Source organism: Streptomyces hawaiiensis (assembly GCF_004803895.1).
Lineage (GTDB): Bacteria > Actinomycetota > Actinomycetes > Streptomycetales > Streptomycetaceae > Streptomyces > Streptomyces hawaiiensis.
Genome location: NZ_CP021978.1, coordinates 3,767,251 through 4,662,429, shown reverse-complemented (window position 1 = coordinate 4,662,429; position 895,179 = coordinate 3,767,251). Strand labels below are relative to the sequence as shown.

The 895,179-nt window shown below is 71.1% G+C and carries 832 protein-coding genes, 21 tRNA genes, 3 rRNA genes, 1 other RNA gene, 26 pseudogenes and 2 riboswitches (2 of these 885 cut by a window edge); of the genes and pseudogenes, 435 read left to right on the top strand and 448 right to left on the bottom strand.

Annotated elements, in window-relative coordinates; all coding sequences use genetic code 11:
* The 6 genes from CEB94_RS21530 to CEB94_RS21505 form a co-directional block, all read left to right on the top strand.
* Positions 1 to 1,301 carry the 3' portion of an FG-GAP-like repeat-containing protein gene (locus CEB94_RS21530; protein ID WP_175433772.1) on the top strand. The gene continues 106 nt to the left of window position 1, outside the view, so the window shows 1,301 of its 1,407 coding nt (coding positions 107-1,407); its start codon lies beyond the left edge, outside the window; it ends in the stop codon at positions 1,299 to 1,301.
* Between the two features lie 35 nt (positions 1,302 to 1,336).
* The gene (locus CEB94_RS21525; RefSeq protein WP_175433771.1) at positions 1,337 to 2,761 is read left to right on the top strand and encodes an FG-GAP-like repeat-containing protein; all 1,425 of its coding nucleotides are present in this window, start codon (positions 1,337 to 1,339) and stop codon (positions 2,759 to 2,761) included.
* A gap of 26 nt (positions 2,762 to 2,787) precedes the next feature.
* Positions 2,788 to 4,230, top strand: coding sequence for an FG-GAP-like repeat-containing protein (locus CEB94_RS21520; RefSeq protein WP_175433770.1), 1,443 nt, complete (start codon positions 2,788 to 2,790; stop codon positions 4,228 to 4,230).
* Between the two features lie 17 nt (positions 4,231 to 4,247).
* Positions 4,248 to 5,600 (top strand): FG-GAP and VCBS repeat-containing protein, encoded by a 1,353-nt coding sequence (locus CEB94_RS21515; protein ID WP_175433769.1) that lies wholly within the window; start codon positions 4,248 to 4,250, stop codon positions 5,598 to 5,600.
* A gap of 80 nt (positions 5,601 to 5,680) precedes the next feature.
* Complete coding sequence (locus tag CEB94_RS21510) at positions 5,681 to 7,117, top strand: VCBS repeat-containing protein (protein WP_175433768.1); 1,437 nt, start codon at positions 5,681 to 5,683, stop codon at positions 7,115 to 7,117.
* An 83-nt stretch (positions 7,118 to 7,200) separates the two neighbouring features.
* Positions 7,201 to 8,211: a Yip1 family protein gene (locus tag CEB94_RS21505; RefSeq protein ID WP_175433767.1), complete on the top strand. Its 1,011-nt coding sequence runs from the start codon at positions 7,201 to 7,203 to the stop codon at positions 8,209 to 8,211.
* 85 nt (positions 8,212 to 8,296) lie between these two features.
* Here CEB94_RS21505 and CEB94_RS21500 read toward each other — a convergent pair whose 3' ends face one another.
* On the bottom strand, positions 8,297 to 8,794 hold the full coding sequence (locus CEB94_RS21500; RefSeq protein WP_175437102.1) for a phosphoribosyltransferase: 498 nt from the start codon (positions 8,792 to 8,794) through the stop codon (positions 8,297 to 8,299).
* Between the two features lie 11 nt (positions 8,795 to 8,805).
* Positions 8,806 to 9,381, bottom strand: a complete 576-nt coding sequence (gene dcd / locus CEB94_RS21495) for a dCTP deaminase (RefSeq protein ID WP_175433766.1) — start codon at positions 9,379 to 9,381, stop codon at positions 8,806 to 8,808.
* 561 nt (positions 9,382 to 9,942) lie between these two features.
* On the opposite strand from dcd, the gene CEB94_RS21490 reads away from it, so the two are divergent.
* A tRNA-Gly gene (locus tag CEB94_RS21490) sits at positions 9,943 to 10,016 on the top strand.
* Between the two features lie 49 nt (positions 10,017 to 10,065).
* On the opposite strand, the pseudogene CEB94_RS21485 reads toward CEB94_RS21490, so the two are convergent.
* A pseudogene (locus CEB94_RS21485) lies at positions 10,066 to 11,046 on the bottom strand (tyrosine-type recombinase/integrase); the annotation flags it as partial.
* Positions 11,047 to 11,082: 36 nt separating this feature from the next.
* Here CEB94_RS21485 and CEB94_RS42240 point away from each other — a divergent pair.
* Both CEB94_RS42240 and CEB94_RS21480 read left to right on the top strand, forming a co-directional pair.
* Positions 11,083 to 11,130: pseudogene (locus CEB94_RS42240) on the top strand (hypothetical protein); the annotation flags it as partial.
* A 22-nt stretch (positions 11,131 to 11,152) separates the two neighbouring features.
* Positions 11,153 to 11,725, top strand: a pseudogene (locus CEB94_RS21480) (DUF1152 domain-containing protein); the annotation flags it as partial.
* 334 nt (positions 11,726 to 12,059) lie between these two features.
* Here the strand turns inward: CEB94_RS21480 and CEB94_RS21475 are convergent.
* The 3 genes and pseudogenes from CEB94_RS21475 to CEB94_RS21465 form a co-directional block, all read right to left on the bottom strand.
* Positions 12,060 to 12,662: a dihydrofolate reductase family protein gene (locus CEB94_RS21475; RefSeq protein WP_175433765.1), complete on the bottom strand. Its 603-nt coding sequence runs from the start codon at positions 12,660 to 12,662 to the stop codon at positions 12,060 to 12,062.
* 857 nt (positions 12,663 to 13,519) lie between these two features.
* Positions 13,520 to 13,792 (bottom strand): annotated as a pseudogene (locus tag CEB94_RS21470) (tyrosine-type recombinase/integrase); the annotation flags it as partial.
* Positions 13,793 to 13,950: 158 nt separating this feature from the next.
* Positions 13,951 to 14,189 (bottom strand): annotated as a pseudogene (locus CEB94_RS21465) (integrase core domain-containing protein); the annotation flags it as partial.
* A 273-nt stretch (positions 14,190 to 14,462) separates the two neighbouring features.
* Between CEB94_RS21465 and CEB94_RS21460 the strand changes: the two are divergent.
* A complete protein-coding gene (locus CEB94_RS21460; protein ID WP_175433763.1) occupies positions 14,463 to 14,747 on the top strand; it encodes a hypothetical protein in 285 nt (94 codons plus the stop codon).
* A 514-nt stretch (positions 14,748 to 15,261) separates the two neighbouring features.
* The gene (locus tag CEB94_RS21455; RefSeq protein WP_381105163.1) at positions 15,262 to 15,429 is read left to right on the top strand and encodes a substrate-binding domain-containing protein; all 168 of its coding nucleotides are present in this window, start codon (positions 15,262 to 15,264) and stop codon (positions 15,427 to 15,429) included.
* A gap of 5 nt (positions 15,430 to 15,434) precedes the next feature.
* On the opposite strand, the gene CEB94_RS21450 is transcribed toward CEB94_RS21455, so the two are convergent.
* Complete coding sequence (locus CEB94_RS21450) at positions 15,435 to 16,322, bottom strand: helix-turn-helix domain-containing protein (RefSeq protein ID WP_175433762.1); 888 nt, start codon at positions 16,320 to 16,322, stop codon at positions 15,435 to 15,437.
* 105 nt (positions 16,323 to 16,427) lie between these two features.
* On the opposite strand from CEB94_RS21450, the gene CEB94_RS21445 reads away from it, so the two are divergent.
* Genes CEB94_RS21445 through CEB94_RS21435 form a run of 3 tightly spaced genes read left to right on the top strand, consistent with a single transcriptional unit; the run spans position 16,428 to position 18,780 of the window.
* Positions 16,428 to 17,024 (top strand): non-oxidative hydroxyarylic acid decarboxylases subunit B, encoded by a 597-nt coding sequence (locus CEB94_RS21445; protein WP_218945918.1) that lies wholly within the window; start codon positions 16,428 to 16,430, stop codon positions 17,022 to 17,024.
* 45 nt (positions 17,025 to 17,069) lie between these two features.
* On the top strand, positions 17,070 to 18,503 hold the full coding sequence (locus CEB94_RS21440) for a non-oxidative hydroxyarylic acid decarboxylases subunit C (protein ID WP_175433761.1): 1,434 nt from the start codon (positions 17,070 to 17,072) through the stop codon (positions 18,501 to 18,503).
* A gap of 37 nt (positions 18,504 to 18,540) precedes the next feature.
* Positions 18,541 to 18,780: a non-oxidative hydroxyarylic acid decarboxylases subunit D gene (locus CEB94_RS21435; protein WP_031142597.1), complete on the top strand. Its 240-nt coding sequence runs from the start codon at positions 18,541 to 18,543 to the stop codon at positions 18,778 to 18,780.
* Positions 18,781 to 18,982: 202 nt separating this feature from the next.
* Here the strand turns inward: CEB94_RS21435 and CEB94_RS21430 are convergent, their stop codons facing one another.
* The 3 genes and pseudogenes from CEB94_RS21430 to CEB94_RS42235 form a co-directional block, all read right to left on the bottom strand.
* Positions 18,983 to 20,218 (bottom strand): ABC transporter substrate-binding protein, encoded by a 1,236-nt coding sequence (locus CEB94_RS21430; protein ID WP_175433760.1) that lies wholly within the window; start codon positions 20,216 to 20,218, stop codon positions 18,983 to 18,985.
* 139 nt (positions 20,219 to 20,357) lie between these two features.
* Positions 20,358 to 20,573, bottom strand: a complete 216-nt coding sequence (locus CEB94_RS41005; protein ID WP_246111869.1) for an ImmA/IrrE family metallo-endopeptidase — start codon at positions 20,571 to 20,573, stop codon at positions 20,358 to 20,360.
* A 332-nt stretch (positions 20,574 to 20,905) separates the two neighbouring features.
* A pseudogene (locus tag CEB94_RS42235) lies at positions 20,906 to 21,025 on the bottom strand (hypothetical protein); the annotation flags it as partial.
* 189 nt (positions 21,026 to 21,214) lie between these two features.
* Between CEB94_RS42235 and CEB94_RS21415 the strand changes: the two are divergent.
* Positions 21,215 to 21,655, top strand: coding sequence for a hypothetical protein (locus CEB94_RS21415; protein WP_246111868.1), 441 nt, complete (start codon positions 21,215 to 21,217; stop codon positions 21,653 to 21,655).
* A 128-nt stretch (positions 21,656 to 21,783) separates the two neighbouring features.
* Here CEB94_RS21415 and CEB94_RS21410 read toward each other — a convergent pair whose 3' ends face one another.
* The 3 genes from CEB94_RS21410 to CEB94_RS40410 all read right to left on the bottom strand — a co-directional run bounded on the left by CEB94_RS21410 (position 21,784) and on the right by CEB94_RS40410 (position 22,839).
* Entirely contained in the window at positions 21,784 to 22,194 is a 411-nt protein-coding gene (locus CEB94_RS21410) for a PIN domain-containing protein (RefSeq protein ID WP_175433759.1), read from the bottom strand.
* Entirely contained in the window at positions 22,191 to 22,412 is a 222-nt protein-coding gene (locus CEB94_RS21405) for a type II toxin-antitoxin system VapB family antitoxin (RefSeq protein ID WP_175433758.1), read from the bottom strand. The genes CEB94_RS21410 and CEB94_RS21405 overlap by 4 nt, the downstream gene beginning before the upstream one ends.
* A gap of 235 nt (positions 22,413 to 22,647) precedes the next feature.
* Entirely contained in the window at positions 22,648 to 22,839 is a 192-nt protein-coding gene (locus tag CEB94_RS40410; RefSeq protein WP_218945916.1) for a hypothetical protein, read from the bottom strand.
* Positions 22,840 to 23,107: 268 nt separating this feature from the next.
* On the opposite strand from CEB94_RS40410, the gene CEB94_RS21395 reads away from it, so the two are divergent.
* Positions 23,108 to 24,286, top strand: coding sequence for a N(5)-(carboxyethyl)ornithine synthase (locus CEB94_RS21395; RefSeq protein WP_175433757.1), 1,179 nt, complete (start codon positions 23,108 to 23,110; stop codon positions 24,284 to 24,286).
* A gap of 131 nt (positions 24,287 to 24,417) precedes the next feature.
* On the opposite strand, the pseudogene CEB94_RS21390 reads toward CEB94_RS21395, so the two are convergent.
* Positions 24,418 to 25,111: pseudogene (locus CEB94_RS21390) on the bottom strand (PP2C family protein-serine/threonine phosphatase); the annotation flags it as partial.
* A 13-nt stretch (positions 25,112 to 25,124) separates the two neighbouring features.
* Positions 25,125 to 25,610 carry a DUF5994 family protein gene (locus tag CEB94_RS21385; RefSeq protein ID WP_175433756.1) on the bottom strand — a complete coding sequence of 162 codons (486 nt, stop codon included), beginning with the start codon at positions 25,608 to 25,610 and terminating at the stop codon, positions 25,125 to 25,127.
* A 156-nt stretch (positions 25,611 to 25,766) separates the two neighbouring features.
* Here CEB94_RS21385 and CEB94_RS21380 point away from each other — a divergent pair, with 156 nt between their 5' ends.
* From CEB94_RS21380 to CEB94_RS21355, 6 genes are all read left to right on the top strand, one after another.
* Positions 25,767 to 26,018, top strand: coding sequence for a hypothetical protein (locus CEB94_RS21380; protein ID WP_175433755.1), 252 nt, complete (start codon positions 25,767 to 25,769; stop codon positions 26,016 to 26,018).
* 236 nt (positions 26,019 to 26,254) lie between these two features.
* Positions 26,255 to 26,728 (top strand): DUF5994 family protein, encoded by a 474-nt coding sequence (locus CEB94_RS21375; protein WP_175433754.1) that lies wholly within the window; start codon positions 26,255 to 26,257, stop codon positions 26,726 to 26,728.
* Positions 26,729 to 27,085: 357 nt separating this feature from the next.
* A complete protein-coding gene (locus CEB94_RS21370; RefSeq protein ID WP_175433753.1) occupies positions 27,086 to 27,433 on the top strand; it encodes a hypothetical protein in 348 nt (115 codons plus the stop codon).
* 147 nt (positions 27,434 to 27,580) lie between these two features.
* Positions 27,581 to 28,177 carry a DUF5994 family protein gene (locus tag CEB94_RS21365; RefSeq protein WP_246111867.1) on the top strand — a complete coding sequence of 199 codons (597 nt, stop codon included), beginning with the start codon at positions 27,581 to 27,583 and terminating at the stop codon, positions 28,175 to 28,177.
* Between the two features lie 10 nt (positions 28,178 to 28,187).
* Positions 28,188 to 28,463 (top strand): hypothetical protein, encoded by a 276-nt coding sequence (locus tag CEB94_RS21360; RefSeq protein ID WP_175433752.1) that lies wholly within the window; start codon positions 28,188 to 28,190, stop codon positions 28,461 to 28,463.
* Positions 28,464 to 28,531: 68 nt separating this feature from the next.
* The gene (locus CEB94_RS21355; RefSeq protein ID WP_175433751.1) at positions 28,532 to 28,843 is read left to right on the top strand and encodes an STAS domain-containing protein; all 312 of its coding nucleotides are present in this window, start codon (positions 28,532 to 28,534) and stop codon (positions 28,841 to 28,843) included.
* Between the two features lie 84 nt (positions 28,844 to 28,927).
* Here the strand turns inward: CEB94_RS21355 and CEB94_RS40995 are convergent.
* The 3 genes and pseudogenes from CEB94_RS40995 to CEB94_RS21345 form a co-directional block, all read right to left on the bottom strand.
* Positions 28,928 to 29,020 (bottom strand): annotated as a pseudogene (locus CEB94_RS40995) (universal stress protein); the annotation flags it as partial.
* A 519-nt stretch (positions 29,021 to 29,539) separates the two neighbouring features.
* On the bottom strand, positions 29,540 to 29,983 hold the full coding sequence (locus tag CEB94_RS21350; RefSeq protein ID WP_175433750.1) for a PIN domain-containing protein: 444 nt from the start codon (positions 29,981 to 29,983) through the stop codon (positions 29,540 to 29,542).
* Positions 29,980 to 30,246 carry a ribbon-helix-helix domain-containing protein gene (locus tag CEB94_RS21345; protein ID WP_175433749.1) on the bottom strand — a complete coding sequence of 89 codons (267 nt, stop codon included), beginning with the start codon at positions 30,244 to 30,246 and terminating at the stop codon, positions 29,980 to 29,982. Before CEB94_RS21345 ends, CEB94_RS21350 begins: the two co-directional genes overlap by 4 nt.
* A gap of 465 nt (positions 30,247 to 30,711) precedes the next feature.
* Between CEB94_RS21345 and CEB94_RS21340 the strand changes: the two genes are divergently transcribed.
* Positions 30,712 to 31,062, top strand: a complete 351-nt coding sequence (locus tag CEB94_RS21340) for a hypothetical protein (protein WP_175433748.1) — start codon at positions 30,712 to 30,714, stop codon at positions 31,060 to 31,062.
* Positions 31,020 to 31,289, top strand: a complete 270-nt coding sequence (locus CEB94_RS21335; protein WP_246111866.1) for a hypothetical protein — start codon at positions 31,020 to 31,022, stop codon at positions 31,287 to 31,289. The genes CEB94_RS21340 and CEB94_RS21335 overlap by 43 nt, the downstream gene beginning before the upstream one ends.
* Positions 31,290 to 31,453: 164 nt before the next feature.
* On the opposite strand, the gene CEB94_RS21330 is transcribed toward CEB94_RS21335, so the two are convergent.
* Together CEB94_RS21330 and CEB94_RS21325 are read right to left on the bottom strand one after the other, a co-directional pair.
* Entirely contained in the window at positions 31,454 to 31,840 is a 387-nt protein-coding gene (locus tag CEB94_RS21330) for a hypothetical protein (protein WP_175433747.1), read from the bottom strand.
* 834 nt (positions 31,841 to 32,674) lie between these two features.
* Complete coding sequence (locus tag CEB94_RS21325) at positions 32,675 to 33,553, bottom strand: alpha/beta fold hydrolase (RefSeq protein ID WP_175433746.1); 879 nt, start codon at positions 33,551 to 33,553, stop codon at positions 32,675 to 32,677.
* Between the two features lie 618 nt (positions 33,554 to 34,171).
* On the opposite strand from CEB94_RS21325, the gene CEB94_RS21315 reads away from it, so the two are divergent.
* Positions 34,172 to 35,671, top strand: coding sequence for an MFS transporter (locus tag CEB94_RS21315; RefSeq protein WP_175433745.1), 1,500 nt, complete (start codon positions 34,172 to 34,174; stop codon positions 35,669 to 35,671).
* 131 nt (positions 35,672 to 35,802) lie between these two features.
* Here the strand turns inward: CEB94_RS21315 and CEB94_RS21310 are convergent, their stop codons facing one another.
* Positions 35,803 to 35,955, bottom strand: coding sequence for a hypothetical protein (locus CEB94_RS21310; RefSeq protein WP_175433744.1), 153 nt, complete (start codon positions 35,953 to 35,955; stop codon positions 35,803 to 35,805).
* A 49-nt stretch (positions 35,956 to 36,004) separates the two neighbouring features.
* Here CEB94_RS21310 and CEB94_RS21305 point away from each other — a divergent pair, with 49 nt between their 5' ends.
* The 3 genes and pseudogenes from CEB94_RS21305 to CEB94_RS21300 all read left to right on the top strand — a co-directional run bounded on the left by CEB94_RS21305 (position 36,005) and on the right by CEB94_RS21300 (position 38,056).
* Positions 36,005 to 36,574 (top strand): TetR/AcrR family transcriptional regulator, encoded by a 570-nt coding sequence (locus tag CEB94_RS21305; RefSeq protein WP_175433743.1) that lies wholly within the window; start codon positions 36,005 to 36,007, stop codon positions 36,572 to 36,574.
* A gap of 83 nt (positions 36,575 to 36,657) precedes the next feature.
* Positions 36,658 to 36,815: pseudogene (locus CEB94_RS40990) on the top strand (TetR/AcrR family transcriptional regulator); the annotation flags it as partial.
* A 347-nt stretch (positions 36,816 to 37,162) separates the two neighbouring features.
* Complete coding sequence (locus CEB94_RS21300) at positions 37,163 to 38,056, top strand: phosphorothioated DNA-binding restriction endonuclease (RefSeq protein ID WP_175433742.1); 894 nt, start codon at positions 37,163 to 37,165, stop codon at positions 38,054 to 38,056.
* A 74-nt stretch (positions 38,057 to 38,130) separates the two neighbouring features.
* On the opposite strand, the gene CEB94_RS21295 is transcribed toward CEB94_RS21300, so the two are convergent.
* From CEB94_RS21295 to CEB94_RS21280, 4 genes are all read right to left on the bottom strand, one after another.
* Entirely contained in the window at positions 38,131 to 39,240 is a 1,110-nt protein-coding gene (locus CEB94_RS21295; protein WP_175433741.1) for an SPFH domain-containing protein, read from the bottom strand.
* Positions 39,241 to 39,269: 29 nt separating this feature from the next.
* Positions 39,270 to 39,707 (bottom strand): NfeD family protein, encoded by a 438-nt coding sequence (locus tag CEB94_RS21290; protein ID WP_175433740.1) that lies wholly within the window; start codon positions 39,705 to 39,707, stop codon positions 39,270 to 39,272.
* A gap of 373 nt (positions 39,708 to 40,080) precedes the next feature.
* Complete coding sequence (locus tag CEB94_RS21285; protein ID WP_175433739.1) at positions 40,081 to 41,475, bottom strand: phosphatase PAP2 family protein; 1,395 nt, start codon at positions 41,473 to 41,475, stop codon at positions 40,081 to 40,083.
* A gap of 114 nt (positions 41,476 to 41,589) precedes the next feature.
* Entirely contained in the window at positions 41,590 to 42,486 is an 897-nt protein-coding gene (locus tag CEB94_RS21280; RefSeq protein ID WP_175433738.1) for a LysR family transcriptional regulator, read from the bottom strand.
* A gap of 103 nt (positions 42,487 to 42,589) precedes the next feature.
* Here CEB94_RS21280 and CEB94_RS21275 point away from each other — a divergent pair, with 103 nt between their 5' ends.
* The gene (locus CEB94_RS21275; protein WP_175433737.1) at positions 42,590 to 43,315 is read left to right on the top strand and encodes an SDR family oxidoreductase; all 726 of its coding nucleotides are present in this window, start codon (positions 42,590 to 42,592) and stop codon (positions 43,313 to 43,315) included.
* A 24-nt stretch (positions 43,316 to 43,339) separates the two neighbouring features.
* Here CEB94_RS21275 and CEB94_RS21270 read toward each other — a convergent pair whose 3' ends face one another.
* Positions 43,340 to 43,543 (bottom strand): hypothetical protein, encoded by a 204-nt coding sequence (locus CEB94_RS21270; RefSeq protein ID WP_175433736.1) that lies wholly within the window; start codon positions 43,541 to 43,543, stop codon positions 43,340 to 43,342.
* Positions 43,544 to 43,883: 340 nt separating this feature from the next.
* Between CEB94_RS21270 and CEB94_RS21265 the strand changes: the two genes are divergently transcribed.
* From CEB94_RS21265 to CEB94_RS21245, 5 genes are all read left to right on the top strand, one after another.
* Complete coding sequence (locus tag CEB94_RS21265) at positions 43,884 to 44,087, top strand: cold-shock protein (protein ID WP_028799214.1); 204 nt, start codon at positions 43,884 to 43,886, stop codon at positions 44,085 to 44,087.
* Positions 44,088 to 44,267: 180 nt separating this feature from the next.
* On the top strand, positions 44,268 to 45,752 hold the full coding sequence (locus tag CEB94_RS21260) for a DEAD/DEAH box helicase (RefSeq protein WP_175433735.1): 1,485 nt from the start codon (positions 44,268 to 44,270) through the stop codon (positions 45,750 to 45,752).
* Between the two features lie 449 nt (positions 45,753 to 46,201).
* Positions 46,202 to 46,552 (top strand): helix-turn-helix domain-containing protein, encoded by a 351-nt coding sequence (locus tag CEB94_RS21255; RefSeq protein WP_175433734.1) that lies wholly within the window; start codon positions 46,202 to 46,204, stop codon positions 46,550 to 46,552.
* Between the two features lie 232 nt (positions 46,553 to 46,784).
* Entirely contained in the window at positions 46,785 to 48,848 is a 2,064-nt protein-coding gene (locus CEB94_RS21250; protein WP_175433733.1) for a discoidin domain-containing protein, read from the top strand.
* A gap of 134 nt (positions 48,849 to 48,982) precedes the next feature.
* Entirely contained in the window at positions 48,983 to 49,270 is a 288-nt protein-coding gene (locus tag CEB94_RS21245; RefSeq protein ID WP_030846526.1) for a DUF4190 domain-containing protein, read from the top strand.
* A 55-nt stretch (positions 49,271 to 49,325) separates the two neighbouring features.
* Here CEB94_RS21245 and CEB94_RS21240 read toward each other — a convergent pair whose 3' ends face one another.
* The 4 genes from CEB94_RS21240 to CEB94_RS21225 all read right to left on the bottom strand — a co-directional run bounded on the left by CEB94_RS21240 (position 49,326) and on the right by CEB94_RS21225 (position 53,191).
* The gene (locus CEB94_RS21240) at positions 49,326 to 49,880 is read right to left on the bottom strand and encodes a CGNR zinc finger domain-containing protein (RefSeq protein WP_175433732.1); all 555 of its coding nucleotides are present in this window, start codon (positions 49,878 to 49,880) and stop codon (positions 49,326 to 49,328) included.
* 145 nt (positions 49,881 to 50,025) lie between these two features.
* Positions 50,026 to 50,469 (bottom strand): hypothetical protein, encoded by a 444-nt coding sequence (locus tag CEB94_RS21235; protein WP_175433731.1) that lies wholly within the window; start codon positions 50,467 to 50,469, stop codon positions 50,026 to 50,028.
* Positions 50,470 to 50,620: 151 nt separating this feature from the next.
* Positions 50,621 to 51,841 (bottom strand): cation:proton antiporter, encoded by a 1,221-nt coding sequence (locus tag CEB94_RS21230; RefSeq protein ID WP_175433730.1) that lies wholly within the window; start codon positions 51,839 to 51,841, stop codon positions 50,621 to 50,623.
* Positions 51,842 to 52,405: 564 nt separating this feature from the next.
* On the bottom strand, positions 52,406 to 53,191 hold the full coding sequence (locus CEB94_RS21225; RefSeq protein WP_175433729.1) for an AraC family transcriptional regulator: 786 nt from the start codon (positions 53,189 to 53,191) through the stop codon (positions 52,406 to 52,408).
* A 70-nt stretch (positions 53,192 to 53,261) separates the two neighbouring features.
* Here CEB94_RS21225 and CEB94_RS21220 point away from each other — a divergent pair, with 70 nt between their 5' ends.
* Together CEB94_RS21220 and CEB94_RS21215 are read left to right on the top strand one after the other, a co-directional pair.
* On the top strand, positions 53,262 to 54,095 hold the full coding sequence (locus CEB94_RS21220; protein ID WP_175433728.1) for a phytanoyl-CoA dioxygenase family protein: 834 nt from the start codon (positions 53,262 to 53,264) through the stop codon (positions 54,093 to 54,095).
* Complete coding sequence (locus tag CEB94_RS21215; protein WP_175433727.1) at positions 54,092 to 54,367, top strand: hypothetical protein; 276 nt, start codon at positions 54,092 to 54,094, stop codon at positions 54,365 to 54,367. The genes CEB94_RS21220 and CEB94_RS21215 overlap by 4 nt, the downstream gene beginning before the upstream one ends.
* A 54-nt stretch (positions 54,368 to 54,421) precedes the next feature.
* Here CEB94_RS21215 and CEB94_RS21210 read toward each other — a convergent pair whose 3' ends face one another.
* The 10 genes from CEB94_RS21210 to CEB94_RS21165 all read right to left on the bottom strand — a co-directional run bounded on the left by CEB94_RS21210 (position 54,422) and on the right by CEB94_RS21165 (position 65,129).
* Positions 54,422 to 54,610: a hypothetical protein gene (locus tag CEB94_RS21210; RefSeq protein WP_175433726.1), complete on the bottom strand. Its 189-nt coding sequence runs from the start codon at positions 54,608 to 54,610 to the stop codon at positions 54,422 to 54,424.
* Between the two features lie 111 nt (positions 54,611 to 54,721).
* Positions 54,722 to 55,924 carry an acyl-CoA dehydrogenase family protein gene (locus CEB94_RS21205; protein WP_175433725.1) on the bottom strand — a complete coding sequence of 401 codons (1,203 nt, stop codon included), beginning with the start codon at positions 55,922 to 55,924 and terminating at the stop codon, positions 54,722 to 54,724.
* Between the two features lies 1 nt (position 55,925).
* Positions 55,926 to 56,876 (bottom strand): 3-hydroxyacyl-CoA dehydrogenase NAD-binding domain-containing protein, encoded by a 951-nt coding sequence (locus CEB94_RS21200; protein ID WP_175433724.1) that lies wholly within the window; start codon positions 56,874 to 56,876, stop codon positions 55,926 to 55,928.
* A complete protein-coding gene (locus tag CEB94_RS21195; protein ID WP_175433723.1) occupies positions 56,873 to 57,619 on the bottom strand; it encodes an acetoacetate decarboxylase in 747 nt (248 codons plus the stop codon). The genes CEB94_RS21200 and CEB94_RS21195 overlap by 4 nt, the downstream gene beginning before the upstream one ends.
* A gap of 7 nt (positions 57,620 to 57,626) precedes the next feature.
* The gene (locus CEB94_RS21190) at positions 57,627 to 58,403 is read right to left on the bottom strand and encodes a crotonase/enoyl-CoA hydratase family protein (RefSeq protein WP_175433722.1); all 777 of its coding nucleotides are present in this window, start codon (positions 58,401 to 58,403) and stop codon (positions 57,627 to 57,629) included.
* Positions 58,404 to 58,422: 19 nt separating this feature from the next.
* Positions 58,423 to 59,592, bottom strand: a complete 1,170-nt coding sequence (locus CEB94_RS21185; protein ID WP_175433721.1) for a CaiB/BaiF CoA transferase family protein — start codon at positions 59,590 to 59,592, stop codon at positions 58,423 to 58,425.
* Positions 59,593 to 59,746: 154 nt separating this feature from the next.
* Positions 59,747 to 60,658, bottom strand: coding sequence for a LysR family transcriptional regulator (locus tag CEB94_RS21180; RefSeq protein ID WP_175433720.1), 912 nt, complete (start codon positions 60,656 to 60,658; stop codon positions 59,747 to 59,749).
* Positions 60,659 to 60,731: 73 nt separating this feature from the next.
* On the bottom strand, positions 60,732 to 61,241 hold the full coding sequence (locus CEB94_RS21175) for an inclusion body family protein (protein WP_175433719.1): 510 nt from the start codon (positions 61,239 to 61,241) through the stop codon (positions 60,732 to 60,734).
* Positions 61,234 to 63,075 (bottom strand): thiamine pyrophosphate-binding protein, encoded by a 1,842-nt coding sequence (locus CEB94_RS21170; RefSeq protein ID WP_175433718.1) that lies wholly within the window; start codon positions 63,073 to 63,075, stop codon positions 61,234 to 61,236. The genes CEB94_RS21175 and CEB94_RS21170 overlap by 8 nt, the downstream gene beginning before the upstream one ends.
* Positions 63,072 to 65,129, bottom strand: coding sequence for a flavin monoamine oxidase family protein (locus CEB94_RS21165; RefSeq protein ID WP_175433717.1), 2,058 nt, complete (start codon positions 65,127 to 65,129; stop codon positions 63,072 to 63,074). Before CEB94_RS21165 ends, CEB94_RS21170 begins: the two co-directional genes overlap by 4 nt.
* A 354-nt stretch (positions 65,130 to 65,483) precedes the next feature.
* On the opposite strand from CEB94_RS21165, the gene CEB94_RS21160 reads away from it, so the two are divergent.
* Positions 65,484 to 66,386 (top strand): hypothetical protein, encoded by a 903-nt coding sequence (locus CEB94_RS21160; RefSeq protein WP_175433716.1) that lies wholly within the window; start codon positions 65,484 to 65,486, stop codon positions 66,384 to 66,386.
* On the opposite strand, the gene CEB94_RS21155 is transcribed toward CEB94_RS21160, so the two are convergent.
* Positions 66,383 to 70,168 carry an nSTAND1 domain-containing NTPase gene (locus CEB94_RS21155; RefSeq protein WP_175433715.1) on the bottom strand — a complete coding sequence of 1,262 codons (3,786 nt, stop codon included), beginning with the start codon at positions 70,166 to 70,168 and terminating at the stop codon, positions 66,383 to 66,385. The genes CEB94_RS21160 and CEB94_RS21155 overlap by 4 nt on opposite strands.
* Before the next feature lie 310 nt (positions 70,169 to 70,478).
* Here CEB94_RS21155 and CEB94_RS21150 point away from each other — a divergent pair, with 310 nt between their 5' ends.
* From CEB94_RS21150 to CEB94_RS21140, 3 genes are all read left to right on the top strand, one after another.
* Positions 70,479 to 70,931 carry a hypothetical protein gene (locus tag CEB94_RS21150; RefSeq protein WP_175433714.1) on the top strand — a complete coding sequence of 151 codons (453 nt, stop codon included), beginning with the start codon at positions 70,479 to 70,481 and terminating at the stop codon, positions 70,929 to 70,931.
* Positions 70,928 to 72,364, top strand: coding sequence for a hypothetical protein (locus tag CEB94_RS21145; RefSeq protein ID WP_175433713.1), 1,437 nt, complete (start codon positions 70,928 to 70,930; stop codon positions 72,362 to 72,364). The genes CEB94_RS21150 and CEB94_RS21145 overlap by 4 nt, the downstream gene beginning before the upstream one ends.
* A gap of 385 nt (positions 72,365 to 72,749) precedes the next feature.
* On the top strand, positions 72,750 to 73,409 hold the full coding sequence (locus tag CEB94_RS21140; RefSeq protein ID WP_175433712.1) for a response regulator transcription factor: 660 nt from the start codon (positions 72,750 to 72,752) through the stop codon (positions 73,407 to 73,409).
* Positions 73,410 to 73,447: 38 nt separating this feature from the next.
* Here CEB94_RS21140 and CEB94_RS21135 read toward each other — a convergent pair.
* Both CEB94_RS21135 and CEB94_RS21130 read right to left on the bottom strand, forming a co-directional pair.
* Positions 73,448 to 73,864: pseudogene (locus tag CEB94_RS21135) on the bottom strand (ABA4-like family protein); the annotation flags it as partial.
* Positions 73,861 to 74,781 (bottom strand): hypothetical protein, encoded by a 921-nt coding sequence (locus tag CEB94_RS21130; RefSeq protein WP_175437099.1) that lies wholly within the window; start codon positions 74,779 to 74,781, stop codon positions 73,861 to 73,863. The pseudogene CEB94_RS21135 and the gene CEB94_RS21130, both read right to left, overlap by 4 nt.
* Before the next feature lie 181 nt (positions 74,782 to 74,962).
* On the opposite strand from CEB94_RS21130, the gene CEB94_RS21125 reads away from it, so the two are divergent.
* From CEB94_RS21125 to CEB94_RS21110, 4 genes are all read left to right on the top strand, one after another.
* Positions 74,963 to 75,595 carry a MerR family transcriptional regulator gene (locus tag CEB94_RS21125; RefSeq protein ID WP_175433711.1) on the top strand — a complete coding sequence of 211 codons (633 nt, stop codon included), beginning with the start codon at positions 74,963 to 74,965 and terminating at the stop codon, positions 75,593 to 75,595.
* A gap of 136 nt (positions 75,596 to 75,731) precedes the next feature.
* Entirely contained in the window at positions 75,732 to 76,904 is a 1,173-nt protein-coding gene (locus tag CEB94_RS21120) for a sensor histidine kinase (protein ID WP_175433710.1), read from the top strand.
* Positions 76,901 to 77,614, top strand: a complete 714-nt coding sequence (locus tag CEB94_RS21115) for a response regulator (RefSeq protein WP_175433709.1) — start codon at positions 76,901 to 76,903, stop codon at positions 77,612 to 77,614. The genes CEB94_RS21120 and CEB94_RS21115 overlap by 4 nt, the downstream gene beginning before the upstream one ends.
* 96 nt (positions 77,615 to 77,710) lie before the next feature.
* A complete protein-coding gene (locus CEB94_RS21110) occupies positions 77,711 to 78,889 on the top strand; it encodes a serine hydrolase domain-containing protein (RefSeq protein ID WP_175433708.1) in 1,179 nt (392 codons plus the stop codon).
* 9 nt (positions 78,890 to 78,898) lie between these two features.
* Here the strand turns inward: CEB94_RS21110 and CEB94_RS21105 are convergent, their stop codons facing one another.
* The 3 genes from CEB94_RS21105 to CEB94_RS21095 all read right to left on the bottom strand — a co-directional run bounded on the left by CEB94_RS21105 (position 78,899) and on the right by CEB94_RS21095 (position 83,127).
* Positions 78,899 to 79,579 carry a response regulator transcription factor gene (locus CEB94_RS21105; RefSeq protein ID WP_175433707.1) on the bottom strand — a complete coding sequence of 227 codons (681 nt, stop codon included), beginning with the start codon at positions 79,577 to 79,579 and terminating at the stop codon, positions 78,899 to 78,901.
* Entirely contained in the window at positions 79,576 to 80,811 is a 1,236-nt protein-coding gene (locus tag CEB94_RS21100) for a sensor histidine kinase (RefSeq protein WP_175433706.1), read from the bottom strand. The genes CEB94_RS21105 and CEB94_RS21100 overlap by 4 nt, the downstream gene beginning before the upstream one ends.
* Positions 80,812 to 80,919: 108 nt before the next feature.
* Positions 80,920 to 83,127: an MMPL family transporter gene (locus CEB94_RS21095; protein ID WP_175433705.1), complete on the bottom strand. Its 2,208-nt coding sequence runs from the start codon at positions 83,125 to 83,127 to the stop codon at positions 80,920 to 80,922.
* A gap of 348 nt (positions 83,128 to 83,475) precedes the next feature.
* Here CEB94_RS21095 and CEB94_RS21090 point away from each other — a divergent pair, with 348 nt between their 5' ends.
* Together CEB94_RS21090 and CEB94_RS21085 are read left to right on the top strand one after the other, a co-directional pair.
* Entirely contained in the window at positions 83,476 to 83,679 is a 204-nt protein-coding gene (locus CEB94_RS21090) for a cold-shock protein (RefSeq protein WP_030846597.1), read from the top strand.
* Between the two features lie 152 nt (positions 83,680 to 83,831).
* Positions 83,832 to 85,283 (top strand): DEAD/DEAH box helicase, encoded by a 1,452-nt coding sequence (locus CEB94_RS21085; RefSeq protein WP_175433704.1) that lies wholly within the window; start codon positions 83,832 to 83,834, stop codon positions 85,281 to 85,283.
* A 16-nt stretch (positions 85,284 to 85,299) separates the two neighbouring features.
* On the opposite strand, the gene CEB94_RS21080 is transcribed toward CEB94_RS21085, so the two are convergent.
* From CEB94_RS21080 to CEB94_RS21070, 3 genes are read right to left on the bottom strand one after another with little or no spacing between them, the layout of a single operon-like run.
* Positions 85,300 to 86,868 carry an NHL repeat-containing protein gene (locus CEB94_RS21080; protein WP_246111865.1) on the bottom strand — a complete coding sequence of 523 codons (1,569 nt, stop codon included), beginning with the start codon at positions 86,866 to 86,868 and terminating at the stop codon, positions 85,300 to 85,302.
* Positions 86,865 to 88,673, bottom strand: a complete 1,809-nt coding sequence (locus CEB94_RS21075; RefSeq protein WP_175433703.1) for a flavin-containing monooxygenase — start codon at positions 88,671 to 88,673, stop codon at positions 86,865 to 86,867. The genes CEB94_RS21080 and CEB94_RS21075 overlap by 4 nt, the downstream gene beginning before the upstream one ends.
* Before the next feature lie 44 nt (positions 88,674 to 88,717).
* Entirely contained in the window at positions 88,718 to 89,488 is a 771-nt protein-coding gene (locus CEB94_RS21070) for an SDR family NAD(P)-dependent oxidoreductase (RefSeq protein WP_175433702.1), read from the bottom strand.
* A 157-nt stretch (positions 89,489 to 89,645) separates the two neighbouring features.
* Between CEB94_RS21070 and CEB94_RS21065 the strand changes: the two genes are divergently transcribed.
* Together CEB94_RS21065 and CEB94_RS21060 are read left to right on the top strand one after the other, a co-directional pair.
* Positions 89,646 to 90,293 carry a TetR/AcrR family transcriptional regulator gene (locus tag CEB94_RS21065; RefSeq protein WP_175433701.1) on the top strand — a complete coding sequence of 216 codons (648 nt, stop codon included), beginning with the start codon at positions 89,646 to 89,648 and terminating at the stop codon, positions 90,291 to 90,293.
* A gap of 21 nt (positions 90,294 to 90,314) precedes the next feature.
* Positions 90,315 to 90,695, top strand: coding sequence for a DUF6338 family protein (locus CEB94_RS21060; protein WP_175433700.1), 381 nt, complete (start codon positions 90,315 to 90,317; stop codon positions 90,693 to 90,695).
* 70 nt (positions 90,696 to 90,765) lie between these two features.
* Here CEB94_RS21060 and CEB94_RS21055 read toward each other — a convergent pair whose 3' ends face one another.
* Complete coding sequence (locus CEB94_RS21055) at positions 90,766 to 91,758, bottom strand: LacI family DNA-binding transcriptional regulator (protein WP_175433699.1); 993 nt, start codon at positions 91,756 to 91,758, stop codon at positions 90,766 to 90,768.
* A gap of 312 nt (positions 91,759 to 92,070) precedes the next feature.
* Between CEB94_RS21055 and CEB94_RS21050 the strand changes: the two genes are divergently transcribed.
* Positions 92,071 to 94,128 (top strand): RICIN domain-containing protein, encoded by a 2,058-nt coding sequence (locus CEB94_RS21050; protein ID WP_175433698.1) that lies wholly within the window; start codon positions 92,071 to 92,073, stop codon positions 94,126 to 94,128.
* Between the two features lie 97 nt (positions 94,129 to 94,225).
* Here the strand turns inward: CEB94_RS21050 and CEB94_RS21045 are convergent, their stop codons facing one another.
* A complete protein-coding gene (locus CEB94_RS21045; RefSeq protein WP_175433697.1) occupies positions 94,226 to 94,591 on the bottom strand; it encodes a YybH family protein in 366 nt (121 codons plus the stop codon).
* Between the two features lie 101 nt (positions 94,592 to 94,692).
* Between CEB94_RS21045 and CEB94_RS21040 the strand changes: the two genes are divergently transcribed.
* A complete protein-coding gene (locus tag CEB94_RS21040; protein ID WP_175433696.1) occupies positions 94,693 to 95,583 on the top strand; it encodes a LysR family transcriptional regulator in 891 nt (296 codons plus the stop codon).
* A gap of 3 nt (positions 95,584 to 95,586) precedes the next feature.
* Here CEB94_RS21040 and CEB94_RS21035 read toward each other — a convergent pair whose 3' ends face one another.
* Positions 95,587 to 96,519 (bottom strand): NAD(P)-dependent oxidoreductase, encoded by a 933-nt coding sequence (locus CEB94_RS21035; protein WP_281292513.1) that lies wholly within the window; start codon positions 96,517 to 96,519, stop codon positions 95,587 to 95,589.
* 48 nt (positions 96,520 to 96,567) lie between these two features.
* On the opposite strand from CEB94_RS21035, the gene CEB94_RS21030 reads away from it, so the two are divergent.
* The 3 genes from CEB94_RS21030 (at position 96,568) to pip (ending at position 98,785) form a co-directional block, all read left to right on the top strand.
* Positions 96,568 to 96,918: a winged helix-turn-helix transcriptional regulator gene (locus CEB94_RS21030; protein WP_175433695.1), complete on the top strand. Its 351-nt coding sequence runs from the start codon at positions 96,568 to 96,570 to the stop codon at positions 96,916 to 96,918.
* Positions 96,919 to 97,091: 173 nt separating this feature from the next.
* A complete protein-coding gene (locus CEB94_RS21025) occupies positions 97,092 to 97,730 on the top strand; it encodes an ankyrin repeat domain-containing protein (RefSeq protein WP_246111864.1) in 639 nt (212 codons plus the stop codon).
* A gap of 83 nt (positions 97,731 to 97,813) precedes the next feature.
* Entirely contained in the window at positions 97,814 to 98,785 is a 972-nt protein-coding gene (gene pip / locus CEB94_RS21020; RefSeq protein ID WP_175433694.1) for a prolyl aminopeptidase, read from the top strand.
* Between the two features lie 63 nt (positions 98,786 to 98,848).
* On the opposite strand, the gene CEB94_RS21015 is transcribed toward pip, so the two are convergent.
* Positions 98,849 to 100,222: a BTAD domain-containing putative transcriptional regulator gene (locus tag CEB94_RS21015; RefSeq protein ID WP_455568355.1), complete on the bottom strand. Its 1,374-nt coding sequence runs from the start codon at positions 100,220 to 100,222 to the stop codon at positions 98,849 to 98,851.
* 74 nt (positions 100,223 to 100,296) lie between these two features.
* Between CEB94_RS21015 and CEB94_RS21010 the strand changes: the two genes are divergently transcribed.
* From CEB94_RS21010 to CEB94_RS21000, 3 genes and pseudogenes are all read left to right on the top strand, one after another.
* Positions 100,297 to 100,821, top strand: coding sequence for a hypothetical protein (locus CEB94_RS21010; RefSeq protein ID WP_175433693.1), 525 nt, complete (start codon positions 100,297 to 100,299; stop codon positions 100,819 to 100,821).
* A 51-nt stretch (positions 100,822 to 100,872) separates the two neighbouring features.
* Positions 100,873 to 101,139, top strand: a pseudogene (locus CEB94_RS21005) (alpha/beta hydrolase); the annotation flags it as partial.
* Positions 101,140 to 101,324: 185 nt separating this feature from the next.
* Positions 101,325 to 103,307: a glycoside hydrolase family 97 protein gene (locus CEB94_RS21000; RefSeq protein ID WP_175433692.1), complete on the top strand. Its 1,983-nt coding sequence runs from the start codon at positions 101,325 to 101,327 to the stop codon at positions 103,305 to 103,307.
* Positions 103,308 to 103,875: 568 nt separating this feature from the next.
* On the opposite strand, the gene CEB94_RS20995 is transcribed toward CEB94_RS21000, so the two are convergent.
* The 3 genes from CEB94_RS20995 to CEB94_RS20985 all read right to left on the bottom strand — a co-directional run bounded on the left by CEB94_RS20995 (position 103,876) and on the right by CEB94_RS20985 (position 107,836).
* A complete protein-coding gene (locus tag CEB94_RS20995) occupies positions 103,876 to 105,177 on the bottom strand; it encodes a vWA domain-containing protein (protein WP_175433691.1) in 1,302 nt (433 codons plus the stop codon).
* Entirely contained in the window at positions 105,174 to 106,403 is a 1,230-nt protein-coding gene (locus CEB94_RS20990; protein ID WP_175433690.1) for an AAA family ATPase, read from the bottom strand. Before CEB94_RS20990 ends, CEB94_RS20995 begins: the two co-directional genes overlap by 4 nt.
* Positions 106,404 to 106,495: 92 nt before the next feature.
* The gene (locus CEB94_RS20985; RefSeq protein WP_175433689.1) at positions 106,496 to 107,836 is read right to left on the bottom strand and encodes a hypothetical protein; all 1,341 of its coding nucleotides are present in this window, start codon (positions 107,834 to 107,836) and stop codon (positions 106,496 to 106,498) included.
* Positions 107,837 to 108,059: 223 nt separating this feature from the next.
* Between CEB94_RS20985 and CEB94_RS20980 the strand changes: the two genes are divergently transcribed.
* The 4 genes from CEB94_RS20980 to CEB94_RS20965 are packed head-to-tail and all read left to right on the top strand — an operon-like array spanning position 108,060 to position 110,074.
* Complete coding sequence (locus CEB94_RS20980) at positions 108,060 to 108,455, top strand: Tat pathway signal sequence domain protein (protein WP_175433688.1); 396 nt, start codon at positions 108,060 to 108,062, stop codon at positions 108,453 to 108,455.
* Entirely contained in the window at positions 108,452 to 109,066 is a 615-nt protein-coding gene (locus CEB94_RS20975; protein WP_175433687.1) for a class F sortase, read from the top strand. Before CEB94_RS20980 ends, CEB94_RS20975 begins: the two co-directional genes overlap by 4 nt.
* Positions 109,063 to 109,554, top strand: coding sequence for an RNA polymerase sigma factor (locus CEB94_RS20970; protein WP_031113208.1), 492 nt, complete (start codon positions 109,063 to 109,065; stop codon positions 109,552 to 109,554). The genes CEB94_RS20975 and CEB94_RS20970 overlap by 4 nt, the downstream gene beginning before the upstream one ends.
* On the top strand, positions 109,538 to 110,074 hold the full coding sequence (locus CEB94_RS20965; protein ID WP_175433686.1) for a hypothetical protein: 537 nt from the start codon (positions 109,538 to 109,540) through the stop codon (positions 110,072 to 110,074). The genes CEB94_RS20970 and CEB94_RS20965 overlap by 17 nt, the downstream gene beginning before the upstream one ends.
* Before the next feature lie 19 nt (positions 110,075 to 110,093).
* On the opposite strand, the gene CEB94_RS20960 is transcribed toward CEB94_RS20965, so the two are convergent.
* Positions 110,094 to 111,080, bottom strand: coding sequence for a cytochrome c oxidase assembly protein (locus CEB94_RS20960; protein WP_425472468.1), 987 nt, complete (start codon positions 111,078 to 111,080; stop codon positions 110,094 to 110,096).
* A 205-nt stretch (positions 111,081 to 111,285) separates the two neighbouring features.
* Between CEB94_RS20960 and CEB94_RS20955 the strand changes: the two genes are divergently transcribed.
* Together CEB94_RS20955 and CEB94_RS20950 are read left to right on the top strand one after the other, a co-directional pair.
* On the top strand, positions 111,286 to 112,848 hold the full coding sequence (locus tag CEB94_RS20955; RefSeq protein ID WP_175433684.1) for a carbohydrate-binding protein: 1,563 nt from the start codon (positions 111,286 to 111,288) through the stop codon (positions 112,846 to 112,848).
* Positions 112,849 to 113,066: 218 nt separating this feature from the next.
* Positions 113,067 to 113,972, top strand: a complete 906-nt coding sequence (locus tag CEB94_RS20950; protein ID WP_246111863.1) for a putative RNA methyltransferase — start codon at positions 113,067 to 113,069, stop codon at positions 113,970 to 113,972.
* Here the strand turns inward: CEB94_RS20950 and CEB94_RS20945 are convergent.
* From CEB94_RS20945 to CEB94_RS20935, 3 genes are all read right to left on the bottom strand, one after another.
* Positions 113,908 to 114,582 carry a DUF4328 domain-containing protein gene (locus CEB94_RS20945; protein ID WP_175433683.1) on the bottom strand — a complete coding sequence of 225 codons (675 nt, stop codon included), beginning with the start codon at positions 114,580 to 114,582 and terminating at the stop codon, positions 113,908 to 113,910. The two genes, CEB94_RS20950 and CEB94_RS20945, sit on opposite strands and share 65 nt — an antisense overlap.
* A 4-nt stretch (positions 114,583 to 114,586) precedes the next feature.
* Complete coding sequence (locus tag CEB94_RS20940) at positions 114,587 to 114,949, bottom strand: DUF952 domain-containing protein (protein ID WP_175433682.1); 363 nt, start codon at positions 114,947 to 114,949, stop codon at positions 114,587 to 114,589.
* A 182-nt stretch (positions 114,950 to 115,131) separates the two neighbouring features.
* Complete coding sequence (locus CEB94_RS20935) at positions 115,132 to 116,775, bottom strand: penicillin-binding transpeptidase domain-containing protein (RefSeq protein WP_175433681.1); 1,644 nt, start codon at positions 116,773 to 116,775, stop codon at positions 115,132 to 115,134.
* 85 nt (positions 116,776 to 116,860) lie between these two features.
* Between CEB94_RS20935 and CEB94_RS20930 the strand changes: the two genes are divergently transcribed.
* A complete protein-coding gene (locus tag CEB94_RS20930) occupies positions 116,861 to 117,844 on the top strand; it encodes a LysR family transcriptional regulator (protein ID WP_175433680.1) in 984 nt (327 codons plus the stop codon).
* Positions 117,841 to 118,713, top strand: coding sequence for a serine hydrolase (locus CEB94_RS20925; protein ID WP_175433679.1), 873 nt, complete (start codon positions 117,841 to 117,843; stop codon positions 118,711 to 118,713). Before CEB94_RS20930 ends, CEB94_RS20925 begins: the two co-directional genes overlap by 4 nt.
* A 22-nt stretch (positions 118,714 to 118,735) precedes the next feature.
* Here the strand turns inward: CEB94_RS20925 and CEB94_RS20920 are convergent, their stop codons facing one another.
* Both CEB94_RS20920 and CEB94_RS20915 read right to left on the bottom strand, forming a co-directional pair.
* Positions 118,736 to 119,311: a tellurite resistance TerB family protein gene (locus CEB94_RS20920; RefSeq protein WP_175433678.1), complete on the bottom strand. Its 576-nt coding sequence runs from the start codon at positions 119,309 to 119,311 to the stop codon at positions 118,736 to 118,738.
* Between the two features lie 154 nt (positions 119,312 to 119,465).
* Entirely contained in the window at positions 119,466 to 121,376 is a 1,911-nt protein-coding gene (locus tag CEB94_RS20915; RefSeq protein WP_175433677.1) for a glycine-rich domain-containing protein, read from the bottom strand.
* Between the two features lie 391 nt (positions 121,377 to 121,767).
* On the opposite strand from CEB94_RS20915, the gene CEB94_RS20910 reads away from it, so the two are divergent.
* Complete coding sequence (locus CEB94_RS20910) at positions 121,768 to 122,130, top strand: DUF1304 domain-containing protein (protein WP_175433676.1); 363 nt, start codon at positions 121,768 to 121,770, stop codon at positions 122,128 to 122,130.
* A 2-nt stretch (positions 122,131 to 122,132) separates the two neighbouring features.
* Here the strand turns inward: CEB94_RS20910 and CEB94_RS20905 are convergent, their stop codons facing one another.
* A complete protein-coding gene (locus CEB94_RS20905; RefSeq protein WP_175433675.1) occupies positions 122,133 to 122,546 on the bottom strand; it encodes a DUF5994 family protein in 414 nt (137 codons plus the stop codon).
* Between the two features lie 198 nt (positions 122,547 to 122,744).
* Positions 122,745 to 123,596, bottom strand: a complete 852-nt coding sequence (locus tag CEB94_RS20900) for a hypothetical protein (protein WP_175433674.1) — start codon at positions 123,594 to 123,596, stop codon at positions 122,745 to 122,747.
* 126 nt (positions 123,597 to 123,722) lie between these two features.
* Here CEB94_RS20900 and CEB94_RS20895 point away from each other — a divergent pair, with 126 nt between their 5' ends.
* Both CEB94_RS20895 and CEB94_RS20890 read left to right on the top strand, forming a co-directional pair.
* Positions 123,723 to 124,097, top strand: a complete 375-nt coding sequence (locus CEB94_RS20895) for a DUF6479 family protein (protein ID WP_175433673.1) — start codon at positions 123,723 to 123,725, stop codon at positions 124,095 to 124,097.
* Between the two features lie 40 nt (positions 124,098 to 124,137).
* On the top strand, positions 124,138 to 124,626 hold the full coding sequence (locus tag CEB94_RS20890) for a hypothetical protein (protein WP_175433672.1): 489 nt from the start codon (positions 124,138 to 124,140) through the stop codon (positions 124,624 to 124,626).
* On the opposite strand, the gene CEB94_RS20885 is transcribed toward CEB94_RS20890, so the two are convergent.
* On the bottom strand, positions 124,620 to 125,348 hold the full coding sequence (locus CEB94_RS20885; protein ID WP_175433671.1) for a carboxypeptidase regulatory-like domain-containing protein: 729 nt from the start codon (positions 125,346 to 125,348) through the stop codon (positions 124,620 to 124,622). The genes CEB94_RS20890 and CEB94_RS20885 overlap by 7 nt on opposite strands.
* A gap of 299 nt (positions 125,349 to 125,647) precedes the next feature.
* On the bottom strand, positions 125,648 to 127,330 hold the full coding sequence (locus CEB94_RS20880; protein ID WP_175433670.1) for a glycoside hydrolase family 13 protein: 1,683 nt from the start codon (positions 127,328 to 127,330) through the stop codon (positions 125,648 to 125,650).
* 295 nt (positions 127,331 to 127,625) lie between these two features.
* On the opposite strand from CEB94_RS20880, the gene CEB94_RS20875 reads away from it, so the two are divergent.
* A complete protein-coding gene (locus CEB94_RS20875) occupies positions 127,626 to 128,561 on the top strand; it encodes an LAETG motif-containing sortase-dependent surface protein (protein WP_175433669.1) in 936 nt (311 codons plus the stop codon).
* Between the two features lie 80 nt (positions 128,562 to 128,641).
* On the opposite strand, the gene CEB94_RS20870 is transcribed toward CEB94_RS20875, so the two are convergent.
* The gene (locus CEB94_RS20870; protein WP_175433668.1) at positions 128,642 to 129,616 is read right to left on the bottom strand and encodes a nucleoside hydrolase; all 975 of its coding nucleotides are present in this window, start codon (positions 129,614 to 129,616) and stop codon (positions 128,642 to 128,644) included.
* Positions 129,617 to 129,665: 49 nt separating this feature from the next.
* Positions 129,666 to 130,145: a YceI family protein gene (locus CEB94_RS42230; RefSeq protein ID WP_175433667.1), complete on the bottom strand. Its 480-nt coding sequence runs from the start codon at positions 130,143 to 130,145 to the stop codon at positions 129,666 to 129,668.
* A gap of 72 nt (positions 130,146 to 130,217) precedes the next feature.
* Between CEB94_RS42230 and CEB94_RS20860 the strand changes: the two genes are divergently transcribed.
* Positions 130,218 to 130,763, top strand: a complete 546-nt coding sequence (locus CEB94_RS20860) for a pyridoxamine 5'-phosphate oxidase family protein (protein ID WP_175433666.1) — start codon at positions 130,218 to 130,220, stop codon at positions 130,761 to 130,763.
* Between the two features lie 437 nt (positions 130,764 to 131,200).
* Positions 131,201 to 131,992 (top strand): hypothetical protein, encoded by a 792-nt coding sequence (locus CEB94_RS20855; protein WP_175433665.1) that lies wholly within the window; start codon positions 131,201 to 131,203, stop codon positions 131,990 to 131,992.
* A gap of 30 nt (positions 131,993 to 132,022) precedes the next feature.
* Here the strand turns inward: CEB94_RS20855 and CEB94_RS20850 are convergent, their stop codons facing one another.
* From CEB94_RS20850 to CEB94_RS20835, 4 genes are all read right to left on the bottom strand, one after another.
* Entirely contained in the window at positions 132,023 to 132,814 is a 792-nt protein-coding gene (locus CEB94_RS20850; RefSeq protein WP_175433664.1) for a GAF and ANTAR domain-containing protein, read from the bottom strand.
* 309 nt (positions 132,815 to 133,123) lie between these two features.
* Positions 133,124 to 133,855 carry a TIGR03943 family putative permease subunit gene (locus tag CEB94_RS20845; RefSeq protein ID WP_175437094.1) on the bottom strand — a complete coding sequence of 244 codons (732 nt, stop codon included), beginning with the start codon at positions 133,853 to 133,855 and terminating at the stop codon, positions 133,124 to 133,126.
* Positions 133,852 to 134,859: a permease gene (locus CEB94_RS20840; protein WP_175433663.1), complete on the bottom strand. Its 1,008-nt coding sequence runs from the start codon at positions 134,857 to 134,859 to the stop codon at positions 133,852 to 133,854. The genes CEB94_RS20845 and CEB94_RS20840 overlap by 4 nt, the downstream gene beginning before the upstream one ends.
* Before the next feature lie 70 nt (positions 134,860 to 134,929).
* Positions 134,930 to 136,273, bottom strand: a complete 1,344-nt coding sequence (locus CEB94_RS20835) for a helix-turn-helix domain-containing protein (RefSeq protein ID WP_175433662.1) — start codon at positions 136,271 to 136,273, stop codon at positions 134,930 to 134,932.
* Positions 136,274 to 136,401: 128 nt separating this feature from the next.
* On the opposite strand from CEB94_RS20835, the gene CEB94_RS20830 reads away from it, so the two are divergent.
* A complete protein-coding gene (locus CEB94_RS20830; RefSeq protein ID WP_175433661.1) occupies positions 136,402 to 136,554 on the top strand; it encodes a hypothetical protein in 153 nt (50 codons plus the stop codon).
* 309 nt (positions 136,555 to 136,863) lie between these two features.
* Here CEB94_RS20830 and CEB94_RS20825 read toward each other — a convergent pair whose 3' ends face one another.
* Complete coding sequence (locus CEB94_RS20825) at positions 136,864 to 137,925, bottom strand: serine/threonine-protein kinase (RefSeq protein WP_175433660.1); 1,062 nt, start codon at positions 137,923 to 137,925, stop codon at positions 136,864 to 136,866.
* Positions 137,926 to 137,990: 65 nt separating this feature from the next.
* Positions 137,991 to 139,145 (bottom strand): PP2C family protein-serine/threonine phosphatase, encoded by a 1,155-nt coding sequence (locus CEB94_RS20820; protein WP_246112176.1) that lies wholly within the window; start codon positions 139,143 to 139,145, stop codon positions 137,991 to 137,993.
* 187 nt (positions 139,146 to 139,332) lie between these two features.
* Between CEB94_RS20820 and CEB94_RS20815 the strand changes: the two genes are divergently transcribed.
* Positions 139,333 to 139,773: a hypothetical protein gene (locus tag CEB94_RS20815; RefSeq protein ID WP_175433658.1), complete on the top strand. Its 441-nt coding sequence runs from the start codon at positions 139,333 to 139,335 to the stop codon at positions 139,771 to 139,773.
* An 81-nt stretch (positions 139,774 to 139,854) separates the two neighbouring features.
* Positions 139,855 to 140,823 (top strand): hypothetical protein, encoded by a 969-nt coding sequence (locus CEB94_RS20810; protein WP_246111862.1) that lies wholly within the window; start codon positions 139,855 to 139,857, stop codon positions 140,821 to 140,823.
* Here CEB94_RS20810 and CEB94_RS20805 read toward each other — a convergent pair.
* Complete coding sequence (locus CEB94_RS20805) at positions 140,720 to 142,066, bottom strand: aminotransferase-like domain-containing protein (RefSeq protein WP_175433657.1); 1,347 nt, start codon at positions 142,064 to 142,066, stop codon at positions 140,720 to 140,722. The genes CEB94_RS20810 and CEB94_RS20805 overlap by 104 nt on opposite strands.
* Before the next feature lie 77 nt (positions 142,067 to 142,143).
* Between CEB94_RS20805 and CEB94_RS20800 the strand changes: the two genes are divergently transcribed.
* A complete protein-coding gene (locus CEB94_RS20800) occupies positions 142,144 to 142,953 on the top strand; it encodes an alpha/beta fold hydrolase (protein ID WP_175433656.1) in 810 nt (269 codons plus the stop codon).
* Positions 142,954 to 143,014: 61 nt separating this feature from the next.
* Complete coding sequence (locus CEB94_RS20795; RefSeq protein ID WP_246111861.1) at positions 143,015 to 144,016, top strand: endonuclease/exonuclease/phosphatase family protein; 1,002 nt, start codon at positions 143,015 to 143,017, stop codon at positions 144,014 to 144,016.
* 60 nt (positions 144,017 to 144,076) lie between these two features.
* Here the strand turns inward: CEB94_RS20795 and CEB94_RS20790 are convergent, their stop codons facing one another.
* Positions 144,077 to 146,167 carry a PhoX family protein gene (locus CEB94_RS20790; protein ID WP_175433654.1) on the bottom strand — a complete coding sequence of 697 codons (2,091 nt, stop codon included), beginning with the start codon at positions 146,165 to 146,167 and terminating at the stop codon, positions 144,077 to 144,079.
* 279 nt (positions 146,168 to 146,446) lie between these two features.
* Here CEB94_RS20790 and CEB94_RS20785 point away from each other — a divergent pair, with 279 nt between their 5' ends.
* From CEB94_RS20785 to CEB94_RS20775, 3 genes are all read left to right on the top strand, one after another.
* Positions 146,447 to 148,378, top strand: coding sequence for a VWA domain-containing protein (locus CEB94_RS20785; protein WP_175433653.1), 1,932 nt, complete (start codon positions 146,447 to 146,449; stop codon positions 148,376 to 148,378).
* Positions 148,379 to 148,525: 147 nt separating this feature from the next.
* The gene (gene metG / locus CEB94_RS20780) at positions 148,526 to 150,241 is read left to right on the top strand and encodes a methionine--tRNA ligase (RefSeq protein ID WP_175433652.1); all 1,716 of its coding nucleotides are present in this window, start codon (positions 148,526 to 148,528) and stop codon (positions 150,239 to 150,241) included.
* Between the two features lie 146 nt (positions 150,242 to 150,387).
* On the top strand, positions 150,388 to 150,753 hold the full coding sequence (locus CEB94_RS20775; protein ID WP_030846758.1) for a PH domain-containing protein: 366 nt from the start codon (positions 150,388 to 150,390) through the stop codon (positions 150,751 to 150,753).
* Here CEB94_RS20775 and CEB94_RS20770 read toward each other — a convergent pair.
* The gene (locus tag CEB94_RS20770) at positions 150,735 to 150,944 is read right to left on the bottom strand and encodes a DUF397 domain-containing protein (RefSeq protein WP_175433651.1); all 210 of its coding nucleotides are present in this window, start codon (positions 150,942 to 150,944) and stop codon (positions 150,735 to 150,737) included. The two genes, CEB94_RS20775 and CEB94_RS20770, sit on opposite strands and share 19 nt — an antisense overlap.
* The gene (locus CEB94_RS20765; RefSeq protein WP_175433650.1) at positions 150,941 to 151,816 is read right to left on the bottom strand and encodes a helix-turn-helix domain-containing protein; all 876 of its coding nucleotides are present in this window, start codon (positions 151,814 to 151,816) and stop codon (positions 150,941 to 150,943) included. Before CEB94_RS20765 ends, CEB94_RS20770 begins: the two co-directional genes overlap by 4 nt.
* A gap of 119 nt (positions 151,817 to 151,935) precedes the next feature.
* Here CEB94_RS20765 and CEB94_RS20760 point away from each other — a divergent pair, with 119 nt between their 5' ends.
* Positions 151,936 to 152,370 (top strand): ATP-binding protein, encoded by a 435-nt coding sequence (locus CEB94_RS20760; protein WP_175433649.1) that lies wholly within the window; start codon positions 151,936 to 151,938, stop codon positions 152,368 to 152,370.
* A gap of 234 nt (positions 152,371 to 152,604) precedes the next feature.
* Here CEB94_RS20760 and CEB94_RS20755 read toward each other — a convergent pair whose 3' ends face one another.
* From CEB94_RS20755 to aspS, 3 genes are all read right to left on the bottom strand, one after another.
* Positions 152,605 to 153,957 carry an MFS transporter gene (locus CEB94_RS20755; RefSeq protein WP_175433648.1) on the bottom strand — a complete coding sequence of 451 codons (1,353 nt, stop codon included), beginning with the start codon at positions 153,955 to 153,957 and terminating at the stop codon, positions 152,605 to 152,607.
* A 171-nt stretch (positions 153,958 to 154,128) separates the two neighbouring features.
* On the bottom strand, positions 154,129 to 155,061 hold the full coding sequence (locus CEB94_RS20750; protein WP_175433647.1) for an intradiol ring-cleavage dioxygenase: 933 nt from the start codon (positions 155,059 to 155,061) through the stop codon (positions 154,129 to 154,131).
* Positions 155,062 to 155,179: 118 nt separating this feature from the next.
* A complete protein-coding gene (gene aspS, locus CEB94_RS20745; RefSeq protein WP_175433646.1) occupies positions 155,180 to 156,943 on the bottom strand; it encodes an aspartate--tRNA ligase in 1,764 nt (587 codons plus the stop codon).
* 223 nt (positions 156,944 to 157,166) lie between these two features.
* On the opposite strand from aspS, the gene CEB94_RS20740 reads away from it, so the two are divergent.
* Positions 157,167 to 159,305: a SpoIIE family protein phosphatase gene (locus tag CEB94_RS20740; protein ID WP_175433645.1), complete on the top strand. Its 2,139-nt coding sequence runs from the start codon at positions 157,167 to 157,169 to the stop codon at positions 159,303 to 159,305.
* A 48-nt stretch (positions 159,306 to 159,353) separates the two neighbouring features.
* On the opposite strand, the gene CEB94_RS20735 is transcribed toward CEB94_RS20740, so the two are convergent.
* The 3 genes from CEB94_RS20735 to CEB94_RS20725 all read right to left on the bottom strand — a co-directional run bounded on the left by CEB94_RS20735 (position 159,354) and on the right by CEB94_RS20725 (position 163,164).
* Positions 159,354 to 160,427 (bottom strand): AI-2E family transporter, encoded by a 1,074-nt coding sequence (locus CEB94_RS20735; RefSeq protein ID WP_175433644.1) that lies wholly within the window; start codon positions 160,425 to 160,427, stop codon positions 159,354 to 159,356.
* 85 nt (positions 160,428 to 160,512) lie between these two features.
* Positions 160,513 to 161,490, bottom strand: a complete 978-nt coding sequence (locus tag CEB94_RS20730; RefSeq protein WP_175433643.1) for a pirin family protein — start codon at positions 161,488 to 161,490, stop codon at positions 160,513 to 160,515.
* Positions 161,491 to 161,664: 174 nt separating this feature from the next.
* On the bottom strand, positions 161,665 to 163,164 hold the full coding sequence (locus tag CEB94_RS20725) for an MFS transporter (RefSeq protein ID WP_175433642.1): 1,500 nt from the start codon (positions 163,162 to 163,164) through the stop codon (positions 161,665 to 161,667).
* A gap of 158 nt (positions 163,165 to 163,322) precedes the next feature.
* Between CEB94_RS20725 and CEB94_RS20720 the strand changes: the two genes are divergently transcribed.
* Entirely contained in the window at positions 163,323 to 164,060 is a 738-nt protein-coding gene (locus CEB94_RS20720; RefSeq protein ID WP_175433641.1) for a TetR/AcrR family transcriptional regulator C-terminal domain-containing protein, read from the top strand.
* Positions 164,061 to 164,091: 31 nt separating this feature from the next.
* Here the strand turns inward: CEB94_RS20720 and CEB94_RS20715 are convergent, their stop codons facing one another.
* Entirely contained in the window at positions 164,092 to 164,556 is a 465-nt protein-coding gene (locus tag CEB94_RS20715; protein ID WP_175433640.1) for an SseB family protein, read from the bottom strand.
* 122 nt (positions 164,557 to 164,678) lie between these two features.
* Between CEB94_RS20715 and CEB94_RS20710 the strand changes: the two genes are divergently transcribed.
* From CEB94_RS20710 to CEB94_RS20695, 4 genes are all read left to right on the top strand, one after another.
* A complete protein-coding gene (locus tag CEB94_RS20710) occupies positions 164,679 to 165,491 on the top strand; it encodes an intradiol ring-cleavage dioxygenase (protein ID WP_175433639.1) in 813 nt (270 codons plus the stop codon).
* A 134-nt stretch (positions 165,492 to 165,625) separates the two neighbouring features.
* On the top strand, positions 165,626 to 167,467 hold the full coding sequence (locus tag CEB94_RS20705) for an acyl-CoA dehydrogenase (protein ID WP_175433638.1): 1,842 nt from the start codon (positions 165,626 to 165,628) through the stop codon (positions 167,465 to 167,467).
* A 75-nt stretch (positions 167,468 to 167,542) separates the two neighbouring features.
* The gene (locus CEB94_RS20700; protein ID WP_175433637.1) at positions 167,543 to 168,841 is read left to right on the top strand and encodes a M18 family aminopeptidase; all 1,299 of its coding nucleotides are present in this window, start codon (positions 167,543 to 167,545) and stop codon (positions 168,839 to 168,841) included.
* An 88-nt stretch (positions 168,842 to 168,929) separates the two neighbouring features.
* The gene (locus CEB94_RS20695) at positions 168,930 to 169,184 is read left to right on the top strand and encodes a DUF6458 family protein (RefSeq protein ID WP_031137490.1); all 255 of its coding nucleotides are present in this window, start codon (positions 168,930 to 168,932) and stop codon (positions 169,182 to 169,184) included.
* Between the two features lie 265 nt (positions 169,185 to 169,449).
* Here the strand turns inward: CEB94_RS20695 and CEB94_RS20690 are convergent, their stop codons facing one another.
* Complete coding sequence (locus CEB94_RS20690; protein WP_175433636.1) at positions 169,450 to 169,842, bottom strand: cupin domain-containing protein; 393 nt, start codon at positions 169,840 to 169,842, stop codon at positions 169,450 to 169,452.
* 52 nt (positions 169,843 to 169,894) lie between these two features.
* Between CEB94_RS20690 and CEB94_RS20685 the strand changes: the two genes are divergently transcribed.
* Positions 169,895 to 170,893 carry a GlxA family transcriptional regulator gene (locus CEB94_RS20685; protein WP_175433635.1) on the top strand — a complete coding sequence of 333 codons (999 nt, stop codon included), beginning with the start codon at positions 169,895 to 169,897 and terminating at the stop codon, positions 170,891 to 170,893.
* Positions 170,890 to 171,381 (top strand): LURP-one-related/scramblase family protein, encoded by a 492-nt coding sequence (locus tag CEB94_RS20680; RefSeq protein WP_175433634.1) that lies wholly within the window; start codon positions 170,890 to 170,892, stop codon positions 171,379 to 171,381. The genes CEB94_RS20685 and CEB94_RS20680 overlap by 4 nt, the downstream gene beginning before the upstream one ends.
* A 23-nt stretch (positions 171,382 to 171,404) precedes the next feature.
* Here the strand turns inward: CEB94_RS20680 and CEB94_RS20675 are convergent, their stop codons facing one another.
* Positions 171,405 to 172,202, bottom strand: a complete 798-nt coding sequence (locus tag CEB94_RS20675; RefSeq protein WP_175433633.1) for a carbon-nitrogen family hydrolase — start codon at positions 172,200 to 172,202, stop codon at positions 171,405 to 171,407.
* A gap of 181 nt (positions 172,203 to 172,383) precedes the next feature.
* Between CEB94_RS20675 and CEB94_RS20670 the strand changes: the two genes are divergently transcribed.
* Together CEB94_RS20670 and CEB94_RS20665 are read left to right on the top strand one after the other, a co-directional pair.
* The gene (locus tag CEB94_RS20670; protein WP_175433632.1) at positions 172,384 to 173,208 is read left to right on the top strand and encodes a maleylpyruvate isomerase family mycothiol-dependent enzyme; all 825 of its coding nucleotides are present in this window, start codon (positions 172,384 to 172,386) and stop codon (positions 173,206 to 173,208) included.
* A 211-nt stretch (positions 173,209 to 173,419) separates the two neighbouring features.
* Positions 173,420 to 174,160, top strand: coding sequence for an SAM-dependent methyltransferase (locus tag CEB94_RS20665; RefSeq protein WP_175433631.1), 741 nt, complete (start codon positions 173,420 to 173,422; stop codon positions 174,158 to 174,160).
* Between the two features lies 1 nt (position 174,161).
* Here CEB94_RS20665 and CEB94_RS20660 read toward each other — a convergent pair whose 3' ends face one another.
* Together CEB94_RS20660 and CEB94_RS20655 are read right to left on the bottom strand one after the other, a co-directional pair.
* Positions 174,162 to 175,457 carry an MFS transporter gene (locus CEB94_RS20660; RefSeq protein ID WP_175433630.1) on the bottom strand — a complete coding sequence of 432 codons (1,296 nt, stop codon included), beginning with the start codon at positions 175,455 to 175,457 and terminating at the stop codon, positions 174,162 to 174,164.
* Positions 175,454 to 176,104 (bottom strand): GntR family transcriptional regulator, encoded by a 651-nt coding sequence (locus CEB94_RS20655; RefSeq protein WP_175433629.1) that lies wholly within the window; start codon positions 176,102 to 176,104, stop codon positions 175,454 to 175,456. Before CEB94_RS20655 ends, CEB94_RS20660 begins: the two co-directional genes overlap by 4 nt.
* Positions 176,105 to 176,313: 209 nt before the next feature.
* Between CEB94_RS20655 and CEB94_RS20650 the strand changes: the two genes are divergently transcribed.
* Complete coding sequence (locus CEB94_RS20650) at positions 176,314 to 177,213, top strand: D-alanyl-D-alanine carboxypeptidase family protein (protein ID WP_175433628.1); 900 nt, start codon at positions 176,314 to 176,316, stop codon at positions 177,211 to 177,213.
* A gap of 67 nt (positions 177,214 to 177,280) precedes the next feature.
* Here CEB94_RS20650 and CEB94_RS20645 read toward each other — a convergent pair whose 3' ends face one another.
* The 6 genes and pseudogenes from CEB94_RS20645 to CEB94_RS20620 all read right to left on the bottom strand — a co-directional run bounded on the left by CEB94_RS20645 (position 177,281) and on the right by CEB94_RS20620 (position 186,150).
* Positions 177,281 to 178,096, bottom strand: coding sequence for a twin-arginine translocation signal domain-containing protein (locus CEB94_RS20645; protein WP_381104711.1), 816 nt, complete (start codon positions 178,094 to 178,096; stop codon positions 177,281 to 177,283).
* Positions 178,097 to 178,132: 36 nt separating this feature from the next.
* A pseudogene (locus CEB94_RS20640) lies at positions 178,133 to 180,366 on the bottom strand (glycoside hydrolase domain-containing protein).
* 179 nt (positions 180,367 to 180,545) lie between these two features.
* Complete coding sequence (locus CEB94_RS20635) at positions 180,546 to 181,982, bottom strand: dihydrolipoamide acetyltransferase family protein (protein WP_175433627.1); 1,437 nt, start codon at positions 181,980 to 181,982, stop codon at positions 180,546 to 180,548.
* A gap of 10 nt (positions 181,983 to 181,992) precedes the next feature.
* The gene (locus tag CEB94_RS20630) at positions 181,993 to 182,970 is read right to left on the bottom strand and encodes an alpha-ketoacid dehydrogenase subunit beta (RefSeq protein WP_175433626.1); all 978 of its coding nucleotides are present in this window, start codon (positions 182,968 to 182,970) and stop codon (positions 181,993 to 181,995) included.
* Between the two features lies 1 nt (position 182,971).
* Positions 182,972 to 184,162: a pyruvate dehydrogenase (acetyl-transferring) E1 component subunit alpha gene (pdhA, locus tag CEB94_RS20625; RefSeq protein WP_175433625.1), complete on the bottom strand. Its 1,191-nt coding sequence runs from the start codon at positions 184,160 to 184,162 to the stop codon at positions 182,972 to 182,974.
* 392 nt (positions 184,163 to 184,554) lie between these two features.
* Complete coding sequence (locus CEB94_RS20620) at positions 184,555 to 186,150, bottom strand: protein kinase domain-containing protein (protein ID WP_175433624.1); 1,596 nt, start codon at positions 186,148 to 186,150, stop codon at positions 184,555 to 184,557.
* Between the two features lie 346 nt (positions 186,151 to 186,496).
* Here CEB94_RS20620 and CEB94_RS20615 point away from each other — a divergent pair, with 346 nt between their 5' ends.
* Positions 186,497 to 188,146: a protein kinase domain-containing protein gene (locus tag CEB94_RS20615; RefSeq protein WP_175433623.1), complete on the top strand. Its 1,650-nt coding sequence runs from the start codon at positions 186,497 to 186,499 to the stop codon at positions 188,144 to 188,146.
* 89 nt (positions 188,147 to 188,235) lie between these two features.
* On the opposite strand, the gene CEB94_RS20610 is transcribed toward CEB94_RS20615, so the two are convergent.
* The gene (locus CEB94_RS20610; protein WP_175433622.1) at positions 188,236 to 188,775 is read right to left on the bottom strand and encodes a bacterial proteasome activator family protein; all 540 of its coding nucleotides are present in this window, start codon (positions 188,773 to 188,775) and stop codon (positions 188,236 to 188,238) included.
* Positions 188,776 to 188,860: 85 nt separating this feature from the next.
* Entirely contained in the window at positions 188,861 to 189,430 is a 570-nt protein-coding gene (locus tag CEB94_RS20605; RefSeq protein ID WP_175433621.1) for a PadR family transcriptional regulator, read from the bottom strand.
* A gap of 544 nt (positions 189,431 to 189,974) precedes the next feature.
* On the opposite strand from CEB94_RS20605, the gene CEB94_RS40985 reads away from it, so the two are divergent.
* Positions 189,975 to 190,223, top strand: coding sequence for a hypothetical protein (locus CEB94_RS40985; RefSeq protein ID WP_246111860.1), 249 nt, complete (start codon positions 189,975 to 189,977; stop codon positions 190,221 to 190,223).
* A 330-nt stretch (positions 190,224 to 190,553) separates the two neighbouring features.
* Here the strand turns inward: CEB94_RS40985 and CEB94_RS20595 are convergent, their stop codons facing one another.
* Complete coding sequence (locus CEB94_RS20595) at positions 190,554 to 191,543, bottom strand: NAD(P)H-quinone oxidoreductase (protein WP_175433619.1); 990 nt, start codon at positions 191,541 to 191,543, stop codon at positions 190,554 to 190,556.
* Positions 191,544 to 191,824: 281 nt separating this feature from the next.
* Between CEB94_RS20595 and CEB94_RS20590 the strand changes: the two genes are divergently transcribed.
* Positions 191,825 to 192,844 carry an ATP-binding cassette domain-containing protein gene (locus CEB94_RS20590; RefSeq protein WP_175433618.1) on the top strand — a complete coding sequence of 340 codons (1,020 nt, stop codon included), beginning with the start codon at positions 191,825 to 191,827 and terminating at the stop codon, positions 192,842 to 192,844.
* Entirely contained in the window at positions 192,841 to 193,689 is an 849-nt protein-coding gene (locus CEB94_RS20585) for an ABC transporter permease (RefSeq protein ID WP_175433617.1), read from the top strand. Before CEB94_RS20590 ends, CEB94_RS20585 begins: the two co-directional genes overlap by 4 nt.
* A gap of 75 nt (positions 193,690 to 193,764) precedes the next feature.
* On the opposite strand, the gene CEB94_RS20580 is transcribed toward CEB94_RS20585, so the two are convergent.
* The 6 genes from CEB94_RS20580 to pdhA (CEB94_RS20555) form a co-directional block, all read right to left on the bottom strand.
* The gene (locus tag CEB94_RS20580) at positions 193,765 to 194,874 is read right to left on the bottom strand and encodes a potassium channel family protein (RefSeq protein WP_175433616.1); all 1,110 of its coding nucleotides are present in this window, start codon (positions 194,872 to 194,874) and stop codon (positions 193,765 to 193,767) included.
* Positions 194,871 to 196,259 carry a molybdopterin molybdotransferase MoeA gene (locus CEB94_RS20575; RefSeq protein ID WP_175433615.1) on the bottom strand — a complete coding sequence of 463 codons (1,389 nt, stop codon included), beginning with the start codon at positions 196,257 to 196,259 and terminating at the stop codon, positions 194,871 to 194,873. The genes CEB94_RS20580 and CEB94_RS20575 overlap by 4 nt, the downstream gene beginning before the upstream one ends.
* Positions 196,256 to 197,350: an NTP transferase domain-containing protein gene (locus tag CEB94_RS20570; RefSeq protein ID WP_425472467.1), complete on the bottom strand. Its 1,095-nt coding sequence runs from the start codon at positions 197,348 to 197,350 to the stop codon at positions 196,256 to 196,258. Before CEB94_RS20570 ends, CEB94_RS20575 begins: the two co-directional genes overlap by 4 nt.
* 145 nt (positions 197,351 to 197,495) lie before the next feature.
* The gene (locus CEB94_RS20565) at positions 197,496 to 198,977 is read right to left on the bottom strand and encodes a dihydrolipoamide acetyltransferase family protein (RefSeq protein ID WP_175433614.1); all 1,482 of its coding nucleotides are present in this window, start codon (positions 198,975 to 198,977) and stop codon (positions 197,496 to 197,498) included.
* Positions 198,977 to 199,981, bottom strand: a complete 1,005-nt coding sequence (locus tag CEB94_RS20560; protein ID WP_175433613.1) for an alpha-ketoacid dehydrogenase subunit beta — start codon at positions 199,979 to 199,981, stop codon at positions 198,977 to 198,979. Before CEB94_RS20560 ends, CEB94_RS20565 begins: the two co-directional genes overlap by 1 nt.
* Positions 199,978 to 201,129, bottom strand: a complete 1,152-nt coding sequence (gene pdhA, locus CEB94_RS20555) for a pyruvate dehydrogenase (acetyl-transferring) E1 component subunit alpha (RefSeq protein WP_175433612.1) — start codon at positions 201,127 to 201,129, stop codon at positions 199,978 to 199,980. Before pdhA (CEB94_RS20555) ends, CEB94_RS20560 begins: the two co-directional genes overlap by 4 nt.
* A gap of 152 nt (positions 201,130 to 201,281) precedes the next feature.
* On the opposite strand from pdhA (CEB94_RS20555), the gene CEB94_RS20550 reads away from it, so the two are divergent.
* Positions 201,282 to 201,803: an Lrp/AsnC family transcriptional regulator gene (locus CEB94_RS20550; RefSeq protein ID WP_425472466.1), complete on the top strand. Its 522-nt coding sequence runs from the start codon at positions 201,282 to 201,284 to the stop codon at positions 201,801 to 201,803.
* An 18-nt stretch (positions 201,804 to 201,821) separates the two neighbouring features.
* Here the strand turns inward: CEB94_RS20550 and CEB94_RS20545 are convergent, their stop codons facing one another.
* Genes CEB94_RS20545 through CEB94_RS20535 form a run of 3 tightly spaced genes read right to left on the bottom strand, consistent with a single transcriptional unit; the run spans position 201,822 to position 204,140 of the window.
* Positions 201,822 to 201,983 carry a hypothetical protein gene (locus CEB94_RS20545; RefSeq protein ID WP_175433611.1) on the bottom strand — a complete coding sequence of 54 codons (162 nt, stop codon included), beginning with the start codon at positions 201,981 to 201,983 and terminating at the stop codon, positions 201,822 to 201,824.
* A 46-nt stretch (positions 201,984 to 202,029) separates the two neighbouring features.
* Positions 202,030 to 202,620 (bottom strand): TetR/AcrR family transcriptional regulator, encoded by a 591-nt coding sequence (locus CEB94_RS20540; protein WP_175433610.1) that lies wholly within the window; start codon positions 202,618 to 202,620, stop codon positions 202,030 to 202,032.
* Positions 202,617 to 204,140 carry a 3-hydroxyacyl-CoA dehydrogenase gene (locus tag CEB94_RS20535; protein ID WP_175433609.1) on the bottom strand — a complete coding sequence of 508 codons (1,524 nt, stop codon included), beginning with the start codon at positions 204,138 to 204,140 and terminating at the stop codon, positions 202,617 to 202,619. Before CEB94_RS20535 ends, CEB94_RS20540 begins: the two co-directional genes overlap by 4 nt.
* A 160-nt stretch (positions 204,141 to 204,300) precedes the next feature.
* On the opposite strand from CEB94_RS20535, the gene paaN reads away from it, so the two are divergent.
* Positions 204,301 to 205,992, top strand: a complete 1,692-nt coding sequence (gene paaN / locus CEB94_RS20530) for a phenylacetic acid degradation protein PaaN (RefSeq protein ID WP_175433608.1) — start codon at positions 204,301 to 204,303, stop codon at positions 205,990 to 205,992.
* Between the two features lie 69 nt (positions 205,993 to 206,061).
* On the opposite strand, the gene CEB94_RS20525 is transcribed toward paaN, so the two are convergent.
* Genes CEB94_RS20525 through CEB94_RS20515 form a run of 3 tightly spaced genes read right to left on the bottom strand, consistent with a single transcriptional unit; the run spans position 206,062 to position 208,798 of the window.
* Positions 206,062 to 206,811: a TrmH family RNA methyltransferase gene (locus CEB94_RS20525; protein WP_175433607.1), complete on the bottom strand. Its 750-nt coding sequence runs from the start codon at positions 206,809 to 206,811 to the stop codon at positions 206,062 to 206,064.
* The gene (locus CEB94_RS20520; RefSeq protein ID WP_175433606.1) at positions 206,808 to 208,019 is read right to left on the bottom strand and encodes an HTTM domain-containing protein; all 1,212 of its coding nucleotides are present in this window, start codon (positions 208,017 to 208,019) and stop codon (positions 206,808 to 206,810) included. The genes CEB94_RS20525 and CEB94_RS20520 overlap by 4 nt, the downstream gene beginning before the upstream one ends.
* Positions 208,016 to 208,798: a DUF5819 family protein gene (locus CEB94_RS20515; RefSeq protein ID WP_175437090.1), complete on the bottom strand. Its 783-nt coding sequence runs from the start codon at positions 208,796 to 208,798 to the stop codon at positions 208,016 to 208,018. Before CEB94_RS20515 ends, CEB94_RS20520 begins: the two co-directional genes overlap by 4 nt.
* A 377-nt stretch (positions 208,799 to 209,175) precedes the next feature.
* On the opposite strand from CEB94_RS20515, the gene CEB94_RS20510 reads away from it, so the two are divergent.
* Positions 209,176 to 210,309, top strand: a complete 1,134-nt coding sequence (locus CEB94_RS20510; protein WP_175433605.1) for an acyl-CoA dehydrogenase family protein — start codon at positions 209,176 to 209,178, stop codon at positions 210,307 to 210,309.
* Between the two features lie 101 nt (positions 210,310 to 210,410).
* Here CEB94_RS20510 and CEB94_RS20505 read toward each other — a convergent pair whose 3' ends face one another.
* From CEB94_RS20505 to CEB94_RS20490, 4 genes are all read right to left on the bottom strand, one after another.
* On the bottom strand, positions 210,411 to 210,740 hold the full coding sequence (locus tag CEB94_RS20505) for a rhodanese-like domain-containing protein (protein ID WP_175437089.1): 330 nt from the start codon (positions 210,738 to 210,740) through the stop codon (positions 210,411 to 210,413).
* 65 nt (positions 210,741 to 210,805) lie between these two features.
* Positions 210,806 to 211,633 carry a hypothetical protein gene (locus CEB94_RS20500; protein WP_175433604.1) on the bottom strand — a complete coding sequence of 276 codons (828 nt, stop codon included), beginning with the start codon at positions 211,631 to 211,633 and terminating at the stop codon, positions 210,806 to 210,808.
* A 411-nt stretch (positions 211,634 to 212,044) separates the two neighbouring features.
* The gene (locus CEB94_RS20495) at positions 212,045 to 213,484 is read right to left on the bottom strand and encodes a DUF2252 domain-containing protein (protein ID WP_175433603.1); all 1,440 of its coding nucleotides are present in this window, start codon (positions 213,482 to 213,484) and stop codon (positions 212,045 to 212,047) included.
* Positions 213,485 to 213,621: 137 nt separating this feature from the next.
* Positions 213,622 to 214,302, bottom strand: a complete 681-nt coding sequence (locus CEB94_RS20490) for a ScbR family autoregulator-binding transcription factor (protein WP_175433602.1) — start codon at positions 214,300 to 214,302, stop codon at positions 213,622 to 213,624.
* Between the two features lie 267 nt (positions 214,303 to 214,569).
* Here CEB94_RS20490 and CEB94_RS20485 point away from each other — a divergent pair, with 267 nt between their 5' ends.
* Positions 214,570 to 215,682 (top strand): ScbA/BarX family gamma-butyrolactone biosynthesis protein, encoded by a 1,113-nt coding sequence (locus CEB94_RS20485; RefSeq protein ID WP_281292512.1) that lies wholly within the window; start codon positions 214,570 to 214,572, stop codon positions 215,680 to 215,682.
* The gene (locus CEB94_RS20480) at positions 215,679 to 216,602 is read left to right on the top strand and encodes an NAD-dependent epimerase/dehydratase family protein (protein ID WP_175433601.1); all 924 of its coding nucleotides are present in this window, start codon (positions 215,679 to 215,681) and stop codon (positions 216,600 to 216,602) included. The genes CEB94_RS20485 and CEB94_RS20480 overlap by 4 nt, the downstream gene beginning before the upstream one ends.
* Here the strand turns inward: CEB94_RS20480 and CEB94_RS20475 are convergent.
* Together CEB94_RS20475 and CEB94_RS20470 are read right to left on the bottom strand one after the other, a co-directional pair.
* Positions 216,547 to 217,875: a cytochrome P450 family protein gene (locus tag CEB94_RS20475; protein WP_175433600.1), complete on the bottom strand. Its 1,329-nt coding sequence runs from the start codon at positions 217,873 to 217,875 to the stop codon at positions 216,547 to 216,549. The genes CEB94_RS20480 and CEB94_RS20475 overlap by 56 nt on opposite strands.
* A gap of 119 nt (positions 217,876 to 217,994) precedes the next feature.
* Positions 217,995 to 218,708, bottom strand: coding sequence for a ScbR family autoregulator-binding transcription factor (locus CEB94_RS20470; RefSeq protein ID WP_175433599.1), 714 nt, complete (start codon positions 218,706 to 218,708; stop codon positions 217,995 to 217,997).
* 254 nt (positions 218,709 to 218,962) lie between these two features.
* Here CEB94_RS20470 and CEB94_RS42225 point away from each other — a divergent pair.
* Positions 218,963 to 219,743 (top strand): annotated as a pseudogene (locus tag CEB94_RS42225) (ABC transporter permease); the annotation flags it as partial.
* Positions 219,744 to 220,031: 288 nt separating this feature from the next.
* On the opposite strand, the gene CEB94_RS20460 reads toward CEB94_RS42225, so the two are convergent.
* Positions 220,032 to 220,115, bottom strand: a tRNA-Leu gene (locus tag CEB94_RS20460).
* A 472-nt stretch (positions 220,116 to 220,587) separates the two neighbouring features.
* Here CEB94_RS20460 and CEB94_RS20455 point away from each other — a divergent pair.
* From CEB94_RS20455 to CEB94_RS20425, 7 genes are all read left to right on the top strand, one after another.
* On the top strand, positions 220,588 to 221,457 hold the full coding sequence (locus CEB94_RS20455) for an FHA domain-containing protein (protein ID WP_175433598.1): 870 nt from the start codon (positions 220,588 to 220,590) through the stop codon (positions 221,455 to 221,457).
* Positions 221,458 to 221,467: 10 nt separating this feature from the next.
* A complete protein-coding gene (locus CEB94_RS20450) occupies positions 221,468 to 221,980 on the top strand; it encodes an FHA domain-containing protein FhaB/FipA (RefSeq protein WP_175433597.1) in 513 nt (170 codons plus the stop codon).
* Between the two features lie 140 nt (positions 221,981 to 222,120).
* Positions 222,121 to 223,677, top strand: coding sequence for a Stp1/IreP family PP2C-type Ser/Thr phosphatase (locus CEB94_RS20445; RefSeq protein WP_175433596.1), 1,557 nt, complete (start codon positions 222,121 to 222,123; stop codon positions 223,675 to 223,677).
* A gap of 22 nt (positions 223,678 to 223,699) precedes the next feature.
* Positions 223,700 to 225,148, top strand: a complete 1,449-nt coding sequence (locus CEB94_RS20440; RefSeq protein ID WP_175433595.1) for an FtsW/RodA/SpoVE family cell cycle protein — start codon at positions 223,700 to 223,702, stop codon at positions 225,146 to 225,148.
* Positions 225,145 to 226,623, top strand: coding sequence for a peptidoglycan D,D-transpeptidase FtsI family protein (locus tag CEB94_RS20435; RefSeq protein WP_175433594.1), 1,479 nt, complete (start codon positions 225,145 to 225,147; stop codon positions 226,621 to 226,623). Before CEB94_RS20440 ends, CEB94_RS20435 begins: the two co-directional genes overlap by 4 nt.
* Positions 226,624 to 226,792: 169 nt before the next feature.
* Positions 226,793 to 228,823 (top strand): Stk1 family PASTA domain-containing Ser/Thr kinase, encoded by a 2,031-nt coding sequence (pknB, locus tag CEB94_RS20430; RefSeq protein ID WP_175433593.1) that lies wholly within the window; start codon positions 226,793 to 226,795, stop codon positions 228,821 to 228,823.
* 197 nt (positions 228,824 to 229,020) lie between these two features.
* Positions 229,021 to 230,052: a restriction endonuclease gene (locus CEB94_RS20425; protein ID WP_246111858.1), complete on the top strand. Its 1,032-nt coding sequence runs from the start codon at positions 229,021 to 229,023 to the stop codon at positions 230,050 to 230,052.
* A 94-nt stretch (positions 230,053 to 230,146) separates the two neighbouring features.
* Here the strand turns inward: CEB94_RS20425 and CEB94_RS20420 are convergent, their stop codons facing one another.
* The 6 genes from CEB94_RS20420 to CEB94_RS20395 are packed head-to-tail and all read right to left on the bottom strand — an operon-like array spanning position 230,147 to position 234,352.
* Positions 230,147 to 230,896, bottom strand: a complete 750-nt coding sequence (locus CEB94_RS20420; protein ID WP_175433591.1) for a class E sortase — start codon at positions 230,894 to 230,896, stop codon at positions 230,147 to 230,149.
* 13 nt (positions 230,897 to 230,909) lie between these two features.
* Positions 230,910 to 232,025, bottom strand: coding sequence for a class E sortase (locus CEB94_RS20415; protein WP_175433590.1), 1,116 nt, complete (start codon positions 232,023 to 232,025; stop codon positions 230,910 to 230,912).
* Positions 232,022 to 232,660 carry an aminodeoxychorismate/anthranilate synthase component II gene (locus tag CEB94_RS20410; RefSeq protein ID WP_175433589.1) on the bottom strand — a complete coding sequence of 213 codons (639 nt, stop codon included), beginning with the start codon at positions 232,658 to 232,660 and terminating at the stop codon, positions 232,022 to 232,024. The genes CEB94_RS20415 and CEB94_RS20410 overlap by 4 nt, the downstream gene beginning before the upstream one ends.
* Positions 232,657 to 232,854, bottom strand: coding sequence for a hypothetical protein (locus CEB94_RS20405; protein ID WP_175430195.1), 198 nt, complete (start codon positions 232,852 to 232,854; stop codon positions 232,657 to 232,659). Before CEB94_RS20405 ends, CEB94_RS20410 begins: the two co-directional genes overlap by 4 nt.
* 17 nt (positions 232,855 to 232,871) lie before the next feature.
* Positions 232,872 to 233,549 (bottom strand): class E sortase, encoded by a 678-nt coding sequence (locus tag CEB94_RS20400; RefSeq protein ID WP_175433588.1) that lies wholly within the window; start codon positions 233,547 to 233,549, stop codon positions 232,872 to 232,874.
* A 20-nt stretch (positions 233,550 to 233,569) separates the two neighbouring features.
* Positions 233,570 to 234,352, bottom strand: coding sequence for a DUF881 domain-containing protein (locus tag CEB94_RS20395; protein ID WP_175433587.1), 783 nt, complete (start codon positions 234,350 to 234,352; stop codon positions 233,570 to 233,572).
* A gap of 139 nt (positions 234,353 to 234,491) precedes the next feature.
* Here CEB94_RS20395 and crgA point away from each other — a divergent pair, with 139 nt between their 5' ends.
* Positions 234,492 to 234,746, top strand: coding sequence for a cell division protein CrgA (gene crgA, locus CEB94_RS20390; RefSeq protein ID WP_030846986.1), 255 nt, complete (start codon positions 234,492 to 234,494; stop codon positions 234,744 to 234,746).
* Positions 234,747 to 235,000: 254 nt separating this feature from the next.
* Here crgA and CEB94_RS20385 read toward each other — a convergent pair whose 3' ends face one another.
* A complete protein-coding gene (locus CEB94_RS20385; RefSeq protein WP_175433586.1) occupies positions 235,001 to 235,891 on the bottom strand; it encodes a rhomboid family intramembrane serine protease in 891 nt (296 codons plus the stop codon).
* A gap of 88 nt (positions 235,892 to 235,979) precedes the next feature.
* Complete coding sequence (locus CEB94_RS20380; RefSeq protein ID WP_175433585.1) at positions 235,980 to 236,507, bottom strand: peptidylprolyl isomerase; 528 nt, start codon at positions 236,505 to 236,507, stop codon at positions 235,980 to 235,982.
* A gap of 338 nt (positions 236,508 to 236,845) precedes the next feature.
* On the opposite strand from CEB94_RS20380, the gene CEB94_RS20375 reads away from it, so the two are divergent.
* From CEB94_RS20375 to CEB94_RS20365, 3 genes are all read left to right on the top strand, one after another.
* Positions 236,846 to 237,547: a DUF5324 family protein gene (locus CEB94_RS20375; RefSeq protein ID WP_175433584.1), complete on the top strand. Its 702-nt coding sequence runs from the start codon at positions 236,846 to 236,848 to the stop codon at positions 237,545 to 237,547.
* Positions 237,548 to 237,765: 218 nt separating this feature from the next.
* Positions 237,766 to 237,999 (top strand): DUF397 domain-containing protein, encoded by a 234-nt coding sequence (locus CEB94_RS20370; RefSeq protein WP_218945911.1) that lies wholly within the window; start codon positions 237,766 to 237,768, stop codon positions 237,997 to 237,999.
* Between the two features lie 87 nt (positions 238,000 to 238,086).
* Entirely contained in the window at positions 238,087 to 238,977 is an 891-nt protein-coding gene (locus CEB94_RS20365) for a DUF5753 domain-containing protein (RefSeq protein WP_175433582.1), read from the top strand.
* Positions 238,978 to 239,011: 34 nt separating this feature from the next.
* Here the strand turns inward: CEB94_RS20365 and CEB94_RS20360 are convergent, their stop codons facing one another.
* From CEB94_RS20360 to CEB94_RS20350, 3 genes are all read right to left on the bottom strand, one after another.
* The gene (locus CEB94_RS20360; RefSeq protein WP_175433581.1) at positions 239,012 to 239,821 is read right to left on the bottom strand and encodes an SAM-dependent methyltransferase; all 810 of its coding nucleotides are present in this window, start codon (positions 239,819 to 239,821) and stop codon (positions 239,012 to 239,014) included.
* Positions 239,822 to 240,064: 243 nt separating this feature from the next.
* Positions 240,065 to 240,238, bottom strand: a complete 174-nt coding sequence (locus CEB94_RS20355) for a hypothetical protein (RefSeq protein ID WP_175433580.1) — start codon at positions 240,236 to 240,238, stop codon at positions 240,065 to 240,067.
* Positions 240,239 to 241,081: 843 nt separating this feature from the next.
* Positions 241,082 to 241,154: transfer RNA gene (locus tag CEB94_RS20350), tRNA-Ala, on the bottom strand.
* A 181-nt stretch (positions 241,155 to 241,335) separates the two neighbouring features.
* On the opposite strand from CEB94_RS20350, the gene CEB94_RS20345 reads away from it, so the two are divergent.
* On the top strand, positions 241,336 to 241,884 hold the full coding sequence (locus tag CEB94_RS20345; RefSeq protein ID WP_175433579.1) for a helix-turn-helix domain-containing protein: 549 nt from the start codon (positions 241,336 to 241,338) through the stop codon (positions 241,882 to 241,884).
* 238 nt (positions 241,885 to 242,122) lie between these two features.
* Positions 242,123 to 243,583: a serine/threonine-protein kinase gene (locus tag CEB94_RS20340; RefSeq protein ID WP_175433578.1), complete on the top strand. Its 1,461-nt coding sequence runs from the start codon at positions 242,123 to 242,125 to the stop codon at positions 243,581 to 243,583.
* Positions 243,584 to 243,611: 28 nt separating this feature from the next.
* On the opposite strand, the gene CEB94_RS20335 is transcribed toward CEB94_RS20340, so the two are convergent.
* Together CEB94_RS20335 and CEB94_RS20330 are read right to left on the bottom strand one after the other, a co-directional pair.
* A complete protein-coding gene (locus CEB94_RS20335) occupies positions 243,612 to 244,859 on the bottom strand; it encodes a hypothetical protein (RefSeq protein ID WP_425472550.1) in 1,248 nt (415 codons plus the stop codon).
* A gap of 237 nt (positions 244,860 to 245,096) precedes the next feature.
* Positions 245,097 to 245,225 carry a DLW-39 family protein gene (locus CEB94_RS20330; RefSeq protein WP_003999697.1) on the bottom strand — a complete coding sequence of 43 codons (129 nt, stop codon included), beginning with the start codon at positions 245,223 to 245,225 and terminating at the stop codon, positions 245,097 to 245,099.
* 338 nt (positions 245,226 to 245,563) lie between these two features.
* On the opposite strand from CEB94_RS20330, the gene CEB94_RS20325 reads away from it, so the two are divergent.
* Positions 245,564 to 245,938: a DUF6344 domain-containing protein gene (locus tag CEB94_RS20325; RefSeq protein WP_175433576.1), complete on the top strand. Its 375-nt coding sequence runs from the start codon at positions 245,564 to 245,566 to the stop codon at positions 245,936 to 245,938.
* A gap of 267 nt (positions 245,939 to 246,205) precedes the next feature.
* Here the strand turns inward: CEB94_RS20325 and CEB94_RS20320 are convergent.
* The 9 genes from CEB94_RS20320 to dnaA all read right to left on the bottom strand — a co-directional run bounded on the left by CEB94_RS20320 (position 246,206) and on the right by dnaA (position 259,238).
* A tRNA-Ile gene (locus tag CEB94_RS20320) sits at positions 246,206 to 246,282 on the bottom strand.
* Positions 246,283 to 246,379: 97 nt separating this feature from the next.
* Entirely contained in the window at positions 246,380 to 247,186 is an 807-nt protein-coding gene (locus CEB94_RS20315; protein ID WP_175433575.1) for a DUF3566 domain-containing protein, read from the bottom strand.
* A 19-nt stretch (positions 247,187 to 247,205) separates the two neighbouring features.
* Positions 247,206 to 249,800, bottom strand: a complete 2,595-nt coding sequence (gene gyrA / locus CEB94_RS20310; RefSeq protein ID WP_175433574.1) for a DNA gyrase subunit A — start codon at positions 249,798 to 249,800, stop codon at positions 247,206 to 247,208.
* A 42-nt stretch (positions 249,801 to 249,842) separates the two neighbouring features.
* Positions 249,843 to 251,903 (bottom strand): DNA topoisomerase (ATP-hydrolyzing) subunit B, encoded by a 2,061-nt coding sequence (gene gyrB / locus CEB94_RS20305; RefSeq protein ID WP_175433573.1) that lies wholly within the window; start codon positions 251,901 to 251,903, stop codon positions 249,843 to 249,845.
* A 465-nt stretch (positions 251,904 to 252,368) separates the two neighbouring features.
* Entirely contained in the window at positions 252,369 to 252,917 is a 549-nt protein-coding gene (locus tag CEB94_RS20300) for a DciA family protein (RefSeq protein ID WP_175433572.1), read from the bottom strand.
* Positions 252,914 to 254,035 carry a DNA replication/repair protein RecF gene (gene recF / locus CEB94_RS20295; protein WP_175433571.1) on the bottom strand — a complete coding sequence of 374 codons (1,122 nt, stop codon included), beginning with the start codon at positions 254,033 to 254,035 and terminating at the stop codon, positions 252,914 to 252,916. The genes CEB94_RS20300 and recF overlap by 4 nt, the downstream gene beginning before the upstream one ends.
* Positions 254,036 to 254,089: 54 nt before the next feature.
* A complete protein-coding gene (gene gnd, locus CEB94_RS20290; protein WP_175433570.1) occupies positions 254,090 to 254,965 on the bottom strand; it encodes a phosphogluconate dehydrogenase (NAD(+)-dependent, decarboxylating) in 876 nt (291 codons plus the stop codon).
* A 199-nt stretch (positions 254,966 to 255,164) separates the two neighbouring features.
* Complete coding sequence (dnaN, locus tag CEB94_RS20285; RefSeq protein WP_031137662.1) at positions 255,165 to 256,295, bottom strand: DNA polymerase III subunit beta; 1,131 nt, start codon at positions 256,293 to 256,295, stop codon at positions 255,165 to 255,167.
* An 882-nt stretch (positions 256,296 to 257,177) separates the two neighbouring features.
* Positions 257,178 to 259,238: a chromosomal replication initiator protein DnaA gene (gene dnaA / locus CEB94_RS20280; RefSeq protein WP_175433569.1), complete on the bottom strand. Its 2,061-nt coding sequence runs from the start codon at positions 259,236 to 259,238 to the stop codon at positions 257,178 to 257,180.
* Between the two features lie 374 nt (positions 259,239 to 259,612).
* Between dnaA and rpmH the strand changes: the two genes are divergently transcribed.
* The 9 genes from rpmH (at position 259,613) to CEB94_RS20235 (ending at position 266,641) form a co-directional block, all read left to right on the top strand.
* Entirely contained in the window at positions 259,613 to 259,750 is a 138-nt protein-coding gene (gene rpmH, locus CEB94_RS20275; protein WP_005482975.1) for a 50S ribosomal protein L34, read from the top strand.
* A 21-nt stretch (positions 259,751 to 259,771) separates the two neighbouring features.
* Positions 259,772 to 260,143 carry a ribonuclease P protein component gene (rnpA, locus tag CEB94_RS20270; RefSeq protein ID WP_078615240.1) on the top strand — a complete coding sequence of 124 codons (372 nt, stop codon included), beginning with the start codon at positions 259,772 to 259,774 and terminating at the stop codon, positions 260,141 to 260,143.
* Complete coding sequence (yidD, locus tag CEB94_RS20265) at positions 260,140 to 260,514, top strand: membrane protein insertion efficiency factor YidD (protein WP_078625382.1); 375 nt, start codon at positions 260,140 to 260,142, stop codon at positions 260,512 to 260,514. The genes rnpA and yidD overlap by 4 nt, the downstream gene beginning before the upstream one ends.
* Before the next feature lie 3 nt (positions 260,515 to 260,517).
* Entirely contained in the window at positions 260,518 to 261,807 is a 1,290-nt protein-coding gene (gene yidC / locus CEB94_RS20260) for a membrane protein insertase YidC (protein ID WP_175433568.1), read from the top strand.
* A gap of 15 nt (positions 261,808 to 261,822) precedes the next feature.
* Positions 261,823 to 262,335, top strand: a complete 513-nt coding sequence (locus tag CEB94_RS20255) for a Jag family protein (protein WP_031137666.1) — start codon at positions 261,823 to 261,825, stop codon at positions 262,333 to 262,335.
* Between the two features lie 125 nt (positions 262,336 to 262,460).
* Complete coding sequence (gene rsmG, locus CEB94_RS20250) at positions 262,461 to 263,177, top strand: 16S rRNA (guanine(527)-N(7))-methyltransferase RsmG (RefSeq protein WP_175433567.1); 717 nt, start codon at positions 262,461 to 262,463, stop codon at positions 263,175 to 263,177.
* Positions 263,178 to 263,522: 345 nt separating this feature from the next.
* The gene (locus CEB94_RS20245; RefSeq protein ID WP_078899128.1) at positions 263,523 to 264,599 is read left to right on the top strand and encodes a ParA family protein; all 1,077 of its coding nucleotides are present in this window, start codon (positions 263,523 to 263,525) and stop codon (positions 264,597 to 264,599) included.
* The gene (locus tag CEB94_RS20240) at positions 264,596 to 265,696 is read left to right on the top strand and encodes a ParB/RepB/Spo0J family partition protein (protein ID WP_175433566.1); all 1,101 of its coding nucleotides are present in this window, start codon (positions 264,596 to 264,598) and stop codon (positions 265,694 to 265,696) included. Before CEB94_RS20245 ends, CEB94_RS20240 begins: the two co-directional genes overlap by 4 nt.
* Positions 265,697 to 266,023: 327 nt before the next feature.
* Positions 266,024 to 266,641 (top strand): GNAT family N-acetyltransferase, encoded by a 618-nt coding sequence (locus tag CEB94_RS20235; protein WP_175433565.1) that lies wholly within the window; start codon positions 266,024 to 266,026, stop codon positions 266,639 to 266,641.
* Between the two features lie 83 nt (positions 266,642 to 266,724).
* Here CEB94_RS20235 and trxA read toward each other — a convergent pair whose 3' ends face one another.
* The 9 genes from trxA to CEB94_RS20190 form a co-directional block, all read right to left on the bottom strand.
* Positions 266,725 to 267,057 (bottom strand): thioredoxin, encoded by a 333-nt coding sequence (trxA, locus tag CEB94_RS20230; protein WP_030847066.1) that lies wholly within the window; start codon positions 267,055 to 267,057, stop codon positions 266,725 to 266,727.
* A 48-nt stretch (positions 267,058 to 267,105) separates the two neighbouring features.
* Positions 267,106 to 268,074: a thioredoxin-disulfide reductase gene (gene trxB, locus CEB94_RS20225; protein WP_175433564.1), complete on the bottom strand. Its 969-nt coding sequence runs from the start codon at positions 268,072 to 268,074 to the stop codon at positions 267,106 to 267,108.
* Positions 268,075 to 268,240: 166 nt separating this feature from the next.
* Positions 268,241 to 269,164 (bottom strand): anti-sigma factor family protein, encoded by a 924-nt coding sequence (locus CEB94_RS20220; RefSeq protein WP_175433563.1) that lies wholly within the window; start codon positions 269,162 to 269,164, stop codon positions 268,241 to 268,243.
* Complete coding sequence (gene sigM, locus CEB94_RS20215; protein ID WP_175433562.1) at positions 269,161 to 269,886, bottom strand: RNA polymerase sigma factor SigM; 726 nt, start codon at positions 269,884 to 269,886, stop codon at positions 269,161 to 269,163. The genes CEB94_RS20220 and sigM overlap by 4 nt, the downstream gene beginning before the upstream one ends.
* Positions 269,887 to 270,011: 125 nt before the next feature.
* Positions 270,012 to 270,695, bottom strand: a complete 684-nt coding sequence (locus CEB94_RS20210) for a hypothetical protein (RefSeq protein WP_175433561.1) — start codon at positions 270,693 to 270,695, stop codon at positions 270,012 to 270,014.
* Between the two features lie 364 nt (positions 270,696 to 271,059).
* Positions 271,060 to 271,290: a hypothetical protein gene (locus tag CEB94_RS40975; protein WP_246111856.1), complete on the bottom strand. Its 231-nt coding sequence runs from the start codon at positions 271,288 to 271,290 to the stop codon at positions 271,060 to 271,062.
* Between the two features lie 383 nt (positions 271,291 to 271,673).
* Positions 271,674 to 273,386 (bottom strand): protein kinase family protein, encoded by a 1,713-nt coding sequence (locus CEB94_RS20200; RefSeq protein ID WP_175433559.1) that lies wholly within the window; start codon positions 273,384 to 273,386, stop codon positions 271,674 to 271,676.
* Positions 273,387 to 273,526: 140 nt separating this feature from the next.
* On the bottom strand, positions 273,527 to 275,821 hold the full coding sequence (gene murJ / locus CEB94_RS20195; protein WP_175433558.1) for a murein biosynthesis integral membrane protein MurJ: 2,295 nt from the start codon (positions 275,819 to 275,821) through the stop codon (positions 273,527 to 273,529).
* 43 nt (positions 275,822 to 275,864) lie between these two features.
* Positions 275,865 to 278,270 (bottom strand): DUF6049 family protein, encoded by a 2,406-nt coding sequence (locus CEB94_RS20190; protein ID WP_175433557.1) that lies wholly within the window; start codon positions 278,268 to 278,270, stop codon positions 275,865 to 275,867.
* 265 nt (positions 278,271 to 278,535) lie between these two features.
* Between CEB94_RS20190 and CEB94_RS20185 the strand changes: the two genes are divergently transcribed.
* On the top strand, positions 278,536 to 279,981 hold the full coding sequence (locus CEB94_RS20185; protein ID WP_175433556.1) for a CCA tRNA nucleotidyltransferase: 1,446 nt from the start codon (positions 278,536 to 278,538) through the stop codon (positions 279,979 to 279,981).
* Positions 279,982 to 280,099: 118 nt separating this feature from the next.
* Here CEB94_RS20185 and CEB94_RS20180 read toward each other — a convergent pair whose 3' ends face one another.
* From CEB94_RS20180 to CEB94_RS20165, 4 genes are all read right to left on the bottom strand, one after another.
* On the bottom strand, positions 280,100 to 280,612 hold the full coding sequence (locus CEB94_RS20180; protein ID WP_175433555.1) for a DUF1720 domain-containing protein: 513 nt from the start codon (positions 280,610 to 280,612) through the stop codon (positions 280,100 to 280,102).
* Positions 280,613 to 280,735: 123 nt separating this feature from the next.
* A complete protein-coding gene (locus CEB94_RS20175; protein WP_175433554.1) occupies positions 280,736 to 281,998 on the bottom strand; it encodes an MFS transporter in 1,263 nt (420 codons plus the stop codon).
* An 89-nt stretch (positions 281,999 to 282,087) separates the two neighbouring features.
* Complete coding sequence (locus tag CEB94_RS20170; RefSeq protein ID WP_175433553.1) at positions 282,088 to 283,170, bottom strand: inositol-3-phosphate synthase; 1,083 nt, start codon at positions 283,168 to 283,170, stop codon at positions 282,088 to 282,090.
* Between the two features lie 44 nt (positions 283,171 to 283,214).
* Positions 283,215 to 283,898 (bottom strand): PadR family transcriptional regulator, encoded by a 684-nt coding sequence (locus tag CEB94_RS20165; protein WP_175433552.1) that lies wholly within the window; start codon positions 283,896 to 283,898, stop codon positions 283,215 to 283,217.
* Positions 283,899 to 284,300: 402 nt separating this feature from the next.
* Here CEB94_RS20165 and CEB94_RS20160 point away from each other — a divergent pair, with 402 nt between their 5' ends.
* Both CEB94_RS20160 and CEB94_RS20155 read left to right on the top strand, forming a co-directional pair.
* Positions 284,301 to 286,952, top strand: a complete 2,652-nt coding sequence (locus CEB94_RS20160) for a transglycosylase domain-containing protein (RefSeq protein ID WP_246111855.1) — start codon at positions 284,301 to 284,303, stop codon at positions 286,950 to 286,952.
* Positions 286,953 to 287,077: 125 nt separating this feature from the next.
* The gene (locus tag CEB94_RS20155) at positions 287,078 to 288,589 is read left to right on the top strand and encodes a glycosyltransferase family 87 protein (RefSeq protein WP_175437086.1); all 1,512 of its coding nucleotides are present in this window, start codon (positions 287,078 to 287,080) and stop codon (positions 288,587 to 288,589) included.
* A 103-nt stretch (positions 288,590 to 288,692) separates the two neighbouring features.
* On the opposite strand, the gene CEB94_RS20150 is transcribed toward CEB94_RS20155, so the two are convergent.
* The 3 genes from CEB94_RS20150 to CEB94_RS20140 form a co-directional block, all read right to left on the bottom strand.
* The gene (locus CEB94_RS20150; RefSeq protein WP_175433551.1) at positions 288,693 to 289,724 is read right to left on the bottom strand and encodes an alanine racemase; all 1,032 of its coding nucleotides are present in this window, start codon (positions 289,722 to 289,724) and stop codon (positions 288,693 to 288,695) included.
* An 82-nt stretch (positions 289,725 to 289,806) separates the two neighbouring features.
* The gene (gene femX / locus CEB94_RS20145) at positions 289,807 to 290,928 is read right to left on the bottom strand and encodes a peptidoglycan bridge formation glycyltransferase FemX (protein ID WP_142161973.1); all 1,122 of its coding nucleotides are present in this window, start codon (positions 290,926 to 290,928) and stop codon (positions 289,807 to 289,809) included.
* A gap of 167 nt (positions 290,929 to 291,095) precedes the next feature.
* On the bottom strand, positions 291,096 to 291,401 hold the full coding sequence (locus CEB94_RS20140) for a hypothetical protein (protein ID WP_175433550.1): 306 nt from the start codon (positions 291,399 to 291,401) through the stop codon (positions 291,096 to 291,098).
* 263 nt (positions 291,402 to 291,664) lie between these two features.
* Here CEB94_RS20140 and rpsF point away from each other — a divergent pair, with 263 nt between their 5' ends.
* The 4 genes from rpsF to rplI all read left to right on the top strand — a co-directional run bounded on the left by rpsF (position 291,665) and on the right by rplI (position 293,366).
* Complete coding sequence (gene rpsF / locus CEB94_RS20135) at positions 291,665 to 291,955, top strand: 30S ribosomal protein S6 (protein WP_030847098.1); 291 nt, start codon at positions 291,665 to 291,667, stop codon at positions 291,953 to 291,955.
* 70 nt (positions 291,956 to 292,025) lie between these two features.
* Positions 292,026 to 292,619: a single-stranded DNA-binding protein gene (locus CEB94_RS20130; RefSeq protein ID WP_175433549.1), complete on the top strand. Its 594-nt coding sequence runs from the start codon at positions 292,026 to 292,028 to the stop codon at positions 292,617 to 292,619.
* A gap of 45 nt (positions 292,620 to 292,664) precedes the next feature.
* Positions 292,665 to 292,901, top strand: coding sequence for a 30S ribosomal protein S18 (gene rpsR / locus CEB94_RS20125; RefSeq protein ID WP_003949403.1), 237 nt, complete (start codon positions 292,665 to 292,667; stop codon positions 292,899 to 292,901).
* An 18-nt stretch (positions 292,902 to 292,919) separates the two neighbouring features.
* The gene (gene rplI, locus CEB94_RS20120; protein ID WP_175433548.1) at positions 292,920 to 293,366 is read left to right on the top strand and encodes a 50S ribosomal protein L9; all 447 of its coding nucleotides are present in this window, start codon (positions 292,920 to 292,922) and stop codon (positions 293,364 to 293,366) included.
* Positions 293,367 to 293,538: 172 nt separating this feature from the next.
* Here rplI and CEB94_RS20115 read toward each other — a convergent pair whose 3' ends face one another.
* Positions 293,539 to 294,876 carry an MATE family efflux transporter gene (locus tag CEB94_RS20115; protein ID WP_175433547.1) on the bottom strand — a complete coding sequence of 446 codons (1,338 nt, stop codon included), beginning with the start codon at positions 294,874 to 294,876 and terminating at the stop codon, positions 293,539 to 293,541.
* A gap of 460 nt (positions 294,877 to 295,336) precedes the next feature.
* On the opposite strand from CEB94_RS20115, the gene dnaB reads away from it, so the two are divergent.
* Complete coding sequence (gene dnaB / locus CEB94_RS20110; RefSeq protein ID WP_175433546.1) at positions 295,337 to 296,818, top strand: replicative DNA helicase; 1,482 nt, start codon at positions 295,337 to 295,339, stop codon at positions 296,816 to 296,818.
* Between the two features lie 73 nt (positions 296,819 to 296,891).
* Positions 296,892 to 298,277: a serine hydrolase domain-containing protein gene (locus CEB94_RS20105; protein ID WP_175433545.1), complete on the top strand. Its 1,386-nt coding sequence runs from the start codon at positions 296,892 to 296,894 to the stop codon at positions 298,275 to 298,277.
* Between the two features lie 59 nt (positions 298,278 to 298,336).
* Here CEB94_RS20105 and CEB94_RS20100 read toward each other — a convergent pair whose 3' ends face one another.
* Positions 298,337 to 298,789 carry a GNAT family N-acetyltransferase gene (locus tag CEB94_RS20100; RefSeq protein ID WP_175433544.1) on the bottom strand — a complete coding sequence of 151 codons (453 nt, stop codon included), beginning with the start codon at positions 298,787 to 298,789 and terminating at the stop codon, positions 298,337 to 298,339.
* Between the two features lie 68 nt (positions 298,790 to 298,857).
* The gene (locus CEB94_RS20095; protein WP_175433543.1) at positions 298,858 to 299,322 is read right to left on the bottom strand and encodes a MarR family winged helix-turn-helix transcriptional regulator; all 465 of its coding nucleotides are present in this window, start codon (positions 299,320 to 299,322) and stop codon (positions 298,858 to 298,860) included.
* Between the two features lie 142 nt (positions 299,323 to 299,464).
* On the opposite strand from CEB94_RS20095, the gene CEB94_RS20090 reads away from it, so the two are divergent.
* Together CEB94_RS20090 and CEB94_RS20085 are read left to right on the top strand one after the other, a co-directional pair.
* Entirely contained in the window at positions 299,465 to 300,673 is a 1,209-nt protein-coding gene (locus tag CEB94_RS20090) for an MFS transporter (RefSeq protein ID WP_175433542.1), read from the top strand.
* Positions 300,674 to 300,732: 59 nt separating this feature from the next.
* Entirely contained in the window at positions 300,733 to 301,143 is a 411-nt protein-coding gene (locus CEB94_RS20085; RefSeq protein WP_175433541.1) for a GlcG/HbpS family heme-binding protein, read from the top strand.
* A 71-nt stretch (positions 301,144 to 301,214) separates the two neighbouring features.
* Here CEB94_RS20085 and CEB94_RS20080 read toward each other — a convergent pair whose 3' ends face one another.
* On the bottom strand, positions 301,215 to 302,078 hold the full coding sequence (locus CEB94_RS20080; RefSeq protein WP_175433540.1) for a GNAT family N-acetyltransferase: 864 nt from the start codon (positions 302,076 to 302,078) through the stop codon (positions 301,215 to 301,217).
* Between the two features lie 516 nt (positions 302,079 to 302,594).
* Between CEB94_RS20080 and CEB94_RS20075 the strand changes: the two genes are divergently transcribed.
* A complete protein-coding gene (locus tag CEB94_RS20075; protein WP_175433539.1) occupies positions 302,595 to 304,199 on the top strand; it encodes a globin domain-containing protein in 1,605 nt (534 codons plus the stop codon).
* A 9-nt stretch (positions 304,200 to 304,208) separates the two neighbouring features.
* Here CEB94_RS20075 and CEB94_RS20070 read toward each other — a convergent pair whose 3' ends face one another.
* From CEB94_RS20070 to CEB94_RS20050, 5 genes are all read right to left on the bottom strand, one after another.
* Positions 304,209 to 304,691, bottom strand: a complete 483-nt coding sequence (locus CEB94_RS20070; RefSeq protein WP_175433538.1) for an NUDIX domain-containing protein — start codon at positions 304,689 to 304,691, stop codon at positions 304,209 to 304,211.
* Positions 304,692 to 304,893: 202 nt separating this feature from the next.
* Positions 304,894 to 305,799: a LysR family transcriptional regulator gene (locus CEB94_RS20065; RefSeq protein WP_175433537.1), complete on the bottom strand. Its 906-nt coding sequence runs from the start codon at positions 305,797 to 305,799 to the stop codon at positions 304,894 to 304,896.
* Positions 305,800 to 305,994: 195 nt separating this feature from the next.
* Positions 305,995 to 307,347, bottom strand: coding sequence for a cystathionine gamma-lyase (locus CEB94_RS20060; RefSeq protein ID WP_246111854.1), 1,353 nt, complete (start codon positions 307,345 to 307,347; stop codon positions 305,995 to 305,997).
* Positions 307,344 to 307,835 (bottom strand): low molecular weight protein-tyrosine-phosphatase, encoded by a 492-nt coding sequence (locus CEB94_RS20055; protein WP_175433536.1) that lies wholly within the window; start codon positions 307,833 to 307,835, stop codon positions 307,344 to 307,346. The genes CEB94_RS20060 and CEB94_RS20055 overlap by 4 nt, the downstream gene beginning before the upstream one ends.
* Positions 307,836 to 307,841: 6 nt before the next feature.
* Complete coding sequence (locus tag CEB94_RS20050; RefSeq protein WP_175433535.1) at positions 307,842 to 308,219, bottom strand: phage holin family protein; 378 nt, start codon at positions 308,217 to 308,219, stop codon at positions 307,842 to 307,844.
* 60 nt (positions 308,220 to 308,279) lie between these two features.
* On the opposite strand from CEB94_RS20050, the gene CEB94_RS20045 reads away from it, so the two are divergent.
* The 4 genes from CEB94_RS20045 (at position 308,280) to CEB94_RS20030 (ending at position 310,562) form a co-directional block, all read left to right on the top strand.
* Entirely contained in the window at positions 308,280 to 308,597 is a 318-nt protein-coding gene (locus CEB94_RS20045) for a cupin domain-containing protein (protein WP_097217849.1), read from the top strand.
* 164 nt (positions 308,598 to 308,761) lie between these two features.
* Positions 308,762 to 308,974 carry a DUF5326 family protein gene (locus tag CEB94_RS20040; protein ID WP_175433534.1) on the top strand — a complete coding sequence of 71 codons (213 nt, stop codon included), beginning with the start codon at positions 308,762 to 308,764 and terminating at the stop codon, positions 308,972 to 308,974.
* Between the two features lie 329 nt (positions 308,975 to 309,303).
* On the top strand, positions 309,304 to 310,029 hold the full coding sequence (locus tag CEB94_RS20035) for an IclR family transcriptional regulator (protein WP_425472464.1): 726 nt from the start codon (positions 309,304 to 309,306) through the stop codon (positions 310,027 to 310,029).
* Positions 310,030 to 310,127: 98 nt separating this feature from the next.
* Positions 310,128 to 310,562, top strand: a complete 435-nt coding sequence (locus CEB94_RS20030) for an SsgA family sporulation/cell division regulator (protein ID WP_033309865.1) — start codon at positions 310,128 to 310,130, stop codon at positions 310,560 to 310,562.
* 207 nt (positions 310,563 to 310,769) lie between these two features.
* Here the strand turns inward: CEB94_RS20030 and CEB94_RS20025 are convergent, their stop codons facing one another.
* Entirely contained in the window at positions 310,770 to 312,527 is a 1,758-nt protein-coding gene (locus tag CEB94_RS20025) for a YibE/F family protein (RefSeq protein ID WP_175433533.1), read from the bottom strand.
* A 254-nt stretch (positions 312,528 to 312,781) separates the two neighbouring features.
* Here CEB94_RS20025 and thiC point away from each other — a divergent pair, with 254 nt between their 5' ends.
* Complete coding sequence (gene thiC / locus CEB94_RS20020) at positions 312,782 to 314,566, top strand: phosphomethylpyrimidine synthase ThiC (protein WP_246111853.1); 1,785 nt, start codon at positions 312,782 to 312,784, stop codon at positions 314,564 to 314,566.
* A gap of 76 nt (positions 314,567 to 314,642) precedes the next feature.
* Here thiC and CEB94_RS20015 read toward each other — a convergent pair whose 3' ends face one another.
* From CEB94_RS20015 to CEB94_RS20005, 3 genes are all read right to left on the bottom strand, one after another.
* On the bottom strand, positions 314,643 to 315,509 hold the full coding sequence (locus tag CEB94_RS20015) for a hypothetical protein (protein WP_175433532.1): 867 nt from the start codon (positions 315,507 to 315,509) through the stop codon (positions 314,643 to 314,645).
* A 183-nt stretch (positions 315,510 to 315,692) separates the two neighbouring features.
* The gene (locus CEB94_RS20010) at positions 315,693 to 316,784 is read right to left on the bottom strand and encodes a metallophosphoesterase (protein ID WP_246112171.1); all 1,092 of its coding nucleotides are present in this window, start codon (positions 316,782 to 316,784) and stop codon (positions 315,693 to 315,695) included.
* Between the two features lie 277 nt (positions 316,785 to 317,061).
* Positions 317,062 to 318,174: a LacI family DNA-binding transcriptional regulator gene (locus CEB94_RS20005; RefSeq protein ID WP_175433530.1), complete on the bottom strand. Its 1,113-nt coding sequence runs from the start codon at positions 318,172 to 318,174 to the stop codon at positions 317,062 to 317,064.
* 431 nt (positions 318,175 to 318,605) lie between these two features.
* Between CEB94_RS20005 and hisC the strand changes: the two genes are divergently transcribed.
* Positions 318,606 to 319,685 (top strand): histidinol-phosphate transaminase, encoded by a 1,080-nt coding sequence (gene hisC, locus CEB94_RS20000; protein WP_175433529.1) that lies wholly within the window; start codon positions 318,606 to 318,608, stop codon positions 319,683 to 319,685.
* 16 nt (positions 319,686 to 319,701) lie between these two features.
* On the opposite strand, the gene CEB94_RS19995 is transcribed toward hisC, so the two are convergent.
* Entirely contained in the window at positions 319,702 to 320,094 is a 393-nt protein-coding gene (locus CEB94_RS19995) for a cyclophilin-like fold protein (protein WP_175433528.1), read from the bottom strand.
* A 149-nt stretch (positions 320,095 to 320,243) separates the two neighbouring features.
* On the opposite strand from CEB94_RS19995, the gene CEB94_RS19990 reads away from it, so the two are divergent.
* The 4 genes from CEB94_RS19990 (at position 320,244) to CEB94_RS19975 (ending at position 327,444) form a co-directional block, all read left to right on the top strand.
* Complete coding sequence (locus tag CEB94_RS19990) at positions 320,244 to 321,752, top strand: cytochrome ubiquinol oxidase subunit I (RefSeq protein WP_175433527.1); 1,509 nt, start codon at positions 320,244 to 320,246, stop codon at positions 321,750 to 321,752.
* A 20-nt stretch (positions 321,753 to 321,772) separates the two neighbouring features.
* Positions 321,773 to 322,777 carry a cytochrome d ubiquinol oxidase subunit II gene (gene cydB, locus CEB94_RS19985; RefSeq protein ID WP_175433526.1) on the top strand — a complete coding sequence of 335 codons (1,005 nt, stop codon included), beginning with the start codon at positions 321,773 to 321,775 and terminating at the stop codon, positions 322,775 to 322,777.
* Between the two features lie 12 nt (positions 322,778 to 322,789).
* Entirely contained in the window at positions 322,790 to 326,275 is a 3,486-nt protein-coding gene (gene cydD, locus CEB94_RS19980; RefSeq protein ID WP_175433525.1) for a thiol reductant ABC exporter subunit CydD, read from the top strand.
* Positions 326,276 to 326,376: 101 nt separating this feature from the next.
* Positions 326,377 to 327,444 (top strand): M23 family metallopeptidase, encoded by a 1,068-nt coding sequence (locus tag CEB94_RS19975; protein ID WP_175433524.1) that lies wholly within the window; start codon positions 326,377 to 326,379, stop codon positions 327,442 to 327,444.
* Between the two features lie 19 nt (positions 327,445 to 327,463).
* Here CEB94_RS19975 and CEB94_RS19970 read toward each other — a convergent pair whose 3' ends face one another.
* The 4 genes from CEB94_RS19970 to CEB94_RS19955 form a co-directional block, all read right to left on the bottom strand.
* A complete protein-coding gene (locus CEB94_RS19970; RefSeq protein WP_246111852.1) occupies positions 327,464 to 328,333 on the bottom strand; it encodes a Cof-type HAD-IIB family hydrolase in 870 nt (289 codons plus the stop codon).
* A 169-nt stretch (positions 328,334 to 328,502) separates the two neighbouring features.
* Positions 328,503 to 329,405, bottom strand: a complete 903-nt coding sequence (locus tag CEB94_RS19965) for an LLM class flavin-dependent oxidoreductase (RefSeq protein WP_175433523.1) — start codon at positions 329,403 to 329,405, stop codon at positions 328,503 to 328,505.
* Positions 329,406 to 329,487: 82 nt separating this feature from the next.
* Positions 329,488 to 330,036 (bottom strand): RNA 2'-phosphotransferase, encoded by a 549-nt coding sequence (locus CEB94_RS19960; protein ID WP_175433522.1) that lies wholly within the window; start codon positions 330,034 to 330,036, stop codon positions 329,488 to 329,490.
* Positions 330,037 to 330,179: 143 nt separating this feature from the next.
* Complete coding sequence (locus tag CEB94_RS19955; RefSeq protein ID WP_175433521.1) at positions 330,180 to 331,937, bottom strand: SDR family oxidoreductase; 1,758 nt, start codon at positions 331,935 to 331,937, stop codon at positions 330,180 to 330,182.
* Positions 331,938 to 332,105: 168 nt separating this feature from the next.
* Between CEB94_RS19955 and CEB94_RS19950 the strand changes: the two genes are divergently transcribed.
* The 6 genes from CEB94_RS19950 (at position 332,106) to CEB94_RS19925 (ending at position 336,300) form a co-directional block, all read left to right on the top strand.
* Complete coding sequence (locus CEB94_RS19950; protein WP_175437081.1) at positions 332,106 to 333,074, top strand: ABC transporter ATP-binding protein; 969 nt, start codon at positions 332,106 to 332,108, stop codon at positions 333,072 to 333,074.
* On the top strand, positions 333,064 to 333,981 hold the full coding sequence (locus tag CEB94_RS19945) for an ABC transporter permease (RefSeq protein WP_175433520.1): 918 nt from the start codon (positions 333,064 to 333,066) through the stop codon (positions 333,979 to 333,981). Before CEB94_RS19950 ends, CEB94_RS19945 begins: the two co-directional genes overlap by 11 nt.
* A complete protein-coding gene (locus CEB94_RS19940) occupies positions 333,978 to 334,889 on the top strand; it encodes an ABC transporter ATP-binding protein (RefSeq protein WP_175433519.1) in 912 nt (303 codons plus the stop codon). Before CEB94_RS19945 ends, CEB94_RS19940 begins: the two co-directional genes overlap by 4 nt.
* Before the next feature lie 9 nt (positions 334,890 to 334,898).
* The gene (locus tag CEB94_RS19935) at positions 334,899 to 335,618 is read left to right on the top strand and encodes an ABC transporter permease subunit (RefSeq protein WP_031137724.1); all 720 of its coding nucleotides are present in this window, start codon (positions 334,899 to 334,901) and stop codon (positions 335,616 to 335,618) included.
* 101 nt (positions 335,619 to 335,719) lie between these two features.
* Positions 335,720 to 335,929 (top strand): SGM_3592 family protein, encoded by a 210-nt coding sequence (locus tag CEB94_RS19930; RefSeq protein ID WP_175433518.1) that lies wholly within the window; start codon positions 335,720 to 335,722, stop codon positions 335,927 to 335,929.
* Between the two features lie 283 nt (positions 335,930 to 336,212).
* Positions 336,213 to 336,300, top strand: a tRNA-Ser gene (locus tag CEB94_RS19925).
* 36 nt (positions 336,301 to 336,336) lie between these two features.
* Here the strand turns inward: CEB94_RS19925 and CEB94_RS19920 are convergent.
* The 9 genes from CEB94_RS19920 to CEB94_RS19880 form a co-directional block, all read right to left on the bottom strand.
* Positions 336,337 to 337,155 carry an HAD family hydrolase gene (locus tag CEB94_RS19920; RefSeq protein WP_175433517.1) on the bottom strand — a complete coding sequence of 273 codons (819 nt, stop codon included), beginning with the start codon at positions 337,153 to 337,155 and terminating at the stop codon, positions 336,337 to 336,339.
* A complete protein-coding gene (gene serS, locus CEB94_RS19915; RefSeq protein WP_175433516.1) occupies positions 337,152 to 338,429 on the bottom strand; it encodes a serine--tRNA ligase in 1,278 nt (425 codons plus the stop codon). Before serS ends, CEB94_RS19920 begins: the two co-directional genes overlap by 4 nt.
* A gap of 519 nt (positions 338,430 to 338,948) precedes the next feature.
* Complete coding sequence (gene pheA / locus CEB94_RS19910; protein WP_175433515.1) at positions 338,949 to 339,881, bottom strand: prephenate dehydratase; 933 nt, start codon at positions 339,879 to 339,881, stop codon at positions 338,949 to 338,951.
* 62 nt (positions 339,882 to 339,943) lie between these two features.
* Positions 339,944 to 341,233, bottom strand: a complete 1,290-nt coding sequence (gene efeB / locus CEB94_RS19905; protein ID WP_175433514.1) for an iron uptake transporter deferrochelatase/peroxidase subunit — start codon at positions 341,231 to 341,233, stop codon at positions 339,944 to 339,946.
* Positions 341,234 to 341,239: 6 nt separating this feature from the next.
* The gene (locus CEB94_RS19900; RefSeq protein WP_175433513.1) at positions 341,240 to 343,255 is read right to left on the bottom strand and encodes a copper resistance CopC/CopD family protein; all 2,016 of its coding nucleotides are present in this window, start codon (positions 343,253 to 343,255) and stop codon (positions 341,240 to 341,242) included.
* 13 nt (positions 343,256 to 343,268) lie between these two features.
* Positions 343,269 to 343,742 (bottom strand): copper chaperone PCu(A)C, encoded by a 474-nt coding sequence (locus CEB94_RS19895; protein WP_175433512.1) that lies wholly within the window; start codon positions 343,740 to 343,742, stop codon positions 343,269 to 343,271.
* Complete coding sequence (locus CEB94_RS19890) at positions 343,739 to 344,392, bottom strand: SCO family protein (RefSeq protein WP_175433511.1); 654 nt, start codon at positions 344,390 to 344,392, stop codon at positions 343,739 to 343,741. Before CEB94_RS19890 ends, CEB94_RS19895 begins: the two co-directional genes overlap by 4 nt.
* A 92-nt stretch (positions 344,393 to 344,484) precedes the next feature.
* Positions 344,485 to 345,228 (bottom strand): YcnI family copper-binding membrane protein, encoded by a 744-nt coding sequence (locus tag CEB94_RS19885; protein WP_175433510.1) that lies wholly within the window; start codon positions 345,226 to 345,228, stop codon positions 344,485 to 344,487.
* A gap of 115 nt (positions 345,229 to 345,343) precedes the next feature.
* Positions 345,344 to 346,165, bottom strand: a complete 822-nt coding sequence (locus CEB94_RS19880; RefSeq protein ID WP_175433509.1) for a hypothetical protein — start codon at positions 346,163 to 346,165, stop codon at positions 345,344 to 345,346.
* A gap of 244 nt (positions 346,166 to 346,409) precedes the next feature.
* Here CEB94_RS19880 and CEB94_RS19875 point away from each other — a divergent pair, with 244 nt between their 5' ends.
* Complete coding sequence (locus tag CEB94_RS19875) at positions 346,410 to 346,874, top strand: ATP-binding protein (protein WP_175433508.1); 465 nt, start codon at positions 346,410 to 346,412, stop codon at positions 346,872 to 346,874.
* A gap of 79 nt (positions 346,875 to 346,953) precedes the next feature.
* On the opposite strand, the gene CEB94_RS19870 is transcribed toward CEB94_RS19875, so the two are convergent.
* Entirely contained in the window at positions 346,954 to 349,947 is a 2,994-nt protein-coding gene (locus CEB94_RS19870) for a glycine--tRNA ligase (RefSeq protein ID WP_175433507.1), read from the bottom strand.
* A 174-nt stretch (positions 349,948 to 350,121) separates the two neighbouring features.
* Here CEB94_RS19870 and CEB94_RS19865 point away from each other — a divergent pair, with 174 nt between their 5' ends.
* Positions 350,122 to 351,012: a triphosphoribosyl-dephospho-CoA synthase gene (locus tag CEB94_RS19865; protein WP_175433506.1), complete on the top strand. Its 891-nt coding sequence runs from the start codon at positions 350,122 to 350,124 to the stop codon at positions 351,010 to 351,012.
* A gap of 49 nt (positions 351,013 to 351,061) precedes the next feature.
* Here the strand turns inward: CEB94_RS19865 and CEB94_RS19860 are convergent, their stop codons facing one another.
* Together CEB94_RS19860 and CEB94_RS19855 are read right to left on the bottom strand one after the other, a co-directional pair.
* On the bottom strand, positions 351,062 to 352,519 hold the full coding sequence (locus CEB94_RS19860) for an aminopeptidase P family protein (RefSeq protein WP_175433505.1): 1,458 nt from the start codon (positions 352,517 to 352,519) through the stop codon (positions 351,062 to 351,064).
* Between the two features lie 82 nt (positions 352,520 to 352,601).
* The gene (locus CEB94_RS19855) at positions 352,602 to 354,116 is read right to left on the bottom strand and encodes a PP2C family protein-serine/threonine phosphatase (RefSeq protein ID WP_175437080.1); all 1,515 of its coding nucleotides are present in this window, start codon (positions 354,114 to 354,116) and stop codon (positions 352,602 to 352,604) included.
* A gap of 502 nt (positions 354,117 to 354,618) precedes the next feature.
* Here CEB94_RS19855 and CEB94_RS19850 point away from each other — a divergent pair.
* On the top strand, positions 354,619 to 355,284 hold the full coding sequence (locus tag CEB94_RS19850) for a bifunctional DNA primase/polymerase (protein ID WP_175433504.1): 666 nt from the start codon (positions 354,619 to 354,621) through the stop codon (positions 355,282 to 355,284).
* A gap of 55 nt (positions 355,285 to 355,339) precedes the next feature.
* Positions 355,340 to 355,963 carry a hypothetical protein gene (locus tag CEB94_RS19845; protein WP_175433503.1) on the top strand — a complete coding sequence of 208 codons (624 nt, stop codon included), beginning with the start codon at positions 355,340 to 355,342 and terminating at the stop codon, positions 355,961 to 355,963.
* A 232-nt stretch (positions 355,964 to 356,195) separates the two neighbouring features.
* Here the strand turns inward: CEB94_RS19845 and CEB94_RS19840 are convergent, their stop codons facing one another.
* The 3 genes from CEB94_RS19840 to CEB94_RS19830 form a co-directional block, all read right to left on the bottom strand.
* Entirely contained in the window at positions 356,196 to 357,185 is a 990-nt protein-coding gene (locus CEB94_RS19840) for a DUF5926 family protein (protein WP_175433502.1), read from the bottom strand.
* 108 nt (positions 357,186 to 357,293) lie between these two features.
* Positions 357,294 to 357,932 carry an ATP-binding protein gene (locus tag CEB94_RS19835; RefSeq protein ID WP_175433501.1) on the bottom strand — a complete coding sequence of 213 codons (639 nt, stop codon included), beginning with the start codon at positions 357,930 to 357,932 and terminating at the stop codon, positions 357,294 to 357,296.
* Positions 357,933 to 358,101: 169 nt separating this feature from the next.
* Positions 358,102 to 358,929, bottom strand: a complete 828-nt coding sequence (locus CEB94_RS19830) for a glycerophosphodiester phosphodiesterase (protein ID WP_175433500.1) — start codon at positions 358,927 to 358,929, stop codon at positions 358,102 to 358,104.
* A gap of 287 nt (positions 358,930 to 359,216) precedes the next feature.
* Here CEB94_RS19830 and CEB94_RS19825 point away from each other — a divergent pair, with 287 nt between their 5' ends.
* From CEB94_RS19825 to CEB94_RS19810, 4 genes are all read left to right on the top strand, one after another.
* The gene (locus CEB94_RS19825) at positions 359,217 to 360,647 is read left to right on the top strand and encodes a S1C family serine protease (protein ID WP_175433499.1); all 1,431 of its coding nucleotides are present in this window, start codon (positions 359,217 to 359,219) and stop codon (positions 360,645 to 360,647) included.
* Between the two features lie 63 nt (positions 360,648 to 360,710).
* A tRNA-Ser gene (locus CEB94_RS19820) sits at positions 360,711 to 360,797 on the top strand.
* A 124-nt stretch (positions 360,798 to 360,921) separates the two neighbouring features.
* Positions 360,922 to 361,308, top strand: a complete 387-nt coding sequence (locus tag CEB94_RS19815; protein WP_175433498.1) for a hypothetical protein — start codon at positions 360,922 to 360,924, stop codon at positions 361,306 to 361,308.
* 40 nt (positions 361,309 to 361,348) lie between these two features.
* A complete protein-coding gene (locus CEB94_RS19810) occupies positions 361,349 to 362,119 on the top strand; it encodes a glycosyltransferase family 2 protein (protein ID WP_246111851.1) in 771 nt (256 codons plus the stop codon).
* Here CEB94_RS19810 and CEB94_RS19805 read toward each other — a convergent pair.
* The 3 genes from CEB94_RS19805 to CEB94_RS19795 all read right to left on the bottom strand — a co-directional run bounded on the left by CEB94_RS19805 (position 362,114) and on the right by CEB94_RS19795 (position 363,664).
* Positions 362,114 to 362,875 (bottom strand): PIG-L deacetylase family protein, encoded by a 762-nt coding sequence (locus CEB94_RS19805; protein WP_175433497.1) that lies wholly within the window; start codon positions 362,873 to 362,875, stop codon positions 362,114 to 362,116. The genes CEB94_RS19810 and CEB94_RS19805 overlap by 6 nt on opposite strands.
* A 9-nt stretch (positions 362,876 to 362,884) precedes the next feature.
* Positions 362,885 to 363,100: a ferredoxin gene (locus tag CEB94_RS19800; protein ID WP_175433496.1), complete on the bottom strand. Its 216-nt coding sequence runs from the start codon at positions 363,098 to 363,100 to the stop codon at positions 362,885 to 362,887.
* Between the two features lie 87 nt (positions 363,101 to 363,187).
* Complete coding sequence (locus tag CEB94_RS19795) at positions 363,188 to 363,664, bottom strand: hypothetical protein (protein WP_175433495.1); 477 nt, start codon at positions 363,662 to 363,664, stop codon at positions 363,188 to 363,190.
* A 405-nt stretch (positions 363,665 to 364,069) separates the two neighbouring features.
* Here CEB94_RS19795 and CEB94_RS19790 point away from each other — a divergent pair, with 405 nt between their 5' ends.
* The gene (locus CEB94_RS19790) at positions 364,070 to 368,392 is read left to right on the top strand and encodes an nSTAND1 domain-containing NTPase (RefSeq protein WP_175433494.1); all 4,323 of its coding nucleotides are present in this window, start codon (positions 364,070 to 364,072) and stop codon (positions 368,390 to 368,392) included.
* A gap of 166 nt (positions 368,393 to 368,558) precedes the next feature.
* Here the strand turns inward: CEB94_RS19790 and CEB94_RS19785 are convergent, their stop codons facing one another.
* From CEB94_RS19785 to CEB94_RS19765, 5 genes are all read right to left on the bottom strand, one after another.
* On the bottom strand, positions 368,559 to 369,131 hold the full coding sequence (locus CEB94_RS19785) for a GNAT family N-acetyltransferase (protein ID WP_175433493.1): 573 nt from the start codon (positions 369,129 to 369,131) through the stop codon (positions 368,559 to 368,561).
* Positions 369,132 to 369,143: 12 nt separating this feature from the next.
* Positions 369,144 to 369,392 carry a hypothetical protein gene (locus CEB94_RS19780; protein WP_175433492.1) on the bottom strand — a complete coding sequence of 83 codons (249 nt, stop codon included), beginning with the start codon at positions 369,390 to 369,392 and terminating at the stop codon, positions 369,144 to 369,146.
* Between the two features lie 118 nt (positions 369,393 to 369,510).
* Entirely contained in the window at positions 369,511 to 370,038 is a 528-nt protein-coding gene (locus CEB94_RS19775; RefSeq protein WP_175433491.1) for a DinB family protein, read from the bottom strand.
* 9 nt (positions 370,039 to 370,047) lie between these two features.
* Complete coding sequence (locus tag CEB94_RS19770) at positions 370,048 to 370,512, bottom strand: hypothetical protein (RefSeq protein ID WP_175433490.1); 465 nt, start codon at positions 370,510 to 370,512, stop codon at positions 370,048 to 370,050.
* A gap of 37 nt (positions 370,513 to 370,549) precedes the next feature.
* Positions 370,550 to 371,416: a bifunctional DNA primase/polymerase gene (locus CEB94_RS19765; RefSeq protein WP_175433489.1), complete on the bottom strand. Its 867-nt coding sequence runs from the start codon at positions 371,414 to 371,416 to the stop codon at positions 370,550 to 370,552.
* 368 nt (positions 371,417 to 371,784) lie between these two features.
* On the opposite strand from CEB94_RS19765, the gene CEB94_RS19760 reads away from it, so the two are divergent.
* The 6 genes from CEB94_RS19760 to CEB94_RS19735 all read left to right on the top strand — a co-directional run bounded on the left by CEB94_RS19760 (position 371,785) and on the right by CEB94_RS19735 (position 377,254).
* Positions 371,785 to 372,111: a hypothetical protein gene (locus CEB94_RS19760; protein WP_175433488.1), complete on the top strand. Its 327-nt coding sequence runs from the start codon at positions 371,785 to 371,787 to the stop codon at positions 372,109 to 372,111.
* A gap of 170 nt (positions 372,112 to 372,281) precedes the next feature.
* Complete coding sequence (locus CEB94_RS19755; protein WP_175433487.1) at positions 372,282 to 373,196, top strand: bifunctional MaoC family dehydratase N-terminal/OB-fold nucleic acid binding domain-containing protein; 915 nt, start codon at positions 372,282 to 372,284, stop codon at positions 373,194 to 373,196.
* Complete coding sequence (locus CEB94_RS19750) at positions 373,193 to 373,585, top strand: MaoC family dehydratase (RefSeq protein WP_175433486.1); 393 nt, start codon at positions 373,193 to 373,195, stop codon at positions 373,583 to 373,585. The genes CEB94_RS19755 and CEB94_RS19750 overlap by 4 nt, the downstream gene beginning before the upstream one ends.
* Positions 373,582 to 374,754 (top strand): lipid-transfer protein, encoded by a 1,173-nt coding sequence (locus CEB94_RS19745; protein ID WP_175433485.1) that lies wholly within the window; start codon positions 373,582 to 373,584, stop codon positions 374,752 to 374,754. Before CEB94_RS19750 ends, CEB94_RS19745 begins: the two co-directional genes overlap by 4 nt.
* A gap of 133 nt (positions 374,755 to 374,887) precedes the next feature.
* Complete coding sequence (locus CEB94_RS19740) at positions 374,888 to 375,448, top strand: SigE family RNA polymerase sigma factor (RefSeq protein ID WP_175433484.1); 561 nt, start codon at positions 374,888 to 374,890, stop codon at positions 375,446 to 375,448.
* Between the two features lie 126 nt (positions 375,449 to 375,574).
* Positions 375,575 to 377,254 carry a long-chain fatty acid--CoA ligase gene (locus tag CEB94_RS19735; protein ID WP_175433483.1) on the top strand — a complete coding sequence of 560 codons (1,680 nt, stop codon included), beginning with the start codon at positions 375,575 to 375,577 and terminating at the stop codon, positions 377,252 to 377,254.
* Positions 377,255 to 377,315: 61 nt separating this feature from the next.
* Here the strand turns inward: CEB94_RS19735 and CEB94_RS19730 are convergent, their stop codons facing one another.
* Positions 377,316 to 382,106 (bottom strand): PAS domain-containing protein, encoded by a 4,791-nt coding sequence (locus CEB94_RS19730; protein WP_425472549.1) that lies wholly within the window; start codon positions 382,104 to 382,106, stop codon positions 377,316 to 377,318.
* Between the two features lie 404 nt (positions 382,107 to 382,510).
* Positions 382,511 to 383,029, bottom strand: coding sequence for an SSI family serine proteinase inhibitor (locus CEB94_RS19725; RefSeq protein ID WP_175433482.1), 519 nt, complete (start codon positions 383,027 to 383,029; stop codon positions 382,511 to 382,513).
* Positions 383,030 to 383,212: 183 nt separating this feature from the next.
* Between CEB94_RS19725 and CEB94_RS19720 the strand changes: the two genes are divergently transcribed.
* Together CEB94_RS19720 and CEB94_RS19715 are read left to right on the top strand one after the other, a co-directional pair.
* A tRNA-Ser gene (locus CEB94_RS19720) sits at positions 383,213 to 383,303 on the top strand.
* Positions 383,304 to 383,500: 197 nt separating this feature from the next.
* Positions 383,501 to 383,573, top strand: a tRNA-Arg gene (locus CEB94_RS19715).
* A gap of 77 nt (positions 383,574 to 383,650) precedes the next feature.
* On the opposite strand, the pseudogene CEB94_RS19710 reads toward CEB94_RS19715, so the two are convergent.
* Both CEB94_RS19710 and CEB94_RS19705 read right to left on the bottom strand, forming a co-directional pair.
* Positions 383,651 to 383,950 (bottom strand): annotated as a pseudogene (locus tag CEB94_RS19710) (site-specific integrase); the annotation flags it as partial.
* 78 nt (positions 383,951 to 384,028) lie between these two features.
* The gene (locus CEB94_RS19705; RefSeq protein WP_175433481.1) at positions 384,029 to 384,505 is read right to left on the bottom strand and encodes a MarR family winged helix-turn-helix transcriptional regulator; all 477 of its coding nucleotides are present in this window, start codon (positions 384,503 to 384,505) and stop codon (positions 384,029 to 384,031) included.
* Between the two features lie 97 nt (positions 384,506 to 384,602).
* Here CEB94_RS19705 and CEB94_RS19700 point away from each other — a divergent pair, with 97 nt between their 5' ends.
* From CEB94_RS19700 to CEB94_RS19665, 8 genes are all read left to right on the top strand, one after another.
* A complete protein-coding gene (locus CEB94_RS19700) occupies positions 384,603 to 384,998 on the top strand; it encodes an HGxxPAAW family protein (RefSeq protein WP_175433480.1) in 396 nt (131 codons plus the stop codon).
* A gap of 85 nt (positions 384,999 to 385,083) precedes the next feature.
* Positions 385,084 to 385,956, top strand: a complete 873-nt coding sequence (locus tag CEB94_RS19695) for a DUF2797 domain-containing protein (RefSeq protein ID WP_175433479.1) — start codon at positions 385,084 to 385,086, stop codon at positions 385,954 to 385,956.
* Positions 385,957 to 386,062: 106 nt separating this feature from the next.
* Entirely contained in the window at positions 386,063 to 386,803 is a 741-nt protein-coding gene (locus CEB94_RS19690) for a response regulator transcription factor (RefSeq protein ID WP_246111849.1), read from the top strand.
* Entirely contained in the window at positions 386,800 to 388,410 is a 1,611-nt protein-coding gene (locus tag CEB94_RS19685; RefSeq protein ID WP_175433478.1) for a sensor histidine kinase, read from the top strand. The genes CEB94_RS19690 and CEB94_RS19685 overlap by 4 nt, the downstream gene beginning before the upstream one ends.
* A gap of 14 nt (positions 388,411 to 388,424) precedes the next feature.
* A complete protein-coding gene (locus CEB94_RS19680) occupies positions 388,425 to 389,954 on the top strand; it encodes a bifunctional glycosyltransferase family 2/GtrA family protein (protein WP_175433477.1) in 1,530 nt (509 codons plus the stop codon).
* Entirely contained in the window at positions 389,951 to 392,185 is a 2,235-nt protein-coding gene (locus CEB94_RS19675) for a glycosyltransferase family 39 protein (protein WP_175433476.1), read from the top strand. Before CEB94_RS19680 ends, CEB94_RS19675 begins: the two co-directional genes overlap by 4 nt.
* Positions 392,186 to 392,327: 142 nt before the next feature.
* Entirely contained in the window at positions 392,328 to 393,824 is a 1,497-nt protein-coding gene (locus CEB94_RS19670; protein WP_175433475.1) for an MFS transporter, read from the top strand.
* A 119-nt stretch (positions 393,825 to 393,943) separates the two neighbouring features.
* Positions 393,944 to 394,735, top strand: coding sequence for a TetR/AcrR family transcriptional regulator (locus CEB94_RS19665; RefSeq protein WP_175433474.1), 792 nt, complete (start codon positions 393,944 to 393,946; stop codon positions 394,733 to 394,735).
* Between the two features lie 61 nt (positions 394,736 to 394,796).
* Here CEB94_RS19665 and CEB94_RS19660 read toward each other — a convergent pair whose 3' ends face one another.
* Together CEB94_RS19660 and CEB94_RS19655 are read right to left on the bottom strand one after the other, a co-directional pair.
* On the bottom strand, positions 394,797 to 395,267 hold the full coding sequence (locus tag CEB94_RS19660) for a PPOX class F420-dependent oxidoreductase (RefSeq protein ID WP_175433473.1): 471 nt from the start codon (positions 395,265 to 395,267) through the stop codon (positions 394,797 to 394,799).
* Between the two features lie 10 nt (positions 395,268 to 395,277).
* Positions 395,278 to 395,571 carry an STAS domain-containing protein gene (locus CEB94_RS19655; RefSeq protein WP_246112170.1) on the bottom strand — a complete coding sequence of 98 codons (294 nt, stop codon included), beginning with the start codon at positions 395,569 to 395,571 and terminating at the stop codon, positions 395,278 to 395,280.
* 277 nt (positions 395,572 to 395,848) lie between these two features.
* On the opposite strand from CEB94_RS19655, the gene CEB94_RS19650 reads away from it, so the two are divergent.
* Complete coding sequence (locus tag CEB94_RS19650) at positions 395,849 to 396,571, top strand: GAF and ANTAR domain-containing protein (protein ID WP_175433471.1); 723 nt, start codon at positions 395,849 to 395,851, stop codon at positions 396,569 to 396,571.
* 56 nt (positions 396,572 to 396,627) lie between these two features.
* A complete protein-coding gene (locus CEB94_RS19645) occupies positions 396,628 to 397,329 on the top strand; it encodes a GAF and ANTAR domain-containing protein (RefSeq protein WP_175433470.1) in 702 nt (233 codons plus the stop codon).
* Here the strand turns inward: CEB94_RS19645 and CEB94_RS19640 are convergent.
* The 3 genes from CEB94_RS19640 to CEB94_RS19630 all read right to left on the bottom strand — a co-directional run bounded on the left by CEB94_RS19640 (position 397,312) and on the right by CEB94_RS19630 (position 401,268).
* Positions 397,312 to 398,133 (bottom strand): YceI family protein, encoded by an 822-nt coding sequence (locus tag CEB94_RS19640; protein ID WP_175433469.1) that lies wholly within the window; start codon positions 398,131 to 398,133, stop codon positions 397,312 to 397,314. The genes CEB94_RS19645 and CEB94_RS19640 overlap by 18 nt on opposite strands.
* An 89-nt stretch (positions 398,134 to 398,222) precedes the next feature.
* The gene (locus CEB94_RS19635; RefSeq protein WP_484422087.1) at positions 398,223 to 400,682 is read right to left on the bottom strand and encodes an MFS transporter; all 2,460 of its coding nucleotides are present in this window, start codon (positions 400,680 to 400,682) and stop codon (positions 398,223 to 398,225) included.
* A 97-nt stretch (positions 400,683 to 400,779) separates the two neighbouring features.
* Positions 400,780 to 401,268, bottom strand: a complete 489-nt coding sequence (locus CEB94_RS19630; RefSeq protein WP_175433467.1) for a MarR family winged helix-turn-helix transcriptional regulator — start codon at positions 401,266 to 401,268, stop codon at positions 400,780 to 400,782.
* 216 nt (positions 401,269 to 401,484) lie between these two features.
* Between CEB94_RS19630 and CEB94_RS19625 the strand changes: the two genes are divergently transcribed.
* Complete coding sequence (locus tag CEB94_RS19625) at positions 401,485 to 401,682, top strand: hypothetical protein (RefSeq protein ID WP_175433466.1); 198 nt, start codon at positions 401,485 to 401,487, stop codon at positions 401,680 to 401,682.
* A 409-nt stretch (positions 401,683 to 402,091) separates the two neighbouring features.
* Here the strand turns inward: CEB94_RS19625 and CEB94_RS19620 are convergent, their stop codons facing one another.
* The 8 genes from CEB94_RS19620 to CEB94_RS19585 all read right to left on the bottom strand — a co-directional run bounded on the left by CEB94_RS19620 (position 402,092) and on the right by CEB94_RS19585 (position 406,657).
* Complete coding sequence (locus CEB94_RS19620; protein ID WP_175433465.1) at positions 402,092 to 402,994, bottom strand: RNA polymerase sigma factor SigF; 903 nt, start codon at positions 402,992 to 402,994, stop codon at positions 402,092 to 402,094.
* A gap of 267 nt (positions 402,995 to 403,261) precedes the next feature.
* Positions 403,262 to 404,194 carry an RNA polymerase sigma factor SigF gene (locus CEB94_RS19615; protein WP_381109628.1) on the bottom strand — a complete coding sequence of 311 codons (933 nt, stop codon included), beginning with the start codon at positions 404,192 to 404,194 and terminating at the stop codon, positions 403,262 to 403,264.
* A gap of 190 nt (positions 404,195 to 404,384) precedes the next feature.
* On the bottom strand, positions 404,385 to 404,678 hold the full coding sequence (locus CEB94_RS19610; RefSeq protein WP_175433464.1) for a Dabb family protein: 294 nt from the start codon (positions 404,676 to 404,678) through the stop codon (positions 404,385 to 404,387).
* Positions 404,678 to 404,854 carry a hypothetical protein gene (locus CEB94_RS19605; RefSeq protein WP_175433463.1) on the bottom strand — a complete coding sequence of 59 codons (177 nt, stop codon included), beginning with the start codon at positions 404,852 to 404,854 and terminating at the stop codon, positions 404,678 to 404,680. The genes CEB94_RS19610 and CEB94_RS19605 overlap by 1 nt, the downstream gene beginning before the upstream one ends.
* 116 nt (positions 404,855 to 404,970) lie before the next feature.
* Positions 404,971 to 405,055 (bottom strand) — tRNA-Ser (locus CEB94_RS19600).
* Between the two features lie 55 nt (positions 405,056 to 405,110).
* The gene (tadA, locus tag CEB94_RS19595; RefSeq protein ID WP_175433462.1) at positions 405,111 to 405,542 is read right to left on the bottom strand and encodes a tRNA adenosine(34) deaminase TadA; all 432 of its coding nucleotides are present in this window, start codon (positions 405,540 to 405,542) and stop codon (positions 405,111 to 405,113) included.
* A gap of 56 nt (positions 405,543 to 405,598) precedes the next feature.
* On the bottom strand, positions 405,599 to 406,147 hold the full coding sequence (locus tag CEB94_RS19590) for a tRNA adenosine deaminase-associated protein (protein ID WP_175437075.1): 549 nt from the start codon (positions 406,145 to 406,147) through the stop codon (positions 405,599 to 405,601).
* 276 nt (positions 406,148 to 406,423) lie between these two features.
* On the bottom strand, positions 406,424 to 406,657 hold the full coding sequence (locus CEB94_RS19585) for a hypothetical protein (protein ID WP_175437074.1): 234 nt from the start codon (positions 406,655 to 406,657) through the stop codon (positions 406,424 to 406,426).
* A 132-nt stretch (positions 406,658 to 406,789) separates the two neighbouring features.
* Here CEB94_RS19585 and upp point away from each other — a divergent pair, with 132 nt between their 5' ends.
* Positions 406,790 to 407,425: a uracil phosphoribosyltransferase gene (upp, locus tag CEB94_RS19580; protein WP_175433461.1), complete on the top strand. Its 636-nt coding sequence runs from the start codon at positions 406,790 to 406,792 to the stop codon at positions 407,423 to 407,425.
* Between the two features lie 81 nt (positions 407,426 to 407,506).
* Here the strand turns inward: upp and CEB94_RS19575 are convergent, their stop codons facing one another.
* Positions 407,507 to 408,124: a LytR C-terminal domain-containing protein gene (locus CEB94_RS19575; protein WP_175437073.1), complete on the bottom strand. Its 618-nt coding sequence runs from the start codon at positions 408,122 to 408,124 to the stop codon at positions 407,507 to 407,509.
* 121 nt (positions 408,125 to 408,245) lie between these two features.
* Positions 408,246 to 408,542 (bottom strand): type II toxin-antitoxin system VapB family antitoxin, encoded by a 297-nt coding sequence (locus CEB94_RS19570; protein WP_003999914.1) that lies wholly within the window; start codon positions 408,540 to 408,542, stop codon positions 408,246 to 408,248.
* 106 nt (positions 408,543 to 408,648) lie between these two features.
* Here CEB94_RS19570 and CEB94_RS19565 point away from each other — a divergent pair, with 106 nt between their 5' ends.
* The gene (locus CEB94_RS19565) at positions 408,649 to 410,250 is read left to right on the top strand and encodes a helicase HerA-like domain-containing protein (RefSeq protein WP_175433460.1); all 1,602 of its coding nucleotides are present in this window, start codon (positions 408,649 to 408,651) and stop codon (positions 410,248 to 410,250) included.
* A 315-nt stretch (positions 410,251 to 410,565) separates the two neighbouring features.
* On the opposite strand, the gene CEB94_RS19560 is transcribed toward CEB94_RS19565, so the two are convergent.
* The 4 genes and pseudogenes from CEB94_RS19560 to CEB94_RS19545 form a co-directional block, all read right to left on the bottom strand.
* On the bottom strand, positions 410,566 to 410,904 hold the full coding sequence (locus CEB94_RS19560; protein ID WP_246111848.1) for a hypothetical protein: 339 nt from the start codon (positions 410,902 to 410,904) through the stop codon (positions 410,566 to 410,568).
* 31 nt (positions 410,905 to 410,935) lie between these two features.
* Positions 410,936 to 411,148: pseudogene (locus CEB94_RS40970) on the bottom strand (DUF308 domain-containing protein); the annotation flags it as partial.
* Between the two features lie 752 nt (positions 411,149 to 411,900).
* Positions 411,901 to 412,494 carry an HhH-GPD-type base excision DNA repair protein gene (locus tag CEB94_RS19550; protein WP_175433459.1) on the bottom strand — a complete coding sequence of 198 codons (594 nt, stop codon included), beginning with the start codon at positions 412,492 to 412,494 and terminating at the stop codon, positions 411,901 to 411,903.
* A gap of 58 nt (positions 412,495 to 412,552) precedes the next feature.
* A complete protein-coding gene (locus CEB94_RS19545; protein ID WP_175437070.1) occupies positions 412,553 to 413,275 on the bottom strand; it encodes a siderophore-interacting protein in 723 nt (240 codons plus the stop codon).
* A gap of 77 nt (positions 413,276 to 413,352) precedes the next feature.
* Between CEB94_RS19545 and CEB94_RS19540 the strand changes: the two genes are divergently transcribed.
* From CEB94_RS19540 to CEB94_RS19525, 4 genes are all read left to right on the top strand, one after another.
* Positions 413,353 to 415,449, top strand: a complete 2,097-nt coding sequence (locus CEB94_RS19540; RefSeq protein ID WP_175433458.1) for a penicillin acylase family protein — start codon at positions 413,353 to 413,355, stop codon at positions 415,447 to 415,449.
* A complete protein-coding gene (locus CEB94_RS19535) occupies positions 415,442 to 416,053 on the top strand; it encodes a GNAT family N-acetyltransferase (protein WP_175433457.1) in 612 nt (203 codons plus the stop codon). The genes CEB94_RS19540 and CEB94_RS19535 overlap by 8 nt, the downstream gene beginning before the upstream one ends.
* Positions 416,050 to 416,529, top strand: a complete 480-nt coding sequence (locus tag CEB94_RS19530) for a cupin domain-containing protein (protein WP_175433456.1) — start codon at positions 416,050 to 416,052, stop codon at positions 416,527 to 416,529. The genes CEB94_RS19535 and CEB94_RS19530 overlap by 4 nt, the downstream gene beginning before the upstream one ends.
* Positions 416,530 to 416,671: 142 nt before the next feature.
* Positions 416,672 to 418,477 carry a copper resistance CopC/CopD family protein gene (locus CEB94_RS19525; RefSeq protein ID WP_175437069.1) on the top strand — a complete coding sequence of 602 codons (1,806 nt, stop codon included), beginning with the start codon at positions 416,672 to 416,674 and terminating at the stop codon, positions 418,475 to 418,477.
* On the opposite strand, the gene CEB94_RS19520 is transcribed toward CEB94_RS19525, so the two are convergent.
* Positions 418,377 to 419,348 (bottom strand): DUF72 domain-containing protein, encoded by a 972-nt coding sequence (locus tag CEB94_RS19520; RefSeq protein ID WP_175433455.1) that lies wholly within the window; start codon positions 419,346 to 419,348, stop codon positions 418,377 to 418,379. The two genes, CEB94_RS19525 and CEB94_RS19520, sit on opposite strands and share 101 nt — an antisense overlap.
* A 148-nt stretch (positions 419,349 to 419,496) precedes the next feature.
* Between CEB94_RS19520 and CEB94_RS19515 the strand changes: the two genes are divergently transcribed.
* From CEB94_RS19515 to CEB94_RS19505, 3 genes are read left to right on the top strand one after another with little or no spacing between them, the layout of a single operon-like run.
* Entirely contained in the window at positions 419,497 to 421,977 is a 2,481-nt protein-coding gene (locus CEB94_RS19515; RefSeq protein WP_175433454.1) for a SpoIIE family protein phosphatase, read from the top strand.
* 13 nt (positions 421,978 to 421,990) lie between these two features.
* Positions 421,991 to 422,443 carry a DUF4383 domain-containing protein gene (locus CEB94_RS19510; protein ID WP_175433453.1) on the top strand — a complete coding sequence of 151 codons (453 nt, stop codon included), beginning with the start codon at positions 421,991 to 421,993 and terminating at the stop codon, positions 422,441 to 422,443.
* Between the two features lie 17 nt (positions 422,444 to 422,460).
* Positions 422,461 to 422,946: an MSMEG_6728 family protein gene (locus CEB94_RS19505; protein WP_175437068.1), complete on the top strand. Its 486-nt coding sequence runs from the start codon at positions 422,461 to 422,463 to the stop codon at positions 422,944 to 422,946.
* Positions 422,947 to 423,216: 270 nt separating this feature from the next.
* On the opposite strand, the gene CEB94_RS19500 is transcribed toward CEB94_RS19505, so the two are convergent.
* Positions 423,217 to 423,438, bottom strand: coding sequence for a hypothetical protein (locus CEB94_RS19500; RefSeq protein ID WP_102910292.1), 222 nt, complete (start codon positions 423,436 to 423,438; stop codon positions 423,217 to 423,219).
* 401 nt (positions 423,439 to 423,839) lie between these two features.
* On the opposite strand from CEB94_RS19500, the gene CEB94_RS19495 reads away from it, so the two are divergent.
* Positions 423,840 to 424,064: a hypothetical protein gene (locus CEB94_RS19495; protein ID WP_175433452.1), complete on the top strand. Its 225-nt coding sequence runs from the start codon at positions 423,840 to 423,842 to the stop codon at positions 424,062 to 424,064.
* Between the two features lie 66 nt (positions 424,065 to 424,130).
* Positions 424,131 to 424,466: an amphi-Trp domain-containing protein gene (locus CEB94_RS19490; protein WP_175433451.1), complete on the top strand. Its 336-nt coding sequence runs from the start codon at positions 424,131 to 424,133 to the stop codon at positions 424,464 to 424,466.
* 65 nt (positions 424,467 to 424,531) lie between these two features.
* Here the strand turns inward: CEB94_RS19490 and CEB94_RS19485 are convergent.
* Positions 424,532 to 424,619: transfer RNA gene (locus CEB94_RS19485), tRNA-Ser, on the bottom strand.
* Between the two features lie 73 nt (positions 424,620 to 424,692).
* On the opposite strand from CEB94_RS19485, the gene ffs reads away from it, so the two are divergent.
* The 6 genes from ffs (at position 424,693) to CEB94_RS19455 (ending at position 433,506) form a co-directional block, all read left to right on the top strand.
* Positions 424,693 to 424,787, top strand: an RNA gene (ffs, locus tag CEB94_RS19480) — signal recognition particle sRNA small type.
* Positions 424,788 to 424,850: 63 nt separating this feature from the next.
* Positions 424,851 to 427,319 carry a DNA polymerase III subunit gamma and tau gene (locus CEB94_RS19475; protein WP_175433450.1) on the top strand — a complete coding sequence of 823 codons (2,469 nt, stop codon included), beginning with the start codon at positions 424,851 to 424,853 and terminating at the stop codon, positions 427,317 to 427,319.
* 130 nt (positions 427,320 to 427,449) lie between these two features.
* Positions 427,450 to 428,700 carry a phosphoribosylamine--glycine ligase gene (gene purD / locus CEB94_RS19470; RefSeq protein ID WP_175433449.1) on the top strand — a complete coding sequence of 417 codons (1,251 nt, stop codon included), beginning with the start codon at positions 427,450 to 427,452 and terminating at the stop codon, positions 428,698 to 428,700.
* 325 nt (positions 428,701 to 429,025) lie between these two features.
* Positions 429,026 to 430,846, top strand: coding sequence for a hypothetical protein (locus CEB94_RS19465; protein ID WP_175433448.1), 1,821 nt, complete (start codon positions 429,026 to 429,028; stop codon positions 430,844 to 430,846).
* A gap of 215 nt (positions 430,847 to 431,061) precedes the next feature.
* Complete coding sequence (locus CEB94_RS19460) at positions 431,062 to 432,537, top strand: N,N-dimethylformamidase beta subunit family domain-containing protein (protein ID WP_175433447.1); 1,476 nt, start codon at positions 431,062 to 431,064, stop codon at positions 432,535 to 432,537.
* 69 nt (positions 432,538 to 432,606) lie between these two features.
* On the top strand, positions 432,607 to 433,506 hold the full coding sequence (locus tag CEB94_RS19455; protein ID WP_175433446.1) for a phosphoribosylaminoimidazolesuccinocarboxamide synthase: 900 nt from the start codon (positions 432,607 to 432,609) through the stop codon (positions 433,504 to 433,506).
* A 42-nt stretch (positions 433,507 to 433,548) separates the two neighbouring features.
* On the opposite strand, the gene CEB94_RS19450 is transcribed toward CEB94_RS19455, so the two are convergent.
* The 8 genes from CEB94_RS19450 to CEB94_RS19415 all read right to left on the bottom strand — a co-directional run bounded on the left by CEB94_RS19450 (position 433,549) and on the right by CEB94_RS19415 (position 438,150).
* A tRNA-Gly gene (locus CEB94_RS19450) sits at positions 433,549 to 433,624 on the bottom strand.
* A gap of 22 nt (positions 433,625 to 433,646) precedes the next feature.
* The gene (locus CEB94_RS19445; protein WP_175433445.1) at positions 433,647 to 434,267 is read right to left on the bottom strand and encodes a response regulator transcription factor; all 621 of its coding nucleotides are present in this window, start codon (positions 434,265 to 434,267) and stop codon (positions 433,647 to 433,649) included.
* Positions 434,264 to 435,547: a sensor histidine kinase gene (locus CEB94_RS19440; RefSeq protein WP_175433444.1), complete on the bottom strand. Its 1,284-nt coding sequence runs from the start codon at positions 435,545 to 435,547 to the stop codon at positions 434,264 to 434,266. The genes CEB94_RS19445 and CEB94_RS19440 overlap by 4 nt, the downstream gene beginning before the upstream one ends.
* A 22-nt stretch (positions 435,548 to 435,569) precedes the next feature.
* The gene (locus tag CEB94_RS19435) at positions 435,570 to 436,373 is read right to left on the bottom strand and encodes an ABC transporter permease (protein ID WP_175433443.1); all 804 of its coding nucleotides are present in this window, start codon (positions 436,371 to 436,373) and stop codon (positions 435,570 to 435,572) included.
* Positions 436,370 to 437,341 carry an ABC transporter ATP-binding protein gene (locus tag CEB94_RS19430; protein ID WP_175433442.1) on the bottom strand — a complete coding sequence of 324 codons (972 nt, stop codon included), beginning with the start codon at positions 437,339 to 437,341 and terminating at the stop codon, positions 436,370 to 436,372. The genes CEB94_RS19435 and CEB94_RS19430 overlap by 4 nt, the downstream gene beginning before the upstream one ends.
* A gap of 132 nt (positions 437,342 to 437,473) precedes the next feature.
* Positions 437,474 to 437,546 (bottom strand) — tRNA-Gly (locus CEB94_RS19425).
* A gap of 80 nt (positions 437,547 to 437,626) precedes the next feature.
* Positions 437,627 to 437,698, bottom strand: a tRNA-Gly gene (locus tag CEB94_RS19420).
* A 134-nt stretch (positions 437,699 to 437,832) separates the two neighbouring features.
* Complete coding sequence (locus CEB94_RS19415) at positions 437,833 to 438,150, bottom strand: histone-like nucleoid-structuring protein Lsr2 (protein WP_175437067.1); 318 nt, start codon at positions 438,148 to 438,150, stop codon at positions 437,833 to 437,835.
* Between the two features lie 322 nt (positions 438,151 to 438,472).
* Between CEB94_RS19415 and purS the strand changes: the two genes are divergently transcribed.
* From purS to purM, 9 genes are all read left to right on the top strand, one after another.
* Positions 438,473 to 438,736, top strand: a complete 264-nt coding sequence (gene purS, locus CEB94_RS19410; protein WP_031137820.1) for a phosphoribosylformylglycinamidine synthase subunit PurS — start codon at positions 438,473 to 438,475, stop codon at positions 438,734 to 438,736.
* Positions 438,733 to 439,437, top strand: coding sequence for a phosphoribosylformylglycinamidine synthase subunit PurQ (gene purQ, locus CEB94_RS19405; RefSeq protein WP_175433441.1), 705 nt, complete (start codon positions 438,733 to 438,735; stop codon positions 439,435 to 439,437). The genes purS and purQ overlap by 4 nt, the downstream gene beginning before the upstream one ends.
* Positions 439,434 to 441,692, top strand: coding sequence for a phosphoribosylformylglycinamidine synthase subunit PurL (purL, locus tag CEB94_RS19400; protein WP_175433440.1), 2,259 nt, complete (start codon positions 439,434 to 439,436; stop codon positions 441,690 to 441,692). The genes purQ and purL overlap by 4 nt, the downstream gene beginning before the upstream one ends.
* Before the next feature lie 113 nt (positions 441,693 to 441,805).
* Positions 441,806 to 442,306 (top strand): ArsR/SmtB family transcription factor, encoded by a 501-nt coding sequence (locus tag CEB94_RS19395; RefSeq protein ID WP_175433439.1) that lies wholly within the window; start codon positions 441,806 to 441,808, stop codon positions 442,304 to 442,306.
* Positions 442,307 to 442,323: 17 nt separating this feature from the next.
* Entirely contained in the window at positions 442,324 to 443,157 is an 834-nt protein-coding gene (locus CEB94_RS19390; protein ID WP_175433438.1) for a M23 family metallopeptidase, read from the top strand.
* Between the two features lie 10 nt (positions 443,158 to 443,167).
* Positions 443,168 to 443,965, top strand: coding sequence for a maleylpyruvate isomerase family mycothiol-dependent enzyme (locus CEB94_RS19385; RefSeq protein ID WP_175433437.1), 798 nt, complete (start codon positions 443,168 to 443,170; stop codon positions 443,963 to 443,965).
* A gap of 37 nt (positions 443,966 to 444,002) precedes the next feature.
* Positions 444,003 to 444,776, top strand: a complete 774-nt coding sequence (locus CEB94_RS19380; RefSeq protein ID WP_175433436.1) for an META domain-containing protein — start codon at positions 444,003 to 444,005, stop codon at positions 444,774 to 444,776.
* 63 nt (positions 444,777 to 444,839) lie between these two features.
* On the top strand, positions 444,840 to 446,369 hold the full coding sequence (purF, locus tag CEB94_RS19375) for an amidophosphoribosyltransferase (protein WP_175433435.1): 1,530 nt from the start codon (positions 444,840 to 444,842) through the stop codon (positions 446,367 to 446,369).
* A gap of 45 nt (positions 446,370 to 446,414) precedes the next feature.
* Entirely contained in the window at positions 446,415 to 447,494 is a 1,080-nt protein-coding gene (gene purM / locus CEB94_RS19370; RefSeq protein ID WP_175433434.1) for a phosphoribosylformylglycinamidine cyclo-ligase, read from the top strand.
* Between the two features lie 90 nt (positions 447,495 to 447,584).
* Here purM and CEB94_RS19365 read toward each other — a convergent pair whose 3' ends face one another.
* Positions 447,585 to 447,830, bottom strand: coding sequence for a DUF3073 domain-containing protein (locus tag CEB94_RS19365; protein ID WP_053669978.1), 246 nt, complete (start codon positions 447,828 to 447,830; stop codon positions 447,585 to 447,587).
* A 308-nt stretch (positions 447,831 to 448,138) separates the two neighbouring features.
* Positions 448,139 to 449,242, bottom strand: coding sequence for a Leu/Phe/Val dehydrogenase (locus CEB94_RS19360; protein ID WP_175433433.1), 1,104 nt, complete (start codon positions 449,240 to 449,242; stop codon positions 448,139 to 448,141).
* A gap of 223 nt (positions 449,243 to 449,465) precedes the next feature.
* Between CEB94_RS19360 and CEB94_RS19355 the strand changes: the two genes are divergently transcribed.
* Together CEB94_RS19355 and bldC are read left to right on the top strand one after the other, a co-directional pair.
* A complete protein-coding gene (locus CEB94_RS19355) occupies positions 449,466 to 450,311 on the top strand; it encodes a DUF8083 family protein (protein ID WP_175433432.1) in 846 nt (281 codons plus the stop codon).
* A gap of 599 nt (positions 450,312 to 450,910) precedes the next feature.
* Positions 450,911 to 451,117: a developmental transcriptional regulator BldC gene (gene bldC / locus CEB94_RS19350; protein WP_003949541.1), complete on the top strand. Its 207-nt coding sequence runs from the start codon at positions 450,911 to 450,913 to the stop codon at positions 451,115 to 451,117.
* A 463-nt stretch (positions 451,118 to 451,580) separates the two neighbouring features.
* On the opposite strand, the gene CEB94_RS19345 is transcribed toward bldC, so the two are convergent.
* From CEB94_RS19345 to CEB94_RS19315, 7 genes are all read right to left on the bottom strand, one after another.
* Positions 451,581 to 451,784 (bottom strand): DUF6274 family protein, encoded by a 204-nt coding sequence (locus CEB94_RS19345; protein ID WP_175433431.1) that lies wholly within the window; start codon positions 451,782 to 451,784, stop codon positions 451,581 to 451,583.
* Positions 451,785 to 451,996: 212 nt separating this feature from the next.
* Positions 451,997 to 452,071: transfer RNA gene (locus tag CEB94_RS19340), tRNA-Asp, on the bottom strand.
* A gap of 93 nt (positions 452,072 to 452,164) precedes the next feature.
* Positions 452,165 to 456,109: an ATP-dependent RNA helicase HrpA gene (hrpA, locus tag CEB94_RS19335; protein WP_175433430.1), complete on the bottom strand. Its 3,945-nt coding sequence runs from the start codon at positions 456,107 to 456,109 to the stop codon at positions 452,165 to 452,167.
* A 119-nt stretch (positions 456,110 to 456,228) separates the two neighbouring features.
* Positions 456,229 to 456,302, bottom strand: a tRNA-Phe gene (locus tag CEB94_RS19330).
* 24 nt (positions 456,303 to 456,326) lie between these two features.
* Positions 456,327 to 456,401 (bottom strand) — tRNA-Asp (locus CEB94_RS19325).
* A 35-nt stretch (positions 456,402 to 456,436) separates the two neighbouring features.
* Positions 456,437 to 456,509 (bottom strand) — tRNA-Glu (locus CEB94_RS19320).
* 80 nt (positions 456,510 to 456,589) lie between these two features.
* Positions 456,590 to 458,164, bottom strand: coding sequence for a metallophosphoesterase family protein (locus tag CEB94_RS19315; protein WP_175433429.1), 1,575 nt, complete (start codon positions 458,162 to 458,164; stop codon positions 456,590 to 456,592).
* 83 nt (positions 458,165 to 458,247) lie between these two features.
* Here CEB94_RS19315 and CEB94_RS19310 point away from each other — a divergent pair, with 83 nt between their 5' ends.
* From CEB94_RS19310 to CEB94_RS19295, 4 genes are all read left to right on the top strand, one after another.
* On the top strand, positions 458,248 to 458,598 hold the full coding sequence (locus CEB94_RS19310; protein ID WP_179956573.1) for a metallopeptidase family protein: 351 nt from the start codon (positions 458,248 to 458,250) through the stop codon (positions 458,596 to 458,598).
* An 87-nt stretch (positions 458,599 to 458,685) separates the two neighbouring features.
* Positions 458,686 to 459,219 (top strand): hypothetical protein, encoded by a 534-nt coding sequence (locus CEB94_RS19305; RefSeq protein ID WP_175433427.1) that lies wholly within the window; start codon positions 458,686 to 458,688, stop codon positions 459,217 to 459,219.
* Between the two features lie 331 nt (positions 459,220 to 459,550).
* A complete protein-coding gene (locus tag CEB94_RS19300) occupies positions 459,551 to 461,659 on the top strand; it encodes a DEAD/DEAH box helicase (protein ID WP_175433426.1) in 2,109 nt (702 codons plus the stop codon).
* Positions 461,660 to 461,874: 215 nt separating this feature from the next.
* Positions 461,875 to 461,947 (top strand) — tRNA-Lys (locus tag CEB94_RS19295).
* A 59-nt stretch (positions 461,948 to 462,006) separates the two neighbouring features.
* Here the strand turns inward: CEB94_RS19295 and CEB94_RS19290 are convergent.
* A complete protein-coding gene (locus tag CEB94_RS19290) occupies positions 462,007 to 462,867 on the bottom strand; it encodes an RNA polymerase sigma factor SigF (protein ID WP_381109568.1) in 861 nt (286 codons plus the stop codon).
* A gap of 275 nt (positions 462,868 to 463,142) precedes the next feature.
* Positions 463,143 to 463,586, bottom strand: a complete 444-nt coding sequence (locus CEB94_RS19285) for a MarR family transcriptional regulator (protein ID WP_175433425.1) — start codon at positions 463,584 to 463,586, stop codon at positions 463,143 to 463,145.
* A gap of 189 nt (positions 463,587 to 463,775) precedes the next feature.
* Here CEB94_RS19285 and CEB94_RS19280 point away from each other — a divergent pair, with 189 nt between their 5' ends.
* From CEB94_RS19280 to CEB94_RS19260, 5 genes are all read left to right on the top strand, one after another.
* A complete protein-coding gene (locus CEB94_RS19280; RefSeq protein WP_246111846.1) occupies positions 463,776 to 464,948 on the top strand; it encodes a PP2C family protein-serine/threonine phosphatase in 1,173 nt (390 codons plus the stop codon).
* 142 nt (positions 464,949 to 465,090) lie between these two features.
* Positions 465,091 to 466,002, top strand: coding sequence for an STAS domain-containing protein (locus tag CEB94_RS19275; protein WP_425472463.1), 912 nt, complete (start codon positions 465,091 to 465,093; stop codon positions 466,000 to 466,002).
* Positions 466,003 to 466,025: 23 nt separating this feature from the next.
* Positions 466,026 to 466,412 (top strand): STAS domain-containing protein, encoded by a 387-nt coding sequence (locus CEB94_RS19270; RefSeq protein WP_175433423.1) that lies wholly within the window; start codon positions 466,026 to 466,028, stop codon positions 466,410 to 466,412.
* Complete coding sequence (locus CEB94_RS19265) at positions 466,412 to 466,855, top strand: anti-sigma regulatory factor (protein ID WP_175437064.1); 444 nt, start codon at positions 466,412 to 466,414, stop codon at positions 466,853 to 466,855. Before CEB94_RS19270 ends, CEB94_RS19265 begins: the two co-directional genes overlap by 1 nt.
* Positions 466,855 to 467,925, top strand: a complete 1,071-nt coding sequence (locus CEB94_RS19260) for an ATP-binding SpoIIE family protein phosphatase (RefSeq protein WP_175433422.1) — start codon at positions 466,855 to 466,857, stop codon at positions 467,923 to 467,925. Before CEB94_RS19265 ends, CEB94_RS19260 begins: the two co-directional genes overlap by 1 nt.
* A 529-nt stretch (positions 467,926 to 468,454) precedes the next feature.
* Here CEB94_RS19260 and CEB94_RS19255 read toward each other — a convergent pair.
* The 3 genes from CEB94_RS19255 to CEB94_RS19245 all read right to left on the bottom strand — a co-directional run bounded on the left by CEB94_RS19255 (position 468,455) and on the right by CEB94_RS19245 (position 470,367).
* Entirely contained in the window at positions 468,455 to 468,958 is a 504-nt protein-coding gene (locus CEB94_RS19255; protein WP_175433421.1) for a MarR family winged helix-turn-helix transcriptional regulator, read from the bottom strand.
* Positions 468,959 to 469,076: 118 nt separating this feature from the next.
* Positions 469,077 to 469,718, bottom strand: a complete 642-nt coding sequence (locus CEB94_RS19250) for a GTP cyclohydrolase II (protein ID WP_175433420.1) — start codon at positions 469,716 to 469,718, stop codon at positions 469,077 to 469,079.
* Between the two features lie 133 nt (positions 469,719 to 469,851).
* The gene (locus CEB94_RS19245) at positions 469,852 to 470,367 is read right to left on the bottom strand and encodes a MarR family winged helix-turn-helix transcriptional regulator (RefSeq protein ID WP_175433419.1); all 516 of its coding nucleotides are present in this window, start codon (positions 470,365 to 470,367) and stop codon (positions 469,852 to 469,854) included.
* Positions 470,368 to 470,444: 77 nt separating this feature from the next.
* Between CEB94_RS19245 and CEB94_RS19240 the strand changes: the two genes are divergently transcribed.
* The 5 genes from CEB94_RS19240 to CEB94_RS19220 all read left to right on the top strand — a co-directional run bounded on the left by CEB94_RS19240 (position 470,445) and on the right by CEB94_RS19220 (position 475,271).
* Complete coding sequence (locus tag CEB94_RS19240; protein ID WP_175433418.1) at positions 470,445 to 471,584, top strand: dihydrofolate reductase family protein; 1,140 nt, start codon at positions 470,445 to 470,447, stop codon at positions 471,582 to 471,584.
* A 258-nt stretch (positions 471,585 to 471,842) separates the two neighbouring features.
* A complete protein-coding gene (locus CEB94_RS19235) occupies positions 471,843 to 472,514 on the top strand; it encodes a hypothetical protein (protein WP_175433417.1) in 672 nt (223 codons plus the stop codon).
* Positions 472,515 to 472,568: 54 nt separating this feature from the next.
* Positions 472,569 to 472,642: transfer RNA gene (locus CEB94_RS19230), tRNA-Met, on the top strand.
* A 298-nt stretch (positions 472,643 to 472,940) separates the two neighbouring features.
* A riboswitch (cyclic di-AMP (ydaO/yuaA leader) is annotated at positions 472,941 to 473,097 on the top strand.
* 11 nt (positions 473,098 to 473,108) lie between these two features.
* Positions 473,109 to 474,143 (top strand): M23 family metallopeptidase, encoded by a 1,035-nt coding sequence (locus tag CEB94_RS19225; RefSeq protein WP_175433416.1) that lies wholly within the window; start codon positions 473,109 to 473,111, stop codon positions 474,141 to 474,143.
* 183 nt (positions 474,144 to 474,326) lie between these two features.
* Entirely contained in the window at positions 474,327 to 475,271 is a 945-nt protein-coding gene (locus CEB94_RS19220) for an aldo/keto reductase (RefSeq protein ID WP_175433415.1), read from the top strand.
* Between the two features lie 15 nt (positions 475,272 to 475,286).
* Here CEB94_RS19220 and CEB94_RS19215 read toward each other — a convergent pair whose 3' ends face one another.
* The 4 genes from CEB94_RS19215 to CEB94_RS19200 all read right to left on the bottom strand — a co-directional run bounded on the left by CEB94_RS19215 (position 475,287) and on the right by CEB94_RS19200 (position 480,632).
* Positions 475,287 to 476,633 (bottom strand): PrsW family intramembrane metalloprotease, encoded by a 1,347-nt coding sequence (locus CEB94_RS19215; RefSeq protein WP_175433414.1) that lies wholly within the window; start codon positions 476,631 to 476,633, stop codon positions 475,287 to 475,289.
* 59 nt (positions 476,634 to 476,692) lie between these two features.
* Complete coding sequence (trmB, locus tag CEB94_RS19210; protein ID WP_425472462.1) at positions 476,693 to 477,532, bottom strand: tRNA (guanosine(46)-N7)-methyltransferase TrmB; 840 nt, start codon at positions 477,530 to 477,532, stop codon at positions 476,693 to 476,695.
* 397 nt (positions 477,533 to 477,929) lie between these two features.
* On the bottom strand, positions 477,930 to 479,132 hold the full coding sequence (gene lhgO, locus CEB94_RS19205; RefSeq protein WP_381109537.1) for an L-2-hydroxyglutarate oxidase: 1,203 nt from the start codon (positions 479,130 to 479,132) through the stop codon (positions 477,930 to 477,932).
* Between the two features lie 75 nt (positions 479,133 to 479,207).
* Positions 479,208 to 480,632, bottom strand: a complete 1,425-nt coding sequence (locus tag CEB94_RS19200; protein WP_175433411.1) for an NsdA family TPR-like regulatory protein — start codon at positions 480,630 to 480,632, stop codon at positions 479,208 to 479,210.
* Positions 480,633 to 481,423: 791 nt separating this feature from the next.
* On the opposite strand from CEB94_RS19200, the gene CEB94_RS19195 reads away from it, so the two are divergent.
* Positions 481,424 to 483,541 (top strand): asparagine synthase-related protein, encoded by a 2,118-nt coding sequence (locus CEB94_RS19195; RefSeq protein ID WP_175433410.1) that lies wholly within the window; start codon positions 481,424 to 481,426, stop codon positions 483,539 to 483,541.
* Positions 483,542 to 483,880: 339 nt separating this feature from the next.
* On the opposite strand, the gene CEB94_RS19190 is transcribed toward CEB94_RS19195, so the two are convergent.
* On the bottom strand, positions 483,881 to 485,809 hold the full coding sequence (locus tag CEB94_RS19190; protein ID WP_175433409.1) for a sigma-70 family RNA polymerase sigma factor: 1,929 nt from the start codon (positions 485,807 to 485,809) through the stop codon (positions 483,881 to 483,883).
* Between the two features lie 266 nt (positions 485,810 to 486,075).
* On the bottom strand, positions 486,076 to 486,840 hold the full coding sequence (locus CEB94_RS19185; RefSeq protein ID WP_175433408.1) for a TetR/AcrR family transcriptional regulator: 765 nt from the start codon (positions 486,838 to 486,840) through the stop codon (positions 486,076 to 486,078).
* A 374-nt stretch (positions 486,841 to 487,214) separates the two neighbouring features.
* Between CEB94_RS19185 and CEB94_RS19180 the strand changes: the two genes are divergently transcribed.
* Together CEB94_RS19180 and CEB94_RS19175 are read left to right on the top strand one after the other, a co-directional pair.
* Positions 487,215 to 488,594: an NAD(P)/FAD-dependent oxidoreductase gene (locus tag CEB94_RS19180; RefSeq protein WP_175433407.1), complete on the top strand. Its 1,380-nt coding sequence runs from the start codon at positions 487,215 to 487,217 to the stop codon at positions 488,592 to 488,594.
* A gap of 174 nt (positions 488,595 to 488,768) precedes the next feature.
* Positions 488,769 to 490,436, top strand: a complete 1,668-nt coding sequence (locus tag CEB94_RS19175) for an ATP-binding SpoIIE family protein phosphatase (RefSeq protein WP_175433406.1) — start codon at positions 488,769 to 488,771, stop codon at positions 490,434 to 490,436.
* 12 nt (positions 490,437 to 490,448) lie between these two features.
* Here the strand turns inward: CEB94_RS19175 and CEB94_RS19170 are convergent, their stop codons facing one another.
* Positions 490,449 to 491,714, bottom strand: a complete 1,266-nt coding sequence (locus CEB94_RS19170; protein ID WP_175437063.1) for an MFS transporter — start codon at positions 491,712 to 491,714, stop codon at positions 490,449 to 490,451.
* Between the two features lie 122 nt (positions 491,715 to 491,836).
* Between CEB94_RS19170 and CEB94_RS19165 the strand changes: the two genes are divergently transcribed.
* From CEB94_RS19165 to rrf, 4 genes are all read left to right on the top strand, one after another.
* Positions 491,837 to 492,385, top strand: coding sequence for a MarR family winged helix-turn-helix transcriptional regulator (locus CEB94_RS19165; RefSeq protein ID WP_175433405.1), 549 nt, complete (start codon positions 491,837 to 491,839; stop codon positions 492,383 to 492,385).
* Positions 492,386 to 493,051: 666 nt separating this feature from the next.
* A 16S ribosomal RNA gene (locus CEB94_RS19160) occupies positions 493,052 to 494,577 on the top strand.
* A gap of 305 nt (positions 494,578 to 494,882) precedes the next feature.
* Positions 494,883 to 498,003, top strand: a 23S ribosomal RNA gene (locus tag CEB94_RS19155).
* Positions 498,004 to 498,098: 95 nt separating this feature from the next.
* Positions 498,099 to 498,215 (top strand): 5S ribosomal RNA (gene rrf, locus CEB94_RS19150).
* The 16S, 23S and 5S rRNA genes sit together here, the layout of an rRNA operon.
* 75 nt (positions 498,216 to 498,290) lie before the next feature.
* On the opposite strand, the gene CEB94_RS19145 is transcribed toward rrf, so the two are convergent.
* Genes CEB94_RS19145 through CEB94_RS19130 form a run of 4 tightly spaced genes read right to left on the bottom strand, consistent with a single transcriptional unit; the run spans position 498,291 to position 501,929 of the window.
* Positions 498,291 to 498,962, bottom strand: a complete 672-nt coding sequence (locus CEB94_RS19145; RefSeq protein ID WP_175433404.1) for a response regulator — start codon at positions 498,960 to 498,962, stop codon at positions 498,291 to 498,293.
* Complete coding sequence (locus CEB94_RS19140) at positions 498,959 to 500,209, bottom strand: sensor histidine kinase (RefSeq protein WP_175437062.1); 1,251 nt, start codon at positions 500,207 to 500,209, stop codon at positions 498,959 to 498,961. The genes CEB94_RS19145 and CEB94_RS19140 overlap by 4 nt, the downstream gene beginning before the upstream one ends.
* Before the next feature lie 23 nt (positions 500,210 to 500,232).
* Positions 500,233 to 501,012 carry an ABC-2 transporter permease gene (locus CEB94_RS19135; protein WP_175433403.1) on the bottom strand — a complete coding sequence of 260 codons (780 nt, stop codon included), beginning with the start codon at positions 501,010 to 501,012 and terminating at the stop codon, positions 500,233 to 500,235.
* Positions 501,009 to 501,929: an ABC transporter ATP-binding protein gene (locus CEB94_RS19130; RefSeq protein WP_175433402.1), complete on the bottom strand. Its 921-nt coding sequence runs from the start codon at positions 501,927 to 501,929 to the stop codon at positions 501,009 to 501,011. The genes CEB94_RS19135 and CEB94_RS19130 overlap by 4 nt, the downstream gene beginning before the upstream one ends.
* A 92-nt stretch (positions 501,930 to 502,021) precedes the next feature.
* On the opposite strand from CEB94_RS19130, the gene CEB94_RS19125 reads away from it, so the two are divergent.
* Positions 502,022 to 502,564 (top strand): GNAT family N-acetyltransferase, encoded by a 543-nt coding sequence (locus CEB94_RS19125; RefSeq protein ID WP_175433401.1) that lies wholly within the window; start codon positions 502,022 to 502,024, stop codon positions 502,562 to 502,564.
* A gap of 20 nt (positions 502,565 to 502,584) precedes the next feature.
* Here the strand turns inward: CEB94_RS19125 and CEB94_RS19120 are convergent, their stop codons facing one another.
* The 8 genes from CEB94_RS19120 to CEB94_RS19090 all read right to left on the bottom strand — a co-directional run bounded on the left by CEB94_RS19120 (position 502,585) and on the right by CEB94_RS19090 (position 511,500).
* A complete protein-coding gene (locus CEB94_RS19120) occupies positions 502,585 to 504,096 on the bottom strand; it encodes a type IV secretory system conjugative DNA transfer family protein (protein WP_175433400.1) in 1,512 nt (503 codons plus the stop codon).
* 14 nt (positions 504,097 to 504,110) lie between these two features.
* Positions 504,111 to 505,520, bottom strand: a complete 1,410-nt coding sequence (locus CEB94_RS19115) for an ATP-binding protein (RefSeq protein WP_175433399.1) — start codon at positions 505,518 to 505,520, stop codon at positions 504,111 to 504,113.
* 6 nt (positions 505,521 to 505,526) lie between these two features.
* Positions 505,527 to 507,083 (bottom strand): SCO6880 family protein, encoded by a 1,557-nt coding sequence (locus CEB94_RS19110; protein ID WP_175433398.1) that lies wholly within the window; start codon positions 507,081 to 507,083, stop codon positions 505,527 to 505,529.
* A complete protein-coding gene (locus tag CEB94_RS19105; protein ID WP_175433397.1) occupies positions 507,080 to 508,402 on the bottom strand; it encodes a hypothetical protein in 1,323 nt (440 codons plus the stop codon). Before CEB94_RS19105 ends, CEB94_RS19110 begins: the two co-directional genes overlap by 4 nt.
* Positions 508,392 to 509,216 (bottom strand): DUF8175 domain-containg protein, encoded by an 825-nt coding sequence (locus CEB94_RS19100; protein WP_175433396.1) that lies wholly within the window; start codon positions 509,214 to 509,216, stop codon positions 508,392 to 508,394. Before CEB94_RS19100 ends, CEB94_RS19105 begins: the two co-directional genes overlap by 11 nt.
* Complete coding sequence (locus CEB94_RS41730) at positions 509,213 to 509,335, bottom strand: hypothetical protein (protein ID WP_281292510.1); 123 nt, start codon at positions 509,333 to 509,335, stop codon at positions 509,213 to 509,215. The genes CEB94_RS19100 and CEB94_RS41730 overlap by 4 nt, the downstream gene beginning before the upstream one ends.
* Before the next feature lie 90 nt (positions 509,336 to 509,425).
* Entirely contained in the window at positions 509,426 to 509,734 is a 309-nt protein-coding gene (locus tag CEB94_RS19095) for a hypothetical protein (protein WP_031143448.1), read from the bottom strand.
* A gap of 476 nt (positions 509,735 to 510,210) precedes the next feature.
* Positions 510,211 to 511,500, bottom strand: coding sequence for a S53 family peptidase (locus CEB94_RS19090; protein ID WP_175433395.1), 1,290 nt, complete (start codon positions 511,498 to 511,500; stop codon positions 510,211 to 510,213).
* A gap of 325 nt (positions 511,501 to 511,825) precedes the next feature.
* On the opposite strand from CEB94_RS19090, the gene CEB94_RS19085 reads away from it, so the two are divergent.
* From CEB94_RS19085 to CEB94_RS19070, 4 genes are all read left to right on the top strand, one after another.
* Entirely contained in the window at positions 511,826 to 512,002 is a 177-nt protein-coding gene (locus CEB94_RS19085; RefSeq protein ID WP_342789622.1) for a hypothetical protein, read from the top strand.
* A gap of 35 nt (positions 512,003 to 512,037) precedes the next feature.
* The gene (locus tag CEB94_RS19080) at positions 512,038 to 512,772 is read left to right on the top strand and encodes a trypsin-like serine peptidase (protein ID WP_175433394.1); all 735 of its coding nucleotides are present in this window, start codon (positions 512,038 to 512,040) and stop codon (positions 512,770 to 512,772) included.
* Positions 512,773 to 512,932: 160 nt separating this feature from the next.
* Positions 512,933 to 513,934 (top strand): C40 family peptidase, encoded by a 1,002-nt coding sequence (locus CEB94_RS19075; RefSeq protein ID WP_175433393.1) that lies wholly within the window; start codon positions 512,933 to 512,935, stop codon positions 513,932 to 513,934.
* A 248-nt stretch (positions 513,935 to 514,182) separates the two neighbouring features.
* Positions 514,183 to 514,881: a phosphatase PAP2 family protein gene (locus CEB94_RS19070; RefSeq protein ID WP_175433392.1), complete on the top strand. Its 699-nt coding sequence runs from the start codon at positions 514,183 to 514,185 to the stop codon at positions 514,879 to 514,881.
* A 5-nt stretch (positions 514,882 to 514,886) separates the two neighbouring features.
* Here CEB94_RS19070 and CEB94_RS19065 read toward each other — a convergent pair.
* Positions 514,887 to 516,439: pseudogene (locus CEB94_RS19065) on the bottom strand (FAD-binding oxidoreductase).
* 401 nt (positions 516,440 to 516,840) lie between these two features.
* On the opposite strand from CEB94_RS19065, the gene CEB94_RS19060 reads away from it, so the two are divergent.
* Positions 516,841 to 517,692: an SCO4651 family lipoprotein gene (locus CEB94_RS19060; RefSeq protein WP_175433391.1), complete on the top strand. Its 852-nt coding sequence runs from the start codon at positions 516,841 to 516,843 to the stop codon at positions 517,690 to 517,692.
* A 91-nt stretch (positions 517,693 to 517,783) separates the two neighbouring features.
* Positions 517,784 to 517,951 (top strand): hypothetical protein, encoded by a 168-nt coding sequence (locus CEB94_RS19055; protein ID WP_175430194.1) that lies wholly within the window; start codon positions 517,784 to 517,786, stop codon positions 517,949 to 517,951.
* 31 nt (positions 517,952 to 517,982) lie between these two features.
* On the opposite strand, the gene CEB94_RS19050 is transcribed toward CEB94_RS19055, so the two are convergent.
* Positions 517,983 to 518,348: a metal-sensitive transcriptional regulator gene (locus CEB94_RS19050; protein WP_246111845.1), complete on the bottom strand. Its 366-nt coding sequence runs from the start codon at positions 518,346 to 518,348 to the stop codon at positions 517,983 to 517,985.
* Between the two features lie 203 nt (positions 518,349 to 518,551).
* Here CEB94_RS19050 and CEB94_RS19045 point away from each other — a divergent pair, with 203 nt between their 5' ends.
* Together CEB94_RS19045 and CEB94_RS19040 are read left to right on the top strand one after the other, a co-directional pair.
* Positions 518,552 to 519,172: a DUF47 domain-containing protein gene (locus CEB94_RS19045; protein ID WP_175433390.1), complete on the top strand. Its 621-nt coding sequence runs from the start codon at positions 518,552 to 518,554 to the stop codon at positions 519,170 to 519,172.
* A gap of 7 nt (positions 519,173 to 519,179) precedes the next feature.
* Positions 519,180 to 520,178 (top strand): inorganic phosphate transporter, encoded by a 999-nt coding sequence (locus CEB94_RS19040; protein WP_175433389.1) that lies wholly within the window; start codon positions 519,180 to 519,182, stop codon positions 520,176 to 520,178.
* Between the two features lie 109 nt (positions 520,179 to 520,287).
* Here CEB94_RS19040 and pstB read toward each other — a convergent pair whose 3' ends face one another.
* The 11 genes from pstB to CEB94_RS18985 all read right to left on the bottom strand — a co-directional run bounded on the left by pstB (position 520,288) and on the right by CEB94_RS18985 (position 531,952).
* Positions 520,288 to 521,064: a phosphate ABC transporter ATP-binding protein PstB gene (pstB, locus tag CEB94_RS19035; RefSeq protein WP_175433388.1), complete on the bottom strand. Its 777-nt coding sequence runs from the start codon at positions 521,062 to 521,064 to the stop codon at positions 520,288 to 520,290.
* Positions 521,065 to 521,135: 71 nt separating this feature from the next.
* Positions 521,136 to 522,197 (bottom strand): phosphate ABC transporter permease PstA, encoded by a 1,062-nt coding sequence (gene pstA, locus CEB94_RS19030; RefSeq protein ID WP_175433387.1) that lies wholly within the window; start codon positions 522,195 to 522,197, stop codon positions 521,136 to 521,138.
* Positions 522,194 to 523,195 (bottom strand): phosphate ABC transporter permease subunit PstC, encoded by a 1,002-nt coding sequence (pstC, locus tag CEB94_RS19025; RefSeq protein ID WP_175433386.1) that lies wholly within the window; start codon positions 523,193 to 523,195, stop codon positions 522,194 to 522,196. Before pstC ends, pstA begins: the two co-directional genes overlap by 4 nt.
* A 103-nt stretch (positions 523,196 to 523,298) precedes the next feature.
* The gene (pstS, locus tag CEB94_RS19020) at positions 523,299 to 524,426 is read right to left on the bottom strand and encodes a phosphate ABC transporter substrate-binding protein PstS (protein WP_175433385.1); all 1,128 of its coding nucleotides are present in this window, start codon (positions 524,424 to 524,426) and stop codon (positions 523,299 to 523,301) included.
* Positions 524,427 to 524,672: 246 nt separating this feature from the next.
* Complete coding sequence (locus tag CEB94_RS19015; protein WP_175433384.1) at positions 524,673 to 525,107, bottom strand: NUDIX hydrolase; 435 nt, start codon at positions 525,105 to 525,107, stop codon at positions 524,673 to 524,675.
* A 31-nt stretch (positions 525,108 to 525,138) separates the two neighbouring features.
* Positions 525,139 to 526,218, bottom strand: coding sequence for a CHAD domain-containing protein (locus CEB94_RS19010; protein ID WP_175433383.1), 1,080 nt, complete (start codon positions 526,216 to 526,218; stop codon positions 525,139 to 525,141).
* Positions 526,199 to 528,430: an RNA degradosome polyphosphate kinase gene (locus CEB94_RS19005; RefSeq protein WP_175433382.1), complete on the bottom strand. Its 2,232-nt coding sequence runs from the start codon at positions 528,428 to 528,430 to the stop codon at positions 526,199 to 526,201. Before CEB94_RS19005 ends, CEB94_RS19010 begins: the two co-directional genes overlap by 20 nt.
* Before the next feature lie 323 nt (positions 528,431 to 528,753).
* Positions 528,754 to 529,140, bottom strand: a complete 387-nt coding sequence (locus CEB94_RS40955; RefSeq protein ID WP_246111844.1) for a hypothetical protein — start codon at positions 529,138 to 529,140, stop codon at positions 528,754 to 528,756.
* Between the two features lie 537 nt (positions 529,141 to 529,677).
* Complete coding sequence (locus CEB94_RS18995; protein ID WP_175433381.1) at positions 529,678 to 530,682, bottom strand: ABC transporter permease; 1,005 nt, start codon at positions 530,680 to 530,682, stop codon at positions 529,678 to 529,680.
* A complete protein-coding gene (locus CEB94_RS18990; protein WP_175433380.1) occupies positions 530,679 to 531,563 on the bottom strand; it encodes an ABC transporter ATP-binding protein in 885 nt (294 codons plus the stop codon). Before CEB94_RS18990 ends, CEB94_RS18995 begins: the two co-directional genes overlap by 4 nt.
* On the bottom strand, positions 531,560 to 531,952 hold the full coding sequence (locus CEB94_RS18985) for a GntR family transcriptional regulator (protein ID WP_175433379.1): 393 nt from the start codon (positions 531,950 to 531,952) through the stop codon (positions 531,560 to 531,562). Before CEB94_RS18985 ends, CEB94_RS18990 begins: the two co-directional genes overlap by 4 nt.
* A gap of 110 nt (positions 531,953 to 532,062) precedes the next feature.
* Here CEB94_RS18985 and CEB94_RS18980 point away from each other — a divergent pair, with 110 nt between their 5' ends.
* The 6 genes from CEB94_RS18980 (at position 532,063) to CEB94_RS18955 (ending at position 537,509) form a co-directional block, all read left to right on the top strand.
* Positions 532,063 to 532,614 (top strand): RNA polymerase sigma factor, encoded by a 552-nt coding sequence (locus tag CEB94_RS18980; RefSeq protein WP_175433378.1) that lies wholly within the window; start codon positions 532,063 to 532,065, stop codon positions 532,612 to 532,614.
* Positions 532,611 to 533,447 carry a zf-HC2 domain-containing protein gene (locus tag CEB94_RS18975; protein ID WP_175433377.1) on the top strand — a complete coding sequence of 279 codons (837 nt, stop codon included), beginning with the start codon at positions 532,611 to 532,613 and terminating at the stop codon, positions 533,445 to 533,447. The genes CEB94_RS18980 and CEB94_RS18975 overlap by 4 nt, the downstream gene beginning before the upstream one ends.
* Positions 533,444 to 534,304 (top strand): ABC transporter ATP-binding protein, encoded by an 861-nt coding sequence (locus tag CEB94_RS18970; protein ID WP_175433376.1) that lies wholly within the window; start codon positions 533,444 to 533,446, stop codon positions 534,302 to 534,304. Before CEB94_RS18975 ends, CEB94_RS18970 begins: the two co-directional genes overlap by 4 nt.
* Positions 534,301 to 535,818 (top strand): ABC transporter permease, encoded by a 1,518-nt coding sequence (locus CEB94_RS18965; RefSeq protein ID WP_175433375.1) that lies wholly within the window; start codon positions 534,301 to 534,303, stop codon positions 535,816 to 535,818. The genes CEB94_RS18970 and CEB94_RS18965 overlap by 4 nt, the downstream gene beginning before the upstream one ends.
* On the top strand, positions 535,806 to 536,438 hold the full coding sequence (locus CEB94_RS18960; protein ID WP_246111843.1) for an ABC transporter: 633 nt from the start codon (positions 535,806 to 535,808) through the stop codon (positions 536,436 to 536,438). Before CEB94_RS18965 ends, CEB94_RS18960 begins: the two co-directional genes overlap by 13 nt.
* Before the next feature lie 108 nt (positions 536,439 to 536,546).
* The gene (locus CEB94_RS18955) at positions 536,547 to 537,509 is read left to right on the top strand and encodes a LysR family transcriptional regulator (protein ID WP_175433374.1); all 963 of its coding nucleotides are present in this window, start codon (positions 536,547 to 536,549) and stop codon (positions 537,507 to 537,509) included.
* Here the strand turns inward: CEB94_RS18955 and CEB94_RS18950 are convergent.
* Both CEB94_RS18950 and mshD read right to left on the bottom strand, forming a co-directional pair.
* A complete protein-coding gene (locus CEB94_RS18950) occupies positions 537,481 to 537,993 on the bottom strand; it encodes a GNAT family N-acetyltransferase (protein WP_175433373.1) in 513 nt (170 codons plus the stop codon). The two genes, CEB94_RS18955 and CEB94_RS18950, sit on opposite strands and share 29 nt — an antisense overlap.
* Positions 537,994 to 538,005: 12 nt before the next feature.
* The gene (gene mshD / locus CEB94_RS18945) at positions 538,006 to 538,986 is read right to left on the bottom strand and encodes a mycothiol synthase (RefSeq protein WP_175433372.1); all 981 of its coding nucleotides are present in this window, start codon (positions 538,984 to 538,986) and stop codon (positions 538,006 to 538,008) included.
* Between the two features lie 145 nt (positions 538,987 to 539,131).
* Here mshD and CEB94_RS18940 point away from each other — a divergent pair, with 145 nt between their 5' ends.
* The 3 genes from CEB94_RS18940 to CEB94_RS18930 all read left to right on the top strand — a co-directional run bounded on the left by CEB94_RS18940 (position 539,132) and on the right by CEB94_RS18930 (position 543,374).
* Positions 539,132 to 540,949 carry a bifunctional metallophosphatase/5'-nucleotidase gene (locus CEB94_RS18940; RefSeq protein WP_175433371.1) on the top strand — a complete coding sequence of 606 codons (1,818 nt, stop codon included), beginning with the start codon at positions 539,132 to 539,134 and terminating at the stop codon, positions 540,947 to 540,949.
* 58 nt (positions 540,950 to 541,007) lie between these two features.
* Complete coding sequence (locus tag CEB94_RS18935; RefSeq protein WP_175433370.1) at positions 541,008 to 542,219, top strand: DUF2993 domain-containing protein; 1,212 nt, start codon at positions 541,008 to 541,010, stop codon at positions 542,217 to 542,219.
* Positions 542,220 to 542,351: 132 nt separating this feature from the next.
* Positions 542,352 to 543,374 carry a glycoside hydrolase family 5 protein gene (locus CEB94_RS18930; RefSeq protein WP_175433369.1) on the top strand — a complete coding sequence of 341 codons (1,023 nt, stop codon included), beginning with the start codon at positions 542,352 to 542,354 and terminating at the stop codon, positions 543,372 to 543,374.
* A gap of 58 nt (positions 543,375 to 543,432) precedes the next feature.
* Here CEB94_RS18930 and CEB94_RS18925 read toward each other — a convergent pair whose 3' ends face one another.
* Entirely contained in the window at positions 543,433 to 545,499 is a 2,067-nt protein-coding gene (locus CEB94_RS18925; protein ID WP_175433368.1) for a pectinesterase family protein, read from the bottom strand.
* Between the two features lie 140 nt (positions 545,500 to 545,639).
* Between CEB94_RS18925 and CEB94_RS18920 the strand changes: the two genes are divergently transcribed.
* A complete protein-coding gene (locus tag CEB94_RS18920; RefSeq protein WP_175433367.1) occupies positions 545,640 to 545,927 on the top strand; it encodes a hypothetical protein in 288 nt (95 codons plus the stop codon).
* Positions 545,924 to 546,322: a PIN domain-containing protein gene (locus CEB94_RS18915; protein WP_175433366.1), complete on the top strand. Its 399-nt coding sequence runs from the start codon at positions 545,924 to 545,926 to the stop codon at positions 546,320 to 546,322. The genes CEB94_RS18920 and CEB94_RS18915 overlap by 4 nt, the downstream gene beginning before the upstream one ends.
* A 4-nt stretch (positions 546,323 to 546,326) precedes the next feature.
* On the opposite strand, the gene CEB94_RS18910 is transcribed toward CEB94_RS18915, so the two are convergent.
* On the bottom strand, positions 546,327 to 546,602 hold the full coding sequence (locus CEB94_RS18910) for a hypothetical protein (RefSeq protein WP_175433365.1): 276 nt from the start codon (positions 546,600 to 546,602) through the stop codon (positions 546,327 to 546,329).
* Entirely contained in the window at positions 546,599 to 546,814 is a 216-nt protein-coding gene (locus CEB94_RS18905) for a hypothetical protein (protein WP_175433364.1), read from the bottom strand. The genes CEB94_RS18910 and CEB94_RS18905 overlap by 4 nt, the downstream gene beginning before the upstream one ends.
* A gap of 113 nt (positions 546,815 to 546,927) precedes the next feature.
* Between CEB94_RS18905 and CEB94_RS40950 the strand changes: the two are divergent.
* From CEB94_RS40950 to CEB94_RS18890, 4 genes and pseudogenes are all read left to right on the top strand, one after another.
* Positions 546,928 to 547,077, top strand: a pseudogene (locus CEB94_RS40950) (helix-turn-helix domain-containing protein); the annotation flags it as partial.
* A gap of 168 nt (positions 547,078 to 547,245) precedes the next feature.
* Positions 547,246 to 548,476, top strand: a pseudogene (locus CEB94_RS18900) (RNA-guided endonuclease InsQ/TnpB family protein).
* 61 nt (positions 548,477 to 548,537) lie between these two features.
* Complete coding sequence (locus tag CEB94_RS18895; protein WP_246111842.1) at positions 548,538 to 549,119, top strand: Scr1 family TA system antitoxin-like transcriptional regulator; 582 nt, start codon at positions 548,538 to 548,540, stop codon at positions 549,117 to 549,119.
* Positions 549,116 to 549,313: a DUF397 domain-containing protein gene (locus CEB94_RS18890; protein ID WP_175433363.1), complete on the top strand. Its 198-nt coding sequence runs from the start codon at positions 549,116 to 549,118 to the stop codon at positions 549,311 to 549,313. The genes CEB94_RS18895 and CEB94_RS18890 overlap by 4 nt, the downstream gene beginning before the upstream one ends.
* Here the strand turns inward: CEB94_RS18890 and CEB94_RS18885 are convergent.
* The 6 genes from CEB94_RS18885 to CEB94_RS18860 all read right to left on the bottom strand — a co-directional run bounded on the left by CEB94_RS18885 (position 549,303) and on the right by CEB94_RS18860 (position 554,903).
* Complete coding sequence (locus tag CEB94_RS18885) at positions 549,303 to 550,769, bottom strand: sensor histidine kinase (RefSeq protein WP_175433362.1); 1,467 nt, start codon at positions 550,767 to 550,769, stop codon at positions 549,303 to 549,305. The genes CEB94_RS18890 and CEB94_RS18885 overlap by 11 nt on opposite strands.
* Entirely contained in the window at positions 550,766 to 551,503 is a 738-nt protein-coding gene (locus CEB94_RS18880; RefSeq protein ID WP_175433361.1) for a response regulator transcription factor, read from the bottom strand. Before CEB94_RS18880 ends, CEB94_RS18885 begins: the two co-directional genes overlap by 4 nt.
* Before the next feature lie 89 nt (positions 551,504 to 551,592).
* Complete coding sequence (locus CEB94_RS18875) at positions 551,593 to 551,778, bottom strand: hypothetical protein (RefSeq protein WP_175433360.1); 186 nt, start codon at positions 551,776 to 551,778, stop codon at positions 551,593 to 551,595.
* 39 nt (positions 551,779 to 551,817) lie between these two features.
* Entirely contained in the window at positions 551,818 to 552,849 is a 1,032-nt protein-coding gene (locus CEB94_RS18870) for a S1C family serine protease (RefSeq protein ID WP_175433359.1), read from the bottom strand.
* A gap of 120 nt (positions 552,850 to 552,969) precedes the next feature.
* Positions 552,970 to 553,995, bottom strand: a complete 1,026-nt coding sequence (locus CEB94_RS18865; protein ID WP_175433358.1) for a LacI family DNA-binding transcriptional regulator — start codon at positions 553,993 to 553,995, stop codon at positions 552,970 to 552,972.
* Between the two features lie 128 nt (positions 553,996 to 554,123).
* Positions 554,124 to 554,903: a winged helix-turn-helix transcriptional regulator gene (locus CEB94_RS18860; RefSeq protein ID WP_175433357.1), complete on the bottom strand. Its 780-nt coding sequence runs from the start codon at positions 554,901 to 554,903 to the stop codon at positions 554,124 to 554,126.
* 173 nt (positions 554,904 to 555,076) lie between these two features.
* Between CEB94_RS18860 and CEB94_RS18855 the strand changes: the two genes are divergently transcribed.
* The 9 genes from CEB94_RS18855 (at position 555,077) to CEB94_RS18820 (ending at position 560,639) form a co-directional block, all read left to right on the top strand.
* Positions 555,077 to 555,928: an alpha/beta hydrolase gene (locus tag CEB94_RS18855; RefSeq protein WP_175433356.1), complete on the top strand. Its 852-nt coding sequence runs from the start codon at positions 555,077 to 555,079 to the stop codon at positions 555,926 to 555,928.
* Positions 555,929 to 556,006: 78 nt separating this feature from the next.
* Positions 556,007 to 556,261: a MoaD/ThiS family protein gene (locus tag CEB94_RS18850; protein ID WP_010036212.1), complete on the top strand. Its 255-nt coding sequence runs from the start codon at positions 556,007 to 556,009 to the stop codon at positions 556,259 to 556,261.
* 3 nt (positions 556,262 to 556,264) lie between these two features.
* Entirely contained in the window at positions 556,265 to 557,389 is a 1,125-nt protein-coding gene (locus tag CEB94_RS18845) for a hypothetical protein (RefSeq protein ID WP_175433355.1), read from the top strand.
* A gap of 147 nt (positions 557,390 to 557,536) precedes the next feature.
* Entirely contained in the window at positions 557,537 to 558,274 is a 738-nt protein-coding gene (locus CEB94_RS18840; protein ID WP_175433354.1) for an LmeA family phospholipid-binding protein, read from the top strand.
* Between the two features lie 203 nt (positions 558,275 to 558,477).
* The gene (locus CEB94_RS42220; RefSeq protein ID WP_350310325.1) at positions 558,478 to 558,558 is read left to right on the top strand and encodes a putative leader peptide; all 81 of its coding nucleotides are present in this window, start codon (positions 558,478 to 558,480) and stop codon (positions 558,556 to 558,558) included.
* 137 nt (positions 558,559 to 558,695) lie between these two features.
* Complete coding sequence (locus CEB94_RS18835) at positions 558,696 to 559,541, top strand: sulfurtransferase (protein ID WP_175433353.1); 846 nt, start codon at positions 558,696 to 558,698, stop codon at positions 559,539 to 559,541.
* Between the two features lie 39 nt (positions 559,542 to 559,580).
* Complete coding sequence (locus CEB94_RS18830) at positions 559,581 to 559,868, top strand: DUF1416 domain-containing protein (RefSeq protein WP_003991226.1); 288 nt, start codon at positions 559,581 to 559,583, stop codon at positions 559,866 to 559,868.
* Positions 559,869 to 559,954: 86 nt separating this feature from the next.
* A complete protein-coding gene (locus tag CEB94_RS18825; RefSeq protein WP_175433352.1) occupies positions 559,955 to 560,215 on the top strand; it encodes a DUF3099 domain-containing protein in 261 nt (86 codons plus the stop codon).
* A 37-nt stretch (positions 560,216 to 560,252) separates the two neighbouring features.
* Positions 560,253 to 560,639 (top strand): VOC family protein, encoded by a 387-nt coding sequence (locus CEB94_RS18820; RefSeq protein ID WP_175433351.1) that lies wholly within the window; start codon positions 560,253 to 560,255, stop codon positions 560,637 to 560,639.
* Here the strand turns inward: CEB94_RS18820 and CEB94_RS18815 are convergent.
* On the bottom strand, positions 560,633 to 560,995 hold the full coding sequence (locus CEB94_RS18815) for a DsrE family protein (protein WP_175433350.1): 363 nt from the start codon (positions 560,993 to 560,995) through the stop codon (positions 560,633 to 560,635). The genes CEB94_RS18820 and CEB94_RS18815 overlap by 7 nt on opposite strands.
* A gap of 101 nt (positions 560,996 to 561,096) precedes the next feature.
* Between CEB94_RS18815 and CEB94_RS18810 the strand changes: the two genes are divergently transcribed.
* The 7 genes from CEB94_RS18810 to ygfZ all read left to right on the top strand — a co-directional run bounded on the left by CEB94_RS18810 (position 561,097) and on the right by ygfZ (position 567,227).
* Positions 561,097 to 561,612, top strand: a complete 516-nt coding sequence (locus CEB94_RS18810) for a hypothetical protein (RefSeq protein WP_175433349.1) — start codon at positions 561,097 to 561,099, stop codon at positions 561,610 to 561,612.
* Positions 561,613 to 561,831: 219 nt separating this feature from the next.
* The gene (locus tag CEB94_RS18805) at positions 561,832 to 562,407 is read left to right on the top strand and encodes a heme-binding beta-barrel domain-containing protein (RefSeq protein WP_175433348.1); all 576 of its coding nucleotides are present in this window, start codon (positions 561,832 to 561,834) and stop codon (positions 562,405 to 562,407) included.
* A gap of 377 nt (positions 562,408 to 562,784) precedes the next feature.
* Positions 562,785 to 563,453, top strand: coding sequence for a hypothetical protein (locus CEB94_RS18800; protein WP_175433347.1), 669 nt, complete (start codon positions 562,785 to 562,787; stop codon positions 563,451 to 563,453).
* A 17-nt stretch (positions 563,454 to 563,470) separates the two neighbouring features.
* Entirely contained in the window at positions 563,471 to 565,156 is a 1,686-nt protein-coding gene (locus CEB94_RS18795) for an N-6 DNA methylase (RefSeq protein WP_175433346.1), read from the top strand.
* On the top strand, positions 565,153 to 565,785 hold the full coding sequence (locus CEB94_RS18790; RefSeq protein ID WP_175433345.1) for a restriction endonuclease subunit S: 633 nt from the start codon (positions 565,153 to 565,155) through the stop codon (positions 565,783 to 565,785). Before CEB94_RS18795 ends, CEB94_RS18790 begins: the two co-directional genes overlap by 4 nt.
* Positions 565,786 to 565,813: 28 nt before the next feature.
* Entirely contained in the window at positions 565,814 to 566,251 is a 438-nt protein-coding gene (locus CEB94_RS18785; protein WP_175433344.1) for a Fur family transcriptional regulator, read from the top strand.
* A gap of 10 nt (positions 566,252 to 566,261) precedes the next feature.
* Complete coding sequence (gene ygfZ, locus CEB94_RS18780; RefSeq protein ID WP_175433343.1) at positions 566,262 to 567,227, top strand: CAF17-like 4Fe-4S cluster assembly/insertion protein YgfZ; 966 nt, start codon at positions 566,262 to 566,264, stop codon at positions 567,225 to 567,227.
* 46 nt (positions 567,228 to 567,273) lie between these two features.
* Here the strand turns inward: ygfZ and dtd are convergent, their stop codons facing one another.
* Complete coding sequence (gene dtd / locus CEB94_RS18775) at positions 567,274 to 567,699, bottom strand: D-aminoacyl-tRNA deacylase (RefSeq protein WP_030242984.1); 426 nt, start codon at positions 567,697 to 567,699, stop codon at positions 567,274 to 567,276.
* 212 nt (positions 567,700 to 567,911) lie between these two features.
* On the opposite strand from dtd, the gene CEB94_RS18770 reads away from it, so the two are divergent.
* The 3 genes from CEB94_RS18770 (at position 567,912) to CEB94_RS18760 (ending at position 571,054) form a co-directional block, all read left to right on the top strand.
* The gene (locus CEB94_RS18770) at positions 567,912 to 568,544 is read left to right on the top strand and encodes an RsiG family protein (RefSeq protein ID WP_175433342.1); all 633 of its coding nucleotides are present in this window, start codon (positions 567,912 to 567,914) and stop codon (positions 568,542 to 568,544) included.
* A 77-nt stretch (positions 568,545 to 568,621) separates the two neighbouring features.
* Positions 568,622 to 569,884, top strand: coding sequence for a GNAT family N-acetyltransferase (locus CEB94_RS18765; RefSeq protein WP_175433341.1), 1,263 nt, complete (start codon positions 568,622 to 568,624; stop codon positions 569,882 to 569,884).
* A 252-nt stretch (positions 569,885 to 570,136) separates the two neighbouring features.
* Positions 570,137 to 571,054: a FadR/GntR family transcriptional regulator gene (locus CEB94_RS18760; RefSeq protein WP_175433340.1), complete on the top strand. Its 918-nt coding sequence runs from the start codon at positions 570,137 to 570,139 to the stop codon at positions 571,052 to 571,054.
* 36 nt (positions 571,055 to 571,090) lie between these two features.
* On the opposite strand, the gene CEB94_RS18755 is transcribed toward CEB94_RS18760, so the two are convergent.
* Positions 571,091 to 571,279 (bottom strand): hypothetical protein, encoded by a 189-nt coding sequence (locus CEB94_RS18755; protein WP_175433339.1) that lies wholly within the window; start codon positions 571,277 to 571,279, stop codon positions 571,091 to 571,093.
* Positions 571,280 to 571,465: 186 nt separating this feature from the next.
* On the opposite strand from CEB94_RS18755, the gene CEB94_RS18750 reads away from it, so the two are divergent.
* The 6 genes and pseudogenes from CEB94_RS18750 to CEB94_RS18725 all read left to right on the top strand — a co-directional run.
* Entirely contained in the window at positions 571,466 to 572,317 is an 852-nt protein-coding gene (locus CEB94_RS18750; protein WP_175437059.1) for a winged helix-turn-helix domain-containing protein, read from the top strand.
* A complete protein-coding gene (locus CEB94_RS18745; RefSeq protein WP_246111841.1) occupies positions 572,317 to 573,060 on the top strand; it encodes an HAD family hydrolase in 744 nt (247 codons plus the stop codon). The genes CEB94_RS18750 and CEB94_RS18745 overlap by 1 nt, the downstream gene beginning before the upstream one ends.
* Positions 573,061 to 573,309: 249 nt before the next feature.
* Entirely contained in the window at positions 573,310 to 575,499 is a 2,190-nt protein-coding gene (locus CEB94_RS18740; RefSeq protein WP_246111840.1) for a phosphotransferase family protein, read from the top strand.
* Between the two features lie 25 nt (positions 575,500 to 575,524).
* Complete coding sequence (locus tag CEB94_RS18735; RefSeq protein WP_175433336.1) at positions 575,525 to 576,148, top strand: TetR family transcriptional regulator; 624 nt, start codon at positions 575,525 to 575,527, stop codon at positions 576,146 to 576,148.
* A 40-nt stretch (positions 576,149 to 576,188) separates the two neighbouring features.
* Complete coding sequence (locus CEB94_RS18730) at positions 576,189 to 578,204, top strand: HelD family protein (RefSeq protein ID WP_175433335.1); 2,016 nt, start codon at positions 576,189 to 576,191, stop codon at positions 578,202 to 578,204.
* Positions 578,205 to 578,232: 28 nt separating this feature from the next.
* A pseudogene (locus CEB94_RS18725) lies at positions 578,233 to 578,676 on the top strand (RraA family protein); the annotation flags it as partial.
* On the opposite strand, the gene CEB94_RS18720 reads toward CEB94_RS18725, so the two are convergent.
* The 3 genes from CEB94_RS18720 to CEB94_RS18710 are packed head-to-tail and all read right to left on the bottom strand — an operon-like array spanning position 578,605 to position 580,895.
* A complete protein-coding gene (locus tag CEB94_RS18720; protein WP_175433334.1) occupies positions 578,605 to 579,786 on the bottom strand; it encodes a GDSL-type esterase/lipase family protein in 1,182 nt (393 codons plus the stop codon). The pseudogene CEB94_RS18725 and the gene CEB94_RS18720 overlap by 72 nt on opposite strands.
* A gap of 5 nt (positions 579,787 to 579,791) precedes the next feature.
* Entirely contained in the window at positions 579,792 to 580,379 is a 588-nt protein-coding gene (locus CEB94_RS18715; RefSeq protein WP_175433333.1) for a TetR/AcrR family transcriptional regulator, read from the bottom strand.
* A 57-nt stretch (positions 580,380 to 580,436) separates the two neighbouring features.
* Positions 580,437 to 580,895, bottom strand: coding sequence for a DUF2269 domain-containing protein (locus CEB94_RS18710; protein WP_175437058.1), 459 nt, complete (start codon positions 580,893 to 580,895; stop codon positions 580,437 to 580,439).
* A gap of 209 nt (positions 580,896 to 581,104) precedes the next feature.
* Here CEB94_RS18710 and CEB94_RS18705 point away from each other — a divergent pair, with 209 nt between their 5' ends.
* Positions 581,105 to 581,758, top strand: a complete 654-nt coding sequence (locus CEB94_RS18705) for a class I SAM-dependent methyltransferase (protein ID WP_175433332.1) — start codon at positions 581,105 to 581,107, stop codon at positions 581,756 to 581,758.
* 6 nt (positions 581,759 to 581,764) lie between these two features.
* On the opposite strand, the gene CEB94_RS18700 is transcribed toward CEB94_RS18705, so the two are convergent.
* Positions 581,765 to 582,484 carry a hypothetical protein gene (locus tag CEB94_RS18700; protein WP_425472461.1) on the bottom strand — a complete coding sequence of 240 codons (720 nt, stop codon included), beginning with the start codon at positions 582,482 to 582,484 and terminating at the stop codon, positions 581,765 to 581,767.
* Positions 582,485 to 582,642: 158 nt separating this feature from the next.
* Between CEB94_RS18700 and CEB94_RS18695 the strand changes: the two genes are divergently transcribed.
* Positions 582,643 to 582,999 (top strand): VOC family protein, encoded by a 357-nt coding sequence (locus CEB94_RS18695; protein WP_175433331.1) that lies wholly within the window; start codon positions 582,643 to 582,645, stop codon positions 582,997 to 582,999.
* Between the two features lie 187 nt (positions 583,000 to 583,186).
* Here the strand turns inward: CEB94_RS18695 and CEB94_RS18690 are convergent, their stop codons facing one another.
* Positions 583,187 to 584,161 carry a helix-turn-helix transcriptional regulator gene (locus tag CEB94_RS18690; protein WP_175433330.1) on the bottom strand — a complete coding sequence of 325 codons (975 nt, stop codon included), beginning with the start codon at positions 584,159 to 584,161 and terminating at the stop codon, positions 583,187 to 583,189.
* Between the two features lie 139 nt (positions 584,162 to 584,300).
* Between CEB94_RS18690 and CEB94_RS18685 the strand changes: the two genes are divergently transcribed.
* Entirely contained in the window at positions 584,301 to 584,696 is a 396-nt protein-coding gene (locus CEB94_RS18685) for a RidA family protein (protein WP_175433329.1), read from the top strand.
* Positions 584,697 to 584,782: 86 nt separating this feature from the next.
* Here CEB94_RS18685 and CEB94_RS18680 read toward each other — a convergent pair whose 3' ends face one another.
* The 15 genes and pseudogenes from CEB94_RS18680 to CEB94_RS18610 form a co-directional block, all read right to left on the bottom strand.
* Positions 584,783 to 586,141, bottom strand: a complete 1,359-nt coding sequence (locus CEB94_RS18680; RefSeq protein WP_175433328.1) for a replication-associated recombination protein A — start codon at positions 586,139 to 586,141, stop codon at positions 584,783 to 584,785.
* A 197-nt stretch (positions 586,142 to 586,338) separates the two neighbouring features.
* A complete protein-coding gene (locus tag CEB94_RS18675) occupies positions 586,339 to 587,190 on the bottom strand; it encodes a PhzF family phenazine biosynthesis protein (protein WP_175433327.1) in 852 nt (283 codons plus the stop codon).
* A gap of 53 nt (positions 587,191 to 587,243) precedes the next feature.
* Positions 587,244 to 588,872 (bottom strand): asparaginase domain-containing protein, encoded by a 1,629-nt coding sequence (locus tag CEB94_RS18670; RefSeq protein ID WP_175433326.1) that lies wholly within the window; start codon positions 588,870 to 588,872, stop codon positions 587,244 to 587,246.
* A gap of 44 nt (positions 588,873 to 588,916) precedes the next feature.
* Complete coding sequence (locus CEB94_RS18665) at positions 588,917 to 589,402, bottom strand: DUF488 domain-containing protein (RefSeq protein ID WP_175433325.1); 486 nt, start codon at positions 589,400 to 589,402, stop codon at positions 588,917 to 588,919.
* 105 nt (positions 589,403 to 589,507) lie between these two features.
* Positions 589,508 to 590,506, bottom strand: a complete 999-nt coding sequence (locus CEB94_RS18660) for an acetylserotonin O-methyltransferase (protein WP_246111839.1) — start codon at positions 590,504 to 590,506, stop codon at positions 589,508 to 589,510.
* A gap of 116 nt (positions 590,507 to 590,622) precedes the next feature.
* Entirely contained in the window at positions 590,623 to 590,997 is a 375-nt protein-coding gene (locus CEB94_RS18655) for a DUF4186 domain-containing protein (RefSeq protein WP_175433323.1), read from the bottom strand.
* A 40-nt stretch (positions 590,998 to 591,037) separates the two neighbouring features.
* Positions 591,038 to 591,448, bottom strand: coding sequence for a VOC family protein (locus tag CEB94_RS18650; protein WP_175433322.1), 411 nt, complete (start codon positions 591,446 to 591,448; stop codon positions 591,038 to 591,040).
* A gap of 53 nt (positions 591,449 to 591,501) precedes the next feature.
* Positions 591,502 to 591,993 (bottom strand): PhzA/PhzB family protein, encoded by a 492-nt coding sequence (locus tag CEB94_RS18645; protein WP_175433321.1) that lies wholly within the window; start codon positions 591,991 to 591,993, stop codon positions 591,502 to 591,504.
* Between the two features lie 92 nt (positions 591,994 to 592,085).
* Positions 592,086 to 593,942 (bottom strand): asparagine synthase (glutamine-hydrolyzing), encoded by a 1,857-nt coding sequence (asnB, locus tag CEB94_RS18640; RefSeq protein WP_175433320.1) that lies wholly within the window; start codon positions 593,940 to 593,942, stop codon positions 592,086 to 592,088.
* A gap of 48 nt (positions 593,943 to 593,990) precedes the next feature.
* Positions 593,991 to 594,611 (bottom strand): phenazine biosynthesis FMN-dependent oxidase PhzG, encoded by a 621-nt coding sequence (gene phzG / locus CEB94_RS18635; RefSeq protein WP_175433319.1) that lies wholly within the window; start codon positions 594,609 to 594,611, stop codon positions 593,991 to 593,993.
* A complete protein-coding gene (locus tag CEB94_RS18630; RefSeq protein ID WP_175433318.1) occupies positions 594,608 to 594,955 on the bottom strand; it encodes a hypothetical protein in 348 nt (115 codons plus the stop codon). Before CEB94_RS18630 ends, phzG begins: the two co-directional genes overlap by 4 nt.
* Positions 594,952 to 596,856: an anthranilate synthase family protein gene (locus CEB94_RS18625; protein WP_175433317.1), complete on the bottom strand. Its 1,905-nt coding sequence runs from the start codon at positions 596,854 to 596,856 to the stop codon at positions 594,952 to 594,954. The genes CEB94_RS18630 and CEB94_RS18625 overlap by 4 nt, the downstream gene beginning before the upstream one ends.
* A pseudogene (locus CEB94_RS18620) lies at positions 596,853 to 597,475 on the bottom strand (isochorismatase family protein). The gene CEB94_RS18625 and the pseudogene CEB94_RS18620 overlap by 4 nt, the downstream one beginning before the upstream one ends.
* Entirely contained in the window at positions 597,463 to 598,671 is a 1,209-nt protein-coding gene (locus tag CEB94_RS18615) for a 3-deoxy-7-phosphoheptulonate synthase (RefSeq protein WP_175433316.1), read from the bottom strand. Before CEB94_RS18615 ends, CEB94_RS18620 begins: the two are co-directional and overlap by 13 nt.
* Before the next feature lie 238 nt (positions 598,672 to 598,909).
* On the bottom strand, positions 598,910 to 599,494 hold the full coding sequence (locus tag CEB94_RS18610) for a YybH family protein (protein WP_175433315.1): 585 nt from the start codon (positions 599,492 to 599,494) through the stop codon (positions 598,910 to 598,912).
* A 550-nt stretch (positions 599,495 to 600,044) separates the two neighbouring features.
* Between CEB94_RS18610 and CEB94_RS18605 the strand changes: the two genes are divergently transcribed.
* The 3 genes from CEB94_RS18605 to CEB94_RS18595 all read left to right on the top strand — a co-directional run bounded on the left by CEB94_RS18605 (position 600,045) and on the right by CEB94_RS18595 (position 601,889).
* Complete coding sequence (locus CEB94_RS18605; RefSeq protein ID WP_175433314.1) at positions 600,045 to 600,689, top strand: helix-turn-helix domain-containing protein; 645 nt, start codon at positions 600,045 to 600,047, stop codon at positions 600,687 to 600,689.
* A 91-nt stretch (positions 600,690 to 600,780) separates the two neighbouring features.
* Complete coding sequence (locus CEB94_RS18600; RefSeq protein ID WP_175433313.1) at positions 600,781 to 601,443, top strand: hypothetical protein; 663 nt, start codon at positions 600,781 to 600,783, stop codon at positions 601,441 to 601,443.
* Between the two features lie 113 nt (positions 601,444 to 601,556).
* A complete protein-coding gene (locus CEB94_RS18595) occupies positions 601,557 to 601,889 on the top strand; it encodes a DUF2516 family protein (RefSeq protein ID WP_175437056.1) in 333 nt (110 codons plus the stop codon).
* 93 nt (positions 601,890 to 601,982) lie between these two features.
* Here the strand turns inward: CEB94_RS18595 and CEB94_RS18590 are convergent, their stop codons facing one another.
* The 4 genes from CEB94_RS18590 to CEB94_RS40945 form a co-directional block, all read right to left on the bottom strand.
* Positions 601,983 to 603,329 (bottom strand): PP2C family protein-serine/threonine phosphatase, encoded by a 1,347-nt coding sequence (locus tag CEB94_RS18590; RefSeq protein WP_175433312.1) that lies wholly within the window; start codon positions 603,327 to 603,329, stop codon positions 601,983 to 601,985.
* A 301-nt stretch (positions 603,330 to 603,630) separates the two neighbouring features.
* Positions 603,631 to 604,719, bottom strand: a complete 1,089-nt coding sequence (locus CEB94_RS18585; protein WP_175433311.1) for a C40 family peptidase — start codon at positions 604,717 to 604,719, stop codon at positions 603,631 to 603,633.
* A 196-nt stretch (positions 604,720 to 604,915) separates the two neighbouring features.
* Positions 604,916 to 605,734 (bottom strand): class I SAM-dependent methyltransferase, encoded by an 819-nt coding sequence (locus CEB94_RS18580; protein WP_175433310.1) that lies wholly within the window; start codon positions 605,732 to 605,734, stop codon positions 604,916 to 604,918.
* Positions 605,735 to 605,764: 30 nt separating this feature from the next.
* A complete protein-coding gene (locus tag CEB94_RS40945) occupies positions 605,765 to 606,478 on the bottom strand; it encodes a CPCC family cysteine-rich protein (RefSeq protein ID WP_246111838.1) in 714 nt (237 codons plus the stop codon).
* 251 nt (positions 606,479 to 606,729) lie between these two features.
* On the opposite strand from CEB94_RS40945, the gene mshA reads away from it, so the two are divergent.
* Both mshA and CEB94_RS18565 read left to right on the top strand, forming a co-directional pair.
* Complete coding sequence (gene mshA / locus CEB94_RS18570; protein WP_175433309.1) at positions 606,730 to 608,067, top strand: D-inositol-3-phosphate glycosyltransferase; 1,338 nt, start codon at positions 606,730 to 606,732, stop codon at positions 608,065 to 608,067.
* Positions 608,060 to 608,569, top strand: a complete 510-nt coding sequence (locus CEB94_RS18565; protein WP_175433308.1) for a type III secretion system chaperone family protein — start codon at positions 608,060 to 608,062, stop codon at positions 608,567 to 608,569. Before mshA ends, CEB94_RS18565 begins: the two co-directional genes overlap by 8 nt.
* On the opposite strand, the gene CEB94_RS18560 is transcribed toward CEB94_RS18565, so the two are convergent.
* Positions 608,566 to 609,381 (bottom strand): helix-turn-helix transcriptional regulator, encoded by an 816-nt coding sequence (locus tag CEB94_RS18560; RefSeq protein WP_175433307.1) that lies wholly within the window; start codon positions 609,379 to 609,381, stop codon positions 608,566 to 608,568. The two genes, CEB94_RS18565 and CEB94_RS18560, sit on opposite strands and share 4 nt — an antisense overlap.
* A gap of 49 nt (positions 609,382 to 609,430) precedes the next feature.
* Between CEB94_RS18560 and CEB94_RS18555 the strand changes: the two genes are divergently transcribed.
* Together CEB94_RS18555 and CEB94_RS18550 are read left to right on the top strand one after the other, a co-directional pair.
* Positions 609,431 to 609,868, top strand: a complete 438-nt coding sequence (locus CEB94_RS18555; RefSeq protein WP_175433306.1) for a DUF2000 domain-containing protein — start codon at positions 609,431 to 609,433, stop codon at positions 609,866 to 609,868.
* A 91-nt stretch (positions 609,869 to 609,959) separates the two neighbouring features.
* Positions 609,960 to 610,691, top strand: a complete 732-nt coding sequence (locus tag CEB94_RS18550; protein ID WP_175433305.1) for a YqeB family protein — start codon at positions 609,960 to 609,962, stop codon at positions 610,689 to 610,691.
* Between the two features lie 21 nt (positions 610,692 to 610,712).
* Here the strand turns inward: CEB94_RS18550 and CEB94_RS18545 are convergent, their stop codons facing one another.
* Positions 610,713 to 611,132, bottom strand: coding sequence for a nuclear transport factor 2 family protein (locus CEB94_RS18545; protein ID WP_175433304.1), 420 nt, complete (start codon positions 611,130 to 611,132; stop codon positions 610,713 to 610,715).
* 68 nt (positions 611,133 to 611,200) lie between these two features.
* Here CEB94_RS18545 and CEB94_RS18540 point away from each other — a divergent pair, with 68 nt between their 5' ends.
* Positions 611,201 to 611,536, top strand: coding sequence for a DUF6233 domain-containing protein (locus CEB94_RS18540; RefSeq protein WP_175433303.1), 336 nt, complete (start codon positions 611,201 to 611,203; stop codon positions 611,534 to 611,536).
* Between the two features lie 264 nt (positions 611,537 to 611,800).
* Here CEB94_RS18540 and CEB94_RS18535 read toward each other — a convergent pair whose 3' ends face one another.
* A complete protein-coding gene (locus CEB94_RS18535) occupies positions 611,801 to 612,376 on the bottom strand; it encodes a GNAT family N-acetyltransferase (RefSeq protein ID WP_175433302.1) in 576 nt (191 codons plus the stop codon).
* Positions 612,373 to 613,668 carry an MDR family MFS transporter gene (locus tag CEB94_RS18530; protein ID WP_246111837.1) on the bottom strand — a complete coding sequence of 432 codons (1,296 nt, stop codon included), beginning with the start codon at positions 613,666 to 613,668 and terminating at the stop codon, positions 612,373 to 612,375. Before CEB94_RS18530 ends, CEB94_RS18535 begins: the two co-directional genes overlap by 4 nt.
* 146 nt (positions 613,669 to 613,814) lie before the next feature.
* Here CEB94_RS18530 and CEB94_RS18525 point away from each other — a divergent pair, with 146 nt between their 5' ends.
* Positions 613,815 to 614,576, top strand: coding sequence for a phosphoglyceromutase (locus tag CEB94_RS18525; protein WP_175433301.1), 762 nt, complete (start codon positions 613,815 to 613,817; stop codon positions 614,574 to 614,576).
* Between the two features lie 78 nt (positions 614,577 to 614,654).
* Here the strand turns inward: CEB94_RS18525 and CEB94_RS18520 are convergent, their stop codons facing one another.
* The 12 genes from CEB94_RS18520 to CEB94_RS18465 form a co-directional block, all read right to left on the bottom strand.
* On the bottom strand, positions 614,655 to 615,890 hold the full coding sequence (locus tag CEB94_RS18520; protein WP_175433300.1) for a tyrosine-type recombinase/integrase: 1,236 nt from the start codon (positions 615,888 to 615,890) through the stop codon (positions 614,655 to 614,657).
* Between the two features lie 88 nt (positions 615,891 to 615,978).
* Positions 615,979 to 616,134, bottom strand: a complete 156-nt coding sequence (locus CEB94_RS18515; RefSeq protein ID WP_246111836.1) for a hypothetical protein — start codon at positions 616,132 to 616,134, stop codon at positions 615,979 to 615,981.
* Positions 616,135 to 616,618: 484 nt separating this feature from the next.
* A complete protein-coding gene (locus CEB94_RS18510; protein ID WP_175433299.1) occupies positions 616,619 to 618,094 on the bottom strand; it encodes an ATP-binding protein in 1,476 nt (491 codons plus the stop codon).
* Between the two features lie 2 nt (positions 618,095 to 618,096).
* Complete coding sequence (locus tag CEB94_RS18505; RefSeq protein ID WP_175433298.1) at positions 618,097 to 618,975, bottom strand: bifunctional DNA primase/polymerase; 879 nt, start codon at positions 618,973 to 618,975, stop codon at positions 618,097 to 618,099.
* Positions 618,976 to 619,062: 87 nt separating this feature from the next.
* The gene (locus CEB94_RS18500; protein WP_175433297.1) at positions 619,063 to 619,527 is read right to left on the bottom strand and encodes a hypothetical protein; all 465 of its coding nucleotides are present in this window, start codon (positions 619,525 to 619,527) and stop codon (positions 619,063 to 619,065) included.
* An 11-nt stretch (positions 619,528 to 619,538) separates the two neighbouring features.
* On the bottom strand, positions 619,539 to 620,003 hold the full coding sequence (locus CEB94_RS18495; RefSeq protein ID WP_175433296.1) for a hypothetical protein: 465 nt from the start codon (positions 620,001 to 620,003) through the stop codon (positions 619,539 to 619,541).
* A 203-nt stretch (positions 620,004 to 620,206) separates the two neighbouring features.
* Entirely contained in the window at positions 620,207 to 622,333 is a 2,127-nt protein-coding gene (locus CEB94_RS18490; RefSeq protein WP_175433295.1) for an ATP-binding protein, read from the bottom strand.
* A gap of 146 nt (positions 622,334 to 622,479) precedes the next feature.
* A complete protein-coding gene (locus CEB94_RS18485) occupies positions 622,480 to 622,797 on the bottom strand; it encodes a hypothetical protein (RefSeq protein WP_175433294.1) in 318 nt (105 codons plus the stop codon).
* A 1-nt stretch (position 622,798) separates the two neighbouring features.
* Positions 622,799 to 623,188 (bottom strand): RRQRL motif-containing zinc-binding protein, encoded by a 390-nt coding sequence (locus CEB94_RS18480; protein ID WP_175433293.1) that lies wholly within the window; start codon positions 623,186 to 623,188, stop codon positions 622,799 to 622,801.
* Complete coding sequence (locus tag CEB94_RS18475; protein WP_175433292.1) at positions 623,188 to 624,090, bottom strand: DUF2637 domain-containing protein; 903 nt, start codon at positions 624,088 to 624,090, stop codon at positions 623,188 to 623,190. Before CEB94_RS18475 ends, CEB94_RS18480 begins: the two co-directional genes overlap by 1 nt.
* On the bottom strand, positions 624,087 to 624,281 hold the full coding sequence (locus CEB94_RS18470) for a hypothetical protein (RefSeq protein ID WP_175433291.1): 195 nt from the start codon (positions 624,279 to 624,281) through the stop codon (positions 624,087 to 624,089). Before CEB94_RS18470 ends, CEB94_RS18475 begins: the two co-directional genes overlap by 4 nt.
* Positions 624,278 to 624,547, bottom strand: a complete 270-nt coding sequence (locus tag CEB94_RS18465) for a DUF6284 family protein (RefSeq protein ID WP_175433290.1) — start codon at positions 624,545 to 624,547, stop codon at positions 624,278 to 624,280. The genes CEB94_RS18470 and CEB94_RS18465 overlap by 4 nt, the downstream gene beginning before the upstream one ends.
* Positions 624,548 to 625,016: 469 nt before the next feature.
* Between CEB94_RS18465 and CEB94_RS18460 the strand changes: the two genes are divergently transcribed.
* Both CEB94_RS18460 and CEB94_RS18455 read left to right on the top strand, forming a co-directional pair.
* Positions 625,017 to 625,775 (top strand): GntR family transcriptional regulator, encoded by a 759-nt coding sequence (locus CEB94_RS18460; RefSeq protein ID WP_175433289.1) that lies wholly within the window; start codon positions 625,017 to 625,019, stop codon positions 625,773 to 625,775.
* Entirely contained in the window at positions 625,756 to 626,391 is a 636-nt protein-coding gene (locus CEB94_RS18455; RefSeq protein ID WP_281292508.1) for a GNAT family N-acetyltransferase, read from the top strand. The genes CEB94_RS18460 and CEB94_RS18455 overlap by 20 nt, the downstream gene beginning before the upstream one ends.
* Before the next feature lie 327 nt (positions 626,392 to 626,718).
* On the opposite strand, the gene CEB94_RS41895 is transcribed toward CEB94_RS18455, so the two are convergent.
* A complete protein-coding gene (locus tag CEB94_RS41895) occupies positions 626,719 to 627,057 on the bottom strand; it encodes an ArsR/SmtB family transcription factor (RefSeq protein ID WP_342789613.1) in 339 nt (112 codons plus the stop codon).
* A 136-nt stretch (positions 627,058 to 627,193) separates the two neighbouring features.
* Between CEB94_RS41895 and CEB94_RS18445 the strand changes: the two genes are divergently transcribed.
* From CEB94_RS18445 to CEB94_RS18435, 3 genes are all read left to right on the top strand, one after another.
* A complete protein-coding gene (locus CEB94_RS18445; RefSeq protein WP_175433288.1) occupies positions 627,194 to 627,823 on the top strand; it encodes a DinB family protein in 630 nt (209 codons plus the stop codon).
* A gap of 162 nt (positions 627,824 to 627,985) precedes the next feature.
* Entirely contained in the window at positions 627,986 to 628,405 is a 420-nt protein-coding gene (locus CEB94_RS18440; RefSeq protein ID WP_175433287.1) for a YciI family protein, read from the top strand.
* Positions 628,402 to 629,547, top strand: coding sequence for an RNA polymerase sigma factor (locus tag CEB94_RS18435; RefSeq protein WP_175433286.1), 1,146 nt, complete (start codon positions 628,402 to 628,404; stop codon positions 629,545 to 629,547). Before CEB94_RS18440 ends, CEB94_RS18435 begins: the two co-directional genes overlap by 4 nt.
* A 30-nt stretch (positions 629,548 to 629,577) precedes the next feature.
* On the opposite strand, the gene CEB94_RS18430 is transcribed toward CEB94_RS18435, so the two are convergent.
* From CEB94_RS18430 to phoU, 3 genes are all read right to left on the bottom strand, one after another.
* Positions 629,578 to 629,829: an SCO4226 family nickel-binding protein gene (locus CEB94_RS18430; protein WP_053670838.1), complete on the bottom strand. Its 252-nt coding sequence runs from the start codon at positions 629,827 to 629,829 to the stop codon at positions 629,578 to 629,580.
* Between the two features lie 190 nt (positions 629,830 to 630,019).
* A complete protein-coding gene (locus tag CEB94_RS18425; RefSeq protein WP_175433285.1) occupies positions 630,020 to 630,175 on the bottom strand; it encodes a hypothetical protein in 156 nt (51 codons plus the stop codon).
* A 208-nt stretch (positions 630,176 to 630,383) separates the two neighbouring features.
* Positions 630,384 to 631,106, bottom strand: a complete 723-nt coding sequence (gene phoU, locus CEB94_RS18420) for a phosphate signaling complex protein PhoU (protein ID WP_175433284.1) — start codon at positions 631,104 to 631,106, stop codon at positions 630,384 to 630,386.
* Between the two features lie 245 nt (positions 631,107 to 631,351).
* On the opposite strand from phoU, the gene phoR reads away from it, so the two are divergent.
* A complete protein-coding gene (phoR, locus tag CEB94_RS18415) occupies positions 631,352 to 632,644 on the top strand; it encodes a two-component system sensor histidine kinase PhoR (protein ID WP_175433283.1) in 1,293 nt (430 codons plus the stop codon).
* Between the two features lie 5 nt (positions 632,645 to 632,649).
* Positions 632,650 to 633,321, top strand: a complete 672-nt coding sequence (phoP, locus tag CEB94_RS18410; RefSeq protein WP_020271862.1) for a two-component system response regulator PhoP — start codon at positions 632,650 to 632,652, stop codon at positions 633,319 to 633,321.
* A gap of 122 nt (positions 633,322 to 633,443) precedes the next feature.
* Here phoP and CEB94_RS18405 read toward each other — a convergent pair whose 3' ends face one another.
* Positions 633,444 to 634,133: a copper chaperone PCu(A)C domain-containing protein gene (locus tag CEB94_RS18405; RefSeq protein ID WP_175433282.1), complete on the bottom strand. Its 690-nt coding sequence runs from the start codon at positions 634,131 to 634,133 to the stop codon at positions 633,444 to 633,446.
* Positions 634,134 to 634,715: 582 nt separating this feature from the next.
* On the opposite strand from CEB94_RS18405, the gene CEB94_RS18400 reads away from it, so the two are divergent.
* From CEB94_RS18400 to CEB94_RS18375, 6 genes are all read left to right on the top strand, one after another.
* Positions 634,716 to 635,198 carry a CarD family transcriptional regulator gene (locus CEB94_RS18400; protein ID WP_003953493.1) on the top strand — a complete coding sequence of 161 codons (483 nt, stop codon included), beginning with the start codon at positions 634,716 to 634,718 and terminating at the stop codon, positions 635,196 to 635,198.
* Between the two features lie 286 nt (positions 635,199 to 635,484).
* A complete protein-coding gene (gene ispD, locus CEB94_RS18395) occupies positions 635,485 to 636,249 on the top strand; it encodes a 2-C-methyl-D-erythritol 4-phosphate cytidylyltransferase (protein WP_175433281.1) in 765 nt (254 codons plus the stop codon).
* Complete coding sequence (gene ispF, locus CEB94_RS18390; RefSeq protein ID WP_175433280.1) at positions 636,239 to 636,760, top strand: 2-C-methyl-D-erythritol 2,4-cyclodiphosphate synthase; 522 nt, start codon at positions 636,239 to 636,241, stop codon at positions 636,758 to 636,760. Before ispD ends, ispF begins: the two co-directional genes overlap by 11 nt.
* 99 nt (positions 636,761 to 636,859) lie before the next feature.
* On the top strand, positions 636,860 to 638,254 hold the full coding sequence (gene cysS / locus CEB94_RS18385) for a cysteine--tRNA ligase (RefSeq protein ID WP_175433279.1): 1,395 nt from the start codon (positions 636,860 to 636,862) through the stop codon (positions 638,252 to 638,254).
* A 107-nt stretch (positions 638,255 to 638,361) separates the two neighbouring features.
* The gene (rlmB, locus tag CEB94_RS18380) at positions 638,362 to 639,303 is read left to right on the top strand and encodes a 23S rRNA (guanosine(2251)-2'-O)-methyltransferase RlmB (RefSeq protein ID WP_175433278.1); all 942 of its coding nucleotides are present in this window, start codon (positions 638,362 to 638,364) and stop codon (positions 639,301 to 639,303) included.
* Positions 639,304 to 639,431: 128 nt separating this feature from the next.
* Positions 639,432 to 641,129 carry a DoxX family protein gene (locus CEB94_RS18375; protein ID WP_175433277.1) on the top strand — a complete coding sequence of 566 codons (1,698 nt, stop codon included), beginning with the start codon at positions 639,432 to 639,434 and terminating at the stop codon, positions 641,127 to 641,129.
* A 317-nt stretch (positions 641,130 to 641,446) separates the two neighbouring features.
* Here CEB94_RS18375 and CEB94_RS18370 read toward each other — a convergent pair whose 3' ends face one another.
* The 3 genes from CEB94_RS18370 to CEB94_RS18360 form a co-directional block, all read right to left on the bottom strand.
* The gene (locus CEB94_RS18370; protein WP_175433276.1) at positions 641,447 to 642,178 is read right to left on the bottom strand and encodes a nucleotidyltransferase family protein; all 732 of its coding nucleotides are present in this window, start codon (positions 642,176 to 642,178) and stop codon (positions 641,447 to 641,449) included.
* Between the two features lie 99 nt (positions 642,179 to 642,277).
* Positions 642,278 to 642,727: a hypothetical protein gene (locus CEB94_RS18365; RefSeq protein WP_175433275.1), complete on the bottom strand. Its 450-nt coding sequence runs from the start codon at positions 642,725 to 642,727 to the stop codon at positions 642,278 to 642,280.
* 218 nt (positions 642,728 to 642,945) lie between these two features.
* Positions 642,946 to 644,028 carry an ABC transporter ATP-binding protein gene (locus tag CEB94_RS18360; protein WP_175433274.1) on the bottom strand — a complete coding sequence of 361 codons (1,083 nt, stop codon included), beginning with the start codon at positions 644,026 to 644,028 and terminating at the stop codon, positions 642,946 to 642,948.
* Between the two features lie 312 nt (positions 644,029 to 644,340).
* Between CEB94_RS18360 and CEB94_RS18355 the strand changes: the two genes are divergently transcribed.
* Positions 644,341 to 644,414: transfer RNA gene (locus tag CEB94_RS18355), tRNA-Thr, on the top strand.
* A gap of 152 nt (positions 644,415 to 644,566) precedes the next feature.
* On the opposite strand, the gene CEB94_RS18350 is transcribed toward CEB94_RS18355, so the two are convergent.
* The 3 genes from CEB94_RS18350 to CEB94_RS18340 are packed head-to-tail and all read right to left on the bottom strand — an operon-like array spanning position 644,567 to position 647,701.
* Entirely contained in the window at positions 644,567 to 645,481 is a 915-nt protein-coding gene (locus tag CEB94_RS18350) for an aminoglycoside phosphotransferase family protein (protein WP_425472460.1), read from the bottom strand.
* 31 nt (positions 645,482 to 645,512) lie between these two features.
* A complete protein-coding gene (locus CEB94_RS18345) occupies positions 645,513 to 646,496 on the bottom strand; it encodes a zinc-binding dehydrogenase (protein ID WP_175433272.1) in 984 nt (327 codons plus the stop codon).
* Positions 646,497 to 646,540: 44 nt separating this feature from the next.
* Positions 646,541 to 647,701: an FAD-dependent oxidoreductase gene (locus CEB94_RS18340; protein WP_175433271.1), complete on the bottom strand. Its 1,161-nt coding sequence runs from the start codon at positions 647,699 to 647,701 to the stop codon at positions 646,541 to 646,543.
* Between the two features lie 129 nt (positions 647,702 to 647,830).
* Here CEB94_RS18340 and CEB94_RS18335 point away from each other — a divergent pair, with 129 nt between their 5' ends.
* Positions 647,831 to 648,508: a pentapeptide repeat-containing protein gene (locus tag CEB94_RS18335; protein WP_175433270.1), complete on the top strand. Its 678-nt coding sequence runs from the start codon at positions 647,831 to 647,833 to the stop codon at positions 648,506 to 648,508.
* A 131-nt stretch (positions 648,509 to 648,639) separates the two neighbouring features.
* Here CEB94_RS18335 and CEB94_RS18330 read toward each other — a convergent pair whose 3' ends face one another.
* Positions 648,640 to 649,293, bottom strand: coding sequence for a hypothetical protein (locus CEB94_RS18330; RefSeq protein ID WP_175433269.1), 654 nt, complete (start codon positions 649,291 to 649,293; stop codon positions 648,640 to 648,642).
* A gap of 61 nt (positions 649,294 to 649,354) precedes the next feature.
* A complete protein-coding gene (locus CEB94_RS18325; RefSeq protein WP_175433268.1) occupies positions 649,355 to 649,855 on the bottom strand; it encodes a hypothetical protein in 501 nt (166 codons plus the stop codon).
* Positions 649,856 to 649,862: 7 nt separating this feature from the next.
* Between CEB94_RS18325 and CEB94_RS18320 the strand changes: the two genes are divergently transcribed.
* The gene (locus CEB94_RS18320; RefSeq protein WP_175437054.1) at positions 649,863 to 651,311 is read left to right on the top strand and encodes a M1 family metallopeptidase; all 1,449 of its coding nucleotides are present in this window, start codon (positions 649,863 to 649,865) and stop codon (positions 651,309 to 651,311) included.
* A gap of 202 nt (positions 651,312 to 651,513) precedes the next feature.
* Here CEB94_RS18320 and CEB94_RS18315 read toward each other — a convergent pair whose 3' ends face one another.
* A complete protein-coding gene (locus CEB94_RS18315; RefSeq protein WP_031135830.1) occupies positions 651,514 to 652,089 on the bottom strand; it encodes a TerD family protein in 576 nt (191 codons plus the stop codon).
* Positions 652,090 to 652,248: 159 nt separating this feature from the next.
* Here CEB94_RS18315 and arfB point away from each other — a divergent pair, with 159 nt between their 5' ends.
* Entirely contained in the window at positions 652,249 to 652,686 is a 438-nt protein-coding gene (gene arfB, locus CEB94_RS18310; RefSeq protein WP_175433267.1) for an alternative ribosome rescue aminoacyl-tRNA hydrolase ArfB, read from the top strand.
* On the opposite strand, the pseudogene CEB94_RS18305 reads toward arfB, so the two are convergent.
* Together CEB94_RS18305 and CEB94_RS18300 are read right to left on the bottom strand one after the other, a co-directional pair.
* A pseudogene (locus tag CEB94_RS18305) lies at positions 652,683 to 653,151 on the bottom strand (GNAT family N-acetyltransferase). The gene arfB and the pseudogene CEB94_RS18305 sit on opposite strands and share 4 nt — an antisense overlap.
* 45 nt (positions 653,152 to 653,196) lie before the next feature.
* Entirely contained in the window at positions 653,197 to 653,781 is a 585-nt protein-coding gene (locus CEB94_RS18300) for a flavin reductase family protein (protein ID WP_175433266.1), read from the bottom strand.
* Positions 653,782 to 654,118: 337 nt separating this feature from the next.
* On the opposite strand from CEB94_RS18300, the gene cdgB reads away from it, so the two are divergent.
* Positions 654,119 to 655,777 carry a diguanylate cyclase CdgB gene (cdgB, locus tag CEB94_RS18295; RefSeq protein WP_175433265.1) on the top strand — a complete coding sequence of 553 codons (1,659 nt, stop codon included), beginning with the start codon at positions 654,119 to 654,121 and terminating at the stop codon, positions 655,775 to 655,777.
* A gap of 117 nt (positions 655,778 to 655,894) precedes the next feature.
* Complete coding sequence (locus CEB94_RS18290) at positions 655,895 to 656,842, top strand: carbohydrate-binding protein (RefSeq protein WP_175433264.1); 948 nt, start codon at positions 655,895 to 655,897, stop codon at positions 656,840 to 656,842.
* Between the two features lie 6 nt (positions 656,843 to 656,848).
* Here CEB94_RS18290 and CEB94_RS18285 read toward each other — a convergent pair whose 3' ends face one another.
* The 3 genes from CEB94_RS18285 to CEB94_RS18275 all read right to left on the bottom strand — a co-directional run bounded on the left by CEB94_RS18285 (position 656,849) and on the right by CEB94_RS18275 (position 660,075).
* The gene (locus CEB94_RS18285) at positions 656,849 to 657,778 is read right to left on the bottom strand and encodes a 1-phosphofructokinase family hexose kinase (RefSeq protein WP_175433263.1); all 930 of its coding nucleotides are present in this window, start codon (positions 657,776 to 657,778) and stop codon (positions 656,849 to 656,851) included.
* 120 nt (positions 657,779 to 657,898) lie between these two features.
* A complete protein-coding gene (nagA, locus tag CEB94_RS18280) occupies positions 657,899 to 659,098 on the bottom strand; it encodes an N-acetylglucosamine-6-phosphate deacetylase (RefSeq protein WP_425472548.1) in 1,200 nt (399 codons plus the stop codon).
* Positions 659,099 to 659,133: 35 nt separating this feature from the next.
* Positions 659,134 to 660,075 (bottom strand): ROK family protein, encoded by a 942-nt coding sequence (locus CEB94_RS18275; protein ID WP_175433261.1) that lies wholly within the window; start codon positions 660,073 to 660,075, stop codon positions 659,134 to 659,136.
* Between the two features lie 132 nt (positions 660,076 to 660,207).
* Here CEB94_RS18275 and CEB94_RS18270 point away from each other — a divergent pair, with 132 nt between their 5' ends.
* The 3 genes from CEB94_RS18270 to CEB94_RS42215 are packed head-to-tail and all read left to right on the top strand — an operon-like array spanning position 660,208 to position 661,973.
* Positions 660,208 to 661,461 (top strand): ABC transporter substrate-binding protein, encoded by a 1,254-nt coding sequence (locus CEB94_RS18270; protein ID WP_175433260.1) that lies wholly within the window; start codon positions 660,208 to 660,210, stop codon positions 661,459 to 661,461.
* 33 nt (positions 661,462 to 661,494) lie between these two features.
* A complete protein-coding gene (locus CEB94_RS18265; protein WP_175433259.1) occupies positions 661,495 to 661,740 on the top strand; it encodes a DUF3263 domain-containing protein in 246 nt (81 codons plus the stop codon).
* Positions 661,741 to 661,781: 41 nt separating this feature from the next.
* On the top strand, positions 661,782 to 661,973 hold the full coding sequence (locus CEB94_RS42215) for a hypothetical protein (protein ID WP_175433258.1): 192 nt from the start codon (positions 661,782 to 661,784) through the stop codon (positions 661,971 to 661,973).
* Between the two features lie 18 nt (positions 661,974 to 661,991).
* Here the strand turns inward: CEB94_RS42215 and otsB are convergent, their stop codons facing one another.
* The 3 genes from otsB to CEB94_RS18245 all read right to left on the bottom strand — a co-directional run bounded on the left by otsB (position 661,992) and on the right by CEB94_RS18245 (position 665,333).
* The gene (gene otsB, locus CEB94_RS18255) at positions 661,992 to 662,822 is read right to left on the bottom strand and encodes a trehalose-phosphatase (protein WP_175433257.1); all 831 of its coding nucleotides are present in this window, start codon (positions 662,820 to 662,822) and stop codon (positions 661,992 to 661,994) included.
* 8 nt (positions 662,823 to 662,830) lie between these two features.
* Positions 662,831 to 664,288, bottom strand: coding sequence for an alpha,alpha-trehalose-phosphate synthase (UDP-forming) (locus CEB94_RS18250; protein ID WP_175433256.1), 1,458 nt, complete (start codon positions 664,286 to 664,288; stop codon positions 662,831 to 662,833).
* 73 nt (positions 664,289 to 664,361) lie between these two features.
* Positions 664,362 to 665,333 (bottom strand): glucosyl-3-phosphoglycerate synthase, encoded by a 972-nt coding sequence (locus CEB94_RS18245; protein WP_175437053.1) that lies wholly within the window; start codon positions 665,331 to 665,333, stop codon positions 664,362 to 664,364.
* 180 nt (positions 665,334 to 665,513) lie between these two features.
* Positions 665,514 to 665,669, top strand: a riboswitch (SAM riboswitch).
* A gap of 15 nt (positions 665,670 to 665,684) precedes the next feature.
* On the opposite strand from CEB94_RS18245, the gene thrC reads away from it, so the two are divergent.
* The 6 genes from thrC (at position 665,685) to CEB94_RS18215 (ending at position 673,015) form a co-directional block, all read left to right on the top strand.
* The gene (gene thrC, locus CEB94_RS18240; protein WP_175433255.1) at positions 665,685 to 666,971 is read left to right on the top strand and encodes a threonine synthase; all 1,287 of its coding nucleotides are present in this window, start codon (positions 665,685 to 665,687) and stop codon (positions 666,969 to 666,971) included.
* A gap of 117 nt (positions 666,972 to 667,088) precedes the next feature.
* Entirely contained in the window at positions 667,089 to 667,364 is a 276-nt protein-coding gene (locus CEB94_RS18235; RefSeq protein WP_175433254.1) for a MoaD/ThiS family protein, read from the top strand.
* 446 nt (positions 667,365 to 667,810) lie between these two features.
* Positions 667,811 to 668,014, top strand: coding sequence for a cold-shock protein (locus CEB94_RS18230; protein ID WP_003949956.1), 204 nt, complete (start codon positions 667,811 to 667,813; stop codon positions 668,012 to 668,014).
* A gap of 392 nt (positions 668,015 to 668,406) precedes the next feature.
* Positions 668,407 to 670,029: a chaperonin GroEL gene (groL, locus tag CEB94_RS18225; protein WP_175433253.1), complete on the top strand. Its 1,623-nt coding sequence runs from the start codon at positions 668,407 to 668,409 to the stop codon at positions 670,027 to 670,029.
* Positions 670,030 to 670,241: 212 nt separating this feature from the next.
* Complete coding sequence (locus CEB94_RS18220) at positions 670,242 to 671,369, top strand: NADH:flavin oxidoreductase (protein ID WP_175433252.1); 1,128 nt, start codon at positions 670,242 to 670,244, stop codon at positions 671,367 to 671,369.
* 89 nt (positions 671,370 to 671,458) lie between these two features.
* Positions 671,459 to 673,015 carry a carboxylesterase/lipase family protein gene (locus CEB94_RS18215; RefSeq protein ID WP_175433251.1) on the top strand — a complete coding sequence of 519 codons (1,557 nt, stop codon included), beginning with the start codon at positions 671,459 to 671,461 and terminating at the stop codon, positions 673,013 to 673,015.
* A 10-nt stretch (positions 673,016 to 673,025) separates the two neighbouring features.
* On the opposite strand, the gene CEB94_RS18210 is transcribed toward CEB94_RS18215, so the two are convergent.
* The 4 genes from CEB94_RS18210 to CEB94_RS18195 form a co-directional block, all read right to left on the bottom strand.
* Positions 673,026 to 673,595: a hypothetical protein gene (locus CEB94_RS18210; RefSeq protein ID WP_175433250.1), complete on the bottom strand. Its 570-nt coding sequence runs from the start codon at positions 673,593 to 673,595 to the stop codon at positions 673,026 to 673,028.
* Positions 673,596 to 673,608: 13 nt separating this feature from the next.
* On the bottom strand, positions 673,609 to 674,412 hold the full coding sequence (locus CEB94_RS18205; RefSeq protein WP_175433249.1) for a hypothetical protein: 804 nt from the start codon (positions 674,410 to 674,412) through the stop codon (positions 673,609 to 673,611).
* Between the two features lie 251 nt (positions 674,413 to 674,663).
* Positions 674,664 to 674,876: a DUF397 domain-containing protein gene (locus CEB94_RS18200; protein ID WP_175433248.1), complete on the bottom strand. Its 213-nt coding sequence runs from the start codon at positions 674,874 to 674,876 to the stop codon at positions 674,664 to 674,666.
* Positions 674,860 to 675,699, bottom strand: a complete 840-nt coding sequence (locus CEB94_RS18195; protein WP_175433247.1) for a helix-turn-helix domain-containing protein — start codon at positions 675,697 to 675,699, stop codon at positions 674,860 to 674,862. Before CEB94_RS18195 ends, CEB94_RS18200 begins: the two co-directional genes overlap by 17 nt.
* A 113-nt stretch (positions 675,700 to 675,812) precedes the next feature.
* Between CEB94_RS18195 and CEB94_RS18190 the strand changes: the two genes are divergently transcribed.
* The 3 genes from CEB94_RS18190 to CEB94_RS18180 all read left to right on the top strand — a co-directional run bounded on the left by CEB94_RS18190 (position 675,813) and on the right by CEB94_RS18180 (position 678,941).
* A complete protein-coding gene (locus CEB94_RS18190) occupies positions 675,813 to 676,058 on the top strand; it encodes a hypothetical protein (protein WP_175433246.1) in 246 nt (81 codons plus the stop codon).
* 135 nt (positions 676,059 to 676,193) lie between these two features.
* The gene (locus CEB94_RS18185; protein ID WP_175433245.1) at positions 676,194 to 678,224 is read left to right on the top strand and encodes a hypothetical protein; all 2,031 of its coding nucleotides are present in this window, start codon (positions 676,194 to 676,196) and stop codon (positions 678,222 to 678,224) included.
* Between the two features lie 72 nt (positions 678,225 to 678,296).
* Positions 678,297 to 678,941 carry a hypothetical protein gene (locus CEB94_RS18180; RefSeq protein ID WP_175433244.1) on the top strand — a complete coding sequence of 215 codons (645 nt, stop codon included), beginning with the start codon at positions 678,297 to 678,299 and terminating at the stop codon, positions 678,939 to 678,941.
* 1 nt (position 678,942) lies between these two features.
* Here CEB94_RS18180 and murQ read toward each other — a convergent pair whose 3' ends face one another.
* Together murQ and CEB94_RS18170 are read right to left on the bottom strand one after the other, a co-directional pair.
* A complete protein-coding gene (gene murQ, locus CEB94_RS18175) occupies positions 678,943 to 679,875 on the bottom strand; it encodes an N-acetylmuramic acid 6-phosphate etherase (protein WP_175433243.1) in 933 nt (310 codons plus the stop codon).
* Between the two features lie 46 nt (positions 679,876 to 679,921).
* On the bottom strand, positions 679,922 to 680,857 hold the full coding sequence (locus CEB94_RS18170) for a MurR/RpiR family transcriptional regulator (protein ID WP_175433242.1): 936 nt from the start codon (positions 680,855 to 680,857) through the stop codon (positions 679,922 to 679,924).
* 55 nt (positions 680,858 to 680,912) lie between these two features.
* On the opposite strand from CEB94_RS18170, the gene CEB94_RS18165 reads away from it, so the two are divergent.
* Both CEB94_RS18165 and CEB94_RS18160 read left to right on the top strand, forming a co-directional pair.
* Entirely contained in the window at positions 680,913 to 681,293 is a 381-nt protein-coding gene (locus tag CEB94_RS18165) for a hypothetical protein (RefSeq protein ID WP_175433241.1), read from the top strand.
* Between the two features lie 7 nt (positions 681,294 to 681,300).
* Positions 681,301 to 681,588, top strand: coding sequence for a DUF4031 domain-containing protein (locus CEB94_RS18160; RefSeq protein ID WP_175433240.1), 288 nt, complete (start codon positions 681,301 to 681,303; stop codon positions 681,586 to 681,588).
* Here the strand turns inward: CEB94_RS18160 and CEB94_RS18155 are convergent.
* Both CEB94_RS18155 and CEB94_RS18150 read right to left on the bottom strand, forming a co-directional pair.
* The gene (locus CEB94_RS18155) at positions 681,558 to 682,613 is read right to left on the bottom strand and encodes a GNAT family N-acetyltransferase (RefSeq protein ID WP_175437052.1); all 1,056 of its coding nucleotides are present in this window, start codon (positions 682,611 to 682,613) and stop codon (positions 681,558 to 681,560) included. The two genes, CEB94_RS18160 and CEB94_RS18155, sit on opposite strands and share 31 nt — an antisense overlap.
* Before the next feature lie 34 nt (positions 682,614 to 682,647).
* Positions 682,648 to 683,310 carry an HD domain-containing protein gene (locus CEB94_RS18150; protein WP_175433239.1) on the bottom strand — a complete coding sequence of 221 codons (663 nt, stop codon included), beginning with the start codon at positions 683,308 to 683,310 and terminating at the stop codon, positions 682,648 to 682,650.
* A 47-nt stretch (positions 683,311 to 683,357) separates the two neighbouring features.
* On the opposite strand from CEB94_RS18150, the gene CEB94_RS18145 reads away from it, so the two are divergent.
* From CEB94_RS18145 to CEB94_RS18130, 4 genes are all read left to right on the top strand, one after another.
* Entirely contained in the window at positions 683,358 to 684,038 is a 681-nt protein-coding gene (locus tag CEB94_RS18145; protein WP_175433238.1) for a maleylpyruvate isomerase family mycothiol-dependent enzyme, read from the top strand.
* A 104-nt stretch (positions 684,039 to 684,142) separates the two neighbouring features.
* Positions 684,143 to 684,835, top strand: coding sequence for a copper homeostasis protein CutC (locus CEB94_RS18140; protein WP_175433237.1), 693 nt, complete (start codon positions 684,143 to 684,145; stop codon positions 684,833 to 684,835).
* A 130-nt stretch (positions 684,836 to 684,965) separates the two neighbouring features.
* Entirely contained in the window at positions 684,966 to 686,483 is a 1,518-nt protein-coding gene (locus tag CEB94_RS18135) for an AfsR/SARP family transcriptional regulator (protein WP_175433236.1), read from the top strand.
* 84 nt (positions 686,484 to 686,567) lie between these two features.
* Entirely contained in the window at positions 686,568 to 687,308 is a 741-nt protein-coding gene (locus CEB94_RS18130; RefSeq protein WP_175433235.1) for an SDR family NAD(P)-dependent oxidoreductase, read from the top strand.
* Between the two features lie 82 nt (positions 687,309 to 687,390).
* On the opposite strand, the gene CEB94_RS18125 is transcribed toward CEB94_RS18130, so the two are convergent.
* Positions 687,391 to 689,445 (bottom strand): HelD family protein, encoded by a 2,055-nt coding sequence (locus CEB94_RS18125; protein ID WP_175433234.1) that lies wholly within the window; start codon positions 689,443 to 689,445, stop codon positions 687,391 to 687,393.
* A gap of 308 nt (positions 689,446 to 689,753) precedes the next feature.
* Here CEB94_RS18125 and CEB94_RS18120 point away from each other — a divergent pair, with 308 nt between their 5' ends.
* Positions 689,754 to 689,942: a hypothetical protein gene (locus tag CEB94_RS18120; RefSeq protein WP_175433233.1), complete on the top strand. Its 189-nt coding sequence runs from the start codon at positions 689,754 to 689,756 to the stop codon at positions 689,940 to 689,942.
* A 19-nt stretch (positions 689,943 to 689,961) separates the two neighbouring features.
* Here the strand turns inward: CEB94_RS18120 and CEB94_RS18115 are convergent, their stop codons facing one another.
* Positions 689,962 to 691,605 carry a DNA repair helicase XPB gene (locus tag CEB94_RS18115; RefSeq protein WP_175433232.1) on the bottom strand — a complete coding sequence of 548 codons (1,644 nt, stop codon included), beginning with the start codon at positions 691,603 to 691,605 and terminating at the stop codon, positions 689,962 to 689,964.
* Positions 691,606 to 691,785: 180 nt separating this feature from the next.
* Here CEB94_RS18115 and istB point away from each other — a divergent pair, with 180 nt between their 5' ends.
* Entirely contained in the window at positions 691,786 to 693,045 is a 1,260-nt protein-coding gene (gene istB, locus CEB94_RS18110) for an IS21-like element helper ATPase IstB (RefSeq protein ID WP_175433231.1), read from the top strand.
* On the opposite strand, the gene CEB94_RS18105 is transcribed toward istB, so the two are convergent.
* The 3 genes from CEB94_RS18105 to CEB94_RS18100 form a co-directional block, all read right to left on the bottom strand.
* Positions 693,023 to 693,211 carry a hypothetical protein gene (locus CEB94_RS18105; protein WP_175433230.1) on the bottom strand — a complete coding sequence of 63 codons (189 nt, stop codon included), beginning with the start codon at positions 693,209 to 693,211 and terminating at the stop codon, positions 693,023 to 693,025. The genes istB and CEB94_RS18105 overlap by 23 nt on opposite strands.
* A gap of 99 nt (positions 693,212 to 693,310) precedes the next feature.
* Complete coding sequence (locus CEB94_RS41725; protein ID WP_281292507.1) at positions 693,311 to 693,442, bottom strand: hypothetical protein; 132 nt, start codon at positions 693,440 to 693,442, stop codon at positions 693,311 to 693,313.
* 168 nt (positions 693,443 to 693,610) lie between these two features.
* Positions 693,611 to 696,154: a helicase C-terminal domain-containing protein gene (locus CEB94_RS18100; protein ID WP_175433229.1), complete on the bottom strand. Its 2,544-nt coding sequence runs from the start codon at positions 696,152 to 696,154 to the stop codon at positions 693,611 to 693,613.
* A gap of 153 nt (positions 696,155 to 696,307) precedes the next feature.
* Here CEB94_RS18100 and CEB94_RS18095 point away from each other — a divergent pair, with 153 nt between their 5' ends.
* Positions 696,308 to 697,318 (top strand): hypothetical protein, encoded by a 1,011-nt coding sequence (locus tag CEB94_RS18095; RefSeq protein ID WP_175433228.1) that lies wholly within the window; start codon positions 696,308 to 696,310, stop codon positions 697,316 to 697,318.
* 92 nt (positions 697,319 to 697,410) lie between these two features.
* The gene (locus CEB94_RS18090; RefSeq protein ID WP_175433227.1) at positions 697,411 to 698,034 is read left to right on the top strand and encodes an HAD family hydrolase; all 624 of its coding nucleotides are present in this window, start codon (positions 697,411 to 697,413) and stop codon (positions 698,032 to 698,034) included.
* Here CEB94_RS18090 and CEB94_RS18085 read toward each other — a convergent pair.
* Positions 698,013 to 698,261 carry a hypothetical protein gene (locus CEB94_RS18085; RefSeq protein WP_175433226.1) on the bottom strand — a complete coding sequence of 83 codons (249 nt, stop codon included), beginning with the start codon at positions 698,259 to 698,261 and terminating at the stop codon, positions 698,013 to 698,015. The two genes, CEB94_RS18090 and CEB94_RS18085, sit on opposite strands and share 22 nt — an antisense overlap.
* Before the next feature lie 164 nt (positions 698,262 to 698,425).
* On the opposite strand from CEB94_RS18085, the gene CEB94_RS18080 reads away from it, so the two are divergent.
* Entirely contained in the window at positions 698,426 to 698,809 is a 384-nt protein-coding gene (locus CEB94_RS18080; protein WP_010035896.1) for a cold-shock protein, read from the top strand.
* Between the two features lie 3 nt (positions 698,810 to 698,812).
* Here the strand turns inward: CEB94_RS18080 and CEB94_RS18075 are convergent, their stop codons facing one another.
* The 4 genes from CEB94_RS18075 to CEB94_RS18060 all read right to left on the bottom strand — a co-directional run bounded on the left by CEB94_RS18075 (position 698,813) and on the right by CEB94_RS18060 (position 702,395).
* Entirely contained in the window at positions 698,813 to 699,661 is an 849-nt protein-coding gene (locus CEB94_RS18075) for a 1,4-dihydroxy-6-naphtoate synthase (protein WP_175433225.1), read from the bottom strand.
* Complete coding sequence (locus CEB94_RS18070) at positions 699,651 to 700,442, bottom strand: futalosine hydrolase (RefSeq protein ID WP_425472459.1); 792 nt, start codon at positions 700,440 to 700,442, stop codon at positions 699,651 to 699,653. Before CEB94_RS18070 ends, CEB94_RS18075 begins: the two co-directional genes overlap by 11 nt.
* Entirely contained in the window at positions 700,412 to 700,885 is a 474-nt protein-coding gene (locus CEB94_RS18065) for a DUF2771 domain-containing protein (RefSeq protein ID WP_175433224.1), read from the bottom strand. The genes CEB94_RS18070 and CEB94_RS18065 overlap by 31 nt, the downstream gene beginning before the upstream one ends.
* A 76-nt stretch (positions 700,886 to 700,961) precedes the next feature.
* Positions 700,962 to 702,395 carry an MFS transporter gene (locus CEB94_RS18060; RefSeq protein WP_175433223.1) on the bottom strand — a complete coding sequence of 478 codons (1,434 nt, stop codon included), beginning with the start codon at positions 702,393 to 702,395 and terminating at the stop codon, positions 700,962 to 700,964.
* Between the two features lie 272 nt (positions 702,396 to 702,667).
* On the opposite strand from CEB94_RS18060, the gene CEB94_RS18055 reads away from it, so the two are divergent.
* The 4 genes from CEB94_RS18055 to CEB94_RS18040 all read left to right on the top strand — a co-directional run bounded on the left by CEB94_RS18055 (position 702,668) and on the right by CEB94_RS18040 (position 708,957).
* Positions 702,668 to 703,594: a DUF3027 domain-containing protein gene (locus CEB94_RS18055; RefSeq protein WP_175433222.1), complete on the top strand. Its 927-nt coding sequence runs from the start codon at positions 702,668 to 702,670 to the stop codon at positions 703,592 to 703,594.
* Positions 703,595 to 703,682: 88 nt separating this feature from the next.
* Positions 703,683 to 706,811: a sacsin N-terminal ATP-binding-like domain-containing protein gene (locus CEB94_RS18050; protein ID WP_175433221.1), complete on the top strand. Its 3,129-nt coding sequence runs from the start codon at positions 703,683 to 703,685 to the stop codon at positions 706,809 to 706,811.
* Positions 706,812 to 706,996: 185 nt separating this feature from the next.
* Complete coding sequence (locus tag CEB94_RS18045; RefSeq protein WP_175433220.1) at positions 706,997 to 707,905, top strand: hypothetical protein; 909 nt, start codon at positions 706,997 to 706,999, stop codon at positions 707,903 to 707,905.
* 197 nt (positions 707,906 to 708,102) lie between these two features.
* Positions 708,103 to 708,957 carry a hypothetical protein gene (locus tag CEB94_RS18040; RefSeq protein ID WP_175433219.1) on the top strand — a complete coding sequence of 285 codons (855 nt, stop codon included), beginning with the start codon at positions 708,103 to 708,105 and terminating at the stop codon, positions 708,955 to 708,957.
* 80 nt (positions 708,958 to 709,037) lie between these two features.
* On the opposite strand, the gene CEB94_RS18035 is transcribed toward CEB94_RS18040, so the two are convergent.
* The 3 genes from CEB94_RS18035 to CEB94_RS18025 all read right to left on the bottom strand — a co-directional run bounded on the left by CEB94_RS18035 (position 709,038) and on the right by CEB94_RS18025 (position 713,019).
* Positions 709,038 to 711,431 (bottom strand): HAD-IC family P-type ATPase, encoded by a 2,394-nt coding sequence (locus CEB94_RS18035; RefSeq protein WP_175433218.1) that lies wholly within the window; start codon positions 711,429 to 711,431, stop codon positions 709,038 to 709,040.
* A gap of 133 nt (positions 711,432 to 711,564) precedes the next feature.
* Positions 711,565 to 712,404 (bottom strand): class I SAM-dependent methyltransferase, encoded by an 840-nt coding sequence (locus CEB94_RS18030; RefSeq protein WP_175433217.1) that lies wholly within the window; start codon positions 712,402 to 712,404, stop codon positions 711,565 to 711,567.
* 339 nt (positions 712,405 to 712,743) lie between these two features.
* Positions 712,744 to 713,019, bottom strand: coding sequence for a DUF2530 domain-containing protein (locus CEB94_RS18025; protein WP_175433216.1), 276 nt, complete (start codon positions 713,017 to 713,019; stop codon positions 712,744 to 712,746).
* 117 nt (positions 713,020 to 713,136) lie between these two features.
* On the opposite strand from CEB94_RS18025, the gene CEB94_RS18020 reads away from it, so the two are divergent.
* The gene (locus CEB94_RS18020) at positions 713,137 to 714,588 is read left to right on the top strand and encodes an NCS2 family permease (RefSeq protein ID WP_175433215.1); all 1,452 of its coding nucleotides are present in this window, start codon (positions 713,137 to 713,139) and stop codon (positions 714,586 to 714,588) included.
* Here the strand turns inward: CEB94_RS18020 and CEB94_RS18015 are convergent.
* Positions 714,558 to 714,791, bottom strand: coding sequence for a CopG family antitoxin (locus tag CEB94_RS18015; RefSeq protein ID WP_086844407.1), 234 nt, complete (start codon positions 714,789 to 714,791; stop codon positions 714,558 to 714,560). The genes CEB94_RS18020 and CEB94_RS18015 overlap by 31 nt on opposite strands.
* Before the next feature lie 149 nt (positions 714,792 to 714,940).
* On the opposite strand from CEB94_RS18015, the gene CEB94_RS18010 reads away from it, so the two are divergent.
* Complete coding sequence (locus CEB94_RS18010) at positions 714,941 to 715,378, top strand: MarR family winged helix-turn-helix transcriptional regulator (protein WP_031135926.1); 438 nt, start codon at positions 714,941 to 714,943, stop codon at positions 715,376 to 715,378.
* A 29-nt stretch (positions 715,379 to 715,407) separates the two neighbouring features.
* Complete coding sequence (locus tag CEB94_RS18005; protein ID WP_175433214.1) at positions 715,408 to 716,772, top strand: MFS transporter; 1,365 nt, start codon at positions 715,408 to 715,410, stop codon at positions 716,770 to 716,772.
* A gap of 8 nt (positions 716,773 to 716,780) precedes the next feature.
* Here CEB94_RS18005 and CEB94_RS18000 read toward each other — a convergent pair whose 3' ends face one another.
* Together CEB94_RS18000 and CEB94_RS17995 are read right to left on the bottom strand one after the other, a co-directional pair.
* Positions 716,781 to 717,368: a Uma2 family endonuclease gene (locus CEB94_RS18000; protein ID WP_175433213.1), complete on the bottom strand. Its 588-nt coding sequence runs from the start codon at positions 717,366 to 717,368 to the stop codon at positions 716,781 to 716,783.
* A gap of 96 nt (positions 717,369 to 717,464) precedes the next feature.
* The gene (locus CEB94_RS17995; RefSeq protein WP_175433212.1) at positions 717,465 to 717,986 is read right to left on the bottom strand and encodes a GNAT family N-acetyltransferase; all 522 of its coding nucleotides are present in this window, start codon (positions 717,984 to 717,986) and stop codon (positions 717,465 to 717,467) included.
* A 25-nt stretch (positions 717,987 to 718,011) separates the two neighbouring features.
* On the opposite strand from CEB94_RS17995, the gene thpR reads away from it, so the two are divergent.
* Positions 718,012 to 718,584: an RNA 2',3'-cyclic phosphodiesterase gene (thpR, locus tag CEB94_RS17990; RefSeq protein WP_175433211.1), complete on the top strand. Its 573-nt coding sequence runs from the start codon at positions 718,012 to 718,014 to the stop codon at positions 718,582 to 718,584.
* 186 nt (positions 718,585 to 718,770) lie between these two features.
* On the opposite strand, the gene CEB94_RS17985 is transcribed toward thpR, so the two are convergent.
* Positions 718,771 to 719,763: an aldo/keto reductase gene (locus tag CEB94_RS17985; protein WP_175433210.1), complete on the bottom strand. Its 993-nt coding sequence runs from the start codon at positions 719,761 to 719,763 to the stop codon at positions 718,771 to 718,773.
* Positions 719,764 to 719,822: 59 nt separating this feature from the next.
* Entirely contained in the window at positions 719,823 to 720,497 is a 675-nt protein-coding gene (locus CEB94_RS17980; RefSeq protein ID WP_175437050.1) for an SGNH/GDSL hydrolase family protein, read from the bottom strand.
* A gap of 132 nt (positions 720,498 to 720,629) precedes the next feature.
* On the opposite strand from CEB94_RS17980, the gene CEB94_RS17975 reads away from it, so the two are divergent.
* Entirely contained in the window at positions 720,630 to 721,604 is a 975-nt protein-coding gene (locus CEB94_RS17975) for a WD40 repeat domain-containing protein (protein WP_175433209.1), read from the top strand.
* A gap of 38 nt (positions 721,605 to 721,642) precedes the next feature.
* Here the strand turns inward: CEB94_RS17975 and CEB94_RS17970 are convergent, their stop codons facing one another.
* On the bottom strand, positions 721,643 to 722,110 hold the full coding sequence (locus CEB94_RS17970; protein WP_175433208.1) for a MarR family winged helix-turn-helix transcriptional regulator: 468 nt from the start codon (positions 722,108 to 722,110) through the stop codon (positions 721,643 to 721,645).
* Positions 722,111 to 722,190: 80 nt separating this feature from the next.
* Here CEB94_RS17970 and CEB94_RS17965 point away from each other — a divergent pair, with 80 nt between their 5' ends.
* Positions 722,191 to 722,667 carry an ester cyclase gene (locus CEB94_RS17965; RefSeq protein WP_175433207.1) on the top strand — a complete coding sequence of 159 codons (477 nt, stop codon included), beginning with the start codon at positions 722,191 to 722,193 and terminating at the stop codon, positions 722,665 to 722,667.
* On the opposite strand, the gene CEB94_RS17960 is transcribed toward CEB94_RS17965, so the two are convergent.
* Positions 722,664 to 723,437, bottom strand: coding sequence for a TetR/AcrR family transcriptional regulator (locus CEB94_RS17960; protein WP_175433206.1), 774 nt, complete (start codon positions 723,435 to 723,437; stop codon positions 722,664 to 722,666). The genes CEB94_RS17965 and CEB94_RS17960 overlap by 4 nt on opposite strands.
* A 109-nt stretch (positions 723,438 to 723,546) precedes the next feature.
* On the opposite strand from CEB94_RS17960, the gene CEB94_RS17955 reads away from it, so the two are divergent.
* The 4 genes from CEB94_RS17955 (at position 723,547) to CEB94_RS17940 (ending at position 727,733) form a co-directional block, all read left to right on the top strand.
* The gene (locus tag CEB94_RS17955; protein ID WP_175433205.1) at positions 723,547 to 724,506 is read left to right on the top strand and encodes an ATP-binding cassette domain-containing protein; all 960 of its coding nucleotides are present in this window, start codon (positions 723,547 to 723,549) and stop codon (positions 724,504 to 724,506) included.
* On the top strand, positions 724,503 to 725,324 hold the full coding sequence (locus tag CEB94_RS17950) for an ABC transporter permease (RefSeq protein WP_175433204.1): 822 nt from the start codon (positions 724,503 to 724,505) through the stop codon (positions 725,322 to 725,324). The genes CEB94_RS17955 and CEB94_RS17950 overlap by 4 nt, the downstream gene beginning before the upstream one ends.
* A gap of 135 nt (positions 725,325 to 725,459) precedes the next feature.
* Positions 725,460 to 726,977: a cellulase family glycosylhydrolase gene (locus CEB94_RS17945; protein WP_175433203.1), complete on the top strand. Its 1,518-nt coding sequence runs from the start codon at positions 725,460 to 725,462 to the stop codon at positions 726,975 to 726,977.
* A gap of 84 nt (positions 726,978 to 727,061) precedes the next feature.
* Positions 727,062 to 727,733, top strand: a complete 672-nt coding sequence (locus tag CEB94_RS17940) for a formylglycine-generating enzyme family protein (RefSeq protein WP_175433202.1) — start codon at positions 727,062 to 727,064, stop codon at positions 727,731 to 727,733.
* 60 nt (positions 727,734 to 727,793) lie between these two features.
* Here CEB94_RS17940 and serC read toward each other — a convergent pair whose 3' ends face one another.
* Positions 727,794 to 728,912, bottom strand: a complete 1,119-nt coding sequence (serC, locus tag CEB94_RS17935; protein ID WP_175433201.1) for a phosphoserine transaminase — start codon at positions 728,910 to 728,912, stop codon at positions 727,794 to 727,796.
* A gap of 75 nt (positions 728,913 to 728,987) precedes the next feature.
* On the opposite strand from serC, the gene CEB94_RS17930 reads away from it, so the two are divergent.
* The 4 genes from CEB94_RS17930 (at position 728,988) to CEB94_RS17915 (ending at position 734,984) form a co-directional block, all read left to right on the top strand.
* A complete protein-coding gene (locus tag CEB94_RS17930) occupies positions 728,988 to 731,885 on the top strand; it encodes an FAD-binding and (Fe-S)-binding domain-containing protein (protein WP_175433200.1) in 2,898 nt (965 codons plus the stop codon).
* Positions 731,886 to 731,996: 111 nt separating this feature from the next.
* Positions 731,997 to 733,133, top strand: a complete 1,137-nt coding sequence (locus CEB94_RS17925; protein ID WP_175433199.1) for a lipid II:glycine glycyltransferase FemX — start codon at positions 731,997 to 731,999, stop codon at positions 733,131 to 733,133.
* Between the two features lie 206 nt (positions 733,134 to 733,339).
* Entirely contained in the window at positions 733,340 to 734,275 is a 936-nt protein-coding gene (locus CEB94_RS17920; protein ID WP_425472547.1) for an EamA family transporter, read from the top strand.
* A gap of 106 nt (positions 734,276 to 734,381) precedes the next feature.
* The gene (locus tag CEB94_RS17915) at positions 734,382 to 734,984 is read left to right on the top strand and encodes a DinB family protein (protein ID WP_175433197.1); all 603 of its coding nucleotides are present in this window, start codon (positions 734,382 to 734,384) and stop codon (positions 734,982 to 734,984) included.
* A gap of 156 nt (positions 734,985 to 735,140) precedes the next feature.
* Here the strand turns inward: CEB94_RS17915 and CEB94_RS17910 are convergent, their stop codons facing one another.
* The gene (locus CEB94_RS17910; RefSeq protein WP_246111832.1) at positions 735,141 to 735,971 is read right to left on the bottom strand and encodes a hypothetical protein; all 831 of its coding nucleotides are present in this window, start codon (positions 735,969 to 735,971) and stop codon (positions 735,141 to 735,143) included.
* Between the two features lie 347 nt (positions 735,972 to 736,318).
* On the opposite strand from CEB94_RS17910, the gene CEB94_RS17905 reads away from it, so the two are divergent.
* The 9 genes from CEB94_RS17905 to CEB94_RS41720 are packed head-to-tail and all read left to right on the top strand — an operon-like array spanning position 736,319 to position 746,548.
* A complete protein-coding gene (locus CEB94_RS17905) occupies positions 736,319 to 737,113 on the top strand; it encodes a TIGR03084 family metal-binding protein (RefSeq protein WP_175433196.1) in 795 nt (264 codons plus the stop codon).
* A gap of 31 nt (positions 737,114 to 737,144) precedes the next feature.
* A complete protein-coding gene (locus tag CEB94_RS17900; protein WP_175433195.1) occupies positions 737,145 to 738,815 on the top strand; it encodes an acyclic terpene utilization AtuA family protein in 1,671 nt (556 codons plus the stop codon).
* Positions 738,812 to 740,410, top strand: coding sequence for an acyl-CoA carboxylase subunit beta (locus tag CEB94_RS17895; protein ID WP_175433194.1), 1,599 nt, complete (start codon positions 738,812 to 738,814; stop codon positions 740,408 to 740,410). The genes CEB94_RS17900 and CEB94_RS17895 overlap by 4 nt, the downstream gene beginning before the upstream one ends.
* Before the next feature lie 8 nt (positions 740,411 to 740,418).
* Entirely contained in the window at positions 740,419 to 742,272 is a 1,854-nt protein-coding gene (locus tag CEB94_RS17890) for an acetyl/propionyl/methylcrotonyl-CoA carboxylase subunit alpha (RefSeq protein ID WP_175433193.1), read from the top strand.
* Positions 742,273 to 742,315: 43 nt separating this feature from the next.
* Positions 742,316 to 743,452 carry an acyl-CoA dehydrogenase family protein gene (locus tag CEB94_RS17885; RefSeq protein ID WP_175433192.1) on the top strand — a complete coding sequence of 379 codons (1,137 nt, stop codon included), beginning with the start codon at positions 742,316 to 742,318 and terminating at the stop codon, positions 743,450 to 743,452.
* Positions 743,453 to 743,492: 40 nt separating this feature from the next.
* Positions 743,493 to 745,061 carry a 4-coumarate--CoA ligase family protein gene (locus tag CEB94_RS17880; protein WP_175433191.1) on the top strand — a complete coding sequence of 523 codons (1,569 nt, stop codon included), beginning with the start codon at positions 743,493 to 743,495 and terminating at the stop codon, positions 745,059 to 745,061.
* A complete protein-coding gene (locus CEB94_RS17875) occupies positions 745,058 to 745,792 on the top strand; it encodes an enoyl-CoA hydratase family protein (protein WP_175433190.1) in 735 nt (244 codons plus the stop codon). The genes CEB94_RS17880 and CEB94_RS17875 overlap by 4 nt, the downstream gene beginning before the upstream one ends.
* A complete protein-coding gene (locus CEB94_RS17870; protein ID WP_175433189.1) occupies positions 745,780 to 746,391 on the top strand; it encodes a TetR/AcrR family transcriptional regulator in 612 nt (203 codons plus the stop codon). Before CEB94_RS17875 ends, CEB94_RS17870 begins: the two co-directional genes overlap by 13 nt.
* Positions 746,392 to 746,425: 34 nt before the next feature.
* On the top strand, positions 746,426 to 746,548 hold the full coding sequence (locus CEB94_RS41720; protein ID WP_281292596.1) for a hypothetical protein: 123 nt from the start codon (positions 746,426 to 746,428) through the stop codon (positions 746,546 to 746,548).
* A gap of 13 nt (positions 746,549 to 746,561) precedes the next feature.
* Here the strand turns inward: CEB94_RS41720 and pdxH are convergent, their stop codons facing one another.
* Positions 746,562 to 747,230, bottom strand: coding sequence for a pyridoxamine 5'-phosphate oxidase (pdxH, locus tag CEB94_RS17865; RefSeq protein WP_175433188.1), 669 nt, complete (start codon positions 747,228 to 747,230; stop codon positions 746,562 to 746,564).
* Positions 747,231 to 747,515: 285 nt separating this feature from the next.
* On the opposite strand from pdxH, the gene CEB94_RS17860 reads away from it, so the two are divergent.
* Positions 747,516 to 748,616, top strand: a complete 1,101-nt coding sequence (locus CEB94_RS17860; protein WP_175433187.1) for a citrate synthase 2 — start codon at positions 747,516 to 747,518, stop codon at positions 748,614 to 748,616.
* Positions 748,617 to 748,634: 18 nt separating this feature from the next.
* Here the strand turns inward: CEB94_RS17860 and CEB94_RS17855 are convergent, their stop codons facing one another.
* Positions 748,635 to 749,141 carry an HIT family protein gene (locus tag CEB94_RS17855; protein WP_175433186.1) on the bottom strand — a complete coding sequence of 169 codons (507 nt, stop codon included), beginning with the start codon at positions 749,139 to 749,141 and terminating at the stop codon, positions 748,635 to 748,637.
* A gap of 300 nt (positions 749,142 to 749,441) precedes the next feature.
* Between CEB94_RS17855 and CEB94_RS17850 the strand changes: the two genes are divergently transcribed.
* Both CEB94_RS17850 and CEB94_RS17845 read left to right on the top strand, forming a co-directional pair.
* Entirely contained in the window at positions 749,442 to 749,855 is a 414-nt protein-coding gene (locus tag CEB94_RS17850; RefSeq protein ID WP_175433185.1) for a RidA family protein, read from the top strand.
* A 105-nt stretch (positions 749,856 to 749,960) separates the two neighbouring features.
* Complete coding sequence (locus tag CEB94_RS17845) at positions 749,961 to 751,418, top strand: PAS domain-containing protein (protein WP_175433184.1); 1,458 nt, start codon at positions 749,961 to 749,963, stop codon at positions 751,416 to 751,418.
* A 21-nt stretch (positions 751,419 to 751,439) separates the two neighbouring features.
* Here CEB94_RS17845 and CEB94_RS17840 read toward each other — a convergent pair whose 3' ends face one another.
* Positions 751,440 to 752,195 carry an SIS domain-containing protein gene (locus tag CEB94_RS17840; protein ID WP_175433183.1) on the bottom strand — a complete coding sequence of 252 codons (756 nt, stop codon included), beginning with the start codon at positions 752,193 to 752,195 and terminating at the stop codon, positions 751,440 to 751,442.
* Between the two features lie 270 nt (positions 752,196 to 752,465).
* On the opposite strand from CEB94_RS17840, the gene CEB94_RS17835 reads away from it, so the two are divergent.
* Complete coding sequence (locus CEB94_RS17835) at positions 752,466 to 753,158, top strand: iron-dependent transcriptional repressor DtxR (RefSeq protein ID WP_175433182.1); 693 nt, start codon at positions 752,466 to 752,468, stop codon at positions 753,156 to 753,158.
* A gap of 649 nt (positions 753,159 to 753,807) precedes the next feature.
* Complete coding sequence (locus CEB94_RS17830) at positions 753,808 to 754,707, top strand: alpha/beta fold hydrolase (RefSeq protein WP_175433181.1); 900 nt, start codon at positions 753,808 to 753,810, stop codon at positions 754,705 to 754,707.
* Here CEB94_RS17830 and CEB94_RS42210 read toward each other — a convergent pair.
* From CEB94_RS42210 to CEB94_RS17810, 4 genes and pseudogenes are all read right to left on the bottom strand, one after another.
* Positions 754,641 to 754,853 (bottom strand): annotated as a pseudogene (locus CEB94_RS42210) (hypothetical protein); the annotation flags it as partial. The gene CEB94_RS17830 and the pseudogene CEB94_RS42210 overlap by 67 nt on opposite strands.
* A 6-nt stretch (positions 754,854 to 754,859) precedes the next feature.
* Complete coding sequence (locus CEB94_RS17820) at positions 754,860 to 756,452, bottom strand: transporter (protein ID WP_175433180.1); 1,593 nt, start codon at positions 756,450 to 756,452, stop codon at positions 754,860 to 754,862.
* Positions 756,449 to 757,240 carry an ABC transporter ATP-binding protein gene (locus CEB94_RS17815; RefSeq protein ID WP_175433179.1) on the bottom strand — a complete coding sequence of 264 codons (792 nt, stop codon included), beginning with the start codon at positions 757,238 to 757,240 and terminating at the stop codon, positions 756,449 to 756,451. The genes CEB94_RS17820 and CEB94_RS17815 overlap by 4 nt, the downstream gene beginning before the upstream one ends.
* A gap of 102 nt (positions 757,241 to 757,342) precedes the next feature.
* Complete coding sequence (locus tag CEB94_RS17810; RefSeq protein ID WP_175437048.1) at positions 757,343 to 758,005, bottom strand: bifunctional DNA primase/polymerase; 663 nt, start codon at positions 758,003 to 758,005, stop codon at positions 757,343 to 757,345.
* A gap of 306 nt (positions 758,006 to 758,311) precedes the next feature.
* On the opposite strand from CEB94_RS17810, the gene CEB94_RS17805 reads away from it, so the two are divergent.
* Together CEB94_RS17805 and CEB94_RS17800 are read left to right on the top strand one after the other, a co-directional pair.
* Positions 758,312 to 759,697 carry an NsdA family TPR-like regulatory protein gene (locus tag CEB94_RS17805; protein ID WP_175433178.1) on the top strand — a complete coding sequence of 462 codons (1,386 nt, stop codon included), beginning with the start codon at positions 758,312 to 758,314 and terminating at the stop codon, positions 759,695 to 759,697.
* A 201-nt stretch (positions 759,698 to 759,898) separates the two neighbouring features.
* Positions 759,899 to 761,809, top strand: coding sequence for a hypothetical protein (locus tag CEB94_RS17800; protein WP_175433177.1), 1,911 nt, complete (start codon positions 759,899 to 759,901; stop codon positions 761,807 to 761,809).
* A gap of 41 nt (positions 761,810 to 761,850) precedes the next feature.
* On the opposite strand, the gene CEB94_RS17795 is transcribed toward CEB94_RS17800, so the two are convergent.
* Positions 761,851 to 763,164 carry an ABC transporter substrate-binding protein gene (locus CEB94_RS17795; protein ID WP_175433176.1) on the bottom strand — a complete coding sequence of 438 codons (1,314 nt, stop codon included), beginning with the start codon at positions 763,162 to 763,164 and terminating at the stop codon, positions 761,851 to 761,853.
* A gap of 117 nt (positions 763,165 to 763,281) precedes the next feature.
* On the opposite strand from CEB94_RS17795, the gene CEB94_RS17790 reads away from it, so the two are divergent.
* Together CEB94_RS17790 and purU are read left to right on the top strand one after the other, a co-directional pair.
* On the top strand, positions 763,282 to 763,782 hold the full coding sequence (locus CEB94_RS17790; RefSeq protein WP_175433175.1) for an SCO4402 family protein: 501 nt from the start codon (positions 763,282 to 763,284) through the stop codon (positions 763,780 to 763,782).
* Positions 763,783 to 763,874: 92 nt separating this feature from the next.
* Complete coding sequence (gene purU, locus CEB94_RS17785; RefSeq protein ID WP_175433174.1) at positions 763,875 to 764,756, top strand: formyltetrahydrofolate deformylase; 882 nt, start codon at positions 763,875 to 763,877, stop codon at positions 764,754 to 764,756.
* Positions 764,757 to 764,771: 15 nt separating this feature from the next.
* Here the strand turns inward: purU and CEB94_RS17780 are convergent, their stop codons facing one another.
* Both CEB94_RS17780 and CEB94_RS17775 read right to left on the bottom strand, forming a co-directional pair.
* Positions 764,772 to 766,205 carry a zf-HC2 domain-containing protein gene (locus CEB94_RS17780; protein ID WP_246111831.1) on the bottom strand — a complete coding sequence of 478 codons (1,434 nt, stop codon included), beginning with the start codon at positions 766,203 to 766,205 and terminating at the stop codon, positions 764,772 to 764,774.
* Positions 766,202 to 766,783, bottom strand: a complete 582-nt coding sequence (locus CEB94_RS17775; protein ID WP_175433173.1) for a sigma-70 family RNA polymerase sigma factor — start codon at positions 766,781 to 766,783, stop codon at positions 766,202 to 766,204. The genes CEB94_RS17780 and CEB94_RS17775 overlap by 4 nt, the downstream gene beginning before the upstream one ends.
* 362 nt (positions 766,784 to 767,145) lie before the next feature.
* On the opposite strand from CEB94_RS17775, the gene CEB94_RS17770 reads away from it, so the two are divergent.
* Together CEB94_RS17770 and CEB94_RS17765 are read left to right on the top strand one after the other, a co-directional pair.
* Positions 767,146 to 767,526: an STAS domain-containing protein gene (locus CEB94_RS17770; protein WP_031136021.1), complete on the top strand. Its 381-nt coding sequence runs from the start codon at positions 767,146 to 767,148 to the stop codon at positions 767,524 to 767,526.
* Between the two features lie 167 nt (positions 767,527 to 767,693).
* Positions 767,694 to 768,206: an EF-hand domain-containing protein gene (locus CEB94_RS17765; protein WP_175433172.1), complete on the top strand. Its 513-nt coding sequence runs from the start codon at positions 767,694 to 767,696 to the stop codon at positions 768,204 to 768,206.
* A 28-nt stretch (positions 768,207 to 768,234) separates the two neighbouring features.
* On the opposite strand, the gene CEB94_RS17760 is transcribed toward CEB94_RS17765, so the two are convergent.
* Positions 768,235 to 769,737: a class I adenylate-forming enzyme family protein gene (locus CEB94_RS17760; protein ID WP_175433171.1), complete on the bottom strand. Its 1,503-nt coding sequence runs from the start codon at positions 769,735 to 769,737 to the stop codon at positions 768,235 to 768,237.
* Between the two features lie 102 nt (positions 769,738 to 769,839).
* Here CEB94_RS17760 and CEB94_RS17755 point away from each other — a divergent pair, with 102 nt between their 5' ends.
* The 4 genes from CEB94_RS17755 to CEB94_RS17735 all read left to right on the top strand — a co-directional run bounded on the left by CEB94_RS17755 (position 769,840) and on the right by CEB94_RS17735 (position 774,220).
* Positions 769,840 to 771,036, top strand: coding sequence for an amidohydrolase family protein (locus CEB94_RS17755; RefSeq protein ID WP_175433170.1), 1,197 nt, complete (start codon positions 769,840 to 769,842; stop codon positions 771,034 to 771,036).
* Positions 771,036 to 772,169, top strand: a complete 1,134-nt coding sequence (locus tag CEB94_RS17750) for an acyl-CoA dehydrogenase (protein WP_175433169.1) — start codon at positions 771,036 to 771,038, stop codon at positions 772,167 to 772,169. Before CEB94_RS17755 ends, CEB94_RS17750 begins: the two co-directional genes overlap by 1 nt.
* A gap of 291 nt (positions 772,170 to 772,460) precedes the next feature.
* Complete coding sequence (locus CEB94_RS17740) at positions 772,461 to 773,297, top strand: acyl-CoA dehydrogenase family protein (protein WP_246112166.1); 837 nt, start codon at positions 772,461 to 772,463, stop codon at positions 773,295 to 773,297.
* 443 nt (positions 773,298 to 773,740) lie between these two features.
* A complete protein-coding gene (locus tag CEB94_RS17735; RefSeq protein ID WP_175437045.1) occupies positions 773,741 to 774,220 on the top strand; it encodes an ATP-binding protein in 480 nt (159 codons plus the stop codon).
* 470 nt (positions 774,221 to 774,690) lie between these two features.
* On the opposite strand, the gene CEB94_RS17730 is transcribed toward CEB94_RS17735, so the two are convergent.
* On the bottom strand, positions 774,691 to 775,617 hold the full coding sequence (locus CEB94_RS17730; RefSeq protein ID WP_175433168.1) for a cyclase family protein: 927 nt from the start codon (positions 775,615 to 775,617) through the stop codon (positions 774,691 to 774,693).
* A 104-nt stretch (positions 775,618 to 775,721) separates the two neighbouring features.
* Between CEB94_RS17730 and CEB94_RS17725 the strand changes: the two genes are divergently transcribed.
* The 3 genes from CEB94_RS17725 (at position 775,722) to CEB94_RS17715 (ending at position 778,978) form a co-directional block, all read left to right on the top strand.
* The gene (locus CEB94_RS17725; protein ID WP_175433167.1) at positions 775,722 to 776,636 is read left to right on the top strand and encodes an SDR family NAD(P)-dependent oxidoreductase; all 915 of its coding nucleotides are present in this window, start codon (positions 775,722 to 775,724) and stop codon (positions 776,634 to 776,636) included.
* 150 nt (positions 776,637 to 776,786) lie between these two features.
* Entirely contained in the window at positions 776,787 to 777,929 is a 1,143-nt protein-coding gene (locus CEB94_RS17720) for an acyl-CoA dehydrogenase family protein (protein ID WP_175433166.1), read from the top strand.
* Positions 777,929 to 778,978 (top strand): Zn-dependent alcohol dehydrogenase, encoded by a 1,050-nt coding sequence (locus CEB94_RS17715; protein ID WP_175433165.1) that lies wholly within the window; start codon positions 777,929 to 777,931, stop codon positions 778,976 to 778,978. The genes CEB94_RS17720 and CEB94_RS17715 overlap by 1 nt, the downstream gene beginning before the upstream one ends.
* Here the strand turns inward: CEB94_RS17715 and CEB94_RS17710 are convergent.
* Positions 778,968 to 779,981 (bottom strand): GlxA family transcriptional regulator, encoded by a 1,014-nt coding sequence (locus tag CEB94_RS17710; RefSeq protein ID WP_175433164.1) that lies wholly within the window; start codon positions 779,979 to 779,981, stop codon positions 778,968 to 778,970. The two genes, CEB94_RS17715 and CEB94_RS17710, sit on opposite strands and share 11 nt — an antisense overlap.
* Positions 779,982 to 780,052: 71 nt before the next feature.
* Here CEB94_RS17710 and CEB94_RS17705 point away from each other — a divergent pair, with 71 nt between their 5' ends.
* The gene (locus CEB94_RS17705; protein WP_175433163.1) at positions 780,053 to 781,354 is read left to right on the top strand and encodes an MFS transporter; all 1,302 of its coding nucleotides are present in this window, start codon (positions 780,053 to 780,055) and stop codon (positions 781,352 to 781,354) included.
* A gap of 309 nt (positions 781,355 to 781,663) precedes the next feature.
* The gene (locus tag CEB94_RS17700; RefSeq protein WP_175433162.1) at positions 781,664 to 782,785 is read left to right on the top strand and encodes a methyltransferase; all 1,122 of its coding nucleotides are present in this window, start codon (positions 781,664 to 781,666) and stop codon (positions 782,783 to 782,785) included.
* A 3-nt stretch (positions 782,786 to 782,788) separates the two neighbouring features.
* Here the strand turns inward: CEB94_RS17700 and CEB94_RS17695 are convergent, their stop codons facing one another.
* The 4 genes from CEB94_RS17695 to CEB94_RS17680 form a co-directional block, all read right to left on the bottom strand.
* On the bottom strand, positions 782,789 to 783,406 hold the full coding sequence (locus CEB94_RS17695; protein WP_246111830.1) for a flavin reductase family protein: 618 nt from the start codon (positions 783,404 to 783,406) through the stop codon (positions 782,789 to 782,791).
* A 42-nt stretch (positions 783,407 to 783,448) separates the two neighbouring features.
* Positions 783,449 to 784,240 carry an enoyl-CoA hydratase/isomerase family protein gene (locus CEB94_RS17690; protein ID WP_175433161.1) on the bottom strand — a complete coding sequence of 264 codons (792 nt, stop codon included), beginning with the start codon at positions 784,238 to 784,240 and terminating at the stop codon, positions 783,449 to 783,451.
* A complete protein-coding gene (locus tag CEB94_RS17685; RefSeq protein WP_175433160.1) occupies positions 784,240 to 786,465 on the bottom strand; it encodes an acetate--CoA ligase family protein in 2,226 nt (741 codons plus the stop codon). The genes CEB94_RS17690 and CEB94_RS17685 overlap by 1 nt, the downstream gene beginning before the upstream one ends.
* A gap of 140 nt (positions 786,466 to 786,605) precedes the next feature.
* Positions 786,606 to 787,811 (bottom strand): flavin-containing monooxygenase, encoded by a 1,206-nt coding sequence (locus CEB94_RS17680; RefSeq protein ID WP_175433159.1) that lies wholly within the window; start codon positions 787,809 to 787,811, stop codon positions 786,606 to 786,608.
* A 246-nt stretch (positions 787,812 to 788,057) separates the two neighbouring features.
* On the opposite strand from CEB94_RS17680, the gene CEB94_RS17675 reads away from it, so the two are divergent.
* The 6 genes from CEB94_RS17675 to CEB94_RS17650 all read left to right on the top strand — a co-directional run bounded on the left by CEB94_RS17675 (position 788,058) and on the right by CEB94_RS17650 (position 791,922).
* Positions 788,058 to 788,507, top strand: a complete 450-nt coding sequence (locus tag CEB94_RS17675) for a DoxX family protein (RefSeq protein WP_175433158.1) — start codon at positions 788,058 to 788,060, stop codon at positions 788,505 to 788,507.
* Complete coding sequence (locus CEB94_RS17670) at positions 788,507 to 788,926, top strand: Zn-ribbon domain-containing OB-fold protein (RefSeq protein ID WP_175433157.1); 420 nt, start codon at positions 788,507 to 788,509, stop codon at positions 788,924 to 788,926. Before CEB94_RS17675 ends, CEB94_RS17670 begins: the two co-directional genes overlap by 1 nt.
* A 165-nt stretch (positions 788,927 to 789,091) precedes the next feature.
* On the top strand, positions 789,092 to 789,922 hold the full coding sequence (locus tag CEB94_RS17665) for a nucleotidyltransferase domain-containing protein (protein WP_175433156.1): 831 nt from the start codon (positions 789,092 to 789,094) through the stop codon (positions 789,920 to 789,922).
* Between the two features lie 112 nt (positions 789,923 to 790,034).
* Positions 790,035 to 790,661, top strand: coding sequence for a GNAT family N-acetyltransferase (locus tag CEB94_RS17660; RefSeq protein ID WP_175433155.1), 627 nt, complete (start codon positions 790,035 to 790,037; stop codon positions 790,659 to 790,661).
* Between the two features lie 96 nt (positions 790,662 to 790,757).
* Positions 790,758 to 790,970 (top strand): DUF4287 domain-containing protein, encoded by a 213-nt coding sequence (locus CEB94_RS17655; protein WP_175433154.1) that lies wholly within the window; start codon positions 790,758 to 790,760, stop codon positions 790,968 to 790,970.
* 61 nt (positions 790,971 to 791,031) lie between these two features.
* A complete protein-coding gene (locus CEB94_RS17650) occupies positions 791,032 to 791,922 on the top strand; it encodes a GNAT family N-acetyltransferase (protein ID WP_175433153.1) in 891 nt (296 codons plus the stop codon).
* A 103-nt stretch (positions 791,923 to 792,025) separates the two neighbouring features.
* Here the strand turns inward: CEB94_RS17650 and CEB94_RS17645 are convergent, their stop codons facing one another.
* The 3 genes from CEB94_RS17645 to CEB94_RS17635 all read right to left on the bottom strand — a co-directional run bounded on the left by CEB94_RS17645 (position 792,026) and on the right by CEB94_RS17635 (position 794,438).
* The gene (locus CEB94_RS17645) at positions 792,026 to 792,703 is read right to left on the bottom strand and encodes a pyridoxine/pyridoxamine 5'-phosphate oxidase (protein WP_175433152.1); all 678 of its coding nucleotides are present in this window, start codon (positions 792,701 to 792,703) and stop codon (positions 792,026 to 792,028) included.
* A gap of 43 nt (positions 792,704 to 792,746) precedes the next feature.
* Positions 792,747 to 793,172, bottom strand: a complete 426-nt coding sequence (locus CEB94_RS17640; protein WP_175433151.1) for a pyridoxamine 5'-phosphate oxidase family protein — start codon at positions 793,170 to 793,172, stop codon at positions 792,747 to 792,749.
* A 96-nt stretch (positions 793,173 to 793,268) separates the two neighbouring features.
* On the bottom strand, positions 793,269 to 794,438 hold the full coding sequence (locus CEB94_RS17635) for a thiolase C-terminal domain-containing protein (RefSeq protein ID WP_175433150.1): 1,170 nt from the start codon (positions 794,436 to 794,438) through the stop codon (positions 793,269 to 793,271).
* 104 nt (positions 794,439 to 794,542) lie between these two features.
* Between CEB94_RS17635 and CEB94_RS17630 the strand changes: the two genes are divergently transcribed.
* Together CEB94_RS17630 and CEB94_RS17625 are read left to right on the top strand one after the other, a co-directional pair.
* Positions 794,543 to 795,733, top strand: a complete 1,191-nt coding sequence (locus CEB94_RS17630; protein ID WP_175433149.1) for an acyl-CoA dehydrogenase family protein — start codon at positions 794,543 to 794,545, stop codon at positions 795,731 to 795,733.
* Positions 795,730 to 796,200, top strand: coding sequence for a nitroreductase family deazaflavin-dependent oxidoreductase (locus CEB94_RS17625; protein WP_175433148.1), 471 nt, complete (start codon positions 795,730 to 795,732; stop codon positions 796,198 to 796,200). Before CEB94_RS17630 ends, CEB94_RS17625 begins: the two co-directional genes overlap by 4 nt.
* An 84-nt stretch (positions 796,201 to 796,284) precedes the next feature.
* On the opposite strand, the gene CEB94_RS17620 is transcribed toward CEB94_RS17625, so the two are convergent.
* Positions 796,285 to 796,920, bottom strand: a complete 636-nt coding sequence (locus CEB94_RS17620; protein ID WP_175437043.1) for a TetR family transcriptional regulator — start codon at positions 796,918 to 796,920, stop codon at positions 796,285 to 796,287.
* A 134-nt stretch (positions 796,921 to 797,054) separates the two neighbouring features.
* Between CEB94_RS17620 and kbpA the strand changes: the two genes are divergently transcribed.
* From kbpA to CEB94_RS17605, 3 genes are all read left to right on the top strand, one after another.
* Entirely contained in the window at positions 797,055 to 797,777 is a 723-nt protein-coding gene (gene kbpA / locus CEB94_RS17615) for an AfsK-binding protein KbpA (protein WP_175433147.1), read from the top strand.
* 192 nt (positions 797,778 to 797,969) lie between these two features.
* Positions 797,970 to 800,348, top strand: a complete 2,379-nt coding sequence (gene afsK / locus CEB94_RS17610) for a protein serine/threonine kinase AfsK (protein ID WP_175433146.1) — start codon at positions 797,970 to 797,972, stop codon at positions 800,346 to 800,348.
* 170 nt (positions 800,349 to 800,518) lie between these two features.
* A complete protein-coding gene (locus CEB94_RS17605; protein WP_175433145.1) occupies positions 800,519 to 801,121 on the top strand; it encodes a hypothetical protein in 603 nt (200 codons plus the stop codon).
* 21 nt (positions 801,122 to 801,142) lie between these two features.
* On the opposite strand, the gene CEB94_RS17600 is transcribed toward CEB94_RS17605, so the two are convergent.
* The 4 genes from CEB94_RS17600 to CEB94_RS17585 are packed head-to-tail and all read right to left on the bottom strand — an operon-like array spanning position 801,143 to position 804,497.
* Entirely contained in the window at positions 801,143 to 802,090 is a 948-nt protein-coding gene (locus CEB94_RS17600) for an alpha/beta fold hydrolase (RefSeq protein ID WP_175437042.1), read from the bottom strand.
* 49 nt (positions 802,091 to 802,139) lie between these two features.
* Positions 802,140 to 802,916, bottom strand: a complete 777-nt coding sequence (locus tag CEB94_RS17595) for an enoyl-CoA hydratase/isomerase family protein (RefSeq protein ID WP_175433144.1) — start codon at positions 802,914 to 802,916, stop codon at positions 802,140 to 802,142.
* Positions 802,913 to 803,326 carry a Zn-ribbon domain-containing OB-fold protein gene (locus tag CEB94_RS17590; RefSeq protein WP_175433143.1) on the bottom strand — a complete coding sequence of 138 codons (414 nt, stop codon included), beginning with the start codon at positions 803,324 to 803,326 and terminating at the stop codon, positions 802,913 to 802,915. Before CEB94_RS17590 ends, CEB94_RS17595 begins: the two co-directional genes overlap by 4 nt.
* 10 nt (positions 803,327 to 803,336) lie before the next feature.
* The gene (locus CEB94_RS17585) at positions 803,337 to 804,497 is read right to left on the bottom strand and encodes a lipid-transfer protein (RefSeq protein WP_175433142.1); all 1,161 of its coding nucleotides are present in this window, start codon (positions 804,495 to 804,497) and stop codon (positions 803,337 to 803,339) included.
* Positions 804,498 to 804,594: 97 nt separating this feature from the next.
* Here CEB94_RS17585 and CEB94_RS17580 point away from each other — a divergent pair, with 97 nt between their 5' ends.
* The gene (locus CEB94_RS17580; RefSeq protein WP_175433141.1) at positions 804,595 to 806,202 is read left to right on the top strand and encodes a FadD3 family acyl-CoA ligase; all 1,608 of its coding nucleotides are present in this window, start codon (positions 804,595 to 804,597) and stop codon (positions 806,200 to 806,202) included.
* Here the strand turns inward: CEB94_RS17580 and CEB94_RS17575 are convergent.
* A complete protein-coding gene (locus tag CEB94_RS17575) occupies positions 806,192 to 807,118 on the bottom strand; it encodes an SMP-30/gluconolactonase/LRE family protein (protein ID WP_175433140.1) in 927 nt (308 codons plus the stop codon). The genes CEB94_RS17580 and CEB94_RS17575 overlap by 11 nt on opposite strands.
* Positions 807,119 to 807,449: 331 nt before the next feature.
* On the opposite strand from CEB94_RS17575, the gene afsR reads away from it, so the two are divergent.
* The 8 genes from afsR to CEB94_RS17535 all read left to right on the top strand — a co-directional run bounded on the left by afsR (position 807,450) and on the right by CEB94_RS17535 (position 818,508).
* Entirely contained in the window at positions 807,450 to 810,506 is a 3,057-nt protein-coding gene (afsR, locus tag CEB94_RS17570; protein ID WP_175433139.1) for an SARP-family global regulator AfsR, read from the top strand.
* Between the two features lie 226 nt (positions 810,507 to 810,732).
* Positions 810,733 to 810,909 (top strand): hypothetical protein, encoded by a 177-nt coding sequence (locus CEB94_RS17565; protein ID WP_175433138.1) that lies wholly within the window; start codon positions 810,733 to 810,735, stop codon positions 810,907 to 810,909.
* A 174-nt stretch (positions 810,910 to 811,083) separates the two neighbouring features.
* Positions 811,084 to 812,328, top strand: coding sequence for an amidohydrolase family protein (locus CEB94_RS17560; RefSeq protein ID WP_175433137.1), 1,245 nt, complete (start codon positions 811,084 to 811,086; stop codon positions 812,326 to 812,328).
* Positions 812,329 to 812,342: 14 nt separating this feature from the next.
* Positions 812,343 to 813,245, top strand: coding sequence for a TIGR03619 family F420-dependent LLM class oxidoreductase (locus tag CEB94_RS17555; protein WP_175433136.1), 903 nt, complete (start codon positions 812,343 to 812,345; stop codon positions 813,243 to 813,245).
* A 9-nt stretch (positions 813,246 to 813,254) separates the two neighbouring features.
* The gene (locus CEB94_RS17550) at positions 813,255 to 814,025 is read left to right on the top strand and encodes an SDR family NAD(P)-dependent oxidoreductase (protein WP_175433135.1); all 771 of its coding nucleotides are present in this window, start codon (positions 813,255 to 813,257) and stop codon (positions 814,023 to 814,025) included.
* A gap of 97 nt (positions 814,026 to 814,122) precedes the next feature.
* Positions 814,123 to 815,241 carry an LLM class flavin-dependent oxidoreductase gene (locus tag CEB94_RS17545; RefSeq protein ID WP_175433134.1) on the top strand — a complete coding sequence of 373 codons (1,119 nt, stop codon included), beginning with the start codon at positions 814,123 to 814,125 and terminating at the stop codon, positions 815,239 to 815,241.
* Positions 815,242 to 815,329: 88 nt separating this feature from the next.
* Complete coding sequence (locus CEB94_RS17540) at positions 815,330 to 817,060, top strand: N-acyl-D-amino-acid deacylase family protein (protein WP_175433133.1); 1,731 nt, start codon at positions 815,330 to 815,332, stop codon at positions 817,058 to 817,060.
* Positions 817,057 to 818,508, top strand: coding sequence for an aldehyde dehydrogenase family protein (locus tag CEB94_RS17535; protein WP_175433132.1), 1,452 nt, complete (start codon positions 817,057 to 817,059; stop codon positions 818,506 to 818,508). The genes CEB94_RS17540 and CEB94_RS17535 overlap by 4 nt, the downstream gene beginning before the upstream one ends.
* A 6-nt stretch (positions 818,509 to 818,514) precedes the next feature.
* Here CEB94_RS17535 and CEB94_RS17530 read toward each other — a convergent pair whose 3' ends face one another.
* Complete coding sequence (locus CEB94_RS17530) at positions 818,515 to 818,907, bottom strand: nitroreductase/quinone reductase family protein (protein ID WP_175433131.1); 393 nt, start codon at positions 818,905 to 818,907, stop codon at positions 818,515 to 818,517.
* 99 nt (positions 818,908 to 819,006) lie between these two features.
* On the opposite strand from CEB94_RS17530, the gene CEB94_RS17525 reads away from it, so the two are divergent.
* Positions 819,007 to 819,828, top strand: coding sequence for an endonuclease/exonuclease/phosphatase family protein (locus CEB94_RS17525; RefSeq protein ID WP_175433130.1), 822 nt, complete (start codon positions 819,007 to 819,009; stop codon positions 819,826 to 819,828).
* Here CEB94_RS17525 and CEB94_RS17520 read toward each other — a convergent pair.
* Positions 819,825 to 821,333, bottom strand: a complete 1,509-nt coding sequence (locus CEB94_RS17520; protein ID WP_175433129.1) for a CehA/McbA family metallohydrolase — start codon at positions 821,331 to 821,333, stop codon at positions 819,825 to 819,827. The two genes, CEB94_RS17525 and CEB94_RS17520, sit on opposite strands and share 4 nt — an antisense overlap.
* 228 nt (positions 821,334 to 821,561) lie before the next feature.
* Between CEB94_RS17520 and CEB94_RS17515 the strand changes: the two genes are divergently transcribed.
* The 3 genes from CEB94_RS17515 to CEB94_RS17505 all read left to right on the top strand — a co-directional run bounded on the left by CEB94_RS17515 (position 821,562) and on the right by CEB94_RS17505 (position 825,320).
* Complete coding sequence (locus CEB94_RS17515; RefSeq protein WP_175433128.1) at positions 821,562 to 822,407, top strand: LLM class F420-dependent oxidoreductase; 846 nt, start codon at positions 821,562 to 821,564, stop codon at positions 822,405 to 822,407.
* A 77-nt stretch (positions 822,408 to 822,484) separates the two neighbouring features.
* Positions 822,485 to 822,691: a hypothetical protein gene (locus CEB94_RS17510; RefSeq protein WP_175433127.1), complete on the top strand. Its 207-nt coding sequence runs from the start codon at positions 822,485 to 822,487 to the stop codon at positions 822,689 to 822,691.
* A 43-nt stretch (positions 822,692 to 822,734) separates the two neighbouring features.
* Entirely contained in the window at positions 822,735 to 825,320 is a 2,586-nt protein-coding gene (locus CEB94_RS17505) for a bifunctional FO biosynthesis protein CofGH (RefSeq protein WP_175433126.1), read from the top strand.
* A 12-nt stretch (positions 825,321 to 825,332) separates the two neighbouring features.
* On the opposite strand, the gene CEB94_RS17500 is transcribed toward CEB94_RS17505, so the two are convergent.
* Positions 825,333 to 826,766, bottom strand: a complete 1,434-nt coding sequence (locus CEB94_RS17500; RefSeq protein WP_246111829.1) for a hypothetical protein — start codon at positions 826,764 to 826,766, stop codon at positions 825,333 to 825,335.
* A gap of 18 nt (positions 826,767 to 826,784) precedes the next feature.
* Entirely contained in the window at positions 826,785 to 827,255 is a 471-nt protein-coding gene (locus tag CEB94_RS17495; protein WP_175433125.1) for a GtrA family protein, read from the bottom strand.
* 123 nt (positions 827,256 to 827,378) lie between these two features.
* Between CEB94_RS17495 and CEB94_RS17490 the strand changes: the two genes are divergently transcribed.
* On the top strand, positions 827,379 to 828,377 hold the full coding sequence (locus tag CEB94_RS17490) for a glycosyltransferase family 2 protein (protein ID WP_175433124.1): 999 nt from the start codon (positions 827,379 to 827,381) through the stop codon (positions 828,375 to 828,377).
* 130 nt (positions 828,378 to 828,507) lie between these two features.
* Positions 828,508 to 829,062, top strand: a complete 555-nt coding sequence (locus tag CEB94_RS17485) for a hypothetical protein (protein WP_175433123.1) — start codon at positions 828,508 to 828,510, stop codon at positions 829,060 to 829,062.
* Here CEB94_RS17485 and CEB94_RS17480 read toward each other — a convergent pair.
* Complete coding sequence (locus tag CEB94_RS17480) at positions 829,055 to 829,564, bottom strand: DUF2165 domain-containing protein (RefSeq protein ID WP_175433122.1); 510 nt, start codon at positions 829,562 to 829,564, stop codon at positions 829,055 to 829,057. The genes CEB94_RS17485 and CEB94_RS17480 overlap by 8 nt on opposite strands.
* Before the next feature lie 122 nt (positions 829,565 to 829,686).
* Here CEB94_RS17480 and CEB94_RS17475 point away from each other — a divergent pair, with 122 nt between their 5' ends.
* From CEB94_RS17475 to CEB94_RS17470, 3 genes are all read left to right on the top strand, one after another.
* Positions 829,687 to 832,173 carry a tetratricopeptide repeat protein gene (locus CEB94_RS17475; RefSeq protein WP_246111827.1) on the top strand — a complete coding sequence of 829 codons (2,487 nt, stop codon included), beginning with the start codon at positions 829,687 to 829,689 and terminating at the stop codon, positions 832,171 to 832,173.
* A 279-nt stretch (positions 832,174 to 832,452) separates the two neighbouring features.
* Positions 832,453 to 832,587 (top strand): hypothetical protein, encoded by a 135-nt coding sequence (locus CEB94_RS41715; protein WP_281292506.1) that lies wholly within the window; start codon positions 832,453 to 832,455, stop codon positions 832,585 to 832,587.
* Positions 832,588 to 832,805: 218 nt separating this feature from the next.
* The gene (locus tag CEB94_RS17470; RefSeq protein WP_175433120.1) at positions 832,806 to 833,702 is read left to right on the top strand and encodes an amidohydrolase family protein; all 897 of its coding nucleotides are present in this window, start codon (positions 832,806 to 832,808) and stop codon (positions 833,700 to 833,702) included.
* On the opposite strand, the gene CEB94_RS17465 is transcribed toward CEB94_RS17470, so the two are convergent.
* Complete coding sequence (locus tag CEB94_RS17465; RefSeq protein WP_175433119.1) at positions 833,692 to 834,123, bottom strand: glutaredoxin domain-containing protein; 432 nt, start codon at positions 834,121 to 834,123, stop codon at positions 833,692 to 833,694. The genes CEB94_RS17470 and CEB94_RS17465 overlap by 11 nt on opposite strands.
* Positions 834,124 to 834,147: 24 nt before the next feature.
* The gene (locus CEB94_RS17460) at positions 834,148 to 834,987 is read right to left on the bottom strand and encodes a hypothetical protein (protein WP_175433118.1); all 840 of its coding nucleotides are present in this window, start codon (positions 834,985 to 834,987) and stop codon (positions 834,148 to 834,150) included.
* Positions 834,988 to 835,071: 84 nt separating this feature from the next.
* Here CEB94_RS17460 and CEB94_RS17455 point away from each other — a divergent pair, with 84 nt between their 5' ends.
* The gene (locus tag CEB94_RS17455; RefSeq protein WP_175433117.1) at positions 835,072 to 835,857 is read left to right on the top strand and encodes an SDR family oxidoreductase; all 786 of its coding nucleotides are present in this window, start codon (positions 835,072 to 835,074) and stop codon (positions 835,855 to 835,857) included.
* Between the two features lie 173 nt (positions 835,858 to 836,030).
* Complete coding sequence (locus tag CEB94_RS17450) at positions 836,031 to 837,599, top strand: sodium:solute symporter family protein (RefSeq protein WP_175433116.1); 1,569 nt, start codon at positions 836,031 to 836,033, stop codon at positions 837,597 to 837,599.
* A gap of 249 nt (positions 837,600 to 837,848) precedes the next feature.
* Here the strand turns inward: CEB94_RS17450 and CEB94_RS17445 are convergent, their stop codons facing one another.
* From CEB94_RS17445 to CEB94_RS17435, 3 genes are all read right to left on the bottom strand, one after another.
* Positions 837,849 to 838,964 carry an ADP-ribosylglycohydrolase family protein gene (locus CEB94_RS17445; protein ID WP_175433115.1) on the bottom strand — a complete coding sequence of 372 codons (1,116 nt, stop codon included), beginning with the start codon at positions 838,962 to 838,964 and terminating at the stop codon, positions 837,849 to 837,851.
* Between the two features lie 101 nt (positions 838,965 to 839,065).
* Positions 839,066 to 840,982, bottom strand: coding sequence for a TgpA N-terminal domain-containing protein (locus CEB94_RS17440; protein ID WP_175433114.1), 1,917 nt, complete (start codon positions 840,980 to 840,982; stop codon positions 839,066 to 839,068).
* 161 nt (positions 840,983 to 841,143) lie between these two features.
* The gene (locus CEB94_RS17435; RefSeq protein WP_425472458.1) at positions 841,144 to 843,903 is read right to left on the bottom strand and encodes a D-alanyl-D-alanine carboxypeptidase; all 2,760 of its coding nucleotides are present in this window, start codon (positions 843,901 to 843,903) and stop codon (positions 841,144 to 841,146) included.
* A gap of 457 nt (positions 843,904 to 844,360) precedes the next feature.
* Here CEB94_RS17435 and CEB94_RS17430 point away from each other — a divergent pair, with 457 nt between their 5' ends.
* The 3 genes from CEB94_RS17430 to CEB94_RS17420 all read left to right on the top strand — a co-directional run bounded on the left by CEB94_RS17430 (position 844,361) and on the right by CEB94_RS17420 (position 846,627).
* Positions 844,361 to 845,116 carry a GOLPH3/VPS74 family protein gene (locus tag CEB94_RS17430; RefSeq protein ID WP_175433112.1) on the top strand — a complete coding sequence of 252 codons (756 nt, stop codon included), beginning with the start codon at positions 844,361 to 844,363 and terminating at the stop codon, positions 845,114 to 845,116.
* Positions 845,117 to 845,381: 265 nt separating this feature from the next.
* Positions 845,382 to 846,239, top strand: coding sequence for a helix-turn-helix domain-containing protein (locus tag CEB94_RS17425; protein WP_175433111.1), 858 nt, complete (start codon positions 845,382 to 845,384; stop codon positions 846,237 to 846,239).
* 196 nt (positions 846,240 to 846,435) lie between these two features.
* The gene (locus CEB94_RS17420; protein ID WP_102912542.1) at positions 846,436 to 846,627 is read left to right on the top strand and encodes a DUF397 domain-containing protein; all 192 of its coding nucleotides are present in this window, start codon (positions 846,436 to 846,438) and stop codon (positions 846,625 to 846,627) included.
* A gap of 107 nt (positions 846,628 to 846,734) precedes the next feature.
* Here CEB94_RS17420 and CEB94_RS17415 read toward each other — a convergent pair whose 3' ends face one another.
* From CEB94_RS17415 to CEB94_RS17405, 3 genes are all read right to left on the bottom strand, one after another.
* The gene (locus tag CEB94_RS17415; protein ID WP_175433110.1) at positions 846,735 to 847,613 is read right to left on the bottom strand and encodes a MerR family transcriptional regulator; all 879 of its coding nucleotides are present in this window, start codon (positions 847,611 to 847,613) and stop codon (positions 846,735 to 846,737) included.
* Between the two features lie 70 nt (positions 847,614 to 847,683).
* Entirely contained in the window at positions 847,684 to 848,187 is a 504-nt protein-coding gene (locus tag CEB94_RS17410) for a glutathione peroxidase (RefSeq protein ID WP_246111825.1), read from the bottom strand.
* Positions 848,188 to 848,196: 9 nt separating this feature from the next.
* Positions 848,197 to 849,189: an ArsR/SmtB family transcription factor gene (locus CEB94_RS17405; protein WP_175433109.1), complete on the bottom strand. Its 993-nt coding sequence runs from the start codon at positions 849,187 to 849,189 to the stop codon at positions 848,197 to 848,199.
* Positions 849,190 to 849,264: 75 nt separating this feature from the next.
* Here CEB94_RS17405 and CEB94_RS17400 point away from each other — a divergent pair, with 75 nt between their 5' ends.
* The gene (locus tag CEB94_RS17400; RefSeq protein ID WP_175433108.1) at positions 849,265 to 850,443 is read left to right on the top strand and encodes an MFS transporter; all 1,179 of its coding nucleotides are present in this window, start codon (positions 849,265 to 849,267) and stop codon (positions 850,441 to 850,443) included.
* A gap of 7 nt (positions 850,444 to 850,450) precedes the next feature.
* On the opposite strand, the gene CEB94_RS17395 is transcribed toward CEB94_RS17400, so the two are convergent.
* The 6 genes from CEB94_RS17395 to CEB94_RS17370 form a co-directional block, all read right to left on the bottom strand.
* A complete protein-coding gene (locus CEB94_RS17395) occupies positions 850,451 to 850,927 on the bottom strand; it encodes a MarR family winged helix-turn-helix transcriptional regulator (RefSeq protein WP_175433107.1) in 477 nt (158 codons plus the stop codon).
* Positions 850,928 to 850,973: 46 nt separating this feature from the next.
* The gene (locus tag CEB94_RS17390) at positions 850,974 to 851,657 is read right to left on the bottom strand and encodes a nucleotidyl transferase AbiEii/AbiGii toxin family protein (RefSeq protein WP_175433106.1); all 684 of its coding nucleotides are present in this window, start codon (positions 851,655 to 851,657) and stop codon (positions 850,974 to 850,976) included.
* A 135-nt stretch (positions 851,658 to 851,792) separates the two neighbouring features.
* On the bottom strand, positions 851,793 to 852,593 hold the full coding sequence (locus CEB94_RS17385; RefSeq protein ID WP_175433105.1) for an SAM-dependent methyltransferase: 801 nt from the start codon (positions 852,591 to 852,593) through the stop codon (positions 851,793 to 851,795).
* A 130-nt stretch (positions 852,594 to 852,723) separates the two neighbouring features.
* Positions 852,724 to 853,218 (bottom strand): hypothetical protein, encoded by a 495-nt coding sequence (locus CEB94_RS17380; RefSeq protein ID WP_175433104.1) that lies wholly within the window; start codon positions 853,216 to 853,218, stop codon positions 852,724 to 852,726.
* 103 nt (positions 853,219 to 853,321) lie between these two features.
* A complete protein-coding gene (locus CEB94_RS17375; RefSeq protein ID WP_246111824.1) occupies positions 853,322 to 853,999 on the bottom strand; it encodes a polysaccharide deacetylase family protein in 678 nt (225 codons plus the stop codon).
* Positions 853,996 to 854,673 carry a glycoside hydrolase family 11 protein gene (locus CEB94_RS17370; protein ID WP_175433103.1) on the bottom strand — a complete coding sequence of 226 codons (678 nt, stop codon included), beginning with the start codon at positions 854,671 to 854,673 and terminating at the stop codon, positions 853,996 to 853,998. The genes CEB94_RS17375 and CEB94_RS17370 overlap by 4 nt, the downstream gene beginning before the upstream one ends.
* A 429-nt stretch (positions 854,674 to 855,102) precedes the next feature.
* On the opposite strand from CEB94_RS17370, the gene CEB94_RS17365 reads away from it, so the two are divergent.
* Together CEB94_RS17365 and CEB94_RS17360 are read left to right on the top strand one after the other, a co-directional pair.
* Positions 855,103 to 855,954 (top strand): hypothetical protein, encoded by an 852-nt coding sequence (locus CEB94_RS17365; RefSeq protein WP_175433102.1) that lies wholly within the window; start codon positions 855,103 to 855,105, stop codon positions 855,952 to 855,954.
* Positions 855,951 to 856,322: a hypothetical protein gene (locus CEB94_RS17360; protein WP_175433101.1), complete on the top strand. Its 372-nt coding sequence runs from the start codon at positions 855,951 to 855,953 to the stop codon at positions 856,320 to 856,322. The genes CEB94_RS17365 and CEB94_RS17360 overlap by 4 nt, the downstream gene beginning before the upstream one ends.
* A 319-nt stretch (positions 856,323 to 856,641) precedes the next feature.
* On the opposite strand, the gene CEB94_RS17355 is transcribed toward CEB94_RS17360, so the two are convergent.
* Complete coding sequence (locus CEB94_RS17355) at positions 856,642 to 857,106, bottom strand: hypothetical protein (RefSeq protein WP_175433100.1); 465 nt, start codon at positions 857,104 to 857,106, stop codon at positions 856,642 to 856,644.
* 908 nt (positions 857,107 to 858,014) lie between these two features.
* Here CEB94_RS17355 and CEB94_RS17350 point away from each other — a divergent pair.
* Together CEB94_RS17350 and CEB94_RS40930 are read left to right on the top strand one after the other, a co-directional pair.
* Positions 858,015 to 858,383: an SH3 domain-containing protein gene (locus tag CEB94_RS17350; RefSeq protein WP_175433099.1), complete on the top strand. Its 369-nt coding sequence runs from the start codon at positions 858,015 to 858,017 to the stop codon at positions 858,381 to 858,383.
* A gap of 683 nt (positions 858,384 to 859,066) precedes the next feature.
* A pseudogene (locus CEB94_RS40930) lies at positions 859,067 to 859,210 on the top strand (transposase); the annotation flags it as partial.
* A 96-nt stretch (positions 859,211 to 859,306) separates the two neighbouring features.
* Here CEB94_RS40930 and CEB94_RS17345 read toward each other — a convergent pair.
* Positions 859,307 to 860,035 (bottom strand): SDR family oxidoreductase, encoded by a 729-nt coding sequence (locus CEB94_RS17345; RefSeq protein WP_175433098.1) that lies wholly within the window; start codon positions 860,033 to 860,035, stop codon positions 859,307 to 859,309.
* A gap of 76 nt (positions 860,036 to 860,111) precedes the next feature.
* On the opposite strand from CEB94_RS17345, the gene CEB94_RS17340 reads away from it, so the two are divergent.
* Together CEB94_RS17340 and CEB94_RS17335 are read left to right on the top strand one after the other, a co-directional pair.
* The gene (locus CEB94_RS17340) at positions 860,112 to 860,489 is read left to right on the top strand and encodes a MerR family DNA-binding transcriptional regulator (protein ID WP_175433097.1); all 378 of its coding nucleotides are present in this window, start codon (positions 860,112 to 860,114) and stop codon (positions 860,487 to 860,489) included.
* A 134-nt stretch (positions 860,490 to 860,623) separates the two neighbouring features.
* Positions 860,624 to 861,205 (top strand): annotated as a pseudogene (locus CEB94_RS17335) (site-specific integrase); the annotation flags it as partial.
* 507 nt (positions 861,206 to 861,712) lie between these two features.
* Here CEB94_RS17335 and CEB94_RS17330 read toward each other — a convergent pair.
* Positions 861,713 to 863,038: a nuclear transport factor 2 family protein gene (locus CEB94_RS17330; RefSeq protein WP_175433096.1), complete on the bottom strand. Its 1,326-nt coding sequence runs from the start codon at positions 863,036 to 863,038 to the stop codon at positions 861,713 to 861,715.
* 95 nt (positions 863,039 to 863,133) lie between these two features.
* Here CEB94_RS17330 and CEB94_RS17325 point away from each other — a divergent pair, with 95 nt between their 5' ends.
* Positions 863,134 to 864,111 (top strand): LysR family transcriptional regulator, encoded by a 978-nt coding sequence (locus CEB94_RS17325; RefSeq protein WP_175437038.1) that lies wholly within the window; start codon positions 863,134 to 863,136, stop codon positions 864,109 to 864,111.
* 279 nt (positions 864,112 to 864,390) lie between these two features.
* Here CEB94_RS17325 and CEB94_RS17320 read toward each other — a convergent pair whose 3' ends face one another.
* Together CEB94_RS17320 and CEB94_RS17315 are read right to left on the bottom strand one after the other, a co-directional pair.
* Positions 864,391 to 865,638 (bottom strand): MFS transporter, encoded by a 1,248-nt coding sequence (locus CEB94_RS17320; RefSeq protein ID WP_342790426.1) that lies wholly within the window; start codon positions 865,636 to 865,638, stop codon positions 864,391 to 864,393.
* A gap of 153 nt (positions 865,639 to 865,791) precedes the next feature.
* Entirely contained in the window at positions 865,792 to 866,745 is a 954-nt protein-coding gene (locus CEB94_RS17315; RefSeq protein ID WP_175437037.1) for an aldo/keto reductase, read from the bottom strand.
* Positions 866,746 to 866,823: 78 nt separating this feature from the next.
* Here CEB94_RS17315 and pdxR point away from each other — a divergent pair, with 78 nt between their 5' ends.
* Positions 866,824 to 868,269 (top strand): MocR-like pyridoxine biosynthesis transcription factor PdxR, encoded by a 1,446-nt coding sequence (gene pdxR / locus CEB94_RS17310; RefSeq protein WP_175433094.1) that lies wholly within the window; start codon positions 866,824 to 866,826, stop codon positions 868,267 to 868,269.
* A 60-nt stretch (positions 868,270 to 868,329) separates the two neighbouring features.
* On the opposite strand, the gene CEB94_RS17305 is transcribed toward pdxR, so the two are convergent.
* Both CEB94_RS17305 and CEB94_RS17300 read right to left on the bottom strand, forming a co-directional pair.
* Entirely contained in the window at positions 868,330 to 868,671 is a 342-nt protein-coding gene (locus CEB94_RS17305) for an MDR/zinc-dependent alcohol dehydrogenase-like family protein (protein WP_175433093.1), read from the bottom strand.
* A 173-nt stretch (positions 868,672 to 868,844) separates the two neighbouring features.
* Positions 868,845 to 869,291 (bottom strand): hypothetical protein, encoded by a 447-nt coding sequence (locus CEB94_RS17300; protein ID WP_175433092.1) that lies wholly within the window; start codon positions 869,289 to 869,291, stop codon positions 868,845 to 868,847.
* A gap of 490 nt (positions 869,292 to 869,781) precedes the next feature.
* Here CEB94_RS17300 and CEB94_RS40925 point away from each other — a divergent pair.
* Positions 869,782 to 869,944 (top strand): annotated as a pseudogene (locus tag CEB94_RS40925) (oxidoreductase); the annotation flags it as partial.
* Positions 869,945 to 870,287: 343 nt separating this feature from the next.
* On the opposite strand, the gene CEB94_RS17295 reads toward CEB94_RS40925, so the two are convergent.
* From CEB94_RS17295 to CEB94_RS40920, 4 genes are all read right to left on the bottom strand, one after another.
* Entirely contained in the window at positions 870,288 to 870,536 is a 249-nt protein-coding gene (locus CEB94_RS17295) for a hypothetical protein (RefSeq protein WP_246111822.1), read from the bottom strand.
* Between the two features lie 60 nt (positions 870,537 to 870,596).
* Entirely contained in the window at positions 870,597 to 870,863 is a 267-nt protein-coding gene (locus CEB94_RS17290) for a hypothetical protein (protein ID WP_175433091.1), read from the bottom strand.
* Between the two features lie 94 nt (positions 870,864 to 870,957).
* Positions 870,958 to 871,311, bottom strand: coding sequence for a hypothetical protein (locus CEB94_RS17285; RefSeq protein WP_175433090.1), 354 nt, complete (start codon positions 871,309 to 871,311; stop codon positions 870,958 to 870,960).
* Between the two features lie 89 nt (positions 871,312 to 871,400).
* Positions 871,401 to 871,856 carry a hypothetical protein gene (locus CEB94_RS40920; RefSeq protein ID WP_246111821.1) on the bottom strand — a complete coding sequence of 152 codons (456 nt, stop codon included), beginning with the start codon at positions 871,854 to 871,856 and terminating at the stop codon, positions 871,401 to 871,403.
* A 486-nt stretch (positions 871,857 to 872,342) separates the two neighbouring features.
* Between CEB94_RS40920 and CEB94_RS17275 the strand changes: the two genes are divergently transcribed.
* Positions 872,343 to 873,095: an IS110 family RNA-guided transposase gene (locus CEB94_RS17275; protein WP_281292505.1), complete on the top strand. Its 753-nt coding sequence runs from the start codon at positions 872,343 to 872,345 to the stop codon at positions 873,093 to 873,095.
* A gap of 261 nt (positions 873,096 to 873,356) precedes the next feature.
* Here the strand turns inward: CEB94_RS17275 and CEB94_RS17270 are convergent, their stop codons facing one another.
* The gene (locus tag CEB94_RS17270; protein ID WP_175433089.1) at positions 873,357 to 873,653 is read right to left on the bottom strand and encodes a DUF1330 domain-containing protein; all 297 of its coding nucleotides are present in this window, start codon (positions 873,651 to 873,653) and stop codon (positions 873,357 to 873,359) included.
* A 188-nt stretch (positions 873,654 to 873,841) separates the two neighbouring features.
* Here CEB94_RS17270 and CEB94_RS17265 point away from each other — a divergent pair, with 188 nt between their 5' ends.
* Entirely contained in the window at positions 873,842 to 874,744 is a 903-nt protein-coding gene (locus CEB94_RS17265) for a LysR family transcriptional regulator (protein ID WP_175433088.1), read from the top strand.
* A 104-nt stretch (positions 874,745 to 874,848) separates the two neighbouring features.
* Positions 874,849 to 875,182, top strand: a pseudogene (locus tag CEB94_RS17260) (tyrosine-type recombinase/integrase); the annotation flags it as partial.
* A gap of 77 nt (positions 875,183 to 875,259) precedes the next feature.
* On the opposite strand, the gene CEB94_RS17255 reads toward CEB94_RS17260, so the two are convergent.
* The 3 genes from CEB94_RS17255 to CEB94_RS17245 all read right to left on the bottom strand — a co-directional run bounded on the left by CEB94_RS17255 (position 875,260) and on the right by CEB94_RS17245 (position 878,824).
* A tRNA-Arg gene (locus CEB94_RS17255) sits at positions 875,260 to 875,335 on the bottom strand.
* 90 nt (positions 875,336 to 875,425) lie between these two features.
* Entirely contained in the window at positions 875,426 to 877,318 is a 1,893-nt protein-coding gene (locus CEB94_RS17250) for an IclR family transcriptional regulator domain-containing protein (protein ID WP_246111820.1), read from the bottom strand.
* A 234-nt stretch (positions 877,319 to 877,552) separates the two neighbouring features.
* A complete protein-coding gene (locus CEB94_RS17245) occupies positions 877,553 to 878,824 on the bottom strand; it encodes a M6 family metalloprotease domain-containing protein (protein WP_246112163.1) in 1,272 nt (423 codons plus the stop codon).
* A gap of 345 nt (positions 878,825 to 879,169) precedes the next feature.
* On the opposite strand from CEB94_RS17245, the gene CEB94_RS17240 reads away from it, so the two are divergent.
* Positions 879,170 to 879,814 (top strand): TetR/AcrR family transcriptional regulator, encoded by a 645-nt coding sequence (locus CEB94_RS17240; RefSeq protein ID WP_175433087.1) that lies wholly within the window; start codon positions 879,170 to 879,172, stop codon positions 879,812 to 879,814.
* 182 nt (positions 879,815 to 879,996) lie between these two features.
* The gene (locus tag CEB94_RS17235; RefSeq protein WP_175433086.1) at positions 879,997 to 881,538 is read left to right on the top strand and encodes an MFS transporter; all 1,542 of its coding nucleotides are present in this window, start codon (positions 879,997 to 879,999) and stop codon (positions 881,536 to 881,538) included.
* A gap of 93 nt (positions 881,539 to 881,631) precedes the next feature.
* Here CEB94_RS17235 and CEB94_RS17230 read toward each other — a convergent pair whose 3' ends face one another.
* Complete coding sequence (locus tag CEB94_RS17230) at positions 881,632 to 882,165, bottom strand: MarR family winged helix-turn-helix transcriptional regulator (RefSeq protein ID WP_175433085.1); 534 nt, start codon at positions 882,163 to 882,165, stop codon at positions 881,632 to 881,634.
* Between the two features lie 89 nt (positions 882,166 to 882,254).
* Between CEB94_RS17230 and CEB94_RS17225 the strand changes: the two genes are divergently transcribed.
* A complete protein-coding gene (locus tag CEB94_RS17225; RefSeq protein ID WP_175433084.1) occupies positions 882,255 to 883,040 on the top strand; it encodes a dioxygenase family protein in 786 nt (261 codons plus the stop codon).
* Between the two features lie 10 nt (positions 883,041 to 883,050).
* Here CEB94_RS17225 and CEB94_RS17220 read toward each other — a convergent pair whose 3' ends face one another.
* A complete protein-coding gene (locus CEB94_RS17220; protein ID WP_175433083.1) occupies positions 883,051 to 883,572 on the bottom strand; it encodes a GNAT family N-acetyltransferase in 522 nt (173 codons plus the stop codon).
* Between the two features lie 194 nt (positions 883,573 to 883,766).
* On the opposite strand from CEB94_RS17220, the gene CEB94_RS17215 reads away from it, so the two are divergent.
* Both CEB94_RS17215 and CEB94_RS17210 read left to right on the top strand, forming a co-directional pair.
* Positions 883,767 to 884,765 (top strand): sigma-70 family RNA polymerase sigma factor, encoded by a 999-nt coding sequence (locus CEB94_RS17215; protein WP_175433082.1) that lies wholly within the window; start codon positions 883,767 to 883,769, stop codon positions 884,763 to 884,765.
* 491 nt (positions 884,766 to 885,256) lie between these two features.
* Positions 885,257 to 885,874 carry a TetR/AcrR family transcriptional regulator gene (locus CEB94_RS17210; RefSeq protein WP_175437034.1) on the top strand — a complete coding sequence of 206 codons (618 nt, stop codon included), beginning with the start codon at positions 885,257 to 885,259 and terminating at the stop codon, positions 885,872 to 885,874.
* Between the two features lie 9 nt (positions 885,875 to 885,883).
* Here CEB94_RS17210 and CEB94_RS17205 read toward each other — a convergent pair whose 3' ends face one another.
* The gene (locus CEB94_RS17205; protein ID WP_175433081.1) at positions 885,884 to 886,867 is read right to left on the bottom strand and encodes a helix-turn-helix transcriptional regulator; all 984 of its coding nucleotides are present in this window, start codon (positions 886,865 to 886,867) and stop codon (positions 885,884 to 885,886) included.
* A 62-nt stretch (positions 886,868 to 886,929) separates the two neighbouring features.
* Between CEB94_RS17205 and CEB94_RS17200 the strand changes: the two genes are divergently transcribed.
* The 5 genes from CEB94_RS17200 (at position 886,930) to CEB94_RS17180 (ending at position 892,781) form a co-directional block, all read left to right on the top strand.
* Positions 886,930 to 888,438: an MFS transporter gene (locus CEB94_RS17200; RefSeq protein WP_175433080.1), complete on the top strand. Its 1,509-nt coding sequence runs from the start codon at positions 886,930 to 886,932 to the stop codon at positions 888,436 to 888,438.
* Positions 888,439 to 888,600: 162 nt separating this feature from the next.
* The gene (locus CEB94_RS17195) at positions 888,601 to 889,362 is read left to right on the top strand and encodes a DeoR/GlpR family DNA-binding transcription regulator (protein ID WP_175433079.1); all 762 of its coding nucleotides are present in this window, start codon (positions 888,601 to 888,603) and stop codon (positions 889,360 to 889,362) included.
* Positions 889,359 to 890,306: a 1-phosphofructokinase gene (gene pfkB / locus CEB94_RS17190; RefSeq protein WP_175433078.1), complete on the top strand. Its 948-nt coding sequence runs from the start codon at positions 889,359 to 889,361 to the stop codon at positions 890,304 to 890,306. The genes CEB94_RS17195 and pfkB overlap by 4 nt, the downstream gene beginning before the upstream one ends.
* Before the next feature lie 154 nt (positions 890,307 to 890,460).
* A complete protein-coding gene (locus CEB94_RS17185) occupies positions 890,461 to 892,506 on the top strand; it encodes a PTS fructose transporter subunit IIABC (RefSeq protein ID WP_175433077.1) in 2,046 nt (681 codons plus the stop codon).
* A gap of 116 nt (positions 892,507 to 892,622) precedes the next feature.
* Entirely contained in the window at positions 892,623 to 892,781 is a 159-nt protein-coding gene (locus CEB94_RS17180; RefSeq protein ID WP_175433076.1) for a hypothetical protein, read from the top strand.
* Positions 892,782 to 892,799: 18 nt separating this feature from the next.
* Here CEB94_RS17180 and CEB94_RS17175 read toward each other — a convergent pair whose 3' ends face one another.
* The 3 genes from CEB94_RS17175 to CEB94_RS17165 form a co-directional block, all read right to left on the bottom strand.
* Positions 892,800 to 893,546, bottom strand: coding sequence for a DUF6227 family protein (locus tag CEB94_RS17175; RefSeq protein WP_175433075.1), 747 nt, complete (start codon positions 893,544 to 893,546; stop codon positions 892,800 to 892,802).
* A 191-nt stretch (positions 893,547 to 893,737) separates the two neighbouring features.
* Positions 893,738 to 894,955, bottom strand: a complete 1,218-nt coding sequence (locus CEB94_RS17170; RefSeq protein WP_175433074.1) for a L,D-transpeptidase — start codon at positions 894,953 to 894,955, stop codon at positions 893,738 to 893,740.
* 180 nt (positions 894,956 to 895,135) lie between these two features.
* Positions 895,136 to 895,179: the 3' portion of a P1 family peptidase gene (locus CEB94_RS17165; protein WP_175433073.1), read on the bottom strand. The gene runs 997 nt beyond the window's last position; the window shows 44 of its 1,041 coding nt (coding positions 998-1,041); its start codon lies beyond the right edge, outside the window; the stop codon is at positions 895,136 to 895,138.

Here is an 895,179-nt window from a genome sequence, read left to right as displayed (position 1 = left end):
ACGGATACCGCGATGTGGCGGCCGGCGCCCCGTGCGCCGACGTCGGCTCGGCCTCCTGCGCCGGCGCGGTCGTCGTGCTGTACGGCTCGGCGTCCGGTGTCTCGGCCGCCCGCAGGGCCGTCATCACCCAGAACTCCGCGGGCGTCCCCGGCACCGCCGAGTCCGGCGACCTGTTCGGCTCCGCCCTGGCCACCGGCGACCTGGACCGGGACGGCTACTCCGACCTCGTCGTCGGCACCAGCAGCGAGAGCATCGGCGACCGGGACGGCGTCGGCTCCGGCACGGTCCTGTGGGGCGGCAAGTCGGGCCTGGCCGGCGGCAAGGGCCTGCCGCAGCCGTCGACGCTCTCCGAGTACGGCAACTTCTCCCGGGGCATCGCGACCGGCGACTTCGACGGGGACGGAGACACGGACGTCACGCTCACCGGCCAGAGCCACACCCGCGTCTACCACGGCCCCTTCACGCGCACCGGCGGCCCGCTGAACCACCTCCGCGTCGGCGAGGTCGGCACCACGTTCGAGGTGATCGCCGGTGACATGACCGGCGACGGGGCGGCCGAGCGCGTCTACCCGTTCAACGTGGACGGCGACACCGGCGGCCAGATCGACTACTTCCGCTGGACCGGCACGACGTACAAGATGGCCGATCTACCGGACGCCGACGGCTACCCCGGTTCCATCGGCGACATCAACCGCGACGGCTACGGCGACCTCGTCCTCGGCGACTCCGCGGACCCGTACGACCTCAAGCCCGGCGGTCACAAGGGCGGGCAGGTCACCGTCTGGTACGGCGGCCCGAACGGCCCCGACCCGGCGCAGCAGCCGACCGTCGTCCACCAGGACACCGCGGGCGTGCCCGGCGCGGGTGAGGCCGAGGACGGCTTCGGCAGCGCAGTGAGCACCGGCGACATCAACGGCGACGGGTACGCCGACGTCGTGATCTCCGCCCCGGGCGAGGACGTCGGCTCGGCGACGGACGCGGGCTCGGTGACCGTGCTGTTCGGCTCCGCCTCCGGCCTGAGGACCGGCAGCGGCGTGAAGTCGTACACGCAGAACACCGCCGGGGTGCCCGGCTCCGCCGAGTCCTCGGACCGCTTCGGGTCCGCGGTCGACCTGACCGACGTGACCAAGGACGGCAAGGCGGACCTCGTCGTCGGCGTCCACGGCGAGAACTCCACGGGCGGCCTGTGGACCCTGCGCGGCTCCGCCTCCGGCCTGACCACGAGCGGCGCGCAGGGCATCACCACCACCGCCGTCTCCCTCAAGGGCAGCGTCAACCTCGGCTCGGTCGTGGCCCGGTGAGACCCCGCCGACTCCCCTGCGAGGCACGTACACCCATGCGCATCCGTATCACCGCCGCAGTCCTCGCGGCGGCCCTGACCCCGCTCGCCCTCACCCTCTGCGCCCCCGCCGCGCACGCCGCGACGGCCGCCGCCCCCTACGACTTCAACGGCGACGGCCGCACCGACCTCGCGATCGGCGCGCCGGGCGCCACCGTCTCCGGGCAGGCGAGGGCGGGTGCCGTGTCGGTGGTCTACGGCAGCACCGGCGGGCCGAAGAGCTCCACGCGCACGCTCCTGACGCAGAACACCGCCGCAATGCCCGGTGCCGCCGAGGCCGACGACGCCTTCGGCTCCGCGCTCGCCTCCGCCGACCTGAACACCGACGGCTACGCCGACCTGCTGATCGGCACGCCCGGCGAGGACGGCAGCGACAGCAACGACGGCACGGTCACGATCGTCTGGGGCTCCGCGTCCGGTTTGTCCGGCGCCCGTTCGCTGTTCAGCTTCTTCAGCACCGACTACGACCGGTACGGCCGGGCGCTGGCCGCGGGCGACTTCGACGGCGACGGGGACATCGACGTCGCGGTGGGTTCCACCGGCCCGGTCACCCTCTCCCTCGTGGACGGGCCGATCACCAGGACCAGTGCGTCCAACGGCGGTTCGGGCTCGCGCAACGACTGGTGGTCGTCCTCGAACGGCGTCACCCACCTCTCCTCCGGCGACGTCACCGGCGACGGCCGCCCCCGCCTGGTCCTGCACGGCCGTGCCGCGCACAACGGCGCCGCCGCCACCTCCCTGGCCGACCTGCGGATCGGCAACTACGTCGACTGGCTGCAGAACCTGCCCGCCGGGTTCGTCTCCGCCGTGGGCGACATCGACGGCGACGGCCACGACGACATCGCCGTGGGAAACGACCGGGAGGCGTCGGCCGACCCCGAGGGCGCCCTCGGCGGCAAGGTCACCGTCGTCTACGGCGGACCCGACGGCCGCGACGGCGGCCGCGCCCCGCTCGTCCTCACCCAGGACACCGCCGGTGTGCCCGGCGCCTCCGAGAGGGGCGACCGCTTCGGCAGCGGCGTCTCCCTCGGCGACGTCAACGGCGACGGATACGCCGACCTGGCGATCGGCACCGCGGGCGAGAACAGCTCCGCCGGTGCCGTCACCGTGCTGTACGGCTCGGCGTCCGGCCTGACCACCAAGGGCGCCACGTCGTACACGCAGAACACGGCGGGTGTGCCCGGCGGTTCGGAGGCGGGCGACCGGTTCGGTGAGCGCGTCACGCTCACCGACCACACCGGCGACCGCCGCGCCGACCTGTCCGTCTCCGCGCCGGGCGAGAACGCCGGCGACGGCGCCGTCTGGTCCCTGCGCGCCACGGCGAGCGGCCTGACGACCACCGGTTCCGTCAGCTTCGGCCCGGGCACGACAGGCGTCTCGACATCCGGCACACCGGGCTACGGCACCGCCCTCAACTCCTGATCACCGACAACGGGGACGACTCACAGATGCGCAAGCGCACCCTCCTCCTGGCCACGGCCCTCACCACCGGCCTGCTCACGGCCCTGCCCGGGGCGGCCACCGCCGCCCCCGCCACCGGCCCGACCGCCGACTTCAACGGCGACGGCTACGGCGACATCGCCTTCGCCGCCCCGTACGCCAGGGTCGACGGCCAGGGCATGGCCGGCTACGTCGCCGTGGTCTACGGCGGCGCCACCGGCCTCGATCCGGCCAAGCGCACCGTGGTCAGCCAGAACACCGCCGGTGTGCCCGGCGCCGCCGAGGCCGAGGACGCCTTCGGCGAGGCGCTCGCCCTGGCCGACCTCAACGGCGACGGCTACACCGACCTCGCGGCCGGCTCCCCCGGCGAGGACGTCGGCGACGATGTCGACGGCGGCTCCGTCACCGTCCTGTGGGGCTCGGCGAGCGGCCTGAAGAACGGCACCACGGTCAAGGACCCGGCGGCCTCCGCGCACGACAACTGGGGCAACCTGCTGACCGCCGGCGACTTCGACGGCGACGGCAAGGCGGACCTGGCCGCGAGCGCCTACGCGGACCCGTACGTCATCCGCGGCGGCTTCACGACCACCGGCACCACCGGCGTCGTCCAGCGGGTCGCCCTGCCCGAGACGTCGTACAGCGTCGACGCCCTGGCGGCGGGCGACACCGACAACGACGGCAGGTCCGACCTGGCCCTCACCTACCGCGTGCGCCTGAACGAGGACGACACGGGCAGCTGGTCCAAGGGCGCCGCCTACCTCGGCACCGCCACCGGCCTGGACACCTCGCTCCCCCGGCCGCTGAACGGCGGCACCTCCCTCGCTCTCGGTGACATCGACGGCGACGGCTACGACGAGATCGCCATCGGCAACGTCCTCTCGAAGGAGAACGACCACAGCGGTTCGCTCGGCGGCAAGGTCGTCGTGATCCGCGGCTCGGAGGGCGGCCCGGTCAACGGCGACGCGCCCATGGCCGAACTCACCCAGGACTCCGAGGGCGTCCCCGGCGCCGACGAGGCGGACGACGGCTTCGGCAGCGCCGTAGACATCGGTGACATCGACGGCGACGGCTACGGCGACCTCGCCATCGGCGTCGTCTTCGAGGACGTCGGCACCACCGAGGACACCGGCGCCACCGTCCTGATGAACGGCTCGGCCTCCGGCGTCTCGCGCACCGGCGCCCGCACCTTCACCCAGGCCACCGCCGGCGTCCCGGGCTCGGCCGAGGCCATGGACTACTTCGGCTCCGACGTCCTGCTGGCCGACGTCACCGAGGACGGCCACCCCGAGTTCACGATCACCGCCGGCTTCGAGGACGAGGGCATCGGCGCGCTCACGACCCTGCGCGGCTCGGCCACCGGCCCCGTCACCGACGGCGCCCGCTCGTTCGGCCCGGGCAGTTTCGGCCAGGCCCGCTCCTACGGCGCGTTCGGCGCCGGCCTCATCGGCTGACGAACCAGGAGACCCACATGCGTAGATCCACCACGACCGCCCTGGTCGCCGCCCTGCTGGCGACCGGCGTCACCCCCGTGTTCCTGACCGGCCCCGCCTCCGCGGCGGTGGCCAAGCACTACGACGACTTCAACGGCGACGGCCGCCGCGACCTCGCCTACGGCGGCTACAACGACGTCGACCGCGAAGGCGGCACGATCACCGTCGTGTACGGCACCGCCACCGGCCTCGACACCGCCCACCCGAAGTACCTCCACCAGGACAGCGCCGGCGTCCCCGGGTCCGGGGAGGAGGACGACCAGTTCGGCGCGTCCCTCGCGAGCGCCGACCTCAACAAGGACGGCTACGCGGACCTCGTCGTCGGCAACCCCATGGAACACGTGGGCAGCGACGACTACCGCGGCACGGTCACCGTCCTGTGGGGTTCGAAGTCCGGCCTGTCCGGCGGCACCAACATCACCCCCCTGGGCGGCGCGGCCGGCCACTTCGGCCGCGACCTGGCCACCGGCGACTTCACCGGCGACGGCTCCCCCGACCTGGCGGTGATCGGCGGCGAGGAGGCGTGGCTGTACCGCGGCCCCTTCACCAAGTCGGGCACGACCGGCAAGGTCAGCAAGATCGACAAGGGGTCGGGCGGCTGGTACTCCACCGCTCTCGCGGCCGGAAAGGTCGACGGGGACGGCAAGACCGACCTGGTGGTCATCGGCACGGAGATCACCGGCAGCGACATCCGCGAGCGCGCCTGGTTCCTCAAGGGCACGTCCTCCGGCCTCGCCTCGGGTGCCTCCAAGACCCTCAGCGACCGGCAGCAGGGCCTCTACCCGAGCCCCGTCATCGGCGACTTCGACAAGAACGGCTACGGCGACATCGCCCTCGGCGTGCCCGACAAGGACAACGGCAAGGGCGCGGTCACGATCTGGCGCGGCACGGCGTCGGGCCCGGGCACGTCGGTCACCTTCACCCAGGCCACCTCCGGCGTGTCCGGCAGCCCCGAGGCCGACGACAACCTCGGCTACGCGATCTCGGCCGCCGACACCAACGGCGACGGCTACGCGGACCTCGCGGTCGGCGTCCCGCACGAGGACGTCGACGGCAAGGAGGATCAGGGCGGTGTCCACGTGTTCCGCGGCGGCTCCGGCGGCCTCAGCGGCGCGCGCTCCTCGTGGATCGCCCAGACGGTGCTCGGCCCGGCCGACTCCCACGCCTCCTTCGGCTACACCCTTCGCCTGCGCGACCTGACCGGCGACGGCCGGGCGGACCTGGCCGTCGGCGCGTCGGGCGGCGCGCTGCTCATGCCCGGCACGGGCACGGTGCCGACGAAGACCGGCGCGATCACCCTGCCGGAGCTCGGCGGCACGCTGCCCGACTGACCTGCCCTGAGCCGGCCCGAGAGCGAGCCCTGCCCGGGCCGGCCCTGCCCACCCCGCCCCTCCGACCGCAAGGATCACGCATGCCTCACCGCGCTCCCCACGCCCTCGCGGCCCTGACCACCACGGCCGTGCTGGGCGCAGCCCTGCTCGCCGCCGTACCGGCGGCCTCCGCCGCCCCCGCCAAGTACGCCGACGACTTCAACGGCGACGGCTACCGCGACCTCGCCACCGCCGCGCCCTACGCCCCCGTCGGCGGCAAGACCGACGCGGGCGCCGTCGTCGTCACCTACGGCTCCGCGAACGGCATCAGCGCCTCCCGCCGTACCGTCCTCACCCAGGACACCGCCGGCATCCCCGGCACCGCCGAGCAGGGCGACCGCTTCGGCAAGGCCCTCGCCTCCGGCGACCTGAACGCCGACGGGTACGCCGACCTCGTGATCGGCAGTGTCGGCGAGGACGTCGAGTCGGACGTGGACGGCGGCTCCGTCACCGTCGTCTGGGGCGGCAAGAGCGGCCTGTCCGGCGGCAAGGGCGTCTCCGACCCGGCCGTGTCCGCCCACGACGAGTACGGCATGTCCCTGGCCGTCGCCGACTTCAGCGGGGACGGCCGCCCCGACCTCGCCGTCGGCAGCACCGGCAGCGACATCTGGATCCACCAGGGCTTCACCAAGGCCTCCGGCGCGGCGTCCCGCGACGAACTCGCCACCGGCCTGCAGACCGGCAGCAGCATCTACGGCGCCCAGAACCTCTCCACCGGCGACATCAACGGCGACGGCACCGACGACCTGGTGGTCACCGGCAGCGAGGCCTCGACGTACGACGACGGCAACATGATCTACCTCGGTTCCGCCTCCGGCCTGACGTACCAGACGTTCCTGAAGAGCGGCGGCTGGGAGCTGGCCACCGTCGGCGACCTCAACGGCGACGGCTACGAGGACGTCGTCTCGGCGGCGTACGGCGGCGACGGCAAGAGCCTCGGCGGCTCCGTCAGCGCCTACCTCGGCAGCGCGAACGGCGTCCGTACCCAGCCCCAGACCACGATCAACCAGGACACCGCAGGCGTCCCCGGCGCGGACGAGGAGGGCGACTGGTTCGGCAACGACCTCTCCATCGCCGACGTCAACGGCGACGGCTACGGCGACCTGGCCGTCGGCACCCTCCACGAGACCGTCGGCACCGCCAAGATCGCCGGCAGCGTCACCGTGCTGCGCGGCTCCGCCACCGGCCTGACCGCCACCGGCGCGCAGTCGTTCACCCAGAACACCGCGGGCGTCCCCGGCACCGCCGAGTCCGCCGACCGCTTCGGCGCCTCCGTACGCCTGTCCGACCTCACCGGCGACGGCAAGGCGGACCTGTCCGTCGGCGCGGACGGCGAGAACCACCCCTCCGGCTCGGTCTACAGCCTGCGCGGCTCGGCCTCCGGCGTGAGCACCACGAACGCGATCAGCTTCGGGCCGGGCTCCCTCGGCATGTCGACCACCGGCTACCTGAGGCTGGGCCAGGACATGCTGAGCTGACCCCGCCGCGAACGGTCGGGGCGATGCCCGTACGGCCGAACCCTGAGGGCCCACGGACGCTCAAGGCCCCTTCCCCTTAAGGGATGTCACAGCTCGGCCGCAAAGCCGGGCCCGGAAGCCCGGGCCCGGCACGCCACCGCCGGGGACCAGGTACGTTCGAAGACGTGGCTGGATTCAGGATCGGACGCGGCCGGAACAACGGCGCTCCTCAGACGCGACCGCACAACCCTCCGTACGGGCAGCAGACGCCGCAGGGACCGTCGTACGGCGCCCCGCCGGCGCCGCAGCCGTACCCGCAGCAGCAGCCGTACGGCAACGGCGGCGGCCCCGCATGGCCGCAGCCGAACGCCGGGCACGGCGGCGGCTACGGCGGCCAGGGCGAGCCGGAGTACTTCGGCGACGGCGCGTACCCGCCCGGCCCGCAGGGACCGCCCGACCCGTACGCGGCGAACAACCCGGGCCACACCCAGGCCTTCTCGGTCGGTGAGGACCCGTACACGCAGGGCGACACCTACCGCGCCGGCTCGGCTGCCCCGGCGCCCGGACCGGTCGGCCCGCGGCTGCACTGGAAGGCCCTGCTCCGGGGGATCGTCCTCGCCCCCAACCAGACGTTCCTCCAGATGCGGGACTACTCGATGTGGGGCCCGGCCCTCATCGTCACGTTCCTCTACGGCCTGCTCGCCGTCTTCGGCTTCGACGGCGCCCGCAAGGATGCGATAAACGCCACACTGTCGAACGCGGTCCCGATCGTCCTGACGACGGCCGTCGCGATGGTGCTCAGCGCCTTCGTCCTGGGCGTGGTCACCCACACCCTGGCCCGCCAGCTGGGCGGTGACGGCGCCTGGCAGCCCACGGTCGGCCTGTCCATGCTGATCATGTCCCTCACGGACGCGCCCCGCCTGGTCTTCGCGATGTTCGCGGGCGGCGACGCGATGTTCGTCCAGCTGCTGGGCTGGGCCACCTGGATCGCGGGCGGCGCCCTGCTGACCCTCATGGTCGGCCGCTCCCACGACCTGCCGTGGCCGAAGGCCCTGGGCGCGTCGGCGATCCAGCTGATCGCGCTGCTGTCGATCGTGAAGCTGGGCACGGTCTGAGGCTCCGCACGCACGAGAGAGGGGCTCCCCACCGGGGAGCCCCTCTTTTTTTTCACCCTCTTACTCACCCTCTTTTTCACGACTGTCAGGCGTCGAGCACCTGCCCCGCCCGCCGCACCACGGGCGGTTCCACACTCCACGGGAAGTTGATCCAGTCGTCGGTCCGCTTCCACACGTACTCGCACTTCACCAGCGACTGCGACTTCTCGTAGACGACGGCGCTGCGCACCTCGGCGACGGTGTCGAGGCAGAAGTCGCGCACCAGCTTGAGCGTCTTGCCGGTGTCGGCGACGTCGTCGGTGATCAGCACCTTCTTCCGCGAGAAGTCGATCACGTTGGGGACGGGGGCGAGCATGACGGGCATCTCGAGGGTCGTCCCCACGCCGGTGTAGAACTCCACGTTCACCAGGTGGATGTTCTTGCAGTCCAGGGCATAGGCGAGCCCGCCGGCCACGAACACGCCGCCGCGGGCGATGCTCAGGACTATGTCGGGCTCGTACCCGTCGTCGGCGATGGCCTGCGCGAGCTCGCGCACGGCGACGCCGAACTTCTCGTAGGTCAGGTTCTCCCGCACGTCACTCACGCTCGTGTCGCTCACACCTGGGTCCGGTGGAAGTTGAGGAAGGACCGGGAGGCGGTCGGCCCGCGCTGCCCCTGGTAGCGGGACCCGTACCGCTCGCTGCCGTACGGGAATTCGGCGGGCGAGCTCAGCTTGAACATGCACAGCTGCCCGATCTTCATGCCCGGCCAGAGCTTGATGGGCAGGGTGGCGAGGTTGGACAGCTCCAGGGTCACGTGCCCGCTGAAGCCGGGGTCGATGAAGCCGGCGGTGGAGTGCGTCACCAGCCCCAGACGCCCCAGCGAACTCTTGCCCTCCAGCCGGGAGGCCAGATCGTCGGGCAGGGAGATGACCTCGTACGTGCTGGCGAGGACGAACTCCCCGGGGTGCAGGATGAACGGCTCGTCCCCCTCCGGCTCCACGAGCCGGGTGAGATCGGCCTGCTCGATGGCGGGGTCGATGTGGGGGTAACGGTGATTCTCGAACACCCGGAAGTAGCGGTCCAGCCGCACATCGATGCTCGACGGCTGCACCATCGCGTCGTCATACGGATCGATCCGCACCCGCCCGGCGTCGATCTCGGCCCGGATGTCCTTGTCTGAGAGAAGCACGCCCCGAGGATACGCAAGACGCGCGGAGCGACCACAACCGGACGTCTCCGCGCGCCTTATGCCTGTTGCCTTTAGCTTTGTCCGTCACCGCTGCCACGGCTGCTGCCGCCGCTACGGCTACTGCCGCCGCTACCGCTTCTGATAGCTGACGGGCACCACGCTCCGGAGCCGCGCACATCGCGGGCACCGAAGCAGCCGCCCGGGGCCGAGCCGCTCGGCCTGCTGCATCGGGAACGAAGCGGTACTGAACACGTGCCCATCGGCACAACGGACGACGGTGCGCTCCATCAAGTCCAAGAGTCCCTTCCCCAAGAGCCGCGTCTGGCTGCTGCTTGCCTGACGACAAAAGCCACAGTACGGGATCAAAGGGACGGCCTTCCAGGCGGCACTCCGGTCCCGCCCGGGCCCTCACAAGCCCCTCCACCGTACGCCCCAACTCCGTTGCCCCGCAGCCGCGTCCCACCCCTGAAACGCCCTCAGGCCCCGCGGCACGAACGCCGGAGGCCTGACATGAGGTAGAGTGAGCGGGCATTCGGACACCGATTCCGATCGGCGTCTTACGCGGGTGTAGTTTAATGGTAGAACATCAGCTTCCCAAGCTGAGAGCGCGAGTTCGATTCTCGTCACCCGCTCCATGATGAAGGCCCAGGTCAGAGACCTGGGCCGTTTTGCTGTCCGCTGTGATCACTGGCCGCGTGCCAGATTCGTGCCAGAACGCTTCTCGGCGGCCTTCCGGGCAGCCTCTTCCCGAGCCTTCCGGACCGTGCCGTCGAGGCCGGCGGCGACCTCCTCCTGTCGTTCCTCGTCCGAGTGCTGATAGATCAGCGCGGCCTTCTCGGACGACTGTCCGGCGCGCACCATCGTGTCCTTCAGGGTGGCACCGGAACGGGTGGAGAGGGTGTGCCCGGTGTGCCGCAGGTCGTAGAACCGGAAGCCCTCCGGCATGCCGACGATCTCCCGGGCCTTCCGCCACTTCCGCCCGAAGGTGCTGCGCCGGAAGGGAGCCCCCTTCTCCCCGACGAAGAGCAGCCCGTCCGGGCCCGGCTCGGCGTAGGACTCCAGATGCCACCGAAGCTCCCGTCGGAGGAAGGCGGGAAGAATCACAGTCCGGGTGCCAGCCTCGGACTTGGTGTCGCCCTGGACGCGCCGCCCGTTCATCCGCTCCGGCTCGGCGAGGCGGACCCGAAGCCGTAGGTGGTCGAGGTCGGCGTCCCGGCGCCGGAGACCGGCCAGCTCCTCCGGTCGGAGCGGACCGTAGGCGCCGAGGTAGACCATCAGCCGCCACCGCATGCCGACCGCGTTGGCGAGGGCGTCCACCTGGCCGACGGTGGCGATACGCCGCTCAGCTGCCTTCTCCTTACCGGCACCCTTGATCCGGCACGGATTGCGCGTGATCAGCTCATCGTCCACGGCCGTCTCCATGATGGCCTTGAGGAGCCGGTACGCCTTAGCGGTGATGGTCTTGGCACCCGTGAGCCGCAGCCGTTCGGCCCGCCACTCCCGGACTCGGGGCGCAGTGATCTCGTCCAAGTCCAGGTCGGCTAACGCGAACAAGTGCTTGTCGAGGAGGTACCGGTAGAGGTCCTGCGTCAGCGGCGCGAGCTCCCGTTCCTCCACCCACTTCTCGGCGTAGGCCCGGAAGTCCACCGCGCCTGCATCGTCGTCGCAGCAGGAGGAGGGGGCGACGCAGTCGCCGCCACAATGCTTCACGCCGCCCTCTACGGCGACGAGGACCAGGCGGTGATCCTCACGTACGCGTGGGACCGCCTCCGAACTGCACAACATGCTTGGCCCGCTCCTCCACACCTTCACCGCGAAGGACGTCGAGCCGATCAGCTCGGTCCTGGAGTGGCACCCCTCCGAGGCAACCGGAATGCTGGTAGCGACAGCCCGAGGCGTACGCGGCACATGCGAGATGCGAGACGCCGGACTCCCCGTCCACCTCACCGACGAAGGCCCAACCGTCCACGAGGTCGACCTGGACGAGGCACTGAGCCACAACCAGTTGGCCCGCGCGATCCTGACGACTTCAACCCTGGACGAGGCAGAAGCGCACAGCCGCGAGATCTGCGGCTACTCGGAAATCGACTACGAGCGCAATGAGGCCGCATGGCTCAAGGACCAACCACCGTTGCAGCTCGAACCCGAGGCCGTACTGTCCCAACTCGACCAGTTCGAAGCTGAGGCACAAAGCCGCGGAGTCACCCACACAACGTTCCGCCGTATCACCGAGGCCCTGAACCTCAACGGCTCCCTACGCGAAGACCTACGCCAACTGCTCATCAACAGCCGTCCAGAGCAGTACGACGCGCCCTTGTGGCGCATCACATCCACTCCTGAGTAACAACCTTCTCTACGGGTTCAAGGCCCGCGCACGGCGCGGGCGCGCGCCACCTCTGCGGCGCGGCCTGCCTCCTGTCTGCGCCCCGGCTGGCCGCGCCCGGCGGCGCGCTCGGCGTCTGCGGGCATGAAGCGGGAGACACCCTCTGTGGCTGGGGCGGTCGGCTCCACGGCTTTAGGCAGCCCCTTGGGGCGAGCCTCTAAGATCATGGCCCCAACGTCGTGCTGGAACAGGCAGGTCCACAGACTGCCCGACGCGCCGGAAGCTTACGGGGCCATGATCACTCGCCCCAAAGCAGTTCCAGCCCAAAGCCGCTCCACCGACCTCGTGGGCAGGCTCACGTCTGGTCGGTGTAGCGCGTGTAGGTGAGGAACAGCGCTCCGCTCTTCAAGACGGTGTGGTCGGTGAGTTCCCAGCGACACGGTTCGAAGGTGGCCTTCCGGGAAAAGAGGGGTATCCCGGCACTGATGGTCAGGGATCCCACCTTGAGGATCAGCTGATCGATCTCGGCGTACAGGGCATTGGCCAGCTCGGCACCACCGATGAGCCAGATGTCCTTGCCGTCCTCTTGCTTCAGCTCGCGTACCTTGGCCACCGGATCGTCGGCTACCAGTTCGACGGCAGGGTCCGGGCTTTCAGACAGGGTTCGTGAGAAGACGAGATGACGCAGGTGAGGGTAGGCGTCGGTAATCCCGGCCGCGAGGCCGATCTCGTAGGTGCGCCGTCCTTCGAGGACGGTGTCAAAGCGTGTTCCTTCGGCCGTGACGGACAGTGCCGCCCGGGCTGGAGCGGGGAGAGTCTCCGGGTACTCCGTGACGATGTGCTGGAGGTAGTCATCGGGGATCGGCCAGAAGCCGTTCGGGCCGGTGGGATCGGCGCCGTCCGGCCCGGCGATAAAACCGTCGAGCGTGGTGGCGATGTAGTAGACGAGCCTGCGCACGGATGGCCTTTCGTCGATTGGCTGCGATGGTGCGGCTCGAAGCGACCGTTTCGTGCAGAGTTGACGGCCCCCCGATCGCATGGCGATCATCGCACGGCCTGTGGCACCGCAGGAGGATCTTGGGAAGCCTCGGGTTCGGAGGCCCGTGCCGTCGCAGAGCTTGGCTGCCGCAACAGCCGGAGTGACCTGAGCGTCCCCGCTACCGATCACATCCGCCCCTGTAAGGCGGCCGTCGTCTCTGATTGGCCCGGGCCTCGGATGAGTGTCTAACTGCGTGACAACGCCGACGTACAACGGCGGATAATCACGCACATCCGCGGACCATCACCCGCAGGTGAGAGGTGTACCAGCCCAAGGTCGAGCCCTCACCCAAGTTGCTTCGGGGCCAAGAGGTCATCGCTGAAAGCCACACTGCCACGCGTCTGCCGTCGCGACTTTGCTCTGGTCGACGACATCGGCAGCATGGCTAAGGCCGGTGGGGGTGCAGCGAGACACACGCGCGCCTGGTCGGTCGGCGCACCCGCCATCGTGGCTGACTGTCCTCGGCTGAGGCCCGGACCCCAAGACCGAGTTTCCGCCCCAGGGTTCTCCGAGGCGAACGGGTCGTGCCATTCGCGTGCCAGATCCTGCGGGGGAATCAAGGGGAACAGCGGGGATTGGCCACGGATTGGACCAAGACCCCGCCACCGCCCCGCCGCAGGTCAGTTCAGCAGCCGCCGTCAGAAAACCCGAGCTCCCAAAGCTGAGAGCGCGAGTTCGATTCTCGTCACCCGCTCCATGCGAAACCCCCAGGTCAGCGACCCGGAGGTTCTTTGTTGTCTAGACCGGTGGACGGGTCTCGCACCACAACCGCACCATTAGCTCTCGGCAACCTCCTCGCTGTGGTGCGCGGGGTCGTCCTTGTGGCACTTCGCACGCTCGGCGCGCACCAGGTCGTCGAGCCCGGCGGCCACCTCCCGCTGCCGCTCCTCGTCGGAGTGCTGGTAGATCAGCGCGGCCTTCTCGGAGGACTGTCCGGCACGGACCATCGTGTCCTTGAGGGTGGCGCCGGAGGGGGTCGAAAGGGTGTGCCCGGTGTGACGGAGGTCGTAGAAGCGGAAGCCGTCCGGGAGACCGACGGCCGCGCGAGCGGCCGTGCGCGGTCGACCGGGCTGGGCCCGCATTTGGCCCACGCCGGGCTGCCCGGACGTGGGAGGAGTCGATGACCGCCCGCGACCAGTCCAGCTTCTTCGCGGCCCGCGGCTTCACCCTGCGCGGGCTCTTCCACCCGTAAGGCACCTTCAGCGCATCAAGATGTGTATGGAGCCGCAGGGTTGTTGCCGCGGTGATGGGTGGTTGGCCTCCGAGCGCGGTGTGGCAGCGGTGGTGGTTGTAGGTGTGCCGGAAGTCTGCCAGGGCTGGGGTGCGTTCGGTGTTGCTGGTGTAGGGGCGCTGGTAGGCCCATTCGTCGAGCAGGGTGCGGTCGAAGCGTTCGACTCTGCCGTTGGTCTGCGGCCGGCAGGCGCGGGTGAGTTTGCCGACCGCGCCGAGTTCGGCCAGGGCCTGTTGCCAGGCGAAGCTCTCGCGGTAGGGCCAGCGGACCGACGTCCTCCAGCACCTGCTTGGTCGCCGCGTACGAACTGCTCCAGAGGTGTGGTTCGAGCCTGCCCCGGCTCGCGGCGACGTGCTCGCGGTCACTCAGCGGTGTCGGTCGTCGGCAGGCGGCGTGGCGTACCGGATGGAGCATTGCCGGTCGCCGCCCTGAGGCCCGGGACCTAGCGTCGTGCCCAAAGCCCCATGAGCGCGAAGGAGCACTGCCACATGCCCATCCTTGGATATCACCACAGCCCTGACTGGAACCAGGAGCTCTACCAGGCCACCATCGACCGGGTCATCCCGGACCGCAACGACCTGCCGAGCGGGATGATCGCTCACTATGCGGCACCCCTGGAGGGAGGCGGCTGGCAGGTCATCGACGTCTGGGAGTCTGCGGAACATCACGACCGCTTTCTTCGGGAGCGGGTGGTGCCTGCCGCCAAGGAACTCGGTGCACCTCCCTTCGAGACCAAGTTGACCGAGCTCTACAACTCGATGGTCGCTCAGTAGCCCTCGGCGTCTTCGTATCGTGCGCGGCGGACCTGTCCCCAGCGCTGTTCCAGGCCCGACTCGAGCCTTGGGCCGGAGCATCGAAAGGGCCTGCGCGGGTGCCCTGGTCGTCGCCCACCGTCGTCAGCGCGTCGACGAGGACGGTGCCCTGCACGAAACCACCCGCGTGCACACCGAACGCTTCACCACCGCCGTCTCCCAGCTCTGCAACGAATCCACGGCTGTACACCTCGGCGGCGTCCACGCCCTGGCCGACCTCGCTGACGATGCCCCACCCGAGAGTTGCGCCAGACCTGTATCGCCGTCCTGTGCGCCTACCTCGGCCTGCCCTGTACCGCCGAGCCGACCTCCCGGCGAACGACGCGGAAGTCCGTCACACCTACCTGTCCCGGCGAGAAGTCCGGATCCCGTCCTGCTCAAGGTCGCGTCTCCTGGGCGCCGGGCTCAGGAGGTCGTACAGGCCCCGGGTCTCAGCTGAGCCACGCCCTCGCGGGACCACACGGCCTTCGCCGCACTGGGTCCGATCTCCCTGACGAGCGTCGACCAGGCGGGCCGGGAGATCGGCCGGAACGCCGCGCGTCTACTGCTCGAGCGGAACGCAGACCGCGGCAAACCGTCGGTACAGGCCAAACTCTCCCCCACGCTGGTGGAGTGGCGCACCACGGTTCGGCCGTCGGCGTAGGACCGTCAGGCACTGTCGGGTGCCTGCATCCGGAACTCTCCGGGCGTCGTCCCCGTGCGCAGCCGGAAGAACTTGGTGAAGTCGCTCGGATCGGCGAAGCCGAGCTCCGCCGCCACGTTCTTCGCTGCGAGATCGCTGTGCAGCAGGAGGCGCTTGGCTTCCAGCAGGACGCGTTCGTCGATGTACTTCTTCGCACTCATCCCGGTGGCCGCCAGGGTGGCGCGGGACAGGGTGCGCGGACTGTAACCCAGCGCGGCCGCGTAGTCCTCGACCCGACGCGTCACCATGTGGTCGCGTTCCACCGCTTCGAACAGGCGCCGGAACACCTCGGCCGCCGGGCCTTGTGCGGTCGAGCCGCCCGTCACCTTGGCCAGGCGCAGGATCAGTACGGACACCAGATGCCGGAGCACCTCGACGTGGGGGGCCAGCGGCATCGAGGACATCGCGGCGAACTCGAAAGCCAAGTGGTCCAGCCCCAGGCGCAGCGCCCGCGCGTCCTGGCCCGAGGGCTGCACCGGCGCCTGCCGGTAAGGGGGGCCCAGGTCGGCTGCCGCGAGGGTCGAGGGCGGCAGGAACCCCGGCTGGAAGACCACGATCGTGCCGTCCGCGGCCGACAGGTCCCTCCCGAACCGCTGCACCTGTCCGGGGCGGATCCACAGCCAGGCGCCGGGCGGCAGTTCGTGCTCGACGAAGTCCACCGTCAGATGCAGGGACCGTTCGCGTACGGCGATCAGCTGGTGGAAGGCCGGGCGCAGGAAGGCGTGGGGATCGTTGCCATGGCGCCGGGCGCGCGCGAAGAGCCCGCCGAGCTCCCCCACCTCGACGCCCGCTGGTGCTCCGACCGCCGCCGTGTACGGGAGATCCCTGACAGCAAGGTGTCCGTTTTTCCCCATCGTGAGTCCAGAGCGTACCCAGGCTCGCCCTGATGGACCACCTAGGTTCGAAAGAGCGGCGCCGGTCCCGAAAGGCGCAGCTCACATGGCTTGAGGAGGGGAACGGTGCGGCTGATCGTCGGCATGACCGGAGCGACCGGGGCGATTTTCGGGGTGCGGCTCCTGGAGCACCTGCGCGGGCTCGAGGACGTGGAGACCCATCTGGTTCTCTCCCGGTGGGCGCGCAGCACCCTCGAACTGGAGACGGGTCTGTCGGTCGCGGACGTGAGCGCGCTGGCCGACGTCACGCACAAGCCCGACGACCAGGGCGCCACCATCTCCTCGGGTTCGTTCCGGACGGACGGCATGGTGATCGCGCCCTGCTCGATGAAGACGCTGGCCGGGATCCGCGCCGGGTACGCGGAGGGCTTGGTGGCCCGTGCGGCCGACGTGGTCCTCAAGGAGCGTCGCGGGCTGGTCCTCGTTCCTCGTGAGACGCCGCTGAGCGAAATCCACCTGGAGAACATGCTCGCCCTGAGCCGTATGGGGGTGCGGATGGTGCCGCCCATGCCGGCCTTCTACAACCATCCGGCCTCCGTCGACGACATCGTCGACCACATCACCGCCCGCGTCCTCGACCAGTTCGACCTGCCCGCGCCGGCGGCCAGGCGCTGGGAGGGCATGCGCACGGCCCGTGCCGATGCCGGGCGGCCCGCAGCCTGACCGCCACCAGCATGCGGCCCACACCCCGTACAAAGGACATCCCTCATGGCATACGACGATCTGCGCAGCTTCCTCGCCGCTCTCGACGCGGAGGGTCAACTGCTGCGTGTCTCCGACGAGGTGCTCCCCGAGCCCGATCTGGCCGCCGCCGCGAACGCCGCCGGCCGGATCGGCGAGGGTGCGCCCGCCCTGTACTTCGACAACGTCAAGGGCTTCACGGACGCCCGTATCGCGCTGAACGTGCACGGCTCCTGGACCAACCACGCCCTGGCCCTGGGGCTGCCCAAGCACACCCCGGTCAAGGAGCAGGTGGAGATCTTCGCCTCGCGCTGGGACGACTTTCCCATCGCGCCCGAGCGCCGCGAGGACGCCCCCTGGCGCGAGAACACCCAGGCGGGCGGGGACGTCGACCTGTTCTCCGTGCTGCCCCTGTTCCGTCTCAACGACGGCGACGGCGGCTTCTACCTCGACAAGGCCGCGGTCGTCTCCCGGGATCCGGAGGCGCCCGACGACTTCGGGAAGCAGAACGTGGGCACGTACCGCATCCAGGTCATCGGCCCCGACCGGCTCGCGTTCCAGCCGGTCCCCGTGCACGACGTCGCTCTGCACCTGCACAAGGCCGAGGAGAAGGGCGAGGACCTGCCCGTCGCCATCACCCTGGGCAACGACCCCGTGATGGCGATCGTGTCCGGCATGCCCATGGCGTACGACCAGAGCGAGTACGAGATGGCCGGGGCCCTGCGCGGAGCACCCGCGCCCATCGCCACGTCCCCTCTGACCGGCTTCGACGTGCCGTGGGGCAGCGAGGTCGTCATCGAAGGGGTGATCGAGTCGCGGAAGCGGCAGATCGAGGGGCCCTTCGGTGAGTTCACCGGCCACTACTCCGGGGGCCGACGGATGCCCGTCATCCGCGTCGACCGCCTCTCGTACCGCACGAACCCGGTGTTCGAGTCCCTGTACCTGGGCAAGCCGTGGACCGAGGTCGACTACCTGGTGGGACCCAACACCTGTGTCCCGCTGCTCAAGCAGTTGCGTGCGGAGTTTCCCGAGGTGCAGGCAGTGAACGCGATGTACACGCACGGCATGCTGGTGATCATCTCCACGGCGAAGCGATTCGGCGGCTTCGCCAAGGCCGTCGGCATGCGCGCCATGACCACGCGGCACGGTCTGGGCTACGTCAGTCAGGTGATCGTCGTCGACGAGGACGTGGATCCCTTCGATCTCCCGCAGGTGATGTGGGCGATGTCCGCGAAGGTCGACCCCCGGGAGGACGTCGTCGTCGTGCCCAACCTCTCCGTCGTCGAGCTCGCGCCCGCGGCCCAGCCCGCCGGTATCACCAGCAAGATGATCATCGATGCGACGACGCCGGTCGCTCCCGACGTGCGCGGCAACTTCTCGACTCCCGCCAAGGACCTGCCGGAAACCCGGGAGTGGGCGGCCAGGCTCCAGCAGCTGCGCACTGCCGCCTCCGCCCGGTGACCCGACTCTCCCCTGGCCCCCTCAAGGAGTTCTCCTCATGACCACCCATGCCGCGTGCCCTCGCTGCGCCTTCGATGCCGTCCGGACACTCGCCGCCTCCCCGGTGGCGGGGGTGTGGCTGGTCCGCCAGTGCGAGCGGTGCCTGTACACCTGGCGCACCACCGAGCCTGTCCGCCGCACCACGCGTGAGGCCTATCCGGAGGAGTTCCGGATGACCCCGGCGGACATCGAGAACGCGATCGAGGTACCCACCGTTCCGCCCCTGCGGCAGCCCTGACACACCCGGCGGAGCCACGTTCGACTCCCGCCGGCCTGACGCCCGTCTGTCCGTTCACGGCCGGGTGGAGAGTTCCTCATGGGGCCTCATCGCCGCCGTCATTGCCGTCGTAACCCTCCCGGATCCGGGCTCCGGACCATCCTGCGGCCGAGCCCCCTTCCGCCATTCCGTCTGCTCGCCCCTCAGCTCACTCACGCACCGATCAATCCTGCCCGGCCTGTCTTTGCACCTGCTCCAAAACCTCTTTCGCGGAGCTCGCCCCGTTGAAGATGCTGACCCCATGCTGGTTGAGCAGTTGGTTGACCCGCTCCCAGTGCTTCGTCGTACGCAGCGGAATCGCCGTGGCGTTGGCGGCTTCGAGGACCTCTCGGGCACCGGCGAGGCGGGCGTTCTCGTACCACGCGTGCTGTGCCGACTCACGTGACGGATAGGCACGTCCCACCCCGCCGAGCCACTCCAGTTGCTTCTTGGCGGTCATCAGCGTGATCGCCTTGAAAGCCCGTTCCGGGTCCGGGCAGGACTTGGAGATACCGAACCCGGAACCGGCGGAGTACGTCCTGCTGCCGTCCGGGCCGGCGGGAATCGTGGTCAGGCCCACCTGGAAGCCGGCCTGGTTCTTCAGGTTCAGCAACGCCCACGGACCGCTGGCGCCCATGGCCACGTTGCCGCTGAGGAACTCCCTCTCGGCGAACAGGGGATCGGCCTCGGGCACGCGGGGGGCGACCTTCTTCCTGGCCGCCAGGTCGGCGTACCACTGCACGCCGTTGGTCATGGCGGGGGTGGTCAGTCGCAGTTTGCCCGCCACGTCGGCCGGCTGCGCCCCGGTCTTGGTCAGCACCATGGGAAACATCCACACATCCTGAGGCGACGCGACGAACCCGTACCTCCGCTCCCCGGTCAGCTTACGGGCGACCGACTCGAACTCGGCCAGAGTCCATCCCGGCTCGGGCTCCGGCACCCCCGCGTTCCGGAACGTGTCCCTGTTGTACGTGAGGATCACCGGGCCGACGTCGTACGGCAGCGCGTACTGCTTCCCGTCGGCACTCAGCCCCTCCATGACGGACTTGTCGAAGTCCGTCACATCGAACTTGCTCTTGGCGATCAGATCGTCGAGCGGCAGCATGCCCTGGGTGTAGCCCGTGGTGCGGAGCGACTGCATCGAGACGATGCAGGGCGCATCGCCGCTGCTGAAACGGGTGCCCAGCTTGGCGAAGTAGTCATCGAAGGACGAGGTCTCAAGCTTGATCGTGAGCTGCGGATCTTCGCGGGACACACGGTCCGCGAGTTCATGCCAGACCTGCTGTTCCTCACCGCCGCTGGCCCACATCGACCAGGTCAACGTCTTCGAGCCGCCACCGTCGCCGCCGCACGCCATGACCAGCGCCCCGGCCAGCGCCAGGGCGACGGCTGCTCTCACTGCGATGCGCGACCTCGTCATGACATGTCCATATGTTCCTTTTAATTAGAAATATGAACGCATTATGACATGGCGCACATTTGCACACCTGTCACTGCTGCACCGCCCGGGTTGTGCACTGCCAGCGGCACCGGAATGTCGGGACCGTAGGCGGACCGGGTCATTCAGCGAGGGCGCCTGCGGCAGCGAACCTGTGCGCTTCCGCCTCGGCCTGTGGGCCGTGTGGCATCTGCTCCTCACCGTGCAGGACGAGGTGTCCGAGTTCGTGGGCGGCGTCGAAGCGTCCCCGCTCCGCGGTCTTCTCGGTGCTCAGCAGGACGAACGGAATCTCCCCGTCCCAGAAGGAGAACGCGTCGACTTCAGGACAGTCCCGCATTGCCCGTCGGCGGTGAGCCGGTGCGTGCCTGCCCGATGGCTCGTCCACTGGAACGGCGACACCTCCCCCCGGGATCCAGCCCATCCTCGTTGCCCCGGCGCTGGGCTTCTGTTGTGGATCGGCTCCCTGACAGTCCGTCTGAGCACCATCCTCCGTGGCCTTGCGGCTGACCTCGTCACACCACGGCCAGGAGCTGGTCTGCATCCGGGCTTCGCCATCGACCGGCTGCGAGCCCTGCTCGCCTCCACGGCGTCGTACCCGGTCAGGCTGCGGCGCGGCCACGCCTGTCGCGCTGCGATACGGCCAGGTAGGCGACGAAGACCAGGATGGCGGACCGCCGGCATCGGGCCCATTACACGGGCCAGGAGGTCGGACGCCGTCTCTCCCATGCCGGTGGTCAGCACCTTGATGACCCAGAAGAAGGCCCTCACTTCGGGCACCTTGTTCGCCATCGGGCGCAGGGGAAGGCGGGGCCGGTGGTCGCGGCGGAGGCGAAGCCCGGGCGGGTGGAGTGTGAGGCGTGGGTGGCGAGGGCGGCGCGGGCGATCGCACGCGCGGTCAGGTGACGGTCGCCGACGGCGATGGGGTGCACTGGTTCACCGACGTCCTCGGCGGCTGGCCGTCTTCTGGACCTCGAGGACGTGATCCTGGATCGCGAGGCGGCCTGGCCGGGCTGCGACGGGACGTTGACGGACTTCGGTCGGGGGTTCCTGGGGGAGATCAAGAAGCATGTCAAGAGACGCGTCGACACCCTGATGCACTTTGAGGAACAGCTGTCCCGTGACGACTTCCTCGTCTTCGTGGCGGCTTCTCAACTCGGTACCCGTGACGACCACTTCGGCATGCCGAGATGGCCTGTCTGCGTGAAGGCGGCGATGGGTCGCCTGCGAGGCGAGGACGAGGAGTTCTTCCGTAAGCGCGGCGATCTGATGGAGCGCATCGGCCCGGCGCCGGACGCGGCCGCCTCAGACCTGGAGACGACAGAAAAGGCGCTGCTGAACGCCCCCTGGGAACTGGGCGCCGAGGTTCTCGACTGGTTCGCCTGGAACCCAATCCTGAGAGTGGCTCGTCCATCGCCTTGAGCATGCTGAAAGGCCCCAGGGCAACAAGCGATCAGCGCCCCTCTCAGCTCACATGTCCCCAAACCGAACAAGGGCCGCGTGTTCGCAGAACGCCCTCCGCCCACAACCTGTCGGGCGACAAGAGCGCTTCAGGCGACGTCGTGGATGTTGTGCTCGGTCAGGTCGGATGCATGCCGGGCAACAGCGCGGTAGTCGGCATCGTCGTGGAGGACGGCCAAGCCGTGGTGGGCCGCTGTCGCGGCGATGATGAGGTCCACCGCCGAAGCGCTGCGGTGCTCCCCAGCCTGGGCCATACGGTGTTGCACCGCGCTGATCCACCGCCCTGCATTCTTTGGCACCGCTGCGTCGGGGTAGAGGTCGGTGAACATCTCCGCGATCTCGTCGTACTCGCGACCGTTTCGGGCGCTGTACAGGAACTCGGCGCGCTGTGCGTAGCAGGATGCGACGGCCCCTGCGTCGATCGCGTCGTACCAGGCCGATTGCAGTTTCGGATCGCGCAGCAGCCGCACCAGGCCGGACGTGTCGAGCAAGTAGATCATCGGCTGCGCTTCTCCGACTCGTGCAGGCGCTCGGCGTCCTCGACGGCACCCCACTCACGCGCACGCTCGAAGTGACGACTGATGCGCGCCGCACGCTCCTGCTGCTCGGCGTAGAAGTGCAGAGCGAGATTCACTGCCTCTTTCTTGGTCCTGACCTTGGACAGAGCCATGGCGCGTTCCAGGGCGTCGTCGTCGATGTCGATCTGGGTCACAGACATGAGGCTCCTCCATGCAATGTTGGTGATGTACATAGAAGAATACGTCACCAACATTGACGGATCCATTCCTCCGGGCCGGATCCCAGTACGGCCGGCACAACGGACACTCCAGATCAGCCGGGAGACGCTGCAACAGCGGCGCGATCCGGCCCTCGCGACAACCGCATAGGGAGGACATCAACGCAGGTCAGATCCATCGAGCCCGTCCAAGCTTGATCCACTTCTGAAACAGACCCTAGGTCGCAGCCAGGTCGCCGAGCTTGCCCACGGCCTCGACGTTCTTCTCGAAGTTGTCGGGCTGCCGGCGGGGGTCGAGGTTGCGCATGTCGGTGACGTCGTATTCGCCGGCGGGTTTGGCGGGATGGGAGAACAGCGGGACAGCCCAATCGGCCTTCTCATCTGCATGGTGTCGGACGTCCTCCGGCACGCGTTCTTACGGGAATTGCTGTTTGTCGTCGGTCCGTAGCGCCTTCTGGCCCGCGCGAGCGTCGACCGAGGCCGGAACCGACAGAGCTGACCGGCACCGTGCGACCCGATCGCCGCAGAGACGGATGCTGCCGTCCGGAAGCGAACAGGGCCACGCGTATGTCGCCCGGACCCGGCTCCCGCCCGTGCGCCTGCCCCTGGCCCTGCCTGTCGCGACCGGCTGCCGGCTTGCCCCGGTGTGCTAGACAGGGAGTAACCAAAGGGGTGTTTTGCAGCAACTCACGCTCGGAATCATGTCGCAGACCCGCAAGGAAAACGAGCATCGTCTGCCCGTTCACCCCGCTCATTTCGACCGCATCGACGCCGGTCTCCGCAAGCGCATCTACCTCCAGGAAAACTACGGAGAGTACTTCGGCGTCCCAGACAGCCAGCTCGCCCCGCTCGTCGCGGGCTTCCGCACGCGCGAGGAACTCATCGCCGACTGCGATGTCATCCTGCTGGCCAAACCACTCCACGAAGACCTGGCGGAACTGCGCGAGGGTCAGATCCTGTGGGGCTGGCCGCACTGCGTCCAGGACGAGAGGCTCACCCAGACCGCCATCGACCGGCGGCTGACTTTGATCGCCTTCGAAGCGATGAACCACTGGACCCGCAGCGGCGCCTTCAACCTGCACGTCTTCCACAAGAACAACGAGCTGGCCGGCTACTCCTCGGTCCTGCACGCCATGCAGCTGACCGGCGTGACCGGCGACTACGGGCGGCGGCAGCGCGCCGTCGTCATCGGCTTCGGCGCGACCGCCCGCGGCGCAGTGACCGCGCTCAGCGGCCTGGGCGTGCACGACGTCGACGTGCTCACCGCGCGTGGCGTCACCGCCGTCAGCTCCCCCATCCACTCCGCGCGGATGGTCCACTTCGACCACGACAAAGCCGACGACACCCCCGACCCGCGACGCAGTGTCGCCCTCACCGAGGACGGCCCGCTGCCGCTGGCCGAGTTCATCGCCGGGCACGACATCATCGTCAACTGCGTGCTGCAGGACACCGACGCGCCGCTGATGTTCCTGATAGACGAGGACCTGCCCAAACTGGCCCCCGGCACCCTGGTCATCGATGTCTCCTGCGACGAGGGCATGGGCTTCGACTGGGCCCGACCCACCACCTTCACCGACCCGATGTTCACCGTTGGCGACCAGGTCAGGTACTACGGGGTGGACCACAGCCCCTCCTACCTGTGGAACTCCGCGACCTGGGAGAACAGCGAGGCCCTACTGCCGTACCTGGCCGTCGTGCTCCAGGGCCCCGGCGGCTGGGACACCGACGACACGATCCGGCACGCCATCGAGATCCGCCGCGGCGTCGTCCAAAACCCCAAGGTGCTCGCCTTCCAGCACCGCGCCGCAAAGTACCCGCACGCCCACGAGGAGACCCGGGCGGCGTCGCGGCCATAGGGCGGGGCAGCCGGTGTTCAGCCATCCTCCGAGCGCCGTCCCGAACCGCCGCGCGGCCGATCCCGGCGCGATGAGTGCCGTGGCGGTGTTGAACGCCACTTCACCCGTCGAGGACAGGGGCGTGCCTTCGCTCATTCCAAAACGGCGAGGTGATCGGCGGTGCCTCCCCGCCACTCGATGAGGAACTGGGTCGCATCATCGCTGGTGCGGCCCCCGCGTTCCCGCTTCAAGGCGCGGGAGAGCCAGAGCCCGCCTGCACGTACGCCGCCCTCGGTGCGTTCGATGCGGTTGATGCAGGCGATGAGCCGTTCTTCGCCGAACGACTCTCCGTCGGCGTCGCGCTCCTCGATCAGGCCGTCGGTGCAGCACAGAAACCGGTCGCCGGGCTGGAGTGTGTATTCACTGATCTGAGGAGGGGCGCCGCCGAAGCCGACGGGCAGGGTGGTCGGGCCTTCCAGCGGCCGGGCGACTCGACGGTTGCGGATCAGCAGTGGGGCGGGATGGCCGGCGTTGACCCATTTCAGGTGGCCGGTGACGATGTCGAGATCCATCATCTGGGCGGTGACGAAGTGGTCCGGCCCGAACTGCTCGGCGATGGCCTGGTCCATGAACGCGTACTTGTCGGCGAGGCTGATGCCGCTGCGTCTGGCGTGCCGGTAGGCGCCGACGGCGATGGTCGCCATCGCCGTCGGCGTCCAGACCGTGGCCCATTGCATCGATCACGGCCGCGTGCAGGATGTCGTCGTTGAGGGCGTAGTCGAAGCTGTCGCCGGCGATGTTGTAGGCGGGCTCCAGGATTCCGCTCACCGTGACCTGCGGCACGGTCGGCTGACCGGCGTCAAGTCTTCGGCGCTGCCCGGTCGGTACCGGTGTCGATGAGGATCTGTTCGGCTTGCGTGATGTTGTCGGCGCGGACGGCTTCGGCCATCGCGGTGCGTGCCGCCTCGGGCGTCGCGTGCGGCGGGATGACGAGGAGGGAGAAGTGGTCCTGATCGCCCCTGGTGACGAGGACGGTGTCGTCACCGACCGGGAAAGAGTCGACATGGACGACGCGGTCGTCGACGAGCAGTCGCGTTGGCAGCGCCTCCCAGGCTCCGGCGTCCAGGCCGACGCGCGTGAGCGGCCCGAGGTACTCGGTCAGTGCGGAGATCAGGGCGGGAAGCTCGGCTGCGATATCACGGGAGCTCGGCCACCACGCCCCGTCGAGAACGCCCCGCCGGTCATGCGTGGTCTGTAGCCGTACGACAGCCGTCCCCGGCTTCACCGCCTGGTGGACGGCGTCCGGCAGGAGCCTGGTCACACGCGGGGAACCGGAGTCGGACATGACACTCGCCTGTCTGCGAGGAATACGGAGTGACTTACTCGTTTCACGGTACTCCGCGGCCCGCAGCAGTCGGAAAGCTCGCTGGTCACACGGGCCGGAGTAGGGTGAAAGATCCAGTCCACGGATCCATGCCCATGCGGGAACAACGAGGTCGTCATGCAGCCCAAGGAAAATCCCCCCGACGGACACGCCGACGTACGTATCGTTGCCGCCTCCCCCGAGGTCGCCCGCCGGGTCGCGGAGGTTCTCCGTCACTGCTTCGCCACCACAGAACAGCGCAGCTACCCCGCGGACGCCCAGGGAGGGACCCGCCTCGAGCTCACCGTGGACACCACCAGCGCGGCAGAACCGGCGCGGTCCTGGCTGGAGACCAGCCGCTCCTCGGGCAAGGACGGCCGCCGGAAGTGAGGGGATATCTCCGGGAGCGGTCCGTTCGGCCTCTTCGGCGAGTAGCGTGAACCCATCGGGAGCACTTCGCGCACCGGCCCCGATACCGGTGTCGTTCCTGGTGAGCAACGGCACCGGGCAACTGCTCACACGCAGGGGTTCGGAGACGGGTTCACACGATGTCCGCGATCACCGACCATTCCTCGCCGCGCGCCGTGCCCTTCAGGGCCCCGACCGCACGCCTCGCCCTCAAACCCATGAGCCCTTCCCCGGGGCAGGTCGAGCTGGACGGCGCATGGTGGCCCCGCTCCCGTGACCTGAGCCACGAACTCCCCGCGCTGGCCGACGTACTGGACCCGCTGTGGGGACGGATCACCCGTATCGCCGTCAACCCCCGCTACTGGCCGATCATCCCGCAACGGATTTTCGTCAACAGCCGTGTGGTGAAGGTCGGTTGGTTCACCAGGGAGCTGGACCCGCACAAGATCCTTCTGCTGTCCGGAACGTCGGGCCGCTGGGACCTCCTGGTGGTACCTCCGGAGGTCAGCGCCCCGTCGGCCGCCCGGCTGATGGCCGCCGCGAGCGCGAGCACCGCCTCGCGGTCAACCGCGACCGCTCTCATGACGGCGGAACTGGTCGACGCCCCCTCCACATCGGCCGACGCCGACACCGGACGGCCCGACCGGCTGGCGGCGGAGATGCGGCCATATGCGCCGCCGCCCCGGCCGTAACGAGGCGGCCCGGATCGCGTGGCCACCGTTGACACGGACCGTCGCCGGAGGCGAAAGGCCGCGCAGGGTGCCGAGTCATGCAACTCCGGAACACACGGGCGAAGCGTCCGCCGTTCCACCTCGCCCGGTCCCCGCGAGAACCCACCCACCGGACAACAGCGAGGCCGACCATGACCGTTGCACGAGCATCAGGAACCAGGCGCAGACGATGAAGGGCAGGATCACGGAAGAGCTCGGCCGGGTCGCCCGCAACACGCGACTGCAACACCGAGGCAGGAAAGACCGCGTCTCCGGAAGCCTGAAACAGGCCGTCGAGAAGACCAAGGACGCCTTCATGCGGAACGGAAGTGGCCCCCGATGATGTACGACCAGACACGCGCCCGGCAGCCCGCCGGCCAGACTCCGGGCCCGGCCGGACGCCGCAGCCCGAGCCCGGAGCCGCTGCTCCCGTCGGACGAACAGGACAAGATCGTCCAGCGCCTCCGGCACGCCCTCAACACCTTCGCCGACACCCCGATCGAGGCGCTGGAAGAGGCCGAGAGCGCCTACGACGAAGCCACCGCCCAACTCGTGAACGCCCTCGCGGAACGACGCCGACTCCTGCGCGCCGGCTGGCAGGACCAGAACCCCGACGCACAGTCCGAAGAACTTCGGCACGCGCTGAGGCAGTACCGGGAGATCACCCAGACACTGCTCCACATCTAGGCGGCCACTACTCCGCGTCGCGGCCGAGCGCGGAGTAGTGTCGACAGTACCGAGGGCATTTCGCACACCGGCTTTCACGCCGGGTCGTTCTCGGCGAGAGATGAAACCCGGGCCGCCGCAGAGGCGGCCCGGAGACGGGTCCGCATCATGTCGGCGACCTTGCACCCAACCCTGCCGCACCTCGAGCCCGTCGCACCCCCGGCCGCGCGTCTCGCCCTGAGGACCGACGGCGCCTCCCGTGGCCTCCTGGATGGTGCCTGGTGGCCCCGCTCCCGGGATCTGCTGAGTGAACTGCCGGCGCTGACCGGCGTGTTGGACCCTTTCTGGGGCCGCATCACGCGCATCGCCGTCAACCCGAAGTACTGGCCGGTCATCCCGCGCCAGGTTCCCGTGGACGGCCACATCGTCAAGGTCGGCTGGTTCACCCCGGAAATCGACCCGCACAAGCTGCTGCTGCTCTCCTACGGCACCGGCCGCTGGGACCTGCTGATCATCCCGCCCGAAACCGGAGCGGAGTCGGCGGCCCGGCTGATGGCTGCCGCGTCCGACTACGACGGCCCGCCCCTGACCGCGAGCGCGCTCATCGCCGCGGACGAGGCCCGGCACGGCGTCGCCACGACCGGCGAGCCACTGGACCCGGACGAGGCATGGGAATACGAGGGCGGCGCCTCCGCGGTGTCCACAGCCGTCCCGCACCAGCCCGGTCCGCCCAGTCGGCCCAGTCGCCTGACCGTCGGTATGTGAGGAGGCCGCCATGAACGCCTTCCTGACGGCCGCCGCCTTCATCGTCCTCATCGCAGCGGCCGCATACGTGATCCACCGGCTCAACATCGAGCACGCCGACAGAATCGCCGTGCACCGCTACAGCGCCGCCCGGCCCGGCCGTCGCGGACGCGGTGTGCCACTACCCCCGGTGGAACCCGGCCGGTCCGAGTCGCCGACCTCCGGCGAGCGCCGGGACCACCGCGACGGGGGCCGTGGCCGCTTCCCGCCGCGCCGCCGACGCAGCCCTACCACTCACCGCACGTGATCAACCGGTTTCCGTCACCAGGCCATCGAATCTGCCAGTGGCGGCCCGGGCCCGTGAACCGAGGCATCATGACTCTTCCGCAGCTGAACATCTACCGGCATGACCGGGGCACGCGAGCACTGATCACCCTGGCCGGCGAGATCGGCCCGGTCACCGCGCCCCAGGTGCGGACCGCCATGGAGCGGTGCCTGTATGACGGCATCACCACCATCGACGTCGACCTGACCACCGTCGGCCTCTGCGACACCAGCGGCCTGCGCGTCTTCCTCGACGCGTCACGGCACGCCGCCGAGACCCACACGTCCCTGCGACTGCACTACCCGTCCCCGCAGACCGCACGACTCCTCGCGGACACCGGCTCCGATCGAGTGCTCCTCTGATGAACCGGGCCGGCCGGAACAGCGGTGCCCAGATGCCGCTTTGACGCCGCGGACAGTCCGGCACCCGGTGCCTGCTGTTATCCGGTGGTGCGGTGGGTGTGGCGGTGGGAGCGGAATGGTGGCGATGCCGGGGGCGTGCCCGGGCCAGACCAGCAGGACGGGGCAGGGCGCCCGCTCCGGCTCGCCCTGCGGGCGTTCTGCGCGGCGGTGGACTGGTTCTTCGGCATGACGTACTCCTTGGCCAGGCCGGGCCACGCCCCCGACACCTGCTCGTACGACTGCCGTGGACACGACGGAACGCAGAACGGGAAGGAGCGGGCCCCGCAGGACCTTGACCCCCGCGTCCGGTCGTCGTCGCTTCCCAAACTGAGAGCGCGAGTTCGCTTCTCGTCCCCCGCTCCAGAATGAAACCCCAGGTCAGTGGCCTGGGGTTTGTTTCATTGGGGAGCCGTTGCTGCGTCTTACGAGTACTCCTGCACTCCGAGATTGGGCACGCAGAGGGCACGCGCGTCTTGAGAGGGCGCTCCTATCACGTCGCAGCGTGGCGCTGACCTGAACTTCACATGGGTGAGCCGGAGGCGAGCCCTCAGCTCACCGTTCCTGGGCGATGGCGGACACCCGTCCTGCACGTGCTTCGTCGTGGGCGGCGCACAAGGCCCTTGCAGGAGCAGGCACTTGACCCCCGAGGTGCCTGCGTCAGAGCGGGAGGTCGTCGGGGAGTACCCGGAACGCCTTGTAGCGGCCCAGCGGGCGTACGGCCCGGAAGTTTCGTCGGTCGAGGGTGAGAATCGCGTCCGTGTCGTAGTCGGCGGCGAGCGCCACGTTCACCGCGTCGGCGAGGTCGAGGTCCAGCGCGCGGTAGCGGAGACGGACAGACTGGGCGGCGCCCAGATGGTCCTCCGTGATCTCCGGCATGACGACACGACCCAGGCTCATCCAGCGCCGCAGGTCGTCGACCGCGCTGAGGGCAGCCTCCCTGCCGAGCTCGCGCGTCGCCACGTGATCCAGTTCGGCCAGCAGGAGCGGTGACATGACCAGGAGGCCCGCCGCCATGATGGCCTCGTTCGCCGCCTCGTGTTCTGGATGAGCCGAGTCCAGGGCTGCCAGGAGGCCGGACGTATCGGCGATGACAATGATCACGCGGCGGATCCGGAATCCGAGCCGGTCTCGCGCCGGACGGCCTCGGCGACCGTGTCGCGGACCTCCGACTTGGACGGGGTGCGTCCCGGCCCCTCGAAGGTGCGTGAGAACAGCGGCTCGTCCCAGACCCGGTTCGCCATGGCTGCAAGGTGGATGCCCTGGCGGATGATCTCGGCTTCGCTTATACCCCGGCGCTTGGCGGCCTCCTTGATGATGGCCAGGTCCTCGGGGTCGGCATAGACGTTGGTGCGTTTCATGGACATGTACCAAGAGTAGTCCATGTACTGGATTGGTGTATCCCGCGCACGGCTTCCTCACCCCCTTACCCACGTGGACAGCACCTGCAGCGCAGGAGCCGTGGACCTCGTGGTGGACGCCACGGCCGAGTTGCAGGGACTGGCCCCTCCTGCACCGCGACCGCGACTTCGAGTGCATCGCCGCAGTCACCGGCCAGGCGCTCCGGGGAGGTGCTCTGCCCACCGGTTATCGCCCCCCGTGCCCACAGCGTGCCCGTAGGAGCGGACAACCAGAGTCAGCAGCGGTGCGATCGGGCCCGCACGAGCACGTCGCTTCCCAAGCTGAGAGCGCGAGTTCGATTCTCGTCACCCGCTCCAGAGGGAAACCCCGGGCCAGTGGCCTGGGGTTCTTGCATGGGTCCCTCTCGTCCTCCCCGTGCTGGGGCAGTTGGTGCTCGCCGCCCACTACGACGTGGGAAGCCCGCGCACGACATGCGCACCACCGGCCTGCTGCTGCTCGTCGTCTTCCTCCTGGGCCGCCGTCTCGCCGTCGCGCGCTGGGCCGTCTTCGCCCTCGGGCTGCTGCCACACCTGGTCCACCCCACGCGGGTCAGGGGACCACTGCTCGGCCTGATCCCGCGGGCCGGCTTCCAGGCGAACCGCGCATACGTGGGTGACGGCCTCGCCCAGCAGGAACAGCGGTCTGCTGCCGCCGTCGCCGGACTGGCCGGCCGGACCACCGTCGGCACGGCCCGAGTGATGGTCCAGGAAGCGATGCCCGGCAGGCGATGGGCGAGTCCATGGCCACGACCGCGTTCGTCGTCCGGGACAGCGCGGGGCTGATGGGGTCGGTCGCTCTGGGCGCGGCGCTCTCGGGCGGCCAGTACGCATGGACGCTGCCGTTCGCCTGGCTCTCGTTCTCGTTCTTCGCCCCGGCCCCGACCAGTACGCCGATGCAGGTGGCGACCTGGATGCTGCTGCCACCCGGCGCGGCAGCGGGCACCTGGACGGCGCTGGCCCTCACGGTCGTCGGCACCGCGGCCTACGCCGTCGCGGGACCGAGACGGTGACCGGACCCGGCCACCGGTCGGGACACGGCCGTGTTCGCGCGCGGCCCGCGCGGCGGGCCACCAGCCGATGAGCTGCCGGCTGCCGATCACTTCGGCCGCCGGCCACCGCTTCGGCCGATCCGGCGACTGTGGACGTGTGCGTCCGAAGTCCCGCGGTGCGCCCCTCAGCCGCCGTCCTCGATCCTGCCGGTGAAGATCGGCCCGACCGGCGGCTCTTCGAAACCGAACAGCTGCATCCGCACCGCCTCTTCCGGTTCGGCCGCCCTGTCCGCGATCGTGGGTATGGCCACCTCGGCGCTCAGCTGACCGGCGGGGACGACGGACAGCAGGGACATTCCCGCCACCTCGGACAAGGGGCGCTCGGGGAGCGGCGATTCGCCGTGCTTCTCCATCAGCCACCGCGGGTCCACGTCCGTGCTGGACAGCTCCGCGTTGCCGCCCGCCGCCAAGAAGCTGAACACGACGGGCAGTTCGGTGTCGGCGTCCGTGGACAGGGAGGCCCGCCAGGTGAGGCTCTGTCCCTCGGTGACCCGGTCCGCGAGAGGTGTCACGGTGACCTCCGGCCTCGGGTCGTCGTTCCGCGCGGTCAGGCCGCCGAAGTGCGAGGGACCACCGCGCCGCGAGCCGCTTTCACGAATACGTGCTGCGACATGTCGTCTCCATAGCGGGTGTTGCCCTCGACTTTCACCGGCACGTCCAGGGAAAGCCGCGTCCACCGTGTCTTCGCGGTGGTCCAGGTCATAACCGTGGTGGGACGCGTCAGGGCCTCCACCCCGCCTGACGCCGGACCCTCACCACGACGCCAATGCCCGGCGGGCAGATGGCGACGGCAGCCGACGGAGAGTCCGCGCGGTACCGGAAGCGCTGGCACGGCTCCCCCGCGTGGCGTCCAACGGCACGAGCGCAGGCAGCGAGTACGCCGACTGAGACGGTGAACACCGCGCTGCGCGCGGTCAGCCACCGGCCATCGGGTCGGGTCAGCCCCACCCTCAACTGGGCGAAGACGACTTCGAGAGCCCCGCATTCCTGGGTCCGTGCGCCGTCAACCACGCTTCCCCGCTCAGGTTCGCCGCCCCAAGTCCCTGGCAAGTTCCTCACCGGCGGCGGAGTCGCAGGCAAGCTGCGGCACAGAGATCGTTGCTGGCATCCGAGGCGGACATCATGCCCCTGCGTAGGCTCGGCAAGAACCCGGAGAGTCCCAGTGGCGGCTCACTCACCATCTACCTCGACGAGGAGAAGGACACCTACGCCGGCCACGGCGCCGGACCACCGGGCCGGTGGGCATCCGCGCGCAACACCGTGCCATCACGTATCCGCGCCGGAACGTCGGCCTCGAGCTGGATCTCCGCCATGCACTGCTCCTCGGGTCAGCGGTTCCCCGGGGGTCAGGCCACCGCGTTCAGCAGGTCGGCCAGCATGTCGGGGCGCTCAAGGGCGATGAAGTGGCCTGCTTTGGGGACCTGTGTGAAGTCGGCGGCCGGAAGCAGTTGCTTGTTGGCCTCCCGGTCGGAGGGCCGGGACCAGTCCTTTTCGCCGTAGACGAGGTGGATGGGCGCCTTGATCTCGGGGTAGCGCGGGCGCGCTGCGATGAGGCTGGGCAGGGCCTGGTACACGGCCCGGGCGACGGTCGGGTAGCCGGGGCGGCTGCCCACCTGGAGGAGCTCGTCCACGTAGTCCTCGCGCAGCGCGCTCTTGTCGCCGAGGCCGCCCTGAAGGATCTTGCGCAGGGCGGGCTTGGGTTCGACCCCGGCGATCACGGGACCCACGCCGGGCGCGAGGACACCGCTGACCACCACACGGGCGAGAAGGCTCGACCGGGCGATGCCGCCACGGAAGTCGTAGGTGTTCACCGCGACGACGCGTCGTACCCGCTCCGGGAGATCGGCCGCGGCAGTCAGGGCGAGCACCGCACCCATGGACTCACCGACCAACGTCACGTCATTCAGGTCGAGTTCGTTCAGCAACCGCTCGACGCCCGCACGCATCGCGGGCTCGTCGTACAACGCTCCGGGCACGATCTCGGAGTAGCCCATCCCCGGCAGGTCGAGGGCGTACACGGTGTACCGGTCCGCGATCAGCGGGACGAGGTGACGGAAGTGCTCGGCCTGGGTGCGCACCGTGTGCAGGAGAACCAGGGGGGCGCCGGTCCCCGCCTTGAGGTAGCGCAGCCTTCCCTCGCGGCCGCCCGATCCCGCGCGCGGGGCGATGGTGTGGCTGGTGGTCCCCGGAATGTGAATCGTGGGACGTGACTCTTGGCTGGGCATTTCGCCGACTCCTTGTGTGTGAGGGGGGTTACTTCGCCGGCGGGGAGTACAGCACTGCCAGGTCGCCGACGAGGCCGGCCTTGACCTGCCGCGAGACGTCGCCGGCGAGCACGAAAACGGTCACGACTCTCTCCGGAGAATGGGAAACCGATCGGTTTCGACTAAGGTAAACCGATCGGTTTCCAGATGCAAGCCCGACATGCCCCCCGTTTCACCAGGCGTTCCATACCCGTGGATGCCTGGGGTGACGGTCGAAGCCGGGGCTTGCCCCCTCTCCTCGCCGGCCACGGACTCCAGAGCCTTCCCGAGCGGCAGGCGCAGGCGAGTCAGCGCGGACGTACGGGGAACGGCGTGACGGCCTCTCGCCGGCCGGACGCAGTGAGGTCCTACGGCCTCGCCGCGGAGGTCGGGCGACCGGTCGGTCACTCCCCGGCCCTCCCCGACGGCCCCTCTGCCGAGGCACCGCCGTCGGCCTACGCGGACTCCGACCCTGCCGGGGCAGTCCCGAGCCAGAAGCGACCCCTCCACTTGCGCCTAGGAAACCGATCTGTTTTCCTGAGTGGAAACAGATCGGTTTCCGGCCGACGGTCGGCCCATGACCAGCGACTAAGGGGAAAAGTGAGTACCACCTTCGACCGCGGGGCGCCCGCCTCCGGAAAAACAGACTCGGGCCGCCGCGGCTCACATGCCGTGCGCTGGTGGGTGCTCGTCGTGCTGGGCGTGGCACAGCTCATGGTCACGCTCGATGCGACCGTCGTGAACATCGCGCTACCCGCAGCGCAACACGACCTCGGCTTCAGTGACGGCAGCCGGCAGTGGGTCATCACGGGGTACGCCTTGGCGTTCGGCAGCCTGCTGCTGCTCGGAGGCCGACTCGGTGACCTGTTCGGCCGGCGTACGACGTTCGTGACCGGCCTGATCGGCTTCGCGGCCGCATCCGTCGTCGGCGGCGCGGCCGGTAGCTTCGAAATACTCGTCGCGGCACGCGTGGCTCAGGGCCTCTTCGCCGCGCTGCTCGCGCCCGCGGCCCTCTCACTGCTCAGCGTGACCTTCACCCAGCCGGCCGAAAGGCCGAAAGCCTTCGGCATCTTCAGCGCGTTGTCCGGTGCGGGTGCCGCTGTCGGACTGCTGCTCGGCGGCATGCTCACCGAATGGGCGTCGTGGCGCTGGGTGATGTACGTGAACGTCATTTTCGCGGGCGTCGCGCTGGCCGGTGCGCTGCTGTTGCTGGCCAAGCCCGCAGTCACCGAGCGACCCAAAATCGATATTCCTGGCACCGTCGTGGTGAGCGCCGCGCTGTTCGGCATCGTCTACGGATTCGCGCACGTCGAATCCACCAGTTGGACCGACCCGGTCGCCCTCGGCTCCATGATCAGCGGCGTGGTGCTGCTCGCGGTATTCGCCTGGCTGGAGCTCAAGGTCGCGCATCCGCTGCTGCCGCTACGAGTCGTGCTGGATCGGGCCCGGGGTGGTTCGTTCCTGGCCGTGTTCGTCCTGGGCATGGGGATGTTCTCGATCTTCCTGTTCCTGACCTATTACCTGGAGGCCAGCATCGGCTACTCGCCGATCGAGGCCGGTCTGTCCTTCCTGCCGATGGTCGGCGGCATCGTTGCCTCGTCGACCACGGTGCCTTCGCTGCTGCTGCCCAAGGTCGGTCCGAAGGTCGTGGTCAGTGTCAGCTTCCTGGTCTCCGCATCCGGCATGGCCCTGCTGACCCGGCTCACGCTGGACAGCGCCTACGTCGCCGACATCATGCCGGGCATGATCCTTTTGGGTCTCGGTATCGGTGGGGTGATGACCACCGCGTTCCAGGGTGCGACCGCAGGCGTGCACCACGAGGACGCGGGCGTCGCCTCGGCGCTGATCAACACCAGCCAGCAGGTGGGCGGCTCGATCAGTACGGCGCTGCTGACCACCGTTGCCTCATCGGCCGCGACCGACTACCTGTCCTCGCACAAGCCGGGCGCACTGACCATGGCCCAGGCGGGGGTCGAGAGCTACACGGCCACCCTGGCGTGGGGCGCCGGGATCTTCGTGGTCGGCGCGGTGGTCACGGCGTTCCTGATGCCGAATTCAGCTCTGGCGCCGTCGGAGGGCGAGCCTGTGATCGCCCACTGAGCCTGAGTCCATCTGGCGAGAAATGCCCTGCGCTCCGATCATCGCCGGTAGGGCACACACGATGTGGGCTGAATCTCCGAGACCAGGACACACCGGCCATCGGGGGTGCCACCGGGGTAAGTCACAGCAGCTCACAGCAGCGGCAGGCGAGGGATGCCGGGCGCACCGAGCGTGGCAAGGAGGGTGAGCGCACCGATTCCGAAGGCCACGATGGGGGTGCCGACGTCCGGACGCCACCCCATCAAGGCGCCGCCCGGCTTCTCCAGCTTCCTCGCGACGTTCACCGTAAACCGATCGGTTTCCAATGGGCCGAAATCGAGTTAACCTCGCAATATGACCACCGAAGCAATGCCAAGCTCCCGAGAGCGACTGCTGGAGGCAGCGGCCACGCTCACCTACCAGGACGGCGTCAACATCGGCGTCGACGCGCTGTGCAAGGCGGCGGGGGTGTCCAAGCGCTCCATGTACAAGCTGTTCGAGAGCAAAGGCGAACTGCTGGCGGCAAGCCTGGAGGAACGCGCCTCCGCCTATGTGACGGCACTCCTTCCCGCGGCGGACGACAACCGTCCACCCCGCGAGCGGATCCTGCACGTCTTCGAACAGGCGGAGGCACAGGCGGGTGCACCCGACTTCCAGGGCTGCCGGTACCTCGTCGTGCAGATCGAGCTCAAGGACCCGAGCCACCCCGCGAGCCGGGTGGCCCGTCGGGTCAAGGAGAACCTGACAGCCTTCTTCCGGGCCGAGGCCGAACAGGGCGGGGCGAGCGACCCGGACCTGCTGGCCCGTCAGCTGATCCTGGTCTTCGACGGCGCCAGCGCCCGTGCGGGAATCAAAGCCGACACGCAGGCCGGGCTCATCGCCCCCACCGTGGCCGCCCTGCTCGATGCGGCGGACATGCGCTGACGCATCGCGTGCTGAGCAGCTGCGACGAGCGATGCGCTCGGCGAGTCGCAGCCGTCCCCCCCCTGGCGACCGGACAACTCCATGCGACTCTCCTGCCCGCGGCGGACGACGACCGGTCACCACGCGAGCGGATCCTGCACGTTTCGAGCAGGTGGAATCGCAGGCAGGGGCGCCCGAGTTCCGCGGCTGCCGGTATCTGGCCGTGCAGGTCGAACGGTTTCCCGGATACCCATCCAGCCGGCCCGGACGACCTCGCCGATCAGGTCGTCGCCCTGCACCTCGGCGGCCGCCCGACCGGCACCGCACCGAATTCGCCCGGCTGGTCGACGCGTTGACCGCACCGGCGACCCCGTGACCCCCGTGACCGGACGTCGAGGACACCGGTTGGAGCCCCGGAGCCCGGCCGAGCGCAATGCCCGTACACGCAGACGTTCCGCCCGCCGGCCTTCACACGCCAGGACCGCTCGCGCGCCGCAAGCGCCGTCGTTTCCCAAGCGGGGAGGGCGAGTTCGCTTCTCGGCCACTCGCTCCGGCTTGAACTCGTCTCCACTCCCTGAACCTGGCAGAACGTCACTACGATCACGGGCCATGGACTGGCTGGAGCGCACCGCGAAGCTGCGGCAGTGGACCAGGAGCGGGACCCGCGCTCCCCACAAGCCGCTGCTGCTCCTCTACGCCCTCGGCCGGTTCCAGGAGGATGCCGACGGCAGGCTGCGCTACAGCGCGGTGGAAGAAGACCTCCAGCGGCTGTTGACCGAGTACGGGCCGCCGAACAGGACGACGCCCGCCTACCCGTTCCACCACCTGGTCAGCGACGGCGTGTGGGAAGTACGCACTGATCGCGGCCCCGGCAGCCCCGGGACCGGAGTGCGGGATCTCCGGGAGACAGGTGCCACCGGGCAGCTCGCGCCGGATCTGAGGGCAGCGTTGCGACGTGAGCCGTCACTGCTCGGCAGGATCGCGCGGCTGCTGCTCGATCTGCACTTCCCGCCCTCCCTCCACGGGGAACTGTGCGAAGCCGCCGGCCTGGAGCTGGAGCCGGGGGAGGCCGAGCAACTCGCGCGGGTGAGACGCCAGCGGGACCGGCGGATGCGGGAGATGGTGTTGACCGCTTACGAGTACCGGTGCGCCTTCTGCGGTTACGACGGCAGGATCGGCACTGTGCCGGTCGGGCTGGAGGCGGCGCACGTGCGCTGGTGGGCGTTCGACGGCCCCGACGACGTCGAGAACGGGCTGTGCCTGTGTTCGCTGCACCACAAGCTCTTCGACAAGGGTGTCCTCGGTGTCGCCGACGGTCACCGCATCCTGGTCTCGCAGCGTTTCGTCGGCCACAGCGCCGCTGCCCGCGAGCACGTCAAAGCGCTCGCGGGCCGCCCGCTCATCGGCCCACAGCCGGGCGCACGCCCTGTCGCGGCCGACCACCTCGACTGGCACACCAGCCAGGTCTTCCACGGCAGTCCACGGCCGGCCGCTGCTGTCTAAGCCCCCAGGTCAGCGACCTGTGGGTTCGTAGTTGTCCGGGCCGGCGGGGGCGCCGGCCGGGGCCGAGGCCGGGCTCAATCTCCGGACGTGCGGCCCCGGCGTGGCACCTGGGGCGACTTGGCGGCCTCGGCCTCCGCCTTGGCGTCGCTCACCGCGGCGGCGGCCTGTCTCTCGGCCTCGTCAGCGGCCGCGGCGGCGTCGAGGGACACCGTCGAGCCCGCGTCGAGCTGCGGGATCCGCGTCCCGTGCGACGCGTCGTCATCGTCGGCGGTGGCTGCTTCCCCAGGCTGCGCAGGGTGGGGAGGGCCGGCCGCCGACTGGTCACCGAACGCCCGGGTGACAGTCCGGACCGCCTCGGTCAGCTCCCCCGGGATCACCCAGAACGTGTTGTTGTCGCTGCTCGCCAGGTGCGGGAGCGTCTCGAGGTACTTGTAGGCCAGGACCTTCGCGTCGGCGTTGTTGCGATGGACGGCCTGGAAGACGAGCTCCACCGCCTTGGCCTCGCCGTCCGCCCGCAGGATCATGGCCTGTTGCGTGCCCTGGGCCTCCAGGATGTCCTTCTGCTTCGTGCCTTCCGCGGTAAGGATCTTGGCTTGCCGCTCCCCCTCGGCGTGCAGGATGGCCGCGCGCTTGTCACGCTCGGCCCGCATCTGCTTCTCCATCGCTTCCTTGATGGTGTGCGGTGGATCGATGGCCTTGATCTCGACGCGGTTGACCCGGATGCCCCACTTGCCGGTGGCGTCGTCGAGGACGGCCCGGAGCCGGGAGTTGATCTCCTCACGCGAGGTGAGCGTCTCCTCCAGGTCCATGCTGCCGATGACGTTGCGCAGCGTGGTCACGGTGAGCTGATCGATCGCGTGGAGGTAGTCGGCGACCTCGTAGGCCGCCGCCCGCGGGTCCGTGATCTGGTAGTAGAGAACGGTGTCGATGTTCACCACGAGGTTGTCCTCGGTGATCACCGGCCTGGGGTCGGACGAATAGACCTGCTCGCGCACGTCGAGTTTCGTGTTGATGCGGTCCGCCACCGGCACGACCAGGTTCAGGCCGGGTTGCAGCGTCCGGCGGTACCGGCCGAACCGCTCGATGTTGTAGCGGCGCGCCTGCGGGACGATCCGCACGGTGGAGGCCACGAGGAAGACGACGACGAGGGCCGCCACAAGAATGGGGATGACAACTGGATCCACAGTGCCTCCACTGCTGTGTGTTCAGCCGTTCAGGGAAGGAGTTCGCGGGGGTAGACGATGGCCGTGGCCCCTTCGATCTCCATGACGTCCACCAACGCCCCCACCGGGATCACATGGCTCTCGTCGAGGGCGCGGGCGGACCATTCCTCACCCGAGAGTTTGATCAGGCCGCGGGTCGCGGTGACCTCCTGCATCACCTCGGCGCGCCTGCCGATCAGCGCGTCGCTGCCCTCGCGGGTGAGGGGCTGCTGTGCCATGTGCCGCAGCGCGACAGGACGGACGATGACCAGGCCCGCCGCCGCCGCTACTCCGAGTGCCACCAGCTGGCCGAGCAGACCGATGCCCACACCGGCGACCACGGCGGCGACCAACGCGGCGCCCGCCAGCAACCCGAAGACCAGCGTCAGGGTGAAGAACTCCACGGCGCCCAGCGCCGCGGCGGCGAGCAGCCACAGGAACCACGGCATCGCATCGCCCTCCTTCTGGGGCCTTCTCCACCAAGCTACCGCCCGGAACGCCGGGCAGACAGACACCGCAGCCGTGGTTCTCGGGCGTCGGGGTGTCCTGGTCGGCGGGGCCCGGTGAACGGATGCCCGGCACCACCCCCGGCTTCCTGCGTGGTCGACGGTCGTGAGCAATACCCCCAGCCAGTCATGGACATGCCGTTAGGCTCCCGCCACGCGCGTGGGGGACAGCGGCCGGGGGCCGGGAAATGCCGGGGCGTTGCCCTGTGTCCCGACATGCCTTCTTCTTGCCTTCCAGCAGGAACGGTGGCCCGAGTCGGTCCGGCACGGGGCTGGCAGGGGTACAAGGCCGTCGTGTGATGCGGCGGGTGGGACGTCAGCGAGGTTCCGGTGAACGAGCGGGCGGGGGAGCGGTTCCTTCGTGCTCCACGGTCAAGGCGTCCTCCCGCGCGGCGTCCTCTACCGGGGTGCGGGGACTCGGCAACCGCGGGGCGGGCCTGCGGGTCGTGCGTACGTAGCCGTAGATCACCGAGGTCATCGCCAGGATGAGAAGCGGCCCGGACACCTCCGGGTGTCCGGCCATCTCCGTCGGCAGATAGCGGTACGACAGCAAGAGCGCGATGAAGACCGTGGTGCCGTACACGACCAGCTGGATTCCCGGCCGGTCCCAGCCGCGGTCGAGCGAGCGCAGGGCGGCCTCGATGGTGAGGGCGAACACCACGCCGGCGACGAGATCCACGCCGTAGTGGTAGCCGAATCCCAGGGTCGCGGCGAGTGTGGTGATCAGCCAGAACGTGCCGGCGAACCGCAGGATCCGCGGCGCCCGGCGGGTATGGACGAAGATCGCGACGGCCCACGCCGTGTGCAGGCTGGGCATGCAGTTGCGGGGGGTGATCCCGTCGTACGTCATCGTGTGCGGGGTGCTGACCGGCAGCGGCGTGTGCGGCCACAGGTCGGCCGCCGCCCACTGCACGCCGCCGGTGCCGGAGGCGCCCGGGCCGTAGGCGAAGACCGGGCCGACCACCGGGAAGAGCATGTAGATGCCCGGCCCGAGCAGGCCGATCACCAGGAAGGTGCGCACCAGGTGATGGCTCGGGAAGCGGCGCTCGGCCGTCACGTTGCGCAGCTGGTAGAAGGCGACGACCACCGCGGCCACCGCGAGCTGGCCGTAGACCAGTTGGAGGAGATGGCTGCTGAAGGGGTCGGTGGCCTTGACGATCCGGCCTGCCAGCCATGAGGGGTTGCCCAGCGCGTGGTCGGCGGTCGCCACGTACTGGTCGAGCACCGTCGGGCGGGTCTTCGCCGTGATGAAGAGCCAGGTGTCGCCGGTCTTGCGGGCGGCCACCAGCAACAGGCCCAGCCCGACGCCCTTCAGCAGCAGGACGCGTTCAGGGCCGGTGCGGCGCGTGACGGCGATGACCGCGAAGGCCAGCATCACCCAGAGCGCACCGGTGCCGAAGACATGGCCGTCGGACATGTCGGCGCCGACAGCCCGTCGCACCGGCAGGAGGACGGCGTCGATACCGATCGCGGCGCCGGCCGCGATGAACCGCTGCCGCCAGCCGAGCACCACCATCATCAAGGCCAGACCGCCGTACAACGGCCCCGGCTTGGGAGCAAAGACCAGGGCCTTCACCTGGTTGGTGATCGGCCCCGGTTCACCGTAGTGGCGTGCGGCGATCTCCAGCGCGACCAGGAATCCGCAGGCCACCAGGACCGCCGCGCCCCACAGCACCGCGCGCCGATGGCGCCACGCGCCCCACGAAGTCATGCCGCTTGTTCGCGAAAACACCCGCGATGCTCTGGCTATCAATCTTTTGGCCGATTCATCCGAATGGCTGGGCAGATGGAGAGCGATGGAGGGACCATCGCGAGTTCGAACATGCTATCGGAGGGCGGTGGCGCGGCGGCCGGGTCGGTCGGCGACGTGCGGACCGACCCGCGCCGCCGTGCGGACCAGCGCCGCGACCGCCCGGGACCGGCTGTGGGGTGGCCAGGCGATCACTGTGGTGACCGTCGGTGCGTCCAGCACCGGCACGGCGGCGAGACCGTCGCGCAGTTGGGTGCGGCAGGACTCCGGTGCGATCCAGCAGGCGCGGCCGAGTGCGATCAGCTGGAGCAGCTGGGCGTGGTCGCGGGCTCGGGGGCCGGGCCCGGCCGGGTAGGTGCCGTCGGGGCCGGGCCAGCGGGGCATCGGCAGGTCGGGGAGGCCGGTGACGTCGGCCGTACGGACATGGGGCCGCGCGGTGAGGGGATGCCCGGCCGGGAGCACCGCGACCTGGCCCTCCGTGCAGAGCTCCTCGGTGTCGAGGCCGGCCGTGGTGTCGAACGGCAGGTGCAGCAGCGCCACATCGGCCCGGCCGTCGCGCAGCATCGGCCCCTGCTCGCCCATTCCGCACAGGAGCAGATCGACGGCGACCGCGTCGGGCTCGGCGGCATAGGCGTCGAGCAGTCGCGCCAGCAGCTCGCTGGACGCTCCGGCCTTCGTGACGAGGACCACGCCGGCCTGGCCCGCCGTGGCGAGCGCCGCGCGGCGGGTGCGGCGTTCGGCGGCCTCGACCGCTGCGAGCGCCGCCCGGGCCTCCCTCAGGAGCACCGCCCCGGCCTCCGTCAGGGTCACCGCGCGGCTGCTGCGTTCCAGCAGCACCGCTTGGAGGCGCCGTTCGAGCCGGCCGATCGCCCTCGACAGCGGGGGCTGCGCGATCCCGATCCGCTGGGCGGCCCTCCCGAAGTGCAGCTCCTCGGCGACCGCGACGAAGTACCGCAACTCCCTTGTCTCCACGCCGTCATGGTACTTCCGCGACCTGGATCGATACCGGTGCGGTATCGCCGCCCACCCGATCGGTGTTGGCCCGCCGCCGCCCGGCCCGGACAGGATCGACGGCATGAGCGAACAGACGATCGCGCTGGTCACCGGCGCGAACAAGGGCATCGGATACGAGATCGCGGCGGGCCTGGGCGCCCTCGGCTGGAGGGTCGGGGTCGGCTCCCGCGACCGGGAGCGGCGCGAGAGCGCGGTGGCGAAACTGCGGGCGGGCGGCGTCGACGCGTTCGGCATACCGCTCGACGTGACCGACGACGCGAGCGTGGCCGAAGCCGCCGCACTGATAGAAGACAGCGCCGGCCGTCTCGACGTACTGATCAACAACGCCGGGATCACCGGCAGTGCGCCGCAGGCGCCCACCACGGTCGATCCGGCGACGGTGCGGACGGTCGTGGAGACCAACGTGATCGGCGTCATCCGCGTCACCAACGCCATGCTGCCGTTGCTGCGCCGCTCGTCGTCGCCGCGGATCGTGAACATGTCCAGCGGGGTCGGCTCACTCACCCGGCAGACCACCCCCGGCAGCGACACGGGCCCGATTTCCGTCGCCTACACGCCGTCCAAGTCGTTCCTCAACGCCGTCACCGTCCAGTACGCCAAGGAGCTCCACGACACGGACATCCTCGTCAACGCCGCCTGCCCCGGTTACTGCGCGACCGACCTCAACGGCTTCCGCGGCGTCCGCACCCCGGAGCAGGGCGCGGTGGTCGCGATCCGGCTCGCGACGCTGCCCGACGACGGCCCGACCGGCTGCTTCTTCGACGACGAGGGAGAGGTGCCGTGGTAGCTCCGAAGGGAGTCCCGGCTCCGTTCAGCTGAAGAGGACGGCGTCCGTCGCGCAGGTGTGCCAGTCGGCGGCGATGATGCTGTCCAGTTCCTTGCCCCCGTCCGCTTGGTGCTCTTGGGGGCCCCGCACCACGCTGTCACCGATCGGTGACATGCCCACGTAGTTGCGGTCCGGCGTGGCCCGCTCGGGGGATGTGACCTTCGTCGCGGGAGTGACGCTCCGGCGCATTCTCCGCCGCACCGGCCGCCGGCGGCGGTGGCAGCGGCCCATCCCCCGTCGCCGGAGGTCACAGGGCCGGCACGCCAGGGTGCGGCAGGAAGAGCCGCGCCCCCGGAGGGCAATATCTGTGCCCGCGACATGAGAAATAGAAGCGGGGCCCGCCGAATATTCCTCGAACGCCTGCCGGAGTGCAATTGCCGGACGCCGACGGGCCGAACACACCGTGCTACTGTCGATCTCAGTTGCAGGTGTGGTTGCCAGAAGGTTCATTTCCTACGGGGTAATCATCACGGCGACACGGAATTCACACACGGTGAATTCCTGAAACCGCCTCCGAAGGAGAAATAAAATGGCTACTGGCACCGTGAAGTGGTTCAACGCGGAAAAGGGATTCGGCTTCATCGAGCAGGACGGCGGCGGCGCCGACGTCTTCGCCCACTACTCGAACATCGCCACCCAGGGCTTCCGCGAGCTGCTCGAAGGCCAGAAGGTGTCGTTCGACATCGCGCAGGGCCAGAAGGGCCCGACGGCCGAGAACATCGTGCCCGCCTGACATCGGCGCTCGCGCATATTTCGCAGCTGGGGCCCGCACCTCTGGGGTGCGGGCCCCAGCTCGCTGTTTTTTCCGGCCGGTCCGACCCGGCCGCCTCGACTTCGGCTCGTCTCGAGATTCTCTGCGCCGCTCCTCTGCTGCGGGATTTCCTTGCTACGCGCCCATCAAGGAAGGTCCCGCATGAAGCGTGCCCACACCTCGCGTACCCATGACCGTTTCTCAGGAGGCGACGGCTCCGGCCGCCGTTCCGGTGGTCCGCGCCGCTCCGCGAGCTACGGAAGCCGCCGGGCGCCCCAGGGCGAGTTCGCCCTGCCGAAGACGGTCACACCCTCGCTGCCCGCCGTCGAGGCGTTCGCCGACCTCGACCTGCCCGCGCAGCTGTTGACCACGCTGGGCCGCTCGGGCGTGACCGCGCCGTTCCCGATCCAGGCGGCGACCCTGCCGAACTCCCTGGCCGGCCGGGACGTCCTGGGCCGCGGCCGCACCGGCTCGGGCAAGACCCTGGCCTTCGGCCTCGCCGTGCTCGCCCGTACGGCGGGCAAGCGCGCCGAGCCGCGGCAACCGCTCGCCCTCGTCCTCGTGCCCACCCGCGAGCTCGCCCAGCAGGTCACCGACGCGCTCACTCCGTACGCCCGCTCCGTGAGCCTGCGGCTCGCCACCGTCGTCGGCGGGATGTCGATCGGCAAGCAGGCCGGTGCGCTGCGCGCCGGGGCCGAGGTGGTCGTCGCCACGCCCGGGCGGCTCAAGGACCTCATCGACCGGGGCGACTGCCGCCTGGACGGCGTCGGCATCACGGTTCTCGACGAGGCCGACCAGATGGCCGACATGGGCTTCATGCCGCAGGTCACCGCCCTGCTCGACCAGGTGCGCCCCGGCGGGCAGCGGATGCTGTTCTCGGCCACCCTGGACCGCAACGTCGACCGGCTGGTCCGCACCTACCTGCACGACCCGGTGGTGCACTCCGTCGACCCGTCCGCGGGCGCGGTCACCACGATGGAGCACCACGTCCTCCACGTGCACGACGCGGACAAGCACCGGACGACCACCGAGATCGCGGCCCGGGACGGCCGGGTGATCATGTTCCTGGACACCAAGCACGCGGTGGACCGGCTGACCGAGCACCTGCTGAGCAGCGGTGTGCGCGCCGCGGCCCTGCACGGCGGCAAGTCCCAGCCCCAGCGGACACGGACCCTGGCACAGTTCAAGAGCGGCCATGTGACGGTCCTGGTCGCGACCAACGTCGCCGCCCGCGGCATCCACGTCGACAACCTCGACCTCGTCGTCAACGTGGACCCGCCCAGCGACCACAAGGACTACCTGCACCGCGGCGGCCGTACCGCCCGCGCCGGCGAGTCCGGCAGCGTGGTCACCCTGGTGACCCCGGGGCAGCGTCGCGGGATGAGCCGGCTGATGACGTCGGCGGGCATCACCCCCCAGGTCGCCCAGGTGCGGTCCGGCGAGGCGGAGCTGAGCCGCATCACCGGTGCCCAGGCCCCCTCCGGTGTCCCGGTCGTCGTCACCGCGCCACGCGCGGAGCGTCCCCGCGGCGCGTCTGCCCCGTCCCGGGGCCGGCGGGGCCGCCGTCCCACCGGCCAGGGCCGCCCCGCCGGCGAGGCGGCGCGCCCCAGGGCGCAACGGCGGACGGGCTTCGGCTCGGCCGCGTAGAGCAACGGGCGGTCAACCGCCACCGGGTACCGAAGAGGGCCCTGCCGACGCGCGTCGGCAGGGCCCTCTTCGTCGTGTCGTGTGCCACAGGATGCCTGCGCCCACCGGGCTCCAAAATCTGTCTTTGCCAGAGTAGACATTGGCGCTCGTCGCAGTTAGTCTTCTTCTCGTAGACATGGTCAGGCGAGACCCGAGGAAGGACGGAGGAGCAGACGCCATCAGGATCGCCCGGTCCGGGAAGCTCTCGGTCCGGGTACCGCAAGACCCCGGATTGGATGGTGGTCCCCGGTCACGCAGCCGCGATCCCCGCACCCCTCCCGTAACCGGGCCGGGTAGCGGAAACAGAAGGTCGGCGCAGCATGAGGGCCGACAGATGGTGTTGAATTTCCTTCGGGGCCCTGGTGCCGTACGGCACCAGGGCCCCTCGACGCGTTGTACTACGAGGTGACATGGAAGCAGATACCCCGCTCAGCGATCGTCTGGACGACGACGACTACCCGGCCTACACCATGGGCCGGGCCGCCGAGATGCTCGGCACCACCCCCGGCTTCCTGCGAGCCATCGGGGAAGCCCGGCTGATCACTCCGCTGCGCTCGGAGGGCGGACACCGCCGGTACTCCCGCTACCAGCTGCGGGTCGCCGCGCGCGCTCGTGAGCTCGTCGACAGGGGAACCCCGATCGAGGCCGCGTGCCGCATCGTCATCCTCGAGGACCAGCTCGAGGAAGCTCAGCGCATCAACGCCGAGTACCGCCGCGCCGCGAGCGACGCGTCCGGCGTCGCCGATCCCGGCCGGAGCTGATCAGGTGGACGGCGGCAGGACCCGCCGCCCGCTCCATGAAACCCCAGGCCGACGACCTGGGGTTTGTTGTTGCCCCGGCCGATTCGGGACCCCCCGGGGTGAATCGCCCCCCGTCACCAGGTCGGCCGTCCCGGGCCCTTGACTCATGGAGCGGTAGTGGCGATTCTCGTCGCACGCTTTGCGAGGTCATGACAAGACGACCGAGCGACCTGTCAACCGAGGGACGTGGGCTGTGACCGGTTCCGGACGCCCGTACCGCCGACGCAGGAACGTCACCGTTGTGTCGCTCCTCCTGCTCGTACTGTCGATCGCGCTCGGACCCACACCGAGTGCGGCGGCCGGGAACGACTGGTGGGACCCGACCGCACGGCCCGCGCCGGACTCCCGGATCGACGTCACGGGCGAGCCCTTCACCGGCACGAACGCCCGGGGCGAGGTGCGCGGGTTCGTCGACGCGCACGACCACATCTTCTCCAACGAGGCCTTCGGCGGCCGTCTGATCTGCGGAAAGCCGTTCTCCGAGCAGGGCGTGGCCGACGCGCTCAGGGACTGCCCCGAGCACTACCCCGACGGCTCGCTCGCGATCTTCGACTTCATCACCAACGGCGGCGACGGCAAGCACGACCCGAACGGCTGGCCCACCTTCAAGGACTGGCCCGCGCACGACTCGCTGACCCATCAGCAGAACTACTACGCCTGGATCGAGCGGGCATGGCGCGGCGGGCAGCGGGTGCTGGTCAACGACCTCGTCACCAACGGCGTGATCTGCTCCGTCTACTTCTTCAAGGACCGCTCCTGCGACGAGATGACGTCCATCCGGCTGCAGGCCAAGCTGACCTACGACATGCAGGCCTTCGTCGACAGGATGTACGGCGGGCCCGGCAAAGGCTGGTTCCGGGTCGTCACCGACAGCGCGCAGGCCCGCGAGGTCATCGAGCAGGGCAAGCTGGCGGTGATCATGGGGGTGGAGACCTCCGAGCCCTTCGGCTGCAAGCAGGTCCTGGACATCGCGCAGTGCAGCAGGGCGGACATCGACAAGGGCCTGGACGAACTGCACGCGCTGGGCGTGCGCAGCATGTTCCTGTGCCACAAGTTCGACAACGCCCTGTGCGGGGTGCGCTTCGACTCGGGCACGCTCGGGACGGCCATCAACGTCGGGCAATTCCTGTCGACCGGCACGTACTGGAAGACGGAGAAGTGCACGGGCCCGCAGGCCGACAACCCGATCGGCAACGCGGCGGCGCCCGCGGCCGAGGAGAAGCTCCCGGCGGGCGAGGAGGTCCCCTCGTACAGCGCCGACGCCCAGTGCAACGTGCGGGGGCTCACCGACCTCGGCGAGTACGCCGTGCGCGGCATGATGAAGCGCGGCATGATGCTCGAGATCGACCACATGAGCGTCAAGGCCACCGGCCGGGTGCTCGACATCTTCGAGGCGGAGTCCTACCCCGGCGTGCTCTCCTCGCACAGCTGGATGGACCTGGACTGGACCGAGCGGGTCTACGGGCTCGGCGGCTTCATCGCCCAGTACATGCACGGCTCCGAGGGCTTCATCGCGGAGGCGAAGCGCACGGAGGCCCTGCGCGACAAGTACGGCGTGGGCTACGGCTACGGCACCGACATGAACGGCGTCGGCGGCTGGCCGGGACCGCGCGGGGCGGACGCGCCGAACAAGGTCACGTACCCGTTCAAGAGCACCGACGGCGGCTCGGTCATCGACCGGCAGACCACCGGCGAGCGCACCTGGGACCTGAACACCGACGGCGCCGCCCACTACGGACTCGTCCCGGACTGGATCGAGGACATCCGCCGCGTCGGCGGCCGGGACGTGGTCGACGACCTGTTCCGGGGCGCCGAGTCCTACCTCGACACCTGGGCGGCCTCCGAGGGCCACGAGTCCGGCGTCAACCTCGCGGCCGGCTCGTCCGTGTCGGCCAGTTCCTCGGAGTGGAGCCTGTTCACGAGCTACCAGCCGCACCGGGCCGTCGACGGCGACCGCCACACCCGCTGGGCCAGCGACTGGAGCGACGACCAGTGGTACCGGATCGACCTCGGCTCCCCACAGACCGTGGGGCGGGTCACCCTCGACTGGGAGCGGGCGTACGCGAAGTCGTACCGGGTCGAGCTCTCCGCCGACGGCGAGAACTGGCGGACCGTGTACTCCACGACGGCCGGTGACGGCGGCCTGGACACCGCGCGATTCGCCGGCACCCAGGCCAGGTACGTCCGCGTCCACGGGCAGGAACGCGGCACCGGCTGGGGCTACTCCCTGCACGAGGTCGGCGTCCACAGCCGCTGACGCGAGAACTCACGGGGCACTCCCCCGAATTGGTTGTCATGGGAACGCCACAGAGGGGCATTCGAACAAAACAAGTCGAAAGTGAGGAGAGTGCGGCCCGTTCGGTCCGTGCCATCGACAACTGGGAGTTTTCCATGGCGAGTTACGGCGGTTCCTCTGCCGCGTCCTCCGGTTCGCGCACCAACGGCCTGGCGATCGCGAGCCTGTGCTGCGGCATCATCGGCCTGTTCTTCCTGAACATCATTCTGGGCCCGCTGGCCATCGTCTTCGGTGCCGTCGCGCGTCGGCAGGCCTCGGTCAAGAACGGCGCCGGGATGGCGAAGGCCGGCATCATCCTCGGCATCGTCGACGTGGTCCTGTGGCTGGTGCTCCTGGCCGTGGCCAGCAGCAACGGCGGATTCAGCTGGTACGTCGGCGGCTAGCGGCGGTCCGGACCGGCGCGGGGCATGCGGGTGGATCGGTCAGTGGGTCAGTGGGTCAGAGGGCCGTCGCGGTCTTCTTGCGGGCACGGTACGCGGCTGCCTTGATCTTGTTGCCGCAGGAATCCATCCCGCACCACTGCCGCCGCATGCCCCGCGAGCGGTCGATGTAGGTGCGGGTGCACTCCGGATTTCCGCACTCCTTGAGCAGAGGCACGTCCGGGCCGCTCAGGAGCTCGACGGCGTGCCGCGCCACCATGGAGAGGGCCTCGTCGGGCGTCGCCTGCGTCCATCGCCCCGCCGGGGTGAGCTGCGGCACGGCGGGCGGCGTGCGGGCCGCGTTGTTCACGACGGTCAGCGCCGCCCCGTCGTACTCCTCCCCCAGCCGACGGGCGGTGACCAGCCGGTAGACCGCTTCCCGCACGGCCCTCGCCCGCTCGACGTCACCTTCCTGCCCGGCGGAGACCGCGTCGACCAGGCCCGACTCCACGTACCATGCGGTCAGCCGGTCCGGCGTCACGAACATCTCGGAACACGCCGAGCGGCGGGCCCGGAGCGTGGCGGCGAAGTCGAGCGCCGGGTTCCCGCAGACGAAGACATGGTCGAGGGTCACGTCACCATCCTGGCCGGTGACCATACCCTCGGCAAGCCTCACCCCGGTCGTGGGACGGGCGGCGAGCCGCTTCCCGAGACGGGTGACCGCCGCCCGGCCGGCGGTTTTCGCGGCTCCGCGACAGCGCCGACAGGACCGGCTACCGTCAGGAATCGTACGGTCCCTCGCCGGTGGCGGTCTCGGGTCGGGGACGGCCGGGGGCCAGGCGGCGGTAGGCGGCGCGGGCGTGGACGAGGCGGGCCAGGGCCGTGCCGATGAGGGCGGCGGTGAGCAGGCAGGCCAGCCAGGTGGTGTCGCGGTCACCTGCCCAGGTGAGGGTGCCCGCGGGCGGTATGGCGAAGCCGTTGAGGAACAGCCAGCACAGCAGCGCCGTACCGGGGGCGGCCTTGAAGCGCGCGCACAGACCCAGCAGGGCGGCCAGCACGGACAGTGCGGGCAGGGCCAGTTCCGGCCGGTCCGGCCCCACCACGGTGTTGACGAGCGCCACCAGCACCAGCGCCCCGACGCCGGCCCCCGCCCAGACCAGCGGCGTGGCCACGGGCCGGGGCACGGGCCTGGCTCCGGTGCCCAGGGGCTTCCACTCGATCATGCCGACGCTTCCTTCCGGTCCTCCTGGACGGAATTCTCCCCTGGCCGCCTACCGGTTCCCGGGGTGCTCGTCAGGTTGCCGGAAAGCTCCCTTCCGGGAAACAGCCAATCCGGACAGCACCGCCGACGGCCCGGGGCCCCCGCACGAGGGGTCAACTGTGCGCGGCTGTCGCCTCCTTGGGCGACTCGGCGAGTGGAGCGGTAGGCGGTGCCGGGTGGGCCGGGTGACGGGTGGCGCGGCGGGCCAGGGGCTCGGTCCAGCGGGCGGCGAGTGGGCCGAGGATGACCAGGATCAGGACGTAGGCGGTGGCCAGAGGGCCGATGCGGGGTTCGGTGCCGACGGCGAGACCGGCGATGACGATGGAGAACTCGCCGCGTGCGACCAGCGTGCCGCCCGCGCGCCAGCGGCCCCGGGGCGAGATGCCGGCCCGGCGGGCGGCCCAGTAGCCGGTGGCGATCTTCGTCAGGGTGGTGACGGCGGCCAGGGCGAGCGCGGGCAGCAGCACGGGCGGGATGGCGGCGGGGTCGGTGTGCAGTCCGAAGAAGACGAAGAACACCGCGGCGAACAGATCCCGCAGCGGGGTGAGGAGGCTGCTGGCGCCCTCGGCGACCTCGCCGGACAGGGCGATGCCGACCAGGAACGCGCCGACCGCCGCGGAGACGTGCAGCTGCTGGGCGAGCCCGGCGACGAGGAGGGTCAGACCGAGGACGGCCAGCAGCAGCAGCTCGGCGTTGTCCGAGGACACGGCACGGCTGACCAGGCGACCGTGCCGCAGCGCCACGTAGAGGACGGCGCCCACGGTGCCCAGCGAGATCAGCAGGGTGACCGCGCCGCCCGCGAGGCTCACCCCGGCCAGCAGGGCGGTGAGGATCGGCAGATAGACCGCCATGGCCAGGTCCTCCAGGACCAGCACACCGAGGACGACCGGTGTCTCACGGTTGCCGAGCCGGCGCAGATCGCCGAGCACCTTGGCGATGACCCCGGACGAGGAGATCCAGGTGACCCCGGCCAGGGCGACGGCGGCGACCGGTCCCCAGCCCAGCAGGAACGCCATGGCCGCTCCCGGGGCGGCGTTGAGGACGAAGTCGACGGCTCCGGAGGGGTACTGGGTCCTGAGTGTGGTGACCAGCTCGGAGGCGCTGTACTCCAGGCCGAGCAGGAGTAGCAGGAGTATGACGCCTATCTCGGCGCCGGTGGCGACGAACTCCTCGCTGGCCCGCAGCGGCAGGATGCCGCCCTGGCCGAAGGCGAGCCCGGCCAGCAGGTACAGGGGTATGGGTGAGAAGCCCACGCGTCCGGCGAGGCGTCCCAGGAGTCCCAGGGCGAGAATGATCGCCCCGAGTTCGATGAGCATGGCGGTGGTGTCGTGCACGGGCGTCTGACCTCCGTTGATCGGGTCTGCGGCGTCTGTGCCAGTGGGCGTGAAATGCCCGTGGGTACGGCTCGGTGAGCGGCGGAAGGGGGCGTGGCCTCGCGTCGGGACGACGGGGCCGGTCACTCGGTGTCGCGGCGTCGGCGGTGTGCTCCGCTCCCGGCCGTCACCGGCCGGGATACGCGCGATGCGCCACGTTTCGGACGTCAGACGGCAGACATCGGGCATCAGGCGTCGGGCGTCAAACGGCAGGCGTCACGCGTCAGGCGTCACGCGTCAGACGGAGAGGAGACCGCTCACACCGCGGCCGGTATCAGGGACGCCGTCACGGGCGGCGTTGTGGACGCGGACGGGCACCACTCGCCCCATGTCACGCCCCCCTCACGCCGGCCCGGTAAGCCGGGCGGCCACTGTCGACGAACCGAGCGGCCGGACGACTGTGCGCGGCCACGCTCAACCGAGCGTAAGAGCTCGGTAAAGAATCCTAGCGCACGCCAACAACCCGTGTTCGCACGGGAGTTCTCAGGCTGTCATCCGAAGAGCCGCTCACCGGGCCGCTGACGGCTACGCGCCCGCGGCCTTGCGCACGGCACGCGGCGACGCGCCGAGTTCCTTGCGGCAGGTCTTGTTGAACGCCTGGAGGTCGGGGATCCCGACCGTCGCCGCGACGGCCGGGATCGCCAGCGTCGAGGCGATGAGCAGGTGACGGGCCCGCTCCATGCGGCGTCGCCGGACGTAGCCGACGACCGTGTGCCCGGTGTCCTCGCGGAACAGCCGGGTCAGGTGCGTGTGCGACACCCCGGCGGCCCGGGCGATCCCGGGAACACTGAGCGGGTCGGCCAGGCGCTCCTCGATATGGGCCATGGCCGCCCGCAGCGCCGGGTGCCGGGCCCCGGAGGGCGTCTCGGTGGCCTCGGTCAGGCCGGTCGTGCGCCACAGCACCGTCCACAGTTCCGCGGAGGCCCGGGCCGGGGACTGCGCGCCCGCCGCGATCGTCCGGCGCAGCAGCCCGCTCAGCACCGCCGCCTCCGCGCCGGCGTCCTGCATCGCCGGGAGCCGCCGCCGCTCCCCGTCGCCCGGCAGGCGGAAGTGGGCGTACAGGTGCTCGCAGCGCGGGGCGTCGTAGTGGAAGTGCACCTCCGTGCCGGGCGGTACGAGGCTGAGGTGTCCGGGGCGGATCGGGTGCCGGGCGCCGCCGGTCTCCAGGGTGCCGGAGTAGCCGTAGAGGTGGAGCTGCCACAGGTGCGGGAGGCGGAAGACCTCGTGCGGGCCGGCGGAGCCGTGCACGCCCACGCCCGCGTGCACCAGGTCCGGCGGCAGGTCGAGGGGCAGTTCCACGAAGGTCGGCATGGTGGAAAATTACCAGTGGTCGCCGATTACACCCCACGACTGCCCGCCCTGGCGCTTCTACGGTTGCGTCATGCCAACCACAAAGCAGCTGCTGAGCTCCGTCGAGGTGGCGCGGTTCACGGCCCAGGGTTTCCTGCGCCTGGACGGCGTCGTGCCCCGGGAGATGAACGAGGAGGCGCTCGGCCTCTTCGCCGCCGGGGCGCCGCCCGCCGTGCCGTACGGCACTCCCGTACCGGTGGCCTTCCCCGAGGGTTCCTTCGCCCGCCGGCTTCTCGGACTTCCGTCCGTGGCAGGCGCGCTGGAGAGCCTGGTGGGACCGGATCCTGCCGTGGACCACCACTTCGTCCACACCCGCCCGCCCCACGAGGGCAGTGCGCAGCCGTTGCACGCCGACGCCCTCATCGATGTGCGGGCCGACGCGTTCGACGTGCAGCTCATGTACTACCCGCAGGAGGTCACCGCCGGCATGGGCGGCACGCTCGTCGTCCCGGGCAGCCATCTGCGCCGCACCAACGAGTCCGACACCGGCCGCTACCAGAACCTGCGCGGCCAGACCCGGCTGACCTGCCCGGCGGGCACCGTGCTCCTGCTGCACCACGGCATCTGGCACGGCGGGCGGCGCAACGACAGCGACACCGTCCGCCACATGTACAAGATCCGCTTCAACCCGACCGTGCCGCAGGTGCGGCTGTGGGACACGCGGGACGTGGACTCCCCGGCCGTCCGCGAGGAGTTGCGGCGCACGTTCCCCTGGTACGAGCAGGCCACCGCCCGGCTGGAGATCCACAACCGGATCCTGTTGTGGCGCTCCCTGTCCGCCGACCCCGGCTTCGACATCGACCACTGGGCCACCCGCATCACCAACCGGCCCGCCGCGCCCGCCGCGCAGAGGAGCACCGCGTGACCACCACCCGCCAGCAGGTCCTCGTCCTCTACCTCGACACCTCCGCCCTCGACTCCAAGGTCGTCGGCTGGGCCCGCTACGACGGCACGGGCACGACCCGCCCGACGACCGGTGACAGCGACGAACCGCCGTACGAGACGGGGACCGCCGCCCTGGAGGACGGCTGGCGGCTCTTTCAGGCGTCCCCGCTCGTGCCGCCGTATCCGGGGGCGGAGCACGCGACGTCGTTCCTCAAGCACGAGTTCTTCTTCGAGAAGCTGGTGCGTCAGTAAGGACGGCCGGCCCTGGCGGCCCGGCGCCTGCCCAGGGCTGGCGCATGCGGGTGCTTATCGCTTCTGCGCCCGGTAGCGCTTCATCAGCGCGGTGATCCGCGTCTGGTCCGCCTGACCGTTGAGCTCGGTCAGGAGGTCGTCCGGGCACAGCTCATAGAGGTCGCCCCACCAGCGGCGCCCCCGGTTGTCCCAGATGCGGTAGCCGCCGGGTACTCCCCTGGCCACGTAGCGTCTCCTGCTCACCGCGCCGACCGTACGCGTCCCGGGGCCGGGCGGCCACGCGATATGCCGGCCCGGCAGAACGAAACCCCGGGTGGGAACCCGGGGTTGATTCGTCCTGGCGTGCGCCTGTGGTCAGACGAAGGCACTCTGGCCGGTGATCGACTTGCCGACGATCAGGGTGTTCATCTCGCGGGTGCCCTCGAAGGAGTAGATGGCCTCCGCGTCGGCGAAGAAGCGGGCGATGTCGTGGTCCAGCAGGATGCCGTTGCCGCCGAAGATCTCACGGCTCCAGGCCACGACCTCCCGCATCCGGGACGTGACGAACGCCTTGGCCAGGGCGGAGTGTTCGTCACGGAAGACGCCGGCGTCCTGGAGCCGGGCCAGCTGCACCAGCATCCCCCAGGACGCGGTGATGTTGCCCAGGCTCTTCACCAGCAGGTCCTGGACGAGCTGGAAGCCGCCGATCGGGCGGCCGAACTGACGGCGCTCCCGGGCGTAGTCCAGGGCGAGTTCGTAGGCGCCGACCATGACGCCGAGAGCCTGCCAGGCCACTCCGCCGCGCGTGGCGCGCAGGATTTCCGCGACGTCGCGGAAGGAGTTGATGTTCTGCAGCCGGTTGCCCTCCGGCACGCGGACGCCGGTCAGGGTGATCTCGGCGTTCTCGACGATGCGGAAGGCCAGCTTGTTCTCGATCTTCGCCGGGCTGAAGCCGGGCGTGCCCTTCTCGACGACGAAGCCCTTGACGTGGTTGTCGTCGACGTCCCGCGCCCACACCACGACGTAGTCGGCGAAGGTGGCGTTGCCGATCCACTTCTTGGCGCCGTCGAGGATCCAGGTGTCGCCCTCGCGCCGGGCGGTGGTGCGCATACCGCCCGCGACATCGGAACCGCCGAGCGGCTCGGTCATCGCGAACGCGCCGATCTTGTCCATGGCCGCCATCTCCGGGAGCCAGCGGTCGCGCTGCTCCTGGTCGCCGCCGGAGTGGACGGAGTACATCGCGAGGCCGTTGTGGACGCCGAAGAACGTCGACACCGAGGCGTCGGTGCGGGTCATCTCCAGGGCGAGCATGCCGCTGAGGAGGTTGCTGACGGCGGCGGGGTGTTCGCCGTAGCCCTCGTAGGGCAGGCCGGCGAGGCCGCTCTCGCGGAACAGACCGATGAGCTCCTTCGGGAACTCGCCCTTGGCCCAGTTGTCGTTGACCAGCGGCTTGACCTGGTCCCGCATGAGGGCGCGGGCCTTGAGCAGGATCTTGCGCTCGTCGTCCGGCAGCAGCGACTCGTAGCCGTAGAAGTCGGCGACCAGCTGGTCCTCGAGCGGTTCGATGGTGGTGGTCATCTCAGTTCTCCTCCTTGTCGGCGCTGTCCAGGGCGGACAGGACGGCGAGCTGCCTGCGGTCGCGCGTCTCGGTGAGTTGCGAGTACGTGGAGGAGCCGTAGGCCTTTTCCACGGCTCGGATGAGCCGTTCCTGTTGTTCCTCGTTCTGCGACGGGGTGCCGAGGCCCGCTCCCGTCTGCTTCATCGACGCGCCGATGTGCTCGACCAGGTGCCGGTAGCCGCCCGGTCCGCCGCCCAGGTGCGAGCCGAGGAACGGCCCGACGGTGGCCCAGCGCAGGCCCAGCGAGTTCGTCATGACCTTGTCGAGGTCCTCGGGGGTGACCACGCCCTGCTCGACGAGGTACACCGCCTCGCGGCTGAGCGCGTTCTGCAGGCGGTTGCCGACGAAGCCGGCGATCTCCTTGCGCTCGACGACCGGGGTGCGGCCGACCGAGGTGTAGAAGTCCGACGCGGCCTGTACGGCGTCCTCGCCGGTGCGCTCGCCCGGCACGACCTCGACCAGCGGGACGAGGTGCGGCGGGTTGAACGGGTGGCCGATCAGCACGCGGGCTGCGTCAACGTCCGCCAGCTCCCCGGTGAACGCGGTCGACGGGATCGCCGAGGACGAGCTGAGCAGCAGCGCGTGGGCGGGAGCCTCACGGGCGAGGGTGGCGAACAGGTCCTTCTTGAACTCGACCCGCTCGGGGCCGTTCTCCTGCACGACGTCCGCGTCCCGGACCGCGTCGGTGACACCGGCCGCGATCTCCACCCGGTCGGCGAGGCCCGTGACGTCCAGGCCGCGGGCGGCCAGGTGCGGGGCGTACTCCTCCAGTGCCTCGTTCACGGCCTCGGCGAGGTCCTCGCGCGGGTCGCTCACCCGGACGGTCAGGCCGTGCGCGGCGAACAGCGCCGTCCAGGACAGTCCGATGGTCCCGGCGCCGATCACCGCGGCCCTACGGAAGGTGCGGGTCATGACGCGGCTCCCTTCAGGTAGTCGTGGACCGGCTCGGCGCCCGCGAGCGTCAGGTCGGTGAGGATGTGGCTGGCGGAGACGACCTCCAGCACCGGCAGGTCGGCCAGCGGGGCCAGCACGTGCTGGAACAGCTGGAGCCGGGCGGGTCCGGTCCACGCCTGCTTGACGGTGAGGTCGGTGATGCGGGTGCGGACGAGTTCCTGCACACGCGGCATGCCGTCGTAGCCGGGGACGGTCTTGAGCATGAAGGTCGGCACGCCGATCTGCTCCTCGGCCTCGCGCCGGTCCAGCTCGTGGTGCTTGTAGCCCATGGTCGCGGTGGCGACCCGGAGGGTGCCGTGGTCAAGGGTGCCGACCAGCGCGCCGGAGTCGACGTACAGCGCCGGGGAGCCGATGACCTTCGGGTAGGCGGAGACCTCACGCCCGGAGGCGGTCGCCGGGAAGTTGTCGAGGTACATCGCGTGCAGGTACTCGCCCCGCTCGCCCCCGAAGCTGACGGGGATCGCCTGGCCGGCCTCGGTGTAGGGGCCGTAGCCGCTGACGTCGCCCATCTTCATGACCTCGAAGCGGACCAGCGGCTCGGCGATGCGGAGCGGTTCGGGGACGACGGCCCGCAGCGCTTCGGGGTCGGTGCGGTAGACGACGTTGAGGTACTCGCGGTCGGTGAACCGCGGGACCACCGGCGCGTACGCCGGGCTGGTGAGCGGGGTGGTGAGGTGCTGTCGTACGTCCTCGGTCCTCATGCCGGCCTCACCGCCCCGTCCAGCGCGGCGGGCGGCGCTCGGCGAAGGCGGTCATGCCCTCGCGGACGTCGTCCGAGGCCATCAGGGACTTCATCTCCCCGCGCTGGAAGGCGAAGGCCTCTTCGTCGGACGCTCCGTCGGCGGCCCGGACGACGTGCTTGACCGCCGCCAGCGCGAGCGGGGCGTTCTCCGCGACCCCGTCGGCCAGCCGGAGCGCCTCGGCGACGGCCTGCCCCTTGGCGGCGACCCGGTTGGCCAGGCCCAGTTCGCCGGCGCGGCGGCCGTCGACGGGCTCGCCGGTCAGCAGCAGTTCCATCGCGAGGTGGTGCGGGATGCGCTGGGGCAGGCGGATCACGCCGCCGCCCGCGGCGATCAGGCCGCGCTTGACCTCGGGGAGGCCGAACCGGGCGTCCTCGGCGGCGACGATCAGGTCGCAGGCCAGGGCCAGTTCGAAGCCGCCGCCCATGGCCGCGCCCTCCACGGCTGCGATGAGGGGCTTGTCCGGCCGGGCCTCGGTCAGGCCGCCGAATCCGCGGCCCTCGACCTCGGGCGACTCGCCGCGCAGGGCGGCCTTGAGGTCCATGCCGGCGCTGAACGTGCCGCCCTCGCCGGTCAGGACGCCGGCCCGCAGCGTGGGGTCGGCCTCCAGTGCGTCGAGTGCGGCGGCCAGGGCGGTGGCGGTCGCCGCGTTCACGGCGTTGCGGGCCTCGGGGCGGTCGAGGGTGATCAGCAGGGTGGAGCCGATGCGTTCGGTGCGCACGACGGGAGGTGTGGGGGTGCTCATGACTGTCCTCCTGTGGCGATCAGCGGGCGGTGGCGTCGAGTTCGGCGAGGACGTCCTCGGTGTCCTGGCCCGCGACCGGCGCCAGGCGGCGGATCGAGCCGGGGGTGGCGGAGAAGCGCAGCGGGATGCCGATGGTGCGGACCGTGCCCTCGGTCGGGTGCTCGGCGGTGTCGAGCAGGTGGCCTTCGCGGACGTAGGGGTCGTCGTGGGCGCGGTCGAGTTCCAGCACGGGGGCCATCGGGATGCTGTGCTTGGCGCACACCTCCGCCCACTCCTCGGTGGTCAGTGCCGGGGCGCAGACCTCCAGGAGCGCGGCCAGGTCCTCGTGGTCGGCGCTGTCGATGGCGTCCCCGTTGACCCGCGGGTCCTCGGCGAGGTCCGGACGTCCGGCGGCGGTGAGGAAGTCCCGGTAGTTCTGCGGGTTGTACGGCATGACGCAGGCCAGGCCGTCCTTGGTGCGCACCGCCTTGTGGCCCTTCAGCATCGACAGGGCGAAGCCGGTGGGGCCCGTCTCCGGTACGTGGGTGTGGCCCGCGAGGTGCTCGACCAGGTTGAACGCGATCAGGGTGTCCGTCATCGGGATTTCGACGAGCTGGCCCTGGCCGGTGTTGTTCCGGTGCAGGAGGGCGGCCAGGACGCTGTAGGCGATGGTCAGGGAGGAGACCTTGTCGCCGATGATGGTCGGCAGGTAGACGGGCTCGCCCAGCGCGCGGTCGGCGATGTCGACCAGGCCGGAGGCGGCCTGCACGGTCTCGTCGTACGCGGCGTTGCCGGCCCGGTCCGAGTCGCTGCGGAAGCCCTGGGCGTGCGCGTAGACGAGGCCGGGGTTGCGGGCGGCGATGTCGTCGTAGGACAGGCCGAGGCGGTGCAGGGCACCGGGGCGCATGTTGGTGATCAGCACGTCGGCGGTGTCGATCAGCCGCAGTGCGCGCTCGCGGTCGGTGTCGTCCTTGAGGTTGAGGGACACGCTGCGCTTGTTGCGGTTGACGTTGAGGTTCAGCGGGGTCATGCCCGGGGTGGTGCGGTAGTGGCCGGTCCGCACGGTGTCGGACGGGGACTCGATCTTGATCACGTCGGCGCCCAGATCGCCGAGGATCTGGGCGGCGTAGGGGCCCATCACCACGGTCGACAGGTCGATCACGCGGACGCCCTCCAGCGGGCCGGCGACGGTGTCGGTAAGGTCCGTCATCGCTTTTCCCTCACTCCTTGCTTCGCCATGTATGTGTATCTAGCAACTAAGTTACAGCGAACAGCACCGGAGACAAAGGAAATGGAATGACCGAATAACGAAAAGCGGTATGACCACAGTGGTCATACCGCCTTTTGTGAAGGTTTTTTGACGATTACGAGTGAAGCGGCTCGGCGAACACCTCGCGGGCCGCCGCCACGACTTCCTCGAGGTCACCACCGTGGGCCCGGTCCTTGCGCCAGATCAGCCCGGTCTCCAGACGAGGATGGAAATCGGAGAAGGGGAGGACGACGACATTGTCGAGACGGTAGTTCTGCACGGGGCTTCTGGGATCCAGCATGGAAATGGAGAACGCCAGACCGCTGGAGACTATTTCGGAAACTCCGTCGAAGGTGGCGCTGCCCAGTTCGACGCGCTTCTTGATGCCGAGTTCGGACAGCTGCTGGTCGAGTCCGCGGAAGTACGCGTTGGTCACCGCCGTCGGGGAGCCCGCGTAGGCGAGTTCGGCCAGTTCCGCGAGGGCGACGGACTCGCGTCCCGCGAACCGGTCCCGGGGCACGACCGCGCCGAGCCGCTCCGACATCACCGGCACCTGCTCCAGCGCCGGGTCGCCCCCGGCCGGGAGCCGGGCCAGGGTCAGCGCCAGTCTGCCGTCGCACACCGCGTCGACGAGCCGGTCGGTGCCGCCGGGCCAGCGTTTGATCTCGAACCGGTCGCTGACCCGCTCGGCGAGGGCGTCCATCCGTTCCCGCAGGTCGGGGTGGACGCCACTGGGGACACCGAGCAGCAGGGTGGTCCGCCGCGGCCGGGACGTCTCGTCCAGCCGCCACTTGATGGAGTCGACCTGCTCCAGCACCCCGCGCGCGATCGGCAGCAGCGCGTTGCCGACCGGGGTGAGCCGCACGTGATGGGTGTCCCGGTCGAACAGCCGGTGCCCGACCTCGTTCTCGAGATCCTTGATCCGCCGGCTCAACGGGGACGCGGCCATGTGCAGTTTGCGGGCCGCGGTGGAGAAGTTCAGTTCTTGGGCGACGGCGAGGAAGTAGCGCAGGTGCAGGAGCTCCACGGCGTTCAGCCTAGTCGCTGTGGCCGTACTCCCCCGCCGGGGCCGGTGGACGTCAGGCGTCAGGCGTCAGGCGTCAGGCGTCTTCGATCGTGATGAAGGGGTCCCACTGGAAGTAGCCCTTCAACTGGCGGTGGCGGTCGAGTATCTGGAAGAAGAAGTGGTACACGACCTTGCCGGGCCTTTTGACGGTCGTGCGCCAGTAGTGGTCCGCATAGCGCTGGGTCTCGAATTCCGGCCTGCCTTCCGAGCCCTCCTTCGGCAGGGGGTAGACACCGTCGATGACCTCGATCTCCGGGGTGCGGATGAGCTGGTGCTGGGGGTCGCTGCTCACGTACCGGTAGAGCAGGGCCTTGTAGTCGCTGCCCAGAGACAGGGTCGTCTCGCGCCAGCGGATGCTGTCGCCGGGTTCGGCGCGGAGGTTCAGCTCGGCGCCGGACGTGCCGACGATGTGGTCATGTCGCGTCGTCATGTAGATCAGGCTCTGGTCGACCTGGGTCGGCGCGTCGGGGTTGCGGGACGCGCCCGGGTTCCGCTCGACGATCGTCGCCGCGTCGAACGCGATCAGGACGTTGAGATCAGCCATGCGACTGCTCCTTCTCGTGGGGGACCTTGTAGGCCATGGCCCTCGGGTAGTCGTGCCGGTGCAGGCGGACGCGGACCAGGAGGGGCCCGGCGTTGAGCGGGTCGGCCGGGTCGCGAAGGCGTTCCAGGAGGTCGTCCAGGTCCGCGGGGTGCGCGATGACCGTGCCGTTCGCCGGGGTGTCCCGGCCGGTGAAGACGTCCGCGAGACGGTCGTGGTGCCAGGGGTGCAGGACGTTGTAGTGGTCCGGTTCGTGGTCCCGGTCCGCGTAGAACGACGGGTGCACCAGCATCTGCTCGATGCCGTAGAAGTGGCCGTTGTCCATGACGAACACCACGGAACGGAGTCCGAGCCGGGTGTGGGTGGAGAGCTCCTGGCAGGTCTGCTGGAAGGCGCCGTCGCCGACGAACACCATCGGGCGGGCGTCCTCGCGTTCGGGGGCCAGGGCAGCGCCGGTGGCCGCGCCGACCGACCAGCCGATGGACAGCCAGCTGACCTGGGAGAGGAACCCGCCCGCGGGCAGGGACAGGTTCATCGAGCCGATGAGGGAGAACGCGGCGTCGGAGACGACCGTCCAGTCGTCCCCGCTCTCCTGGTTCAGGAAGTGGTTGATCCGGTCGAACACGCCGTCGTACGTGAGGTGCTCGGAGCGCCGGCGGGACGAGCGGGCGGCGCGGAGCGTGGCGCGGTGGTGGTCCAGGGCCGCCGGGCGGTGGCCGCGCGGGCCGTGGTGGGCGTAGGACTCGGCGTAGTAGTCGGCGGCCAGGCCCCCGGAGCCGTACGCCTTGACCAGCGCGTCCTGGAGGGCGGGCAGCAGCTGTTCGAACTGGACGTCGGGGAAGTAGGAGGTGCCGGCGCTGACGCCGCCGTGCGCGGCCATCACCCAGTCGCCGCCGACGCACTGCTCGCCGCCGAGGTTCTTCGACGTGGACCAGGCGCCGAGGCCGATCCGGCAGGTGGCCCAGTCCTTGAAGACGCCGTGCACGTCCGGGTGGCTGGCGTGGCCGTTGTAGACACCGTGGAACTGCGGCAGGTCCTCGTCGACGACGGCCTTGGCCCCGACGGTGGTGCAGAAGGGGACGCCCGTGGCCTCCACCAGGTCGGTGAGCTGCCCGGCGAGGCGGAACCGGTCGATCTCCTCACCGGCCCAGACGATCGGGCGGGGCCTGCCGTCCGGGCCCGGATGCTTCTCGATCAGGGTGAGGACCGCCTGCACGGCCTTGTCCAGCATGGGCCGGTTGCGCGCGCTGAACGGCCGGTCGCGGCGCACGAGCGGTGCCTCGGGTTCGGGGCAGGGCTCGTCCCAGAGGTCCTCCATGACCTCCAGGTAGACCGGCCTGCGCTCGGAGAGGCAGGCGGTGAGCGCGGCGTCGATCTGCCCGGGCGCGAGCCCCGGATTGGAGATGACCTGCGCGTCGACGGTGACCTGCCGGTAGGCCTCCAGGTTGCTCTCGGCGCGGGGGCTCATGTGCGAGGTGAGCAGGCCGAGGGCGCGGTAGTTCTGCCACTGCTCGTACGGCGGTGCGGCGTTGATCGCGACGAGCGGGACCTGCTCCACGTAGGCGCCGCCGCAGGCGTTGAGCAGGTTGAAGGCCCCGACGCTGTAGGTGACGGCCGCCGCGCCCACACCGTGGATACGGGCGTAGGCGTCGGCGGCCTGGCCCGCGCCGCCCTCCGTCGGGGTGCCCACCCACTCGATGTCGCCCTCGGCCCGCAGGGTGGTCAGGAACGGGCCGAGGTGGTTGCCGGGGACGCCGAAGAGGTGGGTGATGCCCAACTCGGCCAGCCGCAGGGCGAGATGGCGGGCGACCGTGCAGTGCGGGCTGATCGCGGTCACGAGCGCGTCCCCTCCCGGTCCGGGCCCGGGGTGGTGACGGGCGGGGCCTGGTGGACGGCGAGGGCGGCGCGGACGGCGCTCTCCAGGGCGCCCTCGATCCAGGCGTGCTTGAGGGAGGTGTGCTCGCCGGCGAAGTGCACCGGGCCCTCGGGCCGGGAGACGTCCAGGTGGAAGCTGGTCATCTGGTGCGCGGTGTAGATGGCGGCCTCACCGAAGGCGTACGGGTCGCGGGCCCAGCTCTTGGTGGCGCCGCGCCCGGTGAAGAACACCTCGATACGGCGGCCGTGCAGGGCCTGGAGGTTGCGCAGGGCGTAGACGTAGCGCTCGGAGCCGCGCATGGAGTCCCAGCGGGCGGCGTCGTCGGACCAGCAGTACGAGGCGAGGACGACACCGCCGGTGCTGCCCTCGACCCGGTGCGAGGGGTAGTACATGAAGCGGTTGGGGTTGTCGGCGGCGGAGCCGCCCCCGAAGCAGTGCGTCGCCGGGCGGACGGCCGGGCCGCGCAGCGGCAGGCTGCTGTTCAGCTCCCGCATCTCCTCGGTGACGCTGCTGTCCTTGACGGCGGCACCGAGCAGCCCGGCGTCCGCGCCGGAGAACGTGAGGGCGGGAGCGCTGTCCGTCTCGGCGAGGGTCAGAGCGGGCCCGGCCTGCCGGTAGTACTCGTACAGTCCCGGACCGATACGGTCGAGCTCCTCACGCCAGTCGTCCTCGGTGAACTCCCACCACCGGTGGCTGAACTCCAGCAGCACCTTGGTGGCCTGGTCGTAGTGGGTCTCGATGACCGCGCGGCGCTTCTTGTACGACATCGACGGGACGATCTCCACGAAGCGCAGGGCGGAGAACGGCACGGTGACGATCGCCAGGTCCGCCGTCCACAGCCGGGGTGGCGCCTGTGGATCGTCCTCGGCGACGGTCTGCACGGCCACGCCCCAGCCATCGGGTCCGACGGCGCCGGTCCCCTCGGGGTCGGTGTCGCGGCTGGGGTCGTGGTATTCCAGCCGGATCATGCGGTGACCGAGCCGCACCTCCTCGCGCAGGCCCTGGTGCAGGGCGTGCGGCAGGCGCCAGCTGCCGCCGGGTATCTCCCAGTAGCGGACGCCGGGGTTGATGTCGCTGCGGCTCAGGAAGCTGTGGAAGAACGACAGGTGCAGCCGCGAGGACATGTTCTCCAGGGTTCCGACGGCCTCGATCGCCTCGTCGCTGAGCCCGGCGTGTTCGCGCAGGAAGCCGCCCATGGAGTAGCCGTCGAAGTCGCGGACGACCCGGGCCCAGCCCTCGACCCACTCGTCGTACGGCTTGTTGACGCGCTTGCCGTCGACGACGTCCGAGTAGTAGTCGCGCACGACCTCCAGCGCGTCGTCGACCATCTTCACCACGGGGGCGCGGACTTCGTCGCCGGTGAGGTGGAAGCCCTCGTTGATCCGCTCGGGCGTGGAGGCGTAGTCGGATCGCCGGACCTGGACGCGGTTGGTGCGGATCCAGGAGTTGCCGAGCTTGCCGGGCTCGCGGAAGCCGGGGCTGTCGTCGCCGTAGGTCCACGTCCGGCCGGTGTACGAGGTGTACGTCACCGGGGGCGGGGGGACGTCGGGGCCGCTGCCGGTGCCCGGATCGACGTCCACGTTGTAGAACTGGCGGCGGCCGAGCCCGAGTTTGTCGACCAGGGCGAGGACGAGCGGATGAAAGTCGGGCAGCCGCATGGCACCGGCCTCGGCGTACTGGGCCGGGTCGTCGAAGGGCTGGTGGTGTTTGGTGGCGCGAAAGGTCTTGATGCGCCCGCCGACGCGGCTGGCGTTGGCCTCCAGAATCGTGACGTCGTGGCCGGCGTCCTTGAGTAATCGCCCGGCGACGAGTCCGGTGATTCCGGCGCCGACGACGATGATCTTCTTGCGCGGGTGAGGGGTGGCGCCGAGGCGTCCCGTGTCGATCAGGGTGTGCAGATAGCCGAGCTTGAGGTCCTCGCCGTCCGGCCCGACGAGGAGGAGTTCACGGGCGAGCTTGAGACAGGTCTGCCAGCGGGCACGGGTGGCGGAGTCGTCCCGGGGAGAGTCGGTCATAGTGGGGAATCGTAGATATGCCGAAACGATTCGTGGTTTTACCGGCGAGTAAAGTCCGGAAAACGCCGATGCCGATTTCTTGACGAATTTGCACCCTTGCTCGAATTTCCTTGCGGATGGCTGGAGTTTCGCCTGGGACGGAGGGGAAAAGGGGGCTTGAGTCCCATGCGAAATTCACTTACGGAATACGGAAATCCTGGCTCCCGAAGGACGCCCCGGGTCGAGGCGCGACCACCCCCGGCGGCCGCCCGTACCGGTTGTTCGGGTTGCCGGCCGGGGTGGCCGAACAAACCCGGACCGGGCTGAACTGGGCCTGCCGTACCGGTTGTTCGCAGCACGGAGAGGGGTCGTCGGATGGGCAGGAGCGCGGGCGTGGGGGTCGTGGTCGCCGGGCTGGTGCTGGCCGTCGGGGGGTGCGGGGGCGGGGCGGACGAGAGGACCGGCGCGTCGGACGACACCAGGTCCGCGGCGCCGACGCCCGCCCGGCCGGCGTCCGGGGAACTCGTGCGATGGGTGGGCGGAATGTGCGCGTCGGCGAACGCGGTCAAGGAGCTCCGGGCAGAGAGTGCCGAAGAGCTGAGAGGAATCCGGGATCCGGACGAGGACGAGCTGTCCGCGCGGGCCCGGGCCGTCGGCTACCTCGCCGGGACACCGACGGACGTGCGGAGCGTGGAGAGCGACCTGGCGGAGCTCGGCGCGTCGGGCGTTCCCGCCGCCGACCGGCTGCGCGACGCCTGGCAGAAGAAGGTGGGGCGGGTCGTGGCCCGACTCGACGGGGTGTCGCCGGCGGTGGGCCTCGAACAAGCCGAGGGCAGCGCCGCGGACGTCGACAGGCTCGTCCAGTCCCTGACCCCGCCGAAGCCGGACCTGCCGGCGCTGACGAAGGCGGACCCGCGCCTCGCGGCCGCGTACCAGCGGGCCGAGCGGTGCACCCCGGGTGGGAAGCCCGCCACCGGGGAGACCTCCACGGCCACGTCCGAACCCACCGGTCCGCTTCCCGAGGCGGCGGACGGCAGGAACTACCGGGCCTGTTCGGACGGCGCCTGCGAGGTCCTCGTGACCTCCGAGGCCGACATCACCGCGAACGGCGTGAGCGTGCGGGTCTCCGTGGCGGACGACCACGTCACGTTCCGGACGGCGGGCACCCTAATGCAGCTCGGCGGCGCGGGCGGTGAGGCCGGGTTCGGCAACGAGCTGAAGGCGACCGTCGTGGCGCACGACGAGGACGGCGCCGTGCTGAAGTTCGCCAACCCCTAGGGCCGCTCGCACACCTCCCGGTAAGGCAGTCGCGGCAGATCCTTCGCCCATTCCGCGCGGGTGAGGACACCGCGGGTGTGGTCGCAGACGTAGTGCGCGGCGCGGTCCGCGTCCAGCGTCCACAGCCGGGTCGTCAGGTCGTAGCCCGCGGAGGCGAGGGCGTCGCCGCGGGGGCTGAACGCGACAGTGGTGACGGTGTCGAGATGGCCGGTGAGTTCCTGGCCGGACGGCTCGGCACGCGCCGGATGCCGCACATCCCAGAGACGGACCGTGTGGTCGCCACCGCTGGTCGCCAGGGTCTTCCCGTCCGGGGCGAAGGCCACGGCCCGGACGTCGGCGCGGTGTCCGGTCAGCCGCCCCAGCGGGCGGCTGCCGTTCGCCACGTCCCACAGCCGCACCGTCCGGTCGTCGCTGCCCGTCGCCAGGGTCTTCCCGCCCGGGGCGAAGGCCACGGCGTTGACGGCCTGTTCATGACCGGTGAGGGCCGCGCCCGCGGCCCTGGGCCGTGCGCCCACCCGCCACAGGCGCGCCGTCGCGTCCTCGGCGCCGCTGGCCAGGAGGCGGCCGTCCGGGGCGAAGGCCAGGGAGGTCACGACGTCCGTGTGGCCGCGCAGGGCCGGGCCGAGCGGCCGTACGTCGTCCGGGCGGCGGACGTCCCACAACCGCACCGTGTCGTCCGCGCCTCCGGTGGCGATGGTGCGCCCGTCCGGGGCGAAGGCGACGGTGTGCACTCCCCCGCCGTGTGCGCGCACCGGCTCCGAGAGCGCGGCGGGGCGCTCCGGCGTGGAGACGTCCCACAGACGCAGCGTCCCGTCCGCGCAGCCGCTGACCACCGTACGGCCGTCCGGGGCGAACGCGACGGCCAGCACCTCGTCCTCGTGGCCGAGCGGCCGCGGCAGCCGGCGCGGGCGGTCCGGGCGGCGGACGTCCCACAGGCGGACCAGCCCGTCGTCGGTGCTCGCGGCGGCGAGCAGCCGGCCGTCGGGGCTGAAGGCGACCGCGGTCACCGGGTTGGTGAAGTCGGTGAGGACGGTCGGGGGCCGGTGCCACAGCAGGACCCGGCCGTCGGCGCCGGTGCTGGCGAGGGTACGGCCGTCGCGGCTGAAGGCCACTTCCCACACGGCCTCGGTGTGGCCGGTCAGCGGCTCCCCGAGCTGCTGCGGATAGGCGGGGTTGGCCACGTTCCACAGGAGGGGCGAGTCGTCCTCACCCGCGCTCGCCAGGGTCTCGCCGTCGGGACTGAACGCGACCGACATGACGGGTGCGGTGTGCGCGGTGAGAGGCTCGCCCAGCGGCTGGACATGCCCGGCGTCCGTGACGTCCCACAGCCGTACGGTCTCGTCGAAGCCGGCGGTGGCCAGCGTCCGGCCGTCGGGTGAGAAGGCCAGCGTCCAGACCGGGGCGGCGTGGGCGCGCAGGGGCTTGCCCAGCGGTGCGATGCCGTCGCCCCGGCTGTACTGCCACATCCTCACGGTGCCGTCGTAGCCCGCCGAGGCCAGCACGCGGCCGTCCGGCGCGAACGCGACCGCGCGAACGCGGGCGTCGTCCGACTCGTCGGCCTCGGCGGGCTTGCCCAGGGGGGCGGGGTGGGCCGGGTCGGTCAGGTTCCACAGCCGTACGGTTCCGTCGTCGCCGGCCGTGGCCAGCGTCCGGCCGTCGGGGGCGAACGCGGCGGACACGACGTTCTCCTCGTCGTGGCTCACCAGCGGCCGGCCGACGGCGCGGGGCCGCTCCCGGTCGCGTACGTCCCACAGGCGGACGGTGCCGCCTTCCCCGGTGGCCGCCAGCAGGTCGCGGCCCGCCGGTGCGAAGGCGACCGCGCCGACCCCGCCCGTGCCGAGTCGCAGGGGCCCGCCCAGCGCCTTCCCGGTGGCGGTGTCCCACAGCCGGACCGTGCCGTCGTGACCGCCGCTGGCGAGTGTGCGGCCGTCGGGGGCGTACACCACGGAGCTGCCGACCCCGTCGTGGCCGGGCAGCCGGGCGGCCAGCACCCGGCTCGCGTCCGATGCCAGCCGGGTCCTCAGGTCCGGGGTGGAGCGCATGCGGTACGCGGCGACATCGAGCCGGGCGGCCAGCCCGGCGTGCGTCTCCCGGGCCCGGTCGGCCTCGGCGGTGAGCCGGCCGAAGACGGCGTCGTCCCGTTCCGCCTGCGCGGTGGCGCGGGCCTGGAGGGCGACGACGGCGGTGCCGGTGGCGAGGAGGGCGAGCGCGGCGAGGACGGCCACGACGGTTCGGCGCAGGAGCAGGGCCCGTTGCCGGCGCCGGAGCGAGGTGGTGAGGAACCGGCGCTCCGGCGGGGTCAGTTCGTCACTGCCCGATGCGGTGTCGTCTGCCGGGAAGGCGTCGCGGGCTGCGCTCAGCCGGGAGCCGGCGTAGAGCGCGGCGTTCTCCTGCCCGAGGGCCTGCCAGGTGCGGGCGGCCTCGGAGAGCGCGCGGTGGACCCGCAGCCGGTCGCGTTCGGCGTCGATCCAGGCGCGCAGGCGGGGCCAGGCGGTGATCAGGGCCTCGTGGGCGAGATCGACGGTGCCGTCGTCGAAGGTGACGAGACGGGCCCGGGCCAGGCGTTCCAGGACCACCCGGGTGTCGGCGGGGCTGCCGAAGTCGAGCTCCGCGCGGTCGGTGGGGCGCCGCGTGTCGGGTGTGCCGTCGCCGGGCGCGACCAGGCGGAGCAGAATGCGGCGGGCCGACTCCGCCTGGGACGGGGTGAGTTCGCCGTACACCTGCTCGGCCGTCCGTACGACCGCGCCGTGCAGCTTGCCGGCGGCCTCGTACGCGGTCTCCGTCAGGGCGCGGCCGCTGCGGTGGCGCCAGGTCTCCAGCAGGGCGTGCGACATCAGCGGCAGACCGCCCGGGGCGTCCTCGACCTCGTCCAGGAGGCGGTCGGTCAGAGCCCGTTCGACGATCAGGCCGGCCGCGGCGGCCGGCCGGACGACGGCCTCCCGCAGTTCCGCACGGCTCATCGGCCCGGCGAGCAGCGTGGCGTCCTGCAACGCGGCCGTGAGCCCCGGGTGTTCGGCGCACCGGCCGAGGAAGTCGGCCCGCACCGCGATGACGACGCGCAGCCGGCTGTCCGCGTCGGTGGCGGCGACGAGGCGGTCGATGAAGGCGTCCCGGTCCGCCGGGTCGGTGCCGAGGGTGTACAGCTCCTCGAACTGGTCGACGATCAGCCAGGTGTCGGCGTCCGTCCCGGGGACGGGCTGCAGCCGGTCGGCGTGCGTGTGCAGCGGGTCCGCGCCGGGGGTGAGGATCCGTACGGCCGCGGGCGGCACATCGTCGTCGGAGGCCGCCCGCAGCCGGGGGATCAGGCCCGCCCGCAGCAGTGAGGACTTGCCGCTGCCGGAGGGGCCGAAGACGGCGGTGAAGCGGTGCTTGCGGTTCAGCTCGGTGAGCCGCTCCACGAGCTGGTCGCGGCCGAAGAACAGCTCCGCGTCGCCCGGTTCGAACCGGGTCAGGCCCCGGTAGGGCGGCCGGGAGGTCTCGTCGGCGGCGGCCTCGGCCGCCAGCTCGTCCGAGGCCTCACGCCAGCGCCGCTCCCACTCGGCGATGTCGCCGCCGCAGGCCTTCACATAGGCGAGCGTCACCGCGCGGGTGGGCAGCTGCTTGCCCGCCGCCGCCTGCGACAGGGTGGTCACTCCGTACCGCGCCCGCCGGGCCATCTCCCGGTAGGTGGGTCTGCCCGCGGACTCGCGCAGCGCGCGCAGCCCGGCGGCGAACCGCGGTACCGGTCCGGCCGCCGGATCCAGCTCGCCCTCGGCGCGACCCGGCCCTGATCGTCCCGGCACCTGCCCGCTCCCTCCCCTCGTACGCCCTGCATCGACCTTCGGCCGAATCGGCGGGCGAGGAAGGGGCGTTCACTCTTTCCTCACGCATTCGTTGTTCGGCGCTGGAAGACGGCCTGCCGAACAACTCGGTACGCCGGTCGACTGGTCGAGGGACGGCGCGCGGTCCGAGCCCCGCGAGGGGAGGGCTCGGACCTCGCATCCACCTGGACTGGAGGAGACAGATGTACAGACGGCATCGGCACCTCGCCGTGACGAAGCTGACCGGGCGCTGGTCCACGACCGGCCCGACGACGAGGACGAGGTGATCGCCGTGCAGGACTCTGCGAAGGCGCGCATGCCCGGGGCCGTCGTCCTGGCCCTGGTGATGGTCACCGGGCATGCCCTGGGCTACGTCCTCGGCGGCTGGGCGGTCATCGACGAGAACCAGAGCAAACAGGACCACGGACAGGACCTGCTCATGCCGTGGGCGCTGGCCTGGTTCGTGGCGCTGTTCTGCTGGGGTCTCGCCGTGCTCCAGGTCGCCTGCCTCGTACTGGCCCGCAAACGGCGTCACTGGGTCCGCGTGGTGCTCATCGTGTGCCTGTCGTTCGTGGGCCTGTCGATGGTCGTCGCCTTCCTCGGTTCGCTGGTCGCCGGGGTGCCGAGTCTCCCTGCGTTCGTGATCGCGGGCCTGGACGTGGCGGCCCTGTGGATGGTGAGCGGCGAGAAGGGCCGTGGCTACTTCTCCGCACGCGGCCCGGCCTCGGGGGTGAGCACCGCATGACGCTGTACGAACCCGGTCCGCCCCTGCCGCCGGAGCCCCCCGGGCCGCCGCGGCCCCCGGCCCCGTCCGACCCCCTGGCGGTGGCCCTCGGCAACGCCTCGTTGCTCGGCATCGGTCATCTGCTGCTGCGCCGGTGGCGGTGGGCGGCGATCGCCGCGCTCGGCACGTTCGTGCTCCTCGGCCTCACCGCGCGGACCGCCGAGACCTGGTGCGAGATCCTGCTGCTCCTGTGGTGGGCGGCCGGCATCGCCCACGGCTGGTTCCTGGCCCGCCGCCACCCGGAGCGGGCCGTACGGCGCGGGCAGCGCGCGGGGACGCTCGCCGTCGCGCTCGCGGTGGTGCTGACCGCCGTACTGCTCCGTGCCGACGCGTACGGCATCGAGGACCGTGTGACCGAGGCCCGTGAGCGCGGCGACTGCGAGGCGGCCGTGGCCGCGCAGAGCGAGGTGGGACGGGGCCACCGCCTGGCGGGCGCGTCGGTGGTGGAACCCGGCGACGCGGTGGTGGACGCCTGCCACCGGCTCGACGGGGCGGCGGCCACCCTGGCCCGCGCCGCGCACAGGGGCAGCACCGAGGACCTGGAGCGAGGCTTCGGCACGCTCGCCGGTGTCCTCGGGGAACCCGGCAACGAGCAGACGGTCGGAACGGTCCTGGACACCTTCCTCGACGGCCTGCCCACCGACGACTCCTGCGACACCGCCGCCCTCACCGCCTGGCTCCGCGACCGCGGCCCCTCCCACGACGTCCTGGACCGCTCCGCCGGCGCCGCGGCCCGCGCGGAACCCGCCGCCCTGGTGGGATGCGGCGACCACCTGATGACCGAGGACGCCTGGCACCAGGCGCGCACGCACTACCGGCGGCTCCTCGGCACCTACCCGGACGACGCCCGCACGGGCGAGGCCCGCGACGGCGTGCGCAAGGCCACCCTCGCCCTCGAACTGGACCAGGTGCGCGGCCTGGTCGAGGACGCGTCCGACGCGGGGTCCGGCTACTGCGACAAGCCCGCGAAGTACGGCGGAGCCCCGCCGTTCCGCAAGGGCTCCGGCCGCGCCCTGTTCCTCGGCGACACCGAGTACACCGGCAGGCTCCCCGGCTCCTGGCGCACCGGCGACCCGGCCAAGGCCTCCCTGGTGGTCTGCGCGGACGAGGCGGAGAACGGAGCGTCCGTCGAGACCTGCGCCTACGAGAACGACAGGTCCGAGTACCTCCCCCACCAAGTGACCTTCTACAAGGTCAAGATCCCCCTGAAGGTCTACGAACTCCGCACCGGCAAGCGCCTCGACCCGCGCTCGGTCCAGATCGGCGGCACAAGCTGCCCGAGCATCCTGCACTACGAGTCCTACGGCACGTACGACCTCGGGCCGGGCGACCAGTTCGTCTCCACGTCCAAGTCCGGCGTACGGGACGCCTTCCGCCCCGTCGTCGGACGCTGACCACACCCTCCGTTCTCCCGACCCGGCCCCGTCACGCCCGCCGCATCCTCCGCAGCGCGGCCCGGGCCGGGAGGACGGTGGCCGCCGTGGCGAGCAGCAGGCAGCCGGCCACCACGCCCGCGACGCAGGGCCAGGCCACCGACAGCTCGACGGGCAGGCCCAGTTCCTCACGCAGGCCGCGGGCCGTGCCGAACAGGGCGGGAGCGCAACCGCCAGGCCCAGGGCGGCAGCCAGGGCGACGACCAGCACGTCTCGGCCACGAGGGTCAGCAGCACCTGGCGCGGTGTCGCACCGGACAGGCGCAGCACGCGGAGGTCCCGTGTCCGGCCGGCAATGTTCCTGTCCAGCCCGCCCGGCGGGCCCACACTCTCAGGGCGGAGATCCCATGCGGCAGTCCCTCCGCATAGTCATCGCGGAGGACGCCGTCCTCCTGCGCGAAGGTCTCGTCCACCTGCTGGAACGCTTCGGCCACCGGACCCTCGCCGCCGTGGGCGACGGCCCCGCGCTGCTCGCCGCCGCCCGGGAACACCGGCCGGACCTGGTGATCACCGACGTCCGCATGCCACCGGGCCAGACGGACGAAGGGTTGCGCACGGCCCGTCTGCTCCAGGGCGAGCAGCCCCGCCTCGCGGTCCTCGTCCTCAGCCAGTACGTCGAGCAGACCTTCGCCGACGAGCTCCTGGACGACCGTCGCGGCACCGTCGGAACGGGCTACCTCCTCAAGGAACGCATCGGCGACGTCGAGGAGTTCGCCGACGCCGTCGTCCGCGTGGCCGCCGGCACGACGGTCGTCGACCCCGACGTCGTACGCCAGCTCCTCGCCCGCCGCCGCGACCCGCTGGACCGGCTCACGCCCCGCGAACGCGAGGTCCTCGCCCTCATGGCCGAGGCCCGCTCCAACGCGGCGATCGCCCGCCGACTCGTCGTCACGGACGCCGCCGTCGCGAAGCACATCGCGAGCATCCTCCAGAAGCTGGATCTCCCTCCGACGGCCCCCGACGACCACCGCCGGGTGCTGGCGGTGCTGGCCTGTCTCCGGGTCTGACCCGGCAAAGGCCCGCCGGTCACGGGCCTTTGCCCGGCCCGCCGCGACCTCGCCGCGCGCAGCCCCAGGAAGGCCAGAAACCCGAACGGCGACAGCAGAATCGTGAGCACCAGCAGCGGCCCCATCAGCAGGGCGGAGATCTTCAGTCGCCTGCCCTCCCGGTACATCCACTGCCCGATCAGCAGATCCCAGGCGATGACCTGCGCCCAGACGGCTCCGGCACCGCCCGGGAGAGCCGTCAGCTCACGGAAGGTGTCGAGGTCCGGACTGCTGACCGCGCTCCACAGCTCGGGGAACACCGGGACCGCGAGCGCGAGATACACGAGCAGTACCGGCACCACGGTCCACGGTGACCCGGCGATACGGGCGGTCGGCCCCCACCCCGGCGCGAAGATCATGAGCAGCCAGACGGGCGCGGCCAGCAGGAAGGAGAGCTCGAAGAGGAAGCCGGTCATGGCACGAGGTCCTTCGGGGCGGGAGCACCTTCGGCGTCGGTCGCCCTGAGCGAAAGGGGCGTCCGGGCCGCCCGCAGGGATCCGTACGTCCCGAGGGCGACGGCCGCCAGGATGAGGCCGGCCACTGCCGACGTCGCTCCGTCCGGGCCGGTCAGCGGCTGTCCGCGCAACGCCTGCCACAGAACCAGAGCGAAGACGCCGGCGTAGGCCCCCGAGGCGACCAGCACCAGGCGCAGCCGCACCCGGTCGTCGGCCAGACGGACGAAACGCGGGGCCAGGAGGCTGAGCACCATGACCAGCAGCGGCAGGAGTTGCAGCGCGTGCATGCCGAGGAAGTGCGGGATCCGCAGATCGCCGCCGGTCGTGGACCAGCCGGTCAGCGGCATCGAGGGTCCCCCGTCCGGCACGCCCACGCTGTGCGCGCCGACCACCTTGGAGACGCCACGCCGCTGCCCCGGCGCGGGCTGGGTCATCAGGAAACCGACGGCGGCCCCGGCCAGCGCCAGGAGGATTCCGCAGCGCACGGCCCAGGCGGATGCGCGGTCGGCGATCCGGGCCCGGAGCAGCAGGACGGCCACGACCAGCGTGCCGGCCCACAGGATGACGACCGTGACGGCCATCGCGTTGAACAGTGCCTCGTCGAACGGTGTCGCGCGGTTGAAGTGGCTGCGCTTACCGCGCACGACCTGCCCGGTGATGATCACCATCTCGACGAGACTGGCCAGCGCGACGACGGTCCCCGCCCACCAGCCCACGCGTCGGCCGCCGGGGAGGAGCGACAGCATCCAGGCGAGGGAGAGGCAGTACGCCACGAACGAGACCGCGAACTTGAACGGCTTGGCCCAGATCGGCGCCCCCACCAGGACGCGGTCGTCGACCAGGAGCCCCACCGCGGATACGACCGCCAGCACCGCCATCGCGGCCGAGAACAGCACCAGCGGTCGATGCCAGGACGTGCGTAAGGACAACACCATGCCCACCTCAAGGAATAGATACCGACACTATCCACTATCCGATAGCTGAACTATCTATCATTGGCGGGCGGGTCGGCAAGGGCCGACGCGGCGGGCAGGCCGAGAATCAAGGAGAGAACCGGCGTTGCGTATCGGAGAGTTGAGCCGGAAGACCGGGGTGCCGGTGCCGACGATCAAGTACTACGTCCGCGAAGGCCTGCTGCCTGCGGGCGAGCTGACCAGCCGGAACCAGGCCAGCTACGGAGAACCGCACGAGCGCCGGCTCCAGCTGATCCGCGCCCTGCTCGATGTGGGCGGCATGAAGGTGGCCGAGGTCGCCGAGGTGCTGGCGGCCGTCGACGACCCGGAGCGCCCGCTGCACAAGGTGCTCGGCTCCGCCGCCGGCCGTATGAGCGGACCGGGCACCGAACGCGACGACGCCGAGTCGGATGCCGCCCGTGCCGCTGTCGCCGGCCTCATCTCCCGACGAGGCTGGCGCACCCACGAGTCGAACCCCGCCGCCGCCGACCTGTCCAAGGCCCTCGCCGCGATGGCCCGGCTGGGCCACGAAGCCTTCGCCGACCTGCTCGACACCTACGCCGACGCCGCCGAACAGGTGGCCCGCGCCGACCTCGAGTACGTGGACCGGCACCTGGCGATCGAGGAAAAGGTGGAGGGCGTGGTGATCGGCACGGTCCTGGGCGAGGCGGTCTTCAGCTCACTGCGCCGCCTGGCCCATGTCGACGCGTCGGCCAGGCTGTACGGCACCGACAGGTGAACGGGGCGGCTCCGCCGGCAGCGGCCGAGGCTCTTCGGGAAGGCAGGCCCCATGCCGAAGTTCCTCATCCAGGCCAGGTACACACCCGAAGGCCGGCACGTGAAGCACGCCTCGGGGCGCACTACCTTGTGGAGGCATGGGGGACTTACGCAGGGACCTGCGAGGGTGGTGGGAGCACGGCCGGGCGCTGACGGCGGCCAATCCGCTCGTCGTGGACGTCGGCATCGCGCTGCTCGTGCTCTGCGCGATGACCATGCCGTTCGTCGTGCCGCGTGCGGCCGGGGCACCGCCCGCGACCTGGGGCGCGTACGGGTTGAGCATGCTCACCGTGGTGCCCCTGGTCTGGCGGCGGCGCGCTCCCCTCGCCGTGCTGTTCGCGGTGATTGCCGCCAACGCGCTGTACGGGCTGACCATGGACGGGCCCGGGCAGCCGCTGCCGTACACCGGACTGGTGGTCGTGTACACGATTGCCGCGCTGTCGCCCGCGCGGAAGCGGCTCGTCACCGGAGGTGTGCTGCTGGTCGCCGTGCCGGTGGGAGTCGGGCTCAACACCCGGTCGGCTCGTGAACTGACCTTCTCCGTCTTCGTGTTCGCGGCCGCCTATGTCTTCGGGCGGCTCACCGACGCCCGTCAGCGGGCACACCGCGTCGAGGCCGAGCAGGCCGCCGCGCGCGAACGGGCGCGGATCGCACGGGAGATGCACGACATCCTCTCCCACGCGGTGAGCCTGATGATCGTGCAGGCGGAGGCCGGCCCGGTGGCGGTGCGTGCCGCCCCCGAGCGTGCGGAGGCCGCCTTCGACGCGATCTCCGCGGCCGGGCGGGACGCCATGGCTCAGTTGCGTCACATGCTGGGGGTGCTGCGGGAAGGCGGCGACGACACCGTCGGCGCCCCGCGCGAGCCACAGCCCGGACTCGCCGCGCTGCCGGGGCTTCTCGACCGGGTGCGCGGGAGCGGACTCGCGGTGGTGTACCGGACGGTGGGGGACGCCGGGCCGGTGGCCGACGAGGTCGGGGTCACCGTGTTCCGGGTCGTGCAGGAGGCCCTGACCAATGTCGTCAAGCATGCGGGTGCGCATACCGCTACAGTCCAACTCCGTTGCGAAAAGGACGAGTTGGAGGTTCTCGTGGCCGATGACGGGCGTGGGGCGAACGCCGTGCCCCGCCGCGGAGGGCACGGGCTCGTCGGGATCTGTGAGCGGGCCGCGGCCCACGGGGGCAGCGCGGCCGCCGGGCCGGGAGCGGACGGCCGCGGCTTCGAGGTCCGGGTGCGGATCCCCCTCTCCGCCGCAGCGGAGGTGGGGTCGTGACGATCCGTGTCGTGATCGCCGACGACCAGGAGCTCGTGCGCAGCGGCTTCGCGATGATCCTGGACGTGCAGCCGGACATCGAGGTCGTCGCGGAGGCGGGTGACGGGGCCGAGGCGGTCGAGGCCGTGCGGCGGCACACGCCCGACGTGGCGCTCCTCGACATCCGGATGCCCCGTATGGACGGCATCGAGGCCTGCCGTGCGATCAGCGCCGCGGGCGACTGCCGGACCGTGATGCTCACGACCTTCGACTCCGACGAGTACGTGTACGAGGCACTGCACGCGGGCGCGAGCGGCTTCCTGCTCAAGGACGTGCGCCGGGACGATCTCGTGCACGCCGTACGGGTCGTCGCCCGGGGTGACTCGCTGCTCGCGCCGTCCGTGGCCAGGCGTCTGGTGGAGCAGTACACCCGGCCCGCCGCCGCCCGGGCCCGCCGGCCCGATCCCCGGCTGGACGTCCTGACCGCGCGGGAGCGCGAGACGCTGCTACTGCTCGCGCGGGGGCTGTCGAACGCCGAGATCGCCGCCGAGCTGGTGGTCAGCGACCACACCGTCAAGACGCATGTCGGCAACGTGCTGGCCAAGCTGGGCCTCAGGGACCGGATCCAGGCCGTGATCTGCGCCTACGAGACCGGGCTCGTCGCTGCCGGGAATCCCCCGCCCGGGGGAGCGTCCCGCTCCGGGTCCTCCCCCGCGTCGGCGAGGAAGTGACCTCGCAGGACCGCCTGTGCGGGCGATCCGCGCGGCGGCCCCGCTCCGGAGGATGAAGCCGTCACCCAACGTCGGTCCATCTCACCGGAGTTCACCATGAAGTCCCGTACCAGCCTGCTGACCGCCGCCGTGCTCGTCGTGGGGCTCACCGCGGGGCCGTCCGTGCTCCCGGCCGCCGCCTTGGCCCCGGCAGCGTCGACGCCGGCGCGTTCAACCGCGGGGCAGTCCCCGGACGCCGCCCTCGAAGCCGCCATCGCCGGCCTTCCCAGCGCCGACGCCACCGCCGCCCTCGTGCGGGTCGGCGGCAAGGAGGGCACCTGGCGCGGCAGTTCGGGCGTACACGATCTGCGGACCGGCCGGCCCGCGGATCCGGCCGCCCGCTTCCGCGCCGGCTCCGTGACCAAGGTCTTCACCGCCGCGGTCGCCCTGCAACTGGCCGAAGAGGGCCGCCTGGACCTCGACCGCACCGCCCGCTCCTACCTGCCGGAGCTGATCCCGGCGGCGTACGAGGACGTCACCGTCCGCCGGCTCCTCAACCACACGCACGGCATCCCGGCCCCGGACTTCCCCGGCACCACCGTCGAGGAGGCGTACGCCAACCGCTTCCGCGTCCACGACCCCCGCGACATGGTCCGCTCGGCGACGTCGAAGAAGCCCGAGTTCGCGCCGGGCGAGCGGCAGCACTACCTCAACATCGGGTACACCGTCACCGGCCTGATCGTCGAGCGCGTCACCCGCGACTCCTACGAGCGCCAGGTCGCCCGGCGGGTGCTCGGGCCGCTGGGGCTGCGGAACACCTACTTCCCGGGGACGAACCCGCGCATCACCGGGCCGCACAACCACGGCTACCAGACCATGCGCCTCGACGACGGCACGACCGGGCTCCGGGACGTCTCCGTGTGGGGGACGACGGACGGCTGGGCGGCCGGGGACATCGTCTCCACCACCGCGGACCTGGAGCGGTTCACCGACGCCCTGTTCCGGGGGCGGATCGTGCGCGGGCCGCTACTGGAGGAGATGTTCACGCTGCCGGAGGTGACCGACTTCCGGACCGGGAAGCCGGCCGCCTACTCCGCCGGTCTGTCCATGAAGGTGCTGGGCGGGCGCGAGGTGTGGGGCAAGACGGGCGGGCGCTGGGGGTACAACGCCGCCATCGCCTCCACCCGGAACGGCTCCCGCACCCTCGTCTACAGCGTCAACTCCACCGACGCCAAGGGCCAGGACATGAACCGGACCGCCGAGGCCCTCATGGTGGCGGCCTACGGCAGGCCGTAGGCCACCTCCTCACGTCGCCGGTGGCGTCGCCCGTACGAGCCCCGTCTGGTACGCGATGACGACCAGCTGCGCGCGGTCCCGGGCGTGCAGCTTGGTCATGGCCCGGTGGATGTGCGTGCGGACGGTCAGCGGGCTGAGCGTGAGGTCCTCGGCGATCTCCGTGTTGGACCTGCCCTCGGCGGCCAGCGCCATCACCTCGCGTTCACGGACCGTGAGGTCGGCGAGGCGTTCCGGGGGCGCGAGGCCGGTGCCGGAGGCCGGCGCCATGAGGAAGCGGGTGATGAGGGAGCGGGTGGCGACGGGCGAGAGGAGGGCCTCTCCGGAGGCCACCGTGCGCAGGCCCGTCAGGAGCGTGTCGGCGGTGACGTCCTTGCCGAGGAAGCCGCTGGCGCCGGCGCGCAGGGCCTGGGCGACGTAGTCCTCGGTCTCGAACGTGGTCAGGATCAGCACGCGGGTGGCGGACAGCTCCGGGTCTGCGCACAGCTCGGAGGTGGCGGTGAGGCCGTCGGTGCCGGGCATGCGGATGTCCATGAGGACGATGTCGGGGTGCAGTTCGCGGGTCAGGCCGACCGCCTCGGCGCCGTCGGAGGCCTCGGCGATCACCTCCATGTCCGGGCAGGAGTCGATGAGGATGCGGAAGGTGGCCCGCAGCAGGGCCTGGTCGTCGGCGAGCAGCACCCGGATGCTCATGCGGGGGTTCCTTCCGCGAGGTGGACGGAGGGTTGCAGGGGCAGCGCGGTGGTGACCTCGAAGCCGCCCTGGGGGCGGGGGCCCGCGCACAGTTCGCCGCCGATGGAGAGGGCGCGTTCGCGCATGCCCATGACGCCGAAGCCGCGGCCCCGGGCGCCCTCCGCCTTGCTGGGGCCGTCGTTGGTGACGGTGATCAGCAGCCGGGAGCCGGTGTAGGCGAGGAGCACGTGCGCGGCTTCGGCCGTGGCGTGCTTGGTGACGTTGGTGAGGGCTTCCTGCACGATCCGGTACGCGGTCAGGTCGACGCCCGGCGACAGCGGCTGCGGCTCCCCTTCCGTGGCGACGGTGACCTCCAGGCCCGCCGACTCGCACGCCGAGACCAGCTCGGGCAGCCGGGACAGGCCCGGGGACGGCTCCAGCGACACCGAGCCGGGCATCTCGCCGTCCTGGCGGAGCAGGCCCAGCGCGGCCTTCAGCTCCCGCAGCGCGGAGGACGTGGTGCCGGTCAGGTCGTTGAGGATCTTCTGACTCTGCTCGGGGCGGGTGAGGGCGAGGTGCGCGGCGGTGCCGGCCTGGGCGTTGGCCAGGGCCATGTGGTGGGCGACGACGTCGTGCAGCTCCCGGGCGATGCGCATCCGTTCCTCGGTGACGCGCAGCCGGGCCTCCTCCTCCCGGGTGCGCTCGGCATGTTCGGCCCGGGCCTGCACGGCCTGGAGGTAGGCGCGCCGCAGCCGCGTCATGTTGCCGGCGGCGAGGGGCAGCATCAGCCAGAAGAACGGGCCGATCGTCCTCAGCAGCAGCGAGAGGTGGTCCATGGAGTCGGTGAGCACGGCCGCGACGATCACCGCCACCATGGTGCCGATGCCGTAGACGCGGGTGGTTCGGCGGTCGGTGAGGGTGGCGAGCCAGTACAGCGCCGCCATGATCGGGGCCAGCAGCAGGGGCGTGAGCAGATAGCCCATCACGACCGCCGCCACGGTGCAGCCCGTGGTGATCACAACGACGGTGCGCGGGTTCGCGCGGTGCCTGAGCAGGGCGAGGCAGGCCACGCCCATGAGGACGACGCCCGCCTTGTCCTGGGCGGGCGGGTCGGCGCCGGGCAGGACGAGGGAGGTGCCGAAGGTCGCGCAGCCCATCAGCCCGAGGACCATCGCCAGGTCGACGAGGAAGGGGTGCTGCTCGGCGAATTCCTCCAGGCGGTCCGCGTAGCGACGCTCCAGGGGGATGCTCATCGGGCTCTCCGGTCGGTGGGGCTGGGACCATCGTGGTCGACTTCGGGCCGGAACGCCCGAGGTGCCGCCCGTGTCCTTCGCCACGGGCGGCACCTGGGCGCGGGTTCCTCAGGTGCCCGCCGGCTCCAGGTCGGGCGCGGTGTCCGGGAGCGGCTCCCGCTCGGGCCGGCTGAGGGCCTCGCCCTCCACGTCGACGCGGGGCAGCGTTCGGTCCAGCCACTTCGGCAGCCACCAGGCCTTGTCGCCGAGCAGGGCGAGGACGGCCGGCACGATCGCCATGCGGACCACGAAGGCGTCGAACAGGACGGCGGAGGCCAGCCCGAAGCCGATCATCTTGATCATGGAGTCGCTCTCGCCGATGAACCCGGCGAACACCGCGATCATGATCAGGGCGGCGGCCACGACCACCCGGGCACTGTGCCGGAAGCCGGAGGTGACCGCCTGGGCGGGCGACTCTCCGTGGACGTACGCCTCCCGCATCCGGGAGACGAGGAACACCTCGTAGTCCATCGCGAGGCCGAAGACGATGCCCACCAGGAAGATCGGCATCAGGCTCATGATCGGGCCGGTCTGCTCCACGCCGAGGAGCTCCGCGCCGTGGCCCTGCTGGAAGACCACGACGACCGCGCCGAGGGAGGCCAGCACCGACAGCAGGAAGCCGAGGGCCGCCTTGAGGGGGACGAGCAGGGACCGGAAGACCACCAGCAGCAGCACGATCGCCAGGCCGACCACGACGATCAGGTACGGGACGAGCGCGGCCTGGACCTTCTCGGCGATGTCGATGTTCATCGCGGTGGTGCCGGTGACCTCGTAGCTCGCGCCGGTGCCGGACTCGATGCCGGGGCGCTCGTCGCGGATGGTGGTCACCAGGTTCTTGGTCTTCTCGTCGGTCGGCGCGGTGGCGGGCACGGCCGAGAAGACGGCGGTGTCGCCGGCGTCGTTGAAGCGGGCCGGGGAGACGGACACGACGCCCTCGGTGCCGCCGATCTCCTTCGCGATCGTGCCGGCGGCGGCCCGGGGATCGGGGGCGCCCTTGGCGTCCACGACGATGGTCAGCGGCCCGTTGAAGCCCGGCCCGAAGCCCTCGGCGAGCGCGTCGTAGGCCCGGCGCTCGGTGGTGGAGGTCGGCTTGGCCTCGTCCCCGGGCATGCCCAACTGGAGGTCGGCCGCGGGCAGGGCCAGGGCGCCCAGGCCGACGACGCCGAGAAGCAGGACGGGTATGGGGCGGCGCAGCACGAACCGTGCCCAGCGGGTGCCGGCGTTGGTCTCGGTGCTCTCCTCGATCCGGCCGCTCCTGCGGGCCCGCCGGCTGAGCACGGCGTTCGGCCAGAAGCCGAGGAGCGCCGGGACGACGGTGAGGGCGATCAGTACGGCGACGACGACCGCGCCCGCCGCGGCCAGCCCCATCTTGGTGAGCATCGGGATGCCGACCACGGCGAGCCCGGCCAGCGCGATCACGACGGTGAGCCCGGCGAACACGACCGCGGAACCGGCCGTGCCTACGGCCAGCCCGGTCGCCTCCTGCGGCGTACGGCCCCTGGCGCGCTCCTCCCGGTAGCGGGAGACGACGAACAGGGCGTAGTCGATGCCGACGGCGAGGCCCAGCATCATGGCGAGGGTGCCGGTGGTCGTGGACAGGCCCAGGGCGCCGGCCAGGGTGAGGATCGTGGCCATGCTGACGCCGACACCGATGACGGCGGTCAGCAGGGGCAGCCCGGCGGCGGCCAGTGAACCGAAGGTGATCAGGAGCACGACGGCGGCGATCGCGACGCCGATGACCTCGGCCGTGCCGCCCGGCCCGCCCTCGGCGGCCAGCGCGGTGCCGCCCGCCTCGACGGTCAGACCGGAGTCCCGGGCCTGGTCGATGGCCCGCTCCAGGTGGCCGCGGCTGGCGTCGGTGAGGTCGTTCGCACCGACCTTGTAGGTGACGGTCGCGAAGGCGGTCGTGCCGTCCTCGCTGATCGTCTTCGCCGTGAACGGGTCGACGGCGCTCGCGACCTGCGTGCCGTCACCGAGTCCGGCCACGGCCTTCTCGATGGACGTCTTGTTCCCGGCGGCCGTGACCTTCTCGCCGCCCGGCGCGATGAAGACGACCCTGGCCGTAGCGCTGTCGGCCGTGGCCCCGGGGAAGCGCTGCTCCATCAGGTCGAACGCCTGCTGGGACTCGATGCCGGGCATCGAGAACTCCTCGTCGACGGCCCCCGGCGCCTTGAGGGAGCCCAGCCCCACGGCGGCCAGGACGGCCGCCCAGACCAGGGCGACGTACCAGCGCCGCCGGAAGGCCAGACGGCCCAGTCGATACAGGAAAGTAGCCACGGCAGGAGGTCTCCACATCTCGTGTCGAACGTCTGCCAAGCCTGTCCGGGAGCGTGCTGTCCCGTCGTCATGCGCCTGCCGACAATCTCCGGTACTCAGAACGCAGTACCGGCGGGCGGGCGGCTCCACCTCGGGTACGAGATTCCCATGCCATCCGCTCCGGCCTGTGCTACCTTGGCTGGTGTTGCAGTTTTGGTTCCCAGAGACTTCGAGTGCTCTATCGACCTTTGTCGACGAGCACTCTTTTTGTTTCCGAGGATTTTCGGATCTCTCCGGAGGGTGATCATCACAGCGACCCCGAATCCGCAAGGTGCGGATCTCGGGTACTGCCCCCCAAGGGAGATGCACATGGCAACTGGCACCGTGAAGTGGTTCAACGCGGAAAAGGGCTTCGGCTTCATCGAGCAGGAGGGTGGCGGCCCGGACGTCTTCGCCCACTACTCGAACATCGCCACCTCCGGCTTCCGCGAGCTTCAGGAAGGCCAGAAGGTTACCTTCGACGTCACGCAGGGCCAGAAGGGCCCCCAGGCCGAGAACATCGTTCCCGCCTGACGCGTACGCGAATGCCCTGAACCGGGGCCCGCACCCTCGCGGTGCGGGCCCCGGCTCGTTTTGCTCTTCTCCGGCTCAACTCTTGCGAATCCCGCGGCTCTTCGGTGCCGACGCGCATTCCTCGACGCGTGCCGCATCGAGGAAGGTTCCCCATGGACCGCACGGCTCGCAAGAACAACGGCTCGTCCCACTCCCGTGGCAACGGCTTCCGGCCCCGTAAGTCGGGCGGCGGGGGCACCGCTTCCCGTCCGGCGGGCGGCGGCCGCGGTGGGCGACGCCCCGCCCCCAGCCAGGAGTTCGCACCGCCCACCACCCTCACCCCGGCGCTGCCGGCCGTCGAGGCGTTCGCCGACCTCGACCTGCCCGAGCGGCTACTGGCCGCGCTCACGGCCGAGGGCCTGACCGCACCGTTCCCGATCCAGGCGGCGACCCTGCCCAACTCGCTGGCCGGCCGGGACGTCCTGGGCCGCGGTCGCACCGGTTCGGGCAAGACACTCGCCTTCGGGCTCGCCCTGCTGGCCCGCGTCGACGGGCGGCAGGCCGAGGCCCGCCAGCCCCTGGCCCTCGTCCTCGTGCCCACCCGCGAACTGGCCCAGCAGGTCACCGACGCCCTCGCCCCCTTCGCCCGCGCGCTGCGTCTGCGACTCGCCACGGTGGTCGGCGGCATGCCGATCGGCCGGCAGGCGAACGCGCTGCGCGCCGGTGCCGAAGTCGTCGTCGCCACTCCCGGCCGGCTCAAGGACCTCATAGACCGAGGCGACTGCCGCCTGGACCAGGTCGGCATCACGGTTCTCGACGAGGCCGACCAGATGACCGACATGGGCTTCATGCCGCAGGTCACCGCCCTGCTCGACAAGGTGCGCCCCGGCGGGCAGCGGATGCTGTTCTCGGCCACCCTGGACCGCAACGTCGACCGGCTGGTCCGCACCTACCTGCACGACCCGGTGGTGCACTCCGTCGACCCGTCCGCGGGCGCGGTCACCACGATGGAGCACCACCTGCTGCACGTCGAGGACGACGACAAGCACGCCACCACGACCCGGATCGCCGCCCGCGACGGACGCGTGATCATGTTCCTGGACACCAAGCACGCCGCCGACCGGCTGGCCAAGAAGCTGCTGGCCGTGGGCGTGCGCGCGATGGCCCTGCACGGCGGCAAGTCGCAGTCACAGCGAAACCGGACCCTGGCCCGGTTCAAGGACGGCCACGTCACGGTCCTGGTCGCCACCAACGTCGCCGCCCGCGGCATCCACGTCGACAACCTCGACCTCGTCGTCAACGTGGACCCGCCCGGTGACCACAAGGACTACCTGCACCGCGGCGGCCGTACCGCCCGCGCCGGCGAGTCCGGCACCGTCGTCACACTGGTCCTGCCCCACCAGCGTCGCGAGATGACCCGGCTGATGGCCGACGCCGGCATCACCCCGCAGATCACCCGGGTCCGCTCGGGCGAGGCCGACCTGAACCGCATCACCGGGGCGCAGGAGCCCTCGGGCGTGCCCGTCGTCCTCACCCCGCCGGCCACCGAGCAGCCGCCCCCCGCGCGCACGGGCTCCGCCCCGAACGGCCGGCGGGGCAGGCCGCCCCGGGGCCGCCGCCGCTGAACCGGCCGGTGAGGCCCTACGTGTCCGGCGACAGCCGCAGCACCGTGCCCTCCCCGTTCGACGACAGGAGCAGGGAGCCGTCCGGGGCCGCGGCGAGGCCGGCGAAACGAGGGGCCAGGCCCGGGCCGCCGTGGGCGAAGAGGGCCGGGTCGGGGCGGCGCTCGACGCCCGGGGGGAGACCGACCGCCAGGTCCTCGGCTTCGACGCGGCGCTCGCCCGTGGTCAGGGACACCGACCACAGTCTGCGGTGCTCGACGTCCATGGTGAACAGGGCCTCGCCGTGCACGGCGAGGCCCTGCGGGGCTCCCAGGTCGTCTGCCAGGACCACCGGGCCCTCGGCGTCGATCCGGAGCACCGCGCCGAGCCGGTCGTCGCTGACGTAGCAGCGCCGGCCGGCGTCGAAGACCACGTCCACGGGGTGGTTCAGGCCCTCGGCGAGGACGGTGACCGTGTCGGTCGCGTCGATGCCGATGACGCGGCCCGCCCCCGTCTCGGCGACCACGAGCATGCCGTCGGACCGGACCGCGATGCCCAGCGGCTGCTTCAGCCCGGTCGCCCTGGTCCGGGTGGCCTTGGTGGCGGGGTCGTAGGTCTGGACGCCGCCGTACTGGGATGTGGTGTGCAGGAGTTCGCCGTCGGCGGTGATGCCGTGGAAGAAGGGCCGCAGGATCTCCGTGGCCACGTCGCCCGACCCGCTCTCGTCGGCGGGCTGTTCGGGGCGGGTCAGACGGTAGTGGTCGGCCGCGTACACCGTGCCGCCCAGGTCGATCGTCACGCCGTAGGGGCCGTCCAGGCCGCGGGGCACGACGGGGCGGGTGCGGCCGTCGGGATGCAGCTCCGTGATGCCGCCGCTGGCGAAGCTGGAGACGAACATGCGGTTCTCCGCGTCGAACGCGGCGTTGTCCAGGCCCGTGACCCCACTGGTGACGAGTTCGCGGGAGCCGCCGCCGTACAGGTCGACACGGGTGACGATGCCCTCGGGACCGCGGGAGAGGACGTGCAGGACACCGCCTCGGTCGAAGCGGACCGCCACCGGATCGTGCACGTCCTCGGCGACGACCTCGGGCACTCCGCCGTCGGGCGGGATGCGCCAGACCTGCCGGCTGATCATGTGCGGGTAGTAGAGGCAGCCGTCCGGGCCGAGCTGCATCGCGTTGCCGAAGGCCAGTCCGTCGGTGAGGACGACCGGGTCACCGCCCTGCGGGAAGAGCTCCAGCAGACGGCCGTTCATCCGCATCTCATTGACGAAGAGCCGGTCGCCGACGCAGGTGATCCCGTTGGGCACCTTCACCTCGTCGGAGACCAGCGTGTAGGTGCCCTCGGGGCTGCGGCGCCACACCCGGCCGGGGACCAGGTCGGCGATGTACATCGAGCCGTCCGCGCCGAAGGCCAGGTCGTCCGGCGCCTGGACCGGGCTGTCCATCGGGACGACGGTCTCGACGTCCCCGCCGGCCGGGTCGACGGCGCTGATCCGCCCGGCGAGGAACTGGGCGACGTACAGCCGGCCGTCCGGCCCGAACGCCACGCCGTTGGAACCCCACAGCGGGTTGGGCGGGTTGAGACGGCGAGCCTGCCAGGAGGTCACGATCCCAGCACCTCGTCCATACCGCCCTGCGCGCGCCAGCGCCGGATCAGCTCGTAGAAGGCGATCGGGCCGTCGCCGTAGGACTCGCTGCGGGGCCGCGGCATGCCCTCGGCGTTGTAGTAGCCGGGGGTGCACTCGGACTGGAACGTGTACAGGTCGGCCGACTTCTCGCGGATCGTGGCCACCCAGGCGTCCTGCGCCGCGGCCGTCGGTTCCACGCACCGGGCCCCGCGCCGGTGTGCCTCCGCGATCACCTCGGCGACATGGCCGGCCTGTTCGTCCAGGACGTGCACGTAGTTCACGGAGCTCGCGCTCTGCACCGAGCCCAGCATGAACAGATTGGGGAAGCCGCGGCTGTAGAAGCCGTGCAGGGTCCGCGGGCCGGTCGACCGCCAGGCGTCGAGCAGGGCGGCGCCGTCCCTGCCGTACGCGGGCAGGCGCCCGGACAGCAGCCCGGAGACTCCGACCTCGAAACCGGTGCCGAAGACGACGCAGTCGACCTCGTACTCCACCCCGCCGACCACGACTGCGTTTTCGGTGATGCGCTCCACTCCCCCGTGGTCGGCGGTGTCCACGAGGGTGACGTTCGGCCGGTTGAAGGTCTGGAGGTACTGGTCGCTGAAGGTGGGCCGCTTGCACATGTAGCGGTACCAGGGCTTGAGCTTCTCGGCCGTGGCCGGGTCCTCGACGATGCGGTCGACCCGGGCGCGCAGCTCGTTCATCTTCTGGAAGTCGGCGATCTCCTCCAGGCGTTCGCGCTCCTCGGGCGGGAGGCCGGAGAAGTTGTCGGTCGGGATGAGCTTCTGCTGGAGGCGGGCGCTGCTGGTCCAGCCGTCGGCCACCAGGTCCTCGTCGGTTTGGCCGCCGGTGACGACCGCGAGGAAGTTGTCCCTGCGCCGGCGCGCCCAGCCGGGCTCCAGCGAGCCGGCCCACTCGGGGTCCGTGGGGCGCTGGCCGCGCACGTCCACGGAGGAGGGGGTGCGCTGGAAGACGTACAGGTGCCCGGCGTCCCGGCCGAGATGGGGGACGACCTGGACGGCCGTGGCGCCGGTGCCGATGAGGGCCACGCGCCGGCCGGCGAGCTTCGTCAGGCCGCCGTTCGCGTCGCCGCCGGTGTAGTCGTAGTCCCAGCGGCTGGTGTGGAACATGTGCCCCTTGAAGGTCTCGATGCCTTCGATGCCGGGCAGTTTGGGCTGGCTGAGCAGCCCGGTCGCCACGACGACGTGCCGTGCGGTCATCCGGTCGCCGCGGTCGGTCGCGACGGTCCAGGCGGACTCGCCCTCGTTCCAGCGCAGTTCGCTCACCTGCGTGCGGAAGCAGGCGTCACGGTAGAGGTCGAAGTGCCGGGCGATCGCCCGGGCGTGCTCCCTGATCTCCTCGCCCGGGGCGTACTTCCACTTCGGGACGTAGCCGAGCTCTTCGAGCAGCGGCAGGTAGACGTACGACTCGATGTCGCAGTGGATGCCCGGGTAGCGGTTCCAGTACCAGGTGCCGCCGAAGTCGGCGCCCTTCTCGACGACCCGGATGTCGCGCAGGCCGGCCTCGCGCAGCCGGGCGGCGGCGAGGAGACCGCCGAAGCCGCCGCCGACGACCAGGACGTCGACGTGGTCGTTCAGGAGCTCGCGGGTGAAACCGGGTGCGGCGTGCGGGTCGTCGTCGAAGTGGCCGAACTCGCCGGTGGCGCGGCGGTACTGGCGGTTTCCGTCGGGGCGGACGCGCCGGTCGCGCTCGGCCCGGTAGCGCTCGCGCAGGGCGTCCGGGTCGAAGTCCAGGGCGGGGGACAAGGGGGTGTGGGGGGTGGACATGCGGGTCCTCTTCCTCTCATGCCGCGGGTGGGGGAGTTCGGCGGTCAGACGGCCGCCCAGGCGTTGTCCACCGGCAGGACGACGCCGTTGATCCCGCTCGCCGCGTCGGAGGCGAGGTAGACGATGGCGGCGGCCTGCTCCTCCGGTGCGCAGATGCGGCCCATGTTGACGAAGTGCCGGCCGATGACGGCCGGTCCGTGGGCCTCGGGGTCGATGCGGACGTCGGCGGTGATGTCGGTGGCGGTGCCGCCCGGGGCTATGGCGTTGGCGCGGATGCCCTGGTCGCGGTACATCACCGCGAGGGAGCGGGTCAGCCCGAGGACGCCGTGCTTGGAGACCGTGTACGCCGTGCCCGCCGCACTGCCGCGCAGCGACGCCTCGGAGGCGGTGTTGACGATGGCGCCGCCGCCCGCCGCGATCATGTGCGGCAGGACGGCCCGGGTCAGCAGGAACGGAGCCGTGAGGTTGATGCGCAGGACCCGTTCCCACTCGGCGTCGGTGACGTCCGCGGCGGCGGACATGGTGTCCATGACGCCCGCGTTGTTGACCAGGACGTCGATGCCGCCGAAGGTGCCGACGGCGGCGGCCACGACCGCGTCGGCCACGGCGGCCTCGCTCAGGTCGCCGGTGACGGCGAGGGCCGTCCCCCCGGCGGACTCGATGGCCCTCACCACACTCTTGACGCCCTCCGCGTTCAGGTCGGCGGCCACGACCCTCGCGCCCTCCCCGGCGAACCGCAGGGCTGTCGCGCGGCCGATGCCGGAGGCGGCTCCCGTGACGATGACGCTCTTGCCTGACAGACCCGTGGCACCCATGGCGCTCCTCTGTTCGTCGCTCTGGCGGGGCGTCAGGCACAGTACTGGTTTTTGTCTCAGTGCGACATAAAGACGTGCTGCGCCAAACAGTCGCTGTACGCCTTCAGGACATGGCAGGACATAAAATAGAGTGAGCACGGCAAGTCGAGGAGGGCGCATGGCCGGACGAGCGGGTGGTGCCACGGGGCGGCCGCCGCTGACGGAGCGGCGGCGTGCCGAGACGCGCAGGGAGATCGCCGAGGAGGCGGTCCGGCTCTTCGCCGCCAAGGGCGTGGCGGCGGTCACCGCGGAGGACATCGCCTCCGCGTCCGGGGTGTCGACGCGCACGCTGTGGCGGTACTTCCGCTCCAAGGAGGAATGCGTACGCCCCCTGCTCACCACGGGCCTCGATCTGCTGACGGACCGGCTGCGGGACTCCTCCGGCGACCACCGCTCCCTCGCCGAGGCGATCCTGAGCCTCCAGCAGGACGACGACGCCACCCCCCGCCTGCGGGCCCTCGGGGACCTGCTGCGGCTGTGCCGGGACGAGCCGGGGCTGCGAGCGGTGTGGCTGGAGGCGCACTACGACGCGGAGGCCGCGTTCGCCGCGATGATCGCCGCCCGCACGGGCAGGCCCGCCGGCGACCTCGCGGTCCGGGTGGAGGCGGGCGTGCTGAACACGGCGTTGCGCATCGGGGTGGAGGACTGGGCGCTGCGCTCCGACCGGTCGGCGGGGCCGTCGTTCGCGGAGACGGTGACGCGGGCGTTGCGGATGGTCGAGGGCCTGGGGAGCGGCGGGCGCCGAGGCGGTGGTGCGGGGCGGTGACGGGGATCGCCTCTCAGGACCGTGGACGGAACGGATGCCGACGAGCTGTCGTCGGCGCCGACGGGCGCCTTCTTCGGCATCCCCGAAGGCGGTCACGGCCACTCGACTCGGGGGCCGGGGTGGGCATTTCCGTCCCTCGCGGTCGAACTGTCCGACGGCCCACTGGTCAAGGGCTACGTACGTTACGTGTCTGCGGACACCGACCCGGCACGCAGGGATCTGGTGCTCCAGGGCCCCATGACATGGGCCGGCCCGGGAGAAATCCCCCGCACCGCTTCGTCCGCGACGTTCGTCTTCGTCCCCGGCGCCCTCGTCAGGGTCGTCCACATCAGCTACCCGTCGGAACCCGCCACCGGACCTGATGTGCCCCGCCGTTCCCGTCCCTGCGCCGGTACGGCGTGAAGCGACCCGCAACGCTCACCTGCCGGGGCGGCGCCCTCGGCCGCGGCCGCCGAGGCGCCCGCCCGCCGCGTCATCGCCCCCGCCCCGGCGCGGCCGTACTGGCCCGCCGCACCAACCGCGTGGGCACCAGTGTCGTCCCGTGCTCGGTCCCGTCCTCCCGCATCTTGCTGAGCACCCCCTCCACGCACAGCCGCCCCACCTCGGCGAAATCCTGGTGGATCGTGGTGAGGGGCGGGAGGAAGGACGCGGACTCGGGGATGTCGTCGAAGCCGACGACGCTGACGTCGCCGGGGACGCGACGGCCGCGTTCGTGCAGGGCGCGGAGCAGGCCCAGGGCCATCTGGTCGTTGGCCGCGAACACCGCCGTGCAGTCCGGGTCGTCGGCCAGCCGGAGGCCCGCCCGGTAGCCGGATTCGGCCGACCAGTCGCCGCGGACCGGGGGCGGCGGGGTGCGGCCCGCCTCGGTGAGTGTGGTGCGCCAGGCGTTGGCGCGGCGCTGGGCGGCGAAGGAGCCCTCCGGGCCGGCCAGGTGCCACACCGTGTCGTGCCCGAGGTCCAGGAGGTGCCGTACGGCGTCCCGGGCGCCGCCCGTCTGGTCGGTGTCGACGACGGTGTAGCGGTCGCCGGCGTCGGAATCGGCCACCACGACCTGCACGCCGGGCGGGAGGGAGACCGTCGCCGCGTCGAGCAGGTGGATCTCCATGATGACGATGACGGCGTCCACGGCGAGCTCACCCAGCCGGGAGAAGGCGCCGTTCACCTCGTCCTGGGTCGGGACGGCCACCGGCAGCAGGGTCACGGCGTAACCGTGCTCGGCGGCGGAGGTGGCGATGGCCTCCAGGGTGCGGATGTTACCCATGGTGGAGAGGGAGAAGGTGATCACGCCGAGGGTGCGGAACTCGCCCCGGCGCAGCGCCCGGGCGGCACTGTTGGGGCGGTAGCCCAGCTCCCGCATGGCGGCCAGGACCTGCGCGCGGGTGTCCTCGGTGACGCCCGGGAAGCCGTTCGAGACCCGGGAGACCGTCTGGGACGAGACCCCGGCGAGCTGCGCGACGTCCGCCATGGACGCGCCCTGGCGGGGCCGGGCCGCACGCCTTCTCGTACGGCTCGTGCCCCCCGACGCGCTCTCGCCGTCCACTGTGCCCACCTGCCCTCGTTTCCCTCACCGCGCGGCCGGCGCGGGTTTTGGTCCGGAACGACTCCTTGACCCCTGAGATTCGGACAGTGTAGACATCCCGCCAGTGGATGTTTACGTAAACATTGCCTAGTCGAAATCGTACGAGAAGGCGTCAGATCCGCACCAGTCGCACCACGTAGGCCCCGATCTCTGCGTCCGCCGGGACGCGCGGCACGCAGAAGAGCTGGAGTACTCGAGATGGCACACCGCACCCGCAAGAGAAGGCTCCTCGGGGCCATCGGCGTCACCTTGGCGACCGGAACCGTCCTGGCCACCGCCGCCCTGCCCGCCGCGCACGCCGAGACGACGGCCGCCGTGGCCGCGGCGGCCGGGGTCACCGTCCAGCCCGACCCCTCCTACTCGGGGGAGAAGTTCGAGGGCTGGGGCACCAGCCTGGTCTGGTTCGCGAACGCCACCGGCGACTACCCGCCCGCGGTCCGTGAGAAGCTCTACAAGCTCCTCTTCGGCGACGAGGGCCTCGCCCTGAACATCGCCCGCTACAACATCGGCGGCGGCAACGCCCCCGACGTCAAGGACTACCTGCGGGCCGGCGGCGCGGTCGAGGGCTGGTGGAAGGCCCCGGCGGGCACCACCCGCGAGGACGTCGACTGGTGGGACGCGGACGACCCGGCCGACTGGAACAAGAACGCGGACAAGACGCAGCGCTGGTGGGTCGACCGCATCAAGAAGGACATCACCCACTGGGAGACCTTCAGCAACTCCCCGCCCTGGTTCATGACCGAGAGCGGCTACGTCTCCGGCAACTTCGACGCGGGCAAGGACCAGCTGAAGACCGACTCCGTCGACGACTTCGCCAAGTACCTGGTGGGCGCGACCGAGCGGCTGGAGAAGGCGCACGGCATCAAGGTCGACACGCTGGACCCGTTCAACGAGCCGAACACCGATTACTGGGGCACCAAGCTCGGCCCGGACGGCGAGCCGGTCGGCGGCCGCCAGGAGGGCGCCCACATCGGACCCGAGCTCCAGCAGAAGGTGCTCCGCGCGCTGGCCCCGGTCCTGAAGAAGTCCCGGTCGGACGCGGAGATATCCGCGATGGACGAGACGAACCCCGGCACCTTCGCGACGAACTGGAACTCCTACCCCCAGGAGGTCCGCGACCTCGTCGACCAGATGAACGTCCACACCTACGGCACCGGCCAGCGCACCACCGTCCGCGACCTGGCCAAGGCCGCCGACAAGCCGCTGTGGATGAGCGAGGTCGAGGGCGACTGGGGCGACGGCCAGAGCTTCACGGACATGCGGCCCGGCCTGGGCCTGGCCCAGCGCATGGTCGACGACCTGCGTGAACTGGAGCCCAAGGCCTGGGTGTTCTGGCAGCCCGTCGAGGACTACGACAACATGAAGCCGGGCGGCGAGTCCGCCAAGGGCGGCAACTGGGGCGAGATCCAGCTCCCGTTCAGCTGCACCTCGAAGGACACCCTGAAGTCCTGCCCGATCTACACCAACACCAAGTTCGACACGGCCCGTAACTTCACGCACTTCATCAAGCCCGGCGACCGCCTGATCAAGACGAACGACACGTCCAGCACGGCGGCACTCTCCCGCAAGGGCGACGCGGCGACGGTCGTCCACGTCAACAGCGCCACCGAGGCGCGCGAGGTCACGCTCGACCTGTCGAAGTTCGGCCGGGTCTCCTCCCGCGCCACGGTCACCCCGGTGGTGACCAGCGCCGACGGCAAGCTGGAGAAGCAGAAGCCCGTCCGCGTGACCGGCAAGCAGGCCACGCTCACGGTGCCCGCCCAGTCGGTGACGTCCTTCCTCGTCAAGGGCGTCTCGGGGGTCGCCAAGACCGCGGCCGAACTGCGCAAGGGTCACACCTACCGCCTGACCGGCGTCCAGAGCGGCAAGGACCTCACCATCGCCGGCAACGGCACGGGCCTGGTCATCAAGACCCCGAACGCCACCGACCCGGCCGGTCAGCAGTGGCGGGTGGAGCAGATCCGCGGCGAGGACAACCGCAAGCGCTACGTCCTCACCGAGACCGGCGCGGACAAGCGCCTGGCCATCCGCGACGGCGCCCTGGTCGCCGAACCCGACGAGGGCCGCCGCGACGCCGCCGCGCAGTGGATCGCGTCCACGACCGGCGACGGCACGTGGACGCTCGTGAACGCGGCGACCGGCCAGCTCCCGGACGTCGGAGGCCAGTCCACGAACGACGGCGCCTCCGTGGGCGTCTGGCAGCCGAACTCCGGGGCCAACCAGCGCTGGAAGGTCACGGAGGTGGCGGGCGACTAGCGCTTTCGCGCCTCGCTCGGTTTCTCCCCGGCGCCCCCGCCGGCCATCGGATGTCGATGGCCGGCGGGGGCGCCGTCTTGGCCTTCTGTCGTCCCTCTCAGCGGGCCGGCGGGGCGAACTCCGGCTGGTCCAGCACCCGCAGCCAGCTCCCGTCCGCCTGCCTGCGGACCACCTGTGCCCGGGCCCCCGTGCCGTCCTTCGGCGGGGTGGAGGTGAGGGCGATGTCGCCGTGGACCAGGGTCGGCAGAGGGGGTTCCGGCTCGAAGTGGGGGCGGCCGGCCAGGACCTTTTCCCAGAGGGTGCGGATCGCCTCGCGGCCCACCGTGCGTTCGCCGGGCGGGTAGGCCAGGACCGCGTCCTCGGCGTAGAGCGCGGCGACTCCGGCCGCGTCACCGGCGTTGGAGCGTTCGACGAACAGGCGGGTGATGTCCTCGGGGCGCATGGCCTTCTCGTACTCCGGCACGGGGCTCTCCTGACCTCTGGGTTCCTCGGTGCCTCCCAGCCTCGTCGGGCGGCTACCAGAAGTCCAACAGATGGATCTGATGGAAGCTAGAACCACCAGTCATGGAACTGAGGCAGCTGGAGTACTTCGTCGCGGTCGCCGAGGAGCGGAACTTCACCCGGGCCGCCGAGCGGGTGCACATCAGCCAGTCCGGAGTCAGCGCCCAGATCCGCCAGTTGGAGCGGGAGCTCGGGGCCGAGCTCTTCGACCGGTCGGCGCGCACCGCGACCCTCACCCCCGCGGGAAGGGCGGCGCTCGACCACGCCCGTGCGACGCTCGCCGCGGCCGGGGCGGTCGGGCAGGCGGTGGGCGAGGTGACCGGCCTGATCCGGGGCAGGCTCGTGATCGGGATGGTCATCGGCTGCACCCTCACGCCCCTGTTCGACGCCCTCGCCGCGTTCCACCGGGCCCATCCGGGGGTGGAGATCTCCCTGCTGGAGGACAACTCCGACCGGCTCGTCGAGGCGGTGCGCCTCGGCACGGTCGACGTGGCCCTCGTCGGGACGGCCGCCGCCCCCGAGGGACTTCAGTCACTGACGATCATCAGTGAGCGGCTCGTCGTCGTGGTTCCGGAGGACCACCCCCTCGCGTCACGGCGGCGGGTCGCGCTGCGGCACGTCGCCGCCCACCCGGTCGTGTGCATGCCCCCGGGCACCGGCCTGCGTACCGTCTTCGACGGTGCCTGCGCCGCGCGGGATCTGCGGCCCAGGATCGCGCTGCAGGCCAGTGCCGCGGACGCCGTCGCGGCACTGGCGGCCCGCGGGCTCGGTGTCGCCGTCCTCAGCGAGTCGATGGCCGCGGGCCTGGGCGACCGGGTCGTCGTCCGCGCCATCGACGACGTCGACACGCCGGCGCTGCTCGCCCTGGTCTCGCGGACCGGGCAGAGTCCTGCGGTGCGCGAACTGCTCGCGCACTGCGGGCGGGCGTTCGGCGGACCGGGCAGCCCCGCGTAGCGGTCACCGCCGTCCGATGACCTCCGCGACGCGGATGAAGCCGTCCTGCCCGTGACCCAGTCCGACGGCGCGGCGGGCCATGCCCTCGGCCGCGCGCATGACCCCGGCGTCGATGCCGTGCGACTCGGAGAGGTGGACGATGTGGGACATGGACGACACGGCCGAGGTGAGTGGGTTGCCCTCGCCCGAGTAGGTGCCGGCGTCGGCGTCCGCGGCGGTCTCCGCGAACACCGGCGGGAGGATCGCGCCGATGCCCTGGGCGAAGGGCGCCAGTTCGGTCGCGGTGACGCCCTCGGCCCGGGCCACCGCGAGGGCGTGCGCGTAGCCCGCCATCGCCGTCCAGAAGATGTCGAGCAGGGCGATGTCGTAGGCCGCGGCCCGGCCCGCGTCCTCGCCGAGGTGGGTGTGGGTTCCGCCCAACGCCTCACGCACAGACGTGAGTTCGTCGTAAAGGTCCTCGGGTCCGCTGTACAGGAAGACCGCGCCGGGGGTGCCGATGGTGGTCGTCGGGGTCATGATCGCGCCGTCCAGGTAGCGGACGTCGTGCGCGGTGGCCCAGTCGGCGGTGTCGCGGGCCCGGGCCGGGGTGTCGGCGGTCAGGTTCACGACCGTACGGCCCTTGAGGGCGGTCGTGACCTCGTCCCCGCGCAGCACGGCGTCGGCGGCGTCGTAGTTCACCACGCAGACGACCGTCACCTCGCTCGCCGCCACCGCTTCGGCCGCCGATGCCGCGCCCGCCGCACCGCGGTCGAGGAGCTCCCGGTCCCGGCCCGGGGTGCGGTTCCAGACGGTGGTGCGCAGGCCCGCGTCGACGAACGCACCGGCCAGGGCGCGCCCCATCGGCCCGAGACCGAGGACGGTGACCGTGACGGCAGGGAGATCGGCGGACGGCCGGCCGGAATGCGCCGGGGCCGGGGAAGCGCTGTACGAAGACACAGTGAACTCCTCTGATGTACAAGGTGATTGATAATGAAAGGGGCGGACATGACGCGTCGGCGCCAGGATCCGGACGTCTGCGGAGTGACTGCCGCGATCGCCGTGGTCGACGGCAAGTGGAAGACGGCCCTGCTCTGGCTGCTGGAGTCGGGCCCGCACCGCCCGGCGGAGCTGCGGCGGCGGCTGCCGGGCCTCTCCGAGAAGGTGCTGACCGAGGCTTTGCGGGAGATGGCCGCGGACGGGCTGGTGCACCGGGAGGTGTACGACGTGCTGCCGCCGAAGACGGTCTACTCCCTGACCGCGTTCGGCCGTGAACTCGCCGAGGCACTGGCGCCGTTGTCCGACTGGGGCCACCGTCACCTGGAGAGGCTGTCCGAGGCCGCCCGGCCGGCCTCCTGACGCGGGTGCCACCTCCGTCCCTTCCCGGTCCTGCGCCTCACCGGCCGCCCACCACCAGGTTCGCCCGGCGCCGGCGCACTGCCAAGTCCCCACAAAAAGGTGGGTACTCCGGCGGGCCCTGGAGACGGCCTCCCCGCCCGTGCGCCCCGGACCGGGTCGGTTAGCGTGACCGGGTGATCACGCTGCTGGAATGGGACGGCCTCACCGACCGCGAACGCTTCAACGACTGGTACCGGGACCAGCGGGACCAGTTCTCGGACCTGGCCCGGGACGCCGACTGGAATCCTCTCTTCGAGGTGCTGGGCGAGAAGCCGGGGTGGGTCAACCTCCCCCGGCCCGGGAACCGCAGCGGCTTCTCCCCGCTGCATCAGGCGGCCTGGCACGGCGCGGACTTCGCCGTCGTGTCCCGGCTGATCGCGCACGGCGCCTGGCGCACCCAGCGCGCCCGGGACGGTCGCCGCCCCGTCGACATCGCCCGGGAGCAGGGGCACACGCACCTGCTCGACCTCCTGGAACCGGTCACGGTACGGCCCCTGCCCGCCCCGCCGGACGCCCTGGAGCAGCGCGTCCACACCCTGATGCGGGAGAGGACCGGCCGGTGCTTCGAGGAGATCGAACACCTCCTGCCGCCGCTGGCTCCCCTCACGGAGGGGCTCGCCGTGAAGGTCGTCTTCACGGTGGTCGGCATGATGGGCGGCTTCCGGTACCACCTCGAGCGGGACCACGTCCATGTGCACGCCAGCTCACGGATGGACGCCGACGACGGGGACCACTACAGGGTGACGCCCGAGGGCTGGACCGAGATCCTGTAGTCGCGCGTGCCGCCCCCACGTCGCATACAGGGAGCGGTCCTTGGCCATGAAAGGCCGTTGACCGGAGAGAGAGGACCCCTCGCATGGCCGAGCTGTATCCCGCCGGCATCGAGCCGTACGCCCACGGCATGCTCGACGTCGGTGACGGCAACCGCGTGTACTGGGAGACCTGCGGGAATCCCGCGGGTAAGCCCGCCGTCGTGCTGCACGGCGGGCCGGGGTCGGGCGCGGGGCCGTTCTGGCGGCGGCTGTTCGACCCGGCGGCGTACCGCGTCGTGCTCCTCGACCAGCGCGGGTGCGGGCGGAGCACACCCGACGCCGCCGACCCGGAGACCTCCCTCGCCGCCAACACCACACCCCACCTGATCGCCGACATCGAGCAGGTGCGGCAGCACCTCGGCATCGAGGAGTGGCTGGTCCTCGGCGGCTCATGGGGCGTGACCCTCGCCCTGGCCTACGCCGAGCAGCACCCCGCGTCCGTGTCCGAGCTGGTCCTCTTCAGCGTCACCAGCACCACTCGCCGCGAAGTGGAGTGGGTCACCCGGGACATGGGGCGGATCTTCCCCGAGGAGTGGACCCGGTTCCGGGACACCGTGCCGCAGGCGGAGCGCGACGGGAGTCTCGTGGACGCCTACGCCCGGATGCTCGCCGACCCCGATCCGGCCGTACGGGAGCGGGCCGCGCGGGAGTGGTGCCGGTGGGAGGACGTGCACGTCTCCACCCACCCGGGGCACAAGCCCGACCCCCGCTACGAGGACCCGCGTTTCCGGATGCGCTTCGCCCGCCTCGTCACCCACTACTGGCGGCACGCCGCCTTCCTGGAGGACGGGGCACTGCTGCGCGACGCCGGGAAGCTGGCCGGCGTCCCGGGCGTGATGATCCACGGCCGGATGGACATCAGCGGACCTCCTGACATCGCGTGGCTGCTGGCCCGGGTGTGGCCGGACGCGGAACTCGTGCTGATCGGCGACGAGGGACACGGGCTGTCGGGGGATGCCACGACGGAGGCGGTGCTGGCGGCGACGGACCGGTTCCGGCCGGCCCGCAGCTCATGAGCCGGCCCGCACCCCGTAAGACGTGCCGAGCCTGGTGCGGACGCCGGTGCCGGAACGAGCCGCTCACCGGCCCCCGGCCGCCCGCTTCGCACCACACGTCGCCAGACTGCACCACCGCCGCCGCCCGCTGTCGTCGAGGAACAGCCAGCCGCAGTCCCGGCTGGGACAGCCGCGGACCGTGAAACGCCGTGGATCGGCGAGCAGTTCGCCCGCGCTGCGGGCCACCGCGCAGACGGGCACGCGCAGACCGGCGGAGGGCGACGGCTGCCAGCGTCCGAGACCGTCCTCGCCACGCGTGAACACCGACAGCCGTGCGGCGTCCTCCACCGCCGCGGCCACCGCCTTGAACGCCCGTCCGTCCTGCGGATCGGTCAGACAGGAGTACAGGTCCGTACGCAGCCGCCGGGCCTCGTCGAGGACGGCGGCGGCCTCGGCCGGCTGCCGCAGGGCCTGTTCGCGCAGCCGGGTGACCTGCCGCTCCTCGACCAGGTCGAGGTGACCGGCCCAGACGGCGAGCGTGGCGTAACCGCGCAGCCAGTCCGACCCGGGCAGCCGCTCCCCGCCCCACCCGGCGTAGGTGTTGCAGAACTCCAGCGCGGGGTGTCCGCTCGTACTCCACGGCAGCCACTGGTCGCCGACCCGGACCGCGTAGACGGGCCCGGGCGGCCGGTCCAGCCGGGGATCGCCGAGCAGGATGCGTTCGTGGAGCGTGCGCAGCTCGCGCCCGGGCTCGGTGCCGAGTTCCTCCGCCAGCAGGTCGCGGGTGCGGCCGTACAACCGGAGCGCATCGGCCTGGCGGTCCGCCCGGTACAGGGCGGTCATCTGGGCGCCGACCAGCCGTTCCCGGCTCGGGTGCTCCACCAGCCAAGGCGTCAGGTCCGCCACGACACCGTCGTGCAGACCCAGGGCGAGCTGGGCCTGCGCTCGCAGCTCCACGGCGGACAGGCGCAGTTCGCCCAGCCTGCCGCCGAGGCGTGAGCGCAACCGGTCGTCGGCGACGTCGGCGAGCAGCGAGCCGTGCCACAGCCCGAGGGCCTGGTCGTACAGGCGGATCCGCTCCGCCGGGTCACCGGCATCGGCCGCCTGCCCGACGAGCCCGACGAACTCCTCGACGTCGATCCCATGAGGGCCCTGCTCCACGGCGTAACCGTCGTGCCGGGTCTCGACGGACACCCCGTGCGGTCTGAGCGCGGCGCGCAGGCGGCCGACGTAGGTGTGGACGGTGGCGCGGGCGGAGGCGGGCGGTTCGTCGTCCCACAGCAGGTCGATGAGGCGGTCCGTCGGCACGGCGCGGCCCGCGTGCAGCAGCAGGACCGCCAGCAGGCACCGCTCCTGGCGGCGGCTGCCCACCAGCACCCGCCGTCCCTCGTGGCGGGCGGCGAACGGACCGAGCAGTTGGAACTCCATGGCTGTCGAGCAGCCTAACGGGACGTCCATGGTCAGTCTTTGGTCAGAGGCCGGGGAGAGACTGGCGCACGCCGCTTCCTTCACACCTCGGCCCGGGGAGAACCATGCGCCGAACCACCCTCGCGACGCTGACACTTGCCGCCGTGCTCCTCGGGACGCAGCCCGCGTCCGCGGAGACGGCAACGGAGACGGAGACGGCGAAGGGCTGGGAACCGGCGCCGTCCGCGCCGTGGGACGTCGGCGCCGGCGTGCGGTGCGACTTCCCCGTCCATGGCGAGCCCGTCGTCGACGAGGTGGTACGACGCGTGCTGAGCACCCACCCCGACGGCTCCGTGCGGCGGGTCGCCTACAAGGGCGACCTGGTCGTGCGCGTCACCAACACCGAGACCGGCGCCTCCTACGACGCCGACGCGAGCGGCTCGGCGGTCGTCGAGTACCGGCCCGACGGCTCCCAGCACTGGGCCGTGCACGGGCCGGTGCTCGTCGGGGTCGGCCAGGACCAGGGCAGTCTGCCGCGCGGCCTGTACCTCGTCGACGGCGTCTACACGATGGAGATCAGCCCCGCCGGATACAAGTCCGTACGGCTCCTGCACGGGGCGACGGACGCCCTGTGCGACCGCATCGACTGAAACGGGCCAGCCCTCCCGGACAACCGACAGGGCTCAGTGCGCCTCGTTGCTGCTGTGAAAGTGTCCCGGCAGCTCGACAACGGCCGGCTGCTCACCTTCGAGGCCGAGGGTCACACCGCCTTCGGGCGCAGCGCCTGCGCGACGGACGCCGTCACCGGCTACCTGGTGGACCTGAAGGTCCCGGCGCGTGGCACGACCTGCGCGGACGAGACCCAGCCGCCGTCCGCCAGGCCGAAGGTGGCCCCGCCGGGCACGACCCTCGGCGAGCTCCGCAACGGTGTGAACGACCGCCTGGACCGCCTCGGCTCGCTGCGCTGACCGACCGCACCACGGCACCCCGGGTGCCGGGCCGCACCAGGCCCGGCACCCGGGTGTTCGCGTACTCCCAGAGCGATTTCCGCGGTTCCGACCCCTTGACCCTGCCTTGCGCGGACACGTAGAACTGCACTCGCGGAAAACGGTTACTACCACTTACTACCCATCACTGGGGAAGGTCCCTCACCATGAGAGCTTGGGGAGAACGGGAAGAGCCCGCCGCGGGCGGAACGGCCGGCCACCCGGCGCCCGCGTCCCGCCGGGTCGTGCTCAAGAGCGCGGCCGTCACCGCCGGGCTGGCCGCGGCCGGGATCGCCACGACCGGCCCGGCCCGCGCCGCGGACGACCGGACGGGCCGCCCGGAGAGCGTCACCGCCCGCATGGGCGGCACCTCCATCACCCTGTCCCTGGTGGACGGCGCGCTCCGCTGGTCCGCCCGCCGCGACGCCCGGACGGTGATCGGCACCTCGGCCCTGGGCCTCAGGCTCGGCGACGGCACCGTCCTCGGCCGTGACGTCAGGGTGATCAGGGAGCGGTACGGCACCCACCGCACCACCTGGACCCCGGTCTACGGCCGCAACGCGACCGTTACCGACCACTACCGGGAACAGCGCTGGGACCTGGAGGACCGGGCCTCGGGCATCCGCTTCGGGGTCCAGGCCCGCGCCTACAAGACCGGCGTCGCGCTGCGCTACCTCCTCCTCGACAAGGGCACCGCCACTGTCGCCGACGAGCTCACGACGTTCGTCTTCCCGGACGGCACCACCGTCTACAGCGCCCGCGACGAGAACGCCTACGAGCCGGTCGCGCCGGGCTCCATACCGGTCACCGGCACGGCCGGCACCGACAACGGACCGCTCACCGACCTCCCCCTCACCGCCACCCTCTCGGGCGGGCTCATCGCCTGCGTCTGCGAGTCCTCGCGGGTGGACTACCCCCGGCTCATGCTCGGTTCGGTCGCCGGCGAGCCCCACACCCTCTCCGCGTTCCTCATGGAGCACACCGCCCGCGGCACCGGCCCGGTGGAGACGACCACGACCGTCACCACGCCCTGTGTCACCCCGTGGCGGGCGGTGGTCATCGGAGCCACCCACGCCGAACTCGTCGACAACGCCGAGCTGGTCCTCAACCTGGCCCCGCCGAACGCCCTGGCCGACACCTCCTGGATCAGGCCCGGCAAGGTCTTCCGCTGCGAACTCACCACCGCCGCCGGCCTCCAGGGCATCGACTTCGCCGTGGCACGCGGCCTTCAGTACATCGAGTACGACGCCGGCTGGTACGGCCCGGAGTTCACCACCACCGACGCGACGCGGCCGATCGCCGCCATCGACATGCCGTCCGTCATCTCGTACGCCACGAGCAAGGGCATCGGCGTCTTCCTCTACGTCAACCGGCTCGCGCTGACCGACGCCGACTCCCTGTTCGGCCTGTACAAGAGCTGGGGCGTGCAGGGCATCAAGCTGGGGTTCATCAACGACGGCACGCAGACGATGACCAACCAGATCATCGACTGGGCGCGGACGGCGGCGAAGTACCGGCTGCTGATCGACATGCACGACGACGTCCGGCCCTTCGGGTACGAGCGGACCTTCCCGAACTGGATCAGCCTGGAGGGCGTGCGCGGCAACGAGCAGTTCCCGACCGCCACGCACAACGTGACGCTGCCGTTCGCCCGCAACATCGGCGGCCCGATGGACTACACGATCTGCTACGGCCAGTCCCGCGACAAGACGACCAACGCCCACCAGATGGCGATGGCCGCGGTGTACTACCAGCCCCTCAACTTCCTCTTCTGGTACGACAAGCCGTCCAAGTACAACAACCCGGCCAACTGGCCCGGCCTGCCCTGGTTCAACGCCGTCCCGGTCACGTGGGACGAGAGCCGCACCCTGGCCGGCTCGATCGGCGAGTACGTCGCGGTAGCCCGGCGCAACGGCTCCATCTGGTACCTGGGCGCCATGACGAACGAGACGTCCAGGACCCTGTCGCTGCCGCTGTCCTTCCTCGGCGGCGGCACGTACACGGCGACGGTCTACGCCGACGGCACCCCGGGCGCGAACCCGTACCAGACCCCCGTGGTCGTCGGCACCCGGACCGTCACCCGCGATGACACCCTCGACGTGGCGATGGCCCCGGCGGGCGGTCAGGCGGTCGTCCTGAAGCCGAGCTGAGCCCGAAGGGCGGGGGTTTTCCCAGGGCCCGGGTCCACCGACCGGTGGACGGCAGGTTCAACCGAGTGCCCCTGTCCGGCAACTGCCCAGCGCAACCACGCTTTTGGACATGAGTTCATTGTCTGTGCGCGTGGCGCGCTGGAGTGCGCGGCACCCCTGCGGGCGATCGTCGGCTGGCTGGTGTTCGGGGCGCTGTGTCCGGGGGCCGGCGGTGCCGTCGGCATGAACAGTGCGAAGACGGCGGACTACCGGGTCGGGGAGGCCGGCCGTGCCGAGGCCCTCGCGGCCGAGGCGCATCTGGAGCGCAGGACCACAGAACAGGTGCTGATCTCCTCCCGCTCGGGCGGTGCTCTCGACCGGGGCGCCGCCCGGGAAGCGGCCGAGGAGCTCAGCGACCGGATGCGGCGAGTGCCCGAGGTCGCGGGCGTGGCCGCGCCGTCGCTCTCCGGGCGCCGGCGGATCCTGGTCGAGGTGACGCTGAAGGGATTCGCCAAGCTCGACGTCAACGACCGCACGAGGGCGGTGGTGGTGGCGATGGAGCGGGGGTTGTTGCGCAGGCCGTGGCCCGTCACGGTCCGATGTCCACCACACGCGCCCAGGTGGGTGGCGAGTCCGGGACGTAGTCCGGGTTGTTCTCGTCGTGGGCGGGCCCCTGGTGTCGGCGCGGGAACAGGCCGACCACCGTGCGGCACGGGGGCCGGGCGCCGGGCCAGGGGGTCTGACCGTCGGTGAGGGCGACGATGACGTCGGGGGACGGGCGGGAGCGCAGGGCGCGGGTGAAGCCGGCGCGCAGGTCCGTGCCGCCGCCGCCCGTGAGCGCGATGCCCTCGGCGCGGCACAGGCGGCGGGCGAACCCGGCCGACGCGTCGCAGGGCACGACCGTGACCAGGTCGCGGCGGCCGCCCACGGCCCGGGCGATCGCGGCCACTTCCAGGAGGGCGCTGCCCAGTTCGGCGTCGCTGACCGAGCCGGAGGTGTCGATGATGACGGACACGCGGGGCGGGCGGCGGCGCAGGCTCGGCAGGACCGTGCTGGGCAGGGCGGTGGAGCGCCGGGCGGGGCGGCCGTAGGTGTAGTCCTCGCCCGCGCCGGGGCCGGACGCCGCCGAGCGGACCGCCGCGCCCAGCAGTTCCCGCCACGGCTGGGGCGGGTGGAAGGCCTCCTCGGCCCAGCGCCGCCAGCCCTGCGGGGCGCTGCCGGGGCGGCCGGTGATGCCCTGCGCCACCCGGAAGCGGACCGCGTCCCGCTCCTGCTCGCTCAGGCCGTGCGCGCCGTCCGGGCCCAGTTCCCACTCCCGGTCCAGGCCGTCCGCGCCGCTGCCGCAGTCCAGCCAGGCCAGGTCCTGCGACCGCGGGCCCAGGGTGAACTGCCGCAGGTACTCCTCCATCAACTCGCCCTCGGACAAGCCGAGATCACCTGGTTCGACCACTCCCTCCGGGCGGGCCAGTCCGTCGCCGTAGACGTCGTCGTTGATCTCGAAGTCCGCCGCGATGTTCATCCGCAGCCGCTCCCCCGGGCCGTTCAGGCCCCGCTCCCTCGCGACCCGGTCGCTGCGCGCGTGGTGGTCGCGCAGCAGGTGCGACACCTCGTGCACCCACACACCGGCCAGTTCCTCGACGGGCGTGCGCTCCACGAACGCCGGCGACACGTAGCACCTCCAGTACCGGTCGACACCCATCGTCGGCACACGCCGCGACTCGACGACGTGCAGGGCGAAGAGGGCCGTCGCGAGGTAGGGGCGAACGCGCGCGGCGTGCAGACGGGCCGTGAAGAGCTTGTCCCGGTCGAGGGCCCCGGGGGCGGCCCCTGGGGCGGTCGTCGTCGTCGGCCCGTCTTCGCCGTGGCCGGGGACGGGGCTGTTCCTCGTCATCGGCCCGCCTTCGCCGCGGCCGTCGTTCGGTCCGCCCGGCGGGACAGGGACACCACCCCGGCCAGACGCTCGATCGACGCCGGGACGTCCCAGTCGTCGCGGCGCAGGGAGGCGAGTGTGGTGGCGGGGACGACCACCACGTCCGGGGGGCCGGTCTCCAGGGCCTTGACCAGGAGCGCCCAGGCCGCGTCCCAGCGGTGCCGCTCCGGGCGGTTGCGCACCGCGGCCACGACGCCGTCCAGCGCGGCCTGGCGCAGATCGCCCCGCTGGGGGAGGACCGCCGCGGCCGGGTCGGCCAGCAGCGTCTCGGGATCCGGGAGGTCCATCCGGTCCAGGCTCGCCAGCAGTTCGAGCCCCGGCCCGTCCCCGACGGTGCCCCGGACCAGCAGGGAGAGGACGTCACGGGAGGAGCCGGCCGCGGTCGCGAAGGCGACCAGGTGCAGGGTCATCTCCCAGCTGCGCGGGGACGGCCAGGGTCCGCCCCGGCGCGTCTCGCCGCTGGGCAGCCGGTGCGCGAGCCCGGGGCGGGCGGCGAGCAGCCCGCACACGGCCCGGCGGGCGAAGTCCACGGCCTCCGGAAGCCTTTCGGGGTCGAGCCGGGGCAGGGTCGCCCGGGGCCAGACCCCGCCGAGGCCGCGGACGACGACGTCGGTGTCGTGCGTCCACTGCAGGTGGACGAAGCGGTTGGCGAGGGGCGGGCTCAGTTCCCAGCCGTCGGCGGCCGAGGAGCGCGGGTTGGCGGCGGCCACGATCCGCACGCCCGGCGGCAGCCGCAGCGCGCCGATCCGCCGTTCCAGCACGAGCCGGAGCAGGGCGGCCTGCACGGCGGGCGGCGCGGTGGACAGTTCGTCGAGGAACAGCAGTCCGCGGCCGGCCCGCACCAGGCGTACGGCCCAGTCGGGTGGGGCCATCGGCACGCCCTGCTCGGCGGGGTCGTCGCCGACGATCGGCAGCCCCGAGAAGTCGGACGGCTCGTGCACGCTCGCGATCACCGTGGTCAGCGGCAGGTCAAGGGCCGTGGCGAGCTGAGTCAGGGCGGCGGTCTTGCCGATGCCCGGCTCTCCCCACAGCAGCACGGGCAGGTCGGCGGCCACGGCCAGGGTGAGGGCCTCCAGTTGGGTGTCGGGGCGCGGTTCGGTGGTGGTGTCCCGCAGCAGGGCCAGCAGGTCGCCGGCCACGTCGAGCTGGGAAGCGGTGTCGGACGGGGACGGGATGTGAGTGCGCATGTGTGATCACCTGTGTGCCGGTGGTGAGCCGTCTCGGTGGGATGAAGGGCAGTACGGGGGCGGGGGCGGTCGCCCGTTCGGGTCGGACCGGGTCACATGTGGCGTGGGTGCGGGCCGTCGCCGCGGGAGCGGCGGCGGTCCCAGGGGCGCAGGCTGCCGGGCGAGGGGCCCTCCAGGCCCGCACGGAACAGCCCGTGGGCGATGCGCCGCCGCGCGGCCGTCTCCAGCGCGTCCCGCAGCGGGCCGTCGCGCAGCACCGCCTCGGGCCCCAGCAGGGTCTCGACCGCGGCGAGCGCACCGGCCGTGTCGCCGTGGTGGAGGCGTTCGCGGACGCCGGGAAGGCAGTCGGGCCGGCGGTGTGCCTCGTCGACCGCCCGCAGACAGGGCAGCGGCGGTCCGCCGAAAGCGGCGAGGAGTTCCTCCCGGCGGACCTCGGCCGGGTCGTGGTCGAGGGCGGCCAGTACACCGTCGACCAGGCCGATCCGGTGCAGGACGCCCCGGCACTCCACCACCCGTGGATCACCCGCTCGTTCCGGCGCCCCGGGGGCACCGGTCAGCTGGGCCCCCAACGCCGTGGCCACCAGCGGATGCAGGCGCCCGGCGTCGATCGCCCCGGCCCGCAGCAGCTCCAGGTCGGGCAGCACCCAGGTCGCCGCGTCGGGCAGCACCGGCAGCGAGGAGTCGGGGGCGCGCGCGTACGACATCGCGGTCTTCGCACCGCCGTCGGACACGTCCAGGACGATCCGGAGCCGTGTCCCGAGCCGCACAACGACCTTGCCGCCGGACCGTCCCTCGGCCCGCAGCAGGATCCCCGCCTCGGCCGCCCAACGGTCGACGGCGCACCGCTGTCCGTGCGGCAGCGGCCCGGGCGGGTCCGAGTCGCCCGAACCGCCCTCACCGGACCGCACCCGCAGCTCATCGGCCCGGCGCGCGTCCCACAGGTGGCGGTGCAGGTCGAGCCGGAAGCGCCGGCTGGGGCGGGGGTGCGGGTGACGCCGGTCGGCCTCCCGTGTGCGGGACGCGTCCCACAGGGCGAGGCTGATCCGCTGACCGGCGTCCGCCCAGGCCGGCGGCGTCCGCACCACGAGGTGCAGCGCTCCCGGGCTTCCGGTGCCGTACCGGGCCAGGGTGAGGGTCAGGCCCGGCCGCAGCAGCCCGTCGGGGGCGATCCTCGGCATGTGCCAGCGCAGCAGGTCGGGGGCGAGGTGCCGCAGGTCGGCGCGGAGCCGGGCGGCGAACTCCCGGCCGTGGCGCCGCGCCACGAGACGCGGCTGGAGGTCGACGTCGATGTTCGCGGCGGCGCAGGCGCCGGCCCAGTCCCCGGCACGGCGGCGCGCGGTCGCGGTCTCGATCATGGAGGGCGGCACGGCGAACTCGCGCACGCGCGGCCAGAAGGAAAGCGGGAAGTCCCCGTTCGCGAGGTCGGTGAGCATCAGCACTCACCTTGCGCGGACGGGTCCCCCAATCTGTTCACAGAGTGAGTCGTCATCGCGACGGATGCTAGCGGCCCCGGCTCCCGCGCGCAGCCGAATATGTCGGAGCCACCGCGTACGGCTTTGCCATCTCTTTACAACCCGCCGGGCCGCCGGCTCGTCTCTCCGCACGATCTGTCACCCCGCCCGACCGTCGGGCGGACCGACGAAGGAGTGCGAATCCATGCGCCGAACTGTCCTCAGCGCCCTGGCCCTCGCGGGCACCGCCGTACTGATGGGCACGGGGCCCGCGTTCGCGGACGGGGCGGCGACCCCGAGTCCGGTCCCGGCGTCCGCCGCGCCCAGCGCCCAGCCGGCGGAGAGCGCCGAGCCGACCCGGGTGCCCGAGCCGACCCGGGCACCTGAGCAGGCCCAGCCCGCGCCCAGTGCGGAACCGACCCGGGCACCCGCCGATGGCCAGGTCTCCGTCGTGCCGGATGGCGCGCCCGATACGGGTGTGACGGCGTCGCCGGCGTCCGGGACCGACGGCACGGCGATCGGCGCGGGCGCCGCCGCGGTGCTCGCCCTGGGCGGCGGCACGGTCTTCGTCGTACGCCGCCGCCGGGCGACCGGGGCATGAGCCCGTTCTCCAGGCGCGCGTTCACGGCCGGGGCGCTGGCGTCCCTGCTGACGGCGTGCGGGGGTCGCGAAGCCACCGCACCACCGTCGAAGGCTCCGTCCCGGCCGGTTCCGGTCAAGGGGGCGCGTCCCCTCGACCGTTCGGTCCCGGTCCGGCTGCTGATCCCGGCGATCGGCGTCGACACCCCGGTCATCCGGCTGGGCCTGGCGGCCGACGGCACGGTGCAGGTGCCGCCGGTCACGGCCCACGACCGGGCGGGCTGGTACCGGCACTCGCCGACGCCCGGCCAGACCGGCCCGGCGGTGCTCCTCGGCCACGTCACGGTCGGCCCGTACGGCGACGGCGTCTTCCGTCACCTCGCCCGGCTGCGCCGGGGCGAGGGGATCGTGGCGCGCCTGGAGAACGGCACGGCGGCGGAGTTCGCCGTCACGTCCGTACGCACGATCCCGAAAACCGACTTCCCGGCCGACGACGTCTACGGGAACGTGGACCGCCCGGAGCTGCGGCTGATCACGTGCGGCGGAGCGCGGACCGGCGACGGTTACGCGGACAACGTGATCGTGTTCGCGGCGCTGAGCGGTGCCGGGTCCCCCACCCCTGGAGAGCGTTGAAACGGTCCCGCGAGAAGGCAGCGTCCGAGCTGTTCGCCGCCCTCTACCCGCGCCTCGCCGGCTGGTGCCGCCGGCTCGTCGACGACGACGGGACGGCCCACGAGATCGCCTCGGAGGCGTTCACCCGGCTCTGGGCCCGCTGGACGTCCGTGGAGGAACCGCGCGGGTTCCTCTACGTCACAGCCGCCAACCTGGTCCGGGACCACTGGCGCAAGCTGGAGCGCGAGCGCCGGGCCATGCACCGCGTCACCTCGGAAGCCGCCGTACGGCCCCACCCCGAACAGGCCGACCCGTCCGTGCGGCTGCTCGTGCAGTCGCTGCCGGAGCGGCTGCGCGTCCCGATCCTGCTCCACTACTACGCTGACATGCCGATCCGGGAGGTGTCCGCACTGACCGGGCGCAAGGAAGGAACCGTCAAGGCCGACCTGCACGCGGCCCGGGAACTGCTCCGCGTCCACCTGAGGAGAAGCCTTGACCACACGCCTTGACGGCGACCCGGGCGACCCGGGGCCCGCCCCCGACGACCCGCTCGCCGTGATCCTGCGCCCCTCCTCCCCCGACTACCTGGGCGTGCCCCCCGGCCAGTACGAGACGATCCGCCGCCGGGCCACCCGCCGCCGCCTGCTGCGCACCGCGGCCGGGGCGGGCCTGTGCTGCGTCGCGGCCGTCCTCATCACGCTCCCGCTGCGCCACACGGCACCCGAGCGCCCCACGACTCCGACGATCCCGATGGCCCCGCCCACCGCGCGGACGACGCCGCCCGCCCCCTCCGCGCCCCCCACCCTCGCGCCGTCCCCGTCCCCGTCCGAGTCCCGCCCGGGCACCGGCAACTCCCGTCCGTCCAGCCCCCGTACGCGCGTCCCCGACGAGACGGCCGGCCCAGCGGCCGTGTCCCGCACCCCGTCGGCCGTGTCCCGCACCCCATCGGCCGCACCCACCTCGATACGGCCCGAACCGTCGGCGGCCCGCCCGAGCGCGGATCGCGGGGCGGCGGCCGACAGCCGCTGACCGGCACCGACGGGCCGGGTCAGTCACCCGGCCCCTGCCGCCGCATCCGCTCCGCCACCTCGCCCCCCTCGGTCTCCCACCAGGGCCGGACCAGTTCGGCGGACCCCTGCGAAGCGGGGGCCAGGGGAGCGAGTTCGCCGTCGAGGCGCCGGTCCAGTACGGCCGTCTGGGCCCGCTCGGCACGCACCCACTGCGCGAGGACCGTCAGCAGGAAGGGAATCGCGACCAGCTCGGCGATGCCCAGCATGGCGCCGCCGCCCACCTGCTGGTCGTGGTGGACGTCGAGGGACCAGGGCGGCGCGTGGTGCAGGTACCAGGCGCCCGCGATCAGCGTGCCGTGCGTCATGACCACCAGCCCCGGGAGCGCGTCGACGACCCCGTCCAGGAAGACCAGGGCCGCCCGGACCGGGTGGGTGCACCAGGCGGGCAGGGCCTGCTCGCGGGTGAGCACCGGCAGGACGAACAGGCAGCCGGCCGCCAGCAGATGGAGATACATCAGCTCGTGCAGCCAGCCCACGCGCAGGGCGGTGGCGAAGTACGGCGTGAAGTAGACGGTCAGTTCGGTGGCCAGCACCAGGACCGTGCTGACGAGGGGGAACGTCAGCAACCTGACCAGCCGGCCGGTCAGCACCCGGCGCACCCGGGCCGCGCCGCCCTCCGGCAGCGCCTCCACCGCGAGCCGCAGCGGGTCGCCCAGGGCGAGCCCCAGCGGCGCGAGCAGGTCGAGCCCGACGTTCTGCACCGCGGCGGGCCAGAACAGTTCACGGCCGTAGACGGCCAGGCCGGACATCGTGGCCACGACGATCGCCCCGAGCCCGAGCAGCACGAAGGCGACGAGCCGGGCCGCAGGCCAGGACCCGCCCCGCCCGCGCACGCGGACGACACCCCAGCCGTAGAGGCCGCCCAGCACGGCGACGAGCAGCAGCGCGGGGAGGTCCAGCCGCCACGATTCCAGCAGCCGTCCGGCGGTCGCCTCCGGCAGGTACACAGCCGACAGTTCGCTCACCAGCGGACGATAACCGCCGAGGTTCCGGAGGCCGGCGGCAGGGTGGGCAAGCACCGCACCGCACGACACCTCCAGTTGTTCAAGTCTATGAATGGCAATCATGTAGGGAGCTATTGACGCGTCCATAGCAAGCTTCTACGTTCCCCTCCAGAAAGCGCTTACCCGGCCGGGTTCCGCATACGTCACCACCCCTTGGAGACGAACGATGCACCTGAGACCAGTGATCGCGTCCGTCGGCCTGCTGGCCGGCAGCCTCGTCGCCCTGTCCGGCAATCCGGCGCAGGCGGCGACCACCCGCTACGAGGCCGAGGCCTCGCCCGCGGTCTGCACCGGCACCATCGACTCGAACTGGGCCGGGTTCTCCGGCAGCGGATTCTGCAACGGCGACAACGGCACCAGCGCCTACGCGCAGTTCACGGTGAACGCGTCCGCCGCCGGCACGGCGACGCTGAAGGTCCGCTTCGCCAACGGCACGACCTCGGCACGCGCCGCGAACATCGTGGTCAACGGCTCGACGACCGGCACGGCGTCCTTCGAGGGCACCGGCGCCTGGGACACCTGGGCGACCAAGACGCTCACCGTGCCACTGCGGTCGGGCAGCAACACCGTCCGGCTGAGCCCGACCACCTCCGGCGGCCTGCCCAACATCGACTACGTCGACGTCGAGACGGGCGACGGCAACCCGCAGCCCACCGGCCCGGCCCTGTACGTGTCGCCGAACGGCAGCGACAGCGCGGCCGGCACCGAGTCGAGCCCGACGACCCTCACCTCCGCGATCAGCCGCATCTCCGCCGGCGGCACCATCCACATGCGCGGCGGGACCTACCGCTACTCCCAGACGGTCACCATCCCGACGGGCAGGAACGGCACCTCGGGCGACCGCACGGAACTGTTCGCCTACCCGGGCGAGACGCCCGTGCTGGACTTCTCCGCCCAGAGCGAGGACCCGGCCAACCGCGGCCTCGCCGTCAACGCGTCGTACTGGCACGTCAAGGGACTCGTCGTCGAACGCGCCGGTGACAACGGCATCTTCATCGGCGGCAGCAACAACGTCGTCGAACGCACGGTGACCCGCCACAACCGTGACTCCGGGCTGCAGCTCTCGCGGACGCTCTCCAGCACGCCCAAGGACCAGTGGCCCTCCAACAACCTCATCCTGAGCGCGCAGTCGCACGACAACGTCGACTCCGACGGTGAGGACGCCGACGGCTTCGCCCCGAAGCTCACCGTCGGCCCCGGGAACGTCTTCCGCTACACCGTGGCCCACAACAACATCGACGACGGCTACGACCTCTACTCCAAGACGGAAACCGGCCCCATCGGCGCGGTGACCATCGAGGACTCCCTCGCCTACGACAACGGCACCCTCAGCAACGGCGGGCAGGCCGGCAACGGTGACCGCAACGGCTACAAGCTCGGCGGCGACGACATCGAGGTCAACCACATCGTCCGGCGCAGCATCGCCTACGAGAACGGCAAGCACGGCTTCACCTACAACAGCAACACCGGCGCGATGCAGATCTCGGACAACGTCAGCGTCGGCAACGAGCAGCGCAACTTCAACTTCGACTCGGGCAGCAAGTCGGTGTTCCGCGGCAACACCTCCTGCGACAGCGGGTCGAACGACCGGATCATCGGCAACTCCGACAGCTCGAACCAGTTCTGGTCCGGTTCGAACGGCTCCCGCTGTTCCTCCTACGCCGGCGCCCTGCGCTGGTCGTTCGCCTCGGACGGGCGGCTCGTCGTGACGTTCGGCGGCGCCAGGTAGCCTGGCCGTATGGCACTGGCATGCAACGCCCTGCCTCACTGCTTCCTCTGACGCCGCGGTGAGGACGGCGACGTGAGTTGGTCACGTCGCCGTCCTCGGCGTACCCGCCCCCGCTGCCGGTTTCCCGGCAGCCGGCCGGCGGGCGCCGACGCCCCACCGTCCGCCGTCCGCACGCGGCGCCCCCACTCCCGGCGGTGCGCCGCGCTCCGAGGAGCACCATGCCGTCCGACCGACTCCTGTCGTCCGTCCTGACCTGCCCCCTGTGTCCAGCCGGCCTCGAACGCACCCGTGGCGCCCTGCGCTGCGCCGGCCGGCACACCTTCGACATCGCCCGCCACGGCTATGTCAGCCTGCTGACGGGCCACCGGCGCGCCCCGAGCGCCGACTCCTCCGACATGGTCCGCTGCCGTGCCACGTTCCTCGGCGCCGGGCACTACGACCCGCTCGCGCGCACCCTCGCGGACCTCGCCGGGGAACTGGCTCCGCCCGACGCCACCGTCCTGGACGCCGGTGCCGGCACCGGCCACTACCTCGCGGCTGTCCTGGACGCCCTCCCCCGGGCCCTGGGACTCGGGCTGGACAGCTCCGTGCCCGCCCTGCGCGCTGCGGCCCGCGCGCATGCCCGTGCGGAGGCCGCCGCCTGGGACGTGTGGCAGCCGTGGCCCGTGCGCACCGGCTGCGCCGACCTCGTACTCAACGTCTTCGCGCCCCGCAACGGGCCCGAGTTCCACCGCGTCCTCGGCCCGGACGGCGCGCTGCTCGTCGTCACCCCCACCGGTCGGCATCTGCGCGAACTGGGCGCGTCCGTGGGGCTGCTGGCCGTGGACCCGGGGAAGGAGGAACGCCTGCACCGGACCCTGGCGGCGCACTTCCGGCACGAGCGCGCCGAGTCGCTGGAGTACACCATGTGCCTCACGGCCGAGGAGGTCGCCGCCCTGGTGACCATGAGTCCGGCCGCGCATCACATCGATGCGGCGGAACTGCGCGGCCGGGTCGCGGAGTTGGCGGCACCGGTGCGGGTGACCGCCTCGTTCGTCGTGTCGGTGTACCGGCCGCGTCCTAGCCGGCCTGGGCCGGTTCGTCCGAGTGCCGCAGCTGTGCCGCCGTCAGCGTGTGGACCATGACGGCGGCGGCCCCGGCGGCGGCCACGATCACCAGGTCGGCGGCGAGCAGGGGGGAAACGCCGCTGTAGGCACGGGAGATGACCTCGTCCGTGTCGTCGGCGTAGATGATCCCCACGCCGCCGGCCAGACCGGCCAGCCACAGGCCCCACCACCAGTTCACGACGGCGGGCAGCCGCCGTTCGCGGAAGACCGAGCGGTGGACGTCCGCGACGATGCCCCGGGGTATCCACAGGTTCACGACGGGCACGATCCAGCCCAGCCAGAGCCAGAGGTGGCTGTAGCGGGGCTCCGCGCCCGAGAGGGCCTTGGCGTTGTCCCTCATCCGGTCCAGCCAGAACAGGAACACGATGGCGCAGAGAGCCGTGACGCCGCCGCCCACGGAGGAGACCAAGTGGTAGGAGTTCTCCAGGGCGTTCAGGGGGCGGTGCACGCCGCCGCCCTGGTCGGGCGGGCCGGACGCCGGCTCTCCGGCCGCGGCGAGCCGGAGGTGCCAGACCGCCCGGGCCACCCAGGCGGCTCCGGCGAGGGCGAGGGCCGCGATGGCACAGCGGGCCGTTCCCCGGACGGGGCGTACGGCGGGGGCGGGGAGGGGGGTTTGCTGATCGTTCACCCGGTCATCCTGTCGTACGCAGTTCCGAGGCCCGGCCCCCCTCGTCGAACCGCACCTCCAGGACGTGGTCGACGGCGTCCCGGTCGAGGGGGCCGAACACGTGCGGGAACAGGGTGTCCCCGGCGACCCCGGGCGGCGGGGCGGGGGCCGCCGCCTCCCACTCCACCCTGGCGGAGAGCCGCGCCTCGTCGAGGGCGAGCACCAGGAGGGGTCCGGGGGCGTCCCGGTAGAAGGCGTTGACGACGGCCAGCGTGGTCGCCTCGTCCGGGGAGCAGTGCACGAAGCCCTCCTCGGCGAGGGAGGCGGGCGCGTACGCCTGGCCGGTGGCGGTGGTCCAGACGGCGCGCGGTACGACGTGATAGATCATCACCCCGTTATAGAGCCGCCGGGAGCCCCGGGAGCCGCAGGGCGGCGATGGTCCGCCGGGTCGCCTCGGCGATCAGGGCGTGGAGCCCGCCCTATGACCGCCGACCGGGCTGCTGAAGCCCGCCCCTTGACCGCACCGAACAACTCCGCGTGCTCCCCGCGCGGGCATGCGGAGTGCCGCCGTCAGGCGGAGTCGTCCGGGACGGCGGACAGCAGGCTGTGGACGATCGGTCCGGCGGAGCCGCCGCCGGTGACGCCCTCCTCGACCACACAGGCCACGGCGACGTTGCCGCGGTGGGCGACGAGCCAGCCGTTGTTGTCCTGGTCGTCGGAGACCTCGGCGGTACCGGTCTTCGCGCCGATCTCTCCGGGCAGATCCGCGAGGATCTTCGCGGTGCCGTCGGTGACGGTGGCGCGCAGCATCGAGCGCAGCTGGGTCACGACATTCCGCGGCAGCGGGGTCGAGCGGGTTGTGTCCTCGTTGCCGGCGGTGAGCGAGGGCTGGTGGAAGGTGCCGGACACGGCCGTCGCGGTCACGGACGCCATGATCAGCGGATTGGCCTGCACCCGGCCCTGCCCGATCATCGAGGCGGCCTTCTCGGTCTCGTCCTTGGGCACCGGCACCGACCCGTCGTACGTGGGCGCCCCGACGTGCCACTCCTGGCCCACGCCGAAGTACGTGCGGGCGACCTCCCCCAGCTTCCCGTCGTCGAGCCGGTCGCGCAGGCTGATGAACGCCGTATTGCAGGACTCGGTGAAGTCCTTGCGGAAGGTGGCCCCCGGGTGCTCGGAGAGCTCCACGTTCTGGAACTTCTTCCCCACCGTGAGGTATTTGGGGCAGTCCACCACGTCGTCCGGAGCGACGGCGTCCTCGATCAGCAGGGCACTGCTGGTGACGATCTTCCACGTGGAGCCGGGGGCGTAGGTGCCGGAGAGCGCCCGGTTGAAGCCGGTGGCTGGGGAGTTCGCCACAGCCAGGACCTCACCGTCGTCGATGCGCAGGGCGACCAGCGCGGCGTTCCTGCCGTCGGCGTGGGAGGCGAGGGCCTTCTCGGCGGCTGCCTGCCACTCGGCGTCGAGGGTCGTGGGGACGGGGCCCTTGTCCGCCCGGGTCGTCTTCGCGCCGAAGGCCGCCTCCGTACGCTCCACCTCGCCGGTGACCCGGTCGACCAGGCGGATCGCGCCGCGTGCTCCGGAGTCCGCGCCGCCGCCTCCGCCGAGCCGGCTCATCAGAGGTGCGAGAGAGGGGAACGCGTCACCGGAGAGTCTCTCGCCGTCCCGGTCGGCGACCTCGGGCGGCTTCGTCTCCTCCCGTTCGAGACGGAACTTCTCGGTGTCGCTCAGGCGCGGGTGGACGAGGGACAGCGTCCAGTCCACCTTCCAGCTGCCGTCGCCCTGCTCGCGCAGCGGCAGCTTCGACGCGTAGGTCCAGGTCCCCAGACCGGTGACGGGCATCCGCGCGGTGAACGGGACGGCGACCGTGCCGTCCTCGCTCTCGGCCGCGGGCTTCGCCGTGAGCTCGGGCTCGTCGATGTCGAGTCCGGCGGTGAAACTGGCCAGCACCCGCTGTGCCGTACCGGGGCTGGTCGTACGGGCCGCCGCGCTCTCCATACGGCCGGCGGCCCAGTCGGCGAGGAACGCGCGGGCCTGCTTCCCGGCCGCGGGGTCGGGCCCGGAGTCCCGCTCGAAGGGACCAAGACCGGCCGCGTACGCCCCGCCCGCGACGGCGGCCAGCACCACCGCCCCGGCGATGACGGCCCGCGTGGTCTTCCGGCGCGGTCCGGGACCGCCGGTGGTGAGGCCGGAGTAGTCGGCATGAGAGTCCATACGCCGAGGACAGCAGCGGCCCGGGCACTCTGTCCAAGACCCGTATCGATGTCGGATCAATATGCAGCCGATATGATTGCTGCTCGTGGACCTGGTACGGCACCTGGAGTGCTTTGTGGCTGTTGCAGAAGAGTCACACTTCGGCCGCGCCGCGACCCGCCTGGGCATGGCCCAGCCTCCGCTCTCGCAGCGCATCCAGCGCCTGGAGAAACATCTGGGCGTCCGGCTCTTCGAACGGACGAGCCGGCAGGTGACCATCACCGAGGCCGGGGCGCTGCTGCTGGCCGAGGCGCGGGAGGTGCTCGCCCGCTCCGAGGCGCTCATGGCCACCGCGCGCCGCATCCGCGACGGCGAGACCGGCCTGCTGCGGGCCGCACTGCCGCCGGACGTCTCCGGCGAGACCGTCGCCGCACTGCTCGCGCACTTCTCCGGCGCCGCTGCCACGGGCCTGGAACTGGAGCTGCACGAGCTGCCCACCGCCCAGCAACTGGAGCGGTTCGCCACGCACGACCTGGACGTCGGGCTCATCCACCACCCCTGCGACGTCTCCGGTCTCGAGCTGGGCCCGGTGCTGCGGCGGGAGCTGGGCGTCCTGCTGCCCCGCGACGCGACGGCGGCCGGGCTCGACGAGGTGCCGCTCGCCTCCCTCACCGGCTACGACCTGATCCTCTTCCCCCGCGCCGGCGCCCCGGCCGTCTACGACGACCTCCTGACCACCTGCGCCCGCAACGGCTACACCCCACCGGCCGTGCGCCACGCCCAGGGCATCAGCTTCGTACGCGGGCTGGTGCTGTCGGCGGAGGCGGTGGCGTTCAGCCCGCGTGACACGCATGCCCATGGGGAGGGGGACCAGCGGCAGAGTCCCGCCTCCGGCGTCGTCTGGCGTCCCCTCACCGGCGCCCCGCTCGCCCTGCGGCACTCCGTCGCCTGGCCCGGTGGGCGGGGAGACGCCGCCGTCGCAGCGTTCGCCGAGGCCGCCACGCGGGCCCTGCGCGACGCCGCCGGGGCGAGCCCCGACCTGCCCGCTCGTCCGCTGCACCTGCGCCCGGCCTCGGAGTACTGGCTGTGACCGACGCTCTCGCCCGTATTCACGCGGCCTTCGCCGACGCCGGGGTCACCGGCCGGCTGCACGCCCTCGACATCGACTCCGGTGCGCAGCTCGACGCCGGTGCGGACCAGCCGGTCTGCACCGCCAGCGTCCACAAGCTGTGTCTGCTCGTCACGCTCCACGAGCAGGCCGCCGCCGGGATCCTGGACCTCACCGAGCAGGTCGAGTGCCCTCCGCAGAGCCGCACCACCGGCCCGACGGGCCTCGCGGCGATGCTCGACGGCGCCCGGCTGTCCCTGCGCGACCTCGCCTACCTGATGATGTCGGTCAGCGACAACGCGGCCGCCGATCTGCTGCTGGAGCGCGTGGGCCTCGACGCCGTCAACCGCACCACGGCCCGGCTCGGCCTCGGGCACACCCTGGCCGTGCATACCTTCGGCGAACTTCTCGCCACCATCAAGGAGGACGCCGGGCCGGGCGGCGCCCGGTCCCTGGCCGACCCGCTCGTCGTCACCCGGCTGCGCGCCCTCGACCCGGCCCGCAGCAACCGCAGCACCCCGCGCGACATGACCCGGCTGCTCGCCGCCGTCTGGCGCGACGAGGCGTGCACGCCCGGGCACGGGGCGGCCATCCGCCGCATCCTCGGCCTGCAGGTGTGGCCGCACCGGCTGGCCTCCGGCTTCCCCTTCGACGACGTCCATGTCGCGGGGAAGACGGGCAGCCTGCCGACCGTGCGCAACGAGGTCGGCGTCGTCGAATACCCCGACGGGGGCCGCTACGCCGTCGCCGTCTTCACCCGCACGGCCCGCACCTCGGCGCTCCTGCCCGCCGCCGACGCCGTCATCGGCACGGCGGCCCGGCTGGCTGTGGACGCCCTGCGCGCTCCCTGAGCGGCGGGGTCCGGCTCGCTGATCAGAGCTGGAACTCGGCGGGAGACACCCCCAAAGACGCGCAGGCCTCGCGCAGGACCGTCGCCTCGGCCTGGGAGAAGTGGCCGTCGGCACCCGCGATGACCATGCCCGTCTGGATCACGGCCCTGGCCTCGGTGGGCTTCTTGGCGGCCTTGGCGATCTCCTGCATCGCCTCCGCCTTGCCGAGCTGGAAGTTGGCGATCAGCTGGTCCACATGCTTGTTGAAACGCGTGCGCAGTTGCTCCGGCGGGAAGTTCTGCAGCACGTCGTTGCTGAGGATCATCGACTCGACCTGCTGGCGCTCGGCCGGGTCCACCTGCCCGTCGGCCGCCGCGACCAGGGCGCACATCGCCATGCTCGCGTCCCGGTACGCACCGCTCTTCAACTCGTTCTTCAGCGACCCGAGCTGCGTCTTCAGCAGACCGACCAGCTGGGCCTTGCCGCCACCGCCGGACCTCGTCCCGCCGCTGTGCCCACCGGCCGCGGCGCCGCTGTGCCCGCCGGTCGCCGCACCCCGCCCGCCCTGACCCTGCTGGAGAGCCTTGGCCTGGTCCTTGAGCCGGTCCCACACTGCCATTGAGGTCACCTCGGTACTAGTCGGCATCACCTGGCGCACCCGCTCACGCGCGCACACCCACCCAACGCCCGACCCCCGGGCAAAGGTTCCGCAAAACGAAACGGAGACTGCCCGCCCCCGGAAGCCGGGTGCGGGCAGTCTCCGTGACGCGGTGTCAGGCGTTGTCGCGTGAGCGGAGCTTCATGCGCGGGGCGAAGCGGAACGCGGCGAAGCCCACTGCGGCCAGGGCAGCGGCCGCCGCGAGGACGAGGCCCATGCCGCCCGCGCCGGTGGAGGCGAGACTGCCGCCGCCGAGCTCGGTCGACGTGCCGCCCGTGGTCGACGTGCCGCCCGTGGTCGAGGTGCCGGCGGTGCCGGTGGCCGACGGGCTGGGCTCCGCGGCGGGGCTCGGGTCGGTCGTGGGGCTCGGGGACGGCGAGCCGGACTCGTCGCCGGGGCCGGGCTCCTCCGAGCCGTCACCGGGGACGACCTCGACCGCGAACTGGGTCATGGCGTCACCGACCGACGCGGCCACGGTGTACGTGCCCGTGCCCTCACCGGCGGTCAGGGCCGGGGCCGTCGCCTCGCCGGAGTCGTCGGTCTTCACGCGGACGACCCGGTCCTCGCCCTCGAAGCGGGGAGCGCCCTTTGCCGTGTCCTCTACGCGGAACTCCACCTCGGTGCCGGCCGGCGCGGTCTTGCCCGACTTGACCACCCGGGCGAGCAGCGCGTCGGCGAAGTCCTGCCCCTGCTCGGCCTTCTGCTTGTCGCCGCCGGCGGCGCTCACGACGTACGGGGACTCCTTGACCCGCACGGTGAAGGCCGTCGACGCGCCCAGCGTCTGGGCCCGGACGGTGAACGAGCCCTCCTTGCTGCCGCTCAGGTTGATCCACGGGGTCTGCGCACGGCCCTGCGCGTCGGTCGCCACCACGGTCTCGTCGTCGTCCGGCCCGCCGGTGAGGTAGAAGAGCGGCTTCAGACCGTCCGGGTCCTCGATCGTGTACGTCACCGAGGCGTCCGCGACCGGCTTGCCGTCCTTGCCCCGGGCCACCACGGCCAGCGGCTTGACGTCGTGGCCCGGCTGGGTCGTCACGTCGGTGCCGGAGACCTGGGCCAGCCGGTCCACCGGGAGGCCCCGCCACTGCAGGACGATCCGGCCGGGGCCGCCGGGCGCGTTGACGCCGCCCTCGGCCACACCGGAGTCGATCGGGTTGTCGGAGCCGGCCCAGAACGGGTCGGTCTTCTCCGGTGCCTTGTAGCCGCTGCCGACGACGAACCGGGCGTCGTCCACCCGGGCCGGCTCGGCGTAGCTGGAGCCGCCGCCACCGCTGCCGGTGGTGGGGTCGTTGCCGGTGGACGAGCCGGTCTCGGCGCCCGTGCCGCCGCCACCGCCCGCGTAACCCGCACCGCCGCCGCCACCGGCGTAGCGGCCCGCGCCGCCGGCGCCACCGGCACCGCCCTTGGCGTGGTCGGCACCCGCGGCGCCGTTGCCGGTGCCCGCGCCGCCCTTCGCACCGGTGGCGCCCTTGCCGCCCCGGCCCGCCTCGGAGGCGTCCTGGCCCGACTCACCGCCGGCGGCGCCCGCCTGGCCGTGGGCCATGTCGCCGCCACCGCCGCCACCGCCGCCGGCGATGACCAGCGCCGAGCCGGTACTCGTGCGGATGCCGCTGCTGTTGCCGCCGCGCTCGGCGCCCTTGCCGCCGAGGGCGTCACCGGCGTTCAGTCCCGCGACGGCGAGTCTCAGCGCCTCGCCCGGGCTGACCTTCAGGGTGCCGGCGACGAAGCCGCCCGCACCGCCGCTCGTCATGGAGTTGCCGGCGCCGCCCTCCCCCCAGGCCCGTACGTCCAGGCTCGTCACCCCGGCCGGCACGTCGAACCCCTGCTTCGCCTCCGAGGGGACGAACAGACGGCAGCCGGAGAAGCCCTCCGTCGGTGTGCACGCCTTCCCGGCGAGCGCCGCACTGCCGGCGGCCGTCGCGGCCGGGGCACCCGTGAGGGCGGTGCCGGCGGTCAGCGCCACGAAGGTCAGGGCCGCGGCGCCGCGCCGGAATCTGGCGCGGCGCGGCACGGCGGAATCGTCATGCATCAAGGAAACTCCCCAACTTGTCACAAGCTCCCCCCCAGGGAGCCATGAACTGCTCGATCAGAATCGAACACGACTAGTGGGACAGCTGATCAAACCTGAGGCACTTGGTCAACCGAGAACGGTTGATTCCGGACCCGGGGGCATCGGGGCCCTTCCCACTCCCGGGACAGCACACCCAGGGGGTCTCCGGCTCGTGGCGGAGGCGGGAAGGCCGGGCCCGGCTCCCGAGCGGCACACGCGGGGACGCGACGGCCGGACCCGGCCTTCCTCTGGCCGCAATCTGCCACCCCCCGGACCCGGCCGCCTCCCGGGCGGGCCCGAACGGGGACGGGCGGGGACGGGCAAAGGAGGCCGACCAGGACGGGCCGGGCGGGCCTGTGATCATGAGCGCATGTCGACCCTCGCCACCATCGCGATACTGGCCCTCGCCGCGCTCCACGCCTACATCCTGGTGCTGGAGATGTTCCTGTGGACCACGCCGCGGGCCCGGGCCGCCTTCGGCACCAGCGCCGAGTTCGCCGAAGGGACCAAGGCCCTCGCGGCCAACCAGGGTCTCTACAACGGCTTCCTCGCGGCCGGCCTGGTGTGGGGCGCAGTGGCGTCCGAGCCGGTGGGCTTCCAGGTCTCGGTGTTCTTCCTGGTGTGCGTGGCCGTCGCGGGGCTCTACGGAGCCGCCACCGCCAGCCGGAAGATCCTCTTCGTCCAGACGGTCCCGGCGCTGGCCGCCCTGGCCCTGGTGCTGCTCGCGCGCTGAGTTCAGACGCCCTGCGTCACGGCCCGTTCCATGATCCGGCCGGCCTCCGCCTCGTCGGTGGCGGGCGGCACCACCAGCAGGTCCCAGCGGCCCCGGCCGGGGGCGAGCAGGCAGACGGTGTGCGGGGCGGTCGGCGAGTCCGTGCGCCCCACGTGCACCTCCTGGCCCGCGACGACCAGCCGCTCCGGGAAGGCCGGCCAGGTGTCCCCGTTGACCAGGACGCTGCTGATCCGGCCCCAGCCGGCCGGCAGCCCGCCGAGCAGCCCGGGCAGTTCGGTGGCCAGGTCGTACGAGCGGGGCCACCACGCCCCGTCGATCCGGCGGGCCGTGCGGCCCTGGCGCGGCTGGTCCGCGATGCGTAGCCGGACCTCGGAGGGCGCGGGGACGGACGGCGGGGGCGAAGAGGCGGAGGTCATCGAGGGACTCCTGCTGCGGTGGGGGTGCGTGGCCAGGAGGTGGCGAAGCCGCGAGCCCGGTCGGGAAGGTCCTGGGAGTTGCGTGGAGCACCGAGGGCGAGACCGGTTCGGCCACCGGTTGCGGCATACCCCCGGTCCATCCACCGTACCCCGCGGGGCGGCACGGGGGGCCGGGTCGCCCGTACCGCCCGTGGTCGGTCACAAGCCGTAGCGGCTCTTCACATGGCGCCAGAAGTCGCGCAGCATCCACGTGTCGAACTCGGTGATCCGCGTGGCGCTGCCCGCCTTCATCAGGAAGCAGCACTGGCCGGTCGGCGACCAGTCGTAGAAGTCGTCGAGGCCGAAGGTGTGGCCGACCTCGTGCAGGTAGATGTGGATGTTCTCCTGGTTCAGGGCGCCGGTGAAGTACTCCTGGCCCATGCGCTGGCCCCAGTCACCGCCCGCGCCACCCTGGAAGCCCTTGGTCAGCCACAGCGACTGGTCGTAGTGGCGGGCGGCGCCGCCCGGGCACTTGGAGTAGTTGCCGTCCTGGTGGAAGAAGCGCCCGCAGTCCGGGGCACACTGCGGGGCGCCGCCGCTGTCCAGGACGCCGCTGTAGATGTCGACGGAGTTGTCGGTCCACTGGAGGGTGGAGCGGTTCTTCACGGCCCAGCCGACGATGTTGACGGGGACGGTGGTGTACGGCCAGGCGTTGTGGCCCTTGCCGTTGACCACCATCGCGGACATCCACGTGCCGAACTGCTTCTTCAGTGCCGCGTGGATCCGGTCGCGCAGTGCGGCGCTGACCGGGGCGTCGGACTCCCAGCGTACGCAGTAGTTGACGCTGCCCCGGTTGGCCATGACCTGGTCCCAGCCGTAGTTCCGGAAGCCGTACAGGTTCCCGTAGGTCGACTCGACGTGGTTCCACACCTCGTTCAGGGGCTGGGCGAGGTGGGCGGGCGGGTTCCAGTCGTCGGCGGCCTGCGCCCTGCCGGACGCCAAGCCGGGCGTGGCGAACGCGGCCGCCAGCACGGCCAGCACGGTGAGCAGCCGCGCCAGGTGTCTGCGCATGGTGATCTCCTCGTGTGGGGGGAGGGATGTCACCGTGAGGTCGTCACCGGCGCGGCGGAGGTTGCCCGGCACTTGCCATGGGGCATTCCGGGCGCTTTATCGCATTCCGTCGGCGATACTTGGGGCATGAATACGGCAACGTATGCAGAACTGGCGGCGTCGTCAGATCACGCGGTCGCCGTGACGATCGCCTTCGTCGGCGGGCTGATCGTGGCCATCGCGCTGATCTGGGCCGTGCGGGTCGGGATGCGGGTCATGGACCAGGACACCCATCACCCGGCCCCGGAGGAGCAGCCGCACATGCCGGACACCGGTCCGGTCCGCGAGATGCGGGAGATGCGGGAGCCCGACGACGTGCCGGTCGTGGCGCGCGACGGACAGCGGCTCATGCCCCATGAGCTCCACCGTGCGAGCACCAGGACCGGGAAGGACCAGAAACCGCGCCGCTGGTCGCCCGGATCCAGCGGATCCTTCGGCGGCGGCGGACTCGGACGCACGTGAGGCCGTAGGCCCGACAGCCGGGGAACCCCAGGGAGGCGACATGGCTGCCCGCCACCGGACGCGCTGGGCGACGGGAGGGGCGGCCCTGGCGCTGGCCCTGTCCGCCGCGCTCGCGGGCTGCGGCGGTGACGACAGCCCCGCGGACGCCGCGAGCAAGGCGCAGTCCGCGGTGGGGTCGATCGCCTCGGAGGCCGGCGAGGCGGTGGAGTCCGCCTCGGCCGAGGCCCGGCAGCGGCTCGACGACATCCAGGACGGCGCCGATGTCAAGGACGACGTGACGGCCGGCCCGCCCGTCACCGGGTCCGACGGCCGGGTCCGCACGGAGCTCACCGCCCACAACACCGACGACTCGTCCCGGTCCTTCGCCATCCAGGTCGACTTCCGGGACGCCGGGGGACAGCTGGTCGACACGGTCATCGTCACGGTGGACCACGTACAGGCCGGCCACTCCGCCACGGCCACCGCCCGCAGCACCCACGACCTGTCCGGTGAGGTCCGGGCCGAGGTGGCCCGGGCGGTCCGCTACTGACCCTCGTCGTCCTGAGCCACCGAGATGTCGATCTGCTCGCTCGTGGCGCTCACCCCGTTCAGGGTGGCGACGGCCTGGAGCCGGTTCGCGCCCGCCGGGAAACCCGGGCCCGGGGTACAGGTCCAGGTGCCGTCGGGGGTGGTGGTGGTCGCGCAGGCCTCCTGGTCGTCCTTGTCCCGGACGGTGACCTGGGCGCCCGGGTGGGCGGTGCCGGAGATCTCCGGCCGGGCTGCCAGAGGTACGCCGGACAGCGGGCGGGTGAGGGTCGGCCCGGCCAGACCCACGGTCACGGCACACCGGCCGACGGCCCGCGGCACGCCCCGGGCGTCGGTGACCCGCAGGGAGCAGTCCCGCAGCCGGGTGCCCGGCACGGCGTGCGCGGGTACGGCCACGACGAAGGGGAACACACGGTCCCGCCCGGCCGGACCGCCGGTGACGGTGTACGTCGCGCTGCGACCGTCGGCGGCGACCGAGCCGCGGTAGCCGGACGCGTCGAGCGGCGTGCCGGTCACCCGCGTGCCCCGGGGCGCGGTCAGCGTCAGCGTCGCGCCCTCGGCGACCTCCTGGACGCCCGCGACCTCGACGATGCCCTCCCGCCCGGGTGCGATGGTCGCGGCTCCCCACAGCCCGCCGTCCCGGGCCGCAGCGGGCGCGCCGGGCAGGGCTAGCACCCCCACCGCGACGGCCCCCGCCACGGCTGCTGTCCTGCTGTACCTGTTCATCGCGGGCGGCGCTCCCTGTCCGGACACGGCCTCTAGAAAACACTCCGCCGACGATCCTCCCGGTCACCCCTTCCCAGGGCACACGCAACTGGGCCACGCGAGTGGACCCGCGCCCCAAAGGGGCGCGGGGAACTGCGCGACCAGCCACAACGACGCCGCACACACACGACACCCCAGCACAGCCGGGCCACCCCCCAAAGGGGCGCGGGGAACTGCGCGACCAGCCACAACGGCGCCGCAGACGCACAGACGCCCCGGCACGGCACGGACGCCCCGGCACGGCACTCCCCGCGGAGCGCTCAGCGTCCGAGCCACACCGTCGTGTCCGGCCCGAGCCTGCCGTCCTCCAGAGGCGCGCTGCTCAGCAGAACCTCACCGGCCGGCAGCTCGACCGCCACGTCGGACAGGTTCGCGACGCAGCGCCAGCCCTCGCAGCGGTCGAACCGGAGCACCCCGTCCGGGGCGTCCGCCGCCCACGTCAGCTCCTCGCCGTCGAGGAGTTTGCGGCGCAGCCGCAGGGCCGTGCGGTACAGCTCCAGGGTTGAGCCCTCGACCCCGTCCTGGGCCTCGACGGCGTAGGCAGCGAAGCCGGGCGGCTGCGGCAGCCAGGCACCGCCGGGCCCGAAGCCGTACGACGGTCCGGCCGTCGTCCACGGCAGCGGCACCCGGCAGCCGTCGCGACCCTTGCGGACGTGGCCCGTCTGCTCCCAGATCGGGTCCTGGAGCACCTCGGTGGGCAGGTCGGCGACCTCGGGCAGGCCGAGTTCCTCACCCTGGTAGACGTACGCCGAGCCGGGCAGCGCCAGCATCAGCAGGGTGGCCGCCCTGGCCCGGCGCAGCCCGGCCGCCTCGTCGACGGCCGGGGCGTGGCCGCCGGAGAGCAGCCAGGCGTTGAGGTCGGTGTCCGGCGGCAGCATCAGGCGGGAGGCGTGGCGGATCACGTCGTGGTTGGACAGCACCCAGGTGGCCGAGGCGCCCGCCGCCCGGGCGGTGGCGAGCGAGTCGGTGATGACCTGCCGCAGCTCCCGCGCGTCCCAGCCGGCCTCCAGGTACTCGAAGTTGAAGGCCTGGCCGAGCTCGTCCGGGCGGGCGTACAGCGCACGCCGGGCGCCGGGCACCCAGGCCTCGGCGACGGCCATGCGGGGCGGGCGGTAGGCGTCGAGGATCTTGCGCCAGTCGCGGTAGATCTCGTGCACGTCGTCACGGTCGTAGAAGGGGTGCGTGCCGGGCGGCATCGCGGTGAGTGCCTCCTCGCGGCTCAGCTCGGGCCGGCCGAGGTCGCGCAGGGGTTCGCTCAGGTCCTTGACGAGGGCGTGGGCGACGTCGATGCGGAAGCCGTCGACCCCGCGGTCGGACCAGAAGCGCAGGGTGGTGCGGTAGTCGGCGCGGACCTCCTGGTTCTCCCAGTTGAGGTCGGGCTGCTCGGGGGCGAACAGGTGCAGGTACCACTGGCCGTCGGGCACCCGCTTCCAGGCGCTGCCGCCGAAGACGGACTGCCAGTCGGTGGGCGGGAGTTCGCCGTGCTCGCCGCGACCGTCGCGGAAGACGTAGCGGTCGCGGGCCGCCGAGCCGGGCCCCGCGTACAGGGCCTCCTGGAACCACGCGTGCCGGTGTGAGGAGTGGTTGGGCACGATGTCGACGATGACCTTGAGACCCAGGCGGTGGGCCTCGGCGACCAGGGCGTCGAAGTCGTCGAGGGTGCCCAGGCGCGGGTCGACGCCCCGGGGGTCGGCGACGTCGTAGCCGCCGTCGGCGAGCTCGGACGGGTAGAAGGGGCTCAGCCACAGGGCGTCCACGCCCAGGGCGGCGAGGTGGGTGAGGCGGCGGGTGATGCCTCGCAGATCGCCGAGTCCGTCGCCGTCGGCGTCGGCGAAGCTGCGGGGGTAGATCTGGTAGACGACGGCCTGGCGCCACCAGTCGGGGTCCCGGGACGACAGGTCCAGGGTCGAGCGATCGGTCACGCGGTCTCCTTCGCAGGGCATACGGGCGACAGCATTGAATCTGTCCAGAATGCCGGGAAAAGGAACCATCGCGCTGATCGGAGTGATCCATTCCTGCTGTGATGAAAGTGTGATGACAGCGCAACTTCCTTTGCATTACCGCAGGTTGACAGCGTGCTGCGGCGCCGCCACGATGGGGCTCACTGAGGCGCATGTGACCAATGGGCCCAGTGTTTCTCAGACCACTCACCCCCCGGTGCGGCCCCGGCAGCCGTGCGCCGCGCGCTGCCCGCATGCCGTCACCCGGGTTCTGCACACGCCAAGAAATGGGATACGCATGTCCATAGCGAGACGTGTCACCGCGCGCCGCCTGCTGGGGACGGGCGCCGCGGCCCTCGCCCTCTGCGCCGCCTCCGCCACCACCGCGTTCGCCACCGGTACGCCCGGCGGCGACGGCTGGTCGTCCGGCGGCAGCTACAAGCCCGGCACGGGTGCGGGCACGGAGACCGGGACCGATCGCTGCCAGTTCTCGCTCGACGGCACGAACTTCTACGACTCGGTCAAGGTCGACGACCAGAACCTGAAGCCGACCGAGGACGGCAAGGTCCACGTCAAGGTCCGCACCGCCGGTGACGCGGCCACCTGCACCGCCTCCCTCGCCTCCTACCTCGCCCACGGCGCGACGTTCGCGACCTCCGGCGAGCAGGTGTTCGTCGACTTCGACACCGTGACGGTCAAGCCGGGCGCCACCGACTCGCTCGACATCGCCATCCCGGACAAGGACTGCTTCGGGCAGATCGACCTGTACCGGGGCGCGGTCAAGTTCGACGGCGAGCTCGACGCGAAGGACGGCTTCGAGCACGGCGAGCTGCCCAAGGGCCCGGACCGCCCGGTCATCAAGGACAAGCTGATCGCGGCCTGGAACGGCGGCACGAAGAACTGCACGACCCCGCCGCCGGCGGAGGAGGAACCGCCCGTCTCCACGCCGCCCGCGACCCCGTCCGAGCCGGCCGAGGAGACCACGCCCCCGGCGTCCCCGTCCGAGCCGGCCGAGCCCTCGACGCCGCCGTCCTCCGACACGGACACGCCCACCCCGAGCGCCTCCGAGTCGACGCCCGTCGCCCCCAAGCCGAACGGCGGTGGCGGCGACCTCGCCGAGACGGGCGCCAACAGCAGCACCGGCCCGATCGCCTTCGGCGCCGCCGCCCTGCTGGCGGGCGGCGCGGCCCTCGTCGTCGCGACCCGCCGTCGCGCGGCCAAGCGCAACGCGTAGTCCGCGAGAACCCGCAGACGCCCGAGGTGCTGCCGTCCGGCGGCGACGGCACCTCGGGCGTTCTCATGCCTCGGCGACGATCACCCCTCGACCGTCGCCAGGTACAGCTTCACGTAGCGCTCCACGTCCACGTCCAGAGCCACATCGACCAGCGGCTGTTCGCGCGTGCCCTCGTGGAGTTCCGACTCGCCGGGCCGGGGGCGGCGGTCCACGATCGTCATGCCGCGCGTGGGTCCCGGCGCGAGGGAGACGTCCACCGGGAGACGGTGGGTCGTCAGGCCCTGCGGGTCGACGACCGCGCACACCGCACCCGCGTCGCCGAGACCGCCGGCCGTCTCGGAGGGGTCGTCGGGGCGGCTGTCCGGATGGGCCGGACGGTGGGCGAGCAGTTCCCCGGCCAGCCGCGCCCCCGGCTCGTCGCTCGCGCGCAGCCTGCGCACCTCCGCCGCGGGGACCACGACCCGCGTGAACACGTCCAGCCCGTACATCGTGATCGGCACCCCGGCGGTGAGCAGGATCGCGGCCGCCTCCGGGTCGTGCCAGACGTTGAACTCCGCGACGGGCGTGGCGTTCCCGACGGCCGCCGCGCCGCCCATGAAGACGATCCGCTCGATGTTGCGGACCACCTCCGGATGCGTGCGCAAAAGCAGCGCGATGTTGGTGAGGGGGGCCGTGGGGATGAGGGTGACCGGGCGCGGGGAGGCGAGGATCTCGCGCCGCAGCAGCGTCACCGCGTCGACGTCGGCAGGCTCGCGCGCCGGTTCCGGCAGGCCCAGGTCCGCCATGCCGTCGTGTCCGTGCACGTGCCGCGCCGAGCGGGGCGCCTCGATCAGCGGCCGCTCGGCGCCCCGGGCGACGGGGATGTGCGGGGCGCCCGCCTGCTCCAGCACGGTCAGGGTGTTGCGGACGACACCGTCCACGTCCGTGTTCCCGGCCACGCAGGTGATCGCCCGCACGTCGAGCGCCGGGTGCCGTACGGCGAACAGCAGGGCGAGGGCGTCGTCGACGCCGGTGTCACAGTCGATGATCACCGGGGTGCGCTGACCGTCCGTCACGGCGAGGACTCCTTCCAGAGGCACAGCGGGAAGCTCCGCAGCAGCGACCCTACGGCCTGGGCGGCGGCCCGCTGCGGGCTCCTGCCCGCGTCAGGACCGGCGTATCGCCGTGACGTCGAACTCCAGCGTCACCTTCCGGCCGACCACGCCGCGGACCCCACTGGACATCCCAGTCCTCGCGGTCGAGGGCCGTCCAGCCCCTGAAGGCGGCCCGGAAGGTGCTCTGAGGGCCGTGGCCGGCGTCGGTCAGTTCGACGTCCACGGTGACCTGCCTCGTCACGCCGCGCACGGTCAGATCGCCGGTGACCTCGAAGCCGTCCGCGCCGGTCTGCCGCACACGGGTCGAAGTGAAGATGAGGAGCGGGTGGGCGTCCGCGGCCAGGAAGACGCCGCTGCGCAGCTGGGCGTCGCGTCTGGCGTTGCGGGTCTGGCGACATCGCGGGCGACCGGATCCAGCACGTCCGGGCCGTGCTCGACCCCGACAAGCTCCGGCCCTGGACGGCCCGCTGACCGGCGCCGCCCACCACACGAACGGACGCGGCGATGATTCCGGCCCCGGCGGCCGGTCGTTACGGGGAGGAGACGACGAAGGAGTCCCGCCATGCCCGCACAGCGACCGACGACCGAGCTCGACGCCCGCTACAGCTCCGCGCTCACCCCCCGCCCGGGCGCCCCGGAGGTGACGGCCACCGAATGGGCCGACGCCGAGCGGCGGTTGGAGGCCGCCGAGATCTTCTGGGTGTCCACGGTGCGGCCCGACGGCCGGTTGCACGTCACGCCCTGCATCGCCGCCTGGCACGACGGGGTGCTGTACTTCTCCACCGGCCGCGGGGAACAGAAGGCGAAGAACCTCGCGCACGACGCGCACTGCGCGCTGACCACCGGGGCGAACTCCCTCACCGACGGGTTCGACGTCGTGGTCGAGGGCACCGCCGAGCCGGTCGGCGACCGTGCGCTGCTGGAGGAGGTGATCACGGCGTTCGAGACGAAGTACGGGCCGCACATCACCTCCCCCGAGGGCACCTTCCACGGCCTCGGGGACGAGTTCCGCAGCGGCGACGCGGTGGTGCTCGCGGTGGCCCCGGACACGGCGTACGGCTTCGGCCGGGACAACGGGGTCTACAGCCACACCCGGTGGACGTTCTGACCCCGTCCCGACCTCGCGGTGATCCCGTCGGCGGTCCGTCGGTGATCCCGTCAGTGATCCCGTCGGCGGTCCGTCGGCGGTCCGTCATGACTCCTCGCGGTCGGGAGGCGAGCACCACGCGACGAAGCCCCGGGGCACTCGCCCCGGGGCTTCGGACATCTGGGTCAGCTGTCAGCGCGCCGGGACACTCTCCGGCGTCGTCGTGGCGGACGGGTACGACTGGGCGCGCTGCATGGGCGGGACCGTAACAGGGGGGCCGGGGGCGGGGCGACGGATTTTCCGGCAGGTGGCGGCGGGTGTCCCGGTCCGCTCACCCGGACGGCCCGTATCGCTGGTGGGCGGACGGTCGCGGTGGTGCCGTAAGAGCACTTACCCGATCTTGGAGAGCCGCCCCGCCCCGCAGGCGCCTCCATGAGCCCCCCGCAGGAGGCACCCCGATGACCCGCCCCCCGGCCACCCGTGCCCTCCTCGCCTCCGCCCTGTCCGTGACCGCCCTGCTGGCCACGGCCGGCTGTTCCGTCCAGGACGAGCCGCGGCCGCGGTGGTTCTCCGCCTCCGCGTCCGCCTCCGCCTCCGGCGCGTCACCCGCCGTCGAGCAGCCCGCCGGTTCCGGCGCCGCCCTCACCGAGGCGCAGGCCCGGGCGGCGCTGGTCACCGAGGCCGACCTGGGGGAGCCGTGGGGTCCGACCCGGGGCGCGCGGACCTGGCGGGACGGCCTGCTCAAGGCGAGCACGGAGGACCGGGAGTGCCAGCGGCTGCTGGACGCCCTCTACACGGAGGAGCCCTTCGGCGCCCCGAAGGGCCCGCAGGCGACGTCCGCGCTCGACGACGGCGACACCGACGCCCAGTTGCGCTACCGGGTCGCCGCCCATCCCCCGGCGGACGTGGACCGCACGCTGGACTGGATGAGGTCGCTGCCCGGCAGGTGCGGCCAGTTCACGGCCGCGACCACCCGCGGCGGCATCCAGGGCGTGGAGGTCCGCGACCTGCCGCTGCCGCCGGTGGGGGACGCCCGGCAGGCCCTGCGGGTCACGCTGGCCGGCGAGACGGAGGAGGGGGAGCTGACGTACCTCACCATGGACCTCGCCGCCGTCCGCGCCGGCGAGGAGACGATCACCCTCACCAACGCCGGCCTCGACGAGGTGTACGCGGAGGTCACCCAGCAGGCCGTGGAACTCGGGGCGCGGCGCCTGTCCGAGATCAGGAAGCAGGGCAGGGCACAGATCTGACGCCCGCCCCGGCCCGGGAGTCGGGACCGGTCAGTACCGGTCGAAACGTGTGCGGTGGGCGGTCACGTCCCGTGCCACGTCCAGGGCCGTGCGCCCGCGGGCGAAGGCGTCCGCCCGCAGCCGCGCCAGCGCGTCGTCCGCGCCCACGCCGAGCTGCGCCATGATCATGCCGACGGCCTGGTAGACCTCGTCGTGGTCGGTGGCGAGCCCGCTCAGCCAGTCCTCCCCGTCCTGCGTCTCCGGCTCGTCCCCGTGCGGCAGTGCCATCAGGGCCACGGTCATCACACCGGCCACGATCCGGGCCACGTGCAGCTGGCGGTCGGTGAGCTCGCCCGGGCGGTCGCGGTACAGGTCGAGCGTGCCCACGCACACGGTGCCGCTGCCCAGCGGCACCGCGTACACCGCCCGTACCCCGGCCTCCGTCGCCTGCTGGGCGAAGACCGGCCAGCGTCCCGCGTCCCGGCCCCTGGTCAGGTCGCAGGCGAGCACCGGCGCGCCGTCCTCCAGCGCGCTCTGGCAGGGGCCGTCGCCCAGCGTCGCCTGGATGTGCGCCAGGCGCGCGGCCTGCGCGCTGCTCGCACTCAGTTGTACGGGCATGCCCTCGCTGCGCAGCGACACGCTCGCGCCGATCACCGGCAGCAGTTCCACCGCCACCTCGCACAGCCGCCCCGGCACCTCTCCGGGCTCGGCGCCCCGCACCCCCCTGGCGATCACGTCTGCGGCCCGGGCTCCGTCCGGGTCCGGGCCACCGCCCCCGGTGCGGCCGGGGCCCCGGTCGCCACCGGGGGCGCCTCGGGGATCGTCCCTGGGCCGCACGACCACCGCCTCCTTCGATCACCGCGGCTTGCGCCCTTGCCGTGTCCGGGGCGGGCCGTGGGTGGGGGCAGAACGTCCAGCCGTCTGCGGCCGCCACCACGGGGAGGGCGTCGGCGGACCGGCCGTGCGGTGACCGGCGCACCGGTTGCCACCACCCGCCGGGCCGCCGGGGCGCGTCCATCCGCGGACCACCGGTACGGCCACCCGCCGGGCCTGCCCGCCCGGATCCTCCGGACCCTCCCGGAATGGTGCCCCGACTACCCGTTGCCGGGGCGGCAAAACCCCTGGCGGGACCGTCGCCGTGGGGTTTCGGCCTCAGCGCTTCTCGTACGGGTTGTCCGGCTGCGGCACCCGCCGTACGGAGGTGGCGTCGATGACGGGTGGCCAGGCGGCGTCCGAGCCCGGCTCCCCCTCGGGCTGCCAGGTGCCGGTGACCGTCACCCATGTGTCGACGGGCGGAGCCTGCGCACCGCGTACCTCGGCCTTGGCGGCCGATGCGTCGGCGGCGCAGCAGGAGACGAGGAGCCGGGTGACGTACCAGGTGCCGTCGCCGCCACGGGTGACGAAGCCGGTGAGCCGGAGCGTTCGGCCCTTCAGGGAGCGGCCGCTGTCGTAGACCGCCCGGGAGCCGAACTCTCCGAGGGTGAGGTCGAGCGGGTTCCCGGACGGCAGGGCCGGGAAGGTGCCGACGCCCTGGGTGGCACGCCGGGCCGCCTCGCGCTCCGCGCTGTAGGAGCCGAGGGCGGGCGGCGGGAACAGGAGGAGGGCGAGGGCGGGGAGCGTGAGGAACCAGGCGACCCGGGGGCCGGCGGGGCCGTGGCTGTGCCCTCCGTGGTCGCCGTCGTCCCCGTGTTCGTGCTCGTCCCGCACCCCTGCCGTCACCCCCGCCACCGCCACAGCCAGCAGCACCAGCGTCACGCCGGACACCACCAGGTACGGCCGCAGTCCCGCCTGTACGTAGCGCAGATACAGCTCGCTGAAGAGCGACACCCGCAGGATCGCCGCGCCCACGAGCGCGAGCAGCACGGCCGGTCCGTAGCGCCTCACAGCAGCCACCACCCCACCAGGACGCTGCTCGTCACGGCCACCACCCACGTCGCCGCCGAGAACCGCACCGCGAAGGCCCTGCCGAACGTGCCCGTCTGCAACGCGATCAGCTTCAGGTCGACCATCGGCCCGACCACCATGAACGCCAGTCGCGCGGTCGGGGAGAAGCCGCTCAGCGACGCCGCCACGAACGCGTCGGCCTCACTGCACACGCACAGCACGACCGCCAGCACGGCGAGCAGCAGCACCGACAGCCAGGGCGACCCGGTGAACACCTCCAGCAGCGACCGCGGCACGACGATGGCGAACGTCGCCGCGGCCGCCGCCCCGAGGACGAGGAACCCGCCCGCGTGCAGGAAGTCGTGCTGAAGCCCGAGGACGAAGGCGCGCGGACCGCGACCCGTCGTCCGCCCGTCGCTCCGTTTCGGCAGCCGCAGCCACTCCTCCCGCCCGAACCGCGCCCACAGCCAGCCCATCACCACGGCCGTGCCGAGCGAGGCGAGCAGCCGGCCGAGGACCATCTCCGGCTGCCCCGGGAAGGCGATCGAGGTCGCCACCAGGACGACCGGGTTGATCGCGGGCGCCGACAGCAGGAAGGCGAGCGCGGCCGCCGGCGCGACACCCCGCCGCATCAGACTCCCGGCCACCGGCACGGACGCGCACTCGCAGCCGGGCAGCACGACCCCCGCCGCCCCCGCGACCGGCACGGCGAGCACCGTACGGCGGGGCAGCACCCGCTGGAACACCCGCTCGGGCACGAACGCCCCGATCGCCGCCGACACGACCGTCCCCAGCAGCAGGAACGGCACGCCCTGGACGGTGATCGCGGTGAACACCGTCCACCAGGCCGCGACCGGCGGGGTGTAGAGGTCGAGCGCCAGCATCGGCCCGAGCACCGACGCCACCGTCGCGATCGCGAGCAGCGCGGCGCCGCCCAGGACGACGTACACCAGGGCCCGCAGGCCCAGTCGTATGCCGTCGGCCACTGTCCGTTGGTTCTCCACGCGCCCGCCCCGGTCGTTCACTTCCCGGGAGGGAGGCTAACCCGCACGGCTGTGCGAGGGCCCTGTCATCTCACAGAGGAGGCTGCGCGGGCGCGGGCCCGAGGGTGGTGGTGCCGGGGGCCGTACGGTGCCCGAGGCCCGTCCGGTAGGCGTCCAGGGCCGCCTCCACCCGCCCCGTCCGCCGCAGCAGGTCCCCGAGCAGCCGGCACAGGTCGGCCAGGTCACCGGCGGCACCGGCCCGCTCCAGCAGGCTCAGGGCGCGGACGTAGTGCTCCTCGGCGTTCTCAGTGCGGCGGGCGTCCTCGGCGATGATGCCGAGCAGCCGGTGCGCGGCGGCGGCGTGGACGGCGCCGCGCTCGGGGGACAGCTGCCCGAGGACGTCGTGCAGCAGGGCCGCCGCCTCGTCGGACCTGCCGCGCCGGTGCAGCACGTCGGCCAGCTCGACGGCGACCTGGCTGCTGTAGAGGGCGGCGCGCTTGGCCGACAGCATGCCGAGGGCCTCGCGCAGCTCCTCCTCGGCGCGTTCCAGCTGTCCGTCCTGGGCGTAGACGTAGCCGCGCATCCAGTGGCAGTTGGCGAGTTCGGTGCGGATCTGCAGGCCCCGGTACAGCTCGGCGGCCTTGGCCAGGGAGGCGTCGGCCTCGGCGAGACGGCCCTCGGCGACCAGGGTGCGGGCGACGGACCGGTGCATGCGGGCGACCAGGGCGGGGTCGCCGGACTGCGGGGCGAGGGCCAGGGCGAACTCGGCGGCCTGGGCGGCGCGGGCGTGCGCGCCCATGTCCATGTACGGGCCGATGGCGCTGGCGTAGAGCAGCAGCAGGGCGTCGGGGTCGTGCAGGCCGCCGCGGTTGAGTTCGTCGAGGGCGGTCTCCAGCAGGTAGACGGCGTACCGGAGCTCACCGGCGAGGTAGTGCGCCACGGCCCGGCCGCGCAGGGCCGGGACCCGGGCGGGCAGCGGCGCGCCGGCCAGACACTCCTCGGCCCGCTCGAAGTACTGCCGGCCCGCCACGAGCTCGCCCGTCTCCAGGGCGCACTCGCCGAGCCCGAGCAGGGCGGCGGACCGCTCGGGGGCCAGGCCGTGCGTCTCGGCCTCGGCGAGCAGCTCGGCGTACTGCCCGGCCGCCGCCTCCGTCTCGCCGACGGCGAGGGTCCGCTGCGCCTCGGTCAGCCGCAGCCGCAGCTCGGTCACGAGCCGGGCGGAGTGCCCGCTGGCCAGCTCGTCGAAGGCGACACCGAGCCGGTCCGCGAGATGCCGCAGGGCGTCGTCGGAGGGCCGCACCCGGCCCGACTCCAGCGTGGAGATGTAGGCGGGGGTGTACACGGGCTCCGCCAACTGCCGCTGCGTCAGTCCCCGTTCGACACGCAACCGCTGCACCCGGCGGCCGATGACCCCCGGATCGTCACGCTCCCCCACGCCAACTCCCCCTGTGCCTCTTGCCGTTCGCTGCGAGCAGCCCCTAGGTTAAACGGAGTGTTAAGCCGAATTGTCGAACACGCTTAATACATTGCCGCCGTAGTCGCCGCCCCAGTTGCGAGGTCGCCGTGCTCGAACGCACACGCACCGCCGAGCGGTACGCCCGAGGCTTCACCGCCGCCCTCGTCGCCGTGGCGACCCTGCTGCTCGCGGCGAACGCGGGCCCGGCGAAAGCCGAGACACCGCAGCCGGGCCGGCAGGCCGTCGCCGACTCCCGCTGAGGCGCCGGGGCATGGCCGGTTCTGTCTCCCTGTTCGCCGCCGTGTGAGTACGACGCGATCATGGCCGCTCGCCTTTCCGCAGGCGTGGCCTCCTTCGCCTTCGTATAGGCGTAGCACCATGGCGAAGGCGATGACGGAAGAAATCGCCGTCCCAGAACGACGTGCTGTCGACGGACGGGATGATGTCGCCGGGCGACTTCACCGCCGCGCCGGTCAGCGGGCGGATCAGGCCGGCGGCGGCGAACTCCGGGATCGCGATTGCACGCCCCCTTCAGGCCACGCGTACACGGCGCACGCGGCTCAGGGTCCTCAGCCCTGGGTCTGCAACTGCCGCAGCTGCCGCTGCACGTGGTCCAGTGCCCCTTCGCGCCGCCCGGGCACCCGGCCGCGCAACGCGGCGAGCGCGGCGCCCAGTTCGCGGGCGGGGGCGGTATCGCGGACCTGGCCCCACTGGTGGTGCGCCCGGTCCGCGGCGGCTTCGACGGCGGGGGCGTCCGGTGCCTGCCCGGCGTTCAGGCGGGCGGTGGCGATCATCAGCCAGATGCGGCAGCTGCGGGCGGCGTCCCCGGCGAACATCGCCAGGTCGGCCCGTACTTCGGCCCAGTGCAGGGCCTCTTCGGACGCGGGCCCGTGCGCGGTGACGGCGATCCGCTCGTGCCGGGCGGCGAGCGCGTCGGCCTCGGCGTGCCGGCCGGACTGGACGGCGGCGGTGATGGCGGCGTGCGGGTCCCCGGCCGCCGGGCCGGGCGTGCTCAGCACCAGGTCCGTGCCCGCGCTCTCCGGCGCGATCCGGGACAGCGCCTGCTGGTGCAACTGCTCGACCGGCGGCCGGAACCCGCTGCGCAGGATCGTCGCGACGGCCTTCATGTACGCCGGTTGCGCGACCGTGCGTCTGGACGGCGGTGGCGCGATGCGACCGTGAACGGCGTTGCCGCGGCCCGAGTCCAGCGGGGTGCCGCGCAGCAGTTCCCAGGTCTCGGCGTCGGCGTGCAGGTCGAGCAGGAGGGTCGTGGCGCCGGCGGGCCTGAGCCGCAGTTCCTCCCGGAACCAGTGCCAGGGGAAGGCGGTGTAGCGGGCGGTGGAGGCGGTGGTGCGGGCCAGCGCGAGGTGGGGCAGGCGCTGGCGGCGGTCGAGTTGGAGCTGGCCGGTGACGTACACGGTGAGCGGGCCGGGGGCCGCGGCGGCGGCGCGGAGCCGGGTGAGGACGGCCTGCGGCTCCAGCGGGTCGGCGAGTTCGACGACGTTCGCGGTGTCGGTGCCGGACAGCACGGCGGGCGCCACGGCGGCGAGGACGGGGAGTACGGAGGCGGCGTCCACGAGGCGCCCCTTGCCCACCGGCGAGGCCGCCAGCAGCAGCACGGTTCCGGGCATGGCCCCACCCCCTGTGTCGATCACGTACGTCAGCACCGTAACCGCTGCGGCTGCGAAGGTGGGTCTCAGGACCGCAAACGTCCGCCTTCGGGGGCTTCGCCCCCCGGTCTTCGGTGGGCCGGTCTCCTGCGGACGGCGAACACGGTCGTGTCATCGGCGAGGTGCCCGCCGCCGTGCCGCAGTGTGCCGTCCCGTACGAAGGCCGCCAGACGGGCCGGTTCGGCGGTGCCCGGGTCCTCGGCGACGGCCCGGGCCACCTCGTCGGCGAGCGGGTAGAACACCCCGGTGCCGTCCCGGGCCTCCGTCACCCCGTCCGTCACCAGCAGCAGCGTCTCGTCGGCGGCGACCCGCCACCGCCGGATCTCCGGCGGCCCGGGCGCGAGATCCCGGCAGCCGAGCGGCAGCCCGGCCCCGGCCGACAGGGTGCGCACCCCGCCCGGGCCGACCGCGAGCGGCGGCTCGTGCCCGAACAGCAGGACGTCCACCGCCTCCCGGTCGTCGTCGGGGCAGGCGAGCAGGACGGCCGTGGCGAACCGGTCGCCGTCCGAGCGGCCCAGGGCGACGGTGTGCCCGCGGTGCCGGATCATCCGGATCTCCAGCCGCTCGGCGACCGTCGCCAGGTCCGCCTCGTGGTAGGCGGCCTCGCGGAACGTGCCGAGCAGCGCGGCCGCCGCCTCCACCGCGCCCAGGCCCTTGCCCTGCACGTCGCCGACCAGGACGCGGGTGCCGTGCGGGCCGGGCTGGATGTCGTAGAAGTCGCCGCCGACGCGGGCGTGGGTGTCGGCGGTGAGGTAGACACCGGCGTGGTCGAGTCCGCCCCAGCCCGGCGGCAGCGGGCGCAGCACGGTACGGCGGATGGTGTCGGTGACGTCGCCCATGTGCAGCGCGCGGTGCTCGTCGCGCACCCGGATCACACAGGCCAGGGTGGCGAGGATGCCGCCCAGGGCGACGAGGACGAAGTCGGCGCGGCCGGCCTGGTCTTCGTGCGGCCAGGCACTGTCGGCGACGACGTACGTCACCAGGGAGAGGACCGCGAACAGGGCCGTGCCCCACACCCCGCAGATCGCGGCGGCGATACCCGGCACCAGCACGATCCAGGAGATCATGCGGAACTCGCCGATGGTGTGGTAGTCGGCCACCGCGATGGCGACGAGCAGCAGCAGCGGCGGCACCCAGGCCACGCGGCGGCCCCGCACCCGCAGCAGTTCCTGCCGTCGCACAACGTCCCGGCCCCCGGCCCGGGCGTGCCGGACGAGCGGGCCGTGCCCCCTGCGGTGGCGGCTCACGGCCCCAGCGAAACACGGGGCGGCACCGGCCGCATCCCGTTCCGGTCGCTCCGCCGACTTGCCAGGGGCCACCCGCCGGTGTGCCCTGGATCCAGGGGCAGGGACAGAGAGGAGAGCTGTCATGGCTCATGCGGCACCCGCCTCACGCAAGATGATCACGTCACGTCGTAGGCCCGATGTCTTCAGCGCCCGGACCCACGCCGCCACGCAGGTGGCGCTGCCCGTCGTCCTCGGGCTCATCTACGGTTTCTGGGCCGCGGCCAACCAGCGTCACGGCGGACCCATCACGGGCTGGAACCTGCTGTTCGGCTTCGTCACGGCGCTCGTGTTCGCCGTGCTGTTCGCCGCCGTGTGGCGGCTGGCCCCGCGGCTGCCGCGCGAACTGCACGCGCTGAGCTGGTTCGCCTTCACGGGCTGTGCGGTCGGCTTCCTCTACAGCCAGACCGGTGCGTCCGTGTTCAGCTCCAGCGGTCTGGGGCTGCTGGTGGGGGCGAGTGTCTTCGCGATGGTGTTCTACCGCTACTACTCGCGCGAGGACGCCGCCGGTCAGCGCATCGACTGACGGGGACGGGGACGGGGGCGGGGACACCCGTTCGGGGGAGCCGCGCTCGCGGAACGGGCCCGGGGCGCCTTGCCTGGAAGGGTGTCCGAGCACGGCCGGGCGCCCGTACCAGCAAAGGCGCCCCGACGATCACGGAACGTCCTGTCGGCCGTTCTGCTCCTTCTGGCGTGCCTGCTCGTGCCGTTCGGGGCGCTCGCGTCCTGGGCGGCCCACGGGCTCACCGACACCGGCCGCTACGTCCGGACGATGGCGCCGCTCGCCGCCGACCCGGACGTGCGGCGCGCGGTCGCGGACGCCGTCGCGGACGGTGTCATGCGGGAGGCCGGGCACGAGGCCGACACCGGCCCGCTGCGCGGGGCGGTCGGGCCCTTCGTGCACGACGCGGCGCGTTCCTTCACCCGCACCGAGGCGTACCGCACGGCCTGGGACGCGGCGAACCGGGCCGTGCACGACGCGGTCCTGCGCGCCCTGCGCGACGACGGCACCCGCGGGGCCCCGGTCACCGTCGACCCCGCCCCCGTCATCGCCCGCGTCAAACAGCAACTCTCCGACGACCACGTGCCGTTCGCCCACCGCATCCCGGTCACGCACACGCGGATCCCGGTGCTCCCGGCCGAGGACGTGGACCGACTGCGCAAGGGGTACCACGTGCTGGACACCGCCGCCTTCTGGCTGCCGCTCGCCGCCGCCGTCCTCGCGGTCGCCGGGATCTTCGTCGCCGTGTGCCGCCGCCGCGCGGTCACCGTCCTCGGCCTGGGCACGGCCCTGGGCGGCGCGCTGCTGGTCCTCGCCGTCGCGATCGGCCGCCGCCTCACCCTCGCCGACCTGCCCGACGCCCTCCACCGCCCCGCTGCCGGAGCGGTCTACGACGCGCTCACTGCCACCCTGCGCACGGTGTCCTGGCTGCTGTGCCTGCTGGGACTGGCGGTGGCGGCCGGCGCCTGGGTCACGGGCCGGTACCGTCCCCGGCTCGCCGCGCGGCGATCTGCGCGAGCCTCCGCAGGGCCCATCGCAGATCCGCTTCCGAAGCCGACCCGAGCCCGAGCCTGACGGCGTCGGGCGTGTGCCCGGGGGCGACGGCGAAGGCGGGGCCGGGCGTGACGGCGATGCCGTGCGCGGCGGCGGCGGCCGTGAAGGTGTCCGCACGCCACGGGGCGGGCAGCTCCCACCAGGCGAAGCAGGAACCCGGGTCGGACCGTACGGCGAAGCCCGCGAGTTCCTCGGCGAGGATCCGCTGCCGCCGTACCGCGTCCGCCCGCTTGGCCTCCACCAGCCGCGCCACCGTCCCCTCAGCGGTCCACCGCACGGCCGCCTCCAGCGCGAACCGCCCCGCGCTCCAGCCGCCCGACCGCACGGCGTCGGCCACGACGGCGACCCGGTGCGGCGGCACGACGAGGAACCCGGCGGTGAGCCCCGGGGCGACCCGCTTGGACAGTCCGTCCACGACGTGGGTGAGGGCCGGGGCGTGCACGGCGAGCGGATCACCCGGTTCCCGCAGGAAGGACCAGGTGCGGTCCTCCACCACCGGCAGGTTCAGGTCGTGGACCAGCCTGGCGAGTTGCAGCAGCCGCGGCCGGCTCGTCGTCAGGGACGTCGGGTTGTGCAGCGTCGGCTGCGCGTAGAGGGCGGACAGCGGCGCCGTGCGGTGCGCGGCCGCCACCGCCTCCGGGAGCAGCCCGGCCGCGTCCCCGGCCAGCGGCACCAGCGTGATGCCGAGCCGCGCCGCGATCTCCTTGACCAGCGGATACGTCAGCTGCTCCACACCCACCCGGCCACCCGGCCGGACCAGTGAGGCCAGGACGGCGGCGATGGCCTGCCGGGCGTTGCCGGTGAACAGCAGCCGCTCGGGGGCGGGGCGCCAGCCCGGGGTGGTGAGCAGGGTGGCCGCGGCCTCCCGCGCGGCCTCGGTGCCGGTGGCGGCCGCCGGTAACAGCGCCTCGGCCAGTACGTCGGGGCGCAGCAGCGGCGCGAGAACGGGGGCGAGCAGCTCCGGCTGGCCGGGCACGGCAGGGTAGTTGAGCTCCAGGTTGACGGGGGTGGCGCCCGGACCGGGTTCGATGAGCGCCTGCCCCACCGGTCCGGCCGGCGCCGCCCGTACGAAGGTGCCGCGCCCGACCTCCCCGACGACCAGCCCGCGCCGCACGAGTTCGCCGTACACCCGCCCCGCCGTCGACGGGGCGAGGCCCCGGCGCCGCGCGAACGCCCGCTGCGGCGGCAGCCGTTGTCCGGGCCGCAGCCGCCCGGTGGCGATGTCGTCGGCGATGCGGTCGGCGATACGCCGGTAGTCACTCATCGGCCGGGCCCCCTTGGATTGCACCGAGAGCAAAGATCTTATTGCACCGAGTAGTTGAGCCGCCTAGGGTCGACGCCATGGCACCCTTCCTCGCATACGAGGACAAAGGCCCCGATACCGATCGGGTACCCCTGGTCCTCGTCCACGGCCACCCCTTCGACCGCACGATGTGGGCACCGCAGCTCGACAGGTTCCCGGGTACCCGCCGCGTCATCGCCCCCGACCTGCGCGGCTACGGCGCCTCCCCGACGGCCCCGGCCGTCACGGACTTCTCGGGATTCGCCCGGGACGTCGAGGCCCTGCTGGACGAGCTGAAGCTGGAGTCGTTCGTCCTGGCGGGCCTGTCGATGGGCGGCCAGATCGTCATGGACTGCTACCGCCTGTTCCCCGAGCGGGTCCGCGGCCTGGTCCTCGCTGACACCTTCCCGTCGGCGGAGACCCCCGAGGGCGTGCGCACCCGTGACGCCATGGCGGACCGTCTCCTCACGGAGGGCATGCGCGGCTACGCCGACGAGGTCCTGGAGCGGATGGTCGCCCCGTACGCGTCCGCCGAGGTCAAGGCGCACGTGCACGGCATGATGACGGCCACCGCCCCCGAGGGCGCCGCCGCGGCCCTGCGCGCCCGCGCCCGGCGCCCCGACTACGGCGCCCTGCTGCGCCGCGTCTCCGTACCGGCCCTGGTCGTCGTGGGAGCCGACGACACCTTCACGCCGGTCTCCGACGCCCTGGCCATGCACGCGGCCCTCCCGGACGCGGAGTTGCACATCATCGAAGGCGCGGCCCACATGCCGAACCTGGAACGCCCGGAGGTGTTCGACCGGGCGCTGGAGGAATTGCTGGCCCGGGTCGATGCCCGGCAACCTTCCCCCGCCCCACCCCGTCTTTGAGGGAGGATTCGCCCTTGAGGGAGGATTCGGGCATCCCACCCTGCGAACGGAAGGCCGGGCCTTGGACACCGCCGCTGCCGAGTGGACCGCCAGGGACGACGGGCGCGAGCACCGTCCGCCCGGACGGCGGCCCGGCGCCTGGTGCGCCGGTCTGCTGTTCGCCGGGGTGAGCGTGGTCGTCGGCTTCCGGGCCGCCGACAGCGACGGCATCACCCCCGTCCCGCAGCTCCTCGCCTTCCTCCCCTGGCTGCTCGTCCCCACCGCCGTGGCCCTGCTGCTCACGCTGCTGTCCCGCTGGTGGCTCGGGACGGTGTGGGGCGTGGTCCTGCTCGGCCTGCTGGCCTGGTACATCGAGCCGTACGGCAAGGCCGACGACCCCTCGGGCCCGCCGGTCGCCGAACTGCGCGTGCTGACCTCCAACGTCGAGTTCGGCCAGGGCACCGCCTCCCTCGTCACCGCCGTGCGCCGCGAGAAACCGGACATCGTCTTCGTGGAGGAATGCGACTACGCGTGCGACGCGCTGCTGAAGCGGGACCTCTCCCAGGACTACCCGCACCGCCGGGCCGCGGAGGGCGGCGGCTCCGAGGGCTCCGTCATCCTCAGCCGCTTCCCCCTCCGGCCCACTGAGGGCGTGCGCGGCACGATGGGCATGCCGGGGGCGGTCGCCGACGTGGACGGGCACGCCGTACGGCTGCAACTCGCCCACCCCATGCCCCCGCTGCCCGGCCAGGTGGACCTCTGGCGCCGGGAGCTCGACGCCCTGCGCGACGCGGCCACCACCGACCCGGACACCCCTCTGGTCCTGGCCGGCGACTTCAACGCCTCCCAGGATCACGCGGCCTTCCGCCGCATCCTCGACACCGGCCTGCGCGACGCCTCCCGCCTGGACGGCGCCGACCGCACGGCCACCTGGCCGGCACAGACCGCCCCCACGCTCGGCGTGCAGATCGACCACGTCCTGGTGTCGGAGGACTTCGGCGCGAGCCGCACCCGCATCCTGGACCTGTCCGACACGGACCACCGCGCGGTCGTCACGGACCTCACGCTCCACACGCCCCGGTGACAGAGATAGGGGGGCGCCCGACGGACGCCCTCTATCTCCTGCTCTCCTGCGGTGGCTGGATCAGACGCCGATGTCGCACCCGTCGGCACGCCACACGGCCACGACCGCCGGCCGGACGTACTTGCCCGGACCGTCGGGCCAGGCGCTGGCCGGCTTCTCCACCGAGGCACCGTCGATCTCGCCCGGGTGCTGCACGGCGACGAGGACGCGCCGGTCCTGGATGATCGGGCCGCAGGTCTCGGCGCCCTTCGGCACGGTCAGGAACTGCTTGAGTTCACCGCGCCGCTCACCCCGGGTCGCCACGCCGAACAGGCCGTCGTGCGAGCCGAGCTGGGCACCGTCGGTGGAGATCCACAGGTTGCCGTAGGGGTCGAAGGCCACGTTGTCCGGGCAGGAGATCGGGCTGACGGCGTCCTTCGGGAACCCGGCGAAGTACGTCGCCGGGTCCTCCGGATCCCCGGCGACCAGGAACAGCGACCAGGCGAAGCGGGTGCTCTCGGGCCGGTTCCACCGCTCGGTGAGCTCCAGCACGTGCCCGTGCTTGTTGGCGTGACGCGGGTTGGCCTCGTCCGCCTTGGCGTTGGAGCCGACGCCCCGGTTGGTGTTGTTGGTCAGCGCGACATAGACCTTGCCGGTCACCGGGTTGGGCTCGATGTCCTCGGGCCGGTCCATCTTGGTGGCGCCCACCTTGTCACCGGCGAGCCGCGTGAAGACGAACACCTCCTCGGCGCTCATCCCCTCCACGTGCGAGACGGCGCCCTTCGCGGTGGCGGTGGCCAGCGGAATCCACTCACCGCTCCCGTCGAACTCGCCGTCCTGCGGCAGCTTGCCCGTGCCGTCGATCTCGACGGCGGGGGAGTCACCGGTGAGCTTGGCGACGTACAGCGTGCCCTCGTCGAGGAGGGAGAGGTTGTGCTCGCGCACGGAACGCGACGACCCGTGCCGCATCCGCTTGCTGCCGACGAACTTGTAGAAGTAGTCGAACCGCTCGTCGTCACCGGAGTACACGACCGGCCGCCCGTCGTGCGTGAGCCGCACGGTGGCCGCCTCGTGCTTGAACCGCCCGAGAGCGGTGTGCTTGCGGGGCGTGGAGGCGGGGTCGTACGGATCGAACTCGACGACGTACCCGAACCGGTGCACCTCGTTCGGCTCCCGGGCGACGTCGAACCGCTCGTCGAACCTCTCCCACTTGCGCTCGGTGGCCCCGGCCCCGACCCCGTACCGCTTGTCGGTGCTCCGCGTGGCGTTGGCGAAGTACTGGTTGAAGTTCTCCTCGCCGTGCAGGGTCGTGCCCCACGGGGTGACACCGCCGGAGCAGTTGTTGAGGGTGCCGAGCACCTTGGTGCCGGTCGGGTCGGCGGAGGTCTTCACGAGCGCGGACCCTGCGACGGGCCCGGTGAGCCGGAACTCGGTGGTGGCGGTGACGCGCCGGTTCAGCTCGTGCCGGGAGACGGCGGTGAGCTTGCCGCTCCTGCGGTCCCCCTCCACCACGACGGCGGACAGCCCGTGCGCGGCCCAGGCGACCTCGACCTGCTCACGGGTCGGGTTGGCGGCGTCGTAACCGCGGAACATCAGGATCTCGTCGGTGTACTCGTGATTGGCGACGAGCAGCTGCCGGCCGCGCTCCCCGGGCAGCGGAAGCAGCGCGAGGAAGTCGCAGTTGTACCCGAACTGCGCGGCCTGGGCCTTCGCGGTCTGCCTCTCCGGGTCGAAGGCGGGCGCACCGCGCAGGATGGGCTCGCCCCAGCGGATGACGACGTTCTGCCGGTAGCCCTCCGGCACGGTCACGGCGTCGGCGGTGTTGGGCGCGACGGGCGCGAAGCGCAGCCCGCGCGCGCCCTTGTGTTTGCGCCGGGCGGCTTCGGAGGCGGCGGACGCGGCGCCGGTGGCCGGGGCGGCGGCGGCCTGCGGAGCCTGCGCGACCCCGGCAGCACCCGCCCCCGCGGCGGCCACGGTCACCACGGCCGCGGCACGCATCATCGACCGGCGGCTGAGCGCACCGGCGATCACGTCACCGACGTACTCGTTGGAGCTGGTGTTGGGCACCTCGTGGAAGCAGGCGTCACCACACCGGAAACGACAGGTCATGGCGGACCGGCCGCCAGGGTGCGAACCGGACGGCGTTCCGATCAACGGCAGCAGCTTGCGCACTTTACTCTCCCCATGGATGCCCTTGGTGTCAGCGTGACCGTAGGGGCACGTACGTGCGGTAGCCGGGCGCCCTGGTGAACAACGAATGAACCTGCGGCTGCCGTACGGGGGTTGCGGCGATTCAGCCCTGCGTCACCTGCACCGGCCGGATGTCCCCTTGACAGGGTGGACCTGGCACAACAGACCCTGCCAAAGATCACACAGGAGGGCCGCTAACCTTACGTGTCCGTCCTGGCCAGGGATTGACGGGCTTCAACTCACGCGAAGGGTTGCGCGCACATGGGCATTCTCACTCGGTTGCGGAACGCGTTCGGACGATCCCGCAAGACACAAACCGCCGAGGCGGAGGGTGCGGCGCAGACCACGCCGACGGAACCGACGACCTCCGAGGACACTCCGACAGCACCCGCGGCGACCCCCAAGGTCCCGTCCCCCTCCCCGGAACCCACTCCTGGGCCGACGGCGAACGTCCCCGAACCTCGCGACGACGAACACGACCTCGTGTCGGCGGCCTTCGACAAGATCGCGGTCCCGCGCCCCGCCGGCTCGCCGGAGGGCCCCCCGACAGGGGAGAAGGCGCCGGCTGCCGAGGGACGGAAGGTCGCCGACCAGCCGACGGTCGAGGAGAAGCCGGACGCCGTCGCGGAGTCGACGACCGTCGAGAAGACGACTGCCGCCGAGGACCCGGAGACCGTCGAGAAGACGACTGCCGCCGAGGACCCGGAGACTACGGAGTCGGCTGCCGCGCAGAAGGCGACGGAGACGGCTTCGGCGGAGGCGCCGGTCGCCGAGGAGCCGCCGGTGACGGACGAGGTCACGGCGGAGACGCCGGCGCCGGGCGAGGAGACGGTCGAGCAGGAGAAGTCGACCGCGGCCGCCGAGACGACCGAGAAGCCGGAGGTCAGCCCGACGAACGAGGAGCGGCCCGAGCCCGCGCCACCGACGGACCCGAAGGCTGAGGCAGAGCCCGAGACCGCACAGAAGCCGGCCGAGCCGAAGGCCGAGGCCAAGGCCACGAAGAAGACAGCCGAACCGAAGGCCGCCGCCGAGACCAAGGCCACGAAGGCAGCCGAGCCAAAGGCCGAAGCCAAGGCCGCACAGAAGACGGCCGAGCCGAAGGCCGCAGCCGAGGCGGCCGCCCCCGAACCCGCGGCCGCCGACGGCGACGCGGCCCCACAGGGGCCACCCGCACCCGACGACGAAAGCAGCACGGGTGGTGCGGGTGGGAACAAGACGGCCGAAGGCGAAGCCGAGGCCAAGCCCACAGCCGACGCGAAGCCGAAGCCCGAGCCCAAGCCGAAGCGGAAGGCCGCACCGAAGGCTGAGCCCAAGGCCGAGCCGAAGGCCGAGCCGAAGGCCGAGGCCGAGCCGAAGGCCGAGCCGAAGGCCGAGGCCGAGCCGAAGCCGAAGCCGAAGGCCGAGGCCGAGCCGAAGCCGAAGGCCGAGGCCGAGCCGAAGCCGAAGCCGAAGGCCGAGGCCGAGCCGAAGCCGAAGGCCGAGGCCGAGCCGAAGCCGAAGGCCGAGGCCGAGCCGAAGACCGACGCCGGCCCCGCCCTCCCCCTCACCCGCGTAAAGACCCACGCCCCCAGCCTGGCCACCGCCTACCAGGCAGCCGCCACCACCCTCGAGTCCCACAACCTCACCGGCACCCGGGCCAAGGTGTACCTCGTCCTCGACCGCTCCGCCTCCATGCGCCCGTACTACAAGGACGGCTCCGCCCAGGCCCTCGCCGAGCAGACCCTCGCCCTCGCGGCCCATCTCGACCCCGAGGCGACCGTCCCGGTCGTCTTCTTCTCCACCGAACTCGACGGCACCGGCGAGATCACCCTCACCGACCACGAGAACAAGATCGACGACCTGCACGCGGGCCTCGGCCGCATGGGCCGCACCAGCTACCACGCGGCGGTGGAGGCGATCCTCGCCCAGCACGACAAGGCCGAAGCCTCCGGCACTCCCGCCCTGGTGATCTTCCAGACCGACGGCGCCCCGGACGCGAAGACCCCCGCCACCCAGGCCCTCACCGACGCGGCCAAGACTCACCCCGCCGTCTTCTTCTCCTTCGTCGCCTTCGGAGACCCGGAGAACAAGGCGTTCGACTACCTCCGCAAGCTCAAGACGCCGAACACGTCCCACTTCCTCGCCGGCGATACCCCCCGCGAGCTCACGGACAAGGAGCTCTACGAGGGCGTACTGGCGAACTGGCGCCCGTAGCCATCCACGGCTCACGACGCCGCCCGCTTCCCACCTCGCAAAAGGGGAGGCGGGCGGCGTACCCGTGTCAGCTACGATTTCAAGGTTCCGTAGACGACCGAGACCACGAGATCGTCACTCCGCGTAGCGACTTGGGAGCAGCCCGCGATGGCTCGACACCTCATCACCAGCGCCCTTCCGTACATCAACGGGATCAAGCACCTGGGCAACATGGTGGGGTCCATGCTCCCGGCGGATGTCTACTCCCGCTACCTGCGCCAGCGGGGCCATGAGGTCCTGTACATCTGCGCGACGGACGAGCACGGCACCCCCGCGGAGCTCGCGGCCAAGGAGCAGGGCGTCCCCGTGGACGCGTTCTGCACCGAGGCGCACCACCAGCAGAAGGCGATCTACGACGGCTTCAGCCTGGCCTTCGACTACTTCGGCCGCAGCTCCTCCCCGCAGAACCACGAGATCACGCAGGAGATCGCGCGCGAGCTGAAGGCGAACGGCTTCATCGAGGAACGCGCGATCCGCCAGGTGTACTCGAACGCCGACGGCCGCTTCCTGCCCGACCGCTACATCATCGGCACCTGCCCGCACTGCGGCTACGACAAGGCCCGCGGCGACCAGTGCGAGAACTGCACGCGCGTCCTGGACCCGACCGACCTGATCGACGCCCGCTCCGCGATCAGCGGCAGCAGCGACCTGGAGGTTCGCGAGACCAAGCACCTCTTCCTGCTCCAGTCGGTGCTCGCCGGCGAGGTCGAGGCGTGGGTCGACGAGCGCGCCGACGACTGGCCGGTGCTGGCCTCCTCCATCGCCCGCAAGTGGCTCACGGAGGGCCTGCACGACCGCGCGATCACCCGTGACCTGGACTGGGGCGTGCCCGTTCCCGCCGACACCTGGCCGGACCTCGCCGCCGAGGGCAAGGTCTTCTACGTCTGGTTCGACGCCCCGATCGAGTACATCGGCGCGACGAAGGAGTGGGCGGACCAGGACCCGGAGAACCGCGACTGGCGCTCCTGGTGGTGGGAGTCGGATGCGAACGTCCGCTACACGCAGTTCATGGGCAAGGACAACGTTCCCTTCCACAGCGTGATGTTCCCGGCGACCCTGCTGGGCACCCGCGCCCCGTGGAAGAAGGTCGACGTCATCAAGGCCTTCAACTGGCTGAACTACTACGGCGGCAAGTTCTCCACGTCCCAGCGCCGAGGCGTCTTCACGCACGACGCCCTCGACATCCTGCCCGCCGACTACTGGCGTTACTTCATGATGGCGAACGCCCCGGAGTCGGACGACTCGTCCTTCACCTGGGAGCACTTCACCGCCACGGTGAACAAGGACCTGGCCGACACCCTCGGCAACTTCGTCAACCGAGTCCTGTCCTTCTCCAGGAAGCGCTTCGGCGAAGAGGTCCCGGCAGGCGCCGAGCCCGGTGAGGCGGAGACGAAGCTGGGCGAGGAGATCGCCCGCCTGCTCTCGGAGTACGAGTCCCAGATGGAGGCCATCCAGTTCCGCAAGGCGGCGGCCGCGCTGCGCGCCCTGTGGTCGGCGGGCAACTCCTACCTGGAGGAGAAGGCCCCCTGGCTGGAGATCAAGACCAACCCCGAGGGCGCCGCGCTCACCCTGCGTACGGCGATGAACCTGATCCACCTCTACGCGGTGGTCTCCGAGCCGTTCATCCCGACGTCGGCGAAGAAGATGCGCGAGGCGTTCTCCCTGGAGGACGACACGGCGGTCTGGGTCACCCAGGAAGAGGCGAAGTCCCTCACCACCGTCCCTCCCGGCACCCCCTTCACCATCCCGCCGGTGCTGTTCGCCAAGCTCACGGACGAAGACCTGGAGTCGTACAAGGAGCGCTTCGGCGGCGAGTCCGCGTAACGCCCGTCGCGCACCCGCCCCTAGGGGGATCTCCTCCTGGGGGCGGACGCGTTTCCCGATCGGCTCGTCCCCGGGCTCGTCGCCTACGGAAGCCTCTGTTCGTAGGATGAGTGAGGCATCCGGCCAACCAAACGGGGGGACAACCGATGGCACTCTTCGGCAACGCACACACCGTGAATCCGCAGTCGGCCCAGCAGGACTACGCCCGCCTCCTCGGCCACGGCGAGCAGGTCCACGCCGCGTTCCTGCTGATCCGCGACACCATCCTCTTCACCGACCGCCGCCTGATCCTGATCGACAAGCAGGGCATCACCGGCAAGAAGGTCGAGTACCACTCGGTCCCCTACCGCAGCATCACCCACTTCGCGGTGGAAACGGCCGGCACCTTCGACCTGGACGCCGAACTCAAAATCTGGATCTCCGGCACCCCGACGCCCATCGAGAAGACCTTCACGAAGGGTGTCGACATCTACGAGGTCCAGGCGATCCTGACTCAGTTCGTGGCGAGGTAGGGCAAGAAGTCCGCCCAGGCACCGGGCGTGATCGCCAGACGGGGACCTTCGACGTTCTTGGAGTCGCGAACATGCACAGTGCCGGGGGTGACAGCAAGCTCGACGCAGGAGTTGCCGTCATTGCCGCTGCTGTAGCTGCTCTTGAACCACACCAGCCCGGAGGCGTCCCCAGCGGTGGTCTTGCGGATCATGTCTCTCCCAGCAGTTGCTCGACGAAGGCCAGCGACTCCCGTGGTGAGAGCGCCTGGGCCCGGATGGTGCCATACCGCAGCTCAAGGATGCGCAGGTGTTTGGGATCGGAGGTCGGCCGACCGTTGAACGCACCATCGGAGCGTCCCACGGCGGAACCGTCCGCGAACTTCAGTAGTTCGATCTTGCCGTCCATACCGGAGTGGGTCTCGCAGTTCAACGGCATCACCTGAAACACGACGTTGTGCAACCCACCCACCTCCAACAGACGTTCGAGCTGTCGACGCGACACCATTGTGCCCCCGATGGGACGGCGCAGAGCCGCCTCTTCCAGGACGAAGCTGAGCGCAGGTGCGGGCGTACGTTCGTAGATCGACGCACGAGCCACCCGCGCGGCCACCATGCGCTCCACCTCGTCCGGGGAGTACGGGGGTTGCATTGCCTCGAACAGCGCCCTCGCATGGTCGGGAACCTGCAAGAGGCCGTTGATGCCGTTGCTCTCGTAGACGCCGACCTCCACCGCCTGCGACTCCAACTTGGCGAGCTCCCGAACCTTCTTCGGATACCGGACCCTCTTCACGTCCTCCCAAGCCGCCGCAACGAGCCCGCCCGCTCCCAGCACCTCGTCGGCCTTGTCCAAATACTCCTGCCGAGGAATCCGCTTGCCGCCCTCGACCTTGTAGACGAGGTCCTCCCCGTACCCGACCGCCACCGCGAACTCGGCGGCCCGCATCCCCACCGCCTCACGCCGCAGCCTCAACTGTCGCCCCACCGTGGTGATGACGGCCACTCCCCACTCGTCGTCCGGATCCACCTCCCAGCCCGGCTCGTCCGCTTCCCCACTGAGCCGACGCACCTCGCCGTCCACCGTCATGCCGCACCCTCCTTCGTACTGCCGACAGCCCGGACAACGGCCGACAAGCCCCGGACAGTCACCCTACGTATCAGCGCTGTCACTGTTCACGGTAGGCGGGCACCGCCACGCTCAGTGATGTGAATCAGGAAAAGTCCACCCAACTTCTCTCGCCGACCGAGCAGTTCAGCGTCCTGCTGTCGTCCACGCCGCGCGGCGCCCGCCTCGCCCGGCTCCTCGCCACGGAGTGGATGCGCACCCGGGAGATGCCTCACCGCGTCACGGAGGCCGCCGAACACCTCGTCGCGGAACTCGCCGCGAACGCCGCCACTCACGGGCGGCTCCCCGGCCGCGACTTCCGCCTCGTACTCCAGGCCCGCCGCAAAACCCTCCGCATCGAGGCCACGGACACTCGGGGTGACGACCTCCCCCGCAGCCTCCCACCCGCCCTCGACGCCGAGTCAGGACGCGGCCTCCTCCTCGTCGAGGCCCTCGCCGACCGCTGGGGCGTCGAACTCGACCCCGTCCCCCGCAAGACGGTATGGGCAGAACTCGACCTACTACTACACCCCTGACCAGCGGAAACGACACACGCACCGGAACCCGGGCGCGTGCGCTCCGGTGCCGTCGGCGGTCTTCCCCAAGGAACACGAGAGGGAAAGAAACCCAACCAAGCCCCGCCCCTCCCGCCCACGGCGCGCACGCTCACTCCCGCGAGTGAACATCACCAAATGAGCTGGATTTCCTGAAGGCATGAGGCCCGCCCAACTAAGGAGCGGGCCCCATGCCTTGGCCGTGGTCGGCTCGGCTCAGCGCGCCTGCCCCGCGACCGGTTTCCCCGTCACTGCCACCTTCCCGCCGGACCCAGCCCGCTCGCCCCTCTTGGTGTGCCGCACGAACGCCACTCCCACCACCCCCAGGATCGACGCCGCCGACAGGGTGTACAGGCCTCCGTTCGTGCTGCCCGTCGTGTCCTTCAGGTAGCCGAAGAGGGTGGGGGAGACGAATCCGCCCAGGTTCCCGAGGGAGTTGACCAGGGCCAGCCCCGGTGCCGCGATCTTCAGGTCGAGGCCCGACTGGGCCATCGGCCAGAACAGGGTGGCCGCGCACTTGCCTCCGACCGCCGCCAGGGTCAGGGCGGCGAGGCCGAACCAGGGGGAGCCGAGCGTGGCAAGGAACGTGCCCGTGGCGGACAGGACGAGGGCGATCGCCAGGTAGGGGCGGCGGTCCGGGGCCCGGTCCGTGAAGTGGCTCATCGTGTACATCGCGACCACCGCGCAGATCCACGGGATCGCCGACAGCAGCCCGATCTGGAAGGGCGACAGACCGCCGATCTCCTCCACCAGACTCGGCAGCCAGAACGTGATCGCGTAGCCGGTGAGCGCCATCGCGAAGAAGACCGCCGTCAGCACGGCCACCTGAGGGTGGAAGATCAGCTTCATGCGCGACACCGACGGCGCGCGGTCCCGCGTCTCCTTGTCCCGTGCCACCGCCTCGCTCAGCGCGTCCTTCTCCTCCTGCGTGAGCCACTTCGCGTCCTGGATCCGCGAGACCAGGAAGAACCCGGCGATGAACCCGACCACGATGGAGAAGGCGCCCTCCAGGGCGAACATCCAGCGCCAGCCGGCGATACCGCCCGCGCCGTGCAGTTCCAGCAGCGCGCCCGTGATCGGGCCCGTCACGATGTACGCCGTCGCCGAGCCGCCCAGGAAGATCGCGCTCGCCCGGCCCCGGCTGGAGTCCGGCAGCCACTGGGTGAAGTAGAGCAGCACCCCGGGGAAGAAGCCGGCCTCCGCGACACCGAGGAGGAAGCGCAGGCCGTAGAACATCCACACGTTGTGGATGAAGCACATCGCGACGATCACCAGACCCCAGGTGATCATGATGCGGGTCAGCCAAACCCGGGCGCCGAACCGCTCCAGCCACATGTTGCTCGGGACTTCGAACAGCGCGTATCCGATGAAGAACAGGCCCGCGCCGAGCCCGTAGGCCGTGGCGCTGACTCCGACGTCGGCTCGCAGTTCGTCCTGGACGAAGCCCACGTTCGTCCGGTCCATCTGGTTGACCAGCAGCATCAGGACCAGGATCGGCAGCATGCGGCGCAGGAACTTGCCCACCGCCCGCTGCTCGGCCTCGGGTATGGCTGTCGCGGCGTCTGACATCGTTGTCTCCCTTGCTGTACACGTACGTGAACAGCAATCACGTACGCGTTCTCGAAGGGACCTTAGGGAGGCTCAGGTTCCGGGGTCAACGGGTTGAGCAATAGTCCATGTATGTGAATGTGAGGCGAACGGTCAGGACCTGCCCGCGCACGTCCGCCTCACATGTCCGCGTCAGCCCGCGGTCGTGCCGTCCTGTGTCACCTCAGGATCGACGCCCATGGTGAGCGTGGCGACGACGCCCTTCGCGATGGCGCCCTTCTTGTACTTCAGCTTCAGCAGCCCGCCCTCGGTGCCGTTGCCCGGGTAGATGGTGTCCTCGTCGAGGGTGGTGCGGGTCGTGGTGTTGGTGGAGTACGGCTCGACCTCGGCCGTGGCCAGCACGGACGCCTCGTCGAAGAAGAGCTGCCCGGTGTGGCAGGTCGTGCCGCCCTCGTAGCCCGCGTCGGTCCAGGTGCCGTTCACATGCACCTTGGTGTGGATGTGCACGCAGCGGCCCTGGTACCAGCCGGGGAAGACCGTGCGGAACACGACCTCGCCCTTCTTGTCCGTCCGCCACGTGCCGCGCAGGTAGCGCTCGTCGTCGGTGGGCTCCTCGTGCCCCCCGCCCCCGCCGCCTCCCGGAGGCGTGCCCGTGGGGGACCCGGTCGGTGTTCCGGTCGGCGTGCCGGAGGGTGGCGTACCACCGCCGCCTCCTCCGCCCCCGCTGCCCATCGCCTCGTACCCGGAGTACACGCCCAGCGCGTTGCAGTGCCAGATGTCGACGGCGGCATTCGCCAGGGGCTTGCAGGTGTCGGAGTCGATCACCTTCAGGCGCAGGGTGAGCGCAATGCCCTCCTGGTCCTCGGTGATGTCCCGGCGGAGCTTGTCCGCGTCGATGTAGTAGGGGCCCTCGGTCGTCTCGGAGGTCAGCTTGTAGCAGGCCTCGCCGGAGGTCCCGGCCGTCTTCTCCTCGGCGGCCGTCGCCCCTTCGCCGGCGAACGCGCCGGCCGCGAACGAACCGCCGACGCCCGCCGCCACCACCGCACCGGCGCCCGCGGCGACGACCTTACGGCGTGTCAGATCCCGTTTGTGTTTCGGCCCTTGGGCCGTCTCGTGTCCCGTCATGAGAAGGGAAGCTAGGCAGCGCGCCTGTCAGGAGCCTGGGTAAGAGCTGAGTGAGAGCCCTGGGTACGAAAGTGGCTCGGAACCGGCGCCGGTTCCGAGCCACTCACGGGAGAAGCGCCTACTTCGGCTGCGGCTTGCGCACCGACAGGTGCAGCTCCTTCAGCCGCGCCTCCTCCAGCTCCGTCGGCGCGCCCATCATCAGGTCCTGGGCGTTGCCGTTGAGCGGGAAGGCGATGGTCTCGCGGATGTTGGGCTCGTCGGCGAGCAGCATCACGATGCGGTCGACGCCCGGGGCGATGCCGCCGTGTGGCGGGGCGCCGAAGCGGAAGGCGCGCAGCATGCCGGCGAACTTCTCCTCGACGGTCTCGCGGTCGTACCCGGCGATCTCGAAGGCCTTGAGCATGATCTCCGGCTCGTGGTTCCGGATCGCGCCGGAGGACAGCTCGACACCGTTGCAGACGATGTCGTACTGCCAGCCGAGGATGTCCAGCGGGTCCTGGGTCTCCAGGGCCTCCAGACCGCCCTGGGGCATGGAGAACGGGTTGTGCGAGAAGTCGATCGCGCCGGTCTCCTCGTCCTTCTCGTACATCGGGAAGTCGACGATCCAGCAGAACCGGAAGACGCCCTCCTCGAAGTGCCCGGCACGCTTGGCGGCTTCCACCCGCACCGCGCCCATGATCTTGGAGACCTCGTCGAACTCGCCCGCGCCGAAGAAGACCGCGTGGCCGGCCGCGAGCGACAGGCGCTTGGTCAGCTCGGCGACGTTCTCCTCGGTGAGGAACTTCGCGATCGGGCCGGACAGCGAGCCGTCCTCACCGACGCGGACCCAGGCCAGGCCCTTGGCGCCCTGCGAGACGGCGTAGTCGCCGAGCTGGTCGAAGAACTTGCGGGGCTGGCCGGAGACGTCCGGCACGGGCAGGGCCCGCACGTGCTTGCCGGCGAACGCCTTGAACTCCGAGCCCTCGAAGATGTCGGTGATGTCGACGAGTTCGAGCTGGGCGCGCAGGTCGGGCTTGTCGGAGCCGTACTTCAGCATCGCCTCGCGGAACGGGATCCGCGGGAACGGCGAGGTGACGTGGCGGCCACCGCCGAACTCCTCGAACAGCTCGGTCATGAGCTTCTCGACGGGCTGGAAGACGTCCTCCTGCTCGACGAAGCTCATCTCGACATCAAGCTGGTAGAACTCGCCCGGCGAGCGGTCGGCGCGCGCGTCCTCGTCGCGGAAGCAGGGCGCGATCTGGAAGTAGCGGTCGAAGCCGGAGATCATCAGCAGCTGCTTGAACTGCTGGGGCGCCTGGGGAAGGGCGTAGAACTTGCCCGGGTTCAGGCGGGAGGGGACGACGAAGTCACGGGCGCCCTCGGGGGAGGTCGCGGACAGGATCGGCGTCGCCATCTCGTTGAAGCCCAGCGCCGTCATCTTGTGGCGGATCGCCGAGATGACCGACGTGCGCAGCAGGATGTTGCGGTGCATGCGCTCGCGGCGCAGGTCCAGGAAGCGGTACTCCAGGCGCCGCTCCTCGTTGACCCCGTCCTCGGCGTTGATCGTGAACGGCAGCGGGGCGGCCGCGCCGAGCAGTTCGACCTCGCCGACCTCGACCTCGACCTCGCCGGTCGGCAACTCGGGGTTGATGTTCTCGGCGCCCCGGGAGACGACCTTGCCGTCCACACGGACGGTCGACTCCTTGGAGAGCTTGTCGAGGGCCTCGTAGGAGGGGGTGCCGGGACGGGCCACGAGCTGCGTGATGCCGTAGTGATCGCGCAGATCGATGAAGAGGATGCCGCCCAGGTCGCGCCGATTGTGCAGCCAGCCACTCAGCCGGACGTCGCTGCCGACGTCAGAGGAGCGGAGCTCGCCGCAGGTGTGGGACCTGTACCGATGCATCGTCGTTCATCCAGTCTTCGCTGATCGGGGTCTGTGTTTCACGTGAAACTGGTCCCCAGCGTACCGGGCAGGCGTAGATCGGCTCTCCACAGTTATCAATCGAGCACGCGGTAGTTGTTGATCGAGCACGCACGCGCCGTCGATCGGGCACGCACGCGCCGTCGTTCGGACACAAGTCCGCTATCGGTGGCAGTGTTCGACCGCCTCTTCTTAAGGTAGGGCAATGCGCACTGGCGAGCCTCTGCCCGCCGTGGGGGAGGCTCTCGCCGCCCTCGCGACCGGCCTGTGGCACTGGGACACCGCCACCGGGCTGGTCACGGTCGACGCCGAGGCAGCCCGGTTGCTCGGGCTGCCCGCCGAACCGGTCAGTCTCACGGAGGCCCAGGCCCGGGCCCGGCTGCACCCGGTCGACTGGAACGAGATCACCGGCGTGATCCAGCTGGCCGTGGCCGAGGGCACCCTCGCCGAGGTCCGGATCCGGATCATGGACGAGCAGGGCCGGGTCGTCCGGATCGTCCGCAGCCGCTCCAAACCGTCCTTCGACCGGGTCCGAAAGGCGTACCGGCTGATCGGCACCCTCCAGGAGGTCACCGAGCCGACGCCGGGCACCCCGGCCGGGCGCAGCGCGGTCACCGGGGACTGGCGGCGCTCGCGGGAGGCGTTCCTGCTGGACGCGGGCCGGGCGCTGGCCGAGGCGCGCTCCACCCAGGAGGTCCTGCGGGTCACGGCGAATCTGTCGATGCCCGGGTTCTCCCCGGACGGGCTGGCGGTGTTCGGCGTCTCGGGCGATCGCCTGACGATCATCGGCCACCACGGGCAGCAGCGGGGCACCGAGAACCCTTTCTCGGACATGCCGCTGGACACGGACTACCCGGCCGCCGAGGTGGTGCGGACCGGCCGGGCCGTGTACCTGTCCTCCGCCGAGCAGTACAAGGCCCGCTATCCGCTGACCTGGCCGCTCGCCGAGCGCTTCGGCCGCCGCTCCTGGGCGTTCCTGCCGCTGACGGTGGCCGGGCGCACGATGGGCGCGTGGATGGCGGCGTTCACCTACCCGGTGGCGTTCACCCCGGACGAGCGGTCCGTGCTGGCGACGGTGGCACGGATGCTGGCGCAGGCCCTGACCCGGGCGGGCGTGGCCGAGAGCGAGCGGGCCCTGACCGACGGGCTCCAGCGCACGATGCTGCCGAGGCTCGGGCCGCAGCGCATCCCGGGCATGAGCGTCGCCGCCCGTTACGTCCCCACCGGCGGCGGACTCCAGGTCGGCGGCGACTGGTACGACGTGATCCCGCTGCCCAGCGGGCGGTTCGCGCTGGTCATCGGTGACGTCCAGGGCCATGACGTACGGGCGGCGGGGCTCATGGGCCAGCTGCGGATCGCCCTGCGCGCCTACGCCTCGGAGGGCCACCGCCCGGACGCGGTGCTGTCGCGTGCCTCCCGCTTCCTGCACGGCATCGGCGACGAGGACCCGGCCGATGCGCGCTTCGCGACCTGCGTCTACGTCGAGGTCGACCCGGCGACCGGGGTGCTGGACATCGCCCGTGCCGGGCATCCGGACCCGGCGATCCGGATGGCCGACGGCACGGTGCTGACCCGGCCGACGTCGGGTGGTCTGCCGCTGGGCATCGACCCGGACGCCGACTACCCCACGACCCGGCTCGCCCTGGAACCCGGCGAGACCATGCTGATCTGCACGGACGGCCTGCTCGAGACCGGCGGCCACGACCTGGACACCGGCTGGCAGCGACTGCGCGTGATCCTGGAGGACCACAAGGGCGATCTGGAGGAACTCGCCGACACCCTGGTGCAGGCCGTGCACGGGCCGTCCTCGCACCACACCACCGGCCCGCTGGCGGACCGCCGCGAGGACGACATCGCGATGCTGCTGCTGAGCCGGGACGGCGGCGGCTGCGGCTGCGGTGACGCGATGACCGTACGGCCTGCGGTACGGCGCTCGGTGCTGACCGTCGCGCAGGCCGAACCCGAGCGGGTCGCGATCTCCCGGCAGCAGCTGCGCGAGCTGCTGCACGACTGGGCCTCGCCCGACCAGGTCGACTCGGCGGTGCTGCTGCTGTCCGAGCTGCTGACGAACGTCCTCGTGCACACCGACTCCGACGCGCTGCTGGTCGCCGAGATCACGGGCGAGGTGGGCGGGCGGCGGCTGCGGATCGAGGTCACGGACGGCGGCGACGACCTGCCGCACAAGCGCAGACCCGGGGAGCTGGCGTCCTCCGGCCGCGGCCTGGTGCTGATCGAACTGCTCGCGCACGCCTGGGGGGTGGACCCGCGCGGCGAGGGCAAGAGCATCTGGTTCGAGCTCTACGAGTCCGTGAACGGCTCGGGAGACGGCTCCTGGTCGCCGTAGCGGGTCACGACTTCCCGGTAGGCGAGGTGCAGGGGACACCGCAGCGGATCACGGCCCTCCGGCCTGCGACGCCCCCTGATCGCCGTAGCGGGTGCGCAGTTCCTGGACGATGCCGAAGGCCGCGGCGGTGAGCGGCACGGCGAGGAGCATGCCGAGCACTCCGGCGACGGACGCCCCGGCCGTGATCGTCACCATCACCACCGCCGGATGCATCTGCACGGTCCGGCTCTGGATCATCGGCTGGAGCACGTGTCCTTCCAGCACCTGCACCGCGAGGACCACGCCGAGCGCCCACAGCGCGATGACGAATCCCCGGTCGGCCAGCGCGACCAGCACGGCCACGGCGCCCGAGAGGAAGGCGCCGAGGTAGGGGATGTAGGCGCCGACGAAGACCAGCGCACCCAGTCCGGCCGCGCCGGGCACGTCGAGGACGAGCAGCCCCACGGTGATGCAGAGCGCGTCGATCAGGGCGATGAGGGTGGTGCCGCGCATGAAGCCCTCGACGGCCCTCAGCGCCCGCCGCGCCATGGCCTCCAGGGTGTCGGCCGATCCGCGGGGCGACAGGGATCGCAGCGTCCCGGCGGCCTTGTCGGAGTCGCGCAGGAAGAAGAAGACGAGCAGCAGCGCGAGGACGGCCATGGCGATGGACTCGCCGACCACGCTGACGCCGCTGATCACGCCGGAGGCGGCCGTACCGCCGAACTTGCCCAGCAGTTCCCGGGCGTTGGAGGCGAGGTCGTCGAGCGAGGTCCCGGCCGCCCCGAAGTGCGCGGAGACGCCCCGGGCGGCCTGCTTGAGCGAGGCGACGATCTCGTCACCGGTGTCGATGAGCGCGGCGACCACGATGTACACGGCCCCGCCGACCACGGCGACCACCGCGACACAGGTGAGCCCGGCCGCGACCGACCGCTGCACCCCGGCCTTCACGAGCCGCCGGTGCAGCGGCCCGAGCAGGGCCGTCCCGAGCAGAGCGAGCAGCACGGGCACGACGGCGGTCCGGAACTCCACGACCAGCCGGATCCCGACGTAGACGACCCCGGCGACGAGCAGGAGCAGCGCGCACCAGGCGGCGAGGCGCCGGGCGGGGCCGGGGAGGAGAGGGGCCTGCTGGGTGTCCTGCACCCCTCCACCCGATCACGCACCAGGCGGGCCGTCCCGTCAGGGAGGCCCGCCAGGGTGACGGGGCGTCAGCCGCCCCGGTGCCGCGTCAGTTCTGCGGACCGCTCGCGGTCATGCCGTGCACCGCCGGCACCGTGCCCAGGCGGCCCTTCTGGAAGTCCTCGAAGGCCTGCATGAGTTCTTCCTTGGTGTTCATGACGAACGGGCCGTAGTGGGCCATGGGTTCGCGGATGGGCTGTCCGCCGAGCAGGACGACCTCGAGGTCCGGCGTGGAGGAGTCCTGCTTCTCGTCCGCGCGGACGGTCAGCGAGGAGCCCGCGCCGAAGACGGCCGTCTGACCCATGTGGACCGGGCGGCGGTCGGGGCCGACACTGCCGCGGCCGGCCAGCACGTACGCCAGCCCGTTGAAGTCCTCGCGCCACGGCAGCGTGAGCTCCGCCCCCGGCGCGAGGGTCGCGTGGACCATCGTGATCGGAGTGTGGGTGATGCCGGGGCCCGCGTGCCCGTCCAGCTCACCGGCGATGACCCGCAGCAGGGCGCCGCCGTCGGGGGTGCTGAGCAGCTGGACCGAGCCGCCGCGGATGTCCTGGTAGCGCGGGGCCATCATCTTGTCCTTGGCCGGGAGGTTCACCCACAGCTGCAGGCCGTGGAAGAGCCCGCCGGACACGACGAGATGCTCCGGTGGGGCCTCGATGTGCAGCAGACCCGAGCCCGCGGTCATCCACTGGGTGTCCCCGTTGGTGATGGTGCCGCCACCGCCGTTGGAGTCCTGGTGGTCGAAGATGCCGTCGATGATGTACGTGACGGTCTCGAAGCCGCGGTGCGGGTGCCACGGCGTGCCCTTGGGCTCGCCCGGCGCGTACTCCACCTCGCCCATCTGGTCCATCATGATGAACGGGTCGAGATGGCGGTAGTTGATCCCCGCGAACGCCCGGCGCACCGGGAAGCCCTCGCCCTCGAAACCGCTAGGAGCGGTCGTGACGGTGAGCACGGGACGTGCCACGGCGTCGGCCGGCGCGGTCACGCGGGGCAGCGTCAACGGGTTCTCGACGGTCACTGCAGGCATGTCGGTTCCTCCTCGTGTACACCCAGTTTAGTTGAGCGTTGAACTTTCTGCCACCCCAAACAGAGAAAACCGGGAGGGCATTCCCGCCCGGGGGACGGCGCAGCGAACCACGGGAGAGCGGCATGGCGAAAGGCCGTCACCCCGCAGCGGGGTGACGGCCCTCGTACGTCCCTGTCAGGCGACCAGCTCGCGCTCCTCGCTCGCGGCCCCGGCCGGTGTGGGCTTGCGGTCCCGCATCACCAGCGTGGCCACGACCGCCGCGGCCAGCACGCCGATCGCGCTGATCGTGAAGGTCGTGGACATCGAGGCGGTGAAGGCCTCCCGGGCCGCCCGCACCAGCTCCGCGTCGCCGCCGGCGACGGCCAGCGCCCCGCCGATGGACTCCCGGGCCTGCTCCGGGGCACCGGCCGGCATCTCGTCCGTGTAGCCGCCGGAGAGCAGGGAGCCGAGGATCGCGATGCCGAGGGCGGTACCGGACTGCTGGACGGTGTCGTTGAGGGCCGAGCCGACGCCCGCCTTGTCCTCCGGGATGGTGCTCATCAGCGCGGCCACAGCGGCCGGCATGGCCAGACCGGCACCCAGACCCAGGATCCCCAGCGCCACGGCAGGGACCGTGAACCCGCTGTCGGCGCTGAGCGTGGTCAGCAGCCCGAAGGAGACGGCCATCAGCAGCATCCCGCCGAGGATGACGAACCGGTTGCCCGCCTTCACGGCGAGCTGCGCCCCGGCCGCGTTGCCGGCCAGCGCGGCCACGGCCAGCGGAAGGAAGGCCAGGCCCGCCTTGACCGCGGACCAGCCGAGCACGAACTGGAGGTACTGCGTCAGCACCAGCAGCAGACCGGCGTTGCCGATCTGGACGAGCGCCAGGGAGAGCGAGCCGCCGCTGAAGTCGCGATGCTTGAACAGGACCAGCGGGACCATCGGCGTGGGCGTGATGTTCTGCCAGGTCACGAAGCCGGCCAGGGCGACCACCGCGACGGCCAGGACGAGCAGGGAGCGGCCGCCGAACGCGCCGTGCTGCGGGATCTCGATGATCCACCACACCAGGAAGGTCATGCCCACCGCCGACAGCACCGCGCCCAGCGGGTCCGGCTTCTGCCAGGGCGCCTTCGACTCCGGCATCAGCAGCACCCCGGCCAGCAGCGCGAGAGCGACGATCGGCACGTTGATCAGGAAGATCGCCTGCCAGGCGAAGTGGTCGATCAGCACCCCGCCGAGCACCGGGCTGCCGACCAGCCCCAGCATCGACACCGAACCCCACGCGGCCATCGCCTTGGGCCGCTCGTCCTCGTCGAAGACGGTGATCAGGATCGACAGCGTCGAGGGCATGATCAGCGCCCCGCCGACGCCCATCGCGATCCGCACCGCGATCAGCTCACCGGGAGTGGAGCAGAACACCGCCCCCAGTGACGCCGCCCCGAACAGCAGCAGCCCGATCAGCATCACCTTCCGGCGCCCGAAGCGGTCCCCCAGGCTTCCCGAGGTGAGCAGCAGCCCGGCGAAGACCAGGACGTAGGAGTCGAGGATCCACTGCATGTCCTGGGCGCTCGCCCCGAGGTCCTCGGTCAGCGCGGGCACCGCGACCGTCAGCGCCATGTTGTCGACGACCAGGACCAGCGTGCTGAGGCACAGCACGATCAGGATCCACCAGCGGCGTGGATTGCGGGCTTCCATCACGGTTCCCCTCCGACTCACTCGGCTCGCTCGCTGCGAACACCGTTCCTTCGATGCGCACACTGTACGCACAGCGGAACGGCGTGCGCAATGCTTGGGTTCTGTACGCTGATTGCGCACGCTGTTCGCCCGCAGAGGGTCCACCCGGAGGAGCGCCCATGAGCAGGAGCAGGACGACGGACAAGAGCCCGATCCCGTCCGTCTGGACCCGTGAGCAGCGCCGGACCGACCAGCCCGCGCTGAGCCGGGACGCGATCGTGCGCGAGGCGATCGCGATGCTGGACGCCGAGGGCATCGAGGCACTCAGCATGCGCAAGCTCGGCGCCCGCCTGAACGCCGGCGCGACGTCGCTGTACCGGCATGTCGCCACGAAGGACGAGCTGATGGAGCTCGCGGTGGACGAGGTCGCCGCCGAGATCCACGTCCCGCCGGCGGACAGTCCCGACTGGCGCGCGGCCGTCACCGAGGCGGCCGGGTCCTTCCGTACGACGGCGCTACGGCACCCCTGGCTGACCCTGGTGCTGGGGCAGGCGGGGCTCGCCTATCTGGGGCCGAACTACATGAGTTTCTCGGAGCGACTGGCGGCCCTCTTCACGGCCGCGGGATTCCCCGAGCCGAGCCGCGCGATCGACGCCGTCTTCTCGTACGTCATCGGCATGTCCACCACGGAGGCCGCCTGGCTCACCACCGTCGCCCGTTCCGGCGAGAGCGAGTCGCAGTTCGTGGCCCGGCTGCTGCCCACGGCCCGGCAGGTCTCCGCCGGCTACGACCACCTGGCGGCCGCCGATGCCGGGGCCGCCGACCAGGCCGTCGACCCGGCCCGGATCCGTGACGACAAGTTCGCCTACGGCCTGGAGGTCGTCCTGGACGGCCTGGCGCTGCGCCTGCCCGAGTAAGGGTCAGCCGCCGTCTGCGCAGCAATGGCGTCTAGCCATACATCCGGCGCATGGCGAACTCGACCATCTGCTCCACGGCCTTCGCGTCGAACACCATGCGGTGCTCGCCCTCCATGTCGAGGACGAAGCCGTAGCCGGTCGGCAGCAGATCCAGCACCTCGGCACCGGTGATCACGAAGTACTTGGACTCCTTGCCCGCGTACCGACGCAGTTCCTTGAGCGTGCTGAACATCGGGATCACCGGCTGCTGGGTGTTGTGCAGGGCGAGGAAACCGGGGTTGTCGCCGCGCGGGCAGTAGACCTTCGACGTCGCGAAGACCTGCTGGAAGTCCTCGGCGGCCATCTGTCCGGTGGTGAAGGCGCGCACCGCGTCCGTGAGGGAGGGCGGGGACGGCTCGGGGTACAGCGGCGACTGCTGCCCGTACCCGCCGGACATCGGCTGCTGCGGAGGGGCGTACTGCCCTTGCGGGCCCGCTGTCTGGTCGTAGCCGTACATGAGCGCAAGCGTACCGAGAGCGGAGGGGCCGGCGGGCCGGTACGGCCCTCCCGGCAAACCGACAGCGAGTTGACAGCGCCCGCTCTGTGGATCGCCGCGGCCGCCGCTCGTAGCGTCGTGTCATGACCGGACGCCATGACGAGAGCCCGCCCGAGCACGGCGGAGGCCTCTCCCACGACCTCCCCGTCCTCGCCCGCCGCCGGATGATCCGGCTGATGGCGGGCGCGAGCCTGCTCCCGCTGGTGGGCTGTACGTCGCAGGAGACGACCTCGGCTCCCCCCTCCTCGTCCGCCTCGTCCGCGGGTTGCGCGGAGATCCCCGAGGAGACGGCCGGCCCGTTTCCCGGCGACGGCTCCAACGGCGTGAACGTGCTGAAGGAGAGCGGGGTCGTCCGCAGCGACATCACCCAGAGCTTCGGCGACTCTGCGGGCGGCACCGCCGAGGGGGTGCCCCTGACGATCACGCTGACGGTGGTGGACGCGGCCTCCGGCTGCGGGACGCCGAAGCAGGGCGCCGCCGTCTACGTGTGGCACTGCGACCGGGACGGCGCCTACTCCCTGTACTCCGAGGGCGTCACCGAGGAGAACTACCTGCGGGGCGTCCAGGAGACGGACGAGAAGGGCCGGGTCACGTTCACGAGCATCTTCCCCGGCTGCTACCCGGGCCGCTGGCCGCACGTCCACTTCGAGGTCTACGGCAGCCTCGCCGACGCCACCGCGGCCACGTCGATCACGAACACCTCGCAGCTCGCCTTCCCGGAGGACGTCTGCGACACGGTGTACGCCACGGACGGCTACGGCGACAGCGTGCGGAACCTGAGCAGCCTCTCCCTGGAGGACGACGGCATCTTCAGCGACGGTCACGACCGGCAGCTGGCGGCGATGACGGGCAGCACGGCGGACGGCTACACCGCGGCCTTGACCGTTCCGGTGTGACCTGTCACAGATGACCGGATGGGGTTGCATCTTATTACTGGCGGGTAGCATCATCGTAGCTACTTGTTGGTACGTGAACTAGCGCGAGGATCCAGTGCCTCGCCGATCTCTCTACGGAGCCGGGAGCCGTCGCCATGGGGCACTACAAGTCGAATCTCCGCGACATCGAGTTCAACCTCTTCGAGGTACTCGGGCGGGACAAGGTGTACGGCACCGGCCTGTTCGAGGAGATGGACGTCGAGACCGCGAAGAGCATCCTGGAGGAGCTGACCCGCCTCTCGGAGAACGAGCTGGCGGAGTCCTTCATCGACGCCGACCGCAACCCGCCGGTCTTCGACCCGGAGACCAACACCGCGCCCGTCCCGGCGTCCTTCAAGAAGAGCTACCAGGCCTTCATGGACTCCGAGTACTGGCGCCTCGGCGTGCCCGAGGAGATCGGCGGCACCACCTCGCCCCGCTCCCTGATCTGGGCCTACGCCGAGCTCATCCTGGGCGCCAACCCGGCCGTATGGATGTACTCCTCGGGCCCGGCGTTCGCCGGCATCCTCTTCGAGGAGGGCAACGAGGTCCAGAAGCACATAGCCAAGGTCGCCGTGGAGAAGCAGTGGGGCTCCACGATGGTGCTCACCGAGCCCGACGCGGGCTCCGACGTGGGCGCCGGCCGCACCAAGGCCGTGCAGCAGGAGGACGGCTCCTGGCACATCGAGGGCGTGAAGCGCTTCATCACGTCCGGTGAGCACGACATGTCGGAGAACATCCTCCACTACGTGCTGGCCCGCCCCGAGGGCGCCGGCCCCGGTACCAAGGGCCTGTCCCTCTTCCTCGTCCCGAAGTACCTCTTCGACTTCGAGACCGGCGAGCTGGGCGAGCGCAACGGCGTCTACGCCACGAACGTCGAGCACAAGATGGGCCTGAAGGCCTCCAACACCTGCGAGATGACCTTCGGCGACCAGCACCCCGCCAAGGGCTGGCTGATCGGCGACAAGCACGACGGCATCCGCCAGATGTTCCGCATCATCGAGTTCGCCCGCATGATGGTCGGCACGAAGGCGATCTCCACGCTCTCCACGGGCTACCTGAACGCGCTGGAGTACGCCAAGGAGCGCGTCCAGGGACCGGACCTCGCGAACTTCATGGACAAGACCGCGCCCAAGGTCACCGTCACCCACCACCCCGACGTGCGCCGCTCGCTGATGACGCAGAAGGCGTACGCGGAGGGCATGCGCGCCCTGGTGATGTACACCGCCTCGATCCAGGACGCGATCCAGATCAAGGAGGCCGCCGGCGAGGACCCCGCCACCGAGCACGCGCTGAACGACCTGCTCCTGCCCATCGTCAAGGGCTACGGCTCCGAGAAGGGCTACGAGCAGCTCGCCCAGTCGCTGCAGACCTTCGGCGGCTCCGGCTTCCTGCAGGAGTACCCGATCGAGCAGTACATCCGGGACTCCAAGATCGACACCCTCTACGAGGGCACCACGGCGATCCAGGGCCAGGACTTCTTCTTCCGGAAGATCGTCCGCAACCAGGGCGCCGCGCTGAACTCCCTCGCCGAGGACATCAAGAAGTTCCTGGCGCTCGGCACGGGTGGCGAGGAGCTGGCCGGTGCCCGCGAGCACCTCGCCAAGGCCGCGGTCGAGCTGGAGGCCATCGTCGGCCTGATGCTCACCGACCTCGCCGCCACCGAGCAGGACGTCAAGAACATCTACAAGGTCGGGCTCAACACCACCCGCCTGCTGATGGCCTCCGGTGACGTGGTCGTCGGCTACCTGCTGCTCAAGGGCGCCGCCATCGCCGCCGAGAAGCTGGAGACCGCCTCCGCCAAGGCTGTGTCTTCCAAGGATGTGGCCTTCTACACCGGCAAGATCGCCGCCGCGAAGTTCTTCGCCGCCAACGTCCTGCCGGGCGTCACCCTGGCCCGCAAGGTCGCCGAGGGCGTCGAGCTGGACCTGATGGAGCTGGACGAGGCCGCGTTCTGATCCTTCACCTCCTCTGTTCGAGGGCCTGTTCCCCTACGCCGGGAACGGGCCCTCGTCCGTCGTTAAGGTGAACCCATGACCGAACCAGCCCGCTTCGACCGCGGCCACACCGACGACCTCATGACCTTCCTGGCGGCGAGCCCCACGCCGTACCACGCCGTGGCCACAGCCGCCGAGCGGCTGGAGAAGGCCGGCTTCAGGCAGGTCGCCGAGACGGACGCCTGGGACGGGACGAGCGGCGGCAAGTACGTGCTGCGCGGCGGCGCGATCGTCGCCTGGTACGTGCCGGAGGGCGCCGCACCCCACACGCCCTTCCGGATCGTCGGCGCCCACACCGACTCCCCCAACCTGCGCGTCAAGCCGCTCCCCGACACCGGGGCGCACGGCTGGCGCCAGGTGGCGGTGGAGATCTACGGCGGGCCGCTGCTCAACTCCTGGCTGGACCGCGACCTCGGCATCGCCGGCCGCCTGACCCTGCGCGACGGCTCGACGCGCCTGGTGGACGTCGACCGGCCGCTGCTGCGCGTCCCGCAGCTCGCCATCCACCTGGACCGCTCGGTGACGGCCGACGGCCTCAAGCTCGACAAGCAGCGGCACATGCAGCCGGTCTGGGGCCTCGGCCACGACGTCCGCGACGGCGACCTGATCGCCTTCCTGGAGGAGACGGCCGGCATCCCGGCGGGCGAGGTCACCGGCTGGGACCTGATGACGCACTCCGTGGAACCGCCCGCCTACCTGGGCCGCGACCGCGAGCTGCTGGCCGGGCCGCGCATGGACAACCTGCTGTCGGTGCACGCCGGCACCGCGGCCCTCGCGGCCGTCGCCTCGTCGTCGTCGCAGCCGGCCTCCATCCCGGTCCTGGCCGCCTTCGACCACGAGGAGAACGGCTCCCAGTCGGACACCGGCGCGGACGGGCCGCTCCTCGGCAACGTGCTGGAACGCTCGGTCTTCGCCCGCGGCGGCTCCTACGAGGACCGGGCCCGCGCCTTCGCCGGCACGGTCTGCCTGTCCTCCGACACGGGCCACGCCGTACACCCCAACTACGCGGAGCGGCACGACCCGACGCACCACCCGCGCGTCAACGGCGGCCCGATCCTCAAGGTCAACGTCAACAACCGCTACGCCACGGACGGTTCGGGCCGCGCGGAGTTCACGGCGGCCTGCGAGGCGGCCGACGTGCCCTTCCAGTCGTTCGTCTCCAACAACTCCATGCCCTGCGGCACCACGATCGGCCCGATCACCGCCGCGCGGCACGGCATCAGGACCGTCGACATCGGCGTGGCCATCCTGTCGATGCACAGCGTGCGCGAACTGTGCGGCGCCGACGACCCGTTCCTCCTCGCCAACGCGCTGACGGCGTTCCTCGAGAGGTAGAACGGGCCGTCACCGCATGGGTGTTCCCCTCGGGGGTACCCGGTGTTCCGGGACCGGAACGACCGGACCGTACAGGGAGGCGACACACATGGGCCTCGGCGGATGCATCATCCTCATCGCCGTGGGAGCCATCCTCACGTTCGCGACCGACTGGGACATGCAGGGGGTCAACCTCGACCTGGTCGGCATCATCCTGATGATCGTCGGACTGATCGGCGTCACCACGTTCAGCAGCATCGCCAGGCGCCGGCGTGTGGTGGTACCCCCCACGACACAGGTCGTCGAAGACCCGGCGGCACACCACCACCGCCGGGACGGCTACAGCGACGGTTACGGGGTGTGACGTCCAGCATCCTCAGGCGTCCATCCCGGCCGAAACCAGGCCCCGACGGGCCAGAAGCCCAACCCGCGACCCGACCCCTCCACGCGCTTGCTCGTCTCGTCCACCCCGCCGGAGCCGCTGCGCAGCGACGAGGGCGCGGGGCCTGATCCGTCCCGCGCCCTCGAACGCGACCTCTCCGAGCTTGCCCTCCTGGTATGAACGCCGGACCTACCTCCGTCGCCGCGTCGAACTCCAGATCGGTGACTGACGGGGCCGGTAGCGGCGTTCACCCCAGCGCGTGTCCCGTAGTGGCGTCCACATGGTCCGGGACCTCGTCGTGGCGGTCGCCGACCGTGAGGGTGCCGGTCGGTTCGAACATGAGGATCGCGGTCGGGACGGGGGCGTACGGCTTGTGCTCGGTGCCGCGCGGGACCGTGAAGACACTGCCCCGGGGCAGGACGACCGTGCGCTCGCCGGCCGGCTCGCGCAGGGCGAGGTGCAGTTCGCCGTCGAGGACGAGGAAGAACTCGTCGGTGCGATCGTGGACGTGCCAGACGTGTTCGCCCTCCACCTTCGCGATGCGGACGTCGTAGTCGTTCACGGCGGTGACGATGCGGGGGCTCCAGCGCTCGGAGAAGGTGGTCAGGGCGTGGGCGAGGGAGACGGGTTCCTGGGTCACAAGGCGATCCTGCGGGATGCCGTGGACGTCGTGCGAGTGCTAGGAATCGCACATGTCGCAAGGATCCTCGCAACGCCCGCACAGGGTCGCCGTGATCGTCGACGAGGGCACCAACCCCTTCGAGGTCGGTGTGGCCACCGAACTGTTCGGGCTGCCGCGGCCCGAGCTGGGGCTGCCGGGGCCGTTGTACGAGGTGACGCTGTGCGCGCCCGCGCCGGAGATCCGGATGAACCACGGCTTCTTCACTCTCACCGGCGTCCGCGGCCTGGACGCCGTGGCGGAGGCGGACACGCTGGTCGTGCCGGGCCGGCCGGACAACGTCGTACCGCGCGGCCCCGACGTCCTCGACGTCATCCGTCGGGCACACGCGCGTGGCGCCCGGGTCGTGAGCTTCTGCACCGGCACCTTCGCCCTCGCCGAGGCCGGACTGCTGGACGGGCGGCGGGCGGCGACCCACTGGCGCTGGACGGACTGCTTCCGCCGGCTGCACCCGCGGGTGCTGTTGGAGCCGGACGTGCTGTTCGTCGACGAGGGCGGTCTCCTCACCGCCGCCGGCAGCGCGGCCGCGCTCGATCTCGGGCTGTACATCTGGCGGCGTGATCACGGCGCGGAGATCGCCAACCACGTCTCCCGCCGGCTGGTGTTCGCCGCGCACCGCGACGGCGGTCAGCGGCAGTTCGTGGAGCGGCCGGTCCCGGAGGTGCGGGACGAGTCCCTGGCCCCGCTGCTGGCGTGGGCGCAGGAGCGGCTGGATGAGCCGCTGACCGTGGCGGACCTGGCCGCACGCGCGCGTGTCAGCCCCGCCACGCTGCACCGCCGCTTCCGCGCCCAGCTCGGGACGACCCCGCTGGCGTGGCTGACCGGGGAGCGCGTGGGGGTGGCCTGCCGGCTGATCGAGCGGGGTGAGGAGCGGCTGGACGTCGTGGCGGCCCGCAGCGGACTCGGGACGGCCGGCAACCTGCGGACCCGGCTGCGGCGGGTGACCGGGCTCAGCCCGTCGGCCTATCGGCGGCGTTTCGGAGGCGGCGGCGGGGAAGCCCTGGGGTCATGAGATTCCTCGTGTACGACCGGCTTCTCGGCTTCGGTGACGACTACTGGATCGAGGACGACCACGGCAGCAAGGTCTTCCTCGTCGACGGCAAGGCCCTGCGGCTGCGGGACACCTGGGAGCTGAAGGACACCCAGGGGCGCGTCCTCGTCGACATCCACCAGAAGATGCTCGCCCTGCGCGACACCATGGTGCTCCAGCGGAGCGGGGAGCCGCTGGCGACGATCCGACGGAAGCGGCTGTCCCTGCTGCGCAACCACTACCGGGTGTCCCTGGCCGACGGCAGCGAGCTGGACGTAAGCGGCAAGATCCTGGACCGGGAGTTCGCCGTCGAGTACGACGGGGAGCTGCTGGCGGTGATCTCCCGGCGGTGGCTGACCGTACGGGACACCTACGGCGTGGACGTCGTCCGCGAGGACGCGGATCCCGCGCTGCTGATCGCGGTGGCCGTGTGTGTGATCCACCTGGCGGAGAAGGAGCGGGAGGACTGAGCCGTCCGAGCCGCCGCCCGTTCTCAGGGCCGGTGAGGAGGCCGCAGTCCCAGCATCCGGTCCTTCAGCGCCGGGAACTGCTCCCGGGTCGTCGCGACCTTCCCCGGGTCGAACTCCACCGTGAGGACCTCCTCGCCGGCACCGGCCTGAGCCAGCACCTCGCCCCACGGGTCGACCACGATCGAGTGACCGGCCTGGGGAACTCCGGCGTGCGTCCCGGCCGTTGCGCAGGCGAGGAGGAACGACTGGTTCTCCACGGCCCGTGCCTGGGCCAGCAGCGTCCAGTGGGACCGGCGGCGCTCCGGCCAGCCCGCCGACACCACGAGCGTCTCGGCACCGGCGTCGACGAGACCGCGGAAGAGCTCAGGGAAGCGGAGGTCGTAGCAGGTGGACAGGCCCAGGGTCGTCGCGGGCAGACGCACCGTCACCAGCTCCGTGCCCGCGCCCATCAGCACGGCCTCGCCCTTGTCGAAGCCGAAGCGGTGGATCTTGCGGTAGGCGGCGGCCAGATCGCCGGAGGGGGAGAAGACGAGGGAGGTGTTGTAGAGCGGTCCGTCCGGGTCACGCTCGGGGATCGAACCGGCGTGCAGCCACACCCCCGCGTCACTCGCGGCCTTCGCCATCGCCTCGTACGTCGGCCCTTCGAGCGGCTCGGCCTCGCGCCCGAACTCCTCGTAGGCGAAGGCACCCGTGGTCCACAGCTCCGGCAGGACGACGAGATCGGCCCCGGCCTGTTCCCGGACCATCCCCGCCACGCGTCGGCGGCGCGCTTCGACCGATTCGTCCTCGTTCACGGCGATCTGGATCACAGAAGCGTGCACACTACCACCGTCCTGGCATTCGAGCCGTCCACACGGGCCTACGATCGTCACACGAAAGCACTGCCGGGGTGCCTCACAGCAGCGTAACTTAGCTCGCAAGACACCCGCCGACAGCCGCCACCTCCCACTGGCAACGCCGCCACCACCTGCCCGTGCACCGACCGCCGAGGGGTCCCGTTCCGTGAGTCTGCATCCCACCCTCCAGCCCTACGCCGACGCCTGGACCCACTCCGTCGAAGCGATATCCGAGCTGCTCCAGCCGCTCGCGGAGGCCGAATGGAACCGGCGGACGCCGTGCCCGGGGTGGTCGGTGCGGGACGTGGTCTCCCATGTCATCGGTCTGGACTGCGAGATGCTCGGCGACCCGCGGCCCATCCACAGCCTCCCGCGCGACCTGTTCCACGTCACCAACGAGCACCAGCGCTACATGGAGATGCAGGTCGACGTCCGCCGCCACCACACGGCGCCGGAGATGACCTCCGAGCTGGAGTACGTGATCATCCGCCGCAACCGGCAGCTGCGGAACGAATCGCGTGACCCGGGCACGAAGGTGCGGGGGCCGCTCGGCAGCGAGCTCACCCTCGAGGAGTCGATGCGGCGCCACGCGTTCGACGTGTGGGTGCACGAGCAGGACCTGCGCACGGCCCTCGGCCGGCCCGGCAGCCTCGACTCCCCCGGCGCGCTGGTCGCCCGTGACGTGCTGCTCGGCGAACTGCCTCGCGTGGTGGCCGAGGACGCACAGGCGCCGCGCAGCTCGGCGGTCGTCTTCGACGTGCACGGGCCCGTCGAGTTCCTGCGCACGATCCGCGTCGACATCCAGGGCCGCGGCACCCTCGAAACGGCCCCGGCCCTCGGCCCGGCCGCGACCCTCACGCTCGACTGGGAGACGTACGTCCGTCTGGCCTGCGGCCGCGTGACCCCGGAGTCGGTGTCCGACCGGCTGAAGACGGAGGGCGACCCGGAGCTGACGGCGGCGATCCTGAGGAACTTCACGGTGACGCAGTAGGGATGACCCGGCTGCGGTCATGCGTGCGGCCCCAACCGCGGGCATGCGCGCCGCCCCCCCAGCTGCGGTCATGCGTGCCGCAAGGGGCGGCACGGGTGGGCGCGGCGGCACCCCGCTACGCCGGGCTGCGGATCCACCCGGCCCCGGGCGTCGACGCCGAGCACCGAAAACCTCGTGCCGCCGCCCCCAACCCCCCGTAACGTCCCTCGGCATGACGCCACCCCACCGCACCCGCCTGACCTTCCACGGCCCGCTGTCCGAAGCCCGGGCAGACGCCCTCGTACAGCGCCTCACCCGCCACCGCCCCACCACGGTCCTGGACATCGGCTGCGGCTCGGGTGAGCTGATGCTCCGCGTCCTGGCCACCGCGCCGGAGGCGACCGGCACGGGCATCGACCTGGACTCCGACGACCTGGCGCGAGGGCGCAAGGCCGCCGCGGACCGCGGACTGGCATCCCGGGCCCGGTTCCTTCAGGAGTCCGCCAGCGGAACCACCCGGGGCCCCGCCGACCTCGTCCTGTGCGTGGGATCGAGCCAGGCCCTCGGCGACCGGCTCCCCGAGGCGCTCGGGGAACTCCGCCGCCTGGTCACCGGCCACGGCCGCGTCCTGCTCGGCGAGGGCTTCTGGCAGCGCGCCCCCACCCCCGACGAACTGTCCCGCATGTGGCCGGACGCCGCCGCGACGGACCACCCCGACCTCGCGACCCTCATCGGCCTGGCCATCGACGCGGGGTTCAGGCCGGAGTGGACGGAGACCGCGAGCCTCGACGAATGGGAGCAGTTCGAGTCGGGATACCTCGCGGACACCGAGGTGTGGCTCGCCGAGTACCCCGATGACCCCCTGGCGGCCCAGACCCGTGAGCGCGCCGACCGGCACCGCGCCAGGTGGCTCACCTACCGCGGCGTCCTCGGCCTCGCGTACCTCACCCTCGTACCGGTGGCGGCCCGCTGACCTACGCCGGCACGTGCACCGTCTCCACCCGGCTGGCCACCAGCCGCTCCCGCTCCCGCCGAGCCGCCTGCCGGCGCAGCCGCAGGATCTGGGAGACCCCGGCCGCCTGGAGCACGAACACCACCGAGAAGGCCAGGGAGTAGTCGCCGCCGGTGGCGTCCAGGAGCACACCGATCGCGAACAGCGTGGTTATGGAGGCCACGAAGCCGCCCATGTTGGTGATGCCGGAGGCGGTGCCCTGCCGTTCGGGCGGGTTGGCCGGGCGGGCGAAGTCGAAGCCGATCATCGAAGCCGGTCCGCACGCCCCGAGCACCGTGCACAGCACGATCAGCAGCCACATCGGGGCGTGCGCGCCCGGGTAGGCGAGGGTCGCCGCCCACAGGGCCGCCGTCGTGCCGACCGTCCCGAGCGCGAGCGGCAGCCGCGCCCCGTGGTGCCGGGCGACGATCTGGCCGTAGACCAGGCCCACCACCATGTTCGACAGCACGACCAGCGTGAGGAGTTCACCGGCCACCGCCCGGGACAGCCCCTGCGCCTCGACGAGGAACGGCAGGCCCCACAGCAGCAGGAACACCATCGCCGGGAACTGGGTGGTGAAGTGCACCCAGAGGCCGAGTCGCGTCCCGGGCTCCCGCCAGGAGGCGGCGATCTGCCGCCGTACGTAGGCCGCGCCCTGGTGCGGGAGCGGCTCCGGCTCGTGGCCCTCCGGGTGGTCCTTGAGGAACAGCAGCACCAGGACGAGCACCACGGCCCCGGCGGCCGCGCTGCCCGCGAACGCCGCCGTCCAGCCGATGCCGTGCAGCAGCCGGGCCAGGACGAGCGTGGAGACCAGGTTGCCCGCCATGCCGACCAGTCCCGCGAACTGGGCGACCAGCGGTCCGCGGCGGGCCGGGAACCAGCGGCTGCCCAGGCGCAGCACGCTGATGAACGTCAGCGCGTCACCGCAGCCGAGCAGCGCCCGGGAGGCGAGCGCCGTTCCGTACGAAGGGGAGAAGGCGAAGCCCAGCTGCCCGGCCGTGAACAGCACCGCGCCGAGCGCCAGCACCTTCTTGGTGCCGAGCCGGTCGACCAGCAGGCCGACGGGGATCTGCATGCCCGCGTAGACCAGCAGCTGGAGGATGGAGAAGGTGGACAGGGCGGAGGCGTTCACATGGAAGCGGTCGGCGGCGTCGAGGCCGGCCACGCCCAGGGACGTGCGGAAGATGACCGCGACGAAGTAGACCGATACGCCCGTGCCCCAGACGGCCAGCGCCCTGCGACCGCCCGGCGGGTCGCCCGGTATCGCGGTGGCGCTCATCGGGCCTCCCCGCGGGCCAGGTGCGAGAACCAGCCGACGTGCCGGCGGACGAGGCCGACGGCCGCTTCCGCGTCACCTGAGCGCAGCGCGTCGAGGATCTCCTCGTGCTCGGCGAGGGTCTTGGCGATGCGGTCGGGGTGGGAGTGCATGACGGCCACGCCCATGCGCAACTGGCGGTCGCGCAGCTGGTCGTAGAGGCGGGAGAGGATCTCGTTGCCGCCGCTGCGGACGATCTCGGCGTGGAAGCAGCGGTCGGTGACGGCGGCCCCGGCGAGGTCCCCGGCGGCGGCCTGCCTCTTCTGCCGGGCCAGCAGCTCCTCCAGGCGCTCGATGAGCCCGGCCGGCGCGGGCACGGCCTTGCGCGCCGCGTGCTCCTCGACGAGCAGCCGGGTCTCGACGACGTCGGCGATCTCCTGCGCGGAGACGGGCAGGACGAGGGCGCCCTTCTTCGGGTAGAGCCGGATCAGCCCCTCGGCCTCCAGCCGGAGCAGCGCCTCGCGGACCGGCGTGCGGGAGACGCCCACGGCTTCGGCGAGCTCGCCCTCGGTGAGGAGGGTGCCGCCCTCGTAGCGGCGCTCCAGGACGCCCTGTTTGACATGGGCGTAGACGCGGTCGGCGGCGGGCGGTTGCTTCACGGCCAGGGTCATGCCGACAGCATAGATACAACAGGTACGCATGAATGGATACGTCCAGTATGCGGACTCGAATGTCACACATCCGTGGCAAAGGGGGGTCCCCCTCGGCAACAGCACAACCACGTGTGCTAGTTACAAGTCAGACACGTGCGGCCCCCTTTCCCCTCGTCCTCAACTCGGCCGCACCCGTTGGGGCATTCGACGCAATCGGGGTACTTCACTTGATAACCGGCATTCAGGGCACCCGCCTCCGCAGAGCAGCGGCCGTCGCCGTCACCACCGGCGCCATGCTCGCCACCGGTGCCCTCACCGTCGCGCCGGCGCAGGCCGCCTCGGCGCCCTCCATCGCCGCCAAGGGCGGCTACGTGATGAACAACGCGACCGGCAAGTCGCTCTACACCAAGGCGGCCGACACGCGCCGCTCGACCGGCTCGACCACCAAGATCATGACCGCTCTGGTGGTGCTGAAGCAGTCGAACCTCAACATGGACAGCAAGGTCACGGTCCAGAAGGCGTACAGCGACTACATCGTCGACAACAACTACGCGTCCAACGCGAAGCTGATCGTCGGCGACAAGGTCACCGTCCGCCAGCTGCTGTACGGGTTGATGCTGCCGTCCGGCTGCGACGCGGCGTACGCCCTCGCCGACAAGTTCGGCTCGGGCTCGACGCGCTCGGCGCGCGTGAAGTCGTTCATCGGCAAGATGAACACCACCGCCAAGAACCTGGGTCTGAAGAACACCCACTTCGACTCGTTCGACGGCATCGGCAAGGGCGCCAACTACTCCACGCCGCGCGACCTGACGAAGCTCGCCGGCGCCGCGATGAAGAACTCCACGTTCCGCACGGTCGTCAAGACGAAGAAGTACACGGCGAAGACGACCACCAAGACCGGCGGCACGCGGACGATGGCGCCGTGGGAGAACACCAACCCGCTGCTCGGCAGCTACTCCGGCGCGATCGGCGTGAAGACCGGTTCCGGCCCGGAGGCGAAGTACTGCCTGGTCTTCGCCGCCACCCGCAGCGGCAAGACGGTCATCGGCACGGTCCTCGCCTCGACCGGCCTGACCGCCCGCAAGACCGACGCGACGAAGCTGCTCAACTACGGCTTCACCAAGTAGGACTCGAGCAAGATGACCGAGGGGCCCTGCCGCACACCGCGGCAGGGCCCCCTTCGTCATACGGCTGTCATGCCGCGGCGCGCTGACGGCGCTCCAGCGCCCGGGCCGCCTTGCGCCGGCCGCCCGACAGCACGTTCACCGCCGCACCGGCACCGGCTCCCGGCTCCAGCTGCCAGCCGCGGATCCGCGCCGCGACCTGTACCAGCCGCTGGTCGCCCGGCCGTACGTCGACGCAGAACAGCGACTCGTCGGGCGTACGGTCGTCGCCGCCCCAGCGGAGCACGCCGTCGAGCTCGGCGAGGATGTCGCGGATCACGACCTCCTGCTGCGGGAAGAAACCGCCCCGGGCGCCGCGCGGGTAGGAGCCGGCCCGGATCCGCACGGCCGTGCCGGACGCCAGATTCGACTCGGGCCTGCTCCTGGCGAGTGCGGCGGGGTCGTGCCATCCGAGGACGTCGCCCCGGCGCAGCGGGTCGACCTCGTAGTGGAACCGGCGCACCAGGTGGACGAGGACGGTCTCCACGTCGCCCATGCGCACGGCGACACCCCCCAGCGGGGTGCCGGGGACGGGGCGGGTGTAGACGGTGCCGCCGTCGTCGGCGACGTTCTCCATCTCCCAGCCGTTGTGGGAGCGCGAGCCCGCCAGCACGCGCCGGCTCCGGTCCTGCGCGCTACGCAGGGCGTCCCGCACGCGGGCCGGGATGGGGTTGTTCGCGTCGGCGTACGCCTGGGACAGGAAATGGGACAGGGGCAGGGCGGCTACGCCTACGGCACCGCCGACCGCGGCGACACGGCCGAGCAGGGCGCGGCGGGACAGGCCACGGCGGTGGGCGGCGCCGGCCGCCGGTGATCTGCGGAGGATGTGGGGGAGGCTGAGCTTCAACGGAGTCTCTTCCTGAAGTTCTCCGCGCACACGCGCTCAGGCGTTGCGGAGGATGCTGTTGTACTTCTCGAAGATCTGGTAGACGGCCAGGCTCTGGTGCGTCTGGGACTCCACGTCGGGGTCCCAGGCCCGGTAGCGGCGCAGGAGTTCGGTGATCTCGAACTCGGCGAGGTCGAGACGCATGGACCGCGGGGTGGTGACGCGGTCGCCGGGGGCAGTTGGCCACCGGGCCTGCCCCGGGTGTCCCACAGGTGGATCAGCGCCGCGGTGCGCACACTGAACGCGTTGTCCTTGTTCAGCTGCTGCCACACGGTCCACAGGTCGGCGTCCTTGGCCGGGTCGCGGCGCTCGCCGGTGGTGAAGCCCCAGCCGATGCAGTGGTTCCAGGCCTGGATGGCGTCGCTCGCGCTGATCTCGCCGATGCCGGTGTGCGAGTCCCTGACGGAGCCGGAGCCCGTGCCGTGGTGGTCGGCGACCTGCTGGTCGGTGGACTGGGCGGCGAGACCGTAGTCGCGCATGGCCCAGTAGACGACCGTCTGGATCAGCGCCTTGCGCATCGTGTACGTCGTCGACAGCTCGGTGATCAGCCCGTCCTGGTCCTGTATCGCCGCGATCGCCTGCGCGTTGGTGTAGAGCCGCGCGTCGCTGCCGATGCCGCCCGTGTCCGGGCGGCCGATCGACTGCATGTAGCGCGAGAGGTCGGCCCGCAGCGCCGGCACCTGGCGCTCGTCGAAGGCGACATCCGGGACGGCGGGCCGCGGCCGGTCGAACGAGCCCTGCCCGGTGTCCCGCCCCGAGGCGATGTCGGCGTCGATCTCCAGCTGCCCGTCACCGGAGCCGAGGGTGCGGATGACGAACTGGTCGTAGGCCCAGTCCTGCGGCAGCGGGTGGCCGGCGTTGCCGTCGAAGCCCGAGGACATGCCGGCGACGAAGCTCGCCGTCGAGTAGCCGGCCGCACCGACCCGCGCGCACACGTTGCGGGAGCCGTAGACGCCGATCTCGTACGGGTGGCCGGAGTCCGCCATCGCCTCCTTGATGCCCTTGAAGTGGGGCAGGACCTTCGCGGTGATCTCGGCGTCGATCGCGTCGAAGTCCACAGCGAAGAAGATCCGGCTCCCCCGGCGGAAGCCGTGGTCACGGGCGGCGTTGACCGCGGCGTACCCGGCGGTCCGCCCGGCGACGTAGTCGAAGTCCGAGGCGTCGTTGTTGACGGTCTGGTAGATCGGGAAGCAGCGCAGGCCCTGCTGGGCGATGGTGACGAGCTCACCCGGCTGGATGGCCTTCTCCGGCAGGGAGGTGGCACTCGGGTTGGTGAGGTAGCGGCCGATGTACGTGATCCCGGCCGCCTTGAGCGATGCCGCCCGGGCGGGGGTGACCTTCGCGATGGTGTCGCAGGCCTTGGCCGGGCGGGACTGGTCGCCGAAGGACGCCAGCAGGGAGGCGAAGGTGGCGAAGTCGCCCTGGCCGGTGGCCGGGAGAGCCGCGAAGGTCTGGAAGGCCCGGACCGCCGCGGCGAGGGAGGAGTCGAAGGTGTCGGTGAGGGCCGCAGGCCGCCGGTTGACGACCATCCCGGCGGAGAACAGCTGGACGAAGACGCCCTTGTCGCCCTGGGCCACGGGGTGCGACTTCAGGCCCGACTGGGTACCGGGCCCGAAGTTGCCGTTGGCGGTGCCGTCCGCCATGCCCAGCTCGTACTGCACGCCGAAGAGCAGCGCCTTGAGGGTGTCCCGGGTCACGAGCCCGTCGCAGGCGATGACGTAGAAGTCCTGCCGGTTCAGGTAGCGGCCGTTGAGCCACTGCTGGACGGCCCTGACCTGTCCGGTGCCCGGGGCGCCGGGGACGTAGGAGTCCATCGTCAGCAGCGCCTTGACCACCTTCGGCGTCAAGCCGGCTCCCGGGAGGGCCTGTTCGACGCCCATGTCGGTCTTGAGCCGGGTGACGGCGGCCTGCACCCGCGTGCTGTAGGTGCCGTCCAGGTCGCCGCCGTCGTAGCCCTTGCAGTACAGCCCGGCCTGGAGGATGCGGCAGAAGTCGGGCGACGGGACCGTGTCCGCGTCGAGCTTGGGGTACTTGGCGGTCAGTGTGCTGAGCGTGGTGGGGCCGAAACTGTCGGAGAGCGCTGTGATGCCCAGCTCGTACTGCAGGGCACGGGTCAGGGCGTACAGGGTCGCCCAGTCGGCCTCGCCGCTCTCCTCCACGGTCGTGCCGATACGGCTGCCGTAGACGGAGTTGACGAATCTCTGGGCCTTGAGCACCATCGCGTCGCGCATGAAGAGTGATCGTATGTCCGGCTAAACCGCTTACTGTGGGGTACTTGGGCGGGTCCCGGGAGCTTCTTGTGCTCTTCGGACCACCGCCGGTTCACCTCGCCGAGCGCGCGGACAAGGCCACCGGCGGCAGACGCCGGCGGCCCCCCGCCCGGGTGGGTCGGGGGGCCGCCGCGGCCGGTTCACGCCCAGGTGATCAGGCGCTTGGGCTGCTCCAGGATCGCCGCCACGTCGGCCAGGACCTTCGAGCCCAACTGGCCGTCGACCAGACGGTGGTCGAACGACAGCGCCAGGGTGGTGACCTGACGGGGCTTCACCTTGCCCTTGTGGACCCACGGCTGGGGCTTGATCGCGCCGACCGCCAGGATCGCGGACTCGCCCGGGTTGAGGATCGGCGTGCCCGTGTCGACGCCGAAGACGCCGACGTTGGTGATCGTCACCGTGCCGCCCTGCATGGCCGCCGGGGACGTCTTGCCGTCCCTGGCCGTCGCCACCAGGTCGCCCAGCGACTCGGCCAGCTGCGGCAGCGTCTTGGCGTGGGCGTCCTTGATGTTCGGCACGATCAGGCCGCGCGGGGTCGCGGCCGCGATGCCCAGGTTCACGTAGTGCTTGACCACGATCTCCTGTGCGGCCTCGTCCCAGGACGCGTTGACGTCCGGGTTGCGCCGGATCGCGACGAGCAGCGCCTTGGCGATCAGCAGCAGGGGGTTCACGCGCAGGCCCGCGAACTCCTTGTCCGCCTTCAGCTCCTCGACCAGCTTCATCGTGCGCGTCACGTCGACCGTCACGAACTCCGTGACATGCGGCGCCGTGAACGCCGAGCCGACCATCGCCGCCGCCGTCGCCTTGCGGACCCCCTTGACCGGGATGCGGGTCTCACGCGCGGTGTCGTACGACACCGGCGCCTGGGCCGCCGCCGGGGCGGACGCGGCCGACGGCTCGGGTACCGCCGGGACGGCCGATGCGACCGCCGCGTGCACGTCCTCGCGGGTGATGACGCCGTCCGGGCCCGTCGGGACGACCGTCGTCAGGTCGACGCCCAGGTCCTTGGCCAGCTTGCGGACGGGAGGCTTGGCCAGCGGGCGTTGGGTGCCGGCCGGGGCGGCCGGGGTGGCCGGGATGGCGGGGGCGGCCGCGGCGGGGGCCGCCGGCGCGTGGCCGTTCAGCTCCGTCTGGATCGCCGGTGAGGCCTGCCGGACCGGGACCTCCGGGCCCTTGCGGGGACGGCGGCGGGTGGACGAGGTCGCCACCCCGTAGCCCACCAGGACCGGCTGGCGTCCCGAGCCCGCCGCCTTGGGCTCCTCGGCGGGCTCGGCCGCCGCGGGCCGCTCGGCGGCGGGCGCGGGTGCGGCACTGCCACCGCCCACGTCCACCGAGATGATCGCCGTGCCCACGTCGACCGTGGTGCCCTCGGGGAAGTGCAGGTCCCGGACCACGCCGTCGTACGGGATGGGCAGCTCGACGGCCGCCTTCGCCGTTTCGACCTCGCAGACCACCTGGCCGTCGGTGACCATGTCGCCGGGCTGGACGTACCACTTGAGGATCTCGGCCTCGGTGAGTCCCTCGCCCACGTCGGGCATCTTGAACTCGCGCACGGACGCTTCCGTCATCGTCGTCACGACCCTCTCCTCAGTACGCCAGCGAGCGGTCGACGGCGTCCAGCACCCGGTCCAGGTTCGGCAGGTACTCCTCCTCCAGGCGGGCCGGCGGGTACGGCGCGTGGTAGCCGCCGACCCGGAGCACCGGGGCCTCCAGGTGGTAGAAGCAGCGCTCCGTGATCCGCGCGGCGATCTCCGCACCCGACCCGAAGAACACCGGTGCCTCGTGGACGACGACCAGGCGGCGCGTCTTCTCCACCGACGCCTGGATCGAGTCGAAGTCGAGCGGGGAGACCGAGCGCAGGTCCAGGATCTCCAGGTTTTTGCCCTCCTCGGCGGCCGCGTCCGCGACCTCCTGGCAGAGCTTCACCATCGGGCCGTAGGCGGCCAGGGTGAGGTCGGTACCCTCGCGGACCACCTGGGCCTTGTGCAGCGGGCCCGGGATCGCCTCCGTGTTGACCTCGCCCTTGTCCCAGTAGCGGCGCTTGGGCTCGAAGAAGATCACCGGGTCGTCGCTCTGGATGGCCTGCTGCATCATCCAGAACGCGTCCGCCGCGTTCGACGGGCTGACGACCTTCAGGCCCGCCACGTGCGCGAAGAGCGACTCGGGCGACTCGGAGTGGTGCTCCACCGCGCCGATGCCGCCGCCGTAGGGGATGCGCACGACGACCGGGAGCTTGACCTTGCCCAGCGAGCGGGCGTGCATCTTCGCGAGCTGCGTGACGATCTGGTCGTACGCCGGGAAGACGAAGCCGTCGAACTGGATCTCCACCACCGGGCGGTAGCCGCGCAGGGCCAGGCCGATCGCCGTGCCGACGATGCCCGACTCGGCGAGGGGGGTGTCGATGACGCGGCTCTCGCCGAAGTCCTTCTGCAGGCCGTCCGTCACCCGGAAGACGCCGCCGAGCTTGCCGACGTCCTCGCCCATGATCAGGACCTTGGGGTCGGACTCCAGGGCGCGGCGCAGCGACTCGTTGATCGCCTTGGCCAGGGCCATCTTGTCGGCCATCTCAGTTACCCCCCTCATCGGCGAACGACGCCTGGTAGGCGGCGAACTGGGCGCGCTCCTCGTCGACGAGGGCGTGTCCGTCCGCGTAGGCGTTCTCGAAGATCGCGAAGTGGTCCGGGTCCGGCATGGCACGGACCGCCTCGCGCACTCGTTTGCCCAACGCCTCGGACTCGGCCTCCAGTTCCTCAAAGAATCCCTCGTCCGCGTGGTTTGAGGCCTCCAGGTACCGGCGAAGGCGCAGGATCGGGTCCTTGGCCTCCCAGGCCTGGCGCTCCTCGTCGCCCCGGTAGCGGGTCGGGTCGTCGGAGGTGGTGTGGGCGCCCATGCGGTAGGTGAACGCCTCGACGAGGGTCGGGCCCTCGCCGGCGCGGGCCCGCTCCAGGGCCCAGCGGGTCACCGCGAGGACACCGAGCACGTCGTTGCCGTCGACCCGGACGCCCGGGAAGCCGAAGCCCTGGGCGCGCTGGTAGATCGGCACGCGGGACTGCTTCTCGGTGGGCTCGGAGATGGCCCACTGGTTGTTCTGGCAGAAGAACACGACAGGGGCGTTGTAGACCGCGGAGAAGGTGAACGATTCGGCCACGTCGCCCTGGCTGGAGGCACCGTCGCCGAAGTAGGCGATCACCGCGCTGTCCGCGCCGTCCTTGGCGACGCCCATCGCGTAACCGGTGGCGTGCAGCGTCTGGGAGCCGATGACGATCGTGTACAGCTGGAAGTTGTTGCTGTTGGGGTCCCAGCCGCCGTTGTTCACGCCGCGGAACATCCCGAGCAGGTTGGCCGGGTCGACGCCGCGGCACCAGGCCACGCCGTGCTCGCGGTAGGTCGGGAAGACGTAGTCGTCCTCCCGGGTGGCCCGGCCGGACCCGATCTGGGCGGCCTCCTGGCCGAGCAGCGACGCCCACAGGCCCAGCTCGCCCTGGCGCTGCAGGGAGGTGGCCTCGGCGTCGAAGCGGCGGGTGAGCACCATGTCGCGGTAGAGGCCGCGGAGCTCGTCCGGGGTGATGCCGGCGACGTACTTGTCGTACTCGGCGTTCTTGACGCGCTTGCCCTCGGGCGTCAGCAGCTGCACGAGCTGGGGCTCGGCGCCGGCGTCCTTCTTGGCGGTCGTGCGGGTGCGCTTGGTGCCGGTGGTGCCGGCCTTGCTTCCGGCGCTGCGTCGCGGTGTGCGCGCGGCAGTGCTCTCCACGGTCACGTGTGCTCCTCCGTCGGTCCGACCCCCGGGGTTGCCGGTAGGCCAGTGCGGCTCACCTGAACTCGACCACGGGGGCACGGGGTGGGTGCCACTCGGCCGGGAACAGGCGTGACAGGTGCCCCGGCGAGCGCCCTGCAGAAAGCACGTTACCCAGTGCGCCACATTTCTGTGAAACCCCCTCTGACCTGCGATTTTGCTTGGATATCCAAGTAAATCGGGAAGGCGGTGAAGGGTCCCAGGTCACAGCCTTGCAGGAGGCCGGAGCAACCGCACGTTAACCCGGTGACCCAGGTCACGGGAAGAGTCCTCTTGTCGGCGCGCCAAAACGGCACGCGCGCGTGGGCCCCGTTTCCGGGCCCCACGCGCGCGTGGATCATGCGTTTCTTTACCTGTCAGTTGCCGCCTTCGCCGCCGCCCGCGCCGCCCACGACGCCGGCCGTGGTGCCGCCGTCGGCACCGCCCGTGTCGTCCGGCGGTGTCTGCGGGTCCGAGGGCTCCGGGTCCGTGGGCTCGTCGGTCGGCTGCTCCGTCGTCGGCTGGTCGCTCGGTTCACCGGTGGGCGACTCGGGAGCGCTCTGCGACGGCGTGTAGGAGGGCGAGTACGACGGCGTGAAGTTGCCGTTGCCCGAGCCGGTACCGGTGCTGTCGTCCGTGCTCGTGTCGGTCGGCTCGTCGGTCACGTCGTCGCTCGGCGTCTCGCTGGGCGTCTTCTTCTCGGTCGTCTGCGAGGTGGTCGGCTTCTGCTCCTTGCTCGGGCTGTCCTCGCCGTTGCCTGTGGTTTTCAGCGCCAGCGCGACGCCCACCGCGACGGCGATCACCGCGAGCACGGCGAGGATCCACAGCTTGCCGCGGCCGCTGCCCTTGTTGCCGTGGCCCTCGAAGCCGCCGTCGTCCCCGCCGCCGTAGCCGCCCGGCAGGATCGGCGAGGGGATCTGCGCGGTGCCGGAGGGGTCCCCGGGGTGGCCCATCACGGCCGTGCCGGCGAAGCCGCCCGACGGGGTGTGCCGGCCCTCGTGCATGTCGACCGGGCCGGTGTTCCAGGTGCCGGTGTGGCCGCCCTGGTCGTAGAGCATCTGGAGCGCGTACTGGACCAGCCCGCGCATCTCCTCGGCCGTCTGGAAACGGTCGTCGGGCTCCTTGGCGAGGGAGCGCATGACCATGCCGTCCAGCTCCGGCGGGCAGGCGTCGGAGGCCTCGGACGGCGGCGTCGGGATGTCCTGGACGTGCTGGTAGACCACCGACAGCGGGGTCTCGCCGGTGAACGGCGGGCGCAGCGCGAGGAGCTCGTAGAGCAGGCAGCCCGTCGCGTACAGGTCGGAGCGGTGGTCGACGGCCTTGCCGAGCGCCTGCTCGGGGGAGAGGTACTGCGGGGTGCCCATGACCATGCCGGTCTGCGTCATCGTCGTGGACGCGCCGTGCAGGGCGCGGGCGATGCCGAAGTCCATCACCTTCACGGCGCCGTTGTGCGTGATGATGACGTTGGCGGGCTTGATGTCGCGGTGCACGATGCCGTGCTGGTGCGAGTAGGCGAGCGCCTCCAGGACGCCCGAGACGATGATCAGCGCCTGCTCGGGGCCGGGTGCCTCCGCGTTCAGCAGCAGATCGCGGATGGTGCGGCCCTCGACGATCTCCATGACGATGTACGGCACGGACTGGCCGCCGACGAAGTCCTCGCCGGAGTCGTAGACGGCTACGATCGCATGGTGGTTGAGGCCGGCCACGGACTGGGCCTCGCGCGTGAAACGCGCCTTGGACACCGGGTCCTCGGCGAGGTCGGAGCGGAGCAGCTTGACAGCGACGGTGCGTCCGAGGCGGACGTCCTCGGCTGCGAACACCTCGGCCATGCCGCCCCGGCCGAGTCTGCGGGTCAGCCGGTACCGGCCGTCCCCGACCAGCCCGCCGTTCCCCCAGGACTCCGGCGCGTCCGACATGCCGCCGCCAGTCGCCTCGGGGTCGGACGGGCCCTGAGCGCGCTGCTGCTGTGCCATCAGTCCTCGCCGTCGTTTCTGCCCGCGGTGCGCGCGGTGTTGTTACGGTCTCCGTCGGCCACGCTACAGCCTCCGCGCAAGCCTCCGGCCCGAGAAGGGGTGCCGGGGCCGGCACGAGACGGACCGGTCATGAAACCTTCACTCCGTACTCTCGTGCAAATTCCGTGCCCCGGCCGTGCGCCCCCTGTAACGCTTGCGCGACGCTTCTTTCGCGTACGGTCACGGAACGGGCACCGAGCTTGACGTGTCGGTGCCCTGGGGCAGACTTGGCCGGGAATGGCGGTTGGATCAACGACGGATCAGCGGCAGTCGGCGGCGCCTGCAGGGGCTACGGGGGACGGGGAACATGAGCCAGGACGGCGCACAGGGCCAGTACACGGGGCGGGCGCTCGCCAGTGGCCGCTATCAGCTGCGTGACCTCCTCGGCCAGGGTGGCATGGCCTCGGTGCACCTCGCGTACGACAGCGTGCTCGACCGGCAGGTCGCCATCAAGACACTTCACACGGATCTCGGACGTGAACAAGCCTTCCGCGAGCGGTTCCGCCGCGAGGCCCAGGCCGTGGCCAAGCTCACGCACACCAACATCGTCTCCGTCTTCGACACCGGCGAGGACACCCTCGACGGCATGACGACGCCGTACATCGTCATGGAGTACGTCGAGGGCCACCCGCTCGGCTCGGTCCTCGACGAGGACGTGCGGCAGCAGGGCGCGATGCCCGCCGACAAGGCACTGAAGATCACCGCGGACGTGCTGGCCGCGCTGGAGATCAGCCACGAGATGGGCCTGGTCCACCGTGACATCAAGCCGGGCAACGTGATGATGACCAAGCGCGCCGTGGTCAAGGTCATGGACTTCGGCATCGCCCGCGCCATGCAGTCCGGCGTGACGTCGATGACGCAGACCGGCATGGTCGTCGGAACCCCGCAGTACCTCTCGCCCGAGCAGGCCCTCGGCCGCGGTGTGGACGCCCGCTCCGACCTGTACTCGGTCGGCATCATGCTGTTCCAGCTCGTGACCGGGCGGCTGCCGTTCGAAGCGGACTCGCCGCTGGCCATCGCATACGCGCACGTGCAGGAGGAGCCGCCGGTTCCGTCCTCGATCAACCGCGCGCTGCCCCCGGCCGTGGACGCGCTGATCGCCCGCGCGCTGAAGAAGAACCCGAACGAGCGCTTCCCCAGCGCCGAGGCCATGCGCGACGAGTGCCTGCGCGTGGCGGCCTCCTTCCACGCCGCACCGCCGAGCATCGTCCCGGGCACCCAGGCCCCGAGCGGCGCGGGCGTCGGCTCGGCCGTGTTCCCTCCGGTCGACCAGGCAACGACCCCGGCGCCCTCGGGCCAGGTCCAGACGCCGTACCAGCCGACCCCGCCCCCGAACCCGTACGGCACGCCCGCCCCGGCGGGGCCGTCCCCGGCGTACGGCTATCCGCAGCAGGGCGGCTACCAGACGCCGTCCCCGGCGGCCTACTCCCCGCAGCAGGGCCCGTCGACGCCGCCGCCGTACAACCTGACACCCCAGACCGCGCCGGCCTCCTCCGGCGGCGGCCGGAACAACAAGCCGGTGATCATCGGCTCGGTCATCGTGTCCGTCGTCGCGGTCGGCGGCCTCGTCACGGCGCTGCTGCTGAACGGCGGCAGCGAGGACGACAAGGGCGGCGGCGGCAGCAGCGCGAGTGCGTCGGCCTCGGCGGAGAAGAAGGCCGGCTACCGCGGGCCGGACACCACGAAGACGATCGAAACCGAGGAGTGCACCGAGCCGCGGGAGTCGTACAACGACCCTGACAAGATCCAGATCCCGGACTTCAAGTTCAAGAACATCAAGTCGGTCAAGGCCTGTCTACAGGCGGCCGGCTGGGAACTGAACGAGAAGAAGGTCGACGAGAACACCTACGGCGACGGCACGGTGATGAACCAGTTCCCGTCCGCCGACACGGACGTCGACCCGAAGGACATGCCCGAGATCGAGCTCAGCGTCTCGACGGGCAACCCGCCCTCCTGACCGGTCCTGACGCGGAAGGGCCCGGCAGCTTCGGCTGCCGGGCCCTTCGGTCTGTGTGGACTGTGGTCGTCTGTATGGCCTGTGGCCGTCTACAGGTAAGGGCCGCCGGAGCGGCCTCCCGGGGGCTGCTCGTCGAGGCCGTCCCCGACACCCGGCGGGAGGGCGCGGCGCATCTGCTCCAGCTGGGCGCGGGCCGCCATCTGCTGGGCGAACAGCGTCGTCTGGATCCCGTGGAAGAGCCCCTCCAGCCAGCCGACCAGCTGGGCCTGCGCGATACGCAGCTCCGAGTCGCTGGGGGTCGCCTCGTCCGTGAAGGGCAGCGACAGCCGCTCCAGCTCCTCCACCAGCTCGGGCGCCAAACCGTCCTCCAGCTCCTTCACCGAGCTGGCGTGGATGTCCTTCAACCGGACCCGGCTGGCCTCGTCCAGGGGAGCCGCGCGCACTTCCTCCAGCAGCTGCTTGATCATGCTGCCGATCCGCATGACCTTCGCGGGCTGCTCCACCTGCTCCGTGACCGGGGTCTCGCGGGAGTCCTCGTCTGCGCTGCCGCCACCGAGCGCCATGCCGTCCTGGCCCACGACCAGGATCTGAGGGTTCTCCGGCGACCTTTCGTTCCTCGGCATCTCCATGTCGCCATTCTCTCGCACGCCTGCACCTCACCTCCGTGGTGCCCCCGCAGGAGGCTGATCCACCGTGCTGGAGGAGACGAACCGGTCAGGCTTCGGGTTGCTCCTGCGGGGGCGGTTCCTCCTCGCGGGTGAAACGGAGCAGGCGGGCTTCGCAGTGGTTCAGCCAGCGGACCTCGGCCTCGGCCTGGAAGACGAGCTGCTCCAGGACGAGCAGCCGGGCCATCTCCTCGGGGTGCTCGGGCGCGCGGGCCAGGGCCTCGGCACGCTGCCGCACGTGGTCGTGCAGCGCCCGCGCCACGTGCCGGCGCTGGGCCTCGACGACCTCCCGTACGTCGACGCCGTCCGCGCCGAGAGCCATCACCAGCTTGATCGCCAGCTCGTCGCGCGGCGGGCCGGCCCGTTCCACGGGGCGGTCGTACCAGGCGCGCAGTTCGGCCCGGCCGGCCTCGGTGAGCGCGTACAGCGTCCGTCCGGCCGCGTCGACGTCGTCCTGGGCGACCATTCCGTCCCGTTCCAGCCGACCCAGCGTCGTGTAGACCTGCCCGATGTTCAGCGGCCAGGTCCCGCCGGTGCGGGCCTCGAAGTCGGTGCGCAGGCGGGAGCCGTAGCGGGGGCCCGCCGCCAGGAGCGCCAGCAGCCCGTGACGTATCGACATAACCGGATTGTGCAGCGATTCCGCCCCGTCGGCCGAACCCGGAGTGCCGGGAGTCCGGTGCGATGTGAGGCTGATGGCCTCGATATGACCGAACTTGCCGTTTCTGCCCTACCGGGCGCGGCGGGAGGGGGTCACCCACGTGACTCCATGGCTACGCGCACTGCGGGCGACGGGACTGGTGCTCGCCCTGGGGGCGGGCGCGGTCGTCTCACCCTACGGATCCGTCCCGTCCTACGGGGCTGTCCCCACGTACGAGGAGGAGGCCGAGGCAGCGGCTGCGGAGGAGGCGGGGTCCGGGCCCGTTTCCGCCCCGTCGCCCAGGCCCGCTTCATCGGCCCCACCGGCCCGGTCCGCGCCCTCGCCCCTGGCTGCTCCATCGGCCCGGTCCGCCACGGCGTCCCTGGCGGCGTCGTCGGCCCGGTCCGCGCCCTCGCCCCTGGCGGCCCCGTCTGCCCGGGCGGCTTCGTCGGGCCCGTCGGCTTGGGCGGCTCCTTCCGCCCCCGGCGAGCCCTCGCGGGCCGGGAGCCGGGCGGGAGAGGGCCGGGTGCGGCCGGGGCGGCCGGAGGACGCGGGGGAGAGGCCGGGCGTCGCGGACGCCACGGCCGTCCCCGAGGAGCCGCGGGAGACCGCCCCGGCGCCCTCCGTCCCGGCGGAGCAGCCCCTGCGAGAGGCCGCGACCGCCGAACGCCCCGTCGGCTCGGTCCTGCGCATCCTGCCCCTGGGCAGCGGCCTGGTCCTGATCGGACTGGGACTGGGCCTGGCGTTCGTCGCACTGCGGCTGCGGAGGGTCTAGCCGCGAGCCCGGCGACGGGGTCATGCCGCCGCCGGGCCCGTCAACTCCCTGCCGCTGCCAGGCCGCGGGGATCAGGTGCCTGCGCCCGGCGACGCAGCGATGCCACTGCCGCGGACCGGTGCCGGGCCCGCCGAACCCCTGCCACGGACCCGGACGCAGGGCCGGGTGCCTGCGCCCGGCGACGCAGCCATGCCACTGCCGCGGACCGGTGCCGGGCCCGCCGAACCCCTGCCACGGACCCGGACGCAGGGCCAGGTGCCTGCGCCCGGCGACGCAGCCATGCCACTGCCGCGGACCAGTGCCGGGCCCGCCGAACCCCTGCCACGGGGGTCAGGTGCCCTGCGGGGCGATCAGCAGGACCTTGCCGACGTGGCCGCTCTCCTCCACCACCCGGTGCGCGGCGGCAGCGTCCGGCATCGGGAGTTCGCGGTCGACGACCGGACGCAGGTGGTCGCCGGTGAACAGGGGCCAGACGTGTTCGCGTACGGCCGCGACGATGGCGGCCTTCTCCTCCAGCGGCCGGGCGCGCAGGGACGTCGCGCTGATGGCGGCGCGCTTGGCCAGCAGGGCGCCGATGTTCAGCTCGCCCCTGACGCCGCCCTGCATGCCGATGATCGCGAGCCGGCCGTTGACGGCGAGGGCCTTGACGTTGCGCTCCAGGTACTTGGCGCCCATGTTGTCGAGGATGACATCGGCACCGGCACCGTCCGTCGCCTTCCTGACCTCCTCGACGAAGTCCTGCTCGCGGTAGTTGACCAGGATGTCGGCGCCCAGCTCGGCGCACCGCTGAAGCTTCTCCTTCGTACCGGCCGTCACGGCCACCCGCGCACCGACGGCCTTGGCCAGCTGGATGGCCATCGTGCCGATGCCGCTGGACCCGCCGTGCACGAGCAGCGTCTCGCCCGGGCGCAGGTGGGCGACCATGAAGACGTTCGACCAGACGGTGCAGACCACCTCGGGCAGCGCCGCGGCCTGCGTCAGGCCGACCCCCGCGGGCACGGGCAGCAGCTGCCCGGCCGGGACGGCCACCTTCTCGGCGTAACCGCCGCCGGAGAGCAGCGCGCACACCTCGTCGCCGATGTTCCAGCCGGAGACGCCGGGGCCGATCCCGGCGACCCGCCCGGAGCACTCCAGGCCGGGGTAGGGGGACGCGCCGGGCGGCGGTTCGTAGAAGCCCTGCCGCTGCAGGATGTCGGCCCGGTTGACGGCACCGGCCGCCACCTCGACCAGGACCTCGCCCTCGCCGGGCACGGGGTCCGGGACCTCGTCCCAGACCAGCGCCTCGGGCCCACCAGGTTCGGGAATCGTGATCGCATGCATGCAAGGGACCGTACCCGCCGGTACCCGGTCCGAGTCCGCCTCCGTCCCGGTCCGAGTCCGCCTCCGTCCCCGGACTGAGTCCGCCTCCGTCCCCGGACTGAGTCCGCCTCCGTCCCCGGACCGGGTCCGCTCCGTCCCCGGACCGGGTCCGCTCCGCCCCCGGGCCTCCGCGTCTACGCCCTTGGTCCGGTCCCGGCGAAAAACCGTGTGCGGGACCGATGAGTTTGCGCGACGGTAAAGGTCTCCCCATGCGTAGCCCAAGCACGCGGAAGGACCCCAGCATGAGCACGCAGACGTCCGGCCTGGCAATCGAGACCGCGGGCCTGGTGAAGAAGTTCGGCGAGACGAGGGCCGTCGACGGAGTCGACCTGTCCGTGCCCGCGGGCACGGTCTACGGCGTCCTCGGCCCGAACGGCGCCGGCAAGACCACCACCGTGAAGATGCTCGCCACACTCCTGCGGCCGGACGGCGGCGAGGCGCATGTCTTCGGCCACGACATCGTCCGCGAAGCGGACGAGGTGCGCGGCCGGGTGAGCCTCACCGGCCAGTACGCGTCGGTGGACGAGGACCTCACCGGCACCGAGAACCTGGTTCTGCTGGGCCGGCTCCTCGGGCACCACAAGAAGGCGGCCCGCGAGCGCGCCGGCCAACTCCTGGAGGCCTTCGGGCTCACGGAGGCGGCCGCGAAGCAGGTCAAGCACTACTCGGGCGGCATGCGGCGCCGCATCGACATCGCCGCGTCCATCCTCAACACCCCCGACCTGCTGTTCCTCGACGAGCCGACGACCGGCCTGGACCCACGCAGCCGCAACCAGGTGTGGGACATCGTGCGGGCCGTGGTCGCACAGGGCACCACCGTGCTGCTGACCACGCAGTATCTGGACGAGGCCGACCAGCTGGCGTCCCGGATCGCCGTCATCGACCGCGGCAAGGTGATCGCCGAGGGCACCAAGGGCGAGCTGAAGTCGTCCGTCGGCGCCGGGTCCGTCCATCTGCGCCTACGAGATCCCGACCAGCGCGCTCTCGCGGCCGACCTGCTGCGCCGCACCCTCGACGCGCGGGTGCAGCCGGAGCCCGACCCGGTGGCCCTCACCGCCCGCCTCGGTACGGCGGCCGGCGACGACTCCGCGGCCGAGCAGGCCTCCCGCGCCCTGGGTGAGCTCGCCCGCGCCGGAATCACCGTCGACAACTTCTCGCTGGGCCAGCCCAGCCTCGACGAGGTGTTCCTCGCCCTCACCGGGCACGACACGCACGACTCCTCCGACCGCTCCGACAACCCGAAGGACGAGGTGGCGGCATGAGCACCGCGACGACCACCGAGAGCAAGGACCTCGCCCCGGTCAGCACCGAGTCTCTCGCCGCGCTGCTCGTCTCCAAGGAGCGGCCGCCGCGGCCGAGCGCCTGGTCGGCCTCGATGACCTTCGGCTGGCGGGCGATCCTCAAGATCAAGCACGTGCCGGAGCAGCTCTTCGACGTCACGGCGTTCCCGATCATGATGGTGCTGATGTATACGTACCTGTTCGGCGGGGCGCTGGCCGGCTCGCCGAAGGAGTACATCCAGTTCCTGCTGCCGGGCATCCTCGTGATGTCGGTCGTGATGATCACGATGTACACGGGTGTCTCTGTGAACACCGACATCGAGAAGGGCGTGTTCGACCGGTTCCGCAGCCTGCCGATCTGGCGGCCGTCGACGATGGTCGGCTATCTGCTCGGTGACGCCCTGCGGTACACGATCGCGTCGATCGTGATGCTCACCGTCGGCATGATCCTCGGCTACCGGCCGGACGGCGGGGTCGCCGGTGTGCTCGCCGGGATCGCCCTGCTGGTGGCCTTCTCGTTCGCCTTCTCGTGGATCTGGACGATGTTCGGGCTGATGCTGCGCACCGAGAAGTCGGTGATGGGCGTCAGCATGATGGTGATCTTCCCGCTCACGTTCCTGTCCAACGTGTTCGTGGACCCGAAGACCATGCCGGGCTGGCTGCAGGCGTTCGTGAACAACAGCCCCATCACGCATCTGGCGTCGGCGGTGCGCGGCCTGATGGGCGGCGACTGGCCGGCCGGTGAGGTCGCCTGGTCGCTGGGCTGGGCGGCGCTGTTCGTGCTGGTCTTCGGGCCGGTCACGATGCGGCTGTACAACCGGAAGTAGCCCTCGGAGCCTGGGCTCTCGGCCGGCCGTCGCGCACCGGAAGGGTGCGGGGCGGCCGGCCGTTCGCTCCGCGCGTCAGTTGTTGCGGGGCATCGGTGGCATCGGGCGGATGTCCGGCGCGACCTGGGTGCCCGGGGTCTTCCGCACGATCGTGATGAGCCGGTCGGTCAGCTCCAGCCTCCCGACGGCCGGATCGTCGTAGCCGAGGACCCGATGACCGCGTATGACGCTCACCACCAGGTCGGCGACCTCCCGCGGCGACTTGCCCACCTCGGCCTTGACGACCGGCCGTTCGACGATGTCGAGGCCGCTGCCCTGCTGGATGAGGTCCTCCATCACCATGCCGGCGGAGGGGCTGAGCACGGACAGGCCGAGCAGCCGGCCGGCGGCACTGGCGCTGGTGACGACCGCGTCGGCGCCCGACTGCTTGAGCAGTGGCGCGTTCTCCTCTTCCCGCACCGTGGCCACGATCTTGGCCCCGCGGTTGAGCTGGCGGGCCGTCAGCGCCACCAGGACCGCGGTGTCGTCGCGCTGGGTCGCGATGATGATCTGGCGTGCCTTGTGCACCTCGGCCCGCTTCAGCACCTCGCTGCGGGTGGCGTCCCCGACGATGCCCGCGTAGCCCTCGGCGGTCGCCGCGTCCACCACCTTGGAGCTGGGGTCGACCACGACGACCTGCTCCTTCTTCAGGCCCGTCGCACAGACGGTCCGGATCGCCGACCTGCCCTTCGTGCCAAAGCCGATGACGACGGTGTGATCGCGCAACGTGGACCTCCAGCGGGTCAGTCGCCACTCCTCCCGGGTGCGTTCGGTGAGGGCTTCGAGGGTGGTACCGACCAGGATGATCAGGAACAGCACGCGCAGGGGCGTGACGACGAGAATGTTCGTGAGCCGGGCGGCTTCGCCGGCCGGGGTGATGTCACCGTAGCCGGTGGTGGAGAGGGTGACGGTCGCGTAGTAGAACGCGTCGAGGAGGCTGAGGCCGCCGCCCGCGTTGTCGTTGTAGCCGTCGCGGTCGGCGTAGACGATCAGCGCGGTCGCGACGAGAACCAACAGCGCCATGGAGAGCCGCTTGGCGACCTGGCGGATCGGGTGCTCCACCACTTTCCTCGGGAGTTTCACCCGATGGGTCACCAGATGCTCGTCGGCCTGGCGGGCGATCGCGTCCTGGCCCGGAAGTTTCACGTGAAACACACCCCGATTCCTCCGGACGCCCAGGGCAGGTCGAGCAGTTCCGTGTCCTGCCCCGGACGGGCGCCGCCCGGCGGTACGACGGCCAGCGCGTCGGCCGCCGCGATGCCGCGCAGCATGGCGGGGCCGTTGTAATGCAGCGGCACGGCCTCGTCGCCGCGCAGGACGACGGGGACGAGCCGGGTGTCGTGCGGGTGCCCGTGCACGGCGTCGCGGAGCGGCATCGTGTACGGCTCCGGGGCCGGGCGGGCCGCGAGGATCCGCAGCAGCGGCTCGGCGAGCGTCAGCAGGCCGGAGACGGCGGCGAGCGGGTTGCCCGGGAGACCGACGAGGTGCTGGGTCTCCGTGATGCGGGCCAGCAGCATGGGGTGGCCCGGGCGCACCTTGACGCCGTCCACGAGGAGTTCGGCGCCGATCCGGCTCAGGGTGGGGTGGACGTGGTCGACGGGACCCGCCGCGGTGCCGCCGGTGGTGAGGATGACGTCGGCGTCGGAGGTGGTGATGGCCTCGTGCAGGGCCTCGGCGTCGTCGCGGACGCGCCGGACGGCGGTGACCTCGGCGCCGAGCGCCCGCAGCCACGGCGGCAGCATGGGGCCGAGCGCGTCCCGGATCAGGCCGTCGTGCGGCAGGCCCTGGGTGAGCAACTCGTCTCCGAGTACGAGGACTTCGGCGCGGGCCCGGGGCACGGCGGTGACGGTGTCGTATCCGGCCGCCGCCGCGAGCCCGAGGACGGCCGGGGTGACGAGGGTGCCGACGGCCAGGAGCTGGTCGCCGGTGCGGCACTCCTGGCCGCGCGGGCGGATGTCCTGGCCGGGGACTACGTCCCTGGTCGCGTACAGGCGACCCTTGTCGTCGGTGCGGCCGTGCTCGCTGCGCAGGACGGCGGAGGTGTCCGGGGGGATGCGGGCGCCGGTGGCGATCCGGACCGCCTCGCCGTCGGTGAGGGGCGCGGGCGCGGCGTGCCCGGCGAGGACGCCCTCGTCCCGTACGTGCCAGGGAGCGGGGCCGCAGACCGCCCAGCCGTCCATCGCCGAGGTGTCGAAGGAGGGGAGGTCGGTGAGGGCGTCGAGCGGGGCGGCGAGGGTCAGGCCGAGGGCGGTGTCGAGGGGCGCGGAGACGGGGTCCCGGCGGGCGGCCCGGGTGGCGTTGCGGCCGGCGCGTTCGGCGAGGGCCCGGGCCTCGGGCCAGGGGGTGGCGCGGTGGCGGGTGCCGGGCCGGGCGGCGGGGTCGGGCTGGTGGGGGGTGCGGGCGCTGTCCGTCTCCCCTCGCGCTGCGGGGTCGGGCAGGTGGTTGCCGTTGCTGTTCCTCACGAGGGCGAGCACCTCCTCGACGTCGAGGTCCTCGGCGTCCTCACCGGCACGGGCGCCGTGCGGGGTCATCCGGCGTCCGGGCGGGTGTCCGGGGTGGCGTCGGGGGCGACATCGCCCTGAACGCCGGGGGGCTGGGGTCCGGCCTCGGACGGCTGAGGCCCGGGGCCGGTGGGCTGAGGCCCGGTCCCGGACGGCTGGGGCCCGGGACCGGACAGCTGGGGCCCGGTGCCCGACAGCTGGGGCCCGGTTCCGGACTCCTGGGCCTCGGCGGTGCTCTCCTGCGCCCAGCGGGCGGCGAGGGCCACGGCCTTGCGGGCGGCCTCGGCGACCGCCTCGGGGCCTCCGCCGGCCTGCGCGGCCGCGTAGCCGACGAGGAAGGTGGTCAGCGGCGCCGCGGGCCGGGCCACACCGTGGGCGGCGTCGCGGGCGAGGTCGAGCAGGCCGCGGGTGTCGACGTCGAGGTCGATCCCGAGTTCGTCCTTGACGGCGGAAATCCATTCATCCAACACGTGCCCATGCTCCCTGATACGTGCCCTGGCGGTGGCGATGTCGTCCCAGGTGTCGCAGTCGAAGGACGCGACGGGGTCGGAGATGCGGGTGAGGTTCAACTCGGCGGTGAGACGCCGCAGGGGAAGACCGGTGAGGGCGCCGTGCCGGCCGGCGAGGAGCGCGAGTTCCTCGCGCAGGCGCGGCGTGCGGTAGGCGGCCACGAGCGGCTGGTCACGGCCGTCGGGGTCGGTCAGCAGCACACCGTCGCAGCCGCTCGTCCGCAGCGCGTGCAGCAGGCGGCCGACGGTCGGCTCCTGAAGAAACGGCAGGTCGGCGGAGAGCACCACGACGTGCTCGGCCGTGGTGTGACGGAGCCCGGCGTCGAGCGCGGCGAGCGGGCCGCCGCCGGGCGGGTCCTCGCGGGCCCAGGTCACGGGCCGTGCGGTCGGCCGGGGCGCGGCGACGACGACGGTCCTCAGGGCACCGCCGCAGGCGGCGAGCACACGGTCGAGCAGGGCCCGCCCACCCACGCGCACACCGGGTTTGTCCGTGCCGCCCAGGCGCCGGGCGGCACCGCCGGCGAGCACGACGGCGTCGTACCCGGCGGGGTCCGCTCCCTGGGCGGGGCGGGTGCCGGCGCCGGGTTCACCGGGGGGCTCGTAGGCGGTCACCCCCCGAGTATGCGTGCCCCCGCGATCACAAGGAACGCGGGGGAACCGACACGATCACGGGACGCGGATCGCGGGCGGAACAGGAATCATGGCGTCCGCGCGTCGAGCACGGCGTCCGCACGGGAGTCGCTGCGGCCGGACGGGATCAGAGCGTCCGCAACAGCACCGCCGGTTGTTCCACGCAGTCCGCCACGTACCGCAGGAAGCCGCCGGCCACGCCCCCGTCGCACACGCGGTGGTCGAAGGTGAGCGAGAGCTGGACGACCTGCCGCACCGCCAGCTCGCCCTCGTGCACCCACGGCTTGGGGACGATGCGGCCCACGCCGAGCATGGCGGCCTCGGGGTGGTTGATGATCGGGGTGGAGCCGTCGACGCCGAAGACGCCGTAGTTGTTCAGCGTGAAGGTCCCGCCGGTGAGTTCGCCCGGCGTCAGCGCCCCCGTCCGGCCCGCCTCGGTCAGCCGGGCGAACTCGGCGGTCAGCGACTCGGCGTCCCGCGCGTGCGCGTCCCGTACGACCGGGACGACGAGGCCCCGGTCGGTCTGCGCCGCGAAGCCCAGGTGCACATGGCCGAACCGGACGATCTCCCTGGCCTCCGCGTCCACCGTGGAGTTGAGCTCGGGGAAGCGGGCGAGGGCCGCGGTGCAGATCCGGGCCAGCAGGGCCAGGAGGGAGATCTTCGGTCCGCCGGCGGCGTTCATGGCCGTGCGCGCCCGCATCAGCTCCGTGGCGTCGGCGTCCACCCAGCAGGTGGCGTCCGGGATCTCGCGGCGACTGCGCGCCAGCTTGTCGGCGACGGCGCCCCGGATGCCCTTGAGCGGGGTGCGGACCTCGCCGGGGGCCGCGGTGGAGGCCACCGATGGCTGGGGCGCGGATGCCTGCGGCATGCGCGGGTGCGGCTCGGCCGCCGGTGCCGCGGTGGCGCCCTGGCCCGCGGCGCGCAGGGCGTACTCCACGTCCGCCCGCAGGATCAGCCCGTCGGGGCCGGAGCCGGTCAGCTCCCGCAGGTCCAGGCCGTTCTGCCGGGCCAGTCGGCGCACCAGGGGCGAGATCACGGGGACGGGTCCGTCCTCCGTCGCGAGGCCGTCGCCCTGCCCGTTCACCATCGGCGCGGGACCATCGGGCTGCCGGTCCACCGTCGTGGGGCCTCCGGCCTGTGCGTTCACCGGGGCAGGGCCTGCGGCCCGCGCGTTCACCGGGGTCGCGGCGGCGTCGGCCCGCCCGTTCACCGCCCGGGCGGTTCCCGCCTGCCCGGCTGTCGCGGACGCGCCGGACACCGGCCGCTCCTGCCGTACCCGGCGGCGCCGCGCGGGCGCCTCGGAGGTGCCGTATCCGACCAGGACGTTGCCCGAGCCCTCGGAGCCGGCGCCGGTGGCCGGACGCTCCCCGACCGCCACGGTGATCAGCGGGGCCCCGACGGGCAGTTCCGTGCCCTCCTCGCCGAAGCGGGCCGTGACCACACCGCCGTAGGGGCACGGCACCTCGACCATCGCCTTGGCCGTCTCGACCTCGACGACCGGCTGGTCGATGGCGACCACGTCACCGACCTCGACCAGCCAGCGCACGATCTCCGCCTCGGTGAGCCCCTCCCCGAGGTCGGGCAGCTTGAACTCAAGCACCTGTGCCATCAGCTCTCGGCCTCCCACTGCAGACGCCCCACGGCGTCCAGGATCCGGTCCACACCGGGCAGGTGGTGGCGCTCCAGCATCGGCGGCGGGTACGGGACGTCGAACCCGGCCACGCGCAGCACCGGCGCCTCCAGATGGTGGAAGCAGCGCTCCGTGACCCGGGCCGCGATCTCCCCGCCCGGGCCCCCGAAGGAACCCGACTCGTGGACGACGACCGCGCGTCCCGTCCGCCGCACCGAGGCGCACACCGTTTCGTCGTCGAAGGGCACCAGGGAGCGCAGATCGACGACTTCGAGGTCCCAGCCCTCGGCCCGGGCCGCCTCGGCCGCCTCCATGCAGACGGGTACGGACGGCCCGTACGTGATGAGTGTGGCGCTCCGGCCCGGGCGCCGCACCACCGCGCGGCCTATCGGTTCAACGGGCGCCGGCTCCTCGGGGTTCCAGGAGTCCTTCGACCAGTACAGCCGCTTCGGCTCCAGGACGACGACCGGGTCGTCGGAGGCGATGGCGGCGCGCAGCAGCCCGTAGGCGTCGGCGACGGTGGCGGGCGTGACGACATGGAGCCCCGGAGTCGCCATGTAGTACGCCTCGGAGGAGTCGCTGTGGTGCTCGACGCCGCCGATGCCGCCGCCGTAGGGGACGCGGATGGTGATCGGGAGCGGCATCTTCCCGCGGGTGCGGTTGCGCATGCGCGCGACGTGCGAGATGAGCTGCTCGAAGGCCGGGTAGGCGAACGCGTCGAACTGCATCTCCACGACCGGGCGCAGGCCGTACATCGCCATGCCGACGGCCGTGCCGAGGATGCCCGCCTCGGCGAGCGGGGTGTCCGTGCAGCGGTCCTCGCCGAACTCCTTGGCGAGTCCGTCGGTGACGCGGAAGACGCCGCCGAGGGTGCCGACGTCCTCGCCCATGACGTGCACGGCGGGGTCGGCGGCCATGGCGTCGCGCAGCGCGCGGGTCAGGGCCTGCGCCATGGTGGCCGGCTTGACGGCGACGGTGGTCATCGGTGCGTGTCCCCTTCCGGCCCGGTGCAGGCCTCGGCCTCCAGCTCGGCCCGCAGCTGGTCTCGCTGCTCGCGCAGTTGCCCGGTGGGCTCGGCGTAGACGTGGGTGAACAGGTCCATGGGGTCCAGGGCCGGGTCCTGGTTCATGTGCTCGCGCAGGGCCGCGGCCATGGTCTCGGCGTCCTGGCGGGCGGCCTCGATGCCGGCCTCGTCGAGCAGGCCGCGCCCGGTCAGCTCGCGCTCCAGCAGCCGGATCGGGTCGTGCTCCCGCCAGGTCTCGACCTCGGCGTCGCCGCGGTAGCGGGTCGCGTCGTCGGCGTTGGTGTGGGCGTCGACGCGGTAGGTGATCGCCTCGACGAGGGTGGGGCCGCCGCCCGCGCGGGCGTGGCGTACGGCGTCGGAGAGCACCTCGTGGACCGCGGCGGCGTCGTTGCCGTCGACCAGGCGGCCGCGTATGCCGTAGCCGACGGCCTTGTGGGCCAGCGACGGGGCCGCGGTCTGCTTGGCGAGCGGGACGGAGATCGCGAAGCCGTTGTTCTGCACGAAGAAGACGACCGGGGCCTGCCACACGGCGGCGAAGTTCAGCGCCTCGTGGAAGTCGCCCTCGCTGGTGCCGCCGTCGCCGACCATGGCCAGCGCGACCACGTCGTCGCCCTTGAGGCGGGCGGCGTGCGCGAGGCCCACGGCGTGCGGCAGCTGGGTGGCGAGGGGGGTGCACAGGGGCGCGACCCGGTGCTCGTACGGGTCGTAGCCGGTGTGCCAGTCGCCGCGCAGCAGGGTGAGCGCCTCGACGGGGTCCACCCCGCGGGCCACCACGGCGAGGGTGTCGCGGTAGCTCGGGAAGAGCCAGTCACGCTCCTGGAGCACCATCGCGGCGGCGACCTCGCAGGCCTCCTGGCCGGTGGTGGAGGGGTAGACCGCGAGACGGCCCTGCTTGGTGAGGGCGGTGGCCTGCGCGTTGTAGCGGCGGCCCTTCACCAGCTGCGCGTACAGCGTCCGCAGCAGCTCAGGGTCGGCCTTCGCGGCCGCCTCGGTGCCGAGGACGCGGTACGGCTCCGCGTCGGGCAGCAGCGGCGCGGGATCCATGCGCGGCTGCCAGGCGGGCGGCGGGGTCGGCCGGTACGCGCCCCGCTGCTCCATGACCGTCATGACGGCACCTCCTCGTGGGAGTGGCTTGGAGACACGTCGGCTGTGACGCGCCTCACCTACCGATTGTTCGGTCGTCGGCACATTTTGGCTACGGGTGGCCTCAGGCTGTGGACAAACGGTTCTCCACAGCCTGAGATGGACGCAGTACGTCCATGGCAGGGAGGTCGGCGCGGGTGGCATCTGAACAAATGGCCGAACGGCAGGACGACAGCGGCTCGCTGCCGCCGCCGCGCCCCCTGGACGTCATAGATCAGGACATCCTGCGCATGCTGCAGGCGGACGGCCGCGCCTCGATACGGTCGGTCGCCGAGCGGGTCCACGTCTCGCGCGCCAACGCCTACGCCCGTATCAACCGGCTCGTCGAGGACGGCGTCATCCGCGGCTTCGGTGCCCGCGTCAACCACGAGCGGGCAGGCCAGGGCACGTCCGCGTACATCACGCTGAAGATCGTGCAGAACTCCTGGCGCACGGTGCGCGAGGAGCTCAGACAGCTGCCCGGCGCCTCCCACATCGCCCTGGTGGGCGGCGATTTCGACGTGCTGCTGCTGGTGCACGTCTCCGACAACCGGGCGCTGCGCGAGCTGGTGCTGACCCGGCTCCAGGCGATCCCGCAGGTGCTCAGCACGCGCACGCTGCTGGTGTTCGAGGAGGAGGACCTGGAACCGCAGGGGTGAACGGCCGGACCGCGCCCGTCAGCTCGAAGCCATCGCAACGCCGAGCAGCACCGCGAACATCACCGGGAGCAGCGCGCATCCGAGTCCGGTGCCGGCCGCCGCGATCCGCAGTCCGCGCAGGGACCGGCGGTGCGGCAGCACCCAGGCGAGCACGAGCAGGCCGGTCGCCCAGAACAGCACGCCCGAGAACCCGCCCCTGCGCGGGTACTCACACAGAGGGCCGCCGTCAGGCGGCTTTGCGCAGGCCTCCGAACGCCAGCTGCACCACCGCGTCGGCCACCTCGCGCTCGCTCATGCCGCGGCCGTCCGGCCGGTACCACTCGACGATCGAGTTGATCATGCCGAAGACCAGCCTGGTCACCAGCCGGACCTCTATGTCTGCGCGCACGTCCCCGTCCGCGGCGGCCGCCTTGAGCAGGTCGGCGACCCGGTGGTCGAAGTCGCGGCGGCGCTCCAGGGCCCACCGCTCGGCGTGGGTGTTGCCGCGCACGCGCAGCAGGAGGGTCACATAGGGCAGTTCGGTGATGAGCACCTCGACCATGCGCCGGACGACGTACTCCAGGCGGTCGGCAGCGCGTCCCACGCACGCGTGCTCCTCGTCGAGGATCCCGAAGAGGCCGTCCAGGGCCCGGCTCACGGCCCGGCGCAGCAGCTCCTCCTTGCCGGCGACGTGGTGGTAGATCGACGACTTGGAGATGCCGGCCGCCTTGGAGAGGTGCTCCATGGAGGTGCCGTCGTAGCCACGCTCGATGAACACCTGGACGGCGACGGACAGCAGCGTGTCCGGGGTGTAGGTGTCGCGCTTGGCGGTGCTCATGAGGCTGTGCCCTCCCGCGGGTCGGAGGCGTGGGCGTGGCGGTACAGCGCCAGGGACGGCGCGTAGCGGCCCGAGGGGTCGCACCGGTGCATGTCGTCCAGGAGCGTGTAGGCCCAGGTACGGCCGAGTCTGCGGCTCCACTCGAAGGGGCCCAGCGGGTAGTTGACACCGAGCCGCATGGCGGTGTCGATGTCTTCCTCGGTGGCGACGCCCTTGGCGACCGCGTCGTGCGCCAGGTCGATGATCCGCGCGACCGTACGGGCGACGATCATGCCGGGCAGGTCGCCGATGAAGCTGACCTGCTTGCCGAGCGCCTGGAAGAGGCCGGCGGCCTCGGCGAGGGTCTGCGGGGAGGTGTCCTGGGAGGCGGACAGGGCGATCCGGGTGGCCTTGCGGTAGTCCAGGGCGAGGTCGAAGTAGACGAAGTCCCGGAACTCCACGGCGGTCTGCCCGTCGGCGAGGACGAGCCGGCCGCCGCTCGGGAGCAGCAGACAGGCCCCCTGGTCCTCGTCGTCGTCCTCGTCGCGGACCGGGATGCCCGCCTCGCGGATCAGCGCGAGCAGCTCGGCGGCCGGGCCCAGGTCGCCCTCGGCGACGACGTACGCGGGCGGCTGCCGCTTCTCGGCGGTGTCCGGCTCGGGGCGCTCGGCGCCGTCCCGGTGGTCGTACCAGCCCTGGCCGGTCTTGCGTCCGAGGCGGCCGGACTCGACCAGGCGCCGCTGGGCGAGGGACGGCGTGAAGCGCACGTCCTGGAAGAAGGACTGCCAGACCGACTGCGTGACGGACTCGTTGACGTCCTGGCCGATCAGGTCGGTCAGCTCGAACGCGCCCATCTTGAAGCCGCCCGACTCGCGCAGCACGGCGTCGATGGTGGCCGGGTCGGCGCCCTGTGCCTCGTAGACCGCGAAGGCCTCGGCGTAGAAGGGCCGGGCGATGCGGTTGACGATGAAGCCGGGGGTGTCCGCGCAGGCGACCGGCGTCTTGCCCCAGGCGCGGGCGGTCTCGTACGCGCGCGTGGCGGACGAGACGTCGGTGGCGAACCCGGAGACGACCTCGACCAGTGGCAGCAGCGGCGCGGGGTTGAAGAAGTGCAGGCCGACGAAGCGACCGGGGGCGCGCAGGGCGCCGCCGATGGCGGTGACGGACAGCGACGAGGTGTTGGTGGCGAGCAGGCAGTCGCCGTCGACGACGCCCTCCAGCTCGCGGAACAGCTCCTGCTTGACGTCCAGCCGCTCCAGGACCGCCTCGACGACCAGGGCGCAGTCGGCGAGTTCGGCGAGGTCCTCGGCGGGCAGCAGCCGGGCGCGGGCGGCGTCCCGGTCGGGGCCGGTGAGCCGCTCCTTCTCGACGAGCCGGTCCAGCCGGGCACCGATCGCGTCGGCCGCCTCCCGGGCCCGCCCGGGGACGGTGTCGTACAGCCGTACGGGGTGGCCCGCGACGAGCGCGACCTGGGCGATTCCCTGGCCCATCGTGCCGGTGCCGACGACGGCCACGGGGCTGCTGAGGTCGAGTGCTGTCATGTGCGCGATCCTCCCGCACGGGGTTTTCCACAGATGCGGCGGACCCCCTTGAACCGACCGATCGTTCGGTTACTCTAGCTCTGTCCGAGTGTTCCTGCCCAGGTTTCTGCCCAGGTCATGAACTCGACGAGGAGTTCTTGAGACGAGGAGTTGGTCACCCATGACCGCCGCACTCTCGGCGCACGAGCTGATCGCCCGGCACCGGCCCACCCTCGACCAGGCGCTGGAAGCGATCCGCACGCGCGCGTACTGGTCCCCGCACCCCGAGCACCCCAAGGCCTACGGCGAGAACGGCAGCCTGGACGCGGCGACGGGCAAAGCCGCCTTCGACGCCCTGCTCGGCTCCCGCCTCGACCTCGGCCAGCCCGGGACGGACGACTGGGTGGGCGGCGAGACGTCCCCGTACGGCATCGACCTGGGCGTGACGTACCCGCACGCGGACCTCGACGTGCTGCTGCCCGCCATGAAGGCCGGTCAGCGGGCCTGGCGGGACGCGGGCGCGGAGCAGCGCGCGGTGGTCTGCCTGGAGATCCTCAAGCGGATCAGTGACCGGACGCACGAGTTCGCGCACGCGGTCATGCACACCTCCGGCCAGGCCTTCATGATGGCGTTCCAGGCGGGCGGGCCGCACGCGCAGGACCGCGGCCTGGAGGCGGTGGCGTACGCCTATGTGGAGCAGGTGCGCACGCCCGACAACGCCGAGTGGACCAAGCCGCAGGGCAAGCGCGACCCGCTGGCGATGAACAAGCAGTTCACGCCGGTCCCGCGCGGCATCGCCCTGATGATCGGCTGCAACACCTTCCCGACGTGGAACGGCTACCCCGGCCTGTTCGCCTCCCTCGCCACCGGCAACGCGGTCCTGGTCAAGCCCCACCCGCGCGCGGTGCTGCCGCTCGCGCTCACCGTGCGGGTCGCGCGCGAGGTGCTCGCGGAGGCCGGCTTCGACCCGAACCTCGTCGCACTGGCCGCCGAGCGCCCCGGCGAGGGCATCGCCAAGACGCTCGCACTGCGCCCCGAGATCCGGATCATCGACTACACCGGCTCGACCGAGTTCGGCGACTGGCTGGAGGCCAACGCCCGCCAGGCGCAGGTCTACACGGAGAAGGCGGGCGTCAACACCGTCGTCCTCCACTCCACGTCCGACTACAAGGGCATGCTCTCCAACCTGGCGTTCTCGCTGTCCCTGTACAGCGGCCAGATGTGCACCACCCCGCAGAATTTGCTCGTCCCCCGGGAGGGCATCTCCACGGACCAGGGCCCCAAGTCCTACGACGAGGTGGTCGCGGACCTGGCCAAGTCGGTCGACGGGCTGCTCGGTGACGACGCCCGGGCGAACGCGCTGCTCGGGGCGATCGTCAACCCGGATGTGAAGGCCCGCCTGGAGGCCGCTTCGGGGCTGGGCGAGGTCGCCCTGGCCTCCCGGGAGATCACCAACCCGGACTTCCCGGGGGCGGTCGTCCGTACGCCGGTGATCGTGAAGCTGGACGGGGCCAAGCCGGACGACGAGGCCGCGTACATGAGCGAGTGCTTCGGGCCGGTGTCCTTCGCCGTGGCGGTCGACTCGGCCGCGGACGCGGCGGAGCTGCTGCGGCGGACCGTCCGCGAGAAGGGCGCGATGGCCGTCGGGGCGTACACGACCGACCCGGAGGTCGAGCGGGCCGTGCAGGAGGTCTGCCTGGAGGAGGCGGCGCAGCTGTCGCTGAACCTCACGGGCGGGGTGTACGTGAACCAGACGGCCGCGTTCTCCGACTTCCACGGGTCCGGCGGCAACCCGGCGGCCAGTGCGGCGCTGTGCGACGGGGCGTTCGTGGCCAACCGGTTCCGGGTGGTCGAGGTGCGGCGGGATGCCTAGGAGCTCGGGGGTTCTCGTCGTCGCGCGAGTGCCGGCCATGGTGGGTTGCTCGCGCAGTTCCCCGCGCCCCTAAAGGGACGCCCCAAAGCCCGCGCTCCAGTGGTAGAGCGTCATCGCCACACTCGTCGCCAGGTTGTAGCTGCTGACCTGGGGGCGCATCGGCAGGGACAGCAAGTGGTCGGCCCGGGCGCGCAGTTCGCCCGACAGGCCGGTGCGCTCGGAGCCGAAAGCGAGGACGGCGTCGTCCGGGAGTTTGACGCCCCGGATGTCGTCGCCCTCCGGGTCCAGCGCGAACAGCGGGCCCGGCGGCAGCTCGTCGGCGGCCAGCCGCTCCACCGTCGTCGCGAAGTGCAGACCCGCCCCGCCCCGCACGACCGTCGGGTGCCAGGGGTCGACCGTCCCGGTCGTCACCACACCGGTCGCCCCGAAGCCGGCGGCCAGGCGGATCACCGCCCCCGCGTTGCCCAGGTTGCGCGGGTTGTCGAGGACCACGACCGGGGCCGTACGGGGCACGCGCGCCAGCTTCTCCAGGTTCGAGACGCGTGACGGCCGTACGCCCAGGGCGGCCACGGCGGTGGGGTGCGGGCGCGGCACGAACGACGCGTACGTCTCGTGCGGCACTTCCGTCAGCAGCCCGGCCAGCGCGTCCCGTACGTCCGGGGCCAGCTCGTCGGCGAGGGCGAGTGCGGCCGCCCGGTCGGCGGTGACCGCCACCGGCACCTCGGCGTCGAAACGCAGCGCGTGCTTGAGGGCGTGGAACCCGTCGAGCAGGACGGTGTCGCCGGCGAGCCGGTGCCAGACGGTCACGGGGTCGGTCATGCCCCGAAGCCTACGTGCGTGGCCTCGGGGCTCTCATGGGCACGCTGCCCGGGCAGGGGCGTACGCCCGCCCCGGCGCGGGAGCCGGTCACGCGCGCGTGCCGCCCGGCCGCCCAGGCGGCGCAGGAAGCCCGTCGGCAGGAACACCGCGTCCGCCGCGATCATCGCCAGCGAGAAGAACGGCAGACCCAGGACCACGGCGATCACCGCGTGCTCGGTCATCATCACCGCCAGCAGGACGTTCTTCACCCGCCGGTTGAACAGGGTGAACGGGAAGGCGACCTGCACGAGGACCGTCCCGTAGGTCACCAGCAGCACCATCGTGCCGCTGGCGGACAGCAGATCGGCGAGCGCCGGCCAGGGCGAGAAGTACTCCAGGTGGAGTGGGTAGTAGACCGCGGTGCCGTCCTGCCAGCGGGAGCCCTGGATCTTGTACCAGCCGGCCGTCGCATAGATCAGGCACGCCTCGGCCATGATCACGAGCAGGGCGCCGTTGTGCACGATGTTGGCGATCACGTCCAGCAGGACCCGCGGCTCATCGGTCCTGGCCCGGCGCCCGACCAGCCACCACAGGGCCTGCACCACCCACACCGTCCACAGCAGCGCCGGTATCAGCCAGCCGCCCTGCATCCGTCCGGCCAGGGTGGCCGCGACCAGCACGAACCCGAGCACGCCCCACAGGGCCGGTCCCGTCCGGTCCGTGACCCGCTCGCCCCGCGCGCGGGCCGCCCGGTCCCGCGCGGCCCGCCGGGCGTCCAGCGACCACACCCGGGCGCACCGCGTGAACACCAGGTAGATCGACATCAGGTGCAGCACGTTGTCGCCGCCGTCGCCCATGAAGACGCTGCGGTTCTGCAGCGACAGCACGCCGGCCATGAACAGCACCGACATGGTGCGGGTGCGCCAGCCCAGCATCAGCAGGGCGCTGGAGAGCACCGCGAGCGCGTAGACGATCTCGAACCAGACCCGGCCGTCCGACCACATCAGGGTGGTGAAGGAGCCGTTGGACGCGACCAGCTGCTGGGCGAGATCCCAGCTCCAGGGGCTGTCGGGACCGTACAGCTCGTGGCGGTGGGGCAGCTCGCGGAGCAGGAACAGCAGCCAGGTGGCGCTGAAGCCGATGCGGATGACGGCCGTCTGGTAGGGGCCCAGGGCGGCCTCGGTGACGCGGGCGATACCGCCCGAGACGGCCAGCGAGAAGCGGTTCACCGCACGCCTCCCCCGGCCTCGTCCCGCGAGACCTTCCACCACGGCAGCTCCCGGTAGGACGGCGTCGTGGAGACCTTCTCCCGGCTCCAGGGGGGCGGCGGCACATTGCTGGTCCGGGAGCGCACCTGCACCCGCTCGATGACACCGGCGCCCCCGGTCGCCGCCCGCACCGCGTCGTCGCGGTCGAGGCGCAGCACCATGATCCGGCGCAGATACGACTCCGAGAGCGAGCCGCGCAGGCCCACCGGGCGGTTCTCGCTGTCGTGCGTCGCGACGAAGAAGTCCCAGGCCCGGCGCAGCTCGTTCTGCTGGGTATGGCTGGGCAGCAGGTTGCCGTCGATGGCCCTGCCGTCCTCGGCGGACAGGTCGTACCAGCCGGTGGTCAGCGTCATCCCGTCCGGCCCGCGCACCCCGGCGCGGACCTGGATCGAGATGTTCTGCTGGAGCGGGTTCGGCGCGAAGAGCTTCCAGTTCTGCTCGAACTCCGGATAGATCCAGTCGTCCACGGCCTCGCCGTGCGTCTTGGTGACCGTGTTCGCCGGTGCGACGTGCAGGAACGTCATCCCCAGATGCACACACACCCCGATGGCGACGACCGCGAGCGCCAGGGCGACCACGATCTGGTAGCGCGGTGAGAGCGCGGCCACGCCGGTACGGAGTTCACCGAGCGGGTACGGCTCGGCGGCGTCCGCCGGTGCGCCCTGCTCCGGGGGCGGGGCCGGGCGGCTCGGCGCGTCCGGGCCGTGCCGGGCGTTCGAGCCCTCGTCGTACGCGTCCATTCCGCCCCGTTCCACGATCCCGGTCCGTCGTTCCGTCCGCCCGGCCGCGAGGGCGTCGTACCGCCCGCGCGGCGATGCGCGGCGTCGGCACGGGCACGGTACTCAGGACACCCACCCGGGCACAGCCCCTGTCCGCCGGTCCGCCCGTGGCCGTCGCCACACCGGGAGGCCGACCGTACGGCGAGTGCGACCGTCCCAGAGCCGCGGTCCCCCTGGTCCACAGGGGACCCCCGCAGGTTATCCACAGGGCACCCCGGCCGGTCGTCCGCAGGAGTGACACCCTACGGCGCCCGCCCGTACACCCATTCCCTTCTTCTAGAACCTGTTCTATCTTGACGCCCCGTCAGCTCAACGGGATCGCCGGAAGGACAGCCACCGTGGACTTCACCTTCACCGAGGAGCAGCAGGCGGCGGCCGAGGCGGCGAGGGGCGTGTTCGCCGGGGTCGTGCCCGACGCCGTGCCCAGCCCGGCCCTCACCCCGGGCGCCGTCGCCGAGACGTACGACCGCGCCCTGTGGGCCAGGCTCGCCGAAGCGGACCTGCTGAGCCTGCTGCTCGACGCCCGGTACGGCGGGTCCGGCCTGGACGCCGTCGCGCTGTGCCTGGTCCTGCGGGAGTCGGCGGGGGTGCTGGCCAGGGTGCCCCTGCTGGAGAACAGCGCCGCGGCTGCGGCCGTCCAGGCCTACGGCGGGCAAGAGGCGAAGGCGGATCTGCTCGCCCGGGCCGGCCGGGGCGAGACCGTCCTGACCGTCGCCGCACACGGCCGCACCGGCCACGACCCGGCCGAGCAGGCCGTGACCGCCCGGCAGGACGGCGGGACCTGGGTGCTGGACGGGGTGCAGACTGCGGTGCCGTGGGCCTACGACGCGGACGTCACGCTCGTCCCCGCGCACACCGGCACCGGCCGGACCCTACTGGCCCTGGTGCCGCGCGGGCACGAGGGCGTCGTCCTCGCCGAGCAGTTCTCCACCAGCGGCGAGCGACTCGGCGAGCTGCGGCTGGAGTCGGCCCGGCTCGCCGCCCGGGACGTGATCGACACCGGCGGGGCGTGGGAGTGGCTGCGGGATCTGCTGGCCACCGGGACGTGCGCGCTGGCGCTCGGGCTCGGCGAGCGTGTGTTGAGGATGACCGGGGAGTACACGGGCAAGCGGGAGCAGTTCGGGTTCCCGATCGCGACCTTCCAGGCCGTCGCCGTGCAGGCCGCCGACCGCTACATCGACCTGCGCGCGATGGAGGCCACCCTGTGGCAGGCCGCCTGGCGGATCGCCTCCGGGGCTCCCGGCCCGCTGCCCGCCGCCGGTGACGTGGCCGTCGCCAAGATCTGGGCGGCGGAGGGTGTCCGCCGGGTCGTGCAGACCGCACAGCACTTGCACGGCGGGTTCGGCGCCGACGTGGACTACCCCCTGCACCGCTACCACGCCTGGGCCAAGCACCTGGAACTGTCGCTCGGCCCCGCCGCGGCACACGAAGAGGCCCTGGGCGACCTGCTGGCGGCCCACCCGCTGGCCTGACCGCGAGGGCCGGGGACGGACGGGTGGGACTAGCCGGCAACCCAGTCCGCACGGTCACGTCGACTGCCGGTCGGCGGCCATGGGGGTCTGCCCGACACCCCCTAGAGGACGAACCCCTGCTGCCCGTCGTCCGTCACGACCGGACGGCCCGCCGCCTCCCACACCTGCATGCCACCGTCGACGTTCACGGCGTCGATGCCCTGCTGGGCCAGGTACATCGTGACCTGGGCGGACCGGCCGCCCGAACGGCAGATCACATGGACCCGGCCGTCCTGCGGGGAGGCCTCGGTCAATTCGCCGTACCGGGCGACGAACTCGCTGATGGGGATGTGCAACGCCCCGTCGGCGTGACCGGCCTTCCACTCGTCGTCCTCCCGGACGTCCAGCAGGAAGTCGCCGTCCTTGAGGTCCGCGACCGCGACCGTGGGCACACCAGCTCCAAAACTCATGCGTCCGACGCTACCGGAACCGGCGAGAGCACCGGCCGGGGCGCGGCTCAGCCCTGGCCCTGGCCCTCGCCGAGCAGCGCGGCCAGCTCCGCCTCCCGCTCGGTGACCTGGGCGCTCAGCCCCTGCCCGATCTCGTCCAGGAGCCGGTCCGGGTCGTCCGGGGCCAGCTGGAGCATGTGGCCGATGGCGCCGTCCTCCAGCTCCCGGGCGAGCAGACCGAGCAGTTCCTTGCGCTGGGCGAGCCATTCGAGGCGGGCGTAGAGCTCCTCGGCGCGGCTCGGACCCCGCTTCAGCTCGGGTCCCTTGGCCCACTCCTCGGCGAGTTCGCGCAGCTCGGCCTCGTCGCCCCGGGCGTAGGCGGCGTTGACCCGCGTGATGAACTCCTCGCGCCGCCGGCGTTCCTCCTCCTCCTGCGCCAGGTCCGGGTGGGCCTTGCGGGCGAGGTCGCGGTACAGCTTGCGGGCCTCCTCGCTGGGGCGGACCCGCTGCGGGGGCCGGACCGGCTGGTCCGCGAGCATCGCGGAGGCCTCCGGGAACAGACCGGTGCCGTCCATCCAGCCGTGCAGCAGTTCCTCGACGCCGGGGATGGGGGCGAGTCGCGACCTGGCCTCCTCCGCCCGCTGCCGGTCCGCGGGGTCGCCGCTGCGGGCGGCTCTCGCCTCCAGGATCCGGGCGTCCAGCTCCTCGAGCCGGGCGTACAGCGGGCCGAGCTTCTGTTCGTGCAGCCGGGAGAAGTTCTCGACCTCGACGCGGAAGGTCTCCACCGCGATCTCGTACTCGATCAACGCCTGCTCGGCGGCCCGCACGGCCCGCTCCAGCCGCGCCTCGGGGCGTGCGGCGTCGCCACCATCCTGGTCAGCTTCCGGGGTCGTCACCCGACCAGCCTAGGTGACGGACCGGCCGGGTCAGTGCCCCAGAGGACGGCCCGGGGCGTCGACCTACCGCCGGAGGGACCCGGCGGCCAGCGCCACAGGCAGCAGCCCGCCACTCGCAGCCGGCAGCCCTGACCCGCAAGCCCGCGAGCCCGAGCCCGAACCCGCGAGCCCACAGCCAGCACCCGGAAACCGCGAGCCCGACCCCGCGGGCCGGCAGCCCGAACCCGCGAGCCCGCGCCCGCGAGCCCGCAGCCCGAAACCCGCCGGCCTCCACCTCTCAGCCCTCAACCCCGCACCCGCACCCACAACCCGCCGGCTTCGACCCCTCAGCCCTCAGCCCTCCCCCCCGGCCCCGCCGCCCTCACGCCGCAAGCCCGCCACCGCACCCCGCACCCCGCACCCCATAAGCCCCTACACCCCCATCTCCGCCGCGACCTTCCCCGCCTTCACCCCCGCCACCAGCTCCGCGTGATCCGCCTCGGTCCGGTCCGCATAGGCCACGGCGAAAGCCACCATCGCCTCGTCCAGCTCATCGCTCTTCCCGCAGTACCCGGCGATGAGCCGCGGGTCGGCGCTGTGCGCGTGCGCGCGGGCCAGGAGCGCACCGGTCATGCGGCCGTAGTCGTCCATCTGGTCGGCGGCCAGGGCGGCCGGATCGACGCTGCCCTTGCGGTTGCGGAACTGGCGGACCTGGAAGGGGAAGCCGTCGACCGTCGTCCAGCCCAGCAGGTTGTCGCTCACCACCTGCATCCGCTTCTGGCCCATCACGACGCGCCGGCCCTCGTGACCGGCCTGCGGTGCCTCGAAACCGGCCGTCACCAGATGCGGTACCAGCGCCGACGCCCGCGCCTCCTTCACCTGGAGCACCAGCGGCTCGCCCCGGTGGTCCAGGAGCAGCACGACGTAGGACCGGGTGCCGACACTGCCCGTACCGACGACCCGGAAGGCAACGTCCTGCACCGCATGCCGGGCGAGGAGCGGCAGGCGGTCCTCCTGCAGGGTGCCGACGTACTCCTCCAGGGACGCGGCCACCGCCGCGGCCTCCGCGTCGGGGACCCTCCGCAGCACCGGCGGGGCGTCGACGAAGCGGCGCCCGCCGTCCTCGGTGGCCTCGGTCGACTTGGCCGCGAAGCGGCCGCTGGTGTTGTGGCGGGCCTTCTCGGAGACCCGCTCCAGCGTGCCGAGCAGATCGTGGGCGTCCGTGTGGGAGACGAGCTCCTCGTCCGCGATGGCGTTCCACGCGTCCAGCACCGGGAGTCCGGCCAGCAGCCGCATGGTCCTGCGGTAGGCGCCCGCCGCGTCGTAGGCCGCCTTGCGGCACTGGTCCTCGTCGGCGCCCGCCACCCGGCCCGCGAGCACCAGGGAGGCCGCGAGGCGCTTGAGGTCCCACTCCCAGGGGCCGAGCACCGTTTCGTCGAAGTCGTTCAGGTCGATGACCAGGCCGCCGCGGGCGTCGCCGTACAGGCCGAAATTGGCCGCGTGGGCGTCGCCGCAGAGCTGGGCCCGGATCCTGGTCATGGGCGTGCGCGCCAGGTCGTACGCCATGAGGCCCGCCGAGCCGCGCAGGAACGCGAACGGGGTGGCGGCCATGCGGCCGACCCGGATCGGGGCCAGCTCGGGCAGCCGCCCGCGGCCCGACTCCTCGACGGCGCTCACCGCGTCGGGCCGCGACGCGTCCAGGTCGAGCGTGGCGTGCGCGCTGCGCGGGATCTGCTTGCGCAGGGCCTTGCCCTCGTCCTTGGGCGAGCCCTCGGCCGGCCACTCGGCGAAGCCCCGCACCCTGGGCAGCCTGCGCGGCGCCCCGTCCCTCGCCCTGGCTCCGCCCTCGTCCTGAGCTCCTGCCCTGGTCATCCCGACCGCCTCCCCCGCACGCGCACGCGCACGAACATCAACTCGTGCCGACCGTACAACCGGCGGCCGAAACGCGTCAGACCCTGTGGACAACTCCACAGCTGTGGACAACCCGTGCCGGGCGCGTGCGGCGGTGGCTACGCCCCCGAGGGCACGGAGGCCTGCGCCGGCGCCGCCGCTTCCTCCTGCGTCCGCGCCTGCGCCAGCACCCGCTCGGCCCGGGCCACCGAGATGTCGAGCCGGGCCAGTACCGCCGGCACGGTGATGCTGGGCAGGAAGTGCTCGAACAGCACGACGACCCGGCGCTCCAGGTCCTGCCGCTGGCAGCGCAGCTGGGACAGCAGCTGCACCCCGGAGAAGCTGCCGACCAGCAGCTCCGCCGTCTCCGCCACGTCCACGTGCTGCAACAGCTCGCCGCGCGTCTTCGCCTCGGTCAGCACCTGCGTGTTCTGGTCGATCCACATCCGGAAGGCCGGGGTGCGGTCGAGGTCCATGGCCCCCTGGTCGAGGGCGAGGCCCACACTGGCCCGCACCAGCGGTTCGTACCGCAGCCGGCGGGCCATCACCAGACCGGAGTCGACGAGTTCCTGGAGCCTGCTGGACTGCGGCGGGAGCGCGAGCGCGAGCTGCTCCTCGAACACCCCCACCGCCAGCTCCTCTTTGGAGCCGAAGTGGAAGTACAGCGCGCCCTTGGTGACGCCGGCCCGGTCCAGGATCTCGCCGATGGTCGCCGAGGTGTAGCCGCGTTCGTCGAAGACGGCCGCCGCCGCCTCCAGGATGGTCCGCCGGGTGCGGATCGCGCGCTCCTGTCGCGCCATCGGGTGCCTCCTGATCTCCGTCGATCCCTGTGAAGTCGCTGTGTGGCGAGGGCGCGAGTGCCTGTCCCAGCGGCTTGGCTCACCCTTTGAAAAAAACCGGCTCGTCCGTATCTTAGTCAAGCGTCGACCGCGGCCAGGCAGCCGATCCTGGGGGTTCTCATGCCGCAGACAGGGCCTTTAAGCGCACTCACAGAGGATCAGACCGGACGCGAGGGCTGTCCGGCAAACGCAACCGCTACGACCGTCGAGAACCCGCCACAAACCGTCGTGCCCCAAGAGACCGCTCCGGCGAGACCAGCCGCCGCGGAACCCGCGCCGTCGGCGACCACCGCCGACGAACCCGCGCTGCCCGCGGCCACCCTCACGGACGAAACCGAAACGGCGCCGCCCGCCGCCCTCACCCCCGCAGCCGCAGCCGCAGCCGAGTCCACGGCACCCTCGCCACCCTCCCCCGTCACCGAGCGCCCCGCCCCCCGCTCCCACACCGTCGTCACCAAGGAACTCGCCCATCGCACCGCCGAGACGGACGTCTTCCCCGCCCGGTGGACCCGAATCTCCGACACCCGTTTCCGGTTCACCGCGCACTGGCCGGCCGCCCACCCCTTCTTCGGCCCGGTGGACGACCGCCACCAGGACCCGATGATCGTGGGCGAAACGTTGCGGCAGGCCTCGATGGCGCTGGCGCACGCCGAGTTCGGCGCCCCGGCCGACACCCACTTCGTCATGTGGGACCTGACGGTCCGCGTCGACCCGGCCGCGCTGCTGTTGGCGGACGCCGCCGAGCCGGTCGAGTTCGACGTCGTGTGCTCCGAGGTCCGCCGCCGCGGCCGCGGGCTGCACAGCATGCGGACCACGATGGAGTTCCGCCGCGCGGGACGGCTCGTCGCCCGCGGCACCGGCAGCACCGGCTGCACCTCCCCGCGCGCCTACCGCCGCCTGCGGGCGGGGAAGTTGAACGCCCTGGACACGCCCGTCCCGCTCCTGGCGGGCATCGCGCCGCAGACCGCGGGACGGGCCCGCGCCGAGGACGTCGTCCTCGCCCCCGCCGACCGCCCCGGCGTCTGGAACCTGCGCGTCGACACGGGCCACCCGGTCCTCTTCCCGCGGCCCAACGACCACGTCCCCGGCATGGTCCTGTTCGAGGCGGCCCGCCAGGCCGCGACCGCCGCGTCCGGCCTGCACCCCTTCCTGCCCGGCAGGATGACGGCCGAGTTCGCCCGGTACGCCGAGCTGCACAGCCCGTGCCGGATCGAGACCGAGGTCCTCGAAGACCACCCCGGGGAGGTGACCGTACGGGTGTCGGGGCGGCAGGACGGCGCGTTGGTCTTCACCGCCGGCCTGACCTCCGCCCGGCCGGCGCGGGTACGGTCCCTGTCGTGACGGTCAAGGTTCTGATCACGGGCGCGAGCGGCTTCGTCGGCAGCCGGGTCGCCGCCAGGGCACAACGGCAACCGGGTGCCCATGTACGCCTGTTGTCCCGGCACGCGCCGCACGGCCCCGAGTACGTCCACGGCGACCTCTGCGCGCCGCCCTCGCTGCGTGGCGTCTGCGCCGACACCGACGTCCTGGTGCACTGCGCCACGCGGGTCGGCGGCGACGCCGAGACCGTCCGGGCGGTCAACGACCACGGCACCCGGGCGCTGGTCGAGGAGGCCGTGCGCGCCGGAGTGCGCCGGATCGTGTACGTCGGTACGGCCGCCGTTCTCGGCCGGGGCCCCTTCCGCGGCGTACGCCCCGGGGAGGCGCCGATCGCACCCGCGTCACCCACCAGCCGCACCCGGGCCGCCGCCGAACGGTACGTCCTCGACGCGGGCGGCCTGGTGCTGCGCCCGCACCTCGTGTACGGCGAGGGCGACCGCTGGGTGATCCCCGGACTGGTGTGGCTGATGAAGGAGCTGTCGGCCACCCTGACCGGCTGCGAGGCGCTCCAGTCGATGATCGACGTCGACACCCTGGGCCGTGCGGTGGTGGCCGCCGCGCTCTCCCCGGCGTCCGGCGGCGGTGTGCACCACGTCGACCACCCCGAGCCGGTGGCGGTCAAGGACCTGCTGGCGGCCGTGTGCCGGGAGTTGGAGGAGCCCGGCGGCGGTGCGGCCGTGGACGTCGCCACCGCCCTCGACCGGGCCGCCGGGTCACCGCTCGCCCTCCACCATCTCGGCATGCTCACGGTCGACCACTGGTTCGTGGACGACGCGTTCTGGAAGGAATTCGACTGCTCGCCCGGCGAGGGGTTCGCGGCCGCGTTCAGCCGCGCGGCGCCCTGGTACCGCGCGTTCCTCCAGGGCCGGAGGGTTTCCTGATCGCCTCCGCCTCCTGCGGGCGCGGGCCCGGTTCCCGGCCGTGCAGCAGCACCGGCAGCTCCTCGTGGCCGGTGGAGATGATCGACCGCAGCCGTTTCGGCGGGTGCGACGGATCGGCCAGGGCCAGCCGCGGGAAGCGCGCGAACAGCGAGGTCAGGGCCACGGTCGCCTCGGCCATGGCCAGGGGCCGGCCCAGGCAGTGGTGCACGCCGTGGCCGAAGGACACGTGGTCGCGGCTGGTGGCGCGCGTGACGTCGAACCGTTCGGCGTCCGGCCCGTGCCGCTCGGGGTCGCGCCCGGCACCGGCGAAGGAGACCACGAGCGGGTCGCCCTTGGGGATGGTCAGGCCCGGCTCGATCTCGATGTCCTCGACGGCGTAGCGCAGGCCCGACATGGCGCCAGGCGCCTCGAAGCGCAGCGACTCCTCCAGGGCGTCCTCCCAGGTCACCCGCCCGGAGCGGACGAGGTCGAGCTGGTCGGGGTGGGCGAGCAGGCTGTGCACGGTGTTGTCGATGAGGTTGACGGTCGTCTCGAATCCGGCGGTGAGCAGCAGGATCAGGTTGTCCATCAGCTCCTGTTCGCTGAGGCTGCCTTCGTCGCGTGCGGCGATGAGCGCCGTCGTCAGGTCGTCGGCCGGGTGCCCGCGCTTGTGCTGGAGGAACGCGGTCAGCGTGCCGTAGAGGTCGACGGCGTTGGCCTGGGCGTCCTCCAGGGAGATCGCCGTGTCGAAGAAGCGGTTGATGATGCGGTAGAGGGCCGCGCGGGGGCCGTCCTCGCCGGGCGGTACGCCGAAGAGCTCGCACACCACCTCGTGCGGGATGGGCGCCGCGAACGCCGCGCGTAGATCGACGACTTCGCCCTCCGGGATCCGCTCCAGGGCGTCCAGCGCCCGGTCGACGATCTCCTGGACGCGCGGCAGCACCGCGTCGACGCGGCGTTTGGTGAAGGCGGCCGCCATCGGTTTGCGCAGCCGGCTGTGGTCGGAGCCGTACGCGGTGACCATGTTGCGCACCGAGACCCAGATGGCGAGCGGCCAGGTGCGGGAGATGTCCCCGTTGATCCAGGCCGGCCAGTGCTGGTAGGCGTCCTTACTCGTCTCGGGTCCGGCCAGGAGCCGCTTGTTCAGCTCCAGTCCGGTGATCCACCACGCCCGTACGCCGCCGGGCAGTTCGACCTCCACCGCCGCGCCCTGGGCACGGATCCGGGATATCTCGCCGTAGAGATCCTGACCGGACGGGTCGATCGACAGGAAGGGGCAGGCCTGCTGTGCCATGACTCATCGCTCCTTGGTCCAGAGGCTGGGGGTCCATGGTGCGATCCGGCCGACGGCAGAACTTGCCGACCGGTTTGTTTTGGCCACTACTTCACGCACGTTTGGCCAAGGGTGGGTGACTACCGCAGCGCGAGACCCGCCCCGACCGCCTCCGCCGCCACGTCCGGGGCGACCGGTTCGCTCCCCGCCGGTTCACTCCCCGCCGGTTCTTTCCCGACCGCTTCACTCCCCGCCGGATCCAGCGCCCCGGCCAGACACGGCGCCGCCAGACACGGCAGCAGCAGCCGCCACAGATCGGTCAGCGAGGGCCGGGCGAGCCAGCCGTGGTCCTCCCGCGCCAGCACCTCGATGCCGGTCGTGGCGGCGAGGACGACGGCACCGGTGCGCTGCGACGTCACACCGGCGGCGAGTTCGCCCCTGCGCTCCGCCTCGGACAGCAGCCCCTGCACGCACTCCCGCCATTCCCGGCGCAGGTCCCGCACCCGCCCCGCGGCCCCCTCCACGTTCAGCCGCAGCCCCGCCCGCACCACGCCGTCGGCGCACAGCATCCGGGCGACGTGGTGCGTGACGTCCACGAGGCGTTGCAGGGCGCAGCCGTCACCGCCGTGGCTGCGGACCGCTGCCGCGCGCAGGGCACGGGCGGCAGCGTCCTCGACGGCTTCGGCGACGGCGGCCTTGTTGGCGAAGTGGAAGTGCAGCGCGCCGGAGCTGACGCCGGCTCCCGCGCTGATCTCCGCCAGGCTGGCCCGGACGTACCCGCGGGCCTCGAACTGTGCGGCCGCCGACCGGATCAGCGCGAGACGGGTCCGGACGGCCCGGTCCTGTTTGGTCACCCGTGGCTCCCCTGCAGGGCTCTGATGGCGACGCAATGAAACCAACTCGCTGGTTTTTATACAACGCGTCGACGGCCGAGGGACCTTGGGACGGCTCCTGAGCCCGCAGATACGCCGGCACGGCCAGCACCCCCGGTGGGTCGCGGCCGCCGGCGGCAGGTCCGGCTGGGTGAGGATGCCGGAGACGTGCTTGCCCACGGCGCCTCGGAGACGACCCGTTCGCGGGCGATCGCGCTGTTGGACCTGCCCTCGTCGAGCACACCCGGCCGTACGACGCGGCGAGCTGGACGGGCCTGCTCGTCGCCCTGTGCGGAGCGACCGCGGCACCTGGCGGGCCGGCCGCACCGCCCCCGCCGAGGCCCTGCGCGAGGCGGCCTCGGGCAGCAGGCCTCTGACCCGGGGGCGCTGCTCTGCGGCACGGCCCTCCTGCTCACGGCCGCCGTGGCCCCCGGCCCTCTCCCTCACCGCCGACCCGTCCGGCCTCCTCCACCGCAAGACGTACATCAGCCGCCCCATGCTGCTGATCACCGCGACCGCCCTGCTCGCACCCCTCGTGCCGCGCCCCCTGATCCGCCCGCTGGCCTGCCTCCCCTCGGCCGTGGGCATGCCGGCCCGCGAGAACACGGCCACCGGAGTACGCCGCACCGCCGCACTCGCGGCCCCCGTCCTCGTCACGGTCGCCCTCACCGGTTCACTCCTCGGCGCCACCGCGACCCTGAACCACGCAAAGACCACCGAGACGAGCGACCGCACCACCGCCGCCTTCGCCGTCACCCCGGCGGCCGGGACGGGCTTCGACGCCGCCGCCCTGCGCCGACTGCGCGCGATACCGGGCACCCGGATCTCCCCGACGGCCGTGCACGTCCCGGAGGACGGTGTGGCCCTGAAACGAGGAGGGGCAGCGGCACCGGGTGGGCCACCGGGTCCCGCGTATGGCTCGGCGACGGGACACCCAGCACCCTGCGCATCGCAGCGGTCATGCCCACCGCAACCGGCGGCAACGGCATCTACGTCACCCCGCGCGAAGCCCCGGGCGACCGCAGGCCCTCGGCACGACGGCGACCGCCTGCGCCCTCCTGGCTGGCCTGCGCGACGGCCCCCGCCGCCCTCGCCCTGCGCCGCCGTCCTGCGGACCTGGCCGGGATACGCGAGTGAGCGACGAGCCGCTCGTGCGAAAACGCTTCGCCCCGGGCCGGTCCCCAAGGGACGGCCAGACCTGAGAGCTTCCTCACACGAGAGAGACCCGGTCAGGCGGGAGACAACCGTCACATCCGCAGACACGAAGAACGGGCGGCATCTGATCGATGCCGCCCGTTCCCACGGTGCGCGAGGGGGGAGTTGAACCCCCACGCCCTTGCGGGCACTGGAACCTGAATCCAGCGCGTCTGCCTATTCCGCCACCCGCGCATTGGGTGTGTCCTGGGCGCTGTCCCCGTGGGGGTCGGCGCCTTCCGACACGCAGAACATTAGCACGCTGCAAGGGGTGGGTTCACATCCCTTATCGCCGCAGGCAGGCCCCCCGGCGAACCTTCGATGTCCCTGCCACGTATCAACGCGACCGGTTCACGTATCAACCTCGTACCGGTACCCGCCGTCTCCGCAGGAGGGGGTCGGGGTCCACAGTCAGGTGCGGGACACTGGTCTTCAGCCGCCTCTACGATCCTTGCCAGGCATACCGGAGGCGGTTACGCGCAGCAGTACCACCGGAGGAGTTCGAAGGCGAGCTCCACAGGGAACTTCGTCATGCGTCGACACCCGTCGGCAGTGCTGACAGGGGGAACCAGCCGATCGAGCTGCGCGTGGATACGATCAGTAAGCAGTACCAGGCAAGCGGCCCGCAGGGCAGTACACAGGACGGCAGCGACGGAGGAGGTGCCCCATGGGAGTCCTGAAGAAATTCGAGCAGCGTCTCGAAGGTCTGGTCAACGGCACCTTCGCCAAGGTGTTCAAGTCCGAGGTCCAGCCCGTGGAGATCGCGGGAGCTCTCCAGCGCGAGTGCGACAACAACGCCACCATCTGGAACCGCGACCGGACGGTCGTGCCCAACGACTTCATCGTCGAGCTGAGCACGCCGGACTTCGAACGGCTCAGCCCCTACTCCGGCCAGCTCGGCGACGAGCTCGCCGGCATGGTGCGCGACTACGCCAAGCAGCAGCGCTACACCTTCATGGGCCCGATCAAGGTGCACCTGGAGAAGGCGGACGACCTCGACACCGGCCTGTACCGGGTACGCAGCCGTACGCTCGCCTCCTCCAGCAGCCAGCAGGGCGGCCCGGGAGGCGGCGCCGCCGCCACCGCCGCCCCGCAGGGCGGACGCCCCGGTGGCTACGGCCCCCCGTCGTCCGCCGCGCCCGCCGGCGCCCCGCCCATGCCGGCCGCGCCGCCGCCCGGCGGCCGCCCCGGCGGATACGGCTACCCGCCCGCCGCGAACGCCCAGCGGCCCCCGGCCGCCCCGGCCGCCGGCGGACGCACCCGCCACTGGATCGAGATCAACGGCACCCGCCACCAGATCTCCCGCGCGACGCTGGTGCTGGGCCGCAGCACCGACGCCGATGTGCGGATCGACGACCCCGGCGTCTCCCGCCGGCACTGCGAGATCCGGACCGGAACGCCCTCGACGATCCAGGATCTCGGATCCACCAACGGCATCGTGGTGGACGGACAGCACACCACCCGCGCTACGCTCCGCGACGGCTCGCGGATCGTCGTGGGCAGCACCACCATCATTTACCGGCAAGCCGAAGGGTGAAGCGGGGGCAATGTCAGAGCTGACCCTCACGGTCATGCGGCTGGGTTTCCTGGCCGTACTGTGGCTGTTCGTGATCGTGGCCGTGCAGGTCATCCGCAGCGACCTGTTCGGTACGCGTGTCACACAGCGCGGATCGCGCCGCGAGGCAGGCCGGCAGCAGCAGGCCGCCGGCCGCCAGGCGCCACCGCCGCAGCGCCAGCAGTCCGCCGGCGGCCGACGCGGCCGTAACGCCCCCACCAAGCTCGTCGTGACCGAGGGCACCCTCACCGGAACGACGGTCGCGCTCCAGGGCCAGACCATCACCCTGGGCCGGGCGCACGACTCGACGATCGTGCTGGACGACGACTACGCCTCCAGCCGCCATGCCAGGATCTACCCGGACCGCGACGGCCAGTGGATCGTCGAGGACCTCGGCTCCACCAACGGCACATACCTGGACCGGTCCCGGCTGACGACTCCCACACCGATTGCGCTGGGCGCGCCGATCCGCATCGGCAAGACCGTCATCGAGCTGCGGAAGTAGTGCTACATCATGGATAGGCGCGAGCGGAGCGAGCACGCAGTGGCGGGCCCCACCCCGGCCCCCCGCGCGCTCCCGACCGGAGGGTGGGCAGTGTGGCTCGACACGACCGGCTGTACCCGGAGCCGACAGGCGAGGTGCGCATGAGTCTGTCACTGCGCTTCGCGGCCGGATCGCACAAGGGCATGATCCGGGAGGGCAACGAGGACTCCGGATACGCCGGCCCGCGCCTGCTCGCCATCGCCGACGGCATGGGCGGCGCGGCGGCCGGTGAGGTCGCCTCCTCCGAGGCCATCTCCACCATCGTCGCCCTTGACGACGACGTCCCCGGCTCCGACCTCCTCACCTCGCTCGGCACGGCGGTGCAGCGCGCCAACGACCAGCTGCGCTCGATGGTCGAGGACGACCCCCAGCTGGAGGGCATGGGGACCACCCTCACCGCCCTGCTCTGGACCGGCCAGCGCCTCGGCCTGGTGCACGTCGGCGACTCGCGCGCCTACCTGCTCCGCGACGGCGTCCTCACCCAGATCACCCAGGACCACACCTGGGTGCAGCGCCTGGTCGACGAGGGCCGCATCACCGAGGAGGAGGCGACCACGCACCCGCAGCGCTCGCTGCTGATGCGCGCCCTCGGATCCGGCGACCACGTCGAGCCGGACCTGTCCATCCGCGAGGTCCGCGCCGGCGACCGCTACCTGATCTGCTCCGACGGCCTGTCCGGCGTGGTGTCCCACCAGACGCTGGAGGACACCCTCGCCAGCTACCAAGGACCCCAGGAGACCGTCCAGAACCTGATCGAGCTGGCGCTGCGCGGTGGCGGCCCGGACAACATCACGGTCATCATCGCCGACGTCCTCGACCTCGACACCGGCGACACCCTCGCGGGGCAGCTGTCCGACACCCCCGTCGTCGTCGGCGCCGTCGCCGAGAACCAGCACCAGCTGCACGACAACGGCATCATGCAGACCCCCGCCGGCCGCGCCTCCGGGCTCGGCCGCCACGGGCACCGCCAGGGCGGCGGGGGCGGCGAGTTCGGCCCGCCCGGCTCCGGCGACACCACCGGCTACATCCCGGCTGCCGGCTTCGACTACGGCGACGACGACTTCGCCAAGCCCCGCAAGAAGGGCCGCTGGCTGAAGAGATCCCTCTACGGCGTCCTCGTGCTGGCCGTCATCGGCGGCGGTCTGTACGGCGGATACCGCTGGACGCAGACGCAGTACTACGTCGGCGCCGAGGACGAGCACGTCGCGCTGTACCGCGGCATCAGCCAGGACCTGGCCTGGGTCTCGCTCTCGAAGGTCGAGAAGGACCACCCCGAGATCGAACTCAAGTACCTGCCGCCCTACCAGCAGAAGCTGGTCGAGGCGACCATCGCCGAGGGCGGACTGAAGAACGCCCAGGCGAAGATCCAGGAACTGTCGGTGCAGGCCTCCGCGTGCAAGAAGCAGGCGCAGCGGCGCGAAGCCGAGAGCCAGAACAACTCCAAGACCGGCGAAGGCGAGGCCGGGGGCACCACGGGAACCACTCCCGCCTCCTTCACGTCCAAGGCCACACCGACGCCGAACCCGTCCAGCCCGTCGGGTTCACCGTCGGCACCGGAGAAGTCCACGCCCCCGACCACGACCGCACCGACTCCCAGCCCCGGCCCCAGCCTCTCGGAGGAAGAGCAGAAGGTCGTCTCGCTGTGCGGTAAGCAGTAGCCGTGAGAGGCCCTGTCACACGATGAGCGGTACGAATACGTCGCACTCGCCGACGCACCACACGTCCACGATCGGCGCCATCGGCGCGCCGAGCCGGCGCAACACCGAGCTCGCGCTGCTGGTGTTCGCCGTAGTCATCCCGGTGTTCGCCTACGCCAACGTCGGCCTGGCCCTCAACGACTCGGTACCTCCGGGCCTGTTGAGCTACGGGCTCGGGCTCGGGCTGCTCGCGGGCGTCGGCCATCTCGTCGTCCGGAAGTTCGCGCCGTACGCCGACCCTCTGCTGCTGCCGCTGGCCACCCTGCTCAACGGGCTCGGCCTGGTCGTCATCTGGCGCCTGGACCAGTCCGAGAAGCTGAACAACTACGCCGACGCCGCACCGAGGCAGCTGCTGTACTCGGCGATGGGCGTCGCCCTGCTGGCGGTCGTGCTGATCTTCCTCAAGGACCACCGCGTCCTGCAGCGCTACACGTACATCTCCATGGCCGGTGCGCTGTTCCTGCTGGTCCTGCCGCTCGTGCCCGGACTCGGCGCGAACATCTACGGCGCCAAGATCTGGATCAAGATCCCCGGCCTAGGCACGCTGCAGCCCGGTGAGTTCGCGAAGATCGCCCTCGCTGTCTTCTTCGCCGGCTACCTCATGGTCAAGAGAGACGCCTTGGCCCTGGCCAGCCGCCGTTTCATGGGCCTGTACCTGCCGCGCGGCCGCGACCTGGGACCGATCCTCGTGGTCTGGGTCATCTCGATCCTCATCCTGGTCTTCGAGACCGACCTCGGTACGTCCCTGCTGTTCTTCGGGATGTTCATCATCATGCTGTACGTCGCCACCGAGCGGACCAGCTGGATCGTCTTCGGTCTGCTGATGTCCGCGGTCGGCGCCGTCGGCGTGGCGAGCTTCGAGCCGCACATCCAGACGCGTGTGCAGGCCTGGCTCGACCCGATGCACGAGTTCGAGCTCTCCCGCGCCGGCGTCCAGGACGGCATCGTCCACTCCGAGCAGGCCATGCAGGCGCTATGGGCCTTCGGCTCCGGCGGCACCCTCGGTACCGGCCTCGGGCAGGGCAACTCCGACCTCATCGGCTTCGCCGCCAACTCCGACTTCATCCTCGCCACCTTCGGCGAGGAGCTGGGCCTGGCGGGCGTCATGGCGATCCTGCTGCTCTACGGTCTGATCGTCGAGCGGGGCGTTCGAACCGCCCTCGCGGCCCGCGACCCGTTCGGCAAGCTGCTGGCCATCGGCCTGTCCGGCGCCTTCGCCCTCCAGGTCTTCGTCGTGGCCGGCGGTGTGATGGGCCTCATCCCGCTGACCGGTATGACGCTGCCGTTCGTGGCGTACGGCGGTTCCTCCGTGATCGCCAACTGGGCCCTGATCGGCATCCTGCTGAGAATCAGCGACACGGCCCGCCGCCCGGCCCCCGCGCCCGCCGCCAACCCCGACGCCGAGATGACCCAGGTGGTCCGCCCGTCATGAACAAGCCCCTGCGCCGGATCGCGATCTTCTGTGGCCTGCTCGTCATGGCACTACTGATCCGCGACAACTGGATCCAGTACGTCCAGGCGGACGAGCTCAGGACCGACAAGAACAACCGTCGCGTCATCATCGAGCGCTACGCCTCCCCGCGCGGCGACATCATCGTCGACGGAAAGCCGATCACCGGTTCCGCCGAGACGCCGGGCAGCGACTTCAAGTTCAAGCGCACCTACAAGGACGGTGCCATGTGGGCGCCGGTCACCGGCTACGCCTCGCAGGCCTTCGGCGCCACCCAGCTGGAGAACCTCGAGGACGGCATCCTCACCGGGAACGACGACCGGCTGTTCTTCCGCAACACCCTCGACATGCTCACGGGCAAGAAGCAGCAGGGCGGCAACGTCGTCACGACCCTGAACGCCGCCGCGCAGAAGGCCGCCTACAACGGCCTGAAGAAGCAGGGCGGCAAGGGCGCCGTCGCCGCGATCGAGCCGTCGACCGGCAAGATCCTGGCGCTCGCCTCCTACCCGTCGTACGACCCCTCGTCCTTCGCGGGCAACTCCACGACGACGGACACCAAGGCCTGGCAGAAGCTGCTGAAGAAGAACAACCCGGACGACCCGACGCTGAACCGCGCCCTGCGCGAGACCTACCCGCCGGGCTCCACCTTCAAGGTCGTCACCGCGGCCGCCGCCCTCGAGGACGGCCTGTACACGAACCCGGACGAGAAGACCGACTCGCCGGACCCGTGGACCATGGAGGGCACCAACACCAAGCTGCCCAACGAGGGCAACATCCCCTGCAAGAACGCGACGCTGCGGGTGGCCCTCCAGTACTCCTGCAACACCGTCTTCGGCAAGATCGGCGCCGACCTCGGCAACGAGAAGATGCTGGCCCAGGCGAAGGAGTTCGGCTTCACCGAGGAGCAGTTCACCCCCGTCCGCTCCACCGCCTCGGTCTTCTCCGACGGCATGAACCCGTCGCAGACGGCACTGTCGTCCATCGGCCAGTTCAACACCGCGGCCACCCCGCTGCAGATGGCCATGGTCGCCTCGGCCGTCGCCAACGACGGCAAGCTGATGAAGCCGTACATGGTCGACGAGCTCCAGTCGCCCGGCGTCGACCCGATCGAGAAGACCGATCCGGAAGAGCTGAGCCAGCCGCTGTCGGCGGAGAACGCCCAGATCCTCCAGTCGATGATGGAGACGGTCGTCGACAAGGGAACGGGCTCGAACGCCAAGATCGACGGCGTCAAGGTGGGCGGCAAGACCGGTACCGCCCAGCACGGCGTCGACAACAGCGAGAACCCCTACGCGTGGTTCATCTCCTACGCCAAGGGCGAGGACGGCAGCTCGCCGGTCGCCGTGGCGGTCGTCGTCGAGGACGACGACGCCGTCCGTGACGACATCTCCGGCGGCGGCCTCGCGGCACCGATCGCGAGGAACGTGATGGAGGCGGTCATCGACAGCAAGAGGTGACCCTGCTCACGCCTGCTTCACATCGGTGCACGTTGCGATACCGGTCCTGTATCGGCTGACGGGCTTGGCCAGGTCACACAGAGCGAGCCGGGTACGGTAGGCCCGGACGGCAGCCTCCGACCGTACAAACATGCCGGTCGGGACCGACGGAGAGGGCTGGTAGGTAGCTATGGAAGAGCCGCGTCGCCTCGGCGGCCGGTACGAACTGGGCCAGGTGCTCGGGCGTGGTGGCATGGCGGAGGTCTACCTCGCGCATGACACCCGTCTCGGCCGCACCGTGGCGGTGAAGACGCTGCGCGCGGATCTCGCGCGTGACCCTTCCTTCCAGGCCCGGTTCCGCCGGGAGGCCCAGTCGGCCGCCTCGCTCAACCATCCCGCGATCGTCGCGGTCTACGACACGGGCGAGGACTACATCGACAACGTGTCGATCCCGTACATCGTCATGGAGTACGTGGACGGCTCGACGCTGCGTGAACTGCTGCACTCCGGCCGCAAGCTGCTGCCGGAGCGGTCCATGGAGATGACCATCGGCATCCTCCAGGCCCTGGAGTACTCCCACCGCGCCGGTATCGTCCACCGCGACATCAAGCCGGCGAACGTCATGCTGACGCGCAACGGCCAGGTCAAGGTCATGGACTTCGGCATCGCCCGCGCCATGGGCGACTCCGGCATGACGATGACGCAGACCTCCGCGGTCATCGGCACCGCCCAGTACCTCTCGCCGGAGCAGGCGAAGGGCGAGCAGGTCGACGCCCGGTCCGACCTGTACTCCACCGGCTGTCTGCTCTACGAGCTGCTGACCGTCCGTCCGCCCTTCGTCGGCGACTCCCCGGTGGCCGTGGCCTACCAGCACGTCCGGGAGGAGCCGCAGTCACCGAGCGTCTTCGACCCCGAGATCACGCCCGACATGGACGCGATCGTGCTGAAGGCGCTCGTCAAGGACCCGGACTACCGCTACCAGTCGGCCGACGAGATGCGCGCCGACATCGAGGCCTGCCTCGACGGCCAGCCGGTCGCCGCCACGGCCGCGATGGGCGCGGTGGGTTACGGCGGCTACCCCGACGACCAGCCGACGACGGCCCTGCGCGCGGACTCCGGCGCGGGCGCCACGTCCATGCTGCCCCCCATGAACCCGGACGACGGCGGCTACGGCTACGACGACCGCCCCGACCGGCGCCGCGGGCAGCAGCGCAAGTCCAACACCTCCACGATCCTGCTCGTCGTCGCGGGCATCCTCGTCCTGGTCGGGGCGATCCTGATCGGCCGGTGGGCGTTCAGCGGCGACGGCGGCGCGAGCAACGACGCGCTCCCGGCACCGAACTTCGTCGGTGAGACGAAGCAGAGCGCCCAGCAGCTGGCCAAGAACTCCGACCTCGAACTGAGCTTCTCCAACAAGCCCTGCGACAACCAGGCCAAGGGCAACATCTGCACCCAGGACCCGAAGGCCGGGAAGACGGTCACCAAGGGCGACACCATCTCCCTGGTCGTGTCGACCGGGGCGCCGAAGGTGGCGGTGCCGAGCGTCGTCGGCGACAGCCTGGACGACGCCAAGGCGACACTGGAGGGCGACAAGTACCAGTTCGTGGTCGAGACGAAGTCGAAGGAGTCCTCGGAGGAGCCCGGCACCGTCCTCGAGCAGAACCCGGAATTGGGCGAGGAGGTGGAGAAGGGCTCCACGATCACCCTCACCGTCGCCAAGGCCGAAGCGAAATCCACCGTCCCGGACGTGCTCGGCCAGAGCTGTAACGCGGCCAAGCAGCAGATGCAGGCCAGCGACCTGGTCGGCAACTGCACCGAGGTGGAGACCGACGACGACAACCAGGTCGGCAAGGTCATCCAGACCACACCGCAGGCAGGCACGTCGGTCGACCCGAACTCGTCGGTGAACATCCAGATCGGCAAGAAGAAGGAACAGCAGAAGGTCAAGGTCCCGCAGGTCGTCGGCCAGACGGTCGGCCAGGCCAAGCAGATCCTCGCGCAGCAGGGCTTCACCAGCATCCAGTTCGCCAATGGCAGTGACCAGAGCGACAACGCCCTCGTCGCCGGCCAGAACCCCGGTCCCGACCAGGAGGTCGACGACCCGGCGAGCACGACGATCACGCTCCAGACCGTCGGCATCGGGAACAACAACGGCGGCAATAACGGCGGCGGAAACGGCGGCATCTTCGGCGGCCTCAACGGCAGCAACGAGGACGACTGACCCGGCCCTCGCCCCACCATCACGCCACAGAGCCCCCGGCCCCACAGAGGCCGGGGGCTCTGCCGTGCACGGCCGACGACATCCCCGCAAAAACGTGCGTCCGTCGATCGTGTCTTCATATGTCCCGACTCGTTCGCCGGGTGGGGTGGGGTGGGGAATCGGACCCCGCCCCGGCCATACGAGCCGAAGGGCAGAACGTGATCAACGAAACGGCCTTGCTGGAATCACAGACCCTGCGCGGCAGCGTGCTCGACCGCACGGACGTACTCGACAGGGTCAAAGCACTGTCGCTGCTGCCGGACGGGATGCATGTGACGACCGCAATGGTGGCGTCGTACTTCGACGTCGGTCTCGAAGCCATCAAGTCACTCATCAAGGACCACCGAACTGAGCTGGAAGCCAACGGCTACCAGCTGCTGACCGGCGAAGAACTGAGGTCCTTCAAGAACCTCAGTGGAATCCAGTCACGCACCCGCTCCCTGGCTCTCTTCTCCCGACGCGCCGTCCTCAACATCGCCATGCTGCTCCGAGACAGCGACGTCGCACGTCAGGTGCGTGTGTACCTCCTCGACATGGAATACCTGGCGCGCACACAGCCTGTGGAAAACCCTGCCCCGGCCGACACCGCCACCCTCGACGCCCGCATCGACCAGCGCATCACCCACATCCTGGGGAGGACCGTCGTCCCCATGTTCAACGCCCTGATCGAAACATCGGGCGAGCACCGGCGAGAGCTCCTCGCCCTCCGGGCGGGCGTCCAGCGCATCGAGAAGCGGCTCCGGCAGCACCACACCCGGCTCCAGCGGCTGGAAGGCCCCCGAGAGGACCGCCCCCTCGCCGGAGTCATGGCCGCCATGGACGCCATGAACGGGCGCGAGTTCGAAGAACACGTCGCCGAGCTGCTGCGCCGCGACGGCTGCACCAACGTCGTCGTGCAAGGCGGCGGAAGGGACCGGGGCATCGACATCACCGCGCTCACGGCCGACGGGCGGCGCATCGTCGTCCAGTGCAAGAGGTTCGCGCCTCACCTCTCCATCACCAGCCCCGAGGTCCAGAAGTTCATCGGAGCGGCCAAGGTCCTGCACGACTCCGACGTGGCCCTGTTCGTGGCGACATGCCCCTTCACCCGCGACGCCCAGAACATCGCAGCCGACAGCGGCATCACCGCCGTACATCGCGGGCTGGTGGAGGAATGGAGCGCCGGGGCGGCCCTGACCGTCCTGGAATAGCGACCCGACCACCACAAAGGCCCGAAGCCGCAAGAGTAGGTTGCGGCTTCGGGCCTCCGTCATGGTAGCGACCCACATCCCACGAAGAAGCCGGTCAGCGCAGCTCCTCCGGCGGCGTCCGCTCGCTGTCCACCTTCTCCACCCGCTCCAGCTCACCCCACACGATGTACCGGTACGTGCTCGTGTACAGCGGCGTGCAGGTCGTCAGCGTGATGTAGTGGCCCGGCTTCTTCCTGCCGGACTCCTTCGGGATCTGGGAGAGGACCTTGACGTTGTACTTCGAGGTCTCGGGAAGGATGTCGTAGACCTTGTAGACGTACCACTTGTCCTTCGTCTCGAAGACGATCGGGTCACCCTTCGTGATCTTGTCGATGTTGTGGAACTTCGCGCCGTGTCCGTCGCGGTGAGCGGCGAGGGAGAAGTTGCCGTCCTTGCCCGACATCGGCAGTGTCGCCTTGACGGGGTCGGTGTAGTAGCCGGCGACACCGTCGTTGAGGATCTTGTTCGACGTGCCCTTCTCGACCAGGACCTCGCCGTTCCTCATCGACGGCACGTGCAGGAAGCCGATGCCGTTCTTGGTGTCCAGCGCACCGGGGCCGCCCCGGCCGTGGGCCCAGTCCTCACGGACCTCGTCGGCCTGCTTGCCCGCCGCGCGGTCGGCGACGACGTTCGTCCACCACAGCGAGTAGACGACGAACAGGCCGAGGACCAGGCCCGCGGTGATGAGGAGTTCCCCGAAGAAGCTCACCGCCATGGCGACCGGGCCCGGCCTGCGGCGTGCCGCAGGCGGCCGCGACGCCGCGCCGGTGTGCTTCTCGTGGTCCGTGTCGGTGGTCGCTGCCACTGGTCATCTGCCCTTAACTGACGAGCGCATCCGGCTTGCCCTTGCTGCGCGGCCGTTCCTCGACCATCTTGCCCCAGACGATCATCCGGTACTTGCTGGTGAACTCCGGCGTGCACGTGGTCAGCGTGATGTAGCGGCCGGGCTTGGTGAATCCGGACCCCGTGGGCACGGGATTCAGGACGCTCGTGTTGCTCGGCGACGTCACCGGCAGGATCGAGGCCATCTTGTAGACGTAGTACTTGTCCTGCGTCTCCACGACGATCGGATCGCCCTTGGTGAGCCTGTTGATGTACCGGAACGGTTCTCCGTGGGTGTTGCGGTGGCCCGCGAGCCCGAAGTTCCCGGTCTTGTCGCCCGGCATCGCGGTCTTCAGCGCACCCTCCGCGTAGTGGCCGACCATGCCCCGGTCGAGCACGCCCTTGCTGTTGGTGCCCTCGGCGATCGGCACCACCACGTCCAGCTTCGGGATGTGCAGGAGGGCGAATCCCTGCCCCGGCTCGAACGTGCCCGGGTTGCGCTTGCCGCTCGCCCAGTCGTTCTGGAGGCTGCTGGCCTCCTGGCCGGCCTGGGCATGCGCCCGGACGTTCGTCCACCACAGCTGGTACGTGACGAACAGCAGCATCAGCACGCCGGTGGTGATGAACACCTCGCCTATGGCCCGGCTGGCGACGACCGCCGGGCCGGGCTTACGGGCCCGCGCCTGCCGCCGCGCCTCCACCCGCGACAGCGGCGCCCGTGACCGGCTCCCGGCGCCGGAGTCGGTGTGGGCGGCCGGCGGGATGTCCGACGCGCCGCCATGACGCCCGTGACGGCCCTTTGCGGCCTTCCTGCGGGCCGCGCGGCCACCTTGGGCGGGTCCGTCCTGCCGTGCGGCATAGGAAGCCCGAGAGCCCGCTGTGGAGTCGCCGGTCTCCGGCGGTGGATCCGGTATCCGCAGCGCCACCGTCTCCTCGTCGGCGGGCGGCAGAAAGGGCTCGTCCCGGACGGGTTCGTACGACGCGTGCGGATCCGGCTGCGGGGACGCACCGTACGCCCCTCCGCCCGGCCACTCCTCGAACGCACCCGGCACCCCGTACGACTGCTGCCCGTACGAGGTGTCGGACTCGCGCTCGGGGCGCAGCGCGGTCACGCCGTGGCCCTGCCCACCACCGGGGCGAGCCCGGCCGACCTCGCCACCGCACCCTGGTCGCCGCACTCCGTCAGCCAGTTGGCCAGCATCCGGTGCCCGTGCTCGGTCAGCACCGACTCCGGGTGGAACTGCACGCCCTCGACCGGCAGTTCGCGGTGCCTCAGACCCATCACGATGCCGTCGTGCGTGCGGGCCGTGACCTCCAGCTCCGCCGGGACCGTCGCCGGCTCGGCGGCCAGCGAGTGGTAACGCGTCGCCGTGAAGGGAGAGGGCAGGCCCGCGAAGACGCCACCGCCACCGTGCTCGACCAGGGAGGTCTTGCCGTGCAGCAGCTCGGGCGCCCGGTCCACCACACCGCCGTACGCCACCTGCATCGACTGCATGCCCAGGCAGACACCGAAGACCGGGACACCCGTGCCGGCACAGTGCCGGACCATGTCCACGCAGACGCCGGCCTGCTCCGGCGTGCCCGGACCCGGAGAGAGCAGGACCCCGTCGAAACCGTCCTGGGCGTGCGCCGTCGACACCTCGTCGTTGCGCAGGACCTCGCACTCGGCGCCCAGCTGGTACAGGTACTGGACCAGGTTGAAGACGAAGCTGTCGTAGTTGTCGACCACGAGAATGCGCGCACTCACTGGTTGTCCACCGTCACATCGTTGAAGGGCAGCAGCGGCTCCGCCCACGGGAAGACGTACTGGAAGAGGACGTACACCACGGCCACGACCAGGACGAGTGAGATCACTGCCCTCACCCACGTGTTCCCCGGCAGATGCCGCCAGATCCAGCCGTACATGCCGTCCCTTCCGTCGTACCACGGCACCAGACCCACGCCGTACAACCACCAGACTAACGGCGCAGCGCCTCTGGTTTCCCGGCCTCCACGGGCTGGGTGGAGTCCAGGTGCGCCCAGACGATCAGCCGATGACTGTGTCCCCATTCCGGTTCGCACGTGGTCAGCGTCAGATACCGTCCCGACCGCGTGTACCCGGATGTACGTGGGACAGGGTCGATCACCTCGATGTCCGAGGGCACTGTTTTGTAGGGGCCTTTGTCGATCCGATACGTGAACCAGGTCGTGCCGTCGGTCAGCACCACGGCGTCACCGCGCCTGAGCTCGGGGAAGTCCTTGAAGGGGTCGCCGTAGGTGCGGCGGTGGCCGGCGACCGCGAAGTTCCCCTTCTGCCCGAGCTGGGCGGTCTCGGCGTAGTGGCCGAGGCCCTTCTTCAGCGTGCCGGTGGCGGTGCCTTCGAGCACGGGCTTGTTCCACGTGAAACCAAGCCGCGGGATGTACATGATCGCGAAAGGCCTGCCCTTGGCGTAGGACGCGGGTTTCGCAGGGCCTGCGGGAGAGCCACCGGCCGGCGGACGGGGTTTCGACCACTCCTTCCGGAGCAGGTCGATCTGGTCGTCCATGACGCCGTCGGCCCGCACACCCGTCCAGAAGAGCACGTAGACGACGAACAGCACGATCACGCTGCCGGCGGTGATGCACAGTTCGCTGACGGTCCTGATGATCACGCGCACCGGCAGCTCCCCCGGTCCGGCTACTGCTCCACGGGCTTCGCGTAGTGCAGATCCACTGTGCCCGAATAGCCGGGCAGAGTCACCGGGCCGTTCTCCTCGACTTTCCATCCGAGCCCGTAGACATTGACGTAGACCATGTAGTTCTGGATCGCCGGGGACGCCGCGAGCGCCTTCTGCAGCTTGCCCGGGTCACCGACCGCCGTGATCTTGTACGGCGGTGAGTAGACGCGGCCCTGCAGGATCAGGGTGTTGCCCACGCAGCGCACCGCACTGGTGGAGATCAGCCGCTGGTCCATGACCTTGATGCCCTTGGCCCCGCCCTGCCACAGCGCGTTCACCACGGCCTGGAGGTCCTGCTGGTGGATGACCAGGTAGTCGGGCTGCGGCTCGGGGTAGCCGGGGAGCTTGGCGGTGGCGTCCGGCGGGGCGTCATTGAGCGTGACCGTGAGCGAGTCGCCCTTGAGCTTCTGCGTACCCGCGCGCTTCTCCAGGGCCGCGAGCTTGTCGTCCTCCGCCTTGGTGCTGCCGTCGTCGCGCTCGGCGAGCGCTTCTATGTCCTTGCGCAGGGCCCCGTTGGTCTCGTCCAGCTCGCCGTTCTCCCGGCTGCGCTCGTGGATGAGGTCGGACAGCTTCAGCAGAGAGCTGTCCGTGCGGATGTTGGTGCCCTTGGCCGTGTCGAAGCTGGTGAAGAAGATGAGACCCGCCAGAGCGAACACCGCCGCCGTGAGGATGCGCACAGGCCGAAAACGCCGTGCGCGCTCAGGGGTGGATCCCGTCCCGGGGGAGTCGGCAGAATTGCTCAACGTACCCTTATCTCCTTCGGCGCGGCGGAAGCACTACGCTAACGGACGCCCGGGGGAGCAATCGGAGTCCCCTTACGCTGCCCCGAGACCGACTCAGTTACCTGCGCGGCCACGCAGCGCATCGACAGGAGAGACCCTCGTGCCGAAGTCACGTATCCGCAAGAAGGCCGACTACACGCCGCCGCCTGCCAAGCAGACGACCGCCATCAAGCTGAGCAACCGCGCCTGGGTCGCGCCCGTCATGCTGGCCATGTTCCTCATCGGGCTGGCCTGGATCGTCGTCTTCTACGTCACCGACGGCTCGCTGCCCATCGACTCGCTGGGCAACTGGAACATCGTGGTGGGCTTCGGCTTCATCGCCGCCGGATTCGGTGTCTCGACCCAGTGGAAGTAGCGGTCACCGCAAGGTGAACGCAGCTCTGCCCAGGGTTGTTCGCTGAGTTATCCACAGCAGTTTTCCACATGGGGATAATGAAGACGATCTGTGGATAACTCACGGGACGTTGACGCCGGTATGACGGAAGTACTGGCACTCGAAAACATGTTCGCCCCCTGCCTGACCTGCGGGAACGCGGGTCGGTGACAGGGGGCACACATGTTCCCGCACTGTATGCACAAGATCCGGCACCCGCTGTGGACAACGCCTGCTCAGGCGAGCTGCGCCGTCCTCAACATGGTCATGAGCACGACCACTCCCAGGACCAGGGCGCAGGTGCCGTACTGGACCAGTGCCCGGCGCTCGCGCGGGGCGTGGACCATGGCGTATCCGACGACGACACCGGCGACCAGGCCACCGATGTGGGCCTGCCAGGAGATGTTGAACCCCGGGCTGAAGGTGAAGATCAGGTTGATCACCAGCAGCGCGATGATCGGCCGCATGTCGTAGTTGAGCCGGCGCATCAGTACGGCCGTCGCGCCGAAGAGCCCGAAGATCGCGCCGGAGGCACCCAGGGTCGCCGTGTTCGCAGACGCCAGGAGGTAGGCCAGCGCGCTGCCCGCGAGTCCGGAGATGAAGTAGAGCACGAGATAGCGGACGCGGCCGAGCGCCGCTTCGAGCGGACCGCCGAGCCACCACAAGCTGAGCATGTTGAACGCGATGTGCCAGATCTCCTGGTGGGTGAACATCGACGTCACCATGCGGTACCACTCGCCTCCCGCCACGCCCTGGGTGGGCGTGAAAGGCGCCGGCGGCCAGGCGCCGAGCAGCACGATGTCGTTCAACAGCGACTCGTGGACCTGGACGGCGATGAACACGGCCAGGTTGATCCCGATGAGGATCTTGGTCAGCAGCCGGGGATCGGCGGCGATGGAGCCGCCCGCGATCGTCCGGGGCATGGCGGCCGTGGGCGGATGACCCGTGCCGGAGCCGGTACGGACGCACTCGGGGCAATGGAAGCCGACGGAGGCGTTGACCATGCACTCGGGGCAGATCGGGCGCTCGCAGCGCGTGCAGCGGATGCCCGTCTCGCGGTCAGGGTGGCGGTAGCACATGGGGACGCTGTGGGCGTCCTGCGGGCTGCCCGCAGCCTGGTCGTCCATGGTCTCCCCTAGGTCGTGTGAGAAAAGCCCGCCCCGCTCATCCTTACGGATGAGCGGGGCGATTGGTTCCCTGCGGGAGCCTTCGCGCTCAGCGGGTCTCGATGACGACCGACTCGATGACCACGTCGTTCAGCGGGCGGTCGGTGCGCGGGTTCGTCTGGGCCGTGGCGATGGTGTCCACGATCTTCTGGCTGGCCCCGTCGGTGACCTCGCCGAAGATGGTGTGCTTGCGGTTCAGCCACGCCGTCGGGGAGACGGTGATGAAGAACTGCGAGCCGTTGGTGCCCGGGCCGGCGTTGGCCATCGCCAGCAGGTAGGGCTTGTCGAAGCGCAGGTCCGGGTGGAACTCGTCCTCGAACTGGTAGCCGGGGCCGCCGGTGCCGTTGCCCAGCGGGTCACCGCCCTGGATCATGAAGCCACTGATCACCCGGTGGAAGACCGTGCCGTCGTAGAGCTTGTCCGTGGACTTCTGCCCCGTCTCCGGGTGGGTCCACTCCCGCTCGCCCTGGGCGAGCTCGACGAAGTTCTTGACCGTCTTGGGCGCGTGGTTCGGCAGGAGCCGGACCTCGATGTCGCCGTGATTGGTCTTCAGGGTGGCGTAGAGCTGCTCAGCCACGATCTGCCTTCCGTTGTCTTTCTGTGACTCCCTGATCCTCGCATGGACGGGCCCACGCGTCGCCCGGCCTCGGTGCAGCGGGGGGAAACCCTCGGCGGGCGCGGGCAGAAAACCGGTCGAGTAGCCCCGGGGCGGGGGCGCTCGGCTGCGATCCGTGGCATTGTCGACGACAAGCTCCTGTTGCCCCCTATTCATCCGCTATTGCACGTGATCGGCGCTGGATGCCGGTTCCCGTGACCCGGATGCCCTCCCGCGCATGCCTGGTCGTGCGTCGGGAGGCATGATCCGTAAAAGGGTGGAAAGTCGAAATACCGTACGCCACCGAGGAGGAGGAACCCGTGACCCGCATCGACAGCGTGCGCGCCGCGACTGGTTCGGCGAAGGACAGCGTGCTGCACGCCGCGGAAGTGGTGGCGCCCTACGCCGACACGGCCAAGGACAGGGCCGCGCACTACGCACACGAGGCCCGCGTACGGCTGGCGCCCAAGGTGACGCAGGCCGCAGGTCAGGCACGTGTCCAGTACGGCGCCCATGTGCAGCCCTATCTGGAGCAGGCCCGCACCCATGTGCCGCCGAAGGTCGACCAGGCCGCCCAGGACGCCGCCGACCGCACCCGCAAGGCCGCCCGCCAGGCGGCGGAGTACTCCAGGCCGAGGATCGAGCAGGCGATGGCCGCGGCCGTGCCCGTCACGTCCGAGGCCGCGGCCCGGAGTGCGGCCGCCGTGGCCGCGCTGCGCGGCCAGGTTTCGTCCAAGGAGATCCAGAAGCTGGTCCGTAAGCACGAACGGCGGGCCAAGGCCGGCAAGGCCATGAAGACGCTGGTGCTTCTGGGCGCCCTCGCGGGCGGCGCCTTCGCCGCGTGGAAGTGGTGGGACAAGCAGGCCAATCCGGACTGGCTGGTGGAGCCGCCGGCCGCGACGGAGGTCCCCGAGTCGGGGCACCTGTCGTCCGTGGACGGCACGGGCCAGTCGGTCCTGGACCCGGAGGTCGAGGCCAAGCAGGCCGAGGAAGAGGCCGCCCGGCGCGACGACCGTTCCTGAGAGCGCCGGATCCAACAGTTCGGCGGGGCAGGAGACTTGAGGGTCTCCTGCCCCGCCGTGCTGTCACCCGGGGCCCTCCAGGTCAGGCAGGTGCTCCGGACTCGCGAGACACCCGTGTGAGGGATTTTCCAGACGGTGTGCGGCCTCTATCGTGACAGCTCATCCGTCGTGCAATTGCACGCGAAATTGCAAGCGTATGACTGTCGGAGGAGATGTACATGCAGTACAACAACGGTGTTCCCGCCGACCGGATCGAGGGCGCCCTGTGGATCAAGAGCACGGCAAGTCAAGGGGCGGGCAACTGCGTTGAAGTCGCCGGGCTCCCCGACGGGCGCGTCGCCGTCCGGAACTCACGGCACCCTTCGGGGCCTGCCCTGGTGTACACGCGGCAGGAGTTGGCAGCCTTTGTGACCGGTGCCCGGGATGGTGAGTTCGACGGACTGACCGCGTAGCCCGGCGCGGAACAACGCTTGTCCGGTCCCATCGGGTTCTCCGCTCTGCGAGACTCGGACAAGCGTTGATCTCGCAGAGGAGTGTGCGTGCGCGTGGGATCTGATGGGCCGGCGGCGTCGATGCCCTCGCGGCAGCAGTCACAGCCGGATCCCGCAGCACGCCTTCTCGGCGAGCGCCTGCGCAGACTGCGCCTCCAGCGCGGTGTGACGTTGAGTGAAGCAGCGGTGACGATCCGCGCTTCCGCCGCGAAGATCAGCCGTCTCGAGCGGGCCGCCACCCAGCCCAAGGCTCGGGACGTCCGTGATCTCGCGGCCTTCTACCGGGCCGGCCGCGAAGAGCTGGCAGAGATCGAGTATCTGCTCTCCCAGTCCTCTAACGGCGCCTGGTACACGCAGTACAGCGATGTCACGCCGGACTTCCTCAAGAGGCTGATAAGCCTCGAGCAGGGAGCTGAGCGGATCATCATGTACGAGGCTCTCGTCGTACCGGGCTTGCTGCAGACTCGTGAGTACGCACGCGCGGTGATCTCCGCCGCCCTTCCGATGGACGCCGAGAACGAGCGGCGGGTCGCTCTGCGGCTGGACAGGCAACGGATTCTGAGGCAGCCGGATCGGCCCGCGCTCACGGCCCTGCTGGACGAAGGCGTGCTTCATCGGCCTCGCGGAGGTCGGCGCGTCATGAGACGGCAGATGGAGCAACTGCTGGCCCTGGGACAGGTCCCCAAGACCAATATCCGGATCGTCGAATTCGTCAACAGCGGTGATGTCTCACCGCCGTACCCGATCACGCACCTGCGGCTGCGGGACGGCCGGCCGGCGGAAGTGGTCTATGTCGAGAGCATCGGCAGCGCCACGTACCTGACCCGGCCGGAAGAGACGGAGCGCTACAGGCTGGTGTTGAATCGCCTGATGAAACGGGCGGCTTCCCGGGAACGCACGGAGGAACTGCTGCGCGAGGCCATCGAGAGGTACCGCTGAATTTCAGATTTCGCGGGGTCGTCGGCACCTGCTTTCACAGGGCGACAACGCCGCCCCATTCCTCCCACTCGTTTCCCTGCTTCCATACTGTCGGCTGGGAGTCGGGTCGCCATTGGCTCACTTCGACCAACCCTGGTTCCACCGGCCTCCAGTCCCGCAAGAACTCCGTGACCTCGGCTTTGGAGCGTACGCGTCCCCACCGCCCCCCGGTCGCGGTCACCATCAGGTTCGTGACACCGTCCCGCACCGCTCTGTCGTCGCTGACGAGTTGGCAGACCACCATGTAACTTCCCGGGGCCAGCCGACTCGCCACGTCACGCAGAAGCGCGGCGGGATCCTTCTCGTCCGGGAGACAGTGCAGGACGGAGACGAACAGGGCCGCGGTGGGCTTGGTCGGGTCGATCAGCCGCTTGGTGTCGCTGTGTTCGAAGATGTACTCGGTCCTACGCATGTCAGCGCACAGCACCGCCGTCTGGGCGTTCTCCTCCAGCATGGTGCGGCCGTGCGCGAGAACGATGGGGTCGTCGTCCACGTAGACCACCCGTGCCTGCGGGTCCGCCTTCTGCGCGATCTGGTGCACGTTGTCCTGCGTGGGCAGGCCCGATCCGTGATCGATGAACTGCCGGATCTCGCACTCCTCGGCCAGGAAGCGGACCACCCGTCGCAGGAAGGCGCGGTTGGTCAGGGCGAGTTCCTTGCTGCTGGGAGCAATCCGCAGCAGGTGGTCGCACGCCTCCCGGTCACTCGCGTAGTTGTCGGACCCCCCGAGCAGCCAGTCGTACATGCGAGCCACACTCGGGGTCGTGACATCGATCTCACGGTCGGTCGGCGTGTAATGGCCCATACGTCCTCCCCGAAGCGGCACCCGGACAGCGTCCTGGGTGAACTGCCCATGGTAGGGGCGTACTTGGGGCAACGACAGGCCACGATCGGGCGATCGGGCCCCTGGCTTCCGGACGCACGGTCGCGCGGACGCACGGTCGCGCGGACGCACGGTCGGGCGGTCGCGCGGTCGGGCGGTCGGGCGACCGAGCGCGCACCGGAGGGCCGGCCCCGCCTCCGGCTGGAAACGAGGCCGGCCCCGCCCTCATTCGATGCGAACGCGCATGTAGCGGATGGAGGAGCGACTACGCAGGGCGACGCCCAGGACGCCGGTCGCCACACTCATGGCGGCCCAGTCGGGCTCCCGTACGCCGAGCCACGCCAGCACTCCGGCCGCCAGGAACAGACCGAGACCCAGCTCCACTCTCCAGATGGTCATCCGGCGAATTTGTGGACCGTACTGGCGCCAAATGCTAACTTCGCTATCGGCCGAGGGGGCATCGAACCAGCCTCGGCCAAACCTACCGATCACGTGAAGTGTTTCTCCTTTCATTGATCGCGCATGCCCCGGGGTGCCTTACCACCCTGGGGCATTTGCGTGTACGGAGCTGTACAGGGTCGTTTCCCTGTTGCCGTCGCCACAGTAGCGGTCCCCTGAAAGGCCCGCCACGCGTTCGGCCAATGCAACAGTGGGATTTGTTGAGCCTGCAGCAACACCCATTAAACACACCCGTCTTGACCCCTCCCACTGCGGATCGCACGTGACTTTTCCGGAAGTCAATAATGACCATCATTGATGGATCCATGTCCCTATGTGATCGATCTTTTCCGAAACGGCATCGATTGCCGCGCCTCTGGCGCAGATAGCGCTTCCAGTCAGCCTTCCCGTGCCCTGCGGCCGGATCCCTGATCCAGGCGGGCGGAGGGGGCCGGTGGAGCGTTTCATTCCGCATATCTGCACGTGCAGATGCAATAGGAGTGCAAGAAAGTGTCTCCTCTACGCACTCGGCGGAGGTCGGCCTCCCCGCCGCGAGCGGGCGGTAGGGCCAGAGGCCGGGCGGGAGCCCCCGCACACCAAGAGGAGCCGGCACGGCCGTTCCTGATGCAGCCCGGAGACACGGAGGGGGGCGGACGCCCGCCGGAATGCACCTGACAACACAACGCCCGGATCAGGTTCATCGCAGGCGCCGACGGCTCCCCAGCCCGCCCGACGCCACGGATCCGCGCACACAAAGAGCCCCTCTGACCCAGGTTTCCCCAGGTCAAAGGGGCTCTCAAAGCGTGGAGCCTAGGGGAGTCGAACCCCTGACATCTGCCATGCAAAGACAGCGCTCTACCAACTGAGCTAAGGCCCCGGAAGGGGACGTCCGACCGGAGAAACCGCGTCCCGGCGGGCGTCGGAGACCAGAGTACCGGGTCACCCCCGTGGTTCCGCAAAAAGATTGGGGGTCCCCGTCGCCGACCACTCTCCGTAAGATGCTCGGCGTGGTTCGCTACCGCGAACCGCCGTACATGGGGAAGCGATGGGGAGACGCAATGGACGCCGCACAGCAGGAAGCGACCGCAAGAGCGCGGGAACTGCAGCGGAACTGGTACGGGGAGCCGCTGGGGGCGCTCTTCCGTAGGCTCATCGACGATCTTGGTCTCAACCAGGCTCGTCTCGCGGGGGTTCTGGGACTGTCCGCACCGATGCTGTCGCAGCTGATGAGCGGTCAGCGGGCGAAGATCGGCAACCCGGCCGTGGTGCAGCGGGTGCAGCTGCTGCAGGATCTGGCCGGGCAGGTCGCGGACGGCAGCGTGAGCGCGGCCGAGGCCACCGAGCGCATGGAGGAGATCAAGAAGTCACAGGGGGGGTCGGTGCTCAGCAACACCACACAGACGACGAGCAGTTCGGGGGCGCCCACGGTCAAGCGCGTCGTGCGCGAGATCCAGTCGCTGCTGCGGTCGGTCGCGGCGGCGGGCGACATCATCGACGCCGCCGACACCCTCGCCCCGACCCATCCGGAACTGGCAGAGTTCCTCCGGGTCTACGGCGCCGGCCGCACCTCGGACGCCGTCGCGCACTACCAGTCCCACCAGAGCTGATCCCATCGCCCTGCCGCCGAAGGGGGTTCGGCAGCGGGCGTGGGTGAGGTGACGGGGGATGCGTCACGGTACGGGCGGGCACGAGGGGGCGTGTTCCGTACGGGGGACCGGTCGACGCGAGGGGGACGTATCGCTCAACGGGGGCGTCGGGGGAGCTGTTTCGCCCGTCGGGGAGTCGTAGTGCTCACCGAGGGGGAAGCAAGGGGGGAAGCCGCAGGGGGAGGAGCGACGTACAGCCATGGGTGAGGTCTTCGCCGGCCGGTACGAACTGGTCGACCCGATCGGACGTGGAGGGGTCGGCGCCGTCTGGCGGGCCTGGGATCACCGCCGCCGTCGCTACGTGGCCGCCAAGGTCCTGCTCCAGAGCGACGCGCACTCGCTGCTGCGCTTCGTCCGGGAACAGGCCCTGCGCATCGACCACCCCCACGTGCTCGCCCCCACCAGCTGGGCCGCCGACGACGACAAGGTCCTGTTCACCATGGACCTGGTCGCGGGCGGATCACTCGTCCACCTCGTCGGGGACTACGGTCCCCTCCCGCCGGCCTTCGTCTGCACCCTGCTCGACCAGTTGCTGGCGGGCCTGGCCGCGGTGCACGCGGAGGGTGTGGTGCACCGTGACGTCAAACCCGCCAACGTGCTGCTGGAGGCCACCGGTACGGCCCGGCCGCGGCTGCGGCTGTCCGACTTCGGCATCGCGATGCGGCTGGGCGAGCCCCGCCTGACGGAGACCAACCTCGTGGTGGGGACGCCCGGTTATCTCGCGCCCGAGCAGATGATGGGCGCCGAACCGGATTTCCCCGCCGATCTGTTCGCCGTGGGACTGGTCGCGCTGTATCTGCTGGAGGGCGCCAAGCCGGACAGCAAGGCGCTCATCCAGTACTTCGCCGAGCACGGGACTCCCGGCGCGCCCAAGGGCATCCCGGAGCCGCTGTGGCAGGTGGTGGCCATGTTGCTCCAACCGGATCCGGGGGCGCGGTTCCGCACGGCCACAGGGGCGCGCAAGGCACTCGCCGCCGCCGCGGAGCTCCTCCCGGACCCGGGCCCGGACGACGAGCTGATCGAGATCTTCGACCAACTCGGCCCGCTTCCCCGGGGGTTCGCCCCCGAGGGGCCGCTGGAGCGGGCGAAGGGGCTGGGGCCGCGAGAGGAGCTGTCCGACTCCTCGAAGGCGGGCGAGGAGCGGCTTCGGCAGAGTGATGACGAGGGCGAGCCGTCGGTGCCCGGCGGGCAGCACGCCGAGCCGCACCCGTACGCGGTACCGAACGACCCACGGCGGACCCCCGACCCGTCGGCCGGCCCCGCCCGGCCGCCTTCGATGTCGGACACCGGCAGCTTCCATCTGCCGCCCCCGCAGGCCACCGTCACCTCGTCCCCGGCCCCCGGGCAGCACGCGGAGGCACCGCCCCGGCAGCAGCCCGTCCTCCCTTACGACCCCACGCACCGGCTGTCGCCCGCCCAGCCACTCCCACCGGTGTACTCCGGCCCGCCCCTGCCCCCTGCGGAGCAGTACCGCACGGACGCCTCCACAGCCTCGTACACCGCCCGGACCCCGCAGACCCCGCCGATCGGCCAGACGCCGTCACGGCACCGGGCGCAACGGCCCTCCCGCCCCGGGCCGCCGGCCAAGGTGGCGGTGCCGCTGCTGCTCCTCGCGCTGGCCTGCTACGCGGCGGGCTTCTGGGCCCTGACCCAGATCTGAGGCCCTTACAAGGGGCACGGCGCCCGCCCTACGCGGCGTTCCTCCGCCGAGCCACCACGGTCCACACCCCGAGTCCCACCAGCACCGCGCTCCCGGTGCCGATGCCGCCCACGGCGAGCGCCCTCATGGCGGTGTCATCGCCCGTGGCCACGCCCTGTGCGGCCGCCTCCCGGTCCTGGTCCGAGACCTCGAAGACGCCCTTCGGCTCGGACTCCCCCGCGTACTCGGGCCCGCCCCGCGGCTCCCCGCTCACCCTGACGCGCAACGTCAGGGCGAACGGCCCGTCCCCGAAGGTGTCGGCGACGTCCTCCGCGAGATGGGCGACGAGGTAGTGGGAACCGGCGAAGCGCAGCGCGCTCACCTGCGCGGCGGCGGCGTAGCGGTTGGCGTGGTCCACCGGCGGCAGGGGAGGCAGGCTCCCGGACTTCTGGCCGCCGTCGTAGCCGACGCCCACGTCGGCGACCTGACCGCGCGCGGGGTTGTAGAGGGCCAGATGTAGCGCGTCGGACGTGTAGCCGGTGACGCCGGAGCCCGAGCTGCCGAGGTCGGCGGTCACGGAGACCTGCTGTCCCCAGTCGACCGGCACCTCGTAGAAGAGTGTCTGGCCGGGCCGGATGTCGTCCCGCCAGACCCCCTGGTCGAGAGGGGTCGCCCTGGTGAAGCCCGCGCCGCCCTTCCGGCGCTCGGACTCTCCCTGGAGCGGCTGGGGCGTGGCGGAGTTCCACACCTCGGGGGCGGTGGTCGCCCCGGCCTTCGCCGTCCGCGGTTCCGTCAGGGCGACGAGTTCCAGATCCCAGGTGTCCGGCGAGGAGCCCTCGCCCTCGGGGTCGACGCGCTCGACGGTCACGAAGTACGCACCGGCCTTCTGGCACAGCGGCCTGCCGGTCTCGCGTCTGCCCCACGCCGCGATGGGGTGGGGGCTGCGGGAGGCCCCGAAACTCGCGGTGTCGACGGAGCAGGTGTTGCCCTCGGCGTCCTGCACGGACACCTTGATCCCGTCGATGACGGAGACGGTGCTGCCGGGGGAGGGGACGGCGGTGACGGAGACGTACGCGTTCGACGCGGCGTCGAGTTCGAGGCGGTAACTGACCTTGCCGCTGCTCGGCAGGGAGCTCTTGTAGGCCCCGCCGGGCTTCAGGGCGGCGGCGTCCCCGGTGCTCCTCGCTCCCTCGACGCTCTGCGCTCCGTCGGCGAAGGCGTACGGGCCCGGCCTGCCGGAGGCCTCTCCGGCAGCGGCGGCCTGCCCCGGCACCACGGCCGCTGTCGCCCCCAGCATCACGGCCGCGGCGCCCACGCGCACGGCCACCGCCGGACGGCCGCGCCACGCCCCCGCGCGCCGCCCCCACGCCGTACGACACCGTCCCCTCACGTGCCACCCCTCACCGTCGCCGGACCACGAAGCCCTGAAGCCGTGGCCCATCCTGCCGCGCCGGCCGGGTTCACGACCGGCCCTCGGCACACAAAACCCCGACCGCGAGGCGGCCGGGGTCTGTTCGGTCTGGGTTGTCGTGACTCACGAACCCGTGGGCACGGAGTCAGTCGCCTCCGTCCACAGATCCTGCTCGGCGCGATCCGCCTGGATCTGGCGGTACACGAGGAGCCCGCCGATGGCGGCCAGTGCGACCAGGAGAAGCTTCTTCACCGCGCGACCTCGTCTTTCCTTGACGTAGGGGACCTCTGGCGCCCGACTATACACACCGACCGATACCGATCGGTGACCTGAGTCGGCCCCTCAACTCCCGTCCCGGGAACCGGGGTAGAAGCGGAGTTCACCGCTCCGATCGGAGGGTGATCACACTCCGACGGAGGGTTACTTTGATCTCCTTTCGCCGCTCTCCTCACCTTTTCTCCGCTCTTGCGCCCATCCGGGTGTTGTTCATCTGAACATCGACGCGCCACGGGCGCAGATCCACCACTTCTCGGCCCGCATACACATCATGAGGAAAGTACGCAAATCGCCCAACCCGAAAGTGAGGGGCCATGGCCCGGAACAAGGTCATGAAGGTGTGGACCGCCATCGTCACCGCCTTCCTCGCGCTGTGCACGGCGCTCGGATTCGTCACCACGACCGCCGCCGCGGCCGTACCGCAGACCGAGCAGAAGAGCAACAGCAACGGCAACGGCAACGGCGCGAGTATCCCGCAGCAGCGGACGGCGGCACCGGCGACATTCCCCCGGTCCTCACCCAGGGCCCTGCCCCCCACGATGAAGCAGCGCATCCGTGCCGAGGCCCACGGCAAGACCCCCCGCTGCCGGCACCGCTCACCCGCGGACACGGCGGCCTCCCCCGGCACCGACTGCACCGACGAGGACCCCGACGCCGAACCGGACCATCTCACGCCCCTGCGGCGCTGAACCCCGGTACAACGTCCTGGCGATCCCGCGTACAGAGCCCGGCAGCTCGAGAGAGCCGCCGGGCTTACGCATGTCCCGCTTCATCCGGCCCCCGCGCTTCATCCGGCCCCCGCGCTTGATCCGGCCCCGGCGCTTGATCCGGCCTCCGTGCGTCGGCGGCCTCCGCTCCAGGTAGGCCTGACCGGCGAGCAACGCCAGCGGAGCGATGGCTGATGTCGGCCGTAGATGCCAAAAACCCCCAACCATGACTGGCTGGGGGTTTCATGCTGGTGGGGCTAACAGGATTTGAACCTGTGGCCTCATCCTTATCAGGGATGCGCTCTAACCAACTGAGCTATAGCCCCGCCGCGCTCTGCGGTATGTCCCGCGCGCTGACTCCTGAAGATTAGCGCACGACATGGGCAGTCCCAAAATCGGTTGTCGGGACAACGTCAGAGGACGTCACTCGTCCTCGGCGAGCGTCAGCTCGACACCGCCCACGAAGCCCGCGGAAAGGTTGTAGATGAACGCGCCGAGCGTCGCGAGGGCCGTCGCCAGGACGACGTCGATGACCGCGATGACCGACGCGAACAGCAGGACGTTGGGCAGCGACAGGAAGGCCTGCAGGTCGAAGCCGTTGGACTCGTTCGAGCCGGTGGCCTCGGAGATCGTGCCGCCGACCGTCGAGAAGACGCCCATCGCGTCCATGACCATCCACAGCACGGCGGACGCGACGATCGTGCAGATGCCCAGGGCGATGGAGAGCAGGAAGCTGACCTTCATCACCGACCACGGGTCGGCCTTCGCCACCCGCAGCCGCGCCTTGCGGACGCGCGGCGTGGTGCGCGCCCCCGTGCGGGGCCGCCGTACGGCGCCGGTGTCGGTACCGGCGCCCGCACCGGTTGCCGCCTGCTGCGCCGGGTAGGCCTGCGGCGGGTGGTACGGCCCGGCCGGCTGCTGCGTCTGCCGTTCCCCGGGCAGGGGCGAGGCCGTGGCCGGCTCCTGCGCGGCCGGCTGCGGCTGCGCGCCTGAGGCGGACGGGCCCGCGCCGGTCTTGTGCTGCTTGGTCTGCGGACCTCGGGTGTCCGTCACAGTTCCCCCCTGGGATCCATGCGAGTCAGGCGAGGGCGCGTCCTTGGTCGGGGACTTGATCGCCTTCAGGTTGGTCGTGTGCGGGTCCGCCGCACGCGCGGCGGAGCCACGGCCGCCGTCGTCCGCTTCCGTACCCCTGGAGGTACCGGTCGGTCCGGCGCCCGTGGCTCCGCTCACGCTGACTCACTCCTCATGCCTACTCGGCCGAGGGCGCCTCACCCTCGTCCGTGCCGGTGACAGCGGCACCCTCGGCGGTGTCGTCGACGACCACGTCGCCGTCGACCTCCTCCGCCTCGCGTCCCGCCTCGGCGTTGCGAGCGATGCCCACGACGGCATCGCGCTTGCCCAGATTGATCAGTTGGACGCCCATGGTGTCACGGCCGGTTTCCCTGATCTCGTTGACTCGCGTACGAATCACACCGCCCGACAGCGTGATGGCGAGGATCTCGTCGGTCTCCTCGACCACCAGCGCGCCGACGAGGGATCCACGGTCCTCGACGATCTTGGCGGCCTTGATGCCGAGGCCGCCGCGACCCTGGACGCGGTACTCGTCGACGTTGGTCCGCTTCGCGTACCCGCCGTCTGTGGCAGTGAACACGAACGTACCGGGTCGAACAACATTCATCGAGAGCAGCTCGTCGCCCTCACGGAAGCTCATGCCCTTGACACCCGAGGTGGCACGGCCCATGGGACGCAGGGTGTCGTCCGATGCGGTGAACCTGATCGACTGCGCCTTTTTGCTGATCAGAAGCAGATCGTCGTCCGCCGAGACCAGTTCAGCTCCGATCAGTTCGTCGTCCGACCCGTCCTGACCCTCACGAAGGTTGATGGCGATCACACCGCCGGAACGGGGCGAATCGTAATCCTTCAGAGGCGTCTTCTTCACAAGTCCGGCCTTGGTGGCGAGCACGAGGTAGGGAACCGCCTCGTAGTCGCGGATCGCCAGGATCTCGGCGATCGCCTCGTCCGGCTGGAAGGCGAGCAGGTTCGCCACGTGCTGACCGCGCGCGTCCCGGCCGGCGTCGGGCAGCTCGTAGCCCTTCACGCGGTAGACGCGGCCCTTGTTGGTGAAGAACAGCAGCCAGTGGTGCGTGGTGGACACGAAGAAGTGGTCGACGATGTCGTCTTCCTTGAGCTTCGTGCCGCGTACGCCCTTGCCGCCGCGCTTCTGGGCCCGGTAGTCGTGGGTCTTGGTGCGCTTGATGTAGCCGCCCCGCGTGACCGTGACGACGATGTCCTCCTCGGCGATCAGGTCCTCCATGGACATGTCGCCGTCGTAGGGCACCAGCATCGTCTTGCGGTCGTCGCCGAACTTCTCGACGATCGCGGCCAGTTCGGCGCTGACGATGCCGCGCTGGCGGACCGGGGAGGCGAGGATCTCGGTGTACTCGTTGATCTTCGCCTGGAGCTCGTCGTGCTCCTGAACGATCTTCTGGCGCTCCAGGGCGGCCAGTCGCCGCAGCTGCATCTCGAGGATCGCGTTGGCCTGGATCTCGTCGATCTCCAGCAGGCTCATCAGGCCGCCGCGGGCGATGTCGACGGTGTCGCTGCGCCGGATCAGCGCGATGACCTCGTCGATGGCGTCCAGGGCCTTCAGCAGACCGCGCAGGATGTGCGCCCGCTCCTCGGCCTTGCGCAGCCGGAAGCGCGTACGACGGACGATGACCTCGATCTGGTGGGTCACCCAGTGGCGGATGAACGCGTCGAGCGAGAGCGTGCGCGGCACGCCGTCCACCAGGGCCAGCATGTTGGCGCCGAAGTTGGTCTGCAGGTCGGTGTGCTTGTACAGGTTGTTCAGCACGACCTTGGCGACCGCGTCCCGCTTCAGCACGATGACCAGGCGCTGGCCGGTGCGCGAGGAGGTCTCGTCACGGACGTCCGCGATGCCGCCGATCTTGCCGTCCTTGACCAGGTCGGCGATCTTCTGGGCGAGGTTGTCCGGGTTGACCTGGTACGGGAGTTCGGTGACCACCAGGCACTGGCGGTTCTGGATCTCCTCGACCTCGACGACGGCGCGCATGGTGATGGAGCCGCGGCCGGTGCGGTACGCCTCCTCGATGCCCCGGCGGCCGACGACGAGCGCGCCGGTCGGGAAGTCCGGGCCCTTGATGCGCTCGATGAGCGCGTCGAGCAGCTCCTCGTGCGAGGCCTCGGGGTTCTCCAGGTACCACTGGGCGCCGGAGGCGACCTCGCGCAGGTTGTGCGGCGGGATGTTGGTCGCCATGCCGACCGCGATACCGGCCGAGCCGTTGATCAGCAGGTTCGGGAAGCGGGCCGGCAGGACGGTCGGCTCCTGGGAGCGGCCGTCGTAGTTGTCCGTGAAGTCGACGGTCTCCTCGTCGATGTCGCGGACCATCTCCATCGACAGCGGCGCCATTTTGCACTCGGTGTACCGCATGGCCGCGGCCGGGTCGTTGCCCGGGGAGCCGAAGTTGCCGTTGGAGTCGACGAGCGGCATGCGCATCGACCAGGACTGGGCGAGGCGGACCAGCGCGTCATAGATCGAGGAGTCGCCGTGCGGGTGGTAGTTGCCCATGACGTCGCCGACGACGCGGGCGCACTTGTAGAAGCCGCGCTCGGGGCGGTAGCCGCCGTCGTACATGGCGTACAGCACACGGCGGTGGACGGGCTTGAGGCCGTCACGGACGTCCGGCAGCGCACGCGAGACGATGACGGACATCGCGTAGTCGAGGTACGAGCGCTGCATCTCCGTCTCGAGCCCGACGGGCTCGACGCGCATGGCCAGGGCTTCACCCTCGGGCGTCGTCACGGGAGTGTTCTCGTCGGTCATTGCTGGTGAAGATCCTTCCTGGTGCGGTCAGCTGAGACCGACTCAGATGTCGAGGAAGCGGACGTCCTTGGCGTTGCGCTGGATGAACGCGCGACGGGCCTCGACGTCCTCGCCCATGAGGACCGAGAACAGGTCGTCGGCCTGGGCGGCGTCGTCGAGGGTGACCTGGCCGAGGACGCGGTGCTCCTGGTCCATGGTCGTGATGCGCAGTTCCTCGGCGTTCATCTCGCCGAGACCCTTGAAGCGCTGCACGGAGTCGTCGCGGATGCGCTTGCCCGCGTTGCGGCCCATCTCGATCAGGGCATCGCGCTCGCGGTCGGAGTACGCGTACTCGAAGTCGTCCTTGCCCCACTTGATCTTGTAGAGCGGCGGGCGGGAGAGGTACACGTGCCCGGCCTCGACCAGAGGGCGCATGAAACGGAACAGGAAGGTCAGCAGCAGGGTGTTGATGTGCTGGCCGTCGACGTCGGCGTCCGCCATCAGGATGATCTTGTGATAGCGCAGCTTCTCGATGTCGAAGTCCTCATGGACTCCGGTGCCGAAGGCCGAGATCAGCGCCTGGATCTCCTGGTTCTGCAGGATCTTGTCGATCCGCGCCTTCTCGACGTTCAGGATCTTGCCGCGGATCGGGAGGATCGCCTGGTACTGCGGGTTGCGGCCGGACTTGGCCGAGCCGCCGGCGGAGTCACCCTCGACGATGAAGATCTCGCACTTGATGGGATCGTTCGACTGGCAGTCGGAGAGCTTGCCCGGCAGGGACGCGGTCTCCAGCAGGCCCTTGCGGCGGGTGAGGTCACGGGCCTTGCGGGCCGCCACGCGCGCGGTGGCCGCCTGGATGCCCTTGCGGATGATGTCCGCGGCCTCGTTCGGGTTACGGTCCAGCCAGTCCGCGAGGTGCTCGTAGACGACCTTCTGCACGAAGGTCTTCACCTCGGTGTTGCCCAGCTTGGTCTTCGTCTGGCCCTCGAACTGGGGCTCGCTCAGCTTGACCGAGATGATCGCCGTCAGGCCCTCGCGGATGTCGTCACCCGTGAGGTTGTCGTCCTTCTCGCGCAGCAGCCTCTTGTCGCGCGCGTACTTGTTGATCAGCGAGGTCAGCGCGGAGCGGAAGCCCTCTTCGTGCGTACCGCCCTCGTGGGTGTGGATGATGTTGGCGAAGGAGTACACGCCCTCGGTGTAGCCGCCGTTCCACTGCATGGCGACCTCGAGGGACAGGCTCTTGTCCCTGTCCTCGGCCTCCAGGTCGATCACAGTGGGGTGCACCAGGTCTCCCTTGCGGGAGTTGAGGTACTTCACGAAGTCGACGATGCCGCCCTCGTAGTGGTACGAGACGCTCTTGACCTCGTGCTTCTCGTCCTCGCCCGCCTCGTCCGCACCGGCGGTGGCCTTCGCCGACTCGCGCTCGTCGGTGAGGTTGATCTTCAGGCCCTTGTTGAGGAACGCCATCTCCTGGAAGCGCCGGGAGAGCGTCTCGAAGGAGTAGTCGGTGGTCTCGAAGATGTCGCTGTCTGCCCAGAAGGTGACCGACGTGCCGGTCTCTTCGGTGGCCTCGTGTCGAGCGAGCGGTGCCGTGGGGACACCCAGCTTGTAGTCCTGCGTCCAGCGGTAGCCGTCCGTCCTGACCTCCACGGCGACCTTCGTGGACAGGGCGTTGACGACGGAGACACCCACGCCGTGCAGACCACCGGAGACCGCGTAACCGCCGCCGCCGAACTTGCCGCCCGCGTGCAGCACGGTCAGCACGACCTCGACGGCGGGCTTGCCCTCGGACGGGACGATGCCCACCGGGATGCCACGGCCGTTGTCGACGACCCTGACACCGCCGTCGGCGAGGATCGTCACGTCGATGGTGTCCGCGTGACCGGCCAGCGCCTCGTCGACGGAGTTGTCCACGACCTCCTGCACCAGGTGGTGCAGGCCGCGCTCACCGGTCGAGCCGATGTACATGCCGGGTCGCTTGCGGACCGCGTCCAGACCCTCGAGGACGGTGATGGCACTGGCGTCGTACGAGGCGGTGACCTCGCCGTTGGAGGTGATCGCCTCGCTGGTCACGCCTGCGTCGGTGGACGGGATGTTCTCGTTGGGGTTGCCGGAATCGGCCACGAAGCGCCCTTTCTGGCACAGCACGAGCCAGGCTCGTCGGCGGGTTGCCGGAGCGGCTGCGGCATGTTGCGTTGGTAAGCCTTGATCAGCGTTGCTCAGCTTTTCCCGGACGGTCCCCACGATTGGGGCGGGATTGCTTCCAGTCTACCGGTAGCACTGACACTGATGGGGGTTTGCCGGTACCTGAGTCCGCATGTGCCGCCCTCGACGGGTCTTGTCCGACTCCCGATATACGGATGGGGGCTCCAAGAGGCTCACGGAGGCACTCAGAGCTTCCGGCCGTCAACCCTTGGCTACTTCGGAGTCAGGTCGCGATTCGCAACCGCGTGCGGGCACACGACGGGACGGCCGCCGACGCTTCGAAAGGGCAGGCGGAAGCTCTCGATGTGATGTCGGTCACGTGCTGTCGACAGGTGGGAAACCAGTGCCGATGAGCTGCAGGTACGGCTGGGAAACCAGTGCCGATCAGCCGTAGGTGTCGCCCGGGCCGGTGCTGCCGGGGGCACGCAGGGGCCCATAGCGGCGCGCGGGGCCGCCGGGGCCCTGCACCTTGATCAGCTTCACCCTGCCCTGGCCCAGGTCCTCGTTGAGGCGCGCGACCAGCGTGGGCGCGAGCAGCCGGAGGTTCGTCGCCCAGGCCGTCGAGTCGCAGCGCACCGTCAGGACACGTTCGTCCTCGTCGTACCGCTCCGGCTCACAGTGCTTGGCCACGTCCTCGCCGACGATCTGCGGCCAGCGGCCCATCACACCGCCCACGGCGGCCGGCGCCTCCCAGCCGCGTTCGGTGATCAGCCGGTTGATCGCGGAGCCGAGCGCCATCGGGTCGCGCCCGTCCGCGCGCGCGCCGGAGCGCAGACCACCGCCGCGGCGCGACTGCTTCTTCTGCTGCGCCGCGTCCCCACGCGCGCGCGCGGCGTCCTTGGCGGCGCGCAGCGCCACACGCGCGAGGTCGACGCCGGAGGGCTCGGGGGGCTTGGAGGGCTTGGGGGTGCCGCCGGGTGTGTTCTCCGTCATACGCGCTCCACCGTCCCCTCGGACACGGCGAACCGCGTCCCGGACAGCACATGCGGTACGTCGTCGTCGACCGCGGCCGTCACCAGGACCTGCTCGCCGGGCGCGACCAGCTCGGCGAGGCGCTCACGGCGGCGGGTGTCCAGCTCCGCGAAGACGTCGTCGAGCACCAGCACCGGCTCGTTGCCCTCTGCTCTGAGGAGGTCGTACGAGGCCAGGCGCAGCGCCAGCGCGTAGGACCAGGACTCGCCGTGGGAGGCGTAGCCCTTGGCGGGGAGCTGGCCGAGCTTGAGCTGAAGGTCGTCCCGGTGCGGGCCGATCAGCGTGACGCCGCGCTCGATCTCCTGCTTGCGGGCCTCGGCGAGCGCCGCCATCAGCTGTTCGTAGAGGTCATCGCGGGTGTGTGCCTCGCCCGGCGCGGACGGCTTGTACTCCAGCGCGACCGGGCCGCCGCCGGGCGCGAGTTGCTCGTAGGCCTTGTCGGCCAGCGGCTGGATCGTGGCGATCAGGTCCAAGCGCTGGGCGAGCAACTCGGCACCAGCGCGCGCGAGATGCTGGTCCCACACGTCGAGGGTGGACATGTCCATGGCGCGACCGCCGTGCCGACGGGCCAGCGCTGCCGACTTCAGCAGGGTGTTGCGCTGCTTGAGGACCCGGTCGTAGTCGGAGCGGACCCCGGCCATGCGCGGGGAGCGCGCGGTGATCAGCTCGTCGAGGAAACGGCGCCGCTCACCGGGGTCGCCCTTGACCAGCGCGAGATCCTCGGGCGCGAACAGCACCGTCCGGACGATCCCCAGCACGTCACGCGGCCTGACCTGCGTGGACCTGTTGATGCGGGCCCGGTTGGCGCGCCCCGGGTTCAGCTCCAGCTCGACCAGCTGCTGCCGTTCCCCCTGCCGGACCTGGGCCCGGATGATCGCGCGTTCGGCACCCATGCGGACCAGGGGGGCATCGGAGGAGACCCGGTGGCTGCCGAGGGTGGCGAGATAGCCGACGGCCTCGACGAGGTTGGTCTTGCCCTGCCCGTTCGGCCCGACGAAGGCCGTCACCCCGGGGTCGAGCGGGACCTCGACCCGGGGGTACGAGCGGAAGTCGGCCAGCGACAGATGCGTGACGTGCATGGTCGTTTCGCCGACCTCCCCGGGCGTTCGTGGACTGCCGTGCAGCCCTGTGGATTACTTCTTCTCGACCGCGTGACCGCCGAACTGATTCCGCAGCGCCGCGATCATCTTCATCTGGGGCGAGTCCTCCTGGCGGGAGGCGAACCGCGCGAACAGCGACGCGGTGATCGCCGGCAGCGGCACCGCGTTGTCGATGGCGGCCTCCACAGTCCAGCGTCCCTCGCCGGAGTCCTGTGCATAGCCCCGGAGCTCGTCCAGGTGCTCGTCCTCGTCGAGCGCGTTGACCGCGAGGTCGAGCAGCCAGGAGCGGATGACCGTGCCCTCCTGCCAGGAGCGGAAGACCTCCCGGACGTCGGTCACCGAGTCGACCTTCTCCAGGAGCTCCCAGCCCTCGGCGTAAGCCTGCATCATCGCGTACTCGATGCCGTTGTGGACCATCTTCGCGAAGTGGCCCGCGCCGACCTTGCCGGCGTGCACCGATCCGAAGTCGCCCTCCGGCTTGAGGGCGTCGAAGACCGGCTGCACCTTGGCGACGTTCTCCTTGTCGCCGCCGTACATCAGCGCGTAGCCGTTCTCCAGGCCCCAGACGCCGCCGGAGACACCGCAGTCGACGAAGCCGATGCCCTTGGCCGCCAGCTCCTCCGCGTGCTTCTCGTCGTCGGTCCAGCGGGAGTTGCCGCCGTCCACGACGACGTCACCGGGCTCCAGCAGTTCGGCGAGCTCGTCGATGGTGGTCTGCGTGGCCTCACCGGCCGGGACCATCACCCAGATCACGCGCGGACCGCTGAGCTTGCCCACAAGCTCCTGCAGGCTGTGGACATCGGCGAGGTCCGGGTTGCGGTCGTATCCGAGGACGGTGTGGCCTGCGCGGCGGATCCGCTCGCGCATGTTGCCGCCCATCTTGCCGAGGCCGACGAGACCGAGCTCCATCAGTTGTGTTCCTTAGGTTCTGCGACGTGGCGTGGCGGCACGTGTGTACCGCGAGGCACTTTCGTACCCGCGTCCGAGCCTAAACCCGGACGGTCGCGCACATCTGTGGGCATACGCGCTCAGTCGTAGGCCCTCACCTGCGGGTTCTCCCACAGGCCGGGCTGACTTCTCCACTGGCCTGTGGGCAACTGTCGGCCGCTCAGCCGCTGAGGCGCACCGGCATGATCAGGTACTTGTAGGCCTCGTCCGCCTCGGCGTCCAGCGCCGGCTTGCCGCTGAGCAGGGCGGGCTTGGTGGACGTCGTGAACGACAGCTGGGCCACCGGGGAGTCGATGGCGCTCAGGCCGTCCAGCAGGAACGTCGGGTTGAAGGCGATCGAGACGTCGTCGCCCTCCAGCTGGGCGTCGACCCTTTCCACAGCCTGTGCGTCGTCGCTGGAACCGGCCTCCAGGATGAGCACGCCCTGCTCGAAGCTGAGCCGCACCGGGGTGTTGCGCTCGGCGACCAGGGCCACGCGCTTGACGGCCTCCACGAAGGGGGCGGTCTCAATCACGGCGACGCTGTTGAACTCCGTCGGGAACAGCGAGCGGTACTTCGGGAGGTCGCCCTCCAGCAGGCGGGTCGTCGTACGGCGGCCCGCGCCCTCGAAGCCGATCAGGCCCTCGCCCGAGCCCCCGCCGGACAGCGCCAGGATCACCTGGTCGCCGCTGGTCAGGGCCTTGGCGGTGTCCAGCAGCGTCTTGGCGGGCACCAGGGCGACCGCGGAGGCCTCCGGGTTCTCCGGCTTCCACAGGAACTCGCGGACCGCGAAGCGGTAGCGGTCGGTGGACGCCAGCGTGACGGTGTCGCCCTCGATCTCGATGCGGACACCGGTGAGGACGGGCAGCGTGTCGTCACGGCCGGCCGCGATGGCGACCTGGGAGGCGGCGGAGGCGAAGACCTCGCCGGGGACCGTGCCCGTGGCGTTCGGCATCTGCGGCAGGGCCGGGTACTCCTCCACAGGCAGGGTGTGGAGTGTGAACCGGGACGAGCCGCAGACCACGGTCGCCCGTACACCGTCTGTGGAAATCTCCACCGGCCGGTTGGGAAGCGCGCGGCAGATGTCCGCGAGCAGTCGGCCGGAGACCAGGACCGTGCCCTCCTCGTCGACCTCGGCCTCCACGGACACCCGCGCGGAGACCTCGTAGTCGAAGCTGGACAGGCTCAGTTGGCCTTCCTCGGCCTTCAGCAGCAGGCCGGCGAGGACAGGCGCCGGCGGACGGGCCGGGAGGCTGCGTGCCGCCCAGGCCACTGCCTCCGCGAGTACGTCGCGTTCCACCCGGATCTTCACTGTTGCCGCCTCCTGCTGTTGCCGGCGCTTCTCGCTCTGCCTGGCCCTCGTCGTCTGTCTCGGTGTCGACGGTCCCCGTGAGGGGGAGGACACCGGGGACCAGTCTGACGCACCGCACTGACAGTAGGTGCCTATCGGGGTCAAGTCGTGACGAGGGGCGGTCGGGCACCGGAGAGCGAGTTGTGCACAGGGCCCGCTTCGAAACGGATTCCCAGCTCTCTCTAGTCGTCAGTAGTAGTAGGGCCTGTGGATACCGTGGATAACCCTGTTTGCGCAGCTCAGAGCGGGAATTTTGTCCACTGGCCCTGTGGGCGGAGGCGGTGGACAACCGGGCGTATCTGTGGAGAACAGAAAGTTCTGCACACGCCGTGCACAGGATGAGGCGAGTTCTCCCCAGCGCTGTCCCCAGCTTTACCCACCTTTCCCACAGCCCAACCCGGCACCTTCGTGTGACGCCTTTCACTCGACCCGGTGAGGAGGCGCGTCGCGTTGCCGAACAGTGGACAGGCATGTGGAGAAGCTGCCGATTGCTGGGGACAATGGCCCCCAGCCTGTGGGCGGCCGGTGGACAACTCGGTGCACAGCCTGTGGATCATTCCGTCGTCCACAGCCTGTGGAGATCTTTCGTCCACGAATCCACAAGCACCTGAGCTGGTCTGATGGTCATTCGACAGTCGCCCCTGTGGACACGATCTGGACAACTCCCCGGTCCCCAGGGTGTGGACGGCAGAAAGTCCCCGAATCTGTGGAGGGAGGCCGTAACCCGGCAATTAATCGAACAGTGGGTTGCGGCTCGGTGCGCGAGGTGGGAGCCGGCGGGGCACGAGAAGGGCGCCCCCGGATCCCTCCGGGGGCGCCCTCAGCGGCGTACCGCCCTCGCCGTCAGCCGTTCTTGATGCGGTTGGTCAGTTCCGTGACCTGGTTGTAGATGGAGCGGCGCTCGGCCATCAGGTTGCGGATCTTGCGGTCCGCGTGCATGACCGTGGTGTGGTCGCGGCCGCCGAACAGCGCGCCGATCTTCGGCAGCGACAGGTCCGTCAGCTCACGGCACAGGTACATGGCGATCTGCCGGGCGGTGACGAGGGCGCGGCCGCGCGAGGTGCCGCACAGGTCCTCGACGGTCAGCCCGAAGTAGTCCGCCGTCGCGCCCATGATCGCCGTCGAGGTGATCTCGGGCGCCGAGTCGTCGCCGCCGGGGATGAGGTCCTTCAGGACGATCTCGGTCAGGCCCAGGTCCACCGGCTGCCGGTTGAGCGAGGCGAACGCCGTGACCCGGATCAGCGCGCCCTCCAGCTCGCGGATGTTGCGCGAGATCCGGGACGCGATGAACTCCAGCACCTCCGGCGGCGCGTTCAGCTGCTCCTGCACCGCCTTCTTGCGGAGGATCGCGATACGCGTCTCGAGCTCGGGCGGCTGGACGTCGGTGATCAGCCCCCACTCGAAACGGTTCCGCAGCCGGTCCTCCAGCGTCACCAGCTGCTTGGGCGGCCGGTCGGAGGACAGCACGATCTGCTTGTTGGCGTTGTGGAGCGTGTTGAAGGTGTGGAAGAACTCCTCCTGCGTCGACTCCTTGTCCGCCAGGAACTGGATGTCGTCGACGAGCAGGATGTCCATCTCGCGGTACCGCTTGCGGAAGCTGTCGCCCTTGCCGTCGCGGATGGAGTTGATGAACTCGTTGGTGAACTCCTCCGAGCTCACGTACCGCACCCGCGTGCCCGGGTAGAGGCTGCGCGCGTAGTGCCCGATCGCGTGCAGCAGGTGCGTCTTGCCGAGACCGGACTCCCCGTAGATGAACAAGGGGTTGTAGGCCTTCGCCGGCGCCTCGGCCACAGCGACCGCGGCCGCGTGCGCGAAGCGGTTGGAGGCGCCGATCACGAACGTGTCGAACAGGTACTTCGGGTTGAGACGCGCGGTGGGCTCACCCGGGCCGGTCGCCGGCGCGGGCTGTGCGGCCAGCGGGCCGGGCGCACCGGTCGTCGGCAGGTTCGGGCCGACCGGGCCGCCCCGGTGGACGTGCCCCGAACCGGCCGGCGGATCGGGCAGCTCCCGGCGTACCGGGTCGCGCTGGTCGTAGTCGGGGCGTGGCGCGTCGTAGCCGGAGCGCTGCTGCTCGTAGGAGGGGCGCTCCATGGGCTGCGGGCGGTAGTCCTGCGAGGGGGAGCCGTAGGTGCCCTGGGAGCCGGAGCCGTAGGAATCCTGCGGGTTGTACGAGTCCTGGGAGCCGTACGAGTCCTGCCCGGGTGATGCGTACGGGTCACGCTCGGGAAAGCCGAGGCGCTGCTGCTGCCAGCCGTATTCGTCCTGCTGGTGCGGCCGCGGCCAGGCGCCGGGCTCGGGGCGCTGGTACTCGGAGGGGTATGCGGGACGGGCCGTCGGCAGTTGATCTGCGCGCGTAGGCGGGAGCTGGTCGCCGACCGGTCCGGGCTGTTGATCGGCGCGGTGGCGGCCGTACCCCTCGTACCCGTCGCGGTCCTGGCGGTCCTGGCGGTCCTGGCGGTCATAGGCGTCGCGCTCGGGTCGGTCGTATGCGTCGCGATCCTGGCGGTCGTATCCGTCACGCTCGGGGCGGTCATAGCCGTCGCGGTCCTGGCGCGCGGCCGGAAGCTCGGGCTCCTCGTAGCGCGGCTGGGGGCGGGCCGGGGGCGCCGGCGTGGCGGGGGGCTCGCCCGCGGAGTCGTCGACGGTGATCGCGATCCGGATCGGGCGGCCGCACTCGCGGCTCAGCGTCTCGCTGACGATCGGCGCCAGCCGGCCCTCGAGTACGCCTTTCGCGAATTCGTTCGGTACGGCGAGCAGCGCGGTGTCAGCGACCAGCGCGAGGGGCTGGCAGCGCCGGATCCAGTGCTCGTCCTTCCCTTCGACCCCTTGGCTGCGGCCCTCCCCGAGGAGCTGCTCCAATACGCGTGGCCACACTGCGGCAAGATCGGCAGGTACGTCAGCCACAGGGCACGCTCTCTCACAGGTCCCACGAACGTGTGGTTCTGGGACGGCTCGGGATGTAAATCGGGTGGGGCAGGGATAAGGGAACGAATCGGAGTTCCGTCACGGTAGTCAGGGCGGCCGGTACGGTTCAAGTTGTTGTCCCCAGCCTGTGGACAAGTGTCTCCCGGCGACTCCTGGTTTGACCGGATGGCGTAGCCGCGCGTACCGTAACCAGGTCGAGTTGTCGATGGCTGCTGCCGCCTGCCTCCGATGGGCACAGATCATTTGGGTGATCGGTCAGCGGTGCACTCGGGCGTAACTGCGAGCTACTCGTGGGCGCACGGTGACAGCCAGGACGGCACCCCGCAACCACCGAATCTTTCTGGAGCCCCCGAGTGAGCAAGCGCACCTTCCAGCCGAACAACCGTCGTCGCGCGAAGACCCACGGCTTCCGCCTGCGGATGCGCACCCGTGCCGGTCGCGCGATTCTCGCGAACCGCCGCAGCAAGGGTCGCGCCAGCCTGTCCGCCTGATTCCGATCAGGTCATGACGTCGTGCTGCCTACCGAGCATCGGCTGAGGCGGCGCGAGGACTTCGCGACCGCGGTACGACGAGGACGCCGGGCCGGACGCCCACTCCTCGTCGTTCATCTACGTAGCGGTTCCACGGACCCGCATGCGCCTGGGGAGAGCGCTCCCCCGACGCGTGCGGGTTTCGTCGTGAGCAAAGCAGTGGGTGGCGCGGTCGTGCGCAACAAAGTGAAGCGCAGGCTTCGCCACCTGATGCGCGAGCGAGTCGCCCAGCTGCCCCCCGGTAGCCTGGTAGTCGTACGAGCGCTGCCCGGATCGGGCGACGCCGACCATGCACAGCTGGCCCGAGACCTGGATGCCGCTCTCCAGCGGTTGCTGGGAGGGGGCGCGCGATGAAGTACCCGCTACTGGCTCTGATCAAGCTCTACCAGTGGACGATCAGTCCGCTGCTGGGGCCGGTCTGCAAGTACTACCCGTCGTGCTCTCACTACGGCTACACGGCCATCGACCGGCACGGTGCCATCAAGGGAACGGCACTCACGGCATGGCGCATCCTGCGGTGCAATCCGTGGTCGCTGGGCGGTGTGGACCATGTCCCGCCGCGCAAGCGCCCGCGGTGGCACGAAATGCTGCGTAACGCGTGGCGTGCACGCAAGGGCGGGCCCTCCGCCGCCGGACCGGCCACCGAGGGACAGACTTCTCCCACAAGTCCGTCGAGTCCCTCGAGCCCGGCCGCAGAGACACCGTCCCATGCCCAAGGAGCATGATTAGTGGACACGATTGCCAGCCTCTTCAGCTTTATCACCACACCCGTCTCCTGGGTCATCGTCCAGTTCCACTCGGTGTACGGCGCCCTCTTCGGCCCCGACACCGGCTGGGCCTGGGGCCTGTCGATCGTGTCCCTGGTGATCCTGATCCGTATCTGCCTGATCCCGCTCTTCGTGAAGCAGATCAAGGCGACCCGGGCGATGCAGACGCTTCAGCCCGAGATGAAGAAGATCCAGGAGCGCTACAAGAACGACAAGCAGCGTCAGTCCGAAGAGATGATGAAGCTGTACAAGGAGACGGGTACCAACCCGCTGTCCTCGTGCCTTCCCATCCTGGCGCAGTCCCCGTTCTTCTTCGCCCTGTACCACGTGCTCAACAGCATCGCGTCGAACGACACCATCGGCGTGATCAACGACAGCCTGCTGCAGAGCGCACAGAAGGCGCACATCGTCGGTGCGCCGCTCGCTGTGAAGTTCACCGACAGCTCGTCGAAGGTGGAAGCACTCGGTGCCTCCCTCACCGACGTCCGCGTGGTCACCGCCATCATGATCATCATGATGTCGGCGTCGCAGTTCTTCACCCAGCGCCAGCTGATGACGAAGAACGTCGACACCACGGTGAAGACGCCGTTCATGCAGCAGCAGAAGATGCTGATGTACGTCTTCCCGGTCATGTTCGCCGTCTTCGGCATCAACTTCCCGGTCGGTGTCCTCGTCTACTGGCTGACCACCAACGTGTGGACCATGGGCCAGCAGATGTACGTGATCCACAACAACCCGACCCCGGGTTCCAAGGCCCAGGCCTCGTACCTGGAGCGCCTGCACAAGCACGTCACGCAGCACGACAAGGTCAGCAAGCGACGCGACCGGGCCATCGTCAAGGCGATCGTCGCCAAGGGCCGTGACCGCAACGAGTTCGAGCGCAAGTTCATCAACGGCCTGAGCAAGGCCGGCCTCGCCGCTCAGGCCGACGGCACCGTGATCAAGAGCGACGCCGCGGCCGCAGCCGAGGCCGAGGACGGTGCGCCGATCACCGCCACCGGTGCCCCGAAGCGCCAGCAGCCCAAGCGGCAGAGCAAGTCGCAGCGTCAGCACGGCGGAGTCGGTGGCGCGAAGGTGGCCGATGAGGACGAGCCGAAGACGTCGCTGATCAAGTCCGAGGAGTCCGAGGACGCCAAGCCTTCCGCCGCTGCCAAGAAGGGCGGCGCGAAGCCCGCCGGCGGTACCCGCAGCAAGGCCCAGTCCGGACAGCGCAAGGGTCCGCAGCGGCCCAAGTCCCCGTCCAAGAAGTAAGAAGGAGTCCATCCCGTGACGGAAGGCACCACCTCCGCCGCTGCCGAGGGGGCAGACACCCTGACTCGCCTGGAGCAGGAAGGCGAGATCGCGGCGGACTACCTGGAGGGTCTGCTCGACATCGCCGATCTCGACGGCGATATCGACATGGATGTGGAGGCCGACCGTGCCTCCGTCTCGATCATCAGCGACACGGGTGGCCGCGATCTGCAGAAGCTGGTCGGCCGTGACGGCGAGGTGCTGGAGGCGCTCCAGGAGCTCACCCGTCTGGCCGTGCACCGGGAGACCGGTGACCGCAGCCGTCTGATGCTCGACATCGCGGGATACCGGGCACAGAAGCGCTCGGAGCTGTCCGAGCTGGGCGCCAAGGCCGCCGCGGAGGCCAAGAGCAGCGGCGAGGCCGTCAAGCTGCAGCCGATGACGCCCTTCGAGCGCAAGGTCGTGCACGACGCGGTCAAGGCCGCGGGCCTGCGCAGCGAGTCCGAGGGCGAGGAGCCGCAGCGCTTCGTCGTCGTACTGCCCGCCTGATCGGCCCCTACGTTCCCCGGCCCCGTCTGTTGCGCAGACGGGGCCGAACTTTGTCAGCCTGATAGTTCTGGTGGTTCTGGTGTCGGCGCCGGGTGCGCTGACACCGTACGGAAGGACGGTCCCCCGTGACGGAGGCAGCGGAGCTTCCCCCCGCGCCCGAGCAGGCGCGCGAGGTGTTCGGTGATCGCTTCGCGGATGCGGTGCGGTATGCCGAGCTGCTCGCTGAGGCGGGCGTGAAGCGCGGTCTCATCGGCCCACGCGAGGTACCTCGCCTCTGGGAGCGGCACCTGCTGAACTGCGCGGTGCTCTCGGAGGTCGTGCCCGACAGCGTGACGGTGTGCGATGTCGGCTCGGGCGCCGGACTCCCCGGCATTCCGCTGGCGCTGGTCCGCACCGACCTGAAGATCACGCTCCTGGAGCCGCTGCTGCGGCGCACCAATTTCCTCTCCGAGGTCGTGGAGCTGCTCGGCCTCGATCATGTGACCGTCGTGCGCGGCCGGGCCGAAGAGGTCATGGGGAAGATCCAGCCTGTCCACGTGGTGACGGCCCGAGCCGTCGCGCCGCTCGACCGGCTCGCCACCTGGGGCATCCCGCTGCTGCGGCCGTACGGCGAGATGCTCGCGCTCAAGGGGGACACCGCCGAGGAGGAACTGAAGAGCGCCTCGGCAGCACTCAGCAAGCTGGGCGCGGTGGAGACATCCATCCTGCATGTGGGTGAGGGCGTGGTGGACCCGATGTCCACCGTCGTACGGGTCGAGGTCGGGGAGAGTCCCGGAGGTGTGCGCTTCGCCGCGAAGCGCGCCAAGGCGGCTCGCACGAGCCGGACGCGCCGACGACGCTGACCTGATGCGTCCGGTCGATGCTGATCCGTCCTGACGGCACTGACCCGCCCTGATGGGGCTGATCCGCCCTGACGGCGCTGACCCGTTTGACGACGAGACGTACTCCACACAAGCTGCCAAACCTATGCATGCCGGAGTGTCGCGACAGTCTGGCCTCGGCTGCTGTGCATCGTGTTTCACGTGAAACGTCGCTCACTGCTGCACGGCATCATCAGTCGTGGCCGCGCTGCGGCCGAACCCCGCGACCGAAAGCCTCTTGGTTCACTCGATGAGGGACCTGAGGTATCCACAGAGGTGGATTTCTCCACAGAACGCCAGGCCTCACTGGTTCACGACCCCGAAGACATGGGAGGCTCTGTTCATTGCGAGCCTGAAGTCGAGGAGAGTGAATCCTTGCGGTCCGACGCCAACATCGCGGGACCGATGACCGATCCGGTCCCCGGTCCCCGTACCGAGTCGATGGGGGCGGATGTTTCACGTGAAACACCGCCTCCGATGGACGACACTCCCATCGGTCGTGCTGCCCAACTGGCGGTGGAGGCTCTGGGTCGTGCCGGCGAGGGCCTGCCACGGCCCGAGCAGACCCGAATCATGGTGGTCGCCAACCAGAAGGGCGGTGTGGGCAAGACGACGACGACCGTCAACCTTGCCGCATCGCTGGCGCTGCACGGTGGCCGCGTCCTGGTGGTCGACCTCGACCCACAGGGCAATGCGTCCACCGCGCTGGGCATCGACCATCACGCCGAAGTCCCGTCCATCTACGACGTGTTGGTGGACAGCAGGCCGCTCTCCGAGGTCGTCCAGCCGGTCCCCGACGTCGAGGGTCTCTTCTGCGCCCCCGCCACGATCGATCTCGCCGGTGCGGAGATCGAGCTGGTGTCCCTGGTGGCACGCGAGAGCAGGCTGCAGCGCGCGATCCAGGCGTATGAGCAGCCCTTGGACTACATCCTCATCGACTGCCCGCCCTCCTTGGGGCTCCTGACCGTCAATGCGCTCGTGGCGGGCCAGGAAGTTCTGATCCCCATCCAGTGCGAGTACTACGCGCTGGAAGGTCTCGGACAGCTGCTGCGCAACGTCGACCTGGTACGGGGGCACCTTAACCCTGCCCTGCATGTGTCGACCATCCTGCTCACCATGTACGACGGCCGGACGCGCCTCGCGTCCCAGGTCGCGGAAGAGGTGCGCACCCACTTCGGTGACGAGGTGCTGCGGACGAGCATCCCCCGCTCTGTCCGTATCTCGGAGGCGCCGAGTTATGGGCAGACGGTACTGACTTACGATCCTGGATCGAGTGGTGCCCTCTCCTACCTTGAGGCGGCACGAGAGATCGCGCTGAAGGGCGTCGGCATCAGCTATGACGCGACGCACGCCCATATCGGCGTACAGCAGAACGACCCGAGCATGGTGGAGGGCATCCAGTGAGCGAGCGACGAAGGGGGCTGGGCCGTGGTCTCGGCGCACTGATCCCTGCCGCGCCGACGGAGAAGTCGGTGGCTCAGGCTGCGGCAGGGAACGCCGCTTCCGCATCCCCCGCGGCAGTACCTGCGCTGCCGAACGATCGTGGGGTGGCCGCGGCGAAGCTAGCGACTCTGCCGACTGTTTCACGTGAAACAGAGGAACCGGCACAGCCGACTGCTCCCGCCATGCCTGCGGCGCCCGTCGGTGCGCACTTCGCCGAGATTCCCCTCGACTCCATCACACCGAACCCTCGCCAGCCGCGTGAGGTATTCGACGAGGACGCGCTGTCCGAGCTCATCACCTCCATCAAGGAAGTGGGACTCCTCCAGCCGGTCGTCGTACGGCAAGTGGGTCCCGCCCGCTACGAACTCATCATGGGTGAGCGCCGCTGGCGGGCCTGCCGTGAGGCAGGGCTGGAGGCGATCCCGGCGATCGTGCGGGCCACCGAGGACGAGAAGCTCCTCCTGGACGCTCTGCTGGAGAACCTGCACCGCGCCCAGCTGAACCCGCTGGAAGAGGCAGCCGCCTACGACCAGTTGCTGAGGGACTTCAACTGCACGCATGACCAGCTGGCGGACCGCATCGGCCGATCCCGCCCGCAGGTATCCAACACTCTGCGTCTGTTGAAGCTCTCGCCGGCCGTGCAGCGCCGGGTCGCCGCCGGGGTGCTTTCCGCCGGCCACGCACGGGCACTGCTCTCCGTCGATGATTCGGAGGAGCAGGACCGGCTGGCCCACCGCATCGTGGCAGAAGGCCTCTCGGTGCGAGCCGTCGAGGAGATCGTGACCCTGATGGGGTCGCGTCCCCAGAAGGCTCAGAAGCCCAAGGGTCCGCGTGCCGGTGCCCGGGTCTCTCCCGCGCTGTCCGACCTCGCCACGCGGCTCTCCGACCGCTTCGAGACGCGCGTGAAGGTCGACCTGGGACAGAAGAAGGGCAAGATCACCGTCGAGTTCGCCTCGATGGAGGATCTTGAGCGGATCCTCGGTTCATTCGCTCCGGGCGAGGGGCCGGTTCTTCAGAAGAGTCTCCTGGAGGGCGACTCCGAGGAGAACGAGTCCTGAGCCTCCGGCAAGGAGCCTCTGCTGTGCAGGAGACAGAGCGGGCCGTGTCCGGTGTGTACCGGAACGTGGCCCGCTCTTTCCTTTCTGGCGGTATCGATGGAATCGCATCGTGGATACGATGCGTTCGGGTACGGCGCAGCAACCACTCGGCAGCACCTCTGAGAGGGAGGCAGGGGCCATGCGAACCATGAGCCGCATCGGACTGGTGAGCGCCGGTTTGGGGCTGGGAGCGGTCGGTGGCTTCATCGGCAGTCTCCTCAAGGAACGGAGCGCTCTGACAGCCGCCCGCGACGCGGCGGCGGGCGAAGGAAGCGAGGATCAGCCTTCATGGGCCGCCGGCTCGTACCGCTCACCCTGGACAACCTCCAGGACCTACCCAAGCGTTGTCGCTCGTGTGTCTTCTGGGAACTCGACCCAGTCAGCGGTGAGGCCGCGGTAAAGGCGGGCACTTCGGCTCCGGAGAAGGAAGCCTGGATCTCAGCGGTTCTGCTGGACTGGGGATCTTGCGGGCGAGTCGTGTACGTAGACGACGTGCCGGTGGGTTTCGTGCTCTACGCCCCACCCGCGTATGTCCCCCGCTCCACGGCGTTTCCCACGAGCCCGGTCTCGCCTGACGCCGTGCAGCTGATCACCGCGTTCATCGTGCCGGGCTACCAGGGGCAGGGACTGGGCCGCGTGATGGTTCAGACGGTCGCCAAGGATCTGCTGCGGCGCGGGTTCAAGGCGATCGAGGCCTTCGGAGACGCGCGCTGGAAGGAACCCGCCTGTGTGCTGCCCGCCGACCATCTTCTGGCGGTCGGCTTCAAGACGGTCCGCCAGCACCCCACCCAGCCCCGGCTGAGGCTGGAACTGAGGTCGACGCTCTCCTGGAAGGAAGACGTCGAGATGGCGCTGGACCGGCTTCTGGGAGCTGTCCAGAAGGAGCCGGCTCTGCGACCTCTGTAGAGCAGTCAAGCGAATGGGCCAACCCCTCAGGGGGTTGGCCCATTCGTGTTTCACGTGAAACACGCACCGACGGTGCAGCCGATTCACTCGGCGATGAACTCCTCGAGGTCGCGAACGATCGCGGCCTTCGGCTTCGCGCCCACGATGGTCTTGGCGACCTCGCCACCCTGGTAGACGTTCAGGGTCGGGATGGACATGACGCCGTACTTGGCGGCCGTACCCGGGTTCTCGTCGATGTTCAGCTTGACGATCTCGATCTTGTCGCCGTACTCGGAGGCGATCGCCTCGAGGGACGGCGCGATCTGGCGGCACGGACCGCACCAGGCGGCCCAGAAGTCCACCAGAACAGGCTTGTCGCTCTTGAGGACGTCCTGCTCGAACGAATCGTCGGTCACATTCTTCAGGGTGCCGGCCACGGCGGGCTCCTTAACTGGTTGGTGCGCGGGGGGAGGGTAGGGAGGGGGTCAGACAGCGGTCTTCTCGGGCTCGGACTGCTCCTCGTCCGCCAGGGCGGCGAGGTAGCGCTCGGCGTCGAGAGCTGCGGAGCAGCCGGTCCCGGCCGCGGTGATCGCCTGACGGTAGGTGTGATCCACGACGTCACCGGCGGCGAAGACACCGGTGAGGTTCGTGCGCGTCGACGGCGCCTCCACCTTCAGGTAGCCCTCCTCGTCCAGGTCGAGCTGGCCCTTGAAGAGCTCGGTGCGCGGGTCGTGGCCGATGGCGATGAACAGTCCGGTCACCGGCAGGTCCGACAGCTCGCCGGTCTTGAGGTTGCGCAGCTTCAGGCCGGAGAGCTTCGGGTCGCCCTGAATCTCGGCGACCTCGCTGTCCCACACGAACGAGATCTTCGGGTCGGCGAACGCGCGCTCCTGCATGGCCTTGGAGGCACGCAGGGTGTCACGGCGGTGGACGACGATCACGGACTTGGCGAACCGCGAGAGGAAAGTGGCCTCCTCCATCGCGGTGTCGCCACCACCGATCACGGCGATGTCCTGGTCCTTGAAGAAGAACCCGTCACAGGTGGCGCACCAGGACACGCCACGGCCGGAGAGAGCGTCCTCGTTCGGCAGACCGAGCTTGCGGTGCTGCGAGCCTGTGGTGACGATGACGGCCTTGGCCCGGTGGACGGTGCCGGCCGTGTCTGTGACGGTCTTGATCTCACCACTCAGGTCGACGGCCACGATGTCGTCCGGGACGAGCTCTGCCCCGAAACGCTCTGCCTGGGCGCGCATGTTGTCCATGAGGTCCGGGCCCATAATGCCGTCCCGGAAACCCGGGAAGTTCTCGACGTCGGTGGTGTTCATGAGCGCACCGCCCGCAGTGACGGCGCCCTCGAACACCAGTGGCTTCAGCGACGCTCGCGCGGTATAGAGCGCCGCCGTGTAGCCGGCGGGCCCGGAGCCGATGATGATCACGTTACGGACGTCGCTCACGGCTTGATTCCTCGTCTCTGGACTGCGTCGTTCGACCGGGGTGGGAGCTGCTCGGAACTCTCACCCCACCCAACGGATCCTAAGGGGCGCGCATTCCCGCTGTGTCCGGGCACACGGAGATGCGGCATCACGTGGTGACCCAGCAGGGCAAGGACGAAGCGATTGCTCAGGCGGACGGGTACGTGCGCTCCAAGAGAACCTCGCCGGCGGCAGTGGACGCCGCGTGATCCACACAGGTCGCGTCGACGATGTAGGCGGTGACCCGAGTGGCGTCGGAAGCGTCGGGAAGCAGCACGAGCATGGCCTTCTTGCCTTGGTAGGTGCCGTTCTCGGTGGCCAGGGCCGCATCGTCGCGTCCGATGCCGTCGCGGACGCAGCCGGGCACCACGGCTTCCTTGAGGACCTTGGGCTGGTTGGTGCCGGGGGCCGTCGCTGCGCCGAAGGGAGTGCGGGAGCCGCCGCCCTTGGTCTTGTTCTCGGACAGGAGATCGGTGACCTGCTTCTGCAGCTTCCCCTCGGCGAAGGTGTCCGCGGAGGTGGTCTGCCGTCCGCCCGCCGTGTCATGGGGCGGCTTGTTGTCGCCGAGCGACGACAGCAGGACGGAGCCGAGCCCCAGGGCGGCCACCGTGAAGACTGTCCCCAGGACGGCGATCCTGCGGCGTCCGCTGCGCGTGCGGCCCTTGCGGCCCGGACCGGTGGTGGAGGAACGGGGACGGCCGGCAGGCCGGTCAGCGGGCGTCGATGTTTCACGTGAAACATGCGCTCCGCTGTCGTCCTCGGACGTGGAACGGGGAGCGTCCACCGGCTCGGGACTCTCCGCGGACTCCGGGCCTGTGGCGTTGAGCAGGGCCTCGGCGGCGAGTGCGGCATCGATACGGCCCGCCACATCGGCGGGCATGCGCGGCGGACCCGGCAGCGTGCCGAGCAGCCCGCGGATCTCCTCCAGGGAGGCGTAGACGTCCGCGCAGAGCTCGCACTCGTCCAGGTGGCCGCGTAGGTCGGTGGTCCGGGCTGGTGGGAGGAGCCCCTCGGCGAAGTCGGAGATCTCCACGACGTCCGGGTGCCCGGCCATGTCTGTCGTCGACGTCACGCTCGTCCACCTCCGCCCTTCACTGCAGCTGAGTCGCTCGGTCCTGCGTCCGGGGTTCCCGCTCGGCGCGGCCCCGCTGCCGGTGGGACGGCTGGACCCTGTGTCCGGTTCCGTTCTCCACCCGGGTTCTTGCCCTCGCCGCTGCCGTCCTGCCGTAGATGGGTGAGCAGCGGCAGGAGTCTGGCTCTTCCGCGCGCACATCTGCTCTTCACCGTGCCGGTGGGCACGTCGAGGATGCGGGCCGCCTCCGCGACCGGGTAGCCCTGCATGTCCACCAGGACCAGCGCGGCACGCTGGTCGGCCGGCAGGGTTCCCAGCGCTTCGATGAGCTGCCGGTGGAGATCGTTTCGCTCGGCAGGAGCCGAGGCCGACTCGTGCGGCTCCAGCAGCTGCTCCAGGCGCTCGGTGTCCTCGACCGGAGAGGTCTTCCGGGAGGCTGCCTTGCGGGCGCGGTCCAGGCAGGCGTTCACCGTGATCCTGTGCAGCCACGTCGTGACGGCCGACTGGCCCCGGAAGGTGTGGGCGGCTCGGTATGCGGACACGAGGGCGTCCTGCACGGCGTCAGCGGCCTCCTCGCGGTCCCCGAGCGTCCGCAGGGCAACGGCCCAGAGCCGGTCGCGATGCCGCCGCACGATCTCACCGAAGGCGTCGGGGTCGCCCTTTACATGCCGGGCGAGCAGGTCCTGATCGCTCGCCCCGTCGTGCCCGGTGTCTTCCGCCATCTGCCCCCTCCCGGCTCGGGGGCAGTATACCTTGGGCGTACTTTTTCCCTATTCGGATGTCTTGAATGCTTGTCCTGCTTCCTCGCAGGGAAGCCGTGTGGTGATCCGCGGTAGGCGGGGCAACGTCAGCTCCCCACTATCTTTCGCGCAGCGGCCACTTTCGCGTTCTGGCGTTTGAGGAGCTCCTGCAAAACCGCGCTCTTCTCACGGATCATGCGCGTCTCTATCGCGGCCTCTACAACGTTCCACCGCTGAATCAGGTCGACTTTCTTCTTGCAGGAGATGTCGGCCTGTGCGACAGCACGCTCCCGGCCGGTGATCCGGCCTCGAGAAAATTCTGCGCTCCCCATCGCGGCCAGCGGTGAGTCATAGGTGTAGTTCTTGTCCGCCATACACGCCGACCATGCTGTGAAGATCTCCTTGACAGCGGGGTCCGCGAGTGACTTCTCGAATCCCTTGAAGTAGATGGTCCGTGCCGCTGACACTCCCTCGGGGTGGTCGAAAGGGGCCCTGACGACCCGATCGGCCTCCCCTCTGCAGCCCCCTTTGGGGATCGTCTCGCCGTTGACCGACTTGGTGCCTGGAGCGATCTCTTGGCCTTTGTCATCCATGCCGGAAAGTGAGGCCAACTCGGCTTGGGTGTACGGCCTTGCCTTGGAGTCAGGCTCAGGCGGGTGGACCACCGAGTAGGGGCGGTATCCGTATGCCGCCGCGCGGGAGGTGTCCTGGATCCCGTACCGGCGATTCTCCTCGGCAGGGACATTGTCCGCAGCCTCGTCCTGCCGGTAGCTGTGGCCGAGGCGCTTCATACATGTCGAGGTGACCTTTTTTACGGCACTTTCTACCGTTTCCAGTGCCGTGCCGCTGAGTGAGTACGTGTCGATCGGAAGGCTGATCTTCTCGCCTTCAAGCTCGGCCGATATCCGGTTCGACCCCGAAGTGGCGTCTGGCGTGCGATCGGCACCGCTCTTGACTGGTTCACTGTCAGTGCCCAGGGAACAGGATGTCAGCAGACATGCGAGACCCACACCCAGGAAAAATCGCCGTGACAGCCACTCGGACTCCCGTCCACATACGACCTTACGAGGCACTTCTGTAGCCCTGTCCCTTTCTTGGGTTACATGCAGAACGGCGGGTGGGCGTACTCCCCACCCGCCGTTCGAACGGCTCGGGTCAGCGCCAAGTCGCGCAGTTCGAACCGGAAGGCGGGCCGCCCTTGGTGAAGTAGAAGGAGGCGTTCTCGTTATAGGTGGGACCCAGACGCCACGCCTCGGTGAAGGAACCCTCGCCGTGACCGTAGAAGAAGTCACATGCACCGCCGTAACCACTGCGGAAGAAGATCGCAGCGTTCGAGTGGTTGGCGGGGTAGTCGAGCAGCGAGGCGGAGGCAGCGTTGTTCTTCACGGTCAATCCCTGGCCGGCACCGGAGCTCAGGAATGTGTAGTCGCCAAAATTGGAGACCGAGTGAGTGAACGCTGTGCTCGAACCACCCCAGTAGGAGTTGTAGTGCAGCTGCAGGCAAAGGCTGCCACTGGGGCATTTCGTGTGGGTTGCCGCGGATGCGTTGGTCGGCAGGAAGGACAGGAGTGCGGCAGCCGCAGCGGTCGCTACCGCTGCTATACGTCGCTTCATTATTCCTCTGTTATGAATGGAGCGCATGGCGGAAATGCGCAGCAAAGTATCGAACGACTGAACGATTATATGTCGTGTTCTGTTCAAGTCTGAGCGATCTAGCGCGATGTGACGCACGTCACGGTGCCCGGCGGATGCCGGGGTCGCGCGTTCTGTCAGCCCTTGACCTGGATCTCTGAGATGCCGCCCCTGAAACGGTCCGCAGAACCATCGATCGGCAGCTCTGTGATGTGAACAAGCACGTACCGAGTCTGAACGGGCTTCTTCAGGCTGATCTGGAGCTGTGTCTCTGCTTTTGACAGTTTGCTCAGTCGACGGGAGAACTCACCTAGCGCTGACGGGCCGGAAACGTCCTTGTCCGCAGCCAGGACTTCGACTGTCTGTCCACTCCGGTACATCGTGATGTCGACTTGAGACACCTCTCGGACCCGCCCGAGGTCCACGATCAGCCCGCTGCCATCCTTTCGCGACGGCAGGTTTCCGAAGTTCGCATAGTTCTGGTACTGCGGAGTGATCCATGCGGTGTCCGACTTGCCGTCGATGGCGAGCTGGACCTCATTTTCCTTTATGCCGGACCCACTCGGGGCGAACTCCCGAACGCTGTCGATCGGAATCTGCTTCAGGGGCGCTGCGGGCTTGTTGCCGTCATCGCCGTCCGTCGTTTGCGTCTGGTTCGGGTCGTCCGTCTTACCGCCCTGGTCCATCAGCGCGTCCGCCAGCTGCCAGCTGCCGAGGCCCAGCGCCGCGATCAGGAGCGCGGAGACGGCCCACTTGAGGGCCTTGCCCGTGCGGCTCTGGAGCGGGGGCGGCGGGGACGGGACCGGCTGAGTGACGCCGGGGCGCGGGGACTGACGGCCGTAGGTGCCCTGCTGGTACGTCGTGCGCTGGTACTCGGGCGGGGCGGTGAACGCCGGCTCCGGAGGGCGGATGCGGGGCATCTCGCCGACCGCCTTCACCAGCTCCTCGGGAGTGGTGCACGGCGACTCGTGCCGGGATGCGGTGGCACCGTCGTTGGCGAGCGCGCGCATGGAGAGCTCGGACAGACCGCGGTGCACCCCGGCGCGCACCTGGTCGGGCGCGATCAGGCCGATGTCCTTCGGCAGGCCCGACAGACCATAGGCGTCGCTCTCGTACGGCCAGCGCTGCGTGAGCGCCGCGTACAGCAGGGCGCCGATGGCCTCGGTGTCGGCGCGCTGCGGGGTGTCGGACGCGGCGCCGCGCAGGGCGGCGTTCACGGCGAGGCCGCGGATGCGCCACTGGCCGGTCGAGGCGCGCAGTACGGCGTTGGGGTTCAGCCGCAGATGGGCGAGGCCTTCACGATGGGCTGCGGCCATGGCGGAGGCGACCTGACTGACCATCTGGTAGGCGTCATAGGGCTCCAGGGGCCCGGAGGCGAGGAGCGTGGTCAGTTCCGTCGCGTCGGGCAGCCACTCGTGGACGACGTAGACGACGTCGTTCTCCTCCACCGCGTCCAGCACCTGGACGAAGCGCGGGTCGCCCAGGAGGGCGGAGGAGCGGGCGGCCGCCAGGACGGAGCGGGCCCGCGAGTGGTCGGCGGGCAGGATGTGCACGCCGACGGCACGGCGGAGCTTCTCGTCCACCGCACGCCAACTGCTGAAACCGTCCAGACGGGTGACGCACTCCTCGAGGCGGTAGCGTCTGGCGAGCTTGTGACCACTGTGCAGCTCGGGCGGCGAGGTCGTTCCGGCACCGTCGGTCCGGGTGCTCTCCTGTACCTCGTCGCTGTCCGTGTCCCGCTCCCGGTTCTTGGCCACACCGTCGGCCGTGGACTGGTCCGCCTGTGCGGTCAGCGACGTCTCGTCGCTGTTGTCTGCCACGTCGACGGCAGCCGTACTCCGTTCCGCCACCGTCGTTCCTGCCTCCCCATCCATTGCGCGCCGGCCGGCATCCAGTGCGCGCCGTCCGAAGCCGAAACCAATTGTGCCCACAGTCCGCCGCTATGCACGACACGCGGTGGCTGACGATGGTTGTGCGCCTACCCCCCGACTCAGCGTCCCAGGCGCCCGCGGACCATGCCGACCAGCGAGTTGAGCTCCTCGATGCGCATGCGGCGGGCGGCGACGAAGAAGACCCCGAGCAGCACGGCACCGCCTGCCAGGACCGCGGCGAACGAGCCCGCGGGGCCCTGGCCGAGCGAGTGCCCGATGCCGTAGCAGGCCGCGCCGCTGAGCAGGGCGGCCGGGACCGACGCGATGCACAGCCGGGCGTAAGTCCGCAGGACGCGGGCGCCGTCGAGGTCCCCGCCGAGCCGCTTGCGCAGCCGGCGCCAGGCGACGCCGACGCCGATCGCGTAGGCCAGGCCGTATGAGGCGGCCATGCCGACCACGGCCCAGCGGGACGGGATGACGAAGTAGCAGATCGCCGAGGCGCCCGCGTTCACCGCGGCCACGATGACCGTGTTGTAGAAAGGAGTTCGGGTGTCCTCGTAGGCGTAGAAGGCACGCAGGACCACGTACTGCACCGAGTACGGGATCAGGCCGAGACCGAACGCCATCAGCATGAAGCCCATGTTGGTGGCCTCGCTGGTGCCCGAGGAACCGAACATCAGCGTGCACATCGGGATGCCGATGGAGAGAAACCCGAACGCGATCGGCACGATCGCGACCGCCGTGGTGCGCAGGCCCTGGGAGATGTCGTCGCGGACGGCGCCCCCGTCGCCCTCGGCCGCCGAGCGCGACAGGCGCGGCAGCAGGGCGGCCATGAGGGAGACCGTGATGATGGCCTGCGGCAGACCCCAGATCAGCTGTGCGTTGGCGTAGGCGGCGAAGCCGGTGCCGTCGACCGGCGAGGCCTTGCCCGCCGCGGTGGACAGCTGAATGACGATCATGGCGCCCGCCTGGTTGGCGAGGACGAACAGGACCGTCCACTTGGCCAGCGTGACCGCCTTGCCGAGGCCTTGACCCTTCCAGTCGAAGCGCAGCCGCAGCCGGAAACCGGTCTCGCGCAGGTAGGGAATCATCGCGAGCGCCTGGACCACGAGGCCGAGCAGGACGCCGATGCCCAGCAGTTGCTGGCCTTCCGGCGGAATGTTCGTGGCCTTCATCCCGGAGTCGGCCGCGGTGCCGTAGACGTAGATGAACATGCCCAGCGTCACGATGATGACGATGTTGTTCAGGACCGGGGTCCACATCATCGCGCCGAACTTGCCGCGGGCGTTGAGGATCTGGCCCATCACCACGTGGATGCCCATGAAGAAGATCGTGGGCAGGAAGTACTGGGCGAAGGTGACGGCGACCTGGTTCGCGGCCGGGTCGCTGGCCACCGGGTCGGACAGCACGCGGATCAGGAGCGGTGCGCCGATGACCGAGAGCGCGGTGAGTGCGCCGAGCGTCACGATGACGAGGGTGAGGAGGCGGTTGGCGTACGCTTCGCCGCCGTCCTCGTCCTCCTTCATGGCGCGCACGAGCTGCGGCACGAAGACGGAGTTGAGACCGCCGCCAACGGTGAGGATGTAGATCATCGTCGGCAGCTGGTAGGCAACCTGGAAGGTGTCACCGAGGAGGCCGACACCCAGCGCCGACACGATCAGCGCGGAGCGGATGAAGCCGGTGAGGCGGGAGACCATCGTGCCCGCCGCCATCACGGCGCTGGACTTCATCAGGCCCGCGGCGCGGCCGCCCTTCTTCGGGGCGGACGAGGCGGCGGGTACCGGGTCCGGCGTCTCGTCCACGAGGGACGGTGCCGCCGCGGTCTGGCCGGGGTCCGCGTACTGACCCTGCGGTGCGTACGGGCTCTGTGCCATCTGCCCCGGAGCCGGGGACGGGCCGGGCACCGACGGCGACTCGTACGACGGGTGACCGCTGCTCTGCTGCTGGTCCCGGAAGAGGTGCGCGAACGCGTCCGGCTCCTGGCGCGGCTCGCCCGCCCGGGAGACGAGTTCGTCCACGCCCACGAACTGGGTGGTGCGGGGGTCGTCGCCGTACGGCAGATGCCGCGTCGGCCCCTCCGGCTCAGGCGCCGGCGTCTGAGCCCACACCTGCGGGTCGGGTGCGTACGGCGACTGCGGCGGCTGGCCGTACAGCTGCTGCTGCGGCTGATACGTGCCCGGAGCGGGCGGCGGGTGCGCGGCGCGGTCGTACAGTGCCTCGCCGACCGGGTCCTGGGCGGAGAGGTCCTGTGCCCGGTAGGGGTCCTGGCCGTAGGCGTCCTGGAGGTACATGTCCGTGGGCGGCTGCGGCGGCACCTGGCCGTGCTCGGGCGGTGAACCCTCGGGCCCGCCCGCATCGGGGTAGCCCGAGCTGCCCGCGGCACGACCGCGGTCACCGTCGTACGGCGCGTTCATGGTTACCCCACCTCATCGTCCCGGGCCCACCGGCCACGATTTCTCAACGGTCCACTCTCTCACCCGTGCCGGACGGGTCGGCGCTTTCCGCTGCGGTGTCCGGGGCCGGGTCACTCGGCTGCTCGGGGCCGTCTGCCCCTGAGCCTGCCTCGGACTCCTCCTTGAGACGTACGCCGGAGGCCTCCGGGTTCTGCGGAGCGTCGACCTGGCTCTGCGGGCCGTCGATCTCGTCGTCCGCCTCGGCTGTGTCGTCCTCGGCGGCCTCACGGGCGGCGGCGCGCTTGCGGTGGGTGTACATCCGGAAGCCCGCGAGGACCAGGAGCAGGACACCACCGCCGATGACCAGCATCACCGTGGGCGTGACCTCGGTGACCTTCACGTCGAAGGTGACCGGGTCGCCGTACTTCTGGCCGTCCTCCGTGTACAGCTGGGCGACGACTTCCGCCCGGCCGTTGGCGTTGGCCGACGTGGTGAACTTCACCGACTGGGCGTGGCCGCCGTTGACGGTGACGGGCTGCTCGTCGTAGGCGTCTCCGCCGATCTTGAGTCGCGTGGGGTTCTTCGACGTCAGTCGCAGCTCCAGGTGCTCGACGCCCTGGACCAGGTTGTTCTGGACGGTCACGGGAATCATGGCGCTGCGGCCGGAGAGCTTGGTCTCCGACTTCTGGATCAGCTTGACCCCGTCGATGAGCCCGTTGAGGTACGACTCGATGCCGTCGCGGTATCCCACCGCTGCGATGCCCCGGCCGCGCCACGATGTGGACATCTCGCGGTTCATGGCCCGCCCGAAGGGGGTCACCACCCGGGACTGGCGGGTGAGGATCACCTTGAACTTGTCGAGCTTGCGCTGGGTCCTGGCGATCTGCTCGAAGGCGGCGCGCGGCAGCTCCTGCTTGCGCAGCGTGGAAGGGTACGCCGAGACCGACGGCACCTTCGTGTCGGCAGCCGGGTCGGGCTTGGCCTTGGCGGCGGCCGTGAGGTCCTGCGACTCGGACCAGTTCCCGTCCTGGAGGGTCGCCAGGGCCTCGGCCATGGCCTGCGCCTGGCTCACGGACGGCATGCGCTGCGGGGCGACGACGACGCTGCGCTGCTTGCTCGTCTGCAGGCCGAGCGTCAGGCTCTGGGCCAGGAAACGCTGCACGGCGAGCGTGGAGGCGGAGGCCTTGGTCAGGTCGCCCCGGAACGCCGTGGACAACCGGGAGTCCGCGACGACCGCCGTGGTACCGCCGCCGATGGGACGGGCTGCGGAGGGCGTGTACGACAGGTTGTCCTGGAGGCTGTCGCTGCGAGTGATGACCTTGTCGGCGCCCGCAGAGGTGGCGACCTTCACGATCGACGGGTCGACGGCGCCGTCCACCGGCCAGGCGAAGTCCGTGGACGGTTTTACATGGAGGATCGTGTCCACCGTCTCCTCGGCGGCGTCGGTGGCCTCCTTCAGGTGGCTCAGCGAGCCGGTGACGTTCGTGCCGTTGTGGGCGAGGGACGCCAGGTCCGGGTCGCCGAACGGCAGGGCGGCCACCTCTTCGCCCGTGACCGCCTGCTGGAGCTCGGCGAGCCAGTGCTTGGCGATCTCCTGGTTCTTGCCGGGGGTGGTAGAGCCGTCCGCACCGCGGACCTCGTAGCTCCCCGTCATCGCGTCGACGGACGCCAGCAGGTCCGGATCGACCACCCACGTGACGTCGAGGCCCTTGCCCAGCGACACCATCTGGTCGAGGCGACCGCCCGGAGCGATCTCCTCGGCGAGCTCGTCGTCGCGGAAGACCGGCGTCTGCTGCTCGTTCGACCCTGTCTCGGCCGCCATGTGGGCGCTGGAGACGAGCGGCCACAGGAACGTGGTCTTCGTCATGGTGCCGGCTTCCTCCGGCTGCCACGGCAGGAACGTGCGCTGGATGCCGAGAACCTGGTCCCAGGACTGAGCCGCGGTCTTCCCGGAGAGCGCGACGGCCAGCTGATAGACGCCGTCGCGGCCGAGATCCAGCTTGTCGGTCGGCACGGAGATGCTGAACGGCTCAGCGACACCGGGGGTGAGCGCGGAGAACTTCTCGGTGTACTTGCCGCCGACCTTTTCGCCGGAGGGTCCTTGGATGTCGTCGCTCTTCTTGGCGAGGGTGTCGATCGCCGAGCGGGTTTCGAGAGGGGGGCCCACCTGCAGGTCGACGTGGGCGCCGGTGACGGTCTGCTTGCCGTTGTTGGTTACGGTGCCCGACACGGTCACCGTGTCCCCCTCCGAGGGGGCGCTGGGGCTGAGCGAGTCGACCGCGACCGACACCGAGCCCGCGCTGGAGGCTGCCTGCAGGGACTCCTGCCCGGCCGCGCCCGCCGGCGTCGCGGCGGGCAGCTGGAGGAGTCCGGCCAACAGGGGCGCGCCGGCGAGCAGTGCCCCGGTGCGCCGCAGCAAGCGGCGGGCAGGTGAGGCACTGGTCCCCTGGAAGTCTGCCGCCTCGGCCACGCGCTCGTCCGTCCCTCGTCGTCGTCAGTGGTCGTCGGAATGTGCGTCCACGCATGGTAACGATGCGCGCTGAGGGGAAGTGCCGCGGTCCGCTCCACAAGATCGCGGGCCGACGCCGTGCTGTCCGGTATACGACCCTATGGCCGGGAACGCTTCTTTAAGGCTCATGAGCTGGGATTGTGCACGTATACCGGACGTGTCCACATGCTTCTGCATGCGGATTAGGGGGAGCCCGCGGTGGCCCGGCCACGTACCCTCTTCTGTTGTGCCGAACGCCAACGAAGAAACGTCCAGTGCCCTGAGCCAGGTGCAGCACCGCGCGGTGAGTGAACTGCTGCGAGTCGCTCCTGTCGCCGATGACCTCGCCCGCCGCTTCCAGGAGGCCGGGTTCTCACTCGCCCTCGTCGGCGGCTCGGTACGGGACGCGCTGCTGGGCCGGCTCGGCAACGACCTGGACTTCACCACCGATGCCCGCCCCGAGGACGTCCTCAAGATCGTGCGCCCGTGGGCGGACGCCGTGTGGGAGGTCGGGATCGCGTTCGGCACGGTCGGTGCCCACAAGGGCGGCTACCAGATCGAGGTGACCACCTACCGCTCGGAGGCCTACGACCGCACCTCGCGCAAGCCCGAGGTGTCGTACGGCGACTCCATCGAGGAGGATCTCGTCCGCCGTGACTTCACGGTGAACGCGATGGCGGTGGCGCTGCCGGAGAAGGAGTTCGTCGATCCGCACGGCGGGCTCGAGGACCTCGCGGCGCGTGTGCTGCGCACTCCCGGCACCCCGGAGGAGTCGTTCTCGGACGACCCGCTGCGGATGATGAGGGCCGCACGCTTCGCGGCTCAGCTCGACTTCGAGGTCGCCCCCGAGGTCGTCACGGCCATGACGGATATGGCCGGGCGCATCGAGATCGTCTCGGCCGAGCGGGTGCGGGACGAGCTGAACAAGCTGATCCTGTCCCAGCAGCCGCGCAAGGGCCTGACGCTGCTCGTCGAGACGGGTCTCGCCGAACGCGTGGTGCCCGAGCTGCCGGCGCTGCGCCTGGAGCGTGACGAGCACCACCGCCACAAGGACGTCTACGACCACTCGCTCATCGTCCTGGAGCAGGCGATGGCGCTCGAGGAGGACGGTCCCGACCTCACCCTGCGCCTGGCTGCCCTGCTGCACGACATCGGCAAGCCGCGCACGCGCCGCTTCGAGAAGGACGGCCGGGTCTCGTTCCACCATCATGAGGTGGTCGGGGCGAAGATGACCAAGAAGCGCATGACGGCTCTGAAGTACTCCAACGAGCTGGTGAAGGACGTCTCACGTCTGGTCGAACTCCACCTGCGCTTCCATGGCTACGGCATGGGCGAGTGGACGGACTCCGCGGTCCGCCGCTACGTCCGTGATGCCGGCCCGCTCCTCGACCGCCTCCACAAGCTGACCCGCTCGGACTGCACGACCCGTAACAAGCGCAAGGCGGCGGCCCTGTCGCGCGCGTACGACGGGCTGGAGGAGCGGATCGCCAAGCTGCAGGAGCAGGAGGAGCTGGACTCGATCCGTCCGGATCTCGACGGCAACCAGATCATGGAGATCCTCGGCGTGGGTCCCGGCCCGGTCATCGGCCGTGCGTACCAGCACATGCTGGAGCTGCGCCTGGAGAACGGACCGATGGAGCAGGACGCCGCCGTGGCCGAGCTCAAGGAGTGGTGGGCCGAGCAGGAGAGCTGAGGCCGTGAAACGGGGTCGTGTTTCACGTGAAACACGACCCCGCTGGAGACAGGCGGCCTGCGGGAGGCAGACCGAGGGGCGGTGTTTCACGTGAAACACCGCCCCTCGTCGTCTCTGCCTACTTCTTGTAGTCCTTCAGGCAGAGCAGGAAGTCCTTGCCGTCACCGCTCTCGGTGTACGTGTACTGGAAGTCCTTGTCCTCGGCCTCGCACTTGCTGGAAGCCAGGGTGTCCGTGAGATACGAGCCCTCGATCTTGGCCAGCACCTTGTACTGGGCCTTCGCGTCGTCGCACTTCACGACTTCGAGGTCCGGGTTGCTGTCGCTGCTGCCGCCGCGGTGCATGCAGTCGCCGACAGCCGCCGTGTTGGCGTCGTCCCGGCTGGTTATGTAGCCGCCGATGGCAATGCTCGCCACCGCGATGACGATGGCGATGTTCTTGATGGTCTTGAAGCTGAGCTTGCGACCGGTCGGCTGCGGCGGAACCGGAGCGTACGGAGCCGCGCCCTGGGGCGGGAAGCCGGGCTGCCCGGGCTGCTGCGGGTACCCGCCCTGAGGCGGGAACGGAGCCTGAGGTGCAGCCGCGGGCTGGCCCTGTGCGAATGGGTTGCCCTGGGGCGGCGGAGTAGTCACTTGGGGGTCCCCCTAAAACATGGTGAGTGACGCGAACATGTCGCGAGATAAGACCCACGTAAGGTAGCGGTCCCCACTGACAACCCAGTAGCCGGAAGTGGCTCTGTGTCATTGATGTGACACTTACCGGCGGCCAAAACGGTTCATAGTCACAGCTACTGCCGCGTAGATAACAGCGATCGTGATCACCAGCGTCACGGATCGGCCGTCCGGCGGCAGCATCAGGGCGGCGACGACGGCCGCGACGACGAAGGAAACGTTGAAGAGGACGTCGTAAACCGAGAAGATCCGGCCACGGAAGTGGTCCTCGACGGAGGACTGGACGATGGTGTCCGTGGCGATCTTCGCGCCCTGAGTGGTCAGCCCCAGGACGAAGGCTGCGGCCAGCAGCGGGACGGTGGCGAACGGTAGCCCGAGAGCAGGTTCCAGCAGCGCCGCGGCACCCGCGCAGGCGACGATCCAGCGGCCCGGTCCGAACCGCCCCGCGGTCCAGGGCGTCACCACGGCCGCCGAGAAGAACCCGGCGCCGGACACGCCCAACGCCAGTCCCAGCAGGGCGAGTCCGTCGTCCGTGGTCGAGGTGAGGGCGTACCGGCACAGCATCAGCAGCATGACCAGCAGGGCGCCGTAGCAGAACCGCATCAGCGACATCGCCACGAGCGCCCAGGCGGCCTCCCGGCGCTGCGGGGCGGCCAGGTGACGTACGCCTGCCATCAGGTCGCGGGCGGTGCCCCTGAGGGCCGTCTTGATCCGCCCGCGCGCCAAGGGCCGGTCGGGGCCGAGGAGTTCCCGCGCCATGCTCAGCGATGCCAGGGCGGCGCACAGATAAAGCCCCGCCCCCACGAGCACCACCGCGGCGTCCGAGTCCGCCACCGCCAGGCGCACGACGAAGGCGAGGCCGCCGCCCGCGGTCGCCGCCAGTGTTCCGGCGGTCGGGAAGAGAGAGTTGGCGAGGACCAGACGGTCGGCGTCGACCACGCGTGGCAGGGCGGCGGACAAACCTGACAGGACGAAGCGGTTGACCGCGGTGACGCACAGAGCCGACACGTAGAAGAGCCAGTCCGGAGCCGGACTGAGGATCAGCAGGGCCGTCGCGGAGGCCAGCAGGGCGCGCAACAGGCTGCCGAACAGCAGGACCTGACGGCGGCGCCAGCGGTCCAGCAGGACACCGGCGAAGGGGCCGACGAGGGAGTACGGGAGCAGCAGCACCGCCATCGCGGAGGCGACCGCGGCCGCCGAGGTCTGCTTCTCCGGTGAGAAGACCACGTACGCGGCGAGCGCGACCTGGTAGACGCCGTCGGCACCCTGGGACAGCAGGCGTACGGCGAGCAGGCGCCGGAAGCCCTGGAAGCGCAACAGGACGCGCAGGTCACGGACGACGGCCATGGGGCCCAGCCTCACATACGGGGAGGGTCCCCGGGTCGTACGACCCGGGGACCCTCCCAGCCCTGGCAGGAGCGATCAGTTGCGGCGCGTCAGCGCTCGACCTCACCCTTGATGAACTTCTCGACGTTCTCGCGGGCCTCGTCGTCGAAGTACTGCACCGGCGGGGACTTCATGAAGTAGCTCGACGCCGACAGGATCGGACCGCCGATGCCGCGGTCCTTGGCGATCTTCGCGGCGCGCAGGGCGTCGATGATGACGCCGGCGGAGTTCGGGGAGTCCCAGACCTCGAGCTTGTACTCCAGGTTCAGCGGGACGTCACCGAAGGCACGGCCCTCGAGGCGGACGTAGGCCCACTTGCGGTCGTCCAGCCAGGCGACGTAGTCGGAAGGGCCGATGTGGACGTTGCCCTCGCCCAGGTCGCGGTCGCGGATCTGGGAGGTGACGGCCTGCGTCTTGGAGATCTTCTTCGACTCGAGGCGGTCGCGCTCGAGCATGTTCTTGAAGTCCATGTTGCCGCCGACGTTCAGCTGCATGGTGCGGTCCAGGACGACGCCCCGGTCCTCGAACAGCTTCGCCATCACGCGGTGCGTGATGGTGGCGCCGACCTGGGACTTGATGTCGTCACCGACGATCGGGACGCCCGCCTCGACGAACTTGTCCGCCCACTCCTTGGTGCCGGCGATGAATACCGGGAGGGCGTTGACGAAGGCGACCTTGGCGTCGATGGCGCACTGGGCGTAGAACTTCGCCGCGTCCTCGGAGCCGACGGGCAGGTAGCAGACGAGGACGTCGACCTGCTGGTCCTTGAGGACCTGGACGACGTCGACCGGCTCCTCGGCGGCCTCCTCGATGGTCTCGCGGTAGTACTTGCCGAGGCCGTCGAGGGTGTGGCCGCGCTGGACCGTCACACCGGTGCTCGGTACGTCGCAGATCTTGATGGTGTTGTTCTCGGAGGCCCCGATGGCGTCCGCCAGGTCGAGACCGACCTTCTTGGCGTCCACGTCGAACGCGGCGACGAACTCGACGTCGCGGACGTGGTACTCGCCGAACTGGACGTGCATCAGGCCCGGCACCTTGGACGCCGGGTCGGCGTCCTTGTAGTACTCGACTCCCTGTACCAGCGATGCGGCGCAGTTGCCCACACCGACGATGGCTACGCGAACCGAACCCATTCCGGTTGCTCCCTGTGTGTACGAGTGAGGCCCTGAGTGGGCTCTCACGTGGCGGTGTCGTCAGGCGTATCCGGAAGGGGGGCGTCCCCCGTCCGGGGCAGGCCGCCCGACGCTCCAGATGTGGTGTCGCGCGAAGCGGGCTCCTCGGTGGCCGGACCCTTGAGGTCCCGCCCCGCCCGCTCGCTCTCGATGAGCTCGTTCAGCCAGCGCACCTCGCGCTCCACGGACTCCATCCCGTGGCGCTGGAGCTCGAGCGTGTAGTCGTCGAGGCGTTCCCGGGTCCGGGCCAGGGAAGCGCTCATCTTCTCCAGCCGCTCCTCCAGCCGGCTGCGGCGTCCCTCCAGCACGCGCATGCGGACATCGCGTGAGGTTTGCCCGAAGAAGGCGAAACGGGCTGCGAAGGTTTCGTCCTCGTACGCGTCGGGCCCGGTCTGTGAGAGCAGCTGCTCGAAGTGCTCCTTACCCTCCGCCGTCAACCGGTAGACGATCTTGGCGCGGCGCCCCGTGAGGGGGGCGGCGAGGGCGTCCTCGGCGGTGTTCCCCGGTTCCTCGATCAACCAGCCGTTGGCGACCAGCGTCTTGAGGCAGGGGTAGAGCGTCCCGTAGCTGAACGCACGGAACACGCCCAGCGATGTGTTGAGCCGTTTGCGCAGCTCATAGCCATGCATCGGAGATTCGCGGAGCAGGCCGAGTACGGCGAACTCGAGGATCCCGGAACGCCGGCTCATCGTCGCCTCCTCTCGCCGCGGTGCGCATGTATCGGTCCGATGTGTCGGGCCGATGTGTCGAGCTGATGTATCGACTCGATACATCATGACGATAGAACGGCCTTCCGGATGCGACAAGAGGGGGTCGGGTGAACGGGATCACATCACCGATTCATCGGACACGAGTTGCCTGTTTTGAGGTGAACTTTGGGGCTCGGCAGGTTTTGGCGGTGCGTAGTCTGTGCGCCATGCACATCACCGGGAACCGAGTGACGCCTGAGAGCGTCGTCGTCGTCGGTGTAGTACGGGTGCATGCGGGACCGATGAATGCGGAGCCGACCGCATCCGTACTTCGGGGGGACCGGAAACTAGCCGCCGTTTCCAGGCGCGCAGGGGTGCGCCTGCCCGAGGAGTAGTCGTTCGATGAGCGAGCACCGTCGCAAACCGCCGCAGCCGCAGGGAGGCGGACGTGCCGCGGCCCGACGCGGCCAGTCCGGCTCGTCCCCCGGCCGCCGCGCGGCACCGCGAGGCGCCACCGGGTCTCCGTCCGACTCCTATGGGTCGGACTCCTACGACTCAGGGGGTGAGGAGCGTCAGTACGGCGGCCGTGCCGAGGCCCGGCGTGCGGCGCAGAGAAGCACGGGGGGCAGCCGCCGCAGAGCGGCCGAACCGACCCGTGGTGGCCGGCGTACCGGCCCTGGCGGCCCGAACGGGCCCGGCCGGGGCAGAGGACGCGCGGCCGCCGTCCCCGACAAGAATCGGCTGATCGACTATCCGCGGGCCGGCAAGTACGGCTGGCAGCGCTGGATGCCGTCCTGGAAGCTCGTCTCCGGCCTGTGCATCGGCTTCGTCGGCAGCCTGGTGGCCGTGGCGGGCATCGGCTACGCCATGGTGGGCGTCCCCAATGAGGAGAACGCCGCGGCCCTGTCGCAGAACAACGTCTACTACTGGGAGGACGGCTCCCAGATGGTCGCGGCGGGCAGCGGCCAGAACCGCCAGAACGTCACGATCGACCGGATCCCCAAGGCCATGCAGTGGGCGGTGATCTCGGCCGAGAACAAGAGCTTCTACCAGGACTCCGGCGTCGACCCCATGGGTATCGCCCGAGCCCTGGCGAACATGGCGCGGGGCGGTGACACGCAAGGCGGTTCGACGATCACCCAGCAGTTCGTCAAGAACACCTACCTGAGCCAGGAACAGTCGCTCACCCGTAAGTTCAAGGAGATGTTCATCTCGATCAAGGTGGGCACCAAGCTCACCAAGGGCGAGATCCTCCAGGGCTACCTCAACACCTCGTACTACGGCCGCGGCGCCTACGGCATCCAGGCCGCCGCGCAGACCTACTTCGGCAAGGAAGCGAAGGATCTCAAGCCGAACGAGTGCGCCTTCCTCGCCGCTCTGCTCAAGGGCCCGACCTACTACGACCCCGCGGGCAACGAGGGCATCGACTCATCGGCGACCGAGACCGCCAACACCAAGCGTTCCAAGGCTCGCTGGAGCTGGATCCTCGAGCAGATGCACAACGACAAGAAGATCACGGACAAGCAGTACCAGGACGCGATCAAGAACTACCCCGAGCCCCAGCCCCGCAAGGCCTCCAAGGGCATGAGTGGTCAGATCGGCTATCTGGCGGACACGGCCAAGAAGTACGTCCTGAACCACTCGAACATCTCCGAGAAGCAGTTCGACCTGGGCGGTTACCAGATCAAGACGACTTTCGACAAGGACAAGGTCGAAGCGCTGGCGAAGGCCGTCAAGAAGGTCGAGAAGGAGAAGCTCGACCCGGAGAACCGTGAGCTGGACAAGCACGTCCAGTTCGGTGCGGCGTCAGTGAAGCCCAACGACGGGGCGATCGTCGCGCTCTACGGCGGCGCGGGGTACGAGAACGGCCACTTCAACAACAACGCGGACACCTCGGGTGTCCCCGTCGGTTCGACGTGGAAGCCGTTCGTGCTCGCCGCCGCGATGGAGCACGGCACCTACCGGAGCGACGGTCCCCTCTCGCCGCTGAGCAAGTACAACGGCAACGACCACCTCAAGGTCAAGAACAACGACGGAACCTACGTCCTGAAGAAGGACAACACGCCGTTCTTCCAGGAGAACGAGAGCGACTACCCCTGGGGCTACATCTCCTTGCGCAAGGCGATGGAGCAGTCCGTCAACACGCCGTTCGTGCAGCTCGGCATGGACGTGGGGATGAAGAACGTGGCCGACCTGGCCGAGAAGTCCGGCATCCTGGACAGCAGCTTCGCCGGTCTCAACGCTTCGTTCGCGCTCGGTACGTCGACTCCCAGTGCGATCCGAATGGCCGACGCCTACGCGACGTTCGCCGCGGCGGGCAAGCAGGCCGCCCCGTACTCGGTGACCAGCGTCAAGTCCAATGGCCGTGAGATCGAGGGCTTCGAGAAGCCGAGGGTCACGCGGGCGATGCCCGAGCAGGTGGCCAACAACGTCACGGACGTTCTGGAGAACGTCATCCAGAACGGTACGGGTAAGAACGCCCTGTCCCTGGGCCGTACGGCGGCCGGCAAGACCGGTACCACCGACGAGAACAAGTCGGCCTGGTTCGTCGGCTACACCCAGCAGCTGTCGACCTCGGTCGCGATGTTCCGTGAGGACCCCAAGAGCGCCAAGCTGCTCTCCATGAACGGCACGGCGGGTGAGAAATCCATCCACGGTGGTGACGTCCCCACTCTGGTGTGGACCGAGTACATGAAGGCCGCACTGAAGGGCAAGCCCGACCTCGGCTTCCCGGAGGCCGAGAAGATCGGCGAGATCCAGGACGAGGTGGGCGCTCCGACGCCCACCCCGACCCCCAGCGTCGAGCCCAGCGAGCCCGTGACCGAGTCGCCGAGCCCCACGCCCAGCGAGAGCTCGACTCCGTCGCCCACGCCGAGCGACACCTGCGGATTCTTCGGATGTGAGAACGACGGTGGCACGGAGAACGGTGGCACCGAGAACGGTGGGACGGACGGCGGCGTGTCCTCCCCGCCCGCACCGACCGGTACAGCCGAGAACGGTGGCAACAGCAGAGGCAATGGCAACGGAGGCATCTTCGGAGGCCCTGAGGGATAGCCGCTGACAGATCGCCCGGCTTGGGTGTTTCACGTGAAACGCGAAGGTGTTTCACGTGAAACGAGGGCCGCCGTCCCCTTCGGGGTACGGCGGCCCTCGGCGTATTGCTGGACACGTACGGCAGGATGTGCGGCATGCCCAGTGCAGAATCGACGCAAGCGAGCGTCCATGAGCCGGAGCCGGTGCGGCCGACCAAGGAGGACGAGGTCGCCGCGGCCGGAAGCGAGCTGATCGGTGGCCCGCTCGGGCGACGTGCCCTGCTCGGGGCGTCCTGGTGGACTCCTGTACGGGTGATCGCGCTGGTGGCGATCGGCATGTTCGCCCTCGGACTGGTCCAGAAGGCGCCCTGCTACAACGGCGCCTGGTTCTTCGGCGCCAGCTCCCAGTACACGCACGCGTGCTACTCGGACATCCCGCACCTCTACCAGGGGCGCGGCTTCGCCGACGGGCTCGTGCCGTACTTCGACAGGCTTCCCGGCGACATGCAGTACCTGGAGTACCCGGTGCTCACCGGCGTCTTCATGGAGGTCGCCTCCTGGCTCACGCCCGGCAGCGGCACCATCCAGTACCAGGAGCAGTGGTACTGGATGGTCAACGCCGGAATGCTCATGGTGTGTGTGTCGGTCATCGCCGTCTGCGTGACCCGCACCCACGCCCGACGCCCCTGGGACGGCCTGCTGGTCGCCCTGGCGCCCGCCGCCGCGCTGACGGCGACCATCAACTGGGACCTGCTCGCGGTCGCTCTGACGGCCGCGGCGATGCTGATGTGGTCACGTGGCCGCTCCCTCGCCTTCGGCGTCCTGCTGGGCCTCGCCACGGCCGCCAAGCTGTACCCGTTCCTGCTCCTCGGGCCGCTGATGGTGCTGTGCTGGCGCGCGGGCAGGTGGCGTGAGTTCGGGACGGCTCTGGGTGGTGCGATCGTCGCCTGGGTCGTCGTGAACGGGCCGGTGATGCTCTTCGCGTTCGAGGGCTGGTCGAAGTTCTACACGTTCAGTCAGGAGCGGGGCGTCGACTTCGGCTCCTTCTGGCTGATCATGGCCCAGAACTCGGACGACCCACTCAGCACCGACACGGTCAACTCATTGGCCACGCTGCTGATGCTGGTGTGCTGCGCGGCTGTCGCGGCGCTCGCCCTGACCGCCCCGCGCCGCCCGCGGTTCGCCCAGCTCGCCTTCCTGATCGTCGCGGCGTTCATCCTCACCAACAAGGTCTACTCACCGCAGTACGTCCTGTGGCTGGTGCCGCTGGCGGCTCTCGCCCGGCCGAAGTGGCGGGACTTCCTGATCTGGCAGGCCTGTGAGGTGGCCTACTTCCTGGGAATCTGGCTCTACCTCGCGTACACGACCAGCGGAGAGGCCCACAAGGGGCTGCCCACCGACGGATACCACTGGGCCATCGCCCTGCATCTGCTGGGGACGCTGTACCTCTGCGTGATGGTCGTGCGCGACATCTTCATGCCGGAGCGGGATCCCGTGCGGCGGTCCGGTGACGACGACCCCTCGGGCGGAGTGCTCGACGGAGCCGAGGACGTCTTCGTTCTCGGGCCCGCGGCTCGCCCCCGGCGGCACGTGACCGCCCAGTTCGACGGACCGCCGGTCGAGTGGGGCAAGCCGGGCGCTACAGGCGGTTCGCTCTGAGCGAACGGCGCGAGATGCCGTAACCGCGAGACGCCGAAGGCCGTACACGGGAAGCCGTGTACGGCCTTCTTGCTGTGTGCTGCGCGGTCGGTGCGTCGCGCCGTCAGCGGTCCATGATCCGGTCGAACTGCGTGGTGGTGTGCCGCAGATGGGCCACCAGCTCGTCGCCCACCTTCGGCTCCGGCGCGTCCGCCGGCACGAAGAGGATCGAGACCTGCATGTGCGGCGGCTCGGCGAACCAGCGCTGCTTGCCGCCCCAGACGAACGGAGAAAGGTTCCGGTTCACGGTCGCGAGGCCGGCGCGCGCGACGCCCTTGGCGCGCGGCATGACGCCGTGCAGCGCCTTGGGGGCCTCCAGACCCACTCCGTGCGACGTGCCGCCCGCCACGACGACCAGGAAGCCGTCGGAGGCGGCCTTCTGCTGCCGGTAGCCGAAGCGGTCGCCCTTGGTGACGCGCGTGACGTCCAGGACCGCGCCGCGGTACTCGGTGGCGTCGTGGTCCCCCAGCCACAGCCGGGTGCCGATGCGGGCCCGGAAGCGGGTCTGCGGGAACTGCTGCTGGAGCCGGGCGAGTTCCTCGGCCTTGAGGTGGCTGACGAACATGGTGTGCAGCGGCAGCCGGGCGGCACGCAGCCGGTCCATCCAGCCGATGACCTCTTCGACGGCGTCCGAGCCGTCGGTGCGGTCCAGCGGCAGGTGAAGGGCGAAGCCCTCCAGGCGGACGTTCTCGATGGCGGCGTGCAACTGGGCCAGGTCCTGCTCGCTGATGCCGTGCCGCTTCATCGAGGACATGACCTCGATCACCACGCGGGCACCGACCAGGCCGTACACACCGTCTATCGACGAGACGGAGCGGATGACCCGGTCCGGCAGCGGCACCGGCTCCTCGCCGCGCCGGTACGGCGTCAGCACCAGCAGATCCCCGCCGAACCAGTCCTTGATCCGGGCGGCCTCGTACGTGGTGCCGACGGCGAGGACGTCCGAGCCCAGCCGTGTGGCCTCCTCCGCCAGCCGCTCGTGCCCGAAGCCGTAGCCGTTGCCCTTGCAGACCGGCACGAGGCCCGGGAACTGCTCCTGTACGTGCTTGTGGTGCGCACGCCAGCGCGCGGTGTCGACGTAGAGCGTGAGCGCCATGGCCGGACCTGGAACCTTTCTCGCGGTGCCGTGTATCGGCGGTTGCCGTGTATTCAGAGGTATAGAAGCACTGAACGGGACATCAGCGGCGCGACATGTAGATGTCGAGCGCCTTGTGCAGGAGCTTGTTCAGCGGGAAGTCCCACTCGCCGAGGTATTCGGCCGCCTGGCCGCCGGTACCCACCTTGAACTGGATCAGGCCGAAGAGGTGGTCGGTCTCGTCCAGCGAGTCGGAGATGCCGCGCAGGTCGTAGACGGTGGCGCCGAGCGCGTAGGCGTCGCGCAGCATCCGCCACTGCATCGCGTTCGAGGGCCGGACCTCGCGGCCGATGTTGTCGGAGGCGCCGTAGGAGTACCAGACGTGCCCGCCGACGATCAGCATCGTCGCGGCCGACAGGTTCACGCCGTTGTGCCGGGCGAAGTACAGCCGCATGCGGTTGGGGTCCTCGGTGTTGAGGGCCGTCCACATGCGCTGGAAGTACGACAGCGGGCGCGGCCGGAAGTGGTCGCGCACGGCCGTGATCTCGTACAGCCGCTGCCATTCCTCGAGGTCCTGGTAGCCGCCCTGGACGACCTCGACGCCGGCCTTCTCGGCCTTCTTGATGTTGCGGCGCCACAGCTGGTTGAAGTTCTTGTGGACCTCTTCCAGGGAGCGGTTCGCCAGCGGCACCTGGTACACGTAGCGGGGCTGCACGTCGCCGAAGCCGGCGCCGCCGTCCTCGCCCTGCTGCCAGCCCATGCGGCGCAGCTTGTCGGCGACCTCGAAGGCGCGCGGCTCGATGTGGTCGGCCTCGATGTCACGCAGGCGCTTGACGTCCGGGTTCTGGATGCCCGCCTTGATGGAGGGGGCCTCCCAGCGCCGGATGATCACCGGCGGGCCCATCTTCACGGAGAAGGCGCCCTGTTGCTTCAGGTGCGCCAGCATCGGCTCGATCCAGTCCTGCAGATTCGGCGCGAACCAGTTGATGACCGGCCCCTCGGGGAGGTACGCGAGGTAGCGCTTGATCTTGGGAAGCTGCCGGTAGAGGACCAGACCCGCACCGACCATCTCGCCGGTGCGGTCGTCGAACCACCCGAGGTTCTCGGAGCGCCACTCCGCCTTGACGTCAGCCCAGGCCGGGACCTGCATGTGGCTCGCCGACGGCAGGCTCTGGATGTAAGCCAGATGCTGCTCGCGACTGATGGTCCTCAGGGTCAGGCTCATTTCGGGGCGCTCCTCGGGCTGGTGTGTCCCCATGGGTACAGGGGCTCCGGCTCTCGCGCGAAGCCTACTGCGCCGTGGGAGCGCGCCGGTTGGCCGTACGGGACCTTCGCCCCGGCCCGAATCCGGCCTGGGCGTGACCCGGTGTTCAGATGAGGGGTGTCCTGGCGTCAGCCGATGAGGCCGCCGTGCGCCATGCCCAGGAAGAACCCGACCCCCGATGCGCCCAGGCCCAGGATCAGGCCGAAGCGCTCGCGGGTCGTCTCCGAGATCCACTGGCCGTACGCACCCGTGAGGATGCCCACGAGGCCGGCCCAGGAGCTGAGCACATGCAGGTCTTCGTCGATGATCGCCGTGAGGAACGACAAAAGGCCCAGCACCAGGGTCACCGCGAGCAGGGCGTCCTGGAGGGGATGGGGCTTGCCGTCCGTGGCGAAGAGACCGCCGGCGGTGTTGGGTCGCAATGCCTGTGCCATAGGGCACCTCCTGCGAAAGGCGGCGCATCGTAGCGCCATACACACCCGATGTGTACAGATTGGCTGCCCGGGCGGCCGGATTTCAACCGCAAGCCGCTGTGCGGGTACTCTGTACCGTCCGCACCGGTGTCTGCCCATGTCATGGCAGGGGCTTCTCGTCAGAACCCCCGACTGTCAGTGGTGGCCGATACCGTTGCTACGCATCACAACCCTCCTGCCACGGAACGACCGTGGCCGCTGAGTCCAAAGGAGGTGGGTTCCACATGCGTCACTACGAGGTGATGGTCATCCTCGACCCCGAGGTCGAGGAGCGCGCTGTCTCTCCGCTGATCGAGAACTTCCTTTCTGTCGTCCGTGACGGCGGCGGAAAGGTCGAGAAGGTCGACACCTGGGGCCGTCGTCGTCTCGCGTACGAGATCAAGAAGAAGCCCGAGGGCATCTACTCGGTCATCGACCTGCAGGCCGAGCCTGCGGTCGTCAAGGAGCTCGACCGCCAGATGAACCTGAACGAGTCGGTCCTCCGGACCAAGGTCCTCCGCCCCGAGACCCACTGAGCTTCCAGCTCAGCTGATCCCGGGATTCGAGTAGCAAGCAGCCAGAGCAAACCCGCCGAGAGGTTCCCCCATGGCAGGCGAGACCGTCATCACGGTCGTCGGCAATCTTGTCGACGACCCCGAGCTGCGCTTCACCCCCTCCGGTGCGGCGGTCGCGAAGTTCCGTGTCGCGTCCACCCCCCGCACCTTCGACCGCCAGACGAACGAGTGGAAGGACGGCGAGAGCCTCTTCCTGACCTGCTCGGTCTGGCGTCAGGCGGCGGAGAACGTCGCTGAGTCGCTCCAGCGAGGCATGCGCGTCATCGTGCAGGGCCGGCTGAAGCAGCGGTCCTACGAGGACCGTGAGGGTGTCAAGCGCACGGTCTACGAGCTGGACGTCGAGGAAGTCGGCGCCAGCCTGCGCAACGCCACGGCCAAGGTCACCAAGACCACCGGCCGCGGTGGCCAGGGCGGCTACAGCGGTGGCGGTGGTGGCGGCGGCGCCCAAGGCGGCGGCGGCTGGGGCGGCGGCCCCGGTGGCGGCCAGCAGGGCGGCGGCGCTCCCGCCGACGATCCGTGGGCGACCGGTGCTCCCGCCGGTGGCAACCAGGGCGCCGGCAGCGGCTGGGGTGGAAACTCCGGCGGCGGCAGTGGCGGCGGCTACTCGGACGAGCCCCCCTTCTAGGGGCGGGTTCGCACTCACACTTCTTGATCACACAGGAGAAACACCATGGCTAAGCCGCCTGTGCGCAAGCCGAAGAAGAAGGTCTGCGCATTCTGCAAGGACAAGGTCACGTACGTGGACTACAAGGACACGAACATGCTGCGGAAGTTCATTTCCGACCGCGGCAAGATCCGTGCCCGCCGCGTGACCGGTAACTGCACGCAGCACCAGCGTGACGTCGCCACGGCCGTGAAGAACAGCCGTGAGATGGCGCTGCTGCCCTACACGTCCACCGCGCGATAAGGGAAGGGTGACCGACTCATGAAGATCATCCTCACCCACGAGGTCTCCGGCCTCGGTGCCGCGGGCGACGTCGTCGACGTCAAGGACGGTTACGCTCGCAACTACCTGATCCCGCGGAACTTCGCTATCCGCTGGACCAAGGGTGGCGAGAAGGACGTCGAACAGATCCGTCGTGCTCGCAAGATCCACGAGATCCAGACCATCGAGCAGGCCAACGCTGTGAAGGCCCAGCTCGAGGGCGTCAAGGTCCGTCTGGCCGTTCGCTCCGGCGACGCCGGTCGTCTCTTCGGTTCCGTCACTCCGGCCGACGTCGCTTCCGCGATCAAGGCCTCCGGTGGTCCCGAGGTCGACAAGCGCCGCATCGAGCTCGGCTCGCCGATCAAGACGCTGGGCGCTCACGAGACGTCCGTGCGTCTGCACCCCGAGGTTGCCGCCAAGGTGAACATCGAGGTCGTCGCGGCCTGAGTGCCGCGCTGCTGAAGCAGTAAGCGATGGGGCCGCACCCTGCGGGGTGCGGCCCCATTCGTGTCTGTCGGATGCATGTTTGCCGAGGGGCGTCCGTGTTTCACGTGAAACACCGCGTTCTGTGGAGCACATCGTGTTTCACGTGAAGCAGGCAGCGTTTCACGTGAAACGGTCAGCGGGTCGCGCCCGTCACGATCCAGCGGCCAGAGCGGGTGCGGAGCCACAGGGTCAGCATGCGTACGGTCATCATCAGCGTCATCGTGGCCCAGAGGGCGGTGAGACCGCCGCCCAGTACCGGGACCAGCAGAGCGACCGGAGTGAACACCGCCAGGGTGAGCAGCATCGCCCAGGCGAGGTACGGGCCGTCGCCGGCGCCCATGAGGACTCCGTCCAGGACGAAGACGATGCCGGAGATCGGCTGGGACAGGGCGACGATGATCAAGGCAGGCAGCGCCACATCCCTGACCGCCGGGTCACTGGTGAACAGGGGCAGGAAGGCCGGTCGGGCGATGACCACCAGAACGCCGAGAACGAACCCGACGGCGATACCCCACTCGACCATGCGACGGCATGCGTCCCGAGCACCCTGGGCGTCACCGGCTCCGAGGTAGCGACCGATGATGGCCTGCCCGGCGATAGCGATGGCGTCGAGGGCGAAGGCCAGCAAGCTCCACAGAGAGAGAATGATCTGGTGGGCGGCGATGTCGGCATCCCCGAGACGGGCGGCGACCCCAGTGGCGATCATCAGGATCGCCCGCAGGGAGAGCGTGCGCACCAGCAGGGGCACACCGGCTTGCGCGGAGGCCCTGATCCCGGCGGCATCCGGACGCAGCGAGGCCCCATGCTTGCGCGCTCCTCGCAGAACCACCACGAGGTAGACCGCGGCCATGCTGCACTGAGCGATGACCGTGCCCCACGCGGATCCGGCGATCCCCAGATCGGCGCCGTAGACAAGCCCGGCGTTGAGAGCGCCGTTGGCAACGAAGCCGGCGACGGCGACGTAGAGCGGGGTCTTGGTGTCCTGCAATCCGCGCAGGACACCGGTCGCGGCGAGAACGACGAGCATGGCCGGTATGCCGAGCACGGAGATGCGCAGATACGTGATCGCGTAAGGGGCTGCCGCGTCCGAGGCGCCGAAGAGGTCCACGAGGTGGGGTGCCGTCGGCAGCGCTGCGGCGACGACGGCGGCGCCGAGGAGCAGTGCCAGCCAGATACCGTCCATGCCTTGCCGGATGGCGGCCTGGAGATCGCCCGCTCCGACACGGCGGGCAACCGCTGCCGTCGTGGCGTAGGCGAGGAAGACGAAGACGCTCACGGCGGTCATCAGGAGGGCCGAGGCGATGCCGAGACCGGCGAGTTGGGCTGTGCCCAGATGGCCCACGATGGCGGTGTCGGTCATGAGGAAGAGGGGCTCGGCGACGAGGGCGCCGAAGGCCGGCACCGCCAGCGCGACGATCTCTCGGTCGTGCTGTCTCCGGCCGGTTCGGCGGCGCGCGGGGGCCTGTGTCATGTGCACCAATCTAATCGTCCACAGGTAAGAGATGCAAAGCGTTTGCAGCCCTTACATCCCGTGTTGGGATGCGCACTGCTGTGCACTGTTCGAGGCGATCTTGGGCTGGCGGGGAAAGTTTTTCTTCTGCACAGCCGGTGGACGACAAAGATGCAGGTCAGGGTGGTCTCCCTCGTGAGGGTCGCCGCTTGTTCACAGGCCTGTCCACCGGGTCGTGCACAGGTTTCGCGGAGTTCTCCACAGCATCTGGGTCGTCGTCCACATGGCCTGTGGATAACCAGATTGGCTGACGGTGCAGAGAGGCCTACGGTGGTCCGGCGCCCACTCCGTCCGCCGGTTTTCAAAACGCCACAAAACCGGCGCGTACCAACCGGAGTTGGGCCTCTTATTTGTCAGTGCCGTGCCGTAGAACAGAGGGGCACGGCTAGGTCTGCTTCGGCGGACGGGAGGAGGTGGCTCGGTGAGCATTTCCGAGCCCTTGGACGACCCGTGGGCCGACAGCGGTCCCAGTGATCGTCTGCCCGCCTCCCGCCGCCGTCGTGACGGAGCCCGGGGCCGCGACGAACAGCACGAGCGCGGCGGGGACAACGGGGCGTGGGACGGCGGATCGGCCCCGTCGTTCGAGCGGGTACCGCCGCAGGACATCGACGCCGAGCAGTCCGTCCTCGGCGGCATGCTCCTGTCCAAGGACGCCATCGCCGACGTTGTCGAGATCCTCAAGGGCCACGACTTCTACAAGCCGGCTCACGAGACGATCTACCAGGCCGTCCTCGACGTCTACGCCAAGGGCGAGCCGGCCGACCCCATCACGATCGCGGCCGAGCTCACCAAGCGCGGCGAGATCAACAAGGTCGGCGGAGCCTCGTATCTGCACACCCTCGTCCAGACGGTCCCCACGGCGGCCAACGCGGCGTACTACGCGGAGATCGTCCACGAGCGGGCCGTCCTGCGCCGCCTGGTCGAGGCCGGTACACGCATCACACAGATGGGATACGCGGCCGACGACGACGTCGACGAGATCGTCAACCGCGCCCAGGCAGAGGTCTACGCGGTCACCGAGCAGCGCACGAGCGAGGACTATCTGCCGCTCGGCGACATCATGGAGGGCGCGCTCGACGAGATCGAGGCGATCGGCTCGCGCAGCGGTGAGATGACCGGTGTTCCCACGGGGTTCACCGACCTCGACTCCCTCACCAACGGTCTGCACCCGGGGCAGATGATCGTCATCGCGGCCCGTCCCGCCATGGGTAAGTCGACGCTGGCGCTGGACTTCGCCCGTGCCGCGTCGATCAAGCACAATCTGCCGAGCGTCATCTTCTCCCTGGAGATGGGGCGCAACGAGATCGCGATGCGTCTGCTGTCCGCAGAGGCCCGCGTCGCCCTTCACCACATGCGGTCAGGCACCATGACGGACGAGGACTGGACACGTCTGGCGCGCCGGATGCCCGAAGTGTCGTCCGCGCCGCTCTACATCGACGACTCCCCGAACCTGTCGATGATGGAGATCCGCGCGAAGTGCCGTCGGCTGAAGCAGCGCAACGACATCAAACTCGTGATCATCGACTATCTGCAGCTGATGCAGTCCGGGGGCTCCAAGCGCTCCGAGAGCCGCCAGCAGGAGGTCTCGGACATGTCCCGAAACCTCAAGCTCCTGGCCAAGGAGCTGGAGGTTCCGGTGATCGCGCTCTCCCAGCTCAACCGTGGTCCAGAGCAGCGCACGGACAAGAAGCCGATGGTGTCCGACCTGCGTGAATCGGGATCGATCGAGCAGGACGCCGACATGGTGATCCTGCTGCACCGCGAGGACGCGTACGAGAAGGAGTCGCCGCGCGCGGGCGAGGCGGACATCATCGTGGGCAAGCACCGTAACGGCCCGACGGCGACGATCACGGTCGCTTTCCAGGGTCACTACTCGCGGTTCGTGGACATGGCGCAGACCTGATCCGCCCCGACCTGTCCGGCTCCTGCCGCAAATGTGCTCGACGAGGGGACGCCGGGCCGGGTGGACTGGGCTTATGACGACATCTCAGGGAGAACTGCTTCCCGGCACCCGCCGTGCTCTGTTGCACCGGATCGCCGTCGCGCAGGCCGAAGGGCGGGTTCCGTCGCTCGTCGCGGCTGTCGTGCGAGACAGGACAACGGTGTGGACGGGCGCGCGGACCTCGGTGGAAGGACACGCGCCGGACGAGAACGTGCAGTACCGGATCGGCTCGATCACCAAGACCTTCACGGCGGTTCTCGTGCTACGGCTGCGCGACGAGGGCGCACTGGATCTCGGGGATCCGCTCGAGAAGCATCTGCCGGGCACCGGCGTGGGGGAGGCAACCGTCGCCGAACTCTTCGCGCACACGGGCGGGCTGGCAGCCGAGACACCGGGGCCGTGGTGGGAGCGGAGCCCCGGATCCCTGCGGCCCGAACTCGACGACGTGCTGGGTGAGCGGCCCCTGCTGACCCCGCCCGGTCGCCGGTTCCACTACTCGAACCCGGGATACGCGCTGCTCGGCGCACTCATCGAGAAGCTCCGTGGGGCTTCTTGGGAGGACGTCCTTCGGCGTGAAGTGCTCGAACCTCTGGGGCTGCATCGCACAAGCGTGCGACCTCGGGCGCCCCATGCGGGTGGCTGGGCCGTGCACCCCTGGGCCGATGTGATGCTTCCCGAGCCCACCGAGGACCTGGGGCGTATGGCGCCGGCCGGTCAGCTCTGGTCGACGACCGGTGACTTGGCGCGGTTCGCGGTCTTCCTGGTCAAGGGCGATGAGCGGGTGCTGAGCGCCGAGTCGCTGCGGGAGATGAGGACACCGGCCGCGCCTCACGAGGCGGCGGACGTGGCGAGTGGTTACGCCTACTGTCTGGGCATGGAGATCCGGCGACGGAACGGACGGTCCCTCGTCGGCCACACCGGCTCGCTGCCCGGGTTCCTCGCGTGCCTCATGATCAGCGTCGATGACGACGTGGCAGCGATCGCCCTGGCGAACTCCACTTCCGGGCCGCTGCTGTTCCCCGTCGCCGCCGACCTGGTCCGCATCGTCGCCGAGGCGGAGCCGCGCATCCCCGCGCCGTGGAAGCCGCTGACTGATCTCGATCCGTCGCTGCTGGAGCTGACGGGGCAGTGGTACTGGGGGACGCACGCCTTCGCTCTGCGGCTGACGGCCGACGGGCTCGTCTCACTGGGGCCGTTGTCCGGCGGCGGCCGTCGCTCACGGTTCCGCCCGAACGGCGACGGCACCTGGACAGGGCTGGAGGGCTACTACGCCGGTGAGCTCTTGAGGGCCGTACGGCGGCCGGAGGGGTCGGTGAGTCATCTGGACCTCGGCTCGTTCGTTTTCACGCGTCAGCCGTACGACGAGGGGGCTCCTGTGCCGGGTGGGATCGACCCCGAGGGGTGGCGCGGCATCGGTTAGGCGGCGACATGCGTGGGGCGCGCTGTTTCACGTGAAACAGCGCGCCCCACGCATGCCGGTCACAGCGGGAGCTTGAAGCCCGTGTGGGAGGCCGTGAACCCGAGCCGCTCGTAGAAGCGGTGGGCGTCGGTGCGCGTCCTGTCGGAGGTCAGCTGGACCAACTGGCATCCCTGGTCCCGGGATGTGTCGATCGCCCACTCGATGAGCTGTGTTCCCAGGCCGCTGCCGCGCTCGTCCGCGTGGATGCGCACCCCTTCGATGATCGACCTGGTGGCACCGCGTCGGGAGAGCCCGGGAATGACGGTGAGCTGGAGCGTGCCGACGACCCGGCCCTCCCGGACCGCCACGACCAGACGCTGGTTCGGGTCGGCGCTGAGTCGTTCCAGTGCGGCCAGGTACGGGGCGAGGTCGTCCGGTGACTCGCGCTGCGCGCCCAGCGGGTCGTCCGCGAGCATGGCGACGATCGCCGGGACGTCGTCGGCAGCGGCGGCACGTATCTCAAGGTCTCCCATGAACGCACCCTACGCAGAGACGGCCGATGTGCAGACGCCGCACGCGGGAGGCCCTGCGCGGAGGCGCCCTAGGCGGGCATCGGAGCCTTCAGCGTCTCCACGACCCGGACCAGCGGGGCCAGTTCGGGGTTCTTCGCCGCTTCATCGAGGGCCTCGCGCAGGGCGGCGTCATTGGTCGGGCGCGCCGCTTCCAGCAGCTCGAGGCCCGCTTCGGTGACGTTGGTGTAGATGCCCCGGCGGTCGGTCGGGCACAGGTAGCGCTCCAGGAGTCCGCGGTCTTCCAGACGGGTGACCAGACGTGTGGTGGCGCTCTGGCTGAGGACGACCGCGTCGGCGACCTGCTTCATCTGCAGATGGCCTCCGTCCCCGTCGTGCTGCCGGCTGAGCACGTCCAGCAGGGAGTACTCGCGCGCGCTGAGGTCGTGTCCGGCCTGCAGGGCGCGCTCGATGTGGGCCTCGATCCTCCCGTGGAGCAGGGAGAGGGCGCACCAGCTCTGGGCGAGAGCGGTGAGCGCGGGGTCCGTCGCTGTCATTGGCGTTTCCTCCGTCCCGGAGCGGCTGCCACTCAGGATAGAGCAGAACCGCAATTGACGGCGTTTGCGTATAGCCCGCGTCTGCAACTATTGTGAACGCACGCAAAGCGCTCCTGCAATCGTCTGGGAAGGTAACCCCTCCATGCCTCTCGCGCTTCTGGCCCTCGCGATCGGGGCCTTCGGGATCGGAACGACGGAATTCGTGATCATGGGTTTGCTGCCCGAGGTCGCGGGCGACTACGGGGTCTCCATCCCCACCGCCGGATACCTGGTGACCGGCTACGCGCTCGGCGTCATGTTCGGCGCCCCACTGATGACCGTGCTCGGCACCAAGATCTCCCGCAAGCGGATGCTGATGCTGCTGATGGGCCTGTTCATCGTCGGCAACCTGCTCTCGGCCCTCGCCCCCACCTTCTCCGTCATGCTGATCGGCCGGATCGTCGCCTCGCTGGCCCACGGCGCCTTCTTCGGCATCGGCTCGGTCGTCGCGACCGACCTCGTCGCCCCGGACAAGAAGGCCGGAGCCATCGCGATGATGTTCACCGGCCTGACCGTCGCCAACGTGGTCGGCGTCCCGCTGGGCACGCTCGTCGGGCAGTCCGTCGGCTGGCGGGTGACCTTCGGCATCGTCGCCGCCCTCGGCGTCGTCGGCCTGGCCGGCATCGCCCGGCTCGTCCCCGACATGCCCAAGGCGGAGGGCGTGCGCCTGCGGCACGAGCTGGCCGCCTTCAAGAACGTGCAGGTGCTGCTCGCGATGGCCATGACCGTCCTCGGCTTCGGCGGTGTCTTCGCGGCCATCACCTACATCGCGCCGATGATGACCAACGTCGCAGGCTTCGCCGACGGCTCCGTCACCTGGCTGCTGGTCCTCTTCGGCCTCGGCATGGTCGGCGGCAACCTCGTCGGCGGCAAGTTCGCCGACCGCGCCCTGATGCCCATGCTGTATGTCTCCCTGGGTGCCCTGGCCGTCGTCCTGGCGCTGTTCACCCTCACCGCCCACGACAAGCTGCTGTCGGCGATCACCATCGCGCTGATCGGTGCCCTGGGCTTCGCCACCGTGCCACCGCTCCAGAAGCGGGTCCTCGACCAGGCGCACGGCGCCCCGACCCTGGCCTCCGCCGTGAACATCGGCGCCTTCAACCTCGGCAACGCCCTGTCCGCCTGGCTCGGCGGCATCGTGATCGCGGCGGGCCTCGGCTACACCGCCCCCAACTGGGTCGGTGCCGCCCTGGCCGCCGGAGCCCTGGTCCTGGCCTTCCTCTCGGCCGCCCTGGAGCGTCGTGCCGGCGGTCCCAGCACCGTCGTCACGGGTTCTGCACCGGCCGGGCAGCGAGCCGCTGTCCACCACTGAGCAACCCGACCACCCCGACCGTCCCCATGCCCCAGCACGTCCTCCATGAGAACCCCCTCATGAGCACCACCACCGCCGTCGCCCCGTTGACCACCCAGGACGCCGACGCCCTCGTCTCCGCGGCCCACCGCGCCACCGCGGCCGCGGGCGTCACCGTCCTGGACGCGGGGGGCCATCTGCTCGCCTTCCGGCGGGACGACAGCACCGTGCTGATCTCCGGCGAGACCAGCACCCGCAAGGCCTACACGGCTCTGCAGTTGAACGCGCCCACCGCCGACCTCGTCGACGCGGTGCAGCCAGGAGGCCTCTTCCACACGCTGCCGACCGCGCTCGACCGGCCGCTGCTGTTCATCGCCGGCGACGTGCCGGTGCACCGTGACGGCCGCCTGATCGGCGCGATCGGCGTCGGCGGCGGTGCCCCGGAGCAGGACCACGGCTTCGCCACGGCCGCTGTTGAGGCCCTCGCCTGACCAGGCCCCTTCAGAGCGACGACGCCGGTTCCCCGGTCTACGGGGAGCCGGCGTCGTCGTATCGAGTCTCCTCAGCCCGCCGCGACTGTGACCGGCGCGAATCGGCGGCGCCAGTCTCCGGGCAACTCGGTGATCCCGTACGTCATCACCGAGTTGAAGGCGACGGACTCCAGGCCGCGCTCCTTCACCCACGCGAGGAGCTCTTCGTGCCGCACATCGATGTCGGTGCGCAGCGGACGGTCGGTGTGGGCGGCAAGAGAGACGATGAGCGCCTGCGCCACCGACGTGTCGCGTGCGATGAGCGGGCCGACGACGTGGGTGTCCATGTTGGGCCAGGCACCCGCGTACCCGATGATCCGCCCGCCCTCCTCGGCCACACGCAACTGGTCGGCGAATGCGGGGAGCCGGGTGACGATGTGGGTGCGGTCGGTCCCGAACACCTGCTCGTCGAGCCGGAGGATCGCGGTGAGGTCCTCGGCGGTCGCGGGGCGGGTGGAGACCCTCGGTTCAGGCCGGCCGGGAGTAAAGCGCCCGAGGACCATCTCGGCGCGCCCGGTGACCTTGAAGCCGAGTTCCTCGTAGAGGGGGCGGCCGTAGGGCGTCGCGTGCAGGGTGACAGGTGTGGTGCCCATCGCCGAGACGACATGGTGCATCAGCCGGCGTCCCACGCCCTGCCGAGCGTGCCGTCCGGCGACCAGAACCATACCGATCGCGGCGAGGGCGGGGTTCTGCGGTCCGTACTCGGTGACGACACAGGCGCTCACGAGGCCGCCGTCGGGGTCGTCGATGCCGTAGCCCTTTCCGGCCGTGAGGAGGAAGCCCCACTTGTGCTCCTCCCGTGGCCACCCCCGGTCCTCGGACAAGTCGGCGCAGGCGGCTTGATCGCGGAGCGTCAGACGACGGATGGGCAATGAGGCAAGAGAAGGAGTCGGCACGCAGGTCAGGCTGTCCGACGAGGACCCTTGACGTCCACCTCTTTCAGCGCAGACATACGAGCTTTTGGCCAGTTGTCGCCGCCCGTACAGGGCTTGGGCCGTTGCTGGATGTTTCACGTGAAACACGTAAGAACACCGGGTGTCCGATCCAGGCCTGGAACGGGGTTTTTCTGTCCCGTAGTTGTCAGATTTGAAGATTCGCGTCGTGCCCGCATTTCGTGAGGAGGGAAGGGGGACTTGTGTGCGCGGCGGTGGCCGGTAGGGTCGACTCCGGTTCGCGTCAGGGACGAGCCGACCCGCCCCGTGTGGGCCGAGTGCAGAAAACTCGATGAGAGTTACTGCGTCCAATGTCACACTCTCGCCCTACTTGTCCGTACGGAGTTGGAATACGGGTTGAATGTGGTCGCATTGGCCGCGACAAGGAGGGGAACGCAGACCGTCCACGGGGGAAAGCAGGCACCTTCCAACCCAGGAAGTGCGCAGACCGACCGAAAGATGCTCGAGGCGAGGCACACCATGGACGCTCCGACCACCACGTCGGCCGACAACGGCACTTCTGGCGGCGGGGGCGGCTGGTTCACACCCCGCAAGAACCCCACGACGGCGCCGGACAGCGACCCCGGGACGGCAGAAGGGCGCCGACCGGCCGCCATACGCCCCGTGGGCAGGCCCACGACCGCCCCGGACGCGCCGGAGGACGGCCCATCCGGGCCACCCACCCCGATACCCGGCAGCGTTGATACCGGCCGGCCGGACCTTGGGCGTGAACGCCCGGAGGCGATACCCAGGCTCGCCCCTTCAGCCGCACAGCACGCCCCGTCTTCCGCGGTCTCGAGCCCGGCCACCGCCTCGTCGCCGGGTCCCACACCCACAGCGCTCACCCCGGCGCCCTTCGCCTCCCCCCTGGCTCCGCCCCCCACTGCCGCCGCCGAGCAGCAGGTTCCCGCACAGCGGCATGCGCCGGCGTCGTCCCCAGGAGAGGCCGCCACCGCCCCGGCCGAAGCGGAATCCCCGGACGCCGTGCTCATCCGCCGGGCCATGGCCGAAGTCGCCCCGGTCTCCGACAAGGTCACGTCGTACTTCTACGCCCTGCTCTTCGTCCGCCACCCCGACCTGCGGTCGCTGTTCCCGGCCGCGATGGACACCCAGCGGGACCGGCTGCTCAGGGCGCTGCTCACGGCCGCCGAGCACATCGACAACAAGGACGTCCTCGTCGACTACCTGCAAAACCTCGGCCGGGGGCACCGGAAGTACGGGACACGGGCCGAGCACTACCCGGCCGTCGGCGAGTGCCTCATCGGCGCGCTGAGCAAGTACGCCGCCGGGGTCTGGAACGCGGAGATGGAGGCGGCCTGGGTCCGGGCCTACACCACAATCTCCCAGGTCATGATCGACGCGGCGGGCGCGGACGAACTGCGCGCCCCAGCCTGGTGGTACGCCGAGGTCGTCACGCACGACCTGAGAACCCCGGACGTCGCGGTCGTCACCGTCCGGCCCGACCAGCCGTACCCCTTCCTCGCCGGTCAGTACACGAGCGTGGAGACGCCTTGGTGGCCCCGGATATGGCGGCACTACTCCTTCGCATCGGCCCCCCGCTCCGACGGTCTGCTGTCGTTCCACGTGAAGGCCGTCCCGGCGGGCTGGGTCTCCAACGCCCTGGTGCACCGCGCCCGCCCCGGCGACATCATCCGGCTCGGCCCGCCCGCCGGTTCCATGACCGTCGACCACACCACCGACAGCGGCCTGCTCTGCCTGGGCGGCGGCACGGGCATAGCGCCCATCAAGGCCTTGGTCGAGGATGTCGCCGAGCACGGGGACCGCCGGCCGGTCGAGGTCTTCTACGGCGCTCGTACCGACCACGACCTGTACGACATCAACACCATGCTCCGCCTCCAGCAGAGCCACCCCTGGCTCTCGGTCCGGGCGATCATCGACCAGCAGGCGCACCAGCAGCTGCCGGACGCGATACGCGCCTACGGGCCGTGGAACGAGTTCGACGCCTACGTCTCGGGCCCGCCCGGGATGATCCGCAGCGGTGTGGACGCCCTGCGGGACAGCGGCATCCCGTCGGACCGCATACGGCACGACTCCGTCGAGGAACTGGTCGCGGCCGGAAGCTGATCAGGCGTCTCACCCCAGGTCGGTCGCGTGCATGGCGAGTACGCCCTCGATGTTGCCGTCCAGGTAGTGCCGCAGCGACAGCGGCACGAGATGGACGGAGGCGATACCGACCCGGGTGAAGGGCACACGCACGATCTCGTACTCGCCGACCGGCTCGTCGACCTCGGGGCCGTGGCGCAGCGAGGGGTCCATGGACTCCAGGCGGCAGACGAAAAAGTGCTGCACCTTCACACCGGTCGCGCCGCTGTCCTCCCCGATGTGCTCCATGGTGTCCACGAAGCAGGGCACCACATCGGTGATCTTCGCGCCGAGTTCCTCGTACACCTCGCGGTGCAGGGCGTCGACGACGGTCGAGTCGCCGGGCTCGACCCCGCCGCCGGGGGTGAGCCAGTAGGGATCCACACCCGGCTTGGTGCGCTTGATCAAGATCAGGTCGGCACCGTCCAGCAGAACGGCGCGGGCGGTGCGCTTGACCACGGGTCGGACGGTCATGAGTGAAATGTGGCCCGGCTGGTTCCACGTGAAACATCGCGAAACGTCACTGGTCGAGCTCCCAGAGTGAGCTGCTGTCCCGGGCGCCCCGGAACCCACGCCGGGGCGCCCCCGGAACCCACGCCGGGGCGCCCCGGGAACCCACGACGAGGCGCCCCCGGAAACCCCGTCGCAGCAGCCTTGGCAGGGGCCAGGAAAGCCCTCAGCACCAGTCGGCTGAGGCCTGCTGCAACCACTCATGAGCCCGCGCGATATGCGGCATCGCCAGCGTCCCGGTGCGGACCACCAGGAAGTACGTCCGCAGCGGCGGCACCGCCGGCTCGTGCAGGGCGACGACATCGCCCCGCTCCAGCGCCGGCGCGCACAGATAGCGGGGCAGCACCGCCAGGCCGGCCCCGGCGGCCGCGCAGGCGAGGACCGCGCGCAGATCGGGGACTATCACGGTGCCCGGAGCGGCCGGGGGCGAGTCGAAGACGGAGGCCCAGTAGCGGGAGACGAAAGGCAGCGACTCGTGCACCTCCACCACGGGCACCTTCTCGAAGGCCGGTTCCGCTGTGCGGTCCGGCCGCCCGGTGCCGGCCTGCTCGGCCCAGCGCGGGGCGGCGACCAGGACGTGCTCCTCGTCGCAGAGCGCAGTCGCCGTGAGCAGGGCGCCGCGCGGCTGGGCCGTACTGATGGCCAGATCGTGATGCCCGGCGGAAAGCCCTTCCAGCGTTTCTTCGGCGTTCCCGAAGGAGGCGCGCAAGGCGAAGCCCTGGCCGTCCTCACCGGTCAGCTCCGTGAGGGCGGGCAGGGCTCGTTCGGCGGTGAACTCCGGAGGACCCGCGAGGTGCAGCGTCCGTAAGGAGGAGTCGTCGTCGAGACCGGTCTCGGTGATCTCCACCAGGGCGTCGAGATGGGGCGCGGCCTTGTGGGCGAGTTCGTCGCCGATGCTCGTGGGGGTCACGCCACGGGCCTGCCTCAGGAAGAGAGGGCGGCCCAGCTGCCGCTCCAGCGTCCGTATCTGCGAGGTGACGGCAGGCTGGGAGAGACCGAGCAGGGCGGCGGCGCGAGTGAAGGAGCCGGCCCGGTGCACGGTCACGAAGGTCCGCAGCAAGGCCAGATCCACCGCACACACTCCCCTCTTCGGCCCCGCTCCCTGCCCCGGCCGTGCCCAACTATAAATAAGTCGATAGGTCTCTGTCGCTACCGTGATTGGACACTGACAGAGAGTCAACTAGCCTTGGTCGCGCGGTTCTTGCGCGCGGAACCGGGGGACGGTCCGAGCCACGAGGGGGGAGGCTCGGACCGTCCGTGGGGGTGGTCAGGCGTTCGACGCGTCGAGCGCACGCAGCACATCCGCCACCAGGTCCTCAGAGTCCTCGGCACCGACCGACAGGCGGATGAAGCCCTCCGGCACCGCGTCCCCGCCCCAGCGCCCCCGCCGTTCGGCCGTGGACCGCACCCCGCCGAAGCTCGTCGCGTCGTCCACGAGCCGCAGCGCGTCGAGAAAGCGGTCGGCACGCGCGCGCGAGGGCAGCGTGAACGACACCACGCACCCGAAGCGCCGCATCTGACGCGCGGCGATCTTGTGCGAGGGGTCGTCGGGGAGCCCCGGGTAGCGCAGCCCCGTCACCTCGGGCCGCTCGCGCAGTGCCTCGGCGACCGCCAGGGCCGTCGCGCTCTGCCGGTCGACCCGCATCTGGAGCGTCGCGATCGAACGGTGCGCGAGCCAGGCCTCCATGGGCCCGGGAATCGCACCGACGATCTTGCGCCAGCGGCGTACGGCGGCCATGGCCTCGGCGTCCCGGCCGACGACGTAGCCCAGGAGGACGTCGCCGTGGCCGGTGAGCTGCTTGGTACCGCTGGCCACCGCGAAGTCGGCGCCGAGTTCCAGCGGACGCTGGCCGAGCGGTGTGGCAAGGGTGTTGTCGACGGCCACCAGGGCACCACGCGCGTGTGCCGCCTCGGCGAGCCGCCGGATGTCGCACACGTCGAGCCCGGGGTTCGACGGGGTCTCGATCCACAGCAGAGTCGCACCGTCGAGGACATCGAGCTGGGCGTCGCCGCCCGTCGGCGCGGTACGCACCTCGATGCCGTACGCCTCCAGCTGGGCGCGCACCAGCGGCAGCGCCTGGTAGCCGTCGTCGGGCAGGACGCACACGTCGCCGCTGCGCAGCTGAGAGAAGAGCACCGCCGAGATCGCGGCCATGCCCGAGGCGAAGACGAGCGTCTCGGCATCGTCCTGGCCGGGCGCCTCCAGCTCGCCGACGGCGTGTTCCAGCAGCGTCCAGGTCGGGTTCTCGTCGCGGCCGTAGGTGTAGGGGCCGGTCGGGTCGCCCGGCAGATGGAAGTGGGCGGCGAACACCGGGCCGGGCAGGGTGGGCTCGTACTTGACCGGCTCGGGAAGCCCGGCCCGCACCGCGCGCGTGCCGTCACCGGCACCCGTGGTCGTCCGAGTCTCGATGCCGGTCACCTCGTCCACGGCCCCCGTCACCTCGTCGACGACGTCCGTCACGTCGTCGACGGCACCCGTCGCCTGGTCCGCCGCACCCGTCACGTCGTCCGCGGCACCCGTCACCCGGCTCGTGGCATCCCTCACCTGGTCCGCGTCGGCCGTCGCCCGGGCCGAGCCGCCCGTCGCCCCGCCCGCGTCACCCGTCGCGGAATCGCTCATGCCGCCCGTCCCTCCACGTCCTCACGCACTGCGGCGAGCAGACCGATGCTCGCCGCCTCCACCATCTCAAGACACTCCTCGAAGCCGTCCAGGCCCCCGTAGTAGGGGTCCGGTACGTCGAGGTCGTCGCCGGCGGCGGGGTCGTACGAGCGCAGCAGCCGTACCTTCTCCGCGTCCTGCTCCGTCGGCGCGAGGCGGCGCAGGGCCCCGAGGTGGCCGGAGTCGAGGGCGATCACCAGGTCGAGGCGGGAGAACCAGGACGACTGGAACCGCCGGGCCGTGTGACCGCCGGCGTAGCCGTTGTCCTCCAGGACGGCCACCGTGCGCGGGTCGGCGCCGTCGCCCTCGTGCCAGCCGCCCGTGCCGGCGCTGTCGACCTCCACCAGCCCGTCCAGACCCGCTTCCGCCACCCGCGCGCGGAAGACGATCTCGGCCATCGGGGAACGGCAGATGTTGCCCGTGCAGACGAAGCAGACGCGGTAGGTCATGGCTGCTCAGTCCCCGTCGGGCAGGACGACGTGCAGCGCCCAGGAGACGACCGAGATGATCAGGCCGCCCAGGACGGCCGTCCAGAAGCCCTCCACGTGGAAGCTCAGGTCGAGCTTGTCCGCCAGCCACGACGTGAGAAGCAGCATCAGTGCGTTGACGACCAGCGTGAACAGGCCGAGCGTCAGTATCAGCAGCGGCAGGCTGAGGAGCTTGACAAGGGGCTTGACCAGGAAGTTCACCAGGCCGAAGAGCAGCGCCACGATGATCAGGGTGCCGATCTCTTTGCCCGTGCTGTCACCGGTCAGGGTGATTTTGTCGAGCAGCCATACGGCGACCGCCAGGGCACCCGCGTTGGCGACCGTCTTGACTACGAAATTCTTCATGTGTCTGATCGTGGCAGACCTGATCGGACACGGGCACAAGAGGCAGGGGCGGACAAGGCGATGAAGGCATTCCGGCTGGATGAACTGGAGGCGGAGCGCGCCGCCAACGAGGGCGCCTACCTGCAGTTTCTGCGGGAGCAGAACATGTCGGTCGGTCTGTACGCCCTCGACGCGGGCGAGCAGGATCCACAGAAACCGCACAATCAGGACGAGGTCTACTTCATTGTGAGCGGCCGTGCCGCGATCACCGTCGGCCTGGAGACGACCCAGGTGGCGCGCGGCAGCGTGATCTACGTGCCGGCGGGTGTCGCACACAAGTTCCACCACATCACCGAGGATCTGAGGGTGCTGGTGGTCTTCTCTCCGCCCGAGAGGTGACGGACCGCCTCGGGGTTCCCTAGGGGATCGGTCAGGGGAGGGCAAGGGATGCGAGGCCCCCGTTCGACCCCTCCCGGACCTAGCATCGAGTGCAGGACATCAGAGATCCAGAAGGACCGACAGGACCCGGCACTCGAACGGGCGGAGAGGTAAGGACGAGGGCGATGCGAGAGATCTTCACGGGACTGCCGTGGTGGGTGAAGTGGGTCGCGGTGCCGGTCATCGCCCTGGTCGTGTTCGGCGGGCTGATCGCCAGTGTGGTCGGTTTCGTCATCGGACTGCTCTTCAAGGTGCTGGTCTTCGTGGCACTGGCCGGTGGACTGATTTACGTCGTACGGAAGTTCACGTCGAGCTCCTCGTCGCGCAGCGACTGGTGAGACCGGTGGGAAACCGGTGGGGGTAGCGGGAAACACTTGGAATCACCGGTTCCCTCGGGGGAGGGAAGTTTCCCGTCCGGGCCGTCTGCGTGCGGTGGCAGGCGAATAGAGTCCGGAACTCGACGCGGGGACTTCCCCGCGAGCGGCATACACCCCCACCCGTGTTCCTCCGCACGGTCTGCCCCCTCGCGCTTCGGGAGAGACCCTTGGTCCCGGCTGACACCGCACCCGTCCACCTCCACACCGTCCCCGCGCAACCCCGCTCGGCGACACCCTCCGGGCCACCGGCCCCCTCCGCACCACCGCCTGCGCCGACCCTCATCGGATCCGTGCAGCGCGCGATGCGCCTGCTGGAGACCGTCGCCGTGCACGAGTACGGCGCCCCCGCCAAACAACTGGCCCGTGAGACCGGGCTGGCGCTGCCCACGACCGACCACCTGCTGCGCACACTCGTACACGAGGGCTATCTGCGCCGGGACAAGGGCCTGTTCTTCCTCGGCGAGGCGGCCGAGCGGCTGAGCAGCAGCGGAGCGCGGCAGAAACGTCGCAGCACGGTCGTCGACGCGCTGGCGAACTGGCGGGACGTCCTGGGCGTGCCCGTGTACTACGCGGTGTACCGCGAGGGCGAGATCGAGGTCATGTGCGTCTCCGACACCCCGGGCAACCCGGCGGTCGAGGAGTGGGCCGACTTCCGCGAGACCGGGCACGCGCACGCCATCGGTCAGTGCCTGCTGTCCCAGCTGGACGAGGAATCGCGCCGTGACCACCTCGACCGCTACCCGGTGCAGCCCCTCACGCCGTACACGGTGCGCGACAACCACAGCCTGCTGAGACGGCTGGAGCGGATCCGGCGGATGGAACCGGTGACCGAGCGTCAGGAGTACGCCCTGGGCGCGGTCTGCGCCGCGATCCCGCTCACCCTCGGCACCACGGCCGCGACGATGGCCATCTCGCTGCCCGCACACCAGGCCGACCGGCTGCTGCCCACGGCCCGGCAGTTGCAGACCGAGATCGGGCGGCTGCTCGGCTCGCTCGCGCTCTCTATCAGTATGTGAAAACTCACTCCTTGTGATCTGCTGTGTACGTTCAGCAAGATTCCACCAAGTGTCAGAGGTTCGTTCCCGGCCAGTCACGGCGAATGACGGGGTTATCGATGCGCGAGTCCGTACAAGCAGAGGTCATGATGAGCTTTCTCGTGTCCGAGGAGCTCTCCTTCCGCATTCCGGTGGAGCTGCGCTATGAGTCCAGTGATCCCTATGCCGTCCGGCTGACCTTCCACTTGCCCGGTGATGCCCCGGTTACGTGGGCTTTCGGGCGGGAGTTGCTGATCGACGGTGTCGGCCGGCCGTGCGGGGAGGGCGATGTGCGGGTCACGCCGGTCGAACCCGACGCGCTGGGCGAGGTGTTGATCCGGCTTCAGGTGGGCAGTGACCAGGCGTTGTTCCGGTCGTCGACGGCACCGCTCGTCGCTTTCCTGGACCGTACGGACAAGCTGGTGCCGCTGGGTCAGGAGGGTTCGCTCGCCGACTTCGACGCGCACCTCGACGAGGCCCTGGACCGCATCCTCGCCGAGCAGGGCGCTGGTTGAGACATGCGCCCGGCGGCACGGTGGAGTAACGCTTCACCAGGTGCCGCCGAGCTGTGCAGGAACGCTTCTTCCTGCGATCTTCGTATGACCGGGCGATCTTCTCGCGGTCGGAGGCGGTCGAGGCCGAGGCGCTCAAGGTCAACGCGCCGGGGACCGGGGCGCCACCTCGGGGGCCGAGACCTCCGCAGACGCCCCAGCACAGAGGCGTCAGCGCTTGCGGCGCCGGCCCCTCCCCCCGCGCGCGGGGACCGCGGGGGCCTCCACGGCGGGCTCCGCGCCGGCACGGTCGGCCGAGACCACCAGCGCCGCCAGGGCGGTGGTGACCGGCACCGAGGCGACCAGGCCGATCGAACCGACCAGCGTGCGCACGATCTCCTCCGCCACCAGCTCGCTGTTGGCGACCGTCCCCACACTGCTCTGCGCGATCGAGAACAGCAGCAGCAGCGGCAGCGCGGCACCCGCGTAGGCGAGGACGAGCGTGTTGACCACCGAGGCGATGTGGTCGCGGCCGATCCGGATGCCCGCACGGTAGAGCCCGCGCCAGCCCATCGACGGGTTGGCCTCGTGCAGCTCCCAGACCGCCGACGTCTGCGTGACCGTCACGTCGTCGAGTACGCCCAGCGAGCCGATGATGACGCCGGCGAGCAGCAGACCGCTCATGTCGATCGTCGGGTAGAGGCCGTGGATCAGGCCGGTGTTGTCGTCGGTGTTGCCGGTGAGCGCGGCCCAGTCGATGAACACCGAGCCGAGGATGCCGATCAGCAACAGCGAGATGAGGGTGCCGAGTACCGCCACGGATGTCCGGGCGGACAGACCGTGACAGAGGTACAGGGCGATGAGCATGATGGCGCTGGCGCCCACCACCGCCACGACCAGCGGGTTCGAGCCCTGCAGGATCGCGGGCAGGATGAAGAAGTTCAGCACCATGAAACTGATGGCCAGTGCGACCAGTGCCATGACACCCCGCAGCCGCCCGACGATCACGACGGCGAGGGCGAAGATGCCGGCGAGCAGCCCCATGGGCAGACGACGGTTGATGTCGGTGACCGAGTACTGCAGGTCCTTCGGCGCCGAGGGCTCGTAGGCGACCACGACCTTCTGGCCCTCGTGCAACTGGCGGGACTGGTCGGGCTGGACGATCTCGGTGAACGTACGGCCCTTGTCGTCGCCGCTGTCGACCCGGATCGTCGCGCGCTTGCAGGTGCCCTTCTCCTGCTGCACGGCGGAGGAACCCTCGGCGGTGGAGGTGTCGCCGGTCGGTGGGACGCCCGAAGCGCCGGCCTCCTGGCAGCTCACCTCGACCACCTTGGTGACCGAGGCATCCTGCGTCTGTCGGTCGAAGCCGACGCCGGTGCGCTCGTGCGACGGGGCGCCGCCCGGCCACAGCACGGCGAGACCGACCAGCACCGCCGCGGCGAACGGGATCAGGATCGCCGCGATGACCTTGCGCAGATGCAGGGAGACGGGCGTGGCCGGGCCGTGGCTGTGCGAATGCCCGTGTCCGCCGCCCGGGGCGGAACCGGGACCGGGTCCGTGCTCGTCGCCTCCGCCGCGGCCATTTCCGTGACCTTCACCGGGCCCGTGGCCGTGACCTCCACCGTGATCCTGGCCGTGACCTTCACCGTGGCCGTGCCCGTCGCCTCCGCCGTGGCCGTGGCCGTGGCCGTGCCCGTCGCCTCCGCCGTGCCCGTCACCGGAGCGCTGTCCGGGGCCCTGCCCTCCCGTGGGGGAACCGTGAGAACCGGCACCCGGGCCGCCATTGAAGCCCGGCCCGTACTCGCCGCCGCCTGCGGGGCCGGAACGCGCGTCACGCCCGTACCCGGGCCGAGGGCCCTGCCCCGTGGTTTGCCCCTGCCCGCCTCCGGCGGCGAAATCATGGCCGTCACCACGGCCGTTGCCGTTTCCGGAGCCGGATCCGCGGGGCGGCTCGGGCGGTGGGTAGGGGGGACGCTGCGTCGTGGTCACCGACCGATCATCGCAAGAACGAGGGGGGCCCTCTGTTCACCGCGCCAGAATTGCCGCTAGCGTGGAGGCACCTTTTGTACACGCGGGAGCTCGGAGCACCGGGCTGAGAGGGCGCTGACCTCCGTCCCAGCGATGTTTCACATGAAACATCGCCGGAGTCGAGTGATGTTTCACACGAAACGTCGCCGGACGGAAACCGCTGCGTCGACCGCCGAACCTGTTACCGGGTAATGCCGGCGTAGGGAGTAGGTCTCATGACCAACAAGGACGCACGCACGCCTGCCTCCGTTCAGGACGAGAAGTCCGAGGAGGCCGGGAAGTCCATCGGCTGGCACAAGGCGTACATCGAGGGCACCCGCCCCGACTTGCGCGTGCCGGTCCGTCAGGTGCACCTCACCAACGGCCAGTCGGTCACGCTGTACGACACGTCGGGCCCGTACACCGATCCAGGCGTCGACACCGACGTCCGCAGGGGCCTGTCGCCGCTGCGCGAGAACTGGATCATCGCCCGCGGCGACACCGAGGAGTACGAGGGCCGCCCCGTCCGTCCCGAGGACGACGGCATCAAGCACACCTCGCCCCGCGGCGGCCTCCGCAACCTCGACGCGGTCTTCCCCGGCCGCCCCCGCCAGCCGCGCCGCGGCAGGGACGGACAGGCGGTCACGCAGCTCGCGTACGCCCGCCGGGGAGAGATCACGCCCGAGATGGAGTACGTCGCCATCAGGGAGAACGTGGCGCCCGAGGTCGTGCGCGACGAGATCGCGGCGGGGCGGGCCGTGCTGCCGGCCAACGTCAACCACCCGGAGATCGAGCCGATGATCATCGGCAAGCGGTTCCTGGTGAAGGTCAACGCCAACATCGGCAACTCGGCGGTGACGTCCTCCATCGAGGAGGAGGTCGAGAAGATGACCTGGGCGACCCGATGGGGCGCCGACACGGTCATGGACCTGTCCACCGGCCGCAACATCCACACCACGCGCGAGTGGGTCCTGCGCAACTCCCCCGTTCCCATCGGCACCGTGCCGCTCTACCAGGCCCTGGAGAAGGTCGACGGCCGGGCCGAGGAGCTGACCTGGGAGATCTACAAGGACACGGTCATCGAACAGGCCGAGCAGGGCGTGGACTACATGACGGTCCACGCGGGCGTGCGCCTGGCCTACGTGCCGCTGACGGCGAACCGCAAGACCGGCATCGTCTCCCGCGGCGGCTCGATCATGGCCGCCTGGTGCCTCGCGCACCACAGGGAGTCGTTCCTGTACGAGAACTTCGAGGAGCTCTGCGAGATCCTCGCCGCTTACGACGTCACGTACTCGCTCGGGGACGGCCTCAGGCCCGGATCGATCGCGGACGCCAACGACGAGGCACAGTTCGCGGAGTTGCGCACGCTCGGGGAACTCAACCGGATCGCGAAGCGTTTCAACGTTCAGACCATGATCGAGGGCCCGGGCCACGTCCCGATGCACAAGATCAAGGAGAACATCGACCTTCAGCAGGAGATCTGCGATGAAGCTCCGTTCTATACGCTCGGCCCGCTGACCACGGACGTCGCGCCGGCGTACGACCACATCACCTCCGGCATCGGTGCCGCGATGATCGCCTGGTGGGGCACGGCGATGCTGTGTTACGTCACGCCCAAGGAGCACCTGGGCCTGCCGAACCGTGACGACGTCAAGACCGGCGTCATCACCTACAAGATCGCCGCCCACGCAGCCGACCTCGCCAAGGGACACCCGGGTGCGCAGGAGTGGGACGACGCGCTGTCCGACGCCCGTTTCGAGTTCCGGTGGGAGGACCAGTTCAACCTGGCCCTCGACCCGGACACGGCACGGGAGTTCCATGACGAGACCCTGCCCGCCGAGCCCGCCAAGACGGCTCACTTCTGCTCGATGTGCGGTCCCAAGTTCTGCAGCATGAAGATCTCGCAGGACATCCGCCGTGAACACGGCGGTACACGGACCGAGATCGAGGAGGGCATGGCCCTGAAGTCGAAGGAGTTCGCGGCGAGCGGGAACCGCGTGTACCTGCCCATCGCGGACTGAGCCGGCCGCGCACAGGCCCGGGGGTCGATGGTCCCCCGGCCTGTGGGTCCGCCCGCTGGACGGGCTCCGACGGGTGCTACTCCGGCTGGTGCTCCGGTCCTCCGAAGTCCGGGCTGCTGTAGTCCGGGCTGCTGAAGCTGGGGCGTGAGCCACGGTCGCCGTCGTCCGGGCTGGTGAACCCCGGGCGGCCGTAGCCGAGGTGCGGCATGCGGCTGACCGGCGTGGACGAGGGCGTGTGGTGCAGCGCGGCGGCCGCGCCGGGGTCGACGAGGGCCTCCCGCAGGAAGGGCAGGATGCCGCGTTCCAGTAGGGCCTCGTGCCAGGCCTCCTTGGCCTGGGCCACCTCGCCCCGCAGCTCGCCGTACGGTCCGCCCTCGGCCGTGGGCTTGTTGCGCAGGGCCGTGAGCAGCAGCCCCACCGCGGCGACGAGAATCGCGACCGCGGTCACGGCGCCGAACACCCAGCCGGTGGTGAGCATGGTCCGGGCGAACCCCTGCTCCGGGTCGAGCATCTGCAGGATGTAGCCGACGAGCAGGAAGATCGCCGCGGCGGTTCCGGCCAGGACGGGTGCGAGGACGGCGACGACGGCGACGGCGCCCGCGCCGGCGGTCTCGGTGACCCCTCCCATGGTGGCGGCGATCCCCGACGCGACCGTACCCGGCTCGGCGGAACCGGACTCGCGCACGGCCGGCGAGCCGGCCGACGCCGGTTGACGCAGTTCGTCGCGGACCTTGACGTAGTGCTGGTACTCGGTCGACGCGGCCGCCGTGATGAGCGCGGTCGCGTTCAGCGCCATGGTGCGCAGTTGTTCGGCGTTGAGCCGCTGTCCGACAGCGGCCAGTTCGGGACGGTGTGGTGCGGAGCGCAGCGCCTCATCGAGGATCCGCTCGTATTCCTGGCGGTCCTCGCTCAGCAGGTGCTGCGGAACGCTGTTCATGTGCATCCCCCGATGCTCCGTAGGGCTTGGGGCTCGGCATGCTGACGAGCCGTCGGGCAGAAACGGAGGGGAGCCTGCTACGGATAAGCCGATGGTAGAGCGGTGACGGTATGCGGTGACAGGGGGTTTACCGAAATTGACCCCGCACCGGCCCCGTCCTCCGAAGGGGAACGCCTGCCCGGTGAATGTTCATGTATCCAGCGGTAGTTGCTGGACCAGCAGCTTTCCGGCCATGGTCACGCCGCCGTCCATCGCGATGGCGAGTCCGTCGGCGTAGACGTGCGGTCCCTCGATCACGGGGTCGCGGTTGTCCTCGTCGTCCTCGGAGCCGGCCTCGCCCAGCAGATAAGGAATCGGGCTGTGCCCGTGAACGATGCGGGCGCCCCCGTACGTATCGAGCAGGGAGCGCACGGCGTCCGCGCCGCCCTCGTCGCGGAAGGAGAACCGCTTGGTGAACTTGCGGAACAGGTCCCAGACCTCGTCCGCGTCGTTGCGCGTGATCGTCTCGCGGACGGTGTCGTTGACCTCTTCGATGGAGCGGCCGTAGTCGAGGTAGGCGGTGGTGTCGGAGTGGACGAGCAGGTGGCCGTCGACCTCCTCGACGGCGTCCAGGCGCGACATCCACTGCAGGTGGTGGTCCTGGAGGCGGTCCATGTCGGTCTTCTGGCCGCCGTTGAGCAGCCAGGCCGCCTGGAAGGTGGCGGTGCCCGCGCCGGAGTTGACGGGGGTGTCGCCGAACCGCTTCGCACCCAGCAGCAGCAGCTCGTGGTTGCCCATGAGCGCCTTGCAGTAGCCGCCGGCCGCGGCGGCCTCGGCGGACAGCCGCATCACCAGGTCGATGACGCCGATGCCGTCCGGGCCGCGGTCGGTGAAGTCGCCGAGGAACCACAGCCGGGCGGTGCCCGCGCACCAGTTTCCGGCGGCGTCGAGCAGGCCCTTGTCCTGGAGGGCCGACACCAGCTGGTCGAGGTAGCCGTGCACGTCGCCCACGACGTACAGCGGGCCCTGCCCGGTGGTGGCCTGCGGGGCGGCGGCGGTCTCGGGGTCCACGGTCACCTGGACAGTGTCGCCCCGGTTGACGACGGGAAGGTCGCGCTGGGTCGGCGTGTACCCCTCGGGGTAGGCCTCCTCGGGCGGCGGGGCGACATCACCGGGGTGGCCGCTGTGGACGTACGGACCGGTCTCATGGACGTACGCGGGCACCCGGAAGTCGCGCAACGTCGCCGTCCGCTCCACCTCGGGTCCCTGACCGGCCCCCTGAGTCATCGACCCCTCCACCATCGCGCCGCGTTGCACCGCATCGGACTGCCTGGTCGTAGCGGCCCGCGGGTGTCGTGGGCCCATCATAGGAATGCGGATCGCGCCATGTGATGACCCAGGGGTGGTGAATCAGAGCAAGACTCCAGTTCACCGCGGCTTTCGCCCCGATTGAGCCGGGCTTTGACCACCGTGTGACCGTCCTCGCTCTTCTGCTCTTCGCGAGAACGATCCCTTCCCTCCGGGGGACCGGCCCTGTTTCTCCCCAGGAGGGCGACCTTCCCTTTACCCGGGGGCGGACTTAACTCTCCTCGGGTGAGCGCGGCGGGCTGACCGTCGTGCGCGGCGGGCGTCGCTGGGACGAGGTACGCACGATCAGCTCCGTCGGTATCACCTGCTCCACCGGTCGGTCGGATTCCACTCCCTCGATGGCGTCGATGAGGAGCTGAACCACCGCCGTGCCGATGCGGCGCGGCTTCAGGGAGAGCGTGGTGACGGGCGGCTCGGTGTTGGCGTACACCGTGGACTCGCTGCAGCAGACCAGCAGCAGGTCGTCGGGGACGCGCAGGCCGTAGCGGCGAGCGGCGGCGAGCAGGTCGGTGCCGTTCGGGTCGAACAGTCCGTAGACCGCGTCGGGCCGGTCGGGCCGGGCGAGGAGCCGGTCGGCGGCCACGGCGCCCGCGCAGGGATCGTGCGCCGGGTAGGACTCGTACACCGGATCCTGGCCCACGCGCTCGCACCAGCGCAGGTACGCGGTGGTCGACAGGTGGGTGTACGTGTCCGTCGTCGTGCCTGTCAGCAGGCCGATGCGGCGGGCGCCGGCGTCGGCCAGGTGCTCGAGGATGCCGAGGACGGCGGCTTCGTGGTCGTTGTCGACCCAGGCCGTGACCGGCAGCGCACCGGCCGGTCGGCCGTCGGAGACGACCGGCAGACCCTGCCGGACGAGTTCGCTGACGACCGGGTCCTGGTCGGAGGGGTCGATGACGACCGTGCCGTCCAGGGCGACGTTCGACCACACGTCGTGGCGGGAGGTCGCCGGGAGGATGACGAGGGCGTAGCCGCGGGCGAGCGCGGCGGACGTGGCGGCCCGGGCCATCTCCGCGAAGTACGCGAACTCCGTGAAGGTGAAAGGTTCATCCCCGTACGTGGTCACGGTCAGGCCGATGAGTCCCGACTTGCCGGTACGGAGGGTCCGGGCCGCGGCCGAGGGCCGGTAGCCCAGCCGGTCGGCGACTTCCCGGACATGGCGCCGGGTGGCGTCCGGAAGCCGCCCCTTGCCGTTGAGGGCGTCGGAGACGGTCGTGATGGAGACTCCGGCGGCGGCGGCCACGTCTCTGATTCCGGCCCGACTCGGCCGACTGCCTCGCCGTGAGGTTTCCGCGCGGCTCACCTGGTGCTTCCCTGCTGCTGTCATGGCGAGCCGATAGTAGGGCTCATGCGGTGGGGTAGTGCGGACGCATATGCACGCGTTGACAGGCACGTTTCTGCATGATCATTCAACCTCAATTACTTTGGAAAACAAGGGTGTTGAGCGCTCTCGTGGCAGTACGTGTCGTGTCGGCGCGCACGGGCCTGCCAAGTGGCCGATGTTGCGAAGAGGTCTCAACTCACCTGCACGGGGGATGCGCGCCACGGCGTGCACCACCGGCGCATAGATATATGTGCGGCGCGCCCCCGGATTCGTACGCCTTGGTGAGGTGATGCCCCTGATGCCGGTGGGACCCGCGAGGCCGAGGCCGGCCGCTTGGCCGTGGCTATACGCAGCGACGCCGAATCCTCATAGGGTGAGGAGTATTGGATGTCGGCGGCGGTCATGGGCCGCCGGTCTTCACGAGGAGGACTGCGGTGAGCGAGACGAGCCCCAAGCTGCGCGCCGAGCTGGAGGGGATCCCCACCTACAAGCCGGGCAAGCCCGCCGCGGCAGGTGGTCCGGTGGCCTACAAGCTGTCCTCCAACGAGAACCCCTATCCGCCCCTGCCGGGCGTGATGGAGACCGTGACGGCGGCGGCCTGCAACTTCAACCGCTACCCGGACATGGCCTGTACGGCGCTGATGAACGAGCTGTCCGAGCGGTTCGGCGTGCCTCTCTCCCACCTGGCCACCGGTACCGGTTCGGTCGGTGTCGCCCAGCAGCTGATCCAGGCCACCTCCGGCCCGGGCGACGAGGTGATCTACGCCTGGCGGTCGTTCGAGGCGTACCCGATCATCACGCAGATCAGCGGCGCGACGTCGGTCCAGGTGCCGCTGACGCCCGGGGATGTGCACGACCTCGACGCGATGGCCGACGCGATCACCGACCGGACGCGGCTGATCTTCGTCTGCAACCCCAACAACCCGACCGGCACGGTGGTGCGGCGGGCGGAGCTGGAGCGTTTCCTGGACCGGGTCCCGGGTGATGTGCTGGTGGTCCTCGACGAGGCCTACCGCGAGTTCATTCGCGATCTCGAGGTGCCGGACGGCGTCGAGATCTACCGCGACCGGCCCAACGTCTGTGTCCTGCGGACCTTCTCGAAGGCGTACGGCCTCGCCGGCCTGCGTGTCGGTTTCGCCATCGCCCACGAGCCGGTGGCTGCGGCGCTGCGCAAGACGGCGGTGCCGTTCGGCGTGAGCCAGCTCGCGCAGGAGGCGGCGATCGCCTCACTGCGGGCCGAGGACGAACTGTTCGGCCGGGTCGGCTCGCTGGTGTGTGAGCGCACCCGTGTGGTCGACGGGCTGCGCTCTCAGGGCTGGACGGTGCCCGAGACTCAGGCCAACTTCGTGTGGCTGCGGCTGGGGGAGCGCACGGTCGCGTTCGCGCAGGCGTGCGAGCAGGCGGGGGTGGTGATCCGGCCGTTCCCGGGCGAGGGTGTGCGGGTGACGGTCGGGGAGGCCGAGGCGAACGACATCTTCCTGAAGGTGTCGGAAGGGTTCCGCAAGGAGCTCTAGGGCCCCGCGAGCCAGGTCAGGCATCCACGAGTTCCACGCGTACGGGGTCGCCGTCCCGCACGGTCGCGAGCAGGCCGGGGTCGCCGTCGAGGCGGCCCAGGACGTTGCACGGGCCGGCGAGGCGGCACTCGTCGCCCTGTGAGATCGGCGTAGGTCCGTAGGGGAGGGCGAGAGCGTCGCCGTCGGTCCAGAAGGCGACGGTGCCTGCCTCGACGACTTCCCGGGCGCCTGTTTCACGTGAAACCGACACTCCTGTGTCGAAGTACACCTCCTCGCCCCAGGTGCGCGCTGTCGAGACGAGGGGCAGCGCCTCGGCGAGGGCCCGGCTGGTCGGGGTGTCGTCGAGCGACGCGGTGAGATGGCCCGCGGGCCAGGAGATCCGTATCTGTAGCGATGTCGGTGTCTGCATGCCGTTGATTCAACAATATGTTGAAGTTCGGGCCAAGGGGCTGACTGTGACGGGGGAGACAGGGGACCCCCTCCAGGCCTCGAAAGTCCGTGCTGCATAATGGCTTGTGAATGTGAACGCTTTCACAAGCGTAGGTAAGGAGCGGCGACGTGGACCTGGCTTTGGCGCCGGAGACCCTGGCGCGATGGCAGTTCGGCATCACCACCGTCTACCACTTTCTGTTCGTCCCCCTGACGATCTCGCTGGCCGCGCTCACCGCCGGTCTGCAGACCGCCTGGGTGCGCACGGAGAAGGAGAAGTACCTCCAGGCGACCAAGTTCTGGGGCAAGCTCTTCCTGATCAACATCGCGATGGGCGTGGTCACCGGCATCGTGCAGGAGTTCCAGTTCGGCATGAACTGGTCGGACTACTCACGCTTCGTCGGTGACGTCTTCGGTGCGCCGCTGGCCTTCGAGGCTCTGATCGCCTTCTTCTTCGAGTCGACCTTCATCGGCCTGTGGATCTTCGGCTGGGACAAGCTGCCGAAGAAGATCCACCTGGCGTGTATATGGATGGTCTCGATCGGCACGATCCTGTCGGCCTACTTCATCCTCGCGGCCAACTCCTGGATGCAGCACCCGGTCGGCTACCGGATCAACGAGGCGAAGGGCCGGGCCGAGCTCACGGACTTCTGGCTGGTTCTGACCCAGAACACCGCGCTCGCCCAGGTCTTCCACACGCTCACCGCGGCCTTCCTGACCGGCGGGGCCTTCATGGTCGGCATCGCCGCCTTCCACCTGGTCCGCAAGAAGCACATCCCCGTGATGAAGACCTCGCTGCGGCTGGGCCTCGTCACTGTCGTCATCGGCGGCCTCCTCACCGCGATCAGCGGCGACGTCCTCGGCAAGATCATGTACCAGCAGCAGCCGATGAAGATGGCTGCGGCCGAGGCGCTGTGGGACGGCGAGAAGCCGGCTCCCTTCTCGGTCTTCGCGGTCGGCGACGTCGACAAGGGCCACAACAAGGTCGCCATCGAGATCCCCGGCCTGCTGTCCTTCCTGGCGAAGGACGACTTCACCTCGTACGTGCCCGGCATCAACGACATCAACAAGGCCGAGCAGGAGAAGTACGGGCCCGGTGACTACCGGCCCAACATCCCCGTCGCCTACTGGGGCTTCCGGTGGATGATCGGCTTCGGCATGACGTCGTTCGCCATCGGCCTGGCCGGGCTGTGGCTCACCCGCAAGAAGTTCATGCTGCCGCAGCACCTGAGGGTGGGCGACGACGAGGTGCCGCACCTCGTGCTGCTGCCGAAGAAGGCGCTCGGCCCGACCCTCACCAAGTGGTACTGGCGCATCGCGATCCTCACCCTGGGCTTCCCGCTGATCGCCAGCTCCTGGGGCTGGATCTTCACCGAGATGGGCCGCCAGCCGTGGGTTGTCTACGGCCTGTTCCAGACGCGTGACGCGGTCTCCCCCGGTGTGTCCCAGGCCGAGATCATCACCTCGATGATCGTCTTCACCACGCTGTACGCGACCCTCGCCGTCGTCGAGGTCAAGCTGCTGGCCAAGTACGTCAAGGCGGGCCCGCCGGAGCTCACCGAGGCCGACCTCAACCCGCCCACGAAGATCGGCGGCGACTCCCGTGACGCCGACAAGCCGATGGCCTTCTCGTACTAGGCCGAGGGAGCTGCACAGTCATGGAACTGCACGACGTCTGGTTCGTCCTGATCGCCGTCCTGTGGACCGGCTACTTCTTCCTGGAGGGCTTCGACTTCGGGGTCGGGGTGCTCACGAAGCTGCTCGCCCGCAACCGGCCCGAGAAGCGGGTGCTGATCAACACCATCGGCCCCGTCTGGGACGGCAACGAGGTGTGGCTGCTCTCGGCGGCCGGCGCGACCTTCGCCGCCTTCCCCGAGTGGTACGCAACGCTCTTCTCGGGCTTCTACCTCCCCCTGCTGCTCATCCTGGTCTGCCTGATCCTCCGGGGCGTGGCCTTCGAGTACCGCGTGAAGCGGCCGGAGGAGAACTGGCAGCGCAACTGGGAGACGGTGATCTTCTGGGCCTCGCTGCTGCCCGCCTTCCTGTGGGGCATGGCCTTCGGCAACATCGTGCGAGGCGTGAAGATCGACCAGGACTTCAACTACGCGGGCGGCGTCCTGGACCTGCTCAACCCGTACGCGCTGCTGGGCGGTCTGGTCACGCTGGCGCTGTTCACCTTCCACGGAACGGTGTTCGTCGGGCTCAAGACCGTCGGCGAGATCCGGGAGCGGGCGCGGAAGCTGGCGCTGCGCGTCGGACTGGTGACCGCCCTGCTGGCGCTCGCCTTCCTGCTGTGGACGCAGGCCGACCGGGGTGACGGTTCGTCGCTCGTGGCGATGGTCGCGGCCGTGGCGTCGCTCCTCGTGGCCCTGGTCGCGGCACGGGCCGGGCGCGAGGGCTGGGCGTTCGCCCTGTCGGGTCTCACCATCGTGGCCACGGTGGCGATGCTCTTCCTGACGCTCTTCCCGAACGTCATGCCGTCGACGCTGAACCCGGACTGGAGCCTGACGGTCACCAACGCCTCGTCCAGCCCGTACACACTGAAGATCATGACCTGGTGTGCCGGGATCGCCACCCCCGTCGTCCTGCTCTACCAGGGCTGGACGTACTGGGTCTTCCGCAAGCGGATCGGTACACAGCACATCACCGAGACCGCGCACTGAGGTGTGTTTCACGTGAAACCAATCGATCCGCGTCTGCTCCGGTACGCCCGCGCCACCCGCCTCTTCCTGGTGGCGGTCGTGGCCCTGGGGGCCGTGGGGGCGGGACTGGTCATCGCGCAGGCGATGCTCATCGCCGAGGTGGTGGTCGGTGCGTTCCAGCACCGCATGGCGGTGTCCGAACTCCGCGCTCCCCTGCTGTTGTTGACCGTGGTCGCGGTCGGCCGGGCGCTGGTCGGCTGGCTCACCGAGCTGGCCGCCCACCGGGCCAGTGCGGCGGTGAAGTCCGAGCTGCGGGGGCAGCTGCTCGAGCGATCCGCTGAGCTGGGACCGGGCTGGCTGAGCGGGCAGCGGACCGGTTCGCTGGTCGCCCTGGCCACCCGGGGAGTCGACGCCCTCGACGACTACTTCTCGCGCTACCTGCCGCAGTTGGGTCTCGCGGTGGTCGTGCCCGTGGCGGTGCTGGCGCGGATCGTCACCGAGGACTGGGTCTCCGCGGCCATCATCGTGGGCACCCTCCCCCTCATCCCGGTCTTCATGGTGCTGATCGGCTGGGCCACCCAGTCCCGGATGGACCGTCAGTGGCGGCTGCTGTCACGGCTGTCCGGGCACTTCCTGGACGTCGTCGCGGGGCTGCCGACGCTGAAGGTGTTCGGGCGGGCCAAGGCGCAGGCCGAGTCGATCCGGCGGATCACCGGCGAGTACCGGCGGGCGACCATGCGGACGCTGCGGATCGCCTTCATCTCCTCCTTCGCGCTGGAACTGCTCGCGACGATCTCGGTGGCTCTGGTCGCCGTGACGATCGGCATGCGGCTGGTGCACGGAGAGATGGACCTGTACATCGGCCTCGTCATCCTGATCCTCGCGCCCGAGGCGTATCTGCCCTTGCGGCAGGTGGGGGCTCAGTACCACGCGGCGGCGGAGGGGCTCGCGGCGGCCGAGGAGATTTTCGAGGTCCTGGAGACGCCCGTCCTGGCGTCCGGTTCCGAGGCCGTGCCGGAGGGTGCGCTGTCGTTCGAGAGCGTGACCGTCCGGTACCCGGGGCGGTCGGCGGCCGCCGTCTCGAGCGTGTCCTTCGGCATCGAGCCCGGGGAGACGGTCGCCCTGGTGGGGCCGAGCGGCGCCGGCAAGTCGACGCTGCTGAGCGTTCTGCTGGGGTTCGTGCGACCGGCCGAGGGGCGGGTGCGGGTCGGGGGAGTCGATCTCGCCGACGCCGACCTGGAGCAGTGGCGTTCCCGGATCGCGTGGGTGCCGCAGCGGCCGCATCTGTACGCCGGGACGATCGCTGAGAACGTACGGCTGGCCCGGCCCGACGCCGACGACGACGCCGTGCGGCAGGCGCTGCGGGACGCCGGGGCACTGGAGTTCGTCGACGCGCTGCCCGAGGGCGCGGAGACCGTGCTCGGCGAGGACGGCGCCGGGCTGTCCGCCGGGCAGCGGCAGCGGCTCGCGCTGGCCCGGGCGTTCCTCGCGGACCGGCCCGTGCTGCTGCTCGACGAGCCGACGGCGGCGCTGGACGGGGCCACCGAGGCCGAGGTCGTTGCGGCGGTGCGGCGTCTCGCGGCCGGCCGGACGGTGCTGCTGGTGGTGCACCGGCCGGCGCTGCTGGAGGTCGCGGACCGGGTCGTGCGGCTGGCGGAGCCCGAGACCACCGCTGCCCTGCCAGTGGCGACCGTGGCCCGGGGGGCCGGGACACGGTCCGTCGAGGTCGAGCCGCCCACCCCGGCCGAGTCCGTGGAGCAGTCGGCTTCAGGCGGTGCCCTCGCCCGCGTCCGCGCCATGTCCGGCGCCCGGCGCGGACGACTGGGACTCGCACTGCTGCTCGGGAGTCTCGCGCTGGGGAGCGCCGTGGGGCTCATGGCCACCTCCGGGTGGCTGATCTCGCGGGCCTCGCAGCAGCCGCCCGTGCTGTATCTGATGATGGCCGTCACGGCGACGCGTGCGTTCGGGATCGGGCGGGCCGTGTTCCGGTACGCCGAGCGGCTGGTGTCCCACGACGCCGTGCTGCGGATGCTGGCGGACACCCGGGTCGCGGTGTTCCGCAGGCTGGAGCGGCTGGCGCCGGCCGGGCTGCGCCGGGTCCGCCGAGGTGATCTGCTTTCCCGGCTGGTCGCGGACGTGGACGCGCTGCAGGACTACTGGCTGCGGTGGCTGCTGCCGGCCGGGTCGGCCGTCGTCGTGTCGGCCGCGTCGGTCGGCTTCACGGCATGGCTGCTGCCCGAGGCCGGGGCGGTGCTCGCGGCCGGGCTCCTGGCGGCGGGGGTGGGCGTGCCGCTGATCACCGGCGCCGTGGCCCGGCGGGCCGAGCACAGGCTGGCGCCCGCCCGTGGGGTGCTCGCGACGCGGGTGGCCGACCTGCTCACCGGCACCGCGGAACTGACCGTCGCCGGTGCCCTGCCCGCGCGGACCGCTCAGGCCCGCGAGGCCGACGGGGTGCTCACCCGGATCGCCTCGCGCGCCGCCACCGCCACGGCTCTGGGTGACGGTCTCACCGCGCTGATCTCCGGACTGACCGTCACGGCCGCCGCCCTGGCCGGCGCGCAGGCGGTCGCCGCCGGGCGACTCGACGGTGTGACCATGGCCGTCGTCGTCCTGACCCCGCTAGCCGCCTTCGAGGCCGTGCTCGGGTTGCCGCTCGCCGTGCAGTACCGGCAGCGCGTGCGCCGGAGCGCGGAGCGGGTGTACGAGGTGCTGGACGCCCCGGAGCCCGTGAGGGAACCGGAGCGGCCCCGGCAGGCGCCCGCGTCACCGTTCCCGGTCGTGGTCAGGGGGCTGACCGCCCGGTACGCCGGGCAGGACCGGAACGCGCTCGCCGGGCTCGAGCTGACCCTCGGGGAGGGCCGCCGGATCGCCGTGGTCGGGCCCTCCGGCTCCGGCAAGACCACGCTGGCGCAGGTGCTGCTGCGGTTCCTCGACGCGGAGGCGGGTTCGTACTCGCTGGCGGGCGTGGACGCGTACGCGCTGCACAGCGACGACGTACGGGGACTCGTCGGGTTGTGTGCGCAGGACGCGCACCTCTTCGACAGCTCGCTGCGCGAGAACCTGCTGCTCGCCAGGAAGGACGCCACCGAGGATCACCTGCGGGCCGCGCTCGGCCGTGCCCGGCTGCTGGACTGGGCCGACGGCCTGCCCGACGGGCTCGACACGCTCGTCGGCGAGCACGGGGCGCGGCTGTCGGGAGGCCAGCGGCAGCGGCTCGCGCTGGCCCGGGCACTCCTGGCGGACTTCCCCGTCCTGGTGCTGGACGAGCCCGCCGAGCACCTCGACCTGCCGACCGCCGACGCGCTCACCGCCGATCTGCTGGCCGCCACCGAGGGCCGGACGACGCTGCTCATCACGCACCGGCTGGCGGGCCTCGAAGCGGTCGACGAGGTGCTCGTGCTGGACCGGGGACGGGTCGTGCAGCGCGGTCCCTACGCGGAGCTGCTGGCGACGGACGGACCGCTGCGCGCGATGGCCGAGCGGGAGGCGGCGTCGGAGTCGCTGGTGGGAGCGCGGTAGGGGTCGGGAGCGGCGTGCACTGGGCCGTTCGGCGCAGCCGGTCCCCCAGCCGTACGACGTGAACAGGGCCGGGTCGGCAGAGTTGGGCGACGATCGCTGACATGCGCTCATATCGCCGCCATCGGCTGCTGATTCCGGTCCTGCTGTGCACGCTGGCCGTGCTCGCGGCCCGGCCGACGGCGGCGCACAAGGAACCCGGGAGCGGCACCGGGTCCGGCGCGGACCCAGGCCTCAGCGCCGAGGTGGTGCGGCTGTACGAGGAGGCCGCGGTGGCGACGCAGCAGTACGAGGCCGGCCGCAAGGAGGCCGAGGAGCAGCGGGCCGAAGCCCAGCGGGCGGAGGCACTTCTGGACGCGCAGCGGCGGCACATCGCCGCCCTGCACGAGGACCTGGGCCGGATCGCGCGGGCCCAGTACCGCAGCAGCGGTGGCCTGCCGGTGGCCGCGCACATGATCCTCGCCGACAGCCCCGACGGCCTGATGCGAGGTCAGCACGCCTTCTCCCAGGCCGATCTCGCCGTGAACAACGCGATCTCCAAGAACCGGCGCGCCGAGGCCCGGCTCGCGGCGGACGAGGCCAGGGCCGCGGACCGGTGGCAGGCGCTGGAGAAACGCAACGCCCAACTCGCCGGTCTGAAGGCGGACATCGAGCAGAAGCTGGAGACGGCCCGCTCGCAGCTCCAGGGGCAGGCGGACGCCGCGGTCTCCGCCGGCGCGTGTCGCGGAGCCGTCCGGCTCGATCAGGCGGAGACGGGGTTCACCGAGGGCGAGTGGGTCGCGCCGGTCGAGACGTACGAGCTGTCCGCGTCCTACGGCAGCGGCGGTGAGCGGTGGTCGAACCGGCACACCGGGCAGGACTTCGCGGTGCCGATCGGCACGCCGGTGCGGGCCGTGGGCGCGGGCCGGGTGGTGAAGGTGTCCTGCGGCGGTGCCTTCGGCATGGAGATCGTGCTCAAGCACGCGGGCGGGTATTACACGCAGTACGCCCATCTCGCTTCCCTCGCGGTCGACCAGGGGGAGCACGTCAGCCCGGGCCAGTGGATCGGGCAGTCGGGCACCACGGGCAACTCCACCGGGCCTCACCTGCACTTCGAGACCCGGGTCACACCGGAGTCGGGCTCGGCGGTGGACCCGGTGTCGTGGCTGGCGGCGCGCGGGGTGTCCCTGTGAGACACCCCGGCCCCATCGGCTACGGCAGTTCCGTGAGCAGCTGCTCGATCACGACCGCGACCCCGTCCTCGTTGTTGGCGACCGTCTGCCCCGAGGCGGCGGCGATCACGTCCGGGTGGGCGTTGCCCATCGCGTACGACCGGCCCGCCCAGGTCAGCATCTCCACGTCGTTGGGCATGTCCCCGAAGGCGACGACCTGCTCGTGCGAGATGCCGCGTTCGGCGCAGCACAGGGCGAGGGTGCTGGCCTTGGACACTCCCGGGCCGCTGATCTCCAGCAGGGCGCTGGGGCTGGATCGGGTGACGTCGGCGCGGTCGCCGATGGCGAGGCGGGCCAGGGTCAGGAAGGCGTCGGGGTCGATCTCGGGGTGGTAGGCGAGGATCTTCAGCACCGGCTCCGCGGCGGCCGGGTGGTCCGGGCCCAGGAGTTCCTCGGCCGGGGCGAGGCTGTCCGGTATCTCCATGTGCAGCTTCGGGTACGCCGGCTCCTGGTAGAAGCCGTACGTCTGCTCCACCGCGTATACCGTCCCCGGTGCCGCGTCGCGCAGCAGCCGTACGGCGTCCAGGGCGTTCTCCCGTGCCAGCTCCCGTACCTTCACGAACCGGTGGGCGCCCGGGCCGCCGTGCAGGTCGACCACGGCGGCGCCATTGCCGCAGATGGCCAGGCCGTGGCCGTGCACGTGGTCGCTGACGACGTCCATCCAGCGGGCCGGGCGGCCGGTGACGAAGAAGACCTCGATGCCCGCCTCCTCGGCGGCGGCCAGCGCGGCGACCGTACGCGGGGACACCGACTTGTCGTCGCGCAGCAGGGTGCCGTCGAGGTCGGTGGCGATCAGCCGCGGCGGGAGGGTCTCGGCCGCGGTCTCGGGCTGTCGGGTCGCTGAGGTCACCCGGCCATTGTCCCGCACATGGCTGCACGGGCGTGCGGGGCTCCGCACAGGTGAGTGGATACCGCCTTCACCAGGAGCCTCTCGGCAGGAGCCCCTCACCAGCAGTCTCTCGCCAGGTCCCCCCCAGTAGGGCCCTTCACCCGAGGCTCCTCGGCGCATCCGTCCGCGCTCAGCGCAGCTGCGCCGGCGCCTCCATCGCGATCTGCTCGAAGATCTTCTCGTCCGCCGCGAACTGTGAATCGGCGATCGGCCAGTGGATCACGATCTCCGTGAAGCCCAGCTCCGCATGCCGCCCGGCGAAGTCCACGAACGCGTTCAGCGACTGGAGCGGGCCGCCGCGCTCCGGCGTGAAGCCGGTGAGCAGGACCCGGTCGAGGTCGGTCATGTTCCGGCCGACCTCGGCGCAGATGTCGTCGAGCCTCTCCGCCTGCCCGCGAATGGCCTGAATCGACTGTTCAGGCGTGCCGCTCTCGTACAGCTTGGGGTCGCCGGTGGTCACCCACGCCTGTCCGAACCGTGCGGCGAGCCGCATCCCGCGCGGCCCGGTCGCGGCCACCGCGAACGGCAGCCGGGGCCGCTGCACACAGCCTGGGATGTTCTGGGCCTCGTGGGCGGAGTAGAAGTCACCCTCGTACGACACGGCGTCCTCGCTGAGCAGCCGGTCGAGCAGCGGGACGAACTCGGCGAAGCGGTCGGCGCGCTCGCGGGGTGTCCACGGTTCCTGGCCGAGCGCGGTGGCGTCGAAGCCGGAGCCGCCCGCGCCGATGCCCAGCGTGACCCGTCCGCCGGAGATGTCGTCGAGGGAGATCAGCTCCTTGGCCAGGGTCACGGGGTGCCGGAAGTTCGGGGAGGTCACCAGGGTGCCCAGCCGCAGCCGGTCGGTGACGCTCGCGGCGGCGGTGAGGGTCGGCACGGCGCCGAACCACGGGCCGTCCCGGAAGGTGCGCCAGGACAGGTGGTCGTAGGTGTACGCGGTGTGGAAGCCGAGCTGCTCGGCGCGTGTCCAGGTCGTGCGGCCGCCTTCGTGCCAGCGGCGGTACGGGAGGATCACGGTGCTCAGGCGCAGACTCATGGCGACGAGCCTAAGGGAACCGGGCGGTCGGCCGTGTTTCACGTGAAACCAGTCACCGTGCGCGTCTGGTCACACCAGCAGGTCAGCGCGGCCCGGCAAAGCGCAGATAGCGCGGCGGCACGGCCTGGGTGAGCCACACCCCGTTCGCACTGACGTGGAAGACGTGGCCGTCGGCGTGCAGGGCGGCCGCGTCCACTCCGAGCACGACCGGCCGCCCCCGGCGAGCTCCGACACGGGTCGCCGTCTCCCGGTCGGGCGAGAGATGCACGGCATGCCGGTTCATCGGACGGAGTCCCTCGGCCCGGATCGCGTCCAGATTGCGGGCGACGGTGCCGTGGTAGAGGTACGCGGGCGGGGTGGCCGGCGCCAGCCCGAGATCGACCTCCACGCTGTGGCCCTGACTGGCGCGGATCCGAGTGCCCTCGACGGCGAAACGCCGCTTGTCGTTGGTGGCGACGACCTGGTCCAGCTCGTCGCGGGCGAACCGGAAGCCGTGCGCGGCGGCCGCGGCGATGAGGGTGTCGATCTCCACCCAGCCGGCCTCGTCGAGGGTGAGCCCGATCCGCTCCGGCTGGTGGCGCAGATGCTTCGACAGGTACTTCGACACCTTCACGGTGCGTCTTTCGTCCATCCCACCAGAGTGCGGGAGAGACGTGAATCACGCGATCGAGTTTCGCTTGCCAGGTTTGATCCACAACCAAGTGGTGTTATCCACAGGGTGAATGGGCGTCTCTGTGGACAACTGGCCGTCGCGGCAGGGGTTTTGGCGCTCCGTCACACGGGGGGCTTGACCCGCGCGATGCCCCGCAGGGCCCCGGGAGCCCACCGCGACAGCCAGCGCGCACCCCGCGCCTCCGGCGTCACCGGCACCACCGCCTCATTGCGCGTCACCGCCCGCAGGATCGCTCGGGCGACCTTCTCCGGCGGGTAGTTGCGCAGCCCGTACAGCCGAGCGGTGCGCTTTTGCAGCCGCTCCTCCTCCCGCGCGTCGACCCCGGCGAAACGCGCCGTCGACGTGATGGCCGTGTTGACGAACCCGGGGCAGACCGCCGTCACGCCGATCCCCCGCCCGGCCAGCTCCGCCCGCAGACACTCGCTGAGCATCAGCACGGCCGCCTTGGAGGTGCTGTAGGCGGGCAGCGCCCGGGACGGCTGGTACGCCGCGGCCGACGCCACGTTGACGATGTGGCCGCCCTGCCCGCGCTCGGCCATCCGCCTCCCGAAGAGCCGGCAGCCGTGGATGACTCCCCAGAGGTTGACGTCGAGGACGTTCTTCCAGTCCTCCGGCGTGGTGTCGAAGAAGGAACCGGACAGCCCGATCCCGGCGTTGTTCACGAGGATGTCCACCACTCCGTACTCGGTGGTGACCTTCTCGGCGAGCTTCTCCATGGACTGCTCGTCGGAGACGTCGGCCGTCTCGGCCCAGGCCCCGGTGGCGCCCGCCCGACGGGACGACTCGGCGGTGCGAGCCGCGGCCTCCGCGTTCCGGTCGACGACCACCACCCGCGCGCCGGCCTCGGCGAACGCGAGCGCCGTCGCCCGCCCGATGCCGCTGCCCGCCCCGGTGACCAGCACGAGCTGCCCGCCGAACCGCTCGGCGTGCGCGCCGCTCGCCACCACCGGGGACCGGCCGTTCTCGACGGACGTCACGAACTCCTCGATCCACCCGGCCAGCTGATCCGGCCGGGTGCGCGGCATCCAGTGCCCCGCCTGGACCGTCCTGCGGGTCAGCTGCGGAACCCACTGCTCCAGTCCGTCGTGGAGCCGCTCCGAGAGGAACCGGTCCTCCAGGGGCGTGATGATCTGCACGGGCGCGTGGGCGTGCGCGTCCGAGCGTGGCCTGCGCAGCCGGGGCCGGACGTTGTCCCGGTACAGCCAGGCCCCGCGGGCCGCGTCCGACGGCAGGGACGAGGTGGGGTAGTCGCCCCGGGGCACCTTCTCGACGCGCTCCAGCATCCGCGGCCAGCCCTTGCCGAGCGGGCCGCGCCAGGCAAGCTCGGGCAGCACGGGCGTGTGCAGCAGGTACACGTACCAGGACCGGGCGCCCTGCCCGAGAAGCTGGCCGACCCGGCGCGGGGTGGGCCGCTTCACGCGCTGGCCGATCCAGTGACCGAAGTGGTCGAGGGACGGCCCGGACATCGAGGTGAAGGAGGCGATGCGGCCCTCGGTGCGCTTCACGGTGGTGAACTCCCAGGCCTGCACCGAGCCCCAGTCGTGCCCGACCAGGTGCACCGGCTCGTCCGGGCTCACCGCGTCCGCGACGGCCAGGAAGTCGTCCGTCAGCTTCTCCAGGGTGAACCCGCCCCGCAGGGGCCGCGGCGCCGTCGACCGGCCGTGGCCGCGGACGTCGTACGCCACGACGTGGAAGCGTCCGGCGAGCCGCTCGGCGATCTCGGACCACACTTCTTTGCTGTCGGGGTAGCCGTGCACCAGGACGACCGTCGGCCGCTCCGGATCACCCAGCTCGGCCACACACAGCTCGACTTCGCCGGTCCGCACCCTGCGCTCCCGCGCGCCCGTCAGCAACGTCATCCGGCGAATCTGGCAGTTGTTAGAGACTTCGTCAATAGGAGCTTCCCGGTCGTGGTAACTCTCAAGAACCAGCTCCCCTAGGGGCCCGTAATACTCAGGGCTGATCCGAAGACAGCTCTGCGGAGTGACGACCGCCACGCGCACGGCCCCTACCTTCGAAGGGTGACTGTGATCGCGACCGAAAGCCTGAGCAAGCGGTTCCCCCGGGTGACCGCGCTTGACCGGCTCTCCGTGGACGTCGGACCCGGTGTGACCGGACTCGTCGGAGCCAACGGAGCCGGCAAGTCCACACTGATCAAGATCCTGCTGGGTCTGTCCCCCGCCACCGAGGGCCGCGCCGAAGTGCTCGGTCTCGATGTCGCCACCAAGGGCGCCGCCATCCGCGAGCGGGTGGGCTACATGCCCGAACACGACTGCCTGCCGCCGGACGTCTCGGCCACCGAGTTCGTCGTCCACATGGCGCGCATGTCCGGCCTGCCGCCCACGGCCGCGCGCGAGCGCACGGCCGACACCCTGCGCCACGTCGGGCTGTACGAGGAGCGCTACCGCCCCATCGGCGGCTACTCGACCGGCATGAAGCAGCGCGTCAAGCTCGCGCAGGCCCTCGTCCACGACCCCCAGCTGGTCTTCCTGGACGAGCCGACCAACGGCCTCGACCCGGTCGGCCGCGACGAGATGCTCGGCCTGATCCGCCGGATCCACACCGACTTCGGCATCTCGGTCCTGGTCACCTCCCACCTCCTGGGCGAACTGGAGCGCACCTGCGACCACGTCGTCGTCATCGACGGCGGCAAGCTCCTGCGCTCCAGCTCCACCACGGACTTCACGCAGACCACCACGACCCTCGCGATCGAGGTCACCGACACCGACGCGCACCCGGACGGCACCCGAGCGGTCCGTGAGGCGCTGCACGCGCGCGGAGTCACCGTCGAGGACGGCAGCGGCCTGCCCGGCGCCGGCCATGTCCTGCTGCTCACCGCGCAGGGCGAGGAGACGTACGACCTGGTCAGAGACGTGATCGCGGACCTGGGACTCGGCCTGGTGCGCATGGAGCAGCGCCGGCACCACATCTCCGAGGTCTTCACCACCAGCGACGAGCGCGAGCAGCGGAAGGAGGCGGTCGGCCATGGCGGTTGAGCACGCCACGGGGACATCCGCCCCGGCACCGGGTGACCAGACCCGCATCCACAACATCGGCTACCGCGGCTACGACGGTCCGCGCCTCGGCCGCGCCTACGCCCGCCGCTCCCTGTACTCGCAGTCCCTGCGCGGCTCCTACGGCCTCGGCCGCTCGGTGAAGTCCAAGGTGCTGCCGATGCTGCTGTTCGTGGTGATGTGCGTGCCCGCGGCCATCATGGTCGCCGTCGCGGTCGCCACCAAGGCCAACGCCCTGCCCGTGGACTACACGCGCTACGCGATCGTCATGCAGGCGGTCATCAGCCTGTACGTCGCCTCGCAGGCACCCCAGTCCGTCTCGCGCGACCTGCGCTTCAAGACCGTGCCGCTGTACTTCTCGCGGCCCATCGAGACCGCCGACTACGTCCGCGCCAAGTTCGCTGCGCTGGCCTCGGCGCTGTTCATCCTCACGGCCGGCCCCCTGCTCGTGCTCTACGTGGGCGCGCTGCTGGCCAAGCTCGACTTCGCCGATCAGACCAAGGGATTCGCACAGGGACTCGTCTCCGTGGCACTGCTCTCCCTGCTGTTCGCCGGCATCGGCCTGGTCATCGCGTCCTTCACCCCGCGCCGCGGCTTCGGCATCGCGGCCGTGATCGCCGCGCTGACCATCACCTACGGCGCGGTCTCCACCCTCCAGGCCATCGCCGACGCCCAGGGCAGCAGCGACGCCGTGCCGTGGATCGGGCTGTTCTCGCCGACCACGATCATCGACGGTGTGCAGTCCGCGTTCCTGGGCGCGACGTCCGCCTCCCCCAGCGGGGTGGGCCCGAGCACCGGCGAGGGCGTCGTCTACGTCGTCGTCGCCCTGGGCCTGATCGCGGCGAGCTATGGCCTCCTGATGCGCCGCTACAAGAAGGTGGGACTGTGACCACGCTCTCCATCGACCACGTCTCCCGCTGGTTCGGCAACGTGGTCGCCGTCAACGACATCACCATGACCATCGGCCCCGGAGTCACCGGCCTGCTGGGGCCCAACGGCGCCGGCAAGTCCACCCTCATCAACATGATGGGCGGCTTCCTGGCCCCCTCGACCGGCACGGTCACCCTCGACGGCCAGGCCGTGTGGCGCAACGAGCAGATCTACAAGCACATCGGCGTCGTGCCCGAGCGGGAGGCGATGTACGACTTCCTCACGGGTGAGGAGTTCGTCCTGGCCAACGCCGAGCTGCACGGCCTGGGCGCCAAGGCGGCCCAGAAGGCGCTGGCCACGGTCGAGATGGAGTACGCACAGGACCGCAAGATCCAGACGTACTCCAAGGGCATGCGCCAGCGCGTGAAGATGGCCTCCGCGCTGGTTCACGACCCGTCGCTGCTGCTGCTGGACGAGCCGTTCAACGGCATGGACCCGCGCCAGCGTATGCAGCTGATGGACCTGCTGCGCCGCATGGGCGACGAGGGCCGCACGGTCCTGTTCTCGTCCCACATCCTCGAAGAGGTCGAGCAACTCGCCTGGCACATCGAGGTCGTCGTCGCCGGCCGGCACGCAGCCAGCGGTGACTTCCGCAAGATCCGCCGCCTGATGACCGACCGGCCGCACCGCTACCTGGTGCGTTCCAGCGACGACCGCGCCCTCGCGGCCGCGCTGATCGCCGACCCGTCGACGGCCGGCATCGAGGTCGACCTCGCCGAGGGCGCGTTGCGCATCCAGGCCGTCGACTTCGGCCGCTTCACGGCCCTGCTGCCGCGGGTGGCCAGGGACCACGGCATCCGGTTGCTCACGGTCTCGCCGTCCGACGAGTCCCTCGAGTCCGTCTTCTCGTACCTCGTCGCGGCGTAGGAGGCCCTGATGTACGACCCCACAGTCGCCCGGCTCACTTACCGGGCTCTGCTCGGCCGTCGCCGGGCCCTCATCCTGGGCGCTCTGCCCCTGCTGCTGATCGTGATCGCCGTGGCGGTGCGCGGCCTGGCCGGGGCGGACGACCAGACGGCGTCCGACCTGCTGGGCGGCCTCGCCCTGGCCACGATGGTGCCGATCATCGGCGTCATCGCGGGAACCGGCGCGATCGGGCCGGAGATCGACGACGGCTCGGTGGTGTACCTGCTGTCCAAGCCGATCAAGCGGCCCACGATCATCTTCACCAAGCTGATCGTCGCCATCGCGGTGACCATGGTGTTCTCCGCGGTGCCGACGCTCATCGCCGGCTTCATCCTGAACGGCAACGGCCAGCAGGTCGCCGTCGCCTACACGGTGGCCGCCCTGGTCGCCTCGATCGCGTACGCGGCACTGTTCCTGCTGCTCGGCACGGTCTCCCGGCACGCGGTGGTGTTCGGGCTCGTCTACGCGCTGGTCTGGGAGGCCCTGTTCGGCTCCCTGGTGCCGGGTGCGCGCACGCTGAGCGTCCAGCAGTGGTCGCTGGCGGTGGCCCAGAAGGTGTCCGGCGGGGACCTGGTCTCCTCCGACGTGGGCCTCACCACGGCGACGGTGCTGCTGGTGGCCGTCACGGTGCTGGCCACCTGGTACGCCGGACAGAAGCTGCGCTCCCTGACACTCGCCGGCGAGGAGTGACGTGCCCCGGCCTTGACGCAGGCTTCACCTCTGTCCGGGCACACTGGGCGAACGGGATGTAGGGGTACCACAACGGGAGTTGGACGGCTGGGAGGGCGGGAATGGCGGGCGAGAAGGACGACTTCGACGAGGTCGTACTGGACGAGGACTTCATACGCTCCGCCGGGACCTCCGAGCCGTCCGCCCGTGCCCGGATGCTCGCTGCCCAATGGCAGCGCGAGGAGCCGGAGCCGCAGCCCTGGCGCTCCGACGAACCGCCCGCGGGCTGGTTCTTCAGCAAGGCCCGCAGGCGCAGGTGGCGCAGACGCTAGCCGGTCACCGCTCCGATCCCACCGCCGATTTATTCAGTGGCGTCCAATTCGCCCGGCAGGCAGAGTGGTTGTCATCGACGCCGGACTCATCGATCCGGCGCCACGAACGGGGAGAGGAGCGGGACGATGCCCATGCACGGCAGTACGTCCAGCTCCCTTCAGGGCAGCCCGCGGCGGGATCCGGAGTAGTCGCTACACCTCCGTAGAACCCGCCCCACACGGGGAGCTGCCCGGGGCGGCCGCTTCGAGCACGCGAGTCGCACATCGCGTGGGCCGCCCACCCGGAGGATTGGCCGAGCGGTAAGGCACTGGCTTGCTAAGCCATGGTCGGGCCTGGAAGGCCCGCGCACGTTCGATTCGTGCATCCTCCGCCGAGCACCACCGAGCACCGGGCGACAGCCCGATGTTCAGCCCAGCAACCGCTCCAGCACGACCGCGATGCCGTCCTCGTCGTGGGAGGACGTCACCTCGTCGGCCACGGCCTTCAGTTCCTCGTGGGCGTCCGCCATGGCGACGCCGTAGGAGGCCCAGGCGAACATCGGTATGTCGTTGGGCATGTCGCCGAAGGCGATCGTGTCGGCCGCCTTCATCCCGAGCCGGCGGGCCGCCAGGGACAGCCCGGTCGCCTTGGACAGGCCCAGGGGGAGGAGCTCGACGATGCCCTCGCCCGCCATCGTGACGGTGACGAAACCGCCGGCGGTGCGCGTCGCGGCCTCGCAGAGCTCGTCGTCGGTCAGCGTCGGGTGCTGGATGTACAGCTTGTTCAGGGGCGCGGTCCACAGGTCCGACGCGTCCGTGAAGGGCGTGGCGGGCAGGGTGCCTTGGACCGCGTAGCCCGGTCCCACCAGCACCTCGCCGTCCAGGCCGTCGCGGCTCGCCGCGAGGTACAGCGGGCCGACCTCCGCCTCGATCTTCGCCAGCGCCACCCCGGCCAGCTGCCGGTCCAGCGTCACCGACGTCAGCAGGCGGTGCGCGCCGGCGTCGTAGACCTGGGCGCCCTGGCCGCAGACGGCCAGGCCCTGGTAGCCGAGGTCGTCGAGGATGTGCCGGGTCCACGGGACCGCGCGGCCGGTGACGACGATGTGCGCGGCGCCCCTCGCGGTGGCCGCGGCGAGGGCGTCACGGGTGCGCGGCGACACCGTCTCGTCGGAGCGCAGCAGCGTCCCGTCGAGATCGGTGGCGACGAGACGGTACGGGAAGCCGCCCGGGGAAGCCGTGTCGCTCACTTGGCCACCGGCTCCAGGACCTCCCGGCCGCCCAGGTACGGACGCAGCACCTCGGGCACGCGCACCGAACCGTCGGCCTGCTGGTGGTTCTCCAGGATCGCCACGATGGTGCGCGGTACGGCGCACAGCGTGCCGTTGAGCGTGGCCAGCGGGCGGACCTGCTTGCCCTCACGGACGCGGATCGACAGGCGGCGGGACTGGAACTCGGTGCAGTCCGAGGTCGAGGTCAGCTCGCGGTACTTGCCCTGCGTCGGGATCCAGGCCTCGCAGTCGAACTTGCGGGAGGCCGAGGCGCCCAGGTCGGCGCTCGCCACGTCGATCACGCGGTACGGCAGCTCCAGCGAGGTCAGCCACTGCTTCTCCCACTCCAGCAGGCGCTGGTGCTCGGCCTGCGAGTCCTCGGGAGCGACGTAGGAGAACATCTCGACCTTGTCGAACTGGTGCACGCGGAAGATGCCCCGGGTGTCCTTGCCGTGCGAGCCGGCCTCGCGGCGGAAGCAGGGCGAGAAGCCCGCGTAGCGCAGGGGGAGGCGGTCGGCGTCGAGGATCTCGTCCATGTGGTACGCCGCGAGCGGCACCTCGGACGTGCCGACCAGGTAGAGGTCGTCGTCGGCGAGGTGGTAGACGTCCTGCGCGGCCTGGCCGAGGAAGCCCGTGCCCGCCATGGACTGGGGGCGGACCAGCGCCGGGGTCAGCATCGGGGTGAAGCCGGCCGCGGTGGCCTGCGCGATCGCCGCGTTCACCAGGGCGAGTTCCAGGAGGGCGCCCACGCCCGTCAGGAAGTAGAAGCGCGAGCCGGAGACCTTGGCGCCCCGCTCGACGTCGATCGCGCCGAGGATCTGGCCGAGCGCCAGGTGGTCCTTGGGCTCGAAGCCCTCGGCGGCGAAGTCGCGGATCGTGCCGTGCGTCTCGAGCGTGACGAAGTCCTCCTCGCCGCCCACGGGCACGTCGGGGTGGACGAGGTTGCCGAGCCTCTGGAGCAGCTCCTGGGTCTCGGTCGCGGCCGCGTCGCGGTCCGCGTCGGCCGCCTTGACGTCTGCGGCGAGCTGGCCCGCCTTCTTCAGCAGTTCGGCCTTCTCGTCGCCGGCCGCCTTGGGGATGAGCTTGCCGAGCGCCTTCTGCTCGGCGCGCAGCTCGTCGAAGCGGACGCCGGACGACCTGCGCCGCTCGTCGGCAGACAGGAGGGCGTCGACGAGCGCGACGTCCTCTCCACGGGCGCGCTGCGACGCGCGCACACGGTCGGGGTCCTCACGGAGCAGACGAAGGTCAATCACGTGCTCCAGGCTACCGGTGCGGGGTGACCGCCCACGACTCACTATGGTCGGCGCACCATACGTACCGTTATGGGCGAATTACGTGCCGTGTCAATAAAACGGCCCGCCGTCCCCGTCGCGAGGCATCCGAAGGGCGTCGCATTGACGTGAATCCCTTGTGGGAAGCGGGAATTGGGCTTCGGTTGTCCACAGGGATCCACGCTCCTCGGAAAGTTATCCACAGGCTGTGTGGAAGATCTGTGGACTTCGGAATTGATCACTTCCCAAGGCCCGGACACCCCCCAGAATTCCCCGCGCAAACCCGCTTTACCCTCACTTTCGAGTGGAAAGAGGTCACCCCGAAGAGTTACGCAAGGGAGAACAGTGGACGAAGGGTGACCTGCCCGTCGATGGACGCATCAGGGGCCTGTAGGGCGATTTGTCGACCGACTCACGGTTCGTTGTCGACTTGTCCCCAGGTCGAGAAGCGGACCTGTGGATAACTTCTGTGGATAACGACAATCAGCAGGTACGACCGGCCTAGAAGCGGCCGTCCTGGCACCGCGCGACCCAGTCGGCCGCCGACACGAACTCGTCGTCGGAGGTCCCCGGTCGCGGCGACCGCACATCCCCCGGCCGCATGTCCGCGCGTGGGTAGGAGCCGAGGTAGCGCACCTGAAGGCAGATCCGCTTCAAGCCCATCAGCGCCTCGGCCACCCGGCGGTCGGAGATGTGGCCCTCGGCGTCGATGCAGAAGCAGTAGTTGCCGATGCCCGCGCCGGTGGGCCGGGACTGGAGCAGCATCAGGTTGATGCCGCGGGTGGCGAACTCACCCAGCAGGTCGCGCAGGCCGCCGGGGTGGTCGTCGCGCTGCCACAGCACGACCGAGGTCTTGTCCGCACCGGTCGGCGCCGCGGGCCGGGCGGGCCGGCCGACCAGCACGAACCGGGTCTGGGCGTTCTCCGCGTCGTGGATCCCGGTCTCCAGGGCCTCCAGGCCGTAGCGGGCGGCCGCGAACTCACCCGCGAAGGCGGCGTCGTACTGGCCCTCTTGGACCAGCCGGGCGGCGTCCGCGTTCGAGGCGGCCGACTCCCAGTGCGCGTCCGGGAGGTGCTTCTTCAGCCAGTTGCGCACCTGCGGCTGCGCGGCCGGGTGGGCGGAGACGGTCTTGATGTCCGACAGCTTCGTGCCCGGGCGGACCAGCAGCGCGAAGGTGATCGACAGCAGCACCTCGCGATAGATCATCAGCGGGGCGCCGGCGACCAGCTCGTCGAGAGTGGTGGTGATGCCGCCCTCGACCGAGTTCTCGATCGGCACGAAGGCGGCCTCGGCCTCGCCGACGCGTACCGCGTCGAGCGCGGACTGGACGGACACGTACGGGATCAGCTCTCGGGTGGCGGCCTCGGGAAGCGTGCGTAGGGCGACTTCGGTGAAGGTGCCCTCGGGGCCGAGATACGCATAGCTCGCTGGCATGACCTCACCCTAATGGGCCCGCGGAAGCACCATCCCCCACAAGCCCGCACAGGGATGAACTCTCACCCCTCCAGCAACCTCTGCCCCACGTACTCGCCCTCCGCGGCCCCGCCCGGCACCGCGAACAGCCCGCTCGACTCGTGCCGGATGAACTGCGACAGGGCGTCACCGCGGTCCAGTTTGCGCTGCACCGGCACGAAGCCGCGCAGGGGATCGGCCTGCCAGCAGATGAAGAGCAGGCCCGCGTCGGGCACCCCGTCGGTGTCGATGCCGTCGTGGAAGGAGAAGGGGCGGCGGAGCATCGCCGCGCCGCCGTTCTGGTCGGGCCGTGTGATGCGGGCGTGGGCGTTGATCGGGACGACCAGGTTGCCCTTGGCGTCCGTCTTCTCCAGATCCATTGCGGTCGTCTCGGTGCCCCCGGACAGCGCCGCCCCGTCGGACTTGCGGCGCCCGATCACGTCCTCCTGTGCCCTGACGGAGAGGTTCTCCCAGTCGTCGAGGAGCATGCGGATGCGGCGTACGACGGCGTAGGAGCCGTTCGCCATCCAGGCCGGTTCGCCCTTCTCGGGGACGAAGATGCGCTGGTCGAAGTCGGCCTCGCTCGGTTTCGGATTGCGGGTGCCGTCGATCTGGCCCATCAGGTTGCGGGCCGTCATGGGGTGGGAGGTGGCGCCCGGTGAGCGGTTGAAGCCGTTCATCTGCCACCGCACCTTGGCGGCCCGGCCCGCGTCCCTCTGGATCGCGCGCAGGGCGTGGAAGGCGACCAGGGCGTCGTTGGCGCCGATCTGCACCCACAGGTCGCCGTTGCTGCGGTTCTTGTCGAGGTGGTCGGAGGAGAACTCGGGCAGCGGGTCCAAGGCGACCGGACGCTGCTTCGCCAGGCCCGTCCTGGCGAAGAAGCTGTGGCCGAAGCCGAAGGTGATCGTCAGCGACGAGGGGCCGGCGTCGCGGGCCACGTCGGTGTCGTCGTGGGTGCTCGGCTCGCCTGCCATCAGCCGCCGGGCCGTCTCCGACCAGCGGCGGAGCAGGGCGGCGGCCTCCTTGCGCCCGGCGCCCGCCGCCAGGTCGAAGGCGACGACGTGGCCGCGTGCCTGGAGGCCGTCGGTGATGCCGGGCTGATGTTTCCCGTGAAACATCGCCCGGTCCGTACCGAGCGAGGTGAGCGGTGTGGCCGCTTCGGAGGGGGCGGCGGCGTAGCCCACGGCGGCGCCCGCCGTGCCCAGGACGAGCCCGGTGGCACCGGCGGTGCCGAGCAGCCGCCGTCGTGAGATGCCCTCGTGGGCGGAGGCCGCTTCGCTCTCCAGGGTGGTGGCCTCAGGGGTGCGGGCCTTCGGGAGGGACTTCTCAGGCATGGTCGTTCAGCCGATCTGCGCGTTCTTGGAGACGGTCACCTCGTCGATGTCGGAGGTCCGCACGGTCACGTCGACCTGCCAGTCGCCGGCCATGGGGATCTGCACTCCGTTCGCCGACCAGTGTCCGGTAGCGATGTGGTCGGGGACGACGGGCAGGGGCCCGATGTCCTTGGCTTTCAGGGTGAACTCGACCTTCACCTCGGGGATGTCGAAGGCCCGGCCGTTGGGCCGCTCCACGTACACGTGCATCTCGTTGTCGCCCACGCGCGCGGGGTCGACGTCGATGGTGACGATGCCCTTGCCGTCCTCGCCGCCGGTGTCGAACGGCATGTTCAGGGTCAGCGCCCCGGACGCGCCCGCGTCGGCGGTGGAGGACGAGGTGGCTGCCTTGGCCTCCTGCTCGGTGCGTCCCGGCTCGGTCTGCGTCAGCACGGTGGTGACTGCGAGCAGGACGACCGCGATGCCGGCCTCGGCGAGTACGGAGCGCCGCAACCCGAAGCGGTTCGGGTCCGCGTCCCGCACCCGCTTCTGCCGTGCGGCGTCCCGGGCGGCCTGCTGCCGGGCGAGCTGCGCGGCACGTTCGGTGCCGGCGGGCTCGGCGCCGGGCTGCTCGTCGGTGCCGGTGTCGAGGCCACTGTCGCCGTCGCCGTCACCCTCGCCGTCGTCGTCGCCCTCGCCCTCGCCAGAGGCGTTCCCGTTGCCGGCGGTAGCGGTCTCCGTATCCCCGGCGGCGTCCGCCCTCGCGCCGACCCGCTCCTTCTGCCGTACCGCCGATGCCTCTGCCGGCACCGTCTGCGCCAGCCGCCCCGTCCACCGGCGCGAGATCCACGCGACGCCGACCATGACGACGACGAGGCCGATCTTGGCCAGGAGGAGCTGGCCGTAGCGGGTGTCGGTGAAGGCCGACCAGGAGCCGAGCTGGCGCCAGGACTGGTACGTCCCGGTCGCGATCAGGGCGAGGACGCTGCCGAAGGCGACCTGGGAGAAGCGGCGAACGGCCGGAGCGTCGACGGGTGTCTCGGCGGGCGCTCGGTACAGGGCGACCAGCAGCGCACCCAGTCCGCCGAGCCAGGCGGCCACGGCCAGCAGATGGAGCACGTCGACCGGCATGGCGAAGCCCGCCTGGAGGCCGACCGAGGCGTGCTCGGACATCGCCCAGCTCGCAGCGAGCCCGGCGGCCACGACGACGCCGCCGATCGAGAGCCCGAAGGTCAGGTCCCGCTTCTCCTGGGCGTCTTCCCGCTTGTCGTATGCCCCGAACAGCACGGCGATGAACAGCGCCGCCGCGGCGAGCAGCAGCAGCCGGGACACCAGGGCCGCGCCGGTCTTGGTCTGCAGCACCTGCCCGAGCAGGGACAGGTCGAAGATGTCGGCGACCTTCCCGGTGCCCGTGAAGGAGCCGCGCAGAAGCAGCAGGGCGAGGGTCGCCGCGGTGAGCGCGACCCACCCCGAGACGACGAACCGCTGCACCGGCCGCACTCCGGCACCGCGCCGCCAGCAGGCGAGCACGAAGGCGGCGCCACCGGCCATCACGATGAACCCGGCGTACGACACGTACCGCCCGAAGCCGTACAGCCAGCCCACCACCCCGTCGTCGGCCGACTGCCCGGAGACCGACACGGACGTCTTGGAGGGGGCGCCGATGGAGAAGGTGTAGGCACCGGCGACGGGATGGCTGTCCGCCGAGACGACCTGGTAGGCCACCGTGTACGTGCCGTCGGGCAGACCCGGGTGCAGCGGCACGGCGTACGTCGTGCCGCTGACGTTGGCCGGCTTGCCCGTGTCGACGCGCTTGCCCTCGGGGTCGAGCACGCGCAGCGAGTCGTCGGACATCGCGACCTGCTCGGAGAAGGTGAGCGAGATCCGGGCCGGGGCCTTGTCGACCACCGCCCCCTGCCCGGGGTCGCTGCCCGTCACCGCGGCGTGCGCGGAGGCCGGGCCGGCTCCCACGAGGAGTGCGCAGGCCGCGGCCAGGAGCAGCAGCACCAGTGTCCGGACGCGGGGGGCGATGGTCTGCGTCACAGTGGTCCCTCCCTCAGTGTCCGGTCTTCGGGGTGTAGGTCGCCGGCTTCACCGGCATGTCGACCTTCACGGGGGCGGAGTGGGCGAAGCGCAGCTCGACGGAGACCGTCTGGCCTTCCTTCGGCTTGCGCTTGAGCTGCTCGAACATCAGGTGGTCGGCGCCGCTCTTCAGCTCCAGCCGGCCGTCCGCGGGGATCTTCAGGCTCTTGACCTCCCGCATCGCCCCGTCGACGGTCTCGTGCACGGTGACCTGCCCGGCGATGTCACTGGTGACCGAGGTCAGCTCGTCGGCGGCACCGCCCTTGTTGGTGACGGTGAGGAAGCCGGCCGCCATGTCGTCGGACACCGGCTGCGGCATGTACGCGGAGCCGACGGAGAGTTCCGCCTTCCCCGAGTCGCTCTCACCGCCGGAGTCCGAGCCGCCGCAGCCCGTCAGGGCCAGCGCTCCGGCTATGACGAGGGCCGCCGGGCCGAGCGTCCGCCTCACGGGTTCTCCCCCTTGACGATCTTGGGGAGGTCCTTGGTGTAGTCGTCGACGGTGGCGTCCTCGCCGTAGAGCACATAGCCGCCGTCGGTCTTCGGGGAGAACGCGATGACCTGGGTGCCGTGCTCGGAGACGAGCTTGCCGTTCTTGTCCTTCTTGGTCGGCTCGATGGAGATGCCGAGGGTGCGGGCGCCGGCCTGGATGGTCGCGAAGTCGCCGGTGAGGCCGACGAAGCTGGAGTCGATGCCCTTGAGCCACTTGCCGAGTTCGACCGAGGTGTCGCGCTTGGGGTCGGTGGTGACGAACACCACGCGCAGCTTGTCCTGCTCGGCCTTGGGCAGCTGCTTCTTTGCGACGGCGATGTTGTTCATCGTCAGCGGGCACACGTCGGGGCAGTGGGTGTAGCCGAAGTAGATCAGCGTGGGCTTGCCCGCGGTCTCCTTGCGGAGGTCGTACTTCTTGCCCTGCGTGTCGGTGAGGACCAGGTCCGGCTTCTCGAACGGCTTGTCGAGGACGGTGGCGGCCTTTTCGGTACCGGCCTCCTCCGACACCACGGCGACGGGCTTGTTGCTGTCGTCGCCGCTGCCGCAGGCGGTCAGGGTCAGGGAGGCGGCGGCGAGCAGTGCGGCCGCGGCGATGGTCTTGGTGCGCATAGAAAAATGTCCCAGATGTCGGTGATCCGGCGCGCGCCGGGGTGCCCCGCCCGAAGGCGTGGATCCGGCGCGCGCCGTCAACGGAAGCAGCCTCAGGCGCTGGTGCGCCGACGCCCGGCGAGCACGCCGTAGGCGACACCCGCCGCGCCGACCACGATGCCGACGATGCCCAGGACGCGGGCGGTGGTGTCGGTGCCGCCGGAGGAGGCGGAGTCGGAGGCGGCGGTGTCGGCGGAGGCCTTCTCGGCCGACTTGGCGTCGGAGCCGGCGCCGGCCGCCGAGTCGTGGTGCCCGTCCTCGGAGGCGGCGGACAGCTCCAGCACCGGGGCCGGGTTGTCGGGTTCCTCCTGGCCCTTCTGCGGCACCTCGATCCAGCGGACGACCTCCTTGTTGGAGTACGTCTGCAGGGCCTTGAAGACCAGCTGGTCGGTGTCCTCGGGCAGCTGGCCGACGGAGAGCGGGAACTTCTCGAAGTAGCCGGGCTCGATCCCCTTGCCGTCGGCGGTCCAGGTGACCTTGGTGACGGCCTCGGTGATCTTCTCGCCGTGCATCTCCAGCGGCTTGTCCAGCTTGGACTTGGTGACGTCGATCTTCCAGCCGGGCATGGGCTCCGGCATCACCGAGGCCAGCGGGTGGTCGGTCGGGAAGTTGACCTCGAGCTTGGTGGTCGAGGCGTCGTCACGCTCGTTGGGGACCTTGAAGTTCACGACCGCGTAGCCGCCCTTGGCGGCCGTGCCCTCGGGCTGCACGGTGACGTGCGCGAAGGCGGGGGCGGACAGGGCGAGGACGCTGATACCGGCGGCGGCACCGGCCGCGGCGATACGGGAAGCCTTCATGGAAGGAGCACTCCGCTGTGAGTCGGTCTGGATGTGGAAGGAGGGATGCGCACACGCGTGCCGCACGACGGCGGCCCCTCCTCCGCAGGAGCGGAGTGGTGGTGGTCGCGTCGCGTCAGGCGGCGAGGGCGAGTGCGGCTGCGGAAGCCGTGGCCGCCGGCGGGCCGCGCCGGATCACCGAGTGCTGGAGCGCGATGATGCGAGGCAACGGGGGCGCGGGCCGCGCGGCGTGCGCCGGGCGCGGGCAGGCCTCCGGGGCTCCCGGGAGTCCGGCACGCAGGACGCGTACCAGTGCGAGAGCGCCCCGCAGGGAGCGCACGAGCGCCCCCTCGGCGACTCCCTGCGCCGACAGTTCGGTGAGCCGCAGCAGAGCCAGGTCGCCGTGGCGCAGCAGCCAGCCGGCGGCGAGTGCCGCGAGCACGTGACCGAGCAGCATCGGCAGGGACGGCCACAGCGAGGCCGACGAGCCGGACATGGCATCCGCGGGATGATGCGTGTGCGCTCCCGAGGACGGCTGGATCCGGGCTTCGGTGAGGATCTTGTGGGCCTGCGCCGGGCTGATCGCCGCCACCGTCGTGCCGCACACGAACCGCGCGGCCTGCTGGACCAGCGCGGCGTCGCTCCCGCCCGTCGGCGCCGAGGACGTGACGGCTGCCGTGCCGTGCTGGCCGAGGCCGAACAGCGTGTGCAGCACCGTCTGGCCGACCGCGAGCAGTGCCGCGATCCCCGCCAGCGAGCGCACGCGCCCGGCCAGCGGAGCCGCCACCGCGGCCACCCCGAGGAACCCGGCGCCCAGCGTCCACAGCGGGATGCCGTCACAGGAGGCGAGCGCGTGACCTGCCCCGGCCAGCACGACACAGACCGCGGCGAACACCGCGGCCCGCAGGATCCGGAGCGAGTGTCCGGAGCGCGTCGCGCGCACGTGGGGGGCAGTCATGGCGGGCTCATCATCGCACTGGCCCCGCAGGCCTCGTGCGGCAGGTCCACAAGATGCCGTACGACCGGAACGTCACGGTCTGGCCACGCGCGCCCCCGAATGCGCCGCTACCTGCCCCCACATACACCGATCAGGACCAGTGCGCATCCGCCGTATGGGCGGCATCACGTCAACTTCACGCTTACACAGGGGCACTCAGGGCAATACGTAACGGTATGTCGAGCCGCAGCCAGGAGGCTGGAGCATGAGCATCTGGTGGTCACTCCATCTGCGGCGCGAAGCTGCGAGCGTGCCGCTAGCCCGCCGTCTGCTGATCGGCACGATGGAGACCGCGGGCGTCGACCCGGACATCTCCTACGACCTCTCCGTCGCCCTCAGCGAGGCGTGCGCGAACGCTGTGGAGCACGGCGGGGACACGGAGCATGGCCCGGGTTCCGAGGCGTACCGGGTCACCGCGTACCTCGACGGCGAGAAGTGCCGGATCGAGGTCGCCGACGCGGGCCCGGGGTTTCCCGCGGCCTCCGCCGGGCGGTCCCGCCCGCCGATCCGTCCCGCGCACTCCGACGCGGAGAACGGCAGGGGGCTGTGTCTCATCGAGGAACTCGCCGACCACGTCCACATCGGCAACAAGCCGGGCCGGGGCGGAGCCGTGGTGAGCTTCGACAAGGTCCTGAAGTGGCGTTCCGGCGCACCGCTGATGGCCGTCTGACCTCCCCGGCGGGGCGTGTTTCACGTGAAACACAGGCGGGGCGGCGTTTCACGTGAAACGCCGCCCGTGACCGGCCGCCCTACAGCGCCCCCCAGTCCAGCGTCGTACGGGCCAGCCCCGCCACCGCCGTCAGCAGCGCCAGCCGCGCCGCCCGGACCGCCGGGTCGGGGTCCATCACCAGCACCGCGTCGAAGAAGGCGCTGATCGCGTCGACCAGCGGAGCGGAGACCTCGATCAGCGCGCCGAGATCGTCCTCCCGTCCTTGCAGTGCCTCCCGCACGGCCTGCGTGCTCTCGGCGAGACGCAGTTCGGCGGGCGCGGTCAGCAGAGACACATCCGCCGCCTCGACACCGCCCTCGGGCAGGATGCGCACCACCCGCTGGAAAGCGGCAGCGAGCGCCTCGAACGCCTCGCTGCCGACATGCCGCTCCAGCGTGGCCAGCGTGCGATCGCCATGGGCGGGACGGTCGGCCCACACCAGTACGGCCTGGACGAGCCGGTGCTCGTGCCCGGCGTCCGTGAGCTGCTGCTCGTAGCGCCGGGTGATGAGCTCGGCGGCCTCGGCGACCCGCTCGGCGGGCACCTCGACGCCCTGCGCGGCGTACCGTACGGCCGCCGCGCGCAGCCCCTCGCTCACCCGCACCCCCGCCACGGCGGGCAGGCTCCGCAACACGTTGAGCAGCCCGATCGCGGCCCGGCGCACCCCGTACGGGTCGGAACTCCCGGTCGGCGCGGCGCCGATCAGGAACATGCCCGTCACCAGGTCGAACCGGTCGGCGAGGGACAGCACGGCGCCCGCGTCCCCGGCCGGCAGGGCACCACCGGCGGAGCGGGGCAGCTCCATCTCGGCCAGCGCCCGGGCGACCTCCGCGGACTCGCCGGCCCGGCGCGCGTACTCCTCCGCCATGACCCCGGCCAGCCCGGAGAACTCGATCACCATCTGCGACGCCAGATCGAACTTGGCCAGCGCACCGGCCCGCCGCACGACCTCCACCGCCTCCTCTGGGAGCCCGGCCCGTCCGGCCAGGTCCAGGGCGAGGGAGGCGAGCCGGACGGCACGGTCGGCGACCGTGCCGAGCCGGTCCTCGAAGGTCAGCTTGTCCAGCCGCCGCCGGAACTCCTCCGGCGCCACCTTCAGGTCCGCCCGCCAGAAGAACGCGGCGTCCTCGTAACGGGCCCGCAGCACCGCCTCGTTGCCCGCCCGCACCACGTCGTCGTCGCACAGGGCGTTGGCGAAGGTCACGAAGTGCGGCATGAGCCGCTCGCCGTCCAGCACCGGCAGATAGCGCTGGTGCTTGCGCATCACGGTGGTCAGGACGCTCGCGGGCAGTTCGAGGTAGCGCTCGTCGAACGAACCCCGCACGGCGTAGGGGAACTCCAGGATGTCGGTGATCTCGTCGATCAGCCCGGCCTGGCCCTCCACGTCGATGCGCCCGCCCACCTCGGCGGCGGCCTCCAGGGCACCGCGCACGACCGCCCCGCGCCGGGCCTCGCGGTCGAGCAGAATGCCGTGCATGTGCAGGAAGTGCGGGTAGCCCTCGGCGGAGGTCACCCGGACCTCCGGGTAGGGAGCCTGCCGCTGCACCCGCGTGGTGTCGCCGGACGACAGCGAGGAGACCACCACGGGCAGGGGAGTACGCCCCAGCAGCGCGAGCAGCCAGCGCACGGGACGCGAGAACGACAGCCCCGGGTCGCTCCAGCGCATGTTGCGCCCGGCCCGCAGTCCCGATACGACCTCGGCGAGCAGCTCGCTGAGCACCTCGACGGCCGGGCGCCCCTCTTCGTGCCGGGTGACGGCCACGTACTCGACCCCGTTGACCTCCACCACGCGCACGTCGGCCGGTTCGGCGCCCTGGCTGCGGGCGAAGCCCTGGAGCGCGGGAGTGGGCGCGCCGTCCTTGTAGGCGGCGGCGACCTTGGGCCCGCGCACGGTCCGCATGGTGTCCCGCTCGCGCGGCTGCACCCCGTCGACCGTGATCACGATCCGGCGAGGTGTGGCCATCACGGTGATCACGCCGTGCCCCAGCCGGGTCGCGGCGAGCTTGGCGGTGACCGACTCGCGCACCGCTTCGGTGGTGGCGGGGACGTCGGCGTAGGGCAGTTCCTCCACGCCGATCTCGAACAGCAGCGTCTCGGCGCCGGGCACCTTGGGCAGCATGCCCCGCTCGGCCGGAGCCGGCGTCGCCGCCAGCCCGAGCGGATGCTCCAGCGCGGCCCGCCGCCGCTCCCACAGCTTGGCCGTCTCGTGCGTCAGGCCCCGCATCAGCGAGAACGCCTTGGCCCGCTCAGTGGTGCTGATCGCCCCGCGCGCATCGAGCACGTTGAAGGTGTGGCTGCACTTCAGCACGTACGTGTACGCCGGGACGGGCAGCTCCAGGTCCAGCAGGCGCCGGGCCTCGGCCGCGTACGACTCGAACAGCCGGTGGTTGGTCTCGATGTCGGCGTCGTCAAGGTAGTAGCGGCTCATCTCGTACTCGTTCTGCCCGAACACCTCGCCGTAGGTGATGCCCGGCGCGTACGCGATGTCCCTGAAGTGGGACACGCCCTGAAGGTTCATCAGGATGCGTTCCAGCCCGTACGTGATCTCCACCGACACCGGGTCCAGGGCGACGCCGCCGACCTGCTGGAAGTACGTGAACTGGGTGATCTCCATGCCGTCCAGCCAGACCTCCCAGCCCAGCCCCCAGGCGCCGAGCGCGGGCGAGGCCCAGTTGTCCTCGACGAACCGCACGTCGTGCGCGTTCAGGTCGACACCCAGGGCGCGCAGGCTGCCCAGGTACAGCTCCTGCGGGTTGCCCGGGTCGGGTTTGAGGATCACCTGAAACTGCGTGTGGGTCTGGAGCCGGTTGGGGTTCTCGCCGTAGCGCGAGTCGTCCGGCCGCACGCTCGGCTCCACGTAGGCGACGCTCCACGGCTCGGGACCGAGCACCCGCAGTGCCGTGGCCGGGTTGGCCGTACCGGCTCCGACCTCGGTGTTCAGCGGCTGCGTGATCATGCAGCCGTTGTCACTCCAGTACTTCTGCAGGGTGAGGATGGCGTCCTGCATGGTCAGCGCCGTCTGAACGTTCTTCATGATGATCGCGCCTGTTCCCCGAGTCGGACCGGCAAGGTCGGCCATGATCTCACACGTCAACTACCGCTGACCTGCTGTTTCTTGACCGACCGGTCGGACGCTCCCGGCTCCATCACAGGGGGTCCACAGCCGGGCCTCATGCCCCTGACGGGTGGCTTCCCTACATTCCCGGTCATGACGGGAACGCAGCACGGCAACCACCGCGAGGACGAGGCGCTCGCCCGGGCCGCCGTCGGCGCACTGGTCGGCCAGCTGGCCCTGGCGCCCAAGCCGGGCCTGCCCGACCCGCGCGACCTGACGGCCCGGGCCACCCGCCGGGACCACAGCGCCCTGCGCTGGTCGGCCGGGGCACTGCTCCCCGGCCTCACGGCCATGGCCGCCACGGCCCGCCGCACGGGCGAGCCCAGTGCCCGCCTCAGGACGGACCTGGGCGCGATCGGCCGCTCCACGGAACACACGGTGGCGCTGACGGGCGGCGGCCATCGGGGCGCCCTGTGGACGCTGGGCCTGCTGGTGGCGGCGGCGGCACTGCGACCGGGAGCCGAGCCGGCCGGCACCACGGCCCTGGCCGGAGAGCTGGCCGCACACCCGGACCGCCGCGCCCCGCGCCGCCCCTCCCGCGGCTCCACGATGTCGGCCCGCTACGGCGCGGCCGGCGCGAGAGGAGAGGCCAGGGCAGGCTTCCCCCATGTCCGCCGGGCCCTGACCGCCCTGACCACAGCCCGCGGCCAGGGCGCCACCGAACCCCAGGCCCGACTGGACGCCCTGCTCACGGTGATGTCCACACTCCAGGACACGGAACTGCTCTACACGGCGGGCCCGATGGGCCTGCGGCAGGTCCAGGCGGGGGCGCGCGGGGTCCTGGAAGAGGGCGGCACGGCCACGGAGCGGGGTGCGGCGGCCCTGGTGGCCCTGGACACCGACCTCAGCGACCGGGGCTGGACTCCCCGCGGCAGCGCACCTCTGCTCTCAGGCGCCCTGTTCCTGGACGCCCTCTGGCTCGTGGGGGCGCGGGGCACTGCGCGACCAGCCCCCACGCACCCGCAGACGACGCTCAGTCCTTGACGGACCCCGCGGACGACACTCAGCCCTTGACGGACCCGCGGGCCGACACTCAGCCCTTGACGGACGCCATCCAGGCCTCGACCTCGTCCGACCGCCGCGGCAGTGCGGCACTCAGATTCCGGTTGCCGTCCTCCGTCACGAGGATGTCGTCCTCGATCCGCACACCGATGCCCCGGTACTCCTTCGGCACCGTCAGGTCGTCGGCCTGGAAGTACAGCCCGGGCTCGACGGTCAGGCACATCCCCGGTTCGAGGACACCGTCGACGTACGCCTCGACCCGCGCCGCCGCACAGTCGTGCACGTCCATGCCGAGCATGTGGCCGGTCCCGTGCAGCGTCCAGCGCCGCTGAAGCCCCAGCTCCAGCACCCGCTCCACGGGCCCCTCGGCCAGGCCCCACTCGACCAGCCTCTCGGCCAGCACCCGCTGGGCGGCGTCGTGGAAGTCGCGGTACTTCGCGCCCGGCTTCACGGCGGCGATCCCGGCCTCCTGGGCCTCGTACACGGCATCGTAGATCTTGCGCTGGATCTCGCTGAAGCGCCCGTTGATCGGCAGGGTGCGCGTCACGTCGGCCGTGTAGTACGTGTGCGTCTCCACACCGGCGTCGAGCAGGAGCAGCTCGCCCGAGCGCACGGCCCCGTCGTTGCGCACCCAGTGCAGCGTGCAGGCGTGCGGCCCGGCCGCGGCGATCGTGCCGTAGCCGATGTCGTTGCCCTCCACGCGCGCGCGGAGGAAGAACGTGCCCTCGATGTACCGCTCGGAGGTCGCCTCGGCCTTGTCGAGGACCTTCACCACGTCCTCGAAGCCGCGCACGGTCGAGTCGACCGCCTTCTGCAGCTCGCCGACCTCGAACTCGTCCTTGACCAGGCGCGCCTCGGAGAGGAAGACCCGCAGCTCCTCGTCGCGCTCGGCGGTGACCTTGTCGGTCAGGGCCGCCTCGATCCCTGCGTCGTAGCCGCGCACGACCCGCACCGGCCCGGTGGCCTCGCGCAGGGCGCCGGCCAGCTCGCGCACGTCGGAGGCGGGGATGCCGTACAGCTGCCCGGCCTCGGTGAGGGAGTGCCGGCGGCCGACCCACAGCTCGCCCTGGCCGTCCAGCCAGAACTCGCCGTTCTCCCGGTCCGAACGCGGCAGGAGGTAGATCGTCGCCTCGTGCCCCTCGTCCTTGGGCTCCAGGACGAGGACGCCGTCCTCGGTCTGGTTGCCCGTGAGGTAGGCGTACTCGACGGAGGCCCGGAAGGCGTACTCGGTGTCGTTGGAGCGGGTCTTCAGGTTGCCCGCGGGGATCACCAGACGCTCACCCGGGAAGCGCGCGGAGAGCGCGGCCCGGCGGGCGGCGGTCTCGGCGGCCTGGGGGATGGGCTCGAGGTCGCGCAGCTCGGTGTCGGCCCAGCCGCTCTTCATGTTCTCGGCCAGCTCGTCGGACACGCCGGGGTACAGTCCGTTCTTCCGCTGCTTGATCGGCTCTTCGCTCTCGTCCGGGGTCGCCGGTGTGAGCTCCTCGGCCACGGTCATCCTCCTCGATACGCCACTGGACCACCGTCCACTGTACGGCGGGGCGGAAGCGGCCTCAGGGCGATGACGAGGAGCGTTACTCGAACCGGACGGCCAGCAGGACGACGTCCTCCGCACCCTCCGCCGCGTCCAGCCCGTCCGGCAGCACACCCCGCAGGACGTGGTCGGCGATCGCGCCCGGGTCGCCGCGCAGGGCCCGGGGCACTGCGGCCGCCGCCGTGTGCAGCCGGGCGAAGGCGCGGTCGGTGACCTCGCCGGTGCGGTGCAGCAGCCCGTCGGTGTAGAGCAGGATTGTCTCTCCGGGCTCGGCGAAAATCTCCACGCTCGGCGCCTCCCAGCAGGCGAGCATGCCCAGAGGGGCGGAGACGGACGTCTCGACGAACTCCGTGCGGCGCTGTCCGATCAGCAGGGGCGGGCTGTGCCCGGCGCCGGCCAGCGTGATCTTGCGCGCGGCCGGTTCGCAGTAGCCGAACAGGGCCGTGGCCGAGCGGGCCGGCTCGGTCAGCCGCATCAGCAGCTCCAGGTCGGACAGGACGGCGACCGGGTCCTCCCCTTCCATCACGGCGTACGCGCGCAGCGAGGCCCGCAGCCGCCCCATCGCGGCGACCGCGCTCGGGCCCGACCCGGTGACGGATCCGACGGCGAGGCCGAGGGCGGCGTCGGGCAGCGGCAGCGCGTCGTACCAGTCGCCGCCGCCGCGTGGGCCGGTGCGGTGCCGGGCGGCGAGCTGGACGCCGGCGACCCGGGGCAGCCGCGCGGGCAGCAGCTCGTCGGTCATCGTGGCCATGGACGTGCGGGTGCGTTCCAGTTCGAGGAGGCGGGCCAGGTGCTCGGCGGCATACCGCGTGTAGAGGCCGGAGAGGTGGCGCTGCCGTTCACCCGGTTCGGCGGGCTCGTCGTAGAGCCAGACGGCGGCGCCGAGGCGGTCGGATGCGTCGGTGGTCAGGGGGAGGGCGTAGCTGGCGGCGTAGCCGAGGCGGGCCGCGACCTCGCGGTGGCGGGGGTCGAGCCCCTCCTCGGCGAACAGGTCGGGGACGGCGATGCCGCCCTCGCCGCCCGGCAGCCCTTCGAGGATCCGGCCGTAGGACAGGGCGCTGCGCGGCACCGTCTCGATGTGGCCGAGGTCGGCGCGGGCGAGGCCCAGGCCGATGGTGGTGTCCGGGCCGAGTCCGTCGCCGGGTTCCAGGACGACGAGGCCCCGCCGGGCGCCCACCAGGGCGGCGCCGGCCCGCAACGTTTCCTGGAGCGCCTCGTCGAGCGTGGCCGTGCGGGCCAGGCGCTCGGTGAGTTCGTGCAGGGTGGTGAGGTCGGAGACCCAGCCGGCGAGGCGGTCCTGGAGCACCGCGCCGGGAGGGGCCGGAGGGTTCGCGGGGGCGGCCGGGGACGAAGGCGCCACGACGGGCGCGACAGTGTGTGCGGGCGCCGGAACCGTTGAATCGATTCCAGCCACTTTCGGAGGGTGCGGAGCGTTCATGGCGTCCGGCCTTCCAACCGGTACGTACTGCTCAAAAGCATCGCAAACCCCCATGTCATTCTGCGTCGCTAGCAGTGTCTCCACATGTACACGCACTCGTGGAGAGATGTCCAGTATTGTCCTGCTGGGATTCCTGGTGTCCGTGAGGCCGGGGGAGCAACTCCCCTTCCTCTTGCGGAAATGCGAAGTTGGCTGAAAACTGCCTCAGGGGACGGCTTATTGCGGTCGACTGGGCTTGCTCGACGGAGCGTCACAACGGTCGTGATGGGTACGTACTCGGTAAAGGCCAGGGGTGGTTGGAACCACCCGGAACCTGGTGACGGAACCGGGCGTCCTATCCACCGACGACCGTGCCCCATCCTCCCGTGGCGGAGGCGGAGAGAAATACGCGCGACGGCAAACGCCATACTTCGCCACCCCTACGCCACGCCCGTGCTTTCGACAGACGCAGTATGGGCGGGACGGCCGCGGAGGCAGCCCAGAGCTCGACCCATAGGGGCTCCCCTTGCTTCAAGCAGGGGTGTGATGCGCCAACAGGTACGCACAGTGAAGTGATCGACACATGACGTGATGTGGACCACCGTGTTGCCAGGCGTGCAACGGAAAGGAACGAGCGCTCATGCGCGAGATCCTCGGAAGGCGACGCAGGCTCCTGTCCAAGCGCAGCGACGGGAGGCCTGAGCTGATCGGCGCGGCCCTGACCTACGCGACGCAGTGGCAGTGGCCCGTACTCCCAGGCGTGGCGGCGGACCCGCAGGGGCACTCGCGCTGCAGCTGCCCCGACCCCGACTGCACGGTGCCCGGCGCGCACCCCTTCGACCCAGGCCTCCTCGCGGCCACCACCGACGGTCGCATGATCCGCTGGTGGTGGGGCAACCGGCCGACGGCGCCGATCGTCCTGGCCACCGGCGGTCACGCCCCGTGCGCGGTCTCTCTGCCGGCCCTGCCGGCCGCCCGTGCCCTCAAGGCGCTCGACCAGATGGGCATGCGGCTCGGCCCGGTCGTCGCCTCCCCCGCCCGCTGGGCGATCCTCGTCAAGCCCTACTCCATGGAGCAGCTCGGCGAACTGCTCTACGCCAAGGACTTCGTGCCCGGCTCCCTCCGCTTCCACGGCGAGGGCGGCTACCTCGCCCTGCCCCCGTCCGAGACGGGCCAGGGCGAGATCCGCTGGGAGCGCGCGCCGCTGCCCGGCTCGGCCTCGCCGTGGGTGCCCGATGTCGAGGCCGTGGTGGACGCCGCGGTGGAAGCCCTCACTCGTACGGGTGTGAGCGCGCCCGAGTTGTAGGGCTGTCGGGCGCGCCGAGCCCGGCGACCGCCCCGGCGCGTTAAGTTCCGGAACCATGCGGCGTCATGCCCGGGGCCGCTCCCGGGATCTCCGAAAGACCAGACTGCTCGCCCTCGCGGGCGTCGCGGTGGCGTGCGCGGCCGCACTGCCGCTGGCGGTGGACTCCGCGGGGTCCGTGGGGTCCACGGGGCCCAAGGGCGCTGTGGGCTCGGTGGGCGCCGACGTCCGCACGTCCGGTTCCAGTACCGCGCGTCCCTCGCCGCGCGCCGACGACAAGGCGCCCGGGGCGCCTTCCGCCGCCCCCGGCCTCCCGGTGCTCGGCCAGGGCCTGTCGACCGCCGTGCGCTGCGGTCCCGAACTCTCCTCGCCCGACGGCATCGAGGCGCAGACCTGTGTGGTGACGCAGGGTGCGCAGACCTGGGCACGGACCTACTACCGCAACGCGACGGGCGAGGCGCTGGACGCCGTACTGAGCCTGATGGGTCCTGATGACCGGAGCGTGCGGATGACGTGCGCCGTGGGGGCGGAGGACGAGCCGGGGGCGTGTGAGACGCCCCGGGAGCCCACACGCGGGAATCCTTCGGCGTACACGGCTGTCGCGGAGTTCGCCGAGCGGGGCGGGTTCGGGCCGCTGCTGCTGCGCTCGGGGAGCAACTCGCCTGCGCAAAGGGGCAGTTGACGAGCGGCTGCGTTCCGTGAACGGAAGCGGAGACGAAAAGACCCGGTTGCTGGCGACGGGGGATGCACCAGCAACCGGGCTACAGGAACCGTAACAAGAGATCGGCGGTTCGCAAATTCGAACTCGCCTTTCCAGTCACCGACTGGCTTGTCCGCGCCGGGAGTTGCGCTCCGGAGAGGGCGCGGCGACCCGGCCGGCCGGTGCACGGCCGGCGGGTCGCCGGGGCGGGCCGTCAGCTGAGTGTGACCTGCCGGTTGGTGAGGCCGCCGCGGGCGCGGCGCTCGTCCGCGGTGAGCGGCGTGTCCGTCGCCAGGGCGGCGGCGAGGCGCTCGGCGAACTCCGCCGCCGGCTTCTCCACGTCCTCGGCGGTGACCCCGCTCGGCAGGTCCCAGACCGGCACTGTGAGCCCGTGAGCGCGGAAGGAACCCACCAGGCGGGTGCCCTCACCGAGGCTGGAGCGGCCCGCGGCGTGCAGCCGTGCGAGGGCGTCCAGAAGAAGCTCCTCGGCGTGCGGCATCACCCACCGCAGATGGTTCTTCTCCGGCGTCTCGCACCAGTACGCGGCGTCCACGCCCTGGAGCTTGACGGTCGGGATGGCCGCGGCGTTGGCCCGCTCCAGGGAGGCGGTCACGTCGGGCGTGGCGTTCTCCGGGTCCGGCACCCAGAACTCGAAGCCGCTGTGCACTTCTGGCTCGAACGCGCCCTCGGGATCGAGCAGATCCTGCAGCCGAGGGCTGTCGGCCGGGGCGCGGCGGCCCTGGACGGGCGTGCCGGGCCGGGCTTCCAGGGCGCGCTGGAGGGTGTCGGCGAGGTCGCGGCTGATATCGCCGGAGGAGGTGTCGTTCTGCAGGCCGAGCATGACCGAGCCGTCGTCGCGGCGCAGGGCGGGCCAGGCCATCGGCAGGACCGTGGCGAGCGTGACCGCCGGGACGCCCTCGGGCAGGCCGTCCTTGAGGGTCAGCTCGACCGTGGCCGCCGGGACCAGCTCGCGCAGGGCCACCCAGTCGCACTCGGCGGGCAGGCCCTCGAAGGGGCGGTGCACCAGCTCCGTCGCGGCGTGGGAGGCGGCCCGGCCGTGACAGGCCTTGTAGCGGCGGCCGCTGCCGCAGGGGCAGGGCTCGCGGGCACCGACGACCGGAACGTCTCCCTCAGCACCTGCCGTGCGGGCTCCGCCCGTGGTCTGCGGGCGCTTGGCCTTCGTCTGGGGTCGCTTCTTGGCCATCGATGGGTCTCCCGGTTACGGCTCGTCTCGTACGTCGCGAGCCTAGCCGTTCGCACCCCGGGCCACCGGGTCCTGTGGACAACACCGGGTCCAGCGTGGCGTACGCGCTCAGTCCATGTCGTCGAAGGCGTCCGCGAAGCCCAGTCCGGGTATCCGGGAGACCGCGGGGGCGGTGACGCGCGTGGCGAAGTCGTCGCGGCGGTGGCCCGCGTCCGGGTCGTGGACGTCGTCGTGGACGATGACCCACACGGTGACTTCGCCGCGGATGTCGTCCCGCACGCCCCAGTCGTCGGCGAGCGCCGTGATGATGTTCAGCCCGCGGCCGCCGTGCGCCGTGACCGACGGCGTCGCGGGGGCGGGGCGGGTCGGGCCGCCGCCGTCCGTGACCTCGACGATGAGCCGGCCGGCCGGGTCCACGCGCCAGGCGGCACGGACGTCACCGTCGCCGGACAGCGCGTCGCCCAGGGGCCTGCCGTGCTTGCACGCGTTGCTCAAAAGTTCGGAAAGGATCAGTACGGCGTCGTCGATGACCGATTCCGCGACTCCACCTCTGCGCAACTGCGTACGCATCCGGTGTCGCGCTTTCCCCACGCCCGCAGGGCCATGGGGTACGGCCATGCTCGACGACGTGGGCACCTCCTGTGCCACCACCAACGCCACCCCCGAGACCTCCTTCGCCCCACGCCACGGTGTGGATGCCCCATTGGCCTGTACCGGAAACCGGCCGATCCACGTCCGGTGACGCATTCGCCACGACCGAATACGGATCGAACGCGCCGGAGCACTCCTTGTAACCACGTGGCTGGAAACCGTCGGTGTGGCCGAGAGGGGAGGATCCCGCCCGGCCATGCCTGGGGTCAAGAGTTGTGCGTGGGTCTGATGGGACTTGAGAGGTTGGCGACGCCGACGTCGGGCCTCAGCGGCCGAGCTGGTCCAGCACCGCGCGCGGGCGGTTGGTGATGATGGCGTCGACGCCCAGCCCGACGCAGTGGTCCACGTCCTCGGGCTCGTTCACGGTCCACACGTGCACCTGGTGGCCTGCCTGCTTCAGGCGCTCGATGTACGTGGGGTGGTTGCGCACGATCCGGATGGAGGGGCCCGCGATCCGCACGCCCGGGGGCAGCCGTCCGTCGCGCAGCCGGGGCGAGGGGAACTGCGTCAGATGGACCGTCGGAAGCGTCGGCGAGGCGGCGCGCACGCGGTGCAGCGAGCGGGCCGAGAAGCTCATGACCCGCACCTGTGACTCCTCCGCGGAGGCCGGGGCGTCCAGGCCGAACCGCTTCAGCAGGACCAGCAGCCGGTCCTCGACCTGTCCCGCCCAGCGTGTGGGGTGCTTGGTCTCGACGGCCAGTTCCACGCGGCGCCCGGCGTCGGCGACGAGTTCCAGCAGCCGCTCCAGGGTGAGGACGGAAGTCGCCTCGCGGTCCTCCGGGCGGTGCTCCCAGTCGGGCTCCTCGTCGCGTCCCTTCCAGGCCTCGCCGGTCTTCCAGGAGCCGAAGTCCAGGGCGGCGAGGTCGGCGAGTTCCAGCGCGGAGACCGCCCCGCGGCCGTTGGACGTACGGTTGATCCGGCGGTCGTGTACGCACACCAGGTGGCCGTCGGCGGTGAGGCGCACATCGCATTCGAGGGCGTCCGCGCCGTCCTCGATCGCCTTGGTGTACGCGGCCAGGGTGTGTTCCGGGGCATCCTCGGAGGCTCCGCGGTGGGCGACGACTTGAATCACATGCTGTCGTGCGTGGGTCACCGCGTCATGGTGCCACCGAGTGGGGGTACGCGTCCGGTCGGACGGACTCGACGGATGCGAAGGTCCGGACGGAGGCATTGGGATTGCATCCTTTTCGCCGGTAATGACCTATATAAAGAATGGCCTCGGACGCACAGCCACCGCTTATGGTGCTCTGACGGCCGGTGGGAAAAGCTGACGGCATACAAAGGGACAAGCACAGTTCTATCGCGCCGGACCTGTCGACCGGCGTGAAAAGCGCGACCGAGTGCGACCCGGAAAACAGCCGTGGATCTAGGAGAGAAGCTGTGAGCACCGAGAACGAGGGCACCGCGGTACCCCCCGCCCCGTCCGCACCCCCCGTGCCGGTGGACGCTCCCGCTGCTCCGGCGCCCCGGGCACAGGCTCCCCAGGGGCCGTACGGGCAGGACGCCCAGGGCCAGGCCCCGCACGGGCAGGGCGCCTCCGGTGACGCCGGCAACCCCGGCGTCTCCTCTTCCGCCCCCGACCCGTCCTGGCCCCCGCCCCCGCCGCCGACCGCCCCGTACGGCGACGGCGGTTCCGGGTCCGGCTCGGGCGGCTGGGGTTCGTCGTACCAGCAGCCGGCGCCGAAGTCCGGCCGCGGACGCGGTGGTCTGGTCGCCGCGGTCCTGGTGGCCGCGCTGGTCGCGGGCGGCATGGGCGGCGGGATCGGCTACGTGCTGGCCAAGGACAACGACGAGAGCACCGGTTCGACGACGGTCTCGGCTTCCGCGAACGGAGGTGACGTCAAGCGCGACCCGGGCACGACCGCGGGCGTCGCCGCCAAGGCGCTGCCGAGCACGGTCACGATCGAGGCCGAGAGCACCAGCGGCGAGGGCGGCACCGGCACGGGCTTCGTCTTCGACAAGCAGGGCCACATCGTCACCAACAACCACGTGGTGGCGGACGCGGTGGACGGCGGCAAGCTCACGGCGACCTTCCCGAGCGGCAAGAAGTACGACGCCGAGGTGGTCGGTCACGCGCAGGGCTACGACGTGGCGGTCATCAAGCTCAAGAACGCCCCTGGCGACCTGAAGCCGCTCCCCCTCGGCGACTCGGACAAGGTGGCCGTCGGTGACGCGACCATCGCGATCGGTGCCCCGTTCGGCCTGTCCGACACGGTGACGACGGGCATCATCAGCGCCAAGAACCGCCCGGTCGCCTCCAGCGACGGCAGCGGCAGCCAGGCGTCGTACATGAGCGCCCTGCAGACCGACGCCTCGATCAACCCGGGCAACTCCGGCGGCCCGCTGCTGGACGCGCGGGGCAATGTCATCGGCATCAACTCCGCGATCCAGTCCACCGGCAACGGCGGCTTCGGCACCGGGCAGTCGGGTTCGATCGGCCTGGGCTTCGCCATCCCGATCAACCAGGCCAAGTACGTCGCCCAGGAGCTGATCAAGAACGGCAAGCCGGTGTACGCGAAGATCGGCGCGTCCGTCTCCCTGGACGACAGTGCGGGCGGCGCGCAGATCTCCAAGGAGGGCGCGGGCGGCGCCACCACACCGGTCGAGCCGGGCGGCCCGGCCGCCAAGGCGGGCCTCAAGCCGGGCGACGTCATCACCAAGCTCGACGACCGGGTCATCGACTCCGGCCCCACCCTGATCGGCGAGATCTGGACCCACCAGCCCGGCGACAAGGTCACGATCACCTACGAGCGCGGCGGCAAGCAGCACACGGTCGACGTCACGCTCGGCTCCCGCGTCGGCGACAACTGACCCCCACCCGCCCGCACCGACCCGTTACCCTTGTCCCCGCGCCGCCGATCACGGCCGGCGCGGGGAGGCGTGCCCGAGCGGCCTAAGGGAACGGTCTTGAAAACCGTCGTGGCAGCGATGTCACCGTGGGTTCAAATCCCACCGCCTCCGCGCAGGTCATGGATGTTGTCGTCAGAAGGGGTGCCCCTCATCGGGGGCGCCCCTTCTGCGTGGGGCAACGGCGACCGGCTCTCCGCCGTCTTCAGCCCTGAGCCACCACGACGAAGGAGTGTTCATGACGGACACCAAGGCGCGAACGGCCGCGCTCATCACCCCTGTCGGGCAGGAAGCCCAGGACGAGGCGAGGGCGCTGGCCGCGGACGGCCGTACGGGCAAGGCCGTCCGGAGGTTGCGCAGGGGCTCCTGGCTCAAGCGGGGCCCGGCCCGGGAGGCTGTGGAGATGCTGGCCGGCGGGCACGCGCTGCCCACGAGCAATGCCCAGGCGCTGGCTGCCCTGCGCCGGCTCGATGCCGCGCTGGTCGTGGAGCTGACCGCGCTGCTCGACGACGGTCAGCAGATCGCCGCGGTCAAGCTGCTCCGTGAGCGGACCGGTATCGATCTGGCCGGTGGCTATCACCTCGTCCTGGAGCTCGGCGGCGAGCAGGGTACGCCCTCGCCCTGAGCACTACGATCACCGGAGCGTGCCGGTCGGAGAAGGGTGGGTGAGCGTCGCTGTGAGTCGGCGCATCGTCGTCGTCACCGCCGTGCACGGTCCCCATGCCCGGTTTCTGCCGGAGGCCTACGCGTCGTTGTGCGCGCAGCGGCTTCCCGGGGGCTGGGAGTGGCACTGGGTCGTGCAGGAGGACGGGGAGAGCGAAGGTGTCAGGCCGTATGTGCCCAGGGACGCACGCGTGACGTTCCGGCAGGGGCGGGCCGGGGGGCCCGGTGTCGCGAGGACCATGGCGCTGGCCCATGCGGACGGGGCGTACGTGAAGGTCCTCGACGCCGACGACCAGTTGACGCCGGGCGCGCTCGCGCGGGATCTCGCCGTGCTGGACGGGGATCCGGACCTCGGGTGGGCCACGTCGCGGGTGCTCGACCTCATGCCCGACGGGTCGACGGCCGGGTTTCCGGGCGATCCGGACCAGGGGCCGATCGAGCGCGGGGCGGTGCTCGCGCACTGGAAGGCGAACGGCTTTCTCGCGCAGGTGCATCCCGCCTCGCTGTTCGTGCGGCGGGAGTTGCTGCTCGCCCTGGGCGGATGGATGGCACTGCCCGCGTCGGAGGACACGGGGCTGCTGCTCGCGCTGAACGCCGTGAGCCGCGGGTGGTTCTCGGGCGAGGTGGGCCTGCTGTACCGGAAGTGGGACGGGCAGGTGACAGGGCAGGCGGCGCATGGGGACCGGGCCGAGCGGGAGGTGCGGGTGGCCGTCGTGGAGGCCAGGGCCAGGGCGTTGTCCCGGCTCCGGTGGGGTGCCCCGGCCGCTCTATGAGAGCAGCTCGGTCTGCGCCGGGGCGGTCGGAGCCAGGTCGTGGCGGGTGTACCACTCCGTGCCGAGCAGCCGTTCCCGCTCGGGCAGGGAGAGGGGGGCGATGAGGCCCGGAGCGGCTCCCCGCGTCACCTCCGTGCGGTGGGCCAGGACCGCCGCGACCTTCCGGTCCAGCCAGGGGGTGACGTCGACGGTGGCGGTGACGCGTTCGTCGGGGACCGTGCGCATCGCTTTGCCCGTGGGGGCCCAGTGCCCGCCCCATGCCAGGAGGGCCGAGTGCGGGTGCGTGGCCAGGTACAGGGCGCTCGGCTGCCACGGTGCTCTGGTGTCCCGGTAGAGGCGTTCCAGGCCGGCGGCGTGGACCGCGAGCGTGGTCACGCGGTTGGTGTGCACATGGTCCTCGTGGCCGGTCAGGCCGCCGTAGGCGTCGTGGGTGACGACGACCTCGGGGCGGAAGTCGCGCAGGTGCGCGACCAGTTCCCGCACCGCCTCGTCCAGCGGGGCGTCGCACCAGCGCGGTCTGCCCGGGGCCGAGTGCGGGACGCGGGAGTCCGCGTATCCCAGCATGCGTGGCGGGCCCGCGCCCAGGATGTGGAGCGCCTCGGCCAGTTCCGCGGCGCGCGGGGTGTCCGCCGACCAGGTCGCCGTGACGACGGCCGTGCGCGCGCCCGCGCAGGCGTGGCGGGCGAGGACGCCGCCCGCCGACAGGGACTCGTCATCGGGGTGGGCGAAGACCGCGAGCAGGCTCGGCGGCGGCATCGGCAATCGCTACGGCCGGTCGGGAGCCGACCGCGGCGCCTCGGTGATGCTGATCGCCTGGCTCGGGCACTTCTCCACCGCCTCCAGGATCTCCGGATCCTCCCCCGCCTGCTCGCGGCCCGGGCGGACGACCCCGAAACCGTCGACGAACGCGAAGACCGCCGGCGCCCGGTGGACGCACTCGGCGGAGCCATAGCAGAGATCGCGGTCGACAGAGACCTTCATGCCGCTTTGTCCCCCTCCTGACGGCATCGGGAGCCGGTGGCCGTCGGAAGGTGACTGCCCAGTGCGCCGCCGGCTGAACCGGCCCGGCTACCGCGCGCCCCCGGCGGACGCCAGCCAGTGGGCGACCCGGCGTACGGAGGCCTCGTCGAGCCGTTCGGCCAGGGCCTGGACGGCCGTGTCGTCCTCGGGGGAGAGGTCGTAGAGGCCCGCCTTGGTCAGGCCTGCCATGAGGACCTGGTGGCGGCGGCCGGTCATCCGTTCCGCCAGCCCGGCCGGTTCGCCGGGGGAGGGCCCAGGGTTTGGCAGAGATACGGCGGTCTGCTTCAGCGGGGTGTCGAACCGGTGCCACGTGCCGTCCTTCGGCCCCCACAGGGCGACGGTCACCTCGTCGCCCCGCGCCCGCACGGCCCGGGTCATCTCGCTCAGGGCGTACAGCACGGGCGAGCGGTGGGGCGACTGTGCGGCCGTCCGCCAGGAGCCCGCGGCCGGCCGGTAGAACATCGCGACCCAGCGCGGAGCACCCTGCGGTCGTGGGCTCTCGGGACGTGACTCCACTGCGCTCACCCCTGCACATCGCTCCGGAAGCGGTACGGCAGGCCGACCATAGCTGACGGGTCGTCAGTTATCCAGGGTCGGAGAGCACGGTCCGCCGGGGTCGGAGAGCACGGTCCGCCGGAGGCGGAGGGCGCGGCCCGCCGGGGGTGTCGGGCGGGGTCCGCTGGGGAGGATCACCACGTCGTCCGGCACCGGTCCCTCCCCTCGTGGGGACCGGTACCGAACGGTGGAGCTGCCGTCGTCCGGCTCGGACGGAAGCTGACCGGATGGGTGCGCCGCCGTGTCCGGATCCTGTCATTCCTGACCATGGAGGAGGAGGTTCCGGCATCCGATGGACGGTATTACCGCAGGTCAGCCATATAGAGTGAGTTTTCCGGTCCGGACGTCCAGGCGTGGGAAGTTAGGAGCTGAGACTTGAGTTCCGACTCGGGGGCACGCACCGCCTTCGCGGAACGCCTCGCACTGCTGTACAAGGAAGCCGGCAACCCTCCTCTCAAACGGGTGTCCGAGGCGGTCGTCCGGCTCCAGCGGGTCGACGAACGCGGGCGGCCCGTGCGGGTCTCCGCCCAGCGCATCAGCGACTGGCGGCGGGCCCGGAACGTACCGGCCCAGTTCCCCGCCCTCGCGGCCGTGCTGCACGTGCTGATCCCCGAGGCGCGGCGCTCGCGGCCCACGCCGGTCTCCCCCGGCCTGTACGACCTCGGCCAGTGGCAGCGACTGTGGGAACGCGCGGTGGCCGACCCGGTCGGCGAGCGTCCCGCGGCGTCCGACGCCGGGGAGCGGCCGGCGGACGAGACCGCGTCCGCGCCCGGAGGGGTGTGCCCGTACCGGGGTCTTGCCTCCTACCGCCGGGAGGACGCCGGGTGGTTCTTCGGCCGGGAGCGGAGCACGGACGCGCTCGTCACCCAGCTCGGGGCCGTCGCGGGTACGGGCGGCATGGTCATGCTCGTGGGGGCGTCGGGGGCGGGGAAGTCCTCGCTGCTGAACGCCGGTCTGGTACCCGCCCTGCGGGACGGCGCGCTGGGTGGCGACGACGGTGGCGAGAGCGGCCGGGCGCGAGAGGTCGTGCAGCTCGTACCGGGGAGTGATCCGCTGGCGGAGCTACGCCGGTGCATCCCCGAGCTGGCACCCGTCGTCCCGGCCCCGACCCCGCCCGGGGAAGCCTCACCCCGGCCGGAGGGGGACGGATCCGACGCCTCCTCGACAGGCGGACCTGGCGCCTCTCCGGCGGGTGGTTCTGGTGCTTCCGCGGTGGGCGGATCCGCTGCTTCTCCGGCGGGTGGTTCGGGTGTTTCCTCGGCGGCCGGATCCGGCGCTCCCCCGGCCGGCGGATCCGGCGCCTCCCCCACCGGGGGACCCGGGCCCTCCCCCGCAGGGGACCCCGGGCCACCCTCGCCCGCAGAGCGGCCCGCGCCTCGGGGGCACGGTGGCCGACCGGCCCCGGAACCCGGATCTCCGGCCTTCACCGACGCCGTCCGCGCCGCCGTCGCCGCCTGGGCCCGGCGCGTAGCGCCCTCCGCGGCCCGTCCGGTCGTCATCGTGGACCAGTTCGAGGAGACGTTCACCCTCTGCCTCGACGAGGCGGACCGGCGCACCTTCATCGAGGTCCTGCACGCCGCCTGCTCGCCCGCCGGCCCCGGCGAACCGGCCCCCGCGATCGTGGTGCTGGGCATACGCGCCGACTTCTACGACCGCTGCCTGAGATACCCCGAGCTGGCCGACGCGCTCCAGCACCGGCACATGGTGCTCGGGCCGCTGACCACCGCGGAGCTGCGCGAGGCGGTGACCGGCCCGGCCAAGGCCGTCGGCCTGGAGCTGGAACCGGGACTCGCGGAGCTGATCGTCCGGGAGGTCAGCGCCGACGGCCCGCGCGGTGGGGGCCCCTCCCACGCCTTTCGGGCTGTGGGGGAGCACGACGCCGGCGTGCTGCCGCTCCTCTCGCACGCCCTGCTCGCCACCTGGCAGCGCAGGAAGGCGGGCCGGCTCACGCTGGCCGGCTACCGCGCGGCCGGCGGCATCCAGGGCGCGGTCGCGGCGACCGCCGAACGGGCCTGGACCGGCCTCGACCCGGCCGCGCGCACCGCGGCCCGGCTGCTCCTGCTCCGCCTGGTCCGGCTGGGCGAGGACACCCGGGCCACGCGCCGCCGCGGGACCCGGCGGCAGCTGGCCGACGAGTCGACCGACCCCGGCAAGACGGAGGAGTCCCTCGAAGCGCTGGTCCGCGCCCGGCTGGTGACACTCGACGCGGAGACCGTGGAGATCACCCACGAGGCGCTGCTGCACGCCTGGCCGCGGCTGCGCGACTGGATCGACGAGGACCGGCAGGGCAATCTGCTGCGCCAGCGCCTGGAGGAGGACGGCCGGGCCTGGGAGGAGTCGAACCGCGACACCTCGCTGCTCTACCGGGGCTCCCGGCTGGAACAGGCCCACGGCTGGGCCAGATCGGCCGGGGACACGTTCCTGACCCGCAGCGCGGTGGAGTTCCTGGCCGCCTCGGTCCGGCTGCGCCGGCGGATCATCTGGATCAGCCGGGGCGCGGTGGCGGCGCTGGTCGTGCTGGCGGTGCTGGCCGTCGGGTCGGCCGTCGTCGCCTGGAAGCAGCGGGACGAAGCCGTCTTCGAGCAGGTGCTCGCCCAGTCCGACCGTGTGCAGGACACCGATCCGTCGCTGTCCGCCCAGCTCGACCTGGTGGCGCACGGGCTGCGGCCGGACGACGAGGGCGCGAACAGCCGCCTGATCTCCATCGTGAACGCCCCGCTCTCCAGGCCCCTCACCGGCCACACGGGCGCCGTCTACCTCACGACCTTCAGCCCCGACGGACGCGTCCTGGCCACCGCCAGCTACGACCGGACCGTACGGCTGTGGGACGTCGCCGACCCCAAGCGCCCCAAGCCCCTGGGCAAGCCCCTCACCGGTCACACGAGCTGGGTGAGCAGCGCGGTCTTCAGCCCGGACGGCCGGACGCTCGCCAGCGCTTCCGACGACGGCACGATCCGGCTGTGGGACGTGACCGACCCCGGGCACCCGAAGTCGCTCGGCGCGCCCGTGACCGGCCATGACGGCACGATCTACCTGATCGCCTTCAGCCCGGACGGACGCACGCTGGCCTCCGCGGGCGACGATCGCACCGTCCGGCTGTGGAACATGGCCGACCGGCGCCGGCCGCGGGCCCTGGGCGAGCCCCTGACCGGGCACACGGCCGCCGTGCGGTCGGTGGCGTTCGGTCCGGACGGCCGGACGCTGGCCGCGGGGGGCGACGACGGCACGATCCGGCTGTGGGACGTGTCCGATCCGGGGAGCCCGGAGCCGGCCGGGACTCCGCTGGCCGGCCACACCGCCACCGTGCACTCCGTGGCCTTCAGCCCCGACGGCCGCACGCTCGCCGGCGGCAGCGCGGACGGCACCGTACGCCTGTGGAACATGGCCGGTCCGGGCCGCCCGGCCGCGATCGGCGCGCCGCTCACCGGCCACACCGGGCCGGTCTGGTCCGTGGCCTTCAGCCCCGACGGGAACATGCTCGCCGCGGCCAGCGCGGACAGCACCGCGAGCCTGTGGAAGGTCAGCGACCCGGAGTACCCCTCGCAGGTCGGCGGGCCCCTCGCGGGCAGCAGCGGCGAGATGTACGCGCTCGGCTTCAGCCCCGACGGTCGCACCCTCGCCACCGGGGCGGGTGACAACAAGGTCCGCCTGTGGTCGCTGCCGACGTCGGACATGACCGGCCGGACCGGAGTGTTCCGGCCGGACGGGCGGCTGCTCGCGACGGCGGCGCGGGACGGGCGGATCCGGCTGTGGGACGTGCGGACGCCCGGCAGGCCGGTGCTCATGGGCGAGCCGTTCCGCCCGGGCAAGGGCGACGTACGCTCCCTGGAGTTCTCCCCGGACGGCCACACCCTCGCGGTCGTGACCGGCGACCGGACGGTGGAGCTGTGGAACCTCGGCGAACCGGAGCGCCCGGTCCGCCACGGCTCTCCCGCCGCCCTGCACATCCGGTACGCCGACCCGCTGGCCTTCAGCCCGGACGGTCGGGTCCTGGTTACCGCCTACGACGACCGCACCATCCAGCTGTGGAACATCGGCGACCCGGCCCGCCCGCGCCCGCTCGGTGCGCCCCTCACCGGTCACAAGGGCTACGTCAACCACCTCGTGTTCAGCCCGGACGGCCGGACGCTCGCCAGCGGCAGCGCGGACGGCACGATCCGGCTGTGGGACGTGACCGACCCCGACCGGGTGACCCTGACCGGGGCGCCTCTGCGGGGTCACCTCGGAGCGGTCAACGCGCTCGCCTACAGCCGCGACGGCCGCACGCTGGCCAGCGCCGGCGATGACAACTCGGTGCGCCTCTGGGACACCACGGACCCCGCCGAGGCCTCCCAGCGGGCGCGGCTCACGGGCCACACGGAGGCGGTCGTCTCACTGACGTTCAGCCGGGACGGGCGCACCCTGGCCAGCGGCGGCAACGACAGCACCGTCCGGCTGTGGAACGTCTCCGACCCCTCGCACGCCACCGCGATCGGCCAGTCGATGAGCCCCAACGCCAAGACCGGCACGTTTCTGGCGTTCAGCCCGAACAGTCACATGCTGGGGGTCTCCAGCGGCGCGGACACCATCCGGCTCTGGAATCTCGACGTCGACACGGCCGTCCGCCGCATCTGCTCGATGACCCGGGGCGTGTTGACGCCGGACACCTGGCGGGAGTACCTGCCCCGGCTCTCCTACGATCCGCCGTGCGACGGCTGACGAGGCCGTCTCGCCCAACAAGCCCGGAAATCACGGCAGTTGAGTGATGCGAGTCACAACCGGGCTTTCCTGACGGCCAGTCGGCTCGCGGTGGGCAAGCGCTTGTTACCCTTGGCCATAGCTCGACCGCTGGTGCATCCCCCGTCGCCAGCGGTCGGGCCTTTTTTCAGCGCAGGTCGAGGCGCATCAGAATCCGGGGATGACCGGCCAGGACCGAGGTCGTGTCCGCCGCGTGGGCGAAGCCGGCGCGTTCGAAGTTCTTCCGCAGGCCCGCGTACGCCATCGTCAGATCGACCCTGGCGTCGCCGTTGTCCAGGGGGTACGCCTCGATCACCGGTGCGCCCCGGTCGCGGGCGAACTCGACAGCGCCGGCGATGAGGGCGTGCGAGATGCCCTGCTTGCGGTGCCCGGGACGGACCCGGACGCACCAGAGCGACCACACCGGCAGATCGTCGAGGTGCGGGATCTTGCGGTTGCGGGCGAAGGAGGTGTCCGCGCGCGGGGCGACGGCGGCCCAGCCGACCGGTTCGTCACCGTCGTAGGCGAGTACGCCCGGGGGCGGCTCCGCGCGGCACAGCTCGGCGACGTACGCGCCGCGGGCCGGGCCGCGCAGTTCGTTGTTGAGCCGGGAGGGGATCCGGTAGCTCAGGCACCAGCAGACGCTCGCCCCGGGCGACTTCGGCCCGAGTACGGCACGGACGTCCTCGAAGTCCGTGGCCGGTCGAACGGCGATGCTCATACCCCCACGATGTCACGCACCGGGTGCCCGCGCCCCGGAAGCCGGGGAGACGGCCTGGCTGAACGCGTCGTAGAACGGCTGGGCCATCCCGGCGAGCGCCGAGGCGCCCCGCGAGAACGGGGTGATCGGATCGGTCGCCCCCGACCGGCTGCCGCCCTCACCGCCACCCCCGCCCTCAGCGGCCAGCGCGGTCGAACCGCGCTGGAGGACGACGAGCGCGACGAGCGGCGCAGCGGAACGGGAGAGCAGACGGAATCGCATGCCCGCTTCAACGAACTGCTTGGCGCAGGTCAAAGCCCTGCCGTTAGTGATCTTGACGTACCGATGTGCTCCCGGCGTGGAGATCCGCGGCCCGAGCCGGCGGCATCCGCATCAGCTTCTAGACGGACGCCGCCGCCCGGAGCAGCCGCAGTTGGCCGATCTCGCTCGCGTTCTTCATCAGCTCCGCGTTCACCCAGGCCACCATGTGCGCGACGGTGTGCCGGGGGTCGTCCGGCCAGGGGAACGGGGCCGTGGCGTCCAGGTCCTGGTCGGTGAGGTCGTCCAGGACCTTCAGCCACTGTGTGCGCAGGCCCCGCAGCCACTCGATCGTCGGGGCGCCCTCGCCGGGCCAGACGATGTCCGCGCGGTCGCGGGGCGGGCGGCCCTGCGCGTGGTCGAGGGTGACGCTCCACCACCATCCGATGTGCCAGCTCACCCAGGCGAGGGTGGGGACGGGGACCGGGTCGGGTTCGGTGTCCGCCCAGTCCGGGACCCAGGTGCCGTCGGGGTCCCGGCGCATCGTCCAGCAGTGCGCCACCGGCTCCCAGAGGAAGTCCTCGGGCTCCAGCCGCTCCAGGTGGTACTCGAACAGCGACCAGGTCAACTCGAATTGCCAGCGCGGCAGTTCCGTACGGGAAGCGCTCATCGGACGACCCTACGGGGGCGCCGGGGCGTCCCGGGCCAGTACCGCCCAGTCGAGGTCCCGCAGCGCGGGCTCGGCGTCGCAGCCCGACGGCAGGCGGGGCGTCGGCTGGAACCAGACGACCGTCAGGCGCGAGCGGTAGGCGACCGGGTCGCGGGCCGGGTCCAGGGCCGCCGAGTGGAACGTGCCGAGGCAGGCCACGGCGGGCAGCACCTCGACCGGCCCGAGGCCGCCCGCGTACTGGTCGGGGTACTCGCGCCGCGGTGGGACGAGGTGCACCGGCGTGCCCGGCCGGGACCGCTCGGCGGCGTGCAGCAGGTCCCGGATCCGCAGGTCGTTCAGCGGCTTGCAGGGGTAGCCGTCCTGCAGGTCGCCGTAGGTCGAGGAGAAGCGCAGTTCGGCGAGGTCCACCGGGCGGCCGGAGGCCAGGACGAGGCGGGTGAGCGCCAAGGCCGGCGTTTTTGCGTGGTGTTGCATCGAGGTCTTTCGGTGGTGGTCATGGGCGGGGCCTTGGTCACGGCCGGTGCCCCGTCATCCGTGCCGCCGACGCGATCGTCGCCCGGGCCTCCCGCTCGGACAGGCCGGTATGGAGAGCCGCGTCTACCAGGGGGTCCACCAGCGCCGGGCCGATGCCGTCCTCGTAGGCGCGGCAGGCCGCCCAGAACAGGCGGGTGTTGCGCTGGCCCTCGTGCGCGGCCAGGACGAACTGGACCAGGCCCTGGCCGTGCCCGTCGGCCGCCGGGGGCACGATGTGGTGGGCGCGGGGTGGCGGGAGCAGCAGCCGCAGGAGGGAGCGCGGGCAGGGGGCGGGGGCCAGGTGCGCGGTGCCCGGGGCGGCGGCGTACACGCCCTGGCCCGTGCGGGAGCCGGGGCCGACCAGGTAGCCGCCCGCGCCCCGGATGTCGATGCCGGGGGCGAGCCGGCCCGCCGAGTTGGGGACGACCACCTCGGACGGGCCGCTCAGCCACAGGTGCCGCCCGCCGGACGGGGTCACGACGACCACCGTCGGCGGGATCGTGAACAGGTGCCGCAGCGCCAGCTCGCGCAGGGCGGCCGTGGAGTCCGTGCCGGTCTTCACGTCCAGGTCGAGGCCGATCAGATGGTGCGGGGGCAGCCCGCAGGCGATGCCGTAGCCGGTCGCCCAGGGCGCGGCGGCGAACAGTTCGCGGATGCGGTCCGGGTCGCTGGAGGCGTCGTAGACCCCGTGTCCGAGGCGGCCGCACGCGCCGTGGCAGGGGGAGGGGGCGGGGTCGTCGCGGTGCGGGGAGCGCAGGGCCGGGAGCTTGGAGCGGGACAGGGGGATGACGGCCAGTCCGCGTTCGGCGGCTGACAGGGCGTGTGCGAGGGCCAGCGTCGTGGCCTGCCGGTCGGTGGTGGCCATGACTCTAGTTTCGTACGTACGTTCGAAAAAGGAAAGAGGGGGCGAGTGCGACGCGCCGGGGCCGGGCGCCGGGCGGGAAAAGTGCGGGAACGCTTCGTCCCTTGCGGCACCTGGGTTCGAACGCCCCTTTCCGCTCCCATTCGGTACGGGAGTGACGCATAGGGGTTTATCGACTTGTCCTCACGCTTGCGTGCGAATAGCGGCTTCCGGTGTGGTTCGCCGGGGTTTCGGTGGGCAACTCTGGACTCGCGACGTCGAGCACCGCACCGGGGCGGTCGGCCAACTTCCCTGGTGACAGCAGTGGTTCACGCACACACGGCAGGAGCCGGTGCGTCCTCGGTTCGATAAGTCCTGGAAGGACAAGAAACATGGCAAGCATCCGTACCGCCCGCGTCATCGCGGCCGTCTCCGCCCTTCCGCTCGCAGCCGCCCTCTTCACCGGTGTCGCGACGGCGGACAACGGCGCCTTCGCGGACAACGGATCCATCGCGTCCGTCACGGAGGCCGAGCAGGGCAACCTCGGCAGCGGCGTCGGCGGCGACAACTTCGGCAACGCGGCCACCACCCAGCAGCAGGCCGTCGGCGACGGCGCCTCGAACCAGAGCAACACCGCCCAGGTCAACGGCTCGGAGTTCACGGCCGTCAACCAGGGCAACGCCAACACCGCCGTCGGCTTCACCCCGCTGTGGTGGTGAGCTGAGCGGGTCGGTGCGGCGGCATCGGCCCGGGTGCTGTGGGGTGTGCTTCGTGGGGTGACAAGCGTCTGAGCGGCGGTACTCCGGTACCGCCGCGCAGGCGTTTTCGCGTCTGCGGGATCCCGACGGGGCCTTGACGGGACACTGGATCTGACGGACAGTCAGAAACCGTGAGTGGTGAGCCGCAGGTCCAGGAGGAGTTCGAGGCGCGCCTGAAGGCCTACGAGGGCCGGCCGGCCGCCGCCACCGGAGTCGGCCGCGACCCCGTCAACGAGCCGATGATCAGGCACTGGTGCGAGGCCATGGGCGACACCAGCCCCGCGTACACGGGACCGGACGCCATCGCCCCGCCCACCATGCTCCAGGCGTGGACCATGGCCGGCCTCACCCGCCGTCCGGAACGCACCGCCGCGTACGACGAACTCCTCACCCTGCTCGACGAGTCGGGCCATGACGCGGTCGTCGCCACCGACTGCGACCAGGAGTACCTGCGCCCGCTGCGCCCGGGCGACGAGATCACGTTCGACTCCGTGATCGAGTCCGTGTCCGACCGCAAGACCACGAAGCTCGGAGCGGGTTACTTCGTCACGACCCGTACGGACATCCGCGCGGGCGGCGAACTCGCCGGCACCCACCGCTTCCGCATCCTCAAGTACGCCCCCGCACACCGGCCATCACGACCGGCGGAACGCCGCCCCCGCCCCGTCGTCAACCGCGACAACGCCGGCTTCTGGGAGGGCGTGACCCGCCACGAGCTCCTCATCCAGCGCTGCACCGCCTGCGGCACCCTGCGTTTCCCCTGGCTGCCGGGCTGCAACGGGTGCGGCTCCCCGGACTGGGACACCGTCGAGGCGAGCGGCGAGGGCACGGTCTACTCCTACGTCGTCCTGCACCACCCGCCCTTCCCGGCCTTCGAGCCTCCCTACGCGGTCGGTCTGATCGAGCTCGCCGAGGGCGTGCGGATCGTCAGCAACGTGGTCGGGGTGCCGTACGACAAGGTGCGGATCGGCATGCCGGTGCGGCTGGAGTTCCGGCGCTACGACGAGGAGCTGGTGCTGCCCGTCTTCCAGGGGGTGACGCCGTGAAGACGCCACGCGCCGGCGACCGCCTCCCGCCCCTTCGGATCCCCGTCACCCGCACCCTGATCGTCGCCGGGGCGATCGCGTCCCGCGACTACCAGGACGTCCACCACGACCCGGAGCTCGCCCGGCAGAAGGGCTCCCCCGACATCTTCATGAACATCCTGACGACCAACGGCCTGGTCGGCCGCTACATCACCGACCACTTCGGCCCGCGGGCGGAGCTGCGCCGGGTCGCCATCCGGCTCGGCGCGCCCAACCACCCCGGCGACACGATGGTGCTCACGGGCACGGTCGAGGAGGTCGACGGCGACACGGCGACCGTCCGGGTCGTCGGCGCGAACGGCCTCGGCAAGCACGTCACGGGCACGGTGACGGTGAGGATCACGGCATGAGCCCGACAGGCCGGGACGGTCTCGGCGGGCGCGCGGCCATCGCCGGCATCGGGGCCACCGAGTTCTCCAAGGACTCGGGCCGCAGCGAACTGCGCCTCGCCGTCGAGGCGGTGCGGGCGGCCCTCGCGGACGCGGGGCTGACCCCGGCCGACGTCGACGGGATGGTCACCTTCACCATGGACACCAGCCCCGAGATCACCGTCGCCCAGGCGGCGGGCATCGGGGAGCTCTCCTTCTTCTCCCGCATCCACTACGGCGGCGGCGCGGCCTGCGCCACCGTCCAGCAGGCGACCCTGGCGATCGCCGCGGGAGTGGCGGAAGTGGTCGTCTGCTACCGGGCGTTCAACGAGCGCTCGGGCCGCCGTTTCGGCTCCGGGGTACGGCACCGGGAACCCTCCGCGGAGGGCGCCGCCCTCGGCTGGTCGCTGCCGTTCGGCCTGCTCACCCCGGCCTCGTGGGTGGCGATGGCGGCCCAGCGCTACCTCCACACGTACGGGCTGACCCCGGAGGCGTTCGGGCACGTGGCGGTCGTCGACCGGAAGTACGCGGCGACCAACCCGGCGGCGTACTTCCACGGCCGGCCCATCACCCTGGCCGACCACGCCGCCTCCCGCTGGATCGTAGAGCCGCTGCGGCTGCTGGACTGCTGCCAGGAGACGGACGGCGGCCAGGCCCTCGTCGTCACCTCCGTCGAACGGGCCCGCGACCTGCCCCACCCGCCCGCCGTGATCGCCGCGGCCGCCCAGGGCGCCGGACGCGCCCAGGAGCAGATGACCGGCTTCTACCGCGACGACCTCACCGGCCTGCCCGAGAGCGCGGTCGTGGCCCGGCAGCTGTGGCGCGCCTCGGGGCTCGCGCCGGCCGACATCGACGTGGGGATCCTCTACGACCACTTCACGCCGTTCGTGCTGATGCAGCTGGAGGAGTTCGGCTTCTGCGGCCCCGGCGAGGCGGCGGACTTCGTGGCCGAGGAGCGCCTGCCTCTCAACACACACGGCGGGCAGCTGGGAGAGGCGTACCTGCACGGCATGAACGGAGTGGCGGAGGCCGTCCGCCAGATCAGGGGGACGGCGGTGAACCGGGTGCCCGGGGCGGAACGGGTCCTGGTGACGGCCGGGACGGGCGTGCCCACGTCGGGACTCGTACTCACAGCGGACCCCCAGGGGTGAACCCGCAGTACCCCGGACCCGCCGCTCCACCTACAGGAGGTGCAGTCACCCCCACCCCTACAACCTGAGGGGGACACCGCTTCGGGACCTGCGGCCGATCCGCTCGCCGTGCCCTCGCTCATAGCGTTGAGCCATGACCACACTCGTCTGCACGAGCGCTTCGAAGGCGGCCGGACCAGCGGCGCAGACCCTTCCGTACCCGTCCTTCTCCTCGTACGTCAGGGCCCGCCAGCCGGTGCTGCTGCGTACCGCCCGCTCGCTCACCGGCAACCCGAGCGACGCGGAGGACCTGCTGCAGACCGCCCTCACCAAGACGTACGTCGCCTGGGAGCGCATCGAGGACCACCGGGCCCTCGACGGCTATGTCCGCCGGGCGCTGCTGAACACCCGGACCTCCCAGTGGCGCAAGCGTAAGGTTGACGAGTTCGCCTGCGACGAGCTGCCCGAGCCGGACCCGGTGTCCGGCGGCGACGACCCGGCCGAGCAACAGGCACTGCGCGACGCGATGTGGCGGGCGATCATGCGGCTGCCCGCCCGGCAGCGGGCGATGGTAGTCCTCAGGTATTACGAGGACCTCAGTGAGGTCCAGACGGCCGAGGTGCTCGGCGTCTCGGTGGGCACGGTGAAGTCGGCCGTCTCCCGGGCGCTCGGCAAGCTCCGCGAGGACGCTGAGCTGGGGCTTGTCCGTAGTTGAGGCGCCGCGCCGCCCGGCTGTGAGCTGTTCCTCCGGCATGGCGTGATGTGATCGATCGCCCTGTCCTAGTGACATACCACGCGGTATGTGCGCAGAATCAGCGCAACCTTTACCACCGCGTAGGCAATGTCGCCCCGGGAGGACGCCGTGCTGAGCACGATGCAGGACGTACCGCTGCTGATCTCGAGGATTCTGACCCACGGGTCGACGATCCACGGGACATCGCAGGTGACCACGTGGACCGGTGAGGACGAGCCGCACCGCCGCTCCTTCGCGGAGATCGGCGCCCGCGCGGCCCAACTGGCCCACGCACTGAGGGACGACCTCGGCGTCACCGGCGACGAGCGCGTGGCAACCCTGGCCTGGAACAACGCGGAACATGTCGAGGCATACTTCGCGATCCCGTCCATGGGCGCGGTCCTCCACACCCTGAACCTCCGCCTCCCGCCCGAACAGCTGGCCTGGATCGTCAACCACGCCGCCGACCGTGTGATCATCGCCAACGCTTCGCTGCTCCCCCTGCTCGCCCCGCTGCTGCCGCACCTGAAGCCGGTCGAGCACGTGGTGGTCACGGGCCCCGGAGACCGCTCCCTTCTCGCCGACGCGAGCGTCCGCGTCCACGAGTACGAGGACCTGATCGCCGGCAAGCCGACCTCGTACGACTGGCCCGAGCTGGACGAACGCCAGGCCGCCGCCATGTGCTACACCTCCGGCACCACCGGCGACCCCAAGGGCGTGGTCTACAGCCACCGCTCCATCTACCTGCACTCCATGCAGGTCAACATGGCCCAGTCGATGGGCCTCACCGACCAGGACACCTCCCTGGTCGTAGTGCCTCAATTCCACGTGAACGCGTGGGGATTGCCGCACGCGACCTTCATGACCGGCGTGAACATGCTGATGCCGGACCGCTTCCTCCAGCCGGCCCCGCTCGCCGCGATGATCGAGGGCGAGCGGCCGACCCACGCCGCCGCCGTCCCCACCATCTGGCAGGGCCTCCTCGCGGAGCTGACCGCGCATCCCCGTGACGTCTCCTCCCTCGGCCAGGTCACCATCGGCGGCTCGGCCTGCCCGCCCTCCCTGATGGAGGCCTTCGACAAGCTGGGCATGCGGGTCTGCCACGCCTGGGGCATGACGGAGACGTCCCCGCTGGGCACGATCGCCCGCCCGCCGGCCGGTGTGGCCGGCACGGAGGAGGAGTTCGCCTACCGCCTCACCCAGGGCCGCTTCCCGGCCGGCGTCGAGGCCCGCCTGACCGGGCCCGGCGGCGAACGCCTCCCCTGGGACGGCGAGTCCGCCGGCGAGCTGGAGGTACGCGGCCCCTGGATCGCGGGCGCCTACTACAACGGCCCGGGCGCAGAGCCGCTGCGCCCCGCCGACAAGTTCAGCGAGGACGGGTGGCTCAAGACGGGCGATGTCGGCACCATCTCCGCCGACGGCTACCTCACCCTCACCGACCGGGCCAAGGACGTCATCAAGTCCGGCGGCGAGTGGATCTCGTCGGTGGAGCTGGAGAACGCGCTGATGTCCCACCCGGACGTCGCCGAAGCGGCCGTCGTCGCCGTCCCCGACGACAAGTGGGGCGAGCGGCCCCTGGCCACGGTCGTCCTCAAGGACGGCTCCACCGCCACCTTCGAGACCCTGCGCGCCTTCCTCGCCGAGGATGGCCACATCGCCAAGTGGCAGCTCCCCGAGCGGTGGACGGTCATCGAGGCGGTCCCGAAGACGAGCGTGGGAAAGTTCGACAAGAAGGTACTGCGCAGGCAGTACGCGCAGGGCGAGCTGGACATCACGTCCCTCGGCTGACCGGCCGAGCCCCGGGGCCCCTGGCTGCGGCCGGGGGCCCCGGACTGCTCCTCGGAGCCGGCTAGTTGGTGCCGATCCGGCTGAGCAGCTCGACGATCCTGGACTGCACCTCGGAGCTGGTGGACCGCTCCGCGAGGAAGAGCACCGTTTCTCCGGAGGCCAGCCGCGGCAGGTCGGCCTGATCGACGGCGGCGGTGTAGACGACGAGCGGGGTGCGGTTGAGCTGCCCGTTCGCCCGCAGCCAGTCGACGATCCCGGCGAACCCCTCCTGCCGCCGGTGCACCTGCAGCAGGTCCATCACGACCAGGTTCGGCCGGAACTGTCCCGCCAGCGTCACCGCGTCCGCGTCGCTGGCGGCCCGCGCGACCTGCATGCCGCGCCGCTCCAGGGCCGCCGTCAGCGCCAGCGCGATCTCCGCGTGCTCCTCGATCAGCAGGACCCGCGGCGGGTGCTGCTCGCTGTCGCGCGGCGCCAGCGCCTTCAGCAGCACGGCAGGATCGGCGCCGTACGCCGCGTCCCGCGAGGCCTGCCCGAGCCCGGCCGTGACGAGGACGGGCACCTCGGCGGCCACGGCGGCCTGCCGCAGCGACTGCAGTGCCGTACGCGTGATCGGCCCGGTCAGCGGGTCGACGAACAGCGCGGCGGGGAAGGCCGCGATCTGCGCGTCGACCTCCTCGCGCGAGTTCACGATCACCGGCCGGTAGCCGCGGTCGCTCAGCGCCTGCTGCGTGCTGACGTCCGGCGCCGGCCACACCAGCAGCCGCCGCGGGTTGTCCAGCGGCTCGGGCGGCAGCTCGTCGTCCATCGGCTGCGGCCGCGGCGGATCGGCCACCTCGACGGCCCCGCCCGGCCCGTCCAGCGGCTCCGGCCCCTCTGCGGCGTTCTCGTCCGGTGCGCCTATGGCGTACGACCGTCCGCCGCCCTCGGTCATCTGCGCGAGGCGCGACTGACCGGCGAGGGACGGCTGCGACGGGACGGGGGCGCCGGCCGAGGAGGGCACCTGCGCGGCGACCGGCGGCGGCGTGTGCTCGGCCGTCGGATGCGGCCGTGCGGCCTGCTCAGGGCGGGGCGCCTGCTCCGCCGGACGCGGCTGCCCCTGCTCGGGGCGGGCCACCTGGTCCGTACGCGTCGCCGGGTCGGGCGGCGTGCCGAGCTTGCGGCGCCGGCCCGATCCGCCCGGCTGGTGCGGGGGAGGCGTCGCCGTCTGCTGCGGGGCGGACGGCGACAGGGGCACGGCCGACGGCTGCTGGACCTGGGCCGCCTGCCGGTTGAACGGCACGCCCTGGCCCAGCGTCCGCACGCTGATCGCCCGCCCCTGCGTCGAGTTCGGGTCGACGGGCGCCGCGGTCTCCGCCGGCAGCGGCTGAGCCGCCCGCGGCGTGCCTGCCGGCGGCGGCTGGGTGCCCGGGGCGGGGGTGTTCTGCGGGCTCCGGGTTGCCGTGCCGTTCGGGGGCGCGGGATGCGCCACACCGGCCCCCGACGTGGCGTCGGCGGCGGGCCAGGGCTGGGCACCAGGTTGCTGTCCGGGCGTGCCCCGGGGCGGGGTGCCCTGCCCGGGAGCGGCCTCCGCGGGGAGCGGCCGGCCGGCGGACGTGTGCTGACCCGTTGAGGCGACGCCCTGCCGCGGCAGGGGCTGGGCCGGGGCCGGGGGATGGAGTACCTGCCCCGGCAGGGCCGCCTGCACACTCTGCCCGAGTCCGCCCTGAGCGGGGACGGACACGCCCTGCGGCGGTACGGCGACGCCCTGCGGCTGGGTGCCCTGCGGAGCGTTCAGGTGGGGGACGTTCCCCTGCGGCGGCACGGCCGTACCCGGCGCGACGGGGGAAGCGGCGACACCGGCCTGGACGGGAGCGCCCTGGTCGGGCCCGGCCTGCCCCAGCGGGGTCTGACCGGTGGCGTCCTGCTGCGCGGGAACACCCTGAGCCGGACCGGCGGGTACGGAAGCGGCCGGTACAGAACCCGCAGGTACGGGACCTGCCGGCGTGTCACCTGCCGGCGTGTCACCTGCCGGCGTGTCACCTGCCGGTGCGGCACCCGCGGGCACGGCACCCGCGGGCACGGCACCCGCGGGCACGGCACCCGCGGGCACGGCACCCGCGGGCACGGAATCCCCGGGCAGGGCACTCGCAGGCACCGGGCCCGCAGGCACCGGACCCACCTGGTCGGCACTCCCAGGCACCTGCGTCCCGGCCCCCTCGGCCGGCTGCGGCGCAGCTACGGCCCGTCGCCGACGGCCGGTCGGCGCGCTGGTCGGATGCGGCTGCGGCGGGGTGTGATCGGCGGACTGGTCGTGCGGAACGGCGTCATGGCGCCCCTCCTCGACCGCCCCGTCACCGGCGGCAGCCACACCGGGGACCGCCACGGCCCCCTGCCCTTGAACGGGCATCTGTCCTTGAACCGGTACCTGTCCTTGAACCGGTACCTGCCCCTGAGCCGGTACCTGCCCCTGAGCGGGCACCACACCCGGCGTCCCCGCGGGGCCTCCGGCGACCTGCTGCCCCTGCTCGGCCGGAGCCTCCTGGTGAACCGGTGCCGGTGCCGGGACCGGGATCGGGGCCGGGGCCGGGGCCGGTGTCTGATCGGCCTCGGCCGGCGGCAGGGCGAACACCGGACGCGGCCCGGCCGCCTCCTGCGCGGCGGCAGCCCGCTCGTTGGCGGCGGCCAGCGCACGCCGCCGCCGCCCGCTCGGCTGCTGAGCCTGCCCCTGAGCCTCCTCGGCCGTACCGGCGGCCGCACCGCCGGACGACGGCGCGGGCAGCGCCGGCGGCAGCGCGGCCTGCTCACCGGCTTCACTCCTGGCCCGCTGCCCGGAGGGCGCGGGCACACCCTGCGGCGGCACGGTCCCGCCCAGCCCCGTGTTGGAGGCGGCGGCCCCCGCCGCATGCTCGGCGGCCGTCATCACGGCCCCCTCGGCGACGCCCTGGACCGCACTGCCGACGGCACCCGCACCCTCACCGGCGTTCTCGGCCGCACGCCGCCGCCGCCCGGTACCGCCCGACGCGCCGCCCTCACCGGACGCCTGCGCCGGAAGGGCGGCCTGCTCCCCCGCGGCCCGGCGCCTGCGCCGCCCGGTGGGCACGGCCCCGTCGGCTCCGGGACCACCGGCCCCGTCGCCCTCACCACCCGGAACCTCCCCGTCCAGGAAGGCATCGGTGGTGGCCCGCCGCGCCCGGCGCCGCCCCCCACCGGAAATCTGCTCGGTGGGGTCGACGACAGCGAGCGCGGCGGACTCGTCCACCGGCTGGGCGGCGACAGCCCCGGCCCCGCCCCCGATCGGCACCTCCAGGACGTACGCGCTCCCACTCATCCCCGGCACGTCATGCGTCTGCAGCACACCGCCGTGGGCCCGGACGATCCCGCGCACGATGGGCTCGTGCACGGTGTCGCCACCGGCGTACGGCCCACGCACCTCGATGCGTACGACCTCGCCGCGCTGCGCCGCAGCCACCACGACGGTGTTGTCCAGATAGCCGCCCGCCGACACGGGCGTGTTGCCGGTCGCGTCGACCCCCGCCACGTCGGCGACGAGATGCGCGAGGGCGGTCGCCAGCAGCCGGGGATCGACCTCGGCCTCGATGGGCGGCGCGTGCACGGCGAACTGCACCCGCCCGGGCCCGATCAGCTCGACGGCCCCGTCGACCCCGGCGGCGACGACGGCGTCCAGCATCACCTTCGTACGGGAGACGCTCTCACTGCCGGTGTCGAGCCGCTGGTACCCGAGGACGTTGTCGATCAGCGTCGTGATGCGCGAATAGCCGGCCGACAGGTGGTGCAGCACCTGGTTGGCCTCGGGCCACAGCTGCCCGGCGTCGTCGGCGGCCAGCGCGGCCAGCTCGCGGCGCAGCTCCTCCAGCGGCCCGCGCAGCGACCGGCCGAGCAGGGTCAGCAACTGCTCGTGCCGGGCGGCGAGCGCCTCGAACCGGTCCTTCTCCCGCTCCCCGAGCGCGGCGTACCGATCCTCGTTCGCGGCGAGTTCCTCGGCGTGCCGCTCGGTCAGCTCCTCCACCTCGGTGACGTGCCGCTGGCGCAACGCGGTGAGCTCGGAGGCATGCTCCTCGGCGACCCGCTCCAGCTCCTCGGCGTGGCGCTTCTCCGCCGCCTCCTTCTCCTCGACGACGGCGTCGTACGGACGCCGGTCGGTGAAGGTCAGCACGGCGCCGACGAGCTGGTCGCCGTCGCGCACGGGCGCGGTCGTCAGATCGACCGGCACCTTGCCGCCGTCCTTGGCGTACAGCACCTGCCCGCGCACCCGGTGCTTGCGCCCGGAGCGCAGGGTGTCGGCGAGCGGCGACTCCTCGTACGGGAAGGGCGAGCCGTCGGCGCGCGAGTGCAGCACGAGGTCGTGCAGTTCGCGCCCGCCGAGATCGCTGGCCCGGAATCCCAGTATCTGAGCGGCGGCCGGATTGACGAGGACGATCCGCCCGTCGGTGTCGGTCCCCACGACACCCTCGGCGGCGGCCCGCAGAATCATCTCGGTCTGCCGTTGCGAACGCGCGAGCTCGGCCTCGGTGTCGACGGTCCCGGTCAGGTCCCTCACGACGAGCATGAGCAGCTCGTCACCGCTGTACCCGTACCCGTCGTAGGCCTGCTGCCCGTTCTCGAGATTCGCACTGGTGACCTCGACGGGGAACTCTGTTCCGTCCGTCCTGCGCGCGATCATCCGGGTCGGCTTGGTCCGGGCGTGCGGATCGAGGTGCTCCGGCCGCCGCATGGAGCCGGGGATGAGCTTGGAGTCGAACTGCGGCAGCAGATCGAGCAGCCCGCGCCCCACCAGAGCGGTCCCCGGAGTCTCGAAGGCCTCCAGGGCGATGGTGTTGGCGTTGACGACCGTGCCGTTGGCGTTGACCAGCACCAACGCGTCGGGAAGCGCGTCCAGTATGGCTGCGAGGCGAGCAGCGCCTCGGGATGGCCTGCTGCTCACGAGACGCTTCCTCCCTGTTACCGCACCTTGCCGACCGCTCGGGCCATCTTGCCAACCGTCCCGCAGCGTGTCACGCGAGGGAGTCTAAGGGCTGCGGTTGCGCTCGCGACGCCGGATGAGAGCGAGGTCGCACGAGGAAGTGACCCCGAACTGACGACCGAGTAACCGCAAACGCCCGCCCTCCTGCGACGACATCGCGGGACCTTCGCGGGACCTTTACGAGGACGGCGTTTCTGTACGTTTCGGCCGGGCTGGCGTGATGGGGACGGAGAGTGGCGCAAATGGGTGGTGGGACGCGGGACGCCGGCCGGAGGTTCGACGCCCCGACGGCCGGCTCAGGCCTTGACGCCCCGCTCGCCCCCCACGCCCGGCAGGAGCGGCACGAGCCGGTCCCAGCGGGAGATCTGGCAGCCGTCACGGCGGTCGTACGTGGCGTCGACGGGCCGTCCGGCCCAGGTGCCGGTGACGTGCGCGGTGGCGGGGCCGCCGTACTGCATGGTGCAGAAGCCGCCTTCCGGGGCGGGCGCGAAGACGTCCTGCCCCCACCGCGTGTCCCGCTCCAGGGCGGCACAGGCGCCGCGCGGATCGGGGTGGCTGCCGCCGTCGGGGCCGCAGTACAGCTCGAACGTTCCGTCGGCCCCGCCACCGGCGTTGCGCACGGTGACGGTGAGGTGATCGCGGTCCGGGCCGTCGCCGGGCCTGAGCGGGAACAGCAGGCCGGTCCCATCGGCCTGGGCATACGCGGCCGGGGGCACCGCGGTCAGCGACCCTGCGGCGGCGACGGAGGCGGCGGCACCGAGGAGGAGGCGCCGCAGGACGGGGCGGGCGGTGGCCCGGGGATTGGCACGCAACATGCCTGACTAACGCGACGCGGCCCCGGATGTTGCGCGCGGCCACGCGAGCGGGGCCCACACGGCCCTGACAAGGCCTTTGCTCCGCGCCCTCCCCGCCTAGTACCGTGGGGGTCGATTGGTGACAGCACGCTCGACTGTGTCATCATCGGCACGCACCGCTCGCGCTCGCGCGGGAGTGATGCTGGAGGCGTCGCCTAGTCCGGTCTATGGCGCCGCACTGCTAATGCGGTTTGGGACTTCAATCCCATCGAGGGTTCAAATCCCTCCGCCTCCGCACTCGATCACGAAGCCCCGGTCACCCGACCGGGGCTTCGCTGTCGTTGCGCTCCGGCAGGGCAGCCGAAAGTGCCGTTTGTGCAGCTCACAAGGGGTGCGGCTAACGGATTTCACATGGCGGCGGCAGTCATGTAATGTTCTTCCTGTCGCCGCGAGCGAGCCGGAAGGCCCGAGAGCGGCGAAAAAACAGAACAAGCACTCGTAGCTTAACGGATAGAGCATCTGACTACGGATCAGAAGGTTGCAGGTTCGAATCCTGCCGAGTGCACACAGGTCAAAGCCCCCTCGGGATCATCCCGGAGGGGGCTTTGTCGTGCCGTGCAGAAGTGAAGTACAGCAACCGTGTCAGCCGGTACCGCCCATGGCGTCGGACAGCTGGCCGATCGCGGCGCACACCTCCTCACTCGCTTCGGCGTTGACCTCCATCGTCATGGCGATCTGCGAGTGCCGGAGGATGCGCTGCGCCACCTTCGGGTGCACCTTCAACGCCACCAGGAGCGAGCTGCACGTGTGCCGGGTATTCCGGAGCGGGATGACCCGGAGTCCGGCGCGACGAGCCCGCAGGGCGAATATGCGGGTCATGTTTCCCGGCTCGATGGGCGTGTCGTACTTCGTGGTCGAGATCAGGTCGTGGCTGTCCTGGGCGCAGTCGCGGACCCTCGGTGATCACGCGCAACTCCGGCAACGGGGTGCGGTCGTCGTTCTGCTCCGTGCCGGATGTGCTCAGTCGGGTCGGCAGTGCTCTTCCAGGTAGGTCGCTGCCAGCGTGCTCGCGCGGGTGAACCAGTCGTGCAGGACCGCGATCTCGTCCGGGGAGTAGTCCGCGAAGAGGTGCGTGAGGCGGGCGTAGTACGGCTCGTAGACCTCCCGGACGCGGGCGACCGCGTCGGGCTGGGCCGCTACGCGGATGCGGCGACGGTCCGTGGGGTCGGGGCGGCGGGTGATGTAGCCGGCGCCCTCCAGGCGGTTGAGGATGCCGGTGACCGCGCCGGTGGTGACGTGGACGCGGGCCGCCAGGTCGCCTGCCGTGGGGAGGTTCTCGCCGGCCTCGATGACGTAGGCGAAGCAGGTGAGGTCGGTCACACTCAGGCCCACCTGTTGGGCGATCTCGTGCTGTCCGACCAGGTGAGTCGCGATGAGCTGGTCCATCGCCGACAGCGCCTGCTCCGGTGTGGCGGCCGGGCGCGGCTTGGCTTGCATTCCCAGATCCCTTAGTTCGTGAGATGTTTGGGCCGTAAAAGTCTTAGCAGGTGAGGGGTTCGGCGATGCGGAGCCCTCGGGTGCGAGGGAGTGGCACGTGAGTGCACATCAGTATGACCACGGGCACACGGTCGCGGGGTGGGTCGGATTCGGCATCGCCACCGTCGGGGCCGGTGTGGCGGGGCTGGGGGTCTGCACCGTCTCCGGTGTGCTGATCGCCGGCGGGGTGGCGATCGGGGTCTTGAGTCTGCTCGTCACCTGGGCTCTGCATCTCTCCGGGTGGGGGAAGGGGCCGGGCGTGCGGCCCCGGGCGGAGTGGGGGTGGCGGGTGCGGGACTCGGCGGCGCCGGGCGGGCACGAGGAGTGCCTGGGGTGCCGGCTGGCCGGGCGGGGGCGGCGGCGTGGCGCGCGTGCGGTGGAGCCGGTCATGCCGGCGCAGCGTGAGAGCGAGCCGGAGATCGTCGCCGCCGTGGGGGCCGACGCCGGGCGGTGAGGATGTTCCTCGTCGGCCGGCCCCCGCAGGCTCTCCCCCGCAGGCCGCCCCGCGCTGTCAGTGGTGCCCCCTACTCTCGGCAGGGATGGCACAGGCATGGAAGTGCGCGGGGCTGCGGTGGTCGGCGGATGGTCCCGTGCTGGTCTGGGACGGCGGGCGGCGCAGCGCGCTGACCTGGGGCAAACGCGTGGCCTTCGGGGTCGCGGAAGGGGCTGTGCGCACCTGTGTGGGGGCTCGGGGGCATGCGTGCCCCGTCAGTGCGGTCGTGCCGGGGCGCAGTACGGGGGCGCGGTGCGAGGAGTGTGCGCGGCTGGACCGGGCGCACTCCGTGGCGGCGGACACCATCGCTGACGATCCCCGGCCGTACCACGTCTATCTGGCGTGGTTCGGACCCGGCATGGTCAAGGTCGGGATCACGGCGCAGGAGCGGGGCTCCGCGCGACTGCTCGAGCAGGGTGCCGTCTGTTTCAGCTGGCTCGGCGTCGGTCCGCTCATGGCCGCGCGGCGTACGGAGGAGCTGCTGCGGGCCGCCCTGCGGGTGCCCGACCGGATTCCGTACGCCGAGAAGCGGGTGGTGCGGGCCGCGCTGCCGGAGGCCGCCGCCGACCGGGCGCGTGAGGTCGCCGAGCTGCACGAACGGGCGGTCGCGCTCCCCATGTGGCCGGAGTCGCTGGCGCGGGAGCCGCTGGAGATCGTCGATCACGTGGGGGCGTTCGGGCTCGCGGGGCTGCCCGTCGCCGTCGGGGACGTCGGCGAGCTCGTCGCCGGGGGTGTGGTCAGCGGGGAGCTGGTGGCGGCCGCCGGGCCGGATCTGCATCTGTCCACCGGGGACGGGGTCGTGGTGCTGGACACGCGGTTGATGACCGGGTGGGGGCTGGCGCCCGCCAAGGGAGGCGAACTGACCGTGCCTGTACGGCAGTTCAAGGAGCCGACAGGCGTGCAGGACGGGTTGTTCTGAGCCGTCCCGCCTTCCCAGGGGTTTCCTGAGAGGCGCCTGTGTGTTTCTCAGAGAAATCACAGGTTGCCGAAAGCGTGCTCTCAGAGGTCCTCGACATCGTGTTCACATGACCATGACCTCGCCCCAGGGGCGCACCGAACTGCTGAGGCCGGACGGGAGCCCCGTCCGCGTGCTGGTGGTGGACGACGAGCTGTCGATCACCGAGCTGTTGTCCATGGCCCTGCGCTATGAGGGATGGCAGATCCGCAGTGCCGGTGACGGCACGGGCGCGATCCAGACCGCGCGGGACTTCCGGCCCGACGCCGTCATCCTCGACATGATGCTGCCCGACATGGACGGGCTGGCCGTGCTCGGGCGGCTGCGCCGGGAACTGCCGGACGTGCCGGTGCTCTTCCTCACCGCGAAGGACGCCCTCGAGGACCGGATCGCCGGGCTGACGGCGGGCGGTGACGACTACGTCACCAAGCCGTTCAGCCTGGAGGAGGTCGTCGCGCGGCTGCGCGGGCTGATACGCCGCTCCGGTGCCGCCGACCGGCGCTCGGACTCCACGCTGGTCGTCGGCGACCTCACCCTCGACGAGGACAGCCACGAGGTGACCCGGGCCGGGGACAACATCCATCTGACGGCGACCGAGTTCGAGCTGCTGCGGTTCCTGATGCGCAATCCGCGGCGCGTGCTCAGCAAGGCGCAGATCCTCGACCGGGTGTGGTCGTACGACTTCGGCGGTCAGGCCAACGTCGTCGAGCTGTACATCTCCTATCTGCGGCGGAAGATCGACGCCGGGCGCGAGCCGATGATCCACACGCGGCGTGGCGCCGGGTATCTGATCAAGCCCGCGGCGTCATGAGCGGACGACGACGGCCGAGTACGCAGCAGCGGACAGGCGGGCAGCGGGCAGGCAAGCCGCGCACGCTGCGGACGCGGCTCGTCGTCGCGTCCGTGGTGCTGATCGCCGTGGTGTGTGCGGTGATCGGGACGGTGACGACGCTTGCCCTCAGGTCGCATCTGTACGAGCAGTTGAACGGGCAGCTCGACGAGGTCGCGTCCCGGGCCGCGCTGAGCCCTCCGAAGGTGCCCGGCAGAGACAGGGCCGACGCACCCGCGCAGAAGAAGCAGATCAGCCTCACCGAGTTCGTGACCATGGGCCCGCAGCCGAGCGAGACGGTCGCGGCCGAGATCGAGGGCGGGCAGATCACGGACTCCGCACGCGGCGAGAAGTCCGAGGACAACTTCCAGATGACCGCGAAGTCGCTCACCTCCGCCCAGATCGGCGCGCTCGCCTCCGTTCCACAGGTCAACGGAACGGTCCAGACCGTCGACCTCCCGGGCCTCGGCGAGTACCAGGTCGAGTACAAGTCAGGTGACAAGGGCAGCTACTACGTCGCCATCCCGACCACGGACGTCACCAACACCATCAACACCCTCATCCTGGTCGAGATCAGTGTCACCGCAGCCGGACTGGCCGCCGCAGGGCTGGCCGGGTCCGTACTGGTCGGCGTAGCCACCCGCCCCCTCCGCCGCGTAGCCACCACCGCCACCCGGGTCTCCGAACTGCCCCTGCACACCGGCGAGGTGAACCTCAGCGAACGCGTTCCCGACTCCGAGACCGATCCGCACACCGAGGTCGGGCAGGTCGGAGCCGCGCTCAACCGGATGCTCGACCATGTCCACGGCGCGCTGCACGCCCGGCAGCAGAGCGAGACCCGGGTACGGCAGTTCGTCGCCGACGCCAGTCACGAGCTGCGCACCCCCCTCGCCTCCATCCGCGGCTACGCCGAGCTCACCCGGCGCGGCAGAGAGCAGGTCGGGCCCGACACCCGGCACGCGCTCGGCCGGATCGAGTCCGAGGCCGGCCGGATGACCCTCCTCGTGGAGGATCTGCTGCTGCTCGCCCGGCTCGACGCGGGACGGCCGCTCCAGTTCGGGCAGACCGACCTCGTCCCGCTCGTCGTGGACACCATCAGCGACGCCCGGGCGGCCGGCCAGGACCACAACTGGCGCCTCGACCTGCCCGACGAGCCCGCGCTCGTGTCGGCGGACGCGGCCCGGCTGCAACAGGTGCTCGTCAACCTGCTCGGCAACGCCCGCAGCCACACGCCCCCCGGAACGACCGTCACCGCCCGCGTCCAGCGGCGCGGACCCTGGCTGTGCGTGGACGTCGAGGACGACGGGCAGGGCATCCCGGCCGAGTTGCTGCCGCACGTCTTCGAACGGTTCGCGCGCGGCGACTGCGCGCGTACCCGCGCCCACGGCTCGACCGGCCTCGGCCTGGCCATCGTGCAGGCCGTAGCGACCGCGCACGGCGGTGCCGTGACCGTCGACAGCGTGCCCGGGCGGACCGTGTTCACGGTGCGCCTGCCCGCACTCCCGGCGCAGCCGCAGCCCGAAATGAGCAGGCAACCGCACTCACAGGCACGCCACAGCGTCACCACATCGGCACAACAGGGCGCCTGACGAAAGTCGGTTCCATGCGAACCGACTCTTCTCCCGGCACCCTGCCGGCGCGGGAGCACCTCCCGGCCGCACCAGCCGGTACGCCTGTCCTGGACGTAGTGATCCCCGTCTACAACGAGGAGAAGGACCTCCAGCCGTGCGTCCGCAGACTGCACGAGCATCTCGCCCGGACGTTCCCGTACGCGTTCCGCATCACGATCGCGGACAACGCCTCCACGGACACCACCCCGCAGGTGGCAGGGCGGCTGGCGGCGGAGATCCCCGAGGTCACCACCTTCCGCCTGGAGCAGAAGGGACGCGGCCGGGCCCTGCGGGCCGTCTGGTCGGCCTCGGACGCCCCGGTCCTCGCCTACATGGACGTGGACCTGTCCACCGACCTCAACGCCCTGCTCCCGCTGGTGGCGCCGCTGATCTCCGGTCACTCGGACCTCGCGATCGGCTCCCGGCTGGCCCGCAGTTCGCGGGTGGTGCGCGGCCCCAAGCGGGAGTTCGTCAGCCGGGCCTACAACCTCATCCTGCGCGGCTCGCTCCAGGCGCGGTTCTCGGACGCCCAGTGCGGCTTCAAGGCGATCCGCCGGGACGTGGCGCAGGTGCTGCTGCCTCTGGTCGAGGACACCGGCTGGTTCTTCGACACCGAGATGCTGGTGCTCGCCGAGCGCGCGGGGCTGCGCATCCACGAGGTGCCGGTCGACTGGGTCGACGACCCCGACTCGACCGTGCACATCGTCAAGACCGCGACGGACGACCTCAAGGGCGTGTGGCGGGTCGGCAGAGCCCTGGCCACCGGCTCGTTGCCGCTGGACCGGATCGTCCGGCCGTTCGGCGACGACCCGCGCGACCGTGACATAAAGGACGTACCGACGGGGCTGGCCCGCCAACTCGTCGGGTTCTGCGTGGTCGGCGCCCTGTCCACCCTCTTCTACCTGCTGCTCTACAGCGGCTTCCGGACCTTCACCGGCTCCCAGGTCGCCAACGCCCTCGCCCTGCTGGTCTCGGCGGTCGCCAACACTGCGGCCAACCGGCGGCTCACCTTCGGGGTGCGCGGGCGCGGCGGGGCCGTACGGCACCAGGCGCAGGGCCTGGTCGTCTTCGGCATCGGGCTCGCCCTGACCAGCGGCTCGCTCGCGGCACTGAACGCGGCGACCTCCGAGCCCGCGCACTCCACCGAACTGGCCGTCCTCATCGCGGCCAATCTGGCGGCGACCGTGCTGCGCTTCCTGCTCTTCCGGGCGTGGGTGTTCCCGGACCGGCGCGAGGACGACTCGCCGGTGCCGCCCCTGTACGAGACCGCCCGGTACGACCCCGTCCCGTATGAGACCGCCCGGTACGAGAGCACCCCGTACGACACCGCCCCGTACGAGAGCACCCCGTACGAGGCCGCCCGGCACGACACCGCCCCGTACGAGGCCGCCCGGCACGACACCACCCCCTACGACACCACCCGGTTCCGCGCCGGTGAAGCCGCGGACGGCACCTGGCCGGACGCCACCGTGCAACCGCAGCCGGTGCGCCCGCACGACACCGATTCGAGGGACTTGCGATGACCGTCCACTTCGACCAGCCGACCACCGGCAGAAACACGAGCCCCGACAGCCGGCTCCGGCCCCCGTCACCCGCGCCGGCCCACGCCTCCGGCGCCCCCGAGAGGCCCTTCCCGCAGCGCCTTCGGCAGGGCTGGCCCGAGGACCCCCGCTGGGCCCGCCCGGCCTTTCTCGCCCTGCTGCTGGCGACGGCCGTGCTCTACCTGTACAACCTGAGCGCCTCCGGCTACGCCAACTCCTTCTACTCGGCGGCCGTACAGGCCGGCAGCCAGTCCTGGAAGGCGTTCTTCTTCGGCTCGCTCGACGCGGCGAACGCCATCACCGTCGACAAGCCCCCGGCCGCCCTGTGGCCCATGGCCCTCTCCGTGCGACTCCTCGGCCTCAGCTCCTGGGCGATCCTCGCGCCCGAAGTCCTCATGGGCGTCGGCACGGTGGCCGTCGTGTACGCGACCGTGCGCCGCCGGTTCAGCCCCGCGGCCGGACTGATCGCGGGTGCCGTGCTCGCGCTCACCCCCGTCGCGGCGCTGATGTTCCGCTTCAACAACCCCGACGCGATGCTGGCGCTGCTGATGGCGGCGGCCTGCTACTTCGTCATCCGCGCCCTGGAGGACAGCCGTACGAAGTGGCTGCTGTGGGCCGGTGCCGCGATCGGCTTCGCCTTCCTCGCCAAGACGCTCCAGGCCTTCCTGATCCTGCCGCCGCTCGCCCTCGTGTACGGCGTCTGCGCCCCGGTGACGGTGAAGAAGCGGATCGGGCAGCTCGCCGCGGGTCTCGCCGCGATCGTCGTCTCCGGCGGCTGGTGGGTCGCGATCGTCGAGCTGTGGCCCGCGTCCTCCCGCCCGTACATCGGCGGCTCGCAGAACAACAGCTTCCTTGAACTGACCTTCGGCTACAACGGCCTGGGGCGCCTCAACGGCGACGAGACCGGCAGCGTCGGAGGCGGCGGTGGCGGCGGGAACGGCGGCGGCAACTGGGGCGAGACCGGCTGGGACCGGCTGTTCAGCTCCTCCATCGGCGGCCAGATCTCCTGGCTGATCCCGGCCGCGCTGATCCTGCTCGCCGCCGGCCTGGTGGCCACACGCAAGGCGAAGCGCACGTCGGTGACACGCGGTTCGTTCCTCGTCTGGGGCGGCGCGCTGCTCACGACCATGCTGGTCTTCAGCTATATGCAGGGCATCTTCCACGAGTACTACACGGTGGCCCTCGCCCCCTACATCGCCCCACTGGTCGGCATGGGCGCGGCGCTGCTCTGGGAGAAGCGCGACAAGGCGTGGGCCTCGCTGACCCTGGCCACCGCGATGACGGCGACGGCCGCTTGGGGATACGTCCTGCTCAACCGCTCCTCCGACTACCTGCCCTGGCTCAAGTGGCTCGTTCTCGTCGGCGGTCTGACGGCGGCCCTCGGCCTGATCTTCGCCGGTCGGCTGGGACGCCGGCTGGCCCTGGGAGTGGCCGGACTGGGCCTCGTCGCCGCACTGGCCGGCCCGGCGGCGTACACCCTCACCACCGTGAACGAGGCGCACACCGGCTCCATCGTCACGGCGGGCCCGGCGGTCGCGGGCGGTCGCGGCGGCCCCGGAGGTGGCGGCGGCCCCGGAGGTGGCGGTTTCCCGGGCGGGGGCCAGAACCAGCAGAACGGCAACGGCAACGCCCAGGGCCAGCAGGGCAACGGTTTCCCCGGCGGCGGTTTCCCGGGCGGCGGCCAGAACCAGCAGGGCCAGAACCAGCAAGGCCAGAACCAGCAGGGCCAGAACCAGCAGGGCCAGGGCCAGGGCCAGAACCAGCAGAACGGCGACGGCGGCCGTACGGCCGGTGGCATGGGCGGCGGCGGCGGTGGCGGCGTCGGCGGCCTGCTCAACGGCGCCAGCGTCAGCACCGAGGCCAAGAAGCTGCTGGAGACCGACGCCGACCAGTACACCTGGGCCGCGGCGGCCATCGGCGCCCAGAACGCGGCGAGTTACCAGCTGTCCACCGGCGACCCGGTGATGGCCATCGGCGGCTTCAACGGCACGGACCCGTCCCCGACCCTGGCCCAGTTCAAGAAGTACGTGGCGGACGGAAAGATCCACTACTTCATCGCCTCCGGCGGCATGGGCGGCCGTACGGCCGGTGGCATGGGCGGCAGCAGCGACGGCACCTCCTCCCGGATCACCTCCTGGGTCGAGGCCAACTTCAAGAAGGTCACGGTCGGTTCGAGCACCTTCTACGACCTCACCCAGAAGGCGAGCAGCTGACACGTCCCCTGACCGGACGAGCAGGTGACACGTCCGGCGCCTGACCGGACGGTGAAGGGCGGTGGCCGAAAGCCACCGCCCTTCACCGTCTCCGCCGAAACTCTGTTGTACGCCGTATAGGAGCTGTTCTACGGTGTACATCATGACGACGTCCCCCCAGGAAAAGGCCCCGCCGCACACCGCACCGGGCGGCCACCCCCAGCGCTGGCTGATCCTCGGTGTCATCTGCCTCGCGCAGCTCACCGTGCTGCTCGACAACACGATCCTGAACGTGGCGATCCCCTCGCTCACCCGCGAGATGGACGCCACGACCGCCGACGTCCAGTGGATGATGAACGCCTATTCGCTGGTCCAGTCCGGCCTGCTGCTCACCGCGGGCAACTCCGCCGACCGCTACGGCCGCAAGCTGATGCTGATGTCGGGCCTCGCGATCTTCGGCGTGGGCTCGCTGGCGGCCGGACTGTCCCAGAGCCCGGCCCAGCTGATCGCCGCCCGTGCGGGCATGGGCGTCGGCGGTGCGCTGCTGATGACCACGACCCTCGCCGTCGTCGTGCAGATCTTCGACGACCAGGAGCGGGTGAAGGCCATCGCACTGTGGTCGACGGTCAGTTCGCTCGGATTCGCGGCCGGGCCGCTGATCGGCGGTGTGATGCTGAACCACTTCTGGTGGGGCGCGATCTTCCTGATCAACATCCCGGTCGTCGTGCTCGGCCTGGTCGCGGTGGCCGCGCTGGTGCCGGAGTCCCGGCACAAGGCGGGCGCTCGGCCCGACCTGGTCGGTGCGGTGCTGTCGACCATCGGCATGACGGCCGTCGTGTACGCGATCATCACCGGGCCCGAGCACGGCTGGAGCTCCGCGCGGGTGCTGGTCTCCGCGCTGATCGGCGTGGTCGTGCTCGGCCTGTTCGTGCTGTGGGAGCTGCGCACCGAGCATCCGATGCTGGACATGCACTTCTTCCGCAACCAGAAGTTCGTGGGTGCGGTCGCGGGCGCGATCCTCGTGGCGTTCGGCATGACCGGCTCGCTGTTCCTGCTCACGCAGCACCTCCAGTTCGTACTCGGCTACGAGCCACTGGACGCCGGGCTGCGGACGGCGCCGCTGGCGCTGACCGTCGTCGCGCTCAACTTCACGGGGGTCGGGGCGAAGCTGGTGCTCAAGGCCGGCACACCGGCGGCCATCGCACTCGGCATGACCCTGGTGTCGGCGGGGCTGGCGGCGATCGCGCTGCTCGGCGGACACGGGTACGGCGGGATGCTGCTCGGCCTGGTCGTGATGGGCGCGGGGGTGGCGCTGTCCATGCCGGCCATGGCCAACGCGATCATGAGCGCGATACCGCCGGAGAAGGCGGGTGTGGGAGCGGGGATCAACGGGACGCTCGCGGAGTTCGGCAACGGCCTCGGTGTGGCGGTCCTCGGTGCCGTGCTCAACGCGCGGTTCGCCTCGCTGGTCGCCGTGTCGGCGGCGTCGTTGCCGGCGGCGTTGGCCGCGGCGGGCTCCGCCGAGGAGAAGGCGCGTATCTCCGAGGCGTTCGCCTCCGGGCTGGAAACCAGCCAGCTGGTCGGGGCCGTCGCTGTGCTGGCCGGCGGTTTGGTCGCGGCGGCGTTGCTTCGGCGGGCTGAGCGGGCAGAGTCCGCCTAGGAGCTCGGGGTACGCGGTCGTCGTGCGCGTGCGGGTCCGCTGTGGTTGATCGCGCAGTTCCCCGCGCCCCTGCCGGGCGCCTAGCATGATCGGCAGCGATAGGTCGAGGAAGGTGCGCCATGGCGGAAGCCGCCCGGCAGGGTCAGCCGCGGTCCAGCGTCTGGCTGGAGGGCAAGGCGCACCGGCGGCGCGGTGGAGGGCAGCCCTCGGGGCTGGACCGGGCGCGCATCATCGACGTCACCGTGCGGCTGCTGGACGCCGAGGGGCTGGCCAAGTTCTCCATGCGGCGGCTCGCCGGCGAGCTGAACGTCACGGCGATGTCCCTCTACTGGTACGTCGACACCAAGGACGACCTGCTCGAACTCTCCCTGGACCAGGTCATGGGCGAGATGCGGCTACCCGATCCGGACGCCGGTGAGGACTGGCGGGACCAGGTGCGGGCGCTGGCCCGGGAGTACCGGACGCTGCTGGTGCGGCACCCCTGGGTGTCCGCGCTGGTCGGGGTCTTCCTCAACATCGGCCCCAACAGCCTGGCGTTCTCCCGGGTCGTCCAGCGCGTCGTCCGCAGGACAGGGATGCCCCCGAAACGCCTGACGAGCACGATCTCGGCCGTCTTCCAGTTCGTGTACGGCTACGGCACCCTGGAGGGCCACCTCGCCTCCCGGGCCGCGGCCGGCGGCATGAGCGTGGACGAGTACTTCCAGCAGGCCCTGAGCGCCGTCACCGCCGCCCCGCAGGCCGCCGAGGTCCTGCGGGAGTCCCAGGAGATCATGGCGGCGCGCGGCGGCGACACGGTCGCCGAGATGCTGGAGCGCGACTTCGAGTTCGCGCTGGAGCTGCTGATCGCGGGCATCGAGGCGATGGTCGCCCGCGAGGGAGAAGCCCCCCGGGAGACGGAAGCCTCCGGGTAGACGGAAGCCCCCGGGTAGACGGAAGCCTCCGGGTAGACGGAAGCCCCCGGGGAGGGCTGAGCTACTCCCCTTCCACCAGCCGCCCCGGGAAACCCCCGGTCGCCACCGGACCCCACCGCTCCGGCGTGACCCGGATGATCGACTTGCCCTGCTTGAGCATGGCCGAGCGGTACTCGTTCCAGTCGGGGTGCTCCCCGGCGATGTTCCGGTAGTACTCCACGAGCGGTTCGACGGATTCGGGGGCGTCGATGACCTCGGCCGTGCCGTCGATCTGGACCCAGGGGCCGTTCCAGTCGTCGCTGAGCACGAGCAGGCTCACGCGCGGGTCCCGCTTGGCGTTGCGGGTCTTGGCGCGCTCCGGGTAGGTGGAGACCACGATCCGGCCCGAGTCGTCGACACCGCAGGTCAGCGGGGAGCCCTGGGGGCCGCCGTCGCCCCTGCGGGTCAGCAGGATCGCGTGGTGCCGGGGGCGTACGAAGTCGAGCAACTCGTCCAGGGAGACGCGGGTGTTCGTCGCGATGTTCGGTGCCATGAGCGGCAGCCTACGACGCCAGGGCTTCGGCGAGGTTGTCGTACACGGGGACATCCCGGCGCAGGCCGGTCAGCTCCAGGACGCGGCTCGTGATCCCCTCCGGGCGGGCCACCAGGCGCACCCGGGTCCCGGGGCGCAGCCGGTGCCGTACGTCGTTGATGAGGCGGATGCCCTGGGAGTCCATGAAGGAGGTCGTGGTCAGGTCGAGGACGAGGACCTCCAGCCGATCGCCGCGGGCCCGGGCCGCGGACATGACGAGCGGCAGCAGCTCCGCCGCGTTACAGAAGTCGATCTCGGCGGGCATGGTGAGGTGGACGCGACCGGGGAGGTCGCGCGGTTCTGTGGGATTCGTGAAGAAGGTCACGGCACTCACCTGGCAGACGTTCGTCCGGATTCCGGTAAGGCCGCTTCCTGACCCGTGGCGCCATTCCACCATGCGGGAGGCGGGTGGTGGAAGCGCCCCGTGGCGGCGTCGGCCGGACGTCACTTGGAGGCAACCGAGCAGTTAGAGTGCTGTTCGTCCTGTGCTCGCAGTCGGGAATGTGCTGCGGAGCTCTCCTGCGCACGGCCATTGGCCGTGCATGCCGAAGAGGTTCGTGGTGGCTGCGTCCGAGTTTCCTGATTTGCCCCGTTTTCCGGCTGGCGTCGAGCTGGCCGAGGCCCTCACGGTGGCTTCTCAGCAACTGCACGAGACCCTCACACCCCACAGCGCCCTGCGCACGGCGGTGCGGCTAGCGGTCCATCTCATGCCGGGGGCCGAACACGCCGGCATCTCCGTGATCGAGCGCGGCAACAAGCTCCGCACGCTCGTCTGGACCGACGAGATCGTGCGCTCCGCCGAGTCCCGGCACACCGGCCGCGAACAGCACGGGCTGTGGGACCAGTTGTGGAACAGCCCGGTGGCGCGGATAACGGACAGCGAGGCGGACGACGGCTGGGACGTGCTGGCGGCCCTCGGACTGCGCTCCGCGCTGTCGCTGCGGCTGCGCGCCGACCGACGCAGGCTGACCGTGCTCACGGCCTACGCACGCAAGCCGGGCGCCTTCGACGAGGACGCCACACGCATCGGCCGGCTGTTCAGCGCGCACGTCGGCATCGCCCTGGACTCCGCGACCGTGCGCGAGCAGCTCACCGAGGCCATGCACACCCGGGACCTCATCGGCCAGGCCACCGGCATCCTCATGGAGCGCCAGGGCATCGACGCGGCCGCCGCCTTCGAGAGCCTGGTGCGGGCCTCCCAGCGGGAGAACGTGAAACTGCGCGACCTCGCCCGCCGGATCGTCGGGGCTCCCCACGCCCCCTGAGGTGAGGTGGACGACGAAGGGGCGTGTTCGGGTGGCGGCGGGATACACGTACGGTCATGAGCTCCGAGACGTCCGACACGCTGGACCAGGCGATGGTGCGCAGCAGCGGTCTCGACACCCTGCTGCGCGATCTGACCGACCGCGCGGTGCAGGAGGTGCCCGGCGCGGACGCGTGCAGCATCACCGTGCGCCGCGCCGACCGGCTGCTCACCCTGGCCGGCAGTGAGGGCCTGCCCAGCGGCCTGGACCTGCGCCAGTACGAGAACGGCTCGGGGCCCTGCGTCGACGCGGCCGAGACCGGTGAGGAGCAGTACGCCCCGGATCTCACCGAGGAGCCCCGCTGGGCGTCGTACACGCAGTACGCGCTCTCCGCGGGCGTGCGCTGTGTGCTGGCGGTGCCGATCGCCGTCGAGGGCGAGAGCGGCGCCGCGCTCAACTTCTACGGGGTGCGGACCGGGGCGCTGGGCACGGGCCGGGACGCGGCCCGTGCCTTCGCGGCCCGGGCCGGGGACGCGATCGACGTGGCGCTGCGGATCGAGCGCCGGCGCCAGTCGGCGGCCGATGTGCGCACCGCGCTGCTCTCCCGCAGCGTCATCGACCAGGCGGTCGGCATCCTGATGGCCCGGGAGCGGATCGACGCGCGGATCGCGCTGGAGCGGCTGCGCCGGGTCTCACAGGACCGGAACGTCAAGCTCCGGGACCTGTGCGGCCAGGTGGTGGCGAGGGTGTCCGCCCCGGACTCACGCCGCCGGAAGTGACTCGCCCTGCACGGCCTGGATGTCCAGCTCCACCTTGAGCGTCGTGCCGACGGCGGCGATGCCGGCCTGCAGGACCTGGTTGTAGTTCATCGCGAAGTCCTCGCGGTGCAGTTCGGTCGTCGCGCGGAACGCCGCGCGGGTGCCGCCCCACGGGTCCGGACCCGTGCCGAGGTAGGCCAGATCCAGGTCCACGGCCCGGACGACCCCGTGCATACCCAGCTCGCCGTGGACGGTCCACCGGTCGGACCCGGTCGCCGTGAGCCCCGTCGACCGGAAGGTGATCTCCGGGAACCGCTCGACGTCCAGGAAGTCCGGCGACTTCAGGTGCCCGTCGCGCATGCCGTTGCCGGTGTCGACGGACGCGGCCCGGATCACCGCCTCCACACGCGACTTGGTGACGTCGTCCGGGGCGATCTCGATCGAGCCGGAGAACTCCGTGAACCGGCCGTGCACGCTGGAGATGCCCAGGTGCTGGGCCACGGCGGCCACGCTGGAGTGCACCGGGTCGACGGTCCACGGGCCGGGCGGCGGCAACTCGGTGCCGCCCTGCCGGGCCAGCGTCACCGTGCCGACCTCGGCCCGCCCGCTCGCCGTGACGATCACACTGGAGGCCGCGGGCGCGTACCCGACGGCCATGACGATGACGGTGTACGCCCCCGGCTCCATCGGCGTCGCGTCCCGTACGGCGCCCTCCGCGTCGGCCTCGGCCCGCAGCACCTGCGCACCGGTCATGTCCGCCACCGTGACGACCGCGTGCGACACGGCCCATCCGTCCCGGGTACGGATCCTCGCGGTCAGTCCCATCTCAGCTACTCCTCAGAAAGAAACCGGCCCGCGACAGGGGGCGCACCTCCGCTCAGAGCGCGCCCACCTGTCACGGGCCGGGGTCCGTACTACTCGCCGGGGTGGGCGAGTTCGATGTCGTGGGCGTCGGTGCCGGCGCCCGTGACCGTCAGGGCGGTGGCCACCGGCGGGTAGCCCGTGGCGATGACGGTGTACTCGCCGCCGTCCAGGTCGGTGAAGGCGTACGCCCCGTCCGTCCCGGTCGTGGCCGAGCCGACGACATTGCCCGCCTGGTCGACCAGCGTCACCCGGGCGTCGGCCAGCGGGCCGTGCGGGGCGCGGACGACACCCTGGACGCGGGCGCCCGAGTCCAGGTCGATCTCGACCCGGGTGACCCCGGTGCCGCCCACCTCGACGGGCAGCGCGCGCGGCCGGTACCCGGCGGCGTTCACCGCGACGGTCACCGCCCCCGGCACCAGCTCGGCGAAGGAGAAGTCGCCCTGCTCACCGGTGATCCCGCTGGCCAGCAGGTCGCCGCGCACATCCGTCACGATGACCATGGCGTCCTTGACGGGCTGTCCGCCCTCGGCGGCGCGCACCAGGCCGGACAGCCCGCTGGTGCCGCTGAGCAGGATGTCGTAGGCGACCGGCTCGCCGTTCACCACGACCGTGGAGGCCTGCGGCTGGAAGCCGTCGGCGGAGGCGATCAGGACGTACGAACCGGAGCCCGGGGCGTCCACCGCGTACGAGCCGTCGGCCTGCGCCACGGACCGGCCCAGCTGGCGCCCGGCCAGCGAGATCAGCGTGACGGCGGCCTGCGGCACGGGCGCGGACTCGTTCCCGCGGACGAAACCGCGGACCGGAACACCACCGGAGGCCTCCTCGGCACGCACCGCCGTGGCGACGGCGGCGAGCCGCTGCGTCCCCTCGGGCCCGGTCCCGTCGGCGGTCTCGGTCTCGGTCTCGGCCACGGCCCAGCTCGGCACGGCCTTCTCGGCCTCGGCGGCCTCGACGGCCACTTCGGCCGGAACCACAGCCGGCGTCTCCGTGTCGGCGGCCTGCGCCAGCCCGCCCTTCGTCTTCAACGGGACCTCCTTGATGAACAGCGCCACCAGCAGCGCGAGCAGCGCCATCGGGGCCGAGTAGAGGAACACGTCCGCGACACCGTGGCCGTAGGCGCTCTCCACGACGGTGCGGATCGGCGCGGGCATCGCGCCCAGGTCGGGGATGTTGCCCTCGCCCGTCCCGGCGTGGCCGAGGGCCGCGCCCTTCGGGCCGAGGTCGGTCAGGCCGTCCTTGACGTAGTCGGTGATCCGGGTGGCCAGGACCGCGCCGAGGGCGGAGACACCCATCGCACCGCCGAGGGACCGGAAGAAGGTCACCGTGGAGCTGGCGGCACCCAGGTCCTTGGGCTCCACCTGGTTCTGCGTGCACAGCACCAGGTTCTGCATCATCATGCCGATGCCGAGACCCAGCAGCGCCATGAAGATCGCTATGTGCCAGTACTCGGTGTCGTAGCGGATCGTGCCCAGCAGGCCGAGACCCGCGGTCACCAGCACACCGCCGCCGATCAGCCAGCCCTTCCAGCGCCCGGTCCGGGTGATGACCTGGCCGGAGACGGTGGAGGAGATGAACAGGCCCGCGATCATCGGGATCGTCATGACGCCGGACATCGTCGGCGTCTTGTCCCGGGCCAGCTGGAAGTACTGGCTGAAGAAGACGGTCCCGGCGAACATCGCGACACCGACGAAGAGCGAGGCCAGCGAGGCCAGCGTGATGGTGCGGTTGCGGAACAGCCGCAGCGGGATGATCGGCTCGCTCGCCTTCGCCTCGACGAGGACGAACAGCGCCAGCAGCGCCAGCGAACCGCCGACCATCGCGTACGTCTGCCAGGACACCCAGTCGTACTTGTCACCGGCGAAGGTGACCCAGACCAGCAGCAGGCAGACGGCCGCGGTGATGAAGAGGGCGCCGGCCCAGTCGACCTTGACCTTCCGCTTGATGACGGGCAGGTGCAGGGTCTTCTGCAGCACGATCAGGGCGATCACGGCGAAGGGCACACCGACGTAGAAGCACCAGCGCCAGCCGAGCCAGTCGGTGTCGGTGATGACACCGCCGACCAGCGGGCCGCCGACCATGGCGGTGGCGAAGGTGGCGCCGAGGTAGCCGTTGTACCGGCCGCGCTCACGCGGCGAGATCATCGCCGCCATGATGATCTGGGCCAGCGCGGACAGACCGCCCATGCCGATGCCCTGGACCGCGCGGAAGGTGATGAGCATGCCCGGGTTCTGGGACATGCCGGCCGCCGCCGAACCCAGCACGAAGATGACCAGGGCGAACTGGATCAGCAGCTTCTTGGAGAACAGGTCGGCGAGCTTGCCCCACAGCGGGGTGGACGCGGTCATCGTCAGCAGGGACGCGGTCACGACCCAGGTGTAGGCGCTCTGGCCGCCGCCGAGGTCGCTGATGATCCGGGGCAGGGCGTTGGAGACGATCGTCGACGACAGGATCGCGACGAACATGCCGAGCAGGAGGCCGGTGAGGGCTTCCATGATCTGCCGGTGCGTCATCGGAGCGCCGTCGCCGGAGGAGCCGTGGGAGCCTCCCCCGTGCTTGGCATGAGCCCGCACACCGGCTGGTGTGGTCGTTGCCATGGGCTTCCTTTTCTTACGTGCTTGCGGGTGTACGGGTGGTCTGGTCGAAAGCGGGCGGTGCCGCCCTGGCGCCGGCCCGGCAGTCGAAGCTCTGCCGCAGCCGCGCCATCAGGTCGGTGAGCTGGCCGACCTCCTCGTCGGTCCAGTCGCTCAGACGTTCGGCGAGGACCTCGGTGGTCCGCCGGGACAGCTCGTCGAGCTGTGCGTGGCCCGCGGGTGTGAGGCGCAGGATGCGTGAGCGTTTGTCCGCAGGGTCGGGGGAGCGCTCGATCCAGCCCCGGGCCACGACGTGCGCGACATGGCGACTGGTGACCGACATGTCCACCGCCAGCAGCTCGGCGAGCTTGCTCATGCGCATGTCGCCGTGGCGGCCCAGCAGGGTCAGAACCGCCGCCGACCCGCCGGGGCACTCGGCGGGCATGATCCGCCCGAGCTCCCGCTTCACGGCGCCGAAGGCGCTGAACTGGCGGACCAGCTCTTCGTACTGCGCCCTTTCGGCCATGACCCCTCCCGCTTTCGTTGCTTAGGGCAACCATAGGAGCTGTTGGTTGCTGCAGGCAAATAAAAGAGAGGGGTACAGCCATAAAAACTTGGCAAAGGCAAGTATTGCGGAAGTAAATGTACTGGTGGCGAGCCCGGCACTACGGGTCGGTCGAGCCCAAACGGAACCCCAACCCCCACTTGGGGAGCCCCGCCGTTTTCGCTAGGGTCTCGGGCCATGGCTAACAACCAGGCCCCGCAGGGCAATCACGACCCCGCCGGCAGCACCCAGATGTTCCGCGCGTTCGTCGACGAGGCCCCGCAGGGCCGTCAGGCGGCGGCACCTTCCAACAGCGGTCCGCGCATCGGTCTCATCCTCGGCGTCGTCGCCGCCGTGGCGATCATCGCGGCGGTGGCCTGGCTGGCGCTGTCGTAACTCTTACGGCGGACGCCTGGCCGGCGCATGGAGCTGCCGGTTTCCAGGTGCCCGGCGTTCCCGCTGAGGCCGGGTGGGCCCGCAACCCGGCGAAGCGGGCTACCGCTGCGCCCACCCGTGCCGCCCTTGGCGGCACGATTGCCCGCATCTAGGGCGGGAAGCCACGACGCACCCGCACCCGCCGTCGTACGCAAGGGGACGTGTCGGGGGGTGTCCGCCCGCAGCTGGTTGGCGCGTCAACGAACAGTCAGTCGGTATGACACCCCATCGCGCCGTTCCGAGGACGGACACCCCCCGACACGGCCCCGACCCCACCCGGCGAAAGGCGCAGGCACGCGCACCCGCCCCCACCGAAGCAGCCACAGGCATACGGCGCGGCCCCAACGGCCGCGCCCAGCCCAGCCCTTCGTCAGTCCGAGATCAGCCCTTCCCGGAGCTGTGACAGCGTCCGGGTCAACAGCCGGGAGACGTGCATCTGCGAGATGCCGACCTCCTCGCCGATCTGCGACTGCGTCATGTTCGCGAAGAAGCGGAGCATGATGATCCGCCGTTCACGCGGCGGCAGCTTCGCCAGCAGCGGCTTCAGGGACTCCCGGTACTCCACGCCCTCCAGCGCGGTGTCCTCGTACCCCAGCCGGTCCGCCAGGGACCCCTCGCCACCGTCGTCCTCCGGCGCGGGCGAGTCCAGCGAGGACGCCGTGTAGGCGTTCCCCACCGCCAACCCGTCGACGACGTCCTCCTCGGACACCCCGAGCACAGCGGCGAGTTCGGTCACCGTCGGCGACCGGTCCAGCTTCTGCGAGAGCTCGTCACTGGCCTTGGTCAGAGCGAGCCGCAGCTCCTGCAGCCGGCGCGGCACCCGCACCGACCACGAGGTGTCCCGGAAGAACCGCTTGATCTCCCCGACCACCGTCGGCATCGCGAACGTCGGGAACTCAACGCCCCGTTCGCAGTCGAACCGGTCGATCGCCTTGATCAGCCCGATCGTGCCGACCTGGACGATGTCCTCCATCGGCTCGTTGCGGGACCGGAACCGCGCGGCGGCGTACCGCACCAGCGGGAGGTTGAGCTCGATCAGCGTGTCACGGACGTACGCACGCTCGGGGCTGTCCTCGTCGAGCGCGGCCAGCCGCAGGAACAGGGAGCGGGACAGGGTGCGGGTGTCGATGGCGCCCGCAGTCGGAAGGACCGGGACGGGCTCGGCCGGGAGGGCCGGTACGTCATCGATGGAGCCGAGTGAGTCGAGAGCATGGGGAGCTGTCTCGCTCTCCGCGAGCGTGAGCACCTTCGAGCTGCCCTGTTCTGCGGACATGCCACCCCCTTTGGGTCGCGGACGGTCGCGGCGAACGTCCCCGTCGGAGGAACGCAGCCTTCACCTGAATACCGGAGCCGAAGCTCCGGCAAACGCGCTTCCCGCAGAATGTCACATGTCGGCAACACGCTGTAGTGACATGTCGACATCTGAGACACGAATACGCCCTGCAAACAAGGGGTCTGACGGCTTTTCGGCTCTTAACCGTCGGCAACCGCCCTGATGAGCGATTCCCTCCCCACGGTGACCTCTCGCTCGCGTTTGCGGTTACGCGTCGATGCGGTTCGCAGACCGCAACCTCTGGAAGCTACGCGCGAGTAGCCGCGACACGTGCATCTGCGAGACGCCGAGTTCCGCGGAGATCTGGGACTGCGTGAGATTGCTGTAGTACCGCAGGAGAAGGATCCGTTGCTCCCGCTCGGGCAACTGGACGAGCAGGTGCCGTACGAGATCCCGGTGCTCCACGCCGTCCAGCGCGGGATCCTCGTAGCCGAGCCGGTCCAGCAGTCCCGGCATCCCGTCGCCCTCCTGTGCGGCCTCCAGGGAGGTCGCGTGGTACGACCGCCCGGCCTCGATGCAGGACAGCACCTCGTCCTCGGTGATGCGCAGCCGCTCGGCGATCTCCGCGGTGGTCGGGGTCCGCCCGAAGGAGGTCGTCAGGTCCTCCGTCGCACTGTTGACCTGTACCCACAGTTCGTGCAGCCGGCGCGGCACATGGACGGTGCGGACGTTGTCGCGGAAGTACCGCTTGATCTCGCCGACGACCGTGGGCATCGCGAACGTCGGGAACTGCACCCCCCGGTCCGGGTCGAAGCGGTCGATGGCGTTGATCAACCCGATGGTGCCGACCTGGACGACGTCCTCCATCGGCTCGTTGCGGGAGCGGAACCGGGCGGCCGCGTAGCGCACGAGCGGGAGGTTGGCCTCGATGAGCGCCCCGCGTACGCGGTCGTGCTCCGGGGTGCCCGGCTGGAGGTCCTTGAGCTGCGCGAAGAGCACCTGTGTGAGCGCCCGGGTGTCGGCACCACGGCTGCTCCGCTGGGGCGCGGCCGGAGCGGTTTCCGGGGGCGCGGCCTGAGCGGGCGCTGTCTGGGCGGGCGCGGCCTGGGGAGACGGTGCCTGGGGAGACGGTGGGTGCGGGGCCGGTGGCTGGTGGGACGGTGCCTGAGGTGCGGTACTGGCCAGCACGGTCAACTCCACCTCGTCATCGTCAACTCATCCGTCGACTCTTCCATCAAAAGCGGTCATAGCATCACAAGACATGTGCACTGTGTGCAAGCACCCCATAACTACGTGTTGAGGGATGAAAGCCGCACAAATCAACTCATGTAACAGAAGAGCCCCCTGTCGAAGCGACAGGGGGCCCGAAGCGGCCGACTCGGAACCGGTCTCAGAAGTCGTAGTCCGCGATCACCCACGTGGCGAACTCCCGCCACAGCGCGACACCCGCCTGGTGATCCGGGTGCTCCACGTACCGCCGCAGCGCGTCCGCGTCGTCGAAGGCCGAGTTGATGGCGAAGTCGTAGGCGATGGGGCGGTCGCTGACGTTCCAGCCGAGCTCCCAGAAGCGGATCTCGGGGATCGTGCCCTCGAGCGCGCGGAAGGCCTCGACGCCCTTCACGACCCGGGGGTCATCGCGCTCGACACCCTCGTTGAGCTTGAAGAGAACCAGGTGGCGGATCATCACTTTCCTCCCTTGGCGACCCACGTGGCGAAGTCGCCGAGGGCCCTGGCGGCGTCCGAAATGCCCTGGAACCCTATAAGGACGTAGTCGGCCGCCGTCTGCGGGTCCGTGATGATCACGTACAGCGCGAAGACCACGAGGGCGTAGACGGCGACCTTCTTCGCGTTCACCGCCATCGCGGCCTCCCCTGTCACTGGTGTCCCAAACAGCGCACATGATCGCACGAAGGACCGATCACACGAAGGGGCTGATCGCACGAAGGGCCCCGTCTGACGACGAGGCCCTTCTCAAGCGGTAGCGGAGGGATTTGAACCCTCGGTGACTTGCGCCACACTCGCTTTCGAGGCGAGCTCCTTCGGCCGCTCGGACACGCTACCGAGGGAGACCTTACAGCAAGGTGCCACGTGCTTTGAAATCGGTATTCGGCGCGGTTCAACGGTCGCGGAAGAACGCCGTGAGCAGCCCGGCGCACTCCTCGGCGAGCACGCCCTCGATCACCTCGGGCCGGTGGTTGAGCCGCCGGTCGCGGACGAGATCCCAGAGGGAGCCGGCCGCGCCGGCCTTCTCGTCGCGGGCACCGTAGACGAGCCGGTCGAGGCGGGACTGCTGGATCGCGCCCGCGCACATCGTGCAGGGCTCCAGCGTCACCACGAGGGTGCAGCCGGCGAGCCGCCACTCGCCGAGGGCGGCCGCGGCCCGCCGCAGGGCGAGGAGCTCGGCGTGGGCCGTCGGGTCGCCGCCGGCCTCGCGCTCGTTGTGCCCGGCCGCGAGCACGGTCGTGCCGTCCGGGGCCAGGACGAGGGCGCCGACGGGGACGTCCCCGCCCCGGACGGCCTCGGCGGCCTCGTCCAGGGCGAGTCGCATCGCGTGACGCCAGGGGTCCCGGACCGGGTCCGGCGGTGCCGGCGTGGCACGACCGGTCAGCGGACGGTCTCCAGGGTCTCCGAGGCGCCCAGGGACTCGGCGATCTCGGTGACGGCGTCCGTCGACATCAGGCGCAGTTCCTTCTCGCTCACGCCGAGGTCGTCCAGGATCAGGGCGTCGCCGACCGGGCCGTGCGGCACGGACTCGGCGGAGCCGGCGGCCCCGGCACCGTCCTCGGCGTCATCGTCGTCCTCGTCCTCGTCGGACTCACCGTCCTCGGTGCCGTCGAGGTCGAGGGCGTCGAGGACGTCCCCGTCGTCCGGGTCACGACCGAGCAGCTCGTCGGTGAGCAGGATCTCGCCGTAGCTGCTGCGGGCAGCGGCGGCGGCGTCCGAGACGTAGATGCGAGGGTCCTCCTCGCCGTCCACGCGGACCACGCCGAACCAGGCGTCCTCCTGCTCGATGAGCACGAGCACCGTGTCCTCGTCGGGGGAGGCTTCACGGGCCAGGTCGGCCAGATCCGACAGGGTTTCCACATCGTCGAGCTCCGTGTCGCTCGCTTCCCACCCGTCTTCGGTGCGCGCGAGCAGTGCGGCGAAGTACACCGTGACTCTCCCACTGGTCATAGGTGTGCCGGTTGGGGGTCCCCCCGGCGGAGGTTACGGGTGGGGAGTGCTCGTCCGAGCCCCACCCACTCGGAATCGTGGCAGAAACAAGGCGTTCAGGGGACGTCTTCGACTCCCTGTGTCCGGCACTTCTGCTCGCACGCCCGTTGCCGCCACCTGCGGATCGTACGCGGATTTGCCCCGTTCCACGCACGGTCAACCGCGACAACCTCCGCGCGGTTCGTGATCTTTGCCGGAGGTTTCCTCAGCCGTTTCCTACCAGCGGAAGGTGCGCATGCGCATCGCGTGCCGCAGCCGGGCCGTCTTGGCGCGGCGCGGCTGAACGCGGTCGCGCAGCTCCCGGGCCTCGGCCAGATCGCGCAGGAACCGGGCGCGACGCCGGCGCCGCTCGGCGTCGGACTCGTAGGTCCCGTTCGTCTGGTCGGGCTCCGGGCCCGTCCCTGTCCGTGTGCGCGGCGACGGATCGTCTCGGAAGTCCCGGTCGGGCATCAGGTTCACCACCCCCAGTCCGTCCTTCCCGCGTTCCCCCGGACGGGCGGTTTGACGCCAGCCACCGGGTGACGGCCGGACCGCGGGCTTGCCGTGCGGTCGGGGGCACCCCGCCCGGTTAATGTTGTGGACATGCGTCTCCACGTCGTCGACCACCCTCTGGTCGCCCACAAGCTCACCGCGTTGCGCGACCAGCGCACCGACTCCGCGACCTTCCGCCGTCTCGCCGACGAGCTGGTCACCCTCCTCGCCTACGAGGCCACGCGTGACGTGCGCACCGAACAGGTCGACATCCAGACGCCGGTCGCGCGGACCACGGGCGTCAAGCTGTCCTACCCGCGTCCGCTGGTGGTGCCGATCCTGCGGGCCGGGCTCGGCATGCTCGACGGCATGGTCCGGCTGCTGCCGACCGCCGAGGTGGGCTTCCTCGGCATGATCCGCAACGAGGAGACGCTGCAGGCCTCCACGTACGCGACGCGCATGCCGGAGGACCTGTCGGGGCGTCAGGTGTACGTGCTCGACCCGATGCTCGCCACCGGCGGCACGCTGGTCGCGGCGATCCAGGAGCTGATCCGGCGCGGCGCCGACGACGTGACCGCCGTGGTGCTGCTGGCCGCCCCGGAGGGCGTCGAGATCATGGAGCGCGAGCTGGCGGGCACGCCGGTGACGGTCGTGACCGCATCGGTCGACGAGCGGCTGAACGAGCACGGCTACATCGTGCCGGGCCTCGGAGACGCGGGGGACCGGATGTACGGGGCGGCCGAGTAGGACCCGGGGTTCGGCCAACGGGTGAAGGGTTGGCCGAGCTTGCTGGGGCGGGCACCTGCGGGCACGCCCCCGGGGGCGTGCTCAGCAGCCCTTCTTCGACGTCGGCGCCGGCTCGGGCCTGGCCAGCTTGGTCAGGGCCCGGTCGGCGTCCTGCTGTTTGGCCAGTTCCTTGAAGCCGTCCCCGATGACGAGGTCGACGGCAGCGCCCTTGCGGGCCGCCTCGGTGCGCCGTTCGGCGCCCGGGAGCTGGGTGCCGAGAACGGGCAGTGAGGTGTCGAGCGCGGTGGCCGGGCCGAGCAGCACTCCGGTGCCCTTGACCTTCTTGTCGTACTGCTTGGTCGCGTTGCCCACGTCGCCGATCTTGAAGCCGCGCTTCTTCAGCTCGTCGGCGGTCTTCTTCGCCAGGCCGCCGCGGGTGGTGGCGTTGAGTACGTTGACGGTGATCGTGCGCGGCTCGGGCAGGGGCTTGGCGCCGGGCGAGGGGCTCGCCTTGGTCTTGACGCCGCAGTCCGTCCCGTCGCCGGCCGCCGAAGCCTTTCTGCCGCCGCCGGTGAAGACGTCGATGAGCTGCAGCGTGCCCCACCCGCCCAGGCCGAGGACGACGACGGATGTGACGGTCAGGACGACGAGCCTGCCGCGCTGCCGGGGCCGGCGCATCTTGGGGTACTTGTTGCCCGTGATGCGGTACTTGCCGCCCATGCCGGGGGGAGTCAGCATGCTCATGAGCGCAGCGTAGTGCGCCCGGGCGACGATGCCTACTAGATGATCATTCGACGTCGCCCAGCGGAACCCGAAAGGGCCAACCCGCGACCGGCGGGGATCAGTCGAGCTCGAGCACGCGCGCGTGCAGCACCTGGCGCTGCTGGAGTGCCGCCCGCACCGCGCGGTGCAGTCCGTCCTCCAGGTACAGGTCGCCCTGCCACTTCACGACGTGCGCGAAGAGGTCGCCGTAGAACGTGGAGTCCTCGGCGAGCAGCGTTTCCAGATCGAGCTGACCCTTGGTCGTCACGAGCTGATCGAGGCGGACCGGGCGCGGCGCGACGTCCGCCCACTGCCGGGTGCTTTCCCGGCCGTGGTCGGGGTACGGCCGGCCGTTTCCGATGCGCTTGAAGATCACACGGAAAGCCTACCGGTCAAGACCTTCCGGGCGCAGCCATGGCGCCGTAGTGCGACGCTGAAAAAAACCCCACAAGGCGGTACGAACCGGGAACAGGGGCGTGAATATGCCGGACCGCGAGACCATGCCGTCGGCCCCCGCCCCGGAGGTGTCCGCACGCGCCGCCGCCCTTCCCCGGGAAGCCCTGCGGATCGCCTCCGGTTACGCCTTCTCCGGCCCGGCCCTGCATCTGGGCGCCCTGCTGTGGGACGGGCAGTGCCTGCCGGACGCGCAGGTCCGGGTACCCCTGGCGATGCTCAACCGGCACGGGCTGGTCGCGGGCGCCACCGGCACCGGCAAGACCAAGACGCTCCAGCTCATCGCCGAGCAGCTGTCCGCCCAGGGCGTGCCCGTCTTCCTCGCCGACATCAAGGGCGACCTCTCCGGGATCGCCGCGCCGGGCCGCCCGGACGCCCGGGTCGAAGGCCGGGCCGCGGACGTCCACCAGCACTGGACGGCGACCGGCTGCCCGGCCGAGTACTACGCCCTCGGCGGCATCGGGCGCGGCATCCCCGTCCGGGCCACGGTCACCGGTTTTGGCCCCGTGCTGCTGGCCAAGGTGCTGCGGCTGAACCGCACCCAGGAGCAGTCCCTCGCGCTGATCTTCCACTACGCCGACAGCAAGGGCCTGGAGCTGATCGACCTGAAGGACCTCAGGGCGGTCGTGACCTTCCTGACCTCGGACGAGGGCCGGGCGGAGCTGAAAACCATCGGCGGCCTCTCGGCGGCCACGGCCGGGGTGATCCTGCGGTCCCTGACCGCCTTCGAGGCGCAGGGCGCGTCCGGTTTCTTCGGGGAACCGGAGTTCGACACGGGCGAACTGCTGCGCACGGCCGAGGACGGGCGGGGCGTCGTCTCCGTCCTGGAGCTGAGCGCCGTACAGGAGCGGCCGCAGCTGTTCTCGACCTTCCTGATGTGGCTGCTCGCCGACCTCTTCCACGATCTGCCCGAGCTGGGCGACGCCGACAAGCCGCGGCTGGTGTTCTTCCTCGACGAGGCGCACCTGCTCTTCGACGACGCCTCCGAGGCGTTCGTGGAGTCGATCACGCAGACAGTGCGCCTGATTCGCTCGAAAGGAGTCGGGGTCTTCTTCGTGACGCAGACCCCGAAGGACGTACCCGCCGACGTCCTCGCCCAGCTCGGCAACCGCGTACAGCACGCCCTGCGCGCCTTCACCCCGGACGACCAGAAGGCTCTCAACGCCACGGTGAAGACCTTCCCGAAGTCGCCCTACGACCTCGAAGAGGTGCTGACCGGCCTCGGGACGGGCGAGGCGGTGGTGACGGTGCTGAGCGAGAAAGGCGCGCCGACCCCGGTCGCCGCGACCCGGCTGCGGGCGCCCGAGTCGCTGATGGGGCCGCTCGGGCAGGAGGCCCTGGAGCGGTCCGTCGCGGAGTCGCCGCTGTACGAGCGGTACGCGCGGGCCGTGGACCGGGAGTCGGCGTACGAGCGGCTGGAGGTCGGGCGCGGGGCGAAGGGGCCCGACGAGATGCGGGACGCCGCGCCCGGACGGCGTGGACGGGCGCAGGAGCAGCCGTCGATGGCGGAGCGGGTGGTCGAAAGCGGCGTCTTCACGTCGCTGGCCCGGTCGGTGGGGACGCAGATCGGACGGGAGATCACCCGGTCGCTGTTCGGCACGGCACGGCGTCCGGGACGGCGGAGGCGGTAGGGACGGCGAGGCGAGGTGGGGGGACGGCGAGGGCGGTAGGGACGGCGGAGGCGGCGGGGCGCCTCCGCCGCGCGGGTGGGTCAGCCGCGGCCTTGTCCTTGTCCCTGTGCCTGTCCCGGGCCCTGTCGCTTCGGGGGCTGCGGCGGCTTCCGTGTGGCCGGCTGGGAGTGGGGCTTGGGGGCGCTGCGGGCGGCCTCCGCGCGCAGGAGGGCGCGCAGGACCGCGTACGGGTCTTGAAGCATGGCTGGGTTCCTCGTCGTTCCTCGTCGTTCTGGTTCCGTGCGGGACGGACGGACCGGGGCCGGGCCGGTCCTGTCAGCAGCGCAGGACCTCGGAACGCAGGGGGCGAGGGTCGTGCGGCGGGCTCGCCGGTACGGGCACGGGATGTCGTGCGGTGGACGCGGGCCCGGGGCCCTGGAGCGGGGCGGGGGCGGGCGGGACGGCGGTGCGGCGGGAGCCTCTGGCCGGCGGTCGCAGGGCGGTGTCGAGGAGGTCGCACTCGACGGTGGTGCTCTCCCCGGAGACGGTGGCCGTCGGTCCCGTGTGGGCCTCGGCGTGTGCGCCCGGCACGAGCAGGGCGAGCAGCAGGACGAGCACCCGCGGCCAGGCGTGCCGGCGGGGGCGGCGGGGGACCGGCTGCGGTGCGGGGGTCACGGGAGGTCATTCCCCTCCGCGTCCACGCCGTTCATCCCACCGGCTGCGAGATCCGCTCGCTCGGCCCAGGCCGGCCCCGGATGCGCAGGGCCGTGACGATCTCCACGAGTCCGACCGCGAGCAGGCAGCCGCCGACGAGGGTGAGGACCGTGACGGACTCGAAGGGTGAGTCGATCAGGACGACGCCGGCGACGACGGTGACGATCCCGAGGAAGACCTGCCGGCCCCGTGCGGGCATCGCGGGGCCGGGAGTGTCGGATGTGGTGGGGTTCCCGGTTTTGGGCGGGCCGGGGGCGCGGGACGTGGCGTGGTTCTCGGCGCCGGGTGGGGCGGGCCGGGTGTGACCGTGCCGTCCGGGGCTGTGCGGGCCGTCCGGGCCCGGGCCGTGGGGGACGTGGGGTTCCGGGCCCTGGGGCGGTCGGGGCGCGCGGTCGCGGGAGGCGTCGTGCTCCGGGTCCCAGGGGGAGCCGCTCGGTGGCTCGGTCATGGTCCATGCTGGGATCGGGCCGGAGACACCCGCCACCTGGAGCAAGCCAGGAGACTGACACCCGCGCGACGGGTGCCCGCCACGTGCCGGGGCCCCCGGCGAGCCGGGCGACTGACGCCCGCGTCGGCCGCGCCCTACTCGCCCCGGCCTCGGGCGAGCCAAGGGATTGACGCCCGCGTTCTACGTGCCGGTGGCCCTCGGGCGAGTCGGGACGTTGAGGGTCGGGTCCGACGTGCCGGTGGCCCCCGGGCGAGTCAGGACGAAGACACCTGCGTCCTACGGGCCGGCGCCCCGGGCGCGCCAGGCCAAGGATGCCCCCGCCCGACGTGCAGTCGCCCCCGGCTAGCCAGGACGTCGACGGCAGTGCCCTGCTCGCCCCTGGCCTCGGGCGAGCCAAGCCAATGACGCTGGGGGTCCTACGTGCCGGTGCACTCGGGCGGGTCGAAACGCCCACGTCCTACCTACCTGCCGGCAACCCCCGGACAAGCCAGGACGAAACCGCCCCCGCCCTACGTGCCGGAGGCCTTCGCCGCCTTGGCTGCTGCCTTCATCTCCTGCTTGTGGGCGCGTACCTTGACCAGCGATTCGGGGCCGGTGATGTCGGCGACCGAGCGGAAGGAGTCCGGGTCGCCGTAGGAGCCCGCCGCCTCTCGCCACCCTGTCGGGCGCACCCCGAGCTGCTTGCCCAGCAGGGCGAGGAAGATCTGGGCCTTCTGCTTGCCGAAGCCGGGCAGTTCCGCGAGGCGCTTCAGCAGGTCCTTGCCGGTGCCGGCGTCCTTCCAGACGGCCTCGGCGTCACCGTCGTAGTGCTCGACGAGGTACTGGCACAGTTGCTGGATCCGCTTGGCCATGGAGCCCGGGTAGCGGTGCACCGCCGGCTTCTGGGAGAGCAGCGCGGCGAAGGCCTCCGGCTCGTGCGCGGCGATCTCGTGCGCGTCCAGGTCGTCGCTGCCGAGCCGCTGGGCGATCGTCGCAGGGCCCTTGAACGCCCACTCCATCGGGACCTGCTGGTCCAGCAGCATGCCGACCAGCGCGGCGAGCGGACTGCGGCCGAGCAGCGCGTCGGCCTCGGGATCCTGGGCGAGGTGCAGAGTGACGTCCATGCCCCGATCATCCCCCGGGGCGGGCCCGGCCGCGTCCGGAGCCCGGCCCGACCGTCGCCTACGTCGCGCGCCAGTAGCCCAGCGCGTGCACCCGCTGCTTGGGCAGGCCCAGTTCCTTGCGGACGTACGAGGCCAGGGCCCGGGTCGTCATCGTGTCGCAGGCGATCCAGACGTAGGGGTCCTCCGCGCCCTGGAGCAGGCCGGGCAGGTCCGACTTCACCCGGTCGACCAGCTGGGCGCCGGAGTCCTGGCGCGGCACCTTGCGCAGCTCGTGCCGGGCCGGGTCGGTGCGGAACGGCAGGTCGTCGTCGCCGCCCTCGAACCAGACGGTGGCCGGGGCGGAACCCAGGGTGTCCAGGAGGGAGTTGATGGCAGGAAGCGAGGCCGGGTCGCCGACGGCGAAGACGTGCGAGGGCGCGGGGCTCGGGTGCTCGAAGCCGGTGCCCTGGACGGTCGCCTCGATGGTGTCGCCCGGCTTCGCGGCCCTGGCCCAGTCGCTGGCACACCCCTCGTGCAGGGCGAACTCCAGGCCGAAGGTGCCGGCCTCGACGTCCGGGTCGACCAGGGTGTAGGCCCGCTGGTGCGGCTTGCCCGCGTTGTCGAACCACAGCCGTACCCACATGGTGGGGTGCACTCCGGTCGCGGCCAGCAGACCGCCGTCGGTGAAGCGCAGCCGCCGGTACTCCGGGGTGACGTCCTCGACGTCCGTCACCGTGAACCGGAAGTCCTTGCCACGCATCAGTCTGAGGACCGCGCCCTCCCAACCCCGCCCCTGCCCCATCGCGCCCTCACCCTTCACGTACCATTCCGCCACGATTGACTTAGGCAAGCCTAACCTAAAGGAAGAAGGGGCACAGCGTGGCCACCGAGATCTACCGTGACGCCTGGGGCATTCCGCATCTGCGCGCGGGCAGCGCGGCCGAACTCGCCCACGCGCAGGGCCTCGTCACCGCCCGGGACCGGGCCTGGCAGTTGGAGGTCGAGCGCCACCGGGCGCAGGGCACCTCCGCGTCCTTCCTCGGCGAGAGCGCCCTGGCCTGGGACCGGTTCGCGAGACGGGCCCGGCTCGACGACACCGCGAGACGCTGTTTCGCGGACCTGGAGAGACGGGAACCCGAGACGGCGCGGTGGGTGCGCGCGTACGTCGACGGGGTCAACGCGGGGCTCGCCGACGGCACCGCCCCCGCATTCGCCCGTACCGGTCTCACGCCGGGCCGCTGGGAACCCTGGACCCCTCTCGGCGTCTGGCTCGCCACCCACATCCTCTTCGCCGGGTTCCCGGCCAAGCTCTGGCGCGAGCAGGTCGCCGCCCACCTGGACGCGGACGCCATCGGCCTCTTCGCCACCGACGGCCCCGGCACCTCCGGCAGCAACGGCTGGCTGGTGAGCGGCGAGCGGACCGTCACCGGGCAGGCTGTCATCGCCGGCGACCCGCACCGCTGGATCGAGGACCCGGGCGTCTACCAGCAGATCCACCTGTCCTGCCCGGAGTTCGACGTCGTGGGCCTGGCCGTCCCCGGTGTCCCCGGCATCGCCCACTTCGGGCACACCGGCACGGTCGCCTGGGCCATCACCAACGCCATGGCCGACTACCAGGACCTCTACCGGGAGCGGCTGCGGCGCACCGGCGCCGGGGTGGAGGCCCTCGGCCCCGACGGGGTCTGGCGGCGGGCGGCCCGGCACACCGAGACCGTCGAGGTGGCGGGCGAGGACCCGGTCGAGGTCGAGGTGATCGAGACCGGCCGGGGCCCGGTGATCATCGGCGGGCCCGAGGGTCTCGACGGCGACCCGGCAGACCCGGCCGATCCCTCAGGCGTGCCCGTGGCGATCAGCCTGCGCTACCCGCCCCGCGTCACCGGCGACCTCGGCTTCGGCGCCCTGCTGCCGCTGCTGCGGGCTCGCCGGGTCGCCGACGTGGACCGGGCCTTCGACCGCTGGGCCGAGCCGGTCAACGTCGTCCAGGCCGCCGACACCGAGGGCGGTGTCCTGCACCGCGTGGCCGGGCGGGTGCCGCGGCGCGCCGAAACCAACTCCCTCCGGGTGGTGCCCGCCTGGGAGCCCGGCCACGCATGGCGGGGCTGGCACGTGTCGCCGCGCGCCGGGCTCATCGACGGCGTCGCCGTCATGGCCAACCAGCGCGGACCGTCCGGACCCCTCGGCGTCGAGTTCGCCCCGCCGCACCGCGCCGACCGCATCGCCGCGCTGCTCGCGGGCCGGGAGCGCTGGTCCGCCGCCGGCATGCCCGCGATCCACACGGACACCCACCTGGCCTCCGCGTCCCCCCTCCTGGACCACCTCGACGCCCTCGACGGCCTCACCCCCGAGGCCGCCGCCCTGAGGGACCGCCTCCTCGGCTGGGACCGCCGCATGGACGCCGGCAGCGCCGACGCGGCCCTGTACGCGGCCGTGCGCGGAGCGGTCGTACGACGGCTCGCGGCGCACCCGGCGTTCGCCGGCCTCACCACGCCACCGGCGTACCCGGACGTCTTCCAGCCCTGGCTCGCCCTCGTCCCCCGGGTCGGCTTCGCCCTCGAACACCTGCTGCGGGCCGGGGAGCTGTACGGAATCGACCGCCCGGCGGCCGTCCGCGCGGCGATCGAGGAAGTGGCCCTGCGTCCGCCGGCCGGCCTCTGGGGCGACACCCACCGCCTCGCCCCCTGGCGGGCGCTGGAGCCGGAGCAGCCGTACGACGAACCGGGCCTGTCCGGCGACCACGACTGCGTGCTGTGCACCTCGGGCGTGCCGGGCCTCACCGACCGTGCCACCCGGGGCCCGGCCGCCCGGTACGTCTGGGACCTGGCCCGGCGCGAGGACAGCCGCTGGGTGGTCCCGCTCGGCGCCTCGGGCGTCCCCGGTTCGCCCCACCACCGCGACCAGCTCCCCCTGTGGCTCGCGGGAGATCTCGTCCCGGTCGTCACCGACTGGACCCGGCTGGAGAAGGAAACCGATGTCTGACGACCCGTACGCCTCCCGCACGCTCGTCCACGAGCAGGTGGTCGACGGCTTCGGCACCGTCCGCGTGCTGCCGCTGGACCCCGGGGCGGATGCCGCCGTGATCCATCGCTGGGTCGGCGAGGACCGGGCCGCCTTCTGGGGCATGACCGAGCTGACCGAGGGACAGGTCGCCGGGATCTACGCCCACATGGCCACGCTCGACACCCACCACGCCCACCTCGTCCTCCGGGACGGCGAGCCGGTCGCGCTCCTGCAGACCTACGAGCCGGAGGCCGACCGGGTCAGCGAGTGCTACGACGTCCGCCCCGGCGACATCGGCGTCCACCTGCTCCTCGCCCCCGCCGGCCCGGGCGGCGGACAACCGGGGTGGACGGCCCGGCTGGTGGCCGCCATCGCCGCGTACGTCCTGCTCGGCCTGGACCGCCGGCGGGTCGTGGTCGACCCGGACGTGCGCAACGAGAAGGCGGTCGCCCGTTTCCTCAGCCTGGGCTTCGCTCCCGGGCCGGTGGTGGTCCTGCCGGAGATCGACCTCCCGGACGTGTACCTGCCGGAGAAGAAGGCCCAGCTCGCTTTCCTCGACCGGGAGATACTGTTCCCCGGGTGACGCCAGAGGACCTCATCGCCCACTACGGACTCGAGCCGATCCCGCGCGAGGGCGGCCTGTTCCGCCAGAGCTGGGCCGGCCCCGAACGCCCCGACGGCAGGCCGGAGGGCACGGCGATCGTCGCGCTCCTGACGGCCGACGACTTCTCCGCCCTCCACCGCCTGCCGACGGACGAGATCTGGCACTTCTACCGGGGCGACCCCCTGGAGCTCCTGCTCCTCGCCCCGGACGGCAGCACGGGGACGGTGGTGCTCGGGCCGGACATCCTCCACGGCCAGCACGTCCAGTTCACGGTCCCGGCGGGCACGTGGATGGGCGGCAGGGTGGGAGCGGGCGGCGCATGGACTCTGTTCGGCTGCACCATGGCCCCGGGCTTCACGTTCGAGGGCTACGAGCACGGCGACGGGGCAGAGCTGACGGCCCGCTTCCCGACAGAGGCGGACAAGATCCCCGGGCTCTGCCGGCCTACTCCCTAGTCACACCCCCACCCCGTTGAGCGCTACACCGATCCCGTCCGTACATAACCCGGAGCCGTCCAGCCCGACCCCGGAGAACCACGTGGACCAACGGCGGAACAAGGATCGCAATGTCGGACATCCCCGGCGGTTCCAAGCCCTGGTGCTGCTGGGCACCGTGCTGGTCCTGCTCCTCTTCGGCGCAACCCCCGCCTCAGCCCACGCCGCGCTCCGCGGTACCGACCCCGACGACGGATCCGTCGTCCAGCAGGCCCCCCGCCACGTCACCCTGACCTTCACCGAGTCCGTAGGACTGCTCGACGACTCCTTCCGGGTCTTCGGCCCCGACCAGCGCCGGGTCCACACCGGTGAGGCCACGCACGCCGACGGCCGCTCCGAGACGGCCCGGATCGGCCTGCCCGGCAAGCTCGCCCAGGGGACGTACACCGTGGCCTGGCGGGTCGTCTCCGCCGACAGCCACCCCGTCTCCGGCGCGTTCACCTTCTCCGTGGGGAAACGCTCCGCGACCACGGCCCAGGTCGACACGGGCCCGGCCGAGGACCCGCTCACCCGTGGCCTCTACGACGCCGCCCGCTACCTCGCCTACCTCGCCGCCGCGCTGCTCGTCGGCACGGCGGCGTTCGCGCTGCTGTGCCGGCCCGCGCACACCTCCCCCCTGCGCCGGCCGCTGGTGGCGGCCTGGTGGACGCTGCTGGGGTCGACGGCCGTCCTGCTCCTGCTGCGCGCCCCGTACGAGACGGGCGCGGGCCCGGCCGCGGCCTTCGACACCTCCGCCCTCGGCCGCACCCTGACCGGCCGCCCGGGCCTGGCCCTGCTCGCCCGCCTGGCCGTCCTGCTGCTGACCGCCGCCTTCCTGATACGGCTGTCCAGGCGCCGCGACACCAGGGAGCGGCCCGTCACCCTGGCGATCGGCACGGCCCTGGCCGCCGCCTTGGCCCTGACCTGGGCGGCGGCGGAGCACGCCTCCGCCGGGATCCAGGTGCCGCTGGCGATGACGTCGTCCGTACTGCACCTGCTGGCGACCGGCGTCTGGCTCGGCGGCCTCGTGGCGCTGCTGCTGAACCTGCGCCGCTCGTCCGGGGAGGACCTGGGGGAGGTCGTGCCCCGCTTCTCGCGGATCGCCTTCGCCTCGGTGACCGTCCTGGCCGTCACGGGCGTCTACCAGTCCTGGCGCGGCCTCGGCTCCCTCTCCGCACTGACCGGCACGTCGTACGGCCGTCTGCTGCTCGCCAAACTGGCCGGCGTCTTCGTGCTGTTGCTGGTGGCCGGGTACTCGCGGCGCTGGACGGCGCGGATCGCGGCGCCGGCGTCTGTCACCCGGACGGCCGTACCGGCACGGGTCCCGCAGCCGGCCGGCGCCCCGGCGGAGCACGCGGGACGCGAGGAGCCCGAGGAACCGGAGGGGCCCGGCGAACCGGCGGAGGAGCCTCCCGCGTCCGACGCCGACCGGGACGACCGGCGCCGCCTCCTGCGCCGCTCCGTCCTCGTGGAAGTCGCCGTCGCCGCCGTGGTGCTGATGATCACGACCGTGCTCACGGGAACCCTCCCGGGCCGCGCCCAGGCCGAGGCGGCCCGGCAGGCCCCAGCGGGCACACTGCCGCTCACGTCCCAGGTCACGGTGCCCTTCGACACGGGCACGGGAGCCGTGACCGGACGCGGCACCGTGCAGGTCACCCTGGACCCGGCCCGCGTCGGCGAGAACGGCGTCCAGGCCGTGGTCTACGGCTCCGATACGGGTCTGGTCGTCGTCCCCGAGGTCCGCATCACCTTCACCCTGCCCTCCCGGAAGGTCGGCCCGATCGACGCCGAACTCACCGACCTGGGCGGCTACTGGGGCACCAACTCCGTCAACCTGCCCCTCGCCGGGAACTGGACGATGAAGACGACCGTGCGGGTGTCGGACGTGGACCAGGTGTCGGTGGAGCGTCAGGTGCGGATCGCGCCCTAGGCAGCCGCACTGGCGCCGCCTGCGGGTCCCCGTCGAGGAGCCGTGCCATGGTCTCGGCGGCGCGGACGGCGGCGTCGCCGCAGCAGTTGTTGAACAGGACGTGGACCTGCTCGGTCCGCTCGGCCAGCCGGCGCACCCGGGGCAGCCACTCGGCGAGTTCGTCCTCGTCGTAGGCGTACCGGAACCGGTCCTCCTTGCTGCCGGTGCCCCAGGCGGTGCTGCGGCCGTGGAACCGGACGACGGAGAGCCCGGGCGAGGTCACGGGAGTGACCGGCGGGACGGAGGAGGGGAGCGTCCGCGTCATGTCGACCGCGACCGCGGCCATGCCGTGCCGGGTGAGCAGCGCACCGGTCGCCTCGGCCTGCCCGGGCTCCCACCAGGAGGGGTGCCGGAACTCGACGGCGAGCTGCCGGCCTTCGGTCCGCTCCGCGCACTCCCGGAGGAACGTCTCCGCCCGCTGACCGGGCCGGAACCAGGGCGGGAACTGGAACAGCACGCTCCCCAGCCGCCCGGCCTCCCGCAGCGGCTCGATCCCGGCCGCGAACCGGGCCCACACCTCGTCGAGCACCGCCGGGTCCCGGTGCTCGGCCGGCAGCCCGTCCGGCATCACCGCCTGCCGGGTGGGATGCCCGGTGAGCAGCGAGAACGCCTTCACGTCGAACACGAACCCGTCCGGTGTCCGCTCGGCCCACAACCGGCTGTTCCGCTCGCTCGGCAGCGCGTAGTACGAGGCGTCGACCTCGACGACCGGGAACCGCTCGGCGTAGTGCCGTAACCGCCCCTCGGCGTCCCGTCGCCCCGGGGGATACCAGCCGCTGCCGACCAGCGCCCGGTCGGTCCAGGAACACGTGCCCACCAGGATCTGACCCATGGGGGAGCGGTTACCCGGGCCGGGTGGAGGCAGGCTCCGCTTCTCGTGCCGGGCGGCACGGTGAGACTCGCCCCAATCGGGGTAAGCAGGTCATATCTGTACATATCCGGGGTTACGGCTGATTCCCCCGAGAGTGAGATGACCGATCATGGAGCAGCCCGTCACCGTCGGCCGGGCCACCCGGTCGTCCGGAGAAGAACCCGAAGCCCTCGAAGCCCTCGTCGGCGGCTCCCTCACGGCCCGTGTCACCCTCGACGAACACGGCACCGTGACCGGCTGGAACGCGGGCGCCGAACGGCTCCTCGGGTACTCGGCCGGGCAGCTGACCGGCCGCCGTGCCGCGGATCTGCTGGCCGAGCCGATCCCGGTGCGGGGCGGTCTTCCCACCCTCGCCGGGCTGCCTCGCTGGAACGGTGACGTCGCGCTGCGGCACCGTGACGGCAGGAAGCTGACGGTGCGGATCCTCGCCCACCACAGGCCGCCCGGCGCCGATGCCCCCGCCTGGCTCATCGTCTCCGCCCTGACCGACCGGCAGCCACCGGCCGGTCTCGACGAGTCCCTCGTGAGCTGGAGCTTCGCCCAGTCCCCCTGCTGCGCCCAGGCGATCTACGACACCCGGCTCCGGCTGCGCCGGGCCAACGCCGACATGGAGCGCTCCACGGCGCTCACCGAGGAGGAGATGCGGGGCCTGCGCGTGTCCGAGATCATCGACGACGACGCCGGCCTGCGGGCGGAACGCAACATGGCCCGGGTACTGCGCACCGGCGAGCCGGAGTACGAGGAGAACTACCTGCGCGCCCCGGGCGAGAGCCATGAGCACGCCTGGTCGGTCTTCATGTCCGCGCTGCGCGACCACGAGGGCACCATCCGGGGCGTCTGCCTGTCCGCGCACGACATGACGGAGCAGTTCTGGGCCCGCAAGCGCCTCCAGCTGATCGCGGAGGCCGGCCGGCGCATCGGCAGCACGCTCGACGTGACGCGCACGGCCCAGGAACTGGCGGACGTGACCGTCCCGGCCCTGGCCGACTTCGTCGGCGTCGATCTGCTGGCCGTGCTGGACGACGTACCCGAGCCGCCCGCGCGGGCGGTTCCGGCAGACGGGCCGCTGCTGCTGCGCCGGGCCGCGCTGCGGTCGGTGACCCCGGGCGCCCCGGAGTCGGCCGTGGCGGCCGGGGCGGTGGACTCCTACCCGGCGGGCTCGATGCCCTTCGAGAGCCTGCGCACCGGACGGCCCACCCTGCACCAGGCGAGCGACCCGGCGTTCGCCGCCTGGCTGGCCCGTGACCCGACCCGGGCCGCCCGGGTCCGGGCGTTCGGCATCCACTCCGTGATGGCCGTGCCCCTGGTGGCCCGCGGCACGACCCTGGGCGTCGCCTTCTTCGTCCGGCACCGCAACCAGCAGACCTTCCAGCACGACGACCTGGTCCTGGCCGGAGAACTGGCCGCCCGGGCCGCGGTCAGCATCGACAACGCCCGCCGCTACACCCGCGAGCGCACCACGGCGGTCACGCTCCAGCGCAGCCTGCTGCCGCAGCGGCTGCCCCGCCAGGCGGCCGTCGAGGTCGCCTCCCGCTACCTCCCGGCGGGCGGGCACGCCGGGGTCGGCGGGGACTGGTTCGACGTCATCCCCCTCTCGGGCGCACGGGTGGCGCTGGTCGTCGGAGACGTGGTCGGCCACGGCCTGGTCGCGTCGGCGACCATGGGGCGGCTGCGGACGGCGGTCCGCACGCTGGCCGACATCGACCTGCCCTGCGACGAGCTGCTGACCCACCTCGACGACCTGGTCGCCCGTCTGAATACGGAGGAGGAGAGCGAGGACGAGCGGAGAGCGCCCGGCTCCGCGGAGACCTCCGGCGACGTCGGGGCCACCTGCCTGTACGCCGTCTACGACCCGGTGACGCGGCGCTGCTGCCTGGCCGGGGCCGGGCATCCCGTGCCGGCCGTGGTCAGCCCCGAGGGCACCGTCGACCTCGTCGGGCTCCCCGCCGCGCCCCCGCTCGGCATGAGCGGCCTGCCGTACGAGTCCACCGAGGTCGTCCTCCCCGAGGGCAGCCTGCTCGCCCTCTACACCAACGGCCTGATCGAGACTCCCGACCGGGACCTCGACACCGGCGTCCACCGGCTGCGGCAGGCCCTGGCCCGCCCGGCGGCCTCGCTGGACGCCCTGTGCGACACGGTCCTCGCCGACCTGCTGCCGCAGCGCCCGGCCGACGACGTGGCCCTGCTCATCGCCCGTACCCGGGCACTCGACGCGCGGCAGGTCGCCACCTGGGCGGTGCCGGCCGACCCGTCCGCCGTCGCGCAGACCCGCAAGGACGTGGTGGCGCAACTGGAGCGGTGGGGGCTTCCCGACGCCGTGTTCGTCACGGAACTGGTCGTCAGCGAACTCGTCACCAACGCCATCCGGCACGCCGAGCCGCCCGTCCAGCTGCGCCTGATCCACGACACGACCCTGATCTGCGAGGTCTCCGACGGCGGCAGCACCGCTCCCCACCTGCGGCGCGCCCGCACCTACGACGAGGGCGGCCGCGGCCTGCTCCTCGTCGCCCAGCTGACCGAGCGCTGGGGCACCCGCCAGAGCGCCACGGGCAAGACCATCTGGGCGGAACAGAACCTGTCCCTCGCGTGAGGAGCCACCGGCCATGACCACACCCGCGTCCCACCGCGCCGCCCGCACCCCCGTCCAGCAGGCCGCTCTGCTGTTCGGCCTCGTCTTCCTCGTGGTCGGCGTACTGGGCTTCATCCCCGGCATCACCACCGACTACGGCTCGCTGGAGTTCGCGTCCCACGACTCGGGCGCCGAACTGTTCGGCCTGTTCCAGGTCTCGATCCTGCACAACCTCGTGCACCTGGCCTACGGCCTCGCCGGTCTCACCCTCGCCGGCACGGCCGCCGGGGCGTACTCGTATCTGCTGGTCGGCGGCGCCGTCTACCTGGTGCTGTGGGTGTACGGCCTGTCCGTCGGCCACGACAGCGACGCCAACTTCGTCCCGCTGAACACCGCGGACGACTGGCTCCACTTCGTCCTGGGCATCGCCATGATCGGTCTGGCCCTCGCCCTCAGCCGGCGCCGAACGCGCACCGACGCACGGTGAGGATCACCGACAACGGCATGCAGACCTTTCTGCCCTACCCCGACTTCCGCACCACGGCCCTGGCCCTAGACCGCCGACGGCTCGGCAAACAACGAGTCGAGGCTCTGCAGGTCCTGCGCGGCCTGGTCGTCCCCGGCTACGGGTGGCGCCGTCACCCGGCCGTGAAGATGTGGCTCGGCTACGAGGAGGCGCTGGTCCGCTACGGCTTGGAGATCTGCCGAGTCTGGCGCGAACAGGGCCATCAGGACACCTGCGCGGCGACGCTCGTGGCCGACCTGGCGGTGACCCGCCCTCACGCCCCGATCCGTGACCAGCACCGACTGGCCGCCGAGGGCGAACTCCCGCCCTGGCTCGGCGACGACCCCTTCCATGAGAGCCACCGCTCGGCCTTGGTCCGCAAGGACCCCACGACCTACGCGACCCTCTTTCCGGGCGTACCCGACGACCTGCCGTACGTCTGGCCGACGTCGGACCGCACGGGCGATCACGCGTCCCAGAACTGACAGGTCTCTGGGGAACTAAGCCGCCCTGCGGCGCGCCGGACGCCCGGTCGCGGCGGGCTGCTGCTCCGTCACGTCCTCGAGCGGGAAGGTTTCGTCCTCCCCGAAGTCCGGGGCCTGGAAGGGGTTGGTCGCCGGAGTCGGCGACGCCGCGCTGGAACAGCGGGTTTGCCCTTCCACGGCGGAGAACAACGAAGTCGGTTCGATGAGAGGTCTCTTTTCCGTTACTGGCCCAGGGGAGGGCCAGGCGTGCCCTGACCGGGCACGAAGGTCCTACAGCTTGGTCATCTTGGCGTACGGACTGAGGATCCGCATCTGCGCCGAACCGAAGTCGACGAGCGCGGCGATTCCGTCCTCGATGCCGATGACCCGGCCGAGCCCGTACATGTCGTGGGTGACCTGGTCACCCACGGCGAAGTGCTTGGGGGCTGGCGCGACCGGAGCCTTGAAGGGGCTGGTAGGCAGGTGACGCTTATGAGCAGCAGGCTTAGTCATTGGCTTCAGTATGCGCCTACTCGGGCCTCTCGCGCTGCTGCTGTCCCCGTCCGGTGCCCGAACCGAGACGTAAGAGAGGCGCTGTAGTGGCCTAAAAAATCGAACACATGATTGAATCCGGCCATGCGAACGTTTCCCGACGATCTCGTCCGGGCGCAACGGGAGTGGAGTGCCACCTACCGGCAGCTCGCCGCTCGGCCCGGCCGCACCGAGCTGCGCCGGCGTCTGTACCGGCTGTCGGTTCAGGCGTTCTTCCACCCCTACTGGCAGCAGCGAGGGCCTAGTCCCGCGGCGTGGTGGGAGCTGCGAGAGCGGGCCCGGACAGCCCGGGACGCGAGCGGGCGGCTCCCCCGGTGACGTGCCGGCCTGCGGGACCGTACGTCCCGGACGATCCTGAAGGCATGGCCGGACCGATTCGTGTGATCGTGCATCCGCCGTCGCCCTCGGGCGGCCGGCGCGTCCGCGTGGACGGCGAGATCCTCGGGCTCGCCCACAACGTCGCCGACGTCGCGGAGTTCCTCCGCCGTGCCGGCCTGGAGATCGACCCGGCGGACGTGGCGCACGTGTCGTGGATCGACTGGCGCGGAGCGGGGCCCGAGCACTGGGGTCCGGAGACGGGTGACTGACGCGCGAGGCCACGCATCACGCCAAAATGTGTTTATCCACTCTTTTGCGCCACATCGGAGGGCCCCATGAAGGACCTCAAGTTCGAGCAGAAGCGCTCGCTGTCCCGCCAAGAGGCCGCAGACCAGCTCACGGCACTCGCGGACGCGCTGAGGGAAGGTGGGGACGCGGAGCTGGAACTCGGTCCCGGAACGCTGGGTCTGCGCATCCCCGACGACCTTCACAGCGAGATGGAGGTAGAGATCGGTGACGGCGAGATCGAGCTGGAGATCGAGCTGAAGTGGCCGACCGCACCGACGCGGGCGACGCCCCAGCGGAAGAACGCACCGGCCGGCGCGGCCCGAAGGAGCACGGGCGCCGGCAGAACCAAGAGCGCGAAACGATCCGCTGCGAAATCCTCTTGAGCGGAACCGAAGAAGGGCCCCACCGCGAACGGTGGGGCCCTTCGACATCGTGCCCGGTGAGGCACTGGCGGAGGATACGAGATTCGAACTCGTGAGGGGTTGCCCCCAACACGCTTTCCAAGCGTGCGCCCTAGGCCTCTAGGCGAATCCTCCGCCAGGAACATTACATGACCGAGAGGAGTGCTCGCGAACTCGTTCCCCGCCCCCGACATCAGGTAACCTTGGCGCAGCCCCTCACGCGGCGCTATCTGACTGAACTCCCCCAGGGCCGGAAGGCAGCAAGGGTAGGTCGGCTCTGGCGGGTGCGTGGGGGGCGTCTGCGTTCCCGGACCCGGATCTCCTCGCCGGGGCCCGATGTCAGTGGGCGCCTATAACCTCGTATGCGTGTCGTCTCTCGCTCTGTACCGCCGCTACCGCCCGGAGACCTTCGCCGAGGTCATCGGGCAGGAGCATGTCACCGACCCGTTGCAGCAGGCGCTGCGGAACAACCGGGTCAACCACGCGTACCTGTTCAGCGGGCCGCGCGGCTGTGGCAAGACGACCAGCGCCCGCATCCTGGCCCGCTGCCTGAACTGCGAGCAGGGGCCCACGCCGACGCCCTGCGGTGAGTGCCAGTCCTGTCAGGACCTCGCGCGCAACGGCCCCGGTTCCATCGACGTCATCGAGATCGACGCCGCTTCCCACGGTGGTGTGGACGACGCCCGTGACCTGCGCGAAAAGGCCTTCTTCGGGCCCGCCGGCAGCCGGTACAAGATCTACATCATCGACGAGGCCCACATGGTCACGTCGGCCGGCTTCAACGCGCTGCTGAAGGTCGTCGAGGAGCCGCCGGAGCATCTCAAGTTCATCTTCGCGACCACCGAGCCCGAGAAGGTCATCGGGACGATCCGGTCCCGGACCCACCACTACCCCTTCCGGCTCGTCCCCCCCGGCACGCTCCGGGAGTACCTCGGACAGGTGTGCCAGAAGGAGGCCATCCCGGTCGAGGACGGCGTGCTCCCGCTCGTCGTGCGGGCGGGCGGCGGGTCCGTGCGTGACTCCATGTCCGTCATGGACCAGCTCCTCGCCGGCGCCGCGGCGGACGGTGTGACATACGCCATGGCCACCGCCCTGCTCGGATACACCGACGGCTCCCTCCTCGACTCCGTCGTCGAGGCCTTCGCCACCGGTGACGGAGCCGCGGCCTTCGAGGTCGTGGACCACGTGATCGAGAGTGGGAACGACCCCCGCCGCTTCGTCGCCGACCTCCTGGAGCGGCTGCGCGACCTGGTGATCCTCGCCGCCGTCCCGGACGCGGCGGAGAAGGGGCTCATCGACGCCCCCGCCGACGTGATCGAGCGCATGCAGGCCCAGGCCGGCACCTTCGGCCCCGCCGAGCTGAGCCGGGCCGCCGACCTCGTCAACGAGGGCCTGACCGAGATGCGCGGCGCCCACTCGCCCCGCCTCCAACTCGAGCTGATCTGCGCCCGCGTCCTGCTGCCGGCCGCCTACGGCGACGAGCGCTCCGTCATGGCCCGCCTCGACCGGATCGAGCGCGGGGTGAACTACTCCGCGGGCCCGTCCGGCATGCCCGCCATGGGATACGTACCCGGGCCGGAGAGCCACGGGGGAGCGGCGGCCGCTCCGGTCCAGGCGGGTGGCGGCGGTCCGGTGCCGACGGGCGGTCCGGTGCCGGCGAGCGGCGGCCCGGCCGCTGCCCGTGCGGCGGTCCGGGCGTCCGGAGCACCGGGCAACGGCGGCGCTGCGGCCGGCAGCGGCGGTGGCGGCCACACGTCGGCCGCGGCGGCCGGCTCCGCTCCTCCCGCCCCCACCCCTGCACCTGCCCCTGCCCCTGCTCCCGCCCCGGCAGCGGCCCAGAGCGCGCCGCCGTCGGCACCGGCCACCCCGCAGGGGCATGCCCCTGCTCCCGGCGCCCAGGGCGGCCGCGGCGCCTCCGAAAGCCCCGGAGCCCCCGCAGAAGCCCCGGCCCCCGGCCGGGAGGCCCAGCCCGCACCCGGTGCCTGGCCCACCGCCGCCTCCGCCGGCAGCGGCGGCCGTCGCCCCGGCGGCTGGCCCACGGCCGCCCCGGGCGCGGCCGCCTCGAACACCCCACCGGCGAACACTCCACCGGCGAACACCTCGCCGACGAGCACCCCCGCCCCCAGCACCCCACCGACGGCCCAGCCCCCGGCTCCGGCTCCGGCCCCGACCACCCCGCCTCCCGCCCCCGCTCCCACGGGCGGAGGCAGTGTCGACCCCCGCATGCTCTGGCCGAACATCCTGGAGGCGGTCAAGAACCGCCGGCGCTTCACCTGGATCCTGCTCAGTCAGAACGCCCAGGTGACCGGCTTCGACGGCACGACACTCCAGCTCGGCTTCGTCAACGCGGGCGCGCGGGACAACTTCCTGAGTAGCGGCAGCGAGGACGTGCTGCGGCAGGCGCTGGGCGAGCAGTTCAACGTCCAGTGGAAGATCGAGGCGATCGTCGACCCCTCGGGCGGCTCCGCGCCCCCGGCACCGGGCGGCCCCTCCGGTTTCGGCGGCGGTGGCGGCTACAGCACCGGTGGTGGTGGCGGGTACAACGCAACAGGCGGTACGGCAACGGCCCAGCGCCCGGCCCCGTCTCAGCCGGCTCCTCCGGCCGCCCCCACCCAGCAGTCGAGCAGCCGCGCAGCCGCCTCCGCCTCCGCCCCGGCCTCCGCGCCGACCGCCTCCGTCCCCCAGCCCTCGGCCCCGCGGCCCCGGCACGTCTCCGTCGAGGAGGACATCCCCGAGGACGACGACCCCGACCTCGACGAGTCGGCCCTCTCCGGCCAAGAGCTGATCGTCCGGGAGCTGGGAGCGACGGTGGTCGAGGAGTTCACGAACGAATAGCCGTGTTCCGAATGCGGGCCCTTCGGAGGAGGACGCGCCCCCTTCTTGGAGGAACCTCCAGCTCACGTTCCCCCGTCCCTTCGGAAGCCCGCACAAGGGGAACCCGGCGTCTCCCGTTAGGCTGACCCCCGTGAAGGTCCTCGTCATCGGCAGCGGCGCCCGCGAACACGCCCTGTGCCACTCCCTGTCCCACGACCCCGATGTCACCGCGCTGCACTGCGCCCCCGGCAACGCCGGCATCGCCGAGGTCGCCGAGCTGCACCAGGTCGACGCCCTGGACGGCGCCGCCGTCACCGCGCTCGCCACCCGCCTCGGCGCGGAGCTCGTGGTCGTCGGCCCGGAGGCCCCGCTGGTCGCCGGTGTCGCCGACGCCGTGCGCGACGCGGGCATCCCGGTGTTCGGCCCGTCCGGCCCGGCCGCGCAGCTCGAGGGCTCCAAGGCCTTCGCGAAGGACGTCATGGCGGCGGCCGAGGTGCCCACGGCCCGGTCGTACGTCTGCACGACACCGAAGGAGGCCGACACGGCCCTCGACGCCTTCGGCGCTCCGTACGTCGTGAAGGACGACGGGCTCGCCGCCGGCAAGGGCGTCGTCGTCACCGACGATCTCGAAGCGGCCCGGGCCCACGCGGCGGCCTGCGAGCGCGTGGTCATCGAGGAGTACCTCGACGGCCCCGAGGTCTCCCTGTTCGCCGTCACCGACGGCGAGACGGTCGTCCCCCTCCAGCCCGCCCAGGACTTCAAGCGCGCGCTGGACGGCGACGAGGGCCCCAACACCGGCGGCATGGGCGCGTACTCTCCGCTGCCGTGGGCCGACCCGAAGCTGGTCGACGAAGTGATGCAGACCGTGCTGCAGCCGACCGTGGACGAGATGCAGCGGCGTGGCACGCCGTTCTCCGGCCTGCTCTACGCCGGTCTCGCGATCACCTCGCGCGGTGTCCGCGTGATCGAGTTCAACGCCCGGTTCGGCGACCCCGAAACCCAGGTCGTCCTGGCCCGGCTCAAGACGCCGCTCGCCGGTCTGCTGATGGCCGCCGCCACCGGCAACCTCGCCCACCTGGAACCGCTGCGCTGGAGCGACGACGCGGCCGTGACCGTGGTCGTCGCCTCGCACAACTACCCCGGCACCCCGCGCACCGGCGACCCCATCACCGGTCTCGACGAGGTCGCCGCCCAGGACGCCCCGCATGCGTACGTGCTGCACGCCGGCACCCGGCAGGAGGGTGACACCGTCGTCAGCGCGGGCGGCCGCGTCCTGTCCGTGACGGCCACCGGCAAGGACCTCACCGAGGCCCGCGACCGCGCCTACACGGCCGTCGGCCGCATCCGCCTCGACGGCTCCCAGCACCGCACGGACATCGCCGCGAAGGCGGCGGGCGCGTAACCGGCCCACGCGGAGCAGGGAAACCACCCCGCCGCCGATGAACCCCGCAGGCCCCGGATCCGTCTCAGGATCCGGGGCCTGAAGTATGCGAGAGGCGGGGGCCAGATGATCGCTGTACGTCATCCACCTCTCCCCAAAGCCATTCCATCGAGTGACCGATGCCCTATCCGGCTGACGGGGAGCGGAGCCCCAACTAGGGTGCGGCGCAAGCGTTCCGGCACTTGGCCCACCGGCATTGCGATGTCAGTGGCCGGTGCCACAGTGGGGGAGTGAGCAAGGGCAGCGTCAGGTCAACGGGGAGGGGGTGAGGTCGGTAGTGACCGGAATGGGTGTGGAAGCAGGCGCGCAGGCCGCGCGGGCACGGGCACTGGCCGTGCTGCGGATCCGCAGCCGCGCACTGGCCGTCGCCCTGCTGCCGGCCGCCGTCGCCGTGATCCTGCTCGCGGGCGCCGCCGGCGACCGCCTGGAGGGCCCCGGCTGGGACGCGGCCCGCTGGGTCCTGACGCCGGTCGCGGTTCTCGTACTGCTCGCGGCCGCCGGGATCGCCCTGGTCGTCGCCCGGGCCCGGCCCGCCATGAGCCCGACCGTCCCGGTCACCGAGGAGGCGGCTCCCGACCTGTACCGGATGGTGCGTGATCTGGCCGACCGCCTCGACGTCCCCGCGCCCTCCGCGATAGCGCTCACCCCGGACTGCGACAGCTGGCTGGAGGACCGGACGCACCCGGCCCACGGGCCGCCTCCGGCCGAGGAGCACCACGACATAGCGGGAGCGGGCAAGCAGGCGCACCGCCGGCACCCCGTCGCGCCGGTCCTCGTCATCGGCTCCCCGTTCCTGTGGTGGATGCGGGTCGGCGAGCTGCGCGCGGTCCTCGCCCCGGTCATCGCCGGTACGGGCCCCTCGGCGCACCCGGACATAGCAGCCGCCCGGCGCTTCGTCCGGGGCCTGGACGCCGCGGTGGCCGTGGCCTCGGCGCCCCGCCGGGATCCGGTGTCGCGGGCGGTGCTCGCCGGGGTCGGCTGGGTCGCCCGGCTTCTGCTGCGCAGTTGCCGCGGCCATGCCGGCGAGATGGAGCGGGGCGTGGCGGCCGCGGCCGCGGAGCGTGCACAGGCTGTGGATTACGGGCTGCGGATCGTCGCCCAGGAGCAGGTGGGCCTGGCGTACGCGGGCTGGGACCGGCTGCTGACCCGGGTCGCGCTGCCCGCCTGGCGGATGGGCCGCTGGCCGTCCCGGCTGGACGCCGGTGTGGTCGCGGCGCTCACGGAGCTGTCCCGGCGCGACCGCCTGGCCGAGGGCTTCGCCTCCCGGCTCGGTGAGCGGCCCGCCTGCGATCTGCTGGAGGAGCCGGGCGCGGTCGACGAGGCCGCCTCCCTGCTCGCCGCCCGCCTCTTCCACGGCGGCCCCGCCGGGCCCGGACCCGACTGGTCGCCGGTGGCCTGGAGCGAGTATCCGGAAGAGGTCGTGGACCGCAAGTGGCGTCTCGACGCGGCCCGGCTCCACCGCGTCCTGGACGCGATGGGCGTCCGCCCCGCGACCGGCCCCACGGCCCCCGCCACCGGCGCCCCGACTCTGTCCCGCGTCCTCGACCACCTCACGGACACGGGTCCCGCGTGGACGGCTGAGAGCGCCGCGGCCGACAGCCCCGCAGGAGACCCGCCCGGCTCCGGGCCGGACACCGCCCCGACCCGCACCCCCGGCGCACCGGACCCCCTCGACGACGAGGACCTCTCCGGTGCGACGGCCCCGAGCGCCACCCTCGCCGCCCGGCTCAGCGCCGAACTGGCCCGTGAGGAGGCCGCCCCCTCCCCGGCGGCCCCGTCGCCCGCCCCGCCGTCCCTCTCGTCCGACCCCGCGGCGCTCTGGGACGACCGGGCCCTGCCCCTCTTCCCCCTCCAGCCCCCGCGCACGGCCAGAGAACTGCTCGCCGACCACCTCACCGCGATGGTCTGCTGCGCCGCGATGGACACCGCCGGCGCCACCCCGGGCCTGGACTGGCTGGACGGCCCGACCCTCCTGGTCGACGGTGAGCGCACGGCCGATCTGGCGCCCAAGGTCCTCACCCTCATCGAGGACGGCGACGCCACCCCCCTGCGGGTCTGGCTCTCCCAGCTCGGCATACGCCCGGAGAAGCCGGTCCGTCTCGGCTGAACCACCGGAGCACCCGCTTCCGGTTCTGGCCAATTCGAAACGAACAGTGACGAAGCGCGCGCGTTATGTGATGTGCTTGGACCGTTCGCGCGCAGGGCAAGGGCTTGCGACATACGACAAGCACATAAGCACGAAGGCGTCGCTCGTACCGCAGAACACCGCACACACCACACCGGCACGGCACCACCACGGGGGCGAAGGGGAGGGGAAGCATCATGGGTTCGGAGCAGATCCGCCGCTGGGAGTCGGGAGCGCTGGCGCACGCCGTGACGGATCCCTTCGGGCAGGGCCCCGTCCCCTGGCTGCGCGGCAACGTGACGTACTTCGACGACTCGGGCCAGGTCGTCCCCTGGTACGTGGACCGGGACGCCCCCCACCCGTCGAAGAAGGGCAGCCGCTCGGGCGGCCCCCGCGCGGCCGACGACGTCCACCGCCAGATCAAGGGCTTCACCTCCACCGGCGCGGTCGCGCCCGGCGAGGCCGTCGACTTCCACATCACCGTCGACCCGCCGCAGCAGTTCGCCGTCGACATCTACCGCATCGGCCACTACGGCGGTGACGGCGCCGCGAAGATCACCACCAGCCCGCGCCTGTCCGGAATCGTCCAGCCCGCACCGCTCGCCGCAGACCGCACGGTCTCCTGCCACCACTGGTGGCTGTCCTGGCGGCTCCAGGTGCCGTCGTACTGGAACATCGGCGCCTACGTCGCGGTCCTCACCACCGCCGACGGCTACCGCTCCCACGTTCCCTTCACCGTCCGGCACGACCAGCCCGCCGACCTGCTGCTCGTGCTGCCCGACGTGACCTGGCAGGCGTACAACCTCTACCCGGAGGACGGCCGCACCGGCGCGAGCCTCTACCACGCCTGGGACGAGAGGGGCCGTCTGCTCGGCGAGTCCGAGGCCGCCACGACGGTCTCCTTCGACCGCCCGTACGCGGGAGCCGGCCTCCCCCTCCATGTCGGGCACGCCTACGACTTCATCCGCTGGGCCGAGCGCTACGGCTACGACGTGGCCTACGCCGACGCCAGCGACCTGCACGCGGGCCGCGTCGACGCCACCCGCTACCGGGGACTGGTCTTCCCGGGCCACGACGAGTACTGGTCGGCCGCCATGCGCGCCACGGTGGAGCGCGCCCGCGACGCCGGCACCTCGCTGGTCTTCCTCTCCGCCAACTCCATGTACTGGCAGGTGGAGCTGGGCCCCTCCCCGTCCGGCGTCCCCGACCGGCTGCTGACCTGCCGAAAGCGCCGGGGCCCGGGCAAGCCGGTGCTGTGGCGGGAGATCGACCGGGCGGAGCAGCAGCTCCTGGGCATCCAGTACGCCGGGCCCGTCCCCGAACCGCACCCGCTGATCGTGCGCAACGCCGGGCACTGGCTGTGGGAGGCGACCGGGGCGCACGAGGGCGACGAGATCGAGAACCTGGTGGCGGGCGAGGCCGACCGCTACTTCCCGCGCACCCCGCTGCCCGAGCACGAGGAGCGCATGCTGCTCGCCCACTCCCCGTACACCGACAAGGAGGGGGTCCCGCGCCACCAGGAGACGTCCCTGTACCGCGCCCCCTCCGGCGCCTGGGTCTTCGCAGCCGGAACGTTCGCCTGGTCCCCGGCCCTGGACCGCCCCGGCCACGTCGACCCGCGCATCCAGCGCGCCACCGCGAATCTCCTGGACCGCATCTGCAAACGCGACTGACCCGCTGTCGGTGATCAAGCTCGCATACGGGAGAATCGAGCCACTGAGACAGAACCACGGGGAGGAACCGTGTCCGGATTCGTCGAAAAGCCCGAGCCGATCCAGGTTCCGGGCCTGGTGCATCTGCACACCGGCAAGGTGCGCGAGCTGTACCGGAACGAGGCGGGCGACCTCGTGATGGTCGCCAGCGACCGCATGTCCGCCTACGACTGGGTGCTGCCGACCGAGATCCCCGACAAGGGCCGGATCCTCACGCAGCTGTCCCTGTGGTGGTTCGACCGGCTCGCCGACCTGGTCCCGAACCACGTCCTGAGCACGGAACTGCCCGCGGGCGCCCCCGCCGACTGGGCGGGGCGCACGCTGGTCTGCAAGTCGCTCCAGATGGTCCCCGTGGAGTGCGTGGCCCGCGGCTACCTCACCGGCTCGGGCCTCGCCGAGTACAACGAGACCCGCACGGTCTGCGGCCTCGCCCTGCCGGAAGGTCTGGTCGACGGCAGCGAACTGCCCGCCCCGATCTTCACCCCGGCCACCAAGGCGGCCGTCGGCGAGCACGACGAGAACGTCTCCTACGAGGAGGTCGCCCGCCAGATCGGCGCGGAGACCGCCGCCCAACTGCGCCAGGCGACCCTCGCCGTCTACTCCCGGGGCCGGGACATCGCCCGGGAGCGGGGCATCATCCTCGCGGACACGAAGTTCGAGTTCGGCTTCGACGGCGACGGCCTGGTCCTCGCGGACGAGGTCCTCACCGCGGACTCCTCCCGCTTCTGGCCGGCCGACCAGTGGCAGCCGGGCCGCGCGCAGCCCTCGTACGACAAGCAGTTCGTCCGGGACTGGCTGACCTCGGCGGAGTCCGGCTGGGACCGCAGGAGCGAGCAGCCCCCGCCCGCCCTGCCCCAGCAGGTCGTCGACGCCACCCGCGCCAAGTATGTGGAGGCGTACGAGCGCCTGACCGGCACGAGCTGGTCGTAGGACACAGAGAAGCCCCCCGGCCGGAACCGGGGGGCTTCTCGATGGAGCGAACGACGAGGTTCGAACTCGCGACCTCAACCTTGGCAAGGTTGCGCTCTACCAACTGAGCTACGTTCGCATGCGCCGTGGCGCGAGAACCACTATACCCAACCTCGCTCCCGCGCGAGTCGTACCGCCGCATGCCGGTTCTCCGCACCGAGCTTCGACACGGCCGACGACAGATAGTTGCGCACGGTCCCCTGCGACAGCGCGGCCCGCTCGGCGATCTCCGCGACGGGCGCTCCGTCGGCGGCCAGTTCCAGGACCTCGGCCTCCCGCGCGGTCAGCGGCGAGTCCCCGGCGGCGATCGCGTCGGCGGCCAACTCCGGGTCGACGTAACGGTTCCCGGCGTGCACCGTACGGATGAGCTCCGCGAGCCGCTGCGCGCTCACCGTCTTCGGCACGAACCCCCGCACCCCGGCCTCCAGCGCTCGCTTCAGATGCCCAGGGCGCCCGTGGCTGGTGACGATGAGCACCTTGCATCCGGGCAGTTCGGCCCGTAGGGATGTGGCGACCTTCACACCGTCGGCGCCGGGCATCTGGAGATCCAGCACGGCGACATCGGGCTTGTGCGCCCGGGCCATCGCCATCGCCTCGGGCCCGGTGGCCGCCTCGGCGACGATGACGAGGTCGTCCTCCAGTGACAGCAGCGCGGCGAGCGCCCCGCGGATGAGGTGCTCGTCATCGGCGAGCAGCAGCCGGACCGGCTCCACGGCCGTCATGAAGTGACCTCACTCACGGAACGCATTCCAACGGCGGCCGGGACGGCGTCGGAAGGGGCGGAACGCGACGGCAGCGGAATCTCCGCCGTCAGCCGGAACAGCCCTTGCCCGGCCGGACCGGCCTCCAGCGTCCCGTCGATCTCCGCCAGCCGTTCCCGCAGCCCGGCGAGCCCCGAGCCGGTCGGCCCGGCCCCGGACTCCGTCCCCGCCTCGCTCACCCCGTCGTTCTCCACGGACAACACCACCCGTCCCTCCAGCACCCGCAGTCGCACGGCACACCGCCGCGTGTCCCCATGCCGCAGGACGTTCGTCGCGGCCTCCCGCACCACCCACCCCAGGGCGGACTGCACCGCGGCCGGCAGCCCCGCCGCCGGCACCCCGCCGACGGTGCAGTCGATGCCGGCCGCCGACAGCACCCCTTGCGCACCGGCGAGTTCCGACCCGAGGTCGGCCTCCCGGTAGCCGCGCACGACCTCCCGCACCTCCCGCTGCGACTCCTGCGCGAGCCGCTGCACCTCGACCATCTGTGTCACGGCCTCCGGCCGCCCCCGCTGGGCCAGCTGCACGGCCAGCTCGCTCTTGAGGGCGATCACGGCGAGGTTGCGCCCCATCACGTCGTGCAGATCACGCCCGAACCTCAGCCGTTCCTCGGCCACGGCGAGCCGGGCGCGGGTCTCGCGGGCTTCGTCGAGTTCGAAGACGGCGTTCATCAGCCACACCGAGAAGACGGCCGTGAAGGTGATGAACATGCCGCCGACCAGCACGATCAGCGCGGTGAAGAGCGCCGTGAGCGCGGAGGCTCCGAGCGCGAACGCCACGATCCAGGTGCCGGCAGCGAAGCCGCCCGCGATGCCGAACGCGCGCCGCCGGTCGCGGACGCCGAGCGCGATGATGCCGGGACCGAAGACCAGGATCACTCCGAAGACGCCACCGGCGGCGGTGTCGACGCTCTCGCCGTCGGGTCCGAGCTCGGCGAGGCCGATCGCCGCCGCGGCGATCGTGGCGGTGACGGCGGCCAGTGTCCACATCAGCGCGGTGGGCTGGGGCCTGCGGCCCCGTGTCCAGTCGATCGCCCGTGACACGGTCACGAAGCAGAGGGTGGCGTGCACGGCCACCACCAGCATGACGGCACTGCCCAGCCGCGCCCCGAGCGGAGGCACGGACGTGAGCCCGACGGAGAAGAACTCCATCACCGCGAAGAAGTGGAACGACCACCGCGTGTACGTCTCGACCTTCTCCGGCGTGCTCTTGTGCCGCCACCACCTGCCCGGCGTGCGCATCGGCCCGTCACTCCCCCTTCGGTCAGCGCCGCGGTTCCCAGCGGAACCACCGCCGTACAGCAAACACCCCGATGAGGATCCAGGCCATGGCGCTCGCGAGCGCGCCCAGTGCCTCGTACGCGGAGAGGTCCCCGGTCCAGCCGCCGCGCACCAGCGTGACGACGGGCGTCAGCGGCAGCAGCTCGCAGACGGAGGCCACCCGGTCCGGCATCAGCTCCAGCGGCCAGAACATGCCGGAGCCGATCATCGAGACCATCAGCAGCGGCATGGGCGTGACCTGGGCGCTCTCGCCGGTCCGGGTGAAACTCGCGGTGGCCGCTGCGAGGGCGGCGCACATCACGAAACCCAACAGCAGACCCAGGACGGCCAGATGGGGCGCCGACGGCGCGGACAGGTCCAGCAGCGCGACGCAGCCCCCCGCCAGCAGCAGGCACTGGACCAACCCGGTGAGGACGGCCGGCAGGGCGGAGCCGGCCAGGATCTCGACGTCCCGCAGCTCACCGGTGCGCAGCCGCTTGAGGAAGAGCTCCTCACGCCGGACGACGAACGTGCCGACGAGCACCGAGTAGACGGCGAACAGCAGGGAGAAGCCGACCGCGGCGGGCAGTACCAGGGTGCCGGCGCTCAGCCCCGCCTCGGCGAGGTCCATGTCCTCGGCCGCCGCCCGGACGCTGAACGGCATGATCAGCGGCACGAACAGCGCGGCGAAGAGCGCGCCCTTGGTCCGCCCGAGCAGGGTCAGTTCGGCGCGGGCGAGAGCGGTCATGCGGCTCAGCGGGGTCGTCGCCGCCGCTGCCGGGCGGGGCGTCGTGTGCGTGGCGGTCATGCCGCGTACTCCTTCGTCGTCATGCCGGTGGCCTGCTCCGTGGAGACGTTCGTGGCGATCCCGAGGAACGCCTCCTCCAGGGAGGCCGAGCGCACGTCCAGGCGGCGCAGCTCGACCCGGGCCTGTGCGGCCCACATCAGCAGCCCGGTGGCCGTGCGCTGCAGTTCGTGGGTGCGGAGCCGGAGGGTGCGGCCGTCGGCCTCGTGCCCGGTGACGCCCAGCTCGCCGAGCGGCGGAAGGTCGCCGACGAAGTAGCCGTCGGGCAGCTCGAAGGAGATCCGCGACGGCTCCGCCGCGGTCACCTCGGCCGGAGTCCCGGTGGTGGCGATACGGCCCTCGTGCATGATCGCGAGCCGGTCGGCGAGGTTCTCGGCCTCCTCCAGGTAGTGCGTGGTCAGCAGCACCGTCGTCCCGCCGTCGCGCAGCGCGCTCACCAACTCCCAGGTGGCCCGGCGGCCTTCGGCGTCCAGCCCGGTGGACGGTTCGTCGAGGAAGAGCACCTCGGGATCGCCGAGCAGGGCGAGCGCCAGGTCGAGGCGGCGCCGCTGGCCGCCGGACAGCTGCTTGACCCGGATGCCGGCCTTCGACTCCAGGCCGACCAGCGCCAGTACCTCCGCGGGCGGCCGGGCCCCGCTCACGCAGCCCGCCCACATCCGCGCGGTCTCGGCGACGGTGAGCTCGGAGGGAAAGCCGCCTTCCTGGAGCATCACGCCGGTGCGGGGCCGTACGGCGGCCCGGTCGGTGTACGGGTCGTGCCCGAGGACCCGCACCCGTCCGCCGGCCGGCTCCGCGAGTCCCTCCAGGAGTTCCACGGTCGACGTCTTGCCCGCGCCGTTGGTGCCGAGCAGTGCGAAGATCTCCCCGCGTCGGACGGAGAAACTGATTCCGCGTACCGCCTCGAACCCGCCCCCGTACACACGTCGCAGGTCAGTGACCTCAATCACGTGATCGTGTCCGTTGGTTTCCATGCCTTCAGCGTTCCGCCCCGACAGCCCCGGGAGCAGTGCGCGCTGTCATCACTCGGCATGACAAATGTCAGAAGGAGAGGGCGGAACACGATGAAGGCCCCGGTCCTGATGGACCGGGGCCTTCATTCCCTGAGCGGACGACGAGGTTCGAACTCGCGACCTCAACCTTGGCAAGGTTGCGCTCTACCAGCTGAGCTACGTCCGCATTGCTCCCGACCAGCTTTCACCGATCGGTGCGGGCACCAGCCTACCTGATCCACAAGAGTGGCCGGTACGGCGATGCAGAGCGGGTGACAGGAATCGCACACTGCGCCTTCCCCCTGGAAGGGGGATGTTCTACTACTGAACTACACCCGCATGTTTCCGTGAGCCGGGCCTTTCGGCCTCGCCCCTCGGCGTGCTCCAGACTCTAGCTGATCAGCCGGGGTGCTGCGCAAGTCGGTTGCCGCGAGGGGCGGGTGGCCGGGGATCGGCCCGGGCTCGACGGGCCGTCACTGCGCGGCGGTGAACGCCTCGTAGACCTTCTTGGGGATGCGCCCGCGGGCGGGGACGTCCATCTTGTTGGCCTGAGCCCAGGCGCGCACGGCCGACGGGTCGGGGGCGACCTCCGTCTGCCGGTACGCCTTGCCCGAGCGGGACCGCTTGCGGCCGGCCTCCACGTAGGGCGCGAGCGCCTTCCGCAGTTCTCCGGCGTTGACTTCGCTCAGGTCGATCTCGTACGACTTGCCGTCCAGTCCGAAGGCGATCGTTTCCGTCGCTTCCGAGCCGTCGATGTCGTCAAAGAGAGTGACCACGACCTTCTGCGCCACGAATATCGGTCCCTTCATGCGGCACTTTGTCAATTCATTTGTACAGTGCCTGGCAATACATTGTGAAGCCCGACTAAATCCTTCCGCGTGTCCAAAATCAAGAGGGAGCGGAGCGACTTCATTGGAAGGGTGGTGGCGGGAGACAGGCCCGCGCAATAGGTTTCGGGTGTCGATCCGGAATCTTTCCCGAAAATTTCTTGTACGGGTCCGTCGATGCCGGATCGTGATGACGGTCACGTAGTTTCCTACAAGTCAACGCGCGTAGAAATTTTGGGCGGGTAGTCTGAAGGGACCTGCTCAGCACCACACACCGGGAGTGCCAGTGGCACGCGTCGTAGTCGACGTCATGCTCAAGCCGGAGATCCTCGACCCCCAGGGCCAGGCGGTGCAGCGCGCACTGCCGCGGCTGGGATTCGACGGGATCTCGGACGTCCGCCAGGGAAAGCGTTTCGAACTGGAAGTTGACGGGCCGGTCGACGAGGCCGCCCTCGCCCGCATTCATGATCTTGCGGAGTCCTTCCTCGCGAACACCGTGATCGAGGACTTCACGATCCGGGTCGAGGAAGTCGCGGAGGCCGCGAAGTGACCGCTCGTATTGGCGTCGTCACTTTTCCCGGCAGCCTGGACGACCGTGACACCCAGCGCGCGATCCGCGTCGCGGGCGCCGAGCCGGTCGCCCTCTGGCACAAGGACAAGGACCTCAAGCAGGTCGACGCCGTGGTGCTGTGCGGTGGTTTCTCCTACGGCGACTATCTGCGCGCCGGGGCCATCGCCCGTTTCTCGCCGGTGATGGAGCCCCTGCTGGAGCAGGCGAAAGCCGGTCTGCCGGTGCTCGGCATCTGCAACGGCTTCCAGATCCTCACCGAGGCCCATCTGCTGCCGGGCACGATGCTCCGCAACAACCACCTGCACTTCATCTGCCGCGACCAGAAGCTGCGGGTGGAGAACGCCGGGACCGCCTGGACCACCGACTACGCGCCCGGCCAGGAGATTCACATCCCGCTGAAGAACAACGACGGGCAGTACGTCGCCGACGCGTACACGCTCGACAAGCTGGAGGCCGAGGGCCGCGTCGCGTTCCGCTACGTGGTCCGCGGCGAAGCCGCTGATGGATGCGGCAACCCCAACGGCTCCCAGCGCGACATCGCCGGTGTCAGCAACGAGGCAGGCAACGTGGTCGGCCTCATGCCGCACCCGGAGCACGCCGTGGAGCCGCTGATCGGTACGGGTCGTACCGACGGTCTGCCGTTCTTCACCTCGATCCTCAAGAAGCTGGTCAACGCATGAGCCGGACGCCTCTGGACACGGTCGAGCACGCGGCCGCGACCCCCGACGTCGAGCTGCCCTGGGCCGAACTGGGCCTGAAGAAGGACGAGTACGAGCGGGTCGTGGAGATCCTCGGCCGCCGGCCCACCGGGGCCGAGCTCGCCATGTACTCGGTGATGTGGTCGGAGCACTGCTCGTACAAGAGCAGCAAGGTGCACCTGCGCCAGTTCGGCGAGAAGGCCCCCGAGTCCGACGCGATGCTCGTCGGTATCGGTGAGAACGCCGGTGTCGTGGACGTCGGCCAGGGCTACGCCGTCACCTTCAAGGTCGAGTCCCACAACCACCCGTCGTACGTCGAGCCCTACCAGGGCGCGGCCACCGGTGTCGGCGGCATCGTCCGCGACATCATCGCCATGGGCGCCCGCCCGGTCGCGGTCGTCGACCCGCTGCGGTTCGGCGCGGCCGACCACCCCGACACCAAGCGCGTCCTGCCGGGCGTCGTCGCGGGCATCGGCGGCTACGGCAACTGCCTGGGTCTGCCCAACATCGGCGGCGAGGTCGTCTTCGACGCCTGCTACCAGGGCAACCCGCTGGTCAACGCCGGTGCCATCGGCGTCATGCGGCACGAGGACATCCACCTCGCGAAGGCCTCCGGCGCGGGCAACAAGGTCATCCTGTACGGGGCCCGGACCGGCGGTGACGGCATCGGCGGCGCCTCGATCCTGGCCTCGGAGACCTTCGACGACGCCAAGCCGTCGAAGCGCCCGGCCGTGCAGGTCGGCGACCCCTTCCAGGAGAAGCTCCTCATCGAGTGCACCCTGGAGGCCTTCGCCGAGAAGCTGGTCGTCGGCATCCAGGACCTCGGTGCCGCGGGCCTGTCCTGCGCCACCTCCGAGCTCGCCTCCAACGGCTCCGGCGGCATGCGCGTCACCCTGGACGACGTCCCGCTGCGCGACTCCACGCTCTCGCCCGAGGAAATCCTCATGAGCGAGTCGCAGGAACGCATGTGCGCGGTCGTCGAGCCGGGGAAGGTCGACCGCTTCCTGGAGATCTGCGAGAAGTGGGACGTCATCGCCACCGTCATCGGTGAGGTGACCGACGGCGACCGCCTGGAGATCTACTGGCACGGCGGCAAGATCGTCGACGTCGACCCGCGCACGGTCGCGCACGAGGGTCCGGTCTACGAGCGCCCGTACGCCCGCCCGTCCTGGCAGGACGAGCTCCAGGCCGACGACGCGAACAAGCTGCCGCGGCCGACGACCTCCGAGGAGCTGAAGGACCAGGTCCTCAAGCTGGTCGGCTCCCCGAACCAGGCCTCCAAGTCCTGGATCACCAGCCAGTACGACCACTTCGTGCAGGGCAACACCGTCCTCGCCCAGCCCGAGGACTCCGGCATGATCCGGATCGACGAGGAGACCGGCCTCGGCGTGGCCATCGCCACGGACGGCAACGGCCGGTACGCCAAGCTCGACCCGTACCACGGCGCCCAGCTTGCGCTGGCGGAGGCGTACCGCAACGTGGCCACCACCGGCGCCAAGCCGCTGGCCGTCTCCGACTGCCTCAACTTCGGCTCGCCCGAGGACCCGGCCGTGATGTGGCAGTTCGCGGAGGCCGTGCGCGGTCTCGCGGACGCCTGCCAGCAGCTCGGCACCCCGGTGACCGGCGGCAACGTCTCGCTGTACAACCAGACCGGCGAGGCGGCCATCCACCCGACGCCGGTGGTCGCGGTCCTCGGCGTGATCGATGACGTGGCCCGCCGCACGCCCGTCGCCTTCCAGGAGGAGGGGCAGCTGCTCTACCTCCTCGGCGACACGCGTGAGGAGTTCGGTGGCTCGGCCTGGTCGCAGGTCGTGCACGACCACCTCGGCGGTCTGCCGCCCGAGGTCGATCTGGAGCGCGAGCGGCTGCTCGCCGAGATCCTGATCTCCGCCTCCCGCGACGGCATGATCGACTCGGCGCACGACCTGTCCGACGGCGGTCTGATCCAGGCGGTCGTCGAGTCGGCGCTGCTCGGCGGCAAGGGCGCCCGTCTGATCGTCCCGGACGGGCTGGACGCCTTCACCTTCCTGTTCTCCGAGTCGGCGGGCCGCGCGGTCGTGGCCGTGCCGCGCTCGGAGGAGGTCCGCTTCAACGACATGTGCGGTGCGCGGGGCCTGCCGGCCACCCGCATCGGTGTCGTGGACGGCGACACCGTGGACGTCCAGGGCGAGTTCGCGCTCAGCCTGGCCGAGCTGCGCGAGACGCACGAGGGCACGATCCCGGCGCTGCTGGCGTAGTCGACCTGTTCCGAAGCCCCCGTCCGGTCCACCGGCGGGGGCTTCGCCGTGTCCGGACAAGCCGGCGCGATCTCGTTCTTGTACGGAACTACGTAGTTCCGTAATATCAACGCGTGGAACTGGAACAGCGTGTCGCCGCCCTCGAACACCGTCTGGCGGCCCTGGAAGGCGCCCAGCGCACCGGCCCCCGTCTCGACGGGAGCGACTTCTGGGCCCTGAACGGGCTCAGGGAGCAGCTGTCCGAGGCCGGGGCAGCCGACGGCGGTGTCCTCTACACCGGCTCCGTGCGCCTGCCGACGGGCGAGGCGTACTCGTGGCAGATGGCGGCTCTCACGGAGAGCCTGCTGGAGGACGACTGGACGACGGCCGCCGAGTCGTTCGCAGCGCTCGGACACCCGGTCCGGATCCGCCTGCTCCGCGAGATCCTCGGCGGTCGGCGCACCGCCGCCGAACTCGCCGAGCCGGCCGAGCTCGGCACGACCGGCCAGATCTACCACCACCTGCGCCAGCTCACCGGCACGGGCTGGCTGCACACGACCGGCCGGGGCCGCTACGAGGTGCCCCCGGGGCGGGTCGTACCGCTGCTGGTGGCGCTGGCGACCACCCGGCCGTAGACGAACTGGGGGACTGGATGTCCGCACGCAAGCTCGGCATGGTGGCTTTCCGGGGCCTTCAGCTGGCCTTCATCGGCCTGGTCACGGCCCATATCTGCTTCGACTGGGGCTACCACGTCCTGTGGAACTGCCTGGTACTGGTCCTCGCGTACGCCGTCGTCACCGTCGCCAACCGCTGGGGCGGCGCCCCGGACGACCCCCGGGTCGCCCGTGAGCCCCTGGAGGTCGCCCCGCCCGTGACCGGCCGCTGGTCGGCGCTGAACAGCCCGGCCGAGCGAACCCCGAGCCATGGCGTCCACGCCCACGGGCAGACGTACGCCATCGACATCCTCGCCGAGCCCGAGCCGGGAGCCCGCCCGGCCTTCCGCTGGCTGTGGCCGCTCGCCCGCCGTCCCCAGGACTTCCCGGCCTTCGGCGCCCCGATCCTCGCGGTCGCCGACGCCACGGTCGTACGGGCCGCGGACGGTCAGCGCGACCACCTCAGCCGCACCTCGCTGCTCGGGCTGCTCTACCTGCTGCTTGTCGAGGGCTCCGTGCGTGACATGGCCGGGGTGCACCGCATCCTCGGCAACCACCTCGTCCTCGACCTCGGCAACGGCACCCACGCCGCCTACGCCCACCTCCAGCGCGGCTCCCTCACCGTCCGCGAGGGCGACCGGGTGCGGGCCGGGCAGGTGCTCGCCCGCTGCGGCAACTCCGGTAACTCCTCCGAACCGCACCTGCACTTCCAGCTCATGGACGGCCCGGACCCGGATGCGGCCCGGGGCGTCCCCTTCACCTGGCAGGGCATCGGCGTGCCCTGCAACGGGGAGATCTTCGAGGCGCCTCCGGCTGTCGTAGGCCGCGCTTAGGCTGACTCCCATGCCACCGGCCAAGAAGCGCACCCGCAGCTACGACCCCGCCAAGATCCGCGCGGCCGTGCTCGCCCAGTTCGGGAACGTACGGCAGGCCGTCCACACCCTCACCCCCGGACAACTGGCGCTGCCGACTCGGCTCGGCGACTGGACGGTCCGGGAGCTCGCGGCCCACGTGACCATGGCCGTGGAGACCGTCAGTCGCAACCTCGACCGCGAGGAGCCGGCGAAACCGGAGCTCACCCTCCTCGACTGGCCTTTCGCCACCGCCGCCCGAGCCGGGGACATCGACGACGGCACCCGGCAGCTCGCCGGGGCCCACCCCGACCTCGACGCCCTGTACGCCGAGACCGGGGAGCGCCTGGCCCAGAGACTCACGGACGCCTCCGGCACTCGCGTCCTCGCCGCCCGGACGGGCGCCATGACCCTCGCCGATTACCTGGTCACCCGCACCGTCGAACTCGTCGTCCACACCGACGACCTCAACGCCGCCGTCCCCGGCCTGGACATCCCCTACGACCGTCAGGCCCTGGCCACCTGCACCCGGCTGCTGGCCGACGCGCTCGCCGCGAAGGCCCCCGGCGGCTCGACGGAGGTACGGGTGCCGCCGTACGCGGTGGTGCAGTGCGTGGAAGGGCCGAGGCACACGCGGGGCACACCGCCCAACGTCGTCGAGACGGACCCGCTGACCTGGATCCGGCTGGCGACCGGGCGGATGGAATGGGCGCAGGCACTTGAGGACGCCAAGGTCAGCGCCAGCGGGGAGCGGGCGGACCTGTCGGCCTGCCTGCCCCTCATGAAATAAGGGGAACCGATCCCCCCGGGTCGTCCGTCGAAGTGGCATGGACAGGCAGAAGCAGCGCATGACTCTGACGGCCGCCGCCATGCTCGTCCCGCTCATGGCGGCCTGTGGCAGTGAGAAGGCGGACAGCGGCAGCGGCTCGGTCGGTGCCGACAAGCCGGTCACCGGCGTGCGGTGGAGCGTGGACAGCGTCACCGCGGACGGCAGGACGCACAAGGCCCCCACCGGCGCCCACGTGACCATCGACAAGGGCCGGGCCGAGGGCAGCTTCGGCTGCAACAACTTCAGTGCCGAGGCCACCGTCGACGGCGACCGCATCCGGCTGGGCAAGACCATGGCCACCGAGATGGCCTGCGAGGGCAAGCCCATGGCGTTCGAGAAGGCCCTCGCGCACGCCTTCTCCGACCAGGAGCTGAAGGCGAAGGTGGACGACGACCGCCTCACCCTCACCACCGGCCGGGGCGACACCGTCCACCTGACCGAGGCCGAGGACGCCCCGCTGGCCGGCACCAAGTGGACCGTCACGACCCCGAAGGCCGACGGCCGTGCCCACCTCACCTTCGACGAGAAGAAGGGCACCGTCTCCGGCAGCCTGGGCTGCAACAAGGTGAACGCCAAGGCCACGGTCCGCGACGGCCATATCACCCTCGGCCCCCCGGCCACGACCCGAATGATGTGCGAAGACTCACTCATGACCGGTGAGAAGACCCTGCTGCGTCTTTTCGACGGAAAGCTGAAGTACGGAGTCGATCACCAAACCCTCACGCTGACCAGCGAAAACGGTACGAGTGTGCGGGCGGTCGCCGAGCGGTGATCCACCGGAAAGTCCGGTATCCCCAATTCGGACCAGTGGTCGACCTCGCCTACACTCGGAGGCGTGCCACGTGGTGACGGACGACTCAACCACGACCTGCTCCCCGGTGAGAAGGGCCCCCAGGACGCTTGCGGCGTCTTCGGTGTCTGGGCTCCGGGCGAAGAGGTCGCCAAGCTCACGTACTTCGGGCTCTACGCCCTCCAGCATCGAGGCCAGGAATCCGCGGGGATCGCGGTCAGCAACGGCTCACAGATCCTCGTCTTCAAGGACATGGGCCTGGTTTCCCAGGTCTTCGACGAGACCTCCCTCGGTTCGCTCCAGGGTCACATCGCGGTCGGACACGCCCGCTACTCGACCACCGGTGCCTCCGTCTGGGAGAACGCCCAGCCGACCTTCCGCGCGACCGGACACGGATCCATCGCGCTCGGCCACAACGGCAATCTCGTCAACACCGCCCAGCTCGCCGAGATGGTCGCCGACCTGCCCAAGCAGGAAGGCGGCCGCACCCCGCGCGTCGCGGCGACCAACGACACCGACCTGCTCACAGCGCTCCTCGCGGCCCAGGTCGACGAGGACGGCAAGCCGCTGACCATCGAGAAGGCCGCTCACACCGTCCTTCCGCAGGTCAAGGGCGCCTTCTCGCTCGTCTTCATGGACGAGAACACTCTGTACGCGGCCCGTGACCCGCAGGGCGTCCGCCCGCTGGTCCTCGGCCGCCTGGAGCGCGGCTGGGTCGTCGCCTCCGAGTCCGCCGCCCTCGACATCTGCGGCGCCAGTTACGTCCGCGAGATCGAGCCGGGCGAGTTCGTCGCCATCGACGAGAACGGCCTGCGGACCTCCCGATTCGCGGACGCGAAGCCCAAGGGCTGTGTCTTCGAGTACGTCTATCTGGCCCGCCCGGACACCGACATCGCCGGCCGGAACGTGTACCTCTCCCGCGTGGAGATGGGCCGCAAGCTGGCGAAGGAGGCCCCGGCCGAGGCCGACCTGGTGATAGCGACCCCGGAGTCCGGCACGCCCGCGGCGATCGGCTACGCGGAGGCGTCCGGCATCCCGTTCGGCGCCGGCCTGGTCAAGAACGCGTATGTCGGACGGACCTTCATCCAGCCCTCGCAGACCATCCGCCAGCTGGGCATCCGCCTGAAGCTGAACCCGCTGAAGGAAGTCATCAAGGGCAAGCGCCTGGTCGTCGTCGACGACTCGATCGTGCGCGGCAACACCCAGCGGGCCCTGGTCCGCATGCTCCGCGAGGCGGGCGCCGCCGAGGTCCACATCCGGATCTCGTCCCCGCCCGTGAAGTGGCCCTGCTTCTTCGGCATCGACTTCGCCACCCGCGCCGAGCTCATCGCCAACGGCATGACGATCGACGAGATCGGCACCTCCCTGGGCGCCGATTCCCTGGCCTACATCTCCATCGACGGCATGATCGAGGCGACCACCATCGCCAAGCCGAACCTGTGCCGTGCCTGCTTCGACGGCGAGTACCCGATGGAGCTCCCGGACCCCGAGCTGCTCGGCAAGCAGCTGCTGGAGACGGAGCTGGCCGCCGGCCCGGCCGCCACGGCCGCCGCCGACGCGATCCGCCGCCCGTAGACGGCCCGTAACACCTGCCGTACGACACAAAGGTTCTCTTTAGCCATGTCCGAGAAACCCAATGCCGAGGGCGGCGCCAGCTACGCAGCCGCGGGCGTCGACATCGAAGCGGGCGACCGCGCCGTCGAACTGATGAAGGAGTGGGTGAAGAAGGCCCAGCGCCCCGAGGTCCTCGGCGGCCTCGGCGGCTTCGCCGGCCTCTTCGACGCCTCCGCCCTGAAGAACTACGAGCGGCCCCTGCTCGCCTCCGCCACGGACGGCGTCGGCACCAAGGTCGACATCGCCCGCCAGCTGGGCGTCTACGACAGCATCGGCCACGATCTGGTCGCCATGGTGATGGACGACATCGTGGTCTGCGGTGCCGAGCCGCTGTTCATGACCGACTACATCTGCGTCGGCAAGGTCCACCCCGAGCGGGTCGCCGCCATCGTCAAGGGCATCGCCGAGGGCTGTGTGCTGGCCGGCTGCGCCCTGGTCGGCGGCGAGACGGCCGAGCACCCGGGCCTGCTCGGCGAGGACGACTTCGACGTCGCCGGCGCCGGTACGGGCGTCGTGGAGGCCGACCGGCTGCTCGGCGCGGATCGCATCCGGTCGGGTGACGCGGTGATCGCCATGGCGTCCTCCGGGCTTCACTCGAACGGGTACTCCCTCGTCCGCCACGTCCTGCTGAACCAGGCGGGCCTGGCGCTGGACGCGCACATCGAGGAGCTCGGCCGCACCCTCGGCGAGGAGCTGCTGGAGCCGACGAAGATCTACTCGCTGGACTGTCTGGCTCTGATGCGCACCACTGAGGTGCACGCCTTCAGCCACATCACCGGCGGCGGACTCGCGGCCAACCTCGCCCGGGTGATCCCGGACGGGCTGCACGCGATCGTCGACCGCTCCACCTGGACGCCGGCCCCGATCTTCGACCTCGTCGGCCGCACGGGCAGCGTCGAGCGCCTGGAGCTCGAGAAGACCCTGAACATGGGCGTCGGCATGATCGCGATCGTGCCGCAGGAGTCCACGGATGTGGCCCTGGCGACCCTCGCCGACCGCGGCGTGGACGCCTGGGTGGCCGGAGAGATCACGGACCGGGGCGAGCACACCACCGGTGCCGCCCTGATCGGTGACTACGCGAGCTGAGGCACGGGGGTCGTGACCCCTGGCCTTGCAGGCAGCACAGAACCCGGTCGGTGACCGAAGTCACCGACCGGGTGAGTGCTCAGTGCAAGGTCAAGCGCCGCGACGATGCTGCGAGGACTGGCCGTCCTCGTCGTCGTCGTCCTCATAGAGGTCGGCGTACCGTGCGTACAGGTCGTCGTCCTCATCGTCTTCGAACGGCTCGCCGTTAGGCGGCTGCGGATTCGAAGGCGATGCACCCAGCTCCTCGGCCAGGCGTGAGAGGTCAGTCCCACCGCTGTTGTACTTCAGCTGGCGGGCGACCTTCGTCTGCTTGGCCTTGGCCCGGCCGCGCCCCATGGCTCGACCCCCTCAACGACGGGGCTCGACGGCCCCAGAGTCTTGACACGCGTTCATGGTCCGGCACGGACTCTCCGCGGAGAGACCGGTCCGTAGGGCTTCCACGGTACCTGAGCCCGCGCCCATACGGTACGTCGCCCGCATGACGTGCCCGCGCCCAGGACCTTCGAGGCGCCCCGTCCTCGCTGGTCAACCGCGATTTTAACCACTTATCGGCGGCCGACCCGCCGGTAGAAGTGAGAGTTCTCTCTAACTGCCCACCGACGGGTACCGGCCAAACGTACGAGACGCCCGGTAACGACCCGGGGTCAGCGTGCCCGGCGGGCCCGGGCCGCGTCGTGCATCCGCTGCTCGGCGATCCGGTCGGCCGCGGCGGCCGGCGGAATACCGTCCTCCTTCGCACGTGCGAATATGGCCAGCGTGGTGTCGAAGATCTTCGACGCCTTCGCCTTGCACCGCTCGAAGTCGAAGCCGTGCAGCTCGTCGGCGACCTGGATGACACCGCCGGCGTTCACCACGTAGTCCGGCGCGTAGAGGATCCCGCGGTCGGCGAGGTCCTTCTCCACGCCCGGGTGGGCGAGCTGGTTGTTGGCGGCGCCGCAGACCACCTCGGCGGTGAGCACCGGCACCGTCTCGTCGTTCAGGGCCCCGCCGAGCGCGCAGGGGGCGTAGATGCCCAGACCGTCGACGCGGATCAGTTCGTCGGTGTCCTTGACGGCGATGACGTCCCGGTGCCGCTCGGTGATCCGCCGCACGGCGTCCTCGCGCACGTCCGTGACGAACACCTCGGCGCCCTCCTTCACGAGGTGCTCCACCAGGTGGTGGCCGACCTTGCCGACGCCGGCGATGCCGACCCGCTTCGCGCGCAGCGAGGGGTCGCCCCACAGGTGCTGCGCGGAGGCACGCATGCCCTGGTAGACGCCGTAGGCGGTGAGGACGGAGGAGTCCCCGGCGCCGCCGTTCTCGGGGGAGCGGCCGGTGGTCCAGCGGCACTCGCGGGCCACGACGTCCATGTCGGCGACGTACGTGCCGACGTCGCAGGCGGTGACGTAGCGGCCGCCGAGGGAGGCGACGAAGCGGCCGTAGGCGAGGAGCAGCTCCTCGGTCTTGACGCGCTCCGGGTCACCGATGATCACGGCCTTGCCGCCGCCGTGGTCGAGACCGGCCATGGCGTTCTTGTACGACATGCCGCGGGCGAGGTTCAGCGCGTCGGCGACGGCCTCGGCCTCGTTCGCGTACGGGTAGAAGCGCGTACCGCCGAGCGCGGGGCCCAGGGCGGTGGAGTGGAGGGCGATGACGGCCTTGAGGCCGCTCGCGCGGTCCTGGCAGAGCACGACCTGCTCATGTCCTCCCTGGTCCGAGTGGAACAGGGTGTGCAGTACATCAGCAGGTGCGCCGGTTACGTCGGTCACTGTGGTGACTCCTGAGTAAGTTGCGGCGGGTGGAGACCAGCTCCCGTGTGGGTGGCGGGGACTGTTGAGCATGAGATTAGAGCCTGGTGGGCCCGCCGACCGCACCCTGCACGGGATCACCTCCGACCGGAGTACACCCGTGCGACGATTTGCATAGATTTCCCGCGCGACCGTGAGCGGGTTCCGCAGGTTTTCGCGGCGGTACGCGGGGGAGGGAGCAGGCGTGCCCAAGGTGACCTCGCTGATCGTCCCCTACGCGACCTACCTGCGCGTGTACGAACCGCTGGCCGCCTTCCCCGAACCGGAGCGCAGCCAGTGGACCGACTACGCCCGCCGGACGGACCGCCCCTCGTACCAGGACGAACTCCGACGCGCTCTGGCCGACGTGGCCCCCACACCGCCGGTTTTGGTGCCGGTGCACGAGAGCGAGGACGCCTTCGTGCTCGACGTCGACGGCGTCGTCTGCGTCTGCCCCTGGCGCACCCGGCTGCGCGGCTGGCTGGCTCTGGAAGAGCTCGACGAGGAGCTCCCCCCGCCGGTCATGGACGCGGTCCTGCCGCCCGTCCTGCGGCGCCAGGCGGCCCAGGACTACGAGCGCTGGCTGGCGATCAACCCGGACGCCCGACCGTGGATCCGGACGGCCACCTGGCAGGTGCCGATCAACTGGTTCGTGCTGGTCTCCGACGAGGAGCGCGAGTACGACAAGGGCGCCTCGGCCGACAGCCCGCCCGTGCTGCGCTACCGCACCCCCATGGTCCAGGCCCGGCGGCGGGTGGCCCGGGGCCTGCGCGCCCTGAGGGAGGCCATGGACGAGGGGCCGCTGATCGACGGCCTGGTGGACGTCGGGCGCTGGCTGGAGGAGTTCCACCCGCGCTCGCTCGTGGAGCTGGACTACGGCGGCCTGGTGCACGCGGTGCCGGCCGGGACGCTGGAGGACGATCATTCGGCGGCGGACGTGGCCGCGGGCATCGCCGCGCTGCGCCGGGGCGACGGGACGGCCGCGGGGGAGGCGTACGCCCGGCTCGTGGAGCGGTGGCGTTCCGTGCGGAATCTGCGGTCGGCCAACTGACCCCTGACCTTGATGTCCGTACAGACCGCTCGCAGTCGGTCACGAACTGACGTTTGACGAACCGCCCGATTTGGGGTTTCGTCCTCGCACCGAGTTCCTGAAGCGGGCTGTGTGTCTCCTGAGGCTTCGTCAGCAAGGGACGTAGGGCCCGATCCGGGCAGACCTCTCAAGTAGGCCAAGCGTGACGGACTACACGTACGAGGCTCTTGCGCCCCTTGCCCCTCCTCATGCCAAAATAGGACAAGGAGTCCGGGGAGGACTCCTTCCGTCCCGTGGTGCTGCACTATGGGTGGAATCTCAGCATTGCACGCTTTGGGGGGTCTGGTGACTTCCCGATCACCCTGTGACTGATCGTCACAGCGGTGTGACTGTCCGCTATGGCATGGTCCATCGGCTTCCGTCGCTGATGAACACCTGGAGGGGCAATTCCATCGGTTTGGCCGACGCGGCTGGACAGATGGTGTAGTTGTAGTGCCGAGGACAAGCCGTTCGTCCTATAACCGACTCGACTCGCGTCCGCCATTTCGGGCAACGCGGGTCAAGGTGCAGAATTTAGAGGAAAGAACCGAGAAGGTTCGGTTCTCCCGAGGAGGCCGCTCATGACCGCTCGCACCCCTGATGCCGAGCCGCTGCTGACCCCGGCTGAGGTCGCCACGATGTTCCGCGTCGACCCCAAGACGGTCACGCGGTGGGCGAAGGCCGGCAAGCTCACGTCGATCCGCACGCTCGGCGGGCATCGGCGCTACCGCGAGGCCGAGGTCCGCGCTCTGCTCGCGGGCATCCCGCAGCAGCGCAGCGAGGCCTGAACAACTGAATAACCGGACAAACCGGCTGGTTCCCCCAACCGGCCGTGACGTCCGGAACCACAGCTCCACACGACGCGGGATCTGCCCCAACAGGCCCCACGCCCAAGCCGGTCAGAGCTTGCCAGGCATATGACAGGGTGCGTCGTCGATCGCGCTGGACTCCGCCGGGTCCAGCGCGATCTTTTTTGTGCGCCCGCGGCGGGCCTGTCGGCCCTGCTGTGAGCGGCCTTGTAGGAGCCTGGGGAGGGGTGTCGGATCCCCTGTGTGCGGCACCTCGGACAGGGTGCAATTGCACATATTAAATTGACCCTTTGTAGGTGGGGCGTAAGTACCGCATTTTTCAAAACTCATGCGGTGACACCCGTCACATACTAAGCGGCTTGTTAGCTCTGCCGCAGGTACGGTAAAGGAGCCTCCGACTCCAGCAGCCCATGCCCGCACGGGTGTTGAGACCCCTCATGGATCATGCGGGCGCAGGGCTCTCCCCCTCCCGGGCCGGCGTCTGGGCCTGACCCTGGGCCTGGGCGGCGCGAGGCGCCGACTCCATCGCCAGCCGCAGCAGGTGATGGCATATCGGGCAGTGCCGCGTGAGGTGCCGGTACGACGACGCGGCCGACAGGTGCGCGCGCAGCAGCGCCCGCGTCTCGTGCCTAGCCGATGCCGCCATACGCCACCTCCAGAAGGCCGCACGGAGAACGGGCCCTGGTTCTGGGGTACCGACGGAATGAGGGGGCGTCAAGACGGCGTGTGGGGGCCCGGAAGGCTTACGAGGAGGTCAGGGCGCACAAAAGAACCCGGATCCGAAGATCCGGGTTCCGGCGAGGGCGGGCGGCCCTGACGCCAAAGAGCCCGGATCCGAAGATCCGGGCTCTCCCACTGCGGTCCTGACGGGATTTGAACCCGCGGCCTCCACCTTGACAGGGTGGCGAGCACTCCAAACTGCTCCACAGGACCAGGTTTCGCGGCGCCAATGGTGCGTTGCGCTGCGAGAAGAGACTCTACAGGAGGGTGAGCGCCTGGTCGAACTCACCCTGCGTGCGAGTGCCGTTACGGTGCCGCCGCGTCGATCGCCTTCACGATCCGCTTGTCGGAGACGGGGTACGCCGTACCGAGCGCGTGGGCGAAATAGCTGACCCGGAGCTCCTCGATCATCCAGCGGATGTCCAGAACCGACGACGGCACCGGACGGCCCTGCGGCAACTGCTCCAGGAGCCAGGCGTACTCGTCCTGCATCTCGTGGACCTTCTGCATCCGCGTGGTGTCCCGCTGGACGTTCGTCGCCATCTGCTGCAGACGACGGTCGGCCGCCACCAGGTAACGCATCAGGTCCGGCATGCGCCGCAGCCCCGCCTCCGTCACGAAACCCGGCTTCACGAGGGCGTCCAGCTGCCCCCGTACGTCCTGGAGGTTCGGCAGCAGCACGGTGCTTCGTACCCCCTTCAGACGTCGTTCACAGGCCTGCCAGGCGGCCAGGACCTGCTGCACCTGCCCCACCGTACGGACGGTCGTGTCGACGATCTCGGCACGCACCTTGTCGTACAGCTTGCGGTACGACTCCTCGTCCCACGCCGGCCCGCCGAAGTCCCCGATCAGCTTGTCCGCGGCGGCCATCGCGCAGTCGTCGAACAGACCCTGGACCGAGCCGTGCGGATTCGCCGACAGCGCCAGCTTCTGCGCGTTCGTCAGGCGATCGCTCGCGAATTTCGCCGGGTTGACCGGGATGTTGCGCAGAATCAGCCGACGCGTGCCCTTCCACATGGCCTGCGCCTGCTCCGCCTCCGTGTCGAAGAGGCGCACGGAGACCGTGTCGCCGTCATCGACCAGCGCCGGGTAAGCCTTGACCGGCTGGCCGGCCCGACGGGTCTCGAAGACCCGGGTGAGGCTGCCGATCGTCCAGTCGGTCAGGCCCGTGCGCTCCAGGGACTCACCACCGGAGCGCTCGGCGGTCGCCGCGGCCGCCTGGGAGAGAGCCTGGCGGGCCTTCGGACGCAGCGCGAGCTTCAGCGCCTCCAGGTCCTTGTCCTCGGCCAGTTTGCGGCGCCGCTCGTCGACGATCCGGAACGTGACCTTCAGATGGTCGGGGACTTTGGACAGATCGAAGTCGTCCGCCTCGAAGGGCACGCCCACCATGAGCCGCAACTCGCGGGTCATCGTCGCGGTGAGGGGCTCCTGGAGAGGGACGGACCGGTCCAAAAACGCCTTCGCGAAGTTCGGCGCGGGGACGTAATGCCGGCGGATCGGCTTGGGCAGCGACCGGATCAGCTCCGTCACCAGCTCCTCGCGCAGACCCGGGATCTGCCAGTCGAAACCCTCGTCCCTGACCTGGTTGAGGACCTGCAGCGGGACGTGGACGGTCACACCGTCGGCATCCGCGCCCGGCTCGAACTGGTACGTCACCCGGAACTTCAAGTTCCCCTGACGCCAGGAGTCCGGATAGTCGGCCTTGCTGACCTCACCCGCCTTCTCGTTGATGAGCATCTCGCGCTCGAAATCGAGGAAGTCGGGCTGCTCGTGCCGCTTGTGCTTCCACCAGGAGTCGAAGTGCGCCCCGGAAACGACGTGTTCGGGAATCCGCTGTTCGTAGAAGTCGTACAGCGTCTCGTCGTCGACCAGGATGTCCCGGCGCCGGGCCCGATGCTCCAGCTCCTCGACCTCGGTGAGAAGGCGGCGATTGTCCGAGAAGAACTTGTGGTGCGTACGCCAGTCACCCTCGACCAGCGCGTTCCGGATGAACAACTCACGGCTGACCTCCGGATCGATCCGCCCGTAGTTCACCTTCCGCTGCGCCACGATCGGCACGCCGTAGAGCGTGACCTTCTCGTACGCCATCACCGCCGCCTGGTCCTTCTCCCAGTGCGGCTCGCTGTACGTGCGCTTGACGAGGTGCGCGGCGAGGGGCTCGACCCACTCGGGCTCGATCCTGGCGTTGACACGGGCCCACAGGCGGGACGTCTCGACGAGCTCGGCGGACATCACGAAACGCGGGGGCTTCTTGAAAAGGGCCGAGCCGGGAAAGACCGCGAACTTGGCGCTCCGCGCCCCCAGATACTCGTTCTTCGCGCCTTCCTTCACGTCCTTCATACCGATGTGCGACAGCAGACCGGCCAGGAGCGAGAGATGGATACGGTCGGCCGGGGCGTCGTCCTCGTTGAGGTGGATGCCCATCTGCTTGGCGACCGTGCGCAACTGCGTGTAGATGTCCTGCCATTCACGGATGCGAAGGAAGTTCAGGTACTCCTGCTTGCACATCCGGCGGAAGGACGAAGAACCCCGCTCCTTCTGCTGCTCGCGGATGTAACGCCAGAGGTTCAGGTACGCCAGGAAATCGCTGGTCTCGTCCTTGAAACGAGCGTGCTGCTGGTCCGCCTGAGCCTGCTTGTCGGCCGGGCGCTCACGCGGATCCTGAATGGACAGCGCGGCGGCTATGACCATGACCTCGCGCGCACAGCCGTTCCTGTCCGCCTCCAGCACCATCCGGGCGAGCCGGGGGTCGACGGGCAGCTGGGCCAGCTTGCGGCCGGTGTCCGTGAGCCGCTTACGGGGGTCCTTCTGCGCCGGATCCAGAGCGTTCAGCTCCTGGAGCAGCTGCACACCGTCGCGGATGTTGCGGTGGTCCGGCGGGTCGATGAAGGGGAACTTCTCGATGTCGCCGAGGCCCGCCGCGGTCATCTGCAGGATGACGGAGGCGAGGTTCGTACGGAGGATCTCCGCGTCCGTGAACTCCGGGCGGGCGTCGAAGTCGTCCTCGCTGTACAGCCGGATGCAGATACCGTCCGACGTACGCCCGCAGCGGCCCTTGCGCTGGTTGGCGCTGGCCTGCGACACCGGCTCGATGGGCAGCCGCTGGACCTTGGTGCGGTGGCTGTAGCGAGAGATCCGGGCGAAGCCGGGATCGATGACGTACTTGATACCCGGGACCGTCAGCGAGGTCTCGGCGACATTCGTGGCCAGAACGATCCGGCGACCGGTGTGCGGCTGGAAGACACGGTGCTGCTCCGCATGGGAGAGCCGGGCGTAGAGCGGCAGGACCTCCGTGAAGCGGTAGTTCTTCTTGGTGAGCGCGTCCGCCGTGTCCCTGATCTCCCGCTCACCGGAGAGGAAGACGAGGATGTCCCCCTTGCCCTCCCCCTGCAACTCCTCCACGGCATCGGTGATCGCGGTGATCTGGTCGCGGTCGGCGTCGTCGCCGTCCTCCTCCAGCAGCGGCCGGTAACGGACCTCCACCGGATACGTACGGCCGCTGACCTCGACGATCGGGGCGTCACCGAAATGCCGCGAGAAACGCTCGGGGTCGATCGTGGCCGACGTGATGACGACCTTCAGGTCCGGCCGCTTCGGCAGCAGCTGGGCGAGATACCCCAGCAGGAAATCGATGTTGAGCGACCGCTCGTGGGCCTCATCGATGATGATCGTGTCGTAAGCACGCAGCTCGCGGTCGGTCTGGACCTCGGCGAGCAGAATGCCGTCCGTCATCAGCTTGACGAAGGTGGCGTCCGGATCGACCTGATCGGTGAAGCGGACCTTCCAGCCGACGGCCGCGCCGAGCGGGGTGTCCAGCTCCTCGGCGACACGCTCGGCGACCGTACGGGCGGCGATCCTGCGCGGCTGCGTGTGCCCGATCATGCCGCGTACGCCGCGCCCGAGCTCCAGGCAGATCTTGGGAATCTGCGTCGTCTTGCCGGAGCCCGTCTCACCGGCGACGATCACGACCTGGTGATCGCGGATGGCGTCGGCGATCGCGTCCTTCTTCTGGCTGACCGGCAACTGCTCGGGGTACGTGACCTCGGGCACGAGGGCACGCCGCCCGGCCATCCGTTCCTCGGCCCTGCCGACCTCCGCCTCGATCTCGGCGAGCACGGCGGCCCGGACCTCCGGCTTACGGATCTTGCGCGCACCTTCGAGCCTGCGCCCAAGCCGGTGCGCATCGCGCAGGGACAGCTCGGTCAGGCGGGGGGCGAGGGCGCCGAGGGCGGGGGCGGGGTGCGTAGACATACGGGGTCCAGGATCTCATCCTCCACAAATCAGTGGCGAACGGATTTCAACCGAGCCCCCAGACGCCCATCCACGAGGCATACAACAAGGCCCCGATCCGGAGATCGGGGCCTTGGCTGTGGCTGGGGCCGGGGTCGAACCGGCGACCTTCCGATTTTCAGTCGGACGCTCGTACCAACTGAGCTACCCAGCCACGAGGTTTCACGTGAAACCTCAGCGGTCCTGACGGGATTTGAACCCGCGGCCTCCACCTTGACAGGGTGGCGAGCACTCCAAACTGCTCCACAGGACCAAGCTTCGTACGACAGTGTCGCACAGGGTGGTGCGTGCCCCCAACGGGATTCGAACCCGTGCTACCGCCTTGAAAGGGCGGCGTCCTAGGCCGCTAGACGATGAGGGCTATCGGCCCGCCTGGGCGCTTCTCAGCGCGTCGGGGACGTGAGAAGCATATGGGATGGCGGGAGCTATCGCCAAAACGGTTTAGGAGGAGGGGGAGGGAGTGCCCTTTGGTGGGGTGCTGGGGGACGGGGTCGCGCCGGGCTGGTTCTCCTTCGGGAGGTGGCGGCTGACCTCGGCCGTCGTGAGGCCGAGGCCGCCCAGTTCGATCTCGTCCCAGGCCTGGAGATGGCGGGTGTCCCGGTCGAAGTACAGGATCGATGCCTCGATGGGGTCGGGGTGCTTGCCCTCGATGGCGCGCAGGCCGCTGCCGCCCGTGGAGCCCTCGATGCGGAGTCGGGTGCCGTACGGCAGGTCCTCCATCTCGTCGTGGTGGAGATGGCCGGCCAGGGCCAGGGGGACCTCGCCGTCGACCTCGCGGGCCGCGGAGGGCTCGTGGGCGATGGCGATGTCCACCGGGGTGCCGGCCGCGGTCTGGTCGCGCAGGGCCGTGGCCAGGCGGGCGCCGGCCAGTTCCTGGGACTGCTCGGCGCCGGTCTGCTGGGAGCGGTCGGGGGTGAACTGCGGGTCGCCGATGCCGGCGAAGCGCAGGCCCTTGATCGTCTTGGCTTTGCCGTCGTCCAGGACGTGGACGTTCTTCAGGTTCTCCATGTAGCGCTGGGTGATCATCGAGTCGTGGTTTCCGCGGACCCAGACGTAGGGGGCTCCGAGGTCCTCGATGGGGTCCAGGAAGCCGTTCTCGGTGGCCGTGCCGTGGTCCATCGTGTCGCCCGAGTCGACGATCACATCGACCTTGTACTGCTCCACGAGCGAGGCGATGATCTTCCAGCTCGCCGGGTTCAGATGGATGTCGGAGACGTGCAGGACCCGGATGGTGGAGGGGTCGGGTGCGTAGGCGGGGAGCGTCGAGGTGGCGTCGTAGAGCTTGGTCACGTTGGTGACCAGGCGGGCCAACTCCTTCTGGTAGACGTCGAATTCCGTGACGATGCTGCGTGCGTTGCCGACCAGGGAGGGGGCCGAGGTGAGCAGGCCGGAGAATTTGGGTTCCAGGACGGAGTCGGGGCGCCAGGTGGCGTAGGCCGTGCCGCCGGAGGCGGCGAGGAGGGTGAGGGCGAGGCCGCCGGCGGCCAGGGCGCGGCGTGGGCGGCGGTAGACGGCGAGGCCGAGGGCGGTGGCCCCGGCGACGACGGCGACGCCGGAGCGGACGGCCAGGTCGAGGGTGCCGCGGCCCACGTCCTCGGTGACCTCGTCCTGGAGGCCGGAGAGGCGTTCGGGGTGGTCGACGAGGGCCTGTGAGCGGTCGGGGTCCAGTTGGTCGACGTTCACGTCGAGGCGGACGGGGGCGATGTGGCTGTTCAGTTCCAGGGCGCCCAGGGGCGAGATGTTGATCTTGGTGCCGCCGGTGAAGGAGGGGCGCAGGGTCATGGTGGTGTTCATGGGGCCGACCGGGACGCGGACGTTGCCCACGACCAGCAGCCCCAGCCAGGCGCCGAGGAGGACGACGGTGACGAGTCCCACCGCGCGGGTCCAGGGGTGCGGCTGTGTCACGAGTTGGATCGTGGTGGGTGCCTGGCGGGCGCGGTAGCGGCGGGTCAGGGCGTGCGGGGCTTTGCGGAGGGGGTTCAGGACACTCAGGACTGCGGCGGGGACGCGGGCCATTGGTCCCGTATGCCCAAGTGCGGGGGCGGATATGCGGCGGCGGTGGGCTCTCGTACGGCTGTGTTGTGGCTGACAATGGGCCTGTGCTGGAGATGACGCGCGAGGAGTTCGAGGAGCTGGTCGCCGAGGCGCTCGACCGGATCCCGCCGGAGTTGACGCGACTGATGGACAACGTCGCGGTGTTCGTCGAGGACGATCCGCCGGCGGACGATCCCGAGTTGCTCGGGCTGTACGAGGGGACGCCGCTGACCGATCGGGGCGAGTGGTACGCCGGTGTGCTGCCGGACCGGATCACCGTGTACCGGCTTCCGACGCTGCGGATGTGCGAGTCGCGGGAGGACGTCGTCGCGGAGACGGAGATCACCGTGGTGCACGAGATCGCGCACCACTTCGGTATCGACGACGAGCGCCTTCACGCCCTGGGCTACGGCTGACCGGGTTGTGAATACGGGGCGCGTGTCCTCTTGTGGGCGGCGGGAGTTGGAGGTGTTGACTCCCTCACCCTTTCCGGAGGTGGCCCCGTGCGCCCCTTGTACGTACCCGTCCGACTGGCCGCCACGGTCGTGGCGGTCGCCGCTGCCGCCGGCTGCATGAGCGTCGGCGATGACGACGCGGGCGGGAGCGTCAAGCCGTCGCATTCCGCCGGGCAGCGCGGTGGCGAGGCGCCCGACGGCGGGCCGGCGGTGTCGGGCGGCGGCGCCGGGATCGGCGCGGCCGGGGCCGACGGCGAGCGGGAGCGCGGCAAGGGCGAGAAGGACAGGAAGGGCAAGGGCGGCGCGGCGGGGGAGTCGGCGTCCCCCGAGGCGTCTCCGAGTGCTGACGCGAGTCCGGCCGTGCCGGGGCGTGACAAGCCGGGGAAGCCGGCCCGGCCCACGCCGAGGCCGCCGGCGCCGCCGACGCCCACCCGGACGGCCGAGCCGGAGCCCACGCCGACGCCGCAGGAGCCGACGACGTCTCCGGAGCCGACGCCGGAGCCGTCGTCGTCGGCGCACGAGCCGCCGGGTCCGCAGCTCGCGCAGCGGGAGCCGGCGCCGGAGGCGGGGTCACCGGCCTAGGGCGGCGGGGTGTGCGGGTGGGCGAAAAAATGTCCGGCCGGGGTGGGAACAATGCCGGGGGGAGGGTGGTTGGAGTTTTCGGGAAGCTGTCCGGCCCTCGGGCAGTGGCCCGCTGCCTCCTGCACAGTCCGGTTTGCCTTGTGGGGCCCGGAGTGCGTATGGTGGCAGATCGTTTGATCCCATCTTGCCCGGCGCCACTGCAGAGCGCGCCGTGTGGCGCGTACTCTCCCTTGCCGTGGTGGACCGCATTGAGGCGGTCGTATTGCGAATCGCGAATCACGGAGTTGACGGGCGCGTGCCGACTTGAGACTCCGGAAGGTTTCGCATTCGCATGTCCATCGCCAGTACTGATCACGTCGTCGTGCCCGAGAACGAGGCAATCGAGGACGCCCCCGAGGCCACGTTCGCGGAGCTCGGCCTCCCCGAAGGCGTTGTGCGCAAGCTCGCGCAGAACGGCGTGACCACCCCCTTCCCGATCCAGGCCGCGACGATCCCGGACGCCCTGGCCGGCAAGGACATCCTCGGCCGTGGCCGCACCGGCTCCGGCAAGACCCTGTCGTTCGGTCTGCCGACGCTGGCCACGCTGGCCGGCGGCCGTACCGAGAAGCACAAGCCGCGGGCCGTCATCCTGACGCCGACGCGTGAGCTCGCCATGCAGGTCGCCGACGCGCTGCAGCCCTACGGCGACGTCCTCGGCCTGAAGATGAAGGTCGTCTGCGGCGGTACGTCGATGGGCAACCAGATCTATGCCCTGGAGCGGGGCGTCGACGTCCTGGTCGCCACGCCGGGCCGCCTTCGCGACATCATCAACCGCGGTGCCTGCTCGCTGGAGAACGTGCAGATCGCCGTTCTCGACGAGGCCGACCAGATGTCGGACCTGGGCTTCCTGCCCGAGGTCACCGAGCTGCTCGACCAGGTTCCGGCCGGCGGCCAGCGCATGCTGTTCTCGGCCACGATGGAGAACGAGATCTCCACGCTGGTCAAGCGCTACCTGACCGACCCGGTCACGCACGAGGTCGACAGCGCTCAGGGCAACGTCACGACCATGTCGCACCACATCCTGATCGTGAAGCCCAAGGACAAGGCGCCGGTCACCGCCGCGATCGCCTCCCGCAAGGGCCGCACGATCATCTTCGTCCGCACCCAGCTGGGCGCCGACCGTATCGCCGAGCAGCTGTGCGACTCCGGTGTGAAGGCCGACGCGCTGCACGGCGGTATGACGCAGGGTGCGCGTACCCGGGTGCTCGAGGACTTCAAGAAGGGCTACGTCAACGCGCTCGTCGCGACGGACGTCGCCGCTCGCGGTATCCACGTCGACGGCATCGACCTGGTGCTGAACGTGGACCCGGCCGGGGACCACAAGGACTACCTGCACCGGGCGGGCCGCACCGCGCGTGCCGGCCGCACGGGCACGGTCGTGTCCCTGTCGCTGCCGCACCAGCGGCGTCAGATCTTCCGGCTGATGGAGGACGCGGGCGTCGACGCCGGGCGTCACATCATCCAGGGCGCCGGCGCTTTCGACCCGGAGGTCGCCGAGATCACCGGTGCCCGGTCGATGACCGAGGTCCAGGCGGAGTCCGTGGGCAACGCCGCGCAGCAGGCCGAGCGTGAGGTCGCCGAGCTCGCCAAGGAGCTGGAGCGGGCGCAGCGGCGTGCGACCGAGCTGCGCGAGGAGGCCGACCGTCTGGTCGCCCGGGTCGCCCGCGAGCAGGGTGAGGACCCCGAGGCCGCGGTGGCCGAGGCCCAGGCGGCGGTGGTGGCCGCGGCCGCCGAGGTGTCCGTGCCCGAGCAGCCGGCGGCGCAGGACGTCGACCGGACGGACCGGGACGACCGTGGCGGGCGTTCGTACGAGCGTCGTGACGACAGCCGTGGTGGCGGGTTCCGTCGGGATGACCGTCGTGATGACAACCGTGGTGGTGGCCGTTCCTTCGAGCGTCGCGATGACCGTGGTGGCCGTGGGTTCGAGCGTCGTGACGACAATCGTGGTGGCGGGTTCCGTCGGGATGACCGTCGTGATGACAACCGTGGTGGTGGCCGTTCCTTCGAGCGTCGCGATGACCGTGGTGGCCGTGGGTTCGAGCGTCGTGACGACAATCGTGGTGGCGGGTTCCGTCGGGATGACCGTCGTGATGACAACCGTGGTGGTGGCCGTTCCTTCGAGCGTCGCGATGACCGTGGTGGCCGTGGGTTCGAGCGTCGTGACGACAATCGTGGTGGCGGGTTCCGCCGGGACGACCGTCCGGGCCGCTCCTTCGAGCGTCGGGACGAGCGCGGTGGGCACCGTGGCAGCGACCGCCCCTTCAACCGCGACCGTCAGGGCGACCGCCCCGGCTTCGGCGCCTCCGGTCACGACCGCCCCTCCGGCCGTCGTGACGACCACCGTGGCGGTGGCTCGTTCCAGCGCCGCGAGGACAAGCCGCGCTGGAAGCGCAACGGCTGACATCAGCGCATGAGGAGCGCCGTGGCTCCGTCCCAACGGGCGGGCCACGGCGCTCTGTCGTTCCGGCGGGCTCTCGGGGGCCTGCGCGGACCCGCCCGAACCGGTCGATCCGGGGTCCTCGTCGGCCCTGTTCGTCCGTTCGGCAGGGCCGGGACCCCGATACCCGATCGGAGACTCGGCGTCGTCCGGCTATGCTCGTGGGGGCAACATCGCTTGGGCCCTTAGCTCAATTGGCAGAGCAGTGGACTTTTAATCCATTGGTTGTGGGTTCGAGTCCCACAGGGCCTACAAGGAAGCCCCGGTCCGGATCGTCTCCGGACCGGGGCTCTCGCCGTTGTGGGGGCGTGTCAGCCGGTGGCGAGCATCCCCGACCGCAGCCGTGCCACCGTGCGCGAGATCAGGCGGGAGACGTGCATCTGTGAGATGCCGAGCCGGGCGCCGATCTCCGCCTGGGTCTGTTCCTCCACGAAGCGCAGGTGGAGGATGAGGCGCTGGCGCTCGTCGAGTTCGGCGACCAGGGGGGCCAGGGCGTGGAAGTCCTCGACGAGTTCGAGGGCCGGGTCCTCCTCGCCGATGAACTGCGACAGCGTCGTGTCGCTCTCGTCCGGGTCGCCGGTGACCGTCGCGTCGAGGGAGGAGGACAGGTAGCCGTTGGCCGCGACCTGCGCCTCGACGACCTCCTCCTCGGACAGGTTCATCAGGGTCGCCAGTTCGGACACCTTCGGCGCGCGGCCGAGGCGGGAGGACAGTTCCTCGGTGGCCTTGGCGAGTTCCGTACGGGCCTCCTGCAGGCGGCGCGGCACGTGCACGGCCCAGGACGTGTCACGGAAGAACCGCTTGATCTCGCCGATGATGTACGGCACCGCGAAGCTGGTGAACTGCACCTCGCGGGAGACCTCGAACCGGTCGATGGCCTTGATCAGCCCGATGATGCCGACCTGGACGATGTCCTCCATCGACTGGCCGCTGGTGCGGAACCGGCGGGCCGCGAAGCGCACCAGCGACATGTTCATCTCGATGAGCGTGTTGCGGGCGTACTGGTACTCGGGCGTGCCCTCCTCCAGCACCGCGAGCCGGTCGAGGAACTGTCCGGTCAGCCCGCGCGCGTCCTGCGGGGCGAGCTTCTGGGGCTCGGCGATCTGTGGCAGCTCCTCACCGGTGTAGGTGGCGGAATCCGTCGTCGTGCCGATGCGCATGGTCGCCGTCACGGGCCCTCCCTCTCAGTCCGGCCCGCTCCGATCCCCTACAGGCCACCTCAAGCGCCGTTACCCGCCCTCGCCCGGGTCATGCCCCGCGTGGGCCCCGGCGAGACGTTGACCACAGTCGGCGCAGGTCGAGGCGGTGGCGGGGTACCTGGACCCGTGCTGCGACGGTACGGGCAGGGAGGGTGGGCGGTGGGGTGCGCGAGAGAAAGCCGTGGGAGTCATGGAGCGGACAGTTGTCGTTTGACAACTATAGGTGCGGGACAACAACCTAGGGCAGTTCAGGCAGTCCGGGTACCGGACGATCGGGAGTCTTCGGAGTCGTCGTGTATCTGGGCCGCCGCCGCGTCGCAGAACGCCTCCAGCCCTTGCAGCAGGGCCACCCGCTTCGCCGCGGGCATCTGGTCGAGCACCGCGCGCAGCGTCTGCTCCCGGCGTACGCGCAGGTCGGCCAGGAAGGCGCGGCCCCGGCCGCTGAGGTGCAGGCGGACCTCGCGCCGGTCGGCCGGACTCACCTCGCGTTCGACGAACCCGGCCGCATGCAGCCGGTCGCACAGTCGGCTGGTCGAGGGCGGTGTGGAGGCGAGGGAGTCGGCGAGCGTGCGCAGGTTGATGCCCTCGTGGTGTTCGAGGGTGAGCAGCACCCGCAGCTGGGACGCGGAGGCCGGCGCGGTCGAGGCGCGGCCCCAGAGGACTTCCAGCAACTCCGCGGCCGTGGAGGTCACACGGGCGACCTCTGCTGGCTCAGGGCGGGGTCGGAGGGAAGTCACAGTCACACTCTCGCAGGCACCGGGATGGCCGCCAGCGTACTAGGCGTGAGGTGAACCGCCCGGGACCCGCTTCCCGGCCCGTAGACGAGGACCCGTTTGTAAAGGACGCGTCGGCGTCCCACCGAGGAGGGTGAACAGACCACCGTGACCACGATCACGAACAGATTCGTGGCCGCCGAGCGCGCCCTGCGCACGGCGGCGCCCCATCAACTGCTGGACGCGGTCCGTGGTGTACTGACCGATCAGTACGCGGCGGACTCCGTCGAGCTTTTCCTGGCCGACTACGGTCTGACGGTGCTTCAGCCGGTGTCGGTGCTGCCGCACACCCTCCAGCCGGTGTCCGTGCACAACAGCCCCGCGGGCCGCGCCTTCGGTGCGCAGGAACCGTATGCGGAAATCCTTTCGGGTGATCTCGTACGGGTGCATCTGCCCGTCACCGTCCGCGGCGACCGCCTCGGCGTGCTGACCGTGACCCTGCCGGGCGCGGAGCACGCCGACGGCTGTCTGGGCGAGCTGGCCGAGATCGCCGAGGTGCTCGGGCACGAGGTCGTCGTGGCCGAGCGAGACACCGACCTGTATCTCCAGGCGCGCCGGCGGGACCGGCTCACGCTGGCCGCCGAGATGCAGTGGCAGCTGCTGCCGGGCCGCTCCTGCACCCGCCCCGAGTACGACCTGGGCGCGCAGCTGGAACCGGCGTACGGGATCTTCGGCGACAACTTCGACTGGTCCGCCACGGCCGACCGGCTCAGCCTCTACGTCACCAACGGCATGGGCGAGGGCATAGCGGCCTCCCTGCTGACGAACCTGGCGATCAACGCCCTGCGCAACGCGCGCCGGGCGGGGCTGTCCATCGACGACCAGGCGGCCCTGGCCGACCAGGCGGTGTACGCCCACTACCGGGGCCGCTGTTACCTCTCCGTGCTGATGCTCGACTTCGACCTGGCCACCGGCCGGGTGCGCGCGGTGGACGCCGGGTCGCCGCAGATGCTGCGGCTGCGCCGGGGCGTGGTGGAGCGGGTGCCCTTCGACGCCCAGCTGCCGCTCGGCATGTTCGAGGAGACCGACTACGTGGTCCAGGAGTTCCGGGTCGAGCCGGGCGACCGGCTGGTCTTCGTCAGTGACGGGGTCTACGACGTCGCCTCCCCGGGCGGCGAGGCCTACGGGGACGCCGCCCTGGCCCGGGCGATCCAGTCGACCCGGCTGCTGCCGGCCGCCGAGGTGCCCCGGGCCCTCCTGCGCGAACTGACGGGCCACCGCGGCCGGTCCGTCCCGGACGACGACGCCCTCGTGGTGTGCCTGGACTGGCGTGGGCGGTAGGCGACGGGGAAGGCGCAGGTCGGGGGCGCCGGTGGGCAGTTGTTTGGTGTCGTACGCCGGCACTAATGTTTGTCATATGGCAAGTAAGGGCTGAGGTGCCGTCGTGCGACCTCGGTCCGGCCCGTGCAAGGGAGCGATGCAAGTGTCGGTGACGGAAGAGAACACGGAACAGGAGCCGCCCGCATACCAGGTGAGCGCCTTTCTGGAGCGGCGCCGGGAGCAGATCGCCCAACGCTGGGCGGACGCCGCGCTGTTCCGCACGGTCTTCACCGTGTCGCGCGACGAGGCGGTGGAGGCGGGCAGGGCCGTGACCGCGGCGCTGGCGGCGGTGGCGGCCTCGGGGCGGCTGGACGACATCCGGGCGTCCGGATTCGAGGCCGTGCGCGACCAGTTGGGGCGGATGGCGGCCTCCCGCGCCCGTACGGGCATCGATCCGGACGGGGTCGCCGGCGAGGTGGCCGCGCTGCGCGAGCCGGTGACCGAGCTGCTGCGCGCGGAGTTCCCGGAGCCGTACGCCGCCGAGGCCCAGGAGGCCGTGGTGGCGCTGACCGTGCTCATGGGCACGCTGCGCCTGGTCGTGATGGAGACGGCGGTCAGCGCGGGCGAGGAGCTGATCGCCCGGCAGCGCGAACAGCTGCACGAGGTGGCCACCCCGGTGATCAAGCTGTGGGAGAGCACCGTCGCCGTCCCGCTGATCGGCACCCTGGACAGCGCGCGCAGCCAGGTCGTCATGGAGAGCCTGCTGAACGCGATCGTCGCCGAGCGCGCCCGCTTCGCCATCCTCGACATCACCGGCGTGCCCACCGTCGACTCGCTGGTCGCCCAGCACCTGATGAAGACCGTGGCGGCGGCCCGGCTGATGGGCGCCGAGTGCATCGTCTCCGGCATCCGTCCCGCGATCGCGCAGACCATCGTCCACCTGGGCATCGACCTCGGCACGGTGCTCACCCGATCGAGCCTGGAGGACGCGCTCGCCTACGCGCTCAGCCGGCAGGGGGTCGAGATCGCACCGCTGAGGGCGGCCGGCGCGGCGGCGGACGCGGGCGCGCGGTGACCGGGTTCGCGGGACACGGACCCATGGGCGGACACGGCTTCACCGTGCCGGTCCTCCAGCTGGGCGACGTCCTGCTGGTCACCCTCCAGGGGGAGCTGCACGACGGGATGGCCGAGCAGCTTCAGCAGGACATCACGGACCGCATCTCCCACACCCGGGTGAGCGGGGTCGTGATCGACATCTCCGGCGTGGAGATCGTCGACTCGTTCCTGGGCCGGGTCCTCGCCGAGATCGCCGCCGGAGCCAAGCTGCTGGCGGCCCGTACGGTGCTGGCCGGGATGCGCCCGGCGGTGGCGATCACCCTGGTCGAGCTGGGGCTCACCCTGCCCGGCCTGCGGACGGCCCTGGACGTCGAGCGGGCGATGGAAGCGCTCGGCGTGACCACGCGCCGGGGCGAGGGGAGTCCATGATGCAGACTTCCCGCCATGCCGGCCCGGCCAGCCTGCCGATCGGCTCGGACGCCGATCTGGCGTGGGTGCGCCAGCAGGTCCGGCAGGCCGCCGCCGAGCTCGGCTTCGGGCTGGTGCAGCAGACCAAGCTCGTGACCGCGGCGAGCGAACTGGCCCGCAACACCCTCGTCCACGGTGGGGGCGGCCATGTGCGGATCACCCCGCTGGACGCCGGGCAGTCGCGTGGACTGAGGCTGGCCTTCGTCGACACCGGGCCTGGCATCCGGGACCTGGACCAGGCGTTGACCGACGGTTACACCAGCGGCGGCGGGCTCGGGCTCGGCCTGAGCGGGGCCAAGCGGCTGGTGCAGGAGTTCGAGGTGGACAGCCGGCCCGGTGAGGGGACCACCGTCACCGTCACCGCCTGGGCCACCGTCGTACCGCCCTCCCGGACGGTGCCGTGATGAGCAGGGTCTGGGACGTGCCGGTGGACGACTCGACCCGGGTGCGGGACGTACGGGTGGCGGCCGAGGAGGCCAGCGCCTGTGCCGGCCTGCCCCCGAACCGCATCGCGACCGCCGCGCTCGTGGCGACGGAGCTGGCGACCAACCTGCTGCGGCACGCGGACGACGGGCGTGTGCTGATCAACCTCGTCGAGCGGGCGTACGACGACGGCCGCCGGGCGGCCGTGCAGCTCGTCTCGCTCGACCACGGTCCCGGCATCCCGGACGTCGCGGCGGCGATGCGCGACGGCTACACCACGACCGTCGCCGCCTCGCTCGGCGCCGGACTCGGCACGTGCCGGCGCATAGCGAACGACTTCGATCTGCACAGCGCGCCCGGCCGGGGCACCGTCGTGATGGCCCGCATCGGCCACGATCCCGTCGTCCGCAACCAGGGGCCGCCCCCACCGGGTCCGCGTGCCGGGGGCGTCAACGTCCCCCTCGGCCGGGCCGAGCACTCCGGCGACGCCTGGGGCCGGGTGCGCGGCGGGGACCGGCTGACCCTGCTGCTCGCCGACGGGCTCGGTCATGGTGTCAAGGCCGCCGAGGCCTCCACCGCGGCGGTGACGGAGCTGCGCGGTCTCGGGGAGCTGCCGCCCCCCGAGATCCTGCGGCGTCTGGGCCGGGCCCTGCGCCCCACCCGGGGCGCGGCCGTCGCGGTGGCCCAACTCGATCTACGGGAAGCCCGGTTGAGCTTCGCCGGGATCGGCAACGTCGGCGCCCGGCTGCGGACCGAGGGCACATGGAAGGCGCTGCTGTCCCACCCCGGCATCGTGGGCGCGCAGGCCCCGGCGTCCGTGCCCGTGCAGCGGATGCCCTGGCACGCGGACAGCCTGCTGGTGCTGCACAGCGACGGCCTGCCCAGCCGCTGGACGCCGCCCGACGACGGCGTACTGCCCGGCTGCGACCCGGCGGTGGCGGCCGCGGTGGTGCTCCGGGACGCGGGGAGCGCGGCCCGGCCGGTACGGGACGACACGTGCGTGGCGGTCCTGACCACCGGCGGCGTGAGCCGCCACGGCTCGGGGGCCTGAGGGGCGTCGGGAGGCCGGGGGACCGGGGGACCGGTGGGATTCGGGGTTCGGGGGTTCGGGCGCATCGGCGGGGTGCCGCGGCCCGCGCGAGCGGCGGGCGACCCAGCGGTCGATACGGCGGGCCGCCCGGCACACCAGGCTCCAGCTGCTCACAGGGGTACGCGGCGACCGGCTGCAGCGGCGGGCCGCGCAGTGCCTGCGGCCGGACACCGCGGGGAACCACGGCCCGGGCGGCCGGACCCGCCGCGGGAACTCACCCTTGGTGCCGCCGGGTTCACCTGTGAGGAGTGCCCGTCCGTGCCGCCGGGTTCACTTGTGAGGAGTGCCCGTCCGTGCCGCCGGGTTCACTTGTGAGGAGTGCCCGTCCGTGCCGCCGGTTCACCTGTGAAGAGTGCCCGTTCGTGTAGCTGGGTTGACCGGTGAGACGACACGGCCCGTGCGGTTGGGCCGACCGGTGAGACGTCACCGCCTGTGCGGCTGGGCCGACCGGTGAGACGTCACCGCCCGTCCAGCCCCGCGCCGCCGGAACTCACCGCCCCTGCGCCCCACCGGCGCCCGGTGTCGTGTCCTGGGCTGCCAGGAAGCCCCGCAACCCCCTGCTCAGCGCCGCGCGTTCTGCCGGTTCCATCGCCGCCAGTGCGGTGGCAAGGGCCTGGGCGCGGCGGCCGGCGACGTCGCGCAGGACGCGCTGTCCGTGTGTCGTGAGCCACAGTTGCACCTCACGGCGGGTGTCGGGGTGCGGGGCCCGCTCCAGCAGGCCGGCCGCCGCCAGGCGGTCGCAGAGGCGGCTGGCCGTGGGAGCGCCGATGTCCAGGCCGTCCGCGAGCGCCGTCAGGTTCAGGCCGGGCGCCGCCTGCACGGTGCGCAGCGCCCGCAGCTGGTGCGGGGACAGGCGCAGGGACGCCTCCTGCGCGGCGACCGACCACAGCGTCGTCAGACTCTCCACGGCATCGGCGATCTGCGATGCGACGGCCTTCGGGCCATCGCCCGGTCCCCTCGCCCGGTGGTCGCCGGGGCCGCCGAGATCGGTCACGAAACGGTCACTTCCATAAAGCTCCGGGTACTGATGAGGTCGCCCTCTTTCAAAGGCTGTACCCGATGAACCGGGGGGCAAGCAGCCCGGTTCAGTGCCCGGCCGGACCGGGGGCGGCTCAGCCGGCGCTGAGCTCCGTCAGCGCGGCGAGCGGCAGCGTGTGCTGGGTCTGGAGGACCTTCGCCCGCAGGTAGCGGACGTTGTGGGCGGTGGTGAAGACGCCCGTGGGAACGCGGTCGCGGACGCCGACGCCCAGGGACCGCAACTGCCCCGCCTTGTCGGGGTTGTTGGAGAGCAGGTCCAGCTCGCCGATGCCCAGGGCACGGAGCATCTGGGCCGCCGCCGTGTAGTCGCGGGCGTCCTCGGGAAGTCCCAGCGCCGCGTTCGCCTCGTACGTGTCGAGTCCCTCCTCCTGGAGGGCGTACGCGTCGAGCTTGTTGTAGAGGCCGATGCCCCGGCCCTCCTGGCGGAGGTAGAGGAGCACGCCGCCGCGCTCGGCGATGCGCTCGACCGCCTCGCGCAGCTGCGGGCCGCAGTCGCAGCGGGCGGAGCCGAACACGTCCCCGGTCAGGCACTCGGAGTGCAGCCGCACCAGCGGGACCGGGCCGGGCTCGCCGAGGACCACGGCCACGTGCTCCTGGCCGTCGGCCAGCCCGTGGAAGGTGACGAGCTCGGCGTCGGCCTCGTAGCCGTCGTGGAAGCGCAGCGGGACCCGGACGCGGGAGCGCGGGGTGGCGATGACGGCGGGGGTGTCGGGCATGCGGGGCCTCCGGGTTCCGTTTCCTGTTCGGCTGCACAGCCGTAGTGCTTCAGATTTGAAGCAGATCCACGTCCGGAACCCTACGCGTGCTTTAAATTTGAAGCAATGGGGATCCGGCTCTGTGTGGCGCGCGTCACGAACAGGCCGGTGAAGACCTTCGCCGCCACGGCACGTCGTCCGCCGCCGGCCGGGTCCCGTCCTCCTGGAGACCCTGCGCGATCGCCGCGGAGATCTCCTCCAGTTGCCCCACCTGCTCCTCGCTGAGCCGGTCGAACAGGAAGCTCCGCACCGTCTCGACGTGCCCGGGCGCCGCCCGCTCCAGCACGGCGAACCCCTCGTCGGTCAGCGCGGCGATGCTGCCCCGCTTGTCGTACCGGCAGGCCTCGCGCCGCAGCATGCCGTCCTTCTCCAGCCGCGTGACCGCGTACGTCAGCCGGCTGCGCGTGATCTTCAGCCGCTCGGCGAGATCGGTCATGCGCAGCCGCCGTTCCGGTGACTCCGACAGGACGGACAGGATGGAGTAGTACAGGTGCGGCATGCCGGCGTCCTGCTGGAGCTGCCGGTCGATCGCGTCCTCCAGGAGCAGCGAGGCGGCGATGTAGGCGCGCCAGGCGCGCTGCTCATCGGGGGTGAGCCAGCGAGTCGTCATGCCGCCAGTGTAGGTTTGTTTCAAACTTGAACCAAGCCCTGTCCAGTCCGGCCGTCCCGACCAGCCGCGGAGCGTCGATGCCTCACCCGTACGTCCTGCTGTCCGCCGCCGTCTCCCTCGACGGCTACCTGGACGACACCGGACCCGACCGCCTGCTCCTGTCGAGCCCGGCCGACTTCGACCGGGTCGACGAGGTCCGGGCCCGCGTCGACGCGATCCTGATCGGCGCCGGCACCATCCGCGCCGACAACCCGCGGCTTCTGGTGAACTCCGACGAGCGCCGCGCCGCCCGCACGGCCGCCGGGAAACCGGAGTACCCCCTCAAGGTCACGGTCAGCGGCTCCGGCGACCTCGACCCAGACGCCCGCTTCTGGCACACCGGCGGCGAGAAGGTCCTCTACACGACCGACCGGGGCGCCGAACGCGCCCGTGCCCTCGGCCTCGCCACCGATGCCACCGACATCGTCCCGCTCGGCCCCGACCTCGACTGGCGGCGGCTCCTCACCCACCTGCACGACGTCCGGGGCGTACGGCGCCTCATGGTCGAGGGCGGCGGCCTGATCCACACCCAGCTCCTCACCCAGGGCCTGGCCGACGAACTCCAGCTGGTCCTCGCCCCGCTCTTCGTGGGCGACCCCCGGGCACCCCGCCTCTTCGGCCCCGGCGGCTACCAGGGCGGCCGCCTCCGGCTGCTGGAGACGCGGCGGATCGAGGACGTCGTCCTGATGCGCTACGAACCGACCGCCCCGGGCACCGGCCCCCTGCCCACCGCCGCCGACCACCACTGGCTGGCCCTCGCCTGCGAACTGGCCGAGCGCTGCCCGCCGTCGGACACGGCGTTCAGCGTGGGCGCGGTCGTGGTCGCAGCCGACGGCACGGAACTGGCCCGCGGCCACTCCCGCGAGGCCGGCGACCCGGTCGTGCACGCCGAGGAGGCGGCCCTCGCCAAGCTCGACCCGGCCGACCCGCGGCTGCCCGGCGCGACGGTGTACAGCAGCCTGGAGCCCTGCGCCCGTCGCGCCTCCCGCCCCGCACCCTGCGCCCGGCTGATCCTCGACGCGGGCGTACGACGGGTCGTCACGGCCTGGCGCGAGCCGGACACCTTCGTGACGGACGCCGACGGCAGCGGCCTTCTCGCGGCCCAGGGGGTGGAGGTCGTCGTCCTCCCGGAGCACGAGGAGCGGGCCAAGGCCCCGAACCGCCACCTGCCGGGCTGAGGGGTCCTCGAACCATGAGCGTCCGATCAGGCCGCGGGGTCTGGTGCCGTGCATCGCAAGGCGCCGGAGCGCCTGCGTGGCGGCCCCACGTGGGCGCTCCGGGCAACGCGGCGAGTGCGGTGCCAGGCCACGCGACCCGGACAGGCATAGTGCAAGGACCCCGAATGCGGGCCGATCGGCCCAATAGATCCTGCGTCCGGACCGCCGCCCGGGCCGCGCTGCCTCCAGGGCCAGGACGAGAGGACGGAGGCGGCGGCCATGAGGAAAGCGGGGAGACGACGGAAGGCGGCACTGCTCCTCCCGCCCCTGCTCACCGCGCTCGCCCTGCTCGTCCCCTCCTACCAGGCCGACGGCCCGGACGCCCGCACCATGGGCCCCGCCCTGCCCTCCGACGCCGCGTTCACCCATCCCGGCGTCCTCGTCGACCGGGACCGGCTGGACGCCCTGCGCGAGCACGTCACCGCCGGGCGGCAGCCCTGGCTGAAGGCCTACCTCGCGATGCGGGACAGCGCGTACGGCTCCTACCGGTACCGGGCCGAGCCGCTCGAGACCGTCCTCTGCCCGCCCGGTGACCTTCAGGGCCGGGGCTGCGCCGAGGAGCGTGCGGACGCCCTGGCCGCCTACTCCCAGGCCCTGCTCTTCACCGTCACCGGCGAGCGGCGGCACGCGGAGAAGGCCCGGCAGATCATGGACGCCTGGTCGGCCACGCTGCGCCGGCACGCCGGGGAGAAGGCCGCGTTGCAGGCCGGCTGGACCGGGTCGGTCTGGGCCACGGCCGCCGAGATCGTGCGGCACACGCCCGGCGAGGAACGGCTCGGCCGATCCGTCGCGGCCGCGCACGAGCTGGCCGTACGGGCCCGGCCCGCCGGCACCGACGACCTGTTCACCGCCTGGGAGACCCTGACCCACGCGGGCGCCCCGGCCGGCTGAGCAGAGGGTGTGCACGAGGTGTCCCGCGGATGGCGTACACTGGAGTCACAACGACGCGGGGTGGAGCAGCTCGGTAGCTCGCTGGGCTCATAACCCAGAGGTCGCAGGTTCAAATCCTGTCCCCGCTACTGAAGGCCGAGGGCCGGAATCCGAAAGGGTTCCGGCCCTCGGTGCATTTCCCGGTGGTCTTACGGCGGCCATTACGGTCGGTGAGTGAACCACCCCGTTCCGCATAACAACTGACGCACCGTCAAAACTCGTCAGTCACTTGCGCGGCGGTCAACTCGCCCGATTTGGGCCCGTCATGGCGGGTAAGTCCGCGCGAAAAAGGTTAATGATCAAGTGGAATCGCTGGAATACCCCTCGCGCGTCTATTAACGTTCGATAACGCAGCGCGGTCGTCCCAGCCGTCACAGAAGGCGGCTCCGTGCGCACGCGCCGAATCCCGAAAGGGAACCGGGGAACCACCACTTGGGGTGAATCGAGCGGATACCACCGTGGCAGCACGGCCGGTATACGCGCGTAGGAGACCTTCCTGCTCCGAACCCGTCAGCTAACCCGGTAGGCGAGAAGGAAGGAAAGGAGCACGCCCACGTGGCGTCCAACCGGCCTGCCCCCGCGGCCCCGCTCGCGCCGAAGCGCGACACCGAAACCTTCGGCTACGGCGGTCAGCGCACCGACGAGGGCCCGTTCCAGGAGTGGAACCCCACCGAGGAGTCCATCCGTCCCGTCCGCGGCCGGCATCGCGTCACCAAGCAGCGCGGCGGAGGCCTCGCCCGCAGCTCCACCGTCCTGGGCGTCGGCGTCATAGCCGCCGTGGGTGCCGGCGGCATGGCCAGCGCCCAGACCGGCAAGCCCCCGGTGTCCATCTCCGTGCCGGACCTGCCCTCGGTGGGTTCCCTCATCTCGGACGACGACACCCCCGAAGGCTCCGCCACCCCGCTCAGCAGCCTCGGCACCACCACGGCGGACACCGAGCAGGCCACCTCCGGCGCCGGCGCCGGTGAGGCGCTGCGCGCCCGGATCATGGCCCAGGTCGAGCGCCAGCAGGACCAGATCGAGACCAAGGCCGCCCAGGACGCCGCGGCCGCCGCCGAGAAGGCAGCCGCGGAAGCGGTGGCCAAGGCGGAGAAGGAAGCCAAGGCCAAGGCCGCCGAAGCCAAGAAGAAGGCGGAGGAGGAGGCCAGGAAGAAGGCCGAGGCCGAGCGGCTCGCCGCCCTCGCCAAGCAGTTCACGCTGCCGACCTCCTCGTACACCATCACCTCCAGCTTCGGTCAGGCCGGCGCCTACTGGTCCTCCGGCTACCACACCGGCCTCGACTTCGCCGCCCCCACGGGCACGCCGATCAAGGCCGTCCACAGCGGCACCATCACCGAGGCGGGCTGGAACGGCTCGTACGGCTACAAGACCGTCCTCACCCTCGATGACGGCACCGAGATCTGGTACGCGCACCAGTCCTCCATCGGCGTCAGCGTCGGCCAGAAGGTCAGCACCGGCGACGTCATCGGCCGCGTGGGCGCAACCGGCAACGTCACCGGAGCGCACCTTCACCTCGAGGTCCACTCCGCTGGATCCTCGAACGGCATCGACCCGAGGGCGTGGCTGCAGGGCAAGGGACTCAACCCGTAAGCGGTACACGTCCGTTGAAGCACCGGCGGCCCTGACGACGACCCCCCGACGTCAGGGCCGCCGGTCTTCCGGTGTGCCATGGGCGGGTTCACGAGAGCTTTGGGTTACGCGAGCCTTGGGTTTACGGGAGCTTTGCGTCCCGTTGCGGAATGAGACGCCCCTGTACGGACGTTGACGCAGAGCATGACTTCTCTTCGCAAACTCGGCTCCTCCGACCTCGAGGTCTTCCCGCTCGCCCTCGGCGGCAACGTCTTCGGCTGGACCGCCGACGAGGACCAGTCGTTCGCCGTCCTCGACGCCTACACCGCCGCCGGCGGCAACTTCATCGACACCGCCGACTCCTACTCGGCCTGGGTCGAGGGCAATCAGGGCGGGGAGTCCGAGACCGTCCTCGGCACGTGGCTGAAGGCCCGCGGCAACCGCTCGGACGTCGTCGTCGCCACGAAGGTCAGCCAGCACCCCGAGTTCCGCGGCCTGTCCGCCGACACCATCAAGGCCGCCGCCGACGCCTCCCTGCGGCGCCTCGGCACCGACTACATCGACCTGTACTACACGCACTTCGACCAGCCCGACGTGCCCGTCGAGGAGATCATCGGCGCGCTCGACAGTCTCGTGAAGGCCGGGAAGGTGCGGCACATCGCCGCCTCCAACATTTCCGCCGAGCGGCTGCGGGCGTCCCTGGAGTTCTCCGACCGCGAGGGACTGGCCCGGTACGTCGCCCTCCAGCCGCACTACAACCTGGTCTCCCGCGACACCTACGAGGGCGAGCTCCAAGACCTCGCCGAGCGGACCGGCCTGGCCGCCGTGCCGTACTTCGCGCTCGCGTCCGGCTTCCTCACGGGCAAGTACCGGCCCGGCACGGCCGTGGAGAGCGCGCGGGCGGGGAGTGCGGCCACGCACCTGGAGACCGAGCGGGGGCAGCGGGTGCTGGCCGCCCTCGACGAGGTCGCCGGGGCGCACGACGTACCCGTGGCCACGGTGGCTCTGGCCTGGCTCGCCGCCCAGCCGACCGTGGCGGCGCCGATCGCTTCCGCGCGGACGGTGGAGCAGCTGCCCGCGCTGACCGGCGTCGGCGAGCTGACACTCTCGGAGGCCGAGATCGGGCGGCTCACGCAGGCTTCCGCCTGATCCGCACGACCGGCCTCAGGAGCGGTACGGGTTGTACGCGGGGTACGGCGCCGGCTGGGGGCCGTACCCGTACACCCCGTACACCGGCCAGGGCGGGGCCGTCACCGGGACCGGAGGGGCGGTGATCCGCGCCGCGTGGTCCAGCGCGGGGCGGGCCGTTTCCCGGCGCCGCCACAGTTCGCCGAGCAGTTCCCGCTCCCGTACGGCGAAATCCGCCGAGGCGCCGCCCCGCCGGGCCCGGTGCCGCAGGAACGCCAGGGACGTCGCGTACGCCTCGTACCGCGCCACCTCCCGGGCCGCCGCCCTGCCCGCGTGCCGGCGGGCGTACTGGCGGGCGATCCGCCGGGCCCGCATCGAGCCGAGCGCGTACGGCTCCGTCGGGGTCAGCCAGCCGGCCCCGGCGTAGGCGGGCAGCTCCGCACGTACGGTCTTCAGCTCCCGCTGCCGGGTCCAGATCACCAGCCACGTCAGCAGACCGAAGATGGGCACCATGAACGCCGCGTAGACGGCGAAGAACCCGTACTCGCCGAAGGCCGAGGAGCCGTTCCACATCGCGTGCATGCCCATCGCGAGCAGCAGCCCGGCCAGCGGGAAGGCGACGCGGCGCAGGTGCCGGCGGTCCGCCGAGAGCGCGGAGATGCCGAAGCCGATGCCGGTGAGGACCGTGAACAGCGGGTGCGCGAACGGCGACATGATGATGCGCACGAAGAAGGTCGCCGCCGTGACGGAGGCGATGCCGGTGCCGCCGGTGAGCTGGTCGGTGCCGAAGGCGGTGCCCAGGTAGAGGATGTTCTCGGTGAACGCGAAGCCGGTGGCCGTCACGCCGGCTATGACGACGCCGTCGACGATGCCGGTGAAGTCGCGGCGCCGGAAGAGGAAGACCAGGAGGACCGCCGCGGCTTTGGCCGACTCCTCGACCACCGGCGCTATCACGGTCGCGCCGAGGGTGTCCGCGCTGGACGGGTCCGCCGTCGCCGTCGCTATCCATCTCGTCGCGAAGCTGTTGGCGACGATCGCTATCAGCGCCGCCGCGCAGGCGCCCCAGGCGAAGCAGAACAGCAGGTTGCGCCAGGGGCCGGGTTCGACCCGGTCGAGCCAGCGGAACGCGGCTATCAGCAGGGGCACCGGGAGGACGGCCAGCCCCAGCCCGACCAGGAACCCTTCCGTGCCGGTCTCCTCGCGGACCAGGGCGAGGATGACGAGGCCGGATATCGCGAGGAGCGTGCTCAGCGCGCCGTAGCGCACCCAGGCGCGCTGCCACCAGTGGGCGTGCCGCAAGGAGCCGGCGGTGCCCGGGCCGGCGAGGGGCGCGCCCTCGGTGGGACCGCTGGGGTACGACGGGTGTGGGGGGCTGGTGGCCACGGCTTCGACCCTAACGACGGTTGGGCGCTGTCCGCAGGCGGAAGAGGTGCCAGGGATGGTCAGGCGCCGGCGGGGGGCTGGTCCACGTGCTGTACGCGACGGAAGAGGAGGTCGTTCACGACATGTCCCTTGTCCAGTCCCTGGCCCTCGAAACGGGTCAGCGGACGGAAGTCGGGACGGGGCGCGAAACCGCCGTCCGCCTGCGTGTTCTCGAAGTCCGGGTGTGCCGTGAGGACATCGAGCATCTGTTCGGCGTACGGCTCCCAGTCGGTGGCGCAGTGGAGGATCGCGCCGGGCCTGAGGCGGGTGGCGGCGAGGGTGAGGAAGTCGGGCTGGATGATCCTGCGCTTGTGGTGCCGCTTCTTCGGCCAGGGGTCGGGGAAGTAGACGCGCAGGCCGCCGAGGGAGTCCGGGGTGAGCATCTCGCGCAGGAGGATGATCGCGTCGCCGTTGCCGACGCGGATGTGGGACAGGCCGTTGCGGTCGGCGAGATTGAGCAGGTTGCCCTGGCCCGGGGTGTGGACGTCTACGGCGAGGATGTTCGTGGCGGGGTCGGCCGCGGCCATCTGGGCGGTGGCCTCGCCCATGCCGAAGCCGATCTCCAGGACGACGGGGTTGTCGTTGCCGAACAGCTCGGGCAGGTCGAGGGTCCGGCTGCCGTCGATGTCCAGGCCCCACTTGGGCCACAGCCGCTGCAGCGCGTCCGCCTGACCGGCGGTGACCCGGCTGCGCCGCGGCTGGAAACTCCGGATCCGCCGCTCGAAGTGCGACCCGGCGGGGTCGGCCATCGGCCCGTCGGGAAAGCGTGGCTCTCCCTTGGCCCGGGTACCCCGGACGGGGACACCGGGGGTGTGCGGGTGCGGGTGCGGGTCTTCGGGGGGGTTCACGGAGTCAGACACAGTGCCCCTGATTTTACGGCTGCGCGTGCGTGCGCCGGATCGCCGTGGGTGGGTCGGGGCCGCGCCGGGGGGTGTCCGTCCTCGGAACGGCGCGATGGGGTTGCGTACCGACCAACCGTCCGTTGACGCGCCAACCGCTGCGGGCGGACACCCCCCGACACGGCCCCTTGCGTCGTCCGGCGGCCTTAGCTGCGGGCATGCGTGCCGCTGAGGGCGGCACGGGTGGGCGCAGCGGCACCCCGCTCCGCCGGGTTGCGGACCCACCCGGCACCAGCAGCGATGCCGAGTCCTGCGGATCTCACAGTGCGCTCAACGCCCTCCGTGCTCGCAGCGGTACCCCGCTCCGCCGGGTTGCGGACCTACCCGGCCTCAGCGACATCCCGAGCACCTGTAGACCTCACAGCGCGCTCAACGCCCTCCGTGCCACCTCTCGGCCGATCGGCAGGGACGCCGTGGCTGCGGGCGACGGTGCGTTCAGGACGTGCACCGTGCGAGGGGCCTCGCGGATCAGGAAGTCGTCGACCAGGGTTCCGTCGCGGAGAACCGCCTGCGCCCGCACACCCGCCGCCGTCGGCACCAGGTCGTCCTCGGACACCCCGGGCAGCAGCCGGCCCACCGCCTCCGTGAACGCCCTCTTGGACAGGGATCGCCGCAGCTCACCCGCCCCGTACCGCCAGTGCCGGCGGGCGATGTGCCAGGAGCCGGGCCAGGCCAGGGTCGAGCCCAGCTCGCGTGGGCGGACCGTGCCCCACCCGTACCCCTCGCGGGCCAGCGCCGGCACCGCGTTGGGCCCGACATGGACGCCCCCGTCGATGCCCCGCGTGAGATGCACCCCGAGGAACGGGAACGCCGGATCGGGCACGGGGTAGACCAGGCCGCGCACCAGCTCCGGTCGGGCCAGCTCGTAGTACTCGCCCCGGAACGGCACGATCCGCATGTCAGGGTCGTCCCCGGTGAGCCGGGCGATCTCGTCGCACTGCAGACCCGCGCAGTTCACCAGGACCCGCCCGCGTACGACGTCCCCCGCGGCCGTGAGCACGGCGACTCCCCGCTCGGGGCGCCGGTCGACGCGCACGACCCGCGTGCCGTAGCGGATCTCCGCGCCCGAGCCGTGGGCCAGCTGGCGGGCGACCGCGACGAAGTCGCAGATGCCCGTCGTGCCGACGTGTATCGCGGCGAGGCCCCGCACCTCCGGTTCGTACTCCGCGATCTGGGACGCGCCCAGCTCCCGCACCGGGATCCCGTTCTCCCGGCCGCGCTGCACGAGTGCGTGCAGACGGGGCAGCTCCGCGCGGTCGGTGGCGACGATCAGCTTGCCGGTGACCGCGTGCGGGATGCCGTACTCGGCGCAGAACTTGACCATCTCCGCCGCGCCCCGCACCGCGTAGCGCGCCTTGAGGGAGCCGGGGCGGTAGTAGATGCCGCTGTGGATGACGCCGCTGTTGCGGCCGGTCTGGTGGCGGGCCGGGCCCGGTTCCTTCTCCAGGACGATGACACGTGTGCCCGGTGCGGCGCGTGTGATCGCGTACGCCGTCGACAGGCCGACGATGCCGCCGCCGATCACCAGCACGTCACAGTCGTATGTGATCCGCACGCGCACCACCTCCCGCTTCGATAGTGCACTGCGCCACTGACAATGCCTTCAAACGCGGGACGGGCGGCATGCCTGCTCCGACTACGCCGGAGCCATCAGCAGGGGTCGTGCACGCTCACGGAGCTCCACCACCTGCGGCTCGTCGCCGTACGGCTCCAGCCGGTGCAGGAGATCCTTCACGTACTCGGTGGTCCGGGCCGAGGAGATCCGCCCGGCGACCTCCACCGCGCGCACTCCCTGCTCGCACGCCGCGTCCAGGTTGCCCGACTCCAGTTCGGCGACGGCCGAGACGACCAGGCGCAGGCCGTGGGAGCGGACGAACTCCTCCGTCGGCTTCGACAGGGCCTGCTCGGTGAAGCGGCGGACCTGGCGGGGTGCCTTGAGGTCGCGGTAGCACTCGGCCGCGTCGGCGGCGAAGCGGTCGTAGGAGTAGAAGCCGAGCCAGCTCGGGTCGTTGTCGCCGGGGCGGGCGCGCTCAAGCCAGCTCTCGGCCGCCTTCAGGGCACCGCCGGCCGCCGGGGCGTCGTTCGCACGCGCGTGTGCCCGGGCCTCGACCAGGCGGAAGAAGCTCATGGTGCGGGCCGTCGCCAGGCCGCGGTTGCGTTCGAGGGCGGCCTGCGCGAGGTCCACGCCCTCGTCGCCGAAGCCGCGGTAGGTGGCCTGGAGGGACATGGTGGCCAGCACATAGCCCCCGAGGGGGACATCCGCCGCAGCCCGGGCCAGGCGCAGGGCCTGGATGTAGTAGCGCTGGGCCGCTTCCTGCTGGCCCGTGTCGAAGGCCATCCAGCCCGCGAGCCGGGTGAGTTCGGCGGAGGCGCCGAAGAGGGCCCGGCCGACCTCGTCGGAGTACGAGCCGAGCAGCAGAGGAGCGGCCTCCACCCTTAAGCACTCGGGGACCATGGACGAACGCCAGTCGCCGCCGCCGTACTTGGAGTCCCAGCGCCGCGCGTCCTCGGCGGCCTCCCGCAGCTTCTGCACATCGCTGTGGCCGACTTTGAGCGGTGCGCCGGAGCCCTCGCCAGGGCCCACGTCACGCGCGACCGAACTGTCGGCCGGGGTTATCAGCCATCGCGAGGCGGGCGTCGCGTATGCGCTCACCGCGAACGATCCGGCCAGCGACTGCCAGATGCCGCCGGAACCGGCCCGGCGGCCGGCGAGGTCGAGGCGGTACAGGTCGGTCGCGGACCTCACCGCCTGGCCGACGTCCCGTGGGAAGGCGAGGCCGACTTCGGGCGCGGGGTCCGCGTCCGCCAGGCCGATCTCGTGGAGCGGCACCGGGCGGCCGAGCTTCTGGCCGATGGCGGCGGCGATGAGGTGCGGAGCCGCACCCTGCGGCACCATGCCCTTCGACACCCAGCGCGCCACCGACGTCTTGTCATAACGAAGTGTCAGTCCTCGCTGAGCGCCAAGATCGTTGACGCGCCGCGCGAGGCCTGCGTTGCTGATTCCCGCGAGGGCGAGAACGGCGCCGAGTTTTTCGTTCGGCCCGCGTTGCTCCCTGGACATGCGCCACCCCTCGACACAGACGGCTGCCGCGCTGGCATAACCATGCGGCATTCGTAAACCCAGCGTAGTTCGCCGCATCCCAAGCGTTAAGGGGCATTGTTCCGGTTGGCGGGATTGTGGTCCGTACTGAAGTGCGGTTCAGATACGGGCTGTTGCGACGTGCTCCCACTGTGTGGCCGTGCGCCTGTCCGTGCGCTCTTCTCCGGCCACTGCGGGAGCGGTTCCATGGTCATCGCGTGGGTCGGCCCGCTGTACTGGATCCAGTGGGCTGGGGGACACCGCCGCCTTCATCCCCGCGGGCGGCGGAACGGTCCGGGAGGCGTGCTCCGTCTCCCGGACTGCGCGATCGGGTGGCAGGGTGCGCAGTCTGTACGGAGAGTGTTCGAGGCTGCCCGTGTGACGCCGATTTGGCCGAAAAACGACCCCGCCGGTCGTGGGGTATCAGGGCTCCGACCATGGCACTTGAGGGCGCGTCGGGCGTGATTGGGGCGCGTTTCGGGGGCGCATTCGCGTCGCAGTCGTATCGGAGACATGTCGCTGGCGTGCCTTGATTCTTGGCCGCTTCTTCGTTCCGCCGCGTCTTCGCCGCCGTCTTGTTCGTCCGTCGTTTCCGCCCGACTCCTCATAAGACGTGCGGGTGTTCGGGTCCCCTGGAACGGTACGGGTGGCTCCGCCGGGGCGCATTCAGCGGAGCGCAAGCGGCGTCGGCACCCTCTGGAACGCTTCCTTCATGGCAGCATGGGCACCGGTTCGTACGGTGCACTGGTTGTCCACAGCCTGTGGAGGCGGCGATGCGGTGGTTGGTGGGATGGAGCAGCACCGCCGCGGGAGCCGTCGCTGCCGGTTCGGCGGGGGCGACCGGCAGCGAGGGTGAGACGCTGCACCCGGTGGGGTCCCAACTCCTGTGGGGCGACCCCGATCCGCTGTGGGCGGTCGGCGACTGGCGCCCCGACGAGGTGCGGGTCGTGAAGGCCGACGACCGGACCAGGATCGCCGTCCTCGGCATCTGCGGCGCCACCGACGAGCAGTTGCGCGTCGCGCTGTTCGCCGCGCGCGGTGGCGCACTTCGGCATCTGACCGCCTGGCCGGGCAGCTACACCGCCATCGTCCAGGTCGGCAGGCGGATCACCGTCTCCGGCGATCTCGCGGGCGCGCGGCCGGTGTTCCACACGCCCTGGGCCGGTGGTACGGCGTACGCCACCGCCGCGCTGCCGCTGGCCGACCTCATCGAGGCCAACCTCGACTTCGGGCATCTCGCCGCGCTGCTCGCCGCCCCGGACGTGCCCGCCGCGCTGCACGACTCCACGCCGTACGACGGCGTGAAGCGCATTCCGCCCGGGCATGCCCTCATCCTGCGCGCCGGGGCGCGCGAGATCGCCGGGTACGAGCCGGTCGCCTCGCTGGCCGTGGCGGCACCTCCGGCCGATCCCGACAGCGCGGTCGACGCGGTGCGCGACGCCCTCGTGGAGGCCGTACGGACGCGGCTGTCCGCGCCGCGGCACGTCCCCGGGGCGGACATCGACCCGGGCCCCGTGCCCGGCATGGGGCCCGCCGAGCGGCGAGCCGCGCGCGGGATGCCGGTGCCGGGGATCGGCGCGGACCTGTCCGGCGGTCCGGCCTCCGGGGCACTGGCACTGCTGGCCGCGGGGCTCCCCGGGATGCCGGGCACGGTGCTGGGGCACGGCACGGGCGCGGGGGAGCGGCTGCTGGCCGTCACGTTCAACGACCTCGCGGTCGGAGGGCGCGAGGCCGAACTGGAGCGGGCGGGCGCGCTGGCGGCGAACCCGCGGCTGCACCACGTCGTCGTGGCGGGCGGCGAGGAGACCCTTCCGTACGCCGACCTGGACGGGCCCCTGACGGATGAACCCGGGCCGTGCCTGGTGTCGGCGGCGCGCCATAGGGCCCGGCTGGCGGCGGGCAGCGCGGACCACTTCACGGGCTACGGCGCGCGCCAGGTCCTGGACGCCCATCCCGCGCGTCTCGCCGACCTGCTGATGGACCGCCGGCGGCGTCATCTCGTACGGCCGGTCGCCGCCCTGGCCAAGGCCGACGGGTCGGTGCTGGTGCCCGCGCGCGTGTACGCGGCGGCGCGGCGGTTGTCGCGGACGCCGTACCGGTCGGGGCTCGAATCCCTCGCCGAGCGTCTCCTGGACCCCCGCTCCGACGACGGTCTCGACGCGCCCGGCGGTGCGCTGGATGCCTCGCTCGCCGCGCTGACCTGGGGCAGACCCGGGCCGGCTGCGCGCTGGCTGACCGGTGAGGCGCTCGCTGAAGTATCGGTTCGCCTTCAGGCGTCGACGCACCGGTCGGAGTTGGTGGGGCCGGGGCAGCGGCCGGGTGACTTCCGCGCGCGTGCGGCGCTGGCGCGGCATGCGGCGGACCTGCGGGTGCTGGAGCAGGCCGCGGAGGTCCGCTTCCAGCGGCTGCACGCGCCGTTCCTCGACAACCAGGTCGTCCGCGCGGCGCGGGCGCTGCCCGAGGCGCTGCGGGTGCGGCCGGGGGCGCGGGCGGCGATCCTGCGTACGGTGCTGGAAGGGGCCGGGGTCCGGGAGCTGCCGCCCGGCTGGGGCGCGCCTACCCAGGCGACCGCGGCGGCGGCGGAGCGTACGGGGCTGCGCGTGGCGGCGGACTCCTTGGTCGCCCTGTTCGACACCCCGCTGCTGGCGGAGGCGGGCCTGGTCGAGGCCCGCGTGGTCCGCAAGGCGCTGCGCGGCGCGGCGGCGGGCGAACCCCTTCCCCTGGACGGCCTCGCGGACCTGGTCGCCCTGGAGCTCTGGCTCCGCCGCCTGCTGTCCCGCCGGGGCACGTGCTGGACGGGCACACCGGCTCGGCAGCGCGCGGTACCGGCGGGGATCGCGCCGCAGCGGGGGGCGTTGGGGGCGGGGGCCGGTGGGGGACGGCGGGTGTAGCGGCTGCTCGCGTGCCTGCGCCTTTCGCCGGGTGGTGGGTCGGGGCCGTGTCGGGGGGTGTCCGTCCTCGGAACGGCGCGATGGGGTGTCATACCGACTGACTGTTCGTTGACGCGCCAACCGCTGCGGGCGGACACCCCCCGACACGGCCCCTTGCGTACGACGGCGGGTGCGGGTGCGTCGTGGCTTCCGCCCTAGCTGCGGGCACTCGTGCCGCTGGGGGCCGCACGGGTGGGCGCAGCGGCACCCCGCTCCGCCGGGTTGCGGACCCATCCCGCACCAGCGACAACGCCGAGCACCCTGCACACAACCGGCCGGGTGGTGTGAGCCGCCGTACCGTCAGCCGCAGGTGAACCTGGACTCCGCCCAGTCCACCGGCATCAGGTTGTCGAGGGCGCTGCGCGGTTCCACCACGAGCCGGACCGTGCTGCGGCCGGTGAGGTTCACATGGGCGGGCACGGCCGGGTCACCTCCCTCGACCAGCGGGGACCGCCACAGCCGGGCCCCGTCGGCGTAGACGGAGAAGTACACCTTGCCGAGCCTCAGCGTCATGTCGTCCACACCCACGAGCGCGTCGTACGACGAGCAGGAGCGGTTGAGGTCGATGGTGACGGACGAGCGGCCGTGCACGGTGACGCCGTGGGTGTACCGCTGGTCGCCGACCGACAGGCCGGACCGCTTCCAGACCCAGCTGCTCGAACCGATCCGCATCTCGGGCTTCGTGCCGTCGCCACTGATGTCGTACGACAGTTCGCTCCACTGGTAGACGGCCGGGGCGGGTGGGGGCGGCGGGAGTGGTGGGGGAGTGGGCGTTGGTGTCGGGGCCGGAGGTGGTGTCGGCTTCGGGGGCGCGGGCGGTGGAGCGGGCTTCCGGGGCGGGGTGGGGGTCGAGTCCGGGGTCGGGCTGGTCCTGGAGCTCGGTGTCGGCGCGGGTGTCTCGGCACGCGCGGGCGCGATCCCCGGCGGCCGCGGCCCCGGTTGCGGCCGTGAGGGGGCGGGGGTGGGCTCACCCGGGCGCACCACCGAGGACGGCGGTAGGGATGGGGGAGCGGTCCTGGCCTCCGCCTTCGGCTTCTCGTTGCCGGCCAGCGCCATCACCACCGCGGCCACCACCCCCACGGCGACCACACCGGCCGCGATACCGGCCTTCACCGGCGCGCCGAGCCCTTCGGAGGCCGCCGCACCACCCCCACCGGTCGAGCCTCCCGCCGCCGCTGCGGCCCCCGCCGCACCGGCCGCTCCCGCGCCCCCGGCGATGAGCCCGGCCGCCTTTGCGTACCCGGCCGCACCGAACCAGCCGATGACGGCGACCGGCACGACGGCCGGGATGCCGCCGGCCACTTCCTCGATCTGCAGCGCGGCCAGCCGGCACTTCGCGCACTCGTCCAGGTGCTTGCGCAGCCCCCGCTCGGCCCGGGTGCGCAGCCGCCCGCGGGCGTAGGTGCCGAGCTGGTCGGCGTAGCGCGCGCACTCCTCGTCGCCGGTGAGGGTGGCGCTGACGTGAGCCTGGAGATAGGCCTGCTTGAGACCCTCGCGGGCCCGGCTGGCGAGCACGCGGGTGCCGTTGGCGTCCAGCCCGAACAGCGTCGCGACCTCGCTGGGCGACTCGTCCTCGATCTCGGTGTGCCACAGCACGGCCTGCCAGCGCTCCGGCAGTGACCGGAAGGCCCGCATGGCCATGGACTGCTCGGCCTGGTGCATCGCCCGTACGTCCGCGCCCAGTTCGAGCGTGTCGTCGTCGGACCCGCCGGAGTCGCGCGCGGACTGGACGGCGAACACCGCGAAGTCGTCGACGAGCTGCTCGCGCCGCGCCGACCTCGTCCAGGAGGCGGCGACCCGGCGGACGGAGGTGAGCAGGTACGCGCGGACGGCGTGCGTGGGACCCGCGCCGCCGCGTACCGCCTGGAGCATGCGGGCCAAGACCTCCGCGGTCAGGTCGTCCGCGGTGTGGGCGTCCCGGCAGCAGGTGCGGGCGTAGCGGCGCACGGCTTGTGCGTGGCGCCGGTACAGCTCCTCGTACGCCGTGTCTTCGCCGGAGCGCATCCGGTCGATGAGGTCGGCGTCGGACGGCGGCACTTCACGCAGGGGCGGCAGGACGCTGTCCTCGCGCCAGTCGCGCTGGGCCGGGACCGAGCCGTCGGCGGGGTGCCCGCCGGGCGGCACGCTCGCGCGTCCGCCCTGACTCGGCACCTGCGGCGGGACCGGGCCGCCGGCCGTGGCGTCGCCGTTCCCGCCGGCGCTCGACTCGTCCCGACCGTCACCGCTCATCGCGGAAAGCCCCCGCCAGCCGCCCAACCCGTCCAGACCACCGGGTCAGCGTGCCACATTGGCTTTTGGTCAGAACCCCCTGAGTTCGGACCATCACTCATCCGTGGGGACTTGCCGCACGGCAGTACTGGCCGTCACTCGTCAGGGAAGGATCCCCCTTTTCGCGCTCAGGGCAAGGATCGCCCTTTTCTCGCTCCGGGCCCGGACGTCCCGTCCGAGCCCGGAAGACCCACCTGGCCCGGGCCTGCTCGCCCGGGCCAGGTGGCTCACGCCGGTCGCGAGCGCAGCCCCTCCAGCAGGATGTCCAGCAGCCGGGCCGAGGCGGCCGCCTGCTGTGCCGCGTCCGGCAGTGAGGGCGCGGCCGTGGCGATCACCAGCAGCACGTCCGACACCGACACGTCCGCGCGCAGCTCACCGGCCGCACGCGCCCGGTCCACGAGCTGGCCCACGACCTCGAGCAGCGCCGCCGTCCCGGCGTCCTCGCCCGCGACCGCCGGTACCGAAGCGACCGCGACCGGCTGGTCCGGCACCAGCCGCAGCTCCGTCCCGCCCGGCTGGGTCCGCTGCTGCGGCACCCGCGGGCCACCGGCGCCGTCCTCCACCGAGACCCGCAGCACCTGCGGCGGCAGCAGCCGCCCGGCGCCGGAAGCCACCGACGTCCGCAGGAAGCGCGACAGCGCCGACCACGGCTCGTCCTCCTGCCCCAGCGCCGCACGCGCCTGGTCGGTCAGCCGGGAGGTCTCCTCCTCGGCTATCCGCCGCACCAGGACGTCCTTGCTCGGGAACCGCCGGTACACCGTGCCCACACCGACCCGCGCGCGCCGCGCCACGTCCTCCATCGGCGCGCCGTACCCCAGCTCGCCGAAGACCTCCCGCGCGGCGCGCAGTACGTGCTCCAGATTGCGCTGTGCGTCCACGCGCAGCGGCGTCGTCCGCGATGTGCCGCGTCCGTTGCCCGCCGCCGCGCTCATCGTCATGCCACCCGCCGCGACTGCGGACGCGGGCGACCAATGAGAGTCCTGAACATGCATAAGCATTCCCCCGGTAATGACGTCTCCCCCCGGAGACACTCCCCGCCATTCGATCCGGGACGAGGGAACGGCTCGGGTCCGTGGGCCCGCCCGTCGCGGACCCGGTGAGCACATCCCCCTACACCCCGTCGACATACGAACATAGTTGAGAGGGAGTCAATTCAGAAGGGGCAGGTTCCGCACGGAGCGCCCACCGATCGGAGTACGGGCCGCATACGTCCCGAATGTGCCCCCACGCGCCCCCCGCACCACCCCTTCTGACCTGCACGTATGCACCGCAGGTCGTGATTCCGGCCAACTCCGCGCGCTCGCCCGCTCCGGTCACACAATTCGTCGAGGCTGTGGACAAACGCAAGCGACGGGTGCGTCATGGGGTGGTGAAGGAACGTGCGCGCATTCTCGTTGTCGGTGGCGGCTACGTCGGGATGTACACCGCCCTGCGCCTGCAGCGCAGACTGAAACGGGAGCTGGACCGGGGCGAGGTGGAGATCACGGTCGTCACCCCCGACCCGTACATGACCTACCAGCCGTTCCTGCCCGAGGCCGCCGCGGGCGCGATCTCCCCCCGCCACGTCGTCGTGCCGCTGCGCCGCGTCCTCGACCGGTGCCGGGTCCTGATCGGCGAGGCCACCGCCGTCGACCACGCCGAACGCACCGCCACCGTCACCACCCTCGCCACCGAGGAGGAGGGCACCGGCGGACAGCGGCTGTCCTACGACCAGCTGGTCCTCGCCCCCGGCTCCGTCTCGCGCACCCTGCCGGTCCCCGGCCTCGCCGACCACGGCATCGGCTTCAAGACCGTCGAGGAGGCCATCGGGCTGCGCAACCACGTCATCGAGCAGATGGACATCGCCTCCTCCACCCGCGACCCCGCGATCCGCGACGCGGCCCTCACCTTCGTCTTCGTCGGCGGCGGCTTCGCAGGGGTGGAGGCACTCGGCGAACTGGAGGACATGGCCCGCTACGCCGCGCGCTACTACCACAACGTCCAGCCCGAGGACATGAAGTGGATCCTCGTCGAGGCCTCGGACCGCATCCTGCCCGAGGTCGGCGAGGAGATGGGCCGCTACACCGTCACCGAGCTGCGCCGCCGCAACATCGACGTCCGCCTCCGCACCCGCCTGGAGTCCTGCGCCGACCGGGTCGCCGTCCTCAGCGACGGCGCCCGCTTCCCCACCCGTACGGTCGTCTGGACAGCCGGCGTGAAACCCCACCCGGTGCTCGCCGCCTCCGACCTGCCGCGCAACGACCGCGGACGCCTGAGGTGCACGCCGGAACTGTCCGTCGACGGCGCCACGCACGCGTGGGCCGCGGGAGACGCCGCCGCCGTCCCCGACGTCACCGCCGAAGAGCCGGGCCGCGAGTGCGCCCCCAACGCCCAGCACGCCGTCCGCCAGGCCAAGGTCCTCGCCGACAACATCGTGCACACCCTGCGCGGCGAACCTCTGGAGCGGTACGAACACGCCTACGCCGGATCGGTCGCCTCCCTGGGCCTGCACAAGGGCGTCGCCCACGTCTACGGACGCAAGCTCAAGGGCTACCCCGCCTGGTTCATGCACCGCGCCTACCACCTCAGCCGCGTGCCCACCTTCAACCGCAAGGCGCGCGTGCTCGCCGAATGGACCCTGGCCGGCCTGTTCAAACGGGAGATCGTCTCCCTGGGTTCACTCGAACACCCCCGGGCGGAGTTCGAACTCGCAGCCGGTGGAAAGCCTTCTCACGATCCCCCGCACAACCCGAAGGGGTCGTCCTGACCGGACCCAGGAACTCCACCGGCCGGCCCGGCGTCTGACGGATGTTGGTCCGGTCCGCGCACTGCCAGACTGGTCCACCACCGCGGGCATGCCACCACTCGCCCCGGTGCGGGCCCCCCGGGGCCCCGGCCGGTTCCGGTGCCGGCCGCCGACCACTACACGAGGCAAGGATTCGTGAACTTCACGCGCTGGAGCGCCCGGCTCCCCGGAACGCAGCGCCGCGCCGCAGCGCGGACCGAGCAGACGGCCTCCCCGGACCGGCGGGGGGAAGGTTCCGTACCCGCCGCCCGTGCCGAACAACTGACCGACGAGTCGCCGTCCGCACCCGCCGTCGACGAACTGCGGGTGCGCGAGGTCCTCGACCGCGTCCCGTCCCTCGTCGCCCTGGTCCACGGCCCCGAGCACCGCATCGCCTACGTCAACGACGCCTACACGGCCGCCTTCGGCGTACGCCCGCTGGGCGAACGCGCCCGCGAGGCTCTCCCCGAGCTGGACGCCCTCGGCCTGTTCCCCCTCCTGGACCAGGTCCAGCGCAGCGGCAAACCGCGCACGGTCAAGTCCCGCAAGGCCCCCGACGGCCGCTCCTACACCTTCACCTGCACCCCCGTCGCCCAGGGCGACGGCAAGGGCGGCAGCGACGGCCGCGGCGTCCTCGTCTTCGCCACCGACGTCACCGACCACGCCGAAGCCGCAAAGCGCCTGCGCGCCAGCGAACGCCGCCAGCGCGAAACAGCGGTCACCCTCCAGCGGTCCCTGCTCCCCCAGGAGCTCGAAGAACCCGACGACCTGCGCGTCGCCGCCACCTACCACCCCGGCGGTACGGAAGCCGCGGTCGGCGGCGACTGGTACGACGTCATCACCCTGGGCGGCGGCCGCACGGCCCTGGTCATCGGCGACGTCATGGGCCGCGGCGTCCGCGCGGCGGCGGTCATGGGCCAGCTCCGCACGGCGGTCCGCGCCTACGCCCGCCTCGACCTCCCCCCGCACGAGGTCCTCCAGCTCCTGGACGGCCTGGCGGCCGAGATCGACGCCAACCAGATCGCCACGTGCGCGTACGCCATCCACGATCCGAACGAGGGCAAGCTGATCTACTCCTCGGCGGGCCACCTCCCGATCCTCGTCCGCGACGAGGACGGCACGGTCCTGCGCGCCGAAGAACCCACCGGCCCCCCGCTCGGCACCGGCGGCTGGATGCACACCTCGGGCTCGATCCCCCTCGCCCCCGGTTCCACGGCCGTCCTCTACACGGACGGCCTGGTCGAGCGCCGCGACGCCGACCTGGACGAGGGCATCGCCGCCCTGGAACGCGCCCTGGCCGGCGCCACCGGCACACCCCAGGTCGTCTGCGACCGCCTGGTCCGTTCCGCGGGCGTCACCCCCGACCACGACGACGACGTGGCCGTCCTGGTCCTCCAGCACCCCGCTCGCACGGGTTCGGAGAGCGAGCTCTTCCGCAACGCCGCCCTGGAACTCCTGGGCGGCGTAGAAGCGGCCCCCCGCGCGCGTGCCTTCGCCTCCGGCGTCCTGACCAGCTGGCGCTTTCCCGCCGACCTGCACGACCTCGGGGTCCTGGCGACCAGCGAACTGGTCGCCAACTCCCTCCAGCACGGCACCCCGCCGATGCGCCTGCGCCTGCGCCGCACCGACCGCCGCCTGATCATCGAGGTCACCGACGGCGACGACCACCTCCCCAGACGCCGCCGCGCGGAACCGGGCGACGAATCGGGCCGGGGCATCGCCATCGTCGCCACGATCGCGTCGAACTGGGGCTGCCGCCGGACACCCGGCGGCGGCAAGGCAGTCTGGTGCGAGTTCGCCCTGCCGCGCACCCAGCCGACGTGACCGGGCCGGGGATCAGACGTCCGCGGAAACGGGCGCCCCACCCCGCGCCACGACCCGGCTCTTCCCGAGCCACGGCTGATCCTGCACATCGGTCAGCTGCCGCCCCAACCGCACGGCCAGGACGGTGATCCCCAGCGAGAACACCAGGAACGCCACGATGTACGGCGCGTGCAGCGAAGCCCCCAGCGGTCCGCCCACGGCCGGCCCGACGGCCAGCGCGAGCTGCTTGACCAGGGCGAACGCGGAGTTGTACTGCCCGGCCAACCCCTCCGGCGCGAGATCCGCGACCAGCGGGGCCACGGTCGGCGACAGCATCGCCTCACCCAGCCCGAACAGCGCGTACGTCGAGACGAACGCGGCCGTCGCCATCTCCTGGCTCCCGTGCCCGAGCCCCGCGTACCCGGCGACGGCCCATGCCACGGCCCAGATCAGCCCGACTGCGGCGATCACCCGCGACCGCCGGCGCCGCTCCACGAACCGGAGCACGGCGAACTGCGCGACGACGATCACCAGCGTGTTGGCGGCGAGCGCGGTCCCCAGCGCGGACGTCGAGATCCCGGCGGCCTCGACCCCATACGCACTGAGCCCCGACTCGAACTGCCCGTAGCAGGCGAAGAACAGCACGAAGCCCAGCACGCACAGCTGCACCATGGCCCGGTTGCCCATCAGCTGCTTCCAGCCGCCCCGGCCGGAAGCCGTGGGCGCGTCCTCGATCCGCGGCGCGCGCGGCATCCGCACGGTCACCATCACCACGACCAGCAGCAGGAACATCGCCGCCTCGATCGAGAAGAGCAGGGTGAAGGAGGCAGCACTCGTCGTGTCGACGAGATGCCCGCCGATGAGGCCACCGACCCCGAGCCCGAGGTTCTGCAGGAAGAACTGCATGGCGAAGGCACGCGACCGCGTCTCCGCCGACGAGCAGTCGACGATCATCGTCGCGAGCGCCGGCTGCATCACGGCCTGCCCGGCTCCCAGCAGGGAGGCCGAGACCAGCACGGCCGCCGCGCTGCTCGCGATCCCCAGACTGAGCGCACCAAGAGCGGCGGTGACCAGGGCGGAGAGCAGCACCGGCAGCGGGCCGCGCCGGACGATCGCCCGCCCGGCGAACGGCAGCACGACCAGCGCGGCCACAGCGAAGACGGCGAGTACGAGACCCGCCGTCATGGCCCCCAGCCCTCGCACCTGCGCCACGTAGACGTACAGGTACGGGACCGTGAATCCGAGCCCGAACGCGCTGAGTGCGTTACCCACGTGAATCCGGCGCATCGCTGCGCCCATCGCCCTGGTCACGTTCACCTCTCTCACAAGTTAGGAGTGAAGACTTCGAAACTAAAGTTCGAAGGTAAAGAGTACATACCCAAGGACTTCAAGGCAAAGAACGGCCGTGCGATACTGCGCCCATGGGCGACACCCCCGGCCCCAGCGAGCCGACCCTCGAAGAGCAGATCGCCGCGTACCAGCGCGAGTTCCAGGACCTCGACCCCCAGGTAGAGCAGATCGTCTCGGCCCTGTCCCGGCTGAACCGCCGCATGAACGTCGCCTACGGCCGTCAGACCTCGGCCCTCGGCATCAGCAACGCGGAGTGGGAGGTCCTCAAGGCCCTCGTCCTCTCCGGAGCTCCCTACCGCCTGGGCCCCAGCGATCTCGCCAAGCGCCTCGGTCTCACCCCGGCCGCGATGACCCACCGGATCGACCGCATGGTCGCCGAATCTCTGGTGACCCGTGAGCGAGACGAGTCGAACCGTGTACGAGTCATCGTGGAGCTGACATCCGAGGGGCGGGAGAAGTGGCTGGAGGCGATGCGCCTGGCGTCGGTCTTCGAGGAGGACCTGCTCCAGGACCTGGCCCCCGACGAGCGCGCAGTGCTGGGCGAAGTGCTCACGCGCCTGCTGCGCCGGGTCGAGGATGCCCAGCCGGACGCCGGCGGGCGCCTCACCGACCTGGACTGACACCCGGGCCGAAAAGATCTTGACAGAGGCTGCTTGACAGCCCCTTGGTGGATCCGTAGAGTTCTTCGGGTTGCCGCGGGGCCGTAACGGTTCTGCGACAGCACTTCCGCCGCACCAGCGGCACCCAAACCACCAGCTCGACATCCCGATGGGATTGATTTCGGCGTGCCGGAATTCAATTCGAATTGGGGCTCGACGACCTGATCGACTCCGAACGGCTTCGATTTGGGAATCGCCGAGAGGGCGCGCTAAGGTTGGGAACGTCGGAACGGCCCAACAGCCGCGAGGACAACCCCCGCTGACCGGGGATCAGGCCCGAAAGGATCTGATAGAGTCGGAACCGCCGGAAAGGGAAACGCGGAAGCGGGAACCTGGAAAGCACCGAGGAAATCGGATCGGAAAGATCTGATAGAGTCGGAAACGCAAGACCGAAGGGAAGCGCCCGGAGGAAAGCCCGAGAGGGTGAGTACAAAGGAAGCGACCGTTCCTTGAGAACTCAACAGCGTGCCAAAAGTCAACGCCAGATATGTTGATACCCCGTCTCCGGCCATCACGGCTGGGACGAGGTTCCTTTGAAGAAAACACAGCGAGGACGCTGTGAACGGTCGGGCCTATTCCGCCTGACTGTTCCGCTCTCGTGGTGTTCATCCCGATTACGGGAAAACATTCACGGAGAGTTTGATCCTGGCTCAGGACGAACGCTGGCGGCGTGCTTAACACATGCAAGTCGAACGATGAACCACTTCGGTGGGGATTAGTGGCGAACGGGTGAGTAACACGTGGGCAATCTGCCCTTCACTCTGGGACAAGCCCTGGAAACGGGGTCTAATACCGGATAACACTTCCATCCTCCTGGGTGGAGGTTAAAAGCTCCGGCGGTGAAGGATGAGCCCGCGGCCTATCAGCTTGTTGGTGAGGTAATGGCTCACCAAGGCGACGACGGGTAGCCGGCCTGAGAGGGCGACCGGCCACACTGGGACTGAGACACGGCCCAGACTCCTACGGGAGGCAGCAGTGGGGAATATTGCACAATGGGCGAAAGCCTGATGCAGCGACGCCGCGTGAGGGATGACGGCCTTCGGGTTGTAAACCTCTTTCAGCAGGGAAGAAGCGAAAGTGACGGTACCTGCAGAAGAAGCGCCGGCTAACTACGTGCCAGCAGCCGCGGTAATACGTAGGGCGCGAGCGTTGTCCGGAATTATTGGGCGTAAAGAGCTCGTAGGCGGCTTGTCACGTCGGGTGTGAAAGCCCGGGGCTTAACCCCGGGTCTGCATTCGATACGGGCTAGCTAGAGTGTGGTAGGGGAGATCGGAATTCCTGGTGTAGCGGTGAAATGCGCAGATATCAGGAGGAACACCGGTGGCGAAGGCGGATCTCTGGGCCATTACTGACGCTGAGGAGCGAAAGCGTGGGGAGCGAACAGGATTAGATACCCTGGTAGTCCACGCCGTAAACGGTGGGAACTAGGTGTTGGCGACATTCCACGTCGTCGGTGCCGCAGCTAACGCATTAAGTTCCCCGCCTGGGGAGTACGGCCGCAAGGCTAAAACTCAAAGGAATTGACGGGGGCCCGCACAAGCAGCGGAGCATGTGGCTTAATTCGACGCAACGCGAAGAACCTTACCAAGGCTTGACATACACCGGAAACGTCTGGAGACAGGCGCCCCCTTGTGGTCGGTGTACAGGTGGTGCATGGCTGTCGTCAGCTCGTGTCGTGAGATGTTGGGTTAAGTCCCGCAACGAGCGCAACCCTTGTTCTGTGTTGCCAGCATGCCCTTCGGGGTGATGGGGACTCACAGGAGACCGCCGGGGTCAACTCGGAGGAAGGTGGGGACGACGTCAAGTCATCATGCCCCTTATGTCTTGGGCTGCACACGTGCTACAATGGCCGGTACAATGAGCTGCGATACCGTGAGGTGGAGCGAATCTCAAAAAGCCGGTCTCAGTTCGGATTGGGGTCTGCAACTCGACCCCATGAAGTCGGAGTTGCTAGTAATCGCAGATCAGCATTGCTGCGGTGAATACGTTCCCGGGCCTTGTACACACCGCCCGTCACGTCACGAAAGTCGGTAACACCCGAAGCCGGTGGCCCAACCCCTTGTGGGAGGGAGCTGTCGAAGGTGGGACTGGCGATTGGGACGAAGTCGTAACAAGGTAGCCGTACCGGAAGGTGCGGCTGGATCACCTCCTTTCTAAGGAGCACTTCTAAGCCGGTCCTTCGGGGCTGGTTCAGAGGCCAGTACATCGGCGAATGTCTGATGCTGGTTGCTCATGGGTGGAACGTTGACTATTCGGCATACTTGATCGTCTTCTCCTTCTAGTACTGCTCTTCGGAGTGTGGAACGTTGAGGGGAGCGGGGAGTGTGTCGGGCACGCTGTTGGGTGTCTGAGGGAATGGATTTCCTCAGTCGCCGGCCCCAGTGAACTCGCCTGTAAGGGTGGGGTGATGGGTGGCTGGTCGTTGTTTGAGAACTGCACAGTGGACGCGAGCATCTGTGGCCAAGTTTTTAAGGGCGCACGGTGGATGCCTTGGCACCAGGAACCGATGAAGGACGTGGGAGGCCACGATAGTCCCCGGGGAGTCGTCAACCAGGCTTTGATCCGGGGGTTTCCGAATGGGGAAACCCGGCAGTCGTCATGGGCTGTCACCCTTGCCTGAACACATAGGGCAAGTGGAGGGAACGCGGGGAAGTGAAACATCTCAGTACCCGCAGGAAGAGAAAACAACCGTGATTCCGGGAGTAGTGGCGAGCGAAACCGGATGAGGCTAAACCGTATACGTGTGAGACCCGGCAGGGGTTGCGTATGCGGGGTTGTGGGATCTCTCTTTTACGGTCTGCCGGCCGTGAGACGAGTCAGAAACCGTTGATGTAGGCGAAGGACATGCGAAAGGTCCGGCGTAGAGGGTAAGACCCCCGTAGTCGAAACATCAACGGCTCGTTTGAGAGACACCCAAGTAGCACGGGGCCCGAGAAATCCCGTGTGAATCTGGCGGGACCACCCGCTAAGCCTAAATATTCCCTGGTGACCGATAGCGGATAGTACCGTGAGGGAATGGTGAAAAGTACCGCGGGAGCGGAGTGAAATAGTACCTGAAACCGTGTGCCTACAAGCCGTGGGAGCGTCGGAACAAGGCTTGCCTTGTTCTCGTGACTGCGTGCCTTTTGAAGAATGAGCCTGCGAGTTTGCGGTGTGTTGCGAGGTTAACCCGTGTGGGGAAGCCGTAGCGAAAGCGAGTCCGAATAGGGCGTTTCAGTAGCACGCTCAAGACCCGAAGCGGAGTGATCTAGCCATGGGCAGGTTGAAGCGGAGGTAAGACTTCGTGGAGGACCGAACCCACCAGGGTTGAAAACCTGGGGGATGACCTGTGGTTAGGGGTGAAAGGCCAATCAAACTCCGTGATAGCTGGTTCTCCCCGAAATGCATTTAGGTGCAGCGTCGTGTGTTTCTTGCCGGAGGTAGAGCACTGGATAGGCGATGGGCCCTACCGGGTTACTGACCTTAGCCAAACTCCGAATGCCGGTAAGTGAGAGCGCGGCAGTGAGACTGTGGGGGATAAGCTCCATGGTCGAGAGGGAAACAGCCCAGAGCATCGACTAAGGCCCCTAAGCGTACGCTAAGTGGGAAAGGATGTGGAGTCGCAGAGACAACCAGGAGGTTGGCTTAGAAGCAGCCACCCTTGAAAGAGTGCGTAATAGCTCACTGGTCTAGTGATTCCGCGCCGACAATGTAGCGGGGCTCAAGCGTACCGCCGAAGTCGTGTCATTGCGATATATACCCCCAACGGGGATCGTGATGGGTAGGGGAGCGTCGTGTGCCGGGTGAAGCAGCCGCGGAAGCGAGTTGTGGACGGTTCACGAGTGAGAATGCAGGCATGAGTAGCGATACAAACGTGAGAAACGTTTGCGCCGATTGACTAAGGGTTCCTGGGTCAAGCTGATCTGCCCAGGGTAAGTCGGGACCTAAGGCGAGGCCGACAGGCGTAGTCGATGGATAACCGGTTGATATTCCGGTACCCGCTGTGAAGCGTCAAACATCGAGCATCGTGATGCTAAGGCCGTGAAGCCGTTCCGGACCCTTCGGGGAAAGGAAAGTGGTGGAGCCGCCGGACCAAGCGGTTAGTAGGTGAGTGATGGGGTGACGCAGGAAGGTAGTCCATCCCGGGCGGTGGTTGTCCCGGGGTAAGGGTGTAGGACGTCAGGTAGGTAAATCCGCCTGGCAATAGTCTGAGACCTGATGCCGAGCCGATTGTGGTGAAGTGGATGATCCTATGCTGTCGAGAAAAGCCTCTAGCGAGTTTCATGGCGGCCCGTACCCTAAACCGACTCAGGTGGTCAGGTAGAGAATACCGAGGCGTTCGGGTGAACTATGGTTAAGGAACTCGGCAAAATGCCCCCGTAACTTCGGGAGAAGGGGGGCCATCACTGGTGAGAGGACTTGCTCCTCGAGCTGGGGGTGGCCGCAGAGACCAGCGAGAAGCGACTGTTTACTAAAAACACAGGTCCGTGCGAAGCCGTAAGGCGATGTATACGGACTGACGCCTGCCCGGTGCTGGAACGTTAAGGGGACCGGTTAGTCATGATTCGTCATGGCGAAGCTGAGAACTTAAGCGCCAGTAAACGGCGGTGGTAACTATAACCATCCTAAGGTAGCGAAATTCCTTGTCGGGTAAGTTCCGACCTGCACGAATGGCGTAACGACTTCTCGACTGTCTCAACCATAGGCCCGGTGAAATTGCACTACGAGTAAAGATGCTCGTTTCGCGCAGCAGGACGGAAAGACCCCGGGACCTTTACTACAGTTTGATATTGGTGTTCGGTTCGGCTTGTGTAGGATAGCTGGGAGACTTTGAACTCTGGACGCCAGTTCAGGGGGAGTCGTCGTTGAAATACCAGTCTGGTCGTGCTGGATGTCTAACCTGGGTCCGTGATCCGGATCAGGGACAGTGTCTGATGGGTAGTTTAACTGGGGCGGTTGCCTCCTAAAGAGTAACGGAGGCGCCCAAAGGTTCCCTCAGCCTGGTTGGCAATCAGGTGTTGAGTGTAAGTGCACAAGGGAGCTTGACTGTGAGACCGACGGGTCGAGCAGGGACGAAAGTCGGGACTAGTGATCCGGCGGTGGCTTGTGGAAGCGCCGTCGCTCAACGGATAAAAGGTACCCCGGGGATAACAGGCTGATCTTCCCCAAGAGTCCATATCGACGGGATGGTTTGGCACCTCGATGTCGGCTCGTCGCATCCTGGGGCTGGAGTCGGTCCCAAGGGTTGGGCTGTTCGCCCATTAAAGCGGTACGCGAGCTGGGTTTAGAACGTCGTGAGACAGTTCGGTCCCTATCCGCTGTGCGCGTAGGAATATTGAGAAGGGCTGTCCCTAGTACGAGAGGACCGGGACGGACGAACCTCTGGTGTGCCAGTTGTCCTGCCAAGGGCATGGCTGGTTGGCTACGTTCGGGAGGGATAACCGCTGAAAGCATCTAAGCGGGAAGCCTGCTTCGAGATGAGTATTCCCACCTCTTTGAGAGGGTAAGGCTCCCAGTAGACGACTGGGTTGATAGGCCGGATATGGAAGCACGGTAACGTGTGGAGTTGACCGGTACTAATAGGCCGAGGGCTTGTCCTCAGTTGCTCGCGTCCACTGTGTTGGTTCTGAAACCACGAACGGCCCCATGCCATGGTCACGGTATGGTGCGGCATAGTTCGACAGTTTCATAGTGTTTCGGTGGTTATAGCGTAGGGGAAACGCCCGGTTACATTCCGAACCCGGAAGCTAAGCCTTACAGCGCCGATGGTACTGCAGGGGGGACCCTGTGGGAGAGTAGGACGCCGCCGAACAAATATTGAAAAGGCCCACACCTTATGGTGTGGGCCTTTTTGTGTTTTCACGGCTTTCCACGGCATTGATGACGTTCACGACGCCTGAACCAGCTTTGTGTCGTACGCCAGGATGACCGCCTGAACGCGGTCCCGGGAGCCGGTCTTGGCGAGGATACGGCCCACGTGGGTCTTCACCGTCGACTCGGCCAGGTGGAGGCGCGTGGCTATCTCCGTGTTCGTCCACCCCTGGCCGATGACCGTGAGGATCTCGCGTTCCCGGTCCGTCAGGGAAGCGAGGCGCGGGTCCCCTTGGGGCGGGGCTTCCGACGAGGCATCGGTCGGGAGGTGGTGGACGTAGGCGTCCAGGAGGCGGCGGGTCAGGCTGGGGGCGACCACCGCGTCTCCCGTGGCCACCGCGCGGATCCCGGCGAGGAGTTCCTCGGGCTGGGCGTCCTTGACGAGGAAGCCGGAGGCGCCTGCGCGGAGGCCGGCGTAGGCGTACTCGTCCAGGTCGAAGGTGGTGACGATCAGGATGCGGGTGCGGTCGCCGGCGGCGGTGATGCGGCGGGTCGCCTCGATCCCGTCGAGGCCGGGCATGCGGATGTCCATGAGGACGACGTCGGGGTGGAGCTCGGACGCCATGCGGACCGCTTCGCTGCCGTTGGCCGCCTCACCCACGACCGTCATGTCGTCCTGGCTCTCCAGCAGCATGCGGGAGCCGAAGCGCTGGAGGGGCTGGTCGTCGGCGATGAGGACCGTGGTCACTGCGGGGATTCCTCCGGGAGATGTAGGCGGACGCGCCAGCCCCGCTCCCGGTGGGGGCGGGGGCCGGCCTCAAGTGTGCCGCCATACAGGGAGGTTCGCTCGCGCATTCCGGGTAGTCCGCGACCGTCCCGGGAGTTCCCGCCGGTGTGGCTGCCGTTGCCGTTTCCGGTGTCCGTGATGGTGACGGTGACGGCGGCCCTTTCCTCGTAGGAGAGCTCTATCTCGGCGGTGGTGTGAGGGCCGCCGTGTTTGAGGGTGTTGGTGAGGGCTTCCTGGACGACGCGGTAGACGGTGAGTTGGCGGCCCGCGGAGAGGGTGGGGCTGCCGTGGATGGTGGTGCTGACGGGGAGGCCCGCGGAGCGTACGCCGTCGAGGAGCCGGTCGAGGTCGGTGAGGCCGGGCTGGGGGGTCAGGTCGGGCTGTTGCTTCTCTTCCTCGCGCAGGACGTCGAGGAGGCGGCGGAGTTCGGCGAGGGCTTGGCGGCTGGTGGTGGCGATGGCGTCGAGTGCCTGGGCGGCGCGTTCAGGGGACTTGGCGGCGGCGTATCGTCCGCCGTCGGCGAGGCCGGTGATGACGGACAGGTTGTGGCCGATGATGTCGTGCATCTCGCGGGCGATGCGGGCGCGTTCGGCGGCGGTCGCGAGCTGTGCCTGCTGGTCGCGCTCGGTCTCCAGGCGGCGGGCCCGGTCCTCCAGGGCCTCGGTGTAGTTGCGGCGGGTGCGGACCGTGACGCCGATGAGGGCGGCCACGGTGATGGACATCAGGTGTGAGCCGATCTGCTGGTCCCAGGTGCCCTCCCCGTGGCGGGTGGCCGACACGAGGACCGGGGCGATCACCAGGGCCGTCGCCCACCACAGGTCGCGCAGGGGGCGGCGCAGGGCGAGGTGGTAGATGAGGGCTAGCTGGAGCAGGGCTGCCTGGAGGGCGGCGCCGGTCCAGGCGTTGGCGAAGGCGACGGGGGCCATGGCGGCCAGGACCGCGCTCGGGTGGGTGCGGCGCCACAAGAGCGGGACGGACAAGCCAAGGCTCAGGGTGAGGAGGAGCCAGCCGGGGACGTCGAGGCTGAGGGCGTTGTGGCGCCAGCCGCCGCCGACGTAGTCGATCAGGGCGGCTGTGACCCAGAAGCCGGTGAAGTGGAGGTCCCACAGCAGTGGGTGACGTCGGTCGAAGGCCCGCACCCTGTGGATGAGGCGCTGGGCGTACTCGGTGAGGGGCTCCGGCGCCCGGTGTTCCGTCACGGGCTCCATCGTGAGGGTTGCGGTGCCCGGCGTCATACGTCTTTGCGGCGCAGGACCACCGACGCGACCGTGAGGATGACCGCCGTCCACAGGAGCATGGCCAGCAGGGCGGCGCCCGGGGAGGTCGCTCCGGGCATGGGCTGGGCCGTGGTGAGGGCTTCCAGGGCCTTGCCGGGGAAGTAGCGGACGGCGTCGTCGACGAAGGCGTACGGGAGCATGGCCAGGATCTCCGGGAGAATCATGACGAGGCCGATGAAAGCGCCGATGGCCATGGGGACCGAGCGGAGCAGGGCACCGATGCCGAGGGCGAGGACGGCGAGGAGGGTGAGGCCGGCCGCGTTGCCCGCGAGGGCGCGCAGGATGCCCGGGTCGCCGAGGGAGGCGGACTGGTCGGTTCCGGAGAGGAAGTACTGGGCCAGGGGGAAGGTGAGGAGGTTCGTCGCCAGGGTGAGCGGGAGGGCGACCGCGGCCAGGACGGCGGCCTTGGACCAGAGGACGGGCAGGCGGCGGGGGACCGCCGTCATCGTGGCGCGGATCTGGCCCGTGGAGTACTCGCCGGCCGTGGCCAGGATGCCCAGTACCCCCAGGTTGATCTGGGCGAACTGGGTGCCGAGGAGGACCAGGACGACCGTGTCCATGCCGCCCTCGCCCGTGCCGTCGTAGGCGGCGCCGAGGCCCGCGCCCATGGCGGCGGTGAGGGCGCTGGTGACGACGAGGGTGATCCAGGTGGAGCGCAGGGTCCAGAGCTTGTGCCACTCGGAGCGCAGGACGCGGGCCGGGGTCACGCGGTAGGGCGGGGTCGCCGTGGTCATGCCGCTGCTCCTTGCGGGGTCGCCGGGTACTCCACCGCGTCCCGGGTGAGGTCCATGAAGGCCTCCTCCAGGGAGGTGGAGGTGGGGGTCAGTTCGTAGAGGGGGATGCCGTGGGCCGCCGCCGTGCGGCCGATGTGCTGGGCGTCCGTGCCGCGGATCCGGAGGGTGCCGGGGGTGTCGGTGGTGATGTCGACGCCGGGGGCGGTGAGGAGATCCGCGAGGGTGGTGGCCTGCGGGGTGATGACCTTGGTGGTGCCCGCGCCGGAGTGGTGGACGAAGTCGGTGACCGTGGTGTCGGCGAGGAGGCGGCCGCGGCCGATGATGACCAGGTGCTCGGCGGTGAGGGCCATCTCGCTCATCAGGTGGGAGGAGACGAAGACCGTGCGGCCCTCCGCGGCGAGGGACTTGAGCAGGTTGCGGATCCACAGGACGCCCTCCGGGTCGAGGCCGTTGACGGGCTCGTCGAGGATGAGCATGGCCGGGTCGCCGAGGAGGGCGGCGGCGATGCCGAGGCGCTGTCCCATGCCGAGGGAGAAGCCCTTGACGCGGCGGTGGGCCACGTCGGTCAGACCCGTGAGGCCGAGGACGTGCTCGACCCGGGCGCGGGGGATGCCGTGGGTGTGGGCGAGGGCGCGCAGGTGGTGGTAGGCGGTGCGGCCGGGGTGGACCGAGCGGGCCTCCAGCAGGGCGCCGACTTCGGTGAGGGGCGCGGGGTGGGCGGCGTAGGAGCGTCCGGCCACGGTGGCATGGCCGCGGGTGGGGGCATCCAGGCCGAGGAGCATGCGCATGGTCGTGGACTTGCCGGCGCCGTTCGGTCCGAGGAAGCCGGTGACCGTGCCGGGGCGGACGGTGAAGGACAGGTCCGTGACGACCGTCCGGTCGCCGTAGCGTTTGGTGAGTTCGTGTGCCGTCAGCATGCTTCGATGCTCGTGCGTGCGGGGGCGGCGGGCGTCGGACCGGCGGGGTAATCGAGGTGAGGGTTGTCGTACCCGGGTACTACCGTGGGCGCATGAGCTATGTGATCCGGTCCGTCCGTGCCGGCGAGTGGGCTGCGGCGAAGGAGTTGCGGCTCGCGGCCCTGCGGGATCCGGTGGCGCACCTGGCCTTCCTGGAGACGTACGAGGAGGCCTCGGCCAGGCCGGACTCCTTCTGGCAGGAGCGGACGGCCGGTGGCGCCGAAGGCGCGGACAAGGCGCAGCAGATCATCGCCGAGGGGCCGGGCGGGCGGTGGGTGGCGACGCTGACCGTGCTGGTGGAGGAGCCCGGGACGACCGACTGGGCCGGGTTTCCGGTGGAGCGGAAGCAGGGGCATGTGGTCGGCGTGTTCGTACGGCCCGAGGAGCGCGGGAGCGGGCTGACCGAGGTGCTGTTCGACGCGGCCCTGGAGTGGTCGTGGGGGCAGGGTCTGGAACGGGTGCGGCTCATCGTCCACGAGGAGAACGGGCGGGCGCAGCGGTTCTACCGGCGGGTGGGGTTCCTGCCGAGCGGGGTGACGGTGCCGCTCGGGGATGCCGGGGAGCGGGAGTTGGAGTTCGTGCTCGAGCGGGAGTAAGGCGTTTTGGGGCCGGCGTTTCAGACCGGCAGTTCGTCGTGTGGCCAGCGGGCGCGGCCCTGTTCGCGGGACCGGAGCAGGGCCAGGGTCGGCATGCCCCGGTCCGCTCCGGTGGCCAGCAGCTCCGGAAGCTGGGGAAGCGGGGCCACGGCCGCGACGTCGTCCAGGACGAGCGTCATTGGTGGGTCGAGGCGACCGGCCGATGACCGTTCGGCCATGTGCCGGCCGCGCTCGACCACGCTCGAGACGAGGGCCGTCAGGAGGGGCATCGCGCCCGGGTTCGTCCTGGGGTCCTCGATGGATTCCCCCACCACATAAAGCGTGCCCCCTTCGTGGACGAAGGAATCCAAGGCGAGGGCATCAGTTCGGTTGGGGGTGCAGGCCTCGCGGATGTTGACCGTGGAGAGGGCCGCGAGGGCGCGGGTGGTCAACTGCTGGGCCATGTCGCGGCGTTCGGGGTGGGCCGTGAGGGCGCCTTCGAGTTCACCGGCGGAGCCGGGGGCGGCCTTGGGGTTGGTACGGAGGATGCGGACGGCGTCGTGGATCTGGGTGCCCTGCGACCAGCGGTGGACGTGGCGGATGGTGCGGCCGTCGATCGCCGCGGCGTGCAGGTAGCTGCGCAGGAGGGTGGCGGCTGTGTCGCTGACCGCCTGGTCGAGTTTGGCGGTGGGGCGGACGGGGGTGAGGAGGGCGGTGGCTCTCGCGGTTGCCGTGTTCCTGTCCTCGCAGCCTTCGGTCGGGGACCAGTGGAGGCGGGACGGGGTGTCGCAGAGGTGGGTGGGGTCGAAGAGCAGGAGGGGGCCCAGTTTGGCTCTTCCGTCCTTGGTGTCCTGCCAGAGCGTCGCGTTCGACGTGACGATCAGGGCTGGGCCCTCCGCGTCGTGTACCGCCTGGGTGGCGGTTGTCTGACGGGTTTCCCTCGGGGCCACGAGGATTTTTTCCCACGCGCCCACCGGTTCCCGGCCGAAGGGGGAAGCCGGGGGCGTGGGGGGTGCCGTCGCTTCGAGGAGCTGGGTGGGCTCGGGCGTCGTGCGGGGAGTGGGGACCTCGTGGTGTGCCGCGGGCGGTGCCGGCGCGGGTACGTCGTGCCGGGCCGGTTGCGCTACGGCGTGCTGCTCGGGCCCGGGCTCCGGCTCCGGCTGCGGTGACAGGATCTCCGCCCGGCGCCTCGCCCGTACTGCCCGCCAGCGGGCCCATGTCCCCATCACGAAGATCGTCAGGACGAACAGGATCATCAGCTGGCCGATGAACATGCCCCAGAACAGGCCGTAGCCGGAGAGTTCGCCGGGGGGTGTGTCGGGCCAGGCGCCGGGGATGTCGCGGGGCTGGGTGATGAGGTCGCGCAGGGCCGGCGGTGTGCGGGTGAAGGTGACGCCGGGCGGCCAGGAGCCGTGGGCGAACAGGGCGGCGAGGCCGGTGGCCGTCCACACCAGCAGGGTCATGCCGAGGAGGAACGCGAGTATGCCGACCAGCAGGCCGTCGGGGATTCCTCCCTGGCCGTCCCGCTGGGTGTGGCGGTCGTCCGGTCTCACGCGTCCTCCCCTGCCTACGCCACCGTCGATTCGGAGTCGCCCAGGTGGTGCTCCACGAAGGCCGCGGCCCGTTCCTCCGCCTCGAGTTCGGCGGCGTGCAGGGCGTCGTCCGCGAGGTCGGCGGACGACTGGGTCATGGCGCGGTCGGTGAAGACCAAGGGGCGTTCGGTCTCCGTGATCAGGTGTTTGACGACCTGGACGTTGCCGTTGACGTCCCAGACGGCGATGCCGGGGGTGAGGGTCGGGATGATCTCCACCGCCCAGCGGGGCAGGCCCAGGACGCGGCCCGTCGCTCTGGCCTCGTCCGCCTTCTGGGCGTAGATCGTCCTCGTCGACGCCATCTTGAGGATCGCCGCCGCTTCCTTGGCGGCCGCGCCGTCCACGACGTCCGAGAGGTGGTGGACGACCGCCACGAACGACAGGCCCAGGCGTCGGCCGAACTTCAGCAGGCGCTGGAACAGCTGGGCGACGAAGGGGCTGTTGATGATGTGCCAGGCCTCCTCGACCAGGAAGATGCGCTTCTTCCGGTCGGGGCGGATCCAGGTGTGCTCCAGCCACACGCCGACGATCGCCATGAGGATGGGCATGGCGATGGAGTTGCGGTCGATGTGGGACAGGTCGAAGACGATGAGCGGGGCGTCCAGGTCGATGCCGACCGTGGTGGGGCCGTCGAACATGCCGCGCAGGTCACCGTCGACGAGGCGGTCCAGGACCAGGGCGACGTCGAGGCCCCAGGCCCGTACGTCGTCTATGGCGACGTTCATCGCCTCGGCCGACTCGGGCTCGGGGTGGCGCAGCTGCTCGACGATGTCGGTCAGGACCGGCTGGCGGTCGACGATGGTCTCGTTGACGTAGGCGTGCGCGACCTTGAGGGCGAAGCCCGAGCGTTCGTCGAGGCCGTGGCCCAGCGCGACCTCGATGATCGTGCGGAGCAGGGCCAGCTGGCCCGTGGTCGTGATCGCGGGGTCGAGCGGGTTGAGGCGGATCCCCATGTCCAGGGCGGCCATCGGGTCCAGGCGGATGGGAGTTATACCCAGCTCCTGCGCGATGAGGTTCCACTCGCCGACGCCGTCCTCGCCCTGGGCGTCCAGGACGACGACCTGGCGGTCGCGGAAGCGGAGCTGGCGCAGGACGTACGTCTTCTCCAGCGCCGACTTGCCGTTGCCGGACTCGCCGAGGACCAGCCAGTGGGGGGCGGGGAGCTGCTGGCCGTAGAGCTGGAAGGGGTCGTAGATGTAGCCCTTTCCGGAGTACACCTCGCGGCCGATGATGACGCCGGAGTCGCCGAGGCCGGGGGCGGCGGTCGGGAGATAGACCGCCTGGGCCTGGCCCGTGGACGTGCGCACCGGGAGCCTGGTCGTCTCGACCTTTCCGAAGAGGAAGGAGGTGAAGGCGTCGGTGAGGACGGACAGCGGGTCCCGCATGAGGTCCTACCTCCGAATGCCGGTGGCGAAGGGAAGGGTGTTCACGAAGGCGCGGTGGTGCTCGCGGTCGCACCATTCCAGCTTCAGGTACGACTTTCCGGCCGATGCCCTGATCGTCCGCTTGTCGCGGGCGAGGGCGTCGGGGGAGCGCGAGGAGACGGTGATGTAGCCGACGAGGTTGACGCCGGCGGCGCCGCTGGCGAGGTCCTCGCCGCGCTGGTCGAGCCGGGAGTGGGCGGCCACGTCACGGGGGTCGATCGTGCGGTTCATCTTGGCGGCGCGGGACGCCTCGGCCTCGTCGTTGGTCTTCTCCGTGAGCATGCGCTCGATGGCGACCTCGGTGGGTTCGAGGTCCATCGTGACGGCGACCGTGCGGATGACGTCCGGGGTGTGGACGAGCAGGGGGGCGAGGAAGTTGACGCCGACGGGGGTCATCGGCCACTCCTTCACCCAGGCCGTGGCGTGGCACCAGGGGGCGCGGGTGGAGGACTCGCGGGTCTTGGCCTGGAGGTAGGTGGGCTCCATGGCGTCCAGTTCGGCCGGCCAGGCGTTGCGCTTCGTCATCGCCTGGATGTGGTCGATGGGGTGGTCCGGGTCGTACATGGAGTGGATCAGCGAGGACAGCCGCCCCTGTCCGAGCGGCTGCCGGACGCGGATGTCGGCCTCCTGCAGGCGCGAGCAGATGTCGGTGAGCTCGCGGGCCATGACGACGGCGAGTCCGGCGTCCCGGTCGACCTTGCCGCCGTGGGCGCGCGCGGCGCGGGCCATGGCGTTGGCCTCGGCGGCGAGTTCGCGGGTGTAGTGCATGCAGGCGACGAGGTAGGCGCGGTGCTGCTCGCTGCTGGTGGACACCATGGACTGAAGCTGGTCGTAGGAGTCCTGGAGCCAGGGCAGGGCCTTGTCGTCGCCGCGGACGGAGACGTCCTTGGCGTGGGCGTCCGGGTCGGCCGGGAGGGTACGGGCCAGCATCTGGATGCGGGTGACGAAGCCGTCGCCGTTGGCCACGTGCTTGAGCAGCGTGCCGAAGCGGTCGACGAGGGCCTCCTGGTCCTCGCTGTCGCGCAGGCCGACGCCCGGGCCCTCGATCTCGATGGCGGCGGTGACGGTCTTGCGGTCGGCGTGCAGGAGCACGGCGATCTCGTCGGGGCCGAAGGGGGCGGCGAGCCAGGTGATGCGGCCGATGCCGGGGGGCGGGCCGATCTCCACCTCGCGGCCGTCCAGCCGGGTGCCGGCCTCGACGACGGCGGAGCGGTAGGCGGTGCCCCGCTTCAGGGTCCGCTTGTAGCTGCGGTTGATCTCGAACCACTTGTAGAACGTGCGGTGCTTGTACGGCACGTAGACCGCGGCCAGCGCCAGCATCGGGAACCCGGCGAGCAGCACGATGCGCAGGGACAGCACCGGGACGAGGAGCCCGCACATCATGCCGAGGAACGCGCCCACGACGATCAGGGCGATCTCGCCGGTCTCGCGGTTGCGGCCGATGATCGCGTTCGGCCGGGCGCGGCCGATCAGGTATGTCCGGCGGGGCGTGACCGGATGGGACACGTGGGACTCGGTCGTCAACGCCCTTCACCTCCCGTGCGGTTGGTACTGCTGTTGCGGGTGTTGCTGGCGTGGGGAGTGTTGACGGGGCTGCTCGAACGGGGGGCGGGTGCGGCGGAGGGGACAGATCCGCCGCCGTTCGAGGTGCGCGAGCTGTGCGCGGCGACTCCGCCGGAGGCGGGGTTGCTGGGGCGGGGGGCGGAGGACTGGCTGCCTCCGCCGTTGTTGTCGGCGCGGGAGCTGTGGGTCTTGATGCCCTGCGCGACCAGGCTGGCCGGGGAGCTGATGACCGCGGCGGCCTTGCTCTCGGCGCCCTGCATGAGGCGGTTGTTGCGGGAGCCGGCGATCTCGTCGCCGAAGCCGGGGACGAAGCGGTAGATCATCGCGCTGGCGAAGATGGCGAGCAGGATGATGGCGAGGCCGGAGACGACGGCGGAGAAGGCGTCGGGGCCGTCGTCGGCGGAGAGTGCGCCGGCGAGGCCGAGGACGATGACGATGACCGGCTTGATGAGGATGACCGCGATCATGATGCCGGCCCAGCGGCGGACGTGGCCCCACAGGTTCTTGTCGACGAGGCCGGCGTAGACGACGGTGCCGAGGAGGGCGCCGACGTAGAGCAGGGCGGCGCGGATGACGAGCTCCAGCCAGAGGACGCCGGCGGCGAGGATGCTGACCAGGGAGACGACGATCAGCATGATCGGGCCGCCGCCGATGTCCTCGCCCTTCTTGAGGGCCTCGGAGAACGTGCCGAAGAACGCGTCGGTCTGGTCGCCGGTGGCTTTCGCGAGGACCTCGGTGATGCCGTCGGTGGCGGAGACGACGGTGTAGAGGATCAGGGGGGTGAATGCGGAGGCCAGCACCGTGAGCCACAGGAATCCGATGGCCTCGGACAGGGCGGTGGTCAGGGGTACGCCGCGCACGGCTCGCTTTGCCACGGCCAGGATCCAGAGCAGGAGCGTGAGGATCGTCGACGCGGCGAAGACGACGGCGTACTGCTGGAGGAACTTGGGGTTGGTGAAGTCGACGTTGGCGGTCTCCTTCACGGCCTCGCTGAGCTTGTCGACGGTCCAGGACGCGGCGTCGGCACAGCCCTTGGCGAGGGAGGAGAGGGGGTCGAGGGTGGAGGTGGGGTCGAGCCGGTCGGCACCGCCGCCGCTGCCGGTGCCGGTGTCGCCCTCGCAGATGTCTCTGGCCTCGCCCCTGAGGAGGTCGCAGGCGTTGTTGCTGGGTGACGGGGACGGAGTGGGGGCGGCGAAGGCACGGGTGGCCAGCAGGACCGTGGCCGTCTGCACGGCGGTGACCGCGGCGCCGAGTTTGAGTACGAGATGCCTACCGGGCATAGGTGAACCCTCCGTACTCCTCGACGGCCTTGCTCATGTCCTCTGCGGTGGACGCTCTCTGGTCGCGTCCGACCGGGACCGGGCCGTCCTTCTGGGTGAAGTCGGTGACCTTCCAGTCACCATCGACCCACTTCAGCTGGTACGTCGTTGTGTACCAGCTCTCGGTCACGGGGTTCTTGGAGCCCTCCCCCGACAGGCCGAAGAGGGATGTGTACCAGAGGGCGACCGAGGCGGTGCTGTTGTTGTAGGAGGTGACCTTGGTGCCGACCGGGACGACGCGCGAGACGAAGGTCTGGCCGTTCGGCGCGGCGCCGTCCTTGGTCAGGCCGATCTTCTCGAGGAAGCTCTCCTGCGAGTACACCTGGTCGAACGCCGGCAGTTGGGCGGCGGCGACATCGGGGGCGTACACGGTGTTGACGATCGCGTGCCGCTTGTCGAGGTTGTACATGTCGGCCGACCCGAGGGCGACGCCAAAGTTGGTGGCTGCGGACTGGGCGCCCTGCTCCGTATGGGCGTAGCCTGTGGCGATGTCGCCGGTCTTCGACTTCACCGGCTGTTGCCCCGTGGGCGCCGTCGCCGAGCTCTCCGCCTTGTCGCTGCCCGAGCCGCTGGACTCGGTGTCGCCGTCCCCCCGGTTCGCGAAGGCGATGGCTGCGATCAGGAGGACCACCACGCCGACGACCGTGACCAGGCTGCGGGACGAGGAGCGGCGGCGGGGGTCGCCGAAGGCGTCGCCGGATTCGGGCAGGCGGGTGCGGGTCTGGCCCGTGCCGGCGTAGCCGCCGGAGGGCTCGTGGTCGTCACCGTGACTCATACCGCGTACGCCCCCTCGACGTCGTGCGGAAACAGTTCGTACCGGTCGTACTTCTCATACTCCTCGTACGACGGTAGCCGTGCTGGTTCCCGCGCGGGCGCGGTGTGGTGACTCGACATCAGGGAAACGCAACCTCAGCCGGTGGGCACGACGGGCGGGTGGGATGGAGGGGGAGCCGGGCGTGCCCGGCCGGGCGGACGGTGCCCGGTCTACACGGCCATGCCGTACACGATGGTGAACAGCGTCCCGAGGGAGCCGATGATGAAGACTCCCGTCAGACCCGCGATGATGAGGCCCTTGCCCTGCTCCGCGCTGAAGGTGTCCCGCAGGGCGGTGGCGCCGATGCGCTGCTTGGCGGCGCCCCAGATGGCGATGCCGAGGCAGAGCAGGATGGCGAACGCCATCACGACCTGGACCATCGTCTTCGCCTCGGTGCCCAGGCTGCCGAAGGGGCCCCAGTCCGGAGCGATCCCGCCGATGATGGTGTTGATGTCTCCCTTGTCGGCCGCAAAGAGCATGTAAGTCACCGCCCCTGGTGGGTAGTTCTGCACCCTCTGCGGTCGTGCAGAGGTCAGGCCTCATTCTCGCCGACAATGATGCTGCCGGATGTCGACTTGGCGTCATTGATTGGCGGGTTTCGTACGAATACCTTGCCACCGTTCCGCGTCGGCCCCTAGGGGTGGCGGCGGGTGGTGTGCGAAGGATCGTATGGTCACTCTGTGTATCACGGCAGGTCACGCCGGGCAATGAGGCCTGAGCGGAACCTGGTGTGTGGTTCCGTCGTTGTGCCCTCTTGCGGCCTTCTCACCTCTTCAGGCTGTTTCTGACGGCTGGTCGGGTGAGTGATCGCGCCGGTGTTCCCGGGGTGAAGGCTACCTGGCAAGGCGAAGGGGCCGCGGCTGGGTTGCCGCGGCCCCTTCGTCACCGGCCGTCCACGGGCCCCCACGGCCCCGGGCGGCGTTCTTCGGTGACGGTCTGTCACCAGCCGAAGGTGTCAGCCGGTGAAGGCGCCGAGTCCCTCGGGGGTGCCCAGGCCGGTCGGGCCGTCGTAACCCGTCCGGGCGGTGCAGAAGTAGCTGGTGGTGCAGCTGCCGTTGCTGCCGCTGGTGACGTCGTTCAGGGCGGAGGTGTTCGCGTAGGGGAATCCGGCGGGGTAGGAGCCGGTGGACGGGGTGCCCGCGAGGGCGTAGACGCTCGCGATGATCGGGGCGGAGGCGCTGGTGCCGCCGTAGGTGGCCCAGCCCTGGCCGTCGACGCCGTAGGTGTCGTAGACGGCGACGCCGGTCGCCGGGTCTGCTACGGCCGAGACGTCGGCGATCATGCGCCGGGTGCAGCCGGTGTCGGTCTGCCAGGCGGGCTTGGTGTCGTAGGCGGAGCAGCCGGAGCCGGTGCCCTCGGTGCTGCTGGTCCGCCAGACGCTCTCGGTCCAGCCGCGGGTGGTGGAGGAGGCGGTGAGGCTGGTGCCGCCGACGGCCGTCACGTACTTCGACGCCGCCGGGTACTCGGCGCCGTAGCCGGCGTCGCCCGCGCTGACGGTGATGGCGACGCCCGGGTGGTTGAAGTAGGCGGAGTCGTAGGAGGCGTCGGAGGAGGACTCGCCGCCGCCGTAGCTGTTGGAGACGTACTTGGCGCCCAGGGCGACGGCCTCGTTGACGGCGGTGCCGAGGTTGGCCATGGACGCCGACTTCGCCTCGACGAGGGTGATGTGGCAGTTCGGGCAGATCGCGCTCGCCATGTCGAGGTCGAGGGAGATCTCACCGGCCCAGCCGCTGTCGGCGGTCGGGAGGGCGGTGGTGGAGCCGGTCTGGCTCACCTTCTTGAAGCAGCCGTTCGCGGTGGTGCAGGCGGGCAGGCCGTAGTGGGAGCGGTAGGCGGCGAGGTCGGATTCGGCGTTCGGGTCGTCGTAGGCGTCGACGACGGCGATGGTGCGGCCGGAGCCGTTGTTCGCGGCGGCGGAGGTGAGGCCGTAGGCGCTGCGGAGGTCGGAGGGGCCGTAGCCGGAGGGGGAGGAGGCCTCGGCGGCCTGGGCCGAGATGCCGTGCTGCTGCTGGAAGGCGGTGCGGCCGCCCGTGACGCGCAGGGCGTTGCAGGCCATCTCGCCATGGTGGCGGGGCAGGGCGCAGGAGCGGGTCCAGGTGACCTTGGAGGTGCTCGGGTCTGCGGCCTGTGCGTGGGCGGCGGTGGTGAGGCCGGTGATCAGGAGTGCGGCCGTGGCGGTGACGGCGGACGCGGCGCGGCGCCATCTGCGGCGGGTGGTGGGGGAGTTGGGGGGTGTCGTGGGCAAGGTACAGCCTCCTGGCAGTGGTGGGCAGAGGCCTGCGGGTGGGGGAACCGCCGGTGTGTTTCCCGGCGGGGGCGGCGACCCGCGACGACGATCGCTTGTTGAGTACGTGACAACAAGACGGGTTTCGGAATCCTGACTTCCGCCTTACTGAAAGGGGAGTGGGGCTTACCGATCGCTGACGGCTCGATGGCCGGGTGATGGGCGCGGCTTGACCCGAGGGGGCCGGATTCAGCGGGGCTCGAGGCCGCGCAGGAGGAGCAGGAGGAGGTGGACGAACTCCTCGGTGCCGTCGAGGGCGAGCATGCCGCCCGCCGCGAAGGAGGCGATGCCCTGGAGGGCGGCGCCGGTCAGCAGGGTGAGGTGCTGCGGGTCGCCCGCGATGCCGGCGGGCCGCTCCCGCGCGGCCGGCGACCCGCTGACGGCCCGGCGGCTGTGGCGGGTGTCGGAGGAGCTGACGGGCCCGCACTTCCCGCCGGGGCGGGACGCGCAGGCCGGTGTCTGACGTTTCTCTCACCTTCGTCGGGCACAGTCGCTCCGGTGAAGCGCGTCCTGTCCATCGCCGTGGTCCTCGTCGCCCTCATCACCGCGTCCGGCGCGAGAGCCGACGACGGGGCCGGGCCCCTCGGGCTGACCTTCACCGCGCGCGACGCCCGGGTCGGGGTGCTCGTCCCCGCCGCGCGGGCGGGGCGGCCGGCCGGCGGGCACTTCTGCACGGCGTCCGTGGTGGACGCGCCGCACCGGAATCTGATCGTCACCGCGGCGCACTGCCTGGGCGGCGACGCCGGGCTGGTCTTCGTGCCGGGCTACCGGGACGGACGGGCGCCCTACGGCGAGTGGACGGTGCGGCGGCGGTTCCTGGCCCGCGAGTGGGTCGAGGGACGTGACGAGGACAGTGACGTGGGGCTCGCCGCGGTCGCGCCCCACGGCGGCGAGGAGGTCCAGGACGCCGTCGGCGGGAACCGGTTCGTGACCGGCACGGCGACCGGGGCCACCGCGGTGACCGTCACCGGGTACCCCAACACGCGGGAGACGCCCGTCAGCTGCACCGCCAGGCCCGCCGCGCACAGCCGCACCCAGCAGCGCATCGCCTGCCCCGGCTTCAGCGGGGGCACCAGCGGCAGCCCCTGGGTGAACGGGGACGGGCAGGTCGTCGGGGTCCTCGGCGGGCACGACCAGGGCGGGACCAGCCCCGGCGTCTCCTACAGCGTGGTCCTCGGCGCGTCGGCGGAACGGCTGTACCGGGAAGCGGCGGGGGCCTGTGACGCGCCGTGATCCCGTGCGCCGGCCGGACCCGTCGTGCTCTCGCCGTGCTGCCGGTGCCGTGCCCTGTTCCTCCGTCCGCCCCAGACTCTCCTCCTCGTGATCATTCCCGGGCGGGCGGGCCGCCTCTACACTGACCAACGGACTCCTGGGCGGCGAGGGGCGGTTGACGGTGCGTAAGGCGTGGATCGTGGCGAGTGTCGCCATCAGTTCCGCTCTGGCCTTCGTGATGCTGCTCGTCGTCGGGGTCTATCTGGTCGCCGGGAACCTCGTCAGCGGCGTGGGCGGCGGGGCGAAATCGCTGGCCAAGGGATCGGTGCCCGCCGCGTACGCGGCCACCGTGCAGAAGTGGGGCAACCTCTGCCCCGCCATCAGCCCGGCCCTGCTCGCCGCCCAGCTCTACCAGGAGAGCGGCTTCAACCCCAGGGCCCAGAGCCACGCCGCCGCGCAGGGCATAGCGCAGTTCATCCCCGGCACCTGGGCCAGCCACGGCATCGACGGCGACGGCGACGGCGACCGTGACGTGTGGGACCCGAAGGACGCGATTCCCTCGGCCGCCTCCTACGACTGCGAACTCGCGTCGTACGTGAAGAAGGTTGGCGGGAATCCGACCGAAAACATGCTGGCCGCCTACAACGCGGGGGCGTACGCGGTGATCAAGTACGGGGGCGTGCCGCCGTACAGCGAGACCCGCAACTACGTGAAGCGGATCACGACGCTCGCGGAGAGCTTCGCGGCGCCGGTCGGGCGGGTCGACCCCTCCGAGCAGGCCGCCGCCGCGATCGAGTACGCGCAGAAGAAGCTCGGCACGCCCTACCTCTGGGGCGGCACCGGCACCGCTGAGCAGGGCGGACGCTTCGACTGCTCGGGACTGACCCAGGCCGCCTACGAGACCGTGGGCATCAAGCTCCCGCGGGTCGCCAACGACCAGTACAACGCCGGTCCGCATCCCTCGCGGGACGAACTGCTCCCCGGCGACCTCGTGTTCTTCTCGGACGACCTCACCAATTCCCGTGCCATCCGGCATGTCGGCATTTATGTCGGAGGCGGGTACATGATCGACGCGCCCCGGACCGGTGCCGTCATCCGATTCGACCCGATCGACACCCCCGACTACTTCGGAGCCACCCGCGTCACCGAAGATGGCGCGAAAGCACTGCCCATGACGGTGTGAACCGTGCGTGAACCCACCCCCTGAGCTGCGAAGACGTGTCTCTCTTCGATAACGTCTGCGTGATCATTCGGTGGAGTGTGGAACGTATCGACGGGGACCATGCGTTCCTGTTGTCGTAGCCGAGCAGACGTTCATTCGGCACGTGTCACGCACGCGTGCGGCGGAAGCGGATCTACAACCACGGGGGTGGCAGCAGCGGCGCACGCACAGGTGCGCCGGGAGAGAGACGACGAAGGGGCCGCAGCGCCATGGCTGGACTCGCCGATTCCGGGTCGAACCCCGACGTCGACCTGCTGTACGACATCAATGGCCTGGCCAAGGACGCGCCGGCCTGGTTCGACCGCGTCATGGAGTACGTCGGTGAGTACGGGCTGCTGCTCGCCATCGTCCTGCTCGTGGTGGGCTGCTGGTGGTCCGTGCGGCGGCGGGGCGGCGAGGACGCGGCGTCCACCGTCGCGGCGTTGGTCTGGGCGCCGTTGGCCGCCGGTATCGCCGTGCTGGTGAACGTGCCCATACGGGGCTTCGTGGAGCGGCCCCGGCCGTTCCTGGACCACCAGGGGCTCGAGGTGCTCGTCCAGGGCAAGACCGACTACTCGTTCGTCAGCGACCACGCCACGATCGTCATGGCGCTGGCGGTCGGCCTGTTCGTCGCCAACCGGAAGTTCGGGCTCGTCGGGCTCGTGCTGGCGTTGTTCGGCGGGTTCATCCGCGTCTACATGGGCGTGCACTACCCGACGGACGTCGTGGGTGGGTTCGCGCTGGGGACGGCCGTGGCGCTGCTGCTGTCGCCGCTCGCCATGGCCCTGCTGACGCCCGTGGTCAAGGCCGTCGAGCGGTCGCCCCGGGTGGGATGGCTGGTGCGGCGCGGAGGGCGGGCCGAAGGGGAGGACACCGTGATCCCCGAGGCTCGCAACGAGCGAGCCTCGGAGAGGGACCTCGCCGCCTAGGGGGCTTACAGCGCCTGCGGACAGGTGAAGAAGCGGTTGGGGTCGTAACTCTTCTTCAGCTTGGCCAGGCGGGTCGCCGCATCCCCGTAGTACGCCTTGCGCCAGTCGGTCAGGGTCGGGTCCGTGTAGTTCTGGTAGGCCGCGCCCGAGGCGTGGGGGCGCATCGCCTGGTGGGCGGAGGCCAGCCAGTCGCGGGCCGTCGTACCGCTGGTGCCCGCCCGCCACGCGGCGATGTACTGGGCCAGCATGCGGGAGCGGCGGTGGACGAACGCCGTGGACGTGGGGGAGACGCGGTTGACCGCTCCGCCGAGGGCGGTCAGCGCGATGCTGCCCGTGCCGCCGCGCACCGAACCGATCTGGGACAGCAGCGCGCGGATGCCGGCCGCGGAGAGGGAGCGGTCGAAGAAGTCCGACGCCGCTGCGTACGTCTCGCGGCCCAGCGCGCCCTTCGGGGACCGGCCCGGGGTCGAGCCGGGCAGATGGCACTGCGCGTCCGTCGGGAACGCGGAGCAGCCCGCGTACACCTCCATCGACTCCTCGTAGGACCGTCGCTTCAGGGAGACGCTGCGGGCCGGGGCGCCGACGCGGTCGGCGAGGCGGTCGACGGCGTTCTGCAGTTCGCCGTGGGTGCCGAGGGAGAACGCCGAGACGGAGACGGTCGGGGTGCCGCCCGCGGCGCTCGCCAGGTGCAGGGACGACCAGATCTCGTCGGGCTGTGACGGGCCCCACTCCTGCCAGGCCTTCACCACCGCCGCCGCCTTCGACCAGGCCAGGACAGGTACGCCGAGACGCCCTGCGGGGCCGGGTGGGTCGTGAAGTGCAGCTCCGTGACCACGCCGAAGTTGCCGTTGCCGGCGCCGCGCAGGGCCCAGAAGAGGTCCTTGTTCTCGTGGGAGTCGGCGGTGAGCTGCTTGCCGTCGGCGGTGATGAGGGTGGCCTGGGTGAGGCTGTCGCAGGTCAGGCCGTAGGCGCGGGAGACCACGCCGTGGCCGCCGCCGAGGGTGAGGCCCGAGACGCCGACGGTCGGGCAGGAGCCGGCGGGGATCGTGACGCCCTTCGCGGCCAGGGCCCGGTAGACGTCGATGAGTTTGGCGCCGGCGCCGACCACCGCGGTGGTGCCGGAGGCCCGGACGCGGTTGAGCTTCGAGACGTCGATGATCAGACGGCCGTCGCCGGAGGACCAGCCGGCGTAGGAGTGGCCGCCGTTGCGGATCGCCACGCGCAGGGCGTGGGCGCGGGCGTAGGCCAGGGTCGTGCGGATGTCGTCCGGGTGGGACACGTACGCGACGGCGGCGGGCTTCAGGTGGTCGAAGCGGGTGTTGTACAGCTGCCGGGCCGCGGGCCAGTCGGCGTCGCCCGGGCGGACGAGGGGGCCGTCGAGGTCGCGGGCCAGGGCGGACCAGTCGGCGGCGGTGGATCTCGAGGTCGTGGTGGTGCGCGAGGTCTTGGTGACGGTGGCCCCGGAGCGGGTGCCCGACGGTGTGCAGGCGGTGGTGAAGGGGGTTGCGGCCGCGGCGACCGCCGCCGTGCCGGCTGTGAGGATCGTGCGCCGTTCCATGGGGCCTCCCGGTGGTTCCGTCCTGGGAGACGGGGGGACGGGGACGGGGGTTCCATGGTTCGGGCGCGGCCGGGCGGCGTCCACCACGAGGCTCAGCCCGTCGTGTGCTTCTCCGCGTCCGTACGCGCCTGGCTTCTGGCTCTTCGTGCCGGGCCGCGCCAGCCGCAGACGCAGTGGGCCATGCAGAAAGGGCCCTTCTCCATGGTCGTCGTGCGGTGTTCCGGGAGGTTGGGGGGAGGTTCCGGCCCGTCCTGCTGCGCCACGCCGGCAACGTTACCCACCCCAGGTAAAGGGTTCGTATGGCGCCTGGCGCGGGCTCGCGTGACGGGGGCACATACCCGTCGTTAACCGGAACAACGAGGGGGCCCGTGACGGACGTACCGGCTGGGGGTAGGCAGGCGATGACTGGGCGGCAGCGGGAACGGCGGCACAGGCGGACGGGCGCGGCGGTCGTCGCGGCCGGGTTCCTGGCCGGGGCGGGGCTGGGCACCGCGGGGTGCTCCGGGGGTGACGCGGTCGCCGGGGACTCCCGCGGCGGGGACGCGGTCGTCGCGCTGCGGCAGGCCGCCGGCCGTCTCGTCGAGGCGGGGAGTTCCAAGGCCCGTACGTCGATGGAGATGGCCGCCGGCGGGACCCGGGTGACCATCCGGGGCGGCGGGGTCTACGACTTCCGCAAGCGGATGGGGCAGCTGAAGGTGCTGCTGCCGCAGGATCCCGCGGGGGCCGCGAAGCGCCGGCCGATCACCGAACTGCTCGTGCCGGGCGCGCTGTTCATGAAGAACCGGGGCGCCGGTGTGCCGCCGGACAAGTGGGTGCGGGTGGACACGCGGACCCTGTCCGACGGGAACCTCGTCACCGGCGGGGCCACCGATCCGTTCACCGCGGCCGAGGTGCTGCTCGGGACGCGGACGGCGACGTATGTGGGCAGGACGGAGGTCGCGGGAACCGGAGTGCGGCACTACCGGGGGACGGCGGACCTCGGTGACGCGGCCCGGCGTGCCTCGGAGGGGAACAAGGGGCCCCTGAAGGCGGCGGCCAAGGGGTTCGCCACCGCCGACGTGCCCTTCGACGCCTACCTCGACGACGAGGGACGCATCCGCAAGGTCAGACACCGTTTCAGCTTCCTGAACGGGCAGCAGAAGAGCCCCGTGGCCGTCGCCTCGACCACGCTGCTCTACGATTTCGGGGCCCCGGCGCGCGTACGGTTGCCCCGACCCGACGACATCTACGCGGGCAAGATCGCCGAGGAGTGACCGGCGTGAACTAGCCCGTCCGTGCCATGCGCGGCGTGTGGGCCGCTCCCTACTCTAGGAATCCGGTAACGGCAGAGACGAGGTGATGCACGTGGCTCCGGTCGGCGGTACGGCAGTTCAGGACCACGTGGCCCTCGCCGAGATCGAACTGTGCGGAGAGCTGATCATCGCGGCCTCGGCCGCTCAGGAGCGGCTCAGCCTGGAGAGCATCGACGAGGTGCTGAAAGTGGCCGAGGAGCGGGACTCCGTCAGGCGCTGAACCCGGGCGTGCTCCCGGCCCGGGCCGGGGTTCACGTCCGCAGCATGCGGGCGATCGCCTGGGTCGCCTCCTTCACCTTGGAGTCGATCTCGTCACCGCCCTTGACGGCCGCGTCGGCGACGCAGTGCCGAAGGTGCTCCTCCAGCAGTTGCAGGGCGAAGGACTGCAGGGCCTTGGTGGAGGCGGAGACCTGGGTGAGTATGTCGATGCAGTAGACGTCCTCGTCGACCATGCGCTGCAGGCCGCGGATCTGGCCCTCGATGCGGCGCAGGCGCTTGAGGTGTTCGTCCTTCTGCTTGTGGTACCCGTGCACGCCGTGGTCGTGGTCCGTCACGTCCGCACCCGCGGTGCCGGTGGTGACATGTGCGACATCTGTCGTTTCGGTCACGTCCGTCATCGCGTCCTCCTGGTGGGCGGTGGGCCGACATATACCCCTGGTGGGTATATGGTACCGAACTTTCCTGGGTATACGGCCCTGGAACCGCCCCCGTGCTCATCACTGTGCTTGATGGGCGACACTGGTGGGCGGCCCGATAGCCGTGGCTGGATGATGCGCCTAGCATCAGCCTGACCGAAACCGAAGCACCCCGAGGACCCCACGTGCGCTTTCGTCTGACCCCCAGGGAGACGAGCTTCTATGACATGTTCGCCGCCTCCGCGGACAACATCGTCACGGGCTCGAAGCTCCTGATGGAACTGCTCGGAGCGGACGCATCCGCCCGGGCCGAGATCGCAGAGCGTATGCGGGCAGCGGAACACGCAGGTGACGATGCCACGCACGCGATCTTCCACCAGCTGAACTCCTCCTTCATCACGCCGTTCGACCGCGAGGACATCTACTCCCTCGCCTCGTCCCTCGACGACATCATGGACTTCATGGAGGAGGCCGTCGACCTGGTCGTCCTCTACAACGTCGAGGAACTGCCCAAGGGCGTCGACCAGCAGATCGAGGTGCTGGCGCGCGCGGCCGAGCTCACGGCCGAGGCGATGCCGCATCTGCGGACGATGGACAACCTCACCGAGTACTGGATCGAGGTCAACCGGCTGGAGAACCAGGCCGACCAGATCCACCGCAAGCTGCTGGCGCACCTCTTCAACGGCAAGTACGACGCCATGGAGGTGCTGAAGCTCAAGCAGATCGTGGACGTGCTGGAGGAAGCGGCGGACGCGTTCGAGCACGTGGCGAACACGGTGGAGACCATCGCCGTCAAGGAGTCCTGAGCCCTTCATGGACACCTTCGCTCTGGTCGCGACCATCGGGGTCGCGCTCTTCTTCACGTACACCAACGGCTTTCACGATTCGGCGAACGCGATCGCCACGTCCGTCTCGACGCGGGCGCTGACGCCGAAGGCCGCGCTGGCCATGGCGGCGGTGATGAACCTCGCCGGTGCCTTCATGGGCTCCGGGGTCGCCAAGACCGTCAGTGAGGGGCTGATCCAGACACCGACCGGGTCGAAGGGGATGGGCATCCTCTTCGCCGCGCTGGTGGGCGCGATCGTCTGGAACCTGATCACCTGGTACTTCGGGCTGCCCTCCTCCTCCTCGCACGCGCTGTTCGGCGGGATGGTCGGGGCGGCGCTGGCCGGCGGGACGACGGTCTACTGGCACGGAGTGCTGGAGAAGGTCGTCATCCCGATGTTCGTGTCTCCGGTGGTCGGCATTCTGGCCGGCTATCTGGTGATGACCGCGATCCTGTGGATATTCAGGAAGGCGAACCCGCACAAGGCCAAGCGCGGGTTCCGCATCGCGCAGACCGTCTCGGCGGCCGGCATGGCGCTGGGGCACGGTCTGCAGGACGCGCAGAAGACCATGGGCATCGTGGTGATGGCGCTCGTCATCGCCGATGTCGAGGACTACGGCGATCCGATCCCGGTGTGGGTCAAGATCGCCTGTGCGGTGATGCTGTCGCTGGGGACGTACGCCGGTGGGTGGCGGATCATGCGGACGCTGGGGCGGAAGATCATCGAGCTGGACCCGCCGCAGGGCTTCGCGGCGGAGGCGACGGGCGCGACGATCATGTTCACCTCGGCGTTCCTGTTCAAGGCGCCGATCTCCACGACCCACGTCATCACGTCCGCGATCATGGGTGTCGGCGCGACGAAGCGCGTGAACGCCGTGCGGTGGGGTGTCGCCAAGAACATCATCCTCGGCTGGTTCATCACGATGCCGGCCGCCGCGCTGGTGGCCGCGGCGTCGTACGGGATCGTCAAGCTGGCGTTCCTGTAGCGCACCGGACGCAGACGAAAGGCCCGCCCCCGGGAGCCGGGGGCGGGCCCTTTTTCGGCCTCGCGGTGGCACCGCCATGCAGCACCGCGAGGAGACTCGGCAGGCGGGATCAGCCGAAGCGGCCGGAGATGTAGTCCTCCGTGGCCTGGATGGACGGGTTGGAGAAGATGCGCTCCGTGTCGTCGATCTCGATGAGCTTGCCGGGCTGGCCGACCGCCGCGAGGTTGAAGAAGGCCGTGCGGTCGGAGACGCGCGCCGCCTGCTGCATGTTGTGCGTCACGATGACGATCGTGAAGCGCTCCTTGAGCTCGCCGATCAGGTCCTCGATCGCGAGCGTGGAGATCGGGTCGAGCGCCGAGCAGGGCTCGTCCATGAGCAGGACGTTCGGCTCGACCGCGATCGCCCGCGCGATGCACAGACGCTGCTGCTGGCCGCCGGACAGGCCCGAGCCGGGCTTGTTCAGGCGGTCCTTGACCTCGTTCCAGAGGTTCGCGCCCTTGAGGGAGCGCTCGACGATGTCGGAGAGCTCGCTCTTCTTGTAGTTGCCGTTCAGCCGCAGTCCCGCCGCGACGTTGTCGAAGATCGACATCGTGGGGAACGGGTTCGGGCGCTGGAACACCATGCCGACCTCGCGGCGGACCGACACCGGGTCGATGCCCGTGCCGTAGAGGTCCTCGTCGTCCAGCAGCACCTTGCCCTCGACCCGGCCGCCCGAGGTCACCTCGTGCATCCGGTTCAGCGTGCGCAGGAACGTCGACTTGCCGCAGCCGGACGGGCCGATGAACGCCGTCACCGAGCGCGGCTCGACGGTCATCGAGATGTCCTCGATCGCCTTGTGGGAGCCGTAGTAGGCGGTCAGTCCGCTTACGTCGATTCGCTTGGCCATGACTACTTCACTTCCAAAAAGTCTGGGGGTCGCTGTGTGGCCCCGCGCGGCGGTAGCCGCAGATTGACGCGTCAGCGACCGGTCTTCGGGGCCTTCCAGCGGGCGATCCCGCGGGCCACCAGGTTCAGGAGCATCACGAAGGCGATCAGGGTGAGCGACGCCGCCCAGGCGCGGTCGTACGCCGCACCGGAGCCCGCGCTGTTCGCGTACTGCTGGTAGATGTACAGCGGCAGCGAGGCCTGCGCCCCCTCGAAGGGGTTGGCGTTGATGAACGCGTTGCCCCACACCAGCAGCAGGACCGGGGCGGTCTCACCGGTGATGCGGGCGATCGAGAGCATGATGCCCGTGGTGATGCCGCCGAGGGAGGTCGGCAGGACCACCTTCAGGATGGTGCGCCACTTGGGGACGCCGAGCGCCAGGGAGGCCTCGCGCAGCTCGTTCGGGACGAGCTTGAGCATCTCCTCCGTGGAGCGCACGACGACCGGCATCATCAGGATGGCCAGGGCCAGCGAGCCGGCGAAGCCGAAGGGCTGCATGTCGAACATCAGCATGAGGCTGAGGATGAACAGGCCCGCGACGATCGACGGGATGCCGGTCATGACGTCCACGAAGAACGTGATGGCCTTGGAGAGGTTGCCCCGGCCGTACTCGACGAGGTAGATCGCGGTGAGCACGCCGATCGGCGCGGCGATCACCGTGGCGAGTCCGACCTGCTCCAGGGTGCCGAGGATGGCGTGGTAGATACCGCCGCCGGGCTCGGTGTCGGCGACGACGCCCATGGAGTGCGTCAGGAAGTACAGGTCGAGGACCTTCACACCGCGCACGACGGTCGACCAGACCAGCGAGGCCAGCGGGACGACGGCGAGCAGGAAGGCGACCCAGACGAGGGAGGTCGCGATGCGGTCCCTGGCCTGCCGCTTGCCCTCGACGGCGGAGGCGATGCCGTACGTGCCGACGACGTAGAGGATCGCGGCGATCAGGCCCCACTGGACGCGGCTGTGCAGGCCGCCGACGAGGCCGATGACGATCGCGAGGGCGATCGAGCCGCCGGCGATGGCGTACGGCGACCACTTGGGCAGGCGGGCACCGCGCAGGGTGCTGGGGCCCTTCGGGGTCAGGGTTGCGGTGCTCATGCGTTGGCCCCCGAGTACTCCTTGCGGCGGGCGATGATCGCGCGGGCCGCGCCGTTGACCAGCAGGGTGATGACGAACAGGACCAGACCGGAGGCGATCAGCGCGTCCCGGCCGAACTCGGTGGCCTCACCGAACTTGCTGGCGATGTTCTGGGCGAACGTGCCGCCGCCCGGGTCGAGCAGGCTGGCCTGGATGTCGAAGGTCGGGGAGAGCACGGTGGCGACGGCCATGGTCTCGCCCAGGGCGCGGCCGAGGCCGAGCATCGAGGCGGAGATGACGCCGGAGCGGCCGAAGGGGATGACCGCCATGCGGATCACCTCCCAGCGGGTGGCGCCGAGCGCCAGGGCCGCTTCCTCGTGCATCTGCGGGACCTGGCGGAAGACCTCGCGGCTCACGTTGGTGATGATCGGCAGGATCATGATCGCGAGCAGGATGCCGACGGTCAGCATCGAGCGGGGGGCGCCGCCCTGCCACGAGAAGATGCCGGTCCAGCCGAGGTAGTCGTTCAGCCAGCCGAAGAGGCCGTTCATGTGCGGCACGAGGACGAGGGCGCCCCAGAGGCCGTAGACGATGGACGGCACGGCCGCGAGCAGGTCGATCACGTACGCGATGGGGCCGCGCATCCGGCGCGGGGCGTAGTGCGTGAGGAACAGCGCGATGGCGACGGCGACCGGCACCGCGATGACCATGGCGACGATCGAGGAGACGACCGTGCCGAAGGCCAGGACGGCGATGCCGAAGTCCGGCGGGACGAGGTTGGTGTCCCACTGGAAGGTCGTGAGGAAGTTGCCCTGGTCCTTGCTGATCGCCAGGGAGGCGCGGTAGGTGAGGAAGACCGCGATCGCGGCCATGATCACCAGCAGCAGGATGCCCGAGCCGCGGGAGAGAGCGAGGAAGATCCGGTCTCCGGGCCGGGTGGCCCCGCGCGCGGCGCGCTTGTCGGCGGTCGGCTGCGAAGCGGGGGGAGGTGTCTCGATTGTCTGTGTGGGTGTGCCCATCAGGTTCTCCGGTCTGCGGAGCCGTAACGGAGGTACGGCCACTGGCGGCGGTGCACCGGACGGTGCGGCCCGGCCCCGGGGAGGGGACCGGACCGCACTCGGGTCAGCTCAGGCCCTCGATGGTGGTGCGGACCTGGGAGATGATGTCGGCGGGGATCGGCGCGTAGTCGTTCTCGGCGAGGATCTTCTGGCCGTCCTCGGAGGCGATGTAGCGCAGGAACGCCTTGGTGCCGGGCAGGGTGTCGGCCTTGTTGCCCTTGTCGCAGACGATCTCGTACGTGACGAGGACCATCGGGTAGGCGCCCTCGGCCTTGGTGCCGTAGTTCAGCTCCAGGGCGAGGTCCTTGCCCGTGCCGACGACCTTGGCCTCGGAGATCGCCTTGGTGGCGTTCTCGACGGTGGCCTTGACCGGCTGGGCGGCGCCCGTGTCGAGGTCGACCGTCTTCAGGCCGTCCTTGGCGTACGACAGCTCGAAGTAGCCGATGGCGCCGTTGGTCTGCTTCACCTGCTGGGCGACACCGGAGGAGCCGGAGGCGGACTGGCCGCCCTTGGCCTGCCAGGTCTTGCCGCCGTCGTAGGGCCAGTCGCTCTTGGCGGTGGCCATCAGGTACTTGGTGAAGTTGTCCGTGGTGCCGGAGTCGTCCGAGCGGTGGAAGGCCTGGATCTTGAGGTCCGGAAGCTTCGCGTCGGGGTTCAGCTTCTGGATCTGCTTGTCGTTCCAGTTGGTGATCTGGTTGTTGAAGATCTTCGCCAGGGTCGGGGCGTCCAGGACGAGGTTGTCCACGCCGTCGACGTTGTAGCCGACCGCGATCGGGCCGCCGACCATCGGCAGGTCGATGCCCTGGCCGCCGGAGCAGACCTTCTTGGAGGCGGTGACCTCTTCGGGCTTCAGCGCGGAGTCGGAGCCGGCGAAGGCGACCTGGCCCTGGGTGAACGCGGTGACACCGGCGCCGGAGCCGCCGCCCTTGTAGTTGATCTGCACGCCCTGGCAGGCGGCGGTGAACTGCTTCACCCAGGCGTCGATCGCGTTCTTCTGCGCGGACGAGCCGTCGGCCAGCAGCTGGCCCTTGGCGTCGTCGCACTTGACGTTGCTCGGCGCGGCGGCGTTGGAGGAACCGCCGTCGCTGTTGCCGCCGGTGTCGTCGGAGCCGCACGCCGTGAGGGCCAGGGCGCCGGAGACGGCGAGAGCACCGAGAGCGAGGGCCCGCCGGTTCATGCGCTGAAGCTTCACTTGAGTTCCTTCCAGGAGCCGCCGTCCTGATCGGCGGCGTGCGGAGTCTGAGTGGCGCGGACGCGGTCGCACTCGGCAGGCGCGGCTCGCGTCGGTAAGGCCGAAATTAGGCAGATCAGATGAAGGCGCCGATGGCCGCACATGAACGAGGGGTGAACCCCTGCCTAAGGCCTGGTGAGGTCACGGAATGCTTACGGGGAGAGCACGTCGGCATTCCGCTTTCGCGGACGTAACGGGGCCGTCCGGTCAGCCGGCCGTCCGGGGCAGGTGCAGAACGGCGAGCAGTTCGTCGACCAGGGGCCGGTCGTGGGGCTGTGTGAGACGGTCGCGGGCCGCGGCGGGCGGCAGCCACAGGACCCGGTCCACCTCGTCCGTCGGGGAGAACGCGCAGGACACGGCCTCGGCCGCCCAGTAGCGGACCTGCTTGGGGCGGCCGTTCGCCGAGTAGCGCAGGGTGGACAGCTCGGGACCCGGCGCGGCCCGGCAGCCCGTCTCCTCCGCCACCTCGCGCAGTGCGCCCGCGAGTGCCTCCTCGCCGCGCTTCAGTTTCCCCTTGGGCCACGACCAGTCGTCGTATTTCGGCCGGTGGACGAGGCAGAGCTCCGGCTCGCCGGTGGCGCGGGAGCGGCGCCACAGGACGCAGCCCGCCGCTTGAACGGTGGTGTCCTTGGGGGTGCTCACCGGTTTCACCGCCTCCTGGTGCCGGACCTGGTCATGACGCGCCGACGGTCTCCTTCTGCCAGGCCTGCTGGAACGCGAAACGCGCCGCTTCCACCTCGTGCCGCTGGTCGGCGTGGAGCACACCGAGGGCGTACGCCGTGGCCGGGGCGATGCGGGGGGTACGGGCCGCCTGGGCCGCCGCTGCCGCCGCCTCCGAGGCGTCGCGGTGCCGGTTCAGGGCCTGGCCCGCGGAGAGCAGGCGCAGGTCGACGACGGCGTTGCCCTTGGGGCCGCTGACGGCCTCGCGGGCGTAGCGGTGCAGGCGCAGCAGCAGGCGGACCTGGTGCCACGGGGCGTCCTGCGGATGCGGGACCGTGTCCGGGGACAGGCCGTGGATGAGGGCCGCGGCGTTGTACGGGCTGCCGGCGGTGACCAGGGGGAGGGTGGTGACCGCGTCCCTGAGCCGGTCTTCGGCCGCCGTGGCCAGGGGGCGCAGGTCGGTTCCGGTGGCGGACCTGGCGAGGGGGACCTCGCTGGCCAGGACGGCGACCTTGTCCGCGATGGCGTGGAAGCGGCTGGAGCCCAGGGCCTGCAGGGCCGTGGAGTGGGCTCGGGTGCGGGCGAGGGTCAGCTGGCGGTCCAGCAGGGCGCCTGCTTTCGCCGCTCCCACCGTCAGGTTGCCGCGTTCCTGGGCGGGGGCGCCGGCCTTGGAAGGCGGTGCCGCCGCGCCCACCCCCGCACTCGTCGGAGCCGGGAACGCCGTCGAGCCCGACAGCCGGTGCAGCGCCGTCAACAGGCGTTCCAGCCGGGCCGTGTACGCGTGCTCCATCGCCAGCGTCCCCGACACCCACGCCAGTTCGGGGCGCATCGCCTCGCACCAGTCCGGGTCGAGGAGGGACTGGAAGGTGTGCAGGCTGGCGCTGACGCGGCGGGCCGAGCGGCGCAGGGCGCGGGCCGCCTCGGCGGACCCCTCCGAGCCGTGCGCCCCCGCCCCCGTCTCCCGGTGCAGGCGCAGCGCTCGGAGGAACTCCGTGGCCTGGGTCCGCAGATAGCCCGCGAGGGCCTCACCGGTGGGGGCGGGCCCGACGTGCCCGGACCGGGGATCCGTCGGGTCAAGGTGTTGCTGTGCCACGCCGGCGCCTCCGGGCGTCTATGAGCATCTCCTGGACGTTGCGCAGGGGCTGTCCGTCCGCGTCGGTCGCATGCCGGGTCCAGTCGCCGTCCGGGCCGAGGTGCCAGGAGGCGGTGGAGGCGGACATGCCGGTCTCCAGCAGCCGGTTCAGAGCCGCCCGGTGCGCCGGGTCGGTGACCCGGACCAGGGCCTCTATCCGGCGGTCGAGGTTGCGGTGCATCATGTCGGCGCTGCCGAACCACACCTCGGGCTCGCCGCCGTTGCCGAAGGCGAACACCCGGGAGTGCTCCAGGAAGCGGCCGAGGATCGAGCGGACCCGGATGTTCTCCGACAGGCCCGTCACGCCCGGGCGCAGCGCGCAGATGCCGCGCACCCAGATGTCCACCGGCACGCCCGCCTGGGCCGCGCGGTAGCAGGCGTCGATGAGGGCTTCGTCGACCATGGAGTTGACCTTGATGCGGACGTACGCGGGACGTCCCGCACGGTGGTGCTGGACTTCCTTGGTGATCCGCGAGATCAGGCCGTCGCGCAGCGACTTGGGGGCGACGAGCAGCCGGCGGTAGGTCTCCCGGCGGGAGTAGCCGGACAGGCGGTTGAAGAGGTCCGAGAGGTCGGCGCCGACCTGCGGGTCGGCCGTGAGCAGTCCGAGGTCCTCGTAGAGGCGGGCCGTCTTCGGGTGGTAGTTGCCGGTGCCGACGTGGCTGTAGCGGCGGAGCGTCTCGCCCTCCTGGCGGACCACCAGCGACAGCTTGCAGTGGGTCTTCAGGCCGACCAGGCCGTAGACCACGTGGCAGCCCGCCTCCTCCAGCTTGCGGGCCCACTTGATGTTGGCGTGCTCGTCGAAGCGGGCCTTGATCTCGACCAGGACCAGGACCTGCTTGCCGGACTCGGCGGCCTCGATGAGGGCGTCGACTATCGGGGAGTCGCCGGAGGTCCGGTACAGGGTCTGCTTGATGGCGAGGACGTCCGGGTCGCCGGCAGCCTGTTCCAGGAAGGCCTGGACGGAGGTGGAGAACGAGTCGTAGGGGTGGTGCAGCAGGACGTCCCGCTCGCGCAGCGCGGCGAAGATGTCCGGCGCGGACGCCGACTCGACCTCGGCGAGGTCGCGGTGGGTGCCGGCGACGAACTTGCGGTACTTCAGCTCGGGCCGGTCCAGGGAGGCGATCCGGAACAGGCCCGTGAGGTCCAGCGGGCCCGGCAGCGGGTACACCTCGGCCTCGCTGATCTTCAGCTCGCGCACCAGCAGGTCCAGGACCTCCCGGTCGATGGACTCCTCGACCTCCAGGCGCACCGGCGGGCCGAAGCGGCGCCGCATGAGCTCCTTCTCCAAGGCCTGGAGGAGGTTCTCGGCGTCGTCTTCTTCGACCTCGAGGTCCTCGTTGCGGGTGAGGCGGAAGGCGTGGTGCTCCAGGACCTCCATGCCCGGGAACAGCTCCTCCAGGTGGGCGGCGATGACGTCCTCGATGGGGACGTAGCGGCCCGGGGAGCTCTCCAGGAAGCGGGACAGCAGCGGCGGCACCTTCACACGGGCGAAGTGCTTGTGGCCCGTGACCGGGTTCCGTACGACGACGGCCAGGTTCAGGGACAGGCCGGAGATGTACGGGAAGGGGTGTGCCGGGTCGACCGCCAGCGGGGTCAGCACGGGGAAGATCTGGTGCCGGAACAGGGTGAACAGGCGGGCCTGCTCCTTCTCGTGCAGCTCGTTCCAGCGGACCAGGTGGACGCCCTCCTCCGCGAGTGCGGGGGCGACGTCCTCGTGGTAGCAGGCGGCGTGCCGGGCCATGAGCTCGCGGGAGCGGGCCCAGATCATCTCCAGCACCTCTCGGGGCTGGAGGCCGGAGGCGGAGCGGGTGGCCACGCCGGTGGCGATACGGCGCTTCAGCCCGGCGACCCGGACCATGAAGAACTCGTCCAGGTTGCTGGCGAAGATCGCGAGGAAGTTGGCCCGCTCCAGCAGGGGCGTGTTCGGATCCTCGGCGAGTTCGAGCACGCGCTCGTTGAACGCGAGCCAACTGCGCTCCCGGTCGAGGAAGCGGCCCTGCGGCAGCTGGGGCCCGTCGTACGGCGACTCCTCGTACGCGTCGAGGTCGGCGTCGATGTCGGGTTCCAGGTCGGAGACCGCCGCCGACACCGTGTGCGGGCGGTGGGCTGCTATGGAGCCCACGGAGGGCTGCGCGTGCTGGACCTGTGCCTGGGTGTTCGGCTGGCTCATGGACCCATTCTTCCGCGCCGCGAGCATCACGGGCGCGTCGGACAGCGCGGGCGGGAGCGGAGGTGTCACATGAGTGCTCCCGTTTCCCTCGGGACCCTCGCGGGGCGGGGGAGGCTCGGGCACGGCGGGATTCATTGGCCGAGCTTCGCAAGCTCGTCTGAATCAACGGTTACGGAGACATGACGTGCGGGATAGCGGGGGGCGGCTCGCGGGGGGCGGCGCGACGGCCCGGCGGCCGCCCACAGTCTGTGGACGGTTCCGGCCGCAGGGGGAGGCGGCGAACCGCGCGTCCATCCCCCCGTGGAAGGACGCGCGGCCCGGGTTCAGGGCAGACGACGGGCCAGGAGGAGGAAGGCGGTGGCCGTCGCGGTGCCGGCCACGGCCAGCAGGAGGCCGGTCTCCACGTACTGCAGGGGCCAGAAGTGGGACCGGGGATGGAACGTGGCGTGGCTGATGGTGACGCCGTGGGGCGTGGGGGTGTCCCAGGTGACCTGGAAGACCGAGCGGGGCAGTTCGATGCTGCCGGGCGCGATACGGCTGACGGTCGGCCAGAGGTCCTCGCGGTGGCGTTCCAGGAGTTGGTGCAGGAGCAGGGAGACGGCGAGGGCCGTGCCGGCGGCGGGCAGGGCCCGGCGCCACACGAGTCCGGCCAGGGCGCCGAGCGCGAGTCCGGCCAGGGCGTAGGCCACGGCCACCGGGCCCGTCGACACGAACGCGTCCGGGTTGTACCAGTCGCCGACCAGGTCGGGGTCGCCGTCCCCGCGCGCCCAGGTGTTCAGCAGGACGAGTCCGCCGGTGCCGGCGGTGAGCAGCGCGGCCGGGGCGGCCAGCTTCGCGGCCAGCCAGCGCGGGGGGGCCGACCGACTGGGTCCAGGCCAGCCGGGCGGTGCCGCTCTCCAGCTCGCGGCCGATGAGCGCGCCGCCCGCCCAGGCGGTCACGGGGAACATCACCCAGGACAGCACGGAGGCGAGCACCGCGATGCCGTTCGCGTAGGTCTCGTCGGCGCTGATCGCCTCGACCGCCGCGCAGGACGGGAGCCGGTCGGTGGGGGGTGTGGCGCAGGCGCTCATGCCCTCCCGGGCCTCGTCTCCGAGGGAGTGCAGCCAGATCAGGGCGACTGCCGCGGCCGCCAGGGCCAGGAGTGACAGGACGAGGGCCGCCCGGTGCGTCCGCAGCACCGCCCGCAGCGGGCCGCCCCGGTGCAGGGCGGGGCGGGCGGCGGGGGCGGTCGCCGCGGTGAGGGCGGTCATACGGCGGCTCCCGTGCGGCGGCGCAGCAGGACGAAGGCGGTCCCGGCCGCCAGGGCGGCGACGGCGAGGAGGATGCCGGTCTCCACGAGCTGGAGGGGCCAGAAGTGGGAGGCCGGGTGGTAGTCGGCGTAGTAGTGGGTGATGCCGTGCTGGGCCTCGCACATGGGCTCGCCCGTGCACGCCGGGTACGTGACGCGGGCTCCGGCGGCGGTCAGGGCGCCGTCCTCGACGATCATGCCGCCGGAGCCGGGAGTCGTGTCCGGGGACGTCACGACGGTCTTCACCGGCCACAGGTACGGGCGCAGGTCGTCGAGGAGGTAGCTGAGCGAGACGACGGCCAGGACCGCGACGCCGAGGGCGGGCAGCGTCCGGCGCAGCAGCAGGCCCGCCAGGACGCCGAGCGCCAGGGCGGCGAGGGCCTGGGCGGCGGCGATGGTGCCGTTGATCTCGAAGACGCCGTCGTCGTGCCACGCGCGCCAGCCCATGACGCCGTTCAGGGAACGGTCCGACGACCACAGCACGCGGTGCAGCAGCGTCACCGTGAACGTGCCCGTCACCAGCAGCAGGGCCGGGAGCGCGAGCTTGGCGGCCAGCCAGCGGGCCGGGCTGACCGACTGGGTCCAGGCCAGCTGGGCGGTGCCGCTCTCCATGTCGCGGCCGATGAGCGCCCCGCCCGCCCAGGCCCCGGTGAGCAGCGGGAGGAGCCCCAGGAGGCCGGTGCCGACTGCCACGGCCGTCTGGTAGCGGGCGTTCGCGGGTCCCGGGAGGTCGCAGCCCAGGTTCGGGCGGGGCCGGTCGCAGCCCAGGTCCGTGTACTCGGCCCAGGCGGCGTCCGCGCCCGGGCCGATCGCCCACAGCAGCGCCCCGGCGGCCACCGCCACCAGCCCCAGCCAGAACAACAACGCCGTGCGGTGCAGCCGCAGCAGGGCCAGGAGCAGGCCGCGCGGCTGCGAGGAGCGCCGGGCGGTGGCGGCCGGTGCCCGGGTGGTCATCGCGGTCATACGGCGGCCTCCCGCGCGTCGAGCAGGAGCGGCGGGGCGTCGGGGGAGCGCAGATGCGCGAGGACGACTTCCTCCAGGGACGGGTGGTCGACCTGGAACCCGTCGCCGAGGGGGCCGGCGGGCCGGACCAGGGCGGTCAGCTGGCGGCCGGTGGTGCGGGACTCGACCACGGTGTGCGGGTCGAGGGCGTCGCCCGCCCGGCCCGTGACCAGGGTGTGTGCGGCGAGCAGGTCGTCCAGCGGCCCGGCGAGGCGGACGCGGCCCGAGCCGAGCAGCAGCAGGTGGTCGCAGGAGCCCTCCAGTTCCGCGACGACGTGCGAGGACATGACAACCGTGGTGCCGTGGTCGGCGGCGTCGGCCATGAGCGTGGCCATCAGCTGGTGCCGCGCGAGCGGGTCGAGGTCGGCCATGGGCTCGTCCAGGAGCAGCAGTTCGGGGCGCTTGCCGAGGGCGAGGGCGAGCGCGACGCGGGTGCGCTGGCCACCGGAGAGCGCGCGGATCTTCGTGTCCGGGTCGAGGCCGCCCTCCGCGACGATCCGTTCGGCGGCCCGGGCGTCCCAGCGGCGGGGGTTGAGGTCGCGGCCCAGTCGCAGGGTGCCGGCGATGGTGAGCTGCGGGTGCAGGGGCTTGTTCTGCGCGACGTAGGCGAGGCGCTCGCGGGCCGCGGCCGGGGTTGTGCCGAGCACGGTGATGGTGCCCTCGGTGGGGCGGAGCAGCCCGGCCGCCAGGGCGAGCAGGGTGGACTTGCCGGCGCCGTTCGGGCCGGTGACGGCGCAGACGCGGCCCGCGGGGAGCCGGAAGGCGCAGCCGTCCAGCGCGGGCCCGCGGCGTCGCCCGAACCTCCTGCCCAGCGCCGCCGCCTCGATGGCGGTGTCGGTCATGCGTCCCCCTTGAAGTCTGCGAAGTGCGCGTCGAGTACGGAAGTGAAGAGGGCGGCGACGTCCTCGCGCTCCAGGCCGGTCTCGCGTGCCCGGACCGCCCAGGCGTCCAGCTCCGCGCGGAGCGGGGAGTCGGCGGGGGCGGTGCTCAGGGACTTGCGGACGAACGTGCCCAGTCCGCGGCGGGCCTCGACCAGGCCCTCGCGCTCCAGCTCCCGGTAGGCCTTGAGGACCGTGTTCGGGTTGATGGCGGTGGCCTCCACGACCTCGCGGGCCGTGGGGAGCTTGTCGCCCGGCTCCAGCAGGCCCAGACGCAGGGCCTGTTTGGTCTGCTGGACGATCTGGACGTAGGTGGCCACGCCGCTGCGCCGGTCGATGCGGTACTCGACCACTGCTGAACCACCCTTTCACTAATTGAGTAGTGAAAGGGTGGTGGAATGGGAGCCGGAAAGTCAAGCGTGTTCTGGTGAACCGTTCGGGCGGGGCCGTCCGATGAGGAGACGTGAGCGATACGAGAAGCGACGGGGAGCTGCTGCGGGCCATAGCCGCGGACGCCGACCGGCGTGCCTTCGAGGAGCTGTACCGGCGCTACGCGCCCTGGCTCCGGGCCCGGTTGCGGGGGCGGTGCGCCGACCTCGGGGTCGTCGACGACGTCGTGCAGGAGACATTCCTCGCGGTGTGGCGGGGCAAGGCCCGCCACCGGGAGGAGGCCGGTTCCGCGGACGCGGCCGGATGGCTGTGGCGCATCGGGTCGCGGCGGCTGGTGGACGCGCTGCGCGGCGACGGGGCGCGGGGGCGGCTGCGGCAGGCCCTGGCGCGGCTGCGGCACCGGGACGAGGTGTCGGCGGAGGAACGCGTGCTCGCGGGGGTGGAGCACGGGGACCTCGCCGGGGCGCTGGTCCGGCTGTCGCCGGAGCTGCGGGCGGTCCTGCAGGCGACCGTCGTCGACGGACTGACCACCCGTGAGGCGGCCGTACTGCTGGGGATACCGCCCGGGACGGTCAAGACGCGGGCGATGCGGGCCCGCAAGCAGCTGCGGGAGGCGTTGGCATGAGCTGGCACGTGTCCGAAGAGGATCTGCGCGCCTACGCGCTGGGGGAGTTGGAAGCTCCCGCGCTCTGGTCCGCCGACGCGCATCTGACCTCGTGCGCCCGGTGCCGCGGGGTGCTGGCCGAGGTCGGTGACCCGGTCGCTCTGGACGCCGGGTGGGACCGGCTCGACGCCGAGCTGGACGCGCCCCGCACGGGACTCCTGGAGGGGCTGCTCGTGCGGGCCGGGGTGGCCGGGCACACCGCGCGGCTGCTGGCGGCGACGCCGGTGCTGCGGCGGTCCTGGCTGGGAGCCGTCGTCGCCGTGCTGCTCCTGAGCGTGGCGGCCGGGCATTCCGTACGGAGCGGGGAGTTCCCCACGCTGTTCCTTGCCCTCGCGCCGCTGCTGCCGCTGGCGGGGGTGGCGCTGTCGTACGGGCCCGCGCTGGATCCGACGTACGAGATGGCCGTCGTCGCGCCGATGCACGGGTTCCGGCTGCTGATGATCCGGACGGTGGCCGTGCTGGCCGTCGTGCTCGCGCTGAACGGGCTGGCGACCCTCGCGCTGCCCGCCTACGGGCTGCGGGCGCTGGCCTGGCTGCTGCCCGGGCTGGCGCTGACCGCGACCGGGCTCACGCTGATGCCCCGGCTCGGGCCGGTGCTCGCGCCGTGCCTGGTGGGCGGGGCATGGGTCGGGCTGCTGCTGACGGCCGATGTGCTGCGGGCCGGGGCGGACACGCCGCTCGCGCCGTTCACCGTGGCCGGGCAGGGCGTGGCGGCGACGGTCGCCGCGCTCGCCGCCGGGCTGCTCTTCCTGCTTCGTGACCGATTCGACCTCTTCCAGGGACGTGCCGTATGACCCCGACCGTGTCCGCCTCCGGGCTCAGCCTCCGCTACGGCGGTACCCCGGCCCTCGACGACGTGTCGCTGCGGCTGACCGGTGGCGTCACCGGGCTGCTCGGCCCCAACGGCGCCGGCAAGACCACGCTGCTGCGCGTGCTCGCCACGGCCATGCCCGCCGACCGGGGCGCCTTCACCGTGCTCGGGCACGACCCGGGCACCGCCCGCGGCCGGCAGGAGGTGCGGCGCCGGCTGGGCTATCTGCCGCAGACGCCGGGCTTCCACCCGGACTTCACCGCCTTCGAGTTCGTCGACTACGTGGCGATCCTGAAAGAGATGACCGACCGGGGGGCCCGGCACCGGGAGGTGCGGCGGGTGCTCGACGAGGTCGGCCTGGCGGAGGTGCGGGGCAAGCGGATCCGCAAGCTGTCCGGGGGAATGCGGCAGCGCGTCGCCCTGGGCGCCGCCCTGGTCGCAGACCCCGGGTTCCTGGTCCTCGACGAGCCGACCGTGGGGCTGGACCCCGAACAGCGCATGCGGTTCCGCGAGTTGATCGCCGGAGCCGGAGAAGGGCGGACCGTGCTGCTGTCCACCCACCAGACGGAGGACGTGGCGATGCTCTGCCACCGCGTGCTGGTCATGGCCGGTGGCCGGGTGCGGTTCGAGGGCACTCCGGCCGAACTGACCGCGCGGGCCGCGGGGCGCGTGTGGAGCAGCACCGAACGGGACCCGGGCGCGAAGGCGGGCTGGCGCACGGGGACCGGGACCTTCCGGAACGTGGGGGACCCGCCGCCCGGCGCCGAGCTGCTCGAACCCACCCTGGAGGACGGCTACCTGCTCACGCTCGACGGGGCCGGAACGGAGGTGGCGGCATGACCGCGGTCGTGGACAAGCCGGTCGCGTCCGGCGAGCGGACCGAGCCGGGTGGACCGTGGGCCGCCGTGATCGCCCTGGCCCTGGTCGAGACGCGCCTGCTGCTGACGAGGCTGCCGGTGATGATCGCCTTTGTCGTGTACGGCGGCTGGACCGTATGGCGCAGCGGGAAGGACTGGGACGGACATCCGGCCCTCCAGGACGTCGACCGCGCCACCCAGGGGGCGCCGATGCTCGTCGGGCTCGCGGTGCTGCTGTGCGTCAACCACGCCGCGCTGCGCTCGCGGCGGCACGGGACCGAGCATCACTTCGCGGTGCTGGTCCTCCAGCCGTGGCGGCGTACGGTCGCCCATGCGCTGTCGGCCGTCGCCGCGGCCCTGACCACCGGCGCGTGCGTCGCCGCGCAGTTCGGCCGGGAGGCGCTCAGGCCCGGCGCGATCGGGCGGGGTTCGGTGAGCGAACTGCTCGCGGGGCCGCTGACCGTGCTGCTGTTCGGGCTGGTCGGGCTGCTCATGGCAGGGCTGGTGCGGTCGGCTCTCGCCGCGCCGCTGCTGATCGTGTTCCTCCTGTTCGTGTTCCTCTTCCTCTCGGGCATGAGGGACGACTGGAGCCGGTGGCTGCTGCCGGTGGTCGCCGAGGCGACCAGCACCACCCTGCCGTCCGACCTGATCGGCCGGCCCGCCGCCTGGCACGCCCTGTACCTGGCCGGGCTGGCGCTGTGCGCGGGCCTGGTGGCGGTGCTGGTCGCCGGTGGCCGCAAGCCTGTGGTCGTGGCGGGTGTCGCCGGGACGCTGGCCATGACGCTGGTGGGCGGGGTGGCCCAGGCGCGCGGCGATTCGCCTGAACTGGTCCGGGCCCGCGAACGGGCCTCGGCCACCCCTGAGCAGGTGCAGTCCTGTGTCCGGCGGGACGGGTCGGCGTACTGCGTGTTTCCCGAGTGGGGGCCGCGGGTCGGCGACTGGGCCGGGGTGGTGGACCGGGTGCGGTCCTTGGCGGGGGGCGGCGCGCGGGAGCAGAAGATCGTCGTGCGGCAGCGGGTCGATGCCCGTCACGGCGTCTCCGGCGACAGTGCGCTGACGCCGCTGGAGCGCCCGTACGAGGTGACGGTGGGCACCCGGTGGGGCGGCAACCGCGTCCCCGAGTTCTCGGCCGCCGTGGCCGGCGTGCTGATCGCGGGCGACGAGAAGGCCGCGACCTCGATCTGCGACGGCCGCATGGTCACCGTGATGTGGCTGGCCGTGGGCTGGGAGTCCGACCAGGTGGCCGCGCTGCGCCGCGTCCGGCTCGACGACAGCGACACCGGCTCGGCCCTCGTGCTCCAGCCGACGAACGGGATGTACATGACCGACGCCCAGACGGAGGTGCTGCGCGCGCTGCTCGATCGGCCCCGGGGCGAGGTCACCGCGCGGGTGAAGGACCACTGGGCCGAGCTGACCGCGCCGAAGGTGACGGCGGCCCGGGCGGCACAGCTGCTGGGCGTGGCCGCACCCGAGGGAGACGACAAGTGCCTCGACTGAGGGGGGAGTTGGTCGGCGCCGTCTGCCGGACCCTGCCGTGGGGACTGGTGGGCGCGGCCGGCGCAACGGGGCTGCTGCTGGCCGCGCTGCCGCGGGCGACGGGCGGGGCCGGTCAGTGGCTCGCGCTGCCTCTGCTCCGCATGGCGATCCTGGCCTTCGCGATGGGCCTGGTGTTCCTTCTGGACGACCCGGCCCGGCACACGACGGCCACCGTGCCGACCCCGCGCCCGGTCCGTATCGCGCTGCGGGTGGCGCTCGTCGTCCCGTTCGCGGCGGCCTGGTGGACGGTGGCGCTGCTGCTGGTGCCGCGGGATCTACGGCCGCCGGTCGCCGACATCACGCTGGAGGCCGGGGCGGCCTTCGTACTGGCGGTGGCCGCCGCGGCGGTCGCGGTGCGCCGCGGCGACGTCACCAGGCCCGGGCCGCGGCTCGCGGCCGGTCTTCTGACCTCGGCGATGCTGGTCCAGCTGTTCTGGCCGGAGCGGTGGGCGCTGCTCGTGCCGGTGCGGGACGAGCGGTGGGCGGCGGCCCATGATCGATGGGCGGTGGTGCTGGCCGGCGCTGTAGTCCTCGGCGCGGTGTGTGCGGTGGAGCCAGTGCGGCGGCGGGTCCGGCTCTAGTACGTCGAGTGGTTGTGCAAAGGGCGCATCCGGCCTGCGCATCCGGCCTCAAGGTTCCGGTTCACCGGTCCCTCCGACAGCCACGAGTTGTGCGGTTACGCTGCCCTCGTGGACCTCAAAGCCGTACGGGCCTTCGTCGCGATCGCCGACTCCGGGCAGTTCCAGAAGGCCGCCGTGGATCTGGCCCTCACCCAGCAGGCCGTGTCCAAGCGGATCGCCGCGCTGGAGAAGGACCTCGGGGTGCGGCTGCTGGTCCGTACGCCGCGAGGGGCGGAGCTCACCATCGACGGGCAGGCCCTGCTGCCGCACGCCCGGGTCGTGCTCCAGGCGGAGGAGCGGGCGATGGCCGCCGTGCGGCCCGGGGACCGGGTGCTGCGGGTGGACGTGGTCGGACGCCGGGCCGCCACCGGCGGGCTGGTGCAGCACTTCCACCGGGCGCACCCGGAGATCGCGTTGGACGTCGTCACGCTGTTCGACGTGGAGACGGCCGTGACCGCCGTGCGGGACGGAGCCGTCGACGCCACCTTCCGCGCCGTCACGATGCCAGGGCAGCGGCTCCCCGACGGCATCACGGCCACCCCCGTCCTCGACGAGCCGCTGCACCTGTGCGTCGGCCCCGGCCATCCGTTCGCCCGGGCCGAATCGGTGGCGCCCGCGCAACTGGCCGGACACCGGATCTGGATGCCGGGCAACGTGCCCGGGACCGAATGGCACGCCTACTACGAGGAACTCGCCGCCGAGTTCGGGCCGGTCATCGACACCATCGGGCCCAACTTCGGCCTCGAAGCGCTCCTCGGCACGATCGCCGGCTCCCCGACCGTGGCGACCTTCCTCAGCGAACGGACCCCACACGTCTGGCCGGTCGGCCACGACCTGCGGCTCGTCCCGCTGCGGGACCCGGTCCCGGTCTATCCGCACTTTCTGCTCTGGCGCACGGACAACTCGCATCCGGGCCTGACCGCACTCCGCGACTACCTGGTGGCCACCCGGCCGCGACCACCGGAGGGCGAGCTCTGGCGGCCGTCGTGGGCGCGACTGCCGCCTACCCGAGCCGCTTCTCCATCAGAGTGAAGGACTTGGCCGGCCCGCCCGGCTGCGGCTTGCCCTCCTTGACGCCCACGACGTGGTAACCGGCATCCTGGTAGTAGGCGTTGAGCCGGGTGTTCGTCGCCAGGCAGTCCAGGCGCACGCGAGTCCGCCCCGCCCGGGCCACGCGGTCTTCCGCGGCCGTCAGCAGCAGCCGCCCCGTACCGGGCGCGGTGGCGGTCCGGTCCACCATCAGCCGGTGCACGTATCCGGCCACGGGCGGCTGCGGGCCCCAGGCGTCCTCGTCCTCCCACCACAGCTCCCAGGCACCGGCCGGACGCCCGTCGGCCTCCGCCAGCCAGACCTCGCCGCGCGCCATGACCCGGCGGAAGTGGTCCTCGTCCAGCTCCCCCGGCCGCCACTGCCCGGTGATGCCGTGGGCCGGCATCCAGCGGGCGGCGTCGTCACGCAGGCGGACCAGGGCGGCCAGATCGCCCTCGGCGGCGGGACGAACGCGCAGATCACGCACCGAGAGCAAGGCTCAGGTCTCCGTCCGGTACATGAGATCCACCTCGTGCGTGACGAACCCCAGCCGCTCGTACACCGACACCGCCGCCTTGTTGTCGGCGTCGACGTACAGCATCGCCGTCGGCAGCCCCTGCCCCGCCAGATGGCGCAGCCCGATCGTGGTCAGGGACTTGCCGAGGCCGCCGCCCTGCGCGCCGGGGCCGACGCCGAGCACGTACACCTCGCCGAGGCCCTCCTCGGCGTGGACCTTGGTCCAGTGGAAGCCCACGAGTTCGTCGCCGCGGAAGGCGAGGAAGAACCCCTCGGGGTCGAACCACGGCTCGGCCTTGCGGTCGTCGAGGTCGCGCTGGGTGAGGGAACCCTGCTCGGGGTGGTGGGCGAAGGCGGCGGCGTTCACCGCGAGCCAGGCCGCGTCGTCCTTGCCGGGGACGAAGGGGCGGACCGTGACGCCCTCGGGGAGCACCGGGTCGGGCGCGTCGAAGCCGGTCAACGGCCGCCGCATCTGGCGCAGTTCACGGAACAGCGTCAGGCCCAGGACCTGCGCGAGATGCCGGGCGGCGGAGTGTCCGCCGTGCGCCCACACCCGCAGCCGCTTCCCCGACGCGGCCAGCAGCGCCGAGCCGAGCGCCCGTCCGTGCCCGTGCCCGCGATGCCCGGGGTGCACGACCAGCTCGGCGGCCGGCGGCTCCACCGGGTCCGTGTCCTCCAGCTGGGCATAACCGACAAGTTCCCCGCCGGCGGTGAGCAGCAGATGGGACACGCCCTCCCGCTCTCGGCCCGCCCGTCTCCCACCACCACCCTCGACGGAGTCGCTTCGCGACGCCCTGAAGTGCTGCAGCTGCAACCGGCCCTGTTCGGACACCGCCTGCTGCCCGTCGGTCCGGGCCGCCTCGTCGAGCAGCCCGAACACGGCCTCGGTCTGCTCCGCGGAGAGCGCGGCAAGGGTCTCGATCGAGCGGGGGCGTCCGGGCCGTACGGTGTCGTCGCTGGTCATGCGTACGAGAGTACGGGGCACCACCGGCAAAACGGCGGCAAAGAAGCAACCAGGTCGTAACCACGAAAGGCCTGTCGCGCTACGCGCGTTGACTCTAGGCTGCGCCGGACGACATCACTGTCCCAGCAGACCCAAAGGGGGGCGTATGCCAGCCACTTCACCGGCGCATCCGGAGCGCCGGAGACGTCGTACGAACCGTTTCGTCGCTCTCGCCGCCGGTGTGGTCACCGTCGGCGCGCTGGCCGCCGCGGCCCTGCCGGGGGCGGCGACCGCCGGGGAGGACCACCGCAAGGGCGGGCACTGGCCCGGCCGCTACCAGGACGTGCAGCTGCTGTCCTTCAACGACCTGCACGGCAACCTGGAGCCGCCGGCGGGCTCGTCCGGCCGGGTCACCGAGCACCAGCACGACGGCACGACGAAGACCATCGACGCGGGTGGCGTCGAGTACCTCGCCACGCATCTGCGGCAGGCCCGCAAGGGCGAGAAGTACTCCGTCACCGCGGCCGGCGGTGACATGGTCGGCGCCTCCCCGCTGATCTCCGGGCTGTTCCACGACGAGCCGACCATCGAGGCGCTGAACAAGCTCGACCTCGACGTCACCTCGGTCGGCAACCACGAGTTCGACGAGGGCGCCAAGGAGCTGGCCCGGCTGCAGAACGGCGGCTGCCACCCGAAGGACGGCTGTTACGCGGACAAGAGGTTCAAGGGCGCAGACTTCCCCTACCTGGCGGCCAACGTCCTCGACGAGAAGACCAAGAAGCCGATCCTCAAGCCCTACTGGGTGTGGAAGAAGAACGGCGTCAAGGTCGGCTTCATCGGCGTGACCCTGGAGGGCACCCCGGACATCGTCTCCGCCGAGGGCGTCAAGGGCCTGTCCTTCAAGGACGAGGTCGAGACGATCGACAAGTACGCCAAGGTGCTCCGGAAGCAGGGCGTGAAGTCGATCGTCGCGCTCATCCACGAGGGCGGCTTCCCGGCGTCGACGTCGTACAACTACGACTGTGACTCCCCGGGCGCGGGCGACGGCATATCCGGCCCGATCGTCGACATCGCCAAGAACGTCACACCGCAGGTGGACGCGCTGGTCACCGGCCACACCCACAACGCGTACGTGTGCAGCATCGCCGACCCGGCGGGCAAGCCCCGCATGGTCACCTCGGCCGCGTCCTTCGGGCGCCTCTACACCGACACCACGCTGACCTACGACCGCAAGACCGGCGACATCGCCCGTACGGCGGTGAAGTCCGCTAACCGCGTGGTCACCCGGGACGTCCCCAAGGCGCCCGACATGACCGAGCTGATCAGCAAGTGGAACACGCTGGCCGCGCCCATCGGCAACAAGCCGATCGGCTACATCTCCGGCGACATCGGCAACACCGGCACCGAGTCCCCGCTCGGCGACCTCATCGCCGACGCCCAGCTCGCCCACGGCAAGCAGCTGGACCCGGAGACCGACCTGGCGCTGATGAACCCGGGCGGTATCCGCGCACCCCTGACCCACACGGCCAAGGCCGGTGAGGGCGACGGTGTCGTCACCTACGCCGAGGGCTTCACGGTCCAGCCGTTCGCCAACACCGTGAACCTCCAGGACTTCACGGGCGCCCAGCTGATCCAGGTGCTCAAGGAGCAGGTGTCCGGCCCGAACGCGGCGGCCCCCAAGGTCCTCCAGGTCTCGTCCGGCCTGACCTACACGCTGGACCTCACCCAGTCCGGTGCCGACCGCGTGGTCACGGACAGCATCAGGCTGAACGGCGCGGCCATCGACCCGGCCGCCACCTACCGCGTCGCGACGAACAGCTTCCTCGCGGGCGGCGGCGACGGCTTCCCGACCCTCGGACAGGGCACGAACGACGTCGTCGGCGCCGACGACCTGACCGCGCTGGAGCAGTACCTGACGGCCAACTCCTCGGCCACTGCCCCGATCGCCCCGCCGAAGGCGGACCGCATCACGATCGTGAAGTAGATCGCATACCGGGGGTTCGAGTTGCGGGTGGGGGCGGTACGCATGGTCGGATGGCTCGATGCGTACCCCCCACCACCTAGATGCGCATCCCCGTCCGAACCCGTACGAGGAGCTCGCCGCCCTCGATGACGGGCCCCTGGAGGAGACCCCTCTGGATGAGTTCCTCGCGAAGGAACACGATGCGGGCGCCGAGGACGCCTGGACCCCGCCGGACCACCGCCGCGGCGGCAGGCGGCGTAGGAAGAATCGTTTCGCTGGCCTGCCGCTCGCGGTGAAGGCGGTGGTCGGCCTGGTCGTCCTCGCCTCGTTCACCGCCCTCGGCGACCGCTGGGCGGTGCTGTACGCCGAGCACCGGGCCGCCGACACCCTCAAGGACCGCCTCGACCTGGCCGCGGCGCCCGAGGTGGAGATCGGCGGCTTCCCCTTCCTCACCCAGCTCGCCGACAAGCACCTGGACTCGGTGAAGGTGACCGTCCCGGACGTCGCCGCCGACCGGGTCTCCCTGGCGAAGGTGTCGGCGACGGCCCATGACGTACGACTGGACGCCGACGGCCTCACCTCCGTGCGCGGCGCCCACGTCCCCCGCTTCGACGGGGACGTCCAGCTGACCTTCGCCGACCTCAACCGCGAACTCGGTGCCTCGCAGGTGACGTTCACCGGCGAGGGCCGTGACCGGGTCCGGGCCGACGGCACCCTGCCGGTCGCCGGGCACAACCTGCGGCTGCGCGCCGAGGCCCGGATCCGGCGGCAGGGCGAGCGGGGCATCGCCACCGAGATCGGCAGGATGCGCCTGGACATCGGCGACCTGGCCACCTACCGCCCCGGCACCCGCGCATCGGAGGGCCTGCATCTGACGCCCAAGGGCACCGCCGACCTCGCCCGCGAGACCCGCAAGGCCAAGGCGCTGCTGTCGGTCCCGGCCATCGTGCGGCGGATGGGCGTGCCCGAGGCGACCGTGCGCGAGGCCCTGGCCGACGACGGCAAGCTCACCGAGCTGACCGGCTCCCCGCGCTTCGCCCGCCAGGCCGCCCGCCTCAACCTCATCGACCTGGCCCTGGAGAACCCCGACGTCATGCGCCGGCTGGGCCTCGACCCCGAGCTGCTCGACTCCCTGTCGGGCCTGACCCGCCCGGTGCTGGCGGACCGGCTGTCGCTGGCGTTCGAACTGCCCGAGCCGGAGCAGGGGGACGTGCGGCTGCGGGACGTGCGGGTGGAGGAGGACGGCATCCGGGTGCGGGTGTCGGGAACGGGACTGACCGTGGGCTCCTAGCCTGCATTCTTGATGAAATTTGGTGTGCAGATGTGTTGACCTGTGTTCGGGTCCTCTTCTAGTTTGCGGGAGCCAACGAGCCGCCGATCTGTACGCGAGGTTCGCTCGAAGTGCTGCTCAGAAGGGGACGTCGTGTCACGAAAGACTCACCGGGGGACAGCCTGCCTGGGGGCGCTGCTCGCCTGCGCCACGGCATTCGGCGGGGCCCTCGCCTCCCCCGCAGCCGCCTCCCCCGCCACCCCGCCGCCCGTCAGCGACTTCAAGGGCGTCAACTGGGCCGACCCGCGCGACAACTACGCCCACGACGCCGTCGTGCCCTCGGGCCTGTCCACCTCCGACAGCTACGCCACCACCTACGCCAAGTCCAAGGCGATCATCGGCGGATTCTCCAAGCTCGGCGCCAACACGGTCCGCCTCCCGGTCAACCCGACCTCCGTGAACGGCCCGTTCTGGAAGTCGTACCGGGGCGCGATCGACGCCGCCACCGCCAAGGGCTTCAAGGTCATCCTGGGCTACTGGGAGGCCGACAACGCCAAGGACGGCAAGATCGACAGCCAGGCGTCCTGGAACCAGATGTGGGCGCGGATCACCTCCTCCTACGCCCGCAACTCCAAGGTGTACTTCGAGCCGATGAACGAGCCGTTCGGCTACACCGCCCAGGAGTGGACCGACATCGCCGCGACGTGGGTGAGGGCCCACAACAACGTTCCCCGCGACCGGATCCTGATCGGCGGCTACAAGTACAGCGAGGACGTCAAGCCGGTCTGCGCCGACCCGCGTCTGAAGGGCACGCGCCTGGCCCTGCACAACTACGGCTTCTGGCACACCGACTGGACCAGCGTCGACCAGTGGAAGCAGGACTTCAAGGCCCGCATCGGCGACTGCGCCTCGCGCACGATCCTCGACGAGTTCGGCGCCTCGATGACCACCGGCCTGGACTACAACGGCCCGGTGGGCACCTCCAACGAGGTCGCCTACATACAGGCCGCGACCGACACCATCCGGGAGCTGGGCCTGGGCTCGGTCTACTGGCCGGGCCTGCGCAACGGTGACACCTACTCCCTCACCACGCTCCAGGGCACGGGCACGAACCTCAGCCTGACGGTGAACAACCAGAGCGGTCTGGACCGCCTGCACTACGCCTGGAAGCAGTAGCGGTGGTGACCCTTCCGGGTCCGGCGCCGCTCGTCAGCCGGACCCGGAAGGGAGCCGTTCAGGACGCCGAGGGCGTCCAGCCCGCGAGCCAGTCCGCGACCTCCTGGTTCGCGGCCTGCGCGTCGCTCAGATGCGGCCGGTCGGTGCCGGCAGCGCCCGCCCCCGCCCCGTTGTTCTTGTACTCGGCGAACCGGTCGTCCTTCCAGGAGAAGCCGCTCATGTCGGTCCACGGGGCCGACTTGATCGCGTTGCTCAGGCTGGTGTTGCGGACCGTGGTCTGCGGATCCAGGGACGCGTCGCCGCCCGCGTGCCAGGGCCGCCCGAGGTGGAAGCTCCCGGCCGACACATCGCCGTTCACCGTGGAGTTGGCGATCAGGATGCCCTTGCGGTTCGCCGCGGTGCTCGGCGCGGTGATGTACCCGGCCGAGGTGCCGTTCCAGCGCTTCTTCAGCGTGATGACGGACTTGTCGACGACGGCCGTGGCCCGGCCGAAGATGAAGTCGACGTTGCCGATGACGTAGGAGTTGCTGACGTAGACCCGGCCCAGCCGGTCCTTCGACGCGGTGTCGAGCAGCAGCGTGTCCTGGTCGCCGCTGACGATGATCCCGTCCAGGAACACCTTGTCGGCGGCGGTCCGCAGGGCGACGGCCTGATGCCCGTTGAGGGACTGGTTGGCCTTCTCGTCGAAGTCGTTGGAGATGGTCAGGTTCCGGGCCTGGAAGTCGTCGGCCTCGACGGCGACGGTCGCGCTGCCGCCCGTGCCGTAGGTCCCACCGCCCGGCTTGGGAGTGCCCGACGCGTTGTTGTAGACGATCGTCGTGTCCTTGCGGCTCCCGCCGGTGCCCTGGATGGTGACGTGCGGCTTGTTGGAGGGCACCTTCACCAGTTCCCGGTACGTCCCCGGCTTCACGGCGATCACGACGCGCGACGGGTTGTTCGCCGGTACGGCGTTCACCGCGGCCTGCACGGTCGTGTACTGCCCGCTGCCGTCCTTGGCCACGGTGAGGGTCGTCGCGGCGGCGGCCTTGGTGGGGGCGGCGGCGGTCGCGCCGATGGAAGCGCGGGGTCCGGCACCGGACTTGAGGATCGACGGGAGATCGGCGGCCTTGTCGAGGCTGTACGGGTAGTACGTCTTCGGATCGAAGGCGGTCCCGCCGCTCTCGTTGCGCCCGCTGGTGCCGGAGAAGGCGTTCCCGCGCTGGACGACGGCGGCGCCGCTGTCCTTGATGACGGGGTTCTTGACGCCCTGGAAGAGGGAGTTCTCCAGGACCATCTTCGTGCCGCCGCGCGAGTAGTTCCCGTACGCCGACTTGATGGCGGTGCCCGGGGCGTCCTCCAGGAAGTTGTTGTAGAGGTGGGCGTGGGCGGCGTTGTCGGTGGACGGGTTGCGCTGCTCGGTCTCGCGGATCCAGTTGTGGTGGATCGTGATGTCGGTCTTGACGTTCTCGGTCCAGCCGATGCCGAAGGTCTTGTTGTTGTCGCTCAGCTTGTTCCAGGAGACGGTGACGTTCGTGCTGTCCTTGCGGACGTCGATGAGCCCGTCGGCCATGTGCCGCAGATCGTTGTGATCGATCCAGACGTGATGGGCGCCGTCCATCTGGATGGCGTCGAAGTCGTGGTCCTTGTCGTTCCAGATGCCCTGGTACGCGTCCCGGATGGTCAGGTTCCGGATGATCACGTTGTGCACGCCCTGGCCGAGGAAGAACCCGCCGCCGACGATGTGCCCGGAGGTCCCGGCCCCCACGATGGTCTTGTCGGACTTGACCTTGATCTCTTTCCCGACCGGGTTCATGGTGATGGTCCCGGCGACGACGATGACGTACGGCTCGGTCGCGGTGGCGTACTTCTCCAGCTCGGCGAGGGTCTTGACGGTGACGGTCTTCCCGTCCCGGCCGCCGTACGTCCCGTTCTGCCCGAGCGAGTTGACGGAGGCGAACCCGTCGGCGGTGTCGGCGGCCCAGGTGGGGGCGGCGGCGGAGGCCTGTTGGGCACTGCTGCCGAGGACGCCGAGATCGGGGCCGTAGGCGAAGGTACCGGCGGCGGTCAGGGCCAGGGGGACCCCGACCGCCAGGGCGGTACGGCTTCTGCGGTGACGGGGACGGGCCTTGTTACGCGGCTCACTCATACGGCGATCCGATCCGTGTGGGGGAATGACCGCTGACCAGTCGCCGCCCCGGACGGAAAGGTTGCCGGGTCCGAACGCGATCGTGTGAAAGGGGGCGGAGGCCGGGGTGCACCCTGTTGTGGTGTGGCTACAGTGTGACCATGGCAGACAACACGACCATCCAGGTGTCCCGCCAGGCCCGGGACCATCTCGCGCAGGTGGCCAAGGAGCGCGGGGTGACTCTGGGGCAGCTCGTGGAGCAGTTGGCTTCGGAGCAGCCGACGGCGGCGCAGCTCGCGGAGCGCGTCGCGGCTGACCGGCAGGTCGTCCGTGACGTGATCGGTGTCGACATCAGTGACGAGGAGTTCGAGAAGGCGCCCGACGTCCTCGGCAACATCTACAAGATCGCCGCTGAGAAGGCCCGCGCGGCCCGGGGTGCGGCCGCGTGATCATTCTCGACACCGGTGCCACCCGGGCGCTGGCCGACGGCCACAAGACGCTGAACGTCCTCGCCGGGAACATGGCGCGCACCCCGGGTGACGTCCTCCGGATTCCCGCGCTCTGCCTCATGCAGGCCGAGTCGGAGGACGAGGGCGCGGCAGGGCGGGTGCTCGCCTTCTCGTCGGTCGTCGTCGACGACCTCACGACGGTTGCCGCGGTCACCGTCGGAACGATGGTCAGGGACGGCTACGGCGGCTCGGACAGGTGTCACGCCCTGTACTGTGCGCTGCCTCGCGCTGAGTTCACAGGGATGTCGATCCTGCTGACGGACCGGGAGGACGCGTATCCGCCGGGAGTCGTCACGGTGGACGTCGACTCCCCCGGGATGCTCGGCTTCCACTGACCTGTCACGTGTCCTGCCCGGGGATGCGCTCGCCCCGGCTGACCGCGACGCGCAACACGTCCCCCAGCGACTCCAAGGCCCTGACCAACGCGAAACGCACGGCGCGTTCCCCGGCCTCGGTGTCGCGGAGCACTGCCTCGGCACCGGCCAGGACCTGTTCGGCGGAGGCGAGTTGCGCGGCCTCGATGTCGTCGGCGAGCCGCGAGAGCAGGCTGTCGGGATGGTCGGTGCTGAGGCAGCAGGGCTTGCCGTCGGCGCCGGCCCAGGGGAGCAGCCTCATGCGTACACCTCCACGGCGTGCAGGTACGGCCGGACGAGAGGGGTGTCGATTTCGAAGGGCTCCACGGGGAGAGGGCGGGGGAGCCGCACGGGTGGGGGCAGTGGCCGCGGCGGGGGAGACGCGGTGGCCCGATGCCGCCCCCGGGCGGGCAGCAGGAGCCGTACGAGGGCGAGCAGGAGGGACTCGCAGAGTTCGGCGATACGCAGGCGCACGGAAGCGTCCCTTCTCAGGGCAGGGGGAAGGCAGGGTGTGACGAGCGGCGATCACCGTTCGTGCCCACATCGTCACCGCATGCCCCTACGCTGCGGAAGAGGCCAGGTGTTGCCTGGCGGCCCAGGCAACGGGGAGGGGTGACGTGGGCGAAATGGTTGACGGGGGCCGGGCGGTCCTGGGCCGGACGCTGAGGTTCCTGCGAGAGCAGGCGGGCAAGTCGCTCGGGCAGTTGGCGGAGGACACCGGGTACGACAAGAGCTACCGAGTTTCATTCGCAGTGCATCGGGCTTCAGCCCGGTGGTGAAGCGAATCTTGTGACTGCGGCGCGGAGCGTCGCAGTGTCGTTCCGGCGGAGCCGGACCGCGCACGGTGAGGTGGGGAACGGATGTTCCCGGCGACAGTCCAAGTGGCCTGTTCGTACGATCGTCGCATGCAGCTTCGGTATGCCTTCCGTCTGTACCCGGAGCCCGGTCAACGCACGGCGTTGGCGAGGGCTTCGGGTGTGCTCGGGTGGTGTTCAACGACGCGGTGCGCGCCCGTGAGGACGCCCGCGCGGCCGGGTTGCCGTTCCCGAATGCGGGCGAGTTGTCGAAGCGGTTGATCACGCGGGCCCGGCACACGCCTGAGCGCTGCTGGCTGGGCGAGGTCTCCTCGGTGGTGCTGCAGCAGTCCTTGCGGGACGTGGAGGCGGCGTACAAGAGTTTTTTCGCCTCGCTGAAGGGGGAGCGCAAGGGGAAGCGGGTGGGCGCGCCGCGTTTGAAGTCGCGTAAGGATGCCCGGCAGTCGATCCGGTTCACCGCGAACGCGCGCTGGAAGATCACCGGCCGAGGGCGGCTGTTGCTGCCGAAGATCGGCGAGGTGCGGGTGAAGTGGTCCCGCATCCTGCCCGCCGTGCCGTCCAGCGTCACGGTGATCCTGGACTCGGCCGGGAGGTACTTCGCGTCCTTCCTCATCGACACCGGCCCCGACACCGGCCGGGCCCGCTGGGACGATCCGGACCCCGGCAGCGCCGTCGGCATTGACCTGGGCCTCACGCACTTCGCGGTCCTCTCCGACGGGACGAAGATTGATTCGCCGCGTTTTCTGCGCCGTGCGGAGAAGAAGCTGAAGAGGGTTCAGCGGGAGTTGTCCCGTAAGCGGAAGGGATCGAGGAACCGGGCCAAGGCCCGCCTGAAGGTCGCCCGCGCCCACGCGGCCGTGGCTGACGCGCGCAAGAGGAGTTCCACCATCAGTTGTCCACGAAGCTGATCCGAGAGAACCAATCGGTCGCGGTGGAGGATCTGGCGGTCTCGGGACTTGCGCGCACCCGGCTGGCGAAGAGCGTGCACGACGCGGGCTGGTCGCAGTTCGTGGCCATGCTCGCTTACAAGGCGGAGCGGTACGGGCGGACCTTTGTGAAGATCGGCCGGTTGGAGCCCACCAGTCAGGTGTGCTCGGCCTGCGGACACCGTGATGGGCCCAAGCCCCTGGATGTGCGGGAGTGGACCTGTCCCGCCTGCGGCACCCTGCATGATCGGGACGTCAACGCCGCGAAGAACGTGAAACGGGCCGCCGGACTGGCGGTATCGGCCTGCGGAGCGCCGGTAGGACCAGAACCTGTTCTGGCACAGCGCGAAGAAACAGGAAGCCACGGAATCCCCGACCAAAGCCGTGCCGCGTAGCGGCACAGCGACGGGCAGGGACGGCCAGAATCCTCGGGCTTCAGCCCGAGGAGCATGTCAATTGAGCCGCTTGGAGAAGGGAGAGCGGCTCTCCAAGCTGGCGGTCATGGAGGACCTGGACAGCTATTACGGGTGCGGTGACCTGCTGGTTCGGGAGTGGCGTGATGCCCGACGCGAGGTCATCAAGGACAAGTACCGGGCCTTCATGGACCTGGAGGCGACGGCGCAGATCATGTGGATGTTCCAGCTGCGCGTGCCGGGCCTGTTGCAGACCGAGGACTATGCCCGAGCGGTGTTGTCAGGGTTGTCTGGCGCCCAGACAACGGCAAGCAACAGTGAGGAAGTCGAGGAACAGGTGGCTGCGCGCATGGGGCGACAGGAGTTGCTCTACCGCGAGCGGCGCCGGACGTACGCGTCATCCTGGACGAGGGGGCTCTTCGGCGGCCCGTTCCTGAGGCGAAGGTGTGGGCGGAGCAGTTGTCCCACCTCCTGGACAGAGGGCAATGGCTTCGGTGAGTTGGTCACGGAAGCGGACAAGGTCTTGCGCTTTCGTTTGTCCTACGATCGCGTCAGGGACGCGGGGCTGACTCCCCTGGAGTCGACGGCGTTCATCAAGCGCCTTCTGGAGGAGTGCAGACCATGAACCGAGCCCCTGAAGTGACCGCCGCCGTGTGGCGGAAGTCCTCCTACAGCGACGGGGGAGCCTCGAACTGCCTGGAGGTCGCAGACGACCACCCCGGCATAGTCCCGGTCCGCGACAGCAAGCAGCCCGACGGCCCGGTGCTCGTGTTCGGCGCGAGCCCCTGGACGTCGTTCCTCACCTACGTCACGAAGTAGGCAGATCCTCCGGCGGAGGCACCGCCGCCCCCGGCAGTCGTACCGTCGCCACCGTTCCGCCGCCCTCCGCCGGGGAAAGGGACACCTCGCCGCCCGCCTGCTGCACCGTACGTGCCACGATCGACAGGCCCAGGCCCGAGCCCGGCAGCGCCCGTGCGCTCGGCGAGCGCCAGAAGCGGTCGAAGACGTGGGGGAGTTCGTCGGCGGGGATGCCCGGGCCGTGGTCGCGGACGGTGAGGACGCCCTCGGACAGGCGGACCTCGATCGTGCCGCTCTCCGGGCTGAACTTCACCGCGTTGTCCAGGATGTTCACCACCGCCCGCTCCAGAGCCGACGGCTCCGCGCGGACGAACCACGGCCGCACGTCCGCCGTGATCGTCAGCTCCGGGCCCCGCAGCCGCGCTCGCCTCAGCGCCGACTCGACCGTGTCCTGCCAGGCGACGATCTGCGTCCGGCCCGCGTGCTGGCCCGTGTCCGGGCGGGACAGTTCCTGGAGGTCGCCGATGAGCGCGGCCAGCTCCGTCATCTGCGCCTTCACCGACGCGAGCAGCGCCTTGCGGTCCGCCTCGGGGATGGGGCGGCCCGTTTCCTCACTGCGGGTGAGGAGTTCGATGTTCGTGCGGAGGGAGGTCAGCGGGGTGCGCAGTTCGTGGCCGGCGTCCGCGATCAGTTGCTGTTGCAGGTCACGGGAGCTGGCCAGGGCCGAGGTCATGGCGTTGAAGGAACGGGACAGACGGGCGATCTCGTCCTCGCTGTCGTCCTCCACGGGGATGCGGATGTTCAAGTCCTCCGTGCGGGCCACGTGCTCGACGGCGTCCGTCAGCTTGTCGACGGGGCGCAGCCCGGCCCGGGCGACGGCCAGGCCGGCCGCTCCGGCACCGAGCACTCCCACGCCGGAGACCAGCAGGAGGATCAGCGCCAGCTCGTTGAGCGTGGACTGCGTTCCCTTGAGCGGCAGGGCGATGACGAGGGAGTAGTCGGCGGCGACGCCCGGGGGCAGTTCCTCGTCCTTGATGACGACCGCCGTCGTCAGGACGCGCAGCTTGTTGCCGTGGTCGTCCGTGCCGTCGCGGATGCGGCCCTGGTTCGGGTCGGGGTTCCTGGCCACGGCCTTGTCGTCGCCGGTGACGCGCACCTGGGTCGTGGAGGACGGGAAGAGACACAGCTTGCCGTCGACGCGGACCAGCTGCCCGTAGGTCTTGGGCCGCGACCCCATGCCCAGCGAGTCGGAAGGCGTCTGACGGCAATCGTGGGTGAGCGCCTGGAACTCGCCCGAACGCAGCGGCGCGACCGACGACTTCAGGTCGTTGTCAATCTCGTCGTACAACTTGCCCTGCACGATGAACCAGCACGTCACCGACACCGCCGCCACCGCGAACGCCACCGCCGCCGCCACCAGCAGCGCCAGTCGGGAGCGGATCGGCAGGGAGCGGAACCGGCGTACGAGCTTGTTCACTCGGCGCCGCCCTGCCGCAGCACGTAACCGACCCCCCGCACCGTGTGCACGAGCCGCGGCTCCCCGCCCGCCTCGGTCTTGCGACGCAGGTACATCACGTACACGTCGAGGGAGTTCGACGACGGCTCGAAGTCGAAGCCCCAGACGGCCTTGAGGATCTGCTCCCGGGTGAGGACCTGGCGCGGGTGTGCCATGAACATCTCCAGGAGCGTGAACTCCGTACGGGTCAGCTCCACCTGGCGCCCGCCCCGCGTGACCTCCCGCGTCGCGAGGTCCATGCGCAGGTCGGCGAAGGCGAGCGCGTCCTCGTCGGCCGGACCGGCCGCGCCCATGGCCGCCGCGTAGGAGCTGCGGCGCAGCAGGGCACGGATGCGGGCGAAGAGTTCGTCGAGTTCGAAGGGCTTGACCAGGTAGTCGTCGGCGCCCGCGTCGAGGCCGGTGACCCGGTCGCCGACGGTGTCACGGGCCGTGAGCATCAGGATCGGAGTGGTGTCGCCGGTGGCGCGGATGCGGCGCGCTGCCGTCAGGCCGTCCATGCGCGGCATCTGGATGTCGAGGACGACCAGGTCGGGCCGGTAGGCCGCCGCCTTGTCCAGCGCGTCCGCGCCGTCGACGGCGACCTCGGTCCCGTACCCCTCGAACGCGAGGCTGCGCTGGAGTGCTTCGCGTACGGCCGGCTCGTCGTCGACGATGAGGATGCGCTGGGTGTCACGGTCGCCGTCTGCGGGGCTCATGGGTCGGGGTCCTCGGGGATGAAGGGGGACGGGGGTGCTGCTCTGACGGTCTCAGCGTCGCATGTCGCGGGGGAGTGCCGGGAGGAGCGTCAGCCCCGTACCGTGCGGCGTCGGGCCGTCGCGGCCCGGCCCGCCCGCCGGGTCGCCTTGGCCGCCTTGGCCGACACCTCCGGCGCCCGGCCCGCCGGTGCGTGCAGTTCGTGCGCCACCGCCAGGGCCAGCCCGACCCCGGCCGGGTCCCCGCCCGGCTCCGCGTGTGCGATCTGCTGGATCATCGCCGTACTCCTCGCTCGATGGAACACACTCGGTGGAACTCAGTCGGTCGACCCCGCCCGCAGCTTCGCGAGGTCGGCCTTGACGGTGTTGATCGGGATGGCGAAGCCCAGGCCGACACTGCCCGCGTCGGAGGACGAGGAGGCCTGGCTGGTCGGCGAGTACATCGCGGAGTTGATCCCGATGATGTTGCCGTTCATGTCGATCAGCGCGCCGCCGGAGTTGCCCGGGTTGAGGGACGCGTCGGTCTGGAGCGCCTTGTACGTCGTCGTGCTGGACCCGGTGTCGCCGTTGAACTGGCGGCCGCCGAACTCGAACGGCCACTGGTCGCCCTGCCCCTGGCCCTGCCCCCACTGCTGCTGGCCCTGGTCCTGGCTCTGGCCCTGACCTTCCTCCGTCGGGACCGTGACGTCACGGTCGAGGGACGAGATGATGCCGCTGGTGACGGTGCCGGACAGCCCCTCGGGGGAGCCGATCGCCACGACCTGGTCGCCGACCTGCAGCCCGGCCGAGTCGCCGAGCGTGGCCGCCTTCAGGCCGGAGGCGTTCTCCAGCTTGATCAGCGCCAGGTCCTTCTTGCTGTCGGTGCCCACGACCTTCGCGGTGTACGACTTGCCGTCGCTGGTCGTCGCCTTGATCTGCGAGGCGCCGGCGACGACGTGGTTGTTGGTGACGATCTCGCCGCCGCTGGTGATGATCACGCCGGAGCCGGTGGAGGACCCTGCGCTGGAGTCGGCGCTGATCTCGACGATGCTGGGGCTGACCGCCTTGGCGACCCCGGCGACCGTGCCCTTCTGGCTGGAGGGGACCACGTTGGTGCTGGTGGAGCTGGAGGCGACGGTGTCGTTGCCGGTCAGTTCCTGGATGCCGTAGGCGGTGCCGCCGCCTATCGCCGCCGCGACGATCGCGACGGCGGCGATCAGCGCCAGCGGGCCACGGCCGCGCTTCTTCGGATGCGGAGCATGCGCCGGGGCGTACGCCGGCGGGGGCGGCCACTCGGGGTTCACCGGGGCCTGCTGCTGACCCTCGTAAGGGTTCTCGTACTCGCCACTGCGGTGGAAGCTCTCGGTCATGCCATCGAGCTTGTCGCCCGACCATGAGAGCTTCCTGAGTGCTCCCTGAGAAGCCCGACAGAACCTCGTATGCCCGATATAAAGAGGCCTGCTGTCAACCGCCGAAGGCCACGCCCGGGACTACACGCAGCCGCAGGACTGCCGGGTCACCAGTCGCGACGGGAACACCTTCAGCCGCTCGCCCCGCCGGGCCCCCGCCACCCGCAGCCCGTCGTCGAGGACGAGGTCGACCGCCGCCCGGGCCATCGCCGGACGGTCGGACGCGATCGTCGTCAGGGGCGGGTCCGTGAGCGCCGCCTCCTTGATGTCGTCGAAGCCCGCCACCGCCAGCTCGCCCGGGACGTCGATGCGCAGCTCGCGCGCCGCCCGCAGCAGGCCGATGGCCTGGTCGTCGGTGGAGCAGAAGATCGCCGGCGGGCGGTCGGGGCCGGAGAGGATCTTCAGGGCGGCCTGGTAGGCGTCGTAGCGGTTGTAGAGGGCCTCGAAGAGGCGGCCCTCCGTGGAGATCCCGGCCTCGGCCATCGCGCGGCGCCAGCCCTCGACGTGGTCGGAGACCGGGTCGCCGACCGCGGGGGTCTCGGCTATGCCGCCCATACAGGCGACGTACTCGTAGCCGTGCTCCAGCAGGTGGCGGACGGCGAGCTCGGCGCCGCCCAGGTCGTCCGTGGTGACGGCGACGTCGTCGATGGCCTCGGGGCGTTCGTGCAGCAGCACGACCCGGGCGTCCCAGGCCTCGATCTCGGCGGCGGCCAGGTCGTTGAGCGCGTGGCTGACGAGGATCAGCCCGGAGACCCGCATGCCCAGGAAGGCGCGCAGGTAGTGGACCTCGCGCTCGCCGATGTAGTCGGAGTTCCCGACGAGGACCATCTTTCCGCGCTCGGACGCGGCCTGTTCGACCGCGTGCGCCATCTCCCCGAAGAAGGGCTGGCGCGCGTCCGGCACGATCAGGCCTATGAGGTCGGTACGCCGGGACGCCATCGCCTGGGCCACCCGGTCGGGCCGGTACCCCAGTTCCTTGATCGCGGCGAGGACACGCTCGCGCGTGGCCGGGGCGACCGGCCGGGGTCCGTTGTTGATGACATAGCTGACCACGGCAGTGGAAGTCCCTGCCAGCCGCGCCACATCATCCCGAGTCACCTTGGCCACGCGCGGAGTCTACGCGGATATACCCGCTCCGGGCAGGGCGTAAAGGAGGTTACGTACGATATCCCGACCGCCGTCCGGGGCACCCGGTGCGGGGAGTGATGCCCAGGTCGGGGCCGGGATACGCCTCTTTACGCCTTCGCGCGGGTCTCGGTCGCGTCCAGGGCGGCCGACTCATCCGCATTGTCCGTCTTTGCCTTGGCTGCCTTGGCCTTCGCCTCCTCGGCGGCGCGCTCCACCTTCTCCGGCGTAACGAATCGATAACCGACGTTCCGGACGGTGCCGATCAGCGACTCGTGCTCGGGGCCGAGCTTGGCGCGCAGCCGCCGTACGTGCACGTCGACCGTGCGCGTACCGCCGAAGTAGTCGTAGCCCCAGACCTCCTGGAGCAGCTGGGCGCGGGTGAAGACCCGGCCGGGGTGCTGCGCGAGGTACTTCAGGAGTTCGAACTCCTTGAAGGTGAGGTCGAGGACGCGGCCCTTGAGCTTGGCCGAGTACGTCGCCTCGTCGACCGACAGGTCGCCGTTGCGGATCTCCATGGGGGAGTCGTCGCTGACGATCTGCTGCCGGCCCATGGCCAGGCGCAGCCGCGCCTCGACCTCCGCCGGGCCGGCGGTGTCGAGCAGGACGTCGTCGATGCCCCAGTCGGCGGTGACGGCGGCGAGGCCGCCCTCGGTGACGACGAGCACGAGCGGGCAGCCCGGCCCGGTGGAGCGCAGCAGCTGACACAGGCTGCGGACCTGCGGCAGATCGCGCCGGCCGTCGACGAGGATGACGTCGGCGCCGGGGGTGTCGACGAGGGCCGGGCCCTCCGCGGGGGCCACACGCACGTTGTGCAGGAGCAGGCCGAGGGCGGGGAGCACCTCCGTCGACGGCTGGAGGGCGTTGGTCAGGAGCAGCAGAGAACTCATACGTCTGGTTCCTCCTCGGTCCCTGCGAGGACGCTTGTTGGCACAGCACGGGCTCTGCGATCCCGAAGGCCCCGTACACCTGCGGTTTCCCGCGTCGTATACAACGCTTCCGAAAGCACAAAAGGACCCGGGGGCTACGCTGCCCGAGTCCTCTGCCCAGCAGAATAGCCCACATGAGCTCTGGTCCGGCAGGTCATGTGGCGCGTTCCACCGATCGTCCGCATCCCGAGACGGCCTCGGGAACGCCCGTTCGCAGGCCGTCGAGGACGTTTCTGCGCACCTCCGACGGTGTGACGATCGATGGCGTATACGACCCGGGTGCCGCTGTATACGACGCCTCCGGGACGCCTTCCGGTCACCCCGTGTTCGTCGTCGCCCACGGCTTCACCGGTGCCGTGGACCGGCCGCACATTCGACGGGTGGCGCAGGCCTTCGCCCCTTACGGTGCCGTCGTCACGTTCTCCTTCCGGGGCCACGGGGCGTCCGGCGGGCGGTCCACGGTCGGGGACCGGGAGGTTTTCGACCTGGCGGCGGCGGTGCGGTGGGCGCGGGAGCTCGGGCACGCGCGCGTGGGGACGGTCGGGTTCTCGATGGGCGGCTCGGTGGTGCTGCGGCACGCGGCGCTGCACCCGAGCGAGACCGACGCGGTGGTGTCGGTCAGCGCCCCGGCCCGCTGGTACTACCGGGGGACCGCCCCCATGCGGCGGCTGCACTGGCTGGTGACGCGGCCCGAGGGGCGGATCGTCGGCCGGTACGGCTTCGGTACGCGCATCCATCACCGGGACTGGAACCCGGTCCCGCTCTCTCCGGTGGAGGCGGTGCCGAGAATCGCCCCCACCCCGCTGCTGATCGTGCACGGCGAGGCCGACGGCTACTTCCCCCTCGATCACCCGAAGATGCTGGCCGCTGCCGCCGGTGACCAGGGTGAACTGTGGCTGGAGCCCGAGATGGGACATGCCGAGCACGCGGCCGGCGACGAGCTGCTGGCCCGGATCGGGGAGTGGGTCGCGGGCCGGGCGGGCTAGCCTGACGGGGTTCACCGTCGGGTGAGCCCGTGGTGAGTCCGATGTGAGTTCGCTGCGACTGTGCGATTGAGGAAGCAGATGCCAAAGGTCACGGTGCGCTACTGGGCCGCCGCCAAGGCCGCGGCCGGGGTGGCCGAGGAGCCGTACGAGGCGGCCACGCTCGCCGAGGCGCTCGACGGGGTGCGCGAGCGGCACCCGGGCGAACTCGAGCGCGTCCTGCGCCGGTGCTCGTTCCTGGTGGACGGCGACCCCGTGGGCACCCGTGGACATGAGACGGTACGGCTGGCCGACGGCGGCACGGTCGAGGTGCTCCCGCCGTTCGCAGGAGGATGAGCGATGACCAACCAGCCGAACGACGGTTACGGCTCCTACGACCCTTACCGGTCCTACGGGCAGCAGCCTCCGCAGTCCCAGCAGCCGCAGCAGCCGCAGGCGCCGCAGGCGTGGCCCGGGCAGGGCTACCCGGGACACCAGGGCTACGACGACCCGCACGCCGCTCAGCAGTACACGCAGCAGTGGCAGGGCCAGACCTGGGAGACGCAGACGCACCAGCCGGTGACGGCGGAGGAGACGGCGTACCTGCCGCCCCAGAGCCCGCAGGCGCCCCAGGCCCCGCAGCCGCCCCAGAGGCACGCGGCTCCGGCTGACGCCGAGGCCGCCGACGCCTCCGCTTCCGGTTACGGCCCGGCCACCGTCGGCGGGAACACCCGTGTCACGGACGCGCAGCGGGCCCGGGCGGAGGGGCGGTCCCCGATCATCGAGCCGGGGTTGCAGCCGGCCGCGCTGACGGCGCTGCTGGGCCTGCTGCTGGCCGGTGCGGCGGCGGTCGGGACGTACGCGCTGCTCGTGCCGCTGGTGGTCCTCCAGGCCGTCACCGCGGCGGGCTGGTTCCGGCTGAACGGGATGTGGCCGGCCCGGCAGGGCATCGCGCTGGGCTTCGCGGGCGCGCTGGCCGCGGACGCGGCGCTGCTGGTCTCGGACCGCTCGCCGTCGGCGATCCTGGGCACGCTCGGGGTGTGGGTGCTGCTCTCGCTGGTCCTGCAGCTGCGGTCGCACGCCGACCCGGACGAGCGGATGTACGGCCTGATGGCGACGGTCGCGGCCTCGGCGCTGGCGATCGTGGCCGGCGGGTACCTCGCTGCCGCCGCGGACGCGGTGACGGTGGGCGCGGTGGCCGTGGCGGTGGCCGTCCTGGCCCGCGCGCTGCCGCTGCCGACCCCGGTCTCGGTGGTGGTGGCCCTCCTCGCGGCGGCGGGTGCGGGCATCGCGGCCGGGTCGGTCACGGACCTCGGCACCTCCGGTGCCCTCCTCGGTGCGGGCGCCGGCGCCTGCGCCCTGATCGGTCACCGGGTCGCGAGCTACGACTACCCGTCCCGCTTCGTCCACTTCACGGCGGGCGTGGCCCTGCCGCTGGCCGCGGCGGCTCCGGCGGTGTACGTCCTGGGCAGGGCGCTGGCGTAGATCCGGCAGGGGCGCCGGGCACCCGCCCTGTCACAGATGATCAACAATCCTCCGGTTCCCCTTCCCCGCGGGGTTACTCTCACGCAAGGGACGGCCACCCGGTCGTCAGGGACCGCCGTCTAACCGACTGGGTGGGGGACACACCGCATGCGCGCACTGCGAATACTGCTGATCTTCGTCGTGATCCTGGGCGGGCTCTTCGTGATCGCCGACCGCGTCGCGGTCGGCTTCGCCGAGGACGAGGCCGCCGACCGGCTGAAGACGACGGAGAACCTGTCGGCCACCCCCGACGTGTCGATCAAGGGCTTCCCGTTCCTCACCCAGGTCGTCGGCGGTTCCCTGGACGACATCGAGGTCGGCATCAAGGACTACGAGGCCGCCGCCGGCAACGGGGACCAGAAGATCCGTATCGACGACCTCCAGGCCGACATGAAGGGCGTCGAGTTCTCCGGCGACTACAGCTCCGCCACCGCCTCCAGCGCCACCGGCACCGCGACCATCGCCTACGACGAGCTGCTGAAGACGGCGAAGTCCGAGCCCACCCAGGTCGCCCCGGGCGTCACCGCCAGCGTCATCGGCCTCTCCGACGGCGGCAACGGCAAGATCAAGGTCACCGTCGAGGCCACGGTCCTCGGCACCAAGCTCCCGGAGCCGGTCTCCGTGCTCAGCTCGGTGAAGGTGGACAACGGCACCGTACGCGTGCACGCCGACGGCCTGCCCAAGTTCGGCGGCGTCGACATCGCCGAGAACCGCGTCCGGGCGATCACCGACTTCCAGCAGAAGATCGACGGCCTGCCCGGCGGCATCAAGCTGGACACGGTCCAGGCCGCCCCGAACGGCGTCGAGATCACGGTGAAGGGTTCCGACGTCCGGCTGGCCGGGTAGGAAGGCGCACGGCGGGTCCGACCAGCGCTGTCCGATGGGCGAGACGGTGGCGTCCGCAGCTCAGATGTGACGGCCGACGCATCCGGGAACGGCCCTGGGCCTGAGCCTCCGCATGGCCCTCGTATCCCACATCGTGGATTATCCCGTCTCAGCATGCGACACACCGGTGACACGCCCGCCCGACCGTCCCTACGATCGAGGCTATGAAGCGACAGGCGGACCTCACGAAGCGGCGGGCAGTAGACCTGTGCCGCGTCGCCGCCATGCTCTGTCGCACCTTCTGAGCGATCGCGCCGGCAGTCGCGCCGGTGCGCGCATCCCCGCCGCCCCGCATCGAGGGCACCCGTGCGCCGCCCTGCCTCAAGGGCGCGCCCCGCAGACCTCGCACGCCCCGCCGTAACTGCCCCGGAGGAGAAGAACCATGAGCCGCAGCGACGTCCTGGTCGACGCCGATTGGCTCCAGGAGCACCTGGACGACCCGACCATCGCCATCGTCGAGGTGGACGAGGACACGTCCGCCTACGAGAAGAACCACATCCGCAACGCCATCCGGATCGACTGGACCCAGGACCTGCAGGACCCGGTCCGCCGTGACTTCGTCGACCAGGAGGGCTTCGAGAAGCTCCTGTCCGACAAGGGCATCGGCAACGACCACACCGTGGTCCTCTACGGCGGCAACAACAACTGGTTCGCCTCCTACGCCTATTGGTACTTCAAGCTGTACGGCCACGAGAGCGTCAAGCTCCTCGACGGCGGCCGCAAGAAGTGGGAGCTCGACGCCCGCGAGCTGGTCGCCGGTGACGAGGTGCCGGAGCGTCCGAAGACGGACTACAAGGCCAAGGCCCAGGACACGTCCATCCGCGCCTTCCGCGACGACGTCGTGGCCGCCATCGGTTCGCAGAACCTCGTCGACGTGCGCTCGCCCGACGAGTTCTCCGGCAAGCTGCTCGCCCCGGCCCACCTGCCGCAGGAGCAGTCGCAGCGCCCCGGCCACGTGCCGAGCGCCCGCAACATCCCGTGGTCCAAGAACGCCAACGACGACGGCACCTTCAAGTCGGACGACGAGCTCAAGGAGCTCTACGCCGAGGAGAGCGTCGACCTGGCCAAGGACACCATCGCCTACTGCCGCATCGGTGAGCGCTCCGCGCTGACCTGGTTCGTGCTGCACGAGCTCCTCGGTGTGGAGAACGTCAAGAACTACGACGGCTCCTGGACCGAGTACGGCTCCCTCGTGGGCGTGCCGATCGAGCTCGGCGCCAACAAGTAACCAACCCCCACCGACCTTTCCAGACTCCAGGAGTACGACATGTGCGGTGCGAAGGCCGGCGGCCCCGACGCCTCGACGATCAAGCCCGGTGAGACCACCATCCAGGGTCAGGTGACCAAGGACGGCGAGCCCGTGGTGGGCTACGTCCGTCTGCTGGACTCGACCGGCGAGTTCACGGCCGAGGTGCCGACCTCGGCGACCGGACAGTTCCGCTTCTACGCGGCCGAGGGCACCTGGACCGTCCGTGCCCTCGTGCCCGGCGCCACCGCCGACCGCACGGTCGTCGCCCAGCAGGGCGGCCTGGCGGAGGTCGCGATCGCCGTCTGACGCGGTCGGGTCTTCGAAGGGCCGCACCCCTCGGGTTGGACGCCTGGGGTGCGGCCCTTCGGCCTGCCCGGACCTACGCTGGACGTATGTACGCACGGCGGCGTCATACGTACTTCGCGATGATGGGCCTCTGCATCGGCCTCTTCGTCCTGGCCTGGGGCGTCGTACGCCTGTGGTCCGTCCCCGTCGCCGTCGGGATGTGCGTGGTCGCCATGGTCATCCCGCCCGTGGCGGCCATGGTCGCCAACCGGCGCGGGCCGGAGGACCGGTGGTGGGACGACCCCTCCGGGGACCAGCAGTCCGACGAGTGGTGGGACGAGCTGGACGGCAAGAAGCGTCCGCGGTGAACGGCGTCTTCCCGCACAACGCGGGTATCCCGGCCCCATGCGACTGACAGCGGCGACCCTGGACGCACCGCACGCGCGCGAACTGGCCGACTTCTATCTGCGGCTGCTGCCCGGCTGGGGCATCTGGCGCGACGAGGACGGCCCGGACTGGGTGCACATCCGGCCGCCCGACGGCGGCACGGGGCTGTCCTTCCAGACCGAGCCCGCGTACGTGCCGCCCGTCTGGCCGAGCGCCGCGGACCGGCAGCAGATGATGATCCACCTCGACATCGAGGTCGACGACCTGGAGCGGGAGACCGCGCGGGCCGTCGCCGCCGGGGCCCGGCTCGCCGGGTTCCAGCCGCAGGACGACGTCCGGGTGCTGCTGGACCCGGCGGGCCACCCGTTCTGCCTCTACACGGACGCGTCCCCGCAGGCTCAGTAGACGAGCGCCTGCGTCCCGTCCGCCATCGCCTCCTGGACGAAGACCTGCGCGCCCGCGATACGGACCCCCTTGATGACGTCCTGCTCCGTGATCTCGCGGCGGGCCGCGCACTGCGTGCACAGGGTGACGCGGCCGGCCGTGAGGAGGGAGTCCAGCAGGTCGGGCAGGGGAGCGGCGTGCGGCAGCTCGAACTCGGCGGCACGGCCGGGCAGGGCGAACCAGGCGGACTCGCCGGTCAGCCACAGGGAGACGTCGACGCCGCTGGCCACGGCCACCGCCGCCACCGTGAACGCCTGAGAGCACCGCTCGGGGGCGTCGGCCCCCGCCGTCACCTTGATCACCAGCTTCTTCGCCATGGCCGAATCGTAATCAACGCCCGCGCAACCGCGGACTCGACCGAGGGTCTCCTGTGCGCGCGCACAGGGAATGCGCGACTCACGTTCTGTGGGGGGACGTCTTGGAAGTAGCCGAAGAAGTGGCCGCCGAGCCCGCGCCGCCGCGGGGTGCGGACGGCTGGCTGGCGCGGAAGGACTTCCTGGCGGAGTTCGCCGCGAAGGACGACCGCGCGGAACTCGGGCAGCACCTCACCGACCACGGGCTGCGGCACATCGCCGCTCGCGGCTGGAGCATGCCGGACGGTACGCGTACGCGGATCTATCTGCTCCAGTTCGACACCGCGGCGGTCGTGGACGCGCTGCTCGGGCCCTACTTCGCCCCCTACAGCGCGCCGAAGTTCCCTCTGCGCGGCGCCGCGACGTCCGCCAACGACGAGACGTTCCCCCAGGAAGCCCTGGTGGAGGACGTCCAGCGTGTGGTCTACGACGAGGCCGGGCCGCACGGCGGCGAACAGGTCCGCCACGCCTACCTCGCCGCCGGTGACACCCTGGCGCTGGTCGTGCAGTCCCGGAAGGACGGCGCGCGGGCCGTGCCCTTCCAGCAGACGGTGACGCTGCAGAGCCAGCTGCTCGACTGACTTCCGCACGGGCGCACCTCACCAAGAGGCCCGGAACCCGGCCGCGTAAGCTGGGCTCGGCCCTGTGCACCCATTCGCACCCCCGCTCAAGGAGCACCCCGTGGAGATCTTCTTCGAAATCCTGTTGGTCCTGGTCGCCGTCGGCGTCCTCGCCTTCGCCGGACTGACCGTGAAGAAGCTGTACCAGGGCCAGCGCTGACCCCCGTCTAGGAAGTTCCCATGATCGAGATCCCGTCCGACCTGCACAAGGACCTCGTCCCGCTCGCCTTCCTGCTCGGCGACTGGGCGGGCGCCGGCGTGCACGACTTCCCCGGCTCCGAGAAGTGCAACTTCGGGCAGGAGGTCACCTTCGCCCACGACGGCCGGGACTTCCTGGAGTACCGGTCCCACAGCTGGGTGCTGGACCAGGACGGCAACAAGGTCCGTCCCCTGGAGTCCGAGCACGGCTACTGGCGGATCGACGCCGGCCGCAAGGTCGAGGTGACGATGACCCGCGACGACGGCGTCATCGAGATCTGGTACGGCGAGCTGGCCGACAAGAAGCCGCAGATCGACCTCGTGACGGACGCGGTGGCCCGCACCGCCGCCTCCCAGCCCTACACCGGCGGCAAGCGGCTGTACGGCTACGTCAAGAGCGACCTGATGTGGGTCGGCGAGAAGCAGACCCCCGAGGTCGAGCTGCGCCCCTACATGTCCGCCCACCTGAAGAAGGTCGTCACGCCGGAGGAGGTCGAGCGCTGGGCCAAGGCCCTGCCCGACGACATGCCGGACGACGGCATCGCTTTCTTCAAGTAGGCCCCGTTCTCGGCTCCTGAATGGCCCCGGTCGGGCATGGCCGGGGCCGTTTCATGTGTTTCAGGACCGCTTCCGACGCAGTCCAGGCGAAGGGCGGGGTTAACAGATTGCCTTAGCAGTGCACTGCGCTTGCGTATGGGTGGCTTCGTGGCTACGGTGGAGATCGCAGCGCCGAGTGGTGTGGACCCTCGGGCGGTGTGTGCAAAAAGCAGAACCCCCGGCCGCAGGCGGTGCGACCGGGGGTTGGAAAGCCGTGCCCCGGGTGGCGTGCTGTGCAGAGGCGGGCCCAGGGCGTTCGTATTTCACCGTATCACGGTGGGGTTCTACCCGTGCCTGGACCGTGCTGGGCGAAGCCCTGCCCGACAAGGGGGATCACAGTGACCGACCAGCTGCCGGAGTGGATGCTGAGGGCCTTTTCCGACCTCAGGCTGGCGCGCTACACGAGCGCCGCGCGCGGCAACGCCGCGGTGGCCGGTCGGCTGTACTGGTGGAACGTCGAGGCGTCCGCCGCGCTGTACGGCTCACTCCACTGTCTGGAGCTCGCCTTGCGCAATGCCCTCCACCATGAGCTCCGCATCGCCTACGGCAGGGCTGACTGGTGGGCCGCCGCACCGCTCAATCCGAACGGACAGCGGCTCGTGGCCAAGGCGCGGAGCAAGTGCGAGCGTCGTGGGCTCGTTCCCGCACCGGCTGACGACATCGTGGCCGAGCTGTCCTTCGGCTTCTGGGCCTCCTTGGTCAGTGGTGGATCGCGCTACGACCGTCTGTTCTGGGTGCCCACCGTGCACAAGGCGTTCGCGCACTACTCCGGTCGACGCGACGCCCTCTACGACGGTCTGTGGTCGCTGGTTCTGCTGCGGAACCGGATCATGCACCACGAGCCGATCCACCACCGGGACCTCGCGGCCGACCATGCCAAGATCTACCGCATGCTGGGCTACCTCGACCCGCAGCTGGCGAAGGAGGCGCAGGCCATGGACCGATTCCCGGTGGTCCTGGCGAGTCGCGGGGACGTGCTGCGCGGTTCCAGGCCGCCTCGCTTCTGACTCCTTGGGGAGGCACTGTGAGTGACATCGACGACGTACTCGTCTCGCGGGCCGACATCGCGCGGCTCGCGGGGGTGCGACGGCCCGCGGTGACGAACTGGGAGCGGAGGCACCAGGACTTCCCCGACCCGGCCGTCGTGGACCGTGCCGACGGCCTCGGCGAGATCGAGGTGTTCCGGGCCGCCGAGATCCTCGCATGGCTGGAACGGCGCACTGTCCCGGCGAACGCCCGCCGACCGGAGGAGCCGGCCGGGACGACTTACGGGGACCGATTCCGTGCTGGGCTGGGAGGGCCGCGGTCCGCGGCTCTGCTCCAGGTTGTGCAGCGCCTGGGCGGCCCGGAGGCGGAACGCTTCCGCGGGGAGCTCTCCGTGGCGGACTACCTCACCGTGCTGCTCTCGCTCGTCTACGTGCGGGGCTGCCTGCCCGTCGAATGGAGGAGAGTGACGGCTGAGGCGAGCAGGTACCAGTTCCCGCACTCCGGTGAGCTGCTCGTCCGCTTCCTCGCCCACGCCGTCGAAAAGGGTCTGGGTCCCGGCCAGGGCCAACTGCTCCTCGCTCTTTCCAGGAGGCTCGGCGACTCCCGGGTGGCCGACGCTGTGCAGCTACTGGACGAGACGGGGCCGGTAGAGCAGACGGAGTACGCGCAGGCCTTCGAGTGGCTCCTGGCCCGGTACGGCGAACTCGCCGGCAGGACGGCCGGTGACTTCTTCACGCCGCGCGCCGCGGTCGATCTCGTGTCGAAGCTCATGACCAACGACGCTCAGAACGTCAGGAGCGTGCACGACCCCTTCGTACGCGCGGGTGAGCTGCTGGCCGCCGCGCTCGACGGTGTGGCGGAGGCCCGGGAAGGGGAGCGTCCGCGCGAGGCCAGCGGGGCGGGAGTGGGGGAACACCCGCTGGCCCTGGCGGGCATGAACCTCGCGCTGCACGGCCTGCCCGACGCCGACCTACGGCCCGGGTACACCGCCCCCTCCGCAGGGCTCGGCCTCGGGCGCCGCGCGTTCGACCGCGTCGTGGCGAACCCGCCGTTCAACACCCGGCTGCCGGAGCATCCCGTCGCCCCCGGGCACTGGCGCTACGGTCAGCCGCCCCGGCACAACGCCAACTTCGACTGGCTCCAGTACGTCGTGGCCGCGCTCGCTCCGGGCGGACGCGCGGCCGTGGTGATGCCGGACATCGCGGCCTTCTCCTCCAACCCCGCCGAACGGCGGATCCGGTCCGCGATGGTGGAGGACGGCGCGGTGGAGTCCCTGATCGCCCTGCCCTCCCACCTGTTCACCACGACCAGCATCTCCGTCACGATCTGGGTGCTGCGGTATCCAGCGGGGAGCGGTGACGAAGTCCTTTTCGTCGACGCCAGGGGGCTCGGGTCGATGGTCTCCCGGGTGCAGCGAGCGCTCGATCCGCAAGAGACACAGAGCATCTTCGGGGAGTACGCGTCCTGGCAGGAGGCCCGAGCGTCCGGGCGCTCCTACCCGGGCACCCCGGGGGTGAGCAGGTCCGTACGCCTCGCCGAGATCAGGGAGCGGGACCACACGCTCAGCCCCTCCGTCTACCTGTCGAGCGACATTCCGACAGACGCGGGGGCCGTGGACCCGCGCGAACTGGACGTGCGGGCCGGACGGCTGGCGGAGGCGCACAACCGGGCCCGCGTCGCGGACGCGGCGGTCGACGAGCTGCTGAGGAGGTACGGGCTGTGAACGCGGACAGCCGCGACGGCATCCCGGACGGGTGGCAGCCGGCCCCTCTCGGCGACATCTGTGACATCCAAGCGGGCGGCCCCGCACTGCGCCGGAGTGAGGGTGCCCCCGACGGTGTCCCTCTGGTCCGTCCGGCCGATCTCCGGCACAGGAGGATCTCGCCGGAGCCGGGGATGCCGCACGTTTCTCCCGAGAGGTCGCGCGATTTCCGCAGGCACCGGCTCGTCGCCGACGACATCCTGGTGAGCCGCACCGGGACGGTCGGCCGGGCGGCCCTCGTCACCGCGCATGAGCAGGACTGGCTCTACAACAGCCACCTGCTGCGCGTCAGACCGTACGATCCGGCGCAGTCGCTGTACCTCGTCGCGTATCTCGCCCGCCGGGCGACGGCCGACTGGCTGGAGAGCCGGGCTGTAGGCACGACCGGTATGAGATCGATCACCGTACGCACCCTGTCGGATCTACCGGTGCTGCTCCCCCCGGTGGACCAGCAGCGGGACATCGGAGCGGCCTTGGCCGCAGTCGACGAGAAGATCCGGGCCCATGAGGACATCGTCAGGACGACTGGTGCTCTGCGCGACACCCTCTCGGACCTCCTGATGTCCGGTCAGCGGCCACCGCGTCCGTGATCGGGCCGGGACTCCTACACTGGGTGCTGTGGTGAGCACCGACTGGAAGAGCGATCTGCGGCAGCGCGGTTACCGGCTGACCCCGCAGCGGCAACTCGTGCTCGAAGCCGTGGACACCCTTGAGCACGCGACCCCCGACGACATCCTCGTGGAAGTGAGGAAGACGGCGTCGGGGGTCAACATTTCGACGGTGTACCGGACGCTGGAGCTCCTGGAGGAGCTCGGGCTGGTCAGTCACGCGCATCTGGGGCACGGGGCGCCGACGTACCACCTCGCGGACCGGCACCACCACATCCACCTGGTCTGCCGCGACTGCCAGAACGTGATCGAGGCGGATGTGTCGGTGGCCGCCGAGTTCACCGACAAGCTGCGGCAGACGTTCGGCTTCGACACCGACATGAAGCACTTCGCGATCTTCGGCCGGTGCGAGGACTGCACGCTCAAGGCTTCACATACCGAGTCGTAGGCTTACGGGTATGAAGAGCCCCCTGCTGACCCTGCCCGGCGCCGTTTCCGCCGAGGGCGTGGACGAAGGCGTCGCCGCCCACTACGGCGATCTGTTCCGTGAGCAGCGTGCCCTCGCCGACGGCACCGGATTCGTGGACCTCTCGCACCGGGGCGTCGTCACCGTCACCGGCGAGGACCGCCTCGCCTGGCTGCACCTGCTGCTCACCCAGCACGTCAGCGACCTCCCGGTGGGCCGGGCGACCGAAGCCCTGATCCTCTCCGCGAACGGCCACATCGAGCACGCGCTCTACCTCGTCGACGACGGCGAGATGGTCTGGGTCCATGTGGAGCCGGGCACCCAGGAGGCGCTGATCGCTTACCTGGAGTCGATGAAGTTCTTCTACCGGGTCGAGGTCGCCGACCGGACGGCCGACATCGCGGTCGTGTACCTCCCGGCCGGCTCCATCGCCGAGGTCCCCGAGGGCGTCGTCGTACGGGAGACGCCGCACGGGCGGGACCTGTTCCTGCCGCGCGCCGGCCTGGAGGACTACGCGGCGCAGGCCGGGCCGCCCGCCGGGATCCTCGCCCACGAGGCGCTGCGCGTGGAGCAGCACCGGCCCCGGCTCGGTTTCGAGACCGACCACCGCACCATCCCGCACGAGCTGGGCTGGATCGGCTCGGCGGTGCACCTGCAGAAGGGCTGCTACCGGGGGCAGGAGACGGTCGCCCGGGTGCAGAACCTGGGCAAGCCGCCGCGCCGGCTGGTCTTCCTGCACCTCGACGGCAGCGAGGTCCATCTGCCCGTGGCCGGGACGGAGCTCCGGCTCGCGGACGACGGCCCCGACGGCCGCAAGGTCGGCTTCCTCACGACGTCCGCCCGCCACCACGAGCTCGGCCCGGTCGCTCTCGCCCTGGTGAAGCGGAACGTGGCGGTGGACGCCCCGCTGATGGCCGGGGACACGGCCGCGGCCCAGGAAGTCGTCGTCGAGCCGTAGACCCTCCTGGTGGATCTTCGGCCGTGAGGCTTGTAGACCTTTCGGGTCAGATTTCGATCTGCACGGTGAACGGGCCGTCGTTCGTAAGCGATACCCTCATCGCCGCACCGAAACGGCCCGTGGCCACCGTCGCGCCCAGGGAGCGCAGCTGGGCGACGACCTCGTCGACGAGGGGTTCGGCCACGTCGCCGGGGGCGGCGGCGTTCCAGGTGGGGCGGCGGCCCTTGCGGGCGTCGCCGTAGAGGGTGAACTGGCTGATCACCAGGAGCGGGGCGTCGATGTCGCTGCACGACTTCTCGTCGTGCAGCATGCGGATCGACCAGAGCTTGCGGGCCAGCTGGGCCGCCTTCTCCTTGGTGTCCTCGTGGGTGACGCCGACCAGGACGCACAGCCCCTCGCCCTCGATCGCGCCCACGGTCTCGCCGTCCACGACGACGCTCGCGCCGTCCACCCTCTGCACCACTGCTCGCATACGTCCATCATGCAGGGCGGTGACATCGGCGCCCCGGCCGGTCGGCGGTTGGCACGAACGGGTGGTTTGCGCGGGGCGCCAACAGCCCCTGCACGGCCGTATTTTGCTGCTTAACCGCCCATCTGGGGTCTATCGGGGGCACTCGTTCCCATAGCGGCCACTTGGGGTGGCACGATGCATGCACACACCGGTCGAGGGGACGGTTGAGGCACATGAGCACATCAAGCACCGGACGGCAGCAGGCGGCTGTCTGGTCGACATACACGGGGATCGGCGCGTCGGAGTACCACCGGCCGCCCACACAGCGCACGGACAGCCCGCGGCTGCCCTCGGACGCTTCCGAGCCCGAACTGCCCGCGCTGAGCCTGCCGGAGCTGCGGGCACTGCGCCGCGAGGCCCAGCGCGACGAGACCGACCTCAGCTATGTGCGGCGGCTGCTCCAGGGGCGGATCGACATCCTGCGCGCGGAGGTGGCCCGGCGGGCCCCGGCGGGCGTGGCCTCCGCCGCCGCATCCGAGGAGACGTCGGTGGTGGAGCGGCTGGCGGAGATCCTGCGGGACGCCCCGGCCCGGCACCGCTCCTCGGCCCGCCATCTGACCCTGGGCGTCCCGCAGGGCGAGGAGTTCCGGCGGCTGGCCGCGGAGATGCTCGCCGAGGTCGAGCTGTCCGACCTGGACGCGCGCACGGACCTGGAGCTGAGCACGGCGATGGGGCGGCTCGAGCGCTACGAGCAGCAGATCTCCCGGCGCCGTCAGCGGCTCCAGCGCACGGCCGACGAGTGCAGCGCGGAGATGGCGCGCCGGTACCGCGACGGGGAGGCGCAGGTCGACGACCTGCTGGTGTGAGCCGTCCCGGGGCCCGGGGAGGGCCGGTCGTCGGATATTTACGCGACACCGACCGGCCCTCCGCCTAGCGTGACGTCATGCCCCCCGTGTCCCGTGCCGACGACATCGACATACGCCCGATCGCCGAAGCCGAGTTCGCCGACTGGCTGCGTGCCGTCAACACCGGCTTTCTGCGGGTGCCCGCTCTCACCGAGGAGGAGATCGAGGGCCGGCGCGGGAAGTTCGTTCCGGGCCGCTACCTGGGTGCCTTCGACGGCGGCCGGTGTGTGGCGACTTTCAAGTCCTTCGACCAGGAGCTCACGGCCGTGGGCGGGGCGAGTGTCCCGGCCGACGCGATCTCGGGCGTCACCGTCACCGCCACGCACCGCCGCCGCGGACTGCTCAGCCGCCTGATGGCGCGGGACCTGGCGGCCGCGAAGGAGCGCGGGGACGTCGTCGCGACGCTGATCGCCGCCGAGTACCCGATCTACGGCCGCTACGGCTTCGGGCCGGCGACCAGGATGTCGGAGTGGACGATCGATGTGCCGCGCGCCGGCCTCGACGCCCGCTGGGCGGGCCCGGCGGACGGCGGGCGGATCGACCTGGTGGAGGGCGAGGACATCCGCAAGCTCGGTCCCGAGCTGCACGAGCGGGTGCGCCGTGGCCTGCCCGGCGCCATCGACCGCGACGAGACCTGGTGGAAGGTGAACACCGGCGCCCTGCGGTTCGACCCGTCGTGGAAGCCGCCGTTCTTCGCCGTGTACCGCTCGGCGTCCGGCGAGGTCGACGGGCTGGCCGCGTACGAGGTGGACGACGACTGGGGTGACGCCAAGCAGCCGTTGAACACGGCGACCGTGCGGTGGCTGCTGGGCGCGACGCCGGCCGCGGAACGCGCGCTGTGGGAGTACGTCTGCTCCATCGACTGGGTCGTGAAGGTGAAGAGCGGCTGGCGGGCGCCCGACGACCTGCTCCCGCACCTCCTGCCCGACCCGCGGGCCGCCGCGATCACCTCGTTGGCGGACTGGCTGTGGGTGCGGATCCTGGACGTCGTACGGGCGCTGGAGGCGCGGACGTACGAGGCGTCGGGGGCGCTGGTGCTGGAGGTCGCCGGCGTGGACGGGCTGACCGGCGGGCGCTACCGGCTGGAGGCCTCGCCCGAGGGGGCGTCCTGCACACCGACCACCGAGAGCGCGGAACTGGAACTGGGGCTGGGCGAGTTGGCGGCGCTGTGGCTCGGGGACGAGTCGGCGGTGCGGCTGGCGGCGCTGGGGCGGGTGCGCGAGGAACGAGCGGGCGCCGCCCGGAAGGCCGACGCCCTGCTGCGTACGTCCAGGCGGCCGTGGTGCCCGGACATGTTCTGAGCCGCTCCCTTCTGCCGACGGGCGTGCTGGGACCCGCATCCGTAGCGAGCTGTTCGGTTGTGGTTGTCGTGCGGCCGTGCCGGCCGGGCGGGACTCCCGGCTCCCCTCCGGAGGGGAGTCCCTGAGCGGGTGGCCAACCCCCTGAAGGTCTGACCATGTTTCCCAAGTTGGTGACCAACTTCACTGTACTTATCTCCGCTTGGAAGCGGCTCATAACCACCTTTCCCTGAACTGCCGGAAGATGGCGGGAAGTTGTACTGTTCAGGTGTGGACCCGGAACACGACTCCGTCACTGGACGGAAGAGGTCGCAACGGCCACAGAGGACACATCACGAGGTGGCCGACGAGCTGCGCGCCCGGATCAGGTCAGGGGCGCTGCGGCCGGGTGAGCGCATGCCCACCCAGGCTCAGCTGGCCCACGAGTTCGGTGTCGAGCGCGGGGCGGTGCGGCAGGCGCTGCGCGTCCTGCAGTCCGAGCGGTTGCTCACCAACGTGTCCAAGGGCAGTCCGGCGACCGTCGCCCCCGACCCCGTCGGCGCGCTGACCGGCCCGGAGGCCCCGCCGCTGCCCACGACGGTGGCCCTCGCGCCCCGGATCGCGACGGCGTTCGCGGCGGAGCACGTCGAGATCGACGCCGTGTGCCTGACGTCCATCTCCCTCACGCTCGCCATCGGTGAGCCGCTGCGGCAGATCCACGCCGGACGGCTGAAACCGGCCAAGGTCGACGTCCGGGTGCTGTTGCCGAGCCGGGACATCGACCTGGCCTTCCCGGTGCCGGTCGAGGGGGGCGGCGACGACCGGGTGCACGAGCGGTGGCTGGCGATGCGCAACGCCCAGGGGCAGGTCCTCCAGCACAATCTGCTGGCCCTGCGCGCCACGCACGGCATCGACGTCCGTGTCACGTTCCGGGCGCTGCCCTTCACCCCGCCGGTGAAGCTGTACCTGCTCAACGGCACGGAGGCGCTGTTCGCGTACTACACGCTGACGCGCCGGGAGGCCGAGATCGATCACGAGCGGCCGGCGATGTACGACGCCCAGGGCACCCGGTCCATGCTGTTCGCCTTCCGGCAGGGCGCAGGGCTGCGCGACACGACGTTCGTGGAGCAGTCGCACCTGTGGTTCAACGCACTGTGGGAGACGATCAGTTCGGAGCTGGTGCTCACGAGCTGACGTCTCCCACGGGGCGTTCCGGGGTGGCGCGGTGACTCATCGGGCGGGCCCCGTCATCAGCAGCGCGAGCACGACGGCTCCCACGGAGCTGACGGCCGGGCTCTTGGCCTTGACGCCGACGGTGAGAAGGATCAGACCGACGATGCCGGCCGGACCGTACTTCCACTGGACGAGCTGTTCGAAGGCGACGACGAAGGCGGCGGAGAGGAGAGCGAGGGCGGGCATCGGTGTTCCCCCTTCGGAAGTCCGGAAGCAAAACTTCCGCCAACTCCGAGAAGTTGGCAACCAACTCTGCTTAAGTTGTCCCCACTTGGCCCCTAGTTATAAACAACTTTCAAACAACTCCCGCCAGATGGATCAGAGTTGTAGCGTTTGGTTGTGGCCCAGGAGAGCGTGGCGGAGAACGTGGCAGTGAACGGCAGCAGAAGGTCCTCGCCCCAGGAGATCGCCGACGTCCTGCGGGAGCGCATCCGTGCCGGCGAGCTCAAGCCGGGGGACCGCCTGCCCACCCAGGCCGAACTCGCCGAGGAATTCGGCGTGGAGCGCGGCGCCGTCCGCCAGGCCCTGCGTGTTCTCCAGGAGGGCGGCCTCCTCACCAACGTCAGCAAGGGCAGCCCGCCGCGGATCGCCGCCCCGGCCCCTGCCCGCGGCGAACCCCAGCCGACCATGGTGGGCCTGGCCCCGCGCCTGACGGAGGCGTTCTCGGCGCCACACGTCCACGTCGACGTGGTCTGCCACACCGCGGAGACACTGATGGTCGCCATCGGCGAGCCGCTGCGCCTGATCCACGAGGGCCGCATCCAGCCCGAGTCGATCGACGTCCGCATCCTGGTCCCCTCCCGGGACATCGAACTGGCCTTCCCGGTCCCGGTCGAGGCCCACAGCGGCGACAACCCCGTCCACGAGCGCTGGCTGGCCATGCGCAACGCCCAGGGGCAGGTCCTCCAGCACAACCTGCGGGCGCTGCGTTCGACGCACGGCATCGACGTGCGCGTCACGTTCCGCGCGCTGCCCTTCACCCCGCCGGTGAAGCTGTACCTCCTCAACGAGGAGGAAGCCCTGATCGGCTACTACATGCTGACCAGGCGCGCGGAGGAGTGGGGCAGCCAGACCCTGGACATGTACGACGTCCTCGGCTCCCGGTCCCTGCTCTTCTCCTTCGTGAAACAGGTGGGCCGGCGGGACGCGGCGTTCGTCGACGAATCCCAGAAGTGGTTCAACGCCCTCTGGGAAACCATCACGACGGACCTGACACTCTCCTAGTGACTCCTGATACGACGCAGACCGGTGCGGTGCACTTCGAGACCGAGAACGATCCGAATCGACTCCGCAATCTGATCAGACATGCCCGTGTCGTGCTGTGGGACTTCGACGGGCCCATCTGCCGCCTGTTCGCCGGGCACTCCGCGGAGCGGGTGGCGAGCGACCTGGTGGCCTGGCTGGAGAGCCGCGGCCTGCACGGCCTGCTCACGGACACCGAGCGCGAGTCCCTCGACCCCCAGGTGGTCCTGCGGGCCGTGGACCGCCGGCACCCCGGCAGCGACCTCGTCGCCGAGCTGGAGGAACGTCTCACCCAGGACGAGCTCCGGGCCGCGTCGTCGGCGTGGCCGACCGCGTACGCGGACCCGCTGATCCGCACCTGGACGGCGGTGGGCTCCCGCCTGGCGATCACGACGAACAACTCCCCGCGCGTGGCCCGCAAGTACCTCGAGAGCCGCGGCCTCGTCGCCTGCTTCGCGCCCCACGTCTACGGCCGGACCCAGGAACTGCGCCACCTGAAGCCGGATCCGCACTGTCTGAACCGGGCGCTGAGCGCGATGGGGGCGGCGCCGGGGGACGCGCTGATGATCGGCGACACGCCCTCCGACCTCGAGGCGGCGGAGCGGGCCGGAGTGCCGTTCCTGGGCTATGCCCGTAACGAACGCAAGGCCAAGGTCCTGCGGGACGCGGGGGCCGGCACGGTCCTCGTGTCGCTGGCGCCGCTCCTGGAGCTGCTGCGCACGTAGGCGGGCCGGCGTGCGCATCTGGATCATCAGGGCGGGTGTAGCATTCCCGCACCGCGCGCACCGATTGAGTCAAACGCTCGTCCTCGTTCGTAAGGGAAGGGGCCGACCGGCCACCACCGAGCGGGTTCGCGCCGTCTCATGCAGAGGGGTGGCAGACCACCCTCAACGGCTCACTCCGCATGCGCGACGCCGGCCGTGTATCTACCGTTTGCATACCGTTCTCCCCTTCTCGCACCTCCGGAGCGGCCAGTGGGCGCATCCCCTCGTCCCCGTCCTCTTCTCGGGGAGCGCGCCGCACACGACGCCACCTACCGGGCCTTCGTGAAACTCGCCGCCGAGCTGGGGACGGAGACCGGCGGCCACCACCACCGGAACTACGTCCTCGCGCTGACCGAGGGCATGGCCCGGATGGCCGGCGGTGAGGCGGGCACCTGCGTGACCGTCCGGATCCGGCGCCCGGACGCGCTGCCCGTGGTCATCCGGACCTGGCAGAACGAGGCGGACATCCTCGCCGCCGTCCGGGGGGTCCTGCCGCACGTCCCGCGATGCCTGGTCAAGCGGGACGATTTCGCCGTCCACAGCTTCGTGGACGGCGTGCCGCTCGCCGCCGTCTGCGACTACGGCAAGCCCGTCGACACCCTGCACGTCAAGGCACTGGCCGGGCTGCTCGCCCGGACGGCCCAGGTGCGCCGGGGCGCGCTGCCCGCCCTGCCGGCCCTCTGGCCCCGCAACGACACGGACAGCCAGGGCTTCCTGCGGACCATGGTCCACCTGGCCGACCAGCAGATCAGGCGGCCCAACCGCGACGGGTTCGGCGGGCTGTTCGCGGCGCTGGGCATCCCCGAGGACGCGCTCACCGGGCTGGCCGGGCGGGTGCCCGCCATGGCCCGGCGGCCGTACAGCCTGCTCCACGCCGACCTGCACCGCGACAACGTGATCGTGCCGTACACGGGCGACCCGCCCCTCGTCTGCGTCGACTGGGAGCTGGCGACCTACGGCGACCCGCTGCACGACCTCGCGACCCACCTCGTCCGCATGCGGTATCCGGCGCACCAGTGGGCGGAAGTGGTCGACGCCTGGGCCGAGGCCATGCAGGAGGTCCGACCGGCCGCCGTCAACGGCCTGGCCAAGGATCTGCGGCACTACCTGGCGTTCGAGCGGGCCCAGTCCGTTTTCCCGGACGTGATGCGGGCCGCCCGGTCCCTCGAGGAATCGTTCACGCAGACGAGCCTGGACAACGCGACGGCCGAGGTGCGGAGGGCCCTCGATGCGGCGGCGGAACCACTGCGGCTCGTCGGCGTGCCGAAGGAGGGCGAGATCCGGCGGGCCCTGTTCCGGTGGCTGGTGTCGCGGATGAACGGGGACATCGGCGGCCGGGCGTGGATCGCGGAGGCGTTCGAGTGGCGGCCCGACCGGCGGATGCCGGAGCGCCCCGGCTTCCCGCCCGCCGCGGTCCGGCAGGCCCTGCTGGCGGAGGGGGCCGCGCCCGCGGGCAGGGTGTTCAAGGGCACCGCGCACCTGAACACCGTGGTGTCGGTGCCGGGCTTCGGTTCTCCCGTGGTCGTGCGGCGGAAGCTGCCCGAGGTGTGCCGGCGGGAGCGCGGCTTCCTCAGCGAGCACGCCGTGCTGCGCGCCATCGAGGAGTCGTCCGTCGGGGTGGCGGCGCCGCAGGTGCTCGCCCTGGGCGAGACCTACCAGGGCGACACCATCGCGCTGCACACGTACGTCGGGCCCGGGGACGTCGACCGGCCGCCCAACCACCCCGTCCACGGCCTGCTGCCGCACGAGGCGGACGGCCTGGTGGACCAGCTGTGCGCCCTGACGCACGTCCGGTACAAGCAGGTCGACCCGACCGCCGGCGAGGGCGCCTTCCACCACTGGCTGCGGGACCAGCTGATCTCCCTGGTACGGGACCTGCCGAAGGAGTCCCAGCAGCTGGCCCGGCACCTCGGGCTGCCCGACGCGGACCGGTTGCGGCTGATCCTCTCCCGGCACGAGGTGAGCCACCGCGAGCCCGCGCTGCTGCACGGTGACCTGAACCCCTGGAACCTCGTACGCCGTGACGACCGTCTGGCGCTGACCATCATCGACTGGGAGATGGCCGTCGTCGGCGACCCCCTCTACGACCTCGTCCGGCACATGCACCTCACTCCGACCCGGCCGGAGATCAGGGACCGGATGTTCCGCCGCTGGGAGCGCCTGCTGCCCTCCGAGTACACCCGTGACTGGCGCGTGGACTGGCGGGTGTACCGCGGGCTGGAGATCGTGCGGTCCGCCTACGTCGACCTGGACCGCATCGTGACGGGCGCGAGCCTGGACGCCCCGAACGTCCGGCGGGCGGTGGGCTCCTATGCGGTGACGCTGGCCGTCGCCACGGGCTCGCTCGGCCTCCCGGTGCCCTCCACGGCGAACCCGTATCTCGCCCGCGCCCTGGCCTGACCCCGCCCGTGCGTAGGCTCCCCCCATGAGTGAGCCCGGCCTGCGTGAGCGCAAGAAGCAGCGGATGTACGAGACCGTGTCGGACATCGCCGTGCGCCTCTTCATGGAGAAGGGGTTCGACGCGGTGTCCGTCGCCGAGGTCGCGGCAGCGGCCGAGATCTCGAAGCCGACGCTGTTCCGGTACTTCCCCGCCAAGGAGGATCTGGTGCTGTACCGGATCGCCGACCACGAGGGCGAGGCCGCCCGGGTGGTGGCGGGGGCGCAGGAGCCGCCCGTGGAGGCGTTGCGGCGGCATTTCCTGGAGGGGCTGGAGCGGGGGGACCCCGTGACCGGGCTCAACGACCATCCCGGCGTGCTCGCCTTTCACGCACTGCTCTACGGGACGCCCTCCCTGGTCGCCCGGGCGCACACGCACCAGGAGCGGTCGGAGGCCGCGCTGGCCGAGGTGCTCGGGGGTGATCTGGACGCGCGGCTGGCGGCCGGGCAGATCATGGCCGTGCTGCGGGTGCTCGCGCTGGAGAACTGGCGGCGGATCGCGGCGGGGGAGCGGGTGGCGGACGTGCGGCCGGACGCGGTCGCGGCGGCGGAGCGGGCGTTCGGCCGGCTCGCGGCCGGACTGCCGCCGCACCTCCAGGGCGAGGCTCGGTAATTTATTTAACTCGGTTACGTTTTCGCGTACGCTCGGTGGAATGACCTCGACCGAGCCTGCCCTTCACCACGTCCTCGACAAGGAACGCGTCCACCACGAGCGCTGCCGGACCGCCCTCGCCGCGATGGTCGAGGGCGCCGGTGAACAGGTCGTCACCGGGGAGGACGTGTCCGCGTCCGGGGCCGATGCCGAGGTCCTCGGGTACCGGCTGCGCAGCCGGGCGAAGGCGCTGCGGGAACTGCCCGAGGGGCCGTTGTTCTTCGGAGCCCTTCAGGGCGCGGAGGGGCAGTTGCACATCGGGCGGCTGCGGGTCTCCGAGCACCCGGCCGAACCGCCCCTCGTCGTCGACTGGCGCGCACCCGTCTCGCGCGCCTTCTACCAGGCCTCGGCCCGGGGCCCGCAGGGCGTCGCCGTACGACGCCGGTTCGGATGGGCGCCGGGGAGCCGGGGCGACTCCCGGGACCTCACCGGCCTGGAGGACGAGCACCTGGAGCAGGGGGAGACGCGCGACAGCGAGATCGTCGCCCGGGAGATCGAGCGGCCCCGGGTCGGGCCCATGCGGGACATCGCCGCGACGATCCAGCCCGAGCAGGACGACCTCGTACGGGGGGATCTGGCGGTCTCGGTGTGCGTGCAGGGCGCGCCGGGCACCGGCAAGACCGCCGTCGGGCTGCACCGGGCCGCATACCTGCTCTACACGTACCCGCAGCGCATCCGGCGCGGCGGTCTGCTGATCCTCGGGCCCAACCGCACGTTCCTGTCGTACATCTCCGAGGTGCTGCCGGCCCTCGGCGAGACCGGGGTGCGGCAGTCGACCCTGGGGGAGGAGATCGCGCGTTGGCCGGTCCGGGGTGTGGACGACGAGCCGGCGGCCGTCGTGAAGCACGACGCCCGGATGGCCGAGGTGCTGCGGCGGGCGCTGTACGCGAGGGTGCGCGCCGAGGGGGCGGGCGCGCTCGCCGTGCCGGACGGCTCGTACCGGTGGCGGGTGCCGGAGGGGGTACTGGCGCGGATCGTGGCCCGGGTACGGCAGGAGGAACCGCCGTACGGGGTCGGGCGGGAGCGGGTGCGGGCGCGGATCGTCGGGTGCCTGCGCGAACAGGTCGAGCGGCGGGCGGGGCCGCCCCCCAACGCCTGGGTGCGGCGGGTCGAGCGGTCGCGGCCGGTGTCGGCGTACGTCGACGCCGTGTGGCCGCGGGTGCGGCCCGAGGAGGTGGTGGCCGAACTGCTCACCGGCGAGGGGGCGCTGGCGGCTGCCGCGGACGGGCTGCTCGATGCCGGTGAGCAGCGGGCGCTGCGGTGGGAGCGGCCGCCCCGGTCGTGGAAGTCGGCGCGCTGGTCGGCCGCCGATCTGGTGCTGCTCGACGAGGTGGCCGGGCTGATCGGGCACCCGGAGGGGTACGGGCATGTCGTCGTCGACGAGGCGCAGGATCTGTCCCCGATGGAGTGCCGGGCCGTCGCCCGCCGGGCCCGCTTCGGTTCGCTGACGGTGCTGGGCGATCTGGCGCAGGGGACGACGCCGTGGGCGGCGCGGGCATGGCCCGCGGTCCTCGCGCACCTGGGGAAACCGGACGCGGCCGTGGTCGCCCTGACCACCGGGTTCCGGGTGCCGCAGGCTGTCGTCGGCCTCGCCAACCGGCTGCTGGAACGGCTGGACGTGGACGTGCCGGCGGCCCGTTCGCTGCGCGGGGACGGGGAGTTGCGGATGCGGGAGACGACCGAGGACGGCGTACCCGGGGCGGTCGTGGCGGCCGTACGGGACGCGCTGGGGCGGGAAGGCTCGGTCGGGGTCGTCGCGGCGGACGCGGACGTCTCCCGGGTGCGGGCGGCGCTGGACGCGGCCGGCATCGAGGCGGCGGGCCCGGACGAACTCGGCGCGCGGGTCGCCCTGGTGCCGGCGAGCGTGGTCAAGGGCCTCGAGTACGACCATGTCGTGGCCGTCGAGCCGGCGGCGATCGCCGAGGCGGAGGAACGGGGGCTGCACCGGCTGTACGTGGTACTGACGCGGGCGGTGTCCCGGCTGGAGGTGGTGCGCGGGAGGCCGCTGCCCTTCTAGTGAGCGGTGGTCAGGGTCCGCGCCACGGCTGACGACCACCCTGGCCGACCTGCTGGGCCGCGAGCAGGTCATGGCCTTCGGGATCCGGCCGCTGTGGGGGCCGGTGCCCCGGGCGGCCGGACCGGCCATCACCGTACGGTGCCCTCCCGGCGACAACCCGATGCGGCACGCCGCGATCCACCGGGCCGGCCCCGGCTCGGTCGTCGTCGTGGAGCCGGGCGACCTGGACCACGCCCTGACCGGCGGCAACGTCTGCGGCGTGGCCCGGCACCGGGGCATCACCGCGTTCGTCGCCGACGGGCTGATCCGCGACCTCGCCGAGGCCCGGGACATGCGCTTCCCGGTGTTCGCACGCGGCGTCATCCCCCTCCCGGGCACCAAGTCGGCCGTCCCTGTTCCCTCACCCCTCTTCCGAGAAGGGGCCTCCCCTCGTGAAGGCCAGTTCGTGGAAGCGGGTGCCGATGTGGTCGTGGGTGGTGGCGTCCGGGTGGACGTTGTCGGGCAGGGGGAGGGTGGTGGCGTCCTTCGCGCCGTAGAGGGCGAGGCCGTCCAGGTAGTGGAGATTCGGGTCGTCGGCGGCGCGCTGCCTGACGATGCGGGACAGTTCCTCGCGGATGACGGTGAGGGTGAGCTTGCCGGTGGGCGTCTCCGCCGGGTCGCCCATGGCGGAGAAGACCAGGCGGCCCTTGCCGATCTCGTCGTGGTCCGGGGCGGTGGGGCCGGGTGTGTCCTCGTGGATGGCGCAGTGGATGGGGGAGACGAGCAGCAGCGGGGTGTCCGGGTGGCCGTCGCGGATCGTGTCGAGGAAGCCGTGCACGGCGGGACCGAAGGTGCGCAGCCGCATCGCGTCCTGGTTGACGATGTTGATGCCCATCTTCACGCTGATCAGGTCCGCCGGGGTGTCCCGCATGGCGCGCGCGGTGAACGGGTCGAGCATCGCGCTGCCGCCCAGGCCGAGGTTGGTCAGCTCCACGCCGCCGCGCAACGCGGCGATCGCGGGCCAGATGGCCGTGGGGCTCGCGGCGTCCGAGCCGTGGCTGATCGAGCTGCCGTGGTGCAGCCACACCCGGCGGCCCCGGTCCGGCGCGGGCGCGACGGGCGCGTCCGTGCGCAGGGCGACCAGCTCGGTGGTCTCGTTGTGCGGCAGCCAGATCTCGACGTCCTTGTCCCGTGCGGGCAGGCCCGTGAAGCGGACGGTGCCGACCGGGCCCGGCGCGACCTCGCCCTCCCAGGTGGCCAGGTCGACGGTGAGGACGTTGCCGCCGGTCCCGGCGGCCTGGCCGGCCGGGACGCCGTCGACGAGCAGGTCGTACAGCCCGTCCGGGCGCGGCGGGAACCCGGTGTAGTCGCGCTTGGTGCGCAGCGTGTCCAGCTCGATGGTGGTCGCGGCGGTACGGAACGCCAGGCGTACGCCCGAGGGCTGGGCCTCGGCCATCGCCAGCTGCGCGTTGGTGTTCTGCGCGCGGGCCCGGGCGGGGAGCCGGTGGGGGAGCAGACCGTGCTCGGTGCGCTCCACGTCGAGGGCGCCGCGCAGCAGGTCCGCCGTGAGGGGTGTGGTGATCCAGTCGTGCTCGGTGTGCATGGGTGTCAGCCTCGGGGATCGGTGGGGGCCGCGGGCCAGTTCCGCAGCAGCGTGTCGAGGGCGTCGAGGATCCGGGCCCAGGTCTCCTCGGTGTCCGGGGCGCTGTGGCTGAAACCGCCGCCGAGCTCCAGGCTGACGTAGCCGTGGAAGACGCTGCCGAGCAGCCGGACCGCGTGGGTCTGGTCCGGCTCCGTCAGGTCGTAGCCGCGCAGCAGCGCCCGGGTCATTTGGGCGTGCCGGACGCCGGCGCTCGCGGCCGCCGTCCGCGGGTCGAGCCGCAGCTGGGCCGCGGCGTAGCGGCCGGGGTGTTCCCGGGCGTAGTCGCGGTACACGTTCGCGAGGGCGGCCAGGGCGTCCTTGCCGGCCCGCCCGGCCAGGGCGTCGGCGGCCCGGTCGGCGAGTTCCGTGAGGGCGAGCAGGGCGATCCTGGTCTTCAGGTCCTGGGAGTTGCGCACGTGCGAGTACAGGCTCGCGACCTTGACGTCGAACCGCCGGGCCAGTTCCGAGACGGTGACCTGCTCGAAGCCGATCTCGTCGGCCAGCTCCGCGCCGGCCTCGGTAAGACGCTCCGGCGTCAGTCCTACACGTGCCATGAGGCTCCTCCCTTATGCCTTAAGAGAGTGTGCATTTGCCTAATAGCTTTAGGCAAATCACATGGATGCCTTCAGTCTCTTGCCCCGGCGGGTCGTCCCCCAGGGCTTCAGGACGGAGATCGCCGTCATGAACAGGTAGGCGGACAGCGACACGACCGGTCCGAACAGCACGTCACCGGCGTCCGGCAGCGGCCCGCCCGCGGCGACGGCGGCGACCGCGGAGTTCACCCCGGGACGCAGCGCGAAGACCGTGGCGGTGACCGTGGCGAGGGTCAGCCAGAACTTCGTGTACACCCACCGGTACCTGGCCAGGCCCCACACCGTGCCCAGCGACAGCAGCAGGCCGCTGAGCAGCGTGAGGAACGCGACGGGGAGCAGGAGCCAGTCGGCGAAGAGCTTCATGGCCCGCACGGAGGCCTCCACGGTCACGGCGGACCCGGTGGTGGTCGCGGTGATCCCGAGCGCGAGCAGCCCGAGCGTGAGCCCGAGCCAGCCGGCGGCGGAGGTGACGTGCACGACGACGGCGGCCCGGCGGGCCGAGCGGCCGAGTCTCGGCGACGGGCGCGGGCGCGGCTTCCTCGACGTCGCCGGCTTCTGTTCGGTATTCGTCTCCACGCCGAACACCCTGCCGAACGGGGGCCGCGGGGTCGTCTCACGGCGGGAGTAATCCGGCGTACTGGCGTCGGAGTACGGGTTGTCCCACTGCTGTCGCCTAAGTTCGCGGCATGACCGAGCCCTCCCACCTCACCGCCGTCCGCGAGTCCTACGACACCGTCGCCGCCGACTACGCCCGACGCGTCAAGGAACCGGCCGACCTGGACCCGGTGTCCCGCGCGATGCTGGCCGCGTTCGCCGACCTCGTACGGCCCCCGCACGCCGGGCCGGTCGCCGACCTGGGCTGCGGCCCCGGCAAGGTGACGGCGCATCTGGCCGCCCTCGGGGTACCGGCGTTCGGCGTGGACGTGTCGCCGAGGATGATCGAGCTGGCCCGGGCGGCGTACCCGGAACTCCGCTTCACCGTCGGCTCGATGACCGCGCTGGACATCCCCGACGGCGAGCTCGGCGGCATCCTCGCGTACTACGCCACCCACCACACCCCGCCGCAGTGGCTGCCGACCGTCTTCTCCGAGTTCCACCGCACCCTCGCACCCGGCGGCCGGCTGATGCTGGCCGGCCATGTCGGCAACGACGAGCACCTCCGCCCGACCCACGCCTACGGCGACCACCCGGTGTCCTACGAGTCGTACCTGCTCCCGCCGGAACGCATCGCCGCACTCCTGCACCGGGCCGGCCTGGTGGTCACGACGCGGGTGGTGCAGGAACCGGAGGGAGCGACGAAGAGGCAGGTCGGCACGTTCCTGGCGTACAAGCCGCAGTAGCTGCGGCTACCCGGCGTGTGTCCACACCCGGAGCGGCCCGACGGCCTCGAAGCCGTACCGGAGGGCGGCCGCCAGGTCGTCGCCCTGCTCGTAGCCCACGACGGGCAGGTCGGGGAAGAGCCGGCCGGCCGCGTGCAGGACGAGGGGCCAGGCAGTGTGGGGCGGTCCGAAGACGTTGGACACACCGACCACCCGCTCACTACGTGTGGCCACCGCTCCGACGACGACACGTCCGCCCGCGGACCGCCCCGAGATCACGAAGGTCTCCGGGTCGGCGAGCAGCCCGGCCCGGAAGAGGCCCGCGTCGCCACTCCCGTCCTCCCAAGCAAGTGCCCAGGTCCGCAGCGCGTCCCGATCACCCACCACGTCCCATGCGAGACCCGCCGGCTCCGGCGCGGCACGGGGCGCCGCGCCCGCCGGGCGATGGATCCACTGTGCATCGAACAGCACCCGGAACCCCGCCTCCGTCAGATCGAGATCGGCGAAGCTGTCCTTGACCGAGGCGCCGGGTACTGCCGTGTCGACCCGCGCCAGGAGCGCCTCCCGGTCGGCGCCGGGGTCCAACGTCACCGCGTCGGGGTAGTACAGCGGCGTCCGCCCCGCAGCAACCCAGGCCTCGACACCGAACTCGCCCACCACGCCATGAGCCCGGCACATCGCCGCACACCACTCGGCGTTGTTGCGGGCAGCGGACCGGACCAGGGCTTGCTGTGGAGTCGTCACCATGCGGATCAAATCGATTGCCGGCCCGGTCCGTCCACCGATTTGATGGTCGCCGACCCGACCACGGCTGGAAGGTCTCCACCCTGTGCCTGTCTCCCCTACCGCATCCGTCCCCTGCTGAGCCAACCCGCCTGGGCGGACTGTCAGGAGGTGCTCGCCGGATGAAGTTGAGTGCGATAACCCTGGACTGCGCTGATCCGCTGGCACTCGCGGCGTTCTATCAGCGGGCCACTGGGCTGGAACTCCATCCGAAGTCGAACGCCGACTTCGCCTCCCTGGGCAGCGAGGGCGGACTCTCCCTCGGCTTTCAGCGGGTCGACGGCTACCGGGCACCGAGCTGGCCCGACCAGGAGATTCCTCAGCAGCTGCACTGCTGCTTCAGGGTGGCGGACCTGGACGAGGCCGAGACGCGGCTGGTGGCGTTGGGGGCGGGCAGGCCGGAGCATCAGCCGAACGTGGGCAGGTGGCGCGTGCTCACGGATCCGGCGGGGCATCCCTTTTGCATCGTCGGGGGCTGAGCGAACGGCTCGGCCGCCAGAGGGCGAGGCGAGGTTCAGGCGTTCGGTTCGCCCTCCTCGGGCGGGCCAGGCGGCGTGGGGCGGTCCGGGGACGTCACGCAGGGCGTCGGGCGGCGTACGACGTCCCATGCGGGATCCGGTGCGGCGACGGATCCAGCTGCCGCAATCGGAACGGGGCACCGGCCCCTCAGGAGGACGGGCCGTAGCGGGCAGCGACCGTGGAGGCGCGGTTGCCCAGGGAGGTGCGCAGCCACTGCGGGGCCAGGACTTCCGCGTCGTTGGCGTGCTGCCACAGGGCCCATTCGGCATGCCGCGCATCTTGGAAGATCACATTCAGCCGCAGCCAGCCGTCCGCGTCGGCCTCCTCGGCGCAGACGGCCAGGGCGGTGCCGACCAGGTGTTCCCGCCGCACCGGGTCAACTCGTACCAGGACGGCGACCTTGTCGCCGCCGGTCCGGAACCGGGCGTTGCGTTCCTGCCAGGCCCGGTCCAGGTCGACGGTCGCCGGTCGCTGGGCGGGCTCGTCGAGTTCCTCGGCGGCCAGCACCCGGGACAGCCGGTAGGTGCGGTCCTCGCCGGCTCGGTTGGCCAGCAGGTAACCCTGTTCACGTACGGTGACCAGGCCGATCGGGTCGACCGTGCGCCACTTCGGGGGCTGGTCCACCGCCTTGTAGTGGATGCGCAGCTTGTGTCCGGCCAACACCGCCCGCCGGACCTCGGCCGCGATGGCGTCGGGCACCTCCTCGATGGCCACGCGGCGCGAGAGGAGGTCGGTCTCCGGGTCGATGAGTAATCGCCGCGCCGCATCGGCGGCGGTGTCGCGCAGACCCTCGGGCAACGCGTCGACCACCTTGAGCATGGCCGAGGCGAGCGCCGAACCGAGGCCGAACAGCTGGGCGCCGCGCCGCGATCCGGCCACGAGCAGGGCGAGCGCCTCGTCGTGATTCAGCCCGGTGAGCGCCGTCTGAAAATCGGGCAACAGAGAGAAACCGCCGTGCCTGCCGCGCTCGGCATAGACCGGGACGCCGGCCGCGGACAGCGCCTCGATGTCGCGCAGCACCGTGCGGGTGGACACCTCCAGCTCGGTGGCCAGCGTCTCCGCGGTCATCCGACCACGCTGACGCAGCAGGAGCACCAGGGAGACCAGCCGATCGGCGCGCATACGGAAACCCTAACGAAATACATGACCAAGGATGTCGTGATTTGCTGGGAGGCTCCATTTGCGCGACGTCGAAGCCCGGCGCATGCCGAGGCGTTGACATTCGCACACCAGTGAACCGAACGGATGGAGCGAGTCGGCAATGGAACGTAACGCGGTCAACCCGGTGACGTGGTCGGTCGAGATGGGCTTCAACCAGGGTGAGGTCGTCTCCGGCCACTCCCGAACCCTGTACATCTCGGGGCAGACCGCGATGAGCAAGGAGGGGAAGCCCGAGCATGACGGCGACATGGCGGCGCAGCTGGCGCTGAGCATCGACAACATCGAGGCGGTGCTCGCCGAGGCCGGCATGTCGCTCTCGAACCTCGTCCGGCTCAACGTCTACACGACCGACGTCGACCTGCTCTTCCAGCACTACGGTGTGCTGGCGGGCCGGCTGGGCGCCGCCCAGGTCTCGCCGACCACCACCATGCTCGGCGTGACCCGCCTGGCGATCCCCGGCCAGATGGTCGAGCTGGAGGGCACCGCCGTCGCGTGAGCTGACCAGCATGGCAACGCCGCCGACCTCACCCCGGTGAGGTCGGCGCTCGGCGAGCAGGCCGCGGGCCACGCGTTTCCCCGGCGCTACCTCTCCTCTCCGCGGACGGCACGGCGGAGATTGCTGAGGCGCTCGTGCAGGACGCGCTCCCCGCCGCGCTGAGTGGGACGGTAGTAGTCCTTCCCCACCAGGTCGTCCGGCGGGTATTGCTGCTCCAGAACCCCTTCCGGGGTCCTGTGGGGGTATCGGTAGCCCACCCCGTGGCCCCTTTCCCTGGCGCCCGCGTAACGGCTGTACCGCAGGTGGGCGGGGATCTCGCCGACGGCGCCCGCACGGACGTCGGCCATCGCCTCGTCAATCCCGACGATCACCGTGTTCGACTTCGGTGCCATGGCCAGATGCACGGTGGCCTGTGCCAGGGCGAGGCGGGCCTCGGGCATGCCGATGAGCTGGACCGTCTGCGCCGCCGCGACGGCGGCCTGCAGTGCCGTGGGATCGGCCAGCCCGACATCCTCACTGGCGTGCACCACCAGCCGCCGCGCGATGAACCGCGGATCCTCCCCGGCCACCAGCATGCGGGCCAGGTAGTGCAGGGCGGCGTCCGGGTCCGAGCCGCGGATCGACTTGATGAACGCGCTGACCGTGTCGTGGTGCTGGTCGCCCTGCCGGTCGTAGCGGACGGTCGTCTCGGCGACGGCCCGCTCCACCGAGGACAGGTCGATCACCGTGCCACCGGTGTCGGTCACCCCGCCGGCGCTCGCCTCCAGGGCGGTCAGCGCGCTGCGGGCGTCGCCGGCCGCGAGGCGTACGAGGGCGTCCTCGGCCTCGGGAGACAGGGTGACCGCGCCGTCGAGGCCACGTTCGTCCTTCACGGCGCGGCGCAGCAGCTCGCGGACATCGTCCTCGGTCAGGGGCTGGAGCTGCAGGACCAGCAGGCGTGAGAGCAGCGGGGCCACCACCGAGAACGACGGGTTCTCGGTGGTGGCGGCGACGAGCAGCACGAGCCCGTCCTCCACGGCGCCGAGGAGCGCGTCCTGCTGGGTCTTGGAGAAGCGGTGCACCTCGTCGATGAACAGCACGGTCTGCCGGTTCTGACGGTCGCGGCGATGGCGCGCGTCGTTCATCACGTCGCGCAGTTCCTTGACTCCGCTGGACAGCGCCGAGAGGGCGACGAAGTGCCGGGAGCCGACGTCGGCGAGCAGCCGTGCGAGGGTTGTCTTCCCGGTGCCGGGCGGGCCGAAAAGCAGTACCGACGCCGTGTCTCCGCCCTCGGCCAGCCGCCGCAGGGGTGCGCCGACCCGCAGCAGTTGCGCGTGGCCCACGACCTCGGCGAGCGTGCGCGGCCGCATCCGTACCGCCAGAGGCGCGTCGGCCCGTACGGCCTCGGCGGGCGGAGGGCTGTCCCGTGCCGGTAACGCGAACAGCCCGTCCTCCTCAACGGCCATCACGTCACCCGGCCTTCGGCACGGGGCGCGCCGTGCCGTCGGGGGCGGCGGCAGGCGGGCCGAGGACTTCGGCCGCCGCGGCTCGCCGCGGCCCGGCTGACCGGTCGTGGCTCAGGACGGTCTGGGGACGGTGTTCTGCTGGACACAATCGGCGGCCCTTCCTCTGTGGACAGGTCACTCAAACGCGTTCTCGGCGGCTACGCGTACAGCGTGCCCCGGGCGACGACCACGGCGGAGCCCGCCACCTGGACGGAATCGATCCGATCCGGCGTCCCCGTCGCGCGAGCGCGCATCGTCGAAGGACGGCCCATCTCCACCCCCTGGCGGATCTCGATCCACTCCCCGAACGGGATCAGCCCGTGCCGGGCCAAATGTACCGGGAGCGAGCCGGCGGCCGAGCCTGTGGCCGCGTCCTCGACCACGCCGTAGGCGGGTGAGAACATGCGCAGCCGCCATCGAGTCCCTGATCCCGCGAAGCAGTTGGCGGCCATGTCGGGCAGCCTCGCGAGGATCCTCTGGTCCGGCTCCAGGGCCGAGAGCGCGGCCACACCGTCCAGGCCGACGAAGACGTGCCGCGGCCCGTTGTCGTAGACCTCGACCGGCAGGGTACTGCCGGTGGGCACCAGGTCGAGAGCGGTGAGCAGTTCGTCCGCACGGTCGTAGGGTTCCCAGGTCGGGAGGGGTTGCCACATGCCGGCCGCGATGGTGCGGCCGTCGTCATCACGCTCGAGTTCGAACGCCACAGTGCCCTTGGCGGTCTCCATCCGGAGTTCCTTCGCGTCGTGCGACTCGCCGAGCACCACTGCCGTTCCCAGGGTGGGATGTCCGGCGAACGGCAGCTCGTTCACCGGCGTGAAGATGCGGACTCGTACGTCGCCGTCGTCCTGCGCGGGGAGCACGAAGACGGTCTCCGACAAGTGCATCTCCCGCGCGATCTGCTGCATGCGCTCGGCGGAGAGACCGGAAGCGTCCAGGAAGACCGCGGTCGGGTTTCCTTCCAGAGGGGCGTCGGTGAAGACGTCGGCCACCACGTACTCGTATGTACCCATGGGTTCCGTTCTCACAGGGACGGGTCCGGACATCGTTCGCCGGACGCCAGGGCTCAGTGGGTGTCGAACAGGGCCTGGTACCGGGCGACCGCCTTCTCGGTGGCCGCACGCTCGTCGAGGGTCGGGTTGAAGGGGTCCACGGCCGGGGGCAGGGCACCGAACTTGAGCAGTGCCGCCATCAGGAGCATGCGCGCCTTGGTGGCCGTGAGGTTGTTGCCCGAGATGAACGTCGGGTCGGTGCGGTACGCCATGCCACCGGTATTGCCGCGGCCCGTGCGGACCACCGGCATGCCGGCGAAGAGGGCCACGCTCAGCGCCGCGTTCCTCGTCGGATCGGCCATCCCGAACGGAGACATGCCTTCGCAGACGAATCCGGAGAGGGGCGCACGGGCGAGGTTGGCGTCGATCCGGGCGAGGATCTCGACCTCCTCCTCGGCCACGGGCGGGCTGCCGGTGCCGGTCCCCGTCGCCGCGTAGCGGCTGTACTTGGTGATCGAGACGTGCGGCATGGCGGCGGGTACGAGCCCCTCGGCGTCCTTCGTTTCCACTTCGACCGGGAACACGCCCGAATCCAGGCTCCCGGCGACGCCGGCCACTCGCTCGGGGAGCACCGTCAGACGCAGCTCCGAGCGGTGGGTGTGCCTGCGGGCGGGGAGATAGGTGAGCTGCGGGGGGCCGTAGCCGCCGAGGTCGGCGACCACTCCTCCGTGACCACCGGTGACCTCGTATCCGCCCGGCCGGGCGTCGACCTTGGTCACGTCCCGGGCCGAGTAGACGAGTTCATCGACGATCACGCAGGCACCGACGCGGTTCTCACCCCGCTCGTCCAGGGCGACGCCCGACGCGATGAACTTCACGCCGTCCACCACGTTGCGGTCGCCGTCCGCGCTCAGGGACTGGTGGCGGCGCTGCGCCGGGTGTCCGACCAGCGGCACCTTCGTGTCGACCAGCAGTCCGAGCCAGTACAGGGTCTCGTCGACCGTCGGGCTGCCCTCGAGCCACTGAACGCCGGCGAACTCTCCCGTGGCGAGGACGGTCTGGACCTGGTTGGTCGCCTGGGCGAGGTGTGCCAGACCGGGCTCGCTCTGGAGGTGGTACGGGTAGTAGACGAAGAAGTCCTGCCCGAGGCGCTCGGCTTCGGGACCCGTGGTGTAGCCGCCGGACGGAGCGGCGCGGAAGAACGCGAAGTCGGCGAGGGAGCCGAGCTCGACGGGGGTGCCGTGGTCGGCGAGCCCGAAACGCTCGATCTCCTCGTAGAGGCGGCGGGCGTCGGGGTAGAACGTCTGCCGGGCGGCTCCTGGTGGCGCGTACGGTGCCGTCGAGGTCTCCTCCCAGGCGGATCCGTCCGCCTGCCTCCCCATGTAGGGAAGGGGGTAGAGACCGTCGGCGGGATCGAGTTCGACGACGTACACCGGGGTGGCGTCGCCGGTCGGCTGCTCCGTCTGGAACGTGCCGTTCTCGTCGAGCCAGCCGTCCGGCGGGGCGTACAGGTCGGCCGCGTCCCGTTCGAGCGGGTGCGCGCTGAACGCCTCGATGTACACCGTGACGGGTGCCGCGAGCCGTTGGGGACGCAGCACGTCGAACTGGGCGGGACGGAGCGGCAGTCCATGTCGTGCGCGGGCCTTGTTCGACGTGACCAGGTCCGGTGTGTTCAGGATCGTCGCCGTCGGTCCGGCGAACACCGCGATCCGTGGGTGCGGTGTGAGGGCCCGAAGAATGCCGTCCGTCACAACGGCCTCAGGTGTTCGACGGTGACGTGGTGCTGCTCCGCCAGCCGTTGGGCCACCAGCGACCGGTGGCACGCCTCGGGGTCGCGCTCGACGCAGAACAACGTCGCGATGCCGTCGCTCGGCAGCGCCGCCACGATCGCATCGAGGTCCACAGGGTCGAGGATCTCGGCCGTGTAGCGGCGGCTGTACTCGACGGCGAGCTCGCGGCGGGAGCGCTTGCCGACCCCTTGGCGGTCGTCCTCGGCGTACTGGAGGTGACGCAGTTCGGTGGTCGGGGCGAGTTCCCGGTGGTGCCGGTAGGCGATCCCGGCCTCGGTGAGGGCCGCCTGCAGCCGCAGTGAGTTCGCCCAGGCGTAGTCCGGGCCGCGCACCCCGCGCCGCTGACGTATGTCGAACAGCAGGCGCACGTCTGCCTGCCGTAGTCGTTCCAGGAAGGAATCGCCGTCGAAGCCGTAGACGCCGATCGTTGCCAACTTGACCACCGTGGATCTCCTGTTCGCGCTGTTGCTCGTGCCCGGGTCGGCGGTTGCCTCCCGCCCCCGAGCGGTGAAATCGCCCGGGCACGTTCTCTCCGTGCCCGCCCGCTGTTACGTGGTGCGCGGTGTGCAGATCAGGGCGGTCGTCTCCATGGGCAGCTCCGCGGTCCCGGTGACCTCCAGGCCTGCGCGGCTCAACAGCCGGGTGATCCGGTCGACGGTGCGGTGCTCGCCGCCCGTCGTCATCAGAAGGTGAAGGTCCCACAGGGCAGGCAGCACGCTGGAGTTCTCGTCCTCGACGAACCGGTCGAGGATCAACAGCCGGGAGGAGGAGCCGGCCATGGCGCGGCGGCAGTGCTCGAAGACACCGACGACGGCTTCGTCGTCGTGACCGGCCAGCACCCGGCAGAGGATGTAGACGTCCCCGCCCGCCGGGACACCCTGGAACATGTCGCCCCCGACGACCTCGGCCCGGTCGAGGCCGACGGTGGCGGACAGGTGCTCACGCGCTTTGGGGACCATGTGCTCCCGGTCGTAGAGCGTGCCTTCGGCGTCCGGCGTGGCACCGAGGATCGTGGCGAGCAGATGTCCGCCGCCACCACCCACGTCCACGACCTTCTTGCCGGAGAAGTCGAAGACCTCGGGTACCTGGTGGAAGAACATGCTCGCGGCGTTCATGGTGAGCTGGAACCGACGGGCGGTGGCCACGTCCTGCCCCAGGTACTCGTAGAACGACCGGCCGTAGGCGACTTCGAATCCGGAGCTCTTCGTGCTGATCGCGTGGTGGGCGTGACCCCAGGCGGAGTAGAACTCCTCGCCGTACAGCAGGCACATGTCGCTCAGGGACTGGGGGCCTTCGAGAAGGGCAGCGCTCACCCGGGTACCGCGGTAGCCGGTGGACCCGCTGCCCTCGAATATGCCCATGGCCACCAGCAGACGCATCAGACGGTGGATGCCCTGCTCGTTCGCCCCGGTCGCCTTGGCCAGTTCGGCATCGGTGTCACGGCCGGCCTCGACGTGGTCCGGCAGTCCGAGTTTGACCGCGGTGTAGAGCGCCTGCGCTCTCCATCCTCCGGTGATGATGTCGACCACGTCTCGAGTGGCCTGCACATCCACTGTCATTGAATCCTCACCGTCCCGGCCTCCCGGCCAACGCCGGTCGGCCCACTTCGCCCGACTTGTCCTTCGCCCCTCACCTGTCGGCCGGCGGTGCGGCCTCGTCTCCGTCACAGCGGCGGGTGATGAGGGGCGTACTGCTTCACGATCCAGCGGCAGATCGCCTCCACGACGTAGGCCCGCTCGGCGTCGTCGAGCGCGTGCCCGGCGGGGATGCCGTGCCAGCGCGCGAGGCAGGTACGGCAGCACGTCGCGGTGGCGTGCTGGGCGACGAACACGGGGTGTCCTCGGTAGGGCGTCTGACGGCCGTCGTTGCGCGGTTCGGCCGGCGCCAGCCTCCGCCCGATCAGCTCCCCGGCATGCTTGCGGACGGTCGTGATGCCGCGCAGGTCGACCACCGCGCGATCCCTTCCGCGCAGCCGGAACTTCGCGCGGAAGGGGTGCCGTCCGATCCGGTCCAGCCTGTCGTCCAACTCGTCCGTCATCGGTTCCACGCCCCTTTGACCGCAGCGGCCCCGCGGGCGATCAGGGCTGCTGCTGCGTGATGTTGAACATCCAGGTGATCCCGAACTGGTCCACGAGCGTGCCGGCCTCGTCGCCCCAGATCTGCTTCTTGAGGGGCATCGCCACGGTTCCGCCGACGGACAGCTTCTCGAAGTACGAGCGCAGGCCGGCGTCGTCGCCGCCGAGGTAGAGCGCGACGTTGGTCCCCGGGTTGAAGGGGACCCGCTCCGGGACGTCCCACGCCATCACCGTGAAACCGTCCGCAGTGCTGAGCGTGGCGTGCATGATCTTCTCGGGGTCGGGCGACTCCGACGAACCGAAGTCGCTGAACGTGCCCAACTCCAGCTTCCCGCCGAGGATGTCGTGGTAGAACTCCATCGCCTGCCGGGCGTTCCCGTCGAAGGCGATGTACGGATTGAGCCGAGATCCCACCTGATGCTCCTTGCTGTGAGTACGAACGGTGGAAGTGCCGGGAAGTCCAGTCCCTACGTGGGGATCCCGCCGCGATTGATCTTCGGCACCTCGATGCCCAGTGCACGCAGCTGCTGGAACGGGTTCATGAACTCGCGCTGCTGCTTTATCCTGCCGTCTTCGAACAGGAACGAGTGGATGAAGTGGTTCCTGTAGTGGCCGGGCGGATAGGCCGGGTAGAGGATCTGTCCCTCTCCGTCACACTCGACCCAGAACCGGTTGGGATCTTGTGTCTCGAAGATCTCGACGTTCTTCCACTCCCAGTCGGGGAACATGCGCAGCGACCACTCACCGTGCGCCTTGAGCTTCGCGTGTCCCTGCGAGTTGATCGGTTCGCCGGTGTCGCTGGTCCACAGGCCGGCGCTGCCGTCCTCGGTGAAGAGCAGGTAGCGCGTCAGCCGGTTCTCGCCCTTGCGGCTCATGTAGTCCGCGACGACGGCACGGTGCCGGGCGCGCAGGTCGAGGTCGCTCTCGCGCCCCTCGGGCTTGGCGTCTTCCGTTTTCATGTCGGGTTCCTCAATCCGTGGTCCGGGCGTGGACAATGACGTGGGTGCGCGGCCGGCCGCTCCTCACTGACCGGATGCGGCCGGACACCGCGTCAGAGCCGTAGCTCGGGCCGGTAGAGGTCCAGCCAGGTGCTCAGGTCGAGTACGCGCTCCATGCCGTTGCGGACGTCGATCGGCATCGTGGCCGAGTCCTGCCGCGTGATGTCCTCCAGCCAGCTGCGGTCGACCAGACCGAAGACCGGGTCGTCGGTCGTGAGCAGCTCCTTGGACTGCTGCAACAGCGCACCGGTGTAGGCCGGGTCCAGCGTGGCGGGGTAGGGAGCCTTCACCCGGTTCAGCACCGACTCGGGCAGCAGGTCGGCGGTCGCGGCGCGCAGCAGGCTCTTCTCCCTGCCGTCGAAGGTCTTCAGCGACCAGGGGGTGTTGTAGACGTACTCCACGAGGCGGTGGTCACAGAAGGGGACCCGGACCTCCAGGCCGACGGCCATGCTGATCCGGTCCTTGCGCTCCAGGAGCATCCGGACGAAGCGGGTCAGGTGCAGGTAGCACATCACCCGCATCCGCATCTCGTGGTCGCTCTCGCCCTCTGCCCGTTCGACCTCGCCGACCGCGTCGGAGTACCGGTCGCGGATGTAGGCGGGCAGATCGAGGGCGGCTGTGATGTCGGCGTTGAACCGGTCGGACACCTGGGCCCGCGCGCCACTGACGAAGACAGCCATCCACGGGAAGGTCTGCGCGGCCTGGGCCTCCGGCTGGAAGAACCACCTGTACCCGCCGAAGACCTCGTCGGCGGACTCCCCGGACAGCGCGACCGTGGACTGCTCCCGGATGGCCTTGAACAGCAGGTAGAGCGAATTGTCCATGTCGCCGAGACTGAGCGGACTGTCCCGCGCGGTGATGACGGCCCGGCGCACCGCCGGATCGGCGATCGCGGCATGGTCGAGCACGATGGACTCGTGCTGCGAGCCGACGTGCGCGGCCACCTCGAGCGCGTACGGGGCGTCCGTCGTGGCACGCAGTTCGTCGGCGACGAAGTCGTTCTCCCGTCCGGCGAAGTCCACCGCGAAGCTGCGCACCTTCTCGCCGGGCTCGCCGTGCTCCCCGGGCCGGCCGAGCTTGGCCGCGGCCAGTGCGGTGATGGCACTGGAGTCCAGGCCGCCGGAGAGCAGGGTGCAGCGCGGGACGTCGGAGACCAGCTGGCGGCTGACGATGTCCTCGAGCAGTTCGCGCACCGTGGCGATGGTGGTCTTGCGGTCGTCGGTGTGCGGACGGGTGGACAGCGTCCAGTAGCGGTGCTCGCGCAGGCCGGAGCGGTCGACGGTGACCAGACCGCCCGGGACCACCTCGTTCATCCCGCACCACACCGCGCTGCCCGGGGTCTGGGTGAAGCTGACCAGCTCCCGCAGTCCGGCGAGGTCGACGGCGCGGTCCGCCAGCGGGTTGGCGAGGATCGCCTTCGGCTCGGAGCCGAACATCACCCCGTCGTCGGTGCTGGAGTAGTAGAGCGGCTTGACGCCCATCCGGTCACGGATCAGCACGAGCTTCTCGGCCCTGGAGTCCCAGACGGCGAACGCGAACATGCCGTTGAGCCGTTCGGCGACCGCTTCGCCCCACTCCAGGTAGCCATGGAGCACGACCTCGGTGTCACTGCGGGTCTCGAACCGATGCCCCCGACGGAGCAACTCACCCCTGAGCTCGGTGTAGTTGTAGACCTCACCGGTGTAGACGATCGTCACCGGGCCGTCGTCGGTGGGCACCGACATGGGCTGGGTGCCACCCTCGATGTCGATGACCGCCAGCCTTCGATGGCCGAGCGCCGCGTGCCGGTCGAGCCAGACGCCTTCGGCGTCCGGTCCCCGGCAGGCCATGGTCTGCGTCATCGCGTCCAGTTGCGCGCGCTGCTGCGTCAGGTCCCGGTCGAACGAGACCCAACCTGTCATTCCACACATCGACTTGCCCTTCTTCTCTTCCTGTCCAGTCCGCGATCCGGGGCACGGTCAGGGTTGGAGCCGATCCGTACGCCAGCCGGAACCGTCGCGCTCGTAACGCAGCCGCTGGTGCAGTCGGTCTTCCGGGTCGGCCTGCCAGAACTCCACGTACGCCGGCTCCAGCAGATAGCCCAGCCAGCGGTCCGGGCGGGGCAGCGCCGTACCGTCCCGGCCCAGTTCCCGCGCCTGCTTGCGCAGCGCGTCCTCGTCCAGCAGTGGCGCGCTCTGGTGCGCCGCCACCGACATCGGGTGCGTGCCGACGGGCCGGGCCGCCCACAGGGCCTCGGACTCCTCGGCGGGCAGCGGACGGGTCGGGCCGCTCACGCTCACCTGGCGGGCGGCCTCGCGCCAGTAGAAGACGCCGGACGCCCAGCCCGTCCTGGCCAGGTCCCGGCCCTTGCGGCTGTCGGAGTGGCTGGCGAACACCAGACCCGTCGTACGGACCTTGAGTACCTGGACGATCCGGTTCGAGGCGCGGCCGTGGGAATCGACAGTGGCCAGCGCCAGTGCGCCCGGTTCGCGGACGGCGTCCGCGACGGCGCTGTCGAACCAGGCCTGGAGCAGCTCCATCGGTTCGGAGGGAGGGGCGCTGAACTCTTCAGTGGTCCGGGACCGGGCCGATGTGCTCACGATGCCTTCCCGGTGGGTTCGAAGGCCAGGCCGCGTTCGGCCGGCTGGCCGGAGTGGAGACCTTCGACGATGGCCTCGACGTCGGACATCATCCGGACGGTCGGCGGGAATCCGATGAGTTCGGCGGCCCGGTTCGGCGGCAGCGGTGCCGTCGGGTCGGCATCGGAATCCCACAGCACCACGGCGCCCCAGCGGTTGGTCGCCCGGTCGGAGATCCAGAACTTCAACCGCATTCCGGGGATCTCCGTCCACGGCTCGACGCCCTCGTCGCGCAGATAGACGCGTAAGGAGTCGATGCTCTGGCCGGACCCGGTGAGGTCCCACCAGGAGATGGTGGCTTTCATGCGTTCAGTACCTCCGCGGTCTCCATCAGCGGTACGAGGAGTTCGGTCAGGACGCGCTCGCTGTCCTGGGTGAGCACGGACTCCAGGTGGAACTGCACCGAGCCGAAGTGCGGCCCGCGCAGGGCGTGCACCTCGTCCGTGCCGGCGTCGAGGCAGACCTTCACCTCGCCGACGCCGGGGCACTCCAGCCGGTCGGTTCGTGCGCGGGCCGAGTAGGAGTTGTAGAAGCCCACTCGTTCGCGCGAGCCGAACAGGTCGATCTCGCGCTGGGTGCCCTGGTTCGGGACGTCCCGGCGGCGCAGCTCGAGCCCGAGGTGCCGACAGAGCAGCTGATGGCTCAGGCAGACGGCCAGGAAGGGGGTGCGCCGGGACAGCAGCTCCTCGATGGCCGAGGTGAGCCGGGCCATCCTGGGGTGGTCGGTGTCCCGCGGGTCGCCGGGGCCGGGGCCCATGACCACCAGGTCGTGGTCGTCGAAGCGGTGAGGCACGTCGAAGCCGCTGAGCTCCACGGTCAGCCCGATGGCGCGCAGTTGGTGGGCCAGCATCGCGCTGAAGGTGTCCTCGCCATCGACGACCAGCGCCCGACGGCCCTCCAGCACCGGATGGGGCTGCGCACGCTTCGCGGCGTCGCTGAGCCAGAAGTTCGCGATCGTCTCGTTGCGTCTCCCCAGCGCCTCCTGGATCAGCGGGTGTGCTTCGAGCCGTTCGTCGGCGCCCAGCGCCGCGAGCACGCCCGCGGCCTTGGTGCGGGTCTCGGCGACCTCGGCGTCCGGGGCGGAGTGCCGGACCAGGGTCGCGCCCACGCCGACCTCGACGTGACCGGTGCCGTCGGCATCCGGGGTCTGTATGTCCGCGGTACGGATGAGGATGGCCGAGTCCATGGTGCGCCCGCCGCCGGCGTCATGGCCGATGAGGGCCGCGACGCCTCCGTAGTACCCGCGGCCGCGCGGCTCGTAGCGGGCGATCACCCGGCAGGCGTTCTCGAGCGGGCTGCCGGTCACGGTAGGGGCGAACATGGTCTCCCGCAGGATGTCCCGGGGGTCGAGGTCGCTGCGCCCCTCGATGACGTACTCGGTGTGCGCGAGCCAGGCCATCTCCCGCAGGAACGGCCCCGTCACGCGGCCTCCGCCCTGGCAGACCCGGGCCATCATCTTGAGTTCCTCGTCGAGGACCATGTACAGCTCGTCGGTCTCCTTGCCGTCGGTGAGGAACTCCATGACCTCCGACAGGACCGGTCCCGTGGCCGGGTAGCGGTAGGTACCGCTGATCGGGGTCATCGCCGCGACACCGTCGCGCAGGCTGACGTGGCGCTCCGGTGTGGCACCGACGAAGGTGCGCGTGCCGGTGTGCACGAGGAAGGTCCAGTAGGCGCCGCTCTCCCGGGTGAGCAGCCGGCGGAACAGGCTCAGTGCGCTGCGTGTCGAGTAGCCGGTGATGCCGGCGACGAACGAGCGCTTGATGACGAAGTTCGAGCCCTCTCCCGTGCCTATCTCGTTGTCGAGCACGGCGCGGACGGTGTCCGCGTACGCCTCGTCGTCGGTGTCGAAGCGCCCGCCTGTCAGGGTGATCGGCTCGTCCGGCAGGGCCCTCAGCGCGTCGGACGCGCTGATCTGCCCGTGGTCGGTCACCTCCATCGCGAGCAGCGGTGAGCCGTCCTCGACAGCGGCGAAGCCGCGCTCGGTGATCTGCTGGTGGGGCACCAGGACCAGCGTCTCGTGCCGGGCCTCGCCGGGCTGCCCGGTCCGGTCGGCCACCGGGATGTCGGCGAGCCGGGCCGGGGTGCTGACCCGGCCCAGCAGGATCTCCACACGGTCCGGTCCCAGGACCTCGGGGCGGTGCAGCAGGGCGAAGGGACCCGGATCGGGGCCCAGCACGAGCTCGAGCAGCTGCGTCGAGTTCATCGGAAGACCTCCTCGGTGGTGGTGACCACCGAGCAGCGAGTGGCCGCGTAGTCCAGGGCCAGCCGGTGGTAGTCGGCGGAGAAGTCGCCGACCGCGTCGGCGACCAGGAACGACTGGATGTCGTTGGTGAACGCCTCCAGGGCTGTGGCCAGCACACCGACGTGTGCGTACACCCCGCAGACGATCAGCTGGTCGAGGCCACGGTCACGCAGCTGCGCCAGCAGGTCCGAGCGGAAGAACGCGCTGTAGCGCCACTTGGTGAGCACCTGGTCCCCCGGCCGGGGTGCGAGCTCCGTGACGATCTGACGGTCGACGGGGTCCACCCTCATGCCCGGACCCCAGAAGTCCTTGAGCAGGCCGCGGTCCTCGTCCGTCATGCCCCCGGGTTGCGCGGTGTAGAACACGGGGACCCCGAGCTCGGCGCACCGCTCCCGCAGCTGCGCGCAGTGGCGCACCAGGGGGTCGCGCACCCCCGGGGGAAGGGCGCGAGGAAGTATCGCTGCATGTCGTGCACGAGCAGGGCCGCGCGGCTCGGGTCGGGTGTCCACCGCGCCGTACAGGTGGGCAGTTCAGCCGCCGTCGGCAGTGGGTAGGCGGGGATCGGCGCTATGCCCGGCACGGTTCTCCCTCGGCCCGGTCCATCATCCGCTGCGTCTGCCAGGCCGAGACCACCGATACCGCCTGGCGAGGGTTGAGTCGCGGGTCGCACAACGTCGTGTAATTCCGGCCGATCCGGTCGGTTCCGGAGTGGGCGTCGACGCATTCGGTCACGTCGTCGGGCGTGGCCTCCAGGTGTATCCCACCCGGTATTCCGCCGGCTGTGCGCACGGCGGCCTGGAACGCCGTGACCTCCCGGATGATCGTCTCCACGACTCGGGTCTTGCGTCCCTCGACGGTGGTCACGGTGTTGGCGTGCATGGGGTCGACCAGCCAGATCACCGGGTGTCCGGCGGCGCGCACGGCCTGGACCAGCGGCGGTAATGAATCCGTCGTCTCGTCAGCACCCATCCGGGCGATCAGGGTGAGCCGGCCCGGTTCCTGTCCAGGGTCGAGCCGTGCGCACAACTCGAGCAGCTCGGCGACCGTCATACGGGGCCCGACCTTGCACGCGACCGGGTTGACCACATCTGCCAGCAGCGCGACGTGGGCTCCCTCGGGCTGGCGGGTCCGCTCGCCGATCCACGGCCAATGAGTGGAAGTCAGCGCGAGCCGACCTTCCCGATCCCGACGCAGCATCGGGATCTCGTAGTCGAGGAGCAGAGCCTCGTGGCTGGTCCACACCGCCGGCTCGATGCGCGCCCGTGGCGTCGGGGCGAGGTTGGCCATGACCTGGCTCGCCGCCCGGTAGCCCGCCAGCAGGCGCTGGGGGTCAGGCCGCCGTGCTTCCGGATCCGGCTCTGGACCGTTCACCATGTGGCCCCGGTACACCGGGAGTTCCACGCCGCCGACCCACTCGGTGCGTGCCGACCGGGGTTTGGCGTACTGGCCTCCGATCCGGCCCACCCGCACCACCGGCTGATGAGTGATCGCGCTCATGACGCCGGCGAGCACGTTGAGGAGTCCCACTTTCCGCTCCACGTCACCCGCGGTGCACTCCGTCGGGTCTTCCGCGCAGTCACCCGCCTGCACCACCTGTGCCTGCCCGGCGGCGACTCCGGCGAGTAACCCCCGGAGCCTGCTCAGAGATGTGGCCTCCACGAGCGGAGGAAGGGCCGCCAGCGCATCCCTGACCTGCTTGGCCTGGGCCGGGTCCCCCCACTGAGGCTGCTGCCGCGCAACCGGGACCTGCGAAACCTCGAGCGAGGTGACGTTCAAGTTTTTCTCCAGACCTCGAACATGTCGGCAACTCACCATCTGCGCATGAATCGATGCCCCGCCACCAATCGTCGATGGCGAAGTCCGACAAGGCGGCAGGGGGTGCCGCCGAATGCTTGTTGGGCTTGGCGGATTGAACTCCTGTTTGTACAGCTGGCTCGCCGACCGGCCGGCTGAGCACAAACTCGCCGACCAGCGGGCTGGGCACAAAGAAGACGAGACCGCCGGGGCAGCCCGATCAGTGATGGGCCGACGTTGCGCCGCCGTGGGGCGGGTAAGGGTTGTCCTGGACGTACAGCCACGTACCGTTCGGCTGCTCTTGCACGGTGTCGCAGAAATTCCCGGTGAACTTCTCGCGGGTACCGTCAGGCGCGTTCTGCTCCAGGGAATAATCCCCCATTATGGCCGCCGTGCGGTTGCGTACCTTGTCGCCCGTGCGCTTCCCTCCCGCCAGCACAGTCTGGCGAGGGTTGACAGTGAGCACCGGATCGGACTTGAACCACTCGATGTAGAAGGCCCGGATTTCCTTGTGGCCCCTGATAATCGATCCGTCGTAATTGACAATCGCCGCTTCGGGCTCGTGGAGGGCTATGATTCCGTCCACGTCCTTGGTCTTGATTCGCTCGCCCAGGAGCTTCAGCAGTTCTGCCGGCGTAAGAGGGGCTTTCACTTTGGCATCCGGGGCCGCGGTAGCAGATGTTTCGCCCGCGGCCGTCGATGCATTCGCCATCTCGGCCTGGATGAAGGTAGGACCTGCGATACTCACGGCCGTAAACACAATGGCCGAGGTAGCGATCGACAGCGTGAGCTTGATTCTACTCATGACATCTCCCCCAAATGGAGATGGCAGCAGGTCAGTAGAACGCCTCTGCGGCGTCGGCCCTTCTGAATGGCCCCCGTTTGCCACCCCGCCCCGTTGATGACGTCATGCAACATCCCAAGACTGACCGCTGTCAACCCTGCGGACAATGCAGAGGGTGTCGATCCGTATTTCATCTGCCTTAGACGTCGAAGCGGAACACTGAACACCTCATGAAGAACTGCGGATATCACCGTTTCTGGAAGGCCGTCTGACAGGGGTCCAATTGGGGGTGCCGGGGTGGCCGGCAGCCAGGGAATCTCAAATTCCGGAGACCGGAGCGATCAATTTGCGCCAGATTCGCGGCAGTGTCGCCGGATGACCCTCTGTGGCGTGTGTCACATCGCCCACGTCAAGCAGCCTGTGGCGCGCCGACCGGGCGGGGTCGTTGCCGAGTCGTCGCGCTCGGGCGGCGCCGACTGTCGTGCTCGGCCTCGTCGACGCACCGGGTGGCGTGGCGCACTTTTGCAAGCGGGTGCTTGCAATAGTTAGCGGAATGCCGCACTGTGGAGGCATGGCATCGCTCAACGTCGGCAATCTAGGTGACTACCTGCGCGAACAGCGGCGCACCGCGCAGCTGTCCCTCAGGCAGCTCGCCGATGCCGCCGGGGTGTCCAATCCGTATCTGAGCCAGATCGAGCGCGGGCTGCGCAAGCCCAGCGCGGAGGTGCTGCAGCAGGTCGCCAAGGCGCTGCGGATCTCCGCCGAGACGCTGTACGTCCGGGCCGGCATCCTCGATGCCGAGCGGGACCGGGACGAGGTGGAGACGCGGGCCGTCATCCTCGCCGACCCGACGCTGAACGAGCGGCAGAAGCAGGTGCTGCTGCAGATCTACGAGTCCTTCCGCAAGGAGAACGGATTCGGGACCGGCGACGGTTCGGATGGCGCGGACGCCTCGGACGGCCTGGCAGGCGCGGGCCTCGCGGGTGCGTCCGGTGTCATCGGTGTCGTCCCCGGTGACGGCGCGGTGAGCGTGGACGGGGACGCTCCCGACGCCGGCGCCGAGATACCGCGCACCGGCCCGGGCGACGGCGGTCAGCCCGCCCGGCGCCGCGGCCGCAAGAGCGACAGCACGCACGACGACGGTACGACCGCCGCCCGCCGGACCCGCAAGGGCACCGGCGGCGGTGACACCGATCCGCGGCAGACGGCCGGCTGAGCCGGACCAGGGCACCGGCCGTACCGCCGCGGATCACACAAAACCCTCAGCCGAACCCTCAAGCGAGACAGAATCCGGGAGGACCATCACCATGGCCATCACCGACGACCTGCGCAAGACCTTCAGCAACCCGACCCCGCTCTACTTCGCCGCAGGCACCGCCGACCTCGCCCTTCAGCAGGCCAAGAAGGTGCCGGCCCTGGTGGAGCAGCTGCGCTCCGAGGCCCCCGCGCGGATCGACGCCGTACGCAACACCGACACCAAGGCGGTCCAGGAGAAGGCCTCCGCCCGGGCCAAGGAGGCCACCGCCCGCGTCAAGGAGACGCAGGAGACCCTCCAGACCAAGGTCACCGAGTTCATCGGCTCGATCGACGTCGACATCAAGAAGCTCGGCAGCACGATCGACGCGGACCTGAAGAAGGTCGGCGAGAGCGCCCAGGACTTCGCGCTGCGCGGCGTCGGCGTGGCCGCCGAGTACGCCGTCAAGGCCCGTGAGACCTACGAGAAGGTCGCCGAGCACGGCGAGCAGACCGTGCGGACCTGGCGCGGCGAGGCCGCCGACAGCATCGAGGACGTCGCCGAGGGCGTCGAGGAGCTGGCCGTGGCCGTCGAGCCGAAGCCGCAGCCGGTCGAGGTCAAGGAGGAGCCGGCGAAGCCGGCCGCCGCCGCCCAGGTGAAGAAGGCCCCCGCGGCCAAGAAGGCCCCGGTGCGCCGGACCACCCCGGCCAAGAAGACCACCCCGCCCGCCAAGTAGGACCGCGGAGCGATCACAGGCAACGGGCCGGGCACCCTGGGGGTGCCCGGCCCGTTGTACGGGTACGGTGACCGCGTAGGGACGAGCCGAGTCAGGTGGTGGGCGTTGTGCTGATGCAGGGCTTCGCAGGGTTTATGTGGCTTCTGAGCACGGCCCTGATGATTTTCAGCGGTTTCGCGTTGTTCGACGCGGCCGTCCGCCGGGAGGACGCCTACCGCGCGGCCGACAAGAAGACCAAGCCCTTCTGGCTGATCATCCTGGGGATCGCCTTCGTGGTGAACCTGCTCTTCCCGATCCTGTCGTTCCTGCCGATCATCGGCCTCATCGCGACGATCGTGTACATGGTCGACGTACGGCCGGCGATCCGGGCCCTCCCGGGCGGGGGCCGCAGTCAGCGCGGCTCCAGCAGCGACGGCCCGTACGGCCCCTGGAACGGCGGCCGGTAAGGCCCCGAGTGGCGACATCCGCGCCGGGCACCTGGACGCCGCCGCCCGCGACCGGCTGACCGCCGATTTCGGCCCTGGAGCTCGGGCCACGCGCTACGGCACCCGGTCCAGCAGCAGTACCGCCACGTCGTCCGTCAGCTCGCCACCGTTGAGGTCGCGCACCTCGTTCACCGCCGCCCGCAGCAGCTGCTCGCCCCGCAGGCCCTCGGCGAACTGGCGGCGGATCATCTCCGTCATGCCGTCCTGGCCGAGCCGCTCCCGGCCCTGGCCGATGTGGCCCTCGATCAGGCCGTCGGTGTAGAGCATCAGGCTCCACTCGGGGCCCAGCTCCACCTGCATGCGCGGCCAGCGGGCACCGGGCAGCAGCCCGAGGGCGGGGCCGTTGTTGTCGTAGGGCAGCAGGCGGGCCGGCTTGCCCGGGCGGGCCAGCAGCGGCGACGGGTGGCCCGCCAGGCACAGGCCGGCGCGGCGGCCGTCCGGCGCGATGTCGACCGTGCACAGGGTCGCGAAGATCTCGTCGTCGGCCCGCTCGTGTTCCAGCACCTGCTGGAGCGTGCCCAGCAGCTGGTCGCCGCACAGGCCCGCCAGCGTCAGCGCGCGCCACGCGATCCGCAGCTCCACCCCGAGGGCGGCCTCGTCCGGACCGTGCCCGCAGACGTCGCCGATCATGGCGTGCACGGTGCCGTCCGGCGTCCGCACGACGTCGTAGAAGTCGCCGCCGAGCAGCGCGCGCGAGCGGCCCGGGCGATAGCGGGCGGCGAACCGCAGCGGGGAGCCCTCCAGCAGCGGCGTCGGCAGCAGGCCGCGCTCCAGGCGGCGGTTCTCCTGCGCCCGCAGCCGGCCCTCGGCGAGCCGGCGCTCGGCCGACTCGGAACGCTTGCGCTCCACCGCGTAGCGGATCGCCCGGCTCAGCAGCCTGCCGTCCAGCTCGTCGCGGAAGAGGTAGTCCTGAGCGCCCACGCGCACCGCCTCGGCGCCGCGCTCGGCGTCGCCGGACGCGGTCAGCGCCAGGACGGCGTGCCGGGGCGCGAGCTCCAGCACGTGCCGGAGCACGGCGAGCTCGTCCTCGGAGTCGCTGTGGCCCGGCGCGGGCAGCGCCAGGTCCAGCAGGATGCAGTGGACGTCGTCGGTCAGCAGCCGCCCGGCCTCCGTCAGGTTGCGGGCCGTGCGGACGCGGATCGGCTTGCCTGCCTGGTCGAGCATGTCCGGCACGATCGGCGAACCGGCCGGGTCGTCCTCGATCAGCAGCAGCGTCAGGTTGGTGTGGGCGGTGTTGTTCTCCACCTTGTCCGTGGTGTTCCCGGCGGTGTCCGGCGTGCGGCCCGCGGGCGAGGCGTCCTTCGCGGACTCCTCGGCCGGGCCGCCGCGCGGAGACGCGGCCTGCGCCTGACCACTTTCCACGGCCGGGATCGCTCTCTGCCGCGGTATGGGTACGGGCATCGTCTAGGGTTCCTTCCCTCCCCCCGAGGGCACGGTGGGGCGAGGGACCTCGACCCACCGACGGGGACCATAGCGGGTGTCGGCGCCGCATTGGAATGGTGTGAGCCACGCCGCTGTGCCACCGGCCAGTGTCATATGCCGCGATATGTACCGCAGTTGGACAGCTCGGAGATGCTGTGGGGATGACGAACGTCACGTCGGCGCACGGTTTGCTCGCGGTGGGGCGTGGAGTGGGTCACGTGGGCCAGGTCACCGCGGGTGTCCGATATCCGGTGTGCCGTCGTCCGGCCGCCGTCCGCGTTCAGTTGGCGCCAGCGTCGGCGTCCGGCCGGACCACCCCGAGGATGGGCATGGATCCGGCCCCCGCGATCGTCACGGTCCGGCCGGGCCGCGGCGCGTGCACCATCGCCCCGTCGCCGATGTACATCGCGACATGGCTGGCGTCGCCGAAGTAGATGATGAGGTCGCCGGGCCGCATGTCCTGGACGTCGATGTGCCGCAGCCGCTTCCACTGCTCCTGCGAGGTGCGCGGGATGCCGCGCCCGGCGGATACCCAGGCCTGTGACGTCAGCCCCGAGCAGTCGTAGGTCTTCGGGCCCTCGGCGCCCCACTGGTACGGCTTGCCGATCTGGGCCGTGGCGTACCGAACGGCCTTCTTGCCCTGCTCCGAGGCCTTTCCTTCGATCTCGTCGAGGACGCCGGAGTCGAGCCAGGCGGTCTGCGCCTTGTTCGCGGCCTCCTTCTCCAGCTCGGCGAGGCGCTCCTGCTCCTCCTTCCGCAGCGCGGACTCGAGCTTCTCCGCCTGCGCGATCTGCTTCTCGATCTTCTTCTGTGCGGCGGCCTTGGCTTTGCGGCCCGCCTCCAGTTTCTTCAACTGCGCGGAGGCGTCCTCGGCGTACTGCTCCAAGTCCTCCTGGGTGCGGGTCAGTTCGCCGAGGAGGCCCTTGGTCGCGTGGTGGCCCTCGCGGACTCGGCCCGCGCCGTCGAGGAAATCCCGGGGATCGTCGCTCAGCACCAGATGGGCCTCGGGCGGCAGCCCGCCCCCGCGGTACTGGGCGGCGGCCGCGGCGCCCGCGCGGTCCTTCAGCTTCCTGAGCTTCTCCTGGCCCTTGACGATCTTCTTGGCCAGCTCGACGACCTCGGCGGACTGTTTGTCCGCCTTCTCCTCCGCGGCGTTGTACTCGTCGGTGGCTCGGCCGGCGGCGCGGTAGAGCTTGTCGAGCTTCCTGCGGACGGCTTCGAGGTCCTTGCCGGGCGCGAGAGCCGGGCCCGCGCTCGGGGTGGGGGAGGGGGTGGGGCTCGCGAACGCCGTGCCCGGTGCCGCCAGCACCGTGACCGCGCAGACCACGGCCACCGCCGTCGCGATCAGGCCACGCTTGCCCGTTCCCATACCTCAGCCCCCCACTGGTTAACCGTCAGTAACTCGCGGCTCGCCCGGGGATGCTGCCACGTCGGATGGGAAAGCGACAGAGGTAGTACTTCCCGCCGCCCCCTCGCCGGTATGCCCCCGGATGACGATCTCCCCGTCTGTGTGACGAACGACTCAAAGAGATCGTTCCCAACGGGCCCTGCCCAGACCGGAGGAGTCAGGCGCCCGGCGCCAATGCCTCCCACCGCACCGTCACTTCACCCTGCCGCCACCGCACCGGCCCGTCCGCGACCGGCCAGTCCGCCACCAGGTCCCGTACCGCGCGGATCCAGCGCTGCCGGGCGCCGTAGGAGGCATAGGGTGCGGCGGCCGCCCAGGCGCGGTCGAAGTCGCGCAGGAAGGCGTGCACCGGCTCGCCCGGGACGTTGCGGTGGATGAGCGCCTTCGGCAGGCGTTCCGCCAGGTCCGAGGGGCGCTCCAGGGAGCCCAGCCGGGTCGCGAAGGTGACCGTGCGCGGCCCCTCCGGGCCGAGCGCGACCCAGACGTGCCGCCGCCCGATCTCGTCGCAGGTCCCCTCGACCAGCAGTCCGCCGCGCGACCCGGTCGCCGGATCGGCGGGTGCGAGCCGCGCGCACAGCCGCTGCCACACGGCCGCGACCTCACCCTCCTCGTACTGCCGCAGCACGTTCGCCGCGCGGACGAGCAGGGGCCGCTGCGGGACCGGGATCTCGAAGCCGCCGTGCAGGAAGACGAGCCCCGCCCGCTCGTAGGGCAGCGCCGCCGCGACCCGGGCCGGTTCGATCTCGACGCCCACCACGCGCGCGTGTGGCGCGACCGTACGCAGACGCCGCAGCAGCTCGACGGCCGTCCAGGGGGCGGCGCCGTACCCGAGGTCGACCGCCACGGGATCGGCTGCGCGGCGCAGTTCGGCGCCGTGCGTGGCGGCGATCCAGCGGTCCATACGGCGCAGCCGGTTGGGATTGGTCGTCCCGCGCGTCACCGTTCCGAAGGGGCGGGCGGCCGCGCGGGGTGTCATACGTACGAGGTTAAGCGGCCCCGGGCCCTGTCAGGGGGCGAGGTGCCGCCGCCAGTAGGTGGGACGCCAGTAGTAGAGGGTGGTGAGGTCGTCGGGCATCGGGTCGCCGGCCGGCCCCTGCTCGAACGGGTCCCGGCCGGGGTCGGCGGGCCGGAAGCCCGGGTCCAGCGGCTCGTCGTCGCGCGGTGGCCGCACATGGCGCCGCATCTCCTCGGTCACGGCACCGATCCGCCGGTAGTCGGCCTGCGCCTCGATCAGGCTCAGCCCGTGGTTGGGACCGCTGCCGGACGTGGGGTGGCGGAGCTGGGAGGGGTCCTCCTCCCAGTAGCAGACCGGGCAGATCTCGTAGGCCCACAGCTCGCCGAGGGTCCGGTGGCCGCAGCACGGGCAGGGGAGCAGCTCCTCGGGCGGAGGCGGCGGTGCGGGACGATGCCGTGTGCCTGTCATGCCTGCGAGGGTAGGGATCCGGGGAGCTCGTCGCCCAGCCTTCTCCGGCGCCCCGGCCGCTACTCCCCGCCCCCGTACGTCCCGAACCCCGGCGTCCCCGCCGACTCGAAGACATGCACCGACAGACCGCCCGGCGTCGTCCGGTGGTCGGTCGCCCTTGCCGCCGCGGAGGATGTCGTCGCCCGCGCCGCCGTCCACGATCGCGCCGCCGCGGTCGGAGTGGAGGGTGTCGGCACCGTCGCCCAGGTCCGTCTCCAGGGAGTTGAGCGGCGACTGGCTCTCCAGGGCCTCGACCATGCAGGAGACCTTGGTGAGGACCTTGCCGTCGGGGTGGGTGCACCCGGTCCCCGCGCGGAGTTCACCTCCTGGTCACGCTCCCGGGGCCGACGGACACGGGCCCCCACACCCTCGAACGGTTGAGCGACAGACGGTAATGATTCGGTAAAACTCCCGAATCGGGAAATGGAGCACCTTCCTCCGGTGTTGGCCCCGTCGGAGGGCACCGTGCGCCCTGCGAAAGGCACGCCCGGAGCAAGGAGGAACGCCACGTGAGCCAGTACATCGGCAGGCTCGGCCGGCGCTCCGCGTCATCACCCGCGCGCCTCCGGCTGCACCGCAGGCCCCGCCGCGTCGCCATGCTCTCCGTGCACACCTCCCCGCTCCACCAGCCGGGCACCGGCGACGCCGGCGGCATGAACGTCTACATCGTGGAGCTCGCCCAGCGCCTCGCCGCGCACGGCATCGAGGTCGAGATCTTCACGCGCGCGACCGCGGCCGCCCTCCCCCCGACCGTCGAGCTGGCCCCCGGCGTCCTCGTCCGGCACGTCGACGCAGGCCCCTACGAGGGCCTCAACAAGGAGGACCTCCCCGCCCAGCTGTGCGCCTTCACCCACGGCGTGATGCAGGCCTGGGCCGGTCACCGCCCCGGCTACTACGACCTCGTCCACTCCCACTACTGGCTCTCCGGCCACGTCGGCTGGCTCGCCGCCCAGCGCTGGGGCGTCCCCCTGGTGCACGCCATGCACACCATGGCCAAGGTCAAGAACGCCAACCTGGCCGACGGCGACACCCCCGAACCGGCCGCCCGCGTCATCGGCGAGACCCAGATCGTCGCCGCCGCCGACCGCCTCATCGCCAACACCACCGAAGAGGCCGACGAACTCGTACGGCACTACGCGGCCGAGACCGACAAGGTCGCCGTGGTCCACCCCGGTGTGAACCTCACCCGCTTCTCGCCCGCCGACGGCCGCGCCGCCGCCCGGGCCCGCCTCGGCCTGCCCCAGGACGCGCTCATCCCCCTCTTCGCCGGCCGCATCCAGCCCCTGAAGGCACCGGACGTGCTGCTGCGCGCCGTCGCCGTCCTCCTCGACGAGCGCCCCGAACTGCGCTCGCGCATCCTCGTGCCCGTCGTCGGCGGCCCTTCCGGCAGCGGCCTCGCCAAGCCCGAGGGTCTGCAGAAGCTGGCCGCGCGCCTGGGCATCGCGGACGTCGTACGGTTCCGCCCGCCGGTCGGCCAGGAGCAGCTGGCGGACTGGTTCCGCGCCGCCTCCGTGCTGGTCATGCCCTCCTACAGCGAGTCCTTCGGCCTGGTCGCCATAGAGGCGCAGGCGGCCGGTACCCCGGTGCTCGCGGCGTCGGTCGGCGGTCTGCCGGTCGCCGTGCGCGACGGACACACCGGCTTCCTCGTGCGCGGGCACGATCCGGCCGACTACGCGCGCGTGCTGGGCGACTTCGCCGACGACCCGCGGCTGGCGCCCCGGCTCGGCGGGCAGGCCGCCCGGCACGCCCAGTCCTTCGGCTGGGACACCTCGGCCGCTGCCACGGCGGACGTCTACACGGCCGCGATGCAGGCGCACCGCCGTCGCGTACGCTCGCTGCATGGGTGAAACCGATCAGGAACAGCGTGCGGCACAGGTCGTCGAGGGAGCGCTGAAGGACGTCGGACTGGAGTGGGAGAGCCCCCGGCCCGGCACCTACGTCGCGCAGCTCCCCGGCACCCGCAAGCTGAAGACGACGCTCTCCCTGATCGTCGGCCGCCACTCCCTGTCGCTGAACGCCTTCGTCATCCGCCACCCCGACGAGAACGAGCAGGGCGTCCACCGCTGGCTCCTGGAACGCAACCTCAAGCTCTACGGCGTGAGTTACGCCGTCGACCAGCACGGCGACGTCTACCTCACCGGCCGCCTCTCCCTGTCCGCCGTCACCGCCGACGAGCTCGACCGCCTGCTCGGCCAGGTCCTGGAGGCCTCCGACGGCGCCTTCAACACCCTGCTGGAGCTGGGCTTCGCCTCGGCCATCCGCAAGGAGTACGAGTGGCGGGTCTCGCGCGGGGAGTCCACACGCAACCTGGACGCGTTCGCCCACCTCACCCAGCGCCCCGAGCGCTAACCGGCCCGATAGCGCCCCGGCGGCACGCCCACCAGCCTGCGGAAGTGCCGGGTGAGGTGCGACTGGTCGTAGAACCCGGCCGCCACCGCCACATCGCCCGGTGAGCGCCCTTCGAGGAGCAGCCGCCGGGCGCGCCCCACGCGCAGGGACGTCAGGTACTGGTGCGGGGCGATGCCGTAGGCCGTGCTGAACGCCCGGACGAGATGGGCGGGATGGGCGCCGAGCAGCCCGGCGGCCTCCCGCAGGACGACGCCCTCGACGATCCGCTCGTCCAGCAACTCGCGCAGCCGCCGGGCCAGAACGGGATCGGCCGGCCGGGGGGAAGGGTCGCCCCGCAGATGCCCGCGCAACCGCTCCCCGACGAACAACAGCCTGCTCTCGGCCTCCAGTTCCTCACCGGGCCGCCCCAGCGCGCCGTGCAATTGCCCCACGCGCCGCCGCAGCAGCGGATCGCGCAGATCGGGCCGGTCGACGGCGGCCCCGATGAACTCGTCCCCGATATGCGTCCCGTCCAGGTACAGCACCCGCTTGCGGAAGCCCTCCGGGGTGACGGGGGAGCCGTTGTGCGGTACGTGCGGCGGCAACAGCGACACGGTGTCGTGCGGGGTGCCGTGCTCGTGCCGGTCGAGGTCGTACCGTACGGCGCCGGTGTCGACGATCAGCAGGGTCCAGGCGTCGTGGACGTGCATCGGATACGCGTACTCGGTGAACCGCGCGTGGAAGACCTCGACGACACCCGGGACGGCGGGCCGCCAGGCGGAGACGATCCGCTGCCGGTCCGGCCCGTTCGTGCGCGTGGGCTGGGAGGCCATGCAAAGAACGTACAAGACCCTGGCGGGGACCGGCGGGCACGCTCGGGTCATGAACACCGGACCCACCCCGGAGCCCGTCCGCTTCGACACGAAGATCGCCGTACTGCTGCGCGAGGACCTTGAGCCCTGGCAGCGCCTAAACGTGACATCGTTCCTGGTCAGCGGCCTGGGAACGCAGCTTCCCGAGGTGATCGGCGAACCGTACGAGGACGCGGACGGCGTGCCCTACCTCCCCATGTTCCGCCAGCCGGTCATGGTCTTCGAGGCCACCAAGGAAACCCTGACCGCCGCGCACACCCGTGCCCTCTCGCGCGCCCTGCCCCGCGCGGTCTTCACCTCCGACCTCTTCGCCACGGGCAACGACCGTGACAACCGCGCCGCCGTACGGGCTGTGCCGACTGCGGCACTGGACCTCGTGGGGCTCGCGGTCCACGGCCCGAAGAACGCGGTGGACAAGGTGGTCAAGGGGGCGCGGATGCACCCGTGAGTCGGGGCGCGGGCGGGAAGGCGACCAAAGTCGCGGGTGCGTAGACCAACGGCTGACGACAGGGCGGACGGCTCCTCGTGAGACTGCTCCCATGGAGGAAGCCAGGAACGTGCACCTGCGCAAGAGCCCCCGGCCGCAGCCGGGCAGGGCCACCGAACTCGCCGAATCGGCCTGGGCCATCGTGCTCTTCTGCGTCGCCTGCGGGGCCGTGGCCGGAGCCCTGCTCCCGCTCCTCGCCCGCTTGCTGCTGGCTCTGCCGTGGGCACCGCTCGAAGGTCCGGCCGAACTGCTCACCTCGGTCCCGGAACCCGCCCTCACCCTCGGCACGATCGCGGTGGGCGTGCTCGGCGGCCTGCTGCTCGGTTTCACGGCGGCGCACGAGTCGCTGTCCGTCCGCGTCCGCGACACCCACGTGACCCTGACCATCCGCGACAGCTCCCAGGAGTTCGCCCGCGAGGAGATCTCGGTGTTCTTCCGGGACGGCAAGCAGCTCGTCCTGCTCGGCCCGGACAGCCTCGAACTGGCCCGGGAGCACTGCGGCCTGAACTGGCAGCGCCTCGCGGACTCCCTCACCGCGTACGGCTACGCATGGGAGGAACAGGACCCGTACCACGCCGAGTTCCGCCGCTGGGTCCCCGGCACCCCCGGCCTGCCCACGGGCGCGGACGCCCTGCTGCGGGCCCGCGCGCAGGTCCGCAAGGACGAGGACAGCGCCGAGGAGGCCCGGGAGTTGCGCGGGGAACTGCTGCGGCTGGGAGTGGTCGTGCGGGACGAGGACAGGCGGCAGTACGTCCGGGTCGTGACGGGCGACGCCGGCGGGTGACCTCGAAGGCGGGCGTCGTCGTCAGGGCGTACAGGCCGCGGCGATCGACACGCTGTTCTCGTACAGGTGGTGCCGGGTGATCCGCCCGCCCTCGACGGTGAGCCGCAGCGCGAAGGGCCCCGAGAAGGACTTCCCGGTCGCCCGGACGGTCCCGGAGACCTGCCCCGTCAGCACGGCGTCGGTCCCGTCGACGAGGACGGTGTCCACGGACGCGCGAGCGTCCTCCGGGACGGTGTACCTGGCCAGCTCCTCGGCCTGCGCCGCACAATCGACGGCGGTGGACCGAGGCCTGATCCAGGGCACGACGGGATTCTCGGCGAGCATCCAGTCGACCTCGTCGGCGAAGAGCGCGGCGAGCCCCTCGGTGTCACCGGCGAGCCGGAGCCCGAGGAACTTCTGGACGGTCGAGCGGGTCGCTTCCGCGGTGTCGGCAGGTGTCATGGAGCCCAGCCTGCCGGGACGCCAGGGGAGCGTCGATTACCCCGGAGGTAAGCTCTAGAATCGAACGCATGAACGACCCAGAGTCGCGGCTCGCGCTGCTCCGCTTCCTGGAGCGCGTGCAGGAGCGCGACCTGGCACGCACCCGCCGGTGGATCGTGGACGAGGAACGCCGCCAGACCGAACGCCACCGCGGTCTCCAGGCCCGTCCTCCCTCACCGGACTGGCTGATCGAACGCGGTCTGTCCGGACAGGAAGCCGTGTACGTCCACGTCGGCGGCTGCTGGAACGCGGGCCGGCGCAGCAGGGGCGTCGACCGCGACCGTGCCCGGCGCGCCCTCACCGACGGGATCAAGGCCTGCCCGCAGTGCCGGCCGGACACGGAACTCGGCTTCGTGGACGGGTGACACGGCCGTCCGAGGGCGGGACGCCGACGCCCGGAGCCAGGGTCTTGAGCGCGCGGCCGGCTTCCGGGGGTTCCAGCACCGCAGGGAATGGCGGCATCCCCGACCTGTCCGGGGGCGGCCCGGAGAAGTCGTCCGGGGCCCACCGACGGTCGGGCTTCGTCGACAGCCAGGAGGAGACCTGCCGGCGCCGGCCGCGCAGCACTCCGCGGCCGATGACGGGCCATGAGTCCACGACGTCGCCCGGTGTCACGGACACGGACACGGTCACGCCGAGGCGCGGTGGGCCTCGCGCGTGAGCGCCATGACCCGCACCGGCTGCCCGTGGGAAGGAACGCGAGTGGTGCGGTCGTACGTCATTCCGAGCTTGGTCATGACGCGCATCGAGGCGTGATGGTCGACGTGGCAGATGCTGACGACGCGCTCCAGACCGGCCCCCGCCGTCGCCCCCGCCCCCGCCTCGGCGAAGGCGAACGCCAGGACCTCGCGCGCCGCTTCGGTGGCGTAGCCCCGGCCCCAGGAGCGGCGCCGAAGCCGCCACCCGATCTCCACCGTCGGCATGATCTCGGGGAGGAAGGCCGGAACGGCCAGTCCCACCCACCCGACCGGCTCGCCGGTCGCGATCTCCTCGGCGGCGAACAGGCCGTAGCCGCGCTCGTCCCAGGCCGCGCGCACACGGCCCAGTGCCGCGGCGGTCCGCTCGCGGGTGCCGGGCGAGCCGTCACCGATGTATCGCATGACGTCCGGATCCGCGTCCATCTCCGCGAACGCGTCCAGGTCCGACTCTCTCCACTGACGCAGCCACAGGCGTTCGGTACGGCGTTCCGGGTGTCGCGTGGTCACAGGGCCCGACTCCTTCGCGTCTCCTTGCCCGGCCCGGCCGGCAGCGCCCGCGACCCGTTCTCCGCTCTCTCTTCCGGCACCCGCCGCATCAACACGGCGTACCCCGCCCCGGCCGCCGTCCCCACCACCGCGCAGAACCCCCACAGCCACTCCGCCCCGAACCGGTCGATGACGAACCCGGACAGCAGCGGAGCGACGAGGGCGGCCACGGACCAGGACATCGTGTACATGCCCTGGTAGCGCCCGCGCCCGTGCACCGGGGACAGCCGTACGACAAGTCCCGTCTGCGTCGGCGCGTTGACGATCTCCGCCAGCGTCCACACGCACACCGTGAGCGCGATGACCCCCACCGACCCCGCGAAGGCGGTGAGCGCGAAGCCGTACCCCGCGAGGACGGACGAGACGACCAGCAGCCGGCGGGGATCTCGATGCTCGATGAAGCGGGTGACGGGGATCTGGAGGACGACGATCAGCACGCCGTTGACGGCGATGGCCATGCCGTACTCGGCCGGAGTGAAGCCGGCCTCACCCATCGCCACCGGCAGCCCCACCGACCCCTGCTGGAAGATCAGCGCGACGAGGAAGGACAGCCCGACGACGCTCATGAACGGTCCGTCGCGCAGTACGGTGCGCAGGCTCACGGAATCGTCCCGGGCGGCACCGTCCGGGACGGCCGACCGCACCGCCGTCCCGGCGGGCTTGGACTCCGGCAGCCGCAGGAAGACGAGGATCGCGCAGACCATCGTCATCCCCGCTTCGATCAGGAACCCGGCGCGGTAGCTGACCTCGGCGATGAACCCGGCGGCCATGGAGGAGACGGCGAAGCCGAGGTTGATGGCCCAGTAGTTGAGGGAGAACGCGCGGATTCTGTCCTCGGGCCGGACGATGTCCGCCATCATCGCCTGCACCGCGGGCCGCGAGGCGTTGCTCGCCATGCCGACCAGGAAGGCGACACCGGCGATCGCGGCCGGGTCGCGCACGAACCCCAGCAGCGCGACGGACACGGCCGTCGAGGCCTGCGCGATCAGCAGCGTCGGCCGTCGCCCCAGCCGGTCGGCCATCACCCCGCCGCCCAGCGAGGAGATCACCCCGCCCAGCCCGTGCAGGGAGGCGACCAGACCGGCGTACGTGGCGGAGTAGCCGCGGTCGACCGTCAGGTACAGCGCCATGAAGGTGGCGACGAATGCGCCGAGCCGGTTGACCAGCGTGCTGGTCCACAGCCACCAGAACTCGCGGGGGAGTCCGGAGACCGTCTCCCGGACGGCACGTCGGGCACGCAGGGCGTACGGCATGGATCCCCCGATGTAAGTGGCGCTCGCGACAGCGGCACGTTACAAGTGGGCGATCTCCGACGGCCACCGAATTAGCAGATCCAGTCAAACGTCCGTCTGCCGGGCAGCCACGCGAACGGGCGAAAGCGTGGATTACGCTCTGGGGCATGGCCGACGCACCGTACAAGCTGATCCTCCTCCGCCACGGCGAGAGCGAGTGGAACGCGAAGAACCTGTTCACCGGCTGGGTGGACGTGAACCTGAACGAGAAGGGCGAGAAGGAGGCAGTCCGCGGTGGCGAGCTCCTGAAGGACGCCGATCTCCTCCCCGACGTGGTCCACACGTCCCTCCAGAAGCGCGCGATCCGCACGGCCCAGCTCGCGCTGGAGTCCGCGGACCGCCTCTGGATCCCGGTCCACCGCTCGTGGCGCCTGAACGAGCGCCACTACGGCGCCCTGCAGGGCAAGGACAAGGCCCAGACGCTCGCCGAGTTCGGCGAGGAGCAGTTCATGCTGTGGCGCCGGTCCTATGACACCCCGCCCCCGCCGCTCGACGTCGACGCCGAGTACTCCCAGTTCTCCGACCCGCGCTACGCCACCCTCCCGCCGGAGCTGCGCCCGCGCACGGAGTGCCTGAAGGACGTCGTCGTCCGCATGCTCCCGTACTGGTTCGACGCGATCGTCCCCGACCTGCTGACCGGCCGCACGGTCCTGGTCGCGGCCCACGGCAACTCGCTCCGCGCCCTGGTCAAGCACCTGGACGGCATCTCCGACGCGGACATCGCGGGCCTGAACATCCCCACGGGCATCCCGCTCTCCTACGAACTCGACGCCGACTTCAAGCCCCTGAACCCGGGCGGCACGTACCTCGACCCCGAGGCGGCGGCAGCGGCGATCGAGGCGGTGAAGAACCAGGGGAAGAAGAAGTAGGGTTTGTGATCATGCCCCTGACCTGCGCACATGGCGCGAGTCAGGGGCGTTTTCATGGCCTGGGCCCACTGTGGGCCCTCAGTGCCCCGGATCTTGCGGCCGGAGCGCGCGACCGATGGCGTTCCGGGCCCGGTCCCGGCTACTGGGCATGAGGTGCGCGTACACCTTCAGCGTCAGCCCTGGGTCAGAGTGTCCGAGGTACTCGCTGACGGCCTTGATGCTCTCGCCGGCGTCCAGGAGAACGGACGCGTAGAAGTGCCGGAGCGCGTGCATGCCGTGTTCGCGAGCAGCCTCGTGCTCTCGGCTCTTGGCCTTGGGGATGACGCCCACCTTCGCAAGGGCGGGCTTCCAGTGGTCCTCATTCAGCGACGTACGCCAGACGTGCCCGCCGCGCGGCCCGCTGAAGATGAGCCGCTTGGTCACGGGCTGACCGCTCGCGCGCATCCACGGCAAGGTGACCTCGACTGGCGGGAAGCGCTTCATGTGCTCTTTCAGCGCCTCAGCTACGGGCTCGGGCAGAGGCACGTCTCGGAGCTTGCCGCCCTTGGGCGGCGCGAACACAGGCGTACTCAGGCTCAGCTTGAGTTGCTGTACGACGTGCAGCGTGCCGTTGTCGAAGTCCAGCTCATCGACGCACAGTCCGAGAATCTCGCCCTGTCGCAGTCCGCATCCGGCGCCCATGTCGACCATGGTCCGAAAGCGCTCGACCATGGCGTCACGGACTGCGAAGACGCGTCCCGGCTGCCAGGGGACGACACGGCGTGTGCCCATCTCGGGGAGGGTCACCGTGCGCGAGTTGCAGGGGTTCCGGCGCAGGTATCCGTCCTCCACCGCTGCGGAGAGGACTGCGCGGACGTTGGAGAAAATCACGCGAGCGTACGCGCCGGACATGCCGGAGGCTTCGAGCTGCGTCACGAACTCGCGGATGTGGCTAGGTTGGAACGATCCCAGGGCGCGCGAGCCGATGCGCGGGAAGGCGTGCAGGTTGAGCTGAGACTGCATCGATGCTCGGGTGTTCGGGTCGCCGCTTTGGCTCGCCAACCACCCTTCGGCGAACTCCTGGAACGACGTCCGGGATGCGTTCGGGTCGATGTAGTCGCCGCGGGCCACGTCCGCCGCCATCTGGGTCAGCCACTGCTCCGCGAGACGCTTCTGGCCGTCGGGGAACGACTTGCTCTTGCGCTTGCCGTCGGGCGCGAAGTACCGGGCCCGGTAGCGCATACCGGTTCCGTGCCGAGCTGTCTTTACCTTGCGAGTCTTGCCGTCGGCGTCGGTCACGGTCTTGAACCAGCGGTCTTGGATGCTGCCGGCCATGTGGGGCGTGTTCCCTTCTGGGCATGGGACGGGGAGGGCCGCGGTGCGGCCCTCCCCGGGGTGTTGGGTGGTGCGGGGTGCGGCAGGCTCAGGCCGCGTCGTCGAGGGCGGTGCGTTCGGCCTCCCACGCCTGTACGGCGGCGGGGTTGAAGCGGAGGTAGCGGCCGACGCGGAAGCCGGGCGGGCCGATGCGCACGAGAGCGAGCAGGGCTTTAAGCAGCTCGGTCGGCTCTTCGGTGGCCATGGTTGGTGACTCCTCATGTCCGTCTCGGGGTTGGGTGAGGTGTCCTGCAGTGAGTTGGGCGCGGGCGGCGCCGGGAGCGTGTGTCTGTCCGATGCTCGGATTTCTGCGTCATCGCGTCACGCCCGTCATTTGTGGTTCTGACCTGTGGTTATGCGGTGACGCGGGCAGTTCGGGGCGTGTCACAGGCCAGGGCGGGCTTCTGTCACCCGTGACGCGGATGACGGGCGGTGACGCTGGGTCGGGCCGTCTGCGTCACGGTAGAAACCGCTGGTCAGTGACCGGGTTCGGGTGGCTGGTGACGTGGGTGACGCAAGGTCTCTTCTCTTAGGAAAAAAGGGAGGGGTGATGTCTTTGGGTGATGCGCGGCTCAGAACGTGAATGCGGAGCCGCGCAGCGGCACGCCTATGCGGCGGCTCGCCGCCGAACAGCAAGATGAGCACCCGTTCCGGGCGGGGTGCTCCTCTTGCTTGTCCGCCTGGTGCGGTCAGAACGCCGTTTCCTGCTGGTTGAGGGTGAGCGCGGCGGCCCGGGTCATTTCGATGTAACGGGCGGCGCTGGTGCGCCCCCAGTCGATGAGCACGCCTCGTGCGGCAAGGGTGGGTTGCAGCCGCTTGAGACGGTCGGAGAGAACCTTGCCCGTGGTGGGCCAGCCCTTGGGCAGGGGACGGCACTCCTCACCGCTGTAGAGGGTGGTGAGGCAGTGCAGCCATTCCGAGGACGTCATGCGGACGTCCGCTCCCTCATCGAGTCCGGCCGCGTGCTTCAGGACCGTCTGAGCGAGCAGGTCTCCTTCGATGACGTCGTCGTTGAGGTCGTCGAGGCTGGCCCGGTAGGCGGCCAGCGAGTTGAAACCGGTGGCCGCGTCGAGCTGTGCGCACAGGTGGGCGAAGTCGGCCATCCGCAGGTCGGTGGGGGTGTCCGCTTGAGCGGCCCGCACCTTCACGGTCAGGTCCAGCAGGGAGCCGAGAACGACGGGAAGGATCTCTGCGTACTCCGCCCACAGCTCTGCCTCGGTGCGCCGCACCCGGGGCCGCACGAGACGCAGCGGGAGGAGGCGTTCGGCGAGGTCGGGCCGGATGACGCCGACGTCGATACCGGTCAGCAGTATGGGGCGCCGGTAGCGGGAGCGCACGACGTCGCCATCCGTGAACAGGGCGCGCTTGATGCTCTCGGCACCGGTCACGATGCAGCACATCAGGTCGGACAGGTCCGGGGGCAGGTGAGAGAGGTTGTCCAGGGCGGTGACCCATCCCGCAGCAACCGCCGTGATCATGTTCTCCTCGTCCTTCGGCGCCCGGCGCAGGTCACCGCTCATCCCTTCGATGATCCGCACGAGCATCCGGCCGCCGGTGGACTTGCCCGCCCCCTGGGGGCCAGTGAGGAAGGGGGCCGGGACGGGCACGGAGGGTTCCAGGCAGCCGATCAACCAGGCAATGGCCAGGCATTCGGTCTCGGCCCCGGCGAAGTTGCACAGGCGCAGCAGGAGATCGATGCCCTTGCCGTTGGTGTCCTTGGCGGGCAGTGGGAGTTCCCCCGTGAGCTGGGTGCGCCTCCAGCAGACTTCCTGCGGATCGGGGGTGAGGATGTCCCATCCGGTGGGGTGGATGCGGACGGACTTACCGTCGTTGCGCCCCAGGTCGAGCCAGGTCGCGCCGTCGAACCCCGGGGCGACGCGGATGTGGGTGGGCTGTACGTCCTCGGTCAGCGCGAGGGCTTCGATCAAGTCCAACGCCTCCTTGAGTGCCGTGCCGTTGAACACGCCGACCCCGTCCTTGTAGAGGCCGACCATGAGTTCCTGGCGGTGGCTGCCTGTAGTGCCCTGGGAGCGGATCGGGCGGGCAACGGGGTGGCCGTTGCGCTGCGCGTAGACGGTGCCGTCGACGGTGCGGAAGTACCGGAAGTGCGCTTGCGCGTAGTCGGTGATGATCTGGCGGGCCGGAGTCTTCTCGTCCTCGGACACGGTCACATCCCCAGTGCGGTGCGGGCGTTGGTCCACGCGTCGGTGCAGTGCCGCACCGATTCACCCTTCGCCTGCGCGGCAGCGAACAGCCGCGCGACATGGGCATCGGTCAGGCAGCCGCACCGGCCATGCGTCGAGAGCACGGCGAGGAACGTGCGGTAGACCGTGGCGTGCACCGCGCTGCGGGCCTCCGTGATGCGCTGCTCTGCCATGGCGATGCCACGATCGAGGTAGGTGGGTGTGCGGTGGCGGCACTCACCCTGTCCGGCCGTGAGGGGCACTGTGAGCGTCTGTGGCGCCCCGCGGAAAGGGGACGGCTCCTTTACTGCCAGCGCCCGCACAGCGTCCGGCAGAGCGGCCATGTCGCCGGTGCCGGGTCCGAGCCAACGGGCGTACTGCATAAGGGACTTGATGTCCACACCGGGCCGGACCGCGTTGGCGGACTGCATGGTGCCCTGGTAGATCCAGTGCTCACCCCGGTTCGTGCGCACGATCCGGGTGGCGGGCAGACTCGCACGGGCCCACATGATGGCTTCCGCGCTGTCGAGGTCCACGACGGTCAGTCCGGCACCGCCAGGGTGGTAAGCCACCGCTGGCGCCTCGCACCACGCCCTCGCCCATTCTCGGGAGCGCAGGACGGTGGGGTCGGTGGTGGCGGCAGCCCAGCCGTGGCAGGGTGCCGGGCAAGTGCAGGGGCCGGGGATTTTCATGTTTGGCCGGCCCCCGCAGGCGTTGCGGGCGCAGGCACGGCAGTTGCCGAACGGCATTTTGCCGGCCCGCAGCGGTAGCGGGGGCACGCCGGACGCCGCGAGGTCAAGCGCGATGCTCAGAGGGCTGTTGAGGGTGTCCGGTACTCGCCGGATGTCGGTGGGTTGCGTCATGCTGGGTTGTCTCCAGTTCCTTGGTAGGTGACTGGCTGACAAGGGCGGCCCCGGACTTTGGCGAGACGGGGGCCGCCCTTGGCGTAGCTACTGGTCGTCGGCGGTCATGAGGGCGTACTGCTGACGGACGTAGGCGCGCGGGTCACAGATCACGCCGGGCTGGTCGATGTCGAGCAGGTACAGGGCCGCCGCGTCGGCGGCCTGGGTGGCGTCGCCGACCGTGCCGAGCTCGTCCAGGAGTGCGATGCGGTCGAGCAGGGCGGCTTTGCGCAGGTAGAAGTCCCGTCCCAGCTCCGTGAAACATGCGGAGTCGGCGAGGAAGCGGGCCGTCCAGCCGATCTCGCTGTTGATGCTCGGAGCGTTCGCGTACGCCTGCTCCGGGGTGGGCCAGTCCGCCGGCGTGGGGTGGTGGTCAGCGGTGAGGTAGAGGCGGGTGCGCTTGCCGTCCCGGGTCGGGTACATGCGTACCTCACCGGTCGTGAACGCGGTCTTCAACGCGGTCGTGACGCGGTCGGTGTCGTCGGGGTCGCAGATGGCGCGGATCTCGAACACGAAGGCTCCAGTCAGCCGTTGAAGTGGTTGCGTTTGAAGATGGCTTTGCGGATGTTGACCGTGGTCCCGCCCTGGTGGCCGTGCGGCTTGAAGACCTGCACGGCGATCCAGCCGCCGAAGATGACTGCGGCGAGGGTGATGAGCTGGGTGATGAGCGCGGTCAGGGCGGTGATGAAGGTGGTGAGCAGGAGTAGGCCGCCGCACACGGCGAGGAAGCCGACGCCCCCGAGGGCGACGTTGACGGCCGTGCGGGATACGGGCGGTTTCGCGGCGAGGGGTTCGGGCTGTGCGGGGTTGATGGCGTAGCCGGTGACGACGCGGCCGTCGGGCAGGACGATGCTCGCGACCGACGGCACGGCGCCCGGCTGCACGGCGACCATCGGCGCCGGGGCCATCACGGCGGGCGGGAGCGGGGTCGGCTGGTGGACTTCCACGGCCCGCTCAGCGGGCGCGTGGCGGGCAGGTTCGGGGTACATGCGGAATCCCTTCCGAACGTGGTTCGGGGAGGCGGGGACACCCCCTTGTGGGGGCGCTGAGAGGGGGGTTTCGGGGTGCTGACCTGCACGCCTCCCCGCCTCCCCGAACTGATGTTTTCGCTGATCAGCGTGGGGGAGGCGGGGCGGGGAGGCGGTTGGGGAGTTCTCCCCGCCTCCCCGACGCGGACGGGGCCGCCTCCCCACTACTCGGCAGCAGAAGCGGAACCCTCGTCGTCGCGGTTGGCGAGCGCGGCGAGGACGTCGTCACGGCGCACGACCATGCGCCCGTGCGACTTGTAGGGCTCGACATCGTTGGCCTCCAGCACGCGCTTGAGGTCGCCGTTGGTCCAGCCGCCGTAGGTGTCCTCGTTGAGCATCGCGAGCCGCTTGAGGACGTCCTGGGTAAAGGGCCGCTTGACGTCACCGATGGCGGCGGCGATGTCGGCGAGCGCATCGCGCTCCTCGCCGCGCCCGACGACGGTCAGGGTGGTGATGCCGGCGCGCATGGCCTTGGCGCGGTCGGTGATGGCCTTGGCGTCGTCGTCGCCGATGAAGTGGGTGCGCACCGTGATCGACGACTGGCCCTTGGGAATGTCGATGCCGTCGGAGGCAACGACCAGCGTTCCCTTGTCCAGACCCTGCCGGAGCAGGTGCGGGGCGGCCCCGCCGTTGACGGCCTTCTCACCCAAGGCCATGACGGCTTGTGCCTCGGTGCCCAGCGCGAGCGAGGCACGGGTGTGCGCGCCCTCCCGCACCAGCTTGGGAAGGTTCTGGTCGGTGGGGTCCTGCGTCCCCTCGTACATGAGCACGTCGACCACACGGCCTTGGTTGTGGACCTTACGTACGCCCATGAAGTACCGGGAGGTCGCTTTGGAGCCGCCGTAGGGGCGCTTCTCGTCGTCCACGGCCGGGCACATGAACGCCACCTGCGCTTCGTCCACGATCCCGATCAGCGGGTCGAACACCACCGTGGGGTCCGCCTGGCGTGCCGCGATACGGCGGTTCATCTCGTCGACCAGACCCTCAACCATCTCGGTCGCCTCGATGACGTGCTCATCGGTCGGCCCCTGGATCAGCACTGTGGCCAAACCGTCGAACATGGCCCAGTCACCGGCGCCCTTGAGGTCGGCGATCCGGAACTCAACCCGACGATCCAGCGACGCCCACAGCGCCAGCGAGCGCAGCGCGGCGGTCTTGCCCTGGTTCGACAGACCCGTGATGAGCAGATGCCGCTGATACAGCGACAGGGCGGCGGCGTCGCCGCGCAGGTCCTGCCCCCACGGCGCCTTACCGCTCTTGTAGTTGGCGGTCAGCGTCTCGTCGGTGACCAGCGGGGACGGGCCGATCGGCTCATCCAGCGCGCCCGAGTCGGCGATCCACAGGCGGACCGTGCGGGCCGCTTCGGGGATGGTGATGAACACCTCGTGCTCGTGCCGGGTCAGGTTCTCCGCCAGCTTGCGCCGCTTGCCCTGCACCTCGTTCGTGGCCACCCCGGAGGGCAGGGTGACATCGACCTCGACACCGCAACCGGCGATCCGGATCGGGCCCAGCATGCTCGCGCCGGCGTCGCCCATCTCCGTGATCGCCTTACGCAGCGCGGGGATGCCGAGATCCCGCAGAGCCTTGACCACGATGGACGGGGTGATCGGCTCACCCTCACCATTGCGCACGTTCGCGGGCAGCGCCCACGCGGGGGCGGCCTGCTGTTTGCTGCCGACCATCCACATGCCCAGCAGAGCCAGCAGCGGGCCGATCACGAGAGCGGGACCCCACACGATTTGCACGATCCGGATCAGCAGGCCGATGAACTCAATCGTGGCCGCGAGCGGGGTGATGACGTCGGTGACGTCGTGGTTGTTGATGGCCATCACGACCCCGAGCGCGACCAGGACGCCGATGCTCATGCCAACGCCGACCCCGACGCCCTTGGCCACGTCCAGTGGGGAGTGGAGCAGGTCCATGCGGCGGCGGTGGCGGGCCTCGCGGAAGCGCTGCAAGCGCTCTTCCCACTCCTCGGCTACCTCGTAGTTGCCCGCGGCTTCGGCGGCCCGGAGCATGCGCTCGTAGCGGGCACCGGTCTTGCCGTCCCAGGTGCGGCGGGCCACGATCCGGCCCCCGTTGAGCGTGTAGAGGCCGTGGCGGACCACGGCGCGGGCGGTCGTCCTGGTGGTCTCGTGGGTGACGATCGTGCGCACCGCGCGGCCGGAGCGCACCCAGAGGGGCACGATCGGCGCGGGCGGGGCGTCGGGGACCACCGTCAAGGTGGTCACGGGAGCGCCCTCATCGGGGGTTTCGGTGGTCTTGTGGAGGCTGACGACGTTCTCGGACATGCTGGAAGTACTCCTGACTGCCCTACTCGGGGCGGGAGTTGCGGGAGGGTGCCGGGGTGGCCGGGTCCGTGGCAGGGGCGACCACCCCGGCAGGCGAGGCGTACGGGCCGCGCGTCATGCGGCGGGAAGTGCGCTGGTGGGCGCGGTCACCACCAACCCGACGACTTCTTGGCGGCCTTGTCCTTGGCGGCCTCCGTCACGATCCGCTGACGCTCGCCCTGCAACGCGGTCAGTTCGGCAATCAGCCGGGTCTCAGCAGACGTCGAGACGCTGTCCATCTGCCGTTCGGCGCGCGCAGCACTCTTGCCCCGCGCCACCTTGTAGGAGCCTCCGGCCAGCGCCCGCAGCACCTGGCGCCGCTCCTGTCCGGTCAGCGGCCACATCTCACCATTGCGGACCGCTTCCAACTTGCGCTCCGTCAGCCTGATCGCCTTGTCCAGGCGACGGGTATCGGGCTTACCCATGTCAACTCCCTGTCTGAGCAGCGTGGTTGGCGTCGATGCACATCCCGCACATGCCGTAGCGGCGGGAAATGCAGTAGCTGTAGGTGATGCCGCACGAGGGGCAGGTGCGGCGGGCGAGCATGGCCAGGGCGAGGGCGCCCCACTTGCGCGAGGTCATCGGCCGCACGGGCAGCGCGCGGTCGACGCAGTACAGGTAGGCCACGCGCGGCGTGCCGGTACGGCGGTTGATGCGCATGGCCTGCGCGGCGATCGGCTGACCGCCCGGACGCAGGCCCTGGGCCCGTAACTGCCGGCGGGTGGCCAACCCGTCCGGTGCCAGGCGCCACGGGTAGGTGGGTATCCCGTAGCGGGCCCCGGCAGGGTCGAAGCACTTGCCCCACGCGGCGGACATCACGGCGTCCCGACAGTGGCGGCACGCTCAGCAAGGAGCGTGTCCCGCAGCGTCCGCGCGTTCGCGGGCGAGGTGTGCACCTCGCGCCGGATGCCCTCCGCCGTGATCTGAGCGTCCGTCCAACCGGCTGTCGCGGTGCGCGCCTCAGCGAGCAACTGAGCGGGGGTGCGCTTGGGCCGCGCCGATCGGGCCGCCTGGGGAACCCGACCGGTCGCCCGACGCGGTCGGGTCGACTCGGCAGCCGATGCACGGCGCACGGTCGGCGTGACCGGGGTCGGTGCGATCGGCGGGGCGATCGCGGGAACGGGCTTGAGCGGCAGAGCCGACTTCAGGTAGTCGACCGGTACCGGGTCGGGCACCCGCACGACCGTCGCGGTGATCGGGGCGGGGGTCGATTCCGGCAGGTCAGCCGTAGACCGATTCCTCTCGGTCTTGGTGGATTCCTCCGCATTCGTTTCTGCGGTGGGAATCGGGGCGGGGCGGTGGTGCAGCACCTTGGCGACCAGATCGGACCCGAAGTAGATCGACCCGACCGGAAGCGAGGTAGCGAGCAGGACCAGAGCCCAGTTGGCGGGGTCCCAGTCGGCGAGCCGTCCCCAGTCGACCGCCCGACCGTGCAGGGCGGGGACCAGACCGTGAACGTAGTTGAGGACCAGCGAGGCGGCGGTGTAGGTGCCCAGCACCCGCAGCGCGAACGTCCGGTCCTGGCCGACCAGCACGAGCGTGGCGACCAGCGCGAGTGCCATCAGTCCGTCGACCACGAACGGGTAGAGGGTGGCGGCGGTCTGGTCCGCGCCCACCGCGTTGGCGATGTCCCGCAGCGCGTTCCAGGAGACCCGAAACGCCATGCCGACCACGGCCACCAGGGCCAGGACGAGAGCGATACGGCCCGTGCGGTTCATCGGGCACCGCCCCTCAGGCGCCGGCCGTGCCGGACCCAGCCGATGAACTGTGCGAAGCAGCCGGCCGCGACCAGGTAACGCCAGGCCTGCTCGTGGGTGACGAAGACGGCCGTTGTACCGGCCATCGCCGCCAGCGCACCCGCCATGGCGAGCAGGAGCTCCCAGCCGCGCGGGGAAGGGGTCGGCCTCATGCCGCACCGCCGGGCAGCGTGACGCCGGCGGTGCGGTTGGCCAGGGCCCGACGCTCGCTGAGCACCCGGTTGCGGGCGCGGCGGATACGGCGGGTGTCCAGCTCGTTGGGGAGGCGGTCGAGCGTGATGATCTGTGCGTCGATCAGGTCGACGTCCGCCAGGATCAGCGGCATCTCCGCCTCGATGGCGTCCAGCTCATCGTTGGTCGGTTCGATCCAGTCGGCGAACGCGGTAACAGCGTCCTGAACAGTGACGATGTGGTCCATTGGGTCGTGTTCTCCCTGGTAGGTGGAACGGCCCGAACAGCGGCCCCGGAGTTGCACCTCCGGGGCCGCGCGCCGTTGAAGTCGGAACATCCGGCTCCCCTCAGCGCTGCACGTACGAGACGTGCAGCGGAGGCAACCGGCCCGCAGAACCGTTGCGGGTGACGGTCGTGCTGAACCGCGTACCGGACGAACCCGTACGCGCTCGCCCACTGCGGCGAACAGGGGCGATGGTCTTACTTCGACACTCTGTTGAGTTTTCAAATAACGGACGCTTCCTTCGTACTCGCCCCCGCGGGCTTTCCTCTGGGCGTTGCTGTACGGCAAGGCTGTACGTGACACCCCGTCTGGCTTGTCTGGAGGAGTGCCCTGGCAAAAGACTGCACGAGTCTGACTTGGAGAGTCAAGCCCCCTGGTCTAACTTGTACGGAGGAGTCGGAGTAGAGGGGAAGTCTTATCAGTGCGACGCGGTATGACGAAGGCTCAGGAAATCGCCTACGACCTGCGCGAACAGATCCTGTCCGGGGTGCTGAGGGGGGGTGAGGCACTCCCCAGCGAGTCCAAGATGATGAGCCAGTACGGCTACAGTCGCGAAACCATCCGTTCCGGCGTCCGCCTCCTGATCGAGGAAGGTCTGGTCGTCACGGGGCAGGGGCAAGGGAAGTACGTCCGTGAGGATTACCCGCCCGTCGTGTGGAACTGGACGACGCTGGAGAGTCGAAGTCGCCACGCCAACGCGGTCGAAGGGCGAACCGCCGGCGACCAGTGGGCAAGCGTGATTGAGGAAAACGGGAACAACCCTCGTCAAGACATCTCGGTGTCGATCGTTGAGCCTCCGTCTCACGTACGCGAGCGCCTCGAACTTCCCGCAGACGGGTTGGCCGTAGCCCGCAAGCGCGTCCGGTACATAGACAACCGGCCTTACGCGCTCGCCGACTCGTACTTCCCTCAGGAACTCGTGAGCGGCACGCCCTTGATGGAGCCCCGAGACGTCTCCGCACCCGGCGGCATCTTGGCTTCTGTGGGACTCGTCCAAGCCAAGTACGTGGACGAAATCTCAGTGCGCATGCCGACCCGACCGGAGGCTGAACTCCTTGCCCTACCTGCGGCAACACCAATCGCAGAGCACACGCGAACGGGCTATGACGCGGACGGTCGGCCCCTCCGCTGCATGGTCACCATCCTTCCCGGAGACAGGCACAAGATCCTCTATGAAGTCAGCACGGACTGAGTACCTCCGCCCCGCTGCGGCGGAGGACGTACCCGCCCTCTTGGCTCTGCGAGCAGAGGCGGAAGAGTGGTTGCGTACCAAAGGCACGGACCAGTGGAGCGACCCGGAGACCGGCGAACGAGCCATCGCCAAATGGCGCGCCAGCATAGATGAGGGGCGTGCATGGGTCGTCGTCGGCGAGCAGGACAGGGTGCTTGCGACCGTCAGTCGTGGCCCTGTTGACCGTGACTTCTGGACGGATGCCGACCGCCCCGAGTCAGCGCTGTACCTGTACAAGCTGATGGTGGCGCGCGAAGCGTCCGGCCGGCACCTCGGAACACGGGTCATCGACTGGATGTCCCGCCTCGCAGCGCTCGAAGGCAGAAACTGGGTGCGTATCGACACGTGGCGCACAAACACCGGGCTGCATGCTTACTACGAACGGTTGGGATTCAAGCACGTACGCACCGAGGCGCCGTCCCACAGACGTTCGGGGTGGCTTGCCCAACGTCCGGCAGGTGAAGTCGCCTTGCCGCATGACCTCTTGCCCATCGGCCACCGCGACGGGCACGGTGACGTGAGTACGCTCCTCGAAGTGCCGCATCAAACGGCTGACGCGCGGCACAGTGGGACCTAGCACAATGGGGCGGGCTGCTCCTCTTTGTGAGTGAGGGTCCGGGGCGACACCGCCGGGCCCTCTCTGGGCCCTCCGAGGACGACCAACGGCGACAGACGACGACCACCAACGACCGCCCGACCGCAGGTCAGTTGGGGCGGTCACCCCTCTGACCACGGCCAAAAAACGGGCCCGCCAGACCCAGGGGAAGAAGAAGTAAGCCCGCTGCGTCAGGCCTCCTACCAGGGGTTTCTCCGCTGGTAGGGGGCCTGACGTCATGGCTGGGCCGTGGTGGGCCGTGACGCTGGATGCCCCGCCTCTTCCAGATGCGGACGCTCACTCGGAACGTCACGAGGATGGCTCCGACGGCGACGGCCCACTCGGGAGCGCCCACCCAGATGCCGAGGGAGCTGCCCGCGCCTCCGACCAACGCGAACGGCGGTCGCGGGTGACGGTGTCGAGGCGGTCGCAGTCGATCAGCCCGGCCTGTCGGAGCAGCTTGAGGTGATGGGAGATCGTCGGTTGGGACAGGTCGAAGGCCGGGGTCAGGTCGCACACGCAGACCTCGCCGCCCGCACGTGAGGCGATCAGCGACAGCAGACGCAGCCGCACTGGATCACCCAGCGCCTTGAACGCCGCGTGACCAGGGAGTGGTGGGACATGGAAGAGGGGTGCATCACCGCGCAATGGCGGGCCGCTTCCGCGGGCTGACGCCGTTCATGTGACCTACGGCTGGGCCGTCCCTGCCGTCCGACCACGAGCAGATCCGGCCGCGCCCCGATATTCGATGGCGGCCCCGCCCCGCCCGGGCCACCATGCCCGCATGGTCTCAAGTGAGCACACCGGCGAAGCAGCGACGTCGGCAACGTCGGACACGACCCGGTGGACGCGGTCGTCCATCTACCCCGACATGTGGGTCGATCCCGGCGACGACCCCCGCGAGACCGACACCCAACCGGTCGACGAACGCGGCATCCTCCTCGACTACCTGCGCAACTACCGCCTCACTCTGGAGATGAAGTGCGCGGGCCTGGACGCCGAGCAGATGGCCCGGCGGTCCGCCCCGCCGTCCACGATGTCCCTGCTCGGGCTGGTGCGGCACCTGACGGAGGAGGAGCGGCACGTTCGCCGGGTGATGGCCGGCGAGGACGCGCCGAAGCTGTACCGCACGGCGGAGGACCGGGACGGTGACTTCAACGGTGCCGTCGCCGACCCGGCCGTCGTGGACGAGGCCTGGCGGCAGTGGCGTACCGAGGTTGAGCGCACCGACCGCTACCTGGCCGGCGTCACCGACCTCGCCACCCGCAACGCCGGCCACTCCGACTTCGGCCCCGAACCCGGCGGACAAGTCCAGCTCCGTGACCTCCTGGTCGCGCAGATCGCGGAGTACGCACGGCACTGCGGCCACGCCGACCTCCTGCGCGAACGGATCGACGGCCGCGTCGGACAGTGAGCACCCCCAGCACGCCCCAGCACCCTCCGAACCGCGGAAAGAAAAGCTGACAAAAAAGCTGACAGAAAAAAGTTCGGCGGCGATGTCGAGAACCCGCGTCCCGCTCCGTCCCCGGGGTGAAGGCGGCCAAGATGGGTCGCATCAGTACGGAGGAGAGACACGATGGCCAAGTACCTGCTGCTGAAGCACTACCGCGGCGCCCCGGCTCCGGTCAACAACGTGCCGATGGACCAGTGGACGCCGGAGGAGATCTCGGCGCACGTGCAGTACATGGGCGACTTCGCGGCCCGGCTGGAGAAGACCGGCGAGTTCGTCGACGGCCAGGCGCTGGCCCCCGAGGGGACGTTCGTCCGGTACGACGGAGAGGGGCGCCCGCCGGTCACCGACGGCCCCTTCGCCGAGACCAAGGACCTCATCGCCGGCTGGATGGTGATCGACGTCGACAGCTACGAGCGTGCTGTCGAGCTGGCCGGGGAACTGTCCGCCGCCCCCGGCGCGGGCGGCAAGCCGATCCACGAGTGGCTCGAGCTGCGCCCGTTCCTGGCCGCGTCGCCCACCATCACGGAGTGCCCTCACGGATGAACGATGCACTGCTGAGGAGCCTCACGCCGAGCGTGCTCGGGATCCTCGTCCGCCGCGGAGCAGACTTCGCGGCGGCCGAGGACGCCGTACAGGACGCGCTGGTCGAGGCGGTCCGCGTCTGGCCGGCCGACCCGCCGCGGGACGCGAAGGGCTGGCTGGTCACCGTGGCCTGGCGCAGGTTCCTCGACCAGACGCGGTCGGACAGCGCCCGTCGCCGGCGTGAGGACCTCGTCGACGAGGAGCCGCCGCCCGGGCCCGCGCCCGACGTGGACGACACGCTCCAGCTCTACTTCCTGTGCACCCATCCCTCGCTGACGCCGTCGTCGGCGGTCGCGCTCACCCTGCGTGCCGTCGGCGGGCTCACCACCCGGCAGATCGCCCAGGCCTACCTGGTGCCCGAGGCGACCATGGCGCAGCGCATCAGCCGAGCCAAGCGCACCGTCTCCGGCGTACGGTTCGACCAGCCCGGCGATGTCGCCACCGTGCTGCGCGTTCTCTACCTGGTCTTCAACGAGGGCTACTCCGGCGACGTCGACCTCGCCGCCGAGGCCATCCGGCTCACCCGGCAGCTCGCGGCGGCGATCGACCACCCGGAGGTGGCGGGGCTGCTCGCGCTCATGCTGCTCCACCACGCCCGGCGCGCCGGCCGGACCGCGCCCGACGGGAGCCTGGTGCCGCTGGCCGAGCAGGACCGCCGCCGGTGGGACACCGCGTCGATCGCCGAGGGCGTCGGGATCCTCCAGGCGGCCCTCGCCCGCGACCGGCTGGGGGAGTTCCAGGTGCAGGCCGCCATCGCGGCGCTGCACGCCGACGCGCCCACCGCGGAGGAGACCGACTGGGTGCAGATCGTCGAGTGGTACGACGAACTCACACGTCTGACCGACAGCCCGGTCGTGCGCCTCAACCGCGCGGTGGCCGTCGGCGAGGCCGACGGACCGCGCGCCGGACTGGCGGCGCTCGCGGCGCTGGACGACTCCCTGCCCCGCCACACCGCGGTGGCGGCATACCTCCACGAACGCGACGGCGACCTGGCAGCGGCGGCCCGCCTGTACTCCGAGGCGGCCCACAAGGCCCCCAACCTCGCCGAACGCGACTACCTGACCCGCCAGGCGGCCCGCCTGAATGCCGGCCGGGGCCGCTGACGGGCCGCGTACGTCAGGTCGTGCCTCAGGTCACCGCACGGTCAACGGCACCGGGTGCACCTCGTCCGCCTTGTGCCCGGCGCGCTCGTGAATGCGCTGGACCGCTTCGGCCGAGGGCGCCTCGGAGAGGCAGTAGACGTGGCCGGACTCCGGGTCCGCCCAGGCCATCTCGAAGTGGACCTGCTCGTCCTTCTCTATCGCGAGGTCCGCGTTGTGGGCTTCACGCAGCTGTTCCTCCGTGATGCCTTCCATGCCGCGATGGACATCCATGAACTTGGGCATGCCTCGCGCCTCCTTCCCGGCACGGCGCTCGCCCGCGCCGCCTTGCCTACCTCTCATGCTCCGCCCGTACGGCCACCCGGGCGACCCCAGGCCCTACGACCCAGGCCCTACGACCCGACGACCCGACGCTGTGGGGCCCCGGCGAAACCGCCGGGGCCCCACAGGTCGTACGCACAACAACGCGCCGGCGTCAGCCGCACTGGCAAGGGCTGCCCGACTGACACCCGCAGCCGCAGCCCGAGCCGCAGCCGCACGCGGCGATCAGGGGCAGGCTCCTGATCTCGACGGGCTGCTCGGTCTCACGCTGCCGGGCGGGGTCGGGCGTCGTGCTGGGGGATTCGGCCATGGGTCCCTCCTCGAGGCTGGTGCCTGTGCCCATTGGATGCCCGTTCCGCTGGGCGCATCAACGGCGCACTGAGGCGCCCACGCGCCCCAGCCGATCCCCAACCAAGCCCCAGCCGATCCCAACCAAGCCGCAGTCGATCCACAGCCGCCCCCGGCCAGTACCAGGCGCCCGCCCCGGCCGTACCCGGCGTCCGCCCCGACACGGCCCGTCAGGCGCTCTCCGCCCCCGAAGCCCCCGAAAGCGCCCCCGAAACCCCCTGGATCTCCGGCTGCGCGTCCGTCTGGAGCTCGTCCGCGTGCTCACCCGTCACCAGGTACACCACGCGCTTGGCGACCGACACCGCGTGGTCGGCGAACCGCTCGTAGTAGCGGCCGAGCAGCGTGACGTCCACGGCCGTCTCGATGCCGTGCTTCCAGCGGTCGTCCATCAGGTGCTGGAACAGCGTGCGGTGCAGCAGGTCCATCTCGTCGTCGTCCTGCTCCAGCTGGAGCGCCAGGTCGACGTCCTTGGTGATGATCACCTCGGCGGCCTTGGCCATCAGGCGCTGCGCGAGCTGGCCCATCTCCAGGATGGTGGCGTGCAGGTCGCTCGGGACCGCGCGGTCCGGGTAGCGCAGGCGCGCGAGCTTCGCCACGTGCTGGGCGAGGTCGCCCGAGCGCTCCAGGTCGGCCGACATCCGCAGCGACGTGACGACGATCCGCAGGTCCGTCGCCACCGGCTGCTGCCGCGCCAGCAGGGCTATGGCCTTGGCCTCCAGGTCGTGCTGGAGCTCGTCGACCTTCTGGTCGGCCTCGATGACGTTCTCGGCCAGCTTCAGGTCGGAGTCGAGCATGGCGGTCGTGGCGCGCCCGATCGCCGACCCGACCAGCCGGGCCATCTCCACCAGACCGTCGCCGATCGAGTCCAGTTCCTCGTGGTACGCGTCCCGCATCAGGCTTCCCTCTCGTACGTCTCAGTCGGGGGTCCAAGGGCCGGGGCCCACCGGACAACCGGCGGTACGACCGTCGTATTACCAACGGTCCGAACCCCACGCTCCCACGTTCGGCCCCGTACGCGTCCGTTTCCGTCCTCCCAAATGAACCAATACTGGCTCCAAGGTGAACTCTGGGCGACGAGTGTTCGAGCTCGCAGTCCCACGGCTGTGGAGGGTGCCCGAGCCATGCCTAACCTGGGTGCATGGACGTGAACGCGGCGGTCGCCGCAGCGGCAGCGATCGCCGGGGTGCTCACCGGCGTCATCGCCATGCTCGCGTTCCGCTGGAGTGAGCGCGAGCAGAAGCGCCCCACCCGTAGCTCCCTGCACACGGACGCGGTGCTTCCGCCGGGCGTGGACACGGTCCTGTCGGTCCTCAGGTCGTCCGCGGTCGTCCTCGACGAGGCGGACGCCGTGGTCAAGGCCAGCTCGGCGGCGTACGCCCTCGGTCTGGTCCGCGGCGGCAAGCTCGCCGTCGAGCCGATGATGCAGATGGCCCGGGACACCCGACGGGACGGCGAGATACGCCAGGTCGAGCTGGACCTGCCACGGCGCGGCACCGGACGAGGAGAGGCCCTGGCCGTCTCCGCGCGGGTCGCGCCGCTCGGCTCCCGGCTGGTGCTGCTGCTCGTGGAGGACCTGACCGAGGCCCGCCGCATCGAGGCGGTCCGGCGCGACTTCGTCGCCAACGTGAGCCATGAGCTGAAGACGCCGGTGGGTGCCCTCTCGCTGCTCTCCGAGGCCGTGATGGACGCTTCCGAGGACCCCGAGGCCGTCGAGCGGTTCGCCGGGCGCATGCAGATCGAGGCCACCCGGCTCACCAGTCTGGTGCAGGAGCTCATCGATCTCTCGCGGGTGCAGAACGACGACCCGCTGGAGGACGCCGAGCCGGTCCGCGTCGACGAGCTCGTCGCCGAGGCCATCGACCGCTGCCGGCACCAGGCCGGCACCAAACAGATCACCATGGCCGCGGGCGGCGCCGCCGACCTGCGCGTGTGGGGAAACCGCGGCCAGCTCGCCGCCGCGCTCGGCAACCTCGTCGAGAACGCGGTCAACTACTCGCCCGCCCGCACCCGCGTCGGCATAGCGGCCCGCAGTGTGAACGCGGCCGGCGGGGACCACATCGAGATCGCCGTGACCGACCAGGGCATCGGCATCTCCGACAAGGACAAGGAGCGCATCTTCGAGCGCTTCTACCGCGTCGACCCGGCCCGCTCCCGTGCCACCGGTGGCACGGGACTGGGGCTGGCGATCGTGAAGCACGTGGCCGCCTCGCACGGCGGGGAAGTCACGGTGTGGAGCGCCGAAGGCCAGGGCTCCACCTTCACCCTGCGGCTGCCGGAGGCCGGCGCGGCCCGCGACCGCGCACATCAGCAGCCCGCCCGAGAGACACGCGCAGGAGGCGCGGGCCTCGACGTGGAGGCCGGGCGGTCCACCCCCACATCCCCCGAATCAACAGCGTACGAAACGCTTCCCGCCCCGGAGGTCCTTCCGTGACCCGAGTGCTCGTCGTCGAGGACGAGGAGTCCTTCTCCGACGCCCTGTCGTACATGCTCCGCAAGGAGGGCTTCGAGGTCGCCGTCGCGACCACCGGGCCCGACGGACTCGACGAGTTCGAGCGCAACGGCGCCGACCTCGTCCTTCTCGACCTGATGCTGCCCGGCCTGCCGGGCACCGAGGTCTGCCGCCAGTTGCGCGGCCGCTCCAACGTCCCCGTCATCATGGTGACCGCCAAGGACAGCGAGATCGACAAGGTCGTCGGGCTCGAGATAGGAGCCGACGACTACGTCACCAAGCCGTTCTCCTCGCGCGAGCTGGTCGCGCGCATCCGTGCCGTGCTGCGCCGCCGCGGCGAGCCCGAGGAGGTCACCCCGGCGGCCCTGGAGGCCGGTCCGGTCCGTATGGACGTCGACCGGCACGTGGTCACCGTCGGCGGCACCAAGATCGACCTGCCGCTGAAGGAGTTCGACCTGCTGGAGATGCTGCTGCGCAACGCCGGCCGCGTGCTGACGCGCATGCAGCTCATCGACCGCGTCTGGGGCGCCGACTACGTCGGGGACACCAAGACCCTCGACGTCCACGTCAAGCGCCTGCGCGCCAAGATCGAGCCGGACCCGGGCGCCCCGCGCTACCTGGTGACGGTCCGCGGCCTCGGCTACAAGTTCGAGCCGTAGACCGGCCGCGCACCACGGCGGCACAAGCCGTAGACCGGCCGCGCACCACGGCGGCACAAAGGGCGGGACCTCTCCCAGGAGAGGTCCCGCCCTGTTCTACGACTGCTCGGTGTTCTGACCGCTCAGTGCCCCGCGCCCGCGCCCGCACTCGCCGACGCCGCGTCGGTCGGCGTGCCGGACGCCTCGTGGCCACCCGGCGTCCCACCGCCCGCGGGGCTCTCCGGCGCGCCCGGCTCACCCTCGGCAGGAGAGCCGGACGGTGACCCGGACGGGGACGACGAGGCACCCGGCGCGGCCGGGACCTCGGTCGGGCCCCACTCCTTGAAGTAGTGCTCGGCGGGGACGACGAACGCGCTCAGGCTCACGGCACCCGTCTTGCTGAAGGTGAAGGTGACCTTCTGGGCATTGCCGTCCTGCACGGCCTCACGGCTGCTCGGCAGCATCGCCGTGGCGTTGTTCTGGCCGCCCAGGATCAGCGAGCCGCCGGGCGGGATGCTGAGGCTGCCGCCCTTGGCGGGCTTGAGCTCGGCGGTCTTGCCGGTGCCCGGGAGGGTGATGGACTCCAGCGTCTCGGCACTCCTGCCGGAGTTGAAGAAGGTCGCGGAGATCGCGGCCGGGCCGGTCGACTCGCGGTCGGGCTGCGTGATCACGATCGCGTTCTGGACCTTGATGTCACCGACGCTGGTGGCCGCGTTGTCCGGCTGGATCTCCAGGGTCTGGGCGTTGGAGCCGGCACCGCACGCGGCGAGCGAGGCGATCGAGAACGCGGTGACGACGGCGGCGAGGGCACCGCGTCGAAGGCTGCTGCTCACGGCGGCGGCAACTCCTTGACTCGAGCGGAGCGGCCGATAAAGCCGCCCTAAGTGTCTGTCAGCGGGCCTTAGGTTACCGAGCCGCCCACGTCCGGCCGCACCCGACCCCCCGGCACCGCTGATCCCACCTGAGTCACGCGTGACTCCTGCGTCACATTGGCGTGGTGCTCGTCCGGCATTCACATAAGAGTCCCGGGCGGTACCGCGAAATTTCCGTGAAGGAATGCGCGGAGCCCTCGGAATTGATCACCCGGCGGCCCGCCGGGGCAGCTCGTGATCAATTCCGGATTCGACCGGAACCCGGCTCGGGCCTCCGAACGGAGTAGCGGAAGTCGATCATACGGAACCGGACATATGGGGATGTTCGGCCTTCTGGAGGATGCTCCGGATGCGTGTAACGTACGCGTTTCGCTCGCCCCGGAGAGCCGCTCCCACCTGCGAATACCTTCTTCCACTCCCTGTCCGAAGCACGTCCCTGTCGGAGTTGTCAAGCCCCGAGATATGCCCTGACCTGCGAAAACGCCATTCAGAACCCGCAGTTTCCGTGTTACCCTGGATAGCCACGGAAGGGGTACCTGTCACATGACGTTCAAGGTTGGCGACACCGTGGTCTATCCCCATCACGGGGCCGCGCTGATCGAGGCTATCGAAACTCGCCAGATCAAAGGCGTGGACAAGACCTACTTGGTGCTGAAGGTCGCCCAGGGCGACCTGACGGTACGTGTGCCAGCGGACAATGCGGAGTTCGTCGGCGTGCGTGATGTGGTCGGTCAGGACGGGCTGGACCGGGTCTTCGAGGTGCTGCGCGCGCCGTACGCCGAGGAGCCCACGAACTGGTCCCGTCGTTACAAGGCAAACCTGGAGAAGCTCGCCTCGGGCGATGTCATCAAGGTCGCGGAAGTGGTGCGTGACCTGTGGCGTCGTGAGCGCGAGCGTGGACTCTCCGCCGGTGAGAAGCGCATGCTCGCCAAGGCCCGCCAGATTCTGGTGAGCGAGCTGGCCCTCGCGGAGAACACCAACGAGGACAAGGCCGAAGCTCTGCTCGACGAGGTTCTCGCCTCCTGAGGCGAAGCCGGTCGCTCAGCGCTCTGCGTATCAAGCGCGCCTGCACATCGAAATGCCGCGGTGCCCGATGACGAATTCCTTGTCGCCGGGCGCTGCGGCATGTTCGTACTCCGGCGCCGATGCGCCGTCACCCCGGGGTGTGCTATCACTCACGCCCCGGTGTTGGTGCCGGGCCCGGGCAGCCGGCTCGACCAGCGTCACGGAAGGGTCCGGTCGAGCGCGTCGCGCCCGGCACTCCTCCAGGCCATACCCACGCCAGGCCAGCACACAAACCTGACAGGAACCGATGTCTGACGATTCGCGTCCAACGCCGTCTGCCGCCCCCTCCGCGGCCCGCACGGCGGCCGTGATCCCGGCCGCCGGCCGGGGTGTACGACTCGGCCCGGGCGCCCCCAAGGCGCTCCGCGCGCTGGGCGGCACCCCCATGCTGATCCACGCGGTCCGCGCGATGGCCGCCTCCCGCGCAGTCTCCCTGGTCGTCGTCGTGGCCCCGCCCGAGGGTGCCGCCGAGGTCAGGTCGCTGCTCGACGCGCACGCGCTGCCCGAGCGGACGGACTTCCTCGTCGTCCCGGGCGGGCGGAGCCGCCAGGAGTCCGTGAAGCTCGGCCTGGACGCGCTGCCCCCCGGCCACGACATCGTGCTGGTCCACGACGCTGCCCGGCCGCTGGTCCCGGTGGACACGGTCGACGCGGTGATCGAGGCCGTACGGGACGGTGCCCCGGCCGTGGTCCCGGCGCTGCCGCTCGCCGACACCGTCAAGCAGGTCGAGCCCGCCGGCACCCCCGGCGAGCCGGAGCCGGTCGTCGCCACGCCGGAGCGCGCCCTGCTGCGGGCCGTGCAGACCCCGCAGGGCTTCGACCGGACCACGCTGGTCCGGGCGCACGAGACGGTGACCGGCGAGGTCACCGACGACGCCGGCATGGTCGAGCAGCTCGGCCTCACGGTCGTGGCCGTCCCCGGCCACGAGGAGGCGTTCAAGGTCACCCGCCCCCTCGACCTGGTCCTCGCGGAGGCGGTCCTGGCCCGCAGGAGGCTCAACGATGGCTTCTGAGGCATCTGATCTCCGGCTGCCGCCGGACGGGTTCCCGCTCCCCCAGGTCGGCATCGGCACCGACATCCACGCCTTCGAGGAAGGCCGCGAGCTGTGGTGCGCCGGTCTGAAGTGGGAGGGCGAGGGCCCGGGCCTGGCCGGCCATTCCGACGCGGACGTCGTCGCCCACGCCGCCTGCAACGCCCTCTTCTCCGCCGCCGGCCTCGGCGACCTCGGGCAGCACTTCGGCACGGGCCGCCCCGAGTGGTCGGGCGCCTCCGGGGTCAGCCTGCTGACGGAGGCCGCGCGCATCGTGCGCGAGGCGGGCTTCCGGATCGGCAACATCGCCGTCCAGGTGGTGGGTCCCCGCCCGAAGATCGGCAAGCGCCGGGACGAGGCCCAGAAACTCCTGTCGGAGGCGGCCGGAGCCCCGGTGTCGGTGTCGGGCGCGACGACGGACGGCCTCGGCTTCCCCGGCCGCGAGGAAGGGCTGATGGCGGTGGCCACGGCGCTGGTCGTGCGCGCCGGCTGAGGGCAGGGGCCCGGGGCGCACCGACGGCCAATGTCACGAATATGCGCGCCCCGAGGGGAAGGTCCTGAGGCACACCCCGGTGCCCACTACCCTGGAGTGGTGACTATTCGCCTGTACGACACCAGCGCCCGGCAGATTCGTGACTTCTCCCCGCTCCAGCCGGGTTGCGTCTCGATCTACCTGTGCGGTGCCACCGTGCAGGCCGCCCCGCACATCGGGCACATCCGCTCCGGGCTGAACTTCGACATCATGCGCCGCTGGTTCGAGTACCGCGGCTACGACGTCACGTTCGTGCGGAACGTGACGGACATCGACGACAAGATCATCGCCAAGTCGGCCGACCAGAACCGCCCCTGGTGGGCCATCGGCTACGAGAACGAGCGCGCGTTCAACGACGGTTACCGCGCGCTCGGTTGCCTGCCCCCGACGTACGAGCCCCGGGCCACCGGCCACATCACCGAGATGGTCGAGATGATGCGCGGCCTCATCGAGCGCGGGCACGCCTACGTCGCCGACGGCAGCGTCTACTTCGACGTCCGTTCCTTCCCCGAGTACCTGGCACTGTCCAACCAGGACATCGACGACCTGCGCCAGCCCGACGAGGGCGTCTCGGGCAAGCGCGACCCGCGCGACTTCGCCATGTGGAAGGCCACCAAGCCCGGCGAGCCCGACTGGGAGACGCCCTGGGGCCGTGGCCGTCCCGGCTGGCACCTGGAGTGCTCGGCGATGGCGCACAAGTACCTCGGCACCGCCTTCGACATCCACGGCGGCGGCCTGGACCTGGTCTTCCCGCACCATGAGAACGAGATCGCCCAGGCCAAGGCCTACGGCGACGACTTCGCGCGGTACTGGGTGCACAACGCCTGGGTCACCATGAGCGGCGAAAAGATGTCCAAGTCGCTCGGCAACTCGGTCCTGGTCAGCGAGATGGTCAAGCGCTGGCGTCCCATCGTGCTGCGCTACTACCTCGGCACCCCGCACTACCGCTCGATGATCGAGTACAGCGAGGAGGCGCTGCGCGAGGCCGAGTCGGCGTTCGCGCGGATCGAGGGCTTCGTGCAGCGCGTGGTGGAGAAGGCCGGCGTCGTCGAGCCCGCTCCCGAGGTGCCGCTCGCCTTCGCCGAGGCCATGGACGACGACCTGGGCGTACCGCAGGCACTCGCCGTGGTGCACACCACCGTCCGGCAGGGCAACAGCGCGCTGGCCGCCGACGACAAGGAAGCCGCCGTGGCCCGGCTCGCCGAGGTCCGCGCGATGCTCGGCGTGCTCGGCCTCGACCCGCTGGACGCCCGGTGGGCCGGGGAGAGCGACCGCGGCGACGACCTGCACGGTGTGGTCGACACGCTCGTCCGCATGGTCCTCGACCAGCGCGAGGCCGCCCGGGCCCGCAAGGACTGGCCCACCGCGGACGCCATCCGCGACCAGCTGAGCCAGTCCGGCCTGGTCATCGAGGACGGCCCGCAGGGACCGCGCTGGAGTCTCGGACCGCGCTGAGACAAGCCCCACGGGCTGATCGATTGTGCCGCCCGGGCCTTGGGGCGGCACACTGCACAGACATAACAGACGTACGTACGAATCACTTCACGGAGACGAGTAGCTCAATGGCCGCGAACAACCGCCGCATGTCCGGCAAGAAGGGCGCGCAGGTCGGCAGTGGCGGCCAGCGACGCCGGGGCCTCGAAGGCAAGGGCCCGACCCCGCCCGCCGAGATGCGCAAGGGGCACAAGAAGAACCGCATCGTCAACGCCAAGGCGAAGCAGGCCGTACGCCGGCCCGTGGCGCGCGGCCGCGGCGGCAAGGGCACGTCCGAGCTGGTCGTCGGACGCAACTCGGTCCTGGAGGCGCTGCGCGAGGGCGTCCCCGCCTCCACGCTCTACGTCCAGCAGTTCATCGACAACGACGAGCGGGTGCGCGAGGCCCTCCAGGTCGCCGCCGAGCGCGGCGGGATCAACCTCATGGAGGCCCCGCGTCCCGAGCTGGACCGGATGACCAACGGTCTCAACCACCAGGGCCTGGTCCTCCAGGTCCCGCCGTACGAGTACGCCCACCCCGAGGACCTGGCGTCCGCCGCCTACGACGGCGGTGAGGACCCGCTGATCGTCGCCCTGGACGGCGTCACCGACCCGCGCAACCTCGGCGCGGTCGTCCGCTCCGTGTCCGCCTTCGGCGGTCACGGCGTCGTCGTCCCCGAGCGCCGCGCGGCCGGTATGACGGCCGGTGCCTGGAAGACGTCCGCCGGCGCCGCGGCCCGCACCCCGGTCGCCCGCGCCACCAACCTCACCCGGGCCCTGGAGGCGTACAAGAAGGCCGGCATCGCGGTCGTCGGCCTGGCCGCCGACGGCGAGGCCGAGATCAGCGAGCTTCAGGCGCTGGACGGCCCGGTCGTCATCGTCGTCGGCAGCGAGGGCAAGGGGCTGTCCCGGCTGGTCGGGGAGACCTGCGACCACCGGGTGCGGATCCCGATGCCGGGCGGCGCCGAGTCGCTCAACGCCGGTGTGGCGGCGGGGATCGTGCTGTACGAGGCGGCCCGCCGACGGCGTTGAACAGGCGTCCGGAACTTCACCCGTACGGGGTAATTCCGGTGTCATCGGGGCGACGGGGACAAGCTTGACGGGGTCCGGACAGATCCGGCGGGTCAAAGCAGTGTCCTAACCCGACGTCACTCGGTTAGATGAGTGTGGACACCAGAACACCCCGCACACCCACGGGGGACCGCTCGTCGGGACTCGACGACGCTCCCGCGCTGAGCATGGTGAAGGTGCCGAGCGACCCGGCGCAGGTCATCGTCAACCACGCGAGCTTTCGCGTGCAGTTGGGCGTCTCGACGCGTCGCGTTCAGTCCCCCCGGGTCGCACGGCATCTGACCGCCACCGAGGACACCGCCCGCATGCCCCTCGCTAGGGGCGAGGCGGACGGGGTCACCGCCCGCCGCCGGCCCGTCGTCTGGAGCGGCAGATCCGCCCCCGACGACACCGGCGCGCACCGGCTTCTGCAAGCCGTGCGGCACGAGAGCGTCCGCCACACCGACGAGCCGGCCTCCGGCACCGGAGCCACCCAGGTCATCTCCCGCGTGGGCCCGGGCTACGACGGCCCCGGACACCAGGGTGCGGGTTACAGCGGCGCCGGCTACGAGGGCGCCGGCTACGAGAACGACCTCACCCAGACCGTCGAGACCCCGGTCGTCGGCCCCCAGCGCACCTACGAGCCCGCCGACGGCACCCGGCTGCTGCCGCCGATGCGCACCGTCGGCAGCGCCTACGACGAACCGGCCTATGAGGACGGCGAGTTCGAGGAGTCCGCCACCGGCGCGGACGACACCGGGCGCCGGGCCAAGCGGCACGGCGACGACCCGGCCCGGCACGCCTACTATCCGGGCCGCCGGATGAACCTCGGCGTCGTCCTGCTCCCGTTGCGCGTCTTCCTCGGCTTCATCTCCATCTACGCCGGCATGGGCAAGCTGTGCGACCCCGTCTACTTCGACGGCGGCAAGCGCGGCTCCATGGTCAAGTGGCTCAACACCCTGCACCCGTGGGAAGTCGCCGAGCCGCTGCGCCAGTTCGCCCTCGAGCACCCGGTCGGCGCCGGTCTGGTCATCGCCTTCGCGCAGGTCATCGTCGGCGTCCTGACGGTCCTGGGCTGCTGGCAGCGCGTCGCCGCGTGCCTGGGCGCCCTGCTGTCGGCCGCGCTGCTGGTCACGGTCAGCTGGAAGAGCGTCCCCGCCTACGAGACCCCCGACATCATCTACCTCGCCGCCTGGTCTCCGCTGATCATCGCCGGCGCCCCCGTCTACTCCGTCGACGGCCGCCTGGCCGGCAGTGCCTGGCGCCGCCTCGGCCCCCGCGCCGACATCTGGGACCTGCGGCGTTACGTGCTGCGCCGCGGCGCCCTCGTCACCGCCATCGCCACCGGGATCACCCTGCTCGTCGGCTCGCTGCTCGGCGGCGCCGTGCGCGACGCCGACCGGGTCGTCGTCCCGGGCCCCGGCGAGGCCCCGCGCAATGAGCTGCCGGGCTCCCCGCTGCCGGGGGAGCCCGGCAAGCGGCAGGACAAGCGGACCCCGTCGGCCTCCTCCTCGCCCACCCAGGGCGCCACGGCCGGCTCGGCGAGCCCCAGCGCGGGCACCACGACCAGGCCGGGCGCCACCCGCGACACCGGCAACGTCACCGGCGGCTCTCCCAGCCAGACCCAGGGCACCGCGGGCCAGGCCCCGCCCCAGCAGTCCTCCCCGGCCGACCAGGCCCCGAGCACCACGACCGGCCCCACCTCCGGCGGCACGGCGACGGGCGGCACGGGCTCGACGGGCGGCTCGGGCAGCGGCGGCTCCTCCTCCACCGGGCGCCCGGGCCTGGTGGGCGGCCTGCTGGGCTAGCCCCGCGACCGAGAACCCGACAGGCCCCGCACCACCACGGTGCGGGGCCTGTCGACACCCTGAGGCCAGGCGCCCCCTGAGGGGCGCGGGGAACTGCGCGAGCAACCACGACGGGCCCGCGGTAGGCGGTGGGCGGCTTGCGGCGCCCCTCAGGGGCGCGGGGAACTGCGCGAGCAACCACGACGGGCCCGCGGTCGCGCGGTAGGCCGTGGGCGGCTTGCGGCGCGCGTCAGGGGCGCGGGGAACGGCGCGAGCAACCGACAACCGGCCACCGGCCGTGGTACACCGCCCGCCGTGCAGGCCCCCGCACCGAACTCCTAGCGTCCCAACGCGGCCAGTTCCTTGGCCGCCTCGGTCAGATCCTTCGCCGTGTCGATGGCCCGCCAGTACGACCCCTGCGGGATCGTGAACCCGGCCAGCCGCCGCTCACGGGCCAGACGGGGAAACGTCGTCCGCTCATGGTCGCCCCGGTGCGGCAACAGCCCGGCGAACTCGGGGGAGAAGACGTACACGCCGGCGTTGATCTCGAAGGTCGACGGCGGCGCCTCGATGAAGTCGGTGATGCGCCCGAACCCGTCGGTCTGAACCGCTCCCCACGGCAGCCGGGGCCGCGCCAGCGCCAGCGTCGCGACGGCGTCCCGCTCGGCATGGAAATCGGCCATGTCGCGCAGCGAGAACCGCGTCCAGATGTCTCCGTTCGTCGCGTACCAGGGCTGGTCGGGGTGGGGGAGACGCGCCGCGGCGTACTTGAGGCCGCCGCCACGCCCGAGCGGCTCCGGCTCGACGACCGTCGTCACGGAGACGGGCAGCTCGGCCGTCTCCAGCCACTTCTGCAGCACCTCGGCGAGATGGCCGCAGGAGACCACGACGTCCGTCACACCCTCGTCGGCGAGCCAGGACAGCTGATGGCCGATGATCGGCGTCCCCGTCCCGGGGATCTCGACCATCGGCTTGGGCCGGTCGTCGGTGTACGGACGCAGCCGGGAGCCCTGGCCACCGGCCAGAACGACGGCTTGAACGGGGCGGGACGCGGCGCTCGGATCGCTCATGGACACGAACTGTACGTGGCGTCCCGCCCGGGACATCGGCTGACGATCGTTCCCGCGTCAGCCGTCAGGGACTTCCCACCCGGTGGCAGGGCGGTGCGCTCAGCTGTGCGCGGCGGCGACGCCGGTGGCGAAGGCGGTGTCGCAGACCGGGCGCGCGTAGGACTGGGCGCGGGTCGGGCCGTAGACCCGGACGGCGGCCTGGCCGAGGGCACGGGCGATGGACGCGCAGTGCTTCGCCAGCGACGGGCGGCCGTTGACGGCCTGTTGGAGGTGAGTGAGGGCGACGCCCGGGTCCTCCTCCTGCAGTTCTGTCAGCAGCTTGTCGCGCAGGACGTCCTGGGGGGCGCGCTTGGCGGCCCGTGGACTGCCCACGGAGGTGTCCGCGGCGGTGAGCACCGGGTCGGTGGAGTTCCCCGACCAGTTGACTCGGGTGACCGCGAGGGTCCCGGAGAGCACCAGGACGACGGGCAGGACGAAAGCGAGGGTGCGGCCGATCCGGCGGGCGGGGCCCCGGCCGCGTCGCGTCTGTTGGTTCATGGAGTGCTTCACGCGTGTGAGGGTAGCGCCCGGTAATGGTTTGTAGACATTTAGTCACCGGTTCGGGGGATGAGAGAGTGCCATTTTCTGGGTATGGCGTTGACGCACAAAGCTCGAAACGTCCGGTCTGCCGGGGTATTTTTCGACAAGGAGAAGGGCCCCGCAGCGCGCTGCGAGGCCCTCTTCGTCAACCTGGGTGAATTACCCGGGGTTGTGCGTTTGCTGGTTGATCAGTCCGACAGGCGCGCACCGGTCGACGTCGAGAACACGTGGGTCTCGCCGGAGCGGGGCACGACGTGCAGCTGGCTGCCCTTGTCCGGGACCTCACGGCCGCTGACGCGGACGACGAGGTCCTTGGAGTCGTCGCCGACCTGGGCGGTGCCGTAGACGTACGCGTCGGCGCCGAGCTCCTCGACGACGTTGACGGTGACGGCGAGGCCCTGCTCGACGTCCGACACCTCGAAGTGCTCGGGGCGCACGCCCACGGTGACGGTCTTGTCGGTGGCCGCGGCGATCGCGTCGCGCTGCACCGGCACGACCGACTTGCCGAACTTCACGCCGCCGTCGGTGATCGGCACCTCGACGAGGTTCATCGCCGGGGAGCCGATGAAGCCGGCCACGAAGAGGTTGGCGGGCCTGTCGTACATGTTGCGCGGGGTGTCGATCTGCTGGAGCAGACCGTCCTTGAGGACCGCCACACGGTCGCCCATCGTCATGGCCTCGACCTGGTCGTGGGTGACGTAGACGGTGGTGATGCCCAGGCGGCGCTGGAGCGAGGCGATCTGCGTACGGGTGGACACGCGGAGCTTGGCGTCCAGGTTGGACAGCGGCTCGTCCATGAGGAACACCTGGGGCTCACGCACGATGGCGCGGCCCATGGCGACACGCTGGCGCTGACCGCCGGAGAGGGCCTTCGGCTTGCGGTCCAGGTAGTCGGTGAGGTCGAGGATCTTCGCGGCCTCCTCGACCTTCTGCCGGATCTCCGCCTTGTTGACGCCGGCGATCTTGAGCGCGAAGCCCATGTTGTCGGCGACGGACATGTGCGGGTAGAGCGCGTAGTTCTGGAACACCATGGCGATGTCCCGGTCCTTGGGCGGCAGGTGCGTGACGTCGCGGTCACCGATGCGGATGGCTCCACCGTTGACGTCCTCGAGCCCCGCGAGCATGCGGAGCGAGGTGGACTTGCCGCAGCCGGAGGGGCCGACGAGGACGAGGAACTCGCCGTCCTCGATGTCGATCTCCAGCGCGTCGACGGCGGGCTTGGTGGAACCCGGGTAGATCCGGGTCGCCTTGTCGAACGAGACAGTGGCCATGGTGAATGAACCCCTTCTACCGGCAGGAACGTGCCGGACGATCCGAGTAGGAAGGCGGTGCCACGACGGTCATTCCGTTGTGGTGTAGTCCACGCGTGTGAACTGGCTCAGGACGGTACCTGGCGTTCACACGTCTGTCAGTAGTTCCGGGCCTGTGAACTTCGCGGAAATTTTCGAAGCGGCACGTCATGGCTGTCCGTGGCGGTTCACCGCGGCTTCACCGCACGGCAGGGGCCCGAACGGAACTTCGTGGCTCGGCGTAACGGGCTCTGTGTACAGTGGTGCCGCCTCGCGTACGGCGACGTAGCGCGCGCCTCCTTAGCTCAGCTGGCCAGAGCAACGCACTTGTAATGCGTAGGTCGTCGGTTCGAATCCGACAGGGGGCTCTGCTGAACCCCAGGTCAGATGTCAGGTGACCTGGGGTTTTCTTGTGCTCCAGCCGGTCCGGCAGCCGATCACCGGCGGCTGGGGCAGTGCCACCAGCAATGCCAGGACTCGGTGAGGTCGCTCCTGCTGTGTCCGAGGCGTGCCGCGCCGGTCACCAGCGCAGGCGGCGGGCGATTTCCAGTTGGGCGTCGTCGATGGGGCGGTCGTCCTTGATGTCCCACAGGGTGTTCTGAAGGAGGCGGCCGAGGGTCCAGGCGCGGGCGCGGTCGCGGTCCAGGGCGAGGATGTCGGTCATGGCGTCGAAGCGCCAGAGGATGTTGTCGGGGTCGTAGCGGTTGTCGAGGGCGGGCCACAGGTCGAAGCCCGGGTCGCCGGCGAGGGGCTTGGGGTCGATCGCGAGCCAGGGGGCGCGGTCGGAGGCGAGGACGTTCTCGTCGTGGAGGTCCCAGTGGAGGAGGCGGTCGCCCGGCTCGTCCATGACCTCGCGCACTGCGGCCGCGCAGTCGGCGACGAGGCGGCGGGCCTCCGGGTCGGGGATGCGGCCGAGGGCCCAGGGGGTCTGGTCGAGCATGCCCTGGGCGATGTCGCCGAGGTGGCGCATGCCGGGCGGGGCCGGGAAGGACGTGAGGTGGGCCAGGAGCTCGGCGATGGTGACCACGACCTGGTGGTCGTCCGGCACGTGGGACAGCATGCGGGTCTCGTCGAGGCGCTCCAGCAGCATGGTGCCGGTGGGCTCGTCGTGGTCGAGGAGGCGGGCGGCCCCGTCGCCGCTCCAGACGCGCAGCGCCACCGGTTCGCCCTCGGTCTCCTCGTCGAGGATCTGGAGCTTGAGGACCGCCGGGGTGCCGTCGGCGCGGACGACCGGGAGGACCAGGGCGGAGACGCCGTGCATGGGCGGTCCGTCGGGTCTCAGCTGCCAGTGGTCGAGGAAGCGGGCCGTCTGCTCCGGCAGTCCGGTGATGAAGGCGCGGCCCGCCTCGCCGTTGAACTTCTCCTGAGATGCCGCCAGTTCCCGGGGAATGTCGATCACCCTCGGCACGGTAGTGGGGCGTGCTGGGTGGGTCATGCGAATGTGCGGGTGCGGGCGTCGTGACCGGTCATGGCTCCAGGACGACCTTTCCCGTGGTGCCCCGGGTCTCCAGCGCCCGGTGCGCTGCCGCGGTTTCGCGGAGCGGGAAGCGCTGTACGGCCGGGGTGAGCCGGCCCGCGGCGGCCTCGGTGAGGGCGCGCAGTTCGAGGGTGCGGACGGGGTCGGGCCCGCCGGCCTTCCCCAGCATCACCGGCCCGAGGACCTGCTCGGAGACGCCGTCGACGAGGTAGGGCCCGCCGGTCTGGATGCCCGCGCCGGACCAGCCGAAGACGATGTGCTTGCCGCCCGGGCCGAGGAGGCCGACGGCCTCGTGGGCGACGTCGCCACCGACGCCGTCGAAGACGATCGTCGCGGCCTGGCCGCCGAGCTGGGCGCGGACCTTCGCGGGCCAGGCGGGGTCCGTGTAGTCGACGGCGAGATCGGCGCCGCCCGCCTGCACCCGGGCGGTCTTCTCCGGCCCGCCCGCGAGGCCGACGACCGTCGCGCCGGCGTTCTTGGCGTACTGCACGAGGAGGGTGCCGATGCCTCCGGCGGCGGCCGGGACGATGGCCACCGAGTCGGGGCCGAGGTCGGCGAACTGCAGGATCCCCATCGTCGTACGGCCCGTGCCGATCATGGCGACGGCCTCGGCGAAGTCCAGGTTCCCGGGGATCTCGTGCAGGCGCTCAGCCTCGGTGACGGCCAGCTCGGCATATCCGCCGGGGACGAAGCCGAGGTGGGCGACCACCTGCTTGCCGAGCCACAGCCCGGCGACGCCCTCGCCCAGGGACTCCACGACCCCGGCGACCTCGCGGCCCGGGACGGTGGGCAGCGGCGCCCGCTCGTTCGCCGGTCCGCCCCGCATGCCCTCGCGCAGGGCGGCGTCCAGGAGGTGGACGCCCGCCGCGCGTACGGCGATCCGGACCTGGCCGGGGCCCGGCCGGGGGTTTTCGACCTGCTCGTAGGTGAGGTTCTCGGGCGGGCCGAAGGCGTGCAGGCGGATGGCGTGCATGGCGACTCCTCTGGTGGGGCGTTCGGTGCGACCAGCCTTCAACCTCAAGCTTGCTTGAGGTCAAGCTCGCGCCGGCCGAGGGCCAGGGAGACCGCCGTCAGGGCGCTGTTGAAGGACACCTCGGACAGCACACCCGGGGCCGCGACCTGGTCGCCGGCGAGGTAGACGCCGGCGCCCCGGTCCACGGCCGGCCGGTCGCGCCAGCTGGTGCCGGGCAGATCGACCGCGCCCGTACGGCCGTTGGCCACCGCCTCGCGCCGCCAGGTGACCCGCTCGCGCCAGCCCGGGAAGCCCAGGTCGAGCAGCTGCTCGGCACGGGCGGTGCCGTCGGCCTTGGACTCGTGCGGGGCGAGGGGGATCTGACCCTGGATCAACTGCTCGCCCTCCGGGGCGAGGCTGCGGTCCTGGGCGGTGAACCGCTCCAGCCAGCCGGGTGCGTCCAGGTCGGAGACCGCGAAGGCGTCCCCGCGCCGGGTGCGTACGGCCAGGTCGACGAGGGCGGTACGGCCGCCGGGCCAGGTCAGGGAGTCGTCCCCGAGCAGGCGGCGGGCGGCGTCGAGGGAGGTGGCGACGACGACGGGTGTGTCGGTGGGCAGCTCGTCGACGCGGGACAGCGTCTCCATCCGGACGCCCAGATTCCAGGCGCGAGCGGCCATCCGGTCGATGAGGCTCGCCCAGCCGCCGCGCGGGTAGTGCGCCTCGGGTGGCAGCTTGGTGGCACGGCGCAGCCGCTCCTGCACGAACGCGGCCGACAGTGACCCGGGGTCGTGGTGGAACAGGGCGACCGCCGAGTAGTGCGCGGCGGCCCGGGCCCCCTCCTCGCCCGCGATGCCCGTCGCCCAGGTCAGGAAGTCCACGTCCACGGGCGCCTGCCGGCCCGCCCGGCGCAGCAGCTTCAGCATCGGGAACGGCGGGGTGCGGCGCAGCACGCCCTGGTGCCGCAGCCGGAGCCGGGCGGCCTCCAGGGGCGGGAGCGGGGCGAGCGGGCCGATGAGGTCGCGCTGCTTGAGCCAGGCCCAGTGCGGGCCGCCGTTGTAGAGGGCGTGCGGACCCTCGTTGGTGCGGTAGGGGCCGTCGGCGGTGCGCGCCCGGCCGCCGAGGGTGTGATGGGCCTCGTGGACGGTGACCTTGGCGCCCGCCTCGGCAGCGGTGATGGCCGCGGTCAGTCCGGCGAAGCCGCCGCCGATGACGGTGATGCGGTGCATGGCTGGGGATCTCCCTCGGGTCGGGGCCGCCTTCTGTGAGTACGACCGATCGAGGGCACCGGAATGTGACACGACGGGTGTTCACGCAGGTCAGGGCGCGTTGTCAGTGGTGGGGTGCAGCATGGGGAGATGGCGAGGAGAGCGGCGGGCGGTACGGGTGTGAAGGGCGCGCGGCGACCGGAGGTGCGGCTGCCGGTGCTGGAGCCGTACGAGGGTCGTGGGCTGGAGCCCGATGGGGACTATGACGGGCTGGACTTCCGGGACGCGGACTTCACCGGGCAGGACGGGTCGGGCGCTCGTTTCATGGACTGCGCCCTGACGGGCTGCGCGCTGGACGAGACCCGGCTGCGGCACGCCCGCGTCCTGGACTCGGCCCTCACCGGTGTCCGCGGCGTCGGCACCGACCTCGCCGAGGCGACCCTGCGCGACGTGGAGCTGAGCGATGCCCGGCTCGGCGGACCGCAGCTGCACGGGGCGGTGCTGGAGCGGGTGCTGATCCGCGGCGGCAAGATCGACTATCTGAACCTGCGCACGGCCCGGCTCAGAGACGTCGTCTTCGAGGGCTGCGTCCTGGTCGAGCCGGACTTCGGCGGGGCCCGGCTGGAGCGCGTGGAGTTCGTGGACTGCGCGCTGAAGGGCGCCGACTTCCACGCGGCGACCCTGACCGACGTCGACCTGCGGGGGGCCGCGTCGCTGGAGATCAGCCGGGGGCTGGACCGGTTGTCGGGGGCGGTGATCAGCCCGGCACAACTGCTGGACCTGGCACCGGTGCTGGCCGCGCAGTGGGGGATCCGCGTGGAGGGCTGACCCCCTGCTTCACATCCCGTGACCCTTACATCCCATAGCCGTGACATCCATAGCCGTGACATCCGTAGCCGTGACATCCGTAACCGTGACATCCGTAGCCGTCACGTCCGTAGCCGTCACGTCCGTAGCCGTCACTTCCCGTACCAGCCTCCCGCCCCCGCCCTCTCCGGGCAGTCGTAGGACTGGTGCAGTGCGATGAGGGCGTTGACCAGACGCGGGTCGAGGTCCTGGCTGAGCAGCTGGTAGTCCTCGGCCACCGCGCGGAAGACGAGACGGGCGCGGCGTGAGCCGTCGCGCCAGATGACGCGTCGCGGCGGGCGGAAGCCGTCGTCGGCCTCCGCCAGCAGCACCCAGGCCAGAAACAGCAGATAGACCGGCAGGCCGAGCGGCCACCACAGCGCCCACGCCCACAGACGGCCCTGGTAACCGTCGAGGACGGGCCCGGCGACCGGCTCCACGGTCCACCGCTTGCGGCCCCAGCGGAAGGCGCGACGCCGCCGCAGCGTGATCCGCCCGAGCGGTGCCCCCTGGGGGTCCAGGACCTGGTACACCGCCGGGCGTCCGCTCAGCCGGGAGCCCAGGGTCTGCTCCGTGATCACGCGGGCGACCGGCGTCCAGTCCTCGGCGCGCAGATCGAAGACCCGCAGCGAGTGGAGCCGGTCGGGGGCGGGGCCGGGATCACGGATGAGGCGGACGGACGTGCCCCGCCCCGGTTCGTCCCCGCTGACGACGGCCGGTGGGGTCATCTTGTAGTTCAGCCCGTAGACCACACGCCCCTGCGCCATGCCTCTGCTCTCCCCGTGTCAGGTACTGATCACGGGTGATGCTGCCACCATGGTCGGCCGGTCAGGAGACCCGGGGGAAGCGGGCCAGTAGGGTCCAGATCGCCGGGTTCTCCGCGAGGTCGTCGTGCAGGTCGGTGAGGTCGGCGATCAGGTCGTGCAGGAAGTCCCGTGCCTCGCCGCGCAGTTCGCTGTGGGAGACGGTGAGCGCTGGCTCCTCCGCGCGCATCCAGTCGGCCTCGATGTCCACCCAGCCGAAGCGGCGCTCGAAGAGCATCCGGTCCGTCGACTCGGTGAAGTCCAGTTCCGCCCGCTGCGGCCGGGAGGCCCGCGAGCCCGCCGGGTCCCGGTCGATCCGCTCCACGATGTCGCACAGCGCCCACGCGAAGTCGAGTACCGGCACCCATCCCCAGGCTGTGGACACCTCGTGATCCGTCTTGGTGTCCGCCAGATAGACGTCCCCGCAGAACAGGTCGTGCCGCAGTGCCCGGACGTCCGCGCGTCGGTAGTCGGTCTGCGGCGGGTCGGGGAAGCGGTTGGAGAGGGCGTAGCCGATGTCGAGCACGGAGGTGATGGTGTCATGCGCCCGTAGGATCGCGATCGTGGCCCGATCTGTACGTCTTGTCCCCACGCTGCCCGCAGCCACCCTGCTCGTCGCCGCTCTCGTCCTCACCGGGTGCGGCGGCGGCGTGCACGGCACCCCGGGCGGCTCCGGCGTCCGCGACCCGTACTTCCCGAAGGCCGGCAACGGCGGCTACGACGTCACCCACTACGGCCTGCGTCTCGCCTACGACCCCGACGCCCACCACCTCACCGGCACGGCCACTCTCACCGCCCGCGCGGCCAAGGACCTCTCCGCGTTCAACCTCGACCTGCTCGGTATGGAGGTCGAGAAGGTCACCGTCGGTGGCGAGAGCGCCCGCTGGAACCGCGCCGGGCAGGAACTCACCGTCCGGCCGCACGGCGACATCGACCGGGACGAGACGTTCCGCGTGACCGTGCGCTACTCCGGCGCACCCGAGACCGTCACCGACCCTGACGGCTCCCAGGAGGGCTGGCTGCGCACCACGGACGGGGTGCTCGCGCTGGGCGAGCCGACGGGGGCGATGGCGTGGTTCCCCGGCAACCACCACCCCTCCGACAAGGCGGCGTACGACCTCACGGTGACCGTGCCGCAGGGGCTGCGAGCCGTGTCCAACGGGGAGTTGCGAAGCGAGAGGACCGCACGGGGGCGTACGACGTTCGTATGGCACTCCGGTGAGCCGATGGCGAGTTACCTCGCCACGCTCGCGATCGGCCGCTTCGACATCAGCCGCTCCAGGGCCGGGGACGGTCCGCCCGTGTACACGGCGGTCGACCCGGCGGAGGCGGCGGCGAGCCGGGCCGTGCTCGGGCGGATCCCCGAGGTGCTGCGGTGGGCGGAACGGCGGTTCGGGCCGTACCCCTTCTCCACCGCCGGCGCGATCGTCGACCGCGCGCCCGATGTCGGCTACGCGCTGGAGACCCAGAGCCGGCCGGTCTTCCCCGGCGCCCCCGGCATCACGCTCCTCGTCCATGAGTTCGCCCACCAGTGGTACGGCGACTCCGTCACGCCGAAGAGCTGGCGGGACATGTGGCTCAACGAGGGCTTCGCGACGTACGCGGAGTGGCTGTGGGAGGAGGACCACGGCGGGGACAGTGCGCAGGAGACGTTCGACGCGCTCTACTCCGGCGAGTACTTCGATACGGAGGCGGCCGGGCAGGAGATCTGGGAGTTCCCGCCGGCGGACCCGCCGAGCGCCGCGCGGATCTCCGACCCGCCCGTGTACTGGCGGGGGGCGATGGCGCTGCAGAAGGTGCGGCAGGCCGTCGGGGACGACCGGTTCTTCTCGATGCTCCGGGGGTGGGCGGCCGAGTATCGGTATGGCAACGCCGACACGGCCGACTTCACGGCGTACGTCGAGCAGCAGGCCCCGGGGGAGGACTTCGAGGGCATCTGGGAGGACTGGCTGTACGGGGAGGGGAAGCCGGAGGGGGCCTGAGGGGCCGAAAAGGGGTGTAAGGGGGTCCTGCGGGTCCTGAGGGAAAGCGCCGTTGGGGCTTGCGCCGCGTAGTCGGGTGCAGATGGTTCGTGGCTTGACGCGCTGTTCCCCGCGGCCCCCTGGGGACGCTCCCCTGGGGGTGCCAGAGCCCCCGGCCCGTCATCCGCGGCCGGGGGCTCCGTAGGTCACCCAAGGGCGTCCGTCAGACGTTCACACCGAAGTCCTGGGCGATGCCGACCAGGCCCGAGGCGTAGCCCTGGCCGACCGCGCGGAACTTCCACTCCGCGCCGTTGCGGTAGAGCTCGCCGAAGACCATGGCCGTCTCCGTGGCCGCGTCCTCCGACAGGTCGTAGCGGGCGATCTCCGCGCCGCCGGCCTGGTTGACGATGCGGATGTAGGCGTTGCGCACCTGGCCGAAGTTCTGCGAGCGGTTCTCCGCGTCGTAGATCGACACCGGGAAGACGATCTTCTCGATGTCGGCCGGGAGGCCGGCGAGGTTGACGTTGATCGCCTCGTCGTCGCCGGCGCCTTCACCCGTGCGGTTGTCACCGGTGTGGACGATCGTGCTGTCCGGGGTCTCCTTGTTGTTGAAGAAGACGAAGTGGGCGTCAGAGTAGACCTTGCCCTGCGTGTTGACCGCGATCGCGGAGGCGTCGAGGTCGAAGTCCGTGCCGGTGGTGGTGCGGACGTCCCAGCCGAGGCCCACGGTGACGGCGGTCAGGCCCGGAGCCTCCTTGGTGAGCGAGACGTTGCCACCCTTGGACAGGCTTACAGCCATTGTTGGGAGTCCCTTCCCTCGTTTACGTGCGGCAAAGACACTGCGGCATCGAAGCTACAGCTACCCCATGAACGTGGAGAGGGGTACGCGAGGTTCCAGCTCCTTTACTTTCTTTACTCGCGATTATTCGGGTGACGTGGACGGGACAGGAGCGGGAACATGGACGGCATGTCCGGTCCCCATGTCATCCGTGGCTCCGTCTCCCTGCCCGAGGCCGAGCTCATGTGGCGTTTCTCGCGGTCGTCGGGCCCGGGCGGGCAGCACGTCAACACCAGCGACTCCAAGGTCGAGCTGAGCTTCGACCTGGCGAAGACCGAGGCGCTGCCCGCGGTGTGGAAGCAGCGGGCCCTGGAGCGGCTGGCCGGGCGCCTGATCGACGGCGTCGTCACCGTACGGTCCTCCGAGCACCGCTCCCAGTGGCGCAACCGTGAGGCAGCGGCCGTACGCCTCACCGCGCTCCTGGCCGAGGCCACCGCACCCCCGCCCAAGCCCCGCAAGCCGACCCGGATCCCCCGGGGTATCAACGAGCGGCGGCTGCGGGAGAAGAAGCAGCGCTCGGAGACGAAGCGGGGGCGCGGCGCGCGGGACTGGGGCTAGGCCAGCTCCAGAACGCCTACCGTCTGGCCCCCGCTGTTCTCCCCGTCCGGGCGGAAGCCGAGCCCGAGGTAGAAGCCCTCAGGACCGTTCGGCCCCGGGTGCCACGTGACGTAGCACTTCTTGGTGCCGCGCCGGCGCAACTCGGCGGCGACGGTTTCGACGGCGAAACGGCCGTACCCCTTGCCCTGCTCCCCGGCCGCGATGTTCAGCCGCCACAGGCCCGAACGGATCTCGCTGCCGTCCCCGTACCAGTCGATGCCGAGGCACGCCATGGCGAAGCCGACCGGGCGGTCGCCGTCGACGATCAGGCGGGGCCAGGCGACGCAGGGGGTGGACGTAGGCCTCGGCGAGCGACTTCACCACGGGGGCGACGGCATGTTCCTGGTCGGGGCGGACGTGGATGCCGAGGGCGGCGTCGAGATTCTGGGGGGTGATCTCCTCGAGCCGCAGGCCGGTCGTCGTCATGGGCGCACCCTAGGCGGGCGGCTCGGCGCCCGGCCAACGGTTTCCTCAGCCCAACTGCCGGTACCGGCCCCGGAAGTACGTCAGAGGGCCGCCCTCCGCACTGGGGACGGAGGCGGTCAGGACGCGGCCGATGACCAGGGTGTGGTCGCCCACCCGGACGCGCTGCTCGGTGCGGCACTCCAGGACGGCCAGGGCGCCGCCGACCAGCGGGGCGTCGGTGTACTCGCCGCGTGTGTAGGGGATGTCGGCGAACAGCAGCCGGTCGCTGAGGCGGCCCTTCATCGCGAAACGGCCCGCGATGTGCCGCTGGCTCTCGGAGAGGACCGAGACCGCCCACAGGTCCTGCTCCTCCAGCAGGTCGTCCATGCGGGAGCCCTCGCGCAGGCTCACCAGCACCAGGGGCGGGTCCAGGGACACCGACATGAAGGCCGTGGCCGTCATGCCCACGTCCTCGACATCCGGCGCCGAGGGGTCGTCCGGGTCGAGCGAGGGCTCCTGCGCGGTCACCAGGACCACACCCGAGGCCAGCCGGGACATGGCGGCGCGGAACTCGTCGTTGCTCACCCCCTCAGCATGCCCGGAGGCGGGCGACGGAATGATCGGGGACGGGGCAGCGGGAGTGTTCGGCACACCGGAAACGCTAATGTCCGCCGCGCGCGCCCCGCATCGGACTCCCGCCCGATCGCGGTCCTAGGACTCCCGACGGACATCCGCGGTCCACCGAAGAGCACGACGGAAATACATGTGCGCAACCTGACAAAGTTTGCGTCGGCAGACGCATGTGAAGAACGCAGAAACTCCACGCAGTTGTTCAGGTTTGCCTGTGACTTGAGTCACAAGGGGCAGGAATTGTTGACCCTGTGTACCGAGTGAGCAGCGCGCTGTGATTCAGTGGCGGGGAAGCTGCCAGGACGATACGCCGATGAGAACCCTTGATTCGCTGCGAGGTCTCGGGGGGAGGGCGAGCATGGAGAGCGAGTCGGAGCCCTACGTCCGCCTTGCGTCCCTGCGACAACTGCACCAGGTCATGGCCGACATGAACACGGCCCGCAGCCTGGCGGACACACTGCAGACCGTCGCGGAGGGCGTCGTCGCGGCCCTCGGTTACGAGCTGGCGTGTGTGAACCTCGTACGGCCGGACGGCGATCTCGTCGTCGCCGCCTTCGCCGGGAACCCCGCCGCCGAGGCCCTCATCACCGGCCGCGTCGGCTCGCGCGATTCCTGGGAACGCCGCCTCGGCATGGGGGAGCACTGGGGCGACCTGGTGTTCATACCGCACACCGAGGGCTGGGTCCTCGACGACGACGACGTCCCGCAGTGGTACACCGACGGCCCCGCCCCCCGATTCGAGGACGAGTGGCACCCGGCCGACCGGCTCTTCGCCCCCATGTACGCGCCGGGCCCGCAGGGCAGCGCGGCGGGCGGCGAGCTGATCGGCGTGCTCTCCGTGGACCGGCCGCGCAACGGCCGCCGGCCCGGCGCCTGGGGCCGCGAGGCGCTCCAGATGTACGCCTTCCAGGCCGCCATCGCGATCAGCAACGCCCGGCTGCGCGCCAACATGCAGCGCGCGCTGGTCCGCCTGGAGCGCGAACAGCAGGCGCTGCGGGCAAGTGAGGAAAGCTTCAGGCAGGCCTTCGAGTACGCACCGTCCGGCATGGCCATCGCCGAGATGGGCGGTGACCAGCACGGCCGGATCCTGCGCACGAACGACGCGCTGTGCCGGCTGCTGGGCCGCCCCGCCTCCGCGATGCGCCGCTACTCGTTCTCCGACCTGGTCCATCCCGAGGACATAGGCACCCTGCTGCGGACCTCGGCGGAGGGCGGACGCGCGGAGCTCCGCCTCGGCCGCCGCGACGGTACGTACGTGTGGGTCTCGCTGCGCAACAGCGTCGTCGCGGACGCCGCCGACGGGCCGCGCTTCCTGCTCACGCACGTCGAGGACATCGAGGAGCGCAAGCGCCGCGAGCTCCAGCTCGCTCACCGCGCCTCCCACGACTCGCTCACCGGCCTGCCCAACTCCGCGGAGCTGCGCTCCCGCCTGTCGTCCCGGCTCTGCCAGCGGGCCACGTCCCCGCACACCGCCGTCGAGTCCGTCGACGCGGCCTACGGCCATCCCGCGTTCGACGTGGTCGGGCCCGGCTTCGACTTCCGGCAGGGCGTCGAGCCGTACGACGCCTACGACCACCATGTGCACACCGTCGCGCCGGACGGGGACCACGACGACGGCACCAAGGGCCTCGCCGTGCTGTTCTGCGACCTCGACGGCTTCAAGTCGATCAACGACCGGTTCGGGCACAACGCGGGTGACGCGGTTCTCATCGAGGTGGCCCGGCGGCTGAGCAACGGCGTCCGTGACGGCGACACGGTCGCCCGGCTCGGGGGTGACGAATTCGTCATCCTGGCCGACGGACTCGGCCGGGCCGACGCGCAGGACCTCGCGGTCCGGCTCCGCAACGAGATCATCCAGCCCATCCGTGCCGAGGGGCGGGCCGTCCGGGTGGGCGCCAGCTTCGGCATCGGATGGGCACACTGTGGAATGACGGCGGACGAAGTGTTGAAATCCGCTGACGAGCGGATGTACGTCGAGAAACGATCTCGTCCCAAACAACACAGACGCGCCGGGTGAAGCCCAGGTCAGTGAGTTGATGCGGTCTGAGTCACCCGTTTGGGTCTCTGGGAGCGGGTAGGCTCGCTTACTCACCCGTGTACCGCATGCACCGCACCTGACTGAGGAGACCAAGGGATGACGCCCGGCAACAACGGCGCGAGCACGCCCGAGGACGACGACCCGTTCGGCTATCTCTACGCCGACGGGCAGGCCAACGGAGCCCAGCCGCCGTCCGGGGGCTACGGCTACCCGAACTCGGTCAACCGGGTGCGAGCGGTCGGTACCCGCCCGTACGGCCAGCCGCAGGCCGCTCAGACCGCGCCCTACGGCCAGGTCCCGCAGCAGCAGGCTGCCCACAGCCGGCCGAACGCACACTACGCGGCGCCGGAAACCCTGCCGGGCGGTGCGCAGACCGCGCAGCAGCAGATGCCCGGCGGCGGTGGCGGCCGGGGTGGCCGCGGCCCCAACACCAAGGGCCTGCTGATCGGCGCGATCGCGGTGGTCGCCGCGGTCGTCATCGGCATCGGCGTGGCCATGCTGGGCGGCGACAAGGACAAGGACAAGGCGTCCGACGAGGTGGGCACGAACCCGAACCAGTCCCAGGAATCGAAGCCGAGCCCTTCGACCAGCAAGGCCGGCCAGAGCAAGGCGGACCTGCCTGAGATCGACGCCAAGGCGCTGCGCCTCGGCGGCGGCGCGACCCTCAGCCAGGACGTCAAGGGCGCCCAGTCCGACGGCGGCATCTACGTCGGGAACCTCAACCAGGTGGGCTCCTCCGTCACCTGGACCGTCAACGGTGTCCCCAAGGACGGTGCCTACACGGTCTTCGCCCGCTACAGCACGGTGGACGAGGATCAGGAGATGACCCTCACCGTCAACGGAAAGCCGTTCGGCAACAAGCTGAACATGGGCAACTTCACGCACACCTCGGACGGCGACTTCGCCAAGGGCTGGACGAAGACGTACGCCTGGCCGACCCTCAACAAGGGCACCAACACGATCTCGCTGTCCTGCCAGGACGGCGACAAGTGCAACGTCCTGCTGGACCAGCTGTGGCTGAAGGCGGGCCAGGTCGAGGACTGAGCCGGCCTAGGCCGCGCTGACCTCCCCCGAAACCGTCACCCTCCCCAGCAGCTCCTCGTACACCCCCCGGTCGAATTCCCCGGCAACCGGTGCTGCCACCGTCGCTGCCGCGAGGGCCGTCGCGCGGGTCAGGCGGTCCGGCCAGGGGAGGTGTTCGGTCAGGCCTGACAGCAGGCCCGCTACCACCGCGTCGCCGGCGCCTGTCGGGTTGCCTCGTAGCGGGGTCGGTGGGGTGGATCGCCAGCGGCCTTCCCGGGTGGCGGCGAGGAGGCCCTCGGGACCGAGGGACGCGACCACCGCGCCCGCGCCCCGGCGGCGGGCGTCCTGGGTGGCGCGCAGCGGTTCGTGGGAACCGGTCAGTTCCGCCAGTTCCTCAGCGTTCGGCTTGATGATGTCGGGGCGGGCCGCGACGCCCCGGCGCAGGGGCTCGCCGCTGGTGTCCAGGAGGACCGGGACACCGAAGGAGCGGGCCGTGCGGACCAGGCCCGCGTACGCGCCCACCGGGACACCTGGGGGCAGGCTGCCGCACAGGGCCACCGCGGAGGCGGAGGCGAGGAGGTCGTCGTAGGCCTCCTGGAACGCCGACCACTCGCCGGGCGCGACCATCGGGCCCGGTTCGTTCAGCTGGGTCGTGTCGCCGGTCCGGTCGTCGACCACGGCGATGGTGCGGCGGGTCGCCCCGGCGAGCGGGACGAGCGCGTCCACGACACCCGGTACCGCCGCGAGCCTCTCCTGCACGACCCGGCCCGTCGCCCCGCCCGTGAACCCCGTCACCGTCACCTCGTGCCCGAGGGCCGCGAGCACCCGGGCCACGTTGACGCCCTTGCCGCCGGGGCGTTCCGTCACCTCGGAGACGCGGTGGGAGGCGTGCGGCCTGAGGGACCGTACGCGGTAGGTGATGTCGAGAGCGGTGTTCAGCGTGACCGTGAGGATCACCCGGGCCGACCTCCCCCGATGTGCGTGCCGACATGAACGTGCAGGTAGTCCGATCATGCCAAAGTCACGGCGGTCGGCCCAGTCCTGGAGCCGGCCACCGTCTCTCGACTGCGGGATGGATCAGCCCAGTTGGGGACCGACCAGCCATTCGCCCCGGCGCATGACGCCCTTCAGGTCGTACGCGGAGTCCAGGATCAGCAGGTCGGCGTGTTTTCCGGGCTCCAGTGAGCCGATCGTGTCGTCCAGGCCGAGCAGGCGGGCCGGGGTGGCGGACAGGGCCCGCACCGCGTCCTCGACGGAGAGGCCGTCGACCGTGACCGCCCGCTTGAACGCGCGGTCCAGGGTGAGCGTCGAGCCGGCGATCGCGCCGTCCCCCACCAGGCGGGCCACGCCGTCCGCGACCTCCACCTCCAGCGGGCCCAGCCAGTAGCGGCCGTCGCCGAAACCGGCCGCGTCCATCGCGTCCGTGATGAAGGCGACCCGGTCCGCGCCCGCGTGGTGGAACGCCAGCCGGAGCGCCGCCGGGTGCAGGTGCGTTCCGTCGTTGATCAGCTCGACCGTGATCCGGTCGTCCTCCAGGAGAGCCGCGATCGGGCCGGGGGAGCGGTGGCCGAGCGGGGGCATCGCGTTGAAGAGGTGGGTGGCGACCGTGGCGCCCGCGTCGATGGCCTCCACCGTCTGCTCGTACGTCGCGTCCGTGTGGCCGATCGCCGCGATCACTCCGTGGTCGGCGAGGAGGCGTACGGAGTCGAGGCCGCCGGGGAGTTCGGTGGCCAGAGTGAGCATCCTGGCCTGGCCCCGGGCCGCGTCGATCAGCTTGCGGACGTCCGCGGGGTGGGGGTCGCGCAGGAGGGCCTCGGAGTGGGCGCCCTTGCGGCAGGGGGAGATGAACGGGCCCTCGAAGTGGACGCCGGCGATCTCGCCCTGCTCGGCGAGTTCGCTCAGCAGGCCCGCGCGCCGGGTGAGGAAGTCCATGTCGCCGGTGACGGTGGAGGCGACCAGGGTGGTCGTGCCGTGCAGGCGGTGGGTGTGGACGCCCTTGAGGATGTCGTCGACCGTGCCGGAGGTGAAGGAGGCTCCGCCGCCGCCGTGGTTGTGGAGGTCGACGAAGCCGGGGATGACGTAGTGGTCTGTTACGTCGATGACCGTCGCGTCTTCCGGGGCCGTGGTGGTGATGCGGGTGCCGTCGATGACCAGCCGGCCATCGCGGACGGCTCCGGTCGGGAGGACCACGGTGGCGCCGGCGAGGACTGTGGGGGTTCCCGACGTTGCGGGGTGCGGGTTGTGTGTGGCTGGTCGCGCCCCGCGGCGGAGCCGCATATCGGCGCTGTCCCGCGCCCCTGGGTGGGCTGCCATCAGGGCGTTACCTCCGTACGGTCCGTCCGGTCGAGAAGATCCCAGGCCAGCAGGCCTGCCCCCAGGCAACCGGCACCGTCCCCCAGCGCGGCGGGGACGATCGACGGCTGCTTCTGGAAGGTGATGCGGCTGCGGATCGCTTCCCGCAGAGGTGTGAACAAGGTTTCTCCCGACTCGGCCAGCCCGCCACCGATGATCAGGGTGCGCGGGTCGAGCAGCGTGAGGGCCGTGACCAGGCCGTCGGCGAGGGCGTCGATGGCTTCCTGCCAGACCGCCTGGGCCGTCGGGTCGCCGGATTCGACGGCCTTCGCGCAGTCCGCCGCGTCCGCGCCCGGGTCGCCCGAGGCCGCCGCCCAGGCCTCGCTCACGGCCGCCGCCGAGGCGAAGCGCTCCAGGCAGCCGTGCTGCCCGCACGGGCAGGGGGTTCCGCCGGGGCGTACGACGATGTGGCCGATCTCGCCCGCGAAGCCGTGTGCGCCCGCTTCGACCCGGCCGTCGACGCCGATGGCGCCCGCGATGCCGGTGCCCAGGGCCACGAACAGGAATCGGTCCGCGCCCCGGCCCGCGCCGAGGCGGCCCTCGGCGAGGCCGCCGGTGCGCACGTCGTGCCCGAGGGCGACCGGGACACCCAGCCGCTCCGCCAGCAGGGCGCGCAGCGGGACGTCGCGCCAGCCGAGGTTGGCCGCGTAGACGGCGACGCCGCGCGCCTCGTCGACGATGCCGGGGACGGCCACGCCGGCGGCGGACGCGGGCGTGCCCAGCTGCTCGGTGCCGTAGGCGCGCAGCTCGGCGGCGAAGTCGAGGATGCCCGCGACGACGGCGTCCGGTCCCTGGGCGCGTCCGGTGGCGCGACGGGCCCGGTGCAGCACCTCGCCCCCCGGGCCGGCCAGGGCGGCCTTCATTCCGGTGCCGCCCACGTCGAGGGCGATGACATGTCTCACGGAAACAGTGTGACCCGTGGACCCGCGAGAGGTCTAGTCCACTCGCGTGGTGTAGACCTTGTTCCGCATATCGAAATGTTTCGGCGGCGGTGACGCCGGGGTTGGGGAAGAGCAGCGGTGCAGCGGCGGCGGATGGCAGGAACGATCGCGGTGGTGTCCGCACTGGGCATGACGGCGGTCCTCGGTGGCTGCGGCGTCACGGGCGGCTCGGCCGACGTGACACTGAAGCTGGTCGCCGCCGACTACGGCGACAGCGCCGCCAACAGCTCGAAGAAGTACTGGGACAAGCTGGTCGAGGAGTACGAGGCCGACCACCCCGACGTCGACATCGAGGTCAGCGTCTACTCCTGGAACGACATCGACAGCAAGGTCAAGGAGATGGTCGCCGCCGGTGACCCGCCGGACATGGCGCAGATCGGCGCGTACGCCGACTACGCGGTCCGCAACCAGCTCTACAAGGCCGACGACCTGCTCTCCATACCCGTGCAGGCCGATTTCGTCGGGCAACTGGCCTCCGCGGGCCAGGTGAAGGGCGTGCAGTACGGCATGCCGTTCGCCGCCTCCACACGCGTGCTCTTCTACAACAAGACCCTCTTCGCCAAGGCCGGCATCACCCCGCCCGAGTCCTGGGACGACCTGGCCGAGGACGCCGAGGCCCTCAAGGCGGAGGGCGTGAAGTACCCGTACGCGCTGCCCCTCGGCCCGGAGGAGGCGCAGGCCGAGACCATGCAGTGGATGCTCAGCGGCGGGGGCGGCTACACCGACAGCGTCGACAGCTACGGCCTCGACTCGCCGGAGAACATCGCCACCTTCTCCTGGCTGAAGAACGACCTGGTCGGCAAGGACCTGACCGGGCCGGTCGCACCGGGCGAACTCAACCGGGCCGCGGCGTTCTCCGCCTTCGCCAAGGGCGAGGTCGGCATGCTCAACGGCCACCCCTCGCTGATGAAGATCGCCGCCAAGAACGGCGTCAAGTACGGGATGGTGCCCACGCCGGGCAACGAGGGCCCGAGCAGGTCCACGCTCGGCGTCTCCGACTGGATGACGGCGTTCCGCGAGAACGGCCACCGCGACCAGGTCGGCGACTTCCTCGACTTCGTCTACAGCGAGAAGAACGTGCTGGACTTCTCCCGCGAGTACGACCTGCTGCCTGTGACCTCCTCCGCGTCGGGCACCATGGCCGCCTCGGACGAGGACCGGCACCTCAGGCCGTTCCTGGAGGAGCTGCTGGCCTCCGAGCTCTACCCGGTCGGAAAGACCTCCTGGGCCGACGTCAGTTCCCGGGTCAAGCAGCGGATCGGCAAGGCCGTCGCGCCCGGCGGCAGCCCCTCGGGTGTCCTCGGCCAGCTCCAGGCGGCGGCGATCCGGGCGGAGAGCGCGGAGTAGGCGTTGTCGGTGGCGGGCGCTACGGTGCCGGGCATGGACGAGGAGTACGACGGGACGCGGCTCGGGCGCCGGGAGCGGGACATCCTCGCGCTCGAACGCCGCGGGTTCTCCGGCCCCGGCGCGAAGGAACGCGCCGTCCGCGAGGAGCTGGGCCTCGCCCCCGTGCGCTACTACCAGCTCCTCAACGCCCTGCTGGACGATCCACGGGCCCTAGCCCATGACCCGGTGACGGTCAATCGGCTGCGGCGGATACGGGAGGCGCGTCGGGCGGAACGCTGAGGACCGTGGGCTGTCCGGCCGTCGCAGGGTGCGGGTGCGTCGTGGTTGTTCGCGCAGTTCCCCGCGCCCCTGAGGGCGCGGTCTTCAGCGGCGAGACCCGGTGCGCCTGCGAAGCCGCCGTTGCGCGCCGCGACCTCGGCCGGCCGGTGATCGTCGCCACGGCGGCCGCCTGCGGCGCGAGCGCCGCCAGCGGGCAGTGCCTCGGGGTGGGGCCGGGCCCGCTCCGGGTCTAGCCCCTGAGGGCGCGGCCTTCAGCCCAGCCGGTCCGCCAGCGCCCCCAGCAGTCGTACGACCCCCTCCGGGCCGTCCACCACCAGGTCCGCCCGCTCCCTGAGCTCGGTCACCTCGTCGCTGCCGCTGCACACCAGCAGGCCCGGGGTGCCGTCCGCGCGCAGGGTGTCGACGGCGGCGTAGGCGGGCAGGTCGCCCAGGTCGTCGCCGCCGTAGAGGACGGACCCGGCGCCGATCTCCCGGGCGAAGCCGGCGAGGGCGACGCCCTTGTCCATGCCGGGCGGGCGCAGTTCCAGGACCATGCGGCCAGGCTCGACGATCAGGCCGTGCCGGGTCGCCAGGTCGGTGAGCGGCTCGCGCAGGGCCTCGAAGGCGGCCTGCGGGTCGGCGGCCCGGCGGGTGTGCACGGCTACTGCCCGGCCCTTGTCCTCGACCCAGGTCCCGCTCCCGTCGAGGAGCCCGGGCAGCTCGGCGCGGACGGCGTCTACGCCGGGGTGCGGGTCGGGGGCGGTGACCTTGCCGCTGCGGGCGTCCCACCGCTCGGCGCCGTAGTGGCCGAGGACGACCAGGTGTTCCAGTCCCGGCGCGCCCGCGAAGCCGCCGTTGCGCACCGCGACCTCGGCCGGCCGGCCGGTGATCACCGCCACGGCGGCCACCTTCGGCGCGAGCGCCGCCAGCGCGGCCAGCGCCCGCGGGTGGGCCCGGGCCCGCTCCGGATCGGCCACGATCGGCGCGAGCGTCCCGTCGAAGTCGAGCCCGATCAACGCCTTGCCGGGGCGCGCGAGAAGGGCGTCGAGCCCCTCCCGGCCCGCCTTGGTGCTGGGAGTGGACAGCGACGGTGACGTCGGCATGGTGCTGCTCAGCTCCTCAGCGCATCGAGCTGGTCGACGAACCACTGTGCAGGCGGCAGTGCCGTCGCCGCCGCGGCCAGGCGCTTGCTGCGCTCGGCGCGTTCCTCCGGGCGCATCGACAGGGCCTCGTGCAGGGCCGCCGCCGTGCCCGTCACGTCGTAGGGGTTCACCGTGATCGCGTCCTCGCCGAGCTCCGCGTGCGCCCCGGCCTCCCGCGACAGCACCAGCGCGCAGCCCGCGTCGGAGACGACCGGGACCTCCTTGGCGACGAGGTTCATGCCGTCCCGGATGGGGTTGACCAGGGCCACGTCGGCCAGCCGGTAGGCGGCCAGCGAGCGGGCGAAGTCGTCCTTGACGTGCAGCACGACCGGCTTCCAGCCCGGCGTGCCGTACTCGGCGTTGATCTCGTCCGCGAGCCGCCGCACCTCGGCCGTGTAGTCCCGGTACACCGCGAGGTCCTGCCGCGAGGGGTACGCGAAGGCGACGTGCACGACCCGCCCACGCCACTCGGGGTGGTCCGACAGCAGCTGCCGGTACGCCAGCAACCCGCGCACGATGTTCTTGGACAGCTCGGTGCGGTCGACCCGGACGATGGTGCGGCGGCCCTCGCCGATCTCCTGCCGCAGCGCGGCCATCCGCTCCTCGACGTCCGGCTCGTGCGCCCGCTTGCGCAGGAAGTCCGCGTCGGCCCCCAGCCCGTGCACGCCGATCCACGTGGTGCGCAGCGGGGGATGCCCGGTCGGCGTGTGCTCGATGGATCTCGGGGCGCCGCTCGGCCACAACGGGAAGATCCGTTCGCCGTCCGTGCCCCCGGCGCAGCTCATGAACGCCTGCGCCCACCGCCCGGTGAGGAACCCCAGCCGGTCCGCGCCCAGCATCCCCCACACCAACTGCGCGCGGATGTCGTCCGGGAGCATCGCGAAGTACTCCGGCGGCGCCCACGGCGTGTGCGAGAAGTGGCCGATCCTGAGGTCCGGGCGCAGCTCGCGGAGCATCCCCGGCACCAGGCACAGGTGGTAGTCCTGCACCACCACCGCCGCACCCCGCGCCGCCTCCTCGGCCAGCGCCTCGGCGAACGCCCGGTTGTACGTCTCGTAGGACGCCCACTGCCGCCGGAACTCCGCGTCGAAGACCGGCTCCAGTGGGGTCTGGTAGAGCATGTGGTGCACGAACCACAGGACCGAGTTCGCGATGCCGTTGTACGCGTCGGCGTGCACGTCGGCCGGAATGTCCAGCATCCGCACGCCGTCCTCGCCGACCCCGCGCCTCACCGCCTCCCGGTCGCCGTCGGACAGCGCCGAGCACACCCACAGCGCGTCCCCGTCCGAGCCGATCGCGGAGAGGCCGGAGACCAGCCCGCCACCGCCCCGTTTGGCGTCCAGCGAACCGTCCTCGCCCACCGTGTAGGAAACCGGACCGCGGTTGGAGGCCACCAGCACCTGTGCAGCACCGTACGTTGAAGCCATAAGCCTCAACCTAGCCCGGCCCGGAAACGCTCAAACGTACGGATCTTCCGTACCCGGCCGAAAACGGCCCCGGTCAGGCCGCTTTCCGCGTCTGGTACTCGGCGATCTCCACCATCGGCGGACGTTCCTCGGTGTCCACGGAGTACGTCCGCGGCTCGAAGCCGTCCTCGCCCCGCTCGAACTGTGTCAGGGACGGCCGGATCAGATGCCCCCGGGCCAGCCGCAGCTGAGCCGTGCGGTAGATCGCGGCGGCCATCCTGCCCAGCGCCTGCCCGTCCTGGTGCCGGTGCTTGCGCACTCCGACGTCCACCTGGGCGAGGGCGTCCAGGCCCGCCAGGTGCAGGGCGTCGACGAGCATGCCCAGCTCCACGCCGTACCCCACGGGGAACGGCAGCTGCTCCAGCAGCGAGCGGCGGGCCGCGTACTCGCCGCCGAGCGGCTGCACGAAGCCGGCGAGCTGCGGCCAGTGCATGTTGAGCAGCGGGCGCGCCATCAGCTCGGTGACCCGGCCGCCCTGCGCTGCGGTCTTGCCGGAGGCGAGCGAATCGAACTCAGTGCCGAGGGGGCGGTCGTACATGGCCTTCACCAGGTCCACGTCCGGCTCGGTGAGCAGCGGGCCCACGATCCCGGAGACGAATTCGGACGAGAAGTCCCTGAGGTCCGCGTCGACGAAGCAGACGATGTCCCCGCGGGTGACGAGCAGCGAGCGCCACAGCACCTCGCCCTTGCCGGGCACGGCGGGCAGGCGCGGGAGTATCCCGTCCCGGTGCACCACCCGCGCGCCAGCGGCGGCGGCCACCTCGGACGTGCGGTCGGTGGACCCGGAGTCGACGACGACCAGTTCGTCGACGAGCGGGACCTGCCGCATCAGGTCGTGGCGGATGACTGCGACGATGTCGCCGACCGTCGCCTCCTCGTTGAGCGCGGGCAGCACGACGCTGACCGTCTGGCCCGTGCGCTGCTTGGCGGCCAGGATCTGGTGGAGGGGGCGATCGTTCGCGGACCAGGAACGGGTGCTCAGCCAGCGCTCGACTTCTTCCAGCACCGTGGCGGCTCCTCTGCGTACTCCGGGCGGGACGGACTGCCCGCCGCGGTAGCGGCTGACGGGTACAGTCATCTCGCGGTTCGGACGACTATCTCAACTGTCCTGGTCGTCGGTTACAGTCTTGAACAAGGCGGATGACCATCGCATGTCCGGGGTCACCCGCCGCCTACAACCACATACAGCTCATCCAGAGGGGCAGAGGGAAACGGCCCGTTGAAGCCCCGGCAACCCTCCAGTCGGTACTCGTAGGTCACTGGCGACCACTTCGCGAGGCTCCCGGCTAGGGAAGGTGCCAAATCCGTCTCGCGGCGAAATGCGTCGTGAGGAAGATGAGGAAGGGCCTCGCCTCACATGGCTGTGCAGACTGTTGCAAGCACCACTGACTCCACCGTAGACCTCGGTCCCGCCGCGGCGCTGAGCTGCCGCGAGTGCGGTCACCGCGTCCCCCTCGGCCCGGTCTTCGCGTGCGAGGAGTGTTTCGGTCCGCTGGAGATCGCCTACGACTTCTCGTCCTACGACGCCGAGGAGCTCCGCAAGCGCATCGAAGCGGGCCCCGCGAACATCTGGCGTTACGCCCCGCTGCTGCCGGTCCCGGCCGACGTGGCGGACAAGCCGAACATCAACCCGGGCTGGACCAAGCTCGTCAAGGCCGACAACCTCGCGCGCGAGCTGGGCGTCGACGCCGGCAAGCTGTTCGTCAAGGACGACTCCGGCAACCCGACGCACTCCTTCAAGGACCGCGTCGTCGCCCAGGCCATCGAGGCCGCCCGCGCCTTCGGCTTCACCACGCTCTCCTGCTCCTCCACCGGCAACCTCGCCGGTGCGGTGGGTGCCGCCGCGGCCCGCGCCGGCTTCCGCTCCTGCGTGTTCATCCCGCACGACCTGGAGCAGGGCAAGGTCGTCATGGCCGCGGTCTACGGCGGCGAGCTCGTCGGCATCCAGGGCAACTACGACGACGTGAACCGCTTCTGCTCCGAGCTGATCGGCGACCCGGCCGGGGAGGGCTGGGGCTTCGTCAACGTCAACCTCCGGCCGTACTACGCGGAGGGTTCCAAGACGCTGGCGTACGAGATCTGCGAGCAGCTCGGCTGGCGGCTGCCGGACCAGATCGTGGTGCCGATCGCCTCCGGCTCGCAGCTCACCAAGATCGACAAGGGTCTCCAGGAGCTGATCAAGCTCGGTCTGGTCGAGGACAAGCCCTACAAGATCTTCGGCGCGCAGGCCGAGGGCTGCTCGCCGGTGTCGACGGCGTACAAGGCGGGCCACGACGTCGTCCGTCCGCAGAAGCCGGACACCATCGCCAAGTCCCTCGCCATCGGCAACCCGGCGGACGGGCCGTACGTGCTGGACATCGCGCGGCGGACGGGTGGTGCGGTGGAGGACGTGAACGACGAGCAGGTCGTCGACGCGATCAAGCTGCTCGCCCGGACCGAGGGCATCTTCGCGGAGACCGCCGGTGGTGTGACCGTGGGTGTGACGCGCAAGTTGATCGAGAACGGGGTGCTGGATCCGTCGAAGACGACGGTGGTGCTCAACACCGGGGACGGTCTCAAGACGCTGGACGCGGTGGCGGGGACCGGGCTGACGGCGACCATTCGACCCAACCTCGATTCGTTCCGTGAGGCCGGGCTCGTCTGAGCGTTGTCGGCTGCGGGCCGGTGGGGGCTGGTCGCGCGCACGCGGCGGAGCCGCAAATCGACACAGCCCCGCGCCCCCAAAAGCAGGTCCGCTACCCCAACCGGAGGTTTTGAAGTCATGAGCGTCAGCGTTCGCATCCCCACCATCCTGCGTACCTACACCGGCGGGCAGGCCGAAGTGTCCGCCGAGGGCGGGACCCTCGGCGAGGTCATCGCCGATCTGGAGAAGAACCACACCGGGATCGCCGCCCGGGTGCTCGACGACCAGGGCAAGCTGCGCCGGTTCGTCAACGTGTACGTGAACGACGACGACGTGCGGTTCGAACAGGGCCTGGAGACGGCGACGCCGGACGGTGCCGGTGTGTCGATCATTCCCGCCGTCGCCGGCGGCTGAACCGGTCGACCGGCTTGATTATTACCTTCGGTAACGGCCGTTACTGAGAGTTCATCGAATTGCCCCCTCCGTGAGAGAAGCGGAGGGGGCAATTCTGTGTGATTGAGCGGGGTACAGTTGGGGAACGCGATCCCGATCCCCTGATCGGAACCCTGAATTCCTGCCGCGAGCCCGACAAGATGTAGCCAAAGTGTGCGCGTCTTTCGCGGCTTTTGTTCTTTTTGTGTGGCCCGACTTGACCCGAATTCAGGCGAATTCTCCCCACATTCCGGACCCTGCGCGTCCAGAATTCTCGTCCGATTGACCTGTTGCAGAGGGCAGTTGGACAGATACATTCGGCCGCGGTCGACGCGTTCCGGCGCACGCCCCCAACCGTGGGGGGTGAGGTCTGACCCGGATCCGCGAAGTGTGGATCTGTGCAAGGGCCAGTAATAGGGGAGTTAGGCATGGCTCAGGGCACCGTCAAGTGGTTCAACGCGGAGAAGGGGTACGGCTTCATCGCGGTCGACGGTGGTGCGGATGTTTTCGTCCACTACAGCGCGATTCAGATGGACGGCTACCGCACCCTTGAAGAGGGCCAGCGGGTCGAGTTCGAGATCTCGCAGGGCCAGAAGGGACCGCAGGCCGACATGGTTCGCGTCGCTGCCTGAACGCGCACCACGACCAACGCTCAAGCGACCGGTCTTCTCAGAAGGGCCCGTACCCCCCGGGGTGCGGGCCCTTCGGCCTGTTCGAACGGCGCGCCGGGCGGTGTTCGCAGGCGGCTGACTGCCCCGCCCGATCCCTGGAAGGCGCTTGCGCCCGCCCGTCACCCGACCACCACCCCTCAACGAGCACTCGCTACGCGAGCGCGCCTTGCACTCTCGGGGGTCGAGTGCTAATCATTGCGTTAGCACTCTGAAGGTGAGAGTGACAACGTAAGGACCGGGTCGGTGAGGCCCACGGACCGGATGGGGCAAGGAACCAGCCGGTCGGGGCCGTCCGTCGCGGGCGCGGGCGCGGTCCGAAGTAATCACCCCCAGTCCTGGAGGGACCACTTCACATGGCCAAGATCATCGCGTTCGACGAGGAGGCGCGGCGCGGCCTCGAGCGCGGCATGAACCAGCTCGCGGACGCCGTCAAGGTGACGCTCGGCCCCAAGGGCCGCAACGTCGTCCTCGAGAAGAAGTGGGGCGCGCCCACGATCACCAACGATGGTGTCTCCATCGCCAAGGAGATCGAGCTCGAGGACCCGTACGAGAAGATCGGCGCCGAGCTGGTCAAGGAAGTCGCCAAGAAGACGGACGACGTCGCCGGTGACGGTACGACCACCGCGACCGTTCTCGCCCAGGCCCTGGTCAAGGAAGGCCTGCGCAACGTAGCCGCCGGCGCCAACCCCATGGCCCTCAAGCGCGGTATCGAGCGTGCCGTCGAGGCCGTCTCCGCCGCCCTGCTGGAGCAGGCGAAGGACGTCGAGACCAAGGAGCAGATCGCCTCCACGGCCTCCATCTCCGCCGCCGACACCCAGATCGGCGAGCTCATCGCCGAGGCCATGGACAAGGTCGGCAAGGAAGGCGTCATCACCGTCGAGGAGTCCCAGACCTTCGGTCTGGAGCTGGAGCTCACCGAGGGTATGCGCTTCGACAAGGGCTACATCTCGGCGTACTTCGCCACCGACATGGAGCGTATGGAGGCCGTCCTCGACGACCCGTACATCCTGATCGCGAACTCCAAGATCTCCAACGTCAAGGACCTGCTCCCGCTCCTGGAGAAGGTCATGCAGTCGGGCAAGCCGCTGCTGATCATCGCCGAGGACGTCGAGGGCGAGGCCCTGTCGACCCTGGTCGTCAACAAGATCCGCGGCACCTTCAAGTCCGTCGCCGTCAAGGCTCCGGGCTTCGGCGACCGCCGCAAGGCGATGCTGCAGGACATCGGCATCCTCACCGGCGGCGAGGTGATCTCCGAGGAGGTCGGCCTCAAGCTGGAGAACGCCACGATCGACCTCCTGGGCAAGGCCCGCAAGGTCGTCATCACCAAGGACGAGACCACCATCGTCGACGGTGCCGGCTCCGCCGACCAGGTCGCGGGCCGGGTCAACCAGATCCGCGCCGAGATCGAGAACAGCGACTCGGACTACGACCGCGAGAAGCTGCAGGAGCGCCTGGCGAAGCTCGCCGGCGGTGTCGCGGTCATCAAGGCCGGTGCCGCCACCGAGGTGGAGCTCAAGGAGCGCAAGCACCGCATCGAGGACGCCGTGCGCAACGCCAAGGCGGCCGTCGAGGAGGGCATCGTCGCCGGTGGCGGCGTGGCCCTGCTCCAGGCCTCCACGGTCTTCGAGAAGCTGGACCTCGAAGGTGACGAGGCGACCGGTGCCAACGCCGTGAAGCTCGCGCTGGAGGCCCCGCTCAAGCAGATCGCCGTCAACGGTGGTCTCGAGGGTGGCGTCATCGTCGAGAAGGTGCGCAACCTGCCCGTCGGCCACGGCCTGAACGCCGCGACCGGTGAGTACGTCGACATGATCGCCGAAGGCATCATCGACCCGGCGAAGGTGACCCGTTCCGCGCTGCAGAACGCCGCCTCCATCGCCGCGCTGTTCCTCACCACCGAGGCCGTCATCGCCGACAAGCCGGAGAAGGCCGCCGCGCCCGCCGGCGGCGGCATGCCGGGCGGTGACATGGACTTCTGATCGACCCGAGGGTTGATCAACGTCCTAACCGAGGGCGGTACCTCCTGTTCGGCAGGAGGTACCGCCCTCGGGCGTGTCCGGGGCGGGTGCCCGGGGCGCGTGGCCGGGATCACAGCCGGGGTGGGATGGCCCGGGCGGGGCCGGATGGTTGAAGGTTGGGTCCGTCCTATGCGTATGCACATACCTTCCGGTATCCGAAAGTGAGCCCCCACGTGACTCTCGCCGCCTCCGCTTCCCGCGCCGCCGAAATCCTGTCCCGGCCCGTAACGCTGGGCGGCCTGACCGTTCCGAACCGGATCGCGATGGCGCCGATGACCCGCATGTTCTCCCCGGGCGGTGTGCCCGGCGAGGACGTCGTCTCGTACTACGCGCGCCGCGCCGCCGCCGGAGTCGGCCTGATCGTCACCGAGGGCACCTACGTCGGCCACGACTCGGCCGGGCAGAGCGACCGTGTGCCGCGGTTCCACGGGGAGGAGCAGCTCGCGGGCTGGGCGAAGGTCGCCGAGGCGGTGCACGCCGCGGGCGGCACGATCGTGCCGCAGCTGTGGCACATCGGCATGGTCCGCAACCAGGGCGAGCCGCCCGTCGCCGACGCCCCGGCCGTCGGCCCCTCCGGCCTGCGCATCGGCGCGACCGAGCCCACCGGCAAGGCCATGACCCAGGCCGACATCGACGCCGTCATCGGCGCGTTCGCCGAGGCCGCGGCCGCCGCCGAGCGCATCGGCTTCGACGGTGTCGAACTGCACGGCGCCCACGGCTACCTGCTCGACCAGTTCCTCTGGGAGGGCACCAACCGCCGCACCGACGCCTACGGCGGCGACCGGGTCGCCCGCGCCAAGCTCTCGGAGGAGATCGTCGCGGCCGTCCGCGAGACCGTCTCCGCCGACTTCCCCGTCATCTTCCGCTACTCCCAGTGGAAGCAGGAGGCCTACGACGCCCGCCTCGCCGAGACCCCGGAGGAGCTGGAGGCCATCCTGACCCCGCTCGCCGCCGCCGGCGTCGACGCCTTCCACGCCTCCACCCGCCGCTACTGGGTCCCGGAGTTCGACGACTCCGACCTCAACCTGGCCGGCTGGACCAAGAAGCTCACCGGCAAGCCCACCATCACCGTCGGCTCGGTCGGCCTGAACGGAGGGGACTTCCTCAAGTCCTTCCAGGGCCACGGCGCCGAGGTCGGCGACCTCGACAACCTCCTCGACCGCTTCGAGCGCGACGAGTTCGAGATGGTCGCCGTCGGCCGCGCCCTGCTCCAGGACCCCGACTGGGCCCGCAAGGTGCTCGACGGCCGCCTTGAGGACCTCGCGCCGTACAACCCCGTGTCGCTGAAGACCCTCAGCTGACCCCTGCCTCCTGCGCCTCTGGATCTGCTTGCGTCAGTCAAGGACACTGACTGAGCGCCTGTTCACCGGCATGTCGTGAGGAGATCCAGATGACGTCGACCGAGTCCCGTCCCTCGGCGGGCGGCCCGTCCGAGCAGCCCGCACCGGTGGTGCGCACAACCGCCGGTGCCGTCCGGGGCCGGAGGGAGGCGGGGCTCGCGGTCTTCCGCGGCATCCCGTTCGCCGCACCCCCGGTGGGCGAGGCACGCTTCATGGCCCCGCGCCCCGCCCCCGCCTGGGACGGCATACGGGACGCCTGCGCCTTCGGCCCGCCGCCCCCGCAGGACCTCGGCAACCTGGGCGGCCCGGGCCTGCTCGGCGGGCCCGACGGCGACGAGTGGCTCACGGTCAACGTCTGGACCCCCGAGACCGACCCGGCCGCCCGGCGCCCGGTGATGGTGTGGATCTACGGCGGTGCCTACAAGCTCGGCCACTCCGGCAGCCCCGGCTACGACGCCCGGCACATCGCCGCCGACGGCGAGGTGGTGGTTGTGTCCCTCAACTACCGCGTGGGCATGGAGGGTTTCGCGTTCATCGAGGGAGCTCCCGCCAACCGCGGCCTGCTCGACCAGGTGGCCGCCCTGGAATGGGTGCGGGACAACATCGAGTCCTTCGGCGGCGACCCCGGCCAGGTCACGGTCTTCGGTGAATCGGCCGGCGCCGGTTCGGTCGCCTCGCTGCTCTCCATGCCTCGCGCCGCCGGTCTGTTCCGGCGGGCGATCGCGCAGAGCGTGCCGGGGACGTTCTTCTCCGACGCACTGGCCCGGGACATCGGCCTCGCTCTGGCCGCCGAGGTGGGTCTGCGCCCGACGGTCGCCGACCTCTCCACGATCGATCCGCACCGGCTGACGTCGGCGGGTGAGACGCTGAGCGCCAAGATGCTTCAGCGCGTCGACCGCTGGGGCCAGGCGGCGCCCACGGTCACGCCCTTCTCCCCGGTGGTCGACGGGGAGGTCCTGGCGACGACCCCCTGGCAGGCGCTGAGGTCCGGTTCGGCCAGGGACGTCGACCTCCTCGTCGGCCACAACCGCGACGAGTACCGCCTCTTCGTCGCCATGGCGGGCCAACTCGGCCAGATCACCGACGAGCGGGCGGCCTCGGCTCTGCGCCTGTTCGCCCCCGGCCCCGACGGCGAACAGGCCTACCGCGCGGCCTTCCCCGACGCCTCCCCGAGCGAGCTCTACGAACGCGTCCAGACGGACTGGCTGTTCAACATGCCCTCCCTGCACCTGGCCGAGGCCCAGCGCGCGGGCGGCGGCAGCGCGCACGTCTACGAACTGACCTTTCCGGCGCCGGGCAACGGCGGCGCGCTCGGCGCCTGCCACGGCCTGGACATCCCGCTGCTGTTCGGCACGTACGGGGCGGACCTGGGGCTTTTGCTGTTCGCGGGTGCGGAGCCGTCCGCCGAGGCGCTTTCACTGTCGTCGAGTTTCCGTTCCTCCTGGACGTCCTTCGCGAGGACGGGCGACCCGGGCTGGCCCGCGTACGACGACGCGGAGCGGCTGGTGCGGGTGCTGGACGCGGAGCCGGTGGTCACGGCGTACCCGGAGGAGCGGTCGCGGCGGCTGTGGGAGGGGCACGAGTTCCTGCCCCTGCCGCTGCTGTGAGCTCGGTCCGCTAAAGGTTGCCCATGGGCTCGATGTCCACCTTCACCGGCGTCCCCCACACCCGCAGCACCTCGTAGTCGGTGAACTCGTGCACCAGCCGGTACGCCATGGCGGCCCGGGGAGCCTTGCGCTGGGCCGCGATGAACAGCTCCGCCTCGCGGCGGTCCCGGCGCGGGGTGCCGCACAGCTGCCAGGCCTGGCCGTTCCACAGCTCCGCCAGCCAGCGCTGCTGGGGCTGGGGACGGTCGCCGCGCACGCCGTAGCGGGACGGCGCGGGTTCGGCGGGCTGGTGCTGGGGGGGAGGGCCGTTGAACTCGTTCCGGCGGGCCGCTCTGCGCCGGGTCTCGCACAGCAGGCACAGGTCCGGGGCGGCCTCGTCGACCGGGCCGTTCGGGTGCTCGTGGCAGCGGGTGGTGGGCGCGGCGCCCGAGACGCTCTCGTCGAGCAGGTCCAAGGCGCGCTTCAGGTCGGCCTTGACCTCGTGCAGCTTGGCGTCGGGAGTGTCGGAGCTGAGGGCTTCCCCGTGCTCACCGAGAAGTCGGAGGGCACGGCCTAGGGCGGTGAGCTGGGCGTGGTTCATGGGTCCATTGTCGTCAGTCGGCGCAATCGTGGCGTCGTCGGGACATCGCCGCGCGGATCCCGGCCGCGCGGTCGTGGACCGTGGGGGCGGACAGGGGTGCAGGGGGTTGTGCGGGGGCACGTTCGCCCCGGCAGGCGCTGCATCGGCCCCCTGGCAGGGTTTCCGGACGCCCCGGAGCGCCGCAGTTCGCGCACTCCAGGACCCGTAGGGGCGGGCGCGGGGCGGGCTGGGGTGGAAGTTTGCTGGTCAGGCGGGTGCGGACCAGGGCTGCGGCATGGTGGACGGGCGTCGGAAGGCCGGCTGTGAGCGCTCGCAGTACGTCGTCCTCCGAGGCGCCCCGTGCGAACCAGTCCGCAACGAGTGGGGCGAGCGTCGCGCAGTCTGCCTCGGAGAGGGACAGGGCGGAGGCCGTGCGGCCGAGTGCGGCGAGGAGGATGTGCGCCCGGGAGCGGGTGGGGCGCGCTGCCTGCTGCGGTACGTCGCCGCGGGTGAAGGCGGCCCACCAGTCATCGTCCCGGGCGGTACGCGAGAACCACGATCGGGTGATCCAGCGGGAGCTGCCGTCGTCGGCCGTCACACACTCCCGGCCTCGGCGCAGGTGGCCCGCTTGCTGGATGCGGTTGAGGGCGGTGCCGAGGGCGCACTGTCCGTAGGGGAGCTGCTTGGCCAGCGTCTTTACGGAGATGTCCGCGCCGTCGGGGAGCCGGTCGAGGTAGGCGGCGATGGCGGCTTCGCGGGGTGGGAGCTGTGCGAAGTCTTGGTTTGTACGGGGGAGTTGGTCGGGGGTGGAGCGCTTGCCGTAGCCCGGGCTCGCCATGGGATGCGTGGACGGGGAGGCAGCACTAAAGTTGGCTTCATCCATGGGATCGATTGCTCTCGATCTCGTTGGTAAGCCCCCGCAGGTGTTGGCGCACCTGGCGGGGGCTGTTGCTTGGTGCAGGGAACGTTAGAGGTTCGTGACTGTCCGTGGCAAGCCGGAAGCGTCGCGTCAACACATCGGGTGGGAGGGCGGGTTGAGGCCCTCCACCCATTCCTTGAAAAGAGGGCTCGAAGCCCGGGTCCCGAAGCTCAGGCCGTCTCGTCCTTGAGGTTTGCGACGAACGCGGCCCAGGCTCCGGCCCGGAACACGAGCTTCGGGCCGTCGGGGGTCTTGGAGTCGCGGACGGGGACGACCGTGGGGAATGCCTGGGTGACTTCCAGGCAGTTGTCACCGCTCCCGCCGCTGTAGCTGGACTTGTACCAGCTGGCCGTGCTCAGGTCGTACTCAGGCGTGTTCCTCATGGTCGTAATCCTGGGCCATCCCTTCGAGTAGGGCTAGAGACTTCTTCGGCGAGAGTGCGGAGGCCGCGAGAAACTCGTAGTAGAAGCGGTACTCCGCGACGGTTGCGGGGTCGTCATCCAGCCGCCCGGTGCCCACGCCTTCGAGGTATGCCAACGGTGGCGCGTCGTCGAAGTCCATCAGCTTGACGCACCCTTGCATGGCGGGGTGCGCCCCCGCATCGAACGGCAGCACCTGCACGATGGACCGGCTTCGGCGGGCCAGGTCGGTGATGTGTCGCAAGGCCTCTGCCATGACCGCCGCCCCACCTGTCATCCGACGCAACGCAGACTCGTCAATCACCGCCCACAACAACGGCTTTGTTGGATCGTCGAGGATATGGGTCCGCTCCATTCGGGCGGCCACCCTCTTCTCGATCTCCTCGTCTGGTGCCGTCGGCTGATACGCGCGGCACACCGCCCGGGCGTAGGCCGGGGTCTGGAGCAGGCCGGGGATCAGCATCGACGCGAACTCCCTGATGGCCGTAGCCCGGGCCTCCGCCTCCGCCGCCTCCGCAAAGTGCTCTGGATACTTCGACTTCGCCGCCGCCCCGCAGTTCCGCTGGAAGAAGTCCTCCGTCCCCAGCACCTCGTCCAGCAGCCGTGCGTACTCAACCTGCATCCGCCGTGTCCCCGCCTCCAGCTGACCGATGAACGACCCGCTCACGAACAGCCGTTGGCCCAGGTCCTCCTGGCTCAGGCCGGCCTTCTCGCGGGCGTGGCGGAGTTCGGCGCCCAGGAGGGCTCGCGGGGAGGAGGACGGGTCGAGGTCCCGGGATCCGGGCATGGGCAACTCCCTGTCGTACACATCGGGTTGTTGGGCTGCCGTATGTGGCCAGGTTAGAGACGTGTCGGCCACGCTGTGTGGTGAATCACAAACTCAGCGTGGAGGTTGAAAAGGTGCGCTCGACCGAAGAGATCGTGGAGTCGCTGCGGAACGCCCTCGCGGGAGTCGGGGTCGTGCTGCCGTCGCTGGGCGTCGATCCGGTGACCGGCGCGAGTGACGAGCCGTTCGCCCTGGTCGATCTGGGGCGGTGCAACGTACGGACGGCCGAGCATCTCACCGACGTACTGCGCTCGCTGCCCGTGCGGGAGACGCTGCGGGCCCGCGTACGGCAGGTGAACCGGGAGCCGAAGTCACGGTGAAGTACTGGTGGCCGATGGGTGTACAACCATTCGTCCACCCCTGCCGTCGAACAGGCGTATCGCGCGTACACACCGGCGTACGCCCCACCGCACGCCGCCCCGGAAGACACGTCCTTTCCCAGAGAAAGTCTCTTCATGACGTTCCGTTGGCTGTGCGGTGTCCTGCGTGTGCGCGGGAAGACCGACCTTTTGCTTGTGTTTCTCTTCGCCGCCGGTTTCGCCGCCCTGCCCGTCTTCGCGCTGCTCCCGTCACTGTGGGGTTTCGTGGCCGCCTCGGCCGTGACGTACGTCGTGGACGAGGTGCTGCACACCCGCGCTCCCGCCTTCGTGCGGCGGCTGGCCGCGTTGCAGCTGACCCGGACGATGCGGTTCGCCGTGCGGACGGTGATGCTGCTCGCGCTGGCCGACCGGATGGACGCGTCCGACGCGGTGCTGGTGGCCGCGCTGGCCGTGTTCAGCGCCCACTTCACCGTGGTGATCCTCTATACGGCGGTGCATCACGCCATCCGGCGGCGGCGCACGCTGCCGGTCGTCGTGCGCAACCTCGACATGAGCGGGGCGGGCATCCCGCAGTCGCCGCCCGCTCTCCTCTACCGGCGTTTCCTGCGCAAGCTGCTGCACCTGGACCTGCCGGCCCATGCCGGGCTGCTCGCCGCGCTCGCGGCCGGGGCGTGGCAGCCCGCGGGCATCGGCTTCGCCCTCACCGCCGGGTTCGCGGTCGCGGCCGTGGTGGCGCTGCTCGGGCAGTTGCGCCGGGCCCGCCGGATGCCGTCGGGCGACGAGGTGATCGCCGAGCTCAACCGGCAACTCGCCGGGTACCGGCCGGAGGTGGCGCTGTACTTCAGTTTCGCGGCCGTGTCCCGGGACTTCATGTACCAGGTCAACATGTGGATCGAGACGCTGGAGCAGCTCGACCGGCGGCCGTTGATCATCCTGAGGGAGCGGGCGTCGTTCCGCTACCTCAGCCGTACGTCGATCCCTGTCGTGTGCATACCGAAGGCCGACGACGTGGCGCAGCTGGAGCTGCCCGAGCTGCGGGTCGTGCTCTACCCGGGCAACGCGGGCAAGAACGTGCACATGCTGCGCGTCGCCGAGTCCAAGCACGTCTTCATCGGGCACGGTGACAGCGACAAGCTCGCCAGCAGCAACCGGGTGAGCAAGGTGTACGACGAGATCTGGGTGGCCGGGCGGGCCGGGCGCGACCGCTACCAGCGGGTGCGGCACGCCATCAGCGACTCGGCGATCGTCGAGGTGGGCCGCCCGCAGCTGTCGTCGATCCGGCTGCACGCCGACCATGTGCCGGGGCCGCTGCCGACCGTGCTGTACGCGCCCACCTGGGAGGGCTGGAGCGACGACGACTGCCACACGTCCCTGATCCCGATGGGCGTGCCGCTGGTCGAGAAGCTGCTCGCCGAGAACGTCCGGGTCCTCTACAAGCCGCATCCCCTCACCGGCAAGCGCTCCCGTGAGGCGGCCGAGGCGGACCGGGCCATCCGGGAGCTGCTGCGTGCCGACAACGAGCGGCGTGGCGGCCAGGAAGCCGAGGCCGCGATCGCCACTGCTCGCCCGCGGCTCGCGGAGATCCAGGCGCGGCTCGGCGAACTGTCCGGGCGGCTCGGCGGCGACGACGCCCAGCAGACCCGCGAGGCCCGCCCGGCCGGTCTGGACGGGGAGGCCGAGTGGCACGAGCTGCGTGCCGAGTGGCACCGGCTCTTCCGGGAGAGCCGGGGTCCGGTCCTCCACCAGGTGATCGTCAAGCAACTGCCCACGCTGTACGAGTGCTTCGACCAAGCCGACATCCTGATCAGCGATGTGTCGTCCGTGGTCGCGGACTTCGTGGCGAGTCTCAAGCCGTACGTCCTGACCAACGCGAACGGCCTGTCCGACGACGCCTTCCGGGCCGCCTACACGACGGCCGGGGGCGCCTACCTCCTCGACCGGGACTGCACCCGTCTGCCGGAGATCCTCGACGCGGTCCGCGAGCCGGGGCACGACCCCATGGCGCCCGAGCGCCGGGTTCTGAAGGAGTACGTCCTGGGCCCGGACCGTCCCACCTCGATGGAGCGGTTCAACGCGGCGGTCAACGTCCTGGCCTGCAAGGCCGCGGCCGAGCAGGAGGAGCGGCACGCGGATGAGCAGGAGGTGGTCGTCCAGCTCACCGGCTGACCGGGGGACGGCGCGCGTTGTATATCGTGGCGGGCGCACTCGAACGGGCGACTGGCAGGGGGAACGCGGGACATGGGCGCGTCCGGGACGGTTGTGGCGGCCGGCGGCACGGGTGGGACGGACAGCTCGCGGCCGGGCCTGTCCGGCGGGCGCAAGGCGGTCGGTTCGGTGCTGTGGGCCGTGCTGGTGCCCGCCCTGCTGCTGCTCGGTTCCGCGATCGGGCAGTGGATGACCTGGCTCGGGGTGGTCGTCGTCCTGGCGGTCATCGCGGTCGCCGCCTGCGTCATCGGGGGCTCCTGGCACCGGGCGGGGGCGGCGACGCTCGTCTCCTTCGGCGGGTTCGCGCTGATGCTGTTCGCCGGACCCGCCGTGTACGAGGGGTACATGAGGACCGTCGGAGAGCCCGTCGACGCCGTGGTGACCCAGGTGGCCGACCGGGACCGGCGGCGCGGGCCGGACATGTTCTGCACGGTCCGGGAACTCGGCGGGGACCGCAGGACGTACGAGGTGTCGCAGCAGGAGAACTGCTTCGGGCAGGCCGGGCCCGGCGACCGCGTCGAGATCCGGAAGGACCCGCTCGGGCTGCTCGATCCCAGGCTGCCCGACGGCCCCGACCAGCGGAACACCACGGAGATCACCCTCGCGATCACCGCCGGACTGACGGTGCTCGTCGCCGGCGGCACCTTCTACGCCGGTCAGCGCCGCCGGGGCCGGTGAGTCAGCCGGCCGTCGCCAGGGCCGCCCGCAGATGCCCGTCGGACTCCTCCAGCAGGCGGGCCGCCGTCGGGCCGTCGACGTCGGCCAGGAGGGTCAGGATCGCGTTCTTCACCTCGCCGTCGGTGGCCGTCAGGGCGCGTTCGATGTCCTCGTCGGGGGCGCCGGTGGCGAGGGCGACGATGCGGTGGGAGCGGGCGCGGAGCTTGTCGTTCGACGCGCGGACATCGACCATCAGGTTTCCGTAGGTCTTGCCCAGCCGGATCATCGTGATCGTCGAGAGCATGTTGAGGACGAGCTTCTGCGCGGTGCCGGCCTTCAGACGGGTCGAGCCGGTGAGCAGTTCGGGGCCCACCACGATCTCGATGCCGTGGTCGGCGGCGGCCGCGAGCGGGCTGCCGGGGTTGCAGGCGAGCCCGATGGTGAGGGAGCGGCGGGCACGGGCGTGTTCGACCGCGCCGATGGCGTACGGGGTGCGGCCGGAGGCGGAGATGCCGACGACCGTGTCGCCGGGGGTGAGGGCGAGGGACTCCAGGTCCGCCCGGGCCAGTTCCCGGGAGTCCTCGGCGCCCTCCACCGAGGTGACCACGGCGTCCCGGCCGCCCGCGATCAGGCCGACGACCCGGGAAGGGTCGGTGTTGAACGTGGGCGGGCACTCGGAGGCGTCCAGGACACCCAGCCGGCCCGCCGTGCCCGCGCCCGCGTAGACCAGGCGGCCGCCCCGGGCCATCCGCTCCGCGACGGCGTCGATCGCGGCGGCGATCTGCGGCAGCCGGGCCGCGACCGCCCCCGCCACCGTCGCGTCCTCGCCGTTCATCAGCCGGGCGATGTCGAGGGTCGGCAGGGTGTCGATGTCCGCGAGTTCCGGCCGGAAGGCCTCGGTGGTCAGGGACTCCAACTCGGTCCTGACATCACGGGGGCGGGAGGTGGAGGTCATGGACGGCTCTTTCCGTGTCTTTCCGGTGCTGGGCGGGGCGGCGGCCTCAGGAACGATGCCGGTGGGCCAGCGCCTCGTACGAAGCCGACAGCGCCGGCGCCGCCTTCTCGTACGTCCGCTGCGCCACCCCCACGAACAGGCAGTCCACCACGAGAAGCTGACCGGTCCGGGACGACATCGCCGCCGGACGCAGCTCGCTCTCGCGTGCGGTGGACGTGGTGAGGACGTGGTCGGCGTACTGCGTGACCGGGCCGTTCGGGCGGCCGGTGATCGCCACCGTCGTGGCCCCACGCTCGAAGGCGGCCCGCAGCGGCTCGATGACGTCCCCCGTCGACCCGGAGTGCGTGATGGCGATCGCGACGTCGCCCGCGCGCAGTTGCACGGCGTTGGTGACGGCGAGGTGCGGGTCGCTGTGGGCGTGCGCCATCAGCCCTATGCGCAGCAGCTTCTGTGTGAGGTCCTGGGCGACCAGGCCGGACGCCCCGACGCCGTACACGTCGGTGCGGCGGGCCGTGGTCAGCGCGGTGACGGCCGCGCCCAGTTGGACGGTGTCGAGCCCGGCGGCGGTGTCGGCGAGGGTCTGCTGCTCGTCGTAGGCGAGCTTGGCGACCACGTCGGCGATCGGGTCGTCCACCGCGATGTCCGTCGTGATGGCCGGGGCGCGGCCCGACTGCTGCTGCGCGGCCAGGCCGGCGAGGGCCAGGCGCAGGTCCCGGTAGCCCGGATAGCCCAGCAGGCGGGCGGTGCGTACGACGGTCGCCTCGCTGGTGCCGGTGAGTTCGGCGAGGCCGGTGACCGTGAGGGCCGCGCAGCCGGCCGGGTCGCCCGCGACGGCCTCGGCGACGCGCTGCATGGAACGCGTCATCGACGGGCCCAGCGTGCGGACCTTGGCCGCGAGGGCGGCGGGGGCGGGCGGGGTGCAGCCCGCCCCCGAGGGCCCGCCGCGTTCGCCGGCGAAAATTTCCTTCACGTCTCGGGTCACGATTGAAAGATATTTTCGGCGCGGCGCCGGGGTCAAGAGTGCGCACAATGGGTGCATGGAACCCATCAGCCCCCTGGAGCAGGCGCTGCACGCCGCGCGCGCCCTTGTGCTGGCCGACCTCGTCGCGGGACGCGTCGCCGAGGCGGACGTCGTGTCCCTGGTCGAGGACTCCGTCACGCAGCGGCGATGGTGGGTCGAGCAGTGGCCCGAGGGCGCGCGGTACGTGGCCGGTCTGGTCGCGCAGGACGTCCAGGACGCCCTGCTGGAGCGGTACGGGCGCTGGCCGCTGTGCCCGGTGTGTGGCACCGGCGAGCCGCACGCCCTCGACGTCGAACCGGAGTTGGGGCCCGACCCGCACTGGGTGTGCAGCGAGGCGGGCGTGAAGGTCGCCGCGGTGGGATCGCTGAGCGAGGCCATCGGCGGGGCGTCCTCGTGAGGTCCGCGTGACGATCTACATCGACCCGCCGACCTGGCCCGGCCACGGCCGCCTGTGGTCCCACCTCGTCAGCGACCTCTCCTACGACGAACTGCACACCTTCGCCGCCCGCCTCGGCGTCCCCCGCCGGGCCTTCGAGCGTGACCACTACGACATCCCCGACCAGCGGTACGCCGACGCGGTGGCCGCCGGCGCCGTGGAGGTCAGCAGCCGCGAGGTGGTGCGGCTGCTGCACGGGGCGGGGCTGCGGCGGCCCAAGGGGCGCTATCCGTCGCGGGATTCGCGCAGCTCGTAGGTCAGGTGCTCGGCGTCCTCGGCGACCTGGGTGAACCCGGCCCGCGCGAGCACCTTCTGTGAGGGCACGTTGTCCCGCTCGACGTTCGCGACCACCGTCCGCACCTCGTCCCGGCCCAGCGCCCAGGACGACAGCGCGCGCAGTGCCTCGGTGGCGTAGCCGTGCCCTCGGGCCCCCTCGACCAGGTCGTAGCCGATCTCGACCCGCCCCGCCTCGTCCGGGACACCGTGGAAGCCCATGGCGCCGAGCGCCCGGCCGTCCTCGCGCCCGACCAGCACGTACATGCCCCATTCCGGCCGGTGGACCCCGTCCTCGTACTGCTTGTACACCAGTCCGGCGCCGACCCGGGTGCCCTCCATCGGGCCGCCCTCGATCCACTCGAAGCCGCCGTCGCCGACCGTGGACAGATCGGTGGCCACCGCAGGGGTGACGCCCTGCAGGGTGAGCCGCTCGGTCCCGATCACCAGATTGTTGCTCCAGCGCCACTCGGTCACCGGGGCGCGGCCGGCCGGTTCGGCGCGGCCGGTGGCCCACAGCAGGGTCGGCCACGGGGTGGGGCCCGGCTGGACGTGCGGGAAGATCCGGGTGAGCACGAAGTCGCACAGCTCCGGCGCCGGTTCGTACGACAGGCCCAGCCCCTCGGCCATGTCGTGCGTGTGCAGCAGCACCTCGGCCACACCCATCGCGGCGAACCCCTCACGGTTCGCGCTGCGGAACGGGTACGGATGGAAGGCCCGTACCTCACGCGGGGTGGTGCGGACGGCGGCGGCGAGCAGGGCGCCCATCGCGCCGATCACCCGCACCGCACCCGCGTTGTCGGTCCCCTCCTCCAGCGAGAGCTCGAACGGCGAGTACGCCTCCTGTTCCCGCCCCGCCAGCTGCCCCGCGTACGCGATGAGATCCTCGGCGATGTGCACCGCCGTCTGCCGGCAGTCCCACTCCAGCCGCCCGGCCCGCACCCCTTCCCAGTCCCGGTCGGCGACCGCCCCCAACAGGCCCACGCACTCGGCGACGGCCTGCTCCACCTGTTCCGCTCCCGTTGTCCACATGGTGGGCAGGCTACGAGGCGTCGTGGGGTGGGAGCGACAGCATTTCCAGCTCGGCGGTGAGGTTGTAGCGGGCAGTCGCCTCCCATTCCTTCGCGCCATGCGGCGTCCTGAACAACCTCGGCAGGTCCAGGAGTTGGCGCAGGATCGCGGCGCGGCCCTCGCGGAAGGCGTCGTTCGGGACGAAGTGGTACTCCTCGCGGACGGCCGTGGTGTACGCGGCGTACGCCGACGGGGGCGAGGCGAGGATCGCGAGGTCGGCGTCGCACAGGACCTGGCCGTCGGGGTCGTCGTCGGCGGGGTCGTGGGTGACGGTGAGGAGGACCAGGCGGGCCACTTCGGCGGTCTTCGCCTCGGGGAGACCGGCTTCGGCGAGGGCGCGCTCGGCCAGGCGCGCCGAGCGCTCCTCGTTCTCGGAGCGGTCGGGCAGGTAGACCGCGTCGTGGAACCACGCGGCCAGCCGGACCACGTCCGGGTCCCGCGCGAACCGCTCCAGTTCGTCGACCCGGTCGAGGACCGCCGTGAGGTGCGCGACCGTGTGGTAGCGGCGCTGGGGCTCCTGCCAGCGGCTGAGGAGACGGTCGGCGTACGGCGCCGGGTCCGGACCGGCGGCCGGGCCCCGGGCCGCCTCCAGGGCGCGGGCGAAGCGGATGCGCAGGGAGTCGAGATCGGCCATGGGGGCATTCTCCCGCTGAGCGGGCTCGGGGACCTAGCGTGGGGTCCATGACGACACCTGCTGACGTGCATGACGTACGGGACCCCGAGCAGCCCGGGCGGCTGCTCACTATCGAGCGTGACGCGCTGATCCCGCTGCTGCGGGCTCGGGCCGAGGAGGACTTCGCGCGGCCCGTCGCCGCGTGTCCGGGCTGGACGGTGCGGGACGTGCTGGCGCACTGCTCGGCCGCGCTGACCCGGGTGGCGGAGGGCAGGTTCGAGGAGGGCGTGTTCTCGCCCGAGTCCAACGACCGGGACATCGCGGAGCGGGCCGAGTGGAGCGACGCGCGGGTCGTCGACGAGCTGGAGCGGGGGATGGGCGCCGCCGGGCCCGTGATCGCCGGGGCCGGCGGGAAGCTGGACGGTCTCGCCCTGGGGGAGTGGGTGCACGCCGGGGACGTCCGCGAGGCCCTCGGGGAGCCCGGGGCGTACGGCGGGGCCGGGCTGCCGGACGCGCTCGCGCTGCTCGCCCGGATCACCCGCGAGCGGGGGCACGTGCCGGTGCACGCCGACCTCGACGACCTGGACGAGCCGCTGCGGCTGGGGGAGAGCGGCGGGGAGCGGCCCCCGGGCCGTTTCATCGGGGACGGGCCGACGCTCGTACGGCTGTACGCGGGGCGGCCGGTCGACGGGGTGCCGGCGTTCGAGCTGGCCGGGGTGGAGGCGAAGGAGCTGAACATCTACGGCTGAGGCAGGGCCCCGGGGGCTTCGGATTCCGCGGGAGTGGGCAGCGTAGTCTTTGATTGGACTAGACCTGTCACCGAACGCCGACGCCCGTCCGACGAAGGGGCCCCATGAGCAAGCGTGCAGTCCTGGAGGTGATCGCCCTCGGCGTCGAGGACGCGGTCGCCGCCCAGGCGGGAGGCGCGGACCGCCTCGAGCTGGTCAGCGACATGGCGGCCGACGGGCTCACGCCGTCGGCCGCCACCGTCGCCGGGATCCGCCGGGCGGTCGACATCTCGCTGCGGGTGATGCTGCGGCAGGCCGACGGGTTCGCGGCGGGGGATGTCGACCGGCTCGTGCGGGTGGCCGGTGAGCTGCGGGAGGCCGGGGCGGAGGAGTTCGTGCTGGGGTTCCTCGACGCCGGGGGTGCGGTGGATCTGGCGGCTGTGGAGCGGGTCGTCGGGGTGCTGGACGGTTGCCCCTGGACGTTCCATCGCGCGATCGACCGGGCCGCCGACCGGGACGCCCTGCGTAAGCAGTTGGACGGGGTGCCGGGGTTGGACACGTATCTGACGGCCGGGGCTTCGGGTGGGGTCGATGAGGGGCTGCCCTTGCTGCTCGCGGAGGCGGCCCGGCAGGGACAGCCGGGGTACGAGCAGCATCTCCTGGTGGGGGGCGGGCTCCGGCTCGACCACGTGCCGACGCTGCTGACGGCCGGGGTCGACGGCTTCCACATCGGCGGGGCGGCTCGGCCGGAGGGCTGGGAGGCACCGGTGTCGGCGGATGCCGTCGCACGGTGGCGGGCCGCCCTGGACGCCGTCTGAACGTCCCCGGCCAACACTCTGACGGGCGACGGCAGTTCGCCGTCCCGCGTTTCTCCAGGTCGCCTCTGTACGGGGAAGCAGGGGACGTGCCGGTGCGTTGTGCCGTTGCATGAGCCTGCGCTTCTCACTGATGGGTCCGGTACGAGCCTGGCGCGACGAGGAGGAGATCGAACTGGGGCCGCGCCAGCAGCGGGCGGTGCTGGCGGCGTTGCTGCTGAACAACGGCATCCGGCTGAGCAACGACCAGTTGGTCAGCATGGTCTGGGACCACCCGACGCCGAGCGCGGTGATGGCGTTGCGGACGTACGTGTACAAGATCCGCAAGACCCTTCCGGAGCTGAACCTGAAGTCCAGGGACGGGGGGTACACGGTCCGCGCGGAGATCGTCGACGATTGCCGCGGAGAGCCCTTGGAAGGCCTCCGGAGTGCCTACTTCGACGCGCAACGGGTGCGGCTCGGCGACTACCGGCTCAAGGCGCGGGAGGACTGCCTCGAACGTGAACTCGACGTGCTGGAGCTGCAGAAGCACGTCGCCGCCTTCCCGCTCAGGGAACGACCGCGCGCTCTCCTGATGCGCGCCCTCTACCTGGAGGGCAGGCAGGGCGAAGCACTTGACCACTTCCACCGGGCGCGCGCACTCCTCAACGAGGAACTCGGCCTCGAACCAGGGCCGGAGCTGCGCAAGGTCCACGCGCTGATCCTCAAGGGCGACCTCACCCCGCCGCGTAGACCGGAGCAGCTGCTGCCGGATCTGATCGACTTCACCGGCCGTGTCGAGGAGATCGCGCAGGCTCTCCGGACGTTGCCGGGCGCCGTGGGCATCACCGGTATGCGGGGCAGCGGCAAGACCGCGCTGGCCACCCGGATCGGCCACCTCGTCAGGGGCCGCTTCCCGGACGGGCAGATCTTCGTCAGGGGCGGGGACGTCGCCGGCGAGCTGTTGCGCGCGGTCGGCGTGGAGAACCCCGTCGGCGACAAAGCCGCACTGTGGCGGGAGACGGCGCGGGGCAGGCGTTTCCTTGTCGTGGTCGACGACGTGCAGGACGCGGCGGCCGTACGCGATCTCGCCACGCCCGGCTCGGCGATGATTCTCACGAGCGTCCACAGGTTGAACGAGCTGCCGGGGGTGACCTGGCTGAAGACCGCCGGGCTGGCCGAGAGGGAGGCACGGGATTTCTTCCGCAAGGTCCTCGGTCCGGTGCGCGCGGACGCCGAACCGGGGCAGGCCGAGGTGCTGCTGGAACGCCTCTCGCGCCTGCCGGGCCCGATCAGGGTGATGGGGGGCAAGCTCAGCTCGCGTCCTCATTGGACGACCGGGATGGTTCTGCTGCAAATGGAGCGGGAGAGCAAGCTCGACGGCGTGATCCCCTCCGACTGCGCTGCGATGTTCGCCCCGTTGATCGCGGCCGAGGAGCAGCTGAGCGATCCAGAACGGCACATGCTCATGTGCTTCGCGCGCCAGGACGCCGAGGTGATCGACAGCCACCATGCGGCGGAGATGTCCGGGGCCGACCCCGGTGAGATCGAGCTGGTGCTGGAGTCGCTCACGGGTGTGCACCTGATCGAGCCGCTCGTACTCGGCCGCTACCGGCTGCCGCACTTCGTGCGCCTCTACTTCGGCCGGCGCACAGCGGCCCTGACCACCTGATTCCTTTCGATGTCTGCGGGACCTGACCAGGCCGTATATCCGGAAATTATGCTCCGACGATCTGGCACCGCCACGATTGCAGACATGTCAACCAACGAACTGCAGGACAAGAAGGCACTCGTCACCGGCGCCACGTCGGGTATCGGCCGCGCGATCGCGGTCAAGCTCGCGGAGGCGGGTGCCACCGTCTACGTGACGGGGCGCAGGGCCGAGCTGGGCAAGGAGACCGTCGAGCTGATCGAGCAGGCGGGCGGGACGGGCCACTTCGTCGTCGCGGACGTCGCGAACATCGACGACGTCCGCAAGCTCGCCGAGGAGGTCGGCCAGGTGGACATCCTGGTGAACAACGCGGGCATCTTCCCGTTCTCGTCGACCCCTGAGCAGTCGCTCGACAGCTACGAGCAGGTGTTCGACATCAACGTTCGTGCGTCCTACTTCCTGACGGCCGCGCTCGCGCCGGCCATGGTGACCAAGAAGAAGGGTGCGATCGTCAACGTGTCGTCGGTCGCCGCCCAGATCGGCACCCCGGTCGGCTCCGTCTACAACGCCTCCAAGGCCGCGATGGACGCGCTGACCCGGTCGTGGGCCGTCGAGTTCGGCGCGGCGGGCGTTCGCGTCAACTCCGTGGCGCCGGGCCCGATCCGGACCGACATGGCCGTCGACACGGTGGGCGAGATGTTCGAGGCGTTCAGCCAGAGCACACCGCTCGCCCGTGCCGGCGAGCCTGAGGAGATCGCCGAAGCCGTGGTGTTCCTGGCCTCCGACAAGGCCAGCTACATCACCGGCGCGGTGCTCACCGCCGACGGCGGCTTGGTCGCGACCTGAGCGCGGGAGCGACTGCTTGGCGCTGATGGGCGACGCCCGCGGGCACCACCGCCGGTGATGCCCGTTGTGCAGGCCCGACGCTTCAGCGAGGGGTGGTTGACGCCAACTGCGGCGGCAGCCCGGCCGCGTGCGTGACGATCAGGCCCGACACAGCTCGCGTCAGCGCCACATACAGGCGGCGCAGGCCCGTGCGTTCGTCCGGTTCGCCGTCGACCACCGCCTGGGGTTCGTCCAGGACGACGTAGTCGTACTCCAGGCCCTTCGCCAGCGACGCCGGGACCAGGGTCAGGCGGGTGTCCACGGTCGTCTCCTCGCCGGGGCCGAGGTACGGGATCCCGGCCTGCTCGAGTGCCTCGGCCAGCTCCGGGACGCGGGTGTCCGCCGCGATCAGGCCAGTCGAGCCCTCGTGGCGCAGCAGCTCGCGGCACGCCTCGACCACGTCCTTCGGGCCGGAGACCGGCCGGACCTCGAACTGGCCCGGGTTCTCGCGGATGGAGACCACAGGCGTGAGGCCCGGGGCGATGTGCGGGAGCAGCCGGGAGGCGTAGGTGATGACGTCCGTCGGGACGCGGAAACCGGCCGTCAGCTCCTCCACCAGCGCGTCCGGCTTGCCCAGGTGGGTCAGCGCCTCCTGCCAGCCACGGGTCGCCCACGGCGTCGTGCCCTGCGCCAGGTCGCCGAGGACGGTCGCGCTGCCGGTCGTGCAGCGACGGCCGACCGCCCGGTACTGCATGGGGGAGAGGTCCTGCGCCTCGTCGAGGACGACATGCCCGAGGGAGTGCGTGCGCTGGATCAGGTCGGTGGCCTCGTCGATCAGGACGGCGTCCGCGGGCGACCACTTGGCCGACTTCACACTGCGCGCCGGCTTCGCCCAGAGGATCGCCTTCTGCTCGTCCTCGCCGAGGATCCCCTCGGCGTGCACGGCGAGGAACTCCGGGTCCGACAGCAGGCGGAGCACGAGTTTCGCTGGCTCGACCGCCGGCCAGACCGCCTTGACCGCCGCCTTGACCGCGCTGTTGCGGGCCACCGCGTCCTGCACACGGTCGTCCGGCGCCTCACCCGAGCGTTCCATCTGCACCAGCACGGCGTGCGCGATGCGCTGCGGCAGGGCCTCGCGGGCGGCGCCGTAGCGGATGTCGCGGTCGAGCAACTCGCGGACGAGCTCCTCCAGTTCGTACGCCGGGACCCGCCAGCGGCGGGAGCCGCGCACGACCACGACCGGCTCGATGGGCATCGTGACGTGCGCGTAGAGGGCCCGGCGCAGCACCCGCGCCAGCCGGGCGTCGCCCTTGACGACGGCGGCCGTCGCGTCGTCCGTGCCCTTGATCTCGACGTGTGCGACGAGGTCGTCGACGGTGGCCTGCTGGACGGTCAACTCACCCAGCGCGGGCAGGACTTGCTCGATGTAGTGCAGGAAGGACCGGTTCGGCCCGATGACCAGTGTGCCGGTACGGGCGAGGCGCTCGCGGTGGGCGTAGAGGAGGTAGGCGACCCGGTGCAGGCCGACGGCGGTCTTCCCGGTGCCCGGGCCGCCCTGCACGCACACCGTGCCGGACAGGCCGGACCGGACGATCTCGTCCTGCTCAGGCTGGATCGTCGCGACGATGTCCCGCATCGGGCCCACACGCGGCCGCTCGATCTCCTGCTGGAGCAGTTTGCTGGTCCGGGCCGCCTCGGCCGGGTCCGACAGGTGCTCGTCCTCGTACGCCGTGAGGTCGCCACCCGTGTAACCGAAGCGGCGGCGCAGCGCGACGTCCAGCGGGTCCTTCTTGGAGGCCCGGTAGAACGGCTGGGAGACGGGCGCGCGCCAGTCGATGACCATCGGGTCGCCGTCGTGGTCGTGCACATGTCGCCGCCCGATGTAGAAGCGCTCCCCCTGCGCCCCCTCGGCCTGTTCACTCCCCGGGGCGTGCAGGTAGTCGAGCCGGCCGAAGAACAGCGGGGTGTCGCTGAGGTCGGCCAGCGCCTTGATGCGCTCCTCGATCTGGTGGGCCAGCGCCTCGGCGTTGACCCAGTTCGCGGTGACGTCGCGGATGTCGAGGGCCTCGACATCCGCGCGCATGGCGCGCAGGGCGGAACGGGACGCGGAGAGATGGGAGCGCTCACGCGAGAGCGGGTCGTCGACGGGCGTGGACAAGGGGGTGCCTCCGGAGGGACCTGCTGAAGAGTGGGCGGTGAGATGCCGGCCGGTTTCCGTCCGGTCGGCGGCACTCCGCGAGGGAGGCGGGCAAGAGCGGAGATCTTAGAGGAGCGGGGGCGACGGCCGCCAACGGTTTTCTCCCCGCCCCGCCAACGGTTTTCTCCCCACCCCGTCTCTTCGTCCCCTAGGGGACGAGCCCCTCCTCCCTGAGGGGCAGGCATCGCCCCATGGGCGTACGCGGGCCGCCGGAAGGTTCGGTCCCGAGACCGACGCGGGCTTTATGGTCGAAATCGCACCATGGAGACATGAGCGCAGCAACCATCCACCCTGCCCCGGGACCGAGCCGCCCGCCCGGCGCCACCGCTGTGGCAGGCAGTCACCGCCACCGTCTCGGCGATGCCCTGCGCGCCGTCAAGGTCTTCGCGGGCGCCGCCTTCGACGTGATCGTCCTCGGTCAGTACGGAGAGGAAGTCGGCGTGGTCCGCCACAAGTGAGCGGACCGGCCCGGCACCGTCAGTTCTCCGCGAGCAGCTCGTCCGCGTCCATGATCCGGTACGCGTAGCCCTGCTCCGCCAGGAAGCGCTGGCGGTGGGCGGCGAAGTCCTGGTCGATGGTGTCCCGGGCGACCACGGAGTAGAAGTGCGCCTGGTGGCCGTCCGACTTGGGGCGCAAAACCCGGCCGAGGCGCTGGGCCTCCTCCTGCCGGGAGCCGAAGGTGCCCGAGACCTGGATCGCGACCGTCGCCTCCGGCAGGTCGATCGAGAAGTTCGCGACCTTGGACACGACGAGCACGCTGATCTCGCCTTCCCGGAAGGCGTCGAAGAGCTTCTCCCGCTGCGCGTTCGACGTCTCGCCCTTGATCACGGGCGCCCCGAGGTGCTCGCCCAGTTCGTCGAGCTGGTCGATGTACTGGCCGATGACGAGGATCTGCTGCCCGGCGAAGCGGCGGACGATCGCCTCCGTGACCTTCCGCTTGGTCGCGGTCGTCGCACAGAAGCGGTACTTCTCCTCCGTCTCGGCCGTGGCGTACGCGAGCCGCTCGGAGTCGGTCAGATTGACCCGGACCTCCACGCAGTCGGCGGGCGCGATGTAGCCCTGCGCCTCGATCTCCTTCCACGGCGCGTCGAACCGCTTGGGACCGATCAGGGAGAACACGTCCGACTCCCGGCCGTCCTCACGCACCAGGGTGGCGGTCAGGCCGAGCCGCCGCCGCGCCTGGAGGTCGGCGGTGAACTTGAAGACCGGCGCGGGCAGCAGGTGCACCTCGTCGTAGACGATCAGCCCCCAGTCCCGCGAGTCGAACAGCTCCAGGTGCGGGTAGACGCCCTTCCGCCGGGTCGTCAGCACCTGGTACGTGGCGATCGTGACGGGCCGGATCTCCTTCTTCGTGCCGCTGTACTCGCCGATCTCCTCCTCGGTGAGCGACGTCCGCTTCACCAGCTCGTGCTTCCACTGCCGGGCGGAGACCGTGTTCGTGACCAGGATCAGCGTCGTGGACTTGGCCTGTGCCATCGCCCCGGCGCCGACCAGCGTCTTTCCGGCGCCGCAGGGCAGGACGACGACGCCCGACCCGCCGTGCCAGAAGTTCTCCACGGCCTGCTTCTGGTACGGCCGCAGTGCCCAGCCGTCCTCGGCCAGCTCGATCTCGTGGGCCTCGCCGTCGACGTACCCGGCGAGGTCCTCGGCCGGCCAGCCCAGCTTGAGCAGCGTCTGCTTGATCTGCCCGCGCTCGGAGGGGTGCACGGCGACCGTGTCCGGGTCGATGCGGGTGCCGACCAGGGGCGCGACCCGCTTCGACCGCAGGATCTCCTCCAGCACCGGGCGGTCGGTGGTGGTCAGGACCAGCCCGTGCGCCGGGTGCTTGGACAGAGTGAGACGGCCGTAGCGGTCCATCGTCTCGGCGATGTCCACGAGCAGCGCGTGCGGCACCGGGTAGCGGCTGTACTGCACGAGCGCGTCCACGACCTGCTCGGCGTCATGGCCCGCCGCGCGGGCGTTCCACAGGCCCAGCGGGGTCAGGCGGTAGGTGTGGATGTGCTCCGGTGCCCGCTCCAGTTCCGCGAACGGGGCGATGGACCGGCGGCAGTCGTCGGCCTGCTCGTGGTCGACTTCCAGGAGCAGGGTCTTGTCGGACTGGACGATCAGCGGACCATTCACGCGCTGCACCCTTTCTGTGGCCGGAGGCTCGGACGGCTCGACAGTGCGACGCCTCGGCCAAACGTCCAGTGTGCCTGATCGACCGCGTCACGTGGTGTGATCTGCGCGTCCGGTCATACTGAATGCCTATTCATCCCAACGTGTGGTGTGAATTCAGTTTTTCCATCGCGGCCCCGAACAATGGCGAAGGTGCAGAACCCGACGACCACCACGCTCGGATACGCCCTGTTCGCCACCCGCTGGCTCCAGGCCCCGCTGTACTTCGGGCTGGTGGCCGCCCAGGGCGTCTACGTCTACAAGTTCTTCAAGGAGCTGTGGACCTTAATCCTGATGTGCGTGAGCGGGCACGCCACCGAGACGTACGTGATGCTCGCGGTGCTCAAGCTGGTCGACGTCGTCATGATCGCGAACCTGCTGATCATGGTGATCGTCGGCGGCTACGAGACGTTCGTCTCGCGCATCGGCCTCCAGGGCCACCGTGACCAGCCCGAATGGCTCTCGCACGTCAACTCCAACGTGCTGAAGGTCAAGCTCGCCACGGCGATCGTGGGCATCTCCTCCGTGCACCTGCTCCAGATGTTCGTGGACGTCCACCACACCTCCCAGCACGCCCTGCTGTGGGGGACGGTGATCCACATGGCGTTCATCGCCTCGGCGGCGATCCTCGCCTACATGTCGGGCCCGATGGTCGCCCACACGGACCGCGCACACGCCGACCGCTCACCGGCCGCACCCGCACCCGCACCCGCGCAGGCACAGGCACAGGCGCACCACCACGAAAGCCGGCCGCAGACGAAGCCGGAACCCGGGACGGCCCCGGCGGCCGCCGTCGTCGTGTCGCCGCGGCCCGACCCGGACACCGACGCCGAGGCCCGGATCCGTGCCGCCGGCTTTCCGGCGCGCAAGGTGCTGGAGGACTTCGACCAGCGGCACCCCCGGGACTTCGACCGGGAGACCGTGGCCCGGCTCGGGAAGGCGGACTTCGTCACCGCCCGGCACAACGTGGTCTTCGTCGGTCCGCCCGGCACCGGCAAGACCCATCTGGCCGTCGCCCTGGGCGTCCGCGCCTGCCAGGCCGGGCACCGGGTGCTGTTCGCGACCGCCGCCGAGTGGGCCGCCCGGCTCGCAGACGCCCGGGCCGCCGGCCGGCTCGCCGCGGAGCTGACCGCTCTCGACGATCACCCCCTCCTGATCGTCGACGAGGTCGGCTACACGCCCTTCGACGCGGCGACCGCGGGCCTGTTCTTCCAGCTCGTCGCGCACCGCTACGAACGGGCCTCGCTGATCGTGACCAGCGACCGCCCGCTCGGCCGCTGGGACGAGGTCTTCGGCCCGTCCGCCCCGGCGATGACGGACCGCCTCGCCCATCACGCCGAGATCGTGCGGCTGGACGGCGACAGCTACCGGACGCGCCGCGCTACTTCAGCGTGGGCAGACTGACGTTGTTGACCAGCGGGCCTTCGATGGAGACCCCCTCGGTGACCAGCGGCTCCACACCGGCGACCGGCAGGGGCAGCGGCAGCGCGGGGGCCGCGGCGGCGGAGGGCGCGAGCACCCCCACGAGCGCGACGGTACAGAGAGCGACGGCGGGCAGGTTCTCACGCATGAGGACGGCAGGGCCTTTCACGGCTGAGGGACGGGGGACACCGCACCGCGGGCCGGCCCGGGGACACCTGGGCCGGCCCTGGGAGTGCGCGGGAGCGGATCAGATCTGCGGTGTCTCGATGACGAGGCCGGCGATGTCGATGCCCACCGCGGAGGCGGGAGTGGCCAGCCCTCCGAACGTCATCAGGGCGGCGGCGGTCAGGACGGCGGCGACTCGACGGACAGCGCGCATGTGGGGACTTCCTTTCGGCGAAGCTCACAGGACACCCGGTGGCTGCCCTCGCGCGCACGACGTGATGCGGCACGCCCGGAAAGGTCGCCCGAGCGTGGGAATTGCCCGGCGTGGCGTGCATGAACGCCCGCCTGCACCCGAACGGGTGACACGGGCCGCGAGCGGCCGTCAGCCCGCGTCGTCGGCGAGCTCCGCGACCCCGGTGATCCGGTGCAGCGGGTACGTGCGGACCTCGTCCGCGGTGTGGTCGTACGCCGTGACGAAGCCGCCCTCGACGCGGACCGGGGCGATGACCCGCTGGCTGGCGGCCCCCTCGGCGTTGACGTAGCCGATCCACAGCGTCTCGCCGGTCAGGACGGCGGCCTGCATGGTGGCGAGGGTCTCGGCGGCACCGGTGCGGGGCAGCTCGCCGTTGACCGCGGGAACCGCACCAGGCTTGCGCGGGGTGGTGGAGGCGAGGTCGCCGGCCCGGATGGCGCGCAGCGCGGCCGCGAGGAGGGTGTCGTCGGGGACCGGCGGGCCGTCCGGGACCGGCTCGGGCGCGGTGCGGGGCGGGGTGCGGTGGGCCAGGGCGCGGGTGATCAGCACATCGCCCTCGGCCGACTCGGCGGCCGGCGCGAACCCCATCGCCCGCAAGCCCTCCAGCAGCCCCGACGGGTCGGCCTGCGCGGCCAGCACGGTAGGGGCCAGTCGGCGCAGCCCGAGCCCCGCGGCCCGCTTGTCGGCGAGGATCTCGCTGAGCACCGCGTCGTCGTCGCAGCGCACGTACGCCGAGGCCGCGCCGACGCGCAGATGGCCGTGCCGGCGGGCCACGTCGTCGATCAGGTACGCGAGCGGCTGCGGCACCGGCGTACGGGAGTGTGCGGCAAGGAAGGCGTGCAGGTCGGAGGCGGCCTGCCCGGCGTCCAGCGCGCGGCGCACCGAGCCGGGCGTGAACCGGTAGACGGTGGCCCCGCCCTTGGACTCGACGTCCGCCAGCACACCCAGCACGTCCGCGAGCGGCCGCCGCAGGGGTCCGGGCGCCACCGCCGTCAGGTCGGCCTGGAGCAGCACGTGGTCCAGCGGCTCGGGCAGCAGCGGCGCGAGCAGCCGGGCCGCGGCGGCGGAGGCGACGGCCTGTTCGGCGGCGGAGAGGGGAGCGAGCGGGGCGGGGCGGTGATGGTGGTGGTGGACGGGCAGCTTGTCGCCCGGACCGGAGGGCTCCGCTTCCGGGCCCGGCGCGCCGGCCGCGGGCGCGCCCAGCAGCGCCCGGCCCTGGGCCGACAGCGCGCCCCGGCCCGTGACGCCCAGCAGCTCCGCCTCGGACAGGGCCCACTCGGCGAGCCGGCCGCGCAGATCGTCCTCGCGCCGGTCACCGCGCAGGGGCCGCTCCCAGCGCAGCCTGGCCAGCACCGACGCGGCTGCCGGCGCGGCGCCCTCCGGCAGCCCGGCCAGCAGAGTCAGCACCCGGTGTCGTACCTCGGGCGCCGCCGAGCGGTCCAGGCCCGGCCCGAGCGCGGACAACGTACGCTCCTTCGCGTCGCGCCCGCCCACAAGACCGGCCGTCCGGGTCGCCGCGAGCCATGCCGTGACCAGCCGCGACCAGCGCTCGGCGGCGGGCAGCTCCCGCCACTCGTCGTACGCCGGGGTCGCCGCGTACCGCTCGTCGGCCTCGCCGTCCGAGGCGATCAGGCCCGCCGCGTACGCCAGTTCCACCCAGAACGCGGCCACCGGCTCCGATACGTCGAGCGCGACCGCGGTCCGCTTCAGATCCCGCATGCTCAGCCCACCGGCCCGCAGCACCGCCGGCCCGCCCTCGTCCCAGTCCTTCAGCAGCTCCTCGACGGTCGCGAGTGCGGTGTACGCCTGCCCGGCGGCGGTGCTGTCCACAACCTGTGGACGGTGAACGGCGGCCGCCTCCACGACCGGCGGCACGGGCTCGGGCGTCCGGTGCGCCAGCCCCCGCCGCAGATGCAGGGCGACCTCGCGCGGCAGGACGACCGTCCCGGGCGCCGTCGGCAGCAGCAGCCCCCGGTCCAGCAGCCAGCGCAGCCGGGGCGCAGGATCGGCGGTGACCTGCCCGTACGGTGGCCCCCACACCAGGCGTTCCAGCACCTCGAGGGAGTCGGCCGGGGCGCCGGCGAGCAGCGCGGCCATCCGGGCCCGGTCCGTGAACAGCCCGGCCAGGGCGCTCACCGCGGAGACCGAGTCGTGCGTCGAGGCCAGCCCGGCGGCCGTGACGATCTCCTGGATCCGACCCGGGGACATCCCGGCGGTGGCCTCCTGCACCGACGGGCCGAGCCCCGTCGGCGATGGGTGCTGCGGCGAGGGGGCCAGCAGCTCACGCGCCGTGCGGACCAGCCGCAGCCGGTCGTCGTCGCCCCACACCAGGGCCTGTTCGCGCAGGACGTCCAGGGCGTGCGGCAGGGCCGCGACGACGGCCGGGTCGGCGTCGTCCCCGGCCATGAGCCCGAGCAGTTCGCCGTACGACGCCGGGTCCGCCGCCACGGCCAGCGCCTCCGCCGTCTGCAGCGCGAACCGGTCCAGCCGCTCCAGGGCCCGCACGACCGAGGCACGGGTACCGGCGCGGGTCGCGAGCTGGGTGAGGTCGGTGGGGACGGGCGTGATGAGATCCGGGCGGCTGCGCAGGAGCGCGCCCAGCGCGGCATCGCCCCGCGCGCGGAGCGCTTCCGCGAGGGAGCGGGGGGCCGGGGGCCTGTCCTCGGTGCTCATCCGGTCCACGGTAGCGGGTCGCCCGCGGCGGCCGGGCCGACTGTGAGCGGCCTCGCCCCTCGAACGCGGGACGGGCTTTTGGCCGCCCCGCAGGTCCTCGCGGTACCGTCGTCCGACGGCGTCACGCAACGCACCCGCCCCGGAGGGGACTTCGTGGGGATTGAGAGCGACCAGGTCGTTTACGAGTATCTGAGCCGCGTCGGCGACGTGGCCCAGCAGCGGCAGTTGTCGTCGGCCACCCGTATGCGCCTGGTCGCGGACCTGCGCAACGAGATCGACAAGCGGCGCGCGAAGGCCACCGTCGACTCGCCCGCCGCCGTCCGCCGCATCCTGTCCAGGCTGGGCAGCCCCGACGACGTCGTGACCGCGGCGGCGGGCGGCACGACCGGTGAGCCGTTCAGCGCCGCCCCCGCCTCCGTGCCCGTACAGCGCGAGGCCGAGCCGGAGCAGCGGGCCAAGAGCGTCATGCGGCGCGTCGTACCGCGTCCCCGCCCCGCGCGGCCCGCCGAGGAGCCGCACCCCGCGCCCTCCGACGGTGCGGCCCCGCCGCATCTGGCCGCCGGGCACGAGCTCGGCGACACCTCGGTTCAGCCGGACTGGTGGCGGGTGGACAGCAGCCCCTTCGGCGTGGGCGACGAGGTGCCGGGCTTCGTGGGCGGCGTGGAGCTGCCGGACCTCCTGAAGCCCCCGGCGCAGCGGAAGGCGGAGACGCCGGCGGCCGAGGAGACGGCCCCGGTCGTCGAGGTGGCCGAGGTGGCCGAGGTGGCCGAGGTGGCCGAGGTGGCCGGGAAGCGTAGCCGCCGCCGTCTCCCGCGCCTGACCGCCGCGAACTGGAGCAACCCGCTCCTCCTGATCGCCGCCGCACTCCTCGTCGCCGGTGCCGTGCTCGGCAACTGGTTCGTCCTCCTGCTGGGCTGGCTCATCGCCTACGCCTCCCGCCGCCTGACCCAGGCCGAGACGAAGTGGGCCGTCGTGATCCTGCCGAGTCTCTCCGTGGCGGGGGGCCTGGTGTGGCTGTGGGGCCGGATGAACGGCCGCTGGGGCGCCCCGATCGCCGAGGGCCACATGAACGCCGCGGTGGCGGAGACCTGGCCGTGGGTGGTCAGGGGCGCGGCGGTGGCGTCGGCGCTGTTCCTGGTGTGGCGTTCACAGCGCTCGCGCTAGGGCGTGCCGGGCGTCGGCAGGCAGGCGGGACTTCGCGGGCACCCTCTGGCCGGTGACAGGCGGACGTCTGCCGTTCACACCGCCTGGGCACAATGGCCCATATGGCACTCACCGTCGGCTTCGACCTCGACATGACCCTCATCGACTCCCGGCCCGGCATCCGCGCCTGCTACCAGGCGCTGTCCGAGCGGACGGGGACGTACATCGACGCCGACCTGGCGGTCACGCGGCTCGGGCCGCCGCTCGCGGAGGAACTGATCAACTGGTTCCCGGCCGAGAGGATCGAGGTCATGGCGGACCTGTACCGGGAGATGTACCCGACCATCGCCATCGCCGCGACCACGGCGATGACCGGCGCCCGGGAGGCCATCGCGGCCGTACGGGAGGCAGGGGGACGCGCGATAGTCGTCACCGCCAAGTACGAGCCCAACGCCAAGCTGCACCTCGCCCACCTAGGCATCGAGCCCGACGCGGTCATCGGCGACCTGTGGGCCGAGCAGAAGGCGGAGGCCCTGCGCGAGCACGACGCGGGCGTCTACGTCGGCGACCACGTCGGGGACGTCCGCGGCGCCCGGGCCGCCGGGGCGCTGTCGGTCGCGGTGGCCACCGGCCCCTGCCCTGAAGAGGAACTGCGCGCCGCGGGTGCGGACGTCGTCCTCACCGATCTGACCGAATTCCCGCGGTGGCTTTCGGACTACCGTCCCGCGCGCGCCTGACGCCGGCCCGCTGCCACGGATCGCAGCACCCCCGCACCGGCCATCAGGAATCCGACCGCCATGAGCATGCTCAATCCGAACATGTACGTCGGAAAGGGCGAGGTCCCGAGCAACAGCGGGGCGACCGTGACCAGTGTGGCCAGGGCGCCGATGAAGAAGACGACGGCTCCGGCACGGACCAGGCGGTCACCGGGAGCGGCGGAATTCGTTTGGGTTTTGTCACGCACCCGACCAGGGTAGTTCCCAGCGCGAAGGAACAACCGGGTGACGTCTTGTCACCGGCTGCAAGAGCATTAGCCTTGGTACCGGCGGGTCCGTACGGCCCGCCCGAGTGCTATCAAGAGCCGTTTCCAGAAGCAGTTTTCCGACGAGTACGAGGACGAGGACAGACGTGCCTACCGGCAAGGTCAAGTGGTTCAACAGTGAGAAGGGCTTCGGCTTTCTCTCCCGCGACGACGGCGGTGACGTCTTCGTCCATTCCTCGGTCCTCCCCGCCGGAGTCGAGACGCTCAAGCCGGGTCAGCGCGTGGAGTTCGGCGTCGTCGCCGGACAGCGCGGCGACCAGGCGCTGTCCCTGACGATCCTGGACCCGACCCCCTCCGTCGCCGCAGCGACCCGCAAGAAGCCGGACGAGCTGGCCTCCATCGTCCAGGATCTGACGACCCTCCTGGAGAACATCACGCCGATGCTGGAGCGGGGCCGCTACCCCGAGAAGACCGCCGGCAAGAAGATCGCCGGCCTGCTGCGCGCGGTCGCCGACCAGCTGGACGTCTGAGCCTCAGGGAAAGCGCAGCGCGTCCGGGCCGAGGGGCGGTACGAGTCCCTCGGCCGCCGCGCGGGTCAGCAACCCGCGCACGGCCGCGTAGCCGTCCTCGCCGAGGCCGGCCGTGAACTCGTTGACGTACAGCCCGATGTGCTGGTCGGCGACGGCCGGGTCCATCTCCTGGGCGTGCTCCATGACGTACGGCCGGGACACCTCGGGGTCGTCCCAGGCGGCGCGCACGGACGTCCGGATCGAGTCGGCGAGCAGCCGCAGCTTCTGCTCGCCCAGCGACCGCTTGGCGATGATCGCGCCCAGCGGGATCGGCAGCCCGGTGGTGTCCTCCCAGTGCTCGCCCATGTCGGCGAGCTTGTGCAGCCCGTAGTCGCGGTAGGTGAAGCGCGCCTCGTGGATCACGAGCCCCGCGTCGACCTTTCCGTCCCGCACGGCCGGCATGATCTCGTGGAACGGCATGACGACGATCTCGCCGACCCCGTCGGCCACGGTGTCCGCGGCCCACAGCCGGAACAGCAGATACGCGGTCGACTTCTCACTCGGCACGGCGACGGTGCGACCCGTCAGGTCGACATCGGCCTCCCGCGTCAGCACCAGCGGCCCGCAGCCCCGCCCCAGCGCGCCCCCGCAGGGCAGCAGCGCGTACTCGTCGAGCACGTAGGGCAGCACGGCGTACGACACCTTCAGCACGTCGAACTCGCCGCGCTCGGCCATGCCGTTGGTGATGTCGATGTCGGCGAACGTCACGTCGAGGGCGGGGGCGCCGGGGACGCGGTCGTGGGCGAGGGCGTCGAAGACGAACGTGTCGTTCGGGCAGGGCGAGTAGGCGATCTGCAGCTGCTCAACAGTCATGCCGGTTCCAACTCTCCAGTACGGGCGCGAGCTTCCCGAATCCCTCGGTCAAGGCTGCCAGAGCGTCCGGGATGCGCCAGGCGGCGCGGTCACGCGGCCCGACGGGATTGGAGATCGCCCGGATCTCCAGCACGGGTACCCCGTGCGCGGCGGCTGCCTCGGCGACGCCGAAGCCCTCCATGGCCTCGGCGAGGGCCGTGGGGTGCCGGTCCCGCAGCGCGGCGGCCCGGGCGGCCGTCCCGGTGACGGTCGACACGGTGAGCACGGCCCCGGTCCGGGCCCCGGTGGCGTCGGCGACCCGCCGGACGAGATCCGCGGGCGGCTGATGGGCGACGGTCCCGAACCCGAGCTCGGTGACCGGCACGAACCCGTCCTCCGTCTCGGCCCCCAGATCGGCCGCGACGATCTCGTCGGCGACGACGAGCGACCCCACAGGCGCCTCGGGCTGGAACCCGCCCCCGATCCCGGCGGAGACGACGAGGCCGTAGGGGCTGCCTTGCAGGGCGGCGGCGGTGAGAACGGATCCGGTGCAGGCAGCGGCAAGCGCTGGCCCCACACCGACGGCGATCACCTCGGCCCAGCCGTGGGCGGTCGTTCCGCCGGGGCGGAACGGGTGGGCAGGGCCGGCGGCAGCGCCGAGCACCGCTTCATCGGGCTGTGACGACAGCACACCGAAGGCTCGAGCCACTGCGTCCCTCTCCACGGGGACAGCGGTGGCCAAGAGGACCTGGCCGAGGCCGGCGGCAGCGATCAGGCGTCCTTCTCCAGCTTGAAGTTCCACAGGCCCGACGCGTCCTTGTCGCCCTCCTTGATGGAGACCAGCGTCGAGTCGCCCTGCGCGCCGTACTGGGCGTTGAAGAACACGCTGCCCGGAATCGTGCGGTAGGTCTTCGTGCTGGAGTCGGTCAGCGGCTGACCGTTCATCAGGATCGTCCAGCCCTTGTCGGCGATCTCGGGGTCGACACCGAAGCGCACGGTGGCGTCGGGGTCGACGGAGATGCTCTTGATGCCCTTGTCCTTCAGGCACCCGGCGAGATCGGACTGCTTCAGGGCAGCGCCCTCGCCGCCACAGGTGGCCTCGGAGTTCACCGAGTCGCTGCCCACGGTGACCGTGGCCATCGGCGTCGGCTTGTCACAGGCCGACAGGACGAGCAGTCCGGCGGATACGACGCCGGCGACGGCGACGGCGCGGCGGCGTCGCACAACGGATTGCAACGTGTTCATGGGCGAAGGCTATAGGGCCCGCGGGTCGCACCGCCCACGCGGGGTACGGCTCCCTCGGAGATCCATCAGAAGGGCCCTACGCGACGCGCGCCCGCCCCGTGCCCCCACGCCGGGCCGAGTCGATCAACCCCCGTACGGTCGTCAGCCACCCGGTGCCGACGATCGCGGCGCCCACCGCCAGCCCGGCCGTGCCGTTGAGCGGCATCGCGATACCCACCGCCCCGCCCAGCACCCAGGACATCTGCAGCAGCGTCTCGGAGCGGGCGAACGCCGACGTACGGACGAGTTCGGGCACGTCCCGCTGGATCAGCGCGTCCAGGGACAGCTTGGCCAGGGCCTGGGCGAACCCGGCGATCGCGGCCAGACCGGCCACCAGGACGGCGCTGAAGAACACCGCGGCCGTGATCGCCGCGCCCGCCACGCCCGCCACGACCGTCACGATGATGATCTCCGGCGCCCGGGAGCGCAGCCACGCCCCCACAGCCGTACCGAGCGCGTTGCCCACGCCCGCCGAGACCCCCACTATCCCCAGCGACACGGCGGCGCTCTGGCCGGAGATCGGATGCTCCCGCAGCAGGAACGCCAGGAAGAAGATCAGGAACCCGGTCAGGCAGCGGATGGCGGCGTTGGCGGCCAGGGCGTGGGTGACGGCCGGGCCGACCGTGCGCAGTCCGGGGCGCTTGACCGGCTGCCGGTGCGGCCCGTGCAGGTGCTCCTCGTCCGCCGCCAGCAGGGCGCGGTCCTCGCCCTTGGCGGAGTCGACCTTGGGCGGCAGCGTGAACGACAGGATCGTCCCCGCCACGAACAGCACGAAGGCGCCGTAGAGGGGCCAGCGCGGCCCGATCTGCTGGAGCCCGGCGCCGATGGGCGCGGCGATGCCGGTGGCGAGGAGGCCGCCGAGGGTGACGCGCGAGTTGGCCTTCACGAGAGAGAAGCGCGGGGGCAGCAGCCGGGGCACGACGGCGCTTCTGACCACGCCGTACGCCTTCGAGGAGACGAGGACGCCCAGCGCGGCCGGGTACAGCTCCAGGCCGCCGCTGACGACCGCGCCGGACAGGACGATCGCGAGCAGCGCCCGGGCCAGCATCGCGCCGGCCATCGCGGCACGGCGGCCGTGCGGGATGCGGTCGAGGAGGGGGCCGATGACGGGCGCGAGGAGGGTGAAGGGCGCCATGGTGATGGCGAGGTACAGCGCGACACGGCCGCGGGCCTCGTCGGTGGGCACGGAGAAGAAGACCGTGGAGGCCAGGGCCACGGTGATCATGACGTCGCCGGCGCCGTTCACGCCGTGCAGTTCGATCAGCTTGCCGAGGCCGGACTCGCCGGCGCCGTGCGCGTGGGTGGCCTTGCGGATGCCGCGGGCGGTGCCGGTCACCGGGAAGTGCAGGGCACGACCGACCGCACGGAGGGAGCCGCCCAGACGGCCCGGACCGTTCGGTCGGCTGTTTCCCTTGACCCCTTTCGACCCACCGGTCCCGGTGGCGCCCGGGGGTGTCTTCGCGGCTGCCACGACGTCATAGTGCCCCGATAAGGCCGTGGGTAGTGCCATTACCGCTCGTATAGGGCCTGAGGGGTGACTGTCCGGGGCGGCCGCTCGTGGTCCGGTGGGCGGCGCAACAGGACCGTCGGTGTACGCGAAGTGGGGCGGAAGGGTAGCGTGCGTATCTCAGCCATCCCGCAAAATGGATGAAGGATGTCGACGCGGTCCCCCGGTCCGCTCCGTCCGCCCCCGCGCTGGGAGTGGCGCACTCGTGAGACGGCGTATGGAGAGAAGCGATACCTGTGAGCGCAGCGACAACGCGAAGCCGCACCCCTGACCGTCTGTGCGCCGAGGCCGTCGACCTCGCACGCGCCGCAGCCGAGGAGGCCGCCGCGCCAGGAATCGTCGGGGAACACGTGGGGCTGGTCTCCGAGGGCGACCGCGTGGTCACCCACTACTTCGCGTGCCGCGAGCTCGGGTACCGGGGCTGGCGCTGGGCCGTGACGGTGGCCCGGGCGTCCCGGGCGAAGATCGTCACGGTGGACGAGGCGGCCCTGCTGCCCGGCCCGGACGCGGTGCTGGCGCCCGAGTGGGTGCCATGGAGCGAGCGGCTGCGGCCCGGCGACATGGGCCCGGGCGATCTGCTGCCCACCGACGCCGAGGACCTGCGTCTGGAGCCGGGCTACTCGGGTGAGGACGAGCCCGCGCCGAATGTCCCCGTGTCGCACGAGATGGCCGACCTGGTGGAGGCGGAGGACGCGGACCTCACCGCGGATTCCCCGGCCGGCTTCACGGTCGCCCCCCTGCGCGGTTCGATCCCGGCGGTCGCCGAGGAACTGGGCATGCGCCGGGCCCGCGTCCTGTCCCGCTACGGCCTGCACACCGCGGCCGACCGCTGGGAGGAGGCGTTCGGCCCGAAGACCCCCATGGCCCAGGCGGCCCCCGCGGCCTGCGTCAGCTGCGGCTTCCTCGTCCCCATCGGCGGCTCCCTCGGCCAGGCCTTCGGCGCCTGCGCCAACGAGTTCTCCCCGGCCGACGGCCGCCTGGTCTCCCTCGCCTACGGCTGCGGCGGCCACTCCGAGGCCGCGGTCATGCCCCGGCCGCCCCAGCCGGCCGCCCCGGTCATCGACGAGACCCGGGTCGACCCGTTCCCCCTGCGCCCGTCCTCGGACTCCGGCTCGGTATCGGCGACGGCGGACGCGGACACGGAGGAACTGGGCCACTCGTAGCGGCCGGGGCCCGCGCCGGGCGGGCGCACGACGGGTGCTCCCCAGGCGGTACCTTCATCCTCACGTCCACGAGGAGAAGGAACGGAACGTGAGCAGCAAGTTCGTGCGGCCCGCCGCCGAGGGGGCCGATCCGTTCGGTACCGCCCGTCTGCGGCGCGGTGTCCTCGACGCCTGGGCCACCAGCCCCGCCCGGTTCCGTGAGGACGCCAACGCCGAGGAGGACCTGGTCCTCGGCGGCTACCGGGACCGGCTCGTCGTGGAGCTCGCCCAGAACGCCGCCGACGCCGCGGCCCGGGCCGGAGTGCCGGGGCGGCTGCGGCTCACCCTGCGGGACGAGGTGCTCGTCGCCGCCAACACCGGCGCCCCGCTGGACGCCGCCGGGGTCGAGTCGCTGTCCACGCTGCGGGCGTCGGCCAAGAGGGACACGCGGGACACGTCCTCGGTGGGGCGGTTCGGTGTCGGATTCGCCGCCGTGCTCTCCGTCACCGACGAGCCCGCCGTCGTCGGCCGCCACGGCGGTGTGCGCTGGTCGCTCGCCGAGGCCAGGGCACTGGCCGCCGAGACCGCCCGGCACAGCCCCGGCCTCGGGGACGAGGTCCGGCGGCGGGACGGGCACGTCCCCCTGCTGCGGCTGCCGTACGCCGCCGAGGGCACCGCCCCCGACCCGTACGACACCGCCGTCATCCTGCCGCTGCGTGACGCGGCCGCGGCCGATCTCGCCGAGCGGCTCCTGCGGGCCGTCGACGACGCCCTGCTGCTCACCCTCCCCGGACTCGAAGAGCTGGTCGTCGAGATCAACGGGGAGAGCCCGCGGACCCTCACCCGCCGCACCGACGGTGCCTTCACCGTCGTCGACGACTCCGCCGACGGCGTCACCCACTGGCGCACCGCCGCCGCCCACGGCCCCCTCACCCCCGACCTCCTCGCGGACCGGCCCGTCGAGGAGCGGCTGCGGCCTCACTGGTCCGTCACCTGGGCCGTGCCCGTGGACAGCGACGGCAGCCCCGTCCGGCCCCGCACCAGCGCGGTCGTGCACGCCCCCACCCCGAGCGACGAGCCGCTCGGAGTCCCGGCCCTGCTCATCGCCTCGTTCCCGCTGGACTCCACCCGCCGGCACGCCGCCCCCGGCCCGCTGACCGACTTCCTGGTCCAGCGCGCGGCAGACGCCTACGCCGAACTCCTCGGCGACTGGCGGCCGGTGACGTCCGGGATCATCGGCCTGGTGCCCGGCCCGCTCGGCAAGGGCGAGCTGGACGGCGCCCTGCGCCAGGCGATCCTTCAGCGGCTGCCCCGTACCTCCTTCCTGCCGCCCGCCCTCCCCCCGCGCGAGGGTGACGACCTGCCGGAATCCCTGCGTCCGCGGGACGCCGAGGTCGTCGAGGGCGCGGGCGTGGACACCGTGCGGGTGCTCGCCGAGGTGCTGCCCACCCTGCTGCCCGCCGGGCTGGAACGGCGCGCCGAGCTGCGGACCCTGGGCGTCACCCGGGTCCCGCTGACCGACGCGATCGACCGGCTGGCCGGTCTCGAGAAGGAACCCGGCTGGTGGCGGCGGCTCTACGACAGCCTGGCCGGGGTCGACCCGGACCGCCTCTCGGGGCTCCCCGTGCCGCTGGCCGACGGCAGGACGACCATCGGGCCCCGGCAGGTCCTGCTGCCCGGCGCGGACACCGGGCGGATCGACCCCGAGGTGCTGGCCCGGCTCGGTCTGAAGGTCGCCCACCCGGACGCCGCCCACCCCATCCTGGAGAAGCTCGGCGCCCTGCCCGCGACACCCCGGGCCGTCCTCACCACCCCGCAGGTCCGGGCCGCCGTCGCCGCGTCCCTGGACGACGAGGGGGGCGTGAACTGGGAAGAGGACGTCCTCGACGCCGACGAACTGGCCGACACCGTGCTCGCGTTGGTGCGGGACGCCGGTCTCGAGCCCGGTGACGAGCCCTGGCTCGGCGCGCTCGCCCTGCCCGACGAGGACGGCGAACCGGCCCCCGCCTGCGAACTCGTCTACCCCGGCGGCCCGTTCGCTCAGGTCATGCGCGAAGGCGAACTCGCCTCCGTGGACGCCGAGCTGGCCGGCAAGTGGGGCGAGCAGCCGCTGGCCGCCTGCGGGGTCCTGGTGAACTTCGCGGTCGTCCGCGCCACCGACGTCGTTCTCGACCCGGACGAACTGGAGCCCCACGAGGGCGACTTCGCCGAGCCGGACGACGCGGGCCTGCTGGACGCCGTCGACGTGTGGAGCGAGGACATCCTCGACCGCTTCCCGGACAGCCCGGTGCCGCCGGTCGCCACCGAGATCGTCGCCGTACGGGACCTGGACCTGGTCGACGAGGACAAGTGGCCGCAGGCGCTGGCTCTCTTGTCCCAGCCCCCGTTGCGGGACGCCCTCGTGCAGCCCGTGCGGATCCTGCTGCCGGACGGGACACACGAGGTCGTCCGGCCCTACACCGCCTGGTGGCTGCGCGGGAACCCCGTGCTCGACGGCCGCCGCCCCGCCGGTCTGCGGGCCGCCGGCGGCGACCCGCTGCTGCGTGGGCTCTACGACGAGGCCGACGCGACCGGCTTTGAAGACGAGCAGGTGCTGCGGGCGCTGGGGGTGCGCACCTCCGTCGCCGCGCTGCTGGACGAGCCCGGCGGTGCCGCCGAGCTGCTCGACCGGCTCGCCGACCCCGACCGCGAGGTGACGAGCGCTCAGCTGCACGCCCTGTACGGGTCGCTGGCCGAGCTGGACCCCGAGCAGGTGACGCTGCCGGACGACCTGCGGGCCGTCACCGACGGCCGGGTGGAGGTCGTGGACGCGGCCGACGCCGTGGTGTGCGACTCGCCAGACCTGCTGCCGTTCACCGAGGGCGTCCCGCTGCTTCCCGTACGGCCGTCACGCGCCGCCGCGCTGGCCGAGCTGTTCCAGGTGCGGCGGCTGAGCGAGTCCGTCACCGGGGAGGTCACCTCCGAGGGCGCCGAGCACGACGTACCGGAGCCGGTGCGGGTGCTGCTGGGCCGTCAGGCCCCGGCCTCCTACGTCGAGCACGAGGAACTCGTCGTCGACGGCGTGGAGATCGACTGGCGGCTCACCGCCGACGGCGTCCTGCACGCTGCCACCCTGGAGGGCGTCGCCGCGGGGCTCGCCTGGGCGGCGGGGCAGTGGCCGCGGCGGTTCGAGGTGGGGGCACTGCTGGAGGACCCGTCCCGGACTCAGGAGCTGGCGCGGGACCGGTGGTTCGACTGAGCGGATCCGACCGATCCGGTAGAGATGTACGGCTGTTGGTGAAAACTCCCGCACAAATTTTTCACCTGTCGTACAACCAAGCGCACCGCTGAGGTATCTGATCAAGCGAGTCAACAGACTCCACGATCACTTGGGCCCCGAGAGCCGACGACGAGCACCGGGGCCCCTCTCCACCTGGAGAACGCATGCGTATCCGAGCCACCGTGGCCGCCGTCACCGGCGCCCTGGCCCTCTCCGCCCTCGCCGTTCCGGCCGCGCAGGCCGCGGAGCCGAAGGTTCCCGCGGACATCGCCGCCGCGAGCGAGGTCGTCCACGCCGACTCCGGCCGGTCGGCCTTCGCCGCCGCCGCGGACGGCGCGCCGATCGCCCTGAACGCGACCTTCTCCTCGGTCAAGGTCAACAACGGCAAGAACATCGCCGTCGGCACCACCAACGTGGTCAAGGTCCCCGTGTCCTTCACGCTGACCCACGGCAAGGAAGTGAACATCCACGCCGCGGACTTCTTCGCGGCCGTCGAGCTGTACCGCGGTGCCTCGTTCGAGGAGACGGTCTTCTTCTTCGACAGCAACGACGCGAGCTGCACGGACTCCTCCGCGACCGTCGCCACCTGCAAGGCCACCGTCGAGATCGACCCGTACGCGCTGCTGAACGAGGACGCCGGCTCCTGGAAGGCCGCCGCGTTCGCGGTCGCGTTCAACGGCGAGGACCCGGAGAACCCGAACCTGGACAACGTCGGTGTCGCGGTGAAGGACCCGACGAACTCCTTCAAGCTCCAGCGGTACTCCAAGCTGACGGTCAACGCCTCGCCGGAGCCGGTGAAGAAGGGCAAGACCATCACGGTCACCGGCAAGCTGTCCCGCGCCAACTGGGACGACAACAAGTACCACGGCTACACGAACCAGTCGGTGAAGCTGCAGTTCCGCAAGAAGAGCAGCAACACCTACACCACGGTGAAGACCATCAAGTCCAACTCCACGGGCCAGCTGAAGACCACCGTCAAGGCCTCGGCCGACGGCTACTTCCGCTACTCCTTCGCGGGCACCACGACCACCCCGGCGGTCAACGCCACGGGTGACTTCGTCGACGTGCGCTGACACCGTCCCCGCACGGACCACACCGCCGGCCCCGGAACGCGTTCCGGGGCCGGCGGTGCCGTATGTCCCATGGGCCTGCCAAACATTGCGGATGAGACGGCAAAACCAGGGCCGTGCCCTACAACCCCGCCCGGGGCTCGTGAATCTGATCGCGTGAGCCAACAGGCTCCCCGATCACTTCTCCCCCTGGGGAACACATGCACATCCGAGCCACCGTGGCCGCCGTCGCCGGCGCCCTGGCCCTGTCCGCCCTCGTCGTTCCGGCCGCGCAGGCCGCCGACGCCCCGTCCGGCAAGCAGGCCTTCAGCTCCGCCTCGGCCGACGCGGGCACCGGCACCACCGCCTCGACCCTCGACGTCACCTTCTCCAACGTGAAGGTGAACAGCGGCAAGAACATCGTCGTCGGCACCACCAACGTGGTGAGCGTGCCGGTCACCTTCACCGTGACCCACGCAGCCGGCCTCGACACCAGCACCGACAACTTCGCCACCGGCCCGCTGATCTACCACGGCTCCTCGGTCGACGCCGCGGACAACGTCCTCATCAGCGACGACCCGGCCACCTGCACCGCCGCCTCGTCGACGGTCCTCAACTGCAAGGGCGTCATCAGCGTCCGCCCGGCCGACGGCGACCTGTTCAACTCCGACGCCGGCACCTGGGGCGCCGGCGCCCTCGCGGTCACCAGCGACGACGCCGAGAAGACGCAGGGCGGCCTGGGCACCACCAAGGTGCAGCGCTACTCCAAGCTGACCGTCAACGCCGGCCCCGAGCCCGTCTCCAAGGGCAAGACCATCACCTCCACCGGCAAGCTGTCCCGCGCCAACTGGGAGGACAACGCCTACCACGGCTACACCAACCAGCCGGTCAAGCTCCAGTTCCGCAAGGCGGGCACCAGCACGTACACCACCGTCAAGACGGTGTACTCCGACCAGTACGGCAACCTGAAGGCCACCGCCACCGCCCAGTACGACGGCTACTGGCGCTTCAGCTTCGCCGGCACGACCACCACCCCGGCGGTCAACGCCACGGGCGACTACGTCGACGTGAAGTAAAGGCGCCCCGAAAGGGGCGCGGGGCTGTATCGATGTGCGGCTCCGCCGCGTGGGCGCGACAGGCCACGACGGCGCCGCGCTCAGGCGGGAAAGCGGCGGTCCACCCACCTCCACAGGAGTTCCAGGGTGGCCGCCGCCACCGCCGCGATGCCGACGGCGGTCCACGGCATCGTCACCCCCACCAGCTTCAGCGCGAAGAAGTGCTGCAACCACGGCACGACCAGCACCAGCAGGAACGCCCCCGCCATGGAAGCGACCAGGGCGACCCGCCACCAGGTGTAGGGCCGGGCGATGATCGCCAGCACCCACATCGAGATGAGGAACAGCGTGAGCGTCGCCGCACTGGTCTCCGCGTCCAGCGCCCCCGCACCCGTGTAGTGCTCCCGGGCGATCAGATACGTCGCGAAGGTCGCCGCCGCGGCCACGACCCCGCCCGGGATCGCGTACCGCATGACCCGCCGTACGAAGTTCGGCTTCGCGCGCTCCTTGTTGGGCGCGAGCGCGAGGAAGAACGCCGGGATACCGATCGTCAGCGTCGACAGCAGGGTCAGGTGGCGCGGCAGGAACGGGTACTCCACCTGTGAGCAGACCACCAGGACGGCCAGCAGCACCGAGTAGACCGTCTTGACCAGGAACAGGGTCGCCACCCGCGTGATGTTGCCGATGACCCGGCGGCCCTCGGCGACCACCGACGGCAGCGTCGCGAAGCTGTTGTTCAGCAGCACGATCTGTGCGACCGCCCGGGTCGCCTCCGATCCGGAGCCCATCGCGACACCGATGTCGGCGTCCTTCAGGGCCAGGACGTCGTTCACCCCGTCGCCGGTCATCGCGACCGTGTGCCCCCGGGACTGCAGCGCGCCCACCATGTTCCGCTTCTTCTGCGGGGTGACCCGCCCGAACACCGTGCCGTCGTCGAGGGCGTCGGCCATCCCCTCCTGCTCGGCGGGCAGCCGGCGCGCGTCCACGGTGGTGCCGGACAGTCCGAGCTTGGCGGCGACCGCGCCGACCGACACCGCGTTGTCGCCGGAGATGACCTTGGCCCGGACGTTCTGGTCGGCGAAGTAGCGCAGGGTGTCGGCGGCGTCCGGCCGCAGCCGCTGCTCCAGCACGACCAGGGCGGTGGGCTTCGCTCCCTTCGTCACCTCGGGATCGTCGAAGTCCCGCTCGACCCGGGCGAGCAGCAGCACCCTGAGGCCCTGCTCGTTCAGCCGCCCGGTCTCGGCCAGGGCCGGATCGTCCTCCGCCAGCAGCACGTCCGGTGCGCCCAGCAGCCACCGGCCGGTCTGCCCGTCGCCCTCGCTGAACACGGCGCCGCTGTACTTGCGGGCGGAGGAGAACGGCAGTGCCTCGGTGCAGCGCCAGTCCTCGACGGCCGGGTAGGTGTCGATGATCGCCTTCAGGGAGGCGTTCGGCCGCGGGTCCGACTCGCCGAGCGCGCCGAGCACCTTGCGTACGTACGTCTCGTCGGCGCCCTGGATCGGCCGCAGCTCGGTGACGTCCATGCCGCCCTCGGTGAGGGTGCCGGTCTTGTCGAGGCAGACGGTGTCGACCCGGGCGAGCCCCTCGATCGCGGGCAGCTCCTGCACCAGGCACTGCTTGCGGCCCAGGCGGATCACGCCGATGGCGAAGGCGACCGAGGTGAGCAGGACGAGCCCCTCGGGGACCATCGGGACGATGCCGCCGACCGTGCGGGCGACGGAGTCGTCGAAGGCGTTCTCCTTCACGAACAGCTGGCTGATGATCAGGCCGATCGCGGTCGGGACCATCATCCACGTGACGTACTTGAGGATCGTGGAGATGCCCGACCGCAGCTCGGACTGGACGAGGGTGAAGCGCGAGGCCTCCTCGGCGAGCTGAGCGGCGTAGGCCTCACGGCCGACCTTCGTCGCCTGGAAGGCCCCGCCGCCCGCGACCACGAAGCTGCCCGACATGACCTGGTCGCCCGGGTGCTTGACGACCGGGTCGGCCTCGCCGGTGAGCAGCGACTCGTCGATCTCCAGCCCGTCGGCCTCGACACAGACCCCGTCGACGACGACCTTGTCCCCGGGCCCGATCTCGATCAGGTCGTCCAGCACGATCTCGGAGGTGCTGACCTGCGCGGCGGTGCCGTCCCGGCGTACGGTCGGCCGCACCTCGCCGATCAGCGCGAGCGAGTCCAGCGTCTTCTTCGCGCGCCACTCCTGGACGATCCCGATGCCGGTGTTCGCGAGGATCACGAACCCGAACAGGCTGTCCTGGATCGGCGCGACCACCAGCATGATCAGCCACAGCACGCCGATGATCGCGTTGAAGCGGGTGAAGACGTTCGCACGGACGATGTCGACGGTGGACCGGCTGCTGCGCACCGGCACGTCGTTGACCTGGCCGCGCTCCACCCGTTCGGCGACCTGAGCACCGGTCAGGCCGGTCTCGCGGGAGGTGACCGTCGCCGGCCGCGCGGAGTCGGGCCGGGCACCCGCGTCGAGATGCGTCATGCATTCGACGGTACGTGCGGTTTTGCCGCTTCACCCGCTGAATGCGGCGAAGATCCGACCTGGGAAGGACGGACTTCATGCCGTGGTCGTACGGCAGTTGTACGCCGTCGGACCCCGGTGCCACGCCCCGGTGTCAGCCCGCCCGGCGGGCGGTGAACAGCAGGTACTCCCACTCCAGGACCGTCCGGCCCGAGCCCAGGTCGGCGTCGCGGACCAGGTCCGTCAGGGCGCCGTCCAGGGCGGCGGCGCGTTCGGGCTCGCCGGCGATGTTCTTGTAGACGCTGATGGTCGGGCCGTAGCGCTCCTTGAAGTAGTCGCGGAACATCTCCGGCGTCTCGAAGCGGTCGACCCGGACGGTGCGGCGTTCGGCGCTGACGTCCGTGACCCGGTCGCCGAGGATGGCGCGGACATGGTCCTCGTCCCCCCACAGCGGGGGCGGCTGGGCTCCCGGCGGGGGCGGTGGCGCGTACGGCTTCATCGCGGCGAACATCCGGCCGATGAAGCCCTGGGGCGTCCAGCTGAGCAGCCCGATGGTGCCGCCCGGACGGCAGACCCGGACGAGTTCACCGGCGGCCTGCTGGTGGTGCGGGGCGAACATGACGCCCACGCAGGACAGCACGGTGTCGAACTCCGCGTCACCGAAGGGCAGGGCCTCGGCGTCGGCCTCCTGCCAGGTGAGGTGCGCCCCCTGCTTCCGGGCCACCCGCCGGCCGGCCTCGAACAGCTCCGGGGTCAGGTCGGAGGCCACCACGTCCGCGCCGGCCAGGGCAGCCGGGATCGCGGCGTTTCCGGAGCCGGCGCCCACGTCCAGCACCCGCTGGCCGGAGCGCACCCCGCACGCCTCGACCAGGATCGCTCCCAGCTCGGGGATGATCTCGGCGGCCAGGGACGGGTAGTCGCCCTGGGCCCACATCGCGCGGTGCTTGGACTTCAGGGCACGGTCGGCCTCGGCCTCGCTGTTCTGCGTCGTCATCGCTGCGCTCCTCACCGGTTCGGCGGCGGGTTCCGCGCGACGGGTTCGAGCGTTTCGCCGCCATCTCCCGAGCGTAGGGAGGGGGCGGGCGGGTGTCTCGTCGGAGAGCGCGGGTTTGCGTATTCGCAAGACGCCGGGTGGGGGTGCGCGTCGTCTGCGCCGGCGCGGTGGTGGTGGGTCGGGGCCGTGTCGGGGGGTGTCCGTCCTCGGAACGGCGCGATGGGGTCTCACGCCGACTGACTGTCCGTTGACGCGCCAACCAGCTGCGGGCGGACACCCCCCGACACGTCCCCTTCTCGCCGTACGCGGTGCGGCGCCTCTCGGGTCGGGGCGTCGGGTCTACTGGGGCGTGGGGGACGCCGTCGGGTGCTGCGCCGCCGCCCGCTTGATCGCGGTGTCGCGCTTGCGGACGTACCAGATGCCGATCAGTCCCAGCCCGCCGCCGGCCAGGCAGGTCCACACCCACCAGGTGTGGCCGTGATCGTCGAACCAGCCGTAGAAGGGGAGCTGGACCAGGAAGAGGACGAACCACAGGATCGTGCCGCCGGTGATGGTGGCGACCACGGGGCCCTCCAGGGGCTCCGGCGCCTCGTGTCTGGGGGTCCATTTCGCCATGGGGACAGCTTACGAGGCGATCGGGTCTACGCGCGGAGATGGCCGATCGAGGTCTTATATGTTCATACTGAAACGGTTTGTGTCTGACCACTTCTCTTCGTAGGAAACACCAAACACATGTCCTCCTCGGCTCCTGCCAAGGTCCCCGCCCCTGAACAGCCGGGAGCCGGGCGCACGTACGGCGCACTCGACCGCTTCTTCCGGATCTCCGAGCGGGGCAGCACCCTGTCCCGCGAGGTCCGGGGCGGTCTCGCCACCTTCTTCGCGATGGCCTACATCATCGTGCTGAACCCGATCATCCTCGGCAGTGCCAAGGACATGTACGGTCATCAGCTCGACAACGGGCAGCTGGTCACCGCGACGGCCCTCACCGCCGCGCTCACCACCCTCCTCATGGGCGTCATCGGCAACGTACCGATCGCACTCGCCGCCGGTCTCGGCGTGAACTCCGTCGTCGCGCTGCAGCTGGCCCCGCGTATGTCCTGGCCGGACGCGATGGGCATGGTGGTTCTCGCCGGCTTCGTCGTCATGCTGCTGGTCGCCACGGGGCTGCGCGAGCGCGTCATGAACGCCGTTCCCTACGGGCTGCGCAAGGCCATCTCCATCGGTATCGGCCTGTTCATCATGCTGATCGGGCTCGTCGACGCGGGCTTCGTCTCCCGGATCCCGGACGCCGCCCAGACCACCGTCCCGCTCCAGCTCGGCGGCGACGGTCACCTCGACGGCTGGCCGGTCCTCGTCTTCGTCCTGGGTGTCCTGCTGACCCTCGCGCTCATCGTGCGCAAGGTCTCCGGCGCGATCCTGATCTCGATCGTCACCATGACGGTCCTCGCGGTGGTCATCAACGCGGTGGCCACGGTGCCGAGCTGGGGCCTGACCACGCCCAAGTGGCCCGGCAACCCGGTCGCCAGTCCCGACTTCGGGCTGGTCGGGCAGGTCAGCCTGTTCGGCGGCTTCGAGAGGGTCGGTGTCCTGACCGGGGTGCTGTTCGTCTTCACCGTGCTGCTGTCGTGCTTCTTCGACGCGATGGGCACGATCATGGGCGTCTCCGACGAGGCGAAGCTGACCGACGGCGAGGGCCAGATGCCCGGCATCAACAAGGTGCTGTTCGTCGACGGCCTCGCGGTCGCCGCCGGCGGCGCCAGCTCCTCCTCCGCGACGACCGCCTTCGTCGAGTCCACGGCCGGTGTCGGCGAGGGCGCCCGGACCGGTCTCGCGAACGTCGTCACCGGCGGCCTCTTCGCCGTCGCCCTCTTCCTGACGCCGGTCGCCACCATGGTCCCGTCCCAGGCGGCCACGCCCGCGCTGCTCGCGGTCGGCTTCCTGATCCTGGCCGGCTCGGTCAAGGAGATCGACTGGGCGGACTACACGATCGCCGTCCCGGCCTTCGTGACGATGCTGATGATGCCGTTCACCTACTCGATCACCAACGGCATCGGCATGGGCTTCATCACCTTCGCGGTGCTGCGGCTGGCGGCCGGGCGGGGCCGGGAGGTGCCGGTGGCGATGTACGTCGTGTCGGCGGTGTTCGCGTTCTACTACCTGATGCCGGCGCTGGGCCTGACCTGATCCCCGTCGCCGGAGTCGGGTGATCCGTAGAACCTCTCCGTCTCCTCGACGGCGGTCTGGAACCGCTGGTCGAAGTCATCTCGAATGAGCGTCCGGACGACGTAGTCCTGGACGCTCATTCCCCTTTTCGCGGCCTGGTGCCGGAGCCGTTCGAGCAGGTCGTGGTCTATTCGCAGGCTGAGCACACTGGTCCCCATGACCATGAGGGTCGCTGCACCGTTCGGTACGGCGGGGCGCGTTCCGCCGTCGTGTCACCCATATGAGTGATGTCACGGCTCAGTGGCGGGCGTCACGGACGGTCCTGCGTGTTACGGCTGGTCTTTAGCGAGAGTAATGAGTTACGCTAAAGAACATGCCGGACCTCACCCATGGCGACGACGTAGCCGCCGTGAACTCCCTCCGATCCGCAGTGATGCGGCTGTCCCGTCGGCTCAAGCACCAGCGGGTCGACGAATCGCTCAGCCCCACCGAGATGTCGGTGCTGGGCACCCTGTCCCTGTGCGGCAGGGCCACACCGGGCGAACTCGCCCGTAAGGAGCACGTCCAGCCGCCGTCGATGACCCGCATCGTGGCGCTGCTGGAGGCCAAGGGACTGGTCCGGCTGGAGCCGCACCCCGAGGACCGGCGCCAGAAGGTCGTCACACGCACCGAGCAGGCCGAGGCCATGCTCGAGGAGAGCCGCGCCAAGCGGAACGCGTTCCTGGCCACGCTGGTGGAGAACCTCGACGAGGACGAGTGGGCGAAACTCCGCGCCGCCGCCCCCGTGCTGGAGAAGCTCGCACATCTGTAAGCAGCAGTCGTCGCAAGGAGGCGAACCCTTTGAGTTCGGGACCCGGAGCAGCTTCCGCCCCCGCAACTGATCCCCACGATTCCCCGCCCACCTCCGACGCGCCTCCGCGCAAGTCCTCGATGTTCTCCTCCCTCAAGGTGAGGAACTACCGCCTGTTCTTCATGGGACAGGTCGTCTCCAACATCGGCACGTGGATGCAGCGCATCGCCCAGGACTGGCTGGTGCTCAGCCTCACCGGCTCCTCCGCCGCCGTCGGCATAACGACCGCGCTGCAGTTCCTGCCGATGCTCCTCTTCGGCCTCTACGGCGGTGTCCTCGTCGACCGGCTGCGCAAGCGGCCCGCGCTGCTCGTGACGCAGACGTCGATGGCGCTCACCGCGATCGCCCTGGCCGTCCTCACGCTCACCGGGCACGTCCAGGTGTGGCACGTGTACGTCGCCGCCTTCGCGGTCGGTCTCGCCACCGTCGTCGACAACCCGGCCCGGCAGTCCTTCGTCTCCGAGCTGGTCGGCCCGGGGCAGCTGCAGAACGCGGTCAGCCTGAACTCGGCGAACTTCCAGTCGGCCCGCCTGGTCGGCCCCGCCGTCGCGGGCCTGCTCATCACCGGCGTCGGCACCGGCTACGCGTTCCTCTTCAACGGCCTGTCCTTCATCGCGCCGCTCACCGGCCTGCTGCTGATGCGCGCCCGCGAGCTGCACGTCGTCGAACGCGCCCCGCGCGGCAAGGGGCAGCTGCGGGAGGGGGTGCGCTACGTCACCGGCCGCCCGGAGCTGATCTGGCCGATCGTCCTGGTCGGGTTCGTCGGCACGTTCGCCTTCAACTTCCCCGTCTACCTGTCGGCCTTCGCGGACGACGTGTTCCATGCGGGGGCGGGCGCGTACAGCATGTTCAACACGCTGATGGCGGTCGGCTCGGTCGCGGGCGCGCTGCTCGCCGCGCGGCGGGGCACGGCCCGGCTGCGGCTGCTGATCGTGGCGGCCATCGCCTTCGGAGCGCTGGAGATCCTGGCGGCGACGACCCCCACGTTGTGGATGTTCGCCCTGCTCATGGTCCCGCTGGGCCTGTTCGGCATGACCGTCAACGTCACGACGAACACCAGCATCCAGATGTCCACGGACCCGGCGATGCGCGGCCGGGTCATGGCCCTCTACATGATGGTCTTCCTCGGCGGCTCCCCGGTCGGCGCTCCGATCGTCGGCTGGGTCACCGACACCTACGGCGCCCGGGTCGGCCTCGCGGCCGGTGGCGCGGTGGCGGTGCTCGCCGCTGCGGTGATCGGCCTGGTCCTGGCCCGGGTGGGCGACCTCCGGCTGTCGGTGGGCTGGCACCGGGGCTACCCGAGCGTGCGGTTCGTGCCCCGGGAGCATCGGGAGGAGCTGGCCCCGGCGGCGTGAGGCGGGCGTCAGTCTCGGGGGAACTCGCCGGTCTCGAGGGCGAGGCCGACCACGGTGCCCGTCAGGTCGATCTCGTCCCCGAAGTCCAGACTCAGCTCGCCCCGGTACTCGCCGTCCTTGGGCTTGGTGTGCAGATGCCAGCGGCCGGTGTACGGATCCACGATCAGGTACACCGGCACACCGGCCGCGGCATAGGCGTCCTTCTTCGGGCCGTAGTCGTTCGCCCCGGTCTTCCTGGAGATCACCTCGGCGACGAACTCGACGTCCTGGTAGCGCCACAGGCCCTTGTCGCTCTTCGCCGCACCCTCCGCCATCAGGGTGATGTCGGAGGCGAAGCCGTTGAGGTGGCCCGGGTAGTCGACACGGACGTCGGACTTCACGCGCTTGCGCGGATACTTGCTGCGCAGCTGCTCGACGATGTCCAGGATGATGTCCCAGTGGGTGTCCCGCTGAGGCGCCATGAAGATGTTCCCCCCGACGATCTCGACCTTGTAGCCCTCGGGGACCGGCATCGTCTCCACCCACTCGAACATCATGTCGAGGGTGAGTTCACCGCTGCTGTCGGCCATCTCGATCCTGTCGTGAAGGACGGTCATCGTGGCGCTCCTCCCCGGCCGCCCCCGCGCATGGAGCCGGCCGCGCAGTACAACGATACGCACGGTGACCTGGACCCGTCCGGACCCGGAGGCCGCCTACACCCGTCGGGCCAGCAACTGCCCCGGCCACTTGTTCTCGCCCACCGTGAAGGCCTCGGTGCGGGTGAAGCCGTTGGACTCGTAGTAGCGGACGAGCTTGCCGTCGTCCCCGGCGTAGCAGTCGACGCGGAGCAGGGAGATTCCGGCGCGGCGGGTCTCTTCGGCGGCGTGGGCGAGGAGGGCGCTGCCCACGCCGTGCCCCTTGAAACGGCGGTCGGAGGCCAGCCAGTGGATGTAGCGCTCGGGCTCGCCGGGCTGCGGGAGGTGGGACAGGTAGGCACCCGCCGAGTCGGTGAGGGTGAGGGTCCCGGCGGGGACGCCGTCGACGTCGGCCATGAACACGCAACCCTCCGCCATGTACCGGCCGACCGACTCCACCGTCTTCGGGCTCCGCGACAGAGGCCGTGTCCCCCACTGCCCTGTGCGCCCCTGTGAAACCAGCCACTCCACGCAGCTGTCGAGCATGCCGAGTATCGAGGGAATGTCGTCGGGCCCGCCGTCCCGGATGGTGATCCGCATGGCCTCATGGTGCCAGGCTGGCCCCATGAGACTCTTCGCGGCCGTACTGCCCCCTGACGAGGTGTGCCGTGAACTCGGCGCCGTGGTCGACGCGTTGCGGGAGCTGCCCGGCGCCGACGGCATGCGCTGGACCGGCCGTCCCGGCTGGCACTTCACACTCGCCTTCTACGGTGAGGTCGACGACGGCCTCGTCCCGGAGCTGTCGGAGCGGCTGGAGCGTGCCGCGCGCCGTACGGAGCCGTTCCCGCTGGCCGTGCGGGGCGGAGGCCAGTTCGGGCACGGGAAGGCGCTGTGGGCCGGGGCCGAGGGGGACCTGGCGACCCTCCGGCTGCTGGCCGAGCGGGCCGAGGCGGCGGCGCGGAAAGCGGGGGTGCCGATGGGGGAGCACCGGCGGTACAAGGCCCATCTGACCGTGGCGCGGAACCGGGAGGCGGGGGACGTGCGGGCGTTCCTGGACGCGCTCGCGGGATTCACGGGCCGGACCTGGACCGTGCGGGAGCTCTGCCTGGTGCGGAGCAATCTGCCGACGTCGGGAGTCCCGGGGGAGCAGCCCCGGTACGAGGCGGTCGGGCACTGGCCGCTCGGGGGCGCCGGTTAGGCTCGGGGCGTGGACCCGAAAACCCGCAACCGGATCATGGCCGGTGTGCTCGTGCTGATGTTTCTCGTCGTCGCCCTGGCTTCTGTGCTTGGGAGGTAGGGCGGTGGGGGAACTGCGGACGGCTGCTTTTCGGCTGCGGGCCGGTGGGGGCTTGTCGCGCAGTTCCCCGCGCCCCTGACGGGGGCGTTACCAGGCGAAGGCCTCCGGCGACGGCCCCGGGCCGGGGAAGATCTCGTCCAGGCCGGTCAGGAGCTCCTCGGAGAGCTCCAGCTCGGACGCCCGGACGGCGGAGGCGAGCTGCTCGGCGGTGCGCGGGCCGACGATCGGGCCGGTCACGCCGGGGCGGGTGAGCAGCCAGGCCAGGGCGGCCTCGCCGGGCTCGATGCCGTGCTTGTCGAGCAGGTCCTCGTAGGACTGGATCCGCGCGCGGGTGCCGGCGTCGGCGAGCGCGTCGGCCGCGCGGCCGGAGGCGCGGCGTTTGCCCTCGACCTCCTTCTTGAGGACACCGCCCAGCAGACCGCCGTGCAGCGGCGACCACGGGATGACGCCGAGGCCGTACTCCTGCGCGGCCGGGACGACCTCCATCTCGGCGCGCCGCTCGGCGAGGTTGTACAGGCACTGCTCGCTGACCAGCCCGATGGTCCCGCCGCGCCGGGCGGCGATCTCGTTGGCCTGGGCGATCTTGTAGCCGGGGAAGTTCGACGACCCGACGTAGAGGATCTTGCCCTGCTGGATCAGGACGTCGATCGCCTGCCAGATCTCGTCGAAGGGGGTGTCCCGGTCGATGTGGTGGAACTGGTAGACGTCGATGTGGTCGGTCTGGAGCCGCTTGAGGCTGGCGTCCACGGCCCGGCGGATGTTGACCGCGGAGAGCTTGTCGTGGTTGGGCCAGGCCGGGCCGTCGGCGCCCATGTTGCCGTAGACCTTCGTGGCGAGGACGACCTTGTCGCGCCGTCCCTCGCCCTTCGCGAACCAGTTGCCGATGATGCTTTCGGTACGGCCCTTGTTCTCGCCCCAGCCGTACACATTGGCGGTGTCGAAGAAGTTGATGCCCGCGTCCAGCGCCGCGTCCATGATGGCGTGGCTGTCGGCCTCGTCGGTCTGCGGGCCGAAGTTCATGGTGCCGAGGACGAGCCGGCTGACCTTGAGTCCCGTGCGTCCGAGCTGCGTGTACTTCATGGTCCCCAAGCCAACGTCTTGAAGTGCGCTCCAAGCAAGCACGTACCCATCGAGGAGGGCTACTTCTCGTAAGGGCCGGCCAGGCCCCAGCCCTGGTACATCGCCCCCGCGAAGGCCGCCGCGATCTTGTGTTCGCCGCTCGCGTTGGGGTGGGTGCCGTCGTAGGTGTCGGTGGCGACGTCGTACGACGGCGAGGGTGAGGCCAGCAGGACGGGGGAGCCGGGCTCGTCGAGGTCGGCGGCCGTCTTGGCGAGGAGTTCGTTGAAGCGGGTGACCTCGCCGGCGAAGGCCGCGTCCGACTGGGCGCGCACGTTCGGCGTCACGGGCAGCCACACCATCCCCACCCGGCGGTTCGCCGCCCGCGCCTCGGCCGTGAAGGCCCGGACGTTCTCGGCGGTCTGCTCGGCGTTCGTGTAGAAGCCCAGGTCGATCAGGCCCAGGGAGACCAGGAGCACGTCCGCGCGGCACGACCGCACCGCGTCGCCGATCAGCGGCGCCATGTGCTGCCAGCCCTCGCCCCAGCCGGCCAGGTGGGCACGCGGGAAGTCCGGTTCGGCGTAGGCGTACGACACCGGGGCCTCGGCGAGCTTGTCGTAGAGCGTCTCGCGGGGGCCGACGAGGGTGAAGGGGCCGCCGTAGGAACGGCACAGGTGCTGCCACAGCCGGTAGCGCCATGTGTGTTCGCCCGTGCTTCCGATCGTCATGGAGTCACCGACGGGCATGAACCTGAGCATCCGCTCATCATGGATGATCAGGTCGCCCGGCGGGGTGTGAGTCGGGCCACGCACGGTGGCCGCCATCCTCCTTGATCCCGCACGCACGGTGAACCGCCGCTGAACCGCCCAGCGGGATGGCAGTCTTGGGGCATGCGCAGACCGTTCGCCCTTCTCGCCGCGGCCCTTCTCACGGGCGCCCTCGCCGTACCCGCCTCCGCCGCCGACGGCGACGAGAAGTTCACGATCAAGGACCCGCGCATCACCGAGTCCAGCGGCCTGGCGGCCTCGCGGCAGCACCCCGGCATCTACTGGACGCACAACGACAGCGACGACGGGGCGTACCTCTACGCCGTCGACAGCGCGACGGGCGAGACGGTCGCCACGATCACCATGTCCGGCGTGGGCAGTCCGCGTGACGTCGAGGCCGTTTCCATCGGGCCGGACAACCAGATCTACGTCGGCGACATCGGCGACAACCTCGGCGGCACCTGGCCGTACGTCTGGATCTACCGGCTGCCCGAGCCGAAGAACCTGCGCGACCAGACGATCCGGGCCACGCAGTACGTCGTGAAGTACTCCGACGGCGCGCGGGACGCCGAGTCCCTCGTCGTGCACCCGAAGACCGGCCGCGTCTACATCGTCGACAAGAACGAGAAGGGCGGGCACCTGTACGAGGGCCCGGCCCGGCTCTCCCCCTCCGGGTCGAACACGTTCCGGCCCGTCGCGGCCGTCCCCGACCTGGAGGCCACCGACGCCACGCTTTCCCCGGACGGTGAACACCTCGTCGTACGCAGCTACTTCGGCGCGATCGCGTACGACTGGAACGGCGGGAAGATCAAACGGAAGGAACGACTCGGCGTGCCGTTCCTGGGGCAGGGGGAGTCCGTCACCTACACCGCGGACGGCAAGAAGCTGATGTACGGCGCCGAGGGGGCGGACAGCCCGGTGGAGCCGCAGGACGCTCCCGGGGGCGGCGGGTCCGACTCTCCTTCCGGGAGTGGGAGTTCGGCCGCGTCCGACGGCGGGGGAGACGGGCTGAGCGGCCATCTCAAGACGGGGGCGATCGCCGCGGGCGTCGCTGTGGTCGCTCTGTTCGGCCTGCGGAGAATGAGGCGCCGGGGGTAGCAGTTCGTGCTTGACCGGCCCGGGCACGGTGTCCCGGGCTACCGCTCCCGCAGCCGTGCGGCCTGCGCGGATCCCACCTGGGTGGAGTGGCGCAAGTAGCGCTCGATCACCGCCAGTTCCTCGTCGCTGAACGCGGCGAGGAGGTCGGCGAAGGCGCTGCCGGGGGCGTCCCACGCGGCCTCGGCCTCCGGTGCTCGCCGGGCGGTGAGCGAGACCCGGGTCCTTCTGCGGTCGTGCGGGTCGGGCTTCCTCTCGACCAGCCCCGCTCGCTCCAGCCGGTCAACGAGCCGGGAGGCCGAACCCGAGGTGAGGCCGGTCAGTTCGGCGATCTCACCCGTGGTGAGTGGTTCGGGTTCGAGGCCGAGCAGGCTCACGCACTGCAGATCCGTCGGATGCAGTCCCAGCCGGTCCGCCATGGCCTGGTTGAAGAGGGTGTACGCGGCGTGCTGCCGCCGGGCGGCCACGGTGACGGCCGCGAGCAGCCCCTCACGATTCTCGATTGACACGGCTCGGCATCCACCCCTTCAATTCCCTGCGTCACGCAGATACTTCGTGACGCAGATACTACTCCTCGAAGGAGCGCAGCATGAGCACCCTGTCCATCGAGCGGATGAACGAGCTGTACGAACGCTGGACCGCGCTGTGGCGCGGCGACTTCAGCCATGCCGGCGAGATCCTCGATCCCGGTTTCGTCGTGCACCAGGCACGGCCGGACGGCAGCGACTCGGAAGCGCAGACGGGTCCGGCCCGGCTGCTTCCCGAGATCGAGCAGACCATGGCGGTGTTCGGGGACGTCGCCATCAGCGTGGACGTCGGGCCGATCGTCCAGGCCGACCTGGTCGCGGCACGCTGGACGCTGCGCGCCCGCTACACGGGCGGCCTGGAGCACGCCACGGCCCCGGCCGGCACGCCGGTCGCCTTCAGCGGCCACGACATCCTGCGGGTCTCCGGCGGCAGGTTCGTCGAGTACTGGACCTGCACCGACGTGCTGGCCGGCCTCACCCAGCTCGGCGCAGTCTCCGGCCCCAACGGCCCGGCGCGGCCCGGTGATGACGCCCCCTAGGACTCGCCTGCCGCCACCAGCACCTCCAACCCGTCCAGGATCCGCTGCAACCCGAACTCGAAGTGGTCGAAGTCCGTGCCGAAGGCGTCCTCGGAGAGGGACGCCGTGACCGGGTAGCGGCCCGAGGCCATGGCCTTTTCCAGGGCCGGTACCTGCGCCTGCCAGAACTCGGCGTCCGTCAGGCCCGTCCGGCGCTCCGCCTCCCGCTGGTACAGCTGCGTGCGCGCGGCCCCGACGACATACCCGTCGATCATGATGATCGCGGAGACCAGTTCGGGGTCGCTCAGCCCCATCGGGCGGATCCTGGTCAGCACCTTCTCCATGCCGTCGAGGGCGCTCGGGCCGAGGATCGGGCGGGACTGGTTGACCTGGAGCAGCCAGGGGTGGCGGCGGTAGAGGGCGAGGGTCGCGCGGGCCAGTGCCTCCAGGGCCGCGCGCCAGCCGCCGTCGCCGAGGTCGGCAGGGTTCTCGGAGGGGCGCTGCACCCGGTCCAGCATGAGGTCGAGCAGCTCGCCCTTGCCGGGGACGTACCGGTACAGCGACATGGTGCCGGTGCCCAGTTCGGCGGCGACGCGGCGCATGGAGAGCCCCTCCAGCCCCTCGGTGTCCGCCACCTGGATGGCCGCTTCCACGATCCGTTCCAGGGTCAGGGTCGGCTTGGGGCCGCGACTGGGGCGGCGGCCGGTGTCCCACAGCAGTTCGAGGGTGCGGGCGATATCGCCGCTGCCGCTGGTCTCCGTACTGCCCGTGCCACTCGTACCGCTCGTCATGGAGCCCAGCTTAGGTCCCCCGAGAAAAACTGGGTACGCTGTACGCGCCATCGGGTACGCTGTACCCGGTTCGGGGCCGACGGGGCACGGACGCACGGGAGGGGGCGGCATGGACGGATACGCGGTGCGGGCCGAGGCGCTGGAGAAGAGGTACGGCGAGAAGCGCGCACTCGACGGCTTCGACCTGGCGGTGCGCGAGGGCACGGTGCACGGCCTGCTCGGGCCGAACGGGGCGGGCAAGACCACCGCCGTCCGCATCCTGTCCACGCTGATCCGGCTGGACGGGGGCAGCGCGAGGGTCGCCGGGCTGGATGTGGCCCGGCAGTCGCGCGAGGTGCGGGCCAGGATCGGGCTCACCGGCCAGTACGCGGCGGTCGACGAGGTGCTCACCGGCCGGCAGAACCTGGAGATGTTCGGCCGCCTGTTCCACCTGGGCGGCAAGCGGGCCGGGCTCCGGGCCACCGAACTGCTGGAGCAGTTCGACCTGACCGACGCCGCCGACCGGGGCGTGGGCAAGTACAGCGGCGGCATGCGGCGCCGCCTCGACCTCGCGGCGTCCATGATCCTCGCCCCGGCCGTCCTCTTCCTCGACGAGCCGACGACCGGACTGGACCCCCGCAGCCGGGGGGAGGTCTGGGACTCCGTACGGGCGCTGGTGGCCGGCGGCACGACCGTGCTGCTGACCACGCAGTACCTGGAGGAGGCCGACAAGCTCGCCTCGCACATCACCGTCATCGACCAGGGGCGGGCCATCGCCGACGACACCCCGGACGGGCTGAAGAACCTGGTCGGCGGCGACCGCATCGAGGTCGTGGTCGCCGAGCGGTCCGAGATCCCGCGAGTGGTGAAGGTCGTCGCCCGGGTCACGGAGGGCGAACCCGAGGCGGACGAGACGGAGTTGCGGGTGCACGCCCCGGTCACCGACCGGGTCACCGCCCTCACCGAGGTCGCGCGGACCCTCCAGGACGAGGGCGTCCGCGTCGAGGACATCGGACTGCGCAGGCCGAGCCTCGACGACGTGTTCCTGCGCCTGACCGGACACCGGACCGAGAAGGAGGCCGCGGCATGAGCGTCACCGACCTGAGCACGCCGAGCCCGCGGAGCGGTACGTACTGGCTGCTCGCCGACTGCTGGAACATCGTCCGCCGCGGCCTGACCCACTATCAGCGCCAGCCGATCAACATCGCCTGGCAGCTGGGCTTCCCCATCCTGTCCGTACTGCTCTACGGCTATGTCTTCGGCAGCGCCATGACGGTGCCGGGCGGCGGGGACTACAAGGACTTCCTGATGCCGGGCATGTTCGTGATGACCATGGCGTTCGGCTTCATCAACACCGCGACCGTCGTGGTCTACGACTCCACCAAGGGCGTCATCGACCGCTTCCGCTCGATGCCGATGTCCTCCTCGGCCGTGGTGGCCGGGCGCGGGGTCACCGATCTGATCGTGGCCTGCGCCGAGCTGGCCATCATGATGCTGACCGCTTTCGCGATGGGCTGGCGTCCGGACGGCGGCTTCGGCTTCCTCGCCGCGTTCGGGCTCCTGCTCTGGCTGCGGTTCGCGCTGATCTGGATCGGCGTGTGGCTCGGCCTGTTGGTGCCCAACCCGGAGGCGGCGGGCGGCCTGTTCGCGGTCGCCTTCCCGCTGACGATGATCTCCAGCATCTTCGTCGCGCCGCAGCTCATGCCCGACTGGCTGGGCTGGGTGGCGGCCTGGAACCCGATCTCCTCCACGGCGGCGGCGACCCGCGAGCTGTTCGGGACGCCGGTCGGGGGCGGCGACTCCTGGGTGGAGCAGCACGCGCTGCTGATGGCCGGGGTGTGGCCGGTGATCCTGACGGCGATCTTCCTGCCGCTGGCCGTACGGCGGTTCAGGAAGCTGAGCCGATAGCGGTTAGGCGGTCGCACACCTCCCAGAGTCTTGACGTGCTCATGTTGCGCCAGTTCTCTGGGAGGTGCGCGGCATTATGGGAGCGCTCCCATCCTGTTCCGGGTGCCGTGCCTCCCCCCGAGAGGAAGCAGCCACATGTTCCGCACTCTGCGCAGAGCGCTGTGTGTTGCCGCGGCGCTCCTGTTACCGCTGGCGGGCGTGCAGTCGGCACGAGCCGATGTCGCCGCTGAGGCCGCCGGTGCCGGCTACTGGCACACCAGCGGCCGGCAGATCCTGGACGCGGCGGGGCAGCCCGTCCGTATCGCCGGCGTCAACTGGTTCGGCTTCGAGACCGCCAACCACGTCGTCCACGGCCTGTGGGCCCGCGACTACAAGAGCATGATCGACCAGATGAGGTCGCTGGGCTACAACACCATCCGGATGCCCTACAGCGACGACATTCTCAAGCCCGGCACCATGCCGGACAGCATCAACCACGACGGCAAGAACTCCGACCTGCGCGGGCTGACGTCCCTCCAGGTCCTGGACAAGATCGTGGCCTACGCGGGCCAGTCCGGCCTGAAGATCGTCCTGGACCGCCACCGCCCGGACGCGGCGGGCCAGTCGGCGCTCTGGTACACGGCGGCGGTCCCCGAGTCGACGTGGATCACCAACCTCAAGGCCCTGGCGGCGCGTTACAAGGGCAACCCCACCGTGGTCGGCATCGACCTGCACAACGAGCCGCACGACCCGGCCTGCTGGGGCTGCGGCGACACCTCCCGCGACTGGCGCCTGGCCGCCCAGCGCGCGGGCAACGCGGTGCTTTCGGTCAACCCCGAGCTGCTGATCATGGTCGAGGGCGTGCAGTCGCACGACGGCACCAACGGCTGGTGGGGCGGCAACCTGATGGGTGTGGCCCAGTACCCGGTCCAGCTGGACGTCCCGAACCGGCTGGTGTACTCGGCGCACGACTACGCGACGTCGGTGGCGCAGCAGTCCTGGTTCTCGGACCCGTCCTTCCCCGCCAACATGCCGGGGATCTGGGACAAGTACTGGGGCTACATCTTCAAGCAGAACATCGCCCCGGTGTGGCTCGGCGAGTTCGGTACGACGCTCCAGCCGGCGGTGGACCAGAAGTGGCTGGCCGAGCTGGTGAAGTACCTGCGCTCGACGTCCGCGTACGGCGCCGACAGCTTCCACTGGACGTTCTGGTCCTGGAACCCCAACTCCGGTGACACCGGCGGCATCCTGAAGGACGACTGGCAGACGGTCGACACGGCGAAGGACGCGTACCTGGCGTCCATCAAGGCCCCGGGCTTCGACACCGGCGGCCCCGGCCCCGGCCCGGACCCGGGTGGTCCCGGCGGCACCACGCCCACCTGCACCGCCGCCTACACCGTCGGCAGCGACTGGGGCGGCGGCTTCAACGCCGAGGTGAAGGTGACCAACACGGGCACACTTCCGCTGAAGTCCTGGAAGGTGACGTGGACGTGGAGCGGGTCGCAGAAGGTCACGAGCATGTGGAACGCGACCCACACCCAGACCGGCGCGACCGTCACAGCGGTGAACGCCACGCACAACGGCAGTGTCTCTCCGGGCGGTTCGGCGAGCTTCGGGTTCGGGGGCGCGCCCGGGGGCGGGGGCGTACCGGGGGTGAGCTGTTCGGCGACGTGATGGCGGTGTGAGGGGGCGCTCGGTCCCGTCCGGGCGCCCTCACCCGTAGGGTGGCCGATCATGGGTGGGGATCCGGTACACGAGATGACGAGCGTCCCGTCCGGCCGGGTGACCCTGTCGGACCGGCGGACGCGGCACAGCTGGACGGTCGAGGTCGCGGCGTTCCGCCTGTCGGCGTTCCCGGTCACCCAGGCGTGGTACGCCGAGGTCACCGGCGAACGGCCGAGCACGGCACGCGGCGACCGGCTCCCGGTCGAGGGCGTGTCCTGGTGGGACGCGATCCGCTTCTGTAACACCCTGTCCCGGCGCGAGGGCCTGACCCCCGCGTACGAGGTGCGGTCCGGCACCGGGAGCGCCGACTGGGACACCACCGCCGACGGATACCGGCTGCCCACCGAGGCCGAGTGGGAGCACGCCTGCCGCGCCGGCGGCACCGGTCCCCGCTACGGCCCGCTCGACGAGATCGCCTGGTACCGGGGCAACTCGGCGGACGCCATCCACCCCGTGGGCGGCAGGCAGCCCAACGCCTGGGGCCTATACGACATGCTGGGCAACGTCTGGGACTGGTGCTGGGACCTCTACGACGCCGAGGTCTACGGCACCTACCGGGTGCTGCGGGGCGGCGGCTGGTCCGACGAGCACTGGAGCTGCCGCGCCTCGGTGCGCCGCCGGAGCCATCCGACGTTCCGGATCGACGACGTGGGGTTCCGGGTGGCGCGCTCGACGCCGGGCGCCCAGGACCCGTGGCCGGCCTGAGCACGGCAGAGGGCGCCCCGCACGGGCGGGACGCCCTCGACACTCACGTACGCGAGAAGGTCAGAGCTTCTCGATCACGTAGTCGACGCACTTCGTGAGCGCCTCGACGTCCGCCGGGTCGATCGCCGGGAACATCGCGACGCGCAGCTGGTTGCGGCCGAGCTTGCGGTAGGGCTCGGTGTCGACGATGCCGTTGGCGCGCAGCACCTTGGCGACGGCGGCGGCGTCGACCTCGGCCGTGAAGTCGATCGTGCCGATGACCTGCGAGCGCTTGGCCGGGTCGGTGACGAACGGGTTGGCGTACTTGATGTCCTCGGCCCAGCCGTAGAGCGTGCGGGCGGAGGTCGCCGTGCGCCGGACCGACCAGTCCAGGCCGCCCTGGCCGTTGATCCACTCCAGCTGCTGGTTCAGCAGGAAGAGGGTGGCGAGGGCCGGGGTGTTGTACGTCTGGTTCTTGCGGGAGTTGTCGATCGCCGTCGGCAGCGAGAAGAACTCCGGAACGTGGCGGCCGGACGCGTGGATCCGCTCGGCGCGCTCGATCGCGGCCGGGGAGAAGACGCCGATCCACAGGCCGCCGTCGGAGGCGAAGGACTTCTGCGGGGCGAAGTAGTAGACGTCGGTCTCGCTGACGTCGACGGGCAGGCCGCCGGCGCCGGAGGTGGCGTCCACGAGCACCAGGGCGCCCTCGTCGGCACCGGCCACGCGCTTGATCGGCATGGCGACACCGGTCGAGGTCTCGTTGTGCGTGAACGCGTAGACGTCCACGCCCGCCTCGGCGACCGCCTCGGGGTGCGTGCCCGGGTCCGAGACGATGACGTCCGGCTCGGCCAGCCAGGGGGCCAGCTTGGCGGCCTTCGCGAACTTCGAGCTGAACTCGCCGAAGTTCAGGTGCTGCGACCTGTTCTCGATCAGACCGTGCGTCGCGACGTCCCAGAACGCGGTCGAGCCGCCGTTGCCGAGAATCACCTCGTAGCCGTCGGGGAGCTGGAACAGCTCGCTGATGCCTTCGCGCACCTTGCCGACCAGGTCCTTGACGGGAGCCTGCCGGTGGGAGGTGCCCATGAGGGAGGTGCCGGTCGCGGCGAGGGCGTCCAGCGCCTCCGTCCGCACCTTGGAGGGACCCGCGCCGAAACGTCCGTCCGCGGGCTTGATGTCAGAGGGAATCCGGATCTCAGCCACGCAGGGGAGCGTAGCCGTTTCCAGAAACGTGGGCGAAACGTCGTCCGTCGGGTGAGACGGTGTTGAGTGGGGGACATGGCGAAACTTGAGGCGGAGCTTCGCGGGGCCGTGCGCGGCGAGGTCGGGTTCGATGTCACCTCCCGCGCGCTGGTCACCATGGACGCGTCCAACTACCGGCGGGTCCCGCTCGGGGTCGTGGCGCCGGTGGACGCCGATGACGTGGCCGCCGCGCTCGCCGTGTGCCGGGAGCACGGGGTGCCGGTCGTCGCCCGCGGCGGGGGTACGTCCATCGCCGGGCAGGCCACCGGCACCGGTGTCGTGCTGGACTTCACGCGGCACATGAACCGGCTGGTCGCCCTGGATCCCGAGGCACGGACCGCCGTCGTTCAGCCGGGGCTGGTGCTGGACCGGCTCCAGGAGGCCGCCGCGCCGCACGGACTGCGGTTCGGGCCGGATCCGTCCACGCACGGCCGGTGCACGCTCGGCGGCATGATCGGCAACAACTCGTGCGGCTCGCACTCCGTGGCGTGGGGGACGACCGCGGACAGTGTCCGGGAACTGGACGTCGTCACCGCGCGGGGGCAGCGGCTGCGGCTCGGGCGTAACTGGGCTGGGGCGCCGGACGGGCTGCGGGCGCTGGTGGAGAGCGAATCGGCCCGGCTGCGCACCGGCTTCCCGGAGCTGCCCCGCCGCATCTCCGGATACGCGCTGGACGCCCTGCTGCCCGAGCGCGGCGCCGACGTGGCCCGCTCGTTCTGCGGCTCCGAGGGCACGCTCGGCGTGCTGACGGAGGCGGTCGTACGCCTGGTCGAGGCGCCCCGCGCGCGGGCGCTGGCCGTGCTGGCGTACGCCGACGAGAGCGCGGCGGCCGAGGCCGCTGCCGGGCTGCTGCCGCTCGGGCCGCTGACGGTGGAGGGGATGGCGGCGGACCTCGTGCCGTCCCCGGCCGCGCTGCCGCGGGGCGGCGCCTGGCTGTTCGTGGAGACCGGAGGGGAGTCGGCCGCGCAGGCACGCGCGCGTGCGGAGGCGGTCGTGCGGGCCGCCGACGTCGTGGACGCGCTCGTGGTGACCGACCCGGTCGGGCAGCGCGCGCTGTGGCGGATCCGGGAGGACGCGAGCGGGACGGCGACGCGGATGCCCGACGGGACCGAGGCCTGGCCGGGCTGGGAGGACTGTGCGGTGCCGCCCGCCCGGCTCGGCGCGTATCTGCGGGACTTCCGGGTCCTGATGGCGGCGCACGGGCTGCGCGGCACGCCCTACGGGCACTTCGGGGACGGCTGCATCCACGTCCGTATCGACTTCGACCTGCTGACACGGCCAGGCGTCGCCCGTTTCCGCCGCTTCTCGGAGGAGCTCGCGGAGCTGGTGGTGGCGCACGGCGGGTCGCTGTCCGGGGAGCACGGGGACGGGCAGGCGCGGGCGGAACTGCTGCCGAGGATGTACGGGGCCGAGACGGTGGGCCTGTTCGAGCGGGTGAAACGGGTGTGGGACCCGGACGACCTGCTCAACCCCGGGATGCTCGTCCGCCCCGCACCCCTGGACAGCGGCCTGCGCTTCTCCGTCCTGCCCCGCGAACCGGTCGACGTGGCCTTCGGCTACCCCGCCGACGGCGGCGACTTCTCGGCGGCGGTGCGGCGCTGCGTGGGCGTCGCCAAGTGCCGTACGGCATCGGTGTCCGGCTCGGGCGTCATGTGCCCGTCCTTCCGGGCGACGGGCGCGGAGGAGCACTCCACGCGCGGGCGTGCCCGGCTGCTGCACGAGATGCTCGCCGGTGAGGTGGTGACGGACGGCTGGCGGTCGGAGGAGGTCCGGGACGCGCTGGACCTGTGCCTGGCCTGCAAGGGCTGCCGGTCGGACTGCCCGGTCGGGGTCGACATGGCCACGTACAAGGCGGAGTTCCTGCACCACCACTACGCGGGGCGCCGCCGGCCCGCCGCGCACCACGCGATGGGCCGGCTGCCGGTGTGGCTCCGGGCAGTGGCCCGCACGCGCACGGCGTGGCTGGTCAACGCGCTGTCCGCTGCTCGTCCCTTCGCCTGGGCGGCCAAGCGGCTGGGCGGGCTCGCGCCCGAGCGGGAGATTCCGCGGGTGGCCCGGCGAACGTTCAGCCGGTGGTGGGAGCGGCGGAGGCCGCAGCGCCCCGCCACACGGGGCGACGTGATCATCCTGTGGCCCGACACCTTCACCGAGCACCTCTCGCCGGCCGTGGGACAGGCCGCCGTACGGGTACTGGAGGCGGCCGGGCTGCGGGTGGCGCTGCCGCCGACCCTGCATCTGGCGAAACCGCCGGTGGGCGACGGCAGGACGGTCGCCCTCGACCCGCTGTCCCTGCTGCGCGGCCGGGGCCGGGTCTGCTGCGGGCTGACGTACGTCTCGACGGGCCAGTTGGACCGCGCCCGGGCCGTCATGCGGCGCACACTCGACCTGATGGAACCGGTGCTGGAGACCGGCGCCCCGGTCGTGGTCCTGGAACCGAGTTGCGCCGCGGCCCTGCGCACGGACGTCCCCGAGCTGCTGCACGACGACCCGCGCGCGGCCCGGCTCGCCGCGCGGGTCCTCACCTTCGCGGAGACACTGGAGCGCCACGCCCCCGGCTGGATTCCGCCGCGCGTGGACCGCCCGGTGGCCGGGCAGACCCACTGCCACCAGCACGCGGTGCTCGGCGACGCCGCCGACCGCAGGCTGCGGGAAGCGGCCCTGCTCACCGGCGAACTGAGCGGCGGCTGCTGCGGCCTCGCCGGGAACTTCGGCTTCGAGAAGGGCCACTACGAGGTGTCCGCCGCCTGCGCGGCGGAACAGCTCCTGCCGTCCGTACGGGACGCCCCGGACGGCACGGTGGTCCTCGCGGACGGCTTCTCCTGCCGCACCCAGCTGGAGCAGCTGGCGGGCGTCCGGGGCAGGCATCTGGCGGAGGTACTGGCCGAGGCGCTGGACGACGCGCTGGACGAGGACCGCCGGCGAGGGGGCGGGTGAGGCGTTCGGGCCACGGGACGGGCGGACTCGAGTGTCTGAGCCGGGGGAGGGCCGAGCCGCTCCTAGGCTCGCGGAACCAGACCACCGCCCGCTGCTCGAAGGAGCCCGCGCATGAGCGTCCGCGTCCAGCCGATCACCCGTGACGAGCACCTCGCGTTCGTCACGGCCCGCCCCTCCGCCAGCCACACCCAGGTCCCCTCCTGGGGTGAGGTGAAGCCCGACTGGCGGGCGGAGAGCCTCGGCTGGTTCGACGGCGGCGGGCAGCTCGTCGGCGTGGGACTGGTGCTGCTGCGCCCGCTGCCCGGGCCGCGGGTGCCCGGGCTGCCGCGCTACCTCGCGTATCTGCCCGAGGGCCCGCTGATCGACTGGCACGAGCCCGGTCTCGACCGTCTGCTGGAACCGATGCTCGCGCACCTGAGACGGCGGGGCGCCTTCGCGGTGCGGATGGGCCCGCCGGTCGTGGTGCGCCGCTGGAGCGCCGAGACGGTCAAGGCGGCGATCGCGGACCCGGCCGCCCGGCGGCTGCGCGACGTGCGGGCGACGTCGTACGAACCCCGCGCCGGCCAGGTCGCGGACAGCCTGCGCCGCATGGGCTGGCGGCAGAACGCACCCGGCGGCGAGGACGGCTTCGCCGCGGGCCAGCCCCGGTACGTCTTCCAGGTGCCGTTCGCCGGACGCTCGCTGGAGGACATCCACGACGGCCTGAACCAGCAGTGGCGGCGCAACATCAAGAAGGCGGAGAAGGCCGGGGTGAAGGTCGTCCGCGGCGACCTGGAGGACCTGCCGGCCTTCCACGAGCTGTACAGCGAGACCGCCGAGCGGGACCGCTTCATCCCGCGCCCGCTGCCGTACTTCCAGCGCATGTGGACCGCGCTGACCGCCGAACACCCGGACCGGATGCGGCTCTACCTCGCCCACCACGACGGCGAGGTGCTCGCCGCGGCCACCATGCTGACCGTCGGCGACCACGTCTGGTACTCCTACGGCGCCTCCACCAGCCGCCGCCGCGAGGTCCAGCCGAGCAGCGCCGTGCAGTGGCGCATGATGACCGACGCGCATGAACTCGGCGCCGCCGTCTACGACCTGCGCGGCATCACCGACACCCTGGAGGAGTCCAGCCACCTGCTGGGCCTGCTCCGCTTCAAGGTGGGCACCGGCGGTGAGGCCGTGGAGTACCTCGGCGAATGGGACTACCCGCTCAACCGGCTGCTCCACAAGGCGTTCGACCGCTACCTTTCCCGCCGCTGACGTCTCACAGCCCGAGACAGCGGCAAAAGGGGTTCACGCACCTGACGGAGTCCATTAATCTGGACTGTGCAGTGCATCGGGCTGTACGTTGTGTGCATCCGGGCGCACGCACCGCACACGCGCACACGTGCGCAGCACCAGGACACCGACCCCGAACACAGGACCCGCCCGTGACCCCGCCGGAGACCGCCACCTCGTCCCCGACCGTGACCGTGACCGCGACCGCCGACTCCACCGCGCCGACCGCCGGCCCGGGCCGGCTCGGTTCCCTCGGGCCCGTGGGCCTGGTGCTCGCGGGCGGGGTCTCCGTGCAGTTCGGCGGCGCCCTGGCCGTGACGCTGATGCCCAGGACGGGTGCCCTCGGGGTGGTGGCGCTGCGTCTGCTGGTCGCGGCCGTCGTCCTGCTCCTGGTCTGCCGTCCGCGGCTGCGCGGCCACTCGCGCACCGACTGGGGCACGGTCGTCGTCTTCGGCATCACCATGGCCGCCATGAACGGCCTCTTCTACCAGGCCGTCGCGCGCATCCCGTTGGGCCCCGCGGTCACGCTGGAGGTCCTCGGCCCGCTCGCCCTCTCGGTCTTCGCCTCCCGCCGCGCGATCAACGTCGTCTGGGCGGCGCTGGCCCTCGCCGGTGTCTTCCTCCTGGGCGGGGGAGGCTTCAGCGGCCTCGACCCCACAGGAGCGGCCTTCGCCCTGGGCGCCGGCGCCATGTGGGCGGCCTACATCGTCTTCAGCGCCCGTACGGGCCGCCGCTTCCCGCAGGCGGACGGGCTGGCCCTGGCCATGGTGGTGGGGGCGGTGCTGTTCCTGCCTCTGGGCATCGCCGAGTCGGGCACGAAGCTGCTCGACCCGGTGACGCTGGGCCTGGGCGCCGCGGTGGCCCTGCTCTCCTCGGTGCTGCCCTACACGCTCGAACTCCTCGCCCTGCGCCGCCTGCCCGCCTCCACCTTCGCGGTCCTGATGAGCCTCGAACCGGCCATCGCCGCGACGGCCGGCTTCCTCATCCTCGACCAGGCCCTGAAGGCTTCCGAGGCCGCCGCGATCGCCCTCGTCGTCGCGGCGAGCATGGGGGCGGTGCGCACGCAGGTGGGCGGTGGCCGCAAGAAGACGGCGGCGCTGGAGGGCACGGGCCTGGAGGGCTGACCGGCCCCGGGGGGCGCGGGTCTGTAGTGCTGACCGGCCCCCGTGAGGGAAGCGGCCGCCGTCCCGGTCCGGCCCGGTTGTCAGTGCCGGGTGCCAGACTGCCCGCATGACCGCACCGGATCCGAAGGCTGACCTCCTCCGCTGTCTCCAGGACGCTCGTGACGCCCTGTTGTGGAAGCTCGACGGGCTCTCGGAGTACGACATCCGCCGCCCCCTGACGCCGACCGGCACCAATCTGCTGGGGCTGGTCAAGCACACCGCTGGGGTGGAGCTGGGGTACTTCGGCGACACCTTCGGCCGGCCGTTCTTCGAAGAGAACCCACCGCTCTGGTGGTACACGCGGGACGCCGAGCCCAACGCCGACATGTGGGCCACCCCGGACGAGTCGCGCGAGGACATCGCCAGGCTGTACCGCCGGGCGTGGGAGCACGCGGACGGCACGATCGCGGCGCTGCCGCTGGACGCGCTCGGCCGCGTCCCCTGGTGGCCCGAGGAGCGGCGCGAGACCACGCTGCACCACATCCTGGTGCGCGTGATCGCCGACACCAGCCGTCACGCGGGCCACGCCGACATCGTGCGCGAACTCATCGACGGGTCGGTCGGCCTGACGCCGGGCAAGGACAGCATGCCCCCGGGTGACCGGGCCATGTGGGAGGCCCATCGGCACCGGCTGGAGGAGGCGGCGAGAGAAGCGGGCAAGACCGGCTGAGCCCACCGGCGGACCGGGCCCGTGGCGGCGGCGAAGGCCAGGTAGGGGCGCACCTTCCCGCTGCCCGGCCACGTCCGCCTCGGCGTGCGGCGCCTGGCCGATCGCGGATGCCGCGCCGAAGTCCCGGGCTCGCCCGGCCGGCTCGCCCTCTCGCCCCTAGCGCACCAGCATCCCGCGCACCGAGATTGCGTAGTGCGCCCGCAGCCGCCGCAGCTCCCACAGCCCCACCGCGGTCACCGACAGCGGCGCCCCGAGCAGGAACACCGCCCGCACCGGCGCCGGCACCCCCGCGTACGCCCCGGTGAACAGGTCGAGCAGCGTCATCTCCCACACCAGCGTCATGGCGAGCAGCGGCGGCATGGTCTGGTGGATGTCGGCGGTGCGGAAGACGTGGAGCAGCGCCAGGCCGATGCCCCAGGCGATGAACGGCAGCACCCACACCAGGACGAGCACGACGACCACCCAGGTGACCACGGTCATCGCCGGGCTGGTGGCGAACCGCCCGTCGACGAAGCCGGTGAGCACCATCAGCGGGAACACGAAGACCGCGGCGATCAGGGCCATCATCGCGCCGAACGGCTTCGCGGCCCGGCGCAGCAGATCCCGGCGGGCCGACGGCGCGGTCAGCGCCAGCAGCACGCCCACGACCACCGGGAACGTCACGGACAGCACCAGCACGCTGTGCCAGGACTGGTCGAGACGGTCGTCGGCGACGTCCCGCAGGGAGCTGCCGACCTTGTAGCTCACCGACACCCACACCACCGCGGCCAGCCCCACCAGCGTGCGGATCTTCTGCATGCGGGCGACGAAAGCGTCCTGGACGAGGTCCGGCCGGGACGGCCTGAACACCCGGCGGGCGGTGTGGATGGGGCCGATCCGCCGCCGCAGTCGCGCGACGGGGCCGGGGGGCGGCGCCTGCGGCGGCACCGGGTGGGGAATGTAGGGGTGGGGCACATGGGGCGGATAGCCACCCCCTGGCGGCGGCATGTGGGGCGGATACCCACCCCCCGGCGGTGCGTAAGGCCCGGGTGAGGACGGATAGGGACCTGGCTGGGGCGGGTAAGGCCCCGGCTGGGGCGAGTAGGGCTGCGGCCCGTTCGGGTCGTACGGCGGCTGCCCGCCCGGATTCCAGGTGCTCATCCTTGTGTCTCCCCCGACGCGTGACCAATGGAACGAGCGCGCGCCCAGAGTGTATTGACCTCGCCGCCCGAGAGCACGCTTCCGGCCACCCCGACAATTTCATGCAAGCACGCTTGATTGTTTCTGGCGCCGCTGCCATGCTCCTCAGCACGCCGCACCACCCCGCACACCGCCGTGCCCCGAGGGGAGCGCCCGTGTCCGATCCGACGTCCGTGATCGACGATCTGCGCGAGGAGAGCGAGGAACTCGACCGCCTCGTGGCCGGGTCGGCCGTGCGGCGGTGGTCGCTCGCGACCCCGGCGCCCGGCTGGACCGTGGCGCACCAGATCGCCCATCTCGCCTGGACGGACCGCTCGGCGCTGCTCGCCGTCACGGACGCCGACGGCTTCCGCGCGCTGGTCGAGAAGGCCCTCGCCGCGCCGGGCTCCTTCGTCGACGAGGGCGCCGAGGAGGGCGCCGCGCTCGCGCCCGCCGAACTGCTCACCCGCTGGCGCGACGGCCGTAGGGCACTGGAGAGGGCCCTGCGGGCCGCCCAGGCCAAGGCGCGCTTCCCCTGGTACGGACCGCCCATGTCGGCCGCCTCCATGGCGACGGCCCGTCTCATGGAGACCTGGGCCCATGGGCAGGATGTGGCCGACGCCCTGGGTGTGGTGCGCCCACCTACCGACCGGCTGAGGCATGTGGCCTGGCTCGGGGTGCGGACCCGGGACTTCGCGTACGGCGTGCACGGCCTGACCCCGCCCGCCGACCCCTTCCGCGTCGAACTGCGCGCCCCCTCCGGCGACCTGTGGACGTACGGCCCCGAGGACGCCGCTCAGTGCGTCACCGGGCCCGCCCTGGACTTCTGCCTCCTGGTCACCCAGCGCGCCCACCGCACCGACCTCGCTCTGCGTGCCGACGGCCCGGACGCCGACCGCTGGCTGGACATCGCGCAGGCCTTCGCGGGACCACCGGGCGGCGGACGCCCGCCGAAGGGGGCCGTCTCGTGACGCCCGTGCGCAGCGGCGAGGAGGCGGCCTCGTGACGACCCTGCGCATCGGCAACGCCTCCGGCTTCTACGGCGACCGCTTCGACGCGATGCGCGAGATGCTCACCGGCGGCGAACTCGACGTCCTCACCGGTGACTACCTCGCCGAGCTGACCATGCTCATCCTCGGCAGGGACCGCCTCAAGGACCCCGCCGCCGGATACGCCCGCACGTTCCTGCGGCAGCTGGAGGACTGCCTCGGGCTCGCGAACGAGCGGGGCGTCCGGATCGTCACCAACGCGGGCGGTCTCAACCCGGCCGGACTCGCCGACGCCGTGCGGCGGTCGGCCGGCCGGCTCGGCATCCCCGTGCGCGTCGCCCATGTGTCGGGCGACGACCTCACCACCGCCCATCCGGGGAGCCTCGCCGCCCACGCCTACCTCGGCGGCTTCGGCATCGCGGAGTGCCTGCGGGCGGGCGCCGACGTCGTCGTCACCGGGCGGGTGACGGACGCGGCCCTGGTCACCGGTCCCGCCGCCGCCCATTTCGGATGGACACCGCGCGACCACGACCGGCTCGCGGGTGCGGTGGTCGCGGGGCACGTCCTGGAGTGCGGGGCGCAGGCCACCGGCGGCAACTACGCCTTCTTCCGGGACGGCGACGTGCGCCGCCCCGGCTTCCCGCTCGCCGAGCTGCACGAGGACGGCAGCTGCGTCATCACCAAGCACCCCGGCACCGGCGGCTTCGTCGACGTCGGCACGGTCACCGCCCAGTTGCTGTACGAGACGGCCGGTGCCCGGTACGCGGGGCCGGACGTCACCGCCCGGCTGGACACCGTACGGCTGACCCAGGACGGGCCCGACCGGGTGCGGATCGAGGGCGTACGCGGGGAGGCGCCGCCGCCCACCCTCAAGGTCGGCCTCAACCGGCTCGGCGGCTTCCGCAACGAGGTCGTCTTCGTGCTCACCGGCCTCGACGTCGACGCCAAGGCCGCTTTGGTGCGGGACCAGATGGAACCCGCCCTCGGCAAGGTCGCCGACGTGCGCTGGGAGCCGGTCCGCACCGACCGGCCCGACGCCGGCACGGAGGAGACGGCGAGCGCGTTGCTGCGGCTCGTCGTCCGGGACCCGGACCAGGAGACCGTGGGGCGTGCGCTGAGCGGGGCCGCGGTGGAGCTGGCGCTCGCCAGTTACCCGGGCTTCCATGTGCTGGCACCACCAGAAAAGGGCTCGCCGTATGGGGTGTTCGAGGAGGTGTACGTCCCCCAGGTCGGAGTCGACCATGTGGCGGTCCTCCATGACGGAGACCGGGTTCCGGTGCCGCCGCCCCACGACACCCTCGTACTCGACGACGTTCCCGAGCCTGCGCTCCCCGAGCCGCTGCCGCCCGGGCCGGTGACAAGGGCCCCCCTCGGCCTCGTCGCGGGCGCCCGCAGCGGGGACAAGGGCGGCAACGCCAACGTCGGGGTGTGGGCGCGCACGGACGACGCCTGGCGCTGGCTCGCGCACGAACTGACCGCCGACCGGTTCCGGGAGCTGATCCCCGAGAGCCGCGAGCTGACCGTCGTACGGCACGCGCTGCCGAACCTGCGCGCCCTCAACTTCGTCGTCGAGGGCATCCTCGGCGCCGGCGTCGCCGCCCAGCACCGCTTCGACCCGCAGGCCAAGGCCCTCGGCGAATGGCTGCGCTCCCGCCACCTGGACCTGCCGGAGGCCCTTCTGTGACCGTCCTGACCGCCGCGCTCGACCCCGCGGGACCCGACCACCGGGCCAACCGCGAGGCCATGCTCGCCAAGCTCGCCGAACTCGACGCCGAGCACGCCAAGGCCCTCGCGGGCGGCGGCGAGAAGTACGTCGCACGGCACCGGGGGCGCGGCAAGCTCCTCGCCCGCGAGCGCATCGAGCTGCTCCTCGACCCCGACACGCCCTTCCTGGAGCTGTCCCCGCTGGCCGCCTGGGGCAGCGACCACACCGTCGGCGCGTCCCTCGTCACCGGCATCGGTGTCGTCGAGGGCGTGGAGTGTTTGATCACCGCCAACGACCCGACCGTGCGCGGTGGCGCGAGCAACCCCTGGTCACTGAAGAAGGCCCTGCGCGCCAACGACATCGCCCTCACCAACCGGCTGCCCTGCATCAGCCTGGTGGAGTCCGGGGGCGCCGACCTGCCCTCCCAGAAGGAGATCTTCATCCCCGGCGGTGCCATCTTCCGGGACCTCACCCGGCTCTCCGCCGCCGGCATCCCGACCGTCGCGGTCGTCTTCGGCAACTCCACCGCCGGCGGCGCCTACATCCCCGGCATGTCCGACCACGTGATCATGGTCAAGGAGCGGGCGAAGGTGTTCCTCGGCGGTCCGCCGCTGGTGAAGATGGCGACGGGGGAGGAGAGCGACGACGAATCCCTGGGCGGCGCCGAGATGCACGCGCGCGTGTCGGGCCTCGCGGACCACTTCGCCGTCGACGAGCCGGACGCGCTGCGGCAGGCCCGCCGCGTGGTCGCCCGCCTCAACCACCGCAAGGCGTACGAGGATCCGGGCCCCGCCGAGCCGCCCCAGTACGACGCGGAGGAGCTTCTGGGTATCGTCCCGGGCGACCTGAAGAGCCCCTTCGACCCGCGCGAGGTCATCGCCCGCATCGTCGACGCCTCCGATTTCGACGAGTTCAAGCCCCTGTACGGGACGAGCCTGACGACCGGCTGGGCGACCCTGCACGGCTACCCGGTGGGGGTGCTGGCGAACGCCCGGGGCGTGCTCTTCAGCGAGGAGTCCCAGAAGGCCGCCCAGTTCATCCAGCTCGCCAACCAGCGCGACATCCCCCTGCTCTTCCTGCACAACACCACCGGCTACATGGTCGGCAGGGAGTACGAGCAGGGCGGCATCATCAAACACGGCGCGATGATGATCAACGCCGTCAGCAACTCGAAGGTCCCGCATCTGTCCGTGCTGATGGGCGCCTCCTACGGAGCCGGCCACTACGGCATGTGCGGCAGGGCCTACGACCCCCGCTTCCTCTTCGCCTGGCCCAGCGCCAAGTCGGCCGTGATGGGCCCGCAGCAGCTCGCGGGCGTGCTGTCGATCGTCGCCCGCCAGTCGGCCGCCGCCAAGGGGCGGCCCTACGACGAGGAGGCGGACGCGGCACTGCGCGCCATGGTGGAGCAGCAGATCGAGTCCGAGTCGCTGCCGATGTTCCTGTCCGGGCGGCTGTACGACGACGGCGTCATCGACCCGCGCGACACCCGCACCGTCCTCGGCCTGTGCCTGTCCGCGATCCACACCGCCCCTTACGAGGGCGCGCGCGGCGGCTTCGGCGTCTTCCGGATGTGAGGCAACAGATGTTTTCCACCCTGCTGGTCGCCAACCGGGGCGAGATCGCCTGCCGCGTCTTCCGCACCTGCCGCGACCTGGGCATCCGCACCGTCGCCGTGCACTCGGAGGCCGACGCCGGCGCCCTCCACGCACGCGTGGCCGACGCGAGCGTACGACTTCCGGGGGAGGCCCCCGCCGACACCTATCTGCGCGGCGACCTGATCGTCAAGGCCGCCGTCGCGGCCGGCGCGGACGCCGTGCACCCCGGCTACGGCTTCCTCTCCGAGAACGCCGGCTTCGCCCGGGCCGTCCTGGACGCGGGCCTCGTCTGGATCGGCCCGCCCCCGCGGGCCATCGAGGCGATGGCCTCCAAGACCCGTGCCAAGCAGCTCATGGGCATCCAGCCTCTCACCGAGGTCACCGAGGTCACCGAGTCCGATCTGCCCGTGCTGGTGAAGGCGGCGGCGGGCGGCGGCGGCCGTGGCATGCGCGTCGTACGGCACCTGGCGGACCTGGAGGCCGAGCTGGCCGCCGCCCGCGCGGAAGCGGCGAGTGCCTTCGGCGACGGCGAGGTCTTCGTCGAGCCGTACGTGGAGAACGGCCGCCACGTCGAGGTGCAGATCCTCGCCGACACCCACGGCACGGTCCGGCCGCTCGGCACCCGCGACTGCTCCCTGCAGCGCCGCCACCAGAAGGTGATCGAGGAGGCCCCCGCGCCCGGCCTGTCCGCCGCCCTTCAAGACGAGCTGTGCGCTCTGGCCGTGCGGGCCGCCCGGGCCGTGGACTACGTGGGCGCCGGAACGGTCGAGTTCCTCGTCGCCGACGGCCAGGCGCACTTCCTGGAGATGAACACCCGCCTCCAGGTGGAACACCCCGTCACGGAGGCCGTCTTCGGCATCGACCTGGTGGCGGAGCAGATCCGCATCGCCGAGGGCCACCCCCTCGAAACCGACCCTCCACGCGCGCGTGGCCATGCCGTGGAGGCCCGCCTGTACGCCGAGGACCCCGCCCGCGACTGGTCCCCGCAGACGGGCACCCTGCACCGTCTCTCCGTCCCCGAGTCGGTCCGCCTGGACACGGGCTACACCGACGGCGACACGATCGGCGTTCACTACGACCCCATGCTCGCCAAGGTCGTAGCTCACGCCCCCACCCGCACGGAAGCCGTCCGCAAGCTCGCCTCCGCCCTGGAACGCGCCGTGATCCACGGCCCCGTCACCAACCGCGACCTCCTGGTCCGCTCCCTGCGCCACCCCGAGTTCACCGCGGCCCGCATGGACACCGGCTTCTACGACCGGCACCTGCCGGACCTGACCGAGCCGTCCCCCGACCCCCACGCCCCCCTGGCAGCCGCCCTCGCCGACGCCCACGGTCGCTCCCGCTTCGGCGGCTGGCGCAACGTCCCCTCAGCACCGCAGACCAAGCGGTACCTGATGGCGGGCCAGGAGCACGAGGCCCGCTACCGGCACACCAGGCAGGGGCTGGAGGCGGACGGGGTGCGCGTGGTGCACGCCGACCCGCGTCTGGTCATCCTCGACGTGGCCGGGGTGGAGCGGAAGTACCAGGTCACCCACTACGGCAGCCAGGTCCACGTCAACACCACCGCCCTGACCGCCCTGCCGCGCTTCCCCGACCCCGCCGCCCAGCACGCCCCCGGCTCCCTCCTGGCCCCCATGCCGGGCACGGTCGTCCGAGTCGCCGACGGCCTCACGGCAGGCACACCGGTGAAGGCGGGCGAGCCCCTCCTCTGGCTGGAGGCGATGAAGATGCAGCACAAGATCACAGCACCGGCGACGGGAACGCTGACCGACCTGTGCGTCGTACTCGGACAACAGGTGGAGCCGGGCGCGCTTCTGGCAGTGGTGAAGGAGGCCCCGTAAGGGGCGCGGGGAACTGCGCGACAAGCCACGACGAAGGAGTCACATGCCCACGATCGAAACCGACGACCACAAGGCCCTGCGAGAAGCCGTCGCCGCACTCGGCAAACGCCACGGCCGCGGAGGCGACACCGAGCAACTCTGGTCCGACGCGGGCAAACTCGGCTACCTGGGCGTCAATCTCCCCGAGGAGTACGGAGGCGGCGGCGGAGGGATCTGCGAACTCTCCATCGTCCTCGAAGAGCTCGGCGCTGCCGGCTGCCCCCTCCTGATGCTGGTGGTCTCACCCGCCATCTGCGGCACGGTGATGGCCCGCTTCGGCACGGACGCCCAGAAACAACAGTGGCTCCCGGGCCTCGCCGACGGCACCCGCCTCATGGCCTTCGGCATCACCGAACCCGACGCCGGCTCCAACAGCCACCGCATCACCACCACGGCCCGCCGTGACCCAGACACCGGAGGCTGGCTCCTCACCGGCCGCAAGGTCTTCATCTCCGGCGTGGACATCGCGGACGCCACCCTCATCGTCGGCCGCACCGAAGACGCCCGCACCGGCCGCCTCAAGCCCTGCCTCTTCATCGTCCCGCGCGACACCCCCGGCTTCACCCGCCGTCCCATCGACATGGAACTCCACGCCGCGGAGAAGCAGTTCGAACTGGTCCTGGACGACGTACGGCTGCCCGCCGACGCCCTGGTCGGCGACGAGGACGCGGGACTCCTCCAGCTCTTCGCCGGCCTGAACCCCGAACGCGTCATGACGGCCGCCTTCGCGATCGGCATGGGCCGCTACGCCCTCGCGAAGGCCATCGAGTACGCCCGCGAGCGCACCGTCTGGAACACGCCCATCGGCGCCCACCAGGCCATCGCCCACCCCCTCGCCCAGGCGCACATCGACCTCGAACTCGCCCGCCTGATGATGCAGAGGGCCGCCGCCCTCTACGACGCGGGCGACGACCCGGGCGCCGGAGAGGCCGCCAACATGGCGAAGTACGCCGCCGGTGAGGCCTGCGTGAAGGCGGTCGACCAGGCCGTGCACACCCTCGGCGGCAACGGCCTCACGCGCGAGTACGGCCTCGCCTCGCTGATAACGGCCGCACGCGTGGCTCGTATTGCCCCGGTGAGCCGGGAGATGATTCTCAACTACGTCTCCCACCAGACTCTCGGCCTGCCCAAGTCGTACTGAGGTGTCCTTGAGACGGCCCGCGCGCGAGGAGGAACCCGCCATGTTCCGCAGCGAGTACGCAGACGTCCCGCCCGTCGAACTGCCCATCCACGACGCGGTCCTGGCCCGGGCCGCCGAGTTCGGCGACATCCCGGCGCTGATCGACGGCACGGACGGCACCACCCTCACGTACGAACAGGTGGACCGGTTCCACCGGCGCGTCGCCGCCGCCCTCGCCGAGGCCGGTGTCCGCAAGGGCGACGTCCTCGCCCTGCACAGCCCCAACACCATCGCCTTCCCGACCGCCTTCTACGCGGCCACGCGCGCGGGTGCCACCGTCACCACCGTGCACCCGCTCGCCACCGCCGACGAGTTCGCCAAGCAACTGCGGGACTCGGCGGCCCGCTGGATCGTCACCGTGTCACCGCTGCTGGACATCGCGCGCCGGGCCGCCGAACTCGCGGGCGGGATACGCGAGATCTTCGTCTGCGACAGCGCGAGCGGCCACCGCTCCCTGATCGACATGCTGGCCTCGGCGGCCCCCGAGCCCCAGGTCGCCATCGACCCCGCCGAGGACATCGCGGCCCTGCCGTACTCCTCCGGGACCACCGGCGTCCCCAAGGGCGTGATGCTCACCCACCGGCAGATCGCCACCAACCTCGCCCAGCTCCACCCGGCGGTCCCCGCGGCCCCGGGAGACCGGGTGCTGGCGGTGCTGCCGTTCTTCCACATCTACGGCCTCACCGCCCTGATGAACGCACCGCTCCGGCAGGGCGCCACGGTCGTCGTCCTGCCCCGCTTCGACCTGGAGCAGTTCCTCGCGGCCATCCAGAACCATCGCATCACGGCCCTGTACGTGGCCCCGCCGATCGTCCTGGCCCTCACCAAGCACCCGGCCGTCACGCAGTACGACCTGTCGTCCCTGAAGTACATCATCAGCGCCGCCGCGCCCCTGGACGCCCGCCTCGCCGCCGCCTGCTCCCAGCGCCTGGGCCTGCCGCCCGTCGGACAGGCCTACGGCATGACGGAACTGTCGCCCGGCACGCACGTCGTCCCCCTGGACGCCATGAGCGACGCCCCGCCCGGAACCGTCGGCAAGCTCATCGCCGGAACCGAGATGCGCATCGTCTCCCTCGACGACCCCGGCAAGGACCTGCCCGCGGGCGAATCCGGCGAGATCCTCATCCGCGGCCCGCAGATCATGAAGGGCTACCTCGGCCGCCCCGACGCCACCACCGCGATGATCGACCCCGACGGCTGGCTGCACACCGGGGACGTGGGCCATGTCGACGCGGACGGCTGGCTGTTCGTCGTCGACCGGGTCAAGGAACTCATCAAGTACAAGGGCTTCCAGGTGGCCCCCGCCGAGCTGGAGGCCCTCCTCCTCACCCACCCCGGCATCACCGACGCCGCCGTCATCGGCAGGTACGACGCCGACGGCAACGAGGTCCCGCACGCGTACGTGGTCCGCCGGCCGTCCGCCGCGGACCTGACCGAGGCGGAGATCATGATGTACGTCGCCGAGCGCGTGGCCCCCTACAAGCGGATCCGCCACGTCACCTTCATCGTCGGCGTGCCCCGCGCGGCCTCCGGCAAGATCCTCCGCCGACAGCTCAGGAAGAGCGCATGACGTTGATCGCCCGCACCCGCGCGCGTGCCGTGGAAACCCTGTCCCTCGACTCACCGCAGAACCGCAACGCCCTCTCGGCGGCCCTGGTCGGCGAACTGGCCGGCGCGCTCACCGACGCCGGCAAGGACAGCGCCGTCCGCGCGATCGTCCTCACCCACAGCGGCAACACGTTCAGCGCGGGCGCCGACCTGAAGGACCCCCCGCCCCCCGAGGCGCTGGCCGCCCTGCTGCGGCAGATCATCGAGCTGCCCAAGCCGGTCGTCGCCCGCGTCACCGGCCACGTCCGCGCGGGCGGCCTCGGCCTCCTCGCCGCCTGCGACATCGCGGCCGCGTCCACGGCGGCCACCTTCGCCTTCACCGAGGTCCGCATCGGGGTCGCCCCCGCGGTCATCTCCCTCCCGCTCCTGCCCCGCACGAACCCGCGCGCCCTGTCCCGCTACTACCTCACCGGCGAACGCTTCGACGCGACGGAAGCGACAGCGACCGGCCTGCTCACCACCTGCGCCGACGACGTCGACACGGCCCTGGCCCCCATCCTGGAAGGCCTGCGCAAGTCCGCCCCCGGCGCCCTGGCCGAGACGAAACGGCTGCTCACGGCTAGGGTGCTGGAAGCCTTCGACCGGGACGCCGCCGACCTGACCGCGCTCTCGGCCCGGCTGTTCTCCTCCCCGCAGGCCCGCGAGGGGATGACGGCCTTCCTCGAACGACGGGATCCGGCATGGGTGGTGTGAGCACGGTCGACCGTGCGGAGAGAGTCCCCAAGCAGGACCGCAGCCGGGCCACCCGGCAGCGGCTCCTGGAAGCGGCCGTGTCCTGCCTCGCCGAACACGGCTGGGCGGGTTCCACCGTCTCCGTCGTCGCCGAACGCGCCGGCGTCTCCCGCGGCGCCGCCCAGCACCACTTCCCGACCCGCGAGGACCTCTTCACGGCCGCCGTCGAGTACGTCGCCGAGGAACGCTCCACGGCCCTGCGCGCCCTGTTCCCCGAGGGCGCGGCCGGAGACCGTCACGCCGTCGTCGCGGCCCTGGTCGACCTCTACACGGGGCCGTTGTTCCGCGCGGCCCTCCACCTCTGGGTCGCCGCCTCCAACGAGGAACAGCTCCGCCCCCGCGTCACCGAACTCGAATCCCGCGTCGGCCGCGAGACCCACCGCATAGCCGTCGACCTCCTCGCCGCCGACGAATCCGTCCCCGGCGTCCGCGAAACCGTCCAGGGCCTCCTCGACATGGCCCGCGGCCTGGGCCTGGCCAACCTCCTCACGGACGACGCGGCCCGCCGGGAACGCGTGGTGGCGCAGTGGGCGGGGCTGCTTGAGGAGATGCTGGGCTGAGGGTGTTGTCAGTGGCCGCGGCTACGGTTCCGGTATGGGTGATCACTTTCAGACGATCGTCGACCTCGACGCGACCGAGGCGGACGCCGAGCCGCTCGCACGACGGGTGGTGGACTGGCTCGTCACGGAGGGAATCGTCCTGGCCGAGCGCACATGAGGCCCCGGCCCCCTCACGGACTGAGCCGCTCCACCCGCCAGCTCCCGTCCGCCTGCTCCACGTACCGCAACCGGTCGTGCAGCCGGTTCTCCCGCCCCTGCCAGAACTCCACCGACTGCGGGGCCACCCGGAAACCGCCCCAGTTCGGCGGCACCGGCACCTGCTCGCCCTCCGGGTAGCGGGCGGCCAGCTCGGCGTACGCGCCGTCGATGTCGGCGCGGGTGGAGATCACCGAGGACTGGGCGCTGGCCCACGCCCCCAGCTGTGAGCCGTGCGGCCGGGTCCGGAAGTACGCCGCCGTCTCGTCCCGGCCGGTGCGCCGGGCGACCCCGGTGACGATGACCTGCCGGGCCATCGGGTGCCAGGGGAACAGCAGCGAGACGTACGGGTTCTCCGCCAGGTCACGCGCCTTGCGGGAGTCGTAGTTCGTGTAGAAGACGAAGCCCTGCTCGTCGAAGTGCTTCAGCAGCACCGTACGGGCGCTGGGCCGCCCCTCGGCGTCGGCCGTCGAGACGATCATGGCGTTCGGCTCGAACAGCCCGCCGTCCGTCGCGGCCTGTTGGAACCAGCGGGCGAACTGCTCGACGGGCGTGGCGGCCAGCTCGGTCTCGGAGAGCCCCTCGGCCCGGTACTGCTTGCGCATCGAAGCCAGATCGAAAGGGACGTCGTCGCGGTCGGTCACCCGGTCATCTTGCCGTATGGGCGGTGTCCTTCGTCACTGCGTGGCACTGAGTGCCGTGACCCCTCCCCAACGGTGGCACTCGGGGATATCGTTTCCGTGCCGTTCCGGTTGGGTGACCGCCAGCCGTACGGGGCATCACAGGGGCAGCCGGCCAGGACCGCGAGTCGCCTTGCGCGACCGTGGATCCACTGGACGGCCGCCCGCTTCGCAAGCTGACTGACACATGGTTCGCACGTCCCACCCCACATCACACCATCTGTCACTTCCATCACGAGGAGCCGCCTGATGTCCGACTTCGTACCCGGGCTCGAGGGAGTCATCGCGTTCGAGACGGAGATCGCCGAACCGGACAAGGAGGGCGGCGCACTCCGGTACCGGGGCGTCGACATCGAGGACCTCGTCGGTCATGTCTCGTTCGGCAACGTCTGGGGCCTGCTCGTCGACGGCGCCTTCAATCCTGGCCTGCCGCCCGCCGAGCCCTTCCCCATCCCCGTGCACTCCGGCGACATCCGCGTCGACGTCCAGTCCGCCCTGGCCATGCTCGCGCCGGTCTGGGGCCTCAAACCCCTCCTCGACATCGACGGCGAGGAGGCCCGCGAGGACCTGGCCCGAGCGGCCGTCATGGCCCTGTCCTACGTCGCCCAGTCCGCCCGCGGGCAGGGCCTGCCGATGGTCCCGCAGCGGGAGATCGACAAGGCCCAGTCCGTCGTCGAACGCTTCATGATCCGCTGGCGGGGCGAGCCGGACCCCAAGCACGTGGCGGCCGTGGACGCGTACTGGACGAGCGCCGCGGAGCACGGCATGAACGCGTCCACGTTCACGGCGAGGGTCATCGCGTCCACCGGCGCCGACGTCGCAGCGGCGCTCTCCGGCGCGGTGGGCGCGATGTCAGGCCCGCTGCACGGCGGCGCCCCTTCGCGGGTCCTCGGCATGATCGAGGAGATCGAACGCACGGGCGACGCGGAGGCCTACGTCAGGAACGCGCTCGACAAGGGCGAGCGCCTCATGGGCTTCGGCCACCGCGTCTACCGCGCCGAGGACCCCAGGGCCAGGGTCCTGCGCCGTACGGCCCGCGAACTGGGAGCCCCCCGCTTCGAGGTCGCCGAGGCCCTGGAGAAGGCGGCCCTCACGGAACTCCACGCCCGCCGCCCCGACCGCGTCCTCGCCACGAACGTCGAGTTCTGGGCGGCCATCGTCCTGGACTTCGCCGAGGTCCCGGCGCACATGTTCACGTCCATGTTCACCTGCGCACGCACGGCCGGCTGGTCCGCCCACATCCTGGAGCAGAAGCGCACCGGCCGCCTGGTCCGCCCCTCGGCCCGCTACGTGGGCCCGGGCACCCGCGACCCCCGAGAGATCGAGGGCTACGAGGCCATCACCCACTGACGCGCCCCCCGCACGGCCTCACCCGACTCCGGGTGGGGCCGTCCGCATGTCTGCCCGGCCGAGCCGATCCAGCTCCTCACCGATGGCGTCCCGCAACGTTGCGTGCCGCACCCCGAGCGCGTACCGCTCTTCGGCCCACATGTCCGGCGGATACAGCCACACGGGCCGCCGCACGAGCTCCGCGGGCTCCCACTCGTACCGCGGCCACACATGCGCGTGCAGGAACCCGTCGGCGTTCCCGAGAATCTCCAGATTGACCCGCCGGAACCCCGTCTCCACCCGCCGACAGGCCCGCTCGACGGCTTCCCCCAGCCGGTCCATGCCGTCCAGGAACGCCAGCCGCCCGCTCCGCGGCAGCTCCGACAGCCGCTGCACCGATGGATCATCGGTCAGCAGCACCGAATAGCCGGGCAGGAACTGCACATCCCCGATCACCGCGAACCCGGAGTCCAGCCGCCTCATCACCGCCGGGTTCTCACCCCGCAGGGCGCTCCCGATCCGGTCGTCGCGCCACGTACCCACCACATCGCCCCCGGAACTCGCAGAAAACGCAGACGACCCGCGAGTCTGGTTCCTCCTGAGGAGGAGCCGGCCGGACGTACCGGCGACTCGCGGGTCGGGTGACTGCTGGAGATCGGGCCGGCTGCGCGCTTCGCTCACGCGCTGGTCCGGCACCGCACTGTGCGTGGTGTCGGGCCGCTAGCCCGCAGCCACCTCACGCGTCCGGTTCTCATACATCTGCCGAACCACCTCCCTTCTCGTGTACCTGGAACCCTAAGAAACCGATCGGCCTCGGATCAACCGTTTTTTTGAGACCTTGACTCCATGACGCAGCGGCAGGCGATTCTCAGCGGTTCGGTGTTCGAGGAGCGGATCGGGTATGCCCGGGCCGTCGTGGACGGGGACTGGGTGCATGTGTCGGGGACGACCGGGTTCGACTACGCGGACATGACGATCTCCGAGGACGTGGTGGAGCAGGCCGGGCAGTGTCTGCGGAACATCGGGGCCGCGCTGGAGAAAGCCGGGTGTTCGTTCGCGGATGTCGTGCGGGTGCGGTACCTGCTGCCGGAGCGGGACGACTTCGAGCCGTGCTGGCCGGTGCTGCGCGCGTGCTTCGGTGAGGTGCGGCCGGCCGCGACGATGTTGGTGTGCGGGCTGGCGGACCCCCGTATGAAGATCGAGATCGAGGTGTACGCGCGGCGGGGAAGCGGTGGCGGGGCCCTGCCGTTGATCGACTGACGGCGGCCGGGCGGCCACCGGGGCGTTGACGTGGGGATTGCCGCCGTACAACGATTCCTTCAATGTTGTGGGAACTCGGTGTGCGCTGGGTCACGTTCCAGTTGAATGATTGCAAGGAGCGAACCGACGTGCCGTACGTGCGGACGCAGCCTGCAGGGGGTCCAGGTGAGTGCTTCCCGGCGTAGTGGGACCACCGACGAGCTGGGGCCGGACGAGCCCGAGCGGGAGAGTTCGGATGGTTCGGATCTGCTTGCCGCTTTGCTGGACGGGATGGACGCGGCGCTGTGCGCGTTCGACGCCGACGGGGTCGTGACGCACTGGAACCGTGAGGCGGAGCGGATTCTCGGCTGGAGCGCGGACGAGGCCGTGGGGCGGCGTGGGCTGGCCGGGTGGGCCGTGCGCAGTGCGGACGCCGAGGAGGTCGAGGGGCGGCTGCTGTCGGCGATGCACGCGCCGGGGCGGCAGGTGCACGAGTTCGCCCTGCTGACGAAGGACGGCGGGCGGGTGCTCGTGCGGACCCAGTCGGCGGCGGTGCGCGGGCCCGACGGAAAGCCTGCGGGGGTGTACTGCGCGTTCAGCGAGGTGCACACGCAGATCGATCTGGAGCGGTCGATCGCGCTGAGCGAGGCGCTGTTCGAGGACGCCAGCTGGGGTGTCGTGCTGGTGGACGTGGACCTGCGGCCGGCCGTGGTGAACGCGCACGCGGCCCGGGCACTGGGCACGGGCCGTACGTCGGTGCTGGGGCGCCCGCTCGGCGAGCTGCTGGCGCAGGGCGTGGAGGAGCTGGAGAGCGCGCTGCAGCATGTGCTGGCACAGGGTGCGCCGCCCGCGCCGGCCGAGGTGTGGGTGACGGTGCGCGCCTCGGAGGGCGAGAAGCGGCGGTGCTGGCGCAGCGGCTTCCTGCGGCTGGCCTCGCCCCTCGCGGAGGAGCCGGTTCCGCTGGGGGTGGGCTGGCTGTTCCAGGACGTGACGGAGGCCAAGCAGGCCGAGCAGGAGGCGTCGCTGCTGCGGTTTCGTACGCAGCAGTTGCACCGGGCGTCGCGGGCCGCCGCCGAGTGCGAGGACCCGGCGGAGGCGGCGACGGTGCACCTGGACTTCGCCCTGGCCGGTTTCGCCGACCACGCGCTGATCGACCGGGTCGCCGGGGGCGCGCTCACCGACGCGGAGGCCGAGGGGCCGGTTCAGCTGGTCCGGGTCGCCGCCACACCCTCGGGGGCGCCGGGCCCGAGCAAGCTGGCCGGCCGCGCGGGCCTGCCCGTCCGGTACGCCGAGGGGCACCCGGCCCTGCAGTGCGTGGAGCGGGTGGGAGCCCTGCGCGCGAGCGCGGGCACGGCGGCGCCCGAGGCGGCCCGCGAGTGGGCCCTGGCCCGCCAGTGGCCCCCGGAGGCGGTCCACGCCCTGTGCGCGGTGCTGCGCAGCCGGGGCCGGACCCTGGGTGTCGTGACGTTCCTGCGGGGCGCGGGCCGCAGCGCCTTCGAGCGGTCCGACGCGATGTTCGCGGAGGACGTGGCGGTGCGGATCGCGTCGGCGCTGGATCTGGCGGGGATGTCGGACGAGGAGTGACAGGCGCCCGCCCCGTTCTGCTCAGTGCCGGTAGAAGATCCGGTCGCGGTACTGCTCCATCACGCGGACATTCCAGTCGTGGCCGCCGTCGACGTTCCCGGAGCGCAGCAGGGGCGGCTCGATGCCGCGGTCGGCGAGGGTGGTGGCCGTCGTCGCCATGACGGCCTGGAGGAGGGCCGAGGTGACGACGGTCGAGGAGGGGGCGAAGGGGGCCGGGATGTCGTCGTGGGTGAGTTCGGCGTCGCCGACCGCGATCTTCGAGTCGAGGACCAGGTCGCAGTGGTCCTTCAGGTACGTCCCCGAGGCGTGCCGGGACTTCGTTTCCGAGGCGTAGGCGACCGAGGTCACGCCGATGACCTTGACGCCCAGGGCGCGTGCGTTCATGGCCATCTCCACGGGCAGGGCGTTGCGCCCCGACAGGGAGATGATCAGCAGGGCGTCGCCCTCGCGGAGCGGGGAGCTGTCGAGGACGGCGCTCGCGAGGCCGTCGACGCGTTCCAGGGCGGAGCCGAGCGGCGCGGGCATGACGTCGACGCCGACGACGCCCGGCACGGCGAGCAGGTTCATCAGCGCGAGACCGCCGGCGCGGTAGACGAGGTCCTGCGCGGCAAGGGAGGAGTGCCCGGCGCCGAAGGCGAAGAGCCGGCCGCCGCCCGCGACGGTGTCGGCGAGGAGCGTGCCGGCCGCGGTGATGCCGTCGGCCTCCTCGTCGCGGATCCGCCGGAGCAGGCCGATCGCGGCGTCGAGGAACTGTCCGGCCGGCGCGCGGTCGCTCATACGGGGTCCCTTCGGGCTGGCCTGGGCGGCTTGTGTCGCGCATCACGGTGCGGTCTGGACCAGTGCGGTGTCAATACGGCCGTGAGTGTCGCGCGCCGGGCGCCGGGAAGCCCCCGAAAGGAAAGTCCGTACCCTTTGCCCAGGCGGGTAATCCCCGGCTTTCCCTCCCGCGGCCCGGTTGTCGGTGGTATCCGGCAGAATTGGGTGCAGGGCCAGCGCACACGCCGGTGAGCCGTCCAGCCTCCGGCAGATCTCATTCGAGGGGCACGTATGTCCGGACTGATCGACACCACGGAGATGTATCTCCGCACCATCCTCGAGCTGGAGGAAGAGGGTGTGGTCCCCATGCGCGCCCGTATCGCCGAGCGGCTGGACCAGAGCGGGCCGACCGTCAGCCAGACCGTGGCGCGAATGGAGCGCGACGGCCTGGTGTCCGTCGCCAGCGACCGGCATCTGGAGCTGACCGACGAGGGCCGACGGCTGGCCACGCGCGTGATGCGCAAGCACCGCCTCGCCGAGTGCCTGCTCGTCGACGTGATCGGCCTGGAGTGGGAGCAGGTCCACGCCGAGGCGTGCCGCTGGGAGCACGTGATGAGCGAGGCCGTGGAGCGCCGCGTGCTGGAGCTGCTGCGGCATCCGACGGAGTCGCCGTACGGCAACCCGATCCCGGGTCTGGAGGAGCTGGGCGAGAAGGACGGCGCCGACCCGTTCCTGGACGAGGGCATGGTGTCGCTGGCCAGCCTCGACCCGGGCGCCGAGGGCAAGACGGTCGTGGTGCGCCGGATCGGGGAGCCGATCCAGACGGACGCGCAGCTGATGTACACGCTGCGGCGGGCGGGCGTGCAGCCCGGCTCGGTGGTGAGCGTGACCGAGTCGGCGGGCGGGGTGCTGGTGGGCAGCGGCGGCGAGGCGGCCGAGCTGCAGTCGGACGTCGCCTCCCACGTGTTCGTCGCCAAGCCCTGAGCCGACCGGCCTTGAGGGGCCCCGAGCCGTTCGGCCCGTGAGCCCGGCCCCTGGGCCGACGGGCCCTGGGCCGGCCGGTCGGCGTAGGCCAACTCCCGTTGCGGATGCGGTGCTTGTGGCGGTGGCGTGATCCGGACCGAATCCGGGGCCCAGTCCGCCGAATGGCAGCGCTCGTACGCTTCCCGTGCGACGCTGTCGCGTGAGGCATATGACCTGAGGGGCTCTGGGCCGCGGCTCGACAGCGATGTCGCCCGGCCGGGGAGGGGGCGGGAGGATGTGCCGTGAGGATGTGGAGAGCCCCGGCGCCGTATGGCGCCGGGGCCTGTCCTCCCCTGTGCTGACCCGGAGCCCCGAGCTCTCAGGGTCATTCCCCTCGGACCGGTTTCCCCGAGCGGTCCGCCTCCCGCTGAAGATCTCCCCTCGGCAGCGGCGATCAATCCCCGGGGATGGTCACTCGAACGAGGGGTGTTGCCCGCGAGGACCCCATCTTCGAAAGCGCATTCGATAGTCTGCGGGCGGCGCACGGCACACTTGCACCGACAAGTACGACGACAAGCAGGGCAGAAGGCACAGCAGGCAGAACACGGTTCACAGGACCGGCCGGCTCGAGGGAGCCACGGTCCGCGCGAAGCTTGGGGGGTGCCAGGACATGGCGCGACGCATCGACGTGACCGGGACGGGTGGCGTACGCCTGGCGGCCTGGGAGTTCGGCGACCCGCCCAAGACCGATCCGGCCCGGGACGGGCAGGGGGCGCCCGCCGGGCTCGCCGCACCGGAGGGCTCGCCGGGCGTGCTGTTACTGCACGGCCTCATGGGCCGCGCCTCGCACTGGGCGTCCACCGCCCGCTGGCTCTCCGCGCGCTACCGCGCGGTCGCCCTCGACCAGCGCGGCCACGGCCGCAGTGACAAACCCCCGCAGGGCTCCTTCACACGTGACGCCTACGTCGACGACGCCGAAGCCGCTCTGGAGCAGCTCGGCCTCGCCCCGGTCGTCCTCATCGGTCACGCCATGGGCGCGCTGACGGCCTGGCAGCTCGCCGCCAAGCGGCCCGACCTGGTCCGCGGGCTGATCATCTGCGACATGCGGGCCTCCGCGCTCGGCGCCGCCTCGCAGCGCGAGTGGGGCCAGTGGTTCAAGTCCTGGCCGCTGCCCTTCGCCACACTCGCCGACGTCCGCAAGTGGTTCGGCGAGGACGACCCCTGGGTGGAGCGGCCCAATCCGGCCCGTGGCGCGTTCTACGCCGAGGTGATGGCCGAGTCCCCGGACGGCTGGCGCCCGGTCTTCGACCCGGAGCAGATGCTCCGCTCCCGCGAGACGTGGGTGTACGACGCGCACTGGGAGGAGCTGGCCCAGGTCCGCTGCCCCGCCCTGGTCGTGCGCGGCCTGGACGGCGAGCTGGGCCGCGCCGAGGCCCAGGAGATGGTCCGGGTCCTGCCCCGTGGCCAGTACGCGGAGGTCGCCGACGCCGGTCACCTGGTGCACTACGACCAGCCGGAGGCCTGGCGGGCCGCCATTGAACCGTTCCTGGACTCGCTGGGCGACAACTGACGCCGTCCCCGGTGATCACGGTGCCGGCACCGACCGCGACGTCGGGGCCGAGGTCCGCCCGGATGCCGGGCGTCGACTGAGCCGAAGTACCGCTTGTCCGAGCCGAAGACCACGGGCACGACGTCCGCCACGACCTCGTCGGCCAGGGCGCGTCACCCCTTGCTGACCGCCGCGAGGATCTCCGGCAGCCGCCGGGCCGTCCGCGGAGCGGCCAGTTTCAGCCCCGCCGCCGCGAGAGCCGCCCCGTACGCCGTGCCCACCGGCAGCAGCAGCCACGTCCAGTCGTCGCCGTCGGCGCTCACGTTCAGCCAGATCGTGAGCGCGATGACGGGCGCGCACAGCAGGGCGGCCGCCATCATCCCGCCGAAGATGGAGATCCAGGCGAGCCCGGTCTGCCCGGGGGCGACGTTCTTGTAGCCCTCCTGCGGGATGGAGTAGGGGAAGCGGGCGGACGTCCACGCCCCGGTCGCGAGCATCGCGCCGAGCAGCGCGAAGGACAGCCCCAGCGCCTCGGGCAGCCGCTGCCAGTCGCCGAGCATGGCGGTCGTCAGGACCGTCACGAGCGCGGCGTACGGCAGGGTGATCAGCAGCAGGGCGTACGCCCGGGCGCGCAGCTCGACGTAGGCGTCGTGCGTCGAGGAGATCGTCATCGCGACCATCCAGAACGCGGAGGTGTCCTGCCCGAACTGGTTGTACATCTGGATGCCGAGCATCCCGGCGGCGAAGCACGCGAAGTACACCGACCCGGTGCCCTGCCAGGCGTTGAACACCGGCACGATCAGCCCGATGGCCAGCGATGTTACCCAGGCCGTCTTGGTCTTCGGGTCGCGCCACACGTACCGCAGGCTGCGCTCCATGACCGTGCCGGTACGGCCCGGGGGAAGCAGCCGCCCCAGCCCGGTCGACGACCGCTCCCGGGCGGCCGACTCGGCGCTCGGCAGGGTGGATCCGTCGGGCGAGGTCATCAGCCGGGTCAGATGCCGCGACCACATCGCGAGCAGCGCCACCAGCGCGCCGGCGGACAGTGCCAGTTGCGCCAGGGCGACCCCGTACGACCCCTCGCCCACCGCGTGCACGGCCCCGATCGCCGACGCCGGGGGCACCCACTGCAGCACGCCGGCCGCCGGGTCGAGTTCGCCCAGCCCCGACGCCCCGATCCGCTGCGCGCCGAAGTTGACGATCTGCGCCCCGATCGCGATGACGAGCCCGCTCAGCACCGCGAGGTCCCGGCCCTTGCGGCTGGTCAGCAGCCGGACGTTGGCGGCGGCGACGGCCCGCGCGAGGGCCACGCACACCAGCAGGGCCAGTACGACGGCGACGGCACCGACGGCGAACGCCGCCCCGCCCCGCGCCACCGCGATCACGGAACCGACCAGCAGGCACAGCGTGAACAACGGCCCGATGCCCACCAGCGAGGAGGTGAGCAGTGCCCGCATCAGCGGCCGGGGCCGCAGCGGCAGCATCACCAGCCGGGTCGGGTCGAGGGTCTCGTCACCGCTGGGGAAGAACAGCGGCATCACCGCCCACCCGAGCCCCAGTACCGCCACCGCCAGCACGACCACCGACTCGGCGTGCGCGTGCCCGCGCAGCGCGATCAGGCCGATCAGCTGGAGCGCGGCGAACAGCAGGGCGAAGACGGCCGACGTGATGTAGGCGGCCTTGCGTCCGCCGGACTGCCGCAGTCCGTTGCGCAGCAGCGACAGCTTCAGCCGTACGAAGACGGGGGTGATCGCCTCGGCGCTCACCGGGACCCGCCGCCCAGCCAGTCGAGGTCGGACGCGGCGTCCCGGCCCTGCGCGCCGACGAGTTCGAGGAAGGCCCGCTGTAGCGAGGGCGCGTCCCCGCGCACCTCGGCGAGCGTGCCGGTGGCGCGGATCCGCCCGGCGGCCATGACGGCGACCCAGTCGCACAGCGACTCGACGAGCTCCATGACGTGGGAAGAGAACACGACCGTGGCGCCCGAGGCCGTGTACCGCTCCAGGACGCCCCGGATGGTCTGCGCGGAGACGGGGTCGACGCCCTCGAACGGCTCGTCCAGGAAGAGCACTTCGGGATTGTGGAGGAGAGCGGAGGCGAGACCGATCTTCTTGCGCATGCCGGTCGAGTAGTCGACGACCAGCTTGTGCTGGGCCCCGGCCAGATCGAGGACGTCGAGGAGCTGCGTGGCCCGCTTGTCGACCTCGGACCCGGGCAGCCCGCGCAACCGCCCGCTGTATGCCAGCAGTTCCCGCCCCGACAGCCGCTCGAACAGGCGCAGCCCCTCCGGCAGCACCCCGATCCGGGCCTTCACCTCGACGGGGTCCCGCCACACGTCGTGCCCGACCACCTCGACGGTCCCGTGGTCGGGCCTGAGCAGCCCGGTCACCATCGACAAGGTGGTGGTCTTCCCGGCCCCGTTAGGCCCGACGAGCCCGATGAACTTGCCCGCGGGCAACTCGAGATCGACCCCGGCAACAGCGACCTGCTGCCCGAACCGCTTCCAGAGCCCCCGCACACGCACAGCGCTGGTTTCCACCGCGTCTCCCTCCGTCACCTCGCAGCCTACGGTGGCGTTCTTGAGGGGCGCGGGGAACTGCGCGATCAACCACGACGAAGCCGCAGCCGCAAACGAACACGAAGCAGGCAGACGCGACGGCTACCGATCCCGGCCGCACGCGTAAGCCAACGGCGAGATCAACTCCTCCGCATCCGGCAGCCACCGATTCGCAGGTGTCGGCCGGCAGGCCCACTGCACAGCCCCCCGGGACCCGAACCGCGTAGGCGGCGCAGCCACATACGCACCCTCGCCCAGCACGGTCAGATCCAGCGACGACACCGACCACCCCAGCTTCCGCACCAGATCGGGCACCTTGACACCGGCCCCCGGCAGCACGAAGAACTCCATCCGCCGGTCCGGCGTGAGCGTCACCGGTCCGAGCGTCAGCTCCATCCGCTCCATGCGCGCGAGTGCCAGGAACCCGGCCGTCTCCGGCACGGAGATCGCGTCGAACGTCCGCCCCGTGGGCAGCAGGATCGACGAGGTCGGCTGCTTCTGCCACATCCGCCGCGCGACCGTCGCACTGCCCGTCGCCTGCGTCGCCCAGTCCGGACGCGCCGGGTGCGACCCGGGGGCCGGACACGCCGCGTCACCGCAGGAGCAGCGCTGACTCCCGTCGACGGCTTCCAGCCAGGTGCCGGGGAACACGTCCCAGTGGCGCTCCTCGGCGTAGCGAACAGCGGTCTCCAGCAGCGATTCCCCGCGCTGCTTCGGGATCTGAGCGGCTTCGGCGCCGGCGATCGTCTCTTCCACGATGAACACAACTCTGGTCGTCACCAGGGGTTACGCCCACCCGTGTGCGCGGGGGAGAGCATCGCCCCTGTTCCCGGGGCGCATGGATGCATGTGCGGGGGCGCGCAGGAGGATCCATGGCCGCAGGTGGGTAGCCAGACGTGGGGCCGGCACCAGCCGTTACCCCGGCATTCCTCACATGCCTCGCATTTTCGCCTGGTCGGCGGGGCATTGATCTTCACGGCCGGATCTTTTCGCTGGGACGTGAGGGGCTCGGCCGCGGAAGACACGTCAACTCGGTGCGTGGGCAGGCACCGCAGCCACAGGGGGTACGCCATGGCCGCAAGGCCGCTCGTCGCCCGGCAGCCGAACGAACGGCTCCAGGCGCTCATCCAGGAAGCCGGATGCTCCAACGCCGGCCTGGCCCGCCGGGTCAACATGTGCGGTGCCGAGCACGGCCTCGACCTGCGCTACGACAAGACGTCGGTGGCACGCTGGCTGCGCGGGCAGCAGCCGCGGGGCCGGGCTCCGGCGATCATCGCCGAGGCCCTGGGCCGCAAACTCGGCCGTACGGTCACGATCGACGAGATCGGTATGGCCAACGGCAAGAACCTCGCCTCGGGCGTGGGCCTGCAGTTCTCGCCGACGGTACTGGGGGCCATCGAGCAGGTCTGCGAGCTGTGGCGCAGTGACGTGGGGCGGCGGGACTTCCTGTCCGGTTCCTCCGTGGCGTCGTCCGCGCTGGTCGAGCCCAGCCGGGACTGGCTGATCTCCGCGCCCGACGCGCAGGTGTCGCGCTCGGCGGGGCCGCGGGTGGGGCAGTCCGACGTACAGGCGGTCCAGGCCATGACCCAGGCGCTGGTGGACCTCGACCACCAGTACGGCAGCGGGCATGTGCGGCCGGTCGTCGTGCACTACCTCAACAGCGTCGTCTCGGGGCTGCTGGCGGGCTCGTACCGGGAGGCGGTCGGGCGGGACCTGTTCGCCGCGGTGGCCCGCCTGACGGAGCTCGCCGGGTACATGGCCGTCGACACGGGGCAGCCGGGCCTGGCCCAGCGCTACTACATCCAGGCGCTGCGGCTGGCGCAGGCCGCCGGGGACCGCGGCTACGGCGGGTACGTCCTCGCGGCCTCCATGAGCCATCTCGCCGCCCAGCTCGGAAACCCGCGGGAGATCGCCCAGTTGGCGCGGGCGGCGCAGGAAGGGACGCGTGGGCGCGTGTCACCGCGGGCGGAGTCGATGTTCCTCGCGGCGGAAGCGCGCGGGCACGCCCTCATGGGCGACGTGCGCGCCGCCCAGTCCTCGGCCGGGCGCGCGGTGAGCGCCCTGGAAGCGGCCGACCCCGCGGCCGGGGACGACCCGGTGTGGATCACGCACTTCGACGAGGCTTATCTCGCCGACGAGTTGGCCCACTGCCACCGGGACCTCGGGCAGGCCGAGGCGGCGGCCCGGTGCGCGCAGGAGTCGCTGGCCGGGCATCCCGAGACGCGGGCGCGCCGCCGGGCGATCGGCTATGTGCTGTTGGCCACGGCGCAGGTGCAGCAGCGGGAGATCGAAGAGGCGTGCAACACCGGCATGAAGGCGGTGGAACTGCTGGAGGGGCTGCGCTCCAACCGGGGCGCCGAGTACCTGGAGGACTTCCAGCAGCGGCTGGAGCCGTACCGGGACGAGGCGGTGGTCAGGGAGTTCGGGGCGCGGCTCGACCTGCAGGCGGCGGCGTGAACACAGGGTCCGCGGATGCGTGAACGTGCGGCGAACGGCAGCTCCGCGCGCAGGAGGTGACATGGACAGCGTGCCGTGAGCCGGTGGTGTTACCGCGCTCACAGGGCAGGAGGCCGGGCCCTGTGCTGCGTGGCACGGGGCTCTGGGGACCCGGTAGCGTGACCCGACGATTCACAAGGTCCCCCATTAGTAGGAGTCCCGGTGACGCAGAGTGGACAGGGCGAGGAGCCCTCGGCGCGCCCCGCGCGCGAAGGCATCGTGCTGCCCTCCGACGGTGGCGAACCACTGCTGCCGGGCATGACGGGCGGACCGGGTGACGCCCCCGGTCGCCGGCCCGCCCCGCCTACGACCGGCGGGCCGCAGTCCTCGGCCCCCGCGGAGGGCCAGACCTGGGGCGGGCCGTGGGGCCCGGGCCGGCAGCAGACCCCGCCCCCGCCGCCGGGTCAGACCTGGCAGTCCGAGCCCCAGCAGTGGAGCGCGCCGGAGCCGCCCGCGTGGGACGCGCACGCCCCGGGCGCACTCCCCCCGGAGGGCACCCAGCCCCCCAGCCCCTACGCCGGCACACCGGCGAACCCCGGCCCGTACGGCACGGCTCAGCCGCCCGCGGGCCACGAGGGGTACGACCCGTACGGCGCCCAGGGCGGAGGAGCCCCCCTCCCTCCGGAGGGTTCCGGCACGCACGGGGCCGGGCAGGCCGGGCCGCCGCAGCAGTCCGCTGCCGGGTACGGGCCTCCCGCCGGGGGCGGCCTGCCGCAGACAACCTCCGGGTACGGGTATCCGCACGGGGCCGGTCTGCCGCAGGGCACCGACGCCTACGGCGCCCCGGCCGGGGGCGGAGCCCAGCCGCAGCCGGGATCAGGTGCGCACGCGGCTGGATCCGGCGACTGGCAGGTGCCGCAGCAAGGCTCCGGGTACGGGTATCCGCACGGGGCGGGCCTGCCGCCGGCCGCCGGCGCGTACGGGCCCGTCGGCACAGGAGCCCCGCTGCCCTCGCCCGCCGACGAGGGCGCCACCCAGTACATACCGCCCGTCGCGGGGGACGCGGCCGCCGCTGCCACGCAGTATCTGCCGCCCGTCGCGCCGGCCGCCGACGAGGGGGCGACGCAGTACATACCCCCGGTGGGCCCGGGGGCGCTGCCGCCCGAGATGTCTTCCGGTGAGGACCCCGAGGCGACGCGGTTCCTGGGGACCGGCCCCCGGGCCGGGGCGGGAGCCGGGCCGCTGCCGGCCGCCTCGCATCCGACCGCCTCGCATCCGGACGCCGAGGCGACGCAGTACATCCCGCCGGTGCCCGGCGCGGACAAGCAGCCGCCCGCCGAGTTCGACAACCTCTTCCGCAGCGAGGGCGGTGCGGAGAGCCCCGCCGGTGCCACGCAGCAGATGCCCCGCATCGAGCAGCCCCGGCCGCAGTCGCAGCCCTCGTACGGCGCTCCCCAGCCGTCCCACGCTCCGCCCGCCGGAGGCCGGTCGCGCGGTGGCCGTTCCGGCTCGCGCGTACCCGTCATCGCCGCCGTCGGCATCGGCATCGCCGTGCTCGGCGTCGGCGCGGGCGCGCTGCTCGCCGCCGGCGGCGGCGGTGACGACGACGGCGGCGACAAGAAGACCGTGGCCGCCTCCGCACCCGCGACGGACGGCTCCGCCTCCCCGTCCGCCGACCCGGCCCGGGCCCAGGCGGTCGAGCTGGACAAGCTGCTCGCCGACAGCGGCAACAGCCGCAGCACCGTGATCAATGCCGTCGCCGACGTCAAGGGCTGCGACAACCTCCCCAAGGCCGCCAAGGACCTGCGTGACGCGGCCAAGCAGCGCAGCGGGCTGGTCACGCGGCTCTCCGGCATCGAGGTCGACGAGCTGCCCGGCCACGCCGCGCTGACGACCGCCCTCACCAAGGCCTGGCAGGCTTCCGCCTCGGCCGACAACCACTACGCGGCCTGGGCCGACCAGACCGCCGGCAAGAAGGGCTGCAAGAAGGGCCAGGCCCGCGTCACCGGCCAGACCCAGGCCGGCAACCGGGCCAGCGGCGTCGCCAGCGCCGAGAAGGCCAAGGCGGCCGGGGTGTGGAACGGGATCGCGAAGAAGTACGGCCTGACCGAGCGTCAGCCCACGCAGCTCTGAGAGACGGATCCGGCGCGGACGTGAACCGCTGAGCGGGGTGCTCAGTAGTTCACGTCGGCGTTCTCCAGCGTCCTGGTCGTGTCGACGAAGCCCTTGCGCGCCGAGACCAGCCGTCCCTCCCGCACCACCTGGAGGGTCACGTTCGCATTGACCAGGCGCGGGAAGCCCACGGCGGCGAGTTTGTCCTGGAACCGCCACCGCAGCGTCGGTGTGAGCCCGCCCGTGGTGACCTCCAGACCGTCGCCCAGGGCGTCCGTCACCGTGTCGGCGGAGACCTCGCCGTCACCGAGTGACTCGACGATCTGCCGGAACACCGTGTAGGCGATCCACGTGGTCTGCACCCCGGCGTCCGCGGGGTCGATGCGGTTGTCGCCGAAGGCCTCCTCCCGGATCACCCGCTTCATCCCGTCCCAGCGCGGATCGCTCGCCACCGGGTACCAGCCGGTGATGTAGGAGCCCTCGTAGGGGCCCGACGTCCCGCCGGTCGCGTCGATCGCCGTCTGGTCGACGCTGCCCAGCACGGTGGCCGTCCGTACCTCGGGGTAGTCCTCGCGGGCCCGCCGGAAGGAGTCCATGAAGGTGCCGTTGCGGTCCCCCAGGGCGGGCACCACGCACCCGCGGTCCTCCGTGCCGGTGGTCGTCGTGCGCAGAGCGCGCTCGGCCTGGCCGTCGTACTCGGTGGCGTCCTCCGCCGCCCGCTGGTCGTTCGAGGCCCGGTGCCCGCCGGCCTTCAGGCCGGAGTCGAGCAGCGGGGGCAGCTGGTCGCCCGTGATGGTGTCGGGCCGGATCAGCGCGACGGGCCCGCAGTCGGCGGCGAGCGCGCTGCCCAGACCGGCGAGCAGCGCGGGCTGGCCGCCGTTGACGGGGTAGGACAGGGGGCTGGTGAACTCGGCGTTGGTGATGCCGTAGCCGCCTATGTAGGGGATGCCGGCACCCTCGAGCGACGGGAAGAAGGAGTCCGCGTACTGGCTGTAGGATCCGACGACCGCGACCACGTTCTCCTTGGCGGCCCGCCGGGCGCACTTCGCGGCGGCCACGCTGTCGTTGTGGTCGTTGCAGGTCAGCACATTCAGCTTGCGGCCGTTGATCCCGCCCTTGGCGTTGATCCAGCGGGCGTAGGCGAGGGCGAAGGCGGGCATGCCGGGCTTGTTGGTGGCCTTGGTGTTCTGTGGAGCCCAGGTCATGACGGTGATGGTGTCGGTTCCGACATCCCCCGTGGTGCCGGGGACGACACCGCATCCGGCGAGGAGCGACGTGCACGCGACCGCCGTGCCCGCGGAGAGGACGCCGTTTCTGGCGTGACGGGTGAGGAGGCCGGGGAGGAATGTGCTGCGAGTGCGTCGCCTGCCGGTCATGGTTCCGCACGATTCCGCCACACGGCTAACCCATGAGTGATCTCTGGTCAACAATGGGTGACGCGTAGGTGAATTGCGGGGGCCGGTGTGACCGATGTGGAGGGGAACGTACGATCGATGACCGTGCAAGCTTCGGAGAACTCTTCCCGCCGTGGCCGTCGCTCATCCACCATGGGCGGCATGCCTGCCAACGACATGCCGTGGTGGCGCTGGCGCAGCAACGTGCGCTCGGCGCTGCACATGCTCTCCGATCCCGGATTCCAGCGGGACGTCTGGCTGGCCGGCGTGGACGGCTACGGCGACGTGACCGACGCGGTGTACCGGCTGGTCGAGGACACCTGGCTGGACCACTGGTCCGCCGAGAAGTACGTCGGGACGATCTTCCGCGACTCGCAGGAGGCGGCCCTCGTGGACTCCGCGGTGCTGCGGGTGCTGCGGATCATGCACCAGGTCGGGCCGGACGCGCCGGTCGCCGCGTACCTGGAGCACGAGGCGTGGCCGGAGGCGGTCCGGGCGGCCCGGGACGCGCACGTGCGGCTCGCGGCGAGTGACGGCGAGGAGCCGGACTCGGCGCCGCGCAGCCTGGACGTGCTGCGGATCATGACGAGGTCCGCCTAGCGGTTCCGTGGCGGCCGCCTCCGGTCCGCCCCCCGGGTCCGCCCAGCGGGACGATTGCCGGTGGTGTCGTTCCTTGTGGGAACCTGTCCTGCATGAACGAGCAGTCCACCAGCGCCGCGGTCCCGGCCGATCAGTACGTCCTCACCCTTTCCTGCCCGGACAGGAAGGGCATCGTGCACGCCGTGTCGAGCTACCTGTTCATGACCGGCTGCAACATCGAGGACAGCCAGCAGTTCGGCGACCACGACACGGGACTGTTCTTCATGCGGGTCCACTTCTCGGCGGACGCGCCCGTGACCGTGGAGAAGCTGCGGGCCAGCTTCGCGGCGATCGGTGACTCGTTCCAGATGGACTGGCAGATCAACCGGGCCGACCAGAAGATGCGCATCCTGCTGATGGTCAGCAAGTTCGGGCACTGCCTGAACGACCTGCTGTTCCGGGCGCGGACCGGGGCGCTGCCGGTGGAGATTGCCGGAGTGGTGTCGAACCACACGGACTTCGCCGAGCTGGTGGGCTCGTACAACATCCCCTTCCACCACATTCCGGTGACGAAGGACACGAAGGCCGAGGCCGAGGGGCGGCTGCTCGACATCGTGCGCGAGGAGGGTGTCGAACTGGTCGTGCTCGCCCGCTACATGCAGGTGCTGTCGGACGACCTGTGCAAGGCGCTCTCCGGGCGGATCATCAACATCCACCACTCGTTCCTGCCGAGCTTCAAGGGCGCGAAGCCGTATCACCAGGCGCATGCCCGGGGTGTGAAGCTGATCGGCGCGACGGCTCACTATGTGACGGCTGATCTCGATGAAGGCCCGATCATCGAGCAGGAGGTCGAGCGGGTCGGGCATGACGTGACGCCCGAAGGGCTGGTCGCGATCGGGCGGGACGTGGAGTGCCAGGCGTTGGCCCGGGGCGTGAAGTGGCATGCCGAGCGGAGGATTCTGCTCAACGGGCGGCGGACGGTGATTTTCGCCTGAGAGCCCCTGAGGACCTCACATCCTGCTCAGTGACGCCGCCGCGAACAGGACGTCCCTGATCGCCTCTCTGTCTCCCACCTGGCCCGCCGCCGCCTCCTGCGGAGGGACGTGGCCGGCGGCCAGGCGGCAGAACTCGACGCCGTCCAGGGCCACGTGGGCCACCTCGTGCTCGGCGGAGCCCTTCGCCGCGGGGGAGTCCAGGGGGATCAGCCACTCGCCGCCGCCCGAGCCCTCGATCTCCAGGCGGAGGCTGCGGCCCGGTTCACCCGCCGCGACCAGATGGCGGTGGTGGGCGGGGGAGGCCAGACCGGCCCGGCGGCGATGGGCCAGGACCGTCGGCAACATCCGGGCCGCCAGGTCGATCATGCGGTGCAGATGGCGCGGCGAGGGCGGGTCGTAGGGGTAGTCGACCGCGTCGGCGATGTCCTCCGCGTGCACCCAGCACTCGAAGGCGCGGTCGAGCATCGCGTCGTGCAGCGGCAGTTCGAAGTCGCCGTACGACACCGGCGTCTTCCCCGCGCCGCCGCCCGTGAAGGACACCGTGCGCACGAGGCTGTGACTCTGCTCCCGCCAGGGCGCGCGGACGAAGCGGGTCGGTGGGAAGTGGGAGGCGCGCCAGAACGCCTCGGTGCGGGCCGCCGGGGTCGGGCGCGGGGACGGGACGTCGCCCAGCGGGTCGTCCAGGCCGAGCGCGACCGCCACCAGACCGTCGACGCTGAGCAGATGCGCGATGACCCCGGCGACGGTGGTGCGACGACTCGTCGACGCGTCGGCCCGGAACCAGCGCAGCCGTACCGGCGCGTGCCATTCGGAGTCGCCGAAGTCCTGCAGCAGGGCGTCCAGGCGCGCGGTTTCGGCGTCGTACGCGGCGGCCCAGTCCGGCACCGGGATGCGCGGCGGGCGCCGCTGCAGGCAGGTGTCCAGGACGCGGGTGCGCAGCCCCGGGTCCAGGTCGAGGCTCTCGGGGCGTTGCAGCAGCCCCACCGCCTCGCGCAGCCGCCGGGCCTCGTCGGCGCAGGAGCCGCAGTCGCCGAGGTGCTCCTCGACGGCCGCAGCCTCCTCGGCCGAGCACGCGGCCAGCGCCCAGGCACCGAGCAGGGCCTTGAGCACGGCGTGCTCGAAGACGGGCGGGGCGGGCGGCGGTGCCGTGAGGCCGAGGTCCGCCGGCGCGGGCAGCGGCAGCCCGCCGTCCTCTACGGAGGCCCGGGGCATGGGTATCCGCGGTGGGCGCCCCTGCTCGGGGGCGGCACCGCGCTCGGGACGGTCCGGCCCCTCCGGTCCGTCGGACATGCCGGGGCCCGAGGGGGTGCCGAGGCCTAGCCCACGCTCGCGGTTTTCGCCCCGAATGCCGCTCTCGTCCCGGCTGTTGCCCTTCTCCTCGCAGCCGTTCTCGTGGCCGTTCTCCCCCTCGTCGCCGTCGTACGCCTCGAATCGGTCCGGCCCGTTCACACCGCACCCCCGTATCCGGGCGGTGCGCCCGGGGCCTCGGTGTCGTGGGCGGTGGAGAGCAGTTGCAGGCCCAGGCGCAGGCGGCGGCGGGCCTCGTCCTCGGTGATGTCTAGGTCGGCGGCGGTCTGGCGGTAGTCACGGCGCTGGAAGTAGGCCCGTTCCAGGGCCGAGCGCAGCGGGACGGGCATGGACTGGACGATGTAGTCGGCGCGGGCGGCGACCGAGGCGCGGCGCACCTTGTGCTCCAGTTCCTCCGCGGTGCCGGAGCCTTCGCGGGTGAGGGCGGCGGTCTCGGTGGCGCGCAGCCGCTGCACCGCCAGCCGGTGGGTCAGTGTGGCGACCCAGGTGCGCAGCGGGCCCTGCTTGGGGTCGTAGGAGTCGGGATGCTCCCAGATATGGAGGAAGACCTCGCGCGTGATGCCGTCAGCGGCGCGCTCGTCGCCGAGCACGCGGTGGGCGAGACCGTGCACGAGGGAGGCGAACCGGTCGTAGAACTCACCGAGGGCGGCCGCCTCTCCACGGGCGAGCCGCTGCTGCATCTTGCGGTCCCAGCGAGGCGGTACGTCCTTTTTCGCCATGCGGGCCCCTCACCCCCTGCTCGTGTCCCGCGCCCGTGCTCTGTCCAGCCTGTGCCCGACGTCTCCTCGAATGTAGTCGGCACGTCCGGTAGCGCACGCCCCTTTGTGGCAATGTGCGCCCCCTGACCGGCCGCAGGTGGTAGAGGACCACCGGCATTCGCACCGAAAGCCTTTGGACTCGCGCCTACCCCACCGCCCTCCGATCAGACCTGACTGAAGAGGATCGAACAGGATCGAAGTCGACTAAAACAAGCCTCTTCCGCGGGGGATCCGTTTTTCGGGTTGTGTTTCAGGGAACGGCCGCTGGGCAGCCGCGCTGCAAGGAAGCGTAGGGACTGCTTCCGTTTTGGCGAGTGAGGGGCGTGGTGGTGACCTTCAAAGTGACCGGCGGCGAGCAGGGCGAATGGGCCGTGCTCCAGGTGTCGGGCGAGCTGGATCTGGTGACGTCGCCGGTGCTGCGCCAGCGCGTGCACGACGTCGTGGCCGAGGGGCACCACTGTCTCGTCCTGGATCTGTCCGAGGTGTTCTTCTGTGACTCCAGCGGCGTCGGCGTGCTCATCGCGGCCCGTCGGCTGATCCGCTCCTGCCAGGGTCGGCTGCGCCTCGTGCTGCCCGCCCGGGGCGCGGCCGACGGGTCCCACGTCAACCGGGTCCTCGGCGCGCTGGGCGTGCGCAGGCTGTTCGACGTGTACGGCGATGTGCACGCGGCCCTCGGCGACGAGGGCGAACCTCTCTCCGCGTGACGGCGCGATGACGCACCGTAGAACGAGTGTTGCCGTTCCGGCACGCCGTTGTCCCGGAATTCCCCCGGTCTTGGCACAAGTGACGTTTTCCCGCGCCCGAACGGCTCCCTCCGTCGTACGCTCCGACTCAGACGCACCCCACCCGAGTAAGGCGGCCCGAAAGAGACATGGTCAGCAGCGAGTACGAGCGCAGGATCGCCGCCCGGTTCGCCACCTTCGACCAGGACGGCAACGGCTACATCGACCGCGAGGACTTCTACGGCGCGGTCAAGGCGCTGCTCACGGAGTTCGCCGTGGCGGCCCGGTCCGACAAGGGGCAGGCCCTGTACGGCGGCGCCGAGGCCTTCTGGCAGGGCATGGCCGGGATGGCGGACCGCGACGGCGACCAGCGCATCACGCGCCAGGAGTTCGTCGACGGCGCGGTCAAGCGCTTGCGCGACAACCCCGACCGGTTCGCCGAGATCGCCCGCCCCTTCCTGCACGCGGCCCTGGACGTCGCCGACACCGACGGTGACGGCGCGGCGACGATCGAGGAGGTCGGCCGTGTTCTGAAGTGTCTCGGCGTCCCCGAGGACGTCGCCGGGCCGGCCGTCGCCACGCTCGACGCGGACGGTGACGGCAAGGTCGGCGAGGCCGAGGTCATCCCGGCCTTCGCCCGCTACTTCACCGTGCCCGAATAGCCTGATCACGGGCGCGTGCCCGACGGCGTCACGTGCCCGCATAGCGCTCGCGGAGCTTGTACTTCAGCACTTTCCGCAGGGTCTCGCCCCGCGGAAGGGCGGCCACCACCTCCAGCCGCTCCGGCAGCTTGTGCACCGACAGTCCCTCGGCGCGCAGGTAGGCTGTCACGGCGGCGAGCGTCAGCACCTCGGCCTCCGGGGGCTGTTCCACCACCGCGCACACCAGCTCCCCGCGTGCCGCGTCCGGCAGTCCGATCACCGCCACGTCCCCGACCGCCGGATGCCGGTGCAGCAGGTCCTCGATCTCCTGGGCCGAGATGTTCTCGCCCTTGCGGATGATCACGTCCTTCAGCCGGCCGGTGAGGACCAGGTGCCCGCTCTCCGTGAGGCGCCCCAGGTCGCCGGTGCGCAGGAACCCCTCCCCGTCGAATGCCTCCGCCGTCTGCTCCGGATCCAGATACCCACGGCACACGGCCTCCCCGCGCAGCCGCACCTCCCCGTCCACGATCCGGATCTCCATCCCCTCCGGCGGCCGTCCCTCGGTCGTCGCCAACAGTTCGGGGCTGTCGTCCGGCGCCCCCATGGTGATCATCGGCACCTCGGTCATGCCGTACCCGTGGGTGAGCCGCACGCCCATCTCGCGCACCACGGCGTGGTACAGCTCCGGCGGCTTGGGCGCCCCGCCGCCCGCCAGCAGCCGCAGGGTCGGCACCACGGGCGTCCCGGGCCGCTTGCGCTGCTCCGCCAGGAACATCGAGTAGAACGCCGTCGACCCGCCCGCCATCGTCACGCCGTGCGCGCGGTACGCCTCCAGCGCGTCCGGCAGCGCGAACTGCTCGAACAGCACCGCCGGGAAGCCGTACAGCAGCAGCATCACCGTGTAGTCGGGCCCGCCGATGTGGGCGTACGGGAAGGCGATCGACCCCACGTCGTCCGCCGAGGGCCGCAGCGCGTGCGCCAGGCAGGAGCCGCCGGCGAGCAGCGAACGGTCCGTGTGCAGCACGCCCTTGGGGTCGGAGGTCGTGCCGGACGTCCAGTAGATCCAGCGGACGGCGGTGCCGTCGCAGGGCGGGGCGGGCAGTACGGACGGATCGCCGTCGGGCAGGTCGTCGTAGGCCTCGAAGACGCCCTTCGCGCCCAGCCGGCGGGCCATCTCCGTGTGGTCGAAGCCGCGCCAGGTGCCCGGCACCGCGAAGAACTCCGCCTTCGACTCGCGCAGCGCGAAGCCCACCTCGCGGTCCCGGTAGAAGGGGATCACCGGGGTCTGCACGGCGCCGAGGCGGGCCAGGGCGAAGGACAGCACGGCCGTCTCGATACGGGTGGGCAGCTGCCAGGCGACCACCGTGCCAGGGCGTACGCCCATGCCGTACAGGCCGGCCGCGACCCGCTCGGCACGCGCGTGCAGGGCGCCGAAGGTGAGCGTGCGCTCGTCCTGGAGGAAGAGCGGGCGGCCGGGGGTGAGGGCGGCGCGGCGGGCGACCAGCTCCCACAGGGTGCGGGACGAACTCAGGGCGTGCGGGGTCTCGTTCACGGATGCCCCCTGCTCCTCGGCAGTGCTCCTTGGCTGACGGATCGTCAGGTGGGATGCTAACTGACGATGCATCAGATAAGTACCGTCCGGCGGAGGGGACCCATGGCCACAGAACTGCCTCGCATCATCAGCGTCGACGACCACGTGATCGAGCCCGCCCACCTCTTCGACACCTGGCTGCCGGCCAAGTACCGCGACCGCGGCCCGAAGGCACTGACCGCCGGGATCGGTGAACTCGCCTACATCGGCGGCAAGTACCGCATCACCATGGATCCGGACGGCCAGCCCACCGACTGGTGGATCTACGAGGACCTGAAGTTTCCGTACAAGCGCAACATCGCCGCCGTCGGCTTCGACCGGGACGAGATGACCCTGGAGGGCATCACCCGTGAGGAGATGCGGCCCGGCTGCTGGGATCCGAAAGAGCGTCTGAAGGACATGGACCTCAACCATGTCGAGGCCAGCCTCTGCTTCCCGAGCTTCCCGCGGTTCTGCGGCCAGACCTTCGCCGAGGCCCACGACAAGGAGGTCGCCCTCGCCTGTGTGCGCGCCTACAACGACTGGATGGTCGAGGAGTGGTGCGGCGACAGCGGCGGGCGGCTCATCCCGCTGTGCCTGATCCCGCTGTGGGACGTCGGCCTGGCGGTCGCCGAGATCCGCCGCAACGCCGTGCGCGGGGTGCGGGCGGTGACCTTCTCCGAGATCCCCACCCACCTCGGGCTGCCGTCCATCCACTCCGGCTACTGGGACCCCTTCTTCGCGGTCTGCGAGGAGACCGGGACGGTCGTCAACATGCACATCGGATCGTCCTCGCAGATGCCGGCCGCCTCCCCGGACGCGCCGCCCGCCGTCCAGGCCTCGCTCAGCTTCAACAACGCGATGGCCTCGATGATGGACTTCCTCTTCAGCGGGGTCCTGGTGCGGTACCCGCGCCTGAAACTCGCCTACTCCGAGGGCCAGATGGGCTGGGTCCCCTACGCCCTGGAGCGCGCCGACGACGTCTGGGAGGAGCACCGCGCCTGGGGCGGCGTGCGCGACACGATCCCCGAGCCGCCGTCGACGTACTACTACCGGCAGATGTTCTGCTGCTTCTTCCGCGACAAGCACGGAGTGGCGTCGATCGACGTGGTCGGCCGGGACAACGCCACCTTCGAGACCGACTACCCGCACGTCGACTCGACCTTCCCGCACACCAAGGAGGTCGCCCTCGACCACGTCAAGGGCCTCGACGACGAGACGGTGTACAAGCTGATGCGGGGCAACGCCATCCGGATGCTCGGCCTGGACCTCGACCGCTGATGGACCTGTCGTACACGCCCGAGGAGGAGGACTTCCGGGCCCGGCTGCGGGACTGGCTCGCGAAGACGCTCCCGGATCTGCCGCCCAAGCCGTCCCCCGGCGACTGGCCGGGCCGGCGGGCGTACGACCTCGGCTGGCAGCGCAGGCTCCACGACGCCGGGTACGCCGACGTCCACTGGGACGGCACACCGGGCGTCCGCCTGATCTTCCTGGAGGAGACCGAGAAGGCCGGCGCGCCCTATGTGGGCGCCAACTTCGTGGGGCTGCTGCACGCCGGCCCGACCATCGCCGCCGAGGGCACGGACGAGCAGCGGGCACGCTGGCTGCCGCCGATCCTGCGCGGCGAGGAGGTCTGGTGCCAGGGCTTCAGCGAACCGGAGGCCGGTTCCGACCTCGCGGCCCTGCGCACGCGCGCGTGGCGTGACGGCCACGACTACGTGGTGAGCGGCTCCAAGATCTGGACCTCCCACGCGGAAGTCGCCGACTGGTGCGAGCTGTTGGTCCGCACCGACCCCGAGGCGCCCAGGCACCGGGGCATCACGTGGCTCGCCCTGCCCATGGACACGCCGGGCATCACCGTACGGCCGCTGCGCACGCTCGCCGGGTCGGCCGAGTTCGCCGAGGTGTTCCTCGACGAGGTGCGGGTGCCGGTGCGCAACCGGGTCGGCGAGGAGAACGACGGCTGGCGCGTGACCATGGTGACGCTGTCCTTCGAGCGGGGCACGGCCTTCGCGGGTGAGGTCGTCGCCTGCCGCCGGGTCCTGGCCGAACTGGCCGTGGAAGCCCGTGAGAACGGCCGCTGGGACGACCCGGCACTCAGGCGCCGGCTGGGCAGGCTCAACGCGGAGTTCCGGGCGCTGTGGCGGCTCACGCAGTGGAACGTCAGTGCGGCGGAGGCGTCGGGCGGGGTGCCGGGCGCCGGCGGCTCGGTCTTCAAGCTCCGCTACTCGCAGGCCCGCCAGGAGCTCTACGACGCCGCCGCCGAGGTGCTCGGCCCCGACTGCCTCGACCTGGACCGGCCGTGGACCCTCGACCGGCTGTCCTCCCTCTCCTACACCATCGCGGCCGGCACCTCGCAGATCCAGCACAGCATCATCGCCGAGCGCGTCCTCGGCCTGCCGAAGGGACGGTGAGGTGCCGTGCGGTTCCGCCTGACGGACGACCAGCGGGCCCTGCGGGACGGGGTCCGCGAGGTGCTCGCACGGCATTTCGACGGGCAGGCCCTGCGGGCTGCCGTGGAGGGTGGGGGTGCCGGCGGGTGTGGTGCCGGGGTGAAGGGCGGCGGTATCGGCGGTGAGGAGACGGGCCGTTGCGGGGTGGACGGTTCCGCGTCGGACGGCGGCGGTGCGGGCGGTGGCGTGACGGAGGGTGACGGGGCGGGCCCGGGCGGCGTGGATGGTGCGGACGGTTTCGAGTCGGGCGGTGTGGCGGCGTGCCGTTGTGGAGCGGTCCGTGCCGGGACCGGCAGTGCGGGGGCGGGCCGTGCTGGGGGACCGCAGTGGCTCGACCGGCGGTTGTGGCGAGTCCTCGGTGACCTCGGGTTCTTCGCGCTGCGGGTGCCGGAGGCGGACGGTGGGGTCGGACTCGGGCTGCCGGAAGCCGTGTTGGTGTTCGAGGAGGCGGGGCGGGTGCTGCTGCCCGGGCCGCTCATAGCCACCCACCTCGCGGCCGGTGCCGTACCCGGCGCCGCCACCGGGGAGACGGTGGTGGCGGCCGTGGACGGCGGGCTCGTGGAGTGGTTGGCGCAGGCGGACGTCGTACTGGGGGACGCCACCGCAGCTGTGCCCCTGCGTTCACTCGACCCGCTGACGCCCCTGCACCGCGTGCCCGTTCGGGTCGCCGACCCCGTGGCAAGCCTCCTCACCGCCGCCGAGCAACTCGGCACGGCCACCCGCGTCTGCGAACTGGCGGCGCAACACGCCCGGGTGCGCCAGCAGTTCGGACGGCCCATCGGGACCTTCCAGGCGGTGGCGCATCTGTGCGCGGGGATCTTGGTCCGCGCGGAGACGGCCCGCGCCGCGGTGTACGCGGCCGCCGTCACCGCCGACCCGGCCGACATCGCCGCGGCCCGGATCCTCGCCGACGAGGCCGCCGTGCGCGGCGCCCGCGACTGTCTCCAGGTGCACGGCGGCATGGGCTTCACCTGGGAGTCCGAAGTCCATCTGCATCTGAAGCGCGCATGGGTTCGAACCCAGCGTGCGGGCGGTGTTACGGAGAGTGAGGAACTGCTCGCGACCGCTCTGACGCCCGGAGCGGCCTGACGGCCCGTCTGGCTGCGGTATCGCCGTACGCCCTCCCGGAGATGTCACGGATCGTGGCATACCGGAATTACGGAGCGTTGATATCGGCTTGTGTCCTCAGCGTGACTCGTTACGGCCTGGAGTCGATTGCCCGCTCCGGTACCTTGTGTCAGATGCGAGTGGCTCCGAGCGCAGTGCGACCCCGTGGCGCCGCCTGTTCGACTGCCCGCGGCGAGCGTCGCACAGTATGCCGCACGGGTACTCCTTCGCGCTGGAATATGCCCGAAGCGCTTGTTGGCGTGACTGTACGTCAACCATGCTGTCCCACAAGGGATTCACGTTCTGTGATCCTTGTCCCGGCCGTTGTTCTGGCCATGCAGAGAATGGCTACGATCGTGGCCCTCGTGAGGCGCGAGCCTAAGTGTCCGCCGGTTCGGATGGTGTGAGCGGTGCAGGTGCTTCAAGTGCAGCTGGAGATCCGGCCCGACCCCGCAGAAGTGGGGCGAGCCCGACGGTGGGCCCGCTCGCGCCTGGCCGGGTCCGGCATACAGGCCGACGAACCCCTCGCCGAGACGCTGATCCTGCTCGTCTCCGAGCTCGTCACCAACGCCGTGGTGCACACCGGCCGTCCCGCCGTCCTGCGGCTGTCCCTGCCGCACGTGGTGACGGAGGAGTCCACGGTCCGTCTCGAGGTCGCGGATCGCAGCGGCCGGGCCCCCGTGCCCCGGTGCGCCGGCGACGAAGCGACCGGCGGCCGGGGCCTGGCTCTCGTCGACGGCCTCGCCGACCGCTGGGGCTGGAGCGTCGAGTCCACCGGCAAGCGCATCTGGTGCGAACTGGACCGGTGCTCGAAGTCCCCCGACCTCGCGGCGTCGTGCGGAGGCGGCGCGGTGACGTGCGGCGGCGGGGCGGCATTCGAGGGTCTGGCGTACGAGGCGGTGTAGCGCCGCCGCCCGTACCTGCCCCGCGAGGTGTACGACGGCACATGCCGCGGGTTTGTGCGCGGGGCCGGGGCGCGGATGCACGGCGGGCCGGCGGCTTTGGTCAGGGCATGCGGCGATGCGCCGGGACGTGCTTCCGTGCGCGCCCACGGCAAAAGCCGCATAAGCGGCATATCGCCGAACGGGTGTTGACGCGTCGTGACCAGGTGCTCACGCTGGTGGGCAGCGATTCGCCGTGAGGGGACGACGAGGACTTCGGTGGACGGCAGCCCTCGTCGAGTGTGAGTCGTGATTCGGCGTCGGCTCCCTTCAGGGCCAGGGAGTCGGGGCGGGAGCGCCGGAGTCGGGTGGTGGCGCGCGCTGCCGCGCTCGGGGCGAGCAGCGCGGCGCCGCCATCCAGCTTCAGTGGGGTGGCGGCCCGGCCGTGCCGGTCCGCCGGGCGTCCGGTTCGACGGGTCCTGCGGCCCGCCGGCCTACAGCACGGCGACGGGTGCCACCGGAGAGCCGGTCGCCCCGGTGAACGGCTCGGGGGTCGCCGTCAGCAGGAACGCGTACCGGCCCACTTCTCCACAGGCTGTGGACAACTTTTCGAGATTCCAGTTCTGGCCCTGTGGCATGCCCATCTCCACGAGGTCGAGGGCGTGCACCGGCAACCAGAGGTCCTCCACCTCGGGCGGGAACACCTCGAAGGTCAGGGTGTCGTTGGCGACGGCCGCGACATCGCGCGCGTGGAACCACTCCGGTGTCCGGATCGACAGCCCCGACGACGGATAGGCGTATCCGTGGCGGTCCCCGGCCAGGCAGGCCTGGATCTGCCCGGTCCTCACGAGCACGATGTCACCGGCCCGCACCCGCGTGCCCGCCAGCTCCTCGGCGGCGTCCAGGTCCTCGGGCGTGATGGCGTACCCGCCGCCCAGCCGGTCCGTGCCGCGGGCCCGGGCGACGTCCAGCAGCACCCCGCGCGAGACGAGGTGCCGGACCGTGCCGATGCCGCTGAATGCGGCGCCGCCGTGCGGGGTGACGGTGTGGGCGGGGCGGCCGTTGTAGAGCCGGCCCGAGTGTGAGATGTGGGGCAGCGCGTCCCAGTGGGTGGCCGCCTGGAGTCCCATGGTCACGACGTCGTCGCTGCACGCGACCGTGCCCGGGCCGAAGATCTCCTGGTTGATCTGCACCATGGCGTGCAGGGGGTTGACGCGGCCGGGGATCATGCCGGTCTGCACGCCGTCCTGCTGGAGGGGCAGTGCGAGCGGGACGCGCAGGCCGGTGCGGACGGTCGCCGCGGCTTCCCTGACGACCTCGTCGGTGATCAGGTTCAGGGTGCCGATCTCGTCGTCGGACCCCCAACGCCCCCAGTTGTTCACGCGCTTGGCGATGCCGTGGAACGCGTCCGGCAGCGACATGAGTCCTCCCTGGGGCTTGTCTTCCCGTATCTGACGGGCCGTAGAATTCGGGCATCGAGAATCTAACGGTCCGTCAGAAACCGTGGGACGGGAAGGGGACGGGCGTGGGGAACTTCTTGGCAGGCAAGGTCGTCGCCGTCACGGGCGCAGGGCGGGGCATCGGGAGGGCGGTCGCGCTCGCGGCGGCGTCCGAGGGGGCGAGGGTCGTCGTCAACGACTACGGCGTCTCGGTCGACGGCGCGTCACCGGCGAGCGAGATCGCCCAGGCCGTGGTCAAGGAGATCGAGGCGGCGGGCGGGGAGGCCGTGGCCGTCGCCGACGACATCTCCACGATGGCGGGCGGGCAGCGGGTCGTCGACGTGGCGCTGGCGTCGTACGGACGACTGGACGGTGTGGTCTGCGTGGCCGGGATCCTGCGCGAGCGGATGCTGTTCAACATGACCGAGGAGGAGTGGGACCCGGTCGTCGCGACCCATCTGAAAGGCACCTTCACGGTGTTCCGGGCGGCCTCCGCGGTGATGCGCGAGCAGCGGTCCGGGACGTTGATCGGCTTCACCAGCGGCAACCATCAGGGGTCGGTGTCCCAAGCCAACTACAGCGCGGCCAAGGGCGGGATCATCTCCCTGGTGCGCAGCGCCGCGCTGGGGCTGCACAAGTACGGGGTGACGGCGAACGCGGTGGCGCCGGTCGCGCGGACCCGGATGTCGGCGGGAGTGCCGACGGAACTGGCCGAGATCGGGGAACCGGAGGATGTCGCCGCGCTGGTGGTGTATCTGCTGTCCGATGCGGCGGGGCGGGACGGGGTGACCGGGCAGGTGTACACGGTGGCCGGGACGAAGATCGCGGTGTGGGCGCAGCCGCGGGAGCTGCGTGCCGCGTATGCCTCCGGCGGATGGACGGTGGAACGGATCGCGGAGTTCCTGCCCGGGTCGGTGGGGGTGGATCCGATGCCGATGCTGGAGCGGGTGGCGGCGATGGAGCGGGCCGCCGTTCGAGGGGAGCGGCCCAACGCCCAGTAGCCCGGGGGCGGGCGTGGCGTGACGGGTGCGGGTTTCGTCGTGGCGGTTCGCGCCCACGCGGCGGAGCCGCATGTCAGACACAGCCCCGCGCCCCTGGGGAGTTGCCCCACTGCCCTGTGCAAGGACCTGGCCAATCTAAGGCGGTCAAGCGTGGAATTCGGGTTCGGGCAAGAGGACGAGGACTTTCGTGCCGAGGCGCGGGACTGGCTGGCGGCGCATGCCAAGGGCCACACCGACCGCCGCACGTGGGAGCGCACCCTCGGTGCCGCCGGGTGGATCGGGCTCGGGTGGGGCAGGGACGGCTACGGGAATCGCAGGTCGACCCTCACCCAGCAGGTCGTCTGGGCCGAGGAGTACGCGCGGTCGGTGGCGCCCCCGCGCTCCGGGCACATCGGGGAGAACCTGCTCGCCCCCACGCTCCTCGCCCACGGCACCGACGAGCAGAAGTCCCGGTTCCTGCCACCGATCGCCGCCGGTGAGGAGCTGTGGTGCCAGGGGTACAGCGAACCCGGAGCCGGTTCCGACCTGGCCGGTATCCGTACGGCCGCGGAGCGCGAGGGCCGTACGTACCGTGTGACCGGGCAGAAGATCTGGACGTCGCTCGCGCACGAGGCGGACTGGTGCTTCGTGCTGGCCAGGACCGAACCCGGCTCGGCGCGGCACCACGGGCTGACGTTCCTGCTCGTCCCCATGGACCAGCCCGGCCGGATCGAGGTCCGCCCCATCCGGCAGATGACGGGCACCAGCGACTTCAACGAGGTCTTCTTCGACGGCGCGCACGCGGAGCACGTCGTCGGCGGCGAGGGCAACGGCTGGCGCGTCGCCATGAGCCTGCTCGGCTTCGAACGGGGCGTGTCCACGCTGGCCCAGCAGATCGGGTTCGCCGAGGAACTGGGCGGTGTGGTGCGGGCGGCCGTCGCGTCGGGCGCGGTGCGGGATCCCGTCGTACGGGAGCGGCTCGTGCGGCAGTGGGCCGAGCTGCGGACGATGCGCTGGAACGCCCTGCGCACGCTGGGGGGTTCAGGTGACCCGGGTGCCCCGAGCGTGGCCAAGCTGCTGTGGGCCGGCTGGCACCAGCGGCTCGGGGAACTGGCGGTGCTGGTGCGGGGCGCGGCGGCAGGGGTGGGCCCCGCCGACTGGTCGGCCTCCGCGCCGTACGAACTGGACGCGGCGCAGCACCTGTTCCTCTTCTCCCGGGCCGACACCCTCTACGGCGGCTCGGACCAGATCCAGCGCACGATCATCGCCGAGCGCGTGCTCGGCCTGCCCAGGGAGCCCAAGGGAGCCGTGTGATGCGAGGCGTGATCTTCGACGGGAAGCAGGTCCGGGTCGTGACCGGCCTGGAGGTGCGCGAGCCCGGGCCGGGCGAGGTGCGGGTCGCGATCGCGGCGGCCGGACTGTGCCACAGCGATCTGTCGGTGGTGGACGGGACCATCCCCTTCCCCGTTCCCGTGGTGCTGGGCCATGAGGGGGCCGGGGTCGTGGAGGCGGTGGGTGGGGGTGTCACCCATGTCGCGCCCGGTGAGCATGTGGCGCTGTCCACCCTGGCCAACTGCGGCACGTGCGCCGAGTGCGACCGGGGCCGGCCGACCATGTGCCGGCAGGCCATAGGGCGCCCGGGCCGGCCGTTTCGCCACGACGGCTCGCCGGTGCACCAGTTCGCGTCGAACTCGGCGTTCGCCGAGCGCACGGTCGTCAAAGCCGTACAGGCGGTCAAGATCCCCGACGACATTCCGCTGACCTCGGCGGCGCTCATCGGGTGCGGGGTGCTGACCGGGGTGGGCGCCGTACTGAACCGGGCGCGGGTGGACCGCGGCGACAGCGTCCTGGTCATCGGAACGGGCGGCGTCGGCCTGAACGTGCTCCAGGGCGCGCGGCTCGCGGGCGCCGGGCGGATCGTGGCCGTCGACGCCGACCCGGCGAAGGAGGAGGCGGCACGCCGGTTCGGCGCGACCGACTTCCTGACGTCGACGCAAGGGGTGCGCGACCTCCTGCCCACGGGCGCCGACCACGCCTTCGAGTGCGTCGGCCGCGTGGAGCTGATCCGCCAGGCGATCGACGCCCTGGACCGGCACGGCCAGGCCATCCTGCTGGGCGTGCCCCCGGCCACGGCCGAGGCGTCCTTCCGCGTCTCCTCGATGTACCTCGACAAGTCCATCCTGGGCTGCCGCTACGGCTCCTCCCGCCCCCAGCGGGACATCGCCCTGTACGCCGGCCTGTACCGCCGAGGGCGCCTCCTGCTCGACGAACTGGTCACCCGGACCTACCCCGTCGAGGAGTTCGAGAAGGCGGCGGCGGACGCGGAGGCGGGGCGGGTGGCGCGGGCGGTGCTCACCTTCTGAGCGCGGCCGCCGTGTCGATCTCCGCCCGGAACGTGCGCCGGTAGGCGGTGGGCGTGACGCCGAGGGCCGACTGGAGGTGCTGGCGCATCGACTGGGCCGTGCCGAAGCCCGCGTCCCGCGCTACGTGGTCGACGGAGCGGTCGGTGGACTCCAGAAGGTGGCGGGCCCGCTCCACGCGCTGCTGGGTGAGCCATTGCCCGGGGCTGACGCCGGTCTCCTCGCGGAAGCGGCGGGTGAAGGTACGCACCGACATGGACTCCTGGGCGGCCATGTCGCGCAGCTGGATCGGCTCGTGGAGACGGCGCAGGGCCCAGGTGCGGGCCGAGGTGGTGGTCGCCTGCTGCGGGTCGGGCACGGGCCGGTGGATGTACTGCGCCTGGCCGCCGTCGCGGTGCGGCGGCACGACCATGCGGCGGGCCACGTCGTTGGCGACGGCCGTGCCGTGGTCGCGGCGCACCATGTGCAGGCACAGGTCGACGCCGGCCGCGACACCGGCGGAGGTCAGGACGTCGCCGTCGTCGATGAACAGGACGTCCGGGTCGACCTCGATCCGCGGGAAGAGCCGCTGGAAACGGTCGGCGTCGGCCCAGTGCGTGGTGGCGGGCCGGCCGTCCAGGAGACCGGCGGCGGCGAGGACGTAGACGCCGGTGCAGATCGAGGCGAGCCGGGTGCCGGGGCGGATGTGGGCGAGGGCGGCGGCCAGTTCGCCGGTGAGCACGCCCTGCTCGAAGACCGGGCCGAGTTCGTACGACGCCGGGACGATCACGGTGTCGGCGGTGGCCAGGGTCTCGGGGCCGTGCTCGACCTGGATGGCGAAGTCGGCGTCGGTCCGCACCGGGCCCGGCGGGCGGATCGAGCAGGTGACGACGTCGTACAGCCGGCGCCTCCGGGCATCGCTGGGGCGGCCGAAGATGCGGTGCGGGATGCCCAGCTCGAAGGGGAGCAGGCCGTCGAGGGCGAGGACGGCGACGCGGTGCGGGCGGAACTCCGGGTCACGACGCATGGCCCGATCCTAACGAATGCTGTCCTTCGGGCCACTCGATGGAGCCGGCCGCAGATCGGAAGCTCTGTGTCGTGACCCAGACAACCGATGCGGCGGCTGTGCGGCAGCCGCCGAAGCCGACTCGTGCGCGGGTGCACCGCGCCTGGTTCGTCGCCGCCGTCACCTTCGTGACGATCATCGGCGCCGCCGCCTTCCGGTCCGTGCCGGGCCTGCTCATCGACCCGTTGCACGCCGAGTTCGACTGGTCGCGCGGCACGATCGGCGCCGCTGTCTCGGTGAATCTCGCGCTCTACGGTCTGACGGCCCCGTTCGCGGCGGCCCTGATGGACCGCTTCGGCATCCGCCGGGTCGTCGCGGTCGCCCTGACCGTGATCGCGGCCGGCTCCTGGCTCACCGTGTGGATGACCGCGGCCTGGCAGCTGATGCTGTGCTGGGGCCTGCTGGTCGGCCTCGGCTCCGGCTCCATGGCGCTGGCCTTCGCTGCGACCGTCACCAACCGCTGGTTCACCGAACGGCGCGGCCTGGTCAGCGGCATCCTCACCGCCGCCTCGGCCTCCGGCCAGCTGATCTTCCTGCCCCTGCTGTCCTGGATCATCGAGCGGTACGACTGGCGCCCGGCGGCCGTGACGGTCGCCCTCGCCGCCCTCGCGGTCGTGCCGTTCGTGTGGCTCCTGCTGCACGACCACCCGGCGGACGTGGGCCTGAAGCCGTACGGCGCCGCCGAGTTCGTGCCGAAGCCGCCGCCCGTCCCCGGCGCGGCCCGCCGGGCCGTGAGTGTCCTGCTCTCTGCCGTACGCACCGGCCCGTTCTGGCTGCTCGCCGGCACCTTCGCGATCTGCGGCGCCTCCACGAACGGTCTGATCCAGACCCACTTCATCCCCGCGGCCCACGACCACCACATGCCCGTGCAGGCCGCCGCCTCCCTGCTCGCGGTCATCGGCGTCTTCGACGTCGTCGGCACGATCGCCTCCGGCTGGTTCACGGACCGCTTCGAGCCGCGCCGCCTGCTGGCGGTGTACTACGCGCTGCGGGGCGTGTCGCTGATGTTCCTCCCGCTCCTGCTGGGCCCGGCGGTGCACCCCCCGATGATCTTCTTCATCGTCTTCTACGGCCTCGACTGGGTCGCCACCGTCCCGCCCACCCTCGCCCTGTGCCGCGAGCACTACGGCGAGGACAGCGCGATCGTCTTCGGCTGGGTCCTGGCCTCCCACCAGGTCGGAGCCGCCCTCGTCGCCTTCCTGGGCGGCGTCGCCCGCGACACGTTCGGCACGTACGACGTCGTCTGGTACGCGTCGGGGGCGCTGTGCGCGGCGGCGGCGCTGATGGCGCTGGTGATCCGGCGGAGGGCGGCGGGCGAGGTGGCGGTGGCCTGAACCGGGTCTCCGGCTCACCCGGTTCGGTGTCTGTCCTGCTGGGCGAGGCCGGTTCGGGTTCCTCTTCGGTCGCGGGGCTGTGTCCGGCCATGATCGTCACACCGAGCCGTCCGCGGGCACCCCATTTTCATCGCCGTCGGTGACGACGACCGGGTCCGCGCCCGGCCTATCCTGAGGGCGGGAACTCGATCCACCTCCCTGACCCCTCTGCTCGGAAAGGTCAGTTCATGACACTCGGCATGGTCCTCGGCGACGTGGTCGTCGTGACTTCGCGTGTTCGCTCATGTTCGACCTTCCGAGGAGTCTGCCGTGTCCACGATCCACTGGGACGAAACCGAACCCCGTTCAGCCCGCTGGCACTCTGAGTCCGGGCTGCCCCTGCCCCGCCGGGTCGTCGTCGCCGACGACCGGATGCGGGCCGCCGTCGCCCACCGGCTGGCCTGTGAGGGCACCGCGCTGCTGTGGCGCGGGGATTTCCACAACGCCCGTCAGCTGCTGCGTGCGATGGATCGTCTCGTCGGCCGCAGTGCGCCCGATGTGCCGGATTCGCCGACCGAGGCGTTTCACGCACAACGCCGGTTCCGGGCCCACCGCGCGCGGGTCCTCGGCAAGGTGCTCGTCCTGCTGGAGGAGGACCACACCCTGGCGCTGCGCCGCGCGCCGGATGTGCGCCGGGCGTGCGACGAGGCCTACGGGCCGCCGTCCGGCGGGCCTGTCGCCGTCGCCCTCACGGAACTGCTGGGTGTGATCAGCGCCCGGGAGTGGCGGGAGAAGGGTGTGCACGTACCGGCGCTGGGCGCGCGGGTCCACCCGCACTACGGGGTGTTCGCGCCGACCCGGAGCGAGTACGTCGATCTCGTCGCGGCGGCGCCCCTGCCGTGCGGCGGTGCCGTGGGCACCGCGTTCGACCTGGGCACGGGCACCGGGGTGCTCGCCGCCGTGCTGGCCCGGCGCGGGGTCGGGCAGGTGGTGGCCACGGACGTCAGCGCCCGGGCCCGCGAGTGCGCGCGGGCGAACGTACAGCGGCTGGGGCTCACGGCGACGGTCCGCGTCACCGGGCCCGGCCTGTACCCCGACGGACGGGCCGGCCTCGTCGTCTGCAACCCGCCCTGGGTTCCCGCCAAGCCCGCCTCCGACCTCGACCTCGGGGTATACGACGCGGGCGGTGGCATGCTCCGCGGGTTCCTCGACGGGCTCGCCGACCGGCTGGAACCCGGCGGTGAGGGCTGGCTCGTCCTGTCCGACCTGGCCGAACGGCTCGGGCTGCGCGGCCGGGACGAGTTGCCGGCCGCCATCGAGGCGGCCGGGCTGCGCGTCGTCGACCGGCTGGACACCAGTCCGCGCCACCCCCGCGCACGGGACACGGACGATCCGCTGCACGCCGCGCGGTCCACCGAGGTCACGTCGTTGTGGCGGTTGGCGGCGGAGTGAGCCCTACAGGGGCGCCGTCCGCGTGAAGCGCCCCCGGTGGAAGAGCAGCGGGCCGGACGGATCGTCCGCCGTGCCGAGGGCGTTCACCCGGCCGACCACGATGAGGTGGTCACCGCCGGTGTGGACGGCGTGGATCGCGCAGTCGATCCAGGCGACGGTGCCCGCGAGGCGTGGGGAGCCGGACACCGGTGCCGCGTCGTACGTCACGCCCGCGAACTTGTCAGCGCCGCTGACCGCGAACGCGCGGCACAGTTCGCCCTGCCCGGCCTCGAGGACGTTCACGCAGAAGACCCCGGCCCGCGCGATACGCGGCCACGTCGTCGACGTACGGCCGACCATGAAGGCCACCAGGGGCGGGGTGAGGGAGAGGGATGTGAAGGACTGGCAGGCGAAGCCGGCGGGACAGTCGCCGTCGGCGGCGGGCGGTGCCGTGATGACCGCCACGCCCGTCGCGAAGTTCCCGAGGACGCGGCGGAACTCACGCGGGTCGAGTGGTGCGCGCTCGTCCTCGGCGACGCAGCGCAGCTCGGGGCGCGGCAGCGTTTCGACGGGCTCCGGGGCGGGTGTGCGGTTCGACCTGAGGTAGCGGACGGCGGCTTCCGCCATCCCTGCTTGTCCCATCACACCCGTCATTGAAACTGACGCAGCGTCAGATAGGAAGGGTCAGCGGCCTCTGAACTCCGCCCCCCGCCGCTCCACGAAGCTCCGTACGCCCTCCCGCGCGTCCGCCGTCGTCATGTTGATCTCCTGAGCGGCGGCCTCGGCGGCGAAGGCGGCGGTGCGGTCGGTGTCGAGGGAGGCGTTGACGAGCTGCTTGGTCAGGGCGAGGGCGCGGGTCGGACCGGAGGCGAGGCGCTCGGCCCATGCGCGCGCGGTCTTCTCCAGCTCCTCGTCCCTGACGACCCGGTTGACGAGCCCGAGGCGTTCGGCGTCCGGTGCGGTGAGCGCGTCGCCGAAGAACATCAGCTCTTTCGCGCGCTGCGGGCCGACGAGCCGCGGCAGGAGGTAGGCGCCGCCGCCGTCGGGGACCAGGCCGCGGCGTACGAACACCTCGATGAAGCGGGCGGATTCGGCCGCGAGGACCAGATCGCAGGCGAACGCGAGGTGCGCGCCGAGGCCGGCCGCCGTGCCGTTCACGGCGGCGATCACCGGCTTCTCGCAGTCGAGCACGGCGGCGATCAGGCGCTGGGCGCCGGTGCGCAGGGTGCGTGCGACATCGCCCGCGACGCGTTCGCCGGTCGGGCCGGCGCCCCGGAGGTCCGCTCCGGCGCAGAAGCCGCGGCCCGTCCCCGTGATCACGACAGCCCGTACCTCCGCCGTGGCGTTGGCCTCCGACAGCAGCCGGATGATGTCCTCGCGCTGCCCGGGCGTGAGGGCGTTGAGGCTCTCGGGCCGGTTGAGGGTGAGGGTGAGGACGTGGTCGCTGGTCGTGTGCAGAACGGTGTCCCGCGTCATCAGCGGCACACCGCCAGCGCGTCCAGCGCCACCGCGCCCTGCCCCCGCGGCAGCACCAGCAGCGGGTTGATGTCCAGTTCCGCGAGCTGGTCGCCGAGTTCCAGGGCCATGCGCTGCACCCGCAGGACGACCTCGACCAGCGCGTCCAGATCCGCCGCCGGCCGCCCCCGCACCCCGTCGAGCAGGGCCCGCCCGCGCAGCCCGGCGAGCATGTCCCGCGCCTGCTCCTCCCCGAAGGGCGGCACCCCCACGGCGGTGTCGCGCAGCACCTCGACGAGCACTCCGCCGAGCCCGACGGTCACGGTCGGGCCGAACAGGTCGTCGTGGGTGACACCGACGACCATCTCGACGCCCTGCTCCACCATCTGGCAGACCAGGACGCCGTCCAGGGAGACGTCCTCGTAGCGGGCGATGTCGGTCAGTTCCCGGTAGGCGTCGCGGACCTGGCTGGCCGAGGTCAGCCCGATCTTCACCAGGCCCAGCTCGGTCTTGTGGGCGATGCGGGCGCCGGAGGCCTTCATCACCACCGGGTAGCCCACGAGCCCGGCCGCGCGGACGGCCGCCGCCGCGCTGGTCACCAGCTGCTCGCGCGGTACGCGGATGCCGTATGCCCGCAGCAGCTGCTTCGCCGCGTGCTCGCTGAGCTGCCGGCCGGGCTGCATCAGGGCCTGCGCCTTGCGGTAGGAGGGCGAGGGGGTGCGCGGGGCCTCGTCGAAGGGGGAGCGGTAGGCGGCCGTGAAGCGGTGGTGGGCGAGGTGGGCGCGGACGGCGGTGAGGCAGTTGCCGACCGTGCGGAAGGTGGCCACGCGGGAGGATCCGAGCAGGACCTCGCGGTAGGCGGGTTCGGTGCCGACCGGCGAACCCCACACCACGCAGACGAGCTTGTCGGTCTGCTCGGCCGCGTCCACCAGGTCGCGGACGAGCCGGTCGCTGAGCGGCGGGAACGGCCCGGTGACCGGGCAGATCAGCACGCCCACCGCAGGATCGTCGAGGATCGCGTCGATGATCTTCCGGCCGCGATGGTCGCCCACCGGGTGGCCGCCGTTGTCGACCGGGTTGGCGACGCTCAGGTACTCGGGTATCCACTGGTGCAGCTCGGCCTGTTTGGCCTCGGACAGCACCGGCAGGCTCAGGCCCGCCTCGGTCGCCAGGTCGGCGACGTGCGCGCCCGTGCCGCCCGAGATCGAGTAGACGACGACGCCGTCCGCGCGCGGCGGGCGGGCCCGGGCCAGGAGGGCGGCCGTGTCCTGGAGTTCGTCGAGCCCGTCGACCCGGATCACGCCGTACTGGCGCAGCGCCGCGTCCACCACCGCGTCCGCACCGGTCAGCTTGCCGGTGTGGGAGGCGGCCGTGCGGGCGCCGGTCTCGGTGCGGCCCACCTTGACGGCGACGACCGGGACTCCGCGCCGGGCGGCCCGGTCGGCGGCGAGCAGGAAGGAGCGCCCGTCCTTGAGCCCTTCGAGGTAGCAGGCGATGGCGCCGACCTCGGGTTGCTCGGCGAAGTAGGAGAGGAAGTCGGCGCTCTCCAGGTCGGCCTCGTTGCCGGTGGGGGCCCAGTGGGAGAGGCGGATGCCGAGTTCCTGCAAGGCGTAGACGGGGCGGCCCTGGTGGCCGGACTGGGTGATCAGCGCGATCGCGGGCCCCTCCAGGTCCTCGCGGAACCGCTCGAAGGCGTTGAGGTTGGTGTTGGGCCCCAGCAGCCGCAGCCCGGACCGCTCGACGGCGGCGGTCAGTCGCCGCTGGGCGGCCTCGCCCTCCGGCCCGGTCTCCGCGAACCCGGACGCGAAGACGACCGCGAACCGCGCCTTGGCGTCGGCCAGTTCCTCGATCACCGGGAGGGGGTCGCCGACCAGCACGACGGCCAGATCGACCTGCTCGGGCAGGTCGGCGACGGAAGGGGAGCAGGGGATGCCGAAGACGGACGGCCGGCTGGGATGCACCGGGTGGAGCGTGGCGCCCACGCGTTCCGCCCAGTCGGCCAGTTGCCGGGTGATACCGGTGTTCGGGCGGCCGGTGGCGTCCGAGGCGCCGATCACGGCGACGGACCGGGGGCGGAAGAAGCGGTCCAGGTCGGGTGCGTCGGCGTGCAGCGGGCGTCCGCTGACGTCGAGGTCGCCCGCCTGGGCCGGCCTGCCGTGCACGACGGGCCCGGATTGCTCGCCACAGGCGATGGCCCGGGTCCGGCGGGAGTCGGTGGTGAGGGTGCCGTGTGTCGATCCAAGCATCGTTTCCGCCCGCTCCTGTGAGACAGCCGCTAACTGACGCTCTGTCAGATTACTGAACCGGTGCGACGTCAGGAACTGTGTGTGCGGGCGAAGTTGTGGAGTGGACCGACTCAGGGACGTCTCACGGTCGGGGCAGGTGCTCAGCCCGGCAGGCGGGACACCCGCCCCGGGCCGCTCCTCGCGACGGCCTTCGCGATCTTCACCGCGTCGAGTGCCATCTCGCGGAGGTTGCCGCTGATCGGGTTGGTGAAGCCGGTGAAGTACAGGCCGGGGGCGGAACTCTCCGTGCGGGCGCCGTGGACGACGGGCCTGCCGCGGTCGTCGAGCACGTCGAGGTGGCCGACCAGGCCCTCCAGGGCACGGACGTACCCGGTCGCGGCGATCACCACGTCCGGGGAGATCCGGCTGCCGTCGGCCAGGGCGACCTTTCCGCCGTCCTCGAAACCGTCCACGGCGGCCACGATCTCCACCTTGCCCTTGCGTACGGCGTCGATCAGACCGACGTCCTGCACCGGGATCGCCCCCTGCCTCACCCGCGTGTACAGCCCGGTGTCGGGGCGCGGCAGCCCGTGGGACGACAGGTCGGGCAGAGCCACCTTGGCCTGTACCCGGGAGATCCGGTCGACCAGGCCGACCGGCAGCCGGCGGACCAGGACGCCGCTGTACTGGGCGGCCCAGCCGGCGGTCGAACGACGCAGGATGTGGGGGGCGGTCCGCACGGCGAGCCGGACCCGGGAGGCACCGCTCTCCACCAGGTCGACGGCGATCTCGGCGCCGGTGTTGCCGACGCCGACGACGAGGACGTCCCGGCCGGCGTAGGGCTTGCCGTCGCGGTACTCGCCGGCGTGCAGGAACTCGCCGGTGAAGGCGGAGCGGCCGGGCCAGTCGGGCAGGCGCGGGGTGTGGTTGTAGCCGGTGGCGACGACCACCGCCGCGCCGGTCAGTTCCCGGCCGCCGGTGGCACGCAGCAGCCAGCCCGTGCCGTCGGGGGTGCGCTCGACGCGGGACACCTCGACGCCGGTGACGATCTCGAGGCGGTGGTGCTCGGCGTACTTCTCCAGGTACCGCACCACGTTGTCCCGGGACACCCACCGCCCGAACCGGCGCGGCATCGGCAGCCCGGGCAGGGCCGAGAGGCGGCGGGTGGTGTGCAGGTGCAGCCGGTCGTAGTGGTGGCGCCAGGACGCCCCGACGCGGTCGGACTTCTCCAGGACGACGGCCCGTATGCCCCGGGCGCGCAGCGCGTACGCGGCGGAGAGCCCTCCGGGGCCGCCGCCGATGACGTAGACGGGGCGGTCCGGTGGGGGCTGCGCGGAGGCGGGTGTGGGGGGTGTGGAGTCGGCCATGAGCGGGAGCGTAATCACGGGACCGCTTGATGGGTCTCGGTCAAGACCGGAATTGGTTTCGGATTGATCACGGCTGTAGGGGGAGGGAGTGGGGCTCGTGGCGTAGCGACCTGATTGTGGCGGGACGGTGATCGTTTCTGGCGCGAGCGGGGCATGGCCTCCGGAGGGTGGCCCTGGCGGTCCGCTGGGTGAAGGGTGCTCGCGGAGGTCTTGCGCTCCGGAAGAACTGACGTACCGTCAGATTGCATGGACACGATCTGGCTCACCGGAGCGGAATGGCTGGCCGTGCTGCGGATCGGGCTCGGGTTGTGGTGGCTGGAGAGCTGGCGGCACAAGGACCGCAAGGCCTGGTTCGAGCGGGGCACCGGCATCGCGTGGGCGGCCGGCATAGCCGCCGGGCACCGCTGGAGGGCCGTCCGTTCGGGCTTCGAAGCGGCCGTCACGCCGCACCCGCGTGTGATGGCGTACGTCGTCGTCTACGCGGAACTGGCGCTCGGGCTGGGTCTGATCACCGGCTTCCTCACCCCGATCGCCCTGGTCGGCGGGCTGCTCCTCAACGCCCTCTACTTCACGCTCATGATCCACGACGTCGCCGAGCAGGGGCAGAACTCGATGATGGCGCTGATGTCGGTGGTCGGGCTGTTCGGGATGTCCTGGCAGACGTGGTCGCTGGACAGCGCGCTGGGCCTGTTCTGATGGCCGGCCGCCTCGACCTGCCCGAGCCCGACGCCTTCACGCGGACGTACTGGGACGCGGCCGCCGAGGGCAGGCTGCTGATCCGCCGCTGCGGGGCGTGCGGCCGGGCCCACCACTACCCGCGCGAGTTCTGTCCCCACTGCTGGAGCGAGGACGTGACCTGGGAGACGGCGAGCGGCCGCGCCACGCTGTACACCTGGTCCGTCGTCCACCGCAACGACCTACCGCCGTTCTCGGACCGCGTCCCGTACGTCGCCGCGGTGGTCGAACTCGCGGAGGGGCCGCGGATGATGACGGAGATCGTGGAGGGGGGCGACCGGGTCGGTGGGAATCCGGAACTGTCGGCCGGGGCGGATCTGGAGGTGACGTTCCGGGAGGGCATACCGGTGTTCCGGGTCACGCCGACGCCGTCCGCATAGGCACGAGAGCGACGAAAATGAGCGGCACCCTCCACCGCCCGTCTCGTACGATCCCCGGCATGTGCAACTTTTCCTGAGCGGACCGGGACAGCCCACAGACGTCCGCCCGGCAGGCGCCGGGCCCCGTCAGCGTGCCAGCGCGCTCACCCCAGGAGAACCCACCTCATGCACCCGCGTTCCGCCCGCACCGCCCTCGACGAGCGCATCGCCCGCCTGCGCCGGCTCGCCCAGGCCGATACCCGCCTGGAGGGCGTTCTCCTCTACGGCTCCTGGACTCTCGGCGAGGCCGACGCCCATTCCGACATCGATGCGTATCTCTACGTTCAGGACGACCACCTCGACGACTTCGACGGCCCGGCCTTCCTCGGACAACTGGCGCCGCTCCAGCTGGCGTACACCAACATGCACGGCCTCCTCGCCGTCGTCTTCGACGACCTGATGCGCGGCGAGTTCCATCTCACGGCGGCGGGGCCCGGCATCGACGAAGTGCCCACCTGGCAGGGGATGGTGCATCTGCCCCACCCCGAGGACGCCGTCCTGCTCGACCGTACCGGGCGCCTGACCCGGGCAGTCCGGCACCTGGCCGACTTCCGGCCGCCCGAGCCGGCGGCCACCGCCCGGCAGCTCACCGACGAGCTCGCCAACTGGACGCTCATGCTCGCCCACGTCCTGGCCCGGGGTGAGATCGCCCGCGCGCACGCCGTGCTGCACATCGTCGTCGGGCCCCTGCAGCTCCAGCTGTGCCGCCTCCTGCGCGACAGCACCGTCCACTGGCTCACGCCCAGCCGCGCGCTGGAACAGGACCTGCCGGCCGCCGACCGCGACCGCTACGTCGCCACCACGGCCGCCGCCCTCGACCAGGACGTGCGCAGGGCCGTGCGCAACAGCTGGCGCTGGAGCCGGGACCTGGCCGCGGAGGCGGCCGACCGCTTCGATCTCCGCTTGCCGCTTCCCCTGCACGAGCGGATCGGCTCTCTCCTGAACGAGCCTCACTGACCAGGAGCGGCCTGACCGGTGTCGAGGGACTGGACGGGCAGAGGAGCGACGGCCATCGCATTCTCCCGGTCACGGCGGCCTGATTCCCGTACCACGGGATTGAATGGGACCCATGGCCCCCATACGCGCCCAGTCCCCGACCGGCCCCCACCCGGATCTGCACGGCCACGGCCTCCGCCTGCGTCCCTGGGACGCGGGGTCGGGCGCCGACGTCGACACCTGGTTGCGCGGGCTGCGGGATCCGGAGTTCCGGCGCTGGAACACCCCGCTGCGGCTGGTCACCGACCGCGCGAGCGCGCGGGAGTCGCTGCTCGCGCGGGCGCAGAGTGCCCTGGAGGGGACGTCGGTGTCGTTCCGGGTCGCGGACGCGCGCAGCGACGCCCCGCTGGGGCACATCGGCGTCAACGAGATCAAGTACCACCTGAAGGTCGCCCGGGTCGGCTACTGGGTCCTCCCCGAGGCCCGGGGCCAGGGGGTCGCCACCCGGTCCCTCCTGCTCACCGCCCGCTGGGCGCTGACGGAACTCGGCCTGCACCGGCTGGAGTTGGATCACGCGGTCGGTCACGAGGCGTCGTGCCGGATCGCCGAGAGGTGCGGGTTCTCGTACGAGGGCACCCTGCGCGGTGCGATCTTCGAGGAAGGGCGGCACGACGCGTTCCGGGACGCCCATCTGCACGCACGCCTGGCCACGGACCCGGAGCCGCCGGACCCGTGGGGCGGGCAGGACGCAGACATGTGACGCGCATCACTGTCGTTGGGCGATCAGTCCGTCCCAGCCCGCCGGTCCTACCTGGCAACCGCAGCACAACCGCAGAGAAGAGAAGGGACCGGCCTGATGACCGCACCTGTGAAGGGCCCCGCCAGCTACTTCCCCTCCATCGGGAAGAAGTACGGCCGGCCGGTCGCCGAGTGGCAAGAGCTCATCCGCAGCTCCCCGCTGACCCGGCACATGGAACTCGTCACCTGGCTCAAGAGCGAACACGGCCTGGGGCACGGCCACGCCAACGCGCTGGTGGCGCACACGCTGGCCGAGGACAGCGACGAGTGAGCCGACGGGGGCCCGCCGAAAATCAGGAGTGCCCGGGAGGTCGCGGGCGGCACCATGAGGCATGGACACCGTCACCCACACCGACGCGGACAGCTGGCATCTCACCCATGACGTCGACGACTTCCTGACCCGTGCGGGCGCCTTCCTCCGGTCCCGGCCGGCGCCGCACACCGTGCCGCTGACGGTCACGGAGACGCTCCGGACGCGCGGCCGGCGCGTGTACGGCGACGGGGCACCGGAGTTCGGCCTGCTGGAACGGGCGGGAGAGGTCCGGGCGGCCTTCTTCCGCACCCCGCCGCACTGGCTGAACATCACGGCCCTCACCCCCGAGGACGCCGACACCCTCGCCGCGCGCCTGGCCGCCCTCGGTCGGCGCCTGCCCGGCGTGAACGCCCAATGCGGCACCGCGGCCGCCTTCGCCGAGGCGTGGCAGCGGCACACGGGCGCCCCGGCCGCCCTCCGTCAGCGCCAGCGGCTCTACCGGCTCGGCACCCTGACCGCGCCCGGACCCGTACCGCCCGGCGGCCCCCGGCTCGCCGTCGAGTCGGACCGCGAGCAACTCATGCGCTGGCACGACGAGTTCAGCGAGTCCGTCGGCCTGGGAACCGTCCGCGACTCCGCCGAGTGGGCGGACGCCCGTATCGACAGCGGCGGCATCACCTTCTGGGAAACCCCCGACGGCGCTCCCGTCGCCATGGCCGGTACCAGCCCCCAGGTCGCCGGCCAGGTCCGCGTCGCCCCCGTCTACACCCCACCCCACCTCCGCGGCCGTGGCTTCGCGGGCGCCGCGACGACCGAGGTCAGCCGCGCCGCCCTGGCCGCCGGGGCGGAGGAGGTCCTCCTCTTCACGGACCTGGCCAACCCGACCAGCAACGGCCTCTACCAGCGCATCGGATACCGGCCGGTGGCGGACTTCGAGGTGTACGACTTCACGCAGGACAGCGAGGGATGACCGATGGATGAGCGCGCCGCGATGCTCAACGAACTCGCCCAGCATCAGCTGGGACGAAGCATCCCCTAGTCCGCCCCTCGTCCACCGCCGTCGACGGCCGTCCTCACGGCCACAGCAGTTCCCGCGACCACCCCTGCCCGTCCCGCTCCCCCTCCCGCCGGTAGCGGAGCCGGACGTGCCGCCGTCGCTCGTCCCCCTGGAAGAACTCCACCTCCTCGGCCCGCAGCCGGTACAGCGTCCAGGACGGCACCGGTGCCTCCGGCTCCCGTGACGCCCGTTCCCACGCCGACTCCGAGGCCCGGGCCAGGTCGTCCAGCGAGGGGAGGACCTCGCTCTGCCGCCCGGTCAGCGCCGCCGCCAGCGCGCCCGTCGAGCGGGCGTGCAGGTCGCCCTGGGACTCCCCGGACGGGGCCGCCGCCACCGGGCCGCGTACCCGGACCTGGCGGCCCAGCACCGGCCAGTAGAAGCCGAGCGCGGCGTACGGCCGGCCGGCGAGGTGCCGGCCCTTGCGGCTGCCGGCGTGGGACGCGAAGGACCAGCCCTCGGCGTCCGCGCCGTGCAGCATCACGATCCGTACGTCGGGCAGGCCCGACGCGTCCGAGGTCGCCAGCGACATGGTGTGCGGCTCGGGCTGGCCGGCCGCCACCGCCGCCGCGAACCACTCGGCGAAGAGGGTCAGGGGAGCGGCCGGAGCGGTGGCCGGCTCGAAGGAGGGCAGGTCCGTGACCTGCGGGTCCCAGACCCGCAGTGACCTCAGCAGCTCGTGAAGATCGGTTGCCATGCCTCGATTGTCACCGGTCCGGCACCCTCGGGGGCCTCGTGGGTCACACCTGCCCGAGGTCCGACGACACCCACCGCTCCGGGCGCATCCGCAGCACCAGCTGCTGACCGTGGTTCTTCCGGGAGAAGTCCACATAGCCGTCGACCTTGTCGGCCGGGAGGTAGCGCGCCGAGATCTCGCGGAGCTGTTCGAGGGTGGCGGGGGAGGTGCCGACGACCGGCCCCTCGACCGACACGTACCGGATCGTGGGTTCCAGCCGGTCCACCATCAGCGAGAACCGGCCCGCCGCGCTGATCAGCTCGTTCTTGCGGGAGTCCAGACCGGTCATGATCCAGATCTCGCCGCCGGGCTCGTACTGGTACCAGATCGGCACCGTCAGGGGCGCCCGGCCCGCCCCCGCGTCGACCGCGAGCGCCGCGATGTGCGGCTCGGCCAGGAACTGTTCACGTTCTTCGCGGGTCAGGGCCATTCCGGTCTCCTTCGGCAGGGTGGACGGTATGCGCGGCAGTACAACGCCCTTGCGGGCACCGGCTGTTCCCCGGTCCCGCCCCCAGGCGGACTCCTTTCACCCCGCCCCCAGCACCACCGTCCCCGACGAGCAGAACCAGCCCCCCGTCCCCGACGCCACCGCCAGCCTGGGCAGTGCGCCGTCGCTCCGCCGCACCTGCCGCTCCCCGCAGTCCCCGCGCACCTGCCGCACCGCCTCCACCAGCAGGAACAGCCCCCGCATCCCCGGGTGCTGCGCCGACAGCCCGCCCCCGTCGGTGTTCACCGGCAGCTCACCGCCCTCGACCCGCAGGCGCCCCTTCTCCACGAACGCGCCGCCCTCGCCCTTCGCGCAGAAGCCGAGGTCCTCCAGCGTCACCAGCGTCATGTAGGTGAACGCGTCGTAGATCTCGGCGACGTCGATCTCCGAAGGCCGCACCCCCGCCCGCTCGAACGCCAGCCGCCCGCTCACCGCCGCCGGCGAGACCGTGAAGTCCGGCCACGCGGACATCGCCGCGTGCGAGACGGACTCCCCGGTCCCCAGCACCCACACCGGCGCCGTACGGCAGTCCCGTACGTACTCCTCCGCCACCAGCAGCACGGCCGCCCCGCCGTCGGAACGGACGCAGCAGTGCAGCTTGGTGAAGGGGTCCGCGATCACGGGTCCGGCCAGGACCTCGTCGACCGTGATCGGGGTGCGGAACATCGCCTCCGGGTTGAGGGCAGCGTTGGCCCGGGCCTGCACCGCCACCTCCGCCAGCTGCTCGATGGTCGTGCCGTACTCGATCATGTGGCGGCGGGCCGCCATGGCGTACTTGGCGATCAGGGTGTGGCCGTAGGGGACTTCGAACTGCAGGGGTCCCCGCGTGCCGAAGGACAGCGTCCCGGTGCGGCGGCCCGCGCGCACGTCCGCCCGGGCCGTCGAGCCGTAGACGAGCAGCACCGCGCGGGCGTGCCCGGCCACGATCGCGTCCGCCGCGTGGGCCGCCATGACCTCCCAGGTGGAGCCGCCCACGGAGGTGGAGTCGACCCAGGTGGGACGAAGGCCCAGGTACTCGGCGACCTCGACGGGCGCCAGTGTGCCCAGGCCCGCCGAGGCGAAGCCGTCGACCAGGGACCGGTCCAGGCCCGCGTCGGCCAGGGCGCGGCGGGCCGCCTGGGCGTGCAGGGCGTACGGGGTCGCGTCGGCCACGCGGCCGCAGTCCGAGAGGGCCACGCCGACCACGGCCACTTTCCTCCGGGCAACCATGAATCTGACGGTACATCAGATTGGCGCGGGCGCGGCAGGGCTCTGGGCTTCGCTGTTCCGCCGCCCTAATATGACGGGTCGTCAGATGCGGAGAGAGGGGCCCCATGGATGCCCGCTTCACCGACGAACAGGACGAGATCCGCCGCACCCTGCGCGACCTGCTCGGCAAGCGGTGCGGTCCGGAAGAGCTGCGGGCCGCCGTCGACACCCCGGCCGGACACGACCCCGCCCTGTGGACCGCCCTCGCCGGACAACTCGGCCTGCCCGGACTGGCCCTGCCCGAGCCCTACGGCGGAGCCGGCTGCACGGTGACCGAACTGGCCCTGGCCTGCGAGGAGACGGGCCGGGCCCTCGCCCCCACCCCGCTGCTCGCCACCGCCGTTCTCACCGCCCCGCTGCTGCTCGCCCTCGGCACCGGCGCCCAGCGCGCCGGGCTCCTGCCGCGCATCGCCTCCGGCGGACTCACCGCCGCCCTCGCCGTACCGGGGCCCGCCCTCACCACCGCCCTCGCGCTCACCGGCCACGACCGGCGCGGGGAGTGGGCCGGCGGGGGACGGGCCGGGGGCGTACAGGCCCGGCGGGCCGAGGGCGGCTGGCAGCTGTACGGGCAGGTCGACCAGGTTCTCGACGGGCACAGTGCCCAGCTGCTCGTGGTCGCCGCGCACGCCGGGGGATTCGCCCGCTCCCGTGTGCTGCTCTTCCTCGTGCACGGGGACGCCGCCGGTCTCACTCGCGTACGGCGGACCGCCCTGGACGCCACCCGTCCGCAGGGCCGTGTCCAACTGCGGAACACGCCGGCCGAGTTGCTGGGCGGCGAGGCCGTCGACGCCCTCCCCGCCCTCGCCCGGCTCGGCGACACCGCCGCCGCCTGCCTCGCCGCCGAGGCCGCGGGGGCCGCCGGCCGCGTGCTGGAGCGGACCGTCGCGTACGTGGGGCAGCGCGAGCAGTTCGGGCGGCCGGTCGGCTCCTTCCAGGCGGTCAAGCACCGGCTGGCCGACGCGTACGTCCAGGTCCAGGCGGCCCGCTCGGCGGCGTACTACGCGGCCTGGGCCACCGCTACCCCCGCCGGTGACGAGACGGCCGGCGGCCTCGCCCTCGCCCAGGCGCTCGACGCGCTGCGCCGCGCCGCCGCCGAAGGGATCCAGCTGCACGGCGGCATCGGATTCACCTGGGAGCACGAGGCTCACCTGTACTTCAAGCGTGCCGCGGGCGACGAGCTGCTGTTCGGGCCGGTGCACCGGCTGCGGGCGCACGCGGCCGACGCGGCACACGTCTTCGAGGAGGCCGGCACATGAGGGGTGCGCGCGTGGTGCAGAAGGTGTCGTCGACCAGGGGCTTCGCGCGCGTGGCACCGCACGTGGTGCCCGCCCTCGACCGGGCCGTCCACCGGCTCACCAGGGGAAAGGTGCTGCTCAGCGCGCAGCTCCTGCCGGGTGTGGTGCTGACCACCACCGGGGCGAGGAGCGGGCTGCCCCGCCGTACGCCCCTGGCCTGCATGCCGGAGGACGGCGGGCGCTGCTGGATCCTCGTCGGGTCCAACTTCGGGCGGCCGGGGCACCCCGCCTGGAGCCACAACCTGCTCGCGCATCCCGACGCGGAGATCAACTGGAAGGGCCGGGACGTCCCGGTCACGGCCCGGCTGCTGGCGGGCGAGGAGCGGGCGGCGGCGTGGCAGGCGCTGCTGGCGTTCTGGCCGCCGTACGCGGCGTACCAGGCCCGGGTGGAGCGGGAGATCAGGGTGTTCCGGCTCGTACGCCGGTAGAAAAGCGCGACAGGCGGTGGTCCACCTGGGTGAACCACCGCCTGCCAGACAGGACTTGGGTACGTAAGAGGCCGCTGCGCCGCGCTATTTCGTCGGCTTCCGGCCGGTGACGCCCAGGTACACCAACAGGGCGAGGTTCGGTTTCAGTTCGGCCTGCTTCACGCCCCAGGAGGAGAAGCCCTTCTGGTGGGAGGCGACGGCCGCGAGCATCGCGACGAGCGAACCGGCGACGGCCGCCGGGTTGACGTCCTTGTCGACCCTGCCCTTGGCCTGGAGCTCGGCGACGGCGTCCGCGAGGGAGTTGTTCACCGAGTTGAGGATCTTCATCCGGAGTTTGTAGAAGCGCTTGTCGCCCTCGGCGGCGCCGAGATCGACGACCCGGAGGATGGCGTCGTTCTTGCGCCAGAACTCCAGGAAGCCGTCGACGAGTTCCTGCGCCGTCTGCCAGCCGGCCTTGCCGGCCCAGGAGCGGCCCTCCAGGAGCTCCGTCAACGCGGCGCCCTCGGTCGCCATTTGCTCGGCGATCTCCAGGACGGCGCCCTCGACGTCCGGGAAGTACTGGTAGAAGGTCGCGGGCGAAGTGCCCGCTTTCCGGGCGACATCGATGACTTTGACGTCGCGGTACGGGGAGGAGCTGAGCATCTCGCTGAGGCAGTCGAGCAGCTTCTGCCGGGTCGCCTGCCCACGCCGGCCGGCCACGCGGCCGTCGACGGTACGCACTTGTCCTGTCATGCCGTCAGCTTACCGAGGCGTGATCGGGGCGCGATTCGGCCGACTGCAAATGGGGTGTAAGGAAGTGCGGAGGCTGGTGTGCCTGGTCTGCGGGTTGCGGCAGTCGCGGTTACGTTGGCGGCATGGCCGAAAACAGGGCATCGGTGTACGGAGAGGGCGTCCCCTGCTGGGTGGACGCGCAGCTTCCCGACGTCGAGGCGGGCAAGCGGTTCTACGGTGAACTTTTCGGGTGGACCTTCGAGGACTGGTTCGGCTCCTTCGCGCAGGCGCTGAAGGACGGCGAACCCGTGGCCGCGCTGGTCCGCAAAGTGGACGGCCGGCTGCCCACCGTCTGGACGGTGTACTTCGCGACCCCGGACGCGCCGGCCCTGGCCCGGCGCATCCGGGACGCGGGCGGGCAGATCGTCTCCGCGCCGGTGCCGGCCGGGGAACTGGGCGTCACCGCGCTCGTCACCGATCCCGAGGGCGCCGTGTTCGCCCTGTGGCAGCCGGAGGAGCACCCCGGCTTCGGCAAGCGCCACGAGCCGGGCACCTTCGCCTGGGCCGAGCTGTACGCCCGGGACACCGAGGCGGCCAACGCCTTCTACGGCGATCTCTTCCAGGAGGCCCTGTTCGGGCCGGACGCGAAGCCCGATTTCGGGCGTGCCCCCGTCTCCGACGTGTTCTCCGAGGGGATGCCGCCCCACTTCCTCGTGCACTTCGCCGTGGCGGACGTGGCGGCCGCGCTGGAGGACGTGAAGCGGCTCGGCGGGCGGGTGCAGGCCCCGCCTTTCGAGACGTCGTACGGCGAGGTCGCCGTCGTCACGGACAATCAGGGAGCGTCCTTCGCGCTGCTGCGCCGCTGAGCAGGCATTGTTTGGTCATCGTTTGATGACTTACATTCCGAGACATCCCAATTGTCACCGGGTTCGCAACCAGGGCTCCGGCCAGGAAGAATCAGGGTGCGTGCCGCCATGGCGGTGCGGTGGTGAGACGCTGCACGGGGTCGCGTGGAACATGTGGCTTTGGCGCGGCTCGTACGGGGAGGTGGCAGGCAAGTGGTGGATCAGCTGACGCAGCACGATCCGCGGCGGATCGGGCCGTTCGAGGTGCTGGGACGGCTGGGCGCCGGCGGCATGGGGCTGGTCTATCTCGCGCGTTCGGCGTCCGGCCGGCGTGTGGCGATCAAGACCGTCCGGACGGAGCTGGCCGAGGACCAGCTGTTCCGGGTCCGCTTCACGCGTGAGGTGGAGGCGGCCCGCGCCGTCTCCGGCTTCTACACGGCCGCCGTCGTCGACGCCGACCCGCGCGCCGCCGTGCCGTGGCTGGCCACCGCCTACGTCCCCGCGCCCTCCCTCGAGGAGATAGTGAACGACTGCGGACCCATGCCGGCCCAGGCGGTGCGCTGGCTGGCGGCGGGCGTGGCCGAGGCGCTCCAGTCCATCCACGGGGCGGGTCTGGTGCACCGGGACCTGAAGCCGTCGAACGTCCTCGTCGTCGAGGACGGGCCCCGGGTGATCGACTTCGGCATCGCGTCGGGTGTCTCGAACACGCGTTTGACGATGACGAACGTCGCCGTCGGCACCCCCGCCTACATGTCCCCCGAGCAGGCCAAGGACTCCCGCAGCGTCACCGGTGCCAGCGACGTCTTCTCCCTGGGCTCGATGCTGGTGTTCGCCGCCACCGGGCACCCGCCCTTCCACGGCGCCAACCCGGTCGAGACGGTCTTCATGCTGCTGCGCGAGGGCCCGGACCTCGAAGGCCTCCCGGACGAGCTGCGGCCACTGATCGAGTCCTGTATGCAGATGGACCCGACGGCCCGCCCCAACCCGGCCGACCTCCAGGCCCAGCTGGCCCCCCACCTCTTCGGCTCCGGCTCCGACGACAGCGGCACGGCCTCCGCATGGCTGCCCGAGCGGGCCGTGGGCCTGATCGAGTCCCGCCGCAACGGCCGCCCGGCCGGCAAGCCCGCCCCCGGCGCCGGCCGCAGCGGCGGCGGACGCCCCGCCCCCGGCCCGGCGCCCATCCCGCCCCCGCCCCCGCACGACCCCGTCGTCCCGGCGCCCGTGCCCGCGCCGGTCGGCGGCCCCGACACCGGCCCCGTCCGGCTGGCCGGCGGTCAGGTTCCCATCGGCCCGGGCCCGCGCGTCGCCGACGTCCGTGCCGCCGCCGTCAAGGCACCCCCACCGGAGGCAGCCCTCGCCGCCTCCTGGTCCAAGCCCCGCCCCGGCGTCAACGGCACCGACCCCGCCGTGGGCCCCGCCGTCGCCGCGCCACCGGCCCCGGCCGCGCCGCCGGAGCAGGCCGGCGGCTGGCGGCCCTGGCGTTTCCGCATGTCCAACGACGTCTGGGGCACCCCTTCCGTCGCCGACGACCTGGTCTACGTCACCTCCTTCGAGGTGCACGCCCTGGACGTCGCCACCGGCCGCCGCCGCTTCAAGACCCGGGACGTCGCCTGGTCCATGGCGGTCGCGGACGGCCGTATCCACGCCTCCGACGGGCCCACCCTGTTCGCCCTGGACGCCCGGGAGGGCGGCGACCTGTGGCGCCTGCAGACGGACGCCTGGGTCTACTCACTCAAGGCCGGCCGCGGCACCGTCGTCACCGGCACCCGCGGCGGCGGCGTCCAGGGCTGGGAGGCCTCCGGCGGCCAGAAGCTGTGGGAGATCACCGGCTGCCAGTCCGACTTCGAGTCCCCCGAGGCCGGGCCCGCCCTGCACGACGGCACGGTCTACGTGTGGCAGGACGCCCGGCTGCGCGCCCTGGACGCCCGCACCGGCGACGAGCGCTGGTCGTACCCGATCGGCGACGCGGCCTCCTGCGGCGGCGTCCCGATCCGGCTCACCCAGGCCACCGACGGCTACGTCTACGTCTGCGCCGGTACCCGCGTCCTCGCGCTCGACGTGGCCGCCGGGCATGTGAAGTGGCACTTCGAGGCCCCGGCCGTCTTCCTCTGCCCGCCCACCTTCGTCCCCGGCCCGGCCGTCACCGGCGGCGGCATCTACCTCGCCGACTACCTCGGCACGGTCTACGCCCTCGACGCCACCGACGGCCGCGACCGCTGGCGCATCGCCACCGAGGCCCGCTCCTGTGTCGACCCCGTCCTGGTCGCCGCCGGCCATGTCCACGTGGGCAGCGGCAAGGGCCTCTACACCCTCGACGCGGTTACCGGCACGCCCAAGTGGCGCTTCCAGGCGGGCGGCGACATCGTGGGCGCCCCCTCGGTGGCCGAGGGCCGTATCCACTTCGGCTCCACCGACCACCTGCTCTACACCCTGAAGGCCGACGACGGCCGGCTGCGCTGGAAACTCGCCACCGGCGGCGAGATCACCGGCTCCCCGGTCGTCCGGGACGGGGTGGTGTACGCGTGCAGCAAGGACCGCTGCGTGTACGCACTGGACGCGGAGAAGGGCACGGGCACGGCGCGCACCGCCTGACCGGCCCGGGACGGCCGTCGTACCGGCGTACGGAAGGGGTGCTCCGGACGGCGGCCGCCGCTTGTCGGGGAGCGGCCCGTTCACCGCTCCCACCCAGGACGCTACGCCGGGTACGCGCCGGTCGCCACGCAGTGACATGCCCGTGACAGGCGATCGCTAGGCTTTCCGCCATGCAGACACGGGGGCGCAGGCTCAGGTACACGGCGGTGCTGGTGCTGGTCGTACTGGCACTGACCGGCTTCTCGTCCGGCCGGGGCCGCGGCGGCAGTCACGGTCACGGCGGCAGCGGCTCGGGCGGCGGCGGGTGCAGCAGCTCCAGCCAGGACCACGACAGTTCGAGGTCGTCGACGTCGAGCGGCGGCTCGTACGGCTCGGGCGGCGGTTCCTACGGCTCCGACGACAATGACCACGGAAGCAGCGGCGGCGGCTCCTACACCCGCAGGCCCAACTACGGCTCCACGCCGACGTCCTCCTCCGGCTCCGGCAGTGGCAAGGCCCTGAGGGACGGCACGGCGAAACTGATCAGCTGCGCGACCCCGACGGCCCCCTACGCGACCGTCGAGGTCAGGAACCCCAACGGCCGCAAGGCCGCCTTCTCCGTCTCGGTCACCTTCGAGGACGCCCGGGGCATCACCGTCGTCGACCGGTACGGGGACGTCACCGTCCCCGCGAACGGCACGGCCACCGTCGACGTCCGGGTGGGCGGCGGCTCGGGCCTGGTGGACTCGGTCGACCACTGCGAGGTCGACCGCCGGGCCCTCGTCGACGACTGACGGGACGAGCGACCGACGGGGTCAGTCCCGCAGCTCCGTCAGGAAGCCGGTCAGCGCCTCGTTCACCTCGGTGGGCCGCTCCTGCTGCGTCCAGTGGCCGCAGCCCGGCAGCACGAGCGGCTTGCGCAGGTTCGGCATCAACTCGGGCAGCCTCTCGATCAGTTCGGGCGTGCCCGGGAAGGCCGGGACCAGGTCCCGGTCGCCGTACACGTACAGCGCGGGCGGGGACACCACCGCGCCCTGCCAGGGGGCGGTCAGCTCCCAGTTGCGGTCCAGGTTGCGGTACCAGTTGAGGGCGCCGGTGAAGCCCGGCTCGAAGCTCTCGGTGAGCACGTCGAGGTCGTCCTCGGTGAGCCACTCGGGCAACACCTCGGGGTTCGGCGCGTCCGTGAGCCACCCGCGCTCCAGGTCGACCAGGGCCTGCTCGGGACGCCCGGCGTCCGGCGCGTCACCGGAGGCGGAGTACAGCAGCTTGCGCAGGGTCGTGCGGGTGTCGGCGGCGAACTCGGCGTCGGCTGCGCCGGGCTGGTTGAAGTAGTTCCAGTAGAAGCGGCCCTCGAACCGCTCCCGCATGGTCTCCAGCGGAGGCCGCTGGCCACGGAACGGCGGCGGCACGCTCAGCCCGGCCACCCCGCGCACCACGTCCGGCCGCAGCAGCGCGGTGTGCCAGGCCACCGGCGCGCCCCAGTCGTGCCCGACGACGAACGCCCGCTCCTCGCCCAGCGCGTGGATCAGCCCGACCACGTCCCCCACCAGGTGGAGGATGCTGTACGCGGACACGTCCTCGGGGCGGTCGCTGCCGCCGTACCCGCGCTGGTCGGGAGCGACCACCCGGAAACCGGCCTCGGCCAGCGGACCGAACTGGTGCCGCCAGGAGTGCCAGGACTCCGGGAATCCGTGCAGCAGCACCACGAGCGGGCCCTCGCCCTGCTCCGCGATGTGCAGCTGTATGCCATTGACGTCGATCATCCGATGCTCAACCACCCCCCGAGCATACGCATGTATGGGTAAACGACTTTTACTCGCGCAATCGGTACTCCCGCGACCGGCCCGTGAACAGCCGGGTCTGCCGCTCGCCCGTCGCGTTCCCGAGTGCGATGAGATGAGGCGCCTGCGCGAACCCCTGTGCCCGCCCCGCCTCGCTCGCGGCCCACAGCGCCCGCACGGTCCCCTGCACGGCCTCGGTCGGATACCCGGCGAGGAGGGCGGCGCACGCGATCGCCGCCTCCGACGCCTCACCGTCCGCCACGAGTTCCGACACCAGCCCGACCTGGTAGGCGCGGTGCGCCGAGATCCGCTCCGCCGTGCCCATCAACGCCATCCGCGCGACCTCCCCGTACGGCATGCGCTGCGCCATCAGGACGGTCTCGTAGGCGCTGACCATGCCGTAGGTGGTGTGCGGGTCGAAGAAGGAGGCGGTGGTGTCCGCGACGACGAACTCCGCCTCGCCGAGCAGATAGAAGGCCCCTCCGCAGGCCATGCCGTGCACGGCGGCCACGACCGGTTTCCACAGGTCGTTCGCCTTCGGCCCGATGCCGAGCAGCGGATCGTCCTGCGCGTACGGCGAGTTCGGCTGCGGCACGACGGCGTCCCGGTCGATGCCGGTGCAGAAGGCACGCTCGCCGGCCCCGGTGAGGACGATGGCCCGCACCGAGTCGTCGAACCGCAATTCGCCCCAGATGGAGGCCAGTTCGTCGGCCATGGCGAGGTCGACGGCGTTGAGCCGGTCGGGCCGGTTCAGTGTCACGACGGCGACCCCGCTGTCCCGGTCGGTCCGCACGAGGACGCTGCTCATGACCGCTCCGGAACCCACTGGGGAAGGCCGTCGTGGAAGACGGCCCGCACCCGGGCCCCGATGCGGATGCTCTCCGGCGGGAAGGCGCCGAGGGGCTGCCCGGCCCCGGTGACCAGGTTGCCCACCAGCCGGATGCGAGGTGCTTCGTCCAGCTCGACGACGACCACGTTGTACGGCGCCTGCGCGGCGTAGTCGGGCAGCAGCGGCGGATGGGCGACGACGTACGACCAGACCCGGCCCCGGCCGGACACCGGCCGCCACTCGCTCTCGAAGGACTGGCAGTGCGGGCAGCAGGGCCGGGGCGGGAAGCGGAACTCGTCGCAGCCGGCGCAGGCCTGGACGCGGAGTTCGCCCTGTGCGGCGTACTCCCAGAAGGGGGCGCCGTCGGCATCGGTGACGGGACGCAGCATGGGTGGCTCCTCAACTCCTCAGCAGCAGGGCGGAGGTGGGAACCCCTTCGCCCGCCGTGACCAGACAGGCGGATGCGCCCGGCACCTGTGCGGTACTGCTCCCGCGCAGCTGCCTGACCCCTTCGTTGATGAGGTTGAAGCCGTGGACGTAGGCCTCGGACAGCCCGCCGCCGCCGGTGTTCACCGGCAGCAGCCCGCCGATCTCCAGCGCCCCGCCCTCGGTGAACGCCCCGCCCTCGCCGCGCCCGCAGAAGCCGTAGCCCTCCAGGGAGAGCAGCACCAGGGGGGTGAAGGCGTCGTAGATCTGGGCGACGTCGACGTCCTCGGGGGCCAGGTCGGAGTGTTTCCACAGGTGCCGGGCGGCGCTCCAGGCGGGGCCGGTGAGGGGGTCGTCGTTCCAGTAGTTGACCATGCCGTGGTGCTGGGCGGGGAGCGACTGGGCGGCGGAGTGGACGTAGACGGGCCTGCGCCGGCAGTCACGGGCGCGCTCGGCGGAGACCACCACGCACGCCAGCGCCCCGTCGGTCTCCAGGCAGTTGTCGAAGAGGCAGAGCGGCTCGCTGATCCAGCGGGACGTCATGTACATCTCGCGGGTCAGGGGCCGGTCGTACATGATCGCGGCGGGGTTCTGGTTGGCCCGGTTGCGGCAGGCCAGGGCGACGTTGAAGAGGTGGTCCCGGGTGGCGCCGTATTCGTGCAGGTAGCGGCGGGTGAGCATCGCGATCTCGTCGGCGGGCCTCAGCAGCCCGTACGGCCTGGTCCACTGGGCCGGAGTGGGGAGCTGGACGGAGGTGTTGGTCCAGGGCCGGGGCCCGCTGCCCCGCTTGCGGGACCGCCAGGCCACCCCGACGCTCGCCTGCCCGGCGGTGATGGCGGCGGCGAGATGGGCGACGGTGGCGCACGAACCCCCGCCGCCGAAACCCACTTTGCTGAAGAACGTGAGATCGCCGAAGCCGCAGGCCTTCGCCAGCTCCACCTCGTCCGTCTCCTCCATGGTGTAGGAGGCGAGGGCGTCGACCTCGCCGGGCGCGATCCCGGCATCGTCGAGAGCGGCGAGCACGGCCCGGCAGGCGAGGGCGCGTTCGTCCTCCGGGAGCCGTTTGGCGAAGGGCGTCTGGCCTATGCCGACGAGAGCGGTGGCGTCCTTGAGGCCTCCCGATCCTGCTGCCATGCTGCGCGCACCTCCGGGGCCGAACGGTCGCTGACAGGCCGTCAGATTACAGATAATCTGACGGGTAGTCAGCTCCTACGTCGTCGGGAGGCGTGCTGTGCGAGCGGATACGGCATGGGAAAGCGTTCCGGACCTGGTCGAGGCGGCGGCCGAGCGGTACGCGGACGCCGAGGCGGTCGTCGAGGGCCGGACCCGCGTCACCTACGCGGAACTGGGCGCACGCGTGGAGCGCGCGGCGGCGGCCTGCCTGGCGACCGGCATCGACCCGGGCGACCGGGTCGGCATCTGGGCCCCCAACTCGCTCGACTGGATCGTCGCGGCCCTGGGCGCCGTCTCGGCGGGCGCCGTACTCGTCCCGCTCAACACCCGTTTCAAGGGCGCCGAGACGGCGGACGTGCTGCGCCGCAGCGGCGCCCGGCTGCTGTTCGTGACGGGCACGTTCCTCGGCACGTCATACGTGGCGTCCCTGCGCAGGGCGGCGGGGGACGGCCCGGGCACCGGCCCTCTGCCCGGCCTGCCGGACCTGAAGCACGCGGTCGTCTTCTCGGACGACGCCCCGGCGTCCTTCCTGACCTGGAAGGATTTTCTGGCCGGCGGGGAAGGGACGGGGTCGGCCGACGTGCGGAAAAGGGCCGGGGCCGTGCGGGGGACCTGGCCCTCGGACATCATCTTCACCTCCGGCACCACGGGCCGCCCCAAGGGCGCCGTCATCACCCACGACCAGACGCTGCGGGCGTACGACATCTGGGGCGACCTGGCGGGCCTCACCCGGGGCGACCGCTACCTGATCGTCAACCCCTTCTTCCACACCTTCGGCTACAAGGCCGGGGTGATCGCCTGCCTGATGCGGGGCGCGACGATGATCCCCCAGCCGGTGTTCAACGTGGACACGGTCCTGGCCAACATCGCCGCCGAGCGGGTCTCCGTACTCCCCGGCCCCCCGACCCTCCTCCAGTCCCTCCTGGACCACCCCGCACGGGACGCCCACGACCTCTCGGCCCTGCGCCTGGTGGTGACGGGAGCGGCGGTCGTGCCCCTGCGTCTGGTGGAGCGGCTGCGCACCGAACTCGGCATCGCCACGGTCCTCACGGCCTACGGCCTCTCCGAAGCGAGCGGCGTCGTCACGATGTGCCGGCGCGGCGACGACCCCACGGTCATCGCGGCCACGTCGGGCCGGGCCGTACCCGGCACGCGGATACGGGTCGTCGACCCCGAGGGCCGGCCCCTGGAACCCGGCCTGCCGGGCGAGGTCCTGGTGCGCGGCTTCCACGTCATGACCGGCTACTACCAGGACGAGCAGGCCACCGCCGAGGTGCTGTCGCCCGACGGGTGGCTGCGCACCGGAGACGTCGGCGTCCTGGACGCGGCGGGCAACCTGCGCATCACCGACCGCCTCAAGGACATGTTCATCGTCGGCGGCTTCAACGCCTACCCCGCCGAGATAGAGCAGCTCCTGGGCCTCCACCCGGACGTGGCGGACGTGGCGGTGATCGGCGTACCGGACGCCCGGCTCGGGGAGGTCGGCAGGGCCTACGTCGTGCGACGCCCGGGCGCCCTGCTGACCGCCGACGATCTGATCGCCTGGTCCCGCAGGGAGATGGCGAACTACAAGGTCCCCAGAACCGTCCGGTTCGTCGAGCGGCTGCCGCGCAACGCGAGCGGGAAGGTCGTGAAGGGCGCCCTGCGGGACCTGGTCACCGGCTGACCGGCAGGGCCGGGGTGCCGGTGACCGACATCATCAAGGAGTACAGGGTGGTGTCGGCGGCGATGAACAGGCGGTTGCGCCGGGCGCCGCCGAACCGCACGTTGGCGACGGTGCCGGGCACCAGGATGCGGCCGATCAGCGTGCCGTCGGGGTCGTAGCAGTGCACGCCCCCGGCCATGGCGGCGGCCCAGAGCCGGCCCTCGTCGTCGAACCGGATGTTGTCGAAGTTGCCGTGCGCGCACGCGGCGAAGACCTCGCCGCCGGAGAGGGCCGTCCCGTCCTCGTGGACGTCGAAGACACGGATGTGGTTGGCGACGCTGTCGGACACGAACAACCGCCGCTCGTCCGGCGAGAAGACCAGCCCGTTGGGCCCCTGGAACCCGTCGGCGACCACCCGCACCTCGCCGCTCGCGGGGTCGACGCGGTAGACGTTCCGGGCCCCGATCTCGCTCTCGGCGCGGTGCCCCTCGTAGTCGGTGGCGATCCCGAACTCCGGGTCGGAGAACCAGATCGACCCGTCCGACTTCACGACGGCGTCGTTCGGGCTGTTGAGCCGCTTGCCCCGGAACCGCTCCGCGATCACCGTGACCGAGCCGTCGTGCTCGGTCCGGGTCACCCGCCGGTTGCCCTGCTCACAGGTGATGAGACGGCCCTGGCCGTCCAGGGTGCTGCCGTTCGGGTACCCGGCGGGGGAGCGGAAGACCCCTACGGCCCCGGTGGTCTCGTCCCAGCGCAGCAGCCGGTCGTTGGGGATGTCGCTCCACACCAGGTACCGCCCGGCGGGCACGTACACGGGCCCCTCGGCCCACCGGCACCCTTCGAAAAGAGTCTCCAGCCGTGAGTCCCCCGCCTGGCACCTGCCCGTCCGGAACCGCTCGTCGAGGGTCTCGTACAGCTGGGGCTGCTCACCGGGCATGGGGTCCGCCTTCGGGCTGGGAGGACGATCTACGGGCCCCCACTATCCCGCGTGCCCCTGGGCCCGTCCCGGCGACACCACGTGTCCGCCGTTCAACCGGAGCATCGGGGCGCCCCGGTCACCTCCCGACCTGGCCACGGTGCTCCGTCGCGGTGCCCGGACGCTCCAACTCCCCCTTCACGACCGGCCCCTGGCCACCGGCGTGCGGAGAGAGTGTGCAGACCTCGTGGACTCCCGTGCGTCGCCCTGTGATCGGTGTCTCCCACGGCTGACGTATCCGCCGTCAACAAGGCAAACTGGCGTGGTTGCTCAGGATGTCTAGGGGGACTGCATGGACGGTGTACCGGACGGTGTGCCGCGCGTACCGGAGCAGCGGCGTCCCGACTCCACGCCGTCATCGCCGGAGTCGGCGCTGACGGCCGAGGCGCACAGGCCTGCGATGCCCGCGACCCTGCGCTTCAGCGTGCTCGGCCCCGTGCGCGCCTGGCGCGGTGACGAGCCGGTCGCCACCGGGTCCCCCCAGCAGCGTGCCCTGCTGGCCGCCCTGCTGCTGCGCGAGGGCCGGACGGCCACGGCGGCGGAGCTGATCGACGCCCTGTGGGGCGAGGAACCGCCCTCGCAGGCATTGGCGGCGGTACGGACGTACGCCTCCCGCCTGCGCAAGGTGCTGGACCCGGGCGGCGAGGGACGCCGGTCGGGCGGCATCGGCGCCGCCGGCCCCGCTGCCCTGGTCAGCGAGTCCGGCGGTTACGCGGTCCGCGGTCTCGCCGAAGGCGCCCTGGACCTCACCGTCGCCCAGGACCTGGCGACCGAGGCGGAGAAGGCCCGCTCCGCCGGCGACCTCTGCCACGCCCGCGCCACCATGCGCCGCGCCCTCGCCCTGTGGGACGGGGAGACCCTCGCCGGACTGCCGGGCCCCTACGCGGAGGCCCAGCGCGTGCGTCTGGAGGAATGGCGGCTCCAGCTCCTCGAGTCATGCCTGGACATGGATTTGGAGCAGGGTTGCCATGCCGAGGCCGTCTCGGAGCTCACGGCCCTCACCGCGGCCCACCCGCTCCGGGAGCGGCTCCGCGAGCTGCTGATGCTGGCGCTCTACCGCAGCGGCCGCCAGGCCGAGGCACTGGCCGTGTACGCCGACACCCGCCGCCTGCTCGCCGACGAACTCGGCGTGGACCCGCGTCCCGGCCTGAGCGAGCTGCAGCAGCGGATCCTCCAGGCGGACCCCGGGCTCGCGGAGCCCTCCTCCCCGGCGCCCGAGCCGGCCTCGGCCCCGGTCCGCCCGGCACAACTGCCCGCGACGGTCCCGGACTTCACCGGCCGATCCGCCTTCGTACGCGAACTCGGCGACATCCTCGCCTCCGCCGAGGGCCGGGTCATGGCGGTCTCGGCCCTGGCCGGTATCGGCGGCGTCGGCAAGACGACCCTCGCGGTGCACGTGGCCCACCAGGCGCGCGCGGCGTTCCCGGACGGGCAGCTGTACGTCGACCTGCAGGGCGCGGGCGCCCGGGCGGCGGAGCCGGAGGCGGTCCTGGGCTCCTTCCTGCGCGCCCTCGGCACAGCCGACTCGGCGATCCCCGACTCCCTGGAAGAGCGGGCGGCCCTGTACCGCTCGGTCCTGGCCGGCCGCCGGGTGCTGGTCCTGCTGGACAACGCCCGGGACGCCGCCCAGGTGCGTCCCCTGCTGCCCGGCACGGACGGCTGCGCCGCGCTGGTCACCTCCCGGATGCGGATGGTGGACCTGGCCGGGGCCCACCTGATCGACCTCGACGTGATGTCCCCGGACGAGGCGCTGGCGCTGTTCACGACGATCGTGGGCGAGGAGCGGGTGGCGTCCGAGCGGAAGGCCGCCCTGGACGTGGTGGCGGCCTGCGGTTTCCTGCCGCTGGCCATCCGCATCGCGGCCTCCCGCCTGGCGGCCCGCCGCACCTGGACGGTGTCGGTCCTCGCGGCGAAGCTCGCCGACGAGCGCCGCCGCCTGGACGAACTCCAGGCCGGCGACCTGGCCGTCAAGGCCACCTTCGAGCTCGGCTACGGCCAGCTGGAACCCGCCCAGGCCCGCGCGTTCCGCCTGCTCGGCCTGGCGGACGGCCCCGACATCTCCCTCGCCGCCGCGGCGGCGGTCCTGGACCTGCCGGTCGAGGACACGGAGGACCTGCTGGAGTCCCTCGTGGACACCTCCCTCCTCGAATCGGCGGCCCCCGGCCGCTACCGCTTCCACGACCTGGTGCGGCTCTACGCGCGTGCCTGTGCGGAACGGGACGAACTGCCCCCGGGCGAACGGTGGTCGGCGCTGTCCCGGCTGCTGGACTTCTATCTGGCGTCCGCGGCGGGCGTGTACGCCATCGAGCGGCCGGGCGACCGGCTGGTAAATCATCTGGAGCCCACGTCGTACCCGGGGCTGCGGTTCGACAACCGGCACGCGGCGCAGGACTGGCTGTACGCGGAGGCCATGTGCCTCCTCGCGTGCGTACGGCAGTCCGCGGGGCAGCCGGAGACCCTCCCCCGGGCGATCGACCTGCTGTGGGCCGCGCACGACCTCTCCGAGTCGGGGGCCAACTCCAGGGAGTACGAGGCGACGGCCGAGGCACTCCTCGGCGCGGCCCGGGTGCGGGGCATCGGGCGGGCGGAGGCCCGGGCGCTGACGACGGTCGTCATCGTCCACCACATGAGCGGCCGTTTCGAACAGGCCGACCAGAAGGCCGAACAGGCCATCCTCCTGGCCCAGGAGTCCGACGACCTGCTCCCCGTCTGCTGGGCGCGCAACGCGCGCGGCATCATCGCGCTGTACCAGAACCGCCACACGGACGGCGAGGAGCACCTCTCCCGGGCCATCGAGCACTTCCGGGCCCTGGGCGACCGCCCGGGCGAGGCCGCCGCGCTCTGCAACCTCTCCCGGATCCACCTGGCGACCGGGCGGACCCAGAGCGCCGTCGCGCTGGCCCAGGAGGGCATCGACATCTACGACGTCATGGGCAACTCCATGCGCGGGGCGAACGCCCGCTACGCCCTCGGGCTCGCCCTCACCCAGAGCGGGGAGCTGGGCAACGCGGCCGACCGGCTCCAGGAGGCGCTGGAGGTGTTCCGCGACAGCAGGCAGCGCCTCTGGGAGGGCATGAGCCTGTTCCGGCTGGCCGAGGTGGATCTCGCCGCCCGGCGCGCGGCGCGGGCGGCGGCCAACGCCGAGATGGCGCTCACGGTGCTTCGCGGGATCGGCGGGGAGTGGCGGCGGGGCAACGTCCTCACGGTCCTCGGACGCGCGCTCAGCGGCATCGGCCAGACCGGCCGGGCCCAGGTCTGCTGGCAGGAAGCCGCCGGGATCTACGAGGAGCTGGGCTCGCCGGAGGCGGCCGAGGTGCGTGCGCTGCTCTCCCCGGTGCGGGCGGCCTGAGCCGCAGTCGGGGGGCGCCGGGGCGTTCATCATTCGTTTATCGCCCCACGCCATCATGGACGTAGTCGATCCGTCGCGTCGGGGGGCAGACGGGTCGCCGCACGGGCCTCGCTCCGACGTTCCAGGACGAGCGGCCCGGGTGGGCTCGTCCGGCCACCCTCGGGGGAGTGGCCGGACGGGCCCGCCGACCTCACTGCTTGATCCATGCCAAGGGGAGTTGACGATCATGGGCGACGAGCTCAAGCCGCAGGACCTGCACGCCACCGACGAGCCGCTCGAGACCAAGGACCTGCACGCCACGGACGAGGGCGCCGTCAAGAAGCAGGACCTGCACGCCACCGAGGAGCCGCTCGAGGTCAAGGACCTGCACGCGACGTCGGAGCCCTTCAAGCCGACGAAGTAGACCACCACCACACGGGGTTCGGCCGCGGCGGCGCGGAGGGGAAGCCGTCGCGGCCGAAGTGTGTCCGGACCACCTGTTCCAGTCCTTGCGAACCCGGCCCATCGGCGTTTCGCGGGGCTTCCCGGCGACGCCGCGCAGCTGACGATCCGTCAGATCGGCGCTACCGTGAGCCGTATGGACACCCACGACAGCACCTTTCCGCTGATCATCTCCGTGGACGACCACACCGTGGAGCCCGCGAGCGTCTGGCAGGACCGGCTTCCGGGGAAGTACCGGGGCGTCGGGCCGCGGATCGTCCGGGCTCCCGTGAAGGAAATGACCTTCCTCGGAGGCCGCTTCAAGCCGGTCATGGGGCAGCCCGGGGACGACGGCCCCGTCGGGGACTGGTGGGTCTACGAGGATCTGCGCCGTCCCCTGACCCGGCTCGACACCGCCGTCGGGTACGACAGGGACGAGATCCGGCTCGAGGTCATCACGTACGAGCAGATGCGGCCCGGCTCCTACGACGTCACCGAGCGGCTCGCCGACATGGACGTCAACCACGTCCAGTCCGCCCTGTGCTTCCCGACGTTCCCGCGCTTTTGCGGCCAGACCTTCACCGAGGCGAAGGACCACGAGCTGGGCCTGCTCTGCGTACGCGCCTACAACGACTGGATGGTGGAGGAGTGGTGCGGCCCCGACGCGCGCGGGCGGCTCATACCCCTGCCCCTCATCCCCCTGTGGGACGCCGACCTGGCGGCCGCGGAGGTCCGGCGCAACGCCGCCCGCGGGGTCCGTGCCGTCGCCTTCTCCGAGATACCGCCCTTCCTCGGGCTGCCCTCCATCCACACCGACGACTGGGACCCCTTCCTCGCCGCGTGCGACGAGACGGGCACGGTCGTCGCCATGCACATCGGCTCCAGCAGCCGTATGCCGTCCACCTCCGCGGACGCCCCGCCCGCCGTCGGCTCCACCATCACGTACGCCAACTGCTGCTTCTCCATGGTCGACTGGCTGATGAGCGGCAAGTTCGAGCAGTTCCCGAACCTCAAGGTCATGTACGCCGAGGGGCAGATCGGCTGGATCCCCTACATCCTGGAGCGGGCCGACGTGGTGTGGGAGGAGAACCGCGGCTGGGGCGGCGTGGCCGACAAGGTGCACCGGCCGCCGTCCGAGCTGTTCGCCGAGCATGTCTACGGCTGCTTCTTCGACGACGCCTTCGGCCTGCGCAACCTCGACTCCATCGGCGTCGGCAACGTCCTCTACGAGACCGACTACCCCCACTCCGACTCCACCTGGCCCAAGTCCCGCGAGGTGGGCGAGGCGCAGATGGGGCACCTGGAGCCCGACGTGGTCGAGCGGATCGTGCGGGGCAACGCCATCGAACTGCTCGGGCTCACCGCCGAAGGCCTGTGGCCGGGCGGCGGCGGCGCGCGGTGAGCCTGCGATACGGGATGCAGCTCCCCGTCCAGTCGCAGAGCACCCTCTACGCCGAGGGGTGGGAGGCGGAGGCCGGGCCGGACGACCTGCTGGAGATCGCCCGCGCCGCCGACCGGGCCGGGTTCGACTACCTGGCCGGTTGTGATCACGTCGGCATCCCCCGCCGCCTCGCCGCCGCGATGAGCACCGTCTGGTACGACCCCGTCGCCACGCTCGCCTTTCTCGCCGCCGCCACCGAACGCGTCCGGCTGCTCAGCCATGTCGCGATCGTCGGGCTGCGGCACCCCCTGCTCACCGCCAAGCAGTACGCCACGCTCGACCACCTCAGTGGCGGCCGGCTGATCCTCGGGGTCGGCGCGGGCCACGTCCAGGAGGAGTTCGAGGCCCTGGGAGTCGACTTCCACCGGCGCGGGGCCGTGCTCGACGAGTGCGTCGACGCCCTGCGCGCCGCCCTCGGGCCGCAGGAGTTCCCCGAGCACCACGGCAAGCTGTACGCCTTCGAGGGGCTCGGGCAGCGGCCCCGGCCGGTGCAGGACCCCGTCCCCCTGTGGGTCGGCGGCTCCTCGCCCGCCGCCGTACGACGGGCCGCCCTCAAGGGCGACGGGTGGCTGCCGCAGGGGGATCCGAGGGACCGGCTGCCCGCGCAGATCGCGCGGATCCGGGAGCTGCGCGAACAAGCCGGTGCGCGGGGCGCGTTCACCGTGGGCGCCATCGCCGAGCCGCTGTACGTCGGCACGCCCCGGTGGGACGTGGGGCGCCGGACCCTCACCGGTGGTCCGCGCGAGCTCGCCGAGTCGCTGCGGGCGTACCGGGCGATGGGCGTGCACCAGATCCAGGTGCGGTTCCGCAGCCGCAGCCTTGGTGAACTCACCGACCAGATCGCGGCGTTCGGCGCCGAGGTCGCCCCCGAGCTGTGAGGAGACCCCATGGGCAAGCTCGACGGACGGGTCGTCATCGTCACCGGCGCCGCACGCGGCCAGGGCGAACAGGAGGCCCGGCTGTTCGCGGCCGAGGGGGCCCGGGTGGTCGTCGCGGACGTCCTCGACGACCGGGGCGAGGCCCTCGCGAAGGAGATCGGCGCGCGGTACGTCCATCTCGACGTCGGTCGTGAGGACGACTGGCAGGCCGCCGTCACCGTCACCAAGGACGCCTACGGCCATGTCGACGGGCTGGTCAACAACGCCGGCATCCTGCGTTTCAACTCCCTCCTCGACACACCCCTCGACGAGTTCATGCGGGTCGTCCAGGTCAACCAGGTGGGCTGCTTCCTGGGCATCAGGGCGGTCGCCCGGGAGATGGCCGACGGGGGCACGATCGTCAACACCGCCTCCTACACGGGCCTGACGGGGATGGCCGCCGTGGGTGCCTACGCGGCGACCAAGCACGCCGTACTCGGTCTCACCCGGGTCGCCGCCCTGGAGCTGGCCGGGCGCGGGATACGTGTCAACGCCGTCTGCCCGGGGGCCATCGACACGGCCATGTCCAACCCGGCCCGGCTGGACCCGGACGCCGACCCGGGGGAGACGGCGCGGGGTCTCGACCGGCTGTACCGCAAACTCGTGCCGCTGGGAAGGGTCGGGCAGCCCGAGGAGGTGGCCAGACTCGCGCTGTTCCTGACCTCGGAGGACTCCTCGTACATCACGGGGCAGCCGTTCGTGATCGACGGCGGGTGGCTGGCCGGCGTCAGCGTCATCTGACGCGCCATCAGCTATTGACGCTCCCGGAGGCCGGTGGAACAGTCGGACCCATAAATCTGACGCATCGTCAGAACTGACCGTGGGGCGGTGAACCTCCTTGGAATTCGGCATCTTCGTTCAGGGATACGTCGGCAAACGGGCCGAGACCGACCCGCTCGCCGAGCACAAGGCGCTGATGGAGGAGACCGAATACGTCATCCAGGCCGACAAGTCCGGCTTCAAGTACGCCTGGGCCTCCGAGCACCACTTCCTGGACGAGTACTCGCACCTGTCCGCCAACGACGTCTTCCTCGGGTACCTCGCGCACGCGACCGAGCGGATCCACCTGGGCTCGGGCATCTTCAACCCGCTCGCCCCGGTCAACCACCCCGTGAAGGTCGCCGAGAAGGTCGCCATGCTCGACCACCTCAGCGGCAACCGCTTCGAGTTCGGCAGCGGGCGGGGCGCCGGTTCGCACGAGATCCTCGGGTTCATGCCGGGCGTGACCGACATGAACCACACCAAGGAGCTCTGGGAAGAGACCATCGCCGAGTTCCCCAAGATGTGGCTCCAAGACGAGTACCAGGGCTTCCAGGGCAAGCACTGGTCGCTGCCGCCGAGGAAGGTCCTGCCGAAGCCGTACGGGCCGTCGCATCCGGCCATGTGGTACGCGGCCGGGTCGCCGCCGTCGTACGCCATGGCCGCGAAGAAGGGGCTCGGGGTGCTCGGCTTCAGCGTGCAGAAGGTCTCCGACATGGAGTGGGTGCTGGAGCAGTACAAGACGGCGATCGTGGACGCCGAGCCCGTCGGGGCCTTCGTGAACGACAACGTGATGGTGACGACCACGGCGATCTGCGCGCCGACCCATGCGGAGGCGGTGCGGATCGCCGCGAGCGGGGGGCTGCACTATCTGCCCTCACTGGTGTTCCGGTACCACGACACCTTCCCCCGGCCCGAGGGGTTCCCGGTGTGGCCGGAGACGCTGCCGGAGTACACCGAGGAGTTCGTGGAGGTGCTGATCGAGGAGGAGCTGCTCATCTGCGGGGATCCGGACGAGGTGCTTCGGCAGTGCGAGCGGTGGGAGCGGGCCGGGGCGGACCAGCTGAGTTTCGGGTTGCCGGTGGGGGTGCCGAAGGAGGAGACGCTGCAGACGATCCGGCTGGTCGGGGAGTACGTGATTCCCAAGATCGATACGGATCCTGTGCATCGGACTTCGCGGTTCCGTCGGGGTGTTTGAGCGTCGTTGGCGGGTGCGGGTGTGTTGTGGCTTGTCGCGCAGTTCCCCGCGCCCCTGAGGGACATGCAGCTCAAGGAGTTGAGTGGTCATGCTCGATCACGTCATCAAAGGCGCGACCGTCGTGGACGGGACGGGTGCGCCCGCGTATACCGCTGACGTAGGTATACGCCATGGTCGTATCGCCGTCGTCGGGACCGTCACCGAGGAGGCACGGTCGGTCGAGGACGCCTCCGGTCTCGTCCTCGCCCCCGGCTTCGTCGACCCCCACACCCACTACGACGCCCAGCTCTTCTGGGACCCGTACGCCACGCCCTCCCTCAACCACGGGGTCACCACCGTCGCGGGCGGGAACTGCGGGTTCACGCTCGCGCCGCTGCATCCCGACCGGCCCGAGGACGCCGACTACACGCGGCGGATGATGTCCCGGGTCGAGGGCATGGCGCTGGTGGCGCTGGAGGAGGGGGCGCCCTGGAGCTGGCACTCCTTCGGGGAGTATCTGGACGCCCTGGAGGGGCGGATCGCCGTCAACGCCGGGTTCATGGTGGGGCACTGTGCGCTGCGGCGGTACGTGATGGGGCCGCAGGCCGTGGGCGGACAGCCGAGCCAGGAGCAGCTCGCCGCGATGGTGCGGTTGCTGCGAGAGTCCATGGACGCCGGGGCCTGGGGGCTGTCCACCACCCAGTCGTCCAGCCACTCCGACGGGGACGGGCAGCCGGTCGCCTCGCGGCACGCGCAGCCCGCCGAGCTGCTGGCGCTGTCGCGGGCCGTCGGGGAGTGCGAGGGCACGCAGATCGAGGCGATCGTCGCGGGCTGTCTGGATCAGTTCAGCGACGCGGAGATCGACCTGTTCGTGGAGATGAGCGCGGTGGCGGGGCGGCCACTGAACTGGAACGTGCTGACGATCGACGCGGCCGTCCCCGAGCGCGTGCCCCGCCAGCTCCTGGCGAGCGAGCAGGCCCGCAAGGCCGGCGGCAGGGTCGTGGCGCTGACCATGCCGATCCTCACGCCCATGAACATGTCGCTGGGCACGTTCTGCGCACTGAACCTCATCCCCGGGTGGGGACCGGTGCTCGGGCTGCCCGTGCCCGAGCGGATCGAGAGGCTGCGGGACGCGGACGTACGGGCCGAGCTGCTGCGCCGCGCCAACTCCAAGGAGGCGGGCGTCTTCCGGCGGCTCGCGAACTTCGGGCGGTACGTCATCGGCGACACCTACAGCGAGGCGAACGCCGGGCTGACCGGTCGCGTGGTCAAGGACATCGCCGAGGAACGCGGGCAGGAGCCCTTCGCGTGCCTGGTGGAGATCTGCGCCAACGACGAGCTGCGCACGGTGCTGTGGCCGATGCCGGCCGACAACGACCCGGCGTCCTGGGCGCTGCGGGCTCAGACCTGGCAGCACGAGGACGTGCTGCTCGGCGGGTCCGACGCCGGCGCCCATCTGGACCGGATGTGCGGGGCGCCGTACACCACCCGGTTCCTCGGGGACTGCCTGCGGGGCCGGAAGCTGGTCGGTCTGGAGCAGGCCGTGAAGATGCTGACCGACGATCCGGCCCGGCTCTTCGGGCTGCGGGAGCGGGGGCGGATCCGGCAGGGCTGGCACGCCGACCTGGTCCTGCTCGACCCGGAGCAAATCGACGCGGGCCCGGCCACCCTGGTGCACGACCTGCCGGGCGACAGCCCGCGGCTGGACTCCCGGGCGCTGGGCGTGCGGGCCGTGTGGGTCAACGGGGTCGAGGCGCTCCGGGACGACGTGGTGACCGGAGCCGTGCCGGGCCGGGTGCTGCGCTCGGGGCGGGACACGGAGACGGTGAGCACGAGGTGACGGCACGGCAGTCGCTGTTCGTCGGCGGCTCCTGGGTGGAGCCGGACGGCGGGCACTACGAGGTGATCGACCCGGCGGGCGAGCAGACCGTCGGGTGGGCGCCGGAGGCCTCGCGGGATCAGGTGCTCGCGGCCTGTGCCGCGGCCCGCGAGGCCTTCGGGCCGTGGTCGCGCACCTCACCGGAGGAGCGGGCCGCGGTGCTCGGGCGGGCGGCCGGGATCATCGCCGGCCGGCTGACGGAGCACGCGTCGCTGGCCCAGGCCGAGACCGGCGCGACCACCGGCACCGCACGCGGCATGCAGGTCGGGGTCGCCGCCGCCCGCTTCCGGCGCTACGCGCGCGTGGAGCCCGCCGAGTGGGCGATCGCGCCCCAGATCAACGAGGCCGGACCCATGGGCAGGGCCGGTGTGATGGGCGCTCTGGCCGTCCGGCAGCCCGTCGGGGTCGTCACCTGCGTCACCTCGTACAACAACCCCTGGGCCAACCCGGCCGGCAAGATCGCCCCCGCCCTGGCCATGGGCAACACGGTCGTGGTGAAACCGGCCCCGCAGGATCCGCTGTCGGTCTACCGGATGGCTCAGGCGCTTCAGGCGGCGGGTGTCCCGCCGGGCGTGGTGAACGTCGTGTCCGGCCGGTCGACCGGGGTCGGCGAGGCGGCCGTGGCGTCACCGGACGTCGACATGGTCAGCTTCACCGGCTCCACCGCGGTCGGGCAGCGCATCGCCGAGGTGTGCGGGCGCGACATGAAACGCCAGTTGATGGAGCTGGGCGGCAAGGGCGCGGCGGTCGTCTTCGACGACGCCGACCTCGGCTCGGCCGTCGCCGGGATCGGCACCACCTTCTCCTTCTACAGCGGGCAGATCTGCACGGCACCGACGCGGGTGCTGGCGCAGCGCGGGATCTACGACCGGCTGGTGGAGCGACTGGCGGCGTATGCGGGCCGGTTGAAGATCGGAGATCCGCGCGAGCCGGACACCGTGGTCGGGCCGGTGATCTCGGCGGCGCACCGGGACCGGGTGGAGTCGTACATCGAACTGGGCCGCAAGGAGGGCGCTGTGGTGGTGGCTGGTGGTGAACGCCCGGACCCGCCCAGCGGCTTCTACGTCGCCCCGGCCCTCCTGGCCGACTGCACCAACGACATGCGGGTGGCCCGCGAGGAGATCTTCGGGCCGGTGGTGGCCGTGCTCCCCTTCGACGACGAGGAGGAGGGCGTCGCGCTCGCCAACGACACCGACTACGGGCTGATCGACTACGTCTGGTCGGGGGACGTGGCCCGTGCCTTCCGGGTGGCGCGGCGGCTGCGGGCCGGTGGCGTCGGGATCAACACCGTCGGGCGGAACATGGAGGCGCCCTTCGGCGGCTTCAAGCGGAGCGGCGTCGGCCGGGACGTCGGCTCGTACGCCCTGCACGCCTACAGCGAGGTGCAGGCGATCGTCTGGCCGGGCTGAGGCCTCTCAGGTGTCCAGGTCCACCCGTACGGTCAGCAGGTTCGTCCCGAGGGCCCGCACCCCCAGGCCGTTGACCCGGGGCAGCTTCCGCAGCCGCGCCACCGGGTCGTCCTGCGGCAGCAGACGCGCGGTGCCCTCGTGCCACCGCCCGCGGATCCGCACCCGCACCCGCGGATCGGCCTTGATGTTGCGCACGTACTGCGACCGCTCGCCGAACTCCGACACCAGCCAGAAGGAGCCGCCCTCGCGGCGCCCGCCCACCGGCGTCTGACGGGGCAGCCCCGAGACGCGGCCCGTCGTCTCCAGGACCGTCTGGAGGGGCAGGCGGCGCAGGAGCGGGTTGAGGCGGCGCTGGAAGGCCGTGGTCGCGCGGAACCTCAGGTCGGTGCGGCGGGACATCGTCGACGGGTCTCCTTCACACGCGGCTCTCACGGTTTCTGCATCGGTTCCTGCTTCAATGATCCCTGACGCGGCAACGAGGAGAGCGGGTGGCTGCGGATGCGGATCGTGACCTGGAACCTGTGGTGGCGCTTCGGGCCGTGGCAGACGCGGCAGAAGGCGATCCTCACGGCCCTGCGGGAGCTGCGGCCCGACGTCGTCGGACTGCAGGAGGTGTGGGCGGCCGACGGCGAGAACCTCGCCGAGTGGCTGGCCGGTGAGCTGGGCCTGCACTGCGCCTGGGGCGCCTCGCCTGCCCCGGAGCGCTGGCAGCGGCGGATCGGGGACCCCACGGTCGGCATAGGCAACGCCGTGCTCAGCAGATGGCCGGTCGTCGACCAGGACGTACTGCCGCTGCCCGCCCCCGCCGACACGGACGACGGCCGCCTGGCCCTCTACGCCCGCTTGGCCGGCCCCGGCCACGAAGTGCCCTTCTTCACCGCCCACTTCAGCTCCGCCCTGCACGCCTCGGGGGTCCGCTGCCGGCAGGCCGCCGCGCTCGCCGAGTTCGTGGCCCGGCACGCCGGCGACACCGCGTTCCCGCCCGTCGTCACCGGCGACCTCAACGCCTGGCCCGACTCCGACGAGATCCGCCTCCTCGGCGGCTACAAGACGGCCCCGACCGTGCCGGGCCAGGTCCTCGTCGACGCCTGGGAGTACGCGGACCCGGCCGCGCCCTCCGCCACCTGGGACCCGGCCAACCTGCACGTGCCGCCCGCCCGCAGGCCCGGCGTGCGCATCGACTACATCCACGTCGGCCCGCCCGGCCCCGGCGGACTCGGCCGCGTCCGGGACGTACGGCGGGCCTGCGACGGCCCGGTCGACGGGGTGTGGCCCTCCGACCACGCGGCGGTCGTCGCCGACCTGGCGGACACCCCTTAGCGGCGCCCCAGGAAGACCGGGTTGGTGAACGCCGCCAGCGGCCCGGGGAGTGGCCCCGCCGCCGCCTCGTGCCGCAGTTCGGCCCGTACGTACGCCGCGTACGACGGTGTCGTCCGCCACTCGACGACCCCCGAGCCGGACACCGGCAGCGGGGCGCTGGTGTGGACGACGCCCTGGTCGGTGACGAGGCGGACCGTGCAGCGCGGGGCGCCGGTGACCTCCAGGCGGACGGTGACGGGGATGTCGCGGTCCACGGTGAGCCGTTCGCCGATGCCCGCGTGCTCGCCGCGTCCGCCGGACACCCGCAACGACAGGGCGACCCTCGCGGACTCGGCGATGTAGGAGCGCCCCGCCCGGATGCCCTCCTGGACGGCCTCCCGGGTCAGGTCGTCGGCGAGGACGACCGTCTGGGGGCTGCCCACCGCGTCCGGGGAGCGGTGGGCGTCGCTGCTGCCCATCGCCGGGATCCAGTCGCGCCCGTCCCGTACGGACGCCACGAGCATGCTGTCCCAGTCGGCCAGGGCGACCTCGTCGTCGGGCGTGTAGGGGCCGTTCCACACCTCGATCGCGTCCGCCTCGCCGAAGCCGAACTTCCAGTTGCAGCCGATGCAGGTGGCGTGCGGGTGGGCCGGGACGACCAGGCCGCCGGCGCGGCGGATCTGCCGGGCGAACCGGCCGAAGCGGTTGTCGCGGGCCCGGTAGCGCCAGTCGACGAAGGTGCCCGGGTCGGTGCCGAGCGCGACGACGTGCCCGTTGCGGGTGGTGATCTCCTCGCCCAGCATGACGAGCAGGTCGTCCCCGGCCACGTCGGCCCAGTGCGCGTGCGCCGAGTGCGTGTTGTGCTCGGAGGAGTTGATGAAGTCCAGACCGGCCGCCCGGGCCAGTTCCCCGATCTCGACGGGGGTGCGGCGGCCGTCGGAGTGCCAGGAGTGCAGATGGCAGTCGCCCCGGTACCAGGCCCGCCCCCGGCCCTTCGCGCGCTCCGGCGGAAACACCGGCTCGGCGGCCTCGCCCGGCTCGCCGTACGTCAGCGTGATGGTGATCTCGTACGACAGGCCCTGTGGGGCGACCGTGTACGGGCCGAGCGCGATGTGCCAGGTGCCCTCGCGCACCGGGCCGGGGAGGTAGCCGGGCGTCGCGTCGTCGGCGCGGACGAAGAACTCCGTGCGCGCCCCGCCCGACCAGCCGCGAAAGCCCCGGCCGCCGAGCTCGGTGCCGCCTTCGTCGAAGACGCCGATGTCGAGGGCGTTGCCCAGGGTGCCGGCCGGGACGGACGGCCGGTCGTAGGTGTAGGCGACCTTGAGCTCCCGGACACCGGCCGGGACCTCCACGGGCACGTACACGAAGTCCGGCGAGCCGGGCGGCAGCGTCCCCCGCAGGGTTCTGCTCTCCCGGCCCCCGTCGGCCGCTGAAGCGAAGCTCACGCTTCCCAACGTAAGCGCGGCCGCCGCTCCCGTCGCGAACAGAGCGCGCCGGCCGAGCCCGCCGTGGCTGTCCTCGCACATGCTGCTGCTCCCCAGGTGTCGTCGGTGACATGGCATGGGTGGTGCGGGGGTGGTGCGTGCAACCCTTGTATTGAGCCGTGAACCGCCGTGCAAGGGAAGGGAATTGGGCGACGGACAGCAGGAGAACAGGCAGAGGGTCCAGGTCACCGAGCGGCTCAGTTCGTCGATCATCCGTAAGTCCGACCGGTCGGTATGGACAGTCCGGCCGCCCTCGGGTAGAGATGGGCCATGCGCATCGCCGTGACGATCTTCCTCACCGACGAGACGATCACCCCGACCCGGCTCGCCCGGGAGCTGGAGGACCGCGGTTTCGCCGGGTTGTATCTGCCCGAGCACACCCACATCCCCGTCGAGCGGACCACCCCGTACCCGGCGGGCGGTGAGCTGCCGCCCGAGTACGGCCGTACTCTCGACCCGTTCGTGGCGCTCGGCCAGGCCGCCGCCGTCACCGGGCGGCTCGGGCTCGGCACGGGCATCACCCTCGTCGCCCAGCACGACCCGATCGACCTGGCCAAGCAGGTCGCGACCCTCGACCATCTCTCCGGCGGCCGGTTCACCCTCGGAGTCGGCTTCGGCTGGAACGTCGAGGAGGCCGACGACCACGGTGTGCGGTGGAGCACCCGGCGCGAGCTGGTCCGGGACCGGATGGCGCTGATGCGGGCCCTGTGGTCTCAGGAACCTGTCGCGTACGAGGGGGAGTTCGGCGGCGTCCGGGCCAGCCAGGCGTACCCGAAGCCCGTGCGGAAGCCGCGCGGCCCGGTCGTCGGCCCGCGCACGCTCGTCGGCGGGGCCGCCGGGCCCAAGCTGTTCGCCCACATCAGCGAGTACGCCGACGGCTGGCTGCCGATCGGCGGCCGCGGCCTCGGCGAGTCGCTGCCCGTCCTGCGCACCGCCTGGGCCGACGCCGGCCGCGACCCCCAGGCCCTCCAGGTCGTCCCCTACGCCGTCCACCCCAGCTCGGGCAAGCTCGCCCACTACGCCGACCTCGGCATCGAGGAGGTCGTGGCGCAGCTGCCTCCGGCGGGGGAGGCGGAGGTGCTGAAGGCTCTGGACGGCCTGGCCGGATATCTCTGACAACTGCCCTTCCCCGCAAGGCCGTTGACTTCCTCTACTAAACTGAGGGTGGGTTCGCCACGGGGGGAGAGAGTGCCATGAGGCTTGCCTGGTTTTCCTGGCTCGCGCGTCACTTCGCCGAGTACGGCTACAGCCAGGGCCTGTCGCGCGCCGCGATCGGCACGGCGGCCGTGCTGGTGACCGCCGCGCTGGCCTGGTTCGCCCTGCACCGCAACAGACCGGCGGCCGTCACGGCAGCCGGAGTCGTGTCCGCCCTGGGCATCGGGTGGCTGGCCTTCCACTGACGGGGCTCCTCGCCTCTGATCAGCGCACTCGTATGCTCGAAGGATGACGACTTCCGCGACCTCCGGAACCGGCCCCACCGACAACTCCATGCGTCGCGCCCTGAAACGGGCCAGGGACGGCGTCTCGCTCGATGTCGCCGAGGCGGCGGTGCTGCTCCAGGCGCGGGGTGAGCGACTGGAGGACCTGTCGGCCTCGGCCGCCCGGGTGCGGGACGCGGGCCTGGCGGCGGCCGGGCGGCCCGGCGTCATCACGTACTCGAAGAGCGTCTTCATCCCGCTGACCCGGCTGTGCCGGGACAAGTGCCACTACTGCACGTTCGTGACCGTCCCCGGCAAGCTGCGCCGGGAGGGCCACGGGATGTTCATGTCCCCGGACGAGGTGCTGGACATCGCCCGCAAGGGCGCCGCGCTGGGCTGCAAGGAAGCCCTCATCACCCTCGGCGACAAGCCCGAGGACCGCTGGCCGGAGGCGCGCGAGTGGCTCGACGCGCACGGCTACGACGACACCCTCGCCTACGTCCGCGCCATCTCCATCCGCATCCTGGAGGAGACGGGCCTGCTGCCCCATCTGAACCCGGGCGTCATGAGCTGGACCGACTTCCAGCGGCTGAAGCCGGTCGCGCCCAGCATGGGCATGATGCTGGAGACGACCGCGACCCGCCTCTGGTCGGAGCCGGGCGGCCCGCACCACGGCTCTCCCGACAAGGAACCCGCCGTCCGCCTGCGGGTCCTGGAGGACGCCGGGCGTTCCTCCGTCCCCTTCACCTCCGGGATCCTCATAGGCATCGGCGAGACCTACGAGGAGCGCGCCGAGTCGCTGTTCGCGCTGCGGAAGGTCTCCCGGGCCTACCACGGTGTCCAGGAACTGATCATCCAGAACTTCCGCGCCAAGCCGGACACCGCGATGCGCGGCATGCCCGACGCGGAACTGGACGAGCTGGTCGCCACGGTGGCCGTCGCCCGGCTCCTCATGGGGCCCTCGGGCTGCATCCAGGCCCCGCCCAACCTCGTCGACGACGAGTACGAGCGGCTGATCGGCGCCGGTATCGACGACTGGGGCGGCGTCTCCCCGCTCACCATCGACCACGTCAACCCCGAGCGCCCCTGGCCGCAGATCGAGCAGCTCGCCGAGAAGTCCCGCGCCGCCGGCTTCGAACTGCGCGAACGCCTCTGCGTGTACCCGGAGTTCGTGCGGCGCGGCGAGCCCTGGCTGGACCCGCGGCTGCGTCCGCACGTGGCGGCACTGGCCGACCCGGAGACCGGCCTCGCACGGCCCGAGGCTCTGCCGGTGGGTCTGCCGTGGCAGGAGCCGGAGGAGGTCTTCGTGGCGTCCGGCCGCACCGACCTGCACTCCTCGATCGACTCCGAGGGCCGTACGTCGGACCGCCGGGACGACTTCGACGAGGTGTACGGCGACTGGGGCGCCCTGCGCGAAGCCGCCGTCCCGGGCATGGCACCCGAGCGCATCGACACCGACGTACGCGAGGCCCTGCGCACGGCGGCCGACGACCCCACCAAGCTCACCGACGACGAGGCGCTGGCGCTGCTGCACGCGGACGGGACGGCGCTGGACGCCCTCGCCCGGGTCGCCGACGACGTACGCAAGTCGGCCGTCGGTGACGACGTGACCTACATCGTCACCCGTAACATCAACTTCACCAACGTCTGCTACACGGGCTGCCGGTTCTGCGCCTTCGCGCAGCGCCGCACCGACGCCGACGCCTACACCCTGTCCCTGGACCAGGTCGCCGACCGGGCTCAGCAGGCCTGGGACGTGGGCGCGGTGGAGGTCTGCATGCAGGGCGGCATCCACCCGGACCTGCCCGGCACGGCCTACTTCGACATCGCGCGGGCCGTGAAGGAACGCGTCCCGGGCATGCATGTGCACGCCTTCTCGCCGATGGAGGTCGTCAACGGCGCGACCCGCACCGGCATGTCGGTCCGCGAGTGGCTGACCGCCGCCAAGGAGGCGGGCCTGGACACCATCCCGGGCACGGCGGCCGAGATCCTCGACGACGAGGTCCGCTGGATCCTCACCAAGGGCAAGCTGCCCGCGGCCGACTGGATCGACGTCGTGACGACGGCCCACGAGCTGGGCATCCGCTCGTCCTCGACGATGATGTACGGCCACGTCGACCAGCCCCGGCACTGGCTCGGGCACCTGCGCACCCTCGCGGGCATCCAGCAGCGCACGGGCGGCTTCACCGAGTTCGTGACGCTGCCGTTCGTGCACACCAACGCGCCGGTCTACCTGGCGGGGATCGCCCGCCCGGGGCCGACGATGAGGGACAACCGCGCGGTCACGGCGATGGCCCGGCTGCTGCTGCACCCGTACATCCCCAACATCCAGACCAGCTGGGTGAAGCTGGGCACGGAGGGCGCGGCCGAGATGCTCCGCTCGGGCGCGAACGACGTCGGCGGGACGCTCATGGAGGAGACCATCTCCCGCATGGCGGGCTCGTCGTACGGGTCGTACAAGTCGGTCAAGGACCTGATCGCGGTGGCGGACGCCGCGGGCCGTCCGGCCAGGGCACGGAACACCCTGTACGGGCAGGTCCCGCAGGAGCGGCAGCGGGCGGCGGCGGCCTCGGACGGGCATTTGCCCCAGCTGCTGCCGGTGCTGGACTGAGCGACTGACGGCTTACTGGCCCCCGGCGACCGACGGCTTACTGGCCCCGGCGTCCACCGGCGGCTGCGCCCGCACGGCGCGGTCGGCCGTGGCGCCGGGGCCGGCCGGCGGGGGAGCAGCCGTGTCCCGGCCCAGCCAGAGCAGCAGCAGACCGAGGGCGCAGGCGATCGCCGGCCAGTAGACGTAGCGGTAGTTCGCCGCGGGCATGATCGGCAGATAGCCGAGGATGTAGGCCGCCGAGCTGATGCCCAGCGCGCGGACCGGCATCGAGAGGACGCCCTTGCCGGGCCGGACGGCGAGCACGAGGGCGACCGCGAGCCAGAACCAGCCGCGGAACAGCCAGGGCAGGTCCTCGACCATGCCTTTGACGTACGTGCCGAGCATGTCCTCCATGCGGGGGTGCGCCACCTCGACGCCCAGGTCGTTGCGGGTGATCCCGGCCTTGTACGGGTAGTCGGTCTCGAACAGCAGGGTCGTGAAGAGCAGCAGGCGGTACTGGAGATAGTGCGGCACATGCCCGCTCATTTCCCGCAGCCACAGGGACGTGATCTCGCCCGAGTCGCCGCGCAGCCCGTCCGCCGGGCGCTGGTAGCAGGCCCAGTAGGCATCCGAGAGGGCGCCGACGCGCTCGCACTCCCGCGCGGAGGCCACGAGCAGGTCCCGCAGGGCGGGTGACACATCCGCCGACCGAAGCTCGTCCACGCTCAGCACATGGACGAGGTCGTCGAGCATGATCTGCGCGCCCTGCTTGGTCTGCAGCGGCGCGGCGAACAGGGAGATGGCGGCGGCGGGCACGACGAGCCCGGCCACGAGGGCCGCCGTGCACGTCACCCACGTTCGGCGTCCGGGAGCGCCCCACAGCGCGAGGACCAGCATGACGAAGACGGGGACCGCGGCGACGAAGGCGTTCTTGCGCACCAGCATGGCGTAGGCGAGGAACAGCACGCCCAGCCAGAGCAGGCCCCAGCGCACGGCGGGGCGGGGGGCGCCGTCCCGCAGCAGCAGGCCGGTGAACGCGACCGCGCAGGCGGCGAGCAGGGCGAACGCCGCGTGGACGTCCTTCCACACCACCCCGACGAACGTCAGCACGAACGGAGTCAGCCCGAGGCCGAGCACGGCGAGGGATCCGCCCCGGCTCGCGGTCAGCCTCCACACGCACCGGGCCAGGACCCACAGCGCCGCCCAGAAGACGAGGCACTGGAGGACCAGCATGGACGTGATCGAGCCGGTCACCGCGATGAGCGCCCGCCACACCAGGCTCAGTACGGGCGGATGCCAGTCGGTCAGGGGCTTCTTTCCCTCGGCCTGGCGGAGCTGGTCGAGGCTGTCGGGACTCAGGTAGCCGGGGGCGAAGACGAGGATCGTGGCCAGGCAGCACACGACGGCGACGGCGGCCAGTACCCAGCTCCAGCGCATCGCACGCGGCATCCATCCCATTTGTCCCATGTGCCGGATGCTAACGGCTCAGGGGGCGACGAAGACGTAGCGCCGGTACGCGTAGAAGCGGAACAGGGTGGCCAGCGCCCAGCCGAGGATGCGGGCGGTGTTGTCGCTGAGCGCCGAATCCAGCCCGAGCAGCTGCCGGGAGGCGAAGACCGTACCGGCGGTGATGGCGAGCCCGGCCCCGTTCGCGACGAGGAACAGCACCAGTTCGCGGGTCACCTTCTCGCGGTGCTGGTCGCGGTAGGTCCAGTAGCGGTTGCCGACCCAGCTGAAGAGCGCGGCCGCGGCCGTGGCGATGACGGACGCCCGCACGGGAGCGGTCCGCATCACCCCGCCCTCCGCGCCGCCGGGCAGACCGAAGACGAGCAGGTTGTAGCCGCCGTTGTCGACGACGAAGGCCAGGGCGCCGACCACGCCGAATTTTGCGGCCTCGCGCCAGATGCCCTTGATGGCGTCACGCGCACGCAGAGTCGCAGAGTCGAGGACCGGCACACGGTGAGCGTAACGACCCGGCGTGCCCCATCCAGTCAGGCGCGCTCATATCGCACTATGTCCGACTGTATGAGGTGCTGATGTATGAGGTGCTGACTGCGTGAGGAACCGGTCGAGTGAGGAGTGGTCGTGGAACCGACGATCGCGTGTGTCGTGCCGTGCCACAACGAGGAGGCGGCCGTCGGCAAGGTGGTCCGCGACCTGCGCGCCGCCCTCCCCGAGGCCGTCGTCTACGTGTACGACAACGCCTCCACCGACCGCACCGAGGAGGTCGCCCGGGCGGCCGGCGCGATCGTGCGGGAGGAGACCCGCAAGGGCAAGGGCAACGTCATCCGCCGCGCCTTCGCCGACGTCGACGCCGACGCGCTGCTCATCATCGACGGCGACGACACCTATGACGCCTCCCGCGCCCGCGACCTGGTGGACCTGCTCTTCGAGGGACCGTACGACCAGGTCGTCGGAGCCCGCCGGGTGACCGTCGACGGGGCCTACCGGGCCGGGCACGCGGTCGGCAACAAGCTGCTCACCGGGGCCGTGCGGTCCCTGTTCGGCAACGACGTGACCGACATGCTCAGCGGCTACCGGGTCTTCTCACGGCGCTTCGTGAAGTCCTTCCCGGCGCTGGCCCGGGAGTTCGAGACCGAGACCGAGATGACGATCCACGCGCTGCACCTGCGGCTCCCCACCGCGGAGGTGGTCGTCGACTACCGGGTCCGGCCCGCCGGCGGCGAGAGCAAGCTGCGCACCTACCGGGACGGCTGGCGCATCCTGCGGGTCATCCTCGACCTGGCCCGGCGCGAGCGCCCCTCGCTGGTCCACACCGTCATCGCCGGAGTCCTCGCCCTGGTGTCGGTCATCCTCGGCATCCCCGTCATCGCCGACTTCATCGAGACCGGCACCGTGCCCCGGGTGCCCACGGCGATCCTCGCCGCCGCGATCATGACCATCGCGGCGCTCGTGCTGCTCGTGGGCTACATCCTGGAGTCGCTCACGCACATGCGCCAGGAGCAGACCCGGCTGGTGCACCTCTCCTACCCGGCCCCGGTGCGCACCCCGCGCTACGCGGCCCGCGGCGCCGGCACGGGCCCGGTCCCGGTCCGTAAGGCCGCCGGCGGACCCTGAGGGATCCGAGGGCCGGCCCATGAGGGAGCCCCGAGGGCCCCTGAGGGCGCCGGGGGAGCGGTGGGCGCGCAGTACGATGATCGGAACCCCGTTTCGGTGCGGGGTCCCGTGACTGAGGAGATGCGTGCCGGTGCCTGCCCGACTTCCTTCGTGGGCCTGGGTGAGCGGGCTGACCGTGGGAGCGATAGCCGCGGTGACGGTCCTGGGCGTGCAGGCCGACAAGGGCTCGCACCCCACCGCCACGTCGGCCAAGCCGAGCAGCACGGCCTCGGCGCAGCCCACCCCCACGGCGTCGGTCCCGGCACGGGTGCCCGACGGCTCCGGCACCGGCCGGCGCGTCGTGTACTCCCTCGGCGAGAAGCGGGTGTGGCTGGTCGACGCGAGCGAGGCGACCCGCCGTACGTTCACCGTCTGGCCGGGCTCGGTCAGCCCCGACCCGGGCACCTACACGGTGTCGTCACGCAACGCGGCCACGACCGGCTCGGACGGCGTCCAGATCGAGCACATCATGTACTTCGCCGCGAAGTCCGGCGTCTCCGTCGCCTTCTCCAACGCGGTCGACGGTGCCTCGCCGCCGCCCGCCGCCTCCGGCACCAAGACGGGCGGAGTCAGGATGCGGAAGGCGGACGGCTCGGCACTGTGGGCGTTCGGCACGGTCGGCACGACCGTGACGGTGGTCAGGTAGCGGAGGTAGCCGTCCGCGGCGCCGACAGCTGGTTGACGATCAGCACGACCCCGCTGAACAGGAAGATGCGGGTCGCGGCGTCCAGCCCGTTCCAGCTCTTCGACTGCCACATCGAGAACCACTCGCCGCCGATCGCGATGAACCCGGCCCCGAACAGCAGCATCACCATCAGCAGCCCGTACGTCGACATCCGCCGGGCGCGCAGGTCATCGCGTCTGGCCCACAGCCAGCTCCCGTATATGAGGACCAGCGCGGCGACGGTCTCCCAGACGATGATCCCGACGTAGGCGGCGTCCTGGAGGCCCTGGCTCGTGATGGCCCGCCACATCAGATCCTCGTCCTTGAACGTGGTGTCCATGGCCAGCACATGCCGGACGAACTGCTGGTTGGTCCCGAAGTCGGTGATGTTCCCGAAGGCGACGAGCGCCATGTAGAGGGCGATGGTCGCGGTGAGCAAAGTGGCGGCGAGCGACAGCGCGCCGCGTGATGTGGAGGTGGCCATGCCGATCATTCTCCCCAAGCACGGACCTCCGGTGTACCCCGCGGCCGTTGGGCGACAATGACGACGAAGGCCCGGCCGCGCGAGTCGAGGGGGACGTACGGATGGCGCAGGCGAGACCGTCCATGCAGGAGCTCATACGGCAACGAGGCCGGGCCGGGTTCGTCGGCCGCTCCGCCGAACGCGCCGCCTTCCGCGCCAACTTCGGCACCGCCCCGCACGACGAACGCCACCGCTTCCGCTTCCACCTGCACGGCAACGCGGGCGTCGGGAAGACCTTCCTGCTGCGGGAGTGGGAGCACATCGCCCGCGAACAGGGCGCGCTGACGGCGTACGTCGACGACAGCGCGGGCAGCGTGCCGGAGGTGATGGCCGAGATCAGCCGCCAGTTCGCCGCCCAGGGCAGGCGGTTGAAGGAGCTGGACCGCCTGCTCGCCGCCCACCGCGAACGCCGGCACGAGGCGGAACTGGCCGCGCTGGCCCTCCTGGACACGCAGCCGGAGGAGAACGGGCCGTCCGCCGGCGGCAGGATGGTGGCACGGGCCGGGGTGGTCGCCGCGGGCATGGTGCCGGTGGTCGGCCCACTGGCGGGGATGCTGGACGCCGAACAACTCGCCCACGTCGCCGACCGGTTGCGCGCGAGCCTCATCACCCGCTTCCGCAACCACGAGGACCTCCAGCTGGTCCTCGCCCCCGAGCAGGTGCTCACACCGGTACTCCTGCGCGAACTGTCGGACGCGGCCGAGCCGTGGATCGCCCTGTTCCTGGACACGTACGAGCGGACGGGCCCGTACCTGGACCCCTGGCTGCACGAGACGATGACGACGGACCGCCACGGCGGGACGCCCGCCACCACGGTGGTGGCCACGGCGGGCCGGACCCCCCTGGACCCGGCCCGCTGGGGCGGGCTGGCGGACTTCGTGACGGACCTCCCGCTCGCCCCCTTCACGGAGACGGAGGCACGCGGCCTGCTGGCCGCCAAGGGCGTGACGGCCGAGCCGGTCGTCGAGGAGGTGCTGCGCCTCACCGGCGGCCTGCCCGTCCTGGTCTCCACCCTCGCCGAGTCCCGTCCCGCCGACCCCGACGACGTGGGCGACCCGAGCGCGACGGCCGTGGACCGCTTCCTGAAGTGGGAGGAGAACCCGGCACGACGGGCCGCCGCCCTGGCCTGCGCGCTGCCGAGGCGGCTGGACGGCGATGTGTTCCGGGCGGTGGCGGAGTGCCCGGAGGATGATCTGGAGCACGTCTGGTCGTGGCTGCGGGGGATGCCGTTCGTCACCGACCGCGACGGAGAACGCCTGCGCTACCACGACGTCGTGCGGGCACCGATGCTGCGCGCGGAACGCCGCCGGTCCCCACGGGGGTGGGCGCGGCGGCACCGCGCGCTGGCGGGGTTGTTCAGGAGCTGGCGGGAGGAGACCGCGGCAGGCCGCGCCACCGGTGAACTCTGGGCGGACCAGACGTGGCGGGAGCTGCGGCTGGAGGAGACGTACCACCTGCTGTGCGCCGGGGAACGGGACGCGCTGCCGCAGGCGTTGCGGGACTTCGTCCAGGCGTGCGAGGCGGGTGCGGGAGCGGCCGGGAGGTGGGCCCGTGCGCTGCTGGACGCCGGAGTGGACGCGGACGCGGAGGCGGCGTCCCGGTGGGGCACCGAACTGACGGCGGCCCTCGAAACGGAAGGGGTCACCGCCGCACTCGGGCTGCTGCTGCGCCGTGCGGGACTCGACACACGGACTCAGGCCAGGGCCCGGATCGTCCGGGGCGACGCACTGCGCGGCGACGGCGCGTACGCGCAGGCCCTCACCGAGTACGACCGGGCCGTCGCCCTGGACCCGGAGTCGGCCGTCGCGCACCGGAACCGGTCCGGGATCCGGGGAGACCTGGGCGACCACGACGGGGCGATCGCCGACCTGGACCGAGCCGTCGCGCTGGAACCGGGCAACGCCTGGTACGTCGCCCTGCGCGGTGAACACCACCGGATCGCCGGACGCGACGCCGACGCGCTCCGGGATCTGACCGACGCCATCCGCCTCGACCCGGCCCTGGAGTTCGCCTGGGCCTCCCGGGGCGCCACGCACGAGCGCGCCGGAGACCAGGACGCGGCCCTCGCCGACCTGGGCCGGGCCCTGGACCTCGACCCGGACTACGCCTGGGCACTCGCCCGCCGCGCCCGGGTGTGGCGCGCGCTGGGCGATCCCCGCCGCCAACTGGCCGACCTCGACCAGGCCCTGGCCCTGAACCCCGACTGGCCCTGGGCCCGCTGCGCACGCGGCGACACGCTGCGCGCCGCCGGCCGCGACGCGGAGGCGGTCGCCGACCTCGACATCGCGCTGGCCCTGGACCCCGCGTACACGTCGGCGTACGCGAGCCGGGGCGCGTCCCTGGCCGGCCTCGGCCGCCACGTGGAGGCGCTGGCCGACCTGAACCGGGCGGTGGAGATGCGCCCGGGCTACGTCTGGGCACTGTGCCGCCGGGCTGTGCTGCACGCCGTCACAGGGCGGACGGAGGAGGCCCGGGCCGATGTGGAACGCGTACGGGAACTGAATTCCGAGGCCCTGGAACGGCTTTCGGATACCGACCGCGCGGTACTGGCCCCGGTACTCGCCGGGTGAACGGCATGCGAATTACCTGTGTGTAAGCGTAATCGGGTCGTGACGCGATCCCGGCCCGTCGGGTAATATCCGAGTCAAGAGGCTTGTGCTCCGGTCGAGTTATTACCTGGGAGGTGTGCGATGGTGCGGCGGCTGATCCCCGATGAATCCTGCCACCTGTCGGCACATGCGCTCCCGGACCACAGCCGTCCCCGGTGCCAGCGCGTTTCTGCCTGACCGGTCTCTCATTTTCCCCCTGTAGCACCCCTTCAAAAACCCCTGCACGCAAAGGAGACGTCCGTGTTCGACGAGCGCAAAGAAGCGGAAATGAGGCTGTACTCGGAAAAGCTTGCGCGGGAACTCGCCCTGAAAAAGGAGCGCGAGGAGACCGACGAGCCGAACGAGACTCCTGAAACGCCCCTCGCCCAGAACTGAGAGAACACGCCCCGCCCCGGGCAGCGGTTCCTCGCCACCATCTCGCCCATACGGTCCACCGGGCCCGCACTCCTGGCTCTGGTCCACCACGAAGCGACTGCTTCGTGCCCTGTCATCCAACCTCATCCGTACCGGCCCGGGCCGTGTGACGGATCCCTCACCGGGCCCCTGTACCGAAGGGTCGCTCCAGTGCCTCACCAGGGCCGATCGTGGGCGGCATGAGTGAGCAGCGCAGGGCGTCCGAGGAGGCCCGTGAGATCCGCCGGTTCTGGGGCCGGCTCGGGCTCCCCGGACTGATCGACGTCCACACCCACTTCATGCCCGAGCGGGTCCTGCACAAGGTGTGGGACTACTTCGACACCAACGGGCCGCTGATCGGCGGGATGCAGTGGCCGATCACGTACCGGAAGGAGGAGGTGGAGAGGGCGGCACTGCTGCGGGACTTCGGCGTGCGGGCCTTCACCTCGATGCTCTACCCGCACAAGCCCGGCATGGCGAGGTGGCTGAACGGCTGGGCGGCCGACTTCGCCCGCCGTACCCCCGACTGCCTGCACACCGCCACCCTCTACCCCGAGCCCGACGTCGAGAGTTACGTCCGTGAGGCCGTCGAAGCGGGGGCGCGCGTGTTCAAGGCCCATGTGCAGGTGGGCGCGTACGACCCGGCCGACGAGCGTCTCGACCCTGCGTGGGGTGCGCTGGCCGAGGCGGGGACACCCGTGGTGATCCACTGCGGCTCCGGGCCCGCGCCCGGCAAGCACACCGGCCCCGAGCCCGTCGCGCGGGTGCTGGCGCGGCACCCGAAGCTACGGCTGATCGTCGCCCACATGGGCATGCCCGAGTACGACGAGTTCCTCGGCCTCGCCGAGCGGTACCACCAGGTGCGGCTGGACACGACCATGGCGTTCACGGACTTCACCGAGGACTTCATGCCGTACCCGCGCCGGGCCCTGCCCCGGTTCGCCGCACTCGGCGACCGCATCCTGTTCGGCTCCGACTTCCCCAACATCCCCTACCCGTACCTGCACCAGCTCCAGGCCCTGGAACGCCTGGGCCTCGGCGACGAGTGGCTCCGGGCCGTGTGCCACGACAACGCGGCCGGTCTGTTCACCCTGTGAGCTGCTCGCGCACCCACGCCGGGTCGGGGTTGGTGTGTGCCCGGCCCGCCACGACGACGGTCGGCACGGTCTCGTCGCCCTGGTTGGCCGCGCGCACCGCCGCGGCCCCGGCCGGGTCCCGCCAGATGTCGACCCAGTGCAACCGGCGGGCATCCCGCCCCAGGCGGATGCGCAGCCGGAGGCAGTACGTGCAGCCCGGCCGCCAGTAGACGACCGGGCGGCCGTCGGCCGCGCTGCGCCGCTCCGCCTCCAGAGCGCCGGCCGGCCGGGGAAAGACAAGCGGCGAGTGCGCGGCCGCGAGGAGGAGGAACACCAGGAGCAGGGCCACGGCCGCACCGGTGCTCCCCGTGCGGACCAGCCCCGCCGCCCCGGCCGAGCCACAGAGCAGCAGCAGTACCGGCAGGGGCCAGGCGCGCTTCATGTCAACGAAGGGTAGCCGCCGGGCTCAGCGGAGCCGGTCCACGAACGTGTCCGTGCCCGGCACCGTCGGGATGAACGGCGCCACCAGCTCCACCCCGCCCAGGCCCGACTCCGTCACCGCCGCGTCGAGGTCCGTGAAGCAGGCGTCCCAGCACTCCCTCGGGTCCGTCTGGAGGAACCACAGCAGCGTCAGACGGGTGTCGACCCCCTCGACCTGTTTCACGTACGTCATGCGGTCGCCGGGGAGGGGCGTCGGGCTGAAGACCGTCACCAGCGCGGCCGGGGAACCCGCCAGTCGCTGGGGGAGGTGCCGGGTGCGCAGCCACTCCAGGAGGGTGGCGCGCTGCTCGGGGGTGTCCGCCTCGACGACCTGGAGGACCAGGCCGGCGTAGGGGTGGTCGAGGGCGTGGACGTCGCGGGGGCCGGCCGCTCCGTCGCGGTACACCGTCGCCTCGTGGTTCTGGAACGCCGTGAGGACGTGCGTGCGGTCGTGGTAGACGCGGGCGTCCCGGTTGAGGCGCTTGTTGATGGCGACCGTCCAGCGCATGTGGTCGTCGTAGCGGCCCGCGGTGATCCAGTACGTGGAGAGGTAGCAGCCGGCGGTGACCGGCTGGGCGATCGCCGACTTCTCGGGGTAGCGCAGGAGTTGGAGCTCCCGCGTCGCCACCCAGCGGCGGCCCGCGTACATCCAGGGCATGGCCATCGCACCGGCGTAGTAGTGGTCGTCCTCGTACCAGCGGTTGTAGGCGTACTCGTGGCCGGGATGCGGCTCGACCATGGTGATGAGGGCGTGCCCGGGGTGGGTGCCGTAGGGGCCGACGGCGGCCAGTTCGGCGTACAGCTCGCTGCGGGTGTCCTCGCTCATGCCCTTCCCCTTCGTCGGAGGCAGGCTCATACTCTGACGCTCCGTCAGATAGAACACCAGGGTCCGGTCCGGGGAGGTCCTGTCATGTCACTGCTCGCGGGGAAGACGGTCGTCGTGTCGGGGGTCGGGGCCGGCCTCGGACGGCAGGTCGCGGCGGCCGTCGTGCGGGACGGCGGGCGGGCCGTGCTCGGGGCCCGCACGGAGGCGAGCCTGGCGAAGACGGCCGCCGAGGTCGACCCCGGCGGGGCGCGCACCGCGTACCGCGCCACGGACATCTCCGACGAGGCGCAGTGCGAGGCGCTGGCGGAGGTGGCGCTGGCGCGGTTCGGAGGGATCGACGCCGTCGTTCATGTGGCCGCGCTCGACAGTCACTTCGGCGGGCTGGAGGACGCCGACTTCGAGGCCTGGCGGTCCGTCCTCGACGTGAACCTGCTGGGCACGCTGCGGATGACCCGGGCCTGTCTGCCGTCGCTCAAACAGGACGGTGGATCCGTCGTGTTCGTCGGGACGCAGTCGGCGGTGGCGGCCCCCTCGCAGGTGCGGCAGGCGGCGTACGCGGCGTCGAAGGGGGCGCTGACGAGTGCGATGTACTCGCTCGCGCGGGAGCTCGGACCGTACCGGATCCGGGTCAACACCGTGCTGCCCGGCTGGATGTGGGGGCCGCCGGTGCGGGCGTACGTGCAGTTCGCGGCGGAGTCGGAAGGCGTGTCGGAGGCGGCGGTGCTGGGCAGGCTGACAGACCGGATGGCGCTGCCGGAGCTGGCGACGGACGGAGACGTCGCGGACGCGGCGGTGTTCCTCGCGTCGGACCGGGCCCGGGCGATCACGGGGCAGTCACTGCTGGTGAACGCGGGCGAGCTGATGCGATGAGGGCGATTTCCGGCCAAGCCCGCAGCCCATGTGTCGGTTCATGTACATAAACTGAGGTCACCTCACCGAACTATTTTACGGTCTCTTGACCTTCCCCTTGCTTGCCGTGCGCACGTCACCGAACCCAGAGTTCACATGCCTGACCCTGGCGGCAGCACCGTGGAAGGGGATTCATGAACGGTCTCGACTGGGCCGTGCTCATCGGCTACTTCGCCGTGATGGTCGCGATCGGCGTCTGGTCGCACAAACGCGTCGACAACGTCAGCGACTTCTTCACCGCCGGCGGCAAGATGCCGTGGTGGCTCTCCGGCATCTCGCACCACATGTCGGGCTACAGCGCGGTGATGTTCACCGGGTACGCGGGCATCGCCTACACCTACGGCGTCACGTCCTTCGTCACCTGGTCCTTCCCCATCGCCCTCGGCATCGCCATCGGGTCGAAGCTGTTCGCCCCGCGCATCAACCGGCTGCGCTCCCGGCTCCATGTGGCCTCCCCGCTGGAGTACCTGAAGAACCGCTACGACCTCAAGACGCAGCAGGCGCTGGCCTGGTCCGGGATGCTGCTGAAGATCGTGGACGTGGGCGCGAAGTGGGCGGCGATCGCCACGCTGCTGTCCGTCTTCACGGGGATCAGCCTCAACCAGGGCATCCTCATCACCGGCGGCATCACCGCGATCTACTGCACCATCGGCGGCCTGTGGGCGGACGCGCTGACCGAACTCGGGCAGTTCATCATCCAGTTGCTGGCCGGCATCGCGATGTTCGTGGCGGTGTTCGTACGCCTCGACGACCACGGCGGCTTCTTCGGCGTGTGGGACCAGCCCGAGCTCCAGGGCCACGAGAAACCGCTGGTCGGCGAATTCGGCACGGTGTTCCTGCTCGCGTTCCTCTTCATCAAGCTCTTCGAGTACAACGGGGGCATGCTCAACCAGGCCCAGCGCTACATGGCCACGCGCAACGCCAAGGAGGCCGAGCGCTCGGCCCGCCTCTCGGCGATCCTGTGGCTGGTCTGGCCGCTGGTGCTGTTCTTCCCCATGTGGATGTCGCCGCTGCTGGTCGATTCGCAGAAGCCGGACGGCTCGGACTCCTACGCCCTGATGACCGAACAGCTCCTGCCGCACGGTCTGTTGGGCCTGGTCATCGTCGGCTTCTTCTCGCACACCATGGCCATGTGCTCCTCCGACGCCAACGCCATCGCGGCCGTGTTCACCCGGGACTGCGCGCCGGTGATCTGGGCGCGGGCCCGGACGTGGAACCAGAGCCAGGGCCTGCGGGTCGCCCGAATCGCCACAGTCGTCTTCCTCGGCCTCTCCATGGCGGCGGCGACTCAGGTCAACTCGCCCGCGTTCAAGGACATCATCACGGTGGTCATCAAGTGGGTGGCCGGTCTGATGGGCCCGATGGCTATCCCCATGATGCTGGGCCTGCTGCGCACGTTCCGCCGCTCCGGCCCCACGGCGGCCCTGGTCAGCTGGTCGATGGGCCTGCTCGCCTTCTGGCTGGTGAACTACCCGATCAACTGGAACGTCGAGGGCGGCGTGCCGCTCCAGTACCAGGTGTCGATCCCGCTGGCGGTCTCACTGGTCCTCTACATCCTCATCGGCTACATCAGGCCGGAGGACACCCCGGAGCGGCTGGCGATCATCGAGCGGATCAACACGGACGGGGACGGCGCGGCCTCGGCCACGCTCCCGACCCCGACCGGCCCCAAGGACGAGGTGGTAGGAACCGCCAGGGAGTGAACCCCCGGCCGGGCCACCCCGGCCGAGGATCTGCCGCCCGGCCTCACCGAGGACGCGCCGGGCGGCCGGCTGAGGCGGACCTTGCCGAGGGTTTGGTGGGCCGGCTCTGCGGAGGTGTGCCGGGCGGTGGGTCCCGTCGAGGGGCTGCCGCTCGGCGCCGTCGTACGGGCGGGGCCCCGCTGCGGTGGATTCGCGGGGCTGCCGTGCGGCTGCCCCGCGGATGCCCGGCGTCGTGGCGTACGGGGCCGGTCAGGCTCTCGGGTAGCGGGCGAGCCAGCCGGGGGAGGAGCCGGCCGGGCCGTGCAGGGCCGGACCCTGGGTCATCTCCATGGCGAAGTCGTCTGCGAGCTCCAGGATGGTGGGGCGGCCCTCCAGCTCGGCCAGCCAGGCCGGCGGCAAAGCGGTCTCCCCGTGCAGCGCGCCGAGCAGGCCGCCGGCCAGCGCACCCGTGGCGGCGGACGGGCCGTCGTGGTTCACGGCCAGACACAGCCCGTGCCGGACGTCGGCCGCGACCAGCGCGCAGTACACGGCGGCGGCCACGAGCCCCTCCGCCGTACCCGCCCCGCTCAGCTCGGCCACCCGCTCCGGCCCGGGCATGCCCTGCCGCACGGCACCCAGCGCATGCTGCAACGCGTCCGACACCGGCTGGTGCCCCGGCCGGGCGGCCAGCAGCCCGAAGGCCCGCTGCACGGCGCCGTCGAGGCTCTCGCCCAGCGCCAGCGCATGGACGATCACGGCGTACGCGCCCGCCGCGAGAGAGGCCGTGGGATGTCCGTGGGTCTGCGCCGCGCACTCGACGGCGAGCTGGGCGACCAGCTGCGGCTCCCAGCCCACGAGCAGCCCGAACGGGGCCGACCGGGCGGCGGCCTCGGGCCCGGCCTCACCGGGGTTCTTGGGCGCCTCCGGAGTCCCCATGGTCTCGTCGCCGAGCCCCAGCAGCAGCGCGAGGCTGGGGTCCCGCCGCGCGTACAGCCACTCCTCCCGCGCCAGCCACCCGTCTTCCTTGCGCCGCTCGTCGGGCCCCCAGTCGCGCTGCGTGGCGGCCCAGCGCAGATACGCCCGGTGCAGATCGGTCGGCGGATGCCAGGCGCCGGTGTCCCGCCTGACCTGGGCCCGGATCAGCCCGTCGACGGAGAACAGGGTGAGCTGCGTGAGGTGCGTGACGGCGCCGCGTCTGCCGAAGGCGGGGGCCAGGTCCACCAGGCCCTCCGCCCCGTGCGCCTCCCGGATCCCCTCGATGGTCAGCCGGTCGACCGGCGTCCCCAGCGCGTCTCCCACGGCCACGCCGAGCAGGGTCCCGCGCACCCGGCTGCGGAAGTCCTGCTGCTCTGTACGGCCCCAGACGGCGCCGGCAGTCGCACCCACCTAGACCTCCCCGGGGCACCGTCCATACGTACGACAGCTCAGCACTGTAATCGAACGCGAACGGTGGGCTCAGAGGGGCGCGACAGACCGGGCGGACCGGCTCAGCGCAGTTCCTCCGGGCACGGCGTCCCCCGGGGGAGCTGGTACGGCGCCGCCAGACGGTACGTGCCGGCCTTGGGGGCCAGCAGCTCCGTCCACTTGTCGCCCTGCACGTCCTCCTCCGTCTCCGCGAGGCAGCCGTTGACGTTCACGTACGTCTTCGGCTCGCCCTCGGGACGGTTCCTGGACTCCTCCGTCTCCTGCGGCGGCTTCAGGCTCTTGCCCTCCGCGTCGACGATGCTCAGCCACGGCGAGTACGGGATGCGGACCAGGATCCGGCCCGCCTTCCTCACCTGGAGGATCATCTCGCCCTGCTCGGCCCGGTCGACCACGGCGTTCGGCTCGGCCAGCGGGGTCGGAGCGGTCACCTTGAACAGCTGCCAGGTGTCGTTGCCCCAGATCTGGGTCAGATACGGCAGCCCGCGCCGCACCAGCGCCCGCTCCCGCTGACCCCCGTCACCGTCCGGCTCGCCCTTCGGCAGCACGACGTAGTGCACCGCCCAGCGCTTCAGCCACTCGTGGTAGTTCGCCGAGTTGAGGGTGTCGTCGTAGAAGAGGGGGTTGCGCTCCATGTCGGCCTGGCGGTTCCAGCCGCGGGCCAGATTGACGTACGGGGCGAGCGCGGAGGCCTCGCGGTGGGAGCGGGCGGGGACGACCTCGACCCGGCCCTTCTCGGCGCCGACCTGCTGCAACTCGTTGACGAGCGGTGCGAGCTCACGCGACCAGGACGCCGCAGGGGCCGTGTGCACGATGTCGTCGACCGACTTGAAGCCGATCCACACGCCGAAACCGCACAGCGCCACGACGATCACGTACCACTTGCGGGTGCGCGGCACCGCGAACGGCAGCGCGGCGACCAGCGCGACCCCGGCGAACAGCATCGCCAGCCGTGTGATGTTCGAACCGATCTGGGAGCTGATCAGCCACACCAGCACGACCCCCAGGCCGTACACCGCGGCCGTGAGCCGGACCGTCTTCCACTCCTGCGGGACCAGCAGGCAGGCGAGGACCGAGAACGCGAGCGGCAGCAGCACCGAGCCGATCATCATCGGCTGCGTGCCCGAGAACGGGAACAGCCACGCCGACAGCGCCACCACCGCGGTCGGCGCCAGGCCCAGCGCCCACGCGCCCGGCCGCCGCTTCTGCAGGAACAGCGCCACCGCCACCAGGCCCACGAACAGGCCCGCGACCGGCGACGCCATGGTGGCCAGCGCGGCCAGCGGCGCCGCGCTCAGGGCCTTCGCCCAGCGTTTGTACCGCCACCGGTACGGCCAGCAGAACACGACGGCGACCGCGCCGAGCGCGAACATCATGCCCAGCCCGAACGTCACCCGCCCGGACACCGCGTTGCAGAACAGCCCGAACACGCCCGCCAGCGACGCCCACAGCGGGTTGAGGACGGAGCGGCTGCGCAGGAGGAGCAGGGTCAGCAGACCGGCCGAGACCGTCCCCGCGATCATCATCGTCGTCCGCACGCCGAGCACCGACATCAGATACGGCGACACCACGCTGTACGACACGGGGTGCATCCCGCCGTACCAGGCGAGGTTGTACGCCGAGTCCGGGTGCCGGCCGACGAACTCGGCCCACGCGTCCTGCGCGGCCAGATCGCCACCGCTGTTCGCGAACGTGAAGAACCAGAGGATGTGCAGCGCTGCGGCGAGGCCCGTGATGGACAGGACCGGGTGCCGCAGCATGTGCTCACGCAGCGCCAGTACGGGGGCGGGCCACTCGAACCGCGCCCCGCCGTCACGGCCGGGTGCGCCGGTGCCTTCAGCCGTGCTGTCCGCCGCCGTGCCGTCTTGGGGCGCACTGTCCTTCGGCGCACTGTCTTCCGGTGGTTCGGGCAGGCGTATTCGCGGGCCCGGTACCGAGCCCGGTTCGGCGTCGTCTGCGCGTGTCGGCTCCGCAGTGGCCACTCGAAGGCACTCCCCGTGTCCCGTCTTCTGTTCTCGGCTTCCGCCGCCGTGCCGCGGCGAGCGGCTACCTGTCCCGATTCGGGACGCTAGCACGCACCCCGCCGGGCGGCGCCCGGACGGGCCGTTACCGGCGGAGTGCGGTGGTGCGGGGGCGCCCCGGGTCAGCCGAGGCGCGTGAGCTTGGCCGCGAAGTCCGGCTCCACCAGGTCCTTCTGGAGGGCGACCGGGACCTTCACGGCGCTGGTGGTGCCGTCGCCGACGGTGAGCGTACCCACCTTCGTACCGGCCTTGGCCGTGTGCGGCAGGTCGTCCCCGGAGAACGTCAGCTCGACGGACAGGCCCGCCCAGCCGACGGCCGTGACGTCCTTGGTGACGGCGACCGGTGTGCGGCCGCCGAGACCGTCGTCGGCGTACCCGACGACGTCGCCCTTCTTCAGGATCGTCGCCGACTCCAGCGCGCCCTGCGCGGCCCGGATCAGCTTGTCGCCCTCGTGGAGCGCGGCGCCCAGGATCGTGTTGTCCGGGCCGCCGGCGGGCTGGCGCACGACCGCGCCGATGATCCGGCGGGTCTCGCCGTTCACGTCCTTCCTGGCCGAGAAGACGAGGTTGCCGAGGGCCGACGTGGTCGTGCCGGTCTTGATGCCGGTGACGTCGTTGTAACCGACCAGACGGTTCCAGTTGTCGTGCTTGGTGCCCTTGTAGTCGACGTACGACATCATCGTCGCCACCTCGCGGAAGGCGGGCTGTTGCATGGCGGCCTTGGCGAGCTTCACCTGGTCCACGGCCGTGGAGACGGTCGTGTTGTTCAGGCCCGACGGGTCGGTGTACGTCGTGTCCTTCATGCCGAGGTCCTCGGCGGCGTCGTTCATCTTCCGCACGAACGCCTTCTCGGACCCCGCGTCCCAGCGGGCGAGCAGCCGCGCCACGTTGTTCGCGGACGCGATCAGGATGCTCTCGAGAGCTTCCCGCTCGGTGATCTTGTCGCCCTTGGTGACGTCGACGGTGGACTCCTGGCCGGCGTCGGACTGGTCCTGGGCGGCCTGGTCGATGAGGATCTTCGGGCCGTCCTCACCGCTCTTGAGCGGGTGCTCGCGCAGGATGAGGTAGGCGGTCATGACCTTGGCGACGCTCGCGATCGGCACGGGCTTCTGCTCGCCGGAGGATCCGAACGTGCCGATGCCCTGGACGTCCAGCGCGGCCTGGCCGTCGGCGGGCCAGGGGATGTCGACCTTGCCGCCCTCGAAGGTGTAGCTGTCTTCGGCGGTGAGCTCGAGGGTGGGCGCGGGGAGCGGGCGCACGCTCTGCACGACCGCGAAGACGACCACCAGCAGCAGCACCAGCGGCGTCCAGATCTTCACCCGCCGGGCCGCCGTCCGCAGCGGGGTCTCCGGGGGCGGCGGGGTGTTCGTCAGCTCGGCCAGCAGATCCAGCGGCGGCCTGGGCGGCAGCGGCTGCTGGGTGGTCCGCTCGGGGCCGACGGTGGGGACGGGCGCGGTGGCGTCGGCCGGGGCGGCCGGCTTTCTGGCCGCCTGGTCGTCCAGGGGCTTGAGCGCGACGAACTTGCTGGTCCGCTCGGCGTCCCTCTCCGGAACGTCCTTGGTCGCGCCCCCGAGCTTCAGCATGGTGGTGGGCTGATCGACCGGAGGCCGCACGGCTTTGAAAACGGCGGTGGGCTGGTCGACGGGCGGTTCGGCGGGCGGGTCGCCGGCGTCGTCGTCCGACTCGCCGGAGACACCGGCGGCTCCGCCGGGCTTCGGGGTCTTGCCGGTACCGGTGGCTCCGCCCGGCTTCGGCTCCGAGTGGCTGCCGGGCTCGTCCTTGAGGGTGCCGGCGGTCCCGGCCTTGCTGTCGGCGTCGGCGGTCTTGGCGTCCTCGGCCTTCGGCGCGGTCTTGGCCTCGGCGGTCTTCGGCGCGGCTTTGGCTTCGTCGGCCCGCTCGTCGGCGGTGTCCGCGTCAGTGTCGGTGTGTGTGTCGGCGGTCTTGGCGTCGTTGTCGGCGCGCGGGTCCGCGGGTACGGGGTTCTCGTCGTCGGCCGGCTCGTCCGCCTCGGCCTCGGCGGCCTTGGGTGCGGCCTCGGCGTCGTCGGGGACACGCGCATCCGCGGGCTCGGGGCTCTCGCCGTCGGCCGGCTTGCCCGCTTTCGCGTCGGCGGCGCCCGCGTCGGTGTCGGTGTCGGCGGCCTTGGCGTCGGCGGAGACACGCGGGTCCGTGGGTTCGGAGCCCTCGTCGTCGGTCCGCTCGTCCGCCTCGGCCTCGGCGGTGACCGCCTCGGCGGTCTTCGACGCGGCCTCGGTGTCGTCGGAGACGCGAGGGTCTACGGGTTCGGAGGCCTTCGCCTCGGCGGTGCCCGCGCTGACGGAACGGTCCGCCTCCGGCTCGTCGGCGTCGCCCTGGCCCGCCTCGGAGCCCTCGGGCGCCGCCGCTGCGGCTTCCCGGCCGTCCCGGGCGTCCTCGGAGTCGGCCTGCGCCGGCTCGTCCGTACGGTCGTCCTCGGCGTCGGCGTCGGCGGCGTCCGTGCCGGTCTGCGCGGTTGCGGTGGTCTTCCCGGCTCCGGTGGTCTTCCCGGCCTCCTGGGCGTCCCCGTCGACCTCCTCGGGCTTCTCCGCGCCCTCGGCGTCGTCCCCGGCGGCAGCAGCCGCCTCGTCCCCGTCCGCCGACGCGACCCACGCCGCGACGGCGTCCCTCAGCCGCCCGTCACTGCCCCCGGCGCCGGAGGACCCACCATCCTCGGCCCCGGCGGAGCCGGAAGCCCCCTGCCCCGCCTCAGCCGCCGCGTCCTCGGTGTCCGAGTCGCTCTCGGCCCCCTCGGCCCCCTCGGCGTCCGAGCCACGAGCAGCGCGCCCCGCGTCGTCCGCCCCATCCTCGGGGCCCGAGTCGCCGTCACCCCGCTCGGCGTCGTCCTCGGCGTCAGAGCCACGCACAGCGCGCCCGGCGTTCCCCGGTTCCTCCGCCGTCCGTGTGGACAGCACGCGGGTCGCCGTATCGGCACCGCCTCGTGCCGAGGACCTCTCCGGGTCCCGGGCCACCGCGAGCCGCGGGTCGGCGGCTTCGCTCCTGGCCTCCGGAACCGGACTCGCGCTCCCCGACGTCTTTCGTGCCGACGACTCGCGCTGCTTCGACCTGTCGGGGGACTCGCCCGCCACCGATGCCTCCTCCTCGCGCCGCACGCCCCGCGTGCGTCTACCGAACCGTGAACCGCCGCCCGTGACACCGCTGTGGCGCTGTCCGAACCATGTACCAGTGTCCTGTGTGCGGGCCAAACCCATCCGGTAGACGAGAACGACATACCTACTGGTTCCACTACGAACCGGTCACGCACCCTCGACAGACCAATGTGAGAGGGGTCACCCTGTCTTTCATCCACGCGGGGAGGCATGGATGGGCAGGAGCCGCAGAACACTTCCGGAGGAGCTTCTGCTGCTGGCGTTGGACCCGACCACGGGTACCACCGCACAGCCGCAGTCGCTCGACCTCGGTCTGGCCGGAGCGCAGCTAGTGGAGCTGGCGCTGGCCGGACGGATAGCCCCAGACGGGGATCGTATCGCCGTGGTGGCACCACGGCCGACTGGAGATCCAACTTTGGACTGCGCGTTGGAGTTGCTGCGAAGGCGTGGCGCTCCCGTACGTGCGGTGAACTGGATTGGCGGGCCGCGTCTCGGGCTGCGCCAGACCTACCTCTCGCATCTGGAGCGGTGCGGCATGGTGCATGCCGTGGCCGGCCAGATGTGCGGAGTGCTGCCGACGACTCGCTACCAGGCGACGGAGACCGAGATCAGCCGGGAGATCAGGGCCCGGCTGGACTCCGCGATCCGCACCGGCGTACCGCCGGACCCGCGGACCGCGGCACTCGCCGCCCTCGCCCATGCGGTCGGCCTCGGCAAGCACCTGTACCCGGGCAACGAGGGACGCTCCTCTCGCTCCCGGCTCAGGGACCTGATCAGGCACGACCCCATGGGCGGCCTCGTCGCGCACGCGGTGATGGACGTCCAGAACGGCGTCGCGGCCCAGCCGCGCCGCAGCCCGGCACCGTCCGGCCGTCAGGCCGCCGGCGGAGCCAGGCCGGCATCGGAACCCGCCCGCGGCGTTCCGATGCAACCGCGCCACGGAAGCATGGCGCGCGTCGCGGCTCACTGAGCCGCGACGCACGGCACCGCGACGCACCGGCAAGGCCTACGACCGGCACACGCACCACGGGACCCACGAACCCGGTCACGGGAGCCGCTGTCCGAGCGGGGCGAAGAGAGCGCACACTCTCTCCGCCCCGCTCGGCATGCCGTGCCCGAACTGGCGTGTACCCGTCGCATATCCACCGTTTCCCAGCGGTAGTGAGCACCTTGGTGGCAGTCTGCTCAACAGCAGATACGCAAAGTAGAGGCACGCAGCCGGAGGTGCACGTCCCGTGGCGTCCAATGTCAATCCCACCGTCAGGCGGCGCCGGCTGGGCCAGGAGCTCCGCAGGCTCCGCGAGCTCAAGGGCATGACGGCCGAAGAGGTGGCCGAGCGGCTGCTGGTGTCGCAGTCGAAGATCAGCCGGCTGGAGAACGGGCGGCGCAGCATCAGCCAGCGCGACGTCCGCGACCTGTGCGGGGTCTACGAGGTCGAGGACCAGCGCATCGTCGACTCGCTGATGCAGATGGCCAAGGACTCCCGGCAGCAGGGCTGGTGGCACGCCTTCGGGGACATCCCCTACAGCGTCTACATCGGCCTGGAGACGGACGCCGAGTCGCTGCGGGTCTACGAACCCCAGATCATCACCGGCCTGTTGCAGACCCGTGCGTACGCCGAGGCCATCATCCGCGGCGGCTCGCCCGAGGCCTCGGAGGCGGACAACGACAAGCGCGTCGAGGTCCGGCTGCGCCGGCAGGGCCGGATCACCGCCGAAACGGAACCGCTGCGGCTGTGGGTGGTCCTGGACGAGGCGTCCCTGCACCGGATCGTCGGCAGCCGGCCGGTGATGCGCGAGCAGCTGGAGCACCTCATCGAGATGTCGCAGCTGCCCCACATCACCGTGCAGGTCCTGCCGTTCGAGGTCGGCGCGCACGCCGGCATCAACGGCCAGTACTCGATCCTGGAGTTCGCCGACGCGGCCGACTCGAGCGTGGTCTACATCGAGGGCGTCACCAGCGACCTGTACCTGGAGAAGCCGCTCGACGTACAGAAGTACACGGTGATGTACGAGCACTTGCGGGCCCAGTCGCTGAACGTGGACCAGTCGCGGCAGCTCATCGAGCGCCTGGCGAAGGATTACGCGCGCTGACCGCCGCCGGAGGATGACCTTCCGTCGGGCAAAGCGCGGGATGCTACACCCCTGACACGCCTGACTGGAAGTCTCCCCTGGAATATGCCATCCAGTCGAGTGAATGGCTGCTCCGTACGAGGATGTTGGCGAGTAGCGTCGATCACGCCAACCACCAGCACGGGTTGGCGTAAACGCAACTGGCAACGGAGCGAACATGGCAATTCGTCTGGGCGCCACGGAAACGTGGACGACGTCCTCCTACACCAACAACAACGGCGCGTGCGTGATGGTCAGGTCGACCGTCGACGAGGCCCTGGAGCTCGGGGACACCAAGATCCCCGAGGGCCCCAAACTGGCGTTTCCCGCCGACGCGTGGAGCGCCTTCGTGGCCTCGGTCAAGGCCTGACCCCGCGATCGACCGCACCACAAGCACCACCGACAGAGCCCTCTCGACCAGCATCGCCGTCCTTGCCGAGAGGGCTCCGTTTGTGCCCGCGGGGTCCTTGAAAGGGATCAGCTCACCGGGAACGCCACGTCACACACCGGGTCCTCGGGGCCCGTCGCCGCCCAGTCCGCGAAGTACAGCTCCCGGCAAGGGCCGGTCGCCGTCAGCCCCTTCGCCGCCATCCACTCCTCCACCGCCTCGAACGCGGCCAGGATCTGCGGATGCGCCACCTGCGCCTTGGTGATCCTGGTGTACGCCAGCCGCCGGGCCGGCTCCACCCGCACCGCCGTCTCCCACGCCCGGCCGCGCCGTTCCACCCAGGCCCGGGCCGCCGCCTCGTCGGCCACCGGCACACACGCCTCCGCGGGGCCGTCGCTCTCCGTCGACACCTCCGCGTGATAGGCGACGTACGGCACCCCCGCCACACCTCCGCACTCCCGGGCCGCCTCCTCCAGCCGGCCCAGCGCCGCCCCGATCCACGCCGGCAGCTCGTCCGCCAGCGTGTGCCGCTTCTCGGAGATCACCACCTGCGCGGGCGTCTGCACCGTCTCGACCGCGAACTTCCCGTACATCTCGGAGCTCCTCCCCGACAGCCGTCCACGGAGGTACTCGGCGAGCGTCCGCTGCCCCGCCACCCGCGCCTCGACATCCGCCCAGTACGCGCCGAGCAGCCCGGCCGCCGCGGGCCCGTCGCCCGCCGCGACCACCTCGGCGATCCGGGCGAGCGGCATGTCCAGCTGCCGCAGCATGGCCACGAGCCGGGCCCGCTCGACCTGGCCGGCGCGGTAGTAGCGGTAGCCGGTGGCCTCGTCGACATGTGCCGGGGCCAGCAGGTCCAGCCGGTCGTACAGCCGCAGGGCCTTCGCCGACAGGCGGGCGCGCGCGGCGAACGCACCGATGGTGAGCAGTTCCCGGTCCGGTCCGTCCACCACGGCATCCTCCGTCATCGGGCGGCTCTTCCGCCCGATGACGAGGACGCTCGGGCCTGCCCCAGGGGCAAGGTCAAGCAGTGGGCCGTCAGGCCAGCTGGGCCTCGATCGCCGCCACGACCTCCGCCGAGTCGGGCTCGGTCTGCGGCGAGAAGCGGGCGACGACCCGGCCGTCGCGGCCGATGAGGAACTTCTCGAAGTTCCAGCGGATGTCCCCGCTGTGCCCCTCGGCGTCCGCGAAGCCGGTCAGGCGGTCGTACAGCGGGTGCCGGCCCTCGCCGTTCACCTCCACCTTCTCGGTCATCGGGAACGTCACGCCGTACGTCGCCGAGCAGAACTCCGCGATCTCGTCGGCGCCGCCGGGCTCCTGCCCGAGGAACTGGTTGCAGGGCACGCCGAGGACGCAGAAGCCGCGCTCGGCGTACTGCTCGTGGAGCTTCTCGAGGCCCGTGTACTGCGGGGTCAGGCCGCACTTGGAGGCGACGTTCACCACGAGCACCGCCTTGCCCGCGTACTGGGACAGGTCGGCCGAACCGCCCTGCAGGGCACCGATCTCGACGTCGAGGGGAGAGGAACCGTTGGTAGTCGTCATGCTCGGAGCCTAGCTCCGGTGGGTGCCGGGCCGGCTCCGGGCCTCGGTCGCCTCCACCAGCACCCGCCCCGCCGCCGTCCGCGAGTACAGCACCGACCTGCCCGCCCGCCGCCGCTCCACCAGACCGGCGTCCAGCAGTACCCGCAGGTGCCGTCCGACCGAGCCGAGCCCCTGCCCGGTCACGGCGACCAGCTGGCTGGTGCTCAGGGGTGAGCCGAGCCGGACCAGCACACCGGCGCGGGCCGTGCCGAGCAGCGCGCCGAGGCTCGCGGGCACGGGCCTGCCGCCGGGGTCGGCGAGCGCCCCGGCGCACGGGTAGACCAGCGCGTACCGCTCCGTCCCCTCCCACGACACCCAGCCGATGCCCTGCGTGGTGATGGGCACGAACACCAGCTCGGCGCCGGACAGCTCGCGCGGCGGGTACTCGTGGGCGTTGACCTGGAGCCGGTTCTCCCCGAGCCACTGCGTCCCCGGCCGCAGCGTGTCCAGCGCGGACGCCCAGCCGCCCCGGCTGACCTGCACGGTCCGTGCGACCACATCGGCTTCGAGGATGCGCCGGCGGTGCGGCCAGTACGGCCGCACGGCCGTGTTCCAGACGTACGTCAGAAGGTCCGCGGCGCGCTCCGGGAGGTCGTCGCGGTGCAGCCGGGCCGGGACCGGGCCGCGCAGGGAGACGGTGAGGTCGACGCGGGCCCCCTCCGGGTCGGCCGCCCGCACGCGCGCGACCCCCTGCTCGAAGGTCTCCCCGTCGCGCGGGGCGGGGGAGAGGAAGTCGGCCGTCCACTCCCGCCCGATCCCGGCGCGGATCAGCTGCGCGGTCACCGGGTCCCGCGCCAGCCGCCGCCGGTACGCCGGAAGATGCGCGTCGAGCCACCGCCGCTCACCGGGATGCGCCGCCCGGGCGGCCTGCAGCAGCCGCAGACTCGCGAAGGCCTCCGCGAACGGCGAAATCACGAACCGGCTCCCGGCCAGGGTGTCGGCGGTGATCTGCCACCAGCCCATGAGCCAGACCTCCCCGAGGTTTCGCGCCTGCGCGAAACAATAACCACGCGATCTGGGGCGTCGAAGACTCCGCGTATGCGCAGCTACCGCGATCTGTTCCGCACGCCCGAGTTCACCCCCTTCTTCCTGGCCGCGTCGGCGCAGACGGTCGCCCAGACCATGGGCGGACTGGCCCTGGGCACCCTGGTCTACCGGGCGACCGAGTCCCCGCTGCTGTCCGCGGTGAGCATGTTCGGCTCGTCGCTGGTGCAGGTGCTGGGCGCGACCTTCCTGCTCTCCGCCGCCGACCGGCTGCGCCCGCGCGCGGCCCTGACCGCCCTGCCCCTGCTCTTCGCGGCGGCCACCGCCGCCCTGGCCCTGCCCGGCCTGCCCGTCTGGGGGCTCTTCGCGATCGTCCTCGCCAAGGGGCTGGCGGAGTCGGTGGGCGGGGGAGTGCGCTGGGGCCTGCTCAACGAGATCCTCTCCAAGGACGGCTATCTGCTCGGCCGCTCGGTGTTCAACATGATGAGCGGCCTCATGCAGATCACCGGCTACGCGACCGGCGGCGCCCTCGTGGCCCTGCTGTCCCCGCGGCTGTCCCTGCTGGCCGCCGCCGGCCTGTACGTCACGGCGGCCGTCGCCGTCCGCCTCGGCCTGACCCGCCGCCCGCCCCGTACGACGGGCCGCCCCTCCGTGCAGGCGACCTGGCGCGCCAACGCGCTGCTCTGGTCCTCCCCGCCCCGCCGCCAGGCCTATCTGGCCCTGTGGATCCCCAACGGCCTGGTCGTCGGCTGCGAATCCCTCTACGTCTCCTACGCTCCCGACTCCGCCGGCATCCTCTTCGCCTGCGCCGCGCTGGGCATGCTCGCCGGGGACGTACTGGTCGGCCGCGTGCTCCCGCCGGGCCCGCGCTCCCGCCTGGGCTTCCCGCTCCTGCTGCTCCTGGCCCTGCCGTACGTGCCGTTCCTCCTGCGCCCGGCGCTTCCCCTCGCGGCGGCCGCGGTCACCCTGGCCTCCGTGGGGTTCGGCGCGAGCCTCGTGCAGCAGGAGCGACTGGTGGCCCTGACGCCCGACGGCCTGACAGGGCATGCCCTGGGGCTGCACTCGGCCGGGATGCTCACCATGCAGGGGGTAGCGGCGGCGCTGGCCGGGTCGCTCGCTCAACTGACCTCCCCGGCCGGGGCGATGACGGCGATGGCCGCGGGGTCGGCGGGAGTGACGTTGCTGCTGATGGGCGCGGCGAGAAGGGAGAAGCTCAGGACGGTGAGCTGCTGAGGGGAGCTCAGGACGGCGGGCCGGAGACCCTCCCGGCCTCCACGAACACCTCGGGAACCTCGTTGTCCACCACGACCCGGGACAGCAGGACGGCCAGCCGGTCCCGCTCGGCGCCGCTCAGCCCGGACGGCAGCGCCTCCATACGACGGCAGGTCTCGGCGTAGAACTTCCCGGCGAGCGCGGCCCCTTCGTCCGTCAGCCCCACCCGCACGGCCCGTCCGTCGCGCGGGTCGGCCTCCCGCCGTACCAGTCCGCGCCGCACCGTCCGGTCCACCAGCCCGGTCAGGCTCGACTTCGCCAGCCCGAGCGTCTCGCCGAGCTCACTCATCCCGTACGGCCGGGACATCAGCACACACAGCAACTGCCCCTGCTGCGGCGTCAGTCCGTACGCCCGGCCGGCCTCCGCGTACACACCGTCGACCAGGAACGCCGCGCGCACCAGCGCGGCGACGACCCCCACCTGCCCGGCTGCCCCGTTCCCCATCGGATCAGGGTACCGACCGGTCAGTCCCCCTGCCGGGGAGTGCCGGTCACTCCTCGTCCGGGGCCTCGCCCTCGATGAGGCGTTCGGCGATGTCGTCGGCCCACTCCTGGGCCCAGCGGCGCAGCCCGGCGACCGACGGGGCGTCCAGGCCGTGGATGGTGAACGCCCGGTCGTCGAGCCAGTCCGTGCCGGTCAGCCGGGCCTGGAGGTCGGTGAGGTCGAAGGTGTCGGGGGCGTGGCGGCGGCCGAGCTCCTCGAGTTCGGGGCGGCTCCAGCGGGCCGAGGCGGCGTGTACGTCGACCAGGTCGCGCGCGAGTCCGCGGTCGGCCAGGTCCCGCACCCGGGTGCCGACGAGGTCGTCGAGGGAGAGCGCGGGCCCGAGCTCCGTCTCCACGGGCGGGCGCCACAGCACCTCCTTGTGCAGAGCGACCTCGCACTCCACGCCGCTCGCCGCGTCGGTCACGAGGAACTGGGCGGACAGCGGCCCGGTCTCCAGGGTCTGCACGAGCCAGCCGCGTGCGACCAGCCCGGTCCGGATGGCGTCCGCGACGACCTCCATCGCGGCCGGGTGCTCCGTGGCGGCGTCCACGTCCCGCCCGGCCCGCTCCACGAGCCCGTGCGCCAGCACCGCGTATCCGCCGGCGAGGACGAGGGAGTAGGCCTCACCCACCGCGAGCAGATCACCGAGAAGCCGGCCGACAGGCTCGGGGACGGGGGGAGGGGCGGGCATGTCCTGATTATCGCGTGGGGGCGGGCGGGGGCTGAGGTGACCGACCCGGACGGGTGACGGACTGGGGGCCCGTCCCCCTCAGGGGCGCGGGGAACTGCGCGACCAGCCCCCACGACGCCGCACCGGACCACGTGCCTACGGCTTGCGCCCCACACCGCAATACGCGTCCACGGCGGCACCGCAACCGGCGTCGCCGGAAGCCCCCGGTCGCCATTCGGGAACCCTCACCACGCCGGGCTCCACCAGCTCCAGCCCCTCGAAGAACCCGGCGATCTCGGCGACGCTACGGACGTGGTACGGCACCGCCCCACTCGCGTTGTACGCCTCGGACGCGGCGATCATGCCCTCACTGGTCGCGGTGCTGTCGCTGATCACGAGATGGCTGCCGGCGGGCAGCCCGGCCATGAGCCCCCGTACCAGCTCGCGCGCCTGCTCGTAGTCGGCGACGTGACCGAGGGTGTTCAGGATCATCAGGCCGACCGGCCGGGAGAGGTCGAGCGTGCCGGCGGCCGCCTTCAGTACGGCCCCGGGGTCGTACAGGTCGGCGTCCAGGTAGGCGGTCATGCCCTCTTTGGTACTGGTGAGCAGGGCGTTGGCGTGGGCCAGCACGATGGGGTCGTTGTCGACGTAGACGATCCGGGCGTCCGGTGCGACGCGCTGGGCCACTTCGTGCGTGTTGTCGGCGGTGGGCAGCCCGGTGCCGACGTCCAGGAACTGCCGTACGCCCTGCTCACCGGCCAGGTACTCCACGGCCCGCCCCAGGAACCGGCGACTCGTGACCGCCACGTCGACGAGCCCCGGGAAGATCGACTTGATCTGGTCGCCGATCTCGCGGTCGACCTCGTAGTTGTCCTTGCCGCCGACGAAGTAGTTCCAGAAGCGGGCCGAGTGCGGCTTGGAGGTGTCGATACGGTCGCGCAGGCTGTCGTCGGACACGGTGGGGCCTCCTGGGGGGCGGGGAAGGGGGACCGGCCCACCAACCTAGGTGAACTTCCCGGTGGAGTACCGGGGTTGCCCCTCCCGCGGCCGGCCCGCCATGCGGTTTCGGCCACGGCCGGCCCGGCTGCTACACCCCGCGGGAGGCGATACCGCCCATGTCTCCGCCGCCCAGCCCGCCCTCGTGCCCGTGGCGCTGGGTGACCAGCCAGAATGCCCACGCCAGGGACCACAGCAGCAGCCCGGCGGCGATCGGCGTACCGAAGACGATCAGCAGTCCGGCTCCGATGTTGGCCCCGACGCCCCCCGCGGTCAGGATCCGCCACCCCACACCGGCCAGGAGCCCGAGCACCATCAGCGGTCCGAGCACCCCCCACCACCGCCGGTCCATCGCCCCGCGCAGCGAGCCCCGCACGAGCACCGCCGCACCGGCCGCCGCCAGCACCAGCGCGAGTCCCCCGGCGACCGCGGCCACGCCGTCTCCGATGTCCCACGGCTGAAACGCGTAGTCGAGCTCGCTGGCCGGCAGCCCGTCGTGGTTCTGCTGCCCCATCAGTCCCCAGGCGGCCACAGGCACCCCGCCGATGAGTGCGGCCCCGGCCGCCACGATTCCCCGATTCGTCATACGCCCAGGATGGCGGGGCGGTGCGGGGGCCGTCATGAGCCCGCGTACTCAAGTACGTAGTGCAGGCGGCGCGACGGCCCTGGAGGCCGTCGCGCCGTCGTTCTCAGGCCGGGGCCACCGCGCGGCCCGACTGGGGGGAGATCATGCCTGCGCACAGGCCGCGGGATGCCAGGCCCTGCGCGATGCGGGGGATGGCGGCCAGGGTGTTGGCGGGCCCGTCGTGCATGAGGATGATCTGGCCGTTGGTGAGTCGGGCGGTGGACCGGACGATCGCGTCGCTGCTCGCGCCGTTCCAGTCCTGGGAGTCGACGTGCCAGATGATCTCGGTCAGGCCGTGGCGGGCCGCGAGGGACTTCACCGTCGCGTTGGTCTCGCCGTACGGCGGGCGGAACAGTTTCGGCGTGCCGCCTCCCGCGTTCTTGATGGCCTGCTGGGTGCGCGAGATCTCGGAGTCGATCTGCGCCTGGCTCAGCCGGGTCAGGTGCGGGTGGGTGTAGCTGTGGTTGGCGACCCACATGCCGGCGGCCACCTGCGCCCGGACCAGGGACGGGTTGGCGGCCGCGTACTGGCCCTGGTTGAACATCGTGGCCCGCAGCCCGTTCTGCCTGAGGGCGTCGAGCAGCCTTGTCGTGGTGCCGGACGGGCCGTCGTCGAAGGTGAGTCCGACGTAGCCGGTGCAGGCGGCGGGGCGCGCCGGGGCAGCGGTCGAGGTCATGGTCGTCGTGACGGTGAGAGCCGCCGCAGCCGTCGCCAGGACGGTCAGCACACGTTTCGTCGTCACGGCCCCACCCTGATGCTGGAGCTGCCGCTGCTCCGGTATCCCTCGGTCGCCATGATCATGTAGTACTTGAAGCTGCCCATGGGCATCCCCGCCCGGGCCCACGCGTCGAAGTGGTTGCCGGCCGTGATGGTGCCGCCCGTCCGCTTCGACTGCCGCACGCTCCAGTACTGGTCGAAGGTGCGTATGCCCTCGACGGACGGGGCGTTGTACCGCGTCGTCTTGTAGATGTCGTACGTACCGCCGTCGCTGGTGACGGTGCCCTTGTACGTGCCCGTGGGCCGGTAGGTGCCCCAGTTGTCGACGATGTAGTACTCGACGAGCGGGTTCGCCGTCCAGCCGTAGAGGGTCAGGTAGGCGTTGCCGGACGGGTTGAACGTGCCCGAGTAGGTCACGGTGCGGCGGGCGCCGGTGCTCCAGCCCTTGCCGGCGACGAAGTTCCCGGTGTTGCGCCATGAGGTGCTGTAACTGCCGCCGGAGGACAGGGTCATGGAGACCGTCCCCGGCGCGTCCGTCCAGAACGAGTAGTAGTAGCCGTTGTCGGTGCCCGTCTGGTTCCTGGTGATGACGGTGTCGGCGTGAGCGGTGCCCGGCATGATGACGGCCGCGACCGCGACCAGCAGCATGGTGCAGGCGCTGCTGATGAGCAGCCGGAAGCGGCCTGGTGACTCCTTCATGGGGTGCTTCCTCCTCGTCCTCGTGGGGTGGGTCGATGGGGGAGCTCTGTCCTCGGGAGTGTTGGCCGGGCCCTGTCAACTGTCAATAGTTTCGGCGGTAGTTGCGAAAGGTTCGGGCTGGCTGCTTCTTGGATGTAGAGAATTTCCGCTGCTCACACGGCAGCTGGTGCTGGCGGAGAGGCAAACCTCGGGCTGCTTACGGCCCTTCCTGCGCGGAGGGTGGAATTCCGTTCCACGAATGATTCGGAGCATTTCCGGAGTCACGGGTGCAGGGTGGTCCTGTCCTGTCCTGTTCTGGGCTTCGGAAGCGGGGCGGATCACCCGGCCGCGTAGGCGCCCGTCAGATAGTCCAGGTCGGGCAGGGGCGGCCCGCACTGGAGGATCGCGTCCGTCGGCGTCCTGTCCCCGTCCCGCATCGCCGTTCCCTTCGTGGGCCTCGGCTGGTACGCCGCCCTGGTGGGCCTCGCGCTGTTCGCCGGCGAGGAGCGGTCCGCGATGCCGTGGGCGCTCGTGCCCGCACTCGACGTGCACTGGGACATGGCCTTCCAGCCGAACGCGGGCCGGTTGCTGACCGGCGCCGTGTCGTGTCTGGCCTGCGCCCTGCTGATCCTCGCCGTACCGGGCCTGCCGCGCGGGCGGGCGGTACGCCCCGCGCTCGGCACACTGCTGCCGGTGACGCTGGCGGCGGTCCTCGCCGCCGGGGCCCTGTTCACGTTCCGCGCCCCCTCGCCCGAGCTGTACTGGGCCGTGCAGACCCCTCAGCCCGAGAAGCCGGTCTGTGTCACCGAAAGCGGCGCCACGGCCTGCCTGTGGCCCGCCGACCGGCATCTGCTGCCGGAGGTCGAGGTCGCCCTGCGACGGAACCAGCGCTCGGTCGGCTCGGTCCCCGGCCTCACGCGCACGTTCTACGAGCGCGGCCTCACCGCCCCGTCCGGTCGCGTACCGACCGCCGAACTGCCCGTGTACGTACCGGGCACGGACCGGGACGGGATGACCCAGGACATGCTCACGGCGTCCCTGCCGCAGCCGCCCGACGGCTGCTCCCCGCACCCTGTCAAGGAGATCGGGGACTACCCCGGCACCTTCCTCTTCGAAGCGGTGGTGCGCCACCGTGCCCAGGTGCAGAGCAGTTACTGGGGCGACGGGTTCGCCGCCGCTCTCGAGCGCTTCCTGAAGGCGCCGAAAGCCGAACAGGACCGGTGGCTGAAGGCAGCGGCCGAAGACATCCGGGCCTGCCGCCCCGTCCCCGCACCGCCGCGGTCAACGGCACCGACCCCGTGAAGAGTGTGTCGTCCTCCGCCTCGCCGGGCCTGCGCGCCCTCCTCGCCTACGGCCGCAGCCGCAACGTGCCGCGCGCGGCGCTGGTCACGGTGGCCGCCGTCCGCAATGTCGCGGGCCACCTCGGACTCGCCATGATCGGGGCCCGCCTGTTCGGCAGCGGCCTGGCCTGGCTACCACCCCTGGCGATGTTCGGCCCCACCCTGCTGGCGGGCGTGCGCTGGGACAACACCCCGGAACCGTGGGCCTGGTCCATCCACGGCCCCCACAGCACCCCGGCCGCCATCACGGCCGCCGCGCTGTGCACCGCCGGCCTGTGCCTGGCAGCCACGACGACGCCGCGCCGGGCGGAGCGGGAAGAGCAGGGGTAACGGGGCTCGGAAAACGGCCGGTTCGTCTTCCATCCGAGACGCCGCGGGCCCTGCATTCAGCGCCCTGAGCCGCAGTGATGCTTGGGGTGGTTGCTGGGTGCGGTCTTGGCTCATGCTGGTGTACTTCGATACATGTCATCGAACGTGCCGCCATCCGCGCGCATTCGAACCTGTGACACCGCCAGGAGTTCGATCCCAGGGTGGTACGGAGTGGGCACTGCGGCGGTCGGCCACGCGCGCGTCACAGCGCCACGGAATCGTCTCGAACATGCCGATACTGTACGGAACTGTCGTACGTGCAGACGGGTTAGAAGGCGCCTCACAGGTGGCGCTTGGACGCTCTGACCAGTCGGCTGATGTCGTCGCGGGTCTTCACCCTGCGCTGGTCGAGCTCGGTCCTGCTGTCCGTCTTGGGCAGCACTGTGACGTCCGCAAGGACAGCTTCCGCCGCCTGACTCAAGGCCTCGTCATCGGTGAGCATCTGCACCCGGAAGAGGGCTTCTTGAGCGTTGGAGCGCAGGTCATAGGCGCGGACTCGCACCACGCCCGGGTCCTCGTGTGGTGGTTGTTCATGTTCGCAGAACCAGAGATGCACCAAGCAGCGGCGGTAGTTGATCAGCGCGCCGGCGTAGGCGGAGTAGGCATCGAGTCGCTCCTGCCGAAGCCTCTCATGGCGGGTGAACTGATGACCCTTGTCGGTGGTGCGCTGCTGAAACGCCAGGGTGAGCCCCGAGCCGAGCAGGGTTCCCAAAACGGCTATAGCACTGGCGATGATGGTCTCCACAACCCAAGCGGATCACGTATCGCCGACCGGGCCCAGTTCCGGCTCTCTCACGCAACACGGTTTTCCACTGTGCTGGTGGGGTGATGGGCGTCGTACGAGGGCGTTCACCTGGGTTCATGGGCGGCTCGCTCGTGAACTGCAGCCGGCTCCGGGGACTCGTTGAACTCTCCGTTGTCGATGGTGTCGCGGACGCGGAGCCGACGCCGGTCGGGCCGTGAGACGAGCGCGGTGGTGTGGAAGCCGTACGGGTGGTCTCACATTCCGTGAGCTTGCCCAGGACGCGGAGTCACTTCACTTGCACCTCCCGACCGAGCGACGGTGCGGCACTTACTTGCTGTGCTGCAGCGTTTCCCTAACGACGTCCTCGGTGGGGCACCGGCTGCGTTACTCGCTATGCGCTTGTCGATAGTCAGTTTCGCGTCCGGTCGGCGGATCGCCGACGCCAAATCCCAAGAGCGGAAAGAGATACGAGGGTGGCGGCGGCCACTACCGCTACTACGCGAGTGGCAGACCACATTGTCGTGACGAATGGGCCTTGCATGGCTGCTTCATTTCGAAGCCGCATAGAAGTTTCCATAATGGCCACGAACGGGACCAGCAGTTGACATGGGAGGCGATATGGACCGTTACGTGAGAGGTTTCCGGAGACCCCAAGGAGTGGCCCTAGAAGACAGGCAAAGAAACACCATACGAATATCTTTCCGCGGGAGGGGTTTCAGTGCCGGGTGCAGTGTAGACGGCTCCGACCAGTGCAGATGCCGTGGGCTCCTGTCGTCGTCGGGCGGCGTCGGGTGACCTTGCACGGCCCAGAGGCGGCCCGGACATCCTGACGGTGTCCGAAAATGATCTTGCTGTCCTGGAGTGATCGGCGTTTGATCATGACCTGATCAAGCGAAAGGTGGAAAGACATGCGTCTGCCCGTGAAAGCCATGGCTGTTGCCGTATCCGCTCTTGGTGTGATGGGCGCCGTAGTCAGTCCCGTCAGCGCTGCGCCCGAGACGGCCACCAAGGTGGCTTCTGCGGCCGCGGCCAGCTGCTACATCAACAACATTTCCGGAACGACCCTCAACTTGCGGGGCGGAGCCGGAACCAGGTACTCGGTCGTGGGGACGCTCGCCAAGGGTGGACGGCTTCCCTGCGGGAGCCTCGGGCAAGGCTCCGCGACCGGGCAGACCTACACGGCTTGCGGTGGCACGGCCAACGACTGGAAGACCGTCAGGCTCAACGGCCGTGACGCTTGGGTCGCAGCAGAGTGCGTGGCGCTCAGCGCCTTCTGAGCAACGTCGAGTGGCGGGATGGCCTTCGCGCTACCGAACTTGGCAACCGTTCGGCGGCACGTCGCGGACGTCATCAGCAACCAGCCCGCCGGCTGACCAGTGCCATCGACCCAGGCAGAGCCGAGCTGACGAGGCCTCTGGCGTCCAGGCAACACATGCCAAGCCCACGGCTCTGGATCAGTGCGGCGGGTGACGAGAATCGAACTCGCACTCCCAGCTTGGAAAGTTCAGGTGCTCCAGACGCGCTTCCCTTCCTGAGCCTGCGCTGAAGCGGTTCCGGTGCCTGGCTGGCCGGCCTCGATACTCCGGTGTTCCCCCGTGGTTCCCCGCTGGATCTGGCACGCGTCTGGCACGGACCTCTTCGTCCCGAACGCTCGGCTGGGAAGGCGTAGCGATGATGGTGGGCATGGTGGGGCTGGTCAGCCGGCATCGAGCAGTGTTGGCGGTCAGCTGCGGTCAGCTGCGGTCAGCTGCGGTCGCGCTGGTTGCTGCACTTCGCTGCTGTACAGCGATCACGGGATCAGGAAAGCCGCCCGGCCTCGGGAAGCGCGTCGAACGCCGGCTCATCGACGGCCGAGACTCGGCCCCGATCGGCGTAGCGGAACCACGCCTTCTCGGCGATCTCCCTCGACGGGGTCAGCTCACCGCGGTGATCGGCGGTGTAACAGATCATCCTGAAGGGGCGCGGATGGCTCTCCAACGTCGCCTTCAGTACCCCCGAACACCTCGACCAGCGCATCCGACGCGGCTTACGCCTCATCCAGTACGGCAGGCACCTCATAGACGGCTGCCTCGCCGGGACCGGCCTGACCATCAGACCCGCCTGATCAGCGACACGACACCACGAGTTCAACCTCAAGTAGAGGAGTTCGAGAGGCCGATGCAGAAGCAGCCGGCCGAAGTCCGTGCGGCCCGAGGGGCCCTCAGGCCGCCATCAGCGCCGCCAGGGCGCGGTCCATTGCGGCGTTGAACTCTTCCGGCGTCAGCGGCAGACGGGACTTGACGTCCCGACTCCACTGGTCGGCGAGGACCTCGGCGGAGCCCGCCTCGACACCGTCGAGCGCCGCGTCGGCCAGGTCCGACGGAGTGATCTTGTCCACCGGCCAGCCCGCGGCCATGTCGGTGTCGGCCAGGCCGAGGTGTACCGCTGTGACGAGCGTGCCCTGCTCGGCGAGCTCCAGGCGGACACCGTTGGTCATGGCCCAGGCGGCGGCCTTGGTCAGGTGGTAGGCATTGGCGCCCTTGCCCCCGAACCACGACATGGCGGAGAGGACGTTGACGATCGCGCCCCCGCCGTTCCTGGCGAGCGCCGGCGCGAACTCCCGGATCATTCCCAGGTGGCCGAACATGTTGGTCTCCAGCTCGTGCCGCACCGCTTCCAGCGAACCGGTCACCAGGTCGGTCCCCGTACTGATTCCCGCGTTGTTGATGAGTAGCGAGACGTCCGGGGCGGCCTCGGCGGCGGCCCTCACGGATGCGGGATCGGCGATGTCGAGGGGCAGCACCTCGACCCCGGGCAGGTCCACGGCCTCCGGTCGGCGGGCCGTCGCGTAGACCTTGCGGGCGCCCCGTTCGAGCAGGCGCTGGGCGAAGGCGCGGCCCAGGCCGCGGTTGGCTCCGGTGACAAGGGCGACGGAGTTGTTGATATCCATGTCCGCGACGCTAAAACCTGACGCTAGCGTCAGAGGCAAGTGCTGGCCGTCAGGGCCATGGGTGAGAGGAATCATCATGACTGTCACAGTGGCCGCGGCCGAGCGGTTGATCCGCATCGGCGAGGTGGCACGGGGTGCCGGCGTCTCGGTGCGCGCCGTGCGCTACTACGAGCAGCAAGGGCTGCTCATCGCGGAGCGCAGCCCGTCCGGCCAGCGCCTGTACCGGCAGGACGCCATCCCCCTGGTCCGCTTCTTCCAGCAGATGTTCGCCGTCGGCCTGACCAGCCGAAGGATCGCCGAACTCCTTCCGTGCTGGGACTCCGGGCACACCGACGCCGAGCAACGAGCCATGCTGCGAGCCGAGCGCGAGCGCATCCAGGCCAAGATCGACGACCTGCAGGCCGCCCTGGACCGCCTAGACGAGGTCATCGCGATCACGGACACGCACCCGTAGGCGCGGTCGGCCAGACGTCTCATCAGCGATCCAACCTCGCGGTTCTGGTTGGGGCGATGAGGAGTCGTTGAGGGGGGAACTGTTGCCGGATGGCCGACGCGATTTCGGTGTTCGGGCAGGGCGGGGACCAGCACAGCTGGCGCGGCAGGCTCCTCGCGGCCGGCCTCGGTGAGCCGACGGTGGTCAAGGCGTACCAACTGCTGCGCGCCCAGATGAACACCGCCGTGGACGACGAGCTGATCCGGCGCAACCCGTGCCGCAGCAAAGGTGCGGACCGCTACGACGTGCCCGAACGGCCTGTCCACACGGTGGCCGAAGTCTTCGCCGTGGCCGACTCGATGGCGCCGCGCTATCGGCTGCTCGTGCTCCTGGCGGCCTTCACCACTCTGCGGTTCGGGGAGCTGGCGGCCCTGCGGCGTCGGGACGTCGACCTGGAGGGGCTGACCGTCACGTGCGCCGTGCTCAGGGCCGAGTTGCAGGACGGTCGGCTCTTCGACAAGGCGTCGAAGTCCGCGGCGGGAGCGCGCTCTGTCTCCTTCCCAGCCGAACTCCTCGACGCGGTCACGCACCACCTGGAGCACTTCGCCGCTCCCGGCCGTGAGGGGCACGTCTTTGTCGGACCCCAGGGCGGGCAGTTGCGTCGCAGCAACTTCCGCGACGACTGGGTCAAGGCCCGGAAGGCAGCTGGCGTCACGGCCGAAATGCACTTCGCGGACCGGCTTGGGGACATGATCCGCAAGAGCGGATGAAAATGCCCGCTAGAAGAAGGGGGGCGGTCACGGCCCGGTCTCCGGCGAGAGGGCCGGACTTGTAGGGTCCAGCAGAGGGGGAAACATGGCTGATCGCGGCTGGTATGACGACAGTGACTACCACGAAGCAGTGCAGCGGGCGGAACGAGCGACACGGTTCGGTTGGTCAGCGATCACGTGGACTACGGGAGTGCTCGGCTGTGTGCTGATCACCATCGCCGTTCTCTGCGTAGTCGCGGTCGTCGCGTGCCTCTTCGTTGTGGTGGCGAGCCATTACTGAGTGACCACCAAGCGCGGGTACGGCCACTGATGACTCAGACGCTCCGGCTAGGAGATGTGGCATCCGTATGGCATTAGTGGCACGCGTGTGGCACGGCGCCTGAAACGCCGAAGGGTCGGCCTGGGAGGAAACCCCTCCTGAGCTGGCCCTTGTCCCTGTGCCCCCGGCAGGATTCGAAACCTGCGACACCCGCTTTAGGAGTTTTCCCTGGGTGGGGCTGTGACCTGCGGAAACGCCGGTTGCAAGGGGACTGGGCTGGGATAACAGCCCTCCGTGGTTCTCGCGTGTTCCCGGGGTTTCCCGGCCCCGTGTGTGCTGAATCCGTTCCTCTGGCTCGAAGTTGACGCTCCCTGACGGGCGACCGCTGCGTCTCGGTGGTAAGCCTTGTTGGCAATGCGCCAGCGTCCGTCGTCGTGGACCAGCAGGAAGGTGTCGGTGAAGGTGTCCGCGCCGTGCCAGAGCGTCATGGTCGCGGTCGCGACGGTGCCGTGGACGTCTATGGCGTCGATGCGGCGGGAGCGGGTCGCTTCATCCAAAGCTGGCTGGCCATGGAAGAGAGCGCGGTACTCGTCCAGGCACCATGAGACGAATGCGCCGTCCCGTATTCCCGCGACATGGGCGGTGGGCAGGAACGCGTCGCGGAAGTGGGAGGCGTCGCCGGTGGCGTGTCCGCGGATGTAGGCGCGAAGCGGTACGAGCACGGCGTCTTCCACGGCGGGGACCGTGGCGGCAACGGCGATGTCTGCCTCAGGGCCGGAAGGGGTGTCGGCCAGGTCGGCTGCGCTGCGCAGGGGGGTGTTCGACTCGGCGGCCAGCAGTGCCATGTCCTTGGCCAGCGCGCCGATCGTGAACTCGGTCGTGGCAGCGGTCGGCTCGTCGGCGAGGAAGGCCCGCTTGCGGGCGACGAGCCCGCCGAGCTGGCCGAGTTCGAGGACGTCCAGCACCTGGGCACGGGGCAGGCCCAGGGCGTCGGCCTGCCGCAGTGCCTCGCGCAGTGCGAGAACGGCGCCGGCGAGGCTGCTGTTGGCGATCAGCTTGAGCGCGGCGGCCGTGGCGGTGTCGTCGATACGCCGCACGGTGCCCAGCGTTTCCAGAACCGGCCGGGCCCGGTCGAGCGCGTCTTGGTCGGCGGCGGCGAGCATCTGCAGGGTGCCGGCGGCGGCAGCTGACACGGAGCCGAGCAAGGGTGCATGGACGTAGGACCGGCCGAGTTGCTGGGCCAGCGTTGCCGCTTCGGCGGGAGCGATGGTGCTGGTGTTCACCACGATCGTGTCCGTTCGCAGCGAGTCACGGACGTGGTCGACGACCTGTTGGCAGGCCGGGCCGTCGAACAACGCCAGAAGAACGATATCGGCCTTCGCCACGGCGTCGTTCGGGTCGCCGGTCGTCTCGACAGCGCCTGCGGTGTGCCCGGAGCGTGTCCAACCGACGACATCCCAATGATGGTCGGCGAGTCGTGTCGCGATGGCGGCGCCCATGCGACCCAAGCCGAGGACGGCGATCGTGTGCGGTGCGGTCATGCAAACAGCGTGCAGGCATCGTGATGCCTGCGACAAGCGCAGATCCAGCAGTACGGCTGTGCGGGATGCGCATATGGGCCGCGCATACTTACGCCATGGAGTTGACCGTGTGGCGGACATTCGTGACGGTGTGCCGACTCGGGTCGCTGTCGGCAGCGGCCACCGAGCTCGGTTACACGCAGTCGGCCGTGTCCCGGCAGATCGCCGGGCTGGAACGCCAGCTCGGGGTGCCGCTGGTGCAGAGGCATGTGCGCGGCGTGCGTCCGACGCCTGCCGGCGAAGTGTTCCGTCACCACGCCCAGGCCACGCTCAACGATGCCGACCGCGCCGTTCGTGCCGCACGGGACGTTCGTGACGGGGCGATCAGCCGGCCTCTGGCCATCGGCGCGACGCCGTCTCTGGCCGCCGGGATCGTGCCCGCGGCGATCCGCCGCCTGCTGGAAGAGGCCGCCCCCCTCCGGTGGAGCCTGGTGCCCGGGCTGAGCCCAGAACTGCACGACCGTGTGATCGCCGGCGATCTCGACGTCGCGGTCGTCACCGATGCGCCACCGGGGCTGCCCCATGACCCGCGCGTCGAACGACGGTTCCTGGGGATGGACGACATGGCCGTCGTGCTGCCCATCGACCATCCGCGGGCAGGACACGGCCCGGTGCACATCCAGACGCTGGCCGATCAGACCTGGGTCGAGGACAACGACGGCTCGGCAGCGCTGCTGCGCCAGCACGCCGCCCGCGCCGGAGTCACCGTCCGCGTCGACCTCACTGCGGCCGATCTGCCCGGCAAGATGGCCCTGGTCGCAACCGGCCACGCCATCGCGCTCATACCCGGTGTGCTGACGTGTGCACTGCGGACGGACCTCACCACAGTGGCCCTCATCGATCCCCCGACCCGGGGCATCTACACGATCACACCGCGTCGCGACCCACACCCATCCGCAGCGTCCCTGCTCGACCAACTCGCGACAGCCTTCGGCCCACGTCGTCCCACCCACGCCGCACACCAGCCGGCTGAGGCGAACGTCGACCCCGCTGCGTCGGCACTTCACGACAGCGTCACGGAAACACCCGGCTGAACACCCCTGCCGCAGAAGCGGATCGGGCATTGCTCAGCGCGCCCGATCCACGGCGTACCTACCCTCGGCCCCATGGCCACCATCGGCGACGTCATCGCATCGGATGCCATGCCATCCGGCCCCCGGTAGGAGTCTGTGTGGGGGCACTCCCCAGCTCAAAAGGCAGCTCTGCGGACGTGCCGGATTCGAACTCCTCCGCAAGATGATCCTGCTCCACTGATGCTCCGCGACCGCTCCCCAAGATCTGTGGCAGAGCCTGGACTCCACCAACAAAACCAGTCACCCGGACGACGTGCGCGGACCGGCCTCCCACGACGGATCCACCCCCGACGGTCGTGGCCGCAGGGCGGCGGCCGTCAGCGTGACGAACAGTGCGAGGACCACCGGGATGGTCAGCGCCCATGCCAGGCCGGTCAGTTCCGCTACGGCGCCGATGAGCAGCGGCCCGGTCAGGAAACCGAGGTAGCCGATGCTGGCCACGCGGGCGATCGCGCGGCCGGCATGCGTCGGGTAGCGGCTGCCGGCGGCGGAGAACACCTGCGGCGCGATGCAGGACAGACCGGCACCGAGACAGCCGAAGCCGACGATGCCTGCCAGCGGGTGGCCGACCAGCAGCGCGGCGCCGAGGCCGACCGCTGCGACGGCGCCGCAGCCCCGTACCAGGGCGACCGGGCCGACCCGCGCCGTCAGGCGGTCCCCGACAAGTCGGCCGGCCACCATCATGATCGAGAATGCGGCATACGCGGTAGCCGCGAACCCGGCTCCGCTACCCAGCGTGTCGCGCAGGTAGACGCTGCTCCAGTCGGCCGCCGCGCCCTCTCCGACCAGGCAGCAGAAGGCCAGGATCCCGAGGAACTGCACTCCGGCCGGAGCGGCAGTGCTCCGCTGTGGACAGTCGTCTCCGATCGTGGAGCGGTCCCGGGTCACCGGTGGGACGGCGGCGGCGGGCAACGCCCAGCGCGCCGTCCACAGGGCGGCCGCGACGATGGCGGCGCCGACGGAGAGAAACGTGGTGACCGCCGCGGAACCGGCATGGGCGGACACGCCACCGGCCGCCGCCCCGACGAAACCACCGATGCTGTAGATCGCGTGGAAGGTCGACATGAGCGGCCTGCCGGCGGCGCGTTCCATCTCGACGGCATGGGCGTTCATGGCGATGTTGAGGGTGCCGTGAACGGTGCCGAACGCGTAGAGGGCGACGGCGAGGGTCACCACGTCGACCGCCAGGGCGGGCAGGATCAGGAACACTCCCTCGACGAAGACCATCGGGACCAGCACCGTACGGCTGCCCCACCGGTCGAGGAGACGACCGACCACCTGCATGCCGGTGATCGCACCGGCGGCGAAGGCGAGCAGCCCGACGGCCAACTGTCCGTCGCCGAGGTCGAGCCGCTGCTTGATCGCGGGGATGCGGGAGGTCCAGGCGCCCAACGCGGTCCCGAAGGCCAGGAAGGCCAGCGATGTCGCAACGCGGGCTCGGAGCAGGACGGTCCGGTGGTCACGGACACGGGTCACGAGTACCTCCAGTTGCGCCCAGCGGCGGGAGTCCGGGACCGGAGGCGTTGCGGCACGGAGCCCGGGCCGGGACAGGGGTCGGGGCCTGGTGGGACGGCCCCCAGCAGCGCTCAGGGAGCGGGACGTCAGGGCCCGTCGGCGCGGTGTCGTCGTCGCGTGAGTTGATCAGGCGTTGTCGAGGCGGTGCCGCAGCTCGTCGTCCAGTTCCAGGTCCAGCGCGCCGAGGCACTCGTCGAGTTGGCTCACCGAGCTGACGCCGAGCACCGGCAGCACCGGCGGGTTGCCGCGGAGCAGCCAGGCGAGGACCACCTGGTTCCGCGTCGCACCCAGCTCCTTCGCCACGTCGGCCAGTACCTCCAGCCGTCGTCTGCTGTCCGCGTGGTCGTACTGCTCGGGCAGCGGCCGGTCGGAGCGGGTGTAGGCGCCGGAGAGCAGCACCGAGTAGCCGAGCACCGTCAGGTCGGGCTCCTCGCGCGCGTAGTCGAGCAACTCGTCGCTGATGTGCGGGTTCGCACCGAACTCGGCGCCCGGTCGCGGTCGTAGGTAGGTGTGGCGCTGCTGGACGCAGCTGAATCCCGGCAGGCCCGCGGCCTTGGCGAGCTCACGGGCTTGGGCGACACGCCAGGCGGCGTGGTTGCTGCACCCGGCAACCCGGACCAGGCCCTCGCCCATGAGTGACCCGAAGGCGGCCACCGTGTCTTCCAGCGGTGTACGGCGATCCTCGATGTGGGCGTAGTAGACGTCGAGATGATCGGTGCCCAGGCGGCGCATGCCGGCCACTGCTTGATCCCGGACCACCTTGTGGGACAGCCCTTCCGCGTGCTGCGGCCAGGCGGCACCCGGTGGATCGGGCAGCGCGCCCACCTTGGTGGCCAACACGACGCGCTCGCGGGCCCGCCGGGACGCCAGCCACCGGCCCAACAGCTCCTCGCTCTCCGCACCGGTGCCGCCGGGCACCCAGAACGCGTAGGTGTTGGCGGTGTCGATGAACGTGCCGCCTGCCTCGGTGAACCGATCGAGGACGGCGAACGCCCGCCGTTCGTCGACCGTCGTACCGAAGTGCATGGTTCCCAGACACAGCGCGCTCACGCCGAGCCCCGAACCGCCGTCGGACAGCATCCTCTGTTCCACGTCGACCTCCTGTCGTGATCGCGATCCACGCTAACGACGATTGGCGAGGCCCTACGATCCAATGGTGTGACCGAATCCCAGACCAATCTCGCGTGGGGCGCGCTGCTCGACCTCCCCGCCACCGGCGCGAAGCATGAGCGGTTGACCCGCGCGCTGCGGGCTGCGGTCCGCTCCGGGCGGCTTCCTACGGGCAGCGCCCTGCCGCCAAGCCGCCTCCTGGCCGCCGAACTGGGCTGTTCCCGCTGGGTCGTCACGCAGGCGTACGCACAACTGGTCGCCGAGGGATATCTGGACGCGCGGGTCGGGTCAGCCACCAGAGTGCGTTGGTCTCCCGATGCCGCGCCCGCGCAGCCGGACGCCGACCGACTGCCGACGCCGCCGACGCGGTACGACCTGACGCCGGGCCTTCCCGACCTACGCGCCTTTCCGCGGTCCCGGTGGGGTGAGGCGCTCCGCGACCAGACGCGCCGTGTGCCGTTCCTCGACCTGGGTTTTCCCGTGCCGGGCGGACACCTGGAGCTTCGCCGGGTCCTGGCGGACCACCTGCACCGCTGCCGGGGCGTCGTGGCGGACACCGACGACGTCTCGATCTCCACAGGTGTCACGGACGGCGCCGCCCGTCTGTTCCGCGCCCTGCGAGCGGAGGGGATCGCCCGCGTGGCCGTCGAGGACCCCGGCTGGACACGCCTGCACCACGTGGCACGCGAGGCCGGGCTGAGTGTCGTGCCGGTTCCGGTGGACGAACACGGCCTTCGGGTAGCTGAGTTGGACCGTGACCCTGCGATCCGCGCGGTGCTCAGCACACCGGCCCACCAGTTCCCGACCGGAGTCACGCTCACGGCGGAGCGCCGCGCCGCGCTCGTGGCGTGGGCGCGGCGGGTCGACGGTGTGGTGCTGGAGGACGACTACGACTCCGAGTTCCGCTACGACCACCGGCCGCTGAGTGCGGTCCAGGGGATGTGCCCGCAGCGGGTCGTGCTGCTGGGTTCGGTCAGCAAGACTCTGTCGCCGGCCCTGGGCATCGGTTGGGTGGTCGCGCCGCCACGATGGTGCCGGGTGCTGCAGACGAGCGGCACCGCCCGGTCCGGCCCGCCGGTGCTGGACCAACTGGCGTTCGCCCGCTTGATCCGGACCGGTGGCTATGAGCGGCACCTCCGATCGGTGCGACGGCGCTACCGGGCCCGGCGGACCGCCCTGCTCGACGCACTGAGCACCCGGCTGCCGACGTGCCGGGTCACCGGTACGGCCGCCGGCCTGCACCTGGTGGCCCACCTCGGCGACGGTGCCGACGCGGCCGGCGTCGTCACGGCCGCGGCCGCCCGCGGACTCCGGCTGGTCGACCTGCGCTCCTACCAGATGGACCTCGGAGAACCGGCGAACTGCCTCGTCCTGGGTTACGGCAATCTCGCCGACGGTGCCATCGACGACGCCGTGACCGTGCTCGCCTCGGCGGTGGCCGATCAGAGTGTGCGGGTCTGTCCGAGAGAGGTCAGCGCCCGGTTGCCCACGTGAGAGCGAGCATTCCGCGGACGTGGCGGCTCTGGCTGTCACGGTGTGCAGCGCCTGCATCGGTCATGAGGTAGGTGCGAGCGATTGGCATGGGGTGAGGCTGCCGGCGGCCGCCATCGCCGCCACCTGCCCGAGGACGCCTGGCATACCGTGCGGCTCGTCGTAGACGTATCGCACTCCGAGGTCAGAGGCCCGGGCATCGGCGAGGGTGATGCCCCGTCTCCTATCGCCGGTCAGCTCGATCAGGGCCGACACGGAGCCGCGTCCCGACGCGTCCAGAGCGGCGTCCACCCCGTCGGGCGCAACCTGGCGTACGCGGTCGGCCAGACCATCTCCGTACTCGACCGGTGTTGCCCCGAGCACGCACAGGTAGGCGTGGTTGCCGGGGCCGGCCGTTCCGATCACGACCGCACCGCCGTGCCTGGCCGGCCCATGTGTGCTGAGTACGTGCCGGTGGACGCTTTCCGACGAGGGCATGGGTTACTCAGAGGAGCCGGCGAGCTGTTTCACTCTCGGACCGCAGGGTCGGCGGCGGGAGGTGCTCGTGGGCGAGCTCAGCACACGTCGGGACCTTGAGGTCAGGGCTGGGTGGTGTCCACGATGAAGCGGCGACTGAGATTGATCTCAGCCGAGAGCAGGCCTGGGTCGGCGGTCACCGTCAGTTCGTACTCCCCGTCCCGCAACGCCCCCAGATCGAGCACCCGGTGGCTTCCGATCCAGCGGGTGGGGACGATCTCGCCGTTCAGCCTGGCCTCGACAGTGCGCAATGCCTCGTTGCCCAGCGCCTCGTCGTCGCTGAGATCAACCACGTCCACCGTGAGTGCGGCGTCGGAGAGCGCGGCGGCGTTCAGCATGCCGCTGCCGGGGATGCCGCGTAGCCGGAGCTCCGGCTGGTTCACCGCGTTGGCCACCGCGATGCAGCCGATCGCCAGGGCGGCGGTGACAGCGGCAACCAGAAGTGTGATGAGGATCCTCCGTCTGGACCGGGTTCGCACAGGTTCCGACGTCTTCAGGGCCAGCCGCATGGACACATCCTTCGAGGAGTTGCTGCTGTAGGCGGTCGGCTCCGCCTCTTCGTCCCTCCCGTGGCCTTTACATCGGCCTCCTGCACCGGCGCGAGGCCAGACGGGCCCGAGGACAGGGACTCGGACTCGCGGGTGTCCGGCGATCCTGACAGTCCCAGCTGACCGCCACGGAATCCACTTCGCCCTCACACTCCCCGCGAGAACGGTCCCGTAGAGCCTGCCTGGTACACGCTGTGGGTGCAAGTTCCGGCCCATGTAAGGCCGTTGACGGCGTCCTCTACGGCGACGTCCCCACCACACGGCTTCCGGCGCCGATCGAGCGGGAGATCCTCGGGTCCCGCAGGCCGACAGGCTGGGAGCTGCGGAACCTGGACGCCCGGCGCGGGCCCGACCACGGCGTCCTGCATGCCCCGGACTGCGAGGAGGCTTCACAGGGCGTCGTCACGAGACGGTCGGCCGGCAGAGTGCATGCTGGCACGATGCGGTCATCCCCGGATTCAACGCCGCCTTCTACACACTCGATCTGCTGGTGCCGATCGTCAGGTTCGCGCAGGAAGGCGCCTCCGCGCCGCGCGGCAGCGGACAATGGCCGGCCTTATGGGCTGCTCGCGGCCGGCTGGGTCCTGGCCACCACGGTCACGGCCGGAGTATCCCCGTCCGCTCACGCAAACAGCCCCGGACGACGAGTCCGAGGCCGACCAGAGCGCCTTCCTGGGGAGAAAACCCCAGGCCAGCGGCTTAACGTGTTGTGCCCCCGGCAGGATTCGCACCTGCGACACCCGCTTTAGGAGTTTCACGGGGCGGGGCTGTGACCTGCGGAGATGCGGGCCACGGGGCGTCTGGCCAGGGGAAACACTCCTCCGCACTTCTTCTGTGTTCGCAGTGCTTCCCGCTCCTATGTGTGCTGAATACGTGCCGGTGGGTGCTGTCCGACATGGGGGTGCTGTGCTCGGGGGAGCCGGCGAGTGGTCGGAGTGCAGCGCGGGCGGCGTTTCGTCAGACCTTCTCGACTCGCACGGGGTGCCCCGCGAGGAGTTGATTCATGTCGTCGGTGTCGGAGGTGAAGACTGTTGCCTGAGCTCCCTGCGCGGCTTCCCGCCCGGCCACAGCGGCCAGAATGACGTCGATGGCGTACTTGTGCCCATGCAGGCCAGCTGCCTTCAGCATGTCTCGCGCCATGGCGATCAACTGATCATCCGTGTGCACGATACGGATCCGGGACAGCGTCCAGTTCGCCTGTGGCACGCGTGGCGGGCCACGAGCCTGTTTCCCAACGCCGCTACAGAGGAAATCTTGAGAGACTGGTCAAAACAGGTCGAGCTTGGCGGACTCGACAGCTCCCAGCATGCGGCACTTGCCGGTCTCTCCGTTCACGCACACGTAGCCCGTGCCGATGGCCATGTCCCGGATGTCTCCGCTCCGGAGGTAGGCGACTGACTGACAATCGAAGTAGAACGTGCTTCCGACCTGAGCATGCTCTCCTTCGACGAGTGCGAAGGGCATTCCCTCGTGGCTCACTTCCTCATCCAGAAACCTCTGGGCCAATCTGGTCGCCTTTTCGATGTCCAGCATCAGTCCGACTCCTCCTCCGTTGGGCGACCGGAACCGCCTCAAACGGTGGTAGCGATCGCCGACAGCCAGGCATACGGCAGGCCACTTGCGCACGTCACGCTTCGACGACCAGCTCCCGCTGCGGGTCATAGGTCATAAGTCCCCGGCTCTTCGCCATGGTGATGAGGGTGTCGGAGACTTCATTCTTCCGGGACCAGGCGATGTTGACAAGTACGTACTCTCCGTTGAAATAAACGGAAGAAGTCCAGGGGGATTGATCTGCTTCCTCCTCCGTGGTGTCCTCCGTCAGATCCTGATAAGCCTTCTGAACATCCCGGTAGAAATCGGCAACTCGCGGACTCTCCGCAGTAACCCCGGACTCACCATCCGTCATCGCGTCGTATTTCTGATATGCCGCCGCCGCGTCAAGGGAACCGCTCTCGTACCAGAATGCGAGGTCGTAGCTCATGACCGTCCTTTCGATACGGCGTGGGAGCCCGTCGCTCAGGCGCCCACGCCGCTCACTCGACTCGAACTTACCCGACCGGAATCGACCGGTTACTCGTCCAGGTGCTCTCGGGACTTCATGCTACCGGGCGGAATCCATGAGTCGAATACGCCTTCCAGTACGAGGCCGCCCTTCGTGGTGACCGTGTTTCCAGGAAGATTCAGCCAGTCGTCGAACTTCTTCTGGTCCGGATTTCGCTTGGCTGAGCCGCCCTTGGTTTCGATCCCGTACCAGTGGCCGTTTATGTTGACCAGGCCATCGAATTTCCGGACCTTGAATCCGGGTGCCTTGACCGAGACTTCTCTGGCGATGACCGTCGCACCGTCCAGCATAAGGTTTTCCCAGGTCGTCAGTTCGTCGTTCGAGCCGTCGCGCCCCTCTACGCCGTCACGCTTGGCGTACTTGCCTTTGGCATTTCGGGGGGCGATCCCTCCCGAGTTGAGGATCGACTCCTCGGCCTCGTACGCCTGTCGCCGCCACCCCGTGAGTCCACCGACCCCAGTCACCGCGAGCTGCTGCGCAAGCTCGTCCGCAGCATCCGAGTAAAGGTCCGCCAGCGCGTCACAGCCCTGTTGCCGCAGCAGGTACTCGGCCCGGTAGAGCCGGTAGGCCGGGCGGACAGGGAGGTACGTGTCGACGAAGGCCCCTACACCACCGTTCTGGCCGGTGACGGCGGCCTGGGCGTCGCCGAGAAACTCGAACGGTGCCCTCAGGCCCTCCAGGAAGCCGTTGCCGAAAATCTTCAGCCCCTCGCCGAGGCTGTCGACCTTCCTCTGCCGTGGGCTGATACCGCGGCGGGACGCTGGTGGGGTTCGTTCCGGCCGAAGCCGATCGCTCTGTGATGCCGGTGAGCTCGCAGGTCAGCGTGGTGCTGGGGGCCGTCCACGGGAACCGTGGAGTGTTGCTGCGAGCACGTGCGTCAGAATTCCTGATTCACCCTGGCCCTCCCCGAACGGCGTACCACTCGGGCTGGTGAGGGAGGGATCGGGACCGTGGACGTGCTGCACGAACGCTGCGCGGGGGTGGACATCAGCAAGAAGGACGCCAAGGCGTGCGTCCGCACCCCGAGTACCAAGCGGCGGGGGTCTTTCACCACCGAGACCACCACCTGGGGATCGACGAACGCGGTACTCGCCCTGCGCGGTCACCTGCTCGCCGCCCAGGTCACCCTGGTCGTGATCGAGGCAACCTCGGACTACTGGAAGCCCTTCTACTACCTGCTGGCCGACGAGTTGAACGTGATCCTGGTCAACGCCCGTCAGGTCATGAACCTACCCGGCCGCAAGACCGACGTCTCAGACGCGGCCTGGCTGGCCCAGCTCGGCGCGCACGGCCTGGTGCGCGCCTCGTTCGTGCCACCCCAGCCGGTGCGCGAACTGCGTGACCTGACCCGCGCCCGCACCCAGCTCACCCGCGAGCGCGGCCAGATCGTCCAGCGCCTGGAGAAGCTGCTGGAGGACACCGGGATCAAGCTGGCCGCGGTCGCCTCCGACATCATGGGCGTCTCCGGCAGGGCCATGCTGGAGGCTCTCGTCTCGGGTGAACGCGAACCGCAGACCCTCGCGGAGCTGGCCAAACGCAAGCTCCGCAACAAGATCCCCGAACTCACCGAGGCCCTGACCGGCCGCTTACGCGACCATCACGCCTTCCTGGTCCGGCTGCACCTGGACCACTACGACCAGGCACGACAGGCTCGCTTGGCAGCGGATCGATTCCACGGACCCGTACGGCGACGATATCCGTGACGATGGGGGATTGGGTCGGGAGCTTGGTCAAATGCCAGCGGAAGGGCTCTGGGGCATCCCGGGCGTTCATTAGGCAAGTCGGTTGTCGGGCAATGATGTGTCGGCTGCCCCGAACTCCGCTTCGCGGCCCGCCCGACAGGGATCAGGCCGTCGACGACGAGCTGGGACGCGGGGCGTGGCTTCGAACTCGTCTCGTGAGTCGTCGTTGAGTACCGTGTGCGTATCAGGTGACGGATGCTCAGCGATGGCTGGGCCCGCCGGTCAGTCGATGCCGTCGATAATGCGGAAGTCGCGCTCGAAGCCGTCGGGGAGGGCCACCAGCGCCTTCTGGTATGCCTCGCTCTCGTATGCCGCGACGGCCTGTTCAAAGCTGTCGAACTCGATCAGAACGACGCGTTCTGTGATTCCGGCCTCGTGGGCGACGACTCGACCGCCAAGGAGGGACAGGACGCGCCCGCCCCCAGCCTGGACAGCCGAACCGGCCAGCTCGTTGTAGTCAGTCAGCCTCTCAGGGTCGGAAATGGCGGGGTAGACACTGACCCAGTAGCCCTTAGCCATGGAAACCTCCTGTGTTCGGCCGGACATGTCCGACTTCGAATTGACACTCAGATCGATCGATCCCGGCGACGGGTACTGCGGTCAGTTGAATCGCCGTATGCGCAGGTTAGGGCTTGATGTGCGGTCGAGGGAAAGACCGGTACGGGATAGACTCAGAACGGATCGTTATCAATCGGCAGGGAGGCCACGTGGCGCCGGATACGGTGAGTCTGCGGTACTTCCTGGTGCTGGCGCAGGAGTTGAACTTCACCCGCGCGGCAGCACGGATCGGTATCGCACAGCCCGCACTCAGCGCCCGGATGCGCCGATTGGAGGCGGAACTCGGCACGGCCCTGCTGGTCCGCAACACGCGTAGCGTCGTATTGACCACGGCCGGTGCGGCTTTGGCGGAGTCCGCGCCGCCCGCGCTGGCGGCGCTGGACCGGGCATGGGACACCGCCCGGAGCGCGGCGGCCGGTGAACTGGGCACGCTGCGCATCGGATACAGCCTCAGCACCGGGGCCGAGACGGCACCGGCCCTGGTGGACAGGCTGATTCGCGGCAACAGCGGACTCGAGGTCGGCGCGGTTCCGATGGCGACACCGGAGATCTCCCCCGCGGTCGCCGACGGCCGCATCGATGCCGGGATCACCCGCGGTGAACAGCCGGGCCGTGGCGTGCGCCGGTTCCTGCTGCGGCGTGCGCGCATCGGGGTCCAACTGGCGCAGCACCATCCGCTGGCCGAACACCCGGAGATCGAGATCGCCGACGCGGCCGCGTATCCGCTGCGACTCCCGGACCGTGCGGCCAACCCCGTGATCCACGATCAGCTGTCCGCACTGTTCCGAGACACCCGACCACGCCCCCGATTCCACACGCCCGCAGTCTCTTTCGACATGTCTCAGCGCGACCTGCGCGACGGGGCCACCCTCGCCCCGGCCGGAGAAGCCGCGGCCACGGTGCAACCAGCCGGTCTCACCTGGCGACCGCTGCGAGGCGCGCCCAGCATGACGATCCACCTGGTCCTCCCACGCGAGCAGTCGCCACTACACCGCCGCATCCGTGCCGTCGCCAAAACCCTGGCGCACGAGCTGCACTGGCTGCCGGACTGACGCGCAAGCGGTCAAGCGAGACGGACGCCTGCGGTGGCGAGGCCGAAGAGCCTGCGCCCGGCGGACTTCGCGGTGATGACGACGACGGTGGTCTTGCTGAATGCGCTCATGCCAAGGCGGGGGAGAACCGGCAGGAGTCGGACTACGTCTTCGCCACTCGCACCGGCCGCCCTGTCGAGCCGCGCAACCTGTACCGCTCCTTCACCCGCGTCGCCGAGTCCGCCGGCCTCCGCGTGATCCGGCTGCACGACGCTCGCCACGGGACGGCCACCCTGCTCACGGCTGCCGGAGTCGCGCCCCGCGTCGTGATGGAGATTCTCGGGCACTCCCAGATCAGCATCACCATGGACGTCTACCACCCACGTCGTCCAGGACCCGCAGCGCGAAGCCATGAGCCACATGGACCGCCTGCTCAGGAGGCGCCCCGGTCGTCAGTGACCAGGCTCGTTGATGTCAGCTGTAGATGTCAGAAGGGCCCGCACCTACGAAAGTCGTAGGTGCGGGCCCTTCTGACCTGGTGCCCCCGGCAGGATTCGAACCTGCGACACCCGCTTTAGGAGAGCGGTGCTCTATCCCCTGAGCTACGAAGGCAGTGGCAGTGGACGCAAGCAGCGACGTGCCCGTGGTCCGAGAGGACCACAGGCGTCAGCGTACCGGATGTGGGTCGCACGGGTGTGGGGGTCAGGTCAGGGGGACATCTGTGAAGCGGGCTGCTGTGTGGAGGTCCGTTTGGATGCGGGTGGCTGTCGTGGTCAGTTCGGGGAGGAGGTCCGTCACGCACTCACCCGGGGTGCGGCGGCTGGCGTGCATCGCTGCGCTCAGGGCCGCCACCACCCGGCCCGACCGGTCGCGGATCGGGACCGCGATCGAGCGGAGGCCCTCTTCCAGTTCCTCGTCCACCAGGGCGTAGCCCCGGGAGCGGACCGAGGCCAGGACTCCTTCGTGGGTGTGCTCGGTCGTGGTCGTGCCGGTGGGCGCGTCCGCCAGCAGGACCCGGCCCAGTGCCGTCGCGTAGGCCGGCAGACGCGTGCCCACCGTGATGTTCACGCTCATCACCCGGGCCGTGGCCACCCGGGCCGTGTACTGGATCTCCTCGCCGGAGTCCGACAGCACCGCCAGTGACGTCGACTCGTGGATGCGGGACGTCAGGTCGGCCAGGTGGGGCTGGGCGATCTCGGGGAGGGAGGTGCGGGACAGGGGTGGGAAGCCGAGGGAGAGGACCCGGGGGGTCAGGGTGAAGGTGCGGCCCGCCGGGGCCACCAGGCCCAGGTGTTCGTAGGTGATCAGGGCTCGGCGGGCCGTAGCCCGGGCCAGGCCCGTCGCCTGGGCCACCTCCGTGAGGGTCAGTTCCGGCCTGCCCTCTCCGAAGGCCGTGAGGACCGTCAGGCCCCGGGCCAGGGATTCGATGAACTCGCGGCCCAGCTGCTGCTTGGACGCGCCTGTCCAGAGCGCCAGGTCCGAGGGGGGCGGCCCGGGTTCGGGCGGTGGGGTGCGGCGGAGTTCGCGTTCCATGTCCGACACCGCGGACCGCAGCCTCGGCAGCAGCGTCGTGCGCAGGTGGTGCGCGGTGTGACGGCTCGTGTGGCTGACCACGCTCGCCACGCTCGCGATCCGGCCGTCCGCTCCAGGGGTTCGGACCGGTACCGAGATCGCCACCAGGCCCGGCTCGATCAGCTGGTCGTCCAGGGACCAGCCGTTCGCGGACGCCTCTTCCGTGCGGCGGGCGAACGTCTCGTCGTCCCTCTGGTCCGCTCCGAACGTGCGTGGCGGTACGGCCGTGAAGGAGAGGTCCCTCGGGTCCGACGCCCTGCGGTCCCGCCAGTGTCGCCAGTCCGTGGCCGTCCACTCCGTCGCGAACAGCGGGCCGGGGGCGGTGCGTTCGGCGGGGAGCAGGTCGCCGATGCGGAAGCTGAGGGACATCGCGCGGCGGCGGGTCGCCTGGTGGATGAAGCGGATGCCGTCGCGGTCGGCGACAGCGAGAGAGACCGACTCGTCCAGTTCGTCGGCCAGGGCGTCGGCGTGCGGGGAGAGGAGAGCGGGCAGGCGCAGGGCCGACATGTAGGCGTTGCCCAGTTCCATTAGACGGGGGGAGAGATGGACGTCCCGGCCGTCGAAGCGGACGTAGCCCATGCGGGCGAGGGTGGCCGTTATGCGGTCGACCGTGGAGCGGGCGAGACCGGTGGCCCGTTCCAGGCCGCTCAGGCTCAGCGTGCCGTCCGCCTCCGTCAGTTCCCGCAGGACAGCGATGCCGCGGATGAGGGGAGTGACCGCCTCGGCGGGGACCCCTCGCTCGTCGATGGTGGCCGCCGTACGAGCGGCCGGGGCGCCCTCCCGAGCGGCCGGTCCCCCCTCCCGCGCGGCCGGTGCGCCTCCGCGAGCGGCCGAGGCCCCCACTGAAGCGACCGGTGCGCCCCTCCGAGCGGCCGAGGCCCCCACCGAAGCGGCCGGGTCGTTCCTCCGGGCGGCCGAGCCGGCCGTCCGGGCTGTCGACGAGGTCGTCCCCTCGCCCGGCCCCTTTTCGTCGGCCGGCGGGGCGGACCCCTCCGGGGTCTCGGGCATGGGCTTCGCTGGCATCGGCTCTCCGGTACGGCGCTCGCGACGGTCGCGGCAGGCCCACCGTAATCCGGAAACCCGTGGCCCGGAGGCCGGGAGGGGCTCGACGAACGTACGCCTCCGTGTATCGCCCGTACTCCCTGCCGCTCACCCCCTACTCCGCCCACCCTTCTCCCCCCCACTCCCGACCGCCCACCCTTCTCCCCCCCCACTCCCGACCGCCCACCCCTCCCCCCAACTCCCGACCGCCTACCCCTACTCCCGCGTCACCCGCACCCGATACCCCCCCTCCACACCGGCCCCCGCGCCCGCCGCTCCCGTCCCCACCCCAGCCACCTCGATCGTGATCCCCCTGCCCGCGTCGCGGAACGTCTCCCCGGGCGTGAACGGCGCGTCCGACAGTTCCGCGTGGACGTTCGGCGCGCGCGTGCAGCCGCCGCTGTCGCGGCGGGAGTCGTAGACGGTGACCGGGCCCATGCCCGTGTCCACCTCCGCGTCGACCTTGTAGATCAGGACGCCCGGGCGGCACACCGCCTCGTCGTTGCCGGCGCGGGTGCGCAGTTCGACGGCGTAGCCGGTTCTGCCGTCCAGGGGGAGGAAGACCAGCTTGGAGCCACCGGCGAGGGGCAGCGGCGTCAGGGTGTACTCCGTGGTGCCGGTGGACGCCGCGCAGTGGACCTGGGCGGCGTCGAGCCAGCCCAGCTTCCACTTGTGCCAGCCGAGGAAGTCGTTGTTGGCGCCCCAGTCCTCGCTCATGATGTCCCAGTGGCCGACCGCGCCCCCTCCGTCCGCGGTGTACAGGTCGGGCAGGCCGAAGACGTGGCCGTTCTCGTGGGGGAGGACGCGGTAGCCGGTGCGGTCGTAGGAGCCGGAGCCGTCGTCCTGGCGGGAGTACACGAAGGAGGCGTTGGCCACGGGTATGCCGTCGGCCCTGGGTGCCTCCGGGTTGCCGGCGAAGGTGACGGACAGGACCGTGTCCAGGGCGGAGAGGCCGGCGTTGGGGGTGACCAGGACGTTCAGCAGGTCGTAGGCGCGGAAGTCCACCTTCGGGTCGGCCGCCGCCACGAGGTCCTGGACCAGCGCGCGGTAGCCGGGCTCGAACGGAGCCCCGCGCTCTATGCCGTACTCGCGGAAGGACTTCGGCATCCGCAGCCAGGACGGGATGGGGGTCTCGGGTCGGTAGTCGAGGCGGCCATAGGAGCTGGTGCGGAACCACTCGCGGGTCTGTGGGAAGAACTCGCGGAAGCGGTCCCGGGCGTCGCCCTCGCCGGGGGCGTCGGAGAAGTCGATCATCAGGGTGAGGGCTCGGACGGTGCCGGTGGAGCGGGTGTAGCCCGTGGAGGTGGGGATGCCCTCGGACATCTGGACCTCGCGGGCGCCGCGGATCATGCAGGGCCCGTGTGCGGAGGTGTGGGACAGGGCGATGGGGCCCGCTCCCGCCGTACTGGCGCCCGGGGCGAGTCGGCCCGTGCCCGCCGAGGTGCTGACCGTGAAGGTCAGGGCGGTCACGCAGGCCAGGGCGGCCAGACGGCGCCTGGGTATCCGGTGGCCGGGCGGCCCCGTGCCGTCCGGGCGGGGGTGCCGGTGCTGCGGCTGGATGCAAGGGACCTGCAAGGGACCTCCCGCGCCACGGCAGCCTCCGGTCTCCGGCTGCACCCTTGCGATCACCCTGCGTCGCGAGGTGGGGGGACGCGCGCTGGAAGAGACCGATCGTGGGTTTCCCGCCGGTAAGAGGTGGGAGGGTATGTGAGCCAGGTCACAAGCAATTTCCACAGGAGCGGGAAATACCGGGGACCCACTCCCCGTTTAGCCATGTGTCCGACCGAAACGGGGATCCAATCCCCGGATCGCCTCACTCACCAGGAGTACACCGTGCAGACCGCCAGCCCCGAAGCGCGCAAGGTGCCCCGGCCTCGCGCCGACGCCCTGCGTAACCGGGAGCGGATCGTCACCGCCGCCCGGGAGATGTTCGTCGAGCACGGCCCCGAAGTGCCGCTCGACGAGATCGCCCGCCGGGCCGGCGTGGGTAACGCCACGGTGTATCGCAACTTCCCGGACCGCGACGCGCTCGTCCGTGAGGTCGTCTGCTCCGTCATGGACCGTACGGCCGCGGCCGCCGAGACCGCGCTCACCGAGACCGGCGACGCGTTCGAGGCGCTGGAGCGCTTCGTGCACGCCGCCGCCGATGAGCGGATCAGCGCGCTGTGCCCGATGGTCTCCAGCACGTTCGACCAGCACCACCCGGACCTGGAGGCCGCGCGCGAACGGGTCGAGCGGCTGATCGCGGAGGTCATGGACCGGGCCAGGACGGCCGGGCAGCTCCGCTCCGACGTGGATGTCGGAGACGTCATGATCGCCGTGGCCCAGCTCAGCCGGCCCCCGGCCGGCACGGACTGCTTCCGGGCCGACCGCTTCGTCCACCGCCATCTTCAGCTGTTCCTGGACGGGCTGCGGGCTCCGGCTCGCTCCGCTCTCCCGGGTGCGGCCGTGACCCTGGAGGATCTGCGCCGGCCCTGACCGATCAGTCCCGGACCATAAGTTCCGGACCCATAAGTCCCGGACCCATGAGGCCCTGACCCAGTAGTTCAGCCCTTCCAACCGTCTGAAGACCAGGCGACAGTCTCTACGGCCGTCCCCGCAGGCGAGCCGTCCCCTTTCGTCACCTTTTTTCGTCACGAAGTCCCGAAGTGGGTATCCCCATGTCTGAAACAGTCTCGAAGACCTTCGGCGCACCGGCCCGAGAACCGGACGCCAACCGCTGGAAAGCGCTCGTCTTCATCGCGCTCGCCCAGCTGATGGTCGTCCTGGACGCCACCATCGTGAACATCGCCCTGCCCTCCGCCCAGCAGGACCTCGGCATCTCCGACGGCAACCGGCAGTGGGTCGTCACGGCCTACGCCCTCGCCTTCGGCGGTCTGCTGCTGTTCGGCGGCCGGATAGCGGACCTCTGGGGGCGCAAGAAGGCCTTCGTCGTCGGCCTCGGCGGCTTCGCCGCGGCCTCCGCGCTCGGCGGCGCGGCCACCAACGAGGCGATGATGTTCGGCGCCCGCGCCCTCCAGGGCGTCTTCGGCGCGCTGCTCGCGCCCGCCGCGCTCTCGCTGCTCGCGGTGATGTTCACCGACGGCAAGGAGCGCGCCAAGGCGTTCGGCATCTACGGTGCGATCGCCGGTGGTGGCGGCGCCGTCGGCCTGATCCTGGGCGGCTTCCTCACCGAGTACCTGGACTGGCGCTGGACGTTCTTCGTGAACATCCCGTTCGCCATCGTGGCCGCGGCCGGCGCCTACTTCGTCATCCGTGAGCCCGAGGGCGGCCGCAACCGCTCCGCCCTGGACATCCCCGGTGTGATCCTGTCCACCCTCGGCCTGGTCGCCCTGGTCTACGGCTTCACCCGCGCCGAGTCCGACGGCTGGAGCGACTCCGTCACCGTCGGCATGTTCGTCGCGTCGGCCGTGCTGCTGCTGTCCTTCGTGCTCGTCGAGTCGAAGGTCAAGGCTCCGCTGCTCCCGCTGCGCGTGATCACCGAACGCAACCGCGGCGGGATCTACCTCTCCCTCGGTCTCGCGATCATCGCGATGTTCGGTCTGTTCCTCTTCCTGACCTACTACCTGCAGATCGTGAAGGGCTACTCGCCGGTCAAGACCGGGTTCGCCTTCCTGCCGATGATCGCGGGCATGATCACCGGCTCGACCCAGATCGGCACCCGCCTGATGACCAGGGTCGCGCCGCGCCTGCTGATGGGCCCCGGCTTCCTGGTCGCCGCGCTCGGCATGCTGCTGCTGACCCAGCTGGAGATCGGCTCCTCGTACGCCGCTCTGCTGCTGCCGGCGATGCTGCTGCTCGGCCTCGGCATGGGTACGGCGTTCATGCCGGCCATGTCGCTGGCCACCCAGGGCGTGGAGCCGCGGGACTCTGGTGTCGCCTCCGCGATGGTCAACACCTCGCAGCAGGTGGGCGGCGCGATCGGTACGGCTCTGCTGAACACCATCGCCGCCTCGGCGACCACGGCGTACGTCGCCGACCACATCGCCGGGGCGACCAGCCGGTCCCAGCAGCAGCTGGTCCAGCTGGAGGCCATGGTGGAGGGCTACACCAGCGCCATCTGGTTCGCCGTCGGCATCCTCGTGGTGGCCGCCGTGATCGCCCTGACCTTCGTCAACGCCGGCCGCCCGGGCGGTACGACGGTGGCGTCCTCCGAGGAGGACGCGGCGGACGAGGTGAAGATCCCGGTCGTCGCCCACTGACGGCCGCGCACCACACCCCTTCGGGCCATCCGTGGGTACGAGGAAGGGGACGCCTCGTACCCACGGAATCCAGGACCTGCCCCGGCTCCCGCGTCAGCGGAGCCAGGGCAGGTCCGCACCCGCTTCGGCCGGCTGAAGTCCCTCGGCGACGATCCGCATGATCTCGCCGAGGGACTTCTGCTGTTCCGGGGTGAGCCGGTCGAAGACCGCCTGGCGTACGGCCTCCACATGGCCCGGCGCGGTCTCCCGCAGCACCTTGAGGCCCTCGTCCGTGAGGACGGCGAACTGGCCCCGCTTGTCGTCGGGGCAGTCCTCCCGGCGCACCCAGCCGTTCTTCTCCAGGCGCGCGATGGCGTGCGAGAGACGGGACCGGGTGATCTTCGCCAGCATCGCGAGCTCGGTCATCCGCAGCCGCCGCTGCGGCGCCTCGGCGAGCTTGACCAGAAGGCCGTAGTAGACGTGCGGCATGCCCGCGTCGCGCTGCAGCTGACGGTCGAGATGGTCGTCGAGGAGGGTGACGCCCTCCATGAACGAACGCCAGACGCGCTGCTCCTCGTCGGTGAGCCAGCGCGGTTCCTGGGGCTCCGCGACGGAGCCCGGTGTCGGTGCGGATGCGGGTGCCTTCATGCCTTCCACTTTACGTGGCCCCTTCTTGAAGTTTAAACAAATGGCCCGTACAGTTTTGTAGGGAACCATGTTTTGGAAGGAGCCGCAGCATGTCCGCCGCCACCCAGGAGCGCATGCCCGCTCTCTACCTCAGCCACGGCGCGCCGCCCCTGGCGGACGACCCGGTCTGGCCCGGTGAACTGGCCGCCTGGTCCGCCGGCCTGCCGCGCCCCAAGGCCGTCCTGATCGTCTCCGCCCACTGGGAGGAGGCCCCGCTCGCCCTCGGCGCCACCGAGACCGTCCCGCTCGTCTACGACTTCTGGGGCTTCCCGGAGCACTACTACCGGGTGACGTACGACGCCCCCGGCGCACCGGAGCTCGCCGAGTCCGTACGCAAGCTGCTGCGCGCCCCCGGCATGCCCGTCCAGGACGTCCCCGACCGTGGCCTCGACCACGGCGCGTACGTCCCGCTGGTCGAGATGTATCCGGAGGCCGACATCCCGGTCCTCCAGGTGTCGATGCCGACGCTCGACCCGGTCCGGCTCCTGGAGATCGGCCGCAAACTCGCCCCCCTGCGCGACGAGGGCGTGCTGATCGTCGGCTCCGGCTTCTTCACCCACAACCTGGCCGCGCTGCGGCAGGGCGGCGTCCCCGCCTGGTCGGCCGAGTTCGACGACTGGGGCCGGCGGGCGCTGGAGGCGCGTGATGTGGACGCCCTGCTCGACTTCACCCGCACGTCGCCCGCGGGGCAGCTGGCTCACCCCCGCACCGAGCACTTCGCCCCGCTGTTCGTGACCATGGGCGCGGCGGACGCGGCCGGTGAGCTGGACGCGCAGAAGTCCGTGATCGACGGCTTCTGGATGGGGCTGGCGAAGCGGTCGGTGCAGTTCGGCTGACCGCCTCCGGTTACGGCAGCTCCTTCTCGTACCAGGCCACGTCCCAGTACCGGCCGAACTTGCGGCCGGCTTCCCGGTACGTACCGACGTGCCGGAAGCCGAAGCGCTCGTGCAGCCGGGCCGACGCCTCGTTCGGCAGCGCGACGCCCGCGTAGGCGCGGTGCAGATCCTCGCCGGACAGGGCCTCGAAGAGGGCCGTGTAGAGGAGCGTGCCGACGCCGCGCCGCCCGGCGCCCGGGGTGACGTACACGGTCGTCTCCACGGAAGTGGCATAGGCGGGCTTCATTCGGAAAGGGCTGGAAGTGGAGTAGCCCAGGATCTCCTGTGAGTCCGGTTCCGTGGCAACCATCAGGCGGTACGGCCCGTCTTCAGGGTGGGAGAGCAGCCAGGGGCGGCGCTCCTGCGGAGTGAAGACCGCGGTATCGAATGTGATCGCCGTCTCACGTACATAGTGGTTGTAGAGGGTCGTGAGAGCGTCGAGGTCAGCCTCGACTCCCGGTCTGACCTGCACCTCTGTACATTCCGACAGCATCGCGCCTCCCCATGTGGCCGGACAGGGTACTGCATGATCAGAAAAATCGGGGGCCGCGTTGGGAATTCTGTCCTGATTCCAGTCGTTGTTTCCATCGGATGCAGGGCACCCGAGGAGAGTCCGGAGAGTCCCGGAAGACGGAGTCCAGCGTCCGAAGGACCACCCGCTGACCTCACCATCGCAAGGGAGCTCGCATGGCAACCCGTGCCGTCGCCCGTCGTCAGTCCGCCACCGGCGAGACGGCCGATGCGGCAAGCAGTGTTCGCACCCATGGCGGCGAGATCGCCGACCGCGACCTGGTCGGCATGTACCTCGACGAGATCGCTCGCACACCGCTGCTCGACGCCGCCAAGGAGGTCGAGCTGTCTCAGATCATCGAAGCGGGTGTGTTCGCACAGCAGATCCTCGACGGCCTGGAGGAGAACAAGGCCGGAGCCTCGCCCGAGGAGCTGCAGGCCCTGGTCGACGCGAGCGAGCGGGCCAAGGATGTCTTCATCCGCTCCAACCTGCGCCTGGTCGTCGCGGTCGCCCGCCGCTACCCCCGCAGCGGCCTGCCGCTGCTGGACCTGATCCAGGAGGGCAACGCCGGCCTGGTGCGCGCGGTCGAGAAGTTCGACTACCGCAAGGGTTTCAAGTTCTCCACGTACGCCACGTGGTGGATCCGCCAGGCCATCACGCGGTCGATAGCGGACCAGTCCCGTACGATCCGCCTGCCCGTCCACCTCGTGGAGGAGCTCGGCCGGATCCGCCGTGTGCAGCGTGAGTTCAACCGTGAGCACGGCCGGGATCCGGAGCCCGCGGAGATCGCGACCGAGCTCGCCTCGACGCCGGCGCGCGTCACCGACGTGCTCGACTGGGCCCGCGACCCGGTCTCGCTGAACATGTCGGTGGACGACGAGGGCGAGACGCAGTTCGGGGACCTCCTGGAGGACACCTCGGCGGTGTCGCCCGAGCAGTCGGTGCTGACGCTGCTGCGCAGCGAGGAGCTCGACGATTTGATCGGCCGGCTCGACCAGCGCACGGCCTCGATCATCAAGATGCGCTACGGCATCGAGGACGGCCGGGAGCGCACGCTGACCGAGGTCGGCAAGGAGCACGGCCTGACCCGCGAGCGCATCCGGCAGATCGAGAAGCACGCGCTGCTGGAGCTGAAGAAGCTGGCCCGCAGCACCGGGTTCGACGCGGCGGCGTGATTCCCGTCCGCGTGGCGCGACCCCTCTTCGCGGGGCGGCGCGTCACCGGTGAGTACGGTGAGCGTCCGGGCGTACGACTCGTTCCCACGGCCAGTGGGTGACGGACCGTGTGCGCCCGGGGGTCACCGCGTACGCCGGGTGGCGAAAGACCGCGCAAACATGGCGTTGTAACGCCGCTTCAACCGGCGGACTCAGGGAACAAGACTTCTGGGTCCACCAGTTCGGGCCCGGGGCCACGCCCCAAGACCCCCATAGCCACGTCCCGTCGCACTCCCCCCGGCGCCGGGACTTTCCCCGAGGCCGGGCTTCGGCGTCCTTCCCCCCGGACGCCGGGGCCCGGCTCTCTTCTGGAGGGCGGGGCACCCCGTACCTGAACCACGGGGTGGCCCGCCAGATGGCAGATTGTGTCACATGGGCATAGCCTGCCGGGCGTGAGCAGCACCACCCCGACCCCGCCCTCGCTGACCGAGCGGCGGAAGGCCGAGACACGCATGGAGATCGCCCGGGCGGCGGCCGGCCTCTTCGTACGGCACGGCCTGCGCGCCACCCGCGCGGAGGACATCGCCCAGGCCGCCGGTATCGCCCCGCGCACCTTCTACCGGTACTTCGCCACCAAGGAGGAGGCCGTCGCCCCGCTCTACGCGGCCGGCGCCCAGCGCTGGGTGGAGGCGGTGCGCGCGGCGCCGGCCGACGTGGAGGTGATCGGGGCTCTGGAGCAGGGTGTCCGCCACACCCTCACCCCGGGCGCCGGCGTCTCGGCGTCCTCCTGGGAGTGGGTCCGCACGCTCCTGCGCCTGGCCGCCGCGAACCCGTCCCTGCGCAGGGTGTGGGCGGAGGTGTGCCAGGCGTCCGAGCGGCTGCTGGGTGAGGTGCTGGCGGAACGGGTGACACGTGCCGGTGGCCCCGGGGTTCCCGCGAGGCCGGACGACGCCGACAACGTTGCCGCCGACCCCCGGTCGCGCTTCACCGCCGCCGTCGCCAGTGCCGCCGTGCGGACCGCGCTGGAGGCCTGGGCGGAGGGGGACGGGCCCGTGGAAGGCCCGGGGAGCCCGGCGGAACTCGCCCTGCGCAATCTCGCGGCACTGCGGGACTTCCCGTGGGGACCGTGACGCGACGGCTCACACCCCGCCCGCGCCCCGTCCGGCGGCCGCCCTGCTCAACCGTGCCCCCAGCTCCCGCACGGCCGACACCAGTTCCTCCGGCTCGTGCACCACGAAGTCGCACTCCAGCAGCGCCAGCCGGAACGCCACCCACTGCACCGCGTCCCCGACGGACCCCCGCAGCCGGCAGCTGCCGTCGTCCAACGGCTCGGGCGTGCCCAGCCAGTGGGGCACCCGGGCGGCGACGAAGTCGGCCGGTGCGGCGAACGTGACCTCGAAGTCGTAGGACTGCTGCTGCCGTTGCATCGATTGCCGCAGGTACTCCGCCGCGTCCCCCGTCGGCAGTTCGCGCGGTACGAACCGGGCCCCCGTGGCGAACGGCTCGCTGACCCGGTCGACGCGGAACGTGCGCCAGTCGTCCCGGTCGATGTCGTACGCCACCAGGTACCAGCGGCGGCCCGTCGACACCAGCCGGTACGGCTCCGTCAGGCGCCGCGACCCGGAGCCGTCCGCGGCCAGGTAGGCGAACCGCAGCCGCTCGTGCCCGGCCACCGTCGAGGCCATCACGGTCAGGGTCTCTGGCGCGATGCTCGGCCCGTCTCCGCTGGTCAGTGGTGTGGTCGCGGCCTGGAGGGTGGTCACGCGGTGGCGCAGCCGGCCGGGCAGGACCTGCTCCAGCTTGGCCAGTGCCCGCACCGAGGCCTCGTCCAGGCCCTCCACCGCGTGCCCCGCCCCGGCGCGCAGCCCGACCGCGATGGCCACGGCCTCCTCGTCGTCGAGCACGAGCGGCGGCATGGCCTTGCCGGCGACCAGCCGGTAACCGCCGTCGGAGCCCTTGGTCGCCTGCACGGGATAGCCCAGCTCGCGCAGCCGGTCGATGTCCCGCCGGACCGTGCGGCGGGAGACCCCGAGGCGGCCGGCGAGCTCGCCGCCTGGCCATTCGCGGGGCGTCTGGAGAAGGGAGAGGAGCGTCAGGAGCCGGGCCGGAGTGTCCGTCGTCATACCGACGAGGATGCCGCACCAGTAGGACATGACCTGACCTATTGGGGGTCTACCTTCGGAGCATGCACTCCACCGACACCACCCTCGCCACGGCGGGCGGCGTGACCGACCGCCGGCGCTGGTTCGCCCTCGCGATCGTGATGACCGCGGCCTTCATGGACCTCGTCGACGTGACGATCGTCAACATCGCCATACCGTCGATCCAGCGGGAGGCTGGCGCGTCCTTCAGCGAGATCCAGTGGATCACCGCCGGCTACGCCCTCGCCTTCGCCGCCGGCCTGATCACCGGCGGACGGCTCGGAGACATCCACGGCCGCAAGCGGATCTTCCTCGTCGGCATCGGCGGGTTCACGGTCGCCTCCGCGCTGTGCGGCCTCGCGGTGAACCCGGAGATGCTGGTCGCCTCGCGGTTCCTGCAGGGCGGCATGGCGGCGCTGATGGTGCCGCAGGTGCTGTCGATCGTGCACGCGACCTTCCCGGCGCACGAGCGGGGCAAGGTGTTCGGGCTGTTCGGCGCGGTCGTCGGCCTCGGGGCCGTGTCCGGTCCGCTGCTCGGCGCGCTGCTGACCGAGTGGAACCTGTTCGGCTGGGAGTGGCGTTCGATCTTCCTGATCAACCTGCCCGTGGGTGTCGCCGGCCTGATCCTCGGCAGCCGCTTCATCACCGAGTCCAAGGCGCCGCGCGCCCTGAAGCTGGACCTGGTGGGCGTGGCGCTGGTGACGCTGGGCCTGCTGATGCTGCTCTACCCGCTCATTCGCGGCCGGGAGCTGGACTGGCCGGTGTGGGGGTACGTCTCGATGGCCGGGTCGCTCGTCGTCCTCGCGGTGCTGGTGGCGTTCGAGAGGCGCAAGGCCGCCCGGGACGGCTCCCCGCTGATCGAGCTGCCGCTGTTCAGGGTCAAGAGCTTCGCGGCCGGGATCGCCGTGCAGACCGTCTTCGGGGTCGGGCTCGGTGTGTTCTTCCTGGTGTGGACGCTGTACATGCAGTTCGGGCTGGGCTGGAGCCCGCTGAAGGCCGGGCTGACCGGAGTTCCCTTCTCCATCGCGGTGTCGGTGGCCGCCGGGATGTCGGTGCAGATGCTGGTCCCGCGCTTCGGGCGCAAGGTGCTCCAGGCGGGCGCGCTGGTGATGGCGGCCGGGGTGCTGCTCTACATCAGCGAGGCCGGGCACTACGGCCTCGCCATCGCCCCCTGGCAGATGGCCCTTCCGCTGGTCGTGATGGGCGTGGGCATGGGCCTGATCGTCGCGCCGCTGACCGACGCGATCCTCTCGGAGGTGCCGCGCGAGCACGCCGGTTCGGCGTCCGGGCTCATCAACACCGTGCAGCAGATGGGCAACGCGCTGGGTCTCGGCCTGGTGTCGGTGGTGTTCTTCGGCACGATCTCCGACCACCTGCGGCCGGAGCAGGTCGGTCCGGCCTTCGCGGACGCCTTCCAGAACGCGCTCGGCTGGGTCGCCGCGGTGATGGGCGCCATCTTCCTGCTGATGTTCGCGCTGCCGAAGCGGCCCGCGCAGCATGTGGAGGGCGGGCAGGCGCCGGTGACGGAGAAGGAACCGGCGCTGGTCTCGTAGGGGCGGAGATCAGGGACTCATCGGGCTCGGCACCTCGGGTGCCGGGCCCGCCCGTGTTTCCGCTCATGCCCGATTGGGTCCGAACCTGTTTACTTTGCGGAAATCTCGGCGTAGCCTCCCGCTGAAACCACACGTTCGGGCATGAGGCGGAGGCGAACGGACATGTACGCACCGGAGCGGCAGCAAGAGATCCTCCGGCTCGCCCGTGACGGCGGCCGAGTGGACGTCGTGTCGCTGGCCGAGGAGTTCCAGGTGACGGCGGAGACGATCCGCCGGGATCTGAAGGCCCTCGACCGCGCCGGTCTGGTCCGCCGGGTGCACGGCGGGGCCATCCCGGCCGGGCGCCTGGACTTCGAGCCGGACCTCGCCGAGCGCGAGACGACCGCCGCCGACGAGAAGGACGGCATCGCCAAGGCGGCCCTCGCGGAACTGCCCGGCGAGGGCACGGTGATCCTCGACGCCGGGACGACGGTGGCCCGGATGGCCGCCGCCCTCCCGCTGGAGGCCTCCCTCACCGTCGTCACGCACAGCCTCCCCATCGCGGCCCGCCTCGCCGACCACCCCGGCATCCAGCTCCACCTCATCGGAGGGCGCGTACGGCACCGCACGCGCGCCGCCGTGGACGCCTGGGCGCTGCGTGCGTACGGCGAGATCCGCGCCGACGTGCTGTTCGTGGCCGCCAACGGCTTCTCCGCCGAGCACGGTCTGACCACCCCCGACCTCGCCGAGGCCGCGGTCAAGCGCGCGGCCGTGGCCGCCGCCCGCCGCGTGGTGCTGCTCGCCGACTCCTCAAAGCACGGCCAGGAGCACTTCGCCCGCTTCGGCGACCTGAGCGATGTGGACCTGCTGATCACCGACAGCGGGCTGAGCCCCGAAGACGCCGTCGCGATCGAGCGCGGCGGCACGGAAGTAGTGCGCGCATGATCCTCACCGTCACCCCCAACCCCTCCCTGGACCGCACCTACGAGGTGCCGTCCCTCGACCGCGGCGAGGTCATCCGCGCCACCGGCGAGCGGATGGACCCGGGCGGCAAGGGCGTGAACGTCTCGCGCGCCGTCGCCGCCGCCGGACGGCGCACGGTGGCGGTCCTGCCCCTGGGCGGCGCCCCGGGCGCCCTGGTCGCCGACCTGCTGGCCAGGCAGGGCATCGAGGTCGCTCCCGTCCCGGTCGCGGGGGCCACCCGCTCCAACATCGCCCTCGCCGAGTCCGACGGCGTCCTGACGAAGATCAACGCGCCCGGCCCCGAACTCTCCGACGCCGAGCGGGAACTGCTCTTGGAGACCGTGCGGCAGCAGTCCCGCGACGCCGCCTGGATCGCCTGCTGCGGCAGCCTCCCGCGCGGACTCGCCCCCTCCTGGTACGCCGAGCTGGTCGCCCGCGCGCACGCCGCCGGGGCGCGCATCGCCCTGGACACCTCCGGGCCCGCGCTGCTCGCTGCCCTGCGCGAGCGGCCCGACGTGGTCAAGCCCAACGCCGAGGAGCTCGCCGGAGCCGTCGGCCGCCCCCTCGCCACCGTCGGCGACGCCGTCAAGGCCGCCGAGGAACTGCGCGAGATGGGCGCCCGGGCCGTCCTCGCGAGCCTCGGCGCCGACGGGCAGCTGCTCGTCTCCGACGCGGGCGCCTGGTTCGGCAGCGCCCGTGTGGCCGCCGTCCGCAGCAACGTGGGCGCCGGCGACTCCTCCCTCGCCGGTTTCCTGATCGCCGGCGGCAACGGCCCCGAGGCCCTGGCCTCCGCGGTCGCGCACGGCGCGGCGGCCGTCCAGTTGCCCGGCAGTGTGATGCCGACGCCGGGCGACCTGGACCCGGCGGCGGTGACGGTCACGGCCGAGGTCCCGGCGGACCGTGTGCTGAAGGAGCCGGTGTCATGACGTACGACGAGCAGCGCGGACCGACGCGCGAGCGGCGGGCCTCCTCCCCGTTACTCTCCGGCCCCGCCTCCACCCCCGTCACCCCCCACCGCACCCCCGTCCCCCTCCCGCCCACCCCCTCCCACCGGGCGATACGCGTGCTAAGGAGCCCGCGATGAGCGACATGATCACGGCGGACCTGGTCGATCTCGACCTGTCCGCCGACACCAAGGAAGCGGCGGCGCGTGCCCTCGCCGAGCGCATGGTGGCCCTGGGCCGGGTGACCGACCTGGACGGCTTTCTCGCCGACGTGGCCGCCCGCGAGGCCCAGATGCCGACCGGCCTCGACGGCGGCATCGGCATCCCGCACTGCCGCAGCGAGCACGTCACCGAGCCGACGCTCGCCTTCGGCCGCAGCGCCGCCGGCATCGACTTCGGCGCCGCGGACGGCCCCGCCGACCTGATCTTCCTGATCGCCGCGCCGGCCGGCGCCGACGACGCCCATCTGACGATCCTGTCGTCGCTGGCCCGGCAGTTGATGAACAGCGAGTTCACCGACGCCCTGCGCGCGGTGAGCGACGCGCCGGCCGCGGCGGCTTTGATCCGCGGCGACGAGCCGGACGCACCCGCCCCGGCGGGTTCCGAAGACCCCGTGGCGTCGGCGGGAGCGGCCTCTCCCGCCGCCGCCACGGTCACCGACGAGACGGTGGTGGACGAGGAACGCCCGTTCCGCATCGTCGCCGTCACCTCCTGCCCCACCGGCATCGCCCACACCTACATGGCGGCCGAGTCGCTGGAGAACGCCGGCCGGGAGGCGGGCGTCGAACTCGCCGTCGAGCCCCAGGGATCGGCCGGTTTCACCCGGCTCGACCCGCAGGTCATCGCGGCGGCGGACGCCGTGATCTTCGCCCACGACGTGCCCGTCCGGGAGAAGGAGCGGTTCGCCGGCAAGCCGACCGTCGACGTCGGCGTGAAGGCGGGCATCAACCGCCCCGCCGAACTCATCGCCGAGGTCCGTGACAAGGCCGCGCGCGGCGAGGTCACCTCCGGTTCCGCCCCGGCCACTGCGGTGGAGCGCGCGGGCGACTCCGGCGAGGGCTACGGCACCAAGCTGCGCAAGTGGCTGATGTCCGGCGTCAGTTACATGGTGCCGTTCGTCGCCGCGGGCGGTCTGCTCATCGCGCTCGGGTTCGCGATCGGCGGCTACAAGGTCGACAAGGCCCCGTCGGTGATGGACCACTTCATGTGGTTGCAGGCCGACAGCTGGGCGGCCCTGCTCTTCCAGATCGGCGGCGTCGCCTTCGGCTTCCTCGTCCCGGTCCTGGCCGGCTACATCGCCTACGGCATGGTGGACCGGCCCGGTATCGTCCCCGGGTTCGTCGGCGGCATGATCGCGCTCAACATCAACGCCGGGTTCCTCGGTGGTCTGGCGGCCGGTCTGATCGCCGGTGGCGTGGTGATGGCGATCCAGAAGGTGAACGTCCCGGCGGCACTGCGCGGCATCATGCCGGTGGTGGTGATCCCGCTGATCTCCTCGGCGATCGTCGGGTTCCTGATGTTCGTCGTCATCGGCAAGCCCATCGCCGAGGCCCAGAAGGGCATGACCGACTGGCTGAACGGCCTGTCCGGCAGCAACGCGATCCTGCTCGGCACCCTCCTCGGCCTGATGATGTGCTTCGACCTCGGCGGTCCCGTCAACAAGGTCGCCTACACCTTCGCCACCGCCGGTATCGCGGTGTCCAGCCCCAGCGACTCGGCGATGAAGATCATGGCCGCGGTGATGGCGGCCGGCATGGTCCCGCCGCTGGCCATGGCCCTGGCGACGACCGTGCGCGGCAAGCTCTTCACCCAGACCGAGCGCGAGAACGGCAAGGCCGCCTGGGTGCTCGGCGCCTCCTTCATCTCCGAGGGGGCGATCCCGTTCGCCGCGGCCGACCCGCTGCGCGTCATCCCGGCCTCCATGGCGGGCGGCGCGGTCACCGGCGCCCTGTCGATGGCCTTCGGCGCCACCCTGCGCGCCCCGCACGGCGGCATCTTCGTGGTCCCGCTGATCGGCAACCCGTTCCTCTACCTGGTCGCCATCGCCGCGGGCGTCTGCGTCACCACGGCCGTGGTGATCGTCCTCAAGGGCCTGCGCAAGCCGGTCCCGGGTGCCGCACCGGCCTCCGGCGAGGGCGGCGAGGCCCGGGCGGCGGAGACGAAGCAGCCCGTCGCGGCCTGAACAGACGTGAGGTTCGCACCTTTCGAGGCGTGTGAGCCGTTCATGCCACCTGCGAGATAGATCACGAAAATCACGGCCCGGGACCGAAGTCCCGGGCCGTGGTATCTACTGGGACAATGCCCGAGCACCTCTCCCGGTGGCCCGAAGGCCACCCGCTCCCCGCCCTCCCGCAACAGCGGCAGACGGGCCCCCGGTCGGAGTTCGTGGAACTGACCACCGAGGAGAGAGACGCCTTCACCGAGCTGGTGCGCCAACTCGGCGACAGAGGCGTCTAGGGGCTTGCGGGGCCTGTCTCAGGAGAGCTGCGCCGCCCGCCGCTCCATGGCCTCGCGCGCCGCGTCCTCGCTGGCGTACACCTCGCACATGTGCCGCCCGTCCGGCGTCGCCGTGTGCTCGACCTCCCAGAGGGAGACCTCCTCGCCGTCGTGCAGCAGGAACGCGTGCTCGTAGAGCGAGAAGCCCAGCCCCGCCCGGCCCGCGCGGCACGGCCGGCCGAAGGCCTGGGTGATCTGGTGCCCGGACGCCGTGGCCAGCAGGGCCGCCGTGTCCGTGCCCGGCCGGTCCGCGTTCTCCGCCCGGCGCAGTAACCTGCGCGCGTGGTCCGCCGAGTCCTCGGCGGCGTACGCGTGCCGGGGCGCGGGAGCCGGCGCCAGCTGCACCGTCACCGGCAGTTCGAAGTCCGGGGTGTCCGGCGGCAGCGGCAGCCGCGTCGTGGCGGCGCGCAGCTCCTCCTCGTCGACATACACCTCGTGATGCGGTTCGCTGCCCGCAGCGGTGTTGTGGACGAGCTCCCAGAGCGTGAGCGCCGAACCGTCGGCGAGCAGCCACGTGTGCCGGTACGTCTCCCGGTGCAGGCCCGCGCTGTGGTGCGCGGAGTGCAGCGATCCGTCGTGCGCCAGCGCGCAGTCCAGGCGCCTTATCGTCTCGTCCGGTAGCTCGAAGGAGTTCAGGGCGCGGCCGAGGAGTCGCGCGAGGTGCTCCTCCGGAGACTCGGGCGAGTCGTGGGGTTCGTACGCTGCCGTCTCGTACGGAACGCTCAAGGTTTCTCCCGGCGTTGCTGCATGTCACCTTGTGGGTGCATACGGTAGCCCCTCGGTCGGACATCATGTCCGGGAACCGAGAAAACGTACGTCCGGGAAAACGCGTGGGCCGCGCGAAAAGTTCCCGCGCGGCCCGGTCGGTCCGTCAAAAACCCCAGTTGGGGCGGTCCTTCAGGTGGTCCTTCAGCCGGTCAGGAAGCGCTGTCCGCGACCCACTGGCTCCACGCCATGTTCCAGCCGTTGAGCCCGTTGTCCGGCGCCACCGTCTTGTCGGGGGAGTTCTTCACGATCACCACGTCCCCGATGAGGGAGTTGTCGTAGAACCACTTGGAGGGCGTGCTGCCCCCCGCGCCCTGGACGTCGGCGAGACCGACGCAGCCGTGGCTGGTGCCCTGGCGGCCGAAGGGCGGGTTGCCCTTGTTGTACCAGTAGTTGCCGTGGATGAACGTGCCCGACGTCGTCAGACGCATCGCGTGCGGCACGTCCGGGATGTCGTACTCACCGCCCAGCCCGACCGTCCGGCTGTTCATCCGGGTCTGGACGAACTTCTCCGAGATCACCATCTGCCCGTTGTACGTGGTGTGCTGCGGGCTGCCCGCCGAGATCGGGATCGTCTTGATGGTCTTGCCGTCCCGGACGACCGTCATGGTCTGGGTCTTGGCGTCCACCGTGGAGACCTGCGCACGGCCCACCGTGAAGGTGACCGTCTTCTTCTGCACGCCGTAGACGCCGTTCGCGCCCTCGACCCCGTCCAGGTCGATGTTCATCGTGACCTTGGAGCCGGCCTTCCAGTACTCCTGCGGCCGGAAGTCGAGTCGCTGCCCGTTGAACCAGTGCCCGACGACCTTCTGCCCGCTGCTGGACGTGACCGAGATGTGCGACTGCACGGCCTTGCGGTCCGTGATGGCCTTGTCGAAGGTGAAGGAGACCGGCATGCCCACACCGACCGTCGTGCCGTTGTCCGGCGTGTACGTCCCGATGAAGCTGTTCGACGACGTCACCGTCGTGAAGATCGAGTTGGCCGCGGCCGTCCGGCCGTCCGCGTCCTGGGCGGTCGCCGATATCTGGTACTTCGTCCCGCGCTCCAGCTGCTCCTTCGGCTTCCAGACCTTGCCGTCGCCGGAGACCGATCCCGCGACGGCATCGCCGCTGCCCGCCACCGTCATCTTCACGTCGGTCAGCTTCCCGTCGCTGACCTTCACACCGGTCGCGTTGATGGACGCGCCGGTCGAACCGTCCTTCGCCGAGATGGCGATCTTCGCGACGGACGTCTTGGTGCCGCCCTTGCCGCCCTTCTCGTCGTCCTTGGCGTTGGCGCTGCCACCGCAGGCGGTGAGCGTCAGGGCGCCGACCATCAGGGCGGCACAGGCCCCCAGAGTGCGCCGCGCTGAAATGTTCGGCGTTGTCACGGGCTGCTCCCAGTTCGTGTGATGTTGCGTGATCCGCTCCAGTACGTGAGGGAAGAGGGGCCGGGGAGCCGGTCGGGTTCCTTCCGTTCCCCATGAAGGCCGTCACGTGACAGAACCGCGACAAATTCCGGTTCCGCTGTGGATCTCCTGTGCGCCGCAGGCCAGTTCGGCGGACCGCCGCTACAGCTCCCCGTGCAACTCGCCGTACAGCTCCCCGTACGACG

What these genes read in the sequence shown, in the direction of transcription:
- CEB94_RS21525 (WP_175433771.1), top strand. Translation starts at nt 1,337, where the DNA reads ATGCGCATCCGTATCACCGCCGCAGTCCTCGCGGCGGCCCTGACCCCG.
- CEB94_RS21520 (WP_175433770.1), top strand. Translation starts at nt 2,788, where the DNA reads ATGCGCAAGCGCACCCTCCTCCTGGCCACGGCCCTCACCACCGGCCTG.
- CEB94_RS21515 (WP_175433769.1), top strand. Translation starts at nt 4,248, where the DNA reads ATGCGTAGATCCACCACGACCGCCCTGGTCGCCGCCCTGCTGGCGACC.
- CEB94_RS21510 (WP_175433768.1), top strand. Translation starts at nt 5,681, where the DNA reads ATGCCTCACCGCGCTCCCCACGCCCTCGCGGCCCTGACCACCACGGCC.
- CEB94_RS21505 (WP_175433767.1), top strand. Translation starts at nt 7,201, where the DNA reads ATGTCACAGCTCGGCCGCAAAGCCGGGCCCGGAAGCCCGGGCCCGGCA.
- CEB94_RS21460 (WP_175433763.1), top strand. Translation starts at nt 14,463, where the DNA reads ATGCCCATCCTTGGATATCACCACAGCCCTGACTGGAACCAGGAGCTC.
- CEB94_RS21450 (WP_175433762.1), bottom strand. Translation starts at nt 16,322, where the DNA reads ATGGGGAAAAACGGACACCTTGCTGTCAGGGATCTCCCGTACACGGCG.
- CEB94_RS21440 (WP_175433761.1), top strand. Translation starts at nt 17,070, where the DNA reads ATGGCATACGACGATCTGCGCAGCTTCCTCGCCGCTCTCGACGCGGAG.
- CEB94_RS21435 (WP_031142597.1), top strand. Translation starts at nt 18,541, where the DNA reads ATGACCACCCATGCCGCGTGCCCTCGCTGCGCCTTCGATGCCGTCCGG.
- CEB94_RS21430 (WP_175433760.1), bottom strand. Translation starts at nt 20,218, where the DNA reads ATGACGAGGTCGCGCATCGCAGTGAGAGCAGCCGTCGCCCTGGCGCTG.
- CEB94_RS41005 (WP_246111869.1), bottom strand. Translation starts at nt 20,573, where the DNA reads ATGCGGGACTGTCCTGAAGTCGACGCGTTCTCCTTCTGGGACGGGGAG.
- CEB94_RS21410 (WP_175433759.1), bottom strand. Translation starts at nt 22,194, where the DNA reads ATGATCTACTTGCTCGACACGTCCGGCCTGGTGCGGCTGCTGCGCGAT.
- CEB94_RS21405 (WP_175433758.1), bottom strand. Translation starts at nt 22,412, where the DNA reads ATGTCTGTGACCCAGATCGACATCGACGACGACGCCCTGGAACGCGCC.
- CEB94_RS21385 (WP_175433756.1), bottom strand. Translation starts at nt 25,610, where the DNA reads ATGTCCGACTCCGGTTCCCCGCGTGTGACCAGGCTCCTGCCGGACGCC.
- CEB94_RS21380 (WP_175433755.1), top strand. Translation starts at nt 25,767, where the DNA reads ATGCAGCCCAAGGAAAATCCCCCCGACGGACACGCCGACGTACGTATC.
- CEB94_RS21375 (WP_175433754.1), top strand. Translation starts at nt 26,255, where the DNA reads ATGAGCCCTTCCCCGGGGCAGGTCGAGCTGGACGGCGCATGGTGGCCC.
- CEB94_RS21370 (WP_175433753.1), top strand. Translation starts at nt 27,086, where the DNA reads ATGATGTACGACCAGACACGCGCCCGGCAGCCCGCCGGCCAGACTCCG.
- CEB94_RS21365 (WP_246111867.1), top strand. Translation starts at nt 27,581, where the DNA reads ATGTCGGCGACCTTGCACCCAACCCTGCCGCACCTCGAGCCCGTCGCA.
- CEB94_RS21360 (WP_175433752.1), top strand. Translation starts at nt 28,188, where the DNA reads ATGAACGCCTTCCTGACGGCCGCCGCCTTCATCGTCCTCATCGCAGCG.
- CEB94_RS21355 (WP_175433751.1), top strand. Translation starts at nt 28,532, where the DNA reads ATGACTCTTCCGCAGCTGAACATCTACCGGCATGACCGGGGCACGCGA.
- CEB94_RS21345 (WP_175433749.1), bottom strand. Translation starts at nt 30,246, where the DNA reads ATGTCCATGAAACGCACCAACGTCTATGCCGACCCCGAGGACCTGGCC.
- CEB94_RS21340 (WP_175433748.1), top strand. Translation starts at nt 30,712, where the DNA reads ATGCGCACCACCGGCCTGCTGCTGCTCGTCGTCTTCCTCCTGGGCCGC.
- CEB94_RS21335 (WP_246111866.1), top strand. Translation starts at nt 31,020, where the DNA reads ATGGCCACGACCGCGTTCGTCGTCCGGGACAGCGCGGGGCTGATGGGG.
- CEB94_RS21325 (WP_175433746.1), bottom strand. Translation starts at nt 33,553, where the DNA reads ATGCCCAGCCAAGAGTCACGTCCCACGATTCACATTCCGGGGACCACC.
- CEB94_RS21305 (WP_175433743.1), top strand. Translation starts at nt 36,005, where the DNA reads ATGACCACCGAAGCAATGCCAAGCTCCCGAGAGCGACTGCTGGAGGCA.
- CEB94_RS21300 (WP_175433742.1), top strand. Translation starts at nt 37,163, where the DNA reads ATGGACTGGCTGGAGCGCACCGCGAAGCTGCGGCAGTGGACCAGGAGC.
- CEB94_RS21290 (WP_175433740.1), bottom strand. Translation starts at nt 39,707, where the DNA reads ATGCCGTGGTTCCTGTGGCTGCTCGCCGCCGCGGCGCTGGGCGCCGTG.
- CEB94_RS21285 (WP_175433739.1), bottom strand. Translation starts at nt 41,475, where the DNA reads ATGACTTCGTGGGGCGCGTGGCGCCATCGGCGCGCGGTGCTGTGGGGC.
- CEB94_RS21275 (WP_175433737.1), top strand. Translation starts at nt 42,590, where the DNA reads ATGAGCGAACAGACGATCGCGCTGGTCACCGGCGCGAACAAGGGCATC.
- CEB94_RS21270 (WP_175433736.1), bottom strand. Translation starts at nt 43,543, where the DNA reads ATGCGCCGGAGCGTCACTCCCGCGACGAAGGTCACATCCCCCGAGCGG.
- CEB94_RS21265 (WP_028799214.1), top strand. Translation starts at nt 43,884, where the DNA reads ATGGCTACTGGCACCGTGAAGTGGTTCAACGCGGAAAAGGGATTCGGC.
- CEB94_RS21260 (WP_175433735.1), top strand. Translation starts at nt 44,268, where the DNA reads ATGAAGCGTGCCCACACCTCGCGTACCCATGACCGTTTCTCAGGAGGC.
- CEB94_RS21255 (WP_175433734.1), top strand. Translation starts at nt 46,202, where the DNA reads ATGGAAGCAGATACCCCGCTCAGCGATCGTCTGGACGACGACGACTAC.
- CEB94_RS21245 (WP_030846526.1), top strand. Translation starts at nt 48,983, where the DNA reads ATGGCGAGTTACGGCGGTTCCTCTGCCGCGTCCTCCGGTTCGCGCACC.
- CEB94_RS21235 (WP_175433731.1), bottom strand. Translation starts at nt 50,469, where the DNA reads ATGATCGAGTGGAAGCCCCTGGGCACCGGAGCCAGGCCCGTGCCCCGG.
- CEB94_RS21225 (WP_175433729.1), bottom strand. Translation starts at nt 53,191, where the DNA reads ATGCCGACCTTCGTGGAACTGCCCCTCGACCTGCCGCCGGACCTGGTG.
- CEB94_RS21220 (WP_175433728.1), top strand. Translation starts at nt 53,262, where the DNA reads ATGCCAACCACAAAGCAGCTGCTGAGCTCCGTCGAGGTGGCGCGGTTC.
- CEB94_RS21205 (WP_175433725.1), bottom strand. Translation starts at nt 55,924, where the DNA reads ATGACCACCACCATCGAACCGCTCGAGGACCAGCTGGTCGCCGACTTC.
- CEB94_RS21200 (WP_175433724.1), bottom strand. Translation starts at nt 56,876, where the DNA reads ATGACCCGCACCTTCCGTAGGGCCGCGGTGATCGGCGCCGGGACCATC.
- CEB94_RS21195 (WP_175433723.1), bottom strand. Translation starts at nt 57,619, where the DNA reads ATGAGGACCGAGGACGTACGACAGCACCTCACCACCCCGCTCACCAGC.
- CEB94_RS21190 (WP_175433722.1), bottom strand. Translation starts at nt 58,403, where the DNA reads ATGAGCACCCCCACACCTCCCGTCGTGCGCACCGAACGCATCGGCTCC.
- CEB94_RS21185 (WP_175433721.1), bottom strand. Translation starts at nt 59,592, where the DNA reads ATGACGGACCTTACCGACACCGTCGCCGGCCCGCTGGAGGGCGTCCGC.
- CEB94_RS21175 (WP_175433719.1), bottom strand. Translation starts at nt 61,241, where the DNA reads ATGGCTGATCTCAACGTCCTGATCGCGTTCGACGCGGCGACGATCGTC.
- CEB94_RS21165 (WP_175433717.1), bottom strand. Translation starts at nt 65,129, where the DNA reads ATGACCGACTCTCCCCGGGACGACTCCGCCACCCGTGCCCGCTGGCAG.
- CEB94_RS21160 (WP_175433716.1), top strand. Translation starts at nt 65,484, where the DNA reads ATGGGCAGGAGCGCGGGCGTGGGGGTCGTGGTCGCCGGGCTGGTGCTG.
- CEB94_RS21145 (WP_175433713.1), top strand. Translation starts at nt 70,928, where the DNA reads ATGACGCTGTACGAACCCGGTCCGCCCCTGCCGCCGGAGCCCCCCGGG.
- CEB94_RS21140 (WP_175433712.1), top strand. Translation starts at nt 72,750, where the DNA reads ATGCGGCAGTCCCTCCGCATAGTCATCGCGGAGGACGCCGTCCTCCTG.
- CEB94_RS21130 (WP_175437099.1), bottom strand. Translation starts at nt 74,781, where the DNA reads ATGGCGGTGCTGGCGGTCGTATCCGCGGTGGGGCTCCTGGTCGACGAC.
- CEB94_RS21120 (WP_175433710.1), top strand. Translation starts at nt 75,732, where the DNA reads ATGGGGGACTTACGCAGGGACCTGCGAGGGTGGTGGGAGCACGGCCGG.
- CEB94_RS21110 (WP_175433708.1), top strand. Translation starts at nt 77,711, where the DNA reads ATGAAGTCCCGTACCAGCCTGCTGACCGCCGCCGTGCTCGTCGTGGGG.
- CEB94_RS21105 (WP_175433707.1), bottom strand. Translation starts at nt 79,579, where the DNA reads ATGAGCATCCGGGTGCTGCTCGCCGACGACCAGGCCCTGCTGCGGGCC.
- CEB94_RS21100 (WP_175433706.1), bottom strand. Translation starts at nt 80,811, where the DNA reads ATGAGCATCCCCCTGGAGCGTCGCTACGCGGACCGCCTGGAGGAATTC.
- CEB94_RS21090 (WP_030846597.1), top strand. Translation starts at nt 83,476, where the DNA reads ATGGCAACTGGCACCGTGAAGTGGTTCAACGCGGAAAAGGGCTTCGGC.
- CEB94_RS21085 (WP_175433704.1), top strand. Translation starts at nt 83,832, where the DNA reads ATGGACCGCACGGCTCGCAAGAACAACGGCTCGTCCCACTCCCGTGGC.
- CEB94_RS21075 (WP_175433703.1), bottom strand. Translation starts at nt 88,673, where the DNA reads ATGTCCACCCCCCACACCCCCTTGTCCCCCGCCCTGGACTTCGACCCG.
- CEB94_RS21070 (WP_175433702.1), bottom strand. Translation starts at nt 89,488, where the DNA reads ATGGGTGCCACGGGTCTGTCAGGCAAGAGCGTCATCGTCACGGGAGCC.
- CEB94_RS21065 (WP_175433701.1), top strand. Translation starts at nt 89,646, where the DNA reads ATGGCCGGACGAGCGGGTGGTGCCACGGGGCGGCCGCCGCTGACGGAG.
- CEB94_RS21055 (WP_175433699.1), bottom strand. Translation starts at nt 91,758, where the DNA reads ATGGCGGACGTCGCGCAGCTCGCCGGGGTCTCGTCCCAGACGGTCTCC.
- CEB94_RS21050 (WP_175433698.1), top strand. Translation starts at nt 92,071, where the DNA reads ATGGCACACCGCACCCGCAAGAGAAGGCTCCTCGGGGCCATCGGCGTC.
- CEB94_RS21040 (WP_175433696.1), top strand. Translation starts at nt 94,693, where the DNA reads ATGGAACTGAGGCAGCTGGAGTACTTCGTCGCGGTCGCCGAGGAGCGG.
- CEB94_RS21030 (WP_175433695.1), top strand. Translation starts at nt 96,568, where the DNA reads ATGACGCGTCGGCGCCAGGATCCGGACGTCTGCGGAGTGACTGCCGCG.
- pip (WP_175433694.1), top strand. Translation starts at nt 97,814, where the DNA reads ATGGCCGAGCTGTATCCCGCCGGCATCGAGCCGTACGCCCACGGCATG.
- CEB94_RS21015 (WP_455568355.1), bottom strand. Translation starts at nt 100,222, where the DNA reads ATGGACGTCCCGTTAGGCTGCTCGACAGCCATGGAGTTCCAACTGCTC.
- CEB94_RS21010 (WP_175433693.1), top strand. Translation starts at nt 100,297, where the DNA reads ATGCGCCGAACCACCCTCGCGACGCTGACACTTGCCGCCGTGCTCCTC.
- CEB94_RS21000 (WP_175433692.1), top strand. Translation starts at nt 101,325, where the DNA reads ATGAGAGCTTGGGGAGAACGGGAAGAGCCCGCCGCGGGCGGAACGGCC.
- CEB94_RS20995 (WP_175433691.1), bottom strand. Translation starts at nt 105,177, where the DNA reads ATGACGAGGAACAGCCCCGTCCCCGGCCACGGCGAAGACGGGCCGACG.
- CEB94_RS20990 (WP_175433690.1), bottom strand. Translation starts at nt 106,403, where the DNA reads ATGCGCACTCACATCCCGTCCCCGTCCGACACCGCTTCCCAGCTCGAC.
- CEB94_RS20985 (WP_175433689.1), bottom strand. Translation starts at nt 107,836, where the DNA reads ATGCTCACCGACCTCGCGAACGGGGACTTCCCGCTTTCCTTCTGGCCG.
- CEB94_RS20980 (WP_175433688.1), top strand. Translation starts at nt 108,060, where the DNA reads ATGCGCCGAACTGTCCTCAGCGCCCTGGCCCTCGCGGGCACCGCCGTA.
- CEB94_RS20975 (WP_175433687.1), top strand. Translation starts at nt 108,452, where the DNA reads ATGAGCCCGTTCTCCAGGCGCGCGTTCACGGCCGGGGCGCTGGCGTCC.
- CEB94_RS20955 (WP_175433684.1), top strand. Translation starts at nt 111,286, where the DNA reads ATGCACCTGAGACCAGTGATCGCGTCCGTCGGCCTGCTGGCCGGCAGC.
- CEB94_RS20950 (WP_246111863.1), top strand. Translation starts at nt 113,067, where the DNA reads ATGCCGTCCGACCGACTCCTGTCGTCCGTCCTGACCTGCCCCCTGTGT.
- CEB94_RS20940 (WP_175433682.1), bottom strand. Translation starts at nt 114,949, where the DNA reads ATGATCTATCACGTCGTACCGCGCGCCGTCTGGACCACCGCCACCGGC.
- CEB94_RS20935 (WP_175433681.1), bottom strand. Translation starts at nt 116,775, where the DNA reads ATGGACTCTCATGCCGACTACTCCGGCCTCACCACCGGCGGTCCCGGA.
- CEB94_RS20920 (WP_175433678.1), bottom strand. Translation starts at nt 119,311, where the DNA reads ATGGCAGTGTGGGACCGGCTCAAGGACCAGGCCAAGGCTCTCCAGCAG.
- CEB94_RS20915 (WP_175433677.1), bottom strand. Translation starts at nt 121,376, where the DNA reads ATGCATGACGATTCCGCCGTGCCGCGCCGCGCCAGATTCCGGCGCGGC.
- CEB94_RS20910 (WP_175433676.1), top strand. Translation starts at nt 121,768, where the DNA reads ATGTCGACCCTCGCCACCATCGCGATACTGGCCCTCGCCGCGCTCCAC.
- CEB94_RS20905 (WP_175433675.1), bottom strand. Translation starts at nt 122,546, where the DNA reads ATGACCTCCGCCTCTTCGCCCCCGCCGTCCGTCCCCGCGCCCTCCGAG.
- CEB94_RS20900 (WP_175433674.1), bottom strand. Translation starts at nt 123,596, where the DNA reads ATGCGCAGACACCTGGCGCGGCTGCTCACCGTGCTGGCCGTGCTGGCG.
- CEB94_RS20895 (WP_175433673.1), top strand. Translation starts at nt 123,723, where the DNA reads ATGAATACGGCAACGTATGCAGAACTGGCGGCGTCGTCAGATCACGCG.
- CEB94_RS20890 (WP_175433672.1), top strand. Translation starts at nt 124,138, where the DNA reads ATGGCTGCCCGCCACCGGACGCGCTGGGCGACGGGAGGGGCGGCCCTG.
- CEB94_RS20885 (WP_175433671.1), bottom strand. Translation starts at nt 125,348, where the DNA reads ATGAACAGGTACAGCAGGACAGCAGCCGTGGCGGGGGCCGTCGCGGTG.
- CEB94_RS20880 (WP_175433670.1), bottom strand. Translation starts at nt 127,330, where the DNA reads ATGCCCTGCGAAGGAGACCGCGTGACCGATCGCTCGACCCTGGACCTG.
- CEB94_RS20875 (WP_175433669.1), top strand. Translation starts at nt 127,626, where the DNA reads ATGTCCATAGCGAGACGTGTCACCGCGCGCCGCCTGCTGGGGACGGGC.
- CEB94_RS20860 (WP_175433666.1), top strand. Translation starts at nt 130,218, where the DNA reads ATGCCCGCACAGCGACCGACGACCGAGCTCGACGCCCGCTACAGCTCC.
- CEB94_RS20855 (WP_175433665.1), top strand. Translation starts at nt 131,201, where the DNA reads ATGACCCGCCCCCCGGCCACCCGTGCCCTCCTCGCCTCCGCCCTGTCC.
- CEB94_RS20825 (WP_175433660.1), bottom strand. Translation starts at nt 137,925, where the DNA reads ATGCCCGGAACCGTGCTGCTGCTGGCGGCCTCGCCGGTGGGCAAGGGG.
- CEB94_RS20815 (WP_175433658.1), top strand. Translation starts at nt 139,333, where the DNA reads ATGGCTCATGCGGCACCCGCCTCACGCAAGATGATCACGTCACGTCGT.
- CEB94_RS20805 (WP_175433657.1), bottom strand. Translation starts at nt 142,066, where the DNA reads ATGAGTGACTACCGGCGTATCGCCGACCGCATCGCCGACGACATCGCC.
- CEB94_RS20800 (WP_175433656.1), top strand. Translation starts at nt 142,144, where the DNA reads ATGGCACCCTTCCTCGCATACGAGGACAAAGGCCCCGATACCGATCGG.
- CEB94_RS20785 (WP_175433653.1), top strand. Translation starts at nt 146,447, where the DNA reads ATGGGCATTCTCACTCGGTTGCGGAACGCGTTCGGACGATCCCGCAAG.
- metG (WP_175433652.1), top strand. Translation starts at nt 148,526, where the DNA reads ATGGCTCGACACCTCATCACCAGCGCCCTTCCGTACATCAACGGGATC.
- CEB94_RS20775 (WP_030846758.1), top strand. Translation starts at nt 150,388, where the DNA reads ATGGCACTCTTCGGCAACGCACACACCGTGAATCCGCAGTCGGCCCAG.
- CEB94_RS20770 (WP_175433651.1), bottom strand. Translation starts at nt 150,944, where the DNA reads ATGATCCGCAAGACCACCGCTGGGGACGCCTCCGGGCTGGTGTGGTTC.
- CEB94_RS20765 (WP_175433650.1), bottom strand. Translation starts at nt 151,816, where the DNA reads ATGACGGTGGACGGCGAGGTGCGTCGGCTCAGTGGGGAAGCGGACGAG.
- CEB94_RS20755 (WP_175433648.1), bottom strand. Translation starts at nt 153,957, where the DNA reads ATGTCAGACGCCGCGACAGCCATACCCGAGGCCGAGCAGCGGGCGGTG.
- CEB94_RS20750 (WP_175433647.1), bottom strand. Translation starts at nt 155,061, where the DNA reads ATGACGGGACACGAGACGGCCCAAGGGCCGAAACACAAACGGGATCTG.
- aspS (WP_175433646.1), bottom strand. Translation starts at nt 156,943, where the DNA reads ATGCATCGGTACAGGTCCCACACCTGCGGCGAGCTCCGCTCCTCTGAC.
- CEB94_RS20740 (WP_175433645.1), top strand. Translation starts at nt 157,167, where the DNA reads ATGCGCACTGGCGAGCCTCTGCCCGCCGTGGGGGAGGCTCTCGCCGCC.
- CEB94_RS20730 (WP_175433643.1), bottom strand. Translation starts at nt 161,490, where the DNA reads ATGCCTGCAGTGACCGTCGAGAACCCGTTGACGCTGCCCCGCGTGACC.
- CEB94_RS20725 (WP_175433642.1), bottom strand. Translation starts at nt 163,164, where the DNA reads ATGGAAGCCCGCAATCCACGCCGCTGGTGGATCCTGATCGTGCTGTGC.
- CEB94_RS20720 (WP_175433641.1), top strand. Translation starts at nt 163,323, where the DNA reads ATGAGCAGGAGCAGGACGACGGACAAGAGCCCGATCCCGTCCGTCTGG.
- CEB94_RS20715 (WP_175433640.1), bottom strand. Translation starts at nt 164,556, where the DNA reads ATGTACGGCTACGACCAGACAGCGGGCCCGCAAGGGCAGTACGCCCCT.
- CEB94_RS20710 (WP_175433639.1), top strand. Translation starts at nt 164,679, where the DNA reads ATGACCGGACGCCATGACGAGAGCCCGCCCGAGCACGGCGGAGGCCTC.
- CEB94_RS20705 (WP_175433638.1), top strand. Translation starts at nt 165,626, where the DNA reads ATGGGGCACTACAAGTCGAATCTCCGCGACATCGAGTTCAACCTCTTC.
- CEB94_RS20700 (WP_175433637.1), top strand. Translation starts at nt 167,543, where the DNA reads ATGACCGAACCAGCCCGCTTCGACCGCGGCCACACCGACGACCTCATG.
- CEB94_RS20695 (WP_031137490.1), top strand. Translation starts at nt 168,930, where the DNA reads ATGGGCCTCGGCGGATGCATCATCCTCATCGCCGTGGGAGCCATCCTC.
- CEB94_RS20685 (WP_175433635.1), top strand. Translation starts at nt 169,895, where the DNA reads ATGTCGCAAGGATCCTCGCAACGCCCGCACAGGGTCGCCGTGATCGTC.
- CEB94_RS20680 (WP_175433634.1), top strand. Translation starts at nt 170,890, where the DNA reads ATGAGATTCCTCGTGTACGACCGGCTTCTCGGCTTCGGTGACGACTAC.
- CEB94_RS20665 (WP_175433631.1), top strand. Translation starts at nt 173,420, where the DNA reads ATGACGCCACCCCACCGCACCCGCCTGACCTTCCACGGCCCGCTGTCC.
- CEB94_RS20660 (WP_175433630.1), bottom strand. Translation starts at nt 175,457, where the DNA reads ATGAGCGCCACCGCGATACCGGGCGACCCGCCGGGCGGTCGCAGGGCG.
- CEB94_RS20655 (WP_175433629.1), bottom strand. Translation starts at nt 176,104, where the DNA reads ATGACCCTGGCCGTGAAGCAACCGCCCGCCGCCGACCGCGTCTACGCC.
- CEB94_RS20630 (WP_175433626.1), bottom strand. Translation starts at nt 182,970, where the DNA reads ATGGCCGACAAGATGGCCCTGGCCAAGGCGATCAACGAGTCGCTGCGC.
- CEB94_RS20620 (WP_175433624.1), bottom strand. Translation starts at nt 186,150, where the DNA reads ATGGCACAGCAGCAGCGCGCTCAGGGCCCGTCCGACCCCGAGGCGACT.
- CEB94_RS20615 (WP_175433623.1), top strand. Translation starts at nt 186,497, where the DNA reads ATGAGCCAGGACGGCGCACAGGGCCAGTACACGGGGCGGGCGCTCGCC.
- CEB94_RS20610 (WP_175433622.1), bottom strand. Translation starts at nt 188,775, where the DNA reads ATGGAGATGCCGAGGAACGAAAGGTCGCCGGAGAACCCTCAGATCCTG.
- CEB94_RS20605 (WP_175433621.1), bottom strand. Translation starts at nt 189,430, where the DNA reads ATGTCGATACGTCACGGGCTGCTGGCGCTCCTGGCGGCGGGCCCCCGC.
- CEB94_RS20595 (WP_175433619.1), bottom strand. Translation starts at nt 191,543, where the DNA reads ATGCATGCGATCACGATTCCCGAACCTGGTGGGCCCGAGGCGCTGGTC.
- CEB94_RS20590 (WP_175433618.1), top strand. Translation starts at nt 191,825, where the DNA reads ATGAGCACGCAGACGTCCGGCCTGGCAATCGAGACCGCGGGCCTGGTG.
- CEB94_RS20585 (WP_175433617.1), top strand. Translation starts at nt 192,841, where the DNA reads ATGAGCACCGCGACGACCACCGAGAGCAAGGACCTCGCCCCGGTCAGC.
- CEB94_RS20575 (WP_175433615.1), bottom strand. Translation starts at nt 196,259, where the DNA reads ATGACCCCGCACGGCGCCCGTGCCGGTGAGGACGCCGAGGACCTCGAC.
- CEB94_RS20565 (WP_175433614.1), bottom strand. Translation starts at nt 198,977, where the DNA reads ATGGCACAGGTGCTTGAGTTCAAGCTGCCCGACCTCGGGGAGGGGCTC.
- CEB94_RS20560 (WP_175433613.1), bottom strand. Translation starts at nt 199,981, where the DNA reads ATGACCACCGTCGCCGTCAAGCCGGCCACCATGGCGCAGGCCCTGACC.
- pdhA (WP_175433612.1), bottom strand. Translation starts at nt 201,129, where the DNA reads ATGACGGTCATGGAGCAGCGGGGCGCGTACCGGCCGACCCCGCCGCCC.
- CEB94_RS20550 (WP_425472466.1), top strand. Translation starts at nt 201,282, where the DNA reads ATGGCAGGGAGGTCGGCGCGGGTGGCATCTGAACAAATGGCCGAACGG.
- CEB94_RS20540 (WP_175433610.1), bottom strand. Translation starts at nt 202,620, where the DNA reads ATGAGCACCGCCAAGCGCGACACCTACACCCCGGACACGCTGCTGTCC.
- CEB94_RS20535 (WP_175433609.1), bottom strand. Translation starts at nt 204,140, where the DNA reads ATGACAGCACTCGACCTCAGCAGCCCCGTGGCCGTCGTCGGCACCGGC.
- paaN (WP_175433608.1), top strand. Translation starts at nt 204,301, where the DNA reads ATGACCGCCGCACTCTCGGCGCACGAGCTGATCGCCCGGCACCGGCCC.
- CEB94_RS20525 (WP_175433607.1), bottom strand. Translation starts at nt 206,811, where the DNA reads ATGACCGACCCCGTGACCGTCTGGCACCGGCTCGCCGGCGACACCGTC.
- CEB94_RS20515 (WP_175437090.1), bottom strand. Translation starts at nt 208,798, where the DNA reads ATGGACGCGTACGACGAGGGCTCGAACGCCCGGCACGGCCCGGACGCG.
- CEB94_RS20495 (WP_175433603.1), bottom strand. Translation starts at nt 213,484, where the DNA reads ATGACCAGGGCAGGAGCTCAGGACGAGGGCGGAGCCAGGGCGAGGGAC.
- CEB94_RS20490 (WP_175433602.1), bottom strand. Translation starts at nt 214,302, where the DNA reads ATGGCGCGACAGGAGCGCGCGATCCGCACCCGGCGGACCATCCTGGAG.
- CEB94_RS20475 (WP_175433600.1), bottom strand. Translation starts at nt 217,875, where the DNA reads ATGGCACAGCAGGCCTGCCCCTTCCTGTCGATCGACCCGTCCGGTCAG.
- CEB94_RS20455 (WP_175433598.1), top strand. Translation starts at nt 220,588, where the DNA reads ATGGGAGTCCTGAAGAAATTCGAGCAGCGTCTCGAAGGTCTGGTCAAC.
- CEB94_RS20450 (WP_175433597.1), top strand. Translation starts at nt 221,468, where the DNA reads ATGTCAGAGCTGACCCTCACGGTCATGCGGCTGGGTTTCCTGGCCGTA.
- CEB94_RS20445 (WP_175433596.1), top strand. Translation starts at nt 222,121, where the DNA reads ATGAGTCTGTCACTGCGCTTCGCGGCCGGATCGCACAAGGGCATGATC.
- CEB94_RS20440 (WP_175433595.1), top strand. Translation starts at nt 223,700, where the DNA reads ATGAGCGGTACGAATACGTCGCACTCGCCGACGCACCACACGTCCACG.
- CEB94_RS20435 (WP_175433594.1), top strand. Translation starts at nt 225,145, where the DNA reads ATGAACAAGCCCCTGCGCCGGATCGCGATCTTCTGTGGCCTGCTCGTC.
- pknB (WP_175433593.1), top strand. Translation starts at nt 226,793, where the DNA reads ATGGAAGAGCCGCGTCGCCTCGGCGGCCGGTACGAACTGGGCCAGGTG.
- CEB94_RS20385 (WP_175433586.1), bottom strand. Translation starts at nt 235,891, where the DNA reads ATGGACGACCAGGCTGCGGGCAGCCCGCAGGACGCCCACAGCGTCCCC.
- CEB94_RS20370 (WP_218945911.1), top strand. Translation starts at nt 237,766, where the DNA reads ATGCAGTACAACAACGGTGTTCCCGCCGACCGGATCGAGGGCGCCCTG.
- CEB94_RS20360 (WP_175433581.1), bottom strand. Translation starts at nt 239,821, where the DNA reads ATGGGCCATTACACGCCGACCGACCGTGAGATCGATGTCACGACCCCG.
- CEB94_RS20355 (WP_175433580.1), bottom strand. Translation starts at nt 240,238, where the DNA reads ATGACCATCTGGAGAGTGGAGCTGGGTCTCGGTCTGTTCCTGGCGGCC.
- CEB94_RS20345 (WP_175433579.1), top strand. Translation starts at nt 241,336, where the DNA reads ATGGACGCCGCACAGCAGGAAGCGACCGCAAGAGCGCGGGAACTGCAG.
- CEB94_RS20340 (WP_175433578.1), top strand. Translation starts at nt 242,123, where the DNA reads ATGGGTGAGGTCTTCGCCGGCCGGTACGAACTGGTCGACCCGATCGGA.
- CEB94_RS20335 (WP_425472550.1), bottom strand. Translation starts at nt 244,859, where the DNA reads ATGCTGGGGGCGACAGCGGCCGTGGTGCCGGGGCAGGCCGCCGCTGCC.
- CEB94_RS20325 (WP_175433576.1), top strand. Translation starts at nt 245,564, where the DNA reads ATGGCCCGGAACAAGGTCATGAAGGTGTGGACCGCCATCGTCACCGCC.
- gyrA (WP_175433574.1), bottom strand. Translation starts at nt 249,800, where the DNA reads ATGACCGACGAGAACACTCCCGTGACGACGCCCGAGGGTGAAGCCCTG.
- CEB94_RS20300 (WP_175433572.1), bottom strand. Translation starts at nt 252,917, where the DNA reads ATGACGGAGAACACACCCGGCGGCACCCCCAAGCCCTCCAAGCCCCCC.
- recF (WP_175433571.1), bottom strand. Translation starts at nt 254,035, where the DNA reads ATGCACGTCACGCATCTGTCGCTGGCCGACTTCCGCTCGTACCCCCGG.
- gnd (WP_175433570.1), bottom strand. Translation starts at nt 254,965, where the DNA reads ATGGAGCTCGGTCTCGTCGGCCTCGGCAAGATGGGCGGCAACATGCGC.
- yidD (WP_078625382.1), top strand. Translation starts at nt 260,140, where the DNA reads ATGAAGTACCCGCTACTGGCTCTGATCAAGCTCTACCAGTGGACGATC.
- CEB94_RS20245 (WP_078899128.1), top strand. Translation starts at nt 263,523, where the DNA reads ATGGGAGGCTCTGTTCATTGCGAGCCTGAAGTCGAGGAGAGTGAATCC.
- CEB94_RS20235 (WP_175433565.1), top strand. Translation starts at nt 266,024, where the DNA reads ATGGGCCGCCGGCTCGTACCGCTCACCCTGGACAACCTCCAGGACCTA.
- sigM (WP_175433562.1), bottom strand. Translation starts at nt 269,886, where the DNA reads ATGGCGGAAGACACCGGGCACGACGGGGCGAGCGATCAGGACCTGCTC.
- CEB94_RS20210 (WP_175433561.1), bottom strand. Translation starts at nt 270,695, where the DNA reads ATGAAGCGCCTCGGCCACAGCTACCGGCAGGACGAGGCTGCGGACAAT.
- murJ (WP_175433558.1), bottom strand. Translation starts at nt 275,821, where the DNA reads ATGAACGCGCCGTACGACGGTGACCGCGGTCGTGCCGCGGGCAGCTCG.
- CEB94_RS20175 (WP_175433554.1), bottom strand. Translation starts at nt 281,998, where the DNA reads ATGGCCGTCGTCCGTGACCTGCGCGTCCTGTTGCGCTTCCAGGGCTTC.
- CEB94_RS20170 (WP_175433553.1), bottom strand. Translation starts at nt 283,170, where the DNA reads ATGGGTTCGGTTCGCGTAGCCATCGTCGGTGTGGGCAACTGCGCCGCA.
- CEB94_RS20165 (WP_175433552.1), bottom strand. Translation starts at nt 283,898, where the DNA reads ATGAGCCGGCGTTCCGGGATCCTCGAGTTCGCCGTACTCGGCCTGCTC.
- CEB94_RS20160 (WP_246111855.1), top strand. Translation starts at nt 284,301, where the DNA reads ATGAGCGAGCACCGTCGCAAACCGCCGCAGCCGCAGGGAGGCGGACGT.
- CEB94_RS20155 (WP_175437086.1), top strand. Translation starts at nt 287,078, where the DNA reads ATGTGCGGCATGCCCAGTGCAGAATCGACGCAAGCGAGCGTCCATGAG.
- CEB94_RS20150 (WP_175433551.1), bottom strand. Translation starts at nt 289,724, where the DNA reads ATGGCGCTCACGCTCTACGTCGACACCGCGCGCTGGCGTGCGCACCAC.
- femX (WP_142161973.1), bottom strand. Translation starts at nt 290,928, where the DNA reads ATGAGCCTGACCCTGAGGACCATCAGTCGCGAGCAGCATCTGGCTTAC.
- CEB94_RS20140 (WP_175433550.1), bottom strand. Translation starts at nt 291,401, where the DNA reads ATGGCACAGGCATTGCGACCCAACACCGCCGGCGGTCTCTTCGCCACG.
- rpsF (WP_030847098.1), top strand. Translation starts at nt 291,665, where the DNA reads ATGCGTCACTACGAGGTGATGGTCATCCTCGACCCCGAGGTCGAGGAG.
- CEB94_RS20130 (WP_175433549.1), top strand. Translation starts at nt 292,026, where the DNA reads ATGGCAGGCGAGACCGTCATCACGGTCGTCGGCAATCTTGTCGACGAC.
- rpsR (WP_003949403.1), top strand. Translation starts at nt 292,665, where the DNA reads ATGGCTAAGCCGCCTGTGCGCAAGCCGAAGAAGAAGGTCTGCGCATTC.
- rplI (WP_175433548.1), top strand. Translation starts at nt 292,920, where the DNA reads ATGAAGATCATCCTCACCCACGAGGTCTCCGGCCTCGGTGCCGCGGGC.
- CEB94_RS20115 (WP_175433547.1), bottom strand. Translation starts at nt 294,876, where the DNA reads ATGACACAGGCCCCCGCGCGCCGCCGAACCGGCCGGAGACAGCACGAC.
- CEB94_RS20105 (WP_175433545.1), top strand. Translation starts at nt 296,892, where the DNA reads ATGACGACATCTCAGGGAGAACTGCTTCCCGGCACCCGCCGTGCTCTG.
- CEB94_RS20100 (WP_175433544.1), bottom strand. Translation starts at nt 298,789, where the DNA reads ATGGGAGACCTTGAGATACGTGCCGCCGCTGCCGACGACGTCCCGGCG.
- CEB94_RS20095 (WP_175433543.1), bottom strand. Translation starts at nt 299,322, where the DNA reads ATGACAGCGACGGACCCCGCGCTCACCGCTCTCGCCCAGAGCTGGTGC.
- CEB94_RS20090 (WP_175433542.1), top strand. Translation starts at nt 299,465, where the DNA reads ATGCCTCTCGCGCTTCTGGCCCTCGCGATCGGGGCCTTCGGGATCGGA.
- CEB94_RS20085 (WP_175433541.1), top strand. Translation starts at nt 300,733, where the DNA reads ATGAGCACCACCACCGCCGTCGCCCCGTTGACCACCCAGGACGCCGAC.
- CEB94_RS20075 (WP_175433539.1), top strand. Translation starts at nt 302,595, where the DNA reads ATGGACGCTCCGACCACCACGTCGGCCGACAACGGCACTTCTGGCGGC.
- CEB94_RS20070 (WP_175433538.1), bottom strand. Translation starts at nt 304,691, where the DNA reads ATGACCGTCCGACCCGTGGTCAAGCGCACCGCCCGCGCCGTTCTGCTG.
- CEB94_RS20060 (WP_246111854.1), bottom strand. Translation starts at nt 307,347, where the DNA reads ATGAGCGATTCCGCGACGGGTGACGCGGGCGGGGCGACGGGCGGCTCG.
- CEB94_RS20055 (WP_175433536.1), bottom strand. Translation starts at nt 307,835, where the DNA reads ATGACCTACCGCGTCTGCTTCGTCTGCACGGGCAACATCTGCCGTTCC.
- CEB94_RS20050 (WP_175433535.1), bottom strand. Translation starts at nt 308,219, where the DNA reads ATGAAGAATTTCGTAGTCAAGACGGTCGCCAACGCGGGTGCCCTGGCG.
- CEB94_RS20045 (WP_097217849.1), top strand. Translation starts at nt 308,280, where the DNA reads ATGAAGGCATTCCGGCTGGATGAACTGGAGGCGGAGCGCGCCGCCAAC.
- CEB94_RS20040 (WP_175433534.1), top strand. Translation starts at nt 308,762, where the DNA reads ATGCGAGAGATCTTCACGGGACTGCCGTGGTGGGTGAAGTGGGTCGCG.
- CEB94_RS20030 (WP_033309865.1), top strand. Translation starts at nt 310,128, where the DNA reads ATGCGCGAGTCCGTACAAGCAGAGGTCATGATGAGCTTTCTCGTGTCC.
- thiC (WP_246111853.1), top strand. Translation starts at nt 312,782, where the DNA reads ATGACCAACAAGGACGCACGCACGCCTGCCTCCGTTCAGGACGAGAAG.
- CEB94_RS20015 (WP_175433532.1), bottom strand. Translation starts at nt 315,509, where the DNA reads ATGCACATGAACAGCGTTCCGCAGCACCTGCTGAGCGAGGACCGCCAG.
- CEB94_RS20010 (WP_246112171.1), bottom strand. Translation starts at nt 316,784, where the DNA reads ATGGTGGAGGGGTCGATGACTCAGGGGGCCGGTCAGGGACCCGAGGTG.
- CEB94_RS20005 (WP_175433530.1), bottom strand. Translation starts at nt 318,174, where the DNA reads ATGACAGCAGCAGGGAAGCACCAGGTGAGCCGCGCGGAAACCTCACGG.
- CEB94_RS19995 (WP_175433528.1), bottom strand. Translation starts at nt 320,094, where the DNA reads ATGCAGACACCGACATCGCTACAGATACGGATCTCCTGGCCCGCGGGC.
- cydB (WP_175433526.1), top strand. Translation starts at nt 321,773, where the DNA reads ATGGAACTGCACGACGTCTGGTTCGTCCTGATCGCCGTCCTGTGGACC.
- CEB94_RS19975 (WP_175433524.1), top strand. Translation starts at nt 326,377, where the DNA reads ATGCGCTCATATCGCCGCCATCGGCTGCTGATTCCGGTCCTGCTGTGC.
- CEB94_RS19965 (WP_175433523.1), bottom strand. Translation starts at nt 329,405, where the DNA reads ATGAGTCTGCGCCTGAGCACCGTGATCCTCCCGTACCGCCGCTGGCAC.
- CEB94_RS19960 (WP_175433522.1), bottom strand. Translation starts at nt 330,036, where the DNA reads ATGGACGAAAGACGCACCGTGAAGGTGTCGAAGTACCTGTCGAAGCAT.
- CEB94_RS19955 (WP_175433521.1), bottom strand. Translation starts at nt 331,937, where the DNA reads ATGACGTTGCTGACGGGCGCGCGGGAGCGCAGGGTGCGGACCGGCGAA.
- CEB94_RS19945 (WP_175433520.1), top strand. Translation starts at nt 333,064, where the DNA reads ATGGCGGTTGAGCACGCCACGGGGACATCCGCCCCGGCACCGGGTGAC.
- CEB94_RS19935 (WP_031137724.1), top strand. Translation starts at nt 334,899, where the DNA reads ATGTACGACCCCACAGTCGCCCGGCTCACTTACCGGGCTCTGCTCGGC.
- CEB94_RS19930 (WP_175433518.1), top strand. Translation starts at nt 335,720, where the DNA reads ATGGCGGGCGAGAAGGACGACTTCGACGAGGTCGTACTGGACGAGGAC.
- pheA (WP_175433515.1), bottom strand. Translation starts at nt 339,881, where the DNA reads ATGCCAGCGAGCTATGCGTATCTCGGCCCCGAGGGCACCTTCACCGAA.
- efeB (WP_175433514.1), bottom strand. Translation starts at nt 341,233, where the DNA reads ATGCCTGAGAAGTCCCTCCCGAAGGCCCGCACCCCTGAGGCCACCACC.
- CEB94_RS19890 (WP_175433511.1), bottom strand. Translation starts at nt 344,392, where the DNA reads ATGCGCACCAAGACCATCGCCGCGGCCGCACTGCTCGCCGCCGCCTCC.
- CEB94_RS19885 (WP_175433510.1), bottom strand. Translation starts at nt 345,228, where the DNA reads ATGAAGGCTTCCCGTATCGCCGCGGCCGGTGCCGCCGCCGGTATCAGC.
- CEB94_RS19880 (WP_175433509.1), bottom strand. Translation starts at nt 346,165, where the DNA reads ATGACTGCCCCCCACGTGCGCGCGACGCGCTCCGGACACTCGCTCCGG.
- CEB94_RS19875 (WP_175433508.1), top strand. Translation starts at nt 346,410, where the DNA reads ATGAGCATCTGGTGGTCACTCCATCTGCGGCGCGAAGCTGCGAGCGTG.
- CEB94_RS19870 (WP_175433507.1), bottom strand. Translation starts at nt 349,947, where the DNA reads ATGAAGAACGTTCAGACGGCGCTGACCATGCAGGACGCCATCCTCACC.
- CEB94_RS19865 (WP_175433506.1), top strand. Translation starts at nt 350,122, where the DNA reads ATGACGGGAACGCAGCACGGCAACCACCGCGAGGACGAGGCGCTCGCC.
- CEB94_RS19850 (WP_175433504.1), top strand. Translation starts at nt 354,619, where the DNA reads ATGCGCGAGATCCTCGGAAGGCGACGCAGGCTCCTGTCCAAGCGCAGC.
- CEB94_RS19845 (WP_175433503.1), top strand. Translation starts at nt 355,340, where the DNA reads ATGCGGCGTCATGCCCGGGGCCGCTCCCGGGATCTCCGAAAGACCAGA.
- CEB94_RS19840 (WP_175433502.1), bottom strand. Translation starts at nt 357,185, where the DNA reads ATGGCCAAGAAGCGACCCCAGACGAAGGCCAAGCGCCCGCAGACCACG.
- CEB94_RS19835 (WP_175433501.1), bottom strand. Translation starts at nt 357,932, where the DNA reads ATGCGTCACCGGACGTGGATCGGCCGGTTTCCGGTACAGGCCAATGGG.
- CEB94_RS19815 (WP_175433498.1), top strand. Translation starts at nt 360,922, where the DNA reads ATGACGGACACCAAGGCGCGAACGGCCGCGCTCATCACCCCTGTCGGG.
- CEB94_RS19805 (WP_175433497.1), bottom strand. Translation starts at nt 362,875, where the DNA reads ATGCCGCCGCCGAGCCTGCTCGCGGTCTTCGCCCACCCCGATGACGAG.
- CEB94_RS19800 (WP_175433496.1), bottom strand. Translation starts at nt 363,100, where the DNA reads ATGAAGGTCTCTGTCGACCGCGATCTCTGCTATGGCTCCGCCGAGTGC.
- CEB94_RS19785 (WP_175433493.1), bottom strand. Translation starts at nt 369,131, where the DNA reads ATGAGCATCGCCGTTCGACCGGCCACGGACTTCGAGGACGTCCGTGCC.
- CEB94_RS19780 (WP_175433492.1), bottom strand. Translation starts at nt 369,392, where the DNA reads ATGCGATTCCGTCTGCTCTCCCGTTCCGCTGCGCCGCTCGTCGCGCTC.
- CEB94_RS19775 (WP_175433491.1), bottom strand. Translation starts at nt 370,038, where the DNA reads ATGAGCGCTTCCCGTACGGAACTGCCGCGCTGGCAATTCGAGTTGACC.
- CEB94_RS19770 (WP_175433490.1), bottom strand. Translation starts at nt 370,512, where the DNA reads ATGCAACACCACGCAAAAACGCCGGCCTTGGCGCTCACCCGCCTCGTC.
- CEB94_RS19765 (WP_175433489.1), bottom strand. Translation starts at nt 371,416, where the DNA reads ATGGCCACCACCGACCGGCAGGCCACGACGCTGGCCCTCGCACACGCC.
- CEB94_RS19760 (WP_175433488.1), top strand. Translation starts at nt 371,785, where the DNA reads ATGGCAAGCATCCGTACCGCCCGCGTCATCGCGGCCGTCTCCGCCCTT.
- CEB94_RS19745 (WP_175433485.1), top strand. Translation starts at nt 373,582, where the DNA reads ATGAGCCCGACAGGCCGGGACGGTCTCGGCGGGCGCGCGGCCATCGCC.
- CEB94_RS19740 (WP_175433484.1), top strand. Translation starts at nt 374,888, where the DNA reads ATGACCACACTCGTCTGCACGAGCGCTTCGAAGGCGGCCGGACCAGCG.
- CEB94_RS19735 (WP_175433483.1), top strand. Translation starts at nt 375,575, where the DNA reads ATGTCGCCCCGGGAGGACGCCGTGCTGAGCACGATGCAGGACGTACCG.
- CEB94_RS19725 (WP_175433482.1), bottom strand. Translation starts at nt 383,029, where the DNA reads ATGTTGCGTGCCAATCCCCGGGCCACCGCCCGCCCCGTCCTGCGGCGC.
- CEB94_RS19705 (WP_175433481.1), bottom strand. Translation starts at nt 384,505, where the DNA reads ATGCAAGCCAAGCCGCGCCCGGCCGCCACACCGGAGCAGGCGCTGTCG.
- CEB94_RS19695 (WP_175433479.1), top strand. Translation starts at nt 385,084, where the DNA reads ATGGCACAGGCATGGAAGTGCGCGGGGCTGCGGTGGTCGGCGGATGGT.
- CEB94_RS19690 (WP_246111849.1), top strand. Translation starts at nt 386,063, where the DNA reads ATGACCATGACCTCGCCCCAGGGGCGCACCGAACTGCTGAGGCCGGAC.
- CEB94_RS19685 (WP_175433478.1), top strand. Translation starts at nt 386,800, where the DNA reads ATGAGCGGACGACGACGGCCGAGTACGCAGCAGCGGACAGGCGGGCAG.
- CEB94_RS19680 (WP_175433477.1), top strand. Translation starts at nt 388,425, where the DNA reads ATGCGAACCGACTCTTCTCCCGGCACCCTGCCGGCGCGGGAGCACCTC.
- CEB94_RS19675 (WP_175433476.1), top strand. Translation starts at nt 389,951, where the DNA reads ATGACCGTCCACTTCGACCAGCCGACCACCGGCAGAAACACGAGCCCC.
- CEB94_RS19670 (WP_175433475.1), top strand. Translation starts at nt 392,328, where the DNA reads ATGACGACGTCCCCCCAGGAAAAGGCCCCGCCGCACACCGCACCGGGC.
- CEB94_RS19665 (WP_175433474.1), top strand. Translation starts at nt 393,944, where the DNA reads ATGGCGGAAGCCGCCCGGCAGGGTCAGCCGCGGTCCAGCGTCTGGCTG.
- CEB94_RS19660 (WP_175433473.1), bottom strand. Translation starts at nt 395,267, where the DNA reads ATGGCACCGAACATCGCGACGAACACCCGCGTCTCCCTGGACGAGTTG.
- CEB94_RS19655 (WP_246112170.1), bottom strand. Translation starts at nt 395,571, where the DNA reads ATGCCCGCCGAGATCGACTTCTGTAACGCGGCGGAGCTGCTGCCGCTC.
- CEB94_RS19650 (WP_175433471.1), top strand. Translation starts at nt 395,849, where the DNA reads ATGCCGAAGAGGTTCGTGGTGGCTGCGTCCGAGTTTCCTGATTTGCCC.
- CEB94_RS19645 (WP_175433470.1), top strand. Translation starts at nt 396,628, where the DNA reads ATGAGCTCCGAGACGTCCGACACGCTGGACCAGGCGATGGTGCGCAGC.
- CEB94_RS19640 (WP_175433469.1), bottom strand. Translation starts at nt 398,133, where the DNA reads ATGGGACTGACCGCGAGGATCCGTACCCGGGACGGATGGGCCGTGTCG.
- CEB94_RS19635 (WP_484422087.1), bottom strand. Translation starts at nt 400,682, where the DNA reads ATGACGCACCGGCAGATCATGGAAGCCCTCACCGGCCTCCTGCTCGGC.
- CEB94_RS19630 (WP_175433467.1), bottom strand. Translation starts at nt 401,268, where the DNA reads ATGGCCGAAAGGGCGCAGTACGAAGAGCTGGTCCGCCAGTTCAGCGCC.
- CEB94_RS19625 (WP_175433466.1), top strand. Translation starts at nt 401,485, where the DNA reads ATGGCTAACAACCAGGCCCCGCAGGGCAATCACGACCCCGCCGGCAGC.
- CEB94_RS19620 (WP_175433465.1), bottom strand. Translation starts at nt 402,994, where the DNA reads ATGTCCGCAGAACAGGGCAGCTCGAAGGTGCTCACGCTCGCGGAGAGC.
- CEB94_RS19610 (WP_175433464.1), bottom strand. Translation starts at nt 404,678, where the DNA reads ATGATCCGCCACCTGGTTCTCTTCAAGCTCAACGAGGGTGTCGAGCGC.
- CEB94_RS19605 (WP_175433463.1), bottom strand. Translation starts at nt 404,854, where the DNA reads ATGGCGGTGAACGCGAAGAAGGTCGCCGTCTACGCCCTCGTGGTCTTC.
- tadA (WP_175433462.1), bottom strand. Translation starts at nt 405,542, where the DNA reads ATGCGACTCGCCCTGGACGAGGCCGCCGAGGCCGTCCGGGGCGGGGAC.
- CEB94_RS19585 (WP_175437074.1), bottom strand. Translation starts at nt 406,657, where the DNA reads ATGCCCGACCGGGACTTCCGAGACGATCCGTCGCCGCGCACACGGACA.
- upp (WP_175433461.1), top strand. Translation starts at nt 406,790, where the DNA reads ATGCGTCTCCACGTCGTCGACCACCCTCTGGTCGCCCACAAGCTCACC.
- CEB94_RS19575 (WP_175437073.1), bottom strand. Translation starts at nt 408,124, where the DNA reads ATGGGCGGCAAGTACCGCATCACGGGCAACAAGTACCCCAAGATGCGC.
- CEB94_RS19565 (WP_175433460.1), top strand. Translation starts at nt 408,649, where the DNA reads ATGCCGGACCGCGAGACCATGCCGTCGGCCCCCGCCCCGGAGGTGTCC.
- CEB94_RS19550 (WP_175433459.1), bottom strand. Translation starts at nt 412,494, where the DNA reads ATGGACGTCACTCTGCACCTCGCCCAGGATCCCGAGGCCGACGCGCTG.
- CEB94_RS19545 (WP_175437070.1), bottom strand. Translation starts at nt 413,275, where the DNA reads ATGGGGCAGGGGCGGGGTTGGGAGGGCGCGGTCCTCAGACTGATGCGT.
- CEB94_RS19535 (WP_175433457.1), top strand. Translation starts at nt 415,442, where the DNA reads ATGTCTGACGACCCGTACGCCTCCCGCACGCTCGTCCACGAGCAGGTG.
- CEB94_RS19520 (WP_175433455.1), bottom strand. Translation starts at nt 419,348, where the DNA reads ATGGGTCAGATCCTGGTGGGCACGTGTTCCTGGACCGACCGGGCGCTG.
- CEB94_RS19515 (WP_175433454.1), top strand. Translation starts at nt 419,497, where the DNA reads ATGGAGCAGCCCGTCACCGTCGGCCGGGCCACCCGGTCGTCCGGAGAA.
- CEB94_RS19510 (WP_175433453.1), top strand. Translation starts at nt 421,991, where the DNA reads ATGACCACACCCGCGTCCCACCGCGCCGCCCGCACCCCCGTCCAGCAG.
- CEB94_RS19505 (WP_175437068.1), top strand. Translation starts at nt 422,461, where the DNA reads ATGCAGACCTTTCTGCCCTACCCCGACTTCCGCACCACGGCCCTGGCC.
- CEB94_RS19500 (WP_102910292.1), bottom strand. Translation starts at nt 423,438, where the DNA reads ATGACTAAGCCTGCTGCTCATAAGCGTCACCTGCCTACCAGCCCCTTC.
- CEB94_RS19495 (WP_175433452.1), top strand. Translation starts at nt 423,840, where the DNA reads ATGGCCGGACCGATTCGTGTGATCGTGCATCCGCCGTCGCCCTCGGGC.
- CEB94_RS19490 (WP_175433451.1), top strand. Translation starts at nt 424,131, where the DNA reads ATGAAGGACCTCAAGTTCGAGCAGAAGCGCTCGCTGTCCCGCCAAGAG.
- CEB94_RS19465 (WP_175433448.1), top strand. Translation starts at nt 429,026, where the DNA reads ATGGGTGTGGAAGCAGGCGCGCAGGCCGCGCGGGCACGGGCACTGGCC.
- CEB94_RS19460 (WP_175433447.1), top strand. Translation starts at nt 431,062, where the DNA reads ATGGGTTCGGAGCAGATCCGCCGCTGGGAGTCGGGAGCGCTGGCGCAC.
- CEB94_RS19445 (WP_175433445.1), bottom strand. Translation starts at nt 434,267, where the DNA reads ATGACGGCCGTGGAGCCGGTCCGGCTGCTGCTCGCCGATGACGAGCAC.
- CEB94_RS19440 (WP_175433444.1), bottom strand. Translation starts at nt 435,547, where the DNA reads ATGCGCACGCCGGGCAGGTGGTGGCGGCACAAGAGCACGCCGGAGAAG.
- CEB94_RS19435 (WP_175433443.1), bottom strand. Translation starts at nt 436,373, where the DNA reads ATGACCGCCACGCACACGACGCCCCGCCCGGCAGCGGCGGCGACGACC.
- CEB94_RS19430 (WP_175433442.1), bottom strand. Translation starts at nt 437,341, where the DNA reads ATGGAAACCAACGGACACGATCACGTGATTGAGGTCACTGACCTGCGA.
- purL (WP_175433440.1), top strand. Translation starts at nt 439,434, where the DNA reads ATGAGCCGGACGCCTCTGGACACGGTCGAGCACGCGGCCGCGACCCCC.
- CEB94_RS19390 (WP_175433438.1), top strand. Translation starts at nt 442,324, where the DNA reads ATGTCCGCACGCAAGCTCGGCATGGTGGCTTTCCGGGGCCTTCAGCTG.
- CEB94_RS19385 (WP_175433437.1), top strand. Translation starts at nt 443,168, where the DNA reads ATGCCACCGGCCAAGAAGCGCACCCGCAGCTACGACCCCGCCAAGATC.
- CEB94_RS19380 (WP_175433436.1), top strand. Translation starts at nt 444,003, where the DNA reads ATGGACAGGCAGAAGCAGCGCATGACTCTGACGGCCGCCGCCATGCTC.
- purM (WP_175433434.1), top strand. Translation starts at nt 446,415, where the DNA reads ATGTCCGAGAAACCCAATGCCGAGGGCGGCGCCAGCTACGCAGCCGCG.
- CEB94_RS19365 (WP_053669978.1), bottom strand. Translation starts at nt 447,830, where the DNA reads ATGGGGCGCGGCCGGGCCAAGGCCAAGCAGACGAAGGTCGCCCGCCAG.
- bldC (WP_003949541.1), top strand. Translation starts at nt 450,911, where the DNA reads ATGACCGCTCGCACCCCTGATGCCGAGCCGCTGCTGACCCCGGCTGAG.
- CEB94_RS19345 (WP_175433431.1), bottom strand. Translation starts at nt 451,784, where the DNA reads ATGGCGGCATCGGCTAGGCACGAGACGCGGGCGCTGCTGCGCGCGCAC.
- hrpA (WP_175433430.1), bottom strand. Translation starts at nt 456,109, where the DNA reads ATGTCTACGCACCCCGCCCCCGCCCTCGGCGCCCTCGCCCCCCGCCTG.
- CEB94_RS19315 (WP_175433429.1), bottom strand. Translation starts at nt 458,164, where the DNA reads ATGGCCCGCGTCCCCGCCGCAGTCCTGAGTGTCCTGAACCCCCTCCGC.
- CEB94_RS19300 (WP_175433426.1), top strand. Translation starts at nt 459,551, where the DNA reads ATGTCCATCGCCAGTACTGATCACGTCGTCGTGCCCGAGAACGAGGCA.
- CEB94_RS19270 (WP_175433423.1), top strand. Translation starts at nt 466,026, where the DNA reads ATGGGCGGACACGGCTTCACCGTGCCGGTCCTCCAGCTGGGCGACGTC.
- CEB94_RS19265 (WP_175437064.1), top strand. Translation starts at nt 466,412, where the DNA reads ATGCAGACTTCCCGCCATGCCGGCCCGGCCAGCCTGCCGATCGGCTCG.
- CEB94_RS19260 (WP_175433422.1), top strand. Translation starts at nt 466,855, where the DNA reads ATGAGCAGGGTCTGGGACGTGCCGGTGGACGACTCGACCCGGGTGCGG.
- CEB94_RS19250 (WP_175433420.1), bottom strand. Translation starts at nt 469,718, where the DNA reads ATGCCCGACACCCCCGCCGTCATCGCCACCCCGCGCTCCCGCGTCCGG.
- CEB94_RS19245 (WP_175433419.1), bottom strand. Translation starts at nt 470,367, where the DNA reads ATGACGACTCGCTGGCTCACCCCCGATGAGCAGCGCGCCTGGCGCGCC.
- CEB94_RS19240 (WP_175433418.1), top strand. Translation starts at nt 470,445, where the DNA reads ATGCCTCACCCGTACGTCCTGCTGTCCGCCGCCGTCTCCCTCGACGGC.
- CEB94_RS19235 (WP_175433417.1), top strand. Translation starts at nt 471,843, where the DNA reads ATGAGGAAAGCGGGGAGACGACGGAAGGCGGCACTGCTCCTCCCGCCC.
- CEB94_RS19220 (WP_175433415.1), top strand. Translation starts at nt 474,327, where the DNA reads ATGACTTCTCTTCGCAAACTCGGCTCCTCCGACCTCGAGGTCTTCCCG.
- CEB94_RS19200 (WP_175433411.1), bottom strand. Translation starts at nt 480,632, where the DNA reads ATGTCCAGGGAGCAACGCGGGCCGAACGAAAAACTCGGCGCCGTTCTC.
- CEB94_RS19195 (WP_175433410.1), top strand. Translation starts at nt 481,424, where the DNA reads ATGCGGTGGTTGGTGGGATGGAGCAGCACCGCCGCGGGAGCCGTCGCT.
- CEB94_RS19190 (WP_175433409.1), bottom strand. Translation starts at nt 485,809, where the DNA reads ATGAGCGGTGACGGTCGGGACGAGTCGAGCGCCGGCGGGAACGGCGAC.
- CEB94_RS19185 (WP_175433408.1), bottom strand. Translation starts at nt 486,840, where the DNA reads ATGCATGTTCAGGACTCTCATTGGTCGCCCGCGTCCGCAGTCGCGGCG.
- CEB94_RS19170 (WP_175437063.1), bottom strand. Translation starts at nt 491,714, where the DNA reads ATGGGCGCAGCGATGCGCCGGATTCACGTGGGTAACGCACTCAGCGCG.
- CEB94_RS19165 (WP_175433405.1), top strand. Translation starts at nt 491,837, where the DNA reads ATGGGCGACACCCCCGGCCCCAGCGAGCCGACCCTCGAAGAGCAGATC.
- CEB94_RS19140 (WP_175437062.1), bottom strand. Translation starts at nt 500,209, where the DNA reads ATGGAGCCCGTGACGGAACACCGGGCGCCGGAGCCCCTCACCGAGTAC.
- CEB94_RS19135 (WP_175433403.1), bottom strand. Translation starts at nt 501,012, where the DNA reads ATGACCACGGCGACCCCGCCCTACCGCGTGACCCCGGCCCGCGTCCTG.
- CEB94_RS19130 (WP_175433402.1), bottom strand. Translation starts at nt 501,929, where the DNA reads ATGCTGACGGCACACGAACTCACCAAACGCTACGGCGACCGGACGGTC.
- CEB94_RS19125 (WP_175433401.1), top strand. Translation starts at nt 502,022, where the DNA reads ATGAGCTATGTGATCCGGTCCGTCCGTGCCGGCGAGTGGGCTGCGGCG.
- CEB94_RS19115 (WP_175433399.1), bottom strand. Translation starts at nt 505,520, where the DNA reads ATGCGGGACCCGCTGTCCGTCCTCACCGACGCCTTCACCTCCTTCCTC.
- CEB94_RS19105 (WP_175433397.1), bottom strand. Translation starts at nt 508,402, where the DNA reads ATGCCCGGTAGGCATCTCGTACTCAAACTCGGCGCCGCGGTCACCGCC.
- CEB94_RS19100 (WP_175433396.1), bottom strand. Translation starts at nt 509,216, where the DNA reads ATGAGTCACGGTGACGACCACGAGCCCTCCGGCGGCTACGCCGGCACG.
- CEB94_RS41730 (WP_281292510.1), bottom strand. Translation starts at nt 509,335, where the DNA reads ATGTCGAGTCACCACACCGCGCCCGCGCGGGAACCAGCACGGCTACCG.
- CEB94_RS19095 (WP_031143448.1), bottom strand. Translation starts at nt 509,734, where the DNA reads ATGCTCTTTGCGGCCGACAAGGGAGACATCAACACCATCATCGGCGGG.
- CEB94_RS19085 (WP_342789622.1), top strand. Translation starts at nt 511,826, where the DNA reads ATGCCCTGGAGGGCGGCGCCGGTCAGCAGGGTGAGGTGCTGCGGGTCG.
- CEB94_RS19070 (WP_175433392.1), top strand. Translation starts at nt 514,183, where the DNA reads ATGGCTGGACTCGCCGATTCCGGGTCGAACCCCGACGTCGACCTGCTG.
- CEB94_RS19060 (WP_175433391.1), top strand. Translation starts at nt 516,841, where the DNA reads ATGACTGGGCGGCAGCGGGAACGGCGGCACAGGCGGACGGGCGCGGCG.
- CEB94_RS19050 (WP_246111845.1), bottom strand. Translation starts at nt 518,348, where the DNA reads ATGACGGACGTGACCGAAACGACAGATGTCGCACATGTCACCACCGGC.
- CEB94_RS19040 (WP_175433389.1), top strand. Translation starts at nt 519,180, where the DNA reads ATGGACACCTTCGCTCTGGTCGCGACCATCGGGGTCGCGCTCTTCTTC.
- pstB (WP_175433388.1), bottom strand. Translation starts at nt 521,064, where the DNA reads ATGGCCAAGCGAATCGACGTAAGCGGACTGACCGCCTACTACGGCTCC.
- pstA (WP_175433387.1), bottom strand. Translation starts at nt 522,197, where the DNA reads ATGAGCACCGCAACCCTGACCCCGAAGGGCCCCAGCACCCTGCGCGGT.
- pstC (WP_175433386.1), bottom strand. Translation starts at nt 523,195, where the DNA reads ATGGGCACACCCACACAGACAATCGAGACACCTCCCCCCGCTTCGCAG.
- CEB94_RS19005 (WP_175433382.1), bottom strand. Translation starts at nt 528,430, where the DNA reads ATGAGCCAGCCGAACACCCAGGCACAGGTCCAGCACGCGCAGCCCTCC.
- CEB94_RS18995 (WP_175433381.1), bottom strand. Translation starts at nt 530,682, where the DNA reads ATGACCGCGATGACCACCCGGGCACCGGCCGCCACCGCCCGGCGCTCC.
- CEB94_RS18990 (WP_175433380.1), bottom strand. Translation starts at nt 531,563, where the DNA reads ATGACCGACACCGCCATCGAGGCGGCGGCGCTGGGCAGGAGGTTCGGG.
- CEB94_RS18975 (WP_175433377.1), top strand. Translation starts at nt 532,611, where the DNA reads ATGAGCTGGCACGTGTCCGAAGAGGATCTGCGCGCCTACGCGCTGGGG.
- CEB94_RS18970 (WP_175433376.1), top strand. Translation starts at nt 533,444, where the DNA reads ATGACCCCGACCGTGTCCGCCTCCGGGCTCAGCCTCCGCTACGGCGGT.
- CEB94_RS18965 (WP_175433375.1), top strand. Translation starts at nt 534,301, where the DNA reads ATGACCGCGGTCGTGGACAAGCCGGTCGCGTCCGGCGAGCGGACCGAG.
- mshD (WP_175433372.1), bottom strand. Translation starts at nt 538,986, where the DNA reads ATGACCAGCGACGACACCGTACGGCCCGGACGCCCCCGCTCGATCGAG.
- CEB94_RS18940 (WP_175433371.1), top strand. Translation starts at nt 539,132, where the DNA reads ATGCCAGCCACTTCACCGGCGCATCCGGAGCGCCGGAGACGTCGTACG.
- CEB94_RS18935 (WP_175433370.1), top strand. Translation starts at nt 541,008, where the DNA reads ATGCGTACCCCCCACCACCTAGATGCGCATCCCCGTCCGAACCCGTAC.
- CEB94_RS18925 (WP_175433368.1), bottom strand. Translation starts at nt 545,499, where the DNA reads ATGAGTGAGCCGCGTAACAAGGCCCGTCCCCGTCACCGCAGAAGCCGT.
- CEB94_RS18920 (WP_175433367.1), top strand. Translation starts at nt 545,640, where the DNA reads ATGGCAGACAACACGACCATCCAGGTGTCCCGCCAGGCCCGGGACCAT.
- CEB94_RS18910 (WP_175433365.1), bottom strand. Translation starts at nt 546,602, where the DNA reads ATGAGGCTGCTCCCCTGGGCCGGCGCCGACGGCAAGCCCTGCTGCCTC.
- CEB94_RS18890 (WP_175433363.1), top strand. Translation starts at nt 549,116, where the DNA reads ATGAACCGAGCCCCTGAAGTGACCGCCGCCGTGTGGCGGAAGTCCTCC.
- CEB94_RS18880 (WP_175433361.1), bottom strand. Translation starts at nt 551,503, where the DNA reads ATGAGCCCCGCAGACGGCGACCGTGACACCCAGCGCATCCTCATCGTC.
- CEB94_RS18875 (WP_175433360.1), bottom strand. Translation starts at nt 551,778, where the DNA reads ATGATCCAGCAGATCGCACACGCGGAGCCGGGCGGGGACCCGGCCGGG.
- CEB94_RS18870 (WP_175433359.1), bottom strand. Translation starts at nt 552,849, where the DNA reads ATGACCGAGAGCTTCCACCGCAGTGGCGAGTACGAGAACCCTTACGAG.
- CEB94_RS18860 (WP_175433357.1), bottom strand. Translation starts at nt 554,903, where the DNA reads ATGAGTTCTCTGCTGCTCCTGACCAACGCCCTCCAGCCGTCGACGGAG.
- CEB94_RS18855 (WP_175433356.1), top strand. Translation starts at nt 555,077, where the DNA reads ATGAGCTCTGGTCCGGCAGGTCATGTGGCGCGTTCCACCGATCGTCCG.
- CEB94_RS18850 (WP_010036212.1), top strand. Translation starts at nt 556,007, where the DNA reads ATGCCAAAGGTCACGGTGCGCTACTGGGCCGCCGCCAAGGCCGCGGCC.
- CEB94_RS18845 (WP_175433355.1), top strand. Translation starts at nt 556,265, where the DNA reads ATGACCAACCAGCCGAACGACGGTTACGGCTCCTACGACCCTTACCGG.
- CEB94_RS18840 (WP_175433354.1), top strand. Translation starts at nt 557,537, where the DNA reads ATGCGCGCACTGCGAATACTGCTGATCTTCGTCGTGATCCTGGGCGGG.
- CEB94_RS42220 (WP_350310325.1), top strand. Translation starts at nt 558,478, where the DNA reads ATGAAGCGACAGGCGGACCTCACGAAGCGGCGGGCAGTAGACCTGTGC.
- CEB94_RS18835 (WP_175433353.1), top strand. Translation starts at nt 558,696, where the DNA reads ATGAGCCGCAGCGACGTCCTGGTCGACGCCGATTGGCTCCAGGAGCAC.
- CEB94_RS18830 (WP_003991226.1), top strand. Translation starts at nt 559,581, where the DNA reads ATGTGCGGTGCGAAGGCCGGCGGCCCCGACGCCTCGACGATCAAGCCC.
- CEB94_RS18825 (WP_175433352.1), top strand. Translation starts at nt 559,955, where the DNA reads ATGTACGCACGGCGGCGTCATACGTACTTCGCGATGATGGGCCTCTGC.
- CEB94_RS18820 (WP_175433351.1), top strand. Translation starts at nt 560,253, where the DNA reads ATGCGACTGACAGCGGCGACCCTGGACGCACCGCACGCGCGCGAACTG.
- CEB94_RS18815 (WP_175433350.1), bottom strand. Translation starts at nt 560,995, where the DNA reads ATGGCGAAGAAGCTGGTGATCAAGGTGACGGCGGGGGCCGACGCCCCC.
- CEB94_RS18805 (WP_175433348.1), top strand. Translation starts at nt 561,832, where the DNA reads ATGATCGAGATCCCGTCCGACCTGCACAAGGACCTCGTCCCGCTCGCC.
- ygfZ (WP_175433343.1), top strand. Translation starts at nt 566,262, where the DNA reads ATGAAGAGCCCCCTGCTGACCCTGCCCGGCGCCGTTTCCGCCGAGGGC.
- dtd (WP_030242984.1), bottom strand. Translation starts at nt 567,699, where the DNA reads ATGCGAGCAGTGGTGCAGAGGGTGGACGGCGCGAGCGTCGTCGTGGAC.
- CEB94_RS18770 (WP_175433342.1), top strand. Translation starts at nt 567,912, where the DNA reads ATGAGCACATCAAGCACCGGACGGCAGCAGGCGGCTGTCTGGTCGACA.
- CEB94_RS18765 (WP_175433341.1), top strand. Translation starts at nt 568,622, where the DNA reads ATGCCCCCCGTGTCCCGTGCCGACGACATCGACATACGCCCGATCGCC.
- CEB94_RS18755 (WP_175433339.1), bottom strand. Translation starts at nt 571,279, where the DNA reads ATGCCCGCCCTCGCTCTCCTCTCCGCCGCCTTCGTCGTCGCCTTCGAA.
- CEB94_RS18735 (WP_175433336.1), top strand. Translation starts at nt 575,525, where the DNA reads ATGAGTGAGCCCGGCCTGCGTGAGCGCAAGAAGCAGCGGATGTACGAG.
- CEB94_RS18730 (WP_175433335.1), top strand. Translation starts at nt 576,189, where the DNA reads ATGACCTCGACCGAGCCTGCCCTTCACCACGTCCTCGACAAGGAACGC.
- CEB94_RS18720 (WP_175433334.1), bottom strand. Translation starts at nt 579,786, where the DNA reads ATGCACACCGAGCACGACTGGATCACCACACCCCTCACGGCGGACCTG.
- CEB94_RS18715 (WP_175433333.1), bottom strand. Translation starts at nt 580,379, where the DNA reads ATGGCACGTGTAGGACTGACGCCGGAGCGTCTTACCGAGGCCGGCGCG.
- CEB94_RS18705 (WP_175433332.1), top strand. Translation starts at nt 581,105, where the DNA reads ATGACCGAGCCCTCCCACCTCACCGCCGTCCGCGAGTCCTACGACACC.
- CEB94_RS18700 (WP_425472461.1), bottom strand. Translation starts at nt 582,484, where the DNA reads ATGGTGACGACTCCACAGCAAGCCCTGGTCCGGTCCGCTGCCCGCAAC.
- CEB94_RS18695 (WP_175433331.1), top strand. Translation starts at nt 582,643, where the DNA reads ATGAAGTTGAGTGCGATAACCCTGGACTGCGCTGATCCGCTGGCACTC.
- CEB94_RS18690 (WP_175433330.1), bottom strand. Translation starts at nt 584,161, where the DNA reads ATGCGCGCCGATCGGCTGGTCTCCCTGGTGCTCCTGCTGCGTCAGCGT.
- CEB94_RS18685 (WP_175433329.1), top strand. Translation starts at nt 584,301, where the DNA reads ATGGAACGTAACGCGGTCAACCCGGTGACGTGGTCGGTCGAGATGGGC.
- CEB94_RS18680 (WP_175433328.1), bottom strand. Translation starts at nt 586,141, where the DNA reads ATGGCCGTTGAGGAGGACGGGCTGTTCGCGTTACCGGCACGGGACAGC.
- CEB94_RS18675 (WP_175433327.1), bottom strand. Translation starts at nt 587,190, where the DNA reads ATGGGTACATACGAGTACGTGGTGGCCGACGTCTTCACCGACGCCCCT.
- CEB94_RS18655 (WP_175433323.1), bottom strand. Translation starts at nt 590,997, where the DNA reads ATGACGGACGAGTTGGACGACAGGCTGGACCGGATCGGACGGCACCCC.
- CEB94_RS18645 (WP_175433321.1), bottom strand. Translation starts at nt 591,993, where the DNA reads ATGAAAACGGAAGACGCCAAGCCCGAGGGGCGCGAGAGCGACCTCGAC.
- asnB (WP_175433320.1), bottom strand. Translation starts at nt 593,942, where the DNA reads ATGTGTGGAATGACAGGTTGGGTCTCGTTCGACCGGGACCTGACGCAG.
- CEB94_RS18630 (WP_175433318.1), bottom strand. Translation starts at nt 594,955, where the DNA reads ATGAAAGCCACCATCTCCTGGTGGGACCTCACCGGGTCCGGCCAGAGC.
- CEB94_RS18625 (WP_175433317.1), bottom strand. Translation starts at nt 596,856, where the DNA reads ATGAACTCGACGCAGCTGCTCGAGCTCGTGCTGGGCCCCGATCCGGGT.
- CEB94_RS18610 (WP_175433315.1), bottom strand. Translation starts at nt 599,494, where the DNA reads ATGAGTAGAATCAAGCTCACGCTGTCGATCGCTACCTCGGCCATTGTG.
- CEB94_RS18605 (WP_175433314.1), top strand. Translation starts at nt 600,045, where the DNA reads ATGGCATCGCTCAACGTCGGCAATCTAGGTGACTACCTGCGCGAACAG.
- CEB94_RS18600 (WP_175433313.1), top strand. Translation starts at nt 600,781, where the DNA reads ATGGCCATCACCGACGACCTGCGCAAGACCTTCAGCAACCCGACCCCG.
- CEB94_RS18595 (WP_175437056.1), top strand. Translation starts at nt 601,557, where the DNA reads ATGCAGGGCTTCGCAGGGTTTATGTGGCTTCTGAGCACGGCCCTGATG.
- CEB94_RS18590 (WP_175433312.1), bottom strand. Translation starts at nt 603,329, where the DNA reads ATGCCCGTACCCATACCGCGGCAGAGAGCGATCCCGGCCGTGGAAAGT.
- CEB94_RS18585 (WP_175433311.1), bottom strand. Translation starts at nt 604,719, where the DNA reads ATGGGAACGGGCAAGCGTGGCCTGATCGCGACGGCGGTGGCCGTGGTC.
- CEB94_RS18580 (WP_175433310.1), bottom strand. Translation starts at nt 605,734, where the DNA reads ATGACACCCCGCGCGGCCGCCCGCCCCTTCGGAACGGTGACGCGCGGG.
- CEB94_RS40945 (WP_246111838.1), bottom strand. Translation starts at nt 606,478, where the DNA reads ATGGTCGAGGCCCTGGAGAGCCAGTCGCCGCTCAACTCCCTGGAGACG.
- CEB94_RS18565 (WP_175433308.1), top strand. Translation starts at nt 608,060, where the DNA reads ATGGGTGAAACCGATCAGGAACAGCGTGCGGCACAGGTCGTCGAGGGA.
- CEB94_RS18560 (WP_175433307.1), bottom strand. Translation starts at nt 609,381, where the DNA reads ATGGCCTCCCAGCCCACGCGCACGAACGGGCCGGACCGGCAGCGGATC.
- CEB94_RS18555 (WP_175433306.1), top strand. Translation starts at nt 609,431, where the DNA reads ATGAACACCGGACCCACCCCGGAGCCCGTCCGCTTCGACACGAAGATC.
- CEB94_RS18550 (WP_175433305.1), top strand. Translation starts at nt 609,960, where the DNA reads ATGGAGGAAGCCAGGAACGTGCACCTGCGCAAGAGCCCCCGGCCGCAG.
- CEB94_RS18545 (WP_175433304.1), bottom strand. Translation starts at nt 611,132, where the DNA reads ATGACACCTGCCGACACCGCGGAAGCGACCCGCTCGACCGTCCAGAAG.
- CEB94_RS18540 (WP_175433303.1), top strand. Translation starts at nt 611,201, where the DNA reads ATGAACGACCCAGAGTCGCGGCTCGCGCTGCTCCGCTTCCTGGAGCGC.
- CEB94_RS18530 (WP_246111837.1), bottom strand. Translation starts at nt 613,668, where the DNA reads ATGCCGTACGCCCTGCGTGCCCGACGTGCCGTCCGGGAGACGGTCTCC.
- CEB94_RS18525 (WP_175433301.1), top strand. Translation starts at nt 613,815, where the DNA reads ATGGCCGACGCACCGTACAAGCTGATCCTCCTCCGCCACGGCGAGAGC.
- CEB94_RS18520 (WP_175433300.1), bottom strand. Translation starts at nt 615,890, where the DNA reads ATGGCCGGCAGCATCCAAGACCGCTGGTTCAAGACCGTGACCGACGCC.
- CEB94_RS18515 (WP_246111836.1), bottom strand. Translation starts at nt 616,134, where the DNA reads ATGGCCACCGAAGAGCCGACCGAGCTGCTTAAAGCCCTGCTCGCTCTC.
- CEB94_RS18505 (WP_175433298.1), bottom strand. Translation starts at nt 618,975, where the DNA reads ATGACGCAACCCACCGACATCCGGCGAGTACCGGACACCCTCAACAGC.
- CEB94_RS18495 (WP_175433296.1), bottom strand. Translation starts at nt 620,003, where the DNA reads ATGTACCCCGAACCTGCCCGCCACGCGCCCGCTGAGCGGGCCGTGGAA.
- CEB94_RS18490 (WP_175433295.1), bottom strand. Translation starts at nt 622,333, where the DNA reads ATGTCCGAGAACGTCGTCAGCCTCCACAAGACCACCGAAACCCCCGAT.
- CEB94_RS18485 (WP_175433294.1), bottom strand. Translation starts at nt 622,797, where the DNA reads ATGGGTAAGCCCGATACCCGTCGCCTGGACAAGGCGATCAGGCTGACG.
- CEB94_RS18480 (WP_175433293.1), bottom strand. Translation starts at nt 623,188, where the DNA reads ATGTCCGCCGCGTGGGGCAAGTGCTTCGACCCTGCCGGGGCCCGCTAC.
- CEB94_RS18475 (WP_175433292.1), bottom strand. Translation starts at nt 624,090, where the DNA reads ATGAACCGCACGGGCCGTATCGCTCTCGTCCTGGCCCTGGTGGCCGTG.
- CEB94_RS18470 (WP_175433291.1), bottom strand. Translation starts at nt 624,281, where the DNA reads ATGAGGCCGACCCCTTCCCCGCGCGGCTGGGAGCTCCTGCTCGCCATG.
- CEB94_RS18465 (WP_175433290.1), bottom strand. Translation starts at nt 624,547, where the DNA reads ATGGACCACATCGTCACTGTTCAGGACGCTGTTACCGCGTTCGCCGAC.
- CEB94_RS18460 (WP_175433289.1), top strand. Translation starts at nt 625,017, where the DNA reads ATGACGAAGGCTCAGGAAATCGCCTACGACCTGCGCGAACAGATCCTG.
- CEB94_RS18455 (WP_281292508.1), top strand. Translation starts at nt 625,756, where the DNA reads ATGAAGTCAGCACGGACTGAGTACCTCCGCCCCGCTGCGGCGGAGGAC.
- CEB94_RS18445 (WP_175433288.1), top strand. Translation starts at nt 627,194, where the DNA reads ATGGTCTCAAGTGAGCACACCGGCGAAGCAGCGACGTCGGCAACGTCG.
- CEB94_RS18440 (WP_175433287.1), top strand. Translation starts at nt 627,986, where the DNA reads ATGGCCAAGTACCTGCTGCTGAAGCACTACCGCGGCGCCCCGGCTCCG.
- CEB94_RS18435 (WP_175433286.1), top strand. Translation starts at nt 628,402, where the DNA reads ATGAACGATGCACTGCTGAGGAGCCTCACGCCGAGCGTGCTCGGGATC.
- CEB94_RS18430 (WP_053670838.1), bottom strand. Translation starts at nt 629,829, where the DNA reads ATGCCCAAGTTCATGGATGTCCATCGCGGCATGGAAGGCATCACGGAG.
- CEB94_RS18425 (WP_175433285.1), bottom strand. Translation starts at nt 630,175, where the DNA reads ATGGCCGAATCCCCCAGCACGACGCCCGACCCCGCCCGGCAGCGTGAG.
- phoU (WP_175433284.1), bottom strand. Translation starts at nt 631,106, where the DNA reads ATGCGGGACGCGTACCACGAGGAACTGGACTCGATCGGCGACGGTCTG.
- phoR (WP_175433283.1), top strand. Translation starts at nt 631,352, where the DNA reads ATGGACGTGAACGCGGCGGTCGCCGCAGCGGCAGCGATCGCCGGGGTG.
- CEB94_RS18400 (WP_003953493.1), top strand. Translation starts at nt 634,716, where the DNA reads ATGACGTTCAAGGTTGGCGACACCGTGGTCTATCCCCATCACGGGGCC.
- ispD (WP_175433281.1), top strand. Translation starts at nt 635,485, where the DNA reads ATGTCTGACGATTCGCGTCCAACGCCGTCTGCCGCCCCCTCCGCGGCC.
- ispF (WP_175433280.1), top strand. Translation starts at nt 636,239, where the DNA reads ATGGCTTCTGAGGCATCTGATCTCCGGCTGCCGCCGGACGGGTTCCCG.
- rlmB (WP_175433278.1), top strand. Translation starts at nt 638,362, where the DNA reads ATGGCCGCGAACAACCGCCGCATGTCCGGCAAGAAGGGCGCGCAGGTC.
- CEB94_RS18375 (WP_175433277.1), top strand. Translation starts at nt 639,432, where the DNA reads ATGAGTGTGGACACCAGAACACCCCGCACACCCACGGGGGACCGCTCG.
- CEB94_RS18370 (WP_175433276.1), bottom strand. Translation starts at nt 642,178, where the DNA reads ATGAGCGATCCGAGCGCCGCGTCCCGCCCCGTTCAAGCCGTCGTTCTG.
- CEB94_RS18360 (WP_175433274.1), bottom strand. Translation starts at nt 644,028, where the DNA reads ATGGCCACTGTCTCGTTCGACAAGGCGACCCGGATCTACCCGGGTTCC.
- CEB94_RS18350 (WP_425472460.1), bottom strand. Translation starts at nt 645,481, where the DNA reads ATGACCCACCCAGCACGCCCCACTACCGTGCCGAGGGTGATCGACATT.
- CEB94_RS18345 (WP_175433272.1), bottom strand. Translation starts at nt 646,496, where the DNA reads ATGCACGCCATCCGCCTGCACGCCTTCGGCCCGCCCGAGAACCTCACC.
- CEB94_RS18340 (WP_175433271.1), bottom strand. Translation starts at nt 647,701, where the DNA reads ATGCACCGCATCACCGTCATCGGCGGCGGCTTCGCCGGACTGACCGCG.
- CEB94_RS18335 (WP_175433270.1), top strand. Translation starts at nt 647,831, where the DNA reads ATGGCGAGGAGAGCGGCGGGCGGTACGGGTGTGAAGGGCGCGCGGCGA.
- CEB94_RS18330 (WP_175433269.1), bottom strand. Translation starts at nt 649,293, where the DNA reads ATGGCGCAGGGGCGTGTGGTCTACGGGCTGAACTACAAGATGACCCCA.
- CEB94_RS18320 (WP_175437054.1), top strand. Translation starts at nt 649,863, where the DNA reads ATGGTGTCATGCGCCCGTAGGATCGCGATCGTGGCCCGATCTGTACGT.
- CEB94_RS18315 (WP_031135830.1), bottom strand. Translation starts at nt 652,089, where the DNA reads ATGGCTGTAAGCCTGTCCAAGGGTGGCAACGTCTCGCTCACCAAGGAG.
- arfB (WP_175433267.1), top strand. Translation starts at nt 652,249, where the DNA reads ATGGACGGCATGTCCGGTCCCCATGTCATCCGTGGCTCCGTCTCCCTG.
- cdgB (WP_175433265.1), top strand. Translation starts at nt 654,119, where the DNA reads ATGGAGAGCGAGTCGGAGCCCTACGTCCGCCTTGCGTCCCTGCGACAA.
- CEB94_RS18290 (WP_175433264.1), top strand. Translation starts at nt 655,895, where the DNA reads ATGACGCCCGGCAACAACGGCGCGAGCACGCCCGAGGACGACGACCCG.
- nagA (WP_425472548.1), bottom strand. Translation starts at nt 659,098, where the DNA reads ATGCGGCTCCGCCGCGGGGCGCGACCAGCCACACACAACCCGCACCCC.
- CEB94_RS18270 (WP_175433260.1), top strand. Translation starts at nt 660,208, where the DNA reads ATGGCAGGAACGATCGCGGTGGTGTCCGCACTGGGCATGACGGCGGTC.
- CEB94_RS18265 (WP_175433259.1), top strand. Translation starts at nt 661,495, where the DNA reads ATGGACGAGGAGTACGACGGGACGCGGCTCGGGCGCCGGGAGCGGGAC.
- otsB (WP_175433257.1), bottom strand. Translation starts at nt 662,822, where the DNA reads ATGCCGACGTCACCGTCGCTGTCCACTCCCAGCACCAAGGCGGGCCGG.
- CEB94_RS18250 (WP_175433256.1), bottom strand. Translation starts at nt 664,288, where the DNA reads ATGGCTTCAACGTACGGTGCTGCACAGGTGCTGGTGGCCTCCAACCGC.
- thrC (WP_175433255.1), top strand. Translation starts at nt 665,685, where the DNA reads ATGGCTGTGCAGACTGTTGCAAGCACCACTGACTCCACCGTAGACCTC.
- CEB94_RS18235 (WP_175433254.1), top strand. Translation starts at nt 667,089, where the DNA reads ATGAGCGTCAGCGTTCGCATCCCCACCATCCTGCGTACCTACACCGGC.
- CEB94_RS18230 (WP_003949956.1), top strand. Translation starts at nt 667,811, where the DNA reads ATGGCTCAGGGCACCGTCAAGTGGTTCAACGCGGAGAAGGGGTACGGC.
- groL (WP_175433253.1), top strand. Translation starts at nt 668,407, where the DNA reads ATGGCCAAGATCATCGCGTTCGACGAGGAGGCGCGGCGCGGCCTCGAG.
- CEB94_RS18215 (WP_175433251.1), top strand. Translation starts at nt 671,459, where the DNA reads ATGACGTCGACCGAGTCCCGTCCCTCGGCGGGCGGCCCGTCCGAGCAG.
- CEB94_RS18210 (WP_175433250.1), bottom strand. Translation starts at nt 673,595, where the DNA reads ATGAACCACGCCCAGCTCACCGCCCTAGGCCGTGCCCTCCGACTTCTC.
- CEB94_RS18205 (WP_175433249.1), bottom strand. Translation starts at nt 674,412, where the DNA reads ATGGCGAGCCCGGGCTACGGCAAGCGCTCCACCCCCGACCAACTCCCC.
- CEB94_RS18200 (WP_175433248.1), bottom strand. Translation starts at nt 674,876, where the DNA reads ATGAGGAACACGCCTGAGTACGACCTGAGCACGGCCAGCTGGTACAAG.
- CEB94_RS18195 (WP_175433247.1), bottom strand. Translation starts at nt 675,699, where the DNA reads ATGCCCGGATCCCGGGACCTCGACCCGTCCTCCTCCCCGCGAGCCCTC.
- CEB94_RS18185 (WP_175433245.1), top strand. Translation starts at nt 676,194, where the DNA reads ATGACGTTCCGTTGGCTGTGCGGTGTCCTGCGTGTGCGCGGGAAGACC.
- CEB94_RS18180 (WP_175433244.1), top strand. Translation starts at nt 678,297, where the DNA reads ATGGGCGCGTCCGGGACGGTTGTGGCGGCCGGCGGCACGGGTGGGACG.
- murQ (WP_175433243.1), bottom strand. Translation starts at nt 679,875, where the DNA reads ATGACCTCCACCTCCCGCCCCCGTGATGTCAGGACCGAGTTGGAGTCC.
- CEB94_RS18165 (WP_175433241.1), top strand. Translation starts at nt 680,913, where the DNA reads ATGGAACCCATCAGCCCCCTGGAGCAGGCGCTGCACGCCGCGCGCGCC.
- CEB94_RS18150 (WP_175433239.1), bottom strand. Translation starts at nt 683,310, where the DNA reads ATGGCCGATCTCGACTCCCTGCGCATCCGCTTCGCCCGCGCCCTGGAG.
- CEB94_RS18145 (WP_175433238.1), top strand. Translation starts at nt 683,358, where the DNA reads ATGACGACACCTGCTGACGTGCATGACGTACGGGACCCCGAGCAGCCC.
- CEB94_RS18140 (WP_175433237.1), top strand. Translation starts at nt 684,143, where the DNA reads ATGAGCAAGCGTGCAGTCCTGGAGGTGATCGCCCTCGGCGTCGAGGAC.
- CEB94_RS18135 (WP_175433236.1), top strand. Translation starts at nt 684,966, where the DNA reads ATGGGTCCGGTACGAGCCTGGCGCGACGAGGAGGAGATCGAACTGGGG.
- CEB94_RS18130 (WP_175433235.1), top strand. Translation starts at nt 686,568, where the DNA reads ATGTCAACCAACGAACTGCAGGACAAGAAGGCACTCGTCACCGGCGCC.
- CEB94_RS18120 (WP_175433233.1), top strand. Translation starts at nt 689,754, where the DNA reads ATGAGCGCAGCAACCATCCACCCTGCCCCGGGACCGAGCCGCCCGCCC.
- istB (WP_175433231.1), top strand. Translation starts at nt 691,786, where the DNA reads ATGGCGAAGGTGCAGAACCCGACGACCACCACGCTCGGATACGCCCTG.
- CEB94_RS18105 (WP_175433230.1), bottom strand. Translation starts at nt 693,211, where the DNA reads ATGCGTGAGAACCTGCCCGCCGTCGCTCTCTGTACCGTCGCGCTCGTG.
- CEB94_RS41725 (WP_281292507.1), bottom strand. Translation starts at nt 693,442, where the DNA reads ATGCGCGCTGTCCGTCGAGTCGCCGCCGTCCTGACCGCCGCCGCCCTG.
- CEB94_RS18100 (WP_175433229.1), bottom strand. Translation starts at nt 696,154, where the DNA reads ATGAGCACCGAGGACAGGCCCCCGGCCCCCCGCTCCCTCGCGGAAGCG.
- CEB94_RS18090 (WP_175433227.1), top strand. Translation starts at nt 697,411, where the DNA reads ATGGCCCATATGGCACTCACCGTCGGCTTCGACCTCGACATGACCCTC.
- CEB94_RS18075 (WP_175433225.1), bottom strand. Translation starts at nt 699,661, where the DNA reads ATGACTGTTGAGCAGCTGCAGATCGCCTACTCGCCCTGCCCGAACGAC.
- CEB94_RS18065 (WP_175433224.1), bottom strand. Translation starts at nt 700,885, where the DNA reads ATGAACACGTTGCAATCCGTTGTGCGACGCCGCCGCGCCGTCGCCGTC.
- CEB94_RS18045 (WP_175433220.1), top strand. Translation starts at nt 706,997, where the DNA reads ATGCGTATCCGAGCCACCGTGGCCGCCGTCACCGGCGCCCTGGCCCTC.
- CEB94_RS18040 (WP_175433219.1), top strand. Translation starts at nt 708,103, where the DNA reads ATGCACATCCGAGCCACCGTGGCCGCCGTCGCCGGCGCCCTGGCCCTG.
- CEB94_RS18035 (WP_175433218.1), bottom strand. Translation starts at nt 711,431, where the DNA reads ATGACGCATCTCGACGCGGGTGCCCGGCCCGACTCCGCGCGGCCGGCG.
- CEB94_RS18030 (WP_175433217.1), bottom strand. Translation starts at nt 712,404, where the DNA reads ATGACGACGCAGAACAGCGAGGCCGAGGCCGACCGTGCCCTGAAGTCC.
- CEB94_RS18025 (WP_175433216.1), bottom strand. Translation starts at nt 713,019, where the DNA reads ATGGCGAAATGGACCCCCAGACACGAGGCGCCGGAGCCCCTGGAGGGC.
- CEB94_RS18020 (WP_175433215.1), top strand. Translation starts at nt 713,137, where the DNA reads ATGTCCTCCTCGGCTCCTGCCAAGGTCCCCGCCCCTGAACAGCCGGGA.
- CEB94_RS18015 (WP_086844407.1), bottom strand. Translation starts at nt 714,791, where the DNA reads ATGGTCATGGGGACCAGTGTGCTCAGCCTGCGAATAGACCACGACCTG.
- CEB94_RS18010 (WP_031135926.1), top strand. Translation starts at nt 714,941, where the DNA reads ATGCCGGACCTCACCCATGGCGACGACGTAGCCGCCGTGAACTCCCTC.
- CEB94_RS18000 (WP_175433213.1), bottom strand. Translation starts at nt 717,368, where the DNA reads ATGACCGTCCTTCACGACAGGATCGAGATGGCCGACAGCAGCGGTGAA.
- CEB94_RS17995 (WP_175433212.1), bottom strand. Translation starts at nt 717,986, where the DNA reads ATGCGGATCACCATCCGGGACGGCGGGCCCGACGACATTCCCTCGATA.
- thpR (WP_175433211.1), top strand. Translation starts at nt 718,012, where the DNA reads ATGAGACTCTTCGCGGCCGTACTGCCCCCTGACGAGGTGTGCCGTGAA.
- CEB94_RS17985 (WP_175433210.1), bottom strand. Translation starts at nt 719,763, where the DNA reads ATGAAGTACACGCAGCTCGGACGCACGGGACTCAAGGTCAGCCGGCTC.
- CEB94_RS17980 (WP_175437050.1), bottom strand. Translation starts at nt 720,497, where the DNA reads ATGCTCAGGTTCATGCCCGTCGGTGACTCCATGACGATCGGAAGCACG.
- CEB94_RS17975 (WP_175433209.1), top strand. Translation starts at nt 720,630, where the DNA reads ATGCGCAGACCGTTCGCCCTTCTCGCCGCGGCCCTTCTCACGGGCGCC.
- CEB94_RS17965 (WP_175433207.1), top strand. Translation starts at nt 722,191, where the DNA reads ATGAGCACCCTGTCCATCGAGCGGATGAACGAGCTGTACGAACGCTGG.
- CEB94_RS17960 (WP_175433206.1), bottom strand. Translation starts at nt 723,437, where the DNA reads ATGACGAGCGGTACGAGTGGCACGGGCAGTACGGAGACCAGCGGCAGC.
- CEB94_RS17955 (WP_175433205.1), top strand. Translation starts at nt 723,547, where the DNA reads ATGGACGGATACGCGGTGCGGGCCGAGGCGCTGGAGAAGAGGTACGGC.
- CEB94_RS17950 (WP_175433204.1), top strand. Translation starts at nt 724,503, where the DNA reads ATGAGCGTCACCGACCTGAGCACGCCGAGCCCGCGGAGCGGTACGTAC.
- CEB94_RS17945 (WP_175433203.1), top strand. Translation starts at nt 725,460, where the DNA reads ATGTTCCGCACTCTGCGCAGAGCGCTGTGTGTTGCCGCGGCGCTCCTG.
- CEB94_RS17940 (WP_175433202.1), top strand. Translation starts at nt 727,062, where the DNA reads ATGACGAGCGTCCCGTCCGGCCGGGTGACCCTGTCGGACCGGCGGACG.
- CEB94_RS17930 (WP_175433200.1), top strand. Translation starts at nt 728,988, where the DNA reads ATGGCGAAACTTGAGGCGGAGCTTCGCGGGGCCGTGCGCGGCGAGGTC.
- CEB94_RS17925 (WP_175433199.1), top strand. Translation starts at nt 731,997, where the DNA reads ATGAGCGTCCGCGTCCAGCCGATCACCCGTGACGAGCACCTCGCGTTC.
- CEB94_RS17915 (WP_175433197.1), top strand. Translation starts at nt 734,382, where the DNA reads ATGACCGCACCGGATCCGAAGGCTGACCTCCTCCGCTGTCTCCAGGAC.
- CEB94_RS17910 (WP_246111832.1), bottom strand. Translation starts at nt 735,971, where the DNA reads ATGCCGCCGCCAGGGGGTGGCTATCCGCCCCATGTGCCCCACCCCTAC.
- CEB94_RS17890 (WP_175433193.1), top strand. Translation starts at nt 740,419, where the DNA reads ATGTTTTCCACCCTGCTGGTCGCCAACCGGGGCGAGATCGCCTGCCGC.
- CEB94_RS17885 (WP_175433192.1), top strand. Translation starts at nt 742,316, where the DNA reads ATGCCCACGATCGAAACCGACGACCACAAGGCCCTGCGAGAAGCCGTC.
- CEB94_RS17880 (WP_175433191.1), top strand. Translation starts at nt 743,493, where the DNA reads ATGTTCCGCAGCGAGTACGCAGACGTCCCGCCCGTCGAACTGCCCATC.
- CEB94_RS17875 (WP_175433190.1), top strand. Translation starts at nt 745,058, where the DNA reads ATGACGTTGATCGCCCGCACCCGCGCGCGTGCCGTGGAAACCCTGTCC.
- CEB94_RS17870 (WP_175433189.1), top strand. Translation starts at nt 745,780, where the DNA reads ATGGGTGGTGTGAGCACGGTCGACCGTGCGGAGAGAGTCCCCAAGCAG.
- CEB94_RS41720 (WP_281292596.1), top strand. Translation starts at nt 746,426, where the DNA reads ATGGGTGATCACTTTCAGACGATCGTCGACCTCGACGCGACCGAGGCG.
- CEB94_RS17860 (WP_175433187.1), top strand. Translation starts at nt 747,516, where the DNA reads ATGTCCGACTTCGTACCCGGGCTCGAGGGAGTCATCGCGTTCGAGACG.
- CEB94_RS17850 (WP_175433185.1), top strand. Translation starts at nt 749,442, where the DNA reads ATGACGCAGCGGCAGGCGATTCTCAGCGGTTCGGTGTTCGAGGAGCGG.
- CEB94_RS17845 (WP_175433184.1), top strand. Translation starts at nt 749,961, where the DNA reads ATGATTGCAAGGAGCGAACCGACGTGCCGTACGTGCGGACGCAGCCTG.
- CEB94_RS17840 (WP_175433183.1), bottom strand. Translation starts at nt 752,195, where the DNA reads ATGAGCGACCGCGCGCCGGCCGGACAGTTCCTCGACGCCGCGATCGGC.
- CEB94_RS17835 (WP_175433182.1), top strand. Translation starts at nt 752,466, where the DNA reads ATGTCCGGACTGATCGACACCACGGAGATGTATCTCCGCACCATCCTC.
- CEB94_RS17830 (WP_175433181.1), top strand. Translation starts at nt 753,808, where the DNA reads ATGGCGCGACGCATCGACGTGACCGGGACGGGTGGCGTACGCCTGGCG.
- CEB94_RS17805 (WP_175433178.1), top strand. Translation starts at nt 758,312, where the DNA reads ATGGCCGCAAGGCCGCTCGTCGCCCGGCAGCCGAACGAACGGCTCCAG.
- CEB94_RS17795 (WP_175433176.1), bottom strand. Translation starts at nt 763,164, where the DNA reads ATGACCGGCAGGCGACGCACTCGCAGCACATTCCTCCCCGGCCTCCTC.
- CEB94_RS17790 (WP_175433175.1), top strand. Translation starts at nt 763,282, where the DNA reads ATGACCGTGCAAGCTTCGGAGAACTCTTCCCGCCGTGGCCGTCGCTCA.
- purU (WP_175433174.1), top strand. Translation starts at nt 763,875, where the DNA reads ATGAACGAGCAGTCCACCAGCGCCGCGGTCCCGGCCGATCAGTACGTC.
- CEB94_RS17775 (WP_175433173.1), bottom strand. Translation starts at nt 766,783, where the DNA reads ATGGCGAAAAAGGACGTACCGCCTCGCTGGGACCGCAAGATGCAGCAG.
- CEB94_RS17765 (WP_175433172.1), top strand. Translation starts at nt 767,694, where the DNA reads ATGGTCAGCAGCGAGTACGAGCGCAGGATCGCCGCCCGGTTCGCCACC.
- CEB94_RS17755 (WP_175433170.1), top strand. Translation starts at nt 769,840, where the DNA reads ATGGCCACAGAACTGCCTCGCATCATCAGCGTCGACGACCACGTGATC.
- CEB94_RS17750 (WP_175433169.1), top strand. Translation starts at nt 771,036, where the DNA reads ATGGACCTGTCGTACACGCCCGAGGAGGAGGACTTCCGGGCCCGGCTG.
- CEB94_RS17730 (WP_175433168.1), bottom strand. Translation starts at nt 775,617, where the DNA reads ATGTCGCTGCCGGACGCGTTCCACGGCATCGCCAAGCGCGTGAACAAC.
- CEB94_RS17715 (WP_175433165.1), top strand. Translation starts at nt 777,929, where the DNA reads ATGCGAGGCGTGATCTTCGACGGGAAGCAGGTCCGGGTCGTGACCGGC.
- CEB94_RS17710 (WP_175433164.1), bottom strand. Translation starts at nt 779,981, where the DNA reads ATGCGTCGTGACCCGGAGTTCCGCCCGCACCGCGTCGCCGTCCTCGCC.
- CEB94_RS17695 (WP_246111830.1), bottom strand. Translation starts at nt 783,406, where the DNA reads ATGGGACAAGCAGGGATGGCGGAAGCCGCCGTCCGCTACCTCAGGTCG.
- CEB94_RS17690 (WP_175433161.1), bottom strand. Translation starts at nt 784,240, where the DNA reads ATGACGCGGGACACCGTTCTGCACACGACCAGCGACCACGTCCTCACC.
- CEB94_RS17685 (WP_175433160.1), bottom strand. Translation starts at nt 786,465, where the DNA reads ATGCTTGGATCGACACACGGCACCCTCACCACCGACTCCCGCCGGACC.
- CEB94_RS17680 (WP_175433159.1), bottom strand. Translation starts at nt 787,811, where the DNA reads ATGGCCGACTCCACACCCCCCACACCCGCCTCCGCGCAGCCCCCACCG.
- CEB94_RS17675 (WP_175433158.1), top strand. Translation starts at nt 788,058, where the DNA reads ATGGACACGATCTGGCTCACCGGAGCGGAATGGCTGGCCGTGCTGCGG.
- CEB94_RS17670 (WP_175433157.1), top strand. Translation starts at nt 788,507, where the DNA reads ATGGCCGGCCGCCTCGACCTGCCCGAGCCCGACGCCTTCACGCGGACG.
- CEB94_RS17665 (WP_175433156.1), top strand. Translation starts at nt 789,092, where the DNA reads ATGCACCCGCGTTCCGCCCGCACCGCCCTCGACGAGCGCATCGCCCGC.
- CEB94_RS17660 (WP_175433155.1), top strand. Translation starts at nt 790,035, where the DNA reads ATGGCCCCCATACGCGCCCAGTCCCCGACCGGCCCCCACCCGGATCTG.
- CEB94_RS17655 (WP_175433154.1), top strand. Translation starts at nt 790,758, where the DNA reads ATGACCGCACCTGTGAAGGGCCCCGCCAGCTACTTCCCCTCCATCGGG.
- CEB94_RS17650 (WP_175433153.1), top strand. Translation starts at nt 791,032, where the DNA reads ATGGACACCGTCACCCACACCGACGCGGACAGCTGGCATCTCACCCAT.
- CEB94_RS17645 (WP_175433152.1), bottom strand. Translation starts at nt 792,703, where the DNA reads ATGGCAACCGATCTTCACGAGCTGCTGAGGTCACTGCGGGTCTGGGAC.
- CEB94_RS17640 (WP_175433151.1), bottom strand. Translation starts at nt 793,172, where the DNA reads ATGGCCCTGACCCGCGAAGAACGTGAACAGTTCCTGGCCGAGCCGCAC.
- CEB94_RS17635 (WP_175433150.1), bottom strand. Translation starts at nt 794,438, where the DNA reads ATGGTTGCCCGGAGGAAAGTGGCCGTGGTCGGCGTGGCCCTCTCGGAC.
- CEB94_RS17630 (WP_175433149.1), top strand. Translation starts at nt 794,543, where the DNA reads ATGGATGCCCGCTTCACCGACGAACAGGACGAGATCCGCCGCACCCTG.
- CEB94_RS17625 (WP_175433148.1), top strand. Translation starts at nt 795,730, where the DNA reads ATGAGGGGTGCGCGCGTGGTGCAGAAGGTGTCGTCGACCAGGGGCTTC.
- kbpA (WP_175433147.1), top strand. Translation starts at nt 797,055, where the DNA reads ATGGCCGAAAACAGGGCATCGGTGTACGGAGAGGGCGTCCCCTGCTGG.
- CEB94_RS17605 (WP_175433145.1), top strand. Translation starts at nt 800,519, where the DNA reads ATGCAGACACGGGGGCGCAGGCTCAGGTACACGGCGGTGCTGGTGCTG.
- CEB94_RS17600 (WP_175437042.1), bottom strand. Translation starts at nt 802,090, where the DNA reads ATGATCGACGTCAATGGCATACAGCTGCACATCGCGGAGCAGGGCGAG.
- CEB94_RS17595 (WP_175433144.1), bottom strand. Translation starts at nt 802,916, where the DNA reads ATGAGCAGCGTCCTCGTGCGGACCGACCGGGACAGCGGGGTCGCCGTC.
- CEB94_RS17590 (WP_175433143.1), bottom strand. Translation starts at nt 803,326, where the DNA reads ATGCTGCGTCCCGTCACCGATGCCGACGGCGCCCCCTTCTGGGAGTAC.
- CEB94_RS17585 (WP_175433142.1), bottom strand. Translation starts at nt 804,497, where the DNA reads ATGGCAGCAGGATCGGGAGGCCTCAAGGACGCCACCGCTCTCGTCGGC.
- CEB94_RS17575 (WP_175433140.1), bottom strand. Translation starts at nt 807,118, where the DNA reads ATGCCCGGTGAGCAGCCCCAGCTGTACGAGACCCTCGACGAGCGGTTC.
- afsR (WP_175433139.1), top strand. Translation starts at nt 807,450, where the DNA reads ATGGACGGTGTACCGGACGGTGTGCCGCGCGTACCGGAGCAGCGGCGT.
- CEB94_RS17565 (WP_175433138.1), top strand. Translation starts at nt 810,733, where the DNA reads ATGGGCGACGAGCTCAAGCCGCAGGACCTGCACGCCACCGACGAGCCG.
- CEB94_RS17560 (WP_175433137.1), top strand. Translation starts at nt 811,084, where the DNA reads ATGGACACCCACGACAGCACCTTTCCGCTGATCATCTCCGTGGACGAC.
- CEB94_RS17555 (WP_175433136.1), top strand. Translation starts at nt 812,343, where the DNA reads ATGCAGCTCCCCGTCCAGTCGCAGAGCACCCTCTACGCCGAGGGGTGG.
- CEB94_RS17550 (WP_175433135.1), top strand. Translation starts at nt 813,255, where the DNA reads ATGGGCAAGCTCGACGGACGGGTCGTCATCGTCACCGGCGCCGCACGC.
- CEB94_RS17540 (WP_175433133.1), top strand. Translation starts at nt 815,330, where the DNA reads ATGCTCGATCACGTCATCAAAGGCGCGACCGTCGTGGACGGGACGGGT.
- CEB94_RS17530 (WP_175433131.1), bottom strand. Translation starts at nt 818,907, where the DNA reads ATGTCCCGCCGCACCGACCTGAGGTTCCGCGCGACCACGGCCTTCCAG.
- CEB94_RS17525 (WP_175433130.1), top strand. Translation starts at nt 819,007, where the DNA reads ATGCGGATCGTGACCTGGAACCTGTGGTGGCGCTTCGGGCCGTGGCAG.
- CEB94_RS17520 (WP_175433129.1), bottom strand. Translation starts at nt 821,333, where the DNA reads ATGTGCGAGGACAGCCACGGCGGGCTCGGCCGGCGCGCTCTGTTCGCG.
- CEB94_RS17515 (WP_175433128.1), top strand. Translation starts at nt 821,562, where the DNA reads ATGCGCATCGCCGTGACGATCTTCCTCACCGACGAGACGATCACCCCG.
- CEB94_RS17510 (WP_175433127.1), top strand. Translation starts at nt 822,485, where the DNA reads ATGAGGCTTGCCTGGTTTTCCTGGCTCGCGCGTCACTTCGCCGAGTAC.
- CEB94_RS17505 (WP_175433126.1), top strand. Translation starts at nt 822,735, where the DNA reads ATGACGACTTCCGCGACCTCCGGAACCGGCCCCACCGACAACTCCATG.
- CEB94_RS17500 (WP_246111829.1), bottom strand. Translation starts at nt 826,766, where the DNA reads ATGGGACAAATGGGATGGATGCCGCGTGCGATGCGCTGGAGCTGGGTA.
- CEB94_RS17480 (WP_175433122.1), bottom strand. Translation starts at nt 829,564, where the DNA reads ATGGCCACCTCCACATCACGCGGCGCGCTGTCGCTCGCCGCCACTTTG.
- CEB94_RS17475 (WP_246111827.1), top strand. Translation starts at nt 829,687, where the DNA reads ATGCAGGAGCTCATACGGCAACGAGGCCGGGCCGGGTTCGTCGGCCGC.
- CEB94_RS17470 (WP_175433120.1), top strand. Translation starts at nt 832,806, where the DNA reads ATGAGTGAGCAGCGCAGGGCGTCCGAGGAGGCCCGTGAGATCCGCCGG.
- CEB94_RS17465 (WP_175433119.1), bottom strand. Translation starts at nt 834,123, where the DNA reads ATGAAGCGCGCCTGGCCCCTGCCGGTACTGCTGCTGCTCTGTGGCTCG.
- CEB94_RS17460 (WP_175433118.1), bottom strand. Translation starts at nt 834,987, where the DNA reads ATGAGCGAGGACACCCGCAGCGAGCTGTACGCCGAACTGGCCGCCGTC.
- CEB94_RS17455 (WP_175433117.1), top strand. Translation starts at nt 835,072, where the DNA reads ATGTCACTGCTCGCGGGGAAGACGGTCGTCGTGTCGGGGGTCGGGGCC.
- CEB94_RS17450 (WP_175433116.1), top strand. Translation starts at nt 836,031, where the DNA reads ATGAACGGTCTCGACTGGGCCGTGCTCATCGGCTACTTCGCCGTGATG.
- CEB94_RS17430 (WP_175433112.1), top strand. Translation starts at nt 844,361, where the DNA reads ATGGGCAGGAGCCGCAGAACACTTCCGGAGGAGCTTCTGCTGCTGGCG.
- CEB94_RS17420 (WP_102912542.1), top strand. Translation starts at nt 846,436, where the DNA reads ATGGCAATTCGTCTGGGCGCCACGGAAACGTGGACGACGTCCTCCTAC.
- CEB94_RS17415 (WP_175433110.1), bottom strand. Translation starts at nt 847,613, where the DNA reads ATGACGGAGGATGCCGTGGTGGACGGACCGGACCGGGAACTGCTCACC.
- CEB94_RS17410 (WP_246111825.1), bottom strand. Translation starts at nt 848,187, where the DNA reads ATGACGACTACCAACGGTTCCTCTCCCCTCGACGTCGAGATCGGTGCC.
- CEB94_RS17405 (WP_175433109.1), bottom strand. Translation starts at nt 849,189, where the DNA reads ATGGGCTGGTGGCAGATCACCGCCGACACCCTGGCCGGGAGCCGGTTC.
- CEB94_RS17400 (WP_175433108.1), top strand. Translation starts at nt 849,265, where the DNA reads ATGCGCAGCTACCGCGATCTGTTCCGCACGCCCGAGTTCACCCCCTTC.
- CEB94_RS17395 (WP_175433107.1), bottom strand. Translation starts at nt 850,927, where the DNA reads ATGGGGAACGGGGCAGCCGGGCAGGTGGGGGTCGTCGCCGCGCTGGTG.
- CEB94_RS17390 (WP_175433106.1), bottom strand. Translation starts at nt 851,657, where the DNA reads ATGCCCGCCCCTCCCCCCGTCCCCGAGCCTGTCGGCCGGCTTCTCGGT.
- CEB94_RS17380 (WP_175433104.1), bottom strand. Translation starts at nt 853,218, where the DNA reads ATGACGAATCGGGGAATCGTGGCGGCCGGGGCCGCACTCATCGGCGGG.
- CEB94_RS17370 (WP_175433103.1), bottom strand. Translation starts at nt 854,673, where the DNA reads ATGAAGGAGTCACCAGGCCGCTTCCGGCTGCTCATCAGCAGCGCCTGC.
- CEB94_RS17350 (WP_175433099.1), top strand. Translation starts at nt 858,015, where the DNA reads ATGCGTCTGCCCGTGAAAGCCATGGCTGTTGCCGTATCCGCTCTTGGT.
- CEB94_RS17345 (WP_175433098.1), bottom strand. Translation starts at nt 860,035, where the DNA reads ATGGATATCAACAACTCCGTCGCCCTTGTCACCGGAGCCAACCGCGGC.
- CEB94_RS17340 (WP_175433097.1), top strand. Translation starts at nt 860,112, where the DNA reads ATGACTGTCACAGTGGCCGCGGCCGAGCGGTTGATCCGCATCGGCGAG.
- CEB94_RS17330 (WP_175433096.1), bottom strand. Translation starts at nt 863,038, where the DNA reads ATGACCGCACCGCACACGATCGCCGTCCTCGGCTTGGGTCGCATGGGC.
- CEB94_RS17325 (WP_175437038.1), top strand. Translation starts at nt 863,134, where the DNA reads ATGGAGTTGACCGTGTGGCGGACATTCGTGACGGTGTGCCGACTCGGG.
- CEB94_RS17315 (WP_175437037.1), bottom strand. Translation starts at nt 866,745, where the DNA reads ATGCTGTCCGACGGCGGTTCGGGGCTCGGCGTGAGCGCGCTGTGTCTG.
- CEB94_RS17300 (WP_175433092.1), bottom strand. Translation starts at nt 869,291, where the DNA reads ATGCGGCTGGCCCTGAAGACGTCGGAACCTGTGCGAACCCGGTCCAGA.
- CEB94_RS17290 (WP_175433091.1), bottom strand. Translation starts at nt 870,863, where the DNA reads ATGCTGGACATCGAAAAGGCGACCAGATTGGCCCAGAGGTTTCTGGAT.
- CEB94_RS17285 (WP_175433090.1), bottom strand. Translation starts at nt 871,311, where the DNA reads ATGAGCTACGACCTCGCATTCTGGTACGAGAGCGGTTCCCTTGACGCG.
- CEB94_RS17270 (WP_175433089.1), bottom strand. Translation starts at nt 873,653, where the DNA reads ATGGCTAAGGGCTACTGGGTCAGTGTCTACCCCGCCATTTCCGACCCT.
- CEB94_RS17250 (WP_246111820.1), bottom strand. Translation starts at nt 877,318, where the DNA reads ATGCCAGCGAAGCCCATGCCCGAGACCCCGGAGGGGTCCGCCCCGCCG.
- CEB94_RS17235 (WP_175433086.1), top strand. Translation starts at nt 879,997, where the DNA reads ATGTCTGAAACAGTCTCGAAGACCTTCGGCGCACCGGCCCGAGAACCG.
- CEB94_RS17230 (WP_175433085.1), bottom strand. Translation starts at nt 882,165, where the DNA reads ATGAAGGCACCCGCATCCGCACCGACACCGGGCTCCGTCGCGGAGCCC.
- CEB94_RS17225 (WP_175433084.1), top strand. Translation starts at nt 882,255, where the DNA reads ATGTCCGCCGCCACCCAGGAGCGCATGCCCGCTCTCTACCTCAGCCAC.
- CEB94_RS17220 (WP_175433083.1), bottom strand. Translation starts at nt 883,572, where the DNA reads ATGCTGTCGGAATGTACAGAGGTGCAGGTCAGACCGGGAGTCGAGGCT.
- CEB94_RS17215 (WP_175433082.1), top strand. Translation starts at nt 883,767, where the DNA reads ATGGCAACCCGTGCCGTCGCCCGTCGTCAGTCCGCCACCGGCGAGACG.
- CEB94_RS17210 (WP_175437034.1), top strand. Translation starts at nt 885,257, where the DNA reads ATGGAGATCGCCCGGGCGGCGGCCGGCCTCTTCGTACGGCACGGCCTG.
- CEB94_RS17205 (WP_175433081.1), bottom strand. Translation starts at nt 886,867, where the DNA reads ATGACGACGGACACTCCGGCCCGGCTCCTGACGCTCCTCTCCCTTCTC.
- CEB94_RS17200 (WP_175433080.1), top strand. Translation starts at nt 886,930, where the DNA reads ATGCACTCCACCGACACCACCCTCGCCACGGCGGGCGGCGTGACCGAC.
- CEB94_RS17195 (WP_175433079.1), top strand. Translation starts at nt 888,601, where the DNA reads ATGTACGCACCGGAGCGGCAGCAAGAGATCCTCCGGCTCGCCCGTGAC.
- pfkB (WP_175433078.1), top strand. Translation starts at nt 889,359, where the DNA reads ATGATCCTCACCGTCACCCCCAACCCCTCCCTGGACCGCACCTACGAG.
- CEB94_RS17185 (WP_175433077.1), top strand. Translation starts at nt 890,461, where the DNA reads ATGAGCGACATGATCACGGCGGACCTGGTCGATCTCGACCTGTCCGCC.
- CEB94_RS17180 (WP_175433076.1), top strand. Translation starts at nt 892,623, where the DNA reads ATGCCCGAGCACCTCTCCCGGTGGCCCGAAGGCCACCCGCTCCCCGCC.